This window comes from Limnospira indica PCC 8005 (assembly GCF_000973065.1).
Classification (GTDB): domain Bacteria; phylum Cyanobacteriota; class Cyanobacteriia; order Cyanobacteriales; family Microcoleaceae; genus Limnospira; species Limnospira fusiformis.
Window position 1 is genome coordinate 5098857 of the sequence record NZ_FO818640.1, and the last position, 922746, is coordinate 6021602.

The 922746-nt window shown below is 44.8% G+C and carries 842 protein-coding genes, 2 tRNA genes, 1 rRNA gene, 1 other RNA gene, 39 pseudogenes, 2 CRISPR repeat arrays, 2 riboswitches and 1 other annotated feature (1 of these 890 cut by a window edge); of the genes and pseudogenes, 448 read left to right on the top strand and 437 right to left on the bottom strand.

Annotation, left to right across the window (positions count from 1 at the left end):
• Positions 1-302 precede the first annotated feature (302 nt).
• The 7 genes and pseudogenes from ppsA to XZ46_RS30810 form a co-directional block, all read right to left on the bottom strand.
• A pseudogene (ppsA, locus tag XZ46_RS22485) lies at positions 303-2129 on the bottom strand (phosphoenolpyruvate synthase); the annotation flags it as partial.
• 19 nt (positions 2130-2148) lie between these two features.
• A complete protein-coding gene (locus XZ46_RS22490) occupies positions 2149-3024 on the bottom strand; it encodes an IS630 family transposase (protein WP_006623263.1) in 876 nt (291 codons plus the stop codon).
• The gene (locus tag XZ46_RS30805) at positions 3008-3193 is read right to left on the bottom strand and encodes a hypothetical protein (RefSeq protein ID WP_006623264.1); all 186 of its coding nucleotides are present in this window, start codon (positions 3191-3193) and stop codon (positions 3008-3010) included. The genes XZ46_RS22490 and XZ46_RS30805 overlap by 17 nt, the downstream gene beginning before the upstream one ends.
• 386 nt (positions 3194-3579) lie before the next feature.
• On the bottom strand, positions 3580-5031 hold the full coding sequence (locus XZ46_RS22495) for an MFS transporter (RefSeq protein WP_048895257.1): 1452 nt from the start codon (positions 5029-5031) through the stop codon (positions 3580-3582).
• 802 nt (positions 5032-5833) lie between these two features.
• Positions 5834-6736 (bottom strand): ROK family protein, encoded by a 903-nt coding sequence (locus XZ46_RS22500; RefSeq protein WP_006623266.1) that lies wholly within the window; start codon positions 6734-6736, stop codon positions 5834-5836.
• The gene (locus XZ46_RS22505; protein ID WP_006616856.1) at positions 6733-6990 is read right to left on the bottom strand and encodes a hypothetical protein; all 258 of its coding nucleotides are present in this window, start codon (positions 6988-6990) and stop codon (positions 6733-6735) included. The genes XZ46_RS22500 and XZ46_RS22505 overlap by 4 nt, the downstream gene beginning before the upstream one ends.
• 286 nt (positions 6991-7276) lie before the next feature.
• Positions 7277-7465, bottom strand: coding sequence for a hypothetical protein (locus XZ46_RS30810; RefSeq protein ID WP_006623268.1), 189 nt, complete (start codon positions 7463-7465; stop codon positions 7277-7279).
• Positions 7466-7733: 268 nt separating this feature from the next.
• Between XZ46_RS30810 and carB the strand changes: the two genes are divergently transcribed.
• Positions 7734-10967: a carbamoyl-phosphate synthase large subunit gene (gene carB / locus XZ46_RS22515; protein ID WP_006670841.1), complete on the top strand. Its 3234-nt coding sequence runs from the start codon at positions 7734-7736 to the stop codon at positions 10965-10967.
• Here the strand turns inward: carB and XZ46_RS37650 are convergent.
• Both XZ46_RS37650 and XZ46_RS37655 read right to left on the bottom strand, forming a co-directional pair.
• Positions 10964-11092, bottom strand: a complete 129-nt coding sequence (locus XZ46_RS37650) for a hypothetical protein (RefSeq protein ID WP_257720182.1) — start codon at positions 11090-11092, stop codon at positions 10964-10966. The two genes, carB and XZ46_RS37650, sit on opposite strands and share 4 nt — an antisense overlap.
• A gap of 38 nt (positions 11093-11130) precedes the next feature.
• Entirely contained in the window at positions 11131-11262 is a 132-nt protein-coding gene (locus XZ46_RS37655) for a hypothetical protein (RefSeq protein ID WP_257720183.1), read from the bottom strand.
• Between the two features lie 159 nt (positions 11263-11421).
• Here XZ46_RS37655 and XZ46_RS22520 point away from each other — a divergent pair, with 159 nt between their 5' ends.
• Positions 11422-12627, top strand: a complete 1206-nt coding sequence (locus XZ46_RS22520) for a DNA cytosine methyltransferase (protein WP_008054305.1) — start codon at positions 11422-11424, stop codon at positions 12625-12627.
• Here XZ46_RS22520 and XZ46_RS22525 read toward each other — a convergent pair.
• From XZ46_RS22525 to XZ46_RS22535, 3 genes are all read right to left on the bottom strand, one after another.
• The gene (locus XZ46_RS22525; protein WP_228116402.1) at positions 12599-13306 is read right to left on the bottom strand and encodes a restriction endonuclease; all 708 of its coding nucleotides are present in this window, start codon (positions 13304-13306) and stop codon (positions 12599-12601) included. The genes XZ46_RS22520 and XZ46_RS22525 overlap by 29 nt on opposite strands.
• A gap of 11 nt (positions 13307-13317) precedes the next feature.
• A complete protein-coding gene (locus tag XZ46_RS22530; protein WP_006623273.1) occupies positions 13318-13584 on the bottom strand; it encodes a helix-turn-helix domain-containing protein in 267 nt (88 codons plus the stop codon).
• A gap of 148 nt (positions 13585-13732) precedes the next feature.
• Positions 13733-13945: a hypothetical protein gene (locus XZ46_RS22535; protein ID WP_228116403.1), complete on the bottom strand. Its 213-nt coding sequence runs from the start codon at positions 13943-13945 to the stop codon at positions 13733-13735.
• Positions 13946-13997: 52 nt separating this feature from the next.
• On the opposite strand from XZ46_RS22535, the gene XZ46_RS22540 reads away from it, so the two are divergent.
• The 7 genes and pseudogenes from XZ46_RS22540 (at position 13998) to XZ46_RS22570 (ending at position 20619) form a co-directional block, all read left to right on the top strand.
• A protein-coding gene (locus XZ46_RS22540; protein ID WP_085937415.1) for an IS1-like element ISArma2 family transposase occupies positions 13998-14679 on the top strand; the annotation gives its coding sequence in 2 pieces (ribosomal slippage) (positions 13998-14315 and positions 14317-14679; 681 coding nt in all).
• A 46-nt stretch (positions 14680-14725) separates the two neighbouring features.
• A pseudogene (locus XZ46_RS22545) lies at positions 14726-14960 on the top strand (hypothetical protein).
• Positions 14961-15499: 539 nt separating this feature from the next.
• Positions 15500-16648 (top strand): ACR3 family arsenite efflux transporter, encoded by a 1149-nt coding sequence (arsB, locus tag XZ46_RS22550; protein ID WP_008054309.1) that lies wholly within the window; start codon positions 15500-15502, stop codon positions 16646-16648.
• A 7-nt stretch (positions 16649-16655) separates the two neighbouring features.
• A complete protein-coding gene (arsH, locus tag XZ46_RS22555) occupies positions 16656-17300 on the top strand; it encodes an arsenical resistance protein ArsH (RefSeq protein ID WP_008054310.1) in 645 nt (214 codons plus the stop codon).
• 26 nt (positions 17301-17326) lie between these two features.
• Positions 17327-17728, top strand: coding sequence for an arsenate reductase, glutathione/glutaredoxin type (gene arsC, locus XZ46_RS22560; protein ID WP_006623281.1), 402 nt, complete (start codon positions 17327-17329; stop codon positions 17726-17728).
• A gap of 152 nt (positions 17729-17880) precedes the next feature.
• Positions 17881-18579: a Uma2 family endonuclease gene (locus tag XZ46_RS22565; RefSeq protein ID WP_048895258.1), complete on the top strand. Its 699-nt coding sequence runs from the start codon at positions 17881-17883 to the stop codon at positions 18577-18579.
• Positions 18580-18879: 300 nt separating this feature from the next.
• Entirely contained in the window at positions 18880-20619 is a 1740-nt protein-coding gene (locus tag XZ46_RS22570; protein WP_006623284.1) for an Rqc2 family fibronectin-binding protein, read from the top strand.
• A 174-nt stretch (positions 20620-20793) separates the two neighbouring features.
• Here the strand turns inward: XZ46_RS22570 and XZ46_RS22575 are convergent, their stop codons facing one another.
• Positions 20794-21267 carry a VOC family protein gene (locus tag XZ46_RS22575; RefSeq protein ID WP_006623285.1) on the bottom strand — a complete coding sequence of 158 codons (474 nt, stop codon included), beginning with the start codon at positions 21265-21267 and terminating at the stop codon, positions 20794-20796.
• Positions 21268-21557: 290 nt separating this feature from the next.
• On the opposite strand from XZ46_RS22575, the gene XZ46_RS22580 reads away from it, so the two are divergent.
• Positions 21558-22844 (top strand): tetratricopeptide repeat protein, encoded by a 1287-nt coding sequence (locus XZ46_RS22580; protein ID WP_006623286.1) that lies wholly within the window; start codon positions 21558-21560, stop codon positions 22842-22844.
• Positions 22845-22902: 58 nt separating this feature from the next.
• Here the strand turns inward: XZ46_RS22580 and XZ46_RS30815 are convergent, their stop codons facing one another.
• The gene (locus XZ46_RS30815; RefSeq protein ID WP_228116404.1) at positions 22903-23133 is read right to left on the bottom strand and encodes a hypothetical protein; all 231 of its coding nucleotides are present in this window, start codon (positions 23131-23133) and stop codon (positions 22903-22905) included.
• A gap of 198 nt (positions 23134-23331) precedes the next feature.
• On the opposite strand from XZ46_RS30815, the gene XZ46_RS37035 reads away from it, so the two are divergent.
• Positions 23332-23523: a hypothetical protein gene (locus XZ46_RS37035; protein ID WP_008054341.1), complete on the top strand. Its 192-nt coding sequence runs from the start codon at positions 23332-23334 to the stop codon at positions 23521-23523.
• Positions 23524-23884: 361 nt separating this feature from the next.
• Here the strand turns inward: XZ46_RS37035 and bchB are convergent, their stop codons facing one another.
• The 4 genes from bchB to XZ46_RS22605 form a co-directional block, all read right to left on the bottom strand.
• On the bottom strand, positions 23885-25411 hold the full coding sequence (gene bchB, locus XZ46_RS22590; protein ID WP_006623288.1) for a ferredoxin:protochlorophyllide reductase (ATP-dependent) subunit B: 1527 nt from the start codon (positions 25409-25411) through the stop codon (positions 23885-23887).
• A 319-nt stretch (positions 25412-25730) separates the two neighbouring features.
• On the bottom strand, positions 25731-26744 hold the full coding sequence (locus tag XZ46_RS22595; protein WP_006670228.1) for a GGDEF domain-containing protein: 1014 nt from the start codon (positions 26742-26744) through the stop codon (positions 25731-25733).
• A gap of 70 nt (positions 26745-26814) precedes the next feature.
• Positions 26815-27099, bottom strand: coding sequence for a hypothetical protein (locus tag XZ46_RS22600; protein WP_046318556.1), 285 nt, complete (start codon positions 27097-27099; stop codon positions 26815-26817).
• Positions 27100-27157: 58 nt separating this feature from the next.
• Positions 27158-28228 carry an RNA-guided endonuclease InsQ/TnpB family protein gene (locus tag XZ46_RS22605; protein WP_048895259.1) on the bottom strand — a complete coding sequence of 357 codons (1071 nt, stop codon included), beginning with the start codon at positions 28226-28228 and terminating at the stop codon, positions 27158-27160.
• Positions 28229-29526: 1298 nt separating this feature from the next.
• On the opposite strand from XZ46_RS22605, the gene XZ46_RS22615 reads away from it, so the two are divergent.
• The 9 genes and pseudogenes from XZ46_RS22615 to XZ46_RS33320 all read left to right on the top strand — a co-directional run bounded on the left by XZ46_RS22615 (position 29527) and on the right by XZ46_RS33320 (position 38349).
• Positions 29527-30135, top strand: a complete 609-nt coding sequence (locus XZ46_RS22615; protein WP_006623295.1) for a low-complexity tail membrane protein — start codon at positions 29527-29529, stop codon at positions 30133-30135.
• 170 nt (positions 30136-30305) lie between these two features.
• Positions 30306-30521 (top strand): hypothetical protein, encoded by a 216-nt coding sequence (locus XZ46_RS22620; protein WP_006623296.1) that lies wholly within the window; start codon positions 30306-30308, stop codon positions 30519-30521.
• Between the two features lie 195 nt (positions 30522-30716).
• Entirely contained in the window at positions 30717-31574 is an 858-nt protein-coding gene (locus XZ46_RS22625; protein ID WP_006623298.1) for a circadian clock protein KaiA, read from the top strand.
• Between the two features lie 96 nt (positions 31575-31670).
• Positions 31671-31985 carry a circadian clock protein KaiB gene (kaiB, locus tag XZ46_RS22630; protein ID WP_006618253.1) on the top strand — a complete coding sequence of 105 codons (315 nt, stop codon included), beginning with the start codon at positions 31671-31673 and terminating at the stop codon, positions 31983-31985.
• Between the two features lie 369 nt (positions 31986-32354).
• Positions 32355-33908 (top strand): circadian clock protein KaiC, encoded by a 1554-nt coding sequence (gene kaiC, locus XZ46_RS22635; protein ID WP_006623299.1) that lies wholly within the window; start codon positions 32355-32357, stop codon positions 33906-33908.
• Between the two features lie 791 nt (positions 33909-34699).
• Positions 34700-34891, top strand: coding sequence for a reverse transcriptase N-terminal domain-containing protein (locus XZ46_RS22640; protein WP_046318551.1), 192 nt, complete (start codon positions 34700-34702; stop codon positions 34889-34891).
• Between the two features lie 1020 nt (positions 34892-35911).
• Positions 35912-36787 carry an IS630 family transposase gene (locus tag XZ46_RS22645; RefSeq protein ID WP_006670223.1) on the top strand — a complete coding sequence of 292 codons (876 nt, stop codon included), beginning with the start codon at positions 35912-35914 and terminating at the stop codon, positions 36785-36787.
• A gap of 14 nt (positions 36788-36801) precedes the next feature.
• Positions 36802-37074, top strand: a pseudogene (locus tag XZ46_RS38615) (group II intron reverse transcriptase/maturase); the annotation flags it as partial.
• Positions 37075-37406: 332 nt separating this feature from the next.
• A pseudogene (locus XZ46_RS33320) lies at positions 37407-38349 on the top strand (IS630-like element ISAtsp7 family transposase).
• Positions 38350-38915: 566 nt separating this feature from the next.
• Here XZ46_RS33320 and XZ46_RS22665 read toward each other — a convergent pair.
• From XZ46_RS22665 to XZ46_RS35585, 7 genes and pseudogenes are all read right to left on the bottom strand, one after another.
• On the bottom strand, positions 38916-39791 hold the full coding sequence (locus XZ46_RS22665) for an IS630 family transposase (protein ID WP_006623305.1): 876 nt from the start codon (positions 39789-39791) through the stop codon (positions 38916-38918).
• 81 nt (positions 39792-39872) lie between these two features.
• A protein-coding gene (locus XZ46_RS33325) for an IS630-like element ISAtsp1 family transposase (protein WP_108614679.1) occupies positions 39873-40749 on the bottom strand; the annotation gives its coding sequence in 2 pieces (ribosomal slippage) (positions 39873-40418 and positions 40420-40749; 876 coding nt in all).
• Between the two features lie 1095 nt (positions 40750-41844).
• Positions 41845-42720, bottom strand: a pseudogene (locus tag XZ46_RS22680) (IS630 family transposase).
• Between the two features lie 448 nt (positions 42721-43168).
• Positions 43169-43435 carry a 50S ribosomal protein L27 gene (rpmA, locus tag XZ46_RS22690; protein ID WP_006615800.1) on the bottom strand — a complete coding sequence of 89 codons (267 nt, stop codon included), beginning with the start codon at positions 43433-43435 and terminating at the stop codon, positions 43169-43171.
• Positions 43436-43467: 32 nt separating this feature from the next.
• Positions 43468-43856, bottom strand: a pseudogene (locus XZ46_RS30855) (zinc ribbon domain-containing protein); the annotation flags it as partial.
• Between the two features lie 1936 nt (positions 43857-45792).
• Complete coding sequence (gene rplU / locus XZ46_RS22695; RefSeq protein WP_006623310.1) at positions 45793-46179, bottom strand: 50S ribosomal protein L21; 387 nt, start codon at positions 46177-46179, stop codon at positions 45793-45795.
• An 8-nt stretch (positions 46180-46187) separates the two neighbouring features.
• Positions 46188-46349 (bottom strand): hypothetical protein, encoded by a 162-nt coding sequence (locus XZ46_RS35585; protein WP_006623311.1) that lies wholly within the window; start codon positions 46347-46349, stop codon positions 46188-46190.
• 245 nt (positions 46350-46594) lie between these two features.
• Between XZ46_RS35585 and XZ46_RS30870 the strand changes: the two genes are divergently transcribed.
• Positions 46595-47471, top strand: a protein-coding gene (locus XZ46_RS30870; protein ID WP_006667970.1) for an IS630 family transposase whose coding sequence is annotated in 2 segments (ribosomal slippage) — positions 46595-47005 and positions 47007-47471 — 876 coding nt in all. Because the reading frame shifts where the segments join, the coding sequence is not laid out codon by codon here.
• Between the two features lie 250 nt (positions 47472-47721).
• Here the strand turns inward: XZ46_RS30870 and XZ46_RS33345 are convergent.
• Both XZ46_RS33345 and XZ46_RS22720 read right to left on the bottom strand, forming a co-directional pair.
• Positions 47722-48560: pseudogene (locus tag XZ46_RS33345) on the bottom strand (IS630-like element ISAtsp1 family transposase).
• A 424-nt stretch (positions 48561-48984) separates the two neighbouring features.
• A complete protein-coding gene (locus XZ46_RS22720) occupies positions 48985-49860 on the bottom strand; it encodes an IS630 family transposase (RefSeq protein ID WP_048895262.1) in 876 nt (291 codons plus the stop codon).
• Between the two features lie 53 nt (positions 49861-49913).
• Between XZ46_RS22720 and XZ46_RS22725 the strand changes: the two are divergent.
• The 4 genes and pseudogenes from XZ46_RS22725 to XZ46_RS34760 all read left to right on the top strand — a co-directional run.
• Positions 49914-50381: pseudogene (locus XZ46_RS22725) on the top strand (amino acid permease); the annotation flags it as partial.
• Positions 50382-50416: 35 nt separating this feature from the next.
• Complete coding sequence (locus tag XZ46_RS22730; protein ID WP_006623314.1) at positions 50417-52060, top strand: alpha/beta hydrolase; 1644 nt, start codon at positions 50417-50419, stop codon at positions 52058-52060.
• A 113-nt stretch (positions 52061-52173) separates the two neighbouring features.
• A pseudogene (locus tag XZ46_RS34755) lies at positions 52174-52491 on the top strand (MerR family DNA-binding transcriptional regulator); the annotation flags it as partial.
• Positions 52492-52524: 33 nt separating this feature from the next.
• A complete protein-coding gene (locus XZ46_RS34760; RefSeq protein ID WP_008054579.1) occupies positions 52525-53136 on the top strand; it encodes an oxygen-independent coproporphyrinogen III oxidase in 612 nt (203 codons plus the stop codon).
• Between the two features lie 178 nt (positions 53137-53314).
• On the opposite strand, the gene XZ46_RS22740 is transcribed toward XZ46_RS34760, so the two are convergent.
• From XZ46_RS22740 to XZ46_RS22760, 5 genes are all read right to left on the bottom strand, one after another.
• Entirely contained in the window at positions 53315-53683 is a 369-nt protein-coding gene (locus XZ46_RS22740; protein WP_008054575.1) for a nitrile hydratase accessory protein, read from the bottom strand.
• Positions 53684-53869: 186 nt separating this feature from the next.
• Positions 53870-54499: a nitrile hydratase subunit alpha gene (nthA, locus tag XZ46_RS22745; RefSeq protein ID WP_008054568.1), complete on the bottom strand. Its 630-nt coding sequence runs from the start codon at positions 54497-54499 to the stop codon at positions 53870-53872.
• A gap of 33 nt (positions 54500-54532) precedes the next feature.
• Positions 54533-55279 (bottom strand): nitrile hydratase subunit beta, encoded by a 747-nt coding sequence (gene nthB, locus XZ46_RS22750; RefSeq protein WP_008054567.1) that lies wholly within the window; start codon positions 55277-55279, stop codon positions 54533-54535.
• A 131-nt stretch (positions 55280-55410) separates the two neighbouring features.
• Positions 55411-55944, bottom strand: a complete 534-nt coding sequence (locus XZ46_RS22755; RefSeq protein ID WP_008054566.1) for a DUF1097 domain-containing protein — start codon at positions 55942-55944, stop codon at positions 55411-55413.
• A 1-nt stretch (position 55945) separates the two neighbouring features.
• Positions 55946-56932, bottom strand: a complete 987-nt coding sequence (locus tag XZ46_RS22760; RefSeq protein ID WP_008054565.1) for a CobW family GTP-binding protein — start codon at positions 56930-56932, stop codon at positions 55946-55948.
• A gap of 331 nt (positions 56933-57263) precedes the next feature.
• Between XZ46_RS22760 and XZ46_RS22765 the strand changes: the two genes are divergently transcribed.
• Entirely contained in the window at positions 57264-57998 is a 735-nt protein-coding gene (locus tag XZ46_RS22765; protein ID WP_008054562.1) for a class I SAM-dependent methyltransferase, read from the top strand.
• A 27-nt stretch (positions 57999-58025) separates the two neighbouring features.
• On the opposite strand, the gene XZ46_RS22770 is transcribed toward XZ46_RS22765, so the two are convergent.
• Entirely contained in the window at positions 58026-58886 is an 861-nt protein-coding gene (locus XZ46_RS22770; protein WP_008054560.1) for a Uma2 family endonuclease, read from the bottom strand.
• A gap of 128 nt (positions 58887-59014) precedes the next feature.
• On the opposite strand from XZ46_RS22770, the gene XZ46_RS22775 reads away from it, so the two are divergent.
• Entirely contained in the window at positions 59015-59995 is a 981-nt protein-coding gene (locus XZ46_RS22775) for an RNA-guided endonuclease InsQ/TnpB family protein (RefSeq protein ID WP_046318539.1), read from the top strand.
• A 28-nt stretch (positions 59996-60023) separates the two neighbouring features.
• Here the strand turns inward: XZ46_RS22775 and XZ46_RS22780 are convergent, their stop codons facing one another.
• Positions 60024-60314 carry a hypothetical protein gene (locus tag XZ46_RS22780; RefSeq protein WP_046318535.1) on the bottom strand — a complete coding sequence of 97 codons (291 nt, stop codon included), beginning with the start codon at positions 60312-60314 and terminating at the stop codon, positions 60024-60026.
• Here XZ46_RS22780 and XZ46_RS37040 point away from each other — a divergent pair.
• Positions 60287-60469: a hypothetical protein gene (locus XZ46_RS37040; protein ID WP_071533556.1), complete on the top strand. Its 183-nt coding sequence runs from the start codon at positions 60287-60289 to the stop codon at positions 60467-60469. The two genes, XZ46_RS22780 and XZ46_RS37040, sit on opposite strands and share 28 nt — an antisense overlap.
• 528 nt (positions 60470-60997) lie before the next feature.
• A complete protein-coding gene (locus tag XZ46_RS22785; protein WP_006623317.1) occupies positions 60998-61231 on the top strand; it encodes a hypothetical protein in 234 nt (77 codons plus the stop codon).
• A gap of 52 nt (positions 61232-61283) precedes the next feature.
• Here XZ46_RS22785 and ilvC read toward each other — a convergent pair whose 3' ends face one another.
• Complete coding sequence (gene ilvC / locus XZ46_RS22790; RefSeq protein ID WP_006623318.1) at positions 61284-62282, bottom strand: ketol-acid reductoisomerase; 999 nt, start codon at positions 62280-62282, stop codon at positions 61284-61286.
• Between the two features lie 1591 nt (positions 62283-63873).
• On the opposite strand from ilvC, the gene XZ46_RS22795 reads away from it, so the two are divergent.
• A complete protein-coding gene (locus tag XZ46_RS22795; RefSeq protein ID WP_006623321.1) occupies positions 63874-64158 on the top strand; it encodes a hypothetical protein in 285 nt (94 codons plus the stop codon).
• Positions 64159-64424: 266 nt separating this feature from the next.
• On the opposite strand, the gene XZ46_RS22800 is transcribed toward XZ46_RS22795, so the two are convergent.
• The 3 genes from XZ46_RS22800 to XZ46_RS22810 all read right to left on the bottom strand — a co-directional run bounded on the left by XZ46_RS22800 (position 64425) and on the right by XZ46_RS22810 (position 68331).
• Entirely contained in the window at positions 64425-66320 is a 1896-nt protein-coding gene (locus tag XZ46_RS22800) for a tetratricopeptide repeat protein (RefSeq protein WP_008054622.1), read from the bottom strand.
• A 351-nt stretch (positions 66321-66671) separates the two neighbouring features.
• A complete protein-coding gene (locus XZ46_RS22805) occupies positions 66672-67544 on the bottom strand; it encodes a 6-carboxytetrahydropterin synthase (protein ID WP_006623327.1) in 873 nt (290 codons plus the stop codon).
• 136 nt (positions 67545-67680) lie between these two features.
• A complete protein-coding gene (locus XZ46_RS22810) occupies positions 67681-68331 on the bottom strand; it encodes a J domain-containing protein (RefSeq protein ID WP_006623328.1) in 651 nt (216 codons plus the stop codon).
• Between the two features lie 530 nt (positions 68332-68861).
• Here XZ46_RS22810 and XZ46_RS22815 point away from each other — a divergent pair.
• Positions 68862-69383, top strand: coding sequence for a hypothetical protein (locus XZ46_RS22815; RefSeq protein WP_006623329.1), 522 nt, complete (start codon positions 68862-68864; stop codon positions 69381-69383).
• A 1-nt stretch (position 69384) separates the two neighbouring features.
• Here the strand turns inward: XZ46_RS22815 and XZ46_RS22820 are convergent, their stop codons facing one another.
• The gene (locus tag XZ46_RS22820; protein ID WP_006623330.1) at positions 69385-69855 is read right to left on the bottom strand and encodes a type IV pilin-like G/H family protein; all 471 of its coding nucleotides are present in this window, start codon (positions 69853-69855) and stop codon (positions 69385-69387) included.
• Between the two features lie 832 nt (positions 69856-70687).
• Here XZ46_RS22820 and XZ46_RS22830 point away from each other — a divergent pair.
• Both XZ46_RS22830 and XZ46_RS22835 read left to right on the top strand, forming a co-directional pair.
• The gene (locus XZ46_RS22830) at positions 70688-72283 is read left to right on the top strand and encodes a hypothetical protein (protein WP_008054620.1); all 1596 of its coding nucleotides are present in this window, start codon (positions 70688-70690) and stop codon (positions 72281-72283) included.
• Between the two features lie 51 nt (positions 72284-72334).
• Positions 72335-73330 (top strand): pentapeptide repeat-containing protein, encoded by a 996-nt coding sequence (locus XZ46_RS22835; RefSeq protein WP_006623334.1) that lies wholly within the window; start codon positions 72335-72337, stop codon positions 73328-73330.
• Positions 73331-73793: 463 nt separating this feature from the next.
• Here the strand turns inward: XZ46_RS22835 and psbA (XZ46_RS22840) are convergent, their stop codons facing one another.
• Positions 73794-74873, bottom strand: coding sequence for a photosystem II q(b) protein (psbA, locus tag XZ46_RS22840; RefSeq protein ID WP_006621986.1), 1080 nt, complete (start codon positions 74871-74873; stop codon positions 73794-73796).
• A 263-nt stretch (positions 74874-75136) separates the two neighbouring features.
• Between psbA (XZ46_RS22840) and XZ46_RS38465 the strand changes: the two genes are divergently transcribed.
• The gene (locus tag XZ46_RS38465; RefSeq protein WP_048895263.1) at positions 75137-76171 is read left to right on the top strand and encodes a Uma2 family endonuclease; all 1035 of its coding nucleotides are present in this window, start codon (positions 75137-75139) and stop codon (positions 76169-76171) included.
• Positions 76172-76380: 209 nt separating this feature from the next.
• Here the strand turns inward: XZ46_RS38465 and XZ46_RS22850 are convergent, their stop codons facing one another.
• Positions 76381-76572, bottom strand: coding sequence for a hypothetical protein (locus tag XZ46_RS22850; protein WP_008054669.1), 192 nt, complete (start codon positions 76570-76572; stop codon positions 76381-76383).
• Between the two features lie 267 nt (positions 76573-76839).
• Here XZ46_RS22850 and XZ46_RS38470 point away from each other — a divergent pair, with 267 nt between their 5' ends.
• Complete coding sequence (locus tag XZ46_RS38470) at positions 76840-78300, top strand: helix-turn-helix domain-containing protein (protein ID WP_008054667.1); 1461 nt, start codon at positions 76840-76842, stop codon at positions 78298-78300.
• 36 nt (positions 78301-78336) lie between these two features.
• Entirely contained in the window at positions 78337-78894 is a 558-nt protein-coding gene (locus XZ46_RS22860; protein ID WP_008054665.1) for a Uma2 family endonuclease, read from the top strand.
• Between the two features lie 63 nt (positions 78895-78957).
• Here XZ46_RS22860 and psbA (XZ46_RS22865) read toward each other — a convergent pair.
• Positions 78958-80038, bottom strand: a pseudogene (gene psbA, locus XZ46_RS22865) (photosystem II q(b) protein).
• Positions 80039-80181: 143 nt separating this feature from the next.
• Between psbA (XZ46_RS22865) and cofG the strand changes: the two are divergent.
• Both cofG and XZ46_RS22875 read left to right on the top strand, forming a co-directional pair.
• On the top strand, positions 80182-81162 hold the full coding sequence (cofG, locus tag XZ46_RS22870) for a 7,8-didemethyl-8-hydroxy-5-deazariboflavin synthase subunit CofG (protein WP_008054754.1): 981 nt from the start codon (positions 80182-80184) through the stop codon (positions 81160-81162).
• Positions 81163-81184: 22 nt separating this feature from the next.
• Positions 81185-81255 (top strand) — tRNA-Cys (locus tag XZ46_RS22875).
• 132 nt (positions 81256-81387) lie between these two features.
• On the opposite strand, the gene XZ46_RS22880 is transcribed toward XZ46_RS22875, so the two are convergent.
• Positions 81388-83202: a peptidoglycan DD-metalloendopeptidase family protein gene (locus XZ46_RS22880; protein WP_048895264.1), complete on the bottom strand. Its 1815-nt coding sequence runs from the start codon at positions 83200-83202 to the stop codon at positions 81388-81390.
• A gap of 237 nt (positions 83203-83439) precedes the next feature.
• Here XZ46_RS22880 and XZ46_RS22885 point away from each other — a divergent pair, with 237 nt between their 5' ends.
• The 8 genes and pseudogenes from XZ46_RS22885 to XZ46_RS22920 all read left to right on the top strand — a co-directional run bounded on the left by XZ46_RS22885 (position 83440) and on the right by XZ46_RS22920 (position 95673).
• Entirely contained in the window at positions 83440-87684 is a 4245-nt protein-coding gene (locus tag XZ46_RS22885) for a WD40 domain-containing protein (protein ID WP_008054752.1), read from the top strand.
• Between the two features lie 252 nt (positions 87685-87936).
• Positions 87937-88956 carry a (S)-8-amino-7-oxononanoate synthase BioU gene (gene bioU / locus XZ46_RS22890; protein WP_048895265.1) on the top strand — a complete coding sequence of 340 codons (1020 nt, stop codon included), beginning with the start codon at positions 87937-87939 and terminating at the stop codon, positions 88954-88956.
• Between the two features lie 768 nt (positions 88957-89724).
• Positions 89725-91233 (top strand): reverse transcriptase N-terminal domain-containing protein, encoded by a 1509-nt coding sequence (locus tag XZ46_RS22895; protein ID WP_006670725.1) that lies wholly within the window; start codon positions 89725-89727, stop codon positions 91231-91233.
• A 230-nt stretch (positions 91234-91463) separates the two neighbouring features.
• Positions 91464-91748: pseudogene (gene ssb, locus XZ46_RS22900) on the top strand (single-stranded DNA-binding protein); the annotation flags it as partial.
• Between the two features lie 97 nt (positions 91749-91845).
• On the top strand, positions 91846-92382 hold the full coding sequence (locus XZ46_RS22905) for a hypothetical protein (RefSeq protein WP_006623341.1): 537 nt from the start codon (positions 91846-91848) through the stop codon (positions 92380-92382).
• A gap of 285 nt (positions 92383-92667) precedes the next feature.
• The gene (locus tag XZ46_RS22910) at positions 92668-93615 is read left to right on the top strand and encodes a response regulator (RefSeq protein WP_008054745.1); all 948 of its coding nucleotides are present in this window, start codon (positions 92668-92670) and stop codon (positions 93613-93615) included.
• 3 nt (positions 93616-93618) lie between these two features.
• A complete protein-coding gene (gene ubiE, locus XZ46_RS22915) occupies positions 93619-94329 on the top strand; it encodes a bifunctional demethylmenaquinone methyltransferase/2-methoxy-6-polyprenyl-1,4-benzoquinol methylase UbiE (protein WP_008054743.1) in 711 nt (236 codons plus the stop codon).
• A gap of 111 nt (positions 94330-94440) precedes the next feature.
• Entirely contained in the window at positions 94441-95673 is a 1233-nt protein-coding gene (locus XZ46_RS22920; protein WP_006623344.1) for a DUF445 domain-containing protein, read from the top strand.
• Here the strand turns inward: XZ46_RS22920 and XZ46_RS22925 are convergent.
• Positions 95670-96902 (bottom strand): NupC/NupG family nucleoside CNT transporter, encoded by a 1233-nt coding sequence (locus tag XZ46_RS22925; protein ID WP_006623345.1) that lies wholly within the window; start codon positions 96900-96902, stop codon positions 95670-95672. The two genes, XZ46_RS22920 and XZ46_RS22925, sit on opposite strands and share 4 nt — an antisense overlap.
• Positions 96903-97038: 136 nt before the next feature.
• On the opposite strand from XZ46_RS22925, the gene der reads away from it, so the two are divergent.
• The 7 genes from der (at position 97039) to proC (ending at position 103789) form a co-directional block, all read left to right on the top strand.
• Positions 97039-98400, top strand: coding sequence for a ribosome biogenesis GTPase Der (gene der / locus XZ46_RS22930; RefSeq protein ID WP_008054740.1), 1362 nt, complete (start codon positions 97039-97041; stop codon positions 98398-98400).
• A gap of 61 nt (positions 98401-98461) precedes the next feature.
• Positions 98462-99424 carry an energy-coupling factor transporter transmembrane component T family protein gene (locus XZ46_RS22935; RefSeq protein ID WP_008054738.1) on the top strand — a complete coding sequence of 321 codons (963 nt, stop codon included), beginning with the start codon at positions 98462-98464 and terminating at the stop codon, positions 99422-99424.
• 188 nt (positions 99425-99612) lie between these two features.
• A complete protein-coding gene (gene pipX, locus XZ46_RS22940; protein ID WP_006623348.1) occupies positions 99613-99882 on the top strand; it encodes a transcriptional coactivator PipX in 270 nt (89 codons plus the stop codon).
• A 25-nt stretch (positions 99883-99907) separates the two neighbouring features.
• Positions 99908-100579: a YggS family pyridoxal phosphate-dependent enzyme gene (locus XZ46_RS22945; protein ID WP_008054736.1), complete on the top strand. Its 672-nt coding sequence runs from the start codon at positions 99908-99910 to the stop codon at positions 100577-100579.
• Between the two features lie 175 nt (positions 100580-100754).
• Positions 100755-101882: an RNA-guided endonuclease InsQ/TnpB family protein gene (locus XZ46_RS22950; protein WP_008054734.1), complete on the top strand. Its 1128-nt coding sequence runs from the start codon at positions 100755-100757 to the stop codon at positions 101880-101882.
• Between the two features lie 384 nt (positions 101883-102266).
• Complete coding sequence (locus XZ46_RS22955; protein ID WP_006623353.1) at positions 102267-102881, top strand: cell division protein SepF; 615 nt, start codon at positions 102267-102269, stop codon at positions 102879-102881.
• A gap of 101 nt (positions 102882-102982) precedes the next feature.
• Positions 102983-103789 (top strand): pyrroline-5-carboxylate reductase, encoded by an 807-nt coding sequence (gene proC, locus XZ46_RS22960; RefSeq protein ID WP_006623354.1) that lies wholly within the window; start codon positions 102983-102985, stop codon positions 103787-103789.
• On the opposite strand, the gene plsY is transcribed toward proC, so the two are convergent.
• The 6 genes from plsY to hpsJ-B form a co-directional block, all read right to left on the bottom strand.
• A complete protein-coding gene (plsY, locus tag XZ46_RS22965) occupies positions 103786-104466 on the bottom strand; it encodes a glycerol-3-phosphate 1-O-acyltransferase PlsY (protein WP_008054730.1) in 681 nt (226 codons plus the stop codon). The genes proC and plsY overlap by 4 nt on opposite strands.
• Before the next feature lie 69 nt (positions 104467-104535).
• Complete coding sequence (locus XZ46_RS22970; RefSeq protein WP_006623356.1) at positions 104536-105585, bottom strand: DUF3086 domain-containing protein; 1050 nt, start codon at positions 105583-105585, stop codon at positions 104536-104538.
• Between the two features lie 56 nt (positions 105586-105641).
• Positions 105642-106712, bottom strand: coding sequence for an RNA-guided endonuclease InsQ/TnpB family protein (locus XZ46_RS22975; protein WP_048895266.1), 1071 nt, complete (start codon positions 106710-106712; stop codon positions 105642-105644).
• A 1693-nt stretch (positions 106713-108405) separates the two neighbouring features.
• Entirely contained in the window at positions 108406-110322 is a 1917-nt protein-coding gene (gene dxs, locus XZ46_RS22980; protein ID WP_006623361.1) for a 1-deoxy-D-xylulose-5-phosphate synthase, read from the bottom strand.
• A 127-nt stretch (positions 110323-110449) separates the two neighbouring features.
• Positions 110450-111343 (bottom strand): glycosyltransferase family 2 protein, encoded by an 894-nt coding sequence (locus XZ46_RS22985; protein WP_048895468.1) that lies wholly within the window; start codon positions 111341-111343, stop codon positions 110450-110452.
• A gap of 166 nt (positions 111344-111509) precedes the next feature.
• Entirely contained in the window at positions 111510-112346 is an 837-nt protein-coding gene (hpsJ-B, locus tag XZ46_RS22990; RefSeq protein ID WP_006623363.1) for a hormogonium polysaccharide biosynthesis protein HpsJ, read from the bottom strand.
• Positions 112347-112500: 154 nt separating this feature from the next.
• Between hpsJ-B and XZ46_RS22995 the strand changes: the two genes are divergently transcribed.
• Positions 112501-113001, top strand: coding sequence for an adenylyltransferase/cytidyltransferase family protein (locus XZ46_RS22995; protein ID WP_008054823.1), 501 nt, complete (start codon positions 112501-112503; stop codon positions 112999-113001).
• Positions 113002-113101: 100 nt separating this feature from the next.
• On the opposite strand, the gene XZ46_RS23000 is transcribed toward XZ46_RS22995, so the two are convergent.
• The 6 genes from XZ46_RS23000 to XZ46_RS23025 form a co-directional block, all read right to left on the bottom strand.
• Complete coding sequence (locus tag XZ46_RS23000) at positions 113102-114670, bottom strand: right-handed parallel beta-helix repeat-containing protein (RefSeq protein WP_008054821.1); 1569 nt, start codon at positions 114668-114670, stop codon at positions 113102-113104.
• A 69-nt stretch (positions 114671-114739) separates the two neighbouring features.
• A complete protein-coding gene (locus tag XZ46_RS23005) occupies positions 114740-116146 on the bottom strand; it encodes a protein kinase domain-containing protein (RefSeq protein WP_008054818.1) in 1407 nt (468 codons plus the stop codon).
• A complete protein-coding gene (locus tag XZ46_RS23010; RefSeq protein ID WP_008054810.1) occupies positions 116146-117858 on the bottom strand; it encodes a PP2C family serine/threonine-protein phosphatase in 1713 nt (570 codons plus the stop codon). The genes XZ46_RS23005 and XZ46_RS23010 overlap by 1 nt, the downstream gene beginning before the upstream one ends.
• A 79-nt stretch (positions 117859-117937) precedes the next feature.
• Complete coding sequence (locus XZ46_RS23015) at positions 117938-118579, bottom strand: vWA domain-containing protein (RefSeq protein WP_008054809.1); 642 nt, start codon at positions 118577-118579, stop codon at positions 117938-117940.
• A 70-nt stretch (positions 118580-118649) separates the two neighbouring features.
• Positions 118650-119717: a vWA domain-containing protein gene (locus XZ46_RS23020; RefSeq protein ID WP_008054808.1), complete on the bottom strand. Its 1068-nt coding sequence runs from the start codon at positions 119715-119717 to the stop codon at positions 118650-118652.
• A gap of 40 nt (positions 119718-119757) precedes the next feature.
• On the bottom strand, positions 119758-120702 hold the full coding sequence (locus XZ46_RS23025; RefSeq protein ID WP_008054807.1) for a vWA domain-containing protein: 945 nt from the start codon (positions 120700-120702) through the stop codon (positions 119758-119760).
• 435 nt (positions 120703-121137) lie between these two features.
• Between XZ46_RS23025 and XZ46_RS23030 the strand changes: the two genes are divergently transcribed.
• From XZ46_RS23030 to XZ46_RS23055, 8 genes are all read left to right on the top strand, one after another.
• Complete coding sequence (locus tag XZ46_RS23030) at positions 121138-121635, top strand: adenylyltransferase/cytidyltransferase family protein (protein ID WP_048895469.1); 498 nt, start codon at positions 121138-121140, stop codon at positions 121633-121635.
• 120 nt (positions 121636-121755) lie between these two features.
• A CRISPR array of direct repeats spans positions 121756-123240; the repeat unit is 37 nt; unit sequence GTTTCCGTCCCCTGACGGGGAATTGGTAGGGTTGGAC.
• 1758 nt (positions 123241-124998) lie between these two features.
• A complete protein-coding gene (locus XZ46_RS38475; protein WP_162198550.1) occupies positions 124999-125304 on the top strand; it encodes a hypothetical protein in 306 nt (101 codons plus the stop codon).
• A gap of 759 nt (positions 125305-126063) precedes the next feature.
• Positions 126064-126786: a GUN4 domain-containing protein gene (locus tag XZ46_RS23035; RefSeq protein WP_008054798.1), complete on the top strand. Its 723-nt coding sequence runs from the start codon at positions 126064-126066 to the stop codon at positions 126784-126786.
• A 149-nt stretch (positions 126787-126935) separates the two neighbouring features.
• Positions 126936-128030: a type IV pilus assembly protein PilM gene (gene pilM, locus XZ46_RS23040; RefSeq protein ID WP_008054797.1), complete on the top strand. Its 1095-nt coding sequence runs from the start codon at positions 126936-126938 to the stop codon at positions 128028-128030.
• Between the two features lie 58 nt (positions 128031-128088).
• Entirely contained in the window at positions 128089-128664 is a 576-nt protein-coding gene (locus XZ46_RS23045) for a hypothetical protein (protein WP_008054794.1), read from the top strand.
• A gap of 11 nt (positions 128665-128675) precedes the next feature.
• Positions 128676-128888 carry a hypothetical protein gene (locus XZ46_RS37045; RefSeq protein WP_006623374.1) on the top strand — a complete coding sequence of 71 codons (213 nt, stop codon included), beginning with the start codon at positions 128676-128678 and terminating at the stop codon, positions 128886-128888.
• 50 nt (positions 128889-128938) lie between these two features.
• Positions 128939-129826 (top strand): hypothetical protein, encoded by an 888-nt coding sequence (locus XZ46_RS23050; RefSeq protein ID WP_008054792.1) that lies wholly within the window; start codon positions 128939-128941, stop codon positions 129824-129826.
• A gap of 144 nt (positions 129827-129970) precedes the next feature.
• On the top strand, positions 129971-132322 hold the full coding sequence (locus tag XZ46_RS23055; RefSeq protein ID WP_008054790.1) for a secretin GspD/PilQ domain-containing protein: 2352 nt from the start codon (positions 129971-129973) through the stop codon (positions 132320-132322).
• A gap of 116 nt (positions 132323-132438) precedes the next feature.
• Here the strand turns inward: XZ46_RS23055 and XZ46_RS23060 are convergent, their stop codons facing one another.
• Positions 132439-133314 carry an IS630 family transposase gene (locus XZ46_RS23060; protein WP_048894872.1) on the bottom strand — a complete coding sequence of 292 codons (876 nt, stop codon included), beginning with the start codon at positions 133312-133314 and terminating at the stop codon, positions 132439-132441.
• 185 nt (positions 133315-133499) lie between these two features.
• Between XZ46_RS23060 and XZ46_RS23065 the strand changes: the two genes are divergently transcribed.
• On the top strand, positions 133500-133778 hold the full coding sequence (locus XZ46_RS23065; protein ID WP_006623382.1) for an HU family DNA-binding protein: 279 nt from the start codon (positions 133500-133502) through the stop codon (positions 133776-133778).
• Positions 133779-133841: 63 nt separating this feature from the next.
• Positions 133842-134912 carry a threonine-phosphate decarboxylase CobD gene (cobD, locus tag XZ46_RS23070; protein WP_006623383.1) on the top strand — a complete coding sequence of 357 codons (1071 nt, stop codon included), beginning with the start codon at positions 133842-133844 and terminating at the stop codon, positions 134910-134912.
• On the opposite strand, the gene XZ46_RS23075 is transcribed toward cobD, so the two are convergent.
• From XZ46_RS23075 to XZ46_RS27710, 3 genes are read right to left on the bottom strand one after another with little or no spacing between them, the layout of a single operon-like run.
• The gene (locus XZ46_RS23075; protein WP_048895267.1) at positions 134901-135161 is read right to left on the bottom strand and encodes a hypothetical protein; all 261 of its coding nucleotides are present in this window, start codon (positions 135159-135161) and stop codon (positions 134901-134903) included. The two genes, cobD and XZ46_RS23075, sit on opposite strands and share 12 nt — an antisense overlap.
• Before the next feature lie 33 nt (positions 135162-135194).
• Positions 135195-135521 (bottom strand): hypothetical protein, encoded by a 327-nt coding sequence (locus XZ46_RS23080; RefSeq protein ID WP_048895268.1) that lies wholly within the window; start codon positions 135519-135521, stop codon positions 135195-135197.
• 33 nt (positions 135522-135554) lie between these two features.
• Positions 135555-136199, bottom strand: coding sequence for a hypothetical protein (locus XZ46_RS27710; protein WP_052733669.1), 645 nt, complete (start codon positions 136197-136199; stop codon positions 135555-135557).
• Between the two features lie 21 nt (positions 136200-136220).
• Here XZ46_RS27710 and uvrC point away from each other — a divergent pair, with 21 nt between their 5' ends.
• From uvrC to XZ46_RS23115, 5 genes are all read left to right on the top strand, one after another.
• Positions 136221-138095, top strand: a complete 1875-nt coding sequence (gene uvrC, locus XZ46_RS23090; RefSeq protein WP_006623386.1) for an excinuclease ABC subunit UvrC — start codon at positions 136221-136223, stop codon at positions 138093-138095.
• 97 nt (positions 138096-138192) lie between these two features.
• Positions 138193-139593 carry a cytochrome P450 gene (locus XZ46_RS23095; protein WP_006623387.1) on the top strand — a complete coding sequence of 467 codons (1401 nt, stop codon included), beginning with the start codon at positions 138193-138195 and terminating at the stop codon, positions 139591-139593.
• Positions 139594-139756: 163 nt separating this feature from the next.
• Positions 139757-140314, top strand: coding sequence for a hypothetical protein (locus XZ46_RS23100; protein ID WP_008054957.1), 558 nt, complete (start codon positions 139757-139759; stop codon positions 140312-140314).
• Positions 140315-140599: 285 nt separating this feature from the next.
• Positions 140600-141310 carry an FkbM family methyltransferase gene (locus tag XZ46_RS23110; RefSeq protein ID WP_008054955.1) on the top strand — a complete coding sequence of 237 codons (711 nt, stop codon included), beginning with the start codon at positions 140600-140602 and terminating at the stop codon, positions 141308-141310.
• Positions 141311-141431: 121 nt separating this feature from the next.
• Positions 141432-142784: a glycosyltransferase gene (locus tag XZ46_RS23115; RefSeq protein ID WP_008054954.1), complete on the top strand. Its 1353-nt coding sequence runs from the start codon at positions 141432-141434 to the stop codon at positions 142782-142784.
• Here XZ46_RS23115 and XZ46_RS23120 read toward each other — a convergent pair.
• The 5 genes from XZ46_RS23120 to lhgD form a co-directional block, all read right to left on the bottom strand.
• The gene (locus XZ46_RS23120; protein WP_008054953.1) at positions 142763-143830 is read right to left on the bottom strand and encodes a hypothetical protein; all 1068 of its coding nucleotides are present in this window, start codon (positions 143828-143830) and stop codon (positions 142763-142765) included. The two genes, XZ46_RS23115 and XZ46_RS23120, sit on opposite strands and share 22 nt — an antisense overlap.
• Before the next feature lie 40 nt (positions 143831-143870).
• Complete coding sequence (locus XZ46_RS23125) at positions 143871-145403, bottom strand: hypothetical protein (protein ID WP_008054952.1); 1533 nt, start codon at positions 145401-145403, stop codon at positions 143871-143873.
• A 120-nt stretch (positions 145404-145523) separates the two neighbouring features.
• On the bottom strand, positions 145524-147074 hold the full coding sequence (locus tag XZ46_RS23130; RefSeq protein WP_228116405.1) for a polyprenyl synthetase family protein: 1551 nt from the start codon (positions 147072-147074) through the stop codon (positions 145524-145526).
• Positions 147075-147468: 394 nt separating this feature from the next.
• Complete coding sequence (locus XZ46_RS23135; protein ID WP_006623395.1) at positions 147469-148611, bottom strand: pentapeptide repeat-containing protein; 1143 nt, start codon at positions 148609-148611, stop codon at positions 147469-147471.
• An 833-nt stretch (positions 148612-149444) separates the two neighbouring features.
• Positions 149445-150635, bottom strand: a complete 1191-nt coding sequence (gene lhgD / locus XZ46_RS23140) for an L-2-hydroxyglutarate dehydrogenase (RefSeq protein ID WP_008054940.1) — start codon at positions 150633-150635, stop codon at positions 149445-149447.
• A gap of 78 nt (positions 150636-150713) precedes the next feature.
• Here lhgD and XZ46_RS23145 point away from each other — a divergent pair, with 78 nt between their 5' ends.
• The 3 genes and pseudogenes from XZ46_RS23145 (at position 150714) to XZ46_RS23160 (ending at position 153981) form a co-directional block, all read left to right on the top strand.
• Complete coding sequence (locus XZ46_RS23145; protein ID WP_008054938.1) at positions 150714-152315, top strand: ammonium transporter; 1602 nt, start codon at positions 150714-150716, stop codon at positions 152313-152315.
• 252 nt (positions 152316-152567) lie between these two features.
• Positions 152568-153209 (top strand): annotated as a pseudogene (locus tag XZ46_RS37050) (PP2C family protein-serine/threonine phosphatase).
• A 268-nt stretch (positions 153210-153477) separates the two neighbouring features.
• On the top strand, positions 153478-153981 hold the full coding sequence (locus tag XZ46_RS23160; protein WP_046318503.1) for a DUF3122 domain-containing protein: 504 nt from the start codon (positions 153478-153480) through the stop codon (positions 153979-153981).
• Between the two features lie 37 nt (positions 153982-154018).
• Here XZ46_RS23160 and XZ46_RS23165 read toward each other — a convergent pair whose 3' ends face one another.
• Positions 154019-155968 (bottom strand): M48 family metallopeptidase, encoded by a 1950-nt coding sequence (locus XZ46_RS23165; protein ID WP_008054932.1) that lies wholly within the window; start codon positions 155966-155968, stop codon positions 154019-154021.
• Positions 155969-155970: 2 nt separating this feature from the next.
• Positions 155971-156582: a LemA family protein gene (locus XZ46_RS23170; protein ID WP_006623403.1), complete on the bottom strand. Its 612-nt coding sequence runs from the start codon at positions 156580-156582 to the stop codon at positions 155971-155973.
• Positions 156583-156873: 291 nt separating this feature from the next.
• On the opposite strand from XZ46_RS23170, the gene XZ46_RS23175 reads away from it, so the two are divergent.
• Positions 156874-158157, top strand: coding sequence for a valine--pyruvate transaminase (locus XZ46_RS23175; RefSeq protein WP_008054929.1), 1284 nt, complete (start codon positions 156874-156876; stop codon positions 158155-158157).
• Positions 158158-158181: 24 nt separating this feature from the next.
• On the opposite strand, the gene XZ46_RS34770 is transcribed toward XZ46_RS23175, so the two are convergent.
• Positions 158182-158346, bottom strand: a complete 165-nt coding sequence (locus tag XZ46_RS34770) for a hypothetical protein (RefSeq protein WP_162198557.1) — start codon at positions 158344-158346, stop codon at positions 158182-158184.
• Between XZ46_RS34770 and XZ46_RS23180 the strand changes: the two genes are divergently transcribed.
• Positions 158332-158814: a hypothetical protein gene (locus tag XZ46_RS23180; protein ID WP_006623406.1), complete on the top strand. Its 483-nt coding sequence runs from the start codon at positions 158332-158334 to the stop codon at positions 158812-158814. The two genes, XZ46_RS34770 and XZ46_RS23180, sit on opposite strands and share 15 nt — an antisense overlap.
• Here the strand turns inward: XZ46_RS23180 and XZ46_RS23185 are convergent.
• The 3 genes from XZ46_RS23185 to radA all read right to left on the bottom strand — a co-directional run bounded on the left by XZ46_RS23185 (position 158759) and on the right by radA (position 161606).
• Entirely contained in the window at positions 158759-159505 is a 747-nt protein-coding gene (locus tag XZ46_RS23185) for an SH3 domain-containing protein (protein ID WP_008054927.1), read from the bottom strand. The genes XZ46_RS23180 and XZ46_RS23185 overlap by 56 nt on opposite strands.
• Before the next feature lie 86 nt (positions 159506-159591).
• Entirely contained in the window at positions 159592-159819 is a 228-nt protein-coding gene (locus XZ46_RS23190; RefSeq protein WP_006623408.1) for a ferredoxin family protein, read from the bottom strand.
• 65 nt (positions 159820-159884) lie between these two features.
• On the bottom strand, positions 159885-161606 hold the full coding sequence (gene radA, locus XZ46_RS23195; protein ID WP_006623409.1) for a DNA repair protein RadA: 1722 nt from the start codon (positions 161604-161606) through the stop codon (positions 159885-159887).
• Between the two features lie 150 nt (positions 161607-161756).
• Between radA and rpaB the strand changes: the two genes are divergently transcribed.
• From rpaB to XZ46_RS23220, 5 genes are read left to right on the top strand one after another with little or no spacing between them, the layout of a single operon-like run.
• Positions 161757-162488 carry a response regulator transcription factor RpaB gene (gene rpaB / locus XZ46_RS23200; protein ID WP_006623410.1) on the top strand — a complete coding sequence of 244 codons (732 nt, stop codon included), beginning with the start codon at positions 161757-161759 and terminating at the stop codon, positions 162486-162488.
• Between the two features lie 34 nt (positions 162489-162522).
• Complete coding sequence (locus XZ46_RS23205) at positions 162523-163188, top strand: cofactor assembly of complex C subunit B (protein ID WP_006623411.1); 666 nt, start codon at positions 162523-162525, stop codon at positions 163186-163188.
• Positions 163189-163208: 20 nt separating this feature from the next.
• Positions 163209-163730, top strand: a complete 522-nt coding sequence (locus XZ46_RS23210) for a DUF456 domain-containing protein (protein WP_006623412.1) — start codon at positions 163209-163211, stop codon at positions 163728-163730.
• A gap of 52 nt (positions 163731-163782) precedes the next feature.
• Positions 163783-164154, top strand: coding sequence for a hypothetical protein (locus XZ46_RS23215; protein ID WP_048895270.1), 372 nt, complete (start codon positions 163783-163785; stop codon positions 164152-164154).
• Positions 164154-164489: a hypothetical protein gene (locus XZ46_RS23220; protein ID WP_006623414.1), complete on the top strand. Its 336-nt coding sequence runs from the start codon at positions 164154-164156 to the stop codon at positions 164487-164489. The genes XZ46_RS23215 and XZ46_RS23220 overlap by 1 nt, the downstream gene beginning before the upstream one ends.
• 61 nt (positions 164490-164550) lie before the next feature.
• Here XZ46_RS23220 and XZ46_RS23225 read toward each other — a convergent pair whose 3' ends face one another.
• On the bottom strand, positions 164551-165150 hold the full coding sequence (locus tag XZ46_RS23225) for a gamma-glutamylcyclotransferase family protein (protein WP_008054917.1): 600 nt from the start codon (positions 165148-165150) through the stop codon (positions 164551-164553).
• Between the two features lie 159 nt (positions 165151-165309).
• Between XZ46_RS23225 and mgtE the strand changes: the two genes are divergently transcribed.
• Positions 165310-166689, top strand: a complete 1380-nt coding sequence (mgtE, locus tag XZ46_RS23230; RefSeq protein WP_006623416.1) for a magnesium transporter — start codon at positions 165310-165312, stop codon at positions 166687-166689.
• On the opposite strand, the gene obgE is transcribed toward mgtE, so the two are convergent.
• The 3 genes from obgE to XZ46_RS23245 all read right to left on the bottom strand — a co-directional run bounded on the left by obgE (position 166672) and on the right by XZ46_RS23245 (position 169962).
• The gene (gene obgE, locus XZ46_RS23235) at positions 166672-167682 is read right to left on the bottom strand and encodes a GTPase ObgE (protein WP_008054914.1); all 1011 of its coding nucleotides are present in this window, start codon (positions 167680-167682) and stop codon (positions 166672-166674) included. The genes mgtE and obgE overlap by 18 nt on opposite strands.
• Before the next feature lie 20 nt (positions 167683-167702).
• The gene (gene psb32 / locus XZ46_RS23240; RefSeq protein WP_008054912.1) at positions 167703-168410 is read right to left on the bottom strand and encodes a photosystem II repair protein Psb32; all 708 of its coding nucleotides are present in this window, start codon (positions 168408-168410) and stop codon (positions 167703-167705) included.
• A gap of 142 nt (positions 168411-168552) precedes the next feature.
• Positions 168553-169962 (bottom strand): helix-turn-helix domain-containing protein, encoded by a 1410-nt coding sequence (locus tag XZ46_RS23245; RefSeq protein ID WP_008054911.1) that lies wholly within the window; start codon positions 169960-169962, stop codon positions 168553-168555.
• 267 nt (positions 169963-170229) lie between these two features.
• Here XZ46_RS23245 and XZ46_RS23250 point away from each other — a divergent pair, with 267 nt between their 5' ends.
• From XZ46_RS23250 to XZ46_RS23270, 5 genes are all read left to right on the top strand, one after another.
• Complete coding sequence (locus XZ46_RS23250) at positions 170230-170628, top strand: hypothetical protein (RefSeq protein ID WP_006670681.1); 399 nt, start codon at positions 170230-170232, stop codon at positions 170626-170628.
• A gap of 54 nt (positions 170629-170682) precedes the next feature.
• The gene (locus XZ46_RS23255; RefSeq protein ID WP_006670680.1) at positions 170683-171018 is read left to right on the top strand and encodes a hypothetical protein; all 336 of its coding nucleotides are present in this window, start codon (positions 170683-170685) and stop codon (positions 171016-171018) included.
• Between the two features lie 16 nt (positions 171019-171034).
• On the top strand, positions 171035-172522 hold the full coding sequence (locus XZ46_RS23260) for an ABC transporter ATP-binding protein/permease (protein ID WP_006670679.1): 1488 nt from the start codon (positions 171035-171037) through the stop codon (positions 172520-172522).
• Positions 172523-173288: 766 nt separating this feature from the next.
• A complete protein-coding gene (locus XZ46_RS23265; RefSeq protein WP_006670660.1) occupies positions 173289-173897 on the top strand; it encodes a MiaE family protein in 609 nt (202 codons plus the stop codon).
• Between the two features lie 53 nt (positions 173898-173950).
• Positions 173951-174433 (top strand): GNAT family N-acetyltransferase, encoded by a 483-nt coding sequence (locus tag XZ46_RS23270; protein ID WP_006623426.1) that lies wholly within the window; start codon positions 173951-173953, stop codon positions 174431-174433.
• 87 nt (positions 174434-174520) lie between these two features.
• Here XZ46_RS23270 and XZ46_RS23275 read toward each other — a convergent pair whose 3' ends face one another.
• Positions 174521-175513 (bottom strand): ribose-phosphate pyrophosphokinase, encoded by a 993-nt coding sequence (locus XZ46_RS23275; protein WP_008054907.1) that lies wholly within the window; start codon positions 175511-175513, stop codon positions 174521-174523.
• A 354-nt stretch (positions 175514-175867) separates the two neighbouring features.
• Here XZ46_RS23275 and XZ46_RS23280 point away from each other — a divergent pair, with 354 nt between their 5' ends.
• The 3 genes from XZ46_RS23280 to rrf all read left to right on the top strand — a co-directional run bounded on the left by XZ46_RS23280 (position 175868) and on the right by rrf (position 178824).
• Complete coding sequence (locus XZ46_RS23280; protein WP_048895271.1) at positions 175868-177856, top strand: serine/threonine-protein kinase; 1989 nt, start codon at positions 175868-175870, stop codon at positions 177854-177856.
• Between the two features lie 2 nt (positions 177857-177858).
• Positions 177859-178575, top strand: coding sequence for a dethiobiotin synthase (bioD, locus tag XZ46_RS23285; RefSeq protein WP_008054904.1), 717 nt, complete (start codon positions 177859-177861; stop codon positions 178573-178575).
• 132 nt (positions 178576-178707) lie between these two features.
• Positions 178708-178824: ribosomal RNA gene (gene rrf / locus XZ46_RS23290) — 5S ribosomal RNA — on the top strand.
• Positions 178825-178960: 136 nt separating this feature from the next.
• Here the strand turns inward: rrf and argZ are convergent.
• Positions 178961-181075 carry a bifunctional arginine dihydrolase/ornithine cyclodeaminase gene (gene argZ / locus XZ46_RS23295; RefSeq protein WP_008054902.1) on the bottom strand — a complete coding sequence of 705 codons (2115 nt, stop codon included), beginning with the start codon at positions 181073-181075 and terminating at the stop codon, positions 178961-178963.
• A gap of 366 nt (positions 181076-181441) precedes the next feature.
• On the opposite strand from argZ, the gene XZ46_RS23300 reads away from it, so the two are divergent.
• Positions 181442-184597 carry an efflux RND transporter permease subunit gene (locus XZ46_RS23300; RefSeq protein ID WP_008054900.1) on the top strand — a complete coding sequence of 1052 codons (3156 nt, stop codon included), beginning with the start codon at positions 181442-181444 and terminating at the stop codon, positions 184595-184597.
• 183 nt (positions 184598-184780) lie between these two features.
• Here XZ46_RS23300 and XZ46_RS23305 read toward each other — a convergent pair whose 3' ends face one another.
• Positions 184781-186970 (bottom strand): WD40 repeat domain-containing protein, encoded by a 2190-nt coding sequence (locus XZ46_RS23305; protein WP_008054898.1) that lies wholly within the window; start codon positions 186968-186970, stop codon positions 184781-184783.
• On the bottom strand, positions 186967-188889 hold the full coding sequence (locus tag XZ46_RS23310; protein WP_008054338.1) for an ATP-binding protein: 1923 nt from the start codon (positions 188887-188889) through the stop codon (positions 186967-186969). Before XZ46_RS23310 ends, XZ46_RS23305 begins: the two co-directional genes overlap by 4 nt.
• Before the next feature lie 507 nt (positions 188890-189396).
• On the opposite strand from XZ46_RS23310, the gene speA reads away from it, so the two are divergent.
• Positions 189397-191358, top strand: coding sequence for a biosynthetic arginine decarboxylase (gene speA, locus XZ46_RS23315; protein ID WP_006623438.1), 1962 nt, complete (start codon positions 189397-189399; stop codon positions 191356-191358).
• Between the two features lie 85 nt (positions 191359-191443).
• Positions 191444-192355, top strand: coding sequence for a UTP--glucose-1-phosphate uridylyltransferase (locus XZ46_RS23320; protein ID WP_008054896.1), 912 nt, complete (start codon positions 191444-191446; stop codon positions 192353-192355).
• Positions 192356-192429: 74 nt separating this feature from the next.
• Here the strand turns inward: XZ46_RS23320 and malQ (XZ46_RS23325) are convergent, their stop codons facing one another.
• Positions 192430-193941 carry a 4-alpha-glucanotransferase gene (gene malQ / locus XZ46_RS23325; RefSeq protein WP_008054894.1) on the bottom strand — a complete coding sequence of 504 codons (1512 nt, stop codon included), beginning with the start codon at positions 193939-193941 and terminating at the stop codon, positions 192430-192432.
• A 315-nt stretch (positions 193942-194256) separates the two neighbouring features.
• Here malQ (XZ46_RS23325) and XZ46_RS23330 point away from each other — a divergent pair, with 315 nt between their 5' ends.
• On the top strand, positions 194257-195069 hold the full coding sequence (locus XZ46_RS23330; RefSeq protein WP_008054892.1) for a hypothetical protein: 813 nt from the start codon (positions 194257-194259) through the stop codon (positions 195067-195069).
• Between the two features lie 132 nt (positions 195070-195201).
• Here XZ46_RS23330 and XZ46_RS23335 read toward each other — a convergent pair.
• Positions 195202-195333, bottom strand: a pseudogene (locus tag XZ46_RS23335) (4-alpha-glucanotransferase); the annotation flags it as partial.
• A 268-nt stretch (positions 195334-195601) separates the two neighbouring features.
• Between XZ46_RS23335 and XZ46_RS23340 the strand changes: the two are divergent.
• The 3 genes from XZ46_RS23340 (at position 195602) to XZ46_RS23350 (ending at position 198916) form a co-directional block, all read left to right on the top strand.
• Positions 195602-195811, top strand: coding sequence for a hypothetical protein (locus XZ46_RS23340; RefSeq protein ID WP_006670650.1), 210 nt, complete (start codon positions 195602-195604; stop codon positions 195809-195811).
• A 17-nt stretch (positions 195812-195828) separates the two neighbouring features.
• Entirely contained in the window at positions 195829-196572 is a 744-nt protein-coding gene (locus tag XZ46_RS23345) for a sirohydrochlorin chelatase (RefSeq protein ID WP_008054888.1), read from the top strand.
• Between the two features lie 375 nt (positions 196573-196947).
• Positions 196948-198024: a CRISPR direct-repeat array (repeat unit 37 nt; unit sequence GTCCAACCCTACCAATTCCCCGTCAGGGGACGGAAAC).
• Positions 198025-198169: 145 nt separating this feature from the next.
• Entirely contained in the window at positions 198170-198916 is a 747-nt protein-coding gene (locus tag XZ46_RS23350) for a WecB/TagA/CpsF family glycosyltransferase (RefSeq protein WP_008054881.1), read from the top strand.
• Here XZ46_RS23350 and XZ46_RS23355 read toward each other — a convergent pair whose 3' ends face one another.
• The gene (locus XZ46_RS23355) at positions 198917-200287 is read right to left on the bottom strand and encodes a protein kinase domain-containing protein (RefSeq protein WP_006623452.1); all 1371 of its coding nucleotides are present in this window, start codon (positions 200285-200287) and stop codon (positions 198917-198919) included.
• A 62-nt stretch (positions 200288-200349) separates the two neighbouring features.
• On the bottom strand, positions 200350-200916 hold the full coding sequence (locus XZ46_RS23360) for a 1,2-dihydroxy-3-keto-5-methylthiopentene dioxygenase (RefSeq protein ID WP_006623453.1): 567 nt from the start codon (positions 200914-200916) through the stop codon (positions 200350-200352).
• Positions 200917-200988: 72 nt separating this feature from the next.
• Between XZ46_RS23360 and XZ46_RS30890 the strand changes: the two genes are divergently transcribed.
• On the top strand, positions 200989-201192 hold the full coding sequence (locus XZ46_RS30890) for a hypothetical protein (protein WP_006623454.1): 204 nt from the start codon (positions 200989-200991) through the stop codon (positions 201190-201192).
• A 48-nt stretch (positions 201193-201240) separates the two neighbouring features.
• On the opposite strand, the gene rnpB is transcribed toward XZ46_RS30890, so the two are convergent.
• Positions 201241-201623, bottom strand: an RNA gene (gene rnpB / locus XZ46_RS27725) — RNase P RNA component class A.
• A gap of 113 nt (positions 201624-201736) precedes the next feature.
• On the opposite strand from rnpB, the gene XZ46_RS23365 reads away from it, so the two are divergent.
• Positions 201737-203671: a CHASE2 domain-containing protein gene (locus tag XZ46_RS23365; RefSeq protein WP_008054862.1), complete on the top strand. Its 1935-nt coding sequence runs from the start codon at positions 201737-201739 to the stop codon at positions 203669-203671.
• On the opposite strand, the gene XZ46_RS23370 is transcribed toward XZ46_RS23365, so the two are convergent.
• A complete protein-coding gene (locus XZ46_RS23370) occupies positions 203662-204099 on the bottom strand; it encodes a response regulator (protein WP_111893218.1) in 438 nt (145 codons plus the stop codon). The genes XZ46_RS23365 and XZ46_RS23370 overlap by 10 nt on opposite strands.
• Before the next feature lie 386 nt (positions 204100-204485).
• Positions 204486-205196, bottom strand: a complete 711-nt coding sequence (locus tag XZ46_RS23375) for a response regulator (RefSeq protein ID WP_006670859.1) — start codon at positions 205194-205196, stop codon at positions 204486-204488.
• 303 nt (positions 205197-205499) lie between these two features.
• Between XZ46_RS23375 and XZ46_RS23380 the strand changes: the two genes are divergently transcribed.
• Both XZ46_RS23380 and aspS read left to right on the top strand, forming a co-directional pair.
• Complete coding sequence (locus XZ46_RS23380; protein WP_006623458.1) at positions 205500-206618, top strand: ATP-binding response regulator; 1119 nt, start codon at positions 205500-205502, stop codon at positions 206616-206618.
• A gap of 99 nt (positions 206619-206717) precedes the next feature.
• On the top strand, positions 206718-208511 hold the full coding sequence (aspS, locus tag XZ46_RS23385) for an aspartate--tRNA ligase (protein WP_006623459.1): 1794 nt from the start codon (positions 206718-206720) through the stop codon (positions 208509-208511).
• A gap of 17 nt (positions 208512-208528) precedes the next feature.
• Here aspS and XZ46_RS23390 read toward each other — a convergent pair whose 3' ends face one another.
• Positions 208529-208921 (bottom strand): Fur family transcriptional regulator, encoded by a 393-nt coding sequence (locus tag XZ46_RS23390; protein ID WP_006623460.1) that lies wholly within the window; start codon positions 208919-208921, stop codon positions 208529-208531.
• An 85-nt stretch (positions 208922-209006) separates the two neighbouring features.
• On the opposite strand from XZ46_RS23390, the gene XZ46_RS23395 reads away from it, so the two are divergent.
• The 15 genes from XZ46_RS23395 to XZ46_RS34785 all read left to right on the top strand — a co-directional run bounded on the left by XZ46_RS23395 (position 209007) and on the right by XZ46_RS34785 (position 222487).
• On the top strand, positions 209007-209279 hold the full coding sequence (locus XZ46_RS23395; protein WP_008054236.1) for a DUF4007 family protein: 273 nt from the start codon (positions 209007-209009) through the stop codon (positions 209277-209279).
• Positions 209280-209559: 280 nt separating this feature from the next.
• Positions 209560-209814 (top strand): hypothetical protein, encoded by a 255-nt coding sequence (locus XZ46_RS23400; protein WP_006618799.1) that lies wholly within the window; start codon positions 209560-209562, stop codon positions 209812-209814.
• The gene (locus tag XZ46_RS34780) at positions 209811-209963 is read left to right on the top strand and encodes a hypothetical protein (protein WP_006623462.1); all 153 of its coding nucleotides are present in this window, start codon (positions 209811-209813) and stop codon (positions 209961-209963) included. The genes XZ46_RS23400 and XZ46_RS34780 overlap by 4 nt, the downstream gene beginning before the upstream one ends.
• 318 nt (positions 209964-210281) lie before the next feature.
• Positions 210282-211208, top strand: a complete 927-nt coding sequence (locus XZ46_RS23405; protein WP_048895272.1) for a DUF4007 family protein — start codon at positions 210282-210284, stop codon at positions 211206-211208.
• Positions 211209-211212: 4 nt separating this feature from the next.
• Positions 211213-214266 (top strand): hypothetical protein, encoded by a 3054-nt coding sequence (locus XZ46_RS23410; protein WP_008055059.1) that lies wholly within the window; start codon positions 211213-211215, stop codon positions 214264-214266.
• A 51-nt stretch (positions 214267-214317) separates the two neighbouring features.
• Positions 214318-214728 carry a hypothetical protein gene (locus XZ46_RS37055; protein ID WP_008055057.1) on the top strand — a complete coding sequence of 137 codons (411 nt, stop codon included), beginning with the start codon at positions 214318-214320 and terminating at the stop codon, positions 214726-214728.
• Positions 214729-214751: 23 nt separating this feature from the next.
• Positions 214752-215360: a Uma2 family endonuclease gene (locus XZ46_RS23415; RefSeq protein ID WP_008055054.1), complete on the top strand. Its 609-nt coding sequence runs from the start codon at positions 214752-214754 to the stop codon at positions 215358-215360.
• A 67-nt stretch (positions 215361-215427) separates the two neighbouring features.
• Entirely contained in the window at positions 215428-215712 is a 285-nt protein-coding gene (locus tag XZ46_RS23420) for a phosphoadenosine phosphosulfate reductase domain-containing protein (protein ID WP_008055052.1), read from the top strand.
• A gap of 7 nt (positions 215713-215719) precedes the next feature.
• The gene (locus XZ46_RS23425; RefSeq protein WP_008055050.1) at positions 215720-216844 is read left to right on the top strand and encodes an HNH endonuclease domain-containing protein; all 1125 of its coding nucleotides are present in this window, start codon (positions 215720-215722) and stop codon (positions 216842-216844) included.
• A gap of 90 nt (positions 216845-216934) precedes the next feature.
• On the top strand, positions 216935-219256 hold the full coding sequence (locus XZ46_RS23430) for a DNA sulfur modification protein DndB (RefSeq protein WP_008055049.1): 2322 nt from the start codon (positions 216935-216937) through the stop codon (positions 219254-219256).
• Positions 219257-219357: 101 nt separating this feature from the next.
• Complete coding sequence (locus XZ46_RS23435) at positions 219358-219945, top strand: Fic family protein (RefSeq protein WP_008055047.1); 588 nt, start codon at positions 219358-219360, stop codon at positions 219943-219945.
• Between the two features lie 112 nt (positions 219946-220057).
• Entirely contained in the window at positions 220058-220387 is a 330-nt protein-coding gene (locus tag XZ46_RS23440) for a hypothetical protein (protein WP_008055045.1), read from the top strand.
• Between the two features lie 157 nt (positions 220388-220544).
• Positions 220545-221171 carry a type II toxin-antitoxin system toxin DNA ADP-ribosyl transferase DarT gene (gene darT, locus XZ46_RS23445; RefSeq protein WP_008055044.1) on the top strand — a complete coding sequence of 209 codons (627 nt, stop codon included), beginning with the start codon at positions 220545-220547 and terminating at the stop codon, positions 221169-221171.
• Positions 221172-221206: 35 nt separating this feature from the next.
• Positions 221207-222262, top strand: a complete 1056-nt coding sequence (darG, locus tag XZ46_RS23450; protein WP_008055040.1) for a type II toxin-antitoxin system antitoxin DNA ADP-ribosyl glycohydrolase DarG — start codon at positions 221207-221209, stop codon at positions 222260-222262.
• A gap of 72 nt (positions 222263-222334) precedes the next feature.
• Positions 222335-222487 (top strand): hypothetical protein, encoded by a 153-nt coding sequence (locus XZ46_RS34785; RefSeq protein WP_157234539.1) that lies wholly within the window; start codon positions 222335-222337, stop codon positions 222485-222487.
• A 412-nt stretch (positions 222488-222899) separates the two neighbouring features.
• Here the strand turns inward: XZ46_RS34785 and XZ46_RS23455 are convergent, their stop codons facing one another.
• On the bottom strand, positions 222900-223586 hold the full coding sequence (locus XZ46_RS23455; protein ID WP_006670695.1) for a hypothetical protein: 687 nt from the start codon (positions 223584-223586) through the stop codon (positions 222900-222902).
• Between the two features lie 19 nt (positions 223587-223605).
• Positions 223606-226770 carry an HsdM family class I SAM-dependent methyltransferase gene (locus tag XZ46_RS23460; RefSeq protein WP_008055038.1) on the bottom strand — a complete coding sequence of 1055 codons (3165 nt, stop codon included), beginning with the start codon at positions 226768-226770 and terminating at the stop codon, positions 223606-223608.
• A gap of 183 nt (positions 226771-226953) precedes the next feature.
• On the opposite strand from XZ46_RS23460, the gene XZ46_RS23465 reads away from it, so the two are divergent.
• The 16 genes from XZ46_RS23465 (at position 226954) to XZ46_RS23535 (ending at position 235514) form a co-directional block, all read left to right on the top strand.
• Positions 226954-227469, top strand: coding sequence for a MerR family transcriptional regulator (locus tag XZ46_RS23465; protein ID WP_006670693.1), 516 nt, complete (start codon positions 226954-226956; stop codon positions 227467-227469).
• A gap of 82 nt (positions 227470-227551) precedes the next feature.
• Positions 227552-227890 (top strand): DarT ssDNA thymidine ADP-ribosyltransferase family protein, encoded by a 339-nt coding sequence (locus tag XZ46_RS23470; RefSeq protein ID WP_006670692.1) that lies wholly within the window; start codon positions 227552-227554, stop codon positions 227888-227890.
• Between the two features lie 102 nt (positions 227891-227992).
• Positions 227993-228334, top strand: a complete 342-nt coding sequence (locus XZ46_RS23475; protein WP_006670691.1) for a hypothetical protein — start codon at positions 227993-227995, stop codon at positions 228332-228334.
• A gap of 236 nt (positions 228335-228570) precedes the next feature.
• Positions 228571-228810 (top strand): DUF2281 domain-containing protein, encoded by a 240-nt coding sequence (locus XZ46_RS23480; protein WP_006670690.1) that lies wholly within the window; start codon positions 228571-228573, stop codon positions 228808-228810.
• Positions 228807-229226 (top strand): type II toxin-antitoxin system VapC family toxin, encoded by a 420-nt coding sequence (locus XZ46_RS23485; RefSeq protein WP_006623471.1) that lies wholly within the window; start codon positions 228807-228809, stop codon positions 229224-229226. The genes XZ46_RS23480 and XZ46_RS23485 overlap by 4 nt, the downstream gene beginning before the upstream one ends.
• Positions 229227-229502: 276 nt before the next feature.
• The gene (locus XZ46_RS23490; RefSeq protein ID WP_006623473.1) at positions 229503-229781 is read left to right on the top strand and encodes a hypothetical protein; all 279 of its coding nucleotides are present in this window, start codon (positions 229503-229505) and stop codon (positions 229779-229781) included.
• A gap of 122 nt (positions 229782-229903) precedes the next feature.
• Entirely contained in the window at positions 229904-230101 is a 198-nt protein-coding gene (locus XZ46_RS23495; RefSeq protein ID WP_006623474.1) for a DUF2283 domain-containing protein, read from the top strand.
• Positions 230102-230181: 80 nt separating this feature from the next.
• The gene (locus XZ46_RS23500; protein ID WP_228116406.1) at positions 230182-230457 is read left to right on the top strand and encodes a hypothetical protein; all 276 of its coding nucleotides are present in this window, start codon (positions 230182-230184) and stop codon (positions 230455-230457) included.
• Positions 230458-230614: 157 nt separating this feature from the next.
• Positions 230615-231241 carry a type II toxin-antitoxin system toxin DNA ADP-ribosyl transferase DarT gene (gene darT / locus XZ46_RS23505; RefSeq protein ID WP_006623476.1) on the top strand — a complete coding sequence of 209 codons (627 nt, stop codon included), beginning with the start codon at positions 230615-230617 and terminating at the stop codon, positions 231239-231241.
• 35 nt (positions 231242-231276) lie between these two features.
• On the top strand, positions 231277-232332 hold the full coding sequence (gene darG / locus XZ46_RS23510) for a type II toxin-antitoxin system antitoxin DNA ADP-ribosyl glycohydrolase DarG (RefSeq protein ID WP_008055033.1): 1056 nt from the start codon (positions 231277-231279) through the stop codon (positions 232330-232332).
• Between the two features lie 180 nt (positions 232333-232512).
• Entirely contained in the window at positions 232513-232854 is a 342-nt protein-coding gene (locus XZ46_RS23515; protein ID WP_006623478.1) for a DUF433 domain-containing protein, read from the top strand.
• A 107-nt stretch (positions 232855-232961) separates the two neighbouring features.
• A complete protein-coding gene (locus tag XZ46_RS23520) occupies positions 232962-233174 on the top strand; it encodes a DUF5615 family PIN-like protein (protein ID WP_006623479.1) in 213 nt (70 codons plus the stop codon).
• Between the two features lie 158 nt (positions 233175-233332).
• Complete coding sequence (locus XZ46_RS38480) at positions 233333-233629, top strand: hypothetical protein (protein ID WP_006623481.1); 297 nt, start codon at positions 233333-233335, stop codon at positions 233627-233629.
• Positions 233581-233931 (top strand): hypothetical protein, encoded by a 351-nt coding sequence (locus XZ46_RS23525; protein WP_006623482.1) that lies wholly within the window; start codon positions 233581-233583, stop codon positions 233929-233931. The genes XZ46_RS38480 and XZ46_RS23525 overlap by 49 nt, the downstream gene beginning before the upstream one ends.
• Positions 233924-234337 (top strand): HNH endonuclease, encoded by a 414-nt coding sequence (locus tag XZ46_RS23530; RefSeq protein WP_006623483.1) that lies wholly within the window; start codon positions 233924-233926, stop codon positions 234335-234337. The genes XZ46_RS23525 and XZ46_RS23530 overlap by 8 nt, the downstream gene beginning before the upstream one ends.
• Before the next feature lie 10 nt (positions 234338-234347).
• Positions 234348-235514, top strand: coding sequence for a cysteine desulfurase family protein (locus XZ46_RS23535; protein ID WP_006670687.1), 1167 nt, complete (start codon positions 234348-234350; stop codon positions 235512-235514).
• A gap of 174 nt (positions 235515-235688) precedes the next feature.
• On the opposite strand, the gene XZ46_RS23540 is transcribed toward XZ46_RS23535, so the two are convergent.
• Positions 235689-236213 carry a DUF4149 domain-containing protein gene (locus XZ46_RS23540; protein WP_006623485.1) on the bottom strand — a complete coding sequence of 175 codons (525 nt, stop codon included), beginning with the start codon at positions 236211-236213 and terminating at the stop codon, positions 235689-235691.
• Between the two features lie 282 nt (positions 236214-236495).
• Between XZ46_RS23540 and queC the strand changes: the two genes are divergently transcribed.
• Both queC and tatC read left to right on the top strand, forming a co-directional pair.
• Positions 236496-237176 carry a 7-cyano-7-deazaguanine synthase QueC gene (gene queC, locus XZ46_RS23545; RefSeq protein WP_006623486.1) on the top strand — a complete coding sequence of 227 codons (681 nt, stop codon included), beginning with the start codon at positions 236496-236498 and terminating at the stop codon, positions 237174-237176.
• A gap of 428 nt (positions 237177-237604) precedes the next feature.
• Positions 237605-238366 carry a twin-arginine translocase subunit TatC gene (tatC, locus tag XZ46_RS23550; RefSeq protein WP_396442691.1) on the top strand — a complete coding sequence of 254 codons (762 nt, stop codon included), beginning with the start codon at positions 237605-237607 and terminating at the stop codon, positions 238364-238366.
• Here the strand turns inward: tatC and XZ46_RS23555 are convergent.
• Positions 238322-239512, bottom strand: a complete 1191-nt coding sequence (locus XZ46_RS23555; protein WP_006669337.1) for a glycoside hydrolase family 10-like protein — start codon at positions 239510-239512, stop codon at positions 238322-238324. The two genes, tatC and XZ46_RS23555, sit on opposite strands and share 45 nt — an antisense overlap.
• Before the next feature lie 176 nt (positions 239513-239688).
• On the opposite strand from XZ46_RS23555, the gene XZ46_RS23560 reads away from it, so the two are divergent.
• Positions 239689-241314: a calcium-binding protein gene (locus XZ46_RS23560; RefSeq protein WP_008055026.1), complete on the top strand. Its 1626-nt coding sequence runs from the start codon at positions 239689-239691 to the stop codon at positions 241312-241314.
• Between the two features lie 431 nt (positions 241315-241745).
• Here XZ46_RS23560 and ftsH3 read toward each other — a convergent pair whose 3' ends face one another.
• Together ftsH3 and XZ46_RS23570 are read right to left on the bottom strand one after the other, a co-directional pair.
• Positions 241746-243548 carry an ATP-dependent zinc metalloprotease FtsH3 gene (ftsH3, locus tag XZ46_RS23565; protein WP_006623490.1) on the bottom strand — a complete coding sequence of 601 codons (1803 nt, stop codon included), beginning with the start codon at positions 243546-243548 and terminating at the stop codon, positions 241746-241748.
• Between the two features lie 170 nt (positions 243549-243718).
• Positions 243719-244114, bottom strand: a pseudogene (locus tag XZ46_RS23570) (zinc ribbon domain-containing protein); the annotation flags it as partial.
• 207 nt (positions 244115-244321) lie between these two features.
• On the opposite strand from XZ46_RS23570, the gene XZ46_RS23575 reads away from it, so the two are divergent.
• Positions 244322-245965, top strand: a complete 1644-nt coding sequence (locus XZ46_RS23575; protein ID WP_008055017.1) for a class I SAM-dependent methyltransferase — start codon at positions 244322-244324, stop codon at positions 245963-245965.
• 51 nt (positions 245966-246016) lie between these two features.
• Complete coding sequence (locus XZ46_RS23580; protein WP_008055015.1) at positions 246017-253690, top strand: glycosyltransferase; 7674 nt, start codon at positions 246017-246019, stop codon at positions 253688-253690.
• Positions 253691-253692: 2 nt separating this feature from the next.
• Here the strand turns inward: XZ46_RS23580 and XZ46_RS23585 are convergent, their stop codons facing one another.
• From XZ46_RS23585 to wecB, 3 genes are all read right to left on the bottom strand, one after another.
• Positions 253693-254490, bottom strand: coding sequence for an SAM hydrolase/SAM-dependent halogenase family protein (locus XZ46_RS23585; protein ID WP_008055013.1), 798 nt, complete (start codon positions 254488-254490; stop codon positions 253693-253695).
• A 109-nt stretch (positions 254491-254599) separates the two neighbouring features.
• Positions 254600-255628, bottom strand: coding sequence for a DNA cytosine methyltransferase (locus tag XZ46_RS23590; protein WP_006623495.1), 1029 nt, complete (start codon positions 255626-255628; stop codon positions 254600-254602).
• Positions 255629-255682: 54 nt separating this feature from the next.
• The gene (wecB, locus tag XZ46_RS23595) at positions 255683-256801 is read right to left on the bottom strand and encodes a non-hydrolyzing UDP-N-acetylglucosamine 2-epimerase (RefSeq protein WP_008055011.1); all 1119 of its coding nucleotides are present in this window, start codon (positions 256799-256801) and stop codon (positions 255683-255685) included.
• Between the two features lie 362 nt (positions 256802-257163).
• Between wecB and XZ46_RS23600 the strand changes: the two genes are divergently transcribed.
• Positions 257164-260355: a PAS domain S-box protein gene (locus XZ46_RS23600; RefSeq protein WP_006623497.1), complete on the top strand. Its 3192-nt coding sequence runs from the start codon at positions 257164-257166 to the stop codon at positions 260353-260355.
• Between the two features lie 10 nt (positions 260356-260365).
• Positions 260366-260947: a pseudouridine synthase gene (locus tag XZ46_RS23605; protein WP_006669328.1), complete on the top strand. Its 582-nt coding sequence runs from the start codon at positions 260366-260368 to the stop codon at positions 260945-260947.
• Between the two features lie 834 nt (positions 260948-261781).
• Here the strand turns inward: XZ46_RS23605 and XZ46_RS23610 are convergent.
• Positions 261782-261991, bottom strand: a complete 210-nt coding sequence (locus XZ46_RS23610) for a hypothetical protein (protein ID WP_006623499.1) — start codon at positions 261989-261991, stop codon at positions 261782-261784.
• A gap of 222 nt (positions 261992-262213) precedes the next feature.
• Positions 262214-262402, bottom strand: a complete 189-nt coding sequence (locus XZ46_RS23615; protein ID WP_008055006.1) for a hypothetical protein — start codon at positions 262400-262402, stop codon at positions 262214-262216.
• A 748-nt stretch (positions 262403-263150) separates the two neighbouring features.
• Here XZ46_RS23615 and XZ46_RS23625 point away from each other — a divergent pair.
• On the top strand, positions 263151-263714 hold the full coding sequence (locus tag XZ46_RS23625) for a hypothetical protein (protein ID WP_006623502.1): 564 nt from the start codon (positions 263151-263153) through the stop codon (positions 263712-263714).
• A 1021-nt stretch (positions 263715-264735) separates the two neighbouring features.
• On the opposite strand, the gene XZ46_RS35095 is transcribed toward XZ46_RS23625, so the two are convergent.
• The 3 genes from XZ46_RS35095 to murD form a co-directional block, all read right to left on the bottom strand.
• Entirely contained in the window at positions 264736-264882 is a 147-nt protein-coding gene (locus XZ46_RS35095) for a hypothetical protein (RefSeq protein ID WP_162198551.1), read from the bottom strand.
• Positions 264883-265398: 516 nt separating this feature from the next.
• Complete coding sequence (locus tag XZ46_RS35100; RefSeq protein ID WP_162198551.1) at positions 265399-265545, bottom strand: hypothetical protein; 147 nt, start codon at positions 265543-265545, stop codon at positions 265399-265401.
• A gap of 348 nt (positions 265546-265893) precedes the next feature.
• Positions 265894-267258: a UDP-N-acetylmuramoyl-L-alanine--D-glutamate ligase gene (gene murD / locus XZ46_RS23640; protein WP_006623505.1), complete on the bottom strand. Its 1365-nt coding sequence runs from the start codon at positions 267256-267258 to the stop codon at positions 265894-265896.
• A gap of 272 nt (positions 267259-267530) precedes the next feature.
• Between murD and XZ46_RS23645 the strand changes: the two genes are divergently transcribed.
• Positions 267531-267758 carry a photosystem II protein, Psb35-related gene (locus XZ46_RS23645; RefSeq protein WP_048895273.1) on the top strand — a complete coding sequence of 76 codons (228 nt, stop codon included), beginning with the start codon at positions 267531-267533 and terminating at the stop codon, positions 267756-267758.
• A 200-nt stretch (positions 267759-267958) separates the two neighbouring features.
• Here XZ46_RS23645 and ccmO read toward each other — a convergent pair whose 3' ends face one another.
• The 6 genes from ccmO to XZ46_RS23675 all read right to left on the bottom strand — a co-directional run bounded on the left by ccmO (position 267959) and on the right by XZ46_RS23675 (position 272620).
• A complete protein-coding gene (gene ccmO, locus XZ46_RS23650; RefSeq protein ID WP_006623507.1) occupies positions 267959-268759 on the bottom strand; it encodes a beta-carboxysome assembly protein CcmO in 801 nt (266 codons plus the stop codon).
• A gap of 86 nt (positions 268760-268845) precedes the next feature.
• Positions 268846-269415: a beta-carboxysome scaffolding protein CcmN gene (ccmN, locus tag XZ46_RS23655; protein WP_006623508.1), complete on the bottom strand. Its 570-nt coding sequence runs from the start codon at positions 269413-269415 to the stop codon at positions 268846-268848.
• A 47-nt stretch (positions 269416-269462) separates the two neighbouring features.
• Entirely contained in the window at positions 269463-271103 is a 1641-nt protein-coding gene (gene ccmM / locus XZ46_RS23660; protein ID WP_006623509.1) for a beta-carboxysome scaffolding protein CcmM, read from the bottom strand.
• A 164-nt stretch (positions 271104-271267) separates the two neighbouring features.
• Positions 271268-271576, bottom strand: coding sequence for a beta-carboxysome shell vertex protein CcmL (gene ccmL / locus XZ46_RS23665; protein ID WP_006623510.1), 309 nt, complete (start codon positions 271574-271576; stop codon positions 271268-271270).
• Between the two features lie 167 nt (positions 271577-271743).
• Complete coding sequence (locus XZ46_RS23670; RefSeq protein ID WP_006618785.1) at positions 271744-272085, bottom strand: carbon dioxide-concentrating mechanism protein CcmK; 342 nt, start codon at positions 272083-272085, stop codon at positions 271744-271746.
• Positions 272086-272308: 223 nt separating this feature from the next.
• Positions 272309-272620: a carbon dioxide-concentrating mechanism protein CcmK gene (locus tag XZ46_RS23675; protein ID WP_006618784.1), complete on the bottom strand. Its 312-nt coding sequence runs from the start codon at positions 272618-272620 to the stop codon at positions 272309-272311.
• Between the two features lie 435 nt (positions 272621-273055).
• Here XZ46_RS23675 and XZ46_RS23680 point away from each other — a divergent pair, with 435 nt between their 5' ends.
• Genes XZ46_RS23680 through XZ46_RS23700 form a run of 5 tightly spaced genes read left to right on the top strand, consistent with a single transcriptional unit; the run spans position 273056 to position 280055 of the window.
• Positions 273056-274927, top strand: coding sequence for an NAD(P)H-quinone oxidoreductase subunit F (locus XZ46_RS23680; RefSeq protein WP_048895274.1), 1872 nt, complete (start codon positions 273056-273058; stop codon positions 274925-274927).
• Positions 274928-274960: 33 nt separating this feature from the next.
• Positions 274961-276478 carry an NADH-quinone oxidoreductase subunit M gene (locus XZ46_RS23685; RefSeq protein ID WP_008055184.1) on the top strand — a complete coding sequence of 506 codons (1518 nt, stop codon included), beginning with the start codon at positions 274961-274963 and terminating at the stop codon, positions 276476-276478.
• A gap of 53 nt (positions 276479-276531) precedes the next feature.
• Positions 276532-277689 (top strand): CO2 hydration protein, encoded by a 1158-nt coding sequence (locus XZ46_RS23690; protein WP_008055182.1) that lies wholly within the window; start codon positions 276532-276534, stop codon positions 277687-277689.
• Positions 277690-277724: 35 nt separating this feature from the next.
• On the top strand, positions 277725-279470 hold the full coding sequence (locus tag XZ46_RS23695) for an ABC transporter ATP-binding protein (RefSeq protein ID WP_008055180.1): 1746 nt from the start codon (positions 277725-277727) through the stop codon (positions 279468-279470).
• 42 nt (positions 279471-279512) lie between these two features.
• The gene (locus XZ46_RS23700; RefSeq protein WP_006669324.1) at positions 279513-280055 is read left to right on the top strand and encodes a DUF3611 family protein; all 543 of its coding nucleotides are present in this window, start codon (positions 279513-279515) and stop codon (positions 280053-280055) included.
• Here XZ46_RS23700 and XZ46_RS23705 read toward each other — a convergent pair.
• Positions 280052-281590: a SagB/ThcOx family dehydrogenase gene (locus tag XZ46_RS23705; protein WP_008055177.1), complete on the bottom strand. Its 1539-nt coding sequence runs from the start codon at positions 281588-281590 to the stop codon at positions 280052-280054. The genes XZ46_RS23700 and XZ46_RS23705 overlap by 4 nt on opposite strands.
• 179 nt (positions 281591-281769) lie before the next feature.
• Positions 281770-281895 (bottom strand): hypothetical protein, encoded by a 126-nt coding sequence (locus tag XZ46_RS37660; RefSeq protein WP_006623517.1) that lies wholly within the window; start codon positions 281893-281895, stop codon positions 281770-281772.
• Between the two features lie 65 nt (positions 281896-281960).
• On the opposite strand from XZ46_RS37660, the gene XZ46_RS23710 reads away from it, so the two are divergent.
• Positions 281961-284402, top strand: coding sequence for an exonuclease domain-containing protein (locus XZ46_RS23710; protein ID WP_008055175.1), 2442 nt, complete (start codon positions 281961-281963; stop codon positions 284400-284402).
• Positions 284403-284476: 74 nt separating this feature from the next.
• On the opposite strand, the gene speD is transcribed toward XZ46_RS23710, so the two are convergent.
• Positions 284477-284914 (bottom strand): adenosylmethionine decarboxylase, encoded by a 438-nt coding sequence (gene speD / locus XZ46_RS23715; protein WP_006623519.1) that lies wholly within the window; start codon positions 284912-284914, stop codon positions 284477-284479.
• Between the two features lie 269 nt (positions 284915-285183).
• Here speD and XZ46_RS23720 point away from each other — a divergent pair, with 269 nt between their 5' ends.
• Entirely contained in the window at positions 285184-286029 is an 846-nt protein-coding gene (locus XZ46_RS23720) for a DNA adenine methylase (protein ID WP_006623520.1), read from the top strand.
• A gap of 15 nt (positions 286030-286044) precedes the next feature.
• Here XZ46_RS23720 and XZ46_RS35590 read toward each other — a convergent pair whose 3' ends face one another.
• The gene (locus tag XZ46_RS35590; protein WP_006623521.1) at positions 286045-286185 is read right to left on the bottom strand and encodes a hypothetical protein; all 141 of its coding nucleotides are present in this window, start codon (positions 286183-286185) and stop codon (positions 286045-286047) included.
• Between the two features lie 238 nt (positions 286186-286423).
• Between XZ46_RS35590 and XZ46_RS23725 the strand changes: the two genes are divergently transcribed.
• From XZ46_RS23725 to XZ46_RS23745, 5 genes are all read left to right on the top strand, one after another.
• Positions 286424-287593, top strand: coding sequence for an ABC transporter ATP-binding protein (locus XZ46_RS23725; RefSeq protein WP_008055171.1), 1170 nt, complete (start codon positions 286424-286426; stop codon positions 287591-287593).
• Positions 287594-287681: 88 nt separating this feature from the next.
• Positions 287682-288773, top strand: coding sequence for an ABC transporter substrate-binding protein (locus XZ46_RS23730; protein ID WP_008055169.1), 1092 nt, complete (start codon positions 287682-287684; stop codon positions 288771-288773).
• 56 nt (positions 288774-288829) lie between these two features.
• On the top strand, positions 288830-289747 hold the full coding sequence (locus XZ46_RS23735; RefSeq protein ID WP_008055167.1) for an ABC transporter permease: 918 nt from the start codon (positions 288830-288832) through the stop codon (positions 289745-289747).
• A gap of 88 nt (positions 289748-289835) precedes the next feature.
• Positions 289836-290678, top strand: a complete 843-nt coding sequence (locus XZ46_RS23740) for an ABC transporter permease (protein WP_008055165.1) — start codon at positions 289836-289838, stop codon at positions 290676-290678.
• A gap of 77 nt (positions 290679-290755) precedes the next feature.
• Positions 290756-291775: a bifunctional riboflavin kinase/FAD synthetase gene (locus tag XZ46_RS23745; protein ID WP_008055155.1), complete on the top strand. Its 1020-nt coding sequence runs from the start codon at positions 290756-290758 to the stop codon at positions 291773-291775.
• Positions 291776-291810: 35 nt separating this feature from the next.
• Here XZ46_RS23745 and XZ46_RS23750 read toward each other — a convergent pair whose 3' ends face one another.
• Complete coding sequence (locus tag XZ46_RS23750) at positions 291811-292164, bottom strand: hypothetical protein (RefSeq protein WP_008055152.1); 354 nt, start codon at positions 292162-292164, stop codon at positions 291811-291813.
• Positions 292165-292218: 54 nt separating this feature from the next.
• A complete protein-coding gene (locus XZ46_RS23755) occupies positions 292219-293403 on the bottom strand; it encodes an RNA-guided endonuclease InsQ/TnpB family protein (protein WP_008055151.1) in 1185 nt (394 codons plus the stop codon).
• 1630 nt (positions 293404-295033) lie between these two features.
• On the opposite strand from XZ46_RS23755, the gene XZ46_RS23760 reads away from it, so the two are divergent.
• On the top strand, positions 295034-295945 hold the full coding sequence (locus XZ46_RS23760; protein ID WP_006623534.1) for an AAA family ATPase: 912 nt from the start codon (positions 295034-295036) through the stop codon (positions 295943-295945).
• Between the two features lie 216 nt (positions 295946-296161).
• Here XZ46_RS23760 and XZ46_RS23765 read toward each other — a convergent pair whose 3' ends face one another.
• Complete coding sequence (locus XZ46_RS23765; RefSeq protein WP_006623535.1) at positions 296162-296554, bottom strand: AbrB family transcriptional regulator; 393 nt, start codon at positions 296552-296554, stop codon at positions 296162-296164.
• A 402-nt stretch (positions 296555-296956) separates the two neighbouring features.
• On the opposite strand from XZ46_RS23765, the gene XZ46_RS23770 reads away from it, so the two are divergent.
• From XZ46_RS23770 to fni, 4 genes are all read left to right on the top strand, one after another.
• On the top strand, positions 296957-297400 hold the full coding sequence (locus tag XZ46_RS23770; protein WP_006623536.1) for an Rrf2 family transcriptional regulator: 444 nt from the start codon (positions 296957-296959) through the stop codon (positions 297398-297400).
• A 39-nt stretch (positions 297401-297439) separates the two neighbouring features.
• Positions 297440-298441, top strand: coding sequence for an adenosylcobinamide-phosphate synthase CbiB (gene cbiB, locus XZ46_RS23775; RefSeq protein ID WP_006623537.1), 1002 nt, complete (start codon positions 297440-297442; stop codon positions 298439-298441).
• A gap of 95 nt (positions 298442-298536) precedes the next feature.
• The gene (gene pyrR, locus XZ46_RS23780; protein ID WP_006623538.1) at positions 298537-299070 is read left to right on the top strand and encodes a bifunctional pyr operon transcriptional regulator/uracil phosphoribosyltransferase PyrR; all 534 of its coding nucleotides are present in this window, start codon (positions 298537-298539) and stop codon (positions 299068-299070) included.
• A gap of 36 nt (positions 299071-299106) precedes the next feature.
• Positions 299107-300138 carry a type 2 isopentenyl-diphosphate Delta-isomerase gene (gene fni, locus XZ46_RS23785; RefSeq protein WP_006623539.1) on the top strand — a complete coding sequence of 344 codons (1032 nt, stop codon included), beginning with the start codon at positions 299107-299109 and terminating at the stop codon, positions 300136-300138.
• Between the two features lie 104 nt (positions 300139-300242).
• On the opposite strand, the gene XZ46_RS23790 is transcribed toward fni, so the two are convergent.
• A complete protein-coding gene (locus XZ46_RS23790; RefSeq protein WP_008055142.1) occupies positions 300243-301925 on the bottom strand; it encodes an ABC transporter substrate-binding protein in 1683 nt (560 codons plus the stop codon).
• 12 nt (positions 301926-301937) lie between these two features.
• Positions 301938-303065, bottom strand: a complete 1128-nt coding sequence (cas6, locus tag XZ46_RS23795; RefSeq protein WP_006623541.1) for a CRISPR-associated endoribonuclease Cas6 — start codon at positions 303063-303065, stop codon at positions 301938-301940.
• Positions 303066-303179: 114 nt separating this feature from the next.
• Between cas6 and egtD the strand changes: the two genes are divergently transcribed.
• Entirely contained in the window at positions 303180-304229 is a 1050-nt protein-coding gene (gene egtD, locus XZ46_RS23800; RefSeq protein WP_008055139.1) for an L-histidine N(alpha)-methyltransferase, read from the top strand.
• Positions 304230-304337: 108 nt separating this feature from the next.
• Here egtD and rpmB read toward each other — a convergent pair whose 3' ends face one another.
• The gene (gene rpmB, locus XZ46_RS23805; protein ID WP_006669318.1) at positions 304338-304574 is read right to left on the bottom strand and encodes a 50S ribosomal protein L28; all 237 of its coding nucleotides are present in this window, start codon (positions 304572-304574) and stop codon (positions 304338-304340) included.
• Positions 304575-305434: 860 nt separating this feature from the next.
• Here rpmB and XZ46_RS23810 point away from each other — a divergent pair.
• The 7 genes and pseudogenes from XZ46_RS23810 to XZ46_RS23835 all read left to right on the top strand — a co-directional run bounded on the left by XZ46_RS23810 (position 305435) and on the right by XZ46_RS23835 (position 312317).
• The gene (locus tag XZ46_RS23810; protein WP_008054763.1) at positions 305435-305659 is read left to right on the top strand and encodes a reverse transcriptase N-terminal domain-containing protein; all 225 of its coding nucleotides are present in this window, start codon (positions 305435-305437) and stop codon (positions 305657-305659) included.
• 21 nt (positions 305660-305680) lie between these two features.
• A pseudogene (locus XZ46_RS38620) lies at positions 305681-305869 on the top strand (reverse transcriptase N-terminal domain-containing protein); the annotation flags it as partial.
• Entirely contained in the window at positions 305843-307267 is a 1425-nt protein-coding gene (gene ltrA, locus XZ46_RS35930; RefSeq protein ID WP_322786902.1) for a group II intron reverse transcriptase/maturase, read from the top strand. The pseudogene XZ46_RS38620 and the gene ltrA (XZ46_RS35930), both read left to right, overlap by 27 nt.
• A gap of 180 nt (positions 307268-307447) precedes the next feature.
• Positions 307448-308062, top strand: coding sequence for an IS607 family transposase (locus XZ46_RS30925; RefSeq protein WP_071829390.1), 615 nt, complete (start codon positions 307448-307450; stop codon positions 308060-308062).
• On the top strand, positions 308025-309134 hold the full coding sequence (locus tag XZ46_RS23825; protein WP_230428123.1) for an RNA-guided endonuclease InsQ/TnpB family protein: 1110 nt from the start codon (positions 308025-308027) through the stop codon (positions 309132-309134). The genes XZ46_RS30925 and XZ46_RS23825 overlap by 38 nt, the downstream gene beginning before the upstream one ends.
• 85 nt (positions 309135-309219) lie before the next feature.
• Positions 309220-311919: a type I DNA topoisomerase gene (topA, locus tag XZ46_RS23830; RefSeq protein ID WP_008055247.1), complete on the top strand. Its 2700-nt coding sequence runs from the start codon at positions 309220-309222 to the stop codon at positions 311917-311919.
• Between the two features lie 128 nt (positions 311920-312047).
• Complete coding sequence (locus XZ46_RS23835) at positions 312048-312317, top strand: hypothetical protein (protein WP_006623548.1); 270 nt, start codon at positions 312048-312050, stop codon at positions 312315-312317.
• 399 nt (positions 312318-312716) lie between these two features.
• Here XZ46_RS23835 and XZ46_RS23840 read toward each other — a convergent pair whose 3' ends face one another.
• The 5 genes from XZ46_RS23840 to XZ46_RS23855 all read right to left on the bottom strand — a co-directional run bounded on the left by XZ46_RS23840 (position 312717) and on the right by XZ46_RS23855 (position 316697).
• Positions 312717-314009, bottom strand: a complete 1293-nt coding sequence (locus tag XZ46_RS23840; RefSeq protein WP_008055245.1) for a M16 family metallopeptidase — start codon at positions 314007-314009, stop codon at positions 312717-312719.
• 91 nt (positions 314010-314100) lie between these two features.
• Positions 314101-314457, bottom strand: a complete 357-nt coding sequence (locus tag XZ46_RS37070) for an RNA-guided endonuclease InsQ/TnpB family protein (RefSeq protein WP_071533561.1) — start codon at positions 314455-314457, stop codon at positions 314101-314103.
• Entirely contained in the window at positions 314414-315061 is a 648-nt protein-coding gene (locus tag XZ46_RS23845; RefSeq protein ID WP_006669314.1) for an RNA-guided endonuclease InsQ/TnpB family protein, read from the bottom strand. The genes XZ46_RS37070 and XZ46_RS23845 overlap by 44 nt, the downstream gene beginning before the upstream one ends.
• Positions 315062-315223: 162 nt before the next feature.
• Positions 315224-316030 (bottom strand): ABC transporter permease, encoded by an 807-nt coding sequence (locus XZ46_RS23850; protein ID WP_008055302.1) that lies wholly within the window; start codon positions 316028-316030, stop codon positions 315224-315226.
• Positions 316020-316697 carry an ABC transporter ATP-binding protein gene (locus XZ46_RS23855; protein WP_008055301.1) on the bottom strand — a complete coding sequence of 226 codons (678 nt, stop codon included), beginning with the start codon at positions 316695-316697 and terminating at the stop codon, positions 316020-316022. The genes XZ46_RS23850 and XZ46_RS23855 overlap by 11 nt, the downstream gene beginning before the upstream one ends.
• A 200-nt stretch (positions 316698-316897) precedes the next feature.
• Between XZ46_RS23855 and XZ46_RS30935 the strand changes: the two genes are divergently transcribed.
• The 3 genes from XZ46_RS30935 (at position 316898) to XZ46_RS23875 (ending at position 321758) form a co-directional block, all read left to right on the top strand.
• Complete coding sequence (locus XZ46_RS30935; protein ID WP_228116407.1) at positions 316898-318835, top strand: EAL domain-containing protein; 1938 nt, start codon at positions 316898-316900, stop codon at positions 318833-318835.
• Positions 318836-318875: 40 nt separating this feature from the next.
• Positions 318876-321122, top strand: coding sequence for an FUSC family protein (locus XZ46_RS23870; RefSeq protein WP_008055298.1), 2247 nt, complete (start codon positions 318876-318878; stop codon positions 321120-321122).
• Positions 321123-321308: 186 nt separating this feature from the next.
• The gene (locus tag XZ46_RS23875) at positions 321309-321758 is read left to right on the top strand and encodes a hypothetical protein (protein ID WP_228116408.1); all 450 of its coding nucleotides are present in this window, start codon (positions 321309-321311) and stop codon (positions 321756-321758) included.
• 165 nt (positions 321759-321923) lie between these two features.
• Here XZ46_RS23875 and miaA read toward each other — a convergent pair whose 3' ends face one another.
• The gene (gene miaA / locus XZ46_RS23880) at positions 321924-322889 is read right to left on the bottom strand and encodes a tRNA (adenosine(37)-N6)-dimethylallyltransferase MiaA (protein ID WP_008055296.1); all 966 of its coding nucleotides are present in this window, start codon (positions 322887-322889) and stop codon (positions 321924-321926) included.
• Positions 322890-323010: 121 nt separating this feature from the next.
• Here miaA and gyrB point away from each other — a divergent pair, with 121 nt between their 5' ends.
• Positions 323011-324948 (top strand): DNA topoisomerase (ATP-hydrolyzing) subunit B, encoded by a 1938-nt coding sequence (gene gyrB, locus XZ46_RS23885; protein WP_008055288.1) that lies wholly within the window; start codon positions 323011-323013, stop codon positions 324946-324948.
• A gap of 91 nt (positions 324949-325039) precedes the next feature.
• On the opposite strand, the gene XZ46_RS23890 is transcribed toward gyrB, so the two are convergent.
• Positions 325040-325444 (bottom strand): LCIB family protein, encoded by a 405-nt coding sequence (locus tag XZ46_RS23890; protein ID WP_157883472.1) that lies wholly within the window; start codon positions 325442-325444, stop codon positions 325040-325042.
• A 504-nt stretch (positions 325445-325948) separates the two neighbouring features.
• Here XZ46_RS23890 and XZ46_RS30945 point away from each other — a divergent pair.
• Positions 325949-326563, top strand: a complete 615-nt coding sequence (locus XZ46_RS30945; RefSeq protein WP_071829392.1) for an IS607 family transposase — start codon at positions 325949-325951, stop codon at positions 326561-326563.
• A complete protein-coding gene (locus XZ46_RS23900) occupies positions 326526-327635 on the top strand; it encodes an RNA-guided endonuclease InsQ/TnpB family protein (protein ID WP_230428125.1) in 1110 nt (369 codons plus the stop codon). Before XZ46_RS30945 ends, XZ46_RS23900 begins: the two co-directional genes overlap by 38 nt.
• Positions 327636-327645: 10 nt before the next feature.
• Here XZ46_RS23900 and clpX read toward each other — a convergent pair whose 3' ends face one another.
• The 3 genes from clpX to tig form a co-directional block, all read right to left on the bottom strand.
• On the bottom strand, positions 327646-328989 hold the full coding sequence (gene clpX, locus XZ46_RS23905; RefSeq protein ID WP_006623564.1) for an ATP-dependent protease ATP-binding subunit ClpX: 1344 nt from the start codon (positions 328987-328989) through the stop codon (positions 327646-327648).
• Positions 328990-329001: 12 nt separating this feature from the next.
• The gene (gene clpP / locus XZ46_RS23910) at positions 329002-329715 is read right to left on the bottom strand and encodes an ATP-dependent Clp endopeptidase proteolytic subunit ClpP (protein WP_006623565.1); all 714 of its coding nucleotides are present in this window, start codon (positions 329713-329715) and stop codon (positions 329002-329004) included.
• Positions 329716-329918: 203 nt separating this feature from the next.
• A complete protein-coding gene (gene tig, locus XZ46_RS23915; RefSeq protein WP_008055364.1) occupies positions 329919-331319 on the bottom strand; it encodes a trigger factor in 1401 nt (466 codons plus the stop codon).
• Between the two features lie 368 nt (positions 331320-331687).
• On the opposite strand from tig, the gene XZ46_RS23920 reads away from it, so the two are divergent.
• From XZ46_RS23920 to XZ46_RS23940, 5 genes are all read left to right on the top strand, one after another.
• Positions 331688-332704: an aspartate-semialdehyde dehydrogenase gene (locus XZ46_RS23920; protein ID WP_006623567.1), complete on the top strand. Its 1017-nt coding sequence runs from the start codon at positions 331688-331690 to the stop codon at positions 332702-332704.
• Between the two features lie 69 nt (positions 332705-332773).
• Positions 332774-333667, top strand: a complete 894-nt coding sequence (gene dapA, locus XZ46_RS23925) for a 4-hydroxy-tetrahydrodipicolinate synthase (protein ID WP_046318374.1) — start codon at positions 332774-332776, stop codon at positions 333665-333667.
• 150 nt (positions 333668-333817) lie between these two features.
• Positions 333818-335716, top strand: a complete 1899-nt coding sequence (locus XZ46_RS23930; protein ID WP_008055361.1) for a ribonuclease J — start codon at positions 333818-333820, stop codon at positions 335714-335716.
• A 291-nt stretch (positions 335717-336007) separates the two neighbouring features.
• Positions 336008-338518: a sigma 54-interacting transcriptional regulator gene (locus tag XZ46_RS23935; RefSeq protein WP_008055359.1), complete on the top strand. Its 2511-nt coding sequence runs from the start codon at positions 336008-336010 to the stop codon at positions 338516-338518.
• A 44-nt stretch (positions 338519-338562) separates the two neighbouring features.
• Positions 338563-339636, top strand: a complete 1074-nt coding sequence (locus XZ46_RS23940) for a DUF262 domain-containing protein (RefSeq protein WP_008055357.1) — start codon at positions 338563-338565, stop codon at positions 339634-339636.
• A 144-nt stretch (positions 339637-339780) separates the two neighbouring features.
• Here the strand turns inward: XZ46_RS23940 and XZ46_RS23945 are convergent, their stop codons facing one another.
• The 8 genes from XZ46_RS23945 to XZ46_RS37075 form a co-directional block, all read right to left on the bottom strand.
• Positions 339781-340722: an o-succinylbenzoate synthase gene (locus tag XZ46_RS23945; RefSeq protein ID WP_008055355.1), complete on the bottom strand. Its 942-nt coding sequence runs from the start codon at positions 340720-340722 to the stop codon at positions 339781-339783.
• Positions 340723-340732: 10 nt separating this feature from the next.
• On the bottom strand, positions 340733-341491 hold the full coding sequence (locus XZ46_RS23950) for a ParB N-terminal domain-containing protein (RefSeq protein WP_006669532.1): 759 nt from the start codon (positions 341489-341491) through the stop codon (positions 340733-340735).
• A 3-nt stretch (positions 341492-341494) separates the two neighbouring features.
• Positions 341495-342352 (bottom strand): ParA family protein, encoded by an 858-nt coding sequence (locus tag XZ46_RS23955; RefSeq protein WP_008055353.1) that lies wholly within the window; start codon positions 342350-342352, stop codon positions 341495-341497.
• Positions 342353-342389: 37 nt separating this feature from the next.
• Positions 342390-343196 (bottom strand): 2-succinyl-6-hydroxy-2,4-cyclohexadiene-1-carboxylate synthase, encoded by an 807-nt coding sequence (gene menH / locus XZ46_RS23960; protein ID WP_008055351.1) that lies wholly within the window; start codon positions 343194-343196, stop codon positions 342390-342392.
• Positions 343197-343214: 18 nt separating this feature from the next.
• Positions 343215-343403, bottom strand: a complete 189-nt coding sequence (locus tag XZ46_RS23965; RefSeq protein WP_006669528.1) for a hypothetical protein — start codon at positions 343401-343403, stop codon at positions 343215-343217.
• A gap of 93 nt (positions 343404-343496) precedes the next feature.
• Positions 343497-345620, bottom strand: coding sequence for a PAS domain-containing protein (locus XZ46_RS23970; protein ID WP_006623577.1), 2124 nt, complete (start codon positions 345618-345620; stop codon positions 343497-343499).
• The gene (locus XZ46_RS23975) at positions 345620-346975 is read right to left on the bottom strand and encodes a putative bifunctional diguanylate cyclase/phosphodiesterase (protein WP_228116409.1); all 1356 of its coding nucleotides are present in this window, start codon (positions 346973-346975) and stop codon (positions 345620-345622) included. The genes XZ46_RS23970 and XZ46_RS23975 overlap by 1 nt, the downstream gene beginning before the upstream one ends.
• 26 nt (positions 346976-347001) lie before the next feature.
• The gene (locus XZ46_RS37075) at positions 347002-347463 is read right to left on the bottom strand and encodes a PAS domain-containing protein (protein ID WP_228116627.1); all 462 of its coding nucleotides are present in this window, start codon (positions 347461-347463) and stop codon (positions 347002-347004) included.
• 518 nt (positions 347464-347981) lie between these two features.
• Here XZ46_RS37075 and XZ46_RS23980 point away from each other — a divergent pair.
• Positions 347982-348341 carry a hypothetical protein gene (locus XZ46_RS23980; protein WP_008055348.1) on the top strand — a complete coding sequence of 120 codons (360 nt, stop codon included), beginning with the start codon at positions 347982-347984 and terminating at the stop codon, positions 348339-348341.
• Between the two features lie 275 nt (positions 348342-348616).
• Here the strand turns inward: XZ46_RS23980 and XZ46_RS23985 are convergent, their stop codons facing one another.
• Positions 348617-349204 (bottom strand): tyrosine-type recombinase/integrase, encoded by a 588-nt coding sequence (locus XZ46_RS23985; protein ID WP_008053265.1) that lies wholly within the window; start codon positions 349202-349204, stop codon positions 348617-348619.
• A 39-nt stretch (positions 349205-349243) separates the two neighbouring features.
• On the opposite strand from XZ46_RS23985, the gene XZ46_RS35605 reads away from it, so the two are divergent.
• Positions 349244-349408 carry a hypothetical protein gene (locus tag XZ46_RS35605; RefSeq protein WP_164468735.1) on the top strand — a complete coding sequence of 55 codons (165 nt, stop codon included), beginning with the start codon at positions 349244-349246 and terminating at the stop codon, positions 349406-349408.
• A 43-nt stretch (positions 349409-349451) separates the two neighbouring features.
• Here XZ46_RS35605 and XZ46_RS23990 read toward each other — a convergent pair whose 3' ends face one another.
• Positions 349452-350387: a hypothetical protein gene (locus XZ46_RS23990; RefSeq protein ID WP_048895279.1), complete on the bottom strand. Its 936-nt coding sequence runs from the start codon at positions 350385-350387 to the stop codon at positions 349452-349454.
• A gap of 38 nt (positions 350388-350425) precedes the next feature.
• Here XZ46_RS23990 and XZ46_RS23995 point away from each other — a divergent pair, with 38 nt between their 5' ends.
• The 14 genes and pseudogenes from XZ46_RS23995 to XZ46_RS34795 all read left to right on the top strand — a co-directional run bounded on the left by XZ46_RS23995 (position 350426) and on the right by XZ46_RS34795 (position 359344).
• Positions 350426-350938 carry a hypothetical protein gene (locus tag XZ46_RS23995; protein ID WP_048895280.1) on the top strand — a complete coding sequence of 171 codons (513 nt, stop codon included), beginning with the start codon at positions 350426-350428 and terminating at the stop codon, positions 350936-350938.
• A gap of 3 nt (positions 350939-350941) precedes the next feature.
• Positions 350942-351817, top strand: coding sequence for a hypothetical protein (locus XZ46_RS24000; protein WP_048895281.1), 876 nt, complete (start codon positions 350942-350944; stop codon positions 351815-351817).
• Positions 351814-352395 (top strand): hypothetical protein, encoded by a 582-nt coding sequence (locus tag XZ46_RS24005; protein WP_008053406.1) that lies wholly within the window; start codon positions 351814-351816, stop codon positions 352393-352395. The genes XZ46_RS24000 and XZ46_RS24005 overlap by 4 nt, the downstream gene beginning before the upstream one ends.
• Positions 352383-354232 (top strand): annotated as a pseudogene (locus tag XZ46_RS34790) (hypothetical protein). The gene XZ46_RS24005 and the pseudogene XZ46_RS34790 overlap by 13 nt, the downstream one beginning before the upstream one ends.
• Before the next feature lie 7 nt (positions 354233-354239).
• Positions 354240-354677, top strand: coding sequence for a hypothetical protein (locus tag XZ46_RS24015; protein ID WP_006623227.1), 438 nt, complete (start codon positions 354240-354242; stop codon positions 354675-354677).
• Between the two features lie 6 nt (positions 354678-354683).
• A complete protein-coding gene (locus tag XZ46_RS24020) occupies positions 354684-355508 on the top strand; it encodes a hypothetical protein (RefSeq protein WP_228116412.1) in 825 nt (274 codons plus the stop codon).
• Positions 355509-355690: 182 nt separating this feature from the next.
• Complete coding sequence (locus XZ46_RS24025; protein ID WP_006623225.1) at positions 355691-356890, top strand: hypothetical protein; 1200 nt, start codon at positions 355691-355693, stop codon at positions 356888-356890.
• Positions 356891-357036: 146 nt separating this feature from the next.
• On the top strand, positions 357037-357405 hold the full coding sequence (locus XZ46_RS24030; RefSeq protein ID WP_046319112.1) for a hypothetical protein: 369 nt from the start codon (positions 357037-357039) through the stop codon (positions 357403-357405).
• A 53-nt stretch (positions 357406-357458) separates the two neighbouring features.
• Complete coding sequence (locus XZ46_RS24035; RefSeq protein WP_048895282.1) at positions 357459-357785, top strand: hypothetical protein; 327 nt, start codon at positions 357459-357461, stop codon at positions 357783-357785.
• Positions 357786-357788: 3 nt separating this feature from the next.
• Positions 357789-358208, top strand: a complete 420-nt coding sequence (locus XZ46_RS24040) for a hypothetical protein (protein WP_008053796.1) — start codon at positions 357789-357791, stop codon at positions 358206-358208.
• 1 nt (position 358209) lies between these two features.
• A complete protein-coding gene (locus XZ46_RS24045; RefSeq protein WP_006623222.1) occupies positions 358210-358527 on the top strand; it encodes a hypothetical protein in 318 nt (105 codons plus the stop codon).
• Between the two features lie 122 nt (positions 358528-358649).
• Positions 358650-358931: a hypothetical protein gene (locus XZ46_RS24050; protein WP_006669510.1), complete on the top strand. Its 282-nt coding sequence runs from the start codon at positions 358650-358652 to the stop codon at positions 358929-358931.
• On the top strand, positions 358921-359154 hold the full coding sequence (locus XZ46_RS24055) for a hypothetical protein (RefSeq protein ID WP_048895283.1): 234 nt from the start codon (positions 358921-358923) through the stop codon (positions 359152-359154). The genes XZ46_RS24050 and XZ46_RS24055 overlap by 11 nt, the downstream gene beginning before the upstream one ends.
• 40 nt (positions 359155-359194) lie before the next feature.
• On the top strand, positions 359195-359344 hold the full coding sequence (locus tag XZ46_RS34795) for a hypothetical protein (protein WP_006623219.1): 150 nt from the start codon (positions 359195-359197) through the stop codon (positions 359342-359344).
• A gap of 115 nt (positions 359345-359459) precedes the next feature.
• Here XZ46_RS34795 and XZ46_RS24060 read toward each other — a convergent pair whose 3' ends face one another.
• From XZ46_RS24060 to XZ46_RS24100, 7 genes and pseudogenes are all read right to left on the bottom strand, one after another.
• Positions 359460-359984: a ferric uptake regulation protein gene (locus tag XZ46_RS24060; RefSeq protein ID WP_174447168.1), complete on the bottom strand. Its 525-nt coding sequence runs from the start codon at positions 359982-359984 to the stop codon at positions 359460-359462.
• 152 nt (positions 359985-360136) lie between these two features.
• A pseudogene (sigC, locus tag XZ46_RS24065) lies at positions 360137-361380 on the bottom strand (RNA polymerase sigma factor SigC).
• A gap of 612 nt (positions 361381-361992) precedes the next feature.
• Positions 361993-362127 (bottom strand): annotated as a pseudogene (locus tag XZ46_RS37085) (IS1 family transposase); the annotation flags it as partial.
• A pseudogene (locus XZ46_RS24070) lies at positions 362109-362440 on the bottom strand (transposase). The pseudogenes XZ46_RS37085 and XZ46_RS24070, both read right to left, overlap by 19 nt.
• Positions 362440-363373 (bottom strand): annotated as a pseudogene (locus tag XZ46_RS33395) (IS630 family transposase). Before XZ46_RS33395 ends, XZ46_RS24070 begins: the two co-directional pseudogenes overlap by 1 nt.
• Positions 363374-363437: 64 nt before the next feature.
• Positions 363438-364010: pseudogene (locus tag XZ46_RS24095) on the bottom strand (IS630 transposase-related protein); the annotation flags it as partial.
• 249 nt (positions 364011-364259) lie between these two features.
• The gene (locus tag XZ46_RS24100) at positions 364260-364940 is read right to left on the bottom strand and encodes an IS1-like element ISArma2 family transposase (RefSeq protein WP_006669616.1); all 681 of its coding nucleotides are present in this window, start codon (positions 364938-364940) and stop codon (positions 364260-364262) included.
• A gap of 102 nt (positions 364941-365042) precedes the next feature.
• Between XZ46_RS24100 and XZ46_RS33400 the strand changes: the two are divergent.
• Positions 365043-365986: pseudogene (locus XZ46_RS33400) on the top strand (IS630 family transposase).
• Here the strand turns inward: XZ46_RS33400 and XZ46_RS24115 are convergent.
• The 19 genes and pseudogenes from XZ46_RS24115 to XZ46_RS24190 all read right to left on the bottom strand — a co-directional run.
• A pseudogene (locus XZ46_RS24115) lies at positions 365939-366463 on the bottom strand (HNH endonuclease); the annotation flags it as partial. The pseudogenes XZ46_RS33400 and XZ46_RS24115 overlap by 48 nt on opposite strands.
• 72 nt (positions 366464-366535) lie before the next feature.
• Positions 366536-366862: pseudogene (locus XZ46_RS24120) on the bottom strand (HNH endonuclease); the annotation flags it as partial.
• Between the two features lie 855 nt (positions 366863-367717).
• Entirely contained in the window at positions 367718-368017 is a 300-nt protein-coding gene (locus XZ46_RS30970) for a restriction endonuclease subunit S domain-containing protein (protein WP_006623208.1), read from the bottom strand.
• A gap of 120 nt (positions 368018-368137) precedes the next feature.
• Complete coding sequence (locus XZ46_RS24125) at positions 368138-368374, bottom strand: type II toxin-antitoxin system HicB family antitoxin (RefSeq protein WP_006623207.1); 237 nt, start codon at positions 368372-368374, stop codon at positions 368138-368140.
• Positions 368374-368538 carry a hypothetical protein gene (locus XZ46_RS35610; RefSeq protein ID WP_006623206.1) on the bottom strand — a complete coding sequence of 55 codons (165 nt, stop codon included), beginning with the start codon at positions 368536-368538 and terminating at the stop codon, positions 368374-368376. Before XZ46_RS35610 ends, XZ46_RS24125 begins: the two co-directional genes overlap by 1 nt.
• 61 nt (positions 368539-368599) lie before the next feature.
• A complete protein-coding gene (locus XZ46_RS24130; protein ID WP_006623205.1) occupies positions 368600-368887 on the bottom strand; it encodes a PIN domain-containing protein in 288 nt (95 codons plus the stop codon).
• Positions 368884-369114 (bottom strand): UPF0175 family protein, encoded by a 231-nt coding sequence (locus tag XZ46_RS24135; RefSeq protein ID WP_006623204.1) that lies wholly within the window; start codon positions 369112-369114, stop codon positions 368884-368886. The genes XZ46_RS24130 and XZ46_RS24135 overlap by 4 nt, the downstream gene beginning before the upstream one ends.
• Positions 369115-369215: 101 nt before the next feature.
• A complete protein-coding gene (locus XZ46_RS24140) occupies positions 369216-369464 on the bottom strand; it encodes a hypothetical protein (protein WP_006623203.1) in 249 nt (82 codons plus the stop codon).
• Between the two features lie 118 nt (positions 369465-369582).
• Positions 369583-369933: a HepT-like ribonuclease domain-containing protein gene (locus XZ46_RS24145; protein WP_006623202.1), complete on the bottom strand. Its 351-nt coding sequence runs from the start codon at positions 369931-369933 to the stop codon at positions 369583-369585.
• Positions 369930-370244, bottom strand: coding sequence for a nucleotidyltransferase family protein (locus tag XZ46_RS24150; protein ID WP_035759067.1), 315 nt, complete (start codon positions 370242-370244; stop codon positions 369930-369932). The genes XZ46_RS24145 and XZ46_RS24150 overlap by 4 nt, the downstream gene beginning before the upstream one ends.
• Positions 370234-370875 (bottom strand): HNH endonuclease, encoded by a 642-nt coding sequence (locus tag XZ46_RS24155; RefSeq protein ID WP_006623200.1) that lies wholly within the window; start codon positions 370873-370875, stop codon positions 370234-370236. The genes XZ46_RS24150 and XZ46_RS24155 overlap by 11 nt, the downstream gene beginning before the upstream one ends.
• A 5-nt stretch (positions 370876-370880) precedes the next feature.
• On the bottom strand, positions 370881-371159 hold the full coding sequence (locus XZ46_RS24160) for a hypothetical protein (protein ID WP_006623199.1): 279 nt from the start codon (positions 371157-371159) through the stop codon (positions 370881-370883).
• A gap of 23 nt (positions 371160-371182) precedes the next feature.
• Positions 371183-371452: a hypothetical protein gene (locus XZ46_RS24165; protein WP_008055535.1), complete on the bottom strand. Its 270-nt coding sequence runs from the start codon at positions 371450-371452 to the stop codon at positions 371183-371185.
• A gap of 77 nt (positions 371453-371529) precedes the next feature.
• A complete protein-coding gene (locus XZ46_RS30980) occupies positions 371530-371682 on the bottom strand; it encodes a type II toxin-antitoxin system PemK/MazF family toxin (protein WP_187695305.1) in 153 nt (50 codons plus the stop codon).
• Positions 371683-371913: 231 nt separating this feature from the next.
• A complete protein-coding gene (locus XZ46_RS24170; protein ID WP_006623196.1) occupies positions 371914-374322 on the bottom strand; it encodes a dynamin family protein in 2409 nt (802 codons plus the stop codon).
• Positions 374323-374960: 638 nt separating this feature from the next.
• Positions 374961-375599, bottom strand: a complete 639-nt coding sequence (locus XZ46_RS24175) for a hypothetical protein (protein WP_008055527.1) — start codon at positions 375597-375599, stop codon at positions 374961-374963.
• Between the two features lie 157 nt (positions 375600-375756).
• Entirely contained in the window at positions 375757-376221 is a 465-nt protein-coding gene (locus tag XZ46_RS24180; protein ID WP_006623194.1) for a hypothetical protein, read from the bottom strand.
• A gap of 8 nt (positions 376222-376229) precedes the next feature.
• Positions 376230-376817, bottom strand: a complete 588-nt coding sequence (locus tag XZ46_RS24185) for a Uma2 family endonuclease (protein ID WP_006669608.1) — start codon at positions 376815-376817, stop codon at positions 376230-376232.
• 38 nt (positions 376818-376855) lie between these two features.
• Positions 376856-377425: a Uma2 family endonuclease gene (locus tag XZ46_RS24190; protein WP_006669607.1), complete on the bottom strand. Its 570-nt coding sequence runs from the start codon at positions 377423-377425 to the stop codon at positions 376856-376858.
• Positions 377426-377923: 498 nt separating this feature from the next.
• Between XZ46_RS24190 and XZ46_RS24195 the strand changes: the two genes are divergently transcribed.
• Positions 377924-378130 (top strand): hypothetical protein, encoded by a 207-nt coding sequence (locus XZ46_RS24195; protein WP_008055522.1) that lies wholly within the window; start codon positions 377924-377926, stop codon positions 378128-378130.
• Between the two features lie 8 nt (positions 378131-378138).
• On the opposite strand, the gene XZ46_RS24200 is transcribed toward XZ46_RS24195, so the two are convergent.
• From XZ46_RS24200 to XZ46_RS24255, 12 genes are all read right to left on the bottom strand, one after another.
• Positions 378139-378321: a type II toxin-antitoxin system HicB family antitoxin gene (locus tag XZ46_RS24200; RefSeq protein ID WP_006623185.1), complete on the bottom strand. Its 183-nt coding sequence runs from the start codon at positions 378319-378321 to the stop codon at positions 378139-378141.
• A gap of 90 nt (positions 378322-378411) precedes the next feature.
• Positions 378412-378819, bottom strand: a complete 408-nt coding sequence (locus tag XZ46_RS24205) for a type II toxin-antitoxin system VapC family toxin (RefSeq protein WP_008055518.1) — start codon at positions 378817-378819, stop codon at positions 378412-378414.
• The gene (locus tag XZ46_RS24210) at positions 378816-379013 is read right to left on the bottom strand and encodes a hypothetical protein (protein WP_008055515.1); all 198 of its coding nucleotides are present in this window, start codon (positions 379011-379013) and stop codon (positions 378816-378818) included. Before XZ46_RS24210 ends, XZ46_RS24205 begins: the two co-directional genes overlap by 4 nt.
• Before the next feature lie 66 nt (positions 379014-379079).
• Positions 379080-379349 carry a hypothetical protein gene (locus XZ46_RS24215; protein ID WP_008055513.1) on the bottom strand — a complete coding sequence of 90 codons (270 nt, stop codon included), beginning with the start codon at positions 379347-379349 and terminating at the stop codon, positions 379080-379082.
• Between the two features lie 139 nt (positions 379350-379488).
• Complete coding sequence (locus XZ46_RS24220; protein ID WP_008055511.1) at positions 379489-379878, bottom strand: type II toxin-antitoxin system VapC family toxin; 390 nt, start codon at positions 379876-379878, stop codon at positions 379489-379491.
• On the bottom strand, positions 379868-380101 hold the full coding sequence (locus XZ46_RS24225) for a hypothetical protein (protein WP_008055509.1): 234 nt from the start codon (positions 380099-380101) through the stop codon (positions 379868-379870). Before XZ46_RS24225 ends, XZ46_RS24220 begins: the two co-directional genes overlap by 11 nt.
• Before the next feature lie 152 nt (positions 380102-380253).
• A complete protein-coding gene (locus tag XZ46_RS24230) occupies positions 380254-380607 on the bottom strand; it encodes a DUF433 domain-containing protein (RefSeq protein WP_008055507.1) in 354 nt (117 codons plus the stop codon).
• A gap of 74 nt (positions 380608-380681) precedes the next feature.
• Positions 380682-380903: a hypothetical protein gene (locus tag XZ46_RS24235; protein ID WP_008055505.1), complete on the bottom strand. Its 222-nt coding sequence runs from the start codon at positions 380901-380903 to the stop codon at positions 380682-380684.
• 84 nt (positions 380904-380987) lie between these two features.
• A complete protein-coding gene (locus tag XZ46_RS24240) occupies positions 380988-381416 on the bottom strand; it encodes a type II toxin-antitoxin system VapC family toxin (protein WP_008055503.1) in 429 nt (142 codons plus the stop codon).
• Positions 381413-381682 carry a hypothetical protein gene (locus tag XZ46_RS24245; protein WP_008055501.1) on the bottom strand — a complete coding sequence of 90 codons (270 nt, stop codon included), beginning with the start codon at positions 381680-381682 and terminating at the stop codon, positions 381413-381415. The genes XZ46_RS24240 and XZ46_RS24245 overlap by 4 nt, the downstream gene beginning before the upstream one ends.
• 146 nt (positions 381683-381828) lie before the next feature.
• The gene (vap15, locus tag XZ46_RS24250; RefSeq protein ID WP_008055499.1) at positions 381829-382077 is read right to left on the bottom strand and encodes a type II toxin-antitoxin system VapB15 family antitoxin; all 249 of its coding nucleotides are present in this window, start codon (positions 382075-382077) and stop codon (positions 381829-381831) included.
• 71 nt (positions 382078-382148) lie between these two features.
• Positions 382149-385277, bottom strand: a complete 3129-nt coding sequence (locus XZ46_RS24255; RefSeq protein ID WP_008055497.1) for an NACHT domain-containing protein — start codon at positions 385275-385277, stop codon at positions 382149-382151.
• Positions 385278-385625: 348 nt separating this feature from the next.
• Between XZ46_RS24255 and XZ46_RS24265 the strand changes: the two genes are divergently transcribed.
• Entirely contained in the window at positions 385626-387323 is a 1698-nt protein-coding gene (locus XZ46_RS24265) for an NAD+ synthase (RefSeq protein ID WP_008055496.1), read from the top strand.
• Between the two features lie 144 nt (positions 387324-387467).
• Entirely contained in the window at positions 387468-388604 is a 1137-nt protein-coding gene (locus tag XZ46_RS24270) for a histidinol-phosphate transaminase (protein WP_008055494.1), read from the top strand.
• Positions 388605-388886: 282 nt separating this feature from the next.
• Here the strand turns inward: XZ46_RS24270 and XZ46_RS24275 are convergent, their stop codons facing one another.
• Both XZ46_RS24275 and XZ46_RS24280 read right to left on the bottom strand, forming a co-directional pair.
• On the bottom strand, positions 388887-390056 hold the full coding sequence (locus tag XZ46_RS24275; protein ID WP_006623175.1) for a cysteine desulfurase family protein: 1170 nt from the start codon (positions 390054-390056) through the stop codon (positions 388887-388889).
• Positions 390057-390125: 69 nt separating this feature from the next.
• Positions 390126-390530 (bottom strand): DUF7682 family zinc-binding protein, encoded by a 405-nt coding sequence (locus XZ46_RS24280; protein ID WP_006669601.1) that lies wholly within the window; start codon positions 390528-390530, stop codon positions 390126-390128.
• Between the two features lie 162 nt (positions 390531-390692).
• Here XZ46_RS24280 and XZ46_RS24285 point away from each other — a divergent pair, with 162 nt between their 5' ends.
• The 10 genes from XZ46_RS24285 (at position 390693) to XZ46_RS24330 (ending at position 400581) form a co-directional block, all read left to right on the top strand.
• Positions 390693-392348 (top strand): phospholipase D-like domain-containing protein, encoded by a 1656-nt coding sequence (locus XZ46_RS24285; protein ID WP_006623173.1) that lies wholly within the window; start codon positions 390693-390695, stop codon positions 392346-392348.
• A gap of 111 nt (positions 392349-392459) precedes the next feature.
• Positions 392460-394265: a proline--tRNA ligase gene (gene proS / locus XZ46_RS24290; protein ID WP_048895474.1), complete on the top strand. Its 1806-nt coding sequence runs from the start codon at positions 392460-392462 to the stop codon at positions 394263-394265.
• A 145-nt stretch (positions 394266-394410) separates the two neighbouring features.
• Positions 394411-394821 carry an ATP synthase subunit I gene (locus XZ46_RS24295; protein ID WP_006623171.1) on the top strand — a complete coding sequence of 137 codons (411 nt, stop codon included), beginning with the start codon at positions 394411-394413 and terminating at the stop codon, positions 394819-394821.
• A gap of 58 nt (positions 394822-394879) precedes the next feature.
• The gene (gene atpB / locus XZ46_RS24300) at positions 394880-395635 is read left to right on the top strand and encodes a F0F1 ATP synthase subunit A (RefSeq protein WP_006618459.1); all 756 of its coding nucleotides are present in this window, start codon (positions 394880-394882) and stop codon (positions 395633-395635) included.
• Between the two features lie 123 nt (positions 395636-395758).
• A complete protein-coding gene (atpE, locus tag XZ46_RS24305) occupies positions 395759-396007 on the top strand; it encodes an ATP synthase F0 subunit C (RefSeq protein ID WP_006618460.1) in 249 nt (82 codons plus the stop codon).
• Between the two features lie 131 nt (positions 396008-396138).
• Positions 396139-396624 (top strand): F0F1 ATP synthase subunit B', encoded by a 486-nt coding sequence (locus tag XZ46_RS24310; protein ID WP_006623170.1) that lies wholly within the window; start codon positions 396139-396141, stop codon positions 396622-396624.
• Positions 396625-396751: 127 nt separating this feature from the next.
• Positions 396752-397285, top strand: coding sequence for a F0F1 ATP synthase subunit B (locus XZ46_RS24315; protein WP_006618462.1), 534 nt, complete (start codon positions 396752-396754; stop codon positions 397283-397285).
• Positions 397282-397830 (top strand): ATP synthase F1 subunit delta, encoded by a 549-nt coding sequence (gene atpH / locus XZ46_RS24320; RefSeq protein ID WP_006623169.1) that lies wholly within the window; start codon positions 397282-397284, stop codon positions 397828-397830. The genes XZ46_RS24315 and atpH overlap by 4 nt, the downstream gene beginning before the upstream one ends.
• A gap of 66 nt (positions 397831-397896) precedes the next feature.
• Positions 397897-399414, top strand: a complete 1518-nt coding sequence (gene atpA, locus XZ46_RS24325) for a F0F1 ATP synthase subunit alpha (protein ID WP_006623168.1) — start codon at positions 397897-397899, stop codon at positions 399412-399414.
• 216 nt (positions 399415-399630) lie between these two features.
• The gene (locus tag XZ46_RS24330) at positions 399631-400581 is read left to right on the top strand and encodes a F0F1 ATP synthase subunit gamma (protein ID WP_008055484.1); all 951 of its coding nucleotides are present in this window, start codon (positions 399631-399633) and stop codon (positions 400579-400581) included.
• 44 nt (positions 400582-400625) lie between these two features.
• Here XZ46_RS24330 and XZ46_RS24335 read toward each other — a convergent pair whose 3' ends face one another.
• The 12 genes from XZ46_RS24335 to XZ46_RS34800 form a co-directional block, all read right to left on the bottom strand.
• Positions 400626-401309, bottom strand: a complete 684-nt coding sequence (locus tag XZ46_RS24335; RefSeq protein WP_006618466.1) for a PD-(D/E)XK nuclease family protein — start codon at positions 401307-401309, stop codon at positions 400626-400628.
• A gap of 5 nt (positions 401310-401314) precedes the next feature.
• Entirely contained in the window at positions 401315-401686 is a 372-nt protein-coding gene (locus tag XZ46_RS24340; protein WP_228116413.1) for a circadian clock KaiB family protein, read from the bottom strand.
• An 836-nt stretch (positions 401687-402522) separates the two neighbouring features.
• Positions 402523-403755 carry a type IV pilus twitching motility protein PilT gene (locus tag XZ46_RS24350; RefSeq protein WP_006618469.1) on the bottom strand — a complete coding sequence of 411 codons (1233 nt, stop codon included), beginning with the start codon at positions 403753-403755 and terminating at the stop codon, positions 402523-402525.
• A 143-nt stretch (positions 403756-403898) separates the two neighbouring features.
• The gene (gene lnt / locus XZ46_RS24355) at positions 403899-405512 is read right to left on the bottom strand and encodes an apolipoprotein N-acyltransferase (RefSeq protein ID WP_008055483.1); all 1614 of its coding nucleotides are present in this window, start codon (positions 405510-405512) and stop codon (positions 403899-403901) included.
• Positions 405513-405578: 66 nt separating this feature from the next.
• Positions 405579-407060 (bottom strand): amidophosphoribosyltransferase, encoded by a 1482-nt coding sequence (gene purF, locus XZ46_RS24360; protein WP_008055482.1) that lies wholly within the window; start codon positions 407058-407060, stop codon positions 405579-405581.
• A 152-nt stretch (positions 407061-407212) separates the two neighbouring features.
• On the bottom strand, positions 407213-409582 hold the full coding sequence (purL, locus tag XZ46_RS24365) for a phosphoribosylformylglycinamidine synthase subunit PurL (RefSeq protein WP_048895475.1): 2370 nt from the start codon (positions 409580-409582) through the stop codon (positions 407213-407215).
• Positions 409583-410003: 421 nt separating this feature from the next.
• Positions 410004-411269 carry a M16 family metallopeptidase gene (locus XZ46_RS24370; protein ID WP_008055480.1) on the bottom strand — a complete coding sequence of 422 codons (1266 nt, stop codon included), beginning with the start codon at positions 411267-411269 and terminating at the stop codon, positions 410004-410006.
• Between the two features lie 239 nt (positions 411270-411508).
• The gene (locus XZ46_RS24375) at positions 411509-413050 is read right to left on the bottom strand and encodes an SdrD B-like domain-containing protein (RefSeq protein ID WP_008055479.1); all 1542 of its coding nucleotides are present in this window, start codon (positions 413048-413050) and stop codon (positions 411509-411511) included.
• 321 nt (positions 413051-413371) lie between these two features.
• Positions 413372-413881, bottom strand: a complete 510-nt coding sequence (locus tag XZ46_RS24380) for an NAD(P)H-quinone oxidoreductase subunit J (RefSeq protein WP_006623159.1) — start codon at positions 413879-413881, stop codon at positions 413372-413374.
• A complete protein-coding gene (gene ndhK, locus XZ46_RS24385; protein ID WP_006623158.1) occupies positions 413874-414599 on the bottom strand; it encodes a photosynthetic/respiratory NAD(P)H-quinone oxidoreductase subunit K in 726 nt (241 codons plus the stop codon). The genes XZ46_RS24380 and ndhK overlap by 8 nt, the downstream gene beginning before the upstream one ends.
• Before the next feature lie 25 nt (positions 414600-414624).
• Positions 414625-414987, bottom strand: coding sequence for a photosynthetic/respiratory NAD(P)H-quinone oxidoreductase subunit C (ndhC, locus tag XZ46_RS24390; protein WP_006616830.1), 363 nt, complete (start codon positions 414985-414987; stop codon positions 414625-414627).
• 150 nt (positions 414988-415137) lie between these two features.
• A complete protein-coding gene (locus tag XZ46_RS34800) occupies positions 415138-415347 on the bottom strand; it encodes a hypothetical protein (RefSeq protein WP_008055477.1) in 210 nt (69 codons plus the stop codon).
• A gap of 77 nt (positions 415348-415424) precedes the next feature.
• On the opposite strand from XZ46_RS34800, the gene XZ46_RS24400 reads away from it, so the two are divergent.
• The 9 genes from XZ46_RS24400 to XZ46_RS24430 all read left to right on the top strand — a co-directional run bounded on the left by XZ46_RS24400 (position 415425) and on the right by XZ46_RS24430 (position 421019).
• Positions 415425-415760 (top strand): rubredoxin, encoded by a 336-nt coding sequence (locus XZ46_RS24400; protein WP_035759049.1) that lies wholly within the window; start codon positions 415425-415427, stop codon positions 415758-415760.
• A gap of 23 nt (positions 415761-415783) precedes the next feature.
• Complete coding sequence (locus XZ46_RS24405; protein ID WP_006670545.1) at positions 415784-416788, top strand: photosynthesis system II assembly factor Ycf48; 1005 nt, start codon at positions 415784-415786, stop codon at positions 416786-416788.
• Between the two features lie 119 nt (positions 416789-416907).
• Complete coding sequence (psbE, locus tag XZ46_RS24410) at positions 416908-417156, top strand: cytochrome b559 subunit alpha (protein ID WP_006623155.1); 249 nt, start codon at positions 416908-416910, stop codon at positions 417154-417156.
• Between the two features lie 20 nt (positions 417157-417176).
• Positions 417177-417311, top strand: a complete 135-nt coding sequence (gene psbF / locus XZ46_RS24415) for a cytochrome b559 subunit beta (RefSeq protein WP_006616834.1) — start codon at positions 417177-417179, stop codon at positions 417309-417311.
• 9 nt (positions 417312-417320) lie between these two features.
• On the top strand, positions 417321-417440 hold the full coding sequence (gene psbL, locus XZ46_RS30985; protein WP_006616835.1) for a photosystem II reaction center protein PsbL: 120 nt from the start codon (positions 417321-417323) through the stop codon (positions 417438-417440).
• Positions 417441-417518: 78 nt separating this feature from the next.
• The gene (locus XZ46_RS30990; protein WP_008055469.1) at positions 417519-417638 is read left to right on the top strand and encodes a photosystem II reaction center protein J; all 120 of its coding nucleotides are present in this window, start codon (positions 417519-417521) and stop codon (positions 417636-417638) included.
• Positions 417639-417744: 106 nt separating this feature from the next.
• On the top strand, positions 417745-417909 hold the full coding sequence (locus tag XZ46_RS24420; protein WP_046318632.1) for a PQ-loop domain-containing transporter: 165 nt from the start codon (positions 417745-417747) through the stop codon (positions 417907-417909).
• Positions 417910-418005: 96 nt separating this feature from the next.
• Positions 418006-419193, top strand: a complete 1188-nt coding sequence (locus tag XZ46_RS24425) for an RNA-guided endonuclease InsQ/TnpB family protein (RefSeq protein ID WP_008055465.1) — start codon at positions 418006-418008, stop codon at positions 419191-419193.
• Between the two features lie 185 nt (positions 419194-419378).
• The gene (locus tag XZ46_RS24430) at positions 419379-421019 is read left to right on the top strand and encodes a B12-binding domain-containing radical SAM protein (RefSeq protein WP_008055462.1); all 1641 of its coding nucleotides are present in this window, start codon (positions 419379-419381) and stop codon (positions 421017-421019) included.
• Here XZ46_RS24430 and XZ46_RS30995 read toward each other — a convergent pair.
• The 20 genes and pseudogenes from XZ46_RS30995 to XZ46_RS31010 form a co-directional block, all read right to left on the bottom strand.
• Positions 421004-421291, bottom strand: a pseudogene (locus tag XZ46_RS30995) (Mo-dependent nitrogenase C-terminal domain-containing protein); the annotation flags it as partial. The gene XZ46_RS24430 and the pseudogene XZ46_RS30995 sit on opposite strands and share 16 nt — an antisense overlap.
• A 187-nt stretch (positions 421292-421478) precedes the next feature.
• Complete coding sequence (mrdA, locus tag XZ46_RS24435; RefSeq protein ID WP_008055460.1) at positions 421479-423269, bottom strand: penicillin-binding protein 2; 1791 nt, start codon at positions 423267-423269, stop codon at positions 421479-421481.
• Between the two features lie 304 nt (positions 423270-423573).
• Positions 423574-423918, bottom strand: a complete 345-nt coding sequence (locus XZ46_RS24440; RefSeq protein ID WP_228116628.1) for a PP2C family protein-serine/threonine phosphatase — start codon at positions 423916-423918, stop codon at positions 423574-423576.
• 584 nt (positions 423919-424502) lie between these two features.
• Positions 424503-425246 (bottom strand): HAMP domain-containing protein, encoded by a 744-nt coding sequence (locus XZ46_RS24445; protein WP_006623145.1) that lies wholly within the window; start codon positions 425244-425246, stop codon positions 424503-424505.
• A 225-nt stretch (positions 425247-425471) separates the two neighbouring features.
• Positions 425472-425657: a PDC sensor domain-containing protein gene (locus XZ46_RS24450; RefSeq protein ID WP_006670540.1), complete on the bottom strand. Its 186-nt coding sequence runs from the start codon at positions 425655-425657 to the stop codon at positions 425472-425474.
• Between the two features lie 47 nt (positions 425658-425704).
• Positions 425705-425821 (bottom strand): hypothetical protein, encoded by a 117-nt coding sequence (locus tag XZ46_RS31005; protein ID WP_006623143.1) that lies wholly within the window; start codon positions 425819-425821, stop codon positions 425705-425707.
• 347 nt (positions 425822-426168) lie between these two features.
• Positions 426169-427539 (bottom strand): cytochrome c biogenesis protein, encoded by a 1371-nt coding sequence (locus XZ46_RS24455; protein ID WP_008055459.1) that lies wholly within the window; start codon positions 427537-427539, stop codon positions 426169-426171.
• Between the two features lie 28 nt (positions 427540-427567).
• A complete protein-coding gene (locus XZ46_RS24460; RefSeq protein ID WP_006623141.1) occupies positions 427568-428305 on the bottom strand; it encodes a cytochrome c biogenesis protein CcdA in 738 nt (245 codons plus the stop codon).
• A gap of 76 nt (positions 428306-428381) precedes the next feature.
• Positions 428382-429337: pseudogene (locus XZ46_RS38155) on the bottom strand (AvaI/BsoBI family type II restriction endonuclease).
• Positions 429334-430794, bottom strand: coding sequence for a site-specific DNA-methyltransferase (locus XZ46_RS24470; RefSeq protein WP_008055456.1), 1461 nt, complete (start codon positions 430792-430794; stop codon positions 429334-429336). The pseudogene XZ46_RS38155 and the gene XZ46_RS24470 overlap by 4 nt, the downstream one beginning before the upstream one ends.
• Before the next feature lie 3 nt (positions 430795-430797).
• Positions 430798-431427: a chemotaxis protein CheC gene (locus XZ46_RS24475; protein ID WP_008055454.1), complete on the bottom strand. Its 630-nt coding sequence runs from the start codon at positions 431425-431427 to the stop codon at positions 430798-430800.
• 34 nt (positions 431428-431461) lie between these two features.
• The gene (cheB, locus tag XZ46_RS24480; RefSeq protein ID WP_008055453.1) at positions 431462-432511 is read right to left on the bottom strand and encodes a chemotaxis-specific protein-glutamate methyltransferase CheB; all 1050 of its coding nucleotides are present in this window, start codon (positions 432509-432511) and stop codon (positions 431462-431464) included.
• A gap of 43 nt (positions 432512-432554) precedes the next feature.
• On the bottom strand, positions 432555-433427 hold the full coding sequence (locus XZ46_RS24485) for a CheR family methyltransferase (protein ID WP_008055451.1): 873 nt from the start codon (positions 433425-433427) through the stop codon (positions 432555-432557).
• Positions 433428-433524: 97 nt separating this feature from the next.
• On the bottom strand, positions 433525-436800 hold the full coding sequence (locus tag XZ46_RS24490; RefSeq protein WP_008055449.1) for a HEAT repeat domain-containing protein: 3276 nt from the start codon (positions 436798-436800) through the stop codon (positions 433525-433527).
• Positions 436801-437122: 322 nt separating this feature from the next.
• The gene (locus XZ46_RS24495) at positions 437123-439243 is read right to left on the bottom strand and encodes a methyl-accepting chemotaxis protein (protein ID WP_008055447.1); all 2121 of its coding nucleotides are present in this window, start codon (positions 439241-439243) and stop codon (positions 437123-437125) included.
• Between the two features lie 69 nt (positions 439244-439312).
• Positions 439313-439777, bottom strand: a complete 465-nt coding sequence (locus tag XZ46_RS24500) for a chemotaxis protein CheW (RefSeq protein WP_008055446.1) — start codon at positions 439775-439777, stop codon at positions 439313-439315.
• A gap of 116 nt (positions 439778-439893) precedes the next feature.
• On the bottom strand, positions 439894-442128 hold the full coding sequence (locus XZ46_RS24505; protein ID WP_008055444.1) for a chemotaxis protein CheA: 2235 nt from the start codon (positions 442126-442128) through the stop codon (positions 439894-439896).
• Positions 442129-442146: 18 nt separating this feature from the next.
• The gene (locus tag XZ46_RS24510; RefSeq protein ID WP_006670530.1) at positions 442147-442536 is read right to left on the bottom strand and encodes a response regulator; all 390 of its coding nucleotides are present in this window, start codon (positions 442534-442536) and stop codon (positions 442147-442149) included.
• Positions 442537-443022: 486 nt separating this feature from the next.
• The gene (locus tag XZ46_RS24515) at positions 443023-443967 is read right to left on the bottom strand and encodes an isoaspartyl peptidase/L-asparaginase (RefSeq protein ID WP_008055440.1); all 945 of its coding nucleotides are present in this window, start codon (positions 443965-443967) and stop codon (positions 443023-443025) included.
• Between the two features lie 30 nt (positions 443968-443997).
• A complete protein-coding gene (locus XZ46_RS31010) occupies positions 443998-444150 on the bottom strand; it encodes a DUF2256 domain-containing protein (protein WP_071829394.1) in 153 nt (50 codons plus the stop codon).
• Between the two features lie 47 nt (positions 444151-444197).
• Between XZ46_RS31010 and XZ46_RS24520 the strand changes: the two genes are divergently transcribed.
• The 4 genes from XZ46_RS24520 to XZ46_RS24535 all read left to right on the top strand — a co-directional run bounded on the left by XZ46_RS24520 (position 444198) and on the right by XZ46_RS24535 (position 448518).
• Positions 444198-444965, top strand: coding sequence for an RNA methyltransferase (locus XZ46_RS24520; RefSeq protein ID WP_008055438.1), 768 nt, complete (start codon positions 444198-444200; stop codon positions 444963-444965).
• A gap of 176 nt (positions 444966-445141) precedes the next feature.
• Positions 445142-446638 carry a serine hydrolase gene (locus XZ46_RS24525; protein WP_008055435.1) on the top strand — a complete coding sequence of 499 codons (1497 nt, stop codon included), beginning with the start codon at positions 445142-445144 and terminating at the stop codon, positions 446636-446638.
• A gap of 21 nt (positions 446639-446659) precedes the next feature.
• On the top strand, positions 446660-447715 hold the full coding sequence (locus XZ46_RS24530) for a pentapeptide repeat-containing protein (protein ID WP_008055434.1): 1056 nt from the start codon (positions 446660-446662) through the stop codon (positions 447713-447715).
• A 35-nt stretch (positions 447716-447750) separates the two neighbouring features.
• Complete coding sequence (locus XZ46_RS24535) at positions 447751-448518, top strand: pentapeptide repeat-containing protein (protein WP_006623124.1); 768 nt, start codon at positions 447751-447753, stop codon at positions 448516-448518.
• A 33-nt stretch (positions 448519-448551) separates the two neighbouring features.
• Here the strand turns inward: XZ46_RS24535 and XZ46_RS24540 are convergent, their stop codons facing one another.
• On the bottom strand, positions 448552-449355 hold the full coding sequence (locus tag XZ46_RS24540) for an alpha/beta hydrolase (RefSeq protein WP_008055431.1): 804 nt from the start codon (positions 449353-449355) through the stop codon (positions 448552-448554).
• A 176-nt stretch (positions 449356-449531) separates the two neighbouring features.
• On the opposite strand from XZ46_RS24540, the gene ispG reads away from it, so the two are divergent.
• Both ispG and ctpC read left to right on the top strand, forming a co-directional pair.
• Positions 449532-450749 carry a (E)-4-hydroxy-3-methylbut-2-enyl-diphosphate synthase gene (ispG, locus tag XZ46_RS24545; RefSeq protein ID WP_006623121.1) on the top strand — a complete coding sequence of 406 codons (1218 nt, stop codon included), beginning with the start codon at positions 449532-449534 and terminating at the stop codon, positions 450747-450749.
• 142 nt (positions 450750-450891) lie between these two features.
• Positions 450892-452175, top strand: coding sequence for a carboxyl-terminal processing protease CtpC (gene ctpC / locus XZ46_RS24550; RefSeq protein WP_046318625.1), 1284 nt, complete (start codon positions 450892-450894; stop codon positions 452173-452175).
• Positions 452176-452239: 64 nt separating this feature from the next.
• On the opposite strand, the gene XZ46_RS24555 is transcribed toward ctpC, so the two are convergent.
• Positions 452240-452674 carry a hypothetical protein gene (locus XZ46_RS24555; RefSeq protein WP_006623119.1) on the bottom strand — a complete coding sequence of 145 codons (435 nt, stop codon included), beginning with the start codon at positions 452672-452674 and terminating at the stop codon, positions 452240-452242.
• A 98-nt stretch (positions 452675-452772) separates the two neighbouring features.
• Between XZ46_RS24555 and pyrE the strand changes: the two genes are divergently transcribed.
• From pyrE to XZ46_RS24570, 3 genes are all read left to right on the top strand, one after another.
• Positions 452773-453399, top strand: coding sequence for an orotate phosphoribosyltransferase (gene pyrE / locus XZ46_RS24560; RefSeq protein ID WP_008055427.1), 627 nt, complete (start codon positions 452773-452775; stop codon positions 453397-453399).
• Positions 453400-453762: 363 nt separating this feature from the next.
• Positions 453763-454086 carry a hypothetical protein gene (locus tag XZ46_RS24565; protein WP_006623117.1) on the top strand — a complete coding sequence of 108 codons (324 nt, stop codon included), beginning with the start codon at positions 453763-453765 and terminating at the stop codon, positions 454084-454086.
• A gap of 546 nt (positions 454087-454632) precedes the next feature.
• Positions 454633-456132, top strand: coding sequence for an ATP-binding protein (locus XZ46_RS24570; protein WP_048895286.1), 1500 nt, complete (start codon positions 454633-454635; stop codon positions 456130-456132).
• A 199-nt stretch (positions 456133-456331) separates the two neighbouring features.
• Here XZ46_RS24570 and XZ46_RS24575 read toward each other — a convergent pair whose 3' ends face one another.
• The 8 genes and pseudogenes from XZ46_RS24575 to XZ46_RS33445 all read right to left on the bottom strand — a co-directional run.
• Positions 456332-457501, bottom strand: coding sequence for an FtsW/RodA/SpoVE family cell cycle protein (locus XZ46_RS24575; RefSeq protein ID WP_006623115.1), 1170 nt, complete (start codon positions 457499-457501; stop codon positions 456332-456334).
• Between the two features lie 75 nt (positions 457502-457576).
• The gene (locus tag XZ46_RS24580; RefSeq protein ID WP_006623114.1) at positions 457577-457966 is read right to left on the bottom strand and encodes a hypothetical protein; all 390 of its coding nucleotides are present in this window, start codon (positions 457964-457966) and stop codon (positions 457577-457579) included.
• A 138-nt stretch (positions 457967-458104) separates the two neighbouring features.
• Positions 458105-458857, bottom strand: coding sequence for a pentapeptide repeat-containing protein (locus XZ46_RS24585; protein WP_228116416.1), 753 nt, complete (start codon positions 458855-458857; stop codon positions 458105-458107).
• Positions 458858-458904: 47 nt separating this feature from the next.
• Entirely contained in the window at positions 458905-459063 is a 159-nt protein-coding gene (locus tag XZ46_RS35615) for a hypothetical protein (protein ID WP_164468736.1), read from the bottom strand.
• 2583 nt (positions 459064-461646) lie between these two features.
• Positions 461647-462691 (bottom strand): annotated as a pseudogene (locus tag XZ46_RS24590) (RNA-guided endonuclease InsQ/TnpB family protein).
• Between the two features lie 1122 nt (positions 462692-463813).
• Complete coding sequence (locus tag XZ46_RS33440) at positions 463814-464542, bottom strand: RNA-guided endonuclease InsQ/TnpB family protein (protein WP_048895287.1); 729 nt, start codon at positions 464540-464542, stop codon at positions 463814-463816.
• 9 nt (positions 464543-464551) lie between these two features.
• The gene (locus XZ46_RS38490) at positions 464552-464791 is read right to left on the bottom strand and encodes a hypothetical protein (RefSeq protein WP_048895288.1); all 240 of its coding nucleotides are present in this window, start codon (positions 464789-464791) and stop codon (positions 464552-464554) included.
• A gap of 127 nt (positions 464792-464918) precedes the next feature.
• Positions 464919-465491, bottom strand: a pseudogene (locus XZ46_RS33445) (IS607 family transposase); the annotation flags it as partial.
• Positions 465492-465719: 228 nt separating this feature from the next.
• A riboswitch (cobalamin riboswitch) is annotated at positions 465720-465864 on the top strand.
• A 337-nt stretch (positions 465865-466201) separates the two neighbouring features.
• Between XZ46_RS33445 and metE the strand changes: the two are divergent.
• From metE to XZ46_RS24635, 6 genes are all read left to right on the top strand, one after another.
• Positions 466202-468484 (top strand): 5-methyltetrahydropteroyltriglutamate--homocysteine S-methyltransferase, encoded by a 2283-nt coding sequence (gene metE, locus XZ46_RS24610; RefSeq protein WP_006668353.1) that lies wholly within the window; start codon positions 466202-466204, stop codon positions 468482-468484.
• Between the two features lie 61 nt (positions 468485-468545).
• Positions 468546-469061, top strand: a complete 516-nt coding sequence (locus XZ46_RS24615) for a hypothetical protein (RefSeq protein WP_006623104.1) — start codon at positions 468546-468548, stop codon at positions 469059-469061.
• Positions 469062-469141: 80 nt separating this feature from the next.
• On the top strand, positions 469142-469327 hold the full coding sequence (locus XZ46_RS24620; RefSeq protein ID WP_006668352.1) for a hypothetical protein: 186 nt from the start codon (positions 469142-469144) through the stop codon (positions 469325-469327).
• 52 nt (positions 469328-469379) lie between these two features.
• A complete protein-coding gene (locus tag XZ46_RS24625) occupies positions 469380-469928 on the top strand; it encodes a c-type cytochrome (protein ID WP_228116418.1) in 549 nt (182 codons plus the stop codon).
• A 56-nt stretch (positions 469929-469984) separates the two neighbouring features.
• The gene (locus XZ46_RS24630; protein WP_006623101.1) at positions 469985-470983 is read left to right on the top strand and encodes a methyltransferase domain-containing protein; all 999 of its coding nucleotides are present in this window, start codon (positions 469985-469987) and stop codon (positions 470981-470983) included.
• Positions 470984-471148: 165 nt separating this feature from the next.
• Entirely contained in the window at positions 471149-471652 is a 504-nt protein-coding gene (locus XZ46_RS24635; protein WP_006623099.1) for a DsrE family protein, read from the top strand.
• A 96-nt stretch (positions 471653-471748) separates the two neighbouring features.
• On the opposite strand, the pseudogene XZ46_RS31045 reads toward XZ46_RS24635, so the two are convergent.
• Positions 471749-472142: pseudogene (locus tag XZ46_RS31045) on the bottom strand (zinc ribbon domain-containing protein); the annotation flags it as partial.
• 1038 nt (positions 472143-473180) lie between these two features.
• Positions 473181-475049 (bottom strand): threonine--tRNA ligase, encoded by a 1869-nt coding sequence (gene thrS / locus XZ46_RS24640; RefSeq protein ID WP_006623096.1) that lies wholly within the window; start codon positions 475047-475049, stop codon positions 473181-473183.
• A gap of 229 nt (positions 475050-475278) precedes the next feature.
• Here thrS and XZ46_RS38495 point away from each other — a divergent pair.
• The 4 genes and pseudogenes from XZ46_RS38495 to XZ46_RS24660 all read left to right on the top strand — a co-directional run.
• Positions 475279-475332, top strand: a pseudogene (locus XZ46_RS38495) (hypothetical protein); the annotation flags it as partial.
• Positions 475331-476932 carry an RNA-guided endonuclease InsQ/TnpB family protein gene (locus XZ46_RS24650; protein WP_438829470.1) on the top strand — a complete coding sequence of 534 codons (1602 nt, stop codon included), beginning with the start codon at positions 475331-475333 and terminating at the stop codon, positions 476930-476932. The pseudogene XZ46_RS38495 and the gene XZ46_RS24650, both read left to right, overlap by 2 nt.
• Complete coding sequence (locus XZ46_RS24655; protein ID WP_008055624.1) at positions 476933-477463, top strand: hypothetical protein; 531 nt, start codon at positions 476933-476935, stop codon at positions 477461-477463.
• Positions 477460-480105 (top strand): MinD/ParA family ATP-binding protein, encoded by a 2646-nt coding sequence (locus XZ46_RS24660; RefSeq protein ID WP_008055621.1) that lies wholly within the window; start codon positions 477460-477462, stop codon positions 480103-480105. Before XZ46_RS24655 ends, XZ46_RS24660 begins: the two co-directional genes overlap by 4 nt.
• Positions 480106-480269: 164 nt before the next feature.
• Here XZ46_RS24660 and XZ46_RS24665 read toward each other — a convergent pair whose 3' ends face one another.
• The 8 genes from XZ46_RS24665 to XZ46_RS24695 all read right to left on the bottom strand — a co-directional run bounded on the left by XZ46_RS24665 (position 480270) and on the right by XZ46_RS24695 (position 487530).
• The gene (locus tag XZ46_RS24665) at positions 480270-480644 is read right to left on the bottom strand and encodes a hypothetical protein (RefSeq protein ID WP_006623092.1); all 375 of its coding nucleotides are present in this window, start codon (positions 480642-480644) and stop codon (positions 480270-480272) included.
• Between the two features lie 18 nt (positions 480645-480662).
• Positions 480663-480845 (bottom strand): hypothetical protein, encoded by a 183-nt coding sequence (locus tag XZ46_RS34810; protein ID WP_111890852.1) that lies wholly within the window; start codon positions 480843-480845, stop codon positions 480663-480665.
• Positions 480846-480926: 81 nt separating this feature from the next.
• A complete protein-coding gene (locus XZ46_RS24670; RefSeq protein ID WP_008055617.1) occupies positions 480927-482117 on the bottom strand; it encodes a GGDEF domain-containing protein in 1191 nt (396 codons plus the stop codon).
• Between the two features lie 189 nt (positions 482118-482306).
• Positions 482307-482684 carry a response regulator gene (locus XZ46_RS24675; protein ID WP_048895290.1) on the bottom strand — a complete coding sequence of 126 codons (378 nt, stop codon included), beginning with the start codon at positions 482682-482684 and terminating at the stop codon, positions 482307-482309.
• 47 nt (positions 482685-482731) lie between these two features.
• Positions 482732-484699 carry a PAS domain-containing sensor histidine kinase gene (locus XZ46_RS24680; RefSeq protein WP_008055609.1) on the bottom strand — a complete coding sequence of 656 codons (1968 nt, stop codon included), beginning with the start codon at positions 484697-484699 and terminating at the stop codon, positions 482732-482734.
• 100 nt (positions 484700-484799) lie between these two features.
• The gene (locus XZ46_RS24685; protein WP_008055608.1) at positions 484800-486686 is read right to left on the bottom strand and encodes a response regulator; all 1887 of its coding nucleotides are present in this window, start codon (positions 486684-486686) and stop codon (positions 484800-484802) included.
• Between the two features lie 302 nt (positions 486687-486988).
• A complete protein-coding gene (locus XZ46_RS24690; protein ID WP_006623085.1) occupies positions 486989-487228 on the bottom strand; it encodes a NifU family protein in 240 nt (79 codons plus the stop codon).
• 35 nt (positions 487229-487263) lie between these two features.
• On the bottom strand, positions 487264-487530 hold the full coding sequence (locus XZ46_RS24695; RefSeq protein ID WP_228116419.1) for a DUF3386 family protein: 267 nt from the start codon (positions 487528-487530) through the stop codon (positions 487264-487266).
• Between the two features lie 311 nt (positions 487531-487841).
• On the opposite strand from XZ46_RS24695, the gene XZ46_RS24700 reads away from it, so the two are divergent.
• The 9 genes from XZ46_RS24700 to XZ46_RS24740 all read left to right on the top strand — a co-directional run bounded on the left by XZ46_RS24700 (position 487842) and on the right by XZ46_RS24740 (position 497581).
• Positions 487842-489008, top strand: coding sequence for an IscS subfamily cysteine desulfurase (locus tag XZ46_RS24700; protein WP_006623082.1), 1167 nt, complete (start codon positions 487842-487844; stop codon positions 489006-489008).
• A gap of 7 nt (positions 489009-489015) precedes the next feature.
• Positions 489016-489558, top strand: coding sequence for a GUN4 domain-containing protein (locus XZ46_RS24705; RefSeq protein WP_006623081.1), 543 nt, complete (start codon positions 489016-489018; stop codon positions 489556-489558).
• 239 nt (positions 489559-489797) lie between these two features.
• On the top strand, positions 489798-490862 hold the full coding sequence (gene hemE, locus XZ46_RS24710; protein WP_006623080.1) for a uroporphyrinogen decarboxylase: 1065 nt from the start codon (positions 489798-489800) through the stop codon (positions 490860-490862).
• A 243-nt stretch (positions 490863-491105) separates the two neighbouring features.
• Positions 491106-492086: an NAD-dependent epimerase/dehydratase family protein gene (locus XZ46_RS24715; protein ID WP_006668341.1), complete on the top strand. Its 981-nt coding sequence runs from the start codon at positions 491106-491108 to the stop codon at positions 492084-492086.
• Between the two features lie 672 nt (positions 492087-492758).
• Positions 492759-493514, top strand: a complete 756-nt coding sequence (locus XZ46_RS24720; protein ID WP_006623077.1) for an ABC transporter ATP-binding protein — start codon at positions 492759-492761, stop codon at positions 493512-493514.
• 361 nt (positions 493515-493875) lie between these two features.
• Positions 493876-494115: a DUF3134 domain-containing protein gene (locus XZ46_RS24725; protein ID WP_006623076.1), complete on the top strand. Its 240-nt coding sequence runs from the start codon at positions 493876-493878 to the stop codon at positions 494113-494115.
• A gap of 141 nt (positions 494116-494256) precedes the next feature.
• Complete coding sequence (gene mraY / locus XZ46_RS24730) at positions 494257-495354, top strand: phospho-N-acetylmuramoyl-pentapeptide-transferase (RefSeq protein WP_006668340.1); 1098 nt, start codon at positions 494257-494259, stop codon at positions 495352-495354.
• Between the two features lie 44 nt (positions 495355-495398).
• Entirely contained in the window at positions 495399-496325 is a 927-nt protein-coding gene (locus XZ46_RS24735; protein ID WP_006623074.1) for a glycosyltransferase family 2 protein, read from the top strand.
• A 38-nt stretch (positions 496326-496363) separates the two neighbouring features.
• Positions 496364-497581, top strand: coding sequence for a 5-(carboxyamino)imidazole ribonucleotide synthase (locus XZ46_RS24740; protein ID WP_006668339.1), 1218 nt, complete (start codon positions 496364-496366; stop codon positions 497579-497581).
• Between the two features lie 112 nt (positions 497582-497693).
• Here the strand turns inward: XZ46_RS24740 and XZ46_RS24745 are convergent, their stop codons facing one another.
• The 4 genes and pseudogenes from XZ46_RS24745 to XZ46_RS31055 all read right to left on the bottom strand — a co-directional run.
• Positions 497694-497930 (bottom strand): hypothetical protein, encoded by a 237-nt coding sequence (locus tag XZ46_RS24745; RefSeq protein ID WP_006619724.1) that lies wholly within the window; start codon positions 497928-497930, stop codon positions 497694-497696.
• Between the two features lie 272 nt (positions 497931-498202).
• Positions 498203-498622 carry a tetratricopeptide repeat protein gene (locus XZ46_RS24750; RefSeq protein WP_006623072.1) on the bottom strand — a complete coding sequence of 140 codons (420 nt, stop codon included), beginning with the start codon at positions 498620-498622 and terminating at the stop codon, positions 498203-498205.
• Positions 498623-498719: 97 nt separating this feature from the next.
• Entirely contained in the window at positions 498720-499082 is a 363-nt protein-coding gene (locus tag XZ46_RS24755) for a HesB/IscA family protein (protein ID WP_006668338.1), read from the bottom strand.
• 21 nt (positions 499083-499103) lie between these two features.
• Positions 499104-499497: pseudogene (locus XZ46_RS31055) on the bottom strand (zinc ribbon domain-containing protein); the annotation flags it as partial.
• A gap of 1353 nt (positions 499498-500850) precedes the next feature.
• Between XZ46_RS31055 and XZ46_RS33475 the strand changes: the two are divergent.
• Positions 500851-501862: pseudogene (locus XZ46_RS33475) on the top strand (IS630-like element ISAtsp4 family transposase).
• Positions 501863-502839: 977 nt separating this feature from the next.
• On the opposite strand, the gene XZ46_RS24775 reads toward XZ46_RS33475, so the two are convergent.
• The gene (locus tag XZ46_RS24775; RefSeq protein WP_008055707.1) at positions 502840-504153 is read right to left on the bottom strand and encodes an RNA-guided endonuclease InsQ/TnpB family protein; all 1314 of its coding nucleotides are present in this window, start codon (positions 504151-504153) and stop codon (positions 502840-502842) included.
• A 45-nt stretch (positions 504154-504198) separates the two neighbouring features.
• Here XZ46_RS24775 and tnpA point away from each other — a divergent pair, with 45 nt between their 5' ends.
• The 4 genes from tnpA to XZ46_RS24795 all read left to right on the top strand — a co-directional run bounded on the left by tnpA (position 504199) and on the right by XZ46_RS24795 (position 507849).
• A complete protein-coding gene (gene tnpA / locus XZ46_RS24780; protein WP_006668333.1) occupies positions 504199-504603 on the top strand; it encodes an IS200/IS605 family transposase in 405 nt (134 codons plus the stop codon).
• A 313-nt stretch (positions 504604-504916) separates the two neighbouring features.
• Positions 504917-506542 carry a DUF6930 domain-containing protein gene (locus tag XZ46_RS24785; RefSeq protein WP_008055705.1) on the top strand — a complete coding sequence of 542 codons (1626 nt, stop codon included), beginning with the start codon at positions 504917-504919 and terminating at the stop codon, positions 506540-506542.
• 25 nt (positions 506543-506567) lie between these two features.
• The gene (locus XZ46_RS24790; protein ID WP_006623062.1) at positions 506568-506963 is read left to right on the top strand and encodes a DUF1823 family protein; all 396 of its coding nucleotides are present in this window, start codon (positions 506568-506570) and stop codon (positions 506961-506963) included.
• Positions 506964-506970: 7 nt separating this feature from the next.
• Positions 506971-507849 carry an NAD(P)-dependent oxidoreductase gene (locus tag XZ46_RS24795; protein ID WP_006623061.1) on the top strand — a complete coding sequence of 293 codons (879 nt, stop codon included), beginning with the start codon at positions 506971-506973 and terminating at the stop codon, positions 507847-507849.
• A gap of 862 nt (positions 507850-508711) precedes the next feature.
• Here XZ46_RS24795 and XZ46_RS24800 read toward each other — a convergent pair.
• Both XZ46_RS24800 and sir read right to left on the bottom strand, forming a co-directional pair.
• Positions 508712-509470 (bottom strand): 16S rRNA (uracil(1498)-N(3))-methyltransferase, encoded by a 759-nt coding sequence (locus XZ46_RS24800; RefSeq protein ID WP_048895291.1) that lies wholly within the window; start codon positions 509468-509470, stop codon positions 508712-508714.
• 74 nt (positions 509471-509544) lie between these two features.
• Positions 509545-511545, bottom strand: coding sequence for a sulfite reductase, ferredoxin dependent (gene sir / locus XZ46_RS24805; protein WP_048895292.1), 2001 nt, complete (start codon positions 511543-511545; stop codon positions 509545-509547).
• Positions 511546-511709: 164 nt separating this feature from the next.
• Between sir and XZ46_RS24810 the strand changes: the two genes are divergently transcribed.
• The gene (locus tag XZ46_RS24810) at positions 511710-511979 is read left to right on the top strand and encodes a CRR7 family NDH-1 assembly protein (protein ID WP_008054148.1); all 270 of its coding nucleotides are present in this window, start codon (positions 511710-511712) and stop codon (positions 511977-511979) included.
• 69 nt (positions 511980-512048) lie between these two features.
• On the opposite strand, the gene XZ46_RS24815 is transcribed toward XZ46_RS24810, so the two are convergent.
• On the bottom strand, positions 512049-512600 hold the full coding sequence (locus XZ46_RS24815) for a DUF2854 domain-containing protein (RefSeq protein ID WP_008054147.1): 552 nt from the start codon (positions 512598-512600) through the stop codon (positions 512049-512051).
• Between the two features lie 177 nt (positions 512601-512777).
• Here XZ46_RS24815 and XZ46_RS24820 point away from each other — a divergent pair, with 177 nt between their 5' ends.
• Positions 512778-512960 (top strand): hypothetical protein, encoded by a 183-nt coding sequence (locus tag XZ46_RS24820; RefSeq protein WP_006623056.1) that lies wholly within the window; start codon positions 512778-512780, stop codon positions 512958-512960.
• Between the two features lie 198 nt (positions 512961-513158).
• On the opposite strand, the gene dnaN is transcribed toward XZ46_RS24820, so the two are convergent.
• From dnaN to XZ46_RS24835, 3 genes are all read right to left on the bottom strand, one after another.
• Positions 513159-514340: a DNA polymerase III subunit beta gene (gene dnaN, locus XZ46_RS24825; protein ID WP_006623055.1), complete on the bottom strand. Its 1182-nt coding sequence runs from the start codon at positions 514338-514340 to the stop codon at positions 513159-513161.
• 564 nt (positions 514341-514904) lie between these two features.
• Complete coding sequence (locus XZ46_RS24830) at positions 514905-515687, bottom strand: Uma2 family endonuclease (protein ID WP_008054156.1); 783 nt, start codon at positions 515685-515687, stop codon at positions 514905-514907.
• A 317-nt stretch (positions 515688-516004) separates the two neighbouring features.
• On the bottom strand, positions 516005-516724 hold the full coding sequence (locus XZ46_RS24835) for a Uma2 family endonuclease (RefSeq protein WP_006623049.1): 720 nt from the start codon (positions 516722-516724) through the stop codon (positions 516005-516007).
• Between the two features lie 338 nt (positions 516725-517062).
• On the opposite strand from XZ46_RS24835, the gene XZ46_RS24845 reads away from it, so the two are divergent.
• Both XZ46_RS24845 and XZ46_RS35630 read left to right on the top strand, forming a co-directional pair.
• On the top strand, positions 517063-517308 hold the full coding sequence (locus XZ46_RS24845; protein WP_006623047.1) for a type II toxin-antitoxin system RelN family antitoxin: 246 nt from the start codon (positions 517063-517065) through the stop codon (positions 517306-517308).
• Entirely contained in the window at positions 517298-517474 is a 177-nt protein-coding gene (locus XZ46_RS35630) for a hypothetical protein (protein ID WP_006623046.1), read from the top strand. Before XZ46_RS24845 ends, XZ46_RS35630 begins: the two co-directional genes overlap by 11 nt.
• 13 nt (positions 517475-517487) lie before the next feature.
• Here the strand turns inward: XZ46_RS35630 and XZ46_RS31070 are convergent, their stop codons facing one another.
• Together XZ46_RS31070 and XZ46_RS24850 are read right to left on the bottom strand one after the other, a co-directional pair.
• Positions 517488-517763, bottom strand: a complete 276-nt coding sequence (locus XZ46_RS31070) for a DUF5615 family PIN-like protein (protein WP_006623045.1) — start codon at positions 517761-517763, stop codon at positions 517488-517490.
• 54 nt (positions 517764-517817) lie between these two features.
• A complete protein-coding gene (locus XZ46_RS24850) occupies positions 517818-518042 on the bottom strand; it encodes a DUF433 domain-containing protein (protein ID WP_006668326.1) in 225 nt (74 codons plus the stop codon).
• A gap of 1369 nt (positions 518043-519411) precedes the next feature.
• Between XZ46_RS24850 and XZ46_RS24855 the strand changes: the two genes are divergently transcribed.
• From XZ46_RS24855 to XZ46_RS24890, 9 genes are all read left to right on the top strand, one after another.
• Positions 519412-522705 (top strand): Eco57I restriction-modification methylase domain-containing protein, encoded by a 3294-nt coding sequence (locus XZ46_RS24855; RefSeq protein WP_048895476.1) that lies wholly within the window; start codon positions 519412-519414, stop codon positions 522703-522705.
• Between the two features lie 226 nt (positions 522706-522931).
• On the top strand, positions 522932-526219 hold the full coding sequence (locus XZ46_RS24860; RefSeq protein WP_048895477.1) for an SNF2-related protein: 3288 nt from the start codon (positions 522932-522934) through the stop codon (positions 526217-526219).
• Positions 526220-526323: 104 nt separating this feature from the next.
• Positions 526324-527727: an AAA family ATPase gene (locus XZ46_RS24865; RefSeq protein WP_008055806.1), complete on the top strand. Its 1404-nt coding sequence runs from the start codon at positions 526324-526326 to the stop codon at positions 527725-527727.
• A gap of 2 nt (positions 527728-527729) precedes the next feature.
• Entirely contained in the window at positions 527730-527933 is a 204-nt protein-coding gene (locus XZ46_RS24870; RefSeq protein ID WP_008055805.1) for a hypothetical protein, read from the top strand.
• A gap of 119 nt (positions 527934-528052) precedes the next feature.
• Complete coding sequence (locus XZ46_RS34815) at positions 528053-528259, top strand: hypothetical protein (protein WP_146743441.1); 207 nt, start codon at positions 528053-528055, stop codon at positions 528257-528259.
• Positions 528260-528287: 28 nt separating this feature from the next.
• On the top strand, positions 528288-528506 hold the full coding sequence (locus XZ46_RS24875) for a type II toxin-antitoxin system HicB family antitoxin (RefSeq protein ID WP_006668324.1): 219 nt from the start codon (positions 528288-528290) through the stop codon (positions 528504-528506).
• The gene (locus XZ46_RS24880; protein WP_008055804.1) at positions 528506-528745 is read left to right on the top strand and encodes a type II toxin-antitoxin system HicA family toxin; all 240 of its coding nucleotides are present in this window, start codon (positions 528506-528508) and stop codon (positions 528743-528745) included. Before XZ46_RS24875 ends, XZ46_RS24880 begins: the two co-directional genes overlap by 1 nt.
• A 79-nt stretch (positions 528746-528824) precedes the next feature.
• The gene (locus tag XZ46_RS34820; RefSeq protein ID WP_008055803.1) at positions 528825-529682 is read left to right on the top strand and encodes a restriction endonuclease subunit S; all 858 of its coding nucleotides are present in this window, start codon (positions 528825-528827) and stop codon (positions 529680-529682) included.
• Positions 529683-529803: 121 nt separating this feature from the next.
• Positions 529804-530379: a type I restriction-modification enzyme R subunit C-terminal domain-containing protein gene (locus XZ46_RS24890; protein ID WP_008055802.1), complete on the top strand. Its 576-nt coding sequence runs from the start codon at positions 529804-529806 to the stop codon at positions 530377-530379.
• Between the two features lie 12 nt (positions 530380-530391).
• On the opposite strand, the gene dnaA is transcribed toward XZ46_RS24890, so the two are convergent.
• Entirely contained in the window at positions 530392-531753 is a 1362-nt protein-coding gene (gene dnaA, locus XZ46_RS24895; RefSeq protein WP_006668320.1) for a chromosomal replication initiator protein DnaA, read from the bottom strand.
• 152 nt (positions 531754-531905) lie between these two features.
• On the opposite strand from dnaA, the gene XZ46_RS24900 reads away from it, so the two are divergent.
• The 4 genes from XZ46_RS24900 (at position 531906) to XZ46_RS24915 (ending at position 535172) form a co-directional block, all read left to right on the top strand.
• Positions 531906-533180, top strand: a complete 1275-nt coding sequence (locus XZ46_RS24900; RefSeq protein WP_006623033.1) for an HhoA/HhoB/HtrA family serine endopeptidase — start codon at positions 531906-531908, stop codon at positions 533178-533180.
• Positions 533181-533219: 39 nt separating this feature from the next.
• The gene (def, locus tag XZ46_RS24905; RefSeq protein WP_006668319.1) at positions 533220-533753 is read left to right on the top strand and encodes a peptide deformylase; all 534 of its coding nucleotides are present in this window, start codon (positions 533220-533222) and stop codon (positions 533751-533753) included.
• A 23-nt stretch (positions 533754-533776) separates the two neighbouring features.
• Entirely contained in the window at positions 533777-534346 is a 570-nt protein-coding gene (locus XZ46_RS24910; protein ID WP_008055801.1) for a TerD family protein, read from the top strand.
• A gap of 226 nt (positions 534347-534572) precedes the next feature.
• Complete coding sequence (locus XZ46_RS24915) at positions 534573-535172, top strand: TerD family protein (RefSeq protein WP_035760030.1); 600 nt, start codon at positions 534573-534575, stop codon at positions 535170-535172.
• A gap of 11 nt (positions 535173-535183) precedes the next feature.
• Here the strand turns inward: XZ46_RS24915 and XZ46_RS24920 are convergent, their stop codons facing one another.
• The 4 genes and pseudogenes from XZ46_RS24920 to XZ46_RS38170 all read right to left on the bottom strand — a co-directional run bounded on the left by XZ46_RS24920 (position 535184) and on the right by XZ46_RS38170 (position 540945).
• A complete protein-coding gene (locus XZ46_RS24920; protein WP_008055800.1) occupies positions 535184-540376 on the bottom strand; it encodes a protein kinase domain-containing protein in 5193 nt (1730 codons plus the stop codon).
• A 202-nt stretch (positions 540377-540578) separates the two neighbouring features.
• On the bottom strand, positions 540579-540719 hold the full coding sequence (locus tag XZ46_RS37105; protein WP_228116420.1) for a hypothetical protein: 141 nt from the start codon (positions 540717-540719) through the stop codon (positions 540579-540581).
• A gap of 18 nt (positions 540720-540737) precedes the next feature.
• Positions 540738-540815 (bottom strand): annotated as a pseudogene (locus tag XZ46_RS38165) (pentapeptide repeat-containing protein); the annotation flags it as partial.
• Entirely contained in the window at positions 540784-540945 is a 162-nt protein-coding gene (locus tag XZ46_RS38170; RefSeq protein WP_008055799.1) for a pentapeptide repeat-containing protein, read from the bottom strand. The pseudogene XZ46_RS38165 and the gene XZ46_RS38170, both read right to left, overlap by 32 nt.
• A gap of 216 nt (positions 540946-541161) precedes the next feature.
• Here XZ46_RS38170 and XZ46_RS24925 point away from each other — a divergent pair, with 216 nt between their 5' ends.
• Positions 541162-542166: a HEAT repeat domain-containing protein gene (locus XZ46_RS24925; RefSeq protein ID WP_006668318.1), complete on the top strand. Its 1005-nt coding sequence runs from the start codon at positions 541162-541164 to the stop codon at positions 542164-542166.
• A gap of 41 nt (positions 542167-542207) precedes the next feature.
• Here XZ46_RS24925 and XZ46_RS24930 read toward each other — a convergent pair whose 3' ends face one another.
• The 7 genes from XZ46_RS24930 to XZ46_RS24960 form a co-directional block, all read right to left on the bottom strand.
• A complete protein-coding gene (locus XZ46_RS24930; RefSeq protein ID WP_008055798.1) occupies positions 542208-544337 on the bottom strand; it encodes a PAS domain S-box protein in 2130 nt (709 codons plus the stop codon).
• Positions 544338-544406: 69 nt separating this feature from the next.
• A complete protein-coding gene (locus XZ46_RS24935; RefSeq protein ID WP_008055797.1) occupies positions 544407-546374 on the bottom strand; it encodes a putative bifunctional diguanylate cyclase/phosphodiesterase in 1968 nt (655 codons plus the stop codon).
• Positions 546375-547073: 699 nt separating this feature from the next.
• Positions 547074-548087 carry a CHAD domain-containing protein gene (locus XZ46_RS24940; RefSeq protein ID WP_008055796.1) on the bottom strand — a complete coding sequence of 338 codons (1014 nt, stop codon included), beginning with the start codon at positions 548085-548087 and terminating at the stop codon, positions 547074-547076.
• 363 nt (positions 548088-548450) lie between these two features.
• Complete coding sequence (locus XZ46_RS24945) at positions 548451-549767, bottom strand: response regulator (RefSeq protein ID WP_008055795.1); 1317 nt, start codon at positions 549765-549767, stop codon at positions 548451-548453.
• A 171-nt stretch (positions 549768-549938) separates the two neighbouring features.
• Positions 549939-552125 carry a hybrid sensor histidine kinase/response regulator gene (locus XZ46_RS24950; protein WP_008055793.1) on the bottom strand — a complete coding sequence of 729 codons (2187 nt, stop codon included), beginning with the start codon at positions 552123-552125 and terminating at the stop codon, positions 549939-549941.
• Positions 552126-552372: 247 nt separating this feature from the next.
• Positions 552373-552588, bottom strand: coding sequence for a hypothetical protein (locus XZ46_RS24955; RefSeq protein ID WP_006668313.1), 216 nt, complete (start codon positions 552586-552588; stop codon positions 552373-552375).
• 267 nt (positions 552589-552855) lie between these two features.
• The gene (locus XZ46_RS24960; protein WP_008055792.1) at positions 552856-553344 is read right to left on the bottom strand and encodes a hypothetical protein; all 489 of its coding nucleotides are present in this window, start codon (positions 553342-553344) and stop codon (positions 552856-552858) included.
• Positions 553345-553646: 302 nt separating this feature from the next.
• Here XZ46_RS24960 and sat point away from each other — a divergent pair, with 302 nt between their 5' ends.
• The 14 genes and pseudogenes from sat (at position 553647) to XZ46_RS25030 (ending at position 571227) form a co-directional block, all read left to right on the top strand.
• Positions 553647-554825: a sulfate adenylyltransferase gene (gene sat, locus XZ46_RS24965; protein ID WP_006623017.1), complete on the top strand. Its 1179-nt coding sequence runs from the start codon at positions 553647-553649 to the stop codon at positions 554823-554825.
• A 527-nt stretch (positions 554826-555352) separates the two neighbouring features.
• Complete coding sequence (locus XZ46_RS24970; RefSeq protein WP_228116421.1) at positions 555353-557662, top strand: caspase family protein; 2310 nt, start codon at positions 555353-555355, stop codon at positions 557660-557662.
• Between the two features lie 115 nt (positions 557663-557777).
• Positions 557778-559643 (top strand): response regulator, encoded by a 1866-nt coding sequence (locus XZ46_RS24975; protein ID WP_006623015.1) that lies wholly within the window; start codon positions 557778-557780, stop codon positions 559641-559643.
• 1110 nt (positions 559644-560753) lie between these two features.
• Complete coding sequence (locus XZ46_RS24980; protein WP_006668312.1) at positions 560754-561374, top strand: COP23 domain-containing protein; 621 nt, start codon at positions 560754-560756, stop codon at positions 561372-561374.
• A gap of 43 nt (positions 561375-561417) precedes the next feature.
• On the top strand, positions 561418-562332 hold the full coding sequence (locus tag XZ46_RS24985; RefSeq protein WP_006668311.1) for a S1 family peptidase: 915 nt from the start codon (positions 561418-561420) through the stop codon (positions 562330-562332).
• A 47-nt stretch (positions 562333-562379) separates the two neighbouring features.
• Positions 562380-562832 (top strand): S-layer homology domain-containing protein, encoded by a 453-nt coding sequence (locus tag XZ46_RS24990; RefSeq protein ID WP_006623011.1) that lies wholly within the window; start codon positions 562380-562382, stop codon positions 562830-562832.
• Between the two features lie 192 nt (positions 562833-563024).
• Positions 563025-563151 (top strand): annotated as a pseudogene (locus XZ46_RS38500) (S-layer homology domain-containing protein); the annotation flags it as partial.
• 447 nt (positions 563152-563598) lie between these two features.
• Complete coding sequence (locus tag XZ46_RS25000; RefSeq protein WP_228116423.1) at positions 563599-564648, top strand: S1 family peptidase; 1050 nt, start codon at positions 563599-563601, stop codon at positions 564646-564648.
• A 362-nt stretch (positions 564649-565010) separates the two neighbouring features.
• The gene (locus XZ46_RS25005) at positions 565011-567050 is read left to right on the top strand and encodes a type I restriction-modification system subunit M (protein WP_008055783.1); all 2040 of its coding nucleotides are present in this window, start codon (positions 565011-565013) and stop codon (positions 567048-567050) included.
• Positions 567047-568192 (top strand): restriction endonuclease subunit S, encoded by a 1146-nt coding sequence (locus tag XZ46_RS25010; protein ID WP_008055782.1) that lies wholly within the window; start codon positions 567047-567049, stop codon positions 568190-568192. The genes XZ46_RS25005 and XZ46_RS25010 overlap by 4 nt, the downstream gene beginning before the upstream one ends.
• Positions 568193-568208: 16 nt before the next feature.
• Entirely contained in the window at positions 568209-569420 is a 1212-nt protein-coding gene (locus XZ46_RS25015; protein WP_008055781.1) for an AAA family ATPase, read from the top strand.
• Positions 569421-570140: a retron system putative HNH endonuclease gene (locus tag XZ46_RS25020; RefSeq protein ID WP_006668306.1), complete on the top strand. Its 720-nt coding sequence runs from the start codon at positions 569421-569423 to the stop codon at positions 570138-570140.
• Between the two features lie 65 nt (positions 570141-570205).
• The gene (locus tag XZ46_RS25025) at positions 570206-570838 is read left to right on the top strand and encodes a type I restriction endonuclease (protein ID WP_006668305.1); all 633 of its coding nucleotides are present in this window, start codon (positions 570206-570208) and stop codon (positions 570836-570838) included.
• Positions 570839-570906: 68 nt separating this feature from the next.
• Positions 570907-571227, top strand: a complete 321-nt coding sequence (locus XZ46_RS25030; protein ID WP_008055780.1) for a hypothetical protein — start codon at positions 570907-570909, stop codon at positions 571225-571227.
• A 128-nt stretch (positions 571228-571355) separates the two neighbouring features.
• Here the strand turns inward: XZ46_RS25030 and trpD are convergent, their stop codons facing one another.
• From trpD to XZ46_RS37665, 4 genes are all read right to left on the bottom strand, one after another.
• Complete coding sequence (gene trpD / locus XZ46_RS25035; protein ID WP_006623003.1) at positions 571356-572426, bottom strand: anthranilate phosphoribosyltransferase; 1071 nt, start codon at positions 572424-572426, stop codon at positions 571356-571358.
• A 192-nt stretch (positions 572427-572618) separates the two neighbouring features.
• Positions 572619-574088 carry a glycolate oxidase subunit GlcD gene (gene glcD, locus XZ46_RS25040; protein WP_006623002.1) on the bottom strand — a complete coding sequence of 490 codons (1470 nt, stop codon included), beginning with the start codon at positions 574086-574088 and terminating at the stop codon, positions 572619-572621.
• Between the two features lie 539 nt (positions 574089-574627).
• Complete coding sequence (locus tag XZ46_RS25045) at positions 574628-575698, bottom strand: fatty acid desaturase (protein ID WP_006623001.1); 1071 nt, start codon at positions 575696-575698, stop codon at positions 574628-574630.
• A 325-nt stretch (positions 575699-576023) separates the two neighbouring features.
• On the bottom strand, positions 576024-576155 hold the full coding sequence (locus tag XZ46_RS37665; protein WP_006622998.1) for a hypothetical protein: 132 nt from the start codon (positions 576153-576155) through the stop codon (positions 576024-576026).
• Positions 576156-576521: 366 nt separating this feature from the next.
• Here XZ46_RS37665 and thrC point away from each other — a divergent pair, with 366 nt between their 5' ends.
• Positions 576522-577613 carry a threonine synthase gene (gene thrC, locus XZ46_RS25050; RefSeq protein WP_006622997.1) on the top strand — a complete coding sequence of 364 codons (1092 nt, stop codon included), beginning with the start codon at positions 576522-576524 and terminating at the stop codon, positions 577611-577613.
• 84 nt (positions 577614-577697) lie between these two features.
• Here the strand turns inward: thrC and XZ46_RS25055 are convergent, their stop codons facing one another.
• Positions 577698-578177 (bottom strand): hypothetical protein, encoded by a 480-nt coding sequence (locus tag XZ46_RS25055; protein ID WP_008055770.1) that lies wholly within the window; start codon positions 578175-578177, stop codon positions 577698-577700.
• A 255-nt stretch (positions 578178-578432) separates the two neighbouring features.
• On the opposite strand from XZ46_RS25055, the gene XZ46_RS25060 reads away from it, so the two are divergent.
• Together XZ46_RS25060 and XZ46_RS25065 are read left to right on the top strand one after the other, a co-directional pair.
• Positions 578433-579596 (top strand): YihY/virulence factor BrkB family protein, encoded by a 1164-nt coding sequence (locus tag XZ46_RS25060; RefSeq protein WP_048895294.1) that lies wholly within the window; start codon positions 578433-578435, stop codon positions 579594-579596.
• Between the two features lie 6 nt (positions 579597-579602).
• Positions 579603-580034: a universal stress protein gene (locus XZ46_RS25065; protein WP_008055768.1), complete on the top strand. Its 432-nt coding sequence runs from the start codon at positions 579603-579605 to the stop codon at positions 580032-580034.
• Positions 580035-580152: 118 nt separating this feature from the next.
• On the opposite strand, the gene XZ46_RS25070 is transcribed toward XZ46_RS25065, so the two are convergent.
• Genes XZ46_RS25070 through XZ46_RS25080 form a run of 3 tightly spaced genes read right to left on the bottom strand, consistent with a single transcriptional unit; the run spans position 580153 to position 584861 of the window.
• On the bottom strand, positions 580153-581442 hold the full coding sequence (locus XZ46_RS25070; protein ID WP_008055766.1) for a CO2 hydration protein: 1290 nt from the start codon (positions 581440-581442) through the stop codon (positions 580153-580155).
• A 50-nt stretch (positions 581443-581492) separates the two neighbouring features.
• Complete coding sequence (locus XZ46_RS25075; RefSeq protein ID WP_006668300.1) at positions 581493-583004, bottom strand: NADH-quinone oxidoreductase subunit M; 1512 nt, start codon at positions 583002-583004, stop codon at positions 581493-581495.
• Between the two features lie 21 nt (positions 583005-583025).
• Positions 583026-584861 carry an NAD(P)H-quinone oxidoreductase subunit F gene (locus tag XZ46_RS25080; RefSeq protein ID WP_048895295.1) on the bottom strand — a complete coding sequence of 612 codons (1836 nt, stop codon included), beginning with the start codon at positions 584859-584861 and terminating at the stop codon, positions 583026-583028.
• Between the two features lie 201 nt (positions 584862-585062).
• On the opposite strand from XZ46_RS25080, the gene XZ46_RS25085 reads away from it, so the two are divergent.
• Complete coding sequence (locus tag XZ46_RS25085) at positions 585063-585341, top strand: MoaD/ThiS family protein (protein ID WP_006622988.1); 279 nt, start codon at positions 585063-585065, stop codon at positions 585339-585341.
• Here XZ46_RS25085 and XZ46_RS25090 read toward each other — a convergent pair.
• The 5 genes from XZ46_RS25090 to XZ46_RS25110 all read right to left on the bottom strand — a co-directional run bounded on the left by XZ46_RS25090 (position 585312) and on the right by XZ46_RS25110 (position 590539).
• On the bottom strand, positions 585312-586151 hold the full coding sequence (locus XZ46_RS25090; RefSeq protein WP_008054009.1) for a GUN4 domain-containing protein: 840 nt from the start codon (positions 586149-586151) through the stop codon (positions 585312-585314). The two genes, XZ46_RS25085 and XZ46_RS25090, sit on opposite strands and share 30 nt — an antisense overlap.
• A gap of 94 nt (positions 586152-586245) precedes the next feature.
• A complete protein-coding gene (locus XZ46_RS25095; protein ID WP_008055845.1) occupies positions 586246-587421 on the bottom strand; it encodes an NAD-dependent epimerase/dehydratase family protein in 1176 nt (391 codons plus the stop codon).
• 72 nt (positions 587422-587493) lie between these two features.
• Positions 587494-588090, bottom strand: coding sequence for a chromophore lyase CpcT/CpeT (locus XZ46_RS25100; protein ID WP_006622985.1), 597 nt, complete (start codon positions 588088-588090; stop codon positions 587494-587496).
• Positions 588091-588245: 155 nt separating this feature from the next.
• Positions 588246-589376 (bottom strand): esterase-like activity of phytase family protein, encoded by a 1131-nt coding sequence (locus XZ46_RS25105; RefSeq protein WP_008055843.1) that lies wholly within the window; start codon positions 589374-589376, stop codon positions 588246-588248.
• Between the two features lie 434 nt (positions 589377-589810).
• Positions 589811-590539 carry a M15 family metallopeptidase gene (locus XZ46_RS25110; RefSeq protein WP_008055842.1) on the bottom strand — a complete coding sequence of 243 codons (729 nt, stop codon included), beginning with the start codon at positions 590537-590539 and terminating at the stop codon, positions 589811-589813.
• Between the two features lie 62 nt (positions 590540-590601).
• Between XZ46_RS25110 and XZ46_RS37670 the strand changes: the two genes are divergently transcribed.
• From XZ46_RS37670 to XZ46_RS25140, 11 genes are all read left to right on the top strand, one after another.
• Positions 590602-590733 (top strand): hypothetical protein, encoded by a 132-nt coding sequence (locus XZ46_RS37670; RefSeq protein ID WP_006622982.1) that lies wholly within the window; start codon positions 590602-590604, stop codon positions 590731-590733.
• A gap of 140 nt (positions 590734-590873) precedes the next feature.
• The gene (locus tag XZ46_RS37675) at positions 590874-591005 is read left to right on the top strand and encodes a hypothetical protein (protein WP_006622980.1); all 132 of its coding nucleotides are present in this window, start codon (positions 590874-590876) and stop codon (positions 591003-591005) included.
• 140 nt (positions 591006-591145) lie between these two features.
• Positions 591146-591277: a hypothetical protein gene (locus XZ46_RS37680; protein WP_006622980.1), complete on the top strand. Its 132-nt coding sequence runs from the start codon at positions 591146-591148 to the stop codon at positions 591275-591277.
• A 107-nt stretch (positions 591278-591384) separates the two neighbouring features.
• Complete coding sequence (locus XZ46_RS25120) at positions 591385-594417, top strand: PAS domain S-box protein (protein WP_048895296.1); 3033 nt, start codon at positions 591385-591387, stop codon at positions 594415-594417.
• A 510-nt stretch (positions 594418-594927) separates the two neighbouring features.
• Entirely contained in the window at positions 594928-595311 is a 384-nt protein-coding gene (locus tag XZ46_RS25125; RefSeq protein ID WP_008055251.1) for a response regulator, read from the top strand.
• Positions 595312-595453: 142 nt separating this feature from the next.
• Positions 595454-595924, top strand: coding sequence for a POTRA domain-containing protein (locus XZ46_RS27720; protein WP_006622976.1), 471 nt, complete (start codon positions 595454-595456; stop codon positions 595922-595924).
• Positions 595925-595995: 71 nt separating this feature from the next.
• Positions 595996-596241 (top strand): hypothetical protein, encoded by a 246-nt coding sequence (locus XZ46_RS33490; RefSeq protein WP_081587671.1) that lies wholly within the window; start codon positions 595996-595998, stop codon positions 596239-596241.
• Between the two features lie 38 nt (positions 596242-596279).
• Positions 596280-596825 carry a ShlB/FhaC/HecB family hemolysin secretion/activation protein gene (locus XZ46_RS37400; protein ID WP_251077544.1) on the top strand — a complete coding sequence of 182 codons (546 nt, stop codon included), beginning with the start codon at positions 596280-596282 and terminating at the stop codon, positions 596823-596825.
• The gene (locus XZ46_RS37405; protein WP_157883463.1) at positions 596750-597199 is read left to right on the top strand and encodes a BamA/TamA family outer membrane protein; all 450 of its coding nucleotides are present in this window, start codon (positions 596750-596752) and stop codon (positions 597197-597199) included. Before XZ46_RS37400 ends, XZ46_RS37405 begins: the two co-directional genes overlap by 76 nt.
• A gap of 233 nt (positions 597200-597432) precedes the next feature.
• Complete coding sequence (locus tag XZ46_RS25135; protein WP_008055924.1) at positions 597433-597711, top strand: hypothetical protein; 279 nt, start codon at positions 597433-597435, stop codon at positions 597709-597711.
• A complete protein-coding gene (locus XZ46_RS25140) occupies positions 597681-598625 on the top strand; it encodes an SPFH domain-containing protein (protein ID WP_228116424.1) in 945 nt (314 codons plus the stop codon). The genes XZ46_RS25135 and XZ46_RS25140 overlap by 31 nt, the downstream gene beginning before the upstream one ends.
• A 10-nt stretch (positions 598626-598635) precedes the next feature.
• Here XZ46_RS25140 and XZ46_RS25145 read toward each other — a convergent pair whose 3' ends face one another.
• Positions 598636-600672, bottom strand: coding sequence for an NAD(P)/FAD-dependent oxidoreductase (locus tag XZ46_RS25145; protein WP_048895298.1), 2037 nt, complete (start codon positions 600670-600672; stop codon positions 598636-598638).
• 229 nt (positions 600673-600901) lie between these two features.
• On the opposite strand from XZ46_RS25145, the gene XZ46_RS25150 reads away from it, so the two are divergent.
• Positions 600902-602281 carry an aldehyde dehydrogenase gene (locus XZ46_RS25150; protein WP_006622970.1) on the top strand — a complete coding sequence of 460 codons (1380 nt, stop codon included), beginning with the start codon at positions 600902-600904 and terminating at the stop codon, positions 602279-602281.
• A 210-nt stretch (positions 602282-602491) separates the two neighbouring features.
• On the opposite strand, the gene XZ46_RS25155 is transcribed toward XZ46_RS25150, so the two are convergent.
• The gene (locus XZ46_RS25155) at positions 602492-603247 is read right to left on the bottom strand and encodes a response regulator transcription factor (protein WP_006622969.1); all 756 of its coding nucleotides are present in this window, start codon (positions 603245-603247) and stop codon (positions 602492-602494) included.
• A gap of 418 nt (positions 603248-603665) precedes the next feature.
• On the opposite strand from XZ46_RS25155, the gene XZ46_RS25160 reads away from it, so the two are divergent.
• Positions 603666-603917, top strand: a complete 252-nt coding sequence (locus XZ46_RS25160; protein ID WP_006622967.1) for a DUF6761 family protein — start codon at positions 603666-603668, stop codon at positions 603915-603917.
• Between the two features lie 60 nt (positions 603918-603977).
• Here the strand turns inward: XZ46_RS25160 and grxD are convergent, their stop codons facing one another.
• The 3 genes from grxD to XZ46_RS25175 are packed head-to-tail and all read right to left on the bottom strand — an operon-like array spanning position 603978 to position 605306.
• A complete protein-coding gene (gene grxD, locus XZ46_RS25165) occupies positions 603978-604301 on the bottom strand; it encodes a Grx4 family monothiol glutaredoxin (RefSeq protein ID WP_006622965.1) in 324 nt (107 codons plus the stop codon).
• A 42-nt stretch (positions 604302-604343) separates the two neighbouring features.
• A complete protein-coding gene (locus XZ46_RS25170; protein WP_006622964.1) occupies positions 604344-604601 on the bottom strand; it encodes a BolA family protein in 258 nt (85 codons plus the stop codon).
• A gap of 39 nt (positions 604602-604640) precedes the next feature.
• Positions 604641-605306: a hypothetical protein gene (locus tag XZ46_RS25175; RefSeq protein WP_006668291.1), complete on the bottom strand. Its 666-nt coding sequence runs from the start codon at positions 605304-605306 to the stop codon at positions 604641-604643.
• Positions 605307-605524: 218 nt separating this feature from the next.
• Here XZ46_RS25175 and XZ46_RS25180 point away from each other — a divergent pair, with 218 nt between their 5' ends.
• Positions 605525-607744 (top strand): S8 family serine peptidase, encoded by a 2220-nt coding sequence (locus XZ46_RS25180; protein ID WP_008055907.1) that lies wholly within the window; start codon positions 605525-605527, stop codon positions 607742-607744.
• Between the two features lie 82 nt (positions 607745-607826).
• Here the strand turns inward: XZ46_RS25180 and XZ46_RS25185 are convergent, their stop codons facing one another.
• Complete coding sequence (locus XZ46_RS25185) at positions 607827-608174, bottom strand: KGK domain-containing protein (protein WP_006622958.1); 348 nt, start codon at positions 608172-608174, stop codon at positions 607827-607829.
• Between the two features lie 149 nt (positions 608175-608323).
• The gene (ccsB, locus tag XZ46_RS25190; RefSeq protein ID WP_008055904.1) at positions 608324-609373 is read right to left on the bottom strand and encodes a c-type cytochrome biogenesis protein CcsB; all 1050 of its coding nucleotides are present in this window, start codon (positions 609371-609373) and stop codon (positions 608324-608326) included.
• A 239-nt stretch (positions 609374-609612) separates the two neighbouring features.
• Between ccsB and XZ46_RS25195 the strand changes: the two genes are divergently transcribed.
• Both XZ46_RS25195 and XZ46_RS25200 read left to right on the top strand, forming a co-directional pair.
• Entirely contained in the window at positions 609613-610050 is a 438-nt protein-coding gene (locus XZ46_RS25195) for a Tery_1686 family protein (protein ID WP_006622953.1), read from the top strand.
• 114 nt (positions 610051-610164) lie between these two features.
• Entirely contained in the window at positions 610165-612396 is a 2232-nt protein-coding gene (locus XZ46_RS25200; protein WP_008055901.1) for a GumC family protein, read from the top strand.
• Between the two features lie 79 nt (positions 612397-612475).
• Here the strand turns inward: XZ46_RS25200 and XZ46_RS25205 are convergent, their stop codons facing one another.
• Both XZ46_RS25205 and XZ46_RS25210 read right to left on the bottom strand, forming a co-directional pair.
• Positions 612476-612874, bottom strand: coding sequence for a hypothetical protein (locus XZ46_RS25205; protein WP_006622950.1), 399 nt, complete (start codon positions 612872-612874; stop codon positions 612476-612478).
• A gap of 123 nt (positions 612875-612997) precedes the next feature.
• Positions 612998-613348 carry a hypothetical protein gene (locus XZ46_RS25210; RefSeq protein ID WP_006622947.1) on the bottom strand — a complete coding sequence of 117 codons (351 nt, stop codon included), beginning with the start codon at positions 613346-613348 and terminating at the stop codon, positions 612998-613000.
• Positions 613349-613494: 146 nt separating this feature from the next.
• Here XZ46_RS25210 and cdf31 point away from each other — a divergent pair, with 146 nt between their 5' ends.
• A complete protein-coding gene (gene cdf31, locus XZ46_RS25215) occupies positions 613495-614442 on the top strand; it encodes a CDF family zinc efflux transporter Cdf31 (RefSeq protein ID WP_008055900.1) in 948 nt (315 codons plus the stop codon).
• Here cdf31 and XZ46_RS25220 read toward each other — a convergent pair.
• From XZ46_RS25220 to XZ46_RS25230, 3 genes are all read right to left on the bottom strand, one after another.
• Positions 614439-614846 carry a phosphomannose isomerase type II C-terminal cupin domain gene (locus tag XZ46_RS25220; protein WP_008055899.1) on the bottom strand — a complete coding sequence of 136 codons (408 nt, stop codon included), beginning with the start codon at positions 614844-614846 and terminating at the stop codon, positions 614439-614441. The genes cdf31 and XZ46_RS25220 overlap by 4 nt on opposite strands.
• Positions 614847-614963: 117 nt before the next feature.
• The gene (locus tag XZ46_RS25225; protein WP_008055898.1) at positions 614964-617336 is read right to left on the bottom strand and encodes a CBS domain-containing protein; all 2373 of its coding nucleotides are present in this window, start codon (positions 617334-617336) and stop codon (positions 614964-614966) included.
• Between the two features lie 519 nt (positions 617337-617855).
• Entirely contained in the window at positions 617856-618407 is a 552-nt protein-coding gene (locus tag XZ46_RS25230) for a hypothetical protein (RefSeq protein ID WP_008055897.1), read from the bottom strand.
• A gap of 176 nt (positions 618408-618583) precedes the next feature.
• Between XZ46_RS25230 and XZ46_RS34840 the strand changes: the two genes are divergently transcribed.
• A complete protein-coding gene (locus tag XZ46_RS34840) occupies positions 618584-618733 on the top strand; it encodes a hypothetical protein (RefSeq protein ID WP_157883464.1) in 150 nt (49 codons plus the stop codon).
• Between the two features lie 34 nt (positions 618734-618767).
• Here XZ46_RS34840 and XZ46_RS25235 read toward each other — a convergent pair whose 3' ends face one another.
• From XZ46_RS25235 to XZ46_RS37115, 4 genes are all read right to left on the bottom strand, one after another.
• The gene (locus tag XZ46_RS25235; protein WP_006668285.1) at positions 618768-620927 is read right to left on the bottom strand and encodes a UvrD-helicase domain-containing protein; all 2160 of its coding nucleotides are present in this window, start codon (positions 620925-620927) and stop codon (positions 618768-618770) included.
• A 547-nt stretch (positions 620928-621474) separates the two neighbouring features.
• Entirely contained in the window at positions 621475-621831 is a 357-nt protein-coding gene (locus XZ46_RS25240) for a four helix bundle protein (protein ID WP_006622930.1), read from the bottom strand.
• A gap of 73 nt (positions 621832-621904) precedes the next feature.
• Positions 621905-628207, bottom strand: a complete 6303-nt coding sequence (locus XZ46_RS25245) for a DEAD/DEAH box helicase (RefSeq protein WP_008055895.1) — start codon at positions 628205-628207, stop codon at positions 621905-621907.
• 656 nt (positions 628208-628863) lie between these two features.
• Entirely contained in the window at positions 628864-633690 is a 4827-nt protein-coding gene (locus XZ46_RS37115; protein WP_008055893.1) for a type II restriction enzyme methylase subunit, read from the bottom strand.
• Positions 633691-634123: 433 nt separating this feature from the next.
• Here XZ46_RS37115 and XZ46_RS25260 point away from each other — a divergent pair, with 433 nt between their 5' ends.
• Together XZ46_RS25260 and XZ46_RS25265 are read left to right on the top strand one after the other, a co-directional pair.
• Positions 634124-634693: an REP-associated tyrosine transposase gene (locus XZ46_RS25260; protein WP_008054774.1), complete on the top strand. Its 570-nt coding sequence runs from the start codon at positions 634124-634126 to the stop codon at positions 634691-634693.
• Between the two features lie 209 nt (positions 634694-634902).
• Entirely contained in the window at positions 634903-635256 is a 354-nt protein-coding gene (locus XZ46_RS25265) for a type II toxin-antitoxin system Phd/YefM family antitoxin (RefSeq protein WP_228116425.1), read from the top strand.
• Between the two features lie 427 nt (positions 635257-635683).
• Here XZ46_RS25265 and XZ46_RS37120 read toward each other — a convergent pair whose 3' ends face one another.
• The 17 genes from XZ46_RS37120 to XZ46_RS25360 all read right to left on the bottom strand — a co-directional run bounded on the left by XZ46_RS37120 (position 635684) and on the right by XZ46_RS25360 (position 649759).
• The gene (locus tag XZ46_RS37120) at positions 635684-638527 is read right to left on the bottom strand and encodes a DEAD/DEAH box helicase (RefSeq protein ID WP_228116426.1); all 2844 of its coding nucleotides are present in this window, start codon (positions 638525-638527) and stop codon (positions 635684-635686) included.
• A gap of 140 nt (positions 638528-638667) precedes the next feature.
• On the bottom strand, positions 638668-640311 hold the full coding sequence (locus tag XZ46_RS25275) for a hypothetical protein (RefSeq protein WP_008055888.1): 1644 nt from the start codon (positions 640309-640311) through the stop codon (positions 638668-638670).
• On the bottom strand, positions 640308-640682 hold the full coding sequence (locus XZ46_RS25280) for a hypothetical protein (RefSeq protein WP_228116427.1): 375 nt from the start codon (positions 640680-640682) through the stop codon (positions 640308-640310). The genes XZ46_RS25275 and XZ46_RS25280 overlap by 4 nt, the downstream gene beginning before the upstream one ends.
• 174 nt (positions 640683-640856) lie before the next feature.
• The gene (locus XZ46_RS25285) at positions 640857-641879 is read right to left on the bottom strand and encodes a hypothetical protein (protein ID WP_008055886.1); all 1023 of its coding nucleotides are present in this window, start codon (positions 641877-641879) and stop codon (positions 640857-640859) included.
• Positions 641880-641881: 2 nt separating this feature from the next.
• Entirely contained in the window at positions 641882-642433 is a 552-nt protein-coding gene (locus XZ46_RS25290) for a J domain-containing protein (protein ID WP_008055885.1), read from the bottom strand.
• Between the two features lie 202 nt (positions 642434-642635).
• A complete protein-coding gene (locus XZ46_RS25295) occupies positions 642636-644168 on the bottom strand; it encodes a CHAT domain-containing protein (RefSeq protein WP_228116428.1) in 1533 nt (510 codons plus the stop codon).
• Between the two features lie 288 nt (positions 644169-644456).
• A complete protein-coding gene (locus XZ46_RS25300; protein ID WP_006622904.1) occupies positions 644457-644846 on the bottom strand; it encodes a hypothetical protein in 390 nt (129 codons plus the stop codon).
• 13 nt (positions 644847-644859) lie between these two features.
• The gene (locus XZ46_RS25305; RefSeq protein WP_008056123.1) at positions 644860-645216 is read right to left on the bottom strand and encodes an HU family DNA-binding protein; all 357 of its coding nucleotides are present in this window, start codon (positions 645214-645216) and stop codon (positions 644860-644862) included.
• Between the two features lie 19 nt (positions 645217-645235).
• On the bottom strand, positions 645236-645607 hold the full coding sequence (locus XZ46_RS25310; RefSeq protein WP_006622899.1) for an HNH endonuclease: 372 nt from the start codon (positions 645605-645607) through the stop codon (positions 645236-645238).
• A gap of 549 nt (positions 645608-646156) precedes the next feature.
• Positions 646157-646429 (bottom strand): PIN domain-containing protein, encoded by a 273-nt coding sequence (locus XZ46_RS25320; RefSeq protein WP_071776869.1) that lies wholly within the window; start codon positions 646427-646429, stop codon positions 646157-646159.
• Positions 646420-646665 (bottom strand): UPF0175 family protein, encoded by a 246-nt coding sequence (locus XZ46_RS25325; RefSeq protein WP_039933777.1) that lies wholly within the window; start codon positions 646663-646665, stop codon positions 646420-646422. The genes XZ46_RS25320 and XZ46_RS25325 overlap by 10 nt, the downstream gene beginning before the upstream one ends.
• Positions 646666-646895: 230 nt before the next feature.
• Positions 646896-647225 carry a HEPN domain-containing protein gene (locus tag XZ46_RS25330; protein ID WP_008056119.1) on the bottom strand — a complete coding sequence of 110 codons (330 nt, stop codon included), beginning with the start codon at positions 647223-647225 and terminating at the stop codon, positions 646896-646898.
• Positions 647225-647593: a nucleotidyltransferase domain-containing protein gene (locus tag XZ46_RS25335; protein WP_008056116.1), complete on the bottom strand. Its 369-nt coding sequence runs from the start codon at positions 647591-647593 to the stop codon at positions 647225-647227. The genes XZ46_RS25330 and XZ46_RS25335 overlap by 1 nt, the downstream gene beginning before the upstream one ends.
• A gap of 591 nt (positions 647594-648184) precedes the next feature.
• On the bottom strand, positions 648185-648487 hold the full coding sequence (locus XZ46_RS25340) for a helix-turn-helix domain-containing protein (RefSeq protein ID WP_006670551.1): 303 nt from the start codon (positions 648485-648487) through the stop codon (positions 648185-648187).
• 13 nt (positions 648488-648500) lie between these two features.
• Complete coding sequence (locus XZ46_RS25345) at positions 648501-648794, bottom strand: type II toxin-antitoxin system HigB family toxin (RefSeq protein WP_006622881.1); 294 nt, start codon at positions 648792-648794, stop codon at positions 648501-648503.
• A 290-nt stretch (positions 648795-649084) separates the two neighbouring features.
• Positions 649085-649273: a hypothetical protein gene (locus XZ46_RS25350; RefSeq protein ID WP_006622878.1), complete on the bottom strand. Its 189-nt coding sequence runs from the start codon at positions 649271-649273 to the stop codon at positions 649085-649087.
• A gap of 276 nt (positions 649274-649549) precedes the next feature.
• Entirely contained in the window at positions 649550-649759 is a 210-nt protein-coding gene (locus XZ46_RS25360; protein WP_006622874.1) for a hypothetical protein, read from the bottom strand.
• Between the two features lie 184 nt (positions 649760-649943).
• Between XZ46_RS25360 and XZ46_RS25365 the strand changes: the two genes are divergently transcribed.
• Positions 649944-650168: a DUF2281 domain-containing protein gene (locus XZ46_RS25365; protein WP_006622871.1), complete on the top strand. Its 225-nt coding sequence runs from the start codon at positions 649944-649946 to the stop codon at positions 650166-650168.
• Complete coding sequence (locus tag XZ46_RS25370) at positions 650168-650554, top strand: type II toxin-antitoxin system VapC family toxin (RefSeq protein ID WP_006670553.1); 387 nt, start codon at positions 650168-650170, stop codon at positions 650552-650554. The genes XZ46_RS25365 and XZ46_RS25370 overlap by 1 nt, the downstream gene beginning before the upstream one ends.
• Positions 650555-650707: 153 nt before the next feature.
• On the opposite strand, the gene XZ46_RS25375 is transcribed toward XZ46_RS25370, so the two are convergent.
• The 7 genes from XZ46_RS25375 to XZ46_RS25395 all read right to left on the bottom strand — a co-directional run bounded on the left by XZ46_RS25375 (position 650708) and on the right by XZ46_RS25395 (position 653958).
• The gene (locus tag XZ46_RS25375; protein WP_008056114.1) at positions 650708-650980 is read right to left on the bottom strand and encodes a PIN domain-containing protein; all 273 of its coding nucleotides are present in this window, start codon (positions 650978-650980) and stop codon (positions 650708-650710) included.
• Positions 650971-651120 (bottom strand): UPF0175 family protein, encoded by a 150-nt coding sequence (locus XZ46_RS34845; RefSeq protein ID WP_006622865.1) that lies wholly within the window; start codon positions 651118-651120, stop codon positions 650971-650973. The genes XZ46_RS25375 and XZ46_RS34845 overlap by 10 nt, the downstream gene beginning before the upstream one ends.
• A gap of 11 nt (positions 651121-651131) precedes the next feature.
• A complete protein-coding gene (locus XZ46_RS25380; RefSeq protein WP_006622863.1) occupies positions 651132-651380 on the bottom strand; it encodes a UPF0175 family protein in 249 nt (82 codons plus the stop codon).
• A gap of 14 nt (positions 651381-651394) precedes the next feature.
• Positions 651395-651637, bottom strand: coding sequence for a hypothetical protein (locus XZ46_RS34850; protein ID WP_157234564.1), 243 nt, complete (start codon positions 651635-651637; stop codon positions 651395-651397).
• 178 nt (positions 651638-651815) lie between these two features.
• Positions 651816-652175 (bottom strand): type II toxin-antitoxin system RelE family toxin, encoded by a 360-nt coding sequence (locus XZ46_RS25385; protein WP_006622859.1) that lies wholly within the window; start codon positions 652173-652175, stop codon positions 651816-651818.
• A complete protein-coding gene (locus XZ46_RS25390; protein WP_006622858.1) occupies positions 652165-652410 on the bottom strand; it encodes a type II toxin-antitoxin system RelN family antitoxin in 246 nt (81 codons plus the stop codon). Before XZ46_RS25390 ends, XZ46_RS25385 begins: the two co-directional genes overlap by 11 nt.
• A 312-nt stretch (positions 652411-652722) precedes the next feature.
• Entirely contained in the window at positions 652723-653958 is a 1236-nt protein-coding gene (locus tag XZ46_RS25395; protein ID WP_008056111.1) for a DUF4336 domain-containing protein, read from the bottom strand.
• A gap of 103 nt (positions 653959-654061) precedes the next feature.
• On the opposite strand from XZ46_RS25395, the gene XZ46_RS25400 reads away from it, so the two are divergent.
• From XZ46_RS25400 to XZ46_RS25425, 6 genes are all read left to right on the top strand, one after another.
• Positions 654062-655336: a glycosyltransferase family protein gene (locus XZ46_RS25400; protein ID WP_008056109.1), complete on the top strand. Its 1275-nt coding sequence runs from the start codon at positions 654062-654064 to the stop codon at positions 655334-655336.
• A 53-nt stretch (positions 655337-655389) separates the two neighbouring features.
• Positions 655390-656208: a tetratricopeptide repeat protein gene (locus XZ46_RS25405; RefSeq protein WP_006622855.1), complete on the top strand. Its 819-nt coding sequence runs from the start codon at positions 655390-655392 to the stop codon at positions 656206-656208.
• A 150-nt stretch (positions 656209-656358) separates the two neighbouring features.
• Positions 656359-656901 carry a cyclic nucleotide-binding domain-containing protein gene (locus tag XZ46_RS25410; protein ID WP_006622854.1) on the top strand — a complete coding sequence of 181 codons (543 nt, stop codon included), beginning with the start codon at positions 656359-656361 and terminating at the stop codon, positions 656899-656901.
• A gap of 114 nt (positions 656902-657015) precedes the next feature.
• Positions 657016-657381 (top strand): ferredoxin thioredoxin reductase catalytic beta subunit, encoded by a 366-nt coding sequence (locus XZ46_RS25415; RefSeq protein ID WP_006617433.1) that lies wholly within the window; start codon positions 657016-657018, stop codon positions 657379-657381.
• Between the two features lie 139 nt (positions 657382-657520).
• Positions 657521-657928 carry a DUF309 domain-containing protein gene (locus XZ46_RS25420; protein WP_006622852.1) on the top strand — a complete coding sequence of 136 codons (408 nt, stop codon included), beginning with the start codon at positions 657521-657523 and terminating at the stop codon, positions 657926-657928.
• Positions 657929-658121: 193 nt separating this feature from the next.
• Entirely contained in the window at positions 658122-659198 is a 1077-nt protein-coding gene (locus tag XZ46_RS25425; RefSeq protein ID WP_006670563.1) for a D-alanine--D-alanine ligase family protein, read from the top strand.
• Positions 659199-659323: 125 nt separating this feature from the next.
• Here the strand turns inward: XZ46_RS25425 and XZ46_RS35635 are convergent, their stop codons facing one another.
• From XZ46_RS35635 to XZ46_RS25445, 4 genes are all read right to left on the bottom strand, one after another.
• Entirely contained in the window at positions 659324-659497 is a 174-nt protein-coding gene (locus XZ46_RS35635) for a CAB/ELIP/HLIP family chlorophyll-binding protein (protein WP_006622850.1), read from the bottom strand.
• A 101-nt stretch (positions 659498-659598) separates the two neighbouring features.
• The gene (locus XZ46_RS25435) at positions 659599-661317 is read right to left on the bottom strand and encodes a serine/threonine-protein kinase (RefSeq protein ID WP_008056102.1); all 1719 of its coding nucleotides are present in this window, start codon (positions 661315-661317) and stop codon (positions 659599-659601) included.
• Positions 661318-661398: 81 nt separating this feature from the next.
• Positions 661399-662679, bottom strand: coding sequence for an ABC transporter substrate-binding protein (locus XZ46_RS25440; protein WP_006622847.1), 1281 nt, complete (start codon positions 662677-662679; stop codon positions 661399-661401).
• Positions 662680-662701: 22 nt separating this feature from the next.
• Positions 662702-663376, bottom strand: a complete 675-nt coding sequence (locus XZ46_RS25445) for a lecithin retinol acyltransferase family protein (protein ID WP_008056100.1) — start codon at positions 663374-663376, stop codon at positions 662702-662704.
• A gap of 504 nt (positions 663377-663880) precedes the next feature.
• Between XZ46_RS25445 and XZ46_RS25455 the strand changes: the two genes are divergently transcribed.
• The 4 genes and pseudogenes from XZ46_RS25455 to XZ46_RS25465 all read left to right on the top strand — a co-directional run bounded on the left by XZ46_RS25455 (position 663881) and on the right by XZ46_RS25465 (position 666097).
• The gene (locus XZ46_RS25455) at positions 663881-664279 is read left to right on the top strand and encodes a response regulator transcription factor (protein WP_006622844.1); all 399 of its coding nucleotides are present in this window, start codon (positions 663881-663883) and stop codon (positions 664277-664279) included.
• An 83-nt stretch (positions 664280-664362) separates the two neighbouring features.
• Entirely contained in the window at positions 664363-664500 is a 138-nt protein-coding gene (locus XZ46_RS34855; protein ID WP_157234563.1) for a hypothetical protein, read from the top strand.
• 118 nt (positions 664501-664618) lie between these two features.
• Positions 664619-665277 (top strand): annotated as a pseudogene (locus tag XZ46_RS25460) (Uma2 family endonuclease).
• Between the two features lie 118 nt (positions 665278-665395).
• Entirely contained in the window at positions 665396-666097 is a 702-nt protein-coding gene (locus tag XZ46_RS25465) for a Uma2 family endonuclease (protein WP_006670568.1), read from the top strand.
• A 75-nt stretch (positions 666098-666172) separates the two neighbouring features.
• On the opposite strand, the gene argJ is transcribed toward XZ46_RS25465, so the two are convergent.
• The 12 genes from argJ to XZ46_RS25520 all read right to left on the bottom strand — a co-directional run bounded on the left by argJ (position 666173) and on the right by XZ46_RS25520 (position 676925).
• Positions 666173-667414: a bifunctional ornithine acetyltransferase/N-acetylglutamate synthase gene (gene argJ / locus XZ46_RS25470; RefSeq protein WP_006622841.1), complete on the bottom strand. Its 1242-nt coding sequence runs from the start codon at positions 667412-667414 to the stop codon at positions 666173-666175.
• Between the two features lie 194 nt (positions 667415-667608).
• On the bottom strand, positions 667609-667803 hold the full coding sequence (gifA, locus tag XZ46_RS31100) for a glutamine synthetase inactivation factor IF7A (protein WP_006668916.1): 195 nt from the start codon (positions 667801-667803) through the stop codon (positions 667609-667611).
• A gap of 73 nt (positions 667804-667876) precedes the next feature.
• Complete coding sequence (gifA, locus tag XZ46_RS25475) at positions 667877-668074, bottom strand: glutamine synthetase inactivation factor IF7A (RefSeq protein ID WP_006668917.1); 198 nt, start codon at positions 668072-668074, stop codon at positions 667877-667879.
• A 54-nt stretch (positions 668075-668128) separates the two neighbouring features.
• Complete coding sequence (gene gifA / locus XZ46_RS25480) at positions 668129-668326, bottom strand: glutamine synthetase inactivation factor IF7A (RefSeq protein WP_006668917.1); 198 nt, start codon at positions 668324-668326, stop codon at positions 668129-668131.
• A gap of 54 nt (positions 668327-668380) precedes the next feature.
• Positions 668381-668578, bottom strand: coding sequence for a glutamine synthetase inactivation factor IF7A (gifA, locus tag XZ46_RS25485; protein ID WP_006668917.1), 198 nt, complete (start codon positions 668576-668578; stop codon positions 668381-668383).
• A 219-nt stretch (positions 668579-668797) separates the two neighbouring features.
• Complete coding sequence (locus tag XZ46_RS25490) at positions 668798-670390, bottom strand: glycoside hydrolase family 57 protein (protein ID WP_006622839.1); 1593 nt, start codon at positions 670388-670390, stop codon at positions 668798-668800.
• A gap of 177 nt (positions 670391-670567) precedes the next feature.
• Positions 670568-671623, bottom strand: coding sequence for a sensor histidine kinase (locus XZ46_RS25495; protein WP_006668920.1), 1056 nt, complete (start codon positions 671621-671623; stop codon positions 670568-670570).
• A 7-nt stretch (positions 671624-671630) separates the two neighbouring features.
• Positions 671631-672530, bottom strand: a complete 900-nt coding sequence (locus tag XZ46_RS25500) for a HAMP domain-containing protein (RefSeq protein WP_008056088.1) — start codon at positions 672528-672530, stop codon at positions 671631-671633.
• Between the two features lie 311 nt (positions 672531-672841).
• On the bottom strand, positions 672842-673378 hold the full coding sequence (gene pgsA, locus XZ46_RS25505; protein ID WP_006622833.1) for a CDP-diacylglycerol--glycerol-3-phosphate 3-phosphatidyltransferase: 537 nt from the start codon (positions 673376-673378) through the stop codon (positions 672842-672844).
• A 44-nt stretch (positions 673379-673422) separates the two neighbouring features.
• Positions 673423-675192: a serine/threonine-protein kinase gene (locus tag XZ46_RS25510; RefSeq protein ID WP_006622832.1), complete on the bottom strand. Its 1770-nt coding sequence runs from the start codon at positions 675190-675192 to the stop codon at positions 673423-673425.
• 71 nt (positions 675193-675263) lie between these two features.
• Positions 675264-676463, bottom strand: coding sequence for a magnesium/cobalt transporter CorA (corA, locus tag XZ46_RS25515; RefSeq protein ID WP_008056087.1), 1200 nt, complete (start codon positions 676461-676463; stop codon positions 675264-675266).
• A gap of 207 nt (positions 676464-676670) precedes the next feature.
• Positions 676671-676925, bottom strand: coding sequence for a pentapeptide repeat-containing protein (locus XZ46_RS25520; protein ID WP_006668922.1), 255 nt, complete (start codon positions 676923-676925; stop codon positions 676671-676673).
• Positions 676926-677317: 392 nt separating this feature from the next.
• Here XZ46_RS25520 and XZ46_RS25530 point away from each other — a divergent pair, with 392 nt between their 5' ends.
• The 3 genes from XZ46_RS25530 to XZ46_RS25540 all read left to right on the top strand — a co-directional run bounded on the left by XZ46_RS25530 (position 677318) and on the right by XZ46_RS25540 (position 680276).
• The gene (locus XZ46_RS25530; protein ID WP_006622829.1) at positions 677318-677920 is read left to right on the top strand and encodes a CHAP domain-containing protein; all 603 of its coding nucleotides are present in this window, start codon (positions 677318-677320) and stop codon (positions 677918-677920) included.
• Between the two features lie 89 nt (positions 677921-678009).
• On the top strand, positions 678010-678261 hold the full coding sequence (locus tag XZ46_RS25535; protein WP_006622828.1) for a hypothetical protein: 252 nt from the start codon (positions 678010-678012) through the stop codon (positions 678259-678261).
• A gap of 8 nt (positions 678262-678269) precedes the next feature.
• Entirely contained in the window at positions 678270-680276 is a 2007-nt protein-coding gene (locus XZ46_RS25540; protein ID WP_008056085.1) for a CHAT domain-containing protein, read from the top strand.
• On the opposite strand, the gene XZ46_RS25545 is transcribed toward XZ46_RS25540, so the two are convergent.
• Positions 680222-680536 carry a hypothetical protein gene (locus XZ46_RS25545; RefSeq protein WP_006622825.1) on the bottom strand — a complete coding sequence of 105 codons (315 nt, stop codon included), beginning with the start codon at positions 680534-680536 and terminating at the stop codon, positions 680222-680224. The genes XZ46_RS25540 and XZ46_RS25545 overlap by 55 nt on opposite strands.
• Before the next feature lie 207 nt (positions 680537-680743).
• On the opposite strand from XZ46_RS25545, the gene XZ46_RS25550 reads away from it, so the two are divergent.
• The 3 genes from XZ46_RS25550 to XZ46_RS25560 all read left to right on the top strand — a co-directional run bounded on the left by XZ46_RS25550 (position 680744) and on the right by XZ46_RS25560 (position 683791).
• The gene (locus XZ46_RS25550; RefSeq protein WP_006622824.1) at positions 680744-681118 is read left to right on the top strand and encodes a hypothetical protein; all 375 of its coding nucleotides are present in this window, start codon (positions 680744-680746) and stop codon (positions 681116-681118) included.
• Between the two features lie 3 nt (positions 681119-681121).
• Positions 681122-682558: a hypothetical protein gene (locus tag XZ46_RS25555; RefSeq protein ID WP_008056084.1), complete on the top strand. Its 1437-nt coding sequence runs from the start codon at positions 681122-681124 to the stop codon at positions 682556-682558.
• A gap of 99 nt (positions 682559-682657) precedes the next feature.
• Entirely contained in the window at positions 682658-683791 is a 1134-nt protein-coding gene (locus XZ46_RS25560) for a glutathionylspermidine synthase family protein (RefSeq protein ID WP_006668926.1), read from the top strand.
• Here the strand turns inward: XZ46_RS25560 and XZ46_RS25565 are convergent.
• Both XZ46_RS25565 and XZ46_RS25570 read right to left on the bottom strand, forming a co-directional pair.
• Positions 683788-684096: a hypothetical protein gene (locus XZ46_RS25565; protein ID WP_228116429.1), complete on the bottom strand. Its 309-nt coding sequence runs from the start codon at positions 684094-684096 to the stop codon at positions 683788-683790. The genes XZ46_RS25560 and XZ46_RS25565 overlap by 4 nt on opposite strands.
• Positions 684097-684098: 2 nt before the next feature.
• Positions 684099-684689, bottom strand: coding sequence for an EndoU domain-containing protein (locus XZ46_RS25570; RefSeq protein ID WP_008056082.1), 591 nt, complete (start codon positions 684687-684689; stop codon positions 684099-684101).
• Between the two features lie 141 nt (positions 684690-684830).
• Here XZ46_RS25570 and XZ46_RS25575 point away from each other — a divergent pair, with 141 nt between their 5' ends.
• Positions 684831-685292 (top strand): hypothetical protein, encoded by a 462-nt coding sequence (locus XZ46_RS25575; protein WP_006622818.1) that lies wholly within the window; start codon positions 684831-684833, stop codon positions 685290-685292.
• A gap of 25 nt (positions 685293-685317) precedes the next feature.
• Here the strand turns inward: XZ46_RS25575 and XZ46_RS25580 are convergent, their stop codons facing one another.
• Positions 685318-685929: a hypothetical protein gene (locus XZ46_RS25580; RefSeq protein ID WP_006622817.1), complete on the bottom strand. Its 612-nt coding sequence runs from the start codon at positions 685927-685929 to the stop codon at positions 685318-685320.
• Between the two features lie 209 nt (positions 685930-686138).
• On the opposite strand from XZ46_RS25580, the gene XZ46_RS25585 reads away from it, so the two are divergent.
• Complete coding sequence (locus XZ46_RS25585) at positions 686139-686408, top strand: FmdB family zinc ribbon protein (protein ID WP_008056081.1); 270 nt, start codon at positions 686139-686141, stop codon at positions 686406-686408.
• A gap of 68 nt (positions 686409-686476) precedes the next feature.
• On the opposite strand, the gene nadB is transcribed toward XZ46_RS25585, so the two are convergent.
• The 4 genes from nadB to XZ46_RS25605 form a co-directional block, all read right to left on the bottom strand.
• Positions 686477-688252, bottom strand: a complete 1776-nt coding sequence (nadB, locus tag XZ46_RS25590; protein ID WP_048895300.1) for an L-aspartate oxidase — start codon at positions 688250-688252, stop codon at positions 686477-686479.
• Positions 688253-688318: 66 nt separating this feature from the next.
• The gene (locus XZ46_RS25595; RefSeq protein ID WP_048895301.1) at positions 688319-689116 is read right to left on the bottom strand and encodes an MBL fold metallo-hydrolase; all 798 of its coding nucleotides are present in this window, start codon (positions 689114-689116) and stop codon (positions 688319-688321) included.
• Between the two features lie 56 nt (positions 689117-689172).
• Positions 689173-691110: a peptidoglycan D,D-transpeptidase FtsI family protein gene (locus XZ46_RS25600; protein WP_008056077.1), complete on the bottom strand. Its 1938-nt coding sequence runs from the start codon at positions 691108-691110 to the stop codon at positions 689173-689175.
• A 101-nt stretch (positions 691111-691211) separates the two neighbouring features.
• Positions 691212-691790 carry a hypothetical protein gene (locus XZ46_RS25605; protein ID WP_008056075.1) on the bottom strand — a complete coding sequence of 193 codons (579 nt, stop codon included), beginning with the start codon at positions 691788-691790 and terminating at the stop codon, positions 691212-691214.
• A gap of 654 nt (positions 691791-692444) precedes the next feature.
• Here XZ46_RS25605 and XZ46_RS36115 point away from each other — a divergent pair.
• Together XZ46_RS36115 and glgB are read left to right on the top strand one after the other, a co-directional pair.
• A pseudogene (locus tag XZ46_RS36115) lies at positions 692445-692841 on the top strand (zinc ribbon domain-containing protein); the annotation flags it as partial.
• 52 nt (positions 692842-692893) lie between these two features.
• Positions 692894-695200 (top strand): 1,4-alpha-glucan branching enzyme, encoded by a 2307-nt coding sequence (gene glgB, locus XZ46_RS25610; protein WP_008056071.1) that lies wholly within the window; start codon positions 692894-692896, stop codon positions 695198-695200.
• A 214-nt stretch (positions 695201-695414) separates the two neighbouring features.
• Here the strand turns inward: glgB and XZ46_RS25615 are convergent, their stop codons facing one another.
• Positions 695415-696200 carry a 2-phosphosulfolactate phosphatase family protein gene (locus XZ46_RS25615; protein ID WP_008056069.1) on the bottom strand — a complete coding sequence of 262 codons (786 nt, stop codon included), beginning with the start codon at positions 696198-696200 and terminating at the stop codon, positions 695415-695417.
• A gap of 77 nt (positions 696201-696277) precedes the next feature.
• On the opposite strand from XZ46_RS25615, the gene dacB reads away from it, so the two are divergent.
• The 3 genes from dacB (at position 696278) to XZ46_RS25630 (ending at position 700192) form a co-directional block, all read left to right on the top strand.
• The gene (gene dacB / locus XZ46_RS25620) at positions 696278-697702 is read left to right on the top strand and encodes a D-alanyl-D-alanine carboxypeptidase/D-alanyl-D-alanine endopeptidase (RefSeq protein ID WP_006668932.1); all 1425 of its coding nucleotides are present in this window, start codon (positions 696278-696280) and stop codon (positions 697700-697702) included.
• Between the two features lie 23 nt (positions 697703-697725).
• Complete coding sequence (locus XZ46_RS25625) at positions 697726-698280, top strand: hypothetical protein (protein WP_006622805.1); 555 nt, start codon at positions 697726-697728, stop codon at positions 698278-698280.
• A 91-nt stretch (positions 698281-698371) separates the two neighbouring features.
• Entirely contained in the window at positions 698372-700192 is a 1821-nt protein-coding gene (locus tag XZ46_RS25630; RefSeq protein WP_008056066.1) for an ABC-ATPase domain-containing protein, read from the top strand.
• Between the two features lie 283 nt (positions 700193-700475).
• On the opposite strand, the gene XZ46_RS25635 is transcribed toward XZ46_RS25630, so the two are convergent.
• From XZ46_RS25635 to XZ46_RS25650, 5 genes are read right to left on the bottom strand one after another with little or no spacing between them, the layout of a single operon-like run.
• The gene (locus XZ46_RS25635; protein WP_008056063.1) at positions 700476-700811 is read right to left on the bottom strand and encodes a type II toxin-antitoxin system VapC family toxin; all 336 of its coding nucleotides are present in this window, start codon (positions 700809-700811) and stop codon (positions 700476-700478) included.
• A 2-nt stretch (positions 700812-700813) separates the two neighbouring features.
• Complete coding sequence (locus XZ46_RS25640) at positions 700814-701080, bottom strand: hypothetical protein (RefSeq protein WP_006622801.1); 267 nt, start codon at positions 701078-701080, stop codon at positions 700814-700816.
• Between the two features lie 52 nt (positions 701081-701132).
• Entirely contained in the window at positions 701133-701345 is a 213-nt protein-coding gene (locus tag XZ46_RS34860; protein ID WP_152343995.1) for a hypothetical protein, read from the bottom strand.
• Positions 701346-701384: 39 nt separating this feature from the next.
• On the bottom strand, positions 701385-701675 hold the full coding sequence (locus XZ46_RS25645; RefSeq protein WP_006622790.1) for a hypothetical protein: 291 nt from the start codon (positions 701673-701675) through the stop codon (positions 701385-701387).
• Entirely contained in the window at positions 701635-701997 is a 363-nt protein-coding gene (locus XZ46_RS25650; protein WP_006622789.1) for a DUF6972 family protein, read from the bottom strand. Before XZ46_RS25650 ends, XZ46_RS25645 begins: the two co-directional genes overlap by 41 nt.
• 1144 nt (positions 701998-703141) lie before the next feature.
• Between XZ46_RS25650 and XZ46_RS25655 the strand changes: the two genes are divergently transcribed.
• Genes XZ46_RS25655 through XZ46_RS34870 form a run of 3 tightly spaced genes read left to right on the top strand, consistent with a single transcriptional unit; the run spans position 703142 to position 703894 of the window.
• Positions 703142-703429 (top strand): type II toxin-antitoxin system HigB family toxin, encoded by a 288-nt coding sequence (locus tag XZ46_RS25655; RefSeq protein ID WP_008056057.1) that lies wholly within the window; start codon positions 703142-703144, stop codon positions 703427-703429.
• A 2-nt stretch (positions 703430-703431) separates the two neighbouring features.
• Entirely contained in the window at positions 703432-703653 is a 222-nt protein-coding gene (locus XZ46_RS25660) for a hypothetical protein (RefSeq protein WP_006622783.1), read from the top strand.
• The gene (locus tag XZ46_RS34870) at positions 703619-703894 is read left to right on the top strand and encodes a hypothetical protein (RefSeq protein ID WP_157234562.1); all 276 of its coding nucleotides are present in this window, start codon (positions 703619-703621) and stop codon (positions 703892-703894) included. The genes XZ46_RS25660 and XZ46_RS34870 overlap by 35 nt, the downstream gene beginning before the upstream one ends.
• Before the next feature lie 11 nt (positions 703895-703905).
• Here the strand turns inward: XZ46_RS34870 and XZ46_RS35640 are convergent, their stop codons facing one another.
• The 3 genes from XZ46_RS35640 to XZ46_RS37685 all read right to left on the bottom strand — a co-directional run bounded on the left by XZ46_RS35640 (position 703906) and on the right by XZ46_RS37685 (position 704591).
• Positions 703906-704061, bottom strand: coding sequence for a hypothetical protein (locus tag XZ46_RS35640; RefSeq protein ID WP_008056055.1), 156 nt, complete (start codon positions 704059-704061; stop codon positions 703906-703908).
• Between the two features lie 203 nt (positions 704062-704264).
• On the bottom strand, positions 704265-704420 hold the full coding sequence (locus tag XZ46_RS35645; RefSeq protein WP_006622779.1) for a hypothetical protein: 156 nt from the start codon (positions 704418-704420) through the stop codon (positions 704265-704267).
• A gap of 42 nt (positions 704421-704462) precedes the next feature.
• On the bottom strand, positions 704463-704591 hold the full coding sequence (locus tag XZ46_RS37685) for a hypothetical protein (RefSeq protein WP_008056050.1): 129 nt from the start codon (positions 704589-704591) through the stop codon (positions 704463-704465).
• Between the two features lie 243 nt (positions 704592-704834).
• Between XZ46_RS37685 and XZ46_RS25665 the strand changes: the two genes are divergently transcribed.
• A complete protein-coding gene (locus XZ46_RS25665) occupies positions 704835-705086 on the top strand; it encodes a hypothetical protein (RefSeq protein WP_006622777.1) in 252 nt (83 codons plus the stop codon).
• 98 nt (positions 705087-705184) lie between these two features.
• On the opposite strand, the gene XZ46_RS25670 is transcribed toward XZ46_RS25665, so the two are convergent.
• The 4 genes from XZ46_RS25670 to XZ46_RS25680 form a co-directional block, all read right to left on the bottom strand.
• The gene (locus XZ46_RS25670; RefSeq protein ID WP_006668943.1) at positions 705185-705892 is read right to left on the bottom strand and encodes a hypothetical protein; all 708 of its coding nucleotides are present in this window, start codon (positions 705890-705892) and stop codon (positions 705185-705187) included.
• Entirely contained in the window at positions 705885-707078 is a 1194-nt protein-coding gene (locus XZ46_RS25675) for an AAA family ATPase (RefSeq protein ID WP_048895302.1), read from the bottom strand. The genes XZ46_RS25670 and XZ46_RS25675 overlap by 8 nt, the downstream gene beginning before the upstream one ends.
• 124 nt (positions 707079-707202) lie before the next feature.
• Complete coding sequence (locus XZ46_RS34875; RefSeq protein WP_108615277.1) at positions 707203-707325, bottom strand: type II toxin-antitoxin system HicA family toxin; 123 nt, start codon at positions 707323-707325, stop codon at positions 707203-707205.
• Positions 707326-707562 carry a type II toxin-antitoxin system HicB family antitoxin gene (locus XZ46_RS25680; protein ID WP_006622774.1) on the bottom strand — a complete coding sequence of 79 codons (237 nt, stop codon included), beginning with the start codon at positions 707560-707562 and terminating at the stop codon, positions 707326-707328.
• 84 nt (positions 707563-707646) lie between these two features.
• On the opposite strand from XZ46_RS25680, the gene XZ46_RS25685 reads away from it, so the two are divergent.
• The 4 genes from XZ46_RS25685 to XZ46_RS25700 all read left to right on the top strand — a co-directional run bounded on the left by XZ46_RS25685 (position 707647) and on the right by XZ46_RS25700 (position 709378).
• Positions 707647-708015, top strand: a complete 369-nt coding sequence (locus XZ46_RS25685) for a type II toxin-antitoxin system RelE/ParE family toxin (RefSeq protein WP_008056044.1) — start codon at positions 707647-707649, stop codon at positions 708013-708015.
• Positions 708016-708022: 7 nt separating this feature from the next.
• Positions 708023-708346, top strand: a complete 324-nt coding sequence (locus tag XZ46_RS25690; protein ID WP_006622772.1) for a helix-turn-helix domain-containing protein — start codon at positions 708023-708025, stop codon at positions 708344-708346.
• A gap of 520 nt (positions 708347-708866) precedes the next feature.
• The gene (gene vapB, locus XZ46_RS25695) at positions 708867-709085 is read left to right on the top strand and encodes a type II toxin-antitoxin system VapB family antitoxin (RefSeq protein WP_006622770.1); all 219 of its coding nucleotides are present in this window, start codon (positions 708867-708869) and stop codon (positions 709083-709085) included.
• Between the two features lie 2 nt (positions 709086-709087).
• Positions 709088-709378, top strand: a complete 291-nt coding sequence (locus XZ46_RS25700) for a type II toxin-antitoxin system VapC family toxin (protein WP_006622769.1) — start codon at positions 709088-709090, stop codon at positions 709376-709378.
• 161 nt (positions 709379-709539) lie between these two features.
• Here XZ46_RS25700 and XZ46_RS25705 read toward each other — a convergent pair whose 3' ends face one another.
• The gene (locus XZ46_RS25705) at positions 709540-709809 is read right to left on the bottom strand and encodes a hypothetical protein (RefSeq protein WP_006668949.1); all 270 of its coding nucleotides are present in this window, start codon (positions 709807-709809) and stop codon (positions 709540-709542) included.
• A gap of 37 nt (positions 709810-709846) precedes the next feature.
• Positions 709847-710044 (bottom strand): hypothetical protein, encoded by a 198-nt coding sequence (locus tag XZ46_RS34880; RefSeq protein ID WP_157234520.1) that lies wholly within the window; start codon positions 710042-710044, stop codon positions 709847-709849.
• On the opposite strand from XZ46_RS34880, the gene XZ46_RS25710 reads away from it, so the two are divergent.
• The 7 genes from XZ46_RS25710 (at position 710043) to XZ46_RS25745 (ending at position 714466) form a co-directional block, all read left to right on the top strand.
• A complete protein-coding gene (locus XZ46_RS25710) occupies positions 710043-710288 on the top strand; it encodes a UPF0175 family protein (RefSeq protein WP_048895479.1) in 246 nt (81 codons plus the stop codon). The genes XZ46_RS34880 and XZ46_RS25710 overlap by 2 nt on opposite strands.
• Positions 710285-710521 (top strand): PIN domain-containing protein, encoded by a 237-nt coding sequence (locus tag XZ46_RS25715; protein WP_048895303.1) that lies wholly within the window; start codon positions 710285-710287, stop codon positions 710519-710521. The genes XZ46_RS25710 and XZ46_RS25715 overlap by 4 nt, the downstream gene beginning before the upstream one ends.
• Before the next feature lie 240 nt (positions 710522-710761).
• A complete protein-coding gene (locus tag XZ46_RS25720; protein WP_006622761.1) occupies positions 710762-711931 on the top strand; it encodes a phosphotransferase in 1170 nt (389 codons plus the stop codon).
• Positions 711932-711955: 24 nt separating this feature from the next.
• On the top strand, positions 711956-713059 hold the full coding sequence (locus XZ46_RS25725; RefSeq protein ID WP_008056038.1) for a T3SS effector HopA1 family protein: 1104 nt from the start codon (positions 711956-711958) through the stop codon (positions 713057-713059).
• Positions 713060-713247: 188 nt separating this feature from the next.
• Complete coding sequence (locus XZ46_RS25730; protein WP_006622759.1) at positions 713248-713475, top strand: DUF433 domain-containing protein; 228 nt, start codon at positions 713248-713250, stop codon at positions 713473-713475.
• Between the two features lie 5 nt (positions 713476-713480).
• The gene (locus XZ46_RS25735) at positions 713481-713846 is read left to right on the top strand and encodes a DUF5615 family PIN-like protein (RefSeq protein ID WP_006622758.1); all 366 of its coding nucleotides are present in this window, start codon (positions 713481-713483) and stop codon (positions 713844-713846) included.
• A 416-nt stretch (positions 713847-714262) separates the two neighbouring features.
• Positions 714263-714466: a hypothetical protein gene (locus tag XZ46_RS25745; RefSeq protein WP_008056036.1), complete on the top strand. Its 204-nt coding sequence runs from the start codon at positions 714263-714265 to the stop codon at positions 714464-714466.
• 217 nt (positions 714467-714683) lie between these two features.
• Here XZ46_RS25745 and XZ46_RS25750 read toward each other — a convergent pair whose 3' ends face one another.
• From XZ46_RS25750 to XZ46_RS25765, 4 genes are all read right to left on the bottom strand, one after another.
• Positions 714684-715421 (bottom strand): peptidylprolyl isomerase, encoded by a 738-nt coding sequence (locus XZ46_RS25750; protein ID WP_008056034.1) that lies wholly within the window; start codon positions 715419-715421, stop codon positions 714684-714686.
• A gap of 79 nt (positions 715422-715500) precedes the next feature.
• A complete protein-coding gene (locus XZ46_RS25755; protein WP_008056032.1) occupies positions 715501-717243 on the bottom strand; it encodes a beta-barrel domain-containing protein in 1743 nt (580 codons plus the stop codon).
• A gap of 110 nt (positions 717244-717353) precedes the next feature.
• Complete coding sequence (locus XZ46_RS25760; RefSeq protein WP_008056030.1) at positions 717354-720068, bottom strand: peptidase domain-containing ABC transporter; 2715 nt, start codon at positions 720066-720068, stop codon at positions 717354-717356.
• Between the two features lie 57 nt (positions 720069-720125).
• Positions 720126-720704: a helix-turn-helix domain-containing protein gene (locus XZ46_RS25765; protein WP_008056029.1), complete on the bottom strand. Its 579-nt coding sequence runs from the start codon at positions 720702-720704 to the stop codon at positions 720126-720128.
• 475 nt (positions 720705-721179) lie between these two features.
• Here XZ46_RS25765 and XZ46_RS25770 point away from each other — a divergent pair, with 475 nt between their 5' ends.
• From XZ46_RS25770 to XZ46_RS25785, 3 genes are all read left to right on the top strand, one after another.
• Positions 721180-722547 (top strand): helix-turn-helix domain-containing protein, encoded by a 1368-nt coding sequence (locus XZ46_RS25770; RefSeq protein WP_008056028.1) that lies wholly within the window; start codon positions 721180-721182, stop codon positions 722545-722547.
• A gap of 970 nt (positions 722548-723517) precedes the next feature.
• Positions 723518-724180: a DUF47 domain-containing protein gene (locus tag XZ46_RS25780; RefSeq protein WP_008056024.1), complete on the top strand. Its 663-nt coding sequence runs from the start codon at positions 723518-723520 to the stop codon at positions 724178-724180.
• Positions 724181-724257: 77 nt separating this feature from the next.
• Positions 724258-725763 (top strand): inorganic phosphate transporter, encoded by a 1506-nt coding sequence (locus XZ46_RS25785; protein ID WP_008056022.1) that lies wholly within the window; start codon positions 724258-724260, stop codon positions 725761-725763.
• Positions 725764-725772: 9 nt separating this feature from the next.
• Here XZ46_RS25785 and ftsH read toward each other — a convergent pair whose 3' ends face one another.
• Complete coding sequence (gene ftsH / locus XZ46_RS25790; RefSeq protein ID WP_008056020.1) at positions 725773-727638, bottom strand: ATP-dependent zinc metalloprotease FtsH; 1866 nt, start codon at positions 727636-727638, stop codon at positions 725773-725775.
• 34 nt (positions 727639-727672) lie between these two features.
• A complete protein-coding gene (locus XZ46_RS25795; protein WP_006622719.1) occupies positions 727673-729202 on the bottom strand; it encodes a YifB family Mg chelatase-like AAA ATPase in 1530 nt (509 codons plus the stop codon).
• A gap of 94 nt (positions 729203-729296) precedes the next feature.
• Between XZ46_RS25795 and XZ46_RS25800 the strand changes: the two genes are divergently transcribed.
• Positions 729297-729641, top strand: a complete 345-nt coding sequence (locus tag XZ46_RS25800; RefSeq protein ID WP_008052902.1) for a hypothetical protein — start codon at positions 729297-729299, stop codon at positions 729639-729641.
• Between the two features lie 73 nt (positions 729642-729714).
• Here the strand turns inward: XZ46_RS25800 and XZ46_RS25805 are convergent, their stop codons facing one another.
• Both XZ46_RS25805 and ychF read right to left on the bottom strand, forming a co-directional pair.
• Positions 729715-730074 carry a phage holin family protein gene (locus XZ46_RS25805; protein WP_008056017.1) on the bottom strand — a complete coding sequence of 120 codons (360 nt, stop codon included), beginning with the start codon at positions 730072-730074 and terminating at the stop codon, positions 729715-729717.
• 137 nt (positions 730075-730211) lie between these two features.
• A complete protein-coding gene (ychF, locus tag XZ46_RS25810; protein WP_008056015.1) occupies positions 730212-731303 on the bottom strand; it encodes a redox-regulated ATPase YchF in 1092 nt (363 codons plus the stop codon).
• 114 nt (positions 731304-731417) lie between these two features.
• On the opposite strand from ychF, the gene XZ46_RS25815 reads away from it, so the two are divergent.
• The 3 genes from XZ46_RS25815 to XZ46_RS25825 all read left to right on the top strand — a co-directional run bounded on the left by XZ46_RS25815 (position 731418) and on the right by XZ46_RS25825 (position 734553).
• Positions 731418-732908, top strand: a complete 1491-nt coding sequence (locus tag XZ46_RS25815; protein ID WP_008056013.1) for an aminotransferase class I/II-fold pyridoxal phosphate-dependent enzyme — start codon at positions 731418-731420, stop codon at positions 732906-732908.
• Positions 732909-732965: 57 nt separating this feature from the next.
• On the top strand, positions 732966-733568 hold the full coding sequence (cbiT, locus tag XZ46_RS25820) for a precorrin-6Y C5,15-methyltransferase subunit CbiT (protein WP_008056011.1): 603 nt from the start codon (positions 732966-732968) through the stop codon (positions 733566-733568).
• Between the two features lie 94 nt (positions 733569-733662).
• Positions 733663-734553, top strand: coding sequence for a phosphatidate cytidylyltransferase (locus XZ46_RS25825; RefSeq protein WP_006622713.1), 891 nt, complete (start codon positions 733663-733665; stop codon positions 734551-734553).
• Here the strand turns inward: XZ46_RS25825 and XZ46_RS25830 are convergent.
• A complete protein-coding gene (locus tag XZ46_RS25830) occupies positions 734550-735242 on the bottom strand; it encodes an LmeA family phospholipid-binding protein (RefSeq protein WP_008056009.1) in 693 nt (230 codons plus the stop codon). The genes XZ46_RS25825 and XZ46_RS25830 overlap by 4 nt on opposite strands.
• A 225-nt stretch (positions 735243-735467) precedes the next feature.
• Between XZ46_RS25830 and XZ46_RS25835 the strand changes: the two genes are divergently transcribed.
• A complete protein-coding gene (locus XZ46_RS25835; protein WP_008056007.1) occupies positions 735468-736241 on the top strand; it encodes a pseudouridine synthase in 774 nt (257 codons plus the stop codon).
• 12 nt (positions 736242-736253) lie between these two features.
• Positions 736254-737180 (top strand): helix-turn-helix domain-containing protein, encoded by a 927-nt coding sequence (locus XZ46_RS25840; RefSeq protein ID WP_006668980.1) that lies wholly within the window; start codon positions 736254-736256, stop codon positions 737178-737180.
• Positions 737181-737188: 8 nt separating this feature from the next.
• Here the strand turns inward: XZ46_RS25840 and malQ (XZ46_RS25845) are convergent, their stop codons facing one another.
• Positions 737189-738706, bottom strand: coding sequence for a 4-alpha-glucanotransferase (gene malQ, locus XZ46_RS25845; protein ID WP_048895480.1), 1518 nt, complete (start codon positions 738704-738706; stop codon positions 737189-737191).
• A 418-nt stretch (positions 738707-739124) separates the two neighbouring features.
• Between malQ (XZ46_RS25845) and XZ46_RS25850 the strand changes: the two genes are divergently transcribed.
• Positions 739125-739754 carry a TMEM165/GDT1 family protein gene (locus XZ46_RS25850; RefSeq protein WP_008056003.1) on the top strand — a complete coding sequence of 210 codons (630 nt, stop codon included), beginning with the start codon at positions 739125-739127 and terminating at the stop codon, positions 739752-739754.
• Here the strand turns inward: XZ46_RS25850 and XZ46_RS25855 are convergent, their stop codons facing one another.
• From XZ46_RS25855 to XZ46_RS25870, 4 genes are all read right to left on the bottom strand, one after another.
• Positions 739755-743033 (bottom strand): efflux RND transporter permease subunit, encoded by a 3279-nt coding sequence (locus tag XZ46_RS25855; protein ID WP_008056001.1) that lies wholly within the window; start codon positions 743031-743033, stop codon positions 739755-739757.
• A 42-nt stretch (positions 743034-743075) separates the two neighbouring features.
• The gene (locus tag XZ46_RS25860; protein ID WP_008055998.1) at positions 743076-744650 is read right to left on the bottom strand and encodes an efflux RND transporter periplasmic adaptor subunit; all 1575 of its coding nucleotides are present in this window, start codon (positions 744648-744650) and stop codon (positions 743076-743078) included.
• Between the two features lie 98 nt (positions 744651-744748).
• A complete protein-coding gene (locus tag XZ46_RS25865; protein WP_008055996.1) occupies positions 744749-745303 on the bottom strand; it encodes a PadR family transcriptional regulator in 555 nt (184 codons plus the stop codon).
• A gap of 440 nt (positions 745304-745743) precedes the next feature.
• The gene (locus XZ46_RS25870) at positions 745744-746373 is read right to left on the bottom strand and encodes a hypothetical protein (RefSeq protein WP_006622702.1); all 630 of its coding nucleotides are present in this window, start codon (positions 746371-746373) and stop codon (positions 745744-745746) included.
• A gap of 117 nt (positions 746374-746490) precedes the next feature.
• Here XZ46_RS25870 and XZ46_RS25875 point away from each other — a divergent pair, with 117 nt between their 5' ends.
• Both XZ46_RS25875 and XZ46_RS25880 read left to right on the top strand, forming a co-directional pair.
• The gene (locus tag XZ46_RS25875; protein ID WP_006668986.1) at positions 746491-747156 is read left to right on the top strand and encodes a uridine kinase family protein; all 666 of its coding nucleotides are present in this window, start codon (positions 746491-746493) and stop codon (positions 747154-747156) included.
• Positions 747157-747362: 206 nt separating this feature from the next.
• Positions 747363-748988 carry a methyl-accepting chemotaxis protein gene (locus XZ46_RS25880; protein ID WP_006622700.1) on the top strand — a complete coding sequence of 542 codons (1626 nt, stop codon included), beginning with the start codon at positions 747363-747365 and terminating at the stop codon, positions 748986-748988.
• Positions 748989-748997: 9 nt separating this feature from the next.
• On the opposite strand, the gene XZ46_RS25885 is transcribed toward XZ46_RS25880, so the two are convergent.
• A complete protein-coding gene (locus XZ46_RS25885; RefSeq protein WP_006668987.1) occupies positions 748998-749345 on the bottom strand; it encodes a histidine triad nucleotide-binding protein in 348 nt (115 codons plus the stop codon).
• Positions 749346-750079: 734 nt separating this feature from the next.
• Here XZ46_RS25885 and pflB point away from each other — a divergent pair.
• Both pflB and pflA read left to right on the top strand, forming a co-directional pair.
• Complete coding sequence (pflB, locus tag XZ46_RS25890; protein ID WP_008052729.1) at positions 750080-752371, top strand: formate C-acetyltransferase; 2292 nt, start codon at positions 750080-750082, stop codon at positions 752369-752371.
• Positions 752372-752493: 122 nt separating this feature from the next.
• Positions 752494-753243, top strand: coding sequence for a pyruvate formate-lyase-activating protein (gene pflA, locus XZ46_RS25895; RefSeq protein ID WP_006668988.1), 750 nt, complete (start codon positions 752494-752496; stop codon positions 753241-753243).
• A 47-nt stretch (positions 753244-753290) separates the two neighbouring features.
• On the opposite strand, the gene XZ46_RS25900 is transcribed toward pflA, so the two are convergent.
• Positions 753291-753926 (bottom strand): DUF3611 family protein, encoded by a 636-nt coding sequence (locus XZ46_RS25900; protein WP_006622696.1) that lies wholly within the window; start codon positions 753924-753926, stop codon positions 753291-753293.
• Between the two features lie 58 nt (positions 753927-753984).
• On the opposite strand from XZ46_RS25900, the gene XZ46_RS25905 reads away from it, so the two are divergent.
• The gene (locus XZ46_RS25905; protein WP_006622695.1) at positions 753985-755463 is read left to right on the top strand and encodes a bifunctional orotidine-5'-phosphate decarboxylase/orotate phosphoribosyltransferase; all 1479 of its coding nucleotides are present in this window, start codon (positions 753985-753987) and stop codon (positions 755461-755463) included.
• Positions 755464-755746: 283 nt separating this feature from the next.
• The gene (locus tag XZ46_RS25910; RefSeq protein WP_006622693.1) at positions 755747-756751 is read left to right on the top strand and encodes an iron ABC transporter substrate-binding protein; all 1005 of its coding nucleotides are present in this window, start codon (positions 755747-755749) and stop codon (positions 756749-756751) included.
• Positions 756752-756891: 140 nt separating this feature from the next.
• Here XZ46_RS25910 and XZ46_RS25915 read toward each other — a convergent pair whose 3' ends face one another.
• The 5 genes from XZ46_RS25915 to XZ46_RS35650 form a co-directional block, all read right to left on the bottom strand.
• Complete coding sequence (locus XZ46_RS25915; protein ID WP_228116430.1) at positions 756892-757350, bottom strand: hypothetical protein; 459 nt, start codon at positions 757348-757350, stop codon at positions 756892-756894.
• A gap of 208 nt (positions 757351-757558) precedes the next feature.
• Positions 757559-758182, bottom strand: a complete 624-nt coding sequence (locus tag XZ46_RS25920; protein WP_008055988.1) for an exopolysaccharide biosynthesis protein — start codon at positions 758180-758182, stop codon at positions 757559-757561.
• Between the two features lie 122 nt (positions 758183-758304).
• On the bottom strand, positions 758305-759585 hold the full coding sequence (gene ahcY, locus XZ46_RS25925; protein WP_006622690.1) for an adenosylhomocysteinase: 1281 nt from the start codon (positions 759583-759585) through the stop codon (positions 758305-758307).
• Positions 759586-759707: 122 nt separating this feature from the next.
• Entirely contained in the window at positions 759708-760418 is a 711-nt protein-coding gene (locus XZ46_RS25930; protein WP_006622689.1) for a histidine phosphatase family protein, read from the bottom strand.
• A 105-nt stretch (positions 760419-760523) separates the two neighbouring features.
• Positions 760524-760691 carry a hypothetical protein gene (locus XZ46_RS35650; protein WP_006622688.1) on the bottom strand — a complete coding sequence of 56 codons (168 nt, stop codon included), beginning with the start codon at positions 760689-760691 and terminating at the stop codon, positions 760524-760526.
• Between the two features lie 472 nt (positions 760692-761163).
• Between XZ46_RS35650 and XZ46_RS25935 the strand changes: the two genes are divergently transcribed.
• A complete protein-coding gene (locus XZ46_RS25935; RefSeq protein ID WP_006622687.1) occupies positions 761164-761835 on the top strand; it encodes a DUF1349 domain-containing protein in 672 nt (223 codons plus the stop codon).
• Positions 761836-761921: 86 nt separating this feature from the next.
• Here XZ46_RS25935 and XZ46_RS25940 read toward each other — a convergent pair whose 3' ends face one another.
• On the bottom strand, positions 761922-762875 hold the full coding sequence (locus XZ46_RS25940; protein ID WP_008055984.1) for a hypothetical protein: 954 nt from the start codon (positions 762873-762875) through the stop codon (positions 761922-761924).
• A 510-nt stretch (positions 762876-763385) separates the two neighbouring features.
• On the opposite strand from XZ46_RS25940, the gene XZ46_RS25950 reads away from it, so the two are divergent.
• The 3 genes from XZ46_RS25950 (at position 763386) to XZ46_RS25960 (ending at position 764714) form a co-directional block, all read left to right on the top strand.
• Positions 763386-763964 carry a hypothetical protein gene (locus tag XZ46_RS25950; RefSeq protein ID WP_048895307.1) on the top strand — a complete coding sequence of 193 codons (579 nt, stop codon included), beginning with the start codon at positions 763386-763388 and terminating at the stop codon, positions 763962-763964.
• A 170-nt stretch (positions 763965-764134) separates the two neighbouring features.
• Positions 764135-764470 (top strand): DUF6883 domain-containing protein, encoded by a 336-nt coding sequence (locus XZ46_RS25955; protein WP_006622683.1) that lies wholly within the window; start codon positions 764135-764137, stop codon positions 764468-764470.
• Between the two features lie 13 nt (positions 764471-764483).
• A complete protein-coding gene (locus tag XZ46_RS25960) occupies positions 764484-764714 on the top strand; it encodes a DUF4926 domain-containing protein (RefSeq protein WP_006622682.1) in 231 nt (76 codons plus the stop codon).
• Positions 764715-765179: 465 nt separating this feature from the next.
• Here XZ46_RS25960 and XZ46_RS25965 read toward each other — a convergent pair whose 3' ends face one another.
• The 3 genes from XZ46_RS25965 to XZ46_RS25975 all read right to left on the bottom strand — a co-directional run bounded on the left by XZ46_RS25965 (position 765180) and on the right by XZ46_RS25975 (position 766241).
• Positions 765180-765674, bottom strand: a complete 495-nt coding sequence (locus XZ46_RS25965) for a PIN domain-containing protein (protein ID WP_008055981.1) — start codon at positions 765672-765674, stop codon at positions 765180-765182.
• Between the two features lie 5 nt (positions 765675-765679).
• A complete protein-coding gene (locus tag XZ46_RS25970; RefSeq protein WP_008055979.1) occupies positions 765680-765919 on the bottom strand; it encodes a hypothetical protein in 240 nt (79 codons plus the stop codon).
• Between the two features lie 70 nt (positions 765920-765989).
• Positions 765990-766241 carry a ribbon-helix-helix domain-containing protein gene (locus tag XZ46_RS25975; protein WP_006622678.1) on the bottom strand — a complete coding sequence of 84 codons (252 nt, stop codon included), beginning with the start codon at positions 766239-766241 and terminating at the stop codon, positions 765990-765992.
• A gap of 183 nt (positions 766242-766424) precedes the next feature.
• On the opposite strand from XZ46_RS25975, the gene XZ46_RS25980 reads away from it, so the two are divergent.
• The 10 genes from XZ46_RS25980 (at position 766425) to XZ46_RS26025 (ending at position 773561) form a co-directional block, all read left to right on the top strand.
• The gene (locus tag XZ46_RS25980; RefSeq protein ID WP_008055977.1) at positions 766425-768719 is read left to right on the top strand and encodes a tetratricopeptide repeat protein; all 2295 of its coding nucleotides are present in this window, start codon (positions 766425-766427) and stop codon (positions 768717-768719) included.
• A 55-nt stretch (positions 768720-768774) separates the two neighbouring features.
• A complete protein-coding gene (locus tag XZ46_RS25985) occupies positions 768775-769809 on the top strand; it encodes a CHAT domain-containing protein (protein WP_048895308.1) in 1035 nt (344 codons plus the stop codon).
• Between the two features lie 95 nt (positions 769810-769904).
• Complete coding sequence (locus XZ46_RS25990; RefSeq protein ID WP_006622674.1) at positions 769905-770135, top strand: type II toxin-antitoxin system Phd/YefM family antitoxin; 231 nt, start codon at positions 769905-769907, stop codon at positions 770133-770135.
• Positions 770132-770521 carry a type II toxin-antitoxin system VapC family toxin gene (locus XZ46_RS25995; protein ID WP_006622673.1) on the top strand — a complete coding sequence of 130 codons (390 nt, stop codon included), beginning with the start codon at positions 770132-770134 and terminating at the stop codon, positions 770519-770521. Before XZ46_RS25990 ends, XZ46_RS25995 begins: the two co-directional genes overlap by 4 nt.
• 177 nt (positions 770522-770698) lie before the next feature.
• The gene (locus XZ46_RS26000; RefSeq protein ID WP_006622672.1) at positions 770699-770902 is read left to right on the top strand and encodes a hypothetical protein; all 204 of its coding nucleotides are present in this window, start codon (positions 770699-770701) and stop codon (positions 770900-770902) included.
• 26 nt (positions 770903-770928) lie between these two features.
• A complete protein-coding gene (locus XZ46_RS26005; RefSeq protein WP_006622671.1) occupies positions 770929-771252 on the top strand; it encodes a nucleotidyltransferase domain-containing protein in 324 nt (107 codons plus the stop codon).
• A gap of 403 nt (positions 771253-771655) precedes the next feature.
• Positions 771656-772033: a HEPN domain-containing protein gene (locus XZ46_RS26010; protein WP_006622670.1), complete on the top strand. Its 378-nt coding sequence runs from the start codon at positions 771656-771658 to the stop codon at positions 772031-772033.
• Between the two features lie 113 nt (positions 772034-772146).
• Positions 772147-772371 carry a type II toxin-antitoxin system VapC family toxin gene (locus tag XZ46_RS26015; protein ID WP_223064862.1) on the top strand — a complete coding sequence of 75 codons (225 nt, stop codon included), beginning with the start codon at positions 772147-772149 and terminating at the stop codon, positions 772369-772371.
• Between the two features lie 294 nt (positions 772372-772665).
• Entirely contained in the window at positions 772666-772899 is a 234-nt protein-coding gene (locus tag XZ46_RS26020; protein WP_006622668.1) for a DUF433 domain-containing protein, read from the top strand.
• 8 nt (positions 772900-772907) lie between these two features.
• Positions 772908-773561 carry a Uma2 family endonuclease gene (locus XZ46_RS26025; RefSeq protein WP_008056158.1) on the top strand — a complete coding sequence of 218 codons (654 nt, stop codon included), beginning with the start codon at positions 772908-772910 and terminating at the stop codon, positions 773559-773561.
• A gap of 78 nt (positions 773562-773639) precedes the next feature.
• Here XZ46_RS26025 and XZ46_RS26030 read toward each other — a convergent pair whose 3' ends face one another.
• From XZ46_RS26030 to XZ46_RS26070, 10 genes are all read right to left on the bottom strand, one after another.
• Complete coding sequence (locus XZ46_RS26030; protein ID WP_008056157.1) at positions 773640-774776, bottom strand: PilN family protein; 1137 nt, start codon at positions 774774-774776, stop codon at positions 773640-773642.
• An 11-nt stretch (positions 774777-774787) separates the two neighbouring features.
• Positions 774788-775783: a P-loop NTPase family protein gene (locus XZ46_RS26035; protein ID WP_006669001.1), complete on the bottom strand. Its 996-nt coding sequence runs from the start codon at positions 775781-775783 to the stop codon at positions 774788-774790.
• Between the two features lie 39 nt (positions 775784-775822).
• Entirely contained in the window at positions 775823-777994 is a 2172-nt protein-coding gene (locus tag XZ46_RS26040) for a dynamin family protein (RefSeq protein ID WP_006669002.1), read from the bottom strand.
• A 349-nt stretch (positions 777995-778343) separates the two neighbouring features.
• On the bottom strand, positions 778344-778556 hold the full coding sequence (locus tag XZ46_RS26045) for a hypothetical protein (RefSeq protein WP_006669003.1): 213 nt from the start codon (positions 778554-778556) through the stop codon (positions 778344-778346).
• Entirely contained in the window at positions 778546-780252 is a 1707-nt protein-coding gene (locus XZ46_RS26050) for a DUF262 domain-containing protein (RefSeq protein WP_006622664.1), read from the bottom strand. The genes XZ46_RS26045 and XZ46_RS26050 overlap by 11 nt, the downstream gene beginning before the upstream one ends.
• 96 nt (positions 780253-780348) lie before the next feature.
• Positions 780349-780501: a hypothetical protein gene (locus XZ46_RS35655; protein WP_006622663.1), complete on the bottom strand. Its 153-nt coding sequence runs from the start codon at positions 780499-780501 to the stop codon at positions 780349-780351.
• A gap of 192 nt (positions 780502-780693) precedes the next feature.
• Positions 780694-781335 (bottom strand): alpha-ketoglutarate-dependent dioxygenase AlkB family protein, encoded by a 642-nt coding sequence (locus XZ46_RS26055; RefSeq protein WP_048895309.1) that lies wholly within the window; start codon positions 781333-781335, stop codon positions 780694-780696.
• Between the two features lie 100 nt (positions 781336-781435).
• Positions 781436-782332 carry an ABC transporter permease gene (locus XZ46_RS26060; RefSeq protein ID WP_048895310.1) on the bottom strand — a complete coding sequence of 299 codons (897 nt, stop codon included), beginning with the start codon at positions 782330-782332 and terminating at the stop codon, positions 781436-781438.
• Between the two features lie 317 nt (positions 782333-782649).
• Complete coding sequence (locus XZ46_RS26065) at positions 782650-783609, bottom strand: ABC transporter permease (protein ID WP_048895311.1); 960 nt, start codon at positions 783607-783609, stop codon at positions 782650-782652.
• 97 nt (positions 783610-783706) lie between these two features.
• On the bottom strand, positions 783707-784474 hold the full coding sequence (locus tag XZ46_RS26070) for a proteasome-type protease (RefSeq protein ID WP_008052815.1): 768 nt from the start codon (positions 784472-784474) through the stop codon (positions 783707-783709).
• 603 nt (positions 784475-785077) lie between these two features.
• Here XZ46_RS26070 and XZ46_RS26075 point away from each other — a divergent pair.
• Together XZ46_RS26075 and mutT are read left to right on the top strand one after the other, a co-directional pair.
• The gene (locus tag XZ46_RS26075; RefSeq protein WP_048895481.1) at positions 785078-786037 is read left to right on the top strand and encodes an RNA polymerase sigma factor, RpoD/SigA family; all 960 of its coding nucleotides are present in this window, start codon (positions 785078-785080) and stop codon (positions 786035-786037) included.
• Positions 786038-786112: 75 nt separating this feature from the next.
• Entirely contained in the window at positions 786113-786529 is a 417-nt protein-coding gene (gene mutT, locus XZ46_RS26080) for an 8-oxo-dGTP diphosphatase MutT (RefSeq protein ID WP_006622656.1), read from the top strand.
• 237 nt (positions 786530-786766) lie between these two features.
• Here mutT and XZ46_RS26085 read toward each other — a convergent pair whose 3' ends face one another.
• The gene (locus XZ46_RS26085) at positions 786767-787954 is read right to left on the bottom strand and encodes a histidine kinase (protein ID WP_006622654.1); all 1188 of its coding nucleotides are present in this window, start codon (positions 787952-787954) and stop codon (positions 786767-786769) included.
• Positions 787955-788245: 291 nt separating this feature from the next.
• On the opposite strand from XZ46_RS26085, the gene XZ46_RS26090 reads away from it, so the two are divergent.
• Together XZ46_RS26090 and XZ46_RS26095 are read left to right on the top strand one after the other, a co-directional pair.
• On the top strand, positions 788246-789838 hold the full coding sequence (locus tag XZ46_RS26090) for a DUF2079 domain-containing protein (RefSeq protein ID WP_008056160.1): 1593 nt from the start codon (positions 788246-788248) through the stop codon (positions 789836-789838).
• Positions 789839-789918: 80 nt separating this feature from the next.
• The gene (locus tag XZ46_RS26095; protein WP_048895313.1) at positions 789919-791106 is read left to right on the top strand and encodes an RNA-guided endonuclease InsQ/TnpB family protein; all 1188 of its coding nucleotides are present in this window, start codon (positions 789919-789921) and stop codon (positions 791104-791106) included.
• Positions 791107-791843: 737 nt separating this feature from the next.
• Here XZ46_RS26095 and XZ46_RS26105 read toward each other — a convergent pair.
• The gene (locus tag XZ46_RS26105) at positions 791844-792314 is read right to left on the bottom strand and encodes a hypothetical protein (protein ID WP_048895314.1); all 471 of its coding nucleotides are present in this window, start codon (positions 792312-792314) and stop codon (positions 791844-791846) included.
• A 151-nt stretch (positions 792315-792465) separates the two neighbouring features.
• Between XZ46_RS26105 and glyQ the strand changes: the two genes are divergently transcribed.
• From glyQ to rplL, 9 genes are all read left to right on the top strand, one after another.
• On the top strand, positions 792466-793347 hold the full coding sequence (gene glyQ / locus XZ46_RS26110) for a glycine--tRNA ligase subunit alpha (RefSeq protein ID WP_035760003.1): 882 nt from the start codon (positions 792466-792468) through the stop codon (positions 793345-793347).
• 180 nt (positions 793348-793527) lie between these two features.
• On the top strand, positions 793528-793914 hold the full coding sequence (rplS, locus tag XZ46_RS26115) for a 50S ribosomal protein L19 (RefSeq protein WP_035760001.1): 387 nt from the start codon (positions 793528-793530) through the stop codon (positions 793912-793914).
• A gap of 118 nt (positions 793915-794032) precedes the next feature.
• Positions 794033-794105, top strand: a tRNA-Trp gene (locus XZ46_RS26120).
• A 205-nt stretch (positions 794106-794310) separates the two neighbouring features.
• Positions 794311-794535, top strand: a complete 225-nt coding sequence (gene secE / locus XZ46_RS26125) for a preprotein translocase subunit SecE (protein ID WP_006622645.1) — start codon at positions 794311-794313, stop codon at positions 794533-794535.
• Positions 794532-795203 carry a transcription termination/antitermination protein NusG gene (gene nusG, locus XZ46_RS26130; RefSeq protein WP_006622644.1) on the top strand — a complete coding sequence of 224 codons (672 nt, stop codon included), beginning with the start codon at positions 794532-794534 and terminating at the stop codon, positions 795201-795203. Before secE ends, nusG begins: the two co-directional genes overlap by 4 nt.
• Positions 795204-795206: 3 nt before the next feature.
• Positions 795207-795632 carry a 50S ribosomal protein L11 gene (rplK, locus tag XZ46_RS26135; protein ID WP_006622643.1) on the top strand — a complete coding sequence of 142 codons (426 nt, stop codon included), beginning with the start codon at positions 795207-795209 and terminating at the stop codon, positions 795630-795632.
• A gap of 96 nt (positions 795633-795728) precedes the next feature.
• The gene (rplA, locus tag XZ46_RS26140; RefSeq protein ID WP_006622642.1) at positions 795729-796445 is read left to right on the top strand and encodes a 50S ribosomal protein L1; all 717 of its coding nucleotides are present in this window, start codon (positions 795729-795731) and stop codon (positions 796443-796445) included.
• Positions 796446-796630: 185 nt separating this feature from the next.
• Positions 796631-796803: a sequence feature (ribosomal protein L10 leader region), on the top strand.
• 60 nt (positions 796804-796863) lie between these two features.
• Positions 796864-797433, top strand: coding sequence for a 50S ribosomal protein L10 (gene rplJ / locus XZ46_RS26145; protein ID WP_008056187.1), 570 nt, complete (start codon positions 796864-796866; stop codon positions 797431-797433).
• A gap of 47 nt (positions 797434-797480) precedes the next feature.
• Complete coding sequence (gene rplL, locus XZ46_RS26150; RefSeq protein WP_006622639.1) at positions 797481-797885, top strand: 50S ribosomal protein L7/L12; 405 nt, start codon at positions 797481-797483, stop codon at positions 797883-797885.
• Between the two features lie 27 nt (positions 797886-797912).
• Here rplL and XZ46_RS26155 read toward each other — a convergent pair whose 3' ends face one another.
• The 3 genes from XZ46_RS26155 to gcvP all read right to left on the bottom strand — a co-directional run bounded on the left by XZ46_RS26155 (position 797913) and on the right by gcvP (position 804453).
• The gene (locus XZ46_RS26155; protein ID WP_008056183.1) at positions 797913-799142 is read right to left on the bottom strand and encodes a serine hydrolase; all 1230 of its coding nucleotides are present in this window, start codon (positions 799140-799142) and stop codon (positions 797913-797915) included.
• A gap of 310 nt (positions 799143-799452) precedes the next feature.
• Entirely contained in the window at positions 799453-800625 is a 1173-nt protein-coding gene (locus tag XZ46_RS26160; RefSeq protein WP_006622637.1) for a WecB/TagA/CpsF family glycosyltransferase, read from the bottom strand.
• 888 nt (positions 800626-801513) lie between these two features.
• Positions 801514-804453 carry an aminomethyl-transferring glycine dehydrogenase gene (gene gcvP / locus XZ46_RS26165; protein WP_008056182.1) on the bottom strand — a complete coding sequence of 980 codons (2940 nt, stop codon included), beginning with the start codon at positions 804451-804453 and terminating at the stop codon, positions 801514-801516.
• Positions 804454-804542: 89 nt separating this feature from the next.
• Here gcvP and mtnA point away from each other — a divergent pair, with 89 nt between their 5' ends.
• Positions 804543-805649, top strand: a complete 1107-nt coding sequence (mtnA, locus tag XZ46_RS26170; protein ID WP_008056181.1) for an S-methyl-5-thioribose-1-phosphate isomerase — start codon at positions 804543-804545, stop codon at positions 805647-805649.
• Positions 805650-805653: 4 nt separating this feature from the next.
• On the opposite strand, the gene XZ46_RS26175 is transcribed toward mtnA, so the two are convergent.
• Positions 805654-806037 (bottom strand): sll0565 family protein, encoded by a 384-nt coding sequence (locus XZ46_RS26175; RefSeq protein ID WP_006622634.1) that lies wholly within the window; start codon positions 806035-806037, stop codon positions 805654-805656.
• Between the two features lie 41 nt (positions 806038-806078).
• Between XZ46_RS26175 and XZ46_RS26180 the strand changes: the two genes are divergently transcribed.
• On the top strand, positions 806079-806345 hold the full coding sequence (locus tag XZ46_RS26180) for a DUF6439 family protein (RefSeq protein ID WP_006622633.1): 267 nt from the start codon (positions 806079-806081) through the stop codon (positions 806343-806345).
• Positions 806346-806654: 309 nt separating this feature from the next.
• Positions 806655-807926, top strand: coding sequence for an RNA-guided endonuclease IscB (gene iscB, locus XZ46_RS26185; protein ID WP_048895315.1), 1272 nt, complete (start codon positions 806655-806657; stop codon positions 807924-807926).
• A 46-nt stretch (positions 807927-807972) separates the two neighbouring features.
• Here iscB and XZ46_RS26190 read toward each other — a convergent pair whose 3' ends face one another.
• From XZ46_RS26190 to XZ46_RS26215, 6 genes are all read right to left on the bottom strand, one after another.
• On the bottom strand, positions 807973-808470 hold the full coding sequence (locus XZ46_RS26190) for an ATP-binding protein (RefSeq protein WP_006622631.1): 498 nt from the start codon (positions 808468-808470) through the stop codon (positions 807973-807975).
• 631 nt (positions 808471-809101) lie between these two features.
• Entirely contained in the window at positions 809102-810046 is a 945-nt protein-coding gene (locus XZ46_RS26195; RefSeq protein ID WP_008056173.1) for a DNA cytosine methyltransferase, read from the bottom strand.
• A gap of 17 nt (positions 810047-810063) precedes the next feature.
• On the bottom strand, positions 810064-811137 hold the full coding sequence (locus tag XZ46_RS26200; protein WP_008056171.1) for a HindVP family restriction endonuclease: 1074 nt from the start codon (positions 811135-811137) through the stop codon (positions 810064-810066).
• An 85-nt stretch (positions 811138-811222) separates the two neighbouring features.
• Positions 811223-812119 (bottom strand): DNA repair protein RecO, encoded by an 897-nt coding sequence (recO, locus tag XZ46_RS26205; RefSeq protein ID WP_006622628.1) that lies wholly within the window; start codon positions 812117-812119, stop codon positions 811223-811225.
• Positions 812119-812811, bottom strand: a complete 693-nt coding sequence (gene deoC, locus XZ46_RS26210; protein WP_008056169.1) for a deoxyribose-phosphate aldolase — start codon at positions 812809-812811, stop codon at positions 812119-812121. The genes recO and deoC overlap by 1 nt, the downstream gene beginning before the upstream one ends.
• 84 nt (positions 812812-812895) lie before the next feature.
• Positions 812896-814485 carry a B12-binding domain-containing radical SAM protein gene (locus tag XZ46_RS26215; RefSeq protein WP_046318911.1) on the bottom strand — a complete coding sequence of 530 codons (1590 nt, stop codon included), beginning with the start codon at positions 814483-814485 and terminating at the stop codon, positions 812896-812898.
• 189 nt (positions 814486-814674) lie between these two features.
• Between XZ46_RS26215 and XZ46_RS26220 the strand changes: the two genes are divergently transcribed.
• Positions 814675-815136, top strand: coding sequence for a peroxiredoxin (locus tag XZ46_RS26220; RefSeq protein WP_006622625.1), 462 nt, complete (start codon positions 814675-814677; stop codon positions 815134-815136).
• A gap of 124 nt (positions 815137-815260) precedes the next feature.
• A complete protein-coding gene (locus tag XZ46_RS26225) occupies positions 815261-816430 on the top strand; it encodes an AbrB family transcriptional regulator (RefSeq protein ID WP_006622624.1) in 1170 nt (389 codons plus the stop codon).
• 808 nt (positions 816431-817238) lie between these two features.
• Here XZ46_RS26225 and XZ46_RS26230 read toward each other — a convergent pair.
• A complete protein-coding gene (locus tag XZ46_RS26230) occupies positions 817239-819224 on the bottom strand; it encodes a 4-Cys prefix domain-containing protein (RefSeq protein WP_048895316.1) in 1986 nt (661 codons plus the stop codon).
• 145 nt (positions 819225-819369) lie between these two features.
• Between XZ46_RS26230 and XZ46_RS26235 the strand changes: the two genes are divergently transcribed.
• From XZ46_RS26235 to XZ46_RS26245, 3 genes are all read left to right on the top strand, one after another.
• The gene (locus XZ46_RS26235) at positions 819370-819798 is read left to right on the top strand and encodes an NfeD family protein (RefSeq protein WP_006622619.1); all 429 of its coding nucleotides are present in this window, start codon (positions 819370-819372) and stop codon (positions 819796-819798) included.
• A gap of 81 nt (positions 819799-819879) precedes the next feature.
• Complete coding sequence (locus XZ46_RS26240) at positions 819880-820803, top strand: SPFH domain-containing protein (protein ID WP_006622618.1); 924 nt, start codon at positions 819880-819882, stop codon at positions 820801-820803.
• A 405-nt stretch (positions 820804-821208) separates the two neighbouring features.
• Positions 821209-821883 (top strand): SDR family oxidoreductase, encoded by a 675-nt coding sequence (locus tag XZ46_RS26245; protein ID WP_006622617.1) that lies wholly within the window; start codon positions 821209-821211, stop codon positions 821881-821883.
• 13 nt (positions 821884-821896) lie between these two features.
• Here XZ46_RS26245 and XZ46_RS26250 read toward each other — a convergent pair whose 3' ends face one another.
• The 5 genes and pseudogenes from XZ46_RS26250 to XZ46_RS31130 all read right to left on the bottom strand — a co-directional run bounded on the left by XZ46_RS26250 (position 821897) and on the right by XZ46_RS31130 (position 827335).
• Positions 821897-823042 carry an ATP-binding protein gene (locus XZ46_RS26250; protein WP_006670610.1) on the bottom strand — a complete coding sequence of 382 codons (1146 nt, stop codon included), beginning with the start codon at positions 823040-823042 and terminating at the stop codon, positions 821897-821899.
• A gap of 159 nt (positions 823043-823201) precedes the next feature.
• A complete protein-coding gene (locus tag XZ46_RS26255) occupies positions 823202-823825 on the bottom strand; it encodes a sulfotransferase domain-containing protein (protein WP_008056239.1) in 624 nt (207 codons plus the stop codon).
• 295 nt (positions 823826-824120) lie between these two features.
• Positions 824121-825596, bottom strand: a complete 1476-nt coding sequence (gene glgA / locus XZ46_RS26260; RefSeq protein ID WP_008056237.1) for a glycogen synthase GlgA — start codon at positions 825594-825596, stop codon at positions 824121-824123.
• A 97-nt stretch (positions 825597-825693) separates the two neighbouring features.
• Complete coding sequence (locus XZ46_RS26265) at positions 825694-826809, bottom strand: RNA-guided endonuclease InsQ/TnpB family protein (protein ID WP_228116631.1); 1116 nt, start codon at positions 826807-826809, stop codon at positions 825694-825696.
• Positions 826766-827335: pseudogene (locus XZ46_RS31130) on the bottom strand (IS607 family transposase). The gene XZ46_RS26265 and the pseudogene XZ46_RS31130 overlap by 44 nt, the downstream one beginning before the upstream one ends.
• A 481-nt stretch (positions 827336-827816) precedes the next feature.
• Here XZ46_RS31130 and XZ46_RS26275 point away from each other — a divergent pair.
• From XZ46_RS26275 to XZ46_RS26295, 5 genes are all read left to right on the top strand, one after another.
• Complete coding sequence (locus XZ46_RS26275; RefSeq protein ID WP_006670263.1) at positions 827817-828218, top strand: hypothetical protein; 402 nt, start codon at positions 827817-827819, stop codon at positions 828216-828218.
• 819 nt (positions 828219-829037) lie between these two features.
• A complete protein-coding gene (locus tag XZ46_RS26280; RefSeq protein ID WP_228116431.1) occupies positions 829038-830279 on the top strand; it encodes a GAF domain-containing protein in 1242 nt (413 codons plus the stop codon).
• Positions 830280-830288: 9 nt separating this feature from the next.
• The gene (locus XZ46_RS26285; protein ID WP_008056233.1) at positions 830289-831131 is read left to right on the top strand and encodes a sensor histidine kinase; all 843 of its coding nucleotides are present in this window, start codon (positions 830289-830291) and stop codon (positions 831129-831131) included.
• A gap of 18 nt (positions 831132-831149) precedes the next feature.
• Positions 831150-835277, top strand: coding sequence for a PAS domain S-box protein (locus XZ46_RS26290; protein ID WP_008056231.1), 4128 nt, complete (start codon positions 831150-831152; stop codon positions 835275-835277).
• An 89-nt stretch (positions 835278-835366) separates the two neighbouring features.
• Positions 835367-836335, top strand: a complete 969-nt coding sequence (locus XZ46_RS26295; RefSeq protein WP_006622606.1) for a GGDEF domain-containing response regulator — start codon at positions 835367-835369, stop codon at positions 836333-836335.
• Here XZ46_RS26295 and XZ46_RS26300 read toward each other — a convergent pair.
• A complete protein-coding gene (locus XZ46_RS26300; RefSeq protein ID WP_006670266.1) occupies positions 836332-837819 on the bottom strand; it encodes an adenylate/guanylate cyclase domain-containing protein in 1488 nt (495 codons plus the stop codon). The two genes, XZ46_RS26295 and XZ46_RS26300, sit on opposite strands and share 4 nt — an antisense overlap.
• A gap of 592 nt (positions 837820-838411) precedes the next feature.
• On the opposite strand from XZ46_RS26300, the gene XZ46_RS26310 reads away from it, so the two are divergent.
• Together XZ46_RS26310 and XZ46_RS26315 are read left to right on the top strand one after the other, a co-directional pair.
• Positions 838412-839710, top strand: a complete 1299-nt coding sequence (locus XZ46_RS26310; protein WP_006670267.1) for a pentapeptide repeat-containing protein — start codon at positions 838412-838414, stop codon at positions 839708-839710.
• Between the two features lie 21 nt (positions 839711-839731).
• Positions 839732-841123 (top strand): DUF1800 domain-containing protein, encoded by a 1392-nt coding sequence (locus XZ46_RS26315; RefSeq protein ID WP_008056228.1) that lies wholly within the window; start codon positions 839732-839734, stop codon positions 841121-841123.
• A gap of 2 nt (positions 841124-841125) precedes the next feature.
• Here the strand turns inward: XZ46_RS26315 and modB are convergent, their stop codons facing one another.
• Complete coding sequence (gene modB / locus XZ46_RS26320; RefSeq protein ID WP_008056225.1) at positions 841126-843060, bottom strand: molybdate ABC transporter permease subunit; 1935 nt, start codon at positions 843058-843060, stop codon at positions 841126-841128.
• A gap of 130 nt (positions 843061-843190) precedes the next feature.
• Here modB and ndk point away from each other — a divergent pair, with 130 nt between their 5' ends.
• The 3 genes from ndk (at position 843191) to XZ46_RS26335 (ending at position 844618) form a co-directional block, all read left to right on the top strand.
• Positions 843191-843640: a nucleoside-diphosphate kinase gene (gene ndk, locus XZ46_RS26325; RefSeq protein WP_006622600.1), complete on the top strand. Its 450-nt coding sequence runs from the start codon at positions 843191-843193 to the stop codon at positions 843638-843640.
• A gap of 192 nt (positions 843641-843832) precedes the next feature.
• Positions 843833-843928, top strand: coding sequence for a photosystem I reaction center subunit XII (psaM, locus tag XZ46_RS26330; RefSeq protein WP_006618726.1), 96 nt, complete (start codon positions 843833-843835; stop codon positions 843926-843928).
• 243 nt (positions 843929-844171) lie between these two features.
• Positions 844172-844618 (top strand): slr1601 family putative cell division protein, encoded by a 447-nt coding sequence (locus XZ46_RS26335; RefSeq protein WP_006622597.1) that lies wholly within the window; start codon positions 844172-844174, stop codon positions 844616-844618.
• 278 nt (positions 844619-844896) lie between these two features.
• Here the strand turns inward: XZ46_RS26335 and XZ46_RS26340 are convergent, their stop codons facing one another.
• Positions 844897-845244, bottom strand: coding sequence for a Mo-dependent nitrogenase C-terminal domain-containing protein (locus tag XZ46_RS26340; RefSeq protein ID WP_006618724.1), 348 nt, complete (start codon positions 845242-845244; stop codon positions 844897-844899).
• 532 nt (positions 845245-845776) lie between these two features.
• Here XZ46_RS26340 and XZ46_RS26345 point away from each other — a divergent pair.
• From XZ46_RS26345 to XZ46_RS26355, 3 genes are all read left to right on the top strand, one after another.
• On the top strand, positions 845777-847522 hold the full coding sequence (locus XZ46_RS26345; RefSeq protein WP_006622595.1) for a tetratricopeptide repeat protein: 1746 nt from the start codon (positions 845777-845779) through the stop codon (positions 847520-847522).
• Between the two features lie 19 nt (positions 847523-847541).
• Positions 847542-848486 (top strand): type II secretion system F family protein, encoded by a 945-nt coding sequence (locus tag XZ46_RS26350; RefSeq protein ID WP_006622594.1) that lies wholly within the window; start codon positions 847542-847544, stop codon positions 848484-848486.
• A 462-nt stretch (positions 848487-848948) separates the two neighbouring features.
• Positions 848949-849704 carry an alpha/beta hydrolase gene (locus XZ46_RS26355; RefSeq protein WP_006622593.1) on the top strand — a complete coding sequence of 252 codons (756 nt, stop codon included), beginning with the start codon at positions 848949-848951 and terminating at the stop codon, positions 849702-849704.
• A gap of 27 nt (positions 849705-849731) precedes the next feature.
• On the opposite strand, the gene sipA is transcribed toward XZ46_RS26355, so the two are convergent.
• Entirely contained in the window at positions 849732-849986 is a 255-nt protein-coding gene (gene sipA / locus XZ46_RS26360; protein ID WP_006670270.1) for a regulatory protein SipA, read from the bottom strand.
• 868 nt (positions 849987-850854) lie between these two features.
• On the bottom strand, positions 850855-851409 hold the full coding sequence (locus tag XZ46_RS26370) for a gamma carbonic anhydrase family protein (RefSeq protein WP_006622592.1): 555 nt from the start codon (positions 851407-851409) through the stop codon (positions 850855-850857).
• Between the two features lie 79 nt (positions 851410-851488).
• On the opposite strand from XZ46_RS26370, the gene XZ46_RS26375 reads away from it, so the two are divergent.
• From XZ46_RS26375 to XZ46_RS26390, 4 genes are all read left to right on the top strand, one after another.
• Entirely contained in the window at positions 851489-851980 is a 492-nt protein-coding gene (locus XZ46_RS26375) for a TIGR02652 family protein (RefSeq protein ID WP_008056217.1), read from the top strand.
• Positions 851981-852013: 33 nt separating this feature from the next.
• Entirely contained in the window at positions 852014-852418 is a 405-nt protein-coding gene (locus XZ46_RS26380; RefSeq protein ID WP_035759996.1) for a VOC family protein, read from the top strand.
• 676 nt (positions 852419-853094) lie between these two features.
• Positions 853095-853475 (top strand): hypothetical protein, encoded by a 381-nt coding sequence (locus XZ46_RS26385; RefSeq protein ID WP_008056215.1) that lies wholly within the window; start codon positions 853095-853097, stop codon positions 853473-853475.
• A 221-nt stretch (positions 853476-853696) separates the two neighbouring features.
• Positions 853697-854833: a geranylgeranyl reductase family protein gene (locus XZ46_RS26390; protein ID WP_008056213.1), complete on the top strand. Its 1137-nt coding sequence runs from the start codon at positions 853697-853699 to the stop codon at positions 854831-854833.
• Between the two features lie 409 nt (positions 854834-855242).
• On the opposite strand, the gene asnS is transcribed toward XZ46_RS26390, so the two are convergent.
• Complete coding sequence (gene asnS, locus XZ46_RS26395) at positions 855243-856634, bottom strand: asparagine--tRNA ligase (protein ID WP_006622580.1); 1392 nt, start codon at positions 856632-856634, stop codon at positions 855243-855245.
• 194 nt (positions 856635-856828) lie between these two features.
• Here asnS and XZ46_RS26400 point away from each other — a divergent pair, with 194 nt between their 5' ends.
• From XZ46_RS26400 to XZ46_RS26425, 6 genes and pseudogenes are all read left to right on the top strand, one after another.
• Entirely contained in the window at positions 856829-857137 is a 309-nt protein-coding gene (locus tag XZ46_RS26400; RefSeq protein ID WP_006622579.1) for a carbon dioxide-concentrating mechanism protein CcmK, read from the top strand.
• Positions 857138-857256: 119 nt separating this feature from the next.
• Positions 857257-857607 (top strand): carbon dioxide-concentrating mechanism protein CcmK, encoded by a 351-nt coding sequence (locus XZ46_RS26405; protein WP_006670274.1) that lies wholly within the window; start codon positions 857257-857259, stop codon positions 857605-857607.
• 262 nt (positions 857608-857869) lie between these two features.
• Positions 857870-858265: pseudogene (locus XZ46_RS26410) on the top strand (zinc ribbon domain-containing protein); the annotation flags it as partial.
• A complete protein-coding gene (locus tag XZ46_RS26415; protein ID WP_006622576.1) occupies positions 858255-858746 on the top strand; it encodes a tellurite resistance TerB family protein in 492 nt (163 codons plus the stop codon). The pseudogene XZ46_RS26410 and the gene XZ46_RS26415, both read left to right, overlap by 11 nt.
• A gap of 56 nt (positions 858747-858802) precedes the next feature.
• Positions 858803-861412 carry a zinc-dependent metalloprotease gene (locus XZ46_RS26420; RefSeq protein ID WP_008056205.1) on the top strand — a complete coding sequence of 870 codons (2610 nt, stop codon included), beginning with the start codon at positions 858803-858805 and terminating at the stop codon, positions 861410-861412.
• Positions 861413-862588: 1176 nt separating this feature from the next.
• Positions 862589-863149: an REP-associated tyrosine transposase gene (locus XZ46_RS26425; RefSeq protein WP_006622573.1), complete on the top strand. Its 561-nt coding sequence runs from the start codon at positions 862589-862591 to the stop codon at positions 863147-863149.
• 366 nt (positions 863150-863515) lie between these two features.
• Here the strand turns inward: XZ46_RS26425 and XZ46_RS26430 are convergent, their stop codons facing one another.
• Complete coding sequence (locus tag XZ46_RS26430) at positions 863516-864976, bottom strand: mechanosensitive ion channel domain-containing protein (RefSeq protein ID WP_006670276.1); 1461 nt, start codon at positions 864974-864976, stop codon at positions 863516-863518.
• Between the two features lie 6 nt (positions 864977-864982).
• On the opposite strand from XZ46_RS26430, the gene XZ46_RS26435 reads away from it, so the two are divergent.
• From XZ46_RS26435 to XZ46_RS26445, 3 genes are read left to right on the top strand one after another with little or no spacing between them, the layout of a single operon-like run.
• Positions 864983-865954 (top strand): acetamidase/formamidase family protein, encoded by a 972-nt coding sequence (locus tag XZ46_RS26435; RefSeq protein WP_006622571.1) that lies wholly within the window; start codon positions 864983-864985, stop codon positions 865952-865954.
• A gap of 10 nt (positions 865955-865964) precedes the next feature.
• Positions 865965-866777, top strand: coding sequence for a sulfite exporter TauE/SafE family protein (locus XZ46_RS26440; RefSeq protein WP_008056202.1), 813 nt, complete (start codon positions 865965-865967; stop codon positions 866775-866777).
• A gap of 43 nt (positions 866778-866820) precedes the next feature.
• Entirely contained in the window at positions 866821-867522 is a 702-nt protein-coding gene (locus tag XZ46_RS26445; protein ID WP_006622569.1) for a response regulator transcription factor, read from the top strand.
• 15 nt (positions 867523-867537) lie between these two features.
• Here the strand turns inward: XZ46_RS26445 and XZ46_RS26450 are convergent, their stop codons facing one another.
• Positions 867538-868356, bottom strand: a complete 819-nt coding sequence (locus XZ46_RS26450) for a hypothetical protein (RefSeq protein ID WP_008056200.1) — start codon at positions 868354-868356, stop codon at positions 867538-867540.
• A gap of 324 nt (positions 868357-868680) precedes the next feature.
• On the opposite strand from XZ46_RS26450, the gene ctpB reads away from it, so the two are divergent.
• From ctpB to thiC, 8 genes are all read left to right on the top strand, one after another.
• Positions 868681-869964, top strand: coding sequence for a carboxyl-terminal processing protease CtpB (ctpB, locus tag XZ46_RS26455; protein WP_006622567.1), 1284 nt, complete (start codon positions 868681-868683; stop codon positions 869962-869964).
• Positions 869965-870070: 106 nt separating this feature from the next.
• Positions 870071-871237, top strand: coding sequence for an S-layer homology domain-containing protein (locus XZ46_RS26460; RefSeq protein WP_008056194.1), 1167 nt, complete (start codon positions 870071-870073; stop codon positions 871235-871237).
• Positions 871238-871562: 325 nt separating this feature from the next.
• Positions 871563-871919 (top strand): Pepco domain-containing protein, encoded by a 357-nt coding sequence (locus tag XZ46_RS26470; protein WP_048895319.1) that lies wholly within the window; start codon positions 871563-871565, stop codon positions 871917-871919.
• 978 nt (positions 871920-872897) lie between these two features.
• Positions 872898-873716, top strand: a complete 819-nt coding sequence (locus XZ46_RS26475; protein WP_008055321.1) for a formylglycine-generating enzyme family protein — start codon at positions 872898-872900, stop codon at positions 873714-873716.
• Positions 873717-874416: 700 nt separating this feature from the next.
• On the top strand, positions 874417-876228 hold the full coding sequence (ltrA, locus tag XZ46_RS26480) for a group II intron reverse transcriptase/maturase (RefSeq protein WP_048895012.1): 1812 nt from the start codon (positions 874417-874419) through the stop codon (positions 876226-876228).
• Between the two features lie 191 nt (positions 876229-876419).
• A complete protein-coding gene (locus tag XZ46_RS26485; protein ID WP_048895484.1) occupies positions 876420-878684 on the top strand; it encodes a hypothetical protein in 2265 nt (754 codons plus the stop codon).
• 303 nt (positions 878685-878987) lie between these two features.
• Positions 878988-879338, top strand: a complete 351-nt coding sequence (locus XZ46_RS26490; protein ID WP_046318952.1) for an Hsp20/alpha crystallin family protein — start codon at positions 878988-878990, stop codon at positions 879336-879338.
• Between the two features lie 132 nt (positions 879339-879470).
• Positions 879471-879567: riboswitch (TPP riboswitch) on the top strand.
• A 9-nt stretch (positions 879568-879576) separates the two neighbouring features.
• Positions 879577-880962 (top strand): phosphomethylpyrimidine synthase, encoded by a 1386-nt coding sequence (thiC, locus tag XZ46_RS26495; protein ID WP_008056369.1) that lies wholly within the window; start codon positions 879577-879579, stop codon positions 880960-880962.
• Between the two features lie 288 nt (positions 880963-881250).
• Here the strand turns inward: thiC and XZ46_RS26500 are convergent, their stop codons facing one another.
• The 3 genes from XZ46_RS26500 to rbfA all read right to left on the bottom strand — a co-directional run bounded on the left by XZ46_RS26500 (position 881251) and on the right by rbfA (position 883919).
• On the bottom strand, positions 881251-881475 hold the full coding sequence (locus XZ46_RS26500; protein ID WP_006618998.1) for a DUF4327 family protein: 225 nt from the start codon (positions 881473-881475) through the stop codon (positions 881251-881253).
• Positions 881476-881905: 430 nt separating this feature from the next.
• A complete protein-coding gene (locus XZ46_RS26505; protein ID WP_006622560.1) occupies positions 881906-883480 on the bottom strand; it encodes a glycoside hydrolase family 3 N-terminal domain-containing protein in 1575 nt (524 codons plus the stop codon).
• Between the two features lie 25 nt (positions 883481-883505).
• Complete coding sequence (gene rbfA, locus XZ46_RS26510) at positions 883506-883919, bottom strand: 30S ribosome-binding factor RbfA (protein WP_008056353.1); 414 nt, start codon at positions 883917-883919, stop codon at positions 883506-883508.
• 315 nt (positions 883920-884234) lie between these two features.
• Between rbfA and XZ46_RS26515 the strand changes: the two genes are divergently transcribed.
• Complete coding sequence (locus XZ46_RS26515; protein ID WP_006618995.1) at positions 884235-884354, top strand: photosystem II protein Y; 120 nt, start codon at positions 884235-884237, stop codon at positions 884352-884354.
• Between the two features lie 114 nt (positions 884355-884468).
• Here the strand turns inward: XZ46_RS26515 and XZ46_RS26520 are convergent, their stop codons facing one another.
• Together XZ46_RS26520 and XZ46_RS26525 are read right to left on the bottom strand one after the other, a co-directional pair.
• Positions 884469-885095, bottom strand: a complete 627-nt coding sequence (locus tag XZ46_RS26520) for a L,D-transpeptidase (RefSeq protein ID WP_006622558.1) — start codon at positions 885093-885095, stop codon at positions 884469-884471.
• Between the two features lie 163 nt (positions 885096-885258).
• Positions 885259-886371, bottom strand: a complete 1113-nt coding sequence (locus XZ46_RS26525) for a tetratricopeptide repeat protein (RefSeq protein ID WP_008056351.1) — start codon at positions 886369-886371, stop codon at positions 885259-885261.
• Between the two features lie 409 nt (positions 886372-886780).
• On the opposite strand from XZ46_RS26525, the gene XZ46_RS26530 reads away from it, so the two are divergent.
• Complete coding sequence (locus XZ46_RS26530; RefSeq protein ID WP_006622556.1) at positions 886781-887665, top strand: 4-hydroxybenzoate solanesyltransferase; 885 nt, start codon at positions 886781-886783, stop codon at positions 887663-887665.
• A gap of 71 nt (positions 887666-887736) precedes the next feature.
• On the opposite strand, the gene XZ46_RS26535 is transcribed toward XZ46_RS26530, so the two are convergent.
• Together XZ46_RS26535 and XZ46_RS26540 are read right to left on the bottom strand one after the other, a co-directional pair.
• Positions 887737-888702, bottom strand: coding sequence for a sensor histidine kinase (locus XZ46_RS26535; RefSeq protein WP_008056348.1), 966 nt, complete (start codon positions 888700-888702; stop codon positions 887737-887739).
• An 82-nt stretch (positions 888703-888784) separates the two neighbouring features.
• Entirely contained in the window at positions 888785-889396 is a 612-nt protein-coding gene (locus tag XZ46_RS26540; protein ID WP_008056347.1) for an L-threonylcarbamoyladenylate synthase, read from the bottom strand.
• Positions 889397-889571: 175 nt separating this feature from the next.
• Between XZ46_RS26540 and XZ46_RS26545 the strand changes: the two genes are divergently transcribed.
• From XZ46_RS26545 to XZ46_RS38175, 4 genes are all read left to right on the top strand, one after another.
• Positions 889572-890786, top strand: a complete 1215-nt coding sequence (locus tag XZ46_RS26545) for a tetratricopeptide repeat protein (protein ID WP_008056345.1) — start codon at positions 889572-889574, stop codon at positions 890784-890786.
• 270 nt (positions 890787-891056) lie between these two features.
• Positions 891057-892832, top strand: coding sequence for a P-loop domain-containing protein (locus XZ46_RS26550; RefSeq protein WP_008056343.1), 1776 nt, complete (start codon positions 891057-891059; stop codon positions 892830-892832).
• A 175-nt stretch (positions 892833-893007) separates the two neighbouring features.
• A complete protein-coding gene (locus XZ46_RS26555; protein WP_048895320.1) occupies positions 893008-895464 on the top strand; it encodes a WD40 repeat domain-containing protein in 2457 nt (818 codons plus the stop codon).
• Positions 895465-895780: 316 nt separating this feature from the next.
• Positions 895781-895882, top strand: a complete 102-nt coding sequence (locus XZ46_RS38175) for a type II toxin-antitoxin system HicA family toxin (protein WP_368663646.1) — start codon at positions 895781-895783, stop codon at positions 895880-895882.
• A gap of 14 nt (positions 895883-895896) precedes the next feature.
• On the opposite strand, the gene XZ46_RS26565 is transcribed toward XZ46_RS38175, so the two are convergent.
• The 4 genes from XZ46_RS26565 to XZ46_RS34910 all read right to left on the bottom strand — a co-directional run bounded on the left by XZ46_RS26565 (position 895897) and on the right by XZ46_RS34910 (position 897269).
• Positions 895897-896301 (bottom strand): type II toxin-antitoxin system VapC family toxin, encoded by a 405-nt coding sequence (locus tag XZ46_RS26565; RefSeq protein ID WP_048895321.1) that lies wholly within the window; start codon positions 896299-896301, stop codon positions 895897-895899.
• A complete protein-coding gene (locus tag XZ46_RS26570; RefSeq protein WP_006669411.1) occupies positions 896298-896543 on the bottom strand; it encodes a hypothetical protein in 246 nt (81 codons plus the stop codon). The genes XZ46_RS26565 and XZ46_RS26570 overlap by 4 nt, the downstream gene beginning before the upstream one ends.
• Before the next feature lie 112 nt (positions 896544-896655).
• A complete protein-coding gene (locus XZ46_RS34900; protein ID WP_157234574.1) occupies positions 896656-896823 on the bottom strand; it encodes a hypothetical protein in 168 nt (55 codons plus the stop codon).
• Positions 896824-897095: 272 nt separating this feature from the next.
• Positions 897096-897269 (bottom strand): hypothetical protein, encoded by a 174-nt coding sequence (locus tag XZ46_RS34910; protein WP_157234572.1) that lies wholly within the window; start codon positions 897267-897269, stop codon positions 897096-897098.
• 67 nt (positions 897270-897336) lie between these two features.
• On the opposite strand from XZ46_RS34910, the gene XZ46_RS26575 reads away from it, so the two are divergent.
• Both XZ46_RS26575 and XZ46_RS26580 read left to right on the top strand, forming a co-directional pair.
• A complete protein-coding gene (locus XZ46_RS26575) occupies positions 897337-897561 on the top strand; it encodes a type II toxin-antitoxin system HicA family toxin (RefSeq protein WP_006622545.1) in 225 nt (74 codons plus the stop codon).
• Positions 897558-897776 (top strand): type II toxin-antitoxin system HicB family antitoxin, encoded by a 219-nt coding sequence (locus tag XZ46_RS26580; RefSeq protein ID WP_006669412.1) that lies wholly within the window; start codon positions 897558-897560, stop codon positions 897774-897776. Before XZ46_RS26575 ends, XZ46_RS26580 begins: the two co-directional genes overlap by 4 nt.
• A 67-nt stretch (positions 897777-897843) precedes the next feature.
• Here the strand turns inward: XZ46_RS26580 and XZ46_RS26585 are convergent, their stop codons facing one another.
• The 4 genes from XZ46_RS26585 to XZ46_RS26595 form a co-directional block, all read right to left on the bottom strand.
• Entirely contained in the window at positions 897844-898059 is a 216-nt protein-coding gene (locus XZ46_RS26585; protein WP_008056336.1) for a hypothetical protein, read from the bottom strand.
• Between the two features lie 89 nt (positions 898060-898148).
• On the bottom strand, positions 898149-898358 hold the full coding sequence (locus XZ46_RS34915) for a hypothetical protein (RefSeq protein WP_157234571.1): 210 nt from the start codon (positions 898356-898358) through the stop codon (positions 898149-898151).
• Positions 898348-898842 (bottom strand): PIN domain-containing protein, encoded by a 495-nt coding sequence (locus XZ46_RS26590; RefSeq protein ID WP_008056334.1) that lies wholly within the window; start codon positions 898840-898842, stop codon positions 898348-898350. Before XZ46_RS26590 ends, XZ46_RS34915 begins: the two co-directional genes overlap by 11 nt.
• Positions 898839-899087 carry a UPF0175 family protein gene (locus XZ46_RS26595; RefSeq protein ID WP_006622539.1) on the bottom strand — a complete coding sequence of 83 codons (249 nt, stop codon included), beginning with the start codon at positions 899085-899087 and terminating at the stop codon, positions 898839-898841. Before XZ46_RS26595 ends, XZ46_RS26590 begins: the two co-directional genes overlap by 4 nt.
• Positions 899088-899310: 223 nt before the next feature.
• On the opposite strand from XZ46_RS26595, the gene XZ46_RS26600 reads away from it, so the two are divergent.
• Entirely contained in the window at positions 899311-899787 is a 477-nt protein-coding gene (locus tag XZ46_RS26600; protein WP_008056332.1) for a hypothetical protein, read from the top strand.
• A gap of 75 nt (positions 899788-899862) precedes the next feature.
• Here the strand turns inward: XZ46_RS26600 and XZ46_RS26605 are convergent, their stop codons facing one another.
• The 7 genes and pseudogenes from XZ46_RS26605 to XZ46_RS26625 form a co-directional block, all read right to left on the bottom strand.
• A complete protein-coding gene (locus XZ46_RS26605) occupies positions 899863-900114 on the bottom strand; it encodes a hypothetical protein (protein WP_006669408.1) in 252 nt (83 codons plus the stop codon).
• 169 nt (positions 900115-900283) lie between these two features.
• Positions 900284-900538: a hypothetical protein gene (locus XZ46_RS34920; RefSeq protein ID WP_157234570.1), complete on the bottom strand. Its 255-nt coding sequence runs from the start codon at positions 900536-900538 to the stop codon at positions 900284-900286.
• A 28-nt stretch (positions 900539-900566) separates the two neighbouring features.
• A pseudogene (locus tag XZ46_RS37130) lies at positions 900567-900953 on the bottom strand (HepT-like ribonuclease domain-containing protein).
• Positions 900895-901233, bottom strand: coding sequence for a nucleotidyltransferase family protein (locus tag XZ46_RS26615; protein WP_006669404.1), 339 nt, complete (start codon positions 901231-901233; stop codon positions 900895-900897). Before XZ46_RS26615 ends, XZ46_RS37130 begins: the two are co-directional and overlap by 59 nt.
• Positions 901230-901364 carry a hypothetical protein gene (locus XZ46_RS36120; RefSeq protein ID WP_008056319.1) on the bottom strand — a complete coding sequence of 45 codons (135 nt, stop codon included), beginning with the start codon at positions 901362-901364 and terminating at the stop codon, positions 901230-901232. The genes XZ46_RS26615 and XZ46_RS36120 overlap by 4 nt, the downstream gene beginning before the upstream one ends.
• A gap of 303 nt (positions 901365-901667) precedes the next feature.
• On the bottom strand, positions 901668-902270 hold the full coding sequence (locus XZ46_RS26620; RefSeq protein WP_006622536.1) for a Uma2 family endonuclease: 603 nt from the start codon (positions 902268-902270) through the stop codon (positions 901668-901670).
• A gap of 112 nt (positions 902271-902382) precedes the next feature.
• Positions 902383-902976: a phycobiliprotein lyase gene (locus tag XZ46_RS26625; RefSeq protein ID WP_006622534.1), complete on the bottom strand. Its 594-nt coding sequence runs from the start codon at positions 902974-902976 to the stop codon at positions 902383-902385.
• Positions 902977-903209: 233 nt separating this feature from the next.
• Between XZ46_RS26625 and XZ46_RS26630 the strand changes: the two genes are divergently transcribed.
• Positions 903210-903377, top strand: a complete 168-nt coding sequence (locus XZ46_RS26630; RefSeq protein WP_006669414.1) for an NblA/ycf18 family protein — start codon at positions 903210-903212, stop codon at positions 903375-903377.
• Positions 903378-903468: 91 nt separating this feature from the next.
• On the opposite strand, the gene pstB (XZ46_RS26635) is transcribed toward XZ46_RS26630, so the two are convergent.
• From pstB (XZ46_RS26635) to pstS, 5 genes are all read right to left on the bottom strand, one after another.
• Complete coding sequence (pstB, locus tag XZ46_RS26635; RefSeq protein ID WP_006622533.1) at positions 903469-904296, bottom strand: phosphate ABC transporter ATP-binding protein PstB; 828 nt, start codon at positions 904294-904296, stop codon at positions 903469-903471.
• A 205-nt stretch (positions 904297-904501) separates the two neighbouring features.
• Positions 904502-905311, bottom strand: coding sequence for a phosphate ABC transporter ATP-binding protein PstB (gene pstB, locus XZ46_RS26645; protein ID WP_008056317.1), 810 nt, complete (start codon positions 905309-905311; stop codon positions 904502-904504).
• Between the two features lie 74 nt (positions 905312-905385).
• Positions 905386-906291, bottom strand: a complete 906-nt coding sequence (gene pstA, locus XZ46_RS26650; protein ID WP_008056310.1) for a phosphate ABC transporter permease PstA — start codon at positions 906289-906291, stop codon at positions 905386-905388.
• 66 nt (positions 906292-906357) lie between these two features.
• Positions 906358-907323, bottom strand: a complete 966-nt coding sequence (pstC, locus tag XZ46_RS26655) for a phosphate ABC transporter permease subunit PstC (RefSeq protein WP_008056308.1) — start codon at positions 907321-907323, stop codon at positions 906358-906360.
• A gap of 178 nt (positions 907324-907501) precedes the next feature.
• Positions 907502-908578 carry a phosphate ABC transporter substrate-binding protein PstS gene (gene pstS / locus XZ46_RS26660; protein ID WP_006622529.1) on the bottom strand — a complete coding sequence of 359 codons (1077 nt, stop codon included), beginning with the start codon at positions 908576-908578 and terminating at the stop codon, positions 907502-907504.
• Positions 908579-909090: 512 nt separating this feature from the next.
• Between pstS and bioB the strand changes: the two genes are divergently transcribed.
• The 5 genes from bioB to XZ46_RS26685 all read left to right on the top strand — a co-directional run bounded on the left by bioB (position 909091) and on the right by XZ46_RS26685 (position 913972).
• On the top strand, positions 909091-910233 hold the full coding sequence (bioB, locus tag XZ46_RS26665) for a biotin synthase BioB (protein WP_008056305.1): 1143 nt from the start codon (positions 909091-909093) through the stop codon (positions 910231-910233).
• Positions 910234-910244: 11 nt separating this feature from the next.
• Positions 910245-910829 (top strand): biotin transporter BioY, encoded by a 585-nt coding sequence (locus XZ46_RS26670; RefSeq protein WP_006622526.1) that lies wholly within the window; start codon positions 910245-910247, stop codon positions 910827-910829.
• A gap of 16 nt (positions 910830-910845) precedes the next feature.
• Positions 910846-911322 (top strand): signal peptidase II, encoded by a 477-nt coding sequence (gene lspA, locus XZ46_RS26675; protein ID WP_006622525.1) that lies wholly within the window; start codon positions 910846-910848, stop codon positions 911320-911322.
• A 257-nt stretch (positions 911323-911579) separates the two neighbouring features.
• Positions 911580-912839: an FAD-dependent hydroxylase gene (locus XZ46_RS26680; RefSeq protein WP_008056300.1), complete on the top strand. Its 1260-nt coding sequence runs from the start codon at positions 911580-911582 to the stop codon at positions 912837-912839.
• A 107-nt stretch (positions 912840-912946) separates the two neighbouring features.
• Entirely contained in the window at positions 912947-913972 is a 1026-nt protein-coding gene (locus XZ46_RS26685) for an ABC transporter substrate-binding protein (protein WP_008056299.1), read from the top strand.
• A gap of 834 nt (positions 913973-914806) precedes the next feature.
• Here XZ46_RS26685 and petN read toward each other — a convergent pair.
• Complete coding sequence (petN, locus tag XZ46_RS31135; protein WP_006615846.1) at positions 914807-914896, bottom strand: cytochrome b6-f complex subunit PetN; 90 nt, start codon at positions 914894-914896, stop codon at positions 914807-914809.
• Positions 914897-914917: 21 nt separating this feature from the next.
• On the opposite strand from petN, the gene XZ46_RS26690 reads away from it, so the two are divergent.
• The 4 genes from XZ46_RS26690 (at position 914918) to XZ46_RS26705 (ending at position 918891) form a co-directional block, all read left to right on the top strand.
• Positions 914918-915406 carry a hypothetical protein gene (locus XZ46_RS26690; RefSeq protein WP_008056297.1) on the top strand — a complete coding sequence of 163 codons (489 nt, stop codon included), beginning with the start codon at positions 914918-914920 and terminating at the stop codon, positions 915404-915406.
• Positions 915407-915429: 23 nt separating this feature from the next.
• Positions 915430-917133, top strand: a complete 1704-nt coding sequence (gene mutL / locus XZ46_RS26695; protein WP_008056296.1) for a DNA mismatch repair endonuclease MutL — start codon at positions 915430-915432, stop codon at positions 917131-917133.
• Between the two features lie 56 nt (positions 917134-917189).
• Positions 917190-918014, top strand: coding sequence for a SirB1 family protein (locus XZ46_RS26700; RefSeq protein WP_008056295.1), 825 nt, complete (start codon positions 917190-917192; stop codon positions 918012-918014).
• 328 nt (positions 918015-918342) lie between these two features.
• Entirely contained in the window at positions 918343-918891 is a 549-nt protein-coding gene (locus XZ46_RS26705; RefSeq protein ID WP_008056294.1) for an alpha/beta hydrolase, read from the top strand.
• Between the two features lie 119 nt (positions 918892-919010).
• Here the strand turns inward: XZ46_RS26705 and XZ46_RS26710 are convergent, their stop codons facing one another.
• A complete protein-coding gene (locus XZ46_RS26710) occupies positions 919011-919463 on the bottom strand; it encodes an SRPBCC family protein (protein WP_006622517.1) in 453 nt (150 codons plus the stop codon).
• A 310-nt stretch (positions 919464-919773) separates the two neighbouring features.
• Between XZ46_RS26710 and XZ46_RS26715 the strand changes: the two genes are divergently transcribed.
• Entirely contained in the window at positions 919774-921432 is a 1659-nt protein-coding gene (locus XZ46_RS26715; protein ID WP_048895324.1) for a mechanosensitive ion channel, read from the top strand.
• Positions 921433-921479: 47 nt separating this feature from the next.
• Here XZ46_RS26715 and cobN read toward each other — a convergent pair whose 3' ends face one another.
• Positions 921480-922746: the 3' end of a cobaltochelatase subunit CobN gene (gene cobN, locus XZ46_RS26720; protein WP_008056292.1), read on the bottom strand. Its footprint extends 2444 nt past the window's final position; the window shows 1267 of its 3711 coding nt (coding positions 2445-3711); its start codon lies beyond the right edge, outside the window — the gene reads right to left on this strand; the stop codon is at positions 921480-921482.

A 922746-nucleotide genomic window follows, 5' to 3' on the forward strand; every position in this document is an offset into this window, starting at 1 on the left:
CTGGAAGATTCATAACTTTTTAGCTGATGACTCTATTATGGAAAAGTTATCAGTTCTTTGTCCAGCCAAATTGGCAATCTTTACCAAATCTTTAAATAATTTATTTGTTTTATAAAGATTATGCAAATTTTTTAGTGAAAATACGGAGATTTTTTGGGGGGGATATCCCCCCCAGGGGGGTATAAATAATCGCTCATAAAAACTCCCTCACACCCCTCTGTCCCTGTGGTATAGGGAGCCATAGAAGGAGGAGAGGGTTAGGATAAAGGATAAACTGCTATATTGAACTGAAATCAGATCTCCTATTTCTCGATTTTGGCGACCTCTAGTAGGGTCTTGAGTAGAGAATCAGGGTTGAGGCTAATTGAATCAATCCCTAAGTTTACCAAAAATCGGATAAATTCAGGATAATCACTGGGGGCTTGACCACAAATACCAATCTTGCGATCGTAACGTTTCGCCGTTTGAATGACCATTTTAATCATGCGCTTAACGGCTTCGTCGCGTTCATCAAAAATGTGGGCTACCAGTCCGTAATCACGATCTAAACCGAGAGTTAACTGAGTTAAATCATTGGAACCGATAGAAAAACCATCAAACACCTGGCAAAATTTATCAGCCAATAAAACATTGCTGGGTAACTCACACATGACATAAACTTGCAGACTATTTTCGCCGCGTTTTAAGCCATGTTTTGCCATTTCTGCTAAGACCTGCTGACCCTCTTCGGGGGTGCGACAGAAAGGAATCATGGGAATGACATTAGCTAATCCCATTTCATCGCGAACCCGCTTGATCGCTTGACATTCCAAGGCGAAGGCTGGGCGATATTTGGGGTCAGTATACCGAGACGCACCCCGCCAACCAATCATGGGGTTTTCTTCGAGGGGTTCAAATTGTCGCCCTCCCAGCAAATTGGCGTATTCGTTACTTTTTAAATCACTCATGCGTACAATGACGGGTTTGGGATAAAAAGCAGCAGCAATAGTGCCAATTCCTTGGGCGAGTTGACTAACAAAATAGTCGGGTTTGCTATTAAATCCGGCGGTGAGTCTGTCAATTTCCTGGCGCGCGGTTTCATCTTGGAGTTGGTAAAAGTTAATTAAGGCGAGGGGATGGACTCGGATCTGATTAGCAATGATAAATTCTAGTCGCGCTAGTCCTACGCCGTCACAGGGTTGAGAAGCAAGGCTAAAGGCTTCGGCTGGGTTGCCAATATTGAGTAAAATTTGGGTGCGGGTTTTGGGTAAATCGTCTAATACGGTTTTGGCGATCGCAAAAGGTACTAAACCCTGATAGACTTTACCGACTTCGCCTTCGGCGCAGGAAACGGTTACGGCTTGACCGGTGCGTAAGATATCGGTAGCATTACCACAGCCGACAATGGCGGGAATGCCCATTTCTCGCGCAATAATCGCCGCATGACAGGTGCGACCGCCGGAGTTGGTAATAATGGCGGAGGCTTTTTTCATAATTGGTTCCCAGTCGGGGTCTGTTTTTTGGGTAACTAAAATTTCGCCGGGTTTAAATTCATGAATGCGCTGGACATTAAGCAAAACGCGGGTTTTACCTTGACCAATACGATCGCCTACAGCGCGACCCTCGACTAAGACTTCTGCTGTACCTTGGAGGTGATATTGTTGCCAAATGCGATCGGACTTTTGAGATTGGACTGTTTCGGGACGCGCCTGGACAATAAATAATTCCCCAGTTTGGCCGTCTTTCGCCCATTCAATGTCCATGGGGGAATAACAGCCCCGAATTTGGTTATAGTGATCTTCGATAATTTGCGCCCATTTAGCCAGCTTGAGAATTTCCTCATCACTTAGGGCAAATTTTTGTTTTTCGGTTTCTGGGACGGGAATAAGGCGGGTAGCTTCCTGGCGATCGTAAACCATTTTCACGGCTTTACTACCCAGACGCTTGGCGATAATGGGTCGAAAACCCTCCCGCAACATGGGTTTAAATACCATGAATTCATCAGGGTTGACAGTCCCTTGGACTATGGTTTCCCCTAAGCCATAGGCGGCGGTAATGATGACGGCATTTTTGAATCCGGTTTCTGTATCAATTGAGAACATTACCCCGGAAGTGGCTAGGTCCGATCGCACCATTTTTTGTACGCCAATATAGCATTAGTCAAGGTGGTTAGGACGCAGCTTTGAGAACGGAATCCATGGCATCATGGAGAGAATCAAACTGCTCAATGCAGTGGCGAATACGGGCTTTCAGCCACGACCAACATTTCTCTATCTTGTTGAGGTCTGGCGAATAAGGTGGTAGATAGAGTAAATGGCATTGAGCTGCCTCCACCAGTTCAGCAATCCGCCCCCCTTTATGAAACGTTGCATTGTCCAATACTAGAGTCTGACCTGGCTTCAATGTTGGAATTAAGATGAACTCCAACCACAACTCAAACACTGTCCGATTACAACAACCCTCAAAGCTAAAGGGGGCTAAGAGTTGTTGATGACACCATGCGGCTATATAGCTCACCCTGTCCTGCCTCTTCCCTGATTTGAGGGCATGGAAGCGTTTTCCTTCCTCGCAGTAACCATAAGGGTAATCCGAGTCCTGACTATTCATGGCGGCTTCATCGAGGTAGACCACTTCTTGTGGCTCCATCTGTTCAATCTGAGCCATAAACTCCTCTCGCTGTTGCTTCCAACGTTCTTGGTAGCCGTAAGTTTTTTTTCTGGTGAAGCCAATTTTCTTCAAGGCTCTGGATATGGTGCGAGGAGAGATGTCGTCATCCCAAAGTTCAGCCATTTGAGCGGAGGTTTTGTGGCCATGCTCTTGGGCAAAAGCCTTGAATTTCTGCCAGTCGGTAATTTTGTGGTTATTGCCAGGTGGGTGATTAGGTTTAGGGAGGAAGTCTCCGGTCTGTGCTTTTCTTTGCAGCCAGAGATTAATGGTGTTCCGGCTGACATGGAAAACTGGACTGGCTTCTGTTTTGGGCATACCGTCTAGTTCAATTGCATCAATAACTTTTTGTCTGAGGTCGTAACTATAGGGGGCTGGCATTTTGGGTCTTCTTAGTCATCTCGTCCTCTCCATTATACGTCCTAACTTTCCTGTCTTGTGCTATACCTTTATACAGGGTCGGATAACAGCCACTGTTGGGATTGAGGACGGGACGTTTGGCATCCCGACATTGACGAGTTCCCGATTGCCATTCCCGATATCGGGTCATGTGCTATACGTCCTAACTTTTCTGTCTTGTGCTATATCTGGGTTCCGAACAGAATAAGGGCGGGTTCCGTGAGTTGGCGGGTTTTTACCGGGGCGTTACATAAGAAGGGCGGGTTCCGTAAGTTGCCGGGTTTTTACCGGGGCGTTACATAAGAAGAAGGGCGGGTTCCGTAAGTTGCCGGGTTTTTACCGTAGGTGAAGGCGGGTTCCGTAAGTTGCCGGGTTTTTACCGGGGCGTTATATAAGAAGAAGGGCGGGTTCCGTAAGTTGGCGGGTTTTTACCGGGGTGTTACATAAGAAGAAGGGCGAGTTCCGTAAGTTGGCGGGTTTTTACCGGGGCGGATCTAGCACCCGCCCCTACCAGCCGCCCCTATCATTGGTAGTTATTTAGTCGTGGCGTTGTTGCAATTGTAGACGAATGGCTGCGTGGACGGTGCGAGTAATTGGGTAAAAATAGGCTAATACTAACCCCATGGATAAAAAGGCAATGGGAATGGGGCCTACCATCAGGCGAATTGCCCATAATACGGATTCGGGTTGGCTGATTGCTTCTTTGGAACCGGCTGTGGCTAACAGTCCAGCATGGCTGAGAATTTGTCCGACAATAAATAGGGATAGGGCAATTCCTAGTTTTTGTAACATTACCATAAAACTGTAAAAAATGCCTTCCCGTCGCTGTCCGGTGTTGAGTTCATCGAGATCGACAACATCGGGTAAAATTGACCAGGGGACTAGGTGGGCGGTAGCTATTCCAAATCCAGCGATCGCACCTAAACCATACATGGTCAGCATTTGTCCGGGTTGCAGCATGAATAGTCCGACTCCGGCTAACATGGTGAAGGGAATGCCTAAACAATAGACGGTTTTTTTGTCTACTTTTTGGGCGATCGCATTCCAGAAAGCCATACCCAGTAAGGATACCCCTTGCACTAATAATGCCATTTGGGTTAAGTGGCGATCGGCTAGTTGCATATAATCTACTATAAAATAGGGTAGAATAGCAACGGTTACCTGTACTCCCAACCAGGAACATAAATAAATCCCAATGGCATAAAGAAAGGGTTTATTACTAAAGGCAATGCGAATTTGTTGTAAAAATGGTAATGATGGAGGTCGGGTGATTGCCAATCGTTTAGCTTCTTGTTGAAAGTAGCGTTTACTGGTTCCAAAAACACATATATAGACAGATATCATCGCCATTAATCCCCCCAAACTACCCAATAAAGGATATCGCAATTGGGGAGATTCAAATAATCCAAATAAAACCTGGGCTAACACTAAAGCAAATAGACTTCCGCCAATTTTAAAAGCTGATTGAAAGCTGATTAAACTGGTACGTTCGTCATAGTCTTGGGTAAGTTCAGCCGCCAAAGCACCGAGGGGAAGAAATACGGCGGTAAATGCGGTATAAAATAGGATGGTAATCAAGCCATAATAGCCGAATAGTAGCCAGCCACTAACAGGAGGTACAACCCAATGCAGGAAAAAGCAGATACCCAAAGGAATAGAAGCTACTATCATCCAAGGGTAACGCCTTCCCCAACGAGACTGGGTGCGATCGCTTAACCAACCAATCATCGGATCACTGATAGCATCCCATCCTTTACCAAGTAATAATACACTACCTGCTAAACCTGCATCAAGTCCCGCAATATTAGTCAAGAAAAACAGCAAAAAGAAGACTTGCATACAGCCGGGAATAGCACCGCCAAAATCTCCCATTGCATAGGCGGCTTGAGTGCGAATAGCCAGATGATCACTATGGTAGTCGGTAGCTTGAAAGCGATCGCTGAGTTGAACAAGTGCCGTCTTGGCTTGTTGTCGAGAAAGGCGGATCATAGTTTAGGATTTATCTACAGGTAATTCTCGGATTGATTGATAATAGCATATATACATTGAGTTAGCATTGACTTCAGGAAATCATGTTAATTATTAATTATTAATTATTAATTATTAATTATCTGAGTTAAACAAGTGCCGTCTTGGCTTGTTGTCGAGAAAGGCGGATCATAGTTTAGGATTTATCTACAGGTAATTCTCGGATTGATTGATAATAGCATATATACATTGAGTTAGCATTGACTTCAGGAAATCATGTTAATTATTAATTATTAATTATTAATTATTAATTATCTGAGTTAAACAAGTGCCGTCTTGGCTTGTTGTCGAGAAAGGCGGATCATAGTTTAGGATTTATCTATAGGTAATTCTCGGATTGATTGATAATAGCATATATACATTGAGTTAGCATTGACTTCAGGAAATCATGTTAATTATTAATTATTAATTATTAATTATTAATTATCTGAGTTAAACAAGTGCCGTCTTGGCTTGTTGTCGAGAAAGGCGGATCATAGTTTAGGATTTATCTACAGGTAATTCTCGGATTGATTGATAATAGCATATATACATTGAGTTAGCATTGACTTCAGGAAATCATGTTAATTATTAATTATTAATTATTAATTATTAATTATCTGAGTTAAACAAGTGCCGTCTTGGCTTGTTGTCGAGAAAGGCGGATCATAGTTTAGGATTTATCTACAGGTAATTCTCGGATTGATTGATAATAGCATATATACATTGAGTTAGCATTGACTTCAGGAAATCATGTTAATTATTAATTATTAATTATTAATTATTAATTATTAATTATCTGAAAAGCAAGTCGCGCCGCCCCTATAGTACCCGCCTGATTTCCTAATTCGGCGGTCAAAATTTGTAGCCCTTCCCGAGAAGTGGGTAAAACTCGGCGTTGAATTTCCTCCCAGAGGGTTGGTAAAAATAGATTCGCTGCCGCACTAATACCACCGCCTAAAATGACCGCTTCTGGAGTCAAAACATAAATTAAACTAGCTAAACCCGCCCCTAACCGTCGCCCATATTCTTCCCAATAGGCTAAGGCTTGGGAATCACCTGCGATCGCCTTTTTGGCTAGGTCAGAAGGGTGATCACCCGTTTCTCGGCGGATAGCTTGTACAGAGACATATTGTTCCAGAGAACCCTGATTTCCGCTATTACAAGGGGGTCCATCGGGGTTCAAAGTAATTAATCCCAACTCCCCCGCCGCGCCGCGATGACCCACAAATAACTGACGATTGAGGATAATCGCCCCGCCAACTCCTGTCCCCAGAGTTAACATAATCAGATTATCAAAATTTCGTCCCGCCCCTAACCAGGCTTCCCCCAACCCCGCACAATTAGCATCATTAGCCATGATTACTGGCTTTTGGGTTTTTTCTTCCAGCCAGTCTGCTAAGGGAACATCCCGCCAATTCTCTAGGTTAATGGCTACCTGGGAGATACGCCCCGTCCCATCTACTGGTCCCGGTAAACCCACCCCGATCGCCGCCCAAGACTCGACAGGGGCTGTTATTTGTGATATAGCGTTTAGTATTGCTGCCAACACAGCTTCCGGGGTAGCGGGTTGTGGAGTTGCCACCGTCAGGGATTGGTTACAGGAACCGTCCGCCTCAAACAGTCCCAGTTTAATCGCCGTCCCCCCTAAATCAATACCAATGACCTGAGCGGATTTTGGTTTCATTCTACTTCGTCGCGTTCTATGCTGCTAGTATAAATGGGTTCGACGCGAATCCCCATAATACTAGAGGGACGAACTACCAGATACTCACCTTCAATGGTTTTAATCGGGACATTGAGAAAATCGGTATCAGTGTGCTTAGGAATCAGAACCTTAGTGTACCAGGTCTGAAAATCCTGGATCGTCCTGAACCGGACTTCTTCCCGGTGTCCCCCCTGAATCAAAAGATGAACCGCGTATGAACTAGGTTTAGGCATAAGGATGTTTGGGATAATAAGGGATTGTTGTACCATTTTCTCACTAATCAGGGCGATCGGTCAATCCATTAGTAACGATACACCAATATCAGCCAGAAGATGAAATAAGTTCACCACCATCAGTATTTAATCAGTTCCCTGATATCAGCCTTGTCTTTACTGATTATAGATGATTCAGGAAATTGTGATCACAACTCATGGCTGATTGGTAGAACCTCGAAATTGGGTAATTTCGGCTATTGTTAATGGCTAGGTGGTGGAATTAGACACATTTTTTCATATACTGTTATTGGATTGTTAAAAAGAGGATTAATTTAGATATGTATACACTGATAATCATGGGAGTTTTCTCGTCATGTCTACAATCATTATTACTGGTTGTTAGTTGATTTTCCGGTTCTAGGGTAGTAGTACGATCGCACTTGTCAAGTTCAGTCTGAACATTTAGGCGGGAGTTGAGATTGTACCCTGGCATTGATTACAGTGAGCGATCGCCCATAATTGGGCATCGGATCTAAAATTAGGCTGATGATGTTCAGTTAAATTTAAGTCTAAGTTATGATTTTTAAGCGCCAGGAAGTGGCGTTTAGGCCTGTGGAGACGATGGGAGACCCCAGCTATAAACTAATAGCCTGGGGAATTGTCGGAGAAGCAGGAAGCCTACACCCAATGCGTCAGCCTGTTCTGACCCAGGTGGTGGTAGGGTACTTCACAGATAACCGAATAACGGATAGTTAAGAGATATGCCGCGACGCGACGACCTAAAAAAAATTCTGCTGCTGGGTTCGGGTCCAATTGTCATCGGACAAGCCTGTGAGTTTGACTATTCAGGGACTCAAGCCTGTAAAGCCCTACGAGAAGAAGGATATGATGTAGTTCTGGTCAACTCTAACCCAGCCACAATCATGACCGACCCGGAAACAGCCCGGCGGACATACATTGAACCCTTAACCCCAGAAATTGTGGAAAAAGTCATCGAGGCGGAACGTCCCGACGCTTTATTACCAACCATGGGGGGTCAGACCGCCTTAAATATTGCGGTGGCTTTGTCGAAAAATGGGGTTTTAGACAAATATGGTGTTGAACTGATTGGCGCTAAATTAGATGCGATTGAAAAAGCCGAAGATCGTCTCCTGTTCAAACAGGCGATGGAGAAAATTGGGGTCGGCTGCTGTCCATCAGGTATTGCGAATAACCTCAATGAAGCCAGGGCTATTGCGGAGCAAATTGGTAGTTATCCGCTGATTATTCGTCCCGCCTTCACTATGGGGGGTACAGGGGGCGGTATTGCTTATAATCAGGAAGAATACGAGGAATTGGCGATCGCTGGGTTGGATGCTTCCCCCATGTCCCAGATTTTGGTGGAACAGTCTTTAATTGGCTGGAAAGAATACGAGTTAGAGGTAATGCGGGATTTGGCGGATAATGTGGTGATTATCTGTTCCATTGAAAACCTCGACCCTATGGGGGTTCATACTGGCGATTCCATTACCGTCGCTCCGGCGCAAACCCTCACCGATAAGGAATATCAACGATTGCGGGATGCGGCGATTAAAATTATCCGGGAAATTGGGGTAGAAACGGGAGGTTCTAATATCCAGTTTTCCGTGAACCCGGTTAATGGAGATGTGATTGTCATTGAAATGAACCCCCGCGTCAGTCGGTCTTCGGCTTTGGCTTCCAAGGCGACTGGGTTCCCTATTGCGAAGTTTGCAGCCAAATTGTCTGTGGGTTATACCCTCGATGAAATTAGCAATGATATCACCAAAAAAACTCCGGCTTCTTTTGAACCAACTATTGATTATGTGGTCACCAAGATTCCCCGGTTTACTTTTGAGAAGTTCCCAGGTGCTGAACCAGTATTGACTACCCAAATGAAATCGGTGGGTGAGGCGATGGCTATTGGTGGCACTTTCTGCGAGTCCTTCCAAAAGGCTATGCGATCGCTCGAAACAGGTTTGGCGGGTTGGGGACTTAATACTAATGAAAAAGTCCCCAGTTTGGATACTATCCGTTCTGGTTTAAGGACTCCTAACCCCGACCGAATGCTAACGCTCCGCTATGCCATGTTATTGGGAATGTCGGTAGAGGAGATTTATGAGTTAACCGGGATTGACCCTTGGTTTTTGGATAAGTTGCAGCAATTGTTGGAGACGGAGAAATTTTTAAAACGCACTCCCTTCAACCAAATTAATCATGAGGATATGCTGGCGATTAAGCGACAAGGTTTTAGCGATCGCCAAATTGCTTTTGCAAGTCAAACCACCGAAGATGAAGTCCGTAAATATCGTAAGGGTTTAGGGGTCAAACCTGCCTATAAAATGGTGGATACCTGCGCCGCCGAATTTGAGTCTACCACCCCTTACTATTACTCTACCTATTGGGAAGAGGACGAAATGATCCCCTCCGACCGCCCCAAAGTCATGATTCTCGGCGGCGGACCTAACCGCATTGGTCAGGGGATTGAGTTTGACTATTGTTGCTGTCACGCCTCCTATTCTTTGCGCGATGATGGCTATATCACCATTATGGTTAACTCCAACCCGGAGACGGTTTCCACCGACTACGACACCAGCGATCGCCTCTATTTTGAACCCTTGACCAAGGAGGATGTTTTTAATATCATCGAGGCGGAAGAACCACTAGGTATTGTCATTCAGTTTGGCGGTCAGACTCCCTTAAAACTAGCCGTCCCCCTGGAAAAAGCCTTGTCAGAATCCACCCTAAAAACTAAAATTTGGGGGACTAGCCCTGACTCTATTGATACCGCTGAGGACCGGGAACGCTTCGAGAAAATTCTCCGGGAGTTGAATATTCAACAGGCGGCGAATGGAATGGCTCGCAGCTATGAAGAGGCTCTCGCGGTGGCGGGTCGTATCGGTTATCCGGTCGTCGTGCGTCCTTCCTATGTGTTGGGGGGTCGCGCCATGGAAATCGTCTATTCTGATGAGGAATTGGAACGATATATGACCTTTGCGGTGCTGGTGGAACCGGATCACCCGATTTTGGTTGATAAGTTCCTGGAAAATGCCGTTGAGGTCGATGTTGATGCGATCGCTGACCATACCGGAAATGTCGTCATCGGTGGGATTATGGAACATATCGAACAGGCGGGGATTCACTCCGGGGACTCCGCTTGTTCCATTCCTACCCAAAGTCTATCAGAAACCGTCCTCGCTACCATACGCCGCCAGACTATTCAATTAGCCAAGGCTTTGAATGTGGTGGGTCTGATGAACATTCAGTTTGCGGTACAAGGTGAACAGGTTTATATTCTGGAGGCTAACCCCCGCGCTTCCCGGACTGTTCCCTTTGTGTCTAAGGCGATCGGTATTCCTTTGGCGAAAATGGCTTCCCGCGTCATGTCTGGCAAGACTTTGGCAGAGTTGGGATATACTCAGGAGAAAATTCCCGATTATGTCTCGGTGAAAGAGGCGGTTTTACCTTTTGCTAAGTTCCCAGGTACGGATGTCCTCCTCGGTCCCGAAATGCGATCGACCGGAGAAGTTATGGGAATTGATACCGAATTCGGACGCGCCTTTGCTAAAGCCGAATTGGCGGCGGGTCAGGTGATACCCATGTCGGGGACGGTGTTTGTCTCTGTCAATGACCGCGATAAAGAAGCGATCGTTCCTGTGGTTCAAGATTTCCTGGATCTCGGCTTTAAGGTGACTGCTACCATCAACACTCGCAAGGTGTTATGGGAACATGGGGTTAAGGTTGACCTAGAGTTGAAACTCCATGAGGGTCGCCCTAATGTATTGGATGCTATTAAAAATCACGCGGTACAATTGGCGATTATCACGCCTTCGGGGTCGGAAGCACGCGCTGATGGGATTATGATTCGGCGATCGGCTTTGGCTTACAAGGTCCCGATTATTACCACTATCGCTGGCGCTAAAGCCACCATATCCGCTTTGCGATCGCTCCAGCAACGCCCCCTAGATGTTAAAGCCCTTCAAGACTATTACATTTAAAATAGTCTCGCCCTAGGGCTAATGGGCGGGTTTAGACGGTTGGCGGATTTTTTCCCAAAACCGTCGGGAATGCGATCGCACCACCTGTTCAAAACGGCGGCGGGGAAAGGGCGGGTGTATATCATTGGCTGGTGTGTTCCATGGCTGACTGCTGCACCCGCCCCTACATTACATTGGGCGCGTTATTCGAGGTCGAAATTCGGTGAAATTCGGTGAAATGCGATCGCACTACCTCACCAAAAACCGCCGTGGGGAAAGGGTCGGTGCTAGTAGGGGCGGGTGCTAGATCCGCCATCGGGAAAACCAGCCAACTACCTGCACCCGCCCTTCTTTTTTAATGCCCCTACATTGGGCGCGTTATTCTTGTTAACAAAAGGTTCGACTTGATCTCAGTCTTGACATTATGTAGACTATCTATCACAATCATGATTATAGAGCCTTTATTTTTCAAGTCATGGACCTACAATTATCCTTGTTTCCAGATGATCCAAAAGATAACAGCACCAGGAAACAGAAAAAAGCTAAATTAGGGCGTTATCAAAGAATTCAGCGTGAATTAGCCACAACCAAACGCGATCCTTATCAAGTTCAAGTTGATATTAATCCCGTATCCCAACCACTGCAAACCTATAACTTTATCGATCTATTTTCTGGTGCAGGGGGAATCACGCAGGGTTTTTGGCAAGCTGGTTTTAATCCAGTAGCTAGTGTAGAAATTAACCCAATTGCCTCCGCCACTCATCAGAGAAACTTTCCCAATTGTCATCATTTTTGTGGGGATGTTAATGATTTTAATCCTCACCAGTGGCTATCTAAAATTGGTTCTCCTTCAGTTCATCTGGTCGTAGGCGGGCCACCGTGTCAAGGTTTTTCTGTCGCTGGGAAGCGCGATCCCAATGACCCTCGCAATCATTTATTCCAACAATTTATTCGCATTGTTGCTGAAGTGCGTCCTTGGTATGTCGTTATGGAAAATGTGCCGGGAATTTTAACCCTCAAAAAAGGCAAAATTAAACAAGCTATTTTTTCTGCTTTTCAAGCCATTGGTTACACAAATATTTCCGTGGCAATTCTTGAATCTGCCGCCTATGGTGTTCCCCAAATCAGACCGAGAGCTATTTTTATAGCTAATCGTTTCGGAATGGAAAATCCTTATCCAAATCCTCAATTAGTTCCAGAGGAGTATCAGACAATTGAATCAGCAATTTCCGATCTACCAGCTTACCAACCCATTCCCAGTATTAATCATGAATGGACTCGTCATTCTCCCGAATATATGGAGCGGATATCAAAAGTACCTCCAGGAGGTTCTTTGTATCAAACCTATGTTGATGCTTTTAAGCGACAGTATCCCGGAAAACCTAGTATGACCATCAAAGAGAATCACGGGGGGACTCATATTCATCCCCATCTAAATCGGGTGATTTCAGCGCGAGAAATGGCTAGATTACAGACCTTTCCTGATTCTTTTATCTTTGAAGGAACCATGAAAAAAGCCATGTGGCAAATTGGAAATGCTGTTCCTCCACGTCTAGCAGAGTGTATTGGCTATGGACTCATTCCTTACTTAAATAGGATTGTCACAGAGGCTGAAAATGAGGCTGAAAATATAGTTGTCTCCGAAAAACAGCTTACTTATGTTCAGCTAATGTTGCATTAAGAGCATTACGCCATGACTCAAAATCATACCAACCGCAACCTATACAACCACCTTCTGCTTCCGCTCCCAATGGAGGAATATTATCAGGCCAGTTCTCACCCCCAGAATACCAGAAGCGGATACCCATGGGCTGCCCTCTTTTACCAGTTTTCATACATCTTTCACAACTTCTCGATTTCAGTAAATTGTGGTTGCCAGCACTATCTTTTTTGAGAAGTTGAAATTTTCTTTTGATTTCGTTTTCGTTCATGTTTATGTCATGACTAGGTTCGGCTTTACCCCAACGCTGCATAGGAAAACGGTGATCAATCACTAACTCATGGGTTGGTCTTTTTCGATTTTCAATAACGTCTTTATAATCATAAAGTTTCAAAATTATGTCTGCTAATTTGGGGGGAATAATAGCCGGAGCATTTGACGGTTTTATTTGCCCAGTCCATCTATCCCATCTGGTTTTTTTATTACAGATGTTACAGAAATCCCGTTTGGTCTCAAGATGTAGCCCCGGACGACTTTTAGTTCCGCGCTCTAGTCCTTGAATTCCACCACCTCCAGCGTATTGCTCCGATGCTACTTGCTTACCTTCACAAGTGCGACAGTGCCACTTCTGATCTGACAGCAAACTGAACACCTTTAACTGAGAAGAACCTGGTTTTAATTGGGATTTAAAATTAGCCACTAAATTGCGATTCATTCAGTCCTAGTTATTTCTATTTCTAAGTTGTCCAGAAGTTGAGATACGGTTATTCCTAAGCCCTCAGCAAGAGCCACAATCGCCGTAAGAGAAGGATTTCTGACACCACGCTCTAGACCAGATATATACGTGCGGTCTAGGTCACAGCGTAGCCCTAGTTCTTCTTGAGAAATACCCACAGCCATTCTATGCTGTCTAATCAGAAATCCCAAAGCTTTTAAGGTTTTTGCTTTTGATTTTTCCATAGAGTCATAATTACCCATGGTGGACGATAAGTCTACGGACTATCAGTCACATTAAGAGATATTTTTGTCCTCTCAAAGTCCCTCTCCCTCTCTGGGATCCAGATTTAGGGTGAGGGCAATGTATTAAGCGACTGGTGAACAAGCTGTACTCTGATTGACGATTCTCCTAACCGCTAATCTTCCCAGGTCTTGAATTTAACCGCCACCAGGTTAAACTCCCCAAAATTAACCCAATTAGACAACTCGCAACCAACTTATAGCTTTGTAATTTGCCTCGCGCCCTTTGCTTTTTGGGCGGGACTGGCAACCCGGCGGGCATAGGGGATAATTCCCCGTTGTGTTCCCTGGTATCATCTTCCTGGGCTTGACGGGATCTCATATCGTTTTTGCGGTGTTGCATAATAGAAAATGATATTCTCAAATAAATCAAGATGGATTGTCCTTATTGCCAAAGCCATAAAGTAGTCAAAAATGGTCATCGTCAGGGAAAACAGAGTTACCTGTGCCGTGAATGTGGTCGCCAATTTCGAGAAAATCCCTGTCCTGGAGGTTACAGTTCTGATGTCAAAGAGCTTTGTGTGAAAATTTCCCTCAATGGCATGGGATTTCGAGCCATTGAGAGAGTCACTGGTATTTCTCACAACACAATACTTAACTGGGTTAGAGTTGCAGAAACCCACATTGATGAGGAAAACTATGAAATTCCTGAAATAGCTCAAATTGATGAGCTTCAGACTTTTGTGGGTTCAAAAAAAAACCATCTGGGTCTGGACAGTTGTGAATACCAAACTGCCTGGAATTCTGAAGTTTGTCATAGGCGACCGCTCATTGCTGGCTTTTACCACATTATGGCAAATGATTCAGGGCTGGGCTGGTTTTCTATATATTACGGACGGATACAAAGTTTATCCTTGCTTAATTGAGGATTGCAATCATCTAGTCAGCAAAACGGCTATGACAAGAGTAGAAGGAGAAAACTGCCGTCTGAGGCACTATTTAGCCAGGCTACATCGCAAAACTTTGTGTGATTCCAAGTCCACTGAGATGTTGTACAAATCAATTCGCTTACTTATCTATTATTTGAAGCATGGACAACTTCCTCCGTTCTCTTAATCATTCTTCACTGTGCAATACCTAAAAGACAACGAAATCAACAACGATGGATTCTAACGTATTACCAGATATAGTCAAACTAGGAACTGATGGCATTACAGTTTTTTTTAGTCTGGCAGTTAATGAAGAAAAACCAGAAACTGATATCAGAGGTTAACTCCAGAGACAACGAACTAATGAAGCTGATTTACACAATCCTAAATCAATATAGGCAGTACCCAACAGGATTAAGCGATCGCACTGGCCGGATTAACCATCCCAGAGGAAAAGCCAAGGAGTAATTAATCAGACTGGCCCAATTGGGGACAACCTACTGGGAAAATGGACAATATAAGTACAAATTCCCAGCTAGGACAAAAAAGCGATCGCATCAAGTCCCTGGATACCAATCTGAACTGCTACAATTCCAAGACTAAAGTAAACGCTTCGCCTCTATTCCTAATCTGACTCTGGGGCTAATGGTAAAACCCAAGTCTCCACTAGCCATCTCTGGGAAGAGGACAATATCAATATTTTTTGATTTTTATAGATTACCATAATCGCAATTAAACCGCTTATTGCTCAAAATTGCTATACCACAATTGTCTGTATTGACTTGCCATAGATGGTTTTAGCCAATATGCTCTCAGTCAATTCTGCCAGATTATATATATTCTGCCTACTTGACATATCAATTTTTTTTGAAATAATAGATACTATACCCAACTTGACCGGGACTAGGGGCCTGATTAATTAGGTTTCCGGGTCCCCGTGGGGTATGTATTTAGTCCCTCAACTTAGATATGGGGATTAAAGCAAGTCCTAATAGTCAGGATTTAACATGAGTAATGATTCGCCAAAAGTCAATAAATCAGCCGTACAAGCAGGGGGTAAATTAAACGTTTTTGAAAAGTACCTCACTGTATGGGTGATTCTCTGTATTATAGCAGGTATTGTCCTGGGTCGATTGTTTCCAGATGTGGCAGTAACCCTGGATTCAATGAGTATCTATCAGGTGTCAATTCCTATAGCCATTTGTCTGTTTTTCATGATGTATCCCATCATGGTAAAAATTGACTTTACCCAGGCGGTGAATGCGGCTAAAGCACCTAAGCCAGTGCTATTAACTCTGGTGATAAATTGGCTAATTAAACCGTTTACCATGGTGGCTTTTTCTCTATTTTTTCTGGGGTGGTTATTTCGACCAATTATCGCCGGAACTGAGATATTAAGAGGGGCAGAAATTCCCATAGCTGATTCCTATATTGCCGGGACTATTTTATTGGGAATTGCCCCCTGTACAGCCATGGTTTTAATGTGGGGTTATCTCTCCTACAGCAACCAAGGACTTACCCTGGTTATGGTGGCGGTTAATTCGCTGATGATGCTGTTTTTATACGCACCATTGGGACGGTGGTTGCTGTCGGCAAATAACTTAACTGTACCTTGGCAAACTATTTTATTATCAGTCCTGATTTATGTGGGTTTGCCACTGGCGGCGGGGATGTATACTCGCTATTTGATTTTTCAGTATAAAGGAAAGGCTTGGTTTGAAAGAGAGTTCCTGAAATATTTAAGTCCTGTGGCTACGGCGGCTTTATTAATTACCCTGATTTTGCTGTTTGCTTTTAAGGGTGATTTAATTGTGGAAAATCCCCTGCATATTCTGTTAATTGCTGTGCCACTATTTCTGCAAACCAATTTTATCTTTTTGATTACCTATGTGGCGGCTTTGAAAATGAAGCTATCCTATGAGGATGCTGCGCCAGCTTCTTTAATTGGCGCGAGTAATCATTTTGAAGTAGCGATCGCTACGGCGGTGACACTGTTTGGTTTAAATTCTGGAGCGGCTTTAGCAACTGTGGTGGGGGTATTAATTGAGGTTCCGGTGATGTTAATGTTGGTGAAGTTTTGCCAAAAAACGGCTTTTTGGTTTCCGCGAGAACCGGAAAAAGCTACACTGCTAGACCCCCGTTGTTTAAACTGCTAATTCAATCATGACTAATTTTGACCATCCTCCCAGAATCCTGTTTTTGTATGGTTCATTAAGAAAGCGATCTTACAGTCGGTTACTAGCAGAAGAAGCCGCTAGAATTATTACTGATATGGGTGCGGAAGTGCGTTTTTTTCATCCCCATGATTTACCCTTGCGCGATCGCTTTGATGAGTCTCACCCAGAAGTTCAAAAATTGCGCGAACTTAGTCAATGGTCAGAAGGTCAAGTTTGGTCATCCCCAGAAATGCACGGTAATATTACTGGTATTCTGAAAAACCAAATTGACTGGATACCTTTGAGTATTGGTGCGGTTAGACCTACTCAGGGTAAAACTCTAGCGGTGATGCAAGTTAGCGGAGGTTCCCAGTCTTTTAATGCGGTGAATACCATGCGAATTTTGGGGCGTTGGATGCGAATGTTTACCATTCCCAATCAATCCTCAGTTGCTAAGGCTTATCAGGAGTTTAATGAGGATGGAACTATGAAAGATTCACCTTATCGCGATCGGGTTATTGATGTCATGGAGGAACTCTATAAATTTACCCTACTGTTGCGGGATCAGGTCGATTACTTGACTGACCGCCACAGTGAACGCCAGGAAATCGCCAAAAAAGCAGTTATTGAAACTGCACAAAAAGCACTTTAGTTATACCTTAAAAATCTGGAGAAACCATGAAAAAAGTCATGTTTGTTTGCAAAAAAAATTCCTCCCGTTCCCAAATGGCTGAGGGGTTTGCTAAGGTAATCGGAAAAGATAAAATAGCTGTGACCAGTTCGGGATTGGAAAGCAGCGAAGTTAACCCTTATGCTATCAAAGCAATGGACGATGTGGGTATTGATATTAGCAAGCAAACCTCTAATGCTTTAAGTGAATTTAAACCCGAAGATTATGACGCGGTAATTTCCCTCTGTGGTTGCGGTGTGAATTTGCCAGAAGAATGGCTAACACGAGAGATATTTGAGGATTGGCAATTAGACGACCCAGCGGAAAAGCCGGAGATTTTTCCCAGGGTTAGGGAGGAAGTTCGAGACCGGGTGGAAAAGTTAATTAAAACATTGTTAGACGATAACTAACCTGATTGAGGTTCTGGGGTGGGTTGCTGTTGTTAATTCACCACAGAATCTGGTTTGAATAACATCTAGTTATTTCGGTCAAGCCTATATCAGCCAAGTTAGTCTAGGGTGGGGTGTATAATATATATCAGTGTAATGCGGAGTTAGGAATTATGATAGCAGTTGACACCCTGACCCATAAAACTGATGTTTTTTATCCGAGTGAGGACGGAGAACCCTTGGCAGAAACTTATGATCACGTTTACGCCATAATGGCGACTATGCTAGTTCTGAAAGAATACCTAAAAAACCGAAAAGCGACGGTTTTGGCTGACCAATTTATGTATTATGCGGCGGGTTTCCCTAAGTTGCGAGTAGCCCCTGATGTGATGGTGATTTTTGATGTGGAACCGGGGGGAAGAGATAACTATAAAATTTGGGAAGAGGGACAGGTTCCGGTTGTCATTTTTGAGATGACTTCTCCGAGTACAAAAGAACAAGACCAAACGGTTAAGAAAAATCTCTATGAAAGTTTGGAGGTGAAAGAATACTGGTTATTTGACCCGAAAGGGGAGTGGATAACTGAACAATTACGGGGTTATCGTTTAGTGGGAGATAGTTACCAATTAATTACGGATAACCGCAGTGCAACTCTGGGTTTGCGTTTACAAGTTGCCGGGAAAATAATCGAGTTTTCCCGAGAAGATAACGGACAAAAATTGCTAATTCCTGATGAGGTATACGAGGCTTTGCAAGAGGCTACTTTGGCTAGAATAGAAGCTGAACAACGGGCGGAAGCGGAAAAACAACGGGCGGATGAATTGGCAGCATTATTAAATCAATATCGCGAGCAATTTGGGGATTTACGTTAATCAAGTAAATAACTGATCACAACCCTGATAAAATACATCAGGAATAATGGGGGGGGTTTCATTGACCGGGGGTACAGCCCTCACCCCCAACTCCTCCCGGGGGAGGGGGCTTGAGAATGTGCTGGTTTAAGAAATCTGCTAGAGTAAAAGTTAGTAGTTAATTGAGATGATTTACTATTGACAAATCCCGGAACTTGACTTATGATGAAATCATGGGAAAATGTGGCGGCATATATAAGCCAAAATTAATAATCCTGTTATTGAGACTGCTAAAATATCTAAAGACTAATAACTGTTAAGATGCAACCCGTAGATTATACCACGCTGATAGGGTCTTGTTGTGAATTGCGGTCTAACTGGTTACCAGCAAGACTTGAACAGGTGTATCAGCGCGATCGCTTTACTATTTCTCTCGCCCTACGAACGCTGAAGGGTAGGGGCTGGTTAGACATTTCTTGGCATCCCCAAGCGGCACGAATTTGTATTTCTACGCCGCCGCCACGGGTTGCTGATACGTTCACATTTAGCGACCAATTGCGACACCAACTGAGTGGTTTGGCTTTAGTAGACATTGCGGAAGTTGCGCCCTGGGAAAGGGTTTTAGACCTGCAATTTGCGAAGCGTCCGGGAGAAGCGGCGCTCTGGCATTTGTATGTAGAAATAATGACGAAATATAGCAATGTTATTTTAACGGGAAAAGATAACTTAATTGTGACGGCGGCGCACCAAGTGAGTTCTCAACAGTCTAGTGTGCGTCCGATCCAAACAGGCGATCGCTATGAATTACCGCCCGGTCTGACTGACCCCATTCCTAAGCTAGAAGAACCCCTAGAAAAGTGGCAAGAAAGAGTTAGTTTAATTCCCGATTTGCTGAAACGACAATTAATGAAAAGCTATCGAGGTTTAAGTTCGACTTTAGCAGTGGGTTTAATGGCGGCGGCGAATTTGGAAAGCGATCGCACTACGGACAGTCTAAGCAATGAAGAATGGGAAAAACTATTCCAGCAGTGGCGACAGTGGTTAACAGCGTTAGAAACTGGTAAATTTGAACCGGTTTGGACAGCCACAGGTTACAGCGTCATGGGTTGGGGAAAGATAGGGGAAAGTCCGGCGAATGTGCAGGAACTTCTCAATGAGTATTACACCCAGGAATTAAACGGTCAGGAGTTCAGACAATTACAGCATCAAATCAGCCAAAAATTGCAGACACTCCTAAAGAAATTGGGGGTAAAGTTAGCGGAATTTAACCAGCGCCTACAACAGTCAGAAAAAGCGGATTTATATCGTAGTCAAGCGGACTTATTAATGGCTAGTTTACATGAGTGGCAGCCGGGAATGAAATCAATCACCCTCGCTGATTTTGAAACATCTGCACCTGTAAAAATTCCCCTAGAACCGGAAAAAAATGCGGTGCAAAATGCCCAAAGTCTCTATAAACGCCATCAGAAAATGAAACGCGCCCGCATGGCGATCGCTCCACTAATTGAAGCTGTCCGGGAAGAAATCAACTATCTGGAACAAGTAGAAGCAGCCCTATATCAAGTTGCTAATTATAGAAAACCGGGAGATTTGCAAACCCTGACAGAAATTCGAGGGGAATTAATCGAGGAAGGATATCTAACAATTCCCGACTATCGCCCCCAAAACTTAGGAACAGAAACGGAATTTTATCGGTATGTAACCCCTGGTGGTTTTGAGTTATTAGTAGGTCGGAATAATCAACAAAACGATCGCCTCACATTTCGGGTAGCCACGGACTATGATTTATGGTTTCATACCCAGGAAATTCCTGGAAGCCATGCTTTATTAAGGCTACCAGCGGGACAGGTTCCTGATGATAATGATTTGCAGTTTACGGCTAATATCACGGCCTATTATAGCCGCGCGCGTCAGAGTGAACAGGTCCCCGTCATTTACACCCAGCCGAAATATGTTTATAAACCCAAGGGGGCGAAACCGGGAATGGTTATCTATAAAAATGAACAGGTTTTATGGGGTGTACCTCAACAGGCGATCGCCCTTTTGGGGCTAGATGGCTAAAAAGTTAATTTTTTTAAAAAATGTTGTGCTTTTTGTTACAATGCAATGGAGAGGTTTGAGAATTTATACCCGCTACTGAAGGCGGAACGCCCAGCTCGGGTATCCTCAAATCACAACAACAACGGTATCCTTATTTAGCGTGACCAGTCCCCGTCAGGAGTCTGGTCATTTTCATTAAGCCTGACCGGGAAGGCGATCGCAACGGATCTCTATCATAAATCCATCGGGGTCATACAAGTAGATACCGCGACCTGTGGGGCGGCTGATAGGTCCTCTGGCGATCGCGACATTATGATTCTGTAAAGCCTCAACAGCCGTATCAAAGAGAGTCGGATCAATATCAAAAGCCAAATGATTGGCCCCAGTAAACTCATGGGTCGGGTCAGGGTGGGGAGGTTGTAGGTTAGGTTCCGAAAATAAATCAATCACTGTGCCATCTCCGGTGACAAAGTTGGCTACTTTTCCGGCTGCAACTAATGATTTGAGGGTGCTGGGAACCTCATCCCCGGTTAGTTCATGGAGTCCCAGGACTTTGCCATAAAATTGACGAGAAGCCCGGATATCAGCAACATTTAAGGCGATATGATGGACGCGACGTAGCATCCCAGCGGTTAAGCACTTTTGATTATGATTGGAGATAGTCTGCATGGCGAAAACTCCGCAAAATAGCTATTGATCCATTCTAGCTAAATTAGTAGATAACGGGGGTGATATCTGGGGAGATTTTCTCAATTTTTGATTGATTATTAATGGGATGTAATTATAGCATATTTATTCCCGAAACGCCAGCCCAAATCAGTGGCAAAAAACCAGCAGAAGACCAATAGTTAGAGGATTCCGGTTGACCACCCCACGATTATCCTCTGTCACTATGGGGAAAAATTGCTATAATTGCGGATCATATTCAACCCATCAACTGGACCCTTGACAAATATTCTATGGTAAGACCAATTTTTAATAGCATTAAAATTAGTGCGATCGCCTTAATGTTAATAGGGGTAGGATTCCATTTTCCCACCCTTTCCGCCGCCGCCCAAAATCAGTCGGAAGAAGTAGATCTAGGAGTTCTCGATCCCTTTGCGCCTAACCCCCTGCTGAGTCAAGAACCTGACCCTTTATTACCTAACCCCCCCAGAGACGGAAATATCCTCAGTGAAAGTGAACAAGAAACCCTCGCCCCTGAACTCGATCGCCTGAACGCGGAAGCCACGGCTCTCCTGGCGGCGGGAAATGCGATCGCTGCTTTTGAATTATGGACTAGGGAACTGCGCTTACGTCGCTATTTCGGACCTTTGGAAGAAATCGCCGCCCTAGAAAGAGTCGGGTTAATTTCCTGGGAAAATGGTCAGCGTCTCTACTTGGAATTTATTACGGATCGCCTCCATCAAATTCTCCTCAACAGCCCCGATCAGACTATTTTAGAAGCCCTAGGAAATGCCTTTCAAACAGTCCGCGCCAAAGATTATGGAATCCAAGCATATCAGAGGCTGTTAGAAATTTATGCAGAAGATAATATCTGGCAAAAAGAAGGATGGTTAAATGCGATCGCTGTGATTTATCTTAACTGGTTAGACTATCCCCAAGCAGCGGCGGCTTACCGAGAATTACTGCGAACTCAACAACAGATCGAAAACCTGCGCCAACGGGGAGAACTACCGCCACCACCACCACCCATAGCCAACGGAAACCCCCCACCTTCGCGATTACAATCTCTCCGAAATTTAGCATTTATTTATGAACAAATGAGGGAATTTTTAGAAGCGATCGCCACTCGTGATCAACTGGTTGAATATCATCTTGGACAGTCCAATTTAGGGCCGATTCCCGACCTCAAAATAGCGATCGCCACCAACCATGAACAACTCGGTCAATTCCAACAAGCTGGTCAAGCCTATCAACAAGCCTATCAGTTTGCCATAAATATCCAACAATTTGAGAATGCTAGTATCGCCCTCGCGCGATTAGCGCAACTTTATATGGAACAAAATCAAACTGAAACCGCCTTAGAATTATATCAAGCTAAACTACTGGTTAATCAACGTTCCTTCAATTTTTTTTCCATGATGAACACCTATGATAATATAGGAGAAATCCATCGGCAAAAACAAGCATATCCCCAAGCATTACAAGCCTTTCAAAGAGCCTTACAACTCGCCCAACAACTCCAACACAAAGAGGATTATTTTCTCGCCAAAATTGATGAAATCAACCGCCAAATCAGATAAATAATTCCCCCTTAGCAGAGTATTTGATACCCTTTGAAAAAGTCATCAATTGTCCCGCTCAAAATCTAGTAGTTCTGGTTTTCAGTAAATTACAACCCACCAAAATTGAACTTATAGACAACAAAAATGTCAATAAACTGCTAGGACGCAGTATAATTCTGGCGTGTAGAAATACCAAGATAATTCCCAGCGATAGCAGTATCCAACCCAAATTTCCAGTTTCCCTAGGAAAAGAGATCAAAGCCACCAAACCAGAAACCATCAACAAAACACTCCCAGCGGTTGACATACTTCCGAACAAATTGAGTGACAACCTAGTAGCGACTATGATATTCTGACCGAGAAAATAAATCCCCAATAACACTAGCGCCAATCCTACCAATGGTGTTATAATTTTCATAACTCTCCATGACCTTGGTTAATTTGTGTTAATGGTAGTCTAGCATTTTCCTCATACCAATGGGGAAGAGTCTTTCACCCCGGAGAGTTGGTGAGAGTTGCTTTCCGTCCGGTCAACCCCTCACGTAAAACTCCTGGGAGGGTTTTCCTCTCCGTGATTGATCACGGAGAGGAAAACCGACTCAAGCGGCTGACCGCCGCCAGCACCCCCTTGCGGGGTGGAGGGGTATGGTTGCCCCTCCATGGAGCTATGGTTGGCTCCGACTCCCTTGCGGGGTAATGTTTGCGCTTGCGCTAACGCGCACGCTGCGCGAACGCCAATGTTCAGAGTCGGTACTATCCAAATCGCACGTCCTTAACCCCTTAGAGATGTTTAACGATTCGGTTCTAGGGCCTGGAACTAGCACGCATTCCCGGGTAGGAACTTTAACTCTTGCTCTGAACGGAGCCAGTTAAGGCTATAGCTGGTCAGCTACCTGAAAGGGGGGCACGAAGCCCCCGTGCTTCAGCCGGGGGTGCTGACATCAACTCATGAAAATTCCCCACCAGTATCTCAACCTCCATTGTAGACTAAAATCATAGACTAAATAGATTGGTTTCTGGTGAGGAGTGTAACCTAGGGGGAATTGGCTGATATATTACTAAGCACCAACGGACTCTTTAGCCGCATACATGACTTCTAAGGTGATTTCTTGGAAACCGCGATCGCGGGCGAATTTCTCCGTGTTGCGCTTGACCTTACCCCGCACAAAACCGGGAACCTTATTTAATTCCGCCTGAGCATCTTTAGACCAACTCAAATCAGAATCAGCGGAAATTCCCTTAGTAATCACTTCCTTGGTATCATGACCTCCGAAGATTTCCAACAGGTGATCTTCCATACCCAAGGTAAAGGAATTATACACCAAATCAGCCATTTGATTAGTTCCCTCATAGCCTAAAAATGGCTTATATCCAATGGGGAAATTTTGGATATGAATAGGCGCAGCAATGACACCACAAGGGATATTTAAACGCTTCCCAACGTGGCGTTCCATTTGGGTTCCAAAAATAGCAGCAGGTTCAAGACGAGCGATCGCATCAGCGATCGCACCATGATCATCACTAATTAAAACCTGATCACAGTATTCGCTAACTTGCTGTTTAAACCAGTCCGCATCATACTTACAATAAGTTCCAGCCAAAACCACATGAATACCCATTTCCCGCGCCAGAATTTTAGTCATAGCTGCCGCGTGGGTATTATCCCCAAACACCACCGCTTTTTTACCAGTTAAATTCTGGCAATCAATCGAACGAGAGAACCAAGCCGCCTGGGAAACATACAGAGTTTGATTATTGATATATTCTTCATAATCGACACCAGCACCTTGAGCATTAATCAACTCTTGAATTTGGCGGATACACCGCGCAGTTTCTACCACCCCCATAGGAGTTATATCAACATAAGGCGTTCCCAATTCAGCCTGTAAATATTCAGCCGTCATCATTCCCAATTCCCGATAGGGAACTAAGTTAAACCAAGCGCGAGACAGATTTTTGAGGTTATGAACTGATGCGCCTTCCGGGATTACCTCATTTACCTGAATTCCCAAATCTGCCATTAACCGTTTTAATTCAGTACAATCATGTTGATTATGGAAACCTAGGGTAGACATTCCCAGAATATTAACCGAAGGTTGCGCCGTTTTTCCTTCCGGTAAATCCCCTTTTTTTCGGGCTTTTTCAGTATAGAATTGGACAATTTGTTGTAAGGTGCGATCGGCCGCCTGTAGTTCATTAACCCGATAGTGATTAACATCTGCTAACATCACATCCCCTTGAGCGTCCAACTGAGCGCGTTCTACAAAATTCGCCAAGTCTTCTTGCAGAATACTAGAGGTACAGGTAGGGGTCAAAACAATTAAATCTGGGTTTTCTTCCCGATCTTTACGAACAATATTATCAACGACTTTTTCCTGGGAACCGCGCGCCAAGACGTGGCGATCGACGATACTAGCTGTTACTGGGGTGTAGTCCCTTTCCCGTTCTAACATAGACCGCATTACATTAAAGTAATCATCCCCCAAAGGAGCGTGCATAATTGCGTGTACATTCTGAAAAGAACTAGCAATGCGGAGTGTCCCAATATGAGCAGGTCCTGCATACATCCAGTAGGCTAATTTCATACAATTTTCTCCCTTATTTATAATTACTGATCACGGGTTCTGGTGATAGTCTCAATCTGCCAATTTATCGACAGTACCGAGTAAAAACACCTATTTTCCTAGACGATACATTCAGGCTCTAGTGATTCAGTCTGCCACTTAAATAACCATTTGATGATGGGATGCAATGATTCTTATATTTATTGTTGAGATTTGTAAAGATTTCGGCAATTCCCTTGACAAAATTACCCAGATTATCCCACAAAAAATAATGGGTAAAATTTCTCATGCTCTATCACCTATATATCCCCCATCTGGCTCCCTAACGGTTGCTTTGTGATTAAACTAATTCGCTCGTGAAGCTAAAAACCCGATTTCTCCCTAGTTGTTTGGCTTGATAAAGAGCAGCATCAGCAGCAGCAATTAGAGTTTTAGTGGAGGTTAAATAAGTGGGGACTTGACTACTGACACCTAAACTTAGAGATACATAGGGAGAGACTTTTGACTGAATATGAGGGAGTTGTTTATCCTGGACTGCTAGACGGATTTTTTCAGCGATCGCCTCCGCTATTTCCAAATCAGTTTCAGGTAATACTACCGCGAACTCTTCCCCCCCATAACGAGCCACTAAAGCATTAGACTGCTCAACATTTTGATTGATAATTTGGGCGACATTTTTTAAGCAATCATCCCCGGTTTGATGTCCATAATAATCATTATAGTATTTAAAGTAATCGATATCCAACATAATTAAAGATATGGGAAGTCTGACTCGATAATGTCTCTCCCATTCTACCTGTAGAAAATCATCAAATCTCCGACGGTTAGAGATTTGGGTAAGCTGATCAAGATTTACCAACATTTGCAGTTCCAGGTTGGTTTCTTGTAGCTGTGCTTCTGTCTTTTTTAACAGTTCAATTGATACTTGGTGAACATATAATTGAGCCATCAGTAACTGTTGGGTATCTAACAATCTAAAATAGCCATGATTAATTTGTACCACTAACGGCTCATATAGTTCTTCTGTCGAACGATTTAAGGCTGCACCAGCGGCTTCAGCAATTAAAACATTAGCAGGTAAGATTAAAGGTTGAATCCTTAAAAAACGGTACATAGACCGCAGAGGACGGGTCAAAAATAGTTCTCTCCCATAGGGACGGCTGAGGGTACGCCAGAATTGTCGCTGAGAAATTATCCCCACGAACTCATCAAAATTATACAGTAGAACGCCGGGAAGACTGCCATCATTTTCAAAAATTTTAGCCAGCACATTTCCCGGCTGATTGATATCTGTTCGGATATCATAAAGCCTTAAATCCTGGAGAGTAGATTCTATATGAAGGTGGTCCATCATCACAAATTATAAAGGTTAACGATGATTCGCGACCTAATCCATTAAAAGCTGTGATTTCACCTCCATTAATTTAACGGATAACCCTGGGTAAAAACATTTGTAAACTCAAAGCCACAGTCAAGATGATAGCGATAATAGCTCCAGAAGGGATAGTAAATACACCGAACCAATGTAGCATTCCCATAGTGGTTAGTAACTGTCCTAACCCGGGGTTCCCTGGACATTGAAAATCCATACCAGTTGCGGAACACCCCAAGACATTAGCCAACCCGATCGCCAGAATAGCGATCGCCAAAGGAGTAATCATATAAATCAGGGAAACCCCGATCAGAATTACATTGATTTTGATCCACATTTTGCCTCGTCTGCTCTATAAAACTTAAACAAAACCGGACATAGCCGGATATTGATGTTTATTTCTGGCTTCGTCCGGGACTGTCGGCAGCACCCCGTCCACAAGTGTAATCGTCTGAACCAGGCGATTTTTCTAAATTTCTACTGGCGTTCAAATCTCTATCAATCTTCAAGCCACAGTTCTGACATTCAAAAGTCCGACGGACTAGGGGCATTTTTTGACGATAACCGCAATTAGAACACAGTTGACTGGATGGATAAAATCTATCGGCAATAATCAACTTTGAACCATAACGTTCTGCCTTGTAACCGAGTTGACGACGGAACTCATAAAATGAAGCATCAGCGATAGAACCAGCCAAACCATGATTTTTCAGCATACCTGACACATTCAAATCTTCAATGACGACTTGGCTGTGGTTCTTAGCCAAGAAAGTAGTTATTTTATGAATGGTGTCCCGCCGAATGTTTGCTACTCTTTGATGTAGCTTTTGAACTTTTAAGAGACATTTGGCCCAATTTTTCGAGCCTTTGACTTTGCGACTTAAATGACGTTGTAATCGAGCTAGTTTTTTGGTGGCTGCTTTATAAGCCTTGGGATTAGAGAATTGGGTCCCATCGGAGCAAGTCGCCAAATTGTTAATTCCTAGGTCTACCCCGATTCTCTCTCGATATTTCGGTGTAATTTCTGGTGTGATTTCTACGAAAAAGCTAATATACCAGTCACCTGCTTGGCGCGTTATAGTGACTTTCTTAACCCAACTTTCGGGTAGAGCCTCAAACGTAGAAACCCAGCCCACAAAAGGCAGCTTATGGCGAGTTCCTGACAACTTGAATGGCTTTCCCGAATTGTCAAGGGTAAAGCTATCATGGTAGCCTTTCTTCTTAAATTTAGGATAACTGCTTATTCCCTTGAAGAAGCGCTTAAAGGCATCCCCTAGATTAATGAAGGCATATTGATAAACTTTAGAAGACAATTCAGACATCCAAGGATATTGAGGTTTCACATAATGAGTAAAAACCTTTTTAATGGAGTTGATATTAGGCTTGAGTCCCTCTTCATAAGCTGACCTCCATAAGTGTAATCCCCAATTAAACACGAACCGAGCATAACCCGCGTGTTTGGCCATCAAGGTGGCTTGACGGTCATTGAGTTTTAGTTTGGTTCGGAAAGCTTTGTAAGGTTATGGTCGAAAGGGAAGTCACCTTCCCCAACTCCACTTCCAAACCGTACTTGAGACTTTCACCTCATACGGCTCCTAATGTAGATACCCTTTTTGTCACTAGGAACAGGGTTACGAACCCCCGCTTTATGATTCCAACTTTGGGAGCTTGGCATACAACTCGTAGTCTTTAAACTCGCTCTCGTCATATTACTCCTACTTGTCGCAGTCTCTATATCTACACCGTGACTAGTGGGCATATCCTAATCATTACAATTAGGCATTGGCTTTCAGTCACATCCTTTCCCCTCAATGGTATACGCTTACACTTTTCACTACTCCTTGTGAGTAATATTGCTCACTTTTTTGATAAGGAGAACCAATGAGGAGTTTAAACGTTCCGTTTATATGGGCATTCCATCTTTAGACTTGTCCTCTCCACCGGGGTACTTAAAAAGGTCTGTGTAGGTGTTTTATGCAAAACCCTACTTTTCCCCTTGCTCTTTTGAGCGCAGCGTGGCAACCTATTACGCTGCTAAATCATTACGATGGTTCAAGCCAGACATTCGGTTTCCCGAGTCATGGATGGTTGGCAGTGGTCGCATTTGGTAGTAGGTTCTACCTCACGCCTTCCGTTCCCCGCTTCAATCCCAGAATCGTGTATCCTGAAATTGGGGGTGGCTATCGCCTTTACTCTCTACTCCCTGATTTCTCAGTTTGTTTATGACCTTGAGTCCCCTGCCTTGCTCAGATTTCTCCAAGCGTCGGGACATATAAACAGTTATGGGATGGTCAGGATACGAGTCCCTTATATTCCACCAAGGGGTGGAAGTCCCACTAGGAGGCTATTTCGGGCATTGCATCCCTATTTCACTCCTAAACGTCTCGCACGCATGGTTTGATTTTACCATGAAGAATCCGACTTGATGAGTATGTCGTCAAGGAAATTTGGCATGGTCTGGGGTTTGACCGTATACTCATTATTGTTATTGAGTTGCGAATCTTTGGGGTTATTGTACCTTATTGTCCTAAGATGTCAAGCAAATCTTGGATTAAATTCTTGCTCCATTATATCCCAAACTACTATCCTAGAGCGCCACTGTTACCGCCACCAATCCGATCCCACTGAATATGATATGAGTTTTCCCCTATTTGTTGTATGATCGTCCTAAATAGATGCAGGTTTTGCCGACTATTGGGCAACCCACCTAGATCATAATCAAAATCTGCCACCATCAACGTTAAGGAGTACGGAATAACCCATCATGCAACGGTTTAGACTCGATCCCTTTCTCTGGATTCATTTAGCCGGATTGGCAACTCTTCCCATTTGGCTAGGATTATGCCTATTGGGATTTGCCGTGGGTTATCCTGTATTTCCTGTCACCATAGAGTTTTTACTGGTGGCAGTCCTGGGTATAGTGCCAGTGCTATGGATGCAGTGGTTTAGGCCCTTCTATATATATAGCATTTTGGCGATCGCCATTAAGCCGGAACAACTAACCACAGAACAACAGCGGATTCTCACAGGTTTTAAAACCCAACGCCATCAGGGTTTTGCCATAATTACCCCCGTTTTGCTGCTGCCGATTTTGTGGCAACTGTACCGCATTGCACCCCTAGCCACCGATGTCGCCTCCATACTTCCGAATTGGAGGATTTTGGGTTTAGCGATCGCCACCATAGCCTTCTGCGGGTGTAACCTATTTACCCAAGTGCCAATCAGTGTACTATTAGTATTTTTGACCTCCCAATCAAAGCTAAATCAGCGTCATCCCCTATCAACCGATCAGATTAGCCAAGGATTTACCATCGTTGGCTGGAAAGTCGATCGCATCTTACCCATCACCCCCAACCCCGAAAAAACGTCATAGGCTCATCACTCAGATGGACCATAACCCAGATAAATTAACCAACTATGCAGAGATTAGCTTAAACTTTTGTAAAATTGTCATTATGATATAAAGATAGGTTCAGCCTGATATGATGTCTGATCCAGGCCAATCAGGTAGAGCCTCGAACACTGTTTAGTTAACGTATCGTCATGGCTCAATCTACCTCAATTTTCTGGAACCCTGATGCTGGAATGAACCGCCGGGACTCTCAGATCTGGTCTGATCTCAAACAGGCGATCGCCACCAGTTCAGGGTTCAAGGGTTGGCAGCTAGACCGAAATTCTGCCGAAAATCTCCAGAATCTCAATCTTGACCAACAGGTACGCATATATTTACGGGAAACCCTAGAAACCTTAGCCTATTAATCAAGTATCATCAACCCAGAACCGTTGTTCAACCCCAAACCATAACCCCAAAACATCAGTAAACCCTAGTGTAAGCGATCGGCTTACACCAATCAGAATCAATAATCAAAGGAGTAAGAGCTTCTGATTCAACACGAACCCGAAAAGCCAGGCGCAGTACCCAGCCACCTTTGGAGTCTGCAACTGTCCATATGTATGTTTATCCCATCGATTGAGTTATCTCAGTCGGTGTCCTCCTATTTGCCAAAAGAACACTACATAATTATTCAACTCGACTCCCCAGAGGAATTTATAGAATATGTAACAGAACATAAACACCAACTTGACTGTCTCATTCTGGAGTGGTCGCCTCAGTGGCAGGTTTTAGTTGATAAACTCCAGCAAAACTTAATTTCCATCCCCACCTTAATCATTATACCTAATGAGCAGTCCCCTGTAGTCCAGCCTAGCCTAACTGAACCCTCCGAGAATTATATACTTTCCTCAACAGAAGTCCAGTTAAAAGGTAAGCAAATTCATCTAATACAAGGATATATTGATAAAGCTATTAGCCAATTTATTACCCATGCTGTCACCACTCGTCTGACCGATGAATCATCCTCTGTAGATACCCCTACGGAGTTAACTAATTTCATTGTTCGCCAGCAGCGAAGACTCATGGACAAATTACATGAGCGACTAGGATATCTAGGTGTGTATTATAAGAGAAATCCTAAAAATTTTCTGAGAAACCTGTCCAAGGCAGATCGTCAGAAGCTATTGGAACAGCTTAAATCTCAATATCGCCAAATTGTTTTAAGCTATTTTGCTAACGATAAAAATTTGAATAATCAAATTGACGAATACGTTAACATGGCGTTTTTCGGGGATATTCCAGTGACTCGCATTGTTGAGATTCACATGGATTTGATGGATAATTTTTCCAAACAACTCAAACTAGAGGGACGTAGTGAAGATGTTTTACTGGACTACAGACTTACCTTGATTGACACTTTAGCTCATTTATGCGAAATGTATCGTCGTTCCATACCCCGGGAGTCATGGGGAGAATGAACAGGTAAAAGTCCCTGTCAATTTCATCATGGGTCTAATGTCAAAAAAATCTCTGTTACTCCCCCAAATTTTCATCTTATATCGGTAGATATATCTATGACTCCTCTGAAGAAAACTTATGTTCTCAAACTCTATGTAGCTGGGAATACCCCTAACTCAGTTCGAGCTCTCAAAACCCTTAAAGATATCTTAGAACAAGAGTTTCAGGGTGTTTATGCTCTCAAAGTGATCGATGTTCTCAAAAATCCTCAACTAGCCGAAGAGGATAAGATTTTGGCAACACCGACCTTATCCAAAATTCTGCCCCCACCAGTGAGGAAAATTATTGGCGACCTCTCCGATCGCGAAAAAGTGCTGATTGGATTAGATTTACTCTATGAAGAATTAGAAGACGACGATTATAACTTCTAGGTCAGCCATCAACCCCCTTAGCCACCGTTGCTCCCCTAACGCTTTCAGCTAGGGGAGAAACCCCATTGTCCGATCGCAGTTAAGGTCTCCGTGGGAATATCCCCGTCCGCCGATCAATTCGAGATGATCATATTCCCACTGATGCAGCCAAGATTATGGTAAATATAAATAACAGTTATAGCAACCACCAGGCTAAATAGAACCGGGAACAAAAAATAGCCAACTTTTGATATCTATCTTGTGGTTATTCTCGATTACCTTAATACAGTACAATACCAAAGCCTATATCTATATAACCCAGTTTCCATAGACACTGTTGATGGGGAAATATAGAATACTCAAAGCCGAACGTTTTTAAAATCAATAATTATGGTCAATAGCAACCCCCAACCAGAACCCAATAAACGGAACTTAATTAGTGTCCAAAAAATCCGCACCATGATTGAAGGATTTGATGATATCAGTCATGGGGGAATGCCAGCAGGTCGCTCAACCTTGGTTAGTGGTACCTCCGGTACAGGTAAAACTTTATTTGCCGTTCAATTTCTCTACAATGGTATCACCTATTTTGATGAACCGGGTATTTTAGTCACCTTTGAAGAGGCTCCTACCGATATCATCAAAAATGCGGCCAGTTTTGGCTGGGATTTACAGGGATTAATTGATGAGGGTAAATTATTTATTCTTGATGCCTCCCCGGACCCAGAAGGTCAAGATATCGTCGGCAACTTTGACCTTTCAGCACTCATTGAACGCATACAGTATGGCATTCGCAAATATAAAGCTAGACGGGTTTCTATTGATTCGGTAACTGCCATTTTTCAACAATATGAAGCCGCCGGAGTCGTGCGACGAGAAATTTTCCGATTAGTGGCTCGTTTAAAGCAAGTGGGATCCACCACAATTATGACCACAGAGCGAGAGTCAGAATATGGTCCGGTCGCTCGCTTTGGTGTGGAGGAATTTGTCTCTGATAATGTCATGATTCTGCGAAATGTTTTGGAAGGTGAACGCCGTCGCCGCACGGTGGAAATTTTGAAGTTGCGCGGTACTACCCACATGAAAGGAGAATATCCTTTTACGATTACTCAAAATGGGATTAGTATTTTCCCCCTCGGTGCTATGCGACTTACTCAACGGTCTTCTAATGTCAGGGTTTCTTCTGGTAATAAAACTCTTGATGAAATGTGCGGCGGAGGGTTTTTTAAAGATTCAATTATTCTGGCGACTGGTGCTACGGGAACTGGTAAGACTCTCTTAGTTAGTATCTTTGTTAATAACGCCTGTCAAAGTAATGAGCGAGCCATTCTATTTGCTTATGAAGAATCCCGCGCTCAATTGTTGCGAAATGCTCACTCTTGGGGACTAGATTTTGAAGCGATGGAACGTAAGGGATTACTTAAAATTATCTGTAGTTATCCTGAGTCTACAGGCTTGGAAGACCATTTGCAAATTATTCGCTCGGAAATTTCTGAGTTTAAACCTTCCCGCATTGCGATCGATTCTCTTTCTGCTTTAGCTAGGGGAGTTAGTAGTAATGCTTTTCGACAGTTTGTAATCGCTGTCACTGGATATGCTAAACAGGAGGAAATTACCGGCTTTTTTACCAATACAACTGACCAGTTTATGGGTTCACACTCGATTACCGATTCTCATATTTCGACTATTACTGACACTATTCTTATGCTTCAGTATGTGGAAATTCGTGGTCAAATGTCTAGGGCTATTAATGTGTTTAAAATGCGCGGTTCTTGGCATGATAAGGGTATTCGGGAATATACTATCACCGAACATGGTCCCCATATTACTGACTCGTTTAGGGATTACGAACGCATTATTGGTGGTTCTCCTACCCGAATTTCTATTAATGAAAAAAGTGAGTTGTCTCGCATTATTGAGGGAGTTCAAGATGATCAGGATTGACGACTAAACCTTTACCGTGAACCTTTCCCTATCTTCAATGTCACGCATTACGACTCCCGTTAAGGGTGCGAGACGTTCAGGCATGAAATAGGGTTGAGATACCCGAAATAACCGCCTGGTGGGGACTTCAACCCTTTGGTTGAATATAAGGAACGCACTCCTGACCATCCCCATAACTGTTTATATGTCCCGACGCTTGGAGAAATCTAAGCAAGGCAGGGAACTCAAGGTCATAAACCAACTGAGAAATCAGGGAGTAGAGAGTAACGGCGATAGCCACCCCCAGTTTTGGGAATCATAACCCCAGGATTGAAGCGGGGAACGGAAGGCTCCGAGATACAACCTAGTATCAGAAACGAGACCACTGCCAACCATCCATGATTAGGGAGACCGAATGTCCGGCTTGAACCATCGTAAGAATCAAGTAGCGAAATAGGTTGAAACGCTGCGCTCAAAAGAGTAAGGGGAAAAGTAGGAGGCTCCTTATACTACCTACACAGACCTTGAAAGTACCCCGGTTCTGAGGACAAATCTAAAGATGGAAGGCCCATATAAACGGAACGTTTTAAGTCCTCCTGGACTCTGACTATCTGGTCGAGGTAGTTAGTAGGGATAAGTGTAACCGCAAGTCCTAGAGGATGTGAGATGTGACCAAAAGCCAACGCCCGGCTGTAATGGACGGGAAATGCTAACAGGTCACGGTTTGATTGTAAGAATAGAGTCTAGTGGGTGTTTAAATGACGCAAGCGAGTTGAAAGAAAGGATTCGAGAAATCGAAACCAATCAAGACTATGAATAACGTATGGAAAGTTATCCCATGGGCTAAGGTTCAGCGGAAAGTTTTTAAGCTCCAAAAGAGGATATTTCAAGCATCTAAATCGGGACAGGACGCGAAGGCCAGAAGGTGGCAACGTCTATTGGTGAAATCATATTATGCGTGCGAGACGTTTAGGAGTGAAATAGGGATGCAATGCCCGAAATAGCCTCCTAGTGGGACTTCCACCCCTTGGTGGAATATAAGGGACTCGTATCCTGACCATCCCATAACTGTTTATATGTCCCGACGCTTGGAGAAATCTGAGCAAGGCAGGGGACTCAAGGTCATAAACAAACTGAGAAATCAGGGAGTAGAGAGTAAAGGCGATAGCCACCCCCAATTTCAGGATACACGATTCTGGGATTGAAGCGGGGAACGGAAGGCGTGAGGTAGAACCTACTACCAAATGCGACCACTGCCAACCATCCATGACTAGGGAAACCGAATGTCTGGCTTGAACCATCGTAATGATTTAGCAGCGTAATAGGTTGCCACGCTGCGCTCAAAAGAGCAAGGGGAAAAGTAGGGTTTTGCATAAAACACCTACACAGACCTTTTTAAGTACCCCGGTGGAGAGGACAAGTCTAAAGATGGAATGCCCATATAAACGGAACGTTTAAACTCCTCATTGGTTCTCCTTATCAAAAAAGTGAGCAATATTACTCACAAGGAGTAGTGAAAAGTGTAAGCGTATACCATTGAGGGGAAAGGATGTGACTGAAAGCCAATGCCTAATTGTAATGATTAGGATATGCCCACTAGTCACGGTGTAGATATAGAGACTGCGACAAGTAGGAGTAATATGACGAGAGCGAGTTTAAAGACTACGAGTTGTATGCCAAGCTCCCAAAGTTGGAATCATAAAGCGGGGGTTCGTAACCCTGTTCCTAGTGACAAAAAGGGTATCTACATTAGGAGCCGTATGAGGTGAAAGTCTCAAGTACGGTTTTGAAGTGGAGTTGGGGAAGGTGACTTCCCTTTCGACCATAACCCGGCTCTTAGCAGTGCGGCTGTAGGGGCGGGTTCCACGGTCAGCCATGCTTCCAACAGTCAGCTTAATGAACCCGCCCCCCAAGCGGGTCAAGGCCAAAAGACAGCCGGTGTCGATGGAATGATAGTAATATAGCACAAGACAGAACACTTAGGACGTATAATGGAGAGGACGAGATGACTAAGAAGACCAAAAATGCCAGCCCCCTATAGTTACGACCTCAGACAAAAAGTTATTGATGCCATTAAACTAGACGGTATGCCCAAAACAGAAGCCAGTCAAGTTTTCCATGTCAGCCGGAACACCATTAATCTCTGGCTGCAAAGAAAAGCACAGACCGGAGACTTCCTCCCTAAACCTCATCACCGACCTGGCAATAACCACAAAATTACCGACTGGCATAAATTCAAGGCTTTTGCCCAAGAGCATGGCCACAAAACCTCCGCTCAAATGGCTGAACTTTGGGATGACGACATCTCTCCTCGCACCATATCCAGAGCCTTGAAGAAAATTGGCTTCACCAGAAAAAAAACTTACGGCTACCAAGAACGTTGGAAGCAACAGCGAGAGGAGTTTATGGCTCAGATTGAACAGATGGAGCCGGAAGAAGTGGTCTACCTCGATGAAGCCGCCATGAATAGTCAGGACTCGGATTACCCTTATGGTTACTGCGAGGAAGGAAAACGCTTCCATGCACTCAAATCAGGGAAGAGGCAGGGCAGGGTAAGTATGATAGCCGCATGGTGTCATCAACAACTCTTAGCTCCCTTTAGCTTTGAGGGTTGTTGTAATCGGACAGTGTTTGAGTTGTGGTTGGAGTTCATCTTAATTCCAACATTGAAGCCAGGTCAGACTCTAGTATTGGACAATGCAACGTTTCATAAAGGGGGGCGGATTGCTGAACTGGTGGAGGCAGCTCAATGCCGTTTACTCTATCTACCACCTTATTCGCCAGACCTCAAGAAGATAGAGAAATGTTGGTCGTGGCTGAAAGCCCGTATTCGCCACTGCATTGAGCAGTTTGATTCTCTCCATGATGCCATGGATTCCGTTCTCAAAGCTGCGTCCTAACCACCTTGACTAATGCTATATCTCCAGAACAAAGACTGACTTGAGCGGAGAACATTAAAGGAAATCTCAAAGCCAAAGCACTTAGGAGAGTATGGATACCAAAACCTGGCAGGGATGACAAATGCCCCCTGGGAATACCCACAATCCAAGACAGAGCGAGGCAAGCCTTGGTTAAGTCGGCACTTGAGCCTGAATGGGAATCAAGATTTGAAAGCACAAGCTACGGGTTCAGACCAGGCAGGTCAGCCCAAGATTCAATAGCTCGTATTTTCCTGAGTATAAACCGTTATGGTCGAAAGGGAAGTCACCTTCCCCAACTCCAATTCAAAACCGTGCTTGCTAGTTTCCCAGCACACGGCTCCTGATGTAGATACCCTATTTGTCAATAGGAACAAGGTTACGACCCCTTGCTTTATGACTTCAACTTTTGGAGCTTCATGCAACACGTAGTCTTTAAACTCGTTTTCGCCACTATACTCTTAATTGTCGCAGTCTCTATATCCACACCGTGACTAGTGGGCATATCCCGACCATTACAATCAGGCATTACAGCCTTTACACAAAACACAAAGTACGGTATAATGTATGGCTATTGTATAAGTGATCACAACCAACTACCATGAGCCGTTACTCTTTAGATTTTCGGAAAAAGATAGTAGAAGCCTATGAAAAAGGAGACACTTCTATCCGAAAAGTAGCGAAACGCTTTTTGGTGAGTCCAGACACGGTAAGGCGACTGGTCAAACAGTATCGATTAACGGGAGACTTATCTCCTCGTAAGTGTGGCACTAAAAAGAAAAGCATTTTATCTAAGCATGAGGAAGCCGTGATAGATATTGTAGAAGCCCACCCCGACCTGACCTTATGGCAATATAGTGATAAGCTCAGAGACAAGCTGGGTATAAATGTCAGTACGACCATGATAGATAGATTTTTAAAGCAGCACGATATAAGTCTCAAAAAAAACATACAGGAGCGAAAAAGTAGTAACAGAAGAAGTACAGAAAGCGCGAGTAGATTATTGGTAAAGAATTAGAGATGTGGCTCCTGAAAAGCTTGTGTTTATTGATGAAAGTGGGTTATGAGTAGGGATGAGCAGAGCGTTAGCCAGAGCGACGAAAGGGAAAAAAGTCTATGAACTGCGGAAATCCTATCGAGGTCAAAAAATGACAATAATTGGTGCAATTAAGCTCTCCGGAGTGGTAGCGACTCAAACATTAGAAGGGTCAATGAAAAAAGAGGATTTTCTCCAATTAATCAAGTTAGATTTATTGCCAAAATTAAAAAAAGGAGATGTAGTGGTAATGGATAACTGAAATTCTCATCATCGAGAAGAAGTCAAAGAAATGATAGAGTCAGTAGGAGCCAGGGTAGAATATCTGCCGGTGTATTCCCCTGAGTTTAACCCGATAGAGATGATGTGGTCACAGCTCAAAAGTTTAGTGTGCAAGTTCAGGACGGAGACCATGGAATTATTAGTGAGATTGGTAGAAGTGGCGGTAAGCCTTGTGGATTTACAGTGTTTGAATAACTGGTTTACCAAGTGTTGTTACTGTGCTTAATGATTGAGATAAAGGCTGTAGCTTTCAGTCACATCCTTTCCCCTTAAAGGTATACGCTTACACTTTTCACTACTCGGCAGATTCCTCCTGCTGAGAGCCTAAAAAGGGGTTTAAACGTTCCGTTTATATGGGCATTCCACCTTTAGATTTTTCCTGTCCACCGGGGTACTTTTAAAGGTCTGTGAAGATAATTTCCTCAATTTTCTTCTTTTCCCCTTGCTCTTTTGAGCGCAGCGTGACAACCTATTTCGCTACTTAGCATTTACGATGGTTCAAGCCGGACATTCGGTTTCCCTAATCATGGATGGTTGGCAGTGGTCGCATCTTGGTAGTAGGTTCTACCTCACGCCTTCCGTTCCCCGCTTCAATCCCAGAGTTGTGATTTCTGAAACTGGGGGTGGCTATCGCCGTTACTCTTTCCCATAATCGCCCCAAGTGGGTTTAATACTCCTCCTAGGTATACCTGGACGGTGAATTGCGATTTCTTAAAATGGGATTGACCCTGAGTCTCCTGCCTTGCTTGGTGTAAGTCCAAGCGTTGGAACATATAGCATTAGTCAAGGTGGTTAGGACGCAGCTTTGAGAACGGAATCCATGGCATCATGGAGAGAATCAAACTGCTCAATGCAGTGGCGAATACGGGCTTTCAGCCACGACCAACATTTCTCTATCTTGTTGAGGTCTGGCGAATAAGGTGGTAGATAGAGTAAACGGCATTGAGCTGCCTCCACCAGTTCAGCAATCCGCCCCCCTTTATGAAACGTTGCATTGTCCAATACTAGAGTCTGACCTGGCTTCAATGTTGGAATTAAGATGAACTCCAACCACAACTCAAACACTGTCCGATTACAACAACCCTCAAAGCTAAAGGGAGCTAAGAGTTGTTGATGACACCATGCGGCTATCATACTTACCCTGCCCTGCCTCTTCCCTGATTTGAGTGCATGGAAGCGTTTTCCTTCCTCGCAGTAACCATAAGGGTAATCCGAGTCCTGACTATTCATGGCGGCTTCATCGAGGTAGACCACTTCTTCCGGCTCCATCTGTTCAATCTGAGCCATAAACTCCTCTCGCTGTTGCTTCCAACGTTCTTGGTAGCCGTAAGTTTTTTTTCTGGTGAAGCCAATTTTCTTCAAGGCTCTGGATATGGTGCGAGGAGAGATGTCGTCATCCCAAAGTTCAGCCATTTGAGCGGAGGTTTTGTGGCCATGCTCTTGGGCAAAAGCCTTGAATTTATGCCAGTCGGTAATTTTGTGGTTATTGCCAGGTCGGTGATGAGGTTTAGGGAGGAAGTCTCCGGTCTGTGCTTTTCTTTGCAGCCAGAGATTAATGGTGTTCCTGCTGACATGGAAAACTTGACTGGCTTCTGTTTTGGGCATACCGTCTAGTTCAATGGCATCAATAACTTTTTGTCTGAGGTCGTAACTATAGGGGGCTGGCATTTTTGGTCTTCTTAGTCATCTCGTCCTCTCCATTATACGTCCTAAGTGTTCTGTCTTGTGCTATAGCATTAGTCAAGGTGGTTAGGACGCAGCTTTGAGAACGGAATCCATGGCATCATGGAGAGAATCAAACTGCTCAATGCAGTGGCGAATACGGGCTTTCAGCCACGACCAACATTTCTCTATCTTGTTGAGGTCTGGCGAATAAGGTGGTAGATAGAGTAAACGGCATTGAGCTGCCTCCACCAGTTCAGCAATCCGTCCCCCTTTATGAAACGTTGCATTGTCCAATACTAGAGTCTGACCTGGCTTCAATGTTGGAATTAAGATGAACTCCAACCACAACTCAAACACTGTCCGATTACAACAACCCTCAAAGCTAAAGGGAGCTAAGAGTTGTTGATGACACCATGCGGCTATCATACTTACCCTGCCCTGCCTCTTCCCTGATTTGAGTGCATGGAAGCGTTTTCCTTCCTCGCAGTAACCATAAGGGTAATCCGAGTCCTGACTATTCATGCCGGCTTCATCGAGGTAGACCACTTCTTCCGGCTCCATCTGTTCAATCTGAGCCATAAACTCCTCTCGCTGTTGCTCATCACGTTCTTGGTAGCCGTAAGTTTTTTTTTCTGGTGAAGCCAATTTTCTTCAAGGCTCTGGATATGGTGCGAGGAGAGATGTCGTCATCCCAAAGTTCAGCCATTTGAGCTGCTGTTTTGTCGCCATGCTCTTGGGCAAAAGCCTTGAATTTTTGCCAGTCGGTAATTTTGTGGTTATTGCCAGGTCGGTGATGAGGTTTAGGGAGGAAGTCTCCGGTCTGTGCTTTTCTTTGCAGCCAGAGATTAATGGTGTTCCTGCTGACATGGAAAACTTGACTGGCTTCTGTTTTGGGCATACCGTCTAGTTCAATGGCATCAATAACTTTTTGTCTGAGGTCGTAACTATAGGGGGCTGGCATTTTTGGTCTTCTTAGTCATCTCGTCCTCTCCATTATACGTCCTAAGTGTTCTGTCTTGTGCTATATATAAACAGTTAGTGCGAGACGTTTAGGAGTGAAATAAGGCTGCAATGCCTGAAATAACCTCCTAGAGGGAAAATTAGACCTTCAACCAGTCTAACCCCTTAACTGTATATATGTCCCGACGTTTAGTGAGTTGTTGCACTAAGCAAGGCAAGGAACTCAAGGTCAATCCCATTTTAAGAAATCACAAAATACCGTCCAAGTATACTTAGGAGGAGTATTTCAACCCACTTGGGGTGATTATGGGAAAGAGTAAAGGCGATAGCCACCCCCAGTTTCAGAAATCACAAATCTGGGATTGAAGCGGGGAACGGAAGGCGTGAGGGAAAACCCATTCCCAAAATCCGACCACTGCCAACCATCCATGATTAGGGAAACCGAATGTCTGGCTTGAACCATCGTAATATCGAGGTAGCGAAATAGGTTGACACGCTGCGTTCAAAAGAACAAGGGGAAAAGAAGAGGACTTGACTAGCCATCTTCACAGACCTTTAAAAGTACCCCGGTGGATAGGACAAATCTAAAGATGGAATGCCCATATATACGGAACGTTGAAACCCCTGTTAGGCTCTCCATATAAGAAAGTGAGCAATATTACTCACTGGAGTAGTGAAAAGTGTAAGCGTATGCCCATAAGGGGAAAGGATGTGACTGAAAGCTAATGCCTAACTGTAATGGTTGGGATATGCCCACTAGTCACGGTGTGGATATAGAGACTGCGATGATGTAAGAGTGCTTACGACCGTGAGCGAGTTTAAAGACTACGTGGTGTATATAGCTCCTAAAGTTGAAGTCATAAAGCAGGGGGTAGTAACCCTGTTCCTACTGACAAAATAGGGTATCCACATCAGGAGCCGTGTGATGTGAAAGTATCAAGCACGGTTTTGAATGGGAGTTGGGAAAGGTGACTTTCCTTTCGACCCCTACCAGGGGTGGTTGACTCCCCTCTAGGAGGTTATTTCAGGCATTGCAGCCCTATTTCACTCCTAAACGTTTCGCACAAGGGGAATACTATAGCACTAGTCAATACGGTTAGGACGCAGTCTTGAGAACAGAATCCATGGCATCATGGAGAGAATCAAACTGCTCAATACAATGGCGAATGCGGGCTTTCAACCACGACCAACATTTCTCTATCTTGTTGAGGTCTGGCGAATAAGGCGGAAGATAGAGTAAACGGCATTGAGCTGCCTCCACCAGTTCAGCAATCCGCCCCCCTTTATGAAACGTTGCATTGTCCAATACTAGAGTCTGACCTGGCTTCAATGTTGGAATTAAGATGAACTCCAACCACAACTCAAACACTGTCCGATTACAACAACCCTCAAAGGTAAAGGGGGCTAAGAGTTGTTGATGACACCATGCCGCAATCATGCTCACCCTGCCCTGCCTCTTCCCGGATTTGAGGGCATGGAAGCGTTGTCCTTCCTCGCAGTAACCATAAGGATAATCCGAGTCTTGACTATTGATGCCAGCTTCATCGAGGTAAACCAACCCTTCCGGCTCCATCTGTTCAATCTGAGCAATAAACTCCTCTCGCTGTTGCTCATCACGTTCTTGGTAGCCGTAAGTTTTTTTTCTGGTGAAGCCAATTTTCTTCAAGGCTCTGGATATGGTGCGAGGAGAGATGTCGTCATCCCAAAGTTCAGCCATTTGAGCGGAGGTTTTGTGGCCATGCTCTTAGGCAAAAGCCTTGAATTTGTGCCAGTCGGTAATTTAGTGGCTATGACCAGGTGGGCGATTAGGTTTAGGGAGGAAGTCGCCGGTGTGTTCTTTTCTTTGAAGCCAGAGATTGATGGTGTTCCTGCTGACATGGAAAACTTGACTGGCTTCGGTTTTGGGTATACCGTCTAGTTCAATTGCATTAATAACTTTTTGTCTAAGGTCGTAACTGTAGGGGGCTGTCATTTTGGGTCTTCTGTAGATATCCTTGCCATTATACGTCCTAACTGTTCTGTCTTGTGCTATATATTTCGGCATTTAACTCGCTTGTTGTGTACTCGTCTAGCTTAACGCAATTGTTGACCTTTGTCAATCGTTGTTCAGTGAATTGCCTAACAGGAAGAGTCTCTCCAAATCGCACTGTCTTAACCCCTTAAAACTATTTAACGATTCGGTTCTAGAGCCGGGAACTAGCACGCATTCCAGGGTAGGAACTTTAACTCTTGCTCTGAACGTAGCCAGTTACGGCTATAGCTGGTCAGCTATTCTGTTGCGGGAGGCACGAAGCCCCCGTGCTTCAGGCGGGGGTGCTGACTACAATATTTCCCCGAAAACTGAAAAAACCGGACACTTATGGAGTCCGGTTATGGAAAAAATATCTGACGAGGCTGGTGGGAAACCCGCCCTACTATGGCTAGGATGCCACTTCTACGGGATAAACGCTGACTTTCTTGCCGCTTTTCCCCCGGCGCTCAAATTGCACAACTCCATCTACTTTGGCAAATAGAGTATCATCTTTGCCAATGCCTACATTGTTCCCAGGGTGGAACTTACAGCCGCGCTGACGCACGAGGATATTACCTGCACTGACTACTTGACCGCCATAGCGTTTGACTCCCAAACGCTGGGCGTTAGAGTCGCGACCGTTACGGGTGCTTCCTGTTCCTTTCTTATGAGCCATGATCTTCTCCTAATTAACCTGATCTGATACATTTACGCGACATTTTTCCGGTTGTTCCCGGACAATGCGACGATAGCACTATTACCCGTTAAGGTAACAGAGGCGGTATCCCGCAAAGCTTTTAGAAAGATTCCAAAAGCACCGTTCCAGTCCCGTGGTAGAGTGAACCCGCACTCAGGACATCGGAACACTTTTGAGCCACCTAGCTGGGAATGGACATGACCACAGTGAGTACAGGTTTTGCTGGTGTATTCTTCGGTCACATCTACAACTGTTCAGTTATTTCCGCTTGATGTCTCAGGGTTAGTTTGAATCGATAATGCGCCCATGTCAGCATGGCTCGGGCAGTCTTAGACCTGATTAGACGCTTCACCTGACTGGCCATATTGGAAGTCTCGAAGGTGGGCCTAAAAATCAGGCTGTGTTATGGGATGGTCAGGGATGCGACCCAATCAACCAAGGGGTTGAAGTCCTCACCGGGTAGTTATTTCGCCCATTTCAGCTCTATTTCATACCCGAAGGTCTCGCAGTTATGGGCGAAAGGGAAGTCGCCTTTCCCAACTCCAATTCAAAACCGTGCTTGATACTTTCACATCACACGGCTCCTAGTGTAGATACCCTATTGTCACAAGGAACAGGGTTACAAACCCCCGCTTTATGATTCCGACTTTTGGAACTTATTAATACGACTCGTAGTCTTTAAACTCGCTCACGTCATATTATTCCTACTTGCCGCCGTCTCTATATCCACACCGTGACTAGTGGGCATATCCCAACCATTACAGTTAGGCATTGGCTTTCAGTAACATCCTTTCCCCTTATAGGGTTAGGGGTCGAGAGTGAAGTCACCTTCACCCTCTCCCATTCAGAACCGTGCTTGATAGTTTCCCATCACACGGCTCCTGGTGTGGATACCCTATTTGTCAAAGGAGCAGAATCAAGAGACCTGCTTTCTACTTCGATGTTCAGAGCTATATGCACCACGTAGTCTTTAAACTCGTCCTCGCCATTATACTCTTACTGACCGCAGTATCTATATCCCCACCGTGACCTGTGGGCATATCCCAACCATGACAATTGGGCTTTAGCTTCTGGTCACATCCTTCACCCTCTAAGCATGCGCTTACATTTTTCACTACTGCCTTGTGAATAGCATTACTCACTTGTTTATAGGCAGAGCATTAGAGGGGTTACAACGTTCCGATTATATGGGCATTCCATCGTTAGATTTGTCCTCTCCGCCGGGGTACTTTTAAAGGTCTGTGTAGGTAGTCGCACGAACCCCCTACTTTTCCCCTTGCCCTTTTGAGCGCAGCGTGTCAACCTATTTCGCTGCTAGTGTATTACGATGGTTCAAGTCGGACATTCGGTCTTCCTAATCATAGATGGTTGGCAGTGGTCGCGTTTTGGTAGTAGGTTCTACCTCACGCCTTCCGTTCCCCGCTTCAATCCTGGAGTTATGATTTCCAAAACTGGGGGTGGCTATCGCCGTTACTCTCTACTCCCTGATTTCTCAGTTCGTTTATGACCTTGAGTTCCCTGCCTTGCTTAGTTCCCTAAGCGTCGGGACATATAACCAGTTATGAGGATAGTCAGGAGAGGTCTCCTTATATCCAGATTCGGAGCTGGAATCCTCACCGGGTAGTTATTTCGGGCATTTCAGCCCTATTTCATACCCGAACGTCTCGCACCATACGCTTACACTTATCACTACTCCACAGGTACATCCTGCCGAGAGCCTAAAAAGGGGTTTAAACGTTCCGTTTATATGGGCATTCCATCTTTAGACTTGTCCTTTCCACCGGGGTACTTAAAAAGGTCTGTGTAGGTGTTGTATGGAAAACCCTACTTTTCCCCTTGCTCTTTTGATCGCAGCGTGGCAACCTATTACGCTACTCAATAATGACGATGGTTCAAGCCAGACATTCGGTTTCCCTAGTCATGGATGGTTGGCAGTGGTCGCATTTGGTAGTAGGTTCTACTTCACGCCTTCCGTTCCCCGCTTCAATCCCAAGGTTGTGTATCCTGAAACTGGGGGTGGCTATCGCCTTTACTCTCTACTCCCTGATTTCTCAGTTTGTTTATGACCTTGAGTCCCCTGCCTTGCTCAGATTTCTCCAAGCGTCGGGACATATAAACAGTTATGGGATGGTCAGGGATGTGAATCCCTTATATTCCACCAAGGGGTGGAAGTCCCACTAGGAGGCTATTTCGGGCATTGCATCCCTATTTCACTCCTAAACGTCTCGCACCCATACTTGGTATTGTAGCGCATCGCCCTAATTGGTTCAACTAATCTGCGATTAAATTAAGCTCTTATAATTCTAGTTTGCTTTAGTTGAGGACCAACTCCCAATTTATTCTGCTGTCGCGGCCTGGGGTTCTGAGGTTGGGTTTTCTGACTGTTCGCGACTGGCCAAAACTTCCCCGTTGAGAGTAATTGAATCAATCATCAATCGGGTTACTTCTTGGCGGTGGCCACGTTTTTTGCGGGTTTTCTTCTTGGGTCGCATTTTATATACAATAACTTTGCGATCGCGGAAGTGCCGCACAATTGTCCCCTCAATGATCGCCCCAGCTACTAGAGGCTGACCGATATGGACGTTACCATCATGCTGAACCAGCAGCACTTTCTCGATGGTTAGTTTTTCATCTTGATCTACTGGTAGCGATTCAACATCGTAGAACCTACCCGGTTCTACCCGCACTTGTTTACCGCCCGTTTCAATAATTGCGTAAGTCATGGAATTGCTTAGTAAAGTTGCCGTACAGGTAGCCAACAGTAGACGATCGCCTGTTTGTTTATGGTTGCCATTTCCACAAGGCGCGATCGCTCACCACTAGCATTTAGCAATATCTGAACCTGATCCGAGCCAGATTTAGACAGACAATCTCTTATTATTTCATATTCCATCACTGTTTGTCAAGCACCATTAACCCTATACCAGCAATTCTCATTTTGGAAATTCAACTGCTATCGGGTGGGATGTCTAACTCGAGACCCTCAAGCATAAAGGTCAGAAGGTGGTCCCAACTGTCGAAGTACAGTCTGGGTAAGCGCGCGCAAATCATTAAAGAAGGTTTGGCGGGTAGGTATAGCACAAGACAGAACACTTAGGACGTATAATGGAGAGGACGAGATGACTAAGAAGACCAAAAATGCCAGCCCCCTATAGTTACGACCTCAGACAAAAAGTTATTGATGCCATTGAACTAGACGGTATGCCCAAAACAGAAGCCAGTCAAGTTTTCCATGTCAGCAGGAACACCATTAATCTCTGGCTGCAAAGAAAAGCACAGACCGGAGACTTCCTCCCTAAACCTCATCACCGACCTGGCAATAACCACAAAATTACCGACTGGCAGAAATTCAAGGCTTTTGCCCAAGAGCATGGCCACAAAACCTCCGCTCAAATGGCTGAACTTTGGGATGACGACATCTCTCCTCGCACCATATCCAGAGCCTTGAAGAAAATTGGCTTCACCAGAAAAAAAACTTACGGCTACCAAGAACGTTGGAAGCAACAGCGAGAGGAGTTTATGGCTCAGATTGAACAGATGGAGCCGGAAAGAAGTGGTCTACCTCGATGAAGCCGCCATGAATAGTCAGGACTCGGATTACCCTTATGGTTACTGCGAGGAAGGAAAACGCTTCCATGCACTCAAATCAGGGAAGAGGCAGGGCAGGGTAAGTATGATAGCCGCATGGTGTCATCAACAACTCTTAGCTCCCTTTAGCTTTGAGGGTTGTTGTAATCGGACAGTGTTTGAGTTGTGGTTGGAGTTCATCTTAATTCCAACATTGAAGCCAGGTCAGACTCTAGTATTGGACAATGCAACGTTTCATAAAGGGGGACGGATTGCTGAACTGGTGGAGGCAGCTCAATGCCGTTTACTCTATCTACCACCTTATTCGCCAGACCTCAACAAGATAGAGAAATGTTGGTCGTGGCTGAAAGCCCGTATTCGCCACTGCATTGAGCAGTTTGATTCTCTCCATGATGCCATGGATTCCGTTCTCAAAGCTGCGTCCTAACCACCTTGACTAATGCTATATATCCACACCGCGACCTGTGGGCATATCCCCACCATGACAATTGGGCTTTGGCTTCTGGTCGCATCCTTCACCCTCAAAAGGGTAGGGGTCGAAAGGGAAGTCACCCTCCCCAACTCCCATTCCAAACCGTACTTGAGACTTTCACCTCATAGGGCTCCTGATGTGGACACCCCTTTGTCATGGGAACAGGGTTACGACCCCCTGCTTTGTATAGCACTAGTCAATAAGGTTAGGACGCAGCTTTGAGAACGGAATCCATGGCATCATGGAGAGAATCAAACTGCTCACGTGCAGTGGCGAATACGGGCTTTCAGCCACGACCAACATTTCTCTATCTTGTTGAGGTCTGGCGAATAAGGCGGAAGATAGAGTAAACGGCATTGAGCTGCCTCCACCAGTTCAGCAATCCGTCCCCCTTTATGAAACGTTGCATTGTCCAATACTAGAGTCTGACCTGGCTTCAATGTTGGAATTAAGATGAACTCCAACCACAACTCAAACACTGTCCGATGACAACAACCCTCAAAGCTAAAGGGAGCTAAGAGTTGTTGATGACACCATGCGGCTATCATACTTACCCTGCCCTGCCTCTTCCCTGATTTGAGTGCATGGAAGCGTTTTCCTTCCTCGCAGTAACCATAAGGGTAATCCGAGTCCTGACTATTCATGCCGGCTTCATCGAGGTAGACCACTTCTTCCGGCTCCATCTGTTCAATCTGAGCCATAAACTCCTCTCGCTGTTGCTCATCACGTTCTTGGTAGCCGTAAGTTTTTTTTTCTGGTGAAGCCAATTTTCTTCAAGGCTCTGGATATGGTGCGAGGAGAGATGTCGTCATCCCAAAGTTCAGCCATTTGAGCTGCTGTTTTGTCGCCATGCTCTTGGGCAAAAGCCTTGAATTTTTCCCAGTCGGTAATTTTGTGGTTATTGCCAGGTCGGTGATGAGGTTTAGGGAGGAAGTCTCCGGTCTGTGCTTTTCTTTGCAGCCAGAGATTAATGGTGTTCCTGCTGACATGGAAAACTTGACTGGCTTCTGTTTTGGGCATACCGTCTAGTTCAATGGCATCAATAACTTTTTGTCTGAGGTCGTAACTATAGGGGGCTGGCCTTTTGGGTCTTCTTAGTCATCTCGTCCTCTCCATTATACGTCCTAAGTGTTCTGTCTTGTGCTATAGTTTGCAAAGACTCCTACTTTTCCCCTTACCCTTTTGGGCGCAGCGTATCAACCTGTTTCGCTGCTTACTGGTTACGATGGTTCAAGTCGGAACATTCAGATTTCCTTAGTCATGGATGGTTGGCAGTGGTCGCCTTTGGTAGTAGGTTCTACTTCACGCCTTCCGTTCCCCGCTTCAGTCCCAGGGTTGTGAATCCTAAAACTGGGGGTGGCTATCGCCGTTACTCTCAACGCAATTGTTAAGGAATCATTAAGATTTCTAATTTAGCGTTTTGACCTTGAGTTCCCTGCCTTGTTTTGTATAGCATTAGTCAAGGTAGTTAGGACGCAGCTTTGAGAACGGAATCCATGGCATCATGGAGAGAATCAAACTGCTCAATGCAGTGGCGAATACGGGCTTTCAGCCACGACCAACATTTCTCTATCTTCTTGAGGTCTGGCGAATAAGGTGGTAGATAGAGTAAACGGCATTGAGCTGCCTCCACCAGTTCAGCAATCCGCCCCCCTTTATGAAACGTTGCATTGTCCAATACTAGAGTCTGACCTGGCTTCAATGTTGGAATTAAGATGAACTCCAACCACAACTCAAACACTGTCCGATTACAACAACCCTCAAAGCTAAAGGGAGCTAAGAGTTGTTGATGACACCATGCGGCTATCATACTTACCCTGCCCTGCCTCTTCCCTGATTTGAGTGCATGGAAGCGTTTTCCTTCCTCGCAGTAACCATAAGGGTAATCCGAGTCCTGACTATTCATGGCGGCTTCATCGAGGTAGACCACTTCTTGTGGCTCCATCTGTTCAATCTGAGCCATAAACTCCTCTCGCTGTTGCTTCCAACGTTCTTGGTAGCCGTAAGTTTTTTTTCTGGTGAAGCCAATTTTCTTCAAGGCTCTGGATATGGTGCGAGGAGAGATGTCGTCATCCCAAAGTTCAGCCATTTGAGCGGAGGTTTTGTGGCCATGCTCTTGGGCAAAAGCCTTGAATTTCTGCCAGTCGGTAATTTTGTGGTTATTGCCAGGTCGGTGATGAGGTTTAGGGAGGAAGTCTCCGGTCTGTGCTTTTCTTTGCAGCCAGAGATTAATGGTGTTCCTGCTGACATGGAAAACTTGACTGGCTTCTGTTTTGGGCATACCGTCTAGTTCAATGGCATCAATAACTTTTTGTCTGAGGTCGTAACTATAGGGGGCTGGCATTTTTGGTCTTCTTAGTCATCTCGTCCTCTCCATTATACGTCCTAAGTGTTCTGTCTTGTGCTATACTAAGAGATGAATCAGATCGGGGATTTGGCGCGCGACAGAAGATTGATCTCGGGTGGGGGGGTCTTAATACTAATGGAGGCTTGATGCTAATTCTGGCTTATTTGCTGCGGACGAGTCTGGAATGGCGCGGAGCCGAAATTAATTTAAACTTAGTTGTACCCGACGAAACAGCAGCCGTAGCAGCCCATACCAATTTGGCTAAAGTGGTTGCACAGTTACGCATTGGGGCTAAACCCCAGGTGATTGTGTCTCAAGGACAACCTTTCCCGGAAATTCTACGGTCTTCCTCTCAGGATGCCGATTTGGTATTTTTGGGTATGGCTACCCCCAAAGAGGATTTGCAGTACAGTAAATATTACGAGGGACTCCAGAAAATGGCTACGGGATTACCCGCTACAATTTTTGTGTTAGCTGCTCCTGATTTTGCCTTCTCTGAGGTGTTACAAAAAGATTAGGTTCACTTTTTTTTCAACCAGTAGTCTGAGGTGTTATGGGGCTGAACTTTCAATGGTCTAGGTTCAAGTTAGCTGTACTTTCGGCGATCGCATTGGGGACTCATATTGCGATCGCTACCCCAGTGAAGGCAGCAGAAACAATTATAGTTCGCCAAGGGATTATGTCTCTCTCTCTGGCAATCGAAGATTTAGAAACATTAGCCAACACCGGAAAAGTTCCCCCCGGACTCCGAGGTTATGAGCTGTTTCTGTCCCCCCAACAAAAACAACAAGTCCTGGGAGTCTTAAATTCTCAAGTAGGTATCCCACCCACCGCCGTCAGCAATTTACTGACAACCCAAATTGGCGAAAACATCCTTGACGAAATTGCCACCATTACCCGCACTCAGGACCCCCAAACCCGAGGCGCAGACATTAAAACCGCCCTATTAGAAGCAGCCGAAAGCGAGTCTGGGTTATCAATACTAGGGTTTTTACAAAGCTACCCTAACCCAGAATTGAGAATTGATATCGATGTCGCCTTTGATGTATTTAGTCGCCTCAACCGTTCTTTTTGGCAGACTCAGCAGTTTATGGTGGAAATAGTCCAACAATTAGGACCCACAGATGCTAATTTAACCCTCCCCCTAGACCCCACCCAACCGGGTCCTCACCAAGTGATCACCACTACCCATACTTTTGAGGATACAGCCAGAAACCGCACCATTGATGTAGATATTTACTGGTCAGAAGCCGTAACCAGCGATCGCCCTGTGGTACTGTTTACCCATGGTCGCGGTTCCGTTCGCAATGAATTACAATATGTAGCCCGCCACCTAGCATCTCACGGCTATGCTTTCGTCACCTTAGAACATCCCGGGAGTAACCAGACCTATATTAACCAAAATCTGGCAATGCAACCACAGGAGTTGTTAGAACGTCCCCAGGATATTAGTTTTGTTCTCGATCAGTTAACTCAACTAACGCAAACTGGTGGAGTTATAGAACGTAGCCTTAATCCTAACCGCGTTTTAGTGATTGGTTATTCCCTCGGTGGTGGTACAGCTTTAACTATAGCTGGGGGAGAGTTTCAACTCGACTCCCTACGCCGACGCTGTCAGCAGGACGCAATCACTTTAAGTTCAGGACAAATTACCCAATGTATCGCCACTGAACTACCAGGCGATCGCTATCGGCTATATGATCCCCGCATTAAAGCAGCGATCGCCCTTAATCCTACCGCATCGTTGCTTTTTGGTGAAACCGGACTAACTCAAATCCGAGTTCCCACCCTCATTTTCTCCACCTCCGCCGATAAACTCACCCCCGCCTTATCCGACCAAATCGCCATATTTCCCCAAATTCCCGCCCCCAAATGGTTAGTTGGGGTTTTGGGAGGAACCCACCTCAGCGCCAAAGACCCCGATTTTGTCTTAGATCAATCCCGCGTTCCCAGGACACCCCTATCTGGTGATGAGGTAGCAGGTATCGCCGCCGCCGATATCCAAAACTATGTAAAAGCCTTTACCCTAGCTATGGCTGCACAACTGACACCAGAAGCCGAAAAATATCAAGTTTTTCTTACCCCAGAATACTTTGAGTTTATTTCTACCGATGCCTTTCCAGTGCGGCTACTCACGGAAATTCCCGAACCCATGCAGGTCCTGGTTGATTCATTTCTGGAAAACCAGTTACCGTGAGATATTCCCGACCCTGACTCTACCCCCACGAGGGGAGCATGATTTAATCTCAAATTAGGTTAATATTTTAGGGCAATATGGTATAAGAAGCGAGAAGAGTTGAGGATAAACCTATTGCCAGATATGTCAAACCCAAGGAAGCCGCCCAAATCCTTGGAGTCCATGAAAGAATACTCCGCAGATGGGACAAAAATGGCTCAATCGAGACCATCAGAACCCCCGCTGGGCAACGACGATACAACGTTGAGTGATATACTGCCAAATCAGGCAGTGACAAACGCAAAGTCGTTATCTATGCCAGAGTTAGTAGCCGCGCCCAGCAGTCAGACCTCAACCGACAGGTGGCCGCACTGTCCAACCTCTACCCCGAAGCAGAAGTCGTCTCAGAAATCGGAGGCGGGCTCAACTTCAAGGGAAAGAAAATGCTGGCCTGACTGGGACATCATTTGTCAGGAGATGTCCGCATGGTTGTCGTTGCCCACCAAAGTTCCGAAGAAAAACTGGAAATCGTCCATATGACCATTGACGAATTGACCGATAATGGCTATGTCTTTATTGGTATGGACCACTTTGCCAAGCCGGGAGATGAGTTGGCGATCGCCCAACGCCAAGGGGAACTTCACCGCAACTTCCAAGGCTACACCACCAAACCCGACTCTGAACTCTTTGGTTTCGGCGTCACTGCTATCAGTATGCTGCACGATGTTTACGTGCAGAATTACAAAGGATTGAAAGATTTTTACCGGTCCATTGACGAGAACCAAACCCCCCTTGAGAAGCTTGTCAAACTCGCAGAACCGGACAATCTCTTACGCCGGGAAGTCATTATGGAATTGATGTGTCACTTCCGCCTCGACAAACGAGAAATTTCTCAAAAACATGGCATTGACTTTGACGAGTATTTTGCCCTAGATTTGCAGATGTTACAAGAGTTTGAAGATGATGGCTTAGTCATCAATGGCTGTGATATAATCGAAGTGACACCGAGTGGGCGTTTGATGGTTCGGAACATCGCCTACTGTTTTGATGCCTATAGCCGCGAGCGGAAACAACAGCGATTCTCCAAGTCGATTTAGAGTCTAACTTTTTATTCTAAATTGCCATTAGGGCGACCCAAGTAGGTCGCCCTATACTTTTATTTACTTGAATCACAGAAACGGGTGAACAGAGCACCAAGGGTTGTCTAAACCAAAGGTAGGTAAGCCTTAAGACTGCATTGATTTAATCCTAAACAACAAATCAAACCAAATTTCCTTAAGACTCAGCTAAACTGTCATCGGATTGATGGCACAGAAGCAAACTGGCTAGCTTTTCATCAAGTTCTGATTGTTCCAATAAACCAGCCTCTATAACCAGTTTCTCCAGAGCCGCGTACCAACGATGATAATAATCCCAAGTTGGGTCATCCAACTGATGCTCAGATTCCCAAACACCAATCGTATCAATCAAGCTTTGGCGAAAATCCTCCCATTCATAGTGTCCTTTTTTGGACAAGGCGATCGCTAAGGCAAAGACAACTTGTTCCCAGCTACGGTTGAAGGCTAGTTGGCCATTGTCCCGTGGGGGAGACTCATCACTTCCCATCAAACTAGATGCGGCGAAATGCTCAAATCGAGTAAACATAGACTATTCAGGCACATTGTAAGAAGACCAACAGAAATCACCGAAGATAGTTAAAAGACTTAAAGAGAATATCAACGGTCACACATCAGGGGTAGAAAGACTGACTCCTAGCCTAGACTGACTCTAAGCTTAAAGCTAGGAAACCCCAAGTATCGGGTCATCCTAACTCTTAAACCCAGCAGTTCCTTAAGGTGCCGTTACCTTAGCCACACCCATCATTGATTCTGGAGTAACCAGAGCAGCTAGCTCCGCTTCACTTAAGTGATCGGTTCCGGGAGGTTTTTCAGGTAAAACCCACCAGCGAATTTGACCACTACTGTCCCAAACACGAATATCCACAGAATCGTCTAAATCTAGACCAAACTCTTTGAGAACTGTCCTAGGCTCACGAGCAGCTCTCGCTCGGAACGTTGGATCTTTATACCAATAAGGCGGCAACCCCAGAGTGGGCCAAGGATAGCAAGAACACAATGTACAGACAATCAAGTTATGAACCGAAGACGTGTTCTCAGCGACTCGCATGTGTTCTCCTTCAGCTCCAGACATACCGGTTGTCATCCCGGCAACCTCACAGGCTGCATTACAATCGTTGATCAACAGCTCCTTGAAATCTGGATCAACCCAAGCCTTGGCAACCAGCTTTGCACCATTAAACGGCCCCATTTTAGAATCAAAGTATTCCAAAACCTTATTAACCGTTTCACTGCCAATAATGCCTTTTTCAATCAGCAAAGCCTCAAGGGCCCTGACTTTGGCTGCACTCTCCAACTCACGATTTGAGCTGTACTTAAATTGCTCATCTCCAGGAATTGACATGGGTATTTTACCTTCTAGACTACTAAATGAATCCTAAGCAGCAATGAGATAGATCTCAAATAAATCGGCGTAAAACGTAGAGCCAGGTTCAGCTAACGTCTCTCCCCAAATATCCTTTGGATCGAAGCGAACGCTGTAACTCGGTTGAGCGGGTCCCAAACCATCTGACGGCCCAGGGAAATAGGCGTAGCAGCCTTCGTACACTAGATCAATAATGCCAGGTTTCCCCCGTAGATGACCGGGGAGCCGGGTATGTTCGGCCAGCGGCATATCTTTGACCATCACAGCATCTCCCACGGCAAACTTCGGCTGGACAGCTACATCCCGTTTCGGTGAGTCTCCTAATTCCAAATATTTGATTACCTGATCATCGATGGTAGCACTGTCTTTCTGGGGAAGTGGACTTGGGTCAACATTGCCTTCCTTCATGTAAAACCGAGTTTTCTCATTGAGTTCTTCTTGGGAAATGTAGCCCTTTGTGACAAAAAACTCCGAGATACCGCCCAACCATTTTTCGTAATAGCGAAACTTAAAGTATTCTAAAGGATTCATGGCTTCTGCCCCCCGCCGCAAATCAGCCCAAGTCCAAATATCTTGAAATGCCGTGGGAACCTGCTCAATAGGATAGTCAGGCAGCGCGTCTTTGAGGTGGGAACTCAGACCCATCATAGCAGCGTGAATCCCAAAAATACGCTTTTCCCAAGGCTCAACAAAGACCTTTTTCTGGACATCTACTGGGCCAAGTCCTTCTAATCCTCCGAGAAAATGCTGTAATTTCATGATTTTCTAATCTCCTTTTTTTAGCAAAATATACAAACCTAAACCTGGACGTCTCCTGCAAAAAATAGGTCAAAACCCTCTAGAATACCAGTCCTATTGAATGGTAACTCAAAAGCGATTCAAGGCATCATTTACCGTCTCACGTTATCTGGAAATTCCCCAGAGGATGCTGCCACGGGAACTGTTGTCATGGCTTTAGCCCAGGCTTCTGATAGATAGCCAAAGATGTTGCCCAAAATCATAGCTGCGATCGCGATTAAAACCGGATTGTTCGGTAGGGTACCTGTCAAGGGTAGCCCAGTGACGGCAACCGTGCCAACGGTCTGGGAGAATCCCCAGACAATGGCGGGGGTGATACCATAGGTAAAGGGTAGCTTGGAAGCTTGAACCATGGCGGCACTACCGATACCGACACAGATGGCAGCAACCAAGGGATTGGGACCGATTAAATCAATCGCGAGGAGAGAAATTGCTGCGATAATAATGCCTGTAACATTACAGGAAACAGACTTAATAAATCCCTGAACACCGCCACCTACGATAAAGAACGATGCCCAAGCCGTAAAAGTAACCCAAACCGGAATAGGAATCACCGTGGCAGTCAAAAAGACATCAATGGCGCCAAGAATTCCAATGCTAATTGTTAAAGCTTCAGACTGTTTCATATTAGTTTTGGGGTTCTATAAAACATTCATTAAAGCCATGCCATAGTTCAGACTCATCTAAATTACGGCCAATAAACACCAACTCGTTACGCCGTACTTCCCCGGGCTTCCAGGGTCGGCCCGGACGGCCATCCAAGGTCATGTGAACTCCTTGGAAGACAAAACGGCGATCTTCATCATCCATATCTAAGATTCCTTTCATACGGAAGATATCAGGACCCCGGGCCTGCACGAGCTGATAGAGCCAGCGATTGAGCTTTTCACCATTAACGACGCCAGATTCCTGAATGACAACTGAGGAGACAGTTGGGTCATGTTCATGGGCCTGTTCATCTAAGAACTCTGGATCGATACTTAGGGCATTCTTCAAGTCAAATGCTCTCACACCCAGAACTTTGGTTAGTGGTAGTTGGCAATGTTGGGTAGAATGGATTTTGGCGACCGCATTCATACCTCGGATTCGTTGCTCTAACTCCTCTAGGATGGGAGGTGACACCAAGTCAACTTTATTGAGTAAAATAACGTCAGCAAAGGCAATTTGCTCCTGGGCCTCGCTACTGTCCCAATGCTCCCAAATATATTTAGCATCGACAACGGTAACAATAGCATCTAGAAACAGGTAAGACCGCATGACCTCATCGACAAAGAACGACTGGATTACCGGAGCTGGGTCCGCCAGTCCAGTGGTCTCAATCACCAAATAGTCAAAATCCTCTGAGCGTTCCACCAAATTGGTAACGATGCGAATTAAATCACCACGCACTGTACAGCAGATACAGCCGTTATTCATCTCAAGGATTTCTTCATCTGAATTTAAAACCAACTGATTATCAATACCGATTTCACCAAACTCGTTGACGATAATAGCGATCCGCTTTCCATGCTGAGCTGTTAAAATATAATTTAGTAAAGTTGTCTTTCCAGCCCCCAGGTAGCCAGTCAACACAGTTGTCGGAATTCTCTGCAAGTTCTTGCCGCTTTTTTTCATGTCGTAACTGTAAACAACAACACAACGGAAAATGCCAGGCTTGATGAATCTTCACTCAACAAACTATAATGATTTTAGGTCTGATATTTTGCTATGTCTTCGATGTTGAGGATAGAGTACGAGAAGCCTTAAAAACTGTATATTAGACAACAAATCACCAGGTACTCCCTCGAAGAAGATGGGATGATGAATCTCCCCAGTCCCCGAAAAATTAGACAAGCCGTCCCCCGCCTTGCAACAAGACCTTGAGTTCTTCAAGATGGATGTGGAGCGGATTCTCAACTCAGCTCCCTCTTAACCCCCATTTACCGCAACCTCTCCACCTATCTTTATGAGTAAACCTGTCTATCCCGGCGAAATCTTCCCCAATACCCAGGACTTTGACGAGGGGATTCGCACCCTTCTTCCTCGCTATACCGAGATGCTTGATAGCATCGTTCGCTGTGTTCCCGCCGACTGTGCAACAATTATCGATCTCGGCTGTGGAACTGGAGAGTTAAGCCGACGACTGTTAAAACGCTGTCCCCAAGCGCAAGTTCTCGCCATCGACTACTCGCCGCGTATGCTGGAATTTGCCCAACAGAAAATCACCCAGGCCGGTGATAACAAGCGTTGGGAGCCAATTTGCGCCGATTTCGGTGACTTAGCCTCGCGCCATGAGGGGGATGTCGCCATTGAAGGGGCCCAAGCCTGTGTCTCATCCCTGGCCATTCACCATCTCAGCGATGAGATGAAACAAACCCTGTTTAACTGGGTGTTTCGTATCTTAGAGCCGGGGGGATGTTTTTGGAATGCTGACCCCGTGGTTCCCGAAACTCCTCACCTCAGAGAGGTTTATCAGTCTGTGCGTGAGGAATGGGCCCAGAAACAAGGGGAGGCGATCGCCGCCACCCGCGCTAAAGTGGGTGAGAGTGTTCCCCAAGGCCATTCAGGACAAGACCGCTTAGCCAGTTTGCAACGCCATCTCCAGATGTTAACCTCAGCCGGTTTCCAAGATGTCGCTGTTCCCTGGAAGTATTTTGGCTTTGCGCTATTTGGCGGCTACCGGGGAATCATGGATAAATAAGATTAGGGGGTTGACAAATACTCCTAATTATGTATTTAGTGCTTCCTCATCCGGGTCAATACCTAACTCCCGCAAGCGCGCCGCCAGACGCTCGGCCCGCTGACGTTCTTGCTCGGCCCGCTGACGTTCTTGCTCAGCGAGCTGATGTTCTTGCTCGGCTCGCTGACGTTCTTGCTCAGCTCGCTCCTCGCCATGTCGCAGTAAATTCCCCTGACTATCCCACCAACGCAGCCAGGGGAATTCCATATTGCCATAGCGTCCAGTCCAAATGCCTAACTCAACCCCCAACTCAGAAATGGGGAAGTGGCCCCGTTCATTAGCCGGAATCAACTCGTAGTGATTGCGGACTAAGCCATACACCTCAACCGTGGCACGTCGCACCTCGTAAATCGCGTAGTACGCCGGACGAATCACCGTTTCATAGACCCAAAATTTGCCCGTCCAGGGGGTTTTATCCCGTTCCTCAGCTCCCGTCCCTGAGACAAACTCGATAACAATCTGGGGGGGGATATGTTCTTGCCAAAGGACGTAGGAACGCCGCGCTTGTCCGTCTAACGTGGCAGGAACGTTCGGGACATAAAACCAATCGGGAGAGACGGCACCCCGGAGGGAAGGATCGGTGATGCGCCAGTAAATTCCGCTATCTTGACCGATACAGTAATCTCCCTCGGGATGTTTGGCGTTGAGGATAGGGAGAATCGAATCCGTGAGGAGAATGCTTTGCGGATGTTCTTGAAAGTTTTTCACGAAGGTTCCATCCTCACAGGGAAGTTGGGTGTGATCCGGTAAAGGAGTAAAGGTTTTTGTCCAATCTTCCGAGGAAGTTTCATCGTCACAGGGGAGGTGGGTGTGATCCGGGAAGGAGGTCGGGTTTTTTTTGACGGTCATGGCGCACAAGGGAGAAGGGCGACACTTCTAATGTAGCATTGCTGTCAGGAGTGGGTTTTCACCCATCGCGCCTCGGTGCAAACTCCCGTCAGGGGACAATCCCAGGGTTCAACGGGGAGTTGGGGGAGATAGGCGAACTCGAATTGCCTGCATGGGTCAAAGAAACACCCGGCCATATTCGGCAGAATGCTATCTTTGATGCCTATCTCGCCTTTTCAGCCAGTCCTGGCGCCAGGTTTAGGAGCTGTCGGGATAGTTCTCAAGCCATCAAGTTTAACAATGCTAATTTCTCTTCAGGGAGTTGGTATCCAAGACTAACGAAAGGATTAACTTTCATGGTTTCCGAAGCTATCCCTAAAACTTGCGGGCAAGGGACTCAGTTGGTGTTTACCAAAGGTCGATGGTTGGCGATTTTCCCTGAACCAGTTGCCGTTACCCCAACTGACGCTACTGGCGTAATTGCATTAGACCCGGGCGTCCGAACTTTCATAACTGGGTTTGATGGTTCACGATTTCTGGAATTGGGCTCCGGGGATATTGGAGGCATTACTAGGCTATGTCAACATTTGGATGATTTGATGAGCCGAATCGCCAAGGAACCCTGTCGTTCAAGAAGGCGACGGATGAGGCAAGCGGATCAACGAATGAGAACCAAAATCCGCAATCTAGTTGATGAAGCCCACAAACAAATTGCTCACTACTTGACTCACAACTACAGTATAATTTTTCTGCCGACCTTCGAGACTTCCAACATGGTTGCCAAGGTGAAGCGTCTAATCAAATCCAAGACTGCCCGCGCCATGCTGACATGGGCGCATTATCGATTCAAACTAACCCTGAGACATCAAGCCGAGATAACTGGAACCACAGTTGTAGATGTGACGGAAGAATACACCAGCAAAACCTGTACTCACTGTGGTCATGTGCATTCCCAGCTAGGTGGCTCAAAAGTGTTCCGATGTCCGGAGTGTGGGTTCACTCTACCCAGGGACTGGAACGGTGCTTTTGGAATCTTTCTAAAAGCTTTGCGGGATACCGCCTCTGTTACCTTAACGGGTAATAGTGCTATCGTCGCATTGTCCGGCCATAGCCGGATAAATGTCGCGTAAATGTATCAGGGGGCTTTCCGGCTAACAGCTAAACCTTACCAAAATGGTAGCTAGTGTGAGCCCCATTAGGGTAGAGAAAAGTGCAAACCACAGAGACATCAGGGTTATAAGCAATTAGCATCTCTTGCAATTTCATCTGTTTCCAATCGGATAGCATGGAATCAAGACTACTCATGGGACGATATTGGAATTGCCATTCTTCCAACTCTGTCGAGTTATTCTCCAACTGGCGCAACAGCACCACTGTTCCTTTTTCCCCACTGTTTTTATAGCCGCGATCGCCGATTTCCGATATTTTATCGGCATTGGCTTCAATCACGTAAAACTCCTGGGAGGGTTGGAAGCTCCGTGATTGATCACGGAGAGGAAAACCGACTCAAGCGGCTGACCGCCGCCAGCACCCCCTTGCGGGGTGGAGGGGTATGGTTGCCCCTCCATGGAGCTATGGTTGGCTCCGACTCCCTTGCGGGGTAATGTTTGCGCTTGCGCTAACGCGCACGCTGCGCGAACGCCAATGTTCAGAGTCGGTACTATCCAAATCGCACGTCCTTAACCCCTTAGAGATGTTTAACGATTCGGTTCTAGGGCCTGGAACTAGCACGCATTCCAGGGTAGGAACTTTAACTCTTGCTCTGAACGGAGCCAGTTAAGGCTTAAGCTGGTCAGCTACCTGAAAGGGGGGCACGAAGCCCCCGTGCTTCAGCCGGGGGTGCTGACTGCAATTTGTTGTTCGGGAGTTTCTAAAACATCAGCCATAGTAATTCGCGATCGCCTCATCAGATCATCGAAGCCTTGCCCCTGGTAGGACTTAGGCTCGTAAACCCAGCCAGCACTGACCGTGCGGGGTGCTGAAAGGTTAACATAGAACTATCATCAGGAAACCCGAAACCGGAAACAGGGAAGAGGCATTCCTGGCATCTACCGTGAGATATAGTACATTGGCTATATCTATATTCCACCAATGTCAGTAACCCCACTAAATCTTAGCCCCAATCAGTTAATATGACTCCTAAAAAAATTCTCGGGCTGATAGTGTTCGCCCTAATTGTTACCTTTATTACCTCTGCTGATGGTTTTACCTTCCTACCCGACCCAGTGCGGGGCGCTAGTAAAACCAGCCGCGAATTTTTAATTGGGCTGGTTCCCGACTGGCTAACCCCCCGTAATTTCAACGAAGAACGGGAAAGGGATGTCGAACAGTTACAGAATACCACGCCAGCCAATAGCGGTAATTAAGGCAAAAAGTCAGCCGAGCAATAACTGAGGGACTCTCTCCCCCAGAGTATCATTAGGCTTTCTTTTTCAGCCAGCTAAACATCGCCCGCAGGTCATGACCAACTTCTTCGATAGGATGTTCGGCTTCCTGGCGGCGCATGGCGGTAAACCCGGCTTTACCAGATTGATTTTCTAACACAAACTCCCGCGCAAACTGACCTGTTTGGATCTCTTTGAGGATCTGACGCATTTCTGCGCGGGTCGCATCTGTAATTACACGGGGGCCGCGAGTATAATCTCCATATTCAGCCGTATTGGAGATACTATCGCGCATTTGAGCCAAACCACCCTCAACCACTAAATCTACAATCAGTTTCACTTCGTGGAGGCATTCAAAATAGGCTAATTCCGGCTGATATCCCGCCTCTACAAGGGTCTCAAATCCAGCTTTGATCAGCGCACTTAAACCACCACAGAGAACCGCCTGCTCGCCAAATAGGTCGGTTTCTGTTTCTTCCCGGAATGTGGTTTCTAAGATGCCACCACGAGTGCCACCAATACCTTTAGCATAAGCCATAGCGCGATCGCGGGCTTGTCCTGACGCATCTTGATAAACCGCAAACAGACAAGGAACCCCCTGTCCTTCTTCATATGTACGGCGCACCAGATGTCCGGGACCTTTGGGCGCTACCATGATCACGTCTACATTCTCTGGGGGGACAACTTGACCAAAATGGATATTAAACCCGTGGGCAAATGCTAGGGTTTTGCCTTCGCTGAGATTGGGTTCGATTTCGTTTTTGTAGACGGTTTTCTGCACTTCATCCGGCAGCAGGATCATAATTAGGTCGGCAATTTTAGCCGCTTCATCTACCGGATAAACTGTTAAACCAGCATCTTTGGCTTTAATGGCTGACTTACTCCCCGGATATAGCCCGACGATGACGTTCATGCCACTATCTTTAAGGTTAAGGGCATGGGCATGGCCTTGGGAGCCATAACCGACAATTGCAATGGTTTTACCTGCCAATAGATCTAGGTTGGCATCGGCATCGTAGTACATACGGGCCATAATCCGGGTTCTCCTTTTCAAGTCGTGTGTAAGGGGTACTTGCAAAACTTAAATCATATCATGGTTGCAGACCTAGTGGCATATATAATCCTGGCTACTATTTTCGTGGCTACTCAAAGCCGTCACCTGATAGCTTGGACAGATTTATCATAGATTTCGGGCAGAATACCCCATCCTTCTTGCCAGGTGGGGATGAATGCCCGACCAATATGCTCAATCCGATAGCACAATATACAAAACTGAACTTAACTTTTTGAATCCAATTCGATTGGCTCTAGGGTTCAAAGATTTCGTGATTACGTCTAAGCGGCAAAAATTCCCTAATCCTCGTTATTTTCAAGGTTCATTAAGACGCTGAACCATTCGACAAAGGAGGCTCAGTCGAAAATTTAAAGACTCTAATCACCGCTATAATAGAGGGTTAGACTGGCTAAAATTTACGCAAAAATGGCTAATCAACGATTAAATATTCCATAATAATTAGTCGCTAATTAAGGTGCGATAACCAAGCCATTTGTTACGAATACTTAAACAGTAAAGCCATGGTGAATCGGGATTTTGCTGAATATATTGTAACGTTTTTAGAATACCAATGGGAGTTATAAGGCTGCGAAATTTACCGAGCATATAGATTTTCAATTGCCCAAAAATATTCGATTAATGGGTATATAAAATAATATTTAACTCTATCAAATAGAGAAGGAAATTGTCCGTAATGCCATACATCTCATGATAGAGAGATTAATGCTTGTCTAAACCTTTGGCAATTTGCCGAGTTGAAAAGAGGGCAGGAAGTGTGCGAATCTACGCCTAACCAGACAGTTAAAAGGCGATCCTATCAAGAACGCTAGTTCTTGAGGGTAGGAAGCCCGACCCTCAACGTGGTAGTGTGGGGTACTTCATGTAAACATCTTTTACAAATTGTTAAATATCCGGGATCAATCTTGTTACATCATCTTAAATAGGCGATCGCTCAAAACTCTTGCCAACAGTAACTTAGGGTTTTTTTTGCTCAAATTTTGGCCGGGATTTGTTATTAAGTCTTGTATCAGGGTCTTGCTGTGAAGGGCAAATCTGAGTTTCAATTAGAAGTATAACCAACCATTTGCGGGATGGGAGTTGTTAAAGCCTCCAACCCAGAGTCAGCACCCCCGGCTGAAGCACGGGGGCTTCGTGCCCCCCTTTCAGGTAGCTGACCAGCTATAGCCTTAACTGGCTCCGTTCAGAGCAAGAGTTAAAGTTCCTACCCTGGAATGCGTGCTAGTTCCAGGCCCTAGAACCGAATCGTTAAACATCTCTAAGGGGTTAAGGACGTGCGATTTGGATAGTACCGACTCTGAACATTGGCGTTCGCGCAGCGTGCGCGTTAGCGCAAGCGCAAACATTACCCCGCAAGGGAGTCGGAGCCAACCATAGCTCCATGGAGGGGCAACCATACCCCTCCACCCCGCAAGGGTTCAACCTTTACCAACCCCGCAGGAGCTACGCTTATGGCTATCGAATGGGCAATTTCGGGGGTATTTAACCCGGCTCAATTGCTGCTCCTATCCCAACCCACCCACAAGGGGATGGTGTTTCTCGGAGGAAGATCATGAAAAAACCTTCACAGTTGACACGGCTGATTTGGGATTTCTATCGAGAAAACGAAGCCGAATTGCAACAGCTTAGACCCTTGGGACAGTGTAAAGTCTATAGGCGGTGGGGTGTTTTGCATATTCAGTGCGTGAACAAGGACATCGCAGAGGCTGTGAAATCTTCCCGATCGCTAATTCAGGAACCTGTTGTTCTGATGCGACTGGCTCATAAAATTAAAATATCCGTTAAGAATACAACGGTGGCTGTGTTTGATGTTAATTGGGACACTATCATTGCCTAGAACCTTTTGGCAACCCATAATCTAGTCCCTACGGTCATCGGATTGTAGGGACTTTGTTTTTTTCACAATTTTTTCTCAAATTTCCCGGAGTGCTTCATCTGTGACGGGAATAGGAAAAAGTAGATGCACCCTGATGGTTTTCCCCTGGCTTCGGCTGGGGGATTTTTTTGCCAAATAGTGGACGGTTGCCAATTTTAAGGCGATCGCCACCTTAACCGAGCGATCGCCTTCATCAACATCTCAAATGATCAGCAGCTTTCCATCTATTAGGTGGGAACAGGTGAGAAACCATTATTATCACCTATCGATTGAGAAGCATTAGCCGATTTTTTGCCGTTGCGTAAATCCTTTTGAATGGAGATAGCTTTTCCCAAAGAAGCGATCGCCTCCTGATATTTTTTCAGTCGGGACAATAAAGCGCCCCTGTGTCGCCAACTTTCCGCATGATCTGGCTTCAAAGCAATCGCCGTATCAAAACAAGCGATCGCATCATCATGTTGTTCCATTTTCTCTAAACAGATTCCCCGTTGACACCAAGCCTGATAAGCATCTGGCTGTAAAGCAATCACCCTATCCCAATTAGCCAGCGCCTGTTCATACTGTTTTAAAGCCGTTAAAATCTCTCCTCGCCCCATCCAAGCCTCATAGCTATCCGATTTAAAGCTAATAGCCCGATCATAACAAATTAAAGCCTCTTCATAACGTGCTAATTTTACTAAAACTCCCCCCTGAGAAATCCAAAGTTCTGGATCCTTAGAATTCAGAGATATCGCCTGTTCATAGCAAGAAAGCGCCTCCGAATATTGATGAATGTGACATAAAGCCATCCCTCGATTTGCCCAAATATCAAACTGACCTGGATTAATTTGAATCGCCCGATCATAAGATGATATGGCTTCCTGATAGCGTTTTAATTGACTTAAAACATTCCCGCGATTATGCCAAGTTTCATAATGATTTGCTTCCAGCATAATCGCCCGATCATAAGACTCTAAAGCCTGCTCATACTTCTGAAATTTACGCAGTAAAGCCCCCCGATTGTGCCAAACCGCATAATCATTAGGCTCAATCTTTAACGCCCGATTATAGGCTTCCAGAGCCGGGGAATAGCGTTTTAACCGCACCAAAACATTACCCCGATTATACCAAGCATCTGAGCGCTGAGGCTGAATTTTTAAAGCCCGATCATAACACTCCAAAGCCTGCGAATATTGTTGTAGGCGCACCAAAGCATTACCCTTTTGATACCAAGCCTCATCTAAATCAGGGTTAATTTCCAAAGCGCGATCGCAAGCTGCGATCGCTTGTTTATATTGACGTTCATTAATTAACGCTTCCCCCTTTTTGAGGAAATCATCCGCAATTAAAGGCTGAGAAGTGGGGGGATGCTTAGGAGGTAATGGATGATTAGATGTAGATTTCGAGGGTAGTTGAGACATAGGCGGCGCAGGAACTGGTACCCCTGGGGGCTCCACCTGTTCCATTGTCTGATTTCTATAATTTTGCAGCTCCATCATCATCTCTTGTACCTGTCTCAGATACTGTAGCTTCAGATGTTCTAGTTCTTGAATAGAAGCCTTAGAAGCCTCAACCTCTTTTCTTAAAAACTGAATAGACTTTTGTGCTACTCTCACCTGAATTTCTAAATCTTTAACCAATTTTTTAGATTGATAATTAGAAGATTTTAGTTGTGATTCTAAACCATCAAACTTATCTAATCTTTTGTTAGTTTCCGTCACCAACTCTCGAATCACCAAGCGCCGCACTAACCAGAAAAACATCAAAGTTAAAGTGGGCGACAAAGTAGAAATTAACAGCAAAGTATTAAGTAATATAACCGTGTAGCCAAATTCAGAAGTACCCACAGAAGGACTCACCTTCGCCACTGACAAAGCTGGGGAAGCTGAAGCTATAAATACCACCTCATCTGTTGTTAATGATGAATCCTCGGCTAATTCTGGCTGACTCCAAGTTTCCGGGGCGCTAACAGTCGCAGTAAGTTCAGCTTGGCTAATTTCGATATCAATTTCATCAACCAAATTTTCCGTATCAGAAACCGGATTATAACTAGATGTTACATTAGGGGCAGCAGTTGCCTGATTTACCGATTCGTTAGCTGCAAGCGCAGTCAGAGTCAACAGTGTTAGGGTCGATAGCCTCATGGATATAACTCACTCTTGCTTGATGATTAGGGGGATGGATAACGGATAGCTCAATAGTGACTCCCCCCCGGTTTAATATCCTTTAAACTCAGGCGGAGTGTCTTAGCTAGTTCATAATTACGCCCCAATTTTTGCAGGTCAGGAAATTGATAGCTATAATCTAGGGAGTGGAGGACTGGTTAAGAGCAAATCCTGTTCATAACCCATCATCAAAGTTTCTGGTAGCCATAGCAGCCCCGAACCCCCAGGAAAAACTATTGATTCGGATTTTATATAAACATCAAAAAAGCAGGCAAAATACCTGCTTTTTTAGTCAAACATTAGGCTAATTGAGATGGGTGGGGATATCCCTTATACACCTACTGCTACCGGTTCTCGATTGGCGGCGAGATGGGGTTGGTGTTCCGATGTTGTGCAGTATACCTCACAGGAATTGTTAGGGCTTTCAATTAACTTGATTTTATGGAGATGGGCTCCTAATTCATCAATGGGATTTTGCAGCAAGTCACGGATATAAACCGCAATATTTTCAGCCGTTGGTACGACCTTAGCAAAGTAGGGGATATCTTTGTTGAGGAAAGTATGATCGAAAGGTTCAACCACATAATCATCGATCGCCTTCTGCACAGCCCCTAAATCCGCAATCATACCCGTCCGGGGGTCAATTTGACCACGAATAGTCACTTCTAGGTGATAATTGTGTCCGTGACCGTGAGGGCGGGCGCATTTGCCATAAATTTTGGAGTTATCCTCATCACTCAGGAGAGGGTGAGCTAGTCGATGAGCCGCGCTAAAGTGGGTGCTGATGGTTAGATATGCTTCCATGGAGTTTCCTTGATAATCTGCCCAAAGTTGGGGGTGTTCAAATAGTTGAATGTTGGTTAGGGGTAAATGGGGGGCTAGACGATGCCAGATTAAATAAGCCAGAAATTCAGTGGTGGGTAGGGTGTCCTGAAATTCCAGCCATGCTTCATTCAGGAATGAAAAATCTAGAGGTTCGGTAACTTCACTTCTGATGGTATGTTTGACGTTCGACAGGTTAAGTACCATGCCATATTCGTCTAGTTCCCCCACCATTGAAACATACAGGACATAATTATGACCGTGACCGGGGGCGCGGGCTGTTTGTCCAAATTTGGCAAAATTTTCGGCTTCGCTCAGTTCTGGCAACCAGTAACGGTGACTGGCTGAAAACTGGGCGCGACGGGTGATCAGGCATTGCATAAATGCAGGTTAATTTTTGCTTGTTAAGTTCTGTTAACTAATGTAGTCGGTTTCGGAATTTTTTTCAACCTCGATCCCGATGGTATGATGATCTGCTCAAGAAATTATGGCGATCGCTCTCTGGTTAAAGGACTGGTTAAAGGAATTTATGGATTTGGTCTTGGGCTTCTTGACGTAAGCGATCGGCAATGCGGAAAAATTCCTGGCCCGCGTGTAGATAGGATTCGTCATAGTTTAGGGTAAACATATTTAATTCTTCAATACCATCACCAATATGATTCAGACAGTAATAAAGATGCGCCGCCACTCCCGCAATATTCGCCGGGTTGGGAGCCGAACGAAATCGAGTTTGGCTTTCAGCTAGGATATCTCTACAGGTTTCAATATATGCTTGGAAATCTGCCATTAATTCATCATCAAAGGGGTCGCCGGATAAGTTATCTATTTCTTGTTTAAAGGGTTGAAAAATTCGGTCAATATTTTGATTCACAGGTCTATAGACTTCCTGCAACCATTGGTCTAGATCAAAATCTTTAGACCGCCCTTGTGGCTTAGGTTTACCTGGTCGGTTGGGGCGGCTTAGGCTGCGGTCATAATTCTGGCGTTTCTGGGGATCACTCAGCACTTCATAGGCTTGATTAATCCGAATAATTGTATCGTGATTGGCTGTTTCTTCCTGACTGTCTGGATGGAATTTTTTGGCTAATCTCCGATAGGATTTTTTGATATCGGTTTGACTGGAATGGGGGGCAACCTCTAAGATTCTATAGTAATCATCAGTGGGCATAATCTTTTCATGGTGATAATGATAGTTTAAAAGTTGCTAAAATTACCTGGTCTTTAGCTATTATATCAAGTGATGCAGCCCCGGCTATCTCTAGTGGCAATCATCATAATTAACCACATTGTCATATTTAAACACCCAGAAATTATTAGATGTCTGAAGTATTTTATACATAATAGCTGAATTGTATCATCAATATCTAGCCATCTTTTCGGGCCTTCCTTCACGTCGCTGGCCCGGATGAGTAAAGGCCCACTACAGCCATCTGGTTTCTGGGTTAGGTGGCTTGGTAATGGTCTCCTATCACCTATATTTATGCTGATGCTCCAAGTTATCTGGGTTAATCAAATATTAATTTATCCCTGAATCCATCTCCTGGATATCATTTGATGTTTTTTGTCAACCCCCCAAGCGCAGGAATATTATCATCTTTTGGCATATTTTGCTATTAACAACAATCTGTTAAAATTGTAACGGAGAGTGGAATATATCCCCAAGACTAAAACTCGCCAATTCGTCAATGAGGAAAATATATGAGTAGACTGCGTAAAATTCTCGCTGGGGCCGGAATTGCTACCGTCGGTGCTATTGGTACTAAGATGGCTGTCGATTATTTCCGCAATCGCAATAAAGAAGAAGTGGTTGACGAAACTGAAGATGATGTCGAGGAAGAAGAACTTCCGGCTGAACAAGTTAGCTATGCTGTGGTTCAGGATGATTCACTTCAGGAATTCCTTGATGCGGCTTTTGGTGCCCCCGGTCGCTATGTTCCTACCCGTCCTTCTAAGGTTTTCTCCTATCACGGGGAAGAGTATATGGTGGTTTGGACTTATGATAATGATAAGTCTAAAAATCAAATGTTGGCGTTTAAATACACTGATGCCGGACGGAAGATGATCGCTAGTGTTGGATACACCAGCGAGAAGACTGATTATAACTTGACTGGTTTGGATCAAACTGAATTTGCGATCGAGGTTAATGGCGAAAAAATCACTTCTGGTCAAGGGGAAACAGACGGCACAGATGATGTGGATTTTGTTCCGGTAACTGCCTAGATTAGCGTACTGGACTAGATCCGGGAGGACATTTTAATCCTTGACTAGGTACAGGGGTTGAGGATAATAAGGGGGGTACTTTAGATGGTGTGTCCGTTTGGCACAGGTTCGCCATCAAGACCACCCCTCCGTCGTTTTTTCCTACTGTCATGACACCACTATAACTACGCAGGTCATCGGTTTTGGCTGTGGCTGTTATGAAGACGGTTTGAGCCGTTTCGCCTTCGGTTCTAATGGCGTATTGATAACTATCGGTTTCCAGATTTAAATTACCAGATAGACCGTGAAGGGAACTGGCAAAATAACCTTGATTTTGATAATATGTCTGCTGTCCCAAGGCGATCGCTTTCATCATCAAAGGAGCGCGATCGCTGCTTCGCCACCCTGGTATATCTTCCAGGACAGATGAAAAATCCACCTGACAACCGGTTAAAACGATAGGAGCCAAAAATATCAAATATTTCCACATCATCTGAGTTTCCTTGACTTAACGCGATGCTAGACCTCACTACAAGGCGATCTGGCTTGATTCCTGAAATTCATCAGAAATCACAATTGGCTCGGAGATGGTTTCATGGGTGGCTAACCGCAACCTTTGGACAGTCCCGGAGATGACTATATGAGTATTTACTCATGGGGGCTTGACGGCGATCGCACCTCTGAAGCGATCGCTACTCGCATAATTATAGGTAAACTACCTTCAGGGAAGTGGTAGTGTCCTGGGTGATAATATGCGATCGGAGCTAGGGATTGTCCCAAAAGTGCTAAAACTTGGCGATCTTAGTTGAGGCTTTGGGTAGGATCAGCACCTATCGTTGGTAACCAGCTAACAGGCTACCATGGGCTGTGTCAACCGAAAACTATCCGATTATGATTGATATAGCCGGGGTCTGACGCAGCCTACGCCACCAATATCGCACTAAGCGTGCGATCCCATCAAAGTCCGCCATCAGTTCTGGGGGGGTAATCTAAATGGCTGAATGAGAATGATTAACCATTATACAATAAATGACCTACAATGTGTGAACAGGTACAACATTGTAGATAGAGCCGAGTTTGAAATGCTCTATCATGATGATTATTGGGTGTTTATATATTCCGTAAAATCAACTCAAATAATTCCGGTTGGCTTGGTTAACTTTGGCGAAATTATTGATTAATAATCCTACTTTACCAGGCTGAGATACAGGCAATATCTACCCAGATATATATTACCTGTAGATGAATGATTAATTTGGCGAATGTGTGGGCTCGCACTATCACAAAATAACTGTTTATTTATCAATAATTTGTAGGAGGCAAAAATGCCAGCCAAATCGATCCTGGATGATGTTGTGCAAAACTTGGATACCAGTGATGAGGTGTTTCGCATCAAAAAAATTATGATTTGTGCTACCCATGGTAAATGGGAGAGTGATTCAGCAGTCATAGAAAATACTCCTATGCGGGATTTAGTGCAATCTTTGTACTGGAGTACCCAAAGCCTTGAACGGCTTAATAGTATTTTGAATAAAATTTTATCTAAAATTAACAAAAAAACAGAATATACAGTTATTGTTAATCTGGTATTGAGTCAAGTTGGGAGATTGTACCTTGAGGGAGATCAGGAATCTTCTACTGAGATGGTTATGACTTCCTATCAGTCGTCAGACCGTCCTCACTCTCAACTTGATTGGTCAGTTAATCCAGAAAACTTTAACCACAATCCTCCCCCCAAAAAACTAGATAATATCTTTGATATTCGTTTCAAGATCATGCAGACTGCCAACCCATTAAGGGTGAAGATATTGATATTTTCCGTCTTAGAAAATGAGTTTACATTTAGCGATCGCGACTGGCTACAACTCAAATCAATCGAGTTAGACAACCTGATTGAACAACTCTTTCAAATGTTCCCTAACTTTGAAGATTTGAAAGTTTATCTAAAAAAAATGGTCGCTTACTTAGAGGATTCTGATGAAGATGCTCAAGTCGCCACAATTTTAATTGAAGCCATGCGTATTTGTTATGGTAAGCCATCATTTAATTATAGCTCTTTTCAGGAATTACCAGACTCCCATTATAGTCAGGATCAACAATTATCAGAAATAGCTAAAACTCAGGGAATTGATTTGAACGAAAGCCAGACTATTCAAGTATCAACCCCCGCCAATGTAACCCAATCAAACATCCCCGAAATATCAGGATTACAAACTGTACCAATTCCCACAGATTCCGGTCAACCCCTATCAAATAGTCAATTAGTACCAGAGTCATCCGGTAACCGTTCCAAGTCCAATATTATTCAGGAACGTTTGGGGCTAAAAGATGATATTCACAAGCGAGTTAGCCAAGGAGTTACCGAAGCCATAACATCGATCGCTAATACCTTACAGACCTTAGAAGACCAACTAGATGGCAGAATGATTAGCTATGATATTGAGCAGCAATTAAAATTTAAGTATGAGGTGCTTAAAGACTTCATTGCTCAAGTACAAGAACAAATCCTACAACTAGAAGAAATAGTTGATCAATCCGAAACGACAGAACGCCAACAAACCGCAGCCAAATCAGAGATTACTGACCCGTTACCAACACCTACTCAGATATCAGATTCCGGGGGTACTAATCAGGTGCTAGAACTAGCTAAACAGGGTAATCCTAAAGCGATCGCATCCTTCCTCAATCACTTAGTAAAATCCAAAGGTATCCACGTTTTAGCTCAATCTAAAAATCAGTGTTTGCATCTAATTCTCGAATCCCAGCACAGTTTCGCGCCCGAATCAACCACCCAGTTTATCCACAAAAAGTTACTATCCCTACAACTACAATCTATTAACATTGTCAAAATTTACTTCCGTAAGCCAGGTGATCAGTCTTTTATTTGGGCTCAAAAAATCAACTATATAAACCATAGTTAATAATTGATAATTCCGAATAAATTAACAGCCAAAGTACAAGGATGAAGATGGATGGATGAGCGGACTTTCTTAAATCAATATCGAAGTGGAGAAAAATTGTTTCGAGGTGTTAACCTCCGCAATGCTGAACTAAGTAATGCTGACCTAATTGGAGCCAATTTAAGTGGCGGTGATTTTCAAGGAGCCAATTTTGTGTTAGCCTATCTTAATGGAGTTAACCTAACTAGGGCAAATTTAGAAAAAGCCAGATTAGGAGGAGCTAACCTATCACGAGCTAATTTAAGTGGCGCTCAACTAACCGACGCTGATTTTCATGGTACTATCCTGCAAGCAGCCGACCTGAGAAAAGCTAATTTAACCCTAGCCACATTAGTTGATGCTAACCTAATTCAAGCAGATTTACGCGGTGCTAATTTGCAAGGTGCAGATTTAAGGGGTGCTTGTCTACGGGGTGCAAATATGCGTTATGAAAGGCGTATTTATGAGAGTGTAAATTTACGAGGCGCAGATTTAAGAGGTACCGATTTACAGGGGGTTAATCTCACCGGGGCTGATTTAACTCGCGCTAACCTAACGGGGGCTAATTTAACTGAATGTGTACTGCGTGGCGCGATTCTCAACCAGACTAACCTTTCCGAAACCAATTTACAAGGGGCGATTTTAACAGAAGTTAATTTAAGTGGTGCTAATTTAATTGGTTCCCGCATGGTTAAGGTAAAACTAGAGCGAGCCATCTTGACTAACGCCCAAATGCCTAGGGTGGAATTGTGCGACTCAATTTTACCAGATGCTAATCTCAGTAATGCTAATCTCAGTCATGCTAACCTAAGCCGGGCGAATTTGGTACGGGCGGAACTAAATCGGACTAATTTAAGTTCGGCTAATTTGACTCAGGCTGATTTAACCGATGCTTCTCTTGGTCGGACAAATTTGCGAAATGCTAACCTTAGCTATGCCTACTTAACTCGTGCTGAGTTTAGTAGTGCTAATACCATTGGGGTAAACCTACATGGCGCGATCATGCCTAATGGCGAGATTCATGATTGATAGGGCTTTGATGTACTACTTTAGATATATTTGGTCGGGAATTTGGGCGCTTTTGGCAATACTTATGCTATAGTGTCCGCATGAGAGTTACTCAATCACTAAACAAAATAAAGCTGAGAACAGCACTTTAACTATGATAACAAGTGAAAGCACTAACTCATATTTAGAGGCTCCTCAGCCTAGCAATCGTTCAATTCACAATTCTTCTGAAACGTTTTTCAACCAAATTATGCAAAAACTAATGAACTACGCGGATCGTAGCATTACCGTTTTATTTTCTATTCTGAGACAAGTTGAGGAGAACCTAGGTTAGAACTATAAACCCAAAAAACTTAAAAATCACCCGGTTTCTGTATCTTAACCTTCGAGTCAAAAACCGGGTGGTTTTTTTGGCTAGGTGAAGTTTAAACAAACAAAAAGCGCCCCCCGGCTGGGAGGCGCTTGATTTAATCTAAGCTATCAATTAGCCGATTTGAGGTGCAACCAAAGCTACAGGCTCAGACTCAGCAGAAGCTAAATCTAAGGGGAAGTTGTGAGCGTTGCGCTCGTGCATTACTTCCATACCCAGGTTAGCGCGGTTGATGACATCAGCCCAGGTATTGACTACCCGACCGCTGGAGTCCATTACGGACTGGTTGAAGTTGAAACCGTTGAGGTTAAAGGCCATGGTGGATACACCTAAAGCGGTGAACCAGATGCCGATTACCGGCCAAGCACCCAAGAAGAAGTGCAGGGAACGGCTGTTGTTGAAAGAAGCATATTGGAAGATCAGGCGACCGAAGTAACCGTGAGCTGCCACAATGTTGTAGGTTTCTTCTTCTTGACCGAATTTGTAACCGTAGTTTTGAGATTCGATTTCGGTGGTTTCACGCACCAAGGAAGAAGTTACCAAAGAACCGTGCATCGCGGAGAACAAAGCACCACCGAATACACCAGCAACTCCCAACATATGGAAGGGGTGCATCAGGATGTTGTGTTCTGCTTGGAACACCAACATGAAGTTGAAAGTTCCGGAGATACCCAGAGGCATACCGTCGGAGAAAGAACCTTGTCCGATGGGGTAGATCAAGAATACTGCACTAGCAGCGGCAACAGGTGCGCTGTAAGCTACGCAGATCCAAGGACGCATTCCCAAGCGGTAGGACAGTTCCCACTCACGACCCATGTAGCAGAATACACCGATCAAGAAGTGGAAAATTACCAACTGGTAAGGGCCACCGTTGTAGAGCCATTCATCCAAGCTGGCTGCTTCCCAAATGGGGTAGAAGTGCAGACCGATCGCATTGGAGGAAGGAACAACCGCACCAGAGATGATGTTGTTGCCGTACAACAGAGAACCAGCTACGGGTTCGCGGATACCGTCAATGTCCACGGGGGGAGCAGCGATAAAAGCGATGATGTAGCAGATGGTAGCAGTTAGTAGGGTAGGGATCATCAGAACACCGAACCAGCCTACATAAAGGCGGTTGTTGGTGGATGTTACCCAGCTACAAAAGCGTTCCCAAGCGTTGGCGCTCTCGCGCTGCTGAATGGTAGTAGTCATGTTGGATATGATTGCTGTATTGAATTTTCGAGGTACTTATCCGGCAGTTGTTTTTCTACCGTGTCTATAATATGACACACTCTGTTAAGGTTTGTAAAGGGGTTGAGCCACATTTATTTTAATAGCTGTCATAAGTAGGGCTTATCATCAATTCAACCATAATCGAGTCGAACCCTGAGAGAGCCTGTGGTTCCAGGCGACTATCGGCGGCTTGGGATATAATCATCAGCAACTGAGAAACACGAGAGACGGGGGAACCGCAAATGTCAGTTGAACTCACTGCCAATACTAGCCCCGAAACTGCTACCGAAACGGAATGGGAACCCCCCATGCCGCCAACAGATTTGATTTTTGATGATGGAGAGCCTTTGGAAAGTAACCGTCACCGCATTGCTATGAACGTCCTGATCAGGTCATTGCAACAGGCTTGGAGTGCGCGCCATGATTTCTATACAGGCGGGAATATGTTTATTTACTATAGCAGCGAACAAGCTAGGAACCGAGATTTTCGTGGCCCAGATTTCTTTGCTGTGTTGGATGTAGATGGCACTAAAGAACGACAGGGTTGGGTAGTATGGCAGGAAGGGGGTCGCTACCCAGATGTGATTGTGGAGCTAATGTCTCCCAGTACCGCCAGAATAGATAAAGGAAAGAAAAAGGAGCTGTATCAGCAGACTTTTCGGACACCAGATTACTTTGTATTTGACCCGTTTGAAGCCAACGCCTTTCAAGGATGGCATTTGCAGAGTTCGGGAGGTTATCAGCTTTTAGAGCCGAATGAGCGAGGTTGGCTGTGGTGTGAAAGTTTAGGCTTTTGGCTGGGAACTTGGTCGGGAACTATAGACCGTGAGGAGGCAATTTGGCTGCGGTTTTATGATACCGAAGGTAATTTGGTGTTGTTACCGGAAGAAGCCGAACGCCAAAAAGCCGAAGCCGAACGCCAAAAAGCCGAAGCCGAACGCCAAAAAGCCGAAGCCGAACGCCAAAAAGCCGAAGCCGAACGCCAAAAAGCCGAAGCCGAACGCCAAAAAGCCGAAGCCGAACGCCAAAAAGCCGAAGCCGAACGCCAAAAAGCCGAAGCCGAACGCCAAAAAGCCGAAGCCGAACGCCAAAAAGCCGAACAATCTCAACAGCTTGCTGAGGCAGAACGCCAGAAAGCCCAACAAGCTCAACAGCTTGCTGAGGCAGAACGCCAGAAAGCCCAACAAGCTCAACAGATTGCTGAGGCAGAACGCCAAAAAGCCGAACGTCTTGCTGAACGGTTGCGATCGCTCGGTTTAGATCCAGAGGAACTATAAAAGAAGCGATCGCTCCCGCGAATCGCGCCAAGCGGATCCCGAAGGAGCGATCGCACTTTCCCTTCTGCCTCAAAATTGTCCAAAAACAAAGAAACCGGGTTTCTTGAAGAAACCCGGTTTCTGGTCTGCTCTGCTTGGGCGATTTCTCTGCCAGTGATCGCCCTAACTTGAGCATCGAATAAAGAAAGCGATCGGTTTTCCGGAGATATTTAACTATTACCTCCAATACCTCCAGAAGTACCAGCAGCAGCACTAGCGATGGCACTAATTTTCAAAGCCGCCAATAAGGGTGCAGGGTTCATTGCTATAATAGAACCGGCAGCTCCTAAAATGAGAGCCGTACCTACGCCAGCAGCAACGCCAATGACAATTTTTTCTGCGATTTCATCACCTTTAGACATTTCTATTCTCCTTAAATTCGTGAATCAATTTTTTTCATTATGATTTGAACGTAGCTTGCTTACCCTGTCAGTGAATGTGTATCAAAGATTCACACAGAACAAAAAACCAGATCAACTCGCGATCGTTTCCCTAATTTGATCCTGTAACCTTTATATGTGACAAGCCTAAAACAGTAAATTTGGTACACAATTTGTCTAATTATCCTGACGGAATTTAGTAGGATTTGGTAGGATTTGGTTGACACAGTAGGATTCGGTAGGATATCTTTGAAAAAAATTAAAAAATATCTCTATTTTTATCCAAATATTAAGAATGTTGAAGATATATTACAATGGGCGGATCGGTTGATACTTGATAAAACTCGAGAAAATCTGACATCTATAGAGGAGGCTATACTGACGGGGGTGTGGTCAGGAAAAAAATATCCTCAAATTGCTACAGAGTATAAGTGCAGTGAATCTCACGTTAAAAAAGAAGCCGCTAAGTTATGGGAAAAGTTACGGGAAGAATTAGGAGAAGACCTGAATAAATACAATTTTCGTTCCAAGGTACAGAAAAAATATCGGGTTTCTCAATCTCCCCAATCCGGTCACTGTTTACAAGTTGATGTTGATACTGTTAATCAATTTGATACTGTTAATATTGGTCATCAGTTTGTACAATCTATTAAAGATACTCAACACCGATCGCCCTCTTCTCCTGACTCTTCCCCTAACTCTTCTCCTGACTCTTCCCCCACCCAAAATCCCTCACCCATTATTGACTTAATCGATGCACCAGACCTCACGGACTTTGACAACCGCACCACCGAATTAAATACCCTCAAACAGTGGTTCTTACAAGACCGGAGGCGCTTAATTACCATCTATGGATTAAGTGGCATTGGCAAAAGCGTACTAACCAGGCAACTAATCGAACAAATTCAGCCGGAATTTGACTATATTTGTTGGAAAAGTCTCACAGAAACTCCCACCTTTTCCTCCCTAACAAACCAACTGCAACAATTTTTTGACCAGTCACAAAATCCCCCATTTCCTACAATAATTGATTATTTCCGTCACTGCCGTTGCTTAGTCATATTGGATGACCTACACAATCTTTTTAAAAGCGGTGCATTGGCGGGGGAATACTTGACAGACTTTAAAGAATACCGGACAATTTTTCGGAAAATTGCCAAAAACCATCATCAAAGTTGCGTGATTCTCCTCAGTTGGGAAAAACCTAGAGCCATTGCTACCTTAGAAGCGGAAACACACTCCACCCGCACGTTACACCTGAAAGGATTATCAGCCGATGCTGAGGAAATTTTGCGATCGCACCAATTAACCGACTCCGACAAATGGCCGGAATTAATCAACCTCTATCAAGGACATCCTACCTGGTTAAATATCATCGCCTCAACCATAGTCGAACTATTTGATGGTAGCGTTTCCCTATTTTTAAGCCACAGCGAGGACATCTTTTTAGGTGACTTAGAACCCATTTTAGAATCTCAGTTAGAACGATTATCCCAATTAGAACAACAGGTGATTTCTGGTTTCCGAGACCATCAAGCGATCGCCCTTTCTGAACAACCCACTAATCCTGAATTATCCCCATCTGAATTATGGTCAGCCATCCAATCTTTAGTTAGACGGGGGTTGCTAGAAAAAATATCAGAGGGAGAGCGAGGAATGTTTCAACTGCATCCGATTTGGCAACAGTATCCTAAATTTAAGCTAAGTTAGAATAGTTGAAAAAGAAAAACTAGGAGAATCCCTAAAATGCGTTCACCTTTATCCCTGTTTACCGTTGAAGACTATATCATCGCTGAAGCCGAAAGCACCATTCGCCATGAGTATATGGGCGGTTATGTGTTTGCTATGGCGGGTGCTAGTGAAGAACACAATCTCATTGCCGGTAATCTTTATGCCTTATTACGTTCTCATCTGCGGGGGAGTTCCTGTCGGGTATTCATGTCTGATATGAAAGTCAAAGTTCAAGACGATATTTTTTATTACCCTGACTTACTCGTGACTTGTAACCCCGAAGATAATCACCGATACTTCAAAACACAACCTAACCTAATTATTGAAGTGCTGTCAGAAAGTACCGAAAGCACTGACCGACGAGAAAAATTAATGAACTACCAAACCTTAGAAACTTTGAAGGAATATGTTTTAGTCTCTCAAGATGTTATGCAAGTGGAAGTCTATCGTCAAGACACTCCGGGGAGTTGGACAGTTCAAATCTTAGGAGAAGATAATCAGTTAACCTTGGAATCTGTGGGGCTAACTATGACCGTGGCGCAAATTTATGAAGATGTATTGAATGTGGGTTAGTGAATTTAAGCACGAAAAAGCGCCCCCCGACTGGGAGGCGCTCTATTTCATCTAAGCTATAAATTAGCCGATTTGAGGTGCAACCAAAGCTACAGGCTCAGACTCAGCAGAAGCTAAATCTAAGGGGAAGTTGTGAGCGTTGCGCTCGTGCATTACTTCCATGCCCAGGTTAGCGCGGTTGATGACATCAGCCCAGGTATTGACTACCCGACCGCTGGAGTCCATTACGGACTGGTTGAAGTTGAAACCGTTGAGGTTAAAGGCCATGGTGGATACACCTAAAGCGGTGAACCAGATGCCGATTACCGGCCAAGCACCCAAGAAGAAGTGCAGGGAACGGCTGTTGTTGAAAGAAGCATATTGGAAGATCAGGCGACCGAAGTAACCGTGAGCTGCCACAATGTTGTAGGTTTCTTCTTCTTGACCGAATTTGTAACCGTAGTTTTGAGATTCGATTTCGGTGGTTTCACGCACCAAGGAAGAAGTTACCAAAGAACCGTGCATCGCGGAGAACAGAGCACCACCGAATACACCAGCAACTCCCAACATATGGAAGGGGTGCATCAGGATGTTGTGTTCTGCTTGGAACACCAACATGAAGTTGAAGGTTCCAGAGATACCCAGAGGCATACCGTCGGAGAAAGAACCTTGTCCGATGGGGTAGATCAAGAATACTGCACTAGCAGCGGCAACAGGTGCGCTGTAAGCTACGCAGATCCCAAGGACGCATTCCCAAGCGGTAGGACAGTTCCCACTCACGACCCATGTAGCAAAATACACCGACCAGGAAGTGGAAAATTACCAACTGGTAAGGGCCACCGTTGTAGAGCCACTCATCCAAGCTGGCTGCTTCCCAAATGGGATAGAAGTGCAGACCGATCGCATTGGAGGAAGGAACAACCGCACCAGAGATGATGTTGTTGCCGTACAACAGAGAACCAGCTACGGGTTCGCGGATACCGTCAATGTCCACGGGGGGAGCAGCGATAAAAGCGATGATGTAGCAGATGGTAGCAGTTAGTAGGGTAGGGATCATCAGAACACCGAACCAGCCTACATAAAGGCGGTTGTTGGTGGATGTTACCCAGCTACAAAACCGTTCCCAAGCGTTGGCGCTCTCGCGCTGCTGAATGGTAGTAGTCATGTTGGATATGATTGCTATATTGAGTTTTCGAGGTACTTATCCGGCAGTTGTTTTTCTACCGTGTCTATAATATGACACACTCCGTTAAGGTTTGTAAAGGGGTTTAACAAAGTATTTAGTTATATGTTAGATAAGCAAAACTAATGTTTATTCAGATGTCTACCTTGGTTTCCTATTCTCCGGCTTATACGATAGTTCCGACCTATGAGTGTTTTAACCGCTGTAGTTACTGTAATTTCCGCAAGGAACCGGGAGATAGTCCTTGGTTAACTATGGCGGAGATGAAACAGGAACTGGCGGGACTATGTGAACAGGGAGTAGTGGAGATTTTGATTCTGAGTGGGGAAGTACACCCGAACAGTCCCCGGCGAGAGGCTTGGTGCGATCGCATTTATGAGTTGTGCGATGAAGCCCTAAATTGGGGATTTTTGCCACACACTAATGCGGGTCCGCTGAAATTTGAGGAAATGGCTAGATTAAAACAGGTTAATGTGTCGATGGGGTTAATGCTGGAACAAATGACTCGGGAGCTTTTACAAACGGTTCATCGCCACGCGCCTAGTAAAGTTCCTAGTATTAGGTTACAGCAGCTTGATTGGGCTGGGGAACTCAAAATTCCGTTTACGACTGGGTTACTTTTGGGAATTGGGGAAAGTCCCTCAGACTGGGGATGGACATTAGAAGCGATCGCCAAAAGTCACGATCGCTCTGGTCACATTCAAGAGGTGATTGTGCAACCCTACAGGGAAGGAAGCCGACAAGCGCAGCCAGGGTACGGATTTAATCTTAGCCAATTACCCGAAGTAGTGGCGATCGCCCGCCGTATTCTCCCGGAAGAAATCACGGTGCAAATTCCCCCCAACCTAGTCATGGAACCAGAGATATTATTAAAATGTCTGGAAGCGGGAGCCAGAGACCTAGGGGGAATCGGTCCCCAAGATGTAGTCAACCCGGACTATCCCCACATTAACCCGGAAACCCTCAGCCAAATTATCAACCGGAAAGGTTGGCAATTGCAGCCACGACTACCGATATATCCCCAATACGATAGCTGGTTATCGCCTCGATTACAGAGGAGTGTAAATTCTTGGCGAAAAAAGTTGCAGTTTCCCCAGCAGTTGTGATATATTAGTAAATCGCAGTGGTGGCGGCATAGCCAAGTGGTAAGGCAGAGGTCTGCAAAATCTCCATCCCCGGTTCAAATCCGGGTGCCGCCTTTTTTCTGGAAGGATTGCTCTAAGTGCGATCGGCGTTAACTACCTTAGCCAGGCATCCTACCTGATGACTCAAAAATCAATCAGAATCGAGTCCCTAGCCAGGGTAGATAACTCTATGGCATCACCCAGGTTTTAGTAAGTGGGATCACCAGTGATGAAAGCAGCGGAAACCCACTGATTGGTGTTTTGAAGACGGAACCAGCGGTTCTCGTTTTTCCTTTCCCTTGTATCCCAATGGGTTGTGCCTACAGTTGTAGCATCAAAAGTGCGACGACTGCCATTGCTTAGAGAGCCGACGACAGAGAAGTTTGTCCCTGGTCCGCTGCGGATATTGAGAGTGGTATCTGCTGCGCCAGTGAACAGTGGATTGCCAGTGATGAAAGAAGCGGAAACCCACTGATTGGTGTTTTGAATACGGAACCAGCGGTTATCATTTCGCTGTTCGCGAGCGTCCCAATGGGTTGTGCCTCGTGCCACAGCGTCAAAAGTACGACTGTGACCAGGGCTCAGAGATCCAACTATCGAGTTGTTCGTCCCCGGTCCGCTGCGGATATTGAGCGCCCCATCTACAGTACCTCGGAATGCACCCGTTGAAGGCTGAGTAGGAAGTGGAGACGGAGTGCTAGGTCGCGACAGTGAAAATGCTTGAAGAGGGCTCATGGTTGCGCTTAAGATGAAATTCCGGTTTGAATTGCCGCCATTAGTGCCTCGGAAAGGAGGAGTCCGAACCTCAAGGTGCAAGTGGTTTGCCCCTGACTGGTTGCCAACTTGACCAATAGTCTGGCCTGCTGTTATACGACTTCCTGGAGTAAAGCTGCCGGAACTTTGCAAATGTCCGTAAACCCACTGTCGCCCATCGCTACTGTTCACACCAATGAATGCACCGGCAGTTGGAGAAGACCACGTCCAGGCAACAGTGCCGCCGAGTACCGATCTGACTGGAGTTCTAGCCGGAGCCCCTATATCAATTCCAGCGTGCCACGTTCCTAGCCCCTGAAAGTAACTTTGATCATATGCGTAGCCAGCAGTCATTCGGAATCGCCGACCAAGCACTGCTGTTGAAAGATCTGTATATAGCTGTAATAGTTGAGGTGAGGTTCGCCAGCGCTCATCCACTTCGCCACGCCATAAAGGAGGGTCAAATCGGGTGTTGTCACCACTAGCTATAGCCCACGCATTATTATCATTAGATCGGGGTAATGACTGCTCTATTAGAGTAGCTTCGCCATTGATCATCACAGTGGCGGTATCATCTACTGCCATTAATGCCTCAAGTTCCCCGGCATCAAATTCCCGGCCTTGGACGAGACCGGAAAAAATCGCACCCTCATCTCCAGGTGTATCGGAGATGTTAATCTGCGAGTCGATATAATGCCCTATTTCCTCCAGCAGCACTGAGACGATCGCTTCTGGGTTATCAGCATTCTCAGCCACAAACTCACTGGCCAGATAAATATTGTTAGTTGCTGCCGCAAAAGCTCCGTTAGATCCGTTGATATCAGCAGCAGAAACAACCGTAGTCGGTGGCATCTCAAAAGTACCATTAGTCAAACTATCTGCCAAATCCTGAGCCGCCTCAACATCAAAATCATCTCCAAAAGCAATGCTCATCTGAGAGAGAAACTCTGGGCTATTGGCAAATTGCTGTAATTGTTCGTAAGTATTGGCTAAGGCCATTCCCGTTAACGAATCTACCGACGGGGCGGTGTGAGAATCCGTTTCCGCCGGATTTATTTCTTGGTCAACGGATATATCCAGAGCCATCACAAGACGATCGCCCTCAACTGGTACCAAGGTTGGGAGAAGCACTGGCTCGACAGCCCCCGTTACTGGTAGTCCATGGGCATTGAAAGACTCTAAAATATCCCCATCACTGCGAGCGATCGCATTGGGATTTGTTCCCAGCAATCCGCTGATTTCTTTGGTATCTGTGTCCACAGAAAACATGGCTAGTTCCTCCGATCGCATTAACAATCCAATTATCGCGGTGGCAGTTGAGGCTCTGGGTTAGAAAATGATCGGGAAAAAAGTTAGTTTTTGTTAGGTAGTTTAGCCGCTTTGTGAGATGAAATCTCAATAAATGGGCAAAACAATGGGATTTTGGTCAAATTTTCTGGCTTGGGAGCCAGGAAACCGTCTATAATAAGTTAGTTTTTACCATGTCAAACTTGGGGAGTATCAGCCATGACTCCAGAAGAGGCCTTTGAGTTTGTTAATCAGAAATATTCATGCGATCGCCAAGGCAAACGTATTAGCGACTTGCAAAAACAAATTTTTTGTTGGTCTTGGCAGGGCAAAAAATATGACGACATCGAAATCCTGCTTAATTTTAATAAAGTTTATATCAGACAAGAAGCCGCCAAATTATGGAAAATACTAACCGATTTATTTGCTAAACCAGTAACCCGCACTAATTTTCGGTTAGTCGTGGAACAGGCCATCAAAGCCGATCGCGATCGCTGCCAATTTGCCTTTCCCCAACAGATGCGAGAATGGTTTGAAATTCTGGATTATGAATTTGATTCGCGCTACAATATTCAAGAAGTAATCGAGGGAAATCGATTTTTTGAGTGGATCATCAAAATCAAGGCCCGCCGAGGATACGATCGCATTCTCGTCCGGGGAGTAGAAGGGGAAGCAGAAATTTCCGATTTTAATGCTTTGCGTCAGTCTGTGGAAAACCAACGCACCAACGAGGGATGGTTAGTCGCTGTCCGTCGAGTCAGTAAAGCCGCCAGAAATGCAGCCCAAAAAAGCCCAAATAAAAACTTATTTTGCTACACATTCGACGAACTTATCGACCAAGAAGCAGACTTTAGTGGCTATTGTCAATGGCTAGAGCAGGAAATTCAACGGCGAGGTATCCACCATAAATATGTACCTCTCGCCTGCATAAAAGAGGAAGTTGACCCCTCTACCAAGCATAAATTAGGAGTCAGCCACTACGACGAAGACGATGGCTGGATCGATGGTTATGTTAATAGGTGGATTGACGATACCGCCAAAAAACATCTATCAATTTTGGGTGAGTTTGGCACAGGCAAAACCTGGTTTATTTTTCATTATGCCGGGCAACAATTAAACCGCTACTTAAAAGCCAAAAATAAAGGAGTGGAACGCCCGCGATTGCCCATAGTTATTCTCTTGCGAGATTATGCCAGTGCCATTAATATGGAATCGCTGTTTTCTGAGTTCTTTTTCCGGCAACATGAAATCCCCTTGCGAGGGGGTTATTCTGCCTTTGAATGGCTCAACCGCCAGGGTAAATTGTTGGTCATGTTTGATGGCTTTGACGAGATGGCTGCCAAAATTGACCGACAGCGGATGATTAATAACTTTTGGGAATTGGCTCAAACTGTAGTCTCTGGTTCTAAGGTTATTTTGACTTGTCGCACCGAGCATTTTCCCGAAGCCAAAGAAGGACGTGCTTTGCTGAATTCAGAACTACAGGCTTCCGTGGCAGCATTAACCGGAGAACCGCCACAGTTTGAAGTTCTGGAATTAAAAAAATTTAGTAACCAGCAAATTCGTCAGGCTCTCTCCTTTGAAGCCTCACCCGCCACCGTGAAAAAAGTCATGAATAATCCCCAACTTGTGGATTTGGCTCGCCGTCCGGTCATGAGTGAGTTAATACTGAAAGCCTTGCCGGATATCGAAGCGGGAAAAGCGATCGATTTAGCCAGAATTTATCTCTATGCAGTTACCCGCAAAATGCAGCATGATATACAGAAAAAGCGCACATTTACTTCTCTGGCAGATAAACTTTATTTTCTGTGCGAACTCTCCTGGGAGATGCTATCTAAGAATCGAATGAGTTTGAATTATCGGGAGTTTCCCGATCGCATTCGTCGCTTGTTTGAGTCGCAAGTGCAACAACAAAAGGATTTAGATCACTGGCATTATGATATGATGGGTCAGACTATGTTAATTCGCAATGAAGATGGGGATTATAGTCCGGCTCACCGTTCCTTATTAGAGTTTTTTGTCGCTTATAAGTTTGCTGCTGAATTGGGGATATTGGCTCCCGATTTCGTCGAGGTGGCACAGCCACAGTCCCATGTAAATCCACAGAAAACGGCTCAAAACTACACTTGGTCTAATTATTTTCGCCGCGAAGTTGATGTTAACGGAAAAGTGATTTTGATTTCGCCTCTCAATATGTTTTCTACTGAGTCTTTGGCACATTTGCGAACTACCTTTGGGGAAATGCCTCTGGCGAAAGCAGTGCTAGATTTATTATTGCCGATGCTGCGTCCGGTGACCAACACTGATGAGGAAAACTTACAGGATATTTGCGATCGCTTGCGGGAAGTAGTCAAGGCGACACGGCGAAAAACCCTAGAAAAAGTCGGCTATGTTGGCGGGAATGCAATCACCCTGCTTTTGAAAACTGACAAGGCTGCTTTGGAGGGTTGCGATCTCAGTCATGCCGTGATTTTGGGCGCTGATTTTAGGGGTGCTAGTTTGCAGGATGTAAGTTTAGTAAAAGCCAATTTAACTAACTGTCTTTTTATGGAATCTATGAATACAGTTAGAGCATTAGCTTTTACTCCTGATGGTAAACTTTTAGCCACAGGTGATGAATCTGGTCAAATTCAGATTTGGCGAGTTGCCGATGGCTCAAAAATTGCCACATTGACAGGGCATAGCCTCAGCATCAAAACCCTAAAATTTAATGAGGATGGGCAAATTCTTGTCAGTGCTAGTTATGATAAAATCGTCAAGTTTTGGAATCTGGCAAACCATGAATGTTTCAAAAGCGTACTGATAGAGCCTGATTTTTTATGTGATGCTCCTTTAATGCCCAAGATGAAAATATTTTTGAGTCCTAATCTCAAAATATTGGCGAGTGGTAGTGTAGATGGTACAGTACAGTTATGGGATATTAATAATGGTAAATGTTTGGCGTTTCTCCCAGGACACACCAGTTGGATTAATCGAATAGTTTTCAGTCCAGATAGTCAAATTTTGGCAACCACAAGCAAAGACACAAATATCAAACTTTGGGATGTGGCTAATGCTAAATGCCTGAAAACTTTACCAGACCATGAAGAAGAAGTATGGGGTGTGGCTTTCAGTTATGATGGTCAAGTCTTAGCTAGTGGGAGTGCTGACGGAACCATTAAACTTTGGCAAATTGCTGATATAAATAATATTTCTCTGGCTGCTAGTATCTCCGCACATGATAGCGATCTCAGAGGATTAGCTTTTAGTCCCAATGGCAAAATACTGGCTAGTGGAAGTGGCGATCTCACCGCGAAACTGTGGGACGTGAGTGATATTCATCATCCCCAACTTCTCAATACTTTACAAGAACATACTTCTTGGATAGATGAACTGGCTTTTACACCAGATGGTAAAATATTAGCTATGTGTGCTGCTGATAAAAAGGTGAGTTTGTGGAATGTGGAAAACATTAATAATATCAAGCTCAACAGCATTTTAGGAGGCTGGTGTAATTGGATACGTTCAGTCGTTTTTAGTCCAGATGGTAAGACATTAGCCAGTGGTAGCGATGATTACTATGTCAGGAGTTGGGATACAGAAACAGGGGAGATTTTAGCCAATTTACGGGGACATAAAGAACGAGTACAATCAGTGGCTTTTAGTCCAGATGGTCAAACGATCGCTAGTGCTAGTCGAGATTTTACCGTCAGGTGTTGGAGTGTTGAGCATCATAAATGTTTAAGTACATTAATCACACACACAAACCAGTTATATGCAGTTGCTTTTAGTTACGATAATCAATTGTTAGTCAGTGCCGGGGATGACCGAACTATTAAGTTATGGGATGTGAATCCGACCCCCAAGTTAATCAAGGAAATTAACCCTTATCCTTGGAAAATATTTACAGTTGCCTTTAGTCCTGATAGTCAAAAAATCGCGGTGGGTGGGAGTGATAATATTCTGCAAGTGTGGGACATTGATTTCCAAAAACCTCCCCTAAAATTTGTCGGACATCAGGGAGAGATAATCTCAGTTAATTTCAGCCCTAATGGTCAAATATTGGCTACCAGTAGTAATGATAATACGGTGCGTTTATGGGATGTGACGACCCAAGAATGTCTGGCAATTTTTCCAGGTCAACAAGTTTGGACTTACCTGAATTCATTTAGTCCAGACGGTCAACTATTGGCGAGTGGAGGAGAAAACAATACGGTGCGTTTGTGGGATGTGACGACCCATGAATGTTATGCTACTTTTAACGGACATCAAAGTTGGGTGCTGGCAGTAGCTTTTAGCCCCGATGGTCAAACCTTGGCCAGTAGCAGTGCGGACGAGACAATTAAACTTTGGAATGTCCCAACGCGAGAATGTCTCAAAACTTTGAGAGTACCCAGACTTTACGAAAGGGCGAATATCTGCGGGGTAAAAGGTTTGAGCAATGCCCAAAAAGCAAGTATGAAAGTATTGGGGGCGATCGATTAACTGACGTTAATTGTTGTCTATTGGGTTGGGTTCCCACGGTGAGGGGTCAGAGTTTGATGGGGCGGTGTTGTCCAGGATACTAGGACTTTGTGCGCTTCTAGCTAGGACGAGGTGGAGCATGGTATAGCACACCTGGGTAAGGATTAAGGTATGTTAACTCAAATTACCCTAAAATTAATGATTGCCGGAACAGCATTAAGATCAACATTTCCGGCTTGACCATTATAAATTGTCGAATTGACAGCATATTTTATGACGAATCATCAGCCAAATACTGACTTAACCAATAACCCCATACCTGTGGGAGTCCTAGGGTTTGGTGGTTTAGGACAAGCGGCGGCTAGGGTATTAACCCCTAAACAAGAAATGTGCTGGGTAGCAGCAGCAGATCAAAAGGGCTATATCTATTCCCCGGAAGGACTAGATCCAGACCTGTGCATCAGGACATATCGCGATCGCGGTTCTGTGGCAGACATAGAACCCGGCGGAACCCACAGCACCCAGAGTATTATTGACTTAATTAACCATGCTCCCCTAGTAAAGGGTTACTTTTTGGCGCTGCCTAATTTACCAAATACCTTTATGGCTTCCGTAGCCCAAGCCTTTATTAACTCGGGTTGGCAGGGAGTTCTAGTAGATGCCCTCAAGCGTACCAGCGCGGTGGAACAACTCCTAGAACTTCAGGACCAGTTAAAAGCGGCTGGCATCACCTATATGACCGGTTGTGGGGCGACTCCGGGTTTACTCACGGCGGCGGCGGCGATCGCTGCCCAAAGTTATGCAGAAATTCACAGCGTTAACATCACCTTTGGGGTAGGTATAGCGAACTGGGAAGCCTACAGAGCTACTATCAGGGAAGATATTGCCCACCTTCCTGGTTATAACGTAGAAACAGCTAGGGCGATGACAGATGCGGAAGTAGAAGCCCTATTAGATAAAACTAATGGTTTGCTGAAACTGGAAAACATGGAACACGCCGACGATATTATGTTGGAATTGGCGGGTATTTGTTCTCGCGATCGCGTTACTGTTGGTGGAATTGTCGATACCCGTAACCCCAAAAAACCCCTGAGTACCAATGTACAAGTCACTGGTCGCACCTTCGAGGGGAAAATCTCCACCCACACCTTTACTCTGGGTGATGAAACTAGCATGGCTGCCAATGTCTGCGGTCCAGCTTTTGGCTATTTAAAAGCCGGGGTCAAATTGCACCAAAGGGGCATTTATGGACTGTTCACCGCCGCCGAAGTTATGCCGCAGTTTGTCCGTTAGGCTGGCACAGCCACAGCCGAGCAAATGCCTACAACTGGCTGCTTCACGGTTTGATAGAATGGGAGCCAGGCTGCTGCCTATAAATCACTAACCGGAGATATTGAATGAGTCTAAATGTTGTTACCCTGGTGGGAAGGGCCGGAATTGATCCGGATGTCAAATATTTTGGTGCGACCCGTTAGATGGAAAAGTTGCCCAGTTGGGTAGCGTGCCATCTGCGTAGACTAGGACAAGCGGTCACAGGTCTATGATAACTGGGTGTTTGGGTAGGTGAGGGTTTCACCAATTCCTACCGTCGTGATGCAGACGAAGCGACACCCCCACTGGGGAGACTGACTATCAATCTGGTGAAGCGGGGTGTAACGGAGGTAATCGCCAACCCATGGCGAAATCCCTTCTAGCTGAGATGAGTATGAGTAAGGTTAACTGAATCCACGTCTGAACCGTCGTTATTGATGACAGCCTACATGGGTTATGGGCTGCGCCAAAAGGCAAGGATAAGGGCTGGGCAACTCGAAATTTGACCCGGAGCATCCCCTAAGAAACCCGGCGGATAGTGGAACTCTAACCTCATCGCAAAGCAGACACTCGGAACGGGGTAATCCGGCGTGCATCTCTCGGACAGGTCGATAACCGAGTAGGCAGTCAAGCCGCATGATGGCGCTGGAAAAGATTGACTCAGAAGCAAAGGCCTTTAGGAAACTAGAGGATAAGCCCACGGAGTCACGGTTACTTGGAGATGGATAATCAAGTCAGAGTTAATAAGCTATGAACACGGTAAAACCGATGTATGGATGGGAGACAATCAACTGGAAAAAAGTTGAATACCATGTCTTCAAGCTCCAAAAGAGAATCTATCGAGCCTCGGAACGTGGCGATGTCAAGGCGGTTCGTCGGTTGCAAAGGTTGTTGACAAATGCCATGGATGCCAAAATCCTGGCGGTGCGAGAACTTATCCAGGACAATGGTACGGAAAAGAGGGCGGGAGTTGATGGGGTAAACAGACTCAGGAATCAGGAGAAGCTAGATTTGGCTAACTGCCTGAAACTGGGAAAGAAAACTCAAACCCGCCGCCAGGTCTCGATACCTGAACCAGGAAAGGAGGAAAAGCCCGCCTTTGGTATCCTAATGATGATGGAAAAAGCCAAACAAGGGCTGGTTAAGCTGGCACTTGAACCGGAATGGGAGGCAAAGTTTGACCGGAATTCCTACGGGTTCCGCCCTGGAAGGTCTGCTCAAGATGCGATCGCAGCAATTTTCAATGGCATTAAGGAAGATCATAAATATGTCCTAGATGCACATATTGAGAAATGCTGTGAGGGAATTTACCATCAGAAACTACTAGCCAAACTAAATACCTACCCTAGACTCAGGCGACCAATTAAAGCCTGGTTGAAATCTGGGGTAATGGACGGAAAGGAATTGTTCCCGACGGAGACTGATACACCCCAAGGGGGATTGATGCCACTATTGGCAAATATCGCCCTTGACGGCTTGGAAAGTCTCCTAGAGGATACATTCAAGGGTGGAGTAGCAAACTGTCAGAATGGAAAAGCCACAGTGGTCAGATATGCCGATGATTTGGTGGTATTGGACGAAGAACTTGCGGTGATTCTGACAGCACAAGAAACTATAGAAGCCTGGTTGGGAGAAATGGGGTTAAAACTCAAAGACAGTAACACCCGCATTACTCACACTTTTACAGAACATAATGGGAATCTAGGCTGGGACTTTCTGGGGTACAATATCCGACAATATCCCACAAGCAAAAAGCGATCGCTCGCGACGGGAAACACGGAGCAGAAAATAGGCTGTCAAACTATCATCAAACCCAGTAAAGAGGCAATAAAACGCCACCTACAGAAAATAGATGAGATCATCGGAAGTCACAAAAACTCAAGTCAAGAACAACTGATCAATGCACTAAACCCAATCATTAGAGGGTGGTCGTCATATTACTCGACTGTGAGTAGTAAGGAAACCTTTGGTAAGATTGACAGTATTTTGTTCCACAAACTGAGAGGATGGGCTTTCTTTAGAAGGAATCGAAATCAGAATAACACGGATGTAATATCGAGTTACTGGGGAGTCAACCAAGGCATCGGATGGAAATTTATCACACCAGATCACAAATACTGTCTGGAAAAACATAGCCAAACCATGCTCAAACAGCACGTCAAAGTCAAAGGGGAAAAAAGCCCGTTTGATGGAGATTACGTTTATTGGAGTGAGCGGCTATTGAACTATCCCGGTGCGACCAATGCTATCGAAGTTTGACAGTAGATAATGTGATGGCAACTGATCACATTGATGGTAATTGAGCCAATAACACACTGTCGAACTGAGAAGGATAATACACGGACACTGCCATGATATCACAGACGCTAGAGGTATCTATTGATGACTGAGTAACTGAGGAGCCGTGTGAAGGGAAACTTTCACGCACGGTTCTGGAGCAGAGGTAGGAAAGGTGACTTTCTTATCGACTGTAATAGTCAGGATCAGTAAAATGTCGATTGACCTTAGCTGTCAGGCGCAGAAGTCGCAACAGCGATCAACCGGACTGGTTTACTTTAGACATTTGGGATAAGGCGGCTGAAATTGCTGCCAACTATGTCCGTAAGGGCAGTTTGATTGGAGTCAAGGGAACATTAAAGATTGATACATGGACTGACCGCAATACGGGTGTACCACGTTCGAGTCCGGTGATTGTGGTTGATCAACTTGAACTACTAGGATCTCGTCAGGATAATCAGGCATCTGGTGTTCCTCAGAATTATGATGAGTTCTAGGGTTATGCTCTGGTAGTCGGGTTGATAACATAGTTAAAATCCGACTGCTAGGGGATACCACCCTTGATGTGTTGCACTATGAAAGTTCATTTTTGTTGTGAGTTCACCAGAATTAGATCAGATTTTGCATGAGTACAGATCTGGACAAATAGCCTTTGAACAGGGTCGATACCGCCAATCGGTGGTACATTTGGAAACAGCCAGAGATGCAGTGGAGGCTAACTCTGGCTTGGGTGGCGAGGTCCAGATTTGGCTGGTAACAGCCTATGAAGCCCTAGGGGAAAGACAAAAGGCGATCGCTCTTTGCAAAACCCTCAAATTTCATCCCAGCCTACAAACCAGGAAACAGTCGCGCCGGTTGCTAGAAATTTTGGAAGCACCCAAACTCTATAAGGGTTCGGAAGGGTTAATCGAAATTCCCGATCTGAGTAACTTAGGAGAAAACGCAGATAAATTTCCTGTAGCATCATCAAGCCGAGAAACTTCTGGGAAAGCAGCCCCAGTCAAATCTAAATCACCAGACCCAGAGGTTGATCTAACTCAGGTGAATACGAAGGATAATCAATTTTTGTGGGTGGCTCTGATTTTCCTGGGGTTGATAATGACTAGCTTACTCTTGCATAACATCGGGTAATTTTCGGCAGGAGCCAGAAATTACTGATCATCAATGCAGGTAAAGGATTAGACCTAGGTTAAGGGGGTTATGACACCTAACAGGTGAACGCCAGCCGGTTGCTCTGTCGTCTATCTTTAAGGACATGACGGAGGCAAACATTACCCGATCTGGGAGATGGCTTAAATGCCAGATTACCAAAATTACGTTTTTGTGGTTGACACCAAGGGGCAACCGTTAAAGCAGCTAAAGCGATAATAGTCTAAATCCCCTAATGCACGGAATCACTCGTAGTGTAACAATAGTATGGAAACGGAAACTCCAGACCTAGAAAGCATTAAGCGCCAGTTAATGAGTATTAGACGACCTAAAAAACCAAAGATGCTGGTGGTAGACGATGAACCAGATAATTTGGATTTGCTATATCGTACCTTTCGGAGAGACTTTAGCGTTTTTAAAGCGGAAAGCGGGGTCCGCGCCCTAGAAATTCTCTCTCAGGAAGGGGAGGTAGCAGTGATCATATCTGATCAACGGATGCCAGAAATGAAAGGGACTGAATTTCTCAGTAAAACTGTACCCCAGTTCCCTAACACGGTGCGGATTATTCTCACGGGTTTTACGGATATTGAAGACTTGGTGGACGCGATTAATTCCGGCCAAGTTTATAAATACATTACTAAACCTTGGGACCCGAATGAGTTAAAAACGGTGGTTCAACGAGCGGCGGAAACCTATGAACTGCTGAAACTGCGGACAGAGCAACTATGCCGAGCCAACAGCCAAATCCAACTCTTGAGTGATATTATGGGAATGGCACTCAAGGCGACGGAGATAGAGGAAACTCTACAGGCGATCGCTAAGGCTATTGGAGAACAGATAGAAGCTGATGGGGTGATTCTGCAAGTGGTTTCCTCAGATAGTTTGGCTCCCACAGTCGGGGTCTATGGTATCGTGGAGGATGCGAAGGGTTGGCTGGCTGATGATCCGATTGTCAGTGAAGCGATCGCTACTAAAATCGCCCAGGGAGAAATAAATATCCCCAATAACTCAGATCTAGCGGAAAGCGATCGCTATAAAAGCGCCAATATCCAAGCTCACCTGTGTACCCCCATTATCGATCGCAATCAAGTGGTCGCAGTGTTCTCCCTGCAATGGCAAAAACCCTGTCAACTGTCCCCAGATGACCTGTATACGGTTAAGTTGGTGGCTCAGGAAATGGCTCTAGTTCTATCTCGCTTACACCAATCAACTTAAAATATGAAGCTAGATAGAACCGAAGAACATATCCAAGACCTGTTTAACCGTATTGCTCCGGTCTATGACCAGATGAACGACTGGCTGAGTTTTGGGAGTCATCGCATTTGGAAACAAATGGCGGTTAACTGGAGTGGCGCTCGTCCCGGTCATATAGGCTTAGATCTATGTTGCGGGACTGGTGACTTAACCAGACTTTTGGCTATCAAAGTCGGTAGCTCAGGAAAAGTGGTTGGGGTGGATTTTTCCCGTCAACTGCTGGCTATTGCTGGCGATCGCCAACCACCCTTTACCCTATCCCCGGCTCCCATTACCTGGGTAGAAGCAGATGTACTGGATCTTCCCTTCCCGGATCATTACTTTGACTGTGCTACCATGGGTTATGGTTTGCGTAATGTGGTAGACATTCCCCGCAGCCTGAAAGAACTCCATCGCGTCCTGAAACCCGGTGGGACGGCGGCGATTTTAGATTTTCACCGTCCCGAAAATGCCTTTAAAACCTTTCAACAATGGTATCTCGATCGCATTGTTGTTCCGGTAGCTAATACTTTCGGACTAGAGGCTGAGTACGCCTACCTTAACCCTAGCCTAGAAAAATTCCCCACGGGTCCCCAACAGGTCGCCCTAGCAGAGGCAGCGAATTTTAGTCTGGCTACTCACTATGCGATCGCAGGGGGTATGATGGGAGTATTGGTTCTCGAATCAGGGGGTTGATGAGCTGAAACATCCCGATCCCAACAACCACCCTAATTCACAAAGGCGAATATACAAGGCAATTCGTCAGTTGTCCTAGTTACCTGGGATTTGCAGAAATGTTGTGGCATAATGGTCAATTTATCTCAAGTATCGATTTTTATCGTTCCCCCAATTTTGGGGGGAATTATCGGCTACTTTACCAACGACCTAGCCATCAAAATGCTATTCCGTCCCTATAAAGCCAAAAAGGTCGGAAAAATTCAACTTCCCTTTACTCCCGGTTTAATTCCCCGCAACCAAGAAAGGCTGGCGAAAAGGGTTTCTGATACTATTATGCAGTCCCTGCTGACACCAGAGGAACTCCAGAAAGTTGCGCGCCGCCTATTAAAAACCGAACGCATTGAAGCGACGATTTTATGGTTATTACAACTGGCGCTGGCTCAGGTAAAAGCTGATACAGAACAGAAAACCGCAAAAATTTTGGCAGGTATTCTGAGGGACTTTTTGGGGGAATCTTTACCTAGGATATTGCGGGTTATGGCGCGGCGGGAAGATTTTTTAGAGCCGCAGCTAAATCAGATTTTTGATCAAGTGATGTTGGAGTTCCAACTAAGTGACCAACAGGCTCAAAAACTTTCGGAATGGCTATTAGACCGAGTAATTCCCCCAGAAATTATCCGACTGACTTTAATTGATTTTCTGACCGATCGCAATATTTCGATTATTGACGAAGGCTTCCGGGAACAAAGCACGGGAACCTATTGGGTAGTGGCTAATATTTTCGGTCTCCGCACGACTTTAACCCGGTTAAGAACTTTTTGTCTGGATGAAAAAGAAGAAACTAATCACCGACTGGAAAAACTGTTAACTTCTCTGGGTGTTAGGGAGCGACTAAAGGAGTGGTTGCAGAATCTTTCGATGCAAAATTTGCCGCTGTCTACGGTGCGACAATTACGCAAAACTTTCCGGGATACTGTGCGAGAATATGTCCAAGAACAGGGTATAGATTTAATTCAGGAGTTGACTAAATCTATTGATTGGGAAAGGGTTTCCGCCTTAATTTTAAAGCGGCTGCAAACTTCCCCAGTGGTTAATAATTCCCTAGGATTAGTTAGTCAAGAGTTGGCACTGGTTTTGGAACGCTACCTAGAAGAAGACTTAGAGAAATTGGTGGCTAAGGCGATTCCGATTTTGAATCTTGATGGAGTGATTATAGAACGGGTAATGGCTACTTCTCCACAACAGTTAGAAGTAGCAGTTAATGGAATTGTGAAAAGTGAATTACAAGGAATAGTTAATCTGGGGGGTATTTTGGGGGTAATAGTTGGCTCACTACAAACGGTGATTTTGCTATTGCGTTAAAGTAACATACCCGCCACACAAGCGGTCATAAAACAAGCGAGAGAACCAGCAATCATGGCTCGGACTCCTAATTGGGCTAGGTCTGCTTGTCTTTCTGGTGCGATCGCGGAAATGCCACCGATTTGAATGGCGATCGAGCCAATATTAGCAAATCCACAAAGGGCGTATGTAGCAATTAAAATCCCCCGGGGAGTAATGGTGGGTTCAGTAGTACCTACAACATTGGCATTTTCCATGAGTTGTTTCAGGTCTAAATAAGCGATAAATTCATTAAGAATAATCTTCTTACCCAGTAACACGCCGACGGTGGCGCAGTCTGACCAAGGTACACCCATTAACCAAGCGACGGGAGCAAAGATAAAAGAAAATAGCCATTCCAAGGAAAGTTGAGGTAATCCTATCCCGGCTCCTAACCATCCTAACACGCCGTTAACTAGGGCTAATAATCCTAAAAAAGCAATCAGCATGGCGGCGACATTTAGGGCTAATTTCATGCCTTCAGTGGCTCCGGTGGCGGCGGCATCAATGGCATTAGCAGAAGTGGGTTTTACTTCGATTTTTACCTTTCCGGCGGTGGGGGAAGGCTCGGTTTCAGGATAGAATATTTTAGAAATAGCTAAACTAGCAGGGGCGGACATTACGGAAGCGGCAATTAAATGTTCTGCGGGAACACCAAAGGAAATATAAGCGGCTAACACTCCCCCGGCGACGGTGGCAAATCCCCCGGTCATCATGGCATGGATTTCCGATCGCGTCATGGTGGCAATATAGGGTTTAACTAATAAGGGAGCCTCGGTTTGTCCGACGAAAATATTGGCGGAACAGGAGAGGGTTTCTGAACCGGAAGTCTTGAGGGTTTTCATCATTAACCATGCTACCCATTCGACTACTTTCTGTAAGATGCCATAGTGATATAAGATGGTGATGAATGAGGAAAAAAAGACAATGGTCGGCAAGACCTTAAAGGCGATGAAATGCTGCTCAAAATCGTCTCCAAATACAAATTGGGCTCCCGCATCGGAAAAGTTGAGAAACTGGGTGACAGCAGCGCCTAGGGCTTGGAAAATGGCGAATCCTATGGCGGTTTTCAGAATCACAATGGCAAATAAAATTTGCAGGGCAATGCCCCAGAAAACGGTAGGCCAGCGAATCTGCTGACGATCGCCGGAAAATAAATAGGCGAGGACTACAAATACTACAAGTCCTAATGCGGAAATTGCCCGTTCCATTTGCTGTTGTTAAGTTAGGGTGAGGTTGAGTTGAGCGATCGCTGGTCACAGGTCGCTGGTCACAGGTAGCGACGGTGACGGAGTATGTAACAATAGAGGGTTAGCACTATCAACGCCTGGATAAGGCGAAAGTTCCATGTCTCGACCCATAGTTGCCATTATCGGCCGCCCTAATGTCGGTAAGTCTACACTGGTAAACCGTCTTACACAAACCCAAGATGCGATCGTTCATGATCAACCGGGGATGACCCGCGATCGCACCTATCGTTCCGCCTATTGGCAGGATCGAGAGTTTACCGTAGTCGATACGGGAGGGTTAGTCTTTGATGATGATACCGAGTTTTTGCCACTAATTAGAGAACAGGCCTTGATGGCTTTGGCGGAAGCGACAGCGGCTATTTTGGTGGTGGATGGACAAACAGGACCGACGGGAGGGGATGAGGCGATCGCTAGTTGGCTACGACAACAAAAGGTTCCGATCCTCTTAGCAGTTAATAAATGTGAATCTCCTACCCAGGGACTGACTCAGGCGGCGCAATTCTGGGAATTGGGTTTGGGAAACCCTTTTCCGATTTCTAGCATTCATGGTAGCGGTACGGGGGAACTGCTGGATGCTTTGATTGAAAATTTACCAGCTTCCACAGACAATGAGGACAGCGAAGAATTGCGAGTGGCAATTGTGGGCCGTCCGAATGTGGGTAAGTCTAGCCTATTAAATACTTTTCTGGGTCAGGAAAGGGCGATCGTCAGTCCAATTTCCGGCACTACCCGTGATGCGATCGATACCATCGTAGAACATAATGGCAATACCTATCGGCTAGTAGATACGGCGGGGATACGCCGGAAAAAGCACGTTGAGTATGGGGCGGAGTTTTTTGGGATTAACCGGGCTTTTAAGGCGATCCGACGGGCTGATGTGGTGTTGTTTGTCATTGATGCTGTGGAAGGAGTCACAGACCAAGATCAAAAATTGGCGGGTCGTATTTCTGATGACGGGCGCGCCTGTGTGATTGTGGTAAATAAATGGGATGCGGTGGAAAAGGATAGTTACACGATCCTAGAGTATGAAAAAGTAATGCGATCGCGATTGTATTTTCTCGATTGGGCAGATATGATTTTTGTCAGCGCTATGACCGGACAGCGGGTTGAGAAAATTTTTAAATTGGTGGACAAAGCCGCCGAAGAAAATCGCCGCCGAGTCTCTACATCGGTAATTAATGAAGTCATCGAAGAAGCAGTCCGCTGGCATTCTCCCCCCACCAGTCGCCAAGGACGACAGGGTAAAATCTACTATGGAACTCAAGTTACCTCCAGTCCGCCCACAATTGTCTTGTTTGTGAATGACCCAAAACGGTTTGGGGATAATTATCGGCGCTACATGGAAAGCCAGTTCCGTCAACAATTGGGATTTGCTGGGACTCCCATTAGACTATTATGGCGGGGTAAAGCTATGCGGGAAGTAGAGAGAAATTCCGCTAACCGGGCGACTAAGGTTTGATTGCTGACCAGTTGCGCCCAGTTGGCATTGATCCCCCCAACTATAGTTAATTGTTGAGAAAATGGACCTACTGCGATCGCTACCTATCGGTTTATACTTAGAACAACCGATTACTTGGCTTCATCGCCTTGATTCCCGGATTAAGCTAGTCTGGTTGATGAGCTTTCTCATTGCACCGATCCTCTCTAATGCCCTTTGGCGGTTGGGGTTGGTGGTGCTGTTGATGGTGATTACCCTAGTGGCAGCAATTCCGTTCCGGGTGTGGAAGCGACAAATGGGCTGGCTATTAACTTTCTGTAGCTTATTGTTGATAGTAAGTGCTATCCTACCTGATGGGTTGAGTGTTAGCCATCAACCTCGCCTCCCCAGAGATGAGATAGCCTTGGAAATGCAAAGTCTTGGGAGAGTGGGAGGACTGGGAGAAAATGCCACAACGACCGCTGATTCGGTGACTGAGACTGAGGGTTTACCTCAACCAACAGCCTATAGTTATATTCTGCTGGCAGCGGGTCCGTTAACTATTACCCGCTATTCCCTGGATCTGGGTGTTCGGATTAGTACCTTGCTGTTTACCCTGGTTTACAGCACTAATCTATATCTACTGACTACGGCTTCTGAGGAAATTGCTGTGGGGATCGAAAGCCTGATGAAACCATTGCGACGGCTGAAAATTCCGGTAACAGAAATAGCCCTCACCCTCACTCTGTCCCTGCGTTTCTTTCCTCTGGTACTTGAGGAAATTCAGAACCTATATAGATCTGTGCGTACTAGGGCGATCGACTGGAAAAAACTGGGCTGGCGAAGGGCGACTCAAATTTGGCTTTTGGTGGCAGAACGACTCCTAGAAAATTTATTATTGAGAGCAGAACAAATTGCTAATGCCATGAAAGTCCGAGGCTTTACCAGTCCTAACCAACATCGAGTTGAGTGGCATCAACTTCAAATTAATTGGTGGGATTGGGTCGCCCTATTAGCCTTAACTATATTTTGGGGTATGCGTTTGGTTTGGGGCTGGGAATCTTAAGACCAACACTCTTTCCCCGCTTCCCGGTGCGAGGCGCTATGACTTGAAAAGTGCGCCTGAGAGTGTCAAGATAAATCGGCTGATTATTTGATTCTGGGATATATCTCTGATAGACGGGCTCGAATAGCAGAGTAACACCAGGTAATTGCCTTTTTTCTAAGTTAGTGCTTGCTGATGCGTGAGGCGGAATGACAACAGAAACTTACATGAACCATCCCAACTTTGGCTTACTTTTTAAAGTTTGCCCAGTTGAAGATAATCAGGAATTATTTACTACCCTTTACGCCCAACGCCTATTTTTCTTGGTGACTCAATCACCGGCTGGCTTGAAGTTTGAACCGATAAGCCGCTCCGATGCCAAGATGTTAGTGGAAATTCGTTTGCGAATGTTGCGACGCACTGGCCAAATGGAGCCTTATAAAAAACTGCAAATAATTCATCAGCAGACCTTTCTATAGCTTGACTAACCCACTATGACTGACTATGACTGATTCGATCGCTGAAAGAATTGCCCAAATTCGGGCTGCTATTCCCCCAGAGGTGCGACTGGTGGCTGTGACCAAAACGGTTTCGGTGGAGGCTATACGCTTGGCTTATGAAGCCGGAGTGAGGGATTTTGGCGAAAATCGTGTTCAGGAAGCAGAGGCGAAACAACTTCAATTGCAAGATCTCAGGGATATTACTTGGCACTTGATTGGTCATCTACAAAGCAATAAGGCGGCGACGGCGATCGCTAATTTTGATTGGCTGCACTCGGTTGATAGTTGGAAATTAGCCCAAAGACTCGATCGCCTGGCTAGAGAACAGTCTCGCTGTCCCCGGATCTGCCTACAGGTGAAAATCCTCCCAGACCCTAACAAATATGGTTGGACAGTCCCGGAGTTACTGGCTGATTTACCCCAGCTTAATGCCTGTGAGTCCCTAAATATTCAAGGTCTAATGACAATTCCCCCCCAAGGCTTGACCGAAACCCAAACGCGATCGGTTTTTGAAAAAACCCGTCAGTTAGCGGCTGAAATTGGGGCGCAAAACTGGTCTAATATCAAAATGGCAGAATTATCTATGGGTATGTCAGGGGACTATTTACTAGCCGTAGAAGCAGGGGCTACTATGATTAGACCGGGACAAATTATATTCGGCCCAAGGAATATCTAAAGCGATCGGGTCGGAGCCAGAATTTAATCCAAGATTTGCTTTACATCTTAGGACAATAAGGTACAATACCCCAAAAGATTCGCAACTCAATAATGAGTATACGGTCAAACCCCAGACCATGCCAAATTTCCTTGACGACATACTCATCAAGTCGGATTCATGGTAAAATCCAATCATGCCTTACAAAGCTTTCCGAACCAAACTAAAACTCAATGACCGTCATCGCACCTTGATGGCCAAACACGCCGGTTATGCTCGGTTCGTGTTTAATTGGGGATTACACTTATGGAGGTCAGCTTATGAAGAGGGACTCAAGCCTAATATAAACTCCATTAAAAAGGTTTTTACTCATTATGTGAAACCTCAATATCCTTGGATGTCCGAATTGTCTTCTAAAGTTTATCAATATGCCTTCATTAATCTAGGGGATGCCTTTAAGCGCTTCTTCAAGGGAATAAGCAGTTATCCTAAATTTAAGAAGAAAGGCCACCATGATAGTTTTACGCTTGACAATTCTGGAAAGCCATTCAATCTGTCAGGAACTCGCCATAAGCTGCCTTTTGTGGGCTGGGTTTCTACATTTGAGGCACAACCCGAAAGTTGGGTTAAGAAAGTCACTATAACGCGCCAAGCAGGTGACTGGTATATTAGCTTTTTCGTAGAAATCACGCCAGAAATTACACCGAAATATCGAGAGAGAATCGGGGTAGACCTAGGAATTAACAATTGGGCGACTTGCTCCGATGGGACCCAATTCTCTAATCCCAAGGCTTATAAAGCAGCCACCAAAAAACTAGCTCGATTACAACGTCATTTAAGTCGCAAAGTCAAAGGCTCAAAAAATCGGGCTAAATGTCTCTTAAAAGTTCAAAAGCTACATCAAAGAGTAGCTAATATTCGCCGTGACACGATTCATAAAATCACTACTTTTTTGGCTAAAAACCACAGCCAAGTAGTCATTGAAGATTTGAATGTGTCTGGAATGCTGAAAAATCATGGTTTGGCGGGTTCTATCGCTGATGCTTCATTTTATGAGTTCCGTCGGCAACTAGGTTACAAGACAGAACGTTATGGTTCAAAGTTGATTATTGCCGATAGATTTTATCCATCCAGTCAACTGTGTTCTAATTGCGGTTATCGTCAAAAAATGCCCCTAGTCCGTCGGACTTTTGAATGTCCAAACTGTGGCCTGAAGATTGATAGAGATTTGAACGCCAGTATAAATTTAGAAAAATCGCCTGGTTCAGACGATTACACTTGTGGACGGGGTGCTGCCGACAGTCCCGGACGAAGCCAGAAATAAACGTCAATATCCGGCTATGTCCGGTTTTGTTTAAGTTTTATAGAGCAGTCCACCTGATGAACTATCAATAGGGGGGATGAGGAACTTTCGGGTTAAACTTTAATCATCTGCCTTTGTGTGAGGGGAGGAAATGTCTAAAAAAATGATGACAATCAGCCCCCACCAGGTCAGCTAGAGCGGTATCTTTAGAGCAGTTACTCAACATATGAGATCTTTAAGGGTTGTTTCCTCAATTGGGGATCTCGTGTAAATTTAGTTGACCCTGTGCTTTAGGGTACAAGGCCTGTCTATCCGGGGACTGGTTACAGTCTGGGTAATGCAGGCAGTAAATATCAAAATGTCAATGGTGACGTTTTGTGGCAGTTTTATGGAGCAGAGTGAGCCGTGAATACACTGTTTAGCAAACTTAGAGATTTCGTAGGACTCAATGAGTCAGTTGAGTACGATTACGAATACGATGAAATGGAAGGGGAACAATACCAGAATATGTATCAAGCCCCTCAACCACAGGCTGCTCCTCTCATGTCAGAGGAAGAACGTCGTGGGTCTCGTCGCCCCCGTGAACGTGCTGTGGCGGCGGTCGGAGGTGGTAATATGACATCTGAATCAGTAACAATGGGTTCAACAGGAATGAATAATGTAATTGGAATGCCAGGAGCGATCAACGGAATTTCGGAAGTGATGGTTATGGAACCTCGCACTTTTGAAGAAATGCCGGCCGCTATCCGCGCCCTGAAGGAACGCAAGTCTGTAGTTCTGAATTTGACGATGATGGACCCAGACCAAGCTCAGAGAGCGGTAGATTTCGTGGCTGGTGGCACTTATGCCCTCGATGGTCATCAAGAACGCATTGGAGAAAGCATCTTTCTGTTTGCTCCTAGTTGTGTTCAGGTTAGAACTCAAGGTGGGGTGGCTAATGAGGTTCCCGGTGTGCGTCCCCGCGTGAGTTCTAGTCCTTCCTCGGCTTGGCAACCAGAAAAGGTCCAGGCGATGCAGTAGTTGCGGGTGATGCAGATACGATGGGACAAGGGGAGATGTTTGGCAGGTGACAGCTATGCTTCTCCCCTAATCCTTAGCCCAAATTTTGAGATAATGGACGGATGAGTGAGTTTAAATTGGGATTGATTGGTGGCGGGGTCATGGGAGAGGCTTTGCTGTCGGGTCTGTTGGCGAAGCAGATTTATGCCCCGGGAATGGTGATGGTTAGTGACCCTTCTGGCGATCGCCGTGAGTTTCTGTCTGACAAATATGGGGTAGGGGTAACATCTGATAATCGGGAAGTGGCGAAAGCTACTGAGGTGCTGTTGCTGGCTGTCAAGCCTCAGATTTTTGGCTGGGTGGCTGACGATTTAAAAGGACTGCTAAAGCCGGGTACTATCATCATATCTATTTTGGCAGGTGTTACCCTGTTTAAGTTGGAGAGGGTTTTTTCAGACTCTCCAGTGATTAGGGTGATGCCAAATACTCCCGCTACAGTAGGAGCCGGAGTTAGCGCTTTGGCTGCTGGTAGTTCCGTGGAACCTGCACAGATTAAACGCGCTACGGAGATTTTAGCAGCAGTTGGGGATGTGGTGGAAGTTCCAGAATATTTGATGGATGCGGTAACGGGTTTATCGGGTTCTGGTCCTGGATATGTGGCGATTATGATTGAGGCTTTGACTGATGGAGGAGTGGCGGCTGGACTTCCTAGAGCGATCGCCTCAAAGTTGGCTCTGGATACCGTTTGGGGAACCGCTCAACTCTTGCGGGAATCTCAATTACACCCAGCCGAATTAAAGGATCGCGTCACCAGTCCAGGGGGTACAACTATTGCGGGAATTGCGGAACTAGAGGCGGCGGGTTTTCGCTCGGCTTTAATTAAGGCGGTGAAAGCGGCTGGCGATCGCTCCCGGGAATTAGGGAATTAGGGGGTAGGGTCTGCTGAGAGTTTTTGACCAATGCGGGGTTCTGTACCCTGCAAAATCCGCTCGATATTGCTACGATGTCGCCAAATCACATAAGTTCCGGCGGCGATCGCAAAAATTTGGTAGGGGAGGGGTTGTCCGGTGATAATCATTAAAGCCGCGATGGTGATAGCCCCAGCAATAGAACTTAAAGATACAATCCGGGAAACAGCTAAAACCACCCCAAATACAATCAATGTAGCCAAAGCCAGCAGCCAATTGAGAGCAAATAAGATCCCCAAACTGGTAGCCACAGATTTACCGCCCTTAAAGCCTATCCATATAGACATTGTATGCCCGAATACGGCGATTAAGCCAGATAATGTGGCTATCGAGTAAGCCAAAACTTGAGGGGAGTCAATCCCAGCCATAGTAGCAATTTGGCGGGTTTCATTGAGGGAATACACCCAGAAAACCATAGCAATAGCAGCGACACCCTTCAAAATATCGACTGCTAAAACCATGATCGCTGGCAGTTTACCACAGGTTCTTAATACATTAGTTGCGCCAGTTGAACCAGAACCCTCCGCCCGGATATCAATACCATAGAACCAAAGGGCGATCGCATATCCAGTAGGAATTGAGCCCAGCAGATAAGCCACCACCAACACCACCCCATTGAGAATGAACCAATTAACCATATTTAATCAAATTTCCTGCATCCATCGACAATTTGCAAACCGAATCCGACTAGCCTATATCAACTGCCCTCAAAACCTATCGAAGGATGACTGAGCCGCCGCCTGTGGGTCAGGAGCAAAAGCCAACCAGAGGGGAAACTGGAGCAACGAGAGGCTAATTTTGTCCTCTGTATCATCAATAATAATAAACGGAAGCCGACCATCATTAACCAACCTGTCCGCTTTTTGAGCCAATAACTCTGGGTCTTCAAATAATCCCAACCCTCGCTCAGGTCCAAAATCACGGCGGTCAATTCCTAAGCAGTCTTGAAGTCCCCGCCGCCACTCTCCCAGGCGTTCTGGACTATTCGCCAAAACCAAAGTCCCCAAACGTCTGTCATAGAGACTTCTGAGAATAGATATAGTCGCCGAAGCCACCAGAATATTTTGCAGACGGCTTCCCATAGTCCGCAACGCACCGCGTCCACCTTGGTTAAAGAACCAATTAGAAACCTGTTTAGCGTGGATAGGCTCAAAAGTGCGGCGGAACTGCCAAGGGGGGCCATAATAGTCAGGATTAGTGCGGTATTGGTCAATAATCCGACGAATTTGTTTGGTTTGTTCAGCAAAAGCCGACTTCGTAAATTGAGTATTAGGGTCAGGTTCAGCCACGGACTCCGCCGACTGACCTGCGGGAGTGGAACTAGCAGCAGGGGGAGTGATGGGCTCTTCTGGGATTAACTCAAGCTGTTCTGCGGTAGCCGCCAGGTCTTGAAGACTACCAACCAAATAATCTTTAAAACCTTGGACTCGGATAGCCAAATCCTGAGAAACCCCTGCAAAAGTAGTTCGCATTTCTTGCTCAATGCGTTCTCGGCGACGTTCGAGTTTTTCTACTTCCACCTGTAGAGTCTGTCGCCTCGCCTCCAACTGGCTGAGGGCTTCAGAAACCAGGTTTCCCATAGATTGAGTGAGGGCGGTTTGTTCCTGCTGTAATTTTGCCTTAGTTATCTGAAGTTGGGCAATTTCCTGCCTCAAATCTTCAGCCTGACGCTTGAGGTAATCTATAGGCTCGTCGGGGGACTGAGAGCCTGTGGTTAAATTAGGTTCAAGTGGTGATGATTCAGGTTGAGAATTCAATGGTTGTACTGCTCTATAAAACTTAAACAAAACCGGACATAGCCGGATCTTGATGTTTATTTCTTGCTTCGTCCGGGACTGTCGGCAGCACCCCGTCCACAAGTGTAATCGTCGGAACCAGGCGATTTTTCTAAATTTATACTGGCGTTCAAATCTCTATCAATCTTCAAGCCACAGTTTGGACATTCAAAAGTCCGACGGACTAGGGGCATTTTTTGACGATAACCGCAATTAGAACACAGTTGACTGGATGGATAAAATCTATCGGCAATAATCAACTTTGAACCATAACGTTCTGCCTTGTAACCTAGTTGACGACGGAACTCATAAAATGAAGCATCAGCGATAGAACCCGCCAAACCATGATTTTTCAGCATACCTGACACATTCAAATCTTCAATGACTACTTGGCTGTGGTTTTTAGCCAAAAAAGTAGTTATTTTATGAATCGTGTCCCGCCGAATGTTTGCTACTCTTTGATGTAGCTTTTGAACTTTTAAGAGACATTTGGCCCAATTTTTCGAGCCTTTGACTTTGCGACTTAAATGACGTTGTAATTGAGCTAGTTTTTGGGTGGCTGCTTTATAAGCCTTGGGACTAGAGAATTGGGTCCCATCGGAGCAAGTCGCCAAATTGTTAATTCCTAGGTCAACCCCGATTCTCTCTCGATATTTCGGTGTAATTTCTGGCGTGATTTCTACGAAAAAGCTCATATACCAGTCACCTGCTTGGCGCGTTATAGTGACTTTCTTAACCCAACTTTCGGGTTGTGCCTCAAATGTAGAAACCCAGTCCACAAAAGGCAGCTTATGGCGAGTTCCTGACAACTTGAATGGTTGGCCGCCATTGTCAAGCGTAAAACTATCATGGTGGCCTTTCTTCTTAAATTTAGGATAACTGCTTATTCCTTTGAAGAATCGCTTAAAGGCATCCCCTAGATTAATGAAGGCATATTGATCAACTTTAGAAGACAATTCGGACATCCAAGGATATTGAGGTTTCACATAATGAGTAAAAACCTTTTTAATAGAGTTGATATTAGGCTTGAGTCCCTCTTCATAAGCTGACCTCCATAAGTGTAATCCCCAATTAAACACGAACCGAGCATACCCCGCGTGTTTGGCCATCAAGGTGCGATGACGGTCATTGAGTTTTAGTTTGGTTCGGAAAGCTTTGTAAGGTTATGGTCGAAAGGGAAGTCACCTTCCCCAACTCCACTTCCAAACCGTACTTGAGACTTTCACCTCATACGGCTCCTAATGTAGATACCCTTTTTGTCACTAGGAACAGGGTTACGAACCCCCGCTTTATGATTCCAACTTTGGGAGCTTGGCATACAACTCGTAGTCTTTAAACTCGCTCTCGTCATATTACTCCTACTTGTCGCAGTCTCCATATCTACACCGTGACTAGTGGGCATATCCTAATCATTACAATTAGGCATTGGCTTTCAGTCACATCCTTTCCCCTCAATGGTATACGCTTACACTTTTCGCTACTCCTTGTGAGTAATATTGCTCACTTTTTTGATAAGGAGAACCAATGAGGAGTTTAAACGTTCCGTTTATATGGGCATTCCATCTTTAGACTTGTCCTCTCCACCGGGGTACTTAAAAAGGTCTGTGTAGGTGTTTTATGCAAAACCCTACTTTTCCCCTTGCTCTTTTGAGCGCAGCGTGGCAACCTATTACGCTGCTAAATCATTACGATGGTTCAAGCCAGACATTCGGTTTCCCTAGTCATGGATGGTTGGCAGTGGTCGCATTTGGTAGTAGGTTCTACCTCACGCCTTCCGTTCCCCGCTTCAATCCCAGAATCGTGTATCCTGAAATTGGGGGTGGCTATCGCCTTTACTCTCTACTCCCTGATTTCTCAGTTTGTTTATGACCTTGAGTCCCCTGCCTTGCTCAGATTTCTCCAAGCGTCGGGACATATAAACAGTTATGGGATGGTCAGGATACGAGTCCCTTATATTCCACCAAGGGGTGGAAGTCCCACTAGGAGGCTATTTCGGGCATTGCAGCCTTATTTGACTCCTAAACGTCTCGCACCATGGTTTGATTTTACCATGAAGAATCCGACTTGATGAGTATGTCGTCAAGGAAATTTGGCATGGTCTGGGGTTTGACCGTATACTCATTATTGAGTTGCGAATCTTTGGGGTTATTGTACCTTATTGTCCTAAGATGTAAAGCAAATCTTGGATTAAATTCTGGCTCTGGGTTCAAACTAGGGTAAGGTAGGGTGCGTCAAACCTACTCAATATCGATCATAATTATGCGATCGCACCATACCCCTGCTATTTCAATCCCAATCGAATAATTTTCGCCAAAGAGTGCGATCGCCTCCCGTAGCCTCCGGTCGGGTGCGTCATAACCCGGCTATATAAATGCCTGGGGATAATTCCCTGCTGACGCACCATAGAGGCTATATAAATCCCAGGGGATAGTTTGGTGCTACCTTTTGAATTATCGGGTATGGTGCGTCATAAATTAATGCTCCGGTGTTGATTTTAATTCTCGGAGTTTGACGCACCCTACTGATCGCCTCCGGTCGGGTGCGTCATAACCCGGCTATATAAATGCCTGGGGATAATTCCCTGCTGACGCACCATAGAGGCTATATAAATCCCAGGGGATAGTTTGGTGCTACCTTTTGAATTATCGGGTATGGTGCGTCATAAATTAATGCTCCGGTGTTGATTTTAATTCTCGGAGTTTGACGCACCCTACTGATCGCCTCCGGTCGGGTGCGTCATAATCAGGCTATATAAATCCCTGGGGATAATTCCCTGCTGACGCACCATAGAGACTATATTTGTTATTTGGGAATGTTGACTGTTGAGGGTTCTTTGGTCAAGAACAATTCCCGGATTTTTTCAGCAATTTGGGAACTTGTCAGACCCAGATCAACTTTGGATTGATCCGGTGTAGCATGATCCACCAATTGGTCAGGAATGCCGAACCGCTTAACAGGTACTAAGACATCGTGATCCAGTAGTGCTTCTGCTACTGCGGAACCAAATCCACCCATTATGCAGCCTTCTTCCAGGGTGACGACTTTACCGATTTTTTGGGCTAAGGGTACAATCAGCTCTGTGTCTAGGGGTTTGACAAATCTGGCATTAACCACAGTGGCATCAATGCCGTGTTCACCGAGAATCTCAGCCACCTGCATAGCGGTGTTAACCATTGTACCATAGCCGAGTAATAGGAGATCATCGCCCTGGCGGAGAATTTCACCTTTACCGATCGCAATAGGTTCCCAGCCTTCTTCCATAAGTGGAACCCCATTACCGGAACCACGGGGGTAGCGCATAGCGATCGGTCCTGAAGTATGATTAATACCAGTCACCAGCATTTGCTGCAATTCGGCTTCATCTTTAGGAGCCATAATGGTCATATTGGGGAGACAGCGGAGATAGGCGATATCATACATTCCCTGGTGAGTGGGACCATCTACCCCTACAATTCCGGCGCGGTCCAAACAGAAGAAAACGGGCAAGTTTTGGATACAGACATCATGGATAATCTGATCATAGGCTCGTTGTAGGAAGGTGGAGTAAATCGCCACTACCGGACGCATTCCCTCACAGGCTAAACCCGCCGCCAGAGTAACCGCGTGTTGTTCAGCGATACCGACATCGATATACTGTTCGGGGAGTTTAGCTTGTAGTTTATCCAACCCTGTACCTGTTGCCATAGCGGCGGTGATACCCAAAATTTGGGAATTATCTTCAGCCAGCTTGACTAAGGTATCTGCAAACACTTTGGAATAGCTGGGAGGCTTGGGTTTGTTGGAGGGAATAGCCTTCCCGGTAGCCAGGTTAAAGGGTGATTGAGCGTGATAGCCTACTTGGTCTTTTTCTGCGATCGCATAACCCTTACCTTTGACGGTGGAGACATGAACCATAACCGGGCCTTTAATTTCATGAGCTTGTTGGAAGGTTTCGATCAAATCTTCCAAGTTGTGACCATCCACCGGTCCGATATAGGTGAAGCCCAGCTCCTCAATAATAGCACCCAATTTAGGTACAGCCAACCGTTTCATCCCTTCTTTGAGGCGTTCCATCTCCGGGGTAAAATTCTCACCCACAAAGGGAATTTGTTTAAACTGTTCCCGCAGATTATCTTTCAAAAATTGCACGGGGGGGCTCAGACGCATTTTATTCAAATAACGAGGAATCGCGCCGACATTGGGGGAAATCGACATTTCGTTATCATTGAGAACCACCATCAAGTTAGTGTTAGGTAGATGACCCGCATGGTTAATAGCTTCCAAAGCCATCCCCCCAGTCATCGCGCCATCGCCAATAATTGCCACTACTTTATAATTATCCCCCTGCATATCCCTAGCCAAAGCCATCCCCAGGGCGGCTGATATGCTTGTCGAGGCGTGTCCGGCTCCAAAATGGTCAAAACGACTCTCGCACCGTTTCAGGTAGCCTGCTACCCCATCTTTCTGGCGTAGGGTATTAAAATTGTTATAGCGTCCAGTAATCATTTTGTGGGGATAGGCTTGGTGTCCGACATCCCAAATGACTTTATCTCGGTCTAGGTCTAGGGTTTGGTAAAGTCCTAGGGTTAACTCGACCACTCCCAAACCCGGTCCCAAATGACCGCCAGTAGCTGCTACTGTTTCCAGGTGCTTTTCACGGATTTGTTGAGCCACTGCTTCCAGTTCATGGATAGACAAACCGTGGAGTTGATTGGGATGGGTCAGTTCACTTAGATGCATAGTTGAAAATACTGATGCTAAAAATAAATTAACAATCGGGCTTGTCTGAATATGATAGCCCAGTCTTGACGCTGACGCTGAACTTTGTGGGGAAGGGTTATCGGGAGTCGGCTACAGATAGACTTCCTCACCCCAAACCTTTCCCAGAAACTGAGGAAGTTTCATTGTCCATGGTCAATTGTGGGTGAGGTTGTGGGTCGCCAATAGGCATATTTTCGATTTCCCAGACTTTCAGGAGAATCAGATATTCATAAAAGGCTTGTAGAGTACACCAGGCGAGTCCAGGTTGACCGTCGAGGAACCCTCCCAGGATAAAATACATATAGACGAAGCGGATTAGGGGTCGAAATGGTAGACGCAGAGATAAATCCTTTAAGGCGTGTCGCCTTTCCACCTCTGTTTTGCCGAAAAATAGGTGATTCCAGTTTACCGTACCCGATCGCAATTGTTTGACTGTTTCGTGGGCTTCATCTGTAGAATAACGGTTGTGCTTTTCTATCCATCGCGCCATGCCTTTACTGTTGGTATAGTGGGGATAGGTTTCTTGGAGGAAACTGGTAAGACCGTCACAGACTTCTCTCTCGGTGTGACCATAATCGGTAAACCAGACCCGCTGCTTATCAAATAGACGCATCTGATAACGGGGGTATTGGGTACTGCGGCGAATCCAGCGACCCATAAACATGACCCTTTCGGCTGCATAATAACCGATATAGCCGTCAGTGTTTTGGGTTTGTTTTTGACACTCGGCGAATAGTTCCGGGGTCATGCGTTCATCAGATTCGAGAATATACACCCACTGATATTTAGTGGTTACTTCTCGCAGCATCCAAGTCCGTTGGCGACCGTGGCTTTCAAACTTATGTTGCAGTACACGGACGGGGTACTGTTGAGCAATTTCTACGGTGCGATCGCTACTAAAGGAATCGACCACAATTATATCATCACATTGACTGGCTGACTCAATGCAGGCGGCTATATCAACTTCATCATTACAAGTCAGGATATAAATTGATAACATTATCGTGAGGTGGTGAATAATATAGATTGGGGAAAGGTTGTCATATTTTATGAACCATAAAACCAGATAATTGAGAGTACAAAAATAGGCTCCATCTTGGTGCAACATAACCCTTGATTGAGGTTTAATTTACAGGGGTGGAGCCAGTAATTCCTAGGGGGGGGTTTTATCCGGGGTTAGAAGAGGGTTTACGACGACCTTTATTCAGGAGGCCTAAGCCTTTTAAACTCGTCCAACCCAAGACGATATAACCGATCGCCAATAGCAAACTACTCATCCCGGTTTGGAGACTAGATTTGAGCGATCGCGTTTTAGTTTCATCTTCTAGTTGTTGTTGGCGTTGGCGAATTTGGGTAAGTAATTGAACGGGGAGGGAGTCGGCTTGCTGTTCCAAGAACTCATCAAGGACGGCTGGATTAGTTCTAGATTCTTCCAGGACTTGTTGAATTTGCGGGGGAAGGTTTCCTTCCGCAATCACCTGATCTAATTGTGCCTCGTCTTGTATTAAGCCAGTCAACTGCGCTCGGAGTTCAACTTTTCGCTGTTCAATCTCCTGTTGAAACTGGGGACTTCCTAACTGGCTTTCCAGTTGAGTTTCGGCTTGCGCGGCTTGCTGACCAATCTCGGATAAAGCATCTCGTCGGGCTAACCGGGTATTATTTAGGTGCATGGGAAAAATCAGCAGGTAAAGTAACCCGAATAAGCTGGCGAGGATACCAACCCACAATCTTAGGTCGGAGATTTTTTTACCAGACTTAGGAGCATTCCCGAGGACGCTATCCATCCAATACCCCATTAAAACCAGAGCCATTCCTACCAGGGGAACTACGCCTCGGTCAACTAAGCTACTAGCGGTTTGAATTAACCAACCCCTATCGGTTAAATTGGGGGGAAATAATAGAACCAAATAATCGACCAAGGCTGACAGAATCAGGATTAGCCCAACTAATTTGATGCTAGAAGAGGCTTGAAAGGAAAATTGACGGTTTGCTGTTGATGTCATAGGACGGTTAAGGATACTCTAGGTTGGTCTACAGCCAAGATAACAGTTTTGGCTAGTATATAACTACTTTCAGATTTGCCAAGATGTGGGAATTGTTTAATAATTAGCCGCGGCTGAGTAGTGGTCAATGATATCAAAGAAAGGAGAGATAATCATGATTGAGGGCCTTTATTCTGTGGAACAACTACGGGAGGCGATCGCCTATAACCCTAAACAATGGCGACCTCTAGTTTTTAGCAATGGCTGTTTTGACTTGATTCATGTTGGACATATTCGCTACCTGACCCAAGCCAAAAGTTTGGGGCGCGCGCTGGTAGTGGGTCTCAATAGCGATCGCTCTGTTCGCCTGATTAAACCCCACTCGGCCGGATATCCTCCCCGTCCTATTATACCAGAATTACAGCGAGCCGAAGTTCTCAGCCAGTTAAAACCGGTAGATGCAGTGGTCATTTTTCCAGAAAGCACTGCTACGGCGATTATTGAACAGCTACAACCTGATATATATGTTAAGGGTGGTGATTACACGATTGACACCCTACCGGAGGCCCCCACGGTTCAAGCCTATAACGGTAAAATCGTCCTCATTGCGGTGGAAATGCCTACTTCTACCAGTGGCATTATTAATCGGATTTTGCACGCCTCAACCCAACCCTAACCCTTCTACACCCCCAACAAGTTTTGGCCATCTTAGCTGTCACATGGATAAAGGCCACCTTTGCTGTCCTCTGGAGGGACATAGCTAGGAGATGACAGCACTAACCACCAATATTGTCAATGTTATCAAACACAGAAGATATTTTATTTGACTGAACTCTTCTAATATGAGAGTGTTGATCAGTTTCTACGTCTGTATTAGACAATTCTGATGGCGGCAATTTTTCTGGATCTGGATCTGGCAAATTTTCTGAGTTTGTCGAGGTAGAACTTGGCAAATTATCTCTGAATACAGAACTAATATATTTGGATGTATCCAAATTAGTCACTGAAGGATCAGGCTCAGACTTGATCGGCTGAGACTGGAACTGTTTTTCCTCAAAAATCGAACCAGGAGAAGATGATTGAGTTGTTGACGAAGTTCGAGATTTTGAAGGCGAGTCAATATCATGATCACTGGACTGAGTAAATAGTTCGGGAAGCTGTAAAGAATTAGGCTCAGTCTCCTGTTCAGGTTCTGTATCTAATCGGTTTGTTGCGGCGGTAAAAATTCCATCTATAACTGTTTCTCCTTGACGAATTCTGGAAGATGACCACGATCGCGTTGGCTCTATTTCCAGGGAATCTTGAATTTCTGTAATATCAGAAGGGACGGGCGAAGAATCAAAGTCAGGTAATTCCGCGAAATATATTATTTCCGGTTCATCGGGGTCTAATTGTTCCTGTGAGGTGGGACTGGAAATATGACTAAAGACAGTTTCTGGTTCCCATAAAATACTATTCGGTATAGCCCAATTAGAATCTTCGGTTACGGAACTAATATAGGCGGTCACAGCAATGCGACGCTGAAAAGAGCCTGAGACTATCAAAATACTGCCGGACAACAAAGTATCTTCTAGCATTTTGTCAAGAGTTATGTTGATAGAGTTTAAGCCTGGTTCTAGTTTATCATTTTGTATATTTAACCCCGAAATATCAGTCAAAATTTTGCAATTAATCGGCACAAAAATTTTGAGAATAAAATTATATTCTGTTCCGTAGGGTAGTTGACCCAGGTTCAAAGATGCTGGATACTGCCATTCGCCTTCTTCTTCCGGTAATCCCATAACAGAACCTCGTACTTGTATATTCTCAAACCGTAGATTGATTCTTGATTTTACCAAAATTGCACATTGATCGTGATAACTATTGCGTTCCTCTCCTGTTACTTCAATTCGCAAATTTTTCAAGCTGACTCCCTGAGATTCAATAAGTATAACCGGCCCAACTTTTGACCACAGAGTTGCCCCTTGTCCATCTAGGATAATCGGGTGATTGATAACAATGGGACCAGGATATTCTGCGTGGGGAGGCCATAACTGGATTGTAGAGTTATCTGGCAAAGCGTCTAGTTTTTGTTGAAAGGTGTCTCGGCTAGATGGGGTGAACTGTTCTTGTATTGGTTTTCTTGCCAGTCGCTCGACAGTGATTTTTGGTTTTTTGGGGTCTACCTTGATTGTAGCAGATTCCACATATTTTTTTCTTTGATGATTCGTTGTTTTGGTTTGATTTGTTCTGGTAGATGAACTTTTCTTAACTACCGATGAAGGTTTATTGGTGCGTTGATTGGTCTGTTTGGGGAGGGTAGAAAAACCCAGGAAATTTGTGATTTCTTCCATCCATTTATACATGAATAAATCCTATTTCTAAACTGCTATTTTTCAAAAAGTAGTTAAATATCATTAATATTATAATTTAAATTAAGCGATTTGGACTTCAACCATTCTAGAATTAGGTTCTTTGGAAAACCGAAACTGGATGCCATGAGCCAGTTTAATGGCACTGCCAGGAGGAACCAAATTTCCTTGGGATGACATCAATGAAGTTAAATTCTGGTTAATGAGTAACCAATTGCCTTCATGAAAAACACAATAAGCTTGGGGAGTGCGATCGACTTCTTCTCCCGGGAAAATATTATCAAAAATATGCCATTTAAATAGTGACAGATTATGATAAATAACCAATTTTCCATCCCCAATCCATTGTCCGGGACGACTTTCTTTACGCAGCTTCATAATTGGAATTTTTCCTTTGGGTTTGGAACCACAAAAAGGACACTGTGCATGATTTAAATCATGTAAAACAAACCATTGGCTCGGACAATAACGATTCGCACAGGGGAAAAACATATCCCAGGTTTTGATTAAAGCTCGCTCCCATTCAATCGCAGGCGGACGAAGATTGGGAGAGTGCAATCCTTGCACAAATGTCTTCTCAAAAAGTTGACTTAATTGCGGCCCCAAAGCAGTAAAAGGAATTTTTAAATCTTGAGGACGGTTAGAAATATCCCTAGGATGTTCGACAAATAACGCTTTTGAACCCATCTCTAGGCGTTCTTGCTCCTCTGCTGATGTTGCCGGATAAGTTCTGGGACCTTCTAAGGGATGCCTCCCTAATAAATATTGATACAGTAGAACCGCAAGGGCGTGTTGATCTGTCGCAGTTGATGGATGTTTCCGTTGAGGATCGTTGAGGGGTAAATGGATAGTTGATAAGACTTCTGGGGCAATATATCCCCTTGTTCCTAGCACATCGGGTGGAAATAGTTGAGGAACAACTAAAGAGTCAATATCAATGATCAGACATTCTCCAGAAGTTGGATCGATCAAGACGTTTTTGTTAGATAAGTCGGAATGGGCTAATCCGGCGTTATGTAAACGTCTGACTGCCCGTGCTAAACGAATACAAATTTGAAAATAATTAATCCATTGTCCTTTTTCTTCGTGGGGCAATATAGAGGACAGTTTAGAACGCACAAACCAGGTACTTTCTTTTTCTTTTCCCTGTAAATTTCCGGTTTGAAAAAAATAATTCTGAGGATAAACAGGGGTAATAACTCCCAATGAAGGTTGAGTTACGATCGCCGTCGGCCAACAAAACAGGTTTCGGAAATAATCCCCATTTTCACCGAGGGTAGGATTGTATTTATTTAAAATCGCTCCGAGTCGAGATAACCGATTTTTATCTGAACCGGAATTTGGATCTTTGTAAAAGCAAATAACAGCCGTTTTGTCCGCCGTAAAATAGACTTGCTTCATCGCACCTTCCCCAATCATATCGGGGATATATTCAAGGATGCTCCCATCTGCCAAGGTTGCAATTTCCATTAATGTTCCTCCCGATATAAAACAACCAACGTGCGATCGTCAAAAGATCCTCTCCGGTAGTACGAATCCAACCAAATCTTTAATTTTTCTTCAGACTTCATTTCTTTACATTCCTGACACATTTGATTCTGCAAAAGTCCGGCATTTAATAAACCTGGAGATTCCAGCACCACTTTAATATCTTTACCCAACTGTTTGGCATAGTTCGCAATAGAACAAATTGAAACTTTTTTAGGTTCCTTAGACTCTTCATCTAAAATTCTCTCAAGTTCATCTTGAAATTTTTTATGATTATCTATCACATCATCTGGAGTTTTAAGACGGGTTTTTTGTAGTTCTTTTTCTATCTCTTCGGCATCAACATTAGGAATATTGATAACTCGATTTAGGATTAAATCTCCATACAAGTCTAACATACATGGATCGTTGGGAAAGTAGTCATCTGAAACACCATCTGTCATAATCATCAAGGCTTTTAAATTACCAATGAAAGGAAAAGTTTTTTGGACAAGATTAGAATGTTCGAGTTTGCTAGATGAAGTCAGAAAATCCGTCTGCCCTCCATGCTCTCCAATATCAGGTTTTCCCAGTAATTTTAAGGTATATTTATGGGAAATAGCAGCCAACATTCCATCTCCAACTTGACAAGTTAAAACAAAATCATAGCTAGTAGAATTGTTGACATGAATTTTTGTATGAATTGCCAAAAGTAGAGTAGCTGATAAATCTTTTATGTCAAGTTCAAGTTTTTTCCCTCCTATTGATTTATTATAACTCGGATAATTTTTGAGTTTATTTGCTTTTTCTTCAACTTTTTGGTAAGCATCATTTAAAGCTGTGTATAAATGTTGTTGAAGCTCCCTTGCCTTGTCTCCTTTAAACATCCATTTATCATCTCTATCAAAATCTTTTTCTAAAGCGGTTTGGGGTGGCTCACACAGAGAGAAAGACTCGAGAGACTTTTTCAATGATTTGACTGCAGCTTGACAAGAAATCTTGGCACCTATTCGAGAAAACTTTTTAGATCCTGCTCCATCAGAAACTGCTATAATCGTCCATTTATCAACGGTGTCAAATTCAAACCAATCATCACAATTAGTTCCCTGATGTTTGTGCATTTTTCCTCGAACTCGAGCCCCAATCAGTTTTAATCCTTCCGGTGGGGACTGATGGGATTTAGAATAAAATTCATCATGAGGTTTTCCTTCCTTCTCTTGATCAGGAACAGGATGATACTGCCAAGGCGGAGTAATAGGGTTAGAAGTTGATTCGGACTCTAGGATATATTCTGTTTTATCTGATTTATCTGATAATGACAAAGGCGGCAATTGTGGAGATTTTTTCTCTAATGCCTTGCTAATGGCGGTTTTAAATCTATCTTCCGATGCACTTAAATAAGGCAAACTTTGTATTTTTTCAGAGGTTAAAATATCTAATAAACTACAATAAAGTTTTGCAACATCATCATAATTATCATAATTTCCCGAATTTTCATTTTTGATATCAAACTGGATTTTCAATACTTCTTTATAAATATCAGCTAAATTGTTGATAATTTTTAGAATTTTATCTTCTTCATAATTATCTGATTTTTTAAACTTTTCCCATGTTTCTTTTAACTCATCTGAATACTTTTGAATACCAACTTTCCAGAAAATAGCTGGGATCAATTTTTCTAAGTTGAGGTCTTGATTAGGGTCATGATTAGACATAATTTTGACTCACCTTTGGTTAAGTATTGGATCTTCATGTTGTTACTAATGCACCCATATTGGGTGCATTAACCTCGTATTAAGGAATAATTTGAATTCCTTGAGGAGGAGGAGGTAGATTGATCGGTTGGTTATCTGCCATCACCTGAGCCACGCTCTGAGAACTCTGCTTAATTGACTGTGATACCCACTTAAAGAACCGTTTGAGAGTATCCGGCTGCAAATTATCTAACTTAACTACAATTTCTGTTAGTTTTTTGAGGGTATATTCATCGGCTCCTGAGCCAGCCGCACAGGCAATAATATTGGCAGGTTTTTTCTGTTTCAATTGCTCTGCCGCTTTTTCCCAAGTATCAGTCGGCATCCCATCTGTCATCAAAAATACTAATGGTTTCCAATCCCCTTTTTGAGTATCGCTGGCTTTTTTTACCTCTTTATCGAAACATTTAGTCAACAGTGTTAAGGCATCACCTAATGCGGTTGCTCCTCCGGCAGAAAGTACAGGTGGCTGAAATGTCATTAATTCAGTCAGGGGACAAACTTGTTGAGCGGTACTTTCAAAGGTAATGACTGAGAGGTAAGCTGTTTCTATAGCATAGGGTTCGCTTTGCAGTTCAGCTACCAGTGCTTTAACGCCTTGATTAACGGCTTCAATAGGTTCTCCACACATAGAACCAGAACAGTCTAAAACTAAATAAACAGGTAAACGACGAGATGACATGATTTTGCTCCTTACATGAAATCTAACCCATGCCAAATGGATTTAAGAGTAGCACTACAACTTTTTTCCCTCAGTTTTTCTTCGGGATCACAACCGTTTGGTAAATTTTTTGACCATAGACTTCTAATTCAAATCCTTGACTATTCAATGGAAGTGCAAATGAGACTTTCGCCGGAAGACCATCGGTATATTTTTTAATGATTTTTCCGGAATCATCATAAATCGTTGCAGTGGGAGCCACAATTTGATTTTCATCCACAACTTCTGCAAAAATCTCAACTAAAGAACTCATTTCAGCCGCGATTTTATGATCCCAAATATCAATGCCTGTCCCAGTTACTAGATCATCTAGTTCTTCTAGCTGACCTATGTCAATTTCATCACCCACACCTATTAAAACACATTTTACTAGATTTCGCTGACCTGATTTGATTTCATTAGCCAACCGATTGGTATATTGTTTGATATTCGCTAAGTCATCAATCTTCCCATCGGTAATAAAAATATACATCCCTCGTTTGGCATCGACAAATCTTTCAGTAAAATACTTGACCGCAGGCGTAAGAATTGTCCCTGTACCAAAGGTGATAGATTGAGGACCACTAACTTTTAGTTCATGACATTGTGGTTCTGTAAAATCACCTAAAAACTCAACAGAACTACCATCTCCACCTGCCCAGTAAATTACAGTTGTTGCACCATCAGCATCTAAATTATCTGCCAAGTAACTAATAAATTTTCGAGCCAAGGGTTCAATAATATTATCGCTGGATTTCATGTATCCTTTGTCTATGGCATCTTCATAGGCTTGTGATTTAATCACTTTGTAAGTTTTGCCATCTTCAACTGTGAAAGTAATCCATTTTTTATTTTCATATTTTGCGTGCACATCTTCAGGGATTGACCCAATTAAACTTCGCCCATACAAACCTCGCATTGATGCACTGGCATCCAGTGCAATACCTGTTTGCCAACCTTCGGCATCAGACCCTTGGGGTTCCATAAGAATGGTGAACAAAACTTGTAAGTTATTGCCACTTTTTTTGACATTGACTTCACCAAATTCCTTGGCAACAACACTTCTAGGAAGTTGGACATTAGATTCTTGCTCCTCAGACTTTGAGGTGGGGCTATACATTTTTTTTCGTCCTTTTATACAAATCAATCATCTCATCTATTTATAACCCTTCCGAAATATTTTGAGTGATATTGCCACCAGGAAACTCTAGGGTAAAAGATGTTGAACCAGAAGGCAAGGTAAAGCGAAGTAATGCGGGAACACCGTCTGCATAATCTTGGCACACTTTTCCCGATTGGTTCACAATGCGACCTGAACTAATAACCATCATATCTTCAGAAACCAACTCCTTAAACACCTGTTCTAATTTGTTCATATCACTCGCTAACTGATGATCCCAAATATCAATATCTTGCCCGTAACTATCTTTAACATCTTTTCCTTCAAACATATCATCTAGTTCTTCCATTTGTCCAACATCGACTTCATCTCCAACTCCAATCAGTACCATTTTGACAAAAGGTTTACTTTGGTTGGTAACTTCTTTAGCATACTGGAAGCAATATTTTTTGACCTCTGCGAGATCTTCAATAATTCCATCAGTCACGAAAACACAAAGCGCAGCGGGTTGCTTAACGCCTAAAGCGGGAGCATCTTTAAATTTATCAACAAAATATTGGAGAGGTGCTAACAACTTAGTTCCTCGTCCCCAAGCTAATTTTTTGGGACCAACGATCGCCAAATTTTGGGTTTGTTCCTCGTCAAATTCGCCGACTTCTTCAATTTTAGAACCATCGGGACTACAAGCCCAGTAAATTAAATTAACTTTGCCGTTTGAGGAAAAGTTAGATAAGTAGCTAATCATCGTCCGCGCTACAGGTTCAACGACATTAGGAATAGTAGCCGCCGCACCAAACACTCCTCCGACAATTCCACTAACTCCATACATTTTTTTCATGGAGGCAGAAGCATCTAAAGCCAACCCCATTCTTACCCCTTCTAAATCGGGAACCGTAAGAATTGTCGCCACAATATTAATGCTGCCATTTTTTTGCTTATAAACGTTGACTTCACCCAAAGGTTCCACTACATTGGTAAGCTGCATATCGTAAATCTCCTAGCACTGCATAAATTACCCGAAAAACAATCAAGGCAAAAATTTCTCCATGCCTTACGCAACCCTCCCAACCATGAATACCGAACTTTTTGACTCCTTTTGACTTGCTCATAGTTCTGTCCATTGATTTTGGTGATCAAAGCTGGTAACAAGAGAGGCATCTTTTTCAATTCATTGATATAAGTTTAGGTTTCTCCCTACGGCATCAACTGCTCAACAAAACTTTACACACTCGGCTGAGGCAAATCAATGCCTTGTATTGTCAGGTTTCTTATTGCCGTAATTCTATCAAGGCTTACCTGATACTGTCAACCGCGAAAATTGTTAACTTTTTTTTCATTCCCTTGAGGTTAAGTCCAATCACTTGACCAGCCAACTTCCCCCACATTATGGGTAATTTCACTAACGCCGAAATTGCTACAATTGCTACTAAAAAACAAGTGGAGAGATTTTGAGGAGGCGATCGCCTATAACCCTGAACAATGGCGACCTCTAGTTTTTAGCAATGGCTGTTTTGACTTGATTCATGTTGGACATATTCGCTACCTGACCCAAGCCAAAAGTTTGGGGCGCGCGCTGGTAGTGGGTCTCAATAGCGATCGCTCTGTTCGCCTGATTAAACCCCACTCGGCCGGATATCCTCCCCGTCCTATTATACCAGAATTACAGCGAGCCGAAGTTCTCAGCCAGTTAAAACCCGTAGATGCAGTGGTCATTTTTCCAGAAAGCACTGCTACGGCGATTATTGAACAGCTACAACCTGATATATATGTTAAGGGTGGTGATTACACCATTGACACCCTACCGGAGGCCCCCACGGTTCAAGCCTATAACGGTAAAATCGTCCTCATTGCCGTGGAAATGCCTACTTCTACCAGTGGCATTATTAATCGGATTTTGCACGCCTCAACCCAACCCTAACCCTTCTACACCCCCAACAAGTTTTATCCCCCAGACTGGTCTTTTTCCCCCCTCCCCAACTGCGAAATTACCCCGCCATGACACGACCTCAACCCTCACAACATCCACACACCACCCGGCGTTTCCCTCCCCTCATGGGGAATTTGTAGGGTTGCACACGGCTGCAGTCATTCATCACTAATGTCGGGGCTATTAGTCGGTTTCCCTCCCCTGACCGGGAATTGGTAGGGTTGGACGCTGTAAATATTACGAAGTCAAAGCAAACGCCACTCTCTGGTCGTTTCCGTCCCCTGACGGGGAATTGGTAGGGTTGGACAAAACCCTCTAATTACATAGGGGAGGTTGCCTATAAACTTAGGTTTCCGTCCCCTGACGGGGAATTGGTAGGGTTGGACCGAGCGAGAAAAGGTTAATTTCTTGGCTAGAAAATTTAGCCCGGTTTCCGTCCCCTGACGGGGAATTGGTAGGGTTGGACCACATATGGTGGGAAAACCAGCGTTCGCGATGGGATTCTTTAAGGTTTCCGTCCCCTGACGGGGAATTGGTAGGGTTGGACCTCGAAGAGCGTTTATCATTTCCATTAGGGGGTATTTTCCCCATTCTTCTGTTTCCGTCCCCTGACGGGGAATTGGTAGGGTTGGACGAGTGTGAAGACTGGGATTTAGTCTCCCAGATCGAAGCCTACAAGGCGGAGAAGTTTCCGTCCCCTGACGGGGAATTGGTAGGGTTGGACAGGATGTATTATGAAGGTTCCCGAACGGTTACTCTTGTTCGGGTTTCCGTCCCCTGACGGGGAATTGGTAGGGTTGGACGGGGAGAGATGGGGACTGGCTTGTTGCGAGCCAGGAAATAATGTTTCCGTCCCCTGACGGGGAATTGGTAGGGTTGGACCATGAGTATTGCTATTACAGTATGGCTGGTTTCTCCTGTAGAGCGTTTCCGTCCCCTGACGGGGAATTGGTAGGGTTGGACTTAATCTTAAAAGCTATTTCTGGAGCAAGGAATTTTTCAGAGTTTCCGTCCCCTGACGGGGAATTGGTAGGGTTGGACATTAAAACCCACCTCGCCTGGTATTAAGTTATCAAAAGTTTCCGTCCCCTGACGGGGAATTGGTAGGGTTGGACGTAAAAAAAAGAATGCTGAACTTAAGAAACTTGCTAGGTGAGTTTCCGTCCCCTGACGGGGAATTGGTAGGGTTGGACTTGGAGCGAAAAGTTTTAAAACGACCTATGAACAAAAAGTTGTTTCCGTCCCCTGACGGGGAATTGGTAGGGTTGGACCGTTTTTTACATTAAAACCCTTGACTACTTACCTTTTAAGTAAGGTTTCCGTCCCCTGACGGGGAATTGGTAGGGTTGGACCGCGAAAGCGGATCGCATTCTATCCGCCGCCAAAGGGCGGAAGCTAGTTTCCGTCCCCTGACGGGTAATTGGTAGGGTTGGACGTTATAACTGACCAAGTTGCGCCCGGGCATTCGGCATTGCTCATGGTTTCCGTCCCCTGACGGGGAATTGGTAGGGTTGGACAATATTTTTCTGATTGGGACGTTTTGGTGTGTTCTTTAGGTTGTTTCCGTCCCCTGACGGGGAATTGGTAGGGTTGGACGTCGCAAGACTTGAACACGGTCGGGTGCGTGGCTCTGCACCTTAACGTTTCCGTCCCCTGACGGGGGAATTGGTAGGGTTGGACGGGATGTACCTGGAGTCCTCCGAAGGGATGGACCGGGTGTTTCCGTCCCCTGACGGGGGAATTGGTAGGGTTGGACCCCCCGCTGATAGCGGGGGTAGTGACAACTTTAACACTTATAGCAAGTTTCCGTCCCCTGACGGGGGAATTGGTAGGGTTGGACTGCAATTTCAGAACAGTTTAGGAGACATTATGGTCTTATCAGCAAAGTTTCCGTCCCCTGACGGGGGAATTGGTAGGGTTGGACCAAGGTTTGAGTCAACTTAACACTAACACGCAGGTCAACTATGGCTGTTTCCGTCCCCTGACGGGGGAATTGGTAGGGTTGGACCAAATCACTGTTAGCACAACAAAAAGTTCCTAGTTGGGCGTTTCCGTCCCCTGACGGGGGAATTGGTAGGGTTGGACTTCAGACAAGAGGCTGCGATCGGCTATATGTTTTTCCTCCGAGTTTCCGTCCCCTGACGGGGGAATTGGTAGGGTTGGACAAGATTTCTTTTCTCAATTTTCTTTACAAACAGACTCAGGTTTTGTTTCCGTCCCCTGACGGGGGAATTGGTAGGGTTGGACTATGGGACTGAGGTGCGGGGAAGCCGCACAAAGGTCATTATAACCGTTTCCGTCCCCTGACGGGGGAATTGGTAGGGTTGGACAATGATTAATTTTAAACAAGTTCAAGAAGTTGAAGTTCAAGTTTCCGTCCCCTGACGGGGGAATTGGTAGGGTTGGACCATCACCATAATACCAGCAGTTAAAACTATTCCGATTAGGTTTCCGTCCCCTGACGGGGGAATTGGTAGGGTTGGACGTCTGGAACATGACCATCCTGATCGTCATTTGGATCGTATACGAGGGTTTCCGTCCCCTGACGGGGGAATTGGTAGGGTTGGACGCCGCACTCGGGGCAGGGATTCTCCACAATGGAAAGGTTAGTGGTTTCCGTCCCCTGACGGGGGAATTGGTAGGGTTGGACTCACACACAAGAATCCGTGAGAGGAGCAGTCCTCTCCGGAGTGTTTCCGTCCCCTGACGGGGGAATTGGTAGGGTTGGACGTGGAAAAAAACTTCCACCCAATTATGGTGGCAAATAAAAAGTTTCCGTCCCCTGACGGGGGAATTGGTAGGGTTGGACCTTCATGTTGGAGTCTACCAAGATTATTGCCGCTCAGAAGGAAGTTTCCGTCCCCTGACGGGGGAATTGGTAGGGTTGGACTCCGAGCAATCGGATGGCTCCGAGAGAGCCGGGGGAAAGTTTCCGTCCCCTGACGGGGGAATTGGTAGGGTTGGACTATTAGCCAGGCTTGGCTGGCGAAGGAAATGACTAAGGAGTTTCCGTCCCCTGACGGGGGAATTGGTAGGGTTGGACAAAGGGACCGGAGGGAAGGAGTCCGAGGGAGGCTGGGGTATGTTTCCGTCCCCTGACGGGGGAATTGGTAGGGTTGGACACTCAAAGATGCTCCTGATGAGCCAAAAAGGCTCAATTGGTTAGTTTCCGTCCCCTGACGGGGGAATTGGTAGGGTTGGACCATCTTTGATGGCAAAAAGGGCATAAGTCCCTGGAGGTATGTTTCCGTCCCCTGACGGGGGAATTGGTAGGGTTGGACTTCTGAAGCGGTTCAAACACTAAATCCTTAAACTAAAGAGGGTTTCCGTCCCCTGACGGGGGAATTGGTAGGGTTGGACAAGCAACTTCCCAGGAAGCAACTTCCCAGGAAGCAACTTCCCAGTTTCCGTCCCCTGACGGGGGAATTGGTAGGGTTGGACATTCCTCTGGGTCTCAAAGTTCCCCTTTGGGGCAGCTTCTTTGGGTTTCCGTCCCCTGACGGGGGAATTGGTAGGGTTGGACCCTGTTTGATGGATCCTCTGCCCTTCATGCCAAATGGCGAGAGTTTCCGTCCCCTGACGGGGGAATTGGTAGGGTTGGACATAGATGGGGAGTTCATCGAAAACCTCATTATGCGTGTCGTGGTTTCCGTCCCCTGACGGGGGAATTGGTAGGGTTGGACTCTTGTTAGTTAAAAAAACTGACTAACTAAAACTCGTTTCCGTCCCCTGACGGGGGAATTGGTAGGGTTGGACTTGTTTTCATCATCGTTCGATGATGAGCGCCAAAATCTCTGTTTCCGTCCCCTGACGGGGGAATTGGTAGGGTTGGACCCTATACCTTTGGAAACCTTACGGTATGCGGTTTTCAAGGTGCGATCGCGCGAGAGCACGTAGAAGGTGCTTAACAAAACTTTACAGCCCTTTTTTCGGGGAGCAAATTCGTTTGTTTTCGCTGGATTTATATTATCAGCCATAGTGCCAGACTGTCAACCCCCCGAAACAAAAACTTTTCTTCGCGTGGCTAAAGTTTGCTTTAACTAGGGCAGGATTAGAAGTCGCGCGAGGTTATGAGAATCTGTAATATAACTTTACACAAGCCGAAACCATTACCCTGCAACGAATCCATCGATTAAGTAGGCACGATCGCCCCAAAAAACGGAAATAATTATGAGAATCACCTCGCCAACCATATCCGGGGGACAGGGGCGAGGCGACAATTAAGCAAAACCGTAGCAGCCAGAGTCAAGTCGGAGGGGTAATTAAATATCCCGATTGTCCGTAGCGCGTTTAACTGAATCCAATGCACCTGTACAATGGTGGATTAATCACCTTTTTATATTATTGGGCCAAACCAGCCCAGTTACTTTTCCGCCGCCAGTTAACCCTAGGCGGTTTCCAAGCTACCGGAGAAATTCAATGACTGATTTGATCGCCTCCTCCGACCAAGACCTATCAATAGAGTTAAACCAACTGCGCTCACAACTAAACAGCGACAGCCAGACCCAGCAGTTAAAGGCGATCGCCTCATTAGCGACCCAGGGGGAACTTGGTTTAGATGTACTGATAGAATTTTTAATGTCCCAGCAGACCGAAACTCCCACCCCTGTCAGTGGTGAAGCCTATAGAGTCCTGTATCTAGCCAACCTCCCCAAAACCCAAGAGTTTTTGGAAACCCATTTTCCGACCGGAGTAGTTCCGCTAAACTCAGAGGTAGGGGCTGATTATTTTCCCCTCCAACAGGAATTGCTACAGCAAAACTTCCAAGCCGCCGACCTGCTGACCCTGAGAAACCTGTGTGAGTTAGCCAGCGACGCAGCAGTTAAACGAAACTGGCTATATTTTTCCGAAGTCGATCGCTTTCCCGTCGCCGACTTACAAACCATTGACACCCTGTGGCGAGTCCATTCCCAAGGCAAATTTGGCTATACCGTCCAGCGGGAAGTTTGGTTAGGTGTCGGCAAAAATTGGGATAAATTGTGGCAGAAAATTGGCTGGAGAAGCGATCGCACTTGGACCCGCTATCCCCAAGGCTTCACTTGGGAACTAAGCGCCCCCAGGGGACACCTACCCCTTTCCAATCAATTACGCGGTAGAAGAGTCATTGAGGCTCTGTTCAATCATCCCGCCTTCAGTAACTAGGAAAACAGCCCCCCCTTGGTAATACCTAAAAGTCCTCCTCCCTAGAGGACCGGGGAAGCCCTTAATTACCGTGGTGATGGTAACACATTCTGGGCGGAAAAATGCTATGGTTAACCTAAGTCCTCCCTTAACTCATCCAAAAAAAATCTATGGTTGGTTTCCTCAAAGGTATTTTTTCCAGTCGTAAGCCGGGAATGGGTATTGAACTAGCCGCCGAGCGAATTAATATTGTCGAAATTCGCAAAAAAGGCGATAAGTTCAAGTTGTTAACCTTAGCCACTGCGGAGGTTCCCGAAAATGTGGTGCAGGATGGTCAAATAGTTGATACTCCTACCATGGCGGAGTTAATCGAATCGACATTGGCGGACAATAATATCAAAACCAAAAACATCGCCACCGCTATTCCCGGAAGGGAAGCAGTCACTCGTTTAATCCCGGTTCCGGCGGAGTTAAATGAGGAGGAACTTAAAGAATATATGAACGCCGAAGCGGGTTTATATCTGCCTTTTCCCAGGGAAGAAGCCGACGTAGACTATCAGAAACTGGGAACATTTGTTGATGAAGATGGCATCGAAAAAGTACAGGTTTTGTTAGTCGCCACCCGGAAAGAAGTTACCAACACTTACATAGAAACCTTTGAACAAGCTGGCTTACAAATAGAGGTTTTAGAAATCAGTAACTTTGCCCTAATTCGGACTATGAAAAGTCAGTTAGAACACTTTTCTTCTAACGAGGCGGCGATTTTAGCTGACATCGAATTTGATAGCACCGAATTGGTGATTGTGGTCAATGGCGTTCCCCAATTTACCCGCACCATTCCCATTGGTTTGTATCAGGTACAATCGGGACTTAATAATGCCATGAACCTACCACCCTCACGGGATTTTCAGGAATTGCAGGCGATGACCCTTCCGGTAACTGATACAATGGGAGCATTGAACGAGCCAAATCCGGGAGTTAATGCCATCATTAAAGTATTAGCAGAGTTAGCCGATGAACTCCGACGCTCTATTGATTTCTACATCAACCAAAATGATGGTTTGGAAATCGCCCAGTTACTTCTGGCTGGTCCTGGGGCGGCGATCGGACAACTGGATGAGTTCTTTATGCAACGCCTAGCCATGCCAGCCACCCAGGTAGACCCCATAGAAGCCCTGAACCTGTTAACAGATGATCAGGAAATTCCCCCGGAGCAGCGTGCTAGTTTAGGAGTGGTATTAGGTTTAGGATTGCGCGTTACCTAGTTCCGGGAACTCTCACTGCTACCATGTCTATAAAAATACTACCAGAGGGTTTGTTAATATGTACAGCCTTGATATTAATTTTCTTAACGATCGCCCAGAGTATAAAACCCGAGTTATCAAGCCCCCCAAAGGCGCTGCGGGGAAACCCGTTGACCAAACACCCATTTTAATCGGACTGGGGGTAGCTGTGGGACTCAATGCTTTAATGGGAGGCGGTTGGTTTGTGTTAACTAGGCAAAATGCCAGCCTTTCCAGAGAAGCCGATGCTTTAGAGTTGCAACTGGGCGAGAAAAATGTCCAAGTCCAAGCCCTCGATCGCATTTATGCAGAAGCCAAACAGACCAATGACGAAGCCGATGCTTTGGCTTTGGTATTCAATGAGATTAAGCCCTGGTCAGCTTTAAGTCAAGAAATGGCTAAGATCATGCAAATTGCTGGGGTGAGAATTACCAACCTCCGACAAAGCGACCCACCAACGAAGCAACTACCGCCTCTGAGGAAGAGGGACAGACCCCTGCTAGACAAACCGCACAAGTTACCATTGAAGGAAATGTTGGTTCTTTTGGGCAGCTTAATGATTTCATGTTGTTGGTCAACCAGTCGCCTTTCTTTAATGGCAGCACAACCCGGCTAGTTTCTGCTAGATTGCAAGATAACCCCACCCGTTTAGTGGTGGCTGACGGTTCCTCAGTGCCTGGGGGTCTGCCAGATTTACAGCCCATCGTGCAGTTTAGCATAGAAACCCGTCTGAGTTCTGCCACGGCTTCGGAACTGTTACCCCTATTAAAAGCTAATGACGCACTGGGTTTGGTTAATCGAATTGAAACCCTCACAGAACAAGGTGTAATTCGACCCTAGGCTTTTGGTCTCAGGGTTTTGATGTCAACAAAAAACGGAGGTTTTTTCCTATGGTAGCAGCAAATGAGTATCTTCTTGATGATGAGGAACCGGAGGAGGAGGAGGAAGGTTCTGGCCCAGTGATATTGGGTTTGGCTATCACTTCTAAGGTCGTCGGTATTGCTATTGGAGCCCTAGGCGCGATTTTGTGTGGGGTGGGTGTGTTTTACCTGGCTTTGCCGGCTTGGGAAGAACAGCAAATACTCAATTCCAACATTCAAATTAAGCAAAGGGAAATTGAACAGCAAAACGAAAAGTTGCAGCAGCAAGAGGAGGCGGAACGTCAACGAGAGGAAGCTAAACAGCGACTGGCTAGTGTAACGGCTTTGTTTGCTGATGAAGCAAATCTGGAAATGTTGATGTTTGATGTTAATGAACAATTAAATCAAATTAATGCGGGTATTTTGGATGAAGAACTAAAAGCACGTTTGGTTAGGTTTCAACCCCAAAGTGATGGACCCATGCTAGTGACTGATGGTTCTCTCGGTTCCCAAGTTAACAATAAACTGAGACGACAAGAGTACGAGGTGGAGGTGGAAGGGAGTTTTGAGCAAATCCGCAAATTTATGATTTCTCTGGAGAGAATGCAGCCTATGCTAGTGGTTAGAGACTTTAGTTCTCAGTTGCTGGATCGATCGCCAGAATTGAAGGGGGAAATTCGCCAGGGTCGCTTTGTTCCCATAGATAACCAGCCTCAACGCCGCCTCAGAAGTACGTTTAAGTTACACGCCTTAATGCCTTTGAGTGACGAGCAGCGTGAGCAACAACAGCAACCAGAAGCTGAAAAAAAAATAATGTTCTGGTTCACAGATAATCGAGCGATCGCCTTATCAACCCTAAATCATGGCGATCGCTCATTTTTTGGCAGAATGGGGGTTGACAAAATCGCTAAAATGTGATAGGTTGCCCAGATAAAATGCCCGTGGGTGTAGATAATTTCCTATTGTCCTGTTGCCCCGGATGAATTATGATTTTTCCAGGCCTAAGCAAACAGAATATATAAACCAATAGCAACGGTTGCTTTCCAACTTTTAGGAGGAAATGTGAGAGATATTTTAGGATTTGGTGGAGGAGTAGCGGGGGGAGTTGCAGCAGCCATGGTTGTGGCTGTGGCTCCCGCCCTGGCGTTTACAGTTGTCCGCGATATTCAATTATTCCAAGCTGACAACGGGGAAATTAACCTGGTGCTGGTCACTGACGGCGGCGAACGTCCAGCGGTGTTTGTGATTCGGCGGGGTAATGATTTTGTGGCGGATATTACTAACGCTCAATTGAGTTCTCCCAATGGCTCATTTCAGCAAAATAACCCCGCTCCTGGTATTGCTTCCATTGTGGTGAACCAGCTAGACCCGACCAGTATTCGGGTGATTGTGACCGGAACTACTGGCTCTCCTGAAGCGCGGATAATTCAGGGTGCGGGAGATGCTATTGCGATCGCGATCGCTCCAGAAGGGGCGATCGTAGATGCTCCCGCTTTTGCACCCCAACAACCTGGGAACGGTGCTTCTCAGGTAATGGTTCCCGACCCACCAGTTACCATCACCGGTGATCCGACCGCCCAAAACGGCAATAATGAGATTATCATGCCCGACCCAGCTTTAACTCCCCAAATGGGTCAAGCGCCATTACAGCCAAGGCGTTCCTTAGACACAACGCCACCCTTCCAACCCCGTGCCGTTGCGCCACCTTTAGGAGACATTGCCGTTTCTAATATCAATCCTGGTGCTTCCAATGTCAACCTGAACACCAACGAAATCATCCCCCGCCTAGTCTTGCGAGACGCATCAGTGCGGGAGGTATTATCATTGTTGGCGCGGGTTGCTGGTCTGAATGTTGCCTTCAGTAATTTGAGGCAAGATCGTACAACGGGACGTTTTAGACCCGGAGATGAAGAACAGGAATTTAAAATTTCCTTGGATATTGAAAATGAACCAGTCCAGGAAGTCTTTAACTATGTCCTGCGATTAACAGGATTACAAGCGAACCGGGTGGGAAACACGGTTTTTGTCGGTTTTGAACTTCCCGAGTCTGCCCAAAATATTGTGATGCGAACCCTGAGAATGAATCAGGTATCAGCTGAGAATGCAGCCAGTTTTTTAAGCACTCAGGGCGCTGCAACTCAGGTTTTAGTTACCGAAACTAGAAGGGTTACTGAAGGAGATGGGGATTCTCAACTGACAGTTACAAGTAGCTCAACTCGAATCCAACCATTAGGAGCAACAGAAGGACAAGGACCTCTGGTGTTAAGGGGGCTGTCAGTATCAACAGATGCACGGCTCAACTCTGTAACTCTGGTTGGAGATCCTGAAAAGGTACAGATGGCAACTGCTATGTTAATGCAGCTTGATCTCCGTCAACGTCAGGTGGCGGTTAATGTGAAAATCATTGACGTGAACCTGACCGGGGAAGCCACCCAAGGCACTAGTTTCTCCTTTGGGATTAATGATACCTTCTTTGTGAATGATGGCGGTGCCGCTTCTCTCAACTTCGGCGGCATCAATCCCCCAACCCGTGGTCAGTCTACAGGTGGTGTCACCTCTCGCCCAATTATTACCAACCCCCTAAGCACTGAAGACCCATTTTTTGATCGCGATAGCACCATTAGGACTCCGTTAACGGCTCCAGGGGGTGGTATTGGCTTGAGACCGATTCGACCTGTCACCGAGAGACCGGGAGGAGTTGGGCTTTCTGAATATACACCTTTCACGAGAGACTTAACAGATGGAAGTCTGACAGGCCTTGGTAGCACAACTGCTTCCGTGTTTCCCTTCTTCCAATATCCTCGGCGGTTCCTGTCTACCTTGCAAGCCCAAATCGTCAGCGGTAGAGCCAAAATCCTCACCGACCCCACCTTGGTGGTACAAGAGGGAGAAACCGCTTCCGTGCAACTGGTACAAGAGGTATTGCAATCGAGGACAACAACTTTTACAGATACTCCTTCCGGTACTAGGGAAACCATCCAGCCTCAACTTGTACCTGTGGGCTTGACTTTGGGGGTGAATGTTGAGCGAATTGATGATAATGGCTTCGTCACTATGGCAATTAACCCAGAAGTTAGTTCCCCAGGCAGTCAGGTAGGAACAGGTGGCGATGATTTTGTCTTACAAATCTTTCGGCGCAGTTTAACTTCAGGAAGGATTCGTCTGCGGGACGGTCAAACTCTGATTGTCTCTGGTATTATTCAAGATCAGGAACGGACTGACGTTAGCAAGATTCCCCTGTTGGGTGATTTGCCTATCGTGGGTTCTCTGTTCCGTAGAAGCAGCACCAGCAGCGAGCGGGCTGAGGTAATTGTGTTGGTAACGCCCAATATCCTGGATGATTCCGATCGCTCTGGGTTTGGCTACCAGAACAATTTTAGCCCCGATGTCCGCCAGATGATGCAAGGGCGTTAAGATCTAGCGTTAAAAACCCCTTCAGCCAAAATCCCCCACCCCTGGGGGATATTTTGATCGGCTAATATCTTAAAAAAAGTGGAAAATTCCCCTAAATATAGCATTAGTCAAGGTGGTTAGGACGCAGCTTTGAGAACGGAATCCATGGCATCATGGAGAGAATCAAACTGCTCAATGCAGTGGCGAATGCGGGCTTTCAACCACGACCAACATTTCTCTATCTTGTTGAGGTCTGGCGAATAAGGTGGTAGATAGAGCAAACGACATTGAGCCGCCTCCACTAGCTCAGGAATCCGTCCCCCTTTATGAAACGTTGCATTGTCTAGCACTAGAGTCTGACCTGGCTTCAGTGTTGGAATTAAGATGAACTCCAACCACAACTCAAACACTGTCCGATTACAACAACCCTCAAAGGTAAAGGGGGCTAAGAGTTGTTGATGACACCATGCCACAATCATGCTCACCCTGCCCTGCCTCTTCCCGGATTTGAGGACATGGAAGCGTTGTCCTTGCTCACAGTAACCATAAGGATAATCCGAGTCTTGACTATTGATGCCAGCTTCATCGAGGTAAACCAACCCTTCCGGCTCCATCTGTTCAATCTGAGCCATAAACTCCTCTCGCTGTTGCTCATCACGTTCTTGGTAGCCGTAAGTTTTTTTTCTGGTGAAGCCAATTTTCTTCAAGGCTCTGGATATGGTGCGAGGAGAGATGTCGTCATCCCAAAGTTCAGCCATTTGAGCGGAGGTTTTGTGGCCATGCTCTTGGGCAAAAGCTTTGAATTTATGCCAGTCGGTAATTTTGTGGTTATTGCCAGGTGGGTGATTAGGTTTAGGGAGGAAGTCTCCGGTCTGTGCTTTTCTTTGCAGCCAGAGATTAATGGTGTTCCGGCTGACATGGAAAACTTGACTGGCTTCTGTTTTGGGCATACCGTCTAGTTCAATTGCATCAATAACTTTTTGTCTGAGGTCGTAACTATAGGGGGCTGGCATTTTGGGTCTTCTTAGTCATCTCGTCCTCTCCATTATACGTCCTAACTTTCCTGTCTGGTGCTATATATGACAATTTGGGGTTAAACCCTATCTATGTGGCGACATAAACCTTAGAATAAGGCAGAAAAATCGTGCAAACCATTGGGGGTCATTGATTGGCCCCCAGTTCTCAAAAGGAGTAATTGATGAATAAGGGTGAATTAATAGATGCGGTAGCCGAAAAAGCAGGTGTCACCAAAAAACAGGCTGATGCGGTGTTGAGTGCGGCTCTCGAAAGTGTTATCGATGCTGTTGCTACACAGGAAAAAGTCACCCTGGTGGGATTTGGTTCTTTTGAAGCCAGGAAACGTAAGGCGCGCGAAGGCCGTAACCCCCAGACCGGCGAAAAAATGGATATTCCTGAAACTTGGGTTCCGGCTTTCTCGGCAGGAAAACTGTTTAAGGAGAAGGTCGCTGATAAATAGTCGTCCATAACCCACCACTAATCAGGATACCGATTTAGTGGGGGTCTGCACGGAGGGAGATTGATGAACAGACCCAGCCACGGGGGAAATTTGATGTGGGCGGCTTCGATCGCTGATTGTCCGCCATCGGAAATTGTCGATTTCTCGGCTAGTATTAATCCCCTCGGCCCTCCATTAACGGCGATCGCCGCTTTGAATACTCATCAGGGGCAGATTAAAACCTATCCTCAGCCCGATTATATGGACCTGCGACAGGCTGTAAGTCGCTTTCATGAAGATTTACCGGTTGAATGGATTTTGCCGGGAAATGGGGCGGCTGAATTGCTGACTTGGGCGGGCCGGGAGTTGGCACAAATGGGGGCTACATATCTGCTGACTCCGGCTTTTGGGGACTATCGGCGATCGCTCAATGCTTTTAATGCTAGGGTGATTGAATGCCCTATTAGTCTTGAGGGTGGCGATAAGGTCCAATTTGATGGGTTGGGGGAATTAGAGGAAAGGGCGGGACTATTGCTGAATACTCCCCACAATCCCACGGGTATATTACTACGGCCAGAGTTGATTTTGCCCCTGTTGGAAAGGTTTGCTTTGGTGGTGGTTGACGAGGCTTTTATGGATTTTCTGCCACGGTCGGCACAAACTAGCTTAATCGAGAGGGTGGCAGATTTTCCCAATTTGGTGATTTTGCGATCGCTCACTAAGTTTTACAGTCTGCCTGGTTTAAGATTAGGATATGCGATCGCTCACCCAGACCGCCTAAATTTGTGGCGACAGTGGCGAGACCCTTGGTCTGTGAATAATTTAGCCGTGGCGGCGGGTATTGCAGTTTTAGGCGATCGGGCTTTTGAGGAAAAAACCCACCATTGGTTATCTATTAACCGCCCCCAACTCTATCAGGAATTAGGGAAAATTACCGGACTTTATCCTTATCCAGGGGTAGCCAATTTTTTGCTAGTCCGGTGTCAGTCGTCGGTGAGTGAGTTACAAACTCAACTACTTAAAGATTATCGGATTTTGATTCGCGACTGTTTAAGTTTTCCCGAATTAGGAGATAATTATTTTCGCGTAGCTATCCGCACCGAAGCTGACAATCAATATCTGATTAACGCCCTCAAAAATGTATTAATTACTTAGAAACCCGGTTTCTTGGAGAAACCGGGTTTCTTGACTTCCGAGGGAGAAGCCGGGTTTCTTGACTTCCAAGGGAGAAACCCAATTGCTTAGAAACCCGGTTTCTTGGAGAAACCGGGTTTCTTGACTTCTGAGGGAGAAGCCGGGTTTCTTGACTTCCAAGGGAGAAACCCAATTGCTTAGAAACCCGGTTTCTTGGAGAAACCGGGTTTCTTGACTTCCGAGGAAGAAGCCGGGTTTCTTGACTTCCAAGGGAGAAACCCAATTGCTTAGAAACCCGGTTTCTTAGAGAAACCGGGTTTCTTGACTTCCGAGGGAGAAGCCGGGTTTCTTGACTTCCAAGGGAGAAACCCAATTGCTTAGAAACCCGGTTTCTTGGAGAAACCGGGTTTCTTGACTTCCGAGGGAGAAGCCGGGTTTCTTGACTTCCAAGGGAGAAACCCAATTGCTTAGAAACCCGGTTTCTTGGAGAAACCGGGTTTCTTGACTTCCGAGGGAGAAGCCGGGTTTCTTGACTTCCAAGGGAGAAACCCAATTGCTTAGAAACCCGGTTTCTTGGAGAAACCGGGTTTCTTGACTTCCGAGGAAGAAGCCGGGTTTCTTGACTTCCAAGGGAGAAACCCAATTGCTTAGAAACCCGGTTTCTTAGAGAAACCGGGTTTCTTGACTTCCGAGGAAGAAGCCGGGTTTCTTGACTTCCAAGGGAGAAACCCAATTGCTTAGAAACCCGGTTTCTTGGAGAAACCGGGTTTCTTGACTTCCGAGGGAGAAGCCGGGTTTCTTGACTTCCAAGGGAGAAACCCAATTGCTTAGAAACCCGGTTTCTTGGAGAAACCGGGTTTCTTGACTTCCGAGGGAGAAGCCGGGTTTCTTGACTTCCGAGGGAGAAACCCAATTGCTTAGAAACCCGGTTTCTTGGAGAAACCGGGTTTCTTGACTTCCGAGGGAGAAGCCGGGTTTCTTGACCTCCGAGGGAGAAACCCAATTGCTTAGAAACCCGGTTTCTTGGAGAAACCGGGTTTCTTGACTTCCGAGGGAGAAGCCGGGTTTCTTGACTTCTGAGGGAGAAACCCAATTGCTTAGAAACCCGGTTTCTTGGAGAAACCGGGTTTCTTGACTTCTGAGGGAGAAGCCGGGTTTCTTGACTTCTGAGGGAGAAACCCAATTGCTTAGAAACCCGGTTTCTTGGAGAAACCGGGTTTCTTGACTTCCGAGGGAAGAAGCCGGGTTTCTTGACCTCTGGGGGAGAAACCCGACTATAATTGATAATTGTATCGGTGTCTGACGCACCCTACTATTAAATAAACTACTATGACAATTATACCACTAATTGAAGATAGCGATCGCCTAGAAATGAGATTAAAAGAAATTCCCCCGGTTCCGGGTGTGTATTTCATGAAAGATGGTAATGAGAATATTCTGTATATTGGGAAATCGAAAAAATTGCGATCGCGGGTGCGTTCCTATTTTCGCGATCGCCAGAAACATAGTCACCGGATTAACTTAATGATTCAACAGGTGACAGATATTGAATTTATCGTTACTGATACCGAAGCCGAAGCCTTGGCTTTAGAAGCTAATTTGATTAAAAACCATCAACCTCATTTTAATGTCTTACTCAAGGATGATAAAAAATATCCCTATCTGTGTATTACTTGGTCGGAACCATACCCGCGCATTTTTATTACCCGAAAACGTAATTTAAGCAATCCCAAAGATAGATATTATGGCCCTTATGTAGATACCGGACTATTGCGAAGTAATCTACAATTGGTTAAGCGTCTATTTCCCCTGCGTCAACGTCCTAAACCTTTGTTTAAAGACCGTCCCTGTTTAAATTATGATATAGGTCGCTGTCCGGGAGTTTGTCAGCAGATGATCTCCCCAGAAGATTATCATCAAATTGTCCAAAAAGTGGCGATGGTTTTTCAAGGACGCACAGAAGAACTTATCAAAAATTTAACCGCGCAAATGCAACAAGCCGCCGCTGAGTTAAACTTTGAAACCGCCGCCAAATTCCGCGATCGCATTCAAGGTTTACAGTCTCTCAACCAAGACCAAAAAGTTTCCCTTCCTGATGAAACGGTGTCTCTTGATGCGATCGCTTTGGCTACTGACGGACAACAAGCCTCCGTGCAACTTTTCCAAATCCGCGCCGGACATTTGGTCGGTAGATTAGGCTTTTTGGCGAAAGTTTACCCTAGTGAAACAGCCTTGACTTCCCTAGAGTTGGGGGGAATTATTCAGCGGGTTTTACAGGAACATTATCAAACCGTTGATGCTGTGGAAATTCCCAGCGAAATTGTGCTACAATATAGTTTACAAGATGGGGAGTTAGTAGCAGATTGGTTAAGCGATCGCAAAGGTCGGAAAGTTACCTTAATTACTCCCCAAAGACAAGCCAAACTCGATTTAATCGCAATGGTCGAACGCAACGCTAACTATGAGTTAATGCGACTGCAAAAATTAAGCGATCGTCATCATCAATCTCTCCAAGACTTAACCGAAATTCTCGACCTTCCCGACCTTCCCCACCGCATAGAAGGTTATGATATCTCCCATATTCAGGGTTCTGATGCAGTCGCCTCCCGCGTGGTATTTATTGATGGTTTACCCGCCAAACAACACTACCGACAGTATAAAATTAAAAATCCTGATGTGCATTCGGGAAGGTCTGATGATTTCGCCAGTTTAGCAGAAGTAATTGGTCGCCGTTTTCGAGATTATCAGAATTTAGAACCCCAGGATAAGCCAGATTTGATTATGATTGATGGTGGGAAAGGTCAACTCTCAGCCGTCGTGAAAGTTTTGCAAGGTCTGGATATTTTAGAAGAGTTGAAGGTGATTAGTTTAGCCAAACGCCGAGAGGAAATTTTTGTCCCTGGTGAGTCTCAACCATTAACTACCCATCCTGAACAACCTGGGGTACAATTATTGCGACGACTACGAGATGAAGCCCATCGATTTGCGGTTAGTTTCCATCGTAACCAACGCAGTAAACGCATGAAGCGATCGCATTTAGATGACATTCCCGGACTCGGACACCACCGCCAAAAATTGCTATTAGGTCACTTTCGGTCTATTGATTATATTCGCATGGCAACCCCCACACAACTGGCGGAAGTTCCCGGAATTGGCGAAAAACTAGCCCGACAAATTTATGATTATTTCCATCCTTCTACCTGATGCAGATTAAGCTATGATATATGGCAGCTTCCGGGAAGATGTGCTATAAATAGGACTAGATTGGTCTGACTCAAAATCCTAGAATCTCAATCCCACCATGAAATTAATTGACGGTCCGCAAAATCATCCGACTATCCAAAAAATACAGTGGATAACTAACCCCCTTGGTTATATGGAGAATTGTCACCGTAAATATGGAGATGTCTTTGCAGCTAAAATCGGCGTTGCGGGTCGCCCAGTCGTCTTTGTTTCCCACCCCCAAGCTATCCAAGAAATCCTCACCCGCGATACTAAAGAATTTACCGCCCCTGGTTCATCTAATCGTATTCTAGAACCTGTGGTAGGGGATAAATCCGTGATTTTACTTGATGATAAAAACCACCTAAGACAGCGGAAACTCTTAATGCCGCCTTTCCATGGGGAAAGGATGTTTAATTATGGTAAATTAATCTGTGATTTGACCACAAAAATCGGCGACACTTTACCAATTGGCAAGACTTTTCTGGCGCGAGATTATGTGCAGAAAATCTCCCTGGCTATCATTCTTCAGGCTGTGTTTGGAGTCTACGAGGGACCCCGTTACGATCGCCTGAAAAAATTAACCACCGAACTGGTCGCTGTGACTGATTCTCCTATTAGGGCGAGTATCTTATTTTTCCCGATTTTACAACAAGATTTAGGGCGTTGGAGTCCCTGGGGGCGCTTCCAAGGTTTGCGGCGCGATATCGATAAATTACTGTTAGAAGAAATCGAAGAACGTCGCCAAAATCCCGATCCAAATCGCACCGATATTCTCAATTTGATGATGTCCGCTAGGGACGAAAATGGGGAACAGATGACCTATGAAGAACTACGGGATGAACTGTTAACTTTATTATTCGCCGGACACGAAACCACCGCCACCGCCATGGCTTGGTCTTTGTATTGGGTGCATAAACTTCCTACCGTGCGCGATCGCCTTTTATCAGAGTTAGCAACCCTCCCCCCAAATCCCGACCCGATGACTATTTATAGATTACCTTATTTAACAGCAATTTGTCAAGAAACTCTGCGAATTTATCCAGTCGCCATGGTGACATTTCCCCGGGTGACTACTCAAGCGGTGGAACTGATGGGATATCACATAGAACCCAATATAGAAGTGATTGGCGCTATCTATTTAACCCATAATGACCCGACAATTTATCCTGACCCCAAACAGTTTAAACCAGAGAGATTTTTAGATAAAAAATACTCCCCTTATCAATATTTACCTTTTGGTGGCGGTGCGCGTCAATGTATTGGTATGGCTTTGGCTCAATATGAGCTAAAATTAGTCCTAGCAACAGTCATGTTAAACTATCAACTAACCCTGGCTAATTCCCAGCCCGCCAAAGCCGCTCGCCGAGGGGTAACTTTATCAGCGACGGGAGGCATTCCTATGGTGTTAACAGGGCGGCGATCGCTATCTTCCAACCCTGTGGGAGTTGCACCGAAAGAAACCCCGCTTCTGGGTTAACTCTTCTGGTTAAGCCCAACTGTCCCCGAAGTTACCAGGTTGATGGGGAATTTCTCCCCTATTTAATCCTTTTTGGTCTTGATTTCCCTCACATCAGCAGTATAATATTGACAATGGCTTAATTTTTCATGGAGATGAGGTTCTGAAATCTCAAAAATTACCAATGATTGATACCTTGAATTGTTCCCCCCAACAGTTAGCGATTTGGCTGAGTCGTTTGGTGGAAATTTTGCGGAGTCAAGGTGGTTTAACTTGGCATAGCTTTGTTCAAACCGTTGCTGGTAAAACCGCGATCATAGAAATTGATGGCATTCAGTTGAGATTAAATGCCAATCACAGCGAACCTATCCAGGTAGATATTACTGATAATTCCGATAATTTAGAGTCAGTGGAAGCCTTGAATTTTGGCAGCCAAGCCGAAACCTTACGAGATTTAATTGGTGGTCGGTTGACGTTAGATCAAGGGGTGGCGATCGGTAAAATTCATTTGCGGGGAAGTTTATCGGAGTTGTTAGGTATTCATAAACTCACCATGGATATTGTCGCCGAAAGTGCCATTAATCCTCAACTACAGCGACTGTGGAAAGAATTTGACGATCTGTGGTTCCGTCCCAGTTTTCCTCCCCCAGTTTTGTCTCTGGAAGAACAAATAACCCCCCAGGGCGAATTGATTCTGAATGTCCCAAATGACGTGCTAAATATTGAGGTGGAACTGAAATAGAAAGGCTGAAAAACTAACTCTGGAGGGGGTAATTATTTTTATTCTTTGTGCCGTGGCATCTCGACTTTTCCCCGCTCCCAAATTTATCCAGACTCGAAGGCGAAAAAATAGGGTCAACCATCGGATCATCTGAGCCACTTAGAACGGTGCTAAGATGTGTCATACAGACTAATATGGGGGTAGATAAAGCCCCATCATAATGGTTTTGTTTTTTGTCTGATGCCCCGAAATCGGGTCGGATTCCCTCGATTTTGTCAACCTTTATTTTCATAGGTTTACTCTGATATGCTATCTGAATTATTCCATAAATTTGGTGTGCCGTTTTTTTTGTCAGTAGTCCACGATCCAAATCTTTGTATTTCTTGGTCACAATTTGGTGAAGATACTCTAATTTTAGAGTTGATTTCCAGAAATCAATCCAACCTATTTAGCAATTACTATGTTGACATCGGTGCTTATCATCCCAGTCGATTTTCTAACACTAAGCTTTTGAGTATGATGGGATGGAAAGGTATGAATGTAGATCCCAATCCTCAATCTGTGAAACTATTTGAACAGGAACGTCCCCAGGATATCAATCTAAATCTAGGTGTTGCTTCTTATGAAGGGGAGTCAGAAATCTATTGTTTCCGCGAAGGTGCTATCAACACTTTTAATGGGGATATGGCCGAATATTTCATTAGACACGGATGGGAGTTTATGGGCAAGCAAAAAGTGAAGGTACTCCCCCTTAACCAGCTACTTGACACTTATCTTCCCGACGAAATTAAAGATTCAGAAATTGGTTTCCTAGACATTGATTGCGAAGGTTTAGACAAGGATATTATTCTGAATTTAGATATCGATCGCTATCGGCCTTATATCATTGCAGTTGAGGCACATGATTTCAATCTTATGCATCCTCTCGCTCACGAAATTGTTCAGTTTCTGATCGCTGCCGATTACCAGTTGGCTGCTTACACCGGACCTACCCTTCTGTTTAGACGGTCAACATGATGGTATTGACTTTGGGAAGTTTAATGAGAAAATATATGAATATTTAAGCCGGGATGGTTGGTTCGAGTTTTTCATCGGTTAAAGTTATAATAAAATTCCAGCCGGATTTTCAGAATTAAACATGGTCGATCGCATCGTATTAGCAACATCAGGTTCTTTGGGTGATTTGTATCCTTATTTGGCGATCGCCCGAGGATTAAAAGCCAGGGGGTATCAGCCGATCGTCGCCGCTGCCGAAAAATACCGCAGTTATGTGGCGGCGGAGGAAATCGAATTTCACCCTTTGAGGGAAAGGATATGGGAACAGGATAACAAATTCATGCAAATGCTAATGGACTCCCAACGGGAGGTCGAATACATTATTTGTTATCAATTGATGCCCCACTTGCGGGCGACTTACACCGACTTGATGGCAGCGGTACGGGGGGCGGATTTGTTAATAACTCATCCGCTGATTTTGCCCGGTCGAATTGTCGCCGAACAAACCCAAATTCCTTGGATTTCAACGGTTCTATCAGCCTTTATGTCAGTTTACGATTCGCCTGGGGGCGATCGCTTCGCTTCACGCACCGAGGCGATCGCTTCCCCAGTCTCGGAGTATGAACGGTGTTTGCAATGGGTCGCCAAAGATGCCGAACAACGCCAACTCCGCAGTCGGCTTCGCCATTGGAGTGCCCCCCTGCGTCAACTGCGGAGTTCGTTGGGATTGCCACCAGGCCCTGATCCCCTGTTTGAAGGGCAGCATTCCCCCGATTTAGTGCTGGCTTTGTTTTCCCAGGTTTTTGCCAGACCCCAACCGGACTGGCCCAGGCAAACTGTCGTCACCGGGTTTCCGTTTTACGATCGCCCGTCCAATCAGGGGTTATCTGAGGAACTGAGAGAGTTTTTAGACAGCGGGCCGCCACCGATAGTGTTTACTTTGGGTTCAACGGTGGTATGGACTGCCGGTAATTTTTACTGGTCTAGCGCGATCGCCGCCCACCAGTTGGGCTATCGGTCAGTGCTAATGATGGGCCCTGGCGCGGATAGTGTCAGACCAGATCAATTGCCTGAAGGCGCGATCGCCGTCAATTATGCCCCCCACGGGCAAATTTTCCCCAGGGCGGCGGCGATTGTCCATCATGGCGGCATGGGAACCACAGCAGAAGCATTGCGATCGGGGCGGAGAATGCTGGTGGTTCCCCACAAGTACGACCAGCCAGAAAATGCAGCCCGCGTCGTCCGCCTGGGGGTCGCCCGAATGCTCCCACCCCAACAATATACTGCGGAGTTGGTAGCCAACGAACTTCGACAACTGTTGTTTGAAAAACAATATGCCCAAAAAGCCTCTGCCATTGGAAAAGCGATCGGGGCGGAAAATGGCGTAGAAACGGCTTGTGATGCGATCGCCAACCTTATCGGCCAGTACCCGAGTCGGAAACCCGCCAAATATTCCGACTCCCCCAATGATTCTCAGATCACATATTCCCCATAAACTAAGCCGGTGGCCAGCCATGTTTTTTCTCCGAGTTTAAGGGTAACGGCGGCGCTGCCGGTGAGTTCTTCAATAAAAGTATATTGCCGTTGTTGATTGTCGGGGACGATTAATTCTACTACCGACTCAAAATCAATTTCAATTAGCAATTGGTCTTGTTCATCAGCGGCGATAATTTGCAAGGCGCTGGGGGTTTGCAATAAGCGATCGCTAAATAATAGCGCCATAATTCCCGGCAACCTGGGGGGAATAACCGGCAGCTCCGACCAGTCCCAATTAATCTGTAAAGTTGCACCCAAAAACACTTTTCGCAATTGATGATTCACATAAATAAAAATATAGGGAAAGCCCCCTTGCGAATGGTCTTTGTTGGTGCGTCTGTCCAATACCAAAGTGATGGCGGTGCCATCAATGCAGGTGCCAAAAGCGACGAACCACTCCCAACCGATATCTTCCCCCCAGCGGAAGCGGCCAAAATTGCGATCGTGGTAGCAAAACCAGTTTGGGTGAATGGGAAACGATCGCCCACCAACGGATAAGTTCCCTCTCACCTGCAAGCCCGGTACTAATCCCCAGCCGATGAATCCACTGCCAAACGGTGAATTTTCCGTGACTAATAGGGGAGTGGCTGTAGCTGTCGCCGCCAATTTAATGAATAGCTGCGATCGCCGATCTTGTACTTCTAACCGCGTCTGGGTTCCGTTTACTTGCAATTCCATCCCTTGACCTTGCCAATGTACGGGTTCCGGGCTGATTTGACTGGGGTTCCACTCTTGGGAAAAAGTCGTTCCGAAACTGGCAAAAGGGGCGGCAGGGCGACAGTCTGAATCGAGAAAATCAGTCGGAATTGTCACCATCAAACTGGTTTGAATTTCTCCAGTTCCCGGTCTGGCGATCGCCGTCAGATTCACGAGGACTCTAATCTGAGTATCAGGATCTAATAATACATAATGATACCAATCTTTCCAATCTAGGGGTGCGCTGGGATCGTCGAGAGGGATTCGCAGTTGTTCCACCCGGGCAAGTTTTTGTTCGTCAATGGTCATTTTTTCTGAGAAAATTAACTAAAATTGGGCGGTGGATAACTTATCGTTGTAGGGAACCTGGCTCGCTGAGAACGTCTTTAATTGGCGGGATGGGGGTTGGGGCGGTTGAGGACACAGACGGTGCGGTAGATGCGATCGCCTGCAATGTCGTAGCTATCCTGGGGGAAACACAACTGATTCCCAAAACAATCTTGAGAAACCAAGCCTCCCCATCTATTCCTAATTGGTTCACCAAGTCCGCCGCCGAAGTCTGGGAATTAGGGATTGGGGAACCAGCAATATCCCACAACCACTGTTCCCAAAACTTGAGCAAACCCGCCCTAGAAGCCGGAGTCCCCACGGAATTGTGAAAAGCGGTAGCCGTGGCTTGACTGACGGCGATCCAACGGGGGGCGGAGGCGGCGGCTAAACTCAAAACCCCATTTTTACAGAACCGGGTGAGTCGCAATCGATCCAGCAGCATTCGACCTGGGGGGGTTCTGGCATAGTCGTCCCCTTTTTGGGCGAAAATTAGCAATAATTCTAACACCAACCAACGAGCCGGAAGTAAGTCTAATTCTGGCAATCGCGTCCCTAAATGATAGCCAGCAACGCTGATGGTTTGGGGGGAAGGGGTGGCTGGGTTTAATGGCTTAATTTTCTGGGTGGCGATCGCCTCTATATGGGAGGCAATTCGAGGCGACAATGACATCAATCCTAGGAGAAAATAACCCAACCAGCGATCGCTATCTGTTCCCAGTTTAGCCACAAATTCTGTGGCTACAAATAATGGGGCGACGATGGGTTTAGCCGTTTCTGGGGCTTCTACGTCGCTTTCTACCAAACTCAACAGCCACCTTTCCCAAATATAAAGCAGACGTTGTTCCCGGCGATCGCCCTTGAGGACTTGACCGGACATCGATAAAGTTTCCGAAATCCAATCGGGGACTTTTGCCGTGGCCAGCACTGTCGATACAGTTGAGAAAAAAGCCGTTTTTCGCAGTTGCGAGAGCCGTTTTAAACCCTCTGGGGTGCAGGTGTATTCTTCTCCTTTTTGGCTGATGGCTACTAATAATTCTGCCACCAGCCAGCGAGAAGGAATGCGATCGAGATCGTTCAATGCCGAAATCAATCCCCAGGCATTTTGGGTGGTTATGTCATAATAAATTGACGATTTATGATCCGCTAATTCTCTCGATGGAAAGCTGATATTAACCAGATATTCTCTAGGCTTTTTCTCCGCAATTTTAGCTTTAACATTTAGGATGATTAACAGAGGTTCCTCCAGTAATCCGGGAAATCTTAGCCAACTTTTAATAACCTGTCCTGGTTGCAGTTCTAAAGGTAGTTTTACCGTCACAGTTTGAGTGGCGTTTCCCGCACCAGAACCTAGATAAATATAGTCAGGTTCCACCGGATTAATGGTGGCAAAAATCTCCCCGTTATCGGCGAGCCAATTATCTAAAACTGGTCGCACCAGTAGAGTTTCACCGCTACCATTATGCAGGGACAGTCTCAGCACCAGTTCACCGCCTGGGTGAATTTCAGCTTGGACTGGGGGGGGCATTGCGATCGGGTTTTTATCTTCGATCATCTTGACAATCTCTCTATTTTATGGTAAAATAACTTCCTCAATACAACTTGATTTTATGGTTGGTCAATCCTCCTTAAAATGAGCCAGGGGCTATGGCTCGTATCATAACCCCCCAAAATGCTATAAATTTCGATAAATCACATAGTTAATTAATTCTTTCAGAAAGCGGCGATCGTGAACCGGAGTCTGCCATTTTTCACCGGGTCTGATCGGAGTTTCCGGCTCCATAAAATCCAGACTGTCCAAAATATCGGCAGCTTTTTGAGCTAAAGATCGGGCAACAGCCCAGCCATGTTCGATGCTACCATACTGGCGCATTTGTTCCATAACAAATTCTACCTGTTCCGGGGTCTTTTCCGGTCGGGGGGTGGCGAGAATTTCCAACATTCGGCGGGATTCGACCGGACTACTGTGGGCGATCGCATGATTGAGCATCAAAGTGCGTTTTCCCTCATAAATGTCTCCGCCAATTTCCTTCCCATAAGCCTTCATATCTCCCACCAAGTTTAATAAATCATCTTGGATCTGAAAAGCAATGCCCAAAATCATGCCAAACCGAGTAACTCCCGCCAAAGGTTCCACCAAATCTTGAGGATTAGCCGAGGAATTCCCCACAATCAAACCGATGCGACAGGGTGTCATAAAAGAATACCAACAGGTTTTTTTGACGCACATTTTAAAATAATCGCGATCGCTTAAATTGTCCGTATTTTCTGCCACCCAATCCAATTCCATCGCCTGTCCTTCCACCGATTGACGCGCCATAAACTCAATTTCGTGGAGTACATTCAGAGTTTTGGTTACTCCGATCGCCGATAAATTTTCCAGCAACAAACCCACAGCCAGTACATTGGTTGCATCCCCAACATTAATCGCCCGGGGAATCCCAATATTGTGGTGTAACGTCCCTTTTCCCCGGCGCGACTCTGACCCGTCCTCAATATCATCGTGAATCAGAAACGCATTGTGATACAGTTCCAAAGCCGCGGCCGTCGATAGCGCCACCTGTCCCATGCCACCCACCGCCCGCGCCGCACTAATACACATGGTGGGGCGCAGCATTTTACCTCCCCGAAACGGGTAATCGAGCAACAAATCATATAACGGTTCGTAGGAACCGATAACTTCTCGTCGCCTGCCAATAAATTCCTGAATTTTTGCCCCGATCGCTATCCGGGAGTCTTCTAGTGCTTGGTTAATAATGGTTTTATCAAACTGAGCCGGGTAGGGTGTCGGGAGGGTCGCCTCCGACACCGTATTTAAGTCCGCTTCCAGGTTCGCATCCTCCGGCAGAATCGAACCTCGGTTATTTTTACCGTCGGGAATGCGTTCCGGAAGCGTTGCGGATGCCACATCGCTGACTGCAATGGTGGCGGTTTGGGGAGTGCTGGCCATGCTGATTGGCTGATTTGATGAGGGAGTGCGTTCCGGAAGCGTTGCGGATGCCACATCGCCATTAGCCTCAGAAACCGCGATCGTTTGGGGAACACAGGACTGTAATTCACCAGCCGAGTCCGTTTCCTCAGTCCTCAGAAATGGCACAACAGACTTACCATTCCCACAGCCATTTTCCCCCAATTGAGCGTTCCGGAAGCGTTGCGGATGCCACATCGAGGAAGTAGATTTTTCCAACTGATCCGATACCGAGTCACTCTTGATCCCTAAAAACATCAAATTGAGCAGGATTCCCCAAACCGTAAAATATAACAGGATTCCCCAAAAGACTAAATTGGATGGAGGGCTAAGACCGAGCCAATTGAACAGCAATTCAAACATTGATCAAGTACAGCTAGAAGGGCAGATCGAAGGGCAGATCACCACCGTTAAAATCGGATACATCTTGGCATTATTCATCATTGCCTAGTGCTAGACAGGCAAAGAAAGCCAATTGACAATCTTTACAGAGGCTATCCCTAGGGATAGCCACTTATTTCCATCAATCAATGACAAAAAGCTCACCCCACCCGGTCACACCAGACAATGTAACCGGGTTTGAGGATGGATTTCAACCATGGGAAATTGATACCATCAACGGTAGAATAATTTGTCGTTGGGATTACCTTTATTAGGCAATTCCTAACAGTTGCTTCTGGGCATCATCAAGTTTAGCCCCCGTGAGGTTCGCATTACTGAAGTTAGCCCCAGTGATGTTGGCTCCCCGCAGGTCCGCATTTGTCAGGTTGGCATTGGTGAAGTTAGCCCCAGTCATGTCGGTTCCTTGCAAGTCCGCATTTGTCAGGTCAGCACCACAGAAGTTAGCATAGCCAAGATAGGAATAGCTGAGATTGGCATAGCCCAGATAAGCGTAACAGAAATTCGCGTAAGCCAAGCTAGCCTGGTTTAATTGGGCTCCAATTAGCTTCGCCTGACACAAGTTAGCAAAACTCAGATCCGCTTGGCTGAGAACCGCGTAGCTTAAATCGGCACAGCACAAATTAGCATAGCCCAGATAGGCATAGTTGAGATTGGCATAGCCGAGATAGGCGTGACAGAGATAGGCGTAACCCAAATTAGCCGCGACCAGGTTAGTGGCTCCTAAGTTAGTCGCACACAAGTAGGAAAAGCTCAGATCGATACCGCTCAGATTCATTTTGCTCAAGTCTACTTGCGGCAAGTAACTATTCGGAAAATCTCGCTTGCCGATGTCATACGGAATCTTTATCTTTATGTGGCCTGGGGGTGTGGGGGCGCAGCCACCCTGTGGTGGTATGAAACTAGACCAGTCAACATTCGGCGGGGTCGGTTGTGGCTCCTCTGAACCCCCACTGGGCTGGGTCGGTTTCTCGCCTTCGCTGGAACTGCCATCTGGTTTCCCTTCCCACCAGGAGGGGGCTGCATCGCCAATCGAAGGCCATTCTAGCCAGATACCAGCTTTATTGGTCAAACCTAGTTGGCCGGGACGGCAAGACTGGGAGCCTTCTTTGGCTGTGGTTTGCAAGTTCCCAACCGGGTCGGCCATTTCAATGTTAAATACACTCCGGGCTGGGACGGCATTGGCAGGGTTCCCACCAATCACAAAGTGCAGCGTTCCTCTCGCGCCTTTACTCAGATCGATTTGCGTGTCCGGGTCGGTGTAGACAAACTCCCTCAAATCGGTGTGGTAGACTATCTCTTGGTCGTTCGCAGTTTGGGAATTTCCGTAGACAAAGTACCCTTTGCCATAGGTTTGGTTATTGTTAGTGACTGTCCTGAAGTACACTTTCACCATGATTGAAGTCCTTAATTTTGAAAGGCAATAAAATATCGAAATCGTAGTCTCTACAGAACTAGAGTCGGTGACGTAACACCGCCATCGAAAGTCATCAAAAACTAGCCCCCTCTTCCACTGGTAGAGCGGATTTTTGGGTATTACTAATCAGCCGGGTTTAAATTCAACCACATCGGCTCCCCAGCAACATCAAACCATGACATGACCGCGCGATCATGATGCTGGATAGATCACATTGGCTAATTTTTGAGACTAAGACCATCTTCCTGGGTTGATTTTCAAGCCCAGTTGACGCTATATACTTGATGCACCATATCCCCACTTAGATTAAGTTCTTTTAGACCACCACAGATGGCGTTCAAGCCAGAAACTAGACGCGCACTACTGGGGATATGCTTCGCTGTCACTGCCCAGTCGAAAATCAGTTCGGCGCTTAACCTAAGTTGACAACCAACATAACAAATTTGCGGTTTTTTTGTCAACCAAAATACAATTTTTTATTGTAAATATTTATGAACAGGCAACGAACACTATTTAGAGAGCCTAAATGGGCCATATATATAATATATATAATGGTGTCCTCGCCTGGGTCATCACTCCCTAGATCCGTTTATGGTGGCCATGGGACTTTTTCAGCGACGGGAGGCATTCATTAGCTGTTAACAGGGCGGCGATCGCTATCTTCCAACCCTGTGGGAGTTGCACCGAAAGAAACCCCGCTTCTGGGTTAACTCTTCAAAAGCAATTCCCTTATTGTTATAATAATCAAAAAGGTAGTCGGAGAAATATAAATGAACACTTCATGATCCGCCCAAGACTGCGAGGAAATCAATTTATGAATAATTGGGGACTTTTTGAGCGATCGCTTTCCCAATTTCTAAAGAAGCCGTCGCCGCTGGTGATGGCGCATTACAAACATGAAGCGCACGGGGCTTTTCTACAATTAGAAAATCATCCACTAATCCCCCATTAGGCATTAACGCCTGTGCGCGGACTCCCGCATGGGTGGGGATGATATCCTCCCCTGTTATTTCCGGGATTAATCGTTGTAAACTCCGTACAAATGCCGCTTTACTAAAAGACCTGATAATTTCTTCCACACCATCACTCCAGTATTTAGCAGCCAGTTTCCATAGTCCTGGATAAGTCAGAATTTCCATTAATTCACCCAAATCAACATCAGTTTTTTTATAACCCTCCCGCTTCAGACTTAAAACCGCATTCGGTCCCGCGTGTACCGAACCATCAATCATCCGCGTAAAATGCACCCCTAAAAATGGGAAATTGGGGTTAGGAACTGGATAAATTAAATTCTTAACTAAATATCTTTTTTCCGGGATTAACTCATAGTATTCTCCCCGAAATGGGATGATTTTAGCCGGGGGTTTTACCTGGGTTAATTCCGTAATGCGATCGCTATAAAGACCAGCGCAATTAATCACAAAATCCGTGACAAACTCTCCCTGATTAGTGGTTAATACTAAACCCTGGGAAGTTTCCGTGATTTTATGCACCTTAGTATTTAACCGTAAATCTCCCCCTTTTTCCGCCACCAAATCCGCATATTTGGCGCTCACTTCACTATAGCTAACAATCCCCGTAGATCCAACTTTAATCGTCGCCAAACAACGCACATGAGGCTCAATTTCTGCTACTTCTTCCGGCGTGATTTTAGCCACAGGAATTTGATTATCTAAGCCTCGTTGATACAGATTATCTAACAATGGCAATTCTTCCGGTTCGGTAGCCACAATTATTTTACCACAAACATCATATTTAATCCCATGCTGTTCACAAAAGTTAACCATTGATAAATTTCCCTGACTGCAGAGAGTCGCCTTGAGGCTACCTGGTTTATAATAAATACCCGAATGGATAACCCCACTATTATTGCCAGTTTGGTGAAAAGCCCAAGATTTTTCTTTTTCCAAGATGATAATTTTAGCCCTAGGATGAGTTAAACTTAATGAATAAGCAGTAGATAGTCCGACAATGCCACCACCAATAATTGCTAAATTGTACATAATTTCGATTCTTTCCTGAATTGATTGCTTAATCCTATAAATATTGAACAGCCACCTTTTCCAACCATCTTATAATTCATGAATGATCTGATATGGCTGCTAATTTGCTCAAGTTTAGTATTCCTGATGCAGCCCGGGTTTATGTGTTTGGAGTCGGGGTTAACCCGTTCCAAGAATAGCATTAATGTTGCCATCAAAAACCTAGCTGACTTCGGAATTTCTGTCTGGCTATTTTGGGCGATCGGCTATGGGCTAATGTTTGGTACCTCCCAATTAGGACTATTTGGTTCTAGTTACTTTGTTTTAGATGTTAGCAACATCCCCAGTGTAGCTGCTTTGTTTCTATTTCAGACTATGTTCTGTAGCACCGCCACCACCATTGTTTCTGGGGCGGTTGCGGAAAGAATGCGATTTCAAGCCTATTTAATTGTCGCTGGCTTTACCTCTGGGTTAATTTATCCGATTTTTGGACATTGGGCTTGGAATGGTTTAAATAATGGTGTCGCTAATGGTTGGCTAGATCAGTTAGGGTTTATCGACTTTGCGGGGTCTACTGTTGTTCATAGTATCGGGGGATGGGTAGCCCTGGCTGCTTTATTAGTAATTGGACCCCGCAGCGGGCGATTTCCTCAAGGTAAAAGTCCCCGTAAAATTCATGGGTCTAATTTACCTTTGTCCGTGTTAGGAGTGATGCTACTTTGGATAGGTTGGCTAGGGTTTAATGGTGGTAGCGCCTTGGTGGTCAACGATAAAATTCCCGTGATTATTGTGAATACTATTTTAAGCGGAGTCGCGGGAATGTTAGTCAATTTATTTGTGTCTTTATGGCGCACAGGTTGGGTAGAAATAGAATGTTTAATTAATGGCTCTCTGGCTGGATTGGTAGCAATTACTGCCTCCTGTAATGCGGTGGGAACTTTGCCAGCCATAATCATTGGAGCCTTGGGAGCTATCATTGCTACAGAGGTATCTAAACAATTAGTTAGGTGGCGCATTGATGATGCTATAGATGCAGTGGCGGTTCATGTGGGGGCAGGAGTTTGGGGGACTTTGGCAGTGGGTTTATTTGGGCGATTAGATGTGCTAAATACAGGCTTAAATCGCTTTGGTCAAATAGCTGTACAAGTGTTGGGAATAGTCAGTGGTGCTATCTGGGGATTTTTACTCAGTTTGATTTTGCTGTTAATTATCAATAAATTCTACCCTTTGCGAGTTTCGGAAGAAGGGGAAAATATGGGACTAAACATTTATGAACATCGCGCTAAAACCGATAGTTATGAACTGTTTAAAGTTATGGACTTTCAAGCTCAAACTAAGGATTTGAGTTTGCGGGTTCCGGTGGAACCATTTACGGAAGTTGGACAAATTGCCAGCCGCTATAATTATGTAATGGATGCTTTGGAAGAAGCGGTGCGAAAAACGGAGGCGATCGTGGAGACTGCTACTGATGCTATTCTTACTTTTACGGTATCTTCTCTGGTGGTGTTGACCGCTAATCCTAGTGCTGAGGCTATCTTTGGTTATGGGAAAGAACAGTTGATTGGGATGGAAATTAGGAAATTGGTGAGGGCTGATGATAATTCCTACAATTGGGATAGTTTGCTAATTGAAAAATGGTTAAAATCTCCTTGTCAGTCGGCTATAGGATGGCGGGCTGATGGTTCTCAATTTCCGGTATAAGTTACGTTAAATCAGGCTAAATTAGGAAACAGATCATTTATGATTGGCACTTTTAGAGATATTACTGAAAGGCAAAAATCTCAAGAGTCCCTGGCTTTAGCATATCAAGAAATTAAAATGCTTAATCATCAGCTAGATTATGAAAATAAATCTCTGAATATGGAGTTGGAAATTACCCGCCGTCTACAACGTTTGCTGTTACCCAGTGAAGCGGAACTTCAGGACATTAAAAACCTTGATATTGCGGGTTATATGGAACCTGCTACAGACATAGGAGGAGATTATTATGATGTTCTCGCTTTTGGCGGCGGGGTGACTATCTGCATGGGAGATGTCACCGGACACGGTTTAGAAAGTGGTATGGTGATGTTAATGGCTCAAACTGCTGTCCGAACTTTACTGGAAGCGGGAGAAACTGATCGGGTCAGATTTTTGGATGTTCTTAATCGAACTATTTACCTCAATGTGGTAAGAATGAACTGTGATAAAAATATGACTCTGGTATTGCTTGATTATGAAGATGAATAAATCAGAATCTGTGGTCAACATGAGGAAGCAATTTTAGTTCGTGCTGATGGAAATGTGCAACGTATCGAAACTATTGATCTGGGTTTCCCGATTGGATTGGTTGATGATATATCGGAGTTTATTAGCCATTATACTACCTATTTAAATGCTGGGGATGTGGTGGTTTTATATACTGATGGTATTACTGAGGCAGAAAATGCTGATCAGCTTCACTATGGAGTAGTTCGACTCTGTGAAGTGGTAGCGGAAAATCGTCATCTGACTGCTGCTGAAATTCGACAGTCTATTATTAATGATGTTATGGAATACATCGGCGATCATCAAGTTCATGATGATATGACTATGTTAGTGTGTAAACAGCGCTAATTTGTGATAATTAATCATCACTATAGCGCTTCTCATATCTATCAAATACAGCCCTCACCCCAAACCCCTCTCCCAGAAAAGGAGAGGGGCTTTGAAAAGTACCTCATCAGTCCGGGAACTGCTATATAAGCAAATATACTCCCAGCCGGGGACACCAGAATACTGGAAGAAATAGCCCCATTTAATGTGATTATCTGTTATTATAACTAAATGGTTAAGTTAACAATCAGTTGGCATCAAAGCTTTGTTTAAAGGGATGTTAGAACTAATGTTGATTAATGTCAGAAAACTGGTGTCGATTTTGTTGCTAATTATCCTCCCTTTGCTGTTGGTTATGGTTTCGCCTGAAACAGCGATCGCCTTAATTCAACAACAGGAGGAGGCTCCCGGACAGATACTTTATAAATCTCGCCATAGTTTGAGAGATCATCAAGGTAATTCTTGGCAGGTCATTCTGTTTAAGCGGGTCAAAAATGGGGAGGTAAAAGACGTTAGTTTGCGTTTGGTGGGGTTTCCGGGTTCGGTAACATTTAATCATCCTGAACCGTTGCAAATTGTGTTCAGTAATGGTAGGATACTTGAGGCGGTAGATGAGTTTGGCGAAAAAGCACCCGGCCCGAATGTTGGACAATACGATTTAACCGATATTTTGCCCAAAATTTCCCAAGCCGATCAAATTGAGCTTAACCTTTCGATCGCTCAAACAAAATCTGCGATCGCTGTGCCGTCTCCAGTGGTTCTGGAATGGAAGGCGATCAACAGTCCTGGTTAATAACTTGCTAGAGTGGAGAAAAATAATTGTCTCCACTCTATCTCTGATTGGCGCTGCTGGGTGCGTCTAAAAATGGTGGAATAGGACAGTTAAGAGAAATCACGATCGCCCTGAGTAACTCGGCTTGGTCTAAGGTGACATGGTGATCAGCCAGGACAGTATAGGCGCAAGCATCAACCACCGCCTGTTTAAGTTTGGGTGCGGCGAGTTCCAGACGTTTGAGACTCTCACCAACTTGAGTCAAACTATATTCACCGGGTTGAGTGGGTAAAGTTTCCCCGGAATTTCTAGGTAGGCGCAACAGTCCGGCTTGAAAAGCCATATCAACCGCCCCCGGAGAATCTTGGCCGACGCGAGCCAAAGCCGATAACACAATAACACAATCGGACCAAATCTGTTTAATCTCAGTAAACTTAACTTTAGGTTCCTGCTGTGTGGTGGGAAAGTAGTTAGTCAACCGTTGACGCAACACGACAAAAATTGCATACTCAGACAGACTCAGATGATTGTCAGCTTTAATCAAAACCCTGGCTTGTTTCAGCAGTTGGGTACACTGGCTAACACTTCCACCACGCAAAGCAGGTATGGCTAAATCAATCAACGGTAGACGAGTCCGCGCGTTCAAACTCTCCAGGTAAGGACTGAGGTTTTGGATCATTTCTAACACTGGCGGCGGGGAGGACTCTCGCAAGGAAGACATTTGGCGATCGCGCACTTCTGGGTCTGTATGCAACAATAAACTATAAATAATGGCGATCGCCCCATTTACATCACGGGTAGCCATGCGTACAGGTTCGGGGATATCCGCCAAAAACCCCCGCACATTATCAAGGTGTTTGGGGTTGGTAGTTCCCACTCCGGCGACTACCCGATCCGGTGAAACCGACAAGGACTCCGGTTGCGGCTGTGGTTGAGGCGATGAACCCGCAAACCCCGCCACCATTTCATTACCGGAAGCTATAGACGACATAGAAGCATTATTTCCGGTTTCTTCCACCGACCAAGTGCGACCCGCGAAACCTTCCAAACGCTTAACCCTTTCTTTCACAGGGGGATGAGTTGCAAAGATTTGTCCGAAACTCTCAAAAATCCCTGTAAACGCCTCCCCAAAAAACAGGTGACTAGCTTCTTCAGCCCTAGGATTTGTTACCTTAGAACCAGATTTATAGCCCGCAATCTTTTGTAGTGCGCCACTAATACCGTCAGGGTTGCGGGTAAACTGAACTGCGGAAGCATCCGCTAAAAACTCCCGTTGTCGAGAAACGGCGCTTTTGATTAACCTACCGCAAAAAAAGCCGATCCCACCAATAACTACCATTCCTAAACCAATAATCAAGCCCGAATCTTTGCCTTTTGACGAGGAGTTGTCACTACCCCCCCACCAACTACCTCTTAACATTACCCGACCCATAATATATATCAGGATTAAACCCTGAATAACTCCGATGAGTCGGAGATTTAGGCGCATATCTCCATTGAGAATATGGCTAAATTCATGGGCGATTACCCCTTGTAACTCATCGCGATCGAGTTGTTCTAAACAACCTCGCGTTACCCCAATTACTGCATCATTGGGAGTAAATCCAGCCGCAAAAGCATTGATTCCCTTTTCTTCCCCTAAAACATACACTTCGGGAACGGAAATTCCAGAGGCGATCGCCATTTCCTCTACAATATTAAGTAGTCGTTTTTCCAGTTCATCTCCGGTCATGCGATCGACTAATGTTCCCCCCAAATCCTCAGCGACTACCTTACCTCCCCCCCGTAATTGAATGGATTTATAGACACTTCCCCCACCCACAGTAGCCACCACTCCCAAGGCTACTAACAACAATAGTTCTGGTCGCCATATCAAAAAATTATCGTGCAGTGCATATACCACCACCCCATATAATAGGGCTATCATCACAATCACAGCCACCAGAAACAGACCCAGCAAATAAACGGTGTTTTGTCTGGCTTGGTCTTGATGCTCAAAGAAATTCATAATTAGAAGGAAACGTTAGGAACTTCTTTCACCTCGGGGGATGATTCTTCTAGTAATTGAGCTTCTTGGAAGTTGAAACTACTAGCGACTAAATTGCTCGGAAATACGTCTCTTTTGGTATTGTAAACAGTTACGGCATCGTTAAAAGCCTGTCGCGCAAAAGCAATCTTGTTTTCAGTCGATCGCAACTCTTCCATGAGTTGATCCATGGACTTATCAGCCTTTAAATCTGGGTAGGCTTCTGATAGAGCAAATAACCTTCCTAATGTACCGGTTAAAGCAGCTTCCGCCTGTCCTAACTGTTGCATGGCTTGGGGGTCACCAGGGTTGGCTGCTGCTTGATTCGTGGCGGTCACAGCAGCATTACGAGCCGCAATAACAGCTTCTAAGGTTCCCCTTTCATGAGCCATATAACCCTTAACTGTTTCGACCAAATTAGGGATTAAATCATGGCGGCGTTTGAGTTGAACATCAATCTGAGCATAGGCATTTTGATAGCGTCTGCGTAGACGTGCTAGGCTATTATAAGCCTGGACACCCACAATAGCCACCAGAATGACGACAACAATACCGATGACAAACAAAAGGGCGAAAATTCCAGCGAGTATCTCCACAGTCTAGGTTCTCCTTGGCGTGTGTCTGCATGGTTCGCGGATTGGACGCGGGTTCTACTCGGTCTATCAAGCTAGGCTAGATGAGTTTAATTATGTTTTCCCAACCTAATCAAGTAACCCGGCTCTGTGCGGCATTATAACACAATCAAATGTGGCTAACCCCAAATTGTTACACTTTTTAACTTGACCTGCACTCCCAACCCGGACAAAATACAAACTGGCTACTTGGCTTCCCCACTGTCTCCAGGTCTGGTTAAAATCTATTCTAGTTAATTATAGGTGAAGTTTACTATGAATCCGGCTTTGACGAACTTTGGCGATCGGATGTCTCGTTTAACGGGAGTCCGAGCTATTATGAAAGATATTATCGAAACGTTGCGCTCTGGTAAAGGTCAAGAATTTATTAATTTAAGCGCCGGAAACCCGGTCATCTTACCAGAAGTCGAACAACTCTGGCGCGAATGTACTCAGCAACTGCTATCTAGTCCCGAATATGGCGAAGTGGTCTGTCGCTACGGTTCTAGCCAAGGGTACAAACCTTTTATTGATGTCATTGTGGAAGATTTTAACTCTCGCTATGGGTTAAATTTAAGCGATCGCAATATCCTAGTCACTCCCGGAAGTCAATCAATTTACTTTTACGCCGCCAACGCCTTCGGAGGTTATAACAGCCAGGGAAACCTTAAAAACATTGTCCTTCCCCTCAGTCCAGACTATACAGGTTACGGCGGCGTTAGTCTTATTCCCGAGGCGGTTTGTGCTTATCAACCCACCCTCGACATAGACGAAAATTCCCATCGGTTTAAATATCGTCCCGACTTTAATCAACTCTCAATTAATGAGGATACAGGCTGCGTTATTTTTTCCCGTCCCTGTAATCCTAGCGGCAATATTCTCACCTCCGAAGAAGTGCAAAAAATCGCAGATTTAGCCTCCCCTTACGATGTCCCAGTCTTCGTAGATTCCGCATATTCTCCCCCTTTCCCGGCTTTGAATTTTACGGACATGGATCCGGTTTTTGCTGATAATATTATCCACTGTATCAGCTTGTCTAAAGCCGGATTACCCGGAGAGCGTTTAGGTGTGGCTATTGGTAATGAAGATGTGATTAGGGTTTTGGAAGCCTTCCAAACGAACGCCTGTATTCACTCCCCCCGCTACGGACAAGCTATAGCAGCTAGAGCGATTGGATCAGGTGCTTTATCGGATATTTCGGTTGAGGTAATTCGTCCCTACTACCGCCAGAAATTTACGATATTAGAAGCGACGTTAAATGATGCGATGTCGAAGGATTTACCCTGGTTCTTGCATCGGGGAGAAGGTGCTATTTTTGCATGGATTTGGTTTAAGGATTTGCCAATCACAGACTTGGAACTATATCAGGAGCTTAAAAAAGTGGGTATTATCGTAGTTCCTGGCAATTCATTTTTCCCAGGATTACAACAAGAATGGTCGCACAAAAATCAATGTATTCGCATTAGCCTGACTGCTACTGATGAGGAGATTATGGAAGGAATGAAGCTTCTGGCTGAGGTTGTGGAAATGGTTTATAGAAAGGCTATGTTAGCGGTTTAATTGATGATTAATTCTGTCTAATGACTACAGTTGATCGGGGTTCACAATGTCTGGAATTATGAACCCCCTTAAATGCTCGATCGCAGTTATTCCCACCTGGACGGGAAGGTGATCGCCTTTGAGTAAATTAGGGGAGATGAAAATCGATCGCCACGGGATGAGCATTAATGTAGAATGAATCAGGGACAATCTCAAATCTCACTCAGAGCCAATATGGGGTCGGAGGGACAAATGGATGAATTGAAGTATCTAGCTACTTGGGTTCGCGAACAACACGCACGGGAGTATATTTTCACTTGGTTACTGAATCAACCGGGGATCTGGTGGTCAAATGGTGATGTTTACCAAGCGGCTATACAAAAATCTGGTTCTCGTCTGAAAGAATATGTAAAAAATAGTAAACAAGAGGGTTTGTTTCAGGGGATTGCCGATAAAATCAGGAGCGATGAGGCTTGGGATGCGATCGCCCTAAGTTTAGCTCGCCTCATTGCTACCTATCAGGAAGAATTAGTCAAACTCCAAGAACAAAATCGGTTAGATATAAACAAAGTCTCGGAAATATCGCCAAAGTTCAACCCGGAAATAGATGATATTTGGTCTTCTAGTCTTCAGGAACCCCTACCGGACCCGAACTCTGACGCTCTGACGGGTCTGTAATGGGTCCATTATCGATTAATTGGGGTTGAATAATCAAATGAGTGGGAGCATGGGTGCGGATAAAATCGGTCATCAGATCCCGTTCTTCAATAGTAGGAGTAGCCAAACAGCCAGCGGTTCCGGTTTCTTCATTATCCTTAAAAACGGAAGGATCATAATGAACCCCAAACCCGCCGCGATCGGTTTCAAAGGTGGGAGTTACTGCTGACCAAACCCCGCCAAATTCGCCGCCAGCATATTCTACGGAACCTGGTATATCAAAAGTATAAACCCCAAAAGGAATGGGTGTTTGAGATCCAGGCTGGTCTGATGGTGTTTGCTGACCGATACGACCAGAGATACAGCGGACTGTATTAACTAACCATCCCCCAGCATCAAATAACTCTGTGTGATAGACCTTTAGACCACCAGCGATGGTCTCTTGTGTTTGAGTAGCGACAATTTTCGGTCCGCCAATAGTATTAGCGAGATGATCATCAGTTTCAGTGGTGGGGTTATGAACAGTTAAAAACTCTCGCGATACCCAGCGATCGCCACCAATAGGAACCCAAGTCAACCCTCCTTGAGGAACAGGAGTTCCGATCACTTCGACCACAGTTCCGGGTTCAACAGTATCAATAACGGGACCATAGGGACTAGAACGCACATTGAGGACATCACCACTGGTAGTCACGATCGCTTGCTGTATCATAATTCGAGTTGTAATGGTGTAGATTAGTGTTCATTGTTAGGGCGATCGCCAAGATCATAAACACACAAAGTGATCGTCACCTCAAGTTATTCTGGAGTTTGTTGCAACTCTGGTCTCTCTTCCGCTACAATAGCGCCTTCTACCGGACAGACCTGTAAACAAATCCCGCAATCAATACAAGTATCGAAATCAATCCAATACCAATCAGTTCCCTTAGTGTTCTTACCGGGACCGGGATGGATACAAGCCACGGGACAAGCGCCAACACAATCAGCGACCCCTTCGCAGACATCAGTAACAATAGTATGAGCCATAATAAATTCCCCCCCCTTGACAACGGACTGAAAAACTAGCAGTTTATACCTACTTTGAGCTTAACTCAAAAACCGATATCATCATCATCGAAATCATCATCAAAACTCTGAGACACATTGGGAGGTTGAGTAGGGATAGAAGCAAGAATCGCATCAATTACTCGACCCACGGGTAAAATTTGCATTCCCAAATCTTCTGGTTTTTGTCCCTTGGGTACAATAGCGCGTTTAAAACCCAACTTAGCCGCCTCCCGCAATCTTAACTCTAATTGTGACACGGGGCGCACCTGTCCGCCTAATCCGACTTCGCCGATTAAAATGGTGCGAGGATCAACAAGGCGATCGCGGAAACTAGCGACAATGGCGATCGCCACTCCCAAATCCGCCGCCGGTTCATCCACCTTTAACCCTCCCACAGAAGCGACAATCGCATCTAACTTAGAAAGAGGGATACCAACGCGCTTTTCCAAAACGGCCAAAATCTGCATCAAACGGCTACTATCAACCCCCGTAGTCGTCCGTCGCGCCGACCCATAACTAGCAGGACTCACCAAAGCCTGGATCTCGACCACAATAGGTCTAGTTCCCTCCATAGAGACAATAGTGGCAGTTCCCGGCGAGCAATCATCGCGATTTCCCAAAAACAATTCCGACGGGTTAGAAACCTCCTGTAACCCGTGGGAAACCATCTCAAACACGCCAATTTCATGGGTAGCGCCAAATCGATTTTTCATCGATCGCAATAGACGGTGAGACGCAAAGCGATCGCCCTCAAAATACAATACCGTATCAACCAAATGTTCCAAAACCCTGGGACCCGCCAGGCTGCCATCCTTAGTCACATGACCCACAATCAACAAAGTAATATTTTCCCGTTTCGCCACCTGCATCAAAGCCGAGGTACATTCCCGCACCTGAGCGACAGAACCGGGAGCCGATGTTAGACTAGCGAAATAAATAGTTTGAATACTATCGATGATCGCCAAAGTGGGTTTAAGGGATTCCAACTCCCGCAGGATGACCTCTAAATCCGTCTCTGGGAGCAAAAATAAATCCGCCTCCTCCCGAGAATCATGGCTATTTTTACCATTTTCCGACTCTGGGGATAATTCCGGTGGCGACTGAGCAGAAGATAAATGACCATTTCCTGTAGCGAGGGATGTCTGTTGAGGGTGTTGGTTGCGTAACTGTTGGGTAAACGGGTCAACATTAGTAACTTCCACAGCATCTGAACTATGGTGGTTATTTACTTGTGCATCATTGTCAGTCTGTAAGTCATGAGCATCATCATCAGCTACACTAGCCACTGATGGAGCATTCCATAAACGCTGCGATCGCAATTTTACCTGTTGACCAGATTCTTCCGCCGACACATATAGCACCCGGGCATGATGGGATAAACTATTAGCCACCTGTAGCAGTAAAGTAGACTTACCAATACCAGGTTCACCGCCAATCAACACCAACGACCCCGGAACAATGCCACCTCCCAACACCCGATCTAACTCTCCATATCCAGAAGGGATGCGCGATTGAGTCTGATCAGAAATCTGAGACAGCTTAAATGATAATCTCGGTTGTCCTTGATTGGGCTTATTGACAGTATCCTCGGTTAACCCAGACCCCAACTCACTCCAACTAAACCGCTGTAGAGACGGCGTGGGGGATGGTTCAACCACCTGTTCTACAAGAGAATTCCAGGCTTGACAATTGGAACAGCGACCAAAGTATTGGGAGAACTCGGCCCCGCATTCACGACAAACATATAATGTTCGAGGCTTGGGCATTGTTTAAAATAGTGGCTGTACAATCTTATTGTATATGCAAACAATGGGATCAACACGCGCTATATGCCACCCGCACAATAGAGGCGATCGCACCTACAGTTAAACTATATGAAAGTAAGTCTAGTGTTATAGAGGGAGTATTGAGGTCAATTGGAAAACCATAAGGAAAGAATTTTAGTTGTCGATGACGAAGCCAGCATCCGCCGGATTTTGGAAACTCGCCTTTCTATGATCGGTTACGATGTAGTAACTGCGGCCGACGGGGAAGAGGCTTTAGAAATCTTCCGCCAGACAGAACCTGACCTCGTGGTTTTGGATGTGATGATGCCTAAACTAGATGGCTACGGAGTTTGTCAGGAATTACGGAAGGAGTCTGACATTCCCATTATTATGCTCACCGCCTTGGGGGATGTCGCCGATCGCATCACCGGGTTAGAATTAGGCGCAGATGATTATGTCGTCAAACCCTTTTCACCCAAGGAACTAGAGGCCCGTATCCGTTCCGTCCTGCGCCGCATTGATAAAAATGGCGCTTCTGGAATTCCCAGTTCTGGAGTTATCCAAATTGCCAGTATTAGGATTGACACCAACAAGCGACAGGTCTACAAAGGTGATGAACGCATCCGCTTAACCGGGATGGAGTTTAGCCTATTGGAACTCTTGGTGAGTCGGTCAGGAGAACCCTTTTCCCGATCCGAAATTCTCCAGGAGGTCTGGGGGTATACTCCCGAACGCCATGTTGATACTCGCGTCGTGGATGTGCATATTTCCCGCCTCAGAGCTAAGTTAGAAGATGATCCTAGCAACCCAGAACTGATTTTGACCGCTCGCGGTACTGGCTATTTATTCCAGCGGATTATTGATCCTTCAGAAGTGGGTTGATCGGATCTCAGTTGTCCTTTAGAGCTTCTCATAAATGGCTCAAATAAATTCTAACCGAGTTCTGCGACTTTTGCCCCTGGTTGTGGGGGGTTTAGGGGGGGTGCTATTGCTCGTCAATCGTTTAGAAACCCCCCAGATTTTGGACTCTCAAGCCCGCTCGGATGCCTTGGGAGTCATATTAAGCGCTTTGTTGATTTTGACTGGCTTACTGTGGCAGCAAATTCAACCTGTCCCACCGGACGCTGTGGAGTTGGAGGGTCCCCAAGGTTTTGAACTCCAGCCGGATTTGCCTGATGTGGTCAAAACTGAACTGGCTTGGGCTTCTCTGATGTTGTTAACTAATACCGTCACCCGATCGCTTTTGGTGGTTTGGGATGCTCAGGTGTTACTCCGACGCGGCGTTTTAGGGGTTAATTCTCAAGTCGAACCCGGACCTATTGTTAAACGGGTTCAGAAGACCCGCAAACCTGTTTACTTGGTCAATTTGGCCTTGTATCCCGGAAGGGTTGAGTTTGACTATTTGCCTCCTAATACTCAGGGTGTCATCTGCCAACCTATGGGCGATCGCGGTGTCTTGATTTTGGGGGCGAATACTCCCCGCAGCTATACCAAACAAGATGAAGTTTGGATCGAGGGAATTGCTGATAAATTGGCTGATACTTTGGATCGCTCTGGTTGGTCTGATGCCACGAAAATTTAGAACTGAAAATGGGGTAGACAATGCTATTTTTATACTGGGTATTGGTGCTGGTAATGCTCCTGGGAGTCATCGGAGCCGTCGTTCCGGGGCTGCCTGGATCAGGTCTGATTGTTACCGCTATTTTGATTTGGGCTATCTTTGCTGGTTTTTCTGGTATGGGGTGGCCTATTGGTGTGGCGATCGCTGTCCTGCTTTTAAGTGTCGGTGTTGAGTTCCTCAGTGCTTATCTGGGTGCTAAAAAAGCTGGCGCTAGTAAATGGGGACAAATTGGCGCGATCATTGGCTTATTATTGGGGTTTTTTGGTCTCTTACCAGCTTTACCTTTTGGCGGACCTTTATTAGGACTGTTAATAGGTCCTTTGGTGGGCGCTTTTGTCGGAGAATTTCTCTATCGTCAGGATTTGGTCTTGGGTCTGCGGGTGCGCTCCGCTGTTAAGGCGGCGATCGGGATTTTTGTCGGGACCGTCCTCGGTAATTTACTCCAAGGGGTTTTAGCTTTCGCCTCCGTAATAGTTTTCCTGACCAGCACCTGGCCCTATTGAAACAGAAGACATAGTGAGCGATCGCTTAATCACGGTGAGGGGTGAATCTATTATGGATCTTGTGTTTGAATCCACTGATGAGTTTAATCAGGACTTAGCTAAATTTAGTCAGGAAGAACAATTAATTATCCTCAAGGAACTTGAACATTGGCTTCCCTTATTATTAACTAACTCTAGTCTGCGGAGTAGACGACTTCATCAGTTTTGTCAATTTCATCTCAAAGATAACTACCGTTCTTCCCTATACTCATTTATTGTTAACTACTACCTGCGCGTAATTCTCACCATTGACGAAGACCCCCTATTTAATCGCCTGTCAATCACCCTATTTAAAGCCACAGAAAGCCGTCATGCTGCTACAGCTTATCGACAGGTCGGTAACTCCATATATCAAAAAATAATTGACCACAAGGATAGTTATTGATGTCATCACCATTTCCCCCATTAATTGACGATCGCGGTATTATTCGCCAAGCTATGGCAGTTTTTTCCGAACCTCAACAACTGAAATTTTTGGCGGCGATCGCGGAGTTACAAAATCCCCAATCCTATCAAAATCAATACTTTCCTATGAGTCGCCTCAAGCGATTAAAGGGGACTCACGCTAAGATTTACACCGTAGATATTGACCCGACATCAAAATGGATGTTTTACATTGAATATCAAAATGGTAATATCTATTTACGGGAACTTTATAAGCATACCAATAATCAGGCAAAAACCAGCTTGGATATTATTGCAGAAGTCAATGATTTCTGAGGTCTAATCATCAGCCGAGACCAGGCTAGGCTGGTCTCTACAGTAACCCATTGATAATTAATTAGGAATTCTGATAATTAACTTGTTGGCGTTGCAGATTATACATATGGTTAAATAGTTGCCAACAATATTCCTGAGTTAAACCACAGGTAACTGCACCCCGTAAAACTACATTAAAATACCAATCATTGGGGGCTAATTCTTGGGTGAGTTTATTAATGACCATATAAGTCCGCACGTTTTGATAATCCTTACCCTGAGAATGTACGTCAATCATTTCTGGGCGATATCCGCCAATATGAACCTGTTTATCCGGGTCAATTTTCACCTCTTCCCGTTCATCAAGGCGATCGCTTAAACGCCAAGGAAGTCGATACAAAACCCCTTCCACAGAAGAATTAGCATCTTTAACTATATCCAAAGCGCCACAATTGCGCCGCCGGGAATGGCGATAAAACCCCAACCGATAACCCCGTAGAGTAGCAGGTCCGATCACATAGGAATGAGTAGGTTCACCTAGAGTCCGTTGCAAATCTACCGGACACATACAGGAACCGTAGGCGAAATAGTAAAAACTCGGTTCAGCATGAGAAGTTGAGATAAATTTTTCGTCCCACTGAATGGGATCTATAGATTGAATCGTATCTGTGTCAGAGTTCAATGTTACTTCCTCCCGTCCTAGGTGACACCCCCTTATTTTAGCAAAATGCACTCATGTTCATGTATAGCAAGTCACTATTTTTGAGCGGGAATATACTAGATCATAGTGATTTTGCTATATCCTTAATACTGTAGTTAATTATTCCCAGGAGCTAAAACTATGCAGGAGATTGAGGAAAAGAGTTCCCGGAGTGAATTGCGAGCCATTGTTAGGGAACAATTGCGACTGTTATTAGAAGATCGCAACTGGGAAGGTGTTAAAACTCTATTATTGCCAGTGCAGCCTGTCGATATTGCTGAGGCAATAGATGGGTTGCCCAAAGCCATGCAATTGACTGCTTTTCGTTTACTCTCTAAAGCAGAAGCCGTAGAAGTTTATGAACACCTTTCTACAGATATTCAACAGTCTTTAATTGAGGAGTTTCGAGATTCCGAATTATTAGAGATTGTCAATAGTATGGCTCCCGACGATCGCGCGGGTTTATTTGATGAATTACCCCCTCGGTTAGTGCGGCGGGTTCTCGCCCAACTCTCACCCGAAGAACGTAAAGCCACCTCTCAGTTATTAGGTTATCAGGCGGGAACAGCCGGCCGTCTCATGACCCCTGAATATATCGCTTTGAGGTACAATTTAACCATTAAAGAGGCATCCGATCGCATTAGACAATTAGCACGCGATCGCGAAGTGAGTTATTATGTCTATGTAGTTGATGAACAGCGGCGGTTAATGGGAGTCGCTTCTCTGCGGGATGTATTATTAGCTGACCTTGATCAATTCCTCGGTGATATCATTAATCCTGATGTCGTTTTTGCCCAAACAGATACAGACCAGGAAGAAGTCGCCCGTTCCATTCAACGTTATGATTTAGTGGCTTTACCTGTGGTCGATCGCGATCATACCTTAGTCGGAGTCGTAACCGTAGATGATGCGATCGATATTTTGCAAAAGGAAGCCACCGAAGATATTTATATTATGGGTGCTGTCAGGTCTGAGGGGGAAAGCTATTTCCAATCCAATTTAGCCACCATTACCCGTAAACGTATCCCCTGGCTATTCATTTTGTTAATCACCAACGCCTTAACTATTTTGGTGATGAGCAATTTTGAAGCCGTCCTTGATGAGGTCGTCGCTTTAGCCTTTTTTACCCCTCTGTTAATTGATGCGGGTGGGAATGTCGGAGCCCAGTCTTCTACCGTCGTCATTCGCGGGTTAAGTACCGAAGAATTGAAATATAAAAAACCCCTTTGGGTGATTATACGCGAGTCCATGACTGGCGGACTTTTGGGGATTTTATTAGGGGTGGTAGTAATTGGGATGGTGTTTGTCTTTTTAGGACAAATTGAAATCGGTTTAACCGTCGGGATTAGTTTACTTTGTATTACTATTATTGCCGCCACCGCCGGGGCGGGATTACCCTTTCTGTTTCATTCCTTTGGGTTAGATCCCGCCTTGATGTCCTCTCCTTTTATTACCACCATTGTCGATATTTTGGGGATCTGGATTTATTTAAGTACCGCCAAATTACTCCTCGGTCTTTAAGTCATCCAAAAATCGCCAAACTTCCTGTAAAAGTGCCTCCAAACCAATGCGGGCTACCGCCGAAATAAGGAACACTCGAACCCCGGCGATCGCCTCAAGTTGAGAAGCGATCGCCTTACTTCTTTCCTCCGAGTCCCCCGCCGCATCAATTTTGTTAATCGCCAGAATTTGCCGCCGCCTTTCCAAACCTCGCCCATAGGCGATTAACTCCTGTTGAATAATTTGATAATTAGCGATCGGGTCTGTGTCGGTAATATCAATCATGTGTAGGAGAATGCGGGTTCTTTCTATATGGCGCAAAAACTCATGACCTAGTCCAGTCCCTCGGTGTGCGCCTTCAATCAATCCCGGAATATCCGCAAATACCGTCCCATCTCCCGTCGGTTTACGGACTACTCCCAGATTAGGAATTAGGGTAGTAAAAGGATAATCTGCCACCTTGGGACGGGCGGAAGATACTGCCGAAATCAGAGTTGATTTTCCCGCATTCGGTAAACCAATAATCCCCACTTCTGCCAACAATTTTAACTCTAGTCGTAGTCGCCGACTTTCTCCTGGTAGTCCCGGTAAAGCATAATCAGGGGCGCGGTTTTGGTTACTGAGAAAATGACTATTTCCCAAACCGCCTTTACCCCCAGCCGCCACGCAAAATTCCTGATTAGGGGTGACTAAATCCACCATCAGCTCTAAGGTATTGGCATCATAGACCACTGTACCACAGGGGACCTCGATAATGCGATCGCTTCCCGATGCCCCCGTTTTATTTTTCGGGCCGCCTCGTTTGCCATCATCAGCTTTAAAGCGACGGTTATACTGGAAGTCCAGGAGAGTTTGCAAGTCTTCCACCGCTTTCAGGATCACAGACCCCCCTCGGCCCCCATTGCCTCCCGCCGGACCTCCAGCCGGGACGTATTTTTCCCGGCGAAAGGCAACTATGCCATCTCCCCCTTTTCCGGCTTCTACTTCAATTTCAGTGCGATCAATAAACTGCATCGATTTAAATCAGCCCATTTTTAAGGCCGTTGAAGGTAATAATAAGTCGCCATAGGTGCGACTGTGGCAATTACTAGGACTACCACAACTAAGATCGTCGCACTTTTGTCGTCGGTTTCTTCAGCCGATTTAAATGTACTCCCCACTTGCAGATTTTCCAGGAGTTTAGGTGCGCCGGGATCTCCTTGTCCTGAGAGGACTTTGACTATACGATCCGTGGCCGCCAGGAAGGCTTCATTATACTTCTCACCTTCTCGCAGGGGGACTTGTAGGGTTTCGTTGGCTACACTCTCGGCGATCTCAGGAGTTAGCCACTGTTTTACTTTGTCTCCGGTATGGATGGCGCTATTATTGGTTTGGGTATCGACCATCAACAGAGTTTGATTAGCGGCCTCTTCTGCGGTGGGAAACCATTTCTCAAACAACTGATCTGTAAAACTTTGGGCTGTTTCTCCGTAGTCCAGGCGGCGGATCGTCACTAACCGGACCTCATACCCCGTCTGATCCGCTAGTTTCTCCAGGTTTTGGTTAATTCTGCCTTCGGTAGCGCGACTGAGAATATCCTCATCATCAATAATCCAAGTGCGATCGCCAGTTTTCAAGTCTGGCATTTGATAAACTCCTGTAGCCATAGCTGGCGCAGTGGACAATAGCAATACCATCACTATTGCTATCATTCCCGCCAACAAATGCCACCATTTTGACATGACGTTAAGCTGTTGATTCATAGGGCGATAGTAATTTCTGTATTATTAGACCCCACTTTATCGCAAATTTCGCATTAGCGATCGCTATACTTTCACATTAGTTAATCCTACCTATAACCCCTCACCCTCACCAGATGATCACCCGGAAACCACCCTCCAACTCTCAGATTTCAGGTAGACCCCTCATTGAACCCTTCCATATATATTGTTTAAAGACCGGAGATAAACGGAACATCATTGTACCATTTTCCATGGTTTTTAGCAAGCATCGTCTCTGCAAAGATTGTAAACCTTTGATGATCTCCGTCGAGGATAGGGATAATTTTTCGGTTAACTGCGATCGCGACAGGGGACGGTCAACTTGGCTTAACTGTAAGGCGATCGCTTTTTCCATGGAAGATAATCGCTCGAAAACTTCTCCTAATTGACTACTCATTAATTCCGTGATTACCGGGGTGTCTTCTGCCAAAAACTCCGAGACTTTACCGCAAAACATATTCCTAATTAAATAGGAAACATCTTCCAAATAGACTGGATGACCTTCGTATATTTCGATTAAATTTGACCAGCTTTCTCGGTCTGATAATTGCAGGCTCTCTAAAATGTCTACACTATTCAAGCCGGATAAAGTTAAGGATTTGATAGGATATAGGTCATTATTGAGGGATAATAACATTTCTTGGGATTGTTCTTGGCTGATGACAATAATGCTGCTTTTATGTTCAATTTGTGCGATCGTCCTCAAAAATTGGCTATAGTTTTTATATGGTTTTTGGTATTGTCCCGCCAACTTGCCGCTGATAAATAGTTCTTGTAAATCATCAAGTATTAGCAAGCATTTTTGTTGTATTAACAGATTAATCAGGTCATGGATTTGATAATCTTTGGGGCTGGATTCCTTATTAAATTTAGTTAAAATATCATTAGCAATAGGCGTTAAATGTGGTGATAGTTTTAGATTTTTCCAACTCACCACCTCAAAATTATCTTTATGGCGATCGACTAATTTTTTGACTAGGGTAGTTTTGCCAATTCCCGCTATTCCCACCACTGATATTAAGGGGATACTTTCATCAATTAACCAACGGGATAGGGTATCTATTTCATCAGTGCGATCGCCAAATTTCCAGATTTTAGGTGCCATGGTTAAATCGTGGCATATTTTTTGGGGTGGCGGTGGTTGGGGAGTAGCGATCGCTTGTTCTTCCTGTTCAGAATTGCCATTCGGATAATAAGGACACAAAGTCACATTATTGTTATTAACAAAGATTTGCGAATTTATTGCCCTTTCCAGAGTCCAACAAAAATTGGATTTTTTAATATCCTCATTAAGCTGTTGAGATAAAATCTTAAATAATTTACGGCTAACATCTCCGATATAGTTTTCATTGTAGCCATCATTCCCGATATCTTCCGCGATATCCTTGTAAGTCTTCCCTGTCAACAGTCCTTGAATGATCGACTTTTGTAGGTCGTCTAGGTGTTCTCCCGTCTGTTGTGACACCAACCTATCCGCAAATTGTAACAATTCCGTTATATCCATAAACTTAGGCTTGGTAAGGGTTTCAGCCATTATAACTCAGTTCTGAATCAGAAAATCAGGTTTTTTCTGGCATTCGTTTGACATTTTGTCACAAAATTGACCATAAAATCTGTTTTTTTCTGGTTGCAGGGGTCAGGCGATCGGCTCTATAGTTAGGGAGAACTAAACTTTAAAGGAGTGTAATTCTTTCGATAGCGATCGATTATGGCGATCGTAGCTTTTTGTATGTAACCACACTATGGCCATATTGGTATATGGTTTACCTCATTACCGATACTCTTTCCAAGTCATGGACTTATGTTTATAAAATCTACCAACTCTTCGGTAAATTTAACCAGTCGCCAAAAATTCAAAAAAAACTTGGCAACTCTTCTAATCGCTTGCCTAATTTTGTGGACTCCGGTTCTAGTGGGACTCACATTCAAATACCAAACTTCCTGTCCTAGTCCACTGCTGACCTGGAGTCAACAGGCGAAACAATTATCAAAAGATTGTCAATCACAACTTAGCAATCATCAGGAAACTCAAAATTCAAACAAGGATAAGCCAGAGAATCCAATTAATCCCGATATTGCTGGTTTGATTATCGGAACTGCTACAGGGGCAGTAGTAACTGCTTTAGGAGCGCCAGTCGTCGCCGTAGCTGCTGCCGCTGTAGGTGCATGGTTTATTATCAGAACCATATTAAATAAATGACACCGGTGATTTTTTTCAAAATTTTTGAATCAACTAATTGAGGAGAATAATTATATGTCTGAACATGAAAAACAAGTCGCTCAATCAGCAACTTGGATCGATGTACTTCCCGCAGGACATATCCTGGTTGTCGGATTAGTAATTATTTTAGGGATAGCAACAATTATATTGTTTTCAGGTGAGAGTGGCATCAATATCTGCATTTTTGGGGATTGTGGTAGCCATATTACTTATGATATTACTTCTGGCGGAGGTGGTGTGATCGATAAACTCTTGCCTGTTGCCGCAGCAGGTGGAACAGTCATCGTTTTGACTACAATGTTTGGAATGTCTATTCTTCCTGCTGTTGGCGTTGCTGCCATTGCTTTTGTCATCGTCAATTTACTCTAGCTTTTAGAAAATTTCCATGAAAAGTTTAGTTCAAGTCAAAAATGTATCGAAGATTTTCAAAAAATGGTTTCAAAAAACTACTGTACTGGCAGATATAAGTTTTACGATAGAACCTGGAGAATTCGTCGTACTGAAGGGTCAAAATGGGTCTGGTAAAACGACACTATTAAATCTAATTTTGGGTTTGATAGAACCAACTGATGGAGAAGTTGAGTTGATGGGTTGTCCATCTAACGACCCCGAATCTAAAAGTTTGGTCGGTGTCGTTTTGCAAGAAACCAAGTTGCCAAACAAATTGAAAGTCAGAGAATTAATTAATTTGTTTCGGGGCTATTACTCAAACTCTATTTCAACAGAGGAAGCACTGAAACAAGTCTGTTTAACTGAGAAGAAAGACAGTTTTGCTGCGTCACTATCTGGCGGACAGAAACAGAGACTTTTATTTGCATTGGCATTGATTGGCAATCCTCAACTTTTAATTTTAGACGAGCCGACTCGCAATTTAGATAAAGAAGGATACGAAGAATTTTGGCATCAAATTACCGAGTGTAAAAAACGGGGCGTTACTATTTTGATGGTTACCAATAATAAAGCCGACTGGCAAGAACTCGAGGGTCTGGCAACTCGGTATCTCAATTTGCAAAAATTTTCTCCAAATTTAGAAGGTTCTCAAATTTCTGAAGAACCAGTCGCTGGAGCAGATTTTGAACAGAATAAAGATACTAAAACACAGTCTATTTTATTGCCCAAAAACACAGCGATAGGTTTGTTTTATCAATTTCAGTCATTTAAGGCGCAGATTTGGTCTGAAGTATTACAAATATATCGTACCCCAATTTATCTATTTGGAATTCTCTTGCCGATTGGCGGAATCATTTGTTGTATGATATTCAAACCAGAAACGAATACAGTAAAGCAAGCTTTAATTGGTTTATGTTGCGTATTTCTACTGACATTTTGTTTGCAATCATTACCGGGTCAAATTTCATCAGAACGTGCAGAAGGTTGGCTGAAGCTGATTCGCGCCACTCCACTTTCTTCGATCACCTATATCTTGTCTAAAGTTTTTGTATCTCTTTCGATTTGCATGATAGTTATCATGCTTACCTTAACCTATGGAAATATGCAATTAAAATTAAACTTTGATTTTCAACAATTAATTTATTTGGTGCTGACTTTTTTGATTGTAGCCATTCCCATTATAGCGTTCAGTTTAATTGTTAGTTATTTTGTAGACCCAAAAGCTGTCAATACTGTCAATGGCTTGTCGTTTTTGGGGATCGGATTGATTTCAGGATTGCTGCCCTTTTCTGAGTCGGTTTGGGTTGAAAATGCTATGCTATTATCGCCAGTGTATCACGCCCAAAAACTTATCTCGTTATCGGCGGGTATCAATGACGAACCAAGTTATACATTATTGCATTTACTTTGGTTGTTTTGGGCTAGTTTTGTTTTAATTATCATTGCGGTTTGGGCATATAAAAGAGATGGCTTAACTGAGTAAACGCTAATAAACTATAGCAGTTCTCCGACTCATGAGGTACGATTCAAAGCCCCTCTCCCATTCTGGGAAAGGGATTTTGGGTGAGGGTTAAACCTTATAGACATTAGAACCGCTATATAATAAGGTGCGTCAGTATCAATCATCGGGTTATCGGCTAGGTTGACGGCTTCTGACGCACCCTACTACTGTGGTGCGTCAGTATCAATCATCCGGTTATCAGTCAGGTTGACCGCTTCTGACGCACCCTACTACTGTAGTGCGTCAGTATGTTAATCATCCGGTTATCAGTCAGGTTGACGGCTTCTGACGCACCCTACTACTGTGGTGCGTCAGTATCAATCATCCGGTTATCAGCCAGGTTGACCGCTTCTGACGCACCCTACTACTGTAGTGCGTCAGTATGTTAATCATCCGGTTATGATGAAGGTTGACGGCTTCTGACGCACCCTACTACTGTGGTGCGTCAGTATCAATCATCCGGTTATCGGCTAGGTTGACGGCTTCTGACGCACCCTACTACTGTGGTGCGTCAGTATCAATCATCCGGTTATCAGCCAGGTTGACGGCTTCTGACGTACCCTACTATTGATCACCTCTCAAAGTCCCTCTCCCTCTGTGGGAGAGGGATTTAGGGTGAGGGCAATGTATTAAGCGACTGGTGAACAAGCTGTATCAATCATCGGGTTATCAGCGAGGTTGACCGCTTCTGACGTACCCTACTGGGTCAGATCTGCTATGATTAGGGTGGCTTTTCGGTGGTCTTGATATGGGATCTGTGGTTTCTGGTTCACGAGCAACTATTAAATACTTGAAAGAACCTACCTCAATGGCTTGGGTTCAACAGGCGATCGCTAATTTGGATATCATCCTACTTGACCACTCCCACTGTGAACGTAAGGCGGCGGGAGTAGCCTTGAATTTGATGTTTCGTTATCCCTCTAGTACCCAATTGGTGCGAATGTTAACAGCGATCGCTCAAGAAGAATTACAGCATTTTGAACAGGTAAATCAGTGGCTCGAAAAACTACACATTCCCATGCGATCGCTTCCCTCTCCCCCCTATGGCGCGGGTTTGAATCGCCATGTCCGCCGAGAAGAACCACACAGAATGCTTGATTTATTATTGGTTTCTGGATTGATAGAAGCCCGCAGCCATGAACGTTTGGGCTTATTGTCTGAATATTGTCCCGATCCAGAATTGGCTAAGTTTTATCGCGGTTTGATGGCTTCCGAAGCGCGTCACTATGGCATTTATTGGGTGTTAGCAACTACTTATTTTGAACAGGAAACCGTTAGCCAAAGACTAGAGGAATTGGCTACTATTGAAAGCCAACTCCTTTCCACACTACACCCGGAACCCCGGATTCATAGTTAGTCTCTGCCCAATTCTCCGACTTCTTAACTGATTATATCACCGAATTAACGGTTATGAGAAAAGTATATAAAGATTTTATAATTCGTTCCTGGGAATCAGGCGATCGCCAAGTTGTTCAAGACTTAATCGCCTCAGTATTAGCTGAATATCGCTTAACTTGTGAACCGGAAGGCGCTGATATCGATGTCTGGGAAGTCGAAAAGTATTATCTTAATAATGATGGGGAATTTTGGGTAGTCGAACAACATCAAAACCTAGTCGGAACTGCTGCTTATTATCCGATTAATCGTGGTACAAATGCCGTGGAAATTCGGAAAATGTATTTACAGCCACAGGTCCGAGGTCTAGGGTTAGGCAAATATTTATTAACCCAATTAGAACAAGAAATTAACAGACGAGGATTTCAGGAGATTTGGATTGAAACTGCGACGGTTTTAAGGGAAGCCGTGAAACTCTATGAACACCATGGCTATGAACCGACAACGGGAGTAGAAACTCGACGATGCGATCGCATTTACAAAAAAACTTTGCCTTGACCAACCCGGCGGCGGTTGTAAACCGGACACTCAGCCTTTCCGGTAGAGTCCGCAGTTTTCCCGCCGCCAAAGCTAACAATTGGTCAATTAGCGGAACATACTACTAACGGAACTATCTTCGTGAATGCGCCAGATAGTTTCACCAAGTAAATTAGCAACCGATAACACAGTCAGCTGATCAAAAGTTTTATCCGGGGAAGCTGGGATAGTGTTAGTCACAATCACTTCCTCCAAAACCCCCGTAGACAGACGTTCAATAGCTGGGTGAGAAAACACCGCATGGGTAGCACAGGCATAAACCTGCCTAGCACCCTCTTCCCGGAGGAGGCGAGCGCCTTCGCTAATAGTCCCGGCTGTGTCAATCATATCATCGACCAAAACGGCTGTTTTGCCTCTAACGTCACCAATGACATTGAGAACCTCTGCTACATTATGAGACTGACGGCGCTTATCAATAATCGCCAGGGGTGCGTCATTGAGTTTTTTAGCAAAAGCTCTGGCACGAGCCACACCTCCGACATCTGGAGATACTACGACAATATCAGATAGTTGTTTACTAGCTAGGTAGTTTAAAATAACAGGTGAACCATAAACATGGTCGAAGGGAATATCAAAATATCCTTGAATTTGTGCCGAATGCAAGTCCATGGCTAAAATCCGACTCGCACCAGCTTGGGTGATTAAATTAGCGGTCAGTTTGGCTGTAATCGATTCGCGGCCAGCGGTTTTGCGGTCTGCCCTAGCATAGCCATAATAGGGTATTACGGCGGTAATTTGCCTAGCAGAGGCTCGACGACAAGCATCAATCATAATTAGGAGTTCCATCAAGTTGTCGTTGACTGGATGACAACAGGGTTGAATTAGGTAGACATCACAGCCTCGAATGGACTCCTGAATTTGGATGTAAAGTTCTCCGTCCGCAAACTGCTTGCGAACCATTGGCCCCAAATCAATGCCCAGATAGCGACTCACTTCGGTGGCTAAACCTGTATTGGCAGAACCTGAAAACAATCGTAGTCGATTGTGGTCGGTCATTAGTGCCTCAGAATGAGGAAGGGGTAGAGTAGCAGAACGGATCACGGCATTTCCTCGCAGTTCATTCCTAGTTATTTTACCATTATTCAGTAGCCTAGGAAACAGTTAAATTGGCTATCATTCACGGGTAACTCCCCTTATCAAAGGATCGGAACAGGTGGCGACGGTTGTTGATGATATGCTCAACCAAGTTGGGGCGAGCTTGGCTCAACATATAGGTTATGGGTAAATTGATTCAGACCAGACTAGACGAAATAATACAGCGACGGAAAGGGAAGGTTCACGGAAACATGGTTAAAAATGTTGTTAAACACAAATGAGGGGGGCACAATCAAGACTTTTTGACGGCTTCGCTTTGATTTATCTGTTAATTTGTAACCTATGACAAGTATCAATTCTATGCAATCGGCTATTCCACTAGGGACTGTTTTACAAAATCGCTACCGCTTGATCAGGGTTTTGGGTCAGGGGGGGTTTGGCTTAACTTATCTGGCTGAAGATCTTGGTCGCTTTAATGAGTATTGCGCGTTAAAGGAATTTACCCCGGTGCAAATGGGGACCTATGCTTGGGAAAAGTCTAAAGAACTATTTAGGCGGGAAGCTCAGGTGCTTTACCAAATCCAACACCCGCAAATTCCCAAATTTGGGGCGGTTTTTGAGGAAAATCAGCGCTTGTTTTTGGTTCAAGACTATGTGGAGGGTCAAACCTATTATGCGCTGCTCAAGGACCGGAAAAATGCCCCGGTGGGTCAACCTCGCACTTTTGCTGAGGCTGAGGTGATAACTTTCCTTCAGGAAATGCTACCGGTTTTGGAACATCTCCATGGTCTCAATATTATTCATCGCGACATTTCCCCGGATAATATTATCCGTCGCGATCGCGATCAGCTCCCGGTTTTGATTGATTTTGGGGTAGTTATTGAACAGGCGACTTATATTCAGTCTCCGGGTCTAACTCAGCCGGTGGGTCAAACTAGGGTGGGAAAATTGGGTTATGCTCCTGCTGAACAAATGCAAATGGGGAAGGTTTCCCCCAGCAGCGATTTGTACGCTTTGGCGGTAACGGCGATTTTTCTGCTGACTGGACGAGAACCGCAAGATTTAATTAACCAACAAAATTTAACCTGGATGTGGGAACCTTGGGCGACTGTCACCCCTCAACTGGCCACGGTTCTCAATAAAATGTTGAGCCGTAATCCTGGCGATCGCTATCAGTCAGCTAGGGAAGTAGAACAGGCTCTCAATAATCTCTCTGGAATTGTACCGACTCCCCCCACTACTGACCCGAATTTATCAGGACTCAAAACTCTGGCGGTGGGATCTCCTGTCTCTATGCGATCGGGGTCTAATCATCAAACTACTCCGGTGATATCTACCCCTTCCCTTCAGTCTTTCTGGAATAACCCAGTTGCTGTTATGGCGGCGGGAATTGCTGTGGCTATCATCGCGGGTTATGGGTCTTGGAGTTTGGTCAGCTATTTACTAAATTCTACCGGGTCAGATTCAGACCCAGACCCCATTACTAATGTTGAAACGGAACCTAGACCTAGACCTAGACCGGAACCTAGACCTAGACCGGAACCTAGACCTACGACACCACCAGAATCTGAGTCACAACCACAACCACAACCACAACCACAACCACAACCGGAAGTCTCAACTAGACGCTTAGATATTGCGGCGGGAGATACTACTGTTGTTGAAGGGGCGATCGCTGGGAACCAAATATCTGAATATGTCCTCTCGGCTACGGAAGGACAACAGCTTTATCTCTCTGTTACTGGGGATGGTGTTTTACTGACATTGCTGGGACCTGACAACAACCCGGTTAATTCCCGCGCGACTGGGGTATCAATTTGGCAGGGTCCTTTATTTGCTGATGGTGACTATACCATTATCCTGGAAACTCTCCCAGGATTGTCTGAGACTGCATATACCCTAGAGTTGGAATTGATTAACTCTTTACCTCCCATCATTCCTACAGAACCGCAACCACAACCACAACCACAACCACAACCACAACCACAACCACAACCACAACCACAACCACAACCGGAACCTATACCGGAACCTATACCGGAACCGGAACCTATAGCGGAACCGGAACCAGAACCGGAACCCAAGCCGGAACCGGAACCCAAGCCGGAACCGGAACCCAAGCCGGAACCGGAACCTATAGCGGAACCGGAACCGGAACCCAAGCCGGAACCGGAACCGGAACCCAAGCCGGAACCTATACCGGAAAACCAAGAGAGGAATCTTGATCTGAGTGGGAACCCTAAACCATCGGAAAAATCGCCAACTTTTTTCCCGGAACCAGAGGCGGAGGTGGATGGTATGGGGAATAATGAGGTTAAGAATCTTGACAAATTAATCGCGCCATACTAACTGTGAAAAATACCCTGCTGATTACTGCAACTGATACGGAAGCCGGAAAAACGGTTTTAACTAGCGCGTTAATTGCCTATTTTGACAGTTACCAAAAGTCCCTGAGTTGGGGTGTACTCAAACCAATTCAATCGGGAATAGGCGATCGCGAATTGTATCAACGCCTATTTTTACGCGAAGAGTCCCTAGAGGCGATCGCACCGATTTATTTTGATGCACCCCTCGCCCCCCCCTTGGCGGCGGAAAAGGAAAATCGCCGGGTAGAACTCAGTCAGGCTTGGTCAGCTTTGGTCAACCTTCAGCAACAGCGAGATTTTGTCCTGGTGGAAGCCTTGGGCGGTTTGGGTTCTCCTGTCACTAGGGAATTGACTGTGGCTGACTTGGCGCGGGATTGGGCTTTACCGACGGTTTTGGTGGTTCCTGTGCGACTAGGGGCGATCGCTCAGGCTGTAGCTAATGTGGCCCTCGCTAGACAGGCTAAAGTAAATTTGCGCGGCATTGTCCTTAACTGTCTTCAACCCACAGAACCCCAGGATGTTGAGAATTGGACTCCGGCGGATCTGATTACCTCCCTCACCCAAATTCCGGTTTTGGGTGTGATTCCCTATTTGGACAATCCCACAGACCTACAACAATTAGCCCCAGTCGCCGCCCAATTAGATTTAGAGGCGATTGTGCCGATCCGATGGGCGGCAAATCCTTGTCTATCAGGGGTTTGAGGAAATCTCAAAAAAAGTTTGATTTAGGGGTTGACATTTCCTGAACTATCCCCTACTATTAATAACTGTGCGAGAGAGAGAAGCGGCGAAAACGCTAAAGCGATCGCAACCAGAGAGAGATTTGAGGGCTTTCCTGGTGTCTATGGCTCAGTGGAACCACACCGATCCATCCCGAACTCGGATGTGAAACGCTGAAACGGCGAAGATACTTGGCGGGTAGCTGCCTGGGAAAATAGCAAGATGCCAGGATAATTATGAACTAGGACTTCCCGCCAGTGGTAAACGGTAGGAGGTCCTAGTTTGTTTTGATGGGGTATAGAGCAGATGCTAATCTCCCCGATGATTAGATCGGGGGAGACTTGTGGCATGGTGTAATTATGGATGGTTAGACGGCAGTTTTGGCATCATAGCGACTGGTCAACCGGTCAAGTTGTTTGACTAACAAGCTGAGGAACAGCCCCACATCAGTGACGACACCCACAGACTCAACGGAACCGCGATCGCTTAACTTGGTAACCACAGCCGGGTTAATATCCACACAAACCATTTTAACCCCAGATGGAGTCATATTGCCGACACCGATAGAATGGAGCATGGTAGAGAGCATCAGAATCATGTCGGTATCTTGTAGCAACTGGTTATAGTGCTGCTGTGCTTGAATTAAATCCATCTGGGTATCAGGTAGAGGGCCATCATCGCGGATGGAACCCGCCAGGGAGAAGGGAACATCATTGCGGACACACTCATACATAATACCACTGGTGATTACTCCCTGTTGGACAGCACTAGCAATGCTACCGCAGCGCCGAATAGTATTAATCACTTTGAGATGATGGCGGTGTCCTCCTTTGACGGCGACTCCCTGTTTCATATCGACACCGAGAGAAGTTCCCATCATGGACTGTTCAATATCATGAACAGCGATCGCATTTCCGCCCAATAAAGCCTGGACATAACCCTGGCGAATGAGACGAGACAAATGCTGAGAGCCGCCAGTGTGAATAACCACAGGACCAGCAGTGACGACGACTTTACCACCGCGATCGCGAATTTGGCGCATTTCCCAGGCTACCTGTTCGACGATCAATTCTACGCGCCGTTCACTAGAAACCCCCGCCGACATAAAGCCAAATTCCTGATTATTACGCTGTTCACGAGATTCAGCTTTGCGGATAGTGCGGATACCCATAACATCGACAACTACTTTTTCGCCAACTTCGAGATCTCGCAACAATTTACAACGGGCGATCGGTCCTGAGGGTCCTTCGGTAACAGCGATCGCACCATCCATGCGCTGATTTTGAACTCTGACCCACTCACCGGCGATGCGTACTTCTGTGGGATAAATGGTAGTCACATAGAAATCATCGGGACTGACACCATGCTGATGGACAGTTTCCAGTTTCGCATCTTGAACATCCTCTTGTAGAGAAAACGCGCCGATATCAATAAGTTGACTCATAATCTCTTCCATGACCTCATGAGAGGGGGCTGAGATTTTAATTTGGGCGCTAGAGGTACTTTGGCGCTGTTCTCCTAGATTAAAATTCTGGACTTGGAAGCTACCGCCACCTTCGACGACTAGATCTAAGGCGCGGTTAATTAAACCTGCATCTAACAAGTGACCCTGTAAACAGACTGTGCGGCTTTCGAGTTGGGTCGCAGCATGGCGATCCTCAATAATGGGTTCAGTTACCCGCAGAGTTAAACATTTCGCCGCCCCTCCAGCTTTCAGAAATTCGGTCAGGGGAGTTTCAACGACATTAAATCCGGCTTCAGATAGCCTTGATTTCAGGTTATCGCTGATTTTGTTCATAATCACCGTCTGGTTAATATTGACGGCGTTACAGGCGAAATTAACCGCGTCTGGTTCATCAATAGCAATGCGCTTTTCTGGGGGAACTCGCAGTTCAATGAGACGATTTGAATAGGAATCAAAAGCTGGGGGATAGTACAGCAAATAACCCCCGGTTAAAGGACAAAAGCAGGTGTCGAGGTGATAGAAGCGATCGTCCATTAATCGCAGGGATAGGACTTCTATATTCAACCATTCCGCCAACAGCGAGTGAGAGTCGAGTTCAGACCGGAAACCATATCCCGCCCATAAATAGCGCCCTTCACGGTCTAATAAAGCATCTCCTGCGCCTTCAAAAGGGAGATCTTTGGGGAGTTCGTGGACGGTAAATCCTTGGCTTTCAAACCACGCCTTAAAATAGGGTTCCTCTCCTTGGCGTTCTTTATGGTAGAACCTACTGATAACGACAGTTTTATCTAAGACAAGTCCGGCGTTAGCTGTGAACACCATATCTGGCCAACCTTTCTCTGGTTGCACTAGATCGACGATCGCATGATCTTTAATGGTATGGTGAAGTTTCTGCCATTGTTCTACAGCGCGATCGTAGGATGATTTATGAATATTACCCTCCATCCACGGGTTGATCACATAATCTACATCATAGTGATCTGGGGGACACATAAGAAAGCGAATCGCATCAGTCATAATTAAGCTAATTGGTAGATATACACATCACAGCCACTAAACCACAAAAACCACTCCCACACCTGACAAGTGTTTTAGAAGTGGTCAAGTTTAGTCATAGTCAAGCCAACTTATCATTCTAACATGGCCGGACACTTTCCCCATTGTCATCTGCAAATGCTAGACTAGGTGCTGGGGACGATCGCATTTCTATCTCCAGTCAATGCACACACATTCTGTGGTGGATACATTGGCTGGCGTACAATAGTCTACTCTCCCCTAGACCTATACCTTTAACATCCACGGGAGAAATAAAGCTATTAAAGCCTTTCCCTCTTGGCAACCAAAACTGATTATATAAGATAACCGGGAATTAATTAATAAATTATGGCTAAAAATAGTTTTAATCTTTCCGAATGGTCGATTCGACAACCTGTTCCCACTTTGGTGCTGTTTTTGATTCTGACTCTGGTGGGGGTGATGTCTTTTTTTCAACTGGGAATTGATGATACTCCTAATATAGATATTCCGGCTGTTACGGTGACAGTTACACAACCGGGAGCGGGTCCTAATGAATTGGAAAATCAGGTAACTAAACCGGTAGAAGATGCGATCGCCGGATTAGGAAATATTGACCAACTTACCTCTACCGTCAGAGACGGAGTATCTACCACTACGGTGAGTTTTGTTTTGGGAACCGATAGCGATCGCGCTACTAATGATGTCCGTAATGCGATCGCCCAAATTCGCCAAAGCCTACCCCAAGATATTAACGATCCTATTGTACAGCGTCTCCGATTTGCGGGCGGGTCGATTATGACATTAGCAGTAACATCACCCACTCGCTCAGTAGAAGAACTTAGCGATCTTGTCGATCGCAACATTAGCCGCGCTTTACTTAACGTTCCTGGTGTCGCCCAAATTCAACGACTCGGAGGAGTTGACCGAGAAATTCGCATCGAACTTCACCCCGATCGCATTCAGAGTTTAGGCATTACCACCACCCAAGTTAACGACCAAATTCGTGCCTTTAATATTAACCTTCCCGGAGGGCGATCGCAAGTAGGCGGTAGCGAAAAAAGTATCCGCACCCTCGGAAGCGCCCAAACCGTCGAAGCATTAAGAGACTATCCAATTATACTCCCCAATGGTAACTCAGTTCCCCTGTCCAGTATTGGCACGGTTACCGATGGTTTAGCAGAAGTCCGCCAAATCGCCAAATTTGCAGACTTTCCCCTAGAGTCTAACAGTCAAATTGGTACTCCTGTCGTCGCCTTTTCCGTCCTCCGTAGTACCGGAAGCACCCTAGTATCTGTAGAACAAGGTATTCGCAATCGGGTGGTAGACCTACAAAAGACACTCCCAGAAGACATTAACCTAGAACTAATTGTTACCAGGGCTAACTCTATTCGCGAGTCCTATCAAGCCTCAGTGGATGCTTTAGTTATCGGTTCCATTTTAACCGTTGTGGTGGTCGGTATATTTTTGCGAAACTGGCGACCCACTTTAATTACCGCGATCGCCTTACCTTTATCGATTTTACCCACCTTCCTGGTGATGCGCCTGTTCGATTATACCCTCAATGGGATGACTCTATTAGCCCTAGCTTTAGCCATGGGAAACCTAGTAGATGATGCTATCTGTATGATGGAAAATATAGATCAGCACGTTGAGATGGGTAAACCTCCTTTTAAAGCTGCTATTGATGCTTCCCGCGAAATTGGATTAGCCGTAGTCGCTACCACCGCCACCATTGTCGCTGTCTTCCTTCCGGTCGCTTTTATGGGAGGAGTTCCCGGTCAGTTTTTCCAACCCTTTGGGGTCACAGTCGCCACCTCTACCATGTTTTCTACCCTGGTCGCCTGTACCATGACTCCCCTATTGGGCGCTAGGTTACTTCAACAAAAATCAACACCTCCCAAAACTGACACTAATCACACCCGGCGGCGCTTCTCTCCCTATCGCAGCCTTTTGGGTTGGTCTTTGCGACACCGCATCACTACCCTATTATTAGCGATCGCCTTTTTTGTCGCGAGTTTACAATTAGTTCCCCTCATCCCCAGAGGCTTATTTAATAGTGGAGATACTGGATTAAGTACCATTTCCCTGGAATTACCACCCGGTTCTACTTTAGCTGAATTGCAAACTACCACCCAGGAAGCGATCGCACTCTTAGCCGAAAATCCCGCCGTTGACAACGTTTTAGCAGTCTTGGGAAATCGTGGGGAAGGTGTCGTAGAAGTTAACCGAGCTACCCTGTCTGTAAATTTAGTCCCCTCCGATGAACGGGACCTATCCCAGGCGGAATTTGAAGCACAAATGCGAACCCGTTTTACTCAAATTCCTGGCGCGAGAATTAGCTTTCAGTCCCAAGGTGCAGGTGGCGGCGGGAAAGATTTATCTATTGTTCTGAGTGGTGATAACCCCGATTCTTTGTTAGAAACTGCTAATGCTTTGGAAAGACAAATGCGGTCAATTCCCGGACTCGTAGAAGTTACCTCTAGCGCTAGTTTGGTCAGACCCGAAATCTTGATTCGTCCTGACCCTAGAAGGGCTGGAGATTTGGGCGTTTCTGTACAGGCGATCGCTCGTACCGCTTTATTAGCTACCTTGGGTGATAATCAGTCCAATTTGGCTAAGTTTGACTTACCCGATCGCCAAATTCCTATCCGAGTACAATTGGCTGAGGAGTTTCGCAACAATTTTGATGCGATCGAAAATTTACGCATACCTACCCAGGATGGTCGATTAGTTCCCCTCTCTGCGGTCGCTGATATTACTATCGGTAGCGGTCCCGCTACTATTGACCGCTATTTCCGTTCCCGACAAGTACAATTGGAGGCTAATTTAGAAGGTCTTTCCTTGGGTGATGCTCTCGCACAGGTACAGGCTTTACCAGCTATGAACCCTCTACCGCCTGATGTACAACAGCAGTCCGAAGGTGATGCTAGAATTATGATTGATGTCTTCACCCGCTTTCTCTCCGCTTTGGGTTTAGCTGTCTTGGGGATTTATGCCATCCTCGTATTGCTTTACAACAACTTTATGATCCCCGTTACCATTTTGATGGCTTTACCTCTATCCCTCGGCGGCGCATTACTAGCCTTGATGGTTACTCAAAAAGAGTTGGGCTTATTTGCTCTCATTGGTATTGTCTTGTTGATGGGTTTGGTAACTAAAAATGCCATCCTTTTGGTCGATTGTTCTATGGCTAATCAACAGATGGGAATGTCTCGATTTAATGCAGTCCTAGAAGCTGGCTGTTCCCGACTGCGACCTATTTTGATGACCACTTTTTCTACCATCGCTGGTATGTTACCTATTGCTTTGGAATGGGGCGCAGGTTCTCAGGTACGCAGTCCTATGGCGATCGCTGTTATTGGTGGAATGACTACATCTACCCTCTTAACTTTGGTCGTCGTTCCCGTCTGGTTTACCTATGTTGATGGTTTCCAAAACTGGCTGAAAAATCCTTTTAAACCCAAACGGCGGCGCGTATCACCTGCTAAAAAAATCCCCCAAAATATGGCTTCTATTAAATGATTTTGGGCTAGATGATTTTTTGTTCAACACCTAAAAAAATCGCCCGATTTTTCAGTAAAAGGTTGACAAATCATCAGCCCGCAGCTATAATTGTATAGTGGGGGGCTGATGTGGCTATACGCTTGATTTTTTGTTCAACACAGAGAAACCTAAAGGGGTGGTAGTGTAGGGGGGGTGGAGGTTTCAGCCCTTAATGGTTAAAAAATAGATTTGTCCGCCGCCATCACCAGCGACCACTGTACGGCCATCAGAAGCGATCGCACAGGATCGGACAGCAGAAGAAGTGATGAACTTAGCGAGGACGGTTCCGGCGTTCAAATCCCATAACAGGAGGGTATCGTCAAAAGAACCGGACACAGCGCGGTTAGCGTCTGGGGTAATCGCCACAGCATTAACCGATCGCCGATGACCGACAAGCGATCGCACTTCTCGCCCGGTGAGCAAATCCCATAACTTGAGAGTATCATCAAAGGAACCAGACAGAGCCTGTTTACCGTCTGGGGTAATCGCCAACGCATCAACCCAGCGGCGATGACCAACAAGCGATCGCACTTCCAGTCCAGTTTGTAAATCCCAGAGTTTAAGGGTGTTATCCTCCGACCCGGAAAGCGCCCACCGACCATCAGGAGTAATCGCCACCGCCGAAACCGAATCATCATGACCGCTAAAAGACCGAATTTCCTTGAGAGTCGTTAAATCCCAAAGTTTAAGGGTGTTATCCTCCGACCCGGAAAGCGCCCACCGACCATCACAGCTAATCGCCACCGCCCTAACCGGGTCAGTATGACCATTCAAAGAATATAATTCTTGTCCCGACTCCAAATCCCACAGCTTGAGAGTAGTATCTTCCGACCCAGATAAAGCCCGTTTACCGTCCGGGGTAATGGCTACCGTCCTGACCCAATCACTGTGACCCACCAAGCAGCGCAACTCCTGTCCTGTCTGCAAATCCCACAACTTGAGAGTTTCATCATAGGAACCCGACAGAGCAAACCTATCATCAGGGGTAATTGCTACCGCAGAGATAGCATCACTATGACCGTGGAAACAATCTAACTCCTCTTCCGTACCCAAATCCCAGAGTTTGAGGGTCTGATCAAAAGAACCCGATAGTGCTTGCGTACCGTCTGGAGTGATCGCCACATCCCACACCCAACGACAATGACCCATAAAAGATCGCAACTCTTCCCCGGTTTGTAAATCCCAGAGTTTGAGAGTCTTATCAAAAGACCCCGACAAAGCCCTTTCTCCGTCCGGAGTAATCGCCACCGCATTCACCGAGTCTTCATGACCGACAAACGATCGCAACTCTTTCCCGGTTTGTAGATCCCAGAGTTTTAGAGTTTGGTCAAAGGACCCCGACAGAGCGCGTTTCCCGTCCGGAGTAATTGCCACCGCCCAAACTGAACCTTCATGACCGACAAGCGATCGCAACTCTTCCCCGGTTTGTAAATCCCAGAGTTTGAGAGTCTTATCAAAAGAAGCCGACAGAGCGCGTTTACCGTCCGGAGTAATCGCCACCGCCGCCACCAAATCCCCGTGACCCGTAAAAGTTCGTATTTCCTCCCCCGTCACCAAATCCCACAGCCTGATAGTAGTATCTTTTGAGCCTGACAGAGCGCGTTTACCGTCCGGAGTAATCGCCACCGCCGTCACCCAATCCCCATGACCGACAAGCGATCGCAACTCTTCACCCGTCCGTAAATCCCACATTTTGATAGTGTTATCATAGGAGCCGGAAATCGCCCGCTTACCGCTAGGGCTAATCGCCAAAGCCAAGACCCTACAAGTATGACCTTGAAGCGATCGCACTACCCGTCCCGTCTTCAAATTCCACAACTTTAGAGTAGTATCTCCCGAAGCCGACACACCAGCCCTACCATCAGGAGTAATCGCCACCGCATTCACCGAGTCTTCATGACCCTCCAAAGTCCGAATCAGCACCCCATCAGGGGAATCAAAACAGGGAAACAGCGGACAAAACCAAGACCGCTGCTGGTATTGTTTCACCTGTTCAATAAAACCCTTAATCCCCTCTTCCGAGAAATACAGTAGCCGTCCCATCAACTGTTCCGCCAACTGGTCGTTATTTTCCTCCAGGATATGAGAAGACATCAACAAAGACTTTTGAATCAATTGGAAAACCCGTTGCTGACCTGGGGACACTAAAGGTAAGGCTAAATCATAATCATCAATTATCGCCGCGATCCCCACATTGGCTAACTTTTGTTCCAAAAAGCCAAAATCCATTAACCAATCAACCAAGCGTTTTATATCCTTAATTTCCGCCAGATAAATAGGTTGGTGTCGTAACACATGGAGACGGTCTTCTGGTAACTGTTCAGTCAGCCAATTTGCCAGATTTTGGGTCATAAAGGCGCTCCCTTCGCTAAATTCTCCACAATACCACGTTTAAGTTCTTCAAGATTCACACCAGAATCAGCCGATTGCTTTTCCAGGAAATCATGAAAAGACCCGTGGTAAATACTATATCGAGTTTCGTTGTCAATAATTTGCACCTGCAAAAATTGATCCCATTGTTCCAGGAATGTAGATAGCACCGATTCTTCCACTCCTGTCAACTTAGCCAGCAAACGACAAGACACAGGTTCGCGCACTTTTGATAATACATAAATAGCACGAATTTGCGCCATAGGTAAGGATTTGTGGTTAATCCTCAGCATCTGCCAGTGGTGCTTATAATACCCCCACAAGCCAATCGGTAAACTTGCCAAAGTTTTACCATTATACACCCCATTATGTATATCATTCAACACATAGCGCAAATACATAAAGTTATTTTCACTTTTGGCGACCAGTTGAGTACAAAACTGTTCCGAGGTCAACTTTTGTGATGCCATCCACTGTTGAATAAAGCGACTTTGCGACAGCCGTTTATTGGTGTATTTACCAGCATCCCAAGCACTTTCTGACCGATACTGCCTTAAATTACAGATGGTTTTATTGTCACTGACGGGTAAAGGCAGTTTTTCATCACGTTTCGAGATGATAAAATAGACATTTTCCGGCAGTTTATCCGGTAAGTAAAGCACATTACTTCCCGGTGTTTGACTCGACAAATCCACCTCATTTAAAGCATCCACTACTACCACCAACTTTTTGCCCCGGGGTAGCTTCTGGCTGGCTTCTTTTAACAACCGTGATAAAACTTTACCATTTCGGAGGGCATTTTCTGGTAAACTGGTATAGTCCAGTTGATAATATTCAATTAGTTCAGTGCAGATATTTTCTAAGAATTGTCGAGCGGTCACTTTCCCTAAAGATTGGCTGTTAAAATAGCTCAGGCAATGACCTTCAAATAACTGCACACAACGCGCCAGGATAGAGGTTTTTCCATAGCCGGGATCTGCTTCCAAGACAAAATAACCTGGGGGTTCTTTTTCCAAAAACTCCTTAATGGCTTCAAAAACATGAGTCCGCCCCACAAAATACTTAGTTGTATCAGCTATGATACTTTCGCATTGTGGCGAAATCGTAAAAGGTGTTTTGCTCTGGTCAAAATATGGCTCTAAGGCTTCCTGAATTGACTCTAGTTTATCCTGTAGTCCAGTGTTCAACTGTTTTAAAATAGTTAGGATGTCTTGTTGGGTAATAGCAATTTTATGGGCTGAGGTTTGACCATCTCGCAGCAAGTCTAATACCATACTATGAAAAACTTTACCCCCTTTAGCAGCATCTTGTTTCCAGATTTCTGTGAGATTATGGGCGAACCGTTTATGCAAATGTTGGCTAATAGCTTTAATGGCATCTTGGTAATAGTGAATACCGTGGGATAAATGGGATTTATGTTGTTCCATTAACCAGGTGATTAAGTGTTCCCAACTTTGCAGATCCAGAGTTTTCAGGAAAATATCTGACCCATTAGCTGCTAATGTATAACGCAAATGGTGTTCACCGATCGCCTCATAGTCTGCTATACCTTCGCTACTGTGTTCGATTTGTAGCCAGTATTGTTGAGTATGTTTAGCTAAATGCTTTAATTCTCTGGCGATATGTTGATAGGTTTTTTTTTGGGCTATTTGCAATAACCCTAAAGCGATCGCACCTCCCACAGATTTGGCTAATTTTTCCTGACTCAAGCCGGGAGATGGTTCCCCCAATTTTTTGGCAAAATCCAGCAGTTTACTAGCGGTGATACTATTAACAGTAGGTCCCGAAAAATGTGTGTAAAACGGGGTTGCCGCTTTGGTATAACCTGTAACGACGGAACCCACAGACAGTAAGGCTGTCACCTCTAGGAAGAATTTGTGTTGCTTAACGGTGTTGATCATAATTCGATTTCTGCCAGTGATGTTAACCGAGCAAACCTCTAGGCAATTTTCCGAGGATAACTGGGATAGGGTCTATAGTAAGCTTAATTTTAGAGATAGCAGCAATACATAAACTTATTTTCACTTTTGACCCTGCTCCTGGGTAACTCTCCTAGGATAGATTTCTCGACCCATACTCTGTGATGTATTTTCAGCCGATATATCTTCAAGAATATCTTGATAGTTATATTCTTGAGCAGTCTATCATCGTCGCATAAATTTTGGGCTCGAATTGTATCAGATTATGCGCTTCCGTGGTGATCTGGATCAACTAACCTGTGAGGTACAATTTCAGGCGATCGCTACACCAACACCGATCCTAAAGTTAATCAAAGTTGATCAAAGTTTAGCTAACGATGCCATGTCGCTCCGAAAACATTATTGACCCCAACTATAGTTTTCATGAAGATCCCCGACTTGTCAAGCTACACTGTCTCATAGACGCTAACAGTAAGGAACTTCGCGATTATGAAATTACAACCCCTGACCCCTTCTGCTTCGGACTCGGTTTCTGATCATGGGGTATCTGACCAAATGGGAACTTGGACTATTGAAGATAGCGAGAAACTCTACCACATTCAGGGGTGGGGTGAACCCTACTTTTCTATTAATGCTGCGGGTCATATCACGGTTTCCCCACAAGGCGATCGCGGTGGGTCTATTGATTTATATGAGTTGGTCGAGTCTCTGAAAAAACGAAATCTGGGGCTACCTTTACTGATCCGCTTTCCTGATATCCTGGAGGACCGCATTGAACGCCTAAACGCTTGTTTTTCTAAGGCGATCGCCCGCTATAATTATCCGGGAGTTTATCGGGGAGTTTATCCGGTTAAGTGTAACCAAGAACGTCATCTGATTGAGGATTTGGTGCGCTTTGGGGAGCCTTATCAATTGGGATTAGAGGCGGGTTCTAAACCGGAATTGTTGATTGCTTTGGCTTGTCTGACTACTCCCGGTGCTTTACTGATTTGTAATGGCTATAAAGACCGACAATATATCGAAACCGCCATGTTAGCCCAACGGTTGGGACGTAAAACTATTGTGGTGATGGAACAGTTAGAAGAAGTGGAATTAGCCATAGCCGCTAGTCAAAATCTGGGGATACAACCGATTTTAGGAGTGCGGGCGAAATTGGGAAGCCGAGGTGTAGGACGTTGGGGAGGTTCCACCGGCGATCGCGCTAAGTTTGGTTTAACTATTCCCGAAATTATCCAAGTATGCGATCGCCTCCAGGGTTTGGGAATGTTGGATTGTTTGCAGCTTCTACACTTCCATATTGGCTCACAAATCTCCTCTATTAGTGCGATTAAAGATGCCATCCGAGAAGCTAGTCAAATTTATGTGGAACTCGCTAAATTAGGCGCTAATATGCAATATCTGGATGTCGGCGGCGGCTTGGGGGTAGATTATGATGGTTCTAAAACTAACGCCCCCGCTTCCAAAAACTACAATATGCAAAACTATGCTAATGATATTGTGGCGGAAGTTAAGGAAGCCTGCGAACAGGGAAAAATTGATGCGCCTGTTTTAATTAGCGAAAGTGGAAGGGCGATCGCTTCTCATCAGTCTATCTTGGTTTTTGATATCCTGGGAAGTAGTGAACCCAGCACCGCCAACCCTCCGAATATTAATGATGATGACCATCTCCTACTCAGGAATTTAGCCGAAACCTATCAATCTATTAATCCCGATAATTACCAAGAAGCCTATCACGACGCGATCCAGTTTAAAGGGGAGGCGATTAGTGTCTTTAATTTCGGTTACTTGAATTTACGCGATCGCGCCAAAGCTGAACAATTATATTGGGCTTGTTGTCATAAAATCCGCGAGATTATTCGAGACTTGGAAATTATCCCGGATGATTTAAAGTCTATTGAGCAGATTATGGCTTCTATTTACTATGTAAATCTCTCCGTGTTCAAGTCTGCGCCGGACTCCTGGGCGATTGACCAACTCTTCCCGATTTTGCCAATTCATCGCCTTAATGAAGAACCAACTCAAAGGGCGACTTTGGCAGATTTGACCTGTGATAGTGATGGTAAAATAGACCGCTTTATCAATTGGGGAGATTCTAAACCCATCTTGGAACTGCACCCCTTAACCCCTTCACAGCCCTACTATTTGGGGATGTTTTTGGCGGGCGCATATCAGGAAATTATGGGGAATTTACATAACCTATTTGGCGATACCCATGTGGTTCATATTCAACTCAATCCTCAAGGTTATCAGGTAGAATATGTCATCAAAGGCGACACTATGAATGAGGTTTTGGGTTATGTACAATATGACAGTGAGGATTTGGTGGAAAGTATCCGCCGCCAAACTGAAAAAGCCCTTCAGTCCCAGAAAATTACCATCGAAGAATCTCAGCTTCTCCTACAAAACTATGAACGCAGTTTGACCCAATATACCTATTTGACCTCTCACTGATGCTCAAATTTTACGGAATGACCCCAATTTCAGCATAAAATAAGTTAAAATATACAGGTTTCCCTAAAGGGGATAATTTGAGACTATGAAAGCACAAGAAAATCGTCGGGTTCGCAAAGCTGTCATCACAGCCGCAGGATTTGGTACTCGGATGTTCCCAGCCTCCAAAATGATTAAAAAAGAGTTTTTCCCTATAGTTGATGCTGAGGGAATCGCTAAACCTGTGATTCAGGTGGTCGTGGAAGAGGCTATTAATGCTGGAATTGAAGAGGTCGGAATTATTGTTCAATCGGGCGATCGCTCCTTATTTGAAGACTATTTCCAAGGGTCTCCTAAACCGGAATTTTGGCGGAAATTGTCCCCCAATAGTCGAGACTATAGCCACTATTTACAAACCTTGGGGGAACGGATTACTATTTTAACCCAGGAACAACAAGAAGGATTCGGTCATGCGGTTTTTTGTGCCGCCCCCTGGGTGCATGATGAGCCTTTTATGTTACTATTGGGTGACCATGTTTATGCTTCCGATTTGGAGGTAAACTGCGCCCGTCAATTGTTGGAGGTTTATGAGAAAGTTCAACAGAGTGTTATCGGTGTGCGAATTACTCCCGGCGATCGCATTCAGCACTATGGTTGTGTAGCCGGAACTCCGGTTAAAGATTCTGATTATTTATTTGACCTGACGGAAATCTATGAGAAGCCAACTCTCAATTATGCGCGGACAAATATGCGAGTTCCCGGACTGGAATGGGATCGGTTTTTGACTATATTTGGGCTGTATATCATTGAACCGAAAATCTTTGACCTCTTAGCCGACAATATCCGCCATGATGTCCGGGAAAAGGGAGAATATCAACTGACTTCCTGTTTGCAAACTCTCCTAGAAAAAGAACAAATTACTGGGTATCTTGTCCCAGGTCGCTGTTTTGATACGGGTCTACCAGAAACCTATTTTAAGACTCTGGTAGAATTCCGCAATATCAAGACTAAATCCTAGGGAGTACAGCCGATTTAATCAGGGGGGGGGTTTATCAGTTACCCTCCCCAACCTTCCCTCAAAAAAAGGGGAATTTAGCGGCTATACATTTGGGTTAAATAGCGCAGGCGATCGCACAAAGGATGCGTTAACAATGTCGAACTTTCGTAGCGCCAACGCCAGTTTCCCGCATTGGTGCTAGGGTCATTCATCCTCCCTCGATTATCTAATCCTAACAGGTCTTGAAACGGGAAAATCGCCAGGTCAGCAATGGAACTTAGGGCTAACCGAATTAACGCCCAATTAATATCCTCAATGGCTTCTGGGAAAGCATACCCTAAATAGCCAGCGACGTGCTGACGAATTTCGGGACTCATGGTTTGCCACCAACCCACTGTAGTATCATTGTCATGGGTTCCCGTGTAAACAATGGAATTTCTGGTATAATTATGGGGTAGATAGGGGTGGCGAGAATCTTCCCCAAATGCGAACATGAGGATTTTCATTCCCGGAAACTCAAAGCGATCGCGTAACTCTTCCACCTCTGGGGTAATGATTCCTAAATCTTCCGCTAAAACTGGTAAACTTCCTAACTGTTGACCGAGACTTTCAAAAAATTCCGCACCCGGCGCGGTCACCCACTCCCCATTCAAAGCCGAAGTTTCCCCAAAGGGAACCCGCCAATAGGCTTCAAAGCCTCGGAAATGGTCAACCCGAACCCAATCTACATATTCCAACGTGGCGCGGAATCTTTCAATCCACCAAGCAAAATTAGTCCGTTTTAGTTCATCCCAATCATAAACCGGATTCCCCCAAAGTTGTCCGGTAGCACTAAAATAGTCCGGCGGTACTCCGGCAATATAGGCAGGGTTCAGGGTTTCTGGGTGCAGTTGAAAGTTGTTAGGCGCAAACCAGACATCAGCACTATTATAGCACACATAAATCGAGATGTCACCAATAATTTTAATGCCCTTATTGTTGGTGTAGCGTCGCAGTTGACTCCACTGTTCAAAAAACTTGAATTGCAGAAACTTATGGTATATAATCCGAGTGTGGAGTTCTTCGGTTTTGGCTTGCAAGGCTTGGGGTTCTCGGCGAGCGATCGCAGGTTCCCACTGATTCCAGTCTTTACCGTCGTTCTGCTCTAGGAGTGTCATAAATAGGGCGTAATCATTGAGCCAGGAGGCTTTTTGTTGACAAAACTCCTCGAAAGGATGGTTAGGTTGTGATTGTAGGGACTCCCAGAAGCAATCAAAGGCTTGTTTGAGGTATTGTCCTTTATGAGCAATGACCCTGGGAAAGTCAACCCGCTGGGGGTTATGGTTATCTGGTAGGGGTAGCAATTCCCGGCTATTTAGCAGCCCTTCTTCCGCTAGGCGATCGAGAGAAATCAACAGAGGATTTCCCGCGAAGGTGCTAAAGTTCATAATGTAGGGGGAATGCTCATAACCGGTCGGACCGAGAGGCAGAATTTGCCAAACTTTCTGGCCACTGCGTTCGAGAAAATCGATAAACTCATAAGCGGCACGTCCCAAGTCACCAATACCAAAGCGACTGGGGAAGCTGGTGGGGTGTAGCAAGATACCGCTGGCTCGTTCAAGGTGCATAATTAATATATATTCCCGTAGAAACCGCTTTTATTTATATCACACAAATGATGCTGGATCTACCATGTATAACATGACCAAAAAAGCTGACCGATATAGTTTTTACCCAACTCCTGAACAGGAAAACCCACCAGGGAGAACTTGGATTTTGTGTCCCCACAGTGTACAACATGGGTAGGGGCGAAAAATCGGGGTCTTTTACTAGCCATGAGGGCGGAAATATGATGAAACGCTTATGGCGATCGCCACGGCTGCTGAAATCTCTTGTGGACGGATGTTCTCATGTCAAGCCACTTACTTGAGGTAATAGCGAATATGAATAGTTTAGTTGATACTCTGAGTCAAGTTTTGATTATTGCGTATAAAGAGCCTACTCAACAATTAGAAGAATACTTGACCAAAGAAGGATTTGAATGTCTAGTTATTCGCCAAGAAGATAAGCCAGAATATCAACAATTTTCTCCAAGTTATAGGTGTATGCTCAACCACCGTCAGGCTTGGGAAATAGCGACTCAGCAGAGCCAGCCTAGTTTAATTGTGGAAGCGGATTTTGTTCCGGTTTTAGAATTTGGACAACTGCCTTTACCTTTTGATAAGGAATTGCCTAATCTCGGAATTACCTGGATTTATACTTGCAGCCCTCAAGTATATTGGGTCTCTCCAGAAGGATATGCCGAAGGTTTTTCAGTCGGTACGGTCGCTTATATTGTCAGCCCCAAAGCCGCAGAACTTCTCATTAAATTCTCCGAGAAAATCACCGAAACAACTCAGGGAAAAACTTATTCTACTTGGGATTCGGAAATAGATACATTCTTGCGCTCTCATAATTTGCAAAACTTTATTCCTTTCCGCAATTACGGAGAACACGGAGGTTTGGCTAACCCTGAACACCGCAAACATGGTTTAAGTCCTGGTCATCAAGCCGATGTTCTCTGGGGAGAAATAGCCTTTGATCCATTATATACCCAGGCATATAATCCCCAACTGATACGCGCTAAAGCCCGCCTTAAAGGCATACTGCGATTACTAGCAGGTTATTTTGTCAGAATCAAAACACTCCGAAATAGTAGAGTTCCTTGGCGGTTAATTAGCTTTAGTTTTGGTCGCCAACTGACCTTGAGATTATAGGGAAAAAACCTGTGTTAGGAATACCCCCTATACTACAGAGGTGGCTTTCTAGCTTAGAAGCCACTTTCTGAAAACATTACCCTCACCCTAAATCCGAATCCCGGGGGGGAGAGGGGCTTCGAGATAGTATGGCCAAACTTTTTGGCCAATGCGTTCCAGGAAATCGATAAACTCATAAGCGGCACGTCCCAAGTCACCAATACCAAAGCGACTGGGGAAGCTGGTGGGGTGTAGCAAGATACCGCTGGCTCGTTCAAGGTGCATAATTAAGATATATTCCCGTAGAAACCGCTTCTATTTATATCACAAAGCGATCGCCTTTTTGGGGGGATTATTGCCTCGGTTAAACTTAAATGAATTGTGGGGTATAATAGAGGGTATCCCCCAGCACGGTTGATGCAAATCACAACTAAGAGCGATGGGGATCACCTGTTAAGGTGATCCAACTCATATGTAGTCGTCTGTATAATCACAGAAAAAATCAGCCACTTGAGGGAAGATATATATATAGTGGAGCATTGAGGTTAGGCACATGAGCAGCTACTATAACAGTATGACCAATTCTAGCGGTTCCCTTGAGGAAATGTTTGGTCAAGTGATGTTTTCCAGTGTGGTGACGACTGAAGACCGCCAAAAGTTGAAAGCTACCCTCCTCAAAGAAACCATCACCGAGGATGAACAGGCGATTATTAACCGCTTGTTGTACAATGTACGCCGGGGATGGGTTAGACTGATTGACTGAAGTTTCATTAGTAACCCGTGTTATCCACTGTTTTGCTTGTGTCCCACGGTAGTCGCGATCGCCGCCCTCAATTAGCTGTAGATAAGTTAGCACAACAGTTGAGCGATCGCCTCAAGGTGACTCAGGGTGGGGATAGTTTAACTGATTCTTTGGTGGGAAGTGCGGTTTTGGAGTTGGGACCGACTCCGCTATCTGCACAAATTCACCAATTCGCTGAGTATAGCCTGAGTTTAGGGATTCATCGAGTCCAAATTCTGCCGTTGTTTCTGTTACCTGGGGTCCATGTGGGAGAAGATATCCCCACGGAGGTGGAGTTAGCCCAAAAATCCCTGGGAACCGAGATAGAAATTCACCTACAACCTTATCTGGGAAGCCAACGCCAGCAGTTGTCTGTACTGCTGGAAAATGTTATGAGTGGTTACGATGTTGATGCTTGGATTCTACTTTCCCATGGGAGTCGCCGCGCGGGTGGAAATGAAGCGATCGCTCACCTAGCCCATAAAATCAAGGCTTCTGTGGCTTATTGGTCTGTGGCTCCGGGGATGGAGTCACGGGTTCAGGAGTTGCTACAAGCAGGATATCACCGGATTGGGATTTTGCCTTATTTCCTGTTCTCGGGTCGCACTACTGATGCGATCGTTGATTTGGTGGCTAATCTTGGTGACAGGTTTCCCGACAGCCAACTACACCTCACGCCACCCCTAGACCATAGCCCACACCTGGGCGATTTGATTTGTACTTGGGCGGAATCTTGCCTCTAGGATACCACCTGCCTGCTGCAGTGGGTGGTGATTCTCATAATTCTTTCGGTTTTGAGAGGCGATCGACACTCCCTAATGGCTCTGTTGCTTTGGGGGTAATAGTTTCGGGGTTTGTAAAGTTATATTACAGATTCTCATAACCTCGCGCGAGTTTGAATAGGGCGATCGTTCAAGTAAACTGGAGCCAACAACAGAAAAGTTTTTGTTTTTGGGGGTTGACAGTCTGGCGCTGTCTCTGATAGTATTAATTTACGTGAAAACAAAGGAATTTGCTTCGACAAAAACAGCCTGTAAAGTTTTGTTAAGCACCTTCTAGGTAGTCTCGCGCGATCGCACCTTGAAAACCCCATACTGCAACGTTTCCAAAGGTATAGGGTCCAACCCTACCAATTCCCCGTCAGGGGACGGAAACTTCCTGTAACACTACCCTTCTCGGCAATCCAGGATGTGCTTCGGGGTCCAACCCTACCAATTCCCCGTCAGGGGACGGAAACCCTCCCATTAGGAAGTGTATAATCATCAGTGCCCAGAGGGGGCACGTCCAACCCTACCAATTCCCCGTCAGGGGACGGAAACTTACGTTTAGGTTTGGAGACATGGGTATTATAAGGCAATTGTCCAACCCTACCAATTCCCCGTCAGGGGACGGAAACTTGCGAACCATCAAAGGGGGAACGGTGACCCCAATGACCATCGTGTCCAACCCTACCAATTCCCCGTCAGGGGACGGAAACCGGGCAAGGGGCAGGGTGGCACTTCTTCCTTGAGGATCTTCTCGGGTCCAACCCTACCAATTCCCCGTCAGGGGACGGAAACTTGCCATAGACTACTATGTCGTAGTCTATGTGTTTCTTCCCCCATTGTCCAACCCTACCAATTCCCCGTCAGGGGACGGAAACATTCCAACGTTTAGAGCGAGGAACAAGGCATGAAATCTACATTGTCCAACCCTACCAATTCCCCGTCAGGGGACGGAAACCAAATTTAGGGTCATTAAGTAACACTCCGACAAAAGGCGGTCCAACCCTACCAATTCCCCGTCAGGGGACGGAAACTATTCCCCCGCCCACCACCTCTCTAACCAGCCCCTGTCTGGTCCAACCCTACCAATTCCCCGTCAGGGGACGGAAACAAGTTTAGAATCATGAGTAGCCATAGGGGGCACTCGACTCCCAGGTCCAACCCTACCAATTCCCCGTCAGGGGACGGAAACTTAACCGTTCCACAACTTATTGCGATTTTTTATGATGAGGTCCAACCCTACCAATTCCCCGTCAGGGGACGGAAACAATCCGGTGAGCATCATATCTTCGTAGATATGCTCCCATGCTCTGTCCAACCCTACCAATTCCCCGTCAGGGGACGGAAACACTTTTAGACGGAAGTTTTCCTCCTCGTCCGTCTGGAACTGGACGGTCCAACCCTACCAATTCCCCGTCAGGGGACGGAAACCGTTTCCGCTATTTTTGAGCCAACCAGACCATTGAGCCAACCGGACGATCGCATTTCCCAGACGAGGAAAGCGAAACTGCAGAAATTAGTTAATTTGGAGAGCGATCGCCAGGTATAATTTTCTGTGAGGGAATTAACTCAATCCATGGCACCAAGTTCATTGACACCAGAAACACACCTACCAACTTTCCCCGTTTTGGGATTACCAGTACATCTGGCTGATAATTATAGCCAGTGGCTGTCATCGCGGCTGAGTCAGGGTTTGGGAACTAATGTCATCACCCTCAATGCTGAAATGGCGATCGCCGCCGAATCTAATCAACCCCTAGCCGAATTAATCCGAAACGCCGACCTAGTAATTCCTGACGGTGCGGGGGTCGTGCTTTATTTAAAATTCAAAGGACACCCTATCCAGCGTTGTCCGGGAATTGAATTAGCCGAAACCCTCCTCCATGAGTTTAACCAGCTAATACCCTCTGGATTGGTGTTTTTTTATGGTGGAAAACCTGGCATTGCTCAAAAAGCCGCAGAGCATTTTCAGCACCGGATTAAAGGTTTGGCGATCGCCTCTTATCACGGCTATCTGTCCGACTCCGAAGAACAGGAAATGCTTGCCAGTCTCCAGGAATTACAACCTCAATTAATTCTAGTGGGTTTAGGGGTTCCCCGTCAAGAGTTTTGGATTGCTAAAAATCGCCATTTATGTCCTGATGCTGTGTGGATTGGAGTTGGTGGCAGTTTTGATATTTGGGGGGGAGAAAAACAACGCGCCCCCGCTTGGTTTTGTGAACATCATTTAGAATGGCTTTATCGTTTGTATCAGGAACCTTGGCGGTGGCGGAGAATGTTGGCTTTACCCTATTTTGCTTGGAAGGCTTGGATTAGGTCTTGATTAGCGGATGCCACACTCCTCTAATTTTGCCATAATTGCCAGAACTCTCGTCAATCCAAACCCTCCTAATTTCCCCATTAATCTACTGGCGATCGCAATATCCCCCACCCTCCCCGACGGGAGATGACCGGGGGGTGCTTTGTCTATTTCAAACACTAAGTTATTGTACCATAACCAGTCATTCGGTCGCCGCCATCCCACCTTTTCCCCAAACAGCTTATAAGTCTCTATATCCGCACTCGTAGAACCCCCGATTTCTTGCCAAATTCGATACTGGACACTAAATCCGAATCGACCATTACTATATTGACACCAAAGCTGATCAATGGTGCGGAATATATCACAGGGTAACTTCCCCAAACTCTCTATATCCAAATAACCTTGACTTTCCCTATGGGCTACTGCTAAAATTAAGGTGGTGGTTTCTCGGTCGGCATCCTTCCATCTGCCACTTTTCAGCAGCTTTTCTAGGAAACTATAGTCCGTAGATGGTGATAACAATGCTTTCAGGTCGTCTCGGACTTCCGACGCACTTGAAGCCCGTTTATTGCTGCTGGTCATCACCATTTTATCTAGTATATCTGCGAGGGGAGAATTTAGGCGATCGCCTAAATATTTGCGCCAATTCCATTCCCCATCATGAACATTGTATAATTGCCAGGGGGGTACTTGGGTTAATAAATAAATACAGGTCACACCCAAGCTGTAGATATCACTGCTAAAGTTAGCCTGTCCCAACGTTTGTTCCGGTGCCGCATATCCCGAGGAACCTATGCTAGTCCCCGGACTGGTTAAAGCCTTCGCTGTCGCAAATTTTGCCGCCCCAAAATCCACTAAAATCAGTTGCTGGTCCGGGTGTCTTCTGATGATATTATCCGGTTTAATATCCCGGTGAATTACCTGCTTATTATGGATAAAATCCAACAGCGGTAATAAACTCCCCAGCAGATTAATCACCTGTTGCTGGCTGAATTTTCCCTGGGTTTCCAACTCCTTTAGCAGCGTTTTACCCGGGATATATTCCTGCACTAAATATTGGCGATTATCCTGGGTAAAATAGGCATAAAGTGCCGGGATTTGGGGATGATGTCCTAACTCATCTAAACGCACCGCTTCCAGTTCAAACAGTTGTTTAGCTTTCTCAATTCCCTGAGTCCCCACCCCTTGGGGAAAAAACTGTTTAATCACACAAAGAGGCTTGGAGGGTTTGTCCTCATCAACCGCTTTAAAAGTGCGACCAAAGCCACCTTGACCGATAATGGCGATCGCCCTATAGCGTTCTTTTAATAACAGTTTAGCACCACATCGCTGACAAAACCTGCTATCAGGTGGGTTATTAGCCAAACAGTCAGGATTGAGACATTGACTCATTCACCCTCCCTCCTAGACAACCCCCTAACCTTATCTTACCTAATCCCAGTGCGATCGCGCCATCAACCCAAAACCGCCGCCGCCGAATCCCGGGAAATCCGAATTTTAGTGTTAGTATATTCCGGGGTCCATCCCTCCGTATTACTAAAATAGCGCACCGCCTTAATTCTCTTAGTATCCGTCAAGTGAAACCAGTGTTCCGTCCCTGCTGGAACATTAATATATTCTTCCGCTTCAATGACTAACTCCATTTGACCACCATCAACACCCACAAAACCAAAGACACCTTCCCCCTCAATAATATAGCGCACTTCATCATCAGCGTGGGTGTGGCACTGCTCAAACTTAGCCAGTAAGCCGTCTAAGTTAGGGATATCAGGATGTAAAACGATTAAATCCCTGGACTGATAACCAGCCGTTTCCTGAAGTTCCTTAAAATACCCATCCAGAGATTGTAGCACCTGTTGTTTTTGGTTGTCATCCAAACTCGCCTCACCCAATAGGCGGCGAATTTCTGGATCTTCTCCCACAGGCCATCTATTTAGGTTAACATTCAAAGCGGAAAGTTCTCGCCTAATATCTTCTAGGTCAGTATAGGTAGCCCCATTTTCCAGGTGTAAAATTGCCATGGTTGTCCTTGATAATCAGCGCCCCTGATTATAGCATATTGACATAATAGCCCAACCCAGAAATCATCACTTATGTCCGAAGATACATCAAGCAACCATCAGGAGTTATTAGAAATTTGGCGATCGCAAATTCGCCAAGCCGATATTAATAACGTTTTCTGTCACTGTCGAGACTGTGAAGCCGAATGGGTAAGTTCAGCCTGGGACGAAAACTGCGCCAGTTGTGGAAGCACAAATATCGAGAGAATATCCTGTTGGCAATTTCCCGATGATTAACAATTCCCCGTCGCCGAGAAATCCCCTTTCTTTGTGGGTTGTTAAAAAGGCAAGAGCCAGACATAAGCCGGGTTCTGTTGTCTCAACTGCCAATAGCAATCAAGATAGCAGTTATCTATCTGGGATGTCTGTTACCAGACACCTCTAGCGGTACACCATAAACGGGATCGGTAAAAGACCAACCGTCATCCCTGCGACCTTGCTCCCAACCGGGGTTTACCGAGCCGATACCTCACGATATCGCTGGTGCGCTCTTACCGCACCTTTGCACCCTTACCAGTGAGCCAAATTAGCCCCTTTGGCGGTATGTTTCTGTGGCACTATCCTCACGATCGCTCGCACTGGGCGTTACCCAGCAAGTCTGGTCTTTGGGGAGCCCGGACTTTCCTCAGATCCAAATTAATGAATCCGCAACCGCCTGCGCCAACTCTCGCCCTAGGGTAATTATAACAAATATCGGCATTCCCCGGTTAAATTTCCCCCAGTCTTTCCCCGTGTGGGTAATAATAATAATGGGAATGGCTAGACCAAATGGGGATTAACCGTGAGTGGGAAGTGGTTGCAAGTTTTCAAAAACAAACGCGCAGATCTCAAAGAGATTATCGCCTGTGCGATCGCCAATGCGATCGTTATCCTGGCAATTTTGCTCCTGAAACAGGCGGGAGGACTCCAAACCCTCGAATTGATAGCCTTTGATATTATGGTGCGGTTGCGCAACGATTTAGAGCCAGATCCGCGATTATTGATAGTTGGTATCACCGAGGAAGATATAGTCGCCTTCAATCGCTGGCCTTTATCTGATGAAGTTATCGCCCAACTTTTAGATCGCCTCTCCCAGCTACAACCTCAAGCGATCGGTTTAGATATCTATCGCGACATTCCCTATGAACCCGGACATCAATCATTAATCCAACAGCTTGACAACCCCAAAATTATCACCATCAAAGCCCTAGGAGATGCAGAAGTTCAGGGAACCCTCGCCCCTCCCACCGCCCCCCCCAGTCGGGTCGGATTCAATGATTTATTGCTAGACCCTGATGGAGTAGTGCGCCGCAATTTAATGTTAGCCACCATTGAAGACGAACCCTTCTACTCATTTTCCATGCGACTCGCCCTCAGATACTGGCAAAAACAGGGAATAGAACCCACCAATAGCCCCCTTCACCCTGATGGTATTCGTTGGGGGGCGGCGGAATTTTTACCCCTTGACCGCACCAGTGGCGGATATCAGACCATTGATGACCAAGGATATCAAATTCTCCTCGATTACCGTTCCCGTAAATCTGTGGCTAGGGTGGTGAGTGTGAGCGAGGTTCTCTATGGTAACATCCCCTCCTCCTGGGTAGAGGATAAAATCGTGTTAATCGGAACGATCGCACCCAGCGGAAAAGATCTATTTCTGACTCCCTATAGTCCCAGCCGCAGAATTTCCCCGAAAATGCCAGGAGTGTTAATTCACGCCCAAATGGTTAGTCAACTTTTAGATGTGGTGGCGGGAGAACGTTCTCTGTTTGTGTTTTGGCCACCTTGGGCAGAATTTGTCTGGGCTATAGCTTGGGGGGTGGTAGGTATCATGGTGGTCGTCGTGGTGCGTCATCCCCTGGTGTGGATATTTTGCCCCCCACTAATGTTAGGGGTTTTGTGGATGGGGGGATTTTACCTATTTTTAAACAGTGTCTGGGTTCCCATGGTTACCCCTAGCCTTACTCTCCTGTTTACTTCTGTGATTGTGATTATTTACCTGGGATTTCGCGCCCAGCGACAGCAACAGGTGGTGATGGGATTACTCGGACAAAATGCCTCCCCGGAAATCGCCAAGGCTTTATGGAATAGTCGCGATCGCCTGATGACTAATGGCAAGTTACCCGGGGAGAAACTGGTGGCTACTATGCTATTTACTGATATCCGCAATTTTAGCACAATTTCCGAGCAAATACCCCCAGAACAATTAATCGAATGGCTGAATGAGTATCTGGCTACCTTAACTCAATGTGTCCATAGTCATCGAGGTATTATCAACAAGTTTATGGGAGATGGGATTATGGCTGCTTTTGGGGTTCCTATCGCCCGCACTACGGAGGCAGAAATTGCTCAAGATGCCTATGCGGCGGTGGCTTGTGCTTTGGAAATGGGCGATCGTCTCATCGAGTTAAATAAACTTTGGCAATCCCAAAATCTACCCGTTATTGAAATGAGAGTTGGGATTTTTACTGGACCCTTAGTTGCTGGCAGTTTAGGCAGTCGCGATCGACTAGAATATGGCTTGTTGGGAGATTCCGTTAATATTGCCTCTCGCCTGGAAAGTTGTGAGAAAGATAGACAGTCTGAACCCTGTCGCATCCTCATTGCTTATCAAACTTTAGTCTATCTTCCTGATGTTTTTGAGGTGGAATCTTGGGGATTGATTCCTCTCAAAGGCAAACAGCAACTGATTGATGTTTACCGGATTTTAGGCTGGCAATCTCCACCTCAACCATAGGAACCCAGACAATATTCATTTCTAGGCTTTTTTGTCTTCTTTAACAACCCCTCCACTTGAGACAATAATAAATCCAAATCAATGGGTTTGTAAATGATACCATCCACATCAATCTGTGCCTGTTCTCTTTCTTCCAAATAGCCACAAGCCGTCATAATCAAGACCGGAATAAACGGGATGGTTGGTTGACACCTCAAGATTTTTATCACCTCATAACCGCTCATTTTTGGCATCATCAAATCCAAGATAATTAAGTCCGGCGGTGATGACTCAACCATCTGCAATGCCACATGACCACTCTCGGCTGTTTGCACGTTGTAGCCAGCATCTTGCAGCAGAATTTCTACTAATAATCTGCCATCTATGGAGTCATCTACTATCAGGATATTCGCCGAATTTGGTGGGATTAAATTATCGTAAATTTTCATGGTAATCATCATAACTGACTGTTGACAACATCCAACCAGATTTTCCTAACTTTCCCCCAAAAATCTAGGGCGAAAACTCTCAACTTTGATAACAGAATTAATCCTGATATCTGGGTTATTAGTATCATCGAGATGGCACGGAATTTGATGGTAGCCGATTTACAGTTACCCATTCCATACTCAATAACTTATAATATACAATACCCCCATCTATCCTCTATCTAGGGAAGTATAAAAATACCTATGTCAAGATTTGATGTCAACGCACCTAAAAAGCGGCTGATTAACATAAATCAACCGATAGTGTCAACAGGGTAAAACCCATTTGATTAGAGAGGAGACAATCGCAGAAAGCCAGAGGGGGTGGGGAATAGGAATTAAGGCAATTATTCAATCCAGCCGGAACGTAAAGCCCTGACCGCCGCCTGAGTGCGATCGTCAGCACACAATTTATTTAAAATACTGCGAACATGAGTCTTAACTGTACCCACAGTGATATATAACTTTTCAGCTATTTCGGCATTACTGCGTCCGCCGACAATCAATTCTAAGACCTCCAATTCCCGTTCAGTTAGGGGACAGGTAGATAAAAATTCTTTATACTCTGGTTCAACGGCATTTATAGTAACAGTAGCCGCATCCTTATTTTCACCTGGTAGATTTTGAGCCTGTTGTAAGACAGTGCGAGCAATCACGGGGTCAATCCAGGAATTGCCTTCACTGGTGACTTGGATAGCTTCCATTAAGCGATCGATACTCACATCTTTAACACTATAAGAATCTGCCCCCGCCGAAAAAGCACCCATCACAGCATCTTTATTATCGTGCATAGTCAGAATCAAAATCTTAGTATTTTGTCCCCCTTTTACCCGCAGATATTCTTTAAACTGTTGAGTTAATTCAATGCCATCTATATCAGGTAAACCAATATCAACAATTGCCACATCAGGTCGAGTCAATTTCAACACTTGTAAACCCTGGCGACCGTTGGAGGCTTCCCCCACAACTTCCACCTGTTCACTCTGTTGTAAGGCTGTTTTTAAACCCACACGAGTTAAATCATGATCTTCAATTAAAACCACCCGAATTTTTTTCATGATTTTACCTCCAGAAAATTTTATCAATACCAGTAAATCAATCTTAGGGGAGTTGTAACTGCTTTGTCGGAAAACAGCACTAGGCAAAATCTGCCATAATGTGCTGGTAGGAGGCTGACCCTGAGTTATTGTCAGCCACGAAACAATGATTGTATCATTAATAGGAGATGGGTCATCATCTCAGAGACAAGGCGGGAGTATCTCAACCCGATTTGACCCATTAACTGTTAAGGTGGTCTAAACGGACTCGATAGTGTGGCAAACTTTAGCTTTTTGGATAATTTCTGACAAAATACAATAACTATGTATTCTTCTGCTGTACCCTCAACACACTCCCGCCCAAATATCTTAGCGGTTGATGATTCCCCAGAAAATCTATTTCTGATTGAAGCCATGTTAGCTGACGAGGGATACACGGTTTATTGTCAACCGGACGGGGAGTCAGCCCTAAAAACGATATTAGAGAAGCCCCCCCAACTGGTATTATTGGATGTGATGATGCCGGGAATTGATGGGTATGAAGTGACGCGCCGTATCCGCAATAATCCCAATCTGCCATTTATCCCGATTTTATTGATTACAGCCCATGATCAGTCTAGTGTAGTGGAAGGACTGGACGCGGGGGCGGACGATTTTATCCGTAAACCGGTAGAAATTGACGAACTCCTAGCCAGAGTGCGATCGCTACTCAGACTTAAACATAGTATCGATGAACAGGCGCAAATGGCACGCCAACGGGAAGATTTTGTCTCTCGTCTCACCCACGACCTACGGACCCCCCTGGTGGCGGCGGATAGAATGTTAAAACTATTCCAGCAGGGTGCATTAGGACAAGTGACCCCAACAATGTCAGAGGCGATCGCTACTATGATTAGCAGTAACCAAAATCTGCTACAGATGGTAAATACCCTACTGGAAGTATATCGCTATGAAGCCGATCGCAAAACTATTGCCTTCTCTAGCCTAGACTTGAGTGCATTAGTCAAAGAGGTAGTGGAAGAATTGACCCCCCTGGCTATGGAAAAAGGCTTAACCATAGATATAGACCAGGTGGAAGCGGGGATATCAATGGTGGGAGACCCCTTAGAATTGCGGCGGGTGGTGATGAATTTGTTGGGAAATGCGGTGAAATTTACAGATATGGGCAAAATTACCGTCCTTCTAAAGGTAGCAGCCACGCCGACCCATGGCACACCTGAGATAATTTTACAAGTTGAGGATACCGGAGAGGGAATGTCTGATGGCGATCGCGCCATTATTTTTGATCGGTTTCGTCAAGGAAACCATAAGCGATCGGGAAGTGGCTTAGGACTGCATTTGGTATCCCGAATTGTCGCCGCCCATCATGGCAGTATTGATGTGAAATCCCAAAAGGGTCAGGGTAGCTGTTTTACGGTCAAATTACCTAAAAAGTTGGCTTAGAAGTTGGCTTAAAAAATTAGTGCGAGTTTTCAGCATAATCTCGTATACTGGTACACTGCGAGACTAAAATTTTCAATTGAGAACCTACCCGCGATAACCATGAGAACCTACTACTGCGGACACCTAAGAAGTGTTAATATTGGAGAAACAGTCACCCTCTGCGGCTGGGTCGATCGCTATCGCGATCATGGGGGGGTGGTATTTCTGGATCTGCGCGATCGCAGTGGTCTGGTACAAATTATCAGCGATCCTGAACGCACCCCTAATTCCTACAGCCTTTCTACTTCTGTCCGTAATGAATACGTTTTACGCATCACTGGTCGGGTTTCACAGCGTCCCGAAGAGTCCATCAACCCCAAAATACCTGGGGGGGATATAGAAGTATATGCTGATGAAATCGAGATCCTCAACGGACTAGGAAAGCCTCTACCATTCCTGGTATCTAGTAATGATACCGAATCGGTCCGCGAAGAATTACGCCTCAAGTATAGATATTTGGACCTGCGACGGGAACGCATGACCCGTAACCTACAATTGCGCCATGAGGTGATTAAGGCTATGCGGCGCTTCCTGGAAGATCAAGAACATTTTATTGAGGTGGAAACCCCAATTTTGACGCGATCGACTCCCGAAGGCGCACGGGATTATTTAGTTCCCAGTCGGGTTAACCCCGGGGAGTGGTTCGCCCTTCCTCAGTCTCCCCAATTGTTTAAACAAATGCTGATGGTCTCCGGGTTCGATCGCTATTATCAGATCGCCCGCTGTTTCCGGGATGAAGATCTACGGGCTGACCGACAACCAGAATTTACTCAATTAGACATGGAGATGAGTTTCATGTCTCAGGAGGAAGTTCTCGCCTTAAATGAGAACCTGGTTTGTCATATTTTTAAGACTGTCAAAAATATTGATTTACCCCGCCCATTCCCGCGCATGACCTATAGTGAGGCGATGGAACGCTATGGGAGTGATAGACCAGATACCCGCTTTGGCTTAGAACTGGCTGATGTTTCTGACCTGCTGAAAGATTCCGGTTTTAAAGTATTTTCCGCCGCCATAAAATCGGGGGGGATTGTGAAAATCCTGCCGATTCCTGGGGGAAATGATTTGATTTCTAATGTGCAAATTAAACCCGGTGGGGATTTGTTTAAAGAAGCCACCGAAGCCGGGGCGAAAGGATTGGCTTATATTAGGGTGAAAGCCGATGGACAAATCGATACTATCGGCGCGATTAAAGATAACCTGAGTGATGACCAAAAAGCGGAAATTCTGCAGCGCACTAATGCTAAAGCGGGGGATTTATTACTGTTTGGTGCGGGGGATGTAGCCACGGTTAATAAAACCTTGGACAGACTGCGATTAGTGATTGGTAACAGGTTGGGATTGATTGACCCGAACCAAATTAATCTGCTGTGGGTGACGGATTTTCCTATGTTTGAGTGGAACCAGGATGAAAAACGCCTGGAAGCTATCCATCACCCCTTTACTTCTCCCCATCCTGATGATATTAACGATTTGAAAACGGCGAGGGCTCAGGCTTACGATTTGGTGCTAAATGGTACGGAAATTGGCGGCGGTAGTCTCAGGATTTATCAGCGGGAAATTCAAGAGAAGGTGTTTGATGCGATCGGTTTATCTACGGAGGAAGCCTACAATAAATTTGGCTTTTTATTAGAAGCCTTTGAATATGGAACACCCCCCCATGGCGGTATTGCTTACGGTTTAGACCGCTTAGTGATGCTATTAGCTGGGGAAGATTCGATCCGAGATGTGATTGCATTTCCTAAGACACAACAAGCCCGTTGTTTGCTTACCAATGCACCGTCTGGGGTTGATCAAAAACAGTTAAAAGAACTACAGGTGGCTTCTACCTATAAGCCGAAAAAATCCGAGTGATTTGGTGGTGGAGACCATCAGGATTTGCTGTTCTTAGCACAGCGATCGCATAAACCAAAAAATTCCAGGGTATGATAGTAAATCTTAAAATGGTGGGATTCTTGTAAGGTGGTTTCTAAATGATGCACTGGACACTCATCAATCACAATTGAGTAACCACACTCAACACAGGTCAGATAGTGTTCATCCTCCTGTACCAGACCATAAACAGATTCCCCAGTCCCTAATAGCCGCACATGAACCAAACCCTCCTTTTTCAGTGCATCGAGGGAACGGTAAATTGTGGCTAGTCCCATAGCCTGGTCATTTTTACGCATTTCCATATACAGATCCTGAGCCGAAAGCGATCGCCTCAGGGTTTTAAGTTTGTTCAAAATTCGTTCTTGACTACGAGTCCGACGAGTTTTCATCACTTCCCATTACCATTGCTCAATTTGGCGCTTATCTATAGGCTATCATTAATGATAACAATAGCAACCGCTGTCTACAACTATTATGATTCAAAGCCCTTCAAGTATCCAGTCCCCCAATCCGGTTTTCGCCCGTCACGAGACGTTTCACCCTCGGTTTGGCTGGCTAAAAAAGGGGTTTGATCAAGCCGAAAAAGATGATCGTATTTTTTTGGCGGAAGATGCGCCAGTGCGTCTCGGTGTGGGGAAAAATATGGTGCGATCGCTTCGTTATTGGTGTCAAGCCTTTAAGATTTTAGAAGGCGATCGCTCCTTAGACCCAATCAGACTTACACCGTTGTTATCCCTCAATTTTTAGTCCAAGGCAGAGAAAAAACTTAGATTTTTGAACCTGTGAACAGGGGGATATGCACTGTGGGGAAACACTCCGAGATATGCGGTTGATTGTGATTGACCAATGGAAAAAAACTGTCTTCAGTGACGTTTAATCTTCCGTGAAAGCGATCGCACGTTGAGGGTTAAGTAGTGGGAAGACCTGGCGGGTGATCAAACCTCCAGCGTACCCCTGGTGCAAAAGGTCACATAAAATCTGGTTATAATTTGTTCAAAATCTATCAATTGAACAGGCAAAATATACGATGGAAATTATCAAACTCAAAATCCGGGCGGATGGGGAAGGAAAAGTTATTTTACAAGTGCCTCAAGATTTAGCGAATCAAGAGTTAGAGATAGCTGTTATCTATCAATCCGCTTCTCCACCTTCCGCCACTCAAACCCCAGACGAATTAGGCTGGCCTCCGGGATTTTTTGAACAAACCGCAGGCTGTTTAGCCGATGAACCGTTGGTCAGATATGACCCAGGGGAATATCAGGTGAGGGAAGAAATCGAGTGATTTATTTACTGGATACAAATGTCTGTATTCTGTACCTAAATCGTCAGGATGAGAAGCCATGGCAGGAGAAATTTTTCCCCACCAAGGGCGATCGCCTCGGGAAAACCCGGTTGATCCGCCAACAGATTGAAGCGATCGCCCTGGTGTGAACTCTACCGCTTCTGGAATAGGAGGACGATGGCAGGGTCTCTATAGCCAGTAGGTTGACTTTTTGCTCCAGCGCGGTACTATGGACGATGGACATATAGCGTTTCTCATGTCCATAAGGAATACGCCCTCACCCCAAACCCCTCTCCCAGAAAGGGAGAGGGGCTTTGAAAAGTACATAATGAGTCCACCGAACCGCTATAACAAGCTGATCCAGTCCCTGAGTTAAGAATGTAAAATTTTATTGCTCAGGCCGATCGCCCAGGCACAGACTGGGTAACAATAAGGGTTTTGTTTACCAGACGTCACCGGAAACCATCGTGATTCAAACCAGCCTCAATCGTCATATCATCGATCCACCCCAAAGCGTGAATCCGGTTTTTGCCCGTCACGAGACCTTTCACCCTCGGTTTGGCTGGCTGAAAAAGGGTTTTGATAAAGCTAAGGAAGATCCTGGGGTATTTTTGGCGGAAGATGCGCCAGTGCGTCTCGGTGTGGGGAAAAATATGGTGCGATCGATTCGCTACTGGTGCAAGGTGTTTAAGCTGTTGGAAGGCGATCGCCCTACAGTATTCGGCGAAAATCTTTTAAAAGATGACGGCTGGGATCCGTTTTTGGAAGATCCAGCTTCTCTGTGGTTGCTACACTGGAATTTGCTCAAACCCCCCTGCGACGCGGCAGCATGGCATTACACTTTTAATCAGTTTCGGCGGGTGGAATTTTCCCAAAATGATTTGTTCTTGGCGGTGTCCGACTATGGGAAAACTCTCAAAAAAAATCTGGCTGATTCTTCAATTAATAAAGATGTTAGCTGTCTGCTAAGGATGTACGTTAAACAAAGCCGAAATCATCAAGTGAGTGAGGATTCGATTGATTGTCCTTTTGCCGAATTGGGTTTAATTACTAGGGCTGGCGACTCTAAATATTACACCTTCCGAGTCAACCAGAAGCGGAATTTACCCCCGGAAATTGTAGTAGCAGCCTGCTTAGAATACGCTGAATTTGTGGGGCGTGAACAACGCACGATCGCCCTATCTCGGCTGCTTTATGATATCGGTAGTCCGGGGATGGTGTTTAAGTTGCCAGAAAGTGCCGTCTGTGATGCCATTGAACGGGTGGCGCGGGGGTGGGATGCGATCGGTTTATCGGAAGCCGCCGGATTAATTCAGTTTTACTTTACCCAAAATCCCCAAGAATTAGCGGATCATCTGCTGGGAATGTATTACAATAAAAGGAGAGTTGATTAATCCAATGCCTAAACTTTTATCAGATTATTTTAGCCTCAATCGTCGCTATTCTCGGTCTATCAATATCGAGCGGGATTTTGACAATGTGGAAGCCTTAGCCGGATATATTCTAACAGAGCGATCGCTAGATGCACTGCGGCGAATTTTGACCGGATTTACTAACCCCCAAGCTAACCGCGCCTGGACGCTAACCGGAGTCTATGGAACCGGAAAATCATCCTTTGCTCAATTCTTAATTGCCGCCTGTGGCGACGAAAAAAATTCCGCCCACCAGGAAGCCTTAGCACTAATTGAAACTACCCTTGGTAGCGACAGTAAAGAGTATTTATCATTAACTAAAACTATCCCCAAAGCAGGTTTTTTTAGGGCGATTGTCACCGCACAAAGGGAACCTTTAAGCCATACAATTATTAGGGCTTTATATCGTGGCTGTGAAAGTTTTTGGGCTGACAAAAAGACACATAAAAGACCCAAAGTATACCGAGACTTAGTAGATTTAAATGCAGAAATTGACCACCAAAACTCTGTCAATAGTAAAGATGTTGTCACCCTAGTTAAAGAAATTAGTAAAGCCGCCGCAACTCCCCTGTTAATTATCATTGATGAGTTAGGGAAAAACCTAGAATTTGTCGCCCAAAATCAAGGGGCAGAAGATTTATATCTGTTGCAACAATTAGCAGAACTTCCTCGTGATAGCAATTCTCCCATTTATTTAATTGGTTTGCTACATCAAGCCTTTGCAGACTATGGGGAAAGATTGAGTTCAGTTCAACGCAACGAATGGGCGAAAATTCAAGGCAGGTTTGAAGATATCCCCTTTAAAGATTCCTCCCCTCAAATGCTTCGATTGGTGGGTAAGGCGATCGATGCTTCAAATGCCAAAACCTATACAGGCGCGATTAATGACAGGGCTAGACAATGGTTTGATTCACTACCTGTCGCACTTACCTCAGACATCACTACTGAGGTGCTGGGTGCAACCTATCCCCTGCATCCGTTGGCGGCGTTAGTATTACCTGAATTATGCACCCAATACGCCCAAAACGATCGCTCCTTATTTACATTCCTCACCAGTGCCGAACCCTATTCCTTTAGGCGCTATTTAGAAGAGACGATCGCAGATGATACGAAACTGCCCACCTTGAAACTCGACCGTGTTTACGACTATTTTATCGAAGCCGTGGGGATGGGTATCACCTCCCGCCCGAAACTGCAACGATGGATAGAAGTGCAGGGCTTAATTAACGATGTTTCCAAAACCTTGGATCCTGACAGTTTACGGGTGCTGAAAACTATCGGAACCTTAAATATTGTCACCACCACCGGGGGGCTGAAAGCTACACGATCGCTTGTGGCTTTGGCAATGTGTGACGGTGTGGACGAGTCCCAGGAGTGGGAAAAAGCGATCGAGAACCTGCTGCAAAAAGGAATCGTTACCTATCGGCGACAAGTTGATGAGTTGCGGATTTGGGAAGGGTCTGATTTTAATGTAGATAGCGCCGTAGCCGACTATTTGGGAAGCGATCGCACCACCCTAGTCGAACTTCTGTCGGAAATTCGCCCTTTGGAACCCCTAGTCGCCCAACGACACAGTTATGTTACAGGAACCCTGCGCTATTTTGAACGGCGCTATCTTGATAATCCTATACATCTCTCCGCTCTTTCTTGTACCCTGAAAGATGCCGACGGTGCGATCGCTTATTGGGTGGGGGAACAATTGCCCAATGTTATGCCAGAAATGACCACCGACGGCAAACCTTTAATCGTGGTTGGTGTCGCCAAATTGGAAACCTTGCGGATACAGGCGCGGGAATTGGCTGCATTGCGACACATTGAAAATAATGCTCCCGAATTGCAAAGCGACGGGGTGGCGCGGCGAGAAGTGCGTTACCGTTTAGTGCAAGCCGAGGAGTTATTTGATGATAGCCTTAGTCAGGCTTTTGACCTCGCGGAAAATCCCAACCAATGCTGGATTTTGGGAAAACAAGAAACCCTCAACCACATTACCCATTTTCACGCCCAACTGTCGCGGGTGTGCGATCAGGTTTATCCTCAAACCCCGATTTTGTGGAATGAACTAATCAATCGGCGCGACCTCACCTCCCAAGGCGCTAAGGCGAGACTGGAGTTGATTTCGGCAATGTTGCAATACGGCGATCGCCAACGGTTAGAATTGACAGGATACGGCCCGGAAGTGAGTATCTATTACTCCCTTTTGTCGGAAACCAAAATCCATCGCTGCGAGGATGACCAGTGGGGATTTTACCCGCCGCCGGAAGATGCGGGGATTTTCAACGTTTGGAAGGCGATTGAAACCTTTTGTCTGGAAGCGAAAGAACAACAGCAAACCTTAGATTTGCTTTATCAGCGCCTGCAAGCGCCTCCCTACGGCATGAAACAAGGGGCGATCGCCATATTGTTAGCGGCGGTGCTGCTTTACCTTATCGACGACGTGGGGGTTTATAAAGATGGCTCCTTTATCCCCGTGTTGGGATTGGAACATTTCGAGATATTGGTGAGGTATCCCGATCGCTTTTCCGTGAAATACTTTGAAGTCCTCGGAGTGCGATCGCAAGTCTTTAAAGAATTGGAGGCAATTTGGGGGAAACGCAAACCCCTCAATAAACCGGGGCTTCGTAATATCACCCTGTTAACAGTCGTTAAACCCTTGTTTCAATTCGCCAAAGCATTACCCCCCTACACCACTCAAACTAAGCGCCTCAGCGCCCAAGCAGTGGGGGTGTTGCAGGCGTTGCAGCGAGACCAGGAACCGGACGAACTGGTGTTTACATCTTTACCGCAAGCCTGTGGTTTGCCCGCAATTACCAGCCAAGAGGGAGAGGATGCCAATATTGCCAAAACCCTCCGCACCAAGCTAGTAGAAGCCCTGCGAGAGATTCAGACTGCTTATGATTGCTTGCTCAACGACTGTCAGACGCGCTTATACGAGGCGTTTGGCATCAGAAGCCCCGAAACTCGCCTGCGGGAAGATTTGCGAGTGCGTGCGAGTTATATTAGCGGTCAATCTCTGGAACGTCGCCTAACCAGTTTTGCTTAGGCGGCAGCAGATGAGAGTAAAAGCGATCGCCAGTGGTTAGAAGCACTGGTGATGATAGTTGCCGATAAACCTGCCGAGTCCTGGACTGATGAAGATGCCACCGGATTCGAGATTAAACTCAGCGACATCGCCAGAAGGTTTAAGAACCTGGAAGCGTTGCAGAAAGAAGTCGCCGCCAAAGGAGAGGGATTTGAGGCGCGGCGGATTACCGTTACCCGTCCCGACGGCAAGGAAACCCACGGCATAGTCTGGAGCGATCGCGAATCCCAAGGTAAAATCGAGGCGTTGGTTGAAGAAATATTGCAAAAACCGATTTTGCGAGATAATCCTCAACTCCAGCAAGCCTTTGTTGCTAAACTAACCGAAAGAGTTTTGGCAGCAACCTCCCCCGAGAATATTCCTCAAATGCAGCGAAAGCGTGAAACCCTGAAGCCTGAAGCCGATCAAATCAGTGTGAATTAATCGCCAAATCCAGCAGGTTTACCATGAATCCGACGAAAACTCCTCAGACTATGGAAAATCATCCGGTGGTGTTGCATCTCCATCCGGCGATCGAGTTAACCCCAGAGCAATTTTTAGAAATTTGTCAACTCAATCGAGACTTACGCCTTGAACGCACAGCCACAGGAGAATTAGTGATTATGCCCCCCACTGGCAGCGAAACGGGTGGACGCAATTTTAGACTACTCGGCCAGCTTTATAACTGGACTGAAGGAGACGAGACGGGAATTGGGTTTGATTCGGGTACGGGTTTTACTTTACCGAATGGAGCGCAAATTTCTCCCGATGCTGCTTGGGTGAAGTTGGAACGATGGAACGCCCTTACAGCAGAAGAACAGGAACAATTTGCTCCCCTTGCGCCGGATTTTGTGGTGGAATTGCGATCGCTATCTGACCCCTTAAAACTACTCCAAGACAAAATGCAACAGTACATCGATAATGGGGTGCAACTGGGATGGCTGATAGACCGCAAACAGCGTCGAGTTTACATATATCGTCCCGGAAATGCGGTAGAATGCCTCAATAATCCGGCTACAGTTAGTGGCGAGCCAATCTTGCCTGGGTTTGTTCTGGATTTAAGCAAAATTTGGTAAAAAAGCCCTCGAAAAACTTGCTAAAGTTAGGGTGAGCAGCCCGAAATGTGGGAAAATTACAGGAGATATGAGCAACAAACCCCTTCGACATATCCTCGGTTTATCCGGTGGCAAGGACAGCACGGCCCTCGCCGTACTCCTGCATAAACAAGTGCGGCAGATGGAGTATTTCTTCTGCGACACTCACAACGAATTGCCCGAAACTTACGAGTATCTCGATCGCATCAAAGCTGGCTTAGGGATTAAAATTCACTATCTGAGTGCCAAGCGAGGATTTGACCATTGGCTCGACATTCATGGCGGGTTACTTCCCTCGCCCAATGTTTATCTAATCTTAGCAATCGGTTGTTAACCCCAAAATGAATGCCTCAGAACTCCCCAATTCTGACCACCTGAATATTGCAGCCTTATCAGCTCTATTTGTCCATACCACCAATTCCTACAAGTATCTTTTTTTCTGGTCACTTTTAGATATTCTAGCCCGCCAAAATTTCCACAAATCCCTATCGATTAGTTTCCGCGAAATCATCATCGAGATGCTGGCAAATGCTTGGTATCCGCACAATTATTTTAAATTATCCTTTGGCTCCCAAGATAAAATAGCAGACAAATTAGATACACTCGCATTAAAGGTGGGTGAACCCATATTAAAATTTAGAGACCCCGATAAAAAACTCCTGCGAACCACAATAGGTGAGCAAGACTTAGAGGATATTGTTAACTATATCACTCGATATGTTCCATTCCGTCTGCTTATGCCTTTTATGAGGAAACAGTTAAAAGGTATAGACATCGATCATGGAGTAGATCGCGAAATGCCGAAGGTTGCCCAACTTTACTTTGATACCTGCAAACCCTTGTATTGTTTTGATGCCACGGTAAAGACAGAGTGCCGTGGGATTATTTTACACTCGGAATGGGTTTCCTATCTACAAGAAAACTATGCGATCGTTCGCGGGTGGGTATGCTGGGAATGGCTCAAATATATGCAAAAGTGCAATCCAAATATTCCCGCCGTTGCCAATAAACTATTCCCCCCACAAAAACGAGATTCCCTGTCATCTCAGACGAAGTATTGGAAATTAGTCTTGCAGCATACTGAACTAAGATGTATTTATTCAGGAACCATCTTAACCCCTAATAATATTTCTATCGATCACTATTTACCCTGGTCGTATGTCGCACATGATCGCCTTTGGAATTTAGTTCCCACTCTTCCAGAAATTAATTCATCGAAATCTAATAAATTACCCAATCGAGTATATTTTAATAATTTCGTGTTGCAACAACACCAAGGATTGACCATTTCTTGTAAAATAATGGGATTGCCACAATGGCTGAAACAAATAGAATCTTATTTAATGGATCTAAAGATATCAAATTCATTAGATTTACTTGAACTGGAGCCACTTAGAGCGGCTTATCAATCTACGATTATTCCTCTTACGGAAATTGCGACTAGGCAAGGGTTTGAGGAATGGTGACTGGGTTAATTATTTACAACAGTGATTTTAAAAAAATCCCTAATCTAGTTTGACGACATACTAAATATCCAATTGGAGGTTAACTCTGATATGTCATTTAACTTTGGAGTTCAAAAAGAGCCAATTTACGGAACCTATGGGGAGTTTAGTATCGGCTCAGATGATAACCGAGTCCGCACTCAATTTTTGTTAACAAAAATGAAACCAGGAACGGAAGGAATTTGGGAAAACTCTCTCGCTTCTCAGATGGTTCCTTGGCGGGAAATTTTTAAGATAGAAGAATTAACATTCGATGAACTGATCCAACGCAATTTAGATGATTCTCGCGTTGCTCACGAACTAATCCCCTATCTTTTAGAAAAATCTAGTGCAGTTGCCCGATTTTTCCCTCCAATTCTTGCAGTATTAGTCCCCAAAAAATCGGAAAGAACAGGAATCCAGTCTTACTACCCAGCACCGCGCCAAGTCAGTGAACTGTCAATCAGCTTTGGTGACTTATTTGATTTTGAAATTGAAGGAAACTCTAGTCCTCTGGGAGCCATCAAATATAACCGACAAAAAACTGCCTTCATTATCGTTGATGGTCAACACCGAGCAATGGCCGTATTAGCCTTACATAGACAAATCAACGATAGCTGGTCTGGGAATACCTTTGCGGGATTTTACAATCACCTGCACCTCACGGAAAGTCAAATAAAAAATATCGAATTACCCATTTGCATCGTTTTCTTTCCCGATTTACACGACAACAATGAACAATTCAAGCAGAAGGGAATCAGCTTGCCAGCAGTATGCCGAGAAATATTTTTAGTCGTAAATAAGAACGCCAAGCCAGTCAGTCAATCCCGAGAACTTTTACTGGACGATGAAGACTTGGCAGCTAGGATGATGCGTGAAACCCTTTCCAAATTGAAAGATCGGGGTGAGTCAGAGGCTTCAATTGCTCATATTTATTCCTTTGCGTTTGGAGATTCAGTTTCTGAAGCTCAACACCGCAGGACTGAAGTGGTAGCGGGTCAACTTGAATACACCTCTGCAGTAGCTTTGCACAAAATGCACGCAGCCGTTGCCTTTGGTGTACCCTCCGCTTTCCAGCTTGACTCCAAACAAGATATAACCGATGGCAGAAGAATCCAAAACTCAGAGCGTCCAGCGACAATTTTGGTAGGAACGGAACTACAAAAGTGGCCTACACTTTCCCGTCGTTCTGGTAGATCTCATCCCCCGGATGAAGTGGAACAAGCGGTCAAGCTATTGGGGGAAGTTTCGGATGCTGTGATGCTTCCACTCTTTGATCGGTTTCGTCCCTTCGCCGTACACAACTTTGAAATGAGATCCTTACGCACTCGGTTAATGGATGCAAATTTGAGAGCGGATCCGATTCACCACAAGTGCTCTAGTCTGCTGTTTGAAGGGAGTGGAGTACGAAGTGTTTTTGAAGAACATATTAAGCGGCTTCGCGAACGGGAAGACCAACTCCAAGAAGAAGGTCGATCAATTGGAGATTATGTAAAGAACCAGCTACAAGATGCTAAAACAACTGCTTCAGCACTCAATCGGTATGAAAATGATATAAAAAGCCGAACAGCCGCAAGGTTCTTTCGTATCGATTATGAGAAATTTTTCTCTGCTGAAGGCAATGAAGCCGAGCGAAAAGAGTTGCTTAATCGATCCAAGTCAATTTTTGATACAGTTTCCACACAAGCTTTCCAACTGGGATACTTGATGGCGGTTCATTCAGTCGTAGAATTGATGCTAGATACAGGTACACCCTACGATCGGCGTCTTCAGGTCATTGAATTTGTTTCCAATCTGTACCTCAACGCGATGAACACCTACTTTTCATCGGGAACAGAGGTGGAGCATCGTACTCTAAAAGGTTTTGTGAATGAACCCAGAGCAAAAGTCTTCGCTCCCAATGAACTAGGTTTGCGCGGCCTTTTAGCTCAAAGTGTGAAAGAACTTAATGAGAGTCAATGGAGCTTCTTTCGGTATGCCATTTTAGAGATGGTTCACTGCCAACACGCTTATGAGACGCTGTTACATGGATTAAACACAGCTACCGATGTTTCCCTTGCTGAAGCATATAGAAGAAATTTGCCTTACTCGGTCTATGCCATGATTCAGATGCGGAACCAATACATAGAGGCGGCAGTCAATTCATCCCTGAATTCTACAGAATTTAAACAAGAGATTCAGCTTTTGAGAGCTCGCTGCCAGGGTGAAGGTAAAACTCAAGAAGAAATAGAGAAGCTGATTAGTCAAAGAGAATCCGAAAAAACAGCAGAAATAGGAGAAAAGTGCAAAAAAAATATTAAAGCCAGTTTAGGGGAATTTGCGAAAGAGGATAAAATTACCAACCGTCTATTAGAGAATCCTACTGGTAGGGATCTTGAAGAAACAGTGGAATAAATGCAAAATAAAATGGGGTGGGGCTGAAACCCTTCAGGGTCCAAGGGTTTAAAAAATAAAAAATCGACAATTAAACCGGCGGAAGGTGGGTTAAAATTGTGATGCAGGATTGCAACGCGCATACGGTGTTGTGCTTCCCTCGCAAAACCTTTACGCCGGATTTTCAAGGGGTAAAAGCGAATGTGGTGTTTTTCCAGAAGGATTTACCCACCGAGGCAGTGTGGATTTTTGATGACCCTTCTAATGTACTGGGGATGAAGAAGGTGCCAACCAACCCAAAGCCTAGCTCCGAACATTACGAGCCTAGCTCCGAACATTACGAGCCTAGCTCCGAACATTACGAGCCCAGCTCCGAACATTACGAGCCCAGCTCCGAACATTACGAGCCTAGCTCCGAACATTATCAGCGCTTGGAAGAGATTGCAGCTCCTGTCCGTGCCAAAAGTCGCATCAGTAAAGAGATTGTTGAGCAGGTTATTTTAAAATTATGTTCCGAACATTACTTACCACTGCGAACATTAGCTGACTTATTGAAGCGCGAACCAGACAGCATCAGGAACCACTATGTCAATCCGATGTTAAAGCAGGGCTTATTAGAGGCAAAATACCCTAACGAACCCACTCATCCTCAGCAAGCCTACAGAACCTTGTCGCCACCAGAAATCAGTAAGGTTTCTGAGACAGGGTGATTTTCTCAAAGTTAAAGCTGAAATCATACTTCTGCTCCCAGCGCCCAATTCACAATGCCCGACTCTTTATTTTATCACCCCAAGAGTTTTTGCAAGAATTAGGAGAAATAGAATGAGCGACTTAATTGTTAAAATCCCCGATTCTTTGTACCAACAAGTAGCAGAATTGGCAGCCCGAGAAAGTATCTCTGTTGACCAACTGGTTGCGATCGCCTTTTCGGCTCAAGTTTCCCCTTGGATGACTCAAGATTATGTCGTGGAGCCAGCAAAACAGGGAAATTGGGAACAATTTAAACAGGTTTTGAGCAAGGTTCCCTTAGTTCCGCCGGAGGAAGTAGTTGTCAGATTTCTGAAGTGGCGATCGCTACACTGTCAACTAGAAATGCGATCGCAGCTTTCCCGAATCCCCAATTGCTATAATCGACAGGGTAAGCCCATCTAATTCGGTATTAAATTTAATTGACAAAAAAGTTAGCTTACAGTATGTGGAAATGAAACGGGCGGGAATGAGTGATGAGTACATGATGCTTACCCTCAAATCCTGCTGTCACGCCTGATTGATATCTGCTTACCCTCCTCCGTCCCCCTATGATTGTCAGATGACCACCTATATCTACCATATTACCCATCTTAAAAATTTACCCTCTATTTTGCGTTCTGAGGACCTCCTTGCTAACAATCGCTTAAAATCTCAGCGGATCAATTATGTAGATATTGCTCACGAAACCATCCAGAATAAACGCGCTCAAATTAATATTCCTTGTTCCAGGGGCGGCACTCTTCATGATTACGTTCCTTGGTATTTTGCGCCTCGTTCTCCGATGCTTTACGCCATATCCAGAGGCAACGTTCAAGGATATGAACAGGGGCAAAGTCCGGTGATTCACTTAGTGGCAACAGCGGAGGATATCGCAGCAGCAAGTCTTCCTTTTGCATTTACGGACGGTCACGCAATTGTTAGGTATTCAGAATTTTATGACAATCTCGACTCTCTCAATGCGATTGATTGGGAGATTATGAATGCAGGGTATTGGGCAGATACCCTGGAGGATGGAGACCGGAAGCGCCGCAGACAAGCCGAATTCTTGGTTTATGAGTTCTTCCCTTGGACACTCGTGCGAGAAATCGGGGTGATAGATGTCGGAAGAAAAGCCGAGGTTGAAGAAATATTACAAAACTTTACGATTTCGACACCTGTAAAGGTTTTTCGGGAATGGTACTATTAAAATTAAGGCATTGACCAAAAGAGCAACTCCCGGCAATGATTCACTTTAAGCAAGGCAACCTATTGACAGAAAAGGCTGATGCCCTGGTGAACACCGTTAACTGTGTCGGTGTCATGGGGAAGGGGATTGCTTTGCAATTTAAGCAGGCGTTCCCGGAAAATTTCCGAGCCTATAAAACAGCTTGTGATGCTAAGAGAATCCATCCGGGGCAGATGTTTGTAGTTGCTACGGATAAGCTATTCCCCAAATACATCATTAATTTCCCCACTAAGCGCCACTGGAAGGGAAAATCTAAAATAGAAGATATCAAAGCGGGATTAATTGCACTGGTTGAGGAAGTCAAACGGTTAGAAATTACCTCGATCGCAATTCCTCCTCTGGGATGCGGAAATGGGGGCTTAGATTGGGCGGCAGTTAAGCCTCTCATCGTTCAATCTTTTGCGGAAGTTCCCGATATTGAGGTGATGATTTTTGAACCGACTGGCGCACCGGTGGCGGACCAAATACCGGTGGCTACCTCTACCCCTAAAATGACCATCGGGCGTGCTTTATTGATTCGCTTGCTGGAATTGTACGGGATTCCTGGGTATCGCTTAACTAAGCTGGAAATTCAAAAACTCGCCTATTTTTTGCAAGTAGCTGGCGAACCGTTAAGACTGCGCTACGTCAAACATCAATTCGGACCTTATGCAGACAATCTTAATCATGTTTTGCAAAAGATTGAAGGTCATTACATTCGCGGATATGGCGATCGCACTGAAACTTCGGCAATGTATGTCTTAGAAAAGGGTCGTGACGCTGCCGATCGCTTTTTATCAGCACATCCCGATACGGGCGCGCGCCTGCAACGAGTCAGCGATTTAATTGAAGGATTTGAGACCCCTTACGGGCTGGAAATGTTGGCAACCCTTCACTGGGTGGCCACGGAAGATCCGCAAGCTGCCATCGATTGCGATCGCGCTATTGAAAAAGTACAGGAATGGAGCGATCGCAAGCGCCATCTATTTAAACCTAACCATCTGCGAATAGCTTGGGAACGCCTTGACACTCAGAACTGGTTTGATATCAATAGCGATGACGAAATCCAATAATGTTCATGACCCTAAAAAAATGTGCGAACGATAAGATATTGATGAAACTGCCCGATGTAGAACCGGAGGAATTTGATAAGCTGGAGTTGTAGATTGCTGAAGTTGCGATCGCCCACTCTAGGACGGGTCAGGCAGACTTCTAGAATGGCGATCGGCGATCGCCTTTCTATTCCTGGAAATGAATACCCACGATCGGCTGACAGAAAGACGGCGATTGTGCAATAGTTCAGACTTGAGTCAATGGATAGCAGTATAGACCCTATTTATGGCGATCGCCTATAGCAATCCTAAATGATTCCCTCACCCCCAACCCCTCTCCCTTTCTGGGCCGCCATCGGTTGGGGGTGAGGGCATTCCACAACTAATTTAGGGTTGCTATATTAACCTGGTTCTCGAATCATTCCCACTCAAACCCATGAAAAATTAGGCGGTTCCACTATTTTTTTTGAACAAACCGCAGGCTGTTTAGCGGATGAGCCATTGGTGAGAGAGGCCCAGGGGGAATCTGAGGTCAGAGCGGAAATTTAGGGATTTCTTGACTGGATACTAAGGTCTAAGAGGGTTTATAAAAGCAGGTGAAGTTAGAGTTGAAAACTTGCTGGAATGTGAAAATTATCCATTGCTAGTTCAGGATATCCTACAAACTTTTAGTAGTAATCGGCAAAATTAAATGGTGACAAAGAAAGTTAGCAGGATAAGGCTTTCCTGATGGAACTGTACGGTTATGTTTTGATATTTTATGAATTCTATTTAAAAAATGTGGGTGATGCTCCAAACTACAGGAAAGTTTGGCTTCAATATTACTAAATACTTTACTGGTTTCAGGGGAAAAAAGATACCCAAGCATACCGCCTTGGCTAGAAAATGGTGCGTATCGGCAAGTCAAAAATTCATTATTAATGTCGTTTATATACTCAGAAAGTTTCCCCTCCGAACGAAGTACCTTAGCTTCTAACGGCCACATCATTCTTCCGTCACCACCATGCATAACAAAAGCAATATCATATTGTGGTGACTGGGCAGGCGGTGCCTTCCTTGTTTCAAATTCATAGGGACCATGTTCTACATCAAATGGCTCCCATCCCGTCATACATTGTCGAATTCTGGGAACAAATCGCTGGGTAATCGTCCTCTCGCGCTCCTCATAATCTTGCTGCCAGCAAATTTCTAACAAGTCACACTCTCGGAGCCGGTCATATCCCTCCCAAACTAATGTTAAAATCAACATCGATTCGTCTTCACACCACTCTTTTGCTAATTTAACAAAATCAGGTGGAACTGGTAGGTTCTTGGTTTCCCAAGGTGTTGGTCGTCTCCTAGCCACTTATGACTCCTAATTTAATTTATGAGTAAGATTCCAATCCGCTGTGCCACATCATAATATCAGCAGCCACTTCGTCAGCATCCCGTAAAGCCATAGAGCGTGTCCAGTAGCGGATTTGATCTGGCTTTACAAAATACACAGTAGGAATGGTTTTTCCATTCAAGTGAATAGAATCATATATTTTAGCAACCCGCTGATAGAATATTCCCCCCTCCTCTATACTGGACTTTTTTAAAAAGGATTGATTTAACCCCTCTAACTGTTCTATAATATCTAAAGAATCTACGGGTTCAACCTGGATTTCTTCACCCTCATCATTTAGGGTAAGATAAAAAGCAATTAAACGAAACGGCATATAGGGAGTATTATGCTCTTGAAAAATTTTAGCACAGATGTTTTTATTGGTGCCAAACCCAGCTTTAATCACCTTTAAAAAACAAGTGCAATATTCTTTTAAGACCAATTCCGAAGCTATTGTTCTAAAAAGAGTGCTAGATTGTGAACGAGTGCTTTGACGGCCAGGAGATGAACGATTACCTTTAAAATCAGGTAAGGTGTAATTAAAGATATCCTCAATTAGCAACCACTCACTATCCTTCAAGGAAAAGGCTTCACAGACCCGATTGTCTACATCATCAAAATCCAATGTTTGAATATCCTGCAATCGAATTGGATTTTCAGGAATTGGAACGCGCAGCAATTCATCAACATTAGGTTCAGGTCTATAAGAAGCAAAGCGTCCACTTGACAAAAGAAGATAATAAACAGCAAGCTTGCTGTTATAAGTTAGACAAGCCGCTTCTAAAATTGAAGTATATTGACGTGGAACATGGACAGTCACGTAACTTTCAGAACAAAGCACTCCTTGCTTATCCTCATCTGACAGGATAATTGCTGCTTGAAATCTTTTTGAATCAATTGTCCAAGCTTGCTTTAAAATTAGTTGGGGTATTTCAAACGCCGAAAAATCGCTAGAATCTCGTGAATGGGTATAAGGATCCTCGTTAGGCAGCAAATCTTCTAGATTGATAAAAATAAAGGTACGAGCGGGGAACTGCCGCACCAGGCGTTTTCCCAGGATATCTTCCTGATACTTTTTTCTATTACCCCGGATAATACCTTGTCTTTTAATGGCAATTTTAGCACGCTCCAGTTTTTCAAAGTTTTGTCCTTGGCTCAACCGGCGCACTAAAGCTAAGTCACGTCTGCCACCCCACATTAATGCAGTCCATACTAAAGAATCTTGGATTGCTTCTTGCGGATAAATTAAATTGATATCATGAGGTTCTATAACTATGCGGTAATCATCTTCATTACTGGCAACAGGCTTTGGGCAGATATAAGACAATGGTTCACCATTTGGTAATTCGGCAGATATCGTGACAATGCAAGTGGGTGAAATAGCGTCTTTGAATAACCCAAATCGCAAAGCAGATAAATTCACAATTTCATCTACTTTATATTCATAAAAAAGTTTTTCCCGAAATCTTTTTGCTGTACTAATTTGATTAAAAATTAGTGCAAGAGCAGGCTGGAGCATTGCAATCGGTTGACCAGCCTTTGCTAAAGCCGCAGATTTGGGCAAGAAAAGTGGGCCAATATTGCCGTAAGGAATCGGCCACTTATTTGTTTTTGCCCAAGACTTCGCAAATTGAGTAACTGTATTTTTTCCCCAAGGGGCATTACCTATCACTAAATCATATTGCCCCGCATCAGCCACTGTGCGAAACCCTTCTACATTTTCTTGGAAAAAGTCTGCAGATATTAATCTCTTGTCTCTCAGTCGTGGAAAGCGTACTTGCTCCCAATAATATCGAGGATCTATCTCATCACACATAGTCAAGTAAAGGCTAAATGAAGCAACCCTTACTGCTTGCGAATTAATATCTACTCCCACCAAATTATCTGTAAGAATTTGTTGCAATATGGGTGCAGTGATTTCTTCATTTGGATAAGATTTCTTCCATCTATAAATAAGTCGCTGAAATGCTTTGACTAGAAAAATGCCCGATCCACAAGCCGGATCTAGAATTTTCAGATTCCACTCGCCACTATCCCACGGCAAGACGCCATCCAAGATAAAGTCAACGATATGTCCTGGAGTATAGTGAACTCCTTTATCCGCATTTTTTTTTCCTTTGTCAACAAATTCTTCATAAATACTACTAATGAACTCAAGGGGTATGGCATCAAAGGAATACTGCGGCCAGAGGCAACCCTGTCCCGTTTCCATTTCCAGATCGCCACTGACAAATTCTGCAAGCAGATTGAGATGTTGTTCAGTGACTTTATGTTCCTCTGCTTGCCATTCGTGTTCGCGTTCCGCTTCTGTCGCTCCTTTTCCTGGAAATAAATCCCCATTAAATTTATGGTTAAGCCAGCGAAAAAAATTATAAGTATCTCTTTTATTTCGGAAAATATCAGTTAAATTTTCATAGCTTTCTAATAAGTGTCCTTGTTCATGTAAATGAGCTAGTAAGTCTGGATTTAAAGCGGCGTTTCCCTGAGAATCTTTTCTGTCAAATAGAAATTGAATAAAAATAATCCTGGCTAATAAATCGTGGATGGTGTCGTAATCGAGTTTAAGCTTATTAAGTTGCTTGCGGACACTTTTGAGATTGCTCAGGAGCATTTGGTCAGCAGACTGGCTACGCTGAAATCGCTTATTATTTGCTTGAAAAAACTGCCCTGACACCAAATCAGCCCAGTGGATGTGTAAAGTATCAGCCGCCTGTTGAGAGAGAGAGGTCTGATCGAACAATTCAAGTTGCTGACGCGAAACTTCAGCTACAGGTCTGAGATTCTCAAATTCGGTTGGGGGGCCTTCGTAACAGCTCCAAATTCGCAACCGATCCGGTTCCGCAGTAATTAGCGACGGAGAGCGAGCAAAACTCCATGCAAGTCTGTAAGTTTCTTTAAGCGTAGCCTCTGATACTGGAATAGGAAACTGACAGACCACGGCGATAGGGGCCTCAGTTTCATCCCCGTGAGGATTTGGAGCGAGCACTCCCACTTGGAGGTCAGCACCAGAACCATTTAAAAGATTTTTGATATTCCTTCCCAGTTTTTCCCGAGCTAGGCGTGCATACACGCTGGGCCCAGCACCTGTTGGCTCCATGACTTGAGCCAGTTCAGGCCAGTGGAGCTTTTGGTGAGCTAGTTCTAGTAATCCAGAAACAGACATAGGACGGTTTAACCTGCATTACAGCAGAAGACGACAAGAGGGCTATCGTGTTCTTGATTGAAGACGATTTTGCCTTTTCTTGCGGTGTTGTCACCCGTTATTATATTGCAGTAGCGCTAAAATTAAATAAATTGTATTATATTTTTGTAAAATTATAATAAATAAGGGATCCACACTCCTAGAATGGCTATGATAGAAGGATTCACTCGACGAGAAACCCTCGACCTCACGGCTACCACCTCCAATCGCCTGCAATACCTAGAACGGTGTCAACTGGTAGTCCCCCACCGAATCAGCAAGTCCCGAAGGCCCACAGTGATTTATACCTGGGAGCAGGTTTTAGAAATCCGGGCCATCAAAAATCTTCGAGAAGTCATCTCGCTCCAAACGGTGAGAAGCATTATTAAATTCCTCGATGAGAGCGGATTTGACGATAGCTTACGTGACAAGCAGCTAGTTGTCATTGATGAAGAGGTAATCTGGGTTCAGCAGGATTGGAAAGACTTTGCCGACAAACTCCCGTCAGCTCTGAAGGTGGCAGGACATAAAAACAAAGATGTGGGTCAGTATCTCTTAGTGGTTATTCCACCTCTATCTCAAATTGTGAACGAGGTATGGCTGGCGGCTGAAAAATCGACTGTAGTCCATTTTGAGAGTTTTAAGCAACGGGCTAAAGCCAAACCGACTCAGGTAGCGTGAAAGGATTCTCAGAGGGACACTTCAACAGCAACCCCTATGTCGTGGGTATCACCCCTAGATTTCCTCACGGGTATCACTCCAGATGGCGGAAGCAATTCTCTACCCTATTACCCATCTTAGAAATTTAACCTCTATCTTGCGTTCTGGTGGCATCCTCGCTAACAATCGCTTAAAATCTCAGCGGATCAATTATGTAGATATTGCTCACGAAACCATTCATAATAAACGCGCTCAAATTAATATTCCTTGTTCAATAGGCGGCCCGCTTCACGATTACATTACCTGGTATTTTGAGCCTCCTTCTCCGCTGCTTTACGCCATCTCCAGAGGCAACATTCAAGGATATGAAGAGGGGCAAAGTCCGGTGGTTCACTTAGTGGCAACAGTCGAGGATATCGCCGCAGCCGGAATGCCAATCTGACTGTATCATCACCTAGAATAAAAGAGATTTACAAGAAGCCGAACGTTTGGGCATCAGGATTTTATCACCCAAAGAGTTTCTGCAAGAAGTAGGAGAAATAGAATGAGCGACTTAATTGTTAAAATTCCCGATTCTTTGTACAAACAAGTGGCAGAATTGGGAGAACGAGAAAGTATCTCTCTGAACCAAATGGTTGCGATCGCCTTTTCGGCTCAAGTTTCCCCTTGGATGACTCAAGATTATGTCGTGGAGCCAGCAAAACAGGGAAATTGGGAACAATTTAAACAGGTTTTGAGCAAGGTTCCCTTAGTTCCGCCGGAGGAAGTAGTTGTCAGATTTCTGAAGTGGCGATCGCAGATTTACCCTTCCTCTGATCAAATAGTACCACCTCTTCAAATGGTCGTATTTTACAAGATTTTCCTCAACTCAGCGCCCAAGATTTAGTCAATGCTTGGAACTATTCCCAGGCTAGAGGAAATGGAAGCGGCAATTCAAAGAAATGAGGATGATTGAAATAGGGTGCGTCTTGATGCCGATGAAAATTTCCCTCTTCCAATTGTCGAATTCCTGCGTTTAGCCGTTCACCATGTCCACCCAGCGATCGCGATTCTATGCCTGGATGGATCACAATCACTTTCAAGCTGATATAATACTCAATAAACTAAAAATGGAGATCCGCCATGAGCCTTGTTCAGACCATTGTGGAAAAATTGGAAAATTTACCTCCTGAAAAACAGCAGGAAGTGCTTAATTTCGTAGAATTGTTACACTTACAAATTGCACCCGATACAGATCTCTCTCAAGAAGATGAAACTGCCGAATCAGTTCTCACTAAAGCGGCACAATTTATTGGCTGTGTGGAAGGACCAGCGGATCTCTCAACAAACAAAAATTATCTTGAGGGATACGGCAGGTCATGAGACGGGGAATCATCATCGATACGGGGCCATTGGTTGCGTTACTTAATAAACGCGATAGTTGGCATGAGTGGGTAAAACAGGAAGTGGCTCAAGTTAAACCGCCTTTATTGACTTGTGAATCGGTAATTTCAGAGGCTTGTTTTCTTTTAAAAAACCTACATAACGGTCAAGAGTCAGTTATTTATTTACTAAATAACGGCACGATTCAAATCTCTTTTCGCTTGAATGAAGAAGCCGCTTCCATACAAGAACTGTCGAGGCGCTACCAGTCGGTGCCGATGTCCCTTGCAGATGCCTGTATCGTTAGGATGGCTGAGTTATATCCTCAAAGTATGGTGTTAACCCTCGACAGCGATTTTACGATTTACCGCAAAAACCGAAATCAAGAAATTCCTCTCATTATGCCTCCCAGCTAAGTAGGTCGGCGGAATTAACCCGAAGTTGAGCAACCGGCATAACCCTGGCAGCAAAAGGGTTTTAGGCAAAACGAATCTGGAAATATTTTCGCCTACCTACTTAGTCCTGACTTTGTTTAGGGAGTGTTCGCTGGAAAGTTCCTCTTATATTTCTCTTGATCTACAGAGCGTATTCAGGGGGTTAAATTTCAGGGTGATGGCAGATGCTTTAAACCTTTCCCTTCTATCTCGACCACCTCTCTCTCTGCCAAGCAACGATTTGATTGGAGGTTCGATATGCCTAGAATTACCATTGATGTCCCCGATGAACTTTCGGGACAACTGACACAAATAAGCGAGATTCAGCCCAACTATAGAACCCAGTCTATCGATACTGATATCAATGCTGAACTCCATCAGTTTAAATTGTGGCGATCGCTCCCTTTATGGAAAAAAGCAGAGATAGTCAGCGGTTGGACAAACGGGGTTTGGCAAATGTCTCTCATGGCGATTCAAAACCACTTCTCCAGAGATAATTCAAGACACAATCCGAGCGCCAGACAAAGTAGAGTCTAGGGGAGGAGAAAAATACATCGCTCAAAAAAGATTAAATGAGACTTTAGTTCTCAGAGTCGTTTACAGAGAATATGCCGATCGCATTTTAGTCATTACCCACTACCCAGGAAGGAGGTCGCGATATGAAACGGATTCGATATAGTCCAGATGTGGATGCTTTGCTGATTGAACTATCAGAGGAACCCATTGCCTATGCTGAAGATGAAGGCTCCCTAATTCTTCACTATTCTTCCAGTGGAGAGGTAGTGACAATCGAGGTTTTAGATGTCAAAGAATTTATGGCTAAAAACTCCACTGCTGAAGTGAGTTGTGAAAATTGACCTTTAGCTTGACGTTCCCACTTTAAATGCGTTAGTTAAACCTAACCATTTCCCATACATTGTACCACCAAATTACCAAATTGGCAGAAAGAGACAATATCTCCCTTGACCAATGGGTGGCGATCGCCTTTTCGGCTCAAGTTTCCCCTTGGATGACTCAAGATTATGTCGTGGAGCCAGCAAAACGGGGGAATTGGGAACAATTTAAACAGGTTTTGAGCAAGGTTCCCTTAGTTCCGCCGGAGGAAGTAGTTGTCAGATTTCTGAAGTGGCGATCGCTACACTGTCAACTAGAAATGCGATCGCAGCTTTCCCGAATCCCCAATTGCTATAATCGACAGGGTAAGCCCATCTAATTCGGTATTAAATTTAATTGACAAAAAAGTTAGCTTACAGTATGTGGAAATGAAACGGGCGGGAATGAGTGATGAGTACATGATGCTTACCCTCAAATCCTGCTGTCACGCCTGATTGAGATCTGCTTACCCTCCTCCGTCCCCCTATGATTGTCAGATGACCACCTATATCTACCATATTACCCATCTTAAAAATTTACCCTCTATTTTGCGTTCTGAGGGCCTCCTTGCTAACAATCACTTAAAATCTCAGCCGATCAATTATGTAGATATTGCTCACGAAACCATCCAGAATAAACGCGCTCAAATTAATATTCCTTGTTCCAGGGGCGGCACTCTTCATGATTACGTTCCTTGGTATTTTGCGCCTCGTTCTCCGATGCTTTACGCCATATCCAGAGGCAACGTTCAAGGATATGAACAGGGGCAAAGTCCGGTGATTCACTTAGTGGCAACAGCGGAGGATATCGCAGCAGCAAGTCTTCCTTTTGCATTTACGGACGGTCACGCAATTGTTAGGTATTCAGAATTTTATGACAATCTCGACTCTCTCAATGCGATTGATTGGGAGATTATGAATGCACGGTATTGGGCAGATACTCCAGAGGATGGAGACCGGAAGCGCCGCAGACAAGCCGAATTCTTGGTTTATGAGTTCTTCCCTTGGACACTCGTGCGAGAAATCGGGGTGATAGATGCCGGAAGAAAAGCCGAGGTTGAAGAAATATTACAAAACTTTACGATTTCGACACCTGTAAAGGTTTTTCGGGAATGGTACTATTAAAATTAAGGCATTGACCAAAAGAGCAACTCCCGGCAATGATTCACTTTAAGCAAGGCAACCTATTGACAGAAAAGGCTGATGCCCTGGTGAACACCGTTAACTGTGTCGGTGTCATGGGGAAGGGGATTGCTTTGCAATTTAAGCAGGCGTTCCCGGAAAATTTCCGAGCCTATAAAACAGCTTGTGATGCTAAGAGAATCCATCCGGGGCAGATGTTTGTAGTTGCTACGGATAAGCTATTCCCCAAATACATCATTAATTTCCCCACTAAGCGCCACTGGAAGGGAAAATCTAAAATAGAAGATATCAAAGCGGGATTAATTGCACTGGTTGAGGAAGTCAAACGGTTAGAAATTACCTCGATCGCAATTCCTCCTCTGGGATGCGGAAATGGGGGCTTAGATTGGGCGGCAGTTAAGCCTCTCATCGTTCAATCTTTTGCGGAAGTTCCCGATATTGAGGTGATGATTTTTGAACCGACTGGCGCACCGGTGGCGGACCAAATACCGGTGGCTACCTCTACCCCTAAAATGACCATCGGGCGTGCTTTATTGATTCGCTTGCTGGAATTGTACGGGATTCCTGGGTATCGCTTAACTAAGCTGGAAATTCAAAAACTCGCCTATTTTTTGCAAGTAGCTGGCGAACCGTTAAGACTGCGCTACGTCAAACATCAATTCGGACCTTATGCAGACAATCTTAATCATGTTTTGCAAAAGATTGAAGGTCATTACATTCGCGGATATGGCGATCGCACTGAAACTTCGGCAATGTATGTCTTAGAAAAGGGTCGTGACGCTGCCGATCGCTTTTTATCAGCACATCCCGATACGGGCGCGCGCCTGCAACGAGTCAGCGATTTAATTGAAGGATTTGAGACCCCTTACGGGCTGGAAATGTTGGCAACCCTTCACTGGGTGGCCACGGAAGATCCGCAAGCTGCCATCGATTGCGATCGCGCTATTGAAAAAGTACAGGAATGGAGCGATCGCAAGCGCCATCTATTTAAACCTAACCATCTGCGAATAGCTTGGGAACGCCTTCACACTCAGAACTGGTTTAATATCAATAGCGATGCCGAAACCCCATAATGTTCATGACCCCAAAAAAATGAGCCAAGGATAAGTATTGATCGCCGAATACGGCAGGTCATCAGACGGCGAATTATCAATGCTATGACTTGGATGCCAAAACCTGAAAATTATTTTCATCTTTTCACCTCTAAGTGTTAGCCTTTCAGCTAAAATAGCAGAAAACTGAGTTAAGACAAAATGCAACTTCAGGATTACTTTGACATTCTCTCCTCTGATGAAATTCGCATCAAAGGCTCCCGAATCGGTATTGAAACGATTCTCTATGAGTACATCTATCGCCGTTGCACGGCTGAGGAAATCGCGAAAACTTATCCTTCGCTGACTCTAGAGCAAGTTTATGCCACAATTCTGTACTATCTTCACCATCGAGACATCGTAAGCAATTACATGGGTAACTGGTTGGAATATTGCCTAAAATCTGAGCGCGAACAGGATAATAATCCTCCGCCGCCTGTGGTCAGACTCTTAAATTTAAAAGCAGAAGGAGGGATAAAAAAGCCAGTTTTCCATGAACATTAAATACTTAATTGATGAAAACTTACAGCTTGTTCACCAGTCGCTTAATACATTGCCCTCACCCTAAATCCCTCTCCCTCTGTGGGAGAGGGACTTTGAGAGGTGATCAGATGATTTCTGAACAGGCTGTACCTCCTCTCTATCAAGAGCAAATTTTACGTCGTACCCGGGATTTAACCGTTTGGATGGTGGGAGACCCAGGAATTCCACCCAGAGGGACTCAAGATCCAGAAATATTGTTGTGGTGCGAACTCAACAAGTTTGTTCTGGTGACGAACAATCGCCGGTCAATGCCAGTACATTTGGCGGAACATCTAACCTAAGGTCACCACATACCGGGAATTTTTGTTTTGCGTCCAAAAGCAGAAGTTGGGGTCGTTATTCAAGAGTTGATTTTTATTGCGATCGCAGCAGAGGAAAATGAATTTCAAGACCTAATCATTCACATCCCACTGAAGTAATCTCAAACCTTTGATATCTGATGACTGACTCTCCCCCTATCTATCTCGACTACCACGCCACGACGACCGTTGACCCCAGAGTGGCTGAGAAAATCCTGCATTATATGACGGTAGAATTTGGGAATGCTAACAGTATAGACCATATTTATGGCGATCGCGAAACTCTTACTCAGGATGAGTTGTTACAAAAAAGCGATCGCACCCGGCAGTTTTCCGTTAAGGTGAAGTTATCCCCTCTGCCAAGCAACGATTTGATTGGAGGTTCGATATGCCTAGAATTACCATTGAAGTCCCAGATGAACTTTCAGGACAGTTAACACAAATGGGCGATCGCCTGCCCGAACTTCTGGTCCAATTTCTCCAACAACCGGCACTCCCGGTCCATATTTATCGCTATATCCTCAATTTTCTCGCCAGCGCACCCACTCCCGAAGAAATTGCCGCCTTTAAACCCACACCTGAAATGCAGGAACGCTTACAAACGTTGCTATCTCGTAGCAAAACGGGGCAACTGACACCCGCCGAACAGCAAGAATTGGATGAGTACGAACAAATCGAACATCTAATTATTATGCTGAAAGCTGGCAATCTTCATTATTTAAACCGGGTAAATGAGTGAAAACTATATCAGCGCATCACTTCGCCGTTTCGTTGAAGAACGAGCCAATTATCGCTGTGAATATTGCTTGCTTCCAGCAAATGTTGCATTTTTTTCTCACGAAATCGACCATATTATCGCCCAAAAACACGGCGGTATCACCGAGGCGAATAACCTGGCTTTGACCTGCTGGCGTTGCAATCGCCACAAAGGTAGCGATCTGGGTTCTTTCGATCCAGAAACGGGAGAATTCAGTTTTCTATTCAATCCTAGAACCCAGGAGTGGATAGAACACTTTACTCGGGAACAATTGACAATTTTGGGGGTGACTCCAGAAGGACGCACGACGGTTAAACTGCTTCAAATGAATACCCAGGATCGGCTGACCGAAAGACGGCGATTGTATAATAGTTCAGACTTGATTTGATAGATATTCAATGACTGACTCTTATCCCATCTATCTCGACTACCATGCTACCACTCCAGTTGACCCCAGAGTGGCTGAGAAAATCCTGCATTATATGACGGTAGAATTTGGGAATGCTAACAGTATAGACCATATTTATGGCGATCGCACCCAAAAAGCTGTATCCCAAGCGGCGCGACAAGTGGCGGAATTAGTCGGTGCTTCCCCAAGAGAAATCATCTTTACTTCTGGCGCTACTGAAAGCATTAATTTGGCTATTCAAGGTAGCATCATTAATCATCAATCCCCATATTTGCCGAGAATTGCCGTCTCTCCCGTGGAACATCCAGCCGTTTTAGATACCGGTCAGGCTTTAGTTAAACAAGGGTTAATTGATATCACTTATTTGTCCGTTGATAAACAGGGTCAAATCGACTTGGAATCCGTGGATAAGGTGTGCCGGGATGGGGTTTCTCTGTTATGTGTGATGGCTGCTAATAACGAAATTGGGACGATTTATCCCATAGCAGAAATCGGCAAAATTGCCCAAACTCACCAGGTCGCTTTTTTGTGCGATGGCTCCCAAGCTGTGGGTAAAATACCTATCAATTTTGAGGAATGGGGAATCACTTATTTGGCGATTTCTGGTCATAAACTCTACGGACCAAAAGGAGTCGGTGCGTTGGTGGCTAGAAAAGGTTATCCACTCAAGCCGATGATGTTTGGCGGCGGACATCAAGGAGGAATGAGGTCTGGTACTCTCAACGTGCCGGGAATTGTGGGGTTGGGAGAAGCCTGTCGCCTGCGAGGTTTGGAAATGGCAGAAGATGAGGCAAGAATTGCTAATTTGCGCGATAAATTACAGGATTTACTACTTGAAAAAATACCCGGTTTGGTGGTTAATGGAGATATTAATCATCGCTTATCGGGAAATCTGCATATTTCGATTCCAGATGTTCCGAATAGTGCGATTATAGCACGAGTGCGCGATCGCCTGGCGATTTCTACGGGGGCGGCTTGTTCCTCTGGAGTGGAAGCACCATCCCATGTTTTGCGGGCGATCGCTTTATCCCCAAATGCCATGGAAGGAGCCTTGCGAATTGGTATTGGCAAATTTACCACCGAGTCGGAAATTCATCGCGCCGCCGAGATTTTAGCGGGTGCTATTGGTACTATCCGCCAGTTGATGGAAGCCTAGGGCGATCGCCTAATTCCCTCAACTACGCCACACTCACCCAGGGGCTATTTTGCCTCAAATATCCTGTGCTATTATCCACTAATAAATCACGTCAACCATGAAAAAACTAGGCTACAATCCTGATATATTGGCGGGTTATAACCTAGTCAATTCCTAATAGTAATATTAGGGTCATTACTGTTCGATGGTTTCAGCAAAATTATGATTATGATAACACCAAGCTAAAATAGTCCCGGCGGCGAACAGTTTTAAGGATTCCAGACTTAAATAGCCAAAGTGTAGTTGGTTCATCCCCTCTGGAGTCGATTCAACAGGGTTAAATAGATTCAAATTCACCCCTAGGGCAGTCATTTGGGGGGTGAGGCTGTAGGTGTACAGTAGAGCGATCGCCAACAAGATAGAAGATAACACCGTCAGGGTACGAATCCGATTACTGAACCCTTCAGGTAGAGTCATTCCTAACACCATCATTCCGGTTAAGGCTAAGGCGGCGAAAAGGATTTCCATATGATTAAATGCCGAGAAAACTATTCCGCCTGTGGAGGCAAAACTAGGTTCTTGCATCATCCCAGATACATACATCGCTGGCATAATTACCACATCCAAAATCAGGCTGCCACCGACCCAAAATGCCATGGTGATCAGAACCAGAGTTAGCCAGCGGGAGGGACTGTATTGAACTTTAGGTATAAATGTCATGATTAATAATACCTCGTAACTTGTCGTTTACTTATTAACCAGTGTAGCGAATTTTTGGGGAAGTGAATATGAAGTATTTTTGCGATTTGCCGTCGGCAGAGAATTGTTAAGAAGTTTGTAGTAATTTAACTAAAGGCGATCGCCTTCTATCCCCTAGCAGATGGTGATTTGCTCCCCTCTTAGGGTCATAGCCCATAGATCTAGGTAATTGTTATTAACTTTTGTTACAATTAATTCTATAATTGAAGTAACAAAGATGAAGTTGGGTAAAGGCGAGATAACGTGAAAGCAGTAATTCTACTCTCTGGTGGACTTGATTCTTCCACAGTGCTGTATCAGGCGAAAGCTGATGGCTGTGAATGCTATGCACTGTCCTTCAACTACCAGCAGCGACACCTACGAGAATTGGAGGCGGCGGCCAAAATTGCCGAGGCGGCGGGGGTAGCAGCTCATCAAGTGGTAGAGTTTGACCTCAAGCGTTGGGGAGGGTCAGCCTTGACGGATCATAACATCGATTTACCTTGCGATCGCACTTTGGCGGAAATGTCCGCAACCATCCCCATTACATACGTCCCCGCCAGAAACACCATTTTTCTGAGTTTGGCGCTGGCTTACGGGGAAACCATCGGAGCCGATCGCATTTATATTGGAGTCAATGCACTAGACTACTCAGGATATCCCGACTGTCGCCCTGATTATATCGCCGCCATGCAGTCCGTGTTCCGTCTGGGAACCAAACAAGGACGCGAAGGTAATGCTATTACCATCAACACTCCCCTAATTGACCTCAAGAAAACAGATATCATCCAATTGGGGAACAGTTTAGGGGTTCCCTGGGAATATACCTGGTCTTGCTATGGGGGAGAAGCCCAAGCCTGTGGGGTATGTGATGCTTGTCGTTTGCGTCTGGCTGCTTTTGAAGCCTTGGGGTTAACTGATCCCATTTCCTATGCTAAAAGATAACATCTAACTAACTCTCTTGTTCATAGCGCCAAACACTCCCTAACAGTTCCCTAACAGTTAATTCTATGGAAGACCAATTTTCACAATCTCCTAATTCTGATGCTTATGAGGCTCTGTGTCAAGAGGCGACTGTTCTGCATCAAAGAATTACCAATCTCAAACAACTTCTCGCAGAAACAGAACGGGAGAATCAGAAACTACGCGCGGAATTGGAGGCGAAAGAGACTGCCAAAACTGAGAACCCCACTCCCCCAAAAACTCCCGTAATTCAACCAGATAGCTTGACTATGGCTGCGACTCCTCAACAGGTTTCCAGACCCGCCGATACTAATGGCAAAAATGGTCAAGCACCCTTGAACGGGAATGGCTCAGTTAATGGTTCCCAACCCGCCACCTCTACTAGGGCTAAAAGTTCATCAACAGCCACTCTGATTAAGCCACCAGAACCTCAAATTTCCCCCGATGATGATGACTACCTCAACCAAATTCCTGATGATGTAGAAATGTCTCTGTTTGACCACCTGGAAGAATTAAGACAGCGCATTTTTTACTCCTTAATTTCTGTGGTCGTTGGGATAGTTATTTGTTTTATCGCAGTTAAACCAATTGTCCAAATTTTAAAGGTTCCCGCTCAAGGGGTAAAACTTTTACAATTGGCTCCGGGAGAGTATTTCTTTGTCTCCCTGAAAGTGGCTGGATATAGCGGTTTACTGGTGGCGAGTCCGTTTATTATTTTTCAGATTATCCAGTTCGTTTTACCAGGACTTACTCTCCGGGAACGACGATTTTTGGGTCCGGTTTTTCTGGGGTCAACTTTTCTGTTCTTAATCGGATTGGTTTTTGCTTATCTGGCTATCGTTCCGGCGGCTCTGACGTTCTTTATTAATTATGGTTCTGAGGTGGTAGAACAGCTATGGTCAATTTCTGAATACTTTGAGTTTGTCCTGAAATTGTTGTTGGTAACTGCGATCGCATTTCAAGTGCCGATTATTCAGATTTTGTTGGGGATATTAGGTATTGTCTCTTCTCAGAAAATGTTATCTATCTGGCGATATGTGGTGATGGGAGCCGCTATTATGGGGGCATTTTTAACCCCCTCTACTGACCCATTGACTCAAAGTTTGTTGGGAGGCGCTATTGTCTTCTTATACTTTGGCGGCGTGGGAGCGGTTAAACTCCTGGGAAAATAACTTTTTGAGGCGATTTTCTCGCTCCTCTGGGGGGTCTTCCGCCCAATTCCACAGGCTTTCATAGAAGAAAAAAGATACTCCCGCAAAATGGCGATCGCGTACATTTATCACCTGTTCTTCTATGATATGGGTCGCGGTGGGACGATTGTTTAAACCGCTTAAAATCCCGATGACAACCGGAATATGATGTTTGGCTAATTCGATTTCTGCTCGTTCTATTTCTCTGATAAAATGAGACATATCAGAACGATAGATTTGCGGCACTAACTGTTCAATCCAACCTTTTCTCTCCCAAGTAAACCAGTCCTGAAGATAAGCCGGAAGCGCAAAATGTAGGGGGTTCGGAGACAGGGAAATCAGACAATCTTCTTGAATCGCTTTAACTCCATAAAAGACCCTCTCCATAAACTGATTCAGTTGGTCGGCTCGCCATCTCACCCAATAGGTATCTAGGGGATTTTCTGGCGGTGATTGACCGTGTTCATCCTGAAATAGTTGGACCGTAAAGGGGTCGTAACCTAACTCAGCAGGTAAGCCAAAATGATCATCAAATTGAATGCCATCAATATCATAGTTCTTGACAATTTCAGTCACTAGATTTAAAATGAATTGTTGTACTTCGGGATGAAATGGATTTAACCACACCCACTCAGGATTTCCTCCCGGTTTCGTGAAACTACCATCTTGGGTTTGTGTTAACCAGTTCGGGTGAAGTTTGGCTAATTCTGAATCAATGGGAGCCATAAACCCAAACTCGAACCAAGGGATAACTTTTAATCCCCGTTTATGTCCTTCCCGCACCACCTCCGAGAGCATATCTCGTTTTTGTAATCCGGGGTGGGGGTCTAGGGAAATACCAAAAACCTCCTCAGCTACACGGCTAGGATATAGGGTATAACCTCCCTGCCACACGGTCGGATAAATAGTGTTAAAATTCAGATTTCGTAGGCGGTCTAAAGCCTGAGTTAAGCCGGATTTTGAAAATAAAATATCACTGTCAACATTAGTTAGCCAAACTCCCCTGATTTCCGTGACAGACCTGGCTGGAATTGGAGAAGTAGAGGAAATGGCGATCGCCACAAAAACACTAACAGCTACCACCAATGAAATCAACAGTTTCCAGAATCTATAGGGTGTTTTGCTCATCTCCGATAATGGGTAGTTGTGTCTGTGGGTGAATCACTCTTAATTATCAACGATGATCGTCAATTATTAAAATTTCGGCTGGGAATCGGTTGCCATCTTCTTGTGGTAGACTCTCGGAGAGAATATGCTATTCTGAAAAAAATGGCTCTAGCAGTATTGATCGTGAGGTAAGTTGGATGAGTGCTTTCGGGTTTGGCACAATGGCACAGGATATAAATATATCACCATTATCTGACCTTACCGATATTATTGATCAGGAATCCATACGCGAGGAAGAAGAAGACCCGGAGATCGGACTCCTTGACAATAGCGATAATGACACCCTCCCCGTTGACAATGGCGATAATGGGGACAATGGCGATAATGGGGACAATGGCGATAATGACACCCTCCCCGTTGACAATGGCGATAATGGGGACAATGGCGATAATGGGGACAATGGCGATAATGGGGACAATGGCGATAATGGAGAGGAGGAGGAGGAGGAAATCCCTTTTATCCCAGAACCCGCGCCACCAATTCCTCAACCGACACCTGCACCTTTTGAACCCACACCTCCTCCGGTTGCTCAACCGACACCGCCGCCTCCGGTTCCCATTCCTACACCACCACCCACACCCACACCCACACCCGCACCGACTCCTACACCTACACCCACACCGACACCCACACCGACTCCTACACCCACACCGACTCCTACACCTTCTCAACCCACACCGACTCCTACACCTTCTCAACCCACACCAACTCCTACCCCTTCTGAACCCACACCGACACCTTCTGAACCCACACCTTCTGAACCCACACCCACGCCGACTCTACCAAGCGCAGATCATGTGTTTGAGGGTGGCGACGGTAATAGTTTAATTTTGGGAACAGAAGGAAATGATTTGCTCTATGGTGGGGGTGGTAATAATACCCTCTATGGTTTTACCGGGAATGACACCCTGATCGGAGGTGGGGGTAATGATCTCCTATATGGGGGTCAAAATAACGATTTCTTAGATGGCGGAAATGGTAACAATACCCTCTATGGAGGTTTAAATGATGACACCCTATTGGGGGGAATTGGTCGAGATCTGCTATTTGGAGAAGCAGGTAATGATTTCTTAGATGGTGGCGATGGTAATGATACGCTCTATGGCGGCGAGGATAATGATACTTTATTGGGTGGTAATGGTAATGATCTTTTGTTTGGGAATCAGGGAAATGATAGCCTAGATGGGGGTCCGGGTGATGATACTCTCTATGGGGGTAAGGGTGATGATACTCTGTTGGGTAGCCAGGGTGATGATATACTGCTAGGAAACCAGGGAAATGATATCCTCTATGGCGGAAATGGGGATGATACTCTCTATGGGGGTCAGGGTGATGATACTCTCTATGGCGGTCGAGGTAGGGATTATTTAAGTGGCGATCGCGGTAATGATTTCCTGGTTGGTGTTGATACTAGCGCTGATTTCCCAGGACTGACAACTATTGACACCCTGGTTGGGGGAGAAGGTTTTGATACTTTTGTATTAGGCAATGAAAAAGGACCGTTTTACGATAACGGTAATGATGATATTAATGGTGTGGCTGACTATGCTTTGATTTTGAATTTTAACAGCGCTACTGATGTCATCTTACTGAGTAATGACGATTATTTATTCTCTACTGATATCCCCCAACCACTCCCACAAGGGACTGCTATTTTCCGTCGGACTCCCGGCGAAAATGAGTTGATTGCTATCTTAGAAGGGGTCGTAGATCTTCAATTTGATGGCACTAATCTTGATGATGGACCGATTAGGTTTATCTAGCCAAATAGTAGGGAGTGACTGTATGCACATAATGGCGCTTTTGTCAACAGGGACAAAAAAAGCGATCGCTTTTTGCCTCAAAACTCGTGCATCGTGAATTTAATATTTTGCTGAGAGAATAATTTATCTGGCGATATAATCGGGGTTGTAGCCTTTATGTTTGCATAAGGACAGAGCAAGCCCTTGGTATCGATTTCTGAGATGATAGCATAACCCCTATAATCTCGTCAACTTTTTGCGAGGGATTTTCAATAAAAATGTATTAATTCTTAACGTTCTTTGGAAATTCAAATCGATGGGGCTGCATAAATTAGTAAAGTTTATGTGATGGTAGGTAGGTTTTGGGGGGGAATGGATTGTCGATGAAAAAAAAGGCTATCCTGAAAGTGGATAGCCTGTGAATGAAGGAAAAATGGGGTTAAAAAGGATGCTTAGGCGATCGCAGCCATTTTGACATCGCTAGAAGCTAATAACTCCTGCAACTCCTCAGAATCAACGGTTTCTTTCTCAATGAGCATTTCTGCCAAACTATCGAGAACAGGGCGATTTTCTTCGAGGACTTGACGAGCGCGTTTATAAGCCTCATCAACCAAAGCGCGGACTTCTTCATCAATAGCGGATGCGGTTTCCTCGGAGAAATCACGCTCGGACATAATATCGCGACCGAGGAAAACATTACCCTGCTGACGACCGAGAGCTACCGGACCAAGGCGATCGCTCATACCAAAGCGGGTAATCATTTGACGGGCTACCCGTGTAACCTGCTGAAGGTCATTAGAAGCACCTGTAGTCACTTCTTCCTCACCAAAGACAATCTCTTCGGCTAAACGACCACCGAGGGCTACAGCCATTTGGTTTTGCAGGTAAGAACGACTATATAAACCAGAGTCCATGCGATCTTCACTAGGCATAAACCAGGTTAATCCCCCAGCGCGACCACGAGGAATAATACTGATTTTCTGAACTGGGTCATAGTCAGGCATCAACGCGCCAACTAAGGCGTGACCAGCTTCGTGGTAAGCCACTAGGGTTTTGCGTTTTTCGCTCATCACCCGATCTTTCTTCTCAGGACCTGCTAAGACGCGATCAATAGCATCATTAACCTCATCCATAGAGATTTCGGTGAGGTTGCGGCGGGCGGCTAAAATGGCTGCCTCGTTTAACAGGTTAGATAAATCAGCCCCAGTAAAACCAGGAGTCCGACGGGCAATTTTATCGAGATCTACATCTTTACCAAGGGTTTTACCTCTGGCGTGGACTTGCAGAATTTCGGAGCGACCAGAATAGTCGGGGCGATCGACTACTACTTGGCGATCGAACCTTCCCGGACGCATTAGGGCTGCATCTAGTACATCAGGACGGTTAGTAGCAGCAATAATAATAATGCCTGTATTGCCTTCAAACCCATCCATTTCGGTCAGTAACTGGTTAAGGGTTTGTTCCCGTTCATCGTTACCACCGCCAAGACCTGCACCCCGTTGGCGACCAACTGCATCAATTTCATCAATAAATACAATACAGGGAGCGTTGGCTTTGGCTTGCTCGAATAAGTCCCGGACGCGGGAAGCACCCACACCGACAAACATCTCCACGAATTCTGAACCGGAAATGCTGAAGAAGGGAACTCCGGCTTCCCCGGCTACGGCTTTGGCGAGGAGGGTTTTTCCGGTTCCCGGAGGTCCTACCAATAGCACGCCTTTGGGAATTTTCGCACCAATGGCGGTGAAGCGATCGGCGTTTTTGAGGAAGTCTACTACTTCGCTCAGTTCCAGTTTGGCTTGCTCAATACCTGCTACATCTCCAAAGGTAACTTGGGTTTGGGGTTCCATTTGGACTCTGGCTTTGGATTTACCAAAGTTCATGGCTTGGCTACCTGGTCCGTTTTGAGCGCGACGTAATAGGAAGAACAAGCCCACTAGGAGCAAAATCGGGAAGAACAGGCTACTTAATGCTCTGAACCAAAGTCCTTCCTCGGTTTGGGGTTGTACCGCAATGTCAACATTGTTTTCACTCAGAATGTTGATCAGGTCTGGATCATTGGGTAGATTTACTAGGATTTTGGAGCCATCCTGGGCTGTAACTAGGGCTTTAGTGCGATCGGCACTAATACTCACTCGTTCAACCCGGTTCTGTTGGACTTCCTGGACAAAGGTACTATATTTCCAGGTTTCCCGGCTTTGGGGTTGTTTGTCAAACAATGTCGTTGCTAAGGCGATGACGACAATAGCCAGCATTGCATATAAGACCGCGTTTCTCCACCGTTTATTCACGGGGGTCTATCCTCCTACTGATTTTTTGTCGATCCCAGATTCTCTGGTATCTTTGATATTATGTTTACCAATCTTAACGTATTTTTCAGAAATACGGGGTCTGGGAACAGATTACCTATATTCGACTGATACATTTACGCGACATTTATCCGGCTATTGCCTGACAATGCGACGATAGCACTATTACCCGTTAAGGTAACAGAGGCGGTATCCCGCAAAGCTTTTAGAAAGATTCCAAAAGCACCGTTCCAGTCCCTGGGTAGAGTGAACCCACACTCAGGACATCGGAACACTTTTGAGCCACCTAGCTGGGAATGCACATGACCACAGTGAGTACAGGTTTTGCTGGTGTATTCTTCGGTCACATCTACAACTGTGGTTCCAGTTATTTCCCCTTGATGTCTCAGGGTTAGTTTGAATCGATAATGCGCCCATGTCAGCATGGCGCGGGCAGTCTTAGACCTGATTAGACGCTTCACCTTGGCAACCATATTGGAAGTCTCGAAGGTGGGCAAAAAAATCCGGCTGTGTTATGGGATGGCCAGGGATGCGACCCAATCAACCAAGGGGTGGAAGTCCCACTAGGAGGCTATTTCGGGCATTGCATCCCTATTTCACTCCTAAACGTCTCGCACCCATACTTGGTATTGTACTGTATTGCCGTCAAATGTTAACCTAATTTGAGATGAAATCATGCTCTTATTGACCTGTACAGTTGGACTCGCATTGCTGAACTCATGGGGAATTTTGCTAATCTAACAGCCAGTTATGAGGTTTTGGGACTTAATGAGCAGGCGGGAACTTGTCTGGCTTGTGGACGTTTCTCTGAGGCGATCGCAGCTTGTCATCAGGCCATCAAAACCCAGCCCCACCATTTTGGAGCTTATCATATCCTCGGTCAAGTGTTGCAAGCCCAGCATAAAAACTCGGCGGCGGTTAGGGCCTATCGTATCGCCCTAGAACTTAATCCTGATTGTACTAAGGCTCAACAGGGTTTATCACAAATTCTGTCTGGGGAGGATTTATGGTTTCCTCCAGGAGATTATGTCTCCTCTGGGTTGAGGAAAATTAAATGCGATCGCTATTTTCCTAATTTAGTGGTTGATAACATTAGTTCTAAGTGGCAATATCACCGCCGAGAAATTCCCCACAATCGCTACGTTGATCAACAATTCCCTACGGTGGGATTTATTACTAGAGATGAAGCCCATATTCTATATAATACCGCTTTACAATTTGCTGGTAAACCCGCTTTGGAAATTGGTTGTTGGTTGGGTTGGTCAACCTGTCATCTCGCTTTAGGCGGGGTGATTCTCGATGTCATTGATCCGGGTCTGGCTAATCCCGTTTTTGCTAGTCGCGTGGGTTCTGCTTTACAGGCGGCGGGAGTGACAGAAAGGGTTGAGTTAATTGCGGGTTACAGTCCCGCTAAGGTGGCGGAAATTGCTAGGAGTTGTCATCGTCGCTGGTCTCTCATTTTTATTGATGGGAATCATGAAGCACCCGGACCGTTTTTAGATGCTCAAATTTGTGAACAGGTGGCGGCGGATGATGCTTTGATTTTGTTTCATGATTTGGTTTCTCCTGATGTGTTTGCTGGGTGGAATTATTTTCGCGATCGCGGTTGGAATGTGGCAATTTATCAAACTAAGCAAATAATGGGGGTAGCTTGGCGGGGGAAAGTTAAACCTATTGCTCATCAGCCAGATCCGTCTGTTAGCTGGACTCTTCCCAGTCATTTACAATGGCAATGGATTTTAAATCATGATTCAGATTCAGTTAAAAATGATGGCTATTACTATCCAATTATTGATAAGTTAGTGGCGGATAATCCGGGACAAATGACGGTGGCAGAATATCGCTACATTGCTGATATTATTAATCACCAGTCTCCGGGAAATTTGCTAATTTTTGGTGTGGGTAAAGATAGCGGTTTATGGATGGATATTAACCGCCACGGTAAAACGGTATTTTTGGAGGATAGCCAAGGGTGGTTAACTCAGGTTAAAAATACCTATGCTGATTTAGAAGCCTATCATATAGATTACCAAACTCGGCGACAAAATTGGGCGGAATTGTTGATGAAATTTGAACGGGGAGAAGATTGTTTGTCCTTGGATTTACCTAATTGGATTTATGATATATCATGGGATTGGATTTTAGTTGATGGTCCAGCGGGATATACACCGGAAACACCGGGAAGAATGAAAAGTATATATATTGCTTCCCAATTGGCTATCAAATCTGGTGATACTGATGTGTTTGTTCATGATTGCGATCGCCCTGTCGAAATCGCCTATACTAGCTATTTCTTTAAACCGAATCATTTGGTTAAGCAAATTAGCAGATTGAATCATTATCGGGTTTCTCCCGGTCATTAATTAGGGTTAATTTTGGCGGCGGTTCTCTGTTATTTATAAGTTACTGAATTTATGAAAATTTTACACATTTTACAAGGATTTTCTCTAGGAGGTGCATCACGTTCCGTCGTAGCGATCGCTAAAGATGCTACCCAGCACAAATTAGATCAAGTTCATTGTGCTATTTCTTTGACTCCCGCGCATCCCCAAGCAGTCAAATTAGCCGAAATGGCTGGTTTACAGGTAATTGAAGCACCATCATTAGAGACAATTTATCGAGAGATAACACAGGCGGATATTGTTCATATTCACTTCTGGAATACTCCCGAACTTTATGAGTTATTACAGTTAAATTTGCCTCCCATGCGGTTGCTGGTTTGGCTGAAAGTAGTAGGCGATCGTTCTCCCCATATTGTGACATCGGAACTGGTTAATTATGCGGATATTTTGTTAGCCACAACTCCCTATAGTTTAGAGATACCCGCCATTAAATCCCGTAGTGATTTATTCACTAATAATCAAATTGGAGTAGTGCCAGGAATTGCTGATTTTAGCCGTTTAGAATCTTTAAATAATCGCCGCCATGAGGGTTTTAATGTCGGTTATATTGGCACAGTTGATTTCTCCAAACTCTATCAAAATTATATCCCCATGAGTGCTGGGGTGCAAGTTCCTAATATTCGTTTTATTGTCTGTGGGGGAGGAATTGAGAATAGCCTGAAACAACAAGCGGCAAGTTTGGGGGTTGCCGAAAAATTTGAGTTTCGGGGGTATGTTGAAGACATTAAATCCGTCTTGGAAATACTCGATGTATTTGGCTATCCTTTAGTTGAGGATACCTATGCAACTAGCGAAAAAAGTCTACAGGAAGCTATGTATGCGGGGATACCTCCGGTGGTTTTTCCCCATGGAGGGATTAAGGGGTTAGTTATTAATAATCAAACCGGATTAGTAGTTAATAGTGAACAGGAATATCAGCAGGCGATCGCATATTTATATCATCATCCCCAGGAGAGATTGAGATTAGGAAATAATGCGCGCAATTATGCCAAACAATATTTTAATCCCCAGGTTTCCATTGATAAAATTCATGAAACTTATAAACAGTTAATGGAGTTTCCTAAACGGGAACGCCGTTTAACTACCGGAAACCCCCAAACTGGTGCAGCATTATTTGTGCAGAGTTTAGGGGATATTGACCCTCGGTTTAAAGTAAGTTTAACATCTAATCATCTCTCGGAACAGTTAGAAAGCGATCGTCACATTTCGAGAGCTTCTCCCGGACTGTGTAACCCCGGTGGTGGTGGTTTATTTCACTACCGCAATTGTTATCCTCAAGATGGATATTTGCGCTTCTGGTCAGCATTAGTTTTACAGACACAGGGACGGCATCAGGAAGCAGTTAACGAGTTTTACCAAGCATGGCAAAATGGTTGTAATATTTGGCGAGTCCTGTGGTATTTAGCTAATTCTGCCGAACAAATGGGTAATCATAATTTGGCGCAACAAGCCATTAACCGAGTCTTAGAATTAATCCCTAATTTTACCCCCGCCGCAGACATGAAACACCGGATTAACTCATTATTAACACCAGCTACAAAATCTTCAGTTAATCACGCGCAACTAGATTTACAGCGTCAATTTTGGAATGTTAATTCTATCCAAGAAGCCATGTTTGCGCGAGTGTTGACCTATCCCGGAATTGAAAAATTATCACCACAGGAAAGACAGCAAGTTTGGGAACAGTCAATTGATCGCACTACTCAACAAATTCTTCAAGGTATCCCTAGTCAACTCCATTGGAAAGTATTAGAAATTGGTTGTGGTGTCGGTCGTTTAGTTAAGCCTTTGCGGGAAAGATTTAACCGAGTCGATGGGGTGGATATTTCTGCCAATATGATTGAGTTTGCTAAACAATACTTAGCGGATGGTCAATCTAATGGTGAATTATATGTCAATAGTGGATCTGATTTACAAGATTTACCAGGGGAATTTTACGACTTAGTTTATTCTACCATTGTTTTTCAACATATCCGATCGCTATCTGTGGTTAAAAGCTATTTTAGGGAAATCTTTAGGGTATTAAAGCCAGGGGGATACTTTCGCATTCAAGTTCACGATCGCAGTGCGGAAAATTTAGGTGATTTTGATGAAGAAGGCGCAGAAAATCAGCAATATTATTTATATGGAAACGCCTACAATGATAGACAACTTAGGGATTTATTAATCGCAGCCGGGTTTAATTTGGTTTCCCTAGAATGCGTTAAACCTTGGATTTGGTCAACCGTTCAGCGACCACAAACTAGGTTAACATACCCCCAAGTTTCCGCTATTATTTCCACCTATAACTCCGCCAATTTTCTCAGGGGATGTTTGCAGGATTTGGTTAATCAAACATTATACGATAAACAGCAACTAGAAATTATTGTTATTGATAGCAACTCCCAGGAAAACGAAGCAGAAATAGTCGCAGATTTTCAAGCTAAATATACCCAAATTATCTACCATCGCACCGAACACCGAGAAACCCTTTATGCCGCATGGAATCGAGCCATAGAACTCGCCAAAGGGGAATATATAACTAATGCTAACACTGATGATAGACACCGTTTTGATGCTTTAGAATTAATGGCTAATTATTTAGACCAGCATTCTGATGTAGCCGTAGTATATGGCGATCAACTTATCACCCACAACCCCAACGAAACCTTTGAGAATACCCAAGCTAACCAACGCTGGAACTGGCCAGAGTTTAGTTATCAAGAATTAGAACGCCGCTGCTGTCTCGGTTCTCAACCTATGTGGCGGAAATCTCTCCATCAAAAATATGGCAATTTTAACCCAGAATTTAAAGTAGCGGGAGATTATGAGTTTTGGCTGAGAATTTGTAAAACTGAAAATATCGCTAAAATACCAGAAATTTTGGGGTTATATTTTGATAATCAAGATGGATTAGAAAACAAAACCCCCACTACTTACACAGAAACTCAGAAAATTTGTCAGCAATATGGTATTACTAACATTCCCAGAACTATATCTAAACCAGTATCAGTCTATCCAGAAGAAATCAAACCTTTAAAATCACCTAGAAAATTCCATATTTTAGTTTATACTGACGAACCCAGGGTTTATGGAGTTGGACAATATAATCACTCAATTCTGACCCAGTTAATTCAATCTGGTTATCATGTTAGTTGCGTACAAAGTCGAGAATCTCATTATTTGTTAGACCAACAAAAACAGTTAGGGATTCAACATTTTTGGTTAGACTATGATTCAGTTAAGGACTTTCAGAAAACCTTAACAGACCAGACTACTGCTGAAACTATTTTTACCAAGGCGAACCCAGATCTAATCCTGTTTAGTGATTGCTGTCCCCTTTCTAATTTAGCTGCTAAACAAGTGGCTATGAGGTTAAAAATACCTTTCGTTATTACAGAAAATTTTGTAGCACCTTATTTGGCTCAACGGTTTCAGTCCTACTTAGGTCAACTGGCGGACATTTATCAGCATTCCCAGGAAATTATCGCCGTTTCTCAAGAAAACTTACAGCAGTTGTGGGAACTTTTCCAACTGCCTAAACCACGGGGTCGCGTGATTTATTATGGACGACCAAGGCAGTATTTTAGTTTAGTTAATCCTACTACACGCGATCGCATTCGTCAACAACTAGGCATCCCACCCAATGCCATAGTTTGCTTCACCTCAGCTAGATTAGAATCCATCAAAGGCTATCAATACCAATTGCAAGCCATTCAACAACTTAAAAATACTCCCATTTGGTGTCAACTATATTTTTTATGGACTGGTGAAGGTAGCTGGGAACATAAACTCCAAACAGAAATCAAAAAATTAGGCGTTACTGACCAGGTTAAATTGCTAGGATGTCGTCATGATATTCCTGACTTATTAGATGCCAGTGATATATTTATTTTACCCTCCGAATTAGAAGGAATGCCTTTATCAGTAATGGAAGCTATGGCGAAGGGATTACCTATAATTGCTTCAGCGGTTAGTGGCATTCCCGAAGAGTTAGGAAACACCGGGAAACTCTTATCTGACCCTAAAATAAATGCCTCAGCAACTATCACTGAATTAGTAGAAACTCTTGAACAGTGGGTTGCTAATCCCCATCTAAGGTATAATATTGGTCAAGCCTGCAAACAACGAGCCGAACAAATGTTTACAGAACAACAAATGTTAACCAAAACCATCGAAGTTATTAAAACAGCATTACCTACTAATCTACCACTAATTTCTGTAATTATTCCCTGCTATCAACAGGCGGAATTTTTACCCGAAGCAGTGGCAAGTGTTGTGGCTCAAACTTACCCCAATTGGGAAATTATTATTGTTAATGATGGTAGTCCTGACCAAACCAGCCAAGTTGCTCAACATCTTATTCAAATTTTTGCCAACCACAAAATTAGTCTAATAGCAACCGACAATAAAGGTTGTGCTAGTGCTAGAAATGCTGGCATAAATCAAGCCAAAGGTGAATATATTTTACCCTTAGATGCTGATGATAAACTTAGCTCTTCCGCTATAGCTAGTTTAGTAGAAGTGGCTCTAAGTAAATCTCATGATTGCGTAATTTTTGGATCCTATGAGATTTTTGGCACTGAACAGCGAAAAATTGTAACTGCGGATCAATATTCTTTAGAAAATCTCAAACAATATAATATGCTGGTGTGTACGTCTTTATATTCCAAAAATGTCTATAAGTTGACTAACGGATATAAGGAAGAAATTAAGGAATCAGGATACGAAGATTGGGAGTTTTGGCTAAATTGTCATCAGCATAATATACCTTTTTATGGTATCCGAGAAACAGTGTTATATTATCGTCGCCATCCTCGGTCTAGGGTAGTCCAGTCTTTTCAAAATCGAGATTATTATAAAGCTCAGGTAATGAGTTACTATCCTGATTTATTTGATGCTAAACCTCAGCCAGTTGAGTTAATTTTAAATGCTAGTGGTGATTTAAACTTACAAAATTTTGCAGATTATGTTCAAAAATATCAGCAAAATCCCCATGATGAATTAGCCTTAGACAATCTCCGTAACGCTCGCCAAGCTGTAGCTGATATGTGGTTAAAATTAGAAACCGAACAACTCCCCAAGGCTTATCAGGAGAATTTAGGTCAAGCACATAAGTCGCTACTAAACTCTGGTATCAAAAACGAGATTTTCCGTGATGATGAACGCCTGTATTTTCAGGAAATTAAATCCTATTTGAGTCAAGGCTTTAAGCAGCCGAAAACTTTTCAGTATTTACTCGCTGGGATGTTATATGGTCGTGCCGATCAGCTAATGCTTACCTTTGAGGAGTCTTTGATTCCCACTTGGCTGGCTGAGGACTATTTTAGATTTTTATTTGATGTTCCCCCCCTATTCCAAGAAATTGGAGACGCAGATAATTACTCCCGCTATCGGATACGGTTATTAGATTTTGTTCGGGAACGTCTCCAGCAGCAGCCAGACTATCCCCTATGGCAAAAGTTAACAACTATGTTGCTAGAAAGGGGTAATTTTATCCCGAACTATTTCGCGGATTTTAACTTAAAACCTCTGTTTTGTAGTCGCGCTGAGTTGTTTCATCTATTCCTACAAAGCCGCGATTTTCAGTTGGATTACTCCTTCCCAGAACCTCCGAGCGATCGCCAAAAAATTCGCCTAGGAATTCTTAACGACCATCTCAACCCCCAAACCGAAACTTACTTAACATTACCAGCTTTTGAATATCTCAATCGGGAACAATTCGAGATTATTTTATATGTTACCCAAGCCAACAATCATCCCCTAGAGCAATACTGTAGATCCCGCGCTGACCGTTTAGTTAGACTACCTGATGATAAGTTGGAACAAGCAGCCACTATTCGCGCTGATAACCTCGATATTTTGCTATTCGGAACTAATGTAACCGCCATTACTAAACCCGTCACCTTGTTAGCATTACACCGACTGGCGCGAGTACAAGCTACCCTATTTTCATCACCTGTTACTACCGGAATGAGATATATTGATTATTATATTTCTGGTCATCTTTCCGAGGGTGCAGAGGCTCCTAATTTCTATCGAGAAAATTTAGCGGTTCTCAACGGAACTGGCTTTTGTTTTAACTATTATGCGATCGCACCTCAACCCGCCACCGTTAAGCCTCACCGCAGCCAATGGGGAGCCAATGACCAAACAATTGTCTTTATGTCCGGCGCAAATTTCTATAAAATTATCCCAGAACAAGGGGAAACCTGGGTGAAAATTCTGGCTCAAGTTCCTAATTCGATTTTAGTGCTTTATCCCTTTGCTCCTAGTTGGAGTAATAACTATGCTAGTTCACAATTTATCCGCCGAATGCACGCCACCTTGAGCAAATACGGAGTTGCAGAAAAACGCTTAGTTTTGATTAAAACTCTCCCCAGTCGTACCGACGTTAAAGCCTGTTTAGAACAGGGGGATATTTATTTAGACTCCTACCCCCATTCTGGCTCAAACTCCTTAGTAGATCCCCTAGAAGTGGGATTACCTGTAGTAGTTAGAGACGGAGATACTTTGCGTTCTAAACATGGTGCCGCTATGATGCGATCGCTTGGTATTCCTGATTTAATTACCGACGATGAATCATCCTATATTAGTTTGGCTGTTACCCTCGCAAATACCCCTGAATTGCTACAGTTAAAACGCCAAGCCATTCAACAGAAAATGGCGGCTAATCCTGAATTTTTGGATAGTCGCGCCTATGGTGCGAAAATGGGAGCTTTGTTAACTCAAATCTTCCAAAATTACCAATCCAAACATCAAGTTATAGATTTAGATAATCCCCAAAAACAACAGCGGTTTTTATCCGAATTGGTGGATCAAGTTAATCTCTATGAACTTGACCCCACTAATACTATGGTGGTAAATAAATTACACACAATCCGTCGTGGTATGGTAGAATACTGGTTAAGACAACCAGCAGAGCAATTAGAAACTCTTTATCAACAACAGATAGGTAAAGGTTATCAAATTTTGCTCAATAGAGGCTTAAAAAAAGAACCCCTCAATGATGAGGAAAAAGCATTAGTTAACCATTGGACTAAGACTGCTATGGGACTGACTGAACCCCATGCAATTAATTGTTTGATGGCGGTGATGTTGTATTCTCAACCTGGTAAAATGTTGGTACGAGATGCGGTTAATCGTTTACCCGCTTGGTTGCTTCCTGATTATCAGCGGGTGTTTGAAAATGCCGATGCGATCGCTCAAATTAAACAAACCTTAGCTACCACTAAAACCCAGTCAACTCCTGTTAATTCTCCCCAGGTAACACCAACTGTCACTGCTGTAGATGTCTCAACTTTTGTGAATCGATTAATTGGGTGTGTCAAGTTATTTAAGATCGACCCCACAGATACTAATATCACCGTAGAATTGCGACAACTGCGGTGGCAATTTGCACAGTTTTGGCTGAATTTACCTGAACACAAGTTAGAGGAGATGTATCAGAGTCCCCTCGGTGATGGCTATCGGAGTTTGTTAAATAGTCGCCTGCAAAATGAAATGTTAACCCAACATGAATGGGATTTTCTACAACAAGTAGGAACCTATCTCCGACAAGGTTTAGATACACCGCGATCGCTTAATTATCTCATAGCGGCTATGCTATATTATCGGCCGGAACAACTGCAAATTCAAGATCTATCTCGCCTTCCTAGTTATCTGCAACGGGATTATCAAAATTGGCAAAATCCTTTGAGTAGTTGATTTTAATAGTTGATGATAACTGTCGCACCCCAGTCTATTTGTAAACGAGATTTGGCGCTATCTCCGTTAGCCGCAATTTCTATCCAACCGTGGGAACCAATGAGGGTTAAAAGATGACCTGGTTGCACTTCTCCATAGGTTGTATGGCTGCTAATTTTAGGACTTGGGGTGCATTCAGGAAAGCTAACATTCCAGGATTTATCTGCTACCATATCTCCCGGAATATTAGTAATTAAATTCCCAAAGTGATCGATATATTGAATACTGCCTTTAATGCTGGTTTCTGTGATTTCCAAGTTCGGCATTGACAGGGACATGAGGGTATCAGAATTGATCACAGTACCTAAATCCCGAATTGGCACACCAGAGGCGAGGTAAGCAGCCACAGGACTCAAGATATCTCGACCATGAAAAGTAGTGCTGGGTTGGGAATTTCTCCAGTATTGATGATTAGTTAATTCTACTGCTGTAATTACACCATACTGCTTAATTAAACCCCCGAATAAGCCGTTATCAGGTCCGACAACATATCCGTTAGGAAGTTGTAGTGCGATCGCCTTTCGTTCAGTTCCCACCCCCGGATCGACTACCGCCATGTGAACAGTACCTTGGGGAAAGTAGGGGTAAGCATTCATCAAACAAAACCTCGCCGCCATAAGATTTTGAGGCGGAATTTCATGGGTTAAGTCAATGACAGTTAGGTGGGGGTTAATTTGGGATAATACCCCTTTCATTACTCCCACATAAACATCACTTAAACCAAAGTCTGTTAATAGTGTAATTATACCAGATACAGACATATTTAGCACTCCTAGTCTCGGAATATTTAGGGTTTCTTGGGCTTGATACTTATGGTAGTATTTAGGACTATTCTTAGGTGGCGGCTTGTCTGGATTTTTATTAGGCAGTTCAGTTTAAACCCGTTGACCAATAAGGAGAAAAATAATCTGTGGGTGGAGATGGTTTATTCTCCAGTGTCATTTTCACAGATTTAGCGATCGCTTTGGCTAACAAAGGTGGTACAGCATTACCAATTTGATTAAACTGAGAATTTTCTGAACCCACCAACTCAAACCAATCGGGAAAACTTTGTAATCTCGCAGCTTCCCTAACTGTTAAACGTCTCCGGCGGCCATCTGGTAATAACAATCGCAACATATCACTGGTTGCGCCTGATAGGTTTCTACAGGTCAGAGTTCGGCAAGGAATATCAAGGTAAATATCCCTAGGTTTAACACATTTAGATTTTGCTTCATATCTGCCAATATATTCTAGCATACTAGGCGTGAGAAATTTTGCCCCTATAGGAATGGTAGAAGCCGTATCATAAATAGCATCTCCAGCCGTATAAGGCATAGCTAAGGTTTCAGCTTCTGGCCAATGCCATGCTGTTTGATAAGCCACAACAAACAGGCGTTCTCGTTTTTGTGGAACACCATAATTAACAGCATTGATAAGTTTGATGTCAACCCGATAATTCAGTCTCTCAAGTTCGGCAACTATTTTCTCTAAATACTGACGATTTTTATAAAGCATTCCTCGCACATTTTCAAAGATTGCTATTGCTGGCTGATATCGTTCGATCGCATCTAGAAAAATCGGAAAGCCATCCCTAGAGTCTCTAGGACCTTTTTGTAATCCACCTACACTAAACGGTTGACAGGGAGGACCTCCTATAATCACATCAGGATGATTGCATAAATCTTGACCAATTTCTAAAGTTTGACAATAACATATATCCTGAAGATTACGAGTATACGTGGCGGCAGCATCCGCTAACATCTCATAACCGATTGTTTCAAAGCCTGCGGCTTTAAATCCTAGAGAAAAACCACCACAACCCGCAAATAAATCAAGAACAACTAACTGAGATTGTATATCTTCATTCAGTTTTAATTCTTGGTTTAAATATTCCCAATAACTCAGTCTGTTTGACATGGTATTTTTCGATTATTTACTGCCTATTCAAAACTTGTTTAAAGCCAACTCAACCTAAGCTGACTTGAAATACTCATCGATATGTTGAATAATGCGTGAGGCGGCGTGACCGTCTCCAAAGGGGTTAATAGCGGTTGCCATTTTTTGGTAAGCCTCTGGGTCCCCCAGGAGTTCGCTAGTGGCTCTGAGGATATCTTGAGGGTCAGTTCCTATTAGTTTAGCCGTTCCAGCCGCGATCGCTTCTGGACGTTCCGTAGTTTTTCGTAACACTAACACAGGCTTCCCTAAACTCGGTGCTTCTTCCTGGAGTCCACCCGAGTCCGTCAACACTAAATAAGCATCAGCGATCGCTGCTACCAGTTGACTATAATCTAGGGGTTCCGTGAGAATTACCCGGGGATGTCCTCCTAGCATTGTCTGTAGGGGTTCCCTCACCGTCGGGTTACGGTGTAGGGGTAGCAGTATCATTGTGTCAGCATACTGATCAAGAGTTTTTAAAAATCCTTCCGCAATTCCCTCTAGGGGTTCTCCCCAATTTTCTCGACGGTGAACTGTCGCTAAAATTAGTCGATGTTTTTCTAAGTTGAGATTGGGAATATCTAATTTTGGTTGGGTTTTCGCCACAGATAATAAAGCATCAATCACTGTATTTCCTGTTTGATAAATTTCCCCGACTACCCCAGATTTTCTCAGGTTTTCAACCGCTTTCTCCGTAGGTGCAAAGTGTAATTTAGTTAGTTGAGAAATTAGACGGCGGTTCGCTTCTTCAGGATAGGGATTAAATAGGTCATCAGTTCGGAGTCCTGCCTCGACATGGCCAATAGGAATTTTTTGATAAAAGGCCGCTAAAGCCGCAGCAAAGGCTGTTGTAGTATCCCCCTGGACTAAAACCATATCAGGTTTGATTTGCTCAAAAATATTTCCTAACCCTTGTAAGCTACGATAGGTAATGTCCGTCAGGGTTTGCTGGTGCTGCATGATTTCCAGATTGCGATCGGCCTTGATCTCGAAAAGCTGCATCACTTGCTGGACCATCTCCCGATGTTGACCTGTTAAAATCACTCGGGTTTCATAATTACAATTTTGTTGAAACTTTTGGACTAGTGGGGCCATCTTAATCGCTTCTGGTCTCGTGCCAAATACTATACCAATTCGATACTTTGATGTTGACATTTCTGATTAAATAGAGTTACAATAAAAGTATAAACCAATACAAAAAAATATCAAGTCCCGTTATAAAATTCAAGTGACTAATATAGGCTATGCCCCTAACAATGCTTGATCCCCAATGCTTAAATCAACCCTTAGCCTCAATTCTTATCACTGGATTCTCCCCCCATAACCTAGAACTTTATCGGTGTATAACCGGGAGCTATGTTGATATACAAATTTTTTCGACAATGTTTAATCATCCGTGATATTTTAGCATAAAATTGTTGAGATTGTCGTACAGGCAAGCACAGAATTTGGATTAAATATCATAGTAAAATGTTCCGAATGACAATTTCATCTAATGGCTTATGATCAACGTCAAAATGAGTGATTTTAGTCGTTTCCATGAACAAGACAACTTAGACTCTGAACACCATTATCATTTTGATGGTAACTTGCACCGATTGGCAACAGCAATTGAACAAGAGAGAAAAAGATTTGCGGGGCTATCTGAACCTACGCCTGTGCTAATCTGGGCTTGTAATGCGGAAGGATCGTATACATTTTTTAATGAAGACTGGTTAGAGTTTACTGGACGTTCCTTAGAAATGGAACGGGGAGAGGGCTGGTTCCGGGGGGTACATCCTGAAGATCGCCAAAATTGTTTAATCACCTATTGGCAAGCATTCGGCGATCGCAAACCCTTCCAACAGGAATATCGGCTGCGAAGGTTTGATCATCAGTATCGTTGGATATTTAATACCGGAGTTCCCCAATGGACAGCTAACGGTAAGTTTCTAGGTTATACAGGTTCTGCCATTGATATCACCGAACGCCGCCGAGCATCAGAAGAACTCTTACATCTATGTTACCACCTGCAAGATATCCTAGATGACCGGACAACTCAACTGACCGCCACCAATGAGAAACTCCAGGAAGAAATTCAGGAACGCCTGAAAGCAGAAGCAGCCCTGGAGCGATCGCAACAGATGCTACAGCTAGTGATGGATAATATCCCAAAAGCGATTTTTTGGAAAGATCCCAACTCCGTTTATTTAGGTTGTAACCGTCGAGGAGCCTTAGAGGCTGGCGTGATTAGTTCCGAAGCCATTGTCGGGTTAACCGATGAAGATTTACCCGCCACCCGGGAGATGGCTGATTATTTACGAAAATGCGATCGCACTGTCATTGAAACCAATATCCCTCAATATCGACACATTGAAACCCGAACCCGCCCAGATGGTAAAATAGTCTACCTAGAAACCAATCGTATTCCCCTTCATGACAGCAACGGCAATATAGTTGCCATTTTAGTCACCTCTGAAGATATCACCGATCGCCAAAAAGCCGAAGAAACCCTATTAAGAATTCGCAAAGCCGTCGATAGTACCACCGATGCGATCGCCATTATGGACGCAACCGGAGTCCAAATTTATCAAAACCGAGCCTTTTGTGATTTATTTGAATACGAAACCGTCGAACAATTTAACCAACATGGAGGTCACAGAAGCCTCTATATTGATCCCACCGTCGGCGAAGCCGTCATGAGCCATATTTTAGGCGGGTATTCCTGGCAAGGAGAAGTCCACAAGCTAACCCGCAGCGGCAGAGTCATTCCGGTTCACATGAGAGCAGATGCCATCCGAGACCCACAGGGTCATTTAGTCGGGTTGATCTGCGTCAATACTAATATCAGTGAACGCCTTTCTACACAAGAAAAAATTTTCCAAACCGCTCAACAGTTAACCAGTGTCATCGAAACTGTGGGAGAAGGCATTACCCTGAGCAGTCAGACCGGAAAGTTTTGGATCTATAACTCCAAGATGGAGGAGATTACTGGCTATACCCTGGCGGAAGTAGAAAGTTCTCAGGATTTTTTGTCCCTTCTGTATCCTGACCCCCAAGCTCATCAAGATGCTCTCATGGGATTATATGAGATTTTAGAACGAGGAGGCGTGCGAGATGTGGAAACTACCATAGTCACTAAGTCAGGAGAACAGAAAACTCTTTTAGTGTCTACCTCCATTGTCGAAAATCAGAATGAGCGCCTGTTTTTGAGTGCTTATCGAGATATTAGTGAACGCAAACAGGCCTTAGAGTCTTTGCAAAAAGCCGAATATCAATATCGTAGTCTGTTTGAAAATGCGATCGAGGGTATTTTTCAGACCACCTGGGACGGTCACTATATTAATGTGAATCCAGCCTTAGCCAAAATCTATGGCTACGATTCACCCCAGGCTCTGATGACCCAACTGACCGACATTAGCCACCAGTTGTATGTTGATCCCGGTCGTCGCGCTGAGTTTATTAGCCAATTGCAGGAGTCCGATTCCATTACTAATTTTGAATCTCAGGTCTATCGTGCTGATCATCAGATTATTTGGATTTCTGAGAAAGCTAGGGCTGTCCGGGACGGCTTAGGACAACTACTCTATTATGAGGGTATGGTTGAGGATATTACTGAACGCAAGCAGGCTGAAGAAAATCTCCAACAGCAAGCCGAACGTCAACGGTTGATGCTTGTCATTACTCAACGCATTCGGCGATCGCTCAAATTGGATAAAATTTTACAGACTACTGTTAGTCAGGTTCGAGAGTTTCTCAATACTGACCGAGTCGTGATTTACCGATTTCACGATGATGGTAATGGCGTGATGGTATTCGAATCAGTCGCCCCGGGGTGGAAGTCTGTAGTCGGAACTATTGTTACTGAAGATTGCTGGACTCCCCACTATCTCGCTGGGTTCAGCCAGGGTCAAGTCCAAGCTATGGCCGATCTATCCACTCAAGACTTCAGCCAGTGCGATATTCGTTTGTTATCAGAGTTTCAAGTACAGGCTAATTTGGTCGTTCCCATTTTGACCCGAAGGCGCAGTGATACTTCTGCCGAGTTGGGGTTTGTCGCTTCTGAACCTTATAATCGCCTCTGGGGGTTGCTCATGGTCCAGCATTGTTCTGGTCCCCGTCAATGGGAGTCAACTGCAGTCGATTTTATTAAGCAGTTAGCCGTACAGTTGGGAATTGCCATTCAACAAGCTGAACTTTATCAACAGCTTGAACGCCTGGCTACTCTTGATGGCTTAACTCAGGTTCCTAATCGCCGACAGTTTGATACCTATTTGATCACCGAGTGGCGCAGGTGTATCCGCGAATTTACCCCCATATCCTTAATTTTGTGTGATGTTGACTTTTTTAAGCACTACAATGACACTTATGGACACCAAGAGGGCGATCGCTGTTTACAAGAGGTAGCCCAGGCTTTGACTCGCTCCATTAGACGACCTGGTGATTTGGTCGCTCGCTATGGCGGCGAGGAGTTTGCTATAATTCTTCCCAATACTGATGCTGAGGGTATGTGTAATGTGGCTGGCACAATTCGTGAGCAAATCCTACAATTACAGAGAATTCATGAAACCTCCCCTATTAGTGAATATATTAGTGTCAGTATGGGCGGCGTGAGTGTTTTGCCGAATAGCAATATGCAGCTTGAACATCTCATTTCTATGGCTGATACTGCTTTATATCAAGCTAAGGCTCAAGGACGCGATCGCTTTGTTATGCACACTATGTCCTAGACTTTTCTGTATGGCTTATCGATATATCTTGTTCTATAAACCCTATAATGTCCTCAGTCAGTTTACTGATCGTGATTCTCATACTCCGTCTCGACAAACTTTGAAGGATTACATCCCTATTCCTTCCGTCTACTCAGTCGGACGATTAGACCTTGATAGTGAAGGGTTACTTTTACTGACTGATGATCGCAAACTTAAATATCGACTTGGCCAGCCAGAATTTGCTCATCCTCGTACTTACTGGGTTCAGGTGGAAAGAATACCCACTACACAGGCCTTAGAACAACTGCGACGGGGAATCACCATTCAAAATTATCGCACCCGAACAGCGAGGGTTCAACTACTATTAACTGAACCACTTCTTCCCCCTCGTATCCCTCCCATTAGATTTCGCCAAAATGTCCCTACCGCTTGGCTCGAAATTACTTTAACTGAAGGACGCAACCGTCAGGTTCGACGCATGACCGCCGCCGTCGGCTTCCCTACTTTGCGACTGGTTCGTGTCGCGATCGCTCATTTGACTCTCAATTCACTTCAACCTGGCGACTGGCGAGATTTGCACCCCCACGAAATTCAGCCGTTTTTCAGTTGATTTATTTTTTCAAAAAAAAAAATAGCCCAGCCCGTCACCGCTCCAGGGGGTTGACAAGCCGAGCGAATGGGGATATGATAGAGTCATATCCTACATAATGGGAGGCATGAGTTAAATAAAAAAATTACGCATATCCCATTATATAATATAGTAGCAGAAGCGCCGCCCAAAAGCAAGGGTTTCCCCAAAAAAAGTGGCGCGGGGGGCCAAGATAATTTTTTTTATTTTTCGGGATAAAATTACCTGTAGGGGCGGGTTCCGCAGTCAGCCATAATTCCCACAAGTCAGCTTGATAAACCCGCCCCTGCGGGTTCCGCAGTCAGCCATAATTCCCACAAGTCAGCTTGATAAACCCGCCCCTGCGGGTTCCGCAGTCAGCCATAATTCCCACAAGTCAGCTTGATAAACCCGCCCCTGCGGGTTCCGCAGTCAGCCATAATTCCCACAAGTCAGCTTGATAAACCCGCCCCTGCGGGTTCCGCAGTCAGCCATAATTCCCACAAGTCAGCTTGATAAACCCGCCCCTGCGGGTTCCGCAGTCAGCCATAATTCCCACAAGTCAGCTTGATAAACCCGCCCCTGCGGGTTCCGCAGTCAGCCATAATTCCCACAAGTCAGCTTGATAAACCCGCCCCTGCGGGTTCCGCAGTCAGCCATAATTCCCACAAGTCAGCTTGATAAACCCGCCCCTGCGGGTTCCGCAGTCAGCCATAATTCCCACAAGTCAGCTTGATAAACCCGCCCCTGCGGGTTCCGCAGTCAGCCATAATTCCCACAAGTCAGCTTGATAAACCCGCCCCTGCGGGTTCCGCAGTCAGCCATAATTCCCACAAGTCAGCTTGATAAACCCGCCCCCAGGGTGCTAGATCCGCCATCGGGAAAAACCAGCCAACTATATACACCCGCCCCAGGGTGCGTAGGGGCGGGTTCCGCAGTCAGCCATAATTCCCACAAGTCAGCTTGATAAACCCGCCCCCAGGGTGCTAGATCCGCCACGGGAAAAACCAGCCAACTACCTACACCCGCCCCCACGCCATAAAACACACCGGGATATTACACCCGCCCCTACCCCATCAATTCCCAACATAACTCCCGAAAGCGATCGCCACTGATTAAACTGATTAATGTTTATTTTTTCAAAAAAAAAAAATAGCCCAGCCCGTCACCGCTCCAGGGGGTTGACAAGCCGAGCGAATGGGGATATGATAGAGTCATATCATAGATAATGGGAGGCATAACTTAAATAAAAAAATCACGAATATCCCATTATTCAATATAGTAGCAGAAGCGCCGCCCAAAAGCAAGGGTTTCCCAAAAAAAAGTGGCGCGGGGGCGCCCAGATAATTTTTTTTTATTTTTCGGGATAAAATTAGTTGTAGGGGCGGGTTCCGCAGTCAGCCATAATTCCCACAAGTCAGCTTGATAAACCCGCCCCCAGGGTGCGCGATCGGCCACGGGAAAAACCAGCCAACTATATACACCCGCCCCTAGCGATAAAACACACCGGGAACTATATACACCCGCCCCTAGGGTTCTGCATTGTAGTGTTACCTGGGTTCAAATTGAATTTGGGCTGTTAGACATCCTTGGGAAACAACAACTAAAATTTGGATGGTATCCAGACCGAAGCCTGCCATTTTGGTGGAATACGCCACCCGGAGCAGAATGGCGAGGTTATTGCTCTATCCTTAAATTTGACGACTAACTAACATAGACTAACCCCCAACCAAGAAGCGATCGCTCAAGAGGTAAGCGATCGACCCTTAAACTCAAAAACCGCCCCGGTGCATTTCTTTTGTAAAGTGCAACTACTTGCAGTTATTTTGGTTCGCTAGGTAGCTATCAGCGAACTCAGTTAAAACCCTCCGCAGTTCTCGCTTAGGTATAACCGCAAGTTTGTCTTTTAAATCCTGGGCTACTCTAATGCCAAACAGTATATTCGCGGGTTGAGATCCTTCCTGTTTCAGCTTACTTGGATTCTTGTCTGTGAAAAAGTTGGGATTGCCAACTCGATCATAAACGCCTCTTCTGCCTCTTTTCATTTTTTTACCCTCTGTAAAGTTTTGTAAACAATTGCACGTTTTCGGTACTATTGTGTATAATCTTATCAGAGGGATAAGGAAAGAGCCGTTGCAGCGGCTCTGACCCATCAAATCTCTCAAAACGGTTAAGAACCAATTAACTCATCAGTTGAGGATTCTATATGCATACTACCACACAGAGCAAATCTTTGGCAAGTATCTTGTACAGCAAAGCCGCCGTCGCGCGGATTTGTGGTTGCTCTCACCAAATTATTGCCAGGGTTGAAATTTGGTGGAAAGTAATTTTTGTTGTTTTCAAAAAGGGTCACGGGTTGAGACCCAAGTTTGTCAGTAAAAAATCTTTTCATCAAAACTTCCAAACCTTCAGGAAACGCAACACCGGGAAGCTAGAAATATACCCCCACAATCAACCCTATAAATTTGCTGTTGTTAATCCCCAAGGAGACACCTATGAAGTGTCCATCGAAGAAGAGGAAATAACTTGCACTTGCCAGGATTTTGATTTCCAGAGTAAAAACCGTGATGTACTTACCCTAGAAACCGGAACGCGCTGGATTCCCAAGTGTAAGCATATTCACAAAGTATTAGAACTTGGCGATAGGGAGGAGCTTAGAGATTTGATCAACTCTGAAGGGGGTGTTGAGTTTGACGCAGACGACAACTGGTTAATCAGTGATGATTGGGTCAGTGATTATGAATACTCCCAAGTGCCACCCAACTGGTAATTTTCGGTAACTTCCAGGAATCGGTGATTAATCCCTCCCTTCACCCAACCTCGCCAACACAACGACTAAGGAATCCATCATGACCACCACTATCTATAAAAAACTGTTAACTGTCCGAGCCTCAATCTCCGATCTAAACAGAAGCGGGTACAACAAATTTAAGCAGTTTCATTGCTCGACTAATGTTTATTTTTTCAAAAAAAAAAATAGCCCAGCCCGTCACCGCTCCAGGGGGTTGACAAGCCGAGCGAATGGGGATATGATAGAGTCATATCATAGATAATGGGAGGCATAACTTAAATAAAAAAATCACAAATATACCATTATATAATATAGTAGCAGAAGCGCAGCCCAAAAGCAAGGGTTTCCCAAAAAAAAGTGGCGCGGGGGCGCCCAGATAATTTTTTTTTATTTTTCGGGATAAAATTAGTTGTAGGGGCGGGTTCCGCAGTCAGCCATAATTCCCACAAGTCAGCTTGATAAACCCGCCCCTGCGGGTTCCGCAGTCAGCCATAATTCCCACAAGTCAGCTTGATAAACCCGCCCCTGCGGGTTCCGCAGTCAGCCATAATTCCCACAAGTCAGCTTGATAAACCCGCCCCTGCGGGTTCCGCAGTCAGCCATAATTCCCACAAGTCAGCTTGATAAACCCGCCCCTGCGGGTTCCGCAGTCAGCCATAATTCCCACAAGTCAGCTTGATAAACCCGCCCCTGCGGGTTCCGCAGTCAGCCATAATTCCCACAAGTCAGCTTGATAAACCCGCCCCTGCGGGTTCCGCAGTCAGCCATAATTCCCACAAGTCAGCTTGATAAACCCGCCCCTGCGGGTTCCGCAGTCAGCCATAATTCCCACAAGTCAGCTTGATAAACCCGCCCCTGCGGGTTCCGCAGTCAGCCATAATTCCCACAAGTCAGCTTGATAAACCCGCCCCTGCGGGTTCCGCAGTCAGCCATAATTCCCACAAGTCAGCTTGATAAACCCGCCCCTGCGGGTTCCGCAGTCAGCCATAATTCCCACAAGTCAGCTTGATAAACCCGCCCCCAGGGTGCGCGATCGGCCATAATTCCCACAAGTCAGCTTGATAAACCCGCCCCCAGGGTGCGCGATCGGCCATAATTCCCACAAGTCAGCTTGATAAACCCGCCCCCAGGGTGCGCGATCGGCCATAATTCCCACAAGTCAGCTTGATAAACCCGCCCCTGCGGGTTCCGCAGTCAGCCATAATTCCCACAAGTCAGCTTGATAAACCCGCCCCTGCGGGTTCCGCAGTCAGCCATAATTCCCACAAGTCAGCTTGATAAACCCGCCCCCAGGGTGCGCGATCGGCCACGGGAAAAACCAGCCAACTATATACACCCGCCCCAGGGTGCTGTAGGGGCGGGTTCCGCAGTCAGCCATAATTCCCACAAGTCAGCTTGATAAACCCGCCCCTGCGGGTTCCGCAGTCAGCCATAATTCCCACAAGTCAGCTTGATAAACCCGCCCCTGCGGGTTCCGCAGTCAGCCATAATTCCCACAAGTCAGCTTGATAAACCCGCCCCTGCGGGTTCCGCAGTCAGCCATAATTCCCACAAGTCAGCTTGATAAACCCGCCCCTGCGGGTTCCGCAGTCAGCCATAATTCCCACAAGTCAGCTTGATAAACCCGCCCCCAGGGTGCGCGATCGGCCATAATTCCCACAAGTCAGCTTGATAAACCCGCCCCCAGGGTGCGCGATCGGCCATAATTCCCACAAGTCAGCTTGATAAACCCGCCCCCAGGGTGCGCGATCGGCCATAATTCCCACAAGTCAGCTTGATAAACCCGCCCCCAGGGTGCGCGATCGGCCATAATTCCCACAAGTCAGCTTGATAAACCCGCCCCTGCGGGTTCCGCAGTCAGCCATAATTCCCACAAGTCAGCTTGATAAACCCGCCCCTGCGGGTTCCGCAGTCAGCCATAATTCCCACAAGTCAGCTTGATAAACCCGCCCCCAGGGTGCGCGATCGGCCACGCACCCCACAAGCCAACTTTCGCTCGCCCCCCCTGGCTGTGCGTAGGGTGCGTCACATCCGATCAGCCACTGGGAAAACGAAAAACTTGCGCTATGTGACGCACCTTCTGAGGCCATGAAACACACAAGCCAACTTTCGCTCGCCCCCCCACGCCATAAAACACACCGGGATATTACACCCGCCCCTACCCCATCAATTCCCAACATAACTCCCGAAAGCGATCGCCACGATGTTCAAAACTGCGATACTGGTCAAAACTAGCACAGGCGGGGGAGAGCAAAACAGCCTTAGCTTGGAACACACTAGCCAATTCCGCCGCGCGGGGGATGGCATTTTCGAGAGTTTCCACAATTTCGACATTGTGATAGTCAGTTTCCTGTAACCTTTGAGCAAAGGTGGGGGCTGCCGTTCCGATTAATAAAACCGCCGCCGCTTTTTGGTGAATAGTATTAATCCAGTGGGTATCATCACCAGCTTTAGCTTCTCCACCAGCAATTAAAATCACAGGTGGTTCCACTGCGGCCAATCCGACCTGAGCCGCATCATAATTAGTAGCCTTGCTATCATTAATCCAGCGAATTCCCATCCAGGTGTTAACCTCTTCGAGGCGGTGAGGAACTCCAGGAAAAGTAGAAATAGCGTGAGCAATTGCTTCCTTGTCAATTCCGGCTATTCGGGCTGCGGCTACAGCCATAAGTAGGTTTTGGCGATTATGGTCTCCCACCATTTTCAGCGAGTCAACTGGTGCGATCGCGCATCCGTTTTGGTAGACCCAGTTTTCTTGAATATATACACCCCTCTGGCGATCGCCCAATAATTCCTCAGCACCATTAACGCTAGTCCAGACAGCTTGTGGCCAGAGTTCCGGTGCGGCTCGCCGGAGATAAGCGTCATCACCATTAAAGACCTGCACCTGGGAACGTTCCATTAAACGAGCTTTAATCCGAAAATAATTATCTAGCGTGTAATGGCGGTTAAGATGATCTGGGGTAAAGGTAGTCCAGATGCCGATTTGAGGCGCGAGGGTTGATGATGACTCAATCTGAAAACTGCTAATTTCAGCAATGACCCAATCTAAGGGTGTCGAGGAGTTTTGTTGTTGTTGCAGCGCCAACTCACAGACAGCATTACCAATATTTCCGCAAGCCGGGGCCGCACTTCCCGCCACTTCAAATATTTTAGCAATCAGGGCCGTGGTAGTAGTTTTGCCGTTAGTCCCCGTAATTCCCACCCAAGGGATATCCTGGAGATTTCGCCAAGCCAGTTCCATTTCGCCGATAGTTTCTATACCCAGACTGCGGGCGGTTTCCAATGCTGGCAAATCCCAGGGAACCCCGGGACTAACCACTACCAAATCTGGTGCCGTGTCGGGGTCGAAATTCTGCCCCAAATTAACTGTAATTCCTTCCTCAATGAGGGTCTGACACTGTTGCTGTAGAGATTCTGATGTGTTGCGATCGCTAACAGTTACCTGCCATCCCTGAACCTTTAACAGGCGCGCCGTGGCATTTCCTGATTTTCCCAGACCAATAATATGAGCGTTGGGCATTGTATCCTTACCCTGCACCTTGATTGAGCATTTTTGATTCTATCAGAAGAGGCTGATTTTAAGTGACCTTAGGGGAGTTTATCCGGTTATTAATATTTTTGGCGTTTAATTATATCATAAAAAATTATTTTGTCAAGTTACTTGACAGATTGTAACAAAAACGTTACATTGGTTAACATAAATTAATAAACGGGATTACCCCAAGAAGTTCCCACTGACCTTGGTGAAACTTTCTTAGTAGTAATTCTGATGCAATTATCGGAGGATAAAAAATGGTTATTTTAGCAGCTTTATTTATCAGTGGTTGGCTGGCTGTTTCTGTAATTGGAACTATGGCTTATTTTCGTGGTGAACAGTCCAAACCCATCCACATGAGAAACTGGAACTTTGATTCCTTTGACAGTCTTTCTCAGGCGTTAACAGGTGTAGCCGTAGACTATAGCCAACGGGTTCCTGCTTACAGTATGGATGCTTACCGCAGCCAGAATTTCTCCAAGTAAATTCTCTTCAGTCACCAATAGCTTTTAGACTCTCTTCTTGAGGGCAATCCTAACGGGTTGCTCTTTTTTTTTTATAGTGATATAATCATCACCCGTGGGGGGTAATTAGTTTTTAGTCTCTACCTTGAGGAGCATCATAATTTGATGTCAATTATCATGTCAAGGCGGGTTGAGAATGCGGGTTAAGAATCAAGAATATTTTAATCCCAGGACTCCATAGAAGAATCAGAAGTTTGATTATCCAAAGGTAAAGCATCAACAGATAATTGTTTGAGTTCGGGAAGTTTTACCACTTCTTTTTCAGTTTGTTTAACATTAATAGGTAACTGTAAAGGTTTGACCTTCTCAATCCAACAACTAGCCAGAGGTAAAGTTTGTTCAAGTTCATCAAGGGGACGAGGGATGACCATCACTGCATTTAATTCGCCAATGCGTTCAGCCTCATACATTCCAGCTTCTAAAGCCACTGCTACATCAGCAACCGAACCCCGAATAATAGCAGTACATAGTCCCGCGCCAATAATTTCATAGGAAGCGAAATAAACATCTCCCGCCTTCAGCATCGCATCAGCCGCGCCGACCATAGCAGGAAATCCTCTCGTTTCCAATAAACCTACGGCTTGATTACTGAGGCGAGAGTGACCGCCACTGGCTGCTAATTGGGAGAGACGAGACCCAATCGGTAAAACATACTCTAAGTTAGGGAGAGGCCTAGCAATGACTAGGGAAGAAACAAACTGATTGAACTGTTTAGCAGTATCAACTCCGGTTTCAATGGCTAGGCGGATATCAGCAATACGACCGCGCACAATAGCGGTACAGTAGCCACTACCGATTTTTTCATACCCAACCAGGTGAACACCTGCAGATTTCAGCATCATATCAGCAGTGCCGACGATCGCTGGAAAACTGCGGGTGGAGATTAACCCCAAAGCAGTATCTTTAAATTCTGGCTCAGTATTGCGCCTTTGGGGAAATGAGGTTTGCAAGTGTTCATCCATGACTGTATTTTACCTGCTAGAGAGAAGACTTGAGAATCCCGATGGATTAATCTGGGGATTTTCGCGTTCATCAACCCCAGTTTCTCTCAAAAATTAGGGGGTTTTCTATGGGGGAGCAAAGTCTTTAACAACTCATTGATTTGAGTTTGTCCGTAGACCTGCGGACCTTTGCGAATTGAGGGTTCTGGTTCTGGTTCTGGTTCTGGTTCCGGTTGGGGTTCTGGTTCCGGTTGGGGTTCCGGTTCCGGTTGGGGTTCCGGTTCCGGTTGGGGGATGAAATCAACCTCAGTAGCAGAAAAATTGACCTGACGAGATTGATCACCAATTAATGAACCGGAAGCTACAACGTGCTGAGATGGGATATCAGAATTAATCAAAGTTGACTCTGAACCAATACAAGCCAGAGCCCCAATTTTTCCAGCACCGACGATGAGTACAGTAGTACCAATACAGACACCCTTATCTATTTCTAGGATACCCTGATCAGCATGAATAATAGTCCCCATACCAATACAGACCCCAGCAGCGATCGCAATTTGGCTATCAGGAGCGGCGGTAATTACCACTCCTGGGGCGATGGCTACACTGGGGTCAATGGTGACATCGCCACTCACATAGTAAGCATAATCCGGGTGATGGGGTGGCGACATACACATTCGGCTTGAACCTCTGAAAAGTAAACAGGGATTTTCGAGAGAGTTAATTAAGGTCGTTGGATAATTTCCTCAAGAACCCGACGCTTGGCTTGAGCATCAATACCAATCAAGCGAACATACTCACCGCTATGTTCCTGCATACAGCCTTCTAGGGCTGCCATAACCTCCCGTTGATTATTAGAGTCGATGGGGGTACAGCTACGCCAGGACCCCGTGCGGAAGCGACGCTTATCAGCGTGTTCCGTGCCAATTTTATAACCCTGAGCCAGGAGGTTTTTAACTTGCTCAATAGTTTCAGAAGTCAAACTACTATTAGCAGATGAGTAGGATGATTGAGCTGAACGACTAGAGGGCGCAGGGGAAGCCGCGCTAGGACCAGGGGTAGCAGAAACCCTACCGTCAGGTCGTTGGATAATCTCTTCAACCGCCCGCCGTTTAGCTTTTTGGTCAATGCCAATTAAGCGGACATATTCCCCTGTATGCTCGTTCATGAAGGCATCTAATTGACTGAGAACAGCCGAAGCACTGGAGCTGTCAATTTGGGGACCACTACGCCAGGAACCCGTGCGGAAGCGACGCGCGTCGGCGTATTCCGTGCCAATTTTATAGCCTTGGTTCAGGATTTGGGAAACCTTTTGTGCCAAGTCAGAACTACCAGTAGCAGTAGTTCTGGAGGGGCTGGCTGTGGAAGCTGCGGCATTGGAGACCTGACCGTTAGAGGACTTACTAGCGACAGGACCATCAGGACGTTGGATAATTTCTTCAAGTACCCGGCGCTTGGCTTTGCTATCAATTCCCAACAGGCGGACATATTCGCCTTGATGGTCTTGCAGACAGGCGGCTAAGGCTGATACAACTTCGCTGGTGTTGCGGGAGTCAATGGGAGCGCAACTGCGCCAAGAACCTGTGCGGAAGCGACGTGCGTCGGCGTGTTCGGTACCAATTTTATAGCCTTGGGCTAGAAGTTGGCTGATGGTTTGTACCGTTTCTGGGGGAATAGGCCCTGCGCCTAGGTTGCTATGTCCGCCAGATCTAGCGCGGCCACCATTACTGCTGCTTCCCTTAGTTTCATTTCGTAGGGGACTGATGCAGGCGAGGTTTTCTGAACACTGATAACCTGCTGCTAATGCTTGGTTAACTCCCACCACATGAGTTGAGAATTTGATATCAGTATCTGTTACGCTCGGTAAGCGATCGGCTTGTTGTTGGTTAGTGATAATTGCTCCTGAGGGAACATATTTTCCGGGGGGAATTTCCACATCTTGGATGAGGGCGTGCATCATGACAATACAACCATTTCCGACTCTGGCATTGAATACAGTAGAGCGGAAACCAATAAAGCAATTGTCCCCGACATAAGCCGGACCATGAATCAGAGACAAATGGGTGATTGAGGAATTTTTACCAATCCAAACGGAGTAGGATTGACCATCATCTCCTTTGACTTTGCCTTCATCTAAGCCGTGAATAACAACGCCATCTTGAATATTGGACTCATCGCCAATATAAAAGGGGAATCCTTCGTCAGCGCGGATAGAGGTTCCCGGGGCGACCAGGACATGAGCGCCGATGCGAACATCACCGATGATATTCGAGAAGGAATGAACGTAAGCTGTGGGGTCAATTTTGGGCTCCGCCAGGTTTTTAGACCAGGGTGTGGGAGGAGCCGCATGGCCTTTAACTGCCATAACTGAATTTCTCCTAACTAACTTTTTATAGGGTTGACTTTTGGTGGTACGGATAATCGATGAATTATCCCTGTAGGGGCTGGTTATTCGGTATTTTCGCGCCTTCGGGAGTATACTTGCAAACCTCCCCGTACCAGGCTTTGGGGTTAACCCAGCTCTGTTGCTCAACCTAAACGGTTCTGCTGTTTTTGACTGTAAATCTGGCCATTAGCAGTGCTAACGGTGTCAATAATGGCAACTACGGCTGCATCACTGGGTCGATTTTCGCTTCCAGGAATTTGGCGAGCCGCACTTCCGAGACTAACCAGAACCCACTCACTAAAACCCGCACCCACATAGTCGCACGCCACTTCATATTTTGATGTTGGCTCTCCCTGTTCATCTAAGAGTTGCAATAGCAAAAACTTGGAACCTCGGAGACTGGGTTCCTTCTGGGTACTAACAACTGTGCCAATAACTCTGGCAATTTGCATCTTAATTTGATGTTAAGGAACTGTACGGCAGGAACATTTTTCCCCCCGACTGAGCAGGAAAATAGATGGGGTCAATTGGTAGATTGACCTACTACGGGCGAACTATGCAGTCGGTTCGGGCTTGGCTGTGGTTGAACTACATACCCCTAGGGGTCATTGGAGTTAACCTACGGACGGTTAAGAGGACGTATCCCGGCGACGCTTTCACGGAATTGTTCTACCGCTTCGGTGTAACGAATTGGTAGGACATATTCTAGGTTTTCATGGGGACGGGCAATAATATGGGTGGAAAGAACTAACCCACCATTTACCCGTCGCACCGACTCGGTTCCGGCGGAGACAGAAGCCTGAACTTCTGACACATCTCCGCGAACAATGACGGTGACACGACCGCTACCGATTTTTTCGTAGCCTACTAAGGTTACGCGGGCAGCTTTTACCATGGAATCGGCTGCCTCTACTACCGCTGGAAAACCCAGGGTTTCTATCATGCCAACTGCAATGGCCATAGTATGTTTTGACTCCTGAACCTCGATTTGATTACCACGCCTAGATGTCGCACAGAACACTGGTTTCTACTCGGTTCGGCTCTGATGGCTTCTCAGACAAGCTATCAACTCCCTGATCCTAATTTTCAGGGAGGGAGTTTTCAGAACTTAGAGACAAGATTGGCCTTGTCTGTACGACTTTTTCGGCGATCGGGTGAGGGGGTTAACGCTTGCCCCATTACGTCTAGTAGGACCGGAACTGTTCGACCGCATCGGTGTAACGAATTGGTAGAACGTACTCTAGATTTTCATGGGGACGAGCAATGATGTGGGTTGATGATACTTCTCCACCATTCACCCGTTTGACTGACTCAATGCCAGCGGAAACTGATGCTTGTACCTCGGAGACATCTCCTCGGACAATCACGGTCACACGACCGCTGCCAATTTTCTCATATCCGACTAAAGTAACGCGCGCGGCTTTTACCATGGAGTCGGCTGCTTCTACAACAGCCGGAAAGCCTATGGTTTCAATCATTCCAACAGCGATGGACATCTTACAACTACTCCTAATTACGGACAGACTGAACTCAACTGGGCAAATCTCTTGCTAACTGAGTCCCATGACCACAAAGACTAATGATTCTTTTTGTGTATGCGGAAAAATTTTTCAACCTCCCTCAAATTATAAGAATACGAGAATTGTGGCTTCTTTGACAATATTAATCTGGATTATAATTTCTCATGTTCGAGATTATTTTTATTGATTGTTAATAGAAATTAAGGTTTTTTAAACAAAGTTAATATTTGGAGACAAAAATGCCGATTTATCTTGACTTTTGTAACAACTTGTGCTATATCCCAAAGGCAGACCCTAGGTAATTTGACTAGAAATGGCTGGTTATTGGGGATGAATTTGACGATTAGCTCTGTTTAGGACGGAAATTCTGATATATTAATCTGAGGGTTAATATTTCTTTATGTAAGTTAAATGATTCAGTTCCTCCTACAAGCTAGTTGGTGGATACCCATATATGGTCTCATGGGGGCAGTGTTGACCCTTCCTTGGTCAACGGGGTTAGTCCGACGCACAGGGCCAAGACCAGCAGCCTACTTTAATATATTGATGACTTTAGTGGGTTTTATCCACGGTGCGGTAATTTACCGATCTATCTGGTCAATGCCGGGTCAACAAATTCACATTGCATGGTTACAAGCTGCGGGATTAGACTTATCTTTTGTCCTAGATGTTTCTCCCGTAAGCCTAGGAGCCGTGGAACTGGTCACAGGTATCAGTCTAGTGGCTCAGGTTTATGCCTTGGGGTACATGGAAAAAGACTGGGCGACGGCTCGGTTTTTTGGTTTGATGGGCTTTTTTGAGGCGGCAGTGAGTGGTTTGGCTTTGAGTGACTCGCTGCTACTTAGTTATATTTTGTTGGAATTGCTGACTCTCTCAACCTATCTACTGGTGGGTTTTTGGTATGCTCAACCCCTGGTAGTCACGGCGGCGCGAGATGCGTTTTTAACTAAACGAGTGGGAGATGTATTGTTGTTAATGGGGGTGGTTTATATCGGCACGATCGCCGGTAGTTTAAACTTCTCGGATTTAGAACTATGGTCGGAAACCCACAATTTACCACCCCTTACGGCGACTTTATTAGGATTAGCCCTAATTTCTGGACCTATTGGCAAATGCGCCCAATTTCCCCTACACCTATGGCTTGATGAAGCTATGGAAGGTCCAAACCCGGCTTCTCTACTCCGAAATTCGGTAGTAGTGGCGGCGGGGGCCTATGTTCTGATTAAACTACAACCAATTGTCGCGCTGTCTCCGGTGGTGTCGGACACTTTAATTGTGTTGGGAACAGTAACGGCTATTGGGGCTTCTTTGGTGGCGATCGCTCAAATTGATATCAAACGAGCGCTTTCCCACTCTACTAGCGCCTATTTGGGTTTAGTGTTTGTAGCCGTAGGTCAAAGCCATGTGGATATAGCCCTGCTGTTACTATTCACCCATGCGATCGCCAAATGTCTGTTATTCATGAGTGCAGGTTCAGTAATTTTGACCACCAACACCCAAGACATGACCGAAATGGGGGGATTATGGTCTAAAATGCCTGCCACCACCACTGCATTTATTGTTGGTGCATCAGGAATGGTAGCCGGATTACCTTTAGGGATGTTCTGGACTTTCCGAAGGTGGGTAAGTGGTTTCTGGACTGTACCACCTTGGTTATTGATTTTGTTGCTGCTGGTGAACTTCCTCACCACCCTAGGATTAACCAGAGTTTTCGGCTTAGTCTTTACTGGTCAGTCGCAACCGAAAACCCGACGCGCCCCAGAAGTCCTGTGGCCGATGGCTTTACCAATGGTTTCCATGACTATTGTGACTCTGTTAGTGCCGATGATGCTACAAAGCTGGCAACTATTACTGAGTTGGTCAGGAACCTTCGTAGAAGCGCCCGTCTCTGGAGTCCAAGAAGTAATTAACCATGTAGCTTTACCCCTGTTGTTGGTCTCAAGTGTATTAGGGGTGGGTATAGGTAGCAGTATTTATGTATACGGGCCGGGGAGAGAACCATATAAATTCCCCTACCAACCCATACAGGATTTACTCGCTTACGATTTCTATATCGATCGCCTTTACGATCTGACCGTTGTATTTTTGGTTAATCGTATCTCCGCCATCAGTTATTGGATCGATCGCTATATCATCGATGGGTTTGTCAACGGCTTAGGTTTAGCCACCCTCTTTAGCGGTGAAGGACTTAAATATAGTATTTCTGGACAATCACAGTTTTATGTCTTCACCATAGCCACTGGTATAGCCGTGTTGTTGATTTTAATGCTGTGGCAATTTTAGACCCCTTCCCGACCACATTAACCGTAAAAATCGATGCTAAGTGTTTTAATTTGGATTCCGCTGTTAGTTGCCCTCCTGATTGTACTCTGGCCGAACCTCAGCCCCCAATTATCCCGTCAAATCTCCCTATTAACCGCTGGGGGGTTATTGGTGTGGTCTCTAACTTTGGCGAGGTTATTTGATCCGACTGTAGCCGATCTACAGATGGTAGAACATATTACCTGGATTGAACCCCTCGGCTTAAATTACTATCTGGGGATAGATGGTTTATCCTTGCCGTTGGTGATTATCAATGCCTTATTAGTGGCGATCGCTATTTGGTCTTCTGACTTAGACATTTCTCGACCCCGGCTATATTATCCCCTGCTGTTGATTATCTTTGCCGGAGTCGCTGGCACCTTTTTATCCTCCAACCTGCTGCTGTTTATACTGTTTTACGAAGTCGAACTAATTCCCCTGTATCTACTCATCGCCATTTGGGGAGGCAAAAACCGAGGCTATGCAGCCACCAAGTTTCTGCTTTATACAGCAGTTTCCGGTCTGTTAATTTTAGCCGCCTTTTTAGGCATAGTCTGGTTAACCAAAGCACCGGATTTTGATTTGGATACCCTCAGAACTTCCACTTTGGGAGTGTCCGCATTACCCCTCACTACCCAACTAATTCTACTGGGGGGACTGGTAATCGGATTTGGTATTAAAATCCCCGTAGTCCCCTTTCATACTTGGCTACCCGATGCCCATGTGGAAGCATCAACCCCTGTATCAGTTTTATTGGCGGGGGTATTATTAAAGTTGGGAACCTATGGTTTACTAAGGTTTGGGGTCGGTTTATTTCCAGATGCTTGGAATGCGATCGCCCCTTATGTCGCCAGTTGGGCAGTAGTTAGCGTTTTATATGGTGCTTCCTGTGCGATTTCACAAAAAGATATCAAGAAGATGGTCGCCTATAGTTCCATCGCCCACATGGGTTATATTATCCTAGCTTTTGCCGCCGCCTCTCCCCTCAGTTTACTCGGTTCAGTCATGCAAATGGTTAGTCATGGCTTAATTTCTGCCCTGCTATTTTTAACAGTGGGAGTAGTTTACAAAAAATCGGGAAGTCGAGATATCGATGTGATTCGTGGCTTATTAAACCCTGAACGCGGTTTACCTTTAATCGGTAGTATAATGATTGTCGCGGTTATGGCTAGTGCTGGTATTCCCGGTTTAGTGGGATTTGTATCAGAATTTCTTGTCTTTAGAGGCAGTATGGAAGTGTTCCCCGTGCAGACTCTTCTGTGTATGGTGGGAACTGGTTTAACTTCTGTTTACTTTCTGATTATGATTAACCGTGCCTTTTTTGGTCGCTTGTCCGAGTCAGTCATTAATTTACCAAGGGTACAATGGCGCGATCGCATTCCAGCTATAGCCTTGGCTGTGATTATCACCTTTCTAGGACTACAACCGACCATCCTAGTTAAATGGACTGAAAGCACCACATCAGCACTCATGTATAAGCCCCCAATTGTAGCTCAAATTGAATCAAATGTCAAGGCGATCGGCTTAAATTAATCTCGTCACTCAATCAAAATTGCCCACCATCTAAACTTGTGAATTTATCCACTATGACCAGCAATCAAATCCACCCATTGTTCAAATATATTGAACGCTTAGAAGCTGGTGATGCCTTATTACCAGACTCTCCCCAAAACCTCCTTGAAGTAGTTGGCATCCTCAAAAGTTACGGCATAGTTTTAGATGCCTACTCCGACAACCTGATTTATGTGGCTGACCATCAATTTTTAGTATTTTTCCCGTTTTTTAAATACTTCAATGGCGATTTAAATATCCCCAAATTGCTCAAGTATTGGTGGCACGATCGCATTAATTATGAATATGCCGAATATTGCATGAAAGGGATGTTATGGCATGGGGGAGGCGGACTAGATTCTTACTTGGATTCATCACAATTCCAACAGTTAGCAGAAGCAGCTATTCAGACTAAATTTAAAGGCAATAGTTTCATTCTGCTACTACATCAGATGTTCCCAGAATTTCTACCCGAACAAGTACGACAGTCAGCCTATTATAGCGCTTTGGGGCAATTTTGGCGAGTCATGAGTGATATTTTTATCTCCCTTTCTGACCTCTATGACCAAGGGGAAATTAAATCCATTCCCGCCGTAGTGCAGCATATCTTAGATGGATTAGTTGCCGCGGCCAATAAGCCAATTACTTATGGCGTTAAATTGGGGGATAAAACATTAGATATCATCCCTAAATCTGCCGGACTCACATTTTTAATGGATACAGCAGTTCCCTATGTAGAAGCCATTTTTTTCCGTGGTACACCCTTCCCGGGTACAGTATCCTATAACGCTCAAGTTCATCAAATCCCCAACCTACAAAAAGAATTTACATACGGTGCTTTATACGCTGACCCCCTCCCCATTGGTGGTTCCGGTATTCCCCCCACTCAATTAATGCAGGATATGCGCCATTTTTTACCTGATTATCTCCACAATATTTATAATAATAGTTGCCGAGGAGAGGATGATTTGCGTGTGCAAATATGCCAAAGTTTTCAAAAGTCTATGTTTTGTGTCACGACAGCCGCCATTAAAGGACTAGCACCCTATCCCCTGAACACTGACGACCCCGAACAAAAAAAGGCTAATCGCGCCTATCTGGAAAATTGGTTAAATCGGTTTACCACTTCCCGTTTGTCTGAGGTTAATCAACCTACTTCGACAGATTTTCAACCGTTTCTAGTGCGTTCATAGTTCATCTCAATTGGCAAATTTTTACTTTCTGAATTATGAGTTATTCAAGACTGCAAACTCTGGGAAGATATCTGCGCCCCCATTGGCAAATATCACTATTAGGAACAGTGTCTCTGTTCGTGGTAAATGTGGTGGGGGTTTATATACCTTTACTTATTCGTAATGGTGTAGATGACTTACAAGATGCCGTAGAGTTTCAGGAAGTAGGATGGCAGGTTTTATTGATTGTCGCCCTAGCATCAATTATGTGGGTGATTCGCATGACATCCCGAATTTTAATTTTTGGGGTGGGGCGACAGGTAGAATTTGACCTAAAACAGAAGATTTTTAATCATCTGATTCTCCTGGAATCTTCCTATTTTTCTAATAGTAGAATCGGGGATTTAATTAATAGGGCAACCTCTGATGTTGATAATATTCGGCGGTTGGTAGGCTTTGCAGTCCTGAGTTTAATTAATACCATATTTGCTTATGGTTTGACTTTGCCAGTCATGCTGGCTATTAATATTAAGTTGACTATATTATCGATTTCGGTTTATCCGTTGATGTTAGTGTTGGTGCAGATTTTTAGCGGTAAACTGCGAGATCAACAGATGGAAGTGCAGGAAAAACTCTCCGATTTAAGTGATTTAATTCAGGAAGATATGAGCGGCATATCTTTGATTAAAATTTATGCTCAGGAAACCGCAGAAAGGCAGGCTTTTCGAGAACATAATCAAGGGTTATTATCGGCTAATTTGAAGTTGGCGAGAACTCGAAATTTCTTGTTTCCTTTATTGGGAGGTTTGGCGAGTTTAAGTCTCCTGATTTTGCTGGCTGTGGGCAATGAGGCGATCGCTCAAGGTGATTTAAGTATCGGGGATTTTGTCGCCTTAGTATTATATGTCGAAAGGTTGGTATTTCCCACCGCTTTATTAGGCTTTACTATTACCGCTTATCAGCGGGGAGAAGTCAGTGTTGACCGGGTTGAGTCTATCCTCAGTATTAAACCCAAAATTCAAGATCTACCTCAGCCTATACCCCTGATAACTCCCGTTAAGGGGTGGTTGAGTGCGAGAGATTTAACCTATACTTACCCCGCCGCCAAAACTCCCGCCCTTAATCATGTTAATTTTACCATTCTACCAGGGGAAACTGTCGCGGTAGTCGGTCCTATTGGGTCGGGAAAAACTACCCTAGCTAATGTAATTCCTCGGCTGTTGGATATTGATATAGATAGCTTTTTTATTGATGGTCAGGATATCACTCAACTGTCTCTGGCGCAACTGAGAAAGGTAATTGCTTATGTTCCCCAGGAGAGTTTTCTATTTAGTACCACTATTGCTAACAATATTTGCTATGGTAATCCCTCAGCATTGCGATCGCAAATAGAAGCCGTTGCGAAAATTGCTCAAATTCACGATGAAATCACCAATTTTCCCAAAGGTTATGATACAATAGTTGGGGAGCGGGGTATCACCTTATCTGGTGGGCAGCGACAACGAACTGCCCTAGCTCGTGCCTTGCTTTGTGATGCTCCTATCTTGATTTTAGATGATGCCCTCTCTAGTGTAGACAATCAGACAGCCACCGACATTCTCTATAATCTGACTAGCGGGACTGTACGCCAAACGGTGTTATTCATTTCTCACCAAATGTCAGCTACAGCCAAAGCCGATCGCATTTTGGTGATGGACCAAGGCACAATAGTACAGACCGGAACCCATGACCAGTTACTACAGGAAGAGGGACTATATCGGAGACTTTGGCAACAGCATCAACTCGAACAAATGCTGGCTTGATTACAATAGGAATCATCAACTGTCAATTTATGAAACCAGAGTATGAGTGTATCGGTTGGCAACGAGTTACTACAAAAGGGAAAAACCCTCCAGAATACGGGTTTGTGTGGTTTGACCATGCAAGTAGTTTTTGCCTTCGTCGCGATTTTATCATTAATTTTCACCACCACAGGTAGAAGTATTTCTGATGATGCTAACCCCGCCCTCGGTGTAAGTGTAACCTTTGCAGTTACCGGACTAATTATCGCCGGATTTAGCATTGTTATATCATTTCGCTATGCCAACATAGGCAAACAGTTATTATCCCTCAATACAGTCAAACCCAAAAAATCCGACACAGTTAGACTCTTGCGGGTCGGCTTATTATTGGGAATGGTTGGTATCCTGATTGCATTAATGGGGTCAGGTATAACCGCATCGGTATTAATTGCCAAAACCATTTCGCAGCCACCAGGAACCACCCTAACCGAAGCCAGTGAGGCGGTTAGAGCCCTGGATGTATTTGTGATGATTGCCAATTTAAATGTACTAGCAACCCATTATGTTGGCAGTGTAGCATCAATTTGGCTACTTTATCGAATTTAGTTGCCGCGCAATCTTCCTAGGGTAGTAATATAAATAACCGCTTCATCGGTGGGGATACCCAACACCTCATTAACCAGGTTATCAAAAAAACCACCGATACCACTAGCACCTAAACGTAGGTGGGTGGCGGCGAGGTTCAATCTTTGGCCGAGATGACCAGCATCGCTATGTAAATAACGATAAGCGCGATCGCCATATTTAGCGATCGCCTTGTTCAAGTCAGCAGTATGAAAAAGCAGCGCCGCCGCATCTCGTCCCAAATCTTGTCCCAAACACAGATAATGCAACTCTCGCCGAAAATTTTTAAAGCGAATTTGCCTAAGTTCCTGTGCTTTGGGGGCATAATAATAACATCCCTCCTCTAGTCCATTCACCCCAGAGACAGCGATAAAAGATTCAATCAGACTCAAATCAAAAAAGTCCGGTGCAGCATCTAAACCCTGATAACCGTAGTGCTGATGTTGATAGGTAAAATCCAGTAGAGCGAGTAATTCTTCCAGGTTGAGATTCCCCCCACTATAGCGACGGGTTGATCGTCGGCGCAATTGGGCTGTATTTAACCCCTTGAGGTCTTTTCCCCAATCAATGGCAGGGGTGACAGTCGAGACCTTGGTGCAGAAGGGGAAATTATATTTATCTTCGGGTTCTTCTTCTGGTGCTAATTTTTTCCAGCCTTGGGAACCGGAGGTGTCCGATTTAATTTGGCTGGCACAGTGGAGGTAATGGAGCATTTCCCCATCGGGAATTTCGGGATAGTCGGTTTGGGTAGCCGAGGGTAAGGCGGTTCGGAATTGGGGAAGGTTCTGGTCAATTTCCAGTAAGTCAGCCAAAGCCACCACAGCGATCGCTGCTTCCGTTTCCGAATCCAGGTATAGTAAGTTATTAAGGGTTTCGTCCTCAAATCCGCCAATTAGATGGGGACGATAGGAATTTAAGGCTCCTGCTAGTTCCAAATTACCCAATAAGTGACCTGTATCGAGAAATATGCGACGATAGGCGCGGTCTTGGTATCGCCAAGCTGAACGGTAAAATACAGCAGTAACCACCATCGCCAGTTTAGTATTTTCCAGGCATGGATGCCAAAAACAGGCTTGTTTCAACTCCGACCAAATTTGGCTATCCCAAAATTGCACTAGGGAGTGATGTAGGGTTTGATAGTTATACAGTCCCGCTGGTAATTCTGGGGTTCCCCTGGAAACTAGATAGATTTCGGCTGGATACAGTCCCCCGGCTGAGGGTGACGATCGCAAATAGTGAAATCCGCTAGTTGTGGCTAGTTTAGCGGTTAACCCATAGGTATGTAGTAGTAGACTAGATAATCGCTGCCATGGGTCTGTGTTGGCTGTGGGAATTTGAGGATCGGATATTTCTTTGAGATAGGGTTTCAGGTCAAATACCGTGCCAATCTTGTATTCTTTGAAGGGTTCTGGTTGTTTAGTCCAGTCTAACTGTTGACCCTTAGAGGCTAAGGTGTCGGGATCGTATTTGGTTCGCTCATGGTAGTATTGGGCGATGGATTTCAGTGGTTCTGACATTATGACACAGGTTAAATGTGAGGACGGACAGAATCGTTAACGGGAAAGCCAGAGATGCGATCGCGCTATGTGGTCAAAGTCCTAACGCCACTCCCCAAGTTTACACTTTTTTAGTGCGATCAGCTCGCAGCAACTGAGCAAATCTTAGCACAGTTACCAGTCAATTAGGCTGTCTGGGTTCACGCTACACAGGTTTTTCCTGCCAAATCTTGATGGGGAATTTCCACAAAATGCTTTCGCAAGTGGCGAGAGTTAATCTGATTATCGGTGGCTGACCCATAGCGCCATAATTTACTGGTGAGCAAGATTTGTGGGAAAATCAGGTTATTAACTCACCCATCAGTATACATACTTATTGGTCTCCCCAACCATGAAACCCCAGACTAACTTTATTGTCATTGATACAGAAGGACAACCGATTCTGAAAGCTATGGCGATCGTTGATCATCAGGGAAACTTAATTTATGAAGCCTTTGACGAAAGACATTGCCAAAATCCCCAACTTATCGACCAAAGTAAACCCCTGAAAACCATAGTTAATGAATTCTTAGCTATAGCCGGATCTCAAACCATTATCTGTCACTATGCACGTCATGATATGGAAGTGCTTAGGAATACATTTCGCGCTGTCGGTGTCCGACCACCTCGCCTCAGTTTTCAATGCAGTTTTGAATTGGCTCAACGCTATCTTCCACAATTAGGAAGTAATAGCCTACAAACTATTAGCAAACAGCTAAATTTAAGCCGGGATGACCAGACCAATAACCGCGATTACCTCCATCGTGCCAAACATGATGCCTTATTTACTTATCAACTTTATCGACGCATGATTAACGAACTATTAAAAACTCGACTGCAACATCAACCCAACCCCTTTGGAACCAGCAGGGTTGATACTCCTTTCCAAAACCACATTGATTTTAGGGCGATTTTTGACAATGAATTTGAGCGACTAAAACATATTATTTCTGATATTAAAAATGATGTCAATCATCAGAGTAAAGGAGCCGTAGTTATTGGAGAACCCGGTTCTGGTAAAACTCACCTAATGATGAGATTAGCCCAAGATTTATTAACTAAGAATAGGCTCTTATTTATTCGGCAACCCAATAATCCTGACACGGTTCTATTTCATACCTATAGCCGCATTCTGGAGTCTTTAATTCAAACAGTTCCTCACAGTTCACATACTCAGCTTGAATATTTGCTGGCTAATAGTTTCGCGCAAATCATCAAAAATACTGAGGCTTATGCTACCCCTATCACCCAAAAAGATGAACGATTAATTGAGTTAATAAAAGCCGATAATCTCAAGCTATTTACCGACCTCGGAAAAGAGGATACTCGCCTGAAACGAGAATATTGGCAACACATAGAAAAACGTGCTTATGATTGGTGGATTAATCAGTTTTCTTCTGCTGGATATTCGCCGAAAATTCTCAAAGGGATAATTCGGTTTTGTGGCTATACCGATTTTAAACGCCGCCAAACTATTACTCAGTGGTTAGCTATGAATGATGTAGCACCCGAGGAATTAGAAAAGGTCGGTTTGGAAAGCTGGGGAGAAGATACCAGTCGGGAGGAAATTTCCCTGGCGGCGTTGGCGGTTTTTAGTAAGCTGTCTCTCTTGGATGAACCCTTAATTATTATTTTTGACCAGTTAGAAGGTTTGGGTCAAAAACACAATGAACGACTGTTACAAAGTTTTGGAGAGGCGGTTAAAGAAATCTTTACCCATGTTCCCAATAGTTTAATTATCTTAAATCTGTTTCCCGATCGCTGGTTACAATTTCAGCAGGTTTTTGATGGTTCAATTATTGACCGTATTTCTCAATCTCAAATTATCCTAAATAAGCCATCTAATGAACAACTCAAGCAATTACTTGATTTAAAAGCACAGGTGGCTGATGTGACTATTGATGAATTATTTGAACCCCAGGAAATTGCCGACATTTTAACTGCGCCTTCTATTCGTTCAGTTGTGAATGCGGCGGCGGACTACTACCGCTATAAAATTGATGGTATTTGTTTACCTCAGCGACCTGATAAATCGGGTAATTCTGGGGTTATAGGGATGATGGAAAAACAAATTCATCAGTTGAGAGAAGAGGTGGCGGAACTCAAATTCATTGTCAGTAAATTAGTTGATACTTTTAATTTAGCCGACGGGGAAAATATTGTCAGAGTTTTTCCTAATGGTATGGCGGCTAGGTCGCCAATTAACTCTTCTCGGCGTAGTCAATTAGAAGATTATCTACGACAGCAAAGGGGTATCCTAGAACAGAATTATGGTCAACCAGCGATTATTTCGGAAAGTGATGATTTCGGGAAATTAAAGATGATTATTGAATCATTAAAGCTGGTTTTGTCTCCCCTGAGTGTGGATATTTTGCGACTGGGGAAACGGGTACTTCCTGAACATTTGGTGATTAAGACAGCAACCCATCAATTTGCGATCGCTTTTTTGCACCAAAGCGGGACTCGATTTTATCACCGGATGAGAAACTTAAACGAATTGGTCAGCCATCGTCCTGATATTCATTTTAACCTGTGTCGAGATGCGCGGGAAGATTTGATATCAGGAAAGTCTAGTAAGATAGAGTTAGAAAAGTTCTGTCAGGGGAACAATAGCCATTATCTTCTGTTTGACCGAGACCAACGCATCACTTTTGAGTTAATTTATCAGGCGATCGTTGATATCCAAAATCGCGATTTAGAGATAGATTTACCAGAAGCCTTAGATATTCTCCTGTTAGACTACCAGGACTATTGGCTATTCCAAAACCTCACTCAACTCACCCTAGATGGTTAGCAGCCAAATAGCTGAATAGTTGAGTTCAGAAATAGGTTGGATGATGCTTTCGTCTCACCCAACCTATCGGTAACTTACGACACTGTAGACATCAACTTGGAAGAAGATGCAATTTCGGGTACTTTATTCCAAGTATGATCAGAGATGGTATCAGGGACTGGAACCGGATAACCCATACCTCGCCAAAATTCTTGAACTCTTGTTTGTTTAGCTTCCAGACGAGTTTTTAGCATTTCCGCTGCTTTCTCGGGTTCGCCACAACCACAGAAAAATAAATCAGCCGCAAAATAGCCATATTCAGGCCAAGTGTGAATGGCAATGTGGGACTCGGCTAGGGTAGCCGTGGCGGTTACACCATGAGGACTAAACTGGTGAACACAGATATCTATAAGGGTAGCACTTCCTGCTGCGATCGCATCAAGAATGGCTTGACGGATCAGATCTGGGTCGTTTAGGATATCAGCGGGACACTGCCACGCATCGACAACAATATGGGTTCCGAGTTGTTTCATTTTTGGTGATTTCACCCCCCTTTTCGTGGGTTGTAAATGGTTATGCTGGGCTCAAATCAGCAGTCGCTACTTCAGTTTAAGTCCGGGGAAAATAACCGAGTTTTAGAACTCTCCTCATGGGACAAATAGGGCCATCTTCCGGCGACGCTAGATTTTCGTACTCCAGCCTCTGCTATTGTAGCACTCTGTTATAATAATTGATCGCACTGAACATATAATTTAATTTTTCCGTTCAGTGCTATTGATGTACTTCTGGACTTCAGCCAATTTTGTCCCCAACCGACCACCCAACAGTCACCAGTCAACCCCAAACTACCCCCAAACCGTTTCTGAAGTGGGCCGGGGGTAAGACTCGCTTAATTCCTCAGTATACTACTTACTTTCCCGACAATTATCAAGCCTATTATGAGCCTTTTTTGGGCGGTGGTGCTATCTTTTTTTATCTGCAACCTAACCGAGCAATTTTAAGTGATATTAATAGCGAGCTAATTAATGCTTATCAATGTGTGCGTGATGATACTCAGTCGCTGATTAGCAAGTTAGAACAGCATCAGCAGAACCATAATCAAGGTTATTATTACCAGATGCGATCGCAAAAATTTGAGAATCGGCTTGACCAAGCCGCGCGCCTTATTTATCTCAACAAGACTTGTTTTAATGGCTTATATAGAGAAAATCGCCAGGGTCAATTTAACGTACCTATGGGGAAATATAAAAACCCGAAAATTTGCCCGAAAGAATTATTGATCACCGCCTCGAAAACTCTCCAATCTGCAACTCTTCAAGTCCAATCATTTGAAGCCATTGTCAATGAGGCTAATTCTGCTGATGATTTTGTCTATTTCGACCCTCCCTATCACCCCCTGAGTCCCACCAGTAACTTTACCAGCTACAGCCATCATAAATTTGGGGTTGATGAACAGGAAAAATTAGCCGAAATCTTTAAGACCTTACACAACAGAGGAGTGAAGGTGATGCTATCTAATTCTGATACTGAGTTAATCAGAGACTTATATAAGGACTTTAATATCCACCCTATCCAAGCGGGTAGGGCGATTAATTCAAATCCCCAAAATCGGGGAAAAATTACGGAACTTTTGATAACTTCCTATTAGGATAGGACGGCTAGTTTAATAACAAACTAACACAGAAACAATCAGAAAGATAGCCACAGCGCTATGTAGGAGATAATCTCGCTGAGGTTTGAGTGTAGCAGCAGGTTGAATAAAGTAAATCTTGGGTTCTTGCTTATCTTTGTTGATGGTATACATACTACTGGACTTGTTTGTGTGAGTTGCTTATCAGTAAATCTAAACAAAATCTAAAGTTTTGTCAAACAATATTGACAAAAGATTACTTATATGTATGATAAGCCAAGCGATCGCCTGTGAAAAATCCGACTCCCGGCGACTTTCGGCTGGGGCGGGTTGAGGGAACAGCAATGCCCAGGCTATAAATTTCTGGTAAAGTAGGAAGGGGATATCCCCTTGATAGCGCGAAAAGTAAATTATGCTACAAACCGCAGCCCAGAACCCAGGTGCAGTTCACAGCGATTCAAAATTCGATGTAGAACTCCGTAAAGTATTCAAAGTATTCAACGGGGAAACCGCAGTGAGGGCGGTAGACCTAGACATAAAGCGGGGAGAATTTTTCAGCATTCTCGGACCGTCAGGCTGTGGTAAGACCACGACACTGCGGCTAATTGCTGGATTTGAAACCCCATCCGCCGGGGAGATTCTCATCAGGGGTCAGTCAATGAACCAAACCCCAGCCTATCAGCGCCCGGTAAATACAGTTTTCCAGAGTTATGCCCTATTCAATCACATGAATGTCTGGGATAACATCGCCTTTGGGTTGAAATTAAAACGCCTAGGGAAATCGGAAATTGAAGCGAAAGTCCTGGAAGCCCTACAATTGGTAAAGATGGAATCGTTTGCTAACCGTTATCCGAACCAAATGTCAGGGGGACAACAACAGCGGGTAGCTTTAGCGCGGGCTTTAGTAAATCGTCCAGCGGTGCTACTATTAGACGAACCCCTAGGAGCGTTAGATCTGAAATTGCGTAAACAAATGCAGATGGAGTTATCAAATTTGCATCGCAATTTGGGGTTAACCTTTGTGATGGTAACTCACGACCAGGAAGAAGCGATGAGTTTGTCCGATCGCATAGCGGTAATGCACGAGGGTCGCATTGAACAAATTGGCAGCCCCAACGAAATTTACCAACATCCCCAGACCCCCTTTGTGGCTGACTTTATTGGAGACACTAACCTATTTAAGGGACAAGTTGAACAAGCCAATAAGGAGGCTATACAAGTATTAACGGACACAGGGTTACAGATGATCGTAGCCATGAACAAGCGATCGCGCAATGACTACCCAGCAGTATCGCCTCATCAATTACGAGGGGGGGCGAAGGTTGTAGTGAGTATCAGACCGGAAAACATTACCCTACATTCTGAACCGCCAGAGACTCCCGGAAATAGTTTTGCCGGAAAATTAGTCGATCAGATGTACTTAGGTACTCACCTACAGTACATTGTCAAACTGAACACAGGGGAAACCCTAATGGTGCGACAGTCTCAGAGTTTAGGAGAAAACCTAGATTATGATCGCAATATTTATGTCTGTTGGAAACCCACAGATTGTTTAGCCCTACCGGAACCTCAACACCGCTAAAATAGTTGTTGTAATATTATGGTTTTGATGGCAACGGTAAAAAACAGTGCCCCCAAGGAAATTACGCCCGTTTGGTTTTCATAAAGGGATGCAGACCCGGCGCGGGTTTCTGCAATCGACTATGGCGGCGGCGATCGCCTCTTCCGCGTCAGGCTGCGGGTGGACTTTAGGCGAAATCAAAACCACCCCCAGCACCCGCTTCTCATCAGATACCCTGTATATATATACTTGGGCCGGATACACCGATCGCGATCTGCTAGAACGCTTTACCCAGGAAACGGGGCTGAGAGTAGTGGCAGATGTATTCGATTCTAATGAGGCTATGTTAGCCCGTATACAGGCGGGAGGAGCGGGAGCATATAGTATCATCTACCCCTCGGAATACATGGTACAGAAGATGGTAGCACTAGGGCTATTAGCTGAATTAGACCATACCTTAATCGTGGGGTTAGAAGATCTATTTCCCAAATTCCAAAATCCCGATTATGACCCCAACTCCACTTATAGCGTCCCCCTGAGTTGGGGAACTACAGGTTTAATTTACAACAGCAGACTATTATCAAACTCTCCCGAAGACTGGGAAGATCTATGGACATATCAAGACCAACTCAACCGTCGGCTAACCCTACTTAATGATGTACGGGAAGTGATGGGAGCTAGTTTGCGGCGTTTAGGCTACTCCTACAACAGCACCAATCCTAGGGAGATTAATCAAGCCTATCAGGAATTGGTCAAGCTGCGAGGAGCGATCGCATCTTTTACCACCGATGCTTGGCGACCTCAGATGATTGTAGGAGACTTACTCCTAGCCATGTGCTATTCTTCCGATGCGGCGGAAGTGATGCCCGAAAACGAAGATTTAGAATACATCACCCCCGTTAGTGGTTCTTCCCTGTGGATTGATACCCTGGTAATTCCCAAAAGCGCACCTAACCCAGAAGGTGCTTATCAGTGGATTAATTTTATGCTGCGACCAGACATCGCCACCCAAATTGTCGAACGCCTCAGCTTTGCTACCCCCTCCCTAGTCGCCTATCGTCAACTTCCCCAAGAACTCCGGGAAGACCCAGCCCTATTTCCCCCAGAAAGCGTGATTGCGAACAGCGAAACAGTTTCGCCCCTACCACCAGAGATAACCGCCCTTTTTGATCGCTATTGGACTAGACTCACCAGTGGTTAATTGGAACATCGGGTGCTAATACGAATTAAACCTTAAAAAAATGCTCAAACTCTATTATGGCTGTATCTACCCCCCCTAAGACCCCTTATGAACCTCCCACCACACCGGCTAAAACTGGCATCTCTCAGATCTGGTCAAAGTTAGCTGGACCCCTAATTATGCTGGGACCGGCGGGGCTGTGGTTACTACTATTGCTGGTGTTTCCCACCCTGGTGATTTTTCAACTCAGCTTAGTGGAGAATATTCGCCCTGGGGATGTGGTAATTCCTGATGGTCTGGGTAACTACCTGCGGGTATTTGAACCCATAAATTTGCGAGTAATTGCTAGATCGGTTAATTTTGCGATCGGAACCACAGTTTTTTGTTTGTTGTTAGGGTTTCCGGTAGCTTACTGGATAGCCGTTATGGCTCCACCCAAGTCCCGTAACCTTCTACTATTAGGGTTTGTTCTGCCTCTATGGACATCTTCCTTGCTGCGCTCCTATGCCTGGATTACCATTTTACGACCCACAGGAGTGCTAAACTCATTTCTGGGGTTATTGGGATTACCTACCCTAGCACTACTTAATAGCAGTCCAGCCGTTTTAATTGGCATGACCTATAGCTATTTACCCTATATGGTAACCGTGCTGTATGCCTCCCTGGAAAAACTAGATAGCCGTCTGTTGGAGGCTTCCGCTGATTTAGGAGCCAAGCCCCCCGAAACCTTCTGGAAAATTACAGTTCCCCAAACTAAGACCGGAATTATCGCCGGGTCACTATTAGTATTTATTAGTTCCCTGGGAGATTTTGTCGATCCAGAGCTGTTAGGCGGCGCTTCTAGCATGACCGTATCTCGACTGATTTACAATCAGTTTTTAGGAGCCACTCAAAACTGGGGTTTTGGTTCAGCCCTAAGTATGGTGCTAATTTTTGGGGTGAGTATAGCGATCGCTCTTTTAATCCGCTACGGTGATGGCAGACCCTCAAAATAAACAGGCGACCAACTCCGGCGCGTGTATAAAGTTGCACCCTAGCGTCCAGGCTCACTCCAGCACCCGCCCCTACCAAACTTAAAATTCCATGCCGGATATTAACAATCACAATCATCAGTCAGACATTCCTCAAGAAATGCAAAAGCCTAAAATGAGATTTCGGGTATCTTGGCAGATCATATTTGTTGGTCTGATGTTCCTGTATATGTATCTGCCTATCTTGGTTCTCACCTTTTATAGCTTTAATCAATCCCGCTATAGTGCTGGGTGGCAGGGATTTACCCTACAGTGGTATGTCAAACTTTTTCAGGATACCCGCATCCTTAGCGCCCTGAAAAATAGCCTCACCGTTGGCTTGAGTGCCGTAGCCATATCAGCAGTCATTGGAACCCTGATGGCTGTCGGACTATCTAGGTTTCGGTTTCCGGGAAAAGGTATTTATCTGGGGGTATCTTACCTGCCCTTAATTATCCCCGACATTGCGATCGCTGTTTCCACCCTAGTATTTTTAGCAGCCTTAGCCATTCCCCTGAGTTTATCAACTATCATAGGCGCTCATGTAGTCTTCTGTCTCGCCTATGTCGCCCTGGTCGTATCCACTCGCCTGGCTGACCTAGACCCCCACTTAGAAGAAGCTGCATTAGACTTAGGGGCGACACCCGAGCGAGCCTTTATCAAAGTCTTGCTACCCCAACTGATGCCCGGTATCATTTCTGGCTGTTTATTAGCCTTTGTGCTGAGTATGGATGATTTTTTGATTGCCAGTTTCACCGCCGGAAGTGGCGCAACTACCCTACCTATGGAAATTTTTAGTCGCATTAGAACCGGAGTTAAACCCGATATTAACGCCCTCAGCGTCATTTTGATTATGGGTTCCGGGCTGTTAGCATTTGCCGGAGAGTTTCTCAGAAATCAAAGTCAGAAGAACTGAAAAATTGTCTTGGTTCCCGTATACGGGGTAAACTGTTTGTCTTGCTGTTCGCCATGAACGTGGCTTAAATTTAACCTGTGTGGATAACATCATCAAAAGATACGGTTCTAACTCCGACTGCTGTTGCCTTGGGTAACTTCGATGGATTTCATCGAGGACATCAACAGGTAGTCCGACCCATTCTCAACCCCAATCAAGTAGCCGTAGATTCCCAGAAGGTAGGGGGCGGATATTCCGAGACAACTCCGCCATTCGGGATTTCTGGCTATGGAACAGTGGTCACTTTTAATCCTCACCCCCAGGAATTTTTTACAGGTCAAACCAAAAAACTGTTAACTCCCTTACCGGAAAAAATTGAGATTCTACGCAGGTTTGGGGTTCAGCAGTTGGTGCTTTTGCCTTTTGACAAAGATTTGGCTAGTCTCACCCCAACTCAGTTCGTTGAGCAGATTTTGGTGGAGTATTTACAAGCTACTCGGGTGAGTGTCGGTTTTGATTTTCGCTTCGGTCGCCATCGCATGGGTAGTACCGAGGACTTAAAGGCGATCGCCTCTCAGTATGGTATTGATGTCGAAATAGTTTCTCGCTTTCCCTGTCCTTATGGCGATCGCATCAGTAGTTCCATCATCCGAGAATCCCTTACAGAAGGTCATCTTAACCGTGCTAATCAACTATTAGGACGTGCTTATACCCTCCTCGGTGAAGTGGTACAGGGTCAACAATTAGGGCGGACTCTGGGATTTCCTACAGCTAATTTACAACTGCCACCAGAGAAGTTTTTACCTCGATACGGTGTTTATGCAGTCCTGGTTACCGGACTTGCTGCCCGGTACGGCAAAACTATCGCGCCTCAGTTAGGAGTGATGAATATTGGTTGTCGTCCTACTGTAGCTGGAGACAATCCTACCGTTGAGGTTCATTTATTAGATTGGGATGGGGATTTATATGGTCAGAGTTTGACTGTCAGTTTAGAGGGGTTTTTGCGACCAGAACAAAAATTTGCATCCCTTGAACAGCTAAAGGCGCAAATTCAAAGGGATTGTACCCACGCGCGAACCTATCTCCAGGCTAGGAAAAATCTGCCCCTACTGGATTAATCTAGTTGCCTGACTAATGTTGATTTTGAACTGCTCTATAAGGCTATAGTTCTCGTCGGGAATAAGGTTTCAATCCACACCTGCGCCCCAGAACATAGCTTTTTGAACGGTTGATATAGTAGGCGGCAAGGCCCATCAATTATTATTTCCGAAGCATACAAGGTTTTATTGCCTTTGTTCAAGATAATTGGTGGTTGTAGCAATTGTTGGATGTCGCTTATCTCTCCTTGGGTTTCCCTGAGTATGCGGTTGTTGTTACCAATGACTTTCTTGTTGATATGAATATACGTGGGTTTATTCTTAGGACGGCTACATTGCCAAGTAGGCTTCGGACCACGCCCCCCAGGAGTGATTTCAGGCATTTCGCCAGTTAAGGGAATGGCCCACATCCTACCAATTCGTTGACACTCCCCGCGAGTCACGCGACGGGGATTCTTGGTTCATCAACCGGACTTAACTGAGCAGGATTTTTCCAACCCAGCCAGAGGCCCGCTCTCCCCAAGCGTATAACTTCCCGTGTGCCCCACGGTAGTTAGTCCCAGGCGCAGGATATTGATGGCCGCATTCACATCTCGGTCAGCCTCATAGCCGCAATGCGGACAGTGGTGGGTTCTGACTGAGAGTGCCTTCTTGACTCGTTGGCCGCAGCTTGAGCAATCCTGGCTCGTATATTGGGGAGGAACGGCAATCGTTACCTTCCCGTACTTCCTGCCAAAATACTCCAACCAACAGCGAAATATTGACCATCCTGCATCACTAATCGACTTGGCTAGATGCCGATTGCGTACTAACCCTTTCACATTCAAGTCTTCGTAGGCAACCAAATCGTTAGATTGGATGACGCAGTAGGCGATGCTCTTCGCCCACTCATTACGCTGCCTACTTACCCTTAAATGCTTCCGGGCGTATCGGTTCCTAGCCCTGTGATAGTTCCTGGACTGTGGTTTTGCCCCCTTGCGGTACTTTCTGGACTTCTCTCGATTGGCCTTGTTCAACCGCCTTTCAGACTTGCGATAGAACTGCGGTGCTTCCACCACACTGCCATCACTGGCAGCGATAAAATACCGCAACCCTAGGTCAATGCCAACAGCTTTTTGACTCGGTTCACTCTGCACCTGAACATCAACCTGGATGCAGAACTGAACGTAGTAGCCATCAGCGCGACGGACTAAGCGAACCCGTTTAATCAGGGATTCGTCATAGCGTGCCAGATCGTAGGTTCCGAGCAACCGCAATTCCCCAATCCCGAAGCCATCGGTGAATGTGATGCGCTTCGGCCCGAGCAGTTTCCATCCAGAGGTTTTGTACTCCACCGAGCGGGAATGCTTTTTGAACCTGGGGAATCCTACGGGCTTAATGCCCTTTTTGCAGTTGTCGTAGAACCGACTGATTGAACTCCAGGCCCGTTCTGCTGAAGCCTGACGAGCCATGGAGTTGAGTTTCTTGGCAAAGGGAAACTCCTCAGCTAACGCTTTGCAGAGTTTGCTAAGGTCGTATTTGCCGACATCTTGGCTATCCATCCAATAGCGCAACGCCTTATTACGGACAAATTGAGCCGTCCGTATAGCGTCGTCTATAGCGGTAGCCTGGGCAGGCTTTACCCGTGCTTTGAACTCAAGTACAATCATTTTCCCTTATACTAGCATATCTGGCGTAAGAATGCGGCTAAAGCCGCCGTTGCTTTTCATCCCTGGGCTAAAGCCACAGGGCTTTCAAGCTATCGTCTATTCACGTAAGCTCCGGGAATTCTACCACTATACAAAAGATGCCTAACTCGGGTGGTGCTTACACCCATCAATTTTGCGGCTTGAGAAGTACCTATGAACATCATCGGCAAAAACTATTACGATAGTGTTATGGTCGAAGGGAAAGTCACCTTTCCCAACTCCAATTCAAAACCGTGCTTGCGAGTTTCCCAGCACACGGCTCCTGATGTGGATACCCTCTTTGTCAAAGGAACAAGGTTACGACCCCCTGCTTTATGACTTCAACTTTGGGAGCTATATGCTTGCGTTAGTCTTTAAACTCGCTTTCGCCATTAAACTCTTACTTATCGCAGTCTCTATATCCACACCGTGACTAGTGGGCATATCCCAACCATTACAGTTAGGCATTGGCTTTCAGTCACATCCCTTCCCCTTATGAGCTTGCGCTTACACTTTTCACTACTCTACGAGATGTACTCGTAGAGAGCCCAACAGGGGTTTCAACGTTCCGTATATATGGGCATTCCATCTTTAGATTTGTCCTATCCACCGGGGTACATTTTAAAAGTCTGTGTAGGTGTTGATAACAGTACCCTACTTTTCCCCTTACTCTTTTGAGCGCAGCGTGTCAACCTATTTCGCTACTTAATACTTACGGTGGTTCAAGCCAGACATTTGGTTTCCCTAATCATGGATGGTTGGCAGTGGTCGGATTGGGAATAGGTTTCCCTTACGCCTTCCGTTCCCCGCTTCAATCCCAGATTTGTGATTTCTGAAACTGGGGGTGGCTATCGCCTTTACTCTTTCCCAAATCACCCCAAGTGGGTTAAATACTCCTCCTTATAGTATACTTGGAGGATAAATAGTGTATTCTGTGATTTCTTATATGGGATTGACCTTGAGTTCCCTGCCTTGCTTAGTCTATGCTTAGTCTATACTCTAAGCACTCTAAGCGTCGGGACATATATACAGTTAAGGGGTTAGACTGGTTGAAGGTCTAATTGCCCTCTAGGAGGTTATTTCAGGCATTGCAGCCTTATTTGACTCCTAAACGTCTCGCACATAATAAATATTATAGCGGATAATCTCTGGTTGGTCGAAACTGCTGTCTGTTGAGGTCTGGGAATTCTTGGTGGGCAAGAATTGGCGGGGTTTGAGGCGATCGCCCTTCAGTAACACATTGGCATCCTCTGCTTTCGCGCTCTATGGCCAATGATTAGTGATCACCCAAGACAATCAATATTTAGATGGGCAGGGGGGCGGCGGAGTCCAGTTGTGGCAGAAGTTGAGAATAATTACACCTGATAAATCTCCCCTAATTGTAGTTGACAGATGAGGAAAAATAGCTCTCCGAACTCGAACACAACTCAGGTTAATGGGGATGTAAAAGCGATCGCTTCCCCGGCGCGAGCAGCCATCAGAAATCGTGGCGGAAAGGGGCTATGAGCAGATGGTGTTAGAAAATATCTATACAGATAGTCTGCGGATAGCTGTGCAACGGTCAAAAATGCTGTATCCTCTCACTCAGAGGGTTGAATCACCGGAGAATTGAATGAGAGAACGTATTGAACGATTAAAGCAAAATTTAGGTCGGACTATAGTTGGTAAAGAAGAGTCAATTCGCCTAACCTTGGTGGCGCTGCTGGCGGGGGGTCATGTGCTGTTGGAAGATGTACCCGGAGTAGGTAAAACTTTACTGGCTAAATCCTTGGCTCGTTCTATTGATGGAGTTTTCCAGAGGATTCAATGTACACCGGATTTATTACCAACCGATATTACTGGTACTAATATTTGGAATCCTAGCAGTGGTGAGTTTGAATTTTTGCCGGGGCCAGTATTTGCTAATATTTTACTTACTGATGAAATTAACCGAGCTACACCCCGCACTCAGTCGGCTTTGTTGGAGGTCATGGAAGAAAGACAGGTGACGATTGATCGGGTATCGCGCATGGTTCAGAAGCCTTTTTTTGTGATTGCGACTCAGAACCCGATTGAGTATCAGGGAACTTTCCCTCTCCCAGAAGCGCAAATGGATCGGTTTATGTTGTCTTTAACTTTGGGATATCCCAGTGAACAGGAAGAGTTGCAAATGTTGCGACGCTTGAGTGAGGGGGTACAGGTTGATGAACTTAAACCCTGTCTCAGTTTACAGGATATTCTGACTCTGCAAAAGGAATGTCAGAGAGTCCAGGTGGATGGGTCTTTACAGCAGTATATTCTTAATTTGGTTCGCGCTACACGGGAGCATGAGGATATTATGTTGGGCGTGAGTCCTAGGGGGGCGATCGCTCTTCATCGTACTACCCAGGCTTTGGCTTTTTTATCGGGACGAGATTATGCCGTTCCTGATGATATTAAATTATTGGCTCCCCATGTCCTTTCACATCGCTTGATTACTGGTGGTGGTCGCCGTTCTAAGACCGTTATTGAAGTCCTACTGCAATCTGTACCGATTCCATCCTAGGCTGCTACTGCTATTTATTAACTGCGACCTAAAATCTTCAGACGCAGCACAAGATACCCCTCTGTCTTTTATGGCTTTGAGGGGTTTTTTGGTGCTGCTCAGATGCTAACGATAGGTATGCGATCGCATTTGAATCACTGAGAAAACCTAGTTTCTCAGCATTATAGAAGTATCAAGACTAGACAATATACTACTTTCACAATTGCATCAACTCTGCTAATCTTCCGAGCCTACCTGTTTCAGATAAATGTGCTTACGTCCCAGAATAATCTCAAATTCATCTCCGGGTTGCAGATCCATTTGCTTCGTATAGGCTGACCCAATCAACAGGTTGTTATTAGATTGAACCGTAATTCTATAACTGGCAGAGCGTCCGCCGCGTCCATTTCCTTTTGGTTTCCCATCTAGTTCGATTCCTTCTGCCTCTATTAAGGCGTTAAGGAATTTCATCATATTAACTCGCTCTATACCGTCTTTGGTTAACGTATAGTATCCGCATTTTTTAGCTTTCTCTTCTTTCTTCATGTAGCCGAGATGTCGGACTTTTTCTAAGAGTTCTTGACCAGTGAGCTGTTGTGGTTGAGTTTCCGAATTGTTCTTCTTAGCCATGAGATCTTCCCTTGCATATTCGAGATGGTGTCATCACCCCAGTTATGGTTATCGCTCCGACAACCATAACTGTTCACGATGACCTGGTACCTGCATACCATCTTACACTAAGATTGCAGAATTATTTATCTCAATGATTAACATTTTTAACAGATGTAATCATCGGATAGCTGATTGTGTAAAGGCTTACCTGTTTGTGGTTTCCCAGAGCTATTACTCGCGCTGGTTGAGGTCAAACTCAGTTAGAATCTAGGCAGGACGGATTAAATAATGTTAATCAATGATGTATCCGTAAATTCCACTAGATAGATACGGATGAGTAGTCTAGGTTAAGGTTGGTAGCAACTGACGAGACTATCAAGCCAATAAACACAAAAATCACTGTTAATTTGAAAGGGATTAATGAAGTTAACTACTCGCGGACATTATAGTGTTAAAGCCTTGTTAGATTTAGCGGTGCTGCAAAACCAGGGTCCGATTTCGGTGCGAGCGATCGCCTCTCGGCAAAATATTCCCGCTCCCTATCTGGAAAAGTTACTAATTGAGATGCGACAAAGGGGGCTAGTAATTTCTGTAAGAGGCGCTCATGGGGGATATCAGTTGGCATATCCACCTGCTCAAATTTCTCTGGGACAAATTCTGGAAGCAGTTGGTGAGACCATAGAACCTTTATCTAACCATCAACCTGATGCTGAAAAAATAGAGGATTGGGTAACATTTACTCTCTGGAATCGTCTCCATGAAAAATTAAAGGAGGCTCTGTATAGCATCTCTCTGGAAGACCTTTATTATGATGCCCTCAGTTGGCAGGCGGCTCAGGGAGAGTCAGCTAGTTTTGTGGTTTAATTGTATGGAGGCAGTGAAGGATTACATGGCAGTCAATAAATGAGTGATTTCCCAACAATAGTAATTTTGGCAATAGCGGCTGGCTTGGATTATGCTATCGGTGATCCGTGGAATTGGCTGCATCCAGTTCAAGTTATGGGTTGGGTGATTACCAAATTCACTCAACCAGTTCTGAGATATTTGAAGAGTCCTTTATCTCAAAAGCTGGCGGGAATTTGGGTGGGGTTGATTTTGGTCATTGGTAGCGGATTGGTCAGTTGGCTGATGGTGGCAGCAGTTAAAACTATGACCGTGCAATTGCCGTTTCATGGTATTATCTGTGTGGGGCTACAAAGTATTCTTTTAGCTAGTTGCTTTGCTGCTAGGAGTTTGCGAGCAGCGGCTGAGGATGTACAAGAGGCTCTGCAACGGGGGGATTTGCCAACAAGTCGCCAGCGATTAAGTCAGTATGTAGGTCGAGATACCGAACAGTTATCGAAACCTGAAATTGAACGGGCTATTGTGGAAACTATTACCGAAAATGCGATCGATGGTATGATGGCTCCCCTATTCTATGGGATTATTGGTTTACTGATACCAGCAGTGGGAAGTGTTCCTCTGGCTTGGGCTTATAAAGCTGCCAGCACTCTTGATTCAATGATTGGTTATCGTGAAGCACCTTATACTCATATAGGATGGTTTAGTGCTAAATTGGAGGATGTTCTGACTTGGCTTCCTTGCCGCCTCAGTGTAATTACGGTTGCTCTGTTGTCCGGTCAACCTAGACGGGTTTGGCAAATATGTCGCCGAGATGCTATTCATGATCCTAGTCCTAATGCCGGTTGGAGTGAATGCGCCTATGCTGTAGCTTTGGGAGTACAATTGGGGGGAGTGAATCAATATGGAGGAAAAGTTAAACATAAACCTACTTTAGGAGATCCGATTTCCCCCATTACCTCAGAAACTATTGAACGGGCGCTGACCATCACCCGTCACGCGGTTTTTTTATGGTTGGGTTTGACTTTTATACTATTTATAATTAGGGCAATATTTTGGCAATAAAAATAAGGCATTATTGAGCCCATAATCTGGTCAGCATATATAGAGATGGGGCAGATATCTAAACCAGTCATTTTGTGAAGCAATCAACTTGAATCATGAGTAAAATTGTCGAGATTCTATCTGCTGAAGAAATGCGGCGAACTTTAAACCGTTTAGCATCGCAAATTGTGGAAAGGGGGGGAGATTTATCTAACCTGGTATTATTGGGAATATATACGCGGGGGGTTGCCCTTTCGGAAAGGTTAGGGAACCAAATCAACTTGCTGGAACAGTTGACGGTTCCTCGTGGCGCTTTGGATATTACTTTTTATCGGGATGATTTAGATAAAGTGGGGATGCGAACTCCCGCACAAACTAAAATCCCTTTTGACCTGACCGGTAAAAAAGTGGTTTTGGTGGATGATGTAATTTATAGTGGTCGTACTATTAGGGCGGCTTTGAATGCGGTAATTGAATATGGAAGACCGGAGACTATCCAACTGGCGGTTTTAGTCGATCGCGGTCATCGACAACTACCCATTCAAGCGGATTTTATTGGCAAGGAACTCCCGACGGCTAGGGATGAACAGGTGCGAGTATATCTGGAAGAGGTAGATGGATACGATCGCATAGAATTAAAGTCAGAATAAGTCCAAGGTATCCATATTAATTAGGAACTGTGAAAAATGGAATTTTCCACGGAAAGCCGCAAGGCTGATCATCTGCGAATTTGTTTAGAGTCTGATGTACAATTCCGCCAAAAAACCAATGGTTTCGATCGCTATCGGTTTACCCACTGCTGTCTACCGGAAATTAATCTTGGGGAGGTAGAGGTCTCCACAGAGTTTCTGGGTAAGTCCCTGGGTGCACCGTTGTTAATTTCCTCGATGACTGGTGGCACAGAACAGGCTAAACTAATTAATACCCGCCTAGCCAGGGCTGCTTTCAAACATAAAATTGCCATGGGGGTGGGTTCCCAAAGGGTGGCAGTGGAAAAGCCAGAATTAGCCCCCACTTTCGCCGTGCGATCGCTCGCTCCTGATATTCTGCTATTCGCTAATTTGGGCGCAGTTCAACTAAACTATAGCCATGGCTTAGAGCAATGTCAGCAGGTAATTGATATTCTGGAAGCCGATGCCCTAATTTTGCATCTCAATCCTCTCCAGGAGTGCATTCAAACCGAAGGCGATACTAATTTCCGAGGACTACTTGACAAAATTGCCGATTTATGCTGTAGCCTGCCAGTTCCGGTGATTGCCAAAGAAGTCGGTAACGGCATATCAGCTACTATGGCTAAAAAGCTGATAGATGCGGGAGTAGCTGCCATTGACGTGGCTGGTGCGGGTGGTACGTCTTGGGCAAGAATAGAAGGACAGAGGGCGACAGATCCTCGTCAGTGGCGCTTAGGGGAAACTTTCGCAGATTGGGGTTTACCGACGGCTGAGTGTATCACTGAGGTGAGGGCAAACTCTCCTGATATTCCTCTGATTGCTTCTGGGGGACTCCGCAACGGTTTAGATGTGGCATCAGCGATCGCTTTAGGTGCTGATTTAGCGGGTTTAGCGTGGCCTTTTTTACAGGCGGCGGCTGAGTCAGAGGCTGCTGTTGATAGTTTGGTAGACATTCTGGTAGCCGAAATATCCACGGTGCTATTTTGCACGGGAAGTAGAACCATTAAGGATCTTCAGCGACCACAAGTTTTGAGAGCCATATATTGACTCGCCGCCTACTAGGTAGGGGGAGGGGTTGGCTGATAGGGATTGGTTGGTTAACCGACCCCCAAAATGGGACAGTAGAGCATAGCGCCCGTCCCAGCTATCAGTTATTGAGAAGTGAATTTAGCCAAAGGCCAGAAAGGGAACTGTTGATTAGCCTGGAGGTTGACCCCTTGAATGTTGTTTTGGGCGAAAACATGGATTTTGTCTTGCCATAGGGGAATAAAAGGCACATCCTCAGCCAGGAGTTGTTGAATTTCGTGAAAGATAGCTTGTCGAGTCTCAGGATTAGCTTCAGTGCGCTGTTGTCGAATTAACTGATTCATGCGATCGCTATAATAAAAGGACCCATGATATTGACTAGCACCTTCGACGCATCCCGTTTCGGGGGAACCATTAGCACAATCCAGAAAGGGGTGTATATAGTTATCAGGGTCCAAGAAATCCGCATACCAATCGAGAATAAAAGTGGGATAAATTCCCTTCTCCAAATTTTGAAAAGCCGTAGTTGTGTCTACACTTTGGGGTTGTAACTGTAAAATACCCCCCAAATTATTATCAGATAAAGCCTTGAGAGTAGCCGCCAACTCTTGACGTTTCTGGGAGTTCGCACCATACCAAAGTTCAACTACAGCGGGGTTTTCGGGAGTAAATCCCGCCTCTATTAACAGTTGTTTGGCCTGCTCAAAATTAGCATCTCCGTAGGCTTCCTTAAACACGGGAAGGTAACTTTCAAAAGTAGTAGGAATGAGACTATAAAGAGGTTCAGCTTGTCCTCGCAGCACCCTTTCATTAATTAAGTTTCTATCGACTAAAGAGGCGATCGCCTGTCGCACTTCCACCCGGTCTAGGGGTTCGCTGTTCACATTTAATACTATATAATTAATAGTATTTCCATCAGCAGTAATTGCTTGCCATCTTCCCTGTTCTGCACCTTCTAATAAACTTGAAATTTGGTCAGGTTCAAGGGATATATAAGCGACATCGACAGCATTAGTTCGGAAAGAATTAAACAAATTAGCAGGACTAGAAAAACGTTGTAAATCGACACCTTGATTAGCTGTTTTATCCCCCCAATATTGTTCAAAAGGATTGAGGCGAATCAGATCTACACCATATTCTGTTAAAACATAAGGTCCGGTTCCGACAAAAGAATTAGGCCGAAATTTCCCAGGTCCAATTTCATAAGCACTAGGGGAAACCGCACAAGCTCCCGAAAATGCTAATAGGGAGGGGAAAGCCGCAAAGGGACGCTTGAGTTTAATAGTTAATTCATATTCCCCGGTGGCAGTAATCTCATCAACAATATCGGAGAGTAAAGAGGAAGGGGGTCCGCCGTTTTCAATAAACCGCCGCAGGGAAAAAGCCATCGCCTCAGCATTAAAGGGCGTGTCATCATGGAAAAGGACTCCCTGACGTAGGGGCATAGTATAGGTTAGCCTATCGTCGCTAATGGTAGGAAAATCGGTAGCCAGTTGAGGCTGGAGTTGGGTAGTTCCCACTTCATAGGCGTAGAGGCGATCGCCTAAATTATACAGAAGATTGCCAGAAATAACCTCATAGGCATCGGCTGGATCGATAGTGCGGAGAGTTTGGGTAGTACCAATAATAATCCGTTCGTCGCCGTTACTAGACCCTGGGGTAGTAGTGGTTTGATTATTGGGTTGACCGCAACTGATAATGAGGAAGCTAACCAAGCCAAACAGTCCTAAAAATTGCCATAGGACTCGGAACCGTCGCCGACTACCCCTAACCAAGTTAGATAACAGCATCTGGTGTTTTTTGTGCATCTGATGAATGTTTTAATTTAAGGCGCGCCGTGCTAGTTTAGCATAGGTTTTTACTGTCTGATATGGCATTTCCAAATCAGTAGCGATCGCTTGTAGAGATTCCCCCAACTCCCGACGCGCCAGAATAGTCGCCCAGGTTTCGGCTATGTCGGTGGCGCGGTTTCCCCCGGTGCGCCGTCTTTGGGAACGGAAAATTTCGGTTAATTCCAGAATGCGATCGGCTAGTATTTGTTGAATAGTAGAGATAGGCTGAATATCTTCTACTAACCAGCCTAAGCGAGTTTGTCCTAAACCAAAGGGGGTTTTATGTCCCGTTCCACAGTAGGGGGCTAGTTGTCCTAGGGCGTAAAATAGCTGTTGCTGCTGTTGGATATTTCCAGAAAACTTGGTTTTGCTTTTCTGGGAGGTAGCTAATTCAATGGCTCCGGTGAACCCGGTTACCATTCCCCGTTTTCCGGCTGCGACTTTGACGGACTGTAGGTGATGACGTTGGAGGATGACAAACTCATCGACCCATTCTAAAAATAAGTCGCGATCGCATTTGATGTCAGAAAAATCATTCCACCGCCGCAGGTAGCTATGGAAGAGGTTAACTGGAATTGGTAGGGGGAGATGATGTCCTTTGTGACGAAAACTGGTGGGAGAGAGGAAACTTAATTTCAGGTTTCCGGTTTTGGGGGACTGCTGTTCCCACAGTTGCTCATAGGTATTGGCTTCCAGGAAGACTTTACAGGAATTGATAGTTAGGGGGGCGTTTCTGAGTTCAATGCGGGGGGGTAGGTTTTGGGTCCATTTCCCTAGCCACTGAACTACCGGACGAGATAACCCCGTGACATACCAATGATAGAGGCGATCGCCTTGTAATTGCAGATTTTTTCCAGAGGTCATTAGGGAACCGGACAACCCTGAAATCGTAAAGGCTTTTTCTGATTGTCCATCATGGAGATATTGGGAAAGTTCTGGGTTAGTGTTACGCACTTGGTCAAGAAACCAGGCGTGTAGACCAATGGTATATTGGGGGTAAAGGGTATGATTGTCCGTAGCTGTGAGTTCAAATTCCAAACCTACCAATTCGCTTTCGGTAGACCACTGGGAATTTACCGAGGGATGCTCACGGTTACGTTTCTTAGGGTAAGCCATAACAGTTGATGGTTTTTGGGTTCGGTTAACATAACCTTTTGTTGACAATGGTATGGGACAATACATAATGGCAGCAGTTTTTTTGATGCCATTGCTGTGTATACTTTAGCCATAATGTATATCTCCCACCCTCAGACTACTACAGAAACGAGCGATCGCTCCCTACTCCAGCAACGAATCAGGATTGAATCTCTAGTTAATGCAAATCAGACCCCAGCCAATGAACCCGCCACCGGTTATGATATAATCGAGGGTCTAGCCAACACCTACCAGCCCAAAACTCTGTCCCCTAAGTATTTTTATGATGATCAGGGTTCTCTATTGTTTGAAAAAATCTGCGAATTACCCGAATATTATCCGACCCGCACAGAAACGGCTATTTTAAGGGATTTTGCGTCGGAAATTGCCACTTTAACTGGTCCGACGGAATTGGTAGAGTTAGGGAGTGGTAGTTCTACTAAAACTCGGATTTTATTAGATGCTTACCAAAGTTTAGGCTATCCTTTGCGTTATCTTCCCATTGATATTAGTGGGGGTATTTTGGAAACTAGCGCCTATCAATTGTTAGAAGATTATCCATCTTTACAAGTTCATGGAATTGTAGCCACCTATGAACAGGCTTTAGCGACATTAGAACCCGCACCGCTTCCCAGTCGCATGATTTGCTTTCTGGGTAGCACCTTGGGAAATTTAACCCCCACGGAGTGCGATCGCTTTTTCTCACAAATTACAGCCGCTTTATTACCAGGGGAATATTTCCTATTAGGTGTGGATTTACATAAACCCACCGATATTTTAGAAGCCGCTTATAATGATAGTCAGGGGGTAACGGCAGCTTTTAATTTAAATATGCTGTCACATTTAAACCATCGTTTTGATGGTGATTTTGATATCAACAACTTTGAACATTGGGCTTTTTATAACCTAGAAGAACATCAAATTGAGATGCACCTACGCAGTCTCTGTCAGCAAACTGTACGTCTGCAAAGTTTAAACCTGACCGTCAATTTTAGCGCCCAGGAAACAGTCCGCACCGAAATTTCCCGAAAATTTGAACTAGAAAATATGCAGAATTATCTCAACCAGCAAGGTTTACAACCCGTCAAGACTTGGACTGATAGTAACAATTGGTTTGGTCTAATTCTGGCTAAATGCAAGGGGTAGGATAGGAAGTATATCCTGTAAAATTGATGCTCCCAGCCCGAGCGCCCTCTCCCAGAAGGAGAGGGAGTTCCATTATCAATAGAAATGGGTGATGTGTAGCCCGAAAAGCTAAAATTTATTGAGATCGATGCCAGCCTCTTTAGCCATAGCCTGTAACCCTTTCTTCTCAATAGTTTTAATAGCCTTAGTGGAAAGTTTCAGACGTACCCAGCGCTTACCTTGGGGCCACCATATCCGTTTCCACTGCAAATTAGCTTGTTGTAGTTTATGACTACGACGGTGGGAGTGAGAGACAGCCATTCCGTTATTAGCCCGTTTTCCTGTAAGCTGACAGACACGAGACATAGTACCCTCCAGTTGAAAATTAAATGCAAACCCTTATTATAAGCGATCGGGGGCTAAATCAAGTGAGATAGTTGGAAATGTTGGGTTAGGCTAGATAGTGCTGTGCGAGACGTTCAGGCATGAAATAGGGGTGTAATACCCGAAATAACCGCCTGGTAGGGACTTCAGCCCCTTGGTTGAATATAATAAGCTCGCTTCTGAACATCCCTATAACTGTTTATATGTCCCTAAATTTAGTATCATAAGATACAAAATGAGGCAGGGAACCCAAGGTCAACAAACCCTGTAACAATTCTTAACATTTCTTAACAATCAGAGGGACGGGAAACCGAACCTAGGAAAAGACGGGGAACCGTACAGGAATGAAGGGAAATCAGGGTTGAGGGTGACGGCGATAGCCACCCCCAGTTTCAGGACCCACAAACCTGGGATTGAAGCGGGGAACGGAAGGCTCCGAGGTGTAACCTAACACCAGAAACGAGACCACTGCCAACCATCTACGATTAGGGGAACCTAATGTCTGACATGAACCACCGTAATTAGCCAGTAGCGTAATGGGTTGATACGCTGCGCCCAAAAGGGCAAGGGGAACAGCAGGGGTTTTGTACTACCACCTGCATAGACCTTTAAAGTACCCCGGTGGACAGGACAAATCTAAGGATGGAACGCCCATATAAACGGAACGTTTTAAGTCCCCAAGTGCTCTGAGGGAATTGGTCGAAGAACTCAGTAGTGACAAGTGTAAGCGTATGCATTGGGGATGTGAGATGTGACCAAAAGCCAACGCCCGACTGTAATGGAAGGGATATGCTAACAGGTCACGGTTTGATTGCAAGGAATAGAGTCTAGTAGGTGTAAAAATGGCGATAGCGAGCTTAAAGAAAGGGTTTGAGAAATCAAAACCAATCAAGACTACGAACAACGCATGGAAGGCAATCCCATGGACGAAAGTTCAACGGAGAGTTTTTAAGCTCCAAAAGAGTATATTTCAAGCAGCTAAATCGGGACAGAATGCAAAGGTTAGAAGGTTGCAACGTCTACTGGTGAAATCATATTATGCCCGGCTCTTAGCAGTGCGGCTGTAGGGGCGGGTTCCACGGTCAGCCATGCTTCCCAACAGTCAGCTTAATAAACCCGCCCCCCAAGAAAACCAAGGTAAAAAGACGGCTGGAGTGGATGGAAAGATAGTAATATCCCCTAAGTAAAGGCTAGAGATGGTGAAGGAAATCAAAGGGAAACTCAAACCCAAACCACTGCGACGGGTGTGGATTCCAAAACCTGGAAGGGATGAAAAACGCCCCCTGGGAATACCCACTATCCAAGATAGAGCAAGGCAAGCCTTGGTGAAGTCGGCACTCGAACCCGAATGGGAAGCAAGATTTGAAGGCACAAGCTATGGGTTTAGACCAGGGAGGTCAGCTCAGGATGCAATAGCCAGGATTTACCTGAGTATCAACAAAGGTGAATACTACGTGCTAGACGCGGATATAGCGAAGTGTTTCGATCGAATAAACCATGATTACCTACTGTCCAAAATTCATGGTCCAAGCTGCCTAAAAAGAGACCTGAAACAATGGTTAAAAGCAGGTGTGTTGGATAACGACGTATTCGAGGATACAGAAACAGGGACACCACAAGGAGGGGTAATAAGCCCACTACTTGCCAACATCGCACTGGATGGAATGGCAAGATTAATCGAAACAATGTATCCCAAGAAAAGGGGAACCGTTCAGGCTACCCTAATAAGGTACGCGGATGATTTCGTGGTAATCTCAAAAGACCTAGGAATCATTGAACAGTGCCAAACTGCAATCTCTGAATGGTTAAAACCCGTTGGACTAGAAATTAAGCCCGAAAAGACTCGGATTTGTCACACACTCAATTCTATGGAGTATAATGGCAAAACAGAGGAATCAGGGTTCGATTTTCTCGGATTCAATATCAGGCAATACCCAGCAGGAAAACATAGAGCAGGGAAGATAAATAGGGACACAAGGAAAACCTTTGTAACTCACATTAAACCCAGCAAGAAAGCAGTTAAAGCCCACACTGAAGTGATGAAGGGTGTAATAAAACAACATAAAACAGCACCCCAATCAGCCCTGATTAGTAGACTAAACCCGATAATACGAGGATGGTCTAATTACTATTCCGGGGTAGTCTCAGTTGAGACATTCAATAAGTTGGATTACACAGTTTGGCAAATGTTGCGGGCATGGACAGTTTCAAGATGCGGAAAGGCAAAACATAAGAAACTGAGTAAATACTTTAAACCGGGAACGGTTAAACTCAGTAATGGGAAAGAAAGACAGGAAACTTGGATGTTTCAAACCAAAGATGGGTTACATCTGCATAAGCATAACTGGACCCCATTGGTCAGACATACCCTAGTGCGCCCGGACGCAATACCATACGACGGAAATTGGACTTACTGGGCAACCAGAAAAGGACAAACAACTGATACACCGACAAAAGTAGCCAAACTACTCAAAAGGCAAAAAGGTAAGTGTGCCTGGTGTGGACAATACTTTACCCCATCAGACATAATTGAAGTAGACCATATTGTACCTCGAAGCCACGGCGGAAAGGATGAATACAAGAATATTCAATTACTGCACCGCCACTGTCACGATAATAAAACGGCATTAGACAATGCCAAAGCCGTATCCCTAACAATGGAGCAGTCAGACTAGGAGCCGTGTGAAGGGAAACTTTCACGCACGGTTCTGAATGGGAGGGGATGGAGGTGACTCCATTCTCGACCCCTAATGGTGTTGCCTAAACAGTCCGACAAGAGCATGATTTAATCTCAAATTAGGTTAATATTTTAGGGCAATATGGTATAAGAAGCGAGAAGAGTTGAGGATCAACCTATTGCCAGATATGTCAAACCCAAGGAAGCGGCCCAAATCCTTGGAGTCCATGAAAGAACACTCCGCAGATGGGACGAAAATGGCTCAATCGAGACCATCAGAACCCCCGCTGGGCAACGACGATACAACGTTGAGTCATATTCTGATTCCATATCAGGCAGTGACAAACGCAAAGTCGTTATCTATGCCAGAGTTAGTAGCCGCGCCCAGCAGTCAGACCTCAACCGACAGGTGGCCGCACTGTCCAACCTCTACCCCGAAGCAGAAGTCGTCTCAGAAATCGGAGGCGGGCTCAACTTCAAGGGAAAGGGAAAGAAAATGCTGGCCTTACTGGGACAAGTCTTGTCAGGAGATGTCGGCATGGTTGTCGTTGCCCACCCAGACCGATTGGCAATATGGGGATTTGACTGGTTTCGATGGCTCTGTGAGCAAAACAGGTGCTCACTCATGGTTCTCAACGAGACAAGTCTCAGTCCAGAACCAGAAATGGTTGAGGACATCCTCGCCATCCTCCACTGCTTCAGTTCCCGATTATACCGACGGAGTAAATACAAAACTCAGGTCAAAGAAGATCCGGATTTACCCCAGCCCAGAGCTAAATCAAGTCTGGCGTAAATGGCTGGCTGCTTGTCGGTATTGCTACAACCAAGCAATTGCATTATCTAGGAGTGGTAAACGACTAAGCAAACTGAAATTACGCAATAAAGTGATGCAGAGTGACTTACCCGAATGGGTCAAAGAAACACCCTGCCACATTCGGCAAAATGCCATCTTTGATGCCTATCAGGCTTTGACCGCCAGTCCTGATGCCAGGTTTAGAAGTTGTCGTGACAGCTCTCAAGGGATTAAGTTCAATAATACTAATTTCTCTTCAGGGAGTTGGTATCCAAGACTAACGAAAGGATTAACTTTCATGGTTTCCGAAGCTATCCCTAAAACTTGCGGGCAAGGGACTCAGTTGGTGTTTACCAAAGGTCGATGGTTTGCGGTGTTTCCTGAACCTGTGGCCGTTACCCAAACTGAAGCGAATGGCGTAATTGCATTAGACCCGGGTGTGCGAACTTTCATAACCGGGTTTGATGGCTCTCGGTTTCTGGAATTTGGCTCCGGGGATATTGGACGCATTACTAGGCTATGTCAACATTTGGATGATTTGATGAGCCGAATCGCCAAGGAACCCTGTCGTTCAAGGAGGCGACGGATGAGGCAAGCGGCTCAACGAATGAGAACCAAAATCCGCAATCTAGTTGATGAAGCCCACAAACAAATTGCTCACTACTTGACTCACAACTACAGCCTAATTTTTTTGCCCACCTTCGAGACTTCCGATATGGTTGCCAAAGCAAAGCGGAAAATCAGGTCTAAGACTGCCCGCGCCATGCTGACATGGGCGCATTATCGATTCAAACTAACCCTGAGACATCAAGCCGAGATAACTGGAACCACAGTTGTAGATGTGACGGAAGAATACACCAGCAAAACCTGTACTCACTGTGGTCATGTGCATTCCCAGCTAGGTGGCTCAAAAGTGTTCCGATGTCCTGAGTGTGGGTTCACTCTACCCAGGGACTGGAACGGTGCTTTTGGAATCTTTCTAAAAGCTTTGCGGGATACCGCCTCTGTTACCTTAACGGATAATAGTGCTATCGTCGCATTGTCAGGCAATAGCCGGATAAATGTCGCGTAAATGTATCAGAAAAAGATAAATTCTGGTCTCCCCCAAACCAGGGCCAGACCCCAAGTCCAGTTTGCTGCTATACGAAAAAGCTGCTATGTCAACTTTAGTTATCGTTGAATCACCGACCAAAGCCCGGACTATTCGTAACTTCTTACCGAAAGACTATCAGGTAGAAGCCTCAATGGGTCATATCCGGGATTTACCACCCTCTGCTGATGAAATTCCCGAAGAGTACAAGGGGAAAACATGGGCAGGGCTAGGGGTAAACGTGGAAGGTAATTTTGAGCCTATTTATGTAATCCCCAAAGATAAGCAGAAAGTGGTCAAAGAACTCAAAAAAGCGCTTAAACAAGCGACAGAGTTAGTTCTAGCCACCGACGAAGACCGAGAAGGGGAAAGTATTAGCTGGCACTTGTTGCAGGTGCTAAAACCGAAAATTCCCACCCGGCGTATGGTCTTCCATGAAATCACCTCGGAAGCCATACTCTCAGCCCTAGAACATTGCCGAGACTTAGATGAACAACTGGTTCACGCCCAGGAAACCCGGCGGATACTCGATCGCCTCTATGGTTATACACTGTCACCACTGCTGTGGAAAAAAATCGCCCGAGGCTTGTCAGCGGGTCGGGTGCAGTCTGTAGCCGTAAGATTGATAGTAAACCGAGAGAGGGAACGTCGCGCCTTCCGACAGGGAGGATATTGGGATCTAAAAGCCTTGCTGGAACAAGGTAAAACCGAGTTTGAGGCGAAACTAATTACCCTAAATGGGGTAAAGGTAGCCACAGGTAGCGACTTCGATGAAAGCACTGGTAGAATCGCCGAGGGGCGTAATGTAGTCCTACTAGACTCAGACCAAGCCCAAGCGCTCAAGGAGAGACTGAGGGAGAAACTCTGGTCTGTCAGCAATATTGACCAACGCTCAGTTACTCGCAAACCCGCGCCGCCATTTACCACATCGACTCTGCAACAGGAAGCTAACCGGAAACTCAGACTTAGCGCCCGTCAGACTATGCAGGTGGCTCAAGGACTCTATGAGCGTGGTTATATTACTTATATGCGGACTGACTCTGTACATTTATCAGAGCAAGCCATAGTAGCTGCTAGAAACTGCGTTGAGCAGAAATATGGCAAAGAGTACCTGAGTCCGAAACCACGCCAGTACACGACCAAAAGTAAGGGCGCTCAAGAAGCCCACGAAGCTATCCGCCCGGCTGGAAGTTATTTCCGTACTCCCCAGGAAACTGAGTTAAGTGGTAATGACTTGAAACTTTATGACTTAATTTGGAAGCGGACCGTTGCTTCTCAGATGGCTGACTCTCGCCAAACTAATATCTCTGTTGACTTACAGGTGGAAGATGCAGGTTTTCGGGCGACGGGGAAACGTATTGATTTCCCTGGGTTTTTGCGGGCTTATGTAGAGGGGTCTGATGATCCTGATGCGGCTTTGGAAAATCAAGAAGTACCTCTACCACCTCTAAAAGTAGGTCAACATCCTGATTGTAAGGATTTGGAGGCAGTGGGACATGAAACCCAACCTCCGGCACGCTTTACAGAAGCATCTTTGGTCAAAACTCTGGAAAGTGAGGGGGTAGGTCGTCCGAGTACCTACGCGAGTGTCATTGGTACGATTATCGATCGCGGTTATGCTCAAATTAAGGGCAATGCTCTGATTCCTACTTTTACGGCTTTTGCCGTTAATAGCCTCCTGGAGAAACATTTTCCCGATTTGGTGGATATCCGTTTCACCGCTCGCATGGAGAATACTCTTGATGAAATAGCCACTGGACAGGCGGACCAGTTGCCTTATTTGCAACAGTTCTATTCCGGTGACGGGGGGCTGGAAAATCAGGTTAAGGAACAGGAAAGCCAAATTGATGCTAAGGTAGCCCGAACTATTGAATTGGAAAATTTGGGTGATGCTACTGATGGCATGACTTACCGTTTGTGTTTGGGTCGCTTTGGGCCTTATATTGAGGCACAGAAGGATGAGGAGATTATTACTGCTTCCATTCCTCAAGACCTGACTCCTGCTGACCTGACTCCTGAGTTAATTCAGGAGTTGATTGGACAAAAGACGGAGGGACCGGAAAAGCTGGGAGTTCATCCAGAAGCAGGGGAACCGATTTTTATGTTAATTGGTCCCTATGGTCCTTATGTGCAGTTGGGGGAAGAGTCGGAAACTAATAAGAAGCCGAAACGGGTCTCCCTTCCCAAGGGACTGGAAAAGGATGCGGTGACTTTGGATGTGGCTGTATCGCTTTTGTCTTTACCTCGCCTTTTGGGACTGCATCCCGAAACGGGGGCTAAGGTTAAGGCTGCTATTGGTCGCTTTGGTCCTTATGTGGTTCATGAAAGTAAGGAGGCTAAGGATTATCGCTCTATCAAGGCTCCTGATGATGTCTTGACTATTACTTTTGAGCGGGCTTTGGAACTTCTGGCTCAACCTAAGGTGGGACGCAGGGGGGCTAAAAAAACTCTTACTCCCCTGCGAGAGTTGGGAGAACATCCGGAAGATGGAGAACCTCTCAATATCTATGATGGTCGCTATGGTCCCTATATTAAGCATGGCAAAATTAATGCTTCTTTGCCTAAAGAACAGGCGATCGAAACTTTCACCCTAGAACAGGCTCTGGAACTCTTAAAGGCTAAGGCGGCTTCTGGGTCGAAGTCTAAGTCGAGGTCGAAGTCTACTAGCAGTACCACTGCCAAAAAGTCCACTACTGCCAAAAAGTCCACTACTGCCAAAAAGTCCACTACTAGGAAAAAATCCAGCACTAAGGGGGAAACGGAATAAGTTTTGACATCCCCGAAAGGACTGATATAATGGGAGAATGGGCGGGTTGTATCGACTAGCGATCGCCAATAGGGATGCTGCCGAAACTCGCCTATGACCCTGTGAGTTGATGGGAATGGGGATTTATTATGTGGAAATATATCATCACGGCTTTGGTGGCTTTAGAATTGGTCTTGCTGAGTTCGTTTTGGTCTCCGGCTGCGGCGACGATTAATGATACAGAATCCTATATTTGGGATTATGCCTATGGCGGTAGTAGTCAATTGGTCTGTAAACAGGTCATTTTTCACCCGATAGGGGAACCTGTACCGGCTCATGAATCACTCACCCAACCGGCTACCCTACGATCGCATATTGTTGACAGCAGCCACTGTAAAAGCGTCAGTAAACCCAGTTAAATAGACGGTCTCAAATCGGAAACCATCAATTAAGGGGTCGATTCAGGTTGACCCCACAGGGTGATTTGTTGCCTGACCCAAAAATAAGTTTGGCTAATTGATACGGCTCAAATATATGGGATTTTTAAAATATTGTTAAGATTTGATACGTTTTTGTTGATAAAAAGTGGCAAAAAGTTGACGAGATTATCGGGGTTGTGGTAACATTGAGGAAACCGATACCAAGGGGCTATTGTGTCTTGATGCACCAATAAAGGCTGAAACCCCGATTCTCTGGCGATTAAAGTTATTTTTTGAGGGAAAACTGAAACTGGCGATGCACGAGTTTTGAGGATGAGTGGGGCTAGGGTTTTTAGACATCTTGACAAAATGGCGATTTTGTGCATGGCAGAGAATATGTTAGTGGGAGTAGGAAAAAGGGGTGACGATCGCCTGTGGACCGACCAAGACGAGGTAAGGTTGACAGAAGTATTTTTGAGATATTTCTAGGACTTGTGGAACTGTGACCGAGGCGACATCAATTTGAAATTGCTGGTCGAAGTCAATACCCAATTCTAGGGTTTCATACCATCCGTAAATTTGGGCGAGTTGGCTGTTAGTTTGCTTTCCGAGGGCATATTGTCCTAGTAGTTTATTTTTAGCGACCTGGAGTTCTTCTTCTGTGAGGGGGGTGTTGGTAAGTCGGTCTACTTCGGCGCGTAGTCCGTCAATAGCGATCGCAGTATTATTAGGGGCAGTACCCATATACACGACAAATTGGGAAGCATCTAGGCGGGTAGGATAGAAAGCCGAGACATCATAGGCTAGTCCCCGCTTTTCGCGTAATTCGACGAAGAGGCGACTGGATAGACCATTACCCAAATAGGTGTTCATGACTTTGAGGGTGGCATAATCCTCGTGATAGACCGAGGCGGCGAGGTATCCTAGCATAATTACAGATTGCTGGGTTTCCTGGGGTGCGATCGCCTTGTGGGGGTTAGAGATGATTGTTGGTAGGGTGAGTTTGGGGAGGGGAGTCGGGGGTGCTTTCCAGTCTCCAAAGCATCTCTGTATGTGGCTTAGGGCTTTCTCTAGGGTAATGCGTCCCGCTAGGGAAATAATCAGATTATCTGGGCGAAAATAGGTCTGATGAAATTCCTGTAAGTCGGCGCGGGTAATTTGACTTACCGTTTCTTCGGTTCCGAGGCCGGAAATAGCATAGGGATGGTTTTGATACATTCCCCGTCGTAGATGGTCGAAAGCTACGGAAAATGGTTGTTCTTTCTGGGCTCTAATACCTTGAATGGTGATGCGGCGTTCCAGTTCTATTTCCGCTTCGGGAAAAGATGGGGCGCGCAAGAGTTGGGCGACTAACTCCAAAATATCCTCAAAGTCACCAGAAACGGTTTTGATACCGACGAGGAAATAGTCGGAGGAGGTGTCCGCGCTAACCCTCGCCCCAACTGACTCGACTCTTTCGGCAATTTCTAGGGATGACAGGCTTTCTGTCCCTTTGGTCATGACGGCGGCGAGGAGGTGAGAGAGTCCGGCTTGGTGTGGTGGTTCCCAACGGGTCCCAGTCCTCAAAAATAAACGGGTCGCGATAATGTCCGCCGCCGGGTTTTCAGTGACTAACAGGATAATACCGTTATCTAAAACATAGCGATGAACGTTCTGGGTATCTGAGAATGATGGGGTTAGGGTTTGAGTCACGGCTGCCTATGATGATGAAATGCGATCGCAGTTGATGCCAGGATCTTTTTTGACACTCCCCGCGAGTCACGCGACGGGGATTCTTGGTTCATCAACCGGACTTAACTGAGCAGGATTTTTCCAACCCAGCCAGAGGCCCGCTCTCCCCAAGCGTATAACTTCCCGTGTGCCCCACGGTAGTTAGTCCCAGGCGCAGGATATTGATGGCCGCATTCACATCTCGGTCAGCCTCATAGCCGCAATGCGGACAGTGGTGGGTTCTGACTGAGAGTGCCTTCTTGACTCGTTGGCCGCAGCTTGAGCAATCCTGGCTCGTATATTGGGGAGGAACGGCAATCGTTACCTTCCCGTACTTCCTGCCAAAATACTCCAACCAACAGCGAAATATTGACCATCCTGCATCACTAATCGACTTGGCTAGATGCCGATTGCGTACTAACCCTTTCACATTCAAGTCTGCCTTCGGCGCGCCGCTTCGCGTCTACGTAGGCAACCAAATCGTTAGATTGGATGACGCAGTAGGCGATGCTCTTCGCCCACTCATTACGCTGCCTACTTACCCTTAAATGCTTCCGGGCGTATCGGTTCCTAGCCCTGTGATAGTTCCCGGACTGTGGTTTTGCCCCCTTGCGGTACTTTCTGGACTTCTCTCGATTGGCCTTGTTCAACCGCCTTTCAGACTTGCGATAGAACTGCGGTGCTTCCACCACACTGCCATCAGAGGTTTTGTACTCCACCGAGCGGGAATGCTTTTTGAACCTGGGGAATCCTACGGGCTTAATGCCCTTTTTGCAGTTGTCGTAGAACCGACTGATTGAACTCCAGGCCCGTTCTGCTGAAGCCTGACGAGCCATGGAGTTGAGTTTCTTGGCAAAGGGAAACTCCTCAGCTAACGCTTTGCAGAGTTTGCTAAGGTCGTATTTGCCGACATCTTGGCTATCCATCCAATAGCGCAACGCCTTATTACGGACAAACTGAGCCGTCCGTATAGCGTCGTCTATAGCGGTAGCCTGGGCAGGCTTTACCCGTGCTTTGAACTCAAGTACAATCATTTTCCCTTATATTAGCATATCTGGCGCAAGAATGCGGCTAAAGCCGCCGTTGCTTTTCATCCCTGGGCTAAAGCCACAGGGCTTTCAAGCTATCGTCTATTCACGTAACACAAAATTAGGAGATTTCAGAAGTGGTGATAGTCGTTCCATGATAACAACTGCTCATTTTTTGGTGATCTGATAAAGGCGATCGCTTAGGAGTTGGTGACTGGGACTGAATAGGGCTAACCAGGCTAGTATGACGACTCCGAGAGTTCCGAGGGCGCTGGCGGAGGCGATCGCAAAGATAATCACAATCTGATAGCGTACAGCATCAAGGGGGCTGGCTCCGGCTAAAATTTGACCAGTCATCATACCGGGTAAACTAACTACACCCATAACCATCATAGAGTTAATCATAGGTATCATGCCGGTTCGGACTGCGGTCTGAATTTGTTTATGGCTGGCTTCCCACCTGGTAGCACCTAGGGCGAGTAGGGTTTCAATGCCATTACGGTTACTGACGACTCCTTCCATAAACCTGTCTAAGCCTAAAGAAATTCCGTTTAATGTGTTTCCGAGGATCATTCCCAACAGAGGGATTAAATATTGGGGATTGTACCAAGGTTGTACTTGAATGATGCCGATGACTGATAGGTTGGTGATTAAAAGGGCTGATACTAATACTGACAGTAAACTCCGCCAATAGATTCCCGCAAAACGGCGCGATGTTCGGTTTACTGCTGATATTCCGGCTATGGCTGCCATTAATAGGGCGATCGCTAATACTACCCAGGGGTTATCCAGGGCGAATAACCATTCTAAGATATAGCCCACCAACAATAATTGTACTACGCAACGCAGTGAGGCTATGGCGAGGGAGCGTTCTAAGCCTAGGCGTAATTGTAGGGATAGGGCGACGTTGATGATAATTAATAAAACTGATGCGCCTAGTTGTCCATAACTGAGGGAAAGGTAATCATCCGACATATTCAGAAAGGATAAGTTGTTGATTGGTAACTCGTTGAATTTGCTGGGGGTCGTGGCTAGTCCAAATACAAGCGCGTTGAGGGTTCGCCGCCAACCAGGAGGCGATCGCCTTTTCCACTTTTTGGGTGGTGTCCGGGTCTAAAGATGCTGTACATTCGTCTAATAATAAAAGGGTGGGTTCTAGTTGTAGCGATCGGATAATTGCCACAATTTGACTTTCTCCCCCTGATAGGTTGGCGGCGGGTTGGTAGAGAAACTCCGGGTGTCGGTTGAAGGTTTCGAGTAGGTCTCGGACTCGGTGAGGGTCATAGCGACGGTGGGAGTTAACCGCCAGTTGATAGACTGCCTTTAGGTTGGCTTCTACGCTACCCTCGAACATGATGGGGCGTTGATGTAGGTAAATGACTTGTGAGCGGTACAGGGGCAAATTCCAGGCGCTCAGGGAGCGATCTAAATATCTGATTTCTCCTTCCCCTAGGGGGTCAAGGCAGGCGATCGCTCTCAATAATAAACTTTTTCCGGTTCCCGTCGCACCGACTAAGCCTAATTGTATGCCCGGTTCTAGTTCAAACGATAAATCACGCCATAGCCACCTGGTTGGTTGCTCTGTGGTTTGGGAAGGTTGTATTTTTTGACAGCCGATTTTGATGGCTTCCAGAATTGCCATTGCTCAACACCAACAAGGTTGTCTCTGGCTAACTGTTGAGTTCAACAGATGTAACCAGAGGTAATTGATAGTGATTAATTATTCCTGGGGATGGGTAAACTGTCAACTATTGGTCTCTAGGCAGAAGATTGGGCAGATTTTGGTATGGGGTTGCTACTATCTATTATATGATAGACTGAATTAAAATGAATCACCAGAAAATGAAGTTTGTTGCAGCGTTTAGTAGTTGCTTAATTATATCTATGCAGTTAGGGGTGTATGCTGCCCCGGCTACAACTACAGAGAATCTAGTTCGCGTGGGGATATATGAAAATAAACCCAAGATTTTTATTGATGAAAGTGGTAAACCTGCGGGGTTCTGGGTAGATTTACTTAACCCTATAGCAAGGAGGCAAAATTGGCAGTTGCAGTATATCCCCTGTGAGTGGAATCAATGCCTAGAATTACTGGAGGAAGGACAACTTGATTTAATGGTAGATGTGGCTCACTCAGAAGAACGCGATCGCCGTTTTAACTTTAACCAAGAAGTTGTTTTACACGCTGCTGATGGCAGTTATTTATATGTGACTACCTCCCGTGAAATATTGCTAGGATATACCCCAGAGGAACTGATTGCCAAAAATCCCACTGATATTTTACAACCAGACCAATTATATCCGGTATCTCTGGAATCTTCCCTAAATATTTTACCGGGAATATCTCGTCCAATAATTTATCGAATCCGCCAAAAAAATGGACAATATATCTGGTTAGAAACTCTCACCAAAGTGATTTTAGATGACCAAGGAGAGGTCAGACATTTACAGAGTACATCTAGGGATATTAGCGATCGCATTCAAGCACAAGAACAGTTAAAATATGATGCCCTCCATGACGGTTTAACCGGACTTCCTAACCGTAATCACCTCATGGCGCGTCTAGATATGGCTTTAAAACGAGCCAAAAATAATCCTAATTTGCAGTTAGCCATCCTGTTTTTAGATTTAGACAATTTCAAGGTTATTAATGATAGCTTGGGTCATTTAATGGGCGATAAAATGCTGTCATTAGTCGCAAAAATCATCCAAGATCTAGTCAGAGATACTGATTTATTGGCGCGGTTAGGAGGGGATGAATTTGTGATTATCTTAGAAGATTTAGAGGCGACCAATGAGGCGATACTGGTAGCAGAACGAATTTTAGAAAGTCTGCGATCGACACCTTTACAAGTAGGGGAAAGAGACGTATTTGTAAATAGTAGTATTGGCATAGTTTTGCGGACAAACCGCCACGAAAAAGCCGAGGATTTACTCAGGGATGCCGATTTAGCCATGTATCGAGCCAAACATGAAGGACGGGGGAGATATGCTATCTTTGACCCGCTGATGCACTTCCAAGCTGTCCAACAAATGCACCTAGAAAATGACCTCCGCAAAGCCATAGAAAACAATCAGTTAGTTTTATATTATCAACCCATTGTTAATATCAAAAACCAGAGGATTCATGGGTTGGAAGCATTGGTGCGTTGGCAGCATCCAGAAAGGGGTCTTTTAGCTCCTGGTCACTTCATTAACATTGCCGAAAATACTGGTTTAATCATACCCATGGGAAGATGGTTATTACACACAGCTTGTCAACAATTAGCCGAGTGGGAAAATCAATTTCCCCACCATTTTTTAAAGATGAGTGTGAATCTTTCCGTTAAACAATTAGATATTTTTTTACTAGAACAACTTGACGAAGTGCTAAATAATTATAATTTGAAACAGAATAGCTTAGTCCTGGAAATTACCGAGAGTATGCTAGTGGCTAATATTGAAAAAACCTGTGATTTACTCAACCAAATTAAAGCCAAAGGTATTGGTTTAAGTATTGATGACTTTGGCACAGGTTATTCTTCCCTTAGCTATTTGCATCAGTTACCTGTTAATAGTCTCAAAATTGACCGTTCTTTTGTCAGTCCCGCCAATTTGAGTGACCGCCACCAGGTGATTGCCAAATCCATTATAGCTTTAAGTAAATTACTGAAACTTCATGTAATTGCTGAAGGTGTGGAAACACCCGAACAATTCCACTGGCTGAAAAAACTCGGTTGTGAAGCCGCCCAAGGTTATTTATTTTCTCGACCTGTTCCGGCTAGTGACATCACGGAGTTATGATCTCAAAAATTCTTGTGTATTCCTGAGAGTAAATATTCTGATGAATTTAGCAAATAATCACCTGTTTAATTTTCTGCTTAAATTTGAAAAAAATATCGAAGCATACCGAGGTATTCGCGCGGGTATAGCTTTAGCATTTCCTCTAGTAATCGGTCGGTTAATGGGTTATCCAGAGACGGGATTTTATATAGGTTTGACAGGGGTATTTTTTATTTTAGGGGCGGTGGGTGGCCCTTATAAAATTCGGGCAAAAACAGCGATCGCTACCCTGTTAGCAGGTCTTTTAGCTATTGGTTTGGGAACTTTGGTATCCCATATTATTTGGCTAAAATTACTGATGACCTTTTTGTGGATGTTTGCGGTAGGATATGCTGCAGTTTACGGACATCCTGGGATAATGACGGGAATTGTGACTGGGATTTTATTTCTGTTTACTATTCATACTCCCCCAGGAGATATCATAGTAGCCGGAGAAAGGATGTTGATTGGTTTGGTGGGAGGAATTTGGGCGATCGCTTTATGGTTCATTTTTTGGCCCCTACAACCTTATCTCCCCCTCAAAAAAGCCATAGCTGACTGTTATACGGCGATCGCTGATTATATACAAGTAGTTTTAAGTAATTCTACCAGTCTATCTGTCTCCGAATTACAGCAAGTTAAAGGATGGCGAGAAAAACTACAACTGGCTAAAGATGCTTTAGTCATCAACCGCCAAGGTCGCCGAGGTACTTCCGAAATCGGACAAGCTGCAGTCATCTTGATTCAAGATATTGAATACTTGATGACCGCTATCTCTACCTTAATTAAGTTATCGGGAATCCATCGACAAAATTCCGAAAATATCACCGTAAAAATATTGTTAAATGAGGCTTTTAAAGAAATAGTCATTAACCTGGAAAATTTAGTCCAAAAAATCCGCAATCAACCAGCTAAATTCAACTGTGATCGTCTCAAACAAATTACCCAAGCCCTAGATGAACAACAATCTTTTCAACGTCAAACTATTGGTAATCAGGTAGATGCTTATGTGAGTTTAATTTCTCTTGTCCGGTTAGTCGAAGCCTTAAATAGGTTGATTTCTCTACTGGAAAGAACCTATTTAGTCGTCGAGGAAATGAAACCCACTACTATTCCAGGAGAAAATAACTCGGAATTATCCGAAATAACTATATTGTTAGAAAAAGGTGATCAACCCTGGTTTCAACCTCTGTTAGATAACTTGAGTTTCGATTCTGCTATCTTCCGTCATGGACTCAGACTAGCTATTGCTACATCAGTAGCAGTGGCGATCGCTACTATTGAATCTATCCCCAGAGGCTTCTGGATTAGTTTAACTGTATTATTGGTTTTACAGCATGATTTTGGTAGCACATTTCGCCGCTTTTTTCAACGAATTTTAGGCACAGTTTTGGGTGCGTTAATGACCCCTATATTAACTGTGTTTATTTACACCCAAGCAGGCTTAGAAGCCATTGCTATTGTGTCCGTTTCCGTGGCTTTCTCCTTACTCAGGTTTAACTATGGAGTAGCCGTTTTTTTGATTACTGTATATGCTGTAACTCTCGAACAAAGCCGAACTTTTGAGAATGCTTGGATCGCGACTCTGCGAGTGATTGCTACTTTAATTGGTTCTGGGTTAGCTTTTATGGCTGCATTCTTTCTATTTCGCGATCGCCAGGAACAACAATTCTGGAGACTAGCCACTAATGCTATTAGCTGTAGTCGGGATTATTTCCAGATAGTCATGATGTCTTACTTGTCTAATAAATCTCCCGATTATCAGGCTATCAATAAACAGCGCCACCAGAATAGACTCGCTCAATTTAACGCCCAAATTTCTCTACAAAAACTCATTGATGACCCGCAAACTTCCCAACTCCAAATTGAAATAGCTTTAACTCTGATGACTAACTTAACTCGGTTCAGTCGCGCTATCACTGTTCTAATTGACCAATTAAATGATTTTAGTGGTACAGACCCTCACCCAGAATTAGAAACCTTTGTCAGTCGCATTGATTTGGGGTTGTCACAATTGGAAACTTCCCTAAAATCTCAAAGTCCTCTCCCCCCTATTCCCGATACAGTTACGCCATCGCAACAGTTTCAGCTTTACCTCAAGGGTCTACAACAAAAACGCTTAATCGAATTGGCGAACCGCGAAGATGAAACCCCCACCCGTCAAGTTTTACTGGACTATAGTATTGTGGCTTTAGAAATAGAGGAAATGGCAGATTATCTACAGGGTATGTATCACGCCGTTTCTCAATTGTCATGGCGATCGCTATAGCTACGGGAGGAATTGACATAGTTAGATTTTCCCGCTAGGTATCAAGACAATCGCGGGTATCAATACCTATAAAATCACCAAATTTCTACCTTATGATAGATACAAAATAGCCCATAATTTGTGATTCTAAATGATAGATAAACTTATTTTTTGTCTACAATTGCAGTTAATTTAATGGGTTTTTTGATGAAACGATTGTCTGATTTTATGAAGTCTCTGAGATTAGATCATTTGGTGACGGTGTTAATGGCGGTGACTTTACTATTGGTGACAGCAGCTTGTAGCAACACTGAAACTGCTAGTTACAATAATTCACAAGCGGATCAGTATCAGGAAGATGTAGCAGAAAACTTGAGTGATTTTCGTCAGGAACTTGAAGACCTAGCCGCAGAAGTACAGACTAAGGTGGAAGAGGCTGCGGGTGTAGTTAAGGAAGAAGGTGGAGATATGACTAAGGAAGCCAAGCGACAATTAGAAGATGCTGCTGATGTAGTTAAGCAGGAAGGTGGAGATATGACTAAGGAAGCCAAACGACAATTAGAAGATGCTACCGATGTGGTTAAGGAAAAGGTGGGAGAGGCTAAAAAGTCTGCACAACGGACTATTGAGGATGTTTCTGATGCGGCGGATAGCTAATATAGTGGGCTAAAATACTTATAGCCTAGTGAATCTGTTTGTCCGCCACTAAAACTCAATCACTTGTGATACAATTGGAGGGTGATGTAATTCTCTCCTTGTTTTCCAAGTTACTCCTCATTTATCCTCAAGTTAGGGTGAGTGAGGGGCTTTAATCTCTATAGGTTAATGATAAGTTAAAAAACGGTTAATAGTTTCCCAAACTTGGTCTATTAAGTTGGTACTATCAGCATCAAACCAGTGAATTTGAGGAATAGCCTTAAACCAGGTGTTTTGTCGTTTAGCAAATTGGCGAGTATGCAAAACTGTCAATTCTTTGGCGGTGGCGAGGGTAATATCGCCAGCTAGGTATTGGCTAATCTCTTGATAGCCTAAAGTTTTCAATAGGGGTAAATCTTTACCGTAGCGATCGCCTAAACGTTGCACTTCCGCCACCAAGCCAGATTCTATCATAGCCTCGGTGCGATCGCAGATGCGACGGGTGAGGGTAAGTGGGTCTTGACAGGTTAGACCCAACTGCAAAATCGGGTAATTAGGGGGGTTTTCTCCTTGTTGGGCTGAGATGGTTTGTCCCGTGACATAATAAACTTCTAAGCCTCTGAGGGTGCGTACAGCATCATTAGGGTGAATTTTTTGGGCGGCGACAGGATCAACTTGCTGTAAAAGGCTGTATGCGAAAGGTTGACCCAAAGCCGTGAGTTGCGATCGCAATTGGGGATGTGGTGGAACTCTGGGAATTTTCAAACCAGCGGCGATCGCCTTAATATATAACCCAGTTCCTCCCACCAGAAGTAAAGGCTTACCCCGTGGCGCTAATATATGGGATTGGCCAATTAACTGATTAGCCCGATCCTGATAATCTGCTAGAGTTAGGGTTTCCGTCGGATCGCAGATATCAATCAGATAATGGGGGACTTGTTCCCTTTCTGCTAAAGTAGGTTTAGCAGTTCCGATGTCAAACTCCCGGTATACTTGGCGTGAGTCCGCACTGAGAATCACCGTTTCCAGGCGTTTAGCCAAAGTTAACGCCAAACCCGATTTTCCCGTAGCCGTCGCGCCACAAACCACAATCACCCCAGTTGGAGGAGTGAAAAGTTGCTCATCGTCGATTGTATGATTGGTATATCCCATATCCAAACTTTAATTTAGCCTGCCCTAATCTCGTCTATAACCCTTTTGTGTTACAATTTTGGCTATATTTATCATTTTTGAAGCCCCTGGGCTTCAGCGCCATTATTGGAGCAGTTTTTAGATGACCAGCACGTACTCAGCAGACCAGATCCAAGTTCTTGAAGGTCTTGAAGCAGTCCGCAAACGTCCGGGGATGTATATTGGTTCTACCGGACCGCGCGGCCTTCACCACTTAGTTTATGAGGTTGTTGATAACTCCGTTGATGAGGCGTTAGCTGGCTATTGCACGCACATCGAAGTTGAGATCAACCCAGATAACTCCGTCAGAGTAACTGACGATGGTCGAGGTATCCCCATTGACACCCACTCCAAAACGGGCAGATCAGCCCTAGAAACCGTAATGACTGTTCTCCATGCAGGAGGAAAGTTCGGCGGCGGTGGCTATAAGGTATCAGGCGGCTTACACGGGGTGGGTATCTCCGTTGTGAACGCTCTATCAGAATGGGTGGAAGTAACAGTATTACGAGACCACAAACGATACGTTCAACGCTACGAGCGAGGGGTTCCGGTCACAGAACTAGAGGAACACTCTAGCAAAGAAACCCAAACGGGAACTTCTGTCTGCTTTAAACCCGATACCAAGATTTTCACCACGGGGATAGAGTTTGAATATGATACCATTGCCAGCCGTTTAAGGGAACTGGCTTATCTGAATGCAGGAGTACGCATTACTCTCACCGATAACAGGCTGGAGTTACTCAAACGGGAAGAGGCTAAGGTTGAGAGTTACTGTTACGAGGGGGGCATTAAGGAATATGTTACCTACATGAACCGGGAAAAGCAGGCTCTCCACGAAGATACTATTTATGTGTCTGGTGAACGCAATAATGTTCAGGTGGAAGTGGCTCTACAGTGGTGTGTTGATGCCTACAGCGACACGATTTTGGGTTTTGCTAACAATATCCGCACCGTTGATGGTGGTACCCATTTGGAAGGGCTGAAAACTGTTCTGACTCGCACCATGAATGCGATCGCCCGTAAGCGTAATAAGATTAAGGATAATGAGCCTAACCTGGGGGGGGAAAATGTCCGGGAAGGTTTGACTGGGGTGATTTCTGTTAAGGTTCCTGACCCGGAATTTGAGGGACAAACCAAAACTAAGCTGGGAAATACCGAAGTTCGCGGAATTGTCGATTCCCTGGTCGGCGAGGTTCTGACTGAGTTTCTGGATTTTAACCCTAATGTGGCTGATGCCATTTTAGAGAAGGCTATTCAGGCTTTTAAGGCGGCGGAAGCAGCACGGCGCGCGCGGGATTTGGTGCGCCGCAAATCTGTGTTAGAATCTTCTCCGTTACCAGGAAAGTTGGCAGACTGTAGCAGCCGTGACCCGGAAGAGTCGGAAATCTTTTTGGTTGAGGGAGATAGTGCGGGTGGTAGCGCTAAACAAGGACGCGATCGCCGTACTCAGGCGATTTTACCCCTGCGTGGTAAGATTCTGAACATTGAGAAAACCGATGATGCGAAAATCTACAAAAATAATGAGATTCAATCACTAATTACCGCTTTGGGATTGGGTATTAAGGGGGAGGAGTTTGACCCGTCTCAGTTGCGCTATCACAAAGTGATCATTATGACTGATGCTGATGTTGATGGCGCTCATATTCGGACTTTGCTGTTAACCTTTTTCTATCGCTATCAGCGAGAGTTGGTTGCTCAGGGTTTTATTTATATCGCCTGTCCGCCTCTTTATAAGGTGGAACGGGGACGCAATCACTACTATTGCTATAATGAGCAACAATTGCAGCAACAATTGGCGGAGTTCCCCGATAATGCTAATTACACCATCCAACGCTTTAAAGGGTTGGGGGAAATGATGCCGAATCAACTCTGGGACACAACGATGAACCCGGAAACTCGCAGCATTAAACGGGTGGAAATTGAGGATGCGGCGGAGGCTGACCACATCTTTACCGTGTTAATGGGCGATCGGGTTGCGCCTCGTCGCCAGTTTATCGAGGATCATGCTCCTCGTTTGGATATCACTGATTTGGATATCTAATTTTCCCGCCGCCTGAGAACTGATGTGCTGAGTTTTTCAAAGCGATCGCATCAGTTCTTTCCAGTTCACCCGTGGGTTAGCTGCTATCAACCTACAAAAATAGGTTTTTCTTGCCTCCTGGTAACTGAGAACTAACTAGATAAAAATCATGGGGATAAATCCAATGAGTATCCATCGGGCCGTGAATCTGAATCCCCGTCATAACCCCATAATTAAACACGAAATTATCCACCAGAGATAACAACTTTTCTACATCTTCTGAAATAATTTTACTAGCCAACTGAGTCATTTCTACTAGATTAGGTTTATCCCCATATTTAAGCGCCGAAATGATTTTTTGACGGATGATAGATTGCTCAATATCCTGCATATCCGTCATTAATTGCAGATAACCAGATTCTAACTCCTTAACAATTGCTTCTAAAGCACCACAAGCATGGGAAGCCTTATCTATTCCCGACCGATAAACTTTGCCGATTTCTCCATGTTTAGAAATGGCAAAAGGTAGTTAATATTCATCAGTGTTAAAAATTATAGGTTTGGGGGAGTGCTAAGTCAATTTTTGGGATTATCGCTGTCTGAGTCTATGCACAAAATTAGTTTTTTGTCAAGAGGGTAAATTTGGAAAGACCCTAAATTACTGAAAACTCGTGCATCGCCAGTTTTAAAATCTGGTCAGCAAATTATCAAGTGGGCGACGCAATGGGGGTTTTAGCCTCTATTTTTGGCATTAGACACAGTAAGCCCTTGGGTGCTATTTCTTATATGGTACTACAACCCCTATAATTTCGTCAACCTTTTGCCAGTAATTATCAATAAAATCGTAACAATTCTTAACAGTAATTAGGCAGCCCCCTGTAAGGAAGCCAATGGGAGTTAGGTTCAAGAACTCATTTTTGGATCTTCCTTAAACCAGAGAGAGAGCATGATTTAATCTCAAATTAGGTTAATATTTTAGGGCAATATGGTATAAGAAGCGAGAAGAGTTGAGGATAAACCTATTGCCAGATATGTCAAACCCAAGGAAGCGGCTCAAATCCTTGGAGTCCATGAAAGAATACTCCGCAGATGGGACAAAAATGGCTCAATCGAGACCATCAGAACCCCCGCTGGGCAACGACGATACAACGTTGAGTCATATTCTGATTCCATATCAGGCAGTGACAAACGCAAAGTCGTTATCTATGCCAGAGTTAGTAGCCGCGCCCAGCAGTCAGACCTCAACCGACAGGTGGCCGCACTGTCCAACCTCTACCCCGAAGCAGAAGTCGTCTCAGAAATCGGAGGCGGGCTCAACTTCAAGGGAAAGGGAAAGAAAATGCTGGCCTTACTGGGACAAGTCTTGTCAGGAGATGTCGGCATGGTTGTCGTTGCCCACCCAGACCGATTGGCAATATGGGGATTTGACTGGTTTCGATGGCTCTGTGAGCAAAACAGGTGCTCACTCATGGTTCTCAACGAGACAAGTCTCAGTCCAGAACCAGAAATGGTTGAGGACATCCTCGCCATCCTCCACTGCTTCAGTTCCCGATTATACCGACGGAGTAAATACAAAACTCAGGTCAAAGAAGATCCGGATTTACCCCAGCCCCGAGCTAAATCAAGTCTGGCGTAAATGGCTGGCTGCTTGTCGGTATTGCTACAACCAAGCAATTGCATTATCCCGGAGTGGTAAACGACTAAGCAAGTTAAAGTTACGCAATAAAGTGATGCAGAGTGACTTACCCGAATGGGTCAAAGAAACACCCTGCCACATTCGGCAAAATGCCATCTTTGATGCCTATCTCGCCTTTTCAGCCAGTCCTGATGCCAGGTTTAGAAGTTGTCGTGACAGCTCTCAAGGGATTAAGTTCAATAATACTAATTTCTCTTCAGGGAGTTGGTATCCAAGACTCACGAAAGGATTAACTTTCATGGTTTCCGAACCCATCCCTAAAACTTGCGGGCAAGGGACTCAGTTGGTGTTTACCAAAGGTCGATGGTTGGCGATTTTCCCTGAACCAGTTGCCGTTACCCCAACTGAAGCGAATGGCGTAATTGCATTAGACCCGGGTGTGCGAACTTTCATAACTGGGTTTGATGGCTCTCGGTTTCTGGAATTGGGCTCCGGGGATATTGGACGCATTACTAGGCTATGTCAACATTTGGATGATTTGATGAGCCGAATCGCCAAGGAACCCTGTCGTTCAAGAAGGCGACGGATGAGGCAAGCGGCTCAACGAATGAGAACTAAAATCCGGAATTTAGTGGATGAAGCCCACAAACAAATTGCTCACTACTTGACTCACAACTACAGCCTAATTTTTTTGCCCACCTTCGAGACTTCCGATATGGTTGCCAAGGTGAAGCGTCTAATCAGGTCTAAGACTGCCCGAGCCATGCTGACATGGGCGCATTATCGATTCAAACTAACCCTGAGACATCAAGGGGAAATAACTGGAACCACAGTTGTAGATGTGACGGAAGAATACACCAGCAAAACCTGTACTCACTGTGGTCATGTGCATTCCCAGCTAGGTGGCTCAAAAGTGTTCCGATGTCCTGAGTGCGGGTTCACTCTACCCAGGGACTGGAACGGTGCTTTTGGAATCTTTCTAAAAGCTTTGCGGGATACCGCCTCTGTTACCTTAACGGGTAATAGTGCTATCGTCGCATTGTCAGGCAATAGCCGGATAAATGTCGCGTAAATGTATCAGATTAAGCGGATTCGGGCTTAGGCAATGAGGAAGGGTGGACGAGCAATTCAGCGGTCGATCGCTTTTCAACCATTTCCTGAGTAACCATACATCGTTTAACATCTTTACGGGAAGGCAGCTCATACATAACGTCTAGCATCAACTCTTCCACGATACCGCGCAAAGCACGAGCGCCAGTTTTACGGCGGAAGGCTTCTTGAGCGATCGCCCGAATAGCGTCAGCGTCAAACTCCAGATGCACATTATCCATACGCAGCAATTTTTGATATTGTTTAACCAAAGCGCTGCGGGGTTCCGTGAGAATTGACATCAAAGTTTTCTCATCCAGAGGATCGAGAACTGCCACCATAGGAATACGACCGATCAACTCTGGAATTAAGCCAAACTTAACCAAATCATTAGGCTCGATACCTTTGAGAGCTTCTGCATCTTTTTTGTCTTTGTCTGGGGTGACTTCTTGGCCGGAGTGGACAAAGCCCATAGACTTTTTACCGCTTCTTTGCTCAATAATTTTCTCAAGCCCTACAAAAGCGCCGCCGCAAATAAATAGGATGTTGCTAGTATCAATTTGAATGCAATCTTGATAAGGATGCTTACGACCCCCTTGGGGAGGAACATTAGCAGTAGTTCCCTCCAGCATTTTTAATAACGCTTGCTGGACACCTTCACCGGAGACATCTCTAGTAATGGAGGGGTTTTCACTCTTACGGGCAATTTTATCGATTTCATCGATATAGACAATGCCGCGCTGGGCTTCTTCCACATCAAAATCAGCCACTTGTAGGAGTCGCAGGAGGATATTTTCTACATCTTCCCCAACATAACCCGCCTCAGTGAGGGTGGTAGCGTCAGCGACCGCAAAGGGAACATCCAGCATTTTAGCGAGAGTTTCCGCCAATAGAGTTTTACCGCACCCAGTGGGACCAATTAGCAAAATATTGGATTTTTGCAGTTCGATCTGATCATCACCTTGTCTATGACCTGGGATAAAGCCTAGACGCTTGTAGTGGTTGTAAACAGCCACTGACAGGACTTTTTTGGCATCATCCTGACCAATGACATGATGATCTAGGTAGGCCTTAATTTCCCTCGGTTTAGGAATTTGATTTAAGGCGACTCGACTGGGAGTGTGGCGACGTTTAGGGCTAGGGGCTGCTTGGGGGCGGGGAGCCTGGGGAGTGGGAGGAGCTGAATTGGGGTCAAATAGCTCCTCGTCCAAAATTTCGTTACACAGTTCCACGCATTCATCGCAGATGTAGACTCCTGGCCCTGCAATTAACTTGCGAACCTGCTCCTGGGACTTGCCACAGAAGGAACACTTCAAATGGGAGTCGTACTTAGACATAATTGCCTCGTTTTATGTTGCGCTAACAGATTCTCCGGGAACCGGAAGATTCTGTTTTAGGATCACATTATCTATTAGACCATATTCTTGAGCTTCGGCGGCAGACATAAAAAAGTCTCTCTCGGTATCAGCATTAATGCGCTCTATGGGTTGGCCGGTATGTTGGGCTAAGAGTGTATTCAGGGTGTGCTTGTGATAGAGAATTTCTTTGGCTTGAATTTCTATGTCTATTGCCTGTCCTTGAGCGCCTCCGAGGGGTTGGTGAATCATAATGCGAGAGCTAGGTAAGGACATCCGTTTCCCAGCGGTACCGGAAGCGAGGAGAAATGCGCCCATACTGGCGGCTAATCCATAACATATTGTCACCACATCGGGGCGAATTTGTTGCATGGTGTCGTAAATTCCCATACCTGCGGTGACTGAACCGCCAGGGGAGTTGATGTAAAGTTGGATATCTTTTTCGGGATCTTCTGATTCCAAAAACAACATTTGGGCGCTTACGGCATTGGCTACTTCATCGTCAATGGGTGTTCCCAGAAAAATAATGCGATCGCGTAGTAGACGGGAATAGAGGTCAAAAGCCCTTTCTCCCATTCCCGACTGTTCAACTACCATGGGAATGACACCCGCTGCAGATGAGTTAATAGTAACTGGTTGTGAACCACTAATTATGTGGCTGTTACGGGTGCTGCCAATGGAATCACGGGAATACTCAGAGATCATCATAAAGCGGATGGTAATTTAATCTTATGGTGGTTTTACGGTTAATGTACAGTTAATTGAAAATGTTAGGGACGGGCGCGAGGTGATTGTTGGGGGAGAAGAACAGAGCAACGGACTGAAAATTAGTGCGATCGCCTTTCTTTCCCCCACTCCATATTAGCGCTTTTCCAGAATTTTGGCACCTGAGCCCACTGGTGGTCAAATAGCTAGTCGGTAACGACTTCAGCTTCAGCGACGACCACTTCTTCTGAATCTTCTGAATCTTCTGGTTCTTCTTCCTCTGGGGTCAAAGTACCTTCAGGGACTAATTCAATGGTGGAATGTTCTTCGAGCCATTGGTAAGTCTTTTGGCTAATCAGGTCATCAGTAACCACCATGCGTAGGCGATCGAGGTTCACTTCTTGGCCTTGAAGTTGCTCCATCATTTCTTCGGACTTAGCTTGAATTTCCTCCTCGGTGATAGTGATGGACTGTTGTTTAGCGACTTCTTTGATAGCCAAAGTTTCCTTGAGTTGAGCGATCGCATCAGGGCGCAGATGTTCTCGCATCCGTGGTACAGTTTCACTGTTAAACAGTTGTTTAAGGTCAATGCCCATATTACTCAACTGCATAGCCTGCTGAGTCAAGAGGCGGTCTACTTCTTCCCTAATGAGGGTTTCCGGCAATTCCACTTCCATTTCTGCCACTAAAGCCTCAGCCAAAGCCTTGTGTTTATTCGCCGTAGTTTGTTCAGCTTTTTCTTCCTGAAAACGCTTTTCTAGGGACTCCCGCAGTTCTGCCAAAGTCTCAAACTCGCTCACTTCAGCCGCAAAATCGTCGTCCAACTCTGGCAACTCTTTTTCTTTAAGTTCCAGTAGAGTAATGTTAAAAGTAGCGGGACATCCAGCCAATTCCGGTTTACCATAGTCAGCCGGAAACTCAATGTTTAACTCTTTAGTTTCCCCAGGACTCATGCCTTCAATGCCTTCGGTAAAGCCAGGGATAAACTGACCTTCCGTGAGTTCCACTTGGTAGTTATCACCTTGTCCCCCTTCAATTTCTTGGGGTTCAGTTGCTCCGGTGGGGGTAAAGTATCCCTTAAAGTCAACATAGGCTGTATCACCTTTTTGAGCGGGTCGGTTTTCCACCGGGACTAAGGTTGCCATTTTCACCCGTTCACGTTCGAGGATCTCATCAACTTGCTGCGGATCAAATTTGACCTCTTCAGCTTGGACCTGAAAATCCTGGTACTTGTTGAGTTTAACTTCTGGTTCGACATCTACAGCCGCTTTGATGGTGATGGGTTGACCAGGTTCGTACTGTTCGATCAGTTCTTCAATATTGCCAATTACTTCAAAACTGCCAATAGCCGGAATTTTCTCTTCTTCAACAATTTTTGGGAAATATTCCTGCATCAAATCATCGAGGGCCGCCGCTTTAATCCTAGAGGGTCCTAGTCGCTGCACTAGGATATGGCGGGGGACTTTGCCTTTTCGGAACCCAGGAATATTGGCAGAACGAGCATATTGGTTGATTACCTTCTCATAGGCTTTTTTGGAGATTTCTGGAGAAATTTCGATATCCAGCCCAACTTGGCTGGCGGGAAGTTTTTCCTGGGTTACTTTCATGATGTACCTTTGATGTACCTTGTTTAAGCGCGGACTAAGGAAAGCGAGCTATCTAAACTGCTGTCTGGCCCTAAAGCCTAGACTGTTTGCTTCCAGATGCTGACAGTTCGTGGTATGGTAGTGTCATTGTTTCTGTACCACGATTTTAACTCTGGAGGACTATAATTGATAGACTAGCCAATATTTGATGCTATCAGTAGATGGGTCGAAATGGGTAGCGATCGCTATTGACCGTCACATCAACTGTCGCAGTTACCGATATAATAGCCTCTAGTATAGATACAAGACTGATTAGCCTTATATATTATTAAAATTTCTGATTGATTCTCAGATGATCGATTGTCTAAAGTTCCAGGGAGGAAGTCAATTTGTCAAAATCCTATAGAGTTGCTATTTTGGGCGCGACCGGAGCCGTGGGAACCGAGTTGCTGGAATTGCTTTTGAGTCGTGATTTTCCCCTGTCAGAGTTGAAGCTATTGGCTTCTCCCCGTTCGGCGGGAAATAGTCTCCGTTTTGGAGGAGAGCAACTGACAGTAGAAGCAGTTGGCGATCGCAGTTTTGATGGGGTAGATTTGGTATTGGCTTCCGCCGGAGGATCTACTTCTAAGCAATGGGCTCACAAAGCTGTAGCAGCCGGGGCGGTTGTAGTGGACAACTCCAGTGCCTTCCGCATGGACCCCCAAGTTCCCTTGGTGGTGCCGGAAGTGAACCCAGAAGCAGTAGTTAATCATCAGGGGATTATTGCGAATCCTAACTGCACTACTATTTTGATGAATGTGGCAGTTTGGCCCCTGTATCAGGTACAACCACTGCGGCGTATAGTAGTATCTACTTATCAATCCGCTAGTGGTGCGGGAGCCAGGGCTATGGAGGAGGTGAAAACCCAAGCCAGGGCGATTTTACAGGGAGAAACTCCCCAGGCGGAAATATTCCCCTACCCCTTGGCTTTTAATCTGTTTCCCCACAACTCGCCTATCAATGATTTAGGCTATTGTGAGGAAGAGATGAAAATGATTAATGAGACGCGGAAAATTTTTGGTGATGACAAGTTGAGAGTTTCCGCGACTTGTGTACGGGTTCCCGTACTCCGTGCCCACTCCGAGGCGATTAACTTAGAGTTTGAGCAGCCTTTTGATGTGGCTAAGGCGCGGGATGTCCTGAGTCAAGCCCCAGGGGTAAAGTTGGTGGAAGACTGGCAGGCTAATTATTTCCCAATGCCTATTGATGCAACGGGCTGCGATCCGGTTTTGGTGGGTCGTATCCGCCAGGATCTTTCTCACCCCTGTGGGTTGGAATTATGGCTGTGTGGCGATCAAGTTCGCAAGGGAGCGGCTTTAAATGCAGTCCAAATTGCTGAATTATTGGTAAGTAAAGACCTTCTGTAAGTCCCCCGTGTGGGGTGGAATAACTGAGAACAAGACGGCTAACTATACGGCACAATTGACACAAAAGAAATGGTAAGTTTTGGCAGAGTAATGACGGCAATGGTAACGCCGTTTTGGGAAGATGGTAGCATTAACTATGCAGAAGCAGAGCGGCTGGCGGCTCACTTGGCGGCTAATGGCAGTGATACTCTGGTTGTGTGTGGAACCACTGGAGAGTCTCCGACTCTGACTTGGGATGAAGAACATGAGTTGTTTAAGGTGGTTCAGCAGGCTGTGGCGGGTAAGGCTAAGGTGATTGCTGGTACAGGGTCGAATTCTACCCAGGAGGCGATCGCCGCCACTCAGAAAGCAGCTAAACTGGGGGTAGATGGTTCTTTGCAGGTGGTTCCCTATTACAATAAGCCTCCCCAGGAGGGATTGTATCAACACTTTTTGGCGATCGCCTCAGCTTGTGCAGATTTGCCGATTGTGTTATATAATATTCCTGGGCGTACCGGACAAAATCTCCAGCCCGAAACCGTGGCACGTTTGGCATCGGTTCCTAATATTGTGGCTATTAAAGAGGCTAGTGGCAGCCTAGACCAAGCTAGTCAAATTAGGCAGTTGACACCTAAAGAGTTTCAGATATATTCTGGGGATGATTCCCTGACTTTGCCACTGTTAGCAGTGGGCGGGACTGGGGTGGTGAGCGTAGCGAGTCACCTGGTAGGGAAGCAAATTCAAGATATGATCCAGATGTTTGAAGCGGGTCGGGTGCAGGAAGCAACGGAAATTCATATCAAACTCTTCAGTTTGTTTAAAACGTTGTTTATCACTACTAATCCTATTCCGATTAAAGCGGCTCTGAAATTGTTGGGCTGGAATGTGGGTCTGAGTCGGTCTCCTATGTGTGAACCATCCCCGGAAGTGATTGAAAAGGTCAAGGGAGTTTTGGGAGAATTGGGTTTGATTGAAACTCGGTAAATCAAAGAAAAATCTAAATCTGAGTTTCAGACAATTGAATAGCTGTGATGATTCCTAGGTGTTGATTGCTAGTCAATTGATACTTATAAAAGGTTGTTGAAACCGGGAAAAATCAACCATGGAAAACTAAGTAATTAATGAGGTATCATTATGTCAAGCAACGGCAAATCTTACACCAGAACTAGACCTTCTGCTAGGTCAGTGAAAATTACCAAAAAGTTGGATAATTTACCCAAAAACCGGGAACAAACCCCGGAAGATAACTATCCGAAATTGAAAATAATTCCCCTGGGTGGACTCCACGAAATTGGCAAAAATACCTGTGTATTTGAGTATGAAGATGAAATCATCATCCTAGATGCTGGTTTAGCCTTCCCGACCGATGGAATGCACGGGGTAAATATAGTTTTACCAGATGTCACCTACCTGCGGGAAAATCGGGATAAAATTAAGGGTATGATTGTCACCCACGGTCACGAAGACCATATCGGTGGGATTGCTTTTCACCTGAAACAGTTTGATATTCCCGTGATTTATGGTCCGAGATTAGCCATGGCTCTGCTTCATGGTAAACTAGAAGAGGCGGGGGTGAGCGATCGCACTGAATTAAGAACAGTAAGACCTCGCGATATAGTGCGTATTGGCAAAAACTTCCTGGTGGAATATATCCGCAATACTCACTCAATCGCTGATAGTTTTACCGTAGCAATTAATACCCCAGTGGGAGTAGTTATCCACACGGGAGACTTTAAGGTGGATCATACCCCCGTTGATGGCGAATTTTTCGATTTTCAGCGGTTGGCTGAATATGGGGAAAAAGGGGTTCACTGTCTGCTGAGTGATTCGACTAACGCGGAAGTGCCTGGGTTTACTCCCTCGGAGGCTTCCGTTTATCCGAATCTGGAAAGAATTATGGCGACCGCTTCTGGACGGGTGTTGGTGACGACTTTCGCTTCGTCCGTTCACCGGGTAAATATTATTCTGAGTATTGCTCAAAAATTAGGGCGCTCTGTGGCTGTGGTAGGGCGATCGATGTTAAATGTCATCGCTCATTCTCGGAATTTAGGTTATATAAAATGTCCTGATAATCTGTTTATTCCTCTCAATGCTATTCGCAGTTTACCTGACGAAAAAGTGTTGATTTTAACCACAGGTTCCCAGGGTGAACCCTTGGCGGCGATGACCAGAATTGCTAATGGCGCTCACCGACAAATTAGCATTAAACAAGGGGATACAATTATCTTTTCTGCTAACCCAATTCCCGGAAATACCATTGCGGTTGTCAATACTATTGATAAGTTGATGATGCAGGGTGCTAATGTGGTTTATGGCCGCCATCATGGTATTCATGTTTCCGGTCATGGTTGTCAGGAAGACCATAAACTGATGTTGGCGTTGACTCGTCCTAAGTTTTTTGTTCCTGTACATGGTGAACATCGGATGTTAGTACAACACAGCAAAACCGCTCAAAGCATGGGTATTCCACGGGAAAATATGGTGATTATCAATAACGGTGATGTGGTGGAGTTGACCGAAAATTCCATTCGCGTTGGTGGTAAAGTTCCTTCTGGTATTGAGCCGGTCGATTCCTCCCGCACTGGGTTTGTGCGTGATGATGTCCTGAAAGAACGCCAACAGTTGGCTGAAGATGGCTTAATTACTGTAGCGGTCGCTGTTAGTGATGAGGGGAAACTTTTGGCTATTCCTGAAACTCACCTGAAAGGGGTGGTGATGACTGCTGATCAGGCTACCTTTAAACAACAGATTGTTAAGGTGATTGAGGCGACTTTAAGCGATCGCTGGTCTGAGTTGAGCCGCTCCTTTGGTAATGGCGAAGGTAATCAAATTGATTGGGTGGGGGTACGCACCGAGATTGAAAGAGCGATCGCTCGTTTGTTGCGGCGTGAGTTACAAAGCAATCCTCTGTTAGTGGTGTTGATGCAAACTCCCGAAGAAAGTCCTGATTCTACCGCTTCTTCTACTACGGAAACTCCTCAGCCAGCTACCGGACGCAGAAGACCTCGCACAGCCGCTCGTGTCGCTTCCTAATTGACTGGAAAAGTTGCCATAAGTGAGCGGGTTTAGCAGCTTCAGATTTAACACTGGTCGCTGCTATCCCGCTCCGGCTTTGCTTGACCGTCAGACTCTCAAGTGTGTTAGTTTTTTTGCTGGCTGAAAAATACGGCAGCCAGAATAATTAACCCTAGTAATACGAGGGGAACTAACAGAGATAAAATAGGCGTATGAGTTGACATGATTTTGTCGGAATTGTGGGTTTTGTCTTAATCTGTGTTATAATTTAGGGTAACTTTTTCGGTGAAAGTTATCCAGGGAGAAACCATGAATCAAACTGATCTGGTGCAATGGTTGCAGGAAAGAACTGCACTGAGCCTCCTGGATGATGAAATATTACAGGCGATCGCACCTCAACTGGAAGAACGCACCATTCCTATAAATACCGTCGTGGTGACTAAAGGAACTTCCCCAGATCGGCTTTATATTTTGCGATCGGGTGATTTGGAAAACTCAGACGCACCCAAGGCCGATCAGTATTTACCAGGAATGGCTATTAATCTGCAATCGTTACTGTTAAATAATCCAGTTCAACAAACATTAATTACCCGAACAGATTGTCAATTTTGGGTGATGAAGGCTGGAGACTTGCAAAAGTTGGTAGAAGCCTATCCAGAAATCAATCAAGCCTTTTCTCAGCAATTAGCCGAAGAAGTAGAGGAACTTTCCGCTCAATTGGTTTATGAGCAGGAAAGGTTAGCAATTTTACAACCCTATTTGATTCCGAGAGCGCGGCGGGGAATTGTCGGAAAAAGTCGTTATGCGGTGAGGTTGCGATCGCAAATTAAAGAGGCTTCTAAAAATCGTAAATCCGTCCTAATTTTTGGGGAACCAGGAATCGAAAAAGACAACTTAGCAGCTTTGATTCATTTTGGGTCTGATGACCGCCGAGAACCAGTAATTCAAGTAAATTGTTCTAAACTCCAAACCAGTGGCGCAGATTTATTCGGACGGACAGGGGGAAAATCTGGGTTAATTGAAGCCTTGGGAAAGGGAACTTTAATATTTAATAATATCCAAGAATTACCCCCAGAATTAATCCCCGCCATCTCAAATTTATTAGAACTAGGAACTTATATTCCGGTCAGTAAAGGGGCCGCTGAAACCGTCAATGCTAAAGTTTCTCAAGCTCGGATAATCATTATATCAGAAAAGATGGTCGCTAAGATTGAAACCTTAGTCGAAACCGTGATTAAAGTGCCACCTTTGAGGGTAAGAAAATCTGATATTGGCGATTGGGTTAATTATAATATTAGCCTGATTTGTCGGAATAAAGGTATTAACCGAGTCCAGATGACCCCGGAAGCCTTGCGACGACTACAAGCTTATGATTTTCCCAATAATTTGCGGGAATTACGAAACCTCGTAGAAAGAGCGATCGTTCAACTTCAAGGCTGTACAGAAATCACCGAAGAAATTATTTGGCCGTCTCAAACTAAAAAGCAGCAATTCCGAGTTAATTTATTAAATACCTATCCGAAATTCCGCAAATTTCTCAGAAGTCCCTGGTGGCCGGATCGGATTAATTATGGCTTTACTGTAGCTGTTTTTGCCGCCGTCGTGGCGATTTTATTCCTCGGTCCTCAAACGCGATCGCAAAATTTCGCTCTCAACCTATTTTGGGCCTGGTGGTGGCCATTAATTTTGTTAATCTTCCCATTTTTAGGTCGCGTATGGTGTGCAGTTTGTCCCTTTATGATTTACGGAGAAATCACCCAAAAACTATCTCTCTGGCTGTTTCCGCGTCAATTAAAAAAATGGCCGAGACAGTCAGCCGAAAAGTGGGGAGGGTGGTTTTTATTCGGTTTATTCACCCTAATTTTACTCTGGGAAGAATTGTGGGATTTACCAAATACTGCCTATTTATCAGCTTGTTTATTGCTACTCATTACCGCCGGAGCCATTATTTTTTCAGCTATTTTTGAAAGGCGTTTTTGGTGTCGTTATCTCTGTCCTATTGGCGGTATGAATGGGATGTTTGCCAAATTAGCCATCACCGAATTACGCGCACAGCAGGGAACCTGTTCAGCCGAATGCAACACCTACCAATGCTATAAAGGAGGACCCCAAAAAGGCGAAGGAATGGAAACAGCCGGATGTCCTTTATATTCTCACCCAGCACAATTAGAAGAGAATCGAGATTGCGTATTGTGTATGACCTGTTTAAAAGCCTGTCCTCATCGTTCAGTCGAGGTCAATTTGCGACCCCCAGGAATTGAATTATGGACTACTCATATACCTCGCACCTATGAAGTAGCTTTGCTATTTTTATTATTAAATGCCGTATTTTTGCATCATTTACCCCAACTACAACAGTATTTTAATTTTAGCCTAAATTTAGATAATTTCTGGATACATTTAAGCCTGTCAACCGTAGTCTTAGCTTTACCTGCTATAATTCCCGGTTTCGCTGATCTGATTTATCGTTTAATTTCCCCAAGAAAGCCTCGTAAATTTATCGAGTTAGCTTATGGTTTACTTCCCTTTGTGTTAGCCATTAATTTGGCTCATTATCTACGGCTAGGGTTAGCAGAAGGTGGCAGAATTTTACCAGTTACCCTTGCTACTTTTGGCTTAGATGGTTCCAGTCTCCCTGTTTGGGTTGCTCATCCAGCCGTCATTGAGTTTTTACAGGGAACCACCTTATTATCCGGGATATTAATCGCCATTTTACTCACACAAAAAATTGCCCGCCAACCTATCAAAACCTTATTACCTCAACATTTAGCCACCATTATTTTAGGTTTCATCTCATGGAAAATAGTGGTAGGATTTTAGCATATTAATAACTTCTACTACACCAAATATCTAACTAATTATATATGCCAAAAACCGCACGCCAAAATTTAGAAGATAGTGATGAAGAACTACTTACTTTTAAGTATTCAATAACCAGTTATGGTGCTGATTATCCGGTTGATAGTTTAGTTAAACGGATGAAAAATGGCAGCATATATGTACCACAATTTCAACGAGGATATGTCTGGGACCATAGAGAAGCATCTCGTTTTATTGAGTCCCTATTATTGGGTCTACCAGTACCGGGAATTTTTCTCGCTAAAGAACAAGATACTCAAAAACTTCTAGTTATTGATGGTCAACAAAGGTTAAAGACTATTCAATATTTTTATGATGGGGTTTTTGAACCTAATCAAAGGGAATTTTACTTAACCAAAGTCGCTGATGAGTTTGACGGATTAACTTATCAAACTCTGTCAGAAGAGGATAGACGTAGACTCGATGATTCAATTATACCTGCTACCATTGTTAAACAGGATGAACCCTCAGATGATAATAGCAGTATTTACTATATTTTTGAGCGACTTAATACCGGTGGTCAACAATTAAAACCTCAAGAAATTCGCGCCTGTATCTATCACGGAGAGTTTAATAATTTATTAGCAGAACTTAATTATCATCAGTGTTGGCGAGATATATATGGTTCCCCAAAACCTGATAAACGTATGCGAGATCAGGAAATGATTTTGCGTTTTCTGGCTCTCTATTTTGAGGGTGATAACTATCAAAAACCTATGAAAGGCTTTTTAAATCAGTTTCTGGGTCAAAATCGCTATTTGAAGAAGTATGATAAATCAGCAATCCAACTGGTTTTTATTCGCACTATTGAAACTGCTTATGAAGTTTGGGGAGGTCGAGCTTTTAAACCGAAAAATCAGATTAATGCAGCAGTTTTTGACTGTATTATGGTGGGTTTAGCTCGTCGATTAGAAAAAGGGTTGATTAATGATAAAGAATCACTCAATACTAATTATCAACATCTTTTAAAGAGTCAAAATTTCCTAGATGTAACTGTCAATAGTTCGCGTACTACTGAGAAATCTATTGTGCAAAGTCGCCTCAGTCAAGCTATCAATGCTTTTGAAAATGTACAATGAAAAATGTAAAATGCGTTATAAACAGCAGTAATAATTAGAGTATATTATCAAAATGCAGTTAAACTTGTTGATATGCTTGAGGAATTGTGTGAGGGTAAATCTGTTTAAAATGTGATCATTATGGGATGATTAATCATTTCTTAGTTAATCAGTATCGACAAACCAGTGATTAATACCAAATCCTACCGCGCGATTAGATTGACATAATTCTGCGGCTAATTTTAGTGACGCTTTTTGACCTATTTCGGTTTCAAATACTGAAGAAAATACCCCATCAATCCCTAAGCTATGATATAATTTCCTTAACTGCTTTGGAGAACCTACTATAGCTGGTTTAATCACAAAAATACCTCGCCAACCTTGTTGATAACATTGGTTGATTTGGGTGAGGGTCGCTACAGATTCATCTAAGGCTATGGGGGTTAAATGACCCTTAGTTAAGGCTAACATTCCCTCTAACTCATTAACACCTAGGGGTTGCTCTAAAAACTCTATTTTAAAGCTAGTATCTCCGAGGTTTATTCTATCACAAATATCTAACCAGCGATCGCCTTCCGAAAAATTTAACCCACCATTCGCATCGAGTCGCAGCGATAACCCTTGAATTTCACTCATTTGGCTGGCTAATATCTGCAACCAATTCAACTCATTATCAATACTATCAACCCCAATTTTCCACTTGAGAGTTTTATATCCCCTATTAACTAAATCTTCCCAACCAGATAAAGCCGCTTTTCCTGTGGGAAGCAGTCCACTATTTTCTAGCTTAGGTATTTCCTTATCATTTCCCTGTAATTCAGTGAAAGCAGACTCCAAACCAAACTGACAAGCTGGGAGACTCATAGGAATCGAAAAAATCAGATTTTCTGTAATTATCCCAGGTAGACTTTCACAAAAATCCATAGCCTCCCTGAGAGTTTCCGACCCAAACCAACTAAGAGGCGCAATTTCTCCCCAGCCAACTTTACCCCTTTCGTCCATTAACTCAATAATAATCCCTTCCCTAACCTCCCAGAGTCCGTGATGAGTTTTTAAAGGCTGTTTAAATTTACGGGAGTATTTATTAAAGTTAAATTTAATAGTCATTGAATTGCATTTAACTAGACCAAGCATCAATAATTTTAATCATCGTTTTGTCCGCTAAACCCTTAACACTAGCAATCACTTGTTGATAATTGGTGAATTTACCCAGTTTTTCCCTGGCTTCAAAAATGCCTTTAGCTAGGTTGTTAGCATTACTAATATTAGACCTATTCAATCGCCTAAATAACTCCTCTTGAGTCAAACTATTGAATAAATCGAGGGGGTTAATAATGGGTTGATTTGGCGATTCTGACTCTCTCATTGAGGAAGGTTGGGCAGATTCTATGGCTTTAAATCGCCGTTCATTTTGTTGTTGATAATCCCTCAATTCCTGCTGAATTTGAATCACATAGTTTTCTAGTCGTTGTTCAAGATTATTTAACCGAGACTCTAAATTAGGAGATGGAGATGTGGTTAATGTTAGGGTTTCCCCTATCTGATTATTTATCAAACTAGGAGTTACCGTAAAACTCTCAATTAACTCGACCTGTTTTAATACCTTAGCCTCATGTTTCTCAGCAATCACAAAAGCATTAACCATCTCAGCTTCGCGGGGGTCTTTTTCCCTAGCCTTGACCGCCGCATAATATTCTAAATCCCCTGAAATAACTTGATAACTTTCTAACCCTTGCATTTTCAGGATTAAGGGTTTGATAATTCCCCCACATTCTAAAATGTTATCGGCTAACTCCTCTAATTCAGATTCCGAAAAATTAGACCGAGGGACATTGGAATTAATGCTTTTAACATCCACTAAGAAAAATCTGATCATGATTTATTTACCTAACTTTTCTAAAACTTCCTCTGTTAACTGTACAAATTCCATCGCCGCTGGTGAATCTGGCGCAAATTCTAGCACAGATTTGGGGTCTGGTATCTCTAAATCTCCCATAGTTATAGTCTGGTTGGTACATTGAGACAAAACTGTTCTTTCAAAGATTATGCTATTCATAATCGGTAAATTATGGGAATTTAACAGGGATTCTTTTTGCTTGGGAAAGACATAATTTAAAAATTTAGAGTTGGTGGATATTTTGGATGGCAATATTCCCAAGATTTCTAAATTATTTTTACCAATTAAGGCGCGAAATTCATCAATTTGACTAATAAACTCCAAGACGGTAGGTAATCCTTGATTAGCAAAGGGTTTTAAGTCTGATGGGATGATTAAATAATCCGCAGCATATAAGGCAATTTCTGTATAAATATCCCGCGATGGAGGAGTATCAATAATCACGATATCATAATCTTCTTCAACTCGTTTTAGCTTGGTGACTAAACGGGTTTTATAAGATGCAACTTGGTTCAGTTTAGACTGCTTTTGAATTAAGTTAATATGGGAAGGTATGACATCAATTTCTGGGTGATTGAATCCGTCGGTTTTTCTGACGACATCGGGAATAAAGTCATAATCACCTGATTCGATAACATGGGAAACATTGCGATCTCTTAAATCATCATCTTCCACAAATAAAAATTTCATTAAGCCAGTCGCAAAGGTAGAGTTGGCTTGAGAGTCTAAATCGATAAGTAGTATTTTGTGACCTTGTTTTTGTAAACTGGCGGCTAGGTTAATGGCGATGGTGGTTTTACCTACTCCACCTTTATTATGGTAAATAGCAATAGTTTTCATACCTGGTTATTTAAGGCTTTGTTAAAAATTATCATATTTAGACAATAAAATCAAGGATTAAGTCTCCCCAAATTCTGGGATTTTCGGCGTGGACGTTATGACCACAGCCGGGAACTATGATCATGGTTGCGAAGGTACATAAATCCGTAATTTCTCGGTTGATTTGTTGAAATTTATGGTCAAATTCTCCCACTAATAATAGTAAAGGTATCTGATTTTGAGATAACTTATCCCAGAGTGGTGGCTGGTTTCCGGTTCCCGAATTAATGAGAATTTTAGCTAATTGATTGGGGTTATTTTGGAGTCGATCGCCTATAATTTTATCAAAAATGGGCGAGTTTTTCAAGGATGTAAATAGGGGTAAACTATACCACCAGTTGAGGAAGTCTTCAAAAGGGATATTTTGTAACTGATCGGCTATTTTATCATCTGATAAACGTCGCTGCGATCGCTCAATTTCCGTTTTCAGTCCCGGCGATGCTGATTCCAGAATTGCTTGCTTAAATCGTGTAGGATAGTGTAAAATCAAATAGAGTCCTAAACGACCTCCCATAGAATATCCAACCAGGACACAATTATCAATTTTCAGGTAATCCAAAAGACCAATTAAACCGGAGGCGATCGCTGGGATTTTATAGGCTTCATCTCCTGCTAATACCTGAGTTTTTCCTTGTCCTGGTAAATCAATAGTTAAGCAGCAGAAATCATCAGGAAGGGAGGATATAGCCAGGTCAAAGTCTCGGCAATTTCCCATAAAGCCATGTAATAGCAAAATTATAGGCTGAGTGCGATCGCCTTTTAATTCACCATAAAAACTATAACACCCCACCCGCCATTGTGGCATTTAATGCACTCCTATTTATTAGTCAAACACCCAATGCAAAAATGGAACCGCCGCCGCACAAAAAGCCATAAACCCAAATAACCCCCCCAGCATTCCATACAGCAAAAATTGGTCGCCGCGATCCTTAGCCAATTTGACAATCACGTAACTGTAGCCATAGCAAACCAGGAAGAAAAGAACAATAAAGCCAGTGAAGTAATATTGCATAACCAAATCATGTCTAAAAAGCCTAATTGTCCATTATAGGAAAATTATGGTCAATCGCCTAAAATTTCACAAAAATTTAGTATTTCCCAGAGATTAATGAGTAACAGGCGTTTGCTGTTCAGGTATACTGAGGGTGATCACAAATTCTGTGCCGCCACCTACCTGGGAATTACACTGCAACTTTCCGCCGTGATTTTCGACTACAATTTGATGAGAAATAGACAATCCCAAACCCGTCCCCTGACCCACAGGCTTAGTAGTAAAAAAGGGATTAAAAATCTGTCTTTGGATCGATTCAGGAATTCCCGGACCATTATCAGCAATTTTAATAACAACCGAGTCTAGCTGGTCTGGAGATTTAGCTTTTTCCACTGTAGTTTTGATGGTAATTATCCGAGGGTCTGGTTGAGTGGCTAATGCATCGATCGCATTAGCCAATATATTCATAAATACCTGATTCAATTGACTAGGATAGCATTCCAACTTAGGTAATTCGCCATAATCTTTAATCATTTTAATTTCACAACCGTGGTGCATTTTCATGCGACCTTGTAAAATCAGTAAAGTGCTTTCGATACCCTCATGTAAATCTACAGCCTTGCGGGTAGCTTCATCGAGGCGAGAAAAGTTTCTTAAAGAGACAACAATATCTTGAATTCGGGTAGTTCCCAACTTCATTGAATCCAAAGCATTAGGTAAATCATCAAGCATAAATTTCAAATCTACTTCCTTAGCAAAATCGATAATTTCTTCCCTAGGTTTTGGGTAGTTTTTATGATATAATTTCACCAGTTCAATTAAATCTTTAATGCAGGTTTCTAGGTGCATTAAATTTCCATGTATAAACGCCAAAGGATTATTAATTTCATGAGCCACCCCTGCGACCATTTGTCCTAAACCGGACATTTTCTCAGCCTGAATTAATTGTGCTTGGGTGCGTTTTAATTCTTGTAGAGTTTTGGCTAACTCGATCGCTTTCTGGCGTTGTTGTATTTGTTCCAGTCTAAGGCTAACTTCCATAGCTTTGCGATCGCTAATATCCCTAACAATAGCCAATACCTGATCCTCACCACTAGGGACATAACGCGCCTCATAATGGTGATATCTACCCGAAACCGATAGCACATATTCTCCCTGCTGAATTTGTCCAGTGTTGAGGGTTTGAGTCAAATAATGGCGCGTCCATTCAGCCAAATCTTGAGAAAAAACCGCATCAATTTTCTGTCCCACAATATGGGGTGGTAAACCGGGATTGGGGCAATTTTTAGGCGGGAAGTAGTCAAGAATTATCCCCTGAGAATTTATCCTAAATATCAAATCAGGAATAGCCTCAATCAAGCTGCGATTTCTCGCCTCACTTTCTCGCCAAGCCGAGGCTATTTTTTGACGTTCAGTGATATCACTTTCCACAGCAATAAACTTAGTCAAATTTCCCAATTTATCAAAAATAGGATTGATACTTATCGACAACCAATAAGATTCTCCATTGCGTCTATAGTTAAGAATTTCTCCTTGATAAGGTTGATGTTGTTGGAGTGCTTTAGCAATCTCGCAGACGGTATCTGGGTTAGTGTCGGAACCTGGCAAAAACGAACCAGACTGGCGACCTCGTACCTCATCAAAGAAATATCCGGTAATAGTTACAAATCCGGTATTAACCCACTCAATATAGCCATCACAATCACAGATAATTACAGCATTATCAGTCTGAGTCGCCACCCAGGACAACTGAAGCAGTTGTTCTTCTATCTGAGGTCTAGTTTCATCTTTATTGGTAATTACCCAATAGCGAGAAGGAGATAATCCCGATGGTGCTTCCACAGGAACAATAGTTGTTTTTAGCAAAATATGTTGTCCGTTAGCAATATGTTGTTGAATTTCTCCTTCCCAAATCTTACCCTGATTGACAACTGACCATAATTGCTCCCAAAAATTAGGGGAATAATAAGGGGAGTCAAACAAGGGGTGAGGGTGATTAATCACCTGTTCCCAAGACTTACCCCACATTTCAATAAAGGGTAGGTTAGCATCTAAAACCGTCCCATGTTTATCAATCATACTAACCGGGTTAGTGCGATCGATAATGGTTCGCAGTTCCCCATATTCTTGCTGAGTTTGACGAAGTTCATTTTTGAGTTGACGTAACTCAGCGATCGCCGTTTGATAGGCGTTTAATAAATCTTCAGGATAGTTGTTAACAATTAATTCAGCGGTCATTAGCACTCCAGGGGGTAAATCAGGTTTTGGTTAAGAACTTCTTGGAAAATTTTTGACGCTATAGGTTGAGCCATCAAAAACCCTTGAGCCAATTCGCATCCCCAAGATTTGAGTTGGCAAAATTGTTCTAAGTTTTCAATCCCTTCCGCAATAGTTTCCATTCCCAGGGACTGAGCCAGCTTCACAATAGCATAGGCGATTTTAGTTTGATGTTCCGAAGCACTCATCCCCTGAATAAAAGAGCGGTCTATTTTCAGGGTATCAATAGGAAAACATGAGAGACGACTAAGGGAGGAATGTCCGGTTCCGAAGTCATCTATACATAATCTAATCCCCAAATCTTTAATTTTTCGGAGAGTAGTAACCGCCACTTCTGTCGATTCAGCGATCGCCGTTTCTGTCAGTTCAAACCTAATCAATTCAGGAGAGCATTTAGTGGCTTCTAATATCTCCTTAATTTTTTCGACAATTCCCTGATTTATTAGTTGTTTGGTCGATAAATTAACGCTCAAAAATGGCGGTGCGTCTTGATAAATACATTCCCATTGTTTAGCCTGAATACAAGCCTGTTCAATTACCCAATCTCCCATCTTAACAATTAACCCAGTTTCTTCAGCCATAGGAATAAATTGCTCTGGAGAAATCAAACCCAAAGTCCCATGTTCCCACCTAAGCAGGACTTCACAACCCACAATCCGATTAGTTTTCATCGAGATAATTGGCTGATAGTTAAGTAGCAATTCCTCACGTTTGAGAGCATAACGCAGATCCGTTTCTAGCTGTAGTTGCTGTCGGACTCGGTGGTGCATCGCTTGGGTAAAAATTGCATAACTTCCCTTCCCTCGGTCTTTGGCTCTATATAAGGCTGTATCAGCATCGCGGAGCATATCTGCACTGCAATTATACCCCATACTACTCAGAGCGATACCAATACTAAGACTGGTAACAGTTTCTAGGTGGTCTTCCCCCAAAATAATGGGTTTTTTGATGGTCTGTTGAATTTTATTAGTTAGTTGAGAAATTTCCGACAGGTCTTGAATATCATCAATTATAATAGCAAACTCATCTCCTCCCCACCGAGATAGAATATCTTGGGGACGGATACAGCTTTGTAGACGATCGCCAATTTCAATCAGTAGTTGATCTCCGGCTTGATGTCCAAAACTATCATTAATCAATTTGAAGCGATCGACGTCCATAAACAGCAGACCAAACAAATAGTCTTGACAGTTTTGTGTACGGTCTATCGCTTTCTGAAGTTCAGTTATAAAGTAACCTCGGTTATATAGACCCGTTAGGCTATCATGGTTAGCCTCGTAGATTAGGCGATTATGTTGATTTTGGCGTTCAGTCACATCTCTTTGAATAGCTAAATAGTGTGTTATCTGTTGGCGATCGTTATGTTATATATAGGTTCAATATGCCACTCATTGACAAATTCGCTTCCATCCTTGCGATAGTTAATCGTCTGACCATAAAACACCCCTCCATCTTTAAGATCCAGTTTCATCCTTTCCAAAATCGTGCGATCTGTTTTTTCCCCTTGCAAAATTCTAGGAGTTCGACCGATCGCCTCTGTGGGACCATAACCAGTCATTCTAGTAAATGCCTTATTGACAAACACAATTGCAGGTCCAGGAAATTCCAGATTAGCCGTAGTGATGACCACAGAATCATCAGCACAGCAAACCGCTGTTGCCAACAACTTCAAGTGTTCTATCATCTCTACACTTAAACCATGTGCCGAATCATTCTCACTACAAGAATTACCCCTCGCCACGATACTCTCATCAATATTGATTGGAGGAACTAACTGCCTCCTATAGGCATCCAAATCATTCATAGCCACTAATTTTGTTCCGTAAACGACGACTGACCGAACCCTGTAACGTTTCTCGGTTCAGCTAGACCCAATTAGCAGACCCCTAGGATGAGCCAGGTTCCGAGATGCAATAGGTGTATGAGAAGCTACTCTTGGTGATTTTACACCAAATCTTAAAAAAATACTAAGATTGGGGTTTCCGAATTATTTATGTGATACCTGCACAGTGGCATTATGGGACTCAGTTTTAGATAGAATTGTATACCCAAATTTCCATCGCACTGTATACCCAAAGACAGACTTTCAGGATTTCTCAGACAATGGGAAAATTAACTGACGAGGCCTTCCGGGAGCGATAGGTCTCGCCCTCTACCCGAAGCGGGTCGCTGCTATATGCAGTCCGCGTGCCTCCCAGAGAAGAAACCCAGCTTCTATCCTATCTTCAAACTTTGAACAATAAAAAGCCCCGCCTAGACAATTAATCAGCGGGGCCTGCTATAAAGCAAATTAGCCAAGCTACTGGACTCCTACAATCCCGCGTGATTAAGTCTCTGGAAAGGTTGCGCGAACAGGGCAAGGTTAAATATCTAGGATGGGTAGCCGTCACCCAGGGTGACGAAAATTTATCACCGGTGAAAACTTCCCAGAGCGATCGCCTAACCGTTCGCTGGAAAACCAAATCAGCATCCCAAGACACAAACGGCAATAAGTACGCTTATCTTTATCAGGGGAAAAAGCAGGTTTGTTATCTGGCAGGTCCTCATCTCAGCGAAAAAGCGAAGGCGATCGCCAACCAGGTAGAACAGTGGATCGAGTTGGACTGGTCTCTGGAAACTATCCTAGAGAAACTTCCAGCACTTAAATCGGGTGGTGGAAATTTCCCCGGCGGCGCGTCCTAAGATTTCCCCCAAAGGAGATTTTATACCCCCAAAAATTTTGTGATTTCACAGAAAAATCAAGGAGCGTTTCCCAACCTAAAACGGCGCTAAGTGCTACTGTACACTGGTTAGCGTCGTTTGCCGTGTGTAAGAATATTTGATGTTTTGTCCAAAATACCAAAGTGCCAAGTTTAGCGCTAAAATTGGAAGTATCTAAGGCGGTGTGTGGCGTTCGGCCCTCCAAAGCATAGCAGCAACCCATTTCTCCCTGGATAACACTGATAGCGATCGCCGCCTTAGATTTCATCAATCGCGTCTCGGATTTTTTGAGGATCGGCATCAATGTAGCGCTGTAAAGATGCCATAGATTTGTGACCTGTGATAGCCATGATGGTTCTGGTATTGACTCCCTTGTTATAGAGCTTGGTAATGAAAGTGCGGCGGTAGCTGTGGAGCGAGTAGCCCTCGCTTTCTAATCCCAGACGAGCGATCGCCGACCGGTGGAACTTATCGATCGCCTGAACGGTAACGGGCTTGGATATATCAGATGGGCTAGGAAACAGAAACTCGCCGCCACCGATGCGGTAGGTTCCGAGAATCTCTCTAAGTTTTTGGGAAATGGGAACTTGGCGGACTCCCCCATCTTTCCCGCCCGCGCGCTTACGAGTTTCGGATCGAAAAGTTATTTCTGGCAGGACAACACGGGAAGCTGAGGAAACATAAACGTCAGGGATTCGCAGTAACCTCACAGCTCCCACTCGTTCGCCGGTGTACATCAAGATTGCTAGTAAGGTTCGCTGCCAGTCATATTTGCACTGCTTCTGAATTCTGTAGGCGATCGCGTCGGGGATAATGGAAGCCTGACCGATTCGGTTTTTCTTCATAGGTTTGTAATTGGCTATGGTTTCTCCCCAGTTGCCCAGATGCTCGGATTAAGCGATCGCCCTTCCTGTTTACCTATTGTAGTGGACGGACTGAGCCAGATGGAATCAACTCGGAGACTTGGGGGATTGGCGGCGGGCGATCGGATCAGCCTCCCCTATATTTGTTCGCCAGCCGGTAATGCGATCGCTTCCCCCCCATCTTAGGAAAACTCAGATTAAGGCGATCGTTTATTTACCGCCGGTAGATCTACCAATAACCGAAGGGGGGAGTCAGGTGGTTGATAGTAAATTCTCCACCCTCTTTGGGGTTGGCTAGATTAGGCGTGTAAGAACAGTTACACAAAAAGCGATCGGTCTCCTCGTCCGGGAAAGTGTCAAAAAACAATATCTGCTTACTCATTGTGGGAATAAGACTAAAGCCACCTTCTAGGGATTCCACAGTCGTCGCTTCACTATGTCCTTTAACCCAGTTCATTAGATGGTTCATGTTGGTGTCGCTATAAAGTTCCCACTGGTAAACGGCTACTTGGGTCAAAGCCATTGCCATGATTTCACGTGGAATCAGGAAGACTTTAATCACTTCTCCAGGCGGCAGCCAAGAATCGTTAGAGGGATTAATGGTAAAGTTGTACATTTGACCAGGGAAAAACACATCAAACTGAAAAATTAAAACTCCATGTTCACTAGAAAAGGTGTTATACCAAAGATAGTCATATATTCTGTTACTATCCGAATCTGCGTTGTCAGCTATAAAATTGGGTACGTGAACGGATTGATTTCCTGTACCCATAAAAGGTCTAATAGATAAATTCGGCATTGGCATATCGTCTATTTCTCCTGATTCTTGTCCTAAGTCATAATCAATTTCCGTTTCCTGTCTAACCCAGAGTTCTACCGTCTGGGTGGTGGCGGATGTCGCAAAAAGAGAGATTCCCCCGTCGCTGCTATCAAAATAGGTCGCATCTTCAAATACTGGCAATGAGCGATCGCTACCATCCCATCTGATGGAGAATGGATTTTCCCCCTTGATGGAAATTTCTCGCCTCACCGGGGACGATGTGGAGGGGATAATTTCCACCTCTTCCCCTGCCGCCAGTTGAACCGTCCCCGACTTGGAAAATCTATAATAAGCGCCCCCGCCGCCCCCGCCACCGGTAGGACGCATTGCAAATCGAATAGGCATTTATCGTAGAATGGAAGTAACCACTTCTATTTTCTCACATGAACATCACGCCGGGAGTCTATCCCGATTTTTCCGAAACCACACTAGAAGCCTTAACCTTAGCCATGGGGCGGCGATTGCTACAAAGGCAAAAAAACCTGACGATTAACGTCACAGGAAAAGACATTATGGATTTAACTCTCAATGAAGAGGATTCTGTTGTCAACCTGGATATTGACGAGCTAGAGGCTTATATAGAAGATGGCGCGATTAAAATAGTAGATCCGTTTTTTGGTAGTTTTCAACCCGGTATAGGTAGTTACCCCTTTGACCAAACCAATTTAGCCAGTGCTTTACTGCATTTAGTTGTACATCAACACATAGCAGAATTTAGCCCCGCACTAAACCCCGAACCCGCCAAAAAACATTGTGATTTTTCTATCCGACCTAACGTTAGGGGAGATGGACAATATCCGTTAATATGCACCATCAGCTTAACCGACTATCCCGTAATTGTTGACTACACCAATGGCATGACTTCCGCCGCCAAACCATACTTATTAACTCCTTAACCTATGGCAGAAAATCGCTTATCAGAAACCGACACTTTTTCATTTGAAATTAATCAGAGTAATGTCAGTGATTATGCAAGCAATCCGTTAACACTGTGGAATATTTCTGATGCTATTACTGCCATTTCTGCCCATATTGACCCCAGGTGGCTATGGCGAGCTAATGCTTTTTTAGAAAGTCTCACTGCATCAGTTTGGTGTCCGAGTTTTACTCGTTCTCCTTATCCCGAATTTTACCCAGAGGATTCAGCGGCGGAAAGGGCAGCTAAATTAATGAAATTAGAGAGCAATCACCCTAAGTTTGGTTTGCAATTACTGAGAAGAAAAGGCTCGTTAAATCCTTGGGTTGAGGCAGCTTGTCCGGTTATCCAAAACCGAGGGCGGCGGTTTTATGTGCCTCTAATCAACCCTTATTTAACTGCCAATGAGGTAAAAATATTTGGAGTAGATGACCAGTTAGGTTTAAGTTTTAAGGATTACGGTAACGGTATATTAGGCGGCGGTTCAATAAGTGCTAATCGCGGCTATGATACCATTTATATAGAGGGTGAATATCGGGTCGAATTAGATTTGATACTGATGGCTAAACGCCCGGCTAATACCTTGATGAACACAATAACAGTCGGACCTAATCCTATATTAATCGCCCCCGCTAATCCCAACCGTGCTTATTTTGAAATTCAGAACCAGGGAGAAACTCAATTGCTTTGGGGGTTGGGTGCATCGGGAAATAATGCAACTACTCACCCATTCAGAATGCCACCCGGTCAGATTTATTATCCCGGTAATGTATCAGGATTTATTCCGACTGACGCGATATGGGGTAAAGTGGTAGAAGGTTCGACAACTGTTTTAATTATGGAGAGTTCTTACACATGATGATAGCTTTTTATGGATTAGATGACTTAGAAAATTATCCGTCAGATGTATTGGGAGAACCTGCGGAGCATCCTATTCATCTATGGGATAACAACTTAGCATCTCTTATAGCAGCAAATAAGGATATATTTAATCGCCATTTTTTGCTACCTGGTCACCCAAAGGAAGGATATTTAATTTATAGAGAATTAAAAGCATTGGCTCATGTTCCCCAAGAATATAAAACCATTGTTGATTTTCCTTCCCCAGAAGAGAGGCAAAGAAGGATATCCCAAGCCAAAGACGAAAATTATCGTTTTGTCCTTGACCAATGGTTGGAAAGAATAGAGCATTTGTGCCTTATCTTTCCGTTTTTGGAAGTGTTGCCGATTCAAGCTTTTGTGTCTGATTTTATCGGTCCCTTTCGCCCTCTGTCTATTCCCATGTTAAAGCAACGGAAAACCATTAAACTTGTCTCGTTGGAACCCATAGAGACAATGGAACGGGAATGGTTTGTTGGCGGACGAAAATTGACCAAAGAGGGATGGCTGCAACTATTTCCTGAGTTGAGGCAGGAGTGCGAACAATGCGAGAAGTAGAGGAACGTAGCCGAAGGACAAGAGACATTGTAAGGAATCGCAACTATAGGCAAGCTATAGATGTCATAGAAAGAGAGGTTAAAAGACTAGAAGCCGACGACAAACCCAGAGCGCGAGTAAGATTTCCCCGTGACGATGGAGACATTGATATAGATGTGGGGGGGATAATTGAATTTGCCCAGGCAATGAAGCCAAAAATAAGCACAGAGGCTGAAGATTTACAGGATGGTAGAACTAGGAGAGGCATAAAAGCTGAGAAGATAGGCAGCACAGCCCGTGGATTTGTAGACCTTGATGAGGATGGCAACCCCAAAGGTTTTGGGGGAACAATCGACAGCATTAATGATGCTAATGTCTCGGTTTACTTTGGGGAATGTGAGCAAACCATGAGCGTAACCATGCTTGGCAAAACTGTCACTTTTGCTCGGAATGTTTGCGAGGATGATATAGAAGAACCATCGGAGACAGATGAAAATGAAACAAGTGATGATCAAGATAATAACAATCCTCCCAGCATTGACCCACCTAGTTTTCCGCCAGGTTATTCAGGACTATTAGCTGAGTTTTTTCTTGTTACTGGAAAACGGTATATATCAGGGTGGTGGGGTGATTTGTATTCGGGAATGTTAGATCGTCTTGATAATTCTGATGACGGGATAACCACTGGTGAATATATAGTCAGCACTTTAGAATTCCAATTCAACACAGATGTAAACTCTAGTATACAGAGCATAGGAATTTTTCCTCTCGGTCCGGGAGCGAGACATTTTCGGAATTTACATATTCAGGTGAATGGTACGCCCCCGTATCCGCCCAATATTTTTCGTCTAAAGTGGAATTTTAATCTTGGTAAAGGCGGAACGCCTGTTCGCCTGTTTGCATCAAAACAATGTTCTTCCGTTCCATCTTTGAGTCTCTCTGGTGGTTCCATAACACCGAGGGTAAACAGAATATGTCCTGCTCACTTTCCCATAGGTAGAGACCCAGAAACCAATCTTGAAATGGCAATACATTCGTATTATTGGTATACATCATGGCAGGTTGAATATACTCGATTACCGTATGAAGCCAACAATCATCAACCAGAGCTACCGCCAAGTTTACCAATATTAAGGGATGACATGAATAAAGAATGTTGTGACGATTTGATTAAAATGACTAGGGAAATCCATAAAGCCCTAGGGGAGGGGTAAGGAAGTTGCTAGATAAGAGTTTCCAGATTCCGGCTAATATGATGATACCAGAGGGACGGGGAAATCACATAAACAAAGATTATTTGGAAATCATGTCTGACCTGTTCAAAACCATAGATAATTATGGTTTTGATGCTCCGGTTACCGTGACGGTTCAGGATACTAACAAAGCCCAAGAAGGCGACCAGTCTATTGAGTTAAAGTTTAATTCATTGGGGGCAATATTAAAGGCTCAGACTGAGCTTTTGATTGAGTTAAAAGGTGATAGCGCCAACCGGCTAAATATTCAGATTCGTTTAGCCTATATAATGACGAGAATGTATAGAACTTTGGCTAAGTTGTATTATCGAACGTCGGCGATTTTAGACGGGTTGGGAATTCCCATTATCTCGAAAGTGGTTACGTTGCCAATTGAGTTTAATGTGTTTGGTAAAAAACACTGGGGGGCTGGAAAGGGTTTTGGAAAGGATAACAAGAAAGGTCAGGAGCCTAAACTTGATTTGAATGATGAAGACACGACGGAAGCCATGCTGCCAGATTTGTTGGAGATTCACGACTATGAAATAGAGGTTGATGAGTTTAGGGCTAAAAGTAATGACCTCTATGAGGTTTTAATAGGGATAGCGGCAAAATTAAGGTCATAGTTTTATCATGAGTAAAAGAAGAGCGCCAAGGGGTTCGGGTAATTCCCAGCCGGATTCGGGTGGTGGGAAAAAACCGCCATCGGCAGGACAGGAAAAGGCTAAGTTGAAAAATGACACTAAGAGCAGAGTTGAAGAAGCGATCGCTGTGTTAGATTTCCGGCTGCATCTGGAATATTTAAATGTAGCATCAGCAGTTGGGGGCGGCGACTTTGAAGAGTTTAAACGTTCTTGGTTGATGAATTACTATAACGCCATGACAGCATCTGGGTTTAAGGATAAACCCAAGACAGCCCCCAGTCGGGAACAGCAGCCCCGCCTCATCAAAACTAATGACGAGTTAATGGAGATTCGTGATATTAAATCTGACAACTTGTCTACTGGAAAGTCGCCAAGCCAACGCCGCCGAGAAAGATTGTTGCCCAACAATGACCACGAAATAGGTTAATAAATTATGTCTAATGTTGTAGGTGTAGACCTGAAAGAACTAACTTCAACCGCTGTAGCTGGCAAGGAAATCGCAGCACAATGGTTTAATGCTTTTTCATCTCAACTGTATAAAGAGGTTCAGATTTTAAAATCTTTTGATTTTAAGAAATGGGCCGGAAGTCTTAAAGGTGGTGCCTTAGCTATTGGAGAAAACATCAAAAAAGGCAACTGGGGATTTTTCAAAGATTGGCTATTAGAAGCCCCTATGATTCCTAAAGTAGCAGGGCTTCTAGCGGGTGGTGTAATTGCCGGGACTGTGCTGCTTGTTGGTGGAAAAGCTGTAGGGCTTGTTGGTGCGGGTGTGGGGAGTTTAGTAGCAGCCCACCCGGCTTTTGTAGGCGGTTTTTTGGGGGTAACAGTGCCTACACTAATGGGCAAATTAACCCAAGGAGTTTCTCAAGCGTATAATTTTGATTGGGCAGCATCTGACCAAAAAATGATGGATGATTTAAAACAAGCAGCTAACGCTTTATATGTTCCCTTGGGAGAGACAGTCGGAAAATCTCTGGCTGCTTTAGTTGCAGGCAAGGTAGGAAGCACGGCGACAACAACTCTAAGAATTAGAGAAGGCGCGATCGCCGCCATGTGTATGATTAACCCAACCATTAAGGATACTTTGGTAGAAGCCTTGTCGTCGCTTAGATATGCGGTTCAAGAGGTTGCTAAAAAAGCACTGTTTGTCATAACTTATATTAACACCAGGAAAGTAGCAGCTAGGTTGTTAGATAAAGAGGAGACTTGGGGGAAAGAAGGACAATCGCCTTTCCTTTTATCGTTTCTGAAAAGGTAGAGGAAACCTGGTCTAAGATTAAAGCAGACGAATATTTTGACTGGGTAAATGAACAACAGTGGGAGGGTATGGAATCATTAGCCTCTACTTTCTTTGAAACATTAGGGGATTTACTAACAGACCAGGGAACTTATGAAGAGTGGATTCCTGTATAAATTAATCGGCTGAGAGAGGGAGTATTTATGGCAAATGTTGGAAGGCTAACCCAACAAACTTATATCATGATGGCTCGCCAAAGGCGCATCACGAAACTCTCGGATAAGCGCCCGGAACGAGTCCGAATAGAATTGCAACCCAACTGGGATGTTTACCAACTGCAGCCTGACAGAAAAAACCCAGATTACAAGCTGCTGATGGCGGGTTCCGAGTCAGCTTTGGCATTGCAGTTGTCTCAGCTCGGATGGATGGAGAAGATGATCGATCATCTCCTCAATGCCAGCGACCTAAAATTTGACGACTGGTTTGATGCTTGGGCGGCGGGTTATCCAGAGCTGCGTTATAGATCCAACCCAAAACTCCCCAATTTAAGCACCAACTATCCGGCGCGCAATCTAAGAAACAGCGACGGAGATACCATCCCCAGATGGAGAGGAGACGCGAGTTCTCGCCCGGCTTATATTGAGTGGCATCCTTCCGACAGAAAAACATCTAAGGAGGTTGGGCTTCACCGAACAATAGAATATTTTCCAGATCGCTCCGAAAACAAATCAGTTGTCTTGACCGGGAACGATAAGGAACTAATTAGGCAAATCCTGCAAATCCACTACGAGGGCAGCGGCAGTAGCGAAAAATCCGATAGCACAGTCTCAACGGGTATCAGTTACCGGGGCGCTCCTAAAGTTGTGCTGTACTTTTTGGAAAGAATTGAGGATGTGGAGAAAGGCTACCGACAACTGGAAGCGAGAGTCGGTTTCCGTTTGGTGGGAAAAACGGAAAATCCAAACGGAGTCGGGGACTTGCTGACGAAAGCCAATATCAGAAGTTTGGCACAAAGAATTTTCCAGCACTTTCTACAGCCCCAGCAGTTCCGGTTCCGCAAAGGAAGGGAATCGGTTAGTTATCGGGACAAATCCTCCGGGTTAGAATCGTTTGTTTTTGCGACCAGCACGGCGGAAGGTGTCAATCTCTACCAGCGCATCTGCCAGGTGATGCAGATCGAGTTTGACAACTCCAAAGTATTTACATCGACCAACCAAAATCCAGCCCAAGCGTTCCCTATCACATCTCCAGAAGTGACGATATTGGGTAACAAAATCAAACCGCCGCGCCGCCGTCCGGTCGGGTACGTCTACTTTAGGGAAGCAAAATTGTTTTTAGAGATGCTCAATGAGCCTATCCTGCTCTGTGACTACAACGGTCATCTATATAGAAATCCCGATTAGAAGACAACCCCAACACTTTTTTTAGACCAAACAAAACTCCTTGCATATCCGGAAACCCTATAGGTTTCCGTATATGTTCCACCTCCTAAAAATGTCTGCTATGAATGAAGTAGTAAGCAGTTTTGAAGCAACAAGGCGGGTATTGGATGCCAAGTTTAGCAGATACGAAAATTTATAGTTGGACTGCGCCCACCCCAGGCGGAACGGGAACCATGACAGTAGCGGCTCGGCTTTCTAATAGATACGATGGCATTGCTACTGACTTGGGAATGACAGCCCACGCAGACGCTAGTGGAGTCACCGCGCAAATGGTAAAGGCAAATCGAGCAGTCCAAGAGGGGCTCTTGATGAAAATGCGGATTAACTATCGGAAAAGTAACAAATATTTTGGGGCTGATATTTATGTACCCACAGACAAAGTTTCTGATGCTATCCAAAAACTAGCTGGCAAAGCCTGGGATGGTACTGGGGTGATTACTTCCTGTCGCGATCGCATAAGGGCTGATTTTCGTTAATAGAGAAAGGATAAAATATTAATGGCTAGAACACAACACAACTCTGTCAGGCAATGGATGGTACTAAAGTTAGAGTCTTTAGAGCCAGTGCGGTAATGTATACAGCCGGAACTAAAGATGTTTTAGGCGTATCCCCAGTAGAAGAAGCCAACGCTAATGATCCAGTGTATGACACCGGGGAATTAATGCGAACTGGTTTGTTAGTAAGGCTTGCCGTTCAGTGCAACAACGGCACTACCAAACCGCCAATTACTTATAGACTTTTTTGCACAAAGGAAAAAATAAACGAGGCTTTGACGTATTACAATAGTAACGGTAGGACTCTAAATGGTAAGAGCGTCATGAACGCTGGTTTTGAACGCCGCCTAGTTATCAAATAAGGCATGGATTTTACCGACGCTTATGGTGCATGGAAACTGATAGCTTCAAGCTATCAGCCTACCCAAGAATGGATAATTCACAACCCCCCAATTACTGAAAACTCATTATTGAGGTTTAAATTTTCAACTGATTGGGGGCGTTGGAAAAATCCCTATGATGGCTATAGGTCAATGCTGCTTATCAGAGGGCATTATCGTGATGATTCTGGGAGTTTTGGCTGGGTAACAGGACAAAGAACTGTATACGTTACAGAAGAACCACAACTGATTAATTATCCGCCCATAGAAGAATTTACAGATAATTCCTGGACAATTAGAAAGCTAGGAGTCCGCCGCCGGTTTTTCAAAAACGCAACATGGATCGAAAATCATCCTACAATGGATCTAAAGTTTAACGTAATAATTGAGGCTTTTGTAGCTTAACATGAATATCTCTCTCGCTCAATTAATCAACCATCTCCCAGATGGTTCAACCTTAAAAACCTTGCTGGGGTCATTAGGTTCGGAAGCTGAAAACGTAGACGCTACCGTAGAACTTTACGAATTTGTTGAGGCTTTTTACCAGGCACAAGTCGAACGCAACCAACTACCTGATGTTCAACGATTAAACGTAGTTTCTGCTCAGACATTGTTCAATATAGTGTTACAACCGGATGGCTCTGTGACAAGACAGATAGATAGACAATTGTCATTCTACCAAAAATTTGAGAATTCAGGAATTATTAGTAGACCACAATTCTAATTTGCCAACGGTCTAAATTTTTCGGGTGATTGGGAGTCTATCCGAATTACCCGAAAACGAACTACCAGCAATTTTTTCAAAACTTAATTTTAGTTTTTGAAAGTACAGGAGTTTCTAACTTTATGCATCTAGAAATTGAAAAAATTGCTTTAATTATTGGTTGGCTTATTTCTTTTTCGGGAGGTATTTGGTATCTTTCAGCAAAACATACTGAACTCCAAATTAATGTCAAAAAAAATCAAGAAGATATCGATAGATTAAGAAGTTCAGTCAGAAGCGAATGTCGAGGGGACAAACAACTGGTCTGGCTTACTTTAAAACATATTGAAAGATATTTAGCCAAAACCACTGACTATAATGAATTAATCTTAAAAAAAGACAAAACAAACAACGATGAATTCTAATACATTACCTGAGATAGTCAAGCTAGGAACTGATGGAATTACAGTTTTTTTAGTCTGGCAGTTGATGAAACAAAACCAGAAACTAATTACTGAAGTTAACTCCAGAGACAACGAACTAATGAACCTGATATACACAATCCTAAATCAGTCCAGACAGAATCCCACCAGGTTAAGCGATCGCACTAGCCGGATTAACTGTCCCAGGAGAGAAAGCAAGGAGTAAGTTATCAGACTGACCCAATGGAAGGTAGCCTACTGGGAAAATGGACAAAACAAGTACAAATTCCCAGTTAGGACAAAAAAGCGATCGCATTAAGTCCCTTGACACCAATCTGGACTTCTACAACTCCAAGGCAAAGGTAAACGCTTCTTCCCATACCTCGCCGGGTCTGCAACGCCAAGCACAAAAATAACAAGGGAGCTTTTAGACCCCGTATCTGTATATATTTGAGGAACCGCATCAACCCGCTGGCGATCGCCCTAGGGATAGACAGCGGTTCCTGGGACTACCACGCCGCCAAGTGAAACTCAATCAGGGTTAAGGTACTCACCGGAAGTTTCTGCGATCGCCTGAGAACAAGACCAATTACTAGAAACCAATGAAGGCCAGCCCATGCGTAAAGCCTCATGACAAACAGTATGAACTGTCAATTGGCAATCTAGCAAATGCAACCCAGATTTCTCCGCCTGCTTCAAACCGATTTTGGAAATCGACTCATTCTGAAATTCTATGGTTTTGTTACACTGTACACAGACAAGATGGTGATGATGGTGTGGGTAAGGCTGATTTATTTCATAATGCTTGTGGCCCTCTGCCAGTTCCAACTCTCGCAAAATTCCCATCCGCGCCATTAACTTGAGTGTGCGGTAAATCGTAGACAAACTAATCGTCTCCCCACGACCTTTTAACAAATCATAGAGATCCTCAGCACTGAGATGATTTCCTTTTGGCAAATTTTGAAAAACATGGAGGATAGTTTCCCGCTGAGGAGTCAGTCGCCACCCTTTGTTATTCAGTTCCGATTTAAACGAAGTCGCGGTATATAACACCATCATTAAACTATCAATAAAACCTTAATACTGACAATGATACACAAGATTTTGAGATTCTGTCAAAAAAACTAGCTTATTGATAATCAATTCTGATAAACCCAACCCTAGGGGCGAGTGTTATCTCCCATAACCCCGCCACCAAGGCTCAAAAACTAATCCAGAGAATCCAGATAATCCCGCACTCGGTTACGACGCTTAGGCTGGCGCAGTTTTTGCAGAGCCTTAGCCTCGATTTGGCGAACCCGTTCCCGCGACAGATCCAGAGCACGACCAATTTCCGCTAGGGAGTAGAGTAAGGATGACCATCACCCAAACCATAACGCATTTGAATGACAGCCCGCTCCTTACCACTGAGATCAGCTAGGAGAGGAGGTTCTGTAGTTCTCGATAAAGAGATTCCCGCATCAACAGTTCTTCCGGGGTGCTTTCTTCTGTTTCTAGCAAATCTCCTAGTTCTGTATCTTTGTCCGTTCCCACTTTGGTTTCTAAGGAAACTGAACGGGGAACCCGCAGCAGCACTTCCCGAATTTGATCCGGGGTCATCTTTAATTCAGTGGCGATATCATCAATGGAATGGTAGCCGTGCGACTTTTTTCTTGGGAAATCTTGCGCTGGGCTTTCTTAATTTTATTGAGTTTCTCGGTAATATGCACCGGAAGCCTGATAGTCCGGCTTTGAGTGGCGATCGCCCGGGTAATTCCTTGGCGAATCCACCAGTAAGAGTAAGTGCTAAAGCGGTAGCCACGGGTAGGATCAAACTTTTCTACGGCTCGTTCTAATCCTAGGGTTCCCTCTTGGATTAAGTCTAATAGTTCTAAACCACGGTTTTGATATTTTTTAGCAACTGATACCACCAGGCGCAAATTAGCTTTGATCATGTGATCTTTAGCCTGTAGGCCTTCCCGCTGGACTTGTTTTAGTTCTTCTACACTCAGGTTAGCTAGTTCCGCCCAACAGCGCTTACCCTCTGCCATAATCTGCTTGAGTTGAGCTACATTAACCCCCCCAGCCGCAGCCCAACGCTCTAAGGAAAGGATGGACGATGGCTTAATTTAGCACAGAGGCGATCGCGTACTTTCAGGAGATTAACATAGGTCTGGAGTACCCCCCCCTTGGTTTCCGCCTCCGTGTCCCGCAATTCCACCAGTTGTACATAACGCTGAACTTTTTGGGCTTCTGAGACTTCCTCATCTTTTCCCAGTAAGCGAACCCGACCAATTTCTTGGAGGTACAGACGCACTAAGTCCGTAGTGCGCCTACTGCTTTGAGCCTCAGAGAGGTCAACATCACTGAAGTCAAGGCGGATGAGTTCATCTGTTGGTAGTTCCATATCCTTGTCCTTAGTTGGGAAAGTTTGGGTGGACTCTTTATCTGGGGAAGCTTTGGTGGCTGACATGATCGTGTTCTCAGTTGCTTTTGGTTAAACACAAATTGCTCTCACAGAGCCTAGGATTCAGTATTCCCAGGATGTTAAGGTTGGCGATCGCACTAGCTAATTCTTGATTCAGGTTAAGACCGCTCTTGAGTCTTTCAGTTCCCAATGTTGCCGATCAGCAATCTGAGTCATGAATTATTGGTGAGGGATACCTGAATTAGTCGGTATATCAATAATCAGGGTTACTTTTTCAGGTCTGTTACCTAGTATATGGAAACTCCCTCATTAAAGAAGTGACCCCTATCAGTTAACAAGCTAATCTTCATCACCTGTAATGGGGGTTCCCGATCACTTTTGAAGAATCTATGAGTTTCGTAATAAAAGTTTACAATGCCCGCCTGAACAAGCAGCGATGTCAGACTTAGCCACACTGATTTGAGATTTTCTTGCCCAAAATTGTAGCAGGCTTTTTTGGAGAATTTAATTCAGTCTAACACAGTTAAGTTAAACAAATTCCCAAGCTGATCTTAAATCTCAAAAGAGGACTCCCGTTAAGCCGAGCGGCTTAACGGCGAGATGAATTTTGACCAGTAACCAAACTCCGGAAGCGAATCCTTTTGTAGGGTGGTAGTGCTAAAGAGGTAATGATGCGTTGTAGTGATGGATAAAATACCAAATGCCACCAATGTGATTCTGCAAACACTTGGAAAAGGACAAGGTCTTGGGTACTAAGCGAGACACTGGTTGTCTCAAGGTATTGTTAAACCTTTTGATGTATAGCACCTTATTCGCCAGACCTCAATACAATGGCGAATGCGGGCTTTCAACCACGACCAACATTTCTCTATCTTGTTGAGGTCTGGCGAATAAGGCGGAAGATAGAGTAAACGGCATTGAGCTGCCTCCACCAGTTCAGCAATCCGCCCCCTTTATGAAACGTTGCATTGTCCAATACTAGAGTCTGACCTGGCTTCAATGTTGGAATTAAGATAAACTCCAACCACAACTCAAACACTGTCCAATTACAACAACCCTCAAAGGTAAAGGGAGCTACAGCCTTTATCTCAATCATTAAGCACATTAACAACACTTGGTAAACCAGTTATTCAAACACTGTAAATCCACAAGGCTTACCGCCACTTCTACCAATCTCACTAATAATTCCATGGTCTCCGTCCTGAACTTGCACACTACACTTTTGAGCTGTGACCACATCATCTCTATCGGGTTAAACTCAGGGGAATACACCGGCAGATATTCTACCCTGGCTCCTACTGACTCTATCATTTCTTTGACTTCTTCTCGATGATGAGAATTTCAGTTATCCATTACCACTACATCTCCTTTTTTTAATTTTGGCAATAAATCTAACTTGATGAATTGGAGAAAATCCTCTTTTTTCATTGACCCTTATAATGTTTGAGTCGCCACCACTCCGGAGAGCTTAATTGCACCAATTATTGTCATTTTTTGACCTCGATAGGATTTCCGCAGTTCATAGACTTTTTTCCCTTTCGTCGCTCTGGCTAACGGTCTGCTCATCCCTACCCATAACCCACTTTCATCAATAAACACAAGCTTTTCAGGAGCCACATCTCTAATTCTTTACCAATAATCTACTCGCGCTTTCTGTACTTATTCTGTTACTACTTTTTCGCTCCTGTATGTTTTTTTTGAGACTTATATCGTGCTGCTTTAAAAATCTATCTATCATGGTCGTACTGACATTTATGCCCAGCTTGTCTCTGAGCTTATCACTATATTGCCATAAGGTCAGGTCGGGGTGGGCTTCTACAATATCTATCACGGCTTCCTCATGCTTAGATCAAATGCTTTTCTTTTTAGTGCCACACTTACGAGGAGATAAGTCTCCCGTTAATCGATACTGTTTGACCAGTCGCCTTACCGTGTCTGGACTCACCAAAAAGCGTTGCGCTACTTTTCGGATAGAAGTGTCTCCTTTTTCATAGGCTTCTACTATCTTTTTCCGAAAATCTAAAGAGTAACGGCTCATGGTAGTTGGTTGTGATAACTTATACAATAGCCATACATTATACCGTACTTTGTGTTTTGTGTAAAGGCTGTAAGAGTTGTTGATAACACCATGCCGCCATATAGCTCACCCTGCCCTGCCTCTTCCCTGATTTGAGGGCATGGAAGCGTTGTCCTTCCTCGCAGTAACCATAAGGATAATCCGAGTCTTGACTATTCATGCCAGCTTCATCGAGGTAAACCAACCCTTCCGGCTCCATCTGTTCAATCTGAGCAATAAACTCCTCTCGCTGTTGCTCATCACGTTCTTGGTAGCCGTAAGTTTTTTTTCTGGTGAAGCCAATTTTCTTCAAGGCTCTGGATATGGTGCGAGGAGAGATGTCGTCATCCCAAAGTTGAGCCATCTGAGCGGAGGTTTGATCGCCATGCTCTTGGGCAAAAGCCTTGAATTTGTGCCAGTCGGTAATTTGGTGGCCATGACCAGGTGGGCGATTAGGTTTAGGGAGGAAGTCGCCGGTGTGTTCTTTTCTTTGCAGCCAGAGATTGATGGTGTTCCTGCTGACATGGAAAACTTGACTGGCTTCGGTTTTGGGTATACCGTCTAGTTCAATTGCATTAATAACTTTTTGTCTAAGGTCGTAACTGTAGGGGGCTGGCATTTTGGGTCTTCTGTAGATATCCGTGCCATTATACGTCCTAACTGTTCTGTCTTTTGCTATACAAGTTGGGCAGGCAGGCATGGAAATTGAACCCGAGTCGGTTTAGTAGGGGTCGAGAGAGATGTCACCATCTCCCCCTCCCATACAGAACCGTGCTTGAGACTTTCACCTCACACGGCTCCTAATCTGATTGCTCCATTGTTAGGGATACAGCGTTGGAATTATCGGGTATTGCACAGTGAGGAATGATTAAGAGAACGGAGGAAGTTGTCCATGCTTCAAATAATAGATAAGTAAGCGAATTGATTTGTACAACATCTCAGTGGACTTGGAATCACACAAAGTTTTGCGATGTAGCCTGGCTAAATAGTGCCTCAGACGGCAGTTTTCTCCTTCTACTCTTGTCATAGCCGTTTTGCTGACTAGATGATTGCAATCCTCAATTAAGCAAGGATAAACTTTGTATCCGTCCGTAATATATAGAAAACCAGCCCAGCCCTGAATCATTTGCCATAATGTGGTAAAAGTCAGCAATGAGCGGTCGCCTATGACAAACTTCAGAATGCCAGGCAGTTTGGTATTCACAACTGTCCAGACCCAGATGGTTTTTTTTGAACCCACAAAAGTCTGAAGCTCATCAATTTGAGCTATTTCAGGAATTTCATAGTTTTCCTCATCAATGTGGGTTTCTGCAACTCTAACCCAGTTAAGTATTGTGTTGTGAGAAATACCAGTGACTCTCTCAATGGCTCGAAATCCCATGCCATTGAGGGAAATTTTCACACAAAGCTCTTTGACATCAGAACTGTAACCTCCAGGACAGGGATTTTCTCGAAATTGGCGACCACATTCACGGCACAGGTAACTCTGTTTTCCCTGACGATGACCATTTTTGACTACTTTATGGCTTTGGCAATAAGGACAATCCATCTTGATTTATTTGAGAATATCATTTTCTATTACAGCCTTTACACAAAACACACAGTACAGTATAATGTATGGCTATTGTATAAGTTATCACAACCAACTACCATGAGCCGTTACTCTTTAGATTTTCGGAAAAAGATAGTAGAAGCCTATGAAAAAGGAGACACCTCTATCCGAAAAGTAGCGCAACGCTTTTTGGTGAGTCCAGACACGGTAAGGCGACTGGTCAAACAGTATCGATTAACGGGAGACTTATCTCCTCGTAAGTGTGGCACTAAAAAGAAAAGCATTTGATCTAAGCATGAGGAAGCCGTGATAGATATTGTAGAAGCCCACCCCGACCTGACCTTATGGCAATATAGTGATAAGCTCAGAGACAAGCTGGGCATAAATGTCAGTACGACCATGATAGATAGATTTTTAAAGCAGCACGATATAAGTCTCAAAAAAAAACATACAGGAGCGAAAAAGTAGTAACAGAAGAAGTACAGAAAGCGCGAGTAGATTATTGGTAAATAATTAGAGATGTGGCTCCTGAAAAGCTTGTGTTTATTGATGAAAGTGGGTTATGGGTAGGGATGAGCAGACCGTTAGCCAGAGCTACGAAAGGGAAAAAAGTCTATGAACTGTGGAAATCCTATCGAGGTCAAAAAATGACAATAATTGGTGCAATTAAGCTCTCCGGAGTGGTAGCGACTCAAACATTATAAGGGTCAATGAAAAAAGAGGATTTTCTCCAATTAATCAAGTTAGATTTATTGCCAAAATTAAAAAAAGGAGATGTAGTGGTAATGGATAACTGAAATTCTCATCATCGAGAAGAAGTCAAAGAAATGATAGAGTCAGTAGGAGCCAGGGTAGAATATCTGCCGGTGTATTCCCCTGAGTTTAACCCGATAGAGATGATGTGGTCACAGCTCAAAAGTGTAGTGTGCAAGTTCAGGACGGAGACCATGGAATTATTAGTGAGATTGGTAGAAGTGGCGGTAAGCCTTGTGGATTTACAGTGTTTGAATAACTGGTTTACCAAGTGTTGTTACTGTGCTTAATGATTGAGACAAAGGCTGTATGCAACACCAATTATCGAGTGCCGTCTTATCATCGTGGCAATGGCGGTGTAGTAACTGAAGATTTTTGTATTCATCCTTTCCACCGTGGCTTCGAGGTACAACATGGTCTACTTCAGTTATGTCTGATGGGGTAAAGTATTGCCCACACCAAGAGCACCTGCCTTTTTGCTTTTTGAGTAGTTTTGCTACCCTATTAGGCGTTCCAATTGCTTGTCCTTTTCTGGTTGCCCAGTAAGTCCAGTTTCCGTCATAAAGTGTTGCTTCCGGGCGTATTAGGGTGTGTCTGACAATCGGAGTCCAGTCATGTTTCCATAACGTGTATCCATCCTTGGTCTGGAATAACCAAGTTTCATGTCTTTCTTTCCCATTACTGAGTTTGACCGTTCCCGGTCTAAAATATTTCCTCAGTTTATCGTGATTTGCCTTTCTGCATCTTGATACTGTCCATGCCATTAGGGGTCGAGAATGGAGTCGCCTCCATTCCCTCCCATTCAAAACCGTGCTTGAGACTTTCACCTCACACGGCTCCTAGTCTGACTGTTCCATTGTTATGGATACAGCTTTAGCCTTGTCTAGGGCTGTCTTGTCATCGCGGGTGTGGTGGTGTAGTAATTGAAGATTATTGTATACATCCTTTCCGCCTAGGCATCGAGGTACAATATGGTGAACCTCAATTACGTCTGATGGTGTAAAGTATTGTCCACACCATTTACACTTACCTTTCTGTTTCTTGAGTAGTTTTGCTATCCTTGTTGGTGTTCCAATTGCTTGTCCTTTTCTGGTTGCCCAGTATGTCCAGTTTCCGTCGTATGGTGTTGCGTCCGGTCTCTCTAGGGTATGTCTGACTATTGGTGTCCGTGCGAGACGTTTAGGAGTGAAATAGGGCTGCAATGCCTGAAATAACTTCCTAGTGGGACTTTCACCCCTTGGTGAAATATAAGGGACTCGTACCCTGACCATCCCATAACTGTTTATATGTCCCAACGCTTGGAGAAATCTAAGCAAGGCAGGGAACTCAAGGTCAATCCCATTTTAAGAAATCGCAATATACCATCCAAGTATACCTAGGAGGAGTATTAAACCCACTTGGGGCGATTATGGGATAGAGTAACGGCGATAGCCACCCCCAATTTGAGGATTCACACTCCTAGGGTTGAAGCGGGGAACGGAAGGCGTAATAGGGGAACCTACCTCTCACTCGACCACTGCCAACCATCCATGACTAAGGAAATCTGAATGTTCCGACTTGAACCATCGTCAATAGTAAGTAGCGAAATAGGTTGATACGCTGCACTCAAAAGAGTAAGGAGAAAAGTAGGAGTCTGAGCACGCTACCTACACAGACCTTTTTAAGTAACCCGGTGGATAGGACAAGTCTAAAGATGGAATGCCCGTATAAACGGAACGTTTAAACCCCTTTTAGGCTCTCAGTAGTGTTGTGTCTATTGAGTAGTCAAAAGTGTAAGCGTATACCTTTAAGGGGAAAGGATGTGACTGAAAGCTAATGCCTAACTGTAATGGTTAGGATATGCCCACTAGTCACGGTGTGGATATAGAGACTGCGGTAAGTAGGAGTCCTACGGCGAAAGCGAGTTTAAAGACTACGTATGTCATATAGCTCTGAAAGTTGAAGTCATAAAGCGGGGGGTTGTAGTCCCGTTCCTACTGACAATAGGGTATTCACATTAGGAGCCGTGTGATGTGAAAGTATCAAGCACGGTTTGGAATTGGAGTTGGCGAAGGTGACTTCCCTTTCGACCATAACATTACATAGGTTCTTTGATATGCGTTAAATTTGCCATTGTAGTGCTTTACAGAAAATATCCCATTTGCATTGTTGCATGCTAGTAAAACAGCATCACCATCAAAGCTATATTCATTAATAGAACGGGTGACAGGTGAACAAGTGAAGTAAGGATATATTCCTCCATCCACCGCAGCATTTGAGTCAAGACGACCCGTTTGTATAACAGCAATTTTTCCCAAAGGTTCGATATTCCACTCACTCATCGATCGCCTCCTTTAATCAATCAGAAAATACACTTACAGCCAGAGAACCCGCCACCTTAGACCCGCCAGCTAAGGGATCCTAGGGTCAAGATATAGACTTTGTGCTTTCCACTCATTCAGCTAATCCATTCCCCCAGCAACTTGTAACACCTGCGGCTCTGGTAGATCCTTTCCCTCTGTCCTGTAGCTTTCGAGTAACAACTCCAAGACCTCCTGGGCGTTAGTCAGTGCCTCCTCGTAGGTGTCCCCGTGGGTAAAATAGCGCTGTATTGGCGTGGCAAACTCCGGCAGTTCCACCAGATAACAATTATCTTCTTCAGACCAGATGATATTGATGCGATATTTAGATGGGATCATTAACCTTGCTCCTTATCTTTAAGTATTTGGAGTGCCGCACCCGCTTTTCTAAGCATAGCCTTTAACTCCCCAATCTTTTTAGGCATCGTTTGCACAGCGTCGGCATTGCCGCTCGCCACCTTTAATAAATCATAAAATACACTTACAGCGAGAGAACCCGCCACCCTAGACCCGCCACCCCAGCGATCCTAGCGTCAAAATACAGATTTTGTGCTTTTCATTCACTCAGCGATCGCCCCCTCCACCAACTTCTCCTGAATCAGTGCTGTTAACCGTTCCAGTCATCGACTCATCATCACCCGCCAACTTCAACGCTTGGGCTTTCAGAGCTTCGCTCACATAAAACCCAACCGATTCTAAAGAGTCAATCACCCCCTTAACCGAATCAATCATTCCCCTGTTCTTCGCTATAATTAAAATTCCCATAGTTCCTGTGATTTTCACCCCCAAGCGTTGAGCCACTTTCCGAGCTTGCAGATCATCCACAATCAATCGACCCAGATTTTGACTCATGACAATAAGTCAACCTCTGCGGCTAAATCATCAGGAGAATAGGCCAAGACAGGCACATGATAATGTCCCAAAATCTCCATAAATGCTCGTTGGGAATAACCCGCCACCTTTGCCGCTTGTCCAATCGAAAGCCTGCCCACCTCATAAAGCTTGATTGCCAGTAGTAGTTTCACTTCATCTGGCGAAAATTCAAACGCTAGTTCGAGCTTTAGTTCTTGCATAAACATGGTTTCATCCTCTGTATATTAATTTAAAACATTCCCAGAGTCGCTAAAATATCCGCCTCATCTCAATCATCATAATCTGCCATAATTTCTGAATGCGTCTTTCATTCTCGCTCCCAGTCATTGCGTAAATTCTCAATCCGTTTTGCCACTTCCAAAGGGTCAGCTACAGGACGGTTTGCCAATCGAGGTGATTGTAACAATGCCAGAATTTTGGCTCCGTTCCCTGCCCCATTGGTAGGTAGAGGGGCAAGCACCGTCACGATCGCCCTTGTCGCCACCTCAACTCGCAAAGGCTCCAAAGTGCGAATCGTTCCGTCTGGTTGAATAATGGCTTCTACTGCTTTTAACATGATTAACCCTCCACCAATAAACTAAATGCAAACATTCCCAAATCTGCAACAATATCTACCTCCTCTAAATCATGAGCCATCCTAGCGTCAAAATACAGATTTTGTGCTTTTAATTCACTCAGTGATCGCCCCCTTCACCAACTTCTGACAATATTTGAATAACCTGAACTTTCAGCCTCGGTAAATCATTAACAACAATTGACCAAACCAAATTCAAAGACAAGCGTAAATACTCATGAACAATAATATTTCTGAATGCAATAATTTGTACCCAAGGAACTTGTGGATACAGAGCAGTTAACTCATGCGGTATATCATTGGCTGCTTCTCCAATAATTTGTAAATGATGAACAATCCAAACTTGAACTAATTCTTGATCCTCAAAAGCACTCCTCCCTTGGCTTACATATCGCTCGATCGCCTCAATAGCATCTAAAATATCCTGTAAGCGCTCCTCTGGTTTTCTCATAAAGCGATCGCCTCACTTAAAACTCGATCCTTAATGCGGGCTTTCAGCATATCCACCGTAGCCACATCCACCTTACGCTGGAGTAAATTCTCCAAATCGAGCAATAAACCCGCAGGAAACCAAGGGGTAATTTTTTCTAGGTCGTAGTCAATCAAGAAATCAATATCACTATCCTCATCAGCCTCACCTCGCGCCACAGAGCCAAAAATCCTTACATTCTTTGCTCCGTGTTTTTGAGCAATAGCGAGAATGTCCTCACGTTTTTGTCGTAGTAAATTAAGATTGGGTTTTTCTTTTAGGTCACTGATCATTCGCCCCTCCGCCAACTTCTGTAATTTCATTTAACGCCATCTCCAACTGCGCCACACTGGGCAAAACCGCCCGCAACTCCTGCGGTAACTCCTGCTGATACCGGGCAAGAAGGGGAGTAATCACCTTTGCGCCCCAGCCCTCCTGAGCCTGCCGTGCTAAAATTTCCCGCCCAATTTGCCAATACAACAAAACCAACTCTCTATCGTCCAAGGGTGGGTGTCGCCCAATTTCGTAATCGGCGGCTCGAATAGCCAGGATGCGTTCCCGATTAAGGGCTAGTGCTGCCACCGTTGCTCGTCCAGTGGGAGTAATGCCCATAATCCTTAGACAATCGTCAGACCAGCGAAAATGATCCAGCCACCGATCCTGTCTGGGATGAAACAAAGCGACCTTTTGCTCCGATTCTGGATCAATAGCCTCTTGATAGCGTCCTTTCCGACGATTGCAGTGAAAACAGGCCAGAGCCAAATTATTAAGATCGCTAGACCCCCTTTCTGCTAAAGGAATAATGTGATCGATGGTAAATTGTACATATTGCCACTGTTCCGAAGCATGACAATATTCACAAAGTCCTTTGGCGCGTTGCCTAACCGTTGCTTGTATCTGTTCAGAAATCCAGGGACGATCCATTTTATTTAACCTTGGGAATTAGGCGCAACTGCCAAATTCCGAATCGTGCGATTGACAAAACTTAAATAATCATCAATTTCCTCATAGGCATCTAACTCCTGTTCTTCTAACTCAGTTAAGGCTTCAAGTTGCTGTTTTTCCAACAACATGACAATCCGATTCTGCACGGTTGCCGATGCCCGAAAAATTGGGACACCGGATTCCAACTCAATTCGCACCGCCCCATCTAGGGGTAACGAATCAGGGAGATGATGGAGGGGAGGGAGGGAAGGATGAACTAGCATCAGGGTAAAAGGTTTGGTTTTTCTTATTTTAATTCACTCTGGGCAAACAATCCCCGGATCAAGGTTTCCATCTGCTCCGACTGAAAGGGTAAATTCCGATATACATCAAACCCGGAAAAGGCATTTTTATCCGGTTCCCACACATTCACCCGACAAAAGGCGATACGGCTACCGCCACACTCAGCGATCGCTCCTTCAACTCTCGCCGACTTCAGCCAGTTTTCCAGAATTAAAGCTACATCAAGGAAGATACCGAATTGGGTTTTGGCGACCTTCGGCTGTAAAAATAACAACTACCTTTTCACCTGGCTTGAGCAAGTCACGGGCTTTCACAAATCACTCCTACAATATCAATAATGGCAAGGTGTGATCAAACTGTACCCTGAAACTGGCAGGAAATTCCCGTCGGGTAGGCTTTCCCTTTTGTCGTCATTGGTGCAATAATCACCGTGGCAATATAAAGGTTCATTTCATCCGGTGAGATCATCACACAGGGTCGTTTTTTCTGAATTTCACTGCCAATTGTGGGGTCAAGATTAACCCAAAAAACATCGAAATGCGATCGCTACGACTCCCATTCGCTTTGTTCCCAATCGGTACTGTTTATATGTGAGACTCACTTTTAATTTCACATTGTGAATCGTACAAGGTCACCATTTATGGGAATTCCATTCACTAAGTTGAGCAGTGCTTTATCGCTAACTATAGGAACTCAACGCTCTAGTTTTTTGAGTTCCTCGAGATGGTTTGCTCCTCACTGTCTTAGGAGTAATGAATTGGCAGACTCAGCATAAGTTCTACACTTTTTTATTTGTGCAGTTGCCTCTGGGACAATTGAGTTCAACCCACTGATAAGCGTTTTCTTCTCCTCAGCAGCAAGTTGCTGATCTTCCTGAGCCTGCTTTAAGCTATCCCTGTAGTTACTTAAATAGGCATCCAAAGAGGCAAAAAATTGATCAACCCGCTGTTGGAAATCATCATCAAGATACTTATTCAAACTTTCTTCAAGAGCAGTAATACTCGCTTCCATTGAATAATTGATTTCAGGAATCAACTCATTTAGTGAAACCGTATAATAATCTACATTCTTGTCAGGACGCTTTCGTTTTTCTGTAAGATCGATTGGTATTATCCAAAGCCAATGCCACCACACTCTTTTGTTAACTGTTACTTCTTCATATCCCTGACCTATGGTTTTGGTTTGGCTTCTAATGGGAGGTCTATTAACAGATATATGGTCAGATGTATCTACAACAGGAGGGGGTAGAGAAAGGGTGATATCAAAAGATTTATTAAGACGGGTACGTGCTCTTTCAATAATGGGGTTTGTTTCTTGTTCCAAAAAACTCATTAATTTTGAACGTGCTTTCTCAACCTCGCGAATCGTTTCCTCTCGAACGGCGACCAGAAGACTCTCTGCTCGTTGCTTGGCATAAGCAACGGCTCCATTGGCAAATTCCTCTGCTTCATCATCACTCTTAAATTCCAAGATTCCAGAACTCTTCAATTCTACGGCGTTTTTCAGTCTTTGGGAAATCCATTTAGGAAATAGTTCAAAGCTACCCAGCGGAGTCGTAAAAATTTTTCTTGCTTCTATGTCTAGCCTTTGGATTAAATTAGCTTGCTCATAGTCTTCTTTGGCAAAGTAATCTTCAAGACTTATGGCTGCTGTTTCCTTTAATTTCCCAAGTAAGTCTTCAAGATTTTTTTGAAGATGATTCTTGATATTATCAACTTCTTTAAGTCGCTTACGACTCAGTTCAAGATGTTCAAGATCTTGCTCCAACGCTGCCACTTCTAACCTGAGTTTCTCTTCGTCTTTAGCAATGGCACTACTTCTTAGTATAACGTCATCTCTCAATTCTTCTAAACGTTGACGGCTAAGATTAAGTGCAGATTTGATACATCTGGGAGCAGCACTTTCCATGAGAACATTGATGGCGTTCTCCAAGAAGGGCTCAAAACCGGACTTCTTCCATAATCTCTGAGCCTTTTTTTGCAATTGTTCCAATGAACAATCTTCAAGTTCCTCTTCCCAATCAATCCCAAAAACTTGCTCTGCTAAAGCTCTTGCAGTTTTCATCTCCTCTTTTTTAATATTAGGGTGATGTTGCATTTCCGAAAGGAAACTCGCCGCACAAAAAGCCCATCTGGCGGCTACCTCAAACACCCTTCCTGCATCACTTGATTCACCCAATCCCAAATCAGCAATGACAAACTGCTTCACCTTCTCAGATGTCATCGGATCTTTTTCAGTTCTTTGATCAACCTTATTGACAAGAACATATAAATTCTCTTTCCCTAACAATCGAACAACCGGTTCAACTTGGCGCTTAATTTCCTCTGCTGCTTTGTTATTTAACTGTGTAAAGTCAAGGACAATTAGAACCATTGAACTTCGGCGTAATTGCTCTGCTACAACCGCAGACAATCTCAGGTTTTCTCCGGCTTCATTAGGTCCGGGAGTATCAACAATAACGAGATTTCCTAAGAATTTAGATTGACCAGCATCTGTGGCTTTCCAGAAAGGAGTATAGATGCAGGGAACGTCAAAATATTCTTGATTTAATGGATCTATCAACGGCTCAAGAACTGTACAAACGCGAACGATGTCATTCAAATCCGTTAATGTTTGTTTGATGCCTTCTAACCCCCCTATCTCAGACTGAATCGAGAAGCCATCTTGAATTTTCGGAATCAGTGAAGTTAAATGGGGATACTTTGCCATTTTGGTAACTGCCTGATTTAGACCGTTTGTTTGAATTTTCTGCTGTAGAGTTGAAAGAGTCCTCTTTAAACATGAAATAGTATTTGGCTTCAGCTCTAAAACTGGCTGTGCTTGATCAGAACGAAGAATAATTTCCGTGGGTAACGTAGTCATGGCTGATGCCCGACTAGGTAATATATCTTGTCCAACAATCGCGTTGATAATCGTAGACTTCCCCGCCTTCATAGGAGCAACGATCGCCATGACTAACTCAAGATCTTCTACATTCTTTTTGGCATCTACAACTTCTTTTTGAAACCCGGCATACTTCTTACCTGAAGGGTCAGAAATCAACAGATTACTGGCACGATACATTAACTCTTCGATTTTCTTAAGTAGACTTATTACGTCTTGTTGCAAGTCCTCAAGATTTGGTTGTAGAAAATCTGTACTCATGATGGGTTATTAGAATCAATTGACTTAACTAGAGAAATATAGTTTGTATGATCACCATATCTTTAGGCATTTGGGTTAATTCATCCTTGCTCAAGATCTTGTGTAACTCTCTGCCAACTGGTCTAACTTAACCTGGCTGCAAAACCGACAGCATTTAGCCACGACTCCACCGAGGGCTGGCGACATAACCATTATTAATTAGGCGGCGATTAGCAGCCTAACATACCTAAGACTTTAGGAAGCTGAACCCTCCATAACTAAGCTGTGCTGGGATTTTAGCACATAAATATCGAGGTGTCAAAAATTTCTAGATCTAGCATACACAAAACTTCATTACTCGCCCAATTCCTTAAATGGCAAGGGGTTCAGCCTTTTTTAAAGGTGGATGTTATACAGAATCAAGGGGATATGCACCTTAGCCTCAAAAAGCTACAAGCCTTTACTACCAGGAGTTACTGTTTTTAATCACTCTGGGCAAACAATCCCCGGATCAAGGTTTCCATCTGCTCCGACTGAAAGGGTAAATTCCGATATACATCAAACCCGGAAAAGGCATTTTTATCCGGTTCCCACACATTCACCCGACAAAAGGCGATACGGCTACCGCCACGCTCCGCGATCGCTCCTTCAACTCCCGCCTACTTCAGCCAGTTTTCCAGATAATCTACTAGGGTCGGTTGGGTAAATTGTGCCAAGTCAACCCAAATGGGGATGCCCAGATTTTCTGCCAATATCCAATCAGCGATCGCCTGTAACCGTGTCGTTTTTCCTGACCCCGGTTCACCAATAACGGCAATCCGTCGCCCCTGACTTTGGGGAGTTTTTCCCTGTCGCAAAACCTGATTAAAAAACTCATCCTCACTGATAGGAGTCATTCTCTCTTCTTCCCGTTCCCACTGTTCTCGGTTTTCCAGACTTAGCCCCGGTTTCCGTTCCTTAGTTGGGTATAGCTCCACCAATGCCAACGGCACATAAATCTCCACCCGCTTAAATGCCGGATTAGCCGTTAAGAATACCTGTCGGTTAGGCAGCATTAACTCCGCAATCGCTCGCCATTCTGCTAAGGAAAGATGGGGGTTAGCGGCATCAAAATGCGATCGAATTTCCTCCACCAAACTTTCGAGGGTTCTTTCCAGTCCTTGCAACAACTGAGTTATCTGGGTTTCCATCACCCCGAACCGTTGACAGACTTCGGCAAAACCCGACTCAATTGTGCCGGAAATCTCCCTAAAAAACTCCTGCTGCTGGGTGAGGTTTCTCCTTTTACAGGCTGCCATATTGAGGCGGATAAAAATATCACCCCATTCTGTAGCGGTGAGGTTGCCTTGTTGGGTGAGTTGGTATTCTTGGGGGGTGAGGAATTGGTCGAGTTTGGCTTCTCGTCGTTCAGGGTAACGTTGTTTGGCTAGTTCCTGTTGGGCGATCGCAACCCAGTTATCCTTGGCTTGGGCGGCGATTTTTTCGAGATATTCGCGGGTTTTGCCGCCCTGTTGTTTGGCTGCGAGGGTGATAACGGCGGCGTTCGCGTAGCGTCTCGTAGAGAATCGCTTTCCCGACTGCTTTGGTTAAATCCTGATTTTCTAGGGAAACTCTCCCCTCTCGTGCATCGATTAAAGCATCAACAGCATTAGCCGTATTCCCCGCCGCCACATTCCCTAACGCGGTGGCTAAGATGTTTCCCCAGACCATCCCTTCTGCGGCGGCTAGGGGGGGGAACGCCAAGCTACCCAGGACGCACCCGCTACCGATGGTTAATTTTACGATGGTGTCGCGCTCGAACTTCATGTTGATGCCTGGAACATTAGGGATTATTCTAACACCCAGGAAGTTACACGGTTTGAGGCTGCTTTGGTGGGGGTGGCGGGTGGAGATATGGGCGATCGCACTGGAGTCATCCATCTTGTACACTAAACCGCATTAGACGATGGCTCAAACACAACCTCTTCGTAAAACTCCTCTATCGCCACACTTAATCCAATACTTTTTAGCTCCACAACATCGCCCGGTCGATAGCTCAGAATTAACCAATCCCCCGCCTCGTTTTTGTGATACATATCGATCGCCATCTCCTCGGAACTAGCTAATACATAATCCACCAAATTCGGATTTTGGCGGTACATTTCAAACTTCTTGCCCCGGTCATAAGCCTCAGTGCTGGGGGATAAAACCTCGACAATTAGACAGGGATAGGTAATGTATTGGGCGCTAGAATTGTCTCTCTGATCGCAGGTAACACTCAGATCTGGATAGATATAGTTGTCAGTGTTGAGAACATTTACGCGACAATCAGAATTGTAGGTTTTACAACCACTGCCTCGGAGATGAGGCTTGATAATCGCTAAAAAGTTACCAGCCACATCACTATGATTTCTGGTACCACCCGTCATCCCATACACGCGACCATCGATTAACTCATGCTTTTCGAGTTGTTGCTCCTCCCAAATAAAATACTCCTCCGGCGTAAAGTAGCGCCCTTTTTCTTTGGCTGCGATCATCACTATTTCTTAGCTCATAACAACAGTGAATAATTGCCCTACTCGAAGACAACCTCTTCGTAAAATTCCTCTATCGCCACACTGAATCCAATACTTTTTAGCTCCACAACATCGCCGGGTCGATAGCTCAGAATTAACCAATCCCCCGCCTCGTTTTTGTGATACATATCGATCGCCATCTCCTCGGAACTAGCTAACACATAATCCACCAAATTCGGATTTTGGCGGTACATTTCAAACTTCTTGCCCCGGTCATAAGCCTCAGTGCTGGGGGATAAAACCTCGACAATTAGACAGGGATAGGTAATGTATTGTGTATGCTCACGATCGCGATCGTCACAAGTCACACTCAAATCAGGATAAGTATAGTTAGAGGTATCAAGAATATTGACCTTTAGATCCGAATTAAAAACTCGACATCGACTTCCCCGCAAGTGCGCTTTGATGAGGCTGACGATATTAATTTTGATCGCACTATGATTTTGCGTGCCACCCGTCATCGCATACACGCGACCATCGATTAACTCATGCTTTTCGAGTTGTTGCTCCTCCCAAGCAAAATACTCCTCCGGCGTAAAGTAGCGCCCTTTTTCTTTGGCTGCAATCATAGCTATCTCCTAGTTGAAAAAGACGAACACTAACTCAAACCTGAAAACCTAATCCTCGCCAATTCTCCAGAATTGTCACCAGAGGCGGTGCCGACTCCTTCAGGTTGCCAATGGTCGGCTGCTTGGCGTTGGCTTGCCGCTGATTGGACAAAAGGCGATCGTTTACCTTTGTAGCAAAATACCAAGAAATCCGGTTTCTGGGTCTAGTTCTATATTAAGCATGAATCCCAAAGTTATCGTTGGGCAGGAGAAAAGCGATTCAAACTCCCGTCTCTCCAATAATTTTTGGACTCATTCTTGACCTAATGCTTAAACCGATTTAAGTTGGCGATCGCGATATGGAGAGAAAATCTGGGTCCCTTTCTAGGTATTGCGGCAGTCACCACGAGCGCGAGGGGTTGGGGGACAACCACCGTAACGGAGGGATGGTTAAACGGGGGGGGGTGATATGGTGCTATAATTTTGTCAAACCCTAACTTGCCAATGGACAAGAAAACTATGGCTAGTATTATTCTTCAAGTTGATGAAGAGATTAAGGTGGCATTTGAACAGGCTAACCCGGAAATCCAGAAACAGTTAAGTCATATTGTTCAGTTATTTTTACGACGAAATTTATATGACAAGCGTTTAACTGAGGTGATGGCAGAAATTTCAGACAAAGCACAACAACGAGGCTTAACGCCAGAAATTTTACAAGATATTTGAGCCGATGACTATGTTGGCTCTATTTTGTTTAGGCTATTATTCGCAACAGTGAGCCACCCCTGAACAGCATCTTGTAAATTTTGCCGAACCTCTTCTATAGTATCTCCCTCGGTAATACAACCCGGAAGTGCCGGAACTTCTGCCCAATAGCCACCTTCTTCTGCTGGATGAATAATTGCTGTAATTTTCATAAGCTAAGTATTAGTAAACTGCCGTTAAACAAAATTTTTTCTTCGCCCATTAGCCGTTACAAATGATTTGGCAGCTTGGGTGGGGAATGGTTAATCTGTATCATTACCCTCCTTCACCCCTTCAAAGGGATTACATAATGTTAACTCAGGTACGCGCTTGAAGTCATCCACATTTCTAGTCATCACACAAGCAGAGCAGTGCAATGCAGTTGCCGCAATCAGGGCATCGGGAAGTTTGAGGCGGTTATGTCGCCGTAATTGAATGGTGCGATCTTCAATTTGGGGCAGTAGGGGGACTTGTTCAAACTGCATCAACAAATCAGTAATGACCGCTTCTTCCTCATTGGATAATTCTGGGAAACTCAGCAACTCAATTCGCACAATGCAGGAAATAATCACTTCATTTTTGCTGAGAAATGATTCTGAGAAAAATGACAATATTGCTGGTTCTTCAGCCAAGTAGTCAATAAAAATGTTGGTGTCGTAGAGATATTTCACCGCTCCCACTCTTGACGCATTGTGTCGAGATGAGCCCGCATTTTATCTCGCTTATCTTTTAGCAATCCCTTGGCTTGGGCAACCTTGGCATAATCCCGTTGCCAGAGGGCTACCACTGAAACAGGCACATCCACGGTAATAAATTCTTCATTTTGGTCAATTAAATATTGCTTAGAAATTCTAATAATGGGCATGATTTTTTCCTTCAGTTTTTACGGCTAATTTCACTCGTTTATATCCAATAATTACGGGATATTAGGTCATGGCAAATCGTATTGAGGATGTTTCTTTTTCAAATAATCAGCGATCGCCTTTTTGCGATCGGCCCGTTCTGATAAATCAGGCGGCGCATCTTCTAACAGATATTCAGGATGTCCCCCACGTCTTTCGACAATAGTCTTGCGGGGTTGTAAACTTAACCAGCGTTCTTGAACCAAGCGTTTAATCAATTCATCGCTAGTCGTTTTTTCCCTGGCTAAAATTCCCACTAAACGGGCTTCGGTTTCGGGGTCTAGTTGTATGTTAAGCATGACTCTGATTTGTGACTAATATCTAATTATACCTGATTTATGCCAACTCATCCTTAAATCGATTTAAGTTGAGGAGGGGCTAAGGGGGGGGTGACTACTATTATAGCAAAATTTCCAGCAACCTGGTTTCTTGACAACATCACTTATCAAATGGATTCCATAAACTTAACCCGTCAATGCGCTTAAAATCATCAACGTTGCGAGTGACCAAAATACATCCGGTGACTAAAGCACAAGCGGCAATGATACCATCAGCCAGTTTTAAGCGATAATTTCGCCTAATTATCGCCGCAGTATCTAAAACCGCTTCCGTCAAGGATACGCAGTTAATTAGCCTTAAAAACTCTCGCATTTCATTGGCTTGCTCTTCGGTTAGACCCGGGTAACAAAGCAATTCAACCCAAGTAATTGGACAGTAAAATCCCTCTGCTTGTCGGCTGTCAATTTCCTCAAATACATCCTGAACTTCGGGCTGATTATTAAAATAATAAATCAGGATGTTAGTATCGAGAAGGTATTTATTCGGCATCCCATTCTTGTCGAATTTTTAATTGAAATTTCAGAGCATCGACGCGCTTGGGTAGAAACCCACGCCATCGATTCAAGTTGAGTCGGGGTGATTCGGTAGTATTTTGCACCTCTTGAGAGGGTTCACCCTGAGAAACTAGGGTAGCTAGTTCTTTTAACAGAAGTTTTTGCTCATCTGAGGTTAGAGTTTGAGCTTGATGCAGAATTTCTTGGTAATTAGACATCGGTTTTGGAGTCAGCTTTCAGGTGATGTTTTTATTATACTCGCTATTGGCTCAACCGGGTTTATTTTGAAGGTGGGGAATCATAAACCGGGTTTGTATCAAAACTCTGGTTAGTCCCTGAAACTATTGCAGAAACACGATTTCTCAGATACTCAAAGTTCATAGCTTTTCCTCTTTTGCTGAAGCCTTTGTTTAAAATCGGCAGTATGATGACCGACTCCTATTGTAATTAAATCAGCTTGCAGGTTCTGGATTTCTTCCTGTTGTTGGGCAATTTGAGCATCAATCTGGGGTTGATAGGTGTAGTAATAACTGAGGGCAGAATAAATGGCAGCCAGGGAAATTTCTGGGTGTTGAAAGTGCAGTTCTTCTGGACTCCAGCCGTGGGCGTGTTTTTCTTGAATCAATTGGGCAACTGAAAGGCGACTCTGGGCAATGGTTGCCTGATTTTGAGCATCAATCTCTAGGTATTGCCAAGTTACAGGAGTATCGGTGGTGAATGTCATTTTGAGGAGAGGGTAAGGGTTGATACTATTGTAGCAAAATACCAAGAAGCTCGTTTTCTTTGATTCCACGCAGCCTAAGACCTTTCTAAAACTTGCTGGAGAGAGGCAGAGAGTTCAATGGGCATAAAATAGGCGTTAGGATAGAGATAATCTTCCCCGGATTCATCAATTATCCGCAGCATTTTATGGTGACTGGCTTTTGAGTCGGGTAAGACTTGATAAATTTTGCGAACTTCTAGGGAAGCGGCATAGTCTGTGTTTTTGATGCAAACAACAAATTTTCTTGAAACTTCCATCCTAGTACGGTCCTCGTTAATCAAGCATTGATTTGAGTTTTTATAACTCACTCCTAGAAATCATCGACCCCCCTAAAAATCACTTTATGATTCAGGGATAAATGCCCGTTCAAAAGCTCGGTTTCGATAACGCCGATACACATCAAAATCACTATCTAAAGTAGCAATAGCTGGAATATTCAGCCGTTCCGAAATCGCAATTAGAGACAAATCCGCAAAATCTCCGGGCAAATCTGCATATTGCTGATTCAGTTCAGCAATGCGGGAAAAATCTTCAGGCAGCAGTGGGATACATTCATAAAGTTTTGTCGCCATATCATAAAGAAACTCATTTTGGGTACGCCAATCTGGACCAAGTAGCCACATCACCTCAGTAGCACAGCCAACAGTAGTCACTAGGTTACTGGTACATCTTTCAAAGAAGACTCGTACCTGTTGATGATAGCGGTCTTTGGAACTGTAGTAAGCGACTAGAATTCCACTATCTACAAGAATTACAGGATAGTAGGTCATGGTAAATCGTATTGAGGATATTTCTTTTTCAAATAATCAGCGATCGCCTTTTTGCGATTAGCCCGTTCTGATAAATCAGGCGGCGCATCTTCTAACAGATGTTCAGGATGTCCCCCACGTCTCTCGACAATAGTTTGGCGGGGTTGTAAACTCAACCAGCGTTCTTTAACTAACCGTTTAATCAATTCATCGCTGGTCGTTTTTTCCTTGGCTAAAATTTCCACTAAACGGGCTTCGGTTTCGGGGTCTAGTTGTATGTTCAGCATGAATCCCTCTGATTTGTGATTAATATCTAATTATACCTGATTGACGCCAACTCATCCTTCTTAAACTGATTTAAGTTGAGGAGGGGCTAAGGGGGTGACTACTATTATAGCCAAGTTTCCAGAAACCGGGTTTCTATGCCGCTGGATTAGAATGCACAAAAATGGGTGGTTTGCTGGTCATGAATTTCTGTCCTCAACGCTTCGACTTCTTGGGTGATTTCGGCTAAGGAGAGTTCATCAGTCTTGAAGCATTGGAGAAGATGAGTCAGTTTGCTATCTAGCAAGTCTTTGGATAAGGCTTCACCAAGTTTTAATTTGTCAGCCTCCGGTAGTTGTTTGACGAGGCTCAACACTTGTTCAAAGCTGAGGGAGAGTTGATATTGAGTTGGGTTCATCGTTTTATGGGGTTGAGGATACAGTGATATTTTAACTAGATGTTTGAGAAAGGGTTTTCTTTGATTGGGTTTTAGTGTTTCTGGATTTCCAGTTTAGCGAAGTGTTCTTGCACGAGGCGATGGATGAAGCGGTAGCGGTTGCCGACTCGTTGCAGGATCAGACGTTCTGTACAGTAGTCGAGGAAGCGGGTGATGTTCCAGGGCATTTGACCTGTTAGCCATAGGGTTAGACGTAGTGAAAAATACTGGATATAAGGGAAGCAATTAAATAGACTAAATAATAAACCGACCAATACACCATTTCCTATTGCAAAATGAGTTCCGACCGCCAAACTAGCAATAGTTCCTGACAAGAAACCTATCAAAAACAAAATAGCATTGCCAATCCACAAATCCTTTAAAGAAGTATTTACAAATTTTGTGTAAAGCTCAAGATTTTGTCTAAACTTAAAAAACATTTGTAATTGAAAATCATGAATATAAAGTATCATAAATAAGCCCAAAAAAACAGAGTAAACATCATAAATTATTCTGCTTTTTATTGTTTGGTACAGCAAAAAAGTTAATGCAGAAAAACAAAAGCTTGGCAAGCTCATATGTGTGTAAAATGCTCTAATTTTAGGCATGAAAGCAATAAAATTGCGAAATAAGATGCAATAAAATATTGTGATTGCCACCGCCGATACTATGGATTGTATAATTGTTTGTTTTTGAAGTGAATGCAGCATTAAATAGTATAACCAAGTCTGCCCTTTGTTGCCTAAACTTAAAAATGTAGAGAAATTAACAGCAAGAAAACAAACACAGCCAATTACAGATCCAATTGAAGACCAATAATCGAAAAAAACACTGACACTTTTTTCATATAATTTTTTGGTATTGGGAATTGAAAAAAATAATCTTAGAGGCAGCACTAAAATCCTAACTAGAAAAGAAACTATAAGGATTGGAAGAAAAATTGGTAAACTAAAAGCCAATGCTGGCAAAACAAAAATGAGTCCCAAGGATATCAGAGAATTATCTATCATTAGAATGTCAACTTGTGGGGGTCTAAAAACCAATAAATGAATAACAGGCAAACATAGTGAAAACAGAAACAATCCGGAAATTATCATATAAAAAAGAATGTCTTTATTGGAAAGAAGTGAAGGCTGTATTGTTGCTGCAACTAATTCTTGTGATTCAATTTTATCTGTATTTAAGTATAAAGCAATTGTTGTTAATTTATTTTGAAAATATGAATGGCTACTTTGATATCTCTTGCTGATTGCTGATTGCTGATTTAGACGAGTAACTCGATACACACCTAGCAAATAATCGATCGCCCTCTCTTCTGTATTACAATTCCGCCACTCCTCAACATCAATTTGTTCATACGCAATACTCGTAACCGCTAAAAACAACGGCTGCCGAATAAAATCAACAATCTTATCCGACCCCTTGATACTCTCCCAAAACTCCCCTAGATTAACCGAGGTAAAATAATTCCGAATTTGCTCGTTCGTCAAATCCTCCAAACAAATCGCCCCATTTAGCTGCAATATCTCCTCATAGTCTTCATATTCCTCCTTGCGACTACATACCACCAAATGCAACGGCGAAAACTCACTGCTTAAAAACTGATTAATTGCTCGGACACACTTCCCCTGACGTTGCGGTTGCAATTCATCCAACCCATCCAACAACAGCACTAACTCCTTCTCCCGAAGCCACTGTTCCCCTATGTCCTGACTCACCCCCTTACTGATAAGCTGAGATAGAACCCACTCCTTAATCGAAGGGTCATATTTTTCCCCCTCTCCAAAGGGCAAAAACTTAGGTTTTGTCACCTCCTGCCAACTCGAAAGCTCCAAAATCACCGGAATGGGGGCATCGCTATCCCTTTCTGCCCGCTCGATCAAAGCTTCCGCCAACTCTAATAACGTCGTACTTTTCCCGCCCCCCGGTTTGCCCAAAATCAGGAACTTGCCGGAAATGGTGGGATTATCAAACACATCCAGAATCGTCGTCTGGGGGGGTAACTGAACGCTGCGCCGTTCCCCTACCTTAACCGACATATCCCAAGGACGTTGCACCTGCTGGGGTTGCTGTTCCTTGCCCAAATTCACGAACGCCGCCCGGTGGATAGACTGGGTTAAACGGCTTTCTACCTCGGTTCGCATCTGAGTCAAGATATTTTGACGATTGCGATACTCCTGTTTAGAGAACTGTCGCCCCCCCGGTTGATTGTGCAGCGCCTCCAACCCCTGCCGCACCTCTTGACGAAAATCCGTCACTTCTTGGCGCAACTCCTCTAGGCGTTCCTCTAGGGTTTGTAACAATTCGCTGATGGTGGTTTCCATCACCCCCAAACGTTCACAGACTTCCGCAAAACCCGACTCAATCCCACGGGAAACCTCCCGAAAAAACGCCTGCTGCTGGCTAACACTTCCCCGTAACTGGGTTTCCAATTCCTGAAACTGTTGCAGCATTTGGCTGAATTCCTCAACATTCACCCCCTGTTGATTGGCTTGCAGTTGCCTCAGTTGTGCCTGCATTCCCGTGAGTAACTGCAAGGTTAATCCGGCAAAGGCTTTTCCATCGTTGGCAAAGTCTTCCTTGAGGGTTTCTCGCAAGGCTTTGGGGAAAGTAGTATGCAGTAATTCCGCAACTTGTTGACGCACCTCGGAAGGAATGGGAAACCCACCCCCTTTACAAGCAGCCATGTTGAGGCGAATAAAAATATCCCCCCATTCCGTAGCGGTGAGGTTGCCTTGTTGGGTGAGTTGGTATTCTTCGGGGGTGAGGAATTGGTCGAGTTTCGCTTCTCGCAGTTCGGGGTAACGTTGCTGGGTGAGTTCTTGTTGGGCGATCGCAACCCAGTTATCCTTGGCTTGGGCAGCAATTTTTTCCAGATATTGGCGGGTTTTGCCGCCCTGTTGTTTGGCTGCGAGGGTGATAACGGCAGCTATGGCTTTTCCGACTGCTTTGGTTAAATCCTGATTTTCTAGGGAAACTCCCCCCTCTCGTGCATCGATTAAAGCATCGATCGCATTAGCCGTATTCCCCGCCGCCACATTCCCTAACGCCGTGGCTAAGATGTTTCCCCAGACCATCCCTTCTGTCGCGACTAGGGAGGGGAACGCCAAGCTACCCAGGACGCACCCCCCACCAATGGTTAATTTGAGGATATCTCGCGCTACAGCCATTGCTACTGTCATGATTCTAAGTAGGTTTTTGTCCGTTCATGAGCGATCGCGATCGCCGTCCCTCCGTGATAGTTTACCCCAAATTTCCCATATTTATGATACCATGGCGATTGGCAATAGTCAACACTGAGAAATTGACTTAAACTCAGCAGAAATATTGACCAAAACCCGATTTTGCCCTCCTTAGTGAACCCTCCCCTGGATACTAACATTGAAAACGCATATTTTCGCTCAGGAAACATAACCATGAGTTGAGTTATTTAAGATTCCCTAAGCACCAGATGTCCAAATTAGATAAATGGGCAAGTTCTATCTGTATGGTAATATTTATCAACAATCCTAAATGGTAGCCGTGAAATTATGAAAATTGCGATCGCTCAAATTAACCCCACAGTCGGTGATTTAACAGGTAATGCTCAACTAATTTTGGAAGCCGCCCAGTCCGCTATTAACGAGGATGCTAGTTTACTCATCACCCCGGAATTAGCCCTAATTGGCTATCCCCCGCGAGACTTATTAATCCGCCCCAGTTTTATTAATGCCGCCCAACAACAACTCGAAAAACTCGCCCAACAACTACCCGTAGAATTAGCCGTTTTAGTAGGTACAGTTTTCCCCAATCCTCGCGCCAGCGAATTGGGAGGAAAACCCCTATTTAATACAGCAGCATTATTAATGGGTGGTGAGATTAAACAGGTGTTCCATAAACGTCTACTCCCCACCTATGATGTATTTGATGAACATCGCTATTTTGAACCCGCCCCAGCTAGTGATGTTTTAATCTTCAAAAAACCTCGCTCCGAGGAGATAGTAAAAATTGGGGTGACTATTTGCGAAGACCTGTGGAATGATGAGGAGTTTTGGGGACACCGTAACTATCCCTGTGACCCCATGAAAGATTTAAGCGATCGCCATGTTGATTGGGTAGTAAATTTGTCCGGTTCCCCCTATCGCGCCGGGAAACAACAATTACGAAAAGCCATGCTAACTCACAGCGCCCGCCGCTACGCAATCCCCATTATTTATACCAATCAAGTCGGCGCTAATGATGACCTGATTTTTGATGGCTCTAGCCTAGTGATTAATGGTGCGGGTGAAGTAGTTAAAAGTTTAGCCCCTTTTCAGACCGATTTTCAAATAATTGAATGGGATTCAAACAGTTCTACTTTTGTCCGTGAATCCGTCAATAGTGACGATACACAATTGCTCAATGAAGATGAGGAAATATGGCAGGCTTTGGTTTTGGGCGTGAGAGACTATACCCGAAAATGTGGTTTTTCTAAGGTGGTAATTGGGTTAAGTGGGGGGATTGATTCTTCCTTGGTGGCTGCTATTGCTGCCGAAGCCCTAGGCAGTCAGCAAGTTTTAGGGGTTTTGATGCCATCTCCCTACAGTTCCGAACATTCCCTTGAGGATGCTTTTTATTTAGCTAAAAACCTGGGAATTTCCACCAAAACACTGCCAATTGAGTCGGTTATGAATGCCTTTGATACCACCCTATATGACTTGTTCGCCGGGACTCAATTTGGTATTGCTGAAGAAAATATGCAATCCCGAATTAGGGGAACTTTATTAATGGCAATTTCCAACAAATTCGGTCATCTGTTACTCTCCACAGGTAACAAGTCAGAAATCGCCGTCGGATACTGTACCCTTTATGGTGACATGAATGGTGGTTTAGCGGTAATTGCGGATGTGCCGAAAACCCGTGTTTACTCAATTTGCAAATGGTTAAATGAAAGCCGAGGTCGAGAAATTATCCCTAATAATGTCCTGATTAAACCCGCCAGTGCGGAATTAAAACCCGGTCAATTTGATAGTGATTCTCTCCCCCCCTATCATATCTTAGATGATATTCTCTATCGGCTCATCGAAAAACATGAATCTGTTGCCACAATTATTGCAGCCGGACATGATTGCCAAACTGTGGAACGTATGGTAAAATTGGTTATGGGCGCAGAATTTAAACGCCGCCAAGCACCCCCTGGGTTAAAAATTAGCGATCGCGCTTTTGGGACAGGTTGGCGAATGCCTATTGCCAGGGGGAAAGATATCTAAGAATGGATAATTTGTGTTCCCAGTAGTTTCACAAACTCAGTCCTCTACAAAGTCACCCACCAGCATCAAAATCTGTTTTTCAACCATTGATTAAACCTCTAGTTGCTTGGGTTGAGTAATAGTTTCTCAAATCACTCTATATATATGTTGCCATTTATTCGCGAAGATCTGAATCAATTTGAAGCCTACACCCCCCACCCAGGGGGAGACTCTGGTAGTGCGGTTAAGTCTGATCTAATTATGGACCGCCTGGATACTAACGAGTCCCCCTATGACCTACCAGGGGAGTTGAAACAGAAATTGGCGAGTATCTATCAACGGGATATTGAAACCAATCGTTATCCAGACGGCAGCCACGAGCCTGTTAAAAAGGCGATCGCTAATTATGTTAATTCTGCCATTTCCGAGGTTTCCACCCCGATAACCGCTGATTATGTGTCTGTAGGGAACGGTTCTGATGAGTTGATCCGTTCTCTGTTAATTGCCACCTGCTTAAATGGTTCCGGGTCGATTTTAGTAGCCAACCCTACATTCTCCATGTATGCTATTCTCGCCCAAACTTTAGGGGTTCCGGTAGTCACAGTTAATCGGTCCGAGGCGAATTTTGAAATAGATTTAATCGCCGCCAAACAGGCTATTCTCGACCAGCAAACCCCCCCCATTAAAGTAGTGTTTGTGGTGCATCCCAACTCCCCCACCGCTAATGCTTTAACCGAGGCAGAATTAGACTGGCTGCGGAGTCTTCCCCAACATATCTTAGTAGTCATTGATGAGGCTTATTTTGAGTTTAGTCAAACCACAGTAGCCGGAGAAATTACCCAACATCCTAATTGGGTGATTTTAAGGACTTTTTCTAAGGCTTTTCGGTTGGCTTCTTTGCGGGTTGGCTATGCTATAACTTCCCCGGAATTGACTACTATCTTAGAAAAGGTGCGCCTTCCCTATAACCTCCCTAGTTTCTCCCAAGAAGCGGCTTTGTTAACCTTAACTCACCGGGAAGAATTACAACAGGTCATCCCGGAAATTATTAGGGAACGCGATCGCCTCTGGACGCGGTTGGCTAATCATCCTCTGTTCAAATTTTGGCCGAGTCATGGTAATTTTATCTATGGTCGTCTCAAGTCTAATAATTCTGATCAGCGATTAAATCAAATAGTACAGGCTATGAAATCTCAGGGTTCTTTAATTCGCCATACAGGAGGTGGTTTAAGAATTACCATAGGAACTCCGGCGGAAAATCAACGCACAGGCGATCGTCTATTTTCCTTAATCGACAATTAATAATTAATAATTAATAATTAATAATTAATAATTAATGAATGAGTGGGGCGGGTTGATTCAGATAGTCCTGGGGAATTGAATTGACAGAACCCGCCCCGATAATTAATAATTAATAATTAATAATTAATGAATGGGTGGGGCGGGTTGATTCAGATAGTCCTGGGGAATTGAATTGACAGCAGAACCCGCCCCGATAATTAATAATTAATAATTAATAATTAATAATTAATAATTAATGATAGGTGGGGCGGGTTGATTCAGATAGCGCTGTGAGTGAGTGAGTTAAAAAGCGATCGCTAGAGGTTTAGAAATCAGACGATCTAAAATTTGTTTAACGGCGATCGCCGTCCACTCGATATCAGCCTCGGTAGTTTGTCGTCCCAAAGTTAGACGAATACTCCCCAAGCCCTCACGATCGCTATATCCCATAGCCAGCAAAACCGGACTAGGGCTAAGTTTACCACTATGACAAGCAGAACCGGCGCTAATACCAATTCCCGCCAAATTGAGATGTCGGACTAGAGTTTTCCCAGTAATTCCAGTCACCTCAGCCGGGGGAACCACACAGAAACTAACATGGTGGGGTAGTCGGTGTAAGCGATCGCCAGTAGGGACTAAATAGGGAATATCCGCCAGCAAATCAAACAAGCGATCGCGTAATTTAATCAATCGGGGAGTTTCCCATAAAAGTTCCTGCGCCGCCAATTCCGCAGCCACCCCAAACCCAGCAATAGCCGGGACCGCCTGAGTTCCCGATCGCAATTTAAACTCCTGACCGCCGCCGCCCATAAGTGGTATCAACTCCACCCCCGGACGCACATACAAAGCCCCCACACCTTGGGGACCATAAATTTTATGGCTAGATAGCGATAGCATATCCACAGGCAAATTTTCCACATCAATGGGCAATCTTCCCGCCACCTGGACCGCATCAGTATGGAACAAAACCCCATGGGATCGGGCTATTTTCCCCAAAGTTTCAATCGGCTGTAAAGTTCCCACCTCACTCTGACCATAAATCACCGATACCAAAACCGTATTGGGTTGTAAAGCGGTTTTTAAATCCAGGGGATGAATGCGACCTTGGCGATCGACAGGTAAACGAGTCACCGACCAGCCCCGTTTTTCCAATAGTCCTACCGGTTCAGCGATCGCCGAATGTTCCACACTAGAAATAATCAGATGTTGAGGCTGATCATATTGACCGACCACCCCAAATATCGCCAAATTATCCGCTTCTGTTCCCCCAGAAGTGAAAATTATCCCATCAGGCGGCGCATTAATTAAATGTGCCACCTGGGTTCTAGCCACTTCCACAACCGTAGCGGACCTCTGACCCCATTCATGCAAGCTAGAAGGATTACCCCAACTTTCCGTCAATACCCCTTGCATAGCAGCGATCGCCTCTGCACAAGTCGGAGTAGTTGCACTATAATCTAAGTAAATTTGCATTAGTCTCACCCAAAGTGATCATCAAACTAGGGAACTCAGGCACACCAAAAACCTTCATTAAAGCCACAGTCATAATTTACCCGGCTTACAAACGTTATAGTCCTCATGGGATAGGACCTTTTGAGGAATCAGAAAACTGCCACTATCCTGGCATAACATCCGATAGTTACGAGTTACAGGAATACTGATCACAAAACGATTATGGCGCAACCGCTTCCCACCAAACTCCCGATAATTTTTATTGCTGGTCAGTCCATCAATAATAACCCTCGCCTTAATTACAACATAGTCCGGTAATCCCCTTAAATCAATAAGATCCTGAGCAAATGAAGCCTCCCACTCCAGTTTCTTGTTCTTTCTGTCTTCTAACTCCCGATATTCTTGTTCCTCCGCTATTTGGACTTGTTCACAGCGATGACAAACACGGCCATAACCTTTATGGCCACAAGGAAAGGTCTTTTTTCTCTTTGGCATAGCATAGTATGAGGGTTGCAACTAACCCTAGCCCCTGGACTATTGTACCAGAGCGACTTTCCGAGTCTCAAGTTGTTAAGCTAATTTAATTTTCCCCAAACAACCACAACAAAAGTGCTAAAAAATTCGGTAACTCTCAATTACCTATACAATTAACTATCAATGGTGCGTTTGCTTCCTGTCACCCGCTTATTTGGGCTGGGCGCTAGTCTGGTATTTATACTCAACTCCTGTGCTTGCAATTCCCATAGCATCAGGTCTAATCATAATGCTTCTGTTCAACCCTTAGTTGACCCCTTACCTCAAGATCCACAGATTCGGGTTTATTTTAATCATTCCCAGGCTTCCGTCTATACCGAACCCTATCGCCCCAAAACTAGACTCGGTGATAACCTTGAACAAATTATAGTCGATGCTATTAACAGTGCTTCCCAAAGTGTAGATGTCGCCATTCAGGAATTACGTTTACCCAAAATCGCTCAAGCCTTAGTTAATCAACATCAAAAAGGAGTCCGGGTGCGCGTCATTATTGAAAATGAATATAGTCGCCCCTTTAGTGATTTTACCCCCGCCGAAATTGCCGCCTTTTCCGATAGAGAAAAAGGTCGTTATCAAGAATTTATGCACTTGGCGGATTTAAACCAAAATGGTCGCCTCGAACCTGAAGAAATTAACCAAAGAGATGCTCTGGTTATGCTGGCTAATGCTAATGTTCCCTTAATCGATGATACCGAGGATGGGTCGAAGGGTAGCGGTTTGATGCACCATAAGTTTGTCATAGTTGACCAAAATACAGTTATTGTCACCTCTGCGAATTTTACTACCAGTGATATTCACGGAGATTTTTACTCCGCCGAAAGCCGGGGTAATCCTAATAATTTGCTGTCTATCAATAGCCGGGAGTTAGCCGCTATTTTTACCCGGGAATTTGAAATTATGTGGGGAGATGGACCCGGAGGAGAAAATGATAGTCTGTTTGGGATTAATAAACCACATCGGGGAGTTAAACAAGTCTCCGTCGGTCAAGGAACTGTTACCGTTCAGTTTGCCCCTATTTCGGCTACTAGACCTTGGGAAAATAGCGTTAATGGCTTGATTGCTCAAACCTTACAACGAGCTAGAAATGACATAAATTTTGCTTTATTTGTGTTCTCGGCTCAGGAATTGTCCGATACCTTAAAAACAGTTCATCAAAGGGGAGTGGAAATCCGGGGATTAATTGAGGTTGGGTTTGCTTACCGCTACTATAGCGAAGCCCTGGATATGATGGGGATTGCTTTGCCTAATAATTGTCGATATCAACCCGGAAATAACCCTTGGTCACAACCTATTTCTACCGTCGGAGTTCCGAATTTGGCTGAAGGCGATCGCCTTCATCATAAATTTGCCGTCATTGATGATCAAATCGTGATTACCGGTTCCCATAACTGGAGTCGAGCCGCTAATCACTCCAATGATGAGACCTTATTAGTCGTTAATAATCCCACCGTTAACGCTCATTTTCAACGGGAATTTGAGCGCTTATATCAAAATTCAAGTTTGGGCGTTCCTGGTTGGCTTTTAAGTAGAATTGAACGGGAAAAACAAAATTGTGGCGGTGTCATTGAAACACCCTTTCATCCATCAGGAGAAATTATTAACATCAATACCGCATCTCAGCCGGAATTAGAAAGCCTTCCCGGTATCGGTCCCGGTTTGGCGCAGCGAATTATAGAAGCACGCAGTCAGCAGCCTTTTACCAGTTTAGATGATGTTACCCGTGTTTCTGGTATTGGACCTAAAACTATCGAAAGATGGGAAAATCTGGTAACCTGGTAAAATCACTACCCCCACCTAATCTCCCTGGGGAATTACTCATAATATGCTTGACAGGGGATAAATATATCTGCTATAATGGAAAGTTGCGTAATATCTCTGGAAACCAAACCGATGCGACTTTCCCAAATGCTCTTTGTCACCCTGCGGGAAGACCCGACAGAGGCAGAAATCCCTAGCCATAAACTCCTCCTCCGCGCTGGCTATATCCGTCGTATCGGTAGCGGAGTTTACGCCTATTTACCCCTAATGTGGCGGGTGCTACAGAAAGTCTCCCAAATTGTGAGAGAAGAAATGAACGCTACCGGGGCGCAGGAATGTCTACTTCCCCAGGTTCAACCCTCCGAACTATGGAAAGAGTCAGGGCGCTGGGATACCTACACGAAAGCAGAAGGTATCATGTTTTCCCTGAAAGATAGACGCGATCGCTCTCTGGCTCTCGGACCCACCCACGAAGAGGTAATTACCGCCGTAGCCAGGGACATGATCCGCTCGTACCAACAACTGCCCCTACATTTATATCAGATCCAAACTAAATTTAGAGACGAGATCCGCCCGCGATTTGGCTTAATGCGTGGCCGTGAATTTATTATGAAAGATGGCTACTCATTCCACACCAGCGAAGATAGCCTGAAACAAACCTATCAAGATATGGATCGCGCCTATCGTAATATCTTGCGACGCTGTGGGTTAGATTTCTGTGCAGTAGAAGCTGATTCTGGCGCTATTGGTGGGTCTGGTTCCCAGGAGTTTATGGTTTTAGCTGATGCTGGGGAAGATGAGGTACTATACACCCCTGACGGAAAATATGCGGCTAATGTCGAAAAGGCTGTATCTTTACCCGCTGATGCGGTAGCCTCCGGTTTTACTACCTACCAAAAACTCGAAACCCCTAATACCCCTACGATCGCCACCCTCTGTGAGTTTCTCAAATGTTCCCCCACCCAAGTTGTCAAAAATGTGCTATATCAGGCAGTCTATGATAACGGAATCACCGTTTTAGTCCTGGTTAGTATTCGCGGTGATCAAGATGTCAATGAGGTGAAGTTGCACAATCAACTCACTAATGCTGCTAGTCGCTATGGGGGGAAAGCCTTATTATCCCTCACAGTTCCCGACCCAGAGACACAAGCAAAATGGGCGAGTAAACCTTTGCCCTTGGGATATATCGCCCCCTCACTCGAAGATGACTACATTATCAGCGATAATAAGCAAATAGCCCCGAAATTCCTGCGATTGGTTGATCACACAGCCGTTGAATTGCAGAACTTTGTCACAGGTTCTAATCAGTCCGGTTATCACGTCGTTGGTGCTAATTGGGGACAGGAATTTAAACTCCCCGATTTGGTCGCTGATTTGCGGAAGGCTAAAAAAGGCGATCGCAGTATCCATGACCCAAGCCAAACCTTGGAAAGCGCCAGGGGAATAGAAATAGGTCATATCTTCCAACTCGGTACAAAATACTCTCAAGCTATGGGAGCTACCTATACCAGCGAAACAGGTGAGGATTTACCCCTGGTTATGGGATGCTATGGGGTGGGAGTGTCTCGTTTGGCTCAGGCGGCGGTAGAACAGTCATATGACAAAGACGGTATAATCTGGCCAGTGGCGATCGCTCCCTATCACGTCATCATTACAGTTCCTAATGTCAGCGATAATCAACAAATGGCGATCGCTCAACAACTCTACAGCCAACTTAACCAAGCCGGAGTCGAAACCCTACTAGATGACCGCAACGAAAGAGCCGGGGTAAAATTCAAAGATGCTGACCTAGTGGGGATTCCCTATCGCATAGTCACAGGGAGAGCCATCAAATCCGGTAAAGTTGAGTTAGTGCAACGAGCAGACCATGAATCCTCCGAAGTCCCCATAGAACAAGTAGTTTCCCTACTTCAACAAAAAATTAGCCAATCTCTATAAATTTCTGTACTCAGGGAACAATTAATTTTATTTTAAGTATTGTTTCCGTTCCGTGATATTATTTGTGTTGGCTTACAAAGCTTCACTAGAGAGCTTCGTGGAGTTCACGCCGTGGGTAAACGTGCCGATCATATCGCTGTAACTTATGTCTGATGCCGGGGATACTGTAGAGATGGGGTCTCCCGTTCAGGAGCCAGACTCCTCTATGGGAGAGTATTATCAGCTTCAACGGGAGTTGTTGCTCACTACTATTGTGCTGGCAGTGGTAATCTTCCTGGTGGTTTATTGGTTCTATCCCTGGACCATTGCCCTAAATTACCTCTTGGGAGCCCTGTTGAGTGTCGTCTACTTGAGAATGCTGGGGAAAGACGTGGAACGAATTGGGACACAAAAATTATCCCCAAGCAAAAATCGTTTAGCTGTGTTCGCAGCCCTGATAATTGTGGCTACTCAATTGAATCAACTCAAAATCTTACCGATTTTTCTGGGGTTTCTCACCTATAAAGCCGCCCTGCTAGTCTATACGTTACGCCTATTGGTTAGGCCCAACCCATGACGTAAAAATACTGTTGTAATTATTCTCCACTCCTTGACCTATAGGGGAACTCTCCTAAATGCAAATGTTTGATGTTGTAAACGCCTTTGGTTCACTTCCCTTTGCGGAATTGGAAGTTGGCAAACACTTTTACTGGAATATCGGTAATCTGCGAATCCATGGACAGGTATTTATGACCTCCTGGTTCGTGATTGGCGTACTCCTGCTACTATCAATTTCGGCAACGCGAAATATTCAGACAATCCCCAGCGGTATACAGAACTTTATGGAGTATGCCCTAGAATTTATTCGCGATCTGGTGAAAAATCAGATAGGGGAAAAAGAATATCGTCCGTGGGTACCTTTTGTTGGTACATTATTCTTGTTCATCCTTGTGTCTAACTGGTCTGGTGCATTAGTTCCCTGGAGGGTATTTGAAATCCCTAACAGTGAATTGGCAGCCCCAACTAATGACATTAATACCACGGTAGCCTTAGCACTGCTAACATCCCTGGCTTACTTTTATGCAGGGTTTAGCCGTAGAGGTTTGGGATATCTGCTGAAATATATTCAGCCGACACCCATCTTATTACCGATCAACATTCTGGAAGACTTTACTAAACCTCTGTCCCTCAGTTTCCGTTTATTTGGGAACGTCGTGGCCGATGAGTTGGTAGTCGGTGTTCTGGTGCTGTTGGTGCCGCTATTTGTGCCAATCCCGATGATGGTTTTGGGTCTATTTCTCGGTTCAATTCAAGCCCTGATTTTTGCGACTCTAGCCGCTAACTACATCGCGGAAGCCATGGAAGGACACGGCGAAGAACATCACGAGTAGTTTGATTCGGTTTGAGCAATTTGTTCAGTTAAAATGCCAACAAACTGATAAGATTGTTTGGGGGCTAAAAATCCAACCCTTAATTTCACTTGTCAACTTTTTTTATTGAGGTCAAAACCAACTATGGAATCTAATTTAACTACTGCCGCCTCCGTAATCGCTGCTGCTCTCGCAGTAGGTATAGGCTCTATTGGACCTGGTCTGGGTCAAGGTCAAGCTGCTGGTCAAGCGGTGGAAGGGATTGCGCGTCAGCCTGAAGCTGAAGGTAAAATTCGTGGAACTCTGCTGTTGAGCTTGGCTTTCATGGAAGCACTGACTATTTACGGTCTGGTAGTGGCTCTGGTGTTGCTGTTTGCCAACCCCTTCGTATAGATATTTTCAGATTTCTTAGATTTCGGATTTGGGCGGATTTATCTAGTCTCAAATCTGAAATCTACCCATTTATGGTGGTCTGAAAAAAAAAAGAAAGTTCGCAAGCCCATTGGTTAACACCCTTCAAAAAAATGATACACTCGACAATTCTGCTGGCCGTAGAAGAGGCAGCTACGGAGAGTAGTCTGTTTGATTTTGATGCTACACTGCCATTGATGGCTGTACAATTTCTAATTCTGGCAGCTATCTTAAACCAAATTTTTTACAAGCCCTTGGGAAATGCAATTGATTCTAGGGCTGACTACATTCGCCAAAATAAGCTGAGTGCTAAAGAACGTTTGAGCAAGGCAGAAAGTTTGGCTAAACAGTATGAGCTGGAGTTGGCAGAAACTCGTAAAGAGTCTCAACAACTAATTATTAATGCTCAGGCTGAAGCTCAAAAAATTGCGGCTAGGGAAATGGCAGCGGCTCAACAAGAAGCTCAGAAAATTAGAGAAGCAGCTTATCAAGAAATTGAACAAAATAAAATCGAGGCTCGAAAAGGTTTGGAACAACAGGTAGACTCTATTAGTCGCCTGATTCTTGATAAACTTTTAGGAGCTGGAATGATTGGGTAGCTGTCCTCTCAAAAATTATTTTCAATCCCCTAGAAATGGGGGAAAAGTTAAGCCTACATACCATCCCTAATTAAGCCATTCGGCGGTTGAGGAAAGGGCAATCACATGAAATTATGAGAAGAGGAAGATGGTGAATCTTGTATTACTGGCGACAGAAGCAAGTCATGAGGGTGGTTTTGGACTGAATTTTAATCTGTTTGAAACTAACCTGATAAACTTAGGCATTATTATTGGTTTGCTAGTTTACTATGGGCGGGGCTTTCTCAATAAAATTTTGAGTGAAAGACGCGCTCAAATTGAGCAAGCAATTCAAGAAGCCGATCAACGTTTGAAAGAAGCTGAAAAAGCTCTGGCTGAACAACAAGAAAATTTGGCTCAAGCTAAGGCGGAAGCTGAAAGAATTAAAGCCTCTGCTGTGGAACGTGCCGAAGTGATTAGAGAGCAAATTGCAGCTCGTGCTAAGGCAGATGTTGAACAGATGAAGTTGACGGCTAATCAGGATTTGGAAGCGGAAAGAAGTAGGGCGATCGCTCAGTTGCGGGCTTTGGCTGTGTCTCAAGCGTTGGAACGCGCCGAAGGGCAAATTAGAGAACGCCTAGATGAAAATTCCCAGCAACAACTGGTAGATCGCTCCTTGGCTTTACTTGGAGGAGGTTCATGAGTTCAATTGTTGGTCAATTAGTAGAACCCTACGCCACGGCTTTGATGTCTGTGGCTAAGTCAAATAATGTCACGGAAGATTTTGGCAATCAAATGCGATCGCTTATTGATTTGCTCAAAAATTCCCCCGAACTACAGGATTTTTTAGGCAGTCCGGTGGTGAAAGGAGAAGATAAAAAAGCCGTGATTACACGAATGTTAGGAGAGGAAGTACACCCCTACTTGCGGAACTTCTTAATGCTCCTAGTAGATCGCGGTCGCATCCTATTTCTAGCAGAAATAGCCCAAGAATACTTGGCTTTGTTGCGGAAACTTAATCAAACAGTTTTGGCAGAAGTTACCTCGGCGGTAGAGCTAAACGACGGCCAAAAACACATGGTTGTTGAGCAGATCAAGGCTAGAACTGGGGCGCAAAATGTAGAGCTGGATCTGAAAATCGATCGCGAGATCCTCGGTGGTGTCATCATTAAAGCGGGTTCCCAATTGTTTGATGCCAGCATCCGAGGACAACTGCGCCGCATTGGTATGAGCCTAACTGTCGGTTAATAATTCGCCGACAACTTAGCCATTTATCTTAGTTTAACCTTTAGCAACGGATCACAAACACTAACTATGGTATCCATCAGACCTGACGAAATTGCCAATATTATCAGAGACCAAATCGAACAGTACGGCCAAGACGTTAAAGTTTCTAACGTGGGTACAGTACTGCAAGTTGGTGACGGTATTGCCCGGATTTATGGCCTAGATAAAGCCATGGCCGGAGAACTGCTAGAATTTACCGATGGAACAGTTGGTATCGCCCTTAACCTGGAAGAGGATAACGTGGGTGCGGTACTCATGGGCGAAGGCCTGGAAATTCAAGAAGGTTCCGCTGTGACCGCTACCGGAAGAATTGCCCAAGTCCCCGTGGGAGAAGCTATGCTGGGACGGGTGATTGATTCCCTGGGTCGTCCTATCGATGGTAAGGGAGATATTCAAGCCTCCGATACCCGTCTGCTAGAATCCCCCGCACCGGGTATTATTGAGCGCCGCTCTGTTTGTGAACCTATGCAAACAGGGATTACCGCTATTGACTCCATGATTCCTATTGGTCGGGGTCAACGGGAATTGATCATCGGTGACCGTCAAACTGGTAAAACAGCGATCGCTATTGATACCATCATTAACCAGAAAGAAGAAGATGTAATCTGTGTTTATGTGGCGATCGGTCAAAAAGCCTCAACCGTCGCTCAAGTGGTCAGCACCCTAGAAGAAAAAGGCGCTCTCCCCTATACCATTGTTGTCGCAGCTAACGCTAGTGACCCCGCTACCCTGCAATACCTAGCTCCCTACACCGGAGCAGCCATGGCGGAATACTTCATGTATCAAGGTAAAGCCACCCTGGTTATTTACGATGACCTTTCCAAACAGGCCCAAGCCTACCGTCAAATGTCCCTGTTGCTGCGTCGTCCCCCCGGTCGTGAAGCCTACCCCGGAGATGTATTCTACCTGCACTCTCGTTTGTTAGAACGCGCCGCTAAATTAAATGATGAACTCGGCGGCGGTAGCATGACAGCCCTACCAATCATCGAAACCCAAGCTGGTGACGTTTCCGCTTACATCCCCACTAACGTAATTTCTATTACTGATGGTCAGATCTTCCTGTCCGCTGACCTGTTTAACTCCGGTCTGCGTCCGGCGGTGAATGCTGGTATCTCCGTTTCCCGTGTGGGTTCTGCTGCCCAAACTAAGGCAATGAAGAAAGTGGCTGGAAAGGTTAAACTAGAATTAGCTCAGTTTGCCGAATTGGCAGCCTTCTCTCAGTTTGCTTCTGACCTAGACCAAGCCACTCGTAACCAGTTGGAACGGGGTAAACGTCTGCAAGAATTACTCAAACAGCCTCAAAATTCCCCCCTACAACTGTTTGAACAAGTAGCTGTGATTTACTCTGGTATTAATGGCTATCTTGATGATGTTCCCGAAGATAAAGTTGTAGCCTTTACTACAGGTCTGCGGGATTATCTGAAAAATAGCAAGCCCAAATATGGTGAGATTGTTCAAAGCCAAAAAGTCCTCACCGAAGAAGCTGAGGCTATGCTGAAAGAGGCAATTTCTGAGTTTAAGCAGACTTTCTTAGTTTCCGCGTAGCACACGCACGGGATCAGCCATTGGTGGAAACGAAACGCTTTATGCTGCGGCGCACCAATTAGTTAAAACCGGGAAAGGCAACAATTGAGGGCTGAGGGGGAACTGACCCCCTTCCTCAATATAAGTCTGTTATTGACTAGATAACTCTTGCTTGAACCCGGATTAACTCCCAGAGTCCTACTAAGTCTGTGGATAACAATTACTGATCATAAAACTATGTCAAACTTAAAAGCGATTCGCGATCGCATTCAGTCAGTCAAAAATACCAAAAAAATTACCGAAGCAATGCGCCTAGTTGCTTCCGCTAAGGTGCGTCGCGCTCAGGAACAAGTGTTAGCTACCCGTCCCTTTGCTGACCGTCTAGCAGGGGTTCTCTATGGTCTCCAAGGTCGCCTTCAATTTGAGGATGTAGAATGTCCTCTGCTGCAACAGCGGGAGGTGAAAAAGGTGGGACTGGTGGTGCTGGCAGGAAACCGGGGTCTGTGTGGAGCCTACAATAGTAATATTATTAAACGGGCAGAAGCACGGGCGGCCGAATTGAAAGCCGAAGGGCTGGAATATAGCTATCTTCTGGTGGGTCGCAAAGCTATTCAACATTTTACCCGTCGGGATGCTCCGATCTCTCAATGTCGCGATAACCCAGAGAAAACCCCAGATCTACAAAAGGTATCCAGTGCGGCTGATGAAATCCTCGCCTGGTTTGAGTCGGGAGCAGTGGATCGCGTTGAGTTGATTTACACGAAATTTGTCTCTCTGATTAGTTCACGACCTGTTACCCAAACTCTGCTACCCCTAGACCTGCAAGGCTTAGAGGCTCAGGATGATGAGGTGTTCCGCCTCACTAGCAAAGGTGGTAAGTTTGATGTAACTAGAGAAAAGGTGAGTGTTGAGCCGGAAGCCCTCGCTCAGGATATGATTTTTGAGCAAGATCCGGTTGATATCCTTAATGCCTTGTTGCCTCTGTTTTTGACTAACCAATTGCTACGAGCATGGCAGGAGTCTACCGCTAGTGAATTGGCGGCTCGGATGACTGCTATGAGCAACGCCAGCGATAACGCTAGTGATTTGGTGAAAACCCTTACCCTGTCTTACAACAAGGCTCGCCAAGCGTCAATTACCCAGCAGATCCTGGAAGTTGTTGGCGGTGCGGTGGCTTTGGAAAATTAAAGCCTAGAAAGCCTAGAAAGGCGATCGCCTCCCTTGTCGAGTCCTCAAGATGCCACCTGGGGGAATGCCTCCCCCCGTTGGTATTGATGCAGATAATGACTGAGGCGATCGCACAATTTAGTTAAATCGCGGTGGTTTTTTTCATGCTGCTGTGAGTCATAAACAAAAGTAATTTTCTGGGGTACTTCATCCCCTCTTAAACGCACAAACCAGTAAGTCATAGATACCTGTTCTGGGCTATAGTCACTGCTTTCTACTAACAAATAAAGATAAAGCCGCGTTTGCCAATTATTCGCCAATTTCTGCCGATTAATTAAGCGTTGATTAGTTTTCCAATCAATAATTTGAGCTTGATTTTCATGAGCAATTAATAAATCATAAATCGCCACTAAAACATAATCCCCAAAACCCCAGGTGCGATAATGTTCAGCCTCCCGAAATTCTCCCGATACATAGTTATACTGAGGCTGAAAAACCTCGGGAGCCTCTTTAACCAAGGCTAATAAACAAGTTTGTAACTCCTGATCCTCAGCCATAAAACCTTGAATTGGCAAACCCAATTCTCCCTGCTGCATCAACAGGTGAAAACGACTTCCCCAACCCAGATGTTCTTCTTGTTCCCAGGTTCTCGGAGAGACCAACCCATCTAAATAGGTCTCCTGAAATTTCCGGGGACAGGTTTCTAGGAGATTGAAATGGTTTTGGGATAATCTTAACTTACCCGTCAAAATTATTAATCCTCCAGCACACCCAAAAGTTCTAGAATAGTATCCACATCATTGAGTTCTCCGACAATCCGGCGCTTAGGTTGCGGCCAGACCTTCATCAAAGTAGGAGTAGCCGAAATATGACTAGCTTCTGCTTGTTCCGGGTGTTTGAGTACATCAATCACCTTCAAAGTATAAGGGTGATTGAGCGATCGCTCAAGTAGTTGATGCAAAGTTTCCAGGGTATTTTCTGTGGCTAAACTGTGACCAGAAACAAACAGCCTCAACACATATCCTTCGGTTGGTGTACCATTAGAATCAGATGCCAACGGTGTGGGATTCTGGGAGTCAGACCCAGAATCACTATCTTGGTGTGAAAATTTGGTTTGATTATCCATGGTTTTAAACCTCATAATGAGGTCATGATTTTTCCAAAGTTCTGGAAACGGTTGATCATAAGTTGCTAAAACCAAGGGATTGCCAACTTGATCACCAATCTGCACAGGTGGCCAAACCAAGTCTACGGTTGAAAAATAGCATTCAGTAATGGCTAGTATCGCTACACCGGGGGTTGTGCTTTGGCTGAAACTCTCACTTTATGGGCAATCGGAGCAATTCAACGATTAAAACTCGCCGTATAACACGGTGTAAAAAGTGCAATCCCTTTACATAAATTTAGGAACAGCCAAGGGGGTAAAACTCAATGATATGCGCTCACGTAAAACTCCTGGGAGGGTTGGAAGCTCCGTGATTGATCACGGAGAGGAAAACCGACTCAAGCGGCTGACCGCCGCCAGCACCCCCTTGCGGGGTGGAGGGGTATGGTTGCCCCTCCATGGAGCTATGGTTGGCTCCGACTCCCTTGCGGGGTAATGTTTGCGCTTGCGCTAACGCGCACGCTGCGCGAACGCCAATGTTCAGAGTCGGTACTATCCAAATCGCACGTCCTTAACCCCTTAGAGATGTTTAACGATTCGGTTCTAGGGCCTGGAACTAGCACGCATTCCAGGGTAGGAACTTTAACTCTTGCTCTGAACGGAGCCAGTTAAGGCTATAGCTGGTCAGCTACCTGAAAGGGGGGCACGAAGCCCCCGTGCTTCAGCCGGGGGTGCTGACAGTTATAACTGTTTGCCAAAAACGACTCAGGTTGCCCAGGAGAGCAACCTTATTTAAGATTAGACCATTTATAGTGTATTTCAGAGTTCGGGCTAATGGTCAAAACTTTACACTTTTGTTAGACTCTACCCCGTAGCATCTGACTCATCTCGTTGGGGAAAGGCGACACATCCAGACAAATTTCCTCAGTGATGCGCCCCTCTTGATACAATTCATAAAGGGATCTGTTCATAGTCGTCATCCCTTCATAAGTATCTTTGAGCATAATCTGGTTAATTTCCTCATACTGATCCTTCATGATATACTCTTTGATTACATCGGTGTTGATGAGGATGTCATGGAAGGCGGCCCGCTTGCCATCTGTCGTCTTACACAACAGTTGAGCAATAATTGCGACCAAAGTTTCCCCCAGTGCGGTTTTAATTGATAACTGTTCCTCAGCCGAGAACATATCCAAAACCCGGGTTAGGGTCTTAATGGCGCTGTTAGTGTGGAGGGTTCCAGCTACCAAGTGACCTGTTGATGCAGCTTTAATGGCAATCTGCATGGTTTCCTTGTCCCGAATTTCCCCCACCAGCATCATATCAGGGTCTTGACGCAAAGCCCCCTTGAGAGCATTAAAAAACTTGAGGGTATGTCGTCCAACTTCCCGGTGTTTAATCAGGGATTTTCGGCTTTGGTGTACAAACTCCACCGGGTCTTCAATGGTGATGATGTGATAGGCGTAGTTTTTATTGATGTAATCAATCATCGCGGCCATGGTAGTAGACTTACCTGAACCCGTCGGGCCGGTAATCAACATCAACCCCTTGTGATAGTTACAGATTTTTTTAAAAACCTCGGGTAATTTCAACTGTTCTAGGGTGAGGATGGTAGCACCAATTAGCCGCAGCACCATCGCCGGACCACTGAGAGAGTCAAAAATACTAATCCGAATCCGCACAAAGCCTAAATCTGCGGCTCCGTCAAAGTCTAGGTTTTCCTGAAACTGATGGATTTCCTCATCGGTTAAGACCTCCCGTAGCCAACTCATAAAGCTATTAAGGTCTGTGACTGGCCAATCTTCTTGGGGGGTCATATCGCCTCGGTATCTCAGGCGAGGTGTTTCATTAACCCCTAAGTGAACATCAGATGCGCCTAACTCATCGGCGCGTTGGACAATCTCTCGCAAGGTTGGCTGTCCGGGGCTAGGTCCTGGTCCTCTGCTGGTAATTCCCACGGCGACGGGACTTGCTGCTTGGGCGGGTGCAGGTGGAGGGCTACTTTTCTGAGCGCCCGGTGCAGGTGGGCGAGGGGGTGCAGGTGGGCTAGGTGGACGCGGGGGGGCTGGGGGGCGTTGTGATTGTGTCATGGAATATCTCCGGTAGCTGGGAAACCGCCTAGCTATAGCTGGCGGCGGAAAGGCAATCTAGCCGATTCTTGTTTCCTGTGTGACTAAGGCTAACAAAGGAAGAAATTGGCAGCGATTTATCAGCTCTAACCATGATATTAATATTAGCGCCTATTTTGTGGTATCGCTAATGGCAGAAAACGATTCCAGAAAATGACGATCGCACTTATGGCTAGTAAAAGGAAAGTTAACCAGTCTCCCCAACGGACATAAAGGGTTTGGCTATGGCGGCGGTAAATGATATGGTCATGGATTTCGTAGGTATTGATACCAGAAATCCATAAGGTGCGACCGTGGGGGTCGATAATGCCAGAATAACCTGTATTAGTAGCCCTAACTGTCCAGCGATCGCCTTCTATGGCGCGCATCACATCTTGGGCGTGATGTTGTGATAGCATCATAGTGGCATAATGAGCATCATTAGAGGCTGTTAGGATAAATTCCCCTCCTGCTGCTACTTGACGGCGGAAATGGTCAGCAAAGGCGGAATCGTAGCAAATTCCAGCGATCGCTTTTCCCCAACCAGTCTCAAATTTTTGTTGTTTTTCCCCGGCGACTAACCGCGCTTCCAGGGGTGACAGACGATTAATGACCCTTCCCAGAATGGCATCAAAGGGGATATATTCACCCAGGGGAACTAAATGAGTTTTGTCATATTGACCGATAATTTCCCCTTCACCATTAATGGTAAATAAACTATTAGTTAATCCCCCTTCGGTCTCGCCAAATCCCCCCACCCAAGCTATAACACCTTGTTGCAAAATCGCCTGATATAAGCTATAATTGTAGTGATAGCTGTCATGTCTGTTCCAGACAAAAGGCAAAGCGGTTTCGGGGGTTAAGACTGCATCGACACCCCGCGCCGCCAATTCTAAATATCCCCGCGTGTATCCATTTAAAGCCTGTCGAAAACCCTGGGGATTGAGTTTAATTTCATTAGGGATATTCCCTTGAATAACTCCGACTCTCAGAGAAGTTTCGGGGTCAGAATTTAGGGGGATATTGTAGAGACTCAATCCGATTAAATGAGCGATCGCAAATATTCCGACAGGAATTAAATAGAGTGACGATTTCTGCTGTTTATGTGTTAACCAGAGTTCAGCTACAGTCCCATTGACGACTAATATAGTAGCCACAACGGTATTAGGTCCTGAGATTTGACCCAAATGGAGAATCACCAAATTACCGAAACTTTGGGTTAAAGCGAGTGTTGACCACCACAGGGGACCCCCACTCCAAACGGCTTCTAAAGCACACCATAAAGCCGTCCCTATTATGATTCTAATTAAGGAGGTTTTAGCGCCGATATTTAATGGCATTAATTTCGCAAATAACCATCCCCAAACGATGACGATCGCTGTTCCCCAGAGGGTAATAAAAACCCAGGAAAATATAGCGATCGCCAAACTAGCCAACCAGGGAACTCCCAGACTGGTCATGGGGTGAATTCCGGTCATCCAAAACAGGGAAAAGCCATAATAGCCAACACCCCAACCAGCGGTTATTTCCCAGGGTATTCGTCCCCGTCTTTTGGCTTCCACCACCATAACCCACAGAGGAACAAAAGCCACCCAAGCCACTAGCCACCACCCCAGAGGTTCGGTAGCCAACCCCATCAATATCCCACTGAATAGAGACAGGGAGATATAGCGCACTTTTCGGAGGTTAAGATTAGCGGGTAACTTGAGGTTAAAATGTTCGACTGAAAGCAGTTTCATCTAGGAGTTAATAATTGGCGGAATTGGGGTTATAGTCCATAAATCACCATGAAATCGGGGAGCATTTTAGGCTTTAACCGGAGGCGTTTCTAACATCAATTTAGAGCGTTTAACGGGTTCCGGTACATCAATAGGGTAATCCCCCGTAAAACAAGCGGAACAGAAAGTCGAGGGGTCTTGTTTAGTAGCATTTAGCATACCTTCCCAACTGAGATAAGCCAAAGAATCGACGCCTATTTGTTCTTGAATTTCCGCGACAGATTTAGTCGCCGCAATTAACTGGTCCTGGTTATCGGTATCAATCCCATAGAAACAGGGATGAGTGACGGGAGGCGATGAAATTCTCATGTGTACTTCAGTCGCACCAGCATCTCGTAAAGCCTTAACAATTTTACGGCTAGTAGTCCCCCTAACAATGGAATCATCAACCATAATTACCCGTTTTCCTTCCAGGACATCTTTCAGGGTATTCAACTTCATTTTAATACCGGACTCTCGCATAACTTGGGTAGGTTGAATAAAGGTGCGACCGACATAACGGTTTTTAATCAATCCTTCCGCATAAGGAATTCCCGACTGTTGAGAAAAGCCGATCGCTGCTGGGATACCGGAATCAGGTACTCCAATAACCATATCAGCATCAACAGAAGATTCAGTCGCCAGAACCCGACCAATTCTCATACGATAACTATACAAACTTTCTCCTTCGACGACACTATCAGGACGGGAGAAATAAATCATTTCAAAAATACACAATTTCCGCGCAGGTTTTTGACTCCAATGGAATGAGGAAATCCCCTGATCAGTAATCCAAACCAATTCTCCCGGTTCAACATCTCGGAGATATTCAGCGCCAATAATATCCAAGCCGCAGGTTTCGGAAGCCAAAACATATCTTTGGGGATTAGTTCCCAAAGTTCCAATTACTAAAGGTCTGACTCCGTGTGGGTCTCGGACTCCCATTAAACTGACGGGAGTACCAATAGCCAAACTATAGGCTCCCTCACACATTTGAAAAGCGGTAATACTAGCTTCTAACCAATCCTTACCGCCATTAATTTCGGAAGCGATCGCCAAAGCAATTAATTCGGTGTCGGTAGTGCTGACAAAATCAAACTTTCGTCTACTCATTTCCTCCCGCAATTCAGCAGTATTAACTAAGTTACCATTATGAGCGACAGCAACAGGTCCCAGTCTAGTTTCGGAAACCGCAGGTTGAGCATTAACGATGCGACTAGAACCAGTGGTCGAATAGCGTGTATGACCTACGGCTAAATCACCTTTTAACTGTTGTAAAATAGACTCATTAAATACTTGGGAAACCAGCCCCATATTTTTATATAAATGCAGATTTTCTCCTTCAAAGGTCGCTATTCCGGCTGACTCTTGACCTCGATGTTGGAGAGCATATAGCCCAAAATAAGTTAATTTTGCCACATCTTGACCGGGAGCATAAACCCCAAACACACCGCAGGCTTCCTCTGGTTTATCGGGGATTAGCTCGGTGTGAAACTGGTCATCGGTCACATGGGACTTATTAGGAATCATGGTAATCTTGTGATGTTAACTGAGTTGGTGAAAACCGCAAGAGATAGGATAGTTAATAACTGTCAATTACCAATTATCAGTTATCTCTTATATCGGTAGCAAATGAGATGCGATCGCCGATAGGCTGATAAACAAATCCCCCGGAGGGAATTTTAAGATAGACGACGTTCGATCGCATAATTATAGCGATCGGCCATTTCCGCCACATTAACCCCAATTAAACTGGTGTTATCATCGGCTAGAATTTGCAAAGACGAGTCAACTGCGGTCACTGTACCCAAGTGATGCCAAAATTGGCGATCGCTCACCCAGATTTCTTGCAGATAACCCTCCCAAGCCTGCTGGTGTTGAGTAGGAACGGAAACCAAAATCCTAGCTCCCCCCTCACCAAACAGGATCGTATCCCAGCGTTGCCAAGGATCTGAGGTTAACCCTAGGTTAATGGTAGCCCCCAATCGGTTGCCAATGCAACATTCTGCCAAAGCGATCGCCAAGCCTCCCTCAGCGCAATCATGAGCCGATCGCACCCAACCGTTACGAATTCCCTGGCGACAAACCTTTTGAACCATTAGTTCCAAGTCAAAATCGACCCGAGGAGGCTTACCCGCCACCAGATTATGTATTACCGCCAAATACTCCGATCCTCCCAGGGTAATATAACCATGATCCTCATCAGCCAACCAATTAGCCACCCCCAACAGATAAATCAAATCTCCTGGTTGTTGCCAACTTTGACCACAAGCGAGAGCCGGATCTGGCAATAATCCCACCATTCCCACCACGGGAGTCGGATATATTGCCTGTGGCTTTCCTTGCGCGTCCAGAGTCTCGTTATACAGAGAAACGTTCCCCCCCGTCACCGGAGTAGAAAACGCCTTACAGCCCTCAGAAATGCCCTTACAGGCTTGTGCTAATTGCCAATAACCAATAGGATGTTCCGGGCTACCAAAATTGAGGTTATCCGTCACCGCCACAGGTTCAGCCCCGACACAACTTAAATTCCGCGCCGCCTCTGCAACCACAGCCTTAGCGCCTTCGTAGGGGTCAAGATAGACATGGCGGGCGTTACAATCAACAGTGGCAGCCACCCCCGGCCAAATTTTACCGGGATTATTGCCAATGGGTTCTTGAGGGCGCAACCGCACCACCGCCGCATCAGCGCCACCCGGTACAATGACGGTATTATTTTGCACTTGGTGGTCATATTGACGATATACCCAAGACTTAGAGGCGATCGATGGGGTATCTAAGAGATTCAATAATACCTGATTCCAAGTTACCAGTTGATTTTCTATTTCCATCCCTGATACTGTGGTGGCGGGTAAAGTTTCCGGCGACCACGCCCAGGCGGTTTGGGCATATTCGGGAGGTTCTGACATCAATTCCCGGTGATAAATGGGGGTATTATCAGCTAAAGCTGTGGAGGGGATTTCGGCGGCGATTTCACCTTTAAACAAAATCCGCACGATCGCTTCTGGAATCACCTTTCCGGCGACGACCGCTTGTAGTCCCCAACGATGGAAAATCTCAATTAATTCTGATTCCCGTCCTTTGTGGACGACAAATAACATTCTCTCCTGGGATTCGGATAATAAATATTCATAAGGGACCATTCCCGTCTCTCGCACGGGGATTAGGTCTAAATCTAGTTCGATACCGACTCCCCCTTTAGCAGCCATTTCCGAGGTGGAACAGGTGATTCCAGCCGCTCCCATGTCCTGGGCGGCGACTACAGCCCCGGTTTTAAAGGCTTCTAAACAGGCTTCGACTAGGGATTTTTCTAAAAATGGGTCTCCTACTTGTACAGCAGGGCGATCGGCTATGGACTCTTCGCTGAGTTCGCTACTTGCAAAACTTGCGCCTCCCATTCCGTCCCTTCCGGTGGTTGAACCTACATACAGCACTGGGTTACCAATACCAGCAGCACCGGATTTAACTATCTCTGGGGTTTCCATGATGCCGATCGCCATGGCGTTCACTAGGGGGTTGCCGCTATAATAGCTGTCAAAATATACATCTCCCCCCACGGTTGGGACTCCAAAACAGTTACCATAGTTGGAAATTCCGGCGACTACTCCCAGTAAAATTGGCTGGGTCTTGGGGTCTTCTAGGGAACCGAATCGCAGGGCGTTGAGTACGGCGATCGGACGCGCTCCCATGGTGAAAATATCCCGCAAAATTCCCCCCACTCCGGTGGCTGCTCCTTGGAATGGTTCGATCGCACTGGGATGATTATGGGATTCTATTTTGAAGGCTAGGTGGATACCGTCCCCAAAGTCTACTACTCCGGCGTTTTCTCCTGGACCGACAAGAATGCGATCGCCACTGGTGGGAAATTGGCTCAGGAGAGGGCGAGAATTTTTGTAGCAGCAATGTTCACTCCACATTACCCCAAACATCCCTAATTCGGCTTTGTTGGGGTGTCTGCCTAGTCTTTGGTAGATTTCCTCATACTCTTCGGGTTTTAAGCCTTCTGAGGCTATTTCTTCGGGACTAAATGGGGATTCCGCAATCATGGACATAGTGGCGATCGCTCGGTCAGGACTACAACCAAACATCATAAGCCTAAATTACATCATCAATCAATCCCATGGACTTCGCTTTCCCTGCCCTTTACCCAACCTACTCTGTTGGGTTTCACCCAACCTACTTTACCCAACCTACTCTGTTGGGTTTCACCCCACCTACAATTAATTATTAATTATTAATTATTAATTATTAATTATTAACTACTCTGTTGGGTTTCACCCAACCTACTTCACCCAACCTACTCTGTTGGGTTTCACCCCACCTACAATTAATTATTAATTATTAATTATTAATTATTAATTATTAACTACTCTGTTGGGTTTCACCCAACCTACTTCACCCAACCTACTCTGTTGGGTTTCACCCCACCTACAATTAATTATTAATTATTAATTATTAATTATTAATTATTAATTATATGGGCTTCACTACAGTCATCGCATATCGTTCCTGGCTCAGGTAAGTTTTCGCAATCTCCTGTAATTCCTCCGCTTCTAGGGATTTGATTTGGTGGGGATAACTTACCGAAATCTCTGGTTTCGCTACTGTGAAATAATAGCCATATAAACCCGCTAATTGTCCCGGTGTTTCCGTTGAGAAGGCGTAGTCATTACACAGTAAACGCTTACAGCGATCGAGTTCCGCTGACGACATCGGAGTTGCTGCTAAATTCGCTAAACACTCGCAGATTAGGTGTTCAACTTCTTCGATATTGTCAATATCTAAACACGCATTAATCGTAAATAGACTCGACTCCCGCTGTAGGGAGAAACCGCTACTGATACAGTCTACTAGCTGTCTATCTTCCCGTAATAATTGCACTAGGCGAGAAGTTCTCCCCTCTGCTAATAAAACTGAGATTAGGTCTAGTCCGTAGCCATGTCGTATGTTTTCAACCCCAGGTCCTGACCAAGCCATAGTTATCCGAGGTTGTTCTACATTAGGTAGTAGTAGTTCCTCATGCAGGATACCCCTCAGTTGCGGTTGATGATAACCGTTTGTGATCGGGCATTCTTCCCGGTGGTAAAATGAACCAAAAGCCTCCGAAACTAAATCTTGCGATCGCTTTTCCGAGACTCCCCCAACAATCACTACCGCCATATTTTCCGGTTGGTAGTGACAGCGATGAAACTGCCGCATTTCGTCAGGAGTTCGCGGCATCAGAGTCGCTTCCGTCCCCAAAACCGATCGCCCATAGGGATGATTACCATAGAGAGTTTCCATCATCGCTTGAAACTCTATCCAATCTGGGCTATCCTGAGATTGGCGCAGTTCTTCTAACACCACCGAACGTTCTCGCACAAACTCATCATCAGGTATCGCCGCGTGCAGCAGTAAATCAGCCAGCGGAGACAGGGTTTCCTCTAAATACTGGGCGGCGCTGGTAATGAAAAAATGGGCATAGTCGTGGCTTGTAGCTGCATTAGCCACCCCCCCTCGGCTTTCAATTACCCAGTCGAACAAACCGGGGGCGATTTTTTCAGTCCCCTTAAAAATCATGTGCTCCAGAAAATGAGCCATCCCCGACCAAAGCTCTGGCTCTCTTGTGGCTCCCGCCCTAACCCAAACATCTACCACGACCACCGGTGTAGCTGGAATTTCCTGATGAATGACGGTTAAACCATTGTCTAGGGTGAAGACATTAGCGGGAAACGTTGCGATCGTTGACAGTTTAGACAACTTTTAATCTTTTAAACCCCCGTTAACCCTCTCGCTATATAATAATACCTCCTTACCACAAAAATTGAGTATTTTGATACAAAACAAAAAACATCCCAAGCCAACCTTCTGCCTGGGATGTTCGCCATTATATTTTTACGCCTATTTTGACTCCTGAATCAGCAACGCTGCCAGAATACTGCGCGTGAACTACCCGACCCTGAATCGAAAACTACAGCGCGGGGCTTCTCCGCGAGAAGCTAAACGGGGAACTGGGACATACCGAAGGCTACGCCAGATGCGCCCACTTCCGCCAAAACTCCCAACCCTCCACCAAAGATTGATACATCGGGAGTGGTGACGAAAGGCAACGAAGCAGGTGCTTCCACCCGGACCTGAAATTCAACATCCCCAGGTTCGATAAAGGGCAACCAGCGGGAGACATTAAAGAAGCCAAAATTACCGCCAGGGCCAGTTACTGTACTGGGTTCAGCCGGGAATGGGTTGCCGTTAGGATCCAGAATCACAGCCCCAGTTACTGGGTCACGCAGGGGACCGCTGTTTAACTGTCCGTCTTTATTCAGATCCAGGTAAACGGTTACACCTTCCAGGAGGGGTTCACCAACTTGGTAGGCACTGTCAATGTTAACATCGGTGAACACAAAGCCAGTGATACTATCTGGAACTCCAGGACCTCCCACCAGGCTGGGGGGAACGTTAAAGAAAAAGTTCTTTTGTGCGGCTCCACCACGACCCAAAGCCACATCAAAATCAGGATCAGGTCCGGTAGCTACCAAGTTACCAGGAGGATTAACCACCTCGACTGCAAAACTTTCTGTCAACAACCCAGGCTCGTTGGAAAGTACATAGTGTAGGTAGGGATTTTGGGCTAACTCCGCATCCGAGAAGGTGGGGAATCTCGCATCTACATCAAGGATGTAGAAACCATTGGCATCTGTAACCGCAGTTCTTCCGCCGCCAGACACCGTAATGCCAGGGATACCTGCTTCTCCGGGATCGGCAACACCGTTACTGTTTAAGTCGGAAACTACGAAACCGTAGATGCTTCCGGGAACTACATAGCCCAAGTCCTGGAAGGTAACAGCACCGGCTGAAACGTTAACTAATTTTGGATCATCATTAGTGGCAACTAATCTATCTGCAAAGCTAGTTACACCACCTAATCCTGGGGGTACGTCGTTCCCAGGCAATAGGGGCCGCAGTTGGTAGGTTCCCGGAGTCAGATTATTGAAGGAATAAGAACCATCGGGACGGCTTACTGTAATAGGTTCGTTGGCTGTCCAGGCTCCGTTACCGTCTAAGTCAAGGAACAGAGGAATACCACCGACAACAGGTTCGTCAAGATTAAAGATGCCATCAACATTGTTATCTACGAAAGTCCGACCTTGGATGTTACCCTTGCTGGTAATGGGGGGAACTGAAGGTACAGGGACATCGGGAGGCAAGTTAGCAATGGCAACTGGGCCTATGTTCTGGGTCGGATCGGCGGGAACGGTGAAAGGGAGGGGTAGGTTGTTCCCAGGACTGCTGACACTACCATCAGCAGGAGGGATTTGTTGCAGTTGGAACGGAGTACCGGCTCCTAAAGTCTGTAAATCAGTGATTACAAAGCTGCCATCCTGACCAGTAATGGCGCTCCGTTCACCTTGATCCGGTTGGTATATACCATCAAAAGGCGGCAAATCTGTGAATACCGCAGCATTAGCTATTGGCAGATCACCAGGATCGAATACGCCAGTGCGGTTGACATCTATAAAACTAGTACCTGTAAGGTTTGACATTAGCTTGAACTCCTCCACCAAAATGTTGGACTAAGACAGTTTTTGCAAGATCAAGTCTATGTTCCTTGACTTAATCCCAACAGAATACACTCGCTTGCTCTGAGTGCGTATTCTTAAGACCACATTGAATATAACAGCATGAGCCTAAGAAAATATACCAGACTTTTGAGAAAGATTGCAATTGGGTTGTGAATGGGGGACATCCTCATTTCCGCCCCAGGGGAGTGGTGGGCGCTCTAGGGCTACCCACTGTTCTTAACAGTCAACAACCATAACGGTTATGGTCTGACCTGAAAAAAACTATAACACTCCACTAATCCACTAATACGCATCTTGCAATTCATGGAAGTCTGGCGAGATATAGTCTTTCCGAAGTGGCCAGCCTACCCAATCTTCTGGCATTAAAATCCGCTTCAGGTTAGGATGGCCTTCGTAGACGATACCATACATATCATAGGACTCGCGTTCTTGGAAGTCCGCTGCCTTCCAAATCCAATAAACTGAGGGAACTTTTGGGTCGCTTCGGGGAACGAAAACTTTGACGCAAACTTCCTCTAGTTGTTCCACATTGTTCTGAACTTTGGCGAGATGGTAGGTGCTGACTAAATCTTCCCCTGGTCCCATATCATAGGCACACTGACACCGTAGATAGTTGAAACCATAGGCATATAAGGCAGTAGCTAGGGGAATTAAATAATCCCGGTCTACTTTAATCATCTCGACTCCCACATGATTGGGACCCAGAAATTCATGGTCAAATCCATTCTGACTTAACCACTGGGAGACGAGTCCGGCTTCAATGATGGGGGCTTCGGTTTCGGTCTCAGCCACGCTGTTCCTCCTTTTTCATGGGTTCGGTTTGTAGGGCGGGAGGCACAGGCATCCCGATCGCCTCGGTCAGTTGTTTCGGGGGGACTTGACGGGTAGTTGATTCTAAGTATTCCCCGGTTAAAATCGGTTCGACTACTTTCAGATTATGCGATCGCGTATAGTAGCGATGGGTCTGTTGGAGATTTCCCCGCTCCTGGAATGATTCGTTAGCGATTTTCTTGCGTAGTTTAATAATCGCATCAATGATCGCTTCTGGGCGAGGAGGACAGCCGGGGATGTAAACATCTACCGGGATCAGCTTATCTACCCCCCGCACTGCGGTGGGGGAGTCCATGCTAAACATTCCCCCGGTGACGGTACACGCTCCCATAGCAATCACATATTTGGGTTCCGGCATTTGTTCGTAAAGCCTGACCAACATGGGGGAATATTTCATGGTGATGGTTCCCGCCGTAATTAACAGATCCGCTTGTCTGGGGCTAGACCGTGGCACCAATCCAAAGCGATCGAAGTCAAACCGCGAACCAATTAGACCCGCAAATTCAATAAAACAACAGGCAGTCCCATAGAGCAACGGCCACAGACTAGATAATCTAGCCCAGTTGTAGAGATCATCAACCGTGGTCAGGATCACATTTTCCGACAATTCCTCAGTTACCTGGGGTCGCTCAATGGGGTTGATGATAGTTGTATTCGGTGAAGGACTTTGAGTTGTCATATTTTTATAACCTGTAATACCGTACCTATGACCATTCCAACGCACCCTTGCGCCATGCGTACACTAAAGCAATGACTAGGATGGTAATAAAGATGAGTGCTTCTATGAAGGCTAGTAGGCCTAACCTATGAAATGCTACCGCCCAGGGGTACAGAAATACTGTCTCTACATCAAAGATGACAAAGACTAGGGCAAACATATAGTAGCGGATGTTGAATTGAATCCAAGCCCCCCCTATGGGTTCACAGCCAGACTCGTAGGTTATGCGACGAGTGGCGCTTCTACTTTGGGGTCGGAGGATTTTGGAGGCTCCTAGAGCTAGTATCGGGACTAGGCTACAGATGATTAGGAAGCCCAGGAAATATTCGTAACCGTTCAGAAAAAACACAGTAGATCAGCAGAGTTATAGTTTTGGTAACCGGTTCTTTATATTATTGGATCACTTGTACCGATAAATCAAAGATCTGATCGGTTCAGTGGGACTAGATGATCGCGATCGCTCTCGTTGGATCTTAACAGAAATCCGCGATTATCGCCCTTACCAACAGGGCTGAACCTGTTGACTGGCTTTTGGGGATTTTGGGGATTTTGGGGACTGTTGAGATTTTTGGGTATTTTGGGTATTTTGGGTATTTTGGGGATTTCGAGGATTTTGGGGATTTTGGGGATTTCGAGGATTTTGGGGATTTTGGGGATTTCGAGGATTTTGGGGATTTTGGGGATTTCGAGGATTTTGGGCGATCGCCACAGATTGATTTAACTTTGTCAGGTTCTGTAATATTATGTAATAGACTTTTAATAATTAACTCCCCGACCGTCCGTACTATGAGTGAGCCAGCCACTGAAGTCAAATCCCCAGACCGATATGAATGTAACGCCTGCGGTTACGTCTATGAACCCTCCAAAGGCAGTTCTACAGGCAATATTCCCCCAGGTACTGAATTTGAAGATCTGCCAGCTAGGTGGCGTTGTCCCGTTTGCGGTGCGCCCCGTAGCCAATTTAGGAATATTGGCTCCTCCTCCGGTCCGTCTGGATTTGAGGAGAATCTCGGGTTTGGTCTGGGAGTCAATACCCTAACCTCTCAACAGAAAAGTCTTCTCATTTTTGGCGGGCTGGCTTTGGCATTTCTGTTTTTTATTAGTTTGTATGGTTTACGTTAAGGGATTTAACCAGATTGAATCAAATGCAGTTCCCTAAATTTTTGAAAAAATTGGCGATTTTGATAGCTGTGGCTTTGTTCTGTGCAAGTTGTGACTATCTGCCAGATGTTAGCTATAATCCTTGGGAATTAGTCCCGGTGGCTACAGATGCCAAGTTATTTGATATCGATTTTGTCGATAACTCCGATCATGGTTGGATTGTCGGTAGCAATGCCACTTTGTTAGAAACTTACGATGGGGGTAAGACCTGGGAAACTAAACAGCTAGATCTCGATGAACCTAATCTTCTGCTGACCTCTGTTAGCTTTAGTGGCTCGGAGGGATGGATTGTCGGTGAGCCTTCTGTACTTCTCCATAGCACTGATGGCGGTAAGTCCTGGACTCGCATCGCCCTCAGCAATAAACTCCCCGGCGCTCCTAATAATATTGTCGCCCTCGGACCTAGTGCGGCGGAAATGACTACTAATGTCGGAGCCATCTATCAAACTAAAGATGGCGGTAAAACTTGGCAAGCTATGGTAGAAGATGCTGTGGGGGTGATTCGCAGCTTGTCTCGCTCGGAACAAGGCGAATATGTTACCGTTTCGGCTAAGGGTAATTTTTACTCGACTTGGGAACCGGGACAGACCTCTTGGACTCCCCACATTCGCTATAGTTCTAAACGCCTAGAAAAAATTGGCTTTGGTCAGGATAACCGCCTGTGGATGTTAGCGCGCGGCGGTGAAATCCGATTTAGCGATCCTAATGATCCTGAAGAGTGGAGTGATCCTATTAAGCCAGAGTTTTCCACCAGTTGGGGATTACTCGATTTGGCTTATCGTACCCCAGAGGAGATTTGGGTCGCTGGCGGTAGTGGAAACCTTCTCTGTAGTTTTGATGGGGGTGAAGCCTGGCAAAAAGATAGGGAAGTTGAAGATATTCCCTCGAATTTTTACCGCATTGAGTTTATCAGTCCTGAACGGGGATTTATACTCGGTCAACGGGGAACATTACTTAGATACACCGGAAACACCTCAGCATCTAGTTGAGAGCAAAACCAGCCTTTAAAAAATGTTGGTAAAATTGGCTTGTTATCAGTGACTCTCTACCCTATTATAATATGATTGAGAGTCTGTAAGTTGTGGATTTGTTAACAGGAGAGACTTAAATGGCAGGTACTACTGGTGAGCGTCCGTTTGGTGACATTATTACAAGTGTCCGTTATTGGGTGATTCATAGTCTGACAATTCCGGCTTTGTTTATTGCTGGATGGTTATTTGTCAGCACCGGATTGGCTTATGATGCTTTTGGTACACCTCGCCCTAATGAGTATTTTACTCAAGAGCGCCAGGAACTACCGATTATCACTGAACGCCAAGATAGCAAGACACAAATTGATCAATTTATTGGTAAGTAGATCCAGGAGAACTTAAAAACATGACGAATGCAAATCAAAACCAACCGATAACTTATCCGATTTTTACGGTTCGCTGGTTGGCTGTACACACCCTGGCTGTTCCTACAGTTTTCTTCCTGGGTGCGATCGCCGCTATGCAGTTTATTCAACGATAGGAGACATACATGGATCGTAGTCGTAACCCCAATAAGCAGCCTGTTGAACTGAACAGAACCTCTCTGTATCTGGGCTTGCTGTTGATTTTTGTCCTGGGTATCCTGTTTTCTAGTTATTTCTTTAACTAACTAGAAGTACCATTATACCTTGGAGATATTTACCCTTTTCCCCAGTAATTTCAATTTTGAATAGAGAGGTATAAAGCTGTGTCTGGAGATGCTAAACTTCCCCTTTGGTTAATCGCCACGGTAGCCGGAACTGGTGTTCTGGTTGTGGTTGGTCTGTTTTTCTATGGGGCTTACGTCGGTGTGGGTTCTTCACTCTAATTTAAGAACCATAAAATCTGAGTGTTAATACTCAAGTGTTGATAATATCCCACTCGTTTTGGGTGGGATTTTTATTGAATTAAGCACAGGATTTGCTCATCAATTTATGAACACAATTACTGGAATTGGGCTATTAGCGGGGATGCTGACGACTATTGCATTTCTTCCCCAAGCAATTAAAACCTGGAAAACTAAATCAACCCGTGATGTCTCCCTGGGAATGTTCGTAATTTTCTGTACGGGGGTATTTTTATCAAGAAACTGGGTCTAAAACCCCGTCCTTCTAGGACGGCTTTAATTGTAAATTTTTGTGGCAATATCGAATGTTTTGTGCTGATGGCGTTAGCATAAGATAGGAGGTAGAGCCATGCTAGTTTTTGAGTTCAAAACCTACGGAAAATCAAGCCAGTTCATCGCAGTAGCTGAAGCCATTCGTACAGCGCAGTTTGTCCGCAATAGCTGTTTGCGCTATTGGATGGATAATCCTAAAAAGAATAAGTACGATTTGAACAAATACTGTGCGGTGCTGGCAGCAACTTTTCCATTTGCCGACGAACTCAATTCTCAAGCGAGACAAGCCAGCGCTGAAAGAGCTTGGTCAGCTATCTCTCGATTCTATGAAAACTGCAAGAAGAAGATTCCCGGTAAAAAGGGGTATCCGAAGTTTCAAAAAGATTGTCGCTCAGTTGAATATAAATCAACCGGGTGGAAACTTGCAGACGACAGAAAATCAATAACTTTCACAGATAAAAAAGGAATTGGTAAACTCAAAATCAAAGGTACACGCGATTTACACTTTTACCAAGTCAGCCAGATCAAACGGGTAAGACTGGTGAAACGTGCTGATGGTGTGTACGTTCAATTCTGTATTAACGTTGACAGGAAAGAAAACACAGCGCCGACAGGCAATACCATTGGCTTAGACGTTGGACTGAAAGAGTATTACACCGATTCAAACGGAGTCACCGTTGAAAATCCTAGATTCCTGAGAAAAGGCGAACGGGTCTTAAAACGTAGTCACCGTCGCGTATCGAAGAAGGTTAAAGGTTCAAAAAACAGAGGCAAAGCTAGACAGATTCTAGGTAAACACTATCTCAAAATAAGTAGGCAACGTAAAGACCATGCTGTGAAGTTGGCAAGGTGCGTAGTTCAGTCAAACGACTTGATAGCCTACGAAGATTTGAGAATTAAAAATATGGTGCAGAATCATTGTTTAGCTAAGTCTATCAACGACGCTTCTTGGTATCAGTTCCGTGTCTGGCTTGAATACTTTGCTAAAGTTTTTGAAAGAGTAACGGTTGCGGTAAATCCGCAATACACTAGCCAAGAATGCTCTAACTGCGGTGCAATTGTGAAGAAAACACTATCCACAAGAACGCACGTTTGTAAGTGTGGTTGCTCAATGGATAGGGATGAAAACGCAGCTAGAAATATTCTGAGTCGAGGATTGAGTACGGTAGGGCATACCGGAACTTTCGGTGTGCCGAGCAACGCTTTGGGAGACAAGTCCTCTACTGTTGTTGGAGAAATCCTGCATCAGCAAGTCGTGTCGTAGAACAAAGAATCCCCGTGCGTTCACGCCGGGGAGTGTCAAGGATTGTATATGGGACCCTGATTCAAGATCTACCGATTATCCTAACTAATGTGGCGACTTTCGTATTGGCTTCGACTATTTTGTGGTTTAAGTTAAAATATCACTAATATGGATATCCTCAATCTGATTACGTCAATTTTTATACTGTGACTGTTACCAAATTCGCCCGCGAACGTTTATTATTTACCCCAGCTACACCGGAAACTAATGCGGTTCCGGTGATTTTGGCTTTCCCCAATGAATACAGTGTGGGAATTACTAGCCTAGGTTATCAGATAGTATGGGCGACTTTAGCACTCCGTCAAGATGTACAAGTTAGCCGCCTGTTTACAGATCTGAGTGAACCTCTACCAAATAACCCAGAATTATTAGGGTTTTCTCTGTCCTGGGAATTAGACTACAGTAACATTTTACAGCAGTTGGAAGATTTAGGGCTACCAAGACGATCGCACTCGCGCGATAATCAACAACCCCTAGTTTTTGGCGGCGGACCTGTCCTCACGGCCAACCCAGAACCGTTTGCTGATTTTTTTGATGTGATTTTACTGGGAGATGGCGAAGATTTAATACCTAATTTTATCAGCGCCTATCAACAGGTTAGACAAGCAGACCGACAGACTAAATTACGCCACTTAGCACAGGTTCCGGGAGTGTATATCCCCAGTTTATATGAGGTGACTTATCACAGTCCTGATGGGGCGATCGCTTCTATTAAACCTATTGATAGTGATATTCCCCCCCAGGTGCAAAAACAAACCTATCGCGGAAATACTCTATCAGCTTCCACGGTAGTCACGGAATTGGCGGCTTGGGAAAATATTTATATGGTGGAAGTGGTTCGCAGTTGTCCAGAAATGTGCCGTTTTTGTTTGGCTAGTTATTTGACTTTACCTTTCCGGACGGCGAATCTTGAATCATCTTTAATTCCGGCAATTAATCGGGGTTTAACTGTCACTAAAAGGCTGGGTTTATTGGGTGCTTCGGTGACTCAACATCCCGAATTTAACGAATTGTTGGATTATCTGAGTCAGCCAGAATATGATGATGTGAGATTGAGTTTGGCTTCAGTTCGCACCAATACGGTCACGGTGAAACTAGCGGCTACTTTGGCGAAACGAGATACTCGTAGTATTACTATAGCGGTGGAAAGTGGTAGCGATCGCCTCCGTAAAATCATCAATAAAAAACTCGATAATGATGAAATTATCCAAGCTGCCATTAATGCGAAAGCCGGAGGATTAAAAAGCCTTAAACTCTATGGTATGGTGGGGATACCGGGGGAAGAATCAGAGGATTTAGAGGCGACAGTTGCTATGATGCAGGAGATTAAAAAAGCCGCCCCTGGTTTACGTCTGACGCTGGGTTGTAGTACCTTTGTCCCCAAAGCCCACACTCCTTTTCAGTGGTTTGGAGTTAATCCAGCCGCCGAAAAAAGATTAAAGTTTTTAGAGAAAAAACTGCGCTCCAATGGGATGGATTTTCGCCCGGAAAGTTATCGATGGTCGGTAATTCAGGCTTTAATTTCCAGAGGTGATCGCCGTTTATCTTATCTCTTGGAAAAAGTCCGCCATTATGGGGACAGTCCCGGAAGTTATCGGCGGGGGTTTAAGGAATTACGCGGACAGCTTCCCCCCATAGATTTTTATGTTAATCAAGACTGGGAATTAAACCAGGTTCTCCCCTGGAATCACCTCCAAGGACCTCTACCAGAAACAACTCTTAAAAAGCATCTTGATGATGCTAGAATTTGGGCGAGAGACAGGTTATCTTCGGCTACAAAAAACTGAGAAATATCTTCTCCACATTCATCGGCTAAGTAGCAAAGGGCGCGAAATCGCATAGCCACAACTTCCTCATAAAAAGGATTGAATTTGCAGAGGGGGGGAATTTGTAAAACTGTACGCCCAAACATTTTGATAGTGCGTTCAAAGGGGCATTTTGCGGGGATTAAATTGCAGATTAACCGGGCTGTTTTGGGATTTTTGACTTGAATATCGAGCCAGGTTTTGATGGGTTTTAAGATGAAATTTGGCTGGGTATTTAAGTTGGGTGTATTCATATCTGCTATGGCTCCTCCTCGGTTGCTATAGATTTAATTTAGCAAGGCGATCGCTATAACGCCAGGGTTTACTTATATAAATTTTTGATTATGATTATCAAAATTTATACATATCCCGCCGAGGAAGTAGCCACCGCCTGAAACCTCTTACCTAACCGGGTTTGGTGTTACCCGGTTGGGTGGGTGGTTATTTTTTACCAGCAAAGTGGGTTTGGAACATCTCCAGAGCTACCGGAGCCGCCGCCTTAGAGCCAAAACCGCCATTTTCCACGACTACAGCAATGGCAATTTCTGCTTGATCCGCAGCACCAAAGGCGACATAAACCGAGTGCGATCGCTGTCCCCAAACCTCAGAAGTTCCGGTTTTCCCGCCAGTTAAAGGGATACTACCATCATTCATCACCTGAGCGGTTCCATACTGGACCGTAGCAACTAACCCCTCTCGAATTTTTTGAATCACATCAGGAGCCAATCCTGTGGGTACAGGTTGGGTAGCGGGAGTATTAGTCATGGAAGAGAGTAAATGGGGTTTAACTCGCTGTCCACCATTGGCGATCGCCGATACCATCACCGCCAACTCCAGAGGGGTAGCTAGTACCGACCCTTGACCAATAGACATCGTGACAGTATCCCCCAAAAACCAGGGTTCCCCAAACATTTTTTCCTTGTCTTCCGGGGTAGGAACCCATCCACTAGACCCCTCTGTTAACCCCAACAATCTTAAATCCGTAGTACCAATTCCCAAATTTCTAGCCCATTTAGCCATGGTTCCCGGGCCAATGGCCATCCCCAGGCGATAGAAAAAGGTATTACTACTAAAGGCTAAAGCATCCCGAAACCCAATTATCCCAAGCCCGCCACTATGTTCTTTAAAGGCAATCCCACCAATAGTAATTGAATCTGAGGTCGCAATTACCGAATCTGGACTAAAATGGCCAGAAGCCATACCAGCAGCAGAGGAAACAATCTTAAATGTACTTCCGGGGGGATATCCCTGTAAGGCGCGATTCAGAAACGGATGGTCTAACCCTTGGAGTTCTTCCCATTGTTGGGGGGTAATGGGGCGAGTAAATAAATTAGGGTCAAATCGTGGACTACTCGCCATTGCTAACACTTCCCCAGTTTTCACATTCAGGGCTACTGCTGCTCCCCGTCGCTGTCCCAGAGCCTGTTCCGCCACTCTCTGCAGATTGATATCTATGGTTAGTTGTACGTCTGTACCCCCTTGAGAGGATTTCTCACCAAAGATCCGCAGTTCCTCGTTTTTGGCGTTCACTTCCACCAAGCGAGCGCCCCACACTCCCACTAAATCTTTATTGGCTAAGGCTTCAATCCCCAACTGTCCTACTACCATGCCCATTGGCCAATCGGGGTTAGCTTTTAATTCTTGTAGGTTGGCTTCCCCAATGTAGCCAACTACTTGAGCTGCTAAATTACCGTGGGGATAGTGGCGACTCGACTCCATCCTAATTTCCACCCCGGACATCTTCTCGGCATTTTCCGCTAACCAGATAAAGGCTTCTGGAGTCAGATTATTGCTAATGCGGACTGAGGTGGCGGATTGGTAGCCGATGCGTTCTAGTTCGTTTAAAATGCTGCTTACTGGTACATCCAGTAACTCACTCAGTTGGTTAGCCGCTTGTTTCCACTGTTCTGGGGTCTTTTCCCTTGGCCAGAAAAAAACCCCCCGCACTTGGTGGTTATCGGCTATGGCTGTACCATTGCGATCGAGAATTCGACCCCGATTTGAGGGGACTGGAATCAGCCGGATACGGTTTTCTTCCGCTCTCAGTCGGTTTTCTGCTCCCTTCACCAGTTGCAGTTGTACCAGCCGATGAACCTGCAAACCTATCAATCCTGTGGCTACCAGCATTAATAGTAAACCACGATACAGCGGTCGCGGCGCTTCCTTGCGGACAGTCGGGCGATCGCTACTAGTAAAATGGACCCTAGGGTTAAAAGACAGTTGACGCACCATAGACCTTGAAATAAATCTCTGATACAACATACTATTTTTTGGGCAAGTTAGTACCTATTCCCCAAGACACCAAGTCACAATTAACCCCACAAATGCTAACCCAGTCCAATTCGGTAGGTGTAGCCAATTAAGAAAGCTCAGAGGGTCCAGCCAAAATGTCTCTGTTAGCAGAATGCTCAGAATTAGCGCGATCCAGGTAAGTAGTACAGCCATAGCTTAGATCCTGAGTGCAATACAAATGAGGATATGTGTTGACTAGATTTTAACATTAGCATGGCTCTCGGCTTCCTGAGTCGGTCTCTACTCAGGCTATGCTATTTTTTTTTAAAACTACTAAGGTTATATCATCTAACAGCTTTTGTGTGCCGATAAATTGCTTGACATCTTTAACTACCCTTTCACAAATACTATCAACTGACTCGTGGCGGTTTTCCTGAAGCACTCCACAAAGTCGCTCCATACCATACATTTCCTGTTGCTCATTAACGGCTTCCGGGATACCATCGGTATATAAAACCATCACTTCTCCTGGATTGACTTTCACCTCTAGCTGATTAATAAAATCTGAGATATTTTCTTCTAAACCTATCAGAAACCCTAAGTCCATTCTATCAATTTGTTCGACTTCTCCATGGTTACGAACTACAATTCAACTTTCATGCTGTCCGGTTAAATGAAATTTATCATCTGGAAATGTTAAAAAATACAGGGTTAAATTTTTATCGTTTCTCATCGGCATACCATTACTATAAATTACCTGGTTAATTCCATTTAAAAAATTTACGTGATCGGCTTATGGTCAGGCTGATTAAGTCCGAGCTGCTGTTGGTTTCATCAGCATTAACACCTTTCTAAACCATGTCCGGTTACATCACCAATACCTACTGTTAATCTGCCATTCTACTCTAGTATGATCTCATAATAATCTCCCCCAACTTCGTCCGCTGGCTCCATAAATTCGGCTGCCTCCAAGTTAGATATTTCTGCTAATTATTCCGGTTTCGGTAAAATCATGTATGGCAGTTTTTGAGCTACTTGTCATTCGGTTATGAGGCGAGATTTTCGGCTTTTAAACCTTGGTTTAGAGCCGTAATTTATGATAAAATTTGGCAGGTTTTTGGTTTTCGCTAATGTCTGAGAATCCCCTAATTTTATAGATAATATTGCCTTGTTTTTCCACAATAATAGCTGCTCTCATTTCTCAGGTAATACGGCGATCGCCTACTTGGATCTCTAGTCATCAGACATCACTGTTTCACCTGGTAAGGCTCTATTATAGGGGAGATAGCTAACTGTGTATGGTTGATTAGTTTCCTGTTGATAAATAGAATTATTTAGAGGTAAGTTATAGGTTTCTAAATCTCCCACCTGCTCAAGTGATAGTAAATCGGTGGCGGTTATGTTAAAATAAATTAGCTCCCCATTCGGTGCATAAATAGCTACTCCTACCTGAATCACATTTAAAAATTTGGTCAGTCTGCTTTCACTTTCTGCTAAGGCTTCATTTAGGGTGGTTAAATCTTGAAATGACTTTTGTAGTTGGGTAGCCATTGTATTAAAAGCCTCTGTAAGTTGTCCTATTTCATCATTTCTTTGCAGATATAGGGACAGTTTCCAGTCTCCTTTGGCTACATTACTGGCGACGATATTGAGGCGGGAAATTTGCCAAGTAATCCACCTAGCTGTTATCATACCAATAATAATTGCCACCATCATTGCACCAATACCAAGTTTAATAGTAGTGCGAATATTGGCGTTAATTTCGGACATAAAATCTGACTCTGGTACAACTACAACAATCAGCCAATCTAAATTATACTCATCCTGTAAAGGTCTAACTTTCACAAAGTACAGATTTTCATTCAATCGCAACTCATGATTTTGGGTACTCCCTAGAGTTTTGAGGTCGCCCAAGGTATTAAATAAATCTTTAGCCGTTGCTTGAGTAATGGGATTATTGCTTTGGGAACCATTCATTAATTCTCGGCGTTCTTATTCATCAATGGTCAAGGGTAATTCTCAGGTGGAAGTTGCCAAGAAAGTCCCGTCACGTTTGATCATAAATGCTTGTCCAGACTTCCCAATACTAAGGCTATGGAGAAATTCCGAAATATGATCTAGACGTAAGGTTGAAATTAATACACCTTGGAAGTTATTACTATCATCATAGACTGGATAAAGATGGCTTAAAAGTAGCGTGGGTTATAAGTAGGAGATATAAACATCACTCCAGATGGCTTGACCAGCTTCTTTGGCTGTGATATAAATGGTGTGCTTGCGTGGGTCTGCGTTCTCGACTATGGCTTGTACAGTAGTGCGATCGCCTTGGTCATTGGTATGATAATAATAGAAGCTAAAATCTGTCTCGGGTTCGATAATATTAATCATATTCTCCAAATCCTAACTCGATCGCATCCAGTTTTTTTGGGTTTATATTAGCAGGATAGGTATAATTCTAGGTTTTGGTAAACGCGATCGCTTACTTCTTCGATTAATTGATTCGCTAAATCGGCGATCGCACTTTTTCCGGTGCGGAAGGATAAATAACCCACCAGTCCGGTGGCTCACACTACTTGGACTACAAATGGTACAATTAAAATTGTACTAATCGAGGTATTCCCAAAGAGTTTGATAATGGCTTGGTTGAACTTTGGAACCAGCATAATATTGGCAGATATTTAGAATATGAGGCTAATCAAAATTTTCGTATCTGGGGGATATATTCCGCATCGAGATAGGGGATTTTACCCAGAAAATTAACTTGAAAAGACCCTGAAATTTAGTAATTATCACCCTATCAATAAACGTTGATATTGATTTAATTGTTAATCAAAACTCACCCGTAAAATCTATGAGCAAATCCCCCCCCTATTACTCTAAGAGAGGGGGGAATGATAGTTTAGCTGATGGTTTGTTCCGACTCGATTTGGTCTAATAGCGCCACCACTTCACGCTCAAACGCCACCTTAGCGCGGTTAGTTTTACCGCCAATATAAAGCCGATCACCCTGCTGGAGTCCCCAAATTTGGGAATGAGATACATAGCTCATTAATACACTAATCATCAGCAATCCAAATCCTGCATAAACAATTGGAATACCTGGATCAGCTTTAATTTGCAATCCCGTACTTCCCACCACCTCATCAACATAGAGGGTGACCCCATTGATGTCAAGAGACATACCCTCGCGGACTGTTGAGACTAACTGACCATCATTATCATAAATTAACACAGTTCCCTGTAAATCTTTCGCCAGCAGGGAGACTCCCTCACTCAAATCAGTTTTGGTGGGAACCCAAGTTCCCCAAATGCGACCTTTTCCCCCGGTATCTAGTTGCGCCATTGGTAGTTGTAGCACCGGGGAACGATTGATCCGAACTTTTACCCCAGCTATTCCCCAATCAGCTTGATAAAACGTGATACCATCATAACGTAGGGGTTTATTAACATGAATAGTTTGGCGATCGCGTTCTTGTCCCTCCCGATCAACTACCGACAAATCTGAATAAAATTGATCGATAGTGCCATCAGGTGTATAATCAATCCAAAACCGATTAACTTTAACCGCCCAATCTTGGGGCATTTGAGACTCAGAAAACGGCCCAGCATCAATAATATTTTGAATGCCAAATATCTTACCACTAGGGACAAGTTCTTGAGCTATAAAACCCGTCATTGAACCGACAATTGAACCAGCCAAAATAATCAACATACTAGCGTGAACTATAATGGGTCCAATCCGACCAATTATACCTCGGCGAGCATAGAGTTTATTTCCCTCTTGAAATACCAGATAACGACGGCTTTCTAAGGTTTGTTTGAGATGGTCTAGGGATACATTTTTCACCTCGGCACTTAAAGCTAAATTTTTAAACTGTTTTTCCTGTTCGTAATATTGCCAACGTTGTGCCGATTTTAATGTCGGTAACTGCCGGGTGAAAGTGCAGGCGGTGAGACTAGAGCCAAATAAAATTAGGATTGACAAAAACCACCAAGTGCGGTAGACATGATCTAGCCCAATAAATAGTAATACCTTCCAGGTTAAAAACCCAAATAAAGCCGGATCTTCTGGGTAGTTGGCTTGATAAAAGGCGGCGGACTGTCCTTGTTCGATGACAGTTCCAGAAATGCTAAAAATGGCGATCGCTAATAATAAAACAATCGCTAATCGCAAATCCGCCAACACGGGAAGTAATTCTTTGCGGAAAAATTTTCTGGGTCCTGTTCCCCAACTAAAAAGTTTAGAGAAAACCACATTTTTAGCAGTCATAATTAAATCAAGATTTTGCAAAAGTTAACTAGGCGATCGGAGCCAGTCGGGACAACAGAGAAAACACCCCAAACCCTACCAGTAAAACACCACTAGCCGGAGTAATCCAACCCGACCACTGACGCAAAGCCAGCAACCTTTTAATAGTAGCCGTAAATGTACCCGCCACAATCAACGGAGCCACATAACCCACAGCGTAAGACAGCAGCAGGACCCCCCCTAGAAGGATATCGCCAGTGGTAGAAACCCAAGCCAGAATCGTCGCTAAAACCGGGGTACTACAGGGAGAAGCCACCAAACCAAAAGTTAACCCCAACAGATAAGACCGCGCAGAATGGGGGAGGTTTTCAGGAATCCACCCCATGGTATCAAAAGCCGGAAGTTGCAGGGGTAAGGCGTCTAAAAGGTTCAATCCCATCAAAATGGCGATCGCACTCACCAGAATAGGCAAACCCCAGCCAATCTGACCATAAACCTGTCCCACCAGAGACGCAAAAATCCCCAATCCCGCTAAAGTAGTTGCTAGTCCCAAAGCAAACCAGGTAGACTGAATAGCTGCTGTGGTGCGATTTTGATTTTCATATCCACCAATATAGGCAATCGTAATCGGTAACATAGACAGCATACAGGGGGTCAAACTGGTTAGCAACCCAGCAGCCAACAGGATGAGAACGCTTGGCCATCCCAGATGGGTTAGTTGTTCGCGCACTAGGGTATTAGCAAATTGTGCAATTTCATAGAGTTGTGTTTGTAGGGTTTCGCTCATGAGTCTAGTTGATTAGTTTGGGAACTATCAAAGATTGTAACGTTTTTTTAGCGAGTCCACATCTCAAATAAAACTCCTACAGATCGCACAGCCAACGAGAAATAGATGCTACTTGATTTTCTTGATTGAGATTAGCTGCATTATGGAGCGTCCCATTTTCTAGTTGCTCCCAAATTTCCGCAGCCATCCTAGTTGCTATGGCTGCGCCGACAAAGAAAATATAAGGAGAATATCCCACTTGATATAATGCTTGTCGCATCCTATTTAGTGCTGCTTGTGCTGTTTTCCAATGTTCATCAGCTCCCGCTGGATCTATCCCTCCCTTCAGTTCACCTAAAGCTAGGATAGATTGTAAATTAATCTCAGTAGATTTATTAATTACCAGTTCTGTGGAAGCCATATTAAATAAACATAAATCTACATTACTATTAATTATTGGAACTGTTAGATTATAAATAAGTGTACGCTTGCCTAGTTTATTTTCCCAACTTATACCTCGTAAATATAACTCAATTTCTGTATCATTATTGGTCATATATAACCATTTTTTGCTGCGGGAATCTTGCCAGGAATATTTTGTCCCAGCAATGCTGAGAGTTGCCAGAATAGCACGGGTTAATTTCCTTTGTGCTAATACTCCCCCAATGTTACGCATTGACCCCCCAGACTGTCACCACGAGTTAATAAAAATCTAAATACTAATTCCTCTACAAAATTTGCGCCTGCTGGCTCCAGAAAATTCTTAATCAGACCATTTATTGCATCAATTTTATCCTCTGGCATCAAATATTTCAGGGATTTCTGAGATAGTCCTGCTGCCGTCAGTAATCCGATATCAATACCTCTAATATTCAGTAAATCAGCAGGATAGGTAGCTTGACTAGCCGCTTCTTGTAGTGCTTGAGCTTCTGCAACATAAGGTGTGGCTCGTCGATTTCTCTCCAGTGCCAGTGCTACAAAACCCGCACGGACAGCTTCATAAGTTGTCACCAAATCGTTACTAGATTTCAGGTGGTTAAGATAAGTATTCATAGATAATTATGATTAATTGATGTTTTTTTACAGACATAAACACATTTTCTTAAAGGTTCACGACCATGACTTCCCATTTGCTGACTACTGTTACCTTTATTGCCTGGTAAAATAAGTATATTTTTAACAACAAAACCCAAATTTTCAGCTAAATCAGAAAGAATCATATCTACGGAAATACTAATCCCAGCATAACGCACATTGTCATTAACCATAAATAAAAGTCCTCCGGGTTTAAGTAGGCGGGAGCATTCTTGAATCACACAAGCCATTTCGTCAAAGTATCCTTTCACCATTCTAGGTATACTATTATTATTTAATTTGCCCTGTGATTTTTGCTGTTCTAAAAATTGTAATATGGCTTGCAATAGAGTTTGATTTTCAGCCACACTTAAAGCTAATTGCCAATTTTGATTAATAGCCAACAAATCTTTAGGGCGATTTTCAACAGTACAACTTAACATTTCCTGACGAAGATGGGTTAATTCTTTTGCAGACACTCCCAATAAAGCTAGTTCTAAGGCATAGGTACGAGTGTAATCATATCGATTACAATAAGGTGGAGATGTGATCATAGCGTCATAGCTACCATTAGGTAAACATGGCATTACTTCCAGACAAGACCCTTTATATAGGTGAATTTTACCTTGAGGTTTATGGGTAGGGAAAAGTTCAATTTGCTGTGTAGGTGGTTCTAAATCATTAATAATTTCATTGATTTTCTGAGTAATAGCATCATCAAAATCTAAAATATTGCCTTTATTCAAAGACTTTTTGCCACTACCTCGACCCGAACGGTAATCCCAACGTAGATACTGACCATCTTTTCTGGTGTAGCTTATCGATTCCAAAATACAAAGCAAAGCAAATAGTAAAACGGTTTGAATTTGAGGATTTTCCTGTTCGCAAGCTGCTAGATATTTCTCAATTGCTGTTTGAGTTTCTGGGGAGTAAGCACCCTGGGTAATTTTCAACTCTGGTAGAGTGAGTTGATGTTCAAATTGTTTCCATAATTTTAAGTTGACCCAGTTTTTTAACCTGTGAATATCATCGCCTGTAAATTCGGAATTTAACAGCCTTCTTGTATCAATTATATTTTGACCAATGGGCAATAATTCAATACCATCAGCATGAATGCCGATATCACTAGCCGCAAATAAAGCAGTTCCACTACCTGCAAAGGGGTCTAAAATTTTGCCTTGAGTCAATCCGTATTTTGCCAATAACAGTTGAACTAGAGATGCGGAAAAGGCTTCTTTATACTTATACCAACGATAAATAGGTTGAGTTTTATTCGCCTGAAAACTGACTAACAGCCTGGTTAGTGATGGTTCGATTAAAAATTTGTTTTTAAAGGAATTATGTAAGTGTTGATCAAGACGGTTGACTTCCTGGATATCTGCTATGTTTTCGACTGCCTTTTCTCCTGATGATTTATAATTAGAGATTCCCCACATTATCTAAACCCTAGAAACTGCCACATTGCTGACAGACTCAATGCCTCTAATCATACAAGATAGAGGCATAACCCCAGATACAAAAAACAAGTATGCTTCTAGGGAATTATCACAGAGAATGAATTTAGTTTTGACAACTAAAACATAGCGGATTTCTTGATGTTCTAAAATCAGAGAATTAATCATTGATTCTAGGGGGTCAATGGAAAATGACTGCTCGGAAACTGTAATCGGACTTCCCATTAAGTTTCCTAAAATCTGCAGAAAACTACTCAGTAAAATATTGCCCACTTCTGTCAACACTTCACAGGCAGAAATATTCAGATGTTCAATAGGTTGTCTCGAATTTTGGCGGAGTAAATTAGTTAACATTACTGCCACCGGATAGTCAAGAAGTATTAAGGCATCTCCGGACAAGGAACCAGACAAAGTTTGACGGACATTAGCCACCTCATTAGCAAAACAGTGGGCAAATTCGGTTTTACATTTACTCAGAGGATACAGCCAAATATTAGAAACATCCAAAATCACCGGACATTGAATTAATGCTGATAAAGAACTTGCCGGTCGTCTGGATAATATCATATTGATAAATCCAATCAGTGCATTCTGTTGTTTTTCTGTGAGCAGCATCACGAGAACTCCCAAACCCTAAAGAACATCTAATTTATAAATAATCTACGATCGCTTTAGCCATCTGATTCAGGGGGATACTGCGATCGCTTAAACCAGCTTCTACCACTGTTCTAGGCATTCCATAGACCACACAGCTTTCTTCAGCTTCCGTAAAAACCGAGCCTCCGTGGGACTTAATCCAAGCTGCACCTTGTTTACCATCAGATCCCATTCCAGTCATAACCACACCCAAAACCCGTTCTTTATAGATCTCCGCCGCCGATTGAAACATGACATCCACCGATGGACGGTGAGGTAAATCAAAAGGTTTAGTGTGCAAATGGACAACCACATTTTGATCACGATTACGCTTAAAACTCAGATGGTGTCCAGCCTGAGCAATTAGCACCTCACCGGGGCGGACCAAATCTCCCGCTTGAGCCTCTTTAACATCGAGAGAACAAAGACGATTGAGGCGTTGGGCGTACATATTAGTGTATCCCACAGGCATATGCAAAACCACCACAACCGGAACTGGCAAATTTTCCGGCAATTGAGGAATTAAAAACGCCAAGGCTTGAGGGCCTCCTGTGGAGATTCCGATCGCCACCAATTCAATTTTTCCGGAACTCATAGGAGGGCGAGGTAATGGCAGTGATGAGGGCAATTCATTAACATTAGTGATGCAGTGAATAGGGACAGTAGATGCTGTTTTGACTTTGGCGATTAATTCATCACTAATATCAAACATTTTTTCGGTAGCGAGGGCCGTAGGTTTATGGACAAAATCCACGGCCCCAGCATCCAAAGCCGCCAGAAATTTCTCGCCTCCTTCATTAGCAATACTGACCACAATCACAGGTAGGGGACGGCGCGCCATTTGGTGTTTAATAAACTCCACACCGTCCATTTTAGGCATCAACAAATCCAAGGTTACGACATCTACCTGGTCTCCCAGCCGTTCAATTTTTTCCAGAGCATCGGCACCATCATGAGCGACATCAACCACCTCAATAAAGGGACTACGAGACAGCATTTGTCTAATCACCTTACGGACATAGGCGGAATCATCTACAATCAAAACTCGGATAATATTTTTCATCTCATGGCTCCTCAGTAGTATATTTTATATTATATCAGGTAAGTTAACGCTTTTTTTGATAGGCAAATGCTTGTCTAATATCTATCAATTTGAAATCGGTTTCAAACTTTAACAGGGACTCGGAGGCACTAATAAATAAATAACCCGATTCTGCCATTCTTTCCGAGAATAGTTTAACAGTTTTCTGGATAGATTTATCCGAAAAATAGATGAACACATTTCGGCAAAAAATAAAGTTAATATTTCTAAAGTTGGCAATTTCTTGAGGGGAAGTAATGTTGGCAACTTGCCAGGTGATTCGCTTATGAATACTCGGTTTAATTCGCCAATTATCTCCTTCTTTGTCAAAATATTTATCCTGAATTTTAGGAGGAATTGCCCGAAATGAATATTGTCGATATAGTCCTTCCTTAGCCTTATTAATTGCCCTAGGGGAAGCATCACTACCGTAGATATTAATAGGTAGTTTGTCAAACCAACCCGCCTCTTGTAAAGCCATAGCAATTGAGATAGGTTCTTCACCAGTAGAACAAGCCGCGCACCAAATTTGAATAGGTCTACACATCGGCCAATCATGAGATGGAGAACCAGCTTTATATTTGTCTATTAATGATGGTAACAACACATCAACCATGACCCGAATCTGGTCAAATTCCCGCCAGAAGAAAGTTTCCGAAACCGACAGAGCATCCATCAGGCATTTCCACTCACCATCGGCATCAGGATCATATTTAAGTAGATAATAGTAATCCAAAAACGAATCAAAGTTCTTGTCTACTAATCGAGGATACACCTTATCCGCCAACAGGTCTCTTTTGCTGGATTCGTAGTACAAACCAGTGCGGTCGTGAATTAAATCCCGCAGAATAATAAAGGTACTTTCCGATAGTTCTAGAGAGTCTGGGCGAAATGACATAGATCACATATAAATCCTGATAATCTACCGTAAAATTGGGGCTATATTTAACAGTTAAAAACCGTCAAGCACCTGATCCTAACCACAAAGGACAATTTTAAGAGGAATGTAGACCTCGATGAGCGGCGCGACGGATAGCGGGAGAGGGGTCAGTGCGAGCCAGTTTAGCTAATTGTTCATCGCAACTGTGATTTCCCAGATAAACTAAAGCGGTGACTGCAGCCAGACGGACATTTTGATCAGCATCACTCAAGGCTTGAATCAAAAACTCGGAAGCTATGGGATGCTTAAAACGTTTGAGAACCTCGACGACAGAACAGCGAACTCCCGGATGGATGTGTTTTAATCCCTGAGCGACTAATTCAATATATTCTGCCTCTAAAGTTTCGGGACAATTACGGCGCACCAAAGCATTAAGACAAGCCTCTCGCGTGCTAGGGTCAACGGTCAATTCCAGCAAGGCTGAAATGGCTTCTGGAGTAGCGAGACGGGAAAGAGACTCGATCGCCTCATAAACCAGACGTTCTTCGGGGTCAGCGGCGGCCATCCATTGCAAAGCTACTCCGGCTTCAGTTCCTCCCCGTTCACGAAAGGCATGGAGAGCATCAAGACGACGTTCAGAGTTAGGGGAATTGAGAGCGGTGAGTAAAGGGGGTATAGCCTGAGCGCGGTTAATCCGTCCCAAAGCCCTCAAAGCAGCACGGGCCACGTCTCCGCCTTCATCCTCCAACTCAGCCAACCGAGACAAAATGGGAGTGGCCCTCACACCGGCAATAGCCCCCAAGGACTCAGCAGCGATCGCTCTAACCGGATCAGCAGGGTCATGATTAGCCAGTTGTTTCAGGGCGACAAAGGCACTTTCAGCCCATTCAGCAACATTGAGTTCAGCCAAAGGTTCTGGTAGAGATGAACTTGAACCCGATTCCAGGATATCAATTAAAGTGTCAGCATAGCGACCAATAGAACGAGCGGCCTGATAACGAACCCAAGATTCTGGGTCATCCAACCCTTGTAGTAGATAAGGGAGAGTTTCGATATTCTCCAATTCTCCCATAGCATGAGCCACAGCCGATCGCAAAGAAGCTGAAGGGTGAGCCAAAGTTTGCACCAAGAGCGGCAGAACCCGGTCATCCTCCAAATAGGGCAAATGTTCAATCGCCGCCCGACAAACCCGATCTTCGGAATCTTGTGTACAAGCCAATAATCGGTCTTTGCAATTCTCAAAAGCAAAATACCCAGCAATTCTCACCGCCGACTCTCGTACTAATGGGTTAGGGTCAGCCAACAGATCATAAATCCGTGGAGGCATAGCGGGATGGCCCAAAGAATTGAGAGCAGCGATCGCCCCCAAACGCACCGCCGAGTCAGGATGTGCCAGTAACTGCAACAGCCCCTCAAAAGCGCGACCGTCGCCAATGTGAGCCAAAGCCGTAGTCGTCACCATCACCAGTTCCGGTTCAGCATTACCCAACAAAGACATCAAAGCCGGAACCGCCTGGGTGCTGCCGATACGTCCCAAAGCCATAACCGCCGCCTTGCGAGTTTCCAAGTCTCCCGCTTCCAACTGCATAATCAATAGAGGCGCTACCCTTCCCCCATAAGCAACCAACGCTTCCATAACCGGATCGCGAACTTCCTGATTATTCAGGAGTTTTCCTAAAGTTTGCTCAATTTTCTCTCCTTCCAGCCAACCCAAAATCATCACCATCCCCCGTAACTCCGGGCCAGACAAAGAGCCTTGTTCAATCTCTGCTAGGATATTTTCCACCGCCTGGTCTTCTATGACTTGGCGAGTCATATCAGCGATATGTTGTCCTTCTTCCAGTTGTTTATAATTAGCGTAAATTTCCGCCAAGGCTAAAACAATTTCTGCGATCGATGTCAAAGGACGGCTAAGTTGAGCCACCAAAGGCGCTACCGCATCAGCATCCGCAAACTTACCCAAAGCCGATACCACCGGACTACAAAGCAACTCATTTTCCAATAGGGGCAGAAGTTTGGGAATAATCGTTGTATCGCCAATAGTCACCAAAGTTTCGATCGCCGGAAAAGCCAAAAAGAAATCCCCACTGGTAGCAATCTCAACCAAAGGCTCCACCGCCTCCTTTGCCTTCAGTTGTCCCAAACTCTCAATGGCATGATAGCGAACATTGATATCTGGATCATTGAGCAAACCAATCAGAGGAGGGATAGCACGGGGGTCGTGGCGTTCTCCCAAAGCCAGAGCCGTATAAATTCGCAGATCCGGGTCTGGTTCTCCCAAGCATTCCACCAGTGCCGGAATTGGGTCTACATTACTGAGGGCGAGAATTTGTAGAGTCGCATTAAGAACATTGGGGTTGCGATGCTGTTCCCGCATCAATCGCAGTAGACTGCGGATAATTTCTGGGTCATCAGTTATCGCCAAATTATCAACCGCTTCTCGGCGCAATTGCCAATTCAGGGTTTTTTGCAGCAGTGGAACCAGTTGAGGAGCCAGTTTAGCATTAGCCATTTGCATTAGGGCATCAAGGGCAGGGAAGGCCAGGAAAAAGTCTTCTGACTCAGCGATTTTAACCAGGCTATCAACCGCTTCTAGGGCTTGTAGTTTTCCCAGAGCTTCAATAGCATGATACCGGACATTGACATTCTCATCATCCAACATCTCAATCAGGACAGAGACAGCCCGGGGATCTTTCCTTTGTCCGAGGGTTTGGACTACATAAATCCGCAGATCCGAATCCTCTTCCTTGAGGCAATCAATCAAAGCCGGGACTATATCAACTTGCGTGAGAGTCAGAACCTGGATCACGCTGTTGAGGATATTCGGATTGTGATGTTGTTGTCGCAACAATTGCAACAGTTGCGCGTTCAATTCTGGCGCTTTAACATTGGTCAGGTGACGGGTAGCATTTTGGCGCACTTGCCAGCGATCGTCAGCCAGGGCAGCAATTAGGGACTCATGGACTGACGTATCAGAGTCGATTTCTTCTGGCTCAGAATTTGACAATGTGCGATCGCTCGCTAATTCCCATTCCGCGTCCATGCGTTCCGTGACATCTTCTAAAGTAATCACCAAACCCACGATCGCCGTTTTTTCTCGCAAAGGTGCAATGGTTACCCTTTGCTGCATCGAGTCAAAGTATTTCGAGGGTTTCCGTGGCGGACACTTAATTAAATAATGGTGAAAATCCGGTGCTAGGGTTTGGATAGTACCATCTTCCAGAACCTGATTAAAGCGAGCCAGTAAACCCCTCGATTCCAAATCAGGAATTATCTCGGTCAACGGACAACCATAGACAGATTCTGCGTCTAAGCCCCTCATACTCTCCAGTTGAGAATCCCAGGACCTCACCAATAATTGCTCATCTGTTGTAAAAATACTAATCGTCATATTTTTAAGGGGGTAAGTTTTAATTTGGGCTGACAATTACAGCCTGTTCAGAAATCATCTGATCACCTCTCAAAGTCCCTCTCCCTCTCTGGGATCCAGATTTAGGGTGAGGGCAATGTATTAAGCGACTGGTGAACAAGCTGTACCAACTTTAATTATCAATTAAAGCCCCCTATCCTGAAAGATAGGGTCAAGTCCGCCGCCTAGACTAGATACTGTGGGGTTAGGGTTAATCCTGGCTGCTCAAATTAGCCCCGACCCCATGATGGCACATTGACTAATCACCTTGACAATTCCCGCAGATTTGAGCTTTTCTGATTAGTTAACTGCCAACCTTTAACACCTCCATGAGTGCTTGAGTATGTGATATCAAACCTTGAGCCGTTTCATGAGTTCTGTGTACTCCAGAACTGTTATTTTTAGCCATAGTTTGCAATTGGTCTATGCTGTTGAGCAAAGTAGTAGAAACTTCGGTGTGATCGAAGTTGGATGTGCGGATAAAAGCTATTTGTTTGGCAATACTACGAGTAGCTAAATTCATGTCCTGTACCGCCCTACTTTGTTCCTGCATAGCCTTAGCCACCTGTTCAGACTGCATTTGGATACTCTCCACTGCTTGGCTAATTTGGTTCGCACTGCTACTCTGTTCAGTCATCGATCGCGTCACATTGCTAATCAATTGCGACAGCCGCTCGGACTCCTTCGAGATTTGCTCCCCTGCTGTGGACTGTTCCGCTAAAGCACGGTTCGTGCTAATCACCCCTCGGCGCATGGACTCTACCGCCTGCATGATTTGTTCAGCACCCTTATTTTGTTCAAAGGTAGCCTTACGAATTTGTCCGGCTAAATTATTGGTATTCTGAGCCGCCTTAATTACATCCCTAGCCGCTCGCGCCTGTTCTCCCATAGCCTGTGTTACCTGTTGAGCAATTTGCCTCATGTGTCGGGTGGACTGCACAATTCCCTGAGTAGTTTTGGCTTGCTCATGGGTAGCAATGGCTACTTCTTTGGCTTGGGTAGCAGTCATATTAATCGCCGTTACCACCCGTTGTCCAGCCGTCAGTTGTTCTTGAGAGGCGATCGCAATTTGGTTCATTAATTGCGTCGTTTGTTCAACTCCTGCCAGAATTTGTTTAAGACCCAATAACCCATCTTCTGCTAGAGTGCCACTATCTTCCGCAATTCGTAGCCCATCATTCGATGTACTCACGGCATCTTGCACCACCGACTGTAATGCCTTAATAATTGCAGCAATATCGAACGTCGCTTGGGCGGCGCGATCGGCCAAATTGCGGATTTCTTCTGCAACCACAGCAAACCCCCGCCCCGCTTCTCCCGCACGAGCTGCTTCAATGGAAGCATTTAGTGATAGCAGATTAGTCCGTTCTGAGATTAAGTTAATTGTATCAACAATGGTGCTAATTTCATTGGTGCGTTTACCCATATCCCGCATTACATCAGCCGATTTAACCATGGATTCGCGCACTCTTGCCAAACCCTGAATCGCTTTTTCAATGGTTTTACCCCCCTTATCCGCATCAACTCCCACAGCACGGGTAAGTTCATTGGCTTTTTGGGTTAGGCTGCTAATTGATTGGATAGAGCGATCGAGTTGTTCCGCACTCGTGGCTGAGTCCGTCGCTACCTCCGTAATTTGTTCCGCGTTATTGGCTACCCCCTGCACTGATTGGGCAATTTCTTCCACAGAGGTTGATACCTGTTCTACAGTCGAAGCCAGGTTCTCAATAGTTGCGGATACCTCCTCGATAGATGCTGCCATCTCGTTGATGGAGGCGCTGGTTTCTTCTGATGCAGCCGTTAAATCATCCGCATTGTTAGCTACTCCCGCAATGGAACTGGTCATTTCTTCCATAGAAGAAGCCGTCTGATTTACCGATACGGTCAGATTTTCCGTGTCGTCACTCACGTTTCTAATGGAAGTGGTCATTTGGGTCATCGACGCGATCACCTGGGTGGCAGAAGTTGCCATTTCTTGGGCGTTTGCTGCTACTCTCGCCGTGTTGCTGGTACTCTCCTGAATTGATGTTACCGTTTGGCGCACACCCGTCGCTAGTGCCATACTACTAGCGGACACCTGTTCAATGGATGCAGCCATCTCATTTACCGAAGAAACTAATTCCTCTGTCGAACTGGCTACTGATTCCGCTTGGAGTGTCGTTTCTCCCAGGGATTTATTCATCTGGTTGACACTGTTAGAAGTGCGATCGAGTAGTTGCAGTTGAGATTCGGCCCCTTCCGCTACCTGTTTCGCTATTTTGGCGATCGCGATCGCCACTGTATTAACGCGATCGGCATTGTCCCGAATTTCCATCATTTCCAATTTCAGTTTTTCCCTCTCCTCTGATGTTTTGAAATTCTGAAAATTGGCATTTTCTAGATAACTATTATCTGCCTTTTTATGATTTTTAGATTTTTTACCCATTTTCAAATTACCTCATTCACTCTCAATACAAATAACAACTCCCATCAGACCCATTCCCCCCCCATCAACCTAGCCACCCCTTTCTGATACTAATTCCGGTAACACTAACAATTCCTCCACATTTAGAATTAGTATCACTCTTTCTCCTAAAGTGGCAATTCCCGCCAAATATTTCCCACTCAAGCTAGAAATTCCCTCCGGTGAAGGCTGAATAGTTTGTGCCGGAATTGATACAAACTCCCTGGCTGTATCTACAATTAAACCCACTGTCCGCTGATTAGTATTAATCACTATTAGTCGGGTTCGCAGGGTATACGGTATTTTGGCAAATCCAAATCGTACCCTCAAATCAATTGCTGGTATCACTTGACCACGGGAGAATACCACCCCTACCACAAAAGACGCTGAGTTAGGAACTGGCGTAATTTGCTCAACCATTTCCATCTGTTGGACAACACCAGAGGGAATACCATAAGTGGTATGGTCAAGTTCAAATAAAATAAAAGGTTGAGATGTATCTGCTGATTTAGTCATAGATATAATCATTGAATCACTACACTAAACTAATCCATTTTTCGCCCATTATTGCCCTAAAATAATCGGCATCAACGGTTAGTTAACATCCAGTTTTTCGGGAATTATTGAATTAATTAACCAGAGTTAATTGCCGTTTTTGGTGTTGTTAAAAATTGATTAATTTTGCTACGAATTAACGCCGGAACATCCATAATTAAAACTACTCGACCATCGCCCAATTCGGTCGCCCCAGAAATTCCCGGACTTTGCAGCAACGGATCAGTTAACGGCCGCACTACAATTTCTCGCAGTCCCAAGATTCTATTCACTACTAAACCGGTGGAATTAAGGCTATTACCAATCACCACAACAGTTAATTTTTCCGAGTTGTCTGTAGTCACCGCACAGTTAAATAGACGCGCTAAATATCGCAGGGGGACAACATGACCTCGATAGGAAATTATTTCCTGACCTTCCAGGCAAATAATTCTCTCATTCTCAATAGATAATACCTCCTGTATAGAGGATTCTGGAATGGCAAAGGTTTGACCGCTAACTTCCACAATCAGAGCATCAGTAATCGCTAAAGTCAACGGCAAATCAATAATAAAATGACTGCCTTTTCCTTTTTTCGTGGTGAATTTTACACAACCTCCCAGTTCTTGAACGGTGTTTTTGACGATCGCCATTCCCACACCCCGACCACTAGCCAGATCCGCCTCTTCTTTGGTCGAAAAACCTGGGGAACATAACAGATCGAGTATCGTCTGGGAATCATAGTTATCTGGATCATTAGTCTCCGATACAGAATCCGACAATAAACCCTGTTGTTTTGCCCGTTTTAACACCCTAGAAATATCGACTCCCTGACCATCATCTTCAATTTCAATAATCACCATTTCCCCCGCCGCCGAAGCGCGTAAGGCGATCGCACCCGTAGCAGATTTTCCCGCTTTTAGTCGTTCCTCCGTTGATTCGATACCGTGACTAACGGCATTACGGACTAAATGCAATAACGGGTCCATCATGCGCTCAACCACAAACTTATCAATCTCAGTTTCCGCGCCGGAAATTTCCAGAGCTACCTGTTTTCCCGTTAGTCGCATCAGATCCCTAACTACAAACTGCATCCTCGCGAAAATTTCCGCAATGGGAACCAGTCGCACCTGCATCACCCCCTGACGCAGATCCCGCAGTTGTCGTTCTAAAGTTAGGTTAATTTCCTGTAAAGTTCGCCGCCTAGCCGCCGGGACCGTTGGGGGTAAATTTTTGAGGTTTTCCTCCAGTCGTGCCCGCGTAATTACTAATTCTCCCACCATCCGCATCAGTTCATCAAGTTTTGGTAGGTCTACCCGTACTAAGTTAGATGCACTAATTAGGGGGCTAGTTGACTTAGTCGGAGAGATAGCATTACTGGTTTCCGGTTCTGAGATCTCCAATGGTTCCGCTTCCGCAGTTTCTTTCCCCGACTCTGACTCTTTCCTCTCTGGCTCCTCTGACTGAGAACTAGATACCACCGCGATCGCCTCAACTTCTTCTGGCGCTGTGGCTGTTGCTGGCGCTTCCGGTCCTCTGGAAGGTTCAACCTCCGAGTTAGATGAGCGAATGCTGGTCGCAGAAACTGAACTGGGAATGTGATATGGTTCCCAACTCAGATATTTCGGCTCAGGGCCTAAATCGTGATTTTCCGGCTCCTCAGTTGCGACAATAAAATCAAACAGGATTTTCTGATTGGCATTTAGGCGCGGAGACACATAAATCAACTCACCGATCGCTTGCAGTTGTTCCCGAATGGCGTTAACTCCGATCCCCTGTTTGGATAGCTCTGTACTAGGAGTGAAGACGAAATGCCAGATCGGTTTTCCTTCACCGACTAACGCCTCCAGTCGTTTCATTTCCTCTGGTTTCAGCTTCACCTCAAAGGGGGTAATAGCTGCATTTGGGGTTTTAGCCACCACCGGAGGGTTACAGGCTTCCAATTGGCTGATAATTTCCTCAATGTCCGGGGGATCTTCCTTCGTGCGATAGGCTTCGATCGCTCTCTCCAGAATTTGAGTTCCCGACATCAGAGCATCAAAACCCTCTGGTTTCAGGGAGGTTTGACCATCTCTTAGCGATCGCAGATAACTCTCCATTTGGTGAGCCAATTTCTCTGCTTCCCGCACACCCACCATCGCCGACAGTCCTTTAATTGAGTGAAAGCTGCGGAACAGTTCATTCAGAATCGAACCCTCTATTTGGGGCTGATTCATACAGGACTCTAGCGCCAAGAGTTCTCGCCGCACGACGGCTAAATGCTCTTCACACTCAGCAAAATAATCATCTAAAAAGTCATCAAAAAAGTTGTTGCTTTCTGTAGGACTAGACACGATCGCCTTGGTACTCTCTTAATTTATATTACTCGCACATGGCTCTGATAATAAGTTGACAATTTCCCCCGATAACGATTTCGGATGAAATGGTTTAGTTAAATAGCAAGCTGCACCCGCCGCGATCGCTTCACTACGACTTTCATCATCCCCTTTCGTGGTTAAAATCACAATCGGTGTTTCCCTATATTCCGGGTGGTTTAGCACAAACCGCAACACTTCCAGACCGTGCATATCTGGCATATTTAAGTCTAAAATCATTAAGTCAAACGGGGCGATTTCTAACTGCTCGATCGCCTCTAATCCATTCCCCGCCTCGCTAAAAGCTACATCTTTAACATCCCTGAGAGATGCCATTACCATTTTTCGCATGGTTGCTGAATCATCTACAACTAGAATCCGTCTCATTTTTATGGACTCCTAAGCATGAATACGCTGGGTTTCATCCTACAGCCTTTGACTGATGGATTGCTAATTATTAGCCTCCATCCCAAACCTTAGCCTAGGTTTCCATCAATCGGGCTGTGATGGTACTGATTAACAAAGCGTTCTCTCCAGACTACCAAGTTAATCGGGTTCTCAATTGACTACCGCACCTCTGAACTTACTATTAACCCCAATCAACTGATTGTCCAATTTATCTGCCTCAATTTTTGTTGATTGTCGGGGCGAAAAAATCTCTCGCCTCTCAGTAAATTTCCAGGACAGAACGCAATTTTTATTATATTCTATACCAGTTAAACTGGTACAAAAATGTTGAAAAAATTAACACAACTATATAAGTTTATAGGTCAGATCACCGGATCTAAAAAGTAAAAAAAATATTAAGTTTTCTTCAGTATTAATAACCCCCCCCAGTGGTGGGGGAGGGAAGGTGGGGGAAATTGGGGCTAACTAAGCCACTAACACCTGAGTTCCCGGTAGCATTTCCAAACTATCTCCCATAGTTTGACCATTATGGAAGGCGGCGAGAATCACATCGCTAGTTTTTCCCCAAGCGATCGCCCCGGAAGCATCCAAACCGATCGCCCCCAAGTCCCGCTGACGATCATTAGCTTCGACAAAAGAACGTTCAAAAGCCGATCGCAAAGACAAACCATCTCCGACGCGGATCACAATTTTGGCGGCGAGACACTCATCAATGATATCCTCACCGATACCCGTACAACTCACCCCAGCCTGAGCTGTGGCATAATTACCAGCAGGCATAGCCGAATCACTAACCCGACCAATACGTTCAAACCCCTTACCACCAGTAGAAGTTCCGGCGGCGATCCGACCATTTTGGTCTAAAGCGACGACCCCGATAGTGCCGCGACCAGCTTCATGATCAGAGGTTTCGGCGACCACATTAGCCATTTTGCGGTTAAAATCCTGCTTGCGGTCTTCGATCCACTCATAAAGACGGCGATCGGTTAGGGGGTCAAAAGGGGCTATATTTAACTCCCGCAGAAGTTCGGCAGCCCCATAATCGGATAAAATGCGATCGGGAGAGGTTTGCAGAAACTTAGCCAACTCAATGGGGTTTTTCAGCCTAGAGACATTAATCACCCCGCTAAAGCGTTGTAAACTGCCATTCATCAAAGCCGCACTCATGCGGATCTGTCCGTCAGACTGCAACACCGAACCGACCCCAGCATTAAATAGGGGATCATCTTCGAGAAGTTGACAGCCACGAATCACCGCATCCTCAGCAGTTGTACCCTTTTCGAGTAAGCCATAAACCTCAGTTATCACCTGATAAAGAGATTTGCGAACAGTTTCTACGCCTCCTTTACCTTGGAGAGAACTACCCGCCCCACCATGTATGATTAGTTTTGGTTGCACATTAACACCCATAGCTGTACAATTTACGGGGATATTTCCCCTTTAATTCTGTTCGTTGCGTCGGCGACGGCAACGCTCGGAACAGTATTTAACCTCATCCCAACAGTCTGCCCACTTTTTGCGCCAAACAAAGGGGCGATCGCAGACTGGGCAAATTTTCTGAGGGAAGTCTGACTTAGCTCGCTGACGTGCCATACTAGAACATTGATCGCTCGCTTATTATATCAGCGGTTATGATAGCAATGGTAGAGACTCAGTGGGAAACCGCATTAGCTAAAATTAGGATTGTATTGGTTGAACCGGCGGGAGCGTTAAATGTGGGGTCGTGCGCCAGGGTAATGAAAAATATGGGGTTAACCCAAATGGTACTGGTTAACCCCCACTGTGACCCCATGAGCTGCGAAGCTAAAACCATGGCAGTTCATGCCCAAGATATTTTAGAATCAGCCCAGATAGTAGACAGTTTACCCCAAGCCTTAATCGGATGCCAAAAGGCGATCGCCACCACCGCTCGCGATCGTAGTTTTGACAGAACCCTCGAACATCCCAGAACCACCCTCCCCTGGCTACTCCACAGCCCCGCCGCCCTGATTTTCGGTCCCGAAGATCGTGGCTTGAGCAATACAGAACTAAACTATGCTCAAAGGATAGTTCGCATTCCCAGCAGTAGCGCCTATGAATCCCTAAATTTAGCCCAAGCCGTGGCTGTCTGCTGTTACGAACTCTCACTAAGCGCTCAAACCCTCATCGACCAGAATACATTACCCAGCCCAGAACCATCAGAACCATTATCAGCCACCCTCGACCAACTGGAAGGATACTATCAACAGCTAGAAACCCTCCTACTCAAAATCGGTTATGTCTACCCCCACACCGTCAGCAGTCGTATGGAAAAATTTAGGCATTTATTTAACCGCGCCCAGCCATCTAGTACAGAAGTTGCTATGCTACGCGGGGTTATCTCTCAGGTAGAATGGGCATTAACTGTTAAACAACATCCGCCCAGTTAATGGTAATCTCAATATCGTTGATTCCCCGGCTCAACTGTCGATTCCTATTGCTAAGTAAGGGCGGGTTATAAAGAGCCTGGACCTCAATAGAGATGATTGCAGAACCAGCCCCTACGACTTGATGGGTGTAATTTCCATAGTCTATTGTCCTCTTTGATGATTTTTAGGTGTTAGGTGTGGCTCACCGATATCCCCGTCGCTCATTTTTATCCTTTGTTTCCCAATGGGGGGCCAAGTCCCGGAAGTCAAAAGGCCCTCAATCTCGTGATCAGCGTCGTGGCCGTTCCCCTAGTCCCACTTCTCAATCACAATCATCCTCACGGAGACCTGTCTCCCCCAACCTTTCCCCAACTGGTCAAATTCCCCCCATACATATCCCTGAAAACGGATATTTCGACCCCGTGTTAGATCAACTGCGACAAAAACCCCCCATTACCAGAAACCGGAAAAAGACACCTCAGCTACCACCACCAAACTCTAGAAAACGCCGTCGGGGAAAACCTACACCGCGTCAGGGAGTTAGCAACGGTAAACCATCTAACATAGTCCCCTTAAATAGGTCTATCACTCCCCAAGTATATCCCCCCCCTCAGCGGACTATGCAACCCCTTACCCCTGTGAAAAAACGGGTGGTAAGGCGTAAGAGTCGCCGTGTCTCTCCCATAGTTTATGGAACCCGGTTGCTGATTTTAGGCATTGGTATCGGGGTGATTTCGGGAACAGTTCTCTCAATTCTCAACTCCCTCGGTCGTGCTACCGCCGGGGCTAGTTCTATTGAGAATTTAGAGACACAGGAAACTAGCATTAACAGCCTAACAGCCACCCGAATTTTGCCCCTATCTCTGCAATTAAACCGGGAAATAAAAGACTTAAAAACTCAACTGGAATTGGTGGCTGCAGCATCCCCAGATATTACTCCGGCTTTGATGTTTTTAGACCTGAATACTGGCGGATATGTCGGTTTAAGAGAACAGTCTAAAGTGCCGGCAGCTAGTACAATTAAAGTCCCGATTTTAGTGGCGTTTTTTCAAGCCGTTGATGCGGGAGAAATTCGCCTAGATGAAATGCTGGTGATGACGGAAAATCACCAGGTGGGAGAAGCGGGGATTATGCAATATCAGCCGCCGGGGACTGAATATACAGCCTTAGCAACTGCTACTAAAATGATGACAATTAGTGATAATACAGCCACTAATATGATTATAGAACGGCTGGGAGGGTTTCAGGTTCTTAATCAAAAGTTCCGCAGTTGGGGTCTGACAGATACTCTGGTGCGTAACCCTTTACCTGATATTGAAGGGACTAATCAAACTACGCCTAGGGATATGGTTAGTCTTTTGAGTCAAATTCACCAAGGGGGTTTACTTTCGATGACATCACGCGATCGCCTCTTGCGAATTATGACAGAAACAGAAAATAATCACCTATTACCTAGCGGGGTCAGTAATGGGGCGGTAGTCGCCCACAAAACTGGAACCCTAAACATTATGTTAGCCGATGTGGGTATAGTTGATATGCCCAATGGTAAACGCTACATTTTAGCTATTTTAGCCCAAAGAAACAATGGCGACACAGCGGCTGAATCAATGATTCAAAAAATGTCCAGACAAGTCTATCAGTATTTGAGCCAAAAAACATCGGAAACCGTCACTCCAGAATTATCAGACAATTAGGCTGTTGAAATAGGGTAAAATATGACGGACTACCAGGCTAATCAATTATTTAAACAAGGGGTTTCTCAATATCATCAAGGTGATATTCCGGCGGCTTTGGAATTGTGGCGCGAAGCCCTGACTATCTATCAAAAATTGGGCGATCGCCAACGGGAAGGCGCTACTTGGGGTAATTTGGGTATAGCTTATGCTGCTTTGTCTAATTCTCAAGAAGCCATTACCTGCTATCAAACTCACCTCCGTATCGCTGAAGATATTGGGGATATATCAGGACAGCTTAACGCCCTGACTAACCTGGGAATGGCTTATCATGCTACTAATGAGTTACCAAAAGCGATCGCCTGCTATCAAAAACAGTTGGAAATTGCTAATCAAATGGGCGATCGTACCCAGAAAATCAACGCCCTACAGCGCCTCCGACTCACCTGGGAACATATCCCAGACCCTCAACAAGTCAATAACTGTCGCCTCCAACAATGGGAAATTGCCCATCAGTGGCTTGGAGTAGTCGGGATGGCAGAATTTACCCAAATTCTCGAACAGGTGGGTTTAAGCCTCACAGAAGACCTTTATGGGCAGGATTTAACCGGGGTTGACCTAAGTAATGCTAACTTGCGCGGCGCTAACTTGGCCAAGACTAACCTCACTAATGCCAACTTGACCCTGGCTGACCTCAGCAATGCTAATCTACAGGGAGCTAACCTCAGTAACGCTATCCTCTGCAACGCTAACCTCCGAGATGCTAATTTACAAGAGGCTAACCTCTCTCAAGCCGATCTACGAACTAAACTCCCCCGCGCTAAACTCAGTAATGCTAACCTGACCCAAGCTGATCTCACTAGCGCCTATCTCCCCCGCGCTAACCTCAGTAATGCTAATTTGCAGAGTGCTAATTTTACCTATGCGGACCTTAGTGGGGTAAACTTGACAGGAGCTAACCTCCAGAAAACAGATTTCAGCCGCGCGGAATTAGCTGATATCATGGTGGAAAATGTCGAATTTACTGAGGCGATCGGTATTTCTCGGCGACTGCAACCTGAATTGCAACGAAAAGGCGCAATTTTTGGAGACAGTTAAAAGTTGAATGAATCTCCTCTAAACTCTCTTGAATTATGACTGGTGTTGAAGGACTTTGGCCGCAAAATATTAGCCCCAATAAATTGGCGATCCTAGAGCGTAAATTTGCCATCTGGTTGCGATCGCAAGAATTAGAATCAGAACCCTCTCCTGTGGCGCAACAGCATCAGACTTTAGAAGAATTACAAGCCTTGACTAAAAAAGCTGTAGCCCAAGGCTGGAATTTTGCCCAATTACAGGGCATTATTCAGACCGTAGTTGATGCTAAAACTGATAATTTTCTCGAGTTAGCCACCTTAGCAGAATTGAAAATATCGGAAGATTTTGTGGGCGCAAGACTCCTGGGAACACATCTCAGTAACCTTGATCTCAGTGGCGCTAACTTACAAAATACTTACCTGCGGGGAGTTGATTTAAGTGATGCAGATCTTAGTAGTGCTGACCTGCGTTTTGCTAACCTTAGTGGTGCAGATCTCAGTGGGGCGCTGTTGAGTGATGCTAATTTGAGTGGCGCAGATCTACATAGGGCGAGTCTGGCTTTGGCTAGTCTCAGCGGCGCAGACCTGTGCGGCGCGAATTTGACAGAGGCTAATCTAAATAACTGTAATCTGAGTGATGCTAACCTCCATAATGCTATCCTCAAAAATGCTGATTTGCACCAAGCTGGGTTAGCCCTTACTAATTTGAAAGGGGCGGACTTTACGGGGGCTATTGTTAAACAAGCTAGATTATGGCATGATTCGGGACTGTCTGAGGAAGTTAAACAAGATTTGATTAAACGAGGGGCAATTTTTGAAGAGTGAAAAATTAGGGCGATCGCGCCCTGGGGGAAAATTTTAGATACTCCTCTGGCTAAAAAAATCGGCGATCGCCTGGCTAATTTCCTCCCCATTAACATCTAAAATCATGACATGACCCGACTGGTCAAACCAACGGACATCTAAATTGTTTGGTAGTTGTTTTTCCATCCAATTAATTACCACCGGACTGACTAAATCATCCCTATGGGAATGAATAGCTAACACCGGACAAGTAATTGAAGATAACTCTGATCTGGCTATCCTGGCTAGTCGTTGCAGCGCCCGCCCCGCCGGACAATTATCAAATAAATAAACGGGGTTATCAAAAGGCTTGGGTTGAGTGGGGATAGAAATATTCGCCCAACCAAATAAAGCCAATAAAATCACAGCCCGAGGCGGTAATTTTAACGCTGGTGCAGTGACCGCACAGGCATCTACTCGCCCCTCCGCCGCCATTTTTAAAGCGATCGCACCTCCCATAGAATGCCCAAAAATACCTACAAATTCATAATGCGATCGGGCTAATTCCAACTCCCGACGCACAGCAGATAACATTCCTTCCGCCGTCATTTTCGGAAAAAATAACTTCTGGTCTGCTAATTCTTGAAAACCATGACCAGGCAATAAAGGCCCCACCCCATCAAGCCCCCGACTCAGACAGGCTTGCGCTACTGGTCTCACCTCAAAAGGAGTGGCGGTAAACCCATGTAAACACAAAACCACCCGATTGGATTTAGGTTCAGCCCGCAACCAAAAGGGTACACCCCTTGACCAGATTTTGTCTGTCCACTCGACTGCTAAAGACTCAAAACCCGAAAAATAGCGCAGATGTTCACTCATAGCCAATTATCTAATCTACAATCAAGCGATCGCTACCCGTATTCGTGACAATTTAAACAATTTAAGCGATCGGATCAACCACAAGTCCCCAATTTGTGGCAATCTATCTTTAATATAGACACCTATTGAATTTTGAGAACCCACTCTTAAAACTAAGCAATTATCAAATTCAGATCATGCAAACCCTACCCATAACCACTCCGACCGCTAGTCAGCCCTCCGTTGACACAGTAATTCACCGTCGCCAAACCCGTCCAGTCCGGGTCGGAAACATCACCATTGGCGGAGGATACCCCGTCGTAGTTCAGTCCATGATTAACGAAGATACCATGGACATAGAAGGTTCCGTCGCCTCCATTCGTCGGCTGCATGAAATGGGTTGTGAAATCGTCCGCGTCACAGTTCCCAGCGTCGGACACGCCAAAGCCGTAGGCGAAATCAAACAAAAACTCGCCGCCACCTATCAACCCGTCCCCCTAGTCGCAGATGTTCACCACAACGGCATGAAAATTGCCCTAGAAGTCGCCAAGCACGTCGATAAAGTGCGGATTAACCCCGGATTATACGTCTTTGAGAAACCTAAAGGCGATCGTAGCGAATACACAGACACTGAATTTCAAGAAATCGGCGAGAAAATCCGCGAAACCCTCAAACCCCTAGTTATCTCCCTCCGTGACCAGGGTAAAGCCATGCGTATCGGCGTTAATCATGGTTCCCTAGCCGAAAGAATGCTATTTACCTACGGCGACACCCCCGAAGGTATGGTAGAATCAGCCCTGGAATTTATCCGCATCTGTGAATCCCTAGACTTTCAGAACTTAGTGATATCCCTAAAAGCCTCCCGCGTCCCCGTCATGTTAGCAGCCTATCGCCTCATGGCTAAACGCATGGATGACCTAGGGATGGACTATCCCCTACACTTGGGAGTTACCGAAGCCGGAGATGGAGAATATGGCCGCATTAAATCCACCGCTGGTATTGCTACCCTCTTAGCAGATGGTATTGGTGACACCATTCGGGTTTCCCTCACAGAAGCCCCAGAAAAGGAAATTCCTGTTTGCTATAGCATTCTGCAATCCCTAGGACTGCGGAAAACTATGGTAGAATATGTCGCCTGTCCCTCCTGTGGTCGCACACTCTTTAACCTCGAAGAAGTTCTCCACAAAGTCCGAGAAGCAACTAAACACCTGACTGGACTAGATATTGCTGTTATGGGTTGTATTGTTAACGGACCTGGAGAAATGGCAGATGCTGACTATGGTTATGTAGGAAAACAACCTGGCTATATTTCCCTATATCGGGGTCGGGAAGAAATTAAAAAAGTTCCCGAAGATCAAGGTGTCGAAGAATTAATTAATCTCATCAAAGCAGATGGACGCTGGGTAGAGCCATAAAAATCAAGCTGACCCCACCTCTGATGGGGGTGGGGGAGTCCCGGTCACAATTGGGCTTTTGGTCAACCTCCGCGATCGCCAGATCTGATGTGCTAGTATGCTGTTAATAGCTCTTAGTATTCTCTTCCGGTTCAGCAGATAAATGATTATATCAAAAAGTGGGCTTGTTATAGGCGCAACAGCAGTTATGCTGACCGCTGTTGCTGTTGCGGGCGCTGGTATACACCTTTCCGGCCAAGCATCCTTTCGGGAAAGCCCGAAGGAACTAATTGATGAAGTATGGCAAATTATTGATAGAAGTTACGTTGACGGTACCTTTAACCAGGTAGATTGGAGGGAACTTCGTAATGAGTTTCTAAGCCGAGAATATACTAATGATCAACAGGCTTATGAAGCTATCCGCGAAATGTTGGCTAAACTCGATGACCCTTATACCCGCTTCATGAACCCCGAAGAGTTCAGAAATATGCAAATTGATACTCAGGGAGAACTGACCGGGGTTGGTATCCAACTTACCCAAGATGAGGAAACCAATAAACTCGTCGTTATTTCCCCTATTGAGGACTCTCCCGCTTTTGATGCTGGGGTTCAGGCTCAGGATATTATTACTAAAATTGATGGCCGCAGCACTGAGGGAATGGAGCTCAATGAAGCTGTCAATTTGATTCGTGGACCAATTGGGACTCAGGTTAAGTTGACTATTTTGCGCGGTCCAAGGGAAATTGAGTTTAATATTACCCGCGCTCAGATTGAAATTCACCCGGTACGCTACTCTAAGAAACCTTCCCCCGTCGGCGATATCGGCTATATTCGTCTGAACAATTTTAGTGCTAATGCTGCCGAGGAAATGCGACAGGCGATCACTAACCTCGAACAACAGAATGTTTCAGGTTATATTCTCGATTTACGCTCTAATCCTGGCGGTCTGCTCTATGCTAGTATTGAAATCGCCCGTATGTGGCTAACAGAAGGCGATATAGTCTCTACCGTTAATCGTCAGGGAGAAATGGATCGACAACGCGCTAATAATCGCGCCCTCACTGATAAGCCTATGGTGATTCTTGTTGATGGCGGTTCCGCTAGTGCTAGTGAAATTCTATCCGGCGCTCTACAAGATAACAACCGCGCCGTTTTGGTCGGAACTAACACTTTTGGTAAGGGTCTAGTTCAGTCCGTTCGTGGCGTGGGTCGCGGTTCCGGTTTGGCGGTCACGATCGCTAAATATTTTACCCCTAATGGTCGTGACATTAATCATGAGGGAATTAAGCCTGATGTGATCGTTGAACTCACCGAACAACAGCGAGATATCCTCCGCGAAAACCGCGACAAAATTGGCACTCTTGATGATCCTCAATATGGCAAAGCCTTGGAAGTTTTGACTCAGAAAATCGCATCTCAACAAAACAATCAAGCTGTTTCTCAGTAGTCCCTTTGCAGGTGCGTCATTAACCTTTGATGACGCACCTGATCAAAAACTGGACTCGCTCCCATTAGGGATTAAACAAAAATCCCCCCGGAGTGTCGTTAGACAACTCGTTGATCACAGAAGGTTGAGTCAAAATTGAGGTGTTGTATGGGTTCGCTAGATCGGCAGTGCGGATAGTCGGACCGCTTAGGGTCTGCTGGAGCATTCTCTCTCTATACAGTTGATTCACTCGTCTGGCATCATCAGCAATCAAACTTTCAGGAAAACCATTAATAGCACCCGGCCAGGGATAGCTTAACCCGAAGAATACCGAAAGTTGACCCATCAGGGATTGATTTTTAAAAGCATCCCCAGAACTGCGGGTCGCCGCCTGGTTAAAGTCTTCCGCAAAAGGCTGGAAACGGGTTCTCGGTTGCGCCACAACTCCCTCAACCCACACGAATGAGGCGATCGCTACCCCTAACACTCCACTGATACTCTGTAATAAAATTCTGTTCATGGCATTAACCTTGGTGAATCTGTTTGATCAGATGGTCTCTCCCAGTGTACGATCAGATGGAGTGATTACAGATTTGTTTCCTACCTTTTCCCGCCCTTATGACTAACCCTTCAGAAATTCCTGCTCTTTGCGATCTCAATGCCTCTTGTGCACCTTTAGATACCCTACGATCGTGGCTACTTGACCTTTTGTGTCAACTCGCTTATCAAGAAGGGGATTTTGTTCTCTCCTCTGGTCAGCAGAGTTCCTACTATATTAATTGTAAACAAGTCACATTACATCCCGCTGGGTCGGTGGCGATCGCTCGCCTGATTTTACCATTACTTCCCCTGGAAACAGAAGCAGTCGCCGGGCTTACCCTCGGTGCTGATCCTATGGTTTCCTCCGTTAGTGTCGTTTCTGTCTACGAAAATCGACCTATACCCGCCCTCATTATCCGAAAAGAAGCTAAGGGACACGGAACTAAAGCCTACATCGAAGGACCCGAACTATCCCCCGGCGCTAACGTCGTAGTTCTCGAAGATGTTGTCACTACTGGACAATCTGCCCTCAAAGCTGTACAACGCCTTACTGATGCTGGATACAGCGTTGATAAGGTTATCGCTTTAGTCGATCGCCATCAAGGGGGGGCTGAACTTTATCAAAATGCTGGCCTTAATTTGGAGTCCCTCTACAGCATTAATCAACTACAAACTCGTTATCAGACTCTAAACTTGGATCATTAAATTCTCCTGTTAACTAAGTTGATTTTTTCATCAATTTAAAAAAAACGCCCCGCCCCAGGGTTGACAAGTGGGGGTAATTAATGGTAAGCTACAGATATGTATTTAAATAATGGTAATCTATTCAATTACCAAAAAAATGTCAATATTTCCATTGTTAAAAATAATACCACAAATCAGCCAGGAAAGCCACCACCCCAGAGCAAAAAATTTTTTTTGTAATATTTCTTAAATTTTTTTTCACCAAACTTTACATAAAGTGGGCATTGATGAGCGTGCATTGAGAAATCCGTAAAAAATTATCATAATCAACACAATTTTTGATAAAATTTAACATATACCCAACACCCCACCTAGGAAAAAACTATGTCAGGATTTATTAGAGGCTTATTTGGTCGCAAATCAGAAACAACAAAAACTCAAGGAAGTTCTTTCTATCTTGATCCCGATAGCGCCAAGAGTTTAGGCGATATTGAGTATATGCGTAAGCCTTTAGAAGTTAAAAAGTCTTTCCCTAAAATGTCGGGAGGAAAACCTTTCGAGGCTCCTAAAGCTACCGCTAAACCAGCGATGGAAATGACCCAGCCTAAAGCTACTGAATCTCCAGCACCAGAGGTGAAAAGCGATCGTCGTCGTGCTGACTCCAGTTTGGATATGTTCCGTAACATGGCTCGTGATCTTAAAAAATAATCATTATTCTGCCACCAGGCTTTAGGTAAATGTAGGGGCTGGCTGAAACTGTCAAGTTATGTTGAACCTAGCTCCTACTAGGCTATCTTCTGCTGAACTGCTCTGTAATGGTCGAAAAATTTAACTTTTTTTTTCACAAACAAAAGCCGATTTTTGTGCTATGGTCTAGTCGTGAATTTTAAATAATTTGATAATCTGTAACTTGAGATACTAAATAAAAAACTCTGATTGTCAAATAACCATTAAGGTTGTTTGAGTCAGGACACCCACCGAATAGGTAGCTAGTTCCTGGCTCTGTCGTCAGTAGTTAAACAAGTATACAGGGTGAAGCTAGTGTTTCTGAGGTAACCAGATAAAATAACATTTTCTGAAAGCTAACATTGCCCCATAAGTGGGAGTGGGTTGGGCAAGTTTCCCATCAAAAAAACCTGCACACTAAACTAATTTAGGAGAAACCAGGATGCCAGAAAAATTCTGCCCCTCTTTTCCTGTCATTGGCGATTTCCTGAGTACAGGTATAGGGAGAGTCGCCAGGAGGGTGGAAAGATGAAATCAGTAAATCTATCCCTGCTTATATTAATGAAACAATTTGAGAGTTATTTTGACCTGCAAGAAATTAACACCACCCGGAAGGTGAATGCGGCGGTGGTGAATGTCAGTGGTCGTCAGCGGATGCTTTCCCAGAGAACAGCTTTTTTTAGCCTCAAGTTAGTTACTACTTCTGACCCAGCCGAAAGGGAGGTGATTCGGGAAACTTTGATTAAAGATATTACTCTGATGGAGCGATCGCATAAAGGTTTACTCTACGGTGATAGTGAGATGAATTTATTAACATCTCCTTCGGCTATAGTGCGATCGATGTATTTCCGAGAGCCGCTAAATTTAGATAAACGCATCCGCGAGTATATTTTAGCAGTCAGAACTTTAGCCACAACTGCGGACTCTGACTTAACACCGAGCCATCCTCACCTTGACTATATTACCAATATTGCCCCCAATGAATTGCTATCTATTCTTGATGCTGTAGTAGCGCAATATCAACGGGAAAGTGAAATCGAACAACTAGATCTTGAACAGACCCAAATTCAACTTTATCAACAAGCCTGTTCCGCCGCCGCGATCGCTCAAGCTCAAGCACAGCAACTAGAGCAAACTTTAGAGGAACTTAAACACACCAATTCACAGCTTTTTCAATCGGAAAAAATGGCATCATTGGGGCAAATGATGGCTAGTTTAGCCCACGAAATCAATAACCCCGTTAACTCGATATTTCATAATTTAGCCCATGTGGAAAACTATAGCAAAGACCTACTAGAACTCACTCGGCTTTATCAAGATATTTATTCCCCGACCGATCCGCGCATTCAAGAATACATAGATTCCATAGATTTAGAGTTTTTAGAGACGGATTTTTTGACAGTTATATCTAGCCTGAAATTGGGTTCAGATCGACTCTTTCAAATTGTGCGATCGCTGCGTAACTTCTCCCGCAAAGACAGCGACCAAATGCTAAAAGTCAATCTGGAAGAAGGTTTAGAGGGAACCTTACTCATCTTGAAAAACCGCTTACAAGCCACACCATCACGTCCGCCGATTCAAGTGATTCGAGACTATGGGAAACTACCGTCAATCCTCTGCTACCCAGGTCAACTGAATCAGGTGTTTATGAATTTGATCAGCAATGCCATTGATGCCTTAGATGAAGTAGGGGACTGGACACACAACAACCAACAGTCTCAGCCGTTAATTACAATTAAAACCCTGGCTAATTCAGAACAGATCACGATCATGGTTGCCGATAATGCTAAGGGTATCAACCTAACCACGAAAAACCAAATTTTTGAGCAATTTTTTACCACCAAAGAAATCGGTAAAGGTACGGGTTTAGGGTTATATATAAGTCGTGAAATTATCGTCTCCCGCCACTGTGGGGAAATTTGGTGCGAGTCAGAAATTGGCAAAGGAACCGAGTTTTGGATCAAACTTCCCTTAAACCCACAATGTCCTGATTTTTTGTCTAATTCCCCCATCTCAACAGTCAAATAGTTAAAAATTAATTAGTTATGTTAAGTTTTGTAAATAAATCACTCCCCACCCGCGATTGGGTTTCGGGAGGGTTGCTTTTGTTGCTGACCTATGGTAGTATTTAGATAATGGGACTTTTTTAATTTTTTTTATTAATGCAAACAGAAAAATCATAAAATAGACATTATGTGGATAACATAGCATCATCCCGCGCTACTTGTCAACCCCTGTTTTGAGCAAGAGGCCTGATGGGAATAACCTGTGCTTCACTGCTTTCGCGGGCTACCCGAATCAATAAAGCAGATATTGCTAAACTAGCAATCATGGAACTTCCACCATAACTAAATAAGGGTAAAGGCAAACCAGTAGTTGGTAGTACCCCAGTAGCTACCCCAATATTCAGCAAAGACTGTCCCACCATGACGACCATGGCTCCGATCGCTACCAGTTGATGTTCAATATTATTGGCTAATTGAGCGACTCTCAGGGCAAGAGTCCCATAAGCGACTAGCATCAACAAAAGCAGCACCCCGCCAACAAAGCCAAACTCTTCGGCATAAACGGCAAAAATAAAATCGCTATACTGAATCGGCAGATAAAATAACTTTTGTTGAGATAATCCCAAACCAGCGCCCCAAAGACCGCCAGAACCGACAGCTAGTAGACTCTGAATTAATTGGTAGCCATCATTAACGGGATCAGCCCAGGGATTCATAAACGAGAGAACCCGCTTCCTTTGGTATTCTCGTAGGCTAATACTAATAGTAGCCAAGATTAACCCACCAACAGCAGTACCGCCCAAATACAAAAAAGGAAGTCCGGCGGCGAGGGCGATTAACCATAATGTCATACCACAAAGAGCGGTGGTGCTGAGGTTGGGTTGGGCTAAAATGAGCAACAAAATTAGCAGAAAAATCCCTAACCAGGTTAGTCGCGATCGCCAACTCAACCGCTCCCAGCGGGGAAAAAACCGCGCCGCTTGTAGTATCAGAAATGGCTTCATTAATTCCGAAGGCTGAATGAGAATTGGGCCTAGTGACAGCCATCGAGTCGCCCCGTTGATAGTAGTTCCCAAACCGGGGACTATAGTAAGAAACAATAACCCCATCACCGCGAATAATCCCCACTGAGCAGTCCGTAACGCGACCCGCACAGGGGTATTAACAATCACGTTAAATCCTACCATCCCCACTAACATCCATGTGAGCTGGCGTTTGAAGTAGTACAAACCATCCCCATGTTCAGCTAATGCACTAGGATAGGAAGCAGAAAACATCGCCACGAGACCGACAAATAGCCACACAAAGGTTAACCAGCGCAGCAGGCGAGGTTCTGTTGCCCAATTCTGGGAACTAGGATCGAAAAAGGGAATAAGATAGCGTAAGCGCATTCAGGATAAATTTAGATCAGCAGGGGATTTGGGCTATTGTAGCTTAGATAAAATCCGGTTGAGTGGCAATTTACCCTAATAGGCGGTTGATTTTTCTGGGTTCACCAATTGCAGAAAACTAGCCCGACACCAATCAATATCCTGCTCCACCTGAAAAGTTACATAATCGACACCGTATGCACTCCAGTAGTTAACGACCTTACCCACCCTCTCTGTGCTGCTATTGATGCGTTGCACCAGAGAACCGGGGGGAAACTTTTGGGCTACTGGGTGATCCTGCCAATGTTTAAGATATTTAATCCGCTCCTGTTCAGCTTCAGAGAGTAACTTCCAGGCTTCACGTTTCCAATGGGAATAGTTTTGGGTGAGTGCCTCAACTTCACGCCAGGTTGTCGCCGATCGCAGATCTTCTGCCAATTGAGCAGCTGTCTGGACTTCAAACTTTAATAGAGGTTGGGCACTCATGATGTTTAGAAGCTAACCCTAGGTTTAGCGAGTTTAGAGGATATGGGGATTTTTAGACCCCACATTTAGTATACTCACATTACCCGATTCTGAAAAGCGATCGCCAGATAAAAACTCAAAAACCCCTATCTCAGGAGATTAATCGTCCCAAAAATCTGCCGGAAGCAAGGGAGGTGGTGGCGCAGGGGGAGCGGCACAATTAACAGATTGATCAATAATGCACACGACCGGACCGAGAGTTGTTCCCTGTAACAAAGCACCAGACAAGTTTGTATTAGACAGTTGGGCACGATTGATATTAGTATCATTCAAGGCCGCACCCACCAGACTGGCACCAGTGAGATCGGCATCAGAAAAATTAGCACCCCGCAGATCTGCTCCCAGCAAATTAGCCCCGGTCAGATTAGCACGTTCCAGATTAGCCCTAAATAAAAAAGCCCTTTGGAGATTGCTATTCATCAAATCGGACTCTTCCAGATAAGCCTGACCGAGGTTAGCCTGAAATAGATTAGCATCCCTAAGATCAGCCCGCCGCAAGTCTACACGACCCAGCATAGCCTGACCGAGATCGGCTTCACGCAAATCAGCCCTTTGTAGGTTCGCATGGTGGAGATTAGCCTTAAACAAATTACTAGCAGCTAAACTCGCACCCCCCAAGTCGGCATTATACAGATTAGCCTCTTGCAGATTAGCACTGCGTAAATCTGCTTGTCGGAGGATAGCGCCGCCCAGATCGGCTTGAAAAAGATTAGCCCCGGAAAGTTGAGCGGCTGACAAGTCGGCTCCCCGCAGATCACAGCCAGGACATTGATTGGTAGTTAGAAGCCTCTGTAAGTCATCAGAGTCAGCGGCGATCGCACCAGTGATAAATCCTAATGGCGCGATCATCATGATTACAGCCTGAATCTTGAGTCTCATTAAATTATGCTCTATAAAACTTAAACAAAACCGGACATAGCCGGATCTTGATGTTTATTTCTGGCTTCGTCCGGGACTGTCGGCAGCACCCCGTCCACAAGTGTAATCGTCGGAACCAGGCGATTTGGTATGGTCGAAAGAGAGGTCGCCCCCTCCAACTCCAATTCAAAACCGTGCATGCGAGTTTCCCAGCACACGGCTCCTGATGTGAACACCCTATTATCAGTAGGAACAGGGTTACTACCCCCTGCTTTATGACCTCAACTTTGGGAGCTATATACACCACGTAGTCTTTAAACTCGCTCACGTCATAAGCACTCTTACTTGTCGCAGTCTCTATATCCACACCGTGACTAGTGGGCATATCCCAACCATTACAGTTAGGCATTGGCTTTCAGTCACATCCTTTCCCCTTATGGGGTTAGGGGTCGAGAGTGAAGTCACCTTCACCCTCTCCCATTCAGAACCGTGCTTGATAGTTTCCCATCACACGGCTCCTGGTGTGGATACCCTATTTGTCAAAGGAGCAGAATCAAGAGACCTGCTTTCTACTTCGATGTTCAGAGCTATATGCACCACGTAGTCTTTAAACTCGTCCTCGCCATTATACTCTTACTGACCGCAGTATCTATATCCCCACCGTGACCTGTGGGCATATCCCAACCATGACAATTGGGCTTTAGCTTCTGGTCACATCCTTCACCCTCTAAGCATGCGCTTACATTTTTCACTACTGCCTTGTGAATAGCATTACTCACTTGTTTATAGGCAGAGCATTAGAGGGGTTACAACGTTCCGATTATATGGGCATTCCATCGTTAGATTTGTCCTCTCCGCCGGGGTACTTTTAAAGGTCTGTGTAGGTAGTCGCACGAACCCCCTACTTTTCCCCTTGCCCTTTTGAGCGCAGCGTGTCAACCTATTTCGCTGCTAGTGTATTACGATGGTTCAAGTCGGACATTCGGTCTTCCTAATCATAGATGGTTGGCAGTGGTCGCGTCTTGGTAGTAGGTTCTACCTCACGCCTTCCGTTCCCCGCTTCAATCCTGGAGTTATGATTTCCAAAACTGGGGGTGGCTATCGCCGTTACTCTCTACTCCCTGATTTCTCAGTTCGTTTATGACCTTGAGTTCCCTGCCTTGCTTAGTTCCCTAAGCGTCGGGACATATAACCAGTTATGAGGATGGTCAGGAGAGGTCTCCTTATATCCAGATTCGGAGCTGGAATCCTCACCGGGTAGTTATTTCGGGCATTTCAGCCCTATTTCATACCCGAACGTCTCGCACCATGCGCTTACACTTTTCACTACTCTACGAGATGTACTCGCAGAGAGCCCAATAGGGGTTTAAACGTTCCGTATATATGGGCATTCCATCTTTAGATTTGTCCTATCCACCGGGGTACATTTAAAGGTCTGTGTAGGTAGTATAGAAAGACTCCTACTTTTCCCCTTACTCTTTTGAGCGCAGCGTGTCAACCTATTTCGCTACTTTATAATGACGATGGTTCAGGCCAGACATTCGGTTTCCCTAATCATGGATGGTTGGCAGTGGTCGCATCTAGTAGTAGGTTCTACATCACGCCTTCCGTTCCCCGCTTCAATCCCAGATTTGTGATTTCTGAAACTGGGGGTGGCTACCGCCTTTACTCTTTCCCATAATCGCCCCAAGTGAGTTATAATACTCCTCCTAGGTAATATTTGGACGGTATATTGCGATTTCTTAAAATGGGATTGACCTTGAGTTCCCTGCCTTGCTTAGAATCACAACTTCCTAAGCGTTGGGACATATATACAGTTAAGGGGTAAACTGGTCGAGTCAGTCTATCTCCCTCTAGGAGGTTATTTCAGGCATTGCAGCCTTATTTCACTCCTAAACGTCTCGCACTGGTAGGGGTCGAAAGGAAAGTCACCTTTCCCAACTCCCATTCAAAACCGTGCTTGATACTTTCACATCACACGGCTCCTGATGTAGACACCCTATTGTCAGTAGGAACAGGGTTACGACCCCCTGCTTTGTGACTTCAACTTTAGGAGCTATATACACCACGTAGTCTTTAAACTCGCTCTCGGTCATAAGCACTCTTACATCATCGCAGTCTCTATGTCCACACCGTGACTAGTGGGCATATCCCAACCATTACAGTTAGGCATTGGCTTTCAGTCACATCCTTTCCCCTTATGGGCATACGCTTACACTTTTCACTACTCTACAAGATGTACTCGTAGAGAGCCCAACAGGGGTTTAAACGTTCCATATATATGGGCATTCCATCTTTAGATTTGTCCTATCCACCGGGGTACATTTAAAGGTCTGTGTAGGTGATGCTAAAATTACCCTACTTTTCCCCTTGCTCTTTTGAACGCAGCGTATCAACCTATTTCGCTGCTGTATAATGACGATGGTTCAAGCCGGACATTCGGTTTCCCTAATCATGGATGGTTGGCAGTGGTCGCCTATAGTAGTAGGTTCTACATCACGCCTTCCGTTCCCCGCTTCAATCCCAGATTTGTGATTTCTGAAACTGGGGGTGGCTACCGCCTTTACTCTTTCCCATAATCGCCCCAAGTGGGTTAAATACTCCTCCTTGTAGTATACTTGGATGGAACATTGCGATTTCTTAGAATGGGATTGACCCTGAGTTCCCTGCCTTGCTTAGTGTCATAACTCACTAAGCGTCGGGACATATATATATTTAAGGGGTAAACTAATAATCTAGTTATAGTAGCAGCCGGATTGACTAGTTTAACTCCCTCTAGGAGGTTATTTCAGGCATTGCAGCCTTATTTCACTCCTAAACGTCTCGCACTCTAGGTTTATACTAGCATTCAAGTCACGATCTATCGCCAGACCGCAGTTTGGACATTCAAAAGTCCGACGGACTAGGGGCATTTGTTGACGATGGCCACAGTTAGAACAAAGTTGACTGGATGGATAAAATCTATCCGCAATCATTAACTTTGAACCATAACGTTCTGCCTTGTCACCTAGTTGCCGACGGAACTCATAAAATGAAGCATCAGCGATAGAACCCGCCAAACAATGATTTTTCAACATTCCAGACACATTCAAATCTTCAATGACGACTTGGCTGTGGTTTTTAGCCAAAAAAGTAGTGATTTTATGAATCGTGTCCCGCCGAATGTTTGCTACTCTTTGATGTAGCTTTTGAACTTTTAAGAGACATTTGGCCCAATTTTTCGAGCCTTTGACTTTGCGACTTAAATGACGTTGTAATCGAGCTAGTTTTTTGGTCGCTGCTTTATAAGCCTTGGGATTAGAGAATTGGGTCCCATCGGAGCAAGTCGCCCAATTGTTAATTCCTAGGTCTACCCCGATTCTCTCTCGATATTTCGGTGTAATTTCTGGCGTGATTTCTACGAAAAAGCTCATATACCAGTCACCTGCTTGGCGCGTTATAGTGACTTTCTTAACCCAACTTTCGGGTTGTGCCTCAAATGTAGAAACCCAGCCCACAAAAGGCAGCTTATGGCGAGTTCCTGACAGATTGAATGGCTTTCCGGAATTGTCAAGGGTAAAGCTATCATGGTAGCCTTTCTTCTTAAATTATAGGATAACTGCTTATTCCCTTGAAGAAGCGCTTAAAGGCATCCCCTAGATTAATGAAGGCATATTGATAAACTTTAGAAGACAATTCAGACATCCAAGGATATTGAGGTTTCACATAATGAGTAAAAACCTTTTTAATGGAGTTGATATTAGGCTTGAGTCCCTCTTCATAAGCTGACCTCCATAAGTGTAATCCCCAATTAAACACGAACCGAGCATAACCCGCGTGTTTGGCCATCAAGGTGCGATGACGGTCATTGAGTTTGAGTTTTGTCCGGAAAGCTTTGATTGGTTATGGTCGAAAGGGAAGTCACCTTCCCCAACTCCACTTCCAAACCGTACTTGAGACTTTCACCTCATACGGCTCCTAATGTAGATACCCTTTTTGTCACTAGGAACAGGGTTACGAACCCCCGCTTTATGATTCCAACTTTGGGAGCTTGGCATACAACTCGTAGTCTTTAAACTCGCTCTCGTCATATTACTCCTACTTGTCGCAGTCTCCATATCTACACCGTGACTAGTGGGCATATCCTAATCATTACAATTAGGCATTGGCTTTCAGTCACATCCTTTCCCCTCAATGGTATACGCTTACACTTTTCACTACTCCTTGTGAGTAATATTGCTCACTTTTTTGATAAGGAGAACCAATGAGGAGTTTAAACGTTCCGTTTATATGGGCATTCCATCTTTAGACTTGTCCTCTCCACCGGGGTACTTAAAAAGGTCTGTGTAGGTGTTTTATGCAAAACCCTACTTTTCCCCTTGCTCTTTTGAGCGCAGCGTGGCAACCTATTACGCTGCTAAATCATTACGATGGTTCAAGCCAGACATTCGGTTTCCCTAGTCATGGATGGTTGGCAGTGGTCGCATTTGGTAGTAGGTTCTACCTCACGCCTTTCGTTCCCCGCTTCAATCCCAGAATCGTGTATCCTGAAATTGGGGGTGGCTATCGCCTTTACTCTCTACTCCCTGATTTCTCAGTTTGTTTATGACCTTGAGTCCCCTGCCTTGCTCAGATTTCTCCAAGCGTCGGGACATATAAACAGTTATGGGATGGTCAGGATACGAGTCCCTTATCTTCCACCAAGGGGTGTAAGTCCCACTAGGAGGCTATTTCGGGCATTGCAGCCTTATTTGACTCCTAAACGTCTCGCACCATGATTGGATTTTACCATGAATCCGACTTGATGAGTATGTCGTCAGGGAAATTTGGCATGGTCTGGGGTTTGACCGTATACTCATTATTGAGTTGCGAATCTTTTGGGGTATTGTACCTTATTGTCCTAAGATGTAAAGCAAATATTGGATTAAATTCTTGCTCCTGATCCGAAACGGTATAACATTACTGATACATTTACGCGACATTTATCCGGTTGTTCCCGGACAATGCGACGATAGCACTATTACCCGTTAAGGTAACAGAGGCGGTATCCCGCAAAGCTTTTAGAAAGATTCCAAAAGCACCGTTCCAGTCCCTGGGTAGAGTGAACCCACACTCCGGACATCGGAACACTTTTGAGCCACCTAGCTGGGAATGCACATGACCACAGTGAGTACAGGTTTTGCTGGTGTATTCTTCCGTCACATCTACAACTGTGGTTCCAGTTATCTCGGCTTGATGTCTCAGGGTTAGTTTGAATCGATAATGCGCCCATGTCAGCATGGCGCGGGCAGTCTTGGATTTGATTTTCCGCTTCACCTTGGCAACCATGTTGGAAGTCTCGAAGGTGGGCAGAAAAATTATGCTGTAGTCATTAGTCAAGTAATGAGCAATTTGTTTGTGGGCTTCATCAACTAGATTGCGGATTTTGGTTCTCATTCGTTGAGCCGCTTGCCTCATCCGTCGCCTTCTTGAACGACAGGGTTCCTTGGCGATTCGGCTCATCAAATCATCCAAATGTTGACATAGCCTAGTAATGCCTCCAATATCCCCGGAGCCCAATTCCAGAAATCGTGAACCATCAAACCCAGTTATGAAAGTTCGCACACCCGGGTCTAATGCAATTACGCCATTCGCTTCAGTTGGGGTAACGGCAACTGGTTCAGGGAAAATCGCAAACCATCGACCTTTGGTAAACACCAACTGAGTCCCTTACCCGCAAGTTTTAGGGATGGGTTCGGAAACCATGAAAGTTAATCCTTTCGTTAGTCTTGGATACCAACTCCCTGAAGAGAAATTAGTATTATTGAACTTAATCCCTTGAGAGCTGTCACGACAACTTCTAAACCTGGCATCAGGACTGGCGCTCAAAGCCTGATAGGCATCAAAGATGGCATTTTGCCGAATGTGGCAGGGTGTTTCTTTGACCCATTCGGGTAAGTCACTCTGCATCACTTTATTGCGTAACTTTAACTTGCTTAGTCGTTTACCACTCCTAGATAATGCAATTGCTTGGTTGTAGCAATACCGACAAGCGGCTAACCATTTGCGCCAGACTTGATTTAGCTCCGGGCTGGGGTAAATCCGGATCTTCTTTGACCTGAGTTTTGTATTTACTCCGTCCGTATAATCGGGAACTGAAGCAGTGGAGGATGGCGAGGATGTCCTCAACCATTTCTGGTTCTGGACTGAGACTTGTCTGGTTGAGAACCATGAGTGAGCACCTGTTTTGCTCATAGAGCCATCGAAACAAGTCAAATCCCCATATTGCCAATCGGTCTTGGTGGGCAACGACAACCATGCCGACATCTCCTGACAAATGATGTCCCAGTAAGGCCAGCATTTTCTTTCCCTTGAAGTTGAGCCCGCCTCGGATTTCTGAGACGACTTCTGCTTCGGGGTAGAGGTTGGACAGTGCGGCCACCTGTCGGTTGAGGTCGGACTGCTGGGCGCGGCTACTAACTCTGGCATAGATAACGACTTTGCGTTTGTCACTGCCTGATTTGGCAGTATATCACTCAACGTTGTATCGTCGTTGCCCAGCGGGGGTTCTGATGGTCTCGATTGAGCCATTGGAGTCCCATCTGCGGAGTGTTCTTTCATGGACTCGAAGGATTTGGGCCGCTTCCTTGGGTTTGACATATCTGGCAATAGGTTTATCCTCAACCCTTCTCGCTTATTATACCGTATTGCCCTAAAATATTAACCGAATTTGTGATTAAATCATGCTCTCGTGCCGTGGCTCTCCCATGGACTTTGGGCGGCTTGGCCGCTTGGTGAAACCCTAAGCCCTAGAAACCGGGTTGCTGACATCTATCGTTGTTCCCCCAGTTTACAGTAACTTTGCCATGATTTCGTCAAATCTCCGCTTTGTGTGTTATCATGCTTAAATATTGTCGGTTCTGATGGGGAGCAGCCATCAGACGTAAGGGGGAAAGTCCGGCGTAAATCCGGCGCTGTCCCGCAGCTGTGAGGAGAGACACAACTCTCTAAGTCAGAATGCCCGCCGAACTGTCTCCTCTGGAGATGCACCAAACTGTTATTTTTCGTCTGCGAGGTACGGATGATGGTTCGTTTAGCTTTTTCACAATTAATATTGCCTTCATTTTTTAGGACGACTCCCCTGGCGTTGCATGGGTAGCGCCCTGATTTGAAATTGCCATTTTGAGAAAACTAGCCTTATGTAGACATTGACTGGCAGATGGTCACTCATGCTAACGGTGATTTGAATCAGTCTGGTCTGAGTATTGCTTAACTCAATTGGGCAGATATTCTGCTGCTTTGAATTGTTCACTCCGCTGGTTTGTCGCGGGGATGGACTAGATTTCTATGACTATTTTCAGCGTTAGGACGCGACAATTTATGACCTTGGAAACATACACTCAAACCCGTCTGGAAACCGCGACTATCGGCTATCCTCGTATTGGTAAAAGTCGCGAGTTAAAAAAGGCATTAGAAGCCTTTTGGCGGGGTAAATCGGACGCAGAAACCCTCATCCAGACTCGGAATGAAGTTGAGTTCAAAAACTGGGAAACTCAACGACAAGCAGGCATCGATCGCATTGGTATTGGCGACATGAGCCTCTACGATCACGTTTTAGACTGGAGCATCCGCTTAGGCATCATTCCCGAACGGTTTGCATCCTTTAGCGGACTCGACCGTTATTTTGCCATGGCGCGGGGTAAGGATGGCATTGCCGCCCTGGAAATGACCAAATGGTTCGACACCAACTATCACTACCTCGTCCCAGAAATTCCCGAAACATTACAGCCAGCCGACTTTAGCGATTTCCTGCAAACCGTGCATCGCGCTCAAACCTTATTAGGCGATCGCGCTGTTCCCATTGTTTTGGGTCCGGTGACTTTGCTGCGGCTGAGTCGTTTGGAGATGAATCAAGACCAAGCGGGAAAACAACTAGGCGATCGCTATCTCCTGCTTCTCCAGGAACTCCAAAAAATGGGTGTCGCTGAAGTCCAAATCCATGAACCTGCTTTAGTCTTCGGAGATGCTGCCAACTTTAAACAACTCTATCAATCAACTTATCAATCTCTCAGCCAAGTCGGCTTACCCATTCACCTGGTCACCTACTTTGATGACTTGGGAGACAATTACCCCTGGGTGATGGAATTACCCGTCGCTGGCATTAGTTTAGACTTCACCCGTGGGCGTAACCTAGAGTTACTGCAACAGTATGGTTTCCCCGACGATAAAGAGTTGGGGGCGGGAATTGTCGATGCCCGCAATGTATGGAAAATTCGCCCGGACTCCGTTTTGTCAACCCTGGAAGCCATTTCCCGTGTCACCCCTAACCTGCGGATTCAGCCGTCTGCTTCCCTGCAATTTGTGCCATACGATGCCCAGCGAGAAACCAAACTCCCCGAACCCTTGCGGTCCGTTTTGAGCTTTGCTGAACAGAAGTTAGTAGAAATCACACTGCTGGCTGATTGGGCCGATCGCTCCTATGGAACCCAAGAACCTGACAAGTATCTGGAAGTCATCCTCCGGCAATGGCAAACCTTCCAGGAATTTAGCCCAGTTAATCAGGGGGTAAAAGAACGCCTGCAAAATCTGACCTCCCAGGATTTAGAGCGGACTTTGCCTTATGAACAACGTCAAGAACGCCAGCCCGTTTTGCCCCCATTCCCCACCACCACCATCGGGTCTTTCCCCCAAACCTCCGAAGTGCGGCAACTGCGGGTGAAACTGAAACGGGGTGACATTACCCAAGCCGAATATGAAGCGGCGATCGATGCCGAAATTGCCAAGTGCATCCAATTCCAAGAAGAAGCCGGACTCGATGTATTAGTGCATGGGGAATTTGAGCGCACCGACATGGTGGAATTTTTCGGGCAACAGTTATCAGGCTTTGCCTTTACTGAACATGGTTGGGTGCAAAGTTACGGCAGCCGTTGCGTGCGTCCCCCGATTATTTATGGAGATGTCGCCCGCACCGGACCCATGACAGTTCGAGAGTTCAAGGTAGCCCAATCCCTGACCGATAAAATTGTCAAAGGGATGCTAACCGGTCCGGTCACCATGATTAACTGGTCATTTACCCGCACCGATATTCCGCGCAGTAAACAAGCCATGCAGATTGCCTTAGCCTTGCGGGATGAAGTAGCCGACTTAGAAGCCGCGGGGGCGAAGATGGTACAAATTGATGAACCTGCCTTGCGGGAAGGGCTGCCTCTGAAGCCAGAACGTTGGGATGAGTATCTATCCTGGGCGGTGGATGCTTTCCGTCTGTCTGCGGCTATAGCCAAACCGGAAACCCAAATCCATACCCATATGTGTTACTCGGAATTTGGGGATATTATTGGGCATATTGAGCGGTTGGATGCGGATGTGTTGTCCATTGAAAATAGCCGCAGCAATAACGAAACCCTGTTTGAAATTACTGATGCGGGCTACAAACATCAAGTGGGGAACGGCGTTTACGATGTTCACAGCCCAGCAGTTCCCAGCACAGAACAGATGGTGCAACAGTTAAAAACCGGGGTCGCCAATTTACCTGTACAACAGATTTGGGTTAATCCCGATTGTGGCTTGAAAACAAGGGGTTGGGAAGAGGTGATTCCTTCCCTAAAAAATATGGTGGAGGCGGCGAAAATTCTGCGCCAGGAAGCTAATTTGACTGAAAAATAACTGATGTCTAAATCCCCCGTTTCCTAACGGGGGAGTCTGTGCAAACCACCTGGGATTTCTTATGAATGGAACAGATAGCCCGACCAAGGAACCGCCCAATCCGCCGATGAATTGGCAGCAAGATTTTATTGCTACAAATCTATTGTCTCTAGGCTATAACGCCTGGGTGGGGTATCTCAATGGTGAACGGGGTGCAGTGATTTGTAGCACCAATACGCCAACAGTAGGAATGGCGGGGGAGGTTTTTAAGGTTCACTATGTACCTAGATCGCGTCTCGCCGCTTTTCTGAATGCGTGGCTGGCTGCGCCTGACACAGTGATTCTGCGTCATCATTTTATGAATGCTCACATTTTGGAAGCTGTCGATACCTACAACCCCACCACAGAATTAGTGTTTCTGTTGGAGTCATTGAATCAGGTGACATTCTTCTACCTAAAAAATTTGCCAATTACTCCGCATAAGTGCTACGAGCAAATCTGCAAACACTGGGAAGAATTCCAGCCTGCGGATGATGGCTGCTCGGATTCAAGTCGCCAATCATATTCCCTCGGAAACCATAATTTATATGGCTTCTGAAAATTCTCTTGCTCGCTAATTTGGGGGCGAAAATATCATCGCCCCTTCAATTATTAACAACTTATGATGGCATAAATACGATGCTAAAATATTATCTGGATCGCTCTGGAAAAATTCCCGCTTCTGTCCATCCTTTTGTCAAACAGGAGGCGCTGGGTAAAGCTGAAAAAGCGCCTAAAAAGGGGAAAATTCAAGTTATAAATCGACTCCGAAATGGTTGGTTGGTAATTTGGCGATCGCTCTCCCAAAGACATGAAAAACCATAATTTATTACCCCGCCCACAAAACTCCATAAGTTTCTCATTCCAGACTAGCTTAATGACTAAATTTATCCGCTTTATTTGTACTCTGGTAATTGCTGTATTACTGGTTATTGGCGGAGGGTTTTTGATGAAAGTTTATCCCCATTATTTGACGGATACAACCAACAATAATGCCCTCAATGTCAGCCCAAATACTTCTTTGTCAGCCGTAGACAGGGATTTAGCGATCGCCTATCGTCGCCAATACATGAAAGCATTGTCAGCCCATTATCGTTCTCTGGAAGCGATTTTAGAAAAAGAGGCTCCTTTTGCTAATCAAACTCTAACCCACATTAATAGCTTATTATCCCTAGCTGAATATATGCCCGAAGTTTTCCCACATGGAACCGCTATGACTGACGCAGAGGGCTGGGGAGCCAAGCCATTAATTTGGTCAGAACCCGATGACTTTTCTCGACTGATTGCCAACTTTCAAGCTAATCTTGAAACCCTGAAAACTATGGTTAATAATTCACCAAATCCAATTAATGCGATCGAGTCATTTACAAAAGTGAGGCAAACGTGCTTAGATTGTCATAGCATTTATCGAGTGCGCCAACCTTAACCCAGAAACCTAGTGGCTTTAGTTCACGCCATCCTAGATTATAACACAATTATACCATGTTCAACCTTTTTTTAATCACCATTAGTCTGCTGTTATTAGCAATTGTGGTAGGATTAACACTTTACCTGCTTTCCCCTCGCAAATATCAATCCGCCGATTCTGTTGCCAACTCCTATGATGATTGGACTAATGACGGCATCCTGGAATTTTACTGGGGGGAACATATCCACCTCGGTCACTATGGTTCACCGCCACAACCCAAAGACTTCCTGAAAGCTAAAGAAGACTTTGTGCATGAAATGGTCCGTTGGGGGGGATTAGACCGCCTTCAGACCGGCACAACAGTTTTGGATGTCGGTTGTGGTATCGGTGGCAGTAGTCGCATTCTAGCGCGAGATTATGGCTTTGCCGTCACAGGTATTACTATCTCTCCAGGGCAAGTCAAACGCGCCCAGGAACTCACCCCAACCGACCTCAATGCGCGGTTTCAGGTAGATGATGCCTTGGCATTATCTTTCCCCGATGCCAGTTTTGACGTGGTTTGGTCTATTGAAGCCGGACCCCATATGCCGGATAAAGCCCAATATGCGCGGGAGATGATGCGGGTGTTAAAACCCGGTGGGGTGCTGGTGGTGGCGGACTGGAATCAACGAGACTCGCGCCAAAAACCCTTGAACGCCTGGGAAAAGGTAGTCATGCGGCAACTGTTGGATCAATGGGCTCATCCGGCTTTCTCTAGTATTGAAGGCTTTGCGGAAGAACTCGCGGCGACCGGGTTGGTATCTGGTGAAGTCACCACCGCAGACTGGACCGCCGAAACTCTACCCTCTTGGCTAGATTCCATTTGGCAGGGGATAATCCGTCCAGAGGGGATTATCCGCTTTGGGGTGACGGGATTGATTAAATCCTTGCGAGAAGTCCCCACATTCCTGTTAATGCGGTTAGCCTTTGGGGCGGGTTTGTGCCGATTTGGGATGTTTCGGGCTGTTCGCGCTGCTGCACCGGTTGAGGAGATGGCTGTATCGACTCAAACCAGTGAAGCGTTACCAAAATAATCAAGATTTGAAGTCTCTATCTTCAAAATGTTAATTAAGGGGAAAAGTCAACACCGTTCTCTTGATTGGAGCCGCCGCCAATTCTGCTAAAATCCTGATCAACCCCTAGTGCCAGCATCTGGCTGGCTTCTAGGACTGCTCCCATGGCATTGTTAGGAAGGTTTTATGAGAAAAACGCATCTGGGTTTAGCGATCGCCGCACTTAGCCTTTTAGGAGTGTTGGCAGAGCCGTCGGTCAACCTTTCCCGCACCGCCGCCGCTCAACATCAGACCCAAGTCGGACAATCCCAAACCAGGGGTGATGGGCAAAATATTATTATGCACCTGACTCATGGCACTGATGACCTTCATGCGGCTTTCATGGCTTTGAAATTAGGCACAAACCTCCAAAAACGGGGCGCTCAGGTGACGCTGGTTTTGACTTTGGAGGGGGTGAGAATTGCCTCTAGAAATCAACCCTTAGACTTGCGCTGGGGTAGTAGTCCGATGACTTTAGCCCAAATGTATGATGATTTTGTCGCCGCCGGAGGCAAGGTAATGGTTTGTCCTGCTTGTGCCGAAGCCGCCGGAATCACCGCTGCTAATTTACGGACTGGCGCTCAATTAGCAAAGGAGAACGAGGATATCCCTAGTTTGATTTTAGCAGCCGATAAAATTATTGGTTTCTAGTCAGTTTTTGACCTCAACAGAGAATTTGGTTGTCATCGCCAATTCCCTGTTGAAGAAATCTCCCCAGGTATCTGACTATTCCCCTGACTGATACATTTACGCGGCATTTTTCCGGTTGTTCCCGGACAATGCGACGATAGCACTATTACCCGTTAAGGTAACAGAGGCGGTATCCCGCAAAGCTTTTAGAAAGATTCCAAAAGCACCGTTCCAGTCCCGTGGTAGAGTGAACCCGCACTCAGGACATCGGAACACTTTTGAGCCACCTAGCTGGGAATGAACATGACCACAGTGAGTACAGGTTTTGCTGGTGTATTCTTCGGTCACATCTACAACTGTTCAGTTATTTCCGCGCTTGATGTCTCAGGGTTAGTTTGAATCGATAATGCGCCCATGTCAGCATGGCGCGGGCAGTCTTAGACCTGATTAGACGCTTCACCTTGGCAACCATATTGGAAGTCTCGAAGGTGGGCCAAAAAATCCGGCTGTGTTATGGGATGGCCAGGGATGCGACCCAATCAACCAAGGGGTTGAAGTCCTCACCGGGTAGTTATTTCGCCCATTTCAGCTCGATTTCATACCCGAAGGTCTCGCAGGTAGGGGTCGAGAGGGAAGTCGCCTTCCCCCACTCCCATTCAAAACCGTGCTTGATACTTTCGCATCACACGGCTCCTGATGTAGATACCCCTTGGCAACGGGAACAGGGTTACCAACCCCTGCTTTTGTACTTCAACTTTTGGAGCTAAATACAACATCGTAGTGTTTAAACTCGCTTTCGCCGTTAAACTCCTGTTGATTGCAGTAACTATATCTACACCGTGACTAGTGGGCATATCCTAACCATTACAATTAGGCATTGGCTTTCAGTCACATCCCTTCCCCTTAAAGGCATACGATTACACTTTCACTACTCAACAAGATGTACCTGCCGAGAGCCTAAAAAAAGGGGTTTAAACGTTCCGTTTATATGGGCATTCCATCTTTAGACTTGTCCTTTCCACCGGGGTACTTAAAAAGGTCTGTGTAGGTGTTGTATGGAAAACCCTACTTTTCCCCTTGCTCTTTTGAGCGCAGCGTGGCAACCTATTACGCTACTCAATAATGACGATGGTTCAAGCCAGACATTCGGTTTCCCTAGTCATGGATGGTTGGCAGTGGTCGCATTTGGTAGTAGGTTCTACTTCACGCCTTCCGTTCCCCGCTTCAATCCCAAGGTTGTGTATCCTGAAACTGGGGGTGGCTATCGCCTTTACTCTCTACTCCCTGATTTCTCAGTTTGTTTATGACCTTGAGTCCCCTGCCTTGCTCAGATTTCTCCAAGCGTCGGGACATATAAACAGTTATGGGATGGTCAGGGATGTGAATCCCTTATATTCCACAAAGGGGTGGAAGTCCCACTAGGAGGCTATTTCGGGCATTGCATCCCTATTTCACTCCTAAACGTCTCGCACCCATACTTGGTATTGTACCGTATTGCCGTAAAATGTTAACCTAATTTGAGATTAAATCATGCTCTCAAACTATTAGATTAATAACTTGGGGATTTTTCAGCGATCGCCTTCAATATTTCCTCCGTCAACTGGGGCAGAGTCATCGTTCCCAGATCTCCTGAGGAGCGAGTTCTCACACTCAAAGACTGATTATCTAACTCCCGCTGACCAATCACCACTGTCACCGGAATTTTCTCGAGTTCAGAGTTGCGAATTTGTTTGCCTAAACGTTCCCCAGTATTATCGACTTCCGCGCGGATATTCTGCTGTCTTAAACTTTGGGCAATTGATTGAGCATAATCTCGAAAGCGATCGCTCACCGCCAATACTCTCACCTGAACCGGAGCCAACCACAGGGGAAAATCTCCCGCATAATTCTCAATTAAAATCCCAAAAAACCGCTCCAAAGAGCCAAAAATCGCGCGATGAATCATAATCGGACGTTGCCGAGAACCATCCGCCGCCACATATTCCATATTAAATCGTTCCGGCAAATTAAAATCCACTTGAATCGTCGAACATTGCCACAATCGACCGATCGCATCCTGAATTTTAATATCTATTTTAGGTCCATAAAAAGCCCCGCCACCCTCATCAGTCACATAATCCCAGCCTTTAGTATTCAGAGCAGCAATCAAAGCATCCGTTGCTAATTGCCACACCGCATCATTCCCCACCGATTTACTCGGACGAGTAGAAAGATTCACCTCATATTTACTAAAGCCAAAATCCGATAAAATCTTTTCCGTCAAATTTAACACTCCCAAAATTTCATCTGCCACCTGTTCAGGCAAACAAAAAATATGGGCATCATCTTGAGTAAACCCCCGCACTCGCATCAATCCATGTAATACCCCAGAGCGTTCATACCGATACACAGTGCCTAACTCTGCCCAGCGAATTGGCAACTCTCGATAAGAGTGCAAATGACTTTGATAAGTTAATACATGAAAGGGGCAATTCATCGGCTTTAATTGATAGGATTGGTTCTCAATCTCTATCTGGTCAAACATATTTTCTCGGTAAAAATCATAGTGACCGGAAGTTTTCCACAGTTCCAAATTAGCAATGTGGGGACTGTACAACAACTCATAACCATCTTGCAGATGAGCTTGTCGCCAATAGTCCTCAATTAATAGCCGCATTCTTGAGCCTTTAGGATGCCAAAAGACTAAACCGCCTCCGGCATCTTCTTGGATGCTAAATAAATCTAACTCCTGTCCTAACTTGCGGTGGTCGCGTTTTTTCGCTTCCTCTTTCTGCTGCTGATAATATTCTAGTTCTTCTGGAGTTTCCCAAGCCGTCCCATAAATTCGTTGTAGTTGCGGTAGGGTTTCATCTCCTCGCCAGTAAGCTCCGGCTACACTTTCTAACGCCAAAGCATCTGGATTAATTTCGCCCGTAGAGTTCAGGTGAGGTCCTGCACATAAATCCCACCAAAATTCCTGGGTGGGAATAACCACCGGTGAAATCAGAGACGGTTCGACTTCGGGATGATTCGTCCGCCCCATATCTGGGCTACCGATAAAATAGCGAGTAATGGTTTCTGTTTCGGGAATACTATCCAGAATTTCTAACTTTAATGGTTCATTTAATTTCTCTATTTCTGCCCTAATTTGTTCTCGGTTGACTTCTTCCCTAATTACTGGCAAGTTACCTTTGATGATGCGTTTCATCTCCTTAGTTATTTGCCCCAAGTCTTCCGGGGTGAACGGTTCTTTCCGGTCAAAGTCATAGTAAAACCCCGTGTCGGTGGTGGGACCAATGGCGACTTTGGTTTCGGGAAATAGTTTTTGTACCGCCATTGCTAGGATGTGAGCGCAGGTGTGGCGAATTCGCCGCAGCTTTTCTCCATCTCTTTGGGAATGGTTTTCCTCAGAGGTGGGACGGTTGATTTGACTGAGCATATTAACCCCTTCGTGAGAACGATTATCATTTTACTAGATCGCCTGAGCAATGGGCAAGTATTGGGTTGAGGGACAAGTATTGCGTTAAGGCGATCGCCTCCCAAGGTTTGATCAAATCCTAGAGAGCATGATTTAATCTCAAATTAGGTTAATATTTTAGGGCAATATGGTATAAGAAGCGAGAAGAGTTGAGGATAAACCTATTGCCAGATATGTCAAACCCAAGGAAGTGGCTCAAATCCTTGGAGTCCATGAAAGAACACTCCGCAGATGGGACGAAAATGGCTCAATCGAGACCATCAGAACCCCCGCTGGGCAACGACGGTACAACGTTGAGTCATATACTGCTGCCAAATCAGGCAGTGACAAACGCAAAGTCGTTATCTATGCCAGAGTTAGTAGCCGCGCCCAGCAGTCCGACCTCAACCGACAGGTGGCCGCACTGTCCAACCTCTACCCCGAAGCAGAAGTCGTCTCAGAAATCGGAGGCGGGCTCAACTTCAAGGGAAAGAAAATGCTGGCCTGACTGGGACATCATTTGTCAGGAGATGTCCGCATGGTTGTCGTTGCCCACCCAGACCGATTGGCAATATGGGGATTTGACTTGTTTCGATGGCTCTGTGAGCAAAACAGTTGCTCACTCATGGTTCTCAACCAGACAAGTCTCAGTCCAGAACCAGAAATGGTTGAGGACATCCTCGCCATCCTCCACTGCTTTAGCTCCAGATTATACGGACGGAGTAAATACAAAACTCAGGTCAAAGAAGATCCGGATTTACCCCAGCCCCGAGCTAAATCAAGTCTGGCGTAAATGGCTGGCTGCTTGTAGGTATTGCTACAACCAAGCAATTGCATTATCTAGGAGTGGTAAACGACTAAGCAAGTTAAAGTTACGCAATAAAGTGATGCAGAGTGACTTACCCGAATGGGTCAAAGAAACACCCTGCCACATTCGGCAAAATGCCATCTTTGATGCCTATCAGGCTTTGAGCGCCAGTCCTGATGCCAGGTTTAGAAGTTGTCGTGACAGCTCTCAAGGGATTAAGTTCAATAATACTAATTTCTCTTCAGGGAGTTGGTATCCAAGACTAACGAAAGGATTAACTTTCATGGTTTCCGAACCCATCCCTAAAACTTGCGGGCAAGGGACTCAGTTGGTGTTTACCAAAGGTCGATGGTTGGCGATTTTCCCTGAACCAGTTGCCGTTACCCCAACGGAAGCGAATGGCGTAATTGCATTAGACCCGGGTGTGCGAACTTTCATAACCGGGTTTGATGGTTCACGATTTCTGGAATTGGGCTCCGGGGATATTGGAGGCATTACTAGGCTATGTCAACATTTGGATGATTTGATGAGCCGAATCGCCAAGGAACCCTGTCGTTCAAGAAGGCGACGGATGAGGCAAGCGGCTCAACGAATGAGAACCAAAATCCGCAATCTAGTTGATGAAGCCCACAAACAAATTGCTCACTACTTGACTCACAACTACAGCATAATTTTTCTGCCGACCTTCGAGACTTCCAACATGGTTGCCAAAGCCAAGCGGAAAATCAAATCCAAGACTGCCCGCGCCATGCTGACATGGGCGCATTATCGATTCAAACTAACCCTGAGACATCAAGCCGAGATAACTGGAACCACAGTTGTAGATGTGACGGAAGAATACACCAGCAAAACCTGTACTCACTGTGGTCATGTGCATTCCCAGCTAGGTGGCTCAAAAGTGTTCCGATGTCCTGAGTGCGGGTTCACTCTACCCAGGGACTGGAACGGTGCTTTTGGAATCTTTCTAAAAGCTTTGCGGGATACCGCCTCTGTTACCTTAACGGGTAATAGTGCTATCGTCGCATTGTCAGGCAATAGCCGGATAAATGTCGCGTAAATGTATCAGCTAAAATTCTCAAATACAGTCGTGATCGCTATAGCCAAAGAACCAAAGGCGATCGCCTACTTATCCCCTCTGAAAACAAAGATAGTCAAAATGCAGGGTTCTCAAAAAATTCAGGTCGGGGTGAGCGACTTACGGCAAGCCTTTCATACTCATTTTCAATCGGCTGAACAAATTAAACATATTTCGGCTTATTTACTCCTATTCTATGCGGTTGAATGTCGGCTAAAGAGCATTTTTATCAAACGAAACCAGTTGCGAACCACAGCACAGATTCCCGATCCAACCCTCTTATCTGAATCTGGTCATAACCTAGATAGATGGGTCAAGGAACTGAAAATTTCCGCCAGCACAATTAGCCAAACTCCTAATTTTCATCTAGCCAAAGGTGGTTCAACTTTAAACATAGAAAAAGCTCATCAAGTTTGGCGATATGGTATTAAGATTAAGCCTGAAGATGAAAAAGTTTTAGTTGAGTGGTTAAACAGTATTAGCCAATGGATTAAGGAGAACATAAACCGATGATTCCCTCAGATATTCGTCTTTATACTTGGGTTGATGTAGAAGAAGTTTTGCTGCGGAAACAAAAGCAAAATGAATGGCCAAACGGGTTGGTTTGGGCGCGAACCTACTGGGACGGGTTAACCATGGGAATTCGTCCGGGAACTCAAGCAGAAGCCCACGATTGGCTGAGTGAAATCTACGACCCTCGCTTCCGAAATAATTATATTATCTTAGAGAGTGTTGATGAAAATCAACGGATTTTGCCGATTTGGTGGGAAGAAACCGAGGAAGACCCCCCAACTCCTAGACTGACTCCGAGTTTATCCAGACCTGGAGTGCTTTTTCCTCCTAGTGAGAATGTCGAACCTCCGGCTATTATGCCATCAGATTTTCCCCCAGTGGTGGCGTTTCATTCTTTTAAAGGTGGAGTGGGAAGGACTACTCATGCGATCGCCTTAGCCAAGGCTTTAACTGCTAAAAAACAAACGGTTCTGTTAGTTGATGGGGACTTAGAAGCTCCGGGAATTAGTTGGTTATTTGAGCGAAGATTGCCCTATCCTCCCGTTTCTTTTGCGGACTTGTTAGCATTGGTTCATGGTGATGAATCTCCCCATTATGAAACCGCCATTCAATTAGTGAGCGATCGCCTACAAAATGCCTTAATTGATGGGATATTTATTCTGCCATCATTTCGCTCTACTTCAGGATTTACCTCTTTAGAAATTCGACCAGAACATCTGATCCAAGGTTCTAAAAATGCTTTTATATTGACCGATATCTTAGCCCGTCTCGGGAAATATCTGGGAGTCAATGTGGTCTTGGTAGACTTGCCGGCTGGACTCTCAGAATTAGCGACAGGTTTAATTTTAGATCCGCGAGTTTATCGGATATTTGTTACTACCCTGAGCGGACAATCGATCGCCGGAACGGCGAGAGTTTTAGAACTGATTGGAGAGCGATCGCCTTCCACCAGAGAAGAAGACCCATTCCCCGCCTTAATTTTCAGCCAAGTTCCTGAAGATAAAAAATTCACCGATTGGGTGATTGAACCTGAACAACAATTGCTGGAAGCCGCCAAAACATTTATCGAAGACAATGGGGATATTCTCAGAGTAATTACCCCCTTTGCTGATAGTTTGCTGGTTTTACCTCCTACTTGGGAAGAGGTGATGAGTAAGCTAGAGCGATCGGGTATTGTAGATGCAGTTAGTCCACTGCTAGATTGGTTGCCTAGTCCAAGTGGTGCATCAATCCCAGAAAGTCTTCCTAGTTTAAGTTTAAAATATCAACGACAACAGATTAAAGAATTGGCGGAAAAATTGGTTTATGCTGAGACAGCACAAATCGATAATTTTTGGGCAACGATTCCTTTAAAGCAATTGGCTTCAGACCATCGACGACAACTCCCTATTACAGTCGTAGTGGGCGCTAAAGGTTCAGGAAAAACTTATACATTTATGCAAATTATTCGCCGTCAAAATTGGGAAAAATTTGTCCAGGAAACTGGGGAAACAGTCACAAATAATGCCTTGATAGCTCCCATATTATCATCAAACAATTTAGAGGATAATGCCAAAAAAATAGTCGAAAATGTGCAAAGAGAAACTGCCAAAATATTAATGTTTTCTCATCCTAAATCCTCTAACGATATTCGGGATTATATAAGACAAAATCAGACGGGAAAACTCCATGAAGGTCAGTGGCGGGAATGTTGGCTAGATGTCATAGCTTGGGGGGTGGGATTTAAACCGGAGGAAGCCGGGGCGGGTCGAAAATTAACCGACCATTTATTTAAAAACAAACAGCAGCTTATTGTCGTCATTGATGGGCTAGAAGACTTATTTCAAAACTTTGATAATGATGAAAATCAACAAAAAGCTCTACGCGCTTTACTGCAAGAAGTACCGGAATGGTTGGCGCAACAGCCCGGTCGTCCTTTGGGAATAATTATTTTTGTCCGGCGAGATATTGTCTTGGCGGCGGTGCGTCAAAATGCCGCTCAGATGATGGCTCGTTATCAGCCTTATGCCTTAAAATGGAATCGGCAAGAAGCACTTAGATTAGTGGTTTGGGTTACCAAAAAAGCCCTTCCAGATTTTAACATTAATCTTGACAAATTGCCCAATATGAGCGAGGAGGAAATCACCGATACTTTAGTCCCACTGTGGGGTAAAAAATTGGGTAGTGAAAAATCTAAAGAAGCTCGTTCTGTGCAATTTGTCCTGGCTGCTCTTTCTGATTTCAACGGTCAAATTCAATCGCGAGATTTGGTCAGATTTTTAAAGATAGCCGCCGATAAATCTATGAATGATACTCGGTGGCAGGATCGAATCCTGATTCCTAAAGCAATTCGGGATGCTTTACCGGAATGTAGCAAGGAGAAAATAAAAGAAATTCAGACCGAAAATACTGCCTTAAAAAAGATTTTTGCGAAATTACAGAAATTGGCAGACGCTAACCGCAAAATTCCTTTTAGCCGCGAAGCTGCTCAGTTATCGACTGAGGAAATTAAAACCTTATTAGATAATGGCGTAGTCATTCAGGAAAAAGATGATTATTATATGCCGGAAATCTTCCGTTATGGGTTAAACTTTGGACTGATAGGTAGGGCGCGCCCTCGCGTTTTATCTCTGGCTCGGCGTGCGGCGGGACAAAGTTCTTAATTGGTCAGTAATCAAACCATATATTGAGCAGCGATGATAAATCTGTGCTTTTGACTGATAATTAGCGACTTAGGGTTGCTATTAACAACACTCAGGCTATAAATATGATCATGGTTTTGGGGGCGGATAATTCAGAATGTTTGCTCTAGTGTCGCACAAGCTGATTAACGACTAATCACAATCAATCCCTGGCCAGGGCCTCCATGAATTTCCACTTGAGCTACATCCCCTGTTTCTGAATAAAAGCGAACCGTACTTCTCGACTGTGAGGGTATCGATCGCCATTGACGGGAATTCGAGTCGTACTCTAGGTTTGTGGTATAACCATCATCCCAACGGATCACAATTCTCCGAGAACTTTGTTCAATGGAGCAACCAATTGACTGTGCTTGGGGTTGGTTCTGACCATAAAAACTGCAACGGCCCCGATAGTTTCGGCCGGCTTGTGCTTGACCTGGCTCCATTAGCATCAAGCTGGAGGCGACAAGGACACTGCTCAGGTAGGCAGCCTTCTCTAGTAAATGTGAGCCGAACTTCATGGCGCGTAAACCTTAATATTATTTGATCACAATTCCCCTTTGTTTAGGGTATGACAATCCAATTAACTGGTCAATGGCTTTCGCCCTTAAATTATAGTCTTTTAATCCGGTAGTGCGATCGGGTACTCCCATGACTTGACCAACGAGGTCGAAGGTTTCATAAATGAGCGATCGCCTCGATATTCTCCCCGGTGCAACCAATCACCCACCTGCCAACTCATAACTATCAGCCAACCTCAACGCCCTGTATTTTAATCCCAACCGGGTAAAATAAAAGTCGGGTTATCCCATACAAACTTGGTTGCGACCTTGAGACTTCGCTTGATAGAGTGCGAGGTCTGCTTGCTTCAATAAATCATCTAAGCATCGCACATCTTTGGTCAATTCTGAGATACCAAAAGAAGCCGTTATCTGAAAATCAGATGGGATATCAGGATGGTTAAAGTACAGTTGGGAAATACTCACCCGCAGACCCTCTGCCATGTCTAGGGCTTGTGAAATTTCGCTTCTGGGTAACAAAACCATAAATTCTTCCCCACCATATCGGAACGCTAAATCATTGACTCTCAAAAATTTATTTGTGAGTTTCGCGACTTTTTGGAGGACATAATCACCAGCTAAATGTCCGAACTGATCATTGATTTTTTTAAAATGATCTATGTCTATCAACATTATAGAGAGTGGGAAGCCCATTTGCTGGTGGTAGGCTATCTCTTGTTCTAGCCTAGAATTTAAAAAGCGGCGATTTAATAGCCCGGTCAATTCGTCAACGGTTGCTAACTGCTCAAGTTTTTTGTTGGCTACCAGTAGCTCCCTATAGGTTTCCATGAAGTCGAGTACCGGAAAGCAGAGGGTCTGGGCATTGACGCAGGGGATGGTCAGAAACAGCAGTAAACCCATCATGTGAAAGTTGCTTATTGTATCATCGGTACTCGGAGAAAGGCAGAAATTTAGGAGGATTAATGTTCTGGCAATCAGAACTATAAACAGCATCAGATCAAGCCAAAGCATGATCCTAATAATTGTATTTCTACGCACCGGTTCTCGGAGGACAATTAATCCTGGAATCAGGTAAAGAATTGCATTTAGGGCTGATGTGTATATTCCAGGTATCCACTTATGGTGCATAATCGAGATGAGAAAAATCAGGCTAAAAACAAGTACACTGAGCGCAATAATTAGATATAATTTGTGGATTTTACGATTGATAGATTTGTCTAAAAAAATTAAAATAGAATGGGTTAGACAAATGGGCATTAAGGCTAGAAATATATTAGATAATGGCAGTGTATATACATTGACTCCATAGCTAAACCTCAAAAACAATAACAGACATCCCAAAGCGAATGAAAAGCATCCATAAGCCATCCACTTGAGAAAATCGTGATTCCTAACCTTAAAAAAAGCAATTAAGAATACACCGTTAGCGGTAAAGTTCAAGGCGGTAGTCAAAACCAGGGTTGGCAAGTGCATTGATGGTAATAAAACTATTCAATTGGGGTGATTAATATCGCCAGGTTCATCAATGATATGATGGCGTTATTGAACCACAATTACTATTGTACTATCACTCAGATCAAATTTACAGTAAGTTAATATGGTGGTGAAAATATGGTGGGGGCAAAAAAATTTTTGCCCATACCAGGTAGGAGGGAAATAGGGTTAAGTCCAGCCCAGAATTTGGGCAACCTCTTCAGCCAAAGAAAGAGGTTCAAAAGGTTTAGCAATTACACCACTGACACCGAGACTATCAAACTTTTGGCGATCGCTAGATTGAATTTTCGCCGTCAGCAAAATCACAGGAATATCTTTCGTTTGCTGATTCGCTTGTAGTTTTTGAAAAGTAGCAAAACCATCTAACTCCGGCATCATGACATCAAGCATAATCGCGTCTGGCTGTTCGTTTTCGGCGGTTTCTATCCCTTCCATGCCACAACAGGCAGTAATTACATTCCATCCACCGATCATTTCCAAACTCAGTTGGGCAATTTCTCGGATGTCATCCTCATCATCAATTAATAGAATTCGCTTAGTTGTCATCTGTTTTCCTTTACTATTTCTGATTTTGATACCGCTTCGCATCAATATTAGGAGTCAATGGGTAGGCTGACAAAAAATGTACTTCCATCGCCAAAAATACTTTCCGCCCAAATTTTACCGCCATGCTGTTGGACAATGCTGCGACAGATAGCCAGTCCCAATCCAGTCCCCCCATTTTGTCGAGAGTCCGACGCATCCACCTGTTGAAAACGACCAAAGATAGTCTCAATTTTATCTGGTGGAATACCACGACCGCGATCGCGCACCGAAATCAAAACATCATTTTCCTGTGGTTTAGCGGTAAAATCAATCCGCTTGTTAGCGCCAGAAAAGCGAATGGAATTACTCAACAAATTGGTGAGCATCTGAATAATCCGATCACGATCAACCATTACTTTAAATTCCAGAGGAATCACGCAGAGATCCACCCCGGCTTTCTCAGCCACGGGTAACATTTCATCAGCAGCTTGTATCATCAAATCTGCCAGATTGACCCAATCTTTGTGCATGGGAAGCTGACCCGAGTGCATTCTCTCCAGGTCAAGGATATCGTTAACTAAACGCATGAGGCGATCGCAATTAAACATTGCGATATCTAACATCCGTTGGCTTTTTTCCGGACTAGAGGCTAATAAGCCGCTAGATAATAGCCCCAAAGAACCACGAATAGAAGTCAGGGGAGTACGCAGTTCATGGCTAACGACAGAAATAAACTCATCCTTCATCTTTTCCATCGCTTGCCTTTCCGTAATATCCTTAAATGTGATCACAGCGCCAATAATCGCCCCTTCTTGTCGCATGGGGGTACTGACATACTCCACGGGTAAAATTGTCCCGTCCTTGCGCCAGAATACCCCATCTATAACATGGCGAACCTTCCCATCTTCTAGGGTAGCAAAAATTGGCGAGGGCTGGAGGCTATCTGGGTGGGGTTCCCCTGGGGTCTGGGAACGACAATGGCCTTTAGTAATCTGCCGTAAATCGCTCATGATTAGTTCTCTAATATCATATCCAGTCATGCGCGCCCCAGCCGGATTAATAAAGGTGATTTTACCATCTTGGTTGAGACCGCAAATTCCTTCCCCCGCAGAATCAAGAATTAACTCATTTTGGTGGCGCAGTTGCTCCAGGGTACACTCAATTCTTTTACGATAACTAATATCCCTGGCAATCATGGAAATGCCTGTAATTTGACCTAAAGCATCTTTAATAGGGGAAATCGTTAGAGAAACATCAATATTTGCACCATCTTGGCGGACGTGGATGGTTTCATAATGATCAATACCGCCTTCCGCTGTAATGCTAGTTAAAATGCGAGGCATTTCATTGGGTCTTTCTGGTAAAGCTAACATCGAAATCGGAGAGCCAATGGCTTGGGAAGCACTATAGCCATAGATTTGCTTGGCTCCTTCATTCCAACTGATAATTATACCATCTAAGGTATTACCAATAATCGCATCTTCCGAAGATTCTACCATCGATGCTAAACGAATATAATCGGCTTCTGCCTGTTTTTTTGCGGTAATATCTCGACCCAAAATTACTAACCCTTTCCGGACTCCCGTGGCTGTAAAAAGTGGCACTTTCATCACATCATAAATTCTCAGAATGCCATCATTTTGACGGATTTTTTCTTCTTCTTGATAGACTTTCTGTAACTGCCAAGCTTTTTCGTCTTTGCACTGAGAATTTAAAAGTATTTCTTGATAACAAGATAAAGCATTCACGTGTTTAATTATATCAAAAATTTCGGCATCAGTTTTACCACGATAATCAATCTTATTTAATTGCAACAGGTCTAAAACTGCTTGATTTGCCTCTAGCCATCTCCCTTGGCTATCTTTAAAACAAACCAGATCGGGAATAGCATTAATTAGCGTTTGCAATAGTTCGGAACTGGCTCGTAATGCTTCCTCAACCCGCAGGCGATCGGCAATTTCTTGCTTGAGTTGTCGATTGGCTGCTTTGAGTGACTGGATGAGTTTCGTTTTTTTCGGAGTTTTTTTTCTCGCCATTGGATTTTAAAAACCTCATGGAGCATATAAATGAGATGAAATAAAATGACTTTATTTTATGTAGAATTAGGTCATACAATAGCTAGAATATCTAGCGGTTTTAGTGATAGGCAAAATCGGTTCTGGTGGCTAGGTTCTGAGTTCTTTTGAGTCTATTAACAATGCGAGTAGCAAGTTCCGATCCGGTGAAAGGTTTGGTTAAATAATCATCGGCTCCGGCTTGAAAAACTTGCTCGCGAATTTGGCGATCGGTTTGGGCGGTGACAAACAGAACTGGGAGACCTCGCCAACGAGGATCATTGCGGACAATTTGGCATAATTCAATGCCATTGAGATGCGGCATTTCTATATCTAAAACTAACAAGTCAGGGTGGCTTGATTCCAGGGTTTTCCAAAATTGGCGAGGGTCGTCTAGGGTTATGGTTTGAATACCCCAAGGTTGCAGTAACCCTTGGATTGCTGCTAACATTTGGGGGTCATCATCGACAATCATCACCCTGGTATTGATGGCATAATACTGACGGAAAACATCCCTGACTACTGCGATCGCCCTTTCTATGGTGACAGGTTTTTCTAAAAATGCACTACCACCTAGCCGCACTACTTCTACCCGCTTACTGATATCTCCTTGGGTCGTAAATACTACCGTCGGTATGGGGGGCTTTTGTTGGGTCAGGTCAACTAATAGCTGACGGAAAGGATAGCGATCAAAGTTCAGTAGCACTACTTGGGGAGAGGGGAGGAGTTGAAGCATATTTTTTTCCCTACCGCTGGGAGTACGATCGCATATTTGGCGTATCGTCGCTTCTTCCGTGATAATTTCCGCTTGGATCTGATGACGACTCGCTTCTATAATTAGGTTTTGGATAAATGGCTCGTTGGTATCAATGATTAGTAGCCGGGGAGAGTCGATTTGCTGTTGGTCAGAGGTACAATTGTTGGGGCGATCGGTTTCGACTATTTGACGCAGGCGATCAATTAGAATAGATAGAGATGGTAGGTGTTCACTAATTAGGGAGGTGTCAAGTTGCAGGATCAGCTCGATTTCACGAGCCACAGTTGACCCTTCCCTCCGTCCGAACGTTCCCAGTGATCCCGCTAGTTTGTGCGCTTCCTGTCGCGCCTGTTGTTGCATTAACAGATTGATCTGTCCATCATTGGCCGCGCCGATCGCTTTTTCAATCGTGATTATGCGATCGTCTAGGGTCTCTCTAAATCTTTCCCAAACTTTTTGGATCGATTGATTCAGTTGGAATTGGCGATCGCCATTGGGTTCTGAGTTAACCCTCGCTGTCGCTGAATGGGGTTTCTCCAAATTCTGATTTAGCCGATATCCTAACCCATAGACAGTTTCGATAAACTCAGCACCAGCACCAGCCGCTTTCAGTTTTTGTCGTAATCCCTTAATATGAGCGCGGACTGTATTAGCAGAAGGCGGATCATCAAAAGTCCACAACTTATCTAGGATTTTATCAATACTGAAAGTCCGTTGACGGTTCCCCATCAATAGTTCTAGTAACCCATATTCTTTCGGGGTGAGTTTCAGCGGTTTTCCGTTATAACTAACATCGCAGGTGCTAGTATCCAAAACCATTTTTTCATAGGTTAATACTGATGATGTCGCCTCGCTACTACGACGCAGCAAAGCACGGATACGAGCCGATAATTCCGCAATATCTAACGGTTTCACCATGTAGTCATCGGCTCCCGCGTCTAAGCCTTTCACTTTGTCCTGTTGATTATTGCGCGCCGTTAATAGCAGTATCGGAACTTGGAAATTATGCGATCGTAATTGGTGACATAAACTAATACCATCCAGCAATGGTAGTTCTATATCCAGTAAAACCAGATCATAACTGCTGCTTTGGATATATTCCCATCCCTGCTGTCCATCATTGACGAGATCTACCTGATATTTCTGGCTCGTCAGCATGGCGACCAGAGCATCTGCTAGGTGTAAATCGTCCTCAACCAGAAGAATACGCATTGATGCACTTAATGTTGGAATTGTTGAGGATAGATGGATTTAGGAAATCTCTGTTTATCCCCCAACTCCGAGAGCAAAACTCAACTCTCTTCCTGGAGAAACAGCCGAGTAAATTACCCATTTTCCTGAGAAATTCCCCGATCCCCATTTAGTTATTATCGTTCCTCACCTATAAATTATAGGGTAAATTCTGCCCAAAAAACTGCCTCTGGACAATTAACCGCCACCCTCTGGCTAATTAGGGGGTTCCACCACCGCTATTGATGAGAACCCCCATAACCTGAAACTAACAGTGACAGTTATTACATAACTGATTCAACTTCCGCAATTTCCGGGATTCTTTCCCGCAGACGGCGTTCAATCCCCATTTTCAGCGTCATCGTCGAACTGGGACAGGAACCGCAGGCTCCTTGAAGCCGTAGCCGGACAATAGGACCGTCAAGTTCTACAACTTCCACGTTTCCACCGTCAGCCATCAAATAGGGACGTAGTTCATCCAGGACGGTTTCCACATTTTCTGGAGTCAGTGCTAAAGTAGTCATGATTTATCGGATCTGTTGTGCGATGTATTGAACAATTATGATCTTACCTCCATTTTAGCTAGTTCGGCTACTTCGTCTTCCTCAACCCAAATCTCTACCGCGCCAGAATCATCGGTTTCTCCTAGGCTCAATTTATTTTGACCATAGGAGTTCTCAAAAGTTTGATGTTGGCGCTCAGTCACCACATCCCTTAATGGGGTATCAACGCTTTGGTGGACTTCTTCCGAGTTAGCTCTGGGGTAATCTGAATTTAGCCAGTATAGCCATGTTGGTAGGCTTGGCGAAACGGCGATCGCCAGCAATCGCAACTCTCAAAACCTAGATATTACCTATTATAATCTATTGACCGTAAATTTACCATAATTTTAGGAAAATTACCGATTTTAAATTATAATAATCTCGGCGCTATGGATATAAATTCTGTGTATACATACCCTAGATCTGATTTTTGGGCTACCATACCCACAGCCTTTTATTCTGATTATTCATTTAAAGATAGACCCCTGGGGGATTTCATCAATATATTATTCCCCATCATTCCCCCTTTTGCTACCAAACCTATGGCTATCTACTCACTCTAAATCGTCTCAAGTATTAATCAAAGTTATCACCCATGTCTGCACGTCCTATTTATCTTGATTGTCATGCTACTACCCCGGTAGATAAGCGCGTTTTAGAAGTGATGATTCCCTACTTTACCGAACACTTTGGCAACCCCGCCAGTGTCAATCATCTCTATGGTTGGGAAACCGAAGCCGCCGTTAAACAAGCGCGACAAATTATCGCTGATGCCATTAATGCTACCCCCACCGAAATAATTTTTACCAGCGGCGCAACCGAAGCCAATAATTTAGCCATTAAAGGAGTAGCAGAAGCCTATTTTAGCCAGGGTCGTCATCTAATTACTGTGGCTACAGAACACCATGCAGTCCTCGACCCCTACGATTACTTACAAAGCCTAGGATTTGAGGTAACTTTACTCGGCGTTAAACCCGATGGCTTAATTGATTTAACCGAACTAGAAGAGGCTTTGAGACCCGATACAATTCTAGTTTCAGTCATGGCTGCTAATAACGAAATCGGGGTATTGCAACCCCTAGCAGAAATCGGGAAAATCTGTCGCGATCGCCAAATATTATTTCATACAGACGCGGCGCAAGCCTTGGGTAAAATACCATTAGATGTCGAAGAAATGAACATTGATTTAATGTCCTTAACTGCCCACAAAATCTATGGACCCAAAGGCATTGGTTGTCTGTATGTGCGTCGTCGCCAACCCCGCGTCAAAATCGCCCCACAAATTCACGGCGGCGGACAAGAAAGGGGCATCCGTTCAGGAACCCTTTACACCCCTCAAATTGTCGGATTTGGTGCAGCAGTAAAACTAGCTTTAAGTGAAATGGCAACCGAAGCCAAACGGTTAACCCAATTACGCGATCGCCTTTGGAATCAACTGTCAACCCTCGACAATATCCGTCTGAATGGTCATCCTACCCAACGCTTACCCGGAAACCTAAATGTCAGTATTGACGGGGTAGATGGTCAAGCATTACTATTAGCATTACAGCCAACAATGGCAGTATCATCAGGTTCCGCCTGTACCTCAACCCGCATTGAACCTTCCCACGTTTTAAAAGCCTTGGGAGTCCCCGAAAATCTAGCTTATGCCTCCCTGAGATTTGGGATAGGAAGGTTTAATACAGAAGCCGAAATTGACCAGGTAGCACAGGAGGCGATCGCCACCATTAAAGTGCTAAGAAGAGTTGTATCTACCCGATAAATAATTAATGGCAAAACCTGAATATTTAATGATTATTTTTACCCTGATTTGTAGTCTCCTATCTTTAGGGATGGGTATGTTCACAAATCCCAGAACTTCTCAGATCGCCCCCCTCCCTCCCGACTACGATCGCCTAGGGAATTTAATCAGCTTTGGTGCTTGGCAAAAAGCCGAACGTCAGACCTATCGAATGATGTTGTTAATTATGGGTAAAAAAAATCAGGAACTCACCCCCAAAGATATCGCCAAGTTTCCCTGTCACGAATTGAGCCAAATTGACCAAACCTGGCACCAAGCCAGCCAGGGGGAATTCAGTTTAACCAGACAACATCAAATCTGGCAAAATTTTCAGCAGTTAGACCCAGATACCCCCTTAACCTTTGCCTCTGTTAATTCATTCATCAAAAAATCGAACATTTGTCGGGATAGTCAGTCCCCCAACTATCCGGCTATCCGTTGTCATGAAAAACTCAACCTAGCCATATTTTCCCGTCTGCAAAAATGCCAAATTTCTCACCCGTCTCCGACCCTATTAGAAACCAAAATTTGACCAGTCCCTCTCTGAGGAAGTCCGAGTCAGAAGTAGACCAGGTGAGTCAACATCAAAAAATCCCCCAGCGCCACCACCACAAACCCTAGTGGTAGCCCATGGCAGATCAACGTTACAATTCTTTACCAAACTTGGGCTAACTCCTCATGCCAGAGATATCCCCAGACGATCGCATAATGGTAAGCTACTAAATGGCTCAATCAATTATTCCTTGACTTAGTAAGTAACATTAATTACCCATGACCGACTCGACCCAAACCCCTTATCTGTTGCGCGCTGCGCGTGGTGAAGTCTTAGACCGTCCCCCCGTGTGGATGATGCGGCAGGCGGGTCGCTATATGAAAGCATATCGCGATCTGCGGGAACAATATCCCTCCTTCCGCGATCGCTCTGAAAAAACAGATATCGCCGTGGAAATTTCCCTACAACCCTTCCGCGCCTTTGCGCCAGACGGAGTGATCCTATTTTCAGATATCCTGACTCCCTTACCCGGTATAGGCATTGATTTCGACATCGTGGAAAGCAAAGGTCCGATCATTGATCCGCCTATCCGCACTCAGTCTCAAATTGACCAACTACATCCTATCGAACCAGAAGCCTCCCTGCCATTTATTCGGGAAATTCTCCAAACTCTGCGCCGCGAAGTCGCCAACAAAGCTGCCGTGTTAGGATTTGTAGGCGCACCTTGGACCCTAGCAGCTTATGCCATCGAAGGCAAAAGTTCTAAGGATTACACTATTATCAAAAGTATGGCATTCAGTGAACCTGCCATGCTACACCAATTTTTGGGTAAACTGGCTTCTGCGATCGCCACTTACGCCTGTTACCAGATTGACTCCGGGGCCCAGGTTGTGCAAATGTTTGATTCTTGGGCGGGTCAATTAAGCCCCCAGGACTTTGAAACTTTTGCTTTACCCTATCAACAGCAAGTCGTTAAACAGGTCAAAGCTAAACATCCTGATACCCCTCTGATTCTCTATATTAACGGCAGTGCCGGAATTTTAGAAAGAATGGGTAAATCTGGAGTTGATCTGATCAGCGTTGACTGGACCGTGGATATGGCTGAAGCTAGAAATCGCATCGGTCACCATTTGGGAGTACAAGGAAATATTGATCCTTGTGTTTTATTTGGATCTAAAGAAACTATCCGCGATCGCATTTTGGAAACTATCCGCAAAGCCGGAAACCAAGGTCATATTCTTAACCTCGGTCATGGAGTTTTACAGAAGACCCCAGAGGAAAATGTTGCCTATTTCTTTGAAACTGCCAAACAAGCAGATCAACTATTGGCAACTCATGTCTAACTGTCACATCTTATTGACTCTCAGAAAATGGGTTTCTTATACGGTTTTCGGTATCCATCAATATACCTTCCCAAAAACTGGTTTTTAAGAATCGTCAATAGTCAACAGTTACTTGCAGAGGGGGTGTTTCCCCTGGTCGGAACAATTAATTAATCATTAATCATTGATTCCCCCCTGCCTCTTCTCTTCTCTCTCCCTCTCTTAGCCTGTCTCCTCTGTTGTCCGCCTGCCTCTTGTTTTGTTATGACCAAAAGAGTTTTCATCACTGGTGCTAGTGGCTGCATTGGTCACTATATCGCCGAAAGTTTAATTAATCACACTAATTATGAACTGTACTTTTTTGTTCGTAATCCAGACAAGCTAGGCTTTGATTATCAAAAACGACCAGATATTCACATTTTATTAGGTGATTTGCGAGAGATTGATAAATTCTCCGACTTATTAAAAACCATTGATATCGCCATTTTGGCAGCCACATCATGGGGCGGAAAACCTGAAGTCTTTGATGTTAATATAACCAGTACCCACCACTTACTCAAATCCCTCGATCATCAACGCTGTCAGCAAGTCATTTATTTCTCTACCGCCAGTGTCCTTGACCGCCAAAATCAACTCATCCCCGAAGCTGGAGAAATTGGCACCGATTATATTAGCTCAAAATATCATTGTTTGCAGCAGATTTCCCAAAACTATCCTGATTTTCCCCCCTTGCGGGTTCTCTTCCCTACCCTGGTTTTGGGGGGAGATACAGATAAACCCTATTCCCATCTTTCCTCTGGTCTACCACAGGTGGTAAGCTGGATTAATCTGATTCGCTGGTTTAAGGCTGATGCGAGTTTTCATTTTGTCCACGCCGCCGATATTGCTACAGTTGTCCAATATTTAGTTAATCATCCCCCACAGTCTCCACAACCTGAATGGCTGGTTTTAGGAAACCCACCCTTGACATTAAATCAGGCGATCGCCGAAACTTGTGCCTATTATCACAAATCTATCTATTTCTCCATTTCTCTCTCTCTGTGGTTGGCTAATTTTTTCATCATTGTATTTCGCGTACAAATGGCTGACTGGGACCGCTTTTGTTTGAATTACCGCCATTTTACTTACCAAAACCCTGTTAGTCCCTCTACCTTCGGCGAAATTACCCGCTTTCCTACCCTAACCCATATCCTCGCAGAGTTTGCACCTACTACTTCGTCTTCTTCTTCCTCTCCCTCTCCCTAGTCCCCTTTTTTTGTTGATTTTTTATTCAGCCCACCTCCCGCCGCGCCCAGGGGGTTGACAGGACGGGGGAAAACTGCTACGATGAAAGTGGCAAGTTACATAATCGAAATATTAACTTAAATAAAAAAATTGCAAATATCTCGATTATCTAATAATAGCACAAAATACTCAACTAAGCAACCCCTTCCCATCCCCCTATCGGCGGGGGCGATAATTTTGTTACAAAACTTAATATAAATTAACAAATCTCGCGCCGCGCCCAGGGGGTTGACAGGACGGGGGAAAACTGCTAGGATGAAAGTGGCAAGTTAAATAATGGAAATATTGACCTAAATAAAAAAAATGCAAATATCTCAATTATTTAATAATAGCACAAAATGCTCAACTAAGCAACCCCCTCCCATCCCCCTATCGGCGGGGGCGATAATTTTGTTACAAAACTTAATATAAATTAACAAATCTCGCGCCGCGCCCAGGGGGTTGACAGGACGGGGGAAAACTGCTAGGATGAAAGTGGCAAGTTAAATAATGGAAATATTGACCTAAATAAAAAAATTGCAAATATCTCGATTATCTAATAATAGCACAAGATGCTCAACTAAGCAACCCCCTCCCATCCCCCTATCGGCGGGGGCGATAATTTTGTTACAAAACTTAATATAAGCAAAGATTATGAAAACCTTTCCGAGAGAGATTGGGAATAAATCTCAAAATGAGTCACCAAAAGCGATCGTGCATTTAGAAGGAGTGAGCAAAGTTTATGGAATGGGAGACATAGAAGTTAAAGCCTTAAATGGTGTGAGCCTGACGGTAGAACCAGGAGAATACTGCTCAATTATGGGAGCGTCCGGTTCAGGAAAATCCACAGCCATGAACATTATCGGCTGTTTAGATCGTCCTAGTTCAGGTTCTTATCAATTAGACGGGGTAGGTGTCGCCCAAATGAATGAAGGGGAACTAGCCAAAATTCGGAACCTAAAAATTGGTTTTGTGTTTCAGCAATTCCACCTTCTGGCACAAATGACAGCCCTCGATAATGTGATGTTACCAATGCTCTACGCGGGAATTTCCGCCAAGGAAAGGCGAGAACGAGCCACAGAGGCCCTAATTAGGGTAGGTTTAGAAAATCGTATGCACAACAAACCCAACCAACTATCTGGGGGACAACAGCAAAGGGTGGCGATCGCCCGCGCCATTGTCAACCGTCCAGTATTATTACTAGCAGACGAACCCACAGGAGCTTTAGACTCCAAAACCACCCAGGAAGTCATGGATATTTTCACCGAAATGAATAACAGCGGCATGACTGTAGTTATGGTAACTCACGAACCCGATGTAGCCCGCCAAACCAAAAGGGTAGTTTGGTTTAAAGATGGTCAGGTGATTCATTCCCACCTGAAACCCGAAGATTTGCATCATGCCATTTAAACAAAAAGGGCGACCCATTCGGCTACCTGCAAATCAGGATATACAAAAATCAATCAATTATCTGTAGTTTCTTATCCCCAACAGCTAGACCCTCAGCAGCACCAGGCGTAGAACTCCGCAACCTCTTCCCGGGTTTGGGTAGAAGGATTTACGGGTGGGAGTGCGGAAAATTTGGTCAAATCATGTAGATTGTTTTAGGAATCGTGGTAAATTATGGACGGCTTCAATATGGATCTCTATTGGTACTTTCTGCCTAATAAACATATAGGAGCCACAGTAAACTAACTCAGGCGCAATAGAGTCGAGGGGATGACTCCCAAGACTCTTAGCCGGGGTAAACTGAATCACGAAACCAAAACCTATGCAAAATCCCTCTTTGCGCGAAACCCCAAGCCATGAACCCGCTGATGTGATTCCATCTAAACAGCAGGTTTCCCTGTTAGACTGGCTAACCCAGACTGGGCGCTTGATTCCGCGAGACACTGTTCAGGAACCTGTGAATAGTTACAGGCCCGACGAAGAAGAAATATCAGAACTCATGGTTGATGATCCTTCTTATGTTGATGAGGATGAAAGCGATGATGAAATCGACGAAGACTAAGGAACAGTGCCACTAATCGGAGTAGCGATTGAGTGCGGGTATCGACTGAGGAAGATTTATCAATGGGGACTCATAAGTTACCCTAGTGCAAATTGTATTTGCCTACAAAGTTTTTGGTGTTGAGGATTGATTGAAAAACCTGTGGATAGTAAATTTACTAACTCCAAGTCCCTACAACTATCAGGATCGTATTTATTACTGTTCCTTTGTTTAGGATTGAGCGCTTTCGCCATTGGCTTGGATATGACAGTAAGCCACCTCTGGCCTACTAATATTTCCTTGTTCGTACCGTTTACCATTTGCGCCTTGGTCGTGGCGGCGACCGGACAGTGGATTATCCCTATCTTAACCCGGATTAAAGCGGGACAGTTCATCCGGGAAGACGGTCCGCAAGCCCACCTCAAGAAAGCGGGAACCCCAACCATGGGAGGGATTTTCTTTATTCCGGTCGGTATTGCGATCGCACTAGCCGGCTCAGGATTTGATGCTAATGTGATGGCAATTTGTGCGCTCACCGCTGCCTTTGGTTTAGTGGGGTTCATAGATGACTGGCAAATCTTGAGACGAAAATCTAATAAAGGTATCTCTGCTAAGATGAAATTGGCGCTGCAAGTGTTGTTTGCAGTGCTGTTCTGTATTTGGTTAGCCTACAATCAGGCTTCGGTAGCATCTAACATCGCCTTACCCTTTGGCTTAACTCTATCCCTAGGGGTGTTATTCTGGCCTCTCGCTACATTCGTTCAGGTGGCGGAAAGTAATGCCACTAACTTAACTGATGGGGTTGATGGTTTAATGGGAGGATTAGGAGCGATCGCCTTTTTGGGAATGGCCGCCTATCTCGCCCCCACTTACCCAGAAATTGCCCTATTTTGTGCCTGTATGTCCGGCGCTTGTGTAGGATTTGTTTCCCACAACCGCAACCCTGCTAAAGTATTTATGGGAGACACAGGAGCCTTAGCTTTAGGGGGAGCCTTAGCTGGGGTGGCTTTGATTACTAATACCCTCTGGGTGTTATTAATTATTAGTTTGATTTTCTTAATCGAAACCCTGTCTGTCATTGCCCAAGTGACCTACTACAAGGCGACTAAAGATGCCAACGGAGTTGGTAAACGTCTGTTGAGAATGGCTCCAATTCACCATCACCTCGAACTTTCTGGCTGGTCAGAAACTCAAGTTGTAGGCTGTTTCTACTGTGTACAAGGCTTACTAATTTGGGTTGTTTTTCTGATAGCTGGTTAGGGATTTTCTTGTGTGGTTAAAAAGTTCAATTTGAACTGCCTATTATGCCATATATTTCTGTTGTCATCCCTATCTATAACGGCGAAGCGGATTTTCCAGATTTGATTGATTGTTTGCGATCGCAAATTTACCCAACCAATCAGGTTGAGTATCTGCTAGTAGACAATAACAGCAGCGATCGCACTGGGGAAATTCTGCAAACAGCTACCCAAGATCCAACCCTGCCCCTGCGACCCCTGACGGAAAATCAAATCCAAAGTTCCTACGCAGCCCGAAATCGTGGTATCCGCGCCGCCAGAGGCGAAATTATCGCCTTTACCGACGCTGACTGTCGCCCAGAACCGGAATGGTTAAAAAACCTGGTACAACCATTTGGAGATGATCAAATCGGCATAGTAGCAGGGGAAATTATCGCTTTACCCGGAAACACTCTCCTAGAAAAACACGCCAGCCGCCAAGATACCCTTTCTCAAAAACACACCCTCGCACACCCTTTTTATCCCTACGGTCAAACCGCTAATTTAGCCGTGCGACGAGACGCATTCCAAAAAACGGGGTTATTTCGTCCCTATCTCACCACCGGGGGAGATGCTGATTTGTGTTGGCGCATTCAACAGCAAACCAGCTACAAGTTAGCCTTTATGGAAAAAGCACAGGTCAAACATCGCCACCGCAGCACCCTCAAAGGATTACAAAGTCAGTGGCGACGCTATGGAGAATCCAACCGCTATCTTCACCAAATCCACGGCGTGGATTTAATGCCTCAAATGCAGCCTAAAGACTATATATATAGCCTGGGGCGGTGGATAGTCAAGGAATTGCCCATCAATAGTGCTAAGGCGATTATAGGTCGCGGTGAGTGGGTTGATGTGGTGGGGACTCCCATAGGTCTACTTAATGCTAGATGGCGATCGCAGGGTCAGCAACAAGCAAGTCTTCCTGAACAAGCCAAACAGATTGATCAGCTTTAATCACATAAAACCGTCAAGTGTCGCGGAGGTTTTTTACGATGAACGTCACCCTTATACCCCCCCCTTCCAATCAAACACTTACCCGCGTTGGTGTCATTGGCGGCGGACAATTAGCTTGGATGATGGCTAGTGCGGCTAAGAATTTGGGGGTGTCTCTGGTGGTCCAAACTCCCCATAATAGTGATCCGGCTGTGGCGATCGCCACCGATACGGTTTTAGGAAATATTGCTGATGCGATCGCTACTCAGGAGTTAGCTAAACGCTGCGATGTCATTACTTTTGAGAATGAGTTTATTGATCTTGATGCCCTCCGGGTATTGGCAGAAGCCGGGGTCTGTTTCCGCCCCCGTCTGGAGGCTTTAGCACCCCTGTTAGATAAATTTGAGCAATTATCTCAATTACAAGGTTTAGGCTTGCCTGTGCCTCGGTTTGAGGCTCTAACACGGGTTGAAGGTGATCTTAACCCTCAGATTACACAAGGTTTGGGTTATCCGGTAGTTCTCAAAGCTAGACGGCATGGTTATGATGGCCAGGGAACCTTTATCATTCCTGATGCTGCTACCTTGAAGGCTACCTGGGCGAAGTTTGATTATCCCCCCATGCTACTACAGGAGTTTATCCCCTTTGAACGGGAATTGGCAGCGATCGCCGCCCGGTCAGTCACCGGAGATGTCGCTATTTATCCCATCGTGGAAACTATCCAACATGATCAGGTTTGTCATCGGGTGATCGCCCCCGCTAAGATTAGCACCCATTTACAGGATCAAATTAATCGATTAGCCCATACCCTTCTCCATGGTTTAGACGTGGTGGGGCTATTTGGTATTGAGTTTTTCCTGACCGCTTCTGGGGAGGTTTTGGTGAATGAAATCGCCCCCCGCACCCATAATTCCGGTCACTTTAGCCTTGATGCTTGTCATACCTCCCAATTTGAACAACATTTGCGGGCGGTCTCTGGTTTACCTTTGGGAAATCCTGACCTTAAATGTGGCGGCGCGGTGATGGTGAATTTGTTGGGGTTTGAGTTGGCGGAAAATGACTATTTAGCTAAACGGGAACAACTGGCTGCTATTCCTCAAGCTAAAGTTCACTGGTATGGGAAAATTCAGTCCCGTCCGGGTCGTAAACTGGGTCATGTCACCGTGTTAATTGATACTGAAGACCCAATCCATACTCTTCAAGAGGAAGCACAGGCGATCGCTCAACAGATAGAATCTATTTGGTATGGTGATCAACTTCCCTACCGCCATCAGTAATCATACTCATTTGACTGATTGTTACCCCCCCCCAAAAAAAATAGCTGTCCTTACCTGTGAGGACAGCCTAATTTATCTAATTTATAGGTATATACTCTTAGTATTTAATACTCTAAGATTCTGCACTCTCCCCTGACTGAGATGATTGTAAATTATCAGGATCGACATAGTAGCAAACGGAATCTAAGCAAATTAACGCCCAGCCCGACTCTTCAATGTTTTTTAACTTGTAAGCACCCTGCTGCACAAAAAAGCCTTTATGATTGCGGGTATCAGCCTTAACGTAAACTTGGTTATCATTAACCTGGTTATCATTGCCCATAGTTATTTCTACGTTATCATTGCCCATAGTTATTTCTACTCCTTGTGTTATCAAATTGGTCTGCTAACTTCAAATAAGATTGTTAATGCGTGAAGTTCCCAAATCTTATCATTTATTTTGCCAATTGTTGGTTAAATAATATTATTTTTTGTAAAGGAGTTTCAAGAGCTACCTAGTAGGAATATTTACTCAGTCGCCCTATTCAACTGGAATTTACTTGAATTGCCGTGAACAGACCCGATAATTTCAGGTCTATTACTGGCGATGCTATATGTTAGCATATCATCAAATTAGTATTGCTAAAGTTCTAGCAGCCATTGTTTAACCCTAAGTAAACTTTTCCATTCAGGTTTGCGAGTCAATCCATCGTCCAAATTTTTTTTGACTTCCTCTAGCCACTCCGAATCAGCCATAATCATCTGTTGAGCCATTTCTACATGGGGACGAACCCCGGGTTTTTGTAAATCCAACATCGATACGGCTAAATTTACCCTAGCTTGGGGGTCGTGGGGATTTAATTTAACTGCTAACTTGGCGGCTTTATAAGCCGCAGAAGGTTTATCAGCAAGGAGGTATAACCAAGCTAGGCTAGTCCAGGCGTTACTATTTTTAGGAGAGCGATCGCACACTTCACGAAACACGGGGATTAAGGTATCCATAGCTTCCCCAGCTTGATAACGCTCAAATCCTTCCTTAAACAGTTCTTCAGTAGTTTTCATCGTTAGAGAGCAAGTATTACAGACTACAAAGCGATCGCCATTGTCTAACTACAATCTGCGATCGCCTTTAATCATACCTGATGTAGTCCGTCAAAAATCAAGTAGCAAAGGACTTACCACAGCCACAGGTTTGACTAGCATTAGGATTAGTAAATTGGAACCCACCCCCAATCAAAGCGTTGCTGTAGTCAAGGACCATACCATAAATATACAGCAAACTCTTGGGATCACAAACAACCTGAAAACCATTATGGTCGAAGACCTCATCGGTATCCTGGATGTTATTGGGTTCAATAAAATCCATCATGTAGGACATACCAGAACATCCCCCCTGACGGACACCCACCCGTAAACAGAGGTCTCTACCCTGCTTCTCGCGCAGGAAAAGCACCTGCTGAACAGCAGCATCAGTCATCTGAATTCCTTGGGTTGGGGTTTTAGACTCAGTTGCTTGTGTCATTGGCTTTCCTAACTGATACATTTACGCGACATTTTTCCGGTTGTTCCTGGACAATGCGACGATAGCACTATTACCCGTTAAGGTAACAGAGGCGGTATCCCGCAAAGCTTTTAGAAAGATTCCAAAAGCACCGTTCAAGTCCCGTGGTAGAGTGAACCCGCACTCAGGACATCGGAACACTTTTGAGCCACCTAGCTGGGAATGAACATGACCACAGTGAGTACAGGTTTTGCTGGTGTATTCTTCGGTCACATCTACAACTGTTCAGTTATTTCCGCGCTTGATGTCTCAGGGTTAGTTTGAATCGATAATGCGCCCATGTCAGTATGGCGCGGGCAGTCTTAGACCTGATTAGACGCTTCACCTTGGCAACCATATTGGAAGTCTCGAAGGTGGGCAAAAAAATCAGGCTGTGTTATGGGATGGTCAGGGATGCGACCCAATCAAGCAAGGGGTTTAAGTCCTCACCGGGTAGTTATTTCGCCCATTTCAGCTCTATTTCATACCCGAAGGTCTCGCACCCATACTTGGTATTGTAGCGCATCGCCCTAATTGGTTCAACTAATCTGCGATTAAATTAAGCTCCTTGATTTTTATGATTTTCGCCAAGCGTGAACTAGAGATCGAGATGGGTCTGACGACTGGCTCGGACTATTGAGAACCGTTACCTGTTATGGTCGAAAGGGAAGTCACCTCCCCCAACTCCAATTCAAAACCGTGCTTGATACTTTCACATCACACGGCTCCTGATGTGGACACCCTATTGTCAGTAGGAACAGGGTTACTACCCCCTGCTTTGTGACTTCAACTTTGGGAGCTATATACACCACGTAGTCTTTAAACTCGCTCACGTCATAAGCACTCTTACTTATCGCAGTCTCTATATCCACACCGTGACTAGTGGGCATATCCCAACCATTACAGTTAGGCATTGGCTTTCAGTCACATCCTTTCCCCTTATAGGGTTAGGGGTCGAGAGTGAAGTCACCTTCACCCTCTCCCATTCAGAACCGTGCTTGATAGTTTCCCATCACACGGCTCCTGGTGTGGATACCCTATTTGTCAAAGGAGCAGAATCAAGAGACCTGCTTTCTACTTCGATGTTCAGAGCTATATGCACCACGTAGTCTTTAAACTCGTCCTCGCCATTATATTCTTACTGACCGCAGTATCTATATCCCCACCGTGACCTGTGGGCATATCCCAACCATGACAATTGGGCTTTAGCTTCTGGTCACATCCTTCACCCTCTAAGCATGCGCTTACATTTTTCACTACTGCCTTGTGAATAGCATTACTCACTTGTTTATAGGCAGAGCATTAGAGGGGTTACAACGTTCCGATTATATGGGCATTCCATCGTTAGATTTGTCCTCAGAACCGGGGTACTTTTAAAGGTCTGTGTAGGTAGTCGGACGAACCCCCTACTTTTCCCCTTGCCCTTTTGAGCGCAGCGTGTCAACCTATTTCGCTGCTAGTGTATTACGATGGTTCAAGTCGGACATTCGGTCTTCATATCATAGATGGTTGGCAGTGGTCGCGTCTTGGTAGTAGGTTCTACCTCACGCCTTCCGTTCCCCGCTTCAATCCTGGAGTTATGATTTCCAAAACTGGGGGTGGCTATCGCCGTTACTCTCTACTCCCTGATTTCTCAGTTCGTTTATGACCTTGAGTTCCCTGCCTTGCTTAGTTCCCTAAGCGTCGGGACATATAATATCAAGTTCGCTTAATCGGTTATAATATCAGTGACCAATGCCAAACTTGCGTTATGCCCAGACGAATTAGTATAGCTCCCCACTTAAGTACCGAAGAACTTGGCCGGGCTTATCACCAAGCCCAAGAGGGCTTGGAAAGTCGCCAATATCAAATTATTTGGTTGTTGGCTAAGGGGAAGACCACGGAGGAAGTCCAAGAAATTACGGGCTACAGTCGCATCTGGATTTATGAATTGGTAAAGAGATACAACCAATTGGGATTAAAAGGGCTGGGTGATCGCCGAAAAGGAAATCCCGGACATCCACCGTTAATTGATGATGTGACTCAAGCTCAGTTATGGCAAGCCCTGCAAGGAACAGCGCCGGATGGGGGACTGTGGAACGGTCGCCAGGTGGCAGACTGGTTGACAGGAGTAACTGGACGAAAAATTAGCCGACAAAGGGGATGGGAGATTCTGCGACAAATGACATTTCGGCTTCGTGTACCGAGACCGGCTCACATCGAAAGTGACGAAGACGAGCAGCAAGCCTGGAAAAAAAAAACTGGTAACGGAGTTAGAGGGACTTCGCCGGAGATACCCTGATGCACAGGTGCAATTGTGGAGCGAAGATGAACACCGTCTGGGACTCAAACCGGTGATGCGACGTATTTATGTAGCGGAAGATTGTCAACCACTCGCCCATATTAATTGGAAATTCGAGTGGTTATGGCTATATGGTTTTGTGAGACCGGAAACGGGAGAGACTTATTGGTGGATTATACCTTACGTCAATACAACTCTATTTAGTCGAGTGTTACAGGAGTTTGCTGCCGAATTTAAATTAGGTCCAAATCAACACATTATGTTAGTGGTTGATCAAGCCGGATGGCATATCAGTAAGAATCTGAAAGTACCCGAAGGACTGCATTTAATGTTTCTACCGTCCCATTCCCCGGAACTACAACCAGCAGAAAGACTGTGGCCTCTGGTAGATGAACCCATTGCCAATCGTTCATTTGAGAATCTTGATCAGCTAGAGGAACTCTTGTGTGCTCGCTGCCGAAGTTTGTGGAAACAGCGCTAATTAATTCGAGGCTTGACCAGTTTTCATTGGTGGCCTCAAACCGAGACTTTACTATAATTGATTATCCGGACTTGATATAACCAGTTATGAGGATGCTCAGGAGAGGTCTCCTTATATCCAGATTCGGAGCTGGAATCCTCACCGGGTAGTTATTTAGGGCATTTCAGCCCTATTTCATACCCGAACGTCTCGCACCATACGCTTACACTTTTCACTACTCTACAAGATTTACTTGCCGAGAACCTAACAGGGGTTTAAACGTTCCGTTTATATGGGCATTCCATCTTTAGACTTGTCCTATCCACCGGGGTACTTTTAAAGGTCTGTGTAGGTGATGATAGAATTACCCTACTTTTTCCCTTACCCTTTTGGGCGCAGCGTGTCAACCTATTTCGCTGCCTGCTAATGACGATGGTTCAAGTCGGAACATTCAGATTTCCTTAGTCATGGATGGTTGGCAGTGGTCGGATTATTGGGAATAGGTTTTCCCTCACGCCTTCCGTTCCCCGTTTCAATCCTGGGTTTGTGATTCCCAAAACTGGGGGTGGCTACCGCCTTTACTCTTTCCCATAATCGCCCCAAGTGGATTTTACTCCTCCTAAGTTCACCTGGACGGTAAATTTGGCGATTTCTTAAAATGGGATTGACCTTGAGTTTCCTGCCTTACTCGGTTTGCAGCCCGAGCGTCGGAACATATAAACAGTTAAGGGGTAAACTGGGTTGATTCAGTCTATCTCCCTCTAGGAGGTTATTTCAGGCATTGCAGCCCTATTTCAATCCTAAACGTCTCGCACGCTATCCTTAGCATGGCAGAATGGGAGACACTATTGTTGAAACAGTTCCCCGTGGGGTTCCATAGCTAATTTAAAGCCGGGCTAATTAATGTATGGTAGTTCAACTCACGAATCGACCCTGCCATCTATTGATCCTAGCAAGGATTGTAACAAATCTAAGGGGGAGATTGACTACTCCCCGCGCTAAAGCGACGGGGATTCCCCGGAGGGATTACAGCACTTCTGAGTTAGGATCGACACACCAGGAAGATCCCAAATTCTCAGACGCCTAGGCGAAGTCAAAACGCCTCTTGCGGGGATGCAAGGCATCCCCGTTACTTTTGCTTTGCGACCGATATTCCACGCCCCGTTGCAGTCGGCATTGACCTCAACGCCAGCAGCAGAGCGATAGGTTCCACGTCGAATGCGCCTACCTGAAGCCTTCCAACCCTCGGGTTTTTCACCGTAAACGGGAATACTGTCTAGGTCTAACGCGGACGCTTGCGACGTATAACTTTCCTCCTGTTCAACGAACAAAATACCGTGGGCCTCGCAAAGCTGAGCTATTCGGTTCTTCAGCCTTGCCGTAGGAATCTGCACAAATTTCTGGTTGGTTTGGCAGCCCATGCTGGCCCCGTTTTTTTGCCCCTGATTCCAGCCAAAGACCACAGTGCCAATGCCATGCTTCAGGCAGTGATTGACCACTAGCCTATCTGCCTTGTTGACGGCATCCCGCATCTGGCGATTACGCTTGCCCGTGAGCTTATCTAGCAACCTGCACCAAAAGGCATGAGGCTTTCCCTCTTTGATGGTGGCGACCCGTTTGTTGTAGAACTGGTTGAGCGCCTTCAGGTGCTTGCCGTCCACCATCAAACTATGGCCCTCGCTATCCACACAGGTCAGCCAGTTGTCAATGCCGTGATCAATGGCTAGCGACTTCTCAGGGTCTAGAACCACGGGCACAACGGGGGGTGCTTCGCAGATCCAGACGGCATCAAAGTAGCCTGCACGAGGAACAATCTGCACCTCTCTAACCTTTTCCCAGTCAAGGTTTGACGGGAAAGGCAGGAAGATTTCGGGTAGGTCAAACCAGACCTTGCAGGCCGTTCCCATTGGCACCCTAACCTGACCATCAACCAGCCTCAGCCACCGCCTAGGGTAGCTAAGCTGAAACATGCCGCCAGACTTGCGGTAATTGGGCGGCTTCGGCTTTTCAGTCAGCCCACCGCTGCGCCATAACTTCAGTAGCTCACGGTAGCCCTTGAACGCCTCACCCACGCTGATACAGGTTTGCTGTGCAGCGCTGGTATAGAGCGCTTTCATGTGGGCGTTGTGCTTCATCTGGCTCGATAGCCAGCGCCCATTCGAGAATTTACCTGCCTTGAAATACAACTGCCTAGCCAGGTAAACCGTGCAGTTGTAGAGGTTATTTGAAGCCGTGCCAAGATACTCCAGTGCGGCCCTCAGGGTAGGGTCGTCAGGGAGTTGATTGACTTGTGCTGCAAAGGTTTGAGCCATAAAATAAGTATACTAGAATTGTCGATAAATGGGTAGCCTTCAACAATGCGAGATGAGTCAATCAACTACCGCCACGGCAACCACTCGGTAGGGCTGGCCCATGTTCACCTGGTCTGGATTCCGAAAAGGCGGAAGAAGGTTTTGGTCGGCAACGTCAAGATGAGGCTTGCCGCAATACTGAATGAGGTTGCCCTAGAAAATGACTGGCTGGTCAAGGCTCTGGAAATAGCCCCTGACCACGTTCACATCCTGGTAGAGCACGGCTCTCAGGTCGCCATTCACCAAATAGTCAAAGCTATGAAGGGGCGTTCATCTAGGCGGATCAGGCAGGAGTTCCCTCACCTCTGCAAGCTACCTTCATTGTGGACTCGGTCGTATTACTACGAAGCTACAGGGAAAGTCAGCACGGCTAAGGTGACAGCTTACATTAACGACCCTCACCATTCCTGATGGCGGCTAAAGCCGCCGTGTCGCTTTTCCGCCCCGCTATAAAGAGACGGGGCTACCAATCTCCCGAGTTTTTATCGTGTTAAGATCGCGGTCAAGGAGATCCGGGCTAGGGGCGGAAACCCAGTCCTACAGCCAGATCTAATCTGGGCGCGATCGCATTTACCCGAATTTGGTATTTTGTCATACAATCTAAGTTAGGGACTAAAGCCGGGACAAATAACCGGTACTCTCAACGGAGCGGGTCCTTTCCTGGTTCTGAGAATCGTGTAAAATCCTAATCTGGTAGCACTACTCGATATTATAAATTATCTAAATGACATTTCTCAATCGTTCAACCCTTCGTCGTTTACAAAAACTACCCTCCATTCCTAGCGTGTGGGAGGGCGATCGCCGTCCCATGTCTCACGAGTCTCGACCTAGTTTGGAAACAGATATAGAGGCTGATAATGACTGCATCATTTGGGTTGACGGTTCTCAGGGAATGGTACGGTCAATGGATATGGTATCGGCTAATATTGGCCCAGAAGCGATCGTCCGAACTTTACTCAGGGCGATGGAACATCCCCAAAGCCCTACCCCAGCAGCCCGCCCTCACAAAATTGTGGTCAAAGATCGCGAAATTCAGTTTTTCCTGCGCGGTGTCCTACAAGAACTCGATATAGTTATAGACTATGTACCAGATTTACCACTAATTGATGAGATATTTAGGGGACTCCAAGAAGTAGCCGAAAGTCGCCCCCCTCAACTCCCCGAAGCCTTTGTAGATCCCCTGCTCAAAAAAGCCGAGCAAATTTGGAAAGATGCACCTTGGGATAAATTAGGGGAACATCAAATTATTTCTATAGAAATCAATCACTTAGACGTAGGAACTATCTACATTTCTACACTGGGTAAGTTAGGGATGGATTATGGGGTGCTAATGTACCGTTCCCTAGAATCTTTAAAAAGGTTTCGAGAAAGAGTTGTTGCTGACCGACCTTTTGATAACCTAGAAGAAGCATTTTTAACTCAAGATTGTCTGTTTGTCACCTTTGAGCCTTTGTCAGAAGAAGATGAGGAGGAGGACGTAATCTGGGAAACTTTATCAGCATCGCAGATTGAACCTAACTTTGGTAATTTACACCCCTTAGAAGGTTTGCGATCGGTCATCTACGAAGAAGAAGCCACGGTGATGATGGTAGCCTTGGAAGCACTGCACCGATTCTTACGAGATTTTCGCTATAAATTAAATGAGGATTCATTTCCTGAGCTGTCTAAACGCTATCGCATATCTTGTTCTGTACCTGATGCACCTGAAACCAAAATGATTTCGGTGAAGGTGAAAACTTTACCAGAGGTGGCTGATGAACTTCTGGAAATGGTGAAAGCAGCGGAAGATGACGAGGAGGAGTTTGATTACCCTACCTTACGAGATGATTTGATACCACCTAAATCATTTTTGAGTTTGGGTGTAATTCCTTGGGAAACGGTGGATTACTTGCGAAACAATACGGAGTTCTACCAGCCTTCTGATGTGGATATTCCTCAGAAAGGGGATGGTTTACCTGTGATTTTGATTCAAACCTCTAAGCCGAAGGCGAAAACACTAATTCAAAATTTGGAGGAGGCTGGAGGATTAGCGGGAATATGTTTTAACTCAGGGAAAGATCCCATGGAGGGTCGGAATTATGACCTGGGAATTTTGAAGACGGAAAATGGTGAATTGCATTTGTTTGGGGAATTTATGGAAGATGACCCAACTCATCAGCGGGCTAGGAAAAACTGGGAAAGACGCTGTAGCCAAACTGAGGGTTGGTGTGGTTTAATTATTGCTATGGGGTTGACGGGCGCTTCTCGTGGTCAGCCCGGTTTTAAGGATATGATGGCATTGGTTGAATTGCGCTCTGTTTCTCCTGATGAGTTTGGATTGGGACCTTTAGAACTCATTACCCCCATGTAATTAACTGGAAACTACAACCTAGGTTATGTCTGAACTACCCCCCCTAAATACTGATACGATTTGGGCGATTCTCAATGAGGAAATAGAGGACAACACTGTTAATCAACTGGTTTGGTATTATCTTGGTTATCGCTATGACGAACAAAGCGATCGCTGGGATATAACTCAAGTTGATACACAGTGGCGAGAAACATATCGAGAACCCCCGGACTTTATCGAAAGCCGTCCGGCTACTGTTCAACTCACCCGGTCGATACCTAAAGAAAATAAACAACTCCTGAAAGAGGAACTAGGCTTTAAAGGCTACACTATTGGAAACTTTGGACCGAGACAAACCCGGCGCGCTACTATGGCTAACTGGTTACTCTCCTATATGAAAACTACCCAAGCTAATAATACAGATATTGAAAAATTGAGGTAAGGATTTCGTGACTAAAACTGCATTTTTGGGACTTGGCGTGATGGGTGGCTATATGGCTGCTAACCTCGCTCAAGGTGGTTATGATGTGAAAGGATGGAATCGTACTCCCTCGCGTCCTGGTGTGGCGATCGCCTCTGATGCAGGTGCTACAATCGTCCATAGCATAGAAGAAGCTGTGACCGAAGCTGAGGTGATCTGTACCTGTGTGGGAGATGTTCCCGACGTGGAAGAAGTCATCCTTGGTTCCCTTGGGGTGATTCAGTTTGCTAAACCGGGCGCGATCATTATAGACTTTAGCACTATTGGGTCGGCGGCGGTTCATCCGATCGCTTCGGCGATCGCATCCCATCAAATGCAGTTTTTAGATGCACCTGTTTCCGGGGGAGATATCGGCGCGAAAAATGGTACTCTAACTATTATGGTGGGTGGCGATCGCCATAGCTTTGACACCTGCCTACCCTTGTTAGAAACAATGGGTAAAAATATCCGCTATTGTGGTCCTAGTGGTAGCGGTCAAGCTGTCAAACTCTGTAATCAGGTACTATGTTCCCTCAACATGATTGGACTATGTGAGGCGATGTTACTAGCGGAACATCAGGGTATTGACCCTCAACTAATTGTGGAGGTATGCAGCACCGGAGCCGCTGGGTCTTGGGCTTTGTCTAACCTAGGGGAAAAGGTAGCTAACAATGATTTCGCTCCGGGTTTTATGATTCGCCACATGGTTAAGGATTTGCGATTAGTTCAAGAGGCTATTTCCAGGGAGTTACCAGGGGTAAAATTAGCCGATACCCTGTTTAAAATAGTTCAGAATTTGGATGAAGGTTTAGGCTCTACTCAAGGAACCCAAGCCATGATTAGAGCTTATCAGAAGCCGGACAATTAACAATTAACAATTAACAATTAATAATTAATAATTATCCATTTCGGAGACCGCAGCCACCAGAGATAAAGCTACCATGGGGGCTGTGACCGATCGCCAAAATTAACAATTAATAATTAATAATTAATAATTAATAATTATCCATTTCGGAGACCGCCGCTACTAGAGATAAAGCTACCATGGGGGCTGTGACCGATCGCCAAAATTAACAATTAATAATTAATAATTAATAATTATCCATTTCGGAGACCGCCGCTACTAGAGATAAAGCTACCATGGGGGCTGTGACCGATCGCCAAAATTAACAATTAATAATTAATAATTAATAATTAATAATTATCCATTTCGGAGACCGCCGCTACTAGAGATAAAGCTACCATGGGGGCTGTGACCGATCGCCAAAATTAACAATTAATAATTAATAATTAATAATTAATAATTAATAATTATCCATTTCGGAGACCGCAGCCACCAGAGATAAAGCTACCATGGGGGCTGTGACCGATCGCCAAAATTAACAATTAATAATTAATAATTAATAATTAATAATTAATAATTATCCATTTCGGAGACCGCAGCCACCAGAGATAAAGCTACCATGGGGGCTGTGACCGATCGCCAAAATTAACAATTAATAATTAATAATTAATAATTAATAATTAATAATTATCCATTTCGGAGACCGCCGCTACTAGAGATAAAGCTACCATGGGGGCTGTGACCGATCGCCAAAATTAACAATTAATAATTAATAATTAATAATTAATAATTATCCATTTCGGAGACCGCAGCCACCAGAGATAAAGCTACCATGGGGGCTGTGACCGATCGCCAAAATTAACAATTAATAATTAATAATTAATAATTAATAATTATCCATTTCGGAGACCGCAGCCACCAGAGATAAAGCTACCATGGGGGCTGTGACCGATCGCAAAATTCGGCTTCCCAGAGACACCGGCTGAAATCGCCTATTAATAGCCTCCTCAACCTCTGGTGTTGTCCATCCCCCTTCGGGTCCAATAGCTAAAAGCAGGGAATTGTAGACATAACCCTTTCCTTGTCCCGTTCTCGCAGCCAACAAACAATTCAACAGGTGGGGAAAATCTCCCCTAGCCACACAAATATATTTATCTACCTCTTCTCCCTGGTCTGACAAAGTTTCCCAAGCCTGCTGTATCGATAGTGGATCAGTAATTTCCGGGAGGATCTGACGTTCTGACTGTTCCGCCGCCTCTGTAGCAATACGTCGCCAGCGGGCTAGTTTTTGAGGGCTAGGGACAACCACAGTGCGGGCGCTGATAATGGGAACCAAACGAGACACTCCCAACTCCGTAGTACAGCGCACAATCTCCTCAAAGCCACTTCCTTTAGGCATAGACACCCATAAAGTCACAGGTATGGGTAACTCATTGTTAACCCTTATCGGTTCAACTACAGTGGCATTTTGCCCGCCTTTCCAGATAGCCAGCCACCAACCCCCCCGACCATCAAGAATAATAAAGCGATCGCCTGGTTGTAGGCGCAAAACCCGACCCAAATAATGCTGTTGTCCAGCAGTCAGGTCTACTTGTTGGTGGTGGAATTGTTCAGAAGCGATCGCGATCCGTTGAAGTTCCCTCATGAAATTCTGTTAACAAAATGACCCCACCCGACTTTTGGTAGGGTGGGGATTACTTAATCTGCCATTAAAGGCAATTAGGACTCAGCTCGCACCTTAGCTAGGTACTCCTCAATCGCCTGGGTAGCAATTTCCACAATTGGTTTGCTTTGGCGTTTGGACTCATCTTTTAGTTGACTATAGATGTCATGACGCACACTAACCCGATGTCGAATTTTGCTAGGATCGACCGGAGCTTGGGGCGCGGGAGCCTCATTAGAGGGTGTTTCTACGGAAGTCGGGACAGGGATTTCTTTCGTCTCAATGTTCATCGAGGAATCTACTTGGTAATTGGATACAAAAGTGCGGATGGAGTCTAAACCAACACGATGGCAAAAATCGCCAAAACTCTCGGACGGTTGCCGATTCTGTTTAAAGCCAACAAAAATCGGCTCCAGAACTGCTTCTAGGTCACATAGAGCCAGCCGTTCCATAAAAGGTTCAGCTAGTCGCGTTTGGTTAGGAGAGCCTCCCAGCCAAACCTGGTAGGTGTCGGGAGCGCTACCGACGAACCCCAGTTCCGCCATGTAGGGTCTGGCACATCCATTGGGACATCCTGTCATCCTAACGACAAAATGCTCCTGTTCCAGCCCTACCTTGTCCAACAATACCCGAATCCGGTCCAGGATACCAGGGATTGCACGTTCAGATTCTGTAATTGCTAATCCACAAGTCGGGAAAGCTGGACAGGCCATGGCATAGCGGACCAGAGGATCAATTTCTGTTTCTGGCAAAACCCCATGTTCTTTCAGAAGGCGATCGATTGTCTTTTGGTGTTTGGGCGAAATCTGATACAGGATAATGTTATGGTTGCCTGTAATTAACATTGGCAACTCAAACTTTTGGTTAATTTGCTGTAAAGCCGCCTTCAGCCGGAAACTCCCGTCATCTTTCACCCGACCATTTTCTACCGAGATACCCAGAAATAAGTTACCGTCGCCCTGTTCATGCCATCCCAGGTAATCTTGATATTTCCAGGGAGGCAGGGGTTTAAAAGGTTTTAGGGGTTTGCCAAAATAATCCTCAACCTGAGCGCGGAATTTGTCAACTCCCCAATCCTCAATTAAATATTTCATCCGCGCGTGGCGGCGGTTAGTGCGATCGCCATAATCCCGCTGGGTTGCTACGATCGCCTTCACCAAATCATAAATATCAGCGCGATCGACATAGCCAATTTCATCAGCTATACGGGGGAAGGTTTCTTCCTTGCGGTGAGTTCTACCCATACCGCCGCCTGCTAGGACGTTAAATCCCTCCAATTCTCCCGCCGCATTAGTTATGACCACCAAACCCACATCTTGGGTATAAATATCAACAGAGTTATCTCCGGGGACTGTTACCGCACACTTAAACTTACGGGGCATATAATGCTTGCCATAGATCGGCTCTTCCCCCTCATGGAAAATTGTGCCATTACCATTGCGATCGCGCGCCGCTTTGACTTCCGGGTTTTCCTCCGCACTAACTATTTTTTCCCCATCGAGCCAAATTTCATAATAAGCCCCAGTCTGAGGAGTCAGCAGATCCGCAATATAATTCGCGTAGGTTTTCGCATACTCATACTCAGGGCGATCGCAATAGGGGGCTGGAGGAGCCATCACATTCCGGTTCAAGTCTCCACAAGCACCCAGAGTCGAGCCCATGCTTTTGATAATGCTAGAGAGAACCGTTTTCAGGTTCTTTTTGAGAATCCCATGGAGTTGGAACCCTTGGCGGGTAGTTGTCCGCAGTGTCCCATTCCCGTATTCATCCGCTAGATGATCCAGAGTCTGATAAAGTTCAGGGGGGATAAATCCGCCTGGGCTGCGGGTTCGCAACATAAACTGATAATCTTTCTCTTGTCCCGGAACCCGATGATCTCGGTTATCCTGTTGGTAGGAGCCATGAAACTTGAGAATCTGAACCGCATCCTCTGTCAAATAGTTGCGATCGTTCAGCAGTTCAGTTGCTAAAGGCTCCCGCAGTTGATTACTGCGCTCTTTGATAGCTTCAAGTTTAGAGAGCTTTTCCGCTGATTTGGTAAATGTAGGGCTTGTCATAGTAAGGTGAAGTGCCAGTCAAAACAAAAAAACATCGAGGCTGAACCTGACTTAGCATAAATTCCAAGCCACACCCACTGGTTCTCGATATCCTAGCAAAATGATCGTACCATGATTATGCTAGAGATTGTCCTGCTGATGTTTAGATTTGGTAAAAATTTTTTATGGCAGATTCTTTAATGTACCAGGAAGAGCACTTTGTCGTCTTGGAGTCTAACCAACCCGAGCAACTTATGACTGTCGCTGAACTTACAGACAAGTTACAGGCTATTCTAGCCCAACTACAAGATGATCTCCCCCGTGAGCTCCAAAAGTTTCCCACACCCTCCCACCAAGCCGAATATCTCATCAATACCTGCTGTGATCTTGATTTGGGACCCGGAAAATATCTACAGTGGTATGCAGTACGTTTAGAAAAAGGCAATCCCGAATAGGTAGCATAGACACCAGTTCCCCAAAGCTATGGGATTTAACCCCAAATTTGCCTATTGATTAGCCCTCAATTAGCTTTCCGTATCAGCAATCATGATTAAATCCACGCAATCAGTTTCTGGTTGAGTCACCTGTACCCGCAAATTCGGACCAAAAAATTGAGCAATTTTGCTTTGTTTCTCTTCCCACACCGATAGAGGCACAAAAGGCGAGTAAAATTCTAAAATGAGCGCATAACTGCCATCAACCACCCCTTCCCGCAAGGCTTGTAGTTGTGGGTGTTCCTCATCATTCCCTCCTAGCTTCAGGCGTTCGATCGCATCAATCAGGTGAGCAGATTGGCCATAACGATAGCGGGTCACATCTGATCGCACTTGATTTTGAGTCGGGGTCGCCTGTTGTTCCCGCTTGCTGAGGACTTCTGGCGTTGTCGGTTCAGAAAATGGTATCGGTTTAATTTCTGCCGCTTTCAGAGCTAGTCCCCCCAATAATAGGGGAATCCCATAAAAAAACCCCGCTAGGTTCAGGGTAGCATAGTCAGCAAAATAGGCGACAAACCCCACCACAGTAATTAACCCACCCAGCACTAAACCCACTTGAGCCATAGAAATTTTACGCAACATCAGATTAACTAATTATCAATTTTTGTCATCAATCAATACTTTACCAAAAAATTGCCCGTCAACCCCAATCATTTACAGTCCCCCAGTCCGGTTTTTTTTTTCACATCACCAGAACACAAAACTTGAGTTTGATGCTAAAATCATCGAAAATCTAACTAGGTGACAAGAGGATAATCCATGGATTCACAGAAGATCCGAGAGGGAGTTGCCTTAATTGAGAGCAAACGGGAGGCTCTACTCAAGTTATTGGAAAAACCCAATTTAGGGCCTTTGCGAATTGATGTAAATCAGGCTCTCGAGGAAATGGACGAGTTGCTAGAAGACTTCAAACGCACATTTCCTGAATCCGAAACTAATTAAGTTTCTGGTCATAGGTTAGGGTTTTATCCCTCCTCTCAATGCCAGCTATTATATATATTTTCTGGGGCGGGGCGGAGTTAAATCAGATGTTTTTGAGGCAGAGCATTGTTTAATATTCTCCCCGAAAAAGCATTCTTAATTAATGGCTACAGCCCCGCCCCAGCCTACCTTGGCAACCTTTAATCTGCCATTTGACTACTATCTACGCAGTTGAATAGGCATCACCAAATAGGTCATTTTTAAACCTCCAAAAGGATTGATAATTACCGGGGTGCTTGCCGCGTTCAATTGTATCTGAATTTCCGAACTATTCAACACCTTTAACCCATCCATTAAGTATTTAACATTAAAGGCAAGTTCCTTGGGTTCTTCACCAGAAATCTGAGCAGGCATTGACTCCAAAGCATTCCCGACATCAGCAGCTTCTACAGATAGGGAAATTTGTTGATTTACCTCATCAATGATACATTTAACAATATCATTTTTTTGGCTGGCTAAAACCCCAATCCGCTCCAAAGCCGCCAAAAGTGTCCGCCGTTCAACATTCACCTGGCTTAAAAACTTATTAGGTATTAACTGTTCATAAGCCGGATAAGCACCCTCCAACTTACGAGAATTCAAACGACGAGTCCCCAATTCAAAAACCACTTGGGTATCATCAAAACCTAAAGTCACCATGGGGGGGGTTGTTGATTCTTCCTCCGTGGCGGCACTATGTCGCGCTGAGTTAGCACTGACAATCATGCGTTCCACCTCCCGCAGGGCGCGTGCTGGGATAGTGATTTCCAAGTTTTCTGGTTCTTGGCTATTGGGGTCTCGGACATTTTCCACCTTGACCACCGCGAGTCTATGACCGTCCGTGGAAGCAAAACAAAGGGTATCTTTTCCCACCTTGAGATTAACACCAGCTAGGACTTGCTTAGTTTCATCAGGGCTGGTAGCGAAGAGAGTTCCCTTTAAGCCTTCCAATAAACTATCAGCCGCTAGTTGAATGCTATGTTCACCTTCTACCGAGGGTAAGTCGGGATACTCCTCAGCCACCATTCCCCGGACTTGATAGCGTCCTGAACTGGAAGTTAGGGTAACTACAGCCTCTGTCTCTTCATCATCGACCTGAATATCGCCCCCAGGTAAACGGGAGACAATATCATTGAGCAATTTAGCAGGTAAGGTCAAAACTCCCCCCTGCTGAACCTGAGCCGGAAAACTGGTGTTAATTCCCATACTCAAGTCAAAGGCGGTTAAACTCAATTGTTGAGTGTCCGCATCAGCTTTCACCAAAATGTTAGATAAAATCGGGTGACTGGGACGGGATGGAATGGCTCTGGAAACTAAGGATAGATTAGAACTGAGTTGTTCCTGTTCTACAATTAACCGCATTTCAGGTATTTAGCAAGGGGACTGAAGCTAACATTATATCGCGCTATGGGGACGTGGCGATCGCCTAAGTTCTGAAACTAAGTTTTGAGGCTAAGTTTTGAGGCTAAGTTTTGAGGCTAAGTTTTGAGGCTAAGTTTTGAGGCTAAGTTTTGAGGCTAAGTTTTGAGGCTAAGTTTTGAGGCTAAGTTTTGAGGCTAATTGTTTAGGGGGGTGGCGAGCCACTGTGGAAATTGTGGAAATTGTGTTTAAATTTGACTTTGGTTAAGGGTTCCATCCTGTCAGCATCTGTGGAAAAACTGTGGAAAATCCATCAAATCGATAGGGATTTGGTCTGGTTCAATCCCCTGTCAACCTTAGTATTTGGGAATAATAGGCAAGTTATCCACAACATTTTCCACAGGGTATGAGTTCAGGTTGAAGATAGGTAAATCGAGAAAAAAGTGCTTTAACGCCAATCGACCCCCCCACATGAGGAAAGCGACAGGCTGGGGAACCACCCCTGGCGGCTAGAAACAGCATAAAAGCCATTGAATAAGACCCCGGGGCGACACCCACCGAAACCGCCTATAAATTGGCATCAGGATTCAGTCCTGCTTCTCGCAGCAATTGTTCTAAACGTTGGTTACGTTGCTGTTCCTGTTCCAATTGTTCAGTAGCCGCTTGTTTGGCTTGCCGTTCCTGTTCCAATTGTTCAGTAGCCGCTTGTTTGGCTTGCCGTTCCTGTTCCAATTGTTCAGTCACATCTTCCAATTGTTCAGTCATAGTTGTTAACTGCTGTTGGACTTCCAGATAATCGGCAAAGGGTTGACCATCGGGACGATACAACACCAAATTATCCGAGGACAGGTCAAAGCGAATGCCCAAACGAGGGGAAACCCAACCATTGATGGGTTCAATGATATCTAACCAAGTCTCAGAACGTAACCATCCCGTTAGGTTATTCTTTTGAGGGTCATAGATATAGTATTCCTCCACCCCGTAGCGGTCATAAAATAATAATTTGCGGTTCATTTCCTTTTCAGTGTTGTTCGGAGAAAGAATTTCAAAGACGACTTGCGGGGCAATATTATTCTCTTGCCACTGTTGATAAGAACCTCTATCTCCTTTGGGAACACCAAAAGCCACCATTACATCTGGGGCTTGACATAATTTATTATTTCCCTGTACTGGATACCACAATAAATCCCCGGCGATAAACACATTCGGCTCTTGGGCAAATAACCAGGCTAGATTATGGTAAATGACAGTAATCCAGCGAAATTGAAGGGTATTATCGGCCATAGGTTGTCCATCACTTTCGGGATAAATGATTTCGGTATCGGTTGGGAGGGGGAGTTGTGTCGCCATAGTTGTTGTTTAGTTTACAGCTAATGCTGTCGATTTTAGCTTACCTTAATGCTAATCGGGCCAGGGGAGAGTATAGAGTTCTGCGGTATGCCAAAGTCTATCAACGTCTTCGGTTTTGGGCTTGAAAGTGCTTTAACGCAAATCCCGATAATCAGCCCTAGAATCCTCAAACCCCTATCAAATCAGGAAAAAAGTGCTTTAACGCCAATCGACCCCCCCACATGAGGGAAGCCATAGACTGGGGAACCACCCCTGGCGGCTAGAAACAGCATAAAAGCCATTGAATAAGACCCCGGGGCGACACCCACCGAAACCGCCTATAAATTGGCATCAGGATTCAGTCCTGCTTCTCGCAGCAATTGTTCTAAACGTTGGTTACGTTGCCGTTCCTGTTCCAATTGTTCAGTAGCCGCTTGTTTGGCTTGCCGCTCCTGTTCCAATTGTTCAGTCATAGTTGTTAACTGCTGTTGGGCTTCCAGATAATCGGCAAAGGGTTGACCATCGGGACGATACAACACCAAATTATCCGAGGACAGGTCAAAGCGAATGCCCAAACGAGGGGAAACCCAACCATTGATGGGTTCAATGATATCTAACCAAGTCTCAGAACGTAACCATCCCGTTAGGTTATTCTTTTGAGGGTCATAGAGATAGTATTCCTCCACCCCGTAGCGGTCATAAAATAATAATTTGCGGTTCATTTCCTTTTCAGTGTTGTTCGGAGAAAGAATTTCAAAGACGACTTGCGGGGCAATATTATTCTCTTGCCACTGTTGATAAGAACCTCTATCTCCTTTGGGAACACCAAAAGCCACCATTACATCTGGGGCTTGACATAATTTATTATTTCCCTGTACTGGATACCACAATAAATCCCCGGCGATAAACACATTCGGCTCTTGGGCAAATAACCAGGCTAGATTATCGTAAATGACAGTAATCCAGCGAAATTGAACGGTATTATCGGCCATAGGTTGTCCATCACTTTCGGGATAAATGATTTCGGTATCGGTTGGGAGGGGGAGTTGTGTCACCATAGTTGTTGTTGAGTTTACAGCTAATGCTGTCGATTTTAGCTTACCTTAATGCTAATCAGGCCAGGGGAGAGTATAGAGTTCTGCGGTATGCCGAAGTCTATCAACGTCTTCGGTTTTGGGCTTGAAAGTGCTTTAACGCAAATCCCGATAATCAGCCCTAGAATCCTCAAACCCCTATCAAATCAGGAAAAAAGTGCTTTAACGCCAATCGACCCCACTACCATGAGGAAAGCGACAGGCTGGGGAACCCGACAGCCAAATCCGCCGCCACCCCCGGCGACCTACTCGATAAGGGGAAATGCGCTAAATTAGCTACAAACCCCTAAAGTCGAAACAGCATGAAAGCTATTGAAACCACAGCGACCATTAACGAAAGTGGAGAACTAACCCTTGATTGCTCCCTAGGTATTACCAAACCTCAGCGAGTCCGCCTCATCGTCTTGATGCTGGAAGAAGACGAAGAAGACCCCGGCGAAACACCTACCGAAATCGCCATAGAAGGCATTAAACAAGGACTACAGGAAGCCTTCACGGGACAAACCCTCCCCCTGTCAGAAATGTGGGAAGGTATTGATGCCGAGTGAACCATTACCCATTGAAATCGCCTTGACTCCCCGCTTTAAACGCGACCTCGGAGTTTCTGGGAGGCGATCGCCTCAACGGCGGACTGTTCGATCGCGACTGGGGAGTTGTGTCGCCATAGTTGTTGTTGAGTTTACAGCTAATGCTGTCGATTTTAGCTTACCTTAACGCTAATCCGGTGCTAGTAGAGGGTCAAGATGCCTAGGGTAGAGTCACTGATTAAGGTTTGAATATGTGCTGCGTGAGTTCGCAGGATTGCTTCAATGTCTGTGGTAGAGCAGTTGCCTCGACGAATCCAAATTATTTTTGGGGGAAAGCCCATTAATGTGAGGAGTTCGTTGTAGTCGCTGTCTTTGGTGACGATGATGAATTTATGGTGCTTGGCATAATCCCAAACCTCACGATCGCCTGATTTCTCGAGTCCGATTTGGTAAACGTGGGTTGATTCGGGAAACAAGTAGCGCAAGTCTTTGTATTAGCCGAGGTGAAAGATTGTGGTCAAATAGCAGATTCATGCTTGCACCAGTAGGGTTTGTTGTTCCCGATTGGCGGCGTAGCTGAGGCAAGCCAAGATATCCTCTTGGGTGAGGTAGGGAAAGTCGTCTAAAATTTCTTGGTAGGTCATGCCAGAGGCTAAATAGGACAGCACATCATAAACGGTGATCCGCATACCGCGAATGCAGGGTTTGCCACTGCGTTGGCTCGGTTCTAGGGTGATTCGTTCTCTGTAGTCCATTGGCTGTTGCTCCTTTTTCAGTTGGGGCTTGCTCAATTCTGATTCATCGTTCAGTCATATTTTGATTATACTGGCTATATTTTGAAGGGCGACAATCATTGACCGGACAAACTCTCCCCCTCTCGGAAATGGTAGGGGTCGAAAGGAAAGTCACCTTTCCCAACTCCCATTCAAAACCGTGCTTGATACTTTCACATCACACGGCTCCTGATGTGGATACCCTATTTTGTCAGTAGGAACAGGGTTACTACCCCCTGCTTTATGACTTCAACTTTAGGAGCTATATACACCACGTAGTCTTTAAACTCGCTCACGGTCGTAAGCACTCTTACATCATCGCAGTCTCTATATCCACACCGTGACTAGTGGGCATATCCCAACCATTACAGTTAGGCATTAGCTTTCAGTCACATCCTTTCCCCTTATGGGCATACGCTTACACTTTTCACTACTCCAGTGAGTAATATTGCTCACTTTCTTATATGGAGAGCCTAACAGGGGTTTCAACGTTCCGTATATATGGGCATTCCATCTTTAGATTTGTCCTATCCACCGGGGTACTTTTAAAGGTCTGTGAAGATGGCTAGTCAAGTCCTCTTCTTTTCCCCTTGTTCTTTTGAACGCAGCGTGTCAACCTATTTCGCTACCTCGATATTACGATGGTTCAAGCCAGACATTCGGTTTCCCTAATCATGGATGGTTGGCAGTGGTCGGATTTTGGGAATGGGTTTTCCCTCACGCCTTCCGTTCCCCGCTTCAATCCCAGATTTGTGATTTCTGAAACTGGGGGTGGCTATCGCCTTTACTCTTTCCCATAATCACCCCAAGTGGGTTGAAATACTCCTCCTAAGTATACTTGGACGGTATTTTGTGATTTCTTAAAATGGGATTGACCTTGAGTTCCTTGCCTTGCTTAGTGCAACAACTCACTAAACGTCGGGACATATATACAGTTAAGGGGTTAGACTGGTTGAAGGTCTAATTTTCCCTCTAGGAGGTTATTTCAGGCATTGCAGCCTTATTTCACTCCTAAACGTCTCGCACTGCCTATTAATCAATAACAACACCTAAGACACTTTCCACACGAGGAGAAACCGATCGCCACCAAAAACAATAACTCGCAGACACTCTCGACCGGGGGTGATATCGGAAATGTCGGTAAGATTGTGGTGCTGCTCCCTATTAATTAGATGGGGATTGGCTCATTAATAAGAATTGTAAAAAATTGGGGTTTTTGTGGTCGGTGGGGGGATACACTGGAAGTTATTTGAGTGGGATGGATTCGCCCGGTGACGGAAAGGCAGCACCAGAATAACGATCGCTTATTGGTACTATGGGGGAATGGCGATCGCATGATCAGGAAGCCAAGATGACTAATCAACGTTTGCTCGGAATTGAGGATATTAGGGGTCTCACTGGACCGGAGAAAATCGCTGATTTATTCAGGCGGTTGGGTTACAATACCTGCCGCGAGGAATTTGACCCGGAAGATGTGGGTCTGAGCGATCGCCATGGTGAGGCGGTTGAAAAGGCTTACTTAATCGCACAACAGGATAACGGCGACCCGGATTTGAAGGTGCTGCTTTTTCAACTACGCCCGGAAGAATGGCAGGAAGATAGCACCGCCAGTAGCCGCCTGAAGGCGATCGCTAACCAGTTAGGACAACAAAGCACGGAATTTCTGTTGATGGCTACCACCGATTATAACCAATTGATGTTGGTTAACCCTCGTAAAGCCTTCGATGACAACAAGAACATCAAGCGTCACATTCGCAAACTACTCATCGATCGCACTAACCCCACCGCGTTCGATCGCGATCGCCTGGAAGCCCTGGCTGTTAACGGTAAATCCCCCTCCCAATTGTACCACGCTCACTGCGAAGCCTTCGATGTGGAACAACTCACTAAGAGCTTCTACAGGGGCTATCGTGACCTCTTCGAGCGACTAAAAGCGGTGGTGATGGAATATAACCCCCACCCCTATTTTGAGGACGCAGACAGGCTGCACCAGTTCTCTCAGCGACTCCTGGGGCGGCTGATGTTTCTGTATTTCCTCCAGAAAAAAGAGTTTCTGGCAGGCGATCGCCAGTTTTTGAGCCACCAATACCGGAGAAAGCGTTTTCAGTCGGAGGATTGCGACTACTACCAGGATATCCTCGAACCCCTGTTTTTTGACACCCTGAACCGCCAACGCCTCAACTGTAAATCAACCTGGGGGAAAATTCCTTACCTCAACGGCGGACTTTTCGATCGCGACTACGGGGAGGGTATACGCGATGCGGCGGGACGAGAAACACCGTCGGCGGTGAGACTTCCTAACTCGCTGTTTGACCCCGGAGATACCGACAGCATCCTCAGTTTTTTTAATGGCTACAACTTCACTGTGGCGGAAAATGTGGCGGGGGATGAGGACGTGGCGGTTGACCCGGAAATGTTGGGGAAGGTGTTTGAGAATATGTTAGAAGTGGAAGAACGCGGCAAGTCGGGAACCTTCTACACCCCTAGAGGTATCGTCCAGTTCATGTGTTCGGAGGTGTTATGTCGCTATCTGGCGGATGAAACCGGGATGGAGTTGGAAACTGTCCGAAAACTCATCGACTATGACCCCAATTTGACAGACTCTGATTTGCATCAATTGATGAGTTCCCAACAGGTGCGATCGCTCAAGAAAGCACTGGATAATATTAAGGTACTTGACCCGGCTGTGGGTTCCGGTGCGTTTCCCCTGGGGATGCTGCAAATTATCCTGAAGGTGAAACAGGCGATCGCACGCCGGGAAGGAATGACGGTGAAGCGTGGTAGCCTCACGATTAGCCAGTGGAAACGCGAGATTATCGCCAACAACCTCTATGGGGTGGATATCAAACCAGAAGCGATCGAAATCGCCAAGCTGCGAATGTGGTTATCTCTGGTGGTGGATATCCCCAGCATCGAAGATGTGGAACCTCTCCCTAACCTTGACTATAAACTAATGTGTGGGAATAGTTTAATTTCTACGATTCATGGTGAACAACTAATTCCAGACCCCACGAAAGACCAACAGGGAATGTTGGCAATAACTCCCATTCAAACCGCTATCCAACCTTTACTGGCATTGCAAAAACAATACTTTGATGCTCAAACGGAGGAACGCTACCAACTCCGAGAGCAGATTTTGCAAGCTGAAATGAATGTGTTTCGGGTCGCTGTACAAGACCGGATTCAATGTCTACAAGGTGAGTTGAAAGAATGCGATCGCAAAATTAAAGCATTCCCAAAACCTCCTAAAGCTCTCTTGAGTCAACGGGAGAATCTTACCCAGAGAATCACCGATATAACTGACTTTCATGAAAAGGTGGTCACCGGGAAAGTCTCTCTTAATTTCTTCCAGTATCACCTGCACTTTCGAGATGTTTTTGAGGAAAAAGGTGGCTTTGATGTGGTCATCGGTAATCCGCCTTATGTCAGACAAGAAGCCATTAAAGAGTTAAAGCCAGCATTAAAAGCTGAATATCAGTGTTATACTGGTGTGGCTGACCTCTATGTTTATTTCTATGAGCGAGGCTTTAATTTGCTGAAATCAGGAGGTCATTTAACTTACATCTCGTCTAATAAATACTTCCGTGCTGGGTATGGTGAAAAACTCCGACAATTCTTGGGGGAAAAGGCTAGGGTTGATGTGCTGATTGACTTCGGAGATGCTTCTGTGTTTGAGGCGATCGCTTATCCTAGTATTATCCTGGTCAGCAAGGGGAAACCAGAACACCATCAAGCCTGTGTCTTGAATTGGGAAATCGGACAGTCAATTGAGGCGTTTCCTTCGGTGTTTAAAAACCAGAGTTTTCTGCTTCTTCAGAAGGAGTTAACCCCTGATGGTTGGCGGTTAGAATCTCCTGCTGTCTTGCGGTTATTGGATAAGCTGCGGGTTGCGGGTACTCCTTTGGGTGAGTATGTTAATGGGCGGTTTTATTACGGGATTAAAACAGGCTATAATCAGGCGTTTGTGGTCAACCAAGAAACACGGGATAAATTGATTGCTGAACATCCATCTTCTCAAGAGGTATTAAAACCTTTTTTGCGGGGAAGGGATGTTAAACGATGGTGTGTTGATTATCAGGATTTGTATTTAATTTTTACCCGTAGAGGCATTGATATAGACCAATATCCGGCTATTAAAAATTACTTGATGCAATACAAGACCAGATTAACACCTGGAATTCCAGGAGGCAGAAAAAATGGTACTTATAAATGGTTTGAAATTCAAGATAATATTGCATACTGGAGAGAGTTTGAAAAGACACATATTGTTTGGGGAAATTTATCAATTAAGCCTAACTTTTGTTTTGCACAACCAGGTTTTCATTTAAGTGCGCCTGCAAATTTAATAGTTTCTGATAGACCATTTTTATTGGGGGTTTTAAATTCACAATTAACCAATTATTTTATTGCTCAAATAGCAGCAGTTAGAGGAGGGAGTTTCTTAGAATATAAACCAATGTATGTTTCACAAATCCCAATCCCTACGGCTTCCGAAGCCGATAAAGAAGCCATAGAAAAATTAGTCCAAAAATGTCTGGATGCAAAAGGTGTCGGTGTAGGGGAGTGGGAAGCCGAGATTGATGACCGGGTAGCTCATTTATATGGGTTGACGGCTGAGGAAATGAGGATTATTAGAGGAGATTAAACTCGTGAAAATAGACATGGTTATCATCAGGGAAATTGTTTTGCGGTTGGAAGAATCACCCAAGGGTTTGACACCCGGAAACCTGGAGATTGAAGGCTATATAGATTCAGGATAAAGTTGCTTTGGGGGGGGAGTTTTGATGCAAGGTGGGTTGGGGAAGTTCCGGGTTGAGAGGATAGCCAACAGCCCAAAATCAGGTCAATCATCAAATCTAATTAATGGGGTCATGCTAATTACCGACGACTATATCGATAACTCGACTAAAACCCTGAAAACCATCCTTAAACAAGTGATTGAAGACGAAGAACAACGGGTTTTGGATATCGCCACGGGATTTTTCCAGATTGAGGCGTGGGTGCATTTGGAAGAAGCAATGAACCATCTGGAATCGCTGCGGTTGCTGATTGGTCGCGACCCGGCTATCCGACCAGCGGAGAGCGATCGCATTGACCTGGTTAAATATTTCCAAGAAGAAACCCGACGACAACTGGAACAGCGGGAATATAACCTGGAATACAAGCAGAAAATAGACCGGGCGATCGCTTTTTTTCAGCAAGACCATATCCACGTGCGACTATTCGGAGCCGAGGGGGAAAAATCTCAATTTCTGCACGCCAAAGCCTACATCTTCGATAATTATAGCATCGTGGGTTCCAGTAACTTCACCCCGGCGGGATTGACAAAAAACACGGAACTTAATGTCATCAATAAAAACACCGTGATCGCCCGCGACCTGCGAGAAAAGTGGTTTGATAAGTTTTGGAAAGACCCCAGCGTTGACCGGGACTACAAACAGAAGCTAATAGAAGCCCTCAACGCTTCCAAATTTGGTAGCAAACCTTACACCCCCTACCAGGTATTTTTAAAAGCCCTTTGGGAACTGTTTAAAAACGATTCCCTGGTGGCGGAAAGCGATCGCACCAGCCTAGATCTAGCCAGCTTTCAGCACGAAGGTTTCGAGCGGGCGATCGCCCTAATTGAAAGGCACAATGGCTGTATGGTCGCCGATGCTGTAGGCTTGGGTAAAACCTACATCAGCTTGCGGGTGATCGACTACTACCTAACCAAACTGCGACGACCTGGCTACGTTCCGCGATCGCTGGTGCTGTGTCCCGCACAATTGCGAGATTTGGTGTGGAAGAAGAAGCTGGACGAATACGGGTTAAAAGCCGATGTCATCTCCCACGAAGAAATGGGACGACAGGGGTTTGATTATGCTAAATACAACCGTCACGACCTGGTAGTGGTGGATGAGTCCCACCGCTTCCGCAACAGTGCCACCCAACGCTACGAAACCCTGAGAAAACTACTGGGTAGTGGGAATCGAGAAAAGCGGGTTCTGTTGTTGACGGCAACCCCAATCAATAATACCATGTTCGACCTGTACCACCAGCTTCTACTCATCGCCCGTGGAAATGACAATTACTACCAGGACTGGGATATCAAAAACCTGCAAAAGCACTTTAGCAAGTTGGTGAAGGGGGAAGTTGAAATCACGGAATTGCTGATGCAAACCATGGTCCGACGCAGCCGCCAGGACGTGAAAAAACGACAGGATGCTGGGGAGCAGATATTCATCGCGGGAAAACAGATCCACTTCCCCCAACGACAATTGGAGAAATTTACCTACAATTTCGAGGCGAGTTTCCAGGGTCTATACGCTAATCTTGCCGATCGCATCGATGACCTGAATTTAGCACCCTACAACATCAAAGAGTTTAAACGCACCGCCAACAGGAAAGACCACCAGCAGGTAAAATGCAATCAGGCACTGGTGATGCTGCAAAAAGCCTTGTACTTGAAGCGGTTTGAAAGTTCCCTGGTCGCCTTCAAGGAGTCTATCGAAAATCAAGCCAGCTTCCAACGAGAGTTTCTCCACATTCTCGCCCACCAAGGGAAGCTACTCGATAGCAAAAACTTCCGCAAATATATCCTTTCGGCACAAGTGGAAGAGGACGGGGAAAAGCCACTGGTGGAAATGCTGGGACGACTGGAAGATATCGACTCCGGGGACTACGACATCCCCCAACTGACACAACAGATCGAAACGGACATCGACACGCTCCAGAATATCTTGAACACCCTCAAACAGATCCGGCAGTTTCCAGAAGACCAGCAGAAGGGCGATCGCAAGTTAATGGCGTTCCAAAATTTGCTACTCACCCTCCCACGTCAAAAAATACTGGTGTTTAGCTACTTTAAGGATACCGCCCAATACATCTACGAAGCACTGAAACAGGACACCAAATGGCTGGAAGCTATGGGTAATCCCCACCTGGGAATCATTACCGGGTCAATATCCCCACAGCGGCGGGAATCTATCGTCAAGCATTTCGCCCCCAAAGCCAACTGCGAATCGGAGGAAGAACAAAAAGCGATCGCTAAGGACCCCATCGATATCCTAATCAGCACTGATGTACTTTCGGAAGGTCAAAACCTGCAAGATGCGGGGATTTTGGTTAACTATGACCTACACTGGAACCCCGTGAGGATGATTCAACGAGCGGGGCGAATTGACCGATTAGGGACCGACTACGAGACGCTCTACATCTACAACTGTTTCCCAGAAGAAGGGTTAGAAAGGCTGCTGGGGTTGGTGGAACGCCTACAAAAGCGTATCGCTGAAATCGACAACTCGGTGGGGTTAGATGCGAGTGTGCTGGGGGAAGAAATCTCGAATAAATCCCTGGAGGAATTGCGACGGTTGAAAGATGCTGATAGCGAGGAGGAAAAGGCGGAAATTCTGGCGGAATTGGAACGGACATCAGATTTGGTATCCCTGGACGAGATGCGTCTACCACTGCTAAAATTTATCCAAGAGCAGGACTTGGGGAAAATCGAAGATATACCGATGGGGATTCACAGCACCCGCTACTTTAATATCCCTCACCCGGAGTTTTCCCAAGGGGGCATTTTCCTAGCCTTCAAAGCAGGCGATCGCTATTTTTGGCATTGTTACCCCCGCCAAGGTGAGGCGATCGTCACTGATATCAGCCACCTGGTGGCGGACAAACGCAAAATTTTCGACTGGATTAAATGCGGATGGTCTGACCCGAAACTGCTGCCGCCAGCCCCCTTTGACAATGCTATATTTTACGTCCTGGAAAGGGCGACGAAAAATCTGCTAGAATCTCTAAAGCGCGATCGGGTGGGGAATAAATTTAAACCCCGACTCTCGGGCAATCTCTGTAAAATGAAAGAAGTTCTCAGTCAACCCCAACTGTGGGAAGACTGGGAACCTCAAGAACTGGACATCAAAAATCGGGTTCTGAAAGTCATCGGAACTCAGCAGGAGCTACAACGTACCTATAAAAAGGATATCGACTCGATCTGGAATCGATACAAGCACAGCAACAACGTTTCCCAAATGTTGGAAGAACTAGATCAACTGTTCTGCGAAAACCAACTTTATGAAGGTCTCAACGGCGACCATAAGAGTTTACTATCCCCAATTCGCGAAATTACAGCGAAGGATTTACAACTGATTTGCTACGAGTGGTTTTACCCGACTTAAACTCTGTTTCCCCAAACCGGGTCAGCTAAAATTGTTCACTGGAAGGCGATCGGCTTATAATAGGGGACGACTGTACAAATAATTACCCAAGTGATTTTATCAAAATGTCTATTGACCTCCAGCGAATTCGGATAGAGCGTCTCTTTGACGCTTATAATTTAGATGTACCCATTCAAGACAATACTTTAATCCTAGTTGGTGAAAACGGCTCTGGGAAAAGTACACTAATTAATTTATTATACTACACATTAACGACTCAGTGGGATCGCCTAAGCCAGCTTCCCTTTCATTCCTGTATTGTCACAATTGGCAATCAAGATTATACCATCAAAAGAGAGGATTTACCCACTACTCAAAATCCAAAAAGATTGTCGTCGTTGATGAGGTACTTTCACCAAAGGCTATCTTCCCAAGAATTTGACAGTCTTATCAATGAATTAGCCGACCATGACTCAGAATACTGGTTGTCAAAAAACAGATTCCTAGAATTAAGGCATAAATTCCCTGGAATTTCCCTGATGGCATTGCGAGAGTTAGCTAGAGTTAGTCCAAGATTGGCATCTTTAGATGAAAATGAAGTAGACCAGGTTATAGATATACTAGCTAAAGCTGTACAGTCTAACGAGAGAGAACAAGTCTTGTTTTTGCCAACTTATCGCCGAATTGAAAAAGAACTAAGCGATGTTTTTCCTGATATAGACTTGGATGATGTGTTGCCTTTTTCTAAAACTAAGAGTTATCGGAAAAAGCTACAGTCTGGATATGTTGAACTTGTTGAATTTGGTATGGAAGATGTAATGCAAGCATTTGACTCGACTTTATCAGACTTGGATCAAAATTTCCGCACTGCACTTAATCGGCTGACTGGAAGTTACTTAGGGGACATTATTCGTAATAACTATAAAAATGTTGAGCCATCTCAACTGTCTACGGATAAATTTAGGGAAACAATTAAGGTGATGCTTCCTCGGATTGGGGATATTCTTTCAGAAGGCGATCGCCAAAAACTGGGACAGTTACTTAAAGATGTAAAAACTAACCAGGTTTTATTAGAAGAACAACGGGTGACTGCTTATTTTTTGACTCGTTTGGTCGAAATTCATAAAAGTCAACAGGAAAAAGAACAGCCAATTAGAAACCTCGTTGATTTGGTCAATCAGTATCTCAGCAACAAAACCTTAGAATTTAACTCCAGTGAATTTAAGTTAGTTTTTAAGCGAAAAAATAAAGACATGACAGAAGTTCCGATTGCGGGTTTATCTTCTGGGGAAAAGCAAATTATCTCCTTATTTACTCATATCTTTTTAAGTGACTATGATAAGTATTTCCTGGTAATTGATGAGCCGGAATTATCTATATCTGTACCTTGGCAACGCCGTTTTCTGCAAGACTTGAAAGATACCCAAAAATGTGCGGGTTTAATTGCCGTAACTCATTCTCCTTTTGTGTTTGAAAATTCACTAGCGGAATATGCACATTCTATCAGTGAGTTTATCGAGGAGATTTAAAAATGTCATCTTTTTTGGATGCTTTGAAGGCTGCACCGAAATCATCCCAAGCTAAATTAAATACATTTCTCCTAAGTTTTCAACCCCAGGGAAAGGCGATCGCCATTTTTCTGGAGGGACGCGACGATCCTTCCTTCATTCGAGTCAACGTTCAACGATTTGCTGAACAGAAGGGTTTATCGGATGACCCCCACAGCCTGTTATAGGTCAGACTTGAGAGCGATCGCACTCCCCTAGATGTCCAGAAATGCCGCCACTGTTAATGACTGTTTAAATTAATACGATCGCTTAACTGTTGTAGAATCTGATGGAGTTCCGGATCGGGATGCGGTCAAAGAATTGGGCAATATTGCTAATATTCAGCGAGTATTTATCGGCTTCCGTGTCGCCTGAAATCAGCCAGCACTCTCAGGCGATCGCCCAAATATTCTTAGGCGTGGATATCGTAGTAGCTCCTATAATTACCCGAGTTCCATCTCTACCGGCACTTCAACATCCCCTAAAATCCAGAAACCGGGTTTATGGCTACTGAATTTAAGATAATTGAACTGAGGTAGGTTATGAAAAATATCAAAATTATTGTAGAAAAACACGCTGATGGTTATGTGGCTTATCCTTTAGGAATACAGGGGGTGATTGTGGGTGAGGGAGATAGTTATGAAGAGGCTTTAAATGATGTCCGTTCTGCGATTTTATTTCATGTGGAAACCTTTGGGAAATCGGTACTAGAATCGGAGGATTTTATATTAGAGGCTTTTGTAGCTGAGACTAGCTTATAATGAGTAAATTTCCGGTAAATGCCCCCAAAACAAAAGTTATTAAAGCACTAGAGATGCTGGGATTTTCAATAGTGAGGGAGAAAGAACATATTTCTATGATTCGTCAAAATATTGATGGTACAAGGACTCCATTAACTTTGCCGAATCATAAACTAATTAAAGGTTCTACGCTGAGAAGTATCTGTACTCAATCTGGTATTTCACGGGATGATTTTCTGGCTGCATATGACCAAACCTAGAAATCTACCTGGTTTTATTTATGGATTGATGGGCTAGATTTGCAGAGTTTATTTTAGCAGGAATTGGGGGGATGTTGGAATGAGAAGTTGGGTAATTAAGAAGTTAGAAGACGTTTGTACACTTCAAAGAGGATTTGACCTTCCGAAAAGACTACGCAAGAAGGGTGAATATCCTCTGATAAGTTCAAGTGGCTGTATAGATATCCATGTTGAAGCAAAGGTTTCTGGGCCTGGAGTTGTTACTGGACGAAGCGGCAGTATTGGCTCAGTTTTTTTCATTGAAAAAGATTTCTGGCCTTTAAACACTACTCTTTATGTAAAAAATTTTCATGGCAATGACCCCAGGTTCATTTTCTATCTGTTAAATAAATTCGATTTAAGTTCTTTTTCAAGTGGTGCTGGTGTCCCAACGCTCAATCGCAACACTGTCCATAGCGAGACTGTTTACGTTCCTACTAATATCATAGAACAGAAGCGGATTGTGGCGATTTTGGATGAGGCGTTTGAGGGGATTGATAGAGCGATCGCCAACACAGAGAAGAACCTCGCCAATGCCCGTGAACTGTTTGAAAGTTATCTCAATGGCGTCTTTAGCCAGAAGGGTGAGGGCTTGGTTGAGAAGAAGTTATCTAGCTTAATTGACATTTCCCACGGCTATGCTTTTAAAGGAGGTGATTTTAATACAAGTAATGACTTAGAAAAACAAATTGTCTTAACACCAGGAAATTATTCGGAAAATGGCCGTTTATATTTTAATTCAAAAAATACTAAACGGTTAACTGGTACTAATTCACCAAATGGGTATCTTTTCAATGTAGGTGATTTAACAATAGTGATGACTGACCTTTCTTCAAAAATGAAGATTTTGGGTAAACCAGCATTTATAGAACAGCCTAATATTTTACATAATCTTTGTTGGCGCGTACCAACATTTTAACGACCCAGCATGGGACGGCGAACCGGAAACCCCCACCCCCATCACGCCCGGAATCAAAAAGCCCTCGATTCAAGACCCCCTAGAACCGGGAGAAACGGAAGAGAAGAGACAACCCCAGAAAGTGAAAATCCAACTGGCAGACGGCAAAGAACGCGAGATCCAGCACACCTTAGCGACGAGTTTCTGGAGTCCCGACGGGAAACCGTTATCAGCGGCTGAGTTTATCAAGGGTCTGTTTGGCACTCTCCCGGAACTGTTCCAAGATGAAAACCAACTGCGGGAACTGTGGAGCAGCCCTGATACCCGCCAGAACCTGTTAGACAGCCTGACGGAGAGAGGCTACAGTGGCGAGGACTTGCTGAAAATTAGCCGCATTATCGACGCGGAAAAAAGCGATATTTATGACGTGCTGGCTTATATCGCCTATGCTACGCCTCCGATAACTCGCAGCCAGAGGGTTCTCGCCCAAAAACGCCTGATTTTTTCGCACTATGACGACAAACAACAGGAGTTTTTAGAGTTTGTCCTTGAGCAGTACATGAAAGAGGGGGTGCAGGAATTGAGGGAAGATAAGCTAGGGTCACTGCTGGAACTGAAATATCACGGACTCCGGGATGCTGTGGCTCAATTGGGGAAGGTTGGCGATATCCGGCAAGTTTTTATCAGCTTCCAGCAATATCTCTATAAAGCTAGTTGACTCCTACCGGACTTAATGACTGTTTAAATTAATACGATCGCTTAACTGTTGTAGAATCTGATGGAGTTCCGGATCGCGATCGCGACGTTTGGCAATCTTTTCGCAGCCATACATAACCGTTGTATGATCTTTCCCTCCAAACACTTCCCCAATCTTAGGTAAACTCAGATCCGTATGCTGTCGCATCAAATACATCCCCACCTGACGTGCTAAACTAATTTCGCGACGGCGAGAATTGCCTTTTAAATCCTCTACCGATACCTTAAACTTGTCCGCGACGGCTTGGATGACTATTTCTGGGGATGACTCCGACTTGGGTTCTGTCGGGGTTAAAACCGCCGCAATATTCTCCACATTCATGGGAAGACTGGAAATAGAAATATAAGCCACCGCGCGAATTAAGGCTCCTTCCAACTCCCGAATATTCGAGGTGTAGTTAGTCGCAATATACTCAATCACCGCTGGGGGGAGTCGCATATTTTCATATTCAGCCTTTTTCTGAAGAATAGCCATCCGCGTTTCTAAATCAGGAGGTTGAATATCCGCTACTAACCCCATGGAAAACCGAGAACATAGGCGATCTTGCAATCCCGAAATTTTCGACGGGGGGCGATCCGAGGCTAAGACAATTTGTTTCCCCGCCTCATGGAGAGTGTTAAAAGTATGAAAAAACTCTTCCTGGGTGTACTCCTTCCCCTCAATAAACTGGATATCATCAACTAATAACACATCAGCCGCTCGGTAATGGTCCCGGAAACTCTGCATACTGTCGCGACGGATCGCGGCAATTAAATCATTGGTAAACTTTTCTGTAGATACATAAAAAACACGAGCATAAGGATTAATTTCTAAGCGGTAATGACCGATCGCCTGCATTAAATGAGTTTTTCCCAAACCTACCCCACCACAGAGAAACAGCGGGTTAAATTCACGTCCCGGAGACTCAGCTACAGCCAGAGATGCAGCATGAGCCAAGCGACTCCCCGACCCCACCACAAACTGGGAAAACATATATTTAGAATTAAGGTTAGGCGGTTTATGCACGCTAGAGACTACTTCCCCTGGGGTATCTAACCCGCTCGATGACACCCTAGGACTGTGATCATTGGTTGTCATTAATTCTCCGGTTCCGGTGGTGATACAAATTTCTAGGCGATCGCCCATAATATCCTGGACGACATCGGCGATGATTTCCCGGTAGTGTTTTTGTAACCAATTACAGGCGAAGGGGTTAGCGGTGCGAATTACTAGACAATCGTTTTCTAGGCTAGTGGCGATCGCTGTCTTAATCCAGGTATTATATGTCGGTTCCCCAAGCTGTAGCTGGAGACGTTCCAAGACTCGATTCCATAACTGTTCAAGAGAAATATCCACGGCTTACCAAAATTAAAGATTTGCTCCCGCGATTCTGCCAGAGCCGGCAAGAATCATGTTAAATTGGGACAAAGTGCCTGATCATGACGGGAAGTTGGTATCAGATGCTAACCCCCCCGGACAGCCCCCTACTAAATTATATTTGAGTCATTATGACTGATACCACTGGAAAAGGCTTTTGGAAACACCCTGTTATCTATTTTCTGTTTTTGCTGATTGGCGGAACCGGAGCATTAATAGGCGATCGCTGGCTACAGAACAAATTAGGCGACGCTGGTAATCCTAACGAGACAGCCTCTCAGGTCAGTTCCCCAGATAGCACCGCTCTCGGTAACACAGAAACTAGACCCCAACCTAGACTGAACGCCCCTAATTGGTTTAATCACCCCTTTAATCCCTCCTCAGACCGATCCTCTAACTTTATTGTAGAAGCAGTCGATAAGGTCGGTCCGGCGGTGGTGAGAATTAATGCTTCTCGGCGGGTCAGTCGCGATCGTTTCGAGAATTCTCTCCCTAGGGACTTCTTTAATCCTCCTAGGGGTATGCGTCCCCCTGGCGATCGCTTTGAGGAAGGGACTGGCTCCGGCTTTATTTTATCTCCTGATGGTCACATTCTCACCAATAGCCATGTCGTCGAAGGTACCGATACCGTCCAGGTTATATTAAAAGATGGTCGCCGCTATGATGGTCAGGTGTTGGGTACTGATTCGGTCACAGATGTAGCCGTGATTAAAATTGACGCGACCAATTTACCCACTGTCACTATCGGAAATTCTGAACAACTCTCCCCCGGAGAATGGGCGATCGCCATTGGAAACCCCCTCGGACTTGATAACTCCGTAACCGTCGGAATTATTAGCGCTACAGGACGTTCTAGCAGTGATGTCGGTGTTCCTGATAAGCGTATAGGATTCATCCAAACTGATGCTGCTATTAACCCTGGTAATTCTGGCGGTCCCCTGCTGAATGCTAAGGGAGAGGTCATTGGGATGAATACAGCCATCATCAGCGGCGCTCAGGGCTTGGGATTTGCGATCCCCATTAATCATGCTCAACAAATTGCTCAACAGCTAATCGCTTCCGGTCGCGCTGAACACGCCTATTTGGGAATTGAAATGATGACGCTGACCAAAAGATTCCGCCAAGAACTCCAAAATAGTCAAGATTTGCCATTTGCTATTCCTGACACTGATGGGGTATTAATTGTGAATGTCGTATCTGGTTCCCCCGCTGACATAGCCGGACTGCAACCGGGAGATGTGATTCTGAATCTTGACCAACAAACTATTACAACCTCTGAAAGAGTCCAGCAGATTGTACAAAGTAAGGCGGTCGGTAGTATACTAGAAATTGAGGTGAATCGCAACGGAAGTTCACAGATATTGCAAGTGAAAACTGGGAATTTGCCATCTCAAACAACTGGCTAAACGGTTCTACCTCGGTTTGTGAATTTTGGAGGCATTGCTATGGGAGATATACTCGCGGTTACTCAGTTGGGCGACCCGGTGCTGCGTGACCATGCTCAACCTGTTGCTAATATCTGGGAAGCGCGTATTCAGTCTCTGATTGATGATTTAATGGCAACGGTGATTGAAAAAAATGGCGTGGGTATCGCTGCGCCACAGGTGGGATATAGCGATCGTATCTTAGTCATCGCTTCCCGTCCTAGTATCCGCTATCCAGCAGCGCCCGAAATGGAACCCACCGCTATGATTAACCCCAAAATTATCGGTAAATCTGAGGAAATGGTGGCTGACTGGGAAGGCTGTTTAAGTGTTCCGGGAATCCGGGGAATTGTTAACCGTTATCAGGCGATCGAAGTTGAATATACCAGCCGTGATGGTCATCTTCAACACCGAGAACTAACTGGGTTTGTCGCTCGTATTTTTCAGCATGAATATGACCACTTAGAAGGGATCATATTTTTGGATAGGGTAGCTGACTCCCATAGCATGATGACAGAAGACGAATATCAGAAACGCATTGTTTTTCAAAGCTAAATTGAGTTCAAGGAGAACCTAAGATGTCAGTCAATATCAAAAAAGGTGAGCGGATTAATCTTTCCAAAGAGTCCCCCGGACTGCAAGAAGTGGGAATTGGTTTAGGATGGGATATCAATGCTACTGATACCGGGGTGGATTTTGATTTAGATGCTTCCGTGTTTATGTTAGCCAGCAATGGGAAAATCCCCCAAGATGAATACTTTGTATTCTACAATAATTTGAAGTCCCCTGATAGCTCAGTTAGACATTTAGGAGATAATCGCACTGGGTCGGGACTTGGTGATGATGAGGTGGTGGAAATTGATCTAAATCTGGTTAATTCTGCGATCGAAGAATTGATTTTTGTCGTCACAATTCACGAAGCAGACCAACGGCGACAAAATTTCGGTCAAGTCCGCAATTCCTATATCCGTATTTATGACCAGCAAAATAATACCGAGATTGCTAAATATGACCTAGAAGAAGACTTTTCTCGGGAAACCGCCGTCGAATTTGGTCGGTTATATAAGAAAGGTGGCGAATGGCGATTTCATGCAGTTGGACAGGGATATAATGAGGGATTAAAAAGTTTCGTAGATAAGTACGTTTAAAGTACCTTTGGCGTTGACTTAATCTCATTCGCAAAGTGAGAAATTGGCAGTCAAAATTAACTAATTAGCAACCGGATTTCTGGATTAATTCTGATGAAATATAAACAATATTCAAGCAGAATAAAAATTCTGGGAGAAGTAGTTAACTAAGCCATTAACTATCAGATAAATGATAGAAATCCGATTGCTGACTGATTGTTATGATGCAAAATTTGGAGATTTTACCATGAGTATCAACCTGAAAAAAGGACAGAGTATTGTTCTTGATAAAAGTCAATATGACCTATCTAATGTGATGATGGGTTTAGGATGGGATGTAGTAGAATCTAAGGGGTTTTTCGGTAATTTACTGGGAGTCAATGCCGATTTTGACTTGGATGCTTATGCTATCTTACTCTCCAATAGTGGCAAAATCGGCAATTATAAAGATGATGTGATTTATTATGGTCATTTAAAGTCTAGTGATGGCACAGTTTATCACTCTGGAGACAACTTAACTGGGGAGGGAGAAGGGGATGATGAGTGTATTTTTCTGCGTTTAAATTCTATCTCCGATAGGTACAGCCACATTATTCTTGGGGTAAGTATTTACCAAGCTAAAACTCGCCAACAGCATTTTGGTCAGGTAGAAAATGCTTTTGTGAGAGTGGTAGATGCTAAAGGTAAAGAAATGGCTTTATATAACCTCTCAGCAGACCCTTCATACGACCAAAAAATTTCTATGTTGATGGGGGAACTTTACCGAGACAATGGTAAATGGAAATTTACGGCTTTGGGTACTCCCCTCAATCAAGATTTAAGTGGGGTTGTTAAAAAGTTTATGTAAGGGGGTAAATTCTAACTCAAGCGGAGTTTTTCCCAGCAACGATTTAAATAAATTCTAGCCACCATATCGTTAGGATTTTGAGATAAACAATCGTGAAATCCCTGTTTAGCTTCTAAGGTATGGTTGAGATAATAAAGGAATAGGGAACGCTCAAATAATACCTTAGTTGCTAACTTTTTAGCGTGTAATTCTGGGGGGTCAGCATCAAAAAACTCGTAAACTGTTACCGCATCAGTTTTCCCCTTCACCTTCACTCGGTCAATAATTCTAAAGGCGTATTGATTAGGGTCATCTAATCCCATAAAGGTTTGGTGGGTAATTAGGAAGGACACGCTATAATTTTTGGTGAGACTCTCAATGCGAGCCGCTAAATTAACCGCATCTCCAATAACGGTACTATCCATGCGGTTGCGACCACCAACAGTTCCCAGCATGAGGGTTCCTGTATGAATGCCTACCCCAATGCGGATAGGTCGCCTTCCGGGTCTACTACGGGTCAAATTATACTCACTTAATTGTTTTAACATAGCAATTCCCGCCTGAACAGCGTGGTCGGGTTTTTCGCCAAATAAAGCCATAATTCCATCGCCAATATATTTATCAATGAAACCATAATTATCTAAAATTTCTGGTTCCATACGGCTTAAAAAAGCATTGATAAACTTAAAACTATCTTCCGGTGTCATACCCTCGGATAAACTGGTAAAGTCTCGGATATCAGAAAATAAAATTGACATTTCTTTCTGGACAGCAGTTCCTAGTTGAACTTCGACTAGACTTTCATAACCTAAGCAGGAAAGAAACTGATGAGGTACAAACCGACCCGCAGCGTCTGTCATTTCAAATTCCGCGTCTAAGGCTTTATCTAAATTCTGATTTAATTCGGAGAGTTCATTTAATAACTCTAATCGCTCTTTTTCGGCGATTTTGCGTGAGGTAATATCTTCCAATAGTCCCTCATAGTAGAGTAAATCGCCGGACTGGTTTCGGACGGCTCGCGCGGTTTCAGAAATCCAGATTTTGGTACCGTCTTGGCGATAAAACTGACATTCAAAGTTGGAGACTTCCCCCTGTTCTCTGATTAATCTTTCAAAAGTTATGCGATCGTCGGGATTGACATATATTTGCTGGGAAATATCCTCACAAATGTTGATGACATCCTCTGGAGAATTATAGCCTAATATCCTAGCCATGGCGGGATTTGCTCGGATAAATTTGCCATCGGGGGTACTCTGAAATAAACCATCTAAGGCATTTTCAAAAATACTGCGATATCTTTCCTCAGCTTCTCGGAGAGCAATTTCTCGTTGTTGTTGCTCGGTAATATCTTGAAAGGCAATAATGGCATAGACTAAATCACCTTCTTGGTCATAATAAGGAGTTACCCAACTTTCAATAGGGATTAATTTATCGCCTTGATTAATTTCCAGAAAATTGGCGATCGCTCTTTGTTCTTGATCTATATCAACAGCATTGGGACTGTCTGGAGAACTATCTACCAATGGCTGTAGCAGGGGCAAAAAATCATCACAAATATCCCCTAATTTTAGCTTTTGATTCAGCAAATTTTTGGCTTGTTGATTGATATATTGTAACTTCCCCACACTATCAACTACCGCCACACCCACTGGCATTCCTTCTAAAAATTGGGTCATGCGTCGCTCCCCTTCCCGCATTTTCGAGTAAAGTCGAGCATTACCAATAGAAATAGCAGCTTGAGAAAATAAAACATTGAGAATTTGTAGTCTTTCTGAGGTAAAAGCGCCGTAAATCAAATTGTTTTCTAAATATAAAACACCCACCAAGTCGCCGCGATGATGAATCGGCATACACAGTAGAGATAATAGTTGATTATCTTGTAAATATTCATCCTCTGGCTTGATAAAATCACGGCTAACATTATCAAAAATGACAGGTTTTTCCGTAGACATGACCAACTCGATAATCCCCTGAGATAATTGTTGGGTCATGGTGACAGGAATAGACTCTAACACTGATATAACTTGAATTTTACCCGGAGTCTTTTTGGTGGAATTAGATGTAGATATCATATCACAAATGGCGACCCCTTCTATAGCCAAATTGGATAGGCGATCGCCTAAAATAATACAACACTTTTGCGCGCCAGCCGTCTCTAGTAGCACCTGCATCAACTTAGATAACAGCTTTTTTAAATCAATTTCTCCCGATAAGGCTTGAGCTGCTGTAATGGTGGTGGACAAGTCCAAAACATTGGAGCCTGTACTACTAGAAATAATCGTTTCTGTAGCGCCCAAATACTCTGATTTATGGTGATATAAAATGGGTTTTAATAATGAAAAATGACCAGATTCTAGGAGTTTTATTTTAGCGGATGCTTGCCAATTTGCATAACCATAATAGGCATCAATTAAATAAGTCCGAGCAATTTTATGCCGTTCCCAGTCTAAATAAAACAGTGCTGCTCGTTCATTAGCTACCGCCAACTCGCGTTTATGACCATGTTTTTGAGCTAATTCTATGGCGCGGTCATAGGCTTCGATCCCCTGAATACGGTTTCCTAAAACTCGATATTTTTCAGCTTCCACTAACTGCCATAAATGCCGAAAATTTTGCGGTGCGGACACACAAAAAGATTCGATAATATCCTGATTATTCCTAACGGTTTCCCCAACTTCTAGCGGTGGGGGATTAATGGCTAATTGAATTAAGGAATCATAGGCATAAAATAGCGCCTTTGACACCACACAAATGACGTTATTCACATGATTTCTGGCTAACTGTGCATACTCCCAACCCCTAGGAAAGTCTCTCAAAATATAAGCCACCATTAAGCGATCGAGATAATCATTAAAGGTTAATCTCTCTGGTGATGAGTTCCCTAACCACTCTTCTAAAGTCAAAGTACCCTTGAGGGTGTTAATGGCTTCGGTAGGAGTCAAAGAACCATTATCAACCCCAGTTAAATAAGCCAAGCGGGGTAACTGTTCAGCAGGTAGAGAAGAACGCCAATTAGCTAGGGACTCGCAGCGAGGTCTAATCCCTTGATTAACCCATTCTAACACCTTGGACTTTAAGGGAATAAAATCTAACTTATCCAGCCATTTTAAGGCTAATTTACCATAAGCATATCCCCTATCTAAATCTCCTGATTCGGTCAAGATTAAACCGGTGGCGGCGTAGGCTACAGCTAGGCGATCGCTTATTCCCAACTCCACTGATAAGTTGACTAATTCCCAGCCAATAAGCTGCGACATTTGGGGGTAATAACGGCGACTGGCTTCCCAAATTAATGAGAGTAGATTTACCGCCGCGCGCCGGGTCTGATTAGCTGGAGAATTAGGAGATAATTCCCTCGGATAATTATCAGGTTCTAAATTAGATAGACTCAGGAATTTAACCCGCGCCTGTTGTAATATATCCTCCCCGGGAACCAGGGGAATTTCTACCCCCAGTTGTTGACATAAATTCAGGGTATTAATAATCGGTGTCTGGGATTTATTTTGATCAAGGTCTACCAATATTTTTAATTCCCAGGCTGTTACCTGATCAGCCAAAGTTTTAGCTTCCGCCAAAATGCGATCGCACCATTGACTCATCTGTTCCCCATTACCAACCAGATAAGCCACCCGTGCGGCTTGGGTATAAAGTGCTAAAGTCAGTTCATATTGTCTTGTCCATCCCTCCACACCAATTAAACCGATACCCACCATCAAATATCCGATCGCATGAGGGTAATTTTGCTTTTCTACAGCCCAAAATCCAGCGGTTAAATTCAGTTCTGCTAATCTATCCCTTTCCCACTGTTCCCCCATCAATTCTACACCCAAATTCAACTGATTGACTACCAGAAAATGTAATATTTTTTCCTGAGAATCAGAGGGTTGTGCGGTTAGATATGGGTAAAGCCGTCTTCCCAATTCCAGATGGATAGCAGGTCGTTGGTGAGGGAGAATTTGATGATAAGCAGCCACGCGGATACTAGGGTTAACAAAACCATAGCAGTTGGCGGTTACTAACTCAATTAAATTAGCAGCGATCGCCTCATCTAAAACCTCTCCCATTTGACCTGGTGAGAGCTGAGAAGCGCTCAATAAAATATCCGAGGCGAATTCATCCCCCAAACAAGCCGCCTGTTGTAGTAGCCTTTGAGTCAAGGGATTTAACCGTTGTAATTTTTGGTCAACCTCCGACTGCATTTGAGGGTCTAAAGATAGGTTTTCTGTCAGTTCTACTGACCTAAATTTTATCAAATTATACGGCGAATTTGAATAGGGAACACCCAGCTTAATCGTCTGTTGGTAGTCGATTTCCCATTGTGTTTTGGCGGCGACCAAATCCATATAGATACCCCAAGCATTTTGATATCTATCTTCAGGATTTTTAGCCATCAATTTCATAATTATATCGCTAATAATTAACGGAATTTCTGGCTTAATGACATGGGGAGGCTGAGGTTTTTTGGCAATATGAGCGTGAATAAACGACATGGGGTTATTGTATTTAAAAGGTAATTTTCCCGTTAATAACTGATAGAAAGTTACCCCCAGAGAATAAAAATCTGTCCGGTGATCAACCCCTCGATTAATGCGTCCCGTTTGTTCTGGCGCAATATAAGCCGGAGTCCCTTCTAATCCTTTATTCTGATGGTGTAAAATTACCTGATCTGAGAGTCTCACAGAAATGCTAAAGTCAATCAACTGAATAGCTAAAGTAATTGGCTCAATCAGCAAATTTTGAGGCTTAATATCCCGGTGAATAATTTGGCGACGGTGTAGACCGTCAATAATTTGAACAATAGCGGTGGCGACCGTCAAAAATTTGGGAACATCAAGGGGATACTCATAGATATATTCAGCCAAAGATATCAACCCATCATCAACCATAATTAAGGCTAACCCATTACTATATGGTTGCAGAGTTAATATATTAACAATTCCTGGTAGTCCTTTGAGGTATTCGGCGATAGTATATTGGTGGCGAAATTTCTCCAATTCATTGGCGGTAGGATAGCGATCGTGTAATAATTTAATTACCACAGGTTGGCGATCGCTACTACTCAAAGCACGATAAACAGACGTACTCGAGCCATTGTAGATGAGATCGAGAATTTCATACCCTGGTATTTGGACTGTTGGTTTGGAGGCTTCCATCTGATTTAGGCTGACCTTCCGACTGGTAGAGTTAGTGACCATCTCAACCTGCAAATTAGCCTGTAAATTCATGCTGCTATCTTTCCCGTTTTCCCCGTTACAGCCTGTTCATAAATCATCTGATCACCTCTCAAAGTCCCTCTACCTCTTGGGGAGAGGGATTTAGGGTGAGGGGAATGTATTAAGCGACTGGTGAACAAGCTGTAAGCCGTTCCCTAGTTGATTAATAACCATTTGATAGACAAGGATATCTATTATCGCTTTTAACCCTGAATTAGTAAACCGATAAAATAGCCGCTACTTTCAGGTAATGGGAAAAGCTGGAAAGTTGACCAGAAAAGCACTTACAGGTTATGGTGGGTAATCTCGGAATTTCACTATTGGGCATCATAGCCTTTTTGAGATAAGTTATCATCAGCCCAGTTTCCGTCAAATCAGCACCCACGAGATTAACTCCCTTGAGATTAGCATGATTCCAATTAGCTCCTCGCAGTTGACACCCCTTTAGGATAGCGTGACTGACTTAAATAAAGCCGTGTTAGGTCTGTTGGCTTGGCTTTCGCTAAATCAGCAGCTTTAAGATTAGTATTATATAACCTGGTTTGGTGTAGATTTGTCTGATCTAGGGAAGCATAGCCCAAAACTAGCCCCGACTAAACCCGACTTATACCAGGGGGACCCTTATCGATTCCCATTGATTGGCGATCGCCCCCATAATTGGCTAATATGGCGTAGGGTGCATCAACCGCAAGGCGCAACAAAAATGTTACCATGAAGCCCAGATTGGCGATCGCATTCCTCTAACCAGCCAAAGCGCGTTTTCAAGTAGCCCTTAGTTATCACCCCCTTTAAGTTTCATGGCTTTGGATCATTTAATTTTATTTTTGTGGCTAAGTTTAACTGGGTCAGGATTAGTTGCCGCTAGTCCTAGCCAGAGTTTAACCGTAGCGCAACAGCTGAGGGAAACTGCTGGGATGATCTCCCCATCTCCCTTCCTAGCCGCTACAACTTCTGAAAGTCTGCTTTTAGCACAGGAAAACAGTAACAGCAATGGCAACAATCAGGTAAAATTCCTTTCAGGTTTCCCAAAAGCCCTGATTCTTTTAGGAGTTGGTGGAGTAGTTGTCACCGGTGGGGCTGTATTTATTCTAATTCGGCTTCTGGCTACCCCCGACTTAGAGGAAGAGTCCCAGGAAACCCAACAGACTACCCAACCACAACCCGCGCCCGAAATTTCCGCCGCCTCCCCTCAGACCTTAATACAGTTTCCAGCCATAGAAGCGCCCCCCGAAGCAGACCCCCCCATTTCCGAGAATGGTTTAATTAATCTTCCCCCTACCCCCGTCACCGAATCTACTACAGAAGCGCCGCCTCCCCCTTCAGTCCCCACTGAACCCACCTTAGTAGCCGAGAGTCCCCAGCCTGTCAAAATCGATCGCATTGAGGAACTAATTTTACAACTACAGTATCCTAACCCCAATCATCGCAGCAAAGCCATTTGGGAGTTAGCCCAACAGGGGGATTCCAGAGCGATCGAACCTCTGGTAAACTTGCTATTTACATCAGACTCCAAGCAGCGTAGCAAAATATTGGCAGCCTTAGCAGAAATTAGCACCCGCTGTATCAAGCCCATGAGTAAGGCCCTGGTTTTTTCCTTGCAGGATGAAAACCCAGAGGTACGACAAAATGCCATTCGGGATCTAACCCGAATTTATGATTTAATGTACCAAACTAGCCAGATTCTCCAAAGAGCAATGGATGATCCCGAAGCCGATGTCAGAGAAACCGCGCAATGGGCCGTCGATAAACTGAGTCGGATGCGTCCTTTACCTATCTCTAGGAATCATCTGGATAATCAATAATTTATTGACTGAGATTACAGAGGCCTTAGCTTTAGCAAGCATTAGACTAATTGTTCCCTATCAATCTTCGTGCAATTCAAAGGCAGAGAAACGATAAACTTAGTTCCTTCTCCTAGTTCAGAAATACATTCTATTTTTCCCCCATGTTTTTCTACTACAATTTGATGAGATATAGCCAAACCTAATCCCGTCCCTTTTCCCACAGGTTTAGTAGTAAAAAATGGGTTAAATATCTGTTGTCTGACTAACTCCGGGATTCCGGGGCCGTTGTCGGAAATCTCCACAACAACCATATCCATGTTTTCCTCATATTCAGCCAATTCTAACCTGGTGCTAATCTTGATTTCCCTAGGTGCGGGTTGATTTCCCAAAGCATCGATCGCATTTGATATTAAATTCATGAACACCTGATTAATCTGGGAAGCATGGCACTCTACCCTAGGCAGTTCCCCATAATCGCGGATAATATTTGTCTCCCCTTGTTCCGCCTTTGCCTTCAGGCGATTTTGTAAAATCAGCAAAGTGCTTTCAATTCCCTCATGCAAATCAACCGCCTTCATTTTCGCCTCATCTAGTCGCGAAAAATTGCGTAGGGACGTAACAATTTCCTGAATGCGATGGGTTCCCAACTTCATTGATTCCAAAGCCTTGGGTAAGTCATCTAGCATAAAATCCACATCAATATCAGCTACAGCCTCTTTAAGTTCTGGCAGTGGCTCAGGGTAATATTTATGGTACATACACAGCATATATTGAATATCCTTAATACAGGTATCCAAATATATTAAGTTCCCATGAATGAAAGCCAGAGGATTATTAATCTCATGAGCCACTCCCGCCACCATTTGACCCAAACTCGATAGCTTTTCAGCTTGAATTAGTTGGGTTTGGGTGCGTTGTAGTTTGTCTAACGCTTTTTCCAGTTGAGCCGCTTTTTGTTTTTCCAATTGCTGTTCAACTAATAAAGCCGCCTCTATAGCCTTGCGATCCGTAATATCGCGCACGATCGCCAAAACCACATCATCCCCACTTTTAACATAGCGAGCCTCATAGGTGCGCCATCCTTCCTCAAAAGGCAGCATATATTCCCCAGACTGAGACTGTCCGCTAGTTAAAGTTAATTCTAAATAGTGGCGTGTCCACCAGGCTAGGTCCTCCGAAAAGACTTGCTCAACCGTTTTTCCCAGAACTTCTTTAGATTCTGTCACCCGATCATCCTTAGACGGGAAATAGTCAAGAAACATCCCATCTCGGTTCAGACGAAACATTAAATCGGGGATCGCTTCAATCAGGCTGCGATTTCTCACCTCACTTTGTCGTAAGGCTTCCTCCATCTTTTTGCGATCGCTAATATCAGTTTCAATCGCAATAAACTTAGTCAGATCCCCCTGATGGTCAAAAATCGGAGTAATGCTAATAGACAGCCAGTAGGGACTCCCATGGCGTTTATAGTTGATCAACTCCCCACGATAGGGTTTGTGTTCCTTCAGACAGGCGCGAATTTGATGTATAGTTTCCGTATCACTCAAAGGCCCCTGGAGAAAAGAACCTGGCGTTAAACCTTTCACCTCTTCGAGAGTGTAGCCGGTAATCCAAGTAAATGCCTCATTAACCCATTCAATCTTCCCATGGCGATCGCAGATAATCACCGCATTATCAGTTTGACTCGCCACCCAGGAAAGTTGGGTCAGTTCCAACTCAATTTCCTTGCGTTCCGTAATATCCTGGGTAAGTACCCAATACTTATCTGGGGTAGCACCTGTTTTCATCAAAGGTACAATAGTCGTTTCCAGCCAAACCTCTCGTCCCGTCAAAGTACAGTTTTGCAGTTCACCGCGCCAGACACCGCCAGATCTAACCACAGACCAGACCTTCTCTTCCCCAAAATCCGCATTATAGCATTTAGAATTGAGCAACGGATGCAGTTTACCGATTAACTGTTCTGCACCGTAACCGAAAACCTCAATAAATCCCTCGTTAATTTCCACAAGTGTGCCATTTTCGTCTACCCATGCTCCTGGGGTGGTCCGGTTGACCACCTGACGAAGATCCCAAAGTTCCTGTTGACTTTCATGTAATTGTTGTTTGGTTTTCGTCAAATCAGCCACTGCTCTCTGATAAGCTGCTACCAAAGGTTCGGGGAACAGGATCCCTAAAAGTTCTGCACTCATAATTAATTCTCCCAATAGTCGATTTCAGTTAGCTAGGACATTCACAAAAGTTTCTGTAGCCTAGCTACCTCAAGCAATATGAATGTTAGGATTGACTTTTCCGGGGCATCCTTTTTCTAGAGGTTTGATGAGCCTTTCAATTTCTTCAGCAAACCGCTGCCATTCTCGTAAGGTTTCCGTAGCCGAAAGCATGATCCTGCCTTGGCTCAGGAATTGTTCCATTTTCTGGTCATCAACAGCCTTAGAGAATAAATATCCCTGGCACAGTTGGCATCCCCAGGCTTGCAATACAGCCATTTGTTCCGGAGTTTCCACACCCTCTGCAATCACCTCTAGTCCCAGGGTATGGGCTAAATTGACAATGGCATAAGCAATTTTTAGTTGATCCTGAGATTCATCGATCCCCTCAATGAAAGAGCGATCAATCTTCAGCGTATGAATCGGAAAGTGATATAGGCGACTGAGCGAAGAATACCCAGTTCCAAAGTCATCAATACATAATTTGATCCCCAATTCGCTAAGTTCTCTCATTTGGGGAACCACCACCTCTGCATATTCAGCAATAGTGCTTTCCGTCAATTCCAGTTTTAACCTACAGGGATCACAGCCAGTTTCTTCCAAAATTGTCTGAACCTTATTAACTAATTGGGGGTTAGTTAATTGATACGTCGATAGGTTCACACTCATAAATGGCTGTTTTCCCTGGGGAAACATTAACTGCCAACGGTGCAATGTTTCGCACGCGGACCGCAGCACCCACTCTCCAATCGGTTGGATCAGTCCAGTTTCTTCCGCAATGGGGATAAATTGACTAGGAGACACCCAGCCTCGCTTGGGATGTTCCCAACGTATTAAAGCCTCGCAGCCGATAATCTCTAGCGTCTCCAGGGAAATAATCGGTTGATAGTGTAGTTGCAATTCCTGACGTTCAATGGCATGACGCAGATCATTTTCAAGCTGCATACGATCCCAAGCCTGGCGGTGCATCGTAGGGTTAAATATTACATGACAGGCTTTTCCTTTCCTTTTCGCTTGCGATAACGCTGTGTCTGCATCTCGGAGAATTTCTTTGCCGTTGCTATAGCTGACATTACTGATCGCAATACCAATGCTAACAGTGCTAAAGACTTCCTGTTCCCCTAAAATAATAGGTTGTTGTAGATGATATTGGATGTTTTGTGCCGTCTGGGATATTTGGGTTAAATTGTTGAGGTCATCAAACAAAATAGCAAATTCATCTCCCCCCAGACGCGCTACAGTATGCCAAGGTGGGATGCACTCCCTTAATCGTTCTCCTACCCCCTCTAATAGGCGATCCCCGACTTGATGACCGAGACTGTCATTAATTATTTTGAACCGATCTACATCCAAAAGTAGTACCACAAATTGGTATTCGGGATCTTCTTTTGCCCGTTCTACTACTTCGTCCAGTTCCCTCATAAAGTAGGATCTGTTATATAAATCAGTTAACCCGTCGTGGGTTGATTTATATATCAGTAATCTAGCTTCCTCACGTCTCCGTCGTTTTTTGTCAGCGTCTAAAACTGGCCGTTGACTTTTGACAATTTCCTTATGTCTTGATGGCTCGCACTGCCATATACCAGACAATTCACCTTCGTTATCAGAGGTATTTAGGGATGATCCACCGGGTAGATGTTGGTCTTCTGAAACATCCTTAAATCTATGGAAAATGGTGTTATTCTCCTCATTAGAGCCTTCACGAATAGTTTTGGTAATTTGCATAATACTTGGGTTTTTACTGAAAAATTCATCGGCTGTATACCCGGTGTTACCTGTAAATAGCGGGTTAACAAATGTTATTCTGGGTACGACTGGCTGGAAATTATAAATGGCAATACTTAGAAAATCCTGAGCATTTATAGCTACTGCACTTAATGCTTGCCATGCTCTTCCCGTTGGCTCAACTTGCCGATTTCCACCCCCCCACAGCAAATTACTTGATGGGATAGAGACTGCTGGGGAATTTTGCCAGTTTCCCCAGTTATTTGGAGGGTGTGAAAAATTGTTGCTGTCCATTTTAATTGCCTCATGGGATGGACATTGGTACTTTCCCAGAAATCTCAGAAAGACCAATTAGTTTGTACAGGTTGAATCATCTCTAGCGATCGCCATATAACCAGACCCTTGCACGAACCCCTTACTTATACAGACAATGTATAAGAAATTTGCCAAGATGCCTAAGATTTCCATTCTAAATTTACCAAAATTGACTTAACAGACCCTGTTTTTGAAGATCTGACCAAAGTGAACACCGAAAACCTTAGACTCTCATTCTCAAGAATAGCAGTTATAGTTCACAAACCCTAACTGCAAATCTTAAAAAATTGTTGAATTCAATACTTGGCTAGGGAACTTACGCTATCGATTATGATTCATAAGTTAACAGAAGATTGTATAGCAGTTAACCATTAATTAAATCTTGATAAAAAATGAAACTTACTTCCCTAGTCAAATATTTACCAAAGGTTAAATTCACTTTCTTGGGTTAGGCTCTTAAACAGTGAGATTTCCACCATACATAAGTCTAGGAAATATTATATCGGGATATGAGACCCAAATAAATGTATCTATTCATACAAAAGGCCAAAAATGATCAAAGCATGGAGAGGAGGAACGGAGGAGTTATCTTTCCTCCCCTATTTATAAGGTACTGCGGTTTTCTCGGATCAATATAGCTTAAATGGGTCTGTCAGGGCTATAATGGTTAACTGTGGGTTAAGAATCAGAGTCTACTGGAGGACGCAAAAGGGTCAAGTGAAAATCTTGGCGGACTACAGGATTTAGATATCGACGCTGTAGCTGAGTCCAGCTCTGCCATGATTCATAGCGCTTTTGGCTCATCTGATTTGAGAGGGTGGGTAGACTTTTCTTGAGATCGGAACGCACGATCGCCACCAAAACGGCTTCGAGTACCATGGTATCTTGAATATCACCCAGGCATTCTTGCAGATCTTTCATATCCTGGAGATAGGCTTGATAGGTAGACCCGTAAAAGTCGGTAAATAGGGCCATGAGGTAACGGACTCGTTTGGCTTGCTTGCGTAAACTGTGTAAGACATCCCCGTGAGTGGTCAGGAGTTTCTCAAGTTTTTTCTTGGTAATGGTTTTTTTAGGGGTAGTTTCCTGGGAACTGTTTTCTGTGGACTCGGACTCGGTTTCTAGTTTGTCAATACCAAACAACCAACCTTGATGTAATAATAGCTGACTGACTTGCGGGAGTAATAAATCTGGTAATACCCCCATAATCGGCAGCTTTTCTATGGGGGTATAAACGGGAAAATCTAGCCAGTTTTGCAGGTCTTGTTTAAGGTTTTTATATGTTTGATGTGCCAAAGTAGCCTGAACTTTTTTCAAGGCTTTACCCCGTTGCTTAACTAGGCGAATTAATACCTTGTCTAAGGTGGGTTTTTCGGCTTCGGTTAAGGTGGGATAATATTGATTATTCAAGGCTTCGATCATAACATCAATATCTCGGAGTTCTCCCAGACGACGTGCGATTTTCCCTATGTTGTCATCGCTGGCGGCTTTGGGTAAATCTAAAACGGGTGCAAAACCAGTGACAGCCGATCGCAGTCTTCTCATTCCCACCCGCATTTGATGTAATTCTTCTGGATCTTCATCTTGTAACACGGCGGCTTCATGGCTGAGGACTTTGTTTAGATATTTCTGAATCCCCAAACTGGCCCATTCCCCCAGGGTGTTGGTTTGAGGTGAGGTATCAATAGTCATTTTTATCTGTCCAACTAAAATTTTGAGATACTTTTCACTATAACAGAATCATTTGTGTAGATGATATCCCCATTTCCCCAGTGTATAGTAGCGAGGTGTTCACCAGGTTTCTGAGAATAGGAATAAATGGCTGTGGGTGGCTGAAAATGCGATAAATTCTGGACAGATGGGGGGCGCAAAAATTTAACCTTTTCTTAACCCAATTTATCCCAAATTATGCTGTGTGAAATCCCTAGATAGGATGGGGATTTGTGATCAGGTGCAGCCCCACCAAAATCCCAGGCTATGATTGAATGGGGGAATTGAGACGATCGCCTTCAGATCTACACTAATTCCGGCGGGTGGGAAGTCGGAGAAGATTATTTATTGGCATTTCTCCAGATAGTATTGAGCGACTGTATCGCTGGGGTCTTGGGTGAGAATCGCTTGAAAGCATTTTAAGGCTTCTTGAATGTTGCCATTTCTCCAGCAACGAGTACCGCGATCGAACACCGGACGGGTGAGAATTTTTTGGGGTGACACCGCATAGGTTTGACTAGCTAAAACCTCATAAATTTCTAAGGGTTCTTTTTTGCCTCTGGGGGTGACACAATCAATCCAGCGAGTTTGGAAAGATTCGTTATTTTCCGGGGATTGCGTCATTAATTCAGCCGTATCAATAGCGGATTTGCTGGCAATAATTTGACAGCCATAAATTTTAGTCAATCCTTCTAATCGGGAGGCGGTATTAACCACATTACCGATAACGGTAGAATCCATGCGGCTATTTGACCCCAAAGTGCCAATCATGCCGATTCCGGTATCAATGCCAATGCCAATTCTGATAGGGTCTTTGATACTAAAAAGATGGCGATCGCGATTAAATTTGCGTAAACTATCCTGCATCAGCAAAGCCGAATTTAAGGCATCAATAGCATGGGAATTTGTCATATCAAAAACCGCCATAATTGCATCACCCAAATATTTATCAATAAAGCCATTATGGGAGGATATACAATGACTCATCTGGTTAAAAAAGGCATTTAACCACTCAAAGGTTTCTCTAGCTTGTTGAGATTCAGCGATCGAAGTAAAACCGCGAATATCACAAAACAAGACAGTCAAGTGTTCTTCCGTGACATTTCCCAGTTGAATAGATCCCACCCCCTGGGGAGCAATCCGCTTTAAAAATTGTTGGGGTACAAATAGCTGAAATTTGTTTGATAAATTTTCATTAATCTGCCAAGCAGCCGAAAACTGGCGTTGATTTTGTTCCTGAACTTGTCGCTGTAACTTCACCTTAGCAGTATCATTCCGCATTTTATGTAATTTGATGATATTATGAATTTTGGCTAACAAAAGTTTGATATTAATAGGTTTAGTGATATAATCATCCCCCATTTTTTCCAAACCTTTTAAGCGGGATTCCTCATCATCTAAGGCTGTCAAAAAAATGATAGGAGTAGTTTGCAAAATGTCATGTTCTCGGAGGCGATCGCAAACTTCAAAGCCATTCATATCCGGCATCATAATATCCAAAAGCACCAAATCTGGCGGGTTATTTGTAGCTAGTTCAATCGCCCTAGGTCCCGATTCTGCTAAGGTAGTGTCATAACCTTCCGCCATCAATAAATCTTCTAATAAAACCAGGTTAGCCGGTTCATCATCAACCAAAAGAATATGTAATTTAGTTTCAGACATAGGTAAAACGGTGGGGGTAACTGTTTAATACAGAGTAAATTCACAAAATCGACTGATAGATATGCCAACATGGCTGTATAAACATTGATAATTGTATCTTTCAGTAGATGCCCCTACCAACCCGTATTAAAATAAGTCATTAGGTAGCTATACTCACTTAGGGATGTTGTCCTAAGACTCCAGGAAGTTTTTGACAGTTGCCAATACCTCGTCAACATCAAGGGGTTTACTCAAATAACCATCAGCCCCAGCAGCCAGACAGCGTTCACGATCGCCCGACATAACCATAGCCGTAACTGCGACCACCGGAACGACTTTCCATAAACTGCTTTGCTTGAGTCGGCGTATCAGTTCAAACCCATCAACTTCCGGTAGTTGAATATCCATTAAAATCACATCAGGCAGCAGTTCCGGTTTTGCCATAGTCGAGTTAATCATATCCAACATTGTATTACCATCAGCAATCAACTCAACCTGATACCCTTCCAATTCCAACACTTCAGTAATTAATAACTGATTAAAAGGCTGGTCTTCCACCACCAAAATCCGAGGGCAGTCTACCTTATGTAACTTAGGGGTTTCCGGTTCTGGTGTAATTACCTCCTGCCTTTCCGGTTCAGGATTATAACTTTTGGCTAATTCCCGTCGCATCTCAGTTAGAGGTAGCCATACCCGGAAGCGACTGCCTTGATTAACCTGAGACTGCAAAGATACCGTGCCGCCGTGCAATTCTGCCAAACGCTTAGTTAGAACCAATCCCAATCCCGTACCTTCATGGCGACGAGTTAGGGAAGAATCTATCTGTTGGAAAGGCTGAAATAATAAATGCCATCTGTCCTGGGGAATGCCAATACCAGAGTCCTGTACTTCCAAACATAAATAAGGGGTACTGTCATTAATGGGAGAACAGTCAGGGCGATAATCTCCTTCTATCTGAGAGCCATAAGCTAGGTGTCCGCTTAGTCGCACTTTACCACCTTCTGGGGTAAATTTAATGGCATTGGAGAGCAAATTAATCATAATTTGTCTGACCCGTCGCTTATCTAACAAAACTTGGGTGATGCGGTAGTCTGATTCTAAAGACAGGGCTAGACATTTTTTATCAGCCCGAGGTTGAACCATTTTCAGACACTCGCTACAGAGTTCGTGGATGTTAACGGACTCCAGGTTTAACTCGGTTTTGCCAGATTCTATTTTGGATAGATCCAGAATGTCGTTGATCAAATGCAACAAGTGCCAACCACTTTTTTCGATAAATTGGACTTGGTTAAGCTGGCGAGAGTTGAGAGTTCCAGAGTTTTGGCGTTTGAGTAAATCCGCAAAGCCTAAAACGCTGTTAAGGGGGGTGCGTAATTCGTGAGACATGGAGGCTAAAAATTCGGATTTCAGTTGAGAGGCGCGTTCTAATTTTTCGTTGCTTTGACGCAAGCGTTCTTGGGCTTCGGCGCGTTCTATGGCGGTTCCCAGGGTTCGACAGGCGGCAAATAACATATCTAATTGCGGATATTCCTGCATTTTGGTGAGATCCCGTGATTCGAGGGTCAACACGCCGATGATTTCTCCGTTGGTAGCGGGAATGGGAAAAATTCCTAGTTGACCAATTCCGGGATGACGAAAGGGGGAGAAGGCTTTGGGATGGTTGGCGTAGTCTTTGACAAATCTCGGTTCACCTGTTCTAACTACATCCCACAGTAGACCCTCGCCGTAGGGGATTCCTTGGCTTAATGCGGCTTTCATTTCGGCGACGGCGGGTTCTCCATAGGTGGCCACAAAATGACCGGAAATTTGGTTTCCTAGCATCCCAGTGATGCGATTCTCTCCCTCTCCTAAAATTACTTTGACATCCCCAAAGGCTGCATTGGTGGTGTGTACTAGATAGTTGAGCGCAAATTGGGCGATGTTATCGAGGTTATCGGAGTCTTGGAGGCGTTCGTTTAGTCCCAACAGAAATCTTAGTCGTCGCACTTCGGTATTGAGGCTCAGTTGGGTGTTGCGATGGTCTGTGATATCTCTAAAGGTGAGTAAACGTCCCCCTGATGCTGTGGTCTGGCTGTGGACTTCGAGATAGATTTGATTATGTTGTTGGATGCAAAATGAGATTTCGCCTCTCACGCAGTCGCGCAGGGTTTGTCTCAGGTGTTCCCAGTCTGGCTTTAACCAAAGTTTTTTGGAGGTGATTTCAGCACAAATGTCATCGAGGGAGGGTTGGGCGGCGAGTTGGTCAACAGAAATTCCCCAAATGGCGGCGAGTTGGGGATTGAATAGGATTAGGCGATCGCTGCTGTCAAATAGGGCGATCGCCTGATCAATCTGGTTTAAAATCAAGATCTGCTGGTCTTTTAACTGCTGTATATCCATTCTCGGCCCTGAAAAAGTCCCAATTTCGGGTTAACTCACACCTACTTTATAAAACTTAACAGAAAATTGAACGGGTTAACAGTCCGCCGCCAAAGAGGGAACCAATCAGCAGCTAAACCACCCCAGGGGGCTGTCAAAAGGAATCGGCGGCTAGAGGCGCGATGAATATGCTTAGAATTACATTGAGGCCCAATGTCCGCGCCCTAATGTCTCGGTCTGACAAAAAAAGCCCCAGCCAGCCTTGTGGCTACCCATAGAAGCCGGTTTGACTTCCGCCCCCTGGGTGCATTGCTTCACCAGAAATCGAAACGGAGGCTATTGATATCTCCCCGGTGACTTGGCTTTGGGGGGCGGGGAGCATTTCTCCACGGAAGTCTAGGATGCTCACCAATAACAAATAAGCGATCGCTAAAATAATCGAAATGGCTCCGGTAATATAAGCAACTACTTTAGAACGTTCCATTCTCAATCAATTACAAGTTTCCACCATCCCACCCAGTATATACTAGACCATGGACAATTGAACATCACATTAACCATCATGTCGGGGCGGGTTCTGCTGTCAATCCTCAATTCCCACAGAAAAGATTGCCCAACCCGCCCTACACCCACAGTAGGGGCGACCTATTTTTTCAAGGCTACCACATCAGCAACTACCCGGACCAGCCCTCTCCCAGAGTTCGGGAGAGCCAGATTTAGAGGGTTTCATTATCCATCAATTACCTAGGTATTAGCGGTTATAACGGTCATCGCGATTATAACGATCATGGCGATTATAGCGGTCACCGCGATTATAGCGGTCTTGGCGATCGCGCATTCTTTCAAAGTTGTCGCGATAGCGCTTTTCCCATTCCTGTTTCTCACGACTGAGGGTGCGTTCTAATTCCTGGTGAGCTTCTCTAATCACCCGTTCTTTTTGGCTTTGAGACAAACGCTGATTGTGGGGCTTGTTCATCTCATCTCGCATTTCCGATTCTAGCTGCTCATGTCGCCGCCGGCTATATTCTTCAAAATCTCGCTCAAATTGTCGCCGCCAATCATCATTATTCCGATTAGCATTCCGATTAGCATTCCGATTAGCATTCCGATTAGCGATCGTCAATCCCGCTTCTCCTCTGGTAGCTTGTTGAGTAGAATTACCATAGGAAATCATAGAGTTAGCCGGGAGTTGTAATCCTCCGGCTAGTAGAAACGTTGTCAGAACCAAAATACCTTTCATTGCTCAATTCTCCATAATTTTCAGATTAATTGACAGCCCCATGGGAAATGATTACGGTTTCAGACTAACGAAAATCCTGGTTCATTTACCCATACATATATACTACCATTTTGTCAATAGGATTGACCAAGTTTATAGTCGATATTGGTGATCACAAAGTTCCCAATCAAGTTCCCAGGGAGGACCATGAGCCGTATAAGGTACAGCCCCCCATATTTAAGTTCACAGCAAGGGGTAAAATAGGAGATTGAATAAAAATGAATCGATTTAGTTCAATCTGTAGTTAACTATTAGAGGTTACCTTGGCTCATCATCAAGATGCTATCGCGCCCCACGGTGGAAAGCTAATTAATCGCATGGCTAGTGCCGAACAACGGGCCGAACTCCTAGACAAAGCGGATACTCTCCCCAGAGTACAACTTGACGAGCGATCGCAGTCCGATTTAGAACTAATTGCGATCGGTGGTTTCAGTCCCCTAACCGGGTTTATGGAACAGGAGGACTATACCAATGTCGTCCATAATATGCGACTGAGTAACGGACTACCCTGGTCTGTTCCCATCACCCTATCGGTTACCGAAGAGGAAGCGGCGCATTTGTCCGAAGGCAGCCTAATTCGTCTGGACTCACCAGAGGGTAAATTTGTAGGAGTTCTGGAACTCACCCAAAAATACACCTATGATAAAGAACAGGAAGCCATCCACGTCTATCGCACTAATGATAACAAACATCCGGGAGTAAAGGTAGTTTATGAGCAAGGTCCGGTCAATCTCGCCGGTCCTGTATGGTTACTCAAACGAGAAGCGCACCCTTTGTTTCCCAACTATCAAATTGACCCCGCTGATAGTCGTTCACTCTTCCGAGAAAGGGAATGGAAAACCATCGTCGGGTTTCAGACTCGCAACCCTATTCACCGCGCCCACGAGTATATTCAAAAATGCGCCCTAGAAACTGTTGATGGTCTATTTCTCCATCCTCTGGTTGGCGCTACTAAGTCTGATGATATTCCGGCTGATGTGCGGATGCGTTGTTATGAAATCTTGATGGAACGCTACTATCCTCAAAATCGGGTGATTTTAGCGATTAATCCGGCTGCTATGCGTTATGCTGGACCGAGGGAAGCGATTTTTCATGCTATGGTCCGCAAAAATTACGGCTGTACCCACTTTATTGTCGGGCGTGATCATGCGGGAGTGGGGGACTATTATGGAACCTATGATGCCCAGCACATCTTTGATGAGTTTGAACCAGCAGAATTGGGTATTACTCCCATGAAGTTTGAACACGCCTTCTATTGCACATTGACTAAGGGTATGGCTACCAGTAAAACTAGCCCCAGTAACCCAGAACAACGGATTCACTTATCAGGAACCAAGGTTCGGGAAATGCTGCGACGGGGGGAAATGCCACCCCCAGAGTTTTCTCGTCCAGAAGTGGCGGCGGAACTAATTAAGGCCATGAGGGTTCCCTCAGAAGCATAATTTCACCAAACCCCCCTATCCCCGTCTCTGGGAGGGGGGAGTAGAAAATTCTCGACAATGGCAGAGTACGCGCTAGGATAAAAATGTAGGGATCGGGTTCAACCGAATTTCATCGGCGGGAAAGCCCCCAGGCTATTGTACAACTATCTCAGGCGCAGGTTCTCAGCTCTCTGGTTATGAACACAAAAAACATTCACCTCCCCGTGTCTGGGAAATTATCACTTTGTTGGGTGCGATATTATCTAGTTATAGGAGTGAGACACAAGGACTATCAGGAGGGTAATTAGTGGCAGATTTTGTTTTGCAATATCAGGGGTCTAATTTTCAGAAAAAAATATCCTATTTTAGATAATAATGTTGATGGGAATAAAAGTTAATTTACGGCATTTAATCCCATTACAACAAAAACGCGTGACTAGATTTAGAGAATTTGGTCAGCCTTGATGGATTTAAGTTTCAGGGTATAGATGGATTAGGAATAATAGATCATGGCATTAAAGCGACGGCAATTTCTAAACAGATCGGGTATGCTACTGGCAGGGTTGGGACTAAGTGAGGTGGCTTGGTGGCAACTAGGCGATCGCTACCAGCAGGCGATCGCACAACCCAACCATCGGAAACTGGCTCTGCTAGTGGGTATAAATCAATATCCGAAAGTCTCCCAACGTCATATACAACCCCTATCGGGATGTGTCACGGATGTAGAATTACAGCGGGAACTTTTAATCGGTAGATTTGGGTTTAACCCCTCAGATATCCTCGCCCTTACTGATAAGGAAGCGACGGGGGAAAATATCGAAACTAGCTTTATAGAACATCTAATTAACCAAGCTAAACCAGGGGATTTGGTAGTTTTTCATTATAGCGGCTATGGCAGCCATGTAGCTGGTACTAATCCCAACCCTGAGCTACCTAATATTAAACACTCCCTAATTCCCGTTGATGTCACCCCAGACCATAATGGGGAACCAATTAACGATATTATGGAGGATACCCTGTGGTTATTACTGCGATCGCTGAGGACTCAACAAGTAGTCACAATTCTGGATACCAGTTATGCTTATCCTGGTTATTCTCAACAGGGAGTCCTGAGAATCCGGACAGCCGCCAGTCCCAATTCTAGCCAAATTAGCGATCGCACCATTACCCGACAACAAGAATTACTACAGCGCCGCCAAATTGACCCCAAAGAACTAGAACAGCGTCGCCTCGGAGAACTTCCCGGTATAGTGTTAGCAGCCAGCACACCCACCCAAATGGCTACAGAAACCACTTGGTCTGAACTCAGCGCCGGATTATTTACCTATAGCCTAACCCAAACTCTCTGGAATGCCACAGCCACCTCAGACTTGAAAGAAAGTCTAGGTCGTGTAGCCGGAGCCGTAGAACGTATCACCGGACCGAACCAGCAACCTCAGCTTCAGCGTCAAGGGAGAATGACTGAAGACTCGCCTTCACCCATGATTAAGCTACCACTAAAATCACCCCCAGTCGATGGAATTGTTACGACCGTGACGGGGGATGGAAAAAGTACGGAATTGCTACTAGCGGGTTTACCTGGCTGTGTACTGGAATCGGGAGATGTTAATTCCCTATTTGCCATTGTACCAAACACTGAGAGTACAGAATCTAAGGTGCTGCCAAAACTTCAAATTCGCGGATATAACTCATTGCACGCTACCGCTGAGGTACTCACATTAGAAGTTGGTGGTATCAAGTCACCTGCCGTTGAATCTGGCCAATTTATTAAAGAGACTATTCGGGTTTTACCTCGCCACATTGACTTAAAAATTGGTCTTGACCCTAAACTCGATCGCATTGAAAGGGTCGATGCGACCAGTGCTTTGTCTAGTGTTGCTGATGTCTCTATCACCAGCAACGACCAACCCATGGATTATCTACTGAGTCGCGTTCGGGATACTACTATTGCTCAAAATTCGACTGCTCCCCTGAATTCATTATTCCAAGGGCATTATGGTCTATTTTCCCCCGGTCAAGTGGTGCTTCCTGATACGGCCGGAGAAGGAGGAGAAGCCGTAAAAGTCGCCGTACAGCGATTAGTTCCCCAATTGAAAACTCGATTAGCCGCTAAGTTGCTGCGTCTGACCGAAAATGAACGTTCCGACTTACTCAAAGCCAAAGTTACCCTGGCTATGTTAACTCCCCAGTCAAGGGCGATCGCTAAACGAGAAACCCCTGATTTATCCCATCAGGGAACCGAACAACTCATCCTAAATGCCTCGAATCATAGTAATTCTACCCCAGGGTTAGCGCACCGTTCCGAAACTTTTGGTATACCGACTATACCAAAGGAAAGTCGCATTCAGATGCAATTGCAGAATAATGGTGAACTCCCCCTATATTTCATCATGTTTTTGTTCGACAGTCGTGGTCAAACATACGTTTATGATGCTACTAGACCTCCCATAGTTGAGACTGAAGACAGTTCTATGATTTTACCCCAGGTTTTACGGGTAGAGGCTGGTAAAACCATGAGTATCCCCCCAGCTAATGTTAATGGCGGAACTAGCAACACCGAAACCCTAGGAGAACTGGTGCGGGGTCCGGCTGGATTGATTGAAACCTATCTAATTATTAGTCATTTCCCTTTTACTCAGACTTTACCAGCTATTAGTCGTGGTTTAAAGCCAACTTCCATAAGTTCACCAAATGGGCTGCAATTGCTATCTAATCCTTTGGAAGTTTCCCGCGCTGTCTTGGAAGATTTGGCAAAAGCTAGTAAACTAGGAGTTGAACGTTCCGGGATTTCTACTGATAATCTCGCACTAGATGTTAATGCTTGGGGAACCTTTAACTTTGTCTGTCGAGTTGTGTAAAACTTGTCAGGAGTTGAGAAACTTAATAGTAGACAGTTATTTCTGTTTTCTATCCGGTTTCCTATCTTGTTAGTCAGGGTTAGAGAGTTTCTGATAGCATCAGTAGGAGATGTTCATGAAAATTTTAATTGTTGAGGATGATAGAAATGCAATTATTCCTCTGATTGACGAGTTAAAAGCCTATCACTATATTGTTGACTTGGCGGTTGATGGTCATACCGGATTGGAACTCGCTTTAGAATGGAATTATGATTTAATTATCCTTGACTGGATGCTTCCCGGAATCAATGGACCAGCAATTTGTCGTCAATTGCGCGAGCAAGGTTTTCTCAAACCGATTTTGCTTTTAACTGTACGCAATCTTAATGAGGATATCATTACCGGATTAGATGCTGGCGCTGATGATTTTGTTTCTAAACCTTGCAGTCCGTCTCAGCTTTTGGCGAGAATTAGGGCTTTATTAAGAAGGCAAAGTTTACCACAATCAGCATTACAATTGACCTGGGAAAAGTTGCAGGTAAATGAAACTTCTGCACAGGTTTATTATGATAACCAACCCGTTGATATTAAGCCCAAAGCCTATAATTTACTTTTGCTATTTCTGAAAAATCCACAGCGGATTTTTAGCCGTCAGGATATTATCGACCAACTCTGGTCTTTTGATAATGAACCTAGCGAATATGCGGTCACTAATTTAATTAAAGACCTGCGCCGAACCCTGAAAGATGCGGGGATGATGGGAGATATTATCGCCACTGTCTATGGCTTGGGATATCGCTTAAATCCCCCCCCAGAAACGGAAGATTATTCGGGGAAATATCTGGATAATTCAACATCCTTAATGCCGAAATCCACCCATAATCTTGAGGAAGTTTTGGCTAAATATCAAAATTCTTTTGGCGAAGAGGTAAGTTTTTTAGAAAACCTGTTTTTAATTAATTATTCGGATGATTCTATCTCGGAAATTTCCCAAAAAAAGGCTCAGGAAATTGCTCATAATTTGGCAGGAAGTTTGGGTTCTTTTGGCTATCAACGAGGTTCGGAATTAGCCCGTGATATCGAAAACTGCTTGAGAAATGATGATGGCTTATGTTTTATACATAAAAATATCAGTATAATTCAAGACAAAATCCGGGAATTATGTAATGAAATTAACCAGTCTCCTCAACCGATATATTGCCACATTTGTGCTTCATCTAATCAAATTTTGCTGATTGATGCTGATCGAAGTTTAGCGGAACAATTACAAGGTCAAGCTGGCGCTTGGAACTTAAATATAGAAGCGGTTTCCACTTTGACTAATGCTAGACAGTGGCTGACCAAAACTCTCCCTGATGCGATTTTATTAGACCCCCATTTGTCAGAGGAAGATTTGACAGGATTTGATTTCCTCAAGAACATCGGACAACGTTTCCCGGAAATTCCTATTTTGATTTTTACTTATGAGGATAACCTGTCGGAACGTATTATGTCAGCGCGTTTGGGGGCTAGACGATTTTTGCACAAACCCGTTACGCCTCAATACATTTTTGAAGCGATCGCCCAAGTTCTCCCCAAACCCCCCAGCCGAGATGCTCGGATTCTGATTGTAGAAGATGATCCTATCTGTTTGCAAGTTTTGCGAAATATCCTCAAACCCTGGGGATTTGATCTGATTTGCTTGAGAGAACCTAACCAATTTTGGCAAGTCCTAACCCAAACTCTCCCGGATTTATTAATTTTAGACGTACAAATGCCTACCTATACGGGTTTGGATTTGTGTCAGGTCGTCCGACAAGACCCGGCTTGGGAAGAGTTACCAATTTTGGTGGTCACTGGACATCAAAGTTCTGATATGATCCAAAGGGTTTTTGAAGCTGGCGCAGATGATTTTATTACTAAACCAATTATTGGCCCGGAATTAGTCACCCGCGTTATGGCTCGTATTGAGCGATCGCAACTGAGAAGAAAAGTTAAACAGATCCGAAAACAGTCTAGGTGAGTTATCCATCATAGCCGCAGCTACTGACCGAGATTGTCAGAAAGAAAAACCCAGCCCCCACTTCCAGCCCACTAGGGACTAGATATTTAGGTCTCCTACTCACCCAGAAAGGGCATGAACCCTTGAGAGCTTTTGGTTCCCTAAACTATAGGTACCAGTTCTATATGGGTAGACTGGGCTGCATATCAGGGTCTATGTGTCATAGTAACAGCAAAATATAAGAAACTTATAAAATGATATCCAAAATTTTGTAAAGCCCACACCCTTACCGGATTATGGCCAACCTTTCCCAATAGTTCTGTCTGTTTATCGATTTCAGGTAGCATCTTCTGATACCGCCTGACTTTTTTGGCGGTCTGGGAGGGTGACGACTTTGGCTGTGGTGAGTTGTAAATACGCCTAAGTTGTTGAGGTGGGAGGCGGCGGGGAGTAGTTGGGAGTGGGTGAATTTGAGCGATCGCACCATTTCAACCTAGTTAAACACATCCCCTATTGCTTTTCAGATTATCTGTGGGGTGATTATCTGTAGGCTGAGGTTGGGTTTCCCAAGCTACAATTTATGATTTTTTAGTATGTCGATGTGAGCGATTACATCAGATGATTATAAACTTACAACCCTTTCAGTCATCATGCAATATAATTTCCCTCGTCCCTATCCCGGGGGGAAGAAGGGTTTATGGTGCGGGTAATGTTTTAAGTAAGTGATTTCCCTGCTGTAAAGACATTTTTATAAGGATGATCAACTGGGGGGGGAACCTCCACAACCCAGTTGAAGACATTAACACAAATTGTGATTAAATATATTTCTGTTCATACAAGCTGATTCAACGATTCTTAATGAATGTGATAATCTTATCAAGAACTATGAAGGTTTGTAACATTTTATAAATTTACTGATCAGGACTATTGTATTCAAGCTATGTCATGCTAGGATATGAGGTGTAGTCAGGTATAGAGATTTGGAACTCTATCCAAATCCAATTATGTATTCAGGCGAACTTTTTTGCATGGTGTGATTCTTATAGACTATTGCATTCTACCTAAAAATTAATTCCCGACTCTGAAGGAAAACCCATCGGATTGGGAAGTTGCGTTGTGGAGTAAACGATAATGTCTAAAGCCAAAATATTGCTAAACTTATCAATGGCTGGTGTAACCGTCTCAGCAGCCGTGGCTCTCACCAGTCAACCGGCTGTTGCCAATACCACCTTTCGATGTATTCCAGTCGGAAACGGTTATGCCACCATTGCTGTAGCTAGTACCGGACACGAAAGTAAACCTCTGATCACCTGGAATAGTCAAGCCTTTATAGCAGGTGGCTATACACCCCAAAATCGCTGTGAGATAGTCAGTCAACGTTTAACCAGTGCTGTGGCTCAGAATGGAGGGCTTTTGAGAGATTTGTTGTTAACGACTGGAAACGTTAATGGCTATGATGTCGTCTGTTGGGTAAATAATAGCAGTTCCATTTGCAACCCGAATAACCTCTTAGTAACTATTTCTCCTGGTCGCAGTGCGGGTGAGTTTCTGGGTAACTTTCTCAAGATGGGGGCTAATCCTATGGGCGAAGGAACACCGGGTCAAGAAAGCGTGCGTCGAACCACTGTCAGATTTGGTGAACTGGTTGAGCGGGAGTTAGAGGAAGCCAGAAGGCAAGGTGGGGGTCATAGTAACCCTGGAACCACTCCCGATCCTGTGCGTCCTCCCAATGATCCGCCCGTAGTTTTTTAGTCAATTTATCAACTCCAAATCCCCTTAATTTTTTAAGATTGTGATGCCTAAATCTAACCGTCAATCTTGGCAATTTTGGGTCGGGTTCTTGCTTGCAGCAGGACTGGTCCTAGCAAACACTTCCGGGTTGAGAGCCTTTGACCACCAGATAGCTGAGTCTATGGTTCAAAATCCTTTACGCCCCGCATCACCATCTGTCGAAAGTTCTGTCCTCCAGGTAGCCAAACAGGTGACGGTCAGAATTTTGAAAAATCAGGGAGGTGGGTCTGGGGTAATCATTGACCGCCAAGGGGGAACCTATAAAGTTCTCACCTGCGACCATGTTGTTGTTAGCGGGAGTCAAGATCAGACCTATCAAATCTTGACTCCCGATGGTAAAACCCATTTGGGGCGACGTCGGCCAATGTCGGGTTTGCAGGGCTTAGATTTGGCGGTGGTGGAGTTTACAAGCTCAAACCATTATCAAGTTGCAGTTTTGGGGAATTCTGAAGAGATTTCGATTGGAAAACCAATTTATGTGGCAGGATTCCCCAACTATCAACCCCGAGATGATGGTGGTCTGCATATTACCCATGATTGGGGACTAAGAGCTTTTCAATTCACAACTGGAAATCTATCCATGCGGTTATCGGGTCCGACCTTGCAACGTGGCTATCAGCTTGCCTATACTAATGCCACCAGTGAAGGCATGAGTGGTGGGCCGGTCTTGAATGCTGATGGTGAACTGATTGGGATTCACGGACGTGGGAGGGTCACGATTCATGGAATTGAGACATTTCGTTTCACCGATGGAACTTTGCCCTCACTGGAACTCTATGAGTATATGTCGCCCTTGAGCTGGGCTGTGCCAATTTCTGCCTTTCAGAGACCCTTGGAACCTAGGCCGACTGGTCGCCCCTTTTCCACCGATCCGACTCAGCCCTCTTTACCTGCGACACCCATGCCTCAGAATCAATGACCAGAGAAAATTTAAGTTTCTGTTAGCCATTCATCATCCCAGGAATTATGGTTAAAAACAACTGGAATATTAGGTTGGGACTTTTAGCGGTTCTGACCAGTTTGTTGGTAATTATTCTCGCCACAATAGCCCCAATCTCAGCTCTACAGTCTGAGGTCGAGCCGGACACTCAATTTCATACCACTGATCAAATTTATGTTACATCGGTGAGTCAATTATCGGATGTTCAGCCCACGGATTCGGCATTTATGGCGATTCAATCTTTAGCGGATCGAGGAATGCCGATCGCTTATCCTGATTTGACATTTCGTGGTAATCGAGCAATCAGACGAGGTGAAGTAGCTCAATGGTTTGAAGGCTTTATCAAAAGGGTATTAGAAACATCAGAGCTAGATAGTACACAGTCCGATTTAGCCACACCAGAGGATTTAGACCGACTTGCACAATCTGTTAGAGCTCTCCAAGAGTCTATACGAGAATTACAGCAGGGAAGTCCTTAACCGAATCTTGCTCCCATGTGAGCTGATCCAGATTTTTTGCTGTTCTTATTTGGCTTGTCTATTATGCTGCGATCGCAATTATCCAAGTTTAAACTAGCTGTCTTTGGTGCAATTTTTGTAGTTGTACTAGCGGTATTTGGGCTGCTAATTGTACCATCAAACCCCCCAGCCCAGGCTCAAAATTTGCCTGTTGATGTTCAACCTACGGATTTCTTCTTTCAATCCTTACAATCTCTAATTGAGCGTTATGATTGCTTTAGCACCTTCCCGGATGGAACCTTTAGAGGCAATAGAGCCTTAACTCGCTTTGAACTAGCAGTCTATCTGAGTTCCTGCATGAATTCATTGGAGCAAAATCTAACAACCAGCGGAACGCATGGGATAACTAAATCCCAAGTGGCTGCTTTGCAAAATAGGATTGATGCCTTACAACAACAAGTCAATCAACGGCGAAGCTCTACCCCAGTTAATTAGCCAGACGTTTTTTAATATTTGCTGGGGATAAACTGATTTAAACATTACGGAAAACATCATGTTTAAACTGAATCTAAAAAATTTGCCAACCATGGTAATAGCTGCGATCGCCAGCCTCTGTATTTGTCTTGCTATCAGTACCATTCGCAGCGATGCCAGTACCCCTTCCCCCATCTGGGAAAACCAGAGAGAACCGATAATCCTAGCAGCTAATTATTCCGAAAATGACATTAACTCCATTGCTAGGGCGGTCACAGTTTTTGTGGGTGGGCAAATCGAAAATCGTCAAAAATTGGAACAAAGTGCTGCAGAGGGTGCAGAGTTCAGGGATGCTGGTTCCGGCGTAATTGTAGCCCGCAGAAATGCAACTTACTATGTTTTGACCAATGAACATGTTGTGCGAAATCGTAATAATTATTCTATTCGGACTCACGATGGCGATTTACATCAAGTTGAAAATATGCTGCCCCCCTATCTTGATTTGGGTCAACAGGATACCACAAAGGATACAGTAACCCACTTTGGGAAATATAATCATCAGAAAAAAACGGTGGATGGTTATGATTTAGCTTTAATCAGTTTTCAAAGCAATAACAATTATCCCGTTGCAGTGGTTGGAGATGCCAACACAACTACAGTTGGAACACCTGTGTTTGTTTCAGGTTGGCCTTTACCAAGCAACCCATCCCAAGATCGAACCCGTGTTTTGAGAGCTGGAGAACTTCAACAAATTCTTGACCCTGCTGATCCGAATGGCAATTATAATTTATGTTATACGGCTGAGACAGCCAGGGGTATGAGTGGTGGTCCTGTCTTCAATGATCGCGGAGAAGTGATCGGCGTGCATGGAGAAGGCAAGGATAATCAGCGCCCTCAATGTTTTGATGTACGTTTGGGAATTAAAATCAATGATTTTATCGATGCACAGGAACAGAAAGGACAATATAGATTAAAAAATGACCTGCGTTTTCCTCCCGCCAACCCCTCAGAATTTGCCAGTGCGGTTACTTATCCAAATGCTGATACTTTGAGAGGAGTAGACTATCAACAATTCTTTGAGATTAGCCCTAATGACCCAGCTTATAAAGCTATTCAATTCGTGAGTCAATATGGCTGCATGGGAGCCTTTCAGGACGGCACCTTTAGACCCCGTCGTGTGGCTACTCGTGGTGAATTTGTCGTGGATATCAATCGCTGTATGAATGGCTTAAAAGAAGTGGCTTCTAAAAGTCTGCCTGGAGGAGGTATATCTCTAGAAAATTTTGATTTTCTTCAGCAATCTGTTGATGAACTTCAACGGGAGGTTGAATCGCTTTCTAATAATAATAATTTGCTGTGGTAGATACAGCCGGGAAGTGACTTAAAACATTACCCTCTCCCTAAATCCGAATCTCAGGGGGGGAGAGGGATGCGATGATAAACTGTTAGTCGGTAAATTGGAGCGATCGCCTTATTTAAAGCTACTATTTAACCTAGTTCAGGATATCCCCTATTGCTTTTCAGATTATGTGATCTGCCATCATCATATCTAAAAACTCAAGGCGATCGCTCTCAGTCTGGCGGACTCAATGGGTGGCCCGCTGCCCGAGTTAATCGCCCTCTGGGTTTTATAAAATGTCCTTTATACAATTTTAAGGTTTAGAGTTTGAATTTTATTTAAAGATTAGAGATTGAGTTATTCATAAGATCGCAGAGGAGACAGTGATGATCCAGCCCAAAAACACAACCGTAGATCATCACCAACTTTCTAACTTCATTTGGCAAATTGCCGATCTGTTGCGGGGACCCTATCGACCGCCACAATATGAGCGGGTCATGTTACCCATGACAGTTTTGCGTCGTTTTGACTGTGTACTTGCACCCACCAAACAGAATGTTTTAGATAAATATCAGCAATATAAGGATCGACTCCAAGATAAAGCCCTTGACTCCATGCTTGATACAGCAGCAGGGCAACGCTTTCACAATCGTTCTGAATTTACCTTTGAAAAGCTCAAGGGCGATCCTAATAACCTTGATCAACATTTGGTGAGCTATATCAATAGTTTTTCCCAAAATATCCGGGAGATTTTTGAACGCTTCGAGTTCACCGCCGAAATTGAAAAAATGAATGAGGCGAATATCCTTTATTTAGTCGTCTCCAAGTTTTGTGATGTTAATTTACACCCGAACCAGGTGGATAACATTGCAATGGGGTCGATTTTTGAAGATTTAATCCGCCGTTTTAATGAACTCGCCAATGAAACCGCAGGCGATCACTTTACGCCCCGAGAAGTCATCCGCTTAATGGTTGATATTTTATTTGACCCGGATGATGATATTTTGACAAAACCCGTTATTTGTAGATTGCTCGACCCGGCTTGTGGTACGGGGGGGATGTTATCGGAAGGGCAAAACTATCTACGAGAAAATAACAAAGAAGCACAACTCTGGGTTTTTGGGCAGGATTTTAATCCTCGGGCCTATGCGATCGCCGCTTCGGATTTATTGATCAAAGACAACGAACAAAGCGCGATTCAGTTTGGAGACTCCCTAACTGACGATCAATACTCCGGCGAAACCTTTGATTATTTTTTGGCAAATCCTCCCTTTCGTGTGTATTGGAAGAAACAGCAAAAGGAGGTAAAACGAGAGCATGAAAAGTTAGGTTTTGCGGGACGTTTTGGGGCCGGTTTGCCCAGGGTTAATGACGGTTCCCTGTTGTTTTTACAGCATCAGATTAGCAAATTTGAACCCTATCAACCAGACAGTGATAAAAAGGGTTCTCGTCTGGCGATCGTCTTTAATGGTTCTCCTTTATTTACCGGGGGTGCGGGAAGCGGTGAAAGTGAAATCCGCAAATGGATTATTGAAAGCGATTGGTTAGAGGCGATCGTCGCCTTACCGGAACAGATGTTTTATAATACGGGTATTGGAACTTATCTTTGGATTGTCACCAACCGAAAGCAGAAACACCGTCAAGGCAAAATTCAACTGATTGATGCCCGTCAACGCTGGCAACCGATGCGACGGAGTTTAGGGGATAAACGCCGTTATATGGGTGAGGAAGATATCGCCATTGTGGTGCAGGAATATGGGAATTTTATAGAGACAGAAACTAGCAAAATTTTTGAGAATGAGGATTTCGGTTATAACCGAGTTCCCATTGAACGCCCCCTGCGTTTACTGTATCAAATGGATATAGACCGGAAACTTCGTTTTCTCGATGCGGTTCCCCATTTATTAGAAGATGTTCAGGCGATCGAGCAACAATTAGGGCGCGAACCTCGTCCTGATTGGAATGAGTTTGATCGGTTAATGAAGGATTTATTAAAACAGCGGGGTAGTCGTTGGAAAAAGGCGGAAAAAAAGCTATTTCGAGATGTTTTTACCGAACGAGAACCGGAGGCAGAACCCGTGATTTTAAAAGAACGGAAGGCTAAGGATGAACCTTATGCCCGGGTTTGGGGTTGGTTCCCAGTGGCTGGTAAAAAAATTGAACTGATGTATGAGCCAGACTCAAAGCTGCGGGATTTTGAAAATGTTAATTTACAAGATGAAGTGACCCGTTATTTTCTGGAGGAAGTTGAACCTCATGTTTCGGATGCTTGGGCAGATGGCGATAAGATGAAAAAGGCGTATGAAATTAATTTCAATCGCTATTTTTACAAGTACACGCCACCTCGTCCATTAGCCGAAATCGATGCAGACATTAAACAGATGGAACAGGAGATTATTAGGTTATTAAGGGAGGTCACTGTATGATTTGGCCACAAGCAAAGCTCAAATATGTGGCACATCTTGCTTATGGTGATGCCCTTCCTAAAGATCAAGAACGAGAGGGGTCTTTCAAAGTGTTCGGTTCTAATGGAGCGTATGATAACTATAACCGATCAAATACTCATGCTCCCGTAATTATAATAGGGCGGAAAGGCTCCTATGGCAAAATCAATTGGTCAGAGCATCCGTGCTTTGCTTCTGATACAACTTTTTTTATTGATGTAACAACTACACATCATCATTTAAGATGGTTATTTTATGTCTTGCAAACACTTAATTTAGATCAAGGTACAGATGAAGCAGCAGTCCCGGGACTTAGTAGAGATAATGCTTATACAAAAACAGTTTTTCTTCCTCCGCTATCTGAACAAAAAGCGATCGCACATTATCTCGATAAAGAAACGGCTAAAATCGACCAACTCATTGAAGCCAAAAAACGATTATTGGAATTATTAGACGAAAAACGTCGCGCCCTCATCACCCATGCTGTCACTCGTGGGTTAAATCCTGATGTTCCGATGCGTGATTCTGGTGTTGAGTGGATAGGGGAAATTTATCAAAAGTTGCACAGATTAAAATATGTGGCATTAGTAGAGATGGGACAATCTCCACCGTCAACGGAATACTCATTTTTAGTAGATTCGGGTTTTCCATTTTTACAAGGAACGGCTGATTTTGGTTCCAAATATCCATTACCAAGAATATATTGTGCTATTCCCCAAAAAGTAGCCCAACCTGAAGACATTTTATTTTCCGTTCGCGGTCCTGTAGGTGAGCTTAATATTGCTGATAGAGAATATGGTATTGGGCGAGGTTTATGTGCTATTCGCTGTCAAAAAAGTCTGAACAAAAAGTTTGCGTGGTGGGTTCTTCATTGGGCACGTATTCAATTAAGATTTAAAGCTACAGGTAGCACCTATGAAGCTGTTTCTTCTGAAGACGTTAAAAATTTATTGATTACCCTACCTCCACTCTCTGAACAAAAAGCGATCGCACATTATCTCGATAAAGAAACGGCTAAAATTAACCAATTAAGCTCGGCAACTATGGATACTATAAACCTTTTACAAGAACGTCGCACCTCATTGATAACAGCAGCAGTCACCGGACAACTTAAAATTAGTTAAACTCAAGGAGTAACTTATGCAAATCAACCATCTTACACTCACTAACTTTCGGGGATTTGAACAGGCAGAATTTGAATTTCAGCCAGGAATGAACTTGATTGTTGGTATTAATGGAGTCGGCAAATCTAGTGTCTTGGATGCCTTGCGGATTGCCTTCTTAAGAATCCTCCCTAAATTGACAGCTTGTCAAAAGAGACGGATTAATTTTAATATCGATGATATTATGATTGGCAAAACTGAATTAACGGTTGAAATAAATGTGGATATATCAGGAATCCCTTTTCGATGTAAAGTTAGCCAGGGAAAACACCATGAAACTGAGCTTAAACCTAACGGTTCCCAAATTTTAGAACCTCTAAAAAGGGCGCAAAATCAACCCCTCGTTGTATATTGTGCAACCCGGCGCTCAATAGTTACAGAACAAGACTTAAATCCTAATCGAAGTTTAGGTAATCAATCTGCGGCTTTTGTTGACGCACTCATTCCTAGAATGCTACGTCTTCGGGAATTTATAGATTGGTGGTTAGTCCAAGAGGAACTTTTAGACGAAAAACCCCAGTTAACCCAGCGTCGCATTGATGCTTTAAACGATGCCGTCACCTGCTTTTTATATGGGTGTAATAATGTTCGTGCTGTTCCAGCCTCGGGCACATACAAAAAACCAACCTTGCTACTTGACAAAAACGGGGTAACACTAAATATTAATCAGCTTTCAGACGGCGAACGGGGTATTTTAGCATTGATACTTGACCTAGTACAACGGCTGTTGCAGGCAAATCCCGAACTCGAAAATCCTGTACAGGATGGAAAAGCCGTTGTCTTAATTGACGAATTGGACTTGCATTTACATCCACAGTGGCAACGCATGGTTGTCCATAAGCTGACAGAAATCTTTCCCAACTGCCAATTTATTGCCACCACTCATTCACCGCAAATGATTGGAGAAGTCAAACCAGAAAATATTATTATTTTAGACCAAGATAAACAACCCTATATTCCCGACCAATCCTTGGGTATGGATAGTAATTGGATTTTACGCTTTCTTATGGAAACTCCTGAGCGTGATATGGACACCCAGAAAAAATTAGAGGACGTTGAATCATTGATTGCTGACAAGAATTTTTCAGAAGCAACTGAAAAAATAAATAGTCTCCGCCAATTAGGAGAATTTCCCGAATTGGTACGCCTGCAAACTCGCATTGATCGGATCAGCCGATTAGGTAAATAGATGAAATACATCAAAAAAGAACAAGAACCTGAAAAATTACGTTCCTGGTTTAACAATCAATATGATCAAGAAGGAAATCGCCTGGGTTGCGACTACTATAATGACGTGCCAAGCGATGTCAAAAGGGATTTAAAAGATCATCTACTGGGAGAGCAAGGCTTTCTATGTTGTTATACAGGTATCTTGATTGATACAGATACTTCCCACATTGAACACCTCAAGCCTTATTCTATATGTCGGGACGAGAAAAATTATGAAGATGTCAACTATTTGAATCTTGTAACGGCTTATCCCGGTAGAAATTATAAGTCTCAAGATGATGAAGTTAATCAACCTAGCAAAAAAAGCAAGAAGAATAGCAAGAAATGTCCTTTTGGAGCGCACGCTAAAGACAATTGGTATGAACTGGACAATTTTGTAACACCGTTAGAGTCGGATTGTGAAGACAGATTCAAGTTTGATAATTCTGGGAAAGTCGAAGCTACAAATCATCAAGACACGGCGGCACAAATAACGATTGAAAAATTAGTGTTAAATCATGAGCGATTGATAGATTTAAGAAGGGCAGCTATTGATGAAGCCATATTCCCTCCCGATACTGAATTAGATGAATCAGACATCAAGGAAATTGCTAATGGCTTATATTCCCAAAAGAATGCAGAGGGAAAATTTGCTCAGTTTTGCTTCGTGATTGAACAAATTGCCAAACAACTGGTATAACCCGTTTATCTTTTAATCAATTAAGTTCAAAAAATCTTGCCCTATATCTAAAAGGCAATTCACCTATGAACTCTAGCAATTTTGTTGATCCAAAAAAAGAACTAGCCTTCGAGGAAGTGATAGAAGACTATTTTCTAACATACGGTTATATCAAACCCATAACCCCATTTGACAAAAATCTAGCCATTTTCCCAGATATTGCCCTTAACTTTATCCGTCAAACCCAACCGAAAGCATGGGCAAAATTAGAAGCGTTACACGGAGAAAACACGGGTAATCAAATCATTACCGACCTGTGTAAATGGATGGATACCTACGGTTCACTGCACACCCTGCGTCACGGTTTTAAATGCTATGGTCGCACGCTGCGAATTGCCTATTTTAAAGCTGCCCACAGCCTCAATTCTGACTTAGAACGCTGCTACCAAGCCAATCAACTTGGGATTACCCGTCAACTTCAATATAGCACGAGAAATCGAAATAAACTCGATATTACCCTCAGTCTCAATGGTATCCCCATTGTCACCATAGAACTGAAAAATCCCCTAACCGGACAAACGGTAGAACAGGGGAAACAACAATATCGCCAAGATCGCGATCCTCACGAGATTATTTTTGAGTTTAAACGGAGAACTTTGGTTCATTTTACGGTTTATACGGAAGAAGTCTGGATGACAGTGAAGGCTCAATTCAACTAAAAAAAGGAGAGACAATTCCTCAAGATGGCTACCCAGCAGTTGGCACAGGAATTTTGCGGGAAAATTCTGTGAAGCTGTCACAGTTAATTGATGTTTTGAATAACCGCTTTGGTACTGACTTTAATCAAGCTGACCAACTATTCTTTGACCAAATTGTTGAAGCGGCTGTCAACACGGAAGCACTGCAACAAGCAGCCCAAGTCAATTCGGTGAATAAATTTGGTTTACTGTTTGAGAAAATTGTGGAGTCTCTTTTTGTCGAGCGTGTAGATCAAAATGAAAATATTTTCGCTCGTTATATGAATGACAATGCTTTTCAAAATGTCGTTTCGGAATGGTTACTGTCGGAGGTCTATAAACGCCTGTCGGATCCTCATAATTCTCGGTGATAACCTGCCCAAAGCGATCGCACCATTTAAACCTACCATTTAGGAGCGATCGCACCATTTAAACCTACGATTTAGGAGCGATCGCACCATTTAAACCTACCATTTAGGAGCGATCGCCTTATTTAAAGCTAGTTCAGGAACTTGATCAACTCCTGTAATTTCGACCACGCCGCCCCACTTTGGAGGATATCCAGCGCCAGGCTATAGCCTTGGTGATGTTCCTGGAGTGGAACTACTCCAGCCACCTGTAAAGCTAGGGAACTATTGAGCGCCACAGCATCTTGTTGGGGGGTCGTTCCTTTCCCTTGTAGCACCTGGGTTAAAATTTCCATATTGTCGGCAAGTTCTCCCCCCTTCAGGGCGCTAATAGGGGCGGCGTTGATGCCTAAATCTTCTGGGTTCAGGAGCGATCGCATTACCTTACCCTCAGATAGAATAGCTAAATCCGTACCATCCGCTAAACCCGCCTCGTCTAAACCCTCCCGTCCATGGAGGACAATAGCCCTTTCTATGTTAAGATGTCCTAGGGCTTGGGCGATCGCATCCAAAACACTCGGATCAAACACCCCAATAACTTGCCCTACCGGACGCAGAGGATTAACCAAAGGTCCCAAAAGATTAAATACCGTCCGCACCTTCAGAGTTCGACGTAACGGCGCTACCGCCTTCATAGCCGGATGCCAACCCGGTGCAAATAGGAAAGTAATCCCCACCTGTTCAACCGCCGCCCTCACCTTTTCTAGGGGCGCTCCTAAATTCACTCCTAACCCCTCTAATACGTCCGCAGAGCCAACTTTACTCGAAGCCGAACGATTCCCATGTTTAGCTACCGGAACCCCGGCGGCGGCGCACACAAACGCCACAGCAGTAGAAATATTAAACGTCGATGCCCCATCTCCCCCGGTTCCACAGGTATCGATTAGGGAAAATTTAGATTTCAAACCATCTGCGCCGGGGGTGGGTAAATTTCCTGATTGGGACTGCGCTTGTAATACTTTCGCCATTCCCGCCAATTCTTCCCCAGATACTCCTTTGGTTTGCAGAGCCACTAAAATCGCCCCGGATAAGACAGGGGGGATAGACTCACTGAGCCATCCTTCCATTAACATTGAGGCTTGGTCGGTGGAAAGGGACTGATGATCTAGGAGTTGTTGGAGAAGTTGCGGCCAGATATCAGCATCAGGGGCAGAATGAGTCATGGTAAAGGCAATTAATTGAGATTATCTAGGTTGGGCATTCTGATTTTATCCTAGGTCAGATCAGGCGATCGCGCAACCTCCCAGATTAGCTATAGGTGGGAAGTTGATTATCCGGGTCGGTTGAGTCCCACCCTTGCCGATAGTTAAGATTTGTTAAGTTGCCTTGACACATTAACCAGGTTATGTTACCCCTTAAAAAACCTCAGCCCCATCAAACTTCTTAACATTCTGAACTTTAGCGGATTCTCCACAGGTGCGAGGTGTAGGGAACATTTTACCAGGATTAGCCAAACCCTTAGAATTAAAAACCGATCGCACCCATTGCATAGTTTCCAAATCCTGTTCATTAAACATCTGATTCATATAACACTTTTTATCTTCCCCAATACCGTGTTCCCCGGACAAACTCCCCCCCACATCAACACAGATTTTCAAAATTTCGCCGCCAATTTCTTCGACGGTTTCTAACGCACCTTCCACCGAATTATCATAGAGAATCAAAGGATGTAAATTCCCATCTCCCGCATGAAAGACATTGGCAATGCGATAGCCATACTTTTCGCTCAAAGCGGCAATTTCTTTCAATACATAAGCCATCTGAGTCCGAGGAATCACCCCATCTTGGACATAATAATCGGGGCTAATATGACCCGCCGCCGCAAATGCCGCCTTCCGACCCTTCCACATTTTCAAGCGTTTTTCGGGTTCATTGGCGGTAGTAATATTCCGCGCGCCATTTTGTTTACAAATCTCTGCCACCCGCTGTTTATTGCGGTCTACCTCCACCTGCAAACCATCTAATTCCACCAATAAAATCGCCCCAGCATCTCGGGGATATAATCCGGTATTAACGACATCTTCCACGGCATTAATACTGAGATTATCCATAATTTCCATACCACCAGGAATAATCCCCGCCCCGATAATATCAGAGACGGATTGTCCGGCTTCTTCAATGGTAGCAAAGTCTGCCAACAGGACACAAATGGATTCGGGGGCTTTAAGAATTCTGAGGGTGATTTCGGTAGCCACGCCTAGGGTCCCTTCTGACCCCACAAATAAACCGGTCAGGTCATATCCTGGCATTTCGGGAATTGAACCGCCTATATCGACGATAGACCCGTCAGGGGTAACGATTTTTAAGCCGAGGACGTGGTTAGTGGTGACTCCATATTTCAAGCAGTGAACACCACCGGAATTTTCAGCGACATTACCACCAATGGAACAGATAATCTGGCTGGAGGGGTCGGGGGCGTAGTAAAATCCTGAACCGCTGACGGTTTGAGTTACCCAGTTATTAATCACGCCAGGTTGTACGACGACCTGCTGGTTTTCCAGGTCTACTTTCAGAATTTGGCGCATTAAGGCGGTGACAATCATCACGCAATCAGTTACAGGTAATGCACCTCCTGATAGTCCAGTTCCCGCCCCTCGCGCTACCCAGGGTATATTATGGCGATCGCATATTTTCACTGCTGCTGCGACTTCTTCTGTAGTGCGGGGAAGGACCACCAAAGCGGGACGTTGGCGATAACTGGTTAGTCCATCACATTCATAAACTAGGAGTTCTTCCCGTCGCTGAATCACCCCCCGCTTACCTACAACGGCGGCAAATTCTTTGATTATCGGTTTCCAGTTCCGGCTGACGGTGGGGCTTGACATAAGTGAATGTCTTTAGCTGGTATTGCTATGAGGTTATACATCTATCTCCCTATAGCCATAACATAATTCGATATTTCTGTCAATCACGACCAACCTCTACAATTAATAATTAATAATTAATAATTAATAATTAATTATTATCGCGGAGGTCAAGAAACCCGGTTTCTCAAAGAAACCGGGTTTCTCAGGCGGAGGTCAAGAAACCCGGTTTCTCGTTTCTCAGCCGAAAGGGTGGGGCGGGTTTATTCATATCCTCCTGGGGAGTTGATGATTTACAGAGGTCAAGAAGTCAAGAAACCCGGTTTCTCAAAGAAACCGGGTTTCTCAGGCGGAGGTCAAGAAACCCGGTTTCTCGTTTCTCAGCCGAAAGGGTGGGGCGGGTTTATTCATATCCTCCTGGGGAGTTGATGATTTACAGAGGTCAAGAAGTCAAGAAACCCGGTTTCTCAAAGAAACCGGGTTTCTCAGGCGGAGGTCAAGAAACTTACACCAGAACCCGCACCTACAATTAATAATTATTAATTATTAATTATTAATTATTAATTATCAATGACCGCTAAACTCTTTTTGTAGTCAGAGATTGACTGATAATTGTTATTCTCATCATACAAATGGCAGTGGTCAACAACTTGCTTCATTAAACCCCAGGAAAAATCACACTCAGGATAGAGATATTCACCCCAATTTTCCTGTAAACTGGCGTAGGCTGTACGGAGGTTATACCAGGGAATTGCGGTGGTGACGTGGTGGGGAATATGAACGTTGATATCGTGACAGAGAAACTCAACCCAGCGGGGATAATTGCAGTGAACAGTCCCTGATAGTTGGGATTCGGCTTCGTGCCATTGTTCGGGTTCTCTAAAGGGAATGTCGGCGATGGTGTGATGAAGTAGGGTAAAGGTACTCATCCAGAAGTGGAAGACTAACCAAGGAATGACCCAAAACTTGACAAATCCCCAAACTCCGATGGTTAAAATCATAGTCGGAAATGCGATCGCCGCCGCGCCGATGACCAACAGAGAGGAAAACTTAACCTGTTGGCGCTGCTTACCTTCAAATTTTGTCCAGTCAAAGTGAATGCTTGCCCAGTGTAGAATGGAACCAATCCACCAGGCGCGACCTCGGAAAAGGTCATAAGTCACCTGCATGAATTTACCAGCGTTTTGGTATTCTTCTTTACGCCAGGGTTGCCAAGCATTATCTAACTCCATTCTGTTAGTGTATTTATGGTGTTGGTTGTGACCAATACGCCAACTGTGAAAGGGATATATAATCGGCAGAAACAGGATATGACCTACCCAATCATTTACCCAAACATTCCGAGAAAATGAGCGGTGTCCGCAGTCATGTCCGATCACAAAAAATCCGGTGAGGGCGGTCCCTGTAAATACCCACAACACCGGAAGGAGAAACCAGGGAGCGATCGCTATTCCTAGCCATCCTAAACCCACCATGACAACGTTAATGATTACTGTCATCCAAGCTTTGTATCGGTCCTGGACAAACACATCACTAGGAAGGGTGTTAATAATATCTCTCAAGCGCAAATCCGAGGGAACTGCGGAGGGGCGTGACGATGAATCTTCAGACTTTACAATTGATAGGGTCATAGATGAATTTTAAGGGAAAACCAAGCCACCATTACTGGTGCCTGGCTTCTGAATGAATGTGCTTTTTTAACTGCTAAGGTAGCCGACAACTTTCCCAACCTACAGTAATGGTATCTCAGCCAATTAACCCGCCTAAGCGGTCTTTTTTGATGGAGTTACCTGACCCTGAGATTGAGAGCAATCCTCAACCAAGACTGGCTGATTCCAAATAGTTGAATCAACCCCTCAGACGGTTAAGTGTAGTCTGATCATTTATAGCACACCGTCTGCGATCGCGATCGCTAATTTCTGATTGCTGATTATTGGCCCCCTGGCGGGATTGGGCCTAATTTTTCGGGTCGGTGGGACCAAGCGATCGCATTTGCTTGAGAGTTTGTAATTCTAGCAGCAGAGTGTCCACCTCAGCCTGAAGATGCAAAAACTTCACTTGCTGATCAACACTATATATAGACGGCATCTTGTCGATTTTACCGGAAGCTGAAGACAACGGCAAGGATGACAGATTTTGTGGACGCGATAAAGTCGATGAAGGAGTTGGCATCAGTAATTAGTTGGATTTATAAACTTAACTGGCACATCAACAAATCTTAACTATATTTTCACTCCATGTTAAACTCTTTTTAAGAAAAACATCATCGCCCCCCAAGGCAAGTGGCTGGATGTTTAAATCAGGAGTAAACTGAGTTAAGGGTGACAGGCGCGAAACCGTTTTCACCTGAGTAAGACTCAAGGGCTGATTAACCCATTAGCCCCAAGTTATATAGCACGGCAACCTTGAAAAGTCAAGTAAATTGAGCCCAAAACAACAAACTGTAACATTGAAATGACCCTGACTTTGCCCGCAACTGAAAGAAAACTCAATATCTGGCCCGGTCTGATTGAAGCATACCGGGACTATCTACCTGTTACCTCAGCCACCCCCGTTGTCACCCTGCAAGAAGGTAATACCCCCCTAATTCCAGTCCCCACCATTGCCGCCGAAATCGGAAAACAGGTGCAGGTGTATGTGAAATATGACGGATTGAACCCCACTGGGTCATTTAAAGACCGGGGGATGACTATGGCTATATCCAAAGCCAAAGAAGAGGGAGCCAAAGCCGTCATTTGTGCCAGTACAGGTAACACCTCAGCATCAGCGGCAGCCTATGCGCGTCGTGCCGGATTAAAAGCATTTGTCCTGATTCCATTCGGTTATGTAGCCCTGGGGAAACTAGCCCAAGCTCTCCTTTATGGTGCGGAAGTCTTAGCTATCGAAGGAAACTTTGACGAAGCCCTAACCATTGTGCGGGAGGTTTCCCGCCAATATCCTGTCACCCTAGTTAACTCGGTGAACCCCTATCGCTTGGAAGGACAAAAAACCGCCGCCTTTGAAGTGGTAGACGCTTTAGGTGATGCACCCGATTGGTTGTGTATCCCTGTGGGAAATGCCGGAAATATCACCGCCTACTGGATGGGATTTTGTCAGTATCATTCAGAAGGAAAATGCGATCGCCTCCCTAGGATGATGGGATTTCAAGCAGCCGGAGCCGCCCCCATAGTTAATGGCCACCCAGTCACCCATCCCGAAACTATCGCCACCGCCATTCGTATCGGCAACCCCGCCAGTTGGGATATGGCTATAGCAGCCCAATCAGCCAGCCAAGGCAGTTTTAGCGCCGTTACTGACGAAGAAATCCTCAACGCCTATCGCCTTATAGCCTCCCAAGAAGGCATCTTCTGTGAACCCGCCAGCGCCTCCTCCGTAGCTGGACTCCTGAAAGTCAAAGACCAAGTACCAGCAGGAGCCACTGTAGTTTGTGTCTTAACAGGTAATGGGTTAAAAGACCCCGACGTGGCTATCAAACACAGTAATAACCCCACTAAAGAGGGTATTGCTGCTAATTTGGACGCAGTAGCTAAAGCTATGGGATTTTAGCCAATGGGAGGGGGTTGCTCAACTCCAGTGCCACCCCCCCCTCCTGTAGCCGTACTGTAGCGCCGAGTTTCCCATACCGGAGGGTTAACTATTGGAGTTAGCCGCATTTTGAGCCTTGGTGAGCAAGTCCATGGTATCCCCTAAAGCGGTAGTGAGACTGTTGCGGGTTTCTAGGTGATCGGCTTTCTCTTTCTCTAGGGCTGCCGTTATTTGGTAGACCTGTTCCCTAGCGCGATCGCGTTCTAGGGTAATCTGGACAATCTTATTTTTCAACTCCTCCACGGTTTCCAAGCTCTCAACCTCCCGCTCGGTTTGTACTCGCGTCAGAATCTCATTTTTAGCAATACCAAATTTATTCTGTAGTTGTTCAAGTTCTCGGCGCAGTTGAGCGATCGCATCTTGATGGCGGCGCACCTCTTCTCGGCGCTGCTGGGCTTCCGTATTATAACGCTCTCGCCACTGGTCGGCACTAGCTAAAGCCTGATCGCGATCGGATCGCAGTTGTCCTAACTGCTCTTGCAATCGCTTAATTTCATCCAACCATTGTCTAATATCCTGGTTCATAACTCAACCTAAAAATCCATAAGCAACCGGAAACATTGAATCCCTGGGGAAGTTTAAACCATCAGTAACACCCTGTTTCTGTGTTAAACCTTCCACAACAGGTCATACTATAAAGTAGCCCTGATTAAATCTCCCCCAACCCGCAAAATGCTACTCGCATTGCCCTGCCAATTTTTATATCACCTAAATAGGGCAATATTGCACTGTCGGTTCAAGCTGCCAAGCCTCAACCAGATAATAGACTGTGCTGCTGAAATGATAGTTAACCTGTTATTAATCATCCTACACCTGCTATGGAAGCTGCTGTTAACCCTGCTACAGCCATTGAAAACTCTATGGATACTCAACCGTCAAGCATGGTATCTGGGGTTTGAGTGGGTAGCAGCCAGAACCGCCGATCTGCTGATTATCCTTTTCAAATGCCTATGGTGGCTAGGTCGTCAAATCAAAAAGCGCGTGGTGGATTTTGTTCTATTCTTTACCTACCTCAATTGGCAGACTATTCATAGTTTAGGAGTTCGTACTGTTCAACAACGGTTATACGGTTTGTCTGCCGAAATGGCTTATCACTCTACCTTAGCACTGGTTCCCGCTCTTTTTGCTCTGTTAGCCGCTATTAGTTCCAATCCATCTCTACAATCAACCCTATTGGAAATGGCGAATTTGTTAGGGGAAGTCGTACCAGAACAAGTGCAAAAATTGATTGGGGCAACTATGAGCCAATCGGGAAGAAGTCTTAGCCCTAGACTATTTTCGTTTAGTTTTATTATTTCTATTTGGCTGTTTTCTGGGGTGATTAGTTCCGCGATGGAAGCCTTAAATAGGATTCATCAAGTGCCACCAGATAAAATTAGACCTTTTTGGAAGTCAAAATTAATTGCGATCGCTTTGACTTTGGGTACATTATTGCTGTTGATTATGGCATCAGGGGCGGTCTTTATTAGTGATTTTTTGGTCGAAATTCTTGCCCGCAAAAGTTGCATCTTAGAAACAGTGGGTAACTGTCCCCTCGATAAAATTGATATGTGTTTAGCTCAAGAACCTGTCCAAGATTGTTTGCTTCAATCAACATTATTGGATACTTGGAATCGTCTACAGTGGCCAATTACCCTCGGCATTGTCTCCACTAACTTTGCTCTGATATATCGCTATGGCCCTAGTTACCGAAAGCCTAAAACTCCCTTAATTCCTGGCTCAATTCTGGCCGCGATTTTTTGGGCTTTAATCTCTAATTTATTTCGCTGGTATGTTTACCAGTCTGAGTATTATAATGTTCTCTATGGTGCGCTCGGCACTTTTATTGTTCTGCTGTTATGGTTAAATATTAGTTCCCTAGTAGTGCTTCTGGGGGCGCAATTAAATTCCACAGTAGGAGATGAAATTCGTCGTAGAAAAACACAAGAGGATAGTAAAGGATAGTAACTGATGAGTTGGTTTAATAAAAATGCGGTATTAGTCCCTATCGATTTCTCTGAACTTTCTTTTGCCGCTTTATCCCCAGCCCGAGAGTTTGTCCCCCATATATCTCAACTCCATGTTATCCATATTTTGCCTAAATTACACCCCGCAGAACCTGGCTCTATGTGGCAATCAGTTAGTCCTCAGTCTCGACAACAACACGCAGAAGACGCTTTGAACAATGAGTTGATTAAAAGAGGATTTGATGGCGCAAAGGTCACGGTTTTAATTGGTACGCCTAGCCATGAAATTGTCGATTATGCTAAAGCTAAAAACATAGAGTTAATTGTTATGCCTACCCACGGCTATACTGGCGTTAAACGGGTGTTAATGGGGTCGGTCGCAGAACAAGTCGCTAGGTTGGCTGAATGTGCGGTTTTATTACTTCATGAAACCTAATACCATATCTACCACCCCTCGGTAATGCTGCGCTAGGGCTGCCATGGTGCGTCATCCCCAAATTATCGGGTTGGGATTCATATAGCCTGGGTATGACGCACCCTACGGGGAATTTAGCTTAACGGTAATTGGGAGTTTGAATATTCCTTAACCGTGCTTCGGGGCGTTTAAATCGATCCATTTGCGCCTCAAAAAAGGCTCTGTTGGCTTCTAGGTGGCGGGGGTTGGGGTCATCAAGGGGATATAGTAAAGCAGTCCTTAGAGCCTGAATAACGGCTGATGTGACGCAATACATGGAACGCTGAAAAGTGTTAGCCAACTGAATCAACATATCATCCTCACCTCGGCAATATTTCTGGTAATAATCCACCAAGTAGGGGGGTAAGAAGTGATACATATCCTGCATTAATAAAGTCGGTGGTATTCCAGCGGTACCAACTGGGAAAATATCGGCGTAAAGAATACCATAATGAAAATCCTTCTGGTCATCAGGAACTTCTTTAGCTTGGGCGTTGTAGGACTTAGTACCCCGGAAAGGTGCGGTGCGATAAAAAACGGCTTCTACATAGGGTAAGGCGGCTTCATAGAGCCACATAAAACCCTTGGATTTGGGGACGATTTCATAACATTCGCCATCAATATAAACATGATGATAAATAGGGCGACCTGCGATCGCAAAAATGCCATTAACCAGGAAATTCATCGCCTCGGGTACGGTGGTCATTGTCCCCTCATCATAGCGATCGCTCATTTCAAAAAATACGGGAGCCATAACTTCCCAAAATAGCCCTAAATTGCTATAATAGGAAAGTTGCCTGACCTGTTCTAAGAACATATCGGGGAACAGTTTATATAAACCCAGCATGACCGGATTTTTGCGGAAATAAGCGCGGATAGCGCGGTCAGCATTGGCTTTATATTCGTCTGTGTCTAAATAACTGTCAAATCTGCCGCCCATTTCTCGATGCCAAAACATGGCTTGCATACAGGCTTCGGCGAACTCCATATTAACGCGATCGTGCCATAAATGATGGAGGAGTTTGGGCATTTTTCGGGTTTCCCCTTTCTGCATAAATGCCAATAATTCCGGGTGAGCGATCGCTTCTCCGCGCCAAATCCTTAAATCGGCATCATCCCCGGCATAATGGTTATGCAGGTCTAAATATTCCTGGGGTAAAAAGTATTTAAAAAACGGCAACGGATTGAGGAACACCCGTTCAGCAATATACAACAAATCGCGCCAATAGAAATCCATAGGGACGGCATAAGCCTTATAAATGCCGATAATTTGCATCAAATTTTCGGGTGTATCGGGTAGCATAGCGCCTCCCGCCTCTAAGCGATGAATAATCTCCGCAAACTCATGTTGAGAGGGCGGTAATTTAGTGGGGGTTTTTTCTGCTTGCATGAAACTGGTTGTCATAATCAACAGTAATTAAGTGAACTGCGGGGAAAACATCATAAACTCGAAGGATTTTCGGGTTGAATTGCTACCTGTTGCACGGGATGAATACTTAACTCGATCGCCATTTGTTTGGCTGTAGGTTCACACCAGCGTAATAACCAACTAGGTTGCACGCCTAGGAACAGAATTAACAGGGCTAAAATCAAAGCTGGTGCTTGTTCAGAAAAGGAAACTTGGGGATAATAGGCTAACTCATTGTCTAGCTTACCAAAACAAGTGCGGTTCAGCAAAATGACAAAATAAACAGCGGTTAAACCAGAGGCAATAATACAGAGTAAACTCTGAATGGGGAAAACGGCAAAAGTTCCTTGAAAAACCAGAAATTCTGCCACAAATCCCACCAAGCCAGGAATACCCGCACTCGCCATTCCTGCCATAATTAATAAGGCGCTGGTGAGAGGTAGACCACGAAGGGGGTTCATTAAGCCATTTAAGAGTTTTAAATCCCTAGTTCCCACTTTGACTTCAACTATGCCAACTAAGTGGAATAGAATAGCTAAAATCAACCCATGGGCGACCATTTGGGAAATAGCGCCAATCAGACTAACTTCAGTTCCCGCAGCCATAGCGACAATAATATAACCCATGTGACCGATGGAACTATAGGCAACCATGCGCTTGATATCTTGTTGGGAAATAGCGGTTAAAGCCCCATACATGACGCTAAAGACGGCGACAATGGATAATCCGGGGGCGATGATTTGCCAGGTTTCTGGGAATAGTTGTAAGCCAAATCTAATTAATCCATAGGTTCCCAGTTTTGCTAATAGACCTCCCAGTAAAATGGTGACGGGGGCGGAAGATTCTACATAAGCATCAGGTAGCCAGGTATGGAGGGGGACTAGAGGGATTTTAATCCCAAATCCAATTAGGAGAATGGTCATCAAAAGCAGTTGGCTAATTGATGATAAATTCTGAGTATTAATGGCATTAAAATCAAAACTTCCTGACCCACTTAACCAAGCTATCCCTAGGAAACCTGCCAAAATTAAAATTCCTGAGATGGCGGTATAAATGAGGAACTTCATCGCTGCATAGCCGCGTTTTTCGCCGCCCCAAATGCTAATTAATAGATAAATGGGGATGAGTTCCAATTCATAAAACAGCACAAACAGCAGGAGATTTTGGGAGAGAAAAGCACCAGCGATCGCCGCATTTACTAACAAAATCATGGAGTAGTAAAGACGGGGGCGATTCATGTCGGGGCGACTACTGGCGATCGCCATAGGGGTCAAAATGGCGCTTAACCCTACCAGAGGTAAAGATAAGCCATCCATTGCCAAACTATAGGATAACCCTAATTGGGGAATCCAGGGCAGATATTCTTCCCACTGAAAACCGGGATTATCTAGGTCGAAATCTAGGGTTAATTTCAGGGTCAACAGCCCGGTTACTGCCATGAAAGCTAGGGCGATCGAGCGAATCCGTTGGGAGGTAAAGGAAGAGGGTAGCAAGCCGATTAACAGGCTACCAACTAGGGGAATTGCAATTAACAAACTAAGCATGATTGAGCATTTTTGAGGGAGTTAGAACAAACCAAGGGATAACAAACTTAACAGGAGAGTAATGCCTATCACAATAGTGAGGGCATAAAATTGAGTTTGTCCCGAAACGTTATATTTGAGGCTTTGTCCACTAAAGACTGTGGCTAGACCGACTAAATTCACGAAGCCATCGACAATAAATCTATCTATCCAATCAATAATTTTGGAGATGAGGGCGACAGCGGAAATGATGGTCAATCGATACAGTTTAGCGGTATAGAAATCGTAGGCGAAAAAGTCCTGAACTGATGGAGACCATAATTTAACGGGTTTCTCAATGCCGTTAAATACATAAATCCAGGTAGCTAGTCCACCACCGATCGCACTAGAAGCCACGAGTAATGTGGCTATAGTTAGGTTAATATTTTCCCAACTGGGTAGGACTCCCCAAGCCTTCAACAACAGGGGAATATGTAGACACAAACCCATTAAAACGGTCATCGGTAGCACTAAAGCCCAGAGTCCCTCCGGTGATCTAATAGTCATCTGTTTAGGAGGTCCCGCAAAAATCAAGCCCAACTCACGGGTGAGACTAAAAGCAGTTAAAGCGTTGATTACCAATAGGGTAATGGCGATCGCCGGTTGACTTATCCACAGATTTTGTGTCAACTCCAACATCGTCCAAAAGCCACCAAAAGGCGGCACGGCGACCAAAGCGATAATCCCGACAATAAAACAAATACCCGAAATGGGGCGGCGCGACCACAGCCCCCCATATTGAGTCAAATCTTGGGTAATATTATTGAGGATAATTCCGCCGCTGGTCATGACTAATAATGCCATAGCCATGGAGTAAGTCAACAGGAGTAATAACGCCGCCTGAGTTTGTCCATTGACTACAGCAATAAAAGTTATCCCCATATAGGAACTAACCGAATAGGAAATCGCCCGTTTGACATCAATTTGAGCAATAGCGATCGCACTTGCACCCACAGCGGTAGCCAAACCGATAAACACTGCTACAGACACCGCCACCGGAGACAGGGAAATCACCGGAAACACCCTAATTAATACCCAAGCGCCGCAACAGACAACCACCGCATTCCGTAGGATGGTACTAGGAAGGGGACCTTCCATAGCTTCATCAAGCCATAAATGCAGAGGAAACTGGGCGCACTTACCCAAAGGACCCGCCAACAAAGCCAACCCTAACAGAGTCGCAACAGTAGGGTTAACCGTTGCAGTTTCCGCCCATGTTGCTAATTCCGAAAAATTCCAAGTTCCCGCGAGGGGATACAGGGAAACCACCCCCATCAACAGGAATAAATCCCCCACCCGTTTAGTCAGAAAAGCATCTCGCGCCCCAGTTACCACTAGGGACTGATTAAACCAGAAGCCCACCAATAGATAAGTCCCCAGAGTGAGAATTTCCAAAATGATATAACTGAAAAACAGGGAATTGCACAACACCAGGGCGGCGAGTCCGGCTTCAAATAATGCCATCAGCGAATAAAACCTCGCCCAACCCCAATCCATTTCCAGATAGCCGACAGCGTAAATTTGGGCTAGGAAATTCAGCCCAGTAATTACCAAAGTAGCGCCGATAGTTGTGACTGAGACTTCTAAGGGAATCGAAAAATCCAGATCCGCCACCTGTAGCCAGGGAATAACCATCTCATAGCCAGGTTGACCCCACATTCCGCCCAAGGCGATTAAGCCATGTACAAAAGCCATCAGGGTCATCAGGATATTTATATATCCTGCGGGTCTCGGTCCGGTTTTGCGGATAATTCCCGGAGACCAGGGAATTGATAGTAGCGTCCCCAAAAAGGGATAGCAGGGAATCCACCAAATGTTTTGCAGGAAAAATTCAGTCATAACTGAAAGATTGGGATAAATTGCTAAAATCCGTTCTCCACTATAAGGGAGATTTTATCTTCTCTTTAGATTTGCTATAGATTATAGTCTATGATGTGTAGGTCAATTATCATCTGCTTCAGAAATTTGCAATCAATATGCTAATCTCAGCTTATCAATAAGGCTATAAACGGCTGATAGCTAGGTTTTGACGGGTTTTTCATGATTGAAGATTTGATGTCCCATCCCTCGGTTACAGTGACGGTTAAACTATTCGCGGCTTTTCAGGAAGCCTATGGAGTCCCTGAGTTGGTCTTGCAACTGGCACCCGAAACTCCTGTATCTCATATCCTTGATGTAGCGATTAGCGAATATCCCCAATTGCAACAATGGCGGGATTTAACCCGGTTTGGGGTTAACCTGGAGTTTGTCAATCCAGACACCTACCTAAAAGACGGAGATGAGGTGGTTTTAATTCCTCCCGTCAGTGGTGGCTGCTAAGAGTCTCTCGATAAATGACGATAAAATCTCGGAGGCGGTGGCTATTCCTACGCCGTAGCAGGACCGCCGCCGCCAAGGAATTACTGGTAAATGTCCCTTGGGGGCGTTTAGGTTAAAGATTAGTTCATCATAATATTTCCAACTACCCTCTCGCCATCCAATGCGATCGCAAAATTTACTATAATCTGATTCTACAGTTTCCCAGATTTGCTGTTGAATTGTTAACCCAAACAATCCACTACTATAATAATCCCATAAATAATCAATTGTCCGTAAATCGGTGAGGGGAAAATTATCAATATCTTCGACATTTAACCATCCCATTTGTTCCCTTCCGGTCAGATATAAGATAATCTGCCAAGTATACTCATCAGCAGTTTTCCACTCTCCGGATGCCAATAATTCCATTAATCCTGTATAGTCCATACCCACCTCAGACATGGGGGGATTTTCGGCTTGATTATCTTCTAACCAGATCCGCATTTTTGACAGGGTTTCTGTCACCTGTTCAGGATTAATGGTTTCGATATGATAGAGAACCCAATCTAGTTGATTTCTCAGATTCTCTCGCTCAATTTTCGCTGCTGTCAGTTCCGACTCAATGGCATTTATTCTGGGTAACAAATCCGCTACCGTCACCCGCTTTTTCTTGCGTTTTTCCTGCAAACTATCTAGGTTTTTCCATGTTTCTCTCGCCCAACCTAGTTGTTCGGGATGAATTTCGGTTAACTCTAAATTCCAGTTACAAACCTCACAATTTCTCGGAATTTTTTGCAAATATTTATATCCACAAACCGGACATATAAACATATTATAATTTCCGGGATTTAATTATCCATTATCCATGGTCAATTATCAGATTCCCCCCCCTATCTCTCTGGGGAGACATAGGGGGGAAAAGAGATTAGCTTTTCGCGTAAACGGAACCCGGATTACGCCAGGAAACCTTGGGTAGAATTTCATTTTTATCTACCCGATGTTTGTATTTAATGGCGAAATTCAGCAAAGAATCCAAGAGTGAATCCGAGAGATAATGAGGCTGCAAACCGAGGTCTAACAGATTAGTGTTTTTAGCGTTGAAATAATGGTCTTCCAATTCAACCCGAGGATTTTCGATATTCTGAATCTCCACATCTAACCCCAGGGTCACACCTGCCTTTTTAACCATCATCGCCAGGTCGCCAACGCTAAACATTTCGGTAAATTGGTTAAACACGCGGAAATGACCAGGTTCAGCGGGATTAGCGATCGCCAACTCAACACATCGCACGGTATCGCGGATATCCAGGAAAGCCCTAGTTTGTCCTCCCTTACCATAAACCGTCAGGGGGTGATTAATGGCAGCCTGAATACAGAAACGATTTAAAGCAGTCCCAAAAATCCCATCATAATCCAGACGGTTGATCAACAACTCATCCATTCCCGTCTCTTCGGTGAGAACCCCATAAACCACACCCTGGTTTAAATCGGTAGCCCTCAGACCCCATATTTTACAAGCAAAGTGGATATTATGGCTGTCATGAACCTTAGAAAGGTGATAGAAACTTCCGGGCTGTTTCGGATACGGGACAGTATCCTTACGGCCATTATGCTCAATGGTAATATAGCCCTCTTCGATATCAATATTGGGTGTACCATATTCACCCATAGTCCCCAACTTGACCAAATGTGCATCAGGGAATTCTTCCCGCATAGCATACAGGATATTCAAATTCCCCATTACATTATTGCTTTGGGTGAGAACTGCGTGTTCACGATCTATCATTGAAAAGGGAGCCGATCGCTGTTCACCAAAATGAACAATAGAATCTGGCTGAAACTCCCGCAAGCTATTGATCAGAAAACTATAGTTATTGATATCGCCCATAAACAGGTCAATAGACTTACCCGTTAAATCACGCCAGCGCTGAATCCTTTGTTGAATAGGGGCTATGGGTGTCAAGGTCTCAATACCTAGCTGTTGATCCCAGTGTCGCCGCACCAAGTTATCCAGAATACCCACTTCATACCCACGGTTGGAAAGATACAGCGCCGTCGCCCAACCGCAGTAGCCGTCACCACCAGTAACCAGAACTCTCATAAACTTTCAGTGAAATTTTGTATTTGTTGATACTTAGGTTAATTTATCAGCAATTGGTCCCCCTATAAACCATTATTGCCCTAACTTCACCTCATCAGCAAAACTCGCCCAGCGCACAAACTCAAAAGGTCCAGCTACCGCGCCCCAGATATGCTCATCGGTTTCTGGGTCCATACCACGATCATGGCTAATAAAGCGATCGCCGTCTATCTCAAAACTACTATCCAAATAAGTCAGTTTTCCCTTCCGTTCTACCATACAGCTTTTCCCGGGTTCGACGACTCCCTTAAATCCCTTTCCGGTCCAGTGGGTGATAAAAGTACAGCCGCACCGTTTGTTCAGTTGTTCCGGCTTTAAGGCTTTCAGGCGCGAGACTTCCCTAGAAGCCCCAAAAAACTCCTCTTGACCATCAATCTCATAATTCTCGATTTCGATATGATCATCTACAGCGATTAATTTCAGCACCCGCACCCGGTAAGGCTGTTTCAGGTTAATATCATAGGCCTGTTCCAGATACAAACTCAACCCATTGAGAAGTTCCCACGGTAATGGACGCATACAGACCCGAATATGAGCGAAAAATGGCGGATTTTCAAAGGCTTGGGCTTGGTTGCTGAAGTCCGCAGCCAACCAACGCCCTAGGGTCAGAATATCTGTAGCGTGTGTCATAATAGCGCCAATAAATATGATTTCCTAACAATTTTTTCTCGATTCTGTAGGATACAACAATTGGGTACACAGTTCTAGGCGGCACCAAGCTGGATCACCATGGGGGCGCAGTAGCACCCCCAACGCCAATGATTGACTAAATTGCCCATCATCGATTATCCCTTAATTCCGGTCAGGCGAAAAATCAATAAACCGGGAGGGTTATCTTTAATGACGACTAAACTCTGTCCACCGTCAGGAAGCCGGGGTCCCAAAGTCATACCAGTAACTTGGGCATTAACTCCTAATTCTGGGAGGTTTAAAAGCAGTTGTTTTCGCAAGGGTTGAACTTTGGTTAATTTACCGCGTAAACTGGCAATGCGGGAGGTATCTGTTGCGTCTCCACTAAAAACTTGATAAATTCCGGCACCGATACCACTTGCCGATCGCTCTAAACTCAGAAATGAACCTCCCCGGTTTAGAGCCACCAGTCCGACTAACTCCCTTCCCTGGGCATCTTCATCAAAATTATACAGATTTTCCGACACTAAAAACGAAGCGCGATCGGCTATCACATAATGCAATATTCGCACTTTCCCCGCACCGCTATCTATATCCTGCTTTAGTGGTGCGTATGGTGCGACAAACAACCTAAATGGGTCCATCCCACCCGCACTAAAACCATCAGGCGCTATGGCTAGAGATTTTATGCCTAACTCGGGTTGTAAGCCTTGGGGGGGTTTGGTGTCATCCTCATTCAATACATAGCTGGGAGGTAGTGGGACGGTATTTTTTAGGTCGCCCGTTTCTAGGTCATATTCCCCAATGTGGGAGTTATCTGTGGCGATAAACAGCGACTTGCGCGGGGAAAAGGCTATGCTGCGCGCTTCCCTTGGGCGATCGCTTAATTTGATGCTCTCCTCTATCGTAATTTTGCCAGGAACTGGCGACTTGTTACCGCCAGCAAACTCCCACCCTAAAGTATATAATTCTGTCGGGTCGCTTTCGCCTTCGGACTCTCCTAGGCCATAGAAGCGAATACCACTGTCGGTGGGTTCACCATATCCGGTAATCTCATAGGTCAAATCTGACAGCCTTTGAGACTCTGGTAGTTCGTACTCACCCACAAACTCTAGGGATAAATCTAAGAACATCCGGTTCGCGGCTGATACCTGTGGCAGGCTACATGATGTCAGCAATATCGCCACAGATAGCGTGATTACAGCCATAACGGTTCGTATAGCCACGGGGATAGACAATCTACCATGTTCTACCCTGAATTTATCAGAATTTTCTAAATGTGTCAAGATTAAATCACTCCTAGCCACTAATTCCTAATATGAAGTTAACAGATTTTCCCGATTTTAACTATCCTTAGAATCTCTGATCATCTCTCAATTATTACCCCGCCATCGTTCCACAATTCCTATGGCTCTCTCTCACTCGGACCGAGTTAGACACGCACAGATTTAGGCTTGACAAATTCGGCGACTTGACCTATACTTGTATTGTGGGAAAATGTGGCGGCATATATATGCTAATTTCTACATAATAGCCAGCCTGGAGAGCGATCGCTTCTGGCGGAAATTTGCTCTGTCTCTCAGGGCTACAAGGTTAGACACAGCCACACAAACACTCAACGATTAAACATGAAATTAACTAGGGTTTTGGGCTTGACAAACTCGGCGACTTGACCTATACTTGTATCATGGGGAAATGTGGCGGCATATATATGGTGATTTTAACTATACCGACCATAACAAGCGATCGCGCCTTTTGTACTCTGACGATTATGCAGCCAAGCCCACATTTGGTCACCATAGGAAAAATGCCACCATTCATGTAAGTGTTGTAGGAACCCAGCCCGGGTCATGACCTGCTTTAAGATTTGTCGATTTCGATGATATTCTAGTTCGGTAGGATCGGAACTTTCGGCAAAATAATCTGGTTGAGACCGAGGAGAAATCTCATCAATATCAGAACCCATATTAAGCACGCTGACCGTCACGATATCAAATAAAGTAACATCGACAGCAGCCCCAGTGCTATGGGGGGGAGGGGTAGCAGGGTCATGGCTAGGACTAGCCCAAAATTTATAAACTTCCTCCCACAATTGTTGTCGCTGTTGTTCGGATAGCAATTCTAGGGTTAATCCTGTGGCTTTAAGTTGTTGTTGAAAAGCATGATCAACCATAAACTGTTGTACTTCAATGGGTCGATAAGCATCAAAAACCAAAATCCGCAAATGGGGATATTCAGCTTGTAAATATTGGTTAGCGGTAATTAAGCGATCGCCAACATTCTCTCGCAGGTAATAGGGGGAACTAACGGGAGAGAGTTGATAGGGCGCACCCAATTTATGATAGGGGTGAGGAGACTCAAAAATAAACAATTCTGCGGGAATGGGAATCAACAATTCCCCACAATCTTGAATCGGAATTTTTTGATAAGGTTTGTCAGTAGATGTCATAGATTAATGTACCAAAAAAAACTCAGCCCCCCCCATATACCCTATCATTTTATTAAGGGTAAGTGGCTAATATCTTCCTAGCCAGCATAGCTAGTGGGAAGGCGATCGCCACTCAAAAATCAGTGCCGATTTTCGTTTATGGGTGGACTGAGAATAAACTAGGGTCCGGAATTAACTATAGCAATGAAATATAAGAAACTTATAAGGCGGCGGGTGAGTTAGCCAAATTTATTTGGGGAGGTATGCGCGAAAAAAAAACTCAGCCCCCCATATACCCTATCTATGTAAACAGCATCAGCCCTCGGAGAGAGTTTCTGAGTTGTGATAGGGGTAAGTGGCTAATACCTTCCTAGCCAGCATAGCTAGTGGGAAGGCGATCGCCACCGAAAAATCAACAGTGATTTTCGTTTATGGGTGGACTGAGAATCAATCAGGGTCTGGAATTAACTATAGCAGTGAAATATAAGAAACTTATAAGGCGGCGGGTGAGTTAGCCAAATTTATTTGGGGAGGTATGCGCGAAAAAAAAACTCAGCCCCCCATATACCCTATCTATGTAAACAGCATCAGCCCTCGGAGAGAGTTTCTGAGTTGTGATAGGGGTAAGTGGCTAATACCTTCCTAGCCAGCATAGCTAGTGGGAAGGCGATCGCCACCGAAAAATCAACAGTGATTTTCGTTTATGGGTGGACTGAGAATCAATCAGGGTCTGGAATTAACTATAGCAGTGAAATATAAGAAACTTATAAGGTTCAAGAAAAAAATTTGTCAAGTCGCTATGACTTTAATATCAAAAGCGCTACTATCAAAACTATAAGTATATTTTCTTGCACTGATAGCAGATTATGGCTTCCACCGATATCAATTTTCCGGTTCGGCTTTTAGTGATTGCAGGCGAGTCTCCGAGTCGCGGGGAACTGGCTAACCTATTAACTATCAATAATTATCAAGTTCAGGTTATTGGTGATGGATATGAAGGTCTGGAGGTAGCGAAACATATTCCACCTGACCTCATTATTTTAGATGTCAAATTACCGGATATGGATGGATATACGATCGCCAAACAATTACAAGCGCACACGGTAACCGCCAACATTCCCATTATGCTACTAGCTGAGTCTACAACCATATTTCGGGAAGTTCGCCGGTTGAACTTGCGAGTAGCAGATGTTCTGATTTATCCCTTAGATTTGGAAGAAGCACAAGGTCGCATTGAAATGCAACTGCTATCCTCCCACAGAGGGGATGATTTCACCCATCAGTCAGGAATTACACAGCAATTACAATCGGTGAATCATCAATTAAAAACACTGATTGATAATTCTCCCCTGGGAACTATTATTTGGGATCGAAAATTGCGGGTTATCCAATGGTCTAAGCAAGCAGAAGAGATATTTGGTTGGTCTGAGTCGGAAGTGTTGGGTAAGTCGATGAATGAATGGAAATTAATCTTTGAGGAAGATAGCGATCGCGTTAATCGAGAAACTCAGACCATTTTTGCTAATCAAGAAAAAAGGAGGATTTGCATAAATCGTAATTACCGCAAAGATGGCTCAGTTATTTATTGTGAGTGGTACAATTCCAATTTTTACGATGAATCAGGAAAACTGAATATGTTGCTGTCTTGGGTTCAAGATATTAGCGATCGCCAAAAGACGGAAGCAGCTTTAATAAAAAGCGAGGCTAAATTTCGGACTATCATTGAAACGACCCTCGAAGGAGTTTGGATGATTGACAGTGACAATATGACCACTTGTGTCAATCAGCAAATGGCAGATATGCTGGGTTATACCCAAGAAGAAATAACTCAATCTTCCCTATTTAAGTTTGTGGATGAACAGGATTATCCAATAGTCGAAAATTATCTGCAACGTCGTCGTGAAGGTATTGCGGAACAACATGAGTTTAAATGGAAGCGGAAAAACGGAGATATTCTCTGGACTATACTATCAACTAATCCTATATTTGATGATGGTAAATATGCTGGATGTTGTGCGATTATCACAGATATTAACTATCGTAAAAAAACTGAAGTCGCCTTAATCAAAAGTGAAAAACGCTTTCAAGAAATTGCCTCTACTATCAGTCAGTTTTTCTTTGTAAAATGCGCCCATTCAGGACAATATATTTATTTAAGCCCAGCCTATGAAAAAATTTGGGGACGCACCTGTGAGAGTCTCTATCAAAATCCTGATTCTTGGTTAAATACCATCTACCCAGAAGACCGAGGAGCAGTAATTAATTATCAGGAAAAACAGCATCAAAATAATTTGGTTAAACGAGAATATCGGATTATTAGAAATGATGGTGTAATTAGGTGGGTTTATGAAGAAGTCAACATTATTTATAATGACGATGGTTCTCCCCTGCGTTATATAGGATTTGCGGAAGATATTAGCGATCGCAAAGAAGCAGAAATAGCCTTAGCAGAAAGCGAAGAACTCCTACGCATAGCGGTAAACCATGCTCCTGATGTTTTTGTAATTTATGACAGCGATCGCCGTTTAAAATTCGTTAACCGACGAGTATTAGAATTAACAAGCTGGTCAGAAGAAACATTTATTGGTCGCCGAGATGAAGAGCTATTTCTCCCAGAGGCAACTTCCCACTATTTACCCTTGCTAGAAAAAACGATCCAAACCCTAAGCATACAAATGGGCGAAGCTACTATTACACTTCCAAATCAACCCCCAAAAACCCTGATTTTTAAATATTTACCATTGTTAGACAAACAGGGTAAACTTAGCCAAATTTTAGGTTTAACCTTTGATATCACCCACTATAAACAAGCCGAACAAAAACTCCGAGATAGTGAGGAACTCTTCCGCACTGCTTTTGAAGATGCAGCGATCGGTATGGCATTGTTATCCCCCCAAGGAAACTGCTTAAAAGTTAATCGCTGTATATGTGAAATGTTAGGCTACCAGGAAGCAGAACTACTCCAACTTCAATGTAAAGATATCACCCACCCAGAAGATTATGAGCAGGAGGTAAAATCCATTAAAAAATTGCTCGATAATCAAGTTCAATATTACTATGTAGAAAAACGTTACCTTCATAAGCAAGGATATGTGATTTGGGTATTGTTAAGTATGTCCGTAGTCCGAAATATTGACGGGGTTCCTCTCTATTTTATTGCTCAAGCTCAGAATATCAGTGAACGGCGAGCTGTAGAACAGATGAAAAATGAGTTTATTTCTGTGGTTAGCCATGAACTGAGAACGCCACTCACCGCTATTCAAGGTTCTTTAGGACTGTTATCTTCTGGCTTGTATGATCACAAACCCCAGGAGTTTCATAAATTTATTCAAATTGCTTTATTAGAGACAGAAAGACTCGTGCGACTGGTGAATGATATTCTTGATATTGAACGGTTAAACTCGGGTCAGGTTGAATTTCAAATGGAGGCTTGTTCCGCTCAGGACTTGATGACACAAGTGGTTAAGAGTTTACAAGCGATCGCTCATCAAGACTCCATTACCCTCGAAATTTTACCCACCTCCCTTCAACTCTGGGCGGAACGAGATGCTATGCTACAAACTCTGACTAATTTGGTCGGTAATGCTATTAAGTTTTCCCCTCCCCATACCACCGTCACTCTCTCAGCTTATCCACAGGATGATATGGTGCTTTTTCAAGTCCGCGACCAGGGACGTGGCATTCCTCCCGAACAACTAGAAACTATCTTTAGTCGCTTTCAGCAAGTCGATACCTCCGACTCTCGCCAAAAGGGTGGGACTGGCTTAGGTTTATCTATCTGTCAAAGCATTATTCAGCAACACGGCGGCAAAATTTGGGTCGAAAGTCAATTGGCTAAAGGCAGCACTTTTTATTTCACTATTCCTATGGTTATACATACCAACCGTACTGACCATTAAACTTGTTTTTAAAAACTCAATTTCCCCATTTAACAGTCATGATGCACAAAATGTGATTTTTGTCAACCCCCCGATTTTTGGCCGTCCATTTTTTCGGCAAAATTGGTGTCTCGGGATTAGCCATTTTCCGCCCACTGACATTTAAACTGACGACATAATCAGGGTTTTAGCCTCATTTTTGCTATACGCACACAAACAGCGCTCATTTTTAATTTTTTCCACCCTACCATAACCCCCATTCTCTCGTCAAATTTGTGGGAAATATTCTCAATAAAAATGTCATAAATATTTACAATTTTTTAAATATTAAAATCATTTTGCCAGATATATAAGTATGGCTTAACTCAAATGCCATCAGGGACAGACCACAGAAGTAACAGGTAAAAATTGATAATTATCTATATAACTTTCTGTATTCGTAGACCGGAAAAATGCTTGTCTATTTGAATCTAATAAGCCAGAGTAGTTTTATATTGCTTACATCGTAAATTGTGGCCTAAATTGTGACCTATGTCAAAACCCCAAATTTTAGTAATTGATGATGAAGAACGTATCCGGGAAATTGTCCGGGTTTGTCTGACCGATCTGGGAGGTTGGGATGTAATTACAGCCAAGTCTGGTCAAGAGGGGTTACAGAAAGCCAAAACGGAACATCCTGATGCGATTTTGTTAGATGTATCCATGCCAGATCTCGATGGTTTCGAGTTGGTCAGGCAACTGCAACAAACACCAAGCTGTCGAGAAATTCCGGTAATTCTGCTGACAGCCAAAGTGCTAAAACAAGATCGCGATCGCTTTGAACAAATGGACATCGCCGGAGTGATTACCAAACCATTCAACCCCTTGACCTTAGCCCAACAAGTCAGGGACCTGTTAGCGACCAATTCTGATTAATCAGCCATTGAAACTAACGGCAACCTCTGGGAAATATTTAACAGCGTCAGACACAAAAAACCAGGCTAAAATGATGAAAATCTCAATATAGCTGGCAGTTACACATTGAGGAGTAAATATGGGCATCTGAACTCCAAAACCTATGTTCAATAACCTATTGAAGTTGCTACTAAATACCACTATTAAGATTGTAGCTATCACTTACCCTTGTGCTACCCTAGCCGAAAGCCTCTCCCCGGTCTTACCTGTAAATTTTCCAGAGGTTCCCAACACCATTCCATCACTACCAGAACGTCCCCAACCAGAACCCGAACTTCCCCCGCAGTTACCCACACCTGATCAGTTATTTCCTTCCCCTTTACCGACACCAGAAAATATCGAAGAAACTCCAGATGTATCTATTACTATTATTGTCGAACAATTCAGCTTTGAAGGAAACACAGCCTTTAGTAATCAACAACTAGCAGAAGTTACGCAATCTTTTCTAAACCGTCCGATTACGTTGGCGGAACTTTTGCAAGCACGTTCGGCGATTACCAATCTTTATATCAGCGAAGGTTACATCACTTCGGGCGCTTTTATCCCCCCCAGGAACTGCAACAGGGAACGGTAAATATCCAAATTTTATAAGGCGAAGTAACTGATATTAACGTCAGCGCTACAGGACGACTAAACCCCAATTATGTGCGTAGTAGTCTAGCTGTGGCTACGGCAAAAACCCTCAATCAAAATCGTCTACTGGCGGCGTTACAACTATTACAATTAAACCCCCTAATTGATACGATACAAGCGGAATTATCTACGGGAACTTGTCCTGGTCAGAGTATCTTAGACGTAGAATTTGCGACGGCTAAAACCTTCGATATTAATTTATTTGCTAATAACTATCGCCCCCCAGTGTTAGCACGTTTCAACGAGGCATTGAACTGACAGAGGCGAATCTTCTCGGACAAGGAGATGGTTTAGGGATATATTATAGTAATACGGATGGCAGTAATGTAGTAGATATATTCTATGATTTTCCGATTAATGCCCGCAACGGTACGGTCGGATTTTACTTTAATTATACGGATAGTAATATTGTAGAACGACCTTTTAATGAACTGGATATTGAGGCGAAAAGCACGACCTTTGAATTGCGATATCGCCAACCTATTATTCAGACACCTACAGAAGAGTTTGCTTTGGGTGTTAGTTTCGCTCGTCGCCAAAGCGAGACATCTATTTTAGGCATAGGTTTTCCCTTAGCTAGAGGTGCGGACTCGGATGGTCAAACCCGCCTATCAATTTTGCGCTTATCTCAGGAATATACCAGGCGAGGAACTCAACAGGTTTTGGCGGCGCGATCGCAATTTAGTATAGGCTTAAATCTGTTGAACTCAACGATTAATGATGACGGCCCTGATAGCCAATATCTAGCATGGCGAGGTCAAGCCCAGTGGCTGCGATTATTAGCCCCAAATACCCCCCCGTATTATTGCGATCGGATATCCAATTATCTACACAGGAATTAGTACCCCTAGAACAAGTAGGATTAGGGGGATTAGACAATCTTCGGGGATACCGTCAGGATGCCTTATTGCGCGATAATTTTATATTTGCTTCGGCGGAGTTACGCTATCCCATTCTCCGAGTAGATAACAATAAGGGAATTTTACAAGTTACCCCCTTTGTCGATTTCGGTACAGCCTGGAGTAGCAACGCTGACGAATTGCAATTATCTGCGGAAACTTTAATCTCTTTAGGCTTAGGCTTGCGTTGGCAGTATGGTGATAATTTCCGCGCCCGGTTTGATTGGGGAATTCCCCTGATAGAACTTAGTTCCAATAAACGAACTCTCCAAGAACATGGGTTATATTTTTCGGTGGAATGGAGTCCGTTTAGGTAAATATTTCCTAGTTCATAGCCTCATCAACGGGGGTTTTTAAAAACTTTTGGTAGCAGTTACCAATTACTAAAGCCACCCGGTGCTGAGGTTTACGAGAGAATCTTAAAAAAATCTTTGATATCTGTTAAATCCTAAAGCGATCGCCTATAATAGTACACAGGAGCTAAATAGATCGCGCATATCCACCCCATCGAGTTAACCTCCGGGCTATAACTCGATTCTATTCCCCAGTCATGAAAACCCTGCTTAAATGGCTAGTAGTTGGTTGTTTGGAACTCATCCTTTGCTTTTGGATTTTAGGAACTTCCGCCAACTTAGTTAGTTCCCCCAGTAACCTGAAAGTCTGGTTAGGAGTTTTTGGCTACTTCACTGGATTAGTAATAATTCCCGGCGTATCGGTTTCTCATGTTACCCGCAAAATTCATCGCGCCAAAGTCGAACAAAAACAGCTACAAGCCACATTTCCCGAAGATGAAACATCTTGGTTAAAACTGTTAGACTCCCAGAGGTAATTATGATGATGAAAACCGCGCAAATTCCCAATTTACTAGGGTTAACAGGATGCGCCATTTTAGTAAGTATGAGTATCTCTTCCTGTGGCGTAATTCCGGGAACCACTGTTAAACGCATTCCCCCTGGGTATGTAGGACTGAAAGTGCAAATGTACGGAAGCAATCGCGGTGTACAGAATGCCACTATTAGCACCGGAAAAGTATGGTATAATGCTTACAGCGAGGAAATTATAATTTTTCCCGATCACGTTCAATATTACATCCTCTCAGCGGCGAGAGATGAAGGTTCACCTATCGATGAAAGCATCTCTTTCGGAGTTGGGGGAACTAGCGTCAATGCAGATATTTCTCTATCCTACTTTTTCAATACCAACCAAATCAAGGATTTTTATGGTAAATATCTGAAAGACCCTGATGAGTTTAAAGCGACTTTAGTCCGCAGTGAACTCCGCAACTGCTTTAACCAAGAAGCAGCCGGATTAAGACCGGAAGATATTGTCGGAACTAAACAGCGAGAACTATTGACCTCGGTTCAAAACTGCTTAAACCAAAAATTTGTCGGCGTGGGGGTGGAATTTGATTCGATTGGGTTTGTCAGTAAGCCCCGTTTTGATAGCGCCATTGAAGCGCAAATGACCGCCCGTTTTCAAGCTGAACAACAGGTGATCGCCGCTCAAGCACAACTACAAGTCGCCCAAGCGGAAGCAGAACGTCAACTAGCGAAAGCCCAAGCGGACGCAGAAGCAGCCAGAATTGGTGCATCCACAGTCAACCCCATGACTATCAGACTCAGGGAATTAGAACTTCAGGAAAAGATGATTCAGAAATGGAACGGTGTACTTCCCCTATATCAAGGGGGTGTCGCCCCATTTCCCAGCTTTGACCCTAAACCGGCGACTTCTGCTAATAATTAATCATGAATGATTAAGAAGTCCTGGGTTGTAACTTCCTGAGAAGTGGTGGTTGATGCTGTCCCAAACCATCTGTCAGTACATAACTGGTGGCTAATAATAACAGCCATAGCCCCGGATAACGAGGTTCTAACCAGGGTTGAAGGCGACGCGCGAGGGGGGGAACCCAACTAAATAGCCAACTGATGAACGCCAACCAGGTGAAGGTAAAATAACTAATCATCCAGCGGATAACTTCCCCAGTATTGACAAAATCTAAAATCCAAATCAGCAACTGGGGGTTCATGCGCGCGGCTTTCAAAGCCAGACGGTTAAAGGTCCACCAGTCTGTCCTATCCTTAATAAATGTATTAGCCACTTCTTCGGGTTCTGTAGCCAAAAGCCCAAAAAAAGTATTCAAAATGGAGTTGATTCTTTGAGGAGGAAGATAACGCCCGGTGGGAACCATCATTCCCTTAGAAAACAACCAAGTAACGGCGATATTGCTTTGGTAGGCGCGAATTTTATTCAGGTAGTATTTGGTTAGTAAATCATGCTTGAGTGCGGTATTTAATAAATCGGTTAAACGGGATAAATTCCGCACCAAAGAACCAAAACCTGTAAACACTAAAGGAGACTGAAGACAAGCAGCATCTCCAATAGCAATTAAACGGTCATAGGCGACAGTGCGATCGCTTCCTCCCAGACTGAAATAACCGGGAATATAGCCAAAAGTCGCCTTTTTCCACACCAAATTATCCAGATTACAACGACGATATTCTGGTAAAATGGTAAAGAAATCCTCGTACATTTCCAACAGAGAACCGGGGTTAATCTGATTAACCTGATGATAGTGAAACAGATAAATAGTCAACTCATCACCTTCGCCGGGGAACAACTCCCAAATCAATTGGCGACCCTTGGAAATATCCCCATGACTGTGGAGAACATCCCCATAATTAGAATCCCAAACTCCAGGTTCAAACCCACCATTAATCACAGCCCCGACGGTAGGACAAACACTATCAAAAGTGCGATCGCCATTAAGTTGCCAAGCAATAGGGGAAGCGGTCCCCATAGCATCAACCAATAACCTTCCCGTAGCTATGCGTTCGGAATTAGTAGTCAAATCAGTAGCGGTAACCTTAACGCGATCGCCCCCAATATCCGCCCGAATAAACTCGGTTTGATCCCAAATTTCTCCCCCCGCCTGTCGCAGTTTTTCACCACACAAAGACAGCAATTTATCGGTATTTATGGCTACATTCAACACCCGAGGAGTATGCAAAACTTCCCCCTTAGCGATGGGGGGATTATTAGCATCAAAAAACTTGTGGAAACCGTCTTTATACTCCCTAGCGATAAAACTCTCTACTTCCGCCCCGGTGAACAATCCCAGGTCAATTAAACTCTGTAATTCACTGCGAGAAATATTCCATTCCCGGTTCATCCGACCAAAGGGGAGACGTTCCATCAATAGCACCCGATACCCTAAACGTGCCATTACCGCCGCATGAATGACCCCTAAAGCCCCACCAACATAAATTAGGTCATAACTAGGCAACTCGCCATCAGAGTCGGTTCTCGCCTCAGTAAAAATGACCTGTTTAGGAGTTTGTGGATTTCTCACCCCCTCCCGCCAGCGTTTTTCCCACCAGTACACCCGTTTTAAGTCATATTCCCCATTAGGGATTTTCTGAAAATATTTGACCGTTTGGGGATAATAGGCAGCCAAAGCCTCAAAAATCGACTCCTTCGACAAATCAATGGCTGGAGGTTCAGGATACTGATAGGGAAACTCCTGTCTTAACCCAGTTTCCAGGCTGTTGAGTGCCTGTTTTTCTTGAGAACTTCCCACAGTCCCCACCCGAAAAACCTTGAGATAGGTTGTGCGTTGGACTGACCAAGTAAACACCGACAATTCCCCAGACCCCTGTTGAGGAAATTTCAGGCGAAACCCGTCTGGGGTGATCATTTTCTCGCCCACCCCCGGATTAAACGTTTGCTGCAACCAGGTACAAACGCTGTGTGTATCGGGGTTAGGAATTTCCAGATATAGAATCTCTTTCATGTCCATGTCAATTTCTTTGGTACCTGAGTTGAGGCTTACCGCTTCACTTTTAACGAAATTTGATCGCACTATTACACTAAGGATAGGGGAAACTGCGCCAGCAGTAACTATCCAGAGGGCAGTAGAACAGGTAACAATAGTCTGTTATGCCACCATAACCAGATATAGCAGACTGTCAGTACCCTGGTCTATAACAGGGGAACTTCTAACCATAAGGAAATTCTCAATAATGACAGAAAACTTGAATATCTCGGAAATTATCAGCCAACAGCGACAATTTTTTGCCACCGGACAGACTAAACAGGTAGACTTCCGACTCTCGCAACTGCGACGACTCCAACAGGCGATCGCCGATTTTGAACAACCTATCCTAGAAGCAGTCAAAGCTGACTTAGGCCGTCCTGAGTTAGAAGGGTTGTTTGAACTGTCCACCCTCGGAGAAATTAAATATGCTCTCAAAAATCTAAAGTCCTGGGTCAAACCTCGCCGGGTCAAGACCCACGTCACCGCCTTTCCGGCTTCTAGCTATATCTATCCTGAACCTTTGGGAGTTGTCTTAATTATCGGACCTTGGAATTATCCGTTTCAATTGGTCATTTCTCCCCTAGTTGGTGCGATCGCTGCCGGGAATTGTGCTATCCTCAAACCCTCTGAACTAGCTGTTCACACTTCCCAAGTCGTAGCTGATCTGATTAGCAAAACTTTTTCACCTAACTATATTGCCACTGTTCAAGGGGGGGTAGAAGTTAGCCAACAACTATTAGATGAACCCTTCGACCACATCTTTTTTACCGGAGGGAAGCGTATCGGTAAAATTGTCATGACCGCCGCCGCCAAACATCTGACTCCCGTTACCTTAGAATTAGGTGGCAAAAGTCCCTGTATTGTCGATGCTGATACTCAGTTAGATTATACCGCCAAAAGGATAGTTTGGGGTAAGTTTATTAATGCTGGTCAAACTTGCATAGCTCCCGATTATTTATTGGTAGACCGCCGCATTAAATCGGACTTAATTACAGCTATGATTGGCTGTATTGAGAGTTTTTATGGCTCCGAACCGCAGCAAAGTCCCGACTATGGGCGGATTATTAATCACTATCATTTTCATCGGTTAACTGAGTTAATACATGATGGTAAGATTGTCGCTGGTGGGAAATTTGATGAAAGCGATCGCTATATTTCTCCCACCCTAATTGATGAGGTTTCCTGGGAAGACCCCATCATGCAAGACGAAATCTTTGGGCCGATTTTACCTATCTTGACATATAATGATTTAGGAGATGCGATTAGTCAAATTAACGCCAGACCCAAACCTCTCGCACTTTACCTATTTTCGCGTAATAAACAGTCACAACAGCGCGTTCTTCAAGAAACCTCATCTGGGGGTATTTGTTTCAATGAAACTATTATGCAAGTTGGGGGTCAATCTTTGCCTTTTGGAGGCGTAGGAGAAAGCGGTATCGGTAAATATCACGGTCAAGCAACCTTTGACACTTTTTGCCATTACAAAAGCCTTTTAAAGCAATCTCTGCTTTTCGATATTCCCCTGCGATACGCACCCTATAAACCCAAATTTAACCTGATGAGATTTTCCATCAAAAACGGCTGATTTATTATCTGCAATATGGTGGATTTATCTGATTAATAAATTTACCATCATTGCCCATAACTAAAAACGGCTTTTTCTCAACTCTATTCCCTATATAGGGAATCATACAAACCGAGTAAAAGCCTTTTATTGGGTGCGTCAGTTGTGAATGTTCTGGTTAACAATGCCATTGATATACTGGTGCTGACGCACCCTACCGAATCCTCACAATTAGCTACCAGTTTTAGCCTGAATTGGTGGTAATTGACCATTAACACTAGGATACCAACTTGGATCAGGTTTAAGAACATCCAAATTCAATCGATAACCAATATTACGAACCGTTTGAATTAAACTAGGCTGTCGAGGGTCAGTTTCCATCTTTTTGCGTAATGATAGAACATGAGTATCAATCGTGCGGGGATTATCAATATAATCTGGCCAAGCGCGCCGTAAAAGTTCCGAACGACTGAGAGGCTCCCCATCATTTTGAGCCAAAACATAAAGAAGACTATACTCTTGGGGAGTCAGTTCTATCAGTTGACCCAGAAGATAAACCCGACGCTGTACCAAATCAATTTTCAAATCCCCATAATCTAAACTGGTAGGAGGAGCAACATTGCGGGTGCGACGCATAAGTGCTTCAGCTCTCGCCAAAAACTCCTGCATTCCAAAAGGTTTAGTTAGATAATCATCGGCTCCGGCTCTCAAACCACGGACAATATCAGATTCCGTATTCCGAGCCGAAAGCATCAGGATTAAAGACTGTCGTTGCTGTAGTAGCCACTGGCAGAATTCTAGACTATTGCCGCCTGGTAATTCTGCATCAAGAACTACTAAACTAGGCTGAGTAGTGTAAAACACCTCTCTAGCATGATGAAAGTCCGCAGATTGACACACCGAATAACCAACGTGCTGAAGATGCCAACCTAACAGCGATCGCAGGTGCGGATTTCCTTCAATAATTGAAATATAAGCAGATCCCACTGGTGCCAGCTTCCTTTATCAATAATTGCACACAAGGTTAACAGAGTCTAAATCATCATTTTGTAACTCCTGCTACCCTTGCGATCGGCAATCCACCCTATATCTATGATCAGAATTAGGTTAATATAAAAATCACAGAGGGAGAGAGGCATCAACCTTAAAGCGGCCATCAGCCCACAACCCCCGTAATTTTCCGGGGTGCATTATGATCACAATGAGGGGAATCAGTAAGAAGTTGAAACAATTGCCATCAGTCCAGGGAAACCTATAACTAGAGGTCCAAGTCTTTTCAATCATAGTCCGATTCAGCTAGAATGCCAGAAATCCATATCGGTGAGGTGTATAAAACTGAATCAAGGTAGAGACTAATCCCTTAACCATACCCCCAACATATAGATTATAACTTGAGGTTTCCACCATGTTACAGAATGCTCAGACCATCCGGCACTACCAAAAAATCACCGATTCCCTCGTCGAAATGTGGAATCGAGGCTATCGTTATGATGAGCTTAGAATGTTTGTAGATGGCTACATTGCCGCCCTGAGAAATACAAACGTCCTCGAACCTTATCAAATTCACCGCCTAGAGGAAGAAACCTTTAGGTACATCAACGACCCGTCTAACTTGGAAATGACTCCCCTACCGCAACCAGAAGTAGACTACTACTAGATATTGTTACCAAACCCAGCCACTCGAAGGCTGGGTCTGGGAGTTAATTAGTAAGTCCGACTATGATGCCAAAGCCACCTCTAGCATCTCTTGTAGTTCGCCCTTCTGATATAGCTCAATCATCACATCGGAACCGCCGACAAATTCGCCATTGACGTAAACTTGGGGAATGGTCGGCCAGTTTGAATATTCCTTAATGCCTTGGCGAATTTCTCCATCTTCCAAAACATCGAGGGTTTCAAAGGGAACCCCTAAACTATTGAGAATTTGTACCACGTTATTGGAAAAACCGCACATGGGCATCAACTTGGTACCCTTCATAAACACAAAAACCTTGTGCTGGTTAATCAGGTTTTCAATTCTGGCTTCTACTTCAGGATTCATAGTGATTATTCAATTCAGTTATTGACAACTTAGATCAACAAATTAAGCAGCCTGGTTGACTTTTGACCACTCTTGGGGGGTATAAGTTTTCAGGGCCAGGGCATGAATGGCCTCTGTTGCCATAGCTTGCTTAACAGCTTTATAAACCATCTGATGTTGTTTCACCAGGGTTTTGCCCTCAAACAGAGGCGAAACCACTACAGCCTGTAAATGGTCGCCGCCGCCGAGGTCTTCAACTTTAACAACAGCATCAGGCAACTCAGACTTAATCATTGCCTCAACTTGGGAAAGGGTGATCATGGGATTCCTATGAAACGACTATGTTTGATTGTAGATGAATTATTGAGCATTGGAAGTGGTCGCCGGGTTAGAAGAAGCACTACCCCTGGCGGGACTGCTGACAAATCCTAATTCAAGTAATTGTTGATATGCTTTTTGGCCTAAATCCCGGGTTGGGGCTTGAGAACGAATAATTTGCACCAGCAGGGGAACCGCTAACTCGGGTTGATTTTGGGCGCGATGGACTAAAGCCAATTGATAAGTGGCTGTATCCCTCATTTGAGCGGTATCTCTGGCCTCATTGCGATGTTGGTCAGCAATGCGGTTGTCAACCCCTGAGAAACTGCTGGCTAACTGTTGATGAAAATTGGAAAGCTGATTGAAAATTTGCCGCGCCTCCTGGAGTTTCCTCGCCGCCTGGGCGTAATTCTCGTTACTAATGGCTTCCCCGGCTTCGGCTAACAAGCGCTCCCCCCCTTGAACACTTAAAAAACTACTATCAAGGCTCAATGGGCGCATATCTTGAGGATTCATAGGTACTGGAGTCGGACTTAAATCTCGAGGAAATTCAGAGCCGGACCCTTCACCTGTGGGCTCATCATACACAGAAGGATCTTGAGCCATAACCGTTGTAGCACTGCCTGAGACGGTGAAAACAGTTAAGACTGATGCCAATATACTCAGACAAACTTGCGGATAGCGGACTATGAAACGGGACAGCATCATGCGATCGCGAAATGAAAGGTTATTTATGTTTACGGATCTTATCATTTTCTGGCCAAATTGTGGGAGTTGAGCAAAACTGTTGTAGATCCTGACCAGCCAAGGGTTATAGTCTTTATAGGATGACCATCCATCCCAACCAGCTTGATTCGGTCAACCATTAACATCGGACTTAATCTATTGAGCCAATAATAGTGAGCAGTTTTGAGGATTATAACAAAATGACATCAGCTAACCCCTACGAGATTAACGATCAACAATATCAGGGCATAGGTGTTCCCGAAGAAAGTCTTGGCAGCATTCTACAACGGGGAGGTGAGGAACTGGCAATTACTAAAGTTCCTGGGCGGTTTACGGTTCGCCTGGTTTCCACACCCCCAGTAGGCGGTGCTGGAGTCAGCCCCCTACCGGGTCAGGCTGATGGACTCACGCCAAAACAACCAGTCACGGATAGTGGCCCTCAGTTTACCCCGGTTGTATCTGAGGCAGAAAACTTGGAAAATTTGCCTATCCACATTGAGGAAACTTCCTCAGTACCACCAGAACTCCAAGAGGTTAAGGTAAAAGACACAGAACTAGATCAGGCGATGGAACTGGCTCGTCAGTCAGATCGGGTGGCTTTTGCGAGTCATGTCTATCAGGCTGATAATAATCCGGGAATGGTTATGTATCTGACCAATCAAATCACCATTCAGTTTAACGAAGATGTTGAGGAGTCCAACCGCAATGCGATCGCCAACAGCCAAGGTTTGAGACTATTAAAATCCGTCTATGGTGTTCCCAACACCTTTGTTTATGAAGTCATCCGCCAAGCTAAAGAAAATCCGATTAAAATTGCTAACCGCCTGACCTGGAACCCAGAAGTTCTAGTAGCAGAACCGAATATTGTGGTCAAAAGCCAAAAGTATTATCGACCTAGTGATCCTCTCTACCCGCGTCAGTGGTATCTCCATAATACCGGAGGTGCTGACGTAGCTCCTGATGCTCATATCTCGGTAGAACCAGCTTGGGATATTACCCGAGGAACCAGATCTATAGTGGTTGCTATTACCGATGATGCGATCGACCTGAATCACCCGGATTTTCAGGGTATAGGAAAAATTGTCGCCCCCATTGACCTGAAAGGCCAAAATCGTCTCCCCTCACCACAATCTCCTTCAGATAACCACGGAACCGCCTGCGCCGGATTAGCGATCGCCGAAGAAAATGGCAAAGGTATCGTCGGAGTTGCGCCAGGTTGTGCCTTAATGCCCATTCGCACCACTGGATATCTCGATGATGAATCAGTCGAAAGGATTTTTGATTGGGCTATCAATAACCGAGCCTCTGTCATCTCCTGTAGTTGGGGGGCGAGTGCCGTTTATTTCCCCTTGTCCATACGACAGCGAGCAGTAATTACCAAAGCCGCCACCGTAGGGCGCAACGGTCGAGGCTGCGTCGTATTATTTGCGGCCGGAAACGCCAATCGCCCCATCAACGGAACCATTAATGAAAGTGGCTGGCCTAATAATGTCATATCAGGCCGAGTCAGATGGTTATCTGGATTTGCGGTTCATCCTGATGTAATTTCCGTATCCGCCTGTACCAGTCTTAATAAAAAAGCCGCCTACAGCAATTGGGGAACCGGAATCACCGTCTGTGCGCCCAGTAACAATGCCCCCCCCGGAATGTGGCTCCAAGAAACTGGCTATATTGGAACCCCTCCAGCGATTAGAACCGCTCTGCGTGGTTTAGGAGTTTTTACCACCGATCGCGTAGGTGCAGCCGGCTATGATCAGGGTGACTTTACATCCCATTTCGGAGGAACTTCCGCCGCCACTCCTCTAGTGGCTGGAGTAGCTGCTCTGGTCTTATCTGTTAATCCTGATCTCAGTGCTAGGGAAGTGCGCCGCATCATTGAACAAACCGCCGATAAGATTGTAGACCCTGATGCTGATCCTCAGTTGGCTATCAGCATGGGAACCTATGATGGTAATGGATATTCCCAATGGTTTGGCTACGGTCGAGTTAATGCTGAAAAAGCCGTCAAAATGGCTCAAAGTCAACGAGTAAGCCGCCAACAGGTGCAAAGGCGGGTGGAGCAATCTAATAACCGCGTCTTAAATATCCCTGATAATAACCCCCAGGGGGTGACTAGCACTATTTCTGTTGCTAATACTAGCCCGATTTTAGATATCCAGGTGACTGTCGATATCGAGCATCAATTTTTGGGTGATTTGGAAGTGCGGTTAATTCCTCCACACGGGGAGGAGGTTCTACTCCAGGGTCGCACTTTGGGAGGCAATAAGGTTTTGAAAACTACCTATAATCTCCAGACGACTCCCTACATGAGAGAGTTACTAAATCACTCACCACAGGGGACTTGGCGCTTAGTTGTCGCGGATTTAGCGCCCCATCACACTGGTAAATTGAACGGGTGGAAATTGGATTTAGGTTTGTAATATCTGACACCCTCCGGCCACCGACCCTCGTGAATCGGTGGCTGCTTCCCAGAATCAATCCTGAGATGAGAGTTACGTCCTGCTAACTCCACATACCAATTCTTTGGGTTTGTCGTCGAATATGGGCTGGCAAAACTTCAGGAGTATCGCTGCCGCCCATCATGCCATAGTCAACAGATGGGATAGCCTTCGCGCTGGTAACATTATCACTGACGAACTCTAAACAGATTTGAAACCGACCCTTTTCCCAGGGGCCGCCGGGGGTAAGTAGTTCGCACTCAATGCCTTCCCCAAAAAGATTTTCCTCTTCCAACTTAGACTGCATCATAGTCAGAAATTCGCTGACCTTGAAGGTGCATTGAAACATGAGGGTACTCGAACCGGTATGGAGTACGTCGTTATCATCCAAAATACGAGTTAGGTTGTTCATGAAATTTCCTTTTTAGTGAATTTGGGATCAGGGCAGTAATCAGGTATTAGCCCTTGTTTCCACCCTGTAGAATATGTACGGGCGGGTTCTCAAAAGTCTGGGGAAAATAGAGATGATTGCAGAACTCGCCCTTTGTGCCGCACTATTTGTTAGAAGAACCAACCATAGGAGTGGAGACCCTTGCCTAATAGGTTAACTCCTAAGTAGCACACCCAAACTACCAAAAATCCTACAGAAGCTAGAATGGCGGGTTTCCTGCCTTGCCATCCTCGGGTAATGCGGGCGTGGAGATAGGCGGCGAAAACTAACCAGGTGATTAAAGCCCAGGTTTCTTTGGGGTCCCAACTCCAGTAAGAACCCCAAGCCTCATTAGCCCAAACTGCACCAGCAATAATGCCAATGGTGAGTAGGGGAAAACCTAAACCGATGATCCGATAGCTGATGTTATCAATGGTTTCTACTAGGCTGAGACGTTGGGGTGATAGGGTGGCGGTGCTGGTTGGTTGGCCTGTTGAAGGGGTAACTAACTCGAGAAGGGCGGTAGAACCTTGACCGTTGGTAGCAGCAGCCAATTCTGAAGGTTTGGAGGTCGATAGCAGAGCATTAGGGGAAGTGGTAATGGTTTGTACTTCCAGAAGGGATGATTTATGATTCCGGGAAATTCTGGTCCCCAGGGAACTGCCACTAAGTTGGACGGCTTGGCCGCGAGTTAGAATTAAAAAGGCGATCGCCAATAGGGAACCCACCATCAGGGTGGCATAACTGATCATCATGACGCTAACGTGCATCATTAACCAGTTGGACTTTAGGGCTGGGACTAAAGGTTCTGATAGTTGCATGGGGGCGGGTAGCTTGAGGGCTGCAAAGGCGGCGATCGCCATAGCTACCGGGGCTGTTACCACACCGACCAAACGGCTACCACTCATGTTTTCCGCCACTAAGTGCATGGCGGTAATCCCCCAAGCCAGGAAAAATAGGGACTCGTAGAGGTTACTAATGGGAAAATATCCGGCTTCCATCCATCTAGCCCCTAATAGGGCTGCTATGGACAGGTTGGCGATCGCCATACCAGCCGTTCCTAAGCCCTGCAAGGTGGGTATTTGAGGAAATGCAGCCCCTACCCAGTAAATCAACATTGTGATTAGCAGAATGGCAAATGAAATGTTATCTAACTGATTCTGGAGTACCACCAGATCCATGTTATGTTCTCCTGTCAAATTTTTTCGATCACTTTTTCGATCCTACCGATTTTTGCAGCATTTTGACTATTTACGGACCAACAGCAATTAAATAACCTGCCACCACACCCGGTCAGAGATACCCTGTAATGGGTTTATGTTCGACCATAACCTGATTTTTTCAGAAATCTCGGTTACGATGCAAAAATCCACCATCATCTGATTTTTGATAGGACTGTTTTTCGGAGGACCAGCACAAAGTGAATGCAGCCGAACAAGCTAATAATCTCGAAGTTGCCAGCAAAATTGCTTCTGTCGTTAATCTATTTAAAGCACAGTTTCCCGATGTGCGGGTAGACCTCAAGCCCTGGATGAATGACCCAGAGACTAGGGAATTAGTTGACCCAGACTCCATCGACATTGGTTTTAACTTTCCCGGTAGAAGTCGGTTGATGCAAAGTCGCTGTATTTTGATTCAGATCCGACTGTATGATGATCCTTATGAGACTAGACTTAGGGCGATCGGAGTCGAAGCCGCTGGATATGATCACCGTGGACAACAGTGGAAAGTCTCCACCGTAGACAATTGGCAATTTTGGGGTGAGTGTCAACCTGCCGATGAGGGAGCCGATAAGTTAAAATTATTCTGTAGGCAAATCTTCGAGTTGTTCAATGGAGCCAATTCCGGGGCGGCTTGATGGCTGGATGTACTCAGTTGATCCATAACTCAACCGAGTATACTGAGAGATAGAATGTAGTGCTATCGCTGAATATAAGGCGATCGCAAGTAAGCAATCACCAAATTCGTAGCCATGACTGACAATACTCACGTTGATGATGATGAAGGCGGCTTAGACTTGGGGCGGCTGTTGGGGGCTGTTCGTCGGAAACTTTTACTGATTAGTGGAGTGACAATTGTGGTAGCTGGGGCGGCTGTCTACAAGGCTATTACTGATACACCCATCTATCAAGCTGAGTTGGAAATATTAACTCAGCCAGTCGCTATTTCTACTCAGGTAATTTCCTCTGCTAATCCCCAAACTCTTAGTCATCGAGAAGAAATCGTAGCTGTGACCCTGGACGCAGTACAACTTAAACTACTGACTAGCCCCAGGGTTATTGTTCCGATTGTAGAGGAACTTCAGTCTCAATATCCGGGTATTACTTATAAATTTATTGCTAGTAATCTCAGAATAAGACCTACTCCTGAAAATATTTTAATAGTTGGATATCAGCACCCTAATAAAGATTTAGTTAAGTCGGTTTTAGATTTGGTTTCACAGGCATTTTTGAACTTCAGTTTAGAAACCAGACAACAAGATATTCTCAAAGGTATTGAGTTTGTGGGTGAGCAAATACCACAATTACAACAAAGAGTTGATAATCAGCAAGAAAGACTACAGACTCTCCGCCAAACCAATAATCTGTTAAACCCGGAAACTGAGGGGAGTAAACTCTCAACTCAGGTGACAGCAATTGAACAACAACTTTTAGAAAATCAGCTGCAACTGGGTCAAGCTAAAGCCTTGTATGCGAACCTACAAAGGGAACTCGCTAATCAATCCCCGGAATATGCGATCGCTTCTGTACTGATGGAAAGTCCCCGTTATCAAGAAATTATGAATCAACTGCGGGCTATAGATAATCAGATAGCTAAAGAGTCGGTTCTTTATTTAGAAGAAAGTCCAGAAATCAGCATTCTGCAAGAACAACGGGAAAGTTTATTGCCACTTTTACAAAGAGAAACCAACCGAGTTAGTCAAGAGTGGGCTAGTAAAATTCAAGACCTAGAAGAACGAAATCTGATTCTGCAAGATACCATAGATAGGATTAATGCAGAAGTTAAACAGCTTTCGGTAGTGAGTCGAGAATATACGGATATTCAGCGAGAGTTATTGATTGCTACGGATAACTTAAATCAGTTTTTGGCAAAACGGGAGGCTTTTAAAATTGATATGGCTCAAAGGGATGCTCCCTGGGAGTTATTAACTCCTCCGGGTGAACCTAAACCCTCTTCTGCAAGTCTCAAGAAAAATTTAGTTTTAGGGACGGCTTTGGGTTTGCTATTAGGATTAGGTTTGGCGCTGTTGGTAGACCAACTTAGCAATATGATTTACACGGTTAAGGAGGTTAAGGAGGCGACAAGGTTACCGATTTTGGGAGTTATTCCGTTTGACCGCCATTTGAAGTCTACAGTTTCACAGAATATTAATCCCGATGGTTATGCACTAGAAAATAGCGAAGATTTGGATTTGGGAGTTGGGTCAAGTAATCAGTCACAAGGAAATGTCATGTCGGCATTTTATGAGTCGTTTAGAAGCCTTTATACTAGCATTCGGCTGTTGAGTCCAGATCAACAAATTCGGTCTATGGTGATTAGTTCTTCTGTCCCTGGGGAAGGTAAATCTACAACTGCTATTTATCTGGCTTTGGCGGCGGCGGAACAAGGTAGAAAGGTGCTTTTGGTAGATAGTGACTTGCGATGTCCGAGTCTCCATCAGCAGTTGGGATTAATTAATATGCAGGGGTTGACTGATTTAATTTCTAGTGATGCTCTCGATATAGATATAGAGCGTGTAATTCAGCCCTATTTTTTGGAGAGTAATCTGTTTGTTTTAACATCAGGTTCAACTCCCCCTGACCCGATTAGGATTTTATCATCTCATAGGATGATTAATTTAATCCGAAAACTTGAGCAGGATTTTGATTTGGTGATTTATGATGCACCGCCTATGTTAGGATTAGCAGATGCTAACTTGCTGGCTTCGGAAACCAGTGGTATGGTGTTAGTAGCCAGTTTGGGTCGAATTAATCGTTCGGTTCTGGAAAATGCGATCGCTCAATTAAAAGAACACCCGAACATGAGCGCCCCCATTTTAGGAGTAGTTGCGAACCGTTCTCCTGAAGTTCCCCTCAGTTCTTATAGTTATAGTTTCAGTAATCCTCAATTCCGGCAAAATCCCCGAAATTGGACTCCTCAAAAGGTGAATAGTTCATCATCAATTGTAGGAACAGTTCCGAGAACAAATGCCAGAAAATCATAGCAAGTGTAGAGACAAGGGAGGCTTGTCTCTACGGGTGGGGGGGATTGGCTTTAATTAACTAACGGGCTGGTTTTGTTGATTAGGAAGCATCAGACTCCCGCAAGCGTTCCAACTCTTCCCTTAACTTAGCAATTTGAGAGGTGAGATTTTGGATTTCGGTGATTTCATTGGTTTGGGGGCTAGATACTTCAGACTCTGTGGAATCTGTAGGAGTAGTTATGTTTGAACTATCGACTTCACTGGACTGGGTGGATTCTGATTGAGAAAGGAGTGTATCGACAAAGCTGCGGGCTTCCTCTTCGGTGATAGCGCCTTTTTCCGCCCATTCTTGGGCGAGTTCATTTAACTGTGACTGGATAGTTTCCAGGTTGGCTTCCCGCTTTTGAGGGTCTTGGAGAATTTCAATCAGTGAGGATGTTGCGCCTAGGGTGACACGAAATCCTTGGTGTAGCATTTGGGTTAGGTTATCGACATTCATAAGTAGCAGAAAACTCGTCACGACAAGAAACAAGTGGCTAATTAGCGCGGATCTAGGATATATTCTAGCATTTGGCTCTAGTCTGGGGGGACTTACGCCAAAACTGGAGTGAATAGCGCGAATTTAGCCAACCTGTTCGAGGTATTGTTGCACATCATTAAGGATTTGGGTTAATTCAGCCTCCGTGGTAAGTTTAATGCGATCGTCGCGGAGGGTAATCAAGACTTTAGCAGCAAAGAGACTTGGCCAGATGTTGGGATTACAGAAGACTTCCAGAAAGACATCTCCGGTATACTGGTATTCCATCGACTTCTGGGGGGTGGGTCTACCTCCACCAGCGGTAGATTGAGCAGCCACTGCTATTAGCTTGGTTAACTCATTTAGGGCTGTTTGTAAGTTGGTGGCGGCGTGCGGGGTGAAGCGCAAGGCTACTGAGCCCTGTATTAAATTGAGAGTTAGAGGAGCAGCAGACATAATTTTAATGGTAGAATAATGATTACCTTAACAATTGTACCGATTAGCGATCGCCTCTTAATTATCGGATGTCGAGGTTTGGGGGGGGATTGATGTTTACCGGAAAGTTTGGAGAGCGAATTTGAGGAAAATAGCAGGGTATCATCATGAGTGTGGATCACCGTTCCCAAGTGCGCCGGGTTCTGATTATCACCTTGGCTTTGAATTTATTGGTGATGGGGATTAAGGCTGCTGTAGGAGTTCTCACTGGGTCTTTGAGTTTGTTGGCTGATGCTCTGCATAGTGTGACGGATGGGGCGAATAATGTGCTAGGATTGGTTGCTAATCATTTTGCTTCCCCAGATCCCGATCGCGAACATCCCTACGGACACCAAAAATTTGATGCGGTGGGTGCTTTGGGAATTGCCGCTTTTTTGGGAATTGCCTGTTTTGAAATCCTCACCCGTGCTGTGGAACGTCTGCTAGACAGTGAAAATGACCCCGTGATCGTCTCTGTTGAGCATTTATGGATTTTGTTGGTGGTCTTGGGTATTAATATTTTTGTGGCTTATTATGAGCGGCGGGTGGGTAAGCGTTTAGGAAGTGCTTTGCTGGTCGCAGATGCTAAACATACCATGAGTGATGTTTGGATCACAATTATGGTGATCGCCGGATTAATTGGGGTGTGGCGGGGTAATGCTTGGGGTTTACCACAATTACAATTTTTGGATGTGGTGTTAGCGTTTCCGGTGGCTATTTTGGTGTTTCGCAGCGGGTGGGAGGTGATTAGCGATAATTTACCTTGGTTGGTGGATAGAATGGCGATCGCACCTGAACAAATTAAGCTGATTGCTATGTCTGTTCCGGGTGTGGTTAATTGTCATGCGATCGCCTCTCGCGGTATCATCGGACGGCAGGTTTTTATCGAAATGCACATGGTTGTCCGGGCTAAGGATGTAGAAACAGCCCATGACATTACTGAAGCCGTCGAAGCACAATTAGAAAAGCGCTATGGTCCGGCTCGTATTTTAATTCATGTGGAACCACCCGAATATAAATCAGATGTGATTACCTACGAGGAGCGATCGCCGACAGAGGACCAAGACGATAATTAACGGGAAATATCCGATTGATCGATATTCTCATCAACTTCGGGAAACCTGATAATGTCGTCCTCTCCCAAATATTCCCCATTCTGTACTTCAATCATTACTAGGGGAATCACCCCCGGATTATCTACCCGGTGGGGGGTATTCATCGGGACGTATGTAGACTGCTTCGCCGTGAGGATAATTTCTTCATCACCACATTTCACCTTCGCTGTTCCCGCCACTACAATCCAGTGTTCACTACGATGATAGTGCATTTGGGTACTGATATGATACCCCGGATTAATCACAATCCTATTGATCCGATAATGTTCCCCCTGTTCTAACAACATTACCTTACCCCAGGGTGGTGTCCGGGTCATTATCGGTGTTTGAGTTTCTGTTGGTTTGTCCGTTTTGGCTTTTCCCATTTTCCACGTCACGCCCAAAATACGAACTTCATTTTAACTCATATTGTGACAACAATTTCGCTGAGATGGCCTCCCGTCAACGGTAAATTTTTGTTTACACAACTTAACATATACCAATTAGATGGGAAAGTCGATAGTAAATGTAGTCCAACCATTTTGACTGGTAACTTCAATTTTACCGTCAAGTTGTTCGATCAACTTTTCCACTAATGCTAACCCCAAACCAGTTCCCCCTTGTTTCCAGGGGTCAGCATTTTGGACTCGATAGAATTTATCAAAAATGCGGGGTAATTCCTGTTCCGGTATTTGCGCTTGGTTAGCAATTTGCAACCGGAGTTTATGGGATACTTGTAAATCCGATTTAATGGGGAGCGTTTCTAATTTTAAATTAATCTCACCCCCTTCTATCGTGTACTTGCAAGCATTATTAAGTAGTTCTGCAATAATCCTTTCTAGGCTGCTAGTATTAGTGCGTACAGAGGGTAAGTCTGGCGGCAATTCCACATTCAAAACCAGCTTTCTTGAATTAGCCCTAGAATAAAAGGGTTGAGTGATTCGGGGTATCCAATTCACTAGATTTAACAGGTCTAAGCTGATAGGAATATTTTCTGCTTCTAGCTTCTGTAAATTTAGGAGGTCATTAATCAGGTTAGTTTCCCGGGCACATTCATTTTCTAGGATGTCAAAATAAACTTTTTGACGTTGTGCTGTCGGAGCCAATTTTAGCATATAAATCGCCATTTTCATATTAGATAAAGGAGTCCTAAGTTCATGGGGAACTGTGCTGAGAAATTCATCTTTCAGGATGTTTAATTGTTGGAGTTCCTGCACTTTTCGCTGTAATTCTGCCGTGCGGTCAAGAACTTGTTTTTCTAGGTCAGTATTCAAGGCTTGAACTTGCTGATATAGTTGGGCTTGATAGATAGCGATCGCCAATTGGGTGGCTAATTGTTGAAGTAGGTTAGTTTCCGAGGGTAGCCAATGACGAGATTTTTGGCAGTGATGAACTTCAATGGTTCCCCAAAGTTGTCCATCCTGGATAATTGGAACTACCAAATAAGCGAGAATTTTTTTATCCGATAAAATCTGCAATTTTTCCTTAGATAGTCGCGCTTTTTCGATATCTTCCACTATATAAATATTCTGGTCAAAAAAGGTATATTTATAATAATTAATCACCGATTCATTTAATCTATTTTCCGAGAGCGATCGCCATCCTTCTCCTACAGACTCCGCCACCAATTCCCCCACACCACTATTAAGTATTTGGTAAATAACCACCCGGTCGGAACTCAAAAAATCTCGCAACTCTGCTACTGTCGTATTTAGAATTTCATCTAAGTTCAAAGATTGATGAATTTGCAGAGATATTTTAGCTAGTAGCCGTTCTCTTTGCAATTGCTCATGGAGTTGCGCCGTGCGTTCTTGCACCTGTTTTTCTAGTTTAATATTACGACTTCTCAGCAGTTCCATTTTCTCCGCTTGCAGTTTATATACAGACTGCTTAAGCTGTCTAATCACCCGATACATCTCCGTAGGATCGAGCATTCGCAACAGACTCATTTGGGTAATAATTCCCTGCAATTGTCCTTGGTTATTACTAACCAATAAACGCTGGAGTTGTCTGGCTTGCATTTCCTGATGAGCCAGCCATAATGAATCTTGAACTTTTAACGAAAATTGAGGAATCCCCATAATAGTGGCTGCCGTAGTTTCCGCTAAATTTAGCTGAAGAAATTGCGCTAAAACTATATCCTCAGCCGTGACAATACCCACAGGTTCTAATTTATGGGTAGCTAATTGATTATGAATAACAACGCAACCAATTGGATGAGTAGCCATCATTTGCGCCAACGTCAATACAGAAGTGTTGACCGGCGCGGTAAGAACGTCCGTAATTATCTCATCAGCTACCCGTCTAGTCCGCAAAATATTAGAAGGTTGCAAGACTTGACGAATTCTTGCCGGCGTGACTACTCCCACTAAATGACCTTGACTATTCACAACTGGTAGATGCAAAATTTGATGTTGTCGAAACATAGACAACGCCGTAAAGATATCCTGATCTTCCGACTCCGTTAGTTGACATATTGGAATTGACATAACCTCCCCAATTCTGATGTGATCCAGGGTGGCTTCTTCGGGATGATCTAAAATTCCCGTAGCAATTAGTTGTAATAAATTACGGGGCGTAAAAATCCCTAATAACGTTGATTGTTCTGGTGGTTGAGCCACAAATTCTGTACATAAGGGCGTGGGTTTATCAACCACCAATATACAGTTTGCTCGTATCCCCGTAGGCTGGATTAATGTTCTAGAATCAGATCTGTCTGGTTCTAGTCTGAGATCCTGGGGGAAGGGACAGTGATTTTGTAATTGGCTTATCAATGCGATCGCCTCTGCTACAGACGTATCGGGCGTGACTGTGACCGGATAGCGGTCTACCGCTTGTTCAAGGGCTGAGGAGTAATGGGGCGCAGGGTAAAGCATAACTGATACAATTGCACCGACGATTATTCATTATGGACTATTTCATCGGCAATTGGCTGCTAATTTCTGGTTGGGTCAAGCCCAATTATCCCTACTCCAGCAACCGAGATCCCTACTATTGGGCGGCGTTTGTTTTAATCGGTAATTGGCTGTAAGCCAGAAACCCGGTTTCTCGCCAGACTCAAAGAAACCCGGTTTCTTTGAGAAACCGGGTTTCTTTCACTCACCAGACTCAAAGAAACCCGGTTTATTTTTTGCTCACAAATGGGCTGGGTTTCCCATAATAGCTAATCATGGCTTGCTGCTTGGCGCGGGTGGCGGCGACGTGCAATAAACAGCGTTCCGCAGTAATAAAGCGGTCTTTGGAAACATCGCATCAATAGATAACCGACGCGATCGCCTCTAATTTAACAGCCGGAAATCAAGACTTGGGGGGTTTTGAGAATCCCCGCCACGAGTGGTGGTCTGGTAGGGATTCTTTCCCCACCGGGCAATATCGCCTACAAATATGGCGATTTTTTAGGAACGACTAATCATAAATCGAACCGTGTAATCCCAGGTAGACCAACCCACAAAGGTGTTTTTCTTAGACATCTTCCACTCCCGCACTTCATTAGCCGGTCCTACGGCAGAAATTTCCAATTCGGAAGCACCGAGCAAATCATCTTTGTCAAGACTTGCGAGAATGCCAACGCCAGTTGTTGCGGCTGAAAGAATCGTCCCAGCAAGGACTCCGTAGGGTCCGGCAGCAGATATAGCACTGGAAACCATACTGCTAATTGCTGTGATCGTATCACCGTACTTAGACCAGTCTTTTCCAGCATCTTCATCATAAGCTTTCAGTCCACCTTTGATGACTTGTCCTGGAAGAAGATTGCCGTCAAATAAAACGGAATCTTGGGGATTAAATTGCTTTCTTTGCTTGTCATTGATTTTGATAGGACGGGTCAAAATTGCTTTGGTGACGTCACCACCGACTAGGGCACCGACAAGATAAAAATCATCGGCTCCCGTAATATCTTCGGTATCGGCACAATACACATCAATTAATTCAATCCTGATACGAGTCATACATTTTTCCTTTGATTAGTTTGTCGAAGTAGAGATTTGTTTGATTCTTTTCTCCCTTCTACTAGAAGACGATGCTCTCTACCAATTTCTGAATTTATTTTTTTAATTTCTTTTTTTTCGCTGTTTTTGGCCCAAAAATCGAAAATAGCGATCGCTCCTTTACATGACCAGTGCCGGTGCCGGTAATTGGCCGTAAGCCAGAAGCCCGGTTTCTCACCGGACTCTTAGAAACCCGGTTTCTCACCAGACTCTTAGAAACCCGGTTTCTCACCAGACTCTTAGAAACCCGGTTTCTCACCAGACTCTTAGAAACCCGGTTTCTTTGAGAAACCGGGTTTCTTTTTTTTTAAGAAATCGGGTTTATTTTTTTTCCATAAATGGGCTGGGTTTCCCATAATAGCTAATCAGGACTTGCTGCTTGGCGCGGGTGGCGGCGACGTGCAATAAACAGCGCTCTGCTGTGATAAAGCGGTCTTTGGAAACATCGTCTGGACAGTCGTTTAAACCAGTTTTTAGGGGTAAAATATCATCATTTAATCCCGGTAGCACAATCCAATCAAATTGTAAACCTTTTACTCGGTGCATTGTGCCGATGCGGATGCCTTCATCTAAGAGATTGTCCGGTTGATTTCGTTTAATTCGTTGCATCTTGATTGGATAATTGCCTAACGCTGACTCGTACTGTTCCATGAGAGATTGTGTGCGAAACACCATGCAAACTCGCGATGAATTGCGATCGCCAGTATTCCCCTGATTTTGCAAGGTTGTTAATAACTCTTGTAAATAGGAAATTTCCTGCTCAAAAGTCTTGAACCCCTTGACAATGGGGGCATCGCCGTGCATGATTGAACGGTAGTCTTGTAAAGAATCTACGCCGCCATCTAAATCATCGATCGCCAAATTTTCCAGAACCGCTGTCGCCCATTTGCGAGTTTCGTCCGTAGTGCGATAATTGAGGCGCAACTTCTTAGACCGTCCGCGAATATCAATATGGCAGTGGCTGAGGATGACAGTTTGCCCATAGATGCGTTGGTGGGCATCTCCGACCAAGAATATATCATTGGCTGTTGGGGGACCCGCGATCGCCCTAATTAACTCAAATGCCCCTTTACTCATATCCTGGGCTTCATCCACAATTACCGCTTTATAGGGGAGAATTTCTCGACCTTTGGCGCGAATAATCGAAATAGCATCATACATCGCGTCATTAGCCTCGCGGTATCCCGCTTCTCGTAGCAGGTTGCGATACTCCTCAAAAACCAGCCATATTCCTTGTCGCTGTTGACGACTCAAACGGGTTCCCCGACCAATGCGACGGGAACCTAGATAATCTCTGAGAGTTTGGCAGCGGTTTTGTTGTAGCACTTCCTGCCATTCTTCCCGATAAAAACTTAGGGGAAATCCTAATTCTGGCGGCGCTAAAGTATAGGCTTGTTGCCAGAGGTCATCCGTTTCGTTATTGTACACGATCCGGTTTTCGATGCCCTCCTCTTTGAGAAAACTTGTCACCCAAGAGTCTAGGTTAATTACCCGAATGCGTTTCATTACTTCCGGGGTGCAAATGGTTTTCAGGTTGTTTTCAATATCGATCGCTAAATTTCGGGTAAACGTCGTAAACAAAAGGCGATCGCTCGTTTTCGTCAAGCGATTTTCTGCCAACCATTTTGCCCGGTGCATCGCCACCACAGTTTTACCAGTCCCCGCCCCACCGAGTACCCTCACCGCCCCATTCCAGTCTCTTTCAACTAATTTCCGTTGGGTAGGATGAAGGAAAACCCGCCATTTTTCCAGGGGGGCTGCTAACATTTCCTCTAATTCTGTGTCATCGGTGACTACCATAAACCGAGAACGGCTGTCCTCATTGTCTAGGGCTGCTTCCAGGTTATCCGGGTCGATATTATCTTTGGGTTCTGGTCTTTCCAATTGTTGGAAAATATCCGGGAGGGGATAGCCAGCAGCTAACATAAAAATCCCGTCGCTGGCTTCCTTGGGGAGATGGGGCAAAAGTTCTTCCACATCGCGATCGCTCACAATTTCCCGCACTGCTGGGAGTAAAATTTCAGGAACCCCCAAACGCATTAAATCCCGATCGGCGATCGCATCAAAGCGTTTAGGTTGGGCTTCTGGTTGCTGGTGACTTTGCTTGAGTTTTTCCGTAGTCGCTTCTACTTGTTCAACATCGATAATTTGCACCGACCCAGAAACCTGGTTAATTTGGCAGACTTTTCGCCGCGCCCATTGATAAGCATCGTCATGTTGATCAACCCATAGCAATAGATAGGTATTCCCCGTTTCCGGTTTCAGTACGATCGCCCGATAATCTAAATCCACCCGCACAGATTTTAGTCGTTTGTCTCGACTCCCTTTAATCGATTCATAATTTAACCCCGACCGGGTAGGGCTTTGGCGAAAGCGATTGATAAATTCAGATACTTTGTTTTGGATTTTGCGTGGCAATTGATTGTGACTACTAAAAAAGTCATCAGCAATGGCTAGGCGAATCCCATGATCTAAGTTCATAATTAACAATTAATAATTAACAATTAATAATTAATAATTAATAATTAATAATTAATAATTAATAATTAATAATTAATAATTAATAATTAATAATTAATAATTAATAATTAACAATTAACAATTAATAATTTAAGACTGACAATTATTAATTGGGGTGGGAGCTGGCTCTGCTGTTAGTGCTGAATTTCAGCGGACACCATAAATCAACCCCCTCTCACACCCCATTATCAACTATCAATTGTCAATTGTCAAGACTAAATTTCAGCGGACACCATAAATCAACCCCCTTTCACACCCCATTATCAACTATCAATTGTCAATTGTCAAGACTAAATTTCAGCGGACACCATAAATCAGCCCTCTCTCACCCATCATTATTAATTAATAATTATTAATTATTAATTATTAATTATTAATTATTAATTATTAATTATTAATTATTAATTGTCAAGACTAAATTTCAGCAGACACCATAAATCAGCCCTCTCTCACCCATCATTAATAATTAATAATTAATAATTAATAATTAATAATTAATAATTAATAATTATTTTGAACTGCCTTTGGTTGAATTTATGATTGAGGTTAACAGCCTTAACAGTTCCAGGCAATCTTGATTGATGGAGTGGAAGCCATGGAAGTCTATGTAACCGCCTCTGTATATTAATTCTAGCCAATATTGGGTTTCGTTGGCTTCTTTGAGGGCGATCGCCAATTTATGAGCAAAATCGGCACGACTTTCGCCATATTCTGCTTCCCGAACTAATGCCCCAATTGCCGTACCACTCCGCAAAACTTGTTTAGAGAGGACATACTCGTGTTTTTCTGTGGTAAGATATTGGTATAATTTGACAATTCTCAGTGCAAAAACAAATGACTTATCCTTAACAACATTCTCACTCATAATTATTAATTCGTGAATTAGCAAATCGGCAAATCAGCAAATCGGTTAATTATTAATTATTAATTATTAATTATTAATTGTTAATTGTTAATTTTTTTAAGAAGTCTTCGACTAGATAAGACCGCCAACCGGCGGCGATAAAGGCTTCGTTGTCTTCGGGGGTGAGGGTGACCACGATTTGGGTCTCCTCCCAGGCGAGTTCCCCGATCGCTTTGACGCTACCACGATCGCTTAATAGTTCATATCCCGCTTGGGGGAGGGGCCAGTTTTCCTGACTCATGCGATCAATGGCGGGAAAAAGACTTTCTTCGATCACTAATTCCCTTAACTCCTCCCAACGGGGGTCAGTGTTTTCTAGGGGAGACTGGACTATAGACCCTGGAGTAGCTAGGGATATCTCTGGGGCGGCGTTGGTCGTAATGGCGTAAAAATGGGGGAGGAATTGGTATAAATTCAGCGATCGCAATGCTTCCCGCCAACTTCCGGGGTCTTCCTGTTGGTCGTCTAACTCTAAGCAGACGAGGCTACCTGTCGCGTTTTTTTCGTGGTTACGCTTCAGGTCTACTAGCGTAAAAATCTGTAATGACTCCGAAATACATACCTCCCCAATGACGTATGTCGGCGGAACTTCCCAAAGGGCGATCGCTTCTGGAGATAGGCGAGTTTCCATCCTCCCTAGAAATTCTGGTGACTTATTATTGGCGGGACTCCCTTGGGCTAGAGTTCGCAATAACGCCCACCTTTGCCAATTTTGCGCCTGGGGTTGGTCTAAATAACTCATTAGCCATGCAAAACTATCCTGGCTTTCCAGGAGTTGCATTCCCTCGCAGTCATATCGCTTATAAAATGAGCCCCCGCATTTCCGGAATTTATCGTTATTTAAGTCCTGACGGAAACTGTCCGGCGGCGGGTTTGTGGTGCGGTGGCTGCGGTTAACCTGTTTCATCACATCATCCCACGTTAACGACCAACACCAAAATCGACCACTACGGACGATCGCCTGACGTTGTTGGAAGTCTTCCTTAATGCGATCGCGATGATATTCCCAACCGTCTGTAAATACCACCACTGGTAAACTCTCCACCCGACTCGAAGCCGGACGCATGATAAAATCCGCCCGACAGGGAATGGTTACACCATCTTTTTCGTCCAGCGTTACTTGAGTTTCCACAATCCAAGCACTATTTTTTAGTTTGATAAAATAGGCTGTTTTACCATCAATAATCTCTGGTTTCAGCACTAAATCAGTTCGCATTGATAGCGCCTTGATAAAGTTCCTCTCTAGTTCACTCTCTAAATTGCTATTAACTCGAATCGCTGATAAACCTTCCGAATGGTCTTTTAATTCACTCCAATGATTCAGTAATTTTCCCAGTAAACTCTCCGCCTTTTTGCGGCTGGTATAGTCTTTATAAAAACTATTCCGATAAGCAAAAATACATTGATAGCACCCGTCTTGATGCCTTTCTTTGCAACTACAGGTTCTCATCTTTTCCAAGGCTTGCAGAAATACCTCTTGTAATTCCTGCGGCTGGCGAATTAATTGCCGCAGATATCCCGTCCCTCCCGGTATGCTATCGAACAGATATAAAAACGATTTGCGGAGGTTGCTTTCCGGTTGCGGTTCTTCGCTAATGGTCGTGCGGAGGTGGTCTACTTTCCCCCGAAACTTCTCTTTTAAGCCTAATTGGATCGCTGCAATAAACGAGTGCAAACCTTCCGGAGTCCAGAAACTTTCATCCGGCATTAAAAACCGGATTGATTCTGATTCAAATTCCCGGTAAAGATACAGCACCTCGATAGTTTTTACCTGGTCGGGTTTGTCCCGCCACTGACAGCTAATCGCGTGATTTTGGGCGTGGTCCTTATTCCTATCTATTACTTTACCACAACTGCGGCAAACTGTAAACCCTTTTGTCGTAAATTTTTTACCCGCAATTTCCACCGTTTCCCCCGTGGACAAAGACTCGCCTAGGTTGATTTCGCGGAACTTCGTGCGGGAAATATACTCGAACCCAAAGGGAAACTCTGGGTGATTAATCAAAAAAGTTTGTTCGCGGAATTCCGGCAAAAAATCCACTAATAACTGTTTCTCGAAAAATTCGATTTTGCGGTCTTCACTATCATCAGTTAGGCGACTTGTCTGGTCGGCAGTAGTTGCCATAACTTGCCGTAACCGCAGCATAGTCCGCAACCTGCCTTTATCACTCCATAGGGTATCATTACATCGCGGGCAGGTTTTTTGATGGGCTTCTGGTTGAAAACTCTCCGTTGCATAACTACAACTTCGACAAATTCGCCACTCTTGCGGCTCCGATAATTTGAGGTCTATTTGGTCAACCTTTACTCGTCTTCCTTCCGCATAAAAAACCCCGCTGGGTACTAATTCTCTAATCGCCACCTGGCTGGGGCGTTCATAGGTCATGGTTAGCACCTCATAACGCTTACCATTCGCCCCTTGTTTTGGCCGCAGTTTCCGCAAAACCATTGACCGTAAAGTTACTCCCGCTTCCGGGAAAGCATAGTTGGGGAGCAGTCCCTCGTCCGTCAGAAAGTTAAAGATATTTTTGTTGTTGATATCTCGGATAATTTCCCGGAGTCCCTCTTTTTCTTGTTCCATTTCTGCCAGCTTGTCCGGGTCTTGCAGGTGGGTGGGTTCCCCTTTTTGGGCTTTGATTTTTTTGGTGAGGTTGACGATCGCATTACTAAAACGATGTCGTTCTTTTTTCATGCCTTCTAGGCGGTTCAAAATGCGCCAGCCTAGTCCGCCGATTTCCCCTTGTCCCTGGTGCATGAACTCCTCAATTTGGGCTTGAGTTTCTGGGGTAATGGTATCCGCGAATAAATCTATAAATTCCCTCAGTAATTCCCCTTGCTGGCTGTCAATGAACCTTAGCCAATTGTAAGGAAATCGATTTTGGGCTTGATTTTGCAGATGGTTTAGGATATCATTAAGTTGGGGAGAGAATCCTTCCGAGTCTAACCCACTTGCCACCCAATTATCTAGGCAAAACGCCGTCAGTTGTCTCTCTAAAATCGCCGCCGCGTTTAGATAGCATCCCGAAGCCTCTATCCCCCCTTCTAGCATTTGGGCGGGGTCGCTGTAGAAGAATAAATCGTGAGGTTTGGCGTTGGCAATTACTCCCACTAACGCATTACCGTCTCGTCGTCCCGCGCGACCAATTCGCTGCTGGTAGTTGGCAACGTTGGGGGGGAGAGAACACAGGAAAACACTGGAGAGGTCGCCAATATTAATCCCCATTTCTAACGTCGAAGTCGCCGAAATTAAGTTAGGATCACAATAGCGATCGCTCTGGATAAAACGGTGTTCTAAACGTTCGCGGGTAGTGCGGCTTAAAAGTCCCGTATGTTCCGCCGCCACAATGCGACGAACTTCTCCCTGTTGATACATTTGGCGATAGTAGACTAAACCGGGGCGTTGGTCGTCTTCGTGGTAATGTCCCTGACAGCCTAAGCTGCGACAAGTTTCGGGTAAGTGGGAAGAAGTCCGAGAATGGGTGATTTGATGATAACAACGATCGCAAGTAAGAACCTTTCCCCCTGGGTTAATTATAATCGCAGCCATGGGGATACCCCAAGCGCGACCTTGACCGCAAAAATGAGACTCTAGCAACTTCGCCCCCACCAAAGTCTCTAGGGTGAAGTGTAATATATCAATCAGTTGTTCCTTCAGTAGCAGCGTGTGGGGAGCAAATACTCGCATAGTCCAATCTTCGCACCAACTGTCTCTGTTTTTCCCAGAGATCACCCTTTCAAACTGCTTAGTTTTCGCCGCCGCATTTACCAGAAATTTCGGCGCGGGGACAGAAGGACCCACCCCTGGCATATAAACTAATTTAGACAAAAGATATGTTTCGCCGCCACTGCTGATATAATTGCCTTGGGTGACAGGTTGCACAATCCCTCCCCGGTGGCGGAGATGATGCAATAAACCCACGATTAACTCCCTTACCCGGTCCTCACTCACTGTCCGCAGCGCTTCTATTTCATTACTCAGCTTTTGGTGTAGCGTCTTAGTCGCAGCCGTCAGGAATTGGGGGTTAAAGCTGACACTAGCGACCCCGCTGCGTTCCAAAGACGGACCGATCGCCCCTCGGTGTCCGAATTGCGTCACAATTTCCCACACCAGGCGCTTTTCGACTAACTCCAGTAAGTCCGGTAAAGCCGTGTGGGGGTCTAATTTAGACCGATCGCCATTTAGGAAGTCGTCCCACTCCCGCAACCATTGCAGGTCTGTCGGTAGGAAAGTCGCGATATAATTTTCTGGGATGGGGATTTTTTCCCGCCAATAGTCCGCAAAGCGATCGCATAATTCCTGCAAAGTCAGGGGATGTTGAGATTCTCGCACTAATTGGAAAATTGACGTGCGTAATGTGCTACGATAGGTGCGGGCGTTGTAAAATCCAGCCCTGTGAGCAGCATCTTGTACCGAGTCCGAAAAGGTGAGTAGTTTCTTGTCCTGATTGAACGGTGTCGTGTACAAGATGCCAATACTAGCGCTCGTCAGGCTGGCTGCTTGTGCGCCCAAAATTGATAAGCCGTTCGAGTTGCCACAGAAAGGGCAGTCATGGTTAGATATTAACTGTTCCTGTCCGTTTCGGGTTACTGTTTGCGTCACCTCCGGGACTAACACCGGGATTAAATTATCCGCGTTGTTTTCCTTATGACAACCCTTACAGAATTCCACCGAAGTTGGGTTAACCGTGAGACAGTGACGACAGAGGAGTTGAGTTTCCTCGTGAGACTCGTCGCAGGGAAACAGGAAGGACACTAACGGCTTCTGGCTGAAAAACGCTTGATAGAAGCCACGCAGGTCGTTGGGGATAAGTTTATTATTAATCGTGGAATGGCGCACACCACCCCAACCCGTCGCCCCACAGTCGCGACAGTGCATGACCGGTAAGGTTTTCTGATTTTGGCGTAACTCTGGGGTGAGGTCGTCCGAGAAAGCAAGTTCCGGCTGCGACTCCACAGAAGCCACCATACGCTTGAGTTCCCGAAACCAGACCTGTACCCGTAATGTCACCCAAGGGGCTATGATTATTGTACCATTGGGGTTGTCAATTTGGCAACGTGCCGCGCTAATTAACGCGAAAATGCTATCCAGGAGAAGATAGCAATATTCTGGGTGTTGTTTGACCGGGAAGTGGAGACGGCTACCAATGCGATCGAGAATTTCCTCGTAGGTGCAGGATTTTTCCTTTAAAACCCTAATTAAATTATGGATAATTGGGAGGCTTTTTAGTTCCTTCCCTAATTCTACCCGCCACTGGTCGTCTATGGGTTTATTAATAAAAGTATCCGTTTCTGTAGTCGGGTTTAACCAAAGTTGCGCTTGAGTTTGTAGATAGTTTTCCGGGTCGGTGTAGTTGTCCGGTTGCAGTTTTTCCCAGTCCTCTAACCTCGGTAGGGGGAGGACGTTTAATAAAGCATTCCCCAAAAATTCCCCATCACTTAGGCGGTCTTCTTCAATTAAAGCCGCCGCCTCAAACTCTTCTTTAAAGATAGTTTTACTATAGGCTAAGATTTCCGTTTTATCACTTTTGTTCCCCAAAGTCGCCGAAGTTCCCACACAAGCCAAATGTCCTGGGGGAGTTTGGAGGCGGTGTTTTAGGCGACGCAACAAACAAGCCAAGTCCGTCCCCTGTGCGCCATCAAAAGTATGGAATTCATCAACTACCAAATAGCGCAAAGTTTCCGGTTCATTATTTGTCCATAAAGATTGAAGGTCTGGTCGAATTAGCAGATAGTCCAACATTTTATAGTTAGTCAGCAGGATATCTGGGGGAGACTTTCGCAACATCTCTTTATCAGTAATCACCTTTTCTGGGGTCATCACCCGCGTAGGTTTTTCGTCTTTTTCCCCTACATATAACCCAGCCGTAACCTGACCTTTTAGCGACGGAGTTTGCTCAATTATTTGGGCGATACGTTTACTTTGGTCCGTCGCTAAAGCGTTCATAGGATAAATTAAAATCGCTTTTATCCCCGGTTTATTCCCCTGTTGGCGACAATGTTCTAGGAGGGGAATTAAGAAACATTCCGTTTTCCCCGAACCCGTCCCCGTGGCGATTATAGTTGACTGATAGTTAGGGGGACTGAGGCGATTAAAAGCGCGTTCTTGGTGCAAAAACGGGATAAAACCCAGGGGAATTTCCGGGAAATAGTCCCCGCCAATTGTACCCTGTCGAAACGGTAAACCCACCGAAACATAAGGTCCGCGATAGAGGTTATTAGCCGTTTTCAGGAATCGTTCAATCAACCCATTAAACCCTGGCGTTGTCGGTCGAAAGGTGGTTATCAAATAGTCAGAAACACAGTTCCTAATTTGGGCAGCTACAACTGAAGGAAACATCTCTCTTCTCTTAATTAATAATTAATAATTAACAATTAACAATTGGGGGATAAGAAACCCGGTTTCTCGGCTTCTCGAGGATAAGAAACCCGGTTTCTCAAAGAAACCCGGTTTCTCGGCTTCTCGAGGATAAGAAACCCGGTTTCTCAAAGAAACCGGGTTTCTCGGCTTCTCGAAAAAGAAACCCGGTTTCCGGGTGGTCTTAATTAATAACCAATAATTAACAATTGGGGGGAAGAAACCGGGTTTATCGGCTCCTGGGGGGATAAGAAACCCCGTTTCTCCAAGGACGAAAAAGAAACCCGGTTTCTCAAAGAAACCCGGTTTATAGGCTGCTGGAGTAAGAAAGGAGGTTTCCGGGGTGGCTGGTGGGGGGGTAAAGAAACCCCGTTTCTCAAAGAAACCCGGTTTATAGGCTGCTGGAGTAAGAAAGGAGGTTTCCGGGGTGGCTGGTGGGGGGGTAAAGAAACCCCGTTTCTCAAAGAAACCCGGTTTATAGGCTGCTGGAGTAAGAAAGGAGGTTTCCGGGGTGGCTGGTGGAGGGATAAAGAAACCCCGTTTCTCAAAGAAACCCGGTTTATAGGCTGCTGGAATAAAGGGTCTTTGACAATTTGCCGATAGTGTGTTATGGTGTCCATAATCGAATCTCCTCTAAATCAATTATTAATTGTTAATTGTTTCCACGCCGTGCGGTAGTCCTCAATACGATCGCATAATATAAAAGGCGCTTCGTAGGCGATTTTCCGAGTCGTTGGACCCTGGGGGAGGGTGTCGTCCGTCACCGTTACTTCTATGATACCACTTTCCAGGTCTTTGATGTCTTCCCAACCGATGATTTCCTTTTTCGCGTTCCCTTTGCGCGGTAAACCTACCCCCGTTAACCCTTTGCTGCTCGTGAACACTATTCTACCATTCATATCATAATAGGTTTCCTTTTCATATTGCTGCATCACCGGGAATTGTACCCTGTATAACGTGATGAGTTCCTCTAGGGTTAACCCTAACGACATCGCTGCTAATACGTCTATTTCTACTAACGCTTGACGACGTTCGTAGTCACTCCGCAAGGCGTTATTTCTTTGCCATTCTGGGGTTAAATTACCGAAAAAGTTTTGATTCAGTCGCCGGTCTTCCCCTTTTGTCCATCTCTCTTCACGGTATCCTTCCTCCCAGCATTCTTCCCATAATTCACCATAATACACTGTTAGGCAATTTAACGCTAGAGTGCGAATATGTAATTTTTTTCGGAATGCAGATATTGAACATGGGAATAATGCCATATCTCCTGGCGTTAAATCCGATTTACCCGTGGATTTTAAATAGAAATCTAGGGACAAAGATTGTAAAAGTGAAGCAAAATCAAGCAGGATATCATTGTTTTTAAAAATTGTAGTAACCACGCTAATAATATGAGCAGAAAGTTTCGGGATAATACATGGAATTAAAGTGCGTTCTCCTGACTGACTTAATCTTTTACGGTAAGCAACCCGATAAAACTCAGTGACGGGTTTTTGGTCATCCCAGGGAACGCAGGGAGTGCGACGACGGTATTCAGCAGGGGAACAGTCCGGGACGTAGTTAGTGCGCGGTAGATAGTCGTCGGGAATTGCCATTAAATCAATAATATCATAATGCCCTTTTTCAGTGCAAACTTTTCTCGGAGTTTTATAAAGTGGTGTTCCGACAAAGAAATGGGGTCCTGATAAAATCAGGTCTTGGGGAGACTTCACAAACTGAGTATCTCGGCGAATTGTCTTATCTTTTTTGACGGCATTAGTTTCATCAAACATAACCGTTGCATAATATTCACCTTGTAAATTACCGAGTCGCTGTTCTTGGGTGGCAAACTTTTCTAATACACTGACTAAGTTTTGCGAATGTAAAGTTGGTAGTCGCGCTTCCTCGGCGGGGGTTCCTTCCGCATCATAAAGAGTTGCAAATAATTGTAAACTCTCGCGATTTACATGAATTACTCGCTTTTTATGACCCAACAAATTCCAGGAATTAGAGTCATTTTTAATCCCGCCAACTTCACCCATACCATGATGTTTTAAAGATTCGTCAACTGTTTGCACCGCAAATAAATTAGCAATCGTTTTAAACTCTGGTAATTGCGGATAACTAAATATATTTAAACTATATTTGACTCTATGACCTATTGGAAATAGCATTAATTGATTCTGAAACTGAAAATGATATCGCAAACGCCGATATAATTCCCGGCGCAAAGTTCCGCCTTTGGGGTCATCATAAACCCCTTCTGGGTGTAAGAAACCCGACACCCCGCCAGACTTGCCAAAATTCCAGGCTTGGGGAAGGAAACACTTAAATAAGTTGGTTTGCGACCCTTTCAATAACGGATAATTTTGCACCGCGTTGAGGAAATTCTGGGTTCCGTGTGACTCTTCATACTCCTGAAGATATGCGGCTCGTAACTTTGGGTATTTACTAAATAAATCTTCCCGCCGTTTCGCCAACTCACTCGCCGATAACTTTCTAATCACCGTCAACGGGTCATATTCCCCCAATATATCCCCTTCTTGCCATTCTATCTTCACCCAGGGAGGGTTACCAATCATTAAATCAAACCCGCCTCTCTCTAGGAAAATATCCGCAAATTCCAACTCCCAATGGAAAAACTTATAAGTTTCCGCCAAAGTTTCCACCAACTGCAACCGAGGCGAAAAACCCTTGAACTTCTCCAAGTCCACAAAACCAAATTTCTTAATAAAATCCTCCGCTTGCTGGGGTGTTTGAGTTTCCGGGAATAAAGATAACTGTTGGGAGGATACCATTTCCGTCACCCCTAAAATCATCCCTATGTCGCTGAAAAACTCCTCCCGACTCGGTAAGTTTTCCGCCTCCTCTAGCGGCCAAAACCATAAACTGCACCAATAGTCCATCACCAACTTTAGCCGCCGATAAGCCGATGAATTACTCACCCCCCGCGAGAGTTTCTCCTGTTCGTAGATTTTATCTTTTTGTGCTAGGGGAACTTCCCGTTTCTCCTGTTCCGGTTGTCCCCACACCGTCAAGCTGTCCGTAGTCCGTTGGCGAATTTTGGCTAATTCCTTCGCGTAAGTATGCCACAGTTCATCAATGCGAGTTGATAGGTATGTTCCATAGTCCGCTTGGTCGGCATTTAGGGGAGTTTTGATAAATTCTTTCTGCCATTGGTTAATCTGTTTTATGGCTTCGGGGGTGAGTTTTTTAATCACTTTATCCGTATAATTAGCCATACCTGGGTCCCCTAACAAAAAGTGAAAAATACCGTCTGCGGGGAAGGTTTCTCCCAGGGGTATCCGTGACGGCGGCATTTCCCACCAGGAGAGGTTTTTTTTGCCTTGACTCACCTTTTGGCGGGGGTATATTTGTCGTCTCGCACCCACCAGGGAGTTACCACAATGCAATTGCAAGCCAAACCAGGGGACGAATATTTGGTCGCTGTCTTTTTCCCCATAGATACAATTTAACCACAGGGAAACCTCGGCTAATTCCATGGCTATGGGGTTTTTATCAATGCCAAATACATTGCGGTCAGCCAGCAGCATTTTGACTTTCTGCTTCTCTAAGGTGATGTTTTCATGGGGTATCCGTTGATTAAGTTCCTCCTCTTTTCGCTGTAAATAAGCCTCGGCTAATTGAGTTATAGCTTCATTCAAAAAAGCCGCACTTCCCATAGCTGGTTCGCAGACGGTTAACTTTAAAATATCGTCAGCGGTCTTGTCGGCTAAAAGTTCTTGGAGAGCATATTTGACCAAACATTTGGTTAAGGTTTGGGGAGTGTAATAACTGGCACTTTTTTGGCGGTCTCTTCCCGCTAACCGAAACAAAAATTTCCCTTTCTCATGTTTGCGGGGAGTTTTTCCGGTCTGGGGGTCTGTCACCAACTCCTCCGTTTTTAACTCCTCCAAACGGTCAGCGGGAACAAAATAAGCCACCTCTAATTCACTGCGTGGTTGGGAACCTTTCGCCGCTTTGGGTTTAACTGTGGGTTGGTCTTCGTCGTCGTCTTCGGTGTCTGTCTTGGTAGAGGTTTTTTTGGCGGCGGGTTGAACTTCGTAGAGGTTTTCCTCGGCGAAAAAAGCCGATAAACTCAATAAACCCTCGTAAACTTCCCCTAACTGGTTAACCCCCAATTGCGCGTAGCTAATGCGTCCCCGTCGTCCTTGTCCTGACCGCGACAAAGACATCAATTCCAAGACTTTCTGTAGGACGGAATTGCGAAACCTGACTCCCTCTAACATGGAGGTATATTCGGGGTCAAACAGATGACTTTTTAAGGCGGGTAAACGGAAGGTATTATAAATGGCTGTTTTCTTCTGCAAAAGTTCGGCTTGTTTATGGTCTTCTTCAGGATATCCAAACCACAACAATTTAAATAAACGACGAATAGAGGTATCTATATAATAGCCTTCGGAGTCCTCCGAAGAAAGTAACTCCACCTGTTCCAAGTCTCGCAGGGTTTCTAAACTATATCCCTCCCGATAAACATCAGAACCCATGGGAGCATAACCTAACTCGGGTCGCGCTTCAATATAAAAGATAAATAGCAGTCGATAAACCCACCGCAAACACTGGATTTTTAACAGGTTGGGGTCAATTTCCTGTTCTCCCTTTTGGGTTTGTTCCTGGGTGGAATAAACCCTTTCCCCCACTTTCCGCCGATAATAAATAAACTCGTTTCCCAAAAGTTCGATCGCCTCCCGTAAGGCAAATTTCAAGTCTTCGGAAACGCTATAAGTATGGCGGTGACTATTTTCATCAAGGGTATCTAACAACGCCATTCCTTCCGCTGGACAAATGCGATCGCGGTGTAACAGGGTAGCGGTAGCGAACAAAGAATGGCGATCGCGATCGGCTAAAATCTGCTCTAAATCAAACCTTAACAACCGGGAAGCATTCCATTTATAACGGTCAATTAAAGCTATCTGGTCTACACTAATTAATAGCACCCAGCGGGGGGGTTCATTTTGACCAAAAACCACATCAGTTACGATATCTTCCAGGGTAGAATTTAGCCAGTTTTCTGGAGAGCGATCGACCCGAAATTCCGGGAAATCTTGACCTTGAATAGGGTCAAATTCCAGGGAGAGAATATCGAGAGGTTCTCCGGTAGGATTAAACCCTTCCAAAACCCACAAATTTGGCATTCCAGAACTCGGTCTAACTTCCGCCAAAATCGGGAGCAAAGTATCATTATCCAACCACTTTAACCCCGGTTCCCACTGATACCCCAAAACCTCCAAAACCTGCCGAAAAAACTGCCGTTGCTGACCGAGAATTTCAGTTTTATCTATATTAATAGTTTGGGTGCGAGTTTTGAGGCGAAAATAATCTCCCCGCAGCCTCCCCAAAGCCTGGGACGGCGGCTCTTGATTGGTCCCCACCTCGGAGGCGATCGTCTTTAGGTCTTCGGTTAAAATTGCATCCAAATAATAGGCGGCATAAAATTCATTTTCGTTAGCAATTCCGATTAACATAATATTCGATAACCCCGGCTTATAGTCAAAGAAACCCTGTAAATTTTCATTTTACACTACTCACGACCAACAAGAAACCCGGTTTCTCAAAGAAACCGGGTTTCTAGACCTCTCCACCAAGAAACCCGGTTTCTCAAAGAAACCGGGTTTCTAGACCTCTCCACCAAGAAACCCGGTTTCTCAAAGAAACCGGGTTTCTAGACCTCTCCACCAAGAAACCCGGTTTCTCAAAGAAACCGGGTTTCTAGACCTCTCCAACAAGAAACCCGGTTTCTCAAAGAAACCGGGTTTCTAGACCTCTCCACAAAGAAACCCGGTTTCTCGAAGAAACCGGGTTTCTAGACCTCTCGAAAAAGAAACCGGGTTTCTAGACCTCTCTTGCGCTAAAATTTAACGGAGTTATAAAAGTTGAAGTTGTGGGAGTTGATTGGAAATGCCACGTCGCAAAATTGTTTTTGAAACGGGTCATTACTACCATATTTATAATCGAGGTAATAATCATCAAATTATCTTTTTTACCCAAGACAACTATATTCATTTTTTGCGCCTGATTAGAAAATATTTGGTTGAATCTAATGTGGCTGATATTATTGCTTATTGTTTGATGCCTAATCATTATCATTTATTGGTATATTTGAAACAGAATTGTTTTTCTGAGGTGATGCAAAAATTTAGCTTGTCTTATGTGAAAGCAATTAACAAGCAGTATGACAGGGTTGGCGGTTTATTTCAAGGTAGATTTCAAGCGATCGCTGTTGATAATGATGAATATTTATTCCATTTAACACGATATATTCATTTAAACCCAGTTAAGGCTAATTTGGTTAAAAAACCCGAAGATTGGGAGTTTTCTAGCTATCCCGAATATCTCCAATTGCGTGGGGGAACTTTGCCGAAAATTGATGGGGTGCGATCGCTTTTTAATTCGGTGAATGATTATCGGTCTTTTGTCGAAAGTCATATCCAAACCTCATCAATTCAGCACTTACTACTTGATGAATAGAAGCTAAAAGAAACCCAGGGATAAGAAACCCGGAAATAAATAAGAAACCCGGTTTCTCAAAGAAACCCGGTTTCTCGGCTTCTCAAGGATAAGAAACCCGGTTTCTCAAAGAAACCGGGTTTCTAGACTTCTCGATGAATTATTAATTATTAATTATTAATTATTAATTATTATCAGTTTCCAGAAAAAAGTGGAGGGTTTCTTGGCTGTTGTCTGATATAATAAAAATAGCCCTTGTAGCCCTTGATATCGCCTTTTTTATCTCCCTCCACCGTAAGGGAGAAATATTTTTCACCCCCACCATGAACAATCATTCATTTTTAACCATGAAAAGTATTACCCCCCAAGAATTACAAGTAAATCTTGATAAGTGGCTTGACGAAATCATAGAAACCGGGATACCTTTAGAGATTTTACGGGGAGGTAAACGGCTTCGTATTATTCCCGTTGAACCCCTAGACAAGTTCGAGAAATTAGTCTATCGTCCCCAGGTTATTTTAGGCAATGCTGAAGATTTAATTGACATCAATTGGGAACAGGAGGTTAATCTTGATCTACCTTGATACCCATGTTGTAGTTTGGCTGTATGCAGGCTTGACAGATAAATTTAGTGACCTAGCGCGGTCTTTAATTAATAACTCTGCTCTCTATATTTCACCGATAGGATTATTGTTTCTTATGCAGCCGTAAACAGTAACATTTTACTGACCAAAGACCACAAAATTTTAGCCAATTATTCTCAAGCAAAATGGGAATAAGTTTTGTTGGGGGATAAGAAACCGGGTTTCTCGGCTTCTCGAGGATAAGAAACCCGGTTTCTCAAAGAAACCGGGTTTCTAGACTTCTCGACAAAGAAACCGGGTTTCTCAAAGAAACCGGGTTTCTAGACTTCTCGACAAAGAAACCGGGTTTCTCGGCTTCTCGAGGATAAGAAACCCGGTTTCTCAAAGAAACCGGGTTTCTAGACTTCTCGACAAAGAAACCGGGTTTCTATGCTTGCTGAATCACAAAAATTAACTTGAGATAAGGTTCGCTTTCCGTAGTCATTGACAACTCTACCCAATCGCGATAATCTTGGAATATCTTGTCAATTTTATGGCGTTCTTTCTGCTGTTTATCCTGCTTCAGATTAGCCGAAATATTATCACTTTCCCACCGCAACTCTAACTGTTCCACATGATAGCCTTGCAGCCTTTCCAGGCGTTCCCGTTGTGCCTCTAACTGAGGATTTAACTGGTCTTGAAACCGTTGCCTTTCCTGCTGAAGATATTGCCGCGCTTGCTGAATAGCCGGACTCCGTAAAGGGAGTAAATCATCAATATTAACCGTCCCGGAATTGGGCAACTCATGCAGTCCTAATTCCGTGCGTTTCTGAGTTTCCGCAAAGGGTTCAACCCGCTGAAATTTCCCTTGTTTAAAGATAACCGAAACCCAGCGATTTAGGACGGAAGTTCCTCGGCGGTTGGGGAAACTACCAAAGCAGATAAAAATCACCTCATCGGATTCTAATCCCTGAGATAATTGTATCACAGGTGCTTGATGTCTGCCAAAATAAAATAAACAGCGATCGCTAATCCATTCTACCAAAGGATGCAATTCCCAAAGGTATTGAACAGCCGACCAGTCCGCGTCTTCGGTTCGCGCTTGTTCCATGGCCCGCATCATATCTTCGGGGCGATCGCTAAGATATAATAACCGATTATCCTGGGGTTGTATTTCTTTAGGAAGGCGATCGTAACGGCTTTTTAGCTCTTGAGGAAGTTGCAATTCAATAAACCCTTCATCTTCGTTAATTTGGAGATTATGAACCGGACTGGTCTGGGAATTAATGAACCTTAAAGCCGTAGCGGTAAACTGAAAAATCGACGGAAATAGACTTAACAAACTCCCCGTTTCCACCAGAGGTTCACCCTGGCTAGAGTCCATGGAAACCCCCTCATCAGTATCCCCAGACTCCGACTCAAACCAGCTAAAAATATCGACATCTCCCTCTCCCTTGGCGTTGCGGTCTAACTCCTCGGCAAAATCCGCCGCCGACACTCCGCTTTCAATAGCAGCAGCGGTCAAATTTTCTTCTTTTTCCGGGTCAAATACCCCCATAAATACGGAAGGATCGCCAATATTTTTAATCGCCTGTTCATCCTTAGTTAAAAGTACTTTAATAATACGCTCCACCTCATCCATACGTTCAACCTGGGAGCGAGTCAGCAGATAGCGAATTTCCGGTTTTCGAGTTTGTCCGTAGCGGTCGATCCGTCCGTTTCGCTGCTGTAAAGTCATCAACGACCAAGGGATATCAAAGTGAATCAATTTATGGCTAAGATAGTGCAGGTTTAACCCTTCTGATGCCACTTCCGTAGCAATTAAAATCCTCACCGGGGAATTTTCATAGCCAAATTTCTCGACAATTTCCACTTGGTCAATATCTGCCATACCCCCATCTAAACGAGCGATCGCCTCTGGTTTTAAGCGCAAGTCTTGGGGTAGTTCCGCCTCCAGAAACCGCAAAGTTTCCAAACGTCCGGTAAAAATAACCAAGCGGTCTTTGGGGTCTTTTCCAGTCCACTGAAACTCAGTTTTAATCAGTTGGATAAGTCGCTGATACTTAGAAAAACTCCCCTGATCTATTGCCGCCAAACCTGCCGCCAAATCAGTCAATTCTGCCTGGTCTAATTCCGTGGAGATATCCAGCTTTTTCTGTAAAGTTTTCAGGCGATTTTGCACGGTTTCCAGACCCGCAGCCGGACTAGATAAGAATGCCTTTAGGAGAGTAGTTTTAAATAGCTGTCCGGCACTTTTGCCTCGGTCAATACTGACCAATTGCAAATCGTGGAGTTTCCGAAAAACCGCCTCTTCTGGGGGGGAGGCGATCGCTTCTACAGGTTCCACATTCCGTTCAGGGATACTTTGGTTTAAATCCCGCAAAACATCTTTTTTAAACCGCCGCAAATAGAGGTCATGGATATCATTTTTAGTGTAGTTACTTTCATTAGCGATCGCCGTCGGATCTAGCATATTCATCAAACTAGCAAAACTCTCCGGTTTCCCGTCATGGGGAGTAGCGGAAAGCAAAATCAAAGTATCCGAACGAGTAGCTAAACGTTCAGCCAATTTCGCCCGCTGCGAAGCCGACTGACCCTTACCTCTGCGGGCGACATTATGGGCTTCATCAATTATAATAATATCCCAGTGAGCCTGTTCCAAATAACTGCGATATTCCCGGTCTTGTTTGAGGGTATCAATAGAAATAATTGTCCGGTCATAATAGTGAAAAGGGTTATGATTTCCCGGAAGTCGCGATCGCACTCGTTGAATTTCCTCAGAGTCCAAACGCACCAAAGGAATAGTAAACCGCAGCCAAAACTCCTTTTGAAACTGCCCCATCATTGACTTAGTAGTAACCACTAAAATCCGGCGACCTTTCCCCCTCCCAATTAACTCAGTTACCAGGATACCACATTCCAGAGTTTTACCCAACCCCACCGCATCAGCAATTAACAAGCGTTGGCGAGGCATTTGTAGGGCTTTAGTCGCCGGAATAAGCTGATAATTCAGGGCATCCATAGCGGCTTTATGTCCCCAATAAATCCGCCCATCTTCCGGGATAGTTTGCTTTAAATTCGCCTCAACAAATAATAAACTACGGACATAACCAGAAGTTTCATCAATAACCAAATGAGTCTCTTCGGGTTTCAACACTTGTAAACCCCGTTTCCTGTCTTTTTTTTCCAACTCTTCCAGGAAGCGAATACGACGACCCCGGAGAAATTCCGACACTCCCACTGCTTCAATAATGCGATCGCCATCAGAAGACAGGGCCACAGATTTAACCAACCATTCAGCATCCCGGCAAAGAATTCGTGCCCCTGGAGCAATATCTGTTAACATATTTTAGCTTATTATTACACCATATTTTCCGAAAATTAGTTTAGCATAAAACCCTCCCAGAAACCGAATTTTTTGACTCCCGCTGTTTAATTGGAAGACGATCGCCTTTTTTTCCCAAACTTAATCAATGCGATCGCCAAGAGTACCCCTAACCCAGCACAGGCGAAACTCAGCAAGACAGCAATAGTAAAAGGATGCACATTATCACCTCGATTATCAGACCAGGGAAACGTCATTTTCTCCTGAAAAATTAACGCCGAAGTCGAAGCTACAATCGCCCCCACCCCAATACCCCAGCCAGCGATTTGGATTTGATGTTCCAAAAGGCGATCGCGTTCCGCTTGGTCAATTTCCACCAAACCGCGAATCGTGTTAATTGCGGTATCTAACAGGCGTTCTCCTTGTTGCAGATAAACCAAATCCGCTTTTATTTGTTCCTGAAATGTGCCAAAAATATGATTGGCTTTATCCCGCCAACCCGTCAAATCACTGTTACTTTTGACCTCCATGCGGGTGAGAGTATTAAGATAATTATTCCGATTAATGGCGATCGTATTCTCAAACGTCACCAAACTCCGCATTCGTTGAGAATACCGCAACGATAAATCCAACAAATTCTTAATTTCCTTTTTCAAAGACCTTAACTCTTCCTCCGACAAATCCGGCGGAACATCCGTCGCAATATTAGGCGGAAAAGTCCGAATCGTCTTTTCTATCGTTTTAATATCCTGATTAGCCTTACTATATTCCCCCCGACTGTCTATGTAATTTTGGCAAATCTTGCGCTCATAAAAAAACAACTCCGGTAACCACCACTGAACCCCATTAATTTTCTCTTTACTCTCCTCCGAAAATAGCAGCAAAATCATAATCTTTCCGTAGGGATGGGGACTATAAATATCCTGATATTCATACAGAAATCCCCCCAAAAACTCTCGACTAGCCCAGAAAGGCGGCGCTGGTTTTTTCGGGTCTGGTTTTAACAGGTTTTGTAATAGTTCATCGGCTAATTTTTTCCCCTCCTCCAAAGTCCCTGGGCGAGAGTCAATAAAACCACTAAACAGCATCGTTGTTCCCCAAGAGGCGTGTTTGAGATGAGTTTGCAGCGGTTCATCTAGGCTTGTTGACGTTCCCGCAAAAAATGACTTTGGGGGGCTTAATTTCGCAATATCTGAGAATTTTACCCCATCTTTTCCCAGTTTTTGGGGATGGAAGATGTGCAATAAAAAACTATAGCTATCGTTCAGATATTGAGGATAGAAAAATCCCCGATATTGGGTCGGAAAATTAACTCGTTGAATCCCTATCTTACCCGGATTATTTATGATTTGAAAAAATGGATTATTGCCATTAGTTAAATCATCAAAATCCGACCTAAATAGATATTCCTGGATGACATCTTCTAGGGTCTTTCCACTCAGATAATTATGCCAATCAATCAGAATTTCCAGGACAATTATTCTCAGTTTAATCCACCATACAAGTCCCCTAATTGTCTGAATATACTGAAACCAATTATCAAGAATTGCCCACGGGGATAAAATCTCTTTTTGTAAGTTTTTCACCAGAGAATCCACCAACCCATAATCTGCCAATAACTGGAGATAATAAACAATCATTGACCTGAGAGGCAAATCCTGATCCGTGTCTTGTAGGTTGGTGGTACTTAGGATTTTTAAATGATAGGTAAACAAGCGGATTTCTGGGGCATAAATAACCTTATCTTTCATGATGATTGCTGCTGGTGCTGCTGTTTAGATTTATCGATAGTTTCCTGCACAAATCGAGTTGATAAGTTAGTCAATTTAATTTCTTCCTCCGTTGCCACATCATCTGGGTCTTCATACTCATCGATCGCATCAGCTTGGACGGGTTGGAGTGCTTGGAGGATTTCACGATATTGGTGGTTTTTACACCATTTTGCGATCGCTCGTGCTATAGTTTTAATATCATCATTAGCTGAGGCGAGGTTGGCTTTCAGTTCCTCCAAAGTTTCCCAAGCCGTGGGGGGAATAATCGCACTCTCGGGTTTTTTACTTTCTCGATGCAGAAGCAGTAAAAAAGCCCGCACAATCCGTTCATTTTCAGATGTTGGCATCATGGTTCGACCTCATCATGGCTCAATTCTCCCCTATTATAACCCTTCGCCGTCAAGTCTGACCCATAACAAGCCTCCGCAAAGGGGGGTCATCAAATAAACTCAAACGGTCTTCCACTTCTTCCATTTCGCCGTCGCCTTCAAGTCATAGTTGAGCCAGTCAAGAATACCAGAACTTTAATCTCTACTTTCCGGTAATGTCCGTTGGAATTGAGCCAATTTTAACCTGAGAACTCTTTGCTTATTATGCAAGGTTAAGATTAATTCATGCTTTTCTGGATAGCGCCACTCCACATAATCAATGAAATCATCAATTGTACAAGTTTCTTGGGTTCCTCCATTCCATTGATGAAAATCTTCATGTAGTTTTTTGTCAATTGTTAAGATGTTATCTGGATCTGCGCTGAGAAAATGATATGTTTTTTGGTCATAAAGATGATGACCAACCAGTTCAATCCGTTGGTTATACTTATCTCTAACAACACCCGTCACCTGACAAGTTTTTTTATCTCTATTTTTGGCGAAGTTCATAGCTTGCTCAATCTGTTTTGGCTCTGGAGAAGGAGCGATCGCCAGAAATTTTAATACCGGAGGAGCAACTTCACGCACCCGTTTACAATAATCACGCCTCTCTTCTGAACGCAATTTTAAGGACAATTCTATACTGAGTTTTTCTAAGCCAGACAACGAGAAGAATCTCAGTCCGTCATAATCTTCAAAATCTATATTTATTCTCATGGGAAAATCCGACCTTTGAATATCTCCAAACGCCCGGATTAACCTTGATGAAGTCGTCATAAATATCTTCACTACATCTTCTCGACTAAGCCAGTGACGTTTATTTCTATAAACTAAAGAAGAACTATTTTCATACACTGCTCTACGAATCTTGCCATCTATTTGATTGAGGCTATATTGCTCTAGTAAGGCAATAACTCCGTTTAGGGCAATTTTAGTGGCATCACCTCTCAAATCCAGATAACTGGCAATAGCCAAAGCTCCTTCCCGAGAAAATATCCGAATCGGTTGTTTATTTACATAATTTTGTATTGCAAAATGCAACCATTCTTTGAGTTGAATACTTTCATCAGCAGATGCCTGTAAAAAATCCACTATTTCGTCTAAACTTTGTTGATTTAGCCCTAAAGCCTCAGCCAGCTTTATTTCTTCAATATAGAAAACTTCTTTATCAAAAGGCATCTTCAGAATCCAGCAATTATACTCTTGTACATATTTTCGACCTGCTCAAAAATAGCTCTGTCACCCGTCACTAAATTGTCTGGATGATAAATTTTTGATAATTGATAGTAGGCAGCTTTAACATCATTCTTGGTAGCAGTTTTGGGATCTAGTCCAAATACCTGCCAGGGTTTAAAGTATTTAAAGATATCAATTCCATTAATACAACCATATCCTTCCTGGCTTTGCTCATGGGGAAGGATACCTACAAACTTTCGATAGAGTGTTTCCCAGGTTGGTTTTAAGCGGAAGTCTAACGAGTCCATACCATCAGTCGCCATCCTGAAACCACCAGATTTTTTCAACTCTGATGTATTGTTCACGCCAAACCGCTCATAAATAGCTTTTTTTAGCTCATCAGTCTTCAGCGACTGAGCTTTCTTGCTTGACTTTTGCTGTGATATCTCCAGAACGAAATAGGCAAACTGCTCCAACAGTTCCGAGTCAACTTGCCTGACTTGAGCAAGACGATCTATCTCAGTCTTTACTTGTGGATCTAGAACTACTTGGGGCATGGGAGTACCACCACAACTTTACTTTATTAATTATGGCAAGACATTCAGGCTAAGTCAAGGAAAGTTATTCTGGCAAAAAGGTGTCGTATTCGCCGGGGGTTATCTCGCTATGGGATGGCTGCGTTACCCCTAAAAACGCCCCCACCGCCTGCGCCACATCAAGTCGGCATCGTCTAACCTCATCATCACTCAACCCACCCCATTATAACCCCGTTGCCGTAAACGCAGACCAATAACAAGCCTCGGCAAACGGGGGGTCATTAAATAAAATCAAACGGTCTTCCACTTCTTCCACTTCCTCCGGGGTCGCCTTCTGCTCATGTTTTAGCCAGTGGAGAATATCATCACAAGATACCCCCCGCAACCAAGTTTGAGCCGCTTGCAAAGCCACTGTCACCGAGGGATAATCCGGTAAAATTTGATAGAGGCGCAGCGTCACCAGAGTCGCCGCCAGTTCATCCACATTCCAGAGACTGGCGACCACCGTTCGCGCTCCGGCGTAGAAAAACGCACTGGATAATCCCACATAATCATCAGTGTGGGAAGTTTCCACCAAGCCAGTTTTGCAAGCCGACAGCACCAGCAGGCGACAGAGGGGAATATTAAGACGGTTGAAAATATCCAGAAACGTCAGCTTTTCCTGATTTGCCAGTCTCAGATAGGCGTTGAGGGGGTTGCGATCGTCAAATTCACCGTGACAGCCAAAGTGGACCGCGTGACTCTGTTCCAGGAAGGTTTGGGTCTGGGGTTGGCTTAAATTCTCCTGGGTAGCTTTGTCGCGACGCAAGACTTGATGGGGGCTGAATTGGCGCAATAATAGTTCCACCTCCCACTCGGCATAGTTCAGGTCTTCGGTCGGGTTTTGAATCGCGAAAAAGGGGACGGTTTCCCGGTTGAGGGGGGGACGCTGCTGGAGGGTGTTGAGAATTTGACAACTGGGGGCATATTGCACGGGGAACCCGTCTTGTAGGGGTTTGCCCTCACCCCCAGCCCCTCTCCCAGCGCGGGAGAGGGGAGAAGAGGGGACGGGGAGCGCGTGGAGGGGGATGAGGTGCAGTTCCCGGTGGGGAATCAGGATAAGCTGTTGAATCTGGGATAAGTCACCCAGAAGGCGGGGGAGTTGCAAGGCGGCGCTGAGGGTTTCCAGGCGTTGGGGGAGTTGCTGATTCCAGGAGGGTTGTCCGTAGTCGCTGCGGTAGTCGCTGATGGCTTGGTCCAGGTGTTGGCGGTCCTCGGCGTTGAAGGGGTGGGGGGTAATCTGGATTTGCTCGTTTTGGCGGGTGACGAGGAAAGCGTAAAACCCGGAGTCGGCTTCGGTGGGGAGATACCACTCGATGAGGGCGGTTTGAGGGGGGAGGAGGCGGCGCAAGTCGGGGAGTTGCGGGGGGACTTGTTGGGTGAGGGTAAAGTTGGGGTCGTCGAGTTCGGTGAGCAAGTCTTGGAATTGCTGGTTAGCGGCTTGGAGTTGTTGGCGGATGAGGGTTTCCGGTGAGGGTTGGTTGGGGTTGTTTTCGGTGGTGGGGGTGAGGGTGTTGCTGGAGGTGTAGGCGAGTTGTTGTTGGTACATAGCGATTTGACGGCGCAAGTCGCTGATGCGTTGTTTTTGTTCGTCCGTGGCGTTTTTGGGGTAGAGGTGGGCGCTGTCGAGGAGTTCGATCAGGGTGCGGGATTTACTGCGTTCGACAGTGAGCAAGGCTTGGGGGTAGTCTTGGTGGTTGATGCAGGCTTGCACCATTTTTTGATAGATATCGAGGGAGTTGGCGATGAGTTCCCGTTTGGTGGCTTCGGAGGTGGCCCAGTAGCGGCTTTGTTCGATGGCTAGGATGGCTTGGTTGTAGCCTTCGATGGCGATTTCCCAGTTTTGCAGGTCATAGCCGAGGTTGCCGAGGCTGCGTGAGGGTCTGAGGCAGGCTAGGGGGAAGGAGGAGGGGGTGAGGACTTCTAGGGCTGCTCGGTAGCAGGCGATCGCCTCCTCGATATTGTCCGCTCGCTATTGAATCCTAACGCACATGTGCGACGCCTATTATTTCGCTATCATTTGGCGTGCTTTTCTTAATAATTCATCCGTTTCTTGATTTATTTCCTTCTCTTTTTCAAATAGTTCATGATTGCGTTTATATAAAAATTCTAATCGTTGATCCGGTGTCAAATTTTTCAGAAAATCAACTTCAATTACATTAGATTTGCCATCTAACCACTCCAATACTACTGCTAATTTTTTCCGGCTTGTATCTTTGGTCCGAGGATTGTTTAATTTCTGTTGTATGGACTTTTGAACATCAGAAACAGAATAGATATTGTATAAATTTTCCTTTTCGGAAGGCAATTCCTTGACAATTTCTCGAACCAAATAATCTGTCAGTCCTAGAGACTTTAAATGTAGACGGGTTATTTTTTGGTTTTCAGTATTCATGGGCGTTCTACCTCTATTTTATGTTGATTATTTTTCCGACATCTTTTAGCAGATCTGCAATCCGCTTGGCTTGTTCATTAATTGTTTGCCTGAGATTGGGAATCAATTCATTTTGATAGAAGTTTTTCTCCTCCTCTAGCTGATTGACTAACGATTCAATCGTTGATTTTTGTTGCTTGTCAACTCTTTTCATCGAGCCAATTTGATAATTACGCTTTTTCAATTCCGGCCCCGCATAATGAAGGCAGCAAGCAATTACATCCTCTTCCGTTTCAACATTTCCATAATCGTCCACTGCCCTCTTTACATCAGCTTGACTCCAGCTAATACGTTGGGCAACTTTTTCGATTAATTCTTGTTTGCTTGTCATGATTTAATCCTCTAGTACCTCAATCCAAATTAACAAATTTACTTCCAATTTTACGATTGCAGTTTGGATGTAGCAATTTAAAATTTTCTGGTTTATTAGCAGTTTTTCCACCTTCTTTCAATGAAAGTACATGATGGACTTCAGCATCAGCAAATCTTAGTGTTTCACCACAGGAAGCACACTTGCCGTTTTGATACTCAAATTGCTTTTTTTTCCAATCCTTTCCCTCCGAAGATTTAAGCCATTTATTAAATTCATTCCTCGGATCTATCATTTTTTTTGCTTTTGCCAGAAGCTTTTCAGTTTCCTGACGCATTTTTTCTTCCTTTTGAAGAAGCACTAACATTTCGCTATACAGTTGGTTGAGCTTGTCTGATGAACTTTCAGTCATGCTGATTGCCTCATGTTGCTTAAAAGGCTTAATAAAGGCACATCTAATAGTTGTGAAGCACATGAAATTGCTAGATCTCAAGACAAACCTCCATTTGGATCTAGGCGAGAGGGCATGAGATTGAGGTGCATAACCCCAAATCCTTGAAAACTATATGTGCCTTACATCATTTAATCCTATCATGGATAATTGGCATCGTCAATGGCTAGTGGCTGTGGCGGGTAATTGGGGGTTAAATCTGACACTACAGATTACAGTGCGTTCTTAAGGACGGCCCAATAATCGCCCATCGGTGTTTGAATTGAGTGACAATTGCCCACACTAGGCGGTCTTTGAGTTAAGTTCAGTAAACTGGTGTTGGGATCTAATTTAGGGCGATCGCTTTTCATCCATAGCCACACACGGGGTAAGGAATACCATCCCGATTTTACCCCATCCCGGCGACTGAGAAATCCGGTTTCTTTGTTAAATTTTTGTGAAGAAACACCATATGCTGCTAGAAACCCGGTTTCTTTGCCCCCACCCCAAACGCAGATTTTTATCACTTTATCATTCCCCAGCAGCCGCTAAAACCTCTCTATATAAATTTGAGCCAATCCGAAAATTAGCCTCCCAGATTAAACTATCCATAATCGGTCTAATCTGAGGAATCAAACTCCGACGCTTTGCCACTAGCAAAATTCCTAATAATCCGGTAATCGACAACCCCAAATTGATTGCTTCCCTTCGTCCTAACCGTTCATCAATCAATAATTCTTCTGCTTTCACTTCCAATGCCAACCCACTTACAGGAGAAGTATCACTCACAACAATCATAGCCATCCCTTGGCCGTTAAATGCTGGATATCCTCCTGCAATTCCTCCACATCGTAATGAATATTAATGCCCTTCTCTGAGAGAATCTGTTGGAATCTAACCTGCGAGATATTCAGTAACTCGGCTGCCTTACCCAAGCTAATTTTTTCCTGCTGAAACAGCAATAATACCAACTCGATAATTAACTCTTGTTCAGACAGTCCACTAGCCTTAACAATGTCTGCGGAAATCACTAGACTCATAATCTTGATTTTACCTCTTCGGTGGTTAGCATGGTGCATTTCAGGATATTACCCCCATTTTACCCCATCCCCGCCACTGAGAAACCGGGTTTCTTTGTTAAATTTTTCCTTACCATCTTGAAACAGGGTTTCTTGCATCCCTCACTTCTCCCCCCCTAACGGAGAAACCTGGTTGCGCTCATTCTCTCATTTTACCCCTAAATTATCTCAAAAACCCAGTTTCTTGCCCTTTAACCCTCCTGATAATTCTCAAAAAAATCCATGAAACTTTCAGCTATTTGAATCTGTACCCTCACCTCAGATGCACCAATGCCAACATCTAAATCATAATCACTACGGTTTCGCAAATCCTGGGCATCAATCAAATATCTGTGAAATTCTCGAAACCTTTGATTATCCTTGGCAAATTCCCGACCAAAAGCACTGATGACAGCAGAATGGCTCGAAAAACTTAAATCCTTACCGAGCAAAAATGCACAAGCCACATAAAACATCGCATAATAGGCACGAGACATTGACAGTTCAGCCAGGTTATTTTCTAACAATAAACTTGCCCCCACTAAACTCCGCCGCGCCTTCTCCCACAATAACCGCTGTTCATCCTTGATAAATCAATTCCCTCTTGATGAACATTCAGTAAAAAAGGACTTTTTTCATGATTAAACCGAAAATCCGAAATAAAAGCACGGGAAATAACCGTATCATACCTTAAAGATAATTCCTGAATAAACTCACTCGTCCTCTCAATTTCTTGAGCATAATCAAAACCCTGCCTCAGAACAATCAATATATCAATATCAGAATCAGGTTTGGCTTCCCCTCTCGCCTGAGAACCATATAAGACAATTTGACTCACGCGATCGCCATAATGTACCCCAAACCAACTTTTAATTAACTCGATAATTTCCGATAAATTTTGATGTTTCATTACACAATATTCATCCCTAGCCCAAAAGGTTGATCGAGAACAATGATTAACCGCTCTCCCAAAGCTGATCAATGGTAGCTTAACCGCATCATCCGCCAAGTATCTAGGTAAGGAGTTCTCGAATCCGCGAGAGATAAGACTGCGATCGCTTTTCATCCATAGCCACACACCGGGTAGAGAATACCATCACCATTTTACCCCATCCCCGCCACTGAGAAACCGGGTTTCTTTCTTAAATTTTTGTGAATAAACAGAGATACTGCTAGAAACCCGGTTTCTTTTCCCCCACCCCAAACGCAGATTTTTATCACTTTATTATTCCCCAGCAGCCGCTAAAACCTCTCTATATAAATTTGTCCCAATCCGAAAATTAGCCTCCCAGATTAAACTATCCATAATCGGTTTAATCTAAGTAATCAAGGGTGTTCTGGGTTCAAGATGATAAGTAAAATTGATAGCAGATTACACCCGTTGCGGTAGGGGCGAAAAATTTTTCGCCTCTACAATTTTGTATTCCCTGCAACCAATCCCACCCTATAGAAGACCCGTGGCTTTTCCCCGCAGACTAGCCCTGAAATTTGCTCCTTTTCCTCAATTCTCCATTATCGATTCATTTAAAGCCTCTTGAATCACCTGCTCACTTACCCCGCGCCGCTTCAATCCATCAATAAAACTTAAAACAGGTAGCTGGCGACTTTCCAGATAGTATAAAATAGCCTCATAAGGTGATGGTAACTCAATGGGATGATGTTGTTCTTCATAGACTTCAATCAGGGCTGTCAGAACCTCAAGCCTATCCCCATCATCCGTATTTATAGGCGCATCAAATAACCGTTCAACCTCTGCTAAAGCTTCACGATAATCCGCCTCAGTTTTAATGGGTTTTAATTTCATGGGTTTCACCTCTTTAAATCGTGGTTGCATCAATATTATCATAGTCCTTATGAGTACCAATAAAGCGAATAAAGACAATCCCCAAATCATAACGAACATGAACAATTATCCGGTAATTGTTTCCTTTTATATTAAAAACCACCCGATTATTAGGAAGAATACTGGCATTACCATAAATCGCTTTAATATCTGCTGGGCTTGTCCAGTTCATGCTACGGACATCCTGAAACCAAGCCTTTAATGGTTGTTCAGCATCGGCGTGCAACTGCCAAAACTCTCGTAATGTACTGCGAGCAATAATCCTCACAACAACGTTTTCCCTCAATCATTAATCATCAATTGCAACGCAATAGCTCAGGATAGCACCCCCATTTTACACCATCCCCGCGACTGAGAAACCCAATTTTTTTCTTAAATATTTGTGAAGAAACACCAGATGCTGCTAGAAACCAGGTTTCTTTTCCCGCCTGCCATCCCCTTGTGACTTGAGACTAATCGGCATCCTTAAATCAACTCCGATAGACATCCCGACGATGCCTCACGCGCACAATCCGAACCACCCCAGCCGCCGACTTCTTAAACCGGACAGCATACCCTTCATTTGCGATTCGCTTCTGCCTGGATGTCTTGTTTTAACTCCTCCCAAGACACCTCCTCCTCCTGCTCACGAGCATGAGCCACCAACACATCATAGAAATCTTCCCATAACTCACCCCACTCAGCCAAATCAATTAATACTGCCTGTTTTTCTCCGGCTTCATTCACCACAAATTGAATTCCTTTCATGACTATTTTTCCTCATAAATTAACCGGGTCGGCGAAATCAATCAATTGCCTAATATTCATGGTGATTTCCTGGGTAACAATAGAGATTTTATTTGGGTTTCACACCATTACCGAGATAGTTCCCCCATCCCAGACAACTCCATCCCATTGGCAAAGGTAACGAGTTCTTGAATCCGCTTTCGGCGCAATCAGCTAGTTGCGCGGCTGACCCGTCAAACCAATGGGAATCTTCAGTTAATACATCCAGAATTACATTACTATCTACGAGGAAATCCGTCATTCCTCACCCCGCGTTAAATTCAGAATCTCATCAGTGGTCATATCCCCTGTGGCTTTTCCCCGCAGATTTGCGATTAACGTTGCTCCTTTGGCTGAGGTATTTTGATACCGCCAAGCTAAAAAGTCTAAGAAGATTTTAGCTTCTTCCAGGGCGGGTTGGGGGAGGTTACGCAGAATCGCTAAGATTTCAGTTTCGGTGGTTACCATGATGCAACAGCTTCAGGATAGTATCTCCATTTTACCCCATCCCCATAACTGAGAAACCGGGTTTCTTTGTTAAATTTTTGTTAAGAAACAGAGACTTGGCGAGAAATCCGGTTTCTTTTCCCAGACTTTTTACCCTTTCCCCTCCCAAAATAGTATAATCAAAGAAATACCCAAGTTGAGGTAAATGATGAGTCCCCTCCTAGAAAAAGTCTTAGCAGAAGTCACCCAACTCGATCGCCAAGAGCAGTTGCAACTCGTCTCCTACTTAATTACCCAGTGGCAACAACAGCCAAACCTATTTGTAGAGCCAAAAATCAGCCGTAAAAATTTATTTGGTTGTATGCAGGGCAAAATCAAGATTGCCGAAGACTTTGACGCCCCCCTTGATGATTTTGCTGAGTATATGTAATGAGATTATTATTAGATACACATATCTTGATTTGGCTGATAGAAGGCAACCCAAATCTTAGCCAAACCGCAAGGCAAGCGATCGAGGATGAAAGCAACACTTTGCACCTAAGTATTGTTAGCCTCTGGGAAATAACCATTAAAACCAGCCTCGGTAAACTCGAACTGGCAATCCCACTAGAACAAATTGTAATCAATTTTATCCTTCCCAGCGGTATTCAAATTCTCCCCATTCAGCTTTCGCACTTATTGATATTACAAACGTTACCCTTCCATCATCGAGATCCGTTCGACCGATTATTGATTTCCCAAGCCAAATCTGAAGGTTTAACCTTGGTATCAGGAGATGGTATGTTTGAGCAATATGAAGTAAAAATACTTTCTTAGTTCATCTCAAACCACCCTCCACCGAGACTCACAAACCTCCCAGAAACCTCCCAGAAACCGGGTTTCTTTAGAAAATATTTGTAAAAGAACAGAGACTTGGCTAGAAACCCGTTTTCTTTTCCCCCACCCCAAACGCAGATTTTTATCACTTTATCATTCCCCAGCAGCCGCTAAAACCTCTGTATATAAATTTGAGCCAATCCGAAAATTAGCCTCCCAGATTAAACGAGCCATAATCGGTCTAATCTGAGGAATCAAACCCCGACGCTTTGCCACTAGCCAAATTCCTAATAATCCCGTAATCGACAACCCCAAATTGATTGCTTCCCTTCGTCCTAACCGTTCATCAATCAATAATTCTTCTGCTTTCACTTCCAATGCCAACCCACTTAAAGGAGAAGTATCACTCACGACAATCATAGCCATCCCTTAGCCGTTAAATGCTGTATATCCTCCTGCAATTCCTCCAAATCGTAATGAATATTGATGCCCCTCTCTGAGAGAATCTGTTGGAATCTAAACTGAGAGATATAGCGACTAATACTTGCAAAATTAATCAATAGCATTTTAAATGACTTTAACCATCCCACAATCCTGATTTAATCGCTTCGATATCCTCTGCTAAATCATCTTGGTCGTATTGCCGAACAACATGATTTTCTCCCAACAGTTTTTGAAACTCCCACAGGGAATAATTCAACAACCGACGGGCTTGACTAAAGGTAAACACCTTATTTTCGTAAAGTTGCATGGCAATTTGTTCTAAAACTGCCGTCTCACCTTGCTCAATTAATTCGATGGAAATTTGTATGTTAATTTCTTGCATCTACCATCACCTCATCATTTCAAAAGACATTCATTCCCCAGCAGCCGCTTGGCAAAGGTAACGAGTTCTTGAATCCGCGAGAGATAAGACTGCGATCGCTTTTCATCCATCGCCACACACCGGGTAGAGAATACCATCCCCATTTTACCCCAAAGAAACCGGGTTTCTGGGGGTCGGGGAATGTCACAGTCATATATTAATCTGGGATGTGGCGATCGCATCCGAGTTATATCCGAGTTATAGGTATTCTTAGGCATTCAGATCCTGATGAGATTTGACCAATATCAGGGTTAGCTATTAGATAAATTTAAGGGATTTTATCAACCCTGTTTCTTGACTACACAGAGACTCAGAAAATAGGTTGATTGCTTAAATCTTATTGAACCAGATATAGATGCTGTAAGAAAACCGATTTCTTGAACCCCACCCACTTTACTATGCTTGATGAAAATTATCTAAAATACTTTTAATTTGCTCCTTAGTAATATCTTCCTGCTCCGATTTACTATAAATCGTCAATAACAAAATGCTGGTTTCTGATTCCAGTAAATAAATAATGCGATATCCAGCACTTTTGCCTTTTTGGATATTACTATTTTTAGCTCTGACCTTGTAAACATAAAGATGATCACCAAAACCCGAAAGGCGATCGCCTAACACCGAGCCTTTTTGGAGTTCCTCTATTAACCCCTGAGTATCAGAGCGAATATTTCGATATTTTTTGGCTAATTTTTTGAGGTTATCACGATATTCAGGTGTGAAATAAATGTTCACTAATTCAGGATTATTCGGCATCAATTCCCTCCCACATTTGTTCTAGGGGAATTCTTCTTCCGGCTTGAGCATCTTGCAACGCTCGGATTAAACTGGCTTGAATTTCCTCAACCGGAGTATCGTCAGCATCCAATTCATCTTCATCAGATATCAAAACGATAACTTTGACCCGAATATCAGGTTTAACTTCTAAAGGTTCATCTAGCAAAATGTGACCCTGATGATTGACTTTTCCCAATACCTCAAATGCCTTCATTGTCTTACCTCAAAATATGTCATACCAATGCTACCTGGGCAAAAGTAACCCAACATTTTTATGTCTGTTATGATTTGATTTTAGCACATTTATCACTCACAAATACGGTTCCGTTCTCTCCTTTTCCCTCCCCACCCTCCCCAAAACTCAGTCAAGTCTGAAACCGGGTTTCTGGGGGTCGGGGAATGTCACAGTCATATATTAATCTGGGATGTGGCGATCGCATCCGAGTTATATCGGAGTTATAGGTATGCTTAGGCATTCAGATCCTGATGAGATTTGACCAATATCAGGGTTAGCTATTAGATAAATTTAACGGATTTTGGCTGATGCTGGTGGGGGAGTAATTCCCCATTGGTTTAGGCGTTTATCTATATTTTGGAGGATGGTAAAATCTCCGGCGGGGAGGGGATGACTCGAACTGCCTAAATAACCATTTGGCGGCGCTTCCTGGGATTCTAGGAAGCTGAAAGCCTGCCGAAAAGCCGGGGGGGTGGCTGTTATCGGTGCGTCAAAATGGCAGGGAATAATCCGGTTAAAATTCCACTCGCCAACACGATCCGCCCAGGCGAGGGTCAGTTGTGGCGAACGATTCAAGATCAGGGTTTGCAGAATGGGAGCCACTAATATATTGCCGTCTCTTCGGAGGGTGTTAAAGGCTTCTTCCCAGCCCGATCGCCACTGGAAGGGAAATAAACCAAAATAGGCTTTTCGAGAGCGATCGCTTGCTTTTAAAGCATCACTGAGAGCTTGTTTGAATGGCACTGGCTCTAATGTATCTGGTTGGAAATACAGGGAAAATAGGGTGATTCGCTGCCATCCTTTTTGGCGGGTGGTCGGGTGATCTGCCACGGTTTGAAAGGCATTATCTCGCGCGTGGAATAACAGAGGATAGGCATCTAGTTCCACTATGGCTGGGGGTTTTTCGGGAATAGAAATTATCGTATCTGTCAGTAATAAAGTTTGCGATCGCCAATGGAAAAATGCCACTTCCTCAAAGGTTCCTAATCCCAAATTAATCGGGCCTAAAATCGCATAACTAAACTCGCGGGAAAACGGAGTCTCAGAACAATCTGCTGGTAAAATATGGGTACGTTTCGGGGGTAAACCTAACCAACTCAAGGGTAATTTGAACGGATAACTCCATTGATCTGGAGCCACAAAAACCTGAGCTTTCGGAAACTTCCGCGCAAAGGGACCGACAAACACTTTATGCTCAAGACCGGAGGTGGTGGGGAGGATAATATAGCGCACCTCTCCATATTCAGCTACTAACTCATTCACCAGTCTAATACATTCAGGAGTAGGAGCCACAGGAGCATAAACTAATAATCCCCCCATATCCAACCGAATGACGGTCATGCGAATGGGAACCACCACATACAGAATACCTTGGACCTGTTCAAAAGTCCAAATGCGATCGCTGACTACTTCCCGGCGAATAGTCCGACGCTGACTAAATGGGTAGAGGGGGACTAAGGGCCACCATGGCCAACGCCAGTCTGAAGAGTGACTGAGGGGGTTAGGGTGTTCCGGTTGACTTTCCACTGGTATTACGGTTCATAGCACTTATTAGAGGTTATCAGAAACCTGGTTTCTAGGGGAAAATTAGATAATACTCAATCATGATAACTAAGCGATCGCCCTACCAATGTCCACAGCCGCCGATATCCTTATCCTCTCCAACGGTCCGGGAGAACTAACTACCTGGGTGCGACCAGTCCTAGAAGCTATTAGATCTCAAAATAGCCATCTGGATCTGAGAACCTCCCTGATTCTATCACCTTGTCCTAACGCTACCGGTAACGAAGTAGAAATCGGGCGATCGCTTTTAGCCATTGACCGCATTCAGGGTCCCCAACACTTCTGGAAATTTTTACTCTCAGGAAAAACTGCCCAAAATTGGGATTGGCGAGAAAAGGGTTTAGTCTTATTTTTGGGCGGCGACCAAGCCTTTACCCCGATTATTGCCCGCCGCCTGGCATATCAAAGTATAGTTTACGCAGAATGGGATATCCGTTGGTGGCGATGGATTGACAAATTTGCCGTCATGAAACCCGAAACCATTAGCCGTATACCTCACTTATACGCCTCAAAATGCACTGTTATAGGCGACTTGATGGCTGATGTGACTTCCCCCCCAACCCAGGAGCCAATCCAGCCTTACTCGCTGCTACAGCCACCTCTGACCGAACTTATCGCTCTGCTTCCTGGCTCGAAAATGGCTAAACTGGTTCAGGGTGTGCCTTTGACTTTGGCGATCGCTCAATATATCCACCAGCGCCGCCCTCAAACTCAATTTATCATTCCTGTCGCTCCCACGGTCGAGGTCTCTACCATTGCACAACTGGCTAATCCTGAATATAACCCCATCCTTAGTTATTTCCCCGGTGTGGCGGCGGATCTCCAACAGATAGGTGATCAATTTATCCTACAAACCAAAACTGGCTTAAACGTGAGTCTGTATACTCAAAACCCCGCTTATCCCCTACTTTCCCGCTGCTGTTTCGCTGTCACCACCGTGGGGGCTAATACTGCGGAATTGGGTGCTTTAGCTATACCTATGGTGGTTTTGCTTCCTAGTTATCAACTTGATGCTATGCGTGCGTGGGATGGTATCCCAGGGATTTTAGCCAATTTACCTGGTGTTGGTGGCTTCCTGGCTAAGGGAATTAATAGCCTAGCACTATCGTATATACAACGTACTGGTAAATTATTGGCTTGGCCGAATATTTGGGCCGGTTCCGAAATCGTCCCGGAATTTTTGGGGAGGCTACAACCAGAATTTATTGGCGATCGCATTTTGGAATATTTGCAAAACCCCCACCGTCTCCAAACTATTCGCGATCGCTTGCGACAAGTCCGGGGACAACCTGGAGCCTCTCAAAAATTGGCTAATATGGTACTTGAAACCTTGTCACAATAGTTGGTAAATTGGGATAAATTAGTATCTATATCAGCAACAGGAGATAGGTTAATATGGGATATGCCATTGACGTTAATCAGGATAATTTTCAGGCAGAAGTTATTGATAAGTCTTGGGAAACATTGGTGATGGTCGATTTTTTTGCTACCTGGTGCGGCCCTTGTCAAATCATGAAACCCATACTAGAGCGACTGACCACCGAATACGATTTTATCTTAGCCAAGGTCGATGTAGATCAGAATCCTGAATTAGCTAGTCAATATGGTATTCAGGGAGTTCCTGATGTTCGTATGGTTACCAAAGGAGAGGTTAAACCTGGTTTTGTGGGGGCGATCGCTGAACCGCAACTGCGGGAATTGTTGGCGGGGTTTAACCTTAAATCAGAGTTAGAAAATGGATTGTCCGCTATTGACAATGCTACTCATTCCGGTAATCTCAAACAAGCTAAAAATTTGTTTGATTTTTTGTTTGAGAAATATCCCAATCATCCCGAACTAATTATTAAAGCTGCTCAGTTTCTCATTGCCGTTAATGAAATTGAAGCCGCCCAAAAAATGTTGGCAACTATTAGACCCGATAACCGAGAGTTTCATGCTAAGGCGCGTGCTGTCGAAAAATTGATTGAATTTCGAGTCGCTGCTGAAAACCCTGGAGAAACCGAAATAGAACAGCTTTATGCTCAAGCCTGCCAGCATATCATTAATGAGGAATATGATGCGGGTCTTTCATTATTTCTAAAGATTGTCGGCATTAGTCGTAAATATCGCGAAGATGGCGCTAGAAAAGCTATGATCGCAGTGTTTGACCTTCTCGGACCAGATCATCCACTTATCCCTCAGTATCGTAAGCAGCTTATGCTACAATTGTATTGATGGTGCTGGATAGGCTATCAACAGTTAAAGCAGTCAGGGTGTCCAAAAATAGCCAAATAGTGAGGAGTAGTAATTAATTGATTCACGGGTGAGGTGGTAACTGGTTAGGCAGCTATCCTAAATTGTTAATAATTACCTTCGTGATGATCTATGAATAAAACACTAGCTATTCTGGGAGAATTGAGCGATCGTGACCTGGACTGGATTATTGCTAATGGTCAGCAACAGCAACTTGAGTCTGGCATGGTTTTAATTACAGAAGGTCAGCTAATTGAAGCCCTTTATATCGTTCTTGATGGTACATTGGTGGCATCAGTAGCCGCCTTGGGAAATCGAGAAGTGGCTACACTGGGTATAGGAGAAGTTATCGGAGAAATGTCTTTTGTTGATGGTCGTATGCCTTCAGCAACAGTTAGCGCCAAAGAACCTTGTTTAGTCTTATCGGTTCCTCGTGAAAAATTATCAGAAAAATTGGAGTGGGATGCTTTGTTTTCTCTGAGATTTTATCGAGCAGTAAGTAAGTTTTTGTCCTATCGTCTCCGAAATACTGTGACCCAGTTTGGTCAACAAAAACCATTACCTTCTGAAACTAATAGTTCTACCACAGAAATTGAGCAATCTCTCGATGAGGACGGATATCGGTTTCGGGAAATTATACAACGTCTGCGAGGTGAATATGTAGTGCCAACCTAAACGGGATGCCTAAGACCCATGGAGAAACTTGGCGATCGCCCTAGGTAGAATTTGAACAAGATCCGGTTTTGGGTTAAAATATTAAAAGCGGATTTAGTCAAGAGTGCTTCCATAATGACAGAGCAGATCAACGAAAAACTCTCCACTCCCAAAAGCCTAGAGGCGATGAAGCGATTCGCCGAACAGTATGCTAAACGAACTGGAACCTATTTTTGTGCGGAACCTTCAGTGACAGCCGTAGTGATTGAAGGACTTGCCAAGCATAAGGATGATTTAGGTTCTCCCCTATGTCCCTGCCGCCACTATGAAGATAAAGAGGCAGAGGTCAAAGATGCTTTCTGGAATTGTCCTTGCATCCCTATGCGGGAACGCAAAGAGTGCCATTGTATGCTTTTCTTAACCCCAGATAATGATTTTGCCGGAGATCAGCAAACCATTGAGATGGAAGTGTTAGAAGAAGCCAGAAAAAGCATGGTTTGAGCTACCATATCACCAGTAACTAGGGAACAGGTAAAAGTTATTTTACCCCCCTCTAACTCCCTCTAACTCCCCCTTATTCACAGGGGGATTATATTATTTATGTAATGTCGCGGGTTGTGCTATAGGTAAGGATAAGACAATGGTTAAAGATATTCCTCCTGAGTTTTGGCAAGGAATTAATGAGTTTAATCAAAGGGAATTTTACGCCTGCCATGATACTTTAGAAGCTATCTGGATGGAAGCCGGAGAACCCGAAAAGCGGTTTTATCAAGGCATTTTACAAATTGCTGTTTCTCTGTATCATCTCAGTAATGATAATTGGCAAGGAGCAGTTATTTTGATGGGGGAAGGAATTTCTCGCCTGGGTTACTATCAGCCGAGTTATTTTGATATTAATGTCGAGAAATTAGTGACGGAAACGGCGACCCTATTAAAGGCTTTGCAAGAATCAGGTAAGGAAAATGTGCAGGATTTTAGAGAAGGTTTGGAAAACCATAAAACTGGGATTTTGCCAACCATTGAAATTTTAGATACTACGTCTTTATAGGTTGAGCGTAATGGATTGAAAAACCACTTGGACAACAGCAAGCTGCTCTCAGGAAGATTCTGTTGACTATCAGAAAGAAACTGACGTAATACTGGTTGCCATACACGGTAAAATCAGAAAATATCCCGCCATTAGCTTGGATTTTTCCAGAGATTGTGTCAAAGTGAATCGGGAAATTAGGTTGTAGGGTAATATGACAAAACTCCGGGTTGCACTGTTATTTGGTGGATGTTCGGGAGAGCATGAGGTGTCCATTACCTCGGCTAAGGCGATCGCCAATGCACTCTCTATAGACCCAAACCCCAGTAAATATGAGGTAGTCCCCATATATATAGAAAAAAATGGGGTGTGGCATAGAGGGACCGAGGCGGAAGCGGTTTTAGAGTCGGGTCAACCCCTAACAGTGACAGGGGAAGTGATACCAAGCGATCGCATTCCTGACCCCGCCACTGTAAAGGATATAGACCTTTGGTTTCCCATTCTTCACGGTCCTAATGGGGAAGATGGCACAGTTCAGGGTATGTTAACCTTAATGCAAGTGCCTTATGTGGGTTCGGGAGTTCTCGGTTCTGCGGTTGGTATGGATAAAATCGCCATGAAAATGGCTTTTTCTCAGGCGGGAATTCCGCAAGTGCGTTATCAAGCAGTGCGGCGTAGTCAAGTATGGTCTAACCCCTGTATTTTCCCGAAATTATGCGATGACCTTGATGCGGCTTTGGGTTATCCCTGCTTTGTGAAACCTGCTAATTTAGGGTCTTCTGTTGGCATTTCCAAAGTGCGATCGCGTCAGGAACTCGAAGCGGCTTTAGATGCTGCGGCTACCTATGATCGGCGAATTATTGTGGAAGCAGGAGTCGAAGCCAGAGAACTAGAATGTGCTGTTTTAGGCAATGATTATCCGAAAGCGTCCGTGGTGGGAGAAATTAGCTATAACAGCGATTTCTACGACTACGAAACTAAGTATACTGATGGCAAAGCTAATCTGATGATTCCAGCGCCTATTGATACAGCGATCGCTTCTAAAGTCCGAGATATGGCGATCGAAGCCTTCCTCGCCGTCGATGCTGCTGGACTAGCGCGGGTAGATTTCTTCTATATCGAAAAAACCGGAGAAGTCTTGCTGAATGAAATCAACACCCTCCCCGGTTTTACCGCTTTAAGTATGTATCCGCAACTGTGGTCAGCCACAGGAATCAGCTTTCCAGAATTGGTAAATCAACTCATTGAATTAGCCCTAGAAAGGCATACCCAAGCCGCTGAAGCCCGCTAATTTACTGCCCAAATACCCCCCATAAATCTGCCTTGAAAGACCTGGTAAGGTGGTAATCATCCCCCCCCTTAGCTGGGGGGGTTAGTGGTCGTTAAATCGCCGGATTCAGGGCGGAAAATCGCAATTTAGCTTAACCCTAGCCAAGCTAGTAGTCCCTGTTTGGTGAAATATTCGATCGCCAAAGTAATCACAAACCCAATCATCGCCGCGCGACCATTGAGGCGTTCCGAATAGGAGTTAAACCCAAATTTGGGTTCTTGTAAGTTGGGGGTTGTAGTTGGTTGAGGGGTTTCTGTCATTAGATGTTGAGTCCTGAGAGCATCACCATCCAATTATAATATAATAATTTGTGTCTCGGTGACCAAAAATCGGGAGAAAACCACACCCCCACCGCAGCTAATTAAATCAAACCACAGTCTTTTAGTCGTTGGGTGATGGTTTCCAAGTGTAGCCACCATTTACCCCCATTCATTACCCAAATGCGGGTGGGAAGGTGTCCTGTGGGAATATTAAAATTATAGCGAAAGCCGAGTGAGGGGTCGTGTCCGATAGACTTTAGCCAACCGACGCGATCGCAAAATTTCCCATAGTCTGACCCTTCCTGTAGATAAATTTGGGCTTGAATACTAAACCCAAAGCGATGATTACTATACTTAACCCATAAGTTATCTAAGATGGTCAAATCTTCACAAGGTAACTTATTCAAATCGCTATAATGTAAGTAGGGTCGTCCGCCTTTACCTAACGCGCGACATAACATAATCCAGGTTTCTCGGTCAGCTTCTCGCCATCTATGAGTCGCTAATAATTGCTGTAATTCTCCATAGTCTACACCATTCTCGGAAGCCAAATCTTCATCATCTGGGGGTTGAGTTAATGCGGGTATTATTCGCCCTAACATTGCCTGAAAATTACCCTTTAAATTGTCAGTTAAATTCGCAGGTTGAGATGATGGGGGGGAGGTTTTATGCTTCCTAGTTTTTGAGGCTTTATGGGCGGTTTTAGGTGGGGACTGAGGTTTGATAACTTTCCGGGGTGGAGGGGAGGTCTTGGGGGGTGATGTGGCAATGGCTGCTAACACTTCCGCCGCCGAAGAATAGCGCTGTAGGATTTGATTATTGACTAATTTATCAAGGACTTTTCCTAATTTATCGCTAACCATACGTTCGGGGGATAAAAAATCGCGCCAAACCCATTTTTCGAGGACGGTATCATATAAATTCCAGGGGGAAACTCCGGTAAGTAAATATAAACAAGTTGCGCCTAAACTATATAAATCACTAGCTGGAAATACTCGCCCGCGAGTTTGTTCTGGTGCCATAAATTCGGGGCTACCGATAATAGTTCCTGTGCGACTAATGGTGGTGGCTGTTAGTAACTTAGCCACGCCAAAATCAATTAATACTATCAGACCATTTTCGATTATTTTAGATTCGGAATTTATCGATTTTCCCGAGGGTCGAGGGGGTGGCGGCGGTAATGGTCGAGGGCGATCGCGAATTGACTCTAAGGATAAATTACCTATGGCTGCACTGGTGCGAGTTTCCCCTATGGTATCTGGGTTATTAAAACCTATGGGAGAGGGTGGTAAAGGGTGTCTAAGACTGCGACGAATGAGGTTAGCTGGCTTGATGTCTCGGTGAATAATATCGCGATCGTGAACAAATTTAAGCACTGGTAATAAATCTCGTAATATCTGCCAAATTTTGGGTTCATCAAATAATCCATCGTGTTCAAATTCTTGTAATAACGTTTTCCCCGGAATATACTCTTGAACTAATAGCAAAAGTTGATGTTCTTCAAAATAAGCTAATAGCCGGGGAATTTGAGGATGTTCCCCCAAACAATCTAAGCGCACCGCCTCTTGATTAAATAACTTGACAGCATGATTATAGCTGGCATTTTTTTCGGGAAAATCAAACTCTTTAATTACACAATGAGGATGGGATGGTCTGCTTTCATCTCTCGCCAAAAAAGTCCGACCAAATCCCCCTTGTCCAATGGGTTGTAGGGGGCGATAACGGTTGTGTAACAACAGGGAAAATCCACAACTCTGACAGTATTTTTCCTGGTCAGAATTTTGGGGTTGTAAACACTTTGGGTTAATACAATAACTCATGTTTTTGTGGGTGTTAACAGCATTTTCTAATCAGGCAATTTATCCAAATTTACGGCGGGACGGGAAAATTTCGGCTGTCGGTTATAACGCTAGTCTCAGGCGGTTTTGAGAGGCTTTGAGGGCGGACTGGGGCGATTGTCCTAATAGTGTAGCCTCGATCGCTCTACCCAAATTTTCGGAAATGCGACTATATCCCGCAATATTCGGACGAGATACCGCCCAATTCATCTGCTGTAAAAAGACATTCAAAGCTGGTTGTTTAGCCACATATTCTTGATAACGGGGGTCAAGGCGAGTTGTTAAATTAATCGGCAAATATCCGGTTCCTAAACTCCACTCCGTTTGAAATTCCGATCCGACTACATATTCGAGAAACTCTAAGGCGGCTTTTTCTCGGTCTGGGGTGGTTTTCATCACAAACAAATTTTCACCCCCAACTACCGCCGCCTGTTGATTTTCCGCCGGAATAGGAAACACTCCATAATCAATACCAATTTGGTCGAGATAACCTAAAGTCCAAGGTCCGGTAATTTGCATCGCCACCCTACCAGAAATAAAGTTATCCTGTTCATAACCTCTTTCCGGTGCGGAGAGAATTGCTGAACCATCTTCTATCAAATTTGACCAAAATTCTAAGGCGGCGATCGCCCCAGGATTAACTAAATTGGCTTCACCATTTCTGACTAATTCTCCACCCGCACTATACATAAATGGTAGCCAGGTAAATACCGTCCATTCCCCTTTACCTAGGGGTAATACTATCCCATACTTCTCCCCTGCTGCTGTCAATTTGGCGGCGGTTTCTCGGAACTCTGACCAAGTGGAAGGTATGGTCTCAATTCCGGCGGCTGCAAATAAACTCGGACGATAAAAAATGGCTGTATTATTAGTTGCCATAGGTACAGACCAAATCTGATTTTCTAATTCCATTCCTGTCCATAAAGCCGGATCAATTTCTGCCTTTACCGGGGAGTTATTTAACCAATCTTGAATCGGTTTAATGGCATCTAGTTCTACCAGTTGACCTGTAATAATTGGTGTATACCATAAAATATCTGGCGGCGCATTTCCGACTACTGCGGTTAAGATTTTCGGCATTTGTTGATCAGGTTGACCTATATAAAGCGCTTCTACCTGAATATGGGGATGGTCTTGATTAAAGCGATCGACTAACTTTTGGAAAACATCCCGGTTGGGTGGGGGATTAATTCCATGCCACAAAGTTAGGTTAATCACTCCCTCTGTTGTCGGGGGTTGAAATTGACAACCACCCACTAATATACATAAACCTAAAATTAGGACAATTTTACTCCACCATTTTAACGGGCTACTTGAACGGTGATTATCTGGAGATTTTGCCATGGTTTTATGCCTCGTTTTTGGGCTACAGTTGGGTTTGTTGTTGTACTAAATCTTCAGTCAGAGTTGCTAGTTTTTTTAAGTCCGCTTCTAATTCCCGCGCCCTTTGTTTATAGGTTTGTTTACGTTTTAGTGCCTCCCTGGCTAGGTCTTCCCGGTTTTGCTTCATGGCGTTAATTGCTACTTGATGCCAGGATTTCATTTCGGCTAAGGCTTCTTGATATTGGGGTTGAATATCATTCCACGCGGTTCTAATATCGGTTAAGGCATTATTAATTAACTGCGGTAAATTATCGTTGGGCGCTGTTCGTAAGGCTTTGGCGATCGGGTCCTCTAAACTGTCAACATTTATATGGTTGATGACTGGAATAAAATCACGAATTTGTCGGCTATCACTCACTCCGGTTACACACCAGGTGGCAAAATGTTCACAGTTATTAAATAGTAGATTATATTTGCGTTCCCCTAGCCTACTTTCTCCCCTTTGTATGGTGGTCTCGGGAATATAGCGGACTGGATAACTGCGAATATAAACTGGTTTACCTTTGCTAAAAGTTCTCAAGGATGTTCGTTCAATGGTTTCGCTGGGTTTGCGGTAATGGATAACTGTCCCGTCTCCACAGTCAATACCGTGATGTTCGTAGACTCCATCCATATTCAGAAATTCCCGGTAAACATAAATCTGATCTCCTCGCGCCATAGGACTCCACCTAACAAACCATTATCCTTCATAGTTTGACATAATTTAGTTGAGTTGACAGCGAATTGGTGATTATACCACAAACAGTGAAAACAGTCAACTGCGATCGCCTCATTTACTGGGGGATTTCCTCAACAATATACTATCAGGGAGGTGATTTAGATTCGAGGGTTAACCGTCAAGACTTGGTTAACAAGATTATACCATTAAATAAATCTTTAGTTTTGACAGGGAATCATTGTTATATAATGGGAGGAAAGGCTTTTGACATTATACTTAAACTTTTGAACAGGTCAAGGGCTGAATACGCCCATTGACAAACCATCAAAGGGCGCGAGTCCCTCAGTGAATTGATGAGGTAAGCCAGTCGGGTAATTTTGGCCAGTCCATAGAGTTTTTTGGTATATAGGCGATCGCCATAATTGGGCTGCACAAAGCTAATATTTCACTCTATTATATTATTGAATTTAACCCAGATTTCAATAAGCATCAAGGAGAATAATTATGTGTCTTAATGAAACCTCCCCAGCTACCATTCTCGCAGTGGATGATAGTCTAGTAATCCAAAAAATGGTGCGACAAACCCTAGGGGAAAATTATCGAATTTTAGTAGCCAGCAATACCCTAGAAGCCTTGGGACAATTACATCATGATTCGATTGATTTAATGTTGTTAGATATTGCTATGCCGGGTGTAGATGGCTTAGAATTATGTCGAATTATTAGGCGGACTCCCCATTTAGAAAAGTTACCGATTATCATGTTAACTGCTAGGGATACTGTCTGCGATAAAATTGAAGGGCGTTTAGCCGGCGCTACTGAATATTTAACTAAACCTTTTGACCCAGAACAACTACAAATAACTGTGCATAAAATTCTGACTGTAGCCGGACAAATGCAGTAGTTACATAGAGATACTTATCAATATATACTAAGTAATAAGTCGCCCCCAAAATGGGGGTTAAGGCGGGTTGATTAATATGGTAGGTGGTCAATGTAATTAACAGCTTTAGCCTCCCGCATCATCATATTATTATCCATTACCCTAAATCCCCCTGCCAAAAAGAACGCGATCGCGCCTTGGCGAAACTCCGGGAATTGGGTATCGATCCAGAAACCCTCTGATAATTGTGAGCAAAAGTTCCTCTCCCTCTCTGGGATTCAGATTGAGGGCGAGGGCTGATTCCACAACCGTTCTAGGGTCGCTATATAATAGGTGAATATTGATTCATCCGGGTACTGAATGATGGTTCAAACTCCTATCCCCCCTCATATCCTCTACCCCGACTCTGATGGTAAACCGATGGCGGAAAATACCCTCCAGTATGGCTGGATTGTGCGGCTAGTCAGCAACCTTAAACAACTTCTCAAGTCACAAGTGGCTTTTGTGGCGGGGGATTTACTCTGGTATCCCGTCCAGGTAGAACGTCCCCCCGTCCCAGACAAGCCCCTGATGCGATGGTGGTGTTAGGTCGTCCTGATGGCGCGCGCGGTAGTTATAAACAGTGGGAAGAAGACAACATTCCGCCGCAAGTGGTGTTTGAGATCCTCTCTCCCAGTAACACCATGAGCGAAATGGCTGCCAAACAACAATTTTATCAACAGTATGGCGTGCTGGAGATGTATTTTTATAATCCCCAATCCCATAATTTTTGGGGTTTTCAACGGGCTACCCCCGAAGATAGCTTGGTGTTAATTACCCCCCTAGATTTCCCCTGGACTTCCCCACTGTTGAACATTCGCTTTGAACTGTTTGATGATGGTTTAGCTGTGTATCATCCTAATGGGGAATTGTTCAAAGAACCGGGGGATTTGTTTGATGAACGCGATCGCGCACAACAAGAACGCGATCGCGCCTTGGCGAAACTCCGGGAATTGGGTATCGATCCAGAAACCCTCTGATAATTGTGAGCAAAAGTTCCTCTCCCTCTCTGGGATTCAGATTGAGGGCGAGGGCTGATTCCACAACCGTTCTAGGGTCGCTATATAATAGGTGAATATTGATTCATCCGGGTACTGAATGATGGTTCAAACTCCTATCCCCCCTCATATCCTCTACCCCGACTCTGATGGTAAACCGATGGCGGAAAATACCCTCCAGTATGGCTGGATTGTGCGGCTAGTCAGCAACCTTAAACAACTTCTCAAGTCACAGGTAGCTTTTGTGGCGGGGGATTTACTCTGGTATCCCGTCCAGGTAGAACGTCCCCCCGCTCCCAGACAAGCCCCTGATGCGATGGTGGTGTTAGGTCGTCCTGATGGCGCGCGCGGTAGTTATAAACAGTGGGAAGAAGACAACATTCCGCCGCAAGTGGTGTTTGAGATCCTCTCTCCCAGTAACACCATGAGCGAAATGGCTGCCAAACAACAATTTTATCAACAGTATGGCGTGCTGGAGATGTATTTTTATAATCCCCAATCCCATAATTTTTGGGGTTTTCAACGGGCTACCCCCGAAGATAGCTTGGTGTTAATTACCCCCCTAGATTTCCCCTGGACTTCTCCACTGTTGAACATTCGCTTTGAGCTGTTTGATGATGGTTTAGCAGTGTATCACCCTAATGGGGAATTGTTCAAAGAACCGGGGGATTTGTTTGATGAACGCGATCGCGCACAACAAGAACGCAATGAGGCACAACAAGAACGGGATAAGGCAAAACAAGAACGCGATCGCGCCTTGGCGAAACTCCGGGAATTGGGTATCGATCCAGAAACCCTGTGAGCGCGAATAGTTGATATTTGTCGGAACAATCAACCCGGTTTCTGTGAGCAACCGGGTTGATCAGGTCAAGACCAATTAAGTAGTGTATTCTGCATTAATTTTCACATAATCATAGCTAAGGTCACATCCCCAAGCCTTACTACTTCCTGGCTCATCACCAATTTTAACCTTGATTAACACTGTATCTTCCTGAAGATAAGCCGCAGTTTTAGCCAGTTTTAAATAATTACTGGCTGCAGCTGCATCAAAAGCTAAAGGCTGACCATTTTTCATCAGTTGAAACTCACCCAAGGAAATCTCTAACTTATCCTGGTCAAAACGAACCCCAGCCCGTCCGGCTGCAGCCGCAATTCTTCCCCAATTAGGGTCACAACCGAAAATCGCCGCCTTTAATAAAGAAGACCCAACAATAGTTTTAGCAACCATAGCCGCCGCTGCTTCTGTGGGTGCGCCAGTTACCTGCACTTCAATTAAACAGGTAGCCCCTTCTCCATCTCTGGCGATCGCCTTAGCTAAATGTTCACAAACTGCTGTCAGCATCGCTTCTAATTTATCAGCATCAGGTCCGGGTCCAGTAATTGCCGGAGTGCGGGACTGACCATTAGCTAAAGCAATCAGCGTGTCGTTGGTGCTAGTATCCCCATCAACTGTAATTTGATTAAAACTACGATTGGCAGCCCTAGTCAGCATTTCTTGCCACAGAGGAGGAGAAACCGCAGCATCACAGGTGACAAAAGCCAGCATTGTTGCCATATTAGGATGAATCATCCCCGAACCTTTGGCAATGCCACCAATCCGCACCGGGCGATCGCCAAATTGAGTTTCTAAAGCAATGGATTTCATCACCAAATCCGTCGTCATAATTGCCCCGGCTGCCGCTGTCCCGCCGTTTTCGGAAACCTCAGACACTAATTGGGGAATGGCTGCTATGAGTTCCTCCATTTTAATCCGTTTACCGATGACTCCGGTGGAAGCTAGTAAAATCGAATCTGGATCAATATTTAACGCCGCCGCCAAGGCTTTCGCACTATCTTGGGCATCTTCCCACCCCTGCTGTCCTGTCCCGGCGTTGGCTTGACCGGAATTACATAAAATCGCCCGCACACTGGGTTTCGCTTCTAACTTTTGCCGACAATAATCTACACAGGCGGCGCGCACTTGGGATGTCGTAAATACCCCCGCTGCGATCGCCTCTACATCTGATATAATCAACGCTAAGTCTGGCGCTCCAGAAGGTTTGAGCCCGGCGGTGATTCCACTGGCTTTATATCCCTTGGGTGCGGTGATGCCACCATCAATCTTTTGCCACTCTGACATAGGTTTCGCCTTCTAGCATCTACTCTTGAGCAGAAGGCATTATACCAAGTTTTAATTGAAAATCCCCACCCAGCGGGATTGCTACAGTGGGGATTTGCACAAACAAATTCATGGATAATTAACTATCCCCCACCTGAAGACGGCTAGGTGGGGGTGGGGACAAAGATTTTTCAATTTTTCGTGGTGTTGAAATTTTAACTCATCGAAGCTCGGGAGCGATCGTAGTTATCCCGTGAGTCGGAATGGGGTTTGCCTTGAATCGTGCTATAATAATCCCCAACATCGATACCTACTTCCTGCGCCGAACGGTTGAGCATAGATTGCTGACGGTTCTTGATGTTATGATGATGACGCATCATTAGCGCCCTGGCTTCATCTTGAGTACACATGGTTTTGGTCTCCCGCTAATTGATATTTATTAAGTCAGATTGAAATGAGGAATTTAAAAAGGGTTGCAGTCCTTTAACTCATTGATGAGGAACTGCGATCGTAACTCATACTTGAATTGGAGTTAGGTTTCCCTTGGATGGTGCTATAATAATCGCCCACATCGTCGATACCTACTTCTTGAGCCGAACGGTTGAGCATAGATTGCTGACGGTTCTTGATATTTTGGTGATGACCCATCATTAAAGCTCGTGCTTGGTCCTGAGTACCCATGATTTTTGTCTCCTAGTATATGGAATTAACTGATTGAAAAAGGGTTGAAGTGCTTTAACTCATTGATGAGGAACTGCGATCGTAACTCATACTTGAATTGGAGTTAGGTTTCCCTTGGATGGTGCTATAATAATCGCCCACATCGTCGATACCTACTTCTTGAGCCGAACGGTTGAGCATAGATTGCTGACGGTTCTTGATATTTTGGTGATGACCCATCATTAACGCCCGTGCTTGGTCCTGAGTACCCATGATTTTTGTCTCCTAGTATATGGAATTAACTGATTGAAAAAGGGTTGAAGTGCTTTAACTCATTGATGAGGAACTGCGATCGTAACTCATACTTGAATTGGAGTTAGGTTTCCCTTGGATGGTGCTATAATAATCGCCCACATCGTCGATACCTACTTCTTGAGCCGAACGGTTGAGCATAGATTGCTGACGGTTCTTGATATTTTGGTGATGACCCATCATTAAAGCTCGTGCTTGGTCCTGAGTACCCATGATTTTTGTCTCCTAGTGATTTGAGTGGGTTTTTTCCCCCACGCTTACTACTATACTATAAAATTCTGTAGTCTATTTTACAGAATACCAGAAGTTTACAAAATTTAACATTAGTTTCGGGCTAAATTAGCGATCGCATTCTGACAAAAAAGCCCCAGCCCCCTTAGTGGCTAGGGTTGATAGGATGATAGGAGGGTTAGAGCGGGGGTAGGGGTGAGGCTACATCACAGGTCGATAGACCCGATAGTTAATGTTGGGGAAGATATTATCGAGAGTTTCCACCTTTTGGAGCCATCCCGCATCAATTTTACCGATCTTGATATCCTCATAAATCTTGTTAAAGCGCATGAGATGGGATTTAGTGCGGCGCACAGCATAGGGAACCATAGTCCCAGAACTGATAATAAAAGCCCAGTCAGAGGATTGAGCCAGCAGCAATTCCCGCGCCGCCTGATTGAGAGCCCGCAGTTCCAACTCATTAAGCGCTTCTCGACAAGCGAGGGAAATCATGCGCTCTGTCGCTTTATGTAAATGGGGATATATCCAGGAGTTAGTATGGTTAAGCCAATATTCATGAAATCCCTTATAACCCCAACTCGACTGAGCCGGACGACAGACCTGCTGGGTGGGGTAAGTCTGTAAATAATCAGCTAGATGGGTCATCGCGTAAACATCTTGATCAAACCAAGTCTTGCGGAACAGAAGATCTAGGAACCAAGGTCCTTCATACCACCAGTGTCCGAAAAGTTCCGCATCATAGGGAGAGACAATAATGGGGGGGCGCTGCATAATCCCCTGTAGGTGTTCAACCTGGCGCTCTCGGTTAAACATAAAATTGGCAGCGTGTTCCGCGACTTTTTGTTTAGCCCAATAGGGGTCATAGAGTTCTTTATCTGCTAGTCCTAAGTCGCGCCCAGTAATTTTGTGATATTTGATGCCCGTATTTTTCCGTTGACCGTTGGGCATGATATAGGGTTTAATATATTCATATTCAGCTTCCCAACCTAAATCTTTATAAAACTCTCTATATTCGGGAGAGCCGGGATATCCCACCTGGGAAGACCAGACCTGCTGGGATGATTCATGGTCGCGAGCAAAAACGGCGACTCCGGTTTCCGTAAAAATGGGGGCATAGGTACCAAATCGGGGACGGGGTTGGGCATAGAGTACCCCATGGCCATCGGTGAGAAAGTAGCGTAAACCACAGTCGGCTACAATCGTTTCCAAACCATTATAATAGGCGCATTCTGGCAGCCAGATACCTCTAGGGGGGCGACCAAAGTTTTCTTCGTAGTGTTCGCAGGCGACTTGGATTTGGGCGTGTACCGCTTGGGGGTACATTTTCATTAGGGGTAGATAGCCGTGGGTGGCTCCACAGGTGATAATCTCTAGGTTGTTGCTGTCTTGGAATTGCTTAAAGGCTGTAACTAAATCCCCGCTATATCTTTCCCAGAGGGTACGGGCTTCGGCAAATTCTTCAATATAATGTTTGGCTAGATAAACTAGATGGTCATTGTGTTGGTTGTGGTCAACTTCTTTCTCGACCAATTCCTGTAGTTTGGCTAAGTGTTGGTCGTAGCGTTCTTGCAAAAGCGGATCGCGGAGCATGGACACCAGAGGGGGGGTCAGGCTCATGGTCATTTTGAATTCAATGCGATCACGTTTGAGCCCTTCAAACATTTGGATCAGAGGAATATAGGTTTCGGTAATGGCTTCAAATAACCACTCTTCCTCTAATACATAGTCACTTTCGGGGTGTCTGACAAAGGGTAGGTGAGCATGGAGTACCAGGGCGAGATAGCCAATAGACATAATGATTTAGGGCAAATTAAGGATTTATAGGGAGTTGGGGTCCCGGTGGATTCACAATATGTTAAGATTTTAAATCACTATGGTAATCACAGGACAATGTTAATTCTACCGGAATTGGTCGAGCCGCGCTTTGATGAAATTGGCGATTGGGAAGCGATCGCCTGATTTCTTGGGGTGTCACATTCCCGTAAATGTGTTTTCACCCATAACTAGGGGGAAATATGCCGTAAAGGTTGACCCTTCGCCGATTTCACTGGCCACGGTGATGGCTCCTCCCATTAACTCACAAAATCTTTTGCTGATTGATAGTCCTAACCCGGTTCCTTCGTAGCGGCGGGTGGTGGAGTTATCCGCTCGCTCGAAGGGTTCAAAGATTTTGGTCATCTGTTCTGTGGTCAAGCCAATTCCCGTATCGATGACCTCAAAAGCCACCCCACCTTGTAATTGGTGTTCGTCATTCACTAAGACTGATGAGGCTAAATTTTCCCGCAGGTAGGCCGAGATTTTGGTGTCAAGCTGACCTATATAAATCACATTTAAGTTGACCAAGCCATTTTCTGTGAATTTGGCGGCGTTACTCAGAAGGTTAAGCAATACTTGTTTGACTTTGATGCGATCGGCATACATTCCCTCAACATCAGGGGTACAGTTGACTTTAAGTTGGTTATGATTTTTGGGGAATAATGGCTGCACCAGTGCTTCGATTTCTTTGATTAAGGTGGCAATATTAAAGTTTTCTAAGCAAACCGTCATCATCCCTGATTCTAATTTGGAAATATCTAAAATATCTTGAATAATAGTTAACAGATGCAGTCCTGATGCTCGAATTTGATCCAGGTCGGGAATAAAATCTGTATAGCCAAAATCCACAGCATCTTCTCGCAAAAGTTCGCTATAACCAATAATGGCATTTAACGGTGTACGCAGTTCATGACTCATGCTGGCTAGAAATTCACTTTGAGCATGGTTGGCGCTTTCGGCAGCATCTTTAGCTCGTTGTAATTCAATTTGAGCTAATTTACTTTGGGTAATATCACGGATGATTGCCAAAACTTCACTTTCTCCACTCACGACAATTCTGGCTTCAAAATGATGGCGTTTTTCATCAAAAAACCATTCATATTCAAATACTTGTACTTCCTGAGTAATTAGAGCTTTATTGACATTTTTTAGATAAAGATTAGCCAAATTATTCGGCAATAAATCATAAATACTCTGGTGTAGATAATCCAAAATTGACTTAATTAATTCGCCTAGATGCTTGAAAGTCTAAAACCAGACCCTCTTGATTAAATCTTAGCATTAAATCGGGGATAGCATTAAGCAATGCTCTGTTTTTAACCTCACTTTTTCGGAGTGCTTCCGCTCGTAGTTCTAAGCTGGTGATTAGTTGTTCCTTGCTTTCGACTAAATCTCGCAATTGTTTAGTCATTTTGTTAAAAGAATCCGCTAAAACCTGAAGTTCATCTTGGCTTTGTAAGTCGATTTTTAACTCTAAATCTCCGGCGGCTAATTCTTTGGTGGCGGCGGTCATTTGTTTAAGGGGTTCAGTAATTGAACGGCTAATTATCGAGGCGAGACAAGCTCCAGCAATGGCGGCAATCATAGCAATAATTAAACCCTGATTGCGGACGGTTGCCATTTTATTTTCTAAGGGTTGCGTCGAGAGTCCGACACTGACAGCACCCACGATTTTACCGTTGAAGGTAACGGCTTTTCCTACCAATAGTTGTTGATTGTCATACTGCCAATTCAACAGGGTTTCTGAGGTTTTCAGTAACTCCACAACCCCAGGTTTCAGGTCGATATCATTGGTAAAAATCTCCGAGTTATAGACATCTGCAATTACCCTACCTTCGGCTTGATAGATATGACCGGAAACTAAAATTTGAGCAGTTCCTAGTTGCTCCATTAGTCGGGTGAGAAACTGAACATCAGAAACTTCCAAAGGTTCAGCGGACGCAATGGAGATGGTTTCTAGTAATATATTAGCCTGTTGTTCTAGTTCTTGTTTAAAACTGTGTTGCTGAAGCTGAAGGGAAAGCCAAGTGACGCTGGTTACTACTATGATGACTAACCGGGTCATGGCTATAGTGAGTTTTTGGACTAGCGAAACTCGTTTACCCTGAAACTTTCCCATGTAAATCACCTATGATAAACCTAGTTATCAAGTTATCCAAATTGGTAGTTACGGCGTTAATTTTGGCACAACAATTGGGGAGAAAAACCATAGATAAACTCACGAGAACACCTAAAGATAAAAGCAGAAAATTATTAAGATCAAGTTATTATTGGTGTATTGACCCCCCTATACCTAACACCCTACACCCTGCTTCTAGGGGAATGCACACCTGAGAGCAGGTGTCTATAAGTATTTTAACAGAACTTGTGAATTTGTTAGGCTGTTCGGGTGGTGAAAGTTCACTGGGAAAAGTTCCGGTTTTACTGAAATTAGCTAGAATGATTTGGGGGGGTTTGTTGGCTGGGTATGGGGGGTAAAATATAAATTAGACCGGAAATTAAGGTGATGGCTACGGCGAGCCAAAATATGCCGATCGCAATTGTTTCCCAAATGGGGGAAAGGGGAGCAATTAATAAAGCAATGGCGACTATTTGCACAACGGTCTTGATTTTTCCTAGCAGGTTGGCTCCGGAAATTTGGGTTTGATTAACTCGCCACCCAGCGATCGCTAATTCTCTCCCCAAAATCAGAAACACTCCCCAGGCGGGAATTTCGCCGATTTCTACCAGTGCTAACAGGGGAGCTAATACCAGTAATTTATCTACGAGAGGATCGAGGATTTTTCCTAGGTCTGTGACTTGGTTCAGTTTTCTGGCTAGGTAGCCATCTAGCCAATCGGTGGCGGCGACGATGATAAAAATACCTAGACAGAGCCAGCGATTTTCTGGGGTCGGTTGCTCTAAAGTCCACAAGATAAAGGGAATCCCTAAGAGACGGGAGGTGGTGATTAATGTGGGTAAATTCATGGTTGATGGAATTTGGGGTTTGATGGCTATTGGGTTTGTAAAAACTATTCCCGTCGCCAAATTTTGATGGTGTTGTCACTACTACCACTGGCGATGGTGCGATGATTGGGACTGATGGCGATCGCATTAATATCTTTGGTGTGTCCTACTAGGGTATCAATGGCTTTTCCTTGGTCGAGATCCCAAATTTTGATGGTGCGATCGGCACTACCACTGACTAGCAGTGATTTTCGGTCTTGGTCGGGAGAGCGAATAAATGCAACAGTTCTCACCCAGTCTTCGTGTCCGGTTAAGGTTTTTAGGAGTTGCTGAGTTTCCATATCCCATAGTTTGATGGTGTTGTCACTACTGGCTGAGGCGAGGATTTGACTATTGGGACTAAAAGCGATCGCATTAATGTCCCGCTCATGTCCTAAAAGTTGCCCTAGGTGTTCGGTACTATTTACCTCCCATAGGTGGATAGAATTATCGCTACTGGCTGCTGCTAACAGTTCCCCATTGGCTGAAATGGCAATGCCATTAATCCCCCGCGAATGTTGTAAGGTGTGGCATAGTTGACAGGTGGAAAGTTTCCAGATTTTCACGGTTCCATCGTCACTACCACTGGCAATAATATCGCCTTTGGGACTAAAGGTGATAGACATGGAAACTCGGTCGGTTTCATGAGCCGCAATGGCGATCACTTCTTCGCTGTTTTCTAGGTTCCATAGATGAATCTGACCGTCACCACTACCCCCCGCTAAGAGTTTTCCATCTGGACTAAAGGCGATCGCCAGAATGGGTTGAGAAGATCCTAGTAAAGATATCATAAATTCTCCCGTCTGTGGTCGCCATAGTCGAATAGTGCGATCGAAACTACCTCCCGCCAAAATATTACCATCGGGACTAAAGGCGACACAAGATACAGAACTCCAATAGTCGCTCAAAGTTTGGGGACGTTTCCAACCCACACTATTTTTAGCCGAGGGGAAGCTAACTGGTTGCGTAATTACGCTAAGTTGGTTACTACGAGCATTTAGATCTTGCAGAACTTCTGACGCTGATTGATAGCGGTTATTAGTCGCATCTTCAATCAGCCGATTCAGAATTTTTGTCAGTTCATCACTGATGGGATTATTCACTAAATAATGATGCCACACCCAGCAAAATTCTCCAGTATCAAATAAGTCGAACGGTGACATTTGCGTGAGTAGATGTATACAAGTGACACCTAGACTATATAAATCACTAGCAAACGAGGCTTTTCCTCTTAGTTGTTCCGGAGCAATATATTCCGGTGTGCCAATTATAGTTCCTGTGCGTAGTAAAGCACTACCGATCGCCTCTTTAGCTGCGCCAAAGTCTACCAGCACCAATTGTCCGTTAGCAGAACGGATAATATTCTCTGGTTTGATGTCTCGGTGGATAATATTCTCGGAATGTACAAATTCTAGCACTGGCAATAAGTTAGCCAGTAGGTAGCGAATTTGAGACTCGTTAAATACTCCCCTCTTGGCGAGGATTTCCGATAAATTATCACCCTCAATATATTCTAGCACCAAATACTGGCTATTGTCAACTTTAAAGTAATTAAAAATTTGGGCGATTTGTGGATGTTTACCGAGATTTTCTAAACGGGTGGCTTCTAGTTCAAATAGTTCCGAGGCTTTGGCGAGACTTTCCCGACCTTTCCATTGGGGGGAGAAGTGTTTAACCACACAGGGAGAATTAGCCGAATTTTGCTGATCTATGGCTAAGTATGTGGTACTAAATCCCCCTTCTCCTAAGCATTTGATGATTCGATAGCGTCCAGCAATTATCTGTTCAGTTTTCATAGTAAGTTAGCTGTGAAGGTGAACAAAAAACAGTCAAATAGTGGCTATTTGCGGAATTACCCAGATTTTCACTAATGGTCGCGGTCAAATTGGGAGAAATCATTAAACCAACCTCGTTTCCAAAAAAAGTAAATTAAACTACCCGCCATAATTGCCATTAATGCTAGGGATATTGGATAACCATAATAGGATTTTAATTCTGGCATATTCCAGGGGGAGGTTTCCGGGTCAAAGTTCATTCCATAGACACCGACAACAAAGGTTAGGGGAATAAAAATTGTCGAGATGACCGTTAAAACTTTCATGATTTCATTCATGCGGTTTCCCATAGACGACAGGTAAATACTAATCAGATCTGAGGCTAACTCCCGGTAAGTCTCCAGCATATCGCGAATATTGACTGTATTATCATAACAGTCTCTCAGATAAACTCGCACTTTTTTGCTGACCAATTTATTTTTGTCGCGAATCAGGATATTTAAGGATTCTCGCTGATACCAGATCGCGCGACGTAAAACAATCAGATCCCGTTTCGTTTTATAGATATTCTGCATGGTTTTGGATTGTGGCTGAAACAAAACCTCATCCTCTAAATCTTCTAGCATATCGCTATAGACTTCTAAGACCGGGAAAAATTCATCAATAATCGCGTCTAAAATAGCATAAGCCAGATAGTCCGTGCCATATTTGGTAATATTACCTTGATTTTGGCGAATCCGATTTCTGACAGGTTCTAAACAGTCATATTTAGGCTTTTCTTGAACTGTGATTACATAATGTTCCCCTAAAATAATACTAACCTGTTCTTTATGTAATTTTTGAGACCGGGGACTTAACATGACCATCCAAGCGATAATTACTACATGATCGGGATTGTCATAATAAACAACTTTCGGACGCTGAGGAACATTCACCACATCTTCTAAAGCAATGGGATGAAGGTTAAAAATTTCGGTCATCTGTCGCCAGGTTTCTAAGTTTCCTAAACCTTGTATATCTAACCAGGATATACATTCAGAATCATGATAACGAGTATATTCTGAGGGACTGTTGATGATAGTACGCATAGCAGTAGTCTGGTTGTACTCAATTACCACCAGTTGAGGAGGAACTGCATCACTTTTCAGGTCTAGGGTTCCGGGGAGGGTTCCGGGTTCGTCAAAAAAATAGTCTAACTCTGATTGTTCTTCGTCTTCTTCGGTGATTTCTAATTCTGGGTCGGGACTAGATGGGGGTTTGACATTTGAGGTCATAAAATATACGATCGCCATAAATTACTATGATGATTATTGTATCGAAATTCCCTCTAAGTTTAAATAGGCGATCGCAGTTGCGGGATGACCAATTGTTTAAATTATGGTTAACAAGTTAATTTCACTAGCCAGATTGAGTCTATCCCATATCATTAAATCATAATTTATCTCAGACTAACTGTGGACGCAACACTATTTCAGTCGTTGCGTCCCGATTTGCTTCTTTCAATAGTTGGCGATACCTAATTCTTGTTGAAGAGATTGATGATAACGAGCAGATTGCCAATTTACAGCCTGTTTAATTTGGGAAACTCGCAAATTGCGAACCTGACTAAAATCAGCATCTTGCAGATTAGCACCCTCAAAAATAGCGTGTTCTAAATCTGCCTTACCCAAATTAATACCCGCCAAATTAGCATTAGTCAGATCCGCACCTTTGAGATTAATAAAAAACGACTTTTTGGAACCATTAGCTTTCATGATACTGTCTCCCCAGATTTGGTGCTTTGATATAGCAGTTACCAGGACAGTTATTAAACAGACCACTGACGCTAAGGGTAGAGTCCTTTTAACTCCTGATTCCCGGCTCCCTGTTATGGTTTCCATTATGCGGCAGATGACAGACAATTTCTGTGATATTATGGCTAAAGGTTGGTGAATTTGATCAATTCGGAGAGTGATTTGAGTGGACTAAGACAGTGATCTAGATCAATACTGTTGTAAAATGATGGTGGCAGCGGAGATTTTTAGTAGTGCCAGGGGTTCTGGGTATCAGGACAGTTGAGAAACTGTGCTAATTGGAGACCAAAAACTAAACTAATGATTTGATAATTGAGATATAACTAAGATAAATAGTAAAGGAAAATTCTACCATGACGACAGCAAATGATGTTCTGCGAGTGGCTGTGGCGGAAATAGGCTACACTGAATCACCCCCACACAGTAATCAAAATAAATATGGTCAGTGGTATGGTATGAATCATGTGCCTTGGTGCGCGATTTTCGTGTCCTACTGCTTCGATCGCGCGGGTCTGACCCTACCAATTCGCACCTCCAAAGGATTTGCCTATTGTCAAGATGGGGTACATTGGTTTCAGAGACAGGGCCGATGGTTTTCTCAGCCACAGGTTGGGGATGTGGTATTTTACTGTTGGCAGGGGGACGGCATCTCTGATCATGTGGGAATTGTAGAAACTATTCATTCTGATGGTAGTGTCACCAGTATTGAGGGTAACACAGCGGTTGGTAATGAATCTAATGGCGGAGCAGTCATGCGTCGCCAACGTCGTCCTGGGGGGATTATGGGTTATGGTCGTCCGGCTTATAAACAACAGCCTACACCAGCACCTGCAACCCAAAACACTACTCCAACTCCCCCGACTCCTGAAACCAGTCAACCCACGCCAACTGATACAGTCCCAGAATATCACCGCAACCTCTTAGATGCTTTGACTCGCCGTGATTCTTCTTCTTAGTAAAAAAAACCCGGTTCTCGAAAACTGGGTTTATGAGTGCTTCTTGGTATCTAATCACTAACTGTTAATACTTACCACATCAGAGGATTATGCCACCAGCTAATTTTCATCAAGTTTTGGAACTAGCAGAGTCTCTGTCGGAGTCCGAGCAAGATTTTTTAATTGAAATTCTGCAAAAACGATTATCCGAAAAAAGGCGGAAAGAAATTGCTGAGAGTATTGTTGAGGCTCATGCTGAATATAAACAGGGTAAAACTCAACCAGTGACTGTTGATGATTTAATGGCGGATAAAGAAACCCGGTTCTCGAAGAAACCGGGTTTCTCTGGGGTTGACACTTAGCTATAGTGATGCTATACTTAGATTTGAAAATAATCGCCATATTCAGGAAGCGTGGGATTATTATTGTGATATTTGGCGATTTAATAGCAAAATTCCCGTTAGGTCAGCGTGCCGAGAATATTGAAAAGGCGATCGCTTACTATCAAGAGGCTTTAGAAGTTATCACCCGCCAAGCATTCCCTTACGATTATCTAACAACATCATTTAATTTAGGGGTTGCTTATCAAGAATTAAAACAATGGCAACTCGCTTATGATACCTTTGATAATGCCATTGAAACCGTCGAAGATATCCGGACAGAAATTGTTAAAGGGGGAGATGCAGATAAACAGAAATTAGCCGAAGAATGGCAGACACTTTATCAACACATGGTCGAAGTTTGCATCGAACTGAAAAACTATACCGCCGCCATTGAATATGTGGAACGCAGCAAAACCTGTAACCTGGTTGAACTCATGGCAACCCGTGACCTTTACCCCAAAGGCGATATTCCCCAAACCGTCCTCGATGAACTCACCCGCCTGCGTGGAGATATCGAAACCGAACAACGTCGCCTGGAAATTGAAGAACGCAACCGCGACAACTTTGGCGGCACAACAATGGGAGAACGCGGCGCTAATGTCACCACCGCGCCAACTTCACCGCCAGACCGCAGCCGCCTCTACCAACTTCAGGAACAACTCGATCGCCTGATTAACCTTGATATTACCCCCATTGACCCGGAATTCCGCCGCACCCAAAAGGTTCAGCCTATGCCTTTTGCAGAAATTCAAGCGTTAACAGGGGAAAATACGGCGATTTTAGAATGGTATATTTTGAGCGATCGCTTTTTGGTGTTTATCGTCACACCCCCGACAAAACCCACCGCAACCGACGGGGAAAGGGTGACACTCTGGCAGTCTAGTCCAGCAGATTATCAGCAATTAATCCAGTGGGCTAATGACTACTTAAATGCTTATCAAAACCGCACGAGTCAAAATTGGCAAAATAGCCTGATTTCCCGCCTGCAAAAACTGGGGGAAATTCTCCATATTCATGAACTGCTCGCGACTATCCAGAAGACGGCTAACAAATGCGATCGCCTGGTTTTAATTCCTAACCGCTTCCTGCATTTATTCCCCCTTCACGCTATCCCTCTCGACCTATCGGGGGGAAATATCACCTATTTAATGGATCGATTTTCCGGCGGGGTTAGTTATGCACCCAGTTGTCAACTTCTGCAAACGGCAAATAATCGCGATCGCCAGAATTTTTCCGAACTTTTTGCCATCCAAAATCCCACGGAAGATTTAGAGTTTACCAACTTAGAAGTTCAGACCATTTCCAGCGATTTTCAACCCCAGACTATTTTAGCTCACAAAAAGGCGACCAAAACCGAGTTAAATTCTGCACACCAAAGGAAACTAAAATCAGCCCATTGTCACCATTTTTCCTGCCACGGTTATTTTAATTTTGCCAATCCCCTACTGTCGGCTTTATTACTCGCCAACTGCTACCTAGAACCGCCTCCCTCGCCGATTGACCGCAACTGCCACCTACCTGTTAATGATAACAAAACTGTTGATTTAAGTCAATGTTTAACGTTGGGGGATGTGTTTACTTTCGATTTGGGTTGCTGTCGGTTGGTGACGCTTTCCGCCTGCGAGACGGGGTTGATTGATATTCTCTCCAACAGTGATGAATATATCGGCTTACCCAGTGGCTTTTTGGTGGCGGGTTCGACTAATGTGGTGAGTTCCCTTTGGGCGGTTAGTGATATTTCCACGGCGTTATTAATGATTCGGTTTTATGAATTATTAAGGGATGGATATAATGTAGCGATCGCTTTAAATTCTGCCCAAAAATGGTTAAGGAATGTCACGAAATCCGATTTATTAAATTGGATAAAACCCGCCCAAAAAATGAAGTTAAGGATGTCTTTACAACAGATAAAAGATAATCAACCCTTTGCTTCTCCCTACTACTGGGGGGCATTTTGTGCGGTGGGGAAAGTTACAGAAACCCGGTTTCTTTGAGAAACCGGGTTTCTAAATTCGATGTCATTTAAAATACTGGCTAAAATTTCGGGAGTCAATCCGTTATCAACTGCTTTTTTTCCGATTTCTGTCATGGTTTGACGCAGCTTGTTTGTAGCTGATGTCCTGGAAAGCAATTGATTTTTTAGCACAAAAGCAATCTTCGTCTCTATCTGTAGCTTTTCGAGTTGGTCAGCATGGCGATAATATTCGGCGATATCAATCGGAACTTTAATAGTGATTTCTTTTAAGTCGGTCATGTTGTTTTCCTCAAAGCACTATATAAATGGGGATTTTTAGGGGTTCGCAAAGCTAATTTTAATGGTTGAGACACCCCCTACCCTATTCTATCATCTGGGATTACCCATTGTCTATCTAACCAAAGTCCCAGAAACCGGGTTTCTAAATTCGCACCCAAACCAGAAATCTGATACAATGGATATAATGATGCGTTTTCAAATAAGTCTATGTCTTTTGAGGAACAAAACTTAGCCGCTTTTGTCCAACTCCTACAGGAACAGCCTCAATTGTTTACCGACCCAAAACGTCAAGAACTACTTAAGTTAATTGAACCCTTAGCAGATGATACTGAAACCTTATCTAGTGCTATATCTATGTGGTATGAACAATATAATAATATTGTGAATAGTCAGTTTCAAATATTGAACAACTATATTTATAGCCAGCAGTCAGAACCCAGTGATCAACGTTTAGCCGGAACTACTAGCTTCTCTTCAACTCCTAGCCAACCTCGAATCACTAAAGAGTTATTAAAAAATAGCATTGTGCAAAGTCAGCCAACTAAGCAAACTCCCCCCAAGAAATCATCAACTGATAATTAATAGATGGTCGCCGATACTCAGTTAGAGACTGTGAAAAACCCGAAGCTAACCTTAATCGCCTTTCAACTGCGAAACATTTTGCAGTCGGGAGATGAACCCATTGAAACATCAGACCATCTGTGGGAAAAATGCCGGGAATTGGGAATTAAATTGGGTTCTCCTCAGTTAAAAGACTTGATTAAACAAATCCAGAAACCTGACGGGAAAATTGATTTTGCGTCAACGGATAATAACTCCGACCATATCCCACTGTTGAAACCTGACCCAGATACCTTTTTATATTTCTATGGGAAACCGGATGCTAATTATCCTCAAATTCAGGGGGGAGTGTATCCGCTGCAAATTCATGATACCTACGCCGTTGATATTACTTTTTATCGACCGGAAGCAGTTGTGAAAGTCTCGGAATTGCAGACATTTATCAATCCCCACAATTGCTTAAATCCCGATTTTATCCAATCTGATTTGGGACAAACTCTCCTATTTTGGGCTGAACCCATGGCGGCGGAAAATAAAAGCGATCGCCATTTCCTCAATGCTTGTATTCGGGGATTATTTCCCACCCCAGAAGCCGAACTTTTATTAAAACATCCCCCCAGTGAGGGTCAGTTATTCGGGAGTCCGATTTTTGAATATCAAACCCCTACCAATTATCTATTAATCTGGTTGAATAATTCCCCGGAAACTCAACAGTTAGAAAGCCAAGGGGTATATTATGAACCCTTGATTAATCTATTATGTTGTCGCCATAAAATCCTCTATGCTTATCGCCAGTCCCGTTGGTGTAATCAACAGGCGAAACAACTCTATCAACAATTATCCCCCCATCTCAAAATCCTTGAGGAATTACCAGAACCCACCCCGCCAAAACTAGAGATTTTAAAGCAGGAATTAACCAAACTACCCCGACTATCCTTTAAATATTTCAACCATATTCAAGAGATTAAACTCCACTTAAACACCATTGAAACCAACTTAAAAAACTATCAAACCTGTGTGAAAGAACTGGAAGATATCGCCTTACCTGAAGATGACTTGCCTTTTTTGCATGAGTTTCAAGCCAAAGCCAGAAGTACATTTATCGAACAAATAGAAGTCGATTTAGAGTATTTAATCCCCGGACAAGACTTGTTTTCAGAACTGATTAACACCATTCGCGGATTAGTAGAAATTGAACAAACAGAATGCGATCGCTCCTTAGAACACACCATCCAAATTCTCGGGGCTGGACTGGGTGCGGGAGGTATTGTCGCTTCGGCGGTTTCCGGTCATATTGAACAAGGTTTCCTGGTGAAAGATGACCAAAATCAATATATCTTAAATCCCGGAATTTCTGCCTTATTTTGGAGTCTTTTCGTCTTCCTGCTAGTCGGTGGTGTGGTCGGTTCTATCAATGGTGGGTTACTTGAGTGGTATAATAACTACTTGAAAAAGCGATAACCATCAAGGCTGAGGAATTTAAGGTTTTTTTAAGATTTTCCCCTTGACAAACCCCCTCTGATAGCATATTCTAGTAATCAGACTATGGTAAGTTCAAAAATGCAGCGTATTTCAATCACACCTCGTTCTGACTGGCAAGACAAATGCGACGAGGTGGGATTTCATTTCTACGAACTAGATGGATTGTATTGGAACGAAAGGGTTTGTTATCAATTTACCAGCGAACAAATTGACGAAATAGAAGCGGCTACCCAGGAACTACACGAACTCTGCTTAGAAGCCGTTGATTGTATTGTGTCGGAACAACGTTATCAGCAACTGTCAATCGACCCAGATTTTTTTGAACTATGTTGTCGGTCTTGGACGCGGGAAGACCTGAGTTTATATGGTCGGTTTGACTTGGCTTATGATGGCGTTAACCCCCCCAAATTACTGGAATATAATGCCGATACTCCGACGGCTTTGTTAGAAGCCAGTGTGGTACAATGGATGTGGTTAGAAGAGGTTTTTCCTGATGCTGATCAGTTTAACTCAATTCATGAAAAATTACTAGCCCAATTCCAGACAATTTACGAAAATTCACCCCCACAAGGAAAGTATCTACATTTCACCTGCGAACGGGATACAGAGGAAGACTTGGGGACTGTTGAATATTTAAGAGATTTGGCGATGCAAGCAGGTTTTGAAACCAAACATCTATATATAGATGAAGTGGGTTGGGATTCTCATAGGATGTGTTTTTGTGATTGGGAATATAAGCCAATTAAGTTAATGTTTAAACTCTACCCTTGGGAGTGGATAGTTGATGATGAATTTAGCCAGTTTCTGCTGAATGAACCGATGCAATTGCTAGAACCACCCTGGAAAATGATTCTCAGCAATAAGGCGATTTTACCAATTCTCTGGGAATTATTTCCAGATCACCCTAATTTATTACCTGCTTATTTCGATTCTAGCCCCCTGCGACATCCCTACATCAGTAAACCTATTTTCTCCCGAGAGGGTGCTAATATTAGCATTTATTATGGCGATCGCACTTATCAAACCCCAGGGATATATCAAGATGTACCCGTGATTTATCAAGCCTACTTTCCCCTCCCAGAATTTCAAGGTTGTTATCCGGTGCTGGGTTCTTGGGTTATCGGTGGGGAAGCAGCCGGGATTGGTATTCGAGAAGATCGTACCCCCATCACCCAGAATACTAGCCAGTTTATCCCCCATTATTTCATCTAACTTTCAAGTTTTTCTTGCCAGCATAAAATAGCCTGTTTAAACTCATTGAGAGAGATAGTTTCGATGGGTTCATCATCTATAATCAAATTCTCAATGGTCACATTTTGGGGGGACAAACTCACATAATAAGCATTACCAGAACAGATACAATCAGCAATTTCGCCATTTTCTAACGCCGCAATTTGATTGCAGATATGCCTAACATATTCGCAGTTATCTTGAACATCCAAAGTTAAAAATTCCACTACCAGGCGGTGGGCGTTACTTTGTTGTTTCCACTCTGACCAGTCCCAATTAGTTTCCATACTCATCTTGACAACCTTAAAGGAAATCCTGTGTTAATTTTACCATCTGAATTAGTAGCCCCAACGACGACGTATTGGCTGCCATCATTAGCCTGACAAAACCGATTATCTCCGCCGCTAGGGCTATTATAGCCACACCAAGCCCAATTAGGAGCGTTAGAAGGACATGATATCCTATTGTCGGCGGCGTGAGCAATGGAGTTAATTACCTGTGTGGGAGTACAGCGATCGGGAAACATAGTCGAAAATTTGGTGGCTTGAGATGACCCTTGATAAGTCCATTCTCCTGCGTAAATACCCTGACTATTGGCGGGTTGGGTAATGTTAAATCTGGCAACAGTGGCGGGATTTCTTCCCCCAGGACGCGAATGAAATCCTACCAGTCTCCCCCGTCGATTCAACTCTCCACAAAAAATATGTGTATGATTAACTTGTCGGTTATTATAAGCGGCTACCCAATGGCTGGAATTTAAACAGTTACTCGCTTTTCCGGGTTCACTAGCAGCAAACACAAATATAGCTACTGTTGCTATAAATAACCCTAAGATATTGATGAATTTGGCGACCTTCCGCCTAGGGGTTGTGGTTGTCATAAATTCTCCTGTGAATTTTATGGATTGTATCTATGGTGATTATGACCGTTATATGATAACATAATTTTAGGCAATTTTCCAGGGTAAGATGATGGGAGCATATCCCAGTCTGTAAACAGTATTGAGAAATTTTGGGCTAAAATGAGCGATCGCCTGTGGGTTAGAAAATTTACCCCTACCAGGAAATTACCTATAATCACTGTAATTATCCCTTTATTAGCATTGACGTTATGGGGATGTTCTCTGGTGGGAATAACACCAACACCCACCTTAGTTCAACAAGCCCTAACCATACAGATTAAAGAAATCCATCAACAACTCAAGCTACAATCAGATTTTGCCAGGTCTCCCCAATCATTTAAAATCACACGGGTAGCCATCTCGAATATGGAACCAATAATGATTAACAACCTCCAAGGATTTAAAGTTGAGGGAACCTATAACCTTAGTGTTAAATTTAGCGATCGCTGGTGGCGGGAACAGCAGAACCGATTTCAGATTTACCTACAAAGACAAGCCCAAGGTAGAATCTGGAGATTAGCACGTTTAGAAAATCAGACAAATCGATGGTCTACAGTGCCAATTCCCCATCGACGTTTTTAGGGATATCAGCCTGATTAATCATAACTTATCCCAAACGATGATTACTTTCCATTTCCCAGGGTTCCGATTTAGCATCAGTCAACCTGGGATTATTGCTAGGCTTTAAAACCGATTGAATAGTCCGCAAAAAACGATTAGGCTGACCAGATTTCATCGCCTGACGTTCCTGGACTTTTTTCGCCAAATGTCGCATAACCGAGGCATCTAATTCATCAATAAAGTGTTCGGCAATGCGTTCTCCGACACATTCGATCGCCTCGGAATATTGAGCCATTAACAGGTCAACGGTAGCCGCCGCACCATCCACCATTTCATCATCAGATGTCGGGGTAGTTTCCGCCGAGGAATTGGGGGAATGAGAGGAATTATTAACAGGTTGTGGAGGCTGATAATTAGTACGATAAGGACGGCGGTTAAGTAGATTTTGATATTCATCAATAGTCATCCCCAAATTATGAAGGTGATGATGAACATGATCCAGCAAATCGATTTCTTGAGGGGAATAGGTGCTACGATTGCCATTTAATCCGTGCAGTGTTGCCCAGGTTTTGAGGAGGCTAGTATCATTAATGTGATATCGGTCTAATAATTGAGTAGTGGTTAAATCCGTCTCCGGGGTAGGCTTAAAATCACTCATCTAAATTTCTCCTTAAAACTAGATCTCAGACAACCAGACCAGGGTTGAGACCCACCAGAGTCCGTAAATCATCCCTAACCCCGGTGGGGCTTCATCGCTACGACATAGATTATCATCAATAGGGCCGTGTCGTTCAAATTTTATGTAAATTTTAAGTTTTTATGGTAAAAATGAATATAGGGCTTCTTTATCTGTTTGAGAAAACTGCTATGCCAATCTACGATTATTTGTGTCCTAGCAATAACCGCAAGATTGAGGTGATGCACAGTATCAATCGGGAGGTGAAAACCTGGGGCGAGGTTTGTCAGTTAGCGGGTTGTGAAGTGGGGGATACCCCAGAAGATGCACCCGTCCGTCGCCTCTTGAGTTCACCCATGCTGTCTATTCCCACTTCTAATGCTGATTACAGAAATGCGGGGTTTACCAAGCTAGTCAAGCGAGATAAGGGGGTTTATGAGAATGTGACCGCCCAAGATTAATCGACTCCTAAATGAGTATCGCCATGGATTAACCCTCTCCTACTAATGGGATGGCTAATCCTGGTTAATCATTTCGTCGGTAGATTAACCCGATTCACAGTATGAATTTGCCAATCTGGGCTAGTTTCTGGGTAATCTAGGCGGTAATGTCCCCCTCGGCTTTCCTTGCGAAAAGTGGCACTTCGCAGAATCAAATATCCGATATCTAACAGGTTGAAAGTTTCCGCCAACGCTTTCAAAGTTTTGCCCGATTCAGGAGATAATAACTGCATATTTTGCCGAGGATTCATGGTCAGCAAATATTTACTGATTTGTAATTTTTGCAACTCCTTGCGCCAATTTAAAACAATGGGGATAGCTGCTTCTAGGACGGTTTGGGTCCGACAAATTCCGGCACTTTCCCACATCAAAGCCGCCAAACTGTGGCGAATTTCCTCCATTTTCTCTAATTCTTGAGCATAATCAGATTTACCTTGCACCAATATCATGGAAGGTGTATAATCGATATATTTATGGTCAGTCAAATCCATTTCAATTTTGGATAATTGAGAAGCAAAAACCAAACACTCCAATAGGGAATTACTAGCCAAACGGTTAGCGCCGTGAACTCCGGTGCTGGCAGTTTCTCCAATGGCATATAACCCTGGCATAGAGGTGCGATTCATTAAATCACAGGTAATACCTCCCATCCAATAATGGGCAGCAGGAGCCACAGGCATAGGTTCATTAAAGACATCAATGCCCCAATGTTGACAGACGTTAATAATATTCGGAAAACGATGGCGAATTTGATCTGGTGGTATGGGTCGCATATCCAAATACACATTATCCTCAGCGGGGTGATCTGAGGTTTTTTGTAGGTGCATAAAAATGGCGCGACTCACGACATCTCTAGGGGCTAATTCCCCGGCTGGGTGATAGTCAAAGGCAAAACGCCGCCCTTGGCGATCGATTAAATGAGCCCCTTCTCCTCGCACAGCTTCACTAATTAAAAAATGGGGTGCGCCGGGTTTCATTAAGGCTGTGGGGTGAAATTGGAAAAATTCTAAATCTCGGACCGCAGCCCCCCCTCGCCATGCGATCGCAATGCCATCTCCGGTGCTAACTTCGGGGTTAGTAGTTTTGGCGAAAACTTGACCGCCGCCACCAGTGGCTAATACGACAGCCTTAGCTTGTAGCCAGCGAATTTGACTTTGATACAGGACACTAACACCCTGACAACGCCCAGTTTGAGGATTTGGCCATATACTTAAAGCGATCGCCCCAGAAACCACCTGAATATTAGGGCGTTTCAATACCGTAGCCATGAGGACATCAACGATCGCCCTTCCCGTAGTGTCGCGGGAGTGGAGAACCCTGGGATAAGAGTGGGCGGCTTCTAGGGTAGTGGCTAATTTTTCTCCAGTGCGGTCAAAGTCCACACCCAAATTCACTAAAAACTCGATCGCCTCCGCCGCATGGTCTACCAAAAACTGTACAGCTTGGCGATCGCATAATCCCGCCCCCGCCTGTAAAGTATCCTCCAGGTGTAATTCTGGCGTATCTGGGGGATAAATAGCCGCCGCAATGCCACCCTGAGCCCAGGGACTAGAGCCACTTCCCAGGCTATCTTTAGTAACTAAACCGACGCGCAAATGAGGCGGAATGCAAAGACTGGCATAGAGTCCAGCCGCACCACTTCCCACCACAATGATATCAAATTGATTAGGAATTTCCTCCGCCGACTCCGAGAACTCCGAAGTGGGGTTGGGGTTATGTTTCATGCTGTTAAATTCGACGCTTCCAACGAGTATATCGATTCTTTTCTGGAATTTCAGCAATTGCCGAAAAAAGCCTAGGGCCATGGACACCATCCACCCCAGACCAGGGGCGGCGGTGTGCTACCCATTATCTATCACCCATTACCCCCATTATTTAGTTGGCATTTCTACCAAAAATTTACCATCTTCAAAAACAAAAGTTTGCCCCCGTTTAATAAACCCTTGAAAGCCATCCTGTTGAGGATTAGGCAGCGAACCTGGCGGGTAGTGATACAGCCAAATTTTATTTTTAATCTTGTCGGGTAGGGTGATAAGTTCCTGATAGTGAGCATGAACACCCCCAGTAACTGGAGCCGTATTGCAATCATGAAAAATCAGATTAGCACTTTCATAAAAACCCTGCAATTTTTGCGGACAATACTTAGTATCCGTAGTCAAAAACACCTCAACTCCCCCCACGGAGAAACTCAGACCATAACTAGGAACATCCTGATATTTGTCTTGAATATGAATAGTAGGAACCAAAGTAAAATCAACCCCTTCCCAAGTAAAACCAGACCCCGGAGAAATCGGTTCAATATCAAAATAGGTTTCTAATGTAGCCAAATCATCCTCAATAGAAGTCATACTTCCCGCCAGACAATTATTCCATACCAGGTCAGCAAGTTCTTGGCTCAGGTAAAGTTTAGGGCGTGAGCAATTAGGGTCAAATTTAGTCGTAAACCCCATATATTCCAAGCCTCCCGTATGGTCAGCATGGATATGGCTAATATAAATATCAGTAACATCTCGATAAGACCATCCCAACTGATACAGAGAATGTCGCAGATCACTCCCACAGTCAATCAACAGTTTCCGATTATTTTCTGCTACCAGCATCATATTAGATTGAAAGTTATCAGCCCCCACGGTAAAGGCTGAACCCGAACCTAAAAATATTAGCTTCATGACATGATCAGGTCGATGGATGTTCAAATTTAATCATATAGCCTGGTGAAGTCCCACTAAAACTTAGATGGGGGTATCTGTTCAACTTTAATCAGCCCCTCCATTACTGACCTAACAATGGGAGCAGCCACCAATCCACCACTTCCCCCTTCTGGTTCATCCACTACCGCTACAACTACATAGCGAGGGTTGTCCACGGGGATAATACCAACAAAGCTGGTAATATAAGCCCCCTGATAATAACCACCCGTAGAACTAGCTTTTTGAGCAGTTCCGGTTTTTCCAGCAATGCGATATCCGGGAATGTGGGCATTTTTACCAGTGCCATCCGTAACTACAGTTTCCATCATCTCCAAAACGGTTTGGGCGGTTTCTGCGGAAAAAACCTGCTCCGGTTGTGGGATGGAAGTTTGCAAGTAGGACTGTCCCTGGCTATTAAACAACCCTTGTACCACATGGGGTGTCACCAACTTGCCACCATTGGCTAAGGTAGCATTGATTTGGGCTAATTGCAGAGGAGTAATCGACAATCCCTGACCAAAGGAACTGGTAGCAATCTCAATCGGTACATTCACAAAGTCTTCAGCACTTTTCAGCAGACCAATCGCCGCAAAGGGTAAGTCAACATTAACGGCTTTCCCCATACCTAGACGCTGTAGACCCTGATAATAAACTTTTGGGTCCAGGCGTTGCACAATCCGCACCATGCCGATATTACTCGAATATTTGACGATATCGGTAATCGACACATTGCCCCTAGCACCTGCGGAACTATAATCAGCATTAGAGATAGTCCAAGGTCCGATCTGAATGCTACCTTCATCATTAATGTAACTATCTGGTGCGATCGCCTTAGCCTCTAAAGCTAAAGCCACTGCTATCGGCTTAAAGGTAGAACCGGGTTCATATAAATCCGTCAAAGCCCAATTTTTAAATAGTTCCTTGTCAAACTTATAGTAATGATTAGGATCATAAGAAGGCTCATTCACCAACGAAAGTATAGAACCATCTTCGGCATCCATAACAATCACAGTTCCCCGTTTGGCGTTAAAAGCCTCCACCTGTTCCGCTAGGGTGCTGCGGACAATGCGCTGCATACGAGAATCAATCGTTAGCCGCAATTCTAGGTCATCCATTTGGATAAAACCCCCAGCCAGTTGAGAGGGAACCCATGCGCCATTTACCGCCCGTTGGAACAGCAGGGAAGGCATACTACGTTTAAGCAGGTTTTCCTGACTATACTCAACTCCGGCTTGACCTCGGCCTTCTTTGTCTACATAACCGACAACATCAGCAGCTAAATTTTGTTGGGGATAAAGTCGCCGCCGCTCAGGAACTAATTCTAAGCCATCAATCTGTAATCGGAGAATCCTGCGCCTCACCTGTTCTGATAACCCATCCGCCACCTTTAGACCACTCTGGGCTACATTAAATAAATTCAGCAGTTCCTGAGTGGTGGGACTGCTTAGATCAGTCCTTACCACTACTCCGGCTAGTTGCTGGGCGATTTCCTCCGGCGGGCTTTTAAACAAAACTGGGTGAGCATACAGGGTATATATCTGCTGATCAAAAGCCAGAATTGTACCATTGCGATCGCTAATGGGACGACGGGGAATAAACGGTAGAGAACGCTGTTGTTGCTGATATTCAGCTTTTTCTTGCAGAAAAGGACCTTCGATGATTTGCAGATGAAATATGCGAATACCTAGCCCGAAAATTCCCGCCAGTAGGATTAACCCCACCAAGTACAGGCGAACCGGACTGCATTTAGCGGACTTAATCGGCTTTGGCCTCCTGTGGGAGACTCTGCTAGAGGGTTTAGAGATTAGATTTTTTGGGGGATGGTAAACACTAGCAGAACCTGGCGATCGCATAGTGTCGCCTTGGCTGTATCGCTTCTTGATTCTGCCCCGTAATGGTTGACGATTACCACGGGAAGAAAAACCAGATTCATGCGATCGACTCGAACCCGAAGAATAATCAGAAGAAGCCATTGGCTATTTCACCCTGCTAGTATTAACCAACTGTGTTCGATCTTTACGCGCCATTGTCCCAGAAGCACTCCTATCATGGGTCGAGAAGCATTACCTGACTGCTAATAAGCCAAAGGCCGATTTGTTTGAGGAGGCGAAGACCAGGGAGGATTGACAATCGAGGAAAGTTCTCGCCCCGTAGCTGGACGCGGAGGGGCTGGTTGCACATATATAATATTATCAGGGGTAGGAATTTCCAAACCCGCATCAGGGTCACCGGCCGATTCTACAATAGTATGTTTGAGTATTTCCTTAGCCAGGCGCAGTTGTTGCTCTTGTTGTCGCAGATGTTCTAGTCTCGGATATTGTCCTGTCCAGCGAGACTCCCCATAAACCTTCAGCCCATAGAAAGTCATAGCACCCCCCATCAAAACACAGGCTGCGATCGATGACAGTTGTTTAACAGTAATTAGAGATTTTAACCATAGGGGTAGCTCCTGGGTTCTGGGCAGAACTTCCACCACTGTGGTTTGAGCCTCTATGGTGCTGATGGGAGGTTCCTGGCGGGAGTAGGGAGCCGGTTTGACCCGGTTATGACGAATGCGATCGAGAGAAACCACATTGTGAGGATTTTGGACTACAACAAAAGGGTTCACCTCGACCCGTTTACTGGGGCGGCGGGGTTTAAACGCAACAGCCATCACTTACACCTGATCACAATGTTTAGTTACTTAGTTTTGCCCAGACCTGATCCGGCAACCACAAAAACCTACTGTTATAGTACCACAGATGATATGCTCTGGTATATCTTGAACAATTAATTAATTTTGGCTGATAAATTAAATGTCCCAAGTTTCACCCAGCTTTGTATACTTGTGTTAAATTAGCCACCAATCCAAATGCCCGATTTTGTAACGGCAATACTTGGGGGGAAACTCCTGGGACCTGATCGCGGCTCAAATTCACCGAGCAATTAGCCAATTGGCGATCGAGGAATTAAGGCTGATTGGAACCGATGATCTAGCTGACAGTTGACCAATGTGGTTGTGTGCTGCCTCCAGAACACACACCGAAACCTGGCTGGCTACCCCATAGCCTAAATGCCTTTTTCGATCTAGGGACTGTAGGTTCAGAACCGCGTTTCTGTGCTGGCAGTCGAAGAAATCCCATTAAATTGAATTTGTGGGAGCATGATTTAATCTCAAATTAGGTTAACATTTTACGGCAATACGGTATAATACCAAGTATGGTGCGAGACCTTCGGGTATGAAATAGAGCTGAAATGGGCGTGGGGACTACCCTGTGAGGACTTCAACCCCTTGGTTGATTGGATCGCATCCCTGGCCATCCCATAACACAGCCGGATTTTTTGGCCCACCTTCGAGACTTCCAATATGGTTGCCAAGGTGAAGCGTCTAATCAGGTCTAAGACTGCCCGCGCCATGCTGACATGGGCGCATTATCGATTCAAACTAACCCTGAGACATAAGCGCGGAAATAACTGGAACCACAGTTGTAGATGTGACCGAAGAATACACCAGCAAAACCTGTACTCACTGTGGTCATGTCCATTCCCAGCTAGATGGCTCAAAAGTGTTCCGATGTCCTGAGTGCGGGTTCACTCTACCACGGGACTGAAACGGTGCTTTTGGAATCTTTCTAAAAGCTTTGCGGGATACCGCCTCTGTTATCTTAACGGGTAATAGTGCTATCGTCGCATTGTCCGGGAACAACCGGAAAAATGTCGCGTAAATGTATCAGTGTTAACTCTAGTAATCTTTTTGTTGTAGAGCGTTTGATATCCATGACCATAGCATTAGATCAGATTGACAAGATTGTTTGGAACCATCACCACGACCCCTTTGAAGTCCTAGGCCCCCATCAAATTGAGAAAGATGGAAAAAGCCTATGGGCCGTGCGAGCCTATCTCCCCACCGCTGATGCAGCATGGGTTGTACTACCCGAAGAACGGAAAGAGTACCCCATGTACTCCGTTCATAACCCCCACTTCTTCGAGTGTGTTATTGATATTCCCGAACTGAAAAACTATAAACTGCGCTTCAAGGAAGGGGAACACGAGCGCGTCACCCACGACCCCTATGCTTTCCGTTCCCCCAAATTAACCGATTTTGATATTCACCTATTCACCGAAGGTAATCACCATCGTATTTACGAAAAACTCGGCGCTCACCCCATGAACTTAAATGGCGTGGATGGGGTCTACTTTGCCGTTTGGGCTCCCAACGCTCGCAACGTCTCAATTCTGGGGAACTTTAACCACTGGGATGGTCGCAAACACCAAATGCGGAAATTTGGTAACGGAGTCTGGGAACTCTTTATTCCTGAAATTGGTGTAGGAGAAGCCTACAAATACGAAATCAAAAACTTCGAGGGTCACATTTACGAAAAATCCGACCCCTACGGTTTCCAACAGGAAGTCCGACCCAAAACCGCCTCAATTGTAGCTGAGTTAAATAACTACAAGTGGAACGATGACGAATGGATGGAGAAGCGGCGGAATACCGACCCTCTCGAACACCCCGTCTCTGTTTATGAATGTCACCTAGGTTCTTGGAATCGCGCTCCCTTTTCTGAACCCCACACATTACCCGATGGAACCGTTGAGCCTCCTGTACAGGCCGTAGAACTGGATCCCGGTAGTCGGTTCTTTACCTATCGGGAAATGGCCGATCAAATGATTCCCTACGTCAAAGAACTAGGTTTTACCCATATCGAAATTCTACCCGTTGCCGAACACCCCTTTGATGGGTCCTGGGGTTATCAGGTTACAGGCTACTATGCTCCCACTTCCCGGTTTGGCACTCCCGAAGATTTTATGTACTTCGTAGATAAGTGTCACCAAAACGGTATTGGGATAATTGTGGACTGGGTACCTGGTCACTTCCCCAAAGACGGTCACGGGTTGGCATTCTTTGACGGAACCCACCTTTACGAACACGGAGACCCCCGCAAAGGTGAACACAAAGGATGGGGAACCCTTGTATTTAATTACTCGCGTAATGAAGTCCGTAACTTCCTGGTAGCTAATGCTCTGTTTTGGTTTGAGAAGTATCACATCGATGGTATTCGGGTTGATGCTGTCGCTTCCATGCTTTACCTCAACTATTGTCGGGAAGATGGGGAATGGGTCGCTAACGATTATGGCGGGTGTGAAAATATCGAAGCTGCTGACTTCATTCGCCAGACTAACCATGTCATTTTTAGCTACTTTCCTGGTATCCTCTCCATTGCTGAAGAATCCACTTCCTGGCCAATGGTTTCCTGGCCAACCTATGTCGGTGGTTTAGGCTTTAACCTAAAGTGGAACATGGGTTGGATGCACGATATGTTGGATTATTTCCACATGGACCCCTGGTTCCGCCAGTTCCACCAAAATAACATTACCTTTAGTATGTGGTATCACCACAGCGAGAATTTCATGTTGGCTTTGTCTCATGATGAGGTCGTACATGGTAAAAGCAATATTCTCGGTAAAATGCCAGGGGATGATTGGCAAAAATTTGCTAATGTCCGCGCTTTATTTACCTATATGTTTGCTCACCCTGGTAAGAAAACTATCTTCATGGGGATGGAGTTTGCTCAATGGAAGGAGTGGAATGCTTGGGGAACCTTGGAATGGGAAATGTTGCAGTTTGATGCACACAAAGGGATTCAGCGCTTTTTTAAAGATATAAATACTCTCTACCGCAGTGAACCTGCTCTCTATGACCAGGACTTTGCGGAAGCCGGGTTCCAGTGGGTTGATTGTAGCGATAACCGCCATAGTGTGGTCTCTTTTATCCGCCGTTCTAAGGATACAGGTGAGTTTGTGGTAGTGGTTTGTAATTTCACTCCCCAACCCCATAGCCATTACCGCGTCGGCGTTCCCGAAGTCGGCTTCTATACGGAGTTGTTTAATAGCGATTCTGGTGAATACGGTGGCAGCAATATGGGTAATTTGGGCGGAAAATGGACTGATGAGTGGTGGTTCCATAATTATCCCCAATCCCTTGATTTGTGTCTGCCTCCTCTCGGCGTGCTGATTCTCAAGTTGGCTCAAGAGAAAACTGCTAAGGCTTTTCAGCAGTCGGAAACTGATGATGCACAATAAGTCTAATTAAAACATTGTGACAACAGAAAACCTGGTTTCTTTGCGGAAGCCGGGTTTTCAGTTGTTGCTCATAGAATATCAACCTGTCTTTCCTAATCAAGCATACTTCCAACCCTCACGCTCAACCCCTCTCCCATAGGCAGAGAGGGGAGTAATTCATCAATTATTTATGATCTAATAGCCAGAGAATTTTTCTTAGCCATCAATAAACAGCCTATAAGGGGAGGGATTGTTCAATCCAATATTGAAGACTCTGCATTTTCATTTTCGATTTAATCAAGACCCCTGGTTCGCTTTGGATGGGTAGCACGGTTACAATGTCTGTGTCAGCGCAATATTTCAGGTCGTCGTAGCATTCGAGACGTGCTAGACGTTGACCATGGCTGGCGGTATTCATGAGTTTGTATAGTTGATTTTGCCATTGGTAATAAAGGGCTACAGCACCGAAAACCTCATCATTCCCCCCTAGGTTATCTATGGGATAACCCATTTCTGAACACAAGCTATTAATAATGGCTCCGGCACAGGCGGTGTCTTCTAGGGAAAAGCTACCTTCCCAACCTGATGCTACTATCCAGATGGTTTCTGGTTTGGTGGTCATTAGATATTCTACGACGGTTCGGCGATTTACTAAAGCTGATGTGATTACTACGGGGGCATTCTGAACCTTCTGGAGGGCGCGGGTCCCGTTAGTGGTGGTCATAAAGAGTCGTTTACCTTCAACTACTTCTGGGGTACAGTTGAGGGGAGAATTACCGAGGTCGCAACCTTCGACTTTTTGCCCCCCCCTTTCACCAACTCGTAGGCGTTTGTCGGCGGGCCATTTTTCGCTGACCTCGATGAGTTCATCGATATCGCTGAAGACTTGGACGGCTTCGGCCCCGGCGTTGAGGGCTGTGGCTATGGTGGTAGTGGCCCGGAGTACATCAACGACGATCGCACAATCGGGAATGCTGTCTGTAGGAGTTAATTCGGGGGTATGGTAAACAAAAATTTTCACGACGGTTATATGTATTAAATTAATACTGACAGTTTATATATTTCCACATCTGTGTGGCAATTCTCCAAATAAGGACTATGAAATCAATTGCGATCGCTCTCTTTTCGACTCTGATCAGTTTCTCTGTGCCGGTTATGGCCAACGAACCTAGGTCTATATGTCCAGCGGTACTAGAAACTGAAATTAATGCGATCGCCCTTGACCCCAAATTCTCTCGTTCCCGCTGGGGAATTATGGTTGAGTCCCTAGACTCTGGCCAAGTTTTATATAGTCTGGACTCGGAGCGTTTTTTTCTCCCCGCCTCGACGATTAAACTCTTAACTACGGTGGCGAGTATAGAAACACTAGGGCCAGATTTTCGCATCCGTACTTCTGTTTATAGTAGTGGCAATGGCAATGTTTATATTGTGGGAAGAGGCGACCCGACCATTACTAATACTGAACTGGAAAGTTTAGCCCAACAATTGCGCGATCGCGGTATTTCCCAAATTGATACCTTGGTGGCTAAGGACGGATATTTTCCGGGGATGACTGTCAATCCTAACTGGGAATGGGAAGATGTACAAGCGGGTTATGGAGCCCCGGTTAATAGTCTGATTTTACATCAAAATTCCCTAGATTTAAAACTCTGGCCGACTGAAAATGTGGGGCAACCTTTACGAGTAACCTGGGTTAGACCTGAACAAGGAATCGGCTGGCAAATTGATAATCAAACCCGGACTGTTAGCACTACAGAACCTGAATTTGTAGCGATTGGGCGCTCTTTTACGGAACCGATTATTCGGGTGTCTGGGCAGTTGCATATTGGGGCGGAACCAGAAAATGTTTTTGCGGCTGTTGTTAATCCGGGCGCCAACTTTTTGGAGGGATTCACAACCATATTATCACAACAAGAAATATCTGTCAATAGGGGGATACTGGCTAATTATTCTCAGCGTTCGGAACCGGAAGTTGCCTGGGTGGAATCACCGCCATTGTCGGAATTGGTGAAGACTTTAAATATGCAAAGTAACAATGTATTTGCTGAGGCAATTGTTAGAACTTTGGGAGTCCAAAGACCTAGTTTGGATGCAGCCAGTTCGGGATTAAATATGATAGCGGAAGTGCTAGATAATTTAGGGGTTAGTCGGTCAGGATATGTACTGCGAGATGGTTCTGGGTTGTCTCGTCATAACCTGGCTACTCCCCAAGTGTTGGTGGCAACTTTGCGGGTAATGTGGAACTCTCCCCACTGGGAAATTTATCAAGATGCTATCCCGGTGGCGGGGGTCAGTGGCACTCTGGAAAGACGCTTTCAAAATACGCCAGCACAGGGTCAGGTATGGGCAAAAACTGGTACTATGAGAGGGATGTCTTCTCTGGCGGGTTATGTAAAATCTGAGAGTTATTCGCCGTTGGTTTTTGCTATCATAGTGAATCAGTCGAATTTATCAACTCAGGAATTACGAGAAGCTATTGATAGAATAGTAGTGCTTTTAAGTAGTTTACAACCCTGTGATTAGTCGATAAAATTAGAGGTAAAATTATGGCGAAAAGTCTGGGGGAACTGAAACAGGAATGGGATAGCCTTAATCAGAGATTAAATGAGGCGATCGCTGAATATCATGCCGTCCGCCGTATCCGGTCAGATTTTCAGGTAAAGTTGATATTTCCTGAAGATAAATCAGCGGCAGCCATGACCGAATTTCATCACCAAGAACAACAAGCGATCGCTGACCTGCCAGTTAACTTACAGCATATTGACCAAGATATTAAAGTGGCTGTAATGAAGGTCAAAAATCTGCAAGCATCTCTGAGAGCCAAGCAATCTCAAATGTATGAAACCCAAGCCCAAATTATCTGGGAAAAATTAATCAAGCAATCGGCAAAAATCAACAAATTATCAGATACCCTAGAGACAGAAATTAAAGTGTTGAGGGAAATCAACAACGAATTTGATGCTAGTTTAAGTCATCTACTTCCGGCCCCTCCGGTATTCGTGAAAATTGCAGCGAGGACATTTCCTTATATTTATGGCCATCACAACTATATAGAAATTGGCGAAAAACAGCTAAATATAGATGCGGATGAAATAGGGTAAAAATTGCGGACGATACAGCCCCGAATTTGCTAAAATATTATGGCGGCATGAAGGGCTGGTATAATATATATTTGAATGGTCAACTTTGCCGATGAATAATAAACAGTATCTGCATCAAAAATTACTAGACCTCGACAACCGAGGTTATAAAGCCTATAAAGATATATCGGGTGAATATGAATTTCCCGACTTTACCCTAATTATTGATTATGTCCAGGGCGATCCCTTTGCTTCCCCCAGTAAATTTCGGGTACAAATTCCACCAGCGATCGCCAATTTTCCGCCGCAACTATACAAAAACCCGATCCGAGAAGTAGCCCTAAGAGACTATCTTACCCGACAGTTTGACCGCGCGGCTTATGAAATTAGCAGTCGTCGGGGTACGGGTAAAAGTGGTATGATTGCGATTACCAGGGTTGGTCAGGAAGTGCTGGCGCGGACTTCCGCCTACCTAGTGGAGGTCGCTAACCGAACCCCGAAAACCATAGGAGGAAACCCGGCGCTACAACGGGGGAAACCGATAGCCGCCGCGTCGGAAAAAGGCATCGAAATTCGCTTTTTTGTGGGACTCCCAGCCAGGGGTCGCAATATTCTGGGTCGCCAAGCGGTGGCTATGTTATGTGAGGATATTCCGGCTATTGTCGATCGCGCCCTCAAATACGAAAACCTAGACCAAGCAGCCTGTCAGCGTCACGTGGAAACGGTGGAAGATACGGAAAGTCTGCGACAACAATTAGGCGATCATTCCCTGGTAGCTTTTATTGCTAATGATGCTATTTTACCGCGCCAAAGTGGGGTGAATGACGGCCCCTTATCTCGGGAAAATGCGATCGCTTTTCAGTCTCCGGGTTCGTTAGAAGTTGAACTAAACCGACCCAACGCGGGACCGATTAGGGGTTTGGGTATTCCTAGGGGAATTACGCTAATTGTGGGGGGTGGATATCATGGAAAATCGACTCTTCTTAAAGCTATTGAAAGGGGAGTTTATAACCATATCCCTGATGATGGCAGAGAATTTGTGGTGACGGACGCGGCTGCTGTGAAAGTGCGCGCCGAAGATGGTCGCAGTGTGGCGGGGGTGGATATTTCACCTTTTATTAATCAGCTTCCCCAAGGGCGATCGACTACTGATTTTTCCACGGAAAATGCTAGTGGTAGCACGTCCCAAGCGGCTAATATTATGGAAGCCTTGGAAGCCTTAATTTTAGGAGAAAAACGGACTCCTCCGGTGTTACTGGTAGATGAGGATACGGCGGCGACTAATTTTATGATTCGCGATCGCCGCATGCAGGCTTTAATTGCGAAGGAACAGGAACCGATTACGCCTTTTATTGATAAGGTTAAACAACTATACGATGATTATGGGGTGTCTACTATTCTGGTGATGGGGGGAAGTGGCGACTATTTTGATGTGGCTGATACGGTGATAGCTATGGATAATTTTCAGCCAGTGGAATTGACCGAAAAAGCTAAGGCGATCGCTGCTGAATATACCACGGGTCGCACCTCAGAAGGGGGTCAAAAGTTTGGTAATATTAAGCCACGGGTTCCCCTAGCAGAAAGTCTTGATCCTAGTCGTGGAAAGCGAGATGTGCGGGTGAAAGTGCGAGATGTGGATGAGGTAAGTTTTGGGTCGGAGGATGTGGATTTATCGGCGGTGGAACAGTTGGTTTCTAAAGACCAATTAAAGGCGATCGCTGAGGCGATGGTTTACGCTAAAAACAGATACATTGATGGGGTAAAAACTCTCCCAGAAATTCTTGATCAAGTTATGGCAGATCTTGATGAAAAGGGTTTGGATATCATTAGTCCTTTTCCCCAGGGAGATTTAGCTATGTTCCGACGTTTTGAATTAGCGGCAGCTATTAACCGCCTACGAAGTTTGGAGGTTAAATCAGACGAGTTATCATGACACTAACCATTGTTACTGGTCACAGAAATGCCGATCAACCCGGTTTCTAGTTGACATCTTGGGGAAGATAGAGAAACCCTCACATCAGCCAGGTTTCTGAGTCTCAGGCGATATGGTATCCGCAATTGGAAGGCGATCGCTCCTACCAAAGAAACCCGGTTTCAGGGTTCAAGGAGAGGGAAAAAATAGGGTGCGATCGCGTAATTCCCTAACGCAATCAAGCGACAAATCCAGCTTGTTCAAAATGTTTATCATAAGCCAGTGCTTCTAATATATTTTGTTGTTACATAATTTTAAATGAGGTGCAATCTGTGTGACTCCATGCTTGATCGGGTCGGCTATGATATAACTCAAGTGCGCTTTTAAAGAGTTCATTGGTTTGACTGACGACTTGAATTTCAGAATTATCCAAGGCGTGATTAATAAATATCACAGCTTTTTCTCTATAAAAACGTCCCTTTCCCGAAAAAGCATTGAGTAATTCAGTAAACACCATTTCACTGGTGACAATAGACACATTTTTTAGATAAATTGCCATGTTTCTAGCTTGGGGATGTAGATCGTCATCGGGATTTAGTAAGGCAATCCAATAGCCTGTATCCGCCAAGATTTTTTTCATGCTTATTCCTTGGGCGATCCATACAAATAGTGGTCTATATTCTTGGAGAAGTCCGTTGGTAGCTTGGTGTTTTCTTCTGCGATAATTTCAGAATTAATTTTATCTATAAACTTTAAAAAAGATGGTTCTTCTTGAGTTTCTGAATTTGATGCCGCCGAATCATCTTGTTGATTTTTGGCTTTGATGAAGAGTAAGAAGTTTAACACTTCTGTTACTAAAGGATCCGGGATTTGGGAAATCTCACGAATTAATTGTTCTCTTGCAGACATGGTTATATTCTCCTCAACGTTAATGCTTCTACGCTGCATTCAGCCTTACGGTCTATGATAATTCTAGCATGGGCGATCGCTCTGACTTATGCCAAGAAACCGGGTTTATAGCAAAATCTCTGTGAGGATGCAGAAACTCTGACAGAAGGTTTCTGAGTCTAGGGGATATGTTATCCGCAATTGGAGGGCGATCGCTTTTACATCCCGGAGAGAATCGTTGAGTTTCTAGGGTAAATATTTGTGGGCATCGGGTTTCCTTCCTCAACCCAACCTACCCCTATAACAAAAAGCGATCGCCTTGCTTTTACTCCGGTTGCCCAAACCGACCTGTGACTCGTTCGTATTCATCTTCCAGCAACCACATTTGACTTTCTTCGTAAGTATCACTGGTAAAGATAGATTTATAGTTTTCTGCCGGATTTTGAATCGAGAATTTACCGGATTGTTCTTTAACTAACATCAGAATATGAGGGGGTGAAAGCCAAGGGTCTACCCAGATTTCGGCAAACTCCCATTGTTTTTCTTCTCTGGTCGTAATTTGCGTTTTGGCGTTTTCAGGATTTTGTGGTGCGCGGTCTGGTGCGAGGTATGACATGATATTTCCCTGTGCTTTTTTTTATTTTTATTTCTCCATAGTGGAGAGGAATTCTCGTTCCATCTAATTTGAGGATATACCCAATTGGTTCGGCAAAAAATAATCCATAGCGTTCGTATTTGTCTTCTGAATCTTCCGCTCCCGTCCTTTCTCCTCTTTGCTTAATTTCCTCTCCCACCCTCTCCATTGTCTGGCGATCGTTAAATAAATAGACCATTCCTTCGGTTTTCAGTTCTCTTTGGGATTTTTCGGTTTCGGGTAAATGTTTGTCAATCAGACTGGTTCGGTTTTCTATATATATTTCTCTGTCAATACCACTCATCTGATTTGCTGTACTAGCTATCTCTCTATAATAAAAACCGGGTTGGCGCGTTCTAGTTGAGTGGCTAATTAAACGGCTTTACCATGATGTTGGTCTGTAATGGAAGATAAAGCAATGGCAAAAGATGTATCTAAAAAGACTTCAATCATCCTCAGTAATGGAGTTTCCGTATAGATACTGGTCAATGTTCTCGGACCAATCGGGCTTCCCTTGTAACTGTAAGGACTGGGCTGTTTGTAGAAATGTCTTGGGGGTGTCTTTAGGGGCAAATAGGGTTTCCACAGTAATTTTCACGTAAAACTCCTGGGAGGGTTGGAAGCTCCGTGATTTATCGCGGAGAGGAAAACCGACTCAAGCGGCTGACCGCCGCCAGCACCCCCTTGCGGGGTGGAGGGGTATGGTTGCCCCTCCATGGAGCTATGGTTGGCTCCGACTCCCTTGCGGGGTAATGTTTGCGCTTGCGCTAACGCGCACGCTGCGCGAACGCTAATGTTCAGAGTCGGTACTTTCCAAATCGCACTGTCTTAACCCCTTAGGACTGTTTAACGATTTGGTTCTAGTGCCTGGAACTAGCACGCATTCCAGGGTAGGAACTTTAACTCTTGCTCGCTCACGTAGCCAGTTAAGGCTTAAGCTGGTCAGCTACCTGAAAGCGGGGGGCAGGAAGCCCCCGTGCTTCAGCCGGGGGTGCTGACTCTTGTTCCTACTTCTAGGTTTAAGGGCGATTCTAATTGCAAGGATTGACCATCAAATATGGCAGTGATTTCTTGACTGTTCATATAGATATTGTCTGGACAAGCAGGGTTGAGATTTTTGGTTTACAGCAATTGTACCTCAGAAACCGATTTTCTGGCACAATCTCTGTGAGGATGCAGAAACTCTCACAGAAGATTTCTGAGTCTAGGGGATATGTTATCTGCAATTGGAAGGCGATCGCTTTCACATCCCGGAGAGAATCGTTGAGTTTCTAGGGTAAATATTTGTGGGCATCGGGTTTCCTTCCTCAACCCAACCTACTTCCTGACTAACTCTTTAAGATTCGCAGAGGAAATCGCCTTTTTCGTTCTTGGGAGAGGAAATTTAAGGAGCGCGACGCAGACATTAAAACCGATGATATAATTGGGTAATATCCCTGAGTTTCATTATGCACGTTATCACACGCAAACGGCTCAATGAATTTGCAGCAAAGTACCCGGACACAGAAAGCGCATTGGCTCGTTGGTATCAACTGGTGAAATCAGGAACATTTAATTCCTTTGTTGAACTTCGTAACGAGTTTCCCAGTGCTGACCAAGTTGATAACCTCACAGTGTTTAATATTGGTGGTAACAAAGTACGGTTAATAGCGGCGATTCACTATAATCGACAAAAAATTTATATTCGGGCAGTTTTGACTCATGCAGAGTATGATCGAGGAAAATGGAGAGAGTAAAAATGTTGAGCATTGATGAAACTCAAAAATTGTGGCAGCCCCTAGCAACTAAATTAGTCATTCCCCGCGATGAAGCCAGTTATCAAGATCTGGTTGATTGGCTCGATCGCCTGATTGATGAAGTTGGCGAAGATGAAGCACATCCTCTGGCTTCACTGATGGATATTCTCGGTGTTTTAATTGAACAATATGAAAGCGATCGGGTTCCTGAACTTCAAGACTGATGGTTTACTCATAAGCAATGAGTTAAATCGGTCCATTTCTGATAATCGATCGCCCCTCTATTTCTCGATAAAATCACTCTGGGGATTTTTCACCACAGGGACACAGAGAACACCGAACAATGAGAGCGATCGCCTAGATTTGAAGAGTAATTTAATAAGAGCGATCGCTATCTACATTCCCCTACTTCAAATTGTCCAATTTTCTATTGCTAATCCTGCCACTTTGCTAAAGTCTCCATGATTACGAGTTAATCAAATCATTTGCCGAGAAAGCGCGATCGCCGCCATTCGCGCATCCATCTGAGCCAGTTGAATCCGTTGTGAGTTTAACTGGTCTAAGGTGTGGGAGGCGATCGCATCAAAAGGGAGAATGGGTAATCGTTGAAAGTCAGCTACTAGCGGTTCCATGATTTCATAACCTTTAACCAATTCATTGGGATAACGAGGGCGGTTAATCTAGGCATGACAGCCCAACATTGGTTCCTGAATTGTGATAATTGAAATCGCCAAATTATCGAGGGTATATTGAGCCATTGGTGCCACAAGATTGTGATAATATGCCCCAGATTGACGTTGCAGAATGCTCAGATCATCTGTATCTAATAAATATCTCATTTTATTTCTGAGGGATCTAATACGGACTCATCGCCTCGGCGAATGGCTTGCCCTAATGCGAGGATTTCTTCAAAAGCCGGTTCATCCTTGAAAGATCCGCTAATTTGCTCTAACCAGTTGCTCGATTTGGGATGGGCAATCTGTTTTTGCATCTGACAGAAGGTTTCTGAGTGTAGGGGATATGGTATCGGTAACTAGGGGCGATCGCTTTCGTGGCTGCTAAGATTTAAGCAGATGTAGGCTGTGTCACCCTCTGCCAAAAATGATGGGAATAACCCAAATCTCCTATAGCGTTTCTCATCTCCATAAGGTACGGCCCTCACCCCAAACCCCTCTCCCAGAAAGGGAGAGGGGCTTTGAAACGTACCTCATGAGTCCGGGAACTGCTATAGCTTAGAGTCACAGCCCCTTGACCGGGGTAAAGGCGGGTTCGGGAGAATGGCAGTATTTGGCAAAAATTAGCCTGGGTATTTTCCTGGTAACGCCCCTACTTTTGGGCTTGAATTGCATCGTTGCCATTTGTATGGATTAGAGTTAAAATCGGAGCAGGTTAACTGAGTAAAATTATGTCAGAACATACCCTGATTCTATCTGAAAAAACTTATCAAGCCATCCTAGAAGTCGCCCAAAAACAAGGGTTAACTCCCGAAAGTTGGATTTTATCTCAACTTGAAAAACCCCAGCCTGAAGCGGAACCGTTATCTGAAAAAATCGGTGACTTAATTGGGGCGATCGATAGTCAAGCTGAACCATTACATCAGTTTGATTCAACTTATTTTGGCGCACATATTGATAAGAAAAACAGGGTTTATGACTGACCTCATGTCAGGGTTTTGTCTCATCACCCTTTTCAGGCGATCGCATCGAAGCCCCTAAAAATACACCTTGACAGAGCTAGAGAAAAAGCACCAAGCCCCTACTCCAAGGAACGGACTACCGTTAATACAGTCTGCTCAAAATTGGCGGCTTGGGTACAAAGTCCTTTGACTTGTGTCCAATGCTGGGTAATGCTTGGCCCATGAACTTGGTAATCTCGCTTGTTTTTCTTGATGCGCTGTCCCTTGGGTAGGGTTGCCAGTCTATTCTCTAGATTGACATTGCACTCCCCTTGGGCTAGGAGGGGATGCCCTGGAGCTAGTACCGCCGCTGCTAACCAGGTACCGGAGGATTGGGCAGGTAGGCAGAACACCGTCCGATCGCCAGGAGTAGCCCCTCCTAACCAGCTTTGAATCGCCATCATCAGAGCATCCACCGTATCAGCTACGGGAGGACAGGGCTGTGAGCAGGGGAGAGTTCCCCACTTGTTCTGCTGCGCTAATTCTGTCACTGCGGGTCCACAATTGTCATATTCACCCGTCGATACATCCACATCCACATGAATAATCAGCACATCAAAGCTCATCAGGGTGGGGTCCGTATCCAGGGAGCCATGATGCCTCTGTTGCGCCGCGTCACACCATTTCAGCACACCGCCCCAACCGCCTCCCATTTGCGGTTGAGTCGCTTCCGGTTGCACCAGGGTCATGATAAATGGATCGGGTAAGATGGCTTTAAGGGCGGCTTGAATCACTTCCAAATCCGTTGGCCCTTCGGCTACTAGGGCAATTTTTAACGGATCAGACATTGGGCACCGCTCCTAGATGCCCCATAATCCAGAGGCGTGAGAGGGGATATTGCTGGTTCAGTTGAGTAAGTTCGGGGGTGAGTGTGAGGCGACGGATACAGGTTTGACCATTGCTATTGCGCTCTACCACAAACAGGCGCACCTCAGAATCCAGTAAGTCCAGACCATCGAGGGCGGCGGGATTATGGACCGTTAACAGCAGTTGGCGATCGCAGTCATTATCCTGAAGCCAGCCCGCAAGACGGGAAATCAGCCGGACCAGCAGTCGGGGATTCAGGGCTTGATCCAGATTGTCGATCGCCAGCAGTCGGGGAGCTTGGGGTAACAGGCAAAGCACCGCCGCCAAGATGACATAAAGTGCGCCTTCGCTGGCATCGTAGGCGGTGAGTTCGTTGCGGCTTTGGTTCATAAAGCGATCGCTGAATTTTAGGAGTAGCTTAGTCCGAGGCACCTTGGGCGAGAGCAGATTTGTTCCATAGCTGGTGGTTTGGATATCAGCCACCCAGTCAATCAACTCCAGCACTTGCTCCAGAATCTCCTCACCTTCTTCCCCTCTACCCTCTAAATATTCGCGCAGGGAGGCAAACCCTTCAGCGAGTAGTCCACCGCTCACACCCAGGGGGAGGCGCGATTGTTGGTCCGGGACAATGCCACGCAGAGTGGGAGTGTTCGGGCAGTAAATGGCAAATTCCTGGAGGCGCTGCATCAGTTGAGCCGCCGGATTCTGGGGGTCTAACTCCACCAACTGCAAGGCAGCCAAGCCCGCTTTGGGGTTGAGGTTCTTCTTGTTGCGAATGCCATCAGAAAGAATTTCCTGATTGCCGTCGCTGAGGACTTCGGTTTTATAGGACCAAGCCGGTTCAGGGGAATCGAGGGGGTTGAGCAAAGAAACGCGATAGGCTTCGTTACCTGAGCCGGTGACCTCAATGGCAATGTGGGCCGGAGTGCGATCGGTCGCAAAAGAGCTTTTATACAGCCTGGGTAAGCCCGCCCGCACCCCACGACGCAGCAGGCTTTCATCATCAACCACGCCATTAGCTGCCGCGCCTAAGACTCCCAGAGCTTCCAGCAAGTTACTTTTGCCCGCTCCATTGGCCCCAATGAAGCAATTCACTCGGCCAAGTTCTAGGGTGGCGGAGTAAATGGACTTGAAGCCTCGAATTGTGACCTCGCGAATCATCGTCATCAGTATCTTATCCCATCCTCTCCTCCCATCGGGGCAGCAACCTCTCCCTCACGGGTTCAAATAAAACCATTATGGCACAAAAGAGGCTAGGATGATTGCTGGTTAATTGAATCGGGGTCTTTTTTCACAAGTCCTCCTCGGTGAGATTGGCTACTTTCATCAATGCCTTTAAAGTGCCAATTTTTAATTCCTGATTACTATGGACAGGAATAGAGAGAATTTTGGGTTCTGGGGGATTGTCGTAAATCTAGTGGCTTCCTGTAATTCTCTGTAAAAACCAGCCCTGTTTTTCCACAATTTCGTCGGTGGGTTCTGTTTTTTTCAGGCTATTATTCGCAACACTCAGCCAACCCTCAACGGCGTCTTGTAAATTCTGCGTGACCTCTTCCCAGGTATCACCTTCGGTAATGCAACCGGGAAGGGCTGGGACTTCTACCCAATAACCCCCTTCTTCTGCTGGATGAATAATGGCTTTAATTTTCATCAACTTAGCTTCATCACTTTTTTTAGTGCAATATAGCAGGATTCAGGGATTGACATGATCTGCCAAAAGTAGCATAATTGAGGTATGAGTGAATTACTAAAACCAGTTGAGTGGGTTGGCAGTTCTCTTGAGGATTTAAAGGAGTTCCCGGAGGAGGTTCGGCAAGGTGTTGGTTATGCGCTATATCTGGCTCAATGTGGTGAAAAGCACCCGTCTGCGAAACCACTCAAAGGCTTTAAGGGGGCTGGGGTGCTTGAAGTTGTCGAAGATTTTGACGGAGACACTTATCGAGCCGTTTACACTTTAAAGTTAGCTGGGGTGGTCTATGTCCTCCACGCTTTTCAGAAGAAGTCAAAAAAAGGGATTGCCACGCCTAAGCAGGATATTGAGCTAATCGAGGGAAGGCTTAAGCGTGCCAAAGAACATTACTCCGAACATTACATCAATCAGTAGGTAAAACATGAATCACCCGATTAAAGTACAAGCAGGAAGTGGCAATGTATTCGCCGATTTAGAGTTAGAAAATTCTGATGAATTACTGGTCAAGGCAGAACTTGCCCGGAGAATTAGTGGTATTATCGCCGCCCAAAATATGACTCAAACTGAGGCGGCAGAAATGTTGGGAATTGACCAGCCTAAAGTGGCGGCATTAGTGAATGGCAAGCTATCGGGTTTTTCCACGACTCGGTTGTTTCGTTTTTTAAATGCGTTGGGTCGGGATGTGGAAATCGTAGTAAAACCCAAGTCTTTCAGACAAGCTGAAACACGAGTGGTGGGGTTGTAAGGGAAGATTAAAGGCGATCGCTCCTAACTATCGCTCCTAACTATCGCTCCTAACTATCGCTCCTAACTCGGCTTGGTTTTCTTGACTTCACCATCAAAATCTCGTCCACTCCAACGGGTTTTTCAACCGGGTTGGCGCGACAAAGTGACAACTTCTCTGCCGCTTTCTGCTTCCTTTTTGCGGAGGTCTTCAAATTTTGAACTAAACGAAAATCTATGTTGCTGGCATTGATGGCCGGGATGTGTTATCTTGAAAACAAGAAAACTATAGCAATCCTAAATCAGTTGTGACATTTTCTTCTCCCCTCTCCCGTTCTGGGAGAGGGGTTGGGGGTGAGGGTCTTCCACAATTCATTTAGGAATGCTATAGGATTAAGTGAGTAAAAATCACTAGCTATAGTCCACTGGTTGGGCTTCCATAAACCCCCCGGGTGGACTGACCCCCATCAAATTCCGGCTTTTGTGAAAGCCAGATATGAGAGTTAATTGATTCATAGAGAGGCATATTTTTAAGTAAAAAAATGATAGAAAATGCCATTTTAAAAAATGTGGAAAAACTCCCAGAATCTGTCAAGCAGTCAGTTTTGGACTATACAGAATTTTTGGTGAACCGATATGCGGCAGACGCTGTTCAAACCGCCAAAGCACCCCAGCGAGGCGGACTGGGTATTTGGCAGGGTCAAATCTGGATGTCTGATGATTTTGATGAACCTCTGGAAGATTTAAAGGATTATATGTAAAGATGAATTGCCTACTGGATACCCATACTTTACTGTGGTACTTGCAAAACAGTGAAAATTTAAGTGATAGAGCCACCGAAATTCTGGAAGATGCCAATAACAATCTCTCCGTAAGTATTGCCAGTTTATGGGAAATTTCAATTAAATTGGGTTTAGGCAAACTTAGGTTACAGAAATCATTCTCAGAATTAGAGGAAGTGCTACAACAACTAAAAATCGGCGTTCTGCCCATTACATTCGCACTATACGGAGTTCTACCTGAGCTTACCCCTCCATCATCGCGATCCGTTTGATCGGATTTTGGTGGCACAAGCCATGAATCATCCCTTGGTTTTGATTAGTCGCGATTCGGCTTTTGATGCCTATTCCATTCACCGAGTCTGGTGATAAGTTGGCAGGATGTGAATATGGGGAATAATCGGTTCAAAATCTCTATTAACGATTCCGGTAATCATCAAATTCTCTTGCTTAGTCCACCGAAGCGACGGACATAGCCGGAACCGATTCGCACAATCCAGATTTGAGCATCAGGGTGAGTGGCTTCAAGGCGATCGCAGGCGGCAATTTCACTAGCATCGACTTCAAAATCTCCAGTTTCTAAATCAATCGCCACAATCTTGCCCTCATTACCTGCCTCTACTTGTGGGCGAACCTTAAATTCATAAATTTCATCCCCAAGACGAGCGAATTCCTCTTTACTGTAGCGAGGTTGTTTAGTGGTCATAGCTTTAACTTTCCTAAAATGGCTTGACCTGATTAATTTAATCATCCCCCTCTAAGAGGGTTTTGATTGATGGTAATTGGAACTGAGAAACCGGGTTGATGGCAAAATCTCTGTGAGGATGCAGAAAGACAGAAGGTTTCTGAGTGTAGGGGATATGGTATTTGCAATTAGGGGCGATCGCTCCCCCGGCTGCTAAGATTGAAGCAGGAGATTTCAGCCCAGGAGAGTTCCCCATGAGTTTAGTGATTGCCGATGACCTAGTAAAAGCGAGTGGCTTTTCGGAAAATGAGCTATTGTTGGAAATTGTGCTGATGCTGTTTCAGCAAGATAAAATTAGTTTGGGAAAAGCCAGTGAGTTATTGGGACTGCATCGGACGCAGTTTCAACAAATCATTTCTGAGCGAGGTATTTGCGTCCACTATGATATTGAGGAGTTTCAGGAAGACCTCAAAACTTTAGAGGAAACGGAGTGGGTATGATTGTTGTCAGCAACACTTCACCCATTTCCAATTTAGCGAAGGTCGGGCAACTTAACCTAATGCCTCAGATTTATGGTAGGATTTTAATTCCCTGTGCGGTGCATGAGGAATTGTTGGATTCCCGGGCTGGGGACACTGTGATTACAGCAGTGCGATCGGCAATTAGGATGCACAAACCTATCACAGAAACCCGGTTTCTTTGTCTCCCGTGGAGAAACCCGGTTTCTAGTTGACATCTTGGTGAGGAGGCAAAAACTCTCACAGAAACCCGGTTTCTTTGTCTAGGGAGCGATCGCAATTAGCAATAAAACAATCTAACAGCTTGTTTGACTGGCGAGATTAGTTGAAGTTTAGACATAATTGTATTAATTATGTCTTTTTAATACAGATGAAGAGGTTGGCAATAAGGCTATCATCAATTATGATTAAAATCAATCAAAACAGAGCAGCCATATTTGAGAATAATTGTAATTATGAAATTTGTGTTAAGTTCTCAAAATGTTTATGACTATTTAATCGACCAAAAAATCTGCGATCGCTCCCTAGAAAATCCAGGAGTAGAGCAGGTTGAGGCTAAAAATTTTAATTTATTGGTGACTTTACCAGAGGGTCGAAAGTTACTGGTTAAACAAGAACAATTTATCAATTCGGAAAAAGAAACTGTGGGCGAGTTTTTTGGGGAATGGCGAATCCCCAAATTTCTACAGAGCTTTCCTGAATTTGACCATTGGCGTAGTTTTCTGCCAGAATTACTGCTCCACGATGCTGATAACTCAATTTTAGTTTCTACTTATCTGGATAATTATCAGGATTTAGCAGAGTTTTATTCTAAAAACAATCTCTTTCCGGTTCAGGTTGCTGCTCAAATTGGCAGTTGTTTGGCGACGATTCATCGTGATACCTGGAATCAGAGTATTTATCGGGAATTTTTTGTCCAAGAAGAGGTGGCAGGAAAACCCAAAGTATCTCCGCTATTATTAGAGAGTTTGGAAAGGATCGGTCCTGAAATTTTTGGTATGGCTCCGATGGATGGATTGAAATTTTTTGCACTTTATCAACGATATGATAGCTTAGGAGAAGCAGTTCATCAAGCAAGTGAAACTATTTCTCCTGTTTGTCTGACTCACAATGACCTCAAGCTGAATAATATTCTCCTGAATCGAAACTGGGAAGATATTAATGGAAATGGGATCCGGTTGATTGATTGGGAAAGGTCTGATTGGGGAGATCCAGCATTTGATTTGGGAATGGCGATCGCTAGTTATCTACAAATTTGGTTGGGTAGCTTGGTGATTAGCAATTCTCTCAGTATCGAAGAGTCTCTGCGACTAGCCACGACTCCCCTAGAATTACTTCAGCCATCTATCGGTGGGTTGACTTTAGCTTATTTAGAAACTTTCCCAGAAATCTTAGAATATCGTCCTGATTTCTTAAAGCAAGTCGTACAGTTAGCCGGTTTATCTTTAATTATTGGGATTTTGGCAATGGTTCAGTATCAAAAAATATTTAATAATACCGGAATTGCTATGCTTCAGGTAGCCAAGGCTTTGTTATCTCGTCCTGAATCATCAATGCCCACGATTTTTGGGGCTACTGCTACTCAGTTAAATCAGATGAATTCTTCTGTTGTTGGCAAAGTTTAATATCGTTGAGTATCTTGAAAAATCATGTCATTACTTAATTCTCAATCTCATCAATTAGCCTCTGAAGTTGGAGGTCGGTTAAAGGAAGTTTTGTCAGATATTGTTGAAAATGTCGAAATTTCCGCTGATTTTTCGATTCATCATCCGAACTATCAACCCTGGGAAATGCCTGCTGAGATGTTGTCTCGGATTCAGGCTTTACCCCAGGAAATGCAGGATAAGTACATGAGCTTACAGTTGCGGAGTTTTCTTTATGGCATTTATTATAATGGGTCGATGCAAGCATCCCAAGCATTAGGTTCTGAGAATAAGGGTCAGCCATTAGATTTGGAGAATAATAGTTTTGCGGGCGTAGCTATGGACTTTTATTTACAGTTGGAAGCAGCGAACAAGGGTGAGGGATATTTTGATGCGGGTTGGTCGATTTTGAGAGAAGAAACCGATGGCAGTTTGGCTGTAACTCAGGGAGGTTTGCGGCTGCATATCGAACGGGAAAAGCATCTTCAAGAGTCTGAAAAAGCGGCAGCAGTGGGGGATGTTGTGTCAATTTTGATGCCTAAGAATTTGGTGCAAAATGGCTTTTATATGGCGGTGGGTAATGCCGGTTTACAGAGAGAGGAAGCTATGGTGCGGATCTATTTTAATGTTACTCCTGAAGGTGCGGTGGCTGTGATGGCTGGGTTGACTGAAAGGTTAAATGAGAGGGGCATTCCTTTTAGTTTTAAGGCTTTGTATAATCCGGCTGATTATCAACGGTATGATGCTGGGGTGCTTTATTTTGGCAAAACAGATTATGAGTTGGTCAGGCAGGTTGTGGCTCATGTTTATCAAGAAAATAAGTCTGTTTTTAAGCCAGAAATACCTTTGTTTACTCTGGAGTTAGCACCGGGTTTGGGGTTGGCGGAAGAACCGGACAAAAAGTTTGGCAGTGAGGAGAGTTTTGGGATGAATCGCTGTCAGATTATAGCTAATGGGTTATTGATGGCTTGGCAACAGGAGGACAATTCTGCGGCGGGTCGGATTGCTGCTATTTCTGAGCAGTTTTCTGGGTTGGGGATTGATTGGCAGCGTCCTTATTTGAATGCAGATTCTGAGGATGTTTATCAGGGATTAGAGTTCGCAGGCTGATATTAGTCGCCTATCTGGGAATCAAAGAGCGATTGCCTCCGGGGTGCTGCGCGAACTCCTCTTGGAGCAGAGCTCAGGGAGTCAGAAAAGCGATCGCTTCGACCAGGCTCAGATATCGCTCTCGTAGCCGGTTGGTTTTATGCTAAACTAGGACAAGTTATGCTTAACAATTTGGTAGAGGGCAAACCATGCTTAATTGGCAAGAACAAATTGAGAAAAACCCCAATATTTGTCATGGCAAACCTTGTATTAAAGGAACCAGGATTATGGTTTCGGTCATCCTGGATAACCTGGCTGAGGGATTGACATTAGCAGAAATTGTTGAGGAATATCCACCGTTGACTTTAGAAAATGTGCGCTCGGCGATCGCTTATGCGGCGGCACTAGCAAGAGAAGAAGAACTGTCGCCAACGTGATCATAATGCTCTTAGTCAAATTAGACGAAAATCTTAGTATTACCCATGCAGAGTTTCTCCGAAATGAAGGTTACGATTGCGATCGAGTTACTGATGAAGGATTGTCTGGTGAAGACGATGAAGTTGTATGGCAGCAAGTTTGTACTGAGGGACGCTTTTTTATTACTCTCGACTTAGATTTTTCTGATGTCCGACGTTTTCCACCCGGAACTCATCCGGGAATTTTACTGTTGCGTTCTCGCTGTGGAAGTCGTCAGGCCGTGCTTGATGTTTTGCAGCGGGTTGTGCGGGAAGATCCACTGGCGACTTTACAAGGTTGTCTGGTGGTGGCAGATGACATACAAACCCGAATTCGTCGTCCGTCTGTTTGAGGCTGATGATTGAGATTAAACAGAGCGGTAAGGGTCGCTATGCCGTCAGGCTTATCGCCTATCTGGGAAAGAGCGATCGGCTCATCGGTTTTAGCCTCATGTCATGGGGCTATTTTTTTGACCCGCCACCACCCGAACCCAGAGGAGGGAGATATACAAAAGACATAATTGTGTTAGTTGTGTCTCAGAAAACAAAGCTCAGTGATACGAAATTGTGGGAACATGAGGCTAGAATATGCGTAAATTTACGGTATTTTGGTGAGTATTTGAGACATAATTGTGTCAAATAGATAAACTTTAAAGTTGCTCAACTTCTTGTCATTGTTGGAGAGTTAGGCAATAATGATAGTCATAGGGGAAGGCAGGTAATAAATCTGATTACCTCAAAGTCAAACTTATTCCAAGAGGAAACAAAAATGGCTAACATTACTATTTCTGACTTACGTCCTGCTGGTGCAGATTTGTTCTCCGGTTCTGAGAGTTACCTTACTGACTTGAATGATCAAGACATGATGGAGCTTTTGGGTGGGCGAAACTGGTATTTGGGAATTTCATATAAAGAATTTGATGACAAGAATGGAAAAAAAGGTAAAAGCTATGGCTTCTGCTGGTGGGGGTAAAAGCTAGGTCTTCTGTCGGTGGTAAGTAGGTAAACTAAATTTCTAACTTACGTCCTGACTAATGCAGACTTGTTCTTCAATTCTGAAAGCTATCTGCATCATTTATCTGAAGAGTTCAACTTTAGGTTCTTGTTAAGAAACCAGCCCAGTTTTAACTAAAATCTCTCTATCATCCAGTTAGGTTGACCTGACTGGATGATACTCGTGTTAGTGCTATTCATCCCAAACTGGTGACAACTGAGACTGACTCAATTTGATTGATAATCCACTCGCCAAACAACTCTGACCCAATTTGATAGCGTAACTGATCATTTAACTCTGCCTGAAGTATCTCCTCCACTAAAATCAAATGCACCCCCTTAGAAGTCACAATCGGTTTAAGAACCTCTGGTGGTGTCGCCGCAAAAACAGCAGCCGAAATCTCTGACTTCAAATCTTTACGAGACAATATCCCTCGATATCCCCCTTTTCGGCGTAACTCTTTATCCTCAATATACTTGTGAGCCACCTCATAGAAACTCATTTCCCCTTCCTGAATAGAGTAGAATAATTCCATCGCTAAATCTTCATCCTCTAACACCACTTCATATATCACTACCCCAACATAATCCAATTGATTTTCATAAAAGTAAGGCTCTACTTTCTCGGCAAATAGATGAGTCATCAACTTTTGGGAAATAACGGTAAAGTGAGCAATTTCTTCTAAATCATCAACAGACAAATGGTGTTTCTCTAGCCAAGCAAAAGTTTCTTGTGCGCCACGAAGTTTCTGGAGAAGTCTAAGAGCATCCGCCGCTTGCTGAAGTTCCTCATTATCCACAGTTATCCCGGCTTCCGTAGCTGCATCAGTAATAATCTTGCGATTAACAATAGACTCGATTAAATCGGGTATTTGAAGAGATAGCTTAACTTGTTTCACAATATCTTCAGCAGTAATGGTAATAGATTGTGACATAATCTTTCTCCGGGTAATCAAAACATTTTTATGGATTCCCGCAATTCGCGGGAATGACAGGCGGTCGAACAAAATATTTTTAAAATTCTAACCCTCCTTTTTGTAACTTCTTGAATGGGTCAAGAATAAAATCAATAACGCGACGCTGGCGCACGACCACCTCAGCCGTAGCCGTATCTCCCGGACGTAATGGAATACAGTCATTTCCACTAGGAATACAAGTTTGAGTTAACTCAATTTCTAGCTCATAAATTGCCACTCGTTCCTGAGATGTTTCTTGCATTTTGGTGGTTGGAGAAATTTTGATTAAACTTCCATCAACTACCCCATAGTCCTGAAAAGGATACGCATCAAACTTCATCTTAACCGCCATTCCTTCCTGTAAAGATCCACTTTGTGTAGTGGCCATTTCTGCTTTCAATAAAAGCATCGCTTCTTGGGGTGCTATTTCTACCAGCATTCCTCCTTGTTGTACCACATCTCCCACCCCAGAAATTGGCAAACTAAAAATAGTGCCTCCTTCTTGCGCTCTAACAACCCGTTTCTCTAACTCAAAATTCAAAGACTCAATATCTTTCTTGTCTTGAGCAATTTCGGCTTGAAGGCTAATTATTTGAGTCTGTAAATTCTTGAGTTGATCTTCAATTTTAGAAACCGCAATTTCACCGGAATGAAGAATAGTTTCAGAACTACTCTCTTGCTCCGCTAAACGTAACTCAGCCTGCTGAATATCCGCCTGAGCTTGATGAATAGTACGATCATAACTGCGTTTCTGTTCCGCCAACCGCAACTCAGCTTGTTCAATATCTGCCTCCGCTTGATGAATAATCCGCTCATAGCTGCTTTCCTGCTCTTCTAGTCGCAGTCTGGCTTGTTCAATATCTGCTTTACTTTGCTCCCAAATTCTTTGTCTTTCCTCTTTGATATCTTCCTGTTCAATTAACCGAACTTCTGTGACTACACCATCGTCTAAAAGATTGTCATATCGTTCAACTTCTCGGATTGCTTTTTGCCATCGCATTTCTGCTAAGATATATGCAGTCTCGCTATCCTGTAGCTGTCGTTTTGCTTGCCGAATTTGAGCCAGCTTTTCTTCTCTCTGTAAATTTAATATTCTCCGGAGAGCAGCTAAATTTTGTTCTGCTTGATCAACCTGGGTCAGTTTTTCCTGTTCCTGTAAATTGTATGTAGTTTTCAGGGATTGAAGGTTCCTCCTTGCTTGCTCCACCTGGGATAGTTTCTCTAATTGTTGAGACTGATTTTGCCGTTCTTGGGTAAGCAGTTCGGTTTCTAGGCGATTTTTTTGTTGCTCTAGTGTATTCAGTCGATTTTCTTTACTTTGCTGCTGAAGTTGTAGTTGCATAATTCGCTCACGAATAGGGAGACTGTCCAGTTCCATTAAAATATCCCCGGCTTTTACCATGTCTCCTTCTTCAATATTTAGCATTTCAACTTTAGCGGTTTGGGAATTAAGAGCAGCAGATGTATAAGTCAAATTTAGCTTTTGCTTAACCGTACCACCTTGCGGTTCTAACCGTCCCCTACCACTGCCTGTTTCATCTACCTGAGACAACATTCCCCAAGGCAAAGCGATCGCCACAAAAACGATTAAAAAATAGAGCAGTCCTCGCGTCCATCGCTGAGGTAAGGCATCTAATAGTTCCTTCGTGGCAAAAGACCAATCCGCCGAAGAATTTAGGTTGTTTGCTGGTAGATTTTGGTCGGTCAAAAGACTAGATTCAGGTTGTAAACTTACTAAGTCTGTGTCTAAACTTTTATGGCCGTTTAATTGGGTTTGAGCAATATCATTAAACTGTGGCATAGCTTTAATTATTCCAAGATTTACTAGGTTGAGTTTGAGTTGTCGATTCAGTGATGTCTACCTAAAGCTATTCAAGATTTAGAGATGACCATCAATCCTAGTGGGCAAAATTAATTAATTTGTTGGTGATTTAAATAGTAGTAATGCCCTTTTTTTGCCATTAACTGATTGTGATTTCCTTGCTCTATTAATACTCCTCTATCTAAAACTAAAATTACATCGGCATTTCTCACCGTAGATAAGCGATGGGCAATAATTAATGTTGTCCGGTCTTTAAGAATTCTATTCAAATTAGTCTGAATAATTCGTTCTGACTCCACATCTAAGTGGGAAGTTGCCTCATCAAAAACCAATAGACGAGGATTGCCTAATAACGCCCTAGCGATCGCTAATCTTTGCCTTTGACCACCAGACAATAACCCCCCACCTTCACCAATCTGGGTTTCATAACTCATCGGTAACTTTTGAATAAACTCGTCAGCACCTGCTAATTGAGCCGCTTCGATAATTTCCGCCTGAGTTGCAGAAGGTCGCGCTAGAGTCAAGTTGTCCCGAATTGTGCCACCAAATAAAAAAGTATCCTGGTCAACAACACCAACCCTTTGACGCAAAGAAGGTAAAGAAATGCTAGTTATGTCATGACCATCAATGAAAATCTTCCCATCTGTAGGGGGATACAGCCCCAAAACTAGCTTAGAAATAGTAGTTTTTCCTGAACCAGAACGCCCCACTAAAGCTACAGTCTGTCCGGCTTTGATTTCAAAGCTGAGATTCTCCAAAACATTCGTTTCGCTCTCTGGGTGGTAACGAAATGTCACCTTGTCAAAAATAATATCTCCTCGTAAATCTGTTAAATAATAACGAGCCTGAGATTGCAAATCTTCCTCTGGTTCGGTATCAATCACATCATTAATTCGCTCGACTGCAATAATCACCTCCTGGAACTCATTCCAGAGAACCGTTAACCGCTGAAAAGGGTTTATTACATTGCCAATTAACATATTAAAAGCCACCAACTGCCCGATGGTTAACTCTCCTTGAATCACTAACCAAGCCCCAAACCAAAGCAATCCAGTGGTCACTAAAGATTCAATGGTTAAGCTAAATACTTGGAGTCGGTTGCTAATAATCTGACCAGAAAAGTTTTTGCGAATTGACTTGTTCAGGAACTCCTCCCAACGCCAACGTACCACTTGCTCAATTGCCAGAGATTTGACGGTGCGTACACCAGTCAGAGATTGGATGAGATAACCACTTTCTTCCGCTAAAGCCGCAAATATTTCTCGGGATATCTTTTGTAGAAACGGAGTAGCAATGAGAGCCAGCAGGAAAAAGGGTGGCACAATGACTAATGCCAGCAAAGCCATTTTCCAGCTATACCAGAACATAAGTCCCACATAGATAAAGACCGTGAGTAAATCTAATACAATAGATAGGGCTTCACCCGTTAGAAAACTCTCAATCTTGCGGTTTTCCTGCACCCTAGCCATGATATCCCCCACATAGCGAAACTCAAAAAACCGCAGGGGTAATCGGAAAGTGTGGGTAATAAATCCCACAATCATGGCTAAATGTACTTTGTTGGCAGTGTGGTCAAGGAGATATTGTCGTAACCCGGTCAAAGCAACCCGAAATAAACCAAAAATGACTAACCCTAATCCCACAGCCGTTAAGGTTAATGTACTGCCTTGAACAACTACCCGGTCGAGGAGTAGCTGAGTAAATAGTGGGGTAACTAATCCGAAAATTTGAATGACTACGGAAGCAATAAATACTTCTAGCAATACTTGACCGTGAGGACTGGCTAAATTAAAAAATTGCCAGAATGGGGTAGTATGATTTTTGAGTTCCTTGATTAAAGCTGTCGGTTGTAGGAGTAATGTATAACCCTGCCAACCTGTTTTAAATTCTGGGTATGTTAAACTCCGTTGACCAATAGCAGGGTCAGCAACAATGACTTGATTGCGAGTGATTTCATAAACTACGATATAATGGTTTCCTTCCCAGTGAGCGATCGCCGGTAATTTTTGTTTAGCCAGTTGGTCAATACTGGCTTTAACTGGTCTAGTGGAAAATCCGATACTTTCTGCCGCAGCGGATAGTCCTCGCAAAGAAGCCCCATTAGCATCTACATTAGCAATATCTCGAATGCGGTTGACACTAAACTTTTTGCCCCAGTAACGGGCAACCATTACCAAACAAGCAGCACCACAGTCAGAACCACTTTGTTGCTCAAAAAAAGGATAGCGTCTAGTAATATGCTGCCATAGATGAGTAACGCGCTGAGTGGGGCTAGGGAAATAAGCCTTGTTAACTTTTTGCTGGTGGGTTTTTAGATATATTTCATCTTTGATTGTGCTAATTTCCGCGATTAGTTCCTGGTCGTCATTTACGGATAAATCCGGTTTATTATTGATGGAAAACTTGCTTTTTTGTTCATTATCTTTAGCGGTAGCTAAATTGTACAAATACTCCTTAAATCGGGAATTTTTATGAATGATAGAGCGCAAAACTTGACCGGGAATATAACAAAGCTCTGCTTGAGGCGAAACCCTGACAGCATAATCTAAAAAGCCGGCTTCAGGAAACAAAGTACATTCCCCAAATAGTTGATCCGGATGCAGGGTGGTAATTAAGTCCCGGCTACTGTTAACCAGTCTTACTTTACCAGCGACCAAAATATATAAGCCATCGGATGCTGAGATACTTTCCAACAACAAACCGGGGTTAGGTTTGGAAAATTCAGCCGACTTAACTAAACTCGCTAACTCCTTTTCTGATAAAAATTCACCGATTAGACCAGATAGATGTTCTTTGGTAGTCATTTTTCCCTCGATAGTGCTTCCAACACTTAATAGCACTTAATAGATTTTTCATGATGATTAAGAAAATGCCACCTCCTCTGGAATGTCCCTAATCACAATGCCGCTTTTACTGGATTTTTTCGGCTCATTTTTTTCAAGGTTATTCGATTTTGGTCTGGTAGATAAGCCCATTTGTTTGAGCAGTCTGTTAATATGGCGATCGCTGATTTTAATCCCTAATTCCGCTTCTAAGTGTTCGCTGAGTTTCTTAGCCGTCCACTGTCGAGCATGATAAGTAAAATTACGGTTAGGCACCTTAACTTCTTTAGGGCTTTGAGTGACTAACTCCCTCAACCGCTGCAAGCATTGCTCGTCTACAGTTTGAGGTCTGCCAATTGGGCTACTATTCCACTGGTGAGCGTGACCAGACTTGGCGAGAGTTATCCAATGGCGTGCTGTACTATGGGAACAGCCTAACGCTTGGCAAATTTCGGTTTGGGTTTTACCCTCATCCGCCAGCAACATAATTTTAATTCGTTGATAATGGCGCTTAGACAACCCTTTTTCTAGGCTTTTTTCTAAGTGTTTTCTCTGAAAAGCACTGAGAAATCGACCAGAGTTATTGGGAAAATTAATATCAGTTTGAGATGATTTCATAAGCTGATACTCGTTAGGAGCAGAGGATTTTGGACACTCGGCGATATCTTTACAAAATTTAATATAAATTTTCAGTAGTATAGGGTCATACCGAGTGCGACCATATTTGGGCCGGACAAAGTCTTATAACTGAAACAGTTAGTGACTGTTTCATAAAATCAAGTTAATACCGTCTACAGTACACCACACATAAGGAAGCTAGACTAACTACTGATCATTATTCGCTCATCTACAGAGATCAACAATGCTTGATGATTGAAGATTGATCAAATGATAGTCCGACTGCACTTTAATTATTAGTTTATCATACGGAATAATTATTTGTCTACTCCATAAAAGTGGCATTTCAGGGGGGGTATTTTTGAGGCTTTTAGAAGTAAAAAAAGGGGATTTTGAGGGATTTTGTGGCAAAACAGGAGGAAATGTGGGATAATGGGGGTCAGAGCAAAACACACTATAACTGGGTTGGGCAGCTATGGAGATGCGAGAGGCGTTGCAGTGGACGGATCACCTGATATTTAACAAGACCGGAAAGCATCTGGACTCGCTGCAACGCGCTATTTTGGAGGGTGTATGGGAAGGTAAGGGATATAAGGATATCTCTGAAAAATACCAATGTACGAGCGATCACGTCAGGAAATCAGCATCCGACTTATGGAAACTCCTGTCTGACCTGTTGGGAGAGAATGTGAAAAAAAAGAATGTGCGATCGCTTATCGAAAATCAAATATTCTCCTACTATAATAATGGGGTACAAATTGCTAATCAAATAAATGTCTGCAGCGACTTATACGGCTATCCTAAGAGTCAGAAAAAGCGATCGCCCCAAGACACCACCACCCCCCCACCCCCACCACGCCACGACCTCAGCCAAGCCCCCGAAAATAGCCGCCGCTTCTGCGATCGCACCCAGGAACTAGCTACCCTCAAGCAGTGGATACTAGAAGAACATAGCCGCATTGTCAGCCTAACCGGACTATCGGGAATTGGGAAAACCGCCCTAGCTAGAAAACTGGTAGAAGAGATTAAAGATAACTTCGATCGCACTCTGTGGCGCAGTCATCGCCAATTCCCCAATTTCAACGCCCTACAAAGTCATATCATCGAATCTCTCGCCCCACCACCTCCCAGCCACAACCCATCAATCATCAACTATTTAAACTCTCGTAACTCTTTTTTAGACCATCTCAGAAACCACCGTTGTTTAATCATCCTCGACGACTTTCAAGAAACCTTAAACCCTGGAGAATTAGTCGGCAATTATCGCCCAGAATACCAAAACTATAGTCATCTCCTCCATGAAATTGGCAGATGCTCTCATCAAAGTTGTCTGTTGCTACTCGGTTGGGAACAACCCCTAGAAATCGCCACCATGGAAGCTGAAGAAAACTACGGCAAAACTCTACAAATTGCGGGGTTAGGGAAATCCGCCAGCCAACTCCTCACCGCTAGAAAACTCAAAGATAAACCTGAATGGTCAAAGCTGATTGAACTGTACAATGGCAACCCTTTATGGTTAAGTATAATCGCCACTGATATCCTAGAACTATTTAACGGTAGTGTCCAAAAATTCCTATCCTATCCTACTCTATATTTAGGAAGTCTAGAAACTCTCATCAAACCACATTATCAACGGTTGTCCGAAGTCGAGAAAATCCTCATGGGGTGGTTAGCTAACCAAGAAAAAGCGGTAGATATCAGCCAGAAACCACCCGAACTTTTATCAGATGCCGATTTTCTGAAAGCGATACAATCTTTAAACCGACGAAATTTCCTGAACAAATCATCCGGTTTCACCCTACAACCAGTGATTAAACAATATGTGAAAAATTTAATTTCCTAGGCTGGCGTTACGGGGCGGATTTTTCGGCTAATTATTAGGTAATTAAATTCTCGTCGCCCCTAACACTACCCCTTAGGCTATTTATGGAGAAACCGGGTTTCTTTAATAAATCTTGGCAGAAATGCGCTGTTGTAGAAACCCAGTTTCTTTTCCTGACCATAGTCCACCCATTAAGGTAAGTCAGTGCTAAATTTAGCCTGTAATTGCCGAGCCAACGTTAGCAAGCGTAACCCATCAACCTTCCCAGTTGCTGCAATAATCGCATCGGGCAACTTCACATTATGGTTGCGTCGAAAGTGAAACCCAGAAATTGGGTAGGTTGGGTGAAACCCAACATGAATTTATTTGTTGGGTTGGGTGAAACCCAGAAATTGGGTAGGTTGGGTGAAACCCAACATGAATTTATTTGTTGGGTTGGGTGAAACCCAGAAATTGGGTAGGTTGGGTGAAACCCAACATGAATTTATTTGTTGGGTTGGGTGAAACCCAGAAGGTAGGTTGGGTGAAACCCAACACAAATTTATTTGTTGGGTTGGGTGAAACCCAGAAGGTAGGTTGGGTGAAACCCAACACAAATTTATTTGTTGGGTTGTGTGAAACCCAGAAGGTAGGTTGGGTGAAACCCAACACAAATTTATTTGTTGGGTTGGGTGAAACCCAGAAGGTAGGTTGGGTGAAACCCAACATGAATTTATTTGTTGGGTTGGGTGAAACCCAGAAATTGGGTAGGTTGGGTGAAACCCAAGATTAATCAGAGATAGTGGTGTTAGGTTTGGTGACTCCACCCAACCTACTCAACTTGGTGAAGATACACAAACTCTCACAGAAACCGGGTTTTTTAGTTATGGTATTTCAATTGATGATAAAATGAGGGATTGTTACTGGTCAGAGTTAAAATTTGTATCGATCGCCCGCCCCTAGTGAGATTATTGGGGGCGGTTAATCTTGGCGTTTTATGGGTAGAAATATTATGAAAAAAGACATTCCGCCTTTGTTTGGTAAAACTAAATTTATCGAAGGTCAAATAGATGAGTTTCTGGATAAGATATCTGAAGGATGTCTATATTTTGAGATGGGAATTTCCGCTTATTTAGATTCTCAATATGTGACGGCAAGCTGTGAGAATAAAATGCAGCAATTGCGGGATTTAAAGAGGCGATGCAATGAACTTAGGCGGGCGATTGAATCCCAACTATATACGGAAATGTTGATTCCTGACTCCCGGGGTGATGTTTTAAGTTTGTTGGAGGATTTATACTATTTAATTGATTTGTTTGGCGACAGCTATCAAAGTATTATTATTGAACATCCAGATATTCCAGAAGACTATGATCAAGACTTTAAAGAATTGACGGGAATGGTGGTTAAAAGTGTGGAAACTGTTGTCATTGCGGCGCGGGCTTTTTTCCGTCATCCTGATGCGGTTCGCGATCATCTTTATCGCGTCCGAGTCTATGAAACAGAAAGCGATCGCATTGCTATTAGACTCAAAACAAATATCTTTAATTCTCAACTGCCTTTGGAACGTAAAATGCAGTTACGCGACGGAGTTGATTTGATTGACCGTCTCGCTGATGCTGCTGAAGATGCTGGGGATGAGTTATCAATTTATGCGATTAAGCGAGTCCTCTAAAACTGCTTAATTATCTCCTATTTGCGGGAAAATTTAGTTAAATTTTCTCTGGTAAGCCAGTCATAAATCAGGTAAACATGGACGCGATCGCAATTTTAATTTTTCTATCCAGTGGCTTATTTCTAGGCTGGTCTTTGGGCGCAAATGATGCCGCCAATGTCTTCGGGACTGCCGTTGGTAGTCGCATGGTAAAGTTTAGTACAGCAGCCTTTATCTGTAGTATATTCGTAATTATCGGCGCAGTAGTGGGGGGGGCTGGTGCCGCTGCTGGACTCGGAGAATTAGGCGCTGTTAATACCATTGCTGGTGCTTTTACTGCTGCTTTTGCTGCTGCTTTAACCGTCTTCTGGATGACCAAAATTGGTTTACCTGTTTCCACCACCCAAGCCGTTGTCGGTGCTATTATTGGCTGGAATCAATTTAGTGGTTCCATAACAGATACCGATACCCTCATAAAAATTCTCGGAACCTGGGTTGCTTGCCCCATCTTGGGCGCTATTTTCGCCGCCGGTCTTTATTTGGTGGTAATAGCTATTCTCGACCGTCTGAGACTGCATTTGCTGCGGTTAGATCTTTATACCCGCGCTGGGTTAATTTTAGCAGGCGCTTTCGGTTCCTATGCCCTCGGCGCTAATAATATTGGTAATGTTATGGGGGTGTTTGTGTCTTCTTCACCCTTCACTAACTTTAATATTGGGTCCGTGAGTATTTCCTCAGTTCAACAACTGTTCTTAATGGGGGGAATTGCGATCGCTATTGGTGTTTACACTTACTCAAAACGGGTAATGATGACCGTTGGTAATAGCTTAATGCCTCTCTCTCCCGTCGCCGCGTTTGTCGTCGTTGTCGCCCATTCTTTAGTATTATATATATTTTCTTCCACTGGGTTAGAAAGCCTCTTAGCTAATGCCGGCTTACCGACTATTCCCCTCATTCCCGTTTCTAGTTCTCAAGCCGTCGTTGGGGGGGTTATTGGCATTGGACTTTTGAAGGGTATTAAAAGCGCCCGCCAAATTCGCTGGCGTGTTTTATTGGGTATTGCTTCCGGCTGGGTTTCCACCCCTATTATAGCAGCCATTATTAGTCTAGTTATGCTATTTATTTTACAAAATGTCTTTAATCAACCCGTCTATCAAAGTGTAGAATATCAGCTATCCCAAACAGTTTTAAACAAATTGGAACAGGTGGGAATACCTACCGAACCCCTACAAGATATCAGCGATCGCACTATTAGCGGCGGGGTCAATTTTCGAGATGAAGTTAGGGCGCGCATGACCCTAGATAAAGAACAGGAAAAACAACTGCTTTCCCTCGCCCAAATTCACCTAATATATATCGACCCTTTCCAAATTAAAAACCTGAATACAAGCTATCTCAATTCCGACCAAATTCGTGCCATTGGGCGGTTATCTGGGCGGACATTTTTTCACCGTTGGCAGTTAGCAGAAGCCCTCGCCCAAGAATCAGAGTCCTGGCAATTTCAGCCGCCCATAACCCGCTATAAAGATGATAACACCAAACTACAGCAACAACTTAATTATGTAGGCGATCGCTTTCATGCACCCCTGAGAATGGTTAACTAGGCTGACCGTCTAACTGTCAATGGCGGGATTTTTCACAACATCTAAAAGCCCTTGTAATTCCTCCCCTTCGATAACCTCAGTTTCCAAAACTTTTAGGGATATCGTATCTAATAAATCTCGGTTAAATTCCAGAATATCCAAGGCTTGTTGATAAGCATTTTCCACAATTTCCCGAACTTCTGCATCAATAGCCTCCGCTGTTTTTTCACTAATAGAACGTCGTCTATTACCATCACCCATTCCCAAAAAGTTAGGTTTTCCCCCTTCCTCATAAGCCAAAGGACCTAGGACTTGACTCATGCCGTAAGTAGTCACCATTTTTTCCGCCAAATTAGTAGCGCGGCGCAGGTCATCAGAAGCCCCATTAGTCACCCTTTCAAAAACAATTTTTTCCGCAGCCCTCCCCCCTAATAAAGTGGCAATTTGTTCCCGAAATTCCGTTTCATCCATTAAAAATCTATCCTCAGTCGGCATTTTTAATGTATAGCCTAAAGCACTTAAACCACGGGGAACAATCGAAATTTTAGCCACCTTTCCACCCCCCGGCATTAACGCCCCAACTATCGCGTGTCCGACTTCGTGATAAGCGACAATTTTCTTTTCTTTCTCACTTAAAACCCGGCTGCGTTTTTCCAGCCCAGCAACCACCCTTTCTATGGCTTCATAAAACTCTTCTTGTCCGACCAGTTTCCGATGCCTTCTCGCCGCCAACAAAGCCGCCTCATTCACTAAATTGGCTAGGTCTGCACCCCCAAAACCAGGAGTACGAGTAGCGATCGCTTGCATATCCACATCAGAGGCTAATTTAACCCGTTTCGCGTAGATATCTAAAATCGCTTTTCTACCTGCTAAGTCAGGACGATCGACCAACACTTGACGGTCAAACCTTCCCGGACGTAATAAAGCCGCATCTAAAGCCTCTGGGCGGTTAGTAGCAGCTAACACAATCACCGTTTCCGCCCCCGCTGCAAACCCATCCATTTCCGTCAATAATTGGTTAAGGGTTTGTTCTCTTTCATCACTGCTACCACTTTGAAAACCGCCACCCCCGCCGCTTCTGGATTTGCCGATCGCATCTAATTCGTCAATAAAAATAATACAAGGTGCCTTCGATTTTGCCTGTTCAAATAAATCCCTAACTCGCGCCGCCCCAGTCCCTACAAATAACTCCACAAATTCCGAAGCCGAAATGCTAAAAAACGGGACTCCCGCCTCTCCAGCCACTGCTTTCGCCATCAGAGTTTTACCAGTTCCTGGCGGCCCTACTAATAGTAAACCCTTGGGAATTCTCGCGCCAATTTCGATAAATCTTTGGGGATTTTTGAGGAAGTCTACCACCTCCGCTAGTTCAGCTTTTGCTTCCTCAACTCCCGCAATATCATTAAAGGTAATTTTTTCCGACTCTCCCTCCACATATACCTTCGCTTTACTTTTGCTAATTGATAAAGCACCTTGGGGGTCTCGTTTCATAAAAAATTGAAAAGCCGCCACTAAAATCAATGGCGGAACCACCCAATTTAACAAGACATTAAACCAGGCATTTTGGGGAGGTGGAGGCGCACCGAAATCTATTCCTAGGGCTTGTAAACGTCTGGGAAGTTCCGGGTCAAAAACTGGAGTAGTCGCTAAAATTCGGGGGGGTTCGTCTCCTTCCGATCGCAGTTGATAGCGAATTTCATTATCTCCCAGCAACACCGCTTTAACCTCCCCCCTTTCAATTTGTTGGATAAACAAACTATAGGGAACTTTGGGAATTCTGGGTCGAGTAATTTGCGGCACTAACCAATTGCCAATTAAAATCAACCCGGCTAGAATTAAGAGTAAATTAGCGATTTTTCTGGATTTAGGAATTTTCGGTTTTTTCTTAATACTCATAGGTTGATACCACAGTGGAGATCTATTATCTATTCTACTGCATTCTATCTAATGTGCGATATTGAATAGCCTCGCCAATATGGTTAGGTTTGATGTTGTCCTCTCCCGCTAGGTCGGCGATCGTCCTGGCTACTTTCAAAACGCGATCGCTTCCCCGCGCAGACAGTCCTAGACGGCGGATAGCTGCTTCGAGAAGTTGACAACCTGCGTCGTCCGGTTGACACCACCGCTGAATTTGGCGACTCTGCATCTCTGCATTACACTGTAAATGGGGTTCATCTTGGAATCGATGATAAGCCCTTTCCCGTCCTTTTTGGACTCTTTCTAGTACAGTTTCTGATGATTCCGCGTTGGAATGGCGGGTAATTTCTTCCGGCTTGAGTCGGTTAACTGCTACTTGCAAATCAATCCTATCCATCAGAGGACCTGATAGTTTTGCCCAATATTGTTCCCGTTGACGAGGAGAACAGGTACAGGCTTGTATGGGGTCGCCATAATATCCACAAGGACAGGGATTTGTACTCGCAATTAACGTGAATTGGGAGGGGAAAACGACTGATAAACGGGTGCGGGTGACGGTGACAAATCCATCCTCTAGGGGTTGTCTTAAAAACTCCAAAACATTCCGGCGAAATTCGGTTAATTCATCGAGGAACAAAATGCCGCGATGGGCTAAAGAAATCTCCCCCGGTTTGGGATAACTTCCACCACCTACCAAAGAGGGTCCAGAGGCGGAATGGTGGGGGCTACGAAAGGGGCGATCGCTCACTAAAGTTCCCCGATTTTTTAACAGTCCCGCTACCGAATGAATGCGGGTAACTTCTAGGGCTTCTTCAAAGTTTAACGGCGGTAAAATACCTGGTAAACGTCTGGCTAACATGGTTTTACCACTACCTGGCGGACCTACAAAAATGAGGTTATGACCCCCGGTGGCAGCAATTTCCAAGGCGCGGCGGGCGTGGGATTGTCCTTTAACATCTTTTAGGTCTAAATTAGTGGATTTTGGGGTAGCTAAAATCCGCGAACTATCTAACTTGAGGGGCTGATAATTTTCCGGATAATTCAGAAAATCTACTACCTCGAAAATCGACTTAAAACCATACACCGAAACCCCCTGAACTACCGCCGCCTCCCTAGCGTTGTCTTCGGGAACTACTAAGCCAGTAATTCCCATATTTTGCGCTTCGGCTGCGATAGGTAATACCCCCGCTACCGGACGCAAACTTCCATCTAAGGATACTTCCCCTAAAAACAGAAAATCTCCCAATAAATCGGCTTTTATCTGTTCGGAAGCTGCTAAAATACCAATACTTATCGGGAGGTCAAAACAAGGCCCTTCCTTCCGCAAATCGGCGGGAGTTAGGTTAATTACTATATTTCCCATGGGGAAACTATAACCAGCATTTTTTAGGGTGGCTTTCACCCTTTCCCGCGACTCCTGAACCGCTGTATCAGGTAAACCTAAAACAATGATTTTGGGGAGTCCTCCCGAAAGATCTACCTCAACTCCGACTTTTACCGCATCAATACCAACTACGGACGCACTCCAAACTCTCGCTAACATAATACAATTATTGATGACTTGTAGAATGGCTATTTTATGGTATATTAGTAGGATAAGTATTATCCTAAATTTCAGAAAATCTTAACTAACTGCTATGTCTTTCTATAAGCAAAACCTAGAAGCGTTTATTAAACTTCTGAAAACTCAGCCTAAATTGTTCACTGATGCTAAATGTCAAGAATTGCTGACTTTAATTGAACCTTTACCAGATGATATCGAAACTTTATCAACGGCGATCGCTAGTTGGTACGAAAAATATGATCCCATTGTTGATGCACAATTGGACATTCTCAATCATTGGAATTTTACCGAAACTCCCCATTTCCCAGCCGCTACGGCGCGTCCTGGCGCTAATTCTGCGGCGGCTACACCCACAACAATTAATAAAGAACTCCTGAAAAGTGCGATTCTCAAAACTCAACCGAAATCGCCTCACTAACCATCCTAATTAATGGCTATAAGGGAGTAAGCCATTCCCATATAGCCACTAACTTTTCAGTTGACCTCTCTCTTTAAATCCCAACATTCGCGAGAACTTCGTATAAAATCGAGTTAATGAAACTCAAAGCCAAAGCGCCAATTAAAGCACTCCAAATACCCCGACGGAGATAGAAACCTCTCACTAGCCAAGCCGCTAGTCCAAAAATCGCCATATTCAACAATAAGGTGATAATGAAACTCGAAAAAACCACGGTCAGAGGTAAAGTAAACAGCCCTAAAACTGGTCGGACTAAAAGATTTAATAACCCGAAAACAGCGGAGGATATTAAGGCTTTTTTAAAGTCTTCAATTTCTACCCCGGTAAATTGGCTGAGTTGAGCAATTAAAAATAAGCTGACCGCAGTCACCAACCAAGCAATGATTAAATCCATAATTTAGACCTCAGTATTAAGTTGTATGGTCGGAGGATTTCTTGATGAGATGTGTTACTAATTAATCAGCTATGACCCGCAAGCCTTGAGTTGAGTAATTCTACGTCACCCCTTAAAGAAATCTCCCGCCAACTCTATTAAACATTAAATCGGAACAACATGACATCCCCCTCTTGGACGATATATTCCTTACCTTCACTGCGGACTAAGCCTTTATCCTTAGCCGCATTCATAGACCCATGAGTAACTAAGTCTTGATAAGCTACAGTTTCGGCGCGGATAAAACCCCTTTCAAAATCAGAGTGAATGACTCCGGCGGCTTGGGGTGCGGACATTCCCTCGTGGATAGTCCAGGCGCGAGTTTCTTTGGGTCCGGTGGTCAAAAATGTTCTCAGTCCTAAGAGTTTATAGGTAGCCGCAATTAGGGATTTTAAACCGCCTTCTTGCACTCCCAGTGATTCCAAAAACTCCTGCTTTTCGGAGTCGGAAAGTTCTACAAGTTCTGATTCTACTTGAGCGGATATAATCACAACTTGGGCATTTTCTTGGGAAGCGATCGCTCTCACTTTTTCGACCCATTCGTTACCGGTAGCCAAATCATCTTCGGACACATTAGCCGCATAAATAATCGGCTTTCTGGTCAATAAACCCAATCCCTTAATCGCCTCGGCTTCTTCTTCAGATAAATCGACCAAACGGGCAGATTTTCCATCGTTTAAGACGGCGGCAATTTTCTCTAAAGCACCCAATTCTAACTGGGCTTCTTTGCTAGTGCGGGCTTGTTTGCGGGTGCGTTCTATGCGACGTTCTACCTGAGACAAATCACGATAAGCCAATTCCAGATTAATAATTTCAATATCCCGCACCGGATCGACGGAACCGGACACATGAATAATATCATCATTTTCAAAGCAGCGGACGACCTGAACGATCGCATCTACCTCACGAATATGGGAGAGAAACTGATTACCCAATCCCTCCCCTTGACTAGCACCTTGCACGAGTCCAGCGATATCAACAAATTCAATTCTGGTAGGGACAATTTGTTCGGAATTAGAAATTTTAGCTAATACCTGTAAACGTTCATCAGGAACCGCGACGACCCCGACATTAGGTTCAATGGTACAAAAGGGAAAATTAGCAGCCTGGGCTTTAGCATTAGCAACTAGGGCATTAAAAAGAGTAGATTTTCCGACATTAGGTAATCCTACAATTCCGGCGGTAAGCATACAGTTCTATAAAATTTTTATAGTGGTTGGATATATGTTATAATACCAGTAAACAGTCAAAATCTAAATAATAGATCAGCCGGAATCTGCGACCTGTGTGGATGTGGATCAATTATGGATCAAAATCAAACTCCCCTATTAACAGCCCTTAAACAAGCGGCGGAAACACCGGGTGCGGCTTTTTATACCCCAGGACATCGGCGGGGACAGGGAATTCCCGAATCTTTGGCCGCGGTTTTCGGGTCGCAAGTATTTAGGGCGGACTTGCCAGAATTGCCAGAATTAGATAATCTATTCGCACCGGAGGGAGTGATTAAACAGGCTCAGGAATTAGCAGCGGCAGCGTTTGGGGGCGACCTGTGCAGATTTTTGGTCAATGGTTCAACGGTGGGGATTATCGCGTCAATTTTAGCGACCTGTGACCCAGAAGACAAAATTCTCCTACCGCGAAACATTCATAAATCGGTAATCTCAGGATTAGTGATATCGGGGGCGCGGGCTATTTTTATTAATCCTGAATATGACCAGGATTGGCATTTACCGCTGAGTCTGACCCCAAAAGCGATCGCCCAAGCCCTAGATGAACACCCAGACATCAAAGCGGTGATGGTAGTATATCCCACCTATCACGGCATCTGTGGTAATTTAGCAGCGATAGCCACCATAGTTCATAACTATAACATCCCCCTACTGGTAGACGAAGCCCATGGCGGACATTTTCACTTTCATCAGCAACTACCCCCAAGCGCCCTACAATGCGGGGCTGATTTAACGGTACAATCTACCCATAAAGTGCTAGGGGCAATGAATCAAGCGTCAATGGTACAGATTAAAGGCGATCGCATCAACCTCACCCGTCTGGATAACGCCCTACAAATGCTACAAACCACCAGCCCCAGTTATCTGCTGTTAGCTTCTCTGGATGCAGCCCGCCATCAAATGGTCAATCAGGGTCAAAAAAGGCTCACAGAAGCGCTAGAATTAGCACAGAGGGCAAAAACTCAATTAGAAAACTTACCCGGTTTACGGGTCTATCATCCCCCGGTAACTGCTGGGTGTGTTGCTTTAGACCCAACCCGGTTAACGGTTAAGGTCAGCGACTGCGGGTTAAGTGGTTATGAAGCAGACACAATTCTGCATCAACAGTTTCGGGTAACTGCTGAGTTACCAGATCTCGAACACTTGACGATGATCATCAGTCCCGCCAACAGCCAAGGGGATATCGATCAGATGATTAAGGGATTCGCATTTCTCAGCCAACAGGCTGTATCTGGAGAACTAGAAAATTCCCCCACACTAAACCAGCAGGACTGGCAGATGATCGATACTATATCAGCCTTTGCTACCCCCATAGCTGAGGTTTCCGCCATGTCTGTCCGAGATGCCTTTTTTGCCAAAACCATCTCACTACCAACTCCAGACTGTCCGGGTAAAATTAGCGCTGAGTGTGTTTGTCCCTATCCCCCAGGTGTGCCAATTTTGTGGCCGGGGGAAGCTATATCTAAAAAAGCGATCGCATTTTTGCAACAGGTACAAGCCTTGGGGGGAGAAATTACCGGATGTAGCGATAATACCTTAGCAACCCTGCGGGTAATTGAGCATTGAAACTCCCGCCCTGGCTTTCTTTCAAGTCCCCTAGCAGCACAAGTCACCAATTATTTTATGTCTTCCCCACTTTGGCCTTATATTACCCCAGGCATTCCCGATGACCTATTTGAACGTTTACCAGGAATTCCCATGAGTAAACGGGAGGTAAGATTGCTGTTGATTTCCTATCTACGGCTACAGCCAGATTGTATAGTGTGGGATATTGGGGCGGGAACTGGAACCATTGCGGTAGAAACTGGTTTATTATGTCCCCAGGGTAGAATTATTGCCGTGGAAAGAGATGGGGAAGTGGCTAATCTGATCCGCACTAATTGCGATCGCTTCGGTGTCACCAATGTAGATGTCATTGAAGGAAACGCCCCCGACTGTTTGCATGGACTCAAGAACCTTCCCCACCGCGTCTGTTTAGAGGGAGGAAAAGCCATCAAAGATATTCTAGTTACGGTGTGGCAATATTTACAGCCCCAAGGCCGTATTGTAGCCACTGCGTCAAATTTAGAGACCTTGTACCTAATTTCGGAAGGGTTTGCTCAATTACAGGTGCGGAATGTGGAGGTAGTCCAATCTTCCATTAACCGCCTGGAGAGTCGAGGGCGATCGCAAAGTTTAGTAGCAATTGATCCTATGTTTATCCTTAGTGGTGAGAAAATCAGTTAATGCGGAAATTACCCCTTATTCTACCCTAGGCGGTCAGGGTAACTTCTCTGTCATCTTTTGCCAATTTGCTATTCAGTTCACTTGTTAATCAACCATGTCTTGGTCTCGTGTCATCAGTGGAATTGTGGCGATCGCCCTCGCCTTGCTCATGCTAACCCTAGGGGGATGGTACTTTACCCTCGGCTTTGGGGTGATTGTGTACCTAGGTCAGTTAGAATACTTTCAACTGGTGCGGGCTAAAGGCATCGAACCAGCCGGGAAAACTACCCTAGTTGTCAGTCAAGCCCTATTAGTTACGGCGGCGATCGCCCCCAACCTAGTAGATGCTATCTTCGCTCTAGCCGGAACCCTGATCTGCTTCTACTTGCTATTTCAACCCAGAATCTCTAGCATTGCTGATATTGCCGCCTCCATTTTGGGTCTGTTTTATGGTGGATACTTACCCAGTTATTGGATTAGGCTACGGGTGGGGCTAGATGGTTCCAGTCCCCTGTTAACCCATGTCACCACTAACCTACCTCAACTCAGATACTTTCCGCCATCGTGGGATTTATCCTATACCCTCACTGAAGGATTGACCGCCAGTCTGCTGGCTTTTGGTTGCATTTGGGCGGCGGATATTGGCGCATACATTTTTGGGAAATTTTTGGGGCGGACCCGACTTTCTGATATTAGCCCCAAAAAAACCGTAGAGGGCGCTATATTCGGGATTTTAGGTAGCATTGGAGTGGCGATCGCTGGTGCTTGGTTTCTGCAATGGCCGCAGTTTCTCTGGACAGGTTTCGCCCTGGGTATTATAATTGGCATAGCTAGTCTTTTGGGAGACCTGACCGAATCAATGATGAAGCGCGATGCTGGAGTCAAAGATTCCGGTCAACTCATCCCCGGTCACGGCGGCATTCTCGATCGCGCTGATAGCTATGTTTTTACCGCCCCCCTAGTCTATTACTTTGTCACCTTGGTGCTACCTTTATTCAAAACCTAGGGATTGACCCAAATTTTCCCCCGTAGGGTAAGCTGTTCCTTACTGATACTCAGATCCTCAATATCTACATCAGTTCCTAAGTCAATCGGAATTGACTCTAGCACAGTGGCACTAATGAGGGGATCGGCTTTGATATAGGGCTGGTGTAGTAACAGTTGGGTGGAACTGATCCGCTGTAATTGGCTATCTAAACTAAGGGCGATCGCCCCATGGGAATCTGTGATTAAATCAGCATTTAACGTCAGGCGATCGCTATTGAGCCTTAATTGCAGATGTTCGAGGGTTCCCTCAGTCAGTGGTAAGTGAGACTGTAGCAGTTGGGTAATGGCATTGGCTAGAAGTGGCGAACTCACCGAAGCATTAAGATCCGAGGCGAGAATTTGCAAATCACAATCAACCGGGATCGCTTCCAGAAGCTGTAAAGGCTTACCCTGGAGAACCTGACGTAAATTGATACGGATACCGGAACTACTCAAAGCCACTTGGGAAAGATGCAAGCCCTGATAAATCACAGCCTTGGCTGAGACGGACACCGTGGGAATAGACCCCCTTAGTAGCGATCGGTTACCACCTCCGACGTGGACTTTTAAAGATTCTACCCCCTCCACTTGCGATCGCAACCAAAGCTGTAGCGCCGCCGATAGAACCGTTGCGATCAGTTTCTTTTCCTCAGTTTTAGTCCCCGTCATAATCTCGCTGTTAATTTGTTATCAAAAAATCAAGAATTGTTGTAATATTGGTATATGCAGCATAGATATATGCAAGAATCTAACTCGTCAGTCTCGCCTACAGATTGATCCACTACTACGGAAACTCCTATAACTCCCATAGTTAAGGAAAATCAGTGCCTTCTACCCAGCAAATCACCCCGTTGTAATCCAACATCCATAAGGGATGCCCTGTCGTCAACCTCTATGAATGAAAGGCTACAGAAAATCATATCTCACTGGGGAGTCGCCTCTCGTCGTCATGCCGAGGAGATGATACTATCAGGAAGGGTCAAAGTAAATGGCGATCGCGCTTATTTAGGCCAGAAAGCAGATCCCAAATGCGATCGCATTGAAATTGACGGACGCGCACTGCACCCTTCCAGTCAACCCCAACCCCTATACCTACTGCTAAATAAACCCCTAGGCGTAGTTTGCACCTGTGCAGAACCCCAAGGCCGAAAAGCGGTTTTAGACCTGCTGCCGCGTCAAATGCGAGTCGGACAGGGACTGCACCCCGTAGGTCGCTTAGACAGCGACTCAACCGGTGCATTACTGATCACAAATGATGGTGAACTGACATTTCTTTTAACCCATCCCCGTTATCATGTAGCTAAAACCTATCAAGTTCTAGTCCAAGGCTGTCCTCCAGAATCTGTTTTAGAACAGTGGAGACAAGGTATCCTACTATCTGGTAAAAACACATTACCAGCTAAAGTTAGGCTCATCGGGAAACCGGGCCGCTCTCAGACTTTGCTAGAAGTGGTTTTACGAGAAGGGAGAAACCGACAGATTCGGCGAGTAGCAGAGGCTCTCGGTTATCCAGTGGTTCAACTGCATCGGACAGCAATTGGGCCTATTTATCTCAACTCGACTGGGAAACCTGAATTAGCTTCAGGTGAATATAGATCCCTGAAAAACTCTGAAGTGCATTTGCTAAAGAATCGAGTCTGTGTCTGGAAATCTGGCAGTTGTTCTTGAGGATCATGGCTTATGAAATTAACTCTTACTCACCCAATTTTTCAAAATAGATCCGAAAATCACAAGCAACCACAAAATCGAGTTGATCATGACCAGGCACAACGCCTATCAGATATTGGTCAACAGTTGCGTGATGCCAGGATGAAAAATTCCTTCTCCTTGGGTATGGTGGCAGCTTATACCCGTATTCGCACCCATTTACTCCAAGCCATCGAAGAGGGTGAAATAGATAACCTACCTGAACCTATTTATACTCAGGGTCTGATTCGCCAATATGCGGATGCTTTGGGGCTGAATGGAGAGGAGTTAGCCAATTTCTTTTTACCGGAATCTGGGGAAAAGACTCTGGCGCGATCGCTTAAATTGCTGTCTCTGCCACAATTACGGCCAACTCATCTGTATCTAACTTATACTCTACTGATTATTTGTGCCGTTAATGCGCTGTCTTATCTGGTTCCCCAATCCGGTGAATTAGCAGTTACACAGACAGAATCAGCTAGTGGGGATACTGTGGTCACGCCACAGCCAAATCCGGTAACCACAACACCATCCCCCCCACAGAGTCAGTTAGTGTCTCAATCTTCCACTACCGTAGTGGTAGCAGAATCATCAGCACCGACACCCGCACCCGCACCGACACCCGCACCCGCACCACAACCTATTATTCAGGATGTTGAAGTGGGAATAGTGGTTAAGGATGAGTCTTGGGTACTGATTGAAATAGACGGAAAAACCGAATTTCAGGGAATATTACCCGGTGGCACTCAAAAAACCTGGACAGCTAAAACTGAAGTGGTGGTAGTGGCCGGAAATGCCGGAGGCGTATTGGTGAAGGTCAACAACGGCGAAGCCAGACGCTTGGGAGAACCGGGAATGGTGCAAGAAGCGGTATTTAAGGCTGGGAATAGCGATGAAACCGCCGATATTCCCAGTTCCTAGTTCACCTTTTATCTAGGCGCGCGTCCATAGGTATCTGTCCAGAACTTCAGGCGATCGCCAATTTCATCAGTTAGCAACCCAGGCTCACAACGCCAAGCCCAGTTACCCTCAGCGGTACTGGGTTTATTCATTTTAGCCTCACTTCCCAATCCCAACACATCTTGTAGGGGGAAAATTGCCTGATTAGCCACTGATGACAAAGCCAGCCGAATCATATCCCAGTGAATGCCATCATTTAGCACCTCACCTAGATAACCTAAATAACGAGTTACATGGGCTTGTTGTTTGAGCGATCGATTATTAAACCAACCCACAGTCGTATCATTATCATGGGTTCCCGTATACACCACCCAATTAGGGGAAGTGTAGTTATAGGGTAAATAGGGGTTATCCCGTCCTGAATCAAATGCAAAATGCAGCACCTTCATACCCGGTAACTCAAATTTATCCCGCAAGGCTTCCACCTCTGGCGTAATAATCCCCAAATCTTCAGCAATAATCGGCAGTCGCCCTAACTTTTCCTCAATGGTGTGGAATAGATCCTCTCCCGGTGCATTTACCCACTCACCATTCATGGCAGTAGTTTCCCCCTGGGGAACTGCCCAAAAAGACTCCAGACCCCGGAAATGGTCAATCCGAATAAGGTCTACATAATCCAACATTGATTGAATACGATGCACCCACCAATCAAACCCATTTTGTTGAAGGCGATCCCAGTTATAAACCGGATTACCCCACAGTTGCCCACTTTCGCTAAAATAATCGGGTGGGACTCCTGCCATTAACGCCGCCTCTCCCGTTTCTCCGTCTAAACAGAAAATTTCGGGATGAGACCACACATCCGCACTATCATGGGCTACATAAATCGCCAAATCTCCAAAAATCTGGATTCCCTGTTCATTGGCGTAGCGCTTCAAATTTGCCCACTGACGATTGAAGGTAAATTGCAGATACTTATGGAAAAAGATTTCTTCGCTCAGTTTTTCCTGCCATTTTTTCATCGCTTCTGGCTTGCGCCGGGAAATTTCATCATCCCAAGTGTGCCAACTCGCCCCGTCTTGGGCATCTTTGAGAGCCATAAAAAAGGCATAGTCATCTAGCCAGTAGCTTTTCTGGCCACAAAATTCATCAAATTCGCGATGAAGGTCTGATGGTTCCTGTTTCCGAAAATTCTGGAAGGCTTTAAGAAATAGAGGGGTTTTCAGTTCTCTTACCCGGTCAAAATCCACCATATCTGTGGGTAGGGTGGGGATTTTGTCTAAATCTTTTGCTGTCAGTAGTCCGGTCTCGGCTAACATATCAGGACTGATTAACAGAGGATTTCCCGCAAAGGCGGAATAGGAAAGGTAAGGAGAATTTCCAAACCCGGTTGGACCTAGGGGCAGGATTTGCCACAGTTGTTGGTGACTGTCTCTGAGAAAGTCCACAAACTGATAAGCATTCGGCCCTATGTCCCCGATGCCATATCGACCTGGTAGGGAGGTAGGGTGTAATAAAATGCCGCTAGATCTGGGCTGAAATGACATAAGAAACCTAAAAGATATAATTGTTTCCACTGGTGACAGGGTGGCTTGTCCTCTCGGCACAGCTTCTTGATCCACCTGCCATCAGGAAAATACCATCCCCTGTCCTACATTTTACTCCTGCTAGGGACGGATTTGGCATAATTAAAAGCTGATTCTGTCCAAACTCTAGGGCGATCGCTCTCGGTTCTGTTAGTGGGACTCTCCATAATCACTATCATCTTACCTACTCTTTCATGGGTTGATATTACCGGATTTCCGGAATTATGAAACCTCGATTAAACCAAGATGATTAATTTATGAAATGCCCTATTTATTAACCGTAAATTTCGACGAAAATTGGATTTTTATGATACAATGCTTAGGGCGCTAATTATCGGCTCTATGTCCTATTTATTCAAGGGGAGGAAACACTGATAATATGTTAACTGCATTTACGGCGGGACTTTTATTGATTAGCTTGTCGGAATTAGGTGATAAAACCTTTTTTATTGCTGCTATTTTGTCAATGCGATACCCCAGAAGGCTGGTTTTTGCCGGGGTCATAGCAGCTTTGGCATCTATGACAATTATTGCTGTCGTTATGGGTCGATTGGTGGCTTTCTTGCCGCCAAGTTATCTGCACTGGGCGACAATTTTCCTGTTTAGTTTATTTGGAATTAAATTGTTATACCAAGCAAGTAAAATGCCATCCTCTCAGTCCGGTGGTGAGGAAGAAGAGGAGGCTATGAAGGCGGTAGCCGCGTCGAATTTAGCTAAGAATAAGTCGAAGCTGGGGATATTGCTGGAAGCATTTACTTTAACTTTTATCGGGGAGTGGGGCGATCGCACTCAAATTGCTACCATTGCTTTAGCAGCCACTTATCACCCCGTGGGAGTAATATCAGGGGTGATTTTAGGGCATAGTATCTCAACTGCGATCGCCGTTTTGGGAGGCCGCATAATTGCGGGTCGCATTTCCGAACGCACCATTACAGCCGTTAGCGGATGTTTATTTATTGTTTTCGGCTTGGTGGCTTTAATTAATGGTGTCGAAAACGTTTCCGTTTAATCAGTTTTGGGAACTATCATGACTGGATTTTGGGGCTGTTTCTAAAGGTTTATTAACCGTAGTTTTGCCATTGCCATTGCCATTGCCATTGCCATTGCCATTGCCATTGCCAGTTATGATAGTGTAGCCGTTACCATTAGCATTTTCTGGGGCATAATACACAGGTTCTGAAGCCTGACGGGTGGCGGGGTGTTTATCGCCCACTAAACGGGACTGTAAAGTGGTAGCAATGATATAAAACACTGGCACAATATACAAACTCAGTAGAGTGGAAACCAGCATTCCTCCCATGACGGACATACCAATAGAAACCCGACTAACTGCACCCGCACCTGTGGCAAAAGCCAGAGGCATGACCCCAAAAATAGTCGATAAAGCCGTCATCAAAATGGGTCGAAAACGGACTTTTCCCGCCTCGATCGCCGCCTGAGTAATAGACCGCCCCATTTCTCGCAGTTGGTTAGCAAATTCGACAATGAGAATCGAGTTTTTAGTCGAAAGTCCGATTAACATAATCAAACCAATGCGGCTATAAATATTTAACTCCAATTCAGCCAACCATAGCGCCCCAAAAGCACCTAATAGGGATAGGGGGACCGCTAATAAAATCACAAACGGATCCACAAAACTTTCAAACTGCGCCGCCAAAGTTAGGAAAATAAAGGCTAGGGATAACCCGAAAATGTAAATTGTCGCGTCTCCAGCTTGACTAAACTCGCGGGACTCTCCAGCTAGGTCTGTTCTCATGGTCTCAGGAATAGTGCGATCGGCTAGATCTTGGAGTGCTTCTAAGGCTTCACCGAGACTATATCCTGGGGCGGCACTACCTTCTAAAGTCGCCGACCGGAAGCGGTTAAAGTGGTTAATTTGCGGTGGTAGAGTCGAGTCACGGATAGTCACCAAATTACTGAGGGGGACCATTTGACCGGACTCCGATCGCACAGATATTTCCCCAATATCTTCAGGACTAGCCCGAAATTCCGACTGTCCCCTAACTATCACTTCATAACGTTGATTTCCCTGGTTAAAATTGGTAATTTCCCGACCACCCAGCATAATTTGCAAAGTCCGGGCTATTTCTTGCACAGAAACCCCCAAATTTCCGGCTTGGGATCTATTTACCTCTAAGACCAATTCCGGCTTATTCAGCTTTAAATCAGTGTCCATATTGACCAACTGAGGTAATTCATTCGCCGCCATAGCCAATTGTTCGGAAACTTGTGCCAACTCGCTAATATCATTTCCCTGAAGCACAAATTGTACAGGTTGACCGAGGCGACTTCCTGGTAGTGAACTCGGATTAATTGCAAATACCATGGCATCGGTAATTTGCGAAAACTTGCCAAATAAACGTCGCACGATCGCCTGTTGAGACTGTTCCGGTTCTGTACGTTCTGACCAAGGGACAAGGCTAGTAAAAGCAAAGCCTCGGTTAGCTTGGGCTGCGCCTCTCCCAAATCCGGTTAGGGTAAAAAATGCCCGCATTTCCGGGACATCAGCCAAGATTTCTTCAACTTGCTTAACCACATTATTAGTATAGTTGAGGCTGGCTCCTTCGGGAGCATTAATCGGCACAAAAATCCGCCCCCTATCTTCCGTTGGCAAAAACCCTTGAGGCAATTGTACAAATAGCCAAGCTGTGAGACCCAGAGATGCTACAAATCCCAGCAAAATCACAGGTTTAAATGAGATCAACAATCGCAAACTGGCATCATAGATATTCGTGATGCGATCGAGCAGCCAATCAAAGGCATTCAGAGGGGCTGATAGCAGCCTCATCAACAGGTTTTTACTGCTGTGGGATGGTTTTAAGATAATCGCCGAAACAGCGGGCGCTAAGGTGAGAGCAACGAAGGATGAGAAGACGACAGAAATGGCTAGGGTGATGGCAAATTCATTAAAAATCTGTCCGGTTGCTCCCCCGGAAAAACTGACTGGCACAAATACGGCAATTAGCACCACAGTAGTGGCAATTACAGCAAATACCACCTCCCCCATGGCATGAATGGCAGCCTGGAAAGGGTGCATTTTCTTCTCGTCAATATAGCGGACGATATTTTCTAAAACCACAATGGTATCATCTACCACTAATCCGGTAGCTAGGGTTAGGGCAAATAGGGTCAATACATTAATGGAAAATCCCAGAAAAAACATGGCACCAAATGCGCCAATTAATGAAACGGGAATGGTGATGGTGGGAATTAGGGTAGCCCGCCAGTTTTTCAGAAATAGGAAGATGACTAACACCACCAGGGATATGGCTAACAGGAGACTTTGCCATACTTCATCAATGGCAACTTGCACAAATTCCGAGTAGTCTACTGCTACGGTATAATTCATGCCTTCGGGGAAGTTTTGGGAAAGTTCTTTCATTCTTTCCTTAACCCCTGTAGCCACTTCTAAAAGGTTCGCGTCGGAAAGTCTACTAACTCCTATGGTAACGGCGGGTTGACCCCTAAATCTGGCAATGGTGCGATCGCTTTCTGCGCCGATTTCTGCATAGCCAATATCTCCGATGCGTATTTGTGTACCGTCGGGGTTGCGTCTGATAATTAGGTCTTCGTATTCAGGGGGGGTTTGTAGTCTTCCTAGGGTGCGGACGGGAAATTCCATGGTCTCACCTTCGATGCGACCGCTAGGGATTTCTACGTTTTGTCTCTGTAGGGCATTTTCTACATCTAGGGGGGTCACATTGCGGGCAGCCATCCGTTTAGCATCTAGCCAAATTCTCATGGCGTAGCGACGTTCCCCACCTATGAAAATACTACCGACCCCGTTAACGGTTTCTAGGGAGTTTCTCAGGAATTGGTCGGCATAATTACTGAGTTCTAAGGTGCTAAAGCGATCGCCATATATGGCAATCCACATAATGCGATCGTCGTCGCTACCATCCTTAGAAACTACCGGGTTATTCACATCAGAAGGTAGTCGCCCCGTCGCCCTAGACACACGGGAGAGAACATCCTGGACGGCTACTTCTAAATCCCGTTCCAATTCAAACTCAACATTGATAGAACTTAGCCCTTCTCGACTAGAGGAGGTCATGGTTCTTAATCCTTGAACCCCGTTAATAGCCGCCTCCAGAATCTCCGTAACTTCCGTTTCTACTACTTCCGCATTCGCCCCCGGATAGGTCGTCCTAACTCTCACAATCGGAGGATCAATGCTGGGAAATTCTTGCACAGGTAGTCGGGTGAATCCCACAAAACCGACTAGGATAATTACCAGGGAACAGACCGTAGCAAAAACAGGACGTTTGATAAAGAAATTGGTAAACACAATTAACCCTCACTATTTATTGACTCTTGGACTCGACCCCAGTTAATTTTGAGGATTGATAGCTGCACCATCTGACAGTCTTTGAATACCGGAAACTATCAGTTTTTGACCCGGTCGTAAACCTTCCACCACTTCCGCATATTGCTCCCTAATTAAACCTAACCGAATTACCTGTCTTTTGGCGGTGGGATTTTCTCCCCCTTCCGTGGTAAATACAAACCTTTCATCTCCCGAAAATTGTACGGCGGTCATGGGTACAACTACTGTGTTTGGTTTTTCATTCCAAATTACCCGCGCCCTCACGAATTGACCAGTACGGAGGAGTCCGTCAGGATTAGTAAATGTCGCTTTGGCTAAGATACTTTGAGAATTAGGATCTACCGTCGGGGAAATAAAGCTAATGCGTCCGGTTCCGATAGGTTCACCTTGGGGGTCTTGCATTTCTACTGCTAGTCCCTCTCGTAGGTCGCCTTGGCGTTCTAGGGGAATAGATAATCTCAGTTCTAGGCGATCGTTTTCTGTGAGGGTGGTTAAGGTCCCACCCCGGCTCACAAAGTCTCCCGGTCTCGCCGTCACATCACCAACTATCCCCGTAAAAGGTGCTTGTACAGTCGTCTCTTGTAGCTGCACTTCTAACTGGCGAACACGGGCGGCGGCTTCCGCTACTTGGGCTTCCGCTTGGTCGATTTCTTGGGGTCTCGTGCCGCTTTCTAATCGTCTTAACGCCTGTTCAGATTGTTCGACTCCCGCTTGTCTCAGGGCTATTTCTGATTGGCGATTTTGCTGCAATTGTTCTAGTCGTCTTTCGGATGCTCTCAGGTTGGCTTGGGCGGTTTGTTTTTGCGACACTAAAGCATCAAATTCATCTCTGGAAATTGCCCCGGCTTCCGTGAGTTCTTGAAATCTAGTTACCCGTTTTTCCGCTAATTCTGCTGCTGCTATATTGGCATCTATTTGGGCTTTCGCTTGATTGATTTCTGCCAGTAAACTACCCGATTCCGCATCACTTAGGCGGGCGATAGATTCCCCTAATCTCGCACGGGCTTCCGCAATTTCTTCCGGGCGACTTCCGGCTTGTAATTCTGATACTCTGGCTTGGGTTCGTACTAGGTTGGCTTGGGCTTGTCGCAGTTGCGCTTCTAGGTCATCACTTCTTAAACGGGCGATCGCCTGCCCTTGATTTACCATTTCCCCTGACCTAACATATACTTGGGTGATTCTCCCGTCTATTTCCGATCTTACTTCCACCGACTCCCGCGCTTGTAGCGTTCCCACAAATTCCCCAGCATCCTGAAAGTTCCTAGTTTCTATGCTGGCTACTCTCACCGGAACTCCCCTCGGTCTTTGGGGGGAATTAGTCGCCGCCGCTGGGGTAGTGTCCGCTTGCGCTTTACTAGAATGCCACCATTGACCCCCAGCAAAGCCTACTCCTAGGGCGAGTAATATTCCTACCGTGGCTGATACCAAACCCGATTTATTACTAGGTTCTGATTCCGAATGGCGATCGCTTTCTATCTGCTTTTGGTCTTCTCTTTGTGACTGTTCAGGTATCCCCTCAACTGCCACGACAGACTCATGATAATTCGGGTTTGATGATTCTGATGATGGATAAGACATAATAAATTGTAGTATGATTATAAGATTTTATCGAAAATTAGCGACCCGATAAATTTACCTGGTCTACTGCCATTGTACCTGACAGCTATTTAAATTTGTTATCTATCTTCCGACAGAGAATCCACTCCCTCTATTTCCTGCTGCAAATTATCGTAGGTTTGACTCAGCCATTTTACCTCCGATTCCAACACAAAATTCGCCCTTTTCCAGATATCTAATTGATAGGAATCAATCGGCACATATTCAACCTCTTTATGATTCAGATATTTCATCCTTTCCTCACAAGCTCTGAGGCGATATTCTAGCAACAACAGGCGGTTTTGTAGATTTAAGTCACTAAAAAAGAAATACTTAATTAGAAACCTAGAACGGCTTTTAACCCAGCTCTCTTGTGGCTGTTCTAGCATTTTGTATAACCATCGCTCACGTCCAGCCGCGGTAATACCATAAACCTTCCGACTCGAACCCGCGTCCCCTGCCTCTTCTAGGATAACTTGAATATATCCCCGTTCTTCCAAACGTTTCAGCAAGGGATAAATTGCACCATAGTTAACACTGATACAACTTCCCATAAACAGCTCTAGGCGCTGCTTCAGTCGATAGCCGTGTAAAGGTTCGCGCTGTAGTAGCCCTAATGCAGATAGTTCCAACATTATATCAAATTGATACTTGTGTTGACAATATAGCCAATTTTCGCCTACCAGTCAAGAAATAGGCTAAAAAAGTTGGCGATCGCCTTTAGTCTCAGGTTTTCTCTCCCCCTCTGTATGGCAGATCCACCCATACCAACCACCAAAAAACAGTATCAATCATCTCATAAAAAGGTGCTGACCTCCCAGCCTGGTGGATAAACTCAAGGTTTTATGGAACCCATAACCAAACCCCAGGATTTAATCGAGGTTTAAGTTTTATCAGTTGAGGGTTGACAGTCTAAGGTTTAAGGGTTGAGGATTAAAGATTAATCGTTGACCGCTAAACTTTAAGCCAGATAACCGAGATGGTATGCTTCGCCAAGAAGATCCATCTCTGAGCCATAAATTTAGAATTTTTCGAGAGACCAGCACCTAATTATTGATGCTCGATAATAAATAGGCTAATCAGGAATGTTAATCAAAGTGCGGGCGTTGCTAATAGAAAGCACCCGGTCTACAGTGGATTTAAACTCCTCCACAAACTCTTGGCGGCGATCGCATTCCCAAGTCAAATTGGTAGGGTCAAGTATTTCTACTCCCTCCCGCCCCAAAAAACTATCAGCCAGGGATTGATACTTTTCCGAAGCCGCATTTTTGCCTAATACTTCCATCGCCAATTTATCCAGTCTTTCCTTTACCCGCGCCTGCGCTATGTCAAAATCTTTGCGCGCCGAAGTATAAGCCGATTGCATCGTATTCAGAACTGACTCATAATAGGCGATAAAGTTTTTCATCTCGATCGCTTCAGCCACAGTCATTTCTTCCCCCGCTACCGATACCATGGTCACCGCATTAGACAAAACCACTGCCCTTTTAATTGTACGCCGACGGGCAATTAAAGCATCCACTTTTTGCACCGCCGCCCGTGCTTTAGTGTTATACTCATCCCGGTTTCTGTAGCCCACAGGAGTTTTTCCCACTTCTACCACAGTGATTAATGTATTACCTTCTAAAGCCGTTCTAGCTGATTCTATGCGCTTACCCAGTAGCGTTAATTCTGCCAAAGCATCTGTTACCGTCATTTCAGCCATTGAACTCACCTCTGTAAAGATTGTCGCCCCTTACCAGATAGACAGAATCCCGAATTAACAGCCCCATAAAAATTAGTAGCTAACCCATTATATACCAACATCGCAGTAAATTAACTCATGAATCTTAATGATATTATTGATGCGATCGCCATTCAGCGTAAATTGCTGTCACCTCAGCAAGCAATCCTAGTCGCCATTTCGGGAATTGATGCTTCTGGAAAAGGCTATATCGCCGCCCAAATTGTCAAAATACTTAGCCAGGGAAATCTGCGGGTAGCCAGCATCAATGTTGATGGGTGGCTTCATCTACCCCACCAAAGATTTAGCCAGACTAACCCCGCCGCCCACTTCTATCAATATGCGATTCGCTTCGACCAGTTATTTAGCCAATTAATCTTTCCCCTGCGCCAACTGCGATCAGTGTCTATTGACGTTGATTATACTCAAGAAACCGCCACAGAATATCAAAAGCATAGATATAAATTCGACAATATTGATATAATCGTCTTGGAAGGAATCTTTTTGTTAAAACAAGAGTTCCAGTCATACTATGACCTTTCTTTTTGGGTTGAATGTACTTGGGAAACCGCATTAGAACGAGCTATTGTGCGATCGCAAGAGGGTTTATCTCAACAAGAAACAGTTCAAGCATATCAGGCCATCTACTTTCCCGCCCAAAAAATTCACTGGGAACGAGATCAACCTAGACAAGCAGCCACAGCAAGTATTAATAACGATTTTCGACTAGCATCGCCGGGACTCAAGCCAGACCCTAGCCCTTGAGTTCATCTATTTAGCCTGAATCTCAAATATTTTAACTTGCTGATATTTCCAGAGCCTATATATCTCCAACATCCCTATATAGGCAAGTTTATGATATATATTACCCAAGTCCAGAGCCCAACAGCAACCTTTTGAACTATGGGCTTGTGATGAACCAACCTGAAAGCCTTTTATTTCCCTGTTAATGTTTTATACACCACTGATTAATGATTGAATCTAAACGACAAACCATCAAACTACAATGGCGCATATTGATAGGATATGCTATACCCATTTTACTCTCTTTTGGAGTAGTATCAGTAATCTACTACAAAGCTACCAACGTCGTCGAACTCACCGCCGCAGTCGAGACCACTCAACTGCAAATGGAAGGAGTTGATCAAATAATTGTTGGCATTTCTAAAATGTTGCGAAATGTGCGAATGAGCCTTTTATTTCCCCAGTCAGAAGACTACGAAACTCTCTATCAAGAAGGCTTTGAGCAGTTCACCACTAATTATGAAAATTTGATGAGGCAGATTGATGATCCCAGTTTGAGGGATGAATTAACCAGAATTAGACGAGCTGGTAATGAGATTGATCGCATTTCCAGAAACGTATTTGATCTGATTGAGAACAATCAATTACCCCAAGCCCAGGCACAAGCCCAAGCCCTCAGTGTCAGTGAGTTAGCAGCTACAGGAGAAAATCTTGACCAGCAAAAGCAACAGCTTCTCAATGCTAAATATAGAGAGTTGGAAAATGCCATGAATACTCTCACTATGATCGCTGCATTGGGAATGTTCATAGCTGCGACTTTAGCTATTATTTTGGCTCTGGTAATTTCCTCCCGCATTAGCCGGACTATTAATGATAGTATTAGTATAATTGCCAGTTCTTCTAATCAGATTGCTAGTACCACAGAACAACAAGAACGCAACGCCAGCCAACAGGCCGGAGCAATTAATCAAACTACTGCTACAATGGATGAGTTAGGGGAAGCAGCCCGGTCAATGGCAGAACAGGCAGAATCCTCCGCTGAAAGCGCCCGTAAAGTCTTGGGTCTCGCTCAATCTTCCATCGAAAGCGCCCAGCAAGTCCTCACTCTCGGTCAGTTTTCTTCTGAAAGCGCCCAGCAGGTGTTAAAACTTGCTCAGTCCGAAACGGAGGCGGTACAGCAAACCCTAGAGAAAATGTTAAATCTCAAGGAAAAAGTAGAGGCTATTGCTGATCAAATTGTTCGACTCAGCCAGCAAACTGAACAAATTGGCATGATTACTAATATGGCTGCTGATTTGGCTAACCAGACTAATATGTTAGCATTGAATGCGGCTGTAGAGGCTGCCCGTGCTGGCGCTCATGGTAAAGGTTTTGCAGTGGTAGCCACGGAAATCCGCAAATTGGCAGACCAGAGTAAACAGTCAGCCGAAAAAATTACCGTTTTAGTTAATAATATTCAAAGGGCGATCGATAGTACCGTATTAGTCACTAATGAAGGTAGCAAGACTACAGAACAAACTATCGAACTTTCCCAGGGGACTGTTAATGCCTTTGAAAAAGTTACCGAAGCCATTAACCCCGTTTTAAAAGCCTCTACAGATGTCAGTGATGCCATTAATCATGTGATTATTAGCAACCAGGAAGCCACCCTAGAGGCTGTTAATGAAGTGGTTTTAAATTCCCAACAAATCTCTCTGAGTTCCCAACAACAAGCCCAAGCAATTCACCAAGTCTTCCAGGCTATGAATAGTCTTAATCAAAGTGCCGCTGAGACTGCTAACGGCTTGCGAGAAACTAAAATCGGTATTCAACGACTTAATCAAGTTGCCCAAAATCTCAAGTCGGAAACCTAGAAATCAACCTCAACCAGGGGGCCACTGCATGGCCCGACCTCCCAAAATATGAATGTGAAGATGATCTACAGTTTGTCCACCATCAGAACCATTATTAATGACTACACGATAACCATTAGTTAACCCAGCTTCCTGGGCTACTTGTTTCACCTTCAGCAGTAAATGTCCCATCAGCCCATGGTCATCGGGGCTGGCTTCCTCTAATTTAGGAATTGGTTTTTTGGGAATTACCAAAATGTGAACGGGTGCTTGGGGTGCAACGTCTCGGAAGGCTAACACTAGGTCATCTTCATAGACGATATCCGCTCGAATTTCCCGCCGGATGATTTTCGTAAAAATTGTTTCTGAATTGCTCATAATTTGGTCCCCAAACTGTCGTATTATACAATGATACCCCCGAATTGACAAGGGCAAATTAGCTCTGAACTCTTAAAAAAAGTTTAATTTTGGGCACTATAATTAATACACCTAAATTGCTATTGAATTCCTCAGCCAGGAAAGGGGCTGCTCAACTCCTGATCCGAGCCAGCTTTGGCCAGAAAACCAGACTATTAAATTCTACTTTGTCCTACTTAATCCTACTTTGTCCTACTTAATCCTACCTAATGTAGGCATCCAAGCATATATAAGGACAAAAACTGGATACTAAATCCTACTTTTTACTATTTACAAATACTGTATTTTGAGTTATTAATAGTATAAGAAAAAAAAGAGGTTAGTCAGCAAATAGCTCTGTATTCGTTGAAAGTTAAATCCGAAAATCCGTCGTAGGTGGTGATTGAAAATTACTGCTAGAAAGAAAAATAACACCTGCGACTGTCCACTAGATTTCCCGATTAACAACTGTATAGATAGTACGTGCAACCCAGATGGCTGTAATTATTTTGTGTCAAGATTTCTCATTTTCCGGTCATGTATAGTCTGCCAATTATGTATGTAGTTTGGAGTTGTGGATAGCGCCCCATCTGTGAACTGTGTTGGTCAAGGTAAATTACCCACAGATTTGGCGGTGTTTATCGGGGAATATGCTGGTTGCTAATTTGTGAGACTGCCTCAAGCCTAAAGAACTGAACAAGAGGAAACTTAAAGATATGGTTTCAACTGTAGAAAGACCCACTAAACTGACATCACCTACAGACAACAGTAGTGGTAGTATAACTCCCGAATGGAAAGGATTTAAACAGGGTAAATGGACAAAAGAAGTAAATGTTCGTGATTTTATCCAAAAAAACTACAGTCTTTATGAAGGAGATAGCGGGTTTTTAGCTAATGCTACAGAACGCACCAATAACCTCTGGGATCAGGTAAAGGAACTGATGGCAGAGGAACGCAAACAGGGCATTTTAGACGCAGAAACTAAAATTCCTTCTGGGATTACTGCTTATGGTGCGGGCTATATAGATCGCAGTTTAGAGCAAATCGTGGGTTTGCAAACTGACAAACCTCTGAAACGAGCGATTATGCCTTATGGTGGTATTCGGGTAGTGAAAAAATCCCTAGAAGCCTACGGCTATGAACTGGACCCAGAAACAGAAAAAATCTTTACTCAGTATCGCAAAACCCACAATGATGGCGTTTTTGATGCTTACACGCCAGAAATTCTCCTAGCGCGCCATTCTGGACTGGTGACGGGATTACCAGATGCTTATGGTCGCGGTCGCATTATTGGTGACTATCGGCGGGTGGCGCTGTATGGAGTCGATCGCCTAATTTTAGACAAGAAGGAGCAACAAGCGTCTCTGGAATTAGACGCAATGGACTCAGAAACCATCTCGCGGCGCGAAGAAATCTGCGAAGAAATCCGATCGCTCCAAGAACTCAAAGAAATGGCAGCATCATACGGGTTAAACATTGCACGACCCGCCGCCACCGCCCAAGAAGCGGTACAGTGGACTTATTTTGGCTATTTAGCAGCAGTCAAAGAACAAAATGGCGCGGCTATGTCTTTGGGACGGGTATCTAATTTCTTAGATATCTACTTCGAGCGAGATTTGCAAAATGGCACTCTCACGGAAAGTGGCGCTCAGGAAATTATCGACCATTTCGTGATGAAATTACGGATGGTGCGGTTCCTGCGGGCTCCTGAATACAACCAACTATTTTCTGGTGATCCTACCTGGGTAACAGAATGTATTGGCGGTATGGGTGAAGATGGTCGCCCCTTAGTCACAAAAAACAGTTTCCGGTTCTTACACACACTCTACACCTTGGGTGCTGCTCCTGAACCCAACCTGACTATTTTATGGTCGGAACGTCTCCCAGAGAACTTTAAGCGCTACTGTGCTAAAGTCTCCATTGAAACCTGTTCTACCCAGTATGAAAATGACGATTTGATGCGGGCAGAATATGGGGATGATTATGGCATTGCTTGCTGTGTTAGCGCCATGAAAATCGGTAAGCAAATGCAGTTTTTCGGCGCACGGGCGAATTTAGCCAAGGCGCTGCTGTATGCGATTAATGGCGGTAAAGACGAGACCACAGGCGAGCAAATCGGCCCCTCATGGCTTCCAGTTCAGGGCGATTATCTGGAATATGATGATGTGGCAGAAAAATTCGATCGCTGTTTAGAATGGTTGTCTCGGTTGTATGTCAACACCCTGAACATTATTCACTTCATGCACGATAAATACGCATACGAGCGGATTGAATTTGCACTGCATGATCGTGATGTATATCGGACGATGGCTTGTGGTATGGCGGGTCTGTCTGTGGTGGCTGATGCTTTGTCTGCCATTAAATATAGTCGGGTCAAAGTTATCCGCAATGATCAAGGTTTGGTAGTGGATTATGAAATCGAAGGGGATTATCCCAAATTCGGTAATAATGACGATCGCGTTGATGATATTGCTGCCAATTTGGTTAAGCAATTCATGAACAAAATCCGTCAGCACAAAACCTACCGCAACTCAGTTCCTACCCAGTCAATTCTGACCATTACTTCTAATGTGGTTTATGGTAAGAAAACTGGTAATACTCCAGACGGTCGGAAAGCTGGCGAACCTTTTGCACCGGGTGCTAATCCTATGCACGCACGGGATACACAAGGAGCGATCGCCGCTTTGGCTTCCGTCGCGAAACTCCCCTATGAGCATTCTCAAGACGGGATTTCTTACACCTTTTCCATTGTGCCACAAGCATTAGGAAAACAGGAAAGCGATCGCATCAGCAACCTCGTGGGAATGTTAGATGGTTACTTCGCCGACGACGGTCATCATATTAACGTCAACGTCCTGAACCGGGAAACCTTGGTCGAAGCCATGGAACATCCCGAAAAATATCCACAACTGACCATTCGTGTATCCGGTTACGCCGTCAACTTTATCAAGCTGACCCGCGAACAACAATTAGATGTGATTAATCGTACTTTCCATAGTCGCATCTAGGGATTTATACACCGGGTTAATCAGCAGTAAAATGTGATTAACTCGGTGGCTGTCCATCATTAGTTAGTCTGTAATAACCCGGTTTTAATCAATCCGGGTTTCTGTTGTCTCTCATCGCAATTATGTCTGATTCTCAAAGTCAAATATTCGGTCAAATTCATTCCTATGAAAGTTGCGGCACCGTAGACGGTCCAGGAATTAGATTTGTGGTGTTTACCCAAGGTTGTCCTCTGCGCTGTCTTTATTGTCATAACCCCGACTGTCAAGAAGTAGCAGGCGGTCAACAAGTCAGCGTCGAAGAAATCATCCAACAAGTAGTCAAATATCGCTCCTATATGCGGTTTTCTAATGGCGGTATTACCGTCACTGGCGGCGAACCTTTAATGCAGCCAGAATTCGTCGCTGAAATCTTCCGCCGCTGTCGGGAATTGGGGATTCATACAGCCTTAGATACCTCTGGTTATATCCCCCTGAATGTAGCTAAACCAGTGCTAGATTATACCGATTTAGTGCTTTTAGATATCAAATCTTATCACAGCGAAACCTATCGGAAAGTCACCTGTGTTTCCGTAGAACCAACCCTGAATTTTGCCAAGTATTTACATGAGATTAATAAACCGACATGGGTGCGGTTTGTGTTAGTACCAAATTTAACTAATGACATCAATAATATGGAAGCATTAGCTAAGTTTGTGTCCGGCTTCACCAATGTAGAAAAAGTCGAGATTTTGCCCTTTCATAAAATGGGTGAATATAAATGGGAGGAAATCGGCTACGAATATAAACTTAAAGATACTCCCGAACCCACCCCAGAACAAGTCAGCACAGCTATAAACATCTTTGAAAAGTATGGTTTGGCGGTGGTAGCTTAACACTTACTACCAGCGTTAATCTGACTTAATTTTAAAGCGATCGCTCCTCATTCACCCCCCAAATCAGTCACCCTTTTTTCCCGATTAGAGAAACTTTGAGTAATTTGATAGAGCAGAAATAAAGATACAATAATCCCCACAAACTCCGCCGCCATAGCATTAAGAGCAGCCTGTAGTGTAATCATATCCATAGGTACAATAATCGGACCGCTGCGACTTAAAATAGTCGCTCCCTCACTCGGATTATAAATCGTGGCGGCTCCCGGTGGCACAGACAGCATTCTAAATAATAGAGCCCCCACCTTCCACATTGCCACGACCATAGCACAAATCATACCCGCTATATTAGTTCCTAACCCAATCCAAAGAGAGCGAGTTACACTAGCCTTACTCGGACGACGGTCTGGGTCAGTCAGTTGATCACCAATTCGGGTATAGTGAAAACACCAGTAAATGGTAAACCCTAGAGCCAACAAACAGCCATAAGCCAGAACTAAACCCACAAATGATTGTCCGAGTCTATTTCTGGCGGGACTGAGAAATAACGCAAACAACAACAGAAAAATGGGTACAACCCCAAAAAAAACCTGCAAACATAAGCCGATCAACCCTCCCTTTTGAAAAGCCAAGGCAATTTGATTAATATGGGACGGAGATGATTGGAAATTAACTTGCTCAGACATTGCCCATAAATTCCTAGTGAATCACAGTATTCTAGCGGTTCGATTAAATGGAGGCAACATGAATTTTTTCGATAAACTAATTAGCAGCATTGAGCGCAACCAAAGTTTGCTCTATGTGAACCTTGACCCCGACCCGGAAGTATATCCGCCTAACTTTGAGAATGAGCAGGGCCTAGGGTTGGTCGATGATGGTAAACTCGTGGAGGAGTGGTATCGATGGTTAAAGGCGATCGTAGAGCAAACCGCCAACTTAGTTTGTGCCTATAAACTAACTTTAAATACCTATTTAGGACTTGGCTTGTCCGGGTGGCATCTTTTACAGCAGATTTTAGACCATATCCCCTCTACAATACCCGTCATTCTCGATGCTAAACACGCTGATCTCAATAGCGCCAGCCTGTTTGCGCGCATGATTTTTACAGAATGGGGGGTTGATGCTTGCACCGTATCCCCCTACACCGGACAGGATTTGGTCACACCCTTTCTGGTCTATCCTAATAAAGCAGTATTTGTCCTGTGTGCGACTGCTAACCCCTCCGCTAACCTACTCCAAGAATATCCTAACCCCGCACATCCTCTTTACTTGGAATTGGTGCGAGCTACCCAAACCTGGGGAACTCCAGAACAGGTCGGGTTAGAGGTCGGGGTCATGGCGGATATGTTAGCACGAATTCGTCGCCAAGCTCCAGAGCGTTTGATTTTGGTTCAGGGAAATAGTGCTGAGGAAAACGATCTAACCGAACAAGATGATCTGATCCAAATTCTGGCCGCGGGTTTGGGTGCTGACGGTGCGGGTCTATTGCTACCTCTACCACCACGTTTATTGCAACGGGGAACTGTCACAGAGGCGGTGCGGTCTTTGCGAGATGCTATCAATGACGAACGCCTGCGGGTTATGCAAGGTAGTCCTAGCTGTGACCTGTGGCTTCCTGATGTCTGTTTCTTGGAAAATGAACCCCACCGCGACCTGATTCTGCAACTTTATGATATTGGTTGCATTATGTTTGGCGACCATGTGCAATCATCAGGAGAGGTTCTCCCCTATTATATTGACTTGCGCCGGATTATTTCCATGCCCCAGATTTTTCATCAGATTGTGGGAGCATACGCAGAAATTCTCCAAAATCTTAATTTCGATCGCATTGCGGGTATTCCCTATGGGTCTCTACCTACAGCCACTGGTTTATCTCTCCGTTTAGGACGACCTATGGTGTTTCCACGAAAGGAAGTCAAAACCTATGGCGCTAAAAGGGCGATCGAAGGGCATTTTCAGTCAGGGGAACTCGTTGTCGTTGTCGATGATATCCTCATTACTGGCAATAGTGTCATGAAAGGAGCCGCCACATTACAAGCCGCAGGACTAAGGGTTGAGGATATTGTGGTATTTATCGATCATGGTCGCCAGGTCATGGAAAGGTTGACAGAAAATGGCTATCGTGGTCATGCGGTATTAAGTCTCGATGAAATTTCCCAAACCTTATACCAGGCTAACCACATTTCATCTCAACAATTTAAACTGTTCCAACAGCACATCTAGTTGACTATTATAGTCATTTATTCCCTCCATTGGGCTATATTGACATGACTTATCAATAAACTTAATGCGATCGGTTATGATATAATAGCACTTTTTTTCTACCAACCAAGAATCTATTAATACCTATTAACCAGCCTCTGACCTCCGGTTTATGGCCGTATTGCCGTTTGTTTATTAACAAAAATTCTTGTTTAACTCCCCACCTAGTGATATAGTATATCTGGAATTAGATGCAACTAATTCTTAATAACTGTCCCTAACAAAAACTATATGAGGGTAACAAATGTTCAAACGTAGACATTTTTTAGCGGGGATGCTCACCCTAGCCTTAGTTCTGGGTATAGCCCAAGTTAGCCAGTCTCAGAATCAGACTTTAACTATTTACTCTGGGCGACAAGAGGCTCTGATTGGTCCATTAATCAAACGAGCCGAACAGGAGCTAGGTCTTAATATTAGAGTCCGCTATGGTGACACTGCCGAATTAGCGATCGCTATTATTGAAGAAGGACGCAATAGCCCTGCTGACATATTTTTTGCCCAAGATGCTGGAGCCTTGGGAGCCTTACAAAAAGCCGGTCGAACTCGCGCCATTCCCGCACAAATCATCAGCAGAGTAGATTCTCGTTTCCGTTCCCCTAACAACCACTGGGTAGGGATTACAGGTAGAGCGCGGGTATTAGCCTACAACACCAGGCAGGTCAACCGCAACGAACTACCCAACTCCATCTCCGAACTCACCCAACCCAAATGGCGGGGGAGAGTTGGCTGGGCTCCCACCAACGGTTCTTTTCAGTCCTTCGTTACCGCCATGCGCCTAGTAGAAGGTGATGCTAAAACCATGCAATGGCTCCAAGCCATGAGAAATAATGGGGTTGTAGTTTACCGGAACAATACCGCCATTGTTGAAGCCGTAGGTCGAGGAGAAGTAGATATTGGGTTAACCAATAACTACTACCTATATCGCTTCTTAGCAGATGATCCTAACTTCCCCGTCGCTCACCACTACACCCGTGGCGACGCAGGATCATTAATTAACATAGCCGGAGTAGCTATTCTCGACACAGCCAGAAACGCCCAAGATGCACAGCGATTTATCCAGTTTTTACTCACCAATAACGCCCAAAACTTCTTCGCTCGAGAAACAAAAGAATATCCCCTAGTCGAAGGAATACCAGCCCCAGAGCGACAGTTATCTATTGAGCAAATCAATCCCCCAAGAATTGACTTAGCCAATCTAGCTGACTTACAGGGGACCATGGTACTGCTACAACGGGCGGGCGTGTTATAGAACTAGACTTTAGGGTGCGAACATATTGGCGATTGACGCACCCTAGCTGTTGATGATGAGAGGGCGATTAAACGCTAGTTTCGTGATATTTTCGTAAATATGTTGGTAAGTATAATGATCATTATTGCACTTCAGGTCAACTATAGCAACCAATTTGTAGAGCCGGATTCTGAATCATAACAACTCAAACTGGTAAGCTGACATAATCTTGATAGGGTTCTCACCTGTTCCCGATGGATAGGGGTAAACCACTGTAAGTCAATCACCATAACTTCTAGTGTCAATGTAACCGGGTCAAGACAAATTCCCGCCGCCCGTGTTTCGTCAATTTGGGTAGTCCAATATTCGATACCATCGATTTGGTCGGCTCTACCCTGACGAACTAATTCTAACAAAAGCTGTTCTTTGGGATTCGCCCAATTAGCATCCACCATGGACAAAGCGCGATCGATGCGACTTTCCAGAGTTTCAGGTTCCCAATTCTGAGTTTGGGCTAGATGGTAAATCTGTCTAAGTTCTATATTCCCGAATTTGGTGGACAGAGGCAGTTCTGCGAGTGAGCCATCTGGGTTGATATAAGTTTTGGTAGATGTAGTCATCACAATCATATTTCTCTCCAGGACAAGTAAGCGGCCAACCTTTTAGTATCTTCATCATCCCAAAGGTTTCCGAAAATCTCAGTGATTTCTCGGATCGATTCTCGTGATGTTCATAGGGTTTCTAGGTGAGACTACGCAAATTAACTGATGACCCAATCAACTAAGTTGTAGTGATGGTGATCACTTTTCGGAGCCAGTTGGGGTGATCTTAGCGACTGATGGACAACCGTAGGTAATTAATCCCGGCTTTCACTGCTTCATAGCCAAACAGTAAAATTAAACCGGAAAGGACTGCTCCCATGAGACAAACTACTAATCCCCCCAAGGTAATCGCCCCATCATCATCCAACAGCCCAAATCCGGTAATAAAAATCCCGATCGCTGGTAGTGTATTAGTTAAGGGAATAGGCAGCATCATGGAGACTGCCATAATTGCGATCGCACAACCAATCACAACCCTTCCCACGGGATGAGTACAAATAAAACTCAAGCGGGGACGGCAAACCACCTCAATTTTCTGTAACCAAGGAATCCCCACTTTTAAAATTCCCTGTACCTTTTCCAAAGGCAATTCACGGTTCAGCCATGAATCCGGAAACCAAGGCGTTTGTGAACCCGCCACCAATTGAATAGCTAACAAAAATAATAAAATCCCAAAGGGAATCGAATAGCCAGGAGCCGGAATGGGAAGGGCGGAAGGCAGCGCCAGCACCACAAACAAAAACCCAAAAATCCGCTCTCCTGCCAGAGTAATAATATCACCCAGCGTTACCTGAGAGGAACGGGACTCTTCCCAAAAATAGCGCTGAAGTTCAACAGAAAGTTTTGCCACAAGCCACAGCTAAAGATAAAAAAAACTAACCGGAATCAATCAACCAGAATATATTTAGGCAACCGTCTCCGGTTGCCTTTACACATATTGCCTAAATCCAACCCCAAGAAAAACTGGAGAGATTAGTCAGTGCCAACAGTCCAGGAATTCATATACTCAATCTGTTCTGATGTCAAGGTATCAATAGCAATACCCATGGCTTTCAATTTCAGACGAGCAATTTCCTGATCCACGTCTTGGGGGATAGAGTGCAGACCGGGTTCGAGTTTGCCTTGATTTTTGACCAGATATTCACAAGCCATGGCTTGGTTAGCAAAACTCATATCCATAACGGCACTAGGATGACCTTCAGCAGCAGCCAAATTGATCAAACGTCCTTCACCCAAAACCACAACAGATTTACCGTTTTTGAGCTTATATTGTTGGGTAAAATTACGAACTTCCTTGATTTCGGTAGAACGTTCTGCGAGATCTTTCAGGTCAATTTCAATATCGAAGTGACCAGAGTTGCAAACCATAGCGCCGTCTTTCATCACATCGAAATGTTCCCCACGAATAACGTGCTTATTACCAGTGACAGTAATAAACAAATCTCCCAGAGAGGCAGCTTGTTCCATAGGCATCACGCGGAAACCATCCATGACGGCTTCAATAGCCCGGACTGGATCAACTTCGGTAACAATGACATTAGCACCCAATCCACGAGCGCGCAAGGCGGAGCCTTTACCACACCAACCATAACCGACAACGACGACATTTTTACCGGCGAGCAGAACATTAGTAGCGCGGATAATACCATCAAGGGTAGATTGACCAGTTCCGTAGCGGTTATCAAAAAAGTGCTTAGTATCTGCGTCGTTAACGTTCATAGCTGGGAAAGTCAGTTTCCCATCATTAAACATAGCCCGCAGACGGACAATTCCGGTAGTGGTTTCTTCGGTAGTGCCAATAATTTCAGGTATTTGATGCTGACGGTTTTTAACGAGGGTAGCGGTAACATCACTACCATCATCAATAATAATATTGGGGCGGTGATCAAGGGCAATCTCGACGTGGCGCAGATAGGTGGCTGTATCTTCCCCTTTCATGGCGAAAACGGGGATGCCATAATCAACCACCAAACTAGCGGCTACATCGTCTTGGGTTGACAGGGGGTTACTAGCAATAAGTATAGCATCCGCGCCCCCAGCTTTGAGAGCGATCGCCAAATGTGCTGTTTCTGTGGTGACGTGACAGCAAGCAATTAAACGAATACCATCAAAGGGCTTTTCTTGGGCAAAACGTTCTTGAATTTGGCGCAAAACTGGCATTTCACGCCCCGCCCATTCAATCCGTTGTTTGCCTTTTGGGGCAAGTGTTGGGTCTTTAATTTCATATTTGGCTTGGACGGTTGTTGAACTCATGCAGTTATTTCCTTTATAAATCGCGTTTTGGCTGCCAAGTGTTTGGCAAATTATCGAGGCACCCAACTTATGGACGACTGGCCTTTACGATTCTAGCACCATTAACCGCAAGATATTATATATCATCGAGGTAATTCGGGCTGATATCGGTAAGCATATCGATAATAGCGGTAATATCTCAGAGCGGCTCTGAGTAGATGAGACTGGGAAGCCACCCCGGCTAGTTCCAGATGGCTAGTATCTCCGGCTAGTTCCAGGTTCCAACCATCATCATCAGCTACCAACTTGACTAGACAGCAAAGAGAGGTTTTGAGTTTCGGCTTTCGCGTAATTAATGCTTGGGTGAGTCCTTTCACTGAGGCTGCATGACCTACCAAAAGGAGATTTTCGGGGTATTGTGTGGTTAAGCGTTGGATAGTGCTGGTCATGCGTTGTTGAGCCATAGACCAGGTTTCGGGATACTGCCAACCTTGGGGCGATTCATAGTTAAGATTGATGCGGGGAAAATCGGCTTTTAGTTCTGATGACGATCGCATTTTCGGCAAATAGGGGAAGCTGTAACCACTTAAAAACTCTCCCAGTCCCGGTTCTAGTTGCACTGGTAAATCCAGAACTTCGGCTACGGCGTGGGCGGTAGCAACGGTTCGCAGAAATGGGGATGCGAAAATGTAGTTAATCTTTTCTCCCCCTAGACGTTGGGCTAGGGCGATCGCTTGCTTTTCCCCTTTGGCTGATAAGGGCGGGTCAAAAGGATTGCTACTGCTACGATACCAATTAGAATCGGCATGGTCTTGGCGATCGCCGTGTCGGGCTATCCACAGGGTTTGATTCATCTTAATGGCAGGTTGTCACGCTTTTCGGGTTCAATCATAACCCGATAGTCATCCCATCACCGACGCTTCGGGCTTTCCTATTACCTAGGTATCGATGAGCGATTATCAATTGTTATCCCCACTGGGAATATCCGTGTCGAGTGTGGGGCGCAACTGAATCAAGCGATCGCCTTGATGACTGCGAGGAATCACCACCAACGCAGGGCGGCGGGTTTCATCCCGTTCCGGTAGGGCTGGGAATATATAATAATCCCCATCCACATCAATCAGCAACCGCCAGACCCGATTCTGGCTGGGGTTATTAATCGCCGCACTCAGCAGTTGCTGGTAGCTGCTTGCGTCACCAATAATGCGGATCTGACTGATCTAGTTCTCTGGGTGTTACCGTTGTTAACATCTTCCATAGATTCCGGCGACAGCCATTTCTGTTGTTTTTGAGTTCTGCTATGTTCCCAGTAATACACGGCAAAAATTCGGGAGTTTGGTAGCTCCGTCTTTTTAAAGCGGGGCGGAAAAACGACTCGGCGGCTTTAGCCGCAATGACTATGATAGAATGGTATCGCCTTCTCTATGACCCAAATGAAAGGGGCTTAACATCCCGTGAGGGCAGACTTGCATCATGCAGAAATGTCGGCAGCAAAGACGTTTCATTGGCGAGAGACAAAAGGTGATTGAATGAAAATAAGTAAAAGGAAGCCTTCGGGCAACCTATAGAGGCGTATTTGACTTCGCCTAGGAGTCCGACTTGTCGGAAGTTCTGAAATCCCTCCGGGGAATCCCCGTCGCTTTAGCGCGGGGAGTAGTCAATTTGATAGGACGAGCCATGACTATGGAACCTTCACCAATCACCCCTTGGTCATCCATGCAGTGGTATAACCCCCCTGCGGCATGGCAGAATCGCGGCGATCGGCTTTGGGTTAAAACCGGGTTGAAAACCGATTTCTGGCGGACAACTCACTACGGTTTTATTCGGGATTCTGGTCACTGTTACTACCGTGAAGTATTGGGCAACTTTCGAGCCCGGGTCTGTTTTTCGGGGCAATACCAGGAACTCTATGATCAAGCTGGATTGATGGTTAGAGTCAGTAAAACCCATTGGCTCAAGTGTGGCATTGAATATGTAGATGGTGTCCAATACGCCAGTGCAGTTGTGACACGGGAGCGATCGGATTGGGCCGTTGCTCCCTTGGCAGGTCAACCCGATCGGGTTTGGTTTGAAGTACGGCGCAGAAATGAAGCCATTGCAGTTCTCTACTCCCTCGATGGTGATAAATTTGTCCTATTACGTCTGACGGATTTTCCCGAAGAACCTACGGCTTGGGTTGGCCCGGTGTGTGCATCCCCAGAACGGGAAGGATTTGAGGTAACTTTTGAGTCTTTCACGGTAGAACTGAGTACAGCACCAGTGGTTGATTAGAACTGAGTTTGTAGGTTGGGTTATGCGATCGCATAACCCAAAAACTCACCAGATTGCACAGCTAGGGGTGTATAAAACTGATGCGTCTATTTACTATTAGTCGGCTGATTATCTTTAGCTTGAGTGGGAATATCCGTGTCGAGTGTGGGGCGCAACTGAATCAAGCGATCGCCTTGATGACTGCGAGGAATCACCACCAACCCAGGGCGGCGGGTTTCATCCCGTTCCGGTAGCGCTGGGAATATATAATAATCCCCATCCACATCAATCAGCAACCGCCAGACCCGATTCTGGCTGGGGTTATTAATCGCCGCACTCAGCAGTTGCTGGTAGCTGCGGGCATCCCCAATAATCCGGATACCTTGGGGATTGCGGATATCATCGGGGTTCACCCCCAAGGGAAAACTATCCTCTCGCACAACCACCGTCACCACCGGGAGAGACGAGGTTTCATTCACCGCATCCCGCCACGCATCCGCTTCTCCCTGCCATTGTGCCAGCCAGAAACAGCCCGCCAGCACCCAACAGATAATCAATGTTTCATCCAAAAGCGATCGCACAAATCGCAGGGATTGATACTCCAACAGGTGGAACTCCAGAAACGATTTTAGCAGTTGCAACAGTCCCCGATACAACCGAAATAGCCAGCGTTTCCAGAATGTTTGAGGCGGTTGACTGGCTAAACGATTATTGAGGGAAGCCAATATCCCCCCATGGATGTTCTCGAGTCCAGCTTGGAACCGGAGTGAGGGTTGCCCTTCCAGTAACCACAGACTGCAATAAACCCCCACCACAACCAACGCCGCCGTTATAATGGTATGGAAAATGGCTCGGAAGCTGCCAAAAAACACTTGAAAGGCAGCAATATAAAACGACTCTAGGGGCAAAGGCAGCGTGGTAACTTCCAGTTGGAAAAACGCGAAATACATCCAGCGATAAGTCCACCCCGTGAAGTATAGCACCGCCCCCAACATCACCAGCAAACTGGCAATTCTTCCCAGGGCAAAAGTTTCCGGGGGTAAACGCTGTGAATCACTCATCTCAACCTTATCCCAAAGATGACAACAAACCCTCTCGGGGCTACCTCTTACCGTTTAGCCAGTCGGCCCTCATCCGCCCTCACCCCAGCCCTCTCCCAAAATGGGAGAGGGAGCAAGAGGGGGCTTTGGATTCAAAGTCCATCTCCCAAAATGGGAGAGGGAGCAAGAGGGGGCTTTGGATTCAAAGTCCATCTCCCAAAATGGGAGAGGGAGCAAGAGGGGGCTTTGGATTCAAAGTCCATCTCCCAAAATGGGAGAGGGAGCAAGAGGGGGCTTTGGATTCAAAGTCCATCTCCCAAAATGGGAGAGGGAGCAAGAGGGGGCTTTGGATTCAAAGTCCATCTCCCAAAATGGGAGAGGGAGCAAGAGGGGGCTTTGGATTCAAAGTCCATCTCCCAAAATGGGAGAGGGAGCAAGAGGGGGCTTTGGATTCAAAGTCCATCTCCCAAAATGGGAGAGGGATTTAGGGTGAGGGTCCCCCCATCGAGTTCTACACCAGTCTAATCTGTTATGAAACATCCAACTTGCCATATCTTGTCACTGGTTTTAATGGTTTCCTCCCTGGGAATAGGGGGATGTGCCATTAGCCCTCCTTCCCAAACGGCTGAAGTTACCCCTACTGGGCAACTCAATCCATTACCCTCACCGCCAATTATTCAAGTGATGCTCCCGGTGAATATCAAAATTGAGTTAAAAGCCGGGGGGAGTGGCAACCATGAATTACTGGGATTTAACCCAGAAACTCGCCAACTGCAATTGGCGGGACGCTCCCAAGGATTGCCCCTGACGGAAGTTGCGAAAATAGAGCGCGATCGCCTGACAAATCAGGGGTTAGTTGTCAGAGGGCGGCCCAACATTCGCGGGGAGGACACTCTGGGAACAGAAACCTGGCAAGTTCCCCTCAATGCCTTATCCTCCGAGGAGGAAAAAATGATGATTCGGGGTCAGCAGGCTTGGGAGAATGATGAGTTACAGGGGAAACTGGAAAACCAGAACGATTTTGATTTTCTGTTGGATCAGCTTATCCCCCTGTCAGAGGATGAGATGGAAATTGTCGTGAGTAAAGTACGTCGTGACCGGGAGGAGTAAGTCATCCGAGTTGGGGTGGGTTCGGTGAAGCCAAGGGCAAAACCCAACCGGAGCAAATCAGCTTCCCCGTCCTCTGACCTATGATAAGACAAAGAATGAATCGAGAGAGCGACATCAATGCCCAAGATGAGATGCTCGATTTGATTTATTGAAAAAAAGGGATAAATTTCTTGAAACTACCGAATTATGAACAAGCGATTGTTACCCAGAAAAAAATTACCGAATATTTACTGTCCCTGACTCATCCTGACGGCAAAAGTAAAGCCAAGTTTTTTATCAAATTTGGATTTAACATTGAGTCGTGGGAAATTATGGCAAATGCCTTGCTAAATCATGTGGCTGACCATGAATTAGCTAAAATAGAATCATCCCCTTTTGGGACAAGGTATGTTGTTGAAGGTAGAGTAATCACGCCAGATGGCAGAAACCCAGAAGTGCGTTCTATTTGGTTTATTTCTACTGGAGATGATATCCCTAGACTGGTTAGCGCCTATCCACTCACTTAAAATTTAGTAAACCATGATTAGTGAATTAGACCGAGTTGTTTTAACCGCCGACTTACCGGAATATGATTTAAAATCCGGCGATATGGGCACCGTTGTGTTAGTCCATCAAGAAGGTTTGGGCTATGAAGTAGAATTTATGACCATCGCAGGAGAAACCATTGCCATTGTTTCTCTCTTGAGTTCTCAAGTGCGGGGAATTGGAGACAGAGAAATTGCTCAAGCGCGGGTTCTAGCATCATCATGAATGGGGGCCTGAGAAAACTAGAAACGGGTTTTTTTCGTGGAAAACCCGCGATTCGCTCCAACTGACCAAGCTCTAGGTAAGTGCTATCTGTAGGTTGGGTGCAGAAAAGCGCGCAACCCAACAATTCACCAGAAGACTGTAGCCAACATTGAGTTATTTCATATAAATAAATTTCATCCCAGAACTTTTGGTGCAGCATATCTGGAAAATTAATACCCAATCCGGAGTTCAAAAATCGTTTTACTCTTTAGCCCGCGCAGGCGGGCTTTGTCCGTATAGCCCCACCCTTTAGGGTGCGGTTTTTAACAGATATATCAATACCAGATTCCGGATAAACTAGGGATTGACTCGTTTTACTCTTTAGCCCGCGCAGGCGGGCTTTGTCCGTGTAGCCCCACCCTTTAGGGTGCGGTTTTTAACAGATATATCAATACCGGATTCCGGATAAAATAGGGATTGACTCGTTTAATTCCTAATATCATCATCAAAAATTTCATCAAAAATTTCTCGCTTGACTCGAAAATTGATTTCTGTGATTTTTTGGTACAAAACATCAAAATCAGAAATATTAATCCGACCTTCTAGGTGTAATTTACGAACCACTGCCAAAGTTCCTTTAACATTTAAACCTAATCTTTTTGCTTCCTTTCTAGCCGCAAAATCATCAAGGATTATATAATCTGTTTGCAAGTCTATTGCCAACGAGATTGCCTCTGATTCACCTCGACCCAGCCGCTCATTTAAACGATTTGCCAAAGATAGTAATTTAATTTCTCGAACGACTAATTGCTGATTTGAAATTAGTCTATTAATGCATCCTGATGCTTGATCCGGTTTGGCATTGATTTCTAATTGCACACTTGGGGGGATATAAAACTGATGGTTGTCATTGATGAAAATTTCTAGGAAGTCTAATCGGTACAGGAAAATTAACGGAGAACAATTAAAAACAATTTTCATCAGTCTTACCAAGTTTTTTCCGCTTTAATATCTTCAGGAGTAAGATAAGAAAACTCGATGCCCATCATTTCCAAAATCTTTAAAAGCATTTCCGGTTCCATCTCCATGATTTCTGCTCCTTTCTGAAGGCTAATTAATCGAGAAACTAAAGCACCCACGACAAAAACAAACTTTTCCTTTTGTTCGATATCATTAAACAGTTGCACTTCCGCAGCAATTTCTTGGAATTGGGTTGTGTTTTTCATGATTTTTCTGGGTTTTATTTTGAGTGATTTTAAATCCCGATACCCATTGAAAGTCTGAGCAATATCGATGCTATCGGGTCGAGAAAAAATTATGTAAACGGTTGAGGATGCGCTCAAAAACCTGTTCTCCATCTATCACTTGTCCCTGTTCAATTTGAGTGGCATCAATCGCGATTTCCTGACGCAGTTCAGTCAGATATTGCTGGCGTTGGTCCAGGAGTTCTAGGGCGGCTAAGATGACCTCATGGGCGGATTGGTAATGTCCTTGGTTGAGTTGAGCCGCAATCCGTTGTTCGATTTCTGGGGTGAGTGATAGGTTCATGACACCAGTAGGAGCGTTATAGATTACTTTGATTATAGTGGTGGAGAAACTGGGCGGCGATGAGGCTGATATCATGGCTCGGCCCTGGCGCGGGCTTAGGGGGCTCTGTCGCCCTTGGGGAGACTCAATTTCTGCGCCTTCGGGTAATAATAGAAGAGATGGAGTCACGGGGAGAGTTAAGCCATGACTGGACGCTGGGTGAGTTCGCTGTTGACGGTTTCGCTGCTGTTGGGCATGGGTTCTCTGTCGCCTTGGGTGGAGGCACAGACGGTTTTGGCGCAGGAGAGAATGTCGGAACGGGAGGTTATGAAACTCTTAGACCAGGCCGTTCAACACACAGAACAGGGGCGACCTGTGGAGGCGATTGAGATATTGGAGCGTGTTTTAGAGGTTGCTCGACAATTGCAAAATCGGCAGTTGGAAGCTGTAGCCTTTTTAGGGATTGGTCGAAATTATAACCTGATTGGACAAAGACAAAAGGCTCTAGGGTCATATAAACAAGCGCTGATTATTTTTCGAGAGACCAATGACAGATCAGGAGAAGCCACCACTCTCAATAGCATTGGCACAGTGTACCATGCCTTGGGCAAGCGGACTGAAGCCCTGAACTACTACAATCAAGCTTTGCCAATTAGGCGAGAAGTGGGCGATCGCTCTGGGGAAGCCAGCACTCTCAATAACATTGGTTTGGTGTACAATGCCTTGGGCAATCGAACTGAAGCCCTGAACTACTACAGTCAGGCTTTTCCAATTATGCGAGAAGAGGGCGATCGCTCAGGGGAAGCCGCCACTCTCAATAACATTGGTTTGGTGTACAATGCCTTGGGCAATCGAACTGAAGCCCTGAACTACTACAGTCAGGCTTTTCCAATTATGCGAGAAGAGGGCGATCGCTCAGGGGAAGCCGCCACTCTCAATAACATTGCCTTGGTGTACTATTCCTTGGGCAACCGGACTCAAGCCCTGAACTACTTCAATCAGGCTTTGCTGATTCGGCGAGAAGTGGGCGATCGCTCTGGGGAAGCCAATACTCTCAATAACATGGGCTTGGTGTACAATGCCTTGGGCAACCGGGCTGAAGCCCTGAATTACTTCAATCAGGCTTTGCCCATTATGCGAGAAGTGGGCGATCGCTCTGGGGAAGCCAATACTCTCAATAACATGGGCTTGGTGTACAATGCCTTGGGCGACCGGACTCAAGCCCTGAACTACTACAATCAGGCTTTGCTGATTCGGCGAGAAGTGGGCGATCGCCCTGGAGAAGCCACCACTCTCAATAACATTGGTGGAGTGTACGATGGCTTGGGCAACCAGACTAAAGCCTTGGACTACTACAATCAGGCTTTGGAAATTGCTCGACAAGTGGGCGATCACCCTGGAGAATCCAGCACTCTTACTGGCATTGGTTTGGTGTACGATGCCTTGGGCAACCGTAGTAAAGCTCTGGACTACTACAATCAGGCTTTGGAAATTGCTCGACAAGTGGGCGATCGCCCTGGAGAAGCCGCTACTCTCAATAACATTGGAACAGTGTACGATGCCTTGGGCAACCATACTGAAGCTCTAAACTACTACAATCAGGCTTTGCCAATTACGCAAGCAGTGGGCGATCGCGCAGGGGAAGCCGCCACTATCCATAACATTGGTGCAGTTTACAATGACTTGGGCAACCGTACTGAAGCCCTGAACTATTACAATCAGGCTTTACCTATTATGGGAGAAGTGGGATCTCGCTCCGGGGAAGCCAGCACTCTCAATAACATTGGCTTGGTGTACTATTCCTTGGGCAACCGGACTCAAGCTTTCAAATACTTCAATCAGGCTTTGCCGATTCGGCAAGAGGTGGGCGATCGCTCCGGAGAAGCTAGAACTCTCAGTAACATGGGCTTAGTCTACCGAGACACTAACCAACCCGACAAAGCCATCACCTACTGGGAAGACTCCCTCAACATCCTCCTCTCCCTCCGTAGTGAACTGCAAAAAGAATTCCGCGAAACTTTCCTTCAAACCAATCGCGGCCCCACCGTCGCCCTCGTTGACATCCTCATCGACCAAAACCAGCCCCAACGCGCCTTTGAATGGGCCAACCGCGTCACCACCTACGAACTGGCCGACTATAACCGTCTCATCGGTGTGAGAGTGGCTAACCCGGAAGCCCAAGCTGCCCTTGATGACTGGAACGAGCAATCCCAACAAGTCCAAGCCCTGCGGCAACAACTGCGAGACAACTTCAGCACCGACCTAGTAGACCAAATGCGCGACCTAGAAGCCCAAGTCAATCAACAAGCCGAAACCCTCGCCAATACCTACCCCGAAGTTGCGGAACTCTTTGAAATTCAACCCGAAGACCTCAGCCAACTGCAAACCATCCTCCCCCCCGGGAACCGTTGTCTTACAACCCGTTCTCCTCACAAATATCCAAAACGTTCCCAACACGATCGCCCTCTTTCTCCTCAGCCGCGACAGTCTCAGCGTTAAAAAAGTCCCCATCGATGCCAATGAGTTCAACCAGTGGGTCACAGAATATCGCCAAATGCTCCAAAGCGGCGATTCCCGCTATCGTCCCCTTTCCGCCACCCTCTACGACCACCTAATCCGCCCGGTTGCCGCCGAGATTGAGGCCCTCAACCCCCAACAACTCGCCATCATCGCCACCGGGTCCCTGCGCCAATTCCCCTTTGAAACCCTCCGGGACTCGGAAAACGACCAATTCCTGCTGCAACAGTACCCCATCCATTATCTCACTCGTCTCTCCAGTCGTTCCCTCCTCGCCAGTCCTTCCCCCTCCCCGTTTCTCAACTTTCCCCTGTGGACGCTTTCCCTCCTCCTAGGAATCATCGGCATGGGAGCCACAGTCAAACACCATTGGAAACTGGGGGGAACCTTGCTCACCCTCGCCCTAGTTAGCACCACCTTCCTTCCCCGCTTCTCTGGGGGTTACGGAGTCCTCGGCTTTGCCAATCCCCAACCCCAAGACCCCTTGTTTAATCTACCGGGAACCGAAGCCGAAGTCGATGCCCTCCTCCGCCTCGCCCCAGAGAGTGAGATTTACCGCCACCACCAGGCGACGTTGGAAGTGTTCAAACGTCAATCCTCCCGTCATCGCTATCTGCATATCGCCACCCACGGCTGTTTTCAGCAATTGGGTTGTTGTTTTTTGGGGCAAGATATTTGTGAGGATGAGCAACTACGAGAAACCCACATGAACGCCAACACCCTGTTATTTGCCGATGGAGAATATCCCCTAGCCGACGCGGCATTACTAGGGTTACAGGATACCCAATTGGTGGCATTGAGCGCCTGTCAGACCGCATTACAGACCAATCTGGATGGAGATGCGATTATCGGAATGGCTTATATTTGGGAACGTGCCGGGGCGAGGGCGTTGATGGCCACGTTGTGGAATGCGGATGATGCGACAACGGCGGCGGTGACAACGGAGTTTTATCGCCTGATTATGGAGGAGGGGTTGAGTAAGGTGGAGGCATTGCGTCAGGCGAAGTTAAGTCAGTCTCACCGTCATCCGTTTTTCTGGTCGCCGTTGGTGTTGATTGGCGACCCCCGGTAGTCCAGACGCTGGGTTAGGACTCGGGGAATTTCTAGTAAACTAAAATTAAGCGGTGCGGCATTTACCAGATTTTTTCACCCTCCAGGAGGTAATTGATGACAGAAATTACGACCCATGAACTGCCTCAAATTCTCCAGAATCTCTTTTTAGAAGTCGAACGGACTAAAACCCCGATTACGGTCATCCATGAAGGCAAACCGTTAGTGATTATCTATCCCGCCACTCCCTCAGATGAACGCCCGGCTTTTGGGGTCATGAAGGGAAGCGGTGAAATTTTAGGAGATATAATTACTCCAGAGCCTCAACCCTGGGATGTACTGCAATGAAACTGCTGCTAGATACCCACATTTGGCTGTGGTATTTACTGGGAGACCAACGCTTATCAAGCCAACTTCAAACTACAATTGTCGCTCCTAATACTGAACTTTGGCTGAGTCCAATTAGCATTTGGGAAACATTGATTTTAGCAGAAAAAAAACGGATATCTTTACATCCTGACCCGATTACATGGGTTAACTTAGCTTTGAAAACACTGAAAACTCGTGAAGCTGAGATGAATTATGCCATTGCTATTTTAAGTCGCCAGATTTCCCTACCCCATCAAGACCCAGCCGACAGATTTATTGTAGCCACCGCTATGTACTATGGGTTAACACTGGCTACAGTTGATGCTAATATTATCAGCAATTCAGCGATCCAAACCGTTAGTTAAGCAATAGTCTAGAGTGATATTGCGTGAGGCTAAATTAAGTCAGTCTCACCGTCATCCGTTTTTCTGGTCGCCGTTGGTGTTGATTGGCGACCCCCGTTAGGGAGTCCCTACCAGAGAAACTGATGGTTGACCGGAGACAGTTGGGGTTCCCATCCTCTAAACTAAAAAAGAGTTAGCTTGGTTGAGAAAATTATATTAGACGAAGTGACCCTAGAACAGCGTTTGCTTACCCTAGAGCAAACGGTTTCCCAACTCAAACAAAAAGTCGAGAGTCAGTCTCCTCCTGAGAATTGGCTGACTCAAGTTGTGGGTTCTATTTCTGACGAAACCGCATTTCTGGAAGCCCTTGAACATGGGCGCACTTTTCGCCAAAAGAGCTAGAATGAAGTAAAAAACAGCCAAGTTCTATGCAAAATCCCCACCTACCATTAGTTATCCAGCGAGTTAAAGAAGGTCTGATGAATTATTATCAAGACCAGATAGAAGCGATTATTTTATATGGGTCTCAAGCGCGAGGAGATGCCCAAGAGTATTCGGATATTGACTTTTTGATTATTTTGAAGGTTTTGGAACATCCTTTTCAGGAAATTGATAAAACAACGGAGTTTATCACCCAAATTTGCTTAGATTATGATGTGGTGATATCGTGGCAGTTTATTACTTCAGAAAGGTTCAAAACTCAGGATTCTCCTTTTATTTATAATGTCAAAAAAGAGGGGATTTTTGTATAAACTGCATCCAGGTAGACTTATAAAGAGTGTGGTATAGCTTTTCTCATGTCCATAAGGTACAGACCCTCACCCCAAACCCCTCTCCCAGCCCTTCGACCCTTCGGCTTCGCTCAGGACAGGCTTAGCTCAGGGGGAGAGGGGCTTTGAAAAGTACCTCATCAGTCCGGGAACCGCTATATAGCTTTTCTCATGTCCATAAGGTACAGACCCTCACCCCAAACCCCTCTCCCAGCCCTTCGACTTAGCTCAGGGGGAGAGGGGCTTTGAAAAGTACCTCATCAGCCCGGGAACCGCTATATGCGTCTAAAAGGTCAAGGAAAATGTATGCGATGAAGACTGACGCACCAGCTCAATCCAAAGACGAGAACAATCTCCCCGGTTACCTTTCAGTTAAACAAGCTATATGAAACCCAAGTCTCAAAAATTAATCGCCAAAGCTCAAGAAAGTTATCAAGCGGCTCAGGTTTTAAACGAACAGGGGTTTTATGATTTTGCTGCCTCACGAGCTTACTATGGGATGTTTTACATTGCTGAAGCTTTTCTTTGGGAGCAAGATTTGACGTTCTCAAGTCATGGAGCAGTTATTGCAGCTTTTGGGCGAGATATCGCTAAAAAATGGATTGTTCCTCTGGAATTTCATCGGTTTTTGATTAATGCCCAAAATAAACGAGCAACTGCTGATTATAGCGTTGATGATGACTTGAAAATCACGGATGTTGAGGTTGAAATTTTGTTGGATCACTGTCAGCAATTTATCAGTTTCGCGACCGAAAACTTGTAACCTTAGACAACTTTGCTTTTTCAATTGTGAGCTTTCATGAGCAGGTTGTTGGCGCTCATGATTTTATTAACCGTGCTCAGACCGATACTGATATCCGGCGGGGATATACTCTATTGTCAGAGATTCTCCAATGCTTTACCTCGGCTCCCATTTTACCCTTTGATGTTCAGGCGATCGCTGTTTTCCAGGAGCTACGACAGCAAAAAATTCGAGTCTCTACAATGGATCTGAGAATGGCGGCGATCGCCCTGTCCCGTGATAGGGTTTTGTTAACCCGAAACCTCCAAGATTTCAGGAAAGTTCCGGCATTAAAAATTGAAGATTGGACAGGTGATTAATGCCAGATTAGGTCATCTCCCACTTATTCGCGCATCCTGACCCAAAACCGGGTTTCTGGAACAATGGGTTTGGGCTATTTAACCGGATTAGATGGGACTTCGTAAAGACAGTAAGTCAGAACTCCAGGAATTTCTATAGCAGTCCTAAATCAGTTGTGGAAGACCCTCACCCCCAACCCCTCTCCCAGAACGGGAGAGGGGAGCTAAAAATGTTACAAATCATTTAGGATTGCTATAGTAAACTAAAATTAACGACACCGTGAATCGAACCGAATCACAAGGGAACCATCAAGTATGAGCGAACTACTTTCCAGAATTACCGTTAATCCTAGACAATGTGGCGGTCGCCCCTGTATCCGAGGAATGAGAATCCGAGTATCCGATGTCCTGGACTTGTTTGCCTCCGGTTTAAGTCAGGGAGAAATCCTTGAAGAAATGCCCGATCTGGAAGCTGATGATCTCAAGGCTTGTCTAATCTATGCGGCTCGTAAACTAAACCACCCCCGTTTGAATCTGTTAAGCATTTAAAGATGAGCATGAATCCCCTCTCTAATCTAATCGCTAGTGATACCTGGGTTCCGGCTACCTGGAATGAGTACCTGAGTGCTTTGGATGACCCCGCCCATGCTAAATCTAAAGGCTATTACAGCAATGGGCGAATGAGATTAGAAATGCAAGTCTCCGTAGGCTTTGACCACAGCACAAATCATAGTGTGATTTCCCTGGCTGTTAATCTCTATGGCATTTTGAAAGGCATTCCGTTCACGATTTTAGACAACTGTTCCTTCCGCAAAACTGGCTATGCCGAATTTCAGCCCGATTTAGCGTATTATGTTGGCAACAAAGCAACCGCCATCCCTAGCGGCACGGATATTGTGAATCTGGAAGAGTATCCCGTGCCAGATTTGGTGGTGGAGGTGGCAAAATCATCCCTGCTTGACGATCGCACCGTTAAGCGAGTGCTGTATGAAGATGTCGGGATTGCTGAATATTGGATTGTGAACGTCGAAACTGGGGAAGTATTGGCTTATCAAATGAGCGATCGCGGGAGTCAGCGAATTGATATCTCTGTGATGTTTCCAGGACTAGAGATAGCCACCCTAGACCAAGCCCTGCAACGGAGCCGCAATCAAGACCAGTCACAAGTTGGAGCCTGGTTAATGGCGCAGTTTCAGTCCCCTGGAAATTGACATTTAACATGAGAATATAGCAACCCTAAACTGAGCAACGAAAGTTACTGCGATCGCCCTTAAATGTCTGGCGGTTATTTATTTTTGAATTTTATCGACCAACTCCTCAACACGCTTGATTAAGGGTGAACCTTTTTGGGTAAATTCATTTAGATAATCTAGCATTTCTTTGATGAGTTTGTCTTCATTTTTGATGGTTTCTGCGTTTTGGGCGATCGTGTCGTTCTGTTGATCAATTTTTCCTTTATTTTGGTCAATCGTTTCTTGCTGACCATCAATTATTTTTTGATTTTGTTCAATTTGAGATCTTTGCCTATTGGGGATATTAGTGTGGTATAGGTAATGTCCAACTATCCCAATTAATGAACCGATTACAAAAGCGATAATAATCGGCATCCATTTTTTCAGGGGAGAATCTTCTGGAGTTCTTTGATCACTTCTTCGAGAGGCCGAAAAAGATTTCGGTAAACCCGAAGAAGGCGTAGAAGCAGTTCCAGATTTCGATTTTTCGGGCTTTGAAGATATATTAGTATCACGATTAGAAGAAGAAGATTGACGGCGAAAGTTGTCACTTTTATCATCCTCCCCAGCCAAGTCTATCCAGCTATCATCAGAAATTTGATCCGACAAACCTCGCCAAACTCGCTCTTCTTCAAGGCTGGATTTCGAGACCGTTGAGCCAACTACAACTAACATCCCGTCATGTTTCGGCAAAGCATATTTTTTCAGGTCGCCAATTAGCTCATCTTTTAGGGCGGATAAGTTGCCGATTTTCTCCGAATCAGCCGGGTTATTTTGCACGGACACAACGCCCATATTCTTAGGTTTTAAGAGGTCGAAGTTTACCGTAAATCCTTGAGCATTATTTTCCGAAACAACGGCTGGATCGACTTTCGCCGCTAACTCCCCATTTAATGCTTGAATCGCAAGCGATCGCAATATGGCTTCATCAGAATCTTGACCAACCCAGCCCGCCCACACAACCGAATTACAAATTTTTCGAGTTTGGTTATCGATGCGATTTTGCGATTTCAACGCCGTAACCAACAAAGATAACTGACCATTGGCACGATAAATCACCAGGGAAAAATAATCCCCATCCACCATTTTTAGCATTCGCTTAAAATTCTCCGGCAGATCGGAAATTTTCCTTTGATTTTGATCTAACCAGCAGTAGTCTTTAGAAATCCCACGGCTTTGTACATAAGTATCCATGTTTAATCCTCTTATAGTTTCAACCACTCTATTCCTTGAACAATCTCCGCTTCATCGTTTCTCGGTTCCGCAAAGCGACTCACCGCATTGATCAGCCGCTCATTATTTGACAGCCCCACCTGTTGACCCAAAAAATCGGGAATTATGGTGAATATAGAAGCCCGTCTCCTATCCAGATGTAATTTCAGCAAAAACCGCAATAGATACCGTAAAGGAACTTCCGTATTTTGCGGCTGATAGGGGTCGGTTGGCTGTGGTTTTCGATAGTAAAAAATTGGCTGTTCATCAATTTCTTCAAATCGTGAAAATACTACACTGCCAACGGTTTGTACTGGCGTAATCGCCACCGCCACTTTTGGCAATAAGTTCTCACTGGCAAACTGATTCAGCATTTTCTGATAACCCTCTCTCACCTTTCTAAATAACTCTGGGGGGTTTTTAATGTATTTTTCACATTTGACCGGTGCCAGGATTACCAGACGGGGTGAATCTAAATCCTTGTAGATATTTTTGAACAGATCATTTAATTGGGTTGGCTGATTAAACTTCTCATGGTATTTTCCCTCCCTTTCCATTAAAGGGGGGGTATTAATAGGAATCAACACCGCTACCGAGTCTCGAATCAAGTCTTTCACCTTGTTTTTGTGTTCATCTTCTTCTAACCATCCTCCTGGATAATCTTGGAAATTAATTTCTAAAACTGGAGCAGTTCCGGTTTGTCCAAACTCAAACTTAAATGATCGGGGTTTACTTTTCGTTCCGCTAACCCCATCTTGCACTTTAATACTACTGCTGGATTCCACCATACTTTTAAGTTCTTTGAGTCTTGTATCTAACTCAAATTTACTTTGTCCTACAGCCAGCAGTTGTAAATCCTGACTGACGTTATCAAACTGGTCATACATGGCTGCTAGTAAGCTAGTTTTACCTACACCACCCGGCCCCAGCATGGTGACATTTAGCTTTTGTAGTTCCTGGCGAAATGGGTTTTTCCAAACAGATGTCATTGACTATCCTCACAAAGTTACTCTGGTTTTTTGATGGTTCTACAAATTATTTAAGGATGCTTCTAAGTCATCGATATGACCATAAGCAGACTCTAAAAGTCTTGACCATTTTTGACTGGCATTACTTTGTTTTTGCAGGTTATCAAAATCTTCCCAAATCTGACCCCGCTTGCGGCGCAAAAATCGTTTCCATTCCTTCTTGGCGCTTTTGGCTCGGAGAACGCGATCGGCAAACTCTTCTACTATAGCAAAAGAGGCTTGGCTCGGTTCAGATAAAAATCCCTTCAAAGCATCTTCACAATTGTAAATTGTTTGTTGATACAGTTCGTTTAAGGTATCTAAAATATCTTGAGCCTTCACACCTTCTGTTTTCAATCCTGCGGTTTTATCCGGGGTTAACGGATCCAATTGCAAGCGAATCCGATGCTGAATTAATCCTCGATAAGAGAGATTAAATTCTGAGAGAATCTCAAACCCTTTTTTCAGTTCCGTATAGTCTGGGGGAATTTGACTAGCAACTTCCGCCAAAAACTCTTCCCCACTAACTTTTGCCAGCCCACCTAAATTGCATTTTTCCACTAAAACAGCAGCCACTTTATTTTTGGTGCGTTCAATGGTTTTTTTCAATCCTTTATCCATGTCCAGGAATTTGAGCGATAGATTGGTTCTCATTTCTATCAAATATTCACTGTAAGTGCTGGCGTAAGATTCCAGTCGGTTCCGACGTTTCTCTATTTCTTCAATCGTCGGCATTTCCACTTTCCGACAGGCTTCCAGTACCGTTTCAATTTGAGTTTTTAGGTTTTCATCTTGGTCTTCGCGAGTTTTAATCAGTTCCTTTTGCAAATCGGTCATTTCATTGGTTATATTCTCCCAAAATTCCTCAAATAAATCCTCATACTCATTGGCTATTTCATCTTCATCGATATCTGGTAAGATTCCCTGGGCTAGTTGCAATTGCTGCTTTAATTCGGTGAGGCTGGCTTGCAAATCGGTGATTTTTTGTTGGGTATAATTCCGGTCTAGTTGCGTCACATTCGATCGCAGATTATCCAGAACCGCCTGAAGCACTTTGTTATTTGCTTCTTCCTGGGAAGAACAGTCAGCAATCACACAATCTAACACGGGCATTTTCACCGTTTCAGAATCAATATCCCGTTTCAGAGAAAGGCAACTTTCCTGATTTTCCCCATTGCTATCCGCATTCAGTACCAATATAGACCGAGAGGGCAAATCGTTTAAGGCTTTATTCGCCAAAGCATATAATTGTGTATCATTCTGCTCGAAGTTTGCCCTGTCTTTGGAAGGTTTGCGAATAAACAGAATAAAATCCACTTCTTGAGCGAGGGCTTCAATCACTAAACTCTCATCTCCTAAGCGGAAATCCCCTAAACCGGGAACATCTACTAGAGCGATCGCCCCTATTTCATCCAGGGGAAACGGACAAGAGATTTTAACGTGCTTAACCGCCAAACATTGATGGTTAGTTAGTTGATAGTCCCGATTATATTTTGACGCTACATAATCAGAAATCTGTGACTCGTCTTGAACAGTTAAAGAACCCCTCCCCAAGTATTCTTGATATTTCTTAGCATGGATATGATAATCGTCTTTCAAGCGGTTATAAATGTTAATGTCCGTTTGATCCGCCTTAGTGGGTAAAGTGGGAATCTCGCTATGGGCAAACTCTTCAAAAGAACGCGGCACGGGGGTCAATCCGAGTTTCTCGTAGTAGGGAATAATCACCTCTTTTAAAAAAGACTCGCGATCGTGAAATTGAATTTCGGCGGTGGTGGAATTTCTGGGTTGATGAAAAATGGTGCTACGCGCTGCCGTGCAAGCCTTCCCCTGCATTGCCGGAATCACGTCATTTGTCAGCCCACTTAAACTCTGCAACAAGGTGCTTTTCCCTTGTCCCATGCGCCCAATCACCCCAATATTAAGGGTTTGGCGGGAAAATCTGCCCTGGAGTCGGTGCAATGATGCGAGAGAAGAACGGGCAATTTGCTCAAATTGGGCAAAATCCAGATTTCGGAGTTTTTCCTGGGTTGCCGTATTCCCCGACCAATATTCAAGCTGGCGATCGCGTTCTTGTTCGCAACTCTGAATCAAACCATACAGCGATGATAAACCGGTTTCGATGTCTGCCAGCTTTTGGGCCAGAGGTTGACGTTGGGCAATAATACTCTGTATTTCTTGGCTTTTGTTCATGCCAATCTATCCATGATATTCAATGGTAAACTTTTCGGGATACTATAGCACAAAATATCCCCCAAGTCTCCGAAACCGGATTTCTTAATTAAATTTTCATATCCCATGCTGAAATCAGCACCTAAATCTAGTTGAGAGATGGGCGCGAGATTGTTTGGGACTAAGGCGATCGCCTCCCCAATATCTTAATCGCTATGATTTTACCATTCTAAAAGTTCAATTAATTCGGGGTTACACAACTTGGGAAGTTTTGAGGATTTGATATTGCCAAAGGTTCTGCATTTCACCTTTCATCAACAGCACGCCAGATATCCGATACCAAATCCCCCGTATACTGAGTTTAAATCATCTACTCTAATTCTCCCATTTGTTTTTCTAGGGATTGCCTCACCAACCATAAAACATAGGGCAATTCATCAAGAGATTTGATACCAAGTTCAACATCCCCATTTCCCCATCGCCCCACACCGGATACATCTCGGCAAATTGCCTTGGGGTCATTAATTATAGGGGTGATCTTGTATCGTGTAACCTGATTTCTGAGGGTTAAGTTAATCACCATCAAGCACATCATATTCTAATTTTGGCGCAATCCAAACATCTAGCGCCATTTGAGAGAGTCGTTCTGCTCGTTGGAGAATAGCATTTTCATCCCACTGCTCAATCTGTCCCAACCCTTGATTCAACTTCAAGGGACTTTCTTTAAAGCCTTTTTCCATATCACGCTTCTCAAGAAAGGATTTATCACTATATTTCGAGTTGTATGCAGTCAGGGTTAGATTTCCCAGGGTATGCAAATAAGTTTTGTGAATACGTTGCCAGTCTGGACCCAGTGAATCCTTCCATGCAGGAGAAAGATTTTTATTCTGGGGCATAATATGTTCAATGGTGTATTCATCTACTGCTACTCGTTCTTTGCGATCGTGATTTTCCAACCGTCGCAGCCAGTAATTGTAATGGCGAACATTATAAAGGTCTTTGGTTTGCAGCGATCGCTTAAATTCATCATCATTAGGAAACCGTCGATAAGACGGCAGTACCAGAAAATTAGTCTGAATGCTTTCGAGATAGCGATCTTTTTTGATGGCTTTCGTAAAGTTAGCAAAAGTTTTGTTTAATGAATTAGCAGGAATACCACAAATCGCACGGCGAAAAACATAAGATTCCACCAGTCTAACCGCTTGCAAAAAATCTGTTATAGGCAACTCACCTGAAGCATAATCATGATACAGCTCTAAGAGGAATGGGTAAGTTACATCTACCCTTAATTCTTGCAGGTCTTGAAAGGCTAGTTTAAGTTCCGGGTTCTGCTCATAACCCAAAGCCATCGCACAGTAGTACCGAGCAAAGGTATGAATATCCTTGACCAACGCCTCCACACCCGCTTGAGCAACTTGTGGCTCTCTTGAATAAGTTTTAAACTTTTCATACACGGCACTTTGCTTAGGAATACTACCAGTTTTTACCGTCAAAAAATGGCGAATAAAACTATCGAATTGTTCTCCATAAGCCTCCTGTCCAAACTCCACTTCCATAAGTCGCCAATACTTCTCATAAAGCCTGGTTTGAAGTTCGGGTTCAAGTCCCATCAGAATGTAATTACGGATTAAGTCTGCTTGGGTTAACTCACGACCCGTGGAGTTCATACTCTCAAAAATCAGTTGGGGATTGTCCTGTTCACGGCTCAGGGCAACATCTACCACCAGTAATTTCGCTAATCCTTTACAGATAGTCTCCAGATGGTTTTGAGACTCCTTAATGAGTGACTCAAATAGACTGAAATTTTGTGTAACCCGGATAGAAGAGTCTTTGGGCTGCTGGTCTTGGTCGAGAATGGCAATCAATGAAGATTTATCAGTTTGCGAGAGAATCAGCTTATAGTGTTTTTCTCCATCCTCTTCTGGATTAAGCAAATAATAGTTTCGCAATTTGCGCGGGGAAAACCCTTCCACGGGTTCAGTGTCCCCCAGGGCATTCGCCAGGGCTGCAATTATTAATGTTACTGTGGTTAGGCGTTGCTGTCCGTCAATAACTAGGAGGGGAGACTGACTAGAGACTTGATAAAGTCCTTTTTCAATATAGACAATAGAACCGAAAAAGTGAGAAGTGATTTCATTATTGGAGCCAGTACGCAGGATGTCACTCCACAACTCCCGACATTCTTTTTCTGTCCATGAGTAGGTACGCTGGTAAATCGGGATGGCGAACTGCGGTGACTTCTTAATAAAGGCGAGTAGCTTGGTTTCGGAGGCTTTCATTGGAGTAAGGGTAGATTTACTGGATAGGCTAGAACACAGGGGTGTTATTTCCAATCCCCTTTAAGTTAGCGATCGCACTGCGACTAAATTACTGGTTTAGCCATTTGACAAATAGGAGCGATCGCCTTCTTGTTCGCAACTCTGAATCAAACCATACAGCGATGATAAACCCGTTTCGATGTCTGCCACCTTTGGGGCCAGAGGTTGACGTTGGGCAATAATACTCTGTATTTCTTGGCTTTTGTTCATGCCAATCTATCTATGATATTCAATGGTAAACTGTCTCGAATACTATAGCACGAAATATCCCCCAAGTCTCCGCAACCGGATTTCTTAATTAAATTTTCATATCCCATGCCCAAATCAGCACCCAAATCTAGCTGAGGGATGGGCGCGAGATGGTTTGGGACTAAGGCGATCGCCTCCCCAATATCTTAATCGCTATGATTTTACCATTCTAAAAGTTAAATTAATTCGCGGCTCCACAACCCGGGAAGTTTTGGGGATTTGATGTTGCCAAAAGTGCTGTGTCTCCCCTTTCATTAACAGCAAACTACCGCTGGTTAAATCAATATTAAATTTCCGGTCTTTGCTGATTTTGTGCTTCCCAGCAAATCGACGGGTTCCCCCTAAGCTGACTGAGGCGATTATCGGATTTTTCCCTAGTTCTGGTTCATCATCGCTATGCCACGACATACTATCTTTTCCATCCCGATACAGATTAATTAGAACACTATTAAAAGTCACTTCCGCTATATCTTCAACCTGGGATTTGATTGATTTAAGTGTCGGGTTCCAGGGTTGTGCATGATGTTCGATCCCTGAATATGTATAGGATTTACCTTCATCTGCATACCAAGCTGTGAGTCTCGGTATGGGTCTGATTTTCCCAAATATTTTAATCTGTTCTTGTCTCCAATTAATGGATTTATACAACTCCCCAAATAAGCGATCGCTTTCTGCCAACTTCAAAAAATTGCCATACAATATGACCAAACCATCAGTATCAATAATCACTTGTTTGTCTAAATCATTCACTGAACCAGGATGGCTGATATCTCGCTGATTATCCCACAGTCTCATTTGCTGATATTACCCCCAAAAATTAATTAGTTAGAAATGCTATTTTCTCATTACCGATATTTGGGCATAAACGCCGCTTTCCGGCTGCCAATTATCAGGATTAAAGCTGAGATTTTGGGTCGAGTGCATCTCGTAATCCATCGCCAATATAGTTGATACTAATCACTGTTAAAAAAATAGCTGCACCAGGGAATATAACCATGTGGGGGGCTGTTTCTATGTAGTTTTGGGCATCATATAACATCCTTCCCCAGGTGGGAATATCCGGGGGAAATCCTAACCCTAGAAAACTTAGGGTTGATTCCGTGATAATTGCTGTTCCTACTGATAGGGTCGCTGCGACAATAATCGGAGTCAGAACATTCGGGAGAATATGAACTAAAATTAAACGGTGAGGTTTAGCCCCGATCGCCTTAGCTGCTATCACAAAATCCATCTCTCTTGTTGACAAAAAACTCGCCCTCACCAACCGCGCTACAGACATCCAATTAAGTCCCCCGACTACTAATACAATTAAGATGAAAATTCCCGCTTCTGAACCGGCGATCGCTCTCATGGGTTCCCGAAATAGGTAAATTACTAATAATAAAATCGGCAGTTGCGGTAAAGCTAAAAATAAATCCGTGAATCGCATTAATACACTATCTAAAATCCCTCCATAAAATCCGGCGATCGCACCTACAGCAGTTCCTAAAGCGATCGCCACTAACATCGCCGCCAAACCCACCGCTAAAGAAATGCGTCCACCCCTCAGAATCCTCGCTAATTGGTCTTGTCCTAAATCATTAGTACCAAAGGGATGATTCCAACTAGGAGGTAACACAGAATTACCAAAATCAATCCGATCCGCTGGTGTCGTATAAATCATCGGACCCAACACAATAGACACTATAATCAGTAGCAACACACAGCTACCAATTACCGCCATTTTATCCCGACGAAATCTCACCCATATATCTAACAATACACTGCGGGTTTTCAACACATCATTATTCATATCGCCTTTGATTTTTGTTTGATTTTGGGCCCATTCATTGATTAATCTTGATTTGATCTTATCAAGTTGATGTTTTCGTCAATTAAAAAAAAATTGTTCATCCAGATCATGGCTGAGGGTTGACAAGTGCCGGGAGCTAATGATAGTATATTGACATATTTGTTACATAATGGAGTATTTGCATAAATAAAAATTTTGCAACTATTCCCATTATCTAAAAATGATATCACAAGTCAAGCCAAAAAGCCACCAACCCCCACCAAAAAAAATTTTACAATTCTTAACACAACTTAACATAACTTAACAATCATCCGGGACTATTTATACTGAACTCGAGGGTCTAAAAATCCATAGAGTATATCAGCAATGAGGTTAAAAAACACGACCAAAACCGCATAAACAAAGGTAATACCCATGACGACTGGGGTATCACTACGATAAATAGAATTGACCAAAAGCGCGCCAATTCCGGGGACTCTAAACACCTGTTCTGTAACCAATGCGCCGGTAAAAATTTCCGGGATATTTAAGGCCATTAAAGTGATAACAGGAATTAAAGCATTGCGTAAGATATGAAAGTTAATCACCTGAAAATTAGGTAATCCTTTAGCGTGTGCGGTGCGGACATAATCGCGGTTTAACTCCTCCAAGATAGCCGACCTAATAAATCGCATTAACACGGCTGACTGAAATAATGCTAATACAGAAATTGGCATGATTGACTGTTGAATCTGTTGCCATAATGTAGATAAATTAGTGACCTGTAGGTTACTATTATATATAAACGGCAACCAGTTGAGATTCACACTAAAGATGATAATAAATAACAGACCCGTAAAAAAGGGGGGTAGTGAGAATCCCAAAAAAGCGAAGGTAGTAGCTACTTGGTCAAATAGTGAATAGCGCTTGATGGCGGAAATGATACCCAAGGGAAAAGCGATAATGACTGCTAAGATATACGCAGAACCAGCTATCCAGATGGTGGTTGGTAGTCGTTGGCTAATTAGCTCACTGACAGGAACTATGCTGGTAAAAGAGTAGCCCATATCCCCTTGTAAAAATGACCAAGCCCACTTAAAATACCGAATCAGTATCGGTTGATCTAAACCAAGCGATCGCCTAATATTTTCGCGAACTTCCGCCGTAATAGAAGGGTTAGAGGCGAACTCTCCCATAGGGTCGCCGGGGGCTAATGCCAAGACTAGAAATAATACAACACTGATAGCTATCAAAGTAGGGATAGCAGTTAATAGGCGATTAATAATATATCTAGTCATCGGTTAAGGGTTTGATGATGAATCAGATAGATTGAGTGATATCGACAAGGTAAGCCTGGGGTGAGGTTTACCTTGTCTGAGGGATATTTTTCCCAACTTAGTCAATCAGAATATCCTCAGAGGATTGCTCTTCCCGGTGTTGCCAGTTGATATTGGGAATGTGTTCAAAAGCCTGTTTAAGGGAGTCTTCCCACATTTTCCTAATTTTGGCTAGGTAGGGGTCTCCGAGACGCAGACGCAGCCAGTTATCAATTACAAAAGTATCTCGTTCATACATAGCCAGATTGATAGGGGGACCCACAGAGATATTAGACTTCATGGTAGAGTCAATAGACAAAAGGGCGCATTTAGCCGCCGCCTCTAATTGGGTATTAAAACTGAGGGTACGATCTAAAATGGGTTTACCATATTTGGTCTCTCCAATTTGTAGGAAGGGGGTGTCCTTGGTGGCATGGATGAAGTTACCTTGATTATAGATCAGGAATAGGGCGGGGTCTTGACCTTTAATCTGACCAGCTAACAGTAAGGTGCAACTAGCATCAATGCTATGCTTTTTGAGCCAGGCTTCATCAAATTCTTGCATTCGCCGCAGTTGACCACCCACATAACGAGCCACATCATACATGGATTCGAGGTTATGGAGATTTTGATTGTCGTGAAATTTGAGGTCTTTCTCCAGGGTGCTGATAATTCCCTGGGTGATAGATAGATTTCCGGCGGTAGAGAGTAAAATCACCCTTTCCCCAGGATTAGAAAAATCAAATAGTTTGCGATAGGTAGAAATGTAATCAACTCCCGCGTTGGTGCGGGAGTCGGCGGCCATTACAAAGCCGGAGGAGGTAATTATACCGAGACAGTAGGTCATAAGGGGAGGAAGTGATAACGGCATATTGACATTCCCCGCGCTTCATGGAGACGGGGATGATTAGGATTGGTAGGGTGCGTCAGATTGAGAAAAATAACCGGAAAACCGGAAAAATCAACAACTGACGCACCTTACAGACAGACCCAGTTGGCTGAGATTTCATTGCTGGCCACCCCTATAGGGTGGGGCTTTAAACTCAAAATTATTGGTCACTTCTGACGATACCTCACTATCGAACTTAGAAACAATGCAGCGTATTGTGGCTGACTACTCCCTGGGACGGATATGGGGAGGGGGCTAAAATTATCTGATCTTGAGCCGATTTTGTTTTCCATGATGCAATTGCCGGATTGATTACGGGCTACCCTCAAAACAATTGATTTGGCAAATTAGAAAAATTCAATCGAAAAAAGGATGGTCATTTGGTCTCATAAATGTTAACATTCGTAACATAACGTTGAGTAATGTAAACGCCTTGGCGTTGATAAAGGCTGGGCGGCTCTAGTTCCTGGCTGCTACATCGGAGAAAAGCGTGATTGCCCGTCGCTTTTATTTCCAGTTCAAGTTATGGGCTTAATTTGTCAGAGCTATCGGGGAGATGCCATGAAAACTGCTAAAACCTCGGACACAGATTCGGTGCGGGCCTACCTGCGAGAAATTGGTCGTGTTCCTCTGCTGACCCATGAACAAGAAATTGTCTATGGTAAACAGGTACAACAGGCAACTTTATTGCAGGAAAAACGCAATGAGTTGGCTAAACAATTAGGCTATGAACCTACTGAGGCTCAATGGGCCGAATTAGTTAACTTGTCTGTGGCACAATTGCAACATATCTTGCATCAGGGTCAATTAGCCAAGCGTAAGATGGTAGAAGCTAATCTGCGTCTGGTGGTCTCTGTGGCCAAAAAGTATATCAAGCGCAATGTGGATCTGCTCGATCTCATTCAGGAAGGTACTATCGGGATGCAGCGCGGAGTCGAAAAGTTCGATCCTACTAAGGGTTATCGGTTCTCTACCTATGCCTATTGGTGGATTCGACAAGCAATTACCCGCGCGATCGCTGAAAAAGGCCGTACTATTCGCTTGCCCATTCATATCACAGAAAAACTTAATAAAATCAAAAAGGCACAGCGTCAACTTGCACAACAGTTAGGCCGAGCAGCTACTATGAATGAATTGGCTGCTGAGTTGGATCTCACTCCTAAGCAAATTCGTGAGTATCTCGAAAAATCACGTCTTCCTTTATCTCTGGACCTGCGGGTTGGTGATAATCAGGATACCGAATTGGTTGACCTTTTGGAAGATACCAGCAACTCCCCTGATGAGTTTGCTCTTAATTCTTCTTTGCGATCAGATTTAGAATCTTTGATGACTGATCTTACTGACCAGCAACGACAGGTTTTAGCTCTGCGCTTTGGTTTGGATGATGGACAGACTTTAACTCTCGCTAAAATTGGCGATCGCCTTAATATCAGTCGTGAACGAGTCCGACAGATTGAACGGGAGGCTTTGACTAAACTTCGTAAGCGTAAGCAGGATGTTAATGATTACCTAGCTAGTTAATAATCTACTTCTTTTGATTCTACTCTGGGGAAATCAACCATTTCCCCAGTTGTTTTCACTATCACTCCATCTCTCATGTCTCAACTATTATCTGCTTTTCCCCATAAGTCTATTGGTGTTGCTGTGATCTGGAACGATGACGGACAGATTTTGATTGATAAACGTCTTCCTCAAGGTGCTATAGGCGGACTTTGGGAGTTTCCTGGTGGTAAAATTGAACCCGGTGAAACTATCCAAGATTGTATCCGACGCGAAATTTATGAGGAAATTGGTATTGCGATCGCTGTCCAAGACCATCTGATCACTGTTGAACACTCCTATAGCGATTTTCGGATTACACTTGAGGTCTATAACTGTACTCATCTCTACGGAGTACCTCAAACACTAGAATGCCAAGAAATTCGCTGGGTCACTTTGGCAGAAATTGATCAGTTTTCCTTTCCTCAAGCTAATCAGAAGATTATTACCGCTCTCCGACAGCTACATTGTTAAGTTTTGTAACGGAAAATTAAGAAATGTTAAAATTTTTGCTTTTTTTGGGGGAGGGGTAGCTTTTTGGCACGGGTTGCGGTACTATTATTATATAATGGGATGGTTGCACTTTTTTTATTTTTGCCAATATTCAATTATTCAGTGTATTGTCAATATTATACCGCCAATCCCCGCCCCTGTCAACCCCCCAATCGGGAATTTTCGGGTTAAAATTGAACAAAAAATCAACAATTCCACTTAAAAGCTAGGGTAAGTTTCATAGACAGGTAGGGTAAAGTGAAAACAGCTACCGCCGGTGGAAGAGGTGGAACTGACCCAAATCTGACCATAGTGAGCATGGATAATTCTCTGACAGAGAGATAAACCAATACCATAACCATCCTGGGACTCATCGCGTTCGAGACGGAAGTGATCCTGAAAAATGCGATCGCGATTTTCTTCAGGGATACCAGGGCCACTGTCACAAATACTGACCTGTATTTTTTGGGTAGTGCGATGCAAGACAGACACCCAAATAGTTCCGCCCTCTGGGGTATATTTAATCGCATTATCCAACAAATTCACAATCACTTGACGAATCCGTTCGCGATCGGCATAGACAGAAGGGGTATCAGTGGGTAAATCAGTTTTGAGTTCCAGAGATTTCGCCTGTAACTGATCATGAAACTCTGGTAGTATCTCGTGAAAAAATGCCAACAGTGACAATGGCAAAGGTTGCAGTTGTAACCGAGAACTCTGACCCGTTGCAGCCCTTAATATATTAGTAATCATCCTATCGATCTGACGGATATGAGTACGAGCTTGTTGGATTAAGCGAGATTTGAGAGCCGGTGTAAATTTCTTAGAGTTAGCCACACCCGCCATTTGGCTATTTTCCAAAGTTTCCAAAGCCAGAGAGGCGGCGGTCAAAGGACTACGGAGGTCGTGAGCCAAAATTTCAATAATGCGATCCTTAAAACTTACCTGTTGTTGCAATTGTTCTTTTTCTTGCTTGAGGCGGAACACCTCATCACTAAGTCGGATCAGTTCAGCAATATAGTTCAGGTCAGCAACAGAGCGATAATTTTTAACTGAACCGTTCACCTCAAATGGCTGCTGACTTCGATAGTCTTCAAGAGATTGCTGCCACCGTAGCCAAAATTCATTAAGCTGCTTAACAATATCAGTACCCGCTAGAATATGTCGGGGTGAGGGGTGAATTTTGACCAAAGCCGGGGTCGCAACTAACTTAAAGTGTTCGGCTAGATAGGGTTGCTCTCCCACATCAATAATTTGCAAATCAAATCTGTCCTCAGATTTAAGGACTTCGAGATATTCACATATTTGTTGGACTTGCTCTCTGGAGCTAGGGCGACCATCGACAAACAGCAAAAGCTGTAAGCATTCTTCAGAGTTGGTCTTGCTATGGGTAGTTCCGACTTCCATGAATGACTTTCAAGGGGGACAAAAGACCTGATCAATTCGACACTGCTGCTGGAATATGAAGGGCTAGAGGATGATACTAGCGCTTACTTGTTGACTCAATTTAATATCTGCTTTAGATTCTAGCCTGTGATTTGACATCATGGCTAATCAAGTTGACCCCTACCTGCCCTAAATATGAGATATTAATCATTTGAGCTAATTAAGATGGAGTGGTTATCTTGGTCAACTGGCATAAAAACCCGTCCCTGAAACTGTTGCTAGGTAGTGCGATCGCCTTTTTTTGGCATCTGTATGGTTTTGTTGCTGCACCGCTACTTCACCTTTTATGCTTCCTACGACCAGGGCATTTTTAACCAAGTCTTCTGGAATGGTATCCACGGGCGTTTTTTTCAGAGTTCCCTATCTTCGGCCCTGTCTACTAATGTTGTCCACCAAGGCCAGTTCCCCAACGTTTCCTATCACCGCCTCGGACAACACTTTACCCCCGCTTTACTGCTATGGCTACCCCTGTACGCAATCTTTCCCTCTCCTGTCACCCTCAGCGTGTTACAGGTAACTTTGGTCACCGCTGCGGGTTTAGTTCTTTACCTCCTAGCCAGACAATATTTAGAACCGCCTCTATCTGCCTTAATTGTAGTTAGTTTTTATGGCGCTAATGCCGTTATCGGTCCTACTTTAGCTAATTTTCACGATGTCAGCCAAATTCCTTTATTTGTGTTTACTCTTCTCTTGGCTATGGAGAAGGGTTGGTGGTGGTTATTCTGGATATTGTCCGTTTTAATTTTAGGCGTGCGAGAAGATGCGGGCGTGGTTTTATTTGGGGTGGGAGTTTATATGATTCTCAGCCACAGATTCCCCCGCCGTGGCTTGATTGTCTGTGTTCTCAGTTTCGGTTATATGCTGGTTTTAACTAATCTGATTATGCCCTTGTTTTCGGCGGACATCTCCCAGCGGTTCATGATGGAACGGTTTGGTCAATACGCCGAGGGAGATGAAGCCTCCACTTTACAAATTATTTGGGGAATGGTTAGTAATCCCTTGCGGTTTATTCAGCAGTTATTTACTCCCTTTAGTCGTACTGTTACATATCTTTTGGGTCAATGGTTGCCTTTGGCTTTCATTCCCGCGATCGCTCCCGGTTCTTGGATGATTGCAGGCTTTCCTTTATTAAAGTTATTTTCCGCTCAGGGAATGTCCGTTTTGGCTATTACAATTCGCTACGCTATGACCGTAGTTCCCGGATTGTTTTATGGTAGTATTTTGTGGTGGTCTAAACAACAAGAAAAATCCCCCGAAGCTGAGTTACCCTCTCCCAAATTCCGACGTTTTTGGGTAGCTTGTATCTGTCTGTCTTTGATATTTACGGTAACTTCTAATCCCAATCGAACTCTGTATTTTTTAATCCCTGATTCCATTCAACCTTGGGTTTATGTTTCTTTGGATGAACAATGGCCAAGGTCTCAAAATATGCGATCGCTTTTAGCCCAAATTCCCCCAGATGCTAGTGTGGCGGGGACTACTTATTTAATTCCTCATCTGTCCAGTCGCCGCGAGGTTTTACGCTTCCCTCTGTATCAATTAATCAATGATCAGGATCAGTTGGTGGCTATGGATTATATTATTGCTGATTTGTGGCAACTTCAACGCTATCAGGTCGCTTTTAGTGGCGATCGTGATGCTTTACGTGCGATCGTCGAAACTACCGATCGCTTGACTTCTACTCAAGAATATGGTATTTTGCATTTCCATAATGGCTTGCTTTTAATGCGCCGAGGTGTCACTTCTAATCCTGATGCTATCGAAGCCTGGGGGGAATTTCGACAAGAGGTTATAATTTCGACAAGAGGTTATAAAGAAACTGGGTCTAAAACCCCGTCCTTCTAGGACGGCTTTAATTGTAAATTTTTGTGGCAATATCGAATATTTTGTGCTGATGGCGTTAGCATAAGATAGGAGGTAAAGCCATGCTAGTTTTTGAGTTCAAAACCTACGGAAAACCAAGTCAGTTCATTGCAGTAGCTGAGGCAATTCGTACAGCACAGTTTTTTCGCAATAGCTGTTGGCGCTATTGGATGGATAATCCTCAAAAGAATAAGTACGATTTGAACAAATACTGTGCGGTGCTGGCAGCAACTTTTCCATTTGCCGACGAACTCAATTCTCAAGGGAGACAAGCCAGTGCGGAAAGAGCTTGGTCAGCTATCTCTCGATTCTATGAAAACTGCAAGAAGAAGATTCCCGGTAAAAAGGAGTATCCGAAGTTTCAGAAAGATTGTCGCTCAGTTGAATATAAATCAACCGGGTGGAAACTTGCAGACGACAGAAAATCAATAACTTTCACAGATCAAAAAGGAATTGGTAAACTCAAAATCAAAGGTACACGCGATTTACACTTTTACCAAGTCAGCCAGATCAAACGGGTAAGACTGGTGAAACGTGCTGATGGTGTGTACGTTCAATTCTGTATTAACGTTGACAGGAAAGAAAACACAGCGCCGACAGGCAATACCATTGGCTTAGACGTTGGACTGAAAGAGTATTACACCGATTCAAACGGAGTCACCGTTGAAAATCCTAAATTCCTGAGAAAAGGCGAACGTCTCTTAAAACGTAGTCACCGTCGCGTATCGAAGAAGGTTAAAGGTTCAAAAAACAGAGGCAAAGCTAGACAGATTCTAGGTAAACACTATCTCCAAATAAGTAGGCAACGTAAAGACCATGCTGTGAAGTTGGCAAGGTGCGTAGTTCAGTCAAACGACTTGATAGCCTACGAAGATTTGAGAATTAAAAATATGGTGCAGAATCATTGTTTAGCTAAGTCTATCAACGACGCATCTTGGTATCAATTCCGTGTCTGGCTTGAATACTTTGCTAAAGTTTTTGAAAGAGTAACGGTTGCGGTAAATCCGCAATACACTAGCCAAGAATGCTCTAACTGCGGTGCAATTGTGACGAAAACGCTATCCACAAGAACGCACGTTTGTAAGTGTGGTTGCTCAATGGATAGGGATGAAAACGCAGCTAGAAATATTCGGAGTCGAGGATTGAGTACGGTAGGGCATACCGGAACTTTCGGGCAGCCGAGCAACGCTTTGGGAGACAAGTCCTCTACTGTTGTTGGAGAAATCCTGCATCAGCAAGTCGTGTCGTAGAACAAAGAATCCCCGTGCGTTCACGCCGGGGAGTGTCAATAGTTAACTGTCCGACAAAGATACTCCCCAAAACTGTTGGGTTCAAATTTCGCCTGTTTTCCATCTGAATCTACCCGGAGGCGATCGCGACAATTATAAATCCACTCTCCCTGTGCTACCCCGCTCAATACTCAGTTTCGCCCTATATTCCCAATGATATTTGGCGCTGCGTTTAAGGCTAATTATACATATCTGGTGATTATCGATCATTCGACATATCGCCGCCTCTGACACTGGTACTATCATCACTGACAATAAACCAAACCACACTAAACCTAAGACTATCAATCTCATCAAACCACCCTCTTCGAGACTCTCCCTATACCTGTACTCAGGTTAGCGATCACAGGAAAACAGGGGCAGGATTTTTCTGGCATATCAGTTACTCTCAATTCTTAACAAACTTACGAAAATCAAAACTATCCCCAGCTATACATTAGCTAAACTTAACTAAGTCCGCCCATTTTTGCCAAATTTAGTGTTACCTAAGATACGCCTATTGAGTAGAAATTAATAAACTAGCCAAAAAGAGAAACCCGGTTAATCGCCGAGGGTATCCCAGGCTTTGCATCTAGCTGGTCTGACCGCACATCATCGAGGATAGCTATAGTATCATCCGAGGGTTTTACGAGCGTTATATAGCAATTTGCGGCTTATTTATTAATAGTATTAGCCGCTAAGTCAAATAATACAATTATTCAATCCAAGCGGAGCGCACCAGTAGGCAAATCGCCGCCATGTCGCTCAGTAGTAAAGGACTCGATTCTCCCTTCAAAATAGTTAAAAATCACCCGAATTTCATCATAAGCCACAGCAGTAGAAACCCCTCTAGGTGTCCGACAATTAACCTGAAGTAGCCAGCGAAAACCATCTACATCCTGATAATAACTTTTGCCACAATCAAAGCCAATAAAGCCTTCGATCGCCAATTGATTTAATCCAGCGATACCCATGGGGCTACCAAGTATGGCATCAATAGTATCACGGGTTTCCTGTTGATTTAGCCTGCGCCATACTATATCGCTGCTAGTATTCTGAGCCAGGATGATATCCTCAGAAAAACCAGGGTTGATTTGACCATGAGCCGGACTCGCAAAAGTTGCTAATAATCCCGCCAGCCACAGCATTTTACAGCCTTTCCAAACCGACAAGTAATGTGTAGCAGCCATAATTTTATCTCTCCATAATTGTTGCCAGACTCATCTTATCATCAAAGCAGCAATAGTCGAGGGACAGTTGGGGGAAGTTGGGAAGGGTGAAATAATGAGGATGATATTTGATAGAATTGTGGCGGACACCTTAGTTATCAATAATTTACCAGTGAACTTTCAATCAGTTATTGCCACCCTGAACCAATTTTGGAGCGATCGCGGTTGTTTAATTGCCCAACCCTATGATACCGAAAAAGGGGCAGGAACCATGAGCCATCATACATTTCTACGGGCGATCGGTCCAGAACCGTGGTCTGTGGCGTATATAGAACCCTGTCGCCGCCCTACAGATGGACGTTATGGGGAGAACCCTAACCGCTTTCAACATTATTATCAATATCAGGTACTAATCAAGCCTTCTCCCAACAATATCCAAGAGATTTATTTAGACTCTTTGCGGGTACTAGGAATCAATCCAGAAGACCATGATATTAGGTTTGTCGAGGATAACTGGGAGTCACCCACTTTAGGTGCTTGGGGTGTAGGCTGGGAAGTGTGGTTAGATGGGATGGAAATTACTCAGTTTACCTACTTCCAACAATGTGGAGGAATTGATTGTCGTCCGGTTTGTATTGAAATCACCTATGGATTAGAAAGGCTGGCGATGTATTTGCAAAATGTAGATGCTATTGTCAAAATTGCTTGGACTGATGAGATTAACTATGGTGATATTCATCTACAGGGGGAAATAGAACAATGTACCTACAATTTTGAAGCATCTAACCCCGAGTTACTGTTTAATTTATTCTCGTTGTATGAACAGGAAGCGGAACAGTTGATTGAGCAAGGTTTAGTTTTACCGAGTTTAGATTACGTCCTCAAGTGTTCCCACAGTTTCAATTTATTAGATGCTAGGGGGGTAATTGCGGTGACTGAACGTACTAGATATATTGGCAGAATTCGGAATCTGGCGCGTCGGGTGGCTCACTGTTATTTGGAACAGCGAGAAGGTCTGGGTTTTCCCCTCCTCAAATCTCCTCAAGCGGCTTGAAATTCCTCCGAGTCATGCCAGATAGGTATACAGACAAGTCCAGCCTTGTCCCTTCCCTAGGGTTAATTTCATGGTGCAGGGGGTAGGGGTTGATGTGATCCTGGAAAATCCTTGTCGGTTGGGTTGAAAAAATGACCAAAGGATGTCATAATGAGAGATTGTGAGTTTGAAACGACTGCCATGCAAGCCCAGGAAATTATCCGCGCCATTGAGCAAGAAGAGATCGAGAGTATCAAAACCAAGGTCCAAAAAGGAAGTATCCCTAAAATCTATGTAGGAGATACGGTGAAGGTCGGTGTGAGAATCACTGAAGGTGGAAAGGAAAGGATTCAGCCCTATCAAGGGACGGTAATCGCTATGCGTAATGGTGGTATCAACGAAACCATCACCGTCCGTCGTATTTTCCAGGGGGTTGGGGTAGAACGGGTGTTCTTGCTCCACTCACCCCGGATTGCTAGTATTAAGGTAATCATGAGAGGGAAGGTCCGTCGGGCTAAATTGTACTATCTTCGCGATCGCGTTGGGAAAGCGACGCGAGTTCCTCAGCGTTTTGATCGTCCTCTTTAAGTCCCTTTCTGTAAAGGTTGGCGACCAAAACTTTAAATTTCCACAAAAAGCACTTGCATCTATCAAGACACCGTGCTATACTAGCGAGCGGTTATGGCATAAAAGCCCCATGCAGGGTGCGTCCTTAGTTCAGTTGGTAGAACGCAGGTCTCCAAAACCTGATGTCGAGGGTTCAAGTCCTTCAGGGCGCGTTAACTAAGCAAAAGTCAACCAGGTTAAGTTTTTGTTAGCCTGGTTTTGGCTAATGAAAGCGGGCGACATCAATTAACTAAAACTCAAAAAGTATTAGGGCAATGTTTCAGTATGGCACTGAGGATGTTACAATAAGTAGTTTGAGCCAGCGTGCCGCAGTTGTTAAAATCGACTGTTAAGTTAAAAATCACGAGGGGGAAAGCTGTGTCAAAGAAAGAAGAAGCAGGGATTCAGGAAGTCCCGAAGGGGTTTAGTGTTGGTGGTTTTTTGAAAGAAACCAAGGAAGAACTAGATAAGGTGGTCTGGCCTACTCGCCAGCAACTGCTGAGTGAATCGGCGGGAGTCTTGTTAATGGTAATGCTTTCAGCAACACTAATCTATTTAATAGATAACTTCTTTCGTTGGTCGTCGGGGCAGGTATTTGGATGACTTTTGGATCAGATGAGTCAGAACAACTCAATGTAATGTCTGAAATAGACAGTGAGCCAGAATATGCGCCAGGACAAGTCCGCTGGTATGCTGTTCAGGTAGCATCTGGCTGCGAAAAGCGGGTGAAACTGAACTTAGACCAACGGGTTCAAACTCTGGATGTGGCTGACCGGATTCTCAAAGTGGAGATTCCCCAGACTCAGGCGATTAAACTCCGTAAGGATGGCAGTCGCCAGCATAGTCAGGAAAAAGTATTTCCGGGCTATGTGTTAATCCAGATGAAACTGAACTGGAATAATGAGTTCAACCAGTGGGATGTTGACGATGAGGCTTGGCAGGTTGTCAAAAATACCCCTCATGTGATTAACTTTGTCGGGGCAGAGCAGAAACGTCACTCCGGGCGAGGGCGGGGCCATGTTAAACCCCTGCCATTAAGTCCATCAGAAGTTGATCGGATTTTCAGACAAACCCAGCAACAGGAAGCTGTTGTGAAGGTAGAGATGGCGAGTGGGGATCATATCCTGGTGCTATCTGGCCCGTTCAAAGACTTTGAAGGGGATGTCATTGAAGTGAGCCCGGAACGTAATAAGCTCAAGGCCTTACTGTCGATTTTTGGACGAGACACGCCAGTGGAATTGGAGTTCAATCAGGTTGAAAAGCAGGGCTAACAAATGGCAAAGAAAGTTGTAGCAGTTATCAAGTTAGCAATTAACGCGGGAAAAGCAAACCCGGCTCCCCCCATCGGCCCAGCTTTGGGTCAGCATGGGGTGAACATCATGATGTTTTGCAAGGAGTATAACGCCAAAACTGCGGATAAGGTGGGTTTGGTGATTCCGGTAGAGATTTCGGTTTATGAAGATCGAAGTTTTACTTTTGTCCTCAAAACTCCGCCAGCGTCAGTGCTGATTAAGAAAGCGGCCGGAATTGAAAAAGGTTCAGGTGAACCGAACCGGGTTCGAGTGGGAACAATTAATCGCAGCCAGTTGCGAGAAATCGCAGAGGTGAAAATGCCGGACCTGAATGCGAATGATTTGGAAGCTGCCATGAAAATTGTGGAAGGGACAGCCCGTAATATGGGTATTGCTGTCGCGGATTAATTTAGGTAGCTAAGAAAAAAATTTGAGCCAACCCAATTGTTGAATTGACATATTGGGGGAGAAGTTTAACTTCGTTATTGACCCCAGGAGGAAATCATGCCAAAAAAAGTATCGCGTCGATTAAAAGAACTTCAACAAAAGGTTGAAGATAGACTTTATGAACCCCTAGAGGGCCTGCAACTACTCAAGGAAACGGCAACGGCTAAGTTCCCGGAGTCGGTAGAAGCCCACATTCGTCTTGGTATTGACCCGAAATATACGGATCAGCAACTGAGAACAACGGTGACACTGCCGAAAGGAACAGGACAAGAGGTGCGGGTGGCTGTTCTGGCTAAAGGTGATAAGGTGGCTGAAGCCCAAAGCGCCGGGGCGGACTTGGTGGGGTCAGATGATCTGATCGCAGAAATTCAGAAAGGAATGCTGGATTTTGACAAGTTAATCGCTACACCGGATATGATGCCCCAGGTGGCTAAGTTGGGTCGTTTGTTGGGTCCAAAGGGTTTGATGCCTTCCCCCAAGGGTGGTACGGTGACTATGGATTTAACTCAGGCGATCGCTGAATTTAAGGCAGGAAAACTGGAGTTTCGGAGCGATCGCACCGGGATTGTCCACGTGATGTTTGGAAAGGTATCTTTCTCAGCGGAAGACCTGCTGGTTAACCTGTCGGCGTTACAAGAATGTATTGACCGTAACCGTCCCTCTGGGGCTAAGGGTCGCTATTGGCGGAGTGTTTATGTCTGTAGCACTATGGGTCCAGCGATTCAGTTAGATATCAATGCTTTGCGGGATCTGAAAATCGCGGAAGCTGCATAGGGAAAGGGAATCTGTAGGCTACAGAAACTCCGGGCGAGAAGTGGACAGGGAGAAGGTTGGTACTCAAATATACTCATCCCTGCTCCCTGCTGCTGATTTCCCCGAAAATAACTTTTTGCTTGACAACATACACGAATAGTGTAATAATGTTTAATTGTGCAATTAAGCACTGTAGCCCACTTATAATTCTAAAGATCTGATAACCGAAGACAGCAGGCGCAACTGGCTTAATATCCTGCCGAGGTTAAGGTATTAAAGATTTTAACGGTGAATTAAAGGCTAATTATGCCTTGAGTTCTAACGGATAATTTTTATTCCTTTACCCGGCTTGGTGAGTTCCGGGTTTTTTAATGCCAATTTGTCTTCTGTTTGACCCATTAGGGATTGGGCGTTCATCAAATACGGAGGTTCAACAGGAATGGGAAGAACCTTAGCCCAAAAGGAAAACATTGTTGTAGATATCCAGAAGCAGTTAAGCTCCGCTCAACTGACTTTGGTGATTGACTACACTGGGCTGTCTGTTTCCCAAATTACTGACTTGCGGAACCGCCTTCGGGAAACGGGTAGTGTCTGCAAAGTCACGAAAAACACCTTGATGCAGAAAGCGGTTGAAGGAGATGACAACTGGAAACCGATGGAGAAATTCCTCAGCGGTAGTTCAGCGTTTATCTTCATTCAAGACGATTTTGGTGCTGCGATTAAAGCGTATCAGGCTTTTCAAAAGGAAAGCAAAAAAACTGAGCTACGCGGCGGGGTGATGGAAGGTCGCGCTTTGAGTCCTGATGATATCAAAGCTATTACAGAACTTCCCACCAAGGAAGAACTCATGGCTCGTATCGCGGGAGCGATCAACTCTATTCCTACGAAGGTGGCGGTTGGAGTCAATGCAGTTCCCACGAAGCTGGCGGTTGGTATCAAAGAGGTTCCGGCTTCTCTGGTGCGCGCTATCAAGGCTGTATCCGAAAAAGACGATTCCCAGGCGGCTTAAATCGCTTTTCAATTGTTTGTTATTTATTACTTGTTGAGGGTTAACCCATGTCTGAAAAAACTGATCAAATTTTAGAACAACTCAAATCTTTGAGCCTGTTAGAAGCATCTGAGTTGGTTAAGCAAATTGAGGAGGCTTTTGGCGTTGATGCTTCGGCTTCTGCTGGCGGCGGTATGATGATGATGGCTGCTCCTGGTATGGCTGCTCCTGGTGCGGAAGCGGCGGCGGAAGAAGAAAAAACTGAGTTTGATGTGATTCTGACTGAGTTCCCCGCTGATAAGAAAATCGCGGTTCTGAAAGTAGTTCGTAGCATTACCGGTTTGGGTCTGAAGGAAGCTAAAGACTTGGTAGAAAGTGCTCCTAAAGCTATTAAGGAAGCTACCACCAAAGAAGATGCGGAAAGCATTAAGAAACAACTAGAAGAAGCTGGCGCTAAAGTGGAAGTTAAGTAATTCTCTGAATGCGAACAGGACCCTCCCCTAATTCAGGGAGGGTTTTTTTAGTTGACTGGGTTCGGTGGTGGAGTTAAAAACGCTGACTTCTTTGGGGGTCAGGTTTTGGGAGGCTCTATTGAGGCGATCAAAAATGTGGCGGGACATTTGAGGAAAGATGTCTTGATCTTGAGAGTAGGCGGGATCATTGGCGAAAATTGCCAGAATATAAATGGTCTGATCATCTAGGGTTCTTACAAAAATCACTTCTTGGCGTGAGTGGCTGGTATAACCAACTTTGGAACCAAAATAAATGTCTGTGGGTAATGATTGACCTAAAAATCCTTCGATAAAGTGGCGATCGCTTTCGTCCCAAGTCTCGGAATTTAGATCTCGGGTGAGAAGGTAAGCCATTTTGGTGCTGGCTATGGGAGAAACGGCTTGCTGGGTGTAAATTTCATACATTAGCCGCGCCGCCTGGTCTGTGGTGATCTGGTTTCCATTAACTAGGTCTCGAGTTTGCTTTAATTGCAGATCTCTACCTGTGGGTGTTTCTTGTGAGTTGTCGATGGGATAATTTTTCATGCTGAGAATAATTCCAGCATAACCCGCTTGTTCAAAGAATTTGTTAATCTGACTCCGTTGGTTTAGCCAGGTTGTTAAGTCTTTTCCGGTTAAGGCTTCCCCGGAAGTGGTTTGGGTAATAGCATCTACAATTTCACTGGCTGATTGATTATCGGAAATGCGAATCATTTGGTTGAGGTGGTCATGAAATTTAGATTCATCCCTAATTGACCCACGTTCAACTTGATCAAAAAAGCCGACTAACCAAAATAGTTTGGCAACGCTGGCGGGAAACCTTAAAATTTGGTTGTTGTATCCAGCTTTGTAGTGCTTGCCGGAATCGCTAACATCTACTAAGGTGATCGACAGTGCTTCGGTCGGGAATCCTTTGTTTTTGGCGATCGCTACTGTTTCATTGACGATCGCCTGTAGTTGTGCTTTACTATCCCAGTTGGGTGCTGACTGCACATTATACCCGGTTTTTATTGGTTCTGTTGATGAGATTTGATCTACTTTGGCGGTTGAGAGTTTCAACACTAGGGACCTGACTATCGACAGCATACCCCACCCCAAAGCGATCGTTACTATCATTAGCAATAACAGCCGATCATACCGTAACCTTGGCAGAGGCTTTACATTACCCATAATCCGATTTTTTTTATAGGAGTGTCCCCGTCGGCGAATATAAACCATTTTCTCAGCATTGACCTGCATACATACCATACCTTAACCCAAGGCGATCGCTACCATAGAAAAAGAAAATTCAAAGTTGATTTTTTCATCAATTTTTAAAAAATGGCCCTCGTAATTTAGCGCCGGGGGTTGACAAGTCCTGGGAACTCATGATACTATTAAGGTAGTAAGTTAAATAATGGTAATCTGTGCAAAAAATTAAAAATTATCACTATTCCCATTATCTAAAATGATACCACAAGCTCCCGCGAAACGCAACCCCCCTCCCCCAGAGGAAATTTTTTGTAACATTTCTTAATTTTTCGTTACAAAACTTAACATTGGTGTAGATTCAAAGCGGCATTTCGGTCTGTGGGCGGGTGAGATAGGACAGAATAGAATCAACAGTTTGTTGCTTGAGCCATTGTTTCTGGACGGCAAGTTCGCCAAACCTGAGATATTTTTGCTGTTGTTCAAGCAAAATCAAGTTAATTTGTTGATCATCCAAAAGCATAGCCTGTTTGAGGTAATAACCCAAAGGTTGCCTTTGTTGACTCCCACCAATTTGAGGTAGCTGCTCGGCAAAAAAGTCCACGGTTTCTTGACGTAGCCAACCCAAATCTGTGACAATTTCACCAAAGCGGAGATTGTGCCTTTGCTCTTGAATTTGAAGCACCCGTTGCACCTGAAGTTCATCTAATAAACCGGCATCCTCAAGCATTTGTCCCAATAAAGGCATTTGCCAATGAGGGGTAGCCATGTCTCCCAAAGAGCTAAAGGGGGAATGATAAAGGTTAAGTTTTTGTTGCATGAGTAGCAGGAAAAAGGGCATATCTTCAATGAGATAGCGCTTCCAGAGGCGCAGTGGTTCAGATACGAGTCTGTGTAACCACTCCAGACCTGCTTCACTTATCCACTGAGGTGAACGGGGTTTTTCTCCGGCTTCAAAATCAATAGTCGCGCCAATAGCTAAGAAGATTTTGGCATGGTTAAGTTTATCCTTATGTTTCATAATCCACTTTTCTTGTTTGGGAGCGCCGACCCCAACAGCAAGAACAGAGGCTTTTGAGTGATTAATGCGATCGACAATGCGTTGACATTCCAGCTCGTCTTTTTCAAAACCAAAGGGTGGAGAGTAGCAGTCAACCACCATTTCACGACCGACTTTTTCGTTGATTTTAACTTTCGCCCTAGCGGCTACACCTTCAGCAGCACCGAGCAAAAATATCTTAATCTCTTCACAATCTCGGTAGTAATTATAGAAGGCGGGAAATAGGTCAGAGCCGGATATTTTTTCAGCAATAGGCTGGTTTAAAAGCCGAGAAGCATAGTAGACAATCTGACTATCACAAACGCGGTAATCCGACTTATTATAGATGTCGTAAAACTCTTTGTCTTTCTGCAATCGCATCAAGTGATCGACATTAGGAGTGAAAACAATACCGCCACGTCTCCCAAGTTCTTCTAGGAGTTGTTCGGTGGTAATATTGTCAATACATATATTGAATAACTTAACTTCGTTCATGATATATGTACCGTGTTTTTACAGTTGTACCAAAAACCAGATAATAGATGGTTTTGATGGAGTTTTTGTTAGGTTGCAGTGGGCTGACTTGTCTGTAACACTTAATGAATGAAACTTAGCACGAATACCTCGGCATATTTTGGCTAACTAAGTTTCACGTAAAACTCCTGGGAGGGTTGGAAGCTCCGTGATTGATCACGGAGAGGAAAACCGACTCAAGCGGCTGACCGCCGCCAGCACCCCTTTGCGGGGTGGAGGGGTATGGTTGCCCCTCCATGGAGCTATGGTTGGCTCCGACTCCCTTGCGGGGTAATGTTTGCTTCGCCAATGTTCAGAGTCGGTACTATCCAAATCGCACGTCCTTAACCCCTTAGAGATGTTTAACGATTCGGTTCATGAGCCTGGAACTAGCACGCATTCCAGGGTAGGAACTTTAACTCTTGCTCTGAACGGAGCCAGTTAAGGCTATAGCTGGTCAGCTACCTGAAAGGGGGGCACGAAGCCCCCGTGCTTCAGCCGGGGGTGCTGACTGAACTACTGCCAATTTTGATTTTGCTACAAAGAAGGATATAGTAGGAAAATGGCTGGTTTAGTGAAAAGTCAATCAAACTATCATGGGAATTTCACGCTGGAGGTGAAACGATAAAAAACCACCCAGCAGCCAGTGCGGTGCTAAAACCGAATCCCTTGGCTGAGGCAGTTAACCACATCATAAGGGTGAATAGCTGGGAAAATCAAGAAAATTATGTAAAGAATTAACAAACCATTGTAAAGGATCAGTTAAGATGGAGGGTAAAATTTCGATCGCTTTTAATTTAATAACACAGAAGCCGGGGCTGTATCAGGTAGATAAGCCCCATGACTGAATGGGAGAGAGAGGGTTATGGCTTAATCCTGATAAGCGGTCATAGGCGCACAGGAACAGACAAAATTGCGATCGCCAAAGGCATTATCAATGCGACCCACAGGCGGCCAATATTTATAGTCGCGAGTCCAAGCGGCGGGATAAGCGGCTACTTCCCGGGAGTAGGGACGATTCCACTCACCCACAATCAGAGATTCTGCGGTGTGGGGGGCTTGTTTAAGGGGGTTATTTTCCCGGTCAAACTCCCCGGACTCAATGGCAGCAATTTCCTGACGAATAGCAATCATAGAGGCACAGAAACGATCCAACTCATCGAGAGACTCACTTTCTGTAGGTTCCACCATCATAGTCCCCGCCACTGGCCAAGAAATAGTAGGGGCGTGGAAACCGTAATCCATGAGTCGTTTAGCGATATCATCCACATCAATATTAGCAGACTTTTTGAGCGATCGCAGATCCAAAATACACTCATGGGCAACTGTACCATTGTTACCCTTGTAGAGAATCGGATAAACCCCCTGTAGACGACGCGCCATATAATTAGCATTGAGAATGGCGACCTCGGTAGCTTTTTTCAAGCCAGAAGCCCCCATCATAGCAATATACATCCAGGAGATGACCAGAATACTAGCACTACCCCAAGGCGCAGCCGAAACCGCACCGCCTGAGTAAGTTTCCCCCATATCCACGACACAATGACCGGGTAAAAACGGTAATAGGTGTGGCATCACCCCAATGGGACCCATTCCCGGACCCCCGCCGCCGTGGGGTATACAGAAAGTTTTGTGCAAATTCAGGTGGCAGACATCAGCGCCAAAATCTCCGGGACGACATAACCCTACCTGTGCATTCATATTAGCACCATCCATATAAACCTGACCCCCGCAGCGGTGGATGATGTCACAAATATGGCGAATACCGTCTTCAAACACGCCATGAGTGGAGGGATAAGTTACCATCAAAGCAGCGAGTTGGTCTTGATGCTGTTCAGCTTTTTGCTGCAAATCATCAATATCAATATTACCCTGGCTGTCACATTTAACAGGTACAACTTTCATGCCACACATAACGGCACTAGCGGGATTAGTACCGTGTGCAGATTCAGGAATTAGACAAATATGGCGTTGATTTTCTCCTCGGCTTTGATGATAACCACGAATTGCTAATAAACCAGCATATTCCCCTTGAGAACCTGCATTAGGCTGTAGAGAAATGCCAGCAAATCCGGTAATTTCTGCCAACCATTCCTCAAGTTGTTGAAACAATACCTGATAACCTTGAGTTTGAGATTTGGGTGCGAAGGGGTGCAACTTACCAAACTCCGGCCAAGTGACAGGAATCATCTCGGCGGTGGCGTTAAGTTTCATGGTACAGGAACCCAGAGGAATCATAGAGGTAGTCAGGGATAAATCCCGACTTTCTAAGCGTTGTAAATACCGCAATAATTCGGTTTCTGAGTGATGGCTATTAAAAACGGGGTGAGTGAGGTAAGCAGAAGTGCGAGTTAAATGGGGGGGAATGGCGGATTTGATGGCAAGTTCTTCTAAGCCAAAGTTGAGGGGTTTACCCAGGGCAAAAATTTCCAGCAGATTAATAATATCTGCGGTGGTGGTAGTTTCATCTAGGCTGATACCAATAGAGTTATCGGCTATTGGTCGTAGGTTAATCTGGCGGAGTTGGGCGAGGGAGATAATTTCTGATGAGGATATATGACCCAATTCAACTTGTAGGGTATCAAAAAAGTGATGATTGGCGATCGCATATCCCAACTTTTGCAAACCCGTAGCCAACATCATAGTTAACTCGTGGATATTCTCAGCAATCTGTTTTAAGCCTTGTGGTCCATGATACACCCCATACATACTAGCAATGACAGCTAACAGAACCTGGGCGGTACAGATATTACTGGTAGCCTTATCGCGGCGAATATGTTGTTCTCTGGTTTGGAGGGCGAGTCGGAGGGCGGGTTGACCCTGGCTATCAATGGAAACCCCGACCATACGACCAGGACAGGAGCGTTTAAAGGCTTCCCTGGTGGCAAAATAAGCCGCGTGGGGTCCCCCATAACCTAGGGGAACACCGAGGCGCTGGGTGCTTCCTACGGCGATATCAGCGCCTAATTCTCCTGGGGGTGTCAGTAGGGTAAGGCTGAGGATATCTGCAGCCATGGTAATAATGGCTTTATGGTTATGGGCGGTTTGGATAAATTCCCGATAGTCGTAAATTGCGCCATTAGTGGCGGGGTATTGCAATAAAGCCCCAAAAATTGGATCGCTAAAGTCGAAGGTGCGGAAATCTCCAATAATGATTTCAATACCTAGGGGTTTAGCCCTAGTTTGTAGGACCTCTATGGTTTGAGGGTGACAGTCTTGGGAGACAAAAAAGTGATGGGCTTTGGCTTTGCTAATTCCATAACTCATGGTCATGGCTTCGGCGGCGGCGGTCCCTTCATCAAGAAGGGAGGCGTTAGCGATTTCTAGCCCGGTTAGGTCGATAACGAGTGTTTGAAAGTTTAGTAGGGCTTCCAAGCGTCCCTGGGCGATTTCGGCTTGGTAGGGAGTATATGCGGTGTACCATCCCGGATTTTCTAGGATGTTCCGTTGGATAACGGGGGGGGTGATACAGTCGGAGTAACCCATACCGATAAAGGAACGGTAAATTTGATTTTTACTGGCAATTTCGCGGAGTTTGACTAAAGCCTGATGTTCGGTAAGGGGGGTGGGTAGGTTCAGGGGGCGGTTTAAACGAATGCCTTGGGGAATGGTATTATCAATCAGGCTTTCTATACTGTTGTATCCGATCGCTGACAGCATTTGTTGAATTTCAGCGTCATTGGGGCCGATATGTCGGTTGAGGAATTGATCGGCGGGGGTTCTATTGATGTGACCATCACGGGGATGGCTGAGATTCGATGTACTATGGTTTGGGGATTTTGTGGGACCGGGTAAATTGATATCCAGCATGAAACTCCGACTGATTCAACAAAGATCATTTAAAACAGAATCATCAAATTGTAGTCCCTAAATCCCTGAATGGGTACAATGGCGGCTTGATGGGAAGTGTACAACAGATGATCGCTGGTGTTCCCTATGATAAAGTGACAATCTCTATGGAAACTAAGGTTTATCCGGTTATTTGGCACGAGGATCGAGTTTTACTCATTGACCAAACTCGCCTCAGTCATGAGTATGCGATCGTGGAAATTAAGCGCTATGAAGATATGGCTAGGGCGATCGCTACTATGATTGTCCGAGGGGCTCCGGCTATTGGTATTGCGGCCGCTTATGGTATGTATTTGGGGGCGCGGGATATTCAAAAAAGCGATCGCGATGGGTTTTTGGCGGAACTTAAAGGGGTGGCTGAGATTTTGGGGAATACTCGCCCCACGGCGGTAAATTTGTTTTGGGCTATTGAAAGAATGCTGAAAACCGCTAGGGAAACTTCGGTTTCTGTGTCGGAAATTCCCCAGGTGCTATTGGCTGCGGCTCAACAAATTCAAGCTGAGGACTTGAATACTTGTCAGGCGATCGGAGATCACGGACTGGCGGTTTTACCGAAAACTCCCGAACAGCTTAATATTTTGACTCACTGTAACACGGGATCTTTGGCTACGGCGGGTTATGGTACGGCTTTGGGGGTCATTCGATCCTGTAAGGCGGCGCAACGCTTGGGGCGGGTCTATGCTGATGAAACTCGCCCCCGTCTACAGGGAGCCAAATTAACTACTTGGGAATGTGTACAGGATCAGATCCCGGTGACTTTGATTGCGGATAATATGGCGGCTCACTGTATGAAGTTGGGGTTAATTCATGCGGCGATCGTTGGTGCCGATCGCATTGCGGCTAATGGAGATACCGCTAATAAAATTGGCACTTATAATGTGGCTTTGGTGGCTCGCGCCCACAATATCCCCTTTTTTGTAGCTGCTCCCCTGTCTACGGTAGACTTTCGATTACAGAGCGGGGAAGGTATCCCTATTGAGGAAAGAGACCCGAAAGAAGTTTATCAAATTGGCTCGACTGCTATTTGTCCCCCAGGTGTGGAGTTTTATAATCCGGCTTTTGATGTGACTCCGGCTGAGTTAATTACGGCAATTATTACTGAACATGGGGCTGTAGCACCTGGGGATCTCAAAAATCTTATGGTTCATCAATGCTGAATGTCTAACCAGAACAGGATTTCAGCAGCCAACCAATTACTACCCCTAGTCCCCCAAAACGGACTGCTTGCCAAAAGGGTTCTTTGAGGCTACCCCAGGTAAACAGGCTGCTTTCTAAGTTGAGTTCTACGGCTTCTAGTTCCTGGGTAAGCTGTTTTAATTCTTGCTTGAGTTGTTGGGATTTGACCTGCTGGAGTTGGGGGATCACTTGGTCAATACGGTTTTTCAGCTCGGCTTGACGTTGGCGATCGCGCTGAATTTGAGCTATCCTCTCTTGTATGGTGGCGATCGCTGTCGAGGCAGATTCGAGGGCTTCTTCGATTTCCTCTTGGTCCCGATTCAGTTGAGAATCATTGGGGTTAGGTTGGGATGAGGTATTTCTTGGCATAATGATTAGAAAATTCTCCCAACTTCAAATATAGAATCACCATGACTCATTCTAGTTCAACCAAAATTGATAATGCCGAGACTTTGCAACTAGCCCAGAAACTAGCTGAACATCTGGCTATTTCTGAACGGGACTGGCATCGTCTCAAATCTAATCGTAATGCTCGGGCTCGGGAACAGGTGGCCGCGGCTTTGATTTTTTTGCTCAAGGATGAACCATCTGAGGCTATCCCCAGATTACAACAGGCGATCGGTTGGTTAGATAGGTCCATCTCTGCACCTCCATGTCCTACTCATGGCTCTAAATGATCCCCGAAATGGGTTGTTGAATCAAATATTCCACAGATAGGGCTACCAGCCTCGACTAGACTGTCAGCACCCCCGGCTGAAGCACGGGGGCTTCGTGCCCCCCGATTTCAGGTAGCTGACCAGCTTAAGCCTTAACTGGCTACGTGAGCGAGCAAGAGTTAAAGTTCCTACCCTGGAATGCGTGCTAGTTCCAGGCACTAGAACCAAATCGTTAAACAGTTCTAAGGGGTTAAGACAGTGCGATTTGGAAAGTACCGACTCTGAACATTAGCGAAGCAAACGTTACGAGCAATCAGAACAGACGCAACAATGTCTAACCATATTTTCGTTTTAGATACCAACCGCAAGCCCCTGACACCGTGCAAGCCAGGGATGGCACGATCACTGCTCAAAGCCGGGAAAGCATCGGTATTTCGACGCTACCCATTCACCATTATTCTAAACAAGGAGGTTGACGCTAATCCTGAACCCCTCGAACTCAAATTAGACCCAGGCTCTAAAGTCACTGGAATTGCCTTGAAGCAAGGGAATCATATTATCTTTGCTGCCGAGTTGCAGCACCGAGGACAGCAGATTAAAGAAGCATTGCTCTCTCGTCGTCAACTCCGACGTTCTCGACGAAACCGCAAGACCCGATATCGACCAGCTCGGTTCTTGAATCGGACTCGTCCCGAAGGTTGGTTAGCTCCCAGCTGGCAGCATCGAGTAGATACTCTAATGACCTGGGTTCACCGATTTCGTAGACTTGCCCCAGTTGGCCGCATTGCTCAAGAGCTAGTACGGTTCGACCTGCAATTGATGGAAAACCCTGAGATATCAGGTGTTGAGTATCAGCAGGGAGAATTACAAGGCTATGAAGTCAGGGAATACCTGTTGTTCAAGTGGGACAGAACCTGTGCTTACTGTGGGGCTCAAAATGTACCACTTGAAGTTGAGCATATCCAGCCTCGGTCTAAGGGTGGCTCTGACCGGGTTTCTAACCTGACGATGGCTTGCCACTCATGCAATCAAGCCAAAGGCAATGGGGACATTCGGGATTTTTTATCGGGCCAGCCTGATGTCCTGAGTCGTCTTCTCAGGCAGGCCAAATCACCCCTTAAAGATGCGGCTGCCGTTAACTCGACCCGATGGGCCTTGTTCAAGGCTCTCAAAGCAACAGGACTCCCAGTTACCACAGGAACGGGCGGACAAACGAAGTTCAATCGACTGAGGCTCAACCTACCTAAAGCTCACTGGCTTGATGCTGCCTGTGTTGGACCAGTCGAATCACTCGAAGTTCTGACTTCAAAACCGTTGCTGATTTTAGCAAAGGGGCATGGAACCCGTCAGATGTGCGGGACGAATAAGTACGGATTCCCGAATCGTCACCGCTCCAGGAGGCAAATTCATAAAGGCTTTCAGACTGGCGACATGGTGACGGCACTGGTCACAGCGGGGAAGAAAATTGGCTCATATCTAGGACGGGTTCTCTGCCGTGCGTCTGGTAGTTTTGATATTACCACCGCTTCGGTACGGGTGGCAGGCATCAGCCACAAATACTGCCAACCCATTCACAGGAAGGATGGTTACGCCTATGCTTGAAAGATTGACGGGGACTAAAGTCCCCCTGTCGCGTTTCCTCCCCGGTCTAAAGACACGGGGCTTCCACGCTCCCAAGAGGTTTACGTGATATAGCGGGGATTTGTTTACTTAGGATTAGTTCGGTTCCATCTTGGTTCCACTCCACGCGATCGAATATTTGCTCAAGAATATACAATCCTCGTCCGCATTCATGTTCATCATGGGGTAGTTCTGGGTCATCCCAGCAGTTATCATTAGTTTCCACTGCTGACAAGCTACAGCCACAGGATGGGGGTTTAAATCCCCGTCCTTGGTCTGAGATCAACCACCAGAACTGATTATTGATGATCGCAAAACGAACGACAACCGTTTTACTGGGATCTAGCTTATTGCCGTGTTTGGCAGCATTAACTAGGGCTTCTTGTAGTCCTAGTCTGATTTCATCTTGGCACTCCGAGGGGATTTCGGCGAGAAGTAAATCCAAAATCGATCCCAGATAGAGTGTAGAAGCAAAGCTAATTGTGACCCAGTTACGTTTAACCGGACGTGATGATATGGCAATCACTTAGAAAACTCCCAGGCTTTCAGGTGAACTATTTTCATCAACTGCATAGTTGTGAATACTCCACTTATGTTGAATCAAGTTGTTGTTTAAGTTTAAGTACCCGTCCCTAAATTAATATTAGCAAAAAAATCCGGAAAATGCAAATTTCCTCAAAAATAATCTGCAATTGTCTTTAAATCTAATGATAGTAACAAGGACTCATTGCCTGGTTTGGCCAATGTGGTACTTTTGACCCCACCCCCGAATATGTTTTGCATTAGGGTATTATCTATTCCTTAGTTATCATTATTAATTATCTTCGGAGATCACCCTTTTCATAAATCAGTGATTGGGGAGCAACATTCCCACTGCTGGCAGCCCCTGAGAATTGATATCCTACATAGAACTGATCCGCCATAATCTACTGTATCATCAGATACTAAATTGCCGATTTTAGCGATCGCCTCACTGCATAAATCTAGTATTTTGTCAACCCCATGCACGGAATAACTAGGATTTTCAAGACGGGCAAAGATTATACCATAGTTAATGGCAAGTTAATCATAATTTTGTCCCCCCCCCACATTTATGATATAACTTCCCGTTAATTTATTGACACCAATTAGTAGGGGAACAATTCAATAGCCAACTGTCAATTAAAGAGGCTAAGTTGTATATAGGAATCGTGAGACCCAACGTGATTATAACCATCTTCAATATATTTAAGAAGAGAACCTGCCACATATTCAGCTAATTTGACGGGAACCGCATTGCCAATCATCTGTTCCAAGTCAGATTTACTCCCCTCAAATTTGAAAGACTTAGGAAAGGTTTGGATATAACTTCTTTCCATAGTAGTTAGTGGTCGTAGAGAGGGATTGAGGTCACAGGCATCGCCTTGATGTTTTTGATAAGTTTTAGGGATAGGTCGATTTACACCTCGCACTGTGGGACTAGGTTCATAGATACTAAAAATTCCTCGCCTTTGATAACTTCTTGGGTGACGATAAAAATACTCAATTCCCAAACTCAAACCTAGATAATCAAAAACTGTCATCGGCTTAGAGGCATAATTTTTGAACAAATAAGGTTCTAAAAAATTGTCTTTTCCTTCTAGTTCACCGATGAGAAAATATCGTTTTCTGGCTTGTGGAACCCCACAATAACTAGCATCCAAAACTGAGCCAGTCAAACCATAGCCACTGTTTTTTAAGATTTGCCAAGTCACTTTAAGAGTTTGACTCTTGGTGATTCTGGAAACATTTTCCATCATAAAAAAGCGAGGCTTAATAGAAGCAATAATGCGAGCAAAATTGATAGTTAAGTTAGCACGTCCTAAACTTTCATCCCTTTTACCCGCGCTGGAAAAATCTTGGCATGGGGGACCACCAATAATGACTTCTGGTTTACACTCTCGCAGAGTATGTATCACGCTTTCTTCAGATAAATCAACTTGAAAAATGGGATGTCTGAAGTTACGTTGATAAACTTTAATGGCTGGCTGCCATATCTCGAATGCAGCTTTAATATCAAATCCAGCATTTTCAAATCCCAAAGATAATCCACCACATCCAGCAAACAAATCTATAGTTCTCATAGTTCACAAATTTATAGTCAAAATAAATCTGGTGAGTTGTATATTATAGCATCAAACCTTCTTTCGGGACTCAGTAAATTTTGACCATCTCCTAAAATAATATTTTTGATTTCCTGCTTAGGGATTCTTGGTTGTCGCAAAGACTCTGAGTTCATATATTCGTGAGTTATTTTTCCATTGACTGCAAATGCTTTATCATTTTTGGTGTTGTATGAGCAGGAATCAATAATGCTTACATGGTCAAATAATCCGCGATCGCCAAAATCACTTAACATTTTAAATAGCCAAATTACTGTTCGTGTATATCTGGAAATTTTGATGATTTGACCAAAGTTTTCTATTTCTTGTTGAGCCAAATTGATAAATAATCGACTAAAGGAAATATCACTCCAAATAAATACATCTAAACAGTTAGTAGACAATTGGGGAGACTTTCCCTGAGTTTTCCAAATTGGCTGCATTAAAAATGGTTTTTGAACTGAAACAATGTGGCTCATTAAGTTATCGATCGCTTCTATCATAGTTGAGACATAAGGAATTACTGATAGGGGTTCTGTCCAATCTAAATCCTGTGGAAATGTTAATTGTAGTAATTCCGCCATATTAGTTCCTTGTTGCCGAAGATTAGAGGCTATGCTACAGGCTAAATAAACAATAGTATCGGGTCGTACTACAATTTCACATCCGTACTGATTTTCAGGTAGTTCGCAAGTTGTATTATCTGGTAATGCGGTCAGTTTAATTTCCATAGCACGCAAACAAAGTCCGTTAGTTTGCGTAACTAAATCAACTCTGGGAAGGGTACCAATTAAATATTGTTGATAGGGTGTAAATTGTGATTCAAAAGCATAAAATGCTAGATCCGATTGAGGATTAATACCAAAAACATCTTCGGTGGCAATAGTTGTATGCTCAATCTCTAAGTTAGAATTTACTTTAATATAGATATTTTCAAGATTGATCTCATGCAAATAGCAACATAAAGCTGTCGGAAAAGATGAATTAAAACAATTTTTACCCCAGGATTTTTTTTGTAAGAAATCGCGATTATAATATCTTATCCCAAATAAGCTAGGCTGCTTTTTAACCATTTTTATTATGATTGAATCGTTTATCCAAAATATAACCAAAATCGACCAGCTACCGAAACCATGATTAATCAATCATCAGTCCTAGTTATTGACACCAATTAGTAGGGGAACAATTCAATAGCCAACTGTCAATTAAAGAGGCAGATTGAATCGAGCGAGCAAACTGATATTCAGCATAGCGGCGTAGTATTTTTTCCACGGTTATCCAAGCTGATGGTTGATAGGTATTCCAGAGATTAGTTAATTCAGATTGGGCTAAATGTTGAAGAATTGCCAAGGGTTCTGCTGCTAGACGCGCATCAATTTTGATGGATATTTCCTCAGTTAGATAACGCCCACCTGCTTCGGAAACTGAGGATGATTGATGGTCATTATGTTGGCTGGTAATGCGGGATAATTCGACTAAATTAATGATACCCCCAGCCGCTAAACTGAACCCTACCAACCAATTAGGGTCGCTAAAATTAGGGTTTAAAGGATGTTGAGTTAGACAACATAACTGGACCTGGGGAGCAATTCCCGCCCAAGCTAAGAGGTGAAAAATTCCATGAGTTAAACGGGCGACTATACCGATCGCATTTTCCTCTGTAGAGGTATTAGGAAGTCCTTCTAGGCGGTCTAAATGTTCTGACAATAGCAAAAAGAGTTCCGGTTGAGGTTGTTCACTCAAGGCTTGACTAAGAACCAATTCAGCCAAATATTGACCAGCGGCTAATTTACCCAAATTTTTAGCGAGTCCACTATGGGAGTTGATAATTTCCGCCTGAGTAATTTTATCAAGCGATCGCCCTTTGGCAATTAACCACTGATTAACCACAAATAAACCCGTAGTCCCCCCCAGACGCGATCGCGATTTTCTCGCCCCCGGTGCTACCACTCGCATCAGACCAAATTCTGGTGTTAAAATAGTTAATAGGCGATCGGACTCTCCCAGAGGTATCGCCTTTAAAATAATCCCAGTAGCTTTATAAGTACGACTCATTAATCCTGATTTTCTTGGTTGAGTTGATGGCGCGGGTTGCGGATAATATGTACCCCTCCAGAAGTACCTAAACGGGTCGCCCCCGCCTCCCAAAGTGCGATCGCCTGATCATAAGTGCGAATACCTCCAGAAGCCTTAATTCCCACCTGAGACCGCGCTACTTGCTTGAGTAACCTAACATCCTCGACCGTCGCACCTCCATAATATCCCGTGCTAGTTTTGAGATAAGTAACCCCCGCATCAATAGCCAATTCCGCGGCCAGACGTTTTTCTGCGTCTGTCAAAACGGCTGTTTCCAAAATGGCTTTAACCACCACTCCGGTTTCCTCGCAAATTTCGGCTAATTCCCGGTTCAACTCATTAGTTTTTCCCGACTTTAACCAACTTAAATTAATCACCACATCCAACTCAGTCGCCCCATTTTCGACCGCTTCTAAGGCTTCATACAGTTTCACGGCGGAAGTATTCGCACCACAGGGAAACCCAATTACCGTACAAACTTTAGGGCTTTTATTTTGCAGGAGTTCCCGCGCCAGTTTGACAAAACCAGGGAAGATACAAACGGAAGCGAAATTATATCGATCCGCTTCTTCACAACACTTTTGGATTTGTTCATCAGAAGCCATCTGATTTAATAAAGTATGGTCAATTAGGGGCGCAATATCAAGATCATCGTAGGATTCTCTCATCATAGGATGCTATGGTTAAGGATAATAGATTTGACAGAATTTTAAGTTAATCATAGGGAGCAAATTTGCTCCCTATAACTAATCAATTCAAGCTGTAACTTCTGATAAAAGTTCGGCGGGCGGCAATTCCGCCGACTCCACTTTTTTAAAAGTCTCTAGTTGTTGAGTAATTTCAGCAGTTACGATGTCGCGATATTCGAGGAAATGTTCATTGTGGGCGCAGACCGTTAAATAATGTTCCCAAACCGCCGGGTTATGGCGAATAATACCAAATAAATGATGCCAGAATTTCCACCGAGTCGATCGCTTAATTCCTTGTCGCCAAATAATAATTGCCAAAGCCCGTAAATCCACCAATTCAGGAGTTTTAAAAGGGGTTTTACTGCGAGGTGCGCCTAATTTCAGGAAACAGTTATAGGTTCTGTCTAAATAGCGATCGGGTTCATAGAGAGTCCGAAAAGCCTGGATATATTCGGCGGCAATTTCTTCAACCGGACGAGTCGGAATAAAGTTCATTAACATAGTTTGGTTAGTAGCGTGTTGGCTAATATTTTCCCGATCCGCTAGTAAGCGTCCTTCTTTCTCCAACCGATGCCATAATCCGGTATTGGGGAGGGCTTGCAACATCCCCAACATGGCAGTAGGAATACCAGCCTGATCTACAAACTCAATCACCCGGGAAGCCGCCCCAGATTTTTCGCCATCAAAACCGATAATAAATCCCGCCATTGGTCGCAAGCCAGCCCGGATAATTTTATCGACAGATTCGCTTAAAGAACTACGGGTATTTTGGAATTTTTTAGTTAAAGCCAAACTAGCTTCGTCCGGGGTTTCAATACCCAAAAATACCGCATCAAAATTACAGTCAACCATCATATCCATGAGTTCTTCATCGGCGGCTAAATCCACTGATGCCTCTGTATTAAATCGGAAAGGATATTGATGTTCAATTTGCCAAGTCTTGAGGGCTTTTAGCAATAACTTAACATTGCGCTTATTGCCGATAAAATTATCATCGACCATAAACACTCCCCGCCGCCATCCTAATTCATACAGATAATCTAATTCTTTGAGGAGTTGTTCAGGATTTTTGGTGCGGGGTTTGCGCCCGTAGAGTACAATGATATCGCAAAATTCGCATTGGAAGGGGCAGCCACGGGAAAACTGTACGGACATAGAGTCATAAGCATCCAATTCCAGCAGATCATAACGGGGAACTGGAGTAGTGCTAACATCAGCTTTTTCTGGCGATCGGAAAGTGCCGCTGGTTTCTCCCCGGTTAATGGCTTCGACAAATTGGGGTAAGGTGATTTCGCCTTCGTCCAGGATTAAATAATCTGCTTCGGCTGCAACTTCACCAGGGACTGAGGTGGCATAAGGTCCACCAACAGCGACGGGTTTACCTCGGCGTTTGGCTTCCTGAATTTGTGCCAGCAGATCGACTTTTTGGACGATCATGGCGGTGAGAATGACTAGATCCGCCCATTCCCATTCGGCTTCGGTGACGGGTCGGATATTGCGATCGACTAACTTAAATTCCCATTCTTGGGGTAAAATCGCCGCTACGGTGATCAGCCCTAGGGGAGGTAACAGGACTTTGCGATCGACCAGTTCCAGAATTTTGTCATAGGACCAGAAGGTTCTAGGAAACACTGGATAAATTAGTAAAACTCGCATTTAATCAATACCTCATTGTTTAATATGGCGATCGCTTTTGGGCGCGGAACTATAGAATCGTGCAGCATGGAACCTGGGGGAATAGGTTTCCATTAATTAGGTTTCCGCAGGATAGATTCCGCGATATCATAACAAAGGCACACAAAATTTAACATTTTTGCTAAAGTTAAGTTACAGGATATCGCAAATATGCCAGTTCAAGTTGGAGACCTCGCCCCCGATTTTACTTTAACCTCCCAGACCGGGGAATCGGTTAGCCTCAAAGACTTTCGGGGTAACAAAGCAGTAGTGCTTTATTTTTACCCTAAAGATGATACCCCAGGATGCACGGCCGAAGCCTGTGCCTTTCGGGACAGTTACACGATTTTTCAGGAAACTGGGGCGGAAGTTATCGGAGTCAGTGCGGACTCCCCCGATGAACATCAGAAATTTGTCGGTAAGTATAATTTGCCTTTTACTCTGTTAAGTGATAAGGGAAATCAGGTGCGGAAATTATACGGAGTTCCAGCCACCTTATGGATACTTCCCGGTCGGGTGACTTATGTAATCGATAATCAAGGGGTAGTCCGTCACATTTTTGATTCCATGTTGGATTTTAAAGGTCATGTGGATGAAGCCTTAAAAACTTTGCGTTCTATGTCTGCTGTCTAGGTGGACTTGGGGCAAAATTCGAGCGGGCTATAATGCCCGCCCTGGTATGATTAGTATTTATTAAAATCTTTATCCTCCGCTTTCTCAGAATTACATTGAACCATTCTATATAGATAGTCATGAAATGAAAATTAATAGCTCTGCTTTTATTCCCATGCAATTTACCGCCAAACATCTTGATTTTTCGATACATGAAAGCCCGTTAAAAACGTTACTATTAAATGGGGAAAAAGTGGGAGTTATCCTAATTGAGATGACGATCGCTATCATGGCAGGATGGCTTTTGGCTTCCTTAAATATGCCAGTAGGATGGCTGATAGGTCCGATGATTGTCGGGATTTTATTGGCTCTAATTTGGCAGAAGTCTACACCTTTACCCAAGTCTTTTAACCTGGTCGGACAGGCGATCGTTGCTTTAACTACTGCTACTCGATTTTCCCCCGAAACTTTGATACTCGGTAAAACCTACGCTTTACCCCTATTAGGTTGTATTGTAGTAACAGGTGCCATGAGTGTCTGTAATGGCTATCTATTATGGCGGTGGGCGAAAATCGATCGCACTACCGGATTTTTAGGTTGCATTCCCGGTGCTGGTCCTAGTTTAGTAGCTATCAGTGAACAAATGGGTGCTGATGCGATCGCCGTCGCCGTCCTCCAATATATCCGCATTCTCCTAGTCGCTTTAATTATCCCCACCCTAGCTAGTTTCTGGTTTGCTTCCCCTGGACTTCCAGAAATGCCATTAGTCTTATCTTCCCCTACTTCCCTGTCTAGTCCCCCCCACGCCCCAGCTTTCCTTAACTGGCTAATTATCAGCGTCTGCGGCGGTTTGGGAGTGTGGCTAGGACCTTTGCTGCGGCTTCCTTCTTCCCTATTTCTCGGCCCTTTTTTGGCGGGATTAATTGGCTTTTGGAGTTTACCTTATACCTTTGAAATGCCACCCCTCGGCTTTACTGTCGGCTTGCTATTCGTCGGACTCGGTACCGGTCTTAAATTTGATGGGAACACCGCCAAAAAGTTAATCAAAGCCGTATTAATTGAGGTAATCTTAGTCATAGTTTTAATTTTAAGCTGTTTAGGGGTTGGATATATATTCCATCTAATTACTAAAGTTGACACCATGACCGCTATTTTAGGCTCAACCCCCGGCGGAATTACCGCTATGATAGCCACAGTCCTACAACTAGGGGGAGATTCCGGTTTGGTCATGGCTATGCAGATGACCAGAATGCTATTAATTCTGCTAATTGTACCCTGGATTTTACAGCAGATGATGATTGACAAAAAAGAATAACCAACTCTCCACCAGATCTCATGTAGGGGCGGGTTCGCCTATATCCTTCCCTCCTAGGGATAAGATAAATCAACCCGCCCTCTGAGGGTTCGCCTATATCCTTCCCTCCTAGGGATAAGATAAATCAACCCGCCCTCTGAGGGTTCGCCTATATCCTTCCCTCCTAGGGATAAGATAAATCAACCCGCCCTCTGAGGGTTCGCCTATATCCTTCCCTCCTAGGGATAAGATAAATCAACCCGCCCTCTGAGGGTTCGCCTATATCCTCCCCTTCTAGGGATAAGATAAATCAACCCGCCCTCTGAGGGTTCGCCTATATCCTCCCCTTCTAGGGATAAGATAAATCAACCCGCCCTCTGAGGGTTCGCCTATATCCTTCCCTCCTAGGGATAAGATAAATCAACCCGCCCTCTGAGGGTTCGCCTATATCCTCCCCTCCTAGGGATAAGATAAATCAACCCGCCCTCTGAGGGTTCGCCTATATCCTCCCCTCCTAGGGATAAGATAAATCAACCCGCCCTCTGAGGGTTCGCCTATATCCTCCCCTCCTAGGGATAAGATAAATCAACCCGCCCTCTGAGGGTTCGCCTATATCCTCCCCTCCTAGGGATAAGATAAATCAACCCGCCCTCTGAGGGTTCGCCTATATCCTCCCCTCCTAGGAATAAGATAAATCAACCCGCCCTCTGAGGGTTCGCCTATATCCTCCCCTCCTAGGGATAAGATAAATCAACCCGCCCTCTGAGGGTTCGCCTATATCCTCCCCTCCTAGGGATAAGATAAATCAACCCGCCCTCTGAGGGTTCGCCTAGGAAATGTAATAGGTAGCAGAATCTACTTCTGTGGTTGAGGGTTCCGTGGGTGTTTCCGTGGGTGTTTCCGTGGGTGTTTCCGTGGGGGAGTCTGTGGGGGAGTCTTGGTAGACTAACCGCCAAACTAAATAACCACCTGCGATCGCCAAAATCAATAAAGCCAGAATCAATACAGCCTGTTTCAATCGCTGGAGACGAGTAGCCCTCTTGTCAACAGAAGTCACAGCTTCTTCTTCCATCAAGGCGCGTGATGCTGCTGTAAATTCCGACTCTAAGGGTGGCGACTCTTGAGTGGTCGCAGTGGGTTCGACCAGAACCAATTTTTGAGGAGAAACCCCAAAATAAGTTAGAACCACCGAAACATTATCCCGACCATTTTGAGTATTAGCCACCTCAATCAAATCCCGAACCGCTGATTCTAGGGATTTTTCGCCCCGTAAAACTAAAGGCGCATAGTCCGCCCAAGTTTTCTCAACCCATTGGTTGTCACTGAGTCCATCAGAACACAACAAAAGTAGACCATCAGACTCAATGATAAACCGTTGAACTGCCGGGCGCAAAAATTCTGCCTCTCGGGTTCCCAAGGCTTGAGTTAAAGCGCCGCCATCCCGGCGTTGTTTAGCATCCCAGTATACAGCACGACCCAGACGCACTTCCCGGATGGTAACATCATCATCAATGGTCAACTGTTGACAAGACTCCGGCGTTATCCAATAGGCGCGACTATCACCGACATTAACAATATAAAGTTCATGGGCATTGTTAAAATCGAAACCAGAGCCACGTCTAGCGTGTTGTGGGAGTTGTAGTGCCATAACTAGGGTAGTTCCCATGCGCTGCTTAGATGAGCGTTCCTGCTCATCATTTTGGGCGGCAATGACATTATTAACAACTCTGGTAATTTCCTGAAGTTGATGGGCGATCATCAGGGGGGAAAGTAGGGTTTCCTGTTGCTCAACTTCCATGATGAAACTGTGAATCAAGGGCTTAATCGATTGGACAGCCAACTGACTAGCAATTTCGCCACCTTCATGACCCGCCACCCCATCACAAACTAAACTCATGTAGGGGATGAGTCTGTCATTGGGGTAAATATCGGTTTGCTTGAGATCGGTAGCTGTGGGGTAGCAACAATCTTCATTATGCGATCGCATCATACCCACATCTGTTTGACCTGCTACTGCTATATGTAAGGGCAACTCAGATGCTTGTTCTAGTAAGATCTGGTTAAGTTGAGTGGCGATCGCTTCTATGGCATCTTCTGGGCTATGGCGTAGGACTTGCACAATATCCTGTAAAGGCTGGCGGACTCTCTGATGGGCAGTTTCAATCAAAACTGACCAAGACTCAGCCAGATCTCGTAGGGTTGGTTGTATCTTACCCTGCTGATGTAACTCCCGCAATCGTACCCGCCACCCAGTTACTCGCAGGTTATGCTTAATTAGTAAACTATAGGTAGTTCCCTGCTCACACAGAGGAATCCACAATTGTAGAATCTGCCATAGCCAGTAAACTTGACGGACTGCTGTGGCTTCCGGCCATGCTTCTACCAACGAGGGGTATAAATTGCCGCGATCATCAACGGGGATATTATCCAGAAGCACAATCTCAACCATATCCTCAGCAGCAGTCAAGTTGTAAACCCCATAGACGCTGGGAATATGGAGGTGGTAAGGATACAGATACAAATAGGATGCGATCGCATCAGATAAGCGATCGGGAAGCACCGGAGGGACTCCTGGCTTAGTATCCAACCAAATTTGGGGCGCCGTCACATAGTAGCGGTTTCCAACTATTTGTCCCGATTGCATGGACTGAGCCGCAGAACCCACCGCCCACAAATAGCGATAGGTTAACGGTGTCTCACAGGTAGCACAGATTTGCTCTCCCAAGACATTGCTAGGTTTGGGACAGACCGGGTTCGTGCAGTAGATCGGGGGTGGTGATGAACTGCTGATTTGCAATAGTTTATGTAAAGACACTCTGAAGATATGTTGCCGATAGGACTCAACCAGGAAAATCAAATATAAAATGATTGTAGCTCCTGTTGATCATAGCAATCCATTAATCATCAAATTTGCGCTATCAACTCTAGCGCCCTAAATTACCGGGAGGCTTGTTAAATCGATGTTTGCCAATCCTACACTCGTTTGGTTGCTGGCCGGGGCCGTGTTATGTTTGATGGAGTTATTTCTTCCTACGGCCTTTGTCGAGTTTATGATGGGCGTAAGTGCCTTGGTAGTGGCTGCGATCTCTTTGATCTTGCCTAATGTTCCCATACAAATAGCTCTCTGGATGATATTATCCGTGGCATCTATAATGGTAATGCGCCGTTTATTGCCACACCGTCGGGTTGCTATCCTGGAAGAAGCCACAGAGGCTGAAACTTTGACCGAAATTTTGCCGGGACAAACCGGACGGGTAATTTATGATGGGATTTCTTGGCGGGCACGTTCCGAGGGAGAATATGCGATCGCTCCTGGACAAAAGGTCCTGGTTGTCAATCGAGAAGGAAATACCTTAATTGTCGTTCCTGAAAAGTTAATCAATTCCTAACTACTTGATTGGTCAGAAGTCTATCCTGGTCAAGCTGTAGAAATATGCTCATCCGAATTTAACACTAGAGGAAAATCAACCATGGAACAGCTATTTTTGATCATTATTTTACTCTTCGGTGGCTCGACACTGGCAGGTTCTGTCAAAATTATTAATCAGGGCGATAAAGCCTTAGTCGAAAGCCTCGGTAAGTATAATGGCCGTACCTTAGATCCGGGTTTAAACTTTCTTGTCCCTTTCTTGGATCGGGTGGCTTATCGGGAAACTGTCCGGGAACAAGTCCTTGATATTCCTCCCCAAAAATGTATTACCCGCGATAATGTTTCCATTAGCGTTGATGCTGTCGTTTATTGGCGGATTATGGATTTGGAAAAAGCCTGCTATAAGGTGAATAACCTACAGGCTGCTATGGAAAATATGGTGCGAACCCAGATCCGTTCCGAAATGGGAAAACTAGAACTTGATCAAACTTTCACCGCGCGCACAGAAGTTAATGAAATGCTATTGCGGGAATTGGATATCGCTACTGACCCCTGGGGTGTGAAAGTCACACGGGTGGAATTGCGCGATATTTGCCCTACTAAGGCGGTAATGGATGCTATGGAATTGCAGATGTCTGCGGAACGACAAAAACGCGCTGCTATTCTGGCTTCCGAAGGAGAACGAGAATCTGCTGTTAACTCCGCTAAAGGTCGGGCTGAGGCGCAAGTTTTAGCTGCTGAAGCTCAACAAAAGGCTGTGGTACTCGAGGCTCAAGCACAACGTCAATCTCAGGTTCTCAAAGCCCATGCGACGGCGGAAGCTATCCAAATTCTAACTAAGACTCTCCAAAGTGACCCGGAAGCACGGGAAGCCTTGCAATATCTGTTAGCCCAAAACTATATTGAGATGGGAGCTACTATCGGTAATAGTGATAGCAGCAAGGTCATGTTTATGGACCCGCGATCTATCCCCGCCACTCTCGAAGGTATGAGATCTCTGATTTCTGATACCCCTAGTTCTTAATTCACTGATCCCCATCGACGATTCAGATATGCACACAATGTGGTTTTTGTCAAGACTCCTAAAAATGGCGATCGCCTTAGTCCCGCAAAACTCGTGCATCGTGAATTTTTAATTTTGGTCGTAGAATAATCCTAACCCCGACATAATCGGGGCTTTAGGCTTTTTTTTTGCGCCTAGACACAAGAGGCCCTTGGTAACGATTTATCCGATGATACCATAACCCCTATAATCTCGTCAACTATTTGCGAGATATTTTCAATTAAATTGTATTAATTCTTAACAATATTTTGAAATTTAAATCCATTGAGTCGTAAAAATTAGCAAAAATTATATTTGGGGGTATTTGAGGACAAGGGATAATGGATAATTGATAATGGATAATTGATAAACGATTTTAGTAAATAGATGAATTCTGAATCTTGTATTTTTCTCGCGGGTGCGAGTCGGGGTGTAGGTCGGGAAATTGCCAATTGTCTGAGGGGAGGACAAGTAAAGGTTAGGGCATTATTACGATCGCCATCCAGCGGACCAGAACTCGAAAGAATGGGGATTGAAATTGTCATGGGAGATGCTCTCGATCTGGCCGCCGTTGAACAGGCTGTGACAGACGGGCCGGCTATTTCTGCCATGATTAGCACCATTGGCGGTTTACCGAAAGACGGTCAAAGGGCTGATTATTTGGGGAATCGTAACCTGATTGATGCAGCCGTGAAAGCTAATGTAGGAAAATTTATCCTAATTTCCTCCATTGGTAGCGGTCAAAGTGCTGTAGCTCTCCCTCCCCAGGCTATGGAAACCCTGAAATCAGTCTTGATAGAAAAGGAAAAAGCCGAGGAACATCTGATTAATAGTGGCCTCACCTATACTATTATCCGTCCGGGAGGGTTAAAGTCCGAACCAGCGACGGGAAATGGTGTGCTAACGGAGGATTACCGAGTCGCGGGAACTATCCACCGCGCTGATGTGGCGGCTTTGGCTTGCGCCTGCTTGCACTCGGATCAGGCTAATAATAAAATTCTCTCAGCTATCGATCGCCAAATGGCCTATGGTCAAACAGATTTTGAGGTTTTGGATATATAATCATCCTTGAAAATCAACCAATATTTACTTGTTTGAGGGTTGGGGACTGCATATTGGGATCGCCACTGTTCAAAGGTAGACGAATCCAAAATGTAGTTCCTGCTCCGGCGGTTGATTCAAACCTAATCGCGCCGCCATGAGCTTCGACAATGGATTTGGCGATCGCTGTTCCTAAACCTGTTCCTCCCTGTTTTCCATAGGTGACAAAGGCATCAAATAGATGTTCTTGAATAGCTTTGGGAATACCCGTTCCGTTATCTTTAACCATAATCACCCCCCAATTATCTTGAGTGGTAGCAGTGATGATAATCTTTCCCTGTGAATTAGGAAAGGCCTCCACTGCATTGCTGACCAAGTTCTGTAACACCCGTATAATCTTGTTAAGGTCAGCTAGGACGTAGATTCCGTCAGGAATATCAATGACCAATTCTACATCAGAGGAGTGTAAATAGACTCGGTTTAACTTTTCAAACTGCTGTATAATCTCCTCTATAGCCACGGGTTTTAAGAGCAGGCTGGTGCTTCCCCGACTAAATTCTAGGACTTCTTCAGCCATTCCTAACATCCGTTGAATTTGCATGGAAATTAGATCGCACCATTCCTCGGTTTCTTCGTCCGGGTGTAGTTCCCGAATCATGGAACTAGAAAGCTGAATACCTGTGAAGGGGCTGCGAAAATCGTGTACAATGGTGTTGACCATTTCCCCCAATAGTTCCATTTTCTGCTTGTGAACCATTTGGTTGACATACTCGTTGGTGGTGTTTCGCAGTTGTTGGGTAATATAGCCGAATAGCTTGAGGACTACTTGACCCTTTGCGTCTTGGAGAATGGTGATTAGGTTATCCCGTGAGATTTTAGCTAGGGTAGCTCCCCCTAGTGTAGCGATCGCTCTCGCACTGCGTGGCTGTCCGTCTAAGACCCCAAATTCACCAAAAAAGCTATTGGGTCTAGCTACTGTTACCACCTGATAGCGATCGCCTCCTGTGGACTTACTAAACTCTACTTCCCCCGTTAGCACTAAATATAAGTAGTCGGGAACTTCGCCTTCTTCAAAAATTAGGCTTCCTTCTGGGTAGTATTCGACAATAGCCAACTGACAAAGTTTATCCGCCTGTTCTGGCTCAAAATAGCTGATAAACTGATGGGATAGTAAATCCATGAGTATGCACCTGCTCTGCCATTGATATAATAATAGGGTTATCCATTTTGATATACTAAAACAATTTATGCACTTTTCGTCAATCCTGTTTTAGCTGTCATCTATCTCCGTTAAACTTTTCTGGGATTAATTATGACATAGATAGCACCTTATCGACTCTTAATTACTATTAATATTTGTGACTTTTTGTGACTCCAGTTCCCTCATTTGATTGTCAAGATTCTGGGATTTATGGTTGATAGTTTCGCGGGTGTTTCCCGACAATTCTTGTGCCGATGAGTTGATTTCACCGCGCCGAAAGAAGTTTTGATATCCGCCGTTTTCCGCAAATCCTAGAGTTTGGCTATCTCCCCGCTGACTGAGACTTTTAAGTTGCCGGAATTGTTGATTAGTGACGGCAATTTTAGCCTGAGATTCTGTGATATCTAAATCCATAAAATTGCCGGCATTTTTGAGGGATTCAACCGGGTTATTATTTAGGGATTCATAGCTGACAAATAAAAGGCGATCGCTGTCAGTTTTTGCAGCTTCTAAATAACTGTTAATATGACCACACCATTGATTGATTAAATTCAGACAAAACTCATCTATCCCGGAGTTATTTTCCCGAAACTTAGGCGACCTTAGTTGATAGTGATAGTAGGAACAAAGACAATCAGCAGGATGTCGAAATAGGTAGATAATTCGATAATCTGAAATTAGATCGAATGGTTCATGGGTTTTAATAATCCGAAACGGAATTTTAATCCGAGGGTTGCGATACCAGTCTTCAATATCAACCATTAAAACATCTGGGATCACATTACCTCCTGGCTGTGTTGTTTCCCCCCCAATTGTTGAATTACATCACTAAGTAACAATCGCATCTAAGTATTACCAGAACGTGGATAGGAGGCTAGAAATACATCTGTCGGTCGAAAATACCATTGATTTACTTGGTATTTATATGCTGAGGAAAACATCATATCTAAGTGAGATATATGAACCGATGTCACCGATAATATTTGAGGTTTCAGGTGTGAGGTTTGGGATATTACCGCCACCAAAAACCCCAGAAATATGGGAATTTTTACGACACTTATTTATGTCGAATATATTCGTAAATCGACAAATACTGAGTAGCTGGATTTGACCATGAGTAGTCATATTCCATCCCTTGAATTGCCAACTTTTGAAACTCTTTGGGATAGTGATACCACAAGCCGATCGCTCTATCTAAAGCCGATTCTAGTGCCTGACTATCAGTTTGGAAAAACACATAACCATTGCGTTTTTCTTCTTCATGACAGTTGTCATAGTCTCGGTCAAACACTGTATTGAGTAACCCGCCAACCCCCCGCACCACTGGAACTGTCCCATATTGCAACCCAATCATCTGAGTTAAGCCACAAGGTTCATAATTGCTGGGAACAATAATAATATCAGCCCCGGCGTAAATGAGATGGGAAAGTTCTTCATTAAAACCAATTTCGATATGGCAATCAGGGTTATGATTTAGATGATTTTTTTCATGCAAAAACCAGTTGTTAATTGCGGTTTCCGTTGCCGAACCTAACAACACAAATTGAGCTTGGCGATAGAGGGCATAATAAATAGCATGGTGGACGAGATGAACGCCTTTTTGTTGGTCTAAACGCCCCACATAAGCAATTAAAGGTTTATCCCCGTGACCCAGCCATAATCGCTCTCGGAGTGCTTGTTTGTTTTTGGCTTTTTCCGTAAAGGTATCAGCATCATAATGATGGGGAATATAGCGATCGACTCCGGGATTCCATACTTCATAGTCAATGCCATTGAGTACCCCCCTGAATTTATGTTGATGTTCATGAATGGTATGGCCCAAACCATAACCAAAATCGCCATAGTGTGCTTCCCAAGCATGGTGGGGGGAAACTGTGGTGATGAAATTAGAATAGACGATTCCGCCTTTCATCAAATTTAGAGCAAAAGGATTAAAGGGATCTTGGAGGCGATCGTCAGCGAAATAGTAAGATTCCTTATTCAGACCGGTAGCCCACAAAACATTACATCCCGCAATGCCCTGATGTTTAAAGTTATGAATGGTATAACAAACCCGTTGATATTCCATGCCATGATACTTGTAAATCTCGAACAGTAGCACCGGAACTAGGCCAGTTTGCCAGTCATGACAGTGGATCACATCGGGCCGTTTGTTAGTCAGCAACAGAAACTCTAAGGCTGCCTTACTGAAAAAGGCAAACCGCATATTGTCATCATTGCAACCGTAGTAGCAGTCGCGATTGAAAAATAAGTCATCCGAATGGGGGTCTATGAAAAAGCATAATCTGCCATAAACCCAGCCACAGTAAACATCACAGTGTATCGCTGCACCATACCAAGGGACAACTAAATCTCGGTAGGCTTCGTGTAGTCCCCAAATATGGTCATAACGCATACAATCATATTTGGGTAGAATTATCTCTACTGCATGGCCCCGCAGTTCCAACTCTCGGCTGAGTCCGTAGACTACATCACCCAAACCTCCCGCCTTGATTACAGGGGCGCACTCAGAGGCAATCTGTACAATGTACATCTTCACTCCTCTCGTAACAAAAGTTTATGTTCTATGTTTCCTATTGAATCAGGAAAAAGCACCGATCGCTCACCAATGTAGTTTATGACTGATACATTTACGCGACATTTATCCGGCTATTGCCTGACAATGCGACGATAGCACTATTACCCGTTAAGGTAACAGAGGCGGTATCCCGCAAAGCTTTTAGAAAGATTCCAAAAGCACCGTTCCAGTCCCTGGGTAGAGTGAACCCGCACTCAGGACATCGGAACACTTTTGAGCCACCTAGCTGGGAATGCATCTGACCACAGTGAGTACAGGTTTTGCTGGTGTATTCTTCCGTCACATCTACAACTGTGGTTCCAGTTATTTCCCCTTGATGTCTCAGGGTTAGTTTGAATCGATAATGCGCCCATGTCAGCATGGCGCGGGCAGTCTTAGACCTGATTAGACGCTTCACCTTGGCAACCATATCGGAAGTCTCGAAGGTCGGCAGAAAAATTATGCTGTAGTTGTGAGTCAAGTAGTGAGCAATTTGTTTGTGGGCTTCATCAACTAGATTGCGGATTTTGGTTCTCATTCGTTGAGCCGCTTGCCTCATCCGTCGCCTTCTTGAACGACAGGGTTCCTTGGCGATTCGGCTCATCAAATCATCCAAATGTTGACATAGCCTAGTAATGCGTCCTATATCCCCGGAGCCAAATTCCAGAAACCGAGAGCCATCAAACCCAGTTATGAAAGTTCGCACACCCGGGTCTAATGCAATTACGCCATTCGCTTCAGTTGGGGTAACGGCAACTGGTTCAGGGAAAATCGCCAACCATCGACCTTTGGTAAACACCAACTGAGTCCCTTGCCCGCAAGTTTTAGGGATAGCTTCGGAAACCATGAAAGTTAATCCTTTCGTTAGTCTTGGATACCAACTCCCTGAAGAGAAATTAGTATTATTGAACTTAATCCCTTGAGAGCTGTCACGACAACTTCTAAACCTGGCATCAGGACTGGCGGTCAAAGCCTGATAGGCATCAAAGATGGCATTTTGCCGAATGTGGCCGGGTGTTTCTTTGACCCATTCGGGTAAGTCACTCTGCATCACTTTATTGCGTAACTTTAACTTGCTTAGTCGTTTACCACTCCTAGATAATGCAATTGCTTGGTTGTAGCAATACCGACAAGCAGCCAGCCATTTACGCCAGACTTGATTTAGCTCTGGGCTGGGGTAAATCCGGATCTTCTTTGACCTGAGTTTTGTATTTACTCCGTCCGTATAATCTGGAGCTAAAGCAGTGGAGGAGGGCGAGGATGTCCTCAACCATTTCTGGTTCTGGACTGAGACTTGTCTGGTTGAGAACCATGAGTGAGCAACTGTTTTGCTCACAGAGCCATCCAAACAAGTCAAATCCCCATATTGCCAATCGGTCTGGGTGGGCAACGACAACCATGCCGACATCTCCTGACAAATGATGTCCCAGTAAGGCCAGCATTTTCTTTCCCTTGAAGTTGAGCCCGCCTCCGATTTCTGAGACGACTTCTGCTTCGGGGTAGAGGTTGGACAGTGCGGCCACCTGTCGGTTGAGGTCTGACTGCTGGGCGTGGCTACTAACTCTGGCATAGATAACGACTTTGCGTTTGTCACTGCCTGATTTGGCAGTATATCACTCAACGTTGTATCGTCGTTGCCCAGCGGGGGTTCTGATGGTGTCGATTGAGCCATTGTCGTCCCATCTGCGGAGTGTTCTTTCATGGACTCCAAGGATTTAGGCCGCTTCCTTGGGTTTGACATATTTGGCAATAGGTTTATCCTCAACCCTTCTCGCTTATTATACCGTATTGCCCTAAAATATTAACCTAATTTGTGATTAAATCATGCTCCTATTTTCTCTGGTTCTAGGAGTATATGGCAATTGAGGGTCTCAAAGAAATTATTTCCAGGATCAACGGCAAAATGGCTATTCTCAATGAACTTTGATAGATTTGGTGCGCTTGCCCAAGACTTGATGTATAGTCTGAGAGTACAATATCCCCGAACTCAAAAAACCAGTTCTGTTCTCAAAGGCATTCCCTTGGGGAATTGTCCTTTTAACCAGGTTGGGTGATAGATTAGAGAACCTGTGTCCCTCCAGATACTGCTGGCAGATTCTGAGGATGATCCTGGGATCGCTTGAGTATGCGGTAGGTGGCTAAATGGTCCGGTCTGTTAACAACCTTAGTGAGTTAAACTTCCGTTTAGGAGGAACCATGGCTAAGAATGGTCTGTATGGGTATATAGGGGTTGTAGTTTCCCTTGGGATTTTGATTGGTCAACTTCCCGCAGAAGCACAACCGCCAACTGTGTTGAGCGCTTCCCATATCATCTCTCGTTACCGAAGTATGGTTGAGGAGTCCGAACAACCTGAGCTACATAAACGTATGTTGCTGCTTTCTGCTCAAAATGATTTGAAGTCTATTGTTGAAGATGTCGGAGATACCTGTCAAGCCTTGGCTTCTGGGGGGTTAACTTGGCGGCAACGTCAGGCTATTCAGGAAGAGTCTCTTCGTCAAGATATGACTTTGGACCCCCAAATACGGGAAATTTTACGCACCGATCAAAGTATTCGCAATAATTTGGTTAAGCAGATGTGTCCACAATACATTCGTTAATCGTCAGTAGCAACCGATAAAAGCTGCGTCAGTTAAACTTGGGGGACTCGTTTCTATTTACCGGGTCTGACGTACCCGAGGGGAGGTGCGTCAGTTTCAATCATCTACTCTGAGGTCGCCGACCAGAGATGCGTCAGTTTTAATTATCTACTCTGAGGTCGCCAAGCAAAGGTGCGTCAGTTTCAATTATCCGGTGATTATTGCTACTTACCAGGTCTGACGCACCCTACCAGGTCGCCAAGCAAAGGTGCGTCAGTTTTAATTATCTACTCTGAGGTCGCCAAGCAAAGGTGCGTCAGTTTCAATTATCCGGTGATTATTGCTACTTACCAGGTCTGACGCACCCTACCAGGTCGCCAAGCAAAGGTGCGTCAGTTTCAATTATCCGGTGATTATTGCTACTTACCAGGTCTGACGCACCCTACCAGGTCGCCAAGCAAAGGTGCGTCAGTTTCAATTATCCGGTGATTATTGCTACTTACCAGGTCTGACGCACCCTACCAGGTCGCCAAGCAAAGGTGCGTCAGTTTCAATTATCCGGTGATTATTGCTACTTACCAGGTCTGACGCACCCTACCAGGTCGCCAAGCAAAGGTGCGTCAGTTTCAATTATCCGGTGATTATTGCTACTTACCAGGTTTGACGCACCCTACAAGGTCGCCAAGCAAAGGTGCGTCAGTTTCAATTATCCGGTGATTATTGCTACTTACCAGGTCTGACGCACCCTACAAGGGAGGTGAGAGGTAGCCGACCCGGTGCGTCAGTGTCTAATTATCAGGTTATTATTGCTTATAGGGTCTGACGCAACCGGCGAGTACGATGATGCAACAATTGCGGAATTTAAACCAAAAATCAGACTGGATTAATGCCTCGGTATGGAAAGATATAGAACAGGAAATGTTATTGCTATTAAATCCGCTTGATAGCAGTTCAACTTTATTTGATGTTCACTGCTTCCAATTAATTCTATGCTATCTATTTCGAGATTATGAATCGGCTTTACAGGCGGCTGAATTAGTTAGTAATTATATCGATGATGGTTTAAGTGTTTTTAATCGCGGAGAATATTTGTTTTATGATTCTCTGACTTTATTGGTACAGGCAGAAACTATGTCTGGGTCAAAGCGGGATGTTATTTTAGATAAAATCCGCCAAAATCAGGGGTTAATGTCATCCTGGAATAATCATATTTATGCGAGTTTTCAACATCGGTATCTTTTGGTAGAGGCGGAGTTAGAACGCCTGCCTAATCAGATATTATCAGCACAGCAAAAGTACGAACAAGCGGTTTCTGAGGCGATTAAAAATGGTGCGATTCAAGAAATAGCGATCGCCTATGAATTGGCGGCAGAATTTTATCGAAAACAAAATTTAGAGAGATTTTTTGTGATTTATATAAAGGCGGCTCATGGCACTTATAGCCGCTGGGAAGCTACCGCAAAAGTTAAAGATATTAAGTATCGATATCCTGATATTTTTTCTCCGGCTAACTGGTGGAAAAGTTCAATATCTCAGAGTCGAGAATACCCAAGCAATGCCAAAATTTTTAATCTGGGTCATGTTCTACAGGCTGATCAAACCTTGTCTGGAGAAACTTTTTTAGCCAGTCTGTTGGCTAAAACCATGAAAATTATTATTGAGAATACAGATGCAGAAATAGGTTACTTAATTTTACCATGTGACCATAAATCCAGTCAAGAAATATCTCAAGAATGGATGATTGAAGCTATAGCAGAGATGGATATTGATGAGGTGACGGTTTTGCGGTCAATTCCCCTTAATACACTGTCAGACAAATCTTTTCCTAAGTCAATCATTAACTATGTGGCGCGCACTTATGAATATGTGTTGCTTAATAATGCTTATAATGACCACCAAAATTTTCGGGATGATGAATATATTAAAAGTCATCATTCCCGGTCAATTCTAGGTATTCCTTTAATTCGGCAAAAACGGCTAATTGGGATTTTGTATATGGAAAAAAATAGGCAAAATGACAGTTTTGGATATGCTCAAATAGAAGTGGTGAGTTTACTATATTTTCAGGTAGCAATTGGCTGAGAGAATGCTTTGCTGTATCGAACGTTGCCACAGAAAGTAACTGAACAAAATGCGGAACTTTCCCAGACATCGCAACGGCTAAAAACGGTGCAAAAACGACTAATTGAAGCGGAAAAAATGGCGACTTTAGGGGGGTTGGTAGCGGGGGTGGCTCATGAAATTAACACTCCGGTGGGGACGGGAATTATGGCGGCTTCGTTTTTGGTGAGTGAAACTCAAAAGTTTATGAGTCTTTGTCAATCGCAACCGTTAAAGCGATCGACTTTAAATACCTATCTTGGTATGGTATCGGAAAGCCGTAAACTGATTTTCAGTAACCTCCAGCGTTCAGCAGAATTAGTCCAGAGTTTTCAGCAAGTAGCCGTTGACCAAACATCCCTAGAAAGGCGAACTTTTGCTCTCAAACCCTATTTAGAGGAAATTCTATTGAATATTCGTCCTAAACTGAAACAGACCCATCATCGCATTGTAGTTGAGGGAGACGACACCATAGAGGTAGATAGCTATCCTGGTGCGATTTCTCAGGTGATCACCAATTTGGTGATTAATGCTCTGATTCATGCTGACCAACCATTTGAGTCAGGTCAGTTATATTTAAAGATAGCTGAGGTGAGCGATAATCACTTTTTGATTGAATACAGTGATGATGGTTGTGGTATTCCTCCTGAAACCCTGGAGCATATTTTTGACCCTTTTTTTACTACCACCCGTAATCAGGGGGGGAATGGCTTGGGTTTACATATTGTGTATAATTTGGTAACTAAAACTTTGAAAGGTACAATTGATTGCGAGAGTCAGGTGGGAGTAGGATCTAAATTTATCATCAACTGTCCCCGCTATCCTCAAAAATGAATTTATAGGGATTAAGATATGAATAGTCAAAACCATTCAGGTGATGTTACTAAAGATGAAGATATTTTAATGATTATTGAGGATGAGGAAGAAGGCGAGGAGTCTTCTGTTTTATCTGACAGCGATGGGATGGAGTCCGGTAAACCCTGGAAAATTATGCTGGTCGATGATGATAAAGAAGTGCATCAAGCGACACGAATGGTTTTAAAAAGTTTGACTTTTCAAGATAGACCTTTAACTTTTATTTCGGCTTATTCGGGGGGGGAAGCCAAAGAAGCGATCTCCGCTAATCCTGACACGGCTGTTTTATTGTTAGATGTGGTGATGGAAACTAATAATGCGGGTCTGGATTTAGTTAAATATATCCGTACACAGCTTAATAATCCCTGGGTGAGAATTATCCTCAAAACTGGATATCCGGGGGAAGCGCCGGAAGATTCTGTAATTATTGATTATGATATTAATGATTATAAAACTAAGGTAGAAATGACTCAGCAAAAATTGATGACAACTATTATTGCTGCTTTACGTTCCTATCGAGATATTATCGAATTAGAGGAGAGTCGCAAAGCCTTAAATAAACTCAATCAGAATTTGCAGTATTTAGTCCAAAAACGTACTCAAACATTAACCGAGAAAAATTTTATATTACAACAAGAAATTGATAAAAGTCGCCGATTAGAGGAAGCCTTAATTGAGAGTAATCAAAAGTTGAGGGGAATTTTAGATATTGCGGAAGAGGCGATTATTTCTGTGGGAGAAGACCAACGGATTACTTTATTTAATCAGGGTGCAGAAAGAATTTTTGGCTATACTATCGATGAGGTGATTGGACAACCTCTGAATATTCTGTTACCTAAAAATCTCCACCAAATACATGAAAAACATATCCAAAATTTTGGTAAAAAGGAAATTGTAAATTCTCCGATGAAGGGAAGGCGAGAGATTGTAGGACTACGGAAAAATGGGGAATTTTTTCCGGCTGAGGCTTCTATATCTAGGTTGCAATTGCCTGATCAAGTAATTTATACGGCGATGTTACAAGATATTAGCGATCGCCAACAAGCTGAACAGGAACGTCAGCGGCTTAATCAGGATTTAGAAACTAGGGTTAAACAGAGAACTCAGCAACTACCAAACCAAATTGAACAACAAAAACAAATTGAACAAGCTTTGCGGGAAAGCGAGGAAAAGTTCCGTCAATTTGCTGAGGCAATTTCCGAAGCATTTTTTATAGTTTCTCGCAGTGGAGAAGTCCTATATATTAGTCCAGCTTATCAGCAAATTTGGGGCAGAACTTGTGAGAGTTTATATCAAGAACCTGAGTCTTGGTTTGATTCGATAGATGTGAATTATAGACCGAAAGTAATTAGTGGAATGAAACACCAATTTCTGAGAAAAAAGGAATTAGAGTTAGAGTATCCTATTTTTCGCCCAGATGGTGAAAGACGCTGGATTCGTGCTTGTTCTTTTCCGATTTATGATCAGGACGGAAATATTTACCGCTTTGCTGGTATTGCTGAGGATATTACAGTTCGGAAAGAAGCAGAAGAAGAGTTACAAGCTAGAGAAGTTGCTCTCCGAGAATTATATCAGATTGCTGTGGCTCCTAATCTGAATTTTAATCAGAGACTAGAATCTTTACTGTCTATGGGACGACTACAATTTGGCTTAGAAATTGGGATGCTTTCTCATATTCAGGGCGATCGCTATCAGGTGGTAGCGGTACAAACTCCCCCAGGACTGACACCACCTATTGAAAAAGGCGATTTATTCCGATTAAAAAATACCTTTTGTGAAGCCACTTTTAACAGTTCGGAAATTGTCTGTATTACCTCGGCGGCACAGTCGGAATATAAAAACCATCCAGCCTATCATAACCTAGGACTCCAAGCCTATATTGGGGTGAGGATTATAGTAGGACAATATGTATATGGAACTATTAACTTTTGTAGTCCCCATCCTCGCCATACTCCCTTTCGCAATAGTGAACGGCAATTGTTGCAATTAATTGCCATGTGGATTGGTAATGAAATCGAACGTCAACAGGCTAAAAAAGTTCTGGAACAGGCTTTTCAAAATACTTTACTACAACAACAGATAACAGACGAAATTCGCCAAAGTCTCGACAGCCAACACATTGTTCAAGCTACAGTTAGTTTAGTGGGGGAAGCCTTTCATGTGAATCGCTGTTTAATTCATCGTTATTCCGCCGCCACTTCTGAACCGCAAATAACTATGGTAGCAGAATATTTAAGGGGTGAGTATCAGTCTTTTTTGGGGGTAGAAATACCCATTAAAAAGAATCGACATCTTGCCATATTATTAAATCAGGATCAGGCTATAGCTTCTGATGATGTCTATCAAGATCCCCTGTTATTTCCCCATTATGATCTCTGTCGCCAAATTCATTTAAAATCCATGTTAAGCGTTCGGACTTCCTACAAAGGCGAACCTAATGGAGTCATTAGTTTGCAACAGTGCGATCGGTTTCGCCATTGGACTCACGAAGAAATTGAACTAATAGAAGCTATCGCTCAACAAGTAGGAATTGCTTTAGCACAGGCGCAACTTTTGGAACAGGAAAAGTTACACAAACTAGAACTAGAACACAAAAATCAAGCCCTGAAAGAAGCCACACGCCACGCCCAAGCTGCTAACCGTGCTAAGAGTGAATTTTTAGCTAATATGAGTCACGAAATCCGTACCCCTATGAATGCGATTCTAGGATTTTGCGATCTCCTACAGAGTTTGGTGTCGGAACCTCGTCAACAGCAATATGTTAAATCCATTGCAGCTAGTGGGAAAACTTTACTTTCTTTGATTAATGATATTCTGGATTTATCAAAAATTGAAGCGGGGAAAATGGAACTCCATCAGGAACCGATTGATTTACGGGTTATGCTAGAAGAAATCTATCAAATTTTTTGCCACAAAGCAGCCGAAAAAAAGGTGGAATTGATTAGAGAAATTAACGATAATTTGCCGAAAGCGATTATGTTTGATGAAGTCAGGTTACGACAGATTTTGTTAAATATGGTGGGAAATGCTCTCAAATTTACTGATGAAGGCTGGGTGAAAATTTCGGTGGTGACTAACAGCAATACTCCCCTAAATGCGGAGAATCCCGAATCTACTATATCCCTAGAAATAGCGATCGCTGATACCGGAATTGGTATCGCTCCAGAACAACAGCAACGCATTTTTGATAGTTTTATTCAAAGTGAAGGACAAAGCACCCGCAAATATGGTGGTTCAGGACTAGGGTTAGCAATTACTAAACGACTCACCCAAATGCTTGGGGGAACTATCAGCCTAGAAAGTCAACTGGGTAAAGGTAGTCAATTTACTTTAATTTTCCCAAATGTTACACCCCTAGACTGGCAACTTGATGATAAAATAGTCGAATTAAATGATGATTTAAACGAGATTAAAAGTAGTAAAATATTAGTAGTTGATGATGTGCAATCTAACTTAGATTTAATTCAGGGATATTTTGTTAATTCTCATCATCATCTGGTGCTGGCACATAACGGCATCGAGGCTATTCAAATAGCGGAACTAGAGCAACCCGATTTAATTATGATGGATTTGCGAATGCCAGAATTAGATGGGGTGGAAGCGACTAAACAGTTAAAAGAAAATCCAGCAACTAAGCAGATTCCCATTATTATTTTAACCGCTTCATCTCTCGATCGCGACCACCAAGAACTATCTTCTATCCAGGATGGTTTTTTGCATAAACCTGTGAGTCGTTCACAGTTAGTCTTAGTCTTAAAACAACTACTTCCCCAGGACACTGTAAATGCTGTTGATCAAGTTGATGATGATACCTCCCCAGCTACCCCTGATCTTCCGGTTTCACCAGAACCCCCCTATGCTTCCATTAGTGAATTACTGGAAAAACTCCAGGAACACGAAGACAGATTTTGGCCAGAACTAGGACAAACTCTCAAAATGAGGGATTTACAGGCTTTTGCGGAGCAGTTGGTTCAATGGTCCCACCAGTACCCCTATCCGGCTTTTGTGGAATATGCTTCTACCCTGAGTTCCCAACTCGAACAATTTGACTGGGACAAAATCCCTGGGACGGTGAGAGCCTTCCCAGACCTGCGACGATCGCTTATAGATATTTATGGTGAATAAGTTATGGTGATTATTACTAATTGAGTAGGTGGTTAGTTTGGTCTCTAGTTGTCATTGGTTAACAATTGGTATAGGATCAATGTATAGTCTTGGAATTAATAGCCCAGTGTGTAGTGAACTGTTTTCAACCAGAAAATTTTTTGATTTTGATTGTTGATGATGTCAGCAAAAATTTGCAGGTCGTTGGAGCGATGCTTGATGATGTCGGTTACGCCACCACTTTCGCCACCAGCGGTAAACAAGCGATCGAAAGAGTCAAAACTGCTAATCCTGACTTGATTTTACTTGATTTAATGATGCCGGAAATTAACGGTTTGCAGGTGTGTGAGCATTTAAAAGCTGACCCGCTTTATGCAGAAATTCCGATTATTTTCCTCACCGCTAGTAATGAATCTGAACATTTACTTCAGGCTTTTAGTCAAGGGGCTGTCGATTATGTTACTAAACCCTATAAGGCTCCTGAACTACTGGCTCGCGTTAAAACTCATTTAGAGTTAAAATATACTCGCGATGAATTGAAACAAGCATTAGTTGAGTTAGAAAAGTTAGCCACGACAGACCCTTTAACAGGTATTGCTAATCGTCGCCATCTCTTAACTTTGGCGGAGCGAGAATTTCAACGCACCCACCGCTATAATAACCCCTTTTCTGTGTTAATGATAGATATTGATCATTTTAAGTTAATTAATGATAATTATGGTCATAATATCGGAGATGAAGCACTAAAAATTATGGCAGATGTCACGGTTAATGCTTTAAGAAAAGTGGATATTTTTGGCAGGTTTGGAGGGGAAGAATTTGTGGTATTTTTACCAGAAACCCAAGCTGATGAAGCCCTATTGGTAGCGGAAAGGATTAGAGAGGCGATCGCCACAACTCCCATATACGTTGATGACCAGACTATTCATATAACTGTGAGTATTGGTGTGACCATTTATGAATCATCAGAAATGAGTCTGGATGGCTTACTTATGGAGGCAGATAAAGCACTTTATGACGCTAAAAAACAAGGTCGTAATCAAGTGGTAATTTATACCAAATTTAACCAAGTTAATTAATTCACATATTTTGACCGTTTACTAATTAACCAGTAAGTGGTCATATTGCCTTTCCCTTTCACAGAAACAACCCCTCGTTTTTGTAAGATATATTGTGCTTTTAAATGCCAGTATACCGTCTGACTGACTTGGATTTTTCCGGGTTCACCTTGTGACTCCATACGACTAGCAGTATTGACCGCATCTCCCCATAAATCATAGGTAAACTTTTTTAAACCAATAACCCCAGCCACCACCGGACCCATATTAATACCAATACGGATATTAAGTTGGTGGCTAATTTCCCCCTGTTTATGATCATCTGTAGACCCTTCTCCTAAACCAGATGCTTCACTAACCGGAAGCCTAACGCAGTGGAATTGTTGGACAACTTGTTGCATTTCTAGCGCCATATCAGCCACGGCTTGAGGGTGATCATCACGGGGGTTAGGAATTCCCCCAACCACCATATAAGCATCACCAATAGTTTTAATTTTTTCCAAACCATACTTATCTGTAAGGCGGTCAAAAGCGGAAAAAAGTTGATTAAGTAAATCCACCAATTCTGTGGGTGTTAATTGGGAAGCAAGTTCGGTAAAATTAGTTATATCTGCAAATAAAATAGTCGCCTGTTCAAATCTATCCGCAATACACCTGTGGGTATTTTTTAACTTATAGGCTATGGTTTCCGGCAGAATATTTAACAATAATTCATCGGATTTTTCCTTTTCTTGGCGTAAGGCTTCCTCGGCTTGTTTTTGTTGCGCGATCGCCTCCGAAATTTGATTGTACATATCCATAAATGCGCTAATTACATCCCCTAGTTCATCCCGACTTTGGACAGAAGCAGCATAAAACTGAGGGGGTAACTGATGATTAGTAATAGCTGAACCCGCCTTGATTAAATCCTGGCGTAAATTCAAAATCGGCAAAATCACTAAATAGTTAAGCACTACCATAGTCGCACCAGTGACAAACACAGAAATAATCAAAACCAGTCCCGCAATTCGTACAATAAAATACCAGACTTCCCGATGAATAGGAGAGGCATCATAGCGGAGGATAATGAGATAATCATCTAGGCGGGGAAAAGTATCACAGGTAAGATCATAGCGATCGCCTTCGGGAGTGTTTACATACAGTATTTGTACATCTCTGGCTTCTGGATAAGATAAAGCTGGAGTTTCCCCAAAACTGCCAATTAGTTGTCCGTCGGAACTATAGAGAGACCCTCCCATAATATCAGAGTTCATATAATGTAAATTTTGCAGTTGTTTGAGAAAATCCTCCGGCGTTTTATGGGGGTAAGTTTCTACTATCCAAGCGATTTTTTGAGAGGTTAGGTGCTGCAATTTAGATAACAACTCTTGGCGACGACGATACACTGATGGCACCAAAATAATTAATTCAATCACAACTATGCTAGTGGCAACCCAAAAGGCAATCCGCCTAGACAGGCGCGCATTTAGACATCTAGTAATTCCTATGGGGAGTAGTGATTTCATCGATTTTGGGGTCGTTTATATACTTTAATTTGCGAATATAAATAACTTAAAAAATACCAATACTGATTAGTTTTTTATTGTAGTTTTTATTACATTTTATTTATCTCATACAAAAACTAGATAATATTCTGATAATATTGAGTTAATATTTGCCGGAATTAAGCGGTATTATTATTAACCTATCCTCTCATTTATGGAGCGATCGCATATTCACTTAACCTGTCGGCTGGGAAGTCTAAATAACCAGATTTTGCCGCTGATGTAACCAGGGGACAAATTGCCTAACTATTTTCGCAGAAGGGGCTAAACTGTGGGGGTGAAAATCAATCATAATCCGGCGGGTAACAGTCTGTTTAGTGGGATGGGGTAGCTGTTTAGACTTCCAGCAACGCCCTGGAGTTGGGTAGCTAACTCCTAATTTTTTGGTATAGTCAGATAACTTTAAGTTCATGGATATAATATAGCAAATTTGATTATATCTGAATTATCAGTCAATTTTTATAATACATTTACGATACCCGATCTGCCGGAACTTTAGATACAATAGATCCAGAGAAGAGCATTAAATCTTTCCTAGCCTTTATCAATCAGTATGACAGAACCCAATTTATCCGCACCGCAACAGCCTAACCAGGATATTGATAGCCCCAATGGAAAGAGTCCTAACACCATTACCCTGAGTCCCTCAGTGTCTGAGAATCAAGTTTTCTCCTATAGCGATCATGGGGAGGTGTATCACCTAGAAGAGTCCCCCACCCAAAAAGGGAAAGCCGAGCCGGAAAATCCTAGACCCAGTAACTTTTTGGCTTCTGTGTTGACCCTGGGGGCGATCGCCGTCATGATTTTAGGGTTAGCGATCGATAACGTCTGGGTCGGCTATCTCAGCGCCGTTGTGGCTATTGCCGCATCACTGTTAATTATTTGGCCGAGTTGGGGTAAAATTTGGACAACCCTGATTCCTCCTATCTGGCGTAGTTTAATCGTCGCTAGTTTCGGGATTTTATCGGCAATTACCGGGCTGTTGATGCTGAGTGGTTCCAACACAGACGCAGCCCGTAATATTGTCATCAACTGGGATGCGATCGGCGCACTGGGGGAATTGATCGGCGCTTTGGGTCAAATTATGATCGCCATTTTAGCCGTATATGTGGCTTGGCGACAATATGTAATCTCCCGGGATTTAACCATTCAGCAAAACCGCATTACCCAACAACAGACCATCGATGCTTATTTTCAGGGAGTCTCTGATTTAGCCTTGGGGGAACAGGGACTATTAGAAGATTGGCCCCAGGAAAGGGTAATCGCAGAAGGACGGACGGCGGCGATTATTCGTAGTGTAGACGCAGATGGAAAAGCGAAAATTCTCCGGTTTCTGTCCCAGGCGCGGTTAATTACTCCCCTTAAACGCGATCGCCATTTGGGTCGCCCTATATTAGATGGTAATGGTAGTTATGCGGAAGATAGGGCCGAAGGTATCCGAGTTATTGATTTAGGGGCCATGTTAGCCGGGACCGACTTAAAAAATACCGATCTGCGGCGCACAGACCTGGGAGAGGCGAACCTAGTCCGCGCTAATTTAACGAATTGTGACCTGGTGCGTGCTAATTTATCTCGCGCTATTCTCTATGAAGCCAACCTCACCCATAGTAATCTGCGATCGACTAAATTCTTTTATGGTTCAGTGGAAACCGCCAGCCCCCGGACTCGGACCTTAATTCCTGACTACTCTACTGGCGCTAATACTGGCGCTGTCCTAGAAAATGCTGATTTTACTGCGGTTTTGAACCTGTCCGAGGAGAATCGTTATTATTGCTGTGCTTGGTCGGGGTCAAAATCTCGAAATACTATCCCCGGCGGCTGTGACGGTATTCCTAATAAATTAGGGCGTTAACATTTTCAGGAGTATAGAATTATGGGCGATCGCCAAATTATTCATCTGGTTAACCGACAGAGTTTAGGGTTAATTAACGGTCAGATTAATCAAATTAACAAGACCGGGATGGCTGGATATATTAACTCGCAACTTAACCCCAATTCTTTAGCTATTCCCGCAACTCTCACCCAGGAACTTCAGCCCTTAGATACCCTCCCCTGGCGACCAGGAAGGCTAGTTAGAGAACAAAATCGAGAGGTTAATGAAGCCCAAAAACTGGGGTTAGCACAGCCTCAACTCGCACAAGTTAGGCGGCAATTTCAACAGAGAGTAATTAACCAAATTCGTCGCGCCAGAATGATTCGGGCTTTACATAGTCCCCGCCAATTAGAAGAAGTGATGGTGGATTTTTGGTTTAACCATTTTAACGTATTTGGATTGCAAGGACTGAGTAGAATTTGGATTGGGTCCTATGAGGAACACGCCATTAGACCTCATGTTTGGGGTAAATTCCGAACCCTACTAGGCGCAACCGCTAGGCATCCCGCCATGTTATTCTATTTGGATAATTGGCAAAATACCGCCCCAAATAGTCCCGGTGCGACCGGAAGATTTAAGGGGTTGAATGAGAATTATGCGCGGGAATTATTGGAGTTACATACCTTGGGAGTTGAGGGGGGATATACACAAAATGACGTGATGGAATTAGCCCGAATTTTGACAGGTTGGGGACTACCAAAACCAAGCGATCGCCCCCGAAATCAGGAGGGATTTTATTTTGATGAAACTCGACATGATTTTAATGATAAAATCCTTTTTGGGAGAACTATTAAAGGCAGAGGTATCGAGGAGGTTGAGGAAGCATTAGATATCCTAGCTAGTCACCCCGCCACCGCCAAACATATTGGTTATAAATTAGCCCAAGCATTTGTCGCTGACGAACCCCCATCATCTTTAGTTAAGGCTTTAGGCGATCGCTTTATGGAAACCCAAGGCGATATCACCGAAGTTCTCAAAACCTTATTTAACAGCACCGAATTTTGGGACGAAAATCACTACAATAGTAAATTCAAAAACCCCTATCGTTATATAACATCAGTCATGCGCGCCGTCGGAGAAGTGACTAATTATGACCCCATTAACGGCATTTTAAACCAGTTGGGAATGCCTCTTTATGGCTGTCCTTCTCCTGATGGATATAAAAACACTCAACAGGCTTGGTTAAACCCAGATACCATGGTGCGTCGCAGTAGTTTAGCCGTCCCCTTGGCGGGGGGATTACTCCATAAAGGAAACCCAGTTGATGTCAAGCAGCTAGAAGAAACTTTAGGAGTTTTATTATCTCCCCAAACTCGCCAAATTTTAGCCGAAAGTCCCCCCAATTTACAGGGTGCAATTTTCTTGGGTAGTCCCGAATTTATGCGGTATTAATATCAGCTTAATCCTCTGTTATTCAGCATATCCCCTGATAACATGACATCATAATCATCAGGGGTTACCAGTGGCAAAAGTTGGTCAGCCGCCAGGGTAATTTGCCAAGGAAATTCATGGTTATTAAGTTGCTGCCATTTAGCCTTAGAAATATCAGCTTGCAGGTGATAATCTTGGGCGTGATTTGGGGGACTATTTAACTTAATATAAAGGCTAATTTGTTTCGGGGATTTTATCGTAAAAACTACCCAGCAAGGAAAGATATTTTTTTCTCCTGGTGGGTCGGTTTCTGACCATAAACTTAGGTTTTCCCCAACCTGATAAGCCCTAATTCCCACATGAGTTAATCCCTGGGGAAGCGGCTTTGATAATTCTAAGTTACACCCCCAGTCAAGGCTTTTTATCACCCGTTCAGAAATTCTCACCACCCGTGAAAAATTTTTGCATCCTGTCAGTTGCGCGCTTGATAAAGTAGGGGGGTGATCAAAAATATCTTGGGTGGAACCAAATGCTTCCACCCGTCCCTGATTAATGACTAATAACCGAGGACAAATACGATAGGCTTCTGAACGGTTATGGGTCACAAATAATGTCACCCCCGCATAGGTTTCTAGTATTTGGATAAGTTCCTGTTCCATTTGATATCGAATGTGGCTATCTAGGGCAGAAAATGGTTCATCTAACAGTAAAATTTCTGGTTCCACTACTAAAGCCCTTGCTAAGGCGACTCGCTGTTGTTGTCCCCCTGAGAGTTGATGAGGATAACGGTTCCCTATACCAGGAAGTTTCACCCTGATTAATTGTTCCTCAACCTTCATCTTTATTTGAGTCTGGGAGAGTTGGTCTGATAAACCAAAGGCGATATTTTCCGCTACAGTTAAATGGGGAAATAGGGCGTAATTTTGAGCCAAAAAACCCACCCGGCGATCGCTACTCGGAATATTGATTTGCTGGGTAGAATCAAATAGCACTTTCCCGTTTAAAACTATCGTGCCACTCCTGGGAGTTTCCACCCCGACAATACATCTTAAAATCATACTTTTGCCCGTACCAGATGCACCCAAAATCCCTAGGGGTTCTTCGCGATAGCCAGAAAATTTTACCTGTAATCCAAAATCCGGAAGTTGTTGATAAATATTGACTTGTAAACCCGTGCCTTCTGCCGGATATATGCTAAAATTAGTGGCTCGTTTAATCTGGATATGAGGAGGATTAACCCCCGGATATTTTTGAGGCGATCGCTGCCATTTAATCCCTAAATTAGCCAAAGTAATTGCTGACAAAGAAATTGATAAAATCACCCCTGACCACATCCAGGCTTCCTGAATTTCCCCAGCTTGTACCGCTGAATAAATCGCCAAAGGAATAGTTTGAGTAACTCCCGGAATATTGCCAGCCAACATCATAGTTGCCCCAAACTCTCCCAGTCCCCTAGCAAAAGCTAAAGTCGCCCCAGAAATAATACCAGGAAAAGCCAGAGGAAACGCTACTCGTACAAAAACCTTGAGTTCCGAAGCCCCTAAAATGCGGGCGGAAACTAACAAATTGCTATCTATTTGCTCAAAAGCCCCACAGGAAGTTTTATAAATGAGGGGAAAAGTCACAACAGTAGCCGCAATAATGCCCGCATACCAAGTAAATACAATATTGATATTGAGGATAGCTAACAACCCGCTTAATAAGCCTCTATCCCCGAAAATTCGCAGCAAAATAAATCCCACCACTGTCGGAGGCAAAATCAGCGGAGAAATTAAAATACTTTCAATTAAGGATTTCCCTTTACCTTGATAACTATGCAATTTATAAGCCGCCCAAACTCCCCCGATCAAAGTTATAGCTGTAGCCAGTATCGAGATTTTTAAGGAAATCCAAATAGGAGATAAGTCCGATCGCATTTGGGGAGTTATAGATTCAGGGACAATGGCACTATACACCATTGACAGGAACTATGCCAACGATTACCTCCCCCTAGCTTCAGTAAATTGAACAGCCAATTAAATCATGGCAGTGACTCAAAATGAGTTAATCTGATTCCTGTAGACATTTGCTAACAACAGGAGATTAGGCTTGGAACGCACATTTCTAGCTATTAAGCCTGATGGTGTTCAACGGGGACTCATCGGCGAGATTATCAAACGCTTTGAAGCCAAAGGCTTTACCCTCGTGGGTTTAAAAATTATGAAAGCCAGCCGCCAACTGGCTGAACAACATTATGATGTCCACAAAGAAAGACCATTTTTCAATGATCTGGTTTCTTTCATCATTTCCGGTCCTTTAGTAGCAATGGTCTGGGAAGGGGAAGGTGTCATCGCCTCTGCTAGGAAGATTATCGGCGCTACTAACCCCCTGAATGCTGAACCGGGAACCCTGCGGGGAGATTTTGGGATTAGTGTTGGTCGCAACTTAATTCATGGGTCAGACGCACCAGAAACCGCGCAAAAAGAAATCGCTCTCTGGTTTAAGGACGAGGAATTGGTAAGTTGGGAACCTAGCCTCAAGTCCTGGCTGGTAGAATAGCATCGGTGTTGGGGACATCAATGGCGATCGCCAGCGCCTGTGGGTAGTACCGATCGCGATCGGTTGTCCCCAGCTTCCCGAAAAACCGTAACATTTTGTTTAAACTTGTTACAAACTCTTCCCAACCGACCCAGATTAGTTCAAATTAGTCAACAATCAAGATCAAATTCAGATCCAAGGAGTTTCTTTATTATGTCTCTAACCGATACCCAAGTTTTTGTCGCTTTGGTAATTGCATTGATCCCCGGTATTTTGGCATTCCGTCTTTCCACCGAACTTTATAAATAGAATCGATCCCTATATTCCTTGTCTCTAGGGACAATAGCCGGACTTCGACAGAAAAGCGATCGTAATGGAGACAATTGCTGCATAATGCAGTAAATTAGTCTCTATCACTAGGCTTGACTGTCGGGGTCTTTTTATTTATAGTGCTGCGGGTTACCGTTGGCGCATTCGCATCAACCGGGCTACCAGCCTGACAACTTGCCTTCGCATCAGACTCGATGATAAAAATATACTGAGACGACGATCATGTACGCGATTAAACCTCCTACACCACCTCAAAAACCACAGCAGTCTCCCCGCCGCTTGCGTCGTCGTTCTCAAGTTCGAGTCCGACCTCGCGCCCATCGACATCATAGGGCGATCGCATTAGAAACTACGGCGAAAATATTGACAAATTTCACATTATCTGCATTCGCAGTAGCAGCACTGGTCCAAATTGTGCCTAATCAACGCATCGTCCATGATAAATGGCGAGAAATTGAGGCGGAAGTTAATATGACTGAAGCCAGGGTCCAACAACATCAAGAGGAGTTTAGTCGCTATTTTGACCCTCAACAAGCTCAAAATATTATGCAAGAAAATGGCAACCGAATAGACCCCCGCCAGCGTCAAATTGTCTGGTTACACCCTAACCATAGGACCGCAGATAAACCTGAATTATCAGAGTCTCACTATGCGGAATTAGATCAGTAAAGTAGAGACAATTGGTTAACTACCACTGGCAATCAATCGCGCTTATGGCGTTCCGTAGTTCACCTTTCCACTTGATAATTTGCTCAACCTGCCAATTTGCCGTTTTCGGAAAGCTGAGGCTGATTTTAGTTAATTAACACCATGCTTTTTGCCCATCTTTTTGGGGGTTAATTTTGATTAACAATCCCCCATCTCCTCCAACCTAGGGGTTGTAGGGGGATGGGGGTTAATCGTCAACCATTAAACTCTGATCTGGCGGTTCACCATTTCATCTGATTTTAGCCTCCCAGATAAGCGGTGATATCCTCGCCACATTCATCAGCCAGATAGCATAAAGCGCGAAAACGTAAACTGACTAATTCTTCATAAACCGGATTGAGTTTGCATAAGGGCGGAATGTGAAAAATAGTGCGATCGCCAAATTTAATATCTCGCTCAAAGGGGCATTGAGTCGGAATTAAACTACATAGCAATCGGGCGGTTTTCGGATTTTTGACTTGTATCTGGTTCAGCCACTGTCGCAGAGGTTGAAGGGGCGAAAATGATGGGTGAAAATGGTGGTGTGAATGATTTTTAACCCAACTAGCAAGGTGCAGACGGGGCATAGTATGGTTTGCCCAATTCATGATTAAATCCCTCGAATAGGAATACAGATGGCGATCGCCACCAGTTAGTATACTTTTTGCTGTACACTGGATCTTCAATCTTGTTGACAACTAATCCGCAATGGTTAGCGATCGCATTTCCTAGCTTGATCAGTCCAACTAGGGCTATTTCAAGCCCCCACTAGAATCGGTACTCCCATTTAGTGGTGGGTTATTGACGGTTAAATATTGCCATTGGCTTTGGATATCCTCCGTTCTCCCATCAATGATCTTGCCTTACATTTTCAGATTTTGGCTATGATTTAGATCACAACTATAAATCAAGTCTATAAACAATATAACTTTTACTGATGATTTAGGCATTGACAAGGAAACTTTTTTGTGAATTAAAGCCCAAGTATGGCGATCTAACCTGGGAAAACTTGGTTGATGATGTTTGGTTCACCGCCGGAGTATCAATTCTGGTAAACTGGCAAGATATCTGAAAGTCAAAAAAGCCCTGTCTAACCGGGGTGGGTAAAGTCAAAATCAAGCCACGGTGAGGAAAGAGACGTTGCTGAACACAGATGAACAGTTAAACCAGCAGCCTGCGCCTGTAACTACCCCTGCTGAAACATCTCAGACATCCGCTGGTGAGGGTGATTCTGTTGGGGCGGAACAAGATCAAGCCGGGAACTGGGGGATATTCAATATATTTAAAGCATTTCGGGAGTATAACCAGGGGAATCGTTTATATAAACGGGAGCGATATGATCAGGCTCTGATACATTATCAGATCGCGGTTAAGTTAAAGCCTGATTCGTGGGCGGCTTGGTTGCGCTTGGGTAATACATTACGAAAGTTGAAACAGTATAAACAGGCACTGGGGGCCTATGATAGGGCTATTAAATTGCGTCCGAGAAATTATTGGCCGTGGACGTTTAGAGGCATGACTCTATCGAAGTTAGAACGCTATGAAGAAGCGATCGCCTCTTTTGACAAGGCTTTAACTATGGAACCCAATAACTTTGAAGCCTGGTATGAGAGGGGTTTGGCTTTGGAAGCATCCCTACAATTTGAGGCGGCGGCCGCTTCCTATAAACGGGCGATCGAAATTAAACCAAATATTTCGGCTCTATGGTATCACCAGGGTAATGCTTTGATGAATGACGATCGCTATAGTGAAGCCGTGGCATCATTAGATCGGGCGGTCAAACTGGAACCGGCTAACTATGAAGCCTGGTTTCATCGTGGGGAAATGCTGATGAGTCAGCATCGTTATGTCGATGCGATCGCTTCCTACGATAAAGCCTTAGAACTGCAACCAGCGAGCTTCAAGGCTATTTTTAATCGGGGGATTGCCTTACAAAAATTACATCGCTACAATGATGCGATCGCCTGTTATGACCAAGTGATCCAACTGCAACCCAACGATTACGAAGCCTGGTTTTATAAAGGTATGGCTCTGAAATCGGGGTGGCCGAAAACTGCTTTACTTAGCCTAGATCGGGCTTTGGAAATTAACCCGGAGTCCCCAGCTATTTGGATAGGTCGGGGTCAAACTTTACTGGATTTAAAAGAATATAAATCCGCGATCGCTTCTTTTGACCGCGCTACTCAACTCAATTCTAACTTTCCCGAAGCCTGGTTAGGTCGCGCAGTCGCTTTATTTCAGTTGCGGCGTTACCCAGAAGCCATAATTGCCTGCGATAATGCTCTGCAAGTACAACCGAACTTCCTGGAGGCTTGGAACCAGCGGGGATTAACCTTAGAAAGATTAGGACGCTATGAGGATGCGCTCAAGGCTTACGATAAAGTAATTCAAACTACTGTTTTAACCCTCGAACTAGCAGACCAAGTGGGACTACAGCGGGGTATGGCATTGGAACTACTTAAACGAGATGAAGAAGCAGTCATGGCTTACCGGAAATTGGTTCGCCAAAAACCTGATAACTTTCAAGCCTGGGTGAAACTGGGACAGGTTTTAGCTCGTTTGGGACAATATGTGCAGGCGGTGGATGCTTTTTCTGAGGCGATCGCTATTTGGCCAGACAATTACCAAATTTGGTTAGAACAAGGGGCGATCTTGGAAAAACTCGATCGCTATCAAGATGCGATCGCTGCTTATGACCGACTGATCAAAATCAAACCCGACTACTGGGAAGCATGGGTCAGACGCGGCCAAGCCTTCGAGCAAATTGCCCTATATCAAGAGGCTTTTAATTCCTATGGGATCGCCCTAGAACTCAGCGAACAACCCCAACCATCACCAATTATCGCTCACCGAGAACGAGTCAGGCGCAAACTCGTAGATATGTAACCCCCAACGAGCCACCCCCATGGCCGAAATTAATGGCTCAGTTCCTAATTCCTTGCACCCATGCCCTATGACCCCCCAGGAAAAAGCCCAACTATATACTAAACTGGCAGTGCTGTTGGAATCTGGTTTAACAGTCTATCAAAGTTTGATAGTAATCGCCAAAAAAAGCAATCCTCGGCTTGGTCGTTACCTGGGGAAAGTGATTAAATCTCTCGGTCGTGGGGAAGATTTATCTGTCGCTTTCAGACGAGCCCCTCGGATATTTGACTGGTGGACTGCTAGTTTGCTGGATATAGCAGCCACCAGCGGCGCACTACCCGAAATGTTGTTACAACTGGCTGCAATTGAAAAACAGCAGACCCACCGACAAAATTTTTATCGTTCTGTGACCATAGCTGCTGCGACTACTGCTTTCAGTCTTCTGTTGCTACTGGCGACTATCTTATACACCCATGAGGCTAACCTAAATGATTGGCTGTTGTGGATGTTTATAGCCGGCGTTGTCGGGTTTATGGTCTACAAACTTATCCCCAGACTACCTTTTATCCGTCGTATTCAAACCGCCCGTTCCATGCTATATCTGGCTGAGTTGGAATTGCCTATTAGATGTGGCTTACCAATTCTCATGGCGATCGAATTGGTGCGCGATCGCATTCCATGTCCGCAGATGAGGGGAACTTTAACCGTAGCCTTGGGACAAATTCCTGCCGGAAAAACTCTCAGCCAATGTCTCCGGGAACGACTCCCAGCGATCGCTATCAATTTGATTCGCACTGGCGAAGAAACCGGACATCTGGATGGTGCCCTGTATAATGTTCAACAATACTATGAACAGGAACTAATGCGATCGCTGCGTCTACTACAGAGGATTCTGATTCCCATGACTCTCCTATCAGCGGGAGGAGTAGTAGCCATTCTCAGCCTAGAAGCCATGAAATCACTCTTCATTTTGCTACCTAGTTAACCCCTCAAATCCTGGGAACTAGGAACAGATTGGCAAAAATTAAATGTTTTCGAGCTTGTGAAATTTGGCAACTAGATTTAAGCTGACTATAACCGCAACCGGATCCGAAATTGTGGTGCATAAGGCCTGCCGACTGCTAGTTTATTATTGGGAAATTCTTACCCAAATGCTTGACATTATACCCAACTATTGATACACTCGGAACCGTCAAGGCCTATAGCAGCATAGCTGTTCTGTAGTAGACGTAAAGTGCATCGCCTGTAAATTTTGGCTGAAAAAAGGCGATTTGTACATGAGAATAGTCCGCTTTCAACCTAATGTTGAAAGCATTAAGAGACACCTCCACGTCTGCTTTTTAAGATTGTGCAATACTCAGATACTTCCGACTATTGCCCAATTTTTGGGGTTAAGTGTATCTGTTATGAGAAATGGCAGTTTTCATTCTTTTAAGTGAGGTTTTACATGAAACTACCAAGTGTGAAGAATTTGCGTCCGGGATGGTTTTTCGGAGCGATCGCTGGTGTAATTTTTGCTCAAACTGGTGCGATCGCCGCCGAGCGAGTGATTCTCACCTATGGACCTTTCCAAGCTCCCATCAACATCAGTGATTTAGAGGCATTTACCAGAGATGGAGTGACCACTAAAACTATTCGCCAGATTGTCGGTGCTTCCGGGATTCAGGCAGACACCCTGCGGGGATTGATGGGCTTAGAAATTGGCTTTGACCTAGTACCATTTTCCTGTATGATTTACACTCCCACAGGTCAAGAACTAACTGATGAAATTGGTGCAACTGTACGCACCCATCGGCGAGTTGCTAATGGCAAAGCTATTCGCGCTGGACTGATTAACGCCCTCAGCAACGATGGCAAAATCTCTTTCTTGGAGTTTCTGAAATACTATCCTGTGCCGGGAATGTATGTCGATGTCGCCAATATTCCGGCAACAGTCGCTAAAATGCAGAGCGTAAGTACCGAATTGGGATCTCTGTTTAGACAGGGTTCACAGTTTGGGACTCAGTTCTCCGATGGTACAAGAATTGTCGGTGGCTGTTCTGCTCAACGAGTTGATTTACCAGGTGCTGGTGCTGGTGTTGTACAACCACGGCCCGCACCAACACCCGCGCCACGGCCTGCACCTGCACCAGTGCCACGGCCTGTACCCGCACCAGCGCCGGCACCAGCGCCGGCTCCTGGTCCAATTAGAGGCCTGTGGTAATTTGACTGTTGGTTTATCCCCAGGGTGTCAGTCAGACACCCTGCTTTCTGGCTCTGGGTTTTCCACTGCCTCAATATATTGGCTCTCTATTAAAAATGAACCTTTGGTGAATCTAACGCCCCAGTAACCACCAGGACGGCGATCGAGAACTACCCCCACTTCACCTAACTTGATCACGTTCGGAGGCCGTAGAATCGGCATGGGTTCCGCTGTTTTGATATATGGCGGTAGAGCAATCACTCTAACTTGTTGATGAACGGCAAATTCTTTATCTTTTTCCATCAGATCTGGGAATGCTTCCACTGAGCAATCACCCTATTGTAAACGATCGCAGCCATTCTCATTATAGAAATTCGACTGCTATTGGGTAGAATGTCTAACCGCTCTAAACCTTGCAGGATAAACGTCAGTAGGCCCTCCCAACTGTCTAAGTACAGGTAACAGGTTAACGCCCGTAAATCACCAAAAAAAGTCTTGCGGGTCCTAGCAACTTGTACTTATCATCCAGCAACTCCAGCCAGGTATGCAATAGTACCGATAGGATGTTTCGGGTCTTGAGGGTGTTGTTATGCGAACAACACTGGAGCATGAAAACCTTGTCTCAAGAGAGCAAGGATGAAAGGCGACACGGGTACTTTAGTGCCCGTCAGCCCAAGACCTGATCAACTCTCGAACAACATCGCTGTTTGACTTTACACGCTTACTAGATAAATGCTACACTGATTGTAGTCATGCCAGGTAACCAACCACTTAAAAAACCTTGTTGCCTCAAGGCGTACACTGAACCTTGACCATTGAATCTATGCGGTTTGGCTGCATTGTTCTAGCTTCCTCCTGGCAGCAGGTAAAAGATTCACAGGAACTAGACAAATCAGTTTTTGAGGTATATTTGCTTCAATCTAAACAGGATTGGCAGAAATGCAACTACGGTAGGGCATACCGAAAGTAACGCTTGGGGAGAGTCCCACCTCTGGGCTAGACGACGCAAGGAATCTAGTTTAAGTGGTCTCGGTGAGCCAAGAATCCCCGTCTCTTCAGAGCGGGGAGTGTCAAGCTGATTTTCCACCTTCCACCCCGGCCATAACAATTTCTCCGACATTTTCATCCCTCATGGGATAACTGGTAGCCAAGGAATTTTTAGAGTGCGTCCCTATTTTAGTTCAAATCCGGTCTCCGTGCTACCTCCAGCGTGAAATCGTGCCAGTTTCTCGTATCGTTGGGCGTGGTCAATAAGTTCTGTGACTTCGGCTTCGGAAATTTCCCGGATACGTTTAGCCGGAACTCCCACCATTAGCGATCGCGGTTGTACGTCTTTGGTCACTACAGAACCCGCACCGATAATACTACCGAAACCGACTCGCACCCCATCTAGTATAATTGCCCCAATGCCGATTAAACTTCCCGGTTCAATATGGGCGGCATGGATCACCGCTCGATGACCTACGGTAACATCATGTTCTAAATGGGTAATATATCCGGGGTCGCCGTGGAGAATAGCACCATCTTGAATATTAGTGCGATCGCCTATAATAATCCGTTCAACATCCCCCCGCACTACCGCAGCATACCAAATACTCGCCCCTGAACCCACTTGTACATCACCAACCACCACCGCACCTGGGGCGACAAATGCAGCCTTAGACAAATCCGGTGGCGGAAAATGACCGACTGCTGGACAAATGGGAGCTTGATCAGGTAGGTTCATAGCTTAAACTGATGGCTGATTGATACATATACAAAACCCATCGCTATAATAGACCACTACTGGCTCGGAAAACGGTTTCATGATAAATTCTGCCTTGCAGTACCCTATTTTTGGGGCGGAGATTCGCTGTCCTCACTGTCGCCAAAAAATCCCGGCTTTAACCCTGACGGATACTTACCTATGTCCTCGACATGGGGCTTTTGAAGCTGATCCTCAAACTGGCGAATTGGTACATCTTCAGTCCGGGCGACAATGGCGTTTATGGGAGGATGAATGGTATCGACAGCATACCCATCCTGACGGTATCCGCTTTGAAATACACGAAGCCCTCGATCGCTTATATACTCAAGGATATCGAGCCACACGAGTCATCATCGCACAGCGTTACCAGGAGTTAATTAGTTCTTATCTCGAACGTAACACCCCCTGGCGTGAGCAGTCTGAGGTGGGGGAACCTCGTCTCTATGGTCTTCCTGTAGAGTTTAGCCCCTCCCCACAGGTTGAACCCTGTTGGAATGTCATTAACTTTAGTCTGGAAAAGGAAAAGGGGCTCTCCCCTTCCTTATCTTAATTGGCGCTCATGGAAATAGATGGGGATAATTTCATGCACCATGCTTCTATTCGCACCGCAGATATTCATCGCGCGATCGCTTTTTATCAGCAGTTGGGGTTCTCCGTCACCGATCGCTTTACTACTGGCTACACCCTCGCCTGTTGGATGCAAGGAGATTTGGGCCGCCTTGAACTTATCCAAATTCCTGAACCATCACCACCCCCTGACCCCTTTGGAGATGAACATTATGTCGGTTACTATCATCTCTCTTTTGATTTGACTGATATTACTCCTGATTTACCTACTTGGATTCATCATTTGAGCGATCGCATCCCCTCTTTAAAGGTTCTCCTTCCCCCTACCCAACAGCTAATCAGCAACCGCGTTTATGAGGTCGCTTTTATTGCTGATGCTGACGGCTTACCCCTCGAATTTATTCGCTTGTTAAAGCCCTAATTAATAATGCCACAATCGCCCCCATTCCATTCCTCTAATGCTCTAAATTTTCAAAAAAAATGGCCCGCCCCCCTAAAGGGGTTGACAAGATGGGGGGATGTGGGGTAACATTAGAGTATTACGCTTTATAATCGAAATATATTCCTAAATAATTTTTGAGTCCTGCCTCCCATTATCTAAAATGGTATCATAGCCAACCCCCTAAGTCAATAGTTATCTCCCATTACTATGGCGATCGTGACAATTTGTAACAAAACTTAACATAATCGGCAATAATATTAACGGGGGAGCTTAATTTAATCGCAGATTAGTTGAACCAATTAGGGCGATGCGCTACCATACCAAGTATGGGTGCGAGACGTTTAGGAGACCAAATAGGGCTGAGATGCCTGAAATAAACTCCTAGTGGGACTTCCAACCCTTGGTTGATTGGGTCGCATCCCTGACCATCCCACATAACACAGCCTAATTTTTGGGCTCCAATTCGAGACTTCCAATATGGCTAGTGAGGTGAAGCGAAAAATCAGGTCTGAGACTACCAAGCTAAACAGTGCTTTGGGATCATCTTTCTAAAAGCTTTGCGGGATACCGCCTCTGTTACCTTAACGGGTAACAGTGCTATCGTCGCATTGTCCGGAACCGGAAAAATGTCGCGTAAATCTATCAGAATAGACAAATGACAGATAATTCAACGCAAACCAGTAATAATGCTGTGGAGGCGGTAAGTAGCCTCAAGGATAAATTCCTTAAAATTATCAATAGTTGGCAACTGAAAGTAGGAATAGTTCTGTCCGTAGTAGTGGCGATCGGTTTCCTGTCATTTTTTTGGTCTCATATGGTAGCGGAGTTAGGGATGAAGGCTTGGTCCAAGAGTTCTGGAGCCACTCCGATTAGGTGTATGATCAGAGATACCAATGGCGATGAGTATGTCAGTTGTAGCGCCATCCTCAATGACCAAATAGTACCACTCGAATGCGGTTCAAGCATCTTTAACGTCGGGTGTCGGATCAACTATGGGGCGGCGGCGGCTCCAGCAGTTCGCCAACCGAAACCTTAATCAATGTGGGTATATGGTAATTGGTAGGGGCGGGTTCACGCCCGGTATATCCTAGTAACAGATGAATGCACATAAACCCGCCATATACCTGTGATCATAAACCCGCCCTATCTCGGCGATATAAATCCGCCCAGGTTAATATAGTTAGACAGCAGGGGGAGAAGATTGTCAAAACACCGACTAATCTTTAATTCCCTGCTTTTAATTTTAAGGATAAATTAATGATTTTTGATTGTATTATTGTAGGTTCAGGTCCAGCGGGAGCCACAGCAGCCTATCATTTGGCGAAAAAAGGTCATTCGATTTTAGTTATTGATAAGGCGATTTTGCCACGATATAAACCCTGTGGGGGTGGAGTTTCTCCGATAGTTCAGGATTGGTTTGATTTCGATTTTTCTCCGGCAATTTCCCTGAAAACTGTTATGGTTTATTATACCTGGAATAAATCGGAACCCATAGAGGTGGAATTAAAAATAAATCCGATTTGGATGGTCAGGCGAGAGGTTTTTGATTATTTTATTCTCAAACAGGCTATCAGTAAAGGGGCTACAGTTAGAGATAATACGGAGGTTCTGGGGATAGAATTTCAAAGCGATCGCTGGTTAGTTAAAACCCCGGAAGATACCTACACTGGTCGTTATTTAATTGGTGCGGATGGTGCTAAAGGTCCTCTAGCCAAATGGTTAGGATTTACCAAACAAAAGAAACTGGTAGCGGGGGCGTTAGAATTAGAAATACCGACATCTAAACCTGTGGATATGAAGACCTATTTTGAATTTGGTTTAGTCAATAGTGGTTATGGCTGGAATTTCCCTAAAGCTGACGGCTATTCTCTGGGGGCTGGAGCTTTTTCTAAACAACGCAAAGCACAAAATTTCAAACGAATATTAGAAGATTATGCGACATTTTTTCACCTGAATTTAGATAATGCTACCGAGTGCGGACATCCAATTTCTCTGTGGGATGGTAAACAAAAATTACATACCCAAAATGCAGTTTTAGCAGGAGAAGCAGCCTGTGTGGTTGATCCATTTACGGCTGAGGGTATTCGTCCATCTATTTTTAGTGGTTTAAAAGCGGCTGAAGCCATTAATCAAGCGCTAGGGGGGGATATTAATGCTTTAGATAAGTACACAGAAGTTATGAATGAGGAATGGGGTAATCAGATGATGTTTGCTCAGAAATTAGCTCAAATATTTTACCGTTTTCCTCAATTAGGTTATCAAATAGCTGTCAAAAAACCTTCAGCCACAGCGACTATGAGCCGCATATTTGCGGGAGAGTTGAGTTATTCAGATGTAGCCAACAAAGGTATTAAACTGTTGCAAAAATCCCTATTTAACTTTAATTCCAAATAATCAATATTGTTAATTACATTTAGTAGCGCCAGCGACGGTGAAATACAGCTTGTTCACCAGTCGCTTAATACATTCCCCTCACCCTATATCTCTCTCCCAGAGAGGGAGAGGGACTTTGATTAGTAGGGTGCGCCAGCGACGGTGAAATACAGCTTGTTCACCAGTCGCTTAATACATTCCCCTCACCCTAAATCTGGATCCCAGAGAGGGAGAGGGACTTTGATTAGTAGGGTGCGCCAGCGACGGTGAAATACAGCTTGTTCACCAGTCGCTTAATACATTCCCCTCACCCTAAATCTGGATCCCAGAGAGGGAGAGGGACTTTGAGAGATGATCAGATCATTTCTGAACAGGCTGTAGTCATGATGACGGGATACTTCAAAACTGACACACCCCTGTAAATGACTCTTTAAAAATCAATGGTTTGGGGAGCGCGTGGGAAAGGAATTACATCACGAATATTAGCCATCCCTGTCATAAACTGAACTACCCGTTCAAAGCCTAAACCAAAACCCGCATGGGGAACAGTTCCATAGCGCCTCAAATCCAAATACCACCATAATTCATCGGGGTTAATTTGTAAGGCTTCCATACGTTTTTGGAGGATATCTAAGCGTTCTTCCCGTTGAGAACCGCCGATAATTTCGCCAACTTTGGGGGCGAGAACATCCATGGCGCGGACGGTTTTTTCGTCGTCGTTTTGGCGCATATAAAAGGCTTTTATTTCACGGGGGTAGTCGGTCACAATTACGGGTTTTTTAAAGAGTTCTTCAGCTAGGTAGCGTTCATGTTCGGATTGTAGGTCTAAGCCCCAACTGACGGGATATTCAAAGGTGCGATCGCTTTTTTCTAGTAGTGCGATCGCCTCCGTATAGGTAATGCGTTCAAATTCATTATTGATAATATTATCAGCCGTAGCCAAGACGGAATTATCAATTCTTTGGTTAAAAAATTCCAGGTCTTCTGGACATTGTTCTAAAACCGACTTAAAGATATGTTTAAGGAAAGCCTCAGCCAAATCCATATTACCATCAAGGTCACAAAAAGCCATTTCTGGTTCAATCATCCAGAACTCGGCTAAGTGGCGAGAAGTATTAGAATTTTCCGCCCGAAAAGTGGGGCCAAAAGTGTAAACATTACCAAAAGCCAGAGCCATAATTTCAGCTTCGAGTTGACCGCTAACGGTAAGAAATGCGCGTTTTCCAAAGAAGTCTTGGGAGAAATCGACAGTTTTCGTCTCCGTGAGGGGTAGATGATTGAGATCTAAACTGGTGACGGAAAATAATTCTCCCGCGCCTTCGCAGTCGCTGGCGGTGATAATAGGGGTATGTATCCACAGAAAGCCTCTTTCTTGGAAAAATTGGTGAACCGCCGCCGCACAGGCGTTACGAACCCGAAAGACTGCGCCATAGGTGTTAGTACGCGATCGCAAATGGGCGATCGTGCGTAGGAACTCAAAAGAGTGTCGCTTCTTCTGCAAAACATAGGTCTGAGGGTCAGCCTCACCATAGACCTGTACTGTATCAGCCTTCAGTTCAATACGTTGACCTTTAGCAGGAGAGGAGACAATTTCTCCCGTCACTTCCACCGATGCGCCGGTGTTCAGTTGTCGTAAAATTGCTGCATAATCAGTTAAATCGGGGTTGAGGACTACCTGAAGGTTAGCCATACAAGACCCATCATTAACCTCAACAAAGGTAAACTCCTTCAGCTCCCGTTTAGTTCTCACCCAACCCTGAACTGTTACCGCTTCACCCGGTTTACCTGTCCGCAAAATTTCCGCTATACGTCCTTTGGCCATTTTGTCTGTCCCTTAACCCATCTAATTTTATATATACCAGCGATCGGGAATCGGGAACCAGAGGTCTGGTTACTGTTAACCATCATCACTCGGCGGTCCACTGTTCCTAAAGTTTTCTAAACCAATAGTATGTTTAAGTGCTATTTTCGGCGTAAAATTAGCTTGAGCAATATCAATGAGCGAGGAGACATTCCATGCCAGAGGCGGTGGGTGTAATTCAAACCTTGGGTTTTCCGGGTGTACTGGCGGCGGCTGATGCAATGGTTAAAGCTGGACGGGTGACTTTAGTATATTTTGATTTAGCAGAACGGGGAGAGTTTATGGTTGCCATTCGGGGCGGAGTTTCCGAAGTTAAGCCCGCAATGGAGGCAGGTATTGCAGCGGCGGAAAATACCTTTGGGTGTACAATTATTACCCACTACACCATTCCTAACCCCCCGCCTAATATTGTTGATGTTCTTCCTATTCACCATACCCCCAAGAGCGAACCCTTCCGAGTCTAACTGGTCGCTCTGGTTTAGAGTATGTACACATAGCATATTCTGGTAAATTTGTCAACAATTGTCGCTAGACTCAAGTTCAAGTGCAGCGACGGGTTATTATTCACTCAGGAGAGTTTTTGATGTCACAACAAGCAGTGGGCGCACTGGAAACTAAGGGGTTTCCAGGGATTTTAGCGGCAGCAGATGCAATGGTTAAAGCGGGTCGTGTCACCCTGGTGGGCTATATCCGGGCGGGTAGCGCTCGGTTTACAGTGATGATACGAGGGGATGTTTCCGAGGTGAAAACCGCTATGGATGCTGGTATTGCAGCAGTAGAGAAGGTATATGGGGGGGCTTTGGAAACTTGGGTAATTATTCCCCGTCCCCATGAAAATGTCGTGGCTGTGCTTCCTATTGACTTTAGCGAAGCGGTGGAAGAATATCGAGCAGCCGCTGAGGGTTTGACTCTTCCTAGGGGTAACGCACGATAATGGACAGGCTCCTTGCTCCGGGGGAATCACGGGGTAGGGGGCAATGGTAAAATCTAAGTTGTGTTACAATGAACCCTTTATTCGTTGTTGAGAGAGCATGATTTCATCTCAAATTAGGTTAACATTTTACGGCAATACGGTATAATACCAAGTATGGTGCGAGACCTTCGGGTATGAAATAGAGCTGAAATGGGCGTGGGGACTACCCGGTGAGGACTTCAACCCCTTAGTTGATTGGGTCGCATCCCTGGCCATCCCATAACACAGCCGGATTTTTTGGCCCCCCTTCGAGACTTCCAATATGGTTGCCAAGGTGAAGCGTCTAATCAGGTCTAAGACTGCCCGCGCCATGCTGACATGGGCGCATTATCGATTCAAACTAACCCTGAGACATCAAGGGGAAATAACTGGAACCACAGTTGTAGATGTGACGGAAGAATACACCAGCAAAACCTGTACTCACTGTGGTCATGTCCATTCCCAGCTAGGTGGCTCAAAAGTGTTCCGATGTCCTGAGTGGGGGTTCACTCTACCACGGGACTGGAACGGTGCTTTTGGAATCTTTCTAAAAGCTTTGCGGGATACCGCCTCTGTTACCTTAACGGGTAATAGTGCTATCGTTGCATTGTCCGGGAACAACCGGAAAAATGTCGCGTAAATGTATCAGTGGGTTTCTGATGAGCATACTCAACAAAATCTTTAAAGGACAGGATGAAACGCGGATTTCTCTGTCTACCCCGGAGGCGTTTGCGGCGATCGCAGTTAGTGCTATCTGTGCTGACGGCTATCTGTGCGCCCAGGAAAGGGAACGGATTATAGTTTTATTGTCGGAACTTCCCCTGTTTAACGGATATTCTCAGCCCAAGCTGACTAATTTAGTCGAAAAGTTATTTGAGTTACTATCTCTCAAGGGGACTTACTCTCTGTTGGCGATCGCTCGTGAGTTTTTACCTGTACAACTTCAGGAAACTGTGTTTACAGTAGTTAGCGATTTGTTATTAGTTGATGGGGTCTTGTCTATTAAGGAACGAGAGTTTTTGACCCATTTGTGGCAAATGTTGGATATACCTGCTGAACAAGCGTCTGAGATTTTTGAGCAGAAGTTAGAACAATACGATCTCAGAACACCTAATGGTTGATGAGAAGATTAAGCCGATATCTGATAATTTTGTTGCTCTCATTTGTTATGGTGACAATGGGGTGGAATAAAGCGATCGCACAAATCCCCAAATCTTTGGCGATCGCTCCATTTCAGATATCACAGCAACAGACACAACCTGCCGATTTTGATGGTATCATCCAGGGAACAGAACAATTGGTCGGGTTGTTTACTCTCTATCACAAACCCGAAACTAGACAGGTTTATCTGGAAATTCAACCCCAACAGCTTGAGCAAAATTTTCTGTGTTTTATTAGCCTTGAGTCTGGGTTAGAAAATAGTAACTTTTGGAGTGGTCAAGATTTAGGAAGTTTCCTGTTTAAACTGCGTTCTGTTTCCAACCGGATAGAATTATTAATTCCTAATATCAACTTTCGGTTCAATCCCCAAGAACCCCAGGCCGCAGCCATAGACCGCGCTTTTAGGGATTCAGTTTTATACTCCCTACCTGTCATGGCTACCCATCCTGAAAGACAGAGTATTTTAGTAGATTTCAGCCCAGTTTTAGTAGGAAATAACGAATTTTCGGGAGTCGTTTCTCAACTGTTATTCAGTTTACAAAATAACTACAATTTTGATGCTGATAAATCCTATATTTCGGGTCTCAAAGCATTTCCCAATAATGTCGAAGTCGCATCAGTATTAGGGTTTACAGCCGTGGGGAGAAACCTAGTACCTCATAGCCCAGCTATTTCTGATAGGCGTGCATTTAACCTAAAAATTCGTTACAGTTTTCTCGCCCTTCCTGATGATCACAGCTACCGCACTCGCCTAGCTGATGAACGAATCGGCTATTTTACAACGATTTATCGGGATGTTTCTAACCCTACCCGAACAGGGGCAATGGTGCGCTATATTAACCGATGGAATTTACAAAAACAAATCCCTAGTGCGCCCTTGTCAGCACCAGTAGAACCGATTGTATTTTGGCTAGAAAATACCATTCCTTTAGCATACCGTCAAGCTATTGCCGAAGGCGCTTTGATGTGGAATAAAGCCTTTGAAAAGGTGGGTTTTATGAATGCGATCGAAGTGCGACAAATGCCGGACAATGCTACCTGGGATCCCGCCGATGTCCGTTATAATACCATTCGCTGGTCTACATCTTTTAACTCGCCTTTCAGTGGTTACGGTCCTTCCCATGTTAACCCTTTAACCGGTCAAATTTTAGATGCAGATATGGTGATTGAAAGTCAAGCCATTGACAGCTTGCGACAAAGACAGGAAATTTTAGTCGAGGGTAGTTCTGCACAATGTCAGGATGGTTTATTAGGGCGAAATTGGCAACAACCCACCCCTAATAATCAGGAATATTTAATAGCATTGGAGCATTTTTGTTTTGAGGTAGAATCTACTCGCCAATTGGCTATTGGTGCGATCGCCATGTCCGTTAACCCTAGATTTCACCAAGATTCTATAGATGAGTATATTAATCAATATTTGCGTTATTTAACCGCCCATGAAATTGGTCATACTTTGGGTTTAAGACACAATTTCCGGGGTAGTACCATGCTAACACCAGAGGAATTAAACGATCGCGATATTACCCGCACTAGGGGAATGACCGCCTCAGTAATGGATTATTTACCAGTGAATTTAGCCCCCCCAGGACAACCCCAGGGCGATTATTTTCCCGTGGTTTTAGGCGCTTATGATCAATGGGCGATTCAATATGGATATCAACCCATTTTAGATATGACACCTTATTTAGAGTCTCGCCAATTACAGGAAATTGTAGCACGGGCAACTGAGCCAGATCTAGCATTTGCAACCGATGAGGATGTATGGGGAATTTTTCTTGACCCCGAGGCGCTACCATGGGATCTTAGTAGTGATATGTTACGCTATTCCCAATGGCAATTAGACAATGCCCAATATATATGGGATAGGTTAGAAACTCGTTCATTTCCTAGCAGCCAAGAATCTGACCAACTGCTGATAGCTTTTAACACAATTTTGAGTTATTATGCTAATAATGCAGCTAATGCTATACCATATATAGGTGGTCAGTCTTTCCATCGTTACCGCATTGGTAATAGTGGCAGTTCTTTACCTTTAGAGCCGATTCCAGTAACTCAGCAACGAGAGGCTTTGCAACTTTTAGCCAAATATGTATTTGCTGAAGATGCTTTTAATTTTTCTCCGAATCTGTTAAATCGCTTAGTTCCTTCTCGATGGTCTGATTGGGGAAATCCTAATCGTTTTGCTTCCTTAGATTATCCTATTAGCGATCGCATTGGGTGGGTCCAAAACCGCATTTTATCCGAACTACTTTCACCGGCGAGGTTAACTCGGTTGCGGGATTTGGAATTTAAAACCTCTCCTGGTAATGCTTTAACCATACCCGAATTATTGGAAATGCTAACAAATAGTATCTGGTCGGAACTATGGACTAGCGAAAAACAAATATCTATCGGTCCGGTGCGTCGATCGCTACAACAAGTTTATCTAGATTTAATGACTGATATAGTATTAGGAAATACCCCCGCCCCCCAAGATGCACAGACCTTAGCCTGGTTTCAGTTTAAGCAGTTAGAAGAATCCCTAGACTACCTAGTTAAACGTCGTAGCGATCAACTAGATGCCTATAGTATAGCACATTTAGCCAAAAGTCGCGATCGGATTGCTAAAACTTTAGGAATATAGCCTTAACTTAGCATATCAAAAACAGCAATTATCGTTCACACAAAAATCCTGCCATTCCCTAGTTAATTAAACTTCACCACCCCCACCCGAAAAAGCCGTAGGGGCGGGTTCTGCCGTCAATGAAACTTCCCCACCGGAATTTAACTAAACCCGCCCCCACCCGAAAAAGCCGTAGGGGCGGGTTCTGCCGCCAATGAAACTTCCCCACCGGAATTTAACTAAACCCGCCCCCACCCACCGATAATGTAGGGGCGGGTTCTGCCGCCAATGAAACTTCCCCACCGGAATTTAACTAAACCCGCCCCCACCCACCGATAATGTAGGGGCGGGTTCTGCCGTCAATGAAACTTCCCCACCGGAATTTTGATAAACCCGCCCCCACCCACCGATAATGTAGGGGCGGGTTCTGCCGCCAATGAAACTTCCCCACCGGAATTTAACTAAACCCGCCCCCACCCACCAATAATGTAGGGGCGGGTTCTGCCGTCAATGAAACTTCCCCACCGGAATTTAACTAAACCCGCCCCCACCCACCGATAATGTAGGGGCGGGTTCTGCCGCCAATGAAACTTCCCCACCGGAATTTAACTAAACCCGCCCCCACCCACCGATAATTAGGATATTTCGGGTTTATCTGGCGGGGATAGGGCGGGTTTATATGGCTTATCTGTGACTAGGATATAGCCCGGTGAACCCGCCCCTACAGATACTTTGATTGGGCGGGGATAGGGCGGGTTTATGTAGTTTATCTGTGACTATGATATAGCCCGGTGAACCCGCCCCTACAGATACTTTGATTGGGCAGGGATAGGGCGGGTTTATATGGCTTATCTGTGACTATGATATAGTTTGGTGAACCCGCCCCTACAGATACTTTGATTGGGCAGGGATAGGGCGGGTTTATATGGCTTATCTGTGACTATGATATAGTTTGGTGAACCCGCCCCCCTACAGATACTTTGATTGGGCAGGGATAGGGCGGGTTTATATGGCTTATCTGTGACTATGATATAGTTTGGTGAACCCGCCCCTACAGATACTTTGATTGGGCGGGGATTGGGCGGGTTTATGTGGTTTATCTGTGACTATGATATAGCCCGGTGAACCCGCCCCTACCAATTACCATATACCGGGCGTGAACACGCCGCTACAGATGATTAATGATGGTTTATCAATATGAAATACAATCCTGATATTCATAACCGCCAATCAATTCGTCTTCGAGGATATGATTACAGTCAACCGGGGGCATACTTTGTCACAATTTGTATTTATCATAAACAATGCTTATTGGGTGAAATTAAAGACCAAACTGTAATGCTAAACTGTTATGGTGAAGTGGTTAAATTCAATTGGTTTAACCTAACCAGAGTTTACCCTTTAATTCAGTTAGATAGTTTTGTGATTATGCCTAATCATATTCATGGTATCATTATCTTAACAGACCACAGCCATACTCTCTCAAAAGTTGTTCAAGGTTTCAAAACTTTTTCTAGCCGTAGGATTAATCAATTGCGATCGCTTTCTAAAGTTCCTGTATGGCAAAGGGGATATTATGAACATATAATTAGGGACGAAAACGCATTACAAAAAATTCGAGAATATATCGTCAATAATCCCTATAATTGGAACCAAGACGAAATGCACCCATCCCATCAATTTCCCATTTCCCAAAACATTACCACCCCGTTGGGGCGCGCCTCCGCCGTCAATGAAACTTCCCCACCGGAATTTTGATAAACCCGCCCCCACCCACCGATAATGTAGGGGCGGGTTCTGCCGTCAATGAAACTTCCCCACCAGAATTTTGATAAACCCGCCCCCACCCACCGATAATTAGAATATTTCGGGTTTATCTGGCGGGGATAGGGCGGGTTTATATGGCTTATCTGTGACTATGATATAGCCCGGTGAACCCGCCCCTACAGATACTTTGATTGGGCGGGGATAGGGCGGGTTTATATGGCTTATCTGTGACTATGATATAGCCCGGTGAACCCGCCCCTACAGATACTTTGATAGGGCGGGGATAGGGCGGGTTTATGTGGTTTATCTGTGACTATGATATAGCCCGGTGAACCCGCCCCTACAGATACTTTGATCTCAAATACCAAATAGAGACTTCATGCGTTGTTTAATCCATACTAAGGGATTATTATCTAAATCATCATCCCCTAAAATACCCATTTCTCGGAGCATTTTTTGACGTTGTACTAACTCCTCTTTTCGTTCAGCTACTTTCTCGGCAATTTGGTCTGCTACCTGGGGATAACTCCCTAAAAACCGCTGAAATACATCACGACTAACCACAAACAAAATAGTGGTTTCTTTAGCCCTTACCGCCGCCGTTCTAGGTATCCCCATAATTAATGCTAATTCCCCGAAAAAATCTCCCGCTGATAAATCACGAATATGCTTATTAGCCCTTTCCGCCAAAATTTCTACCACCCCAGATAAGATGATATGAAAAGCATCACCTGGATCATCTTCATGGAAAATAAATTGATGAGGTGCGAAAGTTTCTCGGTAGCCCATTTCAATTAACCCTAATAATGCTAAATCACTCAGACCCTCAAAATAAACTACCTTCCTTAATAATGCTTGTAGGGACATATTTTGCCTTTCTAATTCCTGATATTCAGTGGTAGTGGCGGATTTTATTTTAGCAGACTGGGAAGAAGCGATAATTGGTGCAAATACCTGTTTAAGTTCCTCAGTATTTCTAATCCATAGGTCTCGCTGGGCGATAGGAATGTTGATATTATTTTGATACAGTTTGCTTTGGATGATATAATTTAAAGAACTTTGAATAGGTAGCCTAGCTTTAGGAAGTTCTATCCAAACTAACAATTCAAAATCAATACAATTTTCGCCAAAATTTCTTAGCCAAACCTGTGGCTTTGGGTGGTGTAATACTCTCGGTTCTTGGCGGGCGGCGGATAGCAAAACTTCGGTGACTAAAACTGGGTCACTTCCATAGGCGACTCGCACCGGAATATGAATGCGGCTAAGTACATTACCATGACTCCAGTTAATGATTTTATTGCTCACTAAAATCTGATTCGGAACAATAATCGAAATATCATCATTAGTCACAATTACAGTAGACCTAATGGAGATTTTGCGGATAGTTCCTTCCAATTTATCAAGTTCAATATAATCGCCAACTTTAATGGGTCTTTCTAATAATAAAATTAAACCACTGACAAAGTTTTGGGCGAGTCCCTGGAAACCAAAACCTAAACCAATACCTAAACCACCAGCGAGGAAAGTAAAGGAACTCATATCAATTCCGGCAGCTTGGGGAATTAGTAAACAGCCGATAGTAATGGTAAAATAGCGGAAAATGGTGGCGATCGCCTCTCGACTACCCTCATCAAACTTTAACTTGACAAGAATCTTATCTTTGAGTAAATTACTCAGAAAGGTACAAACAAAAAAAACGGCAACGAAAGCTAAAATAACCGTGACAATTAACTGAATAGAAAGAGAAATTTCACCCAACTTTATCGGTCGAGTGAACGCCTCCCAAAAGAACCCTATCAAATACTGAATAATGTTCATATTAAGATGGTTAATTATACTCTGAAAGCCACAGCAAACACCACCCATGTAGGAGGCTTTTCTCCGGAACTAGAGCCAGCCTTAGTCATCGCATCAGGCGATCGCATTCAGGTAGAAACCTACACAGGCTATTACCTTTATAATCAAGCCCCAGAAGGATTTTTGACCCCAGAATTTATCGAACTTTGTCGCCGCCTGTCGCCGGAACGAATTGTCGGTCCTGGTCCTCACCTTCTCACTGGTCCCATTTACATCGAAAATGCCCAACCGGGAGATATTTTAGAAATCCAGTTAGAGTCAATTTACCCCCGTTTAAATGTAGGGTTTAATGCTATCAGAACCGGTTGGGGAGCCCTACCGCAACGATTTAGCCAGCCGAAATTGCGATTTATCAACCTCGATCTTACCCGAAATCTAGCCGAATTTCCCCCCCAAAGTGGGGTAAAAATTCCCCTGCGCCCATTTTTCGGAATTTTAGGAGTCGCCAGCGAAACCTCCCAGTCTTCCATACCTCCAGGAGTCTATGGGGGAAACATCGACAACCCAGAATTACAAGCCGGGTCGCGCATTTTCCTTCCCGTACTGGTTCCCGGTGGCCTATTTTCCCTGGGAGACGGACACGCAGCCCAGGGAGGCGGTGAAGTCAACACCACAGCGATCGAAACTTCCATGAATGGCACAATTAAAATTATTCTGCACAAAAACTGTTCCCTAGATGTCCCCCTAGCAGAAACCGCAACTGATATAATCACCATGGGTTTTGGTCATACCCTGGATGATGCCTTTCAGTCTACCCTAGAACGTACCATTAACCTATTAGTGCAAATCCTAGGAATTTCTCCAGAAGAAGCCTATATTCTCTGTTCCCTAGGGGTTGACTTCCGCATTACCCAAGTAGTTAATAGCCCCCAAAAAGGGGTTCATGGTGCGATCGCCAAATCCATCTTACCAGAAACTTTCCAATTTCCCCTTAACTAATCCTTAACTAATGATTTTGGAACTCTTATCCTTATCCCCCACAGAACTTTTAACCCTCGCCCTCGCCGGACTCTTAGCTGGAATATTAGCCGGATTTTTAGGAATTGGAGGCGGCACAGTATTAGTGCCTATTTTAGTCACCCTTGGCTATGTGAGTAATCAAGCAGTAGCCACCAGTATTTTCTCGGTACTAATTACCGCCATATCAGGAAGCATCCAAAATTGGCGGATGGGTTTTCTGCGAGTTAATCGGGTAATATCAATTGGATTTTCCGCCGTCATAACTGCCATAATCGGGTCTTATATCGCTGATTTATTACCCTCATCTTGGTTGTTATTCGGCTTTGGATGTTTACTGCTTTTGAATATTTACTTAGTCAAAGTCCGCCAGGATATCATCGCCAAAAAGCAACTAGATGAACAACTTAACCCCGGTTCTACTCAGCCCGAAAAAACCATTAACCCATACCTAGCCTTTATGATTACCGGGAGTCTCGCCGGACTCCTAGCCGGACTCTTTGGGGTTGGGGGCGGCGTGATTATTGTTCCCCTGCAAATTCTCCTCTTAGGGGAAACCATTAAAGTCTCTATTCAAACCAGCCTCGGCGTAATTATTATTACTGCTGCTTCCGCTTGTATCGGACACGCTATACAGGGAAATGTGCTGTGGGGGCAGGGATTTATGTTAGGCTTAGGAGGATTAGTCGGAGTACAAATTAGCACCAGATTTTTACCAAAATTACCCGATCGCATTGTCACTTTAGCCTTTAGGACACTGTTAGGAATACTCTCAATTTATATGTTTTGGCGGGCTAGTCTGTAACCTGTATTGTAACCTTTCCACTGTGCCAATATCGGAGTAAGTTATGAATATTTTAATTGTCGAAGATGAACCAGAAATTGCTCTCCTTATCCGTCGGACTTTAGAGGCGGAAGGATTTTCCTGTCAAATTAGCCAGAATGGATTAAGCGCATTAGAGATATTTCAACAACAACGACCCGATGTAATTATTCTCGACCTCATGCTTCCCGGTTTAGACGGTTTAGAAGTCTGCGCTCGTATTCGTCAACAACCCGGACAAAAAGACCCGTATATTTTAATGTTAACCGCCAAGGGAGAAGAAATAGATCGCATAGTCGGTCTATCTACCGGAGCCGACGATTATATGGTCAAGCCTTTTAGTCCTAGGGAATTAGTAGCCAGAGTTAGAGCTTTATTGCGTCGCAGTCTCCGCCAGGGAGGACAGACCCAAACCTACCAAACCGCTCATTTTACCGTTGATATTGACCAAAGGAAAGCCAACTTTCAAAACCATGGTAATACCGAACCCTTAGACCTGACCACCTTAGAATTTAACTTATTAGCCACCTTTCTAAGTTATCCCGGTCGCGTGTGGAGTCGTACCCAATTAATCGATAAATTATGGGGAGATGACTTTTTTGGAGATGAGCGAGTAGTTGATACCCATGTAGCTAGACTACGGAAAAAAGTTGAGCCCGACCCATCTCATCCCACCTTCATCAAAACTGTAACAGGAGTTGGCTACAAATTCGAGGACAACCCCTAAAACCTCAACCAGTCCTTAATTTTCCGGCTCCGGTCGTGGGGGAACAAAAAATCGTAACTCTCCGTCCTCTCCCTCCTGTATTTCCACCCCCAACGCTTCCAGTTCCGTTAGCGCTCTCTCCCTAACCAAAGTATCCATAGTTTGCGAGTATACTGTTAGCCAGGCGTTAATGCGTATCGGCACACTATCGGGATTGTCCCGGAGCGTGTTAGCCGCATCCCGAAATAGGGTTGCTACTGGCTCATATCCACTAGCTTGCGCCCACTCAGAGGCGGTTTCTAGGGATTCTATGGCTGCTGGAATGTCGCCCAGGAGTAATAGTTCATCAAGAGACTTTAACCGCCATAATCGCCAAGCACCGGGGAATTCTGGAGACAGCGCCTCAGTTCCCCGCCGCATCAATTCTACGGAAAGTTCGGGTTGAGCTTGGTAATAACCAACAGCGGTAGATAAAAATAAGTACATATCTATCCATCTAGGGTCGAGGCGGGAAATCACATCAAAAAAATTGTCATTGAGTTGAAAACCCGTCAAATTCCGCGCTTCCAAATCTCCGAAATACTGGAGAAAGTTCAGAAATACCCAATTAGCAAGGAGGTTATCAAAGCCTAAAGTGGGTAAATTTTTGACAATCTCCAGATTAGCAGCCAGTCTCTGCTCCTGCCTTTCGGCTTCCAATTGGGTCAACTGCAGACCGTTTTCTTCAGAAAAACGATCGCCCAACCTAGCCCCACCCGGTGCATAGATTTGCACCCCAATGATAGCACCCAGGGCGACAACCGCGATCGCCACTGGAAAAAGACCCTCAAACCGTTTCACAGCCAAAGATGACATGGGAGGTTCCCCCAAATCTAAAATTTCCCTAAAACTTATTGTACAAAAAGATGACAATAGATAAATTATGCTTGTATAATGTCTTCAGACACACAATCGCTCCCGGAGTTCGGTATCATCATCAAATCCAGTATCATGATCACACCATCCGGGTATAATACCTGGACAACAGCCTTATGATAGCTGACTTTTAACATACCTTCCCAGGTGTATTTTAAAGCTATCGACTATTATTTAATGTCAACTGTATAGGGATTGCTTTTGCTACCCTATAAAAATATCATTTAGGCATCCAGCCAGAGAATCCAGCCAGAGGAAGATTAGATGAATCAAGCTACTAGACCTTTTTCCCCCTTGCGCGCCGTTTTAAGTGGAGCCATAGTCACCATTTCCGCTTTAACGATTCCAGGGCTCAGTGGTTCAGTAAATGCTACCTTAAAAAATAGTCCGAAAGCCGTCATTGACGAGGCTTGGCAGATTGTTAATCGAGAATATGTAGACCCCAGTTTCAACCGGATCGACTGGCTGGAAGTTCGACAACAGCTTCTCAGTAAAGAATATTCCTCTCCAGAAGAAGCATATACAGAACTGCGTAACGCCTTAGAAAAACTCAACGATCCATATACCCGATTTCTCGATCCTAAGCAGTATGAACGCCTCACCAATCAAACAGCGGGAGAACTTTCTGGGGTGGGAATGCAACTGACTTTGGATGAGAAAACTCGCCAAATTACAGTAGTTAATCCTATTAAAAATTCCCCAGCCATGGAAGCGGGAATCCAATCAGGCGATCGCATTTTAGCCATTGATGGCGAGTCTACCCAAGGGATGACCGTAGAAAAAGCAGCCGAGAAAATTCGGGGTCGGGTGGGAACTTCCATCACTTTAACCATCAGTCGCGATGAAGCTCAACAATTTGACCTGACCCTTACCCGCGCTCGCATTGAACTAGAAGCCGTCCGCTATCGCCTCAATACAGAAGGCGATCGCCAGATTGGTTACATTCAACTACAGGAGTTTAACTCCCATGCGGCTGAACAGATGCAACAAGCTATTAAAGAACTCCTGGCTCAAAATGTAGATGGATTTGTCTTAGATTTACGCGGAAATCCTGGGGGACTGTTACGCAGCAGCATTGATATCGCTAGGATGTGGGTAGACTCAGGAGCGATCGTTAGTACAATCGATCGCCACGGTAAAAGTCAGGAAATCCGCGCCAATCATACAGCCTTAACTGACTTACCCACCGTTGTCCTAGTTGATGATAACTCAGCCAGTGCTAGTGAAATTTTAGCAGGAGCAATGCAGGACAACAAGCGGGCTATGGTTATGGGAACTCGGACTTTTGGTAAAGCCCTGGTACAGTCCGTCTTTTCCTTATCTGATGGTTCCGGCTTGGCTGTCACCATCGCCCACTATTATACCCCTAACGGTACAGACATCAGCCAGAAAGGTGTCACCCCCGATATTTCCATCGAATTGACTCAGTTAGAGAAAAAGCAACTAGCTAGTGATCCCAATTTGATTGGAACTCACCAAGATCCTGGCTATGCTAAGGCGATCTTAGTTCTTAATGGTGATTTGTCTCATCCCATGGCAGTTAACTAATCTATCAGGGTGGCAACCAAATTTCAACTGCCACCCTTTTTTTTGATTGTCATGGTCATCGAGAACAGTTAACCTTGAGGGGAATGTTCAAGAGCAAAAAATTCCTATGTCAGAATCAGATCGGGCTGATTTACAGCCACGGAAACAATCACCCCCAACTATGGAGGAATGGCTGGCGATTATTTTGGCGATCGCAACTATGGGGTTTGTCTTCTTTTGGGTATTTGGGAAGATCGAACCCAAAAGCAGCTTTAGCTTACTCTCAGCTAAACCCGAAACTATCTCAGATCATCGGAGTTTAATCAATGTCTCTGATATAGTCCGTCAAGCATCCTCCAGCACAACCTCTATAATCTCTTCCTCATACACCCCAGAGTCTAAGTCTGGACCTTCAGATACAGTCAGCAGCGAATCTACAGGATTGACACTAAGCTGGCTAAACTTGGAAGGTTTACAAATAGCCTCTCCCACCACCGAGTCAACTCCGGCTACTCTCCCCTTATTTTCATCACCCACAACAGAAGCCGAAACAACCACGACCACAGACACAGAGGCGGCGGTTACATCACCCCCTGAAACTCCTACTCCCACCGAAACCTCAGAGGTTCCCAGTTCCCCTGTAACTACCGCCGAAACACCAGAAACCACTCCCACCCAGACCGCTGTAACTCCAGATTCGGCTACAACTATACTGGCTAATGTACCAGAGGAACACTGGGCGCGGGATTTTGTAGTTTATTTTGCTGACCATAATCAGGCGATCGGTGCAGAAGATGGTACATTTAACCCAGATCAGCCAGTGAGTCGGGGACAGTTTGCTCATCAGTTGCAACAATCCCTCAAAACTGACAGAATTCAACCTGATATTAAGTTTCAGGATCTACCGCAGGACCATTGGGCTAATCAAGCCATTCAAGAAGCTACCAAAATGGGTTTTCTCCGGGGTTATCCTGGGGAAGTTTTCCAACCTAATCAAGAAATGACTCATACAGAGGTCGTGGTGGCTTTGGTCAGTGGTTTGGATTTACCTACCCCCAATAATCCCCAGGAAATTCTCAAAGTTTACTCCGATGCTGATCAAATTCCTGATTGGGCTATTGGTCAAGTGGCGGCGGCGACTGAGGCGGGTTTGGTCGCCAGTCATCCAGATCGCAATACTTTTAATCCTCATCAGTCCGTCAGTCAAGCAGAGGCTATTGTCATGATTTATCAAGTATTAGTGCGATCGGGTGACGCTGAACCTATCGAGTCAGATTACCTTATTAATCGTTAAATGTTGGGGGTTTCATACATCACCAATTAGCCTGCGTCAGAGATATAAGATTTTTCTGACGCTTTTTTTTGACACCCAAAATAGTTAAATATTCCCCAATTCGAGATGTTCCCCACCGTGATATTTTTGCCCTGGCGCGCCTGTTGCCAGCCTATCGTGTATCCCCTGGTATATCTTGCACCCGCCCCCACCAGACCCATTAACCTAGTGAAACTTAATCTTTTCGGCTTCCTTCTTCATATCTCAATCATTAGACATCAACCACCATATTTAAGCTACAATCATCACATTAAGTTAATAATTAACCATCATCCCCGATTAGTCTATGTCAGAAATTATCCAAATTCCCAAAAGTATCTGGATTATTACCCAAGATTCCCCTAACCCCTCAACATCCCCTGACACTCCTACAGAATCACAGACCCACAGGGTAGCAGTCCCGGCGCACAAAATGCAGCAAAATATGAGTCAATTTTTATTAGTAATTGGTGATGTATTTCTACAAGCGGAACAGCAAGCGTTTCAAATGCAGCAAGCCTCTGGAAACTCCCAAAAATCTCCCATGCAGCTTGACCAGGTGGAATTGTCTGTCAGAATTAATGGCAACGGAGAAGTTAGCCTCTGTAGTGACAACTTCGATCATGGGACTATCAAACTTACGTTTAAACGCCCCCGAACTTAACAAAACTTAACAAAAAATCGGCGCGCCTAAAGAGATGAGGGGTTGACAGGCGGGGTGGCGATCGCTATAATTATAACCGTGGGGGTAACATGGCTATATGCTTGATTTTTTATTCAACCTACTTTCAGGTAAAGCTATGATTCATCGCCCCCCAACTATCACCCAACTTAACAAAACTTAACAAAAAATCGGCGCGCCTAAAGAGATAAGGGGTTGACAGCCGGGATGGCGATCGCTATAATTGTAACCGTGGGGGTAACATGGCTATATGCTTGATTTTTTCCTCAACCTACTTTCAGGTAAAGCTATGATTCATCGCCCCCCAACTATCACCCAACTTAACAAAACTTAACAAAAAATCGGCGCGCCTAAAGAGATAAGGGGTTGACAGCCGGGATGGCGATCGCTATAATTATAACCGTGGGGGTAACATGGCTATATGCTTGATTTTTTATTCAACCTACTTTCAGGTAAAGCTATGATTCATCGCCCCCCAACTATCACCCAACTTAACAAAACTTAACAAAAAATCGGCGCGCCTAAAGAGATAAGGGGTTGACAGCCGGGATGGCGATCGCTATAATTGTAACCGTGGGGGTAACATGGCTATATGCTTGATTTTTTATTCAACCTACTTTCAGGTAAAGCTATGATTCATCGCCCCCCAACTATCACCCAACTTAACAAAACTTAACAAAAAATCGGCGCGCCTAAAGAGATGAGGGGTTGACAGCCGGGATGGCGATCGCTATAATTGTAACCGTGGGGGTAACATGGCTATATGCTTGATTTTTTATTCAACCTACTTTCAGGTAAAGCTATGATTCATCGCCCCCCAACTATCACCCAACTTAACAAAACTTAACAAAAAATCGGCGCGCCTAAAGAGATGAGGGGTTGACAGCCGGGATGGCGATCGCTATAATTGAAACCGTGGGGGTAACATGGCTATATGCTTGATTTAAAAATCAACTAAGAATGAGTCGTCGCCGAAGTCAAGCCCAAAATTTCATAGAAAATCTGAGAGATGGAGTCACCCTAGAAATGGTGTTTATCCCTGGGGGAACATTTCTGATGGGTTCACCTGGGAATGAGGGTAATCATACAGAAAAACCACAGCACCGAGTGACGATTGAACCATTCTGGATAGCGAAATATCCGATCGCCCAGAAACAATGGCAACAAGTAGCCAGCTTTGCTAAACTCCAACGAGATCTAAAATGGTATCCTTCAGATTTTGAAGGGGAAAAACTGCCCGTGGAAAAAGTGTCCTGGTATGATGTAATAGAGTGGTGCGCGCGGCTTTCCCAGAAAGTCGGTAGAGCCTACCGATTACCCAGTGAAGCTGAGTGGGAATATGCAGCGCGGGGGGGAACAACGACCGCATTTTATCTTGGGGACAGCTTAACCACGGATATAGCTAACTACTATGATCGCAAGGGAGTTTTCCGCCAACAAACTACCCCAGTTGATCACTTTCAACATGAGAACACCTTTGGACTGTGTGATATTCATGGGAATGTTTTTGAGTGGTGTGCTGACCCGTGGCATGATAACTATAACAATGCGCCGTCAGATGGTAGGGTTTGGGATGCTCAGGAAATCTACGATAACTATCTTGAGAATTTAGGGGATTTGCTCAACAGCAATCAAGAAAGAGTGGTGCGTGGAGGTTCATGGGATACGGGTCAAGATAAGTGTCGTTGTGCTAACCGCTGGAGAGCGTCTCCAGAATTCCCGTCGGTCTCCTATGGTTTTCGCCCCTGCCTATCTAACCTTAATACTATATTAGGTTGAAGGTGCGAGATGTTTAGGAGTCAAATAAGGCTGCAATGCCTGAAATAACCTCCTAGTGGGACTTTCACCCCTTGGTGAAATATAAGGGACTCGTACCCTGACCATCCCATAACTGTTTATATGTCCCAACGTTTGGTATAGAAATATACAAAACAAGGCAGGGAACTCAAGGTCAAAACGCTAAATTGGAAATCTTAATGATTCCTTAACAATTGCGTTGAGAGTAACGGCGATAGCCACCCCCAGTTTTAGGATTCACAACCCTAGGATTGAAGCGGGGAACGGAAGGCGTGAGGGAAAACCTATTCCCAATAATCCGACCACTGCCAACCATCCATGACTAAGGAAATCTGAATGTTCCGACTTGAACCATCGTAACTAATAAGTAGCGAAATAGGTTGACACGCTGCGCTCAAAAGAGCAAGGGGAAAAGTAGGAGTTTCTTCGTACTACCTACACAGACCTTTAAAAATACCCCGGTGGATAGGACAAGTCTAAAGATGGAAAGCCCATATAAACGGAACGTTTTAACCCCTTTTAGGCTCTGATAATCTGGTCGAGAGAGTCAGTAGTGAAAAGTGTAAGCGTAAGCCTACTAGGGGGTGAGATGTGACCAGAAGCTAATGCCCAACTATAATGGTTGGGATACGCAGACGGGTCACGGTTTGATTGTAAAGAATAGAGTCTAGTAGGAGTTACTATGGCGAATGCGAGTTTAAAGAAAGGATTTGGGAAACCAAAACCAATCAAGACTACGAATGTATGGAAACAAATCCCCTGGGCGAAAGTTCAGAGAAAAGTTTTCAAGCTCCAAAAGAGGATATTTCAAGCAGCTAAATCGGGACAGGACGCGAAAGCAAGAAGGTTGCAACGTCTATTGTGCAAATCATATTATGCCCGTCTACTAGCAGTACGGCGAGTGACCCAAGATAATCAAGGCAAGAAAACAGCTGGAGTCGATGGAATGAGAGCAATCTCATCAAGGCAAAGGTTTAAACTTGTTGAGAACATTAAAGGAAATCTCAAAGTAAAACCACTGCGAAGGGTGTGGATTCCAAAACCCGGTAGGGATGAAAAACGCCCTCTAGGAATACCCACAATCCAAGATAGAGCGAGGCAAGCCTTGGTTAAGTCGGCTCTCGAACCTGAATGGGAATCGAGATTTGAAGACACTAGCTATGGGTTTAGACCTGGCAGGTCAGCCCACGATGCAATATCCAGAATCTTTCAGAGTATCAACAAAGGAGGTTATTATGTTCTGGATGCAGATATAGCTAAATGTTTTGACCGAATAAACCATGATTACCTTCTGTCCAAAATTCATTGTCCAAGCAGTCTAAAAAGAGACCTGAAATCATGGCTCAAAGCAGGCGTGCTAGATAACGGTGTATTTGAGGATACAGAAGCAGGGACACCCCAAGGAGGGGTAATAAGTCCACTCCTAGCCAACATCGCACTGGATGGGATGGTTAGGCTCATAAAAACAATGTATCCTAAGAAGAAAAATGTGGTGCAAGCCACAGTAATCAGATACGCCGATGATTTTGTAGTAATATCTCCATCACTAGAAATCATTGAACAGTGCAAAACTGCAATCTCCGAATGGTTAAAACCTGTAGGATTAGAAATTAAACCCGAAAAGACTCGAATCTGCCATACACTCAATCCCATTGAGTACAACGGCAAAACAGAAGAGCCAGGTTTTGATTTTCTAGGATTCAATATCAGGCAATACCCAGTAGGAAAATATAAATCTGGAAAGAGTGGGGGAAGAAGAAAAGGAGGCTTCCTATGTAACAAGACCCCACATAAAATGTTGGGTTTCAAAACCCACATCAAACCCAGCAACAAAGCAGTTAAAGCCCACATTGAAGCGATAAAAGGTGTAATTAAACGATATAAAACATCACCTCAATCAGCCCTGATTAGCAAACTAAACCCGATTATTCGGGGATGGTCAAACTACTACTCAGGGGTCGTTTCATCTGAAACCTTCAACAAGCTAGATAACATAATCTGGCAAATGTTACGGGCATGGACAGCATCAAGATGCGGAAAGGCAAGTTACGAAAAGCTAGGAAACTACTTCCACAAAGGAACGGTTAAACTTAGCAATGGGAAAGAAAGACATGAATCCTGGTTATTCAAGACTAAGGATGGATTCACATTATGGCAACATAGTTGGACTCCAAATGTTAGACACACCCCAATACGCCCTGACGCAACACCATACGACGGAAACTGGACTTACTGGGCAACCAGGAAAGGACAAGCAATTGAAACGCCAACAAGAGTAGCCAAACTACTCAAAAAGCAAAAAGGTAGGTGTACCTGGTGTGGACAGTATTTCGCACCATCGGATTTAGTTGAAGTAGACCACATTATACCTCAAAGCCAAGGTGGAAAGGATGAATATAAGAATCTTCAACTATTACACCGCCACTGTCACGATGATAAAACGGCGTTAGACAACGCCAATGCTGTATCCTTAACAATGGAGCAATCAGACTAGGAGCCGGATGAGGTGAAAGTCTCACGTCCGGTTTTGAATGGGAGGGGATGGAGGCGACTCCATTCTCGACCCCTAATATTAGGTTGAAGCGATCGCCTATAATCACCAAAAGCACCTATAATCACCAACAGCACCCATAGTGCTAGTCTCAACAGCAAATGATACCCAGGATGTTGGCAGAGGTGCTAATCATGGATAACCTAGAATTCCTACTACAACGGGAAGGGGATAACACTTGGCTACCCCTGGAGTCTCCTGATGTTCAGGTGTTAGAAGGTCGGTATCGCATTGTTTGTCGTGGGTCCCATCAAGATCAGGAAATTGAAATTAGGATTGTTTATGACGCTATAGACGAAGACCCCCCAGTGCGCCGCATTAAGACCCTGAAAAGTTATATGAACTCAGAGGGTTTAATGGTCGTAATCCCCTATACTAGCCTCAAACCAGGAATTTGGGAGTTTTCCTGTTCGCCAGATTTAAGAGCCGGACTTTTAGGAAATACTTGGCGTGCCACAATGAAACTACAGGTACTAGCCAACACTGATATTGACTCTGAGATTGACTCTGAGGAAATATTGGAGGATGGGTCAGCCATTCAAGATAGCCTACCACAACAGACGGATTTAGAGTCGGTGACACCCACGACACCATCAGAAAAAACCAGTGATTCTAATCTTACAGACCTCTACCCTGGGGAACCTCAGCCAGAAGCCAACCAAGAAACCGCGATCGCACAGGAACTAAGCAGTAGTGTCGCCATAAACGAAACCGCAGACTTGACCGCAGAGGATATTTCCATAGAACTTATCCTAGAACGCCATAGCTATGTGGTCGAGTTTGGTAGCGCCGTTTTACTATCTGGACAGATTAGGATTAAATCTGACCCGGACTCTGACCCTTATATGGAAGCTATCACCTCTATGGTAGTTTCTAATCCTCAATTACAGATATGTTTGCGATCGCCTCAAGCCTCCGAAATTCTCTATGATGTTCGCCAACCCGTACCACAGTCTGTTTTACCTGTGCCATTTTCCGCAGCTATTTATGTACCCTTTGAATGCAAAACCCGATTAGTTTTGGGAGAGGTCGTTTTTTACAGTGATCAGCATCCCCCCGTCCGCAATTCTTTCAATATCACCATGTTGGTCGAACAGTTTTTAGACCCATTACCAGAGGAGCTAGAAATTGACGCTCAACCCAACGAACCCCTAGTCGAAAATTCATTTATACCACTCCCAGCGGCGGAGCCAGCCCCCTTAGCCGTAGTAAATAAAGAAACACAAAGCCAGCCTGTAAATGCTCAAGGTAAGCCTCAGACTGCCCTAGAATTGCCCAGCTTTGGCAATTTTATCTCTGCTGATCCAACAGCACAGACAGAACCCCACCCCTGGTCTAATATCCTTAACATCCCTTCGAGTCCCAATTCAGAGGCGATCGCACTTCCATTCGTCAACCCAAAACCGCCAGCATCCCCTACCCTACCATTAGCCACCTCTACATCCGAGGGTTCTGTCGCCAAAACACCCGAGGAGGGTGCCGGTCAAACAGACCCCAACGAAGACAGCAATACTGACCTGCTCAATACAGACCCACCAGAAACCCCTATCGACTCATCACCAGAGCCAACAGATGCGACCCATACCAATACTTCCACAGCCACTTCCCCGGCAGCGAAAAAGGCTTTACCTCATCTGAATTTAGAAGAGCGATTTTTGAGTCGATTAAGTTCCCTAGCCAAAGATCGAGATCTGTCTCACTGGATGAAACAAGCATCTTCCTCAGCTTCTGATGACACAGCCGTTTCCTCACCAGCAGAACCATTAGTGCCAGACGAGAATCAGACCCCACCACCTAATTATGAATTCAGCCCCTTGGTCACAGAATTGGAAGCCGAGGAAATTGTCGTAGATTATGAATCCCTCGAACCTCCTGTTGTCTTCCCCCAAACCAGGGCGGATTCTGCGGTATTTCCCCAAGGGAAGGGGTTGACTACCGAACCCCCCTCTAGCAGGCCATTTTCAGGGATGGGGAGGCCTTATAGCACCTTGAGAGGAGGGAGTAGCACCACAACACCATCTGTCATACCCGAAGACCAAGAAATTCCGGTTCCGATTTTAGATATCCTCACCGTTAATCCTACCGCCGGAAAGTCTTTAAAAGTTCGCGTGCAAATCCCCGACAACTTGCCCCGCATATATGTCAAAATATGGATATATGATCGGCAGTCCCGCAATATTGTAGACGGGCCGCGTTGGATTACCGAGTTCTCACCCAACGGCTTCGATCAAATTGAAGCAACGGTTGACCTCGACATTATCTATGGCACCTTGGAGATACAGGTAGAAGCGATCGCTGTTGAAATGCTTTCTTCACGGGAAAGTCATAAGGCGATCGTTGGACGCACCGTGAGTCCTACATCAGCACCAACTCTTCCCATGGATGAATCTTCATCATAAATTCAGTTAATCTGAACATCTATTATCGGCATAGCCTTGGGGAGGCGAATCAATTTTGATTCTCATACCAACTGAGTCCCGGCAGGTTCTCAAAGAGCCTCGTGGGGATACAGGATTTTGGCAGAAACAGCCCCCTATTCCAGATGCCGATTTACTTGGTGTTTAACAACAGTTAAATCCGGTTGACAAAAAACTTTAAAAATCCGAAATTTCCGCAGCAGAAATTATGGTTTTTAACCCTGTATTTAAACCTCAAAAAATCCTGTTTTCTGAAGATAAAACCGCGTTTTAGGAATTGTAACCATGGTCATCGACTTCTCACACACATTTAAAAAATCTGCCGAAATTAGCCGTAACATCGAACAAGTTTATGGCGAAGATGAACTCATCAATGGCGGCAGTAATTTCCAACCCATCATCGCCATTAAAGACAGCCCCTATCACCTGATGATCAACATGACCATTCCCGATTTATGTGAAGATGATTTAGACATTCTCATCACCGGAGAAGCTGCCATCATTTCGGGAACCCTTAATAATTCCCAAGTTCCCTTTCGTCAACTGATCGCTCTCCCTCAAAGCGTCTGTCGCGATCGCGTTCAAGTAGACTACAATAATGGCATTCTCAACCTTACCCTAACCAAAATCCTCTAGTCCTTCAGAAGTCCCCTAGAGTGCGTCAGACCATAGCCAAATCTGATGCACTCTACAGAAAAATACATAAATAATTGTTAACAGACCCTAGATCAAATCTCAACATAAGTGCTAACATCATCAACTAAACATTCATCAAGCTAGGGGTGCCTGCGAAGTCCAGGCTGAGAGACACCCTTGGAACCTGAGTCCGGCTAGTACCGGCGTAGGGAAGCTGTAACTAACAGAGGAAATACTTATGCGATCTCAATGGGTTGCCAACCGACGTGGACAGGCTAATGTATCTCAAATGCACTATGCCCGCCAGGGAATCATCACCGAGGAAATGCACTACGTCGCCACCCGCGAAAATCTAAGCCCTGATTTAATTCGCGAGGAAGTTGCACGGGGTCGGATGATTATTCCCGCTAATATCAATCATACCAACCTAGAGCCAATGTGTATTGGCATTGCCTCTAAATGTAAAGTCAACGCCAATATCGGCGCATCCCCCAACTCTTCCAGCCTCGAAGAAGAAGTAGACAAGCTGAAATTAGCCGTTAAATATGGCGCAGACACGGTTATGGACCTGTCTACAGGTGGAGGAAACCTCGATGCTATTCGCACCGCCGTCATTAACGCTTCCCCGGTTCCCATTGGTACAGTACCCATTTATCAAGCCTTAGAAAGCGTTCACGGTAGCATTGAGAAACTCACTGCAGACGACTTTCTGCATATCATTGAGAAACACGCCCAGCAGGGAGTCGATTATATGACTATCCATGCTGGCATTCTCATTGAACATTTGCCCTTAGTCCGTAACCGGATTACCGGAATTGTGTCTCGTGGCGGTGGTATTATTGCCCGGTGGATGCTCCATCACCATAAGCAAAATCCCCTCTATACTCATTTTGATGACATTATCGAAATCTTCAAAAAATATGATGTCTCTTTTAGTTTGGGGGATTCCTTGCGTCCCGGTTGTACCCATGACGCATCAGACGAAGCACAACTGGCTGAATTGAAAACCTTGGGACAGTTAACTCGCCGCGCCTGGGAACATGATGTGCAGGTGATGGTAGAAGGTCCTGGTCATGTGCCAATGGATCAAATTGAGTTTAACGTTAAAAAACAAATGGAAGAGTGTTCCGAAGCGCCTTTCTATGTGTTGGGTCCTTTGGTGACAGATATTGCGCCCGGTTATGACCATATTACGTCTGCTATTGGTGCGGCTATGGCGGGATGGTATGGAACTGCTATGCTCTGTTATGTGACACCTAAAGAACATTTAGGACTCCCTGATGCTGAGGATGTCCGTAATGGCTTGATTGCCTATAAAATTGCCGCTCATGCAGCAGATATCGCCCGCCATCGTCCAGGGGCGCGCGATCGCGATGATGAATTGTCCGCAGCCCGTTATAATTTCGACTGGAACAAGCAGTTTGAATTATCCCTAGACCCTGAACGCGCCCGCGAGTATCACGACGAAACTCTCCCGGCGGACATCTACAAAACTGCTGAGTTTTGCTCTATGTGCGGTCCGAAATTCTGCCCCATGCAAACTAAGGTAGACGCGGAAGCATTAACAGAGTTGGAGAAATTCCTAGCCTCAGAAGACGCTAAGAAAACTGCTGTAGCCCGCTAGTCAATGATAGCAGAGACAAGCCATGACTTGTCTCTGCTACGGGTTAGGGTAAACCAACCTGTTCCGCCTTGGGATTATATTGGCGGTCTGGGTTTATTTATCCTGAACCGGATTGGATCTTAAAATCGCTTGCTAACTGGGCGGTTTGGAATTTCGGTCAAACCACCCACTGGTTATATCTTTTATTTAAAGTCGCCCTAATAGGGTAGGGCTGGGAGCCGAAACTTTCAGTCCCTGGTCGGACTGTGACGTAAATTTCTAACATTGTACCCGAAGGCTAGTTAAACCTTAGTCGTTGTCCCACTTTTCACAGCCAACCAGATCGCCTATGCGGTCACGCAGGAGGAAGTTAAACGCCTCCAGTTCGTACTCGATGCAAGCCCACTCCCTAGCTGGAATGTACTGGCACAATGTATAGATCGGCTGCTGACGGCTGATCATACCTTTATGTAGGAGATTGCGTACTTCGTCTTTAATGACGTCAAGTGAGTATTGAACGGTGGTGTAAGTCATATTTCGCCCTCATGGGGTTGCTTGCCTGATTATTTTTGGCATTGGTATCAATATAATCCAAAATCGAGATTTAGGGAAGGGTTTTTTTTCAGTATAAGTGAATACAATTTACCTGGAAACTTTGATAAATATAATCAAAACGACTAATCTCCCGGATTTGGGGGACTCTGGGCAGTTTTGACGGTGGACTTGATTAAATCAGCAAGTTGTCTGACCTAGGAGATGATACTGGTTAGTGGGTTACGGAAGCCATAACCCACAGGATAGCCAGTGCGCCCATTAGTCCAAAACTACACATTCTATAAACAAGAGTCTATGGAATCGGGAAAAACCATTGATTTAGTTTTCCCGGTTTTAGTATGGCACAGATTTTTCATTATGTGCGTGGGGTGCACACGCACGGGATCAACCATTGGGGAAAGGATACGCTTTATGCTTTGACGCACGGGAAGAGACTTTCTAAGGCGATCGCCTGGGCTGGGGGAATTTGGCCGTATGAAAACACGAATGGCACATCATCGGGAATTTCGGGCAAAAACTCTTGGAGAGTATACGGACTACCATAAATCGCCAGTGCCTTGAGTTCCCCAGTTTTTAACAATTTTTTAAACCAAACCCTGGCTATTTCAGTTAATCCAGCAGTCCAGCCAAAAGGATTACCGCGAATAAATAACTGTAGCAAAGTGGGGGAAAATCCGGTTTCGGCGGCTGGGTTGGTCCCACTATTGCGATCGATAAGTTGTAATTTCCAGCCCAATTTGGCGGGATAAGCGATCGCCGGGGTATGATGTCCCAGAAACCGACAGGAAAGCAAATCATCGACAATCACCAAATTCCGCCACTCGGCTGGTTGTAGATTGTTTGGTGGCGCTATGGGGGGCTGAAGGTCTAACCGGGGGCTAACCTGGGACTGTTGCAAAATCAAACTTACAGTTTCAACAGCGATTGGAGTCGATAAAGAATCCAAATTTAGGTCAGAAACCTGACGGGTAGAAATTTTCTCCTTGGCTTTATTGATGCGATCGCAAGAAGCAGCTATCCTTTCTGGGGAAATCTCACCATTTTCGACGGCTTGTACTATGGCGCGAATAGTGACTTCGGGATCTTCAGGCATTAATAGGATATCAGCCCCGGCCTTTACTGCCAATACGGAGCTACTCGCTAAACTGTAACCACGGGCGATCGCCCCCATGACCAAAGCATCAGTAACAATCAACCCGTCAAAGCACAATTCCTGTCGCAATTTTTCGGTCAAAATTTTCGGGGATAAGGTAGCAGGTAGTTCCCTATCCCAAGCCGGAATCAATAAGTGAGCGCTCATGACACTATCAACCCCAGCAGCGATCGCCCTTTGAAAGGGGGGTAACTCAACCCTTGCCAACCTCTCCGCCGAATGAGGTAACATTGGTAACTCAATATGGGAATCTACGGCTGTATCTCCATGACCGGGAAAATGCTTCGCCGTAGTTAGGACGGGGTATTTTTGACAACCCCGGATAAAGGCGCTGGCTAAATTACTAACGGTTTCTGGATTATCCCCAAAAGAGCGCACATTAATCACGGGATTATCAGGATTGTTATTAACATCCACCACCGGACCCAGAACCCAATTTAAGCCTATAGCCAGAGCCTCCGAGGCGGTAATAGCCCCCATTTTTTCCGCATAATCCTCAGCCAGACTTAGGTTATGATTAGCGATCGACCCCAAAGCCATTGGTGGTGGAAACCAAGTCGCCCCAGCAAAACGCTGTCCTACTCCCTCCTCAATATCCGCAGCCAAAAATAGGGGGACTTTCGCCCAGGACTGAAGCAATTTAGTTCTAGCAGCCATTTCCGCCGCGCTACCATCAACAAAAATGACTCCACCGACCCCTAATTCCTGTAACCAGTATTGGAGGCGATCGCGTCCCGGTTCCCAAGCCGGATAGCGAATTTGGTGGTCAAACAGATGACCACTAGCACGCACGACCACCATTTGAGCCACCTGGGACGAGAGTACACTCATTGATTATGAATTACCTTTGCGTGAGTTACTGTTGTGCTTCCGGGTCATCTTCCTGAGTGGTATCCCCGGCTGTATCTGAGTTTTTGTGTTCGTGAGAAATCTGATTTAACAGCTCAATAATTTTATCCCCACGTTCAAGGGAACGATCTTCGAGAAACACCACTTCTGGAGTACGTCGTAAACGGATATGCTTTCCTAAATGGGAACGAATATAGCCAGTTGCCGATCGCAGCCCTTCCATAGTTGAGCGGCGCGCTTCTTCTGTCCCATAGATACTCACAAAAATTTTAGCGTGTTGCAAATCCCCGGACACTTCAACTTCGGTAATACTGACCATTCCAATTCCCACGCGATCGTCTTTGATGTCGTAGAGCAATACTTGGCTAACCTCCCGTTTAATCAGTGAAGCCACGCGGGAAACGCGACGATCTGTAGCCATGACCATTACCCCCTCAAGCATAGATCAATTATGCACATCGACAGAATCAGGCAATTTTCGAGGCATTAGTCTCCTCTGGGATCAACTCCTGGTGGTCTGATTCTGAAATTATGCCTAAATCTAAGTTTACATCAGTTCTATCAATTGCGACGGAGAAGGCGATCGTTTGAGATCTGAGGATGTCAAACAGGGCTTTGTGGACTGGAACAGGTTTTGACTAAAATGATAATTACTGGCTAACCCCTTGAGGCATTGGCAAAAATGCGGTACAAATAGGAATATAAAGATTTCTTTAAAAATTCAGGAGGAGAGCAAATGGATTTGGATCTTCGGATTGTTGTGGTTTTGTTACCGTTGATCGTTGCTGGCGGCTGGGCTTTGTTTAAAATCGGTAGTGCGGCGATCAGTCAAGCCCAAGCCTTTATGAAAAAATAAATCCCACAGTTCCATTGTTGATCCTAACTCTTACCGACTTCCCCCTGGGGGGCGGTCGGTTTCCGTTTGGAGTAGCAACCCGCTGCCGGAACTAGGGAAGATCCCGAAACTAGCCTAGGGAAGCACCATAACCACAGTCCCCATTTCCACCTTTTCAAATAGCGCCACTATATCCTCATTCCGCATCCGAACGCAACCATGAGAAGCCGCCTGTCCAATGGAGTTGACTGTCGGGGTTCCATGAAATCCTATCGCATCCTTGCCATCATGCCAAAATCCAATCCAGCGCAAACCTAGGGCGCTATTTGGTCCGGCGGGGCGCACTTCTCCTGTCCAGGGATTTTGCCACTGAGGATTTTCGACTTTTTCAGTAACTTGGAAAGTTCCGGTGGGAGTCTCCCAACCGGGTTTTCCTACGGCTACGGGATAGCTTGCTATTTGACTCTCACCTCGATATACATAAACCCGACGTTCTCCCAAACGGAGAACTAATTTTAGTTGTGCTTGTTGTTCTCCGAGGGGTAAAAATTTGGAAGGGTCATCGAGGGGAGGTACATCAGGATTCAAAAGACTTTGGTAAGGATAAATACGCGGTGCTGAACCACTAGCAGAAAGGGTTGGTTCAGCAGTTGGACTTGATGCCATTAAAGGCTGTTGTCCTCCCACTAGCAACATCCCAATTCCTAGGCTGGCTAGTGCTACTTTTTCGGATAGCTGTTGAAGATTATTCAGTTTACCCATGATGCTTCCTCACCAAAAACTAAAACTAATTATTACATTTGACCGTGGCAATCATTGTTCGGTTCCGATCCCATGGGATGATCATAACTAATTAGCTCAGAATTAGTCAACCATATACAACAGGTAGGGACGCTTAGGCTCCTACCTGGGTTGGGAATTCCAGTTAATTAGCTTCGAGTTCTCTCAAGGCGGCTTCGGCTTGTCTGACACCTTCACGATCGCCTTGTTTCTCATAGAGTTCGCGGGCTTTTCTAAAGGAGGCGATCGCCTGGGGTTCTCGACCTCCGCGTTCTTTCAGGGCTAGACCTAAATAATAGTGAACTGATGGTTGGTCAGCAAAGCGATCGGCGGCGCGTCGGAAACTGACGATCGCACCAATATAGTCTCTTAATCTTAGCTGAATTTCACCGATCGCCATATTAGCTGCCACTAGATCCGGTTCCATAGCTAAGGCTTGTTGATAGGCTTGCATCGCACCCTCAAAATTCTCTTGAAGGCGGAATATTTCCCCAATTTGGAACTGAATTTCACCATTAAAAGGAGACAGTCGCGCCGCCTCTTGAAAAGCATCGAGGGCGGCGGTGCGATCGCCTTGTTCCAAATAAGCTATACCCAGTTTCAGATAAATATTAGGCTGATTAGGATCCAACTCCATCGCCTGTTGTAGAAATTGTAGAGATTGGGAAGCATTTCCTTGTCTTAACCAAGCCATTCCCATAGATGCGTTAGCTTCCCAGCTATTAGGTTCCAAAGCCAAGGCGGTTTGATAGGCTTCAATGGCTCCCCTATAGTCTTGCTGTCTAAATAAACTGGCTGCTAACCCCAGGTGAGCATTAATGTTATCTCTCTGTAATTGGGTAGCGCGCCGATAGGCTTGTGCTGCTGCTGGGTAGTCTTGCAACCGGGCTAGGGTATAACCCAAACCGTAGTAAAAATCTGCATTTTGAGGATCGAGGGTAATAGCGTCCCGATAAAATTTAGCAGCCGCCTCAAAGTCTCCCCGCAAGGCCTGTACATAGGCGAGAGCCGAATAGATTTTAGCATCACTGTTGTCTAGCTGGACGGCTTGAAGGTAAACATTGAGGGCTTCATCCATATTGCCACTATTAACGAGATCTCGCCCCTTTTGGAGCAGGTCATTAAGTTCATTGATGTTCGCCTGAGAGGTGGCTTGAGCTAAAATCTGGGGAGGTTGTGCCACGGCAGGAACTACAAACACAGTGGCAGCGATCGCCAGTAAAACATTGCTAACCAGTAGTTTAGTTGTCTTGAACACGGTTTATTATCAGTGTGAGTATGAATAAGCGATTGGACCGACCCCACTTTACCCCCAGTTCGGGAAAAAACGAGAGGGAGTCTTCTTTTTTATACCATCAGTAGCCCAATATGCAAGAATAATTCTTAATTAGCTCACCCATAGTCGCGCACCCCGCCAGAATGAAGTCAGCTAAAGGGCGGAAAACGAGGACAGTCAGTGAGCAAGCCGGCTGAACAAATAAAGCACTGGAACATGGAGAAATCCGGAACAAATACTCAACATATCTCAAAAGGCGATCGCATCAAGTTCCGGGTCAATACTCCCAACTGTAGCAACGCGGAGACAACCTTCAAGGCTTCAATTATATTTGATAGGGAATATTTACCCGATGTTAATTAAAATTGGCTTTGGAGCGGTTTAAATAATAATGGTGACAGAAGCGAATCAACCACAACCTACCTGGATCAGTGTTGTCCGTCTGCTGCGGTGGGATAAGCCAGCCGGACGGTTAATCTTAATGATTCCAGCCCTATGGGCGATATTTTTAGCGACAGGGGGAACCCCGCCTTTAACTCTGATTTTGGTGATTGTCTTTGGTAGCCTAGCCACCAGTGCGGCTGGCTGTGTGGTCAATGATTTATGGGATAGAAACATTGACCCGGAAGTGGAAAGAACCCGTAACCGTCCCTTGGCGAGTCGCGCCCTCACGATTAAAACTGGTGTTGTGGTGGGGTTGGTGGCGTTTGCTTGTGCTTTCGGGTTGGCGCTATATCTTAATCCCCTCAGTTTCTGGTTGTCTGTGGCGGCGGTTCCGGTGATTATCTGCTATCCCTTAGCTAAACGGGTGTTTCCAGTCCCTCAATTGGTTTTGTCGATCGCCTGGGGATTTGCGGTTTTAATTAGCTGGAGTGCTGCCAATGGTAGCCTAGAAGCCTCTACGGGTTTACTATGGGGGGCGACGGTATTATGGACCTTGGGGTTTGATACGGTTTATGCTATGAGCGATCGCGAAGACGATCGCCGATTGGGCATCAACTCCAGCGCCCTATTTTTTGGGGACTTTGCACCGAATGCGGTGGGTTTATTTTTCCTGGGTACAGCGGCTTTGATGTTGGGGGTAGACTTACAAATGCACCTGCACCCTGTTTCTTGGCTGGCTTTAGCTATAGTGGTGATTCTATGGGCGCGTCAGTATTGGCAACTGCGAAACCCAGAGATTTCTCGGGAGATTTACGGCAAAATGTTCCGTGATAATGTGATCATCGGTTGGATTTTGCTGGCTGGTATGATTGGCGGCACTCTTCTCAGTTGAGTCCCTCAATCACCGATAGCCCATCCCCCCCGCCAACGATCGCGATCGCATTAAGCTGTAATTGCTAAAAATCAGCCCAGGGGAAGGGAACATTGAGTGCGGGTGAAATTTCTGTTTTCTGAATCTGGCGGCACTGCTACCACGTCTAAGCGCCCATTCATCAACCCCAATAGGGTCTGATTCATTAATAGACGCATCCCCGGCGAAAGGGCTATATCAGTTGGGTCAATGTTGGTGCTGTTGCTGGCTGGGGATTTTAGGGTAGACTCGAGTAAATCCCAGGACTCACTCCAGGCGCTGATGGGGCGTTGGTCATCAATCCAAATGTGAACATAGCCAGACTCTGAGGCGACGTGGGTGGAAACTTGGACCTTCCCAGACTCCATCCCAGCGATCGCACCATCGACCAGACTGAGTAAAACTTGCTTGAGGCGAGGGCGATCGCCAATTACATATACCTGCGGATCGGGGGGAATAATTGATAGGCGGATGCTGCGGTTAGCCGCTTGTAAGTGGGTGAGTTGTTCCACCTCCGCCAACATTTCAGCCAGTTTCAGGGGTTGCAGGTTCATCTGTTGGCTACCATATTCGGTTTTAGCCACCATAATCACCTCATCCATTAACGCTATCATCCGCAGGGTGGCATCATGGGCTTGTTGGATAAAATCCCTTTCCTCTTCTGGATTTTCGCATAGGTCGGCAAGGATTAACTGTAAAAAGCCGATGATGCTATTTAGGGGCGATCGCAACTCGTGGGAGGTACGGGCTAAAAAACCCGCCTTAAACTGAGCCATTTCTACGGCTAAATGATAAGCCAATTGCGTCTGCTGCAATTTTTCGGCTAAGGCTGCCACCTGTGGATCGCTAATAGCATCCAATTCTCCGGTCCCCGACTCTGGTAATGGCGATCGGGAAGTTTTCGCCAAAGGCGGTTTTGGGGTCATGAGTTTCATTCCCCCCCCGGAAAGTTGGCGCTGACCTAGCCACCAACCCAGTCCCAGCCCTGCACCCAAATAGATAAATTCATTCCAGCCCATGAGTTTGTCACGATTAGTTGAGATCAGTCTAACAACAGCACTCCCCCTTGAATTGTGACATACTCTGGCTGGTTGATATATGCTATTTAAATCTGGATTTGGGCAAGGGGCTGATCAACTCTACCCCACCCCTCCTCAGTATTTCCCAATCTCCGTTTTTTGTCCACCGCACTACTGTTGAGGGAATGGCAGACCCTGACTCTGGGGGAGCGTCCTTTAAGGTCAGAACTTCTGGAAACTGCCTATCTATATCAGCCGTGGTTAATAGGGGTGGTTGTCCCGAAAGATTAGCGCTAGTGGTAGCCAGTGGCCCAGTACGTTTGAGGATTTCTAGGGCAATTTCACACTTAGGAACCCGTAAACCAATGGTGGTTGGATCGGTGGGATTAACGGCTGGGGGAACTGCTGAAGATGCTGGTAACACTAGGGTTAAGGCTCCTGGCCAATACTGACGGGCGATTTGCTGCCAGCATTCTAATTCCCAGGCTAGGCTATCTACAAACTGCCATAGACTTTCGGCTGTAGCCCCCATCAAAATTAATGGTTTATCGGGGGGGCGTTGTTTGGTCTGAAAAATGGCTTCAGCCTTGTCTGGACGGGCTGCTAAGGCGGGTACTGTGTCTGTGGGAAAGGTGATCACGGCAACCCCTGCGATCGCTGCTTTAATTAGTTCTTCTTGGGAGACTTTAGCCATTATTGATGATAGTTGGGTAAGATTCGTCGGGTCACTGACGCACCAAATCCATCATATATCCAATTAATCATGATTTCCCCATCATTAATGGCGGTCGATTTTCTACCCAATTTCGGGGTGGGACTTACTGGACAACCGATATGGTAGGATTGACATATAGTAGGGGTATCATATCATGGCAAACCGAACTGTTTTGGGTGTATCGATCGCGATCGCCATCGTCGCGGGTGCAGGGGTCTGGGTGAAACAACAGCAGCAGGAGGCGATCGCACAAGCCCGACTGTTGACAGACTCCGTGGGGGCGGTGGAAACCCTCTCCGGTTACGATAGTCTTTCTGCGGCTCATGACCACCTACAAGGGGCGATCGCACGCCTAGAAAATGCCCCGAAATTTCCCAGACAGTCCGAGTTGGAAGAACTGACTTTTTTACGTTCCCAGTTACAGGTTGTTCAACAAAAGCTGGAACCCGAACAAAAAGCCCGCCAAAATTACCAGGAAGCCATCACGCGAGCCATGTCCGCCTCCCAACTCGTGCAGAACCCTCCCCACCCCCCTGCGGTTTGGGAAGAGGCGCAACGCAAATGGCAGCAGACGATCGCCCAATTGGAAAGCATCCCCCAGCACTCCTCCACCTTTGCAGAAGCCCAGGGGAAACTGAAAGGATATCGGGACAATCTGGCGGTGGTGAGCCAATATGTCATGCGATCGCACCAGGCGGTAGAATTGAACAATCGGGGCATGGAGAAAATCCAAGCGGGGGATTATAGTGCTGCGATCGTCACTCTAACCCAGGCTGTAGAACTGAATCCCGCCCTGATGGAGGCTTACCTAAATCGAGGTTTTGCCTACGCAGCCATGGACAGCCACCAATCAGCCCTCTCTAATTATACTATAGCAATTCGGGTGAATTCGTCAAGCCCTGAACCATACTATTTTCGCGGGGAAGAATACCTGCAATTAGGGAGGTTTGAAGAGGCTTTGACGGATTACAATAAAGCGATCGACCTAGACCCAAATCGAGCCAATGCCTACTTAGATAGGGGGTTAATTCATTATCAACTCGACCACCTGGAAAAAGCCGCTGCCGACTTCACCAAAGCTGCCGAATTATTGAACCACAGCCAAGAACCCGCCCTCAAGCAATTGGCATTTAATCTCGCCCGAGATATCCGCGCCACCTTGGAAGTAGACCCCGTGGAAACCGAACAATCAGCCACCTCATCCTCAATGGTAGCAGAAGAAATCGAACCCGAAGAACCCGAGACAATTATTCTTTATCGCCAAAGGCGGGTCAAAGCCAACTATAGAAGTCTTCCTTCTACAGTTACCCGGAGTCGGTCTAGTTCCGGGAGTCGGTCTCGTTCCCGGAGTCGTTCCCGCCGCCGATAATCACACCCGGAAACCCCCTTTATTCCTAGTAATTGATGGTCAGTAATTAGTCGCCGTGCGTCCGAGGAAATGGTGTTTATATTCCCCCCATAAATCCCGGTTATGAAGCACCCTACTGATATTTACCTACCCCCAATTATACCATCAAAAACCCCCTTTTTCCCGGGTGGGGGATTGTCAATAATCTAGTCGCCGTGCCGTTGACTGGGTGGGGGAAATCCGCTACAATGTGAATTAATAACTCCGATGTGTGGGATGGGGTGTAAAACCATGATTGTTGAGATGTTGTCACTATTTGCTAGTGCTGGGTTGGGAGTCGTCGGTTCCGAATGTCATAAGTGGGCGCAGCGTAAGGCTGGGGAACGTAATCATGACATTGAAAAAGCACTGCTAACAGCCCATGAGCGCATCCTAAATGATATTTGTGGCTGCTGTGAGAAAACACCGGAATGGAAGCGTAATCAACCCTTAATTATAGCACGAATTGACCAGATTAAGCAGGATGGGCAACAAATCTTAATAATCGTTGAAGGGGAACAGCCCCAAGGCAGTGAGGGAAGTTGGCAAGGCAGTGAACTGGAGGCAATTCGGACTAAATTGATGCAGCGGCTAGAAGCCGAACACCAGTGGCTAAGGGAAGCGCCCCCCGTGTTGCTGAACACATTTCGCAACTTATATTTACCCGGATTAGTGCATTATTTCCGCTTAGAAATAAAATATAATCAGGTAGTTTTTAATACCTTAACCCACGATATTCTGACCGACATTAGCGGGAAAGTGGGGAATATCGACCAGGAACTCCAGCAAATTCGGGGGAGAATTGATGAGGGTGTGGATACATTTATCGCCTCTTGTCAGGGGTTAGATGAACGGTTTAATCAATTGCTGAAAACCTTAAAAGGGACTGCCGCCGTTCCCGCAGATTTTGCCGCTTTTATTGAGGAAAAAACCCAGGAGTTTTTGGGGAGGGAATTCGTCTTTAATGCCATTGAGGAATTTTGCCGAAGACAAGCCAATGGTTATTTTATCATAGAAGCCGACCCCGGCGTGGGTAAGAGCGCCTTGTTAGCGCGATATGTGCAGCAAACGGGATGTTTGGCTTATTTTAATATCCTGTCAGAAAACCGCACCAGCACCGAAGATTTCCTGAAAAATATTTGCGAGCAACTGATGACAAGGTATGGGTTAGCTTATGACTTACCCCTGCATCCTGATAATACCCGCAATGGCAATTTTTTAAGCAAGTTATTAACCGAAGCGGCGGCAAAAACTGACCGTTTAGTGATTGCGGTGGATGCCTTGGATGAAGTAGATTTAAGCACCCAAAATTCGAGGGCAAATGTGCTTTATCTGCCCGAAAATTTACCCAAGGGGGTTTATTTTATCCTCACCAAACGCCCGGAGTTTTTCCCTTTTGTAGTGTCGGCACCACAGCAGGAGTTTGATATGATGTCCGATAAATATTATCAAGCCAATTTAGAAGATATCCGACGGTTTATTCGGTATCGCTGTCAACGGGAACCTATCCAACGCTGGCTGACTGCCCAAGGAGTGACAGAGGCGGAATTTATCGACTTTTTGGCAGAGAATAGCGAAAGCAATTTCATGTATTTAAAGTATGTTCTGGATGACATTGAGAAGGGGAGATATGCGGATTTGAACTTGGCAAATTTGCCCAAGGGTTTGGAACAATATTATGAGCAACATTGGCGGCGTATGGGAATGGTGACGAGGCCGTTACCTCGGACGAAGTTGAAAATCATCTATTTGTTGTCAAAAACTTGTAAACCTGTGTCCTGCGATTTGTTGGCGGATTTTGCGGAGGAAGACCCGTTAACGGTGCAGGAGGTGTTGGAGGACTGGGAGCAGTTTTTGCGCCATCGAATTGTCGAGGATAATGAGGTTTATAGTATTTACCACAAGAGTTTTCAGGACTTTTTATTTAAGAGAAGGACGGTACAAAAAGCGGGGATATCTTTGCGGGATATTGAACAGGCGATCGTTGATAATTTATGGGCGGGTTTGTATGGTTCAGATGAGAATTAGTAGGTTTGGTGAACCCAGGAAACCCAACATATTAGAGCGATCGCATTAGGAGTAGGTTTGGTGAACCCAGGAAACCCCACAAAAACTTAATCACCCCCAGCCTAGCCGACTGTGTTGGGTTTCGCGATCGCTCCACCCAACCTACTATAAATTGTTCTATTTCCACCCATGAATTATGACCAGCTTTATTGAACGGCTAAACAAATTATATCCAGAAAAGCGGCGCTATGCCTTAGAAGAAATCCCTAAGCATCTCGTTAACACCGCCCAAACTGCACGGCTGCACCAATTGCTGACCGATTTTGACTTTATGCAGGCAAAACTGGCGGAGTGCGGGGTGCAAGCGTTAATAGAAGATTACGATTTGGCGATGAGTTCGGATGTCTTGCTGAACCCGGAACAGACGGAAACCCTGCAATTAATCGCCGGGACGTTGCGGCTATCGGCTCATGTTTTAGCCTCGGATACAACCCAACTGGCGGAGCAGCTTTGGGGGCGGTTGTTATCCTTTGAGAATCCAGAAATTGTGGCTTTATTGGAACAGGCAAAACAATGGCGTGGAAAACCCTGGTTTTGTCCTCTCACAGCTAATCTCACCCCTCCCGGCGGGCCACTAATTCGCACCCTCACCGGGCATAGTAGCCAGGTAAATGCAGTAGCGATCGCCCCCGACGGGAAACGAGCGGTCTCAGCATCCAGGGATTACACCCTGAAACTGTGGGATTTGGAGAGGGGGACGGAACTGGCCACCCTCACCGGGCATAGTGACTGGGTAAGAGGAGTAGCGATCGCCCCCGACGGGAAACGAGCGGTCTCAGCATCCGATGATAACACCCTGAAACTGTGGGATTTGGAGAGGGGGACGGAACTGGCCACCCTCACCGGGCATAGTGACTGGGTAAGAGGAGTAGCGATCGCCCCCGACGGGAAACGAGCCGTCTCGGCATCGGATGATAACACCCTGAAACTGTGGGATTTGGAGACCGGGACGGAACTGGCTACCCTCACCGGGCATAGTGACGATGTAAATGCAGTAGCGATCGCCCCGGACGGGAAACGAGCGGTCTCGGCATCGGAGGATAAAACCCTGAAACTGTGGGATTTGGAGACGGGGAGGGAACTGGCTACCCTCACCGGGCATAGTGGCAGGGTAATGGCAGTAGCGATCGCCCCGGACGGGAAACGAGCGGTCTCGGCATCGGAGGATAAAACCCTGAAACTGTGGGATTTGGAGACGGGGAGGGAACTGGCTACCCTCACCGGGCATAGTGGCAGGGTAATGGCAGTAGCGATCGCCCCCGACGGGAAACGAGCCGTCTCGGCATCGTGGGATAACACCCTGAAATTGTGGGATTTGGAGACGGGGACGGAACTGGCTACCTTCACGGGGCATAGTAGCAGGGTAAATGCAGTAGCGATCGCCCCGGACGGGAAACGAGCCGTCTCGGCATCCGATGATAACACCCTGAAACTGTGGGATTTGGAGACGGGGACGGAACTGGCTACCCTCACCGGGCATAGTGACTGGGTAAGAGCAGTAGCGATCGCCCCGGACGGGAAACGAGCCGTCTCGGCATCGGAGGATAAAACCCTGAAACTGTGGGATTTGGAGACGGGGACGGAACTGGCTACCCTCACCGGGCATAGTAGCTGGGTAATGGCAGTAGCGATCGCCCCCGACGGGAAACGAGCCGTCTCGGCATCCAGGGATAACACCCTGAAACTGTGGGATTTGGAGACGGGGACGGAACTGGCTACCCTCACCGGGCATAGTAGCGGGGTAAATGCAGTAGCGATCGCCCCGGACGGGAAACGAGCGGTCTCGGCATCCAGGGATAACACCCTGAAACTGTGGGATTTGGAGACGGGGACGGAACTGGCAACCCTCACCGGGCATAGTGGCTCGGTATGGGCAGTAGCGATCGCCCCCGACGGGAAACGAGCGGTCTCGGCATCGGGGGATTACACCCTGAAACTGTGGGATTTGGAGACGGGGACGGAACTGGCTACCCTCACCGGGCATAGTAGCTTGGTAAATGCAGTAGCGATCGCCCCCGACGGGAAACGAGCGGTCTCGGCATCGGGGGATTACACCCTGAAACTGTGGGATTTGGAGACGGGGACGGAACTGGCTACCCTCACCGGGCATAGTAGCTGGGTAATGGCAGTAGCGATCGCCCCCGACGGGAAACGAGCGGTCTCGGCATCGGGGGATTACACCCTGAAACTGTGGGATTTGGAGACGGGGAAAGAGTTAGCCACCTTTACCGGGCATAGTAGCTTGGTATATGCAGTAGCGATCGCCCCGGACGGGAAACGAGCGGTCTCAGCATCCAGGGATTACACCCTGAAACTGTGGGATTTGGAGACGGGGACGGAACTGGCCACCCTGAGAGGGCATAGTGACTGGGTATATGCAGTGGCGATCGCCCCCGACGGGAAACGAGCGGTCTCGGCATCGTTTGATAAAACCCTGAAACTGTGGGATTTGGAGACGGGGAAAGAGTTAGCCACCTTTACCGGAGAGGCTCGGATGCTTTCCTGTGCGGTTGCACCGGATGGGGTGACGGTGGCGGCGGGGGATGAGGCGGGGGTGGTGCATTTTCTGCGGTTGGAGGGGTTGAGGGGTTGAGAAACCAAGTCTCTGAGCGACATTTCGGTGAGGAGGCAAAGGTTATGGCAGAAACTGGGTTTATGGGTGAGGCGTTAACGGATGGGCTAAAATCCTGATTAGATAGCCATTAGAGACAAACCATGAAGATTAAAGCAATGATTTGGCAAGAAGATGAAGTCCAGGTTCAGTACCCGCCCTTCCCAATTGTCACACCTGGGCATCGAGCTATGAAGAGTTGTTAGAAATGCTTGCAGATGCAGTTCTTTCTTTGGCTGGAAGTGGCGAGTGAACAACAGGAAGTCACCCCAGAAAAACAGTTCATTGAGTTATCTTTATGAAATCGATTTCTGGTAAAGCACTCTGTAAAATTGTGGAACAACAGGGTTGGCAGCTAAAACGAATCACAGGCAGCCATCATCTCTATACGATCGGTTAGGGGGGCAAGAAACGCTATCTCTCTGGCTCCCAATCTTCCCACTGTAAACCCTCTACTCGACTAAATTCACGGACATTGTGGGTTACTAGGGTGAGATGATGCGCCAGGGAAATCGCCGCAATTTGTAGGTCATAAGACCCGATAGGAGTCCCCTTAAATTCCAATTGCGATCGGATTATGCCAAATAAATTTGCCGCCACATCATCAAAGGGAAGAGAGATAAATTGCGAGAGAAATTCTGTCTGTAACCTGAGATTGTTTTCGGGATTGGCACTTTTCATAGAACCGTAAAAAAGCTCTGCTTTGACGACTGAACACACAGCAACTTCTTTGCGATAAAACTCCAATCTCTTCTTCAGAGCTAAGTTCTTGCCGCGTAAATAGATAATGCAGCTATTTGTATCCAGCAAAAATCTCATATAATCGGTTGGCGATCGCCTTGTTCGGGTTGGGGATGGCGGATAAATGTTTCATCGTCAATACAGCCATAGTATTGCTCCAGGGAATTGTCTTCGTCTCCAGGGGTGCTTTCTAGTGTGGGTGTTGCCTCTGGAAAAGGCAGCGGAGTTGGCTGCAAAGATTCCACCAGGAGTTTGAGCAATGCCCAGCGATCGCCTAGAGGTAAATCTAAGACTTGTTTTTGCAATTGTTGGAAGGTCATAATGGTTAGCGATTATTGAAAGATTTGAGGTTTGATGGTAGCAACTCAAGTTTAGCAAATCTGGATTAAGCTCGATGGTAAGAGCGTGAAACGAAGCGATCGCGCTCCCAGCCTAGCCGACTGTGTTGTGTAAAGCGATCGCACCAGCCAACCTACTAGAGTCCGAGTGTGTTGTGTAAAGCGATCGCTCCAGGAGTAGGTTGGGTGAACCCAGGAAACTCCACCAAAACTTAACCACTCCCAGCCTAGCCGACTGTGTTGGGTTTCGCGATCGCTCCACCCAACCTACTAGAGTCCGAGTCTGTTGTGTAAAGCGATCGCGCTCCCAGCCTAGCCGACTGTGTTGGGTTTCGCGATCGCTCCACCCAACCTACTAGAGTCCGAGTGTGTTGTGTAAAGCGATCGCTCCAGGAGTAGGTTGGGTGAACCCAGGAAACCCCACCAAAACTTAACCACTCCCAGCCTAGCCGACTGTGTTGGGTTTCGCGATCGCTCCACCCAACCTACTAGAATCCGACTGTGTTGTGTAAAGCGATCGCACCTGCCAACCTACTAGAGTCCGACTGTGTTGTGTAAAGCGATCGCACCTGCCAACCTACTAGAGTCCGACTGTGTTGTGTAAAGCGATCGCACCAGCCAACCTACTAGAAAGTTGCGGCGGGGGATGGGTTGATGGGTTGAGAAAGGGGGTTTCTGAGTTGCCGAATTAGTAGCAGGAAACCCCACATAGTTGAGTTATCTTTATGAAAACGGAAAAAGTGATAAACTAGACCAAAATGCCTAAATCATACTAATGCCCCGGAAGATTCGAGAGTTGAAAGCTCAAATTGCACAGTATGGCTTTGTTTACTTGCCTAAGCGCGGTAAGGGCAGCCATGAGCGTTGGCGACATCCTCTGATTGGAAAAACCCTGACCATTTCAGGTCAGGATGGAGATGATGTGCCCCGTTACCTAGAAAAACAACTGGAAAAACTGCTAACTGAACTGGAAGGGTTGAGAGAGGAGGAAGATTCATGAGTCGATACAGCATGATTGTTCAATGGTCTGATGAAGATGAGCTTTTCCTAGTCACCATTCCCGAGTTTTCTGAGCAGGTCGTGATGCCTTGTACTCACGGAAAAACTCGGGAAGAGGCAATCCGCAATGGGGAAGAAGTGATTGAAATGTATCTAGCAGCTTGGCAGGCGGAAGGTGAGGTCATTCCTCAACCGAAAACACTTGAGGTGGTTTGATGCTTTTGTCCCAACAGAGCCTATGCTGGATGCTGATGCTCTGATGTTTTCGGATTTTTTCGCCGACTTATCCGCCATATACCCCCTGCCAAGTTCCGGCAACTTTGAGTAAATCTGTGGCGGTTTTCCCTGGTTTTAGCGGGGGCAATTTTTGCCAGCCAGAGGATTGAGTAGGTTCGGAGGTTTCTGGGGAGTCGAGAAACTCACTAACGAGGGCAAGTCTTTCCGGTGAGAGGTTGTTGAGTTGGCTGGCGACTTTTTCGCGTAGTTGAGTTGTATTCATGGTTTTGTTGAGCCATTTAAGCTAATTATAGCACCAGGAGTAGGTTATGTGAACCCAGGAAACTCCACCAAAACTTAACCACTCCCAGCCTAGCCGACTGTGTTGGGTTTCGCGATCGCTCCACCCAACCTACTAGAGTCCGAGTGTGTTGTGTAAAGCGATCGCACCAGCCAACTACTAGAAAGTTGCGGCGGGGGATGGGTTGAGGGGTTGAGAAAGGGGGTTTCTGAGGCAGATTTGGGTGAGCAGGCAAAGGTTATGGCAGAAACGGGGTTGATCAGATATCGATTAAGTTTCATTGACCATATTCAAAATCTGGTTGTATAAAGCCGAAGATACTCTAAACTCTGACGTAGCAATCAGAGCATCCATCAGAGGTTTGACCGCAGTAATTAAATTTTTCTGCTTGGCTTCAACCAGAATGCCTAGCAATCCAGTAATCTTGATGCCTAAACGGTCAGCCTCCGCTCGACCCCGACGCTCATCAATCAACAACAAATCTGCCTGAAGCTCTATGGCAAGAGCGATCGCCTCTGCCTCTCCCGGATCTAACCTTACCTCATTTTGAAGCTGTTCAACAACACTACGGTTAACTAATGCTCTGACTTTTAACCAGGCTGCACCTTGAACTTCCAGAGTTCCGGGTACAGCAGGGTCAATATCAACGAGTTCCCGATACACAGATTCAGGAATAGTCACTTGATGGTAAAGTTGAGACAGAAGTTTTAGGTGGTGAATTGCCGCCAGGTTAGTGATTACTGATGTATCACTAATGACAATCACAAGCGTCCCAACTCCCGTAAATTCTTTATATCTAAGGCAAAATCTTCCACATCGTAGGAGTAAAGCGGGATATCTCGTTGTTTGAGAAGTTGGCGAAAAGCACCGGATGGCATATCTGCCAATTTACTGGCATAGCCCAAAGTCAAACGCCCGGTTTGAAACAGGTGTAATGCTACTTCTTGGCGAAATTCGCTTGGGGTAAGCTGAGAGGCTTCCAGGATTTCGTCTGAGATGAGTACAGTCATAAGCAGTTGACTCTATCCAAATTGAGGCTGATTAATCTTATTCCTAATTGTAGCATATATTTCATGATTTAATATGACCAGGAGTAGGTTGGGTGAACCCAGGAAACCCCACCAAAACTTAACCACTCCCAGCCTAGCCGACTGTTTTGTGTAAAGCGATCGCACCAGCCAACCTACTATAAACTAAGCAAGTACAAGTCTGGGATTTGGCAAGGGGAAACAGATGAAGACTCTTAATTTATCTCAAGCTACAGCCCCGTTAACCGAATATATGGCAACCCTCGATCGCCAACCTTTGATCATCACAGTTGACGAACAACCTCAAGCGGCGCTAATGTCGATTCGGTTAGCTGATGAATTGACCCACAGTTTTAATTCTCATCCTGAGTTTATCGCTAAAGCCGCCAGACATCTCGAAGCCAATGGCGGCGAGTTCAGGGTTGAGGCTGTTCATTCCGGGCGATCGCTTGCTGATTATATCCAACAGATGAGCGATCGACCAATCATCATCACCGTTGACGCTCAAGCCACTGCTGTCCTGATTCCGATTCGGGATGCGGATCTAGAAACCGCGAGTCTGAGTTTGAATCCTAGTTTTATCGAGATGTTAACAGAATCGCGAATTAGACTCAAAACAGAAGGCGGGATATCATTGGCACAACTGAACCAAGAATTGTCAGATTGCCATTCCCCCACTTAAACCATCGAGTTGATGGCGCGGTTAAATCTCCCTGAATCACGCGGCTACAGGCGTTTGTATCTAGCAGATACACCATTAAAACTCCAGAGGCTGACGAGTCTCATAAACCATGTTTAGACAATCCTCCAGGTCATCACCAGACCAAGTTCCGGCGTGTCTCAGTAAAGAGCGATCGCCAGCCGGACGAAAGGGGGCAGAGTTGTCTGGAGATGGGGACTGGGGTGGGCGAGAGAGAACTGTCACCCGCACTTGGCATCCTGCTAAGGCATCGGAATGGCTGACAATTTCTTCCCAAATTCCCTCGATTTCTAGTGGTTTTCCGGTCATACAATTTCCCCTTGAATAATTACGCTTAAATTCACTATAGCCAAGGTTATATGAACCCAGAGCGATCGTACCAGGAGTAGGTTATGTGAACCCAGGAAACCCGACCAAAACTTAACCACTCCCAGCCTAGCCGACTGTGTTGTGTAAAGCGATCGCACCAGCCAACCTACTAGAGTCCGAGTGTGTTGTGTAAAGCGATCGCACCAGCCAACCTACTAGAGTCCGAGTGTGTTGTGTAAAGCGATCGCTCCAGGAGTAGGTTATGTGAACCCAGGAAACCCCACAAAAACTTAATCACCCCCAGCCTAGCCGACTGTGTTGGGTTTCGCGATCGCTCCACCCAACCTACTAGAAAGTGGCGGCGGGGGATGGGTTGAGGGGTTAAGAAAGGGGGTTTCTGAGGCAGATTTGGGTGAGGAGGCAAAGGTTATGGCAGAAACGGGGTTTCTGAATTAGTCGTTCAAGGAGTTAAAAATTAATTGTATTTGAGGTAATATATCAGGTAAATTGACCTGAATAACATTCCAAAGAATGTCAAAATCTAGCTCATCATAATCGTGAATGACCACATCTCGTAGACCCGCCATTTACCGCCAAGGAATCATGGGGTATTGTTGACGAAATTCAGGGGATAATCGTTTAGTTGCTTCCCCAACAATAATAATCCTATATAAAATAGCTGCCTGTTTTTCATCATCTTGTTGCAAGTCTTCTTTTTTGATATCCTCAACATAACTAATAATCTGCTGGATAGCCTTTAGAATATCTATTAATGCCTGTTTATCCTTGGCCATAGATGACCTCTGCTGAATTGAGGATGCTCTGGCGACGGAGAACATTATGACTATTGAGAATACTTTGTTGGGTGATGAGATCAACAGGACGATTAAAAAGAGTAGAGAGTTGTTCTCGCATTTGAATAAACTCTAAACCCCAAGAGTGATTAGGCTGAAAGGTGACTAAAATATCTACGTCACTATTGGCGTTAAAGTCATCTCGGAGAATGGATCCAAATAGGGCAAGTTCAACGATCTGCCAACGTTGGCAAAATTCAGCCAGTTGTTGAGGGGTAATTCCTAGGCGAGCATAAATTTGGCGATCGCTTATTTTGGTAGTCATTTAACCTCATCCTGAGAGTCAAGCGGGATATCTTGCTGTTTCAGAATTGGCTGAAAAGCAGGGAGGGGCATATATGCCCATTTACTGACATAGCCCACCGTCAAACGCCCGGCTTTAAACAGTTGAGCCATTTAAGCTAATTATAGCATTAGGAGTAGGTTGGGTGAACTCCGTAAACCCAACAAATCAGTAGGTTATGTGAACCCAGGAAACTCCACAAAAACTTAATTACCCCCAGCCTAACCGAATGTGTTGTGTAAAGCGATCGCTCCACCCAACCTACTAGAGTCCGACTGTCTTGTGTAAAGCGATCGCACCAGCCAACCTACTAGAGTCCGAGTGTGTTGTGTAAAGCGATCGCTCCACCCAACCTACTAGAAACTACTAGAAACCCCGTTTATTAAATGTTTGCGTGGCTGATATAACCCCGCTTTTTAGGATTGGGGGGGATTTTCCGGGGAGGTGAAAATATTGCCCGCTGCGAAAATGTCTCCGATATTTAACCTTAATTCCGGGAAAACTTGAGAGACTATTTGTTGATTGTCCGTCAACACAGTTTCTTCATATAAACCCTCATCCAGCCGCAAAATCGATATCTTATTTAATATCGGATCTACAATCCAATATTCCTGGATTTCCGCCGCCGCATATTCCGTTCTTTTGTACCGATAATCCCGGTTTACCGATTCGGGACTGACCACTTCCACCACTAGGATGGGTGGCGTTTGAAAAACTGCCGATTCATCCAACAATTCTACAACTTTTTCTCTGGATACGACACAGACATCCATCAATCGCGACTTCCTCGGTGAGGTTCTCACCCCGGCTTCTTTCAAACACAACCAAGGTGAATTCATCCGAGTTATTTCGGCTTTTAAAGTATCCCGGATAAAATCGGCGATTAGCAAATGTCTGATGGTTGGTGGGTTCATGATTTCTAATTGTCCATTGACTAATTCATAATGGTTGTCTGTGCCATCATCATATTTGAGGTAGTCCTCAAAAGTATATGTTTTGTCGGTGGTTATAGATGTCATGGCTATGGTATAATGGTTTTTGATGGTTTATTGAAAGCCAGCCAGTTAGTAGCCGCTAAAACACAACAACTAACTCCCCTGAAAACCTTGGGACTTCAGGGGGGTTACGGTTTTACCAACCAAAGGCTGAGATAAAATCAGCAGATGGTTTGTCGGCTTCGGAAGTTGTGGTTGTGTTAGAATCAGAGTCGATGCGGATTTCTGTGCAGAAGGTGGAGGTGTTGAAGCCTCCGAACCGCTTGACGGCACTCGATCGCATTCTTACATGAGGACCCACAAACCAAAAACGCTCAATGGAACTCATGGTTTCATATTCGGTTATTAAGGTTAAGCCGTCCTCTTCGTCCATCTCAAAACGTCCAATCACGGGGACAATTTCGGCATAACCGCGTTCCCGCAGCATTCGACCCCGGCGCGGATCATCTGGGTCTGGTACGATCGCAAATACGGTAGAACCCTTATGATTTTCGTCTTCCTTATCCCAAGCCATTTCGCCATTCCAGGTGACATGAGCGCCCCCCGCCGCCAAACTCGGGTCAATATCGTGCATTTTGCAGATCTCGGCTACCTGGGGGTCATCAGCGGTAAGGGAGGTTACATTGATATCAGAAAATCCTTTTTCGGCTTGACGAAAAGCTAGGTGATGGGTAGTCCTTAGCGATCGCCATCTTCCGGCACTCATATTAAAAAATTCTATAGCATCCATTAACTCAATCTCCAATCTGACGGCTATCAGTTTATTTTATGGCAGTTAGGGCTGAGTCTGTGGCTATCAGAGCGGAAAATCCAAAGTTTTGTTAAATAGATTAGTGGCTAAATGTCCATGATGGACAGATTGTCAAGTTTATGTTACGATAATTTACATTCCAGGTAAACAAAAATTACGGTTTAATCCAAAACCGTAGTCTCAATCCTAGAATTTCAGAGGAGGAGCGAACAATGCAAACCCCAGGAAATCTAAGCATAGAGCAACAATTCAAGCTGAAGGTTATCCAGGAACAAGTCAAACACCTAAGTTTAGAAGAAGCTCAGGAGTATCTAATCGAGGTTTTTCGCCAAGGGATGGTTAAGGATAACTTACTGAAAAACTGGATGAAAGGCGCATAGCGTCAAAACACCATCAACCAATCACCACAACCAGAGGGAGGTCAGACAGGGCTAATTAAGTAGCTTCTGACCTCTTGGGGATAGGTTGTGCTTAACCAAAGCGACCACTAACATATTGTTGGGTGGCTTCTTCTTGGGGATTTTGGAACAGACTGTGAGTATCGCTAAACTCAACGAGGTAGCCAAAACGCTTGCTACCATCTTCGGCTTTAGCGTTAAAAAAGGCAGTCATATCAGCGACCCTAGTTGCTTGCTGCATATTATGGGTAACGATAATGATAGTGTATTGTTGTTTTAGCTCAACAATGAGTTCTTCAATCCGCATGGTAGAAATAGGGTCCAAAGCGGAGCAAGGTTCATCCATGAGAATTACATCAGGTTGAACGGAAACCGCGCGCGCAATACATAGACGTTGTTGCTGACCCCCAGACAAAGCCAAACCACTTTGTCGGAGTTTATCCTTGACTTCATCCCAGAGTACAGCCTGACGGAGCGATCGCTCTACAATTTCATCGAGATCAGCTTTAGACTTAGCCAAACCATTGACGCGCACCCCATAGGCGATATTTTCATAAATAGACTTAGGGAAGGGGTTAGGCTTCTGAAATACCATACCAATTTGTCGTCGCACTTGGACAGGATCGACAATGGGATCGTATAAATTCTGACCCTGATAGTAAATATTCCCGGACAACCTGAAGCCTGGAATCAAATCATTAATGCGATTAAAGCAGCGGAGAATAGTAGTTTTACCGCAGCCAGAAGGTCCGATAAAAGCGGTTACTCGTTTTTGGAGAATGTCCATAGTCACGCCGCGAACTGCCTTAAAATCCCCGTAGAAAACATCAATATTTTCAGCATGGATGACTATATCGGTATCAGTCACATTAGCAGTATCGGGAATACTAGCATCCATCATGAGCAGTTAACTCCTGAATTGTTGAGCAATTGTACAAATCGAACCCCCACAACTTGATTAATACAGTTGGGGAATTAATGGGATATATAGCGGGGTGATGAGAGTTAAGGATAACCATGAACATCCCCGCCGTATGGGATTCGGGGGGAGTAGGTTTAATTTTACCAATCATCATGTAATATTGCTATATATGGAGGTTTATGGTTTAGCCAAAACGACCACTAACATAATCATGAGTTCGCTGGTCTTGGGGACAGGAAAAAATGTTTTCAGTGGTATCTACTTCGACTAAATAACCAACGCGCTTACCACCTTCTAGGGCTTCGGCGTTAAAGAAGGCGGTATAATCAGCTACGCGAGAAGCCTGCTGCATATTATGGGTAACAATGACAATGGTATAATGTTCCTTTAGTTCAGCCATCAAATCTTCAATTCGCATGGTGGAAATGGGGTCTAAAGCGGAACAGGGTTCATCCATCAAAATAACATCGGGTTGAACAGCGATCGCCCTAGCGATACATAAACGTTGCTGCTGTCCTCCCGATAGAGAAGTCCCCAACTTTTTCATATTATCCTTAACCTCATCCCAGAGGGCGGCGCTGCGTAGGGCTTTTTCGACCCTCTCATCTAAGTTATCTTTAATCCCATTTACGCGCAAACCATAGGCGACATTATCATAAATGGTCTTAGGGAAAGGGTTAGGCTGCTGAAAGACCATACCAATGCGGCGGCGGACAACAACGGGATCAACTCCCTTGCGATAGAGGGGTTGACCTCGGTAATTCAAAAGCCCTTTAACCTCAGCACCAGGAACCAGGTCATTAGTGCGGTTAAAGCAGCGTAAGAGGGTACTTTTACCACAGCCAGAGGGGCCAATAAAAGCGGTAATCTTGCGCTCCAGGATATCCATGTTAACATCCCGGAGAGCGATCGCACCGCTGTAGTAAACCGATAGATTTTTAATCTCAAAAATGCGCCGAGTATTTACGGACACATCACTAATATATTGTTGCATGGTTTCTCCAATTGGTCAAGCTAAAAGAACAGTGAGGCAGAATAGGTGAGCAAAAAAAGGGGGGGGTGGGTAGGTTAAAAGGTTTTTTGGCGGCTGAAATACCGGGCTAAAACGCTGAAAATAAGGACAAGTGACAACAGGACCAAAGCGGCGGCCCAAGCCAAAGCCTGAGATGCTTTGTAGGGAATAATCGAGAAAAAGTAAATCAAGATAGGTAGGGTAGCAACTGGTTCCCAAACATTAGCAGCCCAGAAGTTATTGTTAAAGGAGGTAAACAGTAAGGGTGCAGCTTCTCCAGAGGCGCGGGCGACAGAGAGAACAACACCTGTGACAATAGAAGTTAGGGCGGCGGGTAAGACAATTTGCACTACAGTTTGAAATCGGGTAGCCCCAATACCAGTGGCAGCTAACCGCATTTCATTAGGAACCAATAATAAAGCCTCTTCGGTAGAGCGAATAATAATGGGTAACATCAAGACAGCCAAAGCGACCCCACCGGAAAAAGCGGAAAATCCTCCCATGGGTCTGACGACAATGGAGTAAGCAAATAAGCCACATAAAATGGCGGGAACCCCGGTAAGTACGTTACAGGAGAACTTGACCAAGTAGGCTAACTTAGTGCCGCGACCGAACTCGGCTAGATAAATAGCGGCAATGACACCAAAGGGAACAGCAATCATGGTAGCAATTCCGAGGGTCATTAAGCTACCGATAATGGCATGACCAAAACCGCCCTCAGAGAGGCCGGGAGGGGGTGGTAATTTAGTGAAGATATCGGGAAAGACTAAAGCGCCTACGCCTTTTTGAAAGACGCTAACGAGGACCCACAGCAAGGGAATGACAACTGTGGCTGCAAAGACCATGGTTAAGACTGTTAAGACCCGTCCCACGAGACGGCGATGGCGAGCCATGGTTTTCTCGCTGATATCGAAACTATCGCCTTCAGAAGGAAAGGAAGGCTGACGACCTAGATTATCCATAATTTATGCTTGCTAAACTTAATCGGGGATTGAGTGAACAAAAAACTCAGGTCAAAGTCAGAAACCTTACTCAATATTCTGAAATCGACGAATGACGAGTTCTGCCAAGATATTGACGACCAGGGATAGGATCATCAGGACTAAACCTGCATACATGAGAGCGGCTACTTGGGTGCGTCCGGCTTCGCCAAACTGGGAGGCGATGAGACCTGTAATGGTTGATCCGGGCTGTAACCATGATATGTTAATGCGGTTGGCGTTACCGACTAGCATGGCGGCTACCATAGTTTCACCCATAGCGCGACCCATTCCCAACATGACGGAACTGATAATCCCAGATAAGCCAGCGGGGATAAGGACTCTGAGAATAGTTTCCCAGCGGGTGGCTCCTAAAGCGAGGGAACCATTGCGGAGGTCTCTGGGTAAAACTTCAAAGGTGCTACGGGTAATCGAGATGATAATGGGGACGATCATAATGGATAGGACTAAACCGACCAGTAAGAGGTTATTACCGGAGGGGGTAGCACCACCAAAAAGGGGAATCCAACCGAAGTTGCTGTTGAGAAATCTAAAAACGGGTCTGATCATGGGAATGAGGATAAAAATGCCCCAAATGCCTAAAACTACGCTAGGGATGGCCACAATTAGCTCGATCGCAAAAGCGATGGGAGTTGTCACCCATTTGGGAGCAAATCCTTCGGTGAGGAAGACAGCGACCCCAATGCCGAGGGGAACAGCAATTACTAGAGCGATAAAGGCGGTAACTAAGGTTCCATAAATTTGGGGTAGCACGCCATATACGTTGGTTACAGGGTTCCAGGTTGTATTGACTAAAAAACCGAGACCAAATTCGCGAATGGCGGGGGTAGCCTCGATCGCAGTTTGTAAGATTACCCAAAGTAAAACGGCTCCGGCACCAATAGCCAGGAGTAGGGTTAATCCCCAGAAGCCGATATCGATGACTCTAATGGTGCTGGTTCGTTTTTCCAGGCTACGGCTAGTTAATTGATTGGATGGATCAGCCAGGGTCATGATGTTGTTATCTCTCTACTTGGAATCATTAGTTGGGTATGTACGGGGGAGGGGTGAGCGATCGCCAAAATGTCTTGTTACCACACCCACACTCTGGGCTATATATCGCAACTACAGAAAAGTTTTGGTAGTAGGAGTACCAAAAATGTGGCACTCCTGAATTGTCTAAGGGAATCTGTTAGTTGGCATTTACGGTGTCAAAGACAGCTTTAATCCTTTGTACTAAAGGATCGGGGGTGGGAACAAAAAGGAGTTCTTCTGCTAAGGCTCTGCCTTCTGGACCTAAAGACCATTCAAAAACCTGACGCAGAGCTTGCCATTTGGCATCGTCTTCATAGTTTTGATAGATCATTACCCAAACTAGACCGACAATGGGGTAAGACTCAGCACCGGAGGGGTCAGGAACTAGCAAAGCAAAGTTATCGGGTACGGGTTCATCAAGTAAGGCTTTAGCTGCTGCTTCTGGAGATGGGGTGATAAAGTTTCCGGCTTGGTTTTCGATTAAAGCTGAGTCAATGTTGTTGAGGGCTGCGTAGGCATAAGATAGGAATCCAATGGCTCCCTCGTTTTGCTGAATGGCCGCGGCTACACCTTCGTTTCCTTGACCACCAATACCTATAGGCCAGTCTACGGAGGTGCCGACACCAGCAGGCCAGTCAGGACAGACTGTATTGATGTGGTTAGTAAATACAAAGGTGGTTCCACTACCGTCGGAACGATGAGCGAAGATAATGGGTAGGTTAGGAAGATTGAGGTTGGGGTTATCGGCGGCGATCGCCGGATCAGTCCATTGGGTAATCTGTCCGGTCACGATACCACAGTAGGCTTGCCGAGATAGTCTCAGTTGGAGGTTCTCAACTCCGGGTAGGTTATAGGAGAAGGAAACAAACCCTCCGGTTAAGGGAAGTTGAATGGGATCGTGACCGTGGGCGGCGATGAAGGATTCTGTGCGAGTGGCGGAGTCTGTGATTGGTGCTTCACTGGCTCCGAAGTCTACTGTGCCATTGATGTACTGCTCTAAACCAGCCCCACTTCCGACGGACTGATAACTAACTTGTACGTTGGGGTCTACCTGGCGGTTATAGGCATCAAACCAACGTTGAAATAGGGGGGCGGGGAAGGTCGCCCCAGCGCCGCTAATGGATATCCTTTGGCCGCGAGTTTCTCCTTCTTGGGGACCGGGAGCGCAGGCGGTTGCTCCCAATAGTATTGGTAGGGAGGCTACTGCTAAAAGGACTTTGCGATTGAGAACCATGAAAAATACGTCCACTTGGTGAAACGACTAGGAAATCAGATGAACAATAACCGATTAAGGTTCTGGTTTAATTTGATACTCAGGTACAAAAACAGACTTTAAGCCCGATACCTACACAAGAAATTACCACAAGATTGATGACTCCACAAGGGGAGTTTATGGTTAGAAAAAAATCTAAAGATTTAGCTTAACTTGGTTTTTCTGTCAAGGATAACCTAACCTTAAACTAATCTTAATCAAGGCTAACTTGACTATAGGTGGCTGGTATGGTGCTGTTTTTATTAAATTCTAATTGGGGGGAACATCTTATGTCAAAGAAAGGCGGCTTATTTAGTCTGATCTGTGGGGAGATTGATAAATTTTAGTAGCACCTAACTTTACCAGGGGGAGGAAAATTAATGAATAATTAACAATTGCCATCTATGGCCACGGGGTGGGGTTGCCATTGAGCTTGGGGTGAGATGATGCTAGGATGGGGAGATTAAGGTAATTACGCAGTTTAAGGCTTAATCGTGGTTCAAGCACTGCCATCAACTAACCGTCAGTCCCAACTCAATGCTGAGTCTTGGTCGCTTACACCTACGGGTCAGACAACAGAGCAACTATCGCAGTGGCTCAATTCCCTGGCTGAACGGGTAATTGGGGGCGATCGCATTGGTCGAGAAGAGGCGATCGCACTGACTAAGATCGAAGGAAATGATCACATTCTGCTGCTGTGTGAGGCGGCGGACCGAGTACGTCAAGCCTGTTGTGGCAATAAGGTAGATTTATGTAGCATTATTAATGTCAAGTCGGGGAACTGTTCGGAAAATTGCAGTTTCTGTTCCCAGTCGGTTCACCACCCCGGGGAAAATTCGCCTATTTATGGGCTAAAATCCCCAGAGGAAATTCTGGCTCAGGCGAAAGCTGCTGAAGAAGCTGGGGCGAAACGGTTTTGTTTGGTTTCTCAGGGACGGGGTATTAAGTACAATAGCCCCAAGTCTAGTGAGTTTGAACAGATCCTAGAGACGGTTCGCCGCATTCAGGCGGAAACTTCCATTAAACCCTGTTGTGCTTTGGGAGAAATTACCCCAGAACAGGCTCAGGCTTTGGCGCAAGCAGGTGTGACTAGGTACAATCACAATCTGGAATCTTCCGAAAGTTTTTACGGTAATATTGTGACGACTCATAGTTGGCACGATCGCGTTGAAACTGTGAAAAATATCAAGGCTGCTGGTATTCAAGCCTGTACGGGTGGCATTATCGGTATGGGGGAAAGCTGGGAAGACCGTGTTGACCTGGCTTTAGCATTGCGGGAACTTGAGGTAGAGTCGGTTCCGATTAATCTACTTAACCCCCGTGAAGGAACCCCTTTGGGGGGGCGCTCCCGTCTTGACCCATATCAAGCACTGAAAGCGATCGCTATTTTTCGCCTACTCCTCCCAGAGCAAATTTTGCGATATGCAGGGGGACGGGAAGCTGTTATGGGAGAATTACAAGGGTTAGGTCTGAAAGCGGGGATTAATGCCATGCTGATCGGACATTACCTAACTACTATGGGTCAACCTCCCGAAAGCGATCGGGCTATGTTAGAGTCTCTCGGTCTTGAGGGTGGAGAGGCTCCTATTCCCGGACAAAAACCCAACCATAAACACCAGACTAAAACTTCAGTATAACTCCCTGACAATTGATACCACCAGTTGAATTTTTATGGGCGATCATTGGCGTACTTCTGACTATCGGTGGCACCTTCTTGGAAGCGTTTGTCACCGACCCCTCTAGCCTTTGGAGTCAGCCTAACATTCAGATACATTCCTTGGGTGTTACCTATCAGATCGGAGCAGTTCTACTGGTGGGGTGTATGGGGGGAAAAAATGCGGCGGCTATGTCTCAAATTGCCTATCTAGCCTTGGGTTTGACGGTTTTACCTGTTTTTTCCCAAGGCGGCGGCTTTGGCTACCTCGCAGAGCCTACCTTTGGCTATCTATTGGGTTTTGTTCCCGGTGGTTGGGTCTGTGGTTTTTTGGCTTTTCGTAATCATCCTAAGTTGGAATTGCTGGGATTTAGCTGTCTGTGTGGATTGATTACTATTCACTTGGTGGGGATACTTTATCTGGTTGCTACTCATTTGATGAATGATGTAGGCGATCGCATAATTCCACTCATGACGGCTATTCACAGCTATTCTCTTACTCCCCTCGGTGGTCAGTTGGCTGTGGCTTGTGCGGTAACTGTTATATCCTATGTCCTCCGGGGGTTAATGTTTTATTAACTCAAAATTATCCTCCATGGGATTTAAAAAAAACTCGACTTTTTGGATAGCTGCAACTATCAGTTTGGTGATAGATCATTTGACTAAGTTTTGGGTCGTGCAGACTTTTGAGTTGACTACCCCTCCCCAAACTGTCCCCATTTTACCCGGTATTTTTCATATTACATATGTCGTTAATACTGGGGCGGCTTTTAGTTTGTTCAGCAATGGCGGTGTTTATTGGCTGCGTTGGTTGTCTCTGCTGGTTAGTCTGGGATTAATGCTTTGGGCTTGGTTTGGCCCTCGGCTCATTTCCTGGGAACAGTGGGGATATGGTTTGATTCTTGGCGGCGCTTTGGGTAACGGTATCGATCGCTTTGTTTCTGGTCATGTGGTCGATTTCTTCGATTTCCGCCTGATTCAATTTCCTGTGTTTAATGTCGCTGATATTTCTATTAATGTCGGGATTATCTGTTTGCTGATCGCTGCTTTTCAGCCCCATTCTCACCCATAATTTTTCTGGTCAAGGGGTTGACATCGACCGCCGCTTTCTGTTATGATATTGACATATCCTCAATAATAAGAAATAGGCAAAAATAAAAAAACGCAAACATCCCATTATGATAAAAGTATAGCGCAAGGCAGCCGCAAAAGCAACCCCCCTCCCCAAAAAGCGAAAATTTTTAACAGTTCTTAATTTTTTGTTACAAAACTTAACAATATACTATGTATGATAGATGAAAGTGGAGCATTGAGTGTAATAGCGGGCCAATGGTAGTAAATGAATTGTTAGCAGCAGAATCGATAATAGCAGAATCGGTGAAGGGTGAGGGAGACTATGATATAGCAATTGTGGGGGGTGGTATTGTGGGGGCGACAGTAGCGTGTAGCCTAAGAAATTCTGGGTTAAGAATAGCACTAATTGAACCTCAGCCAAAAGCGATCGCCGCCAGTCGTCGCCAAGCCTATGCTTTAACGTTACAAACTGGGCGCATTTTAGATGATATCGGGGTGTGGGGAGACATTCTCCCCAAAATAACGACATTTTATCAAATTAGTCTGAGTGATAGCGATCATCCAAATGTGATCAATTTTGAACCGAGGGACTTAGGGACGGAAGCATTAGGATATGTGGGAGAACATTCGATTATCCTAACAGCAATGCAAAGGTTTCTGGAAGATTGCGCCGAGGTGCATTGGTGGTGTCCAGCGACAGTTAAACAAGTTAATTATTATAGTGATCGCGCCGAAATCGAGGTAGAAACTGGGGAGGTAATTAAGACTATTAAATCGCGGCTAGTTATTGCGGCTGATGGTGCAAAATCTCCCTTGCGTGAAGCCTCTGGAATTAAGACGAAAGGTTGGAAATATTGGCAGTCCTGTATAGCGTTTACGATTCAAACAGAAAAACATCATAATAATGTAGCATTTGAAAAATTCTGGTCAAGCGGACCGATGGGAGTTTTGCCGCTACCGGGAAATCGCTGTCAAGTGGTGTTAACTGCGCCCCATAGCCAAGCGAATGAGTGGCAAAAAATGGATAAAGGGGAGTTTTTGGAATTGCTAGAATATCGGACGGGTGGAGTTTTGGGGCGCTTAGAATTATTAAGCGATCGCATAGTGTTTCCGGTGCAATTGATGCAAAGCGATCGCTATGTTAATCATAGATTAGCGTTAGTAGGAGATGCGGCGCATTGTTGTCACCCGGTGGGAGGTCAAGGGTTAAATATGGGGATTCGTGATGCAGGTGCGATCGCCGAAATTGTGAAAAAGGCTTATCAATGGGGTGAAGATATTGGCGACCTAAAAACTCTCAACCGATATCAGAAATGGCGGCGGGGAGAAAACCTGTTAATTTTGGGGTTTACGGATTTTATGGATCGGGTGTTTTCGGGGAATTGGCGACCTAAAGTTATCTTGCGTCGTTGGGGACTTTGGGGCTTAAAAAAAATCCGACCTTTGCGTTATTTGTCATTACGAATAATGACGGGATTATTTGGACGCGCGCCCAAAATTACCGAATGTAAGTAAATAGGGAGTTATCAATTATGGGGGTGGGGGGTGATGCTGAGGGGTTGATTTTTGACCAAGGGTGGGAGTATCTTAAAAGCGATCGCTATATATCAGTAATTTAGACCATGATTATCAATCGTCGCCAATTTTTAAAAACTTCTGCTTTTCTGGGGGGGTCTTTACTGCTAGATAAGTTGAGAGGTCCGGCGGCTGTAGCTGCTAATGAGTTAGCTACACACCCTGATAAAATTATTATGCAGTTAGACTGGAAATATAATGCCCAATTTGCTGGGGTGTTGCTGGCTGATTATTATAATCTCTATAAAAGCAGTGGTTTGGCGGTAGAAATTAGACCGGGAGAAACGGCGATGATTGTAACTAATCAAGTAGCCAAAAATCCGGGAATTATTGGTTGTGGTGAACAGGATATTATTATGAATGCCCAAATTGCGGGTCAACCGATAAAAGCTATAGCTACGATGTTCCAAAATTCCCCTTTGGGGTTAATGTCAATGCCAAATAGTCAGATTTATGATCTACAAGATTTAATCGGGAAACGGGTAGGAATGGAGGGGGAAAGTTACTCGATTATGCAAATGGCTATGGGTTATGATAACATCCCCTCCCATGAAATTAAAATTATCCTAGTTTCAGGAGAGGAAAAACATGATCTGCTACTGAGGGGTGAAGTAGATGCTGTACAATGTTATATTGTAGACGAACCGATTGGATTTGCTGCCAAAACCGGGATTACACCTAACATTATTAAATTTAGTGATTATGGTTATGATGCCTATGTTCAGGTAATTTTTGCCCATAATGAACTATTACAATACCACCCGGAAATAGTGCAGAAATTTTTAGAGGTGACATTTGCGGGTTGGCGGTTGGCTTTGGATGATGTGGAAAAGGCGGCGAAAATTATTGTTAATAATTATGCAGAACCCGGTGGAGAGTATGACGATTTAGATTATCAAATAGCTTCTCTGAAACAGGTAGCTAATTATGTCACTGGGGGACTTACAGATAAGAATTTAGGGAAAATAAATAGCGATCGCTGGCAAAGTATGGCTGCCAAATTCGAGAAGTATGGTATCATAAATGATGTGCCATTATTCTCTAATTCAGTAGATGATAGATTTATCAATTAATAATTAATAATTAATAATTAATAATTAATAATTAATAATTAATTATTGTAGGGGCGGGTTCTGCTGTCAACTCAACTCTCCAAAACCATATTAATAAACCCGCCCTCCGGGTTCTGCTGTCAACTCAACTCTCCAAAACCATATTAATAAACCCGCCCTCCGGGTTCTGCTGTCAACTCAACTCTCCAAAACCATATTAATAAACCCGCCCTCCGGGTTCTGCTGTCAACTCAACTCTCCAAAACCATATTAATAAACCCGCCCTCCGGGTTATGCTGTCAACTCAACTCTCCAAAACCATATTAATAAACCCGCCCTCCGGGTTCTGCTGTCAACTCAACTCTCCAAAACCATATTAATAAACCCGCCCTCCGGGTTCTGCTGTCAACTCAACTCTCCAAAACCATATTAATAAACCCGCCCTCCGGGTTCTGCTGTCAACTCAACTCTCCAAAACCATATTAATAAACCCGCCCTCCGGGTTATGCTGTCAACTCAACTCTCCAAAACCATATTAATAAACCCGCCCTCCGGGTTCTGCTGTCAACTCAACTCTCCAAAACCATATTAATAAACCCGCCCTCCGGGTTATGCTGTCAACTCAACTCTCCAAAACCATATTAATAAACCCGCCCTCCGGGTTCTGGTGTGACCTCGCCTGCCAACGACAATATTAATAAACCCGCCCTCCGGGTTGGGCTATTAATAAACCCGCCCTATGTGACCAGGGAATTAATGGATCAATAAGTTGTAGGGGCGAAACATTTTTTGCCCCTACTGGTGAGTGAGGGCGAAAAGGATAATTTACCCTCGTTTTTGGTGATGCTGGATAGCCTAAAAGCCGTTACGACCCCAGACAACCATTGAAATGGAGAAAGTAAAGACGACTAACAATCCAACCCAACCTAATGACAAAATATCCATAGTAGTATTTTACAAAACCAGATGAAAATTGACTTCAGAGGCTATCATATCCTGAAATTGAGCCAGTCGCATCCATCTTCTAACTTTAGTCCGGCTGAACGCATACAGTCCCTAGTGGCGGGTATTTGGGCGGGTGTTTCTGTAGGGACGATCGCCCTAATGATGGAGTTGACCGTTAGTGGTATCGTAGGAGAGGGGCTAACCTTGGATGTGCATTTAATCGTCAAGGGAGCGATCGCCATAATTAGTGGCTTTCTCTTCGGTGTGACTTATCGCTACACCGTCCGCCGCGATAATAACCCGCAACTGAAACTAGGGGTGGTGTTTGCTTTCGGTCTAGTCCGGGGGTTGGCTATATGGGATATAGCGCCCCAACCTCTCGCACAAATGGCCCTCTGGGTGGTAGAAAATTTAGTGATGTTTGCAGTAGGGGGAATTATGGTAGAGATAGGGATGCGGCGGGGTTGGATTAAATACTTTTCCTCAGAGGGGGAGTCACCGGACAACTGATCAAAGGTCGTGAGAGGCTAACTGTGAACTCCATTAAAATCCTATCAGAAGATGTCGTTGACCTGATAGCCGCAGGAGAAGTGATAGACTCAGTGGCGGCGGTGGTGCGGGAATTGGTAGAAAATGCCATTGATGCGAAGGCGACGCGGATATCAGTTTCTCTATGGCCGCAACAATGGCGAATTGAGGTGGCAGATAATGGGGAGGGTATGAATTTAGCCAACCTGAAACTAGCTGCCATGGCTCATAGTACCAGTAAAATTGCGACAGCGAGGGATTTATTAAAGATTAGCAGTTTAGGGTTTCGGGGAGAAGCGCTGCACAGCATCGCGCAACTGTCTGATTTAGAGATTCTCAGTCGCCCTGGTTTTTCCTCGTCCCCAAGTTCAGGATGGCGGGTAGTGTATAACCATCAGGGAGAGACGGAAATGGTGGAAGCGGTGGCGATCGCACCTGGTACTGTAGTAAGAGTGAGTAATCTGTTTGCTAACTGGTCTTCGCGCCGCACGGCTGGACCGACAGCGACCCAACAATTGCGGGGGGCGCAGCTGTTGTTACAACAGATAGCGCTGTGTCATCCCCAGGTGACATGGCAAATTCACCAAAACGATCGCCCCTGGCTCAGGTTTGGGCCAGCGATGACCACCCAACAGATGCTACCAGAATTTATTAGGGGTATCAGGGCGGGGGATCTGCAATATTTAAAAATGGATGTAGACCCCCCCGAATCGGTAGAAGAGTGCCATGAAAACCTATCGAAATCATGGTTAGAGGTGGTGATTGGCTTGCCCGATCGCGCTTCACGTGGCCGCAAGGATTGGGTTAAGATAGGAGTTAATGGTCGTATGGTGCGATCGCCCGAATTGGAGCCTACGATATTATCGGCTTTTGCTCGTACCTGTGGGCGCGATCGCTATCCGATTTGTTTTGTGCATCTGCATATCGACCCCGCCTTAATTGATTGGAATCGCCATCCTAGCAAAGCCGAGATTTATTTACATTATCTCAAACACTGGCAAGATCAAATTCACCTAGCCATTGCTCAGACTCTCAAGCTGAACCCAGAAAGTCTCTCAGCGGGGGTTAATCCCATCGAGAAGCTGTTGCGCGTCTCGGAAGATACTGCCTCATACCGAACCCGCCCCACCCCCCTAGAATCAGCGGAAAACCCCCAGAGAATTGATGTTCCCAAACTAAAAGCGATCGGTCAAATTCACAATACCTATATTGTGGCCGAACACCCAGAGGGTTTGTGGTTAGTAGAACAACACATTGCCCACGAAAGGGTAATTTATGAACAATTATGCAGGCGTTGGCAAGTAATCCCCCTGTCAACTCCGATCATCTTAGCGAATTTGTCCGAGGCGCAACTAGAACAACTAACCCGCCTCAATTTGGAAGTTGACCCCTTTGGGGAGGGACTCTGGGCCATCCGAAGCGCCCCAGAAATTCTGTGCGATCGCCCAGACTGTCAAGAAGCACTGATTGAACTAAGCCATGGCGGCGATTTACAGGCCGCCCAAGTAGCCACCGCTTGCCGCAGTGCCATTCGCAACGGCACGCCCCTAAGTTTAACCGAAATGCAAACCCTATTAGATCAATGGGTGACTACCCGTTCCCCCCGGACTTGTCCCCACGGTCGTCCGATTTTCCTAAGTTTAGAGGAATCTTCCCTAGCCCGATTTTTCCGTCGCAGTTGGGTGATTGGCAAAAGTCATGGCCTATGATGATATGGGGATAATGACCCTGAGTAATTATCGACGAAAAGCTACTTAATATAAACATGACTTTTGCGGAACCAAGACAACAGTTTTATGAGGAGATTAGCCAGCCAGAAAATCAAATAGATTTGGCTAAGGCTGCCCTATATATTGCCCGAGAACATCAGCCATATTTTAACCATTTAGAATATCTGCAACACTTAGATAGGATGGCGGCGGATGTGTTAGAGAGACTGGAAAAGCCGGCCTATCCCCTGCGGATAATTAAGGCGATTAATCATTACCTTTATGATGAATTAGGATTTCGGGGTAATCGGACTGAATACTATGACCCGAAAAATAGCTTTTTCAATCAGGTGATAGACCGTCGGACTGGTATTCCGATTACGATGTCCTTGGTGTATTTAGAGATAGCGAAACGCATGGATTTTCCGATGGTGGGAATTGGGATGCCGGGACATTTTCTGATTAAGCCAGAATTTGAAGATGCGGGGATTTATGTTGATGCGTTTGGACGGGGAGAAGTGCTATTCCCCGAGGACTGTGAGCTGAGATTGTCGGAAATTTATGGACAGCCGATGAAATTACGGCCGGAATTTCTCAATCCGATCGCACCACGGCAATTTTTAAGGCGGATGCTGCAAAATCTGAAGGCAATTTATATGAATGTTGGGGAATTTGAGGAGGCGCTGAAGGTAGTGGAGAGGATTGTGATCTTGTCTCCTGATGATATTAAAGAAAAGCGCGATCGCGGTCTTATTTACTATCAACTGTATCGCTGGTCAGAGGCTCGCTGTGACTTAGAAGATTATCTTAACCACCTTCCAACTGCTCAGGATGCTGGTATAATTCAGCAGTTACTAGATAGAATGGACTTGGATACCTGAATCGTTTAATTAGTAAGGATTTGGGGAACCATTCAACCTGTCTAGTAAACCTATAAAACAGATAGGGTTATCAACCTGAACTTACAGCCGTGTGTCCCACGGTCAAAGGGTAGGCTGATTGATAAATTGACCTCTTCTGGGGGGAAGCCGATCCTCCTGACCGCCAAATCGGCTAAGTCGCTTTTTAGTAGTGACAATCACTAGGCGGTTTCCAAGCTACTGGAGATATTGCATGAACTTTTCGCTAAAATCTTTTCGTCAGGGACTTCGTAGCCCTTACAGTGTCTTCACCAAAGGGATCTCTAAATATATATCCCTGAGTTTAGTGATGATTGTAGGAATCACTGCCAGTCTGACAATTTTCATGAGTCGCCCGGCTCCTGCAGTCGAAGCGATCCAATTAATTTACGGCCCCGCTAGTATTTCCTTAGAGTTTCAAGATTTGGAGACATTTGCTGAAACTGGGGAAAAGTCTAACCAACTGAACTCTTTATTTACTTTGGCGGAACTGAGTGATTCTCAAATTACCACTTTCCGCAATGCTCTGAATTTTGGGGTAAATGTTCCCACAGATACAGTTAATAGCCTGTTAGGTTCGAGTTATGGTCGATTAGCTGTGGGGGCCTTTAGTCTGTTTATTAATCCTGGTAGTTCTATTGATAACATTGTTGATGATGTACTGTCGGCTTTGCGAGATTCAACTCGAGATGGTCGGTTAACCATGTTAGACGTGGTTTTAGGGTTCCAATCGGTTGATACGATCACGGTAGATGTCAATAATCTGATGAGTTTGTATGATGACGTTAGTGAACTAGGAGAACAAGCGATCGAGTTTTTGAGAGCTCAACCAGAAATTCGACAACTGATTTGTGATTAGGTAGGAAGGAATCCCCAAGGCTTGAGACTGGGGATACTCTCGGAGTAATTAGATTGTCAGACAATGGGGGATCTTTCTCGTGTATGGGGGAGGTTCCCTTTTTATCTGGGAAGCGATCGCTATAGGTTTTGCTGTTCTTCTGCTACTCGCTTCAACCGTCGCAATTGAGCTTCCATGTCCGCCTTAGTCCAAGGGGCGGCGAACCGATTAAAACCAAAGGCAATTAAGGGGTTATTAATCTCAAATTCAAAGCGATTTAATAAGTAAGTTCCCTGGGATTGGGGTTGACATTCCCAGCGATCGCATCCTTGGAAAAATCCATCAAATCCCCAGACAATTAGCCCCGGTTCTCTTTCCAGGACAATACTCTCTAAGGTAGGTTGAATAATGGGAATTTGAATAACAAACCGGGAACGTCCCCCCACATCGGTATCCCAATCACCAACTGGGTCACAACGGAGGGCGGGATTTAACCAACGACGCATCAAATGGCGATCGGTAATACAGCGTTCAACCGTAGTGGCGATCGCTTTAATGTGAATAGACTGTTCAAATACTTGACGAGATGACATCCTAAGCCTCAAGCTATATTCAGAACGTTATCCGTTGAACGAACTAATGTCCACCCCAACGGTGAGATCAAACAAGTTTGTACACACAGAGGTTTAACTCATCTGTAGGCATTTTATAACAATCGGAACCAGTGACGAAAACTGATGAGCATAGATTTACTGGTGAATCTCACCTGGATTTGAGTTCAACATCATCACCGAGGAAAATAACAGAGTTGATCAAATTTTGCTAGTTTCCTTCCCTGGGGAGATGTTAGGGGGATAATTATTCTGTTAGATTGTAAAACTTTAGAACCCATCTACAAAGATTATGATTGAAACTTCGTGTATAATTCCCAATCCCTTGGGGATAGGAATAGGGAACCTATCCCATTTAAGTTTAGCTCAAGAGGGTTCATCACCGAATCCCGTTGATGACTTGATGAATTTTCGCCTGGGGGATATATCCCTGGTAGATTTTGGGACAGCCCTTTTGATTCTGTTAGTTGGCTACCTACTTGCTCTTTTCGCGGCTTCATTGGTCAAAAAGCTACTCAAAAAGACCGATATAGATAATAAACTGGTCAGTTGGATTTCTGGGTCTACGGAAGGCGGTGAGGACTTTCCCGTAGAAAAATGGGCAGGGACCCTAGTTTTCTGGGTTATCTTTATTTTTGCGATTATTGGTTTCTTTGACCGACTCCAGTTAACTTCTGTTTCCGCTCCCCTGACTACCCTGTTGAATGAAATCACCCGCTACATACCTAGGATATTAGGGGCAGCCGGATTGTTAGGGGTGGCCTGGGTATTGGCTACCATTTGCCGAACCTTGATGATTAAGTTCCTGGATATGTTCAGGCTGGATGAGCGACTCAACCAGCAGGTTCCCCATGGGGCAAACGAGAGCCATTTTTCTCTGAGTCACACCTTGGGAAATGCCATTTATTGGTTTATTTTCCTGCTGTTTCTGCCCATGATTCTTAGCACTTTGGAGTTAGCTGGGTTGCTATCTCCGGTGCAGACGATGGTCAATCAAATCCTGTCGAGTCTACCCAATATCCTGAAAGCCTTAGTTATTGCGGCAGGTGGTTGGCTTTTGGCTCAAATCGTCAGTCGCATTGTTACCAATTTATTGGCTGCTGTTGGTTTTGATCGTCTCAGCAATCAGTTGGGATTAGAAAAGGCGATGGGGACTACATCCCTATCTTCTGTGCTAGGCACAATTGTTTATGTTGTGCTGATGATTCCTATTGCCATCTCAGCCCTGCAAGCACTCCAGATTAATGCGATTTCTGACCCAGCGATTTTGATGCTGAATCAGATCTTTAATGTCATTCCCCAAGTTTTCATTGCGGGTGTGATATTGGTGTTGGCTTATATGTTTGGGGTGATTGTCCGAGATTTGGTGACTAACCTGCTAACCAATCTGGGTTTTAACAATATCTTTGTTTGGTTGGGAATTGAATCTAAGGCTAGTCCGGTTTCTACCCCAACTCAGACCACAGAAGAGGATGAGGTGATAGATGATAAGCCTGTGACCAGTGCCACGAAGCAAACACCTTCGGAAATCGTGGGTGTGATTGCTTTGGTAGGTGTGATGTTCTTTGCGGTAGTGACGGCTACGGACATTTTGGGCTTAACTGCTTTAACTTTGATTGTTGAGCAGTTGTTAATCATTGCTGGCCGAGTGCTATTGGGTGTGATCATTTTTGGCATTGGTTTATACTTGGCTAACTTGGCTCATAATTTGATATCGAGTTCCGGCACTTCTTCGGCTAAATTGCTGGCTCAGGCTGCCCGCATTGCTGTTATTATCTTTGTGGGTGCTATGGCACTTCAGCAAATGGGAATTGCTAGTGATATTGTGAATTTGGCTTTTGGCTTGCTACTGGGTGCGATCGCTGTTGCTATTGCGATCGCCTTTGGTTTGGGAGGTCGCGATGTAGCATCGGAGCAAATTCGTGAGATCATCTCTCGCTTAAAACAGTAAAGGCGCGATCGCCTCTTAGGGGCAGGTTATCACCCTGCCTCTAATGTTTATTCTGCCATTTCGATCGCAGCTTCCGCGTCTAAAACCACGTTGCGTAGTCTATCTAATAAATCTCTGTCTACGGAAGACCATAACCCTCGCTGGTGTGCTTCTAGTAACCTTTCCCCCATATCCCGCAACGCCCAAGGATTCTTTTCGCGGACAAAATTTTGGACTTGTGCATCTAATATATAAGCCTCAGCTATCCCCCCATACATAAAATCATCAACACATTGGGCGGTAGCATCATAAGCGAATAAAAAATCTACTGTAGCCGCCATTTCAAAAGCCCCCCGATAACCGTGTCGCATCGCCCCAGCAATCCATTTAGGATTCACCACCCGCGACCGATATACCCTAGCGATTTCCTCCCGCAACTGTCGGACTTTGGGATTTTCTGGGAGAGAATTATCACCAAAATAAGTATCGGGATTTTCGCCTCGGAGAACCCGCACCGCGGCCGTCATCCCTCCCTGAAATTGATAATAATCATCGGAGTCCAAAATATCATGTTCTCGATTATCCTGATTGTGTAAAACCACCTGCATTTGTTGGAGACGGTTAGCAAAGGCTTGGGGGGCAGAAATTCCCTGACCGCCAGTATAAGCATAACTACTCCAATTCAAATAAGCGCGCGCCAGGTCGCTGTCATCGGTCCAATTTTGGGCTTCAATTAATCCTTGTAACCCAGCACCATAGGCCCCCGGTTTTGACCCAAATACCCGCAAACGCGATCGCATTTTAGCTTCATCTTCGGTCAAACCTTCCTCCACCCCAGCGGTAGTTTCCTGATAGACCGTGGCGGCGATCGGGTTTTCTGAGGGGGTTTCTGATAACTGAGAAACCATCTCCACAGCGCGATCGAATAAGTCGATTAAATTGGGGAAAGCATCTCTAAATAACCCAGAAATGCGTAAGGTGACATCAACCCTGGGTCGTCCCAATATGGAAATCGGCAAAATTTCAAAATCCACCACTCGCCGGGACGCACCCTCCCAGACTGGTTGTACCCCTAACAAGGCTAAAGCCTGGGCGATATCATCTCCCCCCGTCCGCATGGTGGAAGTTCCCCACACAGATAGCCCTAGAGTTTGGGGATATTCTCCATGATCCTGGGTGTATTTTTCTACCAAGGCTTCCGCTGCTAACTGACCGACCCGCCAAGCGGTTTCTGTGGGAATGGCGCGAATATCGACCGCGTAGAAATTCCGTCCGGTGGGGAGAACATCAGGTCGTCCACGAGTCGGCGCACCGGATGATCCACTGGGAATATAG

Coding starts and splice junctions, on each gene's coding strand:
- XZ46_RS22490 (WP_006623263.1), bottom strand. CDS start 3,024: ATGCCAGCCCCCTATAGTTACGACCTCAGACAAAAAGTTATTGATGCA.
- XZ46_RS30805 (WP_006623264.1), bottom strand. CDS start 3,193: ATGACCCGATATCGGGAATGGCAATCGGGAACTCGTCAATGTCGGGAT.
- XZ46_RS22495 (WP_048895257.1), bottom strand. CDS start 5,031: ATGATCCGCCTTTCTCGACAACAAGCCAAGACGGCACTTGTTCAACTC.
- XZ46_RS22500 (WP_006623266.1), bottom strand. CDS start 6,736: ATGAAACCAAAATCCGCTCAGGTCATTGGTATTGATTTAGGGGGGACG.
- XZ46_RS22505 (WP_006616856.1), bottom strand. CDS start 6,990: ATGCCTAAACCTAGTTCATACGCGGTTCATCTTTTGATTCAGGGGGGA.
- XZ46_RS30810 (WP_006623268.1), bottom strand. CDS start 7,465: ATGCCAGGGTACAATCTCAACTCCCGCCTAAATGTTCAGACTGAACTT.
- carB (WP_006670841.1), top strand. CDS start 7,734: ATGCCGCGACGCGACGACCTAAAAAAAATTCTGCTGCTGGGTTCGGGT.
- XZ46_RS37650 (WP_257720182.1), bottom strand. CDS start 11,092: ATGATATACACCCGCCCTTTCCCCGCCGCCGTTTTGAACAGGTGGTGC.
- XZ46_RS37655 (WP_257720183.1), bottom strand. CDS start 11,262: ATGGCGGATCTAGCACCCGCCCCTACTAGCACCGACCCTTTCCCCACG.
- XZ46_RS22520 (WP_008054305.1), top strand. CDS start 11,422: ATGGACCTACAATTATCCTTGTTTCCAGATGATCCAAAAGATAACAGC.
- XZ46_RS22530 (WP_006623273.1), bottom strand. CDS start 13,584: ATGGGTAATTATGACTCTATGGAAAAATCAAAAGCAAAAACCTTAAAA.
- XZ46_RS22535 (WP_228116403.1), bottom strand. CDS start 13,945: ATGAGATCCCGTCAAGCCCAGGAAGATGATACCAGGGAACACAACGGG.
- arsB (WP_008054309.1), top strand. CDS start 15,500: ATGAGTAATGATTCGCCAAAAGTCAATAAATCAGCCGTACAAGCAGGG.
- arsH (WP_008054310.1), top strand. CDS start 16,656: ATGACTAATTTTGACCATCCTCCCAGAATCCTGTTTTTGTATGGTTCA.
- arsC (WP_006623281.1), top strand. CDS start 17,327: ATGAAAAAAGTCATGTTTGTTTGCAAAAAAAATTCCTCCCGTTCCCAA.
- XZ46_RS22565 (WP_048895258.1), top strand. CDS start 17,881: ATGATAGCAGTTGACACCCTGACCCATAAAACTGATGTTTTTTATCCG.
- XZ46_RS22570 (WP_006623284.1), top strand. CDS start 18,880: ATGCAACCCGTAGATTATACCACGCTGATAGGGTCTTGTTGTGAATTG.
- XZ46_RS22575 (WP_006623285.1), bottom strand. CDS start 21,267: ATGCAGACTATCTCCAATCATAATCAAAAGTGCTTAACCGCTGGGATG.
- XZ46_RS22580 (WP_006623286.1), top strand. CDS start 21,558: ATGGTAAGACCAATTTTTAATAGCATTAAAATTAGTGCGATCGCCTTA.
- XZ46_RS30815 (WP_228116404.1), bottom strand. CDS start 23,133: ATGTCAACCGCTGGGAGTGTTTTGTTGATGGTTTCTGGTTTGGTGGCT.
- bchB (WP_006623288.1), bottom strand. CDS start 25,411: ATGAAATTAGCCTACTGGATGTATGCAGGACCTGCTCATATTGGGACA.
- XZ46_RS22595 (WP_006670228.1), bottom strand. CDS start 26,744: ATGATGGACCACCTTCATATAGAATCTACTCTCCAGGATTTAAGGCTT.
- XZ46_RS22600 (WP_046318556.1), bottom strand. CDS start 27,099: ATGTGGATCAAAATCAATGTAATTCTGATCGGGGTTTCCCTGATTTAT.
- XZ46_RS22605 (WP_048895259.1), bottom strand. CDS start 28,228: ATGGCCAAACACGCGGGTTATGCTCGGTTCGTGTTTAATTGGGGATTA.
- XZ46_RS22615 (WP_006623295.1), top strand. CDS start 29,527: ATGCAACGGTTTAGACTCGATCCCTTTCTCTGGATTCATTTAGCCGGA.
- XZ46_RS22620 (WP_006623296.1), top strand. CDS start 30,306: ATGGCTCAATCTACCTCAATTTTCTGGAACCCTGATGCTGGAATGAAC.
- XZ46_RS22625 (WP_006623298.1), top strand. CDS start 30,717: ATGTTTATCCCATCGATTGAGTTATCTCAGTCGGTGTCCTCCTATTTG.
- kaiB (WP_006618253.1), top strand. CDS start 31,671: ATGACTCCTCTGAAGAAAACTTATGTTCTCAAACTCTATGTAGCTGGG.
- kaiC (WP_006623299.1), top strand. CDS start 32,355: ATGGTCAATAGCAACCCCCAACCAGAACCCAATAAACGGAACTTAATT.
- XZ46_RS22640 (WP_046318551.1), top strand. CDS start 34,700: ATGAATAACGTATGGAAAGTTATCCCATGGGCTAAGGTTCAGCGGAAA.
- XZ46_RS22645 (WP_006670223.1), top strand. CDS start 35,912: ATGCCAGCCCCCTATAGTTACGACCTCAGACAAAAAGTTATTGATGCC.
- XZ46_RS22665 (WP_006623305.1), bottom strand. CDS start 39,791: ATGCCAGCCCCCTATAGTTACGACCTCAGACAAAAAGTTATTGATGCC.
- rpmA (WP_006615800.1), bottom strand. CDS start 43,435: ATGGCTCATAAGAAAGGAACAGGAAGCACCCGTAACGGTCGCGACTCT.
- rplU (WP_006623310.1), bottom strand. CDS start 46,179: ATGACTTACGCAATTATTGAAACGGGCGGTAAACAAGTGCGGGTAGAA.
- XZ46_RS35585 (WP_006623311.1), bottom strand. CDS start 46,349: ATGGAATATGAAATAATAAGAGATTGTCTGTCTAAATCTGGCTCGGAT.
- XZ46_RS22720 (WP_048895262.1), bottom strand. CDS start 49,860: ATGCCAGCCCCCTATAGTTACGACCTCAGACAAAAAGTTATTGATGCC.
- XZ46_RS22730 (WP_006623314.1), top strand. CDS start 50,417: ATGGGGCTGAACTTTCAATGGTCTAGGTTCAAGTTAGCTGTACTTTCG.
- XZ46_RS34760 (WP_008054579.1), top strand. CDS start 52,525: ATGGTTGTCGTTGCCCACCAAAGTTCCGAAGAAAAACTGGAAATCGTC.
- XZ46_RS22740 (WP_008054575.1), bottom strand. CDS start 53,683: ATGTTTACTCGATTTGAGCATTTCGCCGCATCTAGTTTGATGGGAAGT.
- nthA (WP_008054568.1), bottom strand. CDS start 54,499: ATGTCAATTCCTGGAGATGAGCAATTTAAGTACAGCTCAAATCGTGAG.
- nthB (WP_008054567.1), bottom strand. CDS start 55,279: ATGAAATTACAGCATTTTCTCGGAGGATTAGAAGGACTTGGCCCAGTA.
- XZ46_RS22755 (WP_008054566.1), bottom strand. CDS start 55,944: ATGAAACAGTCTGAAGCTTTAACAATTAGCATTGGAATTCTTGGCGCC.
- XZ46_RS22760 (WP_008054565.1), bottom strand. CDS start 56,932: ATGAAAAAAAGCGGCAAGAACTTGCAGAGAATTCCGACAACTGTGTTG.
- XZ46_RS22765 (WP_008054562.1), top strand. CDS start 57,264: ATGAGTAAACCTGTCTATCCCGGCGAAATCTTCCCCAATACCCAGGAC.
- XZ46_RS22770 (WP_008054560.1), bottom strand. CDS start 58,886: ATGACCGTCAAAAAAAACCCGACCTCCTTCCCGGATCACACCCACCTC.
- XZ46_RS22785 (WP_006623317.1), top strand. CDS start 60,998: ATGACTCCTAAAAAAATTCTCGGGCTGATAGTGTTCGCCCTAATTGTT.
- ilvC (WP_006623318.1), bottom strand. CDS start 62,282: ATGGCCCGTATGTACTACGATGCCGATGCCAACCTAGATCTATTGGCA.
- XZ46_RS22795 (WP_006623321.1), top strand. CDS start 63,874: ATGAAAAAACCTTCACAGTTGACACGGCTGATTTGGGATTTCTATCGA.
- XZ46_RS22800 (WP_008054622.1), bottom strand. CDS start 66,320: ATGAGGCTATCGACCCTAACACTGTTGACTCTGACTGCGCTTGCAGCT.
- XZ46_RS22805 (WP_006623327.1), bottom strand. CDS start 67,544: ATGCAATGCCTGATCACCCGTCGCGCCCAGTTTTCAGCCAGTCACCGT.
- XZ46_RS22810 (WP_006623328.1), bottom strand. CDS start 68,331: ATGCCCACTGATGATTACTATAGAATCTTAGAGGTTGCCCCCCATTCC.
- XZ46_RS22815 (WP_006623329.1), top strand. CDS start 68,862: ATGAGTAGACTGCGTAAAATTCTCGCTGGGGCCGGAATTGCTACCGTC.
- XZ46_RS22820 (WP_006623330.1), bottom strand. CDS start 69,855: ATGATGTGGAAATATTTGATATTTTTGGCTCCTATCGTTTTAACCGGT.
- XZ46_RS22830 (WP_008054620.1), top strand. CDS start 70,688: ATGCCAGCCAAATCGATCCTGGATGATGTTGTGCAAAACTTGGATACC.
- XZ46_RS22835 (WP_006623334.1), top strand. CDS start 72,335: ATGGATGAGCGGACTTTCTTAAATCAATATCGAAGTGGAGAAAAATTG.
- psbA (WP_006621986.1), bottom strand. CDS start 74,873: ATGACTACTACCATTCAGCAGCGCGAGAGCGCCAACGCTTGGGAACGC.
- XZ46_RS38465 (WP_048895263.1), top strand. CDS start 75,137: ATGTCAGTTGAACTCACTGCCAATACTAGCCCCGAAACTGCTACCGAA.
- XZ46_RS22850 (WP_008054669.1), bottom strand. CDS start 76,572: ATGTCTAAAGGTGATGAAATCGCAGAAAAAATTGTCATTGGCGTTGCT.
- XZ46_RS22860 (WP_008054665.1), top strand. CDS start 78,337: ATGCGTTCACCTTTATCCCTGTTTACCGTTGAAGACTATATCATCGCT.
- cofG (WP_008054754.1), top strand. CDS start 80,182: ATGTTTATTCAGATGTCTACCTTGGTTTCCTATTCTCCGGCTTATACG.
- XZ46_RS22880 (WP_048895264.1), bottom strand. CDS start 83,202: ATGTTTTCTGTGGACACAGATACCAAAGAAATCAGCGGATTGCTGGGA.
- XZ46_RS22885 (WP_008054752.1), top strand. CDS start 83,440: ATGACTCCAGAAGAGGCCTTTGAGTTTGTTAATCAGAAATATTCATGC.
- bioU (WP_048895265.1), top strand. CDS start 87,937: ATGACGAATCATCAGCCAAATACTGACTTAACCAATAACCCCATACCT.
- XZ46_RS22895 (WP_006670725.1), top strand. CDS start 89,725: ATGAACACGGTAAAACCGATGTATGGATGGGAGACAATCAACTGGAAA.
- XZ46_RS22910 (WP_008054745.1), top strand. CDS start 92,668: ATGGAAACGGAAACTCCAGACCTAGAAAGCATTAAGCGCCAGTTAATG.
- ubiE (WP_008054743.1), top strand. CDS start 93,619: ATGAAGCTAGATAGAACCGAAGAACATATCCAAGACCTGTTTAACCGT.
- XZ46_RS22920 (WP_006623344.1), top strand. CDS start 94,441: ATGGTCAATTTATCTCAAGTATCGATTTTTATCGTTCCCCCAATTTTG.
- XZ46_RS22925 (WP_006623345.1), bottom strand. CDS start 96,902: ATGGAACGGGCAATTTCCGCATTAGGACTTGTAGTATTTGTAGTCCTC.
- der (WP_008054740.1), top strand. CDS start 97,039: ATGTCTCGACCCATAGTTGCCATTATCGGCCGCCCTAATGTCGGTAAG.
- XZ46_RS22935 (WP_008054738.1), top strand. CDS start 98,462: ATGGACCTACTGCGATCGCTACCTATCGGTTTATACTTAGAACAACCG.
- pipX (WP_006623348.1), top strand. CDS start 99,613: ATGACAACAGAAACTTACATGAACCATCCCAACTTTGGCTTACTTTTT.
- XZ46_RS22945 (WP_008054736.1), top strand. CDS start 99,908: ATGACTGATTCGATCGCTGAAAGAATTGCCCAAATTCGGGCTGCTATT.
- XZ46_RS22950 (WP_008054734.1), top strand. CDS start 100,755: ATGCCTTACAAAGCTTTCCGAACCAAACTAAAACTCAATGACCGTCAT.
- proC (WP_006623354.1), top strand. CDS start 102,983: ATGAGTGAGTTTAAATTGGGATTGATTGGTGGCGGGGTCATGGGAGAG.
- plsY (WP_008054730.1), bottom strand. CDS start 104,466: ATGGTTAATTGGTTCATTCTCAATGGGGTGGTGTTGGTGGTGGCTTAT.
- XZ46_RS22975 (WP_048895266.1), bottom strand. CDS start 106,712: ATGGCCAAACACGCGGGGTATGCTCGGTTCGTGTTTAATTGGGGATTA.
- dxs (WP_006623361.1), bottom strand. CDS start 110,322: ATGCATCTAAGTGAACTGACCCATCCCAATCAACTCCACGGTTTGTCT.
- XZ46_RS22985 (WP_048895468.1), bottom strand. CDS start 111,343: ATGTTATCAATTTATATCCTGACTTGTAATGATGAAGTTGATATAGCC.
- hpsJ-B (WP_006623363.1), bottom strand. CDS start 112,346: ATGACATCAACAGCAAACCGTCAATTTTCCTTTCAAGCCTCTTCTAGC.
- XZ46_RS22995 (WP_008054823.1), top strand. CDS start 112,501: ATGATTGAGGGCCTTTATTCTGTGGAACAACTACGGGAGGCGATCGCC.
- XZ46_RS23000 (WP_008054821.1), bottom strand. CDS start 114,670: ATGTATAAATGGATGGAAGAAATCACAAATTTCCTGGGTTTTTCTACC.
- XZ46_RS23005 (WP_008054818.1), bottom strand. CDS start 116,146: ATGGAAATTGCAACCTTGGCAGATGGGAGCATCCTTGAATATATCCCC.
- XZ46_RS23010 (WP_008054810.1), bottom strand. CDS start 117,858: ATGTCTAATCATGACCCTAATCAAGACCTCAACTTAGAAAAATTGATC.
- XZ46_RS23015 (WP_008054809.1), bottom strand. CDS start 118,579: ATGTCATCTCGTCGTTTACCTGTTTATTTAGTTTTAGACTGTTCTGGT.
- XZ46_RS23020 (WP_008054808.1), bottom strand. CDS start 119,717: ATGTATAGCCCCACCTCAAAGTCTGAGGAGCAAGAATCTAATGTCCAA.
- XZ46_RS23025 (WP_008054807.1), bottom strand. CDS start 120,702: ATGCAGCTTACCAATGTAGTGGAACCTTTGGGTGAAGTCAACGTTTAT.
- XZ46_RS23035 (WP_008054798.1), top strand. CDS start 126,064: ATGACTGATTTGATCGCCTCCTCCGACCAAGACCTATCAATAGAGTTA.
- pilM (WP_008054797.1), top strand. CDS start 126,936: ATGGTTGGTTTCCTCAAAGGTATTTTTTCCAGTCGTAAGCCGGGAATG.
- XZ46_RS23045 (WP_008054794.1), top strand. CDS start 128,089: ATGTACAGCCTTGATATTAATTTTCTTAACGATCGCCCAGAGTATAAA.
- XZ46_RS23050 (WP_008054792.1), top strand. CDS start 128,939: ATGGTAGCAGCAAATGAGTATCTTCTTGATGATGAGGAACCGGAGGAG.
- XZ46_RS23060 (WP_048894872.1), bottom strand. CDS start 133,314: ATGCCAGCCCCCTATAGTTACGACCTCAGACAAAAAGTTATTGATGCA.
- XZ46_RS23065 (WP_006623382.1), top strand. CDS start 133,500: ATGAATAAGGGTGAATTAATAGATGCGGTAGCCGAAAAAGCAGGTGTC.
- cobD (WP_006623383.1), top strand. CDS start 133,842: ATGAACAGACCCAGCCACGGGGGAAATTTGATGTGGGCGGCTTCGATC.
- uvrC (WP_006623386.1), top strand. CDS start 136,221: ATGACAATTATACCACTAATTGAAGATAGCGATCGCCTAGAAATGAGA.
- XZ46_RS23095 (WP_006623387.1), top strand. CDS start 138,193: ATGAAATTAATTGACGGTCCGCAAAATCATCCGACTATCCAAAAAATA.
- XZ46_RS23100 (WP_008054957.1), top strand. CDS start 139,757: ATGATTGATACCTTGAATTGTTCCCCCCAACAGTTAGCGATTTGGCTG.
- XZ46_RS23110 (WP_008054955.1), top strand. CDS start 140,600: ATGCTATCTGAATTATTCCATAAATTTGGTGTGCCGTTTTTTTTGTCA.
- XZ46_RS23115 (WP_008054954.1), top strand. CDS start 141,432: ATGGTCGATCGCATCGTATTAGCAACATCAGGTTCTTTGGGTGATTTG.
- XZ46_RS23120 (WP_008054953.1), bottom strand. CDS start 143,830: ATGACCATTGACGAACAAAAACTTGCCCGGGTGGAACAACTGCGAATC.
- XZ46_RS23125 (WP_008054952.1), bottom strand. CDS start 145,403: ATGATCGAAGATAAAAACCCGATCGCAATGCCCCCCCCAGTCCAAGCT.
- XZ46_RS23130 (WP_228116405.1), bottom strand. CDS start 147,074: ATGTTTTTAGGGATCAAGAGTGACTCGGTATCGGATCAGTTGGAAAAA.
- XZ46_RS23135 (WP_006623395.1), bottom strand. CDS start 148,611: ATGGTGAAAGTGTACTTCAGGACAGTCACTAACAATAACCAAACCTAT.
- lhgD (WP_008054940.1), bottom strand. CDS start 150,635: ATGTACAATTTAGCAATTATTGGTGGTGGCATTGTCGGACTATCTACT.
- XZ46_RS23145 (WP_008054938.1), top strand. CDS start 150,714: ATGAATGATCTGATATGGCTGCTAATTTGCTCAAGTTTAGTATTCCTG.
- XZ46_RS23160 (WP_046318503.1), top strand. CDS start 153,478: ATGTTGATTAATGTCAGAAAACTGGTGTCGATTTTGTTGCTAATTATC.
- XZ46_RS23165 (WP_008054932.1), bottom strand. CDS start 155,968: ATGAATTTCTTTGAGCATCAAGACCAAGCCAGACAAAACACCGTTTAT.
- XZ46_RS23175 (WP_008054929.1), top strand. CDS start 156,874: ATGAATCCGGCTTTGACGAACTTTGGCGATCGGATGTCTCGTTTAACG.
- XZ46_RS23180 (WP_006623406.1), top strand. CDS start 158,332: ATGAATCAGGGACAATCTCAAATCTCACTCAGAGCCAATATGGGGTCG.
- XZ46_RS23185 (WP_008054927.1), bottom strand. CDS start 159,505: ATGATACAGCAAGCGATCGTGACTACCAGTGGTGATGTCCTCAATGTG.
- XZ46_RS23190 (WP_006623408.1), bottom strand. CDS start 159,819: ATGGCTCATACTATTGTTACTGATGTCTGCGAAGGGGTCGCTGATTGT.
- radA (WP_006623409.1), bottom strand. CDS start 161,606: ATGCCCAAGCCTCGAACATTATATGTTTGTCGTGAATGCGGGGCCGAG.
- XZ46_RS23205 (WP_006623411.1), top strand. CDS start 162,523: ATGGCTCAAATAAATTCTAACCGAGTTCTGCGACTTTTGCCCCTGGTT.
- XZ46_RS23210 (WP_006623412.1), top strand. CDS start 163,209: ATGCTATTTTTATACTGGGTATTGGTGCTGGTAATGCTCCTGGGAGTC.
- XZ46_RS23215 (WP_048895270.1), top strand. CDS start 163,783: ATGGATCTTGTGTTTGAATCCACTGATGAGTTTAATCAGGACTTAGCT.
- XZ46_RS23220 (WP_006623414.1), top strand. CDS start 164,154: ATGTCATCACCATTTCCCCCATTAATTGACGATCGCGGTATTATTCGC.
- mgtE (WP_006623416.1), top strand. CDS start 165,310: ATGCAGGAGATTGAGGAAAAGAGTTCCCGGAGTGAATTGCGAGCCATT.
- obgE (WP_008054914.1), bottom strand. CDS start 167,682: ATGCAGTTTATTGATCGCACTGAAATTGAAGTAGAAGCCGGAAAAGGG.
- psb32 (WP_008054912.1), bottom strand. CDS start 168,410: ATGAATCAACAGCTTAACGTCATGTCAAAATGGTGGCATTTGTTGGCG.
- XZ46_RS23245 (WP_008054911.1), bottom strand. CDS start 169,962: ATGGCTGAAACCCTTACCAAGCCTAAGTTTATGGATATAACGGAATTG.
- XZ46_RS23250 (WP_006670681.1), top strand. CDS start 170,230: ATGTTTATAAAATCTACCAACTCTTCGGTAAATTTAACCAGTCGCCAA.
- XZ46_RS23255 (WP_006670680.1), top strand. CDS start 170,683: ATGTCTGAACATGAAAAACAAGTCGCTCAATCAGCAACTTGGATCGAT.
- XZ46_RS23260 (WP_006670679.1), top strand. CDS start 171,035: ATGAAAAGTTTAGTTCAAGTCAAAAATGTATCGAAGATTTTCAAAAAA.
- XZ46_RS23265 (WP_006670660.1), top strand. CDS start 173,289: ATGGGATCTGTGGTTTCTGGTTCACGAGCAACTATTAAATACTTGAAA.
- XZ46_RS23270 (WP_006623426.1), top strand. CDS start 173,951: ATGAGAAAAGTATATAAAGATTTTATAATTCGTTCCTGGGAATCAGGC.
- XZ46_RS23280 (WP_048895271.1), top strand. CDS start 175,868: ATGCAATCGGCTATTCCACTAGGGACTGTTTTACAAAATCGCTACCGC.
- argZ (WP_008054902.1), bottom strand. CDS start 181,075: ATGACTGATGCGATTCGCTTTCTTATGTGTCCCCCAGATCACTATGAT.
- XZ46_RS23300 (WP_008054900.1), top strand. CDS start 181,442: ATGGCTAAAAATAGTTTTAATCTTTCCGAATGGTCGATTCGACAACCT.
- XZ46_RS23305 (WP_008054898.1), bottom strand. CDS start 186,970: ATGACCCAAAATCTGGCAAATTGGCTGACTGAACAGTTACCAGAAGAC.
- XZ46_RS23310 (WP_008054338.1), bottom strand. CDS start 188,889: ATGATCAACACCGTTAAGCAACACAAATTCTTCCTAGAGGTGACAGCC.
- speA (WP_006623438.1), top strand. CDS start 189,397: ATGAAATTACAACCCCTGACCCCTTCTGCTTCGGACTCGGTTTCTGAT.
- XZ46_RS23320 (WP_008054896.1), top strand. CDS start 191,444: ATGAAAGCACAAGAAAATCGTCGGGTTCGCAAAGCTGTCATCACAGCC.
- malQ (WP_008054894.1), bottom strand. CDS start 193,941: ATGCACCTTGAACGAGCCAGCGGTATCTTGCTACACCCCACCAGCTTC.
- XZ46_RS23330 (WP_008054892.1), top strand. CDS start 194,257: ATGAATAGTTTAGTTGATACTCTGAGTCAAGTTTTGATTATTGCGTAT.
- XZ46_RS23340 (WP_006670650.1), top strand. CDS start 195,602: ATGAGCAGCTACTATAACAGTATGACCAATTCTAGCGGTTCCCTTGAG.
- XZ46_RS23350 (WP_008054881.1), top strand. CDS start 198,170: ATGGCACCAAGTTCATTGACACCAGAAACACACCTACCAACTTTCCCC.
- XZ46_RS23355 (WP_006623452.1), bottom strand. CDS start 200,287: ATGAGTCAATGTCTCAATCCTGACTGTTTGGCTAATAACCCACCTGAT.
- XZ46_RS23360 (WP_006623453.1), bottom strand. CDS start 200,916: ATGGCAATTTTACACCTGGAAAATGGGGCTACCTATACTGACCTAGAA.
- XZ46_RS30890 (WP_006623454.1), top strand. CDS start 200,989: ATGTCCGAAGATACATCAAGCAACCATCAGGAGTTATTAGAAATTTGG.
- XZ46_RS23370 (WP_111893218.1), bottom strand. CDS start 204,099: ATGAAAATTTACGATAATTTAATCCCACCAAATTCGGCGAATATCCTG.
- XZ46_RS23375 (WP_006670859.1), bottom strand. CDS start 205,196: ATGAAAAAAATTCGGGTGGTTTTAATTGAAGATCATGATTTAACTCGT.
- XZ46_RS23380 (WP_006623458.1), top strand. CDS start 205,500: ATGTATTCTTCTGCTGTACCCTCAACACACTCCCGCCCAAATATCTTA.
- aspS (WP_006623459.1), top strand. CDS start 206,718: ATGAGAACCTACTACTGCGGACACCTAAGAAGTGTTAATATTGGAGAA.
- XZ46_RS23390 (WP_006623460.1), bottom strand. CDS start 208,921: ATGAAAACTCGTCGGACTCGTAGTCAAGAACGAATTTTGAACAAACTT.
- XZ46_RS23395 (WP_008054236.1), top strand. CDS start 209,007: ATGATTCAAAGCCCTTCAAGTATCCAGTCCCCCAATCCGGTTTTCGCC.
- XZ46_RS23400 (WP_006618799.1), top strand. CDS start 209,560: ATGGAAATTATCAAACTCAAAATCCGGGCGGATGGGGAAGGAAAAGTT.
- XZ46_RS23410 (WP_008055059.1), top strand. CDS start 211,213: ATGCCTAAACTTTTATCAGATTATTTTAGCCTCAATCGTCGCTATTCT.
- XZ46_RS37055 (WP_008055057.1), top strand. CDS start 214,318: ATGATAGTTGCCGATAAACCTGCCGAGTCCTGGACTGATGAAGATGCC.
- XZ46_RS23415 (WP_008055054.1), top strand. CDS start 214,752: ATGAATCCGACGAAAACTCCTCAGACTATGGAAAATCATCCGGTGGTG.
- XZ46_RS23420 (WP_008055052.1), top strand. CDS start 215,428: ATGAGCAACAAACCCCTTCGACATATCCTCGGTTTATCCGGTGGCAAG.
- XZ46_RS23425 (WP_008055050.1), top strand. CDS start 215,720: ATGAATGCCTCAGAACTCCCCAATTCTGACCACCTGAATATTGCAGCC.
- XZ46_RS23430 (WP_008055049.1), top strand. CDS start 216,935: ATGTCATTTAACTTTGGAGTTCAAAAAGAGCCAATTTACGGAACCTAT.
- XZ46_RS23435 (WP_008055047.1), top strand. CDS start 219,358: ATGCAGGATTGCAACGCGCATACGGTGTTGTGCTTCCCTCGCAAAACC.
- XZ46_RS23440 (WP_008055045.1), top strand. CDS start 220,058: ATGAGCGACTTAATTGTTAAAATCCCCGATTCTTTGTACCAACAAGTA.
- darT (WP_008055044.1), top strand. CDS start 220,545: ATGACCACCTATATCTACCATATTACCCATCTTAAAAATTTACCCTCT.
- darG (WP_008055040.1), top strand. CDS start 221,207: ATGATTCACTTTAAGCAAGGCAACCTATTGACAGAAAAGGCTGATGCC.
- XZ46_RS23460 (WP_008055038.1), bottom strand. CDS start 226,770: ATGTCTGTTTCTGGATTACTAGAACTAGCTCACCAAAAGCTCCACTGG.
- XZ46_RS23465 (WP_006670693.1), top strand. CDS start 226,954: ATGGCTATGATAGAAGGATTCACTCGACGAGAAACCCTCGACCTCACG.
- XZ46_RS23470 (WP_006670692.1), top strand. CDS start 227,552: ATGGCGGAAGCAATTCTCTACCCTATTACCCATCTTAGAAATTTAACC.
- XZ46_RS23475 (WP_006670691.1), top strand. CDS start 227,993: ATGAGCGACTTAATTGTTAAAATTCCCGATTCTTTGTACAAACAAGTG.
- XZ46_RS23480 (WP_006670690.1), top strand. CDS start 228,571: ATGAGCCTTGTTCAGACCATTGTGGAAAAATTGGAAAATTTACCTCCT.
- XZ46_RS23485 (WP_006623471.1), top strand. CDS start 228,807: ATGAGACGGGGAATCATCATCGATACGGGGCCATTGGTTGCGTTACTT.
- XZ46_RS23490 (WP_006623473.1), top strand. CDS start 229,503: ATGCCTAGAATTACCATTGATGTCCCCGATGAACTTTCGGGACAACTG.
- XZ46_RS23495 (WP_006623474.1), top strand. CDS start 229,904: ATGAAACGGATTCGATATAGTCCAGATGTGGATGCTTTGCTGATTGAA.
- darT (WP_006623476.1), top strand. CDS start 230,615: ATGACCACCTATATCTACCATATTACCCATCTTAAAAATTTACCCTCT.
- darG (WP_008055033.1), top strand. CDS start 231,277: ATGATTCACTTTAAGCAAGGCAACCTATTGACAGAAAAGGCTGATGCC.
- XZ46_RS23515 (WP_006623478.1), top strand. CDS start 232,513: ATGCAACTTCAGGATTACTTTGACATTCTCTCCTCTGATGAAATTCGC.
- XZ46_RS23520 (WP_006623479.1), top strand. CDS start 232,962: ATGATTTCTGAACAGGCTGTACCTCCTCTCTATCAAGAGCAAATTTTA.
- XZ46_RS38480 (WP_006623481.1), top strand. CDS start 233,333: ATGACTGACTCTCCCCCTATCTATCTCGACTACCACGCCACGACGACC.
- XZ46_RS23525 (WP_006623482.1), top strand. CDS start 233,581: ATGCCTAGAATTACCATTGAAGTCCCAGATGAACTTTCAGGACAGTTA.
- XZ46_RS23530 (WP_006623483.1), top strand. CDS start 233,924: ATGAGTGAAAACTATATCAGCGCATCACTTCGCCGTTTCGTTGAAGAA.
- XZ46_RS23535 (WP_006670687.1), top strand. CDS start 234,348: ATGACTGACTCTTATCCCATCTATCTCGACTACCATGCTACCACTCCA.
- XZ46_RS23540 (WP_006623485.1), bottom strand. CDS start 236,213: ATGACATTTATACCTAAAGTTCAATACAGTCCCTCCCGCTGGCTAACT.
- XZ46_RS23555 (WP_006669337.1), bottom strand. CDS start 239,512: ATGAGCAAAACACCCTATAGATTCTGGAAACTGTTGATTTCATTGGTG.
- XZ46_RS23560 (WP_008055026.1), top strand. CDS start 239,689: ATGAGTGCTTTCGGGTTTGGCACAATGGCACAGGATATAAATATATCA.
- ftsH3 (WP_006623490.1), bottom strand. CDS start 243,548: ATGCTGGCTATTGTCGTCATCGCCTTAGCAACGACATTGTTTGACAAA.
- XZ46_RS23575 (WP_008055017.1), top strand. CDS start 244,322: ATGGGGAATTTTGCTAATCTAACAGCCAGTTATGAGGTTTTGGGACTT.
- XZ46_RS23580 (WP_008055015.1), top strand. CDS start 246,017: ATGAAAATTTTACACATTTTACAAGGATTTTCTCTAGGAGGTGCATCA.
- XZ46_RS23585 (WP_008055013.1), bottom strand. CDS start 254,490: ATGTCTGTATCTGGTATAATTACACTATTAACAGACTTTGGTTTAAGT.
- XZ46_RS23590 (WP_006623495.1), bottom strand. CDS start 255,628: ATGTCAAACAGACTGAGTTATTGGGAATATTTAAACCAAGAATTAAAA.
- wecB (WP_008055011.1), bottom strand. CDS start 256,801: ATGTCAACATCAAAGTATCGAATTGGTATAGTATTTGGCACGAGACCA.
- XZ46_RS23600 (WP_006623497.1), top strand. CDS start 257,164: ATGAGTGATTTTAGTCGTTTCCATGAACAAGACAACTTAGACTCTGAA.
- XZ46_RS23605 (WP_006669328.1), top strand. CDS start 260,366: ATGGCTTATCGATATATCTTGTTCTATAAACCCTATAATGTCCTCAGT.
- XZ46_RS23625 (WP_006623502.1), top strand. CDS start 263,151: ATGCATACTACCACACAGAGCAAATCTTTGGCAAGTATCTTGTACAGC.
- XZ46_RS35095 (WP_162198551.1), bottom strand. CDS start 264,882: ATGGCCGATCGCGCACCCTGGGGGCGGGTTTATCAAGCTGACTTGTGG.
- XZ46_RS35100 (WP_162198551.1), bottom strand. CDS start 265,545: ATGGCCGATCGCGCACCCTGGGGGCGGGTTTATCAAGCTGACTTGTGG.
- murD (WP_006623505.1), bottom strand. CDS start 267,258: ATGCCCAACGCTCATATTATTGGTCTGGGAAAATCAGGAAATGCCACG.
- XZ46_RS23645 (WP_048895273.1), top strand. CDS start 267,531: ATGGTTATTTTAGCAGCTTTATTTATCAGTGGTTGGCTGGCTGTTTCT.
- ccmO (WP_006623507.1), bottom strand. CDS start 268,759: ATGGATGAACACTTGCAAACCTCATTTCCCCAAAGGCGCAATACTGAG.
- ccmN (WP_006623508.1), bottom strand. CDS start 269,415: ATGTGTATGTCGCCACCCCATCACCCGGATTATGCTTACTATGTGAGT.
- ccmM (WP_006623509.1), bottom strand. CDS start 271,103: ATGGCAGTTAAAGGCCATGCGGCTCCTCCCACACCCTGGTCTAAAAAC.
- ccmL (WP_006623510.1), bottom strand. CDS start 271,576: ATGCAAATTGCCAGAGTTATTGGCACAGTTGTTAGTACCCAGAAGGAA.
- XZ46_RS23670 (WP_006618785.1), bottom strand. CDS start 272,085: ATGGCCATTGCAGTTGGCATGATAGAAACCCTGGGTTTTCCAGCGGTA.
- XZ46_RS23675 (WP_006618784.1), bottom strand. CDS start 272,620: ATGTCCATCGCTGTTGGAATGATTGAAACCATAGGCTTTCCGGCTGTT.
- XZ46_RS23680 (WP_048895274.1), top strand. CDS start 273,056: ATGATTCAGTTCCTCCTACAAGCTAGTTGGTGGATACCCATATATGGT.
- XZ46_RS23685 (WP_008055184.1), top strand. CDS start 274,961: ATGCTAAGTGTTTTAATTTGGATTCCGCTGTTAGTTGCCCTCCTGATT.
- XZ46_RS23690 (WP_008055182.1), top strand. CDS start 276,532: ATGACCAGCAATCAAATCCACCCATTGTTCAAATATATTGAACGCTTA.
- XZ46_RS23695 (WP_008055180.1), top strand. CDS start 277,725: ATGAGTTATTCAAGACTGCAAACTCTGGGAAGATATCTGCGCCCCCAT.
- XZ46_RS23700 (WP_006669324.1), top strand. CDS start 279,513: ATGAGTGTATCGGTTGGCAACGAGTTACTACAAAAGGGAAAAACCCTC.
- XZ46_RS23705 (WP_008055177.1), bottom strand. CDS start 281,590: ATGTCAGAACCACTGAAATCCATCGCCCAATACTACCATGAGCGAACC.
- XZ46_RS23710 (WP_008055175.1), top strand. CDS start 281,961: ATGAAACCCCAGACTAACTTTATTGTCATTGATACAGAAGGACAACCG.
- speD (WP_006623519.1), bottom strand. CDS start 284,914: ATGAAACAACTCGGAACCCATATTGTTGTCGATGCGTGGCAGTGTCCC.
- XZ46_RS35590 (WP_006623521.1), bottom strand. CDS start 286,185: ATGTATACCATCAACAAAGATAAGCAAGAACCCAAGATTTACTTTATT.
- XZ46_RS23725 (WP_008055171.1), top strand. CDS start 286,424: ATGCTACAAACCGCAGCCCAGAACCCAGGTGCAGTTCACAGCGATTCA.
- XZ46_RS23730 (WP_008055169.1), top strand. CDS start 287,682: ATGCAGACCCGGCGCGGGTTTCTGCAATCGACTATGGCGGCGGCGATC.
- XZ46_RS23735 (WP_008055167.1), top strand. CDS start 288,830: ATGGCTGTATCTACCCCCCCTAAGACCCCTTATGAACCTCCCACCACA.
- XZ46_RS23740 (WP_008055165.1), top strand. CDS start 289,836: ATGCCGGATATTAACAATCACAATCATCAGTCAGACATTCCTCAAGAA.
- XZ46_RS23750 (WP_008055152.1), bottom strand. CDS start 292,164: ATGTGGGCCATTCCCTTAACTGGCGAAATGCCTGAAATCACTCCTGGG.
- XZ46_RS23755 (WP_008055151.1), bottom strand. CDS start 293,403: ATGATTGTACTTGAGTTCAAAGCACGGGTAAAGCCTGCCCAGGCTACC.
- XZ46_RS23760 (WP_006623534.1), top strand. CDS start 295,034: ATGAGAGAACGTATTGAACGATTAAAGCAAAATTTAGGTCGGACTATA.
- XZ46_RS23765 (WP_006623535.1), bottom strand. CDS start 296,554: ATGGCTAAGAAGAACAATTCGGAAACTCAACCACAACAGCTCACTGGT.
- XZ46_RS23770 (WP_006623536.1), top strand. CDS start 296,957: ATGAAGTTAACTACTCGCGGACATTATAGTGTTAAAGCCTTGTTAGAT.
- cbiB (WP_006623537.1), top strand. CDS start 297,440: ATGAGTGATTTCCCAACAATAGTAATTTTGGCAATAGCGGCTGGCTTG.
- pyrR (WP_006623538.1), top strand. CDS start 298,537: ATGAGTAAAATTGTCGAGATTCTATCTGCTGAAGAAATGCGGCGAACT.
- fni (WP_006623539.1), top strand. CDS start 299,107: ATGGAATTTTCCACGGAAAGCCGCAAGGCTGATCATCTGCGAATTTGT.
- XZ46_RS23790 (WP_008055142.1), bottom strand. CDS start 301,925: ATGCACAAAAAACACCAGATGCTGTTATCTAACTTGGTTAGGGGTAGT.
- cas6 (WP_006623541.1), bottom strand. CDS start 303,065: ATGGCTTACCCTAAGAAACGTAACCGTGAGCATCCCTCGGTAAATTCC.
- egtD (WP_008055139.1), top strand. CDS start 303,180: ATGTATATCTCCCACCCTCAGACTACTACAGAAACGAGCGATCGCTCC.
- rpmB (WP_006669318.1), bottom strand. CDS start 304,574: ATGTCTCGTGTCTGTCAGCTTACAGGAAAACGGGCTAATAACGGAATG.
- XZ46_RS23810 (WP_008054763.1), top strand. CDS start 305,435: ATGGCGATAGCGAGCTTAAAGAAAGGGTTTGAGAAATCAAAACCAATC.
- topA (WP_008055247.1), top strand. CDS start 309,220: ATGTCAACTTTAGTTATCGTTGAATCACCGACCAAAGCCCGGACTATT.
- XZ46_RS23835 (WP_006623548.1), top strand. CDS start 312,048: ATGTGGAAATATATCATCACGGCTTTGGTGGCTTTAGAATTGGTCTTG.
- XZ46_RS23845 (WP_006669314.1), bottom strand. CDS start 315,061: ATGATTGTACTTGAGTTCAAAGCACGGGTAAAGCCTGCCCAGGCTACC.
- XZ46_RS23850 (WP_008055302.1), bottom strand. CDS start 316,030: ATGTCGGATGATTACCTTTCCCTCAGTTATGGACAACTAGGCGCATCA.
- XZ46_RS23855 (WP_008055301.1), bottom strand. CDS start 316,697: ATGGCAATTCTGGAAGCCATCAAAATCGGCTGTCAAAAAATACAACCT.
- XZ46_RS30935 (WP_228116407.1), top strand. CDS start 316,898: ATGAAGTTTGTTGCAGCGTTTAGTAGTTGCTTAATTATATCTATGCAG.
- XZ46_RS23870 (WP_008055298.1), top strand. CDS start 318,876: ATGAATTTAGCAAATAATCACCTGTTTAATTTTCTGCTTAAATTTGAA.
- XZ46_RS23875 (WP_228116408.1), top strand. CDS start 321,309: ATGAAACGATTGTCTGATTTTATGAAGTCTCTGAGATTAGATCATTTG.
- miaA (WP_008055296.1), bottom strand. CDS start 322,889: ATGGGATATACCAATCATACAATCGACGATGAGCAACTTTTCACTCCT.
- gyrB (WP_008055288.1), top strand. CDS start 323,011: ATGACCAGCACGTACTCAGCAGACCAGATCCAAGTTCTTGAAGGTCTT.
- clpX (WP_006623564.1), bottom strand. CDS start 328,989: ATGTCTAAGTACGACTCCCATTTGAAGTGTTCCTTCTGTGGCAAGTCC.
- clpP (WP_006623565.1), bottom strand. CDS start 329,715: ATGATGATCTCTGAGTATTCCCGTGATTCCATTGGCAGCACCCGTAAC.
- tig (WP_008055364.1), bottom strand. CDS start 331,319: ATGAAAGTAACCCAGGAAAAACTTCCCGCCAGCCAAGTTGGGCTGGAT.
- dapA (WP_046318374.1), top strand. CDS start 332,774: ATGGTAAGTTTTGGCAGAGTAATGACGGCAATGGTAACGCCGTTTTGG.
- XZ46_RS23930 (WP_008055361.1), top strand. CDS start 333,818: ATGTCAAGCAACGGCAAATCTTACACCAGAACTAGACCTTCTGCTAGG.
- XZ46_RS23935 (WP_008055359.1), top strand. CDS start 336,008: ATGAATCAAACTGATCTGGTGCAATGGTTGCAGGAAAGAACTGCACTG.
- XZ46_RS23940 (WP_008055357.1), top strand. CDS start 338,563: ATGCCAAAAACCGCACGCCAAAATTTAGAAGATAGTGATGAAGAACTA.
- XZ46_RS23945 (WP_008055355.1), bottom strand. CDS start 340,722: ATGACTATTAAATTTAACTTTAATAAATACTCCCGTAAATTTAAACAG.
- XZ46_RS23950 (WP_006669532.1), bottom strand. CDS start 341,491: ATGATCAGATTTTTCTTAGTGGATGTTAAAAGCATTAATTCCAATGTC.
- XZ46_RS23955 (WP_008055353.1), bottom strand. CDS start 342,352: ATGAAAACTATTGCTATTTACCATAATAAAGGTGGAGTAGGTAAAACC.
- menH (WP_008055351.1), bottom strand. CDS start 343,196: ATGCCACAATGGCGGGTGGGGTGTTATAGTTTTTATGGTGAATTAAAA.
- XZ46_RS23965 (WP_006669528.1), bottom strand. CDS start 343,403: ATGCAATATTACTTCACTGGCTTTATTGTTCTTTTCTTCCTGGTTTGC.
- XZ46_RS23970 (WP_006623577.1), bottom strand. CDS start 345,620: ATGACCGCTGAATTAATTGTTAACAACTATCCTGAAGATTTATTAAAC.
- XZ46_RS37075 (WP_228116627.1), bottom strand. CDS start 347,463: ATGAATGATTTGGATGCCTATAGGAGGCAGTTAGTTCCTCCAATCAAT.
- XZ46_RS23985 (WP_008053265.1), bottom strand. CDS start 349,204: ATGAAGAAAAACCGAATCGGTCAGGCTTCCATTATCCCCGACGCGATC.
- XZ46_RS35605 (WP_164468735.1), top strand. CDS start 349,244: ATGCTCGGATTAAGCGATCGCCCTTCCTGTTTACCTATTGTAGTGGAC.
- XZ46_RS23990 (WP_048895279.1), bottom strand. CDS start 350,387: ATGCCTATTCGATTTGCAATGCGTCCTACCGGTGGCGGGGGCGGCGGG.
- XZ46_RS23995 (WP_048895280.1), top strand. CDS start 350,426: ATGAACATCACGCCGGGAGTCTATCCCGATTTTTCCGAAACCACACTA.
- XZ46_RS24000 (WP_048895281.1), top strand. CDS start 350,942: ATGGCAGAAAATCGCTTATCAGAAACCGACACTTTTTCATTTGAAATT.
- XZ46_RS24005 (WP_008053406.1), top strand. CDS start 351,814: ATGATGATAGCTTTTTATGGATTAGATGACTTAGAAAATTATCCGTCA.
- XZ46_RS24015 (WP_006623227.1), top strand. CDS start 354,240: ATGAGTAAAAGAAGAGCGCCAAGGGGTTCGGGTAATTCCCAGCCGGAT.
- XZ46_RS24020 (WP_228116412.1), top strand. CDS start 354,684: ATGTCTAATGTTGTAGGTGTAGACCTGAAAGAACTAACTTCAACCGCT.
- XZ46_RS24025 (WP_006623225.1), top strand. CDS start 355,691: ATGGCAAATGTTGGAAGGCTAACCCAACAAACTTATATCATGATGGCT.
- XZ46_RS24030 (WP_046319112.1), top strand. CDS start 357,037: ATGCCAAGTTTAGCAGATACGAAAATTTATAGTTGGACTGCGCCCACC.
- XZ46_RS24035 (WP_048895282.1), top strand. CDS start 357,459: ATGGATGGTACTAAAGTTAGAGTCTTTAGAGCCAGTGCGGTAATGTAT.
- XZ46_RS24040 (WP_008053796.1), top strand. CDS start 357,789: ATGGATTTTACCGACGCTTATGGTGCATGGAAACTGATAGCTTCAAGC.
- XZ46_RS24045 (WP_006623222.1), top strand. CDS start 358,210: ATGAATATCTCTCTCGCTCAATTAATCAACCATCTCCCAGATGGTTCA.
- XZ46_RS24050 (WP_006669510.1), top strand. CDS start 358,650: ATGCATCTAGAAATTGAAAAAATTGCTTTAATTATTGGTTGGCTTATT.
- XZ46_RS24055 (WP_048895283.1), top strand. CDS start 358,921: ATGAATTCTAATACATTACCTGAGATAGTCAAGCTAGGAACTGATGGA.
- XZ46_RS34795 (WP_006623219.1), top strand. CDS start 359,195: ATGGACAAAACAAGTACAAATTCCCAGTTAGGACAAAAAAGCGATCGC.
- XZ46_RS24060 (WP_174447168.1), bottom strand. CDS start 359,984: ATGGTGTTATATACCGCGACTTCGTTTAAATCGGAACTGAATAACAAA.
- XZ46_RS24100 (WP_006669616.1), bottom strand. CDS start 364,940: ATGGATTGTCCTTATTGCCAAAGCCATAAAGTAGTCAAAAATGGTCAT.
- XZ46_RS30970 (WP_006623208.1), bottom strand. CDS start 368,017: ATGAGTGAGTGGAATATCGAACCTTTGGGAAAAATTGCTGTTATACAA.
- XZ46_RS24125 (WP_006623207.1), bottom strand. CDS start 368,374: ATGATCCCATCTAAATATCGCATCAATATCATCTGGTCTGAAGAAGAT.
- XZ46_RS24130 (WP_006623205.1), bottom strand. CDS start 368,887: ATGAGTCAAAATCTGGGTCGATTGATTGTGGATGATCTGCAAGCTCGG.
- XZ46_RS24135 (WP_006623204.1), bottom strand. CDS start 369,114: ATGTTTATGCAAGAACTAAAGCTCGAACTAGCGTTTGAATTTTCGCCA.
- XZ46_RS24140 (WP_006623203.1), bottom strand. CDS start 369,464: ATGTTAAAAGCAGTAGAAGCCATTATTCAACCAGACGGAACGATTCGC.
- XZ46_RS24145 (WP_006623202.1), bottom strand. CDS start 369,933: ATGAGAAAACCAGAGGAGCGCTTACAGGATATTTTAGATGCTATTGAG.
- XZ46_RS24150 (WP_035759067.1), bottom strand. CDS start 370,244: ATGATCAGTGACCTAAAAGAAAAACCCAATCTTAATTTACTACGACAA.
- XZ46_RS24155 (WP_006623200.1), bottom strand. CDS start 370,875: ATGGATCGTCCCTGGATTTCTGAACAGATACAAGCAACGGTTAGGCAA.
- XZ46_RS24160 (WP_006623199.1), bottom strand. CDS start 371,159: ATGCTAGTTCATCCTTCCCTCCCTCCCCTCCATCATCTCCCTGATTCG.
- XZ46_RS24170 (WP_006623196.1), bottom strand. CDS start 374,322: ATGAGTACAGATTTTCTACAACCAAATCTTGAGGACTTGCAACAAGAC.
- XZ46_RS24175 (WP_008055527.1), bottom strand. CDS start 375,599: ATGGCAGCCTGTAAAAGGAGAAACCTCACCCAGCAGCAGGAGTTTTTT.
- XZ46_RS24180 (WP_006623194.1), bottom strand. CDS start 376,221: ATGGATGACTCCAGTGCGATCGCCCATATCTCCACCCGCCACCCCCAC.
- XZ46_RS24185 (WP_006669608.1), bottom strand. CDS start 376,817: ATGATCGCAGCCAAAGAAAAAGGGCGCTACTTTACGCCGGAGGAGTAT.
- XZ46_RS24190 (WP_006669607.1), bottom strand. CDS start 377,425: ATGATTGCAGCCAAAGAAAAAGGGCGCTACTTTACGCCGGAGGAGTAT.
- XZ46_RS24195 (WP_008055522.1), top strand. CDS start 377,924: ATGGCTAGTATTATTCTTCAAGTTGATGAAGAGATTAAGGTGGCATTT.
- XZ46_RS24200 (WP_006623185.1), bottom strand. CDS start 378,321: ATGAAAATTACAGCAATTATTCATCCAGCAGAAGAAGGTGGCTATTGG.
- XZ46_RS24210 (WP_008055515.1), bottom strand. CDS start 379,013: ATGCCCATTATTAGAATTTCTAAGCAATATTTAATTGACCAAAATGAA.
- XZ46_RS24215 (WP_008055513.1), bottom strand. CDS start 379,349: ATGCTTAACATACAACTAGACCCCGAAACCGAAGCCCGTTTAGTGGGA.
- XZ46_RS24220 (WP_008055511.1), bottom strand. CDS start 379,878: ATGCCGAATAAATACCTTCTCGATACTAACATCCTGATTTATTATTTT.
- XZ46_RS24225 (WP_008055509.1), bottom strand. CDS start 380,101: ATGTCTAATTACCAAGAAATTCTGCATCAAGCTCAAACTCTAACCTCA.
- XZ46_RS24230 (WP_008055507.1), bottom strand. CDS start 380,607: ATGACATTCACCACCGATACTCCTGTAACTTGGCAATACCTAGAGATT.
- XZ46_RS24235 (WP_008055505.1), bottom strand. CDS start 380,903: ATGGAAGTTTCAAGAAAATTTGTTGTTTGCATCAAAAACACAGACTAT.
- XZ46_RS24240 (WP_008055503.1), bottom strand. CDS start 381,416: ATGACCTACTATCCTGTAATTCTTGTAGATAGTGGAATTCTAGTCGCT.
- XZ46_RS24245 (WP_008055501.1), bottom strand. CDS start 381,682: ATGCTGAACATACAACTAGACCCCGAAACCGAAGCCCGTTTAGTGGAA.
- vap15 (WP_008055499.1), bottom strand. CDS start 382,077: ATGAACCCAACTCAATATCAACTCTCCCTCAGCTTTGAACAAGTGTTG.
- XZ46_RS24255 (WP_008055497.1), bottom strand. CDS start 385,277: ATGACAGTAGCAATGGCTGTAGCGCGAGATATCCTCAAATTAACCATT.
- XZ46_RS24265 (WP_008055496.1), top strand. CDS start 385,626: ATGAAAATTGCGATCGCTCAAATTAACCCCACAGTCGGTGATTTAACA.
- XZ46_RS24270 (WP_008055494.1), top strand. CDS start 387,468: ATGTTGCCATTTATTCGCGAAGATCTGAATCAATTTGAAGCCTACACC.
- XZ46_RS24275 (WP_006623175.1), bottom strand. CDS start 390,056: ATGCAAATTTACTTAGATTATAGTGCAACTACTCCGACTTGTGCAGAG.
- XZ46_RS24280 (WP_006669601.1), bottom strand. CDS start 390,530: ATGCCAAAGAGAAAAAAGACCTTTCCTTGTGGCCATAAAGGTTATGGC.
- XZ46_RS24285 (WP_006623173.1), top strand. CDS start 390,693: ATGGTGCGTTTGCTTCCTGTCACCCGCTTATTTGGGCTGGGCGCTAGT.
- proS (WP_048895474.1), top strand. CDS start 392,460: ATGCGACTTTCCCAAATGCTCTTTGTCACCCTGCGGGAAGACCCGACA.
- XZ46_RS24295 (WP_006623171.1), top strand. CDS start 394,411: ATGTCTGATGCCGGGGATACTGTAGAGATGGGGTCTCCCGTTCAGGAG.
- atpB (WP_006618459.1), top strand. CDS start 394,880: ATGCAAATGTTTGATGTTGTAAACGCCTTTGGTTCACTTCCCTTTGCG.
- atpE (WP_006618460.1), top strand. CDS start 395,759: ATGGAATCTAATTTAACTACTGCCGCCTCCGTAATCGCTGCTGCTCTC.
- XZ46_RS24310 (WP_006623170.1), top strand. CDS start 396,139: ATGATACACTCGACAATTCTGCTGGCCGTAGAAGAGGCAGCTACGGAG.
- XZ46_RS24315 (WP_006618462.1), top strand. CDS start 396,752: ATGGTGAATCTTGTATTACTGGCGACAGAAGCAAGTCATGAGGGTGGT.
- atpH (WP_006623169.1), top strand. CDS start 397,282: ATGAGTTCAATTGTTGGTCAATTAGTAGAACCCTACGCCACGGCTTTG.
- atpA (WP_006623168.1), top strand. CDS start 397,897: ATGGTATCCATCAGACCTGACGAAATTGCCAATATTATCAGAGACCAA.
- XZ46_RS24330 (WP_008055484.1), top strand. CDS start 399,631: ATGTCAAACTTAAAAGCGATTCGCGATCGCATTCAGTCAGTCAAAAAT.
- XZ46_RS24340 (WP_228116413.1), bottom strand. CDS start 401,686: ATGGATAATCAAACCAAATTTTCACACCAAGATAGTGATTCTGGGTCT.
- XZ46_RS24350 (WP_006618469.1), bottom strand. CDS start 403,755: ATGACACAATCACAACGCCCCCCAGCCCCCCCGCGTCCACCTAGCCCA.
- lnt (WP_008055483.1), bottom strand. CDS start 405,512: ATGAAACTGCTTTCAGTCGAACATTTTAACCTCAAGTTACCCGCTAAT.
- purF (WP_008055482.1), bottom strand. CDS start 407,060: ATGATTCCTAATAAGTCCCATGTGACCGATGACCAGTTTCACACCGAG.
- purL (WP_048895475.1), bottom strand. CDS start 409,582: ATGTCCATGATTGCGGAATCCCCATTTAGTCCCGAAGAAATAGCCTCA.
- XZ46_RS24375 (WP_008055479.1), bottom strand. CDS start 413,050: ATGTCAAACCTTACAGGTACTAGTTTTATAGATGTCAACCGCACTGGC.
- ndhK (WP_006623158.1), bottom strand. CDS start 414,599: ATGACAACTCAAAGTCCTTCACCGAATACAACTATCATCAACCCCATT.
- XZ46_RS24400 (WP_035759049.1), top strand. CDS start 415,425: ATGAGTGAGCCAGCCACTGAAGTCAAATCCCCAGACCGATATGAATGT.
- XZ46_RS24405 (WP_006670545.1), top strand. CDS start 415,784: ATGCAGTTCCCTAAATTTTTGAAAAAATTGGCGATTTTGATAGCTGTG.
- psbE (WP_006623155.1), top strand. CDS start 416,908: ATGGCAGGTACTACTGGTGAGCGTCCGTTTGGTGACATTATTACAAGT.
- psbF (WP_006616834.1), top strand. CDS start 417,177: ATGACGAATGCAAATCAAAACCAACCGATAACTTATCCGATTTTTACG.
- psbL (WP_006616835.1), top strand. CDS start 417,321: ATGGATCGTAGTCGTAACCCCAATAAGCAGCCTGTTGAACTGAACAGA.
- XZ46_RS24420 (WP_046318632.1), top strand. CDS start 417,745: ATGAACACAATTACTGGAATTGGGCTATTAGCGGGGATGCTGACGACT.
- XZ46_RS24425 (WP_008055465.1), top strand. CDS start 418,006: ATGCTAGTTTTTGAGTTCAAAACCTACGGAAAATCAAGCCAGTTCATC.
- mrdA (WP_008055460.1), bottom strand. CDS start 423,269: ATGGTGCGTCAACTGTCTTTTAACCCTAGGGTCCATTTTACTAGTAGC.
- XZ46_RS24445 (WP_006623145.1), bottom strand. CDS start 425,246: ATGAATGGTTCCCAAAGCAATAATCCCATTACTCAAGCAACGGCTAAA.
- XZ46_RS24450 (WP_006670540.1), bottom strand. CDS start 425,657: ATGATTAATATTATCGAACCCGAGACAGATTTTAGCTTCTATTATTAT.
- XZ46_RS24455 (WP_008055459.1), bottom strand. CDS start 427,539: ATGACTGCTAAAAATGTGGTTTTCTCTAAACTTTTTAGTTGGGGAACA.
- XZ46_RS24460 (WP_006623141.1), bottom strand. CDS start 428,305: ATGAGCGAAACCCTACAAACACAACTCTATGAAATTGCACAATTTGCT.
- XZ46_RS24470 (WP_008055456.1), bottom strand. CDS start 430,794: ATGTGGGGAATCTCTAATTATAAATCATCAGGAGAAAAGGCAGTCGAA.
- XZ46_RS24475 (WP_008055454.1), bottom strand. CDS start 431,427: ATGCTGCTCACAGAAAAACAACAGAATGCACTGATTGGATTTATCAAT.
- cheB (WP_008055453.1), bottom strand. CDS start 432,511: ATGAAAAATATTATCCGAGTTTTGATTGTAGATGATTCCGCCTATGTC.
- XZ46_RS24485 (WP_008055451.1), bottom strand. CDS start 433,427: ATGTCATTTCGCCCAGACTCTCTAGAACTATCGGAAAGTACCTTTATT.
- XZ46_RS24490 (WP_008055449.1), bottom strand. CDS start 436,800: ATGACGATTAGTATTTTTACAACAGATGAGCAATTATTGGTGAGGTCC.
- XZ46_RS24495 (WP_008055447.1), bottom strand. CDS start 439,243: ATGGGTAAAAAATCTAAAAATCATAAAAAGGCAGATAATAGTTATCTA.
- XZ46_RS24500 (WP_008055446.1), bottom strand. CDS start 439,777: ATGACTAAATCAGCAGATACATCTCAACCTTTTATTTTATTTGAACTT.
- XZ46_RS24510 (WP_006670530.1), bottom strand. CDS start 442,536: ATGAGACGGATTCTAGTTGTAGATGATTCAGCAACCATGCGAAAAATG.
- XZ46_RS24515 (WP_008055440.1), bottom strand. CDS start 443,967: ATGGGTGTTAATGTGCAACCAAAACTAATCATACATGGTGGGGCGGGT.
- XZ46_RS31010 (WP_071829394.1), bottom strand. CDS start 444,150: ATGGCACGTCAGCGAGCTAAGTCAGACTTCCCTCAGAAAATTTGCCCA.
- XZ46_RS24520 (WP_008055438.1), top strand. CDS start 444,198: ATGGTAGAGACTCAGTGGGAAACCGCATTAGCTAAAATTAGGATTGTA.
- XZ46_RS24530 (WP_008055434.1), top strand. CDS start 446,660: ATGACGGACTACCAGGCTAATCAATTATTTAAACAAGGGGTTTCTCAA.
- XZ46_RS24535 (WP_006623124.1), top strand. CDS start 447,751: ATGACTGGTGTTGAAGGACTTTGGCCGCAAAATATTAGCCCCAATAAA.
- XZ46_RS24540 (WP_008055431.1), bottom strand. CDS start 449,355: ATGAGTGAACATCTGCGCTATTTTTCGGGTTTTGAGTCTTTAGCAGTC.
- ispG (WP_006623121.1), top strand. CDS start 449,532: ATGCAAACCCTACCCATAACCACTCCGACCGCTAGTCAGCCCTCCGTT.
- ctpC (WP_046318625.1), top strand. CDS start 450,892: ATGATTATATCAAAAAGTGGGCTTGTTATAGGCGCAACAGCAGTTATG.
- XZ46_RS24555 (WP_006623119.1), bottom strand. CDS start 452,674: ATGAACAGAATTTTATTACAGAGTATCAGTGGAGTGTTAGGGGTAGCG.
- pyrE (WP_008055427.1), top strand. CDS start 452,773: ATGACTAACCCTTCAGAAATTCCTGCTCTTTGCGATCTCAATGCCTCT.
- XZ46_RS24565 (WP_006623117.1), top strand. CDS start 453,763: ATGTCAGGATTTATTAGAGGCTTATTTGGTCGCAAATCAGAAACAACA.
- XZ46_RS24570 (WP_048895286.1), top strand. CDS start 454,633: ATGAAATCAGTAAATCTATCCCTGCTTATATTAATGAAACAATTTGAG.
- XZ46_RS24575 (WP_006623115.1), bottom strand. CDS start 457,501: ATGCGCTTACGCTATCTTATTCCCTTTTTCGATCCTAGTTCCCAGAAT.
- XZ46_RS24580 (WP_006623114.1), bottom strand. CDS start 457,966: ATGAGTGCCCAACCTCTATTAAAGTTTGAAGTCCAGACAGCTGCTCAA.
- XZ46_RS24585 (WP_228116416.1), bottom strand. CDS start 458,857: ATGATGATCGCGCCATTAGGATTTATCACTGGTGCGATCGCCGCTGAC.
- XZ46_RS35615 (WP_164468736.1), bottom strand. CDS start 459,063: ATGCACGGTTTTGAATTGGAGTTGGAGGGGGCGACCTCTCTTTCGACC.
- XZ46_RS38490 (WP_048895288.1), bottom strand. CDS start 464,791: ATGCAGAGTGACTTACCCGAATGGGTCAAAGAAACACCCTGCCACATT.
- metE (WP_006668353.1), top strand. CDS start 466,202: ATGACCTTGGAAACATACACTCAAACCCGTCTGGAAACCGCGACTATC.
- XZ46_RS24615 (WP_006623104.1), top strand. CDS start 468,546: ATGAATGGAACAGATAGCCCGACCAAGGAACCGCCCAATCCGCCGATG.
- XZ46_RS24620 (WP_006668352.1), top strand. CDS start 469,142: ATGCTAAAATATTATCTGGATCGCTCTGGAAAAATTCCCGCTTCTGTC.
- XZ46_RS24625 (WP_228116418.1), top strand. CDS start 469,380: ATGACTAAATTTATCCGCTTTATTTGTACTCTGGTAATTGCTGTATTA.
- XZ46_RS24630 (WP_006623101.1), top strand. CDS start 469,985: ATGTTCAACCTTTTTTTAATCACCATTAGTCTGCTGTTATTAGCAATT.
- XZ46_RS24635 (WP_006623099.1), top strand. CDS start 471,149: ATGAGAAAAACGCATCTGGGTTTAGCGATCGCCGCACTTAGCCTTTTA.
- thrS (WP_006623096.1), bottom strand. CDS start 475,049: ATGCTCAGTCAAATCAACCGTCCCACCTCTGAGGAAAACCATTCCCAA.
- XZ46_RS24650 (WP_438829470.1), top strand. CDS start 475,331: ATGGCTCAATCGAGACCATCAGAACCCCCGCTGGGCAACGACGGTACA.
- XZ46_RS24655 (WP_008055624.1), top strand. CDS start 476,933: ATGTATCAGCTAAAATTCTCAAATACAGTCGTGATCGCTATAGCCAAA.
- XZ46_RS24660 (WP_008055621.1), top strand. CDS start 477,460: ATGATTCCCTCAGATATTCGTCTTTATACTTGGGTTGATGTAGAAGAA.
- XZ46_RS24665 (WP_006623092.1), bottom strand. CDS start 480,644: ATGAAGTTCGGCTCACATTTACTAGAGAAGGCTGCCTACCTGAGCAGT.
- XZ46_RS24670 (WP_008055617.1), bottom strand. CDS start 482,117: ATGCACTTGCCAACCCTGGTTTTGACTACCGCCTTGAACTTTACCGCT.
- XZ46_RS24675 (WP_048895290.1), bottom strand. CDS start 482,684: ATGACAACTAAGCGAATTCTATTAATTGATGATGAGGATGACATCCGA.
- XZ46_RS24680 (WP_008055609.1), bottom strand. CDS start 484,699: ATGGCGAGAAAAAAAACTCCGAAAAAAACGAAACTCATCCAGTCACTC.
- XZ46_RS24685 (WP_008055608.1), bottom strand. CDS start 486,686: ATGCGTATTCTTCTGGTTGAGGACGATTTACACCTAGCAGATGCTCTG.
- XZ46_RS24690 (WP_006623085.1), bottom strand. CDS start 487,228: ATGACTACTTTAGCACTGACTCCAGAAAATGTGGAAACCGTCCTGGAT.
- XZ46_RS24700 (WP_006623082.1), top strand. CDS start 487,842: ATGTCTGCACGTCCTATTTATCTTGATTGTCATGCTACTACCCCGGTA.
- XZ46_RS24705 (WP_006623081.1), top strand. CDS start 489,016: ATGGCAAAACCTGAATATTTAATGATTATTTTTACCCTGATTTGTAGT.
- hemE (WP_006623080.1), top strand. CDS start 489,798: ATGACCGACTCGACCCAAACCCCTTATCTGTTGCGCGCTGCGCGTGGT.
- XZ46_RS24715 (WP_006668341.1), top strand. CDS start 491,106: ATGACCAAAAGAGTTTTCATCACTGGTGCTAGTGGCTGCATTGGTCAC.
- XZ46_RS24720 (WP_006623077.1), top strand. CDS start 492,759: ATGAAAACCTTTCCGAGAGAGATTGGGAATAAATCTCAAAATGAGTCA.
- XZ46_RS24725 (WP_006623076.1), top strand. CDS start 493,876: ATGCAAAATCCCTCTTTGCGCGAAACCCCAAGCCATGAACCCGCTGAT.
- XZ46_RS24735 (WP_006623074.1), top strand. CDS start 495,399: ATGCCATATATTTCTGTTGTCATCCCTATCTATAACGGCGAAGCGGAT.
- XZ46_RS24740 (WP_006668339.1), top strand. CDS start 496,364: ATGAACGTCACCCTTATACCCCCCCCTTCCAATCAAACACTTACCCGC.
- XZ46_RS24745 (WP_006619724.1), bottom strand. CDS start 497,930: ATGGGCAATGATAACGTAGAAATAACTATGGGCAATGATAACCAGGTT.
- XZ46_RS24750 (WP_006623072.1), bottom strand. CDS start 498,622: ATGAAAACTACTGAAGAACTGTTTAAGGAAGGATTTGAGCGTTATCAA.
- XZ46_RS24755 (WP_006668338.1), bottom strand. CDS start 499,082: ATGACACAAGCAACTGAGTCTAAAACCCCAACCCAAGGAATTCAGATG.
- XZ46_RS24775 (WP_008055707.1), bottom strand. CDS start 504,153: ATGGCTCAAACCTTTGCAGCACAAGTCAATCAACTCCCTGACGACCCT.
- tnpA (WP_006668333.1), top strand. CDS start 504,199: ATGCGAGATGAGTCAATCAACTACCGCCACGGCAACCACTCGGTAGGG.
- XZ46_RS24785 (WP_008055705.1), top strand. CDS start 504,917: ATGACATTTCTCAATCGTTCAACCCTTCGTCGTTTACAAAAACTACCC.
- XZ46_RS24790 (WP_006623062.1), top strand. CDS start 506,568: ATGTCTGAACTACCCCCCCTAAATACTGATACGATTTGGGCGATTCTC.
- XZ46_RS24800 (WP_048895291.1), bottom strand. CDS start 509,470: ATGAGGGAACTTCAACGGATCGCGATCGCTTCTGAACAATTCCACCAC.
- sir (WP_048895292.1), bottom strand. CDS start 511,545: ATGACAAGCCCTACATTTACCAAATCAGCGGAAAAGCTCTCTAAACTT.
- XZ46_RS24810 (WP_008054148.1), top strand. CDS start 511,710: ATGGCAGATTCTTTAATGTACCAGGAAGAGCACTTTGTCGTCTTGGAG.
- XZ46_RS24815 (WP_008054147.1), bottom strand. CDS start 512,600: ATGTTGCGTAAAATTTCTATGGCTCAAGTGGGTTTAGTGCTGGGTGGG.
- XZ46_RS24820 (WP_006623056.1), top strand. CDS start 512,778: ATGGATTCACAGAAGATCCGAGAGGGAGTTGCCTTAATTGAGAGCAAA.
- dnaN (WP_006623055.1), bottom strand. CDS start 514,340: ATGCGGTTAATTGTAGAACAGGAACAACTCAGTTCTAATCTATCCTTA.
- XZ46_RS24830 (WP_008054156.1), bottom strand. CDS start 515,687: ATGGCGACACAACTCCCCCTCCCAACCGATACCGAAATCATTTATCCC.
- XZ46_RS24835 (WP_006623049.1), bottom strand. CDS start 516,724: ATGGTGACACAACTCCCCCTCCCAACCGATACCGAAATCATTTATCCC.
- XZ46_RS24845 (WP_006623047.1), top strand. CDS start 517,063: ATGAAAGCTATTGAAACCACAGCGACCATTAACGAAAGTGGAGAACTA.
- XZ46_RS35630 (WP_006623046.1), top strand. CDS start 517,298: ATGCCGAGTGAACCATTACCCATTGAAATCGCCTTGACTCCCCGCTTT.
- XZ46_RS24850 (WP_006668326.1), bottom strand. CDS start 518,042: ATGGACTACAGAGAACGAATCACCCTAGAACCGAGCCAACGCAGTGGC.
- XZ46_RS24855 (WP_048895476.1), top strand. CDS start 519,412: ATGACTAATCAACGTTTGCTCGGAATTGAGGATATTAGGGGTCTCACT.
- XZ46_RS24860 (WP_048895477.1), top strand. CDS start 522,932: ATGCTAATTACCGACGACTATATCGATAACTCGACTAAAACCCTGAAA.
- XZ46_RS24865 (WP_008055806.1), top strand. CDS start 526,324: ATGTCTATTGACCTCCAGCGAATTCGGATAGAGCGTCTCTTTGACGCT.
- XZ46_RS24870 (WP_008055805.1), top strand. CDS start 527,730: ATGTCATCTTTTTTGGATGCTTTGAAGGCTGCACCGAAATCATCCCAA.
- XZ46_RS34815 (WP_146743441.1), top strand. CDS start 528,053: ATGCGGTCAAAGAATTGGGCAATATTGCTAATATTCAGCGAGTATTTA.
- XZ46_RS24875 (WP_006668324.1), top strand. CDS start 528,288: ATGAAAAATATCAAAATTATTGTAGAAAAACACGCTGATGGTTATGTG.
- XZ46_RS24880 (WP_008055804.1), top strand. CDS start 528,506: ATGAGTAAATTTCCGGTAAATGCCCCCAAAACAAAAGTTATTAAAGCA.
- XZ46_RS34820 (WP_008055803.1), top strand. CDS start 528,825: ATGAGAAGTTGGGTAATTAAGAAGTTAGAAGACGTTTGTACACTTCAA.
- XZ46_RS24900 (WP_006623033.1), top strand. CDS start 531,906: ATGACTGATACCACTGGAAAAGGCTTTTGGAAACACCCTGTTATCTAT.
- def (WP_006668319.1), top strand. CDS start 533,220: ATGGGAGATATACTCGCGGTTACTCAGTTGGGCGACCCGGTGCTGCGT.
- XZ46_RS24910 (WP_008055801.1), top strand. CDS start 533,777: ATGTCAGTCAATATCAAAAAAGGTGAGCGGATTAATCTTTCCAAAGAG.
- XZ46_RS24915 (WP_035760030.1), top strand. CDS start 534,573: ATGAGTATCAACCTGAAAAAAGGACAGAGTATTGTTCTTGATAAAAGT.
- XZ46_RS24920 (WP_008055800.1), bottom strand. CDS start 540,376: ATGAATTTACAGGCTAATTTGCAGGTTGAGATGGTCACTAACTCTACC.
- XZ46_RS37105 (WP_228116420.1), bottom strand. CDS start 540,719: ATGATAACTTATCTCAAAAAGGCTATGATGCCCAATAGTGAAATTCCG.
- XZ46_RS24925 (WP_006668318.1), top strand. CDS start 541,162: ATGGCTTTGGATCATTTAATTTTATTTTTGTGGCTAAGTTTAACTGGG.
- XZ46_RS24930 (WP_008055798.1), bottom strand. CDS start 544,337: ATGAGTGCAGAACTTTTAGGGATCCTGTTCCCCGAACCTTTGGTAGCA.
- XZ46_RS24935 (WP_008055797.1), bottom strand. CDS start 546,374: ATGGACAGCAACAATTTTTCACACCCTCCAAATAACTGGGGAAACTGG.
- XZ46_RS24940 (WP_008055796.1), bottom strand. CDS start 548,087: ATGACTATTGATACCTCACCTCAAACCAACACCCTGGGGGAATGGGCC.
- XZ46_RS24945 (WP_008055795.1), bottom strand. CDS start 549,767: ATGTCTGAAACTAAATTACATATTCTTTTGGTTGATGATGAACCGGCT.
- XZ46_RS24950 (WP_008055793.1), bottom strand. CDS start 552,125: ATGGATATACAGCAGTTAAAAGACCAGCAGATCTTGATTTTAAACCAG.
- XZ46_RS24955 (WP_006668313.1), bottom strand. CDS start 552,588: ATGGAACGTTCTAAAGTAGTTGCTTATATTACCGGAGCCATTTCGATT.
- XZ46_RS24960 (WP_008055792.1), bottom strand. CDS start 553,344: ATGAAAGGTATTTTGGTTCTGACAACGTTTCTACTAGCCGGAGGATTA.
- XZ46_RS24970 (WP_228116421.1), top strand. CDS start 555,353: ATGCTACTGGCAGGGTTGGGACTAAGTGAGGTGGCTTGGTGGCAACTA.
- XZ46_RS24975 (WP_006623015.1), top strand. CDS start 557,778: ATGAAAATTTTAATTGTTGAGGATGATAGAAATGCAATTATTCCTCTG.
- XZ46_RS24980 (WP_006668312.1), top strand. CDS start 560,754: ATGTCTAAAGCCAAAATATTGCTAAACTTATCAATGGCTGGTGTAACC.
- XZ46_RS24985 (WP_006668311.1), top strand. CDS start 561,418: ATGCCTAAATCTAACCGTCAATCTTGGCAATTTTGGGTCGGGTTCTTG.
- XZ46_RS24990 (WP_006623011.1), top strand. CDS start 562,380: ATGGTTAAAAACAACTGGAATATTAGGTTGGGACTTTTAGCGGTTCTG.
- XZ46_RS25005 (WP_008055783.1), top strand. CDS start 565,011: ATGATCCAGCCCAAAAACACAACCGTAGATCATCACCAACTTTCTAAC.
- XZ46_RS25010 (WP_008055782.1), top strand. CDS start 567,047: ATGATTTGGCCACAAGCAAAGCTCAAATATGTGGCACATCTTGCTTAT.
- XZ46_RS25015 (WP_008055781.1), top strand. CDS start 568,209: ATGCAAATCAACCATCTTACACTCACTAACTTTCGGGGATTTGAACAG.
- XZ46_RS25020 (WP_006668306.1), top strand. CDS start 569,421: ATGAAATACATCAAAAAAGAACAAGAACCTGAAAAATTACGTTCCTGG.
- XZ46_RS25025 (WP_006668305.1), top strand. CDS start 570,206: ATGAACTCTAGCAATTTTGTTGATCCAAAAAAAGAACTAGCCTTCGAG.
- trpD (WP_006623003.1), bottom strand. CDS start 572,426: ATGACTCATTCTGCCCCTGATGCTGATATCTGGCCGCAACTTCTCCAA.
- glcD (WP_006623002.1), bottom strand. CDS start 574,088: ATGTCAAGCCCCACCGTCAGCCGGAACTGGAAACCGATAATCAAAGAA.
- XZ46_RS25045 (WP_006623001.1), bottom strand. CDS start 575,698: ATGACCCTATCAATTGTAAAGTCTGAAGATTCATCGTCACGCCCCTCC.
- XZ46_RS37665 (WP_006622998.1), bottom strand. CDS start 576,155: ATGCCGTCTATATATAGTGTTGATCAGCAAGTGAAGTTTTTGCATCTT.
- thrC (WP_006622997.1), top strand. CDS start 576,522: ATGACCCTGACTTTGCCCGCAACTGAAAGAAAACTCAATATCTGGCCC.
- XZ46_RS25055 (WP_008055770.1), bottom strand. CDS start 578,177: ATGAACCAGGATATTAGACAATGGTTGGATGAAATTAAGCGATTGCAA.
- XZ46_RS25060 (WP_048895294.1), top strand. CDS start 578,433: ATGATAGTTAACCTGTTATTAATCATCCTACACCTGCTATGGAAGCTG.
- XZ46_RS25065 (WP_008055768.1), top strand. CDS start 579,603: ATGAGTTGGTTTAATAAAAATGCGGTATTAGTCCCTATCGATTTCTCT.
- XZ46_RS25070 (WP_008055766.1), bottom strand. CDS start 581,442: ATGCAAGCAGAAAAAACCCCCACTAAATTACCGCCCTCTCAACATGAG.
- XZ46_RS25075 (WP_006668300.1), bottom strand. CDS start 583,004: ATGCTTAGTTTGTTAATTGCAATTCCCCTAGTTGGTAGCCTGTTAATC.
- XZ46_RS25080 (WP_048895295.1), bottom strand. CDS start 584,861: ATGACTGAATTTTTCCTGCAAAACATTTGGTGGATTCCCTGCTATCCC.
- XZ46_RS25085 (WP_006622988.1), top strand. CDS start 585,063: ATGATTGAAGATTTGATGTCCCATCCCTCGGTTACAGTGACGGTTAAA.
- XZ46_RS25090 (WP_008054009.1), bottom strand. CDS start 586,151: ATGTTTATATGTCCGGTTTGTGGATATAAATATTTGCAAAAAATTCCG.
- XZ46_RS25095 (WP_008055845.1), bottom strand. CDS start 587,421: ATGAGAGTTCTGGTTACTGGTGGTGACGGCTACTGCGGTTGGGCGACG.
- XZ46_RS25100 (WP_006622985.1), bottom strand. CDS start 588,090: ATGACACACGCTACAGATATTCTGACCCTAGGGCGTTGGTTGGCTGCG.
- XZ46_RS25110 (WP_008055842.1), bottom strand. CDS start 590,539: ATGACATCTACTGACAAACCTTATCAAAAAATTCCGATTCAAGATTGT.
- XZ46_RS25120 (WP_048895296.1), top strand. CDS start 591,385: ATGGCTTCCACCGATATCAATTTTCCGGTTCGGCTTTTAGTGATTGCA.
- XZ46_RS25125 (WP_008055251.1), top strand. CDS start 594,928: ATGTCAAAACCCCAAATTTTAGTAATTGATGATGAAGAACGTATCCGG.
- XZ46_RS27720 (WP_006622976.1), top strand. CDS start 595,454: ATGTTCAATAACCTATTGAAGTTGCTACTAAATACCACTATTAAGATT.
- XZ46_RS25135 (WP_008055924.1), top strand. CDS start 597,433: ATGAAAACCCTGCTTAAATGGCTAGTAGTTGGTTGTTTGGAACTCATC.
- XZ46_RS25145 (WP_048895298.1), bottom strand. CDS start 600,672: ATGAAAGAGATTCTATATCTGGAAATTCCTAACCCCGATACACACAGC.
- XZ46_RS25150 (WP_006622970.1), top strand. CDS start 600,902: ATGACAGAAAACTTGAATATCTCGGAAATTATCAGCCAACAGCGACAA.
- XZ46_RS25160 (WP_006622967.1), top strand. CDS start 603,666: ATGTTACAGAATGCTCAGACCATCCGGCACTACCAAAAAATCACCGAT.
- grxD (WP_006622965.1), bottom strand. CDS start 604,301: ATGAATCCTGAAGTAGAAGCCAGAATTGAAAACCTGATTAACCAGCAC.
- XZ46_RS25170 (WP_006622964.1), bottom strand. CDS start 604,601: ATGATCACCCTTTCCCAAGTTGAGGCAATGATTAAGTCTGAGTTGCCT.
- XZ46_RS25175 (WP_006668291.1), bottom strand. CDS start 605,306: ATGATGCTGTCCCGTTTCATAGTCCGCTATCCGCAAGTTTGTCTGAGT.
- XZ46_RS25180 (WP_008055907.1), top strand. CDS start 605,525: ATGACATCAGCTAACCCCTACGAGATTAACGATCAACAATATCAGGGC.
- XZ46_RS25185 (WP_006622958.1), bottom strand. CDS start 608,174: ATGAACAACCTAACTCGTATTTTGGATGATAACGACGTACTCCATACC.
- ccsB (WP_008055904.1), bottom strand. CDS start 609,373: ATGGATCTGGTGGTACTCCAGAATCAGTTAGATAACATTTCATTTGCC.
- XZ46_RS25200 (WP_008055901.1), top strand. CDS start 610,165: ATGACTGACAATACTCACGTTGATGATGATGAAGGCGGCTTAGACTTG.
- XZ46_RS25205 (WP_006622950.1), bottom strand. CDS start 612,874: ATGAATGTCGATAACCTAACCCAAATGCTACACCAAGGATTTCGTGTC.
- XZ46_RS25210 (WP_006622947.1), bottom strand. CDS start 613,348: ATGTCTGCTGCTCCTCTAACTCTCAATTTAATACAGGGCTCAGTAGCC.
- cdf31 (WP_008055900.1), top strand. CDS start 613,495: ATGAGTGTGGATCACCGTTCCCAAGTGCGCCGGGTTCTGATTATCACC.
- XZ46_RS25220 (WP_008055899.1), bottom strand. CDS start 614,846: ATGGGAAAAGCCAAAACGGACAAACCAACAGAAACTCAAACACCGATA.
- XZ46_RS25225 (WP_008055898.1), bottom strand. CDS start 617,336: ATGCTTTACCCTGCGCCCCATTACTCCTCAGCCCTTGAACAAGCGGTA.
- XZ46_RS25230 (WP_008055897.1), bottom strand. CDS start 618,407: ATGACTCGTATCAGGATTGAATTAATTGATGTGTATTGTGCCGATACC.
- XZ46_RS25235 (WP_006668285.1), bottom strand. CDS start 620,927: ATGAACTTAGATCATGGGATTCGCCTAGCCATTGCTGATGACTTTTTT.
- XZ46_RS25240 (WP_006622930.1), bottom strand. CDS start 621,831: ATGAGTGAGAATGTTGTTAAGGATAAGTCATTTGTTTTTGCACTGAGA.
- XZ46_RS25245 (WP_008055895.1), bottom strand. CDS start 628,207: ATGTTTCCTTCAGTTGTAGCTGCCCAAATTAGGAACTGTGTTTCTGAC.
- XZ46_RS37115 (WP_008055893.1), bottom strand. CDS start 633,690: ATGTTAATCGGAATTGCTAACGAAAATGAATTTTATGCCGCCTATTAT.
- XZ46_RS25260 (WP_008054774.1), top strand. CDS start 634,124: ATGCCACGTCGCAAAATTGTTTTTGAAACGGGTCATTACTACCATATT.
- XZ46_RS25275 (WP_008055888.1), bottom strand. CDS start 640,311: ATGAAAGATAAGGTTATTTATGCCCCAGAAATCCGCTTGTTTACCTAT.
- XZ46_RS25280 (WP_228116427.1), bottom strand. CDS start 640,682: ATGATGCCAACATCTGAAAATGAACGGATTGTGCGGGCTTTTTTACTG.
- XZ46_RS25285 (WP_008055886.1), bottom strand. CDS start 641,879: ATGCCTTTTGATAAAGAAGTTTTCTATATTGAAGAAATAAAGCTGGCT.
- XZ46_RS25290 (WP_008055885.1), bottom strand. CDS start 642,433: ATGCCCCAAGTAGTTCTAGATCCACAAGTAAAGACTGAGATAGATCGT.
- XZ46_RS25295 (WP_228116428.1), bottom strand. CDS start 644,168: ATGGTGCAAGCCTGCATCAACCACCAAGACTACCCCCAAGCCTTGCTC.
- XZ46_RS25300 (WP_006622904.1), bottom strand. CDS start 644,846: ATGAATACTGAAAACCAAAAAATAACCCGTCTACATTTAAAGTCTCTA.
- XZ46_RS25305 (WP_008056123.1), bottom strand. CDS start 645,216: ATGACAAGCAAACAAGAATTAATCGAAAAAGTTGCCCAACGTATTAGC.
- XZ46_RS25310 (WP_006622899.1), bottom strand. CDS start 645,607: ATGACTGAAAGTTCATCAGACAAGCTCAACCAACTGTATAGCGAAATG.
- XZ46_RS25320 (WP_071776869.1), bottom strand. CDS start 646,429: ATGGCTATGATTGTTGTGAGTGATACTTCTCCTGTAAGTGGGTTGGCA.
- XZ46_RS25325 (WP_039933777.1), bottom strand. CDS start 646,665: ATGAGTCTAGTGATTTCCGCAGACATTGTTAAGGCTAGTGGACTGTCT.
- XZ46_RS25335 (WP_008056116.1), bottom strand. CDS start 647,593: ATGAAACATCAAAATTTATCGGAAATTATCGAGTTAATTAAAAGTTGG.
- XZ46_RS25340 (WP_006670551.1), bottom strand. CDS start 648,487: ATGAAATTAAAACCCATTAAAACTGAGGCGGATTATCGTGAAGCTTTA.
- XZ46_RS25350 (WP_006622878.1), bottom strand. CDS start 649,273: ATGAAAGGAATTCAATTTGTGGTGAATGAAGCCGGAGAAAAACAGGCA.
- XZ46_RS25360 (WP_006622874.1), bottom strand. CDS start 649,759: ATGGTAACCACCGAAACTGAAATCTTAGCGATTCTGCGTAACCTCCCC.
- XZ46_RS25365 (WP_006622871.1), top strand. CDS start 649,944: ATGATGAGTCCCCTCCTAGAAAAAGTCTTAGCAGAAGTCACCCAACTC.
- XZ46_RS25370 (WP_006670553.1), top strand. CDS start 650,168: ATGAGATTATTATTAGATACACATATCTTGATTTGGCTGATAGAAGGC.
- XZ46_RS25375 (WP_008056114.1), bottom strand. CDS start 650,980: ATGGCTATGATTGTCGTGAGTGATACTTCTCCTTTAAGTGGGTTGGCA.
- XZ46_RS34845 (WP_006622865.1), bottom strand. CDS start 651,120: ATGCTATTGATTAATTTTGCAAGTATTAGTCGCTATATCTCTCAGTTT.
- XZ46_RS25380 (WP_006622863.1), bottom strand. CDS start 651,380: ATGCAAGAAATTAACATACAAATTTCCATCGAATTAATTGAGCAAGGT.
- XZ46_RS34850 (WP_157234564.1), bottom strand. CDS start 651,637: ATGCCTAAGAATACCTATAACTCGGATATAACTCGGATGCGATCGCCA.
- XZ46_RS25385 (WP_006622859.1), bottom strand. CDS start 652,175: ATGCCGAATAATCCTGAATTAGTGAACATTTATTTCACACCTGAATAT.
- XZ46_RS25390 (WP_006622858.1), bottom strand. CDS start 652,410: ATGAAGGCATTTGAGGTATTGGGAAAAGTCAATCATCAGGGTCACATT.
- XZ46_RS25400 (WP_008056109.1), top strand. CDS start 654,062: ATGTCCACAGCCGCCGATATCCTTATCCTCTCCAACGGTCCGGGAGAA.
- XZ46_RS25405 (WP_006622855.1), top strand. CDS start 655,390: ATGGGATATGCCATTGACGTTAATCAGGATAATTTTCAGGCAGAAGTT.
- XZ46_RS25410 (WP_006622854.1), top strand. CDS start 656,359: ATGAATAAAACACTAGCTATTCTGGGAGAATTGAGCGATCGTGACCTG.
- XZ46_RS25415 (WP_006617433.1), top strand. CDS start 657,016: ATGACAGAGCAGATCAACGAAAAACTCTCCACTCCCAAAAGCCTAGAG.
- XZ46_RS25420 (WP_006622852.1), top strand. CDS start 657,521: ATGGTTAAAGATATTCCTCCTGAGTTTTGGCAAGGAATTAATGAGTTT.
- XZ46_RS25425 (WP_006670563.1), top strand. CDS start 658,122: ATGACAAAACTCCGGGTTGCACTGTTATTTGGTGGATGTTCGGGAGAG.
- XZ46_RS35635 (WP_006622850.1), bottom strand. CDS start 659,497: ATGACAGAAACCCCTCAACCAACTACAACCCCCAACTTACAAGAACCC.
- XZ46_RS25435 (WP_008056102.1), bottom strand. CDS start 661,317: ATGAGTTATTGTATTAACCCAAAGTGTTTACAACCCCAAAATTCTGAC.
- XZ46_RS25440 (WP_006622847.1), bottom strand. CDS start 662,679: ATGGCAAAATCTCCAGATAATCACCGTTCAAGTAGCCCGTTAAAATGG.
- XZ46_RS25445 (WP_008056100.1), bottom strand. CDS start 663,376: ATGGCGCGAGGAGATCAGATTTATGTTTACCGGGAATTTCTGAATATG.
- XZ46_RS25455 (WP_006622844.1), top strand. CDS start 663,881: ATGTGTCTTAATGAAACCTCCCCAGCTACCATTCTCGCAGTGGATGAT.
- XZ46_RS25465 (WP_006670568.1), top strand. CDS start 665,396: ATGATGGTTCAAACTCCTATCCCCCCTCATATCCTCTACCCCGACTCT.
- argJ (WP_006622841.1), bottom strand. CDS start 667,414: ATGTCAGAGTGGCAAAAGATTGATGGTGGCATCACCGCACCCAAGGGA.
- gifA (WP_006668916.1), bottom strand. CDS start 667,803: ATGTGTACTCAAGATGAAGCCAGGGCGCTAATGATGCGTCATCATCAT.
- gifA (WP_006668917.1), bottom strand. CDS start 668,074: ATGGGTACTCAGGACCAAGCACGAGCTTTAATGATGGGTCATCACCAA.
- gifA (WP_006668917.1), bottom strand. CDS start 668,326: ATGGGTACTCAGGACCAAGCACGGGCGTTAATGATGGGTCATCACCAA.
- gifA (WP_006668917.1), bottom strand. CDS start 668,578: ATGGGTACTCAGGACCAAGCACGAGCTTTAATGATGGGTCATCACCAA.
- XZ46_RS25490 (WP_006622839.1), bottom strand. CDS start 670,390: ATGTCTATTGGCTATCTCGCCCTGGTACTCCATGCTCACCTACCCTTT.
- XZ46_RS25500 (WP_008056088.1), bottom strand. CDS start 672,530: ATGGGAAAGTTTCAGGGTAAACGAGTTTCGCTAGTCCAAAAACTCACT.
- pgsA (WP_006622833.1), bottom strand. CDS start 673,378: ATGAATTTACCCACATTAATCACCACCTCCCGTCTCTTAGGGATTCCC.
- XZ46_RS25510 (WP_006622832.1), bottom strand. CDS start 675,192: ATGAAAACTGAACAGATAATTGCTGGACGCTATCGAATCATCAAATGC.
- corA (WP_008056087.1), bottom strand. CDS start 676,463: ATGGCGATCGTATATTTTATGACCTCAAATGTCAAACCCCCATCTAGT.
- XZ46_RS25520 (WP_006668922.1), bottom strand. CDS start 676,925: ATGAAAGCTAATGGTTCCAAAAAGTCGTTTTTTATTAATCTCAAAGGT.
- XZ46_RS25530 (WP_006622829.1), top strand. CDS start 677,318: ATGACGACAGCAAATGATGTTCTGCGAGTGGCTGTGGCGGAAATAGGC.
- XZ46_RS25535 (WP_006622828.1), top strand. CDS start 678,010: ATGCCACCAGCTAATTTTCATCAAGTTTTGGAACTAGCAGAGTCTCTG.
- XZ46_RS25540 (WP_008056085.1), top strand. CDS start 678,270: ATGCTATACTTAGATTTGAAAATAATCGCCATATTCAGGAAGCGTGGG.
- XZ46_RS25545 (WP_006622825.1), bottom strand. CDS start 680,536: ATGACCGACTTAAAAGAAATCACTATTAAAGTTCCGATTGATATCGCC.
- XZ46_RS25550 (WP_006622824.1), top strand. CDS start 680,744: ATGTCTTTTGAGGAACAAAACTTAGCCGCTTTTGTCCAACTCCTACAG.
- XZ46_RS25555 (WP_008056084.1), top strand. CDS start 681,122: ATGGTCGCCGATACTCAGTTAGAGACTGTGAAAAACCCGAAGCTAACC.
- XZ46_RS25560 (WP_006668926.1), top strand. CDS start 682,658: ATGCAGCGTATTTCAATCACACCTCGTTCTGACTGGCAAGACAAATGC.
- XZ46_RS25565 (WP_228116429.1), bottom strand. CDS start 684,096: ATGGAAACTAATTGGGACTGGTCAGAGTGGAAACAACAAAGTAACGCC.
- XZ46_RS25570 (WP_008056082.1), bottom strand. CDS start 684,689: ATGACAACCACAACCCCTAGGCGGAAGGTCGCCAAATTCATCAATATC.
- XZ46_RS25575 (WP_006622818.1), top strand. CDS start 684,831: ATGAGCGATCGCCTGTGGGTTAGAAAATTTACCCCTACCAGGAAATTA.
- XZ46_RS25580 (WP_006622817.1), bottom strand. CDS start 685,929: ATGAGTGATTTTAAGCCTACCCCGGAGACGGATTTAACCACTACTCAA.
- XZ46_RS25585 (WP_008056081.1), top strand. CDS start 686,139: ATGCCAATCTACGATTATTTGTGTCCTAGCAATAACCGCAAGATTGAG.
- nadB (WP_048895300.1), bottom strand. CDS start 688,252: ATGGCCCTAGGCTTTTTTCGGCAATTGCTGAAATTCCAGAAAAGAATC.
- XZ46_RS25595 (WP_048895301.1), bottom strand. CDS start 689,116: ATGAAGCTAATATTTTTAGGTTCGGGTTCAGCCTTTACCGTGGGGGCT.
- XZ46_RS25600 (WP_008056077.1), bottom strand. CDS start 691,110: ATGGCTTCTTCTGATTATTCTTCGGGTTCGAGTCGATCGCATGAATCT.
- XZ46_RS25605 (WP_008056075.1), bottom strand. CDS start 691,790: ATGGCTGTTGCGTTTAAACCCCGCCGCCCCAGTAAACGGGTCGAGGTG.
- glgB (WP_008056071.1), top strand. CDS start 692,894: ATGACCATAGCATTAGATCAGATTGACAAGATTGTTTGGAACCATCAC.
- dacB (WP_006668932.1), top strand. CDS start 696,278: ATGAAATCAATTGCGATCGCTCTCTTTTCGACTCTGATCAGTTTCTCT.
- XZ46_RS25625 (WP_006622805.1), top strand. CDS start 697,726: ATGGCGAAAAGTCTGGGGGAACTGAAACAGGAATGGGATAGCCTTAAT.
- XZ46_RS25630 (WP_008056066.1), top strand. CDS start 698,372: ATGAATAATAAACAGTATCTGCATCAAAAATTACTAGACCTCGACAAC.
- XZ46_RS25635 (WP_008056063.1), bottom strand. CDS start 700,811: ATGAAAAAAATCTTGGCGGATACAGGCTATTGGATTGCCTTACTAAAT.
- XZ46_RS25640 (WP_006622801.1), bottom strand. CDS start 701,080: ATGTCTGCAAGAGAACAATTAATTCGTGAGATTTCCCAAATCCCGGAT.
- XZ46_RS25645 (WP_006622790.1), bottom strand. CDS start 701,675: ATGTCATACCTCGCACCAGACCGCGCACCACAAAATCCTGAAAACGCC.
- XZ46_RS25650 (WP_006622789.1), bottom strand. CDS start 701,997: ATGAGTGGTATTGACAGAGAAATATATATAGAAAACCGAACCAGTCTG.
- XZ46_RS25655 (WP_008056057.1), top strand. CDS start 703,142: ATGCACGTTATCACACGCAAACGGCTCAATGAATTTGCAGCAAAGTAC.
- XZ46_RS25660 (WP_006622783.1), top strand. CDS start 703,432: ATGTTGAGCATTGATGAAACTCAAAAATTGTGGCAGCCCCTAGCAACT.
- XZ46_RS34870 (WP_157234562.1), top strand. CDS start 703,619: ATGAAAGCGATCGGGTTCCTGAACTTCAAGACTGATGGTTTACTCATA.
- XZ46_RS35640 (WP_008056055.1), bottom strand. CDS start 704,061: ATGGAACCGCTAGTAGCTGACTTTCAACGATTACCCATTCTCCCTTTT.
- XZ46_RS35645 (WP_006622779.1), bottom strand. CDS start 704,420: ATGCAAAAACAGATTGCCCATCCCAAATCGAGCAACTGGTTAGAGCAA.
- XZ46_RS25665 (WP_006622777.1), top strand. CDS start 704,835: ATGTCAGAACATACCCTGATTCTATCTGAAAAAACTTATCAAGCCATC.
- XZ46_RS25670 (WP_006668943.1), bottom strand. CDS start 705,892: ATGTCTGATCCGTTAAAAATTGCCCTAGTAGCCGAAGGGCCAACGGAT.
- XZ46_RS25675 (WP_048895302.1), bottom strand. CDS start 707,078: ATGACGATGATTCGCGAGGTCACAATTCGAGGCTTCAAGTCCATTTAC.
- XZ46_RS25680 (WP_006622774.1), bottom strand. CDS start 707,562: ATGAAAATTAAAGCCATTATTCATCCAGCAGAAGAAGGGGGTTATTGG.
- XZ46_RS25685 (WP_008056044.1), top strand. CDS start 707,647: ATGAGTGAATTACTAAAACCAGTTGAGTGGGTTGGCAGTTCTCTTGAG.
- XZ46_RS25690 (WP_006622772.1), top strand. CDS start 708,023: ATGAATCACCCGATTAAAGTACAAGCAGGAAGTGGCAATGTATTCGCC.
- vapB (WP_006622770.1), top strand. CDS start 708,867: ATGATAGAAAATGCCATTTTAAAAAATGTGGAAAAACTCCCAGAATCT.
- XZ46_RS25700 (WP_006622769.1), top strand. CDS start 709,088: ATGAATTGCCTACTGGATACCCATACTTTACTGTGGTACTTGCAAAAC.
- XZ46_RS25705 (WP_006668949.1), bottom strand. CDS start 709,809: ATGACCACTAAACAACCTCGCTACAGTAAAGAGGAATTCGCTCGTCTT.
- XZ46_RS25710 (WP_048895479.1), top strand. CDS start 710,043: ATGAGTTTAGTGATTGCCGATGACCTAGTAAAAGCGAGTGGCTTTTCG.
- XZ46_RS34880 (WP_157234520.1), bottom strand. CDS start 710,044: ATGGGGAACTCTCCTGGGCTGAAATCTCCTGCTTCAATCTTAGCAGCC.
- XZ46_RS25715 (WP_048895303.1), top strand. CDS start 710,285: ATGATTGTTGTCAGCAACACTTCACCCATTTCCAATTTAGCGAAGGTC.
- XZ46_RS25720 (WP_006622761.1), top strand. CDS start 710,762: ATGAAATTTGTGTTAAGTTCTCAAAATGTTTATGACTATTTAATCGAC.
- XZ46_RS25725 (WP_008056038.1), top strand. CDS start 711,956: ATGTCATTACTTAATTCTCAATCTCATCAATTAGCCTCTGAAGTTGGA.
- XZ46_RS25730 (WP_006622759.1), top strand. CDS start 713,248: ATGCTTAATTGGCAAGAACAAATTGAGAAAAACCCCAATATTTGTCAT.
- XZ46_RS25735 (WP_006622758.1), top strand. CDS start 713,481: ATGCTCTTAGTCAAATTAGACGAAAATCTTAGTATTACCCATGCAGAG.
- XZ46_RS25745 (WP_008056036.1), top strand. CDS start 714,263: ATGGCTAACATTACTATTTCTGACTTACGTCCTGCTGGTGCAGATTTG.
- XZ46_RS25750 (WP_008056034.1), bottom strand. CDS start 715,421: ATGTCACAATCTATTACCATTACTGCTGAAGATATTGTGAAACAAGTT.
- XZ46_RS25755 (WP_008056032.1), bottom strand. CDS start 717,243: ATGCCACAGTTTAATGATATTGCTCAAACCCAATTAAACGGCCATAAA.
- XZ46_RS25760 (WP_008056030.1), bottom strand. CDS start 720,068: ATGACTACCAAAGAACATCTATCTGGTCTAATCGGTGAATTTTTATCA.
- XZ46_RS25765 (WP_008056029.1), bottom strand. CDS start 720,704: ATGAAATCATCTCAAACTGATATTAATTTTCCCAATAACTCTGGTCGA.
- XZ46_RS25770 (WP_008056028.1), top strand. CDS start 721,180: ATGGAGATGCGAGAGGCGTTGCAGTGGACGGATCACCTGATATTTAAC.
- XZ46_RS25780 (WP_008056024.1), top strand. CDS start 723,518: ATGAAAAAAGACATTCCGCCTTTGTTTGGTAAAACTAAATTTATCGAA.
- XZ46_RS25785 (WP_008056022.1), top strand. CDS start 724,258: ATGGACGCGATCGCAATTTTAATTTTTCTATCCAGTGGCTTATTTCTA.
- ftsH (WP_008056020.1), bottom strand. CDS start 727,638: ATGAGTATTAAGAAAAAACCGAAAATTCCTAAATCCAGAAAAATCGCT.
- XZ46_RS25795 (WP_006622719.1), bottom strand. CDS start 729,202: ATGTTAGCGAGAGTTTGGAGTGCGTCCGTAGTTGGTATTGATGCGGTA.
- XZ46_RS25800 (WP_008052902.1), top strand. CDS start 729,297: ATGTCTTTCTATAAGCAAAACCTAGAAGCGTTTATTAAACTTCTGAAA.
- XZ46_RS25805 (WP_008056017.1), bottom strand. CDS start 730,074: ATGGATTTAATCATTGCTTGGTTGGTGACTGCGGTCAGCTTATTTTTA.
- ychF (WP_008056015.1), bottom strand. CDS start 731,303: ATGCTTACCGCCGGAATTGTAGGATTACCTAATGTCGGAAAATCTACT.
- XZ46_RS25815 (WP_008056013.1), top strand. CDS start 731,418: ATGGATCAAAATCAAACTCCCCTATTAACAGCCCTTAAACAAGCGGCG.
- cbiT (WP_008056011.1), top strand. CDS start 732,966: ATGTCTTCCCCACTTTGGCCTTATATTACCCCAGGCATTCCCGATGAC.
- XZ46_RS25825 (WP_006622713.1), top strand. CDS start 733,663: ATGTCTTGGTCTCGTGTCATCAGTGGAATTGTGGCGATCGCCCTCGCC.
- XZ46_RS25830 (WP_008056009.1), bottom strand. CDS start 735,242: ATGACGGGGACTAAAACTGAGGAAAAGAAACTGATCGCAACGGTTCTA.
- XZ46_RS25835 (WP_008056007.1), top strand. CDS start 735,468: ATGAATGAAAGGCTACAGAAAATCATATCTCACTGGGGAGTCGCCTCT.
- XZ46_RS25840 (WP_006668980.1), top strand. CDS start 736,254: ATGAAATTAACTCTTACTCACCCAATTTTTCAAAATAGATCCGAAAAT.
- malQ (WP_048895480.1), bottom strand. CDS start 738,706: ATGTCATTTCAGCCCAGATCTAGCGGCATTTTATTACACCCTACCTCC.
- XZ46_RS25850 (WP_008056003.1), top strand. CDS start 739,125: ATGTTAACTGCATTTACGGCGGGACTTTTATTGATTAGCTTGTCGGAA.
- XZ46_RS25860 (WP_008055998.1), bottom strand. CDS start 744,650: ATGTCTTATCCATCATCAGAATCATCAAACCCGAATTATCATGAGTCT.
- XZ46_RS25865 (WP_008055996.1), bottom strand. CDS start 745,303: ATGTTGGAACTATCTGCATTAGGGCTACTACAGCGCGAACCTTTACAC.
- XZ46_RS25870 (WP_006622702.1), bottom strand. CDS start 746,373: ATGGCTGAAATGACGGTAACAGATGCTTTGGCAGAATTAACGCTACTG.
- XZ46_RS25875 (WP_006668986.1), top strand. CDS start 746,491: ATGAATCTTAATGATATTATTGATGCGATCGCCATTCAGCGTAAATTG.
- XZ46_RS25880 (WP_006622700.1), top strand. CDS start 747,363: ATGATTGAATCTAAACGACAAACCATCAAACTACAATGGCGCATATTG.
- XZ46_RS25885 (WP_006668987.1), bottom strand. CDS start 749,345: ATGAGCAATTCAGAAACAATTTTTACGAAAATCATCCGGCGGGAAATT.
- pflB (WP_008052729.1), top strand. CDS start 750,080: ATGGTTTCAACTGTAGAAAGACCCACTAAACTGACATCACCTACAGAC.
- pflA (WP_006668988.1), top strand. CDS start 752,494: ATGTCTGATTCTCAAAGTCAAATATTCGGTCAAATTCATTCCTATGAA.
- XZ46_RS25900 (WP_006622696.1), bottom strand. CDS start 753,926: ATGTCTGAGCAAGTTAATTTCCAATCATCTCCGTCCCATATTAATCAA.
- XZ46_RS25905 (WP_006622695.1), top strand. CDS start 753,985: ATGAATTTTTTCGATAAACTAATTAGCAGCATTGAGCGCAACCAAAGT.
- XZ46_RS25910 (WP_006622693.1), top strand. CDS start 755,747: ATGTTCAAACGTAGACATTTTTTAGCGGGGATGCTCACCCTAGCCTTA.
- XZ46_RS25915 (WP_228116430.1), bottom strand. CDS start 757,350: ATGACTACATCTACCAAAACTTATATCAACCCAGATGGCTCACTCGCA.
- ahcY (WP_006622690.1), bottom strand. CDS start 759,585: ATGAGTTCAACAACCGTCCAAGCCAAATATGAAATTAAAGACCCAACA.
- XZ46_RS25930 (WP_006622689.1), bottom strand. CDS start 760,418: ATGAATCAAACCCTGTGGATAGCCCGACACGGCGATCGCCAAGACCAT.
- XZ46_RS25940 (WP_008055984.1), bottom strand. CDS start 762,875: ATGAGTGATTCACAGCGTTTACCCCCGGAAACTTTTGCCCTGGGAAGA.
- XZ46_RS25950 (WP_048895307.1), top strand. CDS start 763,386: ATGAAACATCCAACTTGCCATATCTTGTCACTGGTTTTAATGGTTTCC.
- XZ46_RS25960 (WP_006622682.1), top strand. CDS start 764,484: ATGATTAGTGAATTAGACCGAGTTGTTTTAACCGCCGACTTACCGGAA.
- XZ46_RS25965 (WP_008055981.1), bottom strand. CDS start 765,674: ATGAAAATTGTTTTTAATTGTTCTCCGTTAATTTTCCTGTACCGATTA.
- XZ46_RS25970 (WP_008055979.1), bottom strand. CDS start 765,919: ATGAAAAACACAACCCAATTCCAAGAAATTGCTGCGGAAGTGCAACTG.
- XZ46_RS25975 (WP_006622678.1), bottom strand. CDS start 766,241: ATGAACCTATCACTCACCCCAGAAATCGAACAACGGATTGCGGCTCAA.
- XZ46_RS25980 (WP_008055977.1), top strand. CDS start 766,425: ATGACTGGACGCTGGGTGAGTTCGCTGTTGACGGTTTCGCTGCTGTTG.
- XZ46_RS25985 (WP_048895308.1), top strand. CDS start 768,775: ATGCTCCAAAGCGGCGATTCCCGCTATCGTCCCCTTTCCGCCACCCTC.
- XZ46_RS25990 (WP_006622674.1), top strand. CDS start 769,905: ATGACAGAAATTACGACCCATGAACTGCCTCAAATTCTCCAGAATCTC.
- XZ46_RS25995 (WP_006622673.1), top strand. CDS start 770,132: ATGAAACTGCTGCTAGATACCCACATTTGGCTGTGGTATTTACTGGGA.
- XZ46_RS26005 (WP_006622671.1), top strand. CDS start 770,929: ATGCAAAATCCCCACCTACCATTAGTTATCCAGCGAGTTAAAGAAGGT.
- XZ46_RS26010 (WP_006622670.1), top strand. CDS start 771,656: ATGAAACCCAAGTCTCAAAAATTAATCGCCAAAGCTCAAGAAAGTTAT.
- XZ46_RS26020 (WP_006622668.1), top strand. CDS start 772,666: ATGAGCGAACTACTTTCCAGAATTACCGTTAATCCTAGACAATGTGGC.
- XZ46_RS26025 (WP_008056158.1), top strand. CDS start 772,908: ATGAATCCCCTCTCTAATCTAATCGCTAGTGATACCTGGGTTCCGGCT.
- XZ46_RS26030 (WP_008056157.1), bottom strand. CDS start 774,776: ATGGATACTTATGTACAAAGCCGTGGGATTTCTAAAGACTACTGCTGG.
- XZ46_RS26035 (WP_006669001.1), bottom strand. CDS start 775,783: ATGACATCTGTTTGGAAAAACCCATTTCGCCAGGAACTACAAAAGCTA.
- XZ46_RS26040 (WP_006669002.1), bottom strand. CDS start 777,994: ATGAACAAAAGCCAAGAAATACAGAGTATTATTGCCCAACGTCAACCT.
- XZ46_RS26045 (WP_006669003.1), bottom strand. CDS start 778,556: ATGGTGATTAACTTAACCCTCAGAAATCAGGTTACACGATACAAGATC.
- XZ46_RS26050 (WP_006622664.1), bottom strand. CDS start 780,252: ATGAAAGCCTCCGAAACCAAGCTACTCGCCTTTATTAAGAAGTCACCG.
- XZ46_RS35655 (WP_006622663.1), bottom strand. CDS start 780,501: ATGAACAAAAGCCAAGAAATACAGAGTATTATTGCCCAACGTCAACCT.
- XZ46_RS26055 (WP_048895309.1), bottom strand. CDS start 781,335: ATGAGACTGTGGGATAATCAGCGAGATATCAGCCATCCTGGTTCAGTG.
- XZ46_RS26060 (WP_048895310.1), bottom strand. CDS start 782,332: ATGAATAATGATGTGTTGAAAACCCGCAGTGTATTGTTAGATATATGG.
- XZ46_RS26065 (WP_048895311.1), bottom strand. CDS start 783,609: ATGACTAGATATATTATTAATCGCCTATTAACTGCTATCCCTACTTTG.
- XZ46_RS26070 (WP_008052815.1), bottom strand. CDS start 784,474: ATGACCTACTGTCTCGGTATAATTACCTCCTCCGGCTTTGTAATGGCC.
- XZ46_RS26075 (WP_048895481.1), top strand. CDS start 785,078: ATGAAAACTGCTAAAACCTCGGACACAGATTCGGTGCGGGCCTACCTG.
- mutT (WP_006622656.1), top strand. CDS start 786,113: ATGTCTCAACTATTATCTGCTTTTCCCCATAAGTCTATTGGTGTTGCT.
- XZ46_RS26085 (WP_006622654.1), bottom strand. CDS start 787,954: ATGGAAGTCGGAACTACCCATAGCAAGACCAACTCTGAAGAATGCTTA.
- XZ46_RS26090 (WP_008056160.1), top strand. CDS start 788,246: ATGGTTTTGTTGCTGCACCGCTACTTCACCTTTTATGCTTCCTACGAC.
- XZ46_RS26095 (WP_048895313.1), top strand. CDS start 789,919: ATGCTAGTTTTTGAGTTCAAAACCTACGGAAAACCAAGTCAGTTCATT.
- XZ46_RS26105 (WP_048895314.1), bottom strand. CDS start 792,314: ATGGCTGCTACACATTACTTGTCGGTTTGGAAAGGCTGTAAAATGCTG.
- rplS (WP_035760001.1), top strand. CDS start 793,528: ATGCAAGCCCAGGAAATTATCCGCGCCATTGAGCAAGAAGAGATCGAG.
- nusG (WP_006622644.1), top strand. CDS start 794,532: ATGACTTTTGGATCAGATGAGTCAGAACAACTCAATGTAATGTCTGAA.
- rplK (WP_006622643.1), top strand. CDS start 795,207: ATGGCAAAGAAAGTTGTAGCAGTTATCAAGTTAGCAATTAACGCGGGA.
- rplA (WP_006622642.1), top strand. CDS start 795,729: ATGCCAAAAAAAGTATCGCGTCGATTAAAAGAACTTCAACAAAAGGTT.
- rplJ (WP_008056187.1), top strand. CDS start 796,864: ATGGGAAGAACCTTAGCCCAAAAGGAAAACATTGTTGTAGATATCCAG.
- rplL (WP_006622639.1), top strand. CDS start 797,481: ATGTCTGAAAAAACTGATCAAATTTTAGAACAACTCAAATCTTTGAGC.
- XZ46_RS26155 (WP_008056183.1), bottom strand. CDS start 799,142: ATGCAGGTCAATGCTGAGAAAATGGTTTATATTCGCCGACGGGGACAC.
- XZ46_RS26160 (WP_006622637.1), bottom strand. CDS start 800,625: ATGAACGAAGTTAAGTTATTCAATATATGTATTGACAATATTACCACC.
- gcvP (WP_008056182.1), bottom strand. CDS start 804,453: ATGCTGGATATCAATTTACCCGGTCCCACAAAATCCCCAAACCATAGT.
- mtnA (WP_008056181.1), top strand. CDS start 804,543: ATGGGAAGTGTACAACAGATGATCGCTGGTGTTCCCTATGATAAAGTG.
- XZ46_RS26175 (WP_006622634.1), bottom strand. CDS start 806,037: ATGCCAAGAAATACCTCATCCCAACCTAACCCCAATGATTCTCAACTG.
- XZ46_RS26180 (WP_006622633.1), top strand. CDS start 806,079: ATGACTCATTCTAGTTCAACCAAAATTGATAATGCCGAGACTTTGCAA.
- iscB (WP_048895315.1), top strand. CDS start 806,655: ATGTCTAACCATATTTTCGTTTTAGATACCAACCGCAAGCCCCTGACA.
- XZ46_RS26195 (WP_008056173.1), bottom strand. CDS start 810,046: ATGAGAACTATAGATTTGTTTGCTGGATGTGGTGGATTATCTTTGGGA.
- XZ46_RS26200 (WP_008056171.1), bottom strand. CDS start 811,137: ATGGTTAAAAAGCAGCCTAGCTTATTTGGGATAAGATATTATAATCGC.
- recO (WP_006622628.1), bottom strand. CDS start 812,119: ATGAGTCGTACTTATAAAGCTACTGGGATTATTTTAAAGGCGATACCT.
- deoC (WP_008056169.1), bottom strand. CDS start 812,811: ATGATGAGAGAATCCTACGATGATCTTGATATTGCGCCCCTAATTGAC.
- XZ46_RS26215 (WP_046318911.1), bottom strand. CDS start 814,485: ATGCGAGTTTTACTAATTTATCCAGTGTTTCCTAGAACCTTCTGGTCC.
- XZ46_RS26220 (WP_006622625.1), top strand. CDS start 814,675: ATGCCAGTTCAAGTTGGAGACCTCGCCCCCGATTTTACTTTAACCTCC.
- XZ46_RS26225 (WP_006622624.1), top strand. CDS start 815,261: ATGAAAATTAATAGCTCTGCTTTTATTCCCATGCAATTTACCGCCAAA.
- XZ46_RS26235 (WP_006622619.1), top strand. CDS start 819,370: ATGTTTGCCAATCCTACACTCGTTTGGTTGCTGGCCGGGGCCGTGTTA.
- XZ46_RS26240 (WP_006622618.1), top strand. CDS start 819,880: ATGGAACAGCTATTTTTGATCATTATTTTACTCTTCGGTGGCTCGACA.
- XZ46_RS26245 (WP_006622617.1), top strand. CDS start 821,209: ATGAATTCTGAATCTTGTATTTTTCTCGCGGGTGCGAGTCGGGGTGTA.
- XZ46_RS26250 (WP_006670610.1), bottom strand. CDS start 823,042: ATGGATTTACTATCCCATCAGTTTATCAGCTATTTTGAGCCAGAACAG.
- XZ46_RS26255 (WP_008056239.1), bottom strand. CDS start 823,825: ATGGTTGATATTGAAGACTGGTATCGCAACCCTCGGATTAAAATTCCG.
- glgA (WP_008056237.1), bottom strand. CDS start 825,596: ATGTACATTGTACAGATTGCCTCTGAGTGCGCCCCTGTAATCAAGGCG.
- XZ46_RS26275 (WP_006670263.1), top strand. CDS start 827,817: ATGGCTAAGAATGGTCTGTATGGGTATATAGGGGTTGTAGTTTCCCTT.
- XZ46_RS26280 (WP_228116431.1), top strand. CDS start 829,038: ATGATGCAACAATTGCGGAATTTAAACCAAAAATCAGACTGGATTAAT.
- XZ46_RS26290 (WP_008056231.1), top strand. CDS start 831,150: ATGAATAGTCAAAACCATTCAGGTGATGTTACTAAAGATGAAGATATT.
- XZ46_RS26300 (WP_006670266.1), bottom strand. CDS start 837,819: ATGAAATCACTACTCCCCATAGGAATTACTAGATGTCTAAATGCGCGC.
- XZ46_RS26310 (WP_006670267.1), top strand. CDS start 838,412: ATGACAGAACCCAATTTATCCGCACCGCAACAGCCTAACCAGGATATT.
- XZ46_RS26315 (WP_008056228.1), top strand. CDS start 839,732: ATGGGCGATCGCCAAATTATTCATCTGGTTAACCGACAGAGTTTAGGG.
- modB (WP_008056225.1), bottom strand. CDS start 843,060: ATGGTGTATAGTGCCATTGTCCCTGAATCTATAACTCCCCAAATGCGA.
- psaM (WP_006618726.1), top strand. CDS start 843,833: ATGTCTCTAACCGATACCCAAGTTTTTGTCGCTTTGGTAATTGCATTG.
- XZ46_RS26335 (WP_006622597.1), top strand. CDS start 844,172: ATGTACGCGATTAAACCTCCTACACCACCTCAAAAACCACAGCAGTCT.
- XZ46_RS26340 (WP_006618724.1), bottom strand. CDS start 845,244: ATGAATTGGGCAAACCATACTATGCCCCGTCTGCACCTTGCTAGTTGG.
- XZ46_RS26350 (WP_006622594.1), top strand. CDS start 847,542: ATGGCCGAAATTAATGGCTCAGTTCCTAATTCCTTGCACCCATGCCCT.
- XZ46_RS26355 (WP_006622593.1), top strand. CDS start 848,949: ATGAAACTACCAAGTGTGAAGAATTTGCGTCCGGGATGGTTTTTCGGA.
- sipA (WP_006670270.1), bottom strand. CDS start 849,986: ATGGAAAAAGATAAAGAATTTGCCGTTCATCAACAAGTTAGAGTGATT.
- XZ46_RS26370 (WP_006622592.1), bottom strand. CDS start 851,409: ATGAACCTACCTGATCAAGCTCCCATTTGTCCAGCAGTCGGTCATTTT.
- XZ46_RS26375 (WP_008056217.1), top strand. CDS start 851,489: ATGATAAATTCTGCCTTGCAGTACCCTATTTTTGGGGCGGAGATTCGC.
- XZ46_RS26380 (WP_035759996.1), top strand. CDS start 852,014: ATGCACCATGCTTCTATTCGCACCGCAGATATTCATCGCGCGATCGCT.
- XZ46_RS26385 (WP_008056215.1), top strand. CDS start 853,095: ATGACAGATAATTCAACGCAAACCAGTAATAATGCTGTGGAGGCGGTA.
- XZ46_RS26390 (WP_008056213.1), top strand. CDS start 853,697: ATGATTTTTGATTGTATTATTGTAGGTTCAGGTCCAGCGGGAGCCACA.
- asnS (WP_006622580.1), bottom strand. CDS start 856,634: ATGGCCAAAGGACGTATAGCGGAAATTTTGCGGACAGGTAAACCGGGT.
- XZ46_RS26400 (WP_006622579.1), top strand. CDS start 856,829: ATGCCAGAGGCGGTGGGTGTAATTCAAACCTTGGGTTTTCCGGGTGTA.
- XZ46_RS26405 (WP_006670274.1), top strand. CDS start 857,257: ATGTCACAACAAGCAGTGGGCGCACTGGAAACTAAGGGGTTTCCAGGG.
- XZ46_RS26415 (WP_006622576.1), top strand. CDS start 858,255: ATGTCGCGTAAATGTATCAGTGGGTTTCTGATGAGCATACTCAACAAA.
- XZ46_RS26420 (WP_008056205.1), top strand. CDS start 858,803: ATGGGGTGGAATAAAGCGATCGCACAAATCCCCAAATCTTTGGCGATC.
- XZ46_RS26425 (WP_006622573.1), top strand. CDS start 862,589: ATGAAATACAATCCTGATATTCATAACCGCCAATCAATTCGTCTTCGA.
- XZ46_RS26430 (WP_006670276.1), bottom strand. CDS start 864,976: ATGAACATTATTCAGTATTTGATAGGGTTCTTTTGGGAGGCGTTCACT.
- XZ46_RS26435 (WP_006622571.1), top strand. CDS start 864,983: ATGGTTAATTATACTCTGAAAGCCACAGCAAACACCACCCATGTAGGA.
- XZ46_RS26440 (WP_008056202.1), top strand. CDS start 865,965: ATGATTTTGGAACTCTTATCCTTATCCCCCACAGAACTTTTAACCCTC.
- XZ46_RS26445 (WP_006622569.1), top strand. CDS start 866,821: ATGAATATTTTAATTGTCGAAGATGAACCAGAAATTGCTCTCCTTATC.
- XZ46_RS26450 (WP_008056200.1), bottom strand. CDS start 868,356: ATGTCATCTTTGGCTGTGAAACGGTTTGAGGGTCTTTTTCCAGTGGCG.
- ctpB (WP_006622567.1), top strand. CDS start 868,681: ATGAATCAAGCTACTAGACCTTTTTCCCCCTTGCGCGCCGTTTTAAGT.
- XZ46_RS26460 (WP_008056194.1), top strand. CDS start 870,071: ATGTCAGAATCAGATCGGGCTGATTTACAGCCACGGAAACAATCACCC.
- XZ46_RS26470 (WP_048895319.1), top strand. CDS start 871,563: ATGTCAGAAATTATCCAAATTCCCAAAAGTATCTGGATTATTACCCAA.
- XZ46_RS26475 (WP_008055321.1), top strand. CDS start 872,898: ATGAGTCGTCGCCGAAGTCAAGCCCAAAATTTCATAGAAAATCTGAGA.
- ltrA (WP_048895012.1), top strand. CDS start 874,417: ATGGCGAATGCGAGTTTAAAGAAAGGATTTGGGAAACCAAAACCAATC.
- XZ46_RS26485 (WP_048895484.1), top strand. CDS start 876,420: ATGGATAACCTAGAATTCCTACTACAACGGGAAGGGGATAACACTTGG.
- XZ46_RS26490 (WP_046318952.1), top strand. CDS start 878,988: ATGGTCATCGACTTCTCACACACATTTAAAAAATCTGCCGAAATTAGC.
- thiC (WP_008056369.1), top strand. CDS start 879,577: ATGCGATCTCAATGGGTTGCCAACCGACGTGGACAGGCTAATGTATCT.
- XZ46_RS26500 (WP_006618998.1), bottom strand. CDS start 881,475: ATGACTTACACCACCGTTCAATACTCACTTGACGTCATTAAAGACGAA.
- XZ46_RS26505 (WP_006622560.1), bottom strand. CDS start 883,480: ATGAGTGTACTCTCGTCCCAGGTGGCTCAAATGGTGGTCGTGCGTGCT.
- rbfA (WP_008056353.1), bottom strand. CDS start 883,919: ATGGCTACAGATCGTCGCGTTTCCCGCGTGGCTTCACTGATTAAACGG.
- XZ46_RS26515 (WP_006618995.1), top strand. CDS start 884,235: ATGGATTTGGATCTTCGGATTGTTGTGGTTTTGTTACCGTTGATCGTT.
- XZ46_RS26520 (WP_006622558.1), bottom strand. CDS start 885,095: ATGGGTAAACTGAATAATCTTCAACAGCTATCCGAAAAAGTAGCACTA.
- XZ46_RS26530 (WP_006622556.1), top strand. CDS start 886,781: ATGGTGACAGAAGCGAATCAACCACAACCTACCTGGATCAGTGTTGTC.
- XZ46_RS26535 (WP_008056348.1), bottom strand. CDS start 888,702: ATGGGCTGGAATGAATTTATCTATTTGGGTGCAGGGCTGGGACTGGGT.
- XZ46_RS26540 (WP_008056347.1), bottom strand. CDS start 889,396: ATGGCTAAAGTCTCCCAAGAAGAACTAATTAAAGCAGCGATCGCAGGG.
- XZ46_RS26545 (WP_008056345.1), top strand. CDS start 889,572: ATGGCAAACCGAACTGTTTTGGGTGTATCGATCGCGATCGCCATCGTC.
- XZ46_RS26550 (WP_008056343.1), top strand. CDS start 891,057: ATGATTGTTGAGATGTTGTCACTATTTGCTAGTGCTGGGTTGGGAGTC.
- XZ46_RS26555 (WP_048895320.1), top strand. CDS start 893,008: ATGACCAGCTTTATTGAACGGCTAAACAAATTATATCCAGAAAAGCGG.
- XZ46_RS38175 (WP_368663646.1), top strand. CDS start 895,781: ATGAAATCGATTTCTGGTAAAGCACTCTGTAAAATTGTGGAACAACAG.
- XZ46_RS26565 (WP_048895321.1), bottom strand. CDS start 896,301: ATGAGATTTTTGCTGGATACAAATAGCTGCATTATCTATTTACGCGGC.
- XZ46_RS26570 (WP_006669411.1), bottom strand. CDS start 896,543: ATGACCTTCCAACAATTGCAAAAACAAGTCTTAGATTTACCTCTAGGC.
- XZ46_RS26575 (WP_006622545.1), top strand. CDS start 897,337: ATGCCCCGGAAGATTCGAGAGTTGAAAGCTCAAATTGCACAGTATGGC.
- XZ46_RS26580 (WP_006669412.1), top strand. CDS start 897,558: ATGAGTCGATACAGCATGATTGTTCAATGGTCTGATGAAGATGAGCTT.
- XZ46_RS26585 (WP_008056336.1), bottom strand. CDS start 898,059: ATGAATACAACTCAACTACGCGAAAAAGTCGCCAGCCAACTCAACAAC.
- XZ46_RS34915 (WP_157234571.1), bottom strand. CDS start 898,358: ATGAAACTTAATCGATATCTGATCAACCCCGTTTCTGCCATAACCTTT.
- XZ46_RS26595 (WP_006622539.1), bottom strand. CDS start 899,087: ATGACTGTACTCATCTCAGACGAAATCCTGGAAGCCTCTCAGCTTACC.
- XZ46_RS26600 (WP_008056332.1), top strand. CDS start 899,311: ATGAAGACTCTTAATTTATCTCAAGCTACAGCCCCGTTAACCGAATAT.
- XZ46_RS26605 (WP_006669408.1), bottom strand. CDS start 900,114: ATGACCGGAAAACCACTAGAAATCGAGGGAATTTGGGAAGAAATTGTC.
- XZ46_RS26615 (WP_006669404.1), bottom strand. CDS start 901,233: ATGACTACCAAAATAAGCGATCGCCAAATTTATGCTCGCCTAGGAATT.
- XZ46_RS36120 (WP_008056319.1), bottom strand. CDS start 901,364: ATGGCTCAACTGTTTAAAGCCGGGCGTTTGACGGTGGGCTATGTCAGT.
- XZ46_RS26620 (WP_006622536.1), bottom strand. CDS start 902,270: ATGACATCTATAACCACCGACAAAACATATACTTTTGAGGACTACCTC.
- XZ46_RS26625 (WP_006622534.1), bottom strand. CDS start 902,976: ATGGATGCTATAGAATTTTTTAATATGAGTGCCGGAAGATGGCGATCG.
- XZ46_RS26630 (WP_006669414.1), top strand. CDS start 903,210: ATGCAAACCCCAGGAAATCTAAGCATAGAGCAACAATTCAAGCTGAAG.
- pstB (WP_006622533.1), bottom strand. CDS start 904,296: ATGATGGATGCTAGTATTCCCGATACTGCTAATGTGACTGATACCGAT.
- pstB (WP_008056317.1), bottom strand. CDS start 905,311: ATGCAACAATATATTAGTGATGTGTCCGTAAATACTCGGCGCATTTTT.
- pstA (WP_008056310.1), bottom strand. CDS start 906,291: ATGGATAATCTAGGTCGTCAGCCTTCCTTTCCTTCTGAAGGCGATAGT.
- pstC (WP_008056308.1), bottom strand. CDS start 907,323: ATGACCCTGGCTGATCCATCCAATCAATTAACTAGCCGTAGCCTGGAA.
- pstS (WP_006622529.1), bottom strand. CDS start 908,578: ATGGTTCTCAATCGCAAAGTCCTTTTAGCAGTAGCCTCCCTACCAATA.
- lspA (WP_006622525.1), top strand. CDS start 910,846: ATGGGATTTAAAAAAAACTCGACTTTTTGGATAGCTGCAACTATCAGT.
- XZ46_RS26680 (WP_008056300.1), top strand. CDS start 911,580: ATGGTAGTAAATGAATTGTTAGCAGCAGAATCGATAATAGCAGAATCG.
- XZ46_RS26685 (WP_008056299.1), top strand. CDS start 912,947: ATGATTATCAATCGTCGCCAATTTTTAAAAACTTCTGCTTTTCTGGGG.
- petN (WP_006615846.1), bottom strand. CDS start 914,896: ATGGATATTTTGTCATTAGGTTGGGTTGGATTGTTAGTCGTCTTTACT.
- XZ46_RS26690 (WP_008056297.1), top strand. CDS start 914,918: ATGAAAATTGACTTCAGAGGCTATCATATCCTGAAATTGAGCCAGTCG.
- XZ46_RS26700 (WP_008056295.1), top strand. CDS start 917,190: ATGACTTTTGCGGAACCAAGACAACAGTTTTATGAGGAGATTAGCCAG.
- XZ46_RS26705 (WP_008056294.1), top strand. CDS start 918,343: ATGATTGTAGGAATCACTGCCAGTCTGACAATTTTCATGAGTCGCCCG.
- XZ46_RS26710 (WP_006622517.1), bottom strand. CDS start 919,463: ATGTCATCTCGTCAAGTATTTGAACAGTCTATTCACATTAAAGCGATC.
- XZ46_RS26715 (WP_048895324.1), top strand. CDS start 919,774: ATGATTGAAACTTCGTGTATAATTCCCAATCCCTTGGGGATAGGAATA.